The sequence below is a fragment of the Bradyrhizobium genosp. P genome (genome assembly GCF_049949265.1).
In the GTDB taxonomy this organism is placed as follows: Bacteria; Pseudomonadota; Alphaproteobacteria; order Rhizobiales; family Xanthobacteraceae; genus Bradyrhizobium.
Map to the genome: position 1 here is coordinate 56572 of NZ_CP188195.1, position 902727 is coordinate 959298.

Consider the following 902727-nt stretch of genomic DNA (forward strand, 5'->3'; position numbering starts at 1 on the left):
ACGTCGGCGGGAGATATGGTCCGGTTCGGACCGAGCCGCATCAGGATCAACGCACGCACCGTCGGCCATTCCAGGCCGAGCGTCTTGCCGGCGATCAGGATCGGATCGTAGCGATCGCCGGAGATCAGGCGGTCGAGGGTTGCGATCTTCACGCCGGTCATCGCAGCGAGCGCCGCAACGGCCTCCTCATATTTGAATGCCCTGGCGAAGTTGAGCAGCGCACTTTCGGTCAATTGACCGGCGCGATGCAACGCCATCACCGTGCGTTGTGCCTGCGCAAAGTCGCGGCGGCTTTCGACCTGCGTGGTCGCGTCGGTGATTTCGTGCATGGCCTCGTTGATCGCGGCCTGCCGCTCGGGCTTGGCCACGGTGAACAGGCGGCGGCGGACAACATCGATCGAGCCCTCGAGCAGGCTCTTGAGATGTTCGGGCGGAAGATCATCGCGCCGGCCAATACTCAGCGTCAGCACGCCATCCATGTGGGCACGCTGGATCAGCGTAGAGAACCCGTCATCCGAGAAGGCTGCGCCCGCATTGCCGGCGGCACGTCGGATCACATCGCGATCGCCACGGCGGACGATGACATCGGTCAGCTCGGTCGAGAGCCTCGGCCGCTCGGCCATCGCGAGCAAATGGCCCTGGCCCTTGGCATTGGCGATGTCGACCAGCACCTGATCGTCGATAACAGGCGATCGGCGCAGCAGCGGACCCGCGATCGCGATGTCGTCCTCATGCGCGAGCTGGCCGACGAGGTGCCGCGGTGCATTGGCGAGCAGCGAGAGCCGCTCAGCTAGATCGACCTGTGCGGCAGGCTCGGCATGCGGCACCAGGCTGGTCAGCACGCCATCAAACAGATCGATATGGTCGGGGCGGAAATTCGCCGCGCCCTGCAGAAACAGCTCGCTGACCCGCCGCGCGGCCTCGGCACGGCGCCTGGGGTCGCCGCGGCGAACGATCTCATCGAGTTCCGTGATCAGCGCGGGGGCTGTCGTCATAAGCCTGTCCAAACCGGCAGCTTTGGCCGGTTTGGGGCCAATTTAGGTGCCGTTCGTAAACGGAGCGTTAGATCGCACCCGGCCAGGGGAGCCCGCAAAATCATGCATCCCAAAGGCGAGAGGCCTTGCCGGGCGGTGGCAAAAGCGCTATATCGGCAGCAACTTATGGTTCTCATACGATCGCGTATCGAGAGTGGGCCCTCCGGGACCCGCTCTTTTTTATTACCTGAAGGGACCCGGCCGGGCCGGGCCTCGTTTGGGTAGCGTTAGCGGCCCCTTAAGGCCCACCGAGCAACACGACAGACCTCAGAAGACGTCCGAACCGCCTTTGACACTGGATATGACCGATCCGACCACCACGTCCGTGGACACCGAACTGCTCTCCGAGCCGCGGCTCGTCATCGAGCCGGGTGTGGCAGCGCGCGTGGCTGCCGTCGCTGGTCCCGTGCTGCAAGGCATGGGCTACCGCCTCGTGCGCATCAAGGTGTCGGGCGATGCCGGCTGCACCGTGCAGATCATGGCGGAGCGGCCCGACGGCTCGATCCAACTCGAGGACTGCGAGGCGATCTCGCGCGCGCTGTCGCCGGTGCTCGATGTCGCCGACCCGATCGAGCGCGCCTACCGGCTCGAAATCTCATCGCCAGGCATCGACCGCCCGCTGGTGCGCCGCTCCGATTTCGAGCGCTACACCGGCCATCTCGTCAAGATCGAGATGGCAGTCGCACATCAGGGCCGCAAGCGGTTCCGCGGCATTCTCGCCGGCGTCGAAGGCGATGCGGTCCACGTTCAACGCGACGATGCGCGCCCCGGCGAGGATGCTGAGGTGCTTCTGGTGATGGAAGATATTTCGGAAGCACGGCTGGTGCTGACCGATGAGCTGATCGCGGAATCGATGCGCCGCGGCAAGGCCGCCGAGCGCGAATTGCGCCGCGAACTTGGCCTCGCCCCGCCGCAACCGGCATTTGCGAAGAAGAGCGATCCGGCCAAGAGCAACAAGCCGAAACCCAAGCCGAAACTGAAGCCGAAACTGAAGCCCGGCAAGAAGCCGGCCCCGACCAACACCAAGGAACACCGCCTGGCCGCCGCGCGTGCGCGCCGGGGCGAGACCGATCCATTCGAAGGAGACTAAGCCATGGCAGTCAGCGCCAACAAACTCGAACTGCTGCAGATCGCAGACGCAGTTGCGCGCGAGAAGTCGATCGACCGTTCCATCGTGATCGCGGCGATGGAAGACGCCATCGCGAAAGCGGCCCGCGCCCGCTACGGCAGCGAGACTGACGTCCATGCCGAGATCGACGCCAAGAAGGGCGAGCTTCGGCTGTCGCGTCACATGCTGGTGGTCGATCTCGTCGAGAACGCGTCGAACCAGATCTCGCTGGCCGATGCGCAGCGCGCCAATCCGGGCGCCCAGGTCGGCGACACCATCGCAGACACGCTGCCGCCGCTGGAATATGGCCGAATCGCCGCGCAATCCGCCAAGCAGGTGATCGTGCAGAAGGTGCGCGAGGCCGAGCGCGACCGGCAGTATCAGGAATTCAAGGACCGCATCGGCGACATCGTCAACGGCATCGTCAAGCGCGTCGAATATGGCAGCGTGATCGTCGACCTCGGCCGTGGCGAAGCGATCGTCCGTCGTGACGAGATGCTACCGCGCGAGGTGTTCCGCAACGGCGACCGCGTCCGCGCCTACATCTTCGACGTCCGCCGCGAGACCCGCGGCCCGCAGATCTTCCTGTCCCGCACCCATCCGCAGTTCATGGCAAAGCTGTTCGCGCAGGAAGTCCCTGAAATCTACGACGGCATCGTCGAGATCAAGGCGGTCGCGCGCGATCCCGGTTCTCGCGCCAAGATCGGCGTGATCTCGCGCGATTCGTCGGTCGATCCGGTCGGCGCCTGCGTCGGCATGCGCGGCTCGCGTGTGCAGGCCGTGGTGAACGAGCTGCAGGGCGAGAAGATCGACATCATTCCGTGGTCGCCCGACATCGCGACCTTTGTCGTCAACGCGCTGGCGCCGGCTGAAGTCGCCAAGGTCGTGATCGACGAGGACCGCGAGCGCATCGAGGTCGTGGTTCCCGACACCAACAACCAGCTTTCGCTGGCGATCGGCCGCCGCGGCCAGAACGTCCGCCTTGCCTCGCAGCTCACCGGCTGGGACATCGACATCCTGACCGAGCAGGAAGAGTCGGAGCGCCGTCAGGCCGACTTCGAGAATTCGACGCGCGTGTTCATGGAAGCGCTCAATGTCGACGAGGTGGTCGGTCAGCTGCTGGCCTCCGAAGGCTTCACTTCGGTCGAGGAACTCGCGCTGGTCGACGCCAAGGAACTCGCCGGCATCGAGGGCTTCGACGATGAGACCGCCAGCGAACTGCAGACCCGCGCCCGCGAATATCTCGAGCAGCTCGAGGCCGAGCTGGAAGCCAAGCGCAAGGAGCTCGGCGTCGACGACGATCTGAAGACCGTCCCCGGCGTTACCTCGAAGATGCTGGTGAAGCTCGGAGAGAACGAGGTGAAGACGGTCGAAGACCTCGCCGGCTGCGCCACCGACGATCTGGTCGGCTGGACCGAGCGCAAGGAAGGCAGCGAGCCGACCAAGCATGCCGGGTTCCTCGACGGTATTGAGATTTCGCGCGACGAGGCCGAGGGGATCATCATGCAGGCCCGCGTCAAGGCCGGCTGGATCACCGAGGCCGACCTCGCCAAGCCTGCTGCGGCCGAGGCTGAGGCCGACGCCGACGCCGACGCAACGGCTTAAGGAGATGCCGAACGGATGCTCGCATCAGCTGACCCCGATCTCGACGATGGACCGCGGACCGGAAAGTCCGCGACCACGCGGATGTGCGCGGTCAGCCGCGAGGTCCGTCCGATCGACGAGCTGATCCGGTTCGTCGTCGCGCCTTCGGGCGAGGTGATCCCGGATCTCAAGCGCAAGCTGCCCGGCCGCGGAATGTGGGTTTCCGCATCGCGGCGAAGCGTTGCGGAAGCCGTCCGTCGTCACCAATTTAGTAAGGGATTCAAGCGCGATGTCCGCGTCGCGCCGACCCTCCCCACCGACACCGACGCGCTCCTGGTGCGCAGCCTCACCGAGGCACTGGCGATGGCCGCCAAGGCCGGCCAGGTTGTTTCAGGCTTCGGCAAGGTCGAGGACGCACTCAAGGCGGGCGAAACCGCAGCCCTGATCCACGCTTGCGACGGCGCCGCCGACGGAATCCGTAAATTGGACGCGATCGCCCGGCAAAGGGACGAAAAACGTGGTGAACCGGCGGTAATCGCCGCCGTCAATGTTTTGACGTCGGCAGAATTGGATTTGGCACTAGGGCGGTCAAATGTGATACATGCTGCGCTGCTCGCGGGCCCGGCGAGCAAGACGTTCCTGTCGCGCTGCCAGATGCTGGTTCGATACCGGATGGCCGACGACGACAAGACCGCCGAAGCGGCCAGAAATTCCAGAGCATGATCCAGGAAGGCGGACACCGTCTTTCCGACTGGATCACGCTCAATAAAAGACGACGCGTTGAAGGATTTGTGCGGGAAACGCACAGTGAAACGAGATTAGGACTGCTGAATGGTTGATACCAAATCCCCTGGCGACAAGACTCTGAGTGTCCCGACCAAGACCTTGACGCTGAAACCGCGCGTCGAGACGGGCACCGTGCGCCAGAGCTTCAGCCATGGCCGGACCAAGCAGGTCGTGGTCGAGAAACGCGGCAAGCGCCGCGTTGGTGGCGATGGCCCGGGCGAGACGCACGCACCGGAACCCGTAGTTGCAAAGCCTGCACCGCCGCCGCCCCCCAGGCCGCCGTCGGGCCGCCCCGGTGGCGGATCAGGTCAACCGCAGCGCAATGCCGGATCGGGCGTCGTGCTGCGCACGCTGACCGAGGATGAACGCTCCGCACGCGCCAGTGCGCTGGCCGATGCCAGGCAGCGCGACGTCGAGGAACGTCACCAGGCCGAAGAAGAGGCCAAGCGCCGCGCGATCCGCGAAGTCGCCGAGAAGGCCGAACGCGAGGCCGCCGAATCCCGCCGCAAGGCGGAAGAGGAGCGCCATCGCCACGAAGAAGAGGCCAAGCGCAAGGCCGAGGTCGAGGCCAAGCGCCGCTTTGGCGAAGGCGAGGCCAAACCCGGCGCGCCGGCCACCACTTCCGCGCCCAGACCCGCAACCAGTTCTGCTTCTGCGCCGGCACCCCGGACCACGACATCTGCGCCGGGCCGCCCCGCGACATCCGCGCCCGCGCGCCCCGGGATCGCCGCGGCGCCGGCGCGGCCGCCGGCGGTTGCCGCCGAGGCTGATGAAGATGAGGGTCCGCGTCTGGTGCGCCGTCCCGGCGGCGTCGTGCGTCCCGCCGCTGCGCCCAAGACCACCCAAAAGCCGGGCCCGCAGAAGCAGCGCGGCCGCCTCACCGTCGTCACCGCGCTCACCGCCGATGACGTGCGCGAGCGCTCGATCGCCTCGTTCCGCCGCCGCACCCAGCGCCTGAAGGGCCATGCGGCAAACGAATCGAAGGAAAAGCTGATCCGCGAGGTGACGATCCCGGAAGCGATCACGATCCAGGAACTCGCCAACCGAATGTCGGAACGCGCGGTCGAGGTCATCCGCATGCTGATGAAGCAGGGCGCGATGCACAAGATCACCGACGTGATCGACGCCGACACCGCGCAACTGATCGCTGAGGAACTGGGCCACAGCGTCAAGCGCGTCGCCGCGTCCGACGTGGAAGAAGGCCTGTTCGACGTCGTCGATAATTCCACCGATACCGAGCCGCGTTCGCCCGTGGTCACCGTCATGGGCCACGTCGACCACGGCAAGACCTCGCTGCTCGACGCGCTGCGCCACGCCAACGTGGTGTCGGGCGAAGCCGGCGGCATCACCCAGCATATCGGCGCCTACCAGGTCACTTCGCCGGAAAGCGGCAAGAAGATCACCTTCATCGATACGCCGGGCCACGCCGCATTCACCGCGATGCGCGCCCGCGGCGCCAAGGTCACCGACATCGTCGTGCTGGTGGTTGCCGCCGATGACGGCGTGATGCCGCAGACGATCGAAGCCATCAATCACGCCAAGGCGGCCAAGGTGCCGATGATCGTGGCGATCAACAAGATCGACAAGCCCGACGCGAAGCCCGAGCGGGTGCGCACCGAGCTGCTGCAATACGAGGTGCAGGTCGAATCGCTCGGCGGCGACGTCGTCGACGTCGAGGTGTCCGCCAAGAACAAGACCAACCTCGACAAGCTGCTGGAAATGATCGCGCTGCAGGCCGAAATCCTCGACCTGAAGACCAATTCGGAGCGTCCGGCGGAAGGCACCGTGATCGAAGCCAAGCTCGATCGCGGCCGCGGCCCGGTCGCCACCGTGCTGGTTCAGCGCGGCACGTTGCGGGTCGGCGACATCATCGTGGCCGGCGCCGAAATGGGCCGCGTCCGCGCGCTGATCTCCGACCAGGGCGAGAATCTCGACGAGGCGGGTCCGTCCGTGCCGGTCGAAGTGCTCGGCTTCAACGGCCCGCCCGAGGCCGGCGACCGCCTCGCGGTGGTCGAGAACGAAGCCCGCGCCCGCCAGGTCACGAGCTACCGCGCGCACCAGAAGCGCGAGAACGCGGCGGCCTCGATTTCCGGCATGCGCGGCTCGCTCGAGCAGATGATGTCGCAGCTCAAGACCGTGGGCCGCAAGGAATTCCCGCTGATCGTGAAGGCCGACGTGCAGGGCTCGCTGGAAGCGATCCTGGGCTCGCTGGAAAAGCTCGGCACCGACGAAGTCGCGGCCCGCATCCTGCATGCAGGCGTCGGCGGCATCTCGGAATCCGACGTCACGCTGGCGGAAGGCTTCAACGCCGCCATCATCGGCTTCTCGGTCCGAGCCAACAAGGAAGCGGCCGCCGCGGCCAAGCGCAACGGCATCGAGATCCGCTACTACAACATCATCTACGATCTGGTGGATGACATCAAAAAGGCGATGTCCGGCCTGCTCGCGCCCACGCTGCGCGAAACCATGCTGGGCAACGCGCAGATCCTGGAAGTGTTCAACATTTCCAAGGTCGGCAAGGTCGCGGGTTGCCGCGTCACCGACGGCACCGTGGAGCGCGGCGCCAATGTTCGCCTGATCCGCGACAACGTCGTGGTGCACGAAGGCAAGCTTTCGACGCTGAAGCGCTTCAAGGATGAAGTGAAGGAAGTGGTTGCCGGCCAGGAATGCGGCATGGCGTTCGAGAACTACGGCGACATGCGTGTCGGTGACGTGATCGAATGCTATCGCGTCGAGACGATCCAGCGCTCTCTGTAAGTCCAAATCTTACAAAGCGCAGGGTTCATTTGAGCTGAAAATGCCGCGGCGTGGCCGGACCTGGTCCGGCCTCCCGCGCATTGCCTGATTTGAAAAACTTGGGAATCGATGCGCGTGGTCGACCGCGGGCGTCACGATTTTGGAAGAAGGCCATGCCCCGTCAGAACAAGAGCTCCGCCACCGGCGGCTCGCAACGACAATTACGTGTCGGCGAAACGGTTCGTCATGCGGTTGCCGACATTCTGTCGCAAGGTGACGTCCACGATCCCGATCTCGAAGGCCACATCATCACCGTTCCAGAGGTGCGTATGTCGCCGGACCTGAAGCTCGCCACGGTCTATGTGATGCCGCTCGGCGGACGCGACACCGATGTCGTGATCGCAGCGCTCGAGCGCAACAAGAAATTCCTGCGCGGCGAGATCGCGCATCGCGTTAACCTGAAATTTGCACCCGACATTCGATTCCGTGTCGATGAGCGATTCGACGAAGCGGAACGTATCGAGAAATTACTGCGAACACCTGCGGTGCAAAGAGACCTCGCACCCGATTCGGACGACGAGTGATGACTGTGACGATGACCAACAGCGTGATCGACGCCAAAGATTCCGACACGCGCGACGCCGACCGAAATATTTTCTCCGACGCGCGCAGCGACGAGCAGCGCCGGGCGAACAACGATCCGCGCCAGAAGCAGGGCAAGCCAAATCAGCAGCAGCGCCGCGACAAGCGCGACGTGCACGGCTGGGTCGTGCTCGACAAGCCGATCGGCATGACCTCGACGCACGCGGTCGCGGTGCTGAAGCGGCTGTTTTCGGCCAAGCGCGCCGGCCACGCCGGCACGCTCGATCCGCTCGCCTCCGGGGGCTTGCCGATCGCGCTCGGCGAAGCCACCAAGACGGTTCCGTTCGTGATGGACGGCCGCAAGCGCTACCGCTTCACGGTGTCGTGGGGCGAGGAGCGCGACACCGACGACACCGAGGGACGGGCCGTCAAAACCAGCGAGGTCCGGCCGACCGCCGATTCGATCCGCGAGCTGCTGCCGCGCTTCACCGGGGTGATCGAGCAGATCCCGCCGCAATATTCGGCGATCAAGGTGCAAGGCGAGCGCGCCTATGATCTGGCGCGTGACGGCGAGACCGTGGAACTGAAGCCCCGCCCGGTCGAGATTCACGAATTAATCCTTGTGGAACATGGCGATAACGGCCAATCCGTGTTCGAGGCCGAATGCGGCAAGGGAACCTATGTCCGGGCCCTGGCCCGCGATATGGGCCGGATTCTGGGCTGTTTCGGCCATATCTGCGCACTGCGGCGGACGATTGTCGGCCCGTTTACGGAAGCAGACATGATTCCGCTGGAACAGTTGGAGGCTTTATGCAATAGAGCCGCGTCTGGCGAGGGCAGCCTCGCCGACGCGCTTTTGCCCGTTGAGACCGCGCTGGACGACATCCCGGCACTGGCCGTCACACGGGCTGATGCGGCAAGGCTCCATCGGGGCCAGGCCGTTTTGTTGCGCGGACGGGATGCGCCCAATACTAGCGGCACAGTCTATGTCACGGTGGCAGGCCGGCTTCTGGCCCTCGCCGAAATTGGCAATGGCGAACTCATCCCCAAGCGCGTGTTCAACCTGAACGGACTGACTGCCAGTCCGGTTCGCAACAATGAAAGTGTTTGACGATGTCGATTACCGCCGAACGCAAAGCGGAAGTCATCAAGACGAATGCCAGCAAGGCCGGCGACACCGGCTCGCCCGAGGTCCAGGTCGCGATCCTGTCGGAACGCATCACCAACCTCACCGAGCACTTCAAGACCCACGTGAAGGACAATCATTCACGCCGCGGCCTTCTGAAGCTCGTGTCGACGCGTCGCTCCCTTCTCGACTACATCAAGAAGAAAGACGAGGCGCGGTACAAGGCGCTGCTTGAAAAGCACAACATCCGTCGTTGATTTTGAGAAGCACGCGCGCTCGGTTCGCGCGCGTTTTCGTATGATCTTCCGGGAAATGCGGACTTTCGAATTGTCGAAAGATGATCATGCGCACTAGCGTTCAGCAGCAATCCGGCCGCTGGACGGGGCAAGATGCCCAGATGACCGAAAGGATGGACGCCATCCGAAATCCAGGGACCATGGCGGGATCGCCGGATACTGATCGCCCGATCGCGTCAGTATCCAGCCGTCTTGCGCATGGTCCTTGTGCTTTCAGGCTCCGTGCTTTCGTGAAACCATGAAAGAAGACCGAAATGTTCAATACTCATTCCGTCGAGATCGACTGGGGTGGACGTCCCCTCAAGCTTGAAACCGGCAAGATCGCCCGTCAGGCCGACGGCGCCGTGATGGCGACCTATGGCGAGACCGTGGTGCTCGCCACTGTCGTTGCGGCGAAGACGCCGCGCGAAGGCGTCGACTTCCTGCCGCTCACGGTCGATTACCAGGAGAAGACCTATGCCGCGGGCCGCATCCCCGGCGGCTACTTCAAGCGCGAGGGACGTCCGACCGAAAAGGAGACGCTGGTCTCCCGCCTGATCGACCGTCCGATCCGTCCGCTGTTCGTCGACGGCTGGCGCAACGAGACCCAGGTGATCGTCACCGTGCTCTCACACGACATGGAAAACGATCCCGATATCGTGGCGCTGGTGGCCTCCTCCGCGGCGCTGACGCTGTCGGGCGCGCCCTTCAAGGGTCCGATCGGCGCGGCGCGCGTCGGTTTCGCCAATGACGAGTTCATCCTCAACCCGACGCTGGACGAGATGACCGAGACCCAGCTCGACCTCGTCGTCGCCGGCACCGCCGACGCCGTGTTGATGGTGGAGTCGGAAGCCAAGGAGCTCAACGAAGACGTGATGCTCGGCGCGGTCATGTTCGGCCACCGCCACTTCCAGCCGGTCATCAACGCGATCATCGAGCTCGCCGAGAAGGCCGCCAAGGAGCCGCGCGAGGTCACCACGATCGACAATTCGGAGATCGAGAAGGAGATGCTTGGGTTCGCCGAGCAGGATCTCCGAAAGGCCTATGCGATCCCGGTGAAGCAGGAACGCTATGCCGCGGTCGGCGCCGTCAAGGAGAAGGTGCTCGCGCATTTCTTCCCGGAAGGCCAGGAGCCGAAATACGACAAGCTCCGCGTTGCCGGCGTGTTCAAGGAACTGGAAGCCAAGATCGTCCGCTGGAACATCCTCGACACCGGCAAACGCATCGACGGCCGTGACGCCAAGACTGTGCGCAACATCATCGCCGAAGCCGGCGTGCTGCCGCGCGCCCACGGTTCGGCGCTGTTCACTCGCGGCGAGACCCAGGCTGTGGTGGTGACCACGCTCGGCACCGGCGAGGACGAGCAGTACATCGACGCGCTGGCGGGAACCTACAAGGAAACGTTCCTACTGCACTACAACTTCCCTCCCTACTCGGTCGGTGAAACCGGACGCCTCGGCGGTACCAAGCGCCGCGAGATCGGCCATGGCAAGCTCGCCTGGCGCGCGATCCATCCGGTGCTGCCGCCGCATCACGAGTTCCCCTATACGATCCGCGTGGTTTCGGAGATCACCGAGTCGAACGGCTCATCGTCGATGGCTTCAGTGTGCGGCGCCTCGCTGTCGCTGATGGATGCTGGCGTGCCGCTGAAGCGGCCGACCGCCGGTATCGCCATGGGCCTGATCCTCGAGGGTCAGCGCTTCGCGGTGCTGTCGGACATTCTCGGTGACGAAGATCATCTCGGCGACATGGACTTCAAGGTCGCCGGCACCGAGCAGGGCATCACCTCGCTGCAGATGGACATCAAGATCGAGGGCATCACCGAGGAGATCATGAAGGTCGCGCTCGGACAGGCCAAGGAAGGCCGCATCCATATCCTGGGTGAGATGTCCAAGGCGTTGACCGCAGCGCGTGCCGAGCTCGGCGAATACGCGCCGCGCATCGAGACCTTCAAGATCGCCACCGACAAGATTCGCGAAGTGATCGGCACCGGCGGCAAGGTGATCCGCGAGATCGTCGAGAAGACCGGCGCCAAGGTCAACATCGAGGACGACGGCACCGTGAAGGTCGCCTCCAATGACGGCGAAGCGATGAAGGCCGCGATCAAGTGGATCAAGTCGATCGCGTCGGATCCGGAGATCGGCCAGATCTATGAGGGCACCGTCGTCAAGGTGATGGAGTTCGGCGCCTTCGTGAACTTCTTCGGCGCCAAGGACGGTCTGGTCCACATCAGCCAGCTCGCTTCGGCGCGCGTGCAGAAGACCTCCGACGTCGTCAAGGAAGGCGACAAGGTCAAGGTCAAGCTGCTCGGTTTCGACGATCGCGGCAAGACCCGGCTCTCGATGAAGGCGGTCGACCAGCAGACCGGCGAAGACCTCGAAGCCAAGCAGAAGACCGACGCACCCGCCCAGCGCGAAGCCGCCGGCGAGTAAGCCTGATTTGAACGAAACCACCAAGGGCGGCCGAAAGGCCGCCCTTTTTGTTGGCTACGATGCACCGGCCATGCGGGATTCCGACGCAGCGTCACAATGACCGTCTGCGAAACCACATACGGTTGCCCGCGCGTATCTCGCGGCGCTCTATCAAACGTACTCGGTAGCTTCAGGTCAGGAGAGAATAATGTCATCCATATCCCGGCGCCATCTCGTGTTGGCGGCAACCACGGCTGCGGCGGCCGCCGCCGCGCCGCGTATCGTGTTCGCTCAAACGGCGGCTCCAGCTACGGCGTTCACCGTGCCGCCGCTGACCTATCCGACGACGGCATTCGAACCGCATATCGATGCCAAGACGATGGAGATCCATCACGACAAGCATCACCAAGCCTACGTCACCAATTTGAACAATTTCGCCAAGGACAATCCGCAGATCGCCGAGAAACCGATCGTGGACGTGCTCGCCAACCTCACCAACGTCCCGGAATCGATCCGCACCGGCGTGCGCAACAACATGGGCGGCCACGCCAACCATACGATGTTCTGGCAGATCATGGGACCGAATGGCGGCAAGCCTGACGGCGAGGTGCTTGCCGCGATCGAGCGCGATCTCGGCGGCATGGAGAAATTCCAGACCGACTTCAACGCCGCCGGCGGACGCGTGTTCGGCTCGGGCTGGGTATTCGTCACCGTGGCCAAGGACGGCAAGCTTGCGATCGAGACGCGCCCGAACCAGGACAATCCGATCATGGACGGCAAGCGCGCGTTGCTCGGCAACGACGTCTGGGAGCACGCTTATTATCTCACCTACCAGAATCGTCGGCCGGACTACCTCAAGGCGTGGTGGAATACGGTGAACTGGAAGACAGTCGGCGAACGCTATGCGGCGGCGAAGGCCGGGACGCTCGGCGTCTGAACCGGCTGCGAGGCTCGCCAGTTGCGACGTCGCTCGGTAAGCTGAACGCTACGATCAGGGCCTTGCGAAAGACCGCCAGGCCTTTCGTACTGGGAAGCGCTCCCCGGATTTCCCGAAGCCTGTCATCGGGCGCGCATTCGCGCGACCCGTTGGCTTCATCCGGGCGACCGACTTCCTGGCGTGCGCGCGCGGCTCAACCCGTGACGACGCGGGGGTCCAGGTCCTGCGAATAGTCGACGCCGTCGATGCCAAATCCGAACAAGCGAAGGAATTGGCGCCTGTATTCTGGAAGGTCTGCCAATTCGCCAAGTGTTTCCGTGGAGAGCAGAGGCCAGCGTCGCGACACTTCCGCCTGAACCTCGGGCGAAAGCTCCCAATCGTCGAGTCGGATGCGCTGCGCGTCGTCAACCTGGACATCCGCGCCGAGGCGCGTCCGGAACAGGCGATCGATCTGCTCGATGCATCCCTCGTCGAGCCCGAGTTGCTTCATGACCTTGAACAGCACCGTGCCATAGAGCGGCACCACCGGAATGGCTGAACTCGCCTGGGTGACCACGGCCTTCAGCGCCACCACGCGGGCCGCGTCCTGGCCGAGCCGGCCACGGATCGCTTCCGCCTTGCCGTCGAGATCGACCTTGGCGCGGCCGAGCGTGCCGTTCCAATAGATCGGCCAGGTCAGGTCGCTGCCGATATAGGTGTAATTGAGGGTCCGGAAGCCCGGGGCCAAAACACCGGCGTCCGCGAGCTGGTCGATCCAGCGCTTCCAGTCATCGCCGCCCATCACCGCGACGGTGGCCGCCGTTTGATCCTCGTTCGCCGGCTCGAGGGTTGTCTCGAAGACCTCGCCGGTCTCAGTATCGAGGGTCTTGATCTCGACAGGGGCGCCGAGCGGCTTGATGATCGAACGATAGGTCTTGCCGGTATCCGGATCGGTCCGGACCGGAGCAGCCATGCTATAGACCAACATGTCGAGCTGACCGAACTTCTCGCGCACACGGTCGATGAAGGTCTTCTTCATCTCGTTGGAGAAAGCGTCGCCCTCCAGGGTGAGGGGAGACCGGCCGATCTTCTGCGCCTCGATCTCAAAGGCGCGGTTGTTGTACCAGCCGGCGCTGCCGGTTCGATTTGCCGTCGGCTCGCGCTCCAGCGACACGCCGATGGTCTCTGCGCCCCCTGCGAAGGTTGCAACAATGCGGCTCGCGAGGCCGTAACCGGTTGAACATCCCAGCACGGCAACGCGCTTGGGGCATTCCGGAATGGACCCGTTGCGGAGAACATAAGCGATCTGATCGCGGACATTCGTGGCGCAGCCAACAGGATGTGCCGTCGTGCAGATGAAGCCTCGCACGCGCGGTTCGATAATCATGCCCACCCCGTTCCGGATTGTTGCAAAGGTCCCTATCCGCTGTCTGCCGATCTCTCACCGCAAGCGAGGAGAGGTCAAGACGATCAGGCGTCCAGTCGCCTGAACACCAGCGTCGCGTTGGTGCCGCCGAAGCCGAACGAGTTCGACAGCACGGTGCTGAGCTTGGCATTGTCGATGCGCTTGCGGACGATCGGCATGTCGGCGAAGACAGGATCGAGCTCGGTGATATGGGCGCTCTCGCAGACGAAGCCGTTGTTCATCATCATCAGCGAGTAGATCGCCTCCTGGACGCCGGTGGCGCCGAGCGAATGGCCGGTCAGCGCCTTGGTCGCCGAAATCGGCGGGCACTTGTCGCCGATGCCGAACACCTTGCGGATCGCCTCCATCTCGGGCGGGTCGCCGGCCGGCGTCGAGGTCGCGTGCGGATTGATGTAGTCGATCGGCGTGTTCACCGTCGACAACGCCATGCGCATGCAGCGCTCGGCGCCCTCGCCCGACGGCGCTACCATGTCGTAACCGTCGGATGTCGCGCCATAGCCGACAATTTCGCCATAGATCTTCGCGCCACGCGCCTTGGCATGCTCGATCTCTTCCAGCACGACGACACCCGCGCCGCCGGCGATCACAAAACCGTCACGGCTGATGTCGTAGGGGCGCGACGCCGTGGCCGGCGTTTCGTTGTATTTCGAGGACATCGCACCCATGGCGTCGAACAGCACCGACAGCGTCCAGTCGAGTTCCTCGCAGCCGCCGGCGAAGATGATGTCCTGCTTGCCGATCTGGATCGTCTCATAGGCGTTGCCGATGCAATGGTTCGACGTCGCACAGGCCGAAGAGATCGAGTAGTTCACGCCCTTGATCTTGAACCAGGTCGCGAGCGTCGCCGATGCAGTCGACGACATGCCCTTCGGCACGGCGAACGGGCCGACCCGCTTCGGCCCCTTGGCCCGCGCAATATCGGCGGCTTCCACCAGCGTCCGCGTCGACGGTCCGCCGGATCCCATGATGATGCCGGTGCGCACATTGGAGACTTCAGTCTCCTCCAGGCCGGAGTCGCGGATCGCCTGTTCCATCGCGACGTGGTTCCAGGCGGCGCCTTCGGCCAGGAACCGCATCGCGCGGCGATCGATCACCGCGGAGGGATTGAGGGTCGGTGCTCCGTGCACCTGCGAACGAAAACCAAGCTCCGCGGCCTTCTCCGCACGCGTAATACCCGACTTTGCCTCGTGAAGGCTCGCAAGCACTTCCTGGGTGTTGTTACCGATGGACGAGACAATGCCCATCCCCGTGATGACAACCCGCCTCATGTTCGCCTCGCCCTGCCTTTGCGCTGCCGCGTGATGATCCTGCTCAAGATGGAGCCGTGCCCTGCTTGAACAAGCCGACCTTCAGATCCTTGGCGCGATAAATAATCTCACCGTCCATGGAAAGCCACCCATCGGCGATTCCGAGCACAAGCTTTGACCGCATCACACGCTTGATATCAATGTTGTACACAACCTTGCGCACATTCGGCAGCACCTGGCCGGAGAACTTCAATTCGCCGAGGCCGAGCGCGCGACCACGACCTTCACCACCGACCCAGCCGAGATAAAAGCCGACCATTTGCCACATGGCATCGAGGCCGAGACATCCCGGCATGACCGGATCGTTCTTGAAATGACAGCCGAAAAACCAGAGGTCAGGCTTCACGTCGAGTTCGGCGCGCACGAGGCCCTTGCCGTACTCGCCGCCGGTTTCGGAGATCTCGCTGATGCGGTCGAACATCAGCATCGGCGGCAGTGGCAACTGTGCGTTGCCGGGACCGAAAAGCTCGCCCCGGCCGCAAGCCAGCAAATCCTCGTATTCATAACCGCCGCGCCGATCCAGCATCCTATTCAGCCTCTCAAATGTCCCGATGAAGCACTTTTGCCTGAGCCGGACCCTTGTTCCCACGGGAACGGAAACATCCCGCTCGTGGCGCTACCTGGGTGCGCTGCAGGCCTTGGTCTCTGCCGTGAGCGCATATGTGGTCCGCGCGCTCTCTAACATAGGCCCAATCGGGCAGCAAAGCGGGATTCAGGCGATAAATCATGGCTTCTTCATGGGTTTCTGCTTTACCTTGGATTCGTTCTAGTTGCGAAAAACTTGCATCTGCCGGCCATCCTTTTATATTTATCGGGAATATCGCCCGAGTTAGGTGCATAGAGTGGATATGAACGACGAAGTATCAGTTTTGAACGATGACGCCGTGCACCCGGCCGCGCGCGCGGGTGGGCATCACCCCGCCCTGACCGGCTGCCCTTGGCATGACGTCAACGAGATGTTGCAGGCCGCAGGCCTTCGGCCGACCCGGCAGCGCATGGCGCTGGGCTGGCTGCTGTTCGGCAAGGGCGCCCGGCATCTGACCGCTGAAATGCTGTACGAGGAAGCCACGCTGGCCAAAGTCCCGGTGTCGCTGGCAACCGTTTACAACACGCTCAACCAGCTCACCGATGCCGGCCTGCTGCGCCAGGTGAGCGTCGACGGCACCAAGACCTATTTCGACACCAACGTCTCAGCGCACCACCACTTCTATCTCGAGCACAATCACGAGCTGGTCGACATTCCAGACCCGAACCTGATGCTCACCAAGATGCCCGAGGTGCCCGAAGGCTACGAGATCGCCCGCGTCGACATGGTCGTGCGGCTCCGCAAGAAGCGCTGATTTCTGTCGTTCCGGCGAAACGCCGGGACGACGATAAACTCAATCCACCTTCTCGTCGGCGTAGACGCCCCACAGCCGCTGCTGCTCGATCCAGCCGTCGAACCCGGTGCCGGAGACCCGGCACCAATTGTCGGCGCATTTCTTGACCTGCGTCACCACACCGGCCTGCAGCCGTGCCGCGACCGCGCTGGTGCTGTCGGGGTGATCGTACAGCGACGCGAGATCGTCCTTGTTCTTCATCGTGACGACGGCGGTGCGGCGGCCGGACAGCAGGGAGTGATAGACCCAGCCCTCGGCGCCCTCGGAATCGCGTACCCGGCGCCAGTTCTCGAACTCCGCGGTGATTTCGACCGGCAGGCCGGATCGCGTGTAGACCCAGGCAACGTCATTGTCCTTGGTCGGGCCGGCCCTGACATTCACATGATCGGATTTCAGGCTGACATAACGCGGGATCGGCAGTCCGCTCGTGGTGGGGCTTGCTTCCTTGGCCGAATGGCCGGGCATGATCGACGCCCCCAGCATGCACCCGACCAGCGCCGCCAACGAACCCAAACGCCAGAACGCCACCATCAACTCGTCTCCTGTCGAGATGACCAACCCGCATTCGGCGAGTTGCAACCCAAACCCACGCTGGAATCCCAGACCCCGTCGCCGCTACCGTCCGTTCCCCACCCGTGACTTCCGAGGGGTTCTTGTCTTGGCCCGGCCTTCTGCTAGAGAGGACGGAACGGCTGAAGAACCAGAACGCCCGAATTTTCCTCTGGCAATGCCAAGGGCAAGTATCGGGGAACCCAAGAAACCACGAAGGAAACGCGAAGGAAACGCCGGGACAGCGCGGCGATCTGCAGTGTCGAACAACCGGGTTAATGAGGTCTGAACGGCTTGAATTTTGGCAAGCCGCGCACCTCATGAGAGCAGGACATGTCAGTAAAGAAAAAGCCTCTCGTCGTCGTCACCCGCAAGCTGCCGGACTCGATCGAGACCCGGATGCGCGAGCTATTCGATGCCAGACTGAATCTCGACGACACGCCGATGACCGCGGAACAGATCGCGGAAGCCGCGCGGAACGCCGACGTGCTAGTGCCGACGGTGACCGATCTGATCCGCGAGGACATGATCAACCAGCCCGACAGCAAGCTCAGGTTGATCGCCAATTTCGGCAATGGCGTCGACAATATCGACGTGACGGCGGCGCATGCGCGCGGCATCACCGTGACCAATACGCCGAAGGTGCTGACCGAAGACACCGCCGACATGACGATGGCGCTGATCCTCGCGGTGCCCAGGCGCATGATCCAGGGCGCCTCGATCCTGACCGATGGCAAGCACTGGGCGGGCTGGTCGCCGACCTGGATGCTCGGCCACCGCATCGGGGGAAAGCGGCTCGGCATCATCGGCATGGGCCGCATCGGCCAGGCGGTGGCGCGCCGCGCCCGCGCCTTTGGCCTGCAGATCCACTATCACAACCGCCGCCCGGTGGCGCCGAAGATTGCCGACGAACTCGGCGCGACCTATTGGGAAAGCCTCGACCAGATGCTGGCGCGGATGGACATCATCTCGGTGAATTGTCCGCACACGCCGGCCACCTACCATCTGCTCTCGGCGCGGCGGCTGAAGCTGATCCGCAAGGAAGCCTATATCGTCAACACCGCGCGCGGTGGGGTGATCGACGAAGATACGCTGATCAAGCTGATCGAAGCCGGCGAGATCGGCGGCGCCGGGCTCGACGTCTATGAGCACGAACCCGCGGTGAACCCGAAGCTGGTGCGGCTGGGCAAGGCCGGCAAGGTGACGCTGCTGCCGCATATGGGCTCAGCCACCATCGAAGGCCGCGTCGAAATGGGCGAAAAGGTCATCATCAATATCAGAACCTTCCTCGACAACCACAAGCCGCCGGATCGCGTGCTGCCGAGCATGCTCTAACTCCTTTAGCCCGGATGAAGCCATCGGGCGCGCATTCGCGCGACCCGTTGGCTCCATCCGGGCTACGCACCTGCCAAAATATCGAAAACAACCCCATGCAAAGTAGCCGGCGGCTGCCTAGCATGCTGTAGCTACACAATCGGCGTCGTCCCGGCGAAGGCCGGGACCCATATGTGGACGGCCCCCGTGGCACAAGAGCTTTTTGAGCGGATCGGATCGCTTGCATCCATATGTCCGGCCTTTTGAGTGCGATCGGATGGATCGCTGGCCAAGATGGTTTGCGCGATGCGAGTTCCAAACAACCACGCGGCCTGTTGACGGCCGATGGGTCCCACGGACTGTCTCGCATCGTTGCTCGATCGATCGCTCCATCTGCTCCTGCAGCTCCGGGTCGGCTGACGAGCGAGCCCGCCAGCCGGCCAATCTGTTAGACGGCGACTGCCGCGGTGGCATTGATCCGTGCGGCGTCATAACTCTCGCCGGTCGCCATCAGCTTCCAGGCGATGCGGGCCACCTTGTTGGCGAGCGCCACGGCGGCAAGCTTCGGTGGCTTGCGCTTGATCAGGGCCAGCAGCCAGCGCGAGTGATGGCCGCGCCCGCGTCTGGCCTGCTGGATGACCGCCGTTGCCCCGATCACCAGCAGGCGGCGCAGGTCCTCGTCGCCCGCCCGCGTGATCTTGCCAAGCCTGGTTTTGCCGGCGGTGGAGTGATCCTGGGGGGTGAGGCCGAGCCAGGCTGCGAAGTGACGGCCGGAGCGGAAAGCATGGGGATCGGGTGTCTTCATCACGAGCGTCGTTGCAACGATCGGCCCGACAGAAGGGATCTGCGCCAGACGCCGGCCCACGGCGTCGGAGCGGTGCCAGGCCATCAATCTGGCTTCGATCTCCTGCAGCTCGCCCACGAGTCTGGTGTAGTCGCGGCCCAGCACCGTAAACAGCTCGCGTGCCAGGGCAGGAAGCGTCTCGTCCTGCGCAATCCGCGCCAGCAGCGGCTCGATCTTGTCGGTCCCTTGGGCCCCGATCAGGCCAAACTCCGCCGCATGGCCGCGGATCATATTGCCGAGCTGGGTGCGCCGGGCGATCAATCCAGCGCGGACACCCGTCAGCATCAGCGCGGCCTGCTGCTCGACCGTCTTGACCGGCACGAACCGCATGCTCGGCCGGCTCATCGCTTCACACAGCGCCTCCGCATCCCGACCGTCGTTCTTGTTCCGCGACACATAGGGCTTCACCAATTGCGGCGCCATCAACTTCACCTCGTGGCCCAGCTTGCGAAGCTCCCGTGCCCAATGGTGCGAGGCCCCGCAGGCCTCCATCCCGATCACGGTCGGCGGCAACTTGGCGAAGAACTCCAGCACCTGCTTGCGCGCAAGCTTCTTGCGCAACACAGGCTGTTCCGCCGCATCAACCCCATGCAGCACAAAAATATACTTCGACGTATCCATTCCAATGCGGATAATCTCTCTCACGGACGGCTCCCTTGTCTGAGATTTGCAACAACCTCATTCTGGCACACTGATGCCGTAGGGGGCCGTCCACACCATCAACCACAGGGCGTCGTTGTTGGAACGGGCTGGGGCTCCAGCATCTCTAATAACCACACCCTGTGGTTATGGGTCCCGGCTTTCGCCGGGACGACGATGGGGCGCTAGCTAATCCTGCTTCGTCTTCCGCCGTGCCTGCTTGCGCCAGTCAGTGACGAAAGACACGAAGGCGGAGAGTGCGGGCGGCGGCTGGCGGCGGCTCGGATAATAAAGGAACGGCCCGGGAAACGGCGGGCACCAATCATCGAGCACGCTGACCAGCGCGCCGGACTTGACGCCGTAGCGGACATAGCCCTCGAAGGTCAGCCAGAAGCCGACGCCGTCATGGACGGCGCGCAAGGCAAGGCCGAGATAGGTCGCGGTCAATTTGGGCGGCGGCGAGACCTTGACCACGCGGCCATTCTTCTCGAACTCCCAATCCAGCATCGCACCGCTGCCAAAGCGGGTGCGGATGCAAGCTTGCTTCAGCAGATCCTTCGGCAGCGCCGGCCGGCCATGCCTGGCGACATATTCGCGCGAGGCCACCACCGCGTAGCGCTGCGGCGCGCCGAGCGACACCGCGATCATGTCCTGCGCCAGATGCTCGCCATAGCGCACGCCGGCATCGAACCCTTGCGCGACGATATCGACGAACGAGCTCTCGCCGATGATTTCGAGATCGATCTGCGGATATTTGGCGAGGAACGGCGCGACCATCGGCGCCAGCACCAGATCGATCGCCGGCGGTGGCGCGTTGATGCGCAGCCGACCTGACGGCACGGCGCGCAGGCCGCGCACCTGGTTGAGCGCATCGCCGACATCGGACATCGCGGGTGCGACGCGCGCGAGCAGCAGTTCACCGGCCTCGGTCAACGCGACGCTACGGGTGGTGCGGTTCATCAGGCGGACGCCGAGCCGCTCCTCCATGTCGCGCAGCCGCTGGCTGAGGCTCGAGACCGAGACGTGTTGCTCAAGCGCGGCACGCCGGAAGTTGCGCGTGCGCGCCACCGCCACAAACGCATCGAGGTCGCGTAGGTCGAAATCCTGCATTGTTCGATATATTGAACAAGCTATTCTGGATTGTCCAGCTTATCGGCTCAATCGAAAAGGCGCATGTCGGCCGCGTCATTCCGCGGCGGATCGCCCGCCGCGCCTTTCGAGGAACACCACCGTGGATACGCGCAAACTTGGTTCCAGCGGCCCCGCCGTTTCGATGATCGGCCTCGGCTGCATGGGCATGTCGGACTTCTACGGCCCCGCCGACCGCAGCGAGAGCATCGCCACCATCCATGCCGCGCTCGACGCCGGCATCACGCTGCTCGACACCGGCGACTTCTACGGCATGGGGCACAACGAGATGCTGATCGGCGAGGCGCTCGCGGGCAGCAATCGCGACAATGTACAGATCAGCGTCAAGTTCGGCGCACTGCGCGATCCCAACCGCGGCTTCCTCGGCTATGACAGCCGCCCCGCCGCCGTGAAGAACTTCGCCGCCTATTCGCTACAGCGGCTTGGCGTCGACCACATCGACATCTACCGGCCCGCACGGCTCGACCCCGGCGTGCCGATCGAGGACACGATCGGCGCGATGGCCGACATGATCAAGGCCGGCTGGATCAGGCATATCGGCCTCTCCGAGGTCGGCTCCGAAACCCTCCGCCGCGCGCATGCCGTGCATCCGATCGCCGATCTGCAGATCGAATATTCGCTGATATCGCGCGGCATCGAGAGCGACATCCTGACGACCTGCCGTGAACTCGGCATCGGCATCACCGCCTATGGCGTGCTGGCGCGCGGGCTGATCAGCGGGCACTGGTCGAAGGACCGCGCGGGGACGAAGGATTTCCGCCTGATGAGCCCGCGCTTCCAGGTTGGCAATGTCGACGCGAATCTGGCGCTGGCAGACCGGCTGCGCGTCATCGCCGAGGAGATCGGCGCCTCGCCGGCACAAGTGGCGATCGCGTGGGTCGCGGCGCAAGGCCAGGACATCGTACCGCTGGTCGGCGCGCGGCGACGGGAACGTCTGACCGAGGCGCTTGGTGCCCCCGAGGTGAAATTGACCGACGCGCATCTTGCGGCGCTCGCCAAGGCGTTTCCGCCCGGCGCTGCCGCCGGTGGGCGTTATCCGGAAGAACATCTCCGGCACATGGACAGCGAGAGACCCGCGTCCTGAAGCTCAGGCGTGTCCCCTCAAATCGGTGATGCCTGGGGCATCACCATTAAGCGGGTTCTCCGGATCGCGCGCGTAGCGCAGGGTTTCGAAGCGCATCGCGCGCGTATCCACCATCAAGAGGCGACCGACCAGGCTCTCACCGAAGCCGACGATCTCGCGGATCGCCTCCAGCGCCATCATCGATCCCAAAATGCCGGCGAGCGCACCCATTACCCCCGCCTCGGCACAGGCCGGCACGGTGCCCGACGGCGGCGGCTCTGGAAACAGGCAGCGATAGGTCGGATTGAATTCGCCTTGCGCGTTCCTTTCATGCGCGCGGATCGTGGTCAGCGAGCCATCGAACTGGCCCAGCGCCGCCGTGATCAGCGGCTTGCCGGCGAGGAAGCAGGCATCGGAGACGAGATAGCGGGTCTCGAAATTGTCGGAACCGTCGAGCACGAGATCGTAACGCGAGATCAGCGGCAGCGCGTTCTTCGCATCGAGCCGCACCGGATGGGCCTCGAATGTCACATGCGGATTGAGCGCATGGATCTGTGCCGCCGCGCTGTCGACCTTGCGCTTGCCGATGTCAGGCGTCGCGTGGATGATCTGGCGCTGCAAATTGGACAGCGACACGATATCGTCATCAACCACGCCGAGTCTGCCGACGCCCGCCGCAGCGAGATACATCAACACCGGCGCGCCGAGGCCGCCCGCACCGATCACCAGAACCGAGGCCTGCTTCAGCGCGTTCTGGCCGGGGCCGCCGACCTCGCGCAGCACGATATGGCGGGCATAGCGTTCGAGTTCGTCGGCACTCAGCATCATGATGTCCTGGCGTTCCCTGAACCGGGGCGCAGTTGTTGCCGACCAAGCAGATGTGCTTAATCGCGTGGACGTCAATGGTCACAGTCTTTCCTTCCGGGTTTGTCATGAGATCGGTGCTTTCGGCAACATTGATGGTCGCGGCCATGGGTGCGGCACAGGCGCAGATGACGCCGCCGTCGACCGCCGGCGCCAAGCCGAAGATTGTGACGACCGTCCCGGTTCGCCCCGCGCTGCAGAAGCCGGAGGACACCGCGAATGCGATGGCGCAGGCCGAGCGGCTGGCGCTGCAATCCGACCTCGCCTGGGTCGGCGAATATAACGGCGCCATCACCGGCGACGTCAACGATCGCATGGTCAATGCGATCAAGGAATTTCAGAAGAACCGCAGCGGCAAGCCGACCGGCGTGCTGAACCCGCAGGAGCGCGGCCTGCTCGCCGACACCGCGCGGCGGCGGCAGGAGAATGTCGGCTGGAAGATCGTCACCGAGCCGGCCACCGGCGCGCGGCTTGGCATTCCGACAAAACTGGTGCCGCAGCTCACCAGCGATGCCTCCGGCGCCAAATGGACGTCCCCGACCGGCACCATTCAGGTGCAATTGACGCGGCGCAAGGAGGCCAATCCGACCACCGCAAAGCTCGCCGAGCGGGAAAAGAAGGAGCCGGCCGGCCGCACCATCGACTACACCGTGGTGAAGCCGGACTTCTTCGTGCTGTCGGGGATGCAGGGCCTGAAAAAATTCTATCTGCGCGGTGTCTTCAGGGGTGACGAGGTGCGCATCCTCACCATCCTCTACGACCAGGCGACCGAAAATACCGTCGAGCCTGTCGTGATCGCGATGTCGAGCGCGTTCAACGCGTTTCCATCGGGCGTGCAGGTCGGTCCGCCGCCACGCAAGACGGTGGAATATGGCACCGGGGTCGTGGTCAGCGATGACGGTGCTGTGGTCACCGATCGCGTGGTGACCGACGACTGCATCGCGCTGACGATCCCCGGCTACGGCAATGCCGACCGCGTCGCCGAGGACAAGGAGCACGATCTTGCGCTGCTGCGCATCTACGGCGCGCGCGGGCTAAAGCCGCTCGACATCACGGGCAATGCGACCAAGACGGCGCTCGACATCACCGGCATCGCCGATCCGCAGAACCAGGGCGGTGGCGGCGCGGCATCCAGCGTAAAAGCCGCGTTGGCGCAGGTCGGCGGTGGGGGTGACGCGGCGCTCTCACCGGCGCCGGCGCTCGGCTTCTCGGGTGCGGCGGCGCTCGACAGCGACGGCAAGTTCGCCGGCATCGCGCTGTTGAAGCCCGTCATTGTTGCAGGCCCGGCCAACGCAACGCCTCCGGCGCAGGCCGCGCTGGTGCCCGCGGACACGGTACGGGGCTTCCTCAAGGCGAGCGGCGTGAACGCTTCAGGCGGATCGACCGACGCCAATGCTGCTGTCGTCCGCGTGATCTGCGTCAGGAAGTAATCCACCTCGCCCCGCTTGCGGCGAAAGGTCGGATTGCATCGACAGATGCAATCCGGGTGAGGGGGTACAGGTCTCACCGGCCGTTCATACGTGGAGAGGCCCCTCACCCCTACCCTCTAAGAGCGAGCTTCGCTCGTCTCGACCCCGCATCCGCCTTCGCCCGAAGGCAGGCTTCGGCGGACAAGAGAGCGGGGCGAGGGAGCCCAAACAGCTTACCTTAACGCGAACCTGACCCCTGCATGGGCCAGACCGCCCGCAATGCCGACCGGCGTGCCGTCGGCGCGCCAGCAGGCCGCGCCGGACATGAGGCCATCATTATGGAACTGGATCGCATTCATGCCGCCGGCGACCGTCGACACCACCTGCACCTTGTGACCCTTGGCGGAGAGCGCGGCGCGGACAGTCTCCGGCACCGCCTGCTCGACCTCGAGTGCGTTACCCTCGGTCCAGACCCGCGGCGCCTCGACCGCCTCCTGCAGGCTCATGCCGTGGTCGATCAGGTTGATCAGCGCCTGCATCGCGCTCGGGAAGATTCGCTTTCCTCCGGGCAGGCCGAGCGCGTAAGTCAGCTTGCCGTCGCGCAGTGCCATCATCGGCGACATCGAGGTGGTGACGCGCTTGCCTGCCGCCAGCGACAACGCATGCCCCGGCCGCGGATCGAACAGATTCATGTAGTTGTTCGGCACGGTGCCGAGGCCCGGGATCAGGATCTTGGCGCCGAACAGATTGTTGATAGTCTGCGTGGTCGCGACCACATTGCCCATCGCATCCGCCGCGGTCATGTGCGTGGTGTGTGCGCTTTCGAGCGATGTGACACCGGCACCCCAGGCCTGCGCGCGATCGGGATCGATGGCGCGGCGCCGCTCGTCGGCATAGGCCTTCGACGTCAGCTGCTCGACCGGCACGTTGACATAGGCGGGGTCGCCGCTGGCCGCCTCGCGATCGGCAAAGGCGATCTTCAGCACCTCGGCAAGGTAGTGGATGGTCTCGGCCGTGCCAAATCCGAGGCCTGCAATGTCGTAGCCATCAAGGATGTTGAGCATCTCGGTTATATGCACGCCGGACGCGGCCGGCGGCGGCGGTCCCAGGATTTCCCAGCCGCGATAGTCGGCGCGGATCGGCTGCCGCTCGACCGTCCTGTAGGTCGTGAGATCCTCGCGCGTGATGAAGCCGCCGTTCCCTGTCATGTAATCGACGAGGATGTCGCCGAGGGGACCTTGATAGAGCGCGTCTTCACCGTGATCAGCGATATATTTCAACGTCTCGGCATATTCCGCCTGCACCACGCGCTCGCCGGGCTGCAGCGGCGTGCCCTTGGGCAGATAGATTGCCGAGATCGGTTTGTCCTTCAGCATCTCCGCGGCGCCGTCGGTGATGCATTCGTGCAGATAAGGCGTCGCCGCATAGCCGCGCGAGGCATGCTTGATCGCGGGCTGCATCACATCGGCGAGGCTCATGGTGCCGAAGCGGCGTAACGTCTCGCACCAGGCCTTCAGTGAGCCGGGCACCGCGACCGCCTTGGGACCGTTGAGGTTCTCGTTGCCGACCGTGTCGAACACGTCATGCGCCGAGCCGGGTTTCGAAGTGTAGGTATCCGGCCGCACTGACTTCGGCACCGTGCTCTGGCCGTCGATAAAGCGATGGCTGCCGTCCGCCAGGCGAATATGCGCCATGCCGCCGCCGACGATGCCGACCATCATCGGCTCGACCACGGTCAATGTGAACAGGGTGGCGATCGCGGCATCGATGGCATTGCCGCCGGCCGCGAGCATCTCGGCCCCCGCGCTGGAAGCCAGCGGATGATTGCTCACCACCATGCCGCGGCTGCCGGTGGCCGGCTGCTTTTGGCACGCGAAGTTCGTAGCGGCGCGATCGCGCCAGTTTCCGTTCATGGTCGGTCTCCCCTTGTTGTTATTTCTGACATTTCGGGCACCAGAACGTCGAACGGCCGTTCTGGACGAAGCGCCTGACGATGCCGCCGCAGCCGGCGGTGCGGCAGGTCTCGCCTTCGCGGTCATAGACCTGGAACGAATGCTGGAAATAGCCGAGCTCGCCGTTGGTGAGGCGATGGTCGCTGATCGAGGAGCCGCCGGCCTTGATCGCCTGGTTGAGCACGGAGTGGATCGCGTCCACCAGCCGCTTAGAATGATCGGTCGGCTCAGCCTTCTTGGTCGCGAGCGTCGCGGCCAATCGCCGCGGCGACAAATGCGAGCGAAACAGCGCCTCGCAGACATAGATGTTGCCAAGCCCCGCCACCACACGCTGGTCAAGCAGCGCCGCCTTCAGGCTGGTCTTCTTGTTGTGGCAGGCCCGCGCCAGCATGGCCGCGTCGAATTCGTTGCCAAGCGGTTCGGGCCCGAGCCCCTTCAAGAGTGGTTCATCTTCGAGCGCGTTGCGGGCGATGATCTTCATGTAGCCGAAGCGGCGCGGATCGTTGAAGATGACAGCCGCACCCGACGACATATGGAACACGACATGATCGTGCGCGCGATCCTCGCTGCGCGGATGATGGAATTGGCCCGGCGTTGCCTTACCCTCCTCCTTCAGCACCCGGAATGAGCCCGACATGCCCAGATGCATCAGCAGCACATCGCCCGAAGTGAGGTCCGCCATCAGATATTTGGCGCGGCGGCCGAGCCCGGTGACGGTTTGACCCTCGAGCCGGGCGATAAAGTCTTTTTGAAAGGGAAACCGCAGATCTTTCCGGCGGGCTTCGGCCTTGACAATTTTTGATCCCTCCATGGCCGGCTGCAAGCCGCGGCGGACGGTCTCGACTTCGGGTAATTCCGGCATAGCTTTGGCATTCACCTTTTGGAAGTGACGTGATAGCGCCATTGCGGCGGGCGCGCTATGGTCCGGCTGGAGCGTTTTCGAGCGAAGTGGGTACCGGTTCGCGTGAAGAAAACGCGACCAAAAAGGTAAGAGTAAGAGTTGATGGATCGGTCGGATCAAACCACTCATTTCGGCTTCAGGGACGTTCCCCTGGGCGAAAAGCAGACGCTGGTGAACGAGGTGTTTCACAGCGTGGCGCAACGCTACGATCTGATGAACGACCTGATGTCGGCGGGCCTGCATCGGGTCTGGAAGGACATCATGATCACGGCGCTCGATCCGCCGAAGAACGACAAGCCGTTCGCACTGCTCGACGTCGCCGGCGGCACCGGCGATATCGCGTTCCGCGCCGCCAAGGCGGCCGGCGCAGGTTTTCGTGCCACCGTCTGCGACATCAATGGCGAGATGCTGGCGGTCGGCCGCGAGCGCGCCGCCAAACGCCATCTCGATGACCGCGTATCGTTTGTGGAGGGCAACGCGGAAACGCTGAGCTTCGCCGACCGTTCGTTCGATGCCTACACGATCGCGTTCGGCATCCGCAACGTGCCGCGGATCGACCTCGCGCTTCGCGAGGCCTATCGCGTGCTGCGGCCCGGCAGCCGCTTCCTGTGCCTGGAATTCTCCACCGTCGACGTCCCCGGCCTCGACCGGATCTACGACCTGTTTTCGTTCAAGGTGATCCCGCCGCTCGGTCGCGCCGTCACCGGCGACGCCGAGTCCTATCAATATCTCGTCGAATCGATCCGCAAATTCCCGCGGCCCAACGCATTCGCCGAGATGATCGGCGCGGCCGGCTTCGCCCGCGTGAAGTGGCAGAGCCTCTCCGGCGGCATCGTGGCGCTGCATACGGGCTGGCGTTTGTGATCTCCGCACTGTCCCACATCGCGCGCCTCGCTCGCGCCGGTTTCGTGTTTGCGCGCGAGGGCGTGTTCGGCGTCGTCGATCCTTCGCTGGTACCGCCGCCCGGACAGCTCGCGCTGAAGCTGGCGCGGCTGATCGAACGGCCCGGCGCCAAGTCCGGCCCGCGGCTGTCGCGCGCGCTGACACGGCTCGGGCCCGCCTACCTCAAGCTCGGACAATTCCTTGCGACGCGCCCCGACGTGGTCGGCGTGATGATGGCGCGCGATCTCGAAGCCCTGCAGGACCGGCTGCCGCCGTTCTCGCAAGAGGAGGCTGAGGCTGTCATCACGCAATCGCTGGAGCGGCCGGTGGCGCAGGCTTTTGCCAGCCTGGGCCCGGCGGTGGCCGCCGCCTCGATCGCGCAGGTGCATCACGGCGAGGTCGAGCGCGACGGCGAGCGGCACCAGGTCGCGGTCAAGGTGCTCCGGCCCAATGTCGCGTCGCGCTTCCGACGCGACCTCGGCGACTTCTTCTTCGTCGCGCATAATGCGGAGGCACATTCGGCGGAAGCACAGCGGCTGCGGCTGATTGAGGTCATCAATACGATGTCGCGCTCGGTCGCGATGGAGATGGACCTGCGGCTGGAAGCGGCCGCCCTGTCCGAGATGGCGGAGAACACGCGCGACGACCCGGATTTCCGGGTGCCAACGGTGGATTGGGACCGCACCACCCACAACGTGCTGACGATGGAGTGGATCGACGGCATCGCGCTGAACGACCATGCGCGGCTGGCGCAGGCCAAGGTCGACTTGCCCGATCTCGGCCGCAAGGTGATCCAGAGTTTTCTGCGCCACGCGTTGCGCGACGGCTTCTTCCACGCCGACATGCATCCCGGAAACCTGTTCCTCGACGATGCCGGCCGCCTCGTCGCCGTGGACTTCGGCATCATGGGCCGGCTCGGGCTGAAGGAGCGGCGCTTCCTTGCCGAGATCCTGCTCGGCTTCATCACCCGCGACTACCGCCGCGTCGCCGAGGTGCATTTCGAGGCCGGCTACGTGCCGGGTCACCATTCGGTGGAGAATTTCGCGCAAGCTATCCGCGCCATCGGCGAGCCGATCCATAATCGCACCGCCGAAGAGATCTCGATGGCGAAGTTGCTGACGCTTCTGCTCGAGGTCACCGGCCTGTTCGACATGCAGACGCGGCCCGAATTGATCCTGCTGCAGAAGACCATGGTGGTGGTCGAGGGGGTGGCGCGCGGCTTCGATCCGAAGCTCGACATCTGGAAGATCGCCGACCCCGTGGTGCGCGAATGGATTGCGCATAATCTCGGCCCGGTTGGCCGCATCCAGGGCGCGATGTCCGGCGCCGGCGAGTTCGGGCGCGTCCTAGCGAACCTGCCGTCAATCGCCACCCGCGCGATGACGGTGCTCGAGCAGTTGGAGACGATGTCCCGAGAGGGTCACATGCTGTCGTCCGAAACGATCGAGGAAATGGCCCGCGCCGAGGCCCGCAAGCAGCGGCTCGATACCGTCGCGCTTTGGGTGATTGCCCTTACCTGCATCGGAATCTGGTTCGCCGTCCGGCGGATCTGATTGCAAAGACAGCATGATATGCTAGCATTGCTAGCATATCCGTCTTTGAGGGTACGGCTGATGGCCAATCTGACAATCCGAAAGCTCGACGACGCCATCCGCGACGAGTTGCGGTTGCGGGCCGCCCGCAACGGCCGTTCGGTCGAGGACGAGGTGCGGGTCATCCTGCGCGAGGCGGCGGGCGAGCCCCTGCCTGCGGCAGCTCCCAACGCGGCGGCGCGCCCGCGGCCCTCCGGCGAGGCTGCGGAGGGCGAACGGCGTGTCACCCTGATCATCGGCGGCGGGATCGCGGCCTACAAGGCGTTGGACCTGATCCGGCGGCTGAAGGATCGCCGCATCGAGGTCCGCTGCGTGCTCACCAAGGCGGCCCAGCAATTCGTCACCCCGCTCTCAGCCAGCGCGCTGTCGCATGAGCGCGTCTATACCGACCTGTTCGATGCCGAGAGCGAGTTCGACGCCGGCCATATCAGGCTGGCGCGGGAGTGCGACCTGATCGTGGTGGCGCCGGCGACCGCGGACCTGATGGCCAAGATGGCCCAGGGCCACGCCGACGATCTCGCCAGCGCCATCCTGCTCGCGGCCCACAAGCCGATCCTGCTGGCGCCGGCGATGAACCCGCTGATGTGGAACAATCCGGCCACCCGCCGCAACGTGCTGCAGCTCCGCCGCGATGGCGTCCATACGGTCGGCCCCAATGCCGGCGAGATGGCGGAAGCCGGCGAAGCCGGCGTCGGCCGGATGGCCGAGCCGACCGAGATCGCCGCCGCTGCCGACCATATGCTGCGGCCGCCGCAGCCGCGTCCTCTGGCGGGCAAGCGGGTGCTGATCACGGCCGGCCCGACCCATGAGGCGATCGATCCGGTCCGCTACATCGCCAACCGGTCTTCCGGCAAACAGGGCTTTGCCATTGCCGCCGCCGCGCAGGCGGCCGGCGCCGACGTCGTGCTGGTGTCCGGCCCGGTCGAGTTACGCGACCCGGCGGGCGTGACGGTGATGCACGTGGAGTCCGCGCGCGACATGCTGCACCGGGTCGAGGCGGCGCTGCCGGCCGACGTCGCGATCTTCGCCGCGGCTGTCGCCGATTGGCGCGTCGCCAATGAAGGCGAGCAGAAGCTGAAGAAGACCGCTGCGGGCATGCCGCCGCTGCAGCTCGTCGAAAACCCCGACATCCTCGCGACGATCTCGAAGCTGACGGACAAGCGGCCGCCGCTGGTGATCGGCTTTGCTGCCGAGACCGAGCACCTGATCGACAATGCCAAGGCGAAGTTCGCCCGCAAGGGCTGTGACTGGATCGTCGCCAACGACGTCTCGCCCGCGGCCGGCGTCATGGGTGGAGACCGCAATACCGTTCATCTGCTGTCGCGCGAGGGCACGGACGTCACCGTCGACTCCTGGCCGGTGATGACCAAGGAAGAGGTCGCGGCCGCGCTGGTGTCGCACATCGCAAAAACCGTGGGGACAACATCGTGAGTGCCATGATCAAGGTTGAGATTCGCCAGCTGCCGCATGGCTACGATCTCTTGCTGCCGGCCTATCAGACCGCCGACGCGGCCGGGCTCGATCTGCTGGCGGCGGTGCCGCGGACGGCGCCGGTCATTCTGCTGCCGGGACGATACGAGATGGTTCCGACTGGGCTGACGATCGCGCTGCCGCCAGGCTTCGAGGCGCAGGTGCGGCCACGCTCCGGCCTTGCCGCCAAACACGGCATCACGGTGCTGAACTCGCCCGGCACGATCGATGCCGATTATCGCGGAGAGATCAACGTGCTGCTGATCAATCACGGCCAGGCGGCGTTCCAGATCCGGCGCGGGGAGCGCATCGCACAAATGGTAATCGCGCCCGTCACCCGGGCGGAGCTGGTTCCGGTCGACGTGCTGTCCGCGACCGAGCGCGGCAGCGGCGGCTTCGGCTCGACCGGCCGCTAGCGCAGTCTCTCCCGCGCAAATACGGAGTCAGTTCGCGTAAAAGGCGCGCGAGCCCGCGTCTGTCCGCGCATTTTTTCACAGCGGATTTTGCGTTCACGGTCTGGACTCTTACTCGCGGAGTCCGGTTGGGACTATTCTGGTTTGATTCGAGCACGACGGGGGGTCTCGTCGGGCTTTATCGTCCTGCTTGGGCGTGAGCGCCGGGAAACCATTTCCACGTTTCCGGATCATGCCTGCTAATTGTGCGTTCTGGGGCAAACTATGTCGGGCGTAGTCGCGGCGATGCGTCGAACCCTGCTGTCATGCACCTCACTGGCGCACGACGGCACGCTGGGGCTCGCCATCAGCGCACTGCTGCCTGCCCGCGCCTTCGCCGGTGAGGCGCCGTTCGCCCAGGCGATTTCGGATCATTTCGGCTTCAATCATCAGGAGGTCGCGGTTCTCGCGACGTCGTTTGCGCTGGTCGGCTTTTCCGTCGTCGCCGCGATCCTGTTGATGCGGACCCGCGTGCGCGCGACCCGGAACGAGGAGCGGCTGCGCTCGGATATCTCCGACCTCCAGGCGCAGTCGGACCGGCTGCGGGCGTTGCTGTTCGCCGAGCCGCAGGTGCTGATCTCCTGGGCCGCGGGCGACAACCGCCCACAGATCAGCGGCGACATTTCGCTCGTGATGTCGCAGGAGGGGTCGCCGCAGCGCATCCTGGCCTTCGGAACCTGGCTGCCGCCGGAGCCGGCGCTGCAAATGGATCACGCGGTCGACGCGCTACGCGAGACGGGCGAGGCGTTCCTGCTCAATTTGTCGACCTCGGCCGGCCGCGCCATCGAGGCGATGGGCCGCGCGATCGGCGGCCAGGCCATCGTGCGGATCCGCGAACTCGGCGGCATCAGGCGCGAGCTCGCCGAATCGAACCTCCGCTACAAGACGCTGCAGGAGGAGACCGAGCTGCTGCGCGACTTCGCCGCCGCCGCACCCTGGCCGATCTGGGGCAAGAGCATGGAAGGCAATCTGCGCTACGTGAACGCGGCCTATGTTCACGCCACCGAGGGCAAGACTGCCGCGGACGCCATTCAACGCAATCTCGAACTGCTCGAAAGCGACCAGCGCACCGAATTGACGCGGGCGCTCAACGACAATGCGAGCTACGCCGCGCGCCTGCCGATCGTCGTCAGCGGCGAGCGGCGGATCTACGACGTGCAGGCGCTCAAGCTCGGCAGCGGCAGCGCCGGCATCGCAATCGACGCCAGCGAGGCGGCGGCACTGCGCGCGGCGATGACGCGGATGGTCGAAGCGCACCGGCGCACCCTCGACCAATTGTCCTCGGGCGTTGCCGTGTTCGACGCCGACCGGCGGCTCGCCTTCTACAATGAATCTTATCGGCGGCTGTGGGGCCTCGACGAGGCCTTCCTCGACGGTAACCCTGATGATTCCAGCATCCTCGACCGGCTGCGCGCCAACCGCAAACTGCCGGAACAACCGGATTTCCGAGCCTGGAAGGCCAAGCTGCACGAGGCCTATCGCGCGGTCGAAGCCGAGACCTATACCTGGTTCCTGCCCGACGGCCGCGCGGTCAGCGTCGTCACCACGCCGAACCTCGAGGGCGGTGTCACCTACCTGTTCGACAACGTCACCGAGAGCCTCGACCTGGCGCGCCGCTTCGACGGCCTGACGCGGGTGCAGCGCGAAACCCTCGACAATCTCGCCGAGGCGGTCGCGGTGTTCGGCAGCAATGGCCGCGCCCAGCTGTTCAATCCGGCGTTCGCCAAGATGTGGAAGCTGTCGGCCGACGCGCTGCATGGGGAGCCGCATATCGAGGCGGTGGAAGCCCTGTGCAAGCCGCTCTACGACGATGCGCTGACGTGGCGCGCCTTGCGTGAATCGGTCACCTCGATCGAGAACCGCGCCCAGGTCGCGCTCAAGCTGGAGCGCAAGGACGGCAGCGTGCTGGACTGCATGACCATTCCGCTGCCGGACGGCGCGACGCTGCTCACCTTCCAGGACATCACCGACACCGAGAACGTCGAGCGCGCGCTGCGCGAACGCAACGAGGCGCTAGAGGCGGCCGACCAGATGAAGGTGGATTTCGTCCACCATGTCTCCTACGAACTGCGTGCGCCGCTCACCACCATCATCGGCTTCGCGCATTTCCTGAGCGACCCTTCGACGGGGCCGCTGACGCCGAAGCAGGCCGAGTATCTCGACTACGTCACCAAATCGACCAACGCGCTGCTGGCGCTGACCAACAACATCCTCGATCTCGCCACCATCGACGCCGGCGCGATGCGGCTCGAGCTCGGCCAGGTCAATATCGGCCAGGCGATCGAGGCGGCCGCCGAAGGCATCCAGGACCGACTCGCGACCGATCGCATCACGCTCGAGGTCGATGTCGATTCCAATATCGGCGGCTTCGTCGGCGACGAACGGCGTGTGGTCCAGGTGCTCTATAACCTGCTCGCCAATGCCGTCGGCTTCTCGCCGCACGACTCGACCGTCACGATCAGCGCGCAGCGGACCGAGCACAGCGTCGTGTTCGCGGTCACGGATTCCGGACCCGGCATCCCGGCTGAGATGAAGGACAAGGTCTTCAACTGGTTCGAGAGCCACTCCCACGGCTCGCGGCATCGTGGCGCGGGGCTCGGCCTGTCGCTGGTGCGCTCCTTTGTCGAACTGCATGGCGGCCGGGTGCGCGTCGATTCGATCGTCGGCAAGGGAACCACCGTGACCTGCGACTTCCCGATCGACCAGACCGCGCATCGCAACGCCGCGGAATGATCGCGATCTCGACATTCTCGGTCGCCCTCGCCAACGAAGCCGCGACATCAGGGCTGATGGCCGACCTCGCGCTCCTGATCGGCGCCGGCGATGTGATCACGCTGTCGGGCGATCTCGGCGCCGGCAAGACGGCGGCTGCCCGTGCGCTGATCCGCTATCTCGCCGGTGACGACGCAATGGAAGTGCCGAGCCCGACCTTCACGCTGGCGCAAGGCTATGAGCTGCCGTCGTTTCCGCTGGTTCACGCCGACCTCTACCGCATCAACGACGCGAGCGAGCTCGAGGAGATCGGACTGTCGCCGTTGCCGGACGGAATCGTGGCGCTGATCGAATGGCCGGAGCGCGCCCCCGATGCGATGCCCGACGACCGCATCGACATCGCATTCACCCATCGTCCGGCACTGGGATCGACCGCCCGCGCGGCCGAGATCACCGGCCACGGCAAGGCGGCGGCAAAAGTCACCCGGCTCAAGCTGCTGCGACAGTTTCTCGACGGCGCGGGCTACATCGCCGCCCGGCGCGAACGCATGCCCGGCGATGCCTCGACGCGCTCCTATGCGCGGCTGCACGACGACAATGGCAGCGTCATCCTGATGAACTCGCCGCGGCGACCGGACGGCCCGGCGATCTATGACGGCAAATCCTACAGCGCAGCCGTGCATCTCGCCGAGGATGTCAGGCCGTTCGTCGCGATCGGAAATGGCCTGCGCAAGCAGGGCTTTTCCGCACCCGCGATCCGGCACACCGATCTCGAATCCGGATTCCTCATCACCGAGGATTTCGGCAGCGCCGGCGTGATCGAAGGCGATCCGCCGAAGCCGATCGCCGAGCGCTATGAGGCGGCGATCGACATGCTGGCGGCGCTGCACCGCGAGACGCTGCCCGGGACGCTGCCGCTGACATCAGAAGTGAGCTACGACATCCCGGTGTTCGATGTCGACGCCTGGCTGATCGAAATCGGGCTGATGATCGAATGGTACATGCCCGACCGTGGCGTTCAGCCGAATGATGCGCTCCGCGCCGAATTTTTCGCGATGTGGCGCGCACTGCTGGAGAAGCCCGCCGCGGCACCGCAGACCTGGGTGATCCGCGATTTCCACTCACCGAACCTGATCTGGCTGACTGAGCGCACCGGAATCCTGCGCGTCGGCGTCATCGATTTCCAGGATGCGCTGCTGGGGCCTGCGGCCTATGACGTCGTGTCGCTGCTGCAGGACGCGCGGATCGACGTGCCCGAACAGCTCGAACTGTCGCTCCTGACCCGCTACATCAAGGCGCGGCGCGCCACCGACGAAAGCTTCGATCCGGCAAGCTTCGCCGAGCTGTACGCGATCATGTCGGCGCAGCGGAATACACGTCTGCTCGGCACCTTCGCCCGGCTCAACCGGCGCGACGGCAAGCCGCAATATCTCAAACATCAGCCGCGGATCTGGACCTACCTCAATCGGTCGCTGGCGCATCCCGCGCTCGCCGCGTTTCGCGACTGGTACGCGGCCAACATCCCTCCTCCAGTACCGTAATTTACCGATTGTTAGCCAAGGCCCGCCTAATCTGACGCTGGCTGTGCTCCATTCGCGGAGCCGCCGGTTTGGAGCGGGACGGTACCATGGCGACGGAACGACGCAGGGGCGATCGTGTCACATTTGAGCGCGGTATCTCGGCTCACATGATGGGCATCGACGGCACCTGGCGGCGTGACTGCATCATGGAAGACGTGTCGGAGACGGGCGCCAAACTCACCGTCGAGGGCTCGGTCGTGGGCCTGCATTTGAAAGAATTTTTCCTGCTGCTGTCGTCGACAGGATTGGCCTATCGCCGTTGCGAGCTGGCATGGGTCAATGGCGACCAGATCGGCGTCAATTTCCTGAAACAAGGTGACAAGAAAAAGAAACCTGGCAAGCGCGGCGCGCAGGCGGACGTCGTTTGAGCCTTGATTGCCCTTGCCGTCTTATGGTCGTCATGTCCGATGACTATGGCGTCTGACCGATATGCTTGCCGAATCGCCGTGATATGATCGGCGCAGAGAGATGATGACCGAGACTGTTCGAAAGATGCCCGTCACCCCCCACAAAGCGATGGTGCTCGCCGCCGGCCTCGGCGTGCGCATGCGCCCCTTGACCAACACGATGCCAAAACCGCTGGTGAGTGTGGCCGGCCAGCCGCTGCTCGACCACGTGCTCGACAAGCTCGCCGCCGCCGGCGTCAGCGAAGCCGTCGTCAATGTGCATTACCTGCCCGACCAGATCATCGAGCACGTCAAGACCCGCAGCCGCCCGCGCGTCATCATCTCCGACGAGCGCGATCTGGTGCTCGGCACCGGCGGCGCAGTCGTGAAGGCGCTGCCGCTGCTCGGCGATGCGCCGTTCTATCATCTCAATGCCGACACGATGTGGATCGACGGCGTGCGCTCCAATCTGGCGCGTCTCGCCGAAGCCTTCGATCCCGCGCGGATGGACATCCTGCTGCTGATGGCGCCGACCACGTCAAGCATCGGTTATAGCGGCCGCGGCGACTACGGGATGCTGCCCGACGGCGCGTTGCGCAAGCGGCGTGAGCATCAGGTGGTGCCGTTCGTCTACGCCGGCGCTGCGATCATTTCGCCGGCACTGTTTGCCGACGCGCCCGCCGGCGATTTCTCGCTGACGAAGATGTTCGACCGCGCCAACGACCAGGAGCGGCTGTTCGGCCTGCGCCTCGACGGCGTCTGGATGCATGTCGGAACCCCCGACGCGATCCAGGCCGCGGAAGAGGCGTTTCTGGAAAGCGTCGCGTAGGCCGCGCGCCGTCCCTGGATCAGCGATCGTCGTCGATGGCGAGAACAGCAAAGCTCGCGAGCCAGTGTTCGCCCATATAGTCGCCGGCAATATGGGGCAGGCCGGCATCGAGATGGCGTCGTGCGACGTCCTGCAGGATCGGATGGTGGGCATCGCTTTCCGGCAACGCTTCGGCCAGCGCCCGCCAGCACCAGGCCCGGCTGAGATTAAGCCCATCGAGATGCGCGATCTTGCCGTCGGTGCGGTCGGTGACGGTGGCCGGCCGGAACAGCGTGACCGGTTCGCACAGCGCCAGCCGGGGCAGGAAACGGTCGAACCAGGACAGGAATTCGTCCGGCGCGAGCAGGCGGCGCATGCACTCCGCTTCGATGAGCGCGGAGGACTGGAAGTCGTCTCCGCTCGGCTCGCCCCATGCGGGGCAATCCTCATCTGCTCCATACCAGCGCAGAGCCGTCTCACGTAGCAGACCGCTGAACGCACGGTCCTGCGTCACGGCCGCATAATCGGCGGCCATGCGCAGCCCGAAGGCGGTGTTGAAGTGCGTGCCGACGCGCACCGGATAGGGTGAGAGCGGCAGGAAATCGCGAAAGCGCTGCGCGAAGATGTCGGCAAGCGGGGCTACTCGCTCGCACCATGGTGTTTCGTCGAGAAAGGAGAGTTCTGCGGCGAGCTTCAGCAGCCAACCCCAGCCATAGGGCCGCTTGAAGCCGCGCGCCGTCGGCGCCGCGAGGTAGGCACATTCGGCTGCGATCTTATCGCTTACGAATTGCTCGTCGAACAGCGCGCGGATCTCGTCTGCAGCGGCGGATCGCGGATACCGGCGCAGCAGCCGGGCGAGCAGCCAATAGCTATGGACGCAGGAATGCCAGTCATAGCTGCCGTAGAAAACCGGATGCAATTGGCGCGGCGTCAGTGCGTCCTGCGGCCCGGCCAATACATGGTCCGGCTTGTTGGGATATTCCCGCCGCACATGGCCGAGCGCGATGCGGGCAAAACCGACGGCAAGTTCTTCCGTGAGGATCGTGGCGCTCATGCTGGAAACTTTTCCTTTTGCGTGCGCCCAACAATGATCTCGATCAGGCGCGGTGTCATGTAGATCGGAAACTGCGTGGCCGCGAAGAACAGCGCCGTCATCGGCGACACCACACCCATGGCGGACCAGACCAGTCCGACATTACGGTTGCCGAGAATGAGACCGGCGGTGAGCCGCTCGGCCAGACTGCCCGGCAGCAGCAAGGCGCCAAGCACTTGCAGGGCGAGATTGCAGGCGAAGGCAAGGCCGATGCAAGTGAGCGCGGCTGCCGGCTGCGCCTCGATCTGGGCGCGCACCCCCGCCATGGTGGCGATAGCGAAAACCAGCAGTGAGGCAAGCACGGCGGCGTCGACCGTGCGTGAATGCTGCGCCAATCGTGCGTAGGCCCGGTGGCGAAGCAGCAGGGCCGCCGCGCCCGCGCCGCCGACCAGCAAAGCGAGCCGCGCCGCCAGCGCCAACGGATCGAGCGCGAGGCCGGTGAACGATGCAGCGATCAAGGGCACGGTGATTGGCGCCAGGCCCATCGACAGCAGCGTGACGGCAAGCGGAATGGTCGCATCGAAGCCCAGCATTCGCGCGACCGCCGCGGTGCCACTCGAAGGCGGGGCGCAGACCGAAAGTACCAGCGCGACGGTCAACTCCGCGCCACATCCGGCGCCTCGCGCTGCGAAGCCGACCAGTAGCGGACAGGCCAGCATGGCGAGCGCCGGCAACAGCAACGAAACCATCGGCCGCCGCAACGCTTGGCGGAGGGCGCCGCCGTCGACCTGCAGGAAGGTACCGAGCAGCAGAACGAAGATCGCGGCTGCCATCAGGGGCCGCATGGCGTCCGCCAGGGCGGGGAAGGCCAACCCGGCCACGACGCCGATGACCAGCCATGTCGGCCCGCCCGGCATCAGCCGTGCGAAATGCCGCCCCAGATCGTTTCGCGTTGTCATCATGTCCGGTGCGAGGATAGGCGCGAATTAATCATTGTTGAAATTGATTATCTATATATGCACTATTGCTGTCATGAATTTAACTGCGGTCGATCTCAATCTGCTCGTCGCTTTCGAGGCGCTGATCGAGGAGCGCCACGTCACCCGCGCGGCCGAGCCTATTGGCCTGGCCCAGCCGTCCATGAGCAGTGCGTTGAGAAGACTGCGTGCGCTGTTTGCCGATGAGTTGTTCCTGCGCGCCGGCGCGGGCATGCAGCCGACCGAGAAGGCGCTGGTGCTCGCAGGGCCGATCGGGGAAGCGTTGCGGCAGATCAGGGGCGTGCTCGCGCCCGATCAGGGCTTCGATCCATCCACAACGCGCAGGCGCATCACGATTGCCGCAACGGATTACGGCGATCTCGTTCTGGTGCCGGAACTGATCCGTTTGTTGCGCGCCGAGGCTCCGGGCATCGACCTTGCCGTTCGCCCGCTCATCGATGCGACTGCGGCTCTTGCGAGACTGGAGCGCGGTGAACTCGATGCGCTGATCGGCGGCCACCTGCCGGACTCACCGCGCTGCGTTCGGCATCGATTGTTCGAGGAGCGCTTTGTCTGCATCCGCGACGTGGCTCGCGCGAACGGGTCGGAGCATCTCAGCCTCGGGGACTATGCGGCCTTGCCGCACGCTCTGTTCTCGGCCGCCGGCGGCGACGGCCTGCCGAGCGTGATTGACGCCCTGTTGGCTCGCGAGGGACTGAAGCGGCGGGTGGCGATGACGCTTGCGCATGTCGTCGCGGTCCCTTTCGCGGTGGCCGGCACCGATCTCGTCGCCACGATGGCCGAGCGCGTTGCCCGCCGCTTCACGGATGTCGCCGGCGTTGCCGTCGTCACGCCGCCCTTCGACATCCCCGCTTTCGCAATCGACCTCGTCCATAACAGGCGCGCCACCGAAGATCCGGCGCTGCGGTGGTTTCTGGATGCCGTGAGCCGCTGCGCCCGTCGGCTCGCTGGCTGAGGCGGCCATACAAGCCGTAACGCCCACTTGCTGCTGACGATGACAGGGGTGGCTAATGGCGGTCGGCGCTCCCTATATTGGCGCTGATTCGAATCAGGCAGCCCATGCGTGTTTTCAGCGTTCCCGTCTCCGCGCCGTTCCTGCGCACCGTCGTCTCGGCGTTGGTCGACGGCCGGCTGGTCGCGGGATTTGAGGCGCGGAACGATCCGGCCAGGCTCGCCAATGCCACGCTTTATTTGCCGACCCGGCGTGCCGGCCGTCTGGCGCGTGAAATTTTCCTCGACGTGCTCGATGCGGATGCGGCGGTGCTGCCGCGCATCGTCGCACTCGGCGACATCGATGAAGATGAGCTCGCCTTTGCAGACCCGTCGGACGAGGTCGGCGGCACAGCATCACTCGACATTCCGCCGAAACTCGGCGAGCTCGAGCGCCGATTGACGCTGGCGCACCTGGTCGCGGCCTGGGCCAAGACGCCGGTGTCGTCGCCGCTGGTGGTTGGCGGCCCGGCCTCGACGCTACAGCTTGCCGGCGATCTCGCGCGGCTGATGGACGACATGGTCACACGCGGCGTCGACTGGCGTGAGCTCGACCGGCTGGTGCCGGGCCAGCTCGACAAATATTGGCAGCACTCGCTCGAATTCCTGCGCATCGCGCGCGACGCCTGGCCGAGCTATCTCAAGGAGATCGGCCGGATCGAGCCGGCGGCGCGGCGCGATCTGCTGATCGAGGCGGAGGCTGCGCGGCTCACCGCGCATCACGCGGGCCCGGTGATCGCGGCCGGTTCGACCGGCTCGATGCCGGCGACCGCAAAATTCCTGCACGCGGTAGCGAAGCTGCCGAACGGCGCCGTGGTGCTGCCCGGGCTCGACACCGACCTCGACGACGAGTCCTGGCAGACGATCGGCGGCGAGCGCAATGCGGACGGCCGGTTCACCACGCCGCCGTCGTCAAACCATCCGCAATTCGCGATGCATGCGCTGCTCGTCGATCGCTTCGGTATCAGGCGCCGCGATGTCGAGCTTCTCGCCCAGGAAGCGCCGCTCGGCCGCGGCGTGCTGGTATCGGAAACGATGCGGCCGTCGACCGCGACGGCGCAATGGCACGACCGGCTGGAGCGGCCGGAGATCGTCGAACGCATTTCCGCCGGGATGACCAACCTCACGGTGGTCGAGGCGCCCAATCCCGAGATGGAGGCGCTGGCGATCGCGGTCGCGATGCGCGAGGCGCGCCATCTCGGCAAATCAGCCGCGCTGGTGACGCCGGATCGTGCGCTGGCGCGACGGGTCATGGCCGCGCTGACGCGCTGGAATCTGGAATTCGACGATTCCGGCGGTGACGCGCTGATGGAGACCTCGCCCGGCGTGTTCGCCCGCCTTACCGCGGAAGCCGCGGCCAGGGGACTGGAGCCGCCGACATTGCTCGCGCTGCTCAAGCATCCGCTGTTCCGGCTCGGTGGAGCGCACAGTGCGTTGAAGCGCGCGATCGAAGTTCTGGAACTGGCGCTGTTGCGCGGCACCCGGCCCCAGGCCGGGAGCGCCGGCCTTTCGCGCGACTTCGAGCGGTTCCGGGCCGAACTTGTGAAGCTGAACAGCGGCGAAACCTCGTCACTACATAAGCAGGAGCAGCGCACGCACCTGCGGGACGACGAACTCAATCAGGCGCAGGCCCTGATCGCGAAATTGCGGACGGCGCTGGCGCCACTCGAGAACGTTGCATCATCGAAGCCGCATGATTTCGCCGAGCTGGCGTCGCGCCATCGCGAGGCGTTGCTGGCGCTGTCCTGTGACCAGCACGGCGTCGCCATCGTGTTCGAGGAGCGCGCCGGCGCGGCGCTGGCCTCGGCGTTCGACGATCTGCTCGCCAAACAACAGCCGAGCGGGCTGCTGACGCCGCTTGCCGACTATCCCGAGGTGTTCCAGACGGCGTTTGCCGACCGCATGGTGCGCCGACCGGAATCAGCACGAGCGCAGCTCAACATCTTCGGCCAATTGGAGGCGCGGCTCACCGAATCCGATCGCGTCATTCTCGGCGGGCTGGTCGAGGGCGTCTGGCCGCCGTCGCCGCGGATCGATCCCTGGCTGAGCCGGCCGATGCGCCACGAGCTCGGCCTCGACCTTCCCGAGCGGCGGATCGGGCTCTCCGCGCATGACTTCGCACAGTTGCTCGGCCACGACGAGGTGATCCTCAGCCACGCGGCGAAGGTCGGTGGGGCACCGGCGGTCGCCTCGCGCTTCCTGCACCGGCTGGAGGCGGTCGCAGGCGAGGCGCGGTGGAAGATGGCAACATCGGCCGGCGAGATCTACGCGCAATATGCTGCCGAACTCGACCGGCCCGACAAGGTCGAGCCCGTTAAGCAGCCCGAGCCGCGGCCGGCGCGCGACACCCGGCCGCTGAAAATGTCGGTCACCGCGATCGAGGACTGGCTGCGCGACCCCTATACGATCTACGCGCGTTACATCCTGAAGCTCGACCCGCTTGATCCCGTCGACATGCCGCTGTCGGCGGCCGACCGCGGCTCAGCGATCCACGAGGCGCTCCGCGAATTCACGCAAGTCTATGCCGATGCGCTGCCCGCCGACACGGTGCGCGCACTGCGCGAGATTGGCGGCAAGTATTTCGCGCCACTGATGGAACGCCCCGAGGCCCGCGCGCTGTGGTGGCCGCGCTTCCAGCGCATCGCCGCGTGGTTTGCGGAATGGGAGGCCGCGCGGCGCGGCAGCATCGCTGGAATCAAGGCCGAGATCAAAGGCGAGATCGGCATTCCCCTCGACGATGCGCGGACTTTCACCCTTTCCGCGCGCGCCGACCGCATCGAGCGGCGTGACGACGGCAGCTTTGCCATCCTCGACTACAAGACCGGCCAGCCGCCAACGGGAAAACAGGTGCGCATGGGCCTGTCGCCGCAGCTCACGCTGGAGGCTGCGATCCTGCGCGAGGGCGGCTTTGCCGATATTCCGGCCGACTCCTCGGTCGGCGATCTCGTCTATGTCAGGCTGAGCGGCAACAATCCGCCGGGCGAGCAGCGCTCGCTGGAGCTGAAGATCAGGCCGAACGACACGCCACAGCCGCCGGATGAAGCCGCCGACAGCGCGCGGCGCAAGCTGGAAGCGCTGATCCGCGCCTTCGATGACGAGAGCCAGGCCTACACCTCGCTGAACCTCTCGATGTGGGCGAACCGCTATGGCGCCTATGACGACCTTGCGCGCATCAAGGAATGGTCCGCCGCCGGCGGCCTGGGGATCGAGGAATGGTGAAGGCCCCCCGCCCGATTCCGCCCGCGGTGCGCGACGCGCAGGCCCGCGCGTCCGATCCGAAAGCGTCGACGTTCGTGTCTGCCAATGCCGGCTCGGGCAAGACGCATGTTCTTGTTCAACGGGTGATCCGGCTGCTGCTCGACGGCGTGCCGCCGGAAAAAATCCTCTGCATCACCTTCACCAAGGCCGCCGCCGCCAACATGGCCGAGCGTGTGTTCACGACCCTTGGCCACTGGGTGACGCTGGATGACACAGCGCTCGATGCCGCGATCCGCGACGCCGGCATCGCCCATCCCAACCCAAAGCTCAGGCGGGACGCCCGAAAACTGTTCGCCTGCGCGCTGGAGACGCCGGGCGGGTTGAAGGTGCAGACCATCCACGCGCTGTGCACCCGGCTGCTGCAGCAGTTTCCGTTCGAGGCCAACGTGCCGGCGCGCTTTGCCGTGCTCGACGACCGCGACCAGAACGAGATGATGGAACGGGCCAATCTCGCCGTGTTCCTGGACGCCGCTCGCAATCCCGACAGTCCGATCGGTCGCGCGCTGATGACGGCGATGGCGAACGCTGCCGACGTCACTTTCAAGGATGTGGTCCGCGAGGCCTGCCTCAGCCGCGATCACTTCATGGCCTGGACCGATGCCGCCGGCAGTGCGGCCGCGGCTGCTGCGCAGATGTCAGCCGCACTCGGCGTCGCCCCCGACGATCGCATCGAGGATGTCGAGCGCGACATCGTCGACGGTCGAAACCTGCCGAGGTCAAGCTGGAAGGAAATGGCTGCGATCCTCGACACCAGCAGCCGAGCCGATCAGAAGCAGGCAGAACGGCTGCGGAGTGCACTGACATTTACCGGTGCAGCTCAAGTCGACGAGTATCTCGGCGTATTCCTCACGGATGACCGTGCGCCCCGTGCCTCGATTGTCACCAACAACTTCATCAAGAAGAATGCTGTCGCAGGCCGGCGGTTCGAATCGGAAGTCGACCGGCTCGGTCCCTTGATCGAGCGTCGCCGCGCCGTGGTCGCGCGCGACCGCACCGAGGCGCTGATCCACATCGCGACCGCAGCAGCCGCGAATTACCGCCGTGAAAAGCTGGAACGCGGCCTGCTGGATTATGACGACCTGATCGACAAGACGCTGACGATGCTCGATCGCGTCTCCTCCGGCTGGGTGCATTACAAGCTCGACCGCGGCGTCGATCACGTGCTGATCGACGAGGCGCAGGATACGAGCCCCCGGCAGTGGGACATCGTCGCGCATATCATCTCGGAATTCACCTCCGGCGCCGGTGCGCGCGACGGCCTCGTGCGCACCGTGTTTGCCGTGGGTGACGAGAAACAGTCGATCTTCTCGTTCCAGGGCGCCGCGCCACGCGAATTCGACCTGCGCCGAAATGAATTGAAAAGGAAATTCGAGGGCGCTGGACTGAAATTCGATCCGGTGGCGTTCAACTATTCCTTCCGTTCGGGGCCGACGATTCTGCATTCGGTCGATCACGTATTCCGAGAGCCTGAAATCTTTCGGAGTATCCACGCCGATAGCGTCCATCCCCTCCACAACGCCCTGGCCGATGCGGGCCCGAGCCTGATCGAGCTCTGGGATCTCGCCGTGGCCGACGACCGCCAGGACATCGAAGGCTGGCGCGCGCCATTCGACGGCGTGGCGATGACGAGTCCCGAGGTCAAGCTCGCCAAACGAATCCAGGCCGAGATCAAGCGCCTCGTCGAGAGCGGCACCATGACCGGCAGCGAGGGCGCGCGCCGGCCCTTGCGTTATGGCGACATGCTGATCCTGGTGCGGCGGCGCGGCAACGCCTTCGATGCGGTGATCCAGGCGCTGAAGCACGCCAATATCCCGGTCGCCGGCGCCGACCGGCTCAAGCTGACCGAGCACATCGCGATCATCGATTTGATGAACCTCACCGACGCGCTGCTGCTGCCACAGGACGATCTCGCTCTTGCGGTGGCGCTGAAGAGCCCGCTGTTCGGCCTCGACGAGGACGATTTGTTCAAGCTGGCCTGGCACCGCCGCGGCTCGCTGCGGCAAGCGCTCGCCGCGCACGCGCCGGCCGATGATCGGTTCTCGGCCGTGCTTCGGCGCCTCGAGCAGTGCGAGCGACGCTTCGCCAACGAAACGCCGTTCGCATTCTATGCGTGGCTGCTCGGCGGCGACGGCGGGCGCGCGCGCATCCTGCGGCGGCTCGGGCACGAGGCCAATGACGCGCTCGACGAATTTCTCGAACTCGCGCTGAACTACGAGCGCAAGGCGCCAGCCTCGTTGCAGGGATTTGTGGCCTGGCTGCGCGCGGCCGACACCGAAGTGAAGCGCGACATGGAGATTTCACGCAACGAGGTCCGTGTCATGACCGTGCACGGCGCCAAGGGGTTGGAATCATCGGTCGTGTTCCTCGTGGATACGACGACCTCGCCGTCGGACACCCAGCGGCTGCGGCTGATCCATCTGCCACAGGGCAACGCCGCGCCGCATGCACCCGGCGTCGTGGTGTGGGCCGGCAAGAAAGCCGAGGATCCGCCCGGTGTCGCCGATGCGCGCAAAGCGATGCTTGGCGATACCGAGGATGAATATCGCCGCCTGCTCTATGTCGCGATGACACGCGCGGCCGATCGCCTGGTGGTCGGCGGCTGCTTGCCCGGCAATATGAACAGTGTACGGAAGCTCTCCTGGTACGACTTGATCACCAAGGGGCTCGCCAATTCCGGGCTGAAGCTCGAGGAGTTGGAGACGCCGGCCGGCAAGGTGATGCGCTATTCGCGGCCCGAAGACGTTGTCGATGCCACCGGCGCCGCGGCTTCGGCAGCCGCGGCGCCGGTTGCGCTGCCGTCATGGCTGCGCGCCCCGGCCGCGCCCGAAGCCTCCACGCCCGGCCTCCTCCGCCCCTCTGATCCGACTGATGACGACCGCCATCACGTGCGGACCGGCGAATCTGTCCTGCTGCGCGCCCGCGCCCTGCAGCGCGGCACGCTGGTGCATCGCCTGCTGCAGTCGCTGCCCGATATCGCCGCCGAGCGGCGCCGCGACGCCGCGCTGGCCTATCTCGTGCGCAATGCCGATGGCTGGCGTGAGGAGGAGCGCGCGACGCTCGCCGGCCAGGTGCTCACGCTGATTGCGGATCCGCGATTCGCACCGGTATTTGCACCCGGCAGTCGTGCCGAGGTCTCGATCGTCGGGCGGCTGGACCGCTCCGATCGGCCGAAAGCGCTGGTTTCGGGCCAGATCGACCGGTTGGTGGTGACACCAGCCGAGGTTCTGATCGTGGATTTCAAGACCAACCACGCCCCACCGAAGACCGCCGCCGAAGCGCCGGCCGGCTATGTCAGGCAGCTTGCGTTATACCGCGCGGTGCTGGCGAAGCTTTATCCCCAGCGCCCGGTCCGCGCCGCGCTGTTGTGGACCGAAACGCCTGAAATGATGGAGCTTTCCGCCCCCGCGCTGGACGCTGCCCTGACATAAGATCATGTCGGTGTGAGCGAGCTTGACCCGGCAAGGGCGCGTTCATACGTTTGCCCCATGCTCCCCGGGCGCGATTCTTCAGCCGCCCTTCTGTTTCAACCGAACGAGGTACTCCCATGGCCGTTGGCAAGGTTTCTGACGCCGATTTCGAAGCCGAAGTGCTCAAGGCGACCGGGCCCGTGGTCGTCGACTTCTGGGCCGAATGGTGCGGACCGTGCCGCATGATCGCGCCCGCCCTTGACGAGATTTCCGGCGCGATGGGCGACAAGGTCAAGATCGTGAAGCTCAACGTCGACGAGAGCCCGAAGACCGCGTCGAAATATGGTGTGATGTCGATCCCGACCCTGATGATCTTCAAGGGCGGCGAGATGGCCTCGCGTCAGGTCGGCGCTGCACCCAAGGCAAAGCTGCAGCAGTGGATCACCGCTGCGGTCTGATCCGCTTTCGAATTAGCTGATTGTGAAACGGCCGGCGATGAGCCGGCCGTTTTCGTTTTGAGCGTTATCTGATCCATCCCGTCGCCAGCGCCGAGGCGAGTTCCGGCTGGCCGTTCTGTCGCGCCAGCGCTGCCATCGCGGCGTGGTCGTAGGGCACGTGGCGGAAGGTGACGTGCCAGGCGCCACCGACCTGTTCGAGGATCGCGTAGCGGGCGTCCGGCGATCCGGCCTCGACGACATGCTGAAACGGATGGGTGTCGCGATAGCCGGGCGAGCCGACGCTGCCGGGATTGACGATCAACCGGCCGTCGCGAAGTCGCACCGCGCGGGCGATATGGCTGTGCGCGCAGAGGATCAGTCGCTGCGCGACGCCCTTAGCCTTCTGCTCGATCGATTCCAGCGCGGTCAGGCAGACCTCGCCGCTCGGCAGCACCGTTTCCAGCCAATAGGTTTCGTCATTCGCGGGTGTCGCGTGGCAGAGAAAGACCTGGTCGCGGAACACGCGTGTCGCCGGCAGCGTACGCAGCCAGTCGAGATGAACCGCATCGAGCTGCGCATGCGCCGGCCGATCCCACGAGCCCATCTTCTCCGGCGGACGGTCGATCAGATAGCGGTCATGGTTGCCGAGCAGATGGACTGCATCGAGCGCCATCAAGATATCCATCGTTCGCCGTGCGTCGAGCGGCCCGCTCGCCATGTCGCCGAGATCGACGATGTCAGAAATACCCTGGGCGCGAATATCGGAGATCACGGCGTCCAGCGCGAGATAATTGCCGTGCACGTCGGCGATAGCGGCAAAGCGCATGATGTCAGCCGTTCCTTCCACGTCTCGTGAGCACGAAACGCATCATGCAGGAGGCGTGCCGTTGGCGGCGAGCACGGGCCCGGCGAGATATAGCGAGCCGGTGATCAGGATGCGCGGCGGCACCTCGTAGGCCAGCGTGGCGAGCCGCTGCAGCGCGGCGTCAACCCCGCTTGCGATCTCGACGCGCATGCCGAGGGCGCGCGCGGCATCGGCCAATCTTTCTGGCGGCATGCCATTGTCGCGGCCCGGCACCGGTACTGCGATGATATGCCGCGTCAGCCCGGCGAAATTGGCGAGGAAGGCGCCGGCATCCTTGTTGCCCATCATGCCGGCAATGACGACGAGCGGCCGCGACACGCGCTCTTCGAGATCGCAGAGCGCTGCCGCCGCGACCCGGCCGCCTTCGGCGTTGTGCCCGCCGTCGAGCCAGACCTCCGAGCCCTGCGGACCTTGGCTGAAGAGCGTGCCGGAGACCAGCCGCTGCATCCGCGCCGGCCATTCGGCATTGACCATACCGGCTTCGTAAGCCGCGATGTTGAGCTTGAACGCGTCGATCGCGCGCAACGTCGCGATCGCCAATCCTGCATTGTCGAACTGGTGACGGCCAAACAGCTTTGGCGCGGCGAGATCCATCAAGCCGCGCTCGTCCTGATAGACCAGCCGGCCGCGCTCGACGCTGACATGCCATTGCTGGCCGGCCGCATGCAGCGGCGCGCGCTTGCGGTTCGCCTCCGCCTCGACCACGGCCATCGCCTCGGGCGCTTGCTCGGCGGAGATCACCGGCACCTTGCGCTTGATGATCGCGGCCTTTTCGGCGGCGATCAACGGCAGCGTATCGCCTAGAAATTCCATGTGATCCATGCTGACCGGCGCGATCACGCAAGCCAGCGGCGTCTCGACCACATTGGTCGAATCCAGCCGGCCACCGAGGCCTACCTCGAGCAGCACGACGTCGGCCGGATGCTTGGCGAACAGACAGAAGGCGACTGCGGTCTCCATCTCGAAGATGGTGATCGGGTTGCCGGCGTTCAGGCGCTCGCAATGCTCACACGTCGCGCGCAGTTCGTCGTCGCCGACCAGCTTGCCGCCGCCGACGGCCCCCAACCGGTAGCATTCGTTGAGCCGCACCAGATAGGGCGAGGTGAAGACGTGGACGCGCAGACCTGCGGCCTCAAGGATCGCGCGCAAGTAAGCGATCGTGGAGCCCTTGCCGTTGGTGCCGGCGACATGGATCACCGGCGGCAGCTTGCGTTCGGGATGGTCGAGCCGCTCCAGCAAAGCGAGCATGCGATCGAGGCTGAGATCGATGCGCTTGGGATGCAGCGCCGAGACCCGCGCGATCAACGCCTCGAACGAGGGCTGCGATGAGGCGGCTTTCGCGGTCACGCGTGCGGCGCGGCCGGCACCGTCTCCGGCGCTGTGACGATCTGGGCCGGCATCGTGACTGATACCGCGGGTTTCGAGATGGTTTCGTACGCCGGCGATTTGGTCAGCAGGCGGCACAGCCGCGCCAGCGTAGACTTCATCTCATGGCGGTGCACGACCATGTCGACCATGCCGTGCTCGCGCAGGTATTCGGCGCGCTGGAAACCCTCCGGCAGCTTTTCGCGGATGGTCTGCTCGATCACGCGCGCGCCGGCAAAGCCGATCAGCGCGCCGGGCTCGGCGATCTGGACGTCGCCGAGCATCGCATAGGATGCGGTGACGCCGCCGGTGGTCGGATTGGTCAACACGACGATGTAGGGCTGCTTGACCTCGCGCAGCATCTGCACGCCGACCGTGGTGCGCGGCATCTGCATCAGCGACAGAATGCCTTCCTGCATCCGCGCGCCGCCGCTGGCTGCGAACACGATGAAGGGCGACTTCTTCTCGACCGCAAGCTCGAGCCCGCGCACCATCGCCTCACCGGCAGCCATGCCGAGCGAGCCGCCCATGAAATCGAAATCCTGCACTGCCACCACGACGCCGGCGCCTTCGAGTTTGCCGTAGCCGACCTTGATCGCGTCGTTCAGCCCGGTCTTGGCGCGAGCATCCTTGATGCGGTCGACATATTTGCGTTCGTCGCGGAATTTCAGCGGATCGGCGGTCACCTCGGGCAGCGCAATGTCGTACCAGGTCTCGTTGTCGAAGACCGACTTCAGCCGCGCCACCGCGCCCATGCGCATGTGGTAGTTCGAGCCGGGGATCACGAACTGGTTGGCCTCGACGTCCTTGTAGAACACGAGCTGCCCGGAATCCGGACACTTGATCCAGAGGTTCTCCGGCGTCTCGCGACGCAGAATGTTGCGGATCTTCGGCCGGACAACGTTGGTGAGCCAATTCATGGTTCGCTCCGACATGCGGGTCGGTCCCGCGTCAGGTGGATATATGGCGGGCCGGGCAAAACCCGGCAAGCCGCCGTCAGCGGCGTTGTTGCCGCAAATTGTGGCTTATTCTGCGGCCTGTTTGGCGCCCCGGACACCCTGGGCGAGCGCGGCGGCGAGATCCGCCACCGCGGTCACCGTTTTGGCCGTGGCGCGGCCCTCGGCATCGAGGCTGCCGCGCAGGGCATCGACCAGCGCGGTGCCGACCACGGAGCCGTTGGCGTTCTCGGCAATCGAACGCGCCGTCTCCGGGGTGCGGATGCCGAATCCGACGCAAACCGGCAGCGCGGTGTGCCGCTTGATGCGGGCGACAGCCGCTGCAACCACCGTCGAATCAGCCGCCGCACTGCCGGTGATACCGGTGACCGCGACATAGTAGACGAAGCCCGACGTGTTCGCGAGCACCGCGGGCAGGCGGTTTTCGTCGGTGGTCGGCGTCGCCAGCCGGATGAAATTCAGTCCGGCCTTCATCGCGGGGATGCAGAGCTCGGTGTCTTCCTCGGGCGGCAGATCGACGATGATCAAGCCGTCAACACCAGCTGCCTTGGCATCGGCGAGGAACACGTCGACGCCGTAGATATAGATCGGATTGTAGTAGCCCATCAGCACGATCGGCGTGGCATCGTTGTCCTTGCGGAAGCCGCGGACCATCTCCAGCGTCTTCCTGAGCGTCATGCCGCCTTTCAGCGCGCGCAGACCCGCGGCCTGGATCGACGGGCCATCGGCCATCGGATCGGTAAAGGGCATGCCGATCTCGATGATATCGGCGCCGGCCTTCGGCAGCGCCTTGATGATATCGAGCGAGGTTTTGGCGTCGGGGTCACCGGCCATCACGAAGGTGACGAAGGCGGAGCGGCCCTGCTTCTTGAGCTCGGCGAAGGTAGCGTCGATGCGGGTGGTCATGATGTGGCGGTCGCTGTGCTATACCTCTCCCCTCCGGGGAGAGGTCGGCTGCGCAGCAGCCGGGTGAGGGGGATAGAGCGGCTCAAGGCAAGAGCGCGACGCCTCCGCGCGTCACAGACGAGCGCCGAGGCGAAGCTTTGGCAGGCGCTGCGCAATCGAAGATTGGCGCGGTGGAAATTTCGTCGCCAGCACCCGATTGGCCGGTACATCGTCGATTTCGTCACACTCGATGGCAAGCTGATCGTTGAAGTAGACGGCGTAACGCATTCGTCCTCATCAGAAAGAAAGCGCGACCAAGCGAGGACCGAGGTCCTCGAAGCTTGCGGCTTTCTCGTTGTGCGGGTCTCCAACACGGACGTGTACGAGAACCTCGAGGGCGTCCTCGAAATGATCGAAACCTCAGTTCGGTTCGATTGAGTGGAAAGACCCCTCACCCGGCTGCTGCGCAGCCGACCTCTCCCGGACGGGGAGAGGTGAAGAAAGCGCGCCTCGCCTCTCACGTCTTCCTGCCCTTCAAGATGTCGCCGACCTGCGGCACGTCCTTGTCGCCGCGGCCGGAGAGGTTGACCACCATCAGATGATCCTTGGGCCGCTGTGGCGCGAGCTCCGACAATTTTGCGATCGCATGCGCCGATTCGAGCGCGGGAATGATGCCCTCCAGCCGCGACAGCAGCTGGAAGGCCGCCAGCGCCTCCTCGTCGGTCGCCGAAAGATAGGTCACGCGGCCGGTCTCGTGCAGCCAGGAATGCTCGGGACCGATACCGGGATAATCGAGCCCGGCCGAGATCGAATGCGCTTCCTCGATCTGGCCGTCGCTATCCATCAGGAGATAGGTGCGGTTGCCATGCAGCACGCCCGGGCGCCCGCCGGCGATAGACGCAGCATGGAGCTGGGTCAGCCCATGGCCGGCCGCTTCGACACCAAAAATTTCGACCGAGGGATCATCGAGGAACGGGTGGAACAGGCCCATCGCGTTCGAGCCGCCACCGATGCAGGCAATCAATGAGTCAGGCAAGCGTCCTTCGGCCTCCTGCATCTGCTGGCGGGTCTCGTGGCCGATGATCGACTGGAAGTCGCGCACCATCATCGGATAGGGGTGCGGGCCCGCGACGGTGCCGATGCAGTAGAACGTGTTGTGCACGTTGGTGACCCAGTCGCGCAGCGCGTCGTTCATCGCGTCCTTCAGCGTGCGCGCGCCCGACTGCACCGGGATCACCGTGGCGCCCAGCATCTCCATGCGGATCACGTTGGGCTGCTGCCGCGCGACATCGACCGCGCCCATATAGACCACGCATTCGAGCCCGAAGCGTGCGCATAGCGTCGCGGTGGCAACACCATGCTGTCCGGCACCGGTCTCGGCGATGATGCGCTTCTTGCCCATGCGGCGCGCGACCATGATCTGGCCGAGCACGTTGTTCACCTTGTGCGAGCCGGTGTGGTTGAGCTCTTCGCGCTTCAGATAGATCTTGGCGCCGCCGAGATGTTCGGTCAGACGTTCGGCGAAATACAGCGGCGAGGGCCGGCCGACATAGTCCTTCAGATAGCCGTTCATCTCGGCCTGGAATGCCGGATCGGCCTTGGCCTCGGCATAGGCCTTTTCCAATTCGAGGATCAGCGGCATCAGCGTTTCCGCGACGAAGCGTCCGCCGAAAATGCCAAAATGCCCGCGCTCGTCGGGCCCGCTGCGGAAGGAATTGGGCAGGTTTGGATTCATCGAACCATCAGTTCTTTATACGGTTGAGCGACGCGGCCTCTTCTCCCTCGCCCCGCTCTTGCGGGGAGAGGGTTGGGGTGAGGGGCTCTTGCCGCAGATTTGATGACAAACGCGAACGCGGAGAGCCCCCCTCACCCGGATCGCTGTCGCGATCCGACCTCTCCCCGTAAACGGGGAGAGGTGAAGGAGAGCGGGTTGCGCGCGCGGTGCGGATGAAGGCGCGGATCAGCTCGGGGTCCTTGATGCCGGGCGAGCGCTCGACGCCCGACGAAACGTCGACGCCGCCGGCACGGGTGACGCTGATGGCCTCGGCGACGTTGTCGGCGGAGAGCCCGCCCGAGACCATATACGGCAAAGCGAGATCAAGATTCTCCAGCACGTGCCAGTCGAAGGTGGCGCCGAGCCCGCCGGGCCGTGTGGCATCCTTCGGCGCACGGGCATCGAACAGGATGCGGTCGGCGACGCTGGCATAGCCCGGCAGCGGCGCGAGGTCGGCCACGGTCTCGACCGGCAGCGCCTTCATCAGAGGCAGGCCGAATCTCTGCTTGATGTCGCGCAGCCGCGCGACGGTCTCCTTGCCGTGCAGTTGCAGGATATCCGGCCGCAGCGTCTCGATGATGTTTTCGAGCGTGGCATCATCGGCGTCGACCGTCAGCGCGACCTTGAGCGCACGACCCTTGGCGCGGCTGCCGAGATCACGCGCAACCTCGCGGCTGATATGGCGCGGCGACGGCGGAAAGAACACGAACCCGACCATGTCGGCGCCGGTCGCAAGCGCGACGTCGAGCGTCTCGCGCGTGGACAGGCCGCAGATTTTGACGAGCAGGGACATGATCTTGGAACGGTGTCTCTCAGAACGGGTTTTCGGGCGGCCGGAACCGGGTCGCGACCTGATCCGACGGGGCGGGTTCTACAACGTCACGCCCTGCTTGTCTCGCCCGGCAGACCCGTAGAACCCTGATAGGGCCGGCCCCGGAAGCCGCTGCGCGTCGCCGCGGGAGGCGGCCGCCGCGGCCTTGAGGTCGGCCAACTCGGAACGGGCCTGGCGCGCGTCGGCTTCGTGCTGCCGGGCGGCGCGGCGCCAGCGCCGCTGCCGGACCCAGGTTGCGGTGCCGCCGGCGATCACGCCCACGATCGCGGATGCGATGATAACGACGAACAGCGGCACCGGTGGCAGTGTGAGCGATGGGTCGGTCGAGTTGAAGGGATCGAACGACACCGTCACCAAATGATGGTTGGCGACCCCGAAGATGATGAGGATCAGTCCGAGCGGGACGACGACCAATGCCGTGAAGAACTTTCGCATGACAATCTCTCATGACGACGGAGAACGCGCGGGCGCTTTACCCGCAGCACGGCAACGCCCGATGTCGCGCGTTACGCGTCGGCCTTCGGCGCGTCGACCTCGGGCGCTTCAGCTTCGTCGCGATTGAGACGCTCGCGCATCTCTTTGCCGGTCTTGAAGAACGGCACGCTCTTCTGATCGACCGGCACGTGCTCGCCGGTACGCGGATTGCGGCCCGCCCGTGCCGGACGGTGCTTTACCGAAAACGCGCCAAAACCGCGCAGCTCGACGCGGTCGCCGCGGGCCAGCGCGGCGACGATCTCATCGAGAATCGCATTCACGATGTTCTCGACATCCCGCTGATAGAGGTGCGGGTTGTGCTCGGCGATACGCTGAACAAGTTCGGATTTGATCATTGAAAGTGGGATCCGGGATCTTGCGGAAGTCCATTTCCGTGAAAATGCCTTGCACTGTCAAGACGCTAAATCAATTTTGGGTGCCGCGAATTTGCGTGACAAATAGCCCAAACGGGGCATGCGGCGATTCCCGCAGAGCGGGAAGTGCCCAAAACTGCGCCTCCACGTCGATCAGTTGGTTCCGGCCGGGCTCCACAGGGCCAGCATGCCGTCGACCCCAAACCGGTCGACCGCCTGCGCCAGCCCGCCTTGCTCGATCCGCCGCGCGATGGCGCCGAGACCGAGTGCATCGAGCGTCACAGACGCCGCAGTGCGCAGGAATGTCAGGTCGCCGAAGCGCGGATTGAGCTTGTAGTCACGCACCGGCAGGTCGCTTTTGACCTTCTTCTCGGCGACAAGCCAGGCGATCGCGGTGTCCTCGTCGCCAAGCTGGTCGATTAGCTTGAGATCGACCGCCTGCCGGCCGGTGAAGACGCGTCCGTCCGCAACCTTTTGCAGCAAGGCGTCGTCCATGCCGCGCCGCTCCTTCACCAATCCACGGAACCATGCATAAGAATCCTTCACCAGCGCGTCGATCGCGTCGTGTGCTTCCGGGCTGGTCGGCTCAAAGCCATTCGGCGCCGCCTTCAGCGGCGAAGATTTGATCTCTTCCATCTTCACGCCGACGGTCTTCAGCAGTTCGGACACGTTCGGGAACTGGAACAGCACGCCGATCGAACCGACCAGCGAGGTCTGCTGCGCGACGATGTGGTCGGCCGCAATCGCGGTGATGTAGCCGCCTGAAGCGGCCAATCCCTCGACGACGACGACGAGCGGCTTCTTGGCCTTCAGCTGCATCAGCGAATCATAGAGCTGCTCGGAGCCTGCGGTGGTGCCGCCGGGCGAATTGATGTGCACAATGACTGCTGCGTATTGCGACTTCTCAAGCCGCTTCAGCGCCTCGACGCGCTCGTTATCGCTGCGGATCAGCCCTTCGATGGTGATGCGCGCGATCGCACCCCTCGGCGCGAACATGCCGCGCCCGCCACTGGCGATCACAGCCACGCTGACAATGGCCGCGATCGCAACGACCGCGGCGGCGACGCGCCAGAACGTCAACTTGCGTCTGATCCGGCGGCGATCGACGATCACGTCTGAATCCAGCGACATCGAATTTCTCCAGGAATGGCTGCGCGTTTTGCAGCCGCAGCATCATTATATCCCTAATCAAATACATCAATTGCGGTGCAATATGAAGAAAACAAGGCTCGCGATATATCCAAAGCGTCCGTAGCCCGGATGAAGCGAAGCGTAATCCGGGTCGACTTCAAACCGATGGCAAGATCCCGGATTTCGCTTCGCTCTATCCGGGCTACGATTTGACAACAAAAAAGGCCCCGGCTTGCGCCGGGGCCCAATTGTTCGCCTAAATCGAGCGAATGCTTACTTGTCGCTGCCGCGGTTCTTCAGCGCGGTGCCGAGGATGTCGCCGAGCGTCGCTCCCGAATCGGAGGAGCCGTACTGCGCGATGGCTTCCTTCTCTTCAGCGACTTCCAGCGCCTTGATCGAGACCTGCACCTTGCGGGCCTTCTTGTCGAACTGGATGACGCGGGCATCGACCTTCTCACCGACGGCGAAGCGTTCGGCGCGTTGATCGTTGCGGTCGCGGGCCAGCTCGGACCGCTTGATGAAGGTGGTGAACTCGGTGCCCGAGATCCTCACCTCGATGCCGCTTTCCTTGACCTCGAGCACTTCGCAGGTCACGACGGCGCCCTTCTTGACGTCGCCCGGCTCCGCGAAGGGGTCGCCTTCAAGTTGTTTAACTCCGAGGGAAATGCGCTCCTTCTCGACATCGACATCGAGCACCACGGCCTTGACCATGTCGCCCTTCTTGAAGTTGTCGATCACCTGCTCGCCCGGAAGCTTCCAGTCGAGGTCGGAGAGATGGACCATGCCGTCGACGTCGCCGTCGAGGCCCAAGAAAAGTCCGAACTCGGTCTTGTTCTTGACTTCGCCTTCGACCGTGGAGCCGACCGGGAACTTCTCGACGAACACTTCCCAGGGGTTGCGCATGGTCTGCTTGAGACCAAGCGAGATGCGGCGCTTGACCGAATCGACTTCCAAGACCTGCACTTCGACTTCCTGCGAGGTCGAGACGATCTTGCCGGGGTGCATGTTCTTCTTGGTCCACGACATCTCGGAGACGTGGATCAGGCCTTCGATGCCCGGCTCGAGCTCGACGAACGCTCCGTAGTCGGTGATGTTGGTGACGCGGCCGGTGAAGCGGGCACCCAGCGGGTACTTGGCTTCGATGCCCTGCCACGGATCGTCCAGCAACTGCTTCATGCCGAGCGAGATGCGGTGGGTCTCGTGGTTGATCTTGATGATCTTGACCTTCACGGTCTGGCCGATCGTCAGCACCTCGGTCGGGTGATTGACGCGCCGCCAGGCGATGTCGGTGACGTGCAGCAGGCCGTCGATGCCGCCGAGATCAACGAACGCACCGTAATCGGTGATGTTCTTGACCACGCCGTCGATCACCTGACCCTCTTCGAGGTTCTGCACCAGCTCCTGGCGCTGCTCGGCGCGGGTCTCTTCGAGAACCGTGCGGCGCGACACCACGATGTTGCCGCGGCGGCGATCCATCTTGAGGATCTGGAACGGCTGCGAGTTGTTCATCAGCGGCGCAACGTCGCGGATCGGACGGATGTCAACCTGCGAGCGCGGCAGGAAGGCGACCGCGCCGTCGAGGTCGACGGTGAAGCCGCCCTTGACCTGGTTGAAGATGACGCCGTTGACCTTTTCGTTGTTCTGGAAGGCCTTCTCGAGCTTGCCCCAGCTCTCCTCGCGGCGCGCCTTGTCGCGCGACAGCACGGCTTCGCCGAGCGCATTCTCGATACGGTCGAGGAACACCTCGACGGTGTCGCCGACCTTCAGATCGCTTTCACGGCCGGGGCCGGCGAATTCGCGCAGCGCGACGCGGCCCTCGGTCTTCAGGCCGACGTCGATGACGGCCATGTCTTTCTCAATCGCAACCACCGTGCCCTTGATGACCGAGCTTTCCTGCAAATTGCCGCCGGCAAAGGACTCATCAAGCATCGCCGCGAAATCGTCGCGGGTCGGACTATAGGAAGCAGCAGAATTCGAAGCCATTTGTTCTCCAGATGCGGGATCTCGCCGGCCATTCGGGTTGATGGGTGCACCGCGCGTGAAGTGTCAGGGCTCCGCAAACCCTGACGACCGCTCGTTGCGGGAGGCGCAACAGCGGGCCGGCAGCAAAACTGCACGTTCGGTACGTTTGATTGATCCGGGACCTGAAACGAGAATATCGACTTCAAGACCGGGAGCGGGCGTTCCTCCAGATGCGGCTGGGGCTAAAACCCGTCACCGGCCCGCTCGGACACAGCCTCGACATGATCGATGGCGGCCCGGACGGCGCTGATATAGCCCCGAGGCGGCTTTTGAGCAAGCTGGAAATGCCGGATTTACGGGGCCTTAAGCCTGATGGCGCCCTCAAACCCCGCATTTCAACGCGTTGTTGACCGCGCCCCGCGAAATGGCCGGCGCCCAACCCAGGCCGGAACCTGCGCTTAAGCAGCCTACCGCAGGATGACGCCATTCAAAACACGGGGAATTCCAATGAAAAGCTTTGTGGTGCTGGCGGCGATCGCCATCGTGACGCTGGGAAATGCCGTTGCCGCGATGCCCAACGCTGTTTCGACCGAGCATGCCGTCTCGGCCCAGGCCTTTCAGCCGCTGTTGACCATGTCCGACCAGGAGCTGCCGTTCGACCGTTACTGGTCGAAAGACTGATCCATCGAGATCCTATGTAGAGCGCGATGACCCCGTCACCGCGCCCTTTCTCTTTGAGTCCCGGCTGGATCAGCGCCCGGCGCGAACCGCCTCGACGATGGCGATGGCGGCACGCACGCCGGCCTCGATGTCGAGATTGGAATTGTCCAGCGTGTGGGCGTCCGGCGCCGGACGCAACGGCGCAACGGACCGGTTCTTGTCACGCTCGTCGCGCTTGAGGATATCGGCCAGCACCGCTTCCTCGTCTGCGTCCTCGCCACGGGCACGAGCCTCCAGCGTCCGCCGCTTGGCGCGCACTTGCGGGTCGGCGACCACGAAAATCTTCACGTCGGCATGAGGGCAGATCACCGTGCCGATATCCCGGCCATCAAGCACCGCGCCGGGTGGATCGGCGGCAAACTGGCGCTGGAAGCTGACCAGCGCTTCGCGCACCTTGGGCAAGGCGGAGACGACGGATGCGGCATCGCCGACCTTCTGTGTCTTAAGCACCGGATTGCCGAATTTCTCGGGATCGAGCTCGAGTGCTGCCGCCACCGCCAGCGCCTCATCATTGAGGTCGGCGCCCACCGCCATCAACGCGTAGGCGACAGCGCGATAGATTACGCCGGTGTCGAGATGGCGATAGCCGTAATGGTGCGCGAGCCGCTTGCCGAGCGTGCCTTTGCCCGAGGCGGCGGGACCGTCGATGGCGATGATCATGGCGTCCTACGTGTTGGTTTGCCCGAGGCCACGAGCCCGCCGCAGCGGCCGTTCCTCGGTGAAAATGTTACGGGATGCGAACTCGCCGGGACTGCTGAAGGTCAGGAATTCGCGCATGGCGTCGGTCGGCGATGCCACGGTGAACCACGGGCTGTCCAGGCGTCGCAACGGATCACACACCCACGACGGAACGCAGCCGAGTCGGCGTTGCTTTGCCAGATATTCGGCCATCGCGCCGGCAAGCGCATAGAGCCTGGCATCCCCGGTAAGCTTCGGCTCGCCCTCGATCGTGGCATATTTCGCTTCATCCGTGACAGCCAGATCGAAGGCGTCGATCAACTTCGCCAGAGCAAGGTCTCTTGGCTCTCCCGCCAGAATCGCGTCAACCGCGGCGGCCAAAGTTCTCGGTCGCATCGACACCTCCTCAAGTCATCTGCGCCGGCCTCATGCGAAATCAGCTCCAAGTGCGCGCATCATCGGGATGAAATCCGGAAAGCTGGTGGCGATGAAGGCGGTGTCGTCGACCTTGACCGGCTTGTCGGAAGCCAGGCCCATCACCAGCGCCGACATCGCGATGCGATGATCCATGTGGGTCGCGACCAGGCCGCCGCCCGGAACATGGCCCCTGCCCTCGACGATCAGATCGTCGCCGGAGACCTCGACCTTGACGCCGTTGACCCGCAGCATGTCGGCGGTGGCCTCGAGCCGATCGGATTCCTTGACGCGCAGCTCCTGCAGGCCGCGCATGATGGTGGTGCCCTCGGCGAAGCTCGCGGCCACCGCCAGCACCAGGTACTCGTCGATCATCGAGGGCGCGCGCTCCGGCGGCACCTCGACGCCGTGCAGCTTCGAGGCGCGGACGCGCAATTGTGCCATCGGTTCGCCGGTGTCGCCGCGCACCTCGCTCTCTTCGATGGAAGCGCCCATCTCGCGCAGCGTGGTGAACAGGCCGGTGCGCAGCGGATTGGTCATGACGTCGGAGAAGACGACGTCGGAGCCTTCGACGATCAGCGCGGCCACCATCGGGAACGCCGCCGAGGACGGATCGGCCGGCACCACGACGGCGGCGCCGTGCAGCTCGGGCTCGCCTGACAGCGTGATCCTGCGGCCGTGGCTGCCTTCCTTCTCCGACGAGATCTCGGCGCCAAAATGCTTGAGCATCAGCTCGGTATGGTCGCGGCTGGCTTCCTGTTCGATCACCGTCGTGATGCCCGGTGCGGACAGCGCCGCCAGCAGGACGGCAGACTTGATCTGGGCCGAGGCGACCGGCGTCCGGTAGACGATCGGCACTGGATAACGTGCGCCGTGCAGGGTCAGCGGCAGCCGGCCGCCTTCGCCGATATCACTGGTCCGGGCACCCATCAGCTCCAGCGGATCGAGGATGCGGCGCATGGGACGCGAGCGCAGCGAGGCGTCGCCGTCGAACACCGCCTTGATCGGGCATCCCGCGACGGCACCCATCACCAGCCGGCAGCCGGTGCCGGAATTGCCGAAATCGAGCGCTGTGGCGGGCTGGGCGAAGCCACCAACACCGACGCCCGAGACCGTCCAGGCAAACGGGCCGGTCCGCTCGACCTTGGCGCCCAGCGCTCGCATGGATTTGGCGGTATTGAGCACGTCCTCGCCTTCCAGAAGGCCCGAAATGCCGGTTTCACCGACCGCAAGTGCCCCGAGGATGAGGGCGCGATGGGAAATCGACTTGTCGCCGGGAACGCGGACTTTGCCGGCCAGGGGGCCACTTGCGCGGGCTTCCAGCGGGGTCGGGGTGTCAGAATGAGCCAAGATTGTGTCCTCTCGCGCCGCGGCAGGTATCACATAGGCAACACCGCGTCACGCGCCCCTCAAATGCGCGCAAAGCGCTATTGACACCAGCGCCTCAACTAGCCAAGTGAAGCACCGTTTTTCAGCAAATTCTGGGATTACCACGTGGCCAAGTCCGACCTCGGAACCAAGCGCATTTGCCCGACCACGGGCAAGAAGTTCTACGACCTGAACAAGAATCCGGTGATCTCGCCCTACACCGGCGAGGTCGTGCCGATCGCGCCGGTCGCCCCGCCGCGGGGCCGTGCGGCGGCTGCCGCCGCTGCGCCGGCCGCCGCGGCCGATATGCCGGAGCCCGCGGAAGCCGAGGAATTGGTCTCGCTCGAGGAAGCCGATGCCGAGGAAAACACCGGCAAGGTCAAGGCCGTGGTTCCCGAATCCGAGGACGATATCGAGGTCGACGAAACCATCGAAGACGATGATGACGACGATTCGACCTTCATCGCCGACGAAGAAGAGGGCGATGAGGACGTGACCGACATCATTGGTGACGTCGGCGGCGACGAAGAGACTTGAGATCGGCGCCGATCTGTGGTGAAGGGTGCAGCCTCACGAGTCGCCTAGGGCTCGGGGCCGGGCAGGATCGCAAGGTCGCGCCCAAACTGGAAGACTTTAAGGGGCCATAGCTCAGCTGGGAGAGCGCTTGCATGGCATGCAAGAGGTCGGCGGTTCGATCCCGCCTGGCTCCACCACGCTTCGCCCTTCGGGCTACGCGTGGCGCAGCCGCGCGGAGCCTGATGGGCGAGGCGTGGTGTCCGGCGTAGCCCGAAGGGCGAAGACGGACTGCCAAGAATTCAACGTTCAAACCGACGGCTGCCAGTGCCGATGTGGTACGTCTACATCATCCGCAGCATCCATTTCCCGGATCAAGAATACGTCGGCGCCACTGAGGATCTGAAGCGACGACTCCCCGAGCATAGTGCCGGCAAGTCCACGCACACTTCAAAATTCAAACCTTGGGAGCTGGTCCGGTACTGCGCCTTCCCCGACAAATACAAAGCGTTTGCGTTCGAGAAGTATTTGAAGAGCCACTCCGGCCGCGCCTTCGCCAAGAAGCGCCTCTAGCCGCCGCCCCCCTATTCCCCCAACACCGCGTTCAGCCGATCCCTCAGCGCGACGATCTCGTCCTTCATCGCGATCAATTCCCCGACCGAGCAGGCCGATGCCGCCAGGATCGACTGCGGCACGGCCTTGGCCTTTTCGCGTAGCGCGTGGCCCTGTGGTGTCAGCGCGATCAGCACCTGGCGTTCGTCGACGGTGCTGCGGGTGCGCTTGATCAATTGCGCGGCCTCGAGCCGCTTCAACAGCGGGGTCAGCGTGCCGGAATCCAGGAACAGCCGTTCGCCGATGTCCTTGAGCGGAACGCCGTCGCGCTCCCACAATGTCAGCATCACCAGATATTGCGGATAGGTCAGGCCGAGCCGGTCGAGCAGCGGCTTGTAGACGCGGTTGAAAGCGTGCGCGGTCGAATAGACCGCAAAGCAGATCTGGTTGTCGAGCCGCAGGGCCTGGTCGGCCGCCGATAGTTTCCTGACCATGGGAGATCCCGTCAAAACCTGTCACATTCCACGTTCATTCTGGGCCAGCGGAGGCCGGGATTCAATTGCGGACAATTAAATGCGAGGCCTCCCATTTTGTATTGCACACAATATAGTTGCGTGCAATACATATACCATCGAAACCGAGCCAAGGGAGACCACCATGTCTGTGAACGTGCTCTACAAGACTAGCGCCAAGGCAACCGGCGGCCGTGACGGCCATGCCGCGACCCTCGACGGCGCGCTCGACGTCAAGCTCACCACCCCGAAGGAACTCGGCGGCGGCGGCGGCGGCGGCAACAACCCCGAGCAATTGTTCGCCGCCGGCTACGCCGCCTGCTTCATCGGCGCCATGAAGTTCGTCGCCTCGCAGGGCGGCCCGAAGGTCCCCGCCGACGCCTCGGTGACCTCGACGGTCGGCATCGGCCCGCGCGCGGCGGGCGGTTTCGGCCTCGCCGTTGAGCTCGCCGTCTCGCTGCCCGGCCTTCCCCATGCCGAGGCCGAGGCCCTGGTCGAGAAGGCCCACCAGGTGTGCCCCTACTCCAACGCCACCCGCGGCAATGTCGACGTGAAGCTCACCGTCGTCTAAATCCAAGCTGACTAAGTCCTGGCCGACCCAAAATCCGCGAGACGGAATGGCCCGCCCCACACGGCGGGCCGTTTGCGTTCCGGCGGCATGTGCCCGTGCGCGCCAGAGCGTTTTCGAGCGAAGTGGATGCCGGTTCGCGTAATGAAAACGCGTCAAAATAAGAATCTGGAGCCCCGTTCCGATTTCATCGGAACGGAAACGGCTCCAGGCCATTGCTGGCGCTTGCGAACCCCGTTAGCTCTGGGACCCCTGACGATCCCATCTGAGCGAAGGTTGCTTTCATGAATACCCCAGCGGCTACGGGCGCGATGACCGGACTGCGCGTGATCGATCTGACGCGCGTGCTCGGCGGCCCCTACTGCACCCAGATCCTCGCCGACCACGGCGCCGACGTGATCAAGGTCGAACCGCCCGCCGGCGATGAAGTGCGCGACTGGGGCCCTCCCTTCCACAAGGAGGACGCGGCCTATTTCGTCGGCATCAACCGCAACAAGCGCTCGATCGGCCTTGACCTCGGCTCCGAGGGCGGCCGCGCGGTGCTGATGAAAATGCTCGAAACCGCCGACGTGCTGATCGAGAATTTCAAACCGGGCACGCTCGACAAATGGGGCATCGGCAACGACGTGCTGCGCGGAAAATTTCCGCGCCTCGTGCATTGCCGCATCTCCGGCTTCGGCGCCGACGGCCCGCGCGGCGGCAATCCCGGCTATGACGCGATCATCCAGGCGATGACCGGCATGATCGCGGCGACCGGCTCGCCCGAGAGCGGGCCGATGCGGATCGGCGTGCCGCTGGTCGACATCACCACGGGGCTCTATGCGGCGATCGGCATCCTGATGGCGCTGTCGGAGCGGCAGCGCTCGGGGCTCGGCCAATTCCTCGAGACCACGCTGTACGAGACAGGTTTGGCCATCATGCATCCGCACACCGCGAACTATTTCATGCATGGCAAGCCGCCATCGCTCACCGGCAACGAGCATCCCAACCTCGTGCCTTACGCGATCTTCCCGACCAGGACCGACAACATCTTCATCGGCGTCGGCAATGACGGCACCTTCCGCAAGCTCGCCAAGGAGATCGGCAAGCCCGAACTCGGCACCGATCCGCGCTTTGCCCGCAACAAGGATCGCATCGCCAACCGCGATGCGCTGCGCGTCGAGCTCGGCGCCGTCTTCAGCGAGCACGAGGCCGAGCCGCTGTGCAATCGGCTGCTCGCCGCAGGTCTGCCCGCAGGACCGGTGCAGAAGATCGACCAGGCGCTGACCAACCCGCACACGATCCATCGCGGCGACGTCATCGAAAAGGATTGGTACAAGGGCGTGGCCTCGCCGATCCGGCTCGAGCGCACCAAGCCGAGCCTGCGCCGTACCCCGCCGAAATTCAGCCAGCACTCCGCGGAAGTGCTTGGCGAGTTCGGCTACTCGAAGGACGAGATCAACGCCCTGGTCGACAAGGGCGTGGTCTGCCCGACGCGCAAGCGCTGATCGCGCCTCCGATGCGGCGCAGCGTCACCCCTGAGGTTGCGCCGCACGCGCGCCGCTCACAAGCTTCGCCTTTTTTTACCGCTTCCCACCAGCGTTGCTTCCCCCCTACGATCGGCTGGCTTATACGGTCATTCACCCGTCATCCGGCGCTGCTAGGCGCAACGGCTTATCGATGGCGGTCCCAAGGGGAGGAATTTTTAATGGGTTTTCGGCAATTCGGCGCTGCGGCAGCAGTCGCGGTCACACTGGCATTCGGCGCCTCGCCCGCGCTTGCGGCGACGGAGATCCAGTGGTGGCACGCGATGACCGGCGCCAATAACGACGTCATCGTCAAGCTCGCCAACGACTTCAATGCCTCGCAGAGCGACTACAAGGTCATCCCGACCTACAAGGGCGGCTATGCCGACACGATGAACGCCGGCATCGCCGCGTTCCGCGCCGGCAACGCCCCGCACATCATGCAGGTGTTCGAGGTCGGCACCGCGACCATGATGGCCGCCACCGGCGCCGTCAAACCGGTCTACAAGCTGATGGCCGACGCCGGCGAGAAGTTCGATCCCAATGATTATCTGCCCGCGATCACCGGCTACTATTCGACCTCGAAGGGCGAGATGCTGTCGTTCCCCTTCAACTCGTCGTCGACCGTGATGTGGGTCAATCTCGACGCGTTGAAGAAGGCCAATATCGCGGAGATTCCGAAGACCTGGCCCGAAGTGTTCGACGACGCGAAGAAGCTGAAGGCGGCCGGCTACACCACCTGCGGCTTCTCCGGATCGTGGGTCACCTGGGTCAATCTCGAGCAGCTCTCGGCCTGGCACAACGTGCCGCTGGCCAGCAAGGCCAACGGTCTTGACGGCTTCGACACGGTGCTGGAATTCAACGGCCCGCTGCAGGTCAAGCATCTCGAGAACCTGGTCGAGTTGCAGAAGGATAAGACCTACGACTATGCCGGCCGTACCAACACCGGCGAAGGCCGCTTCACCTCGGGTGAGTGCCCGATCTACCTGACCTCGTCGGCCTTCTTCGGCAACGTCAAGGCGCAGGCCAAGTTCAACTTCACCGCGGCCCCGATGCCCTATTATCCCGACGTCAAGGGCGCGCCGCAGAACTCGATCATCGGCGGCGCTTCGCTCTGGGTGATGGGCGGCAAGTCGGCCGAGGAATACAAGGGCGTGGCCAAATTCCTGACCTTCCTGTCGGACACCGATCGGCAGGTCTGGATCCACAAGGCGTCCGGCTATCTGCCGATCACCAAGGCCGCCTATGCCAAGGCCAAGGAAGAGGGCTTCTACAAGGACCAGCCCTATCTCGAGACCCCGCTGCTCGAGCTGACCAACAAGCCGCCGACCGAGAATTCCCGCGGTCTGCGCCTCGGCAACATGGTGCAGCTGCGCGACATGTGGTCGGAAGAGATCGAGCAGGCGCTGGCCGGCAAGAAGACCGCCAAGCAGGCGCTGGACGCCGCCGTCGAGCGCGGCAACGTGATGTTGCGGCAGTTTGAAAAGACCGCCGTCCACTAAGACGACGCCCCGAGCATGATCCGGAAAGTTGTCCAGCGGCTTTCCGGAAAGATCCTTCTCAAATAAAGATCATGCTCAAATAACGAGAATGGATCATGATGCGATTTTGCATCATGGTCTGGACCGGCAGGCCGCATGATGCGGCCTGCCATTTTCAGGACCTCATGGAAAAGCAGTCGGTTTTTCAGTCAAAGCTGTTGCCCTACGCGCTGGTTGCCCCGCAGCTCGCCATTGTCCTGATTTTCTTCTACTGGCCGGCCGCGCAGGCTGTGATCCAGTCGTTTCTGCTACAGGACGCCTTCGGTCTTTCGACGACCTTCGTATGGTTCGAGAACTACGTCGAACTGCTCAAGGACCCCGCATATTTCGAGGCGATCGTCAGGACCTTCGCGTTCTCGTTCGCCATCGCGGTATCCTCGCTGTCCTTCGCGCTGCTGCTCGCCGTCATGGCGGACAAGCCGCTGCGTGGCGGCACGCTCTACCGCACGCTGCTGATCTGGCCCTATGCGGTGGCGCCGCCGGTCGTCGGCGTGCTCTGGATCTTCATGCTGCATCCGTCGCTCGGCGTTCTCTCGCGCTACCTGCGCGCGATGGGCGTCGACTGGAATCCGCTGCTCAACGGCGACCAGGCGGCACTCCTGATCATCCTCGCGGCCGCCTGGAAGCAGATCTCCTATAATTTCCTGTTCTTCCTGGCCGGGCTGCAGAGCATTCCGAAAAGCGTGTTCGAGGCGGCGGCGATCGACGGCGCCCGTCCGATGCGGCGGTTCTGGACCGTGACCTTCCCGCTGCTGTCGCCGACCATCTTCTTCCTGTTGGTCATCAACATCGTCTACGCCTTCTTCGACACCTTCGGCATCATCGACACGATGACCCGCGGCGGCCCCGGAAAGTCAACGGAAACGCTGGTCTACAAGGTCTATAGCGACGGACTGCTCGGCGGCAATCTCGGTTCTTCGGCCGCGCAGTCGGTCATCTTGATGGTCATCGTCATCGTGCTGACGGGAATCCAGTTCCGCTTTGTCGAACGCAAGGTGAACTACTGATGGTCGAGCAGGAAGGCATTCGCCGCTACGTCGCTCACGTCATCCTGTGGATCGGCATCGCGATCGTCGCATTCCCCGTCTATATCGCGATCGTCGCCTCGACCCAGGACAATGCCGCCATCGCCAACGGGCAAATGTCGCTGCTGCCCGGCGGCCATTTCTTCGAGACCTACTATCAGACGTTGTTCGTCGGCACGAGCGGCTCGACCCGCGAGCCGGTCCTCAACATGATGTTCAACTCGCTGGTCATGGCGATGGCGATCGCGATCGGCAAGATCGCGATCTCGATCATCTCGGCCTACGCGATCGTCTATTTCCGCTTCCCGTTCCGGATGCCGATCTTCTGGATCATCTTCATCACCCTGATGCTGCCGGTCGAGGTGCGCATCTATCCGACCTACAAGATCGTCGCCGACCTGCATTTGCTCGACAGCTATGCCGGCCTGTCGCTGCCGCTGATCGCCTCCGCCACCGCGACGCTGCTGTTCCGGCAATTCTTCATGACGGTGCCGGACGAGCTGCTGGAAGCCTCGCGGATTGATGGCGCAGGCCCGTTCCGCTTCTTCTGGGATACGCTGCTGCCGCTGTCGCGCACCAACATCGCCGCGCTGTTCGTGATCCTGTTCATCCTCGGCTGGAACCAGTATCTCTGGCCGCTGCTGATCACCACGCGCGACGACATGCAGACCATCCAGGTCGGCATCCGCAAGATGATCACCACGACCGACGCGCTGACCGAATGGCCCGTGGTGATGGCGACCGCCTTGCTCGCGATGGTGCCGCCGGTGTTTGTCGTCGTCGTGATGCAGAAGCTTTTCGTGCGCGGATTGGTCGAGACGGAAAAGTGAGAGGGCGAATGGCGAGTAGCGAATTGCGAAGAACGCGCTGGCTATCGCGGGACCCAAACGTGTCCCGCCGTACGTCCATTCGCCACTCCCTATTCGCCACTCGCCCGAGCGGAGCTCGCAATGGCTAACGTCACGCTGCGCAATGTCCGCAAGACCTATCTCGGCGGCTTCGAGGCCATCAAGGGCGTCAATTTCGATGTCGGCGATGGCAAGTTCTGCGTGCTGGTCGGCCCAAGCGGCTGCGGCAAGTCCACGCTGCTCCGCATGGTGGCGGGGCTCGAGACCATCTCCGGCGGCGAGATCGACATCGGCGGCCGCATCGTCAACCAGATCGAGCCCGCCGATCGCGATATCGCGATGGTGTTCCAGAACTACGCGCTCTATCCGCATATGAGCGTCTACAACAACATGGCCTATGGCCTGCGCAACCGCGGCATGGCCGAGGCCGAGATCAAGACCCGGGTCGAGGAGGCCGCGCGCGTCCTCGAGCTCGCGCCGATGCTGGAGCGCAAGCCGCGACAGCTTTCCGGCGGCCAGCGCCAGCGTGTCGCGATGGGCCGGGCGATCGTCCGGCAACCGAAAGTGTTCCTGTTCGACGAGCCGCTGTCGAACCTCGACGCCAAGCTGCGCATCGCCATGCGCGTCGAGATCCGCAAACTCCAGCGCCGCCTCGGCACCACGTCGATCTACGTCACCCACGACCAGCTCGAGGCGATGACGCTCGCCGATATCCTCGTGGTCATGAACGGCGGCCAGGTCGAGCAGATCGGCAATCCGCTCGACATCTATCAGAAGCCGGCGACGACCTTCGTCGCCTCCTTCATCGGCGCGCCGCCGATGAACCTGATGCCGCTTAATTCGGACGAGCTGAAGTCCCAGATATCGGGTGCCGATGGCGCCGGGATCGCCGGGATCCGGCCGGAGGATTTTATTCTCTCCAGCGAGACCGCATCCGGCGTCGTCGCGCTCGACCTGACGGTCGAGGCGATCGAGCATGTCGGCGCCGAGACCTTCGTCTACGGCAGCCGCCAGCGCGAGGGGCGCGGCGTCGCCGCCAACCCCGGCGAGCTGCCGCCCGGGGAAGTGATCGTCCGGGTTCCCGGCGCCACCGGACCGGCCATCGGCGAACAGATCCGGGCGGTCGCGCCCCGCGACAAATTGCACCTGTTCACGGCCGACGGCCGGAAGCGGGTCGGCTAAGCCCTTCGAGCCGGTCATTCCGGGGGCCATGTCAACGGGAACTACGATGTGCAATGGCGCATCGGAGAATCGCGAGCCAAGACCTCTGGATTCCGGGTTCGGGCGCTGACGCATCCGCCCCGGAATGACGGATGAGATCGGTTATGCGGCAATTAAGCCTGATTTCAGAGATGCTTGAACGCTACCCAAATCACCACCATATTAATCGTTGACCGGCGGCCTGCCGGTTGCATGGGGTGCCGCAAGGGCCCCTCAAAGTCGCTTCGAGAGGACTTTGTAATGTCTCGTGTTCCATCGTTGTCCAGTCCGTTCCTTCTGGGATTCGACGAAATCGAGCGTGCGCTCGATCGGGTCGTGAAGGGCGCTGACGGCTATCCTCCCTACAACATCGAGCGGTGCGATCGCACCAACGGTGCGCCCGAACGGCTGCGGATCACACTGGCGGTGGCGGGATTTACCCGCGACCAACTCGATGTGACCATTGAGGAAAATCAGCTCGTCATCCGCGGCCGCCAGCAAGACGACAAGGCCCGGCAATACATCCATCGCGGCATCGCCGCGCGCCACTTCCAGCGCACCTTCGTGCTGGCGGAGGGGATGCAGGTGCTGGGCGCGGATCTGAAGAACGGGCTGTTGTCGATCGACCTCGCCAGGCCAGAACCTGAACGGGTCGTTAAGACAATCGCTATCAATGAGCACGAATAATAGAAACCTGGAGCGGACTCGACCGCTTATCTGACTGAGGAGTCGAGACCATGAGTGACATGAGCACTACCACTATCGAATCGAGCAACGTGACACCCGAAGCACTGGCCCATCTGGGCGAGGGCCATATCGCCTATGTGAAGCAGGTCCGTTCCGAGGATGTGCCGGGACTATTTCCCGAGGCGCCTCAGATTGCGCCGGGCCTCAAGCTGTTTGCCCTCCACGCCGCCGACGGCACGCCGATCATGCTGACCGACAGCCGCGAAGCCGCGGTTGCGAACGCCTGGAGCAACGAGTTGCAGGCCGTCAGCGTCCACTGACGCCGGGCTGAACGTGATAGAAGCGAGTTCAAATGCGCGGGCATGCCTTGATATCGATCGAGGCGGCCCGCGCATTTTTTTGCAGGCCACCGCGAGGCGCGACAATCCGCGAACGTGACGCGATCCGATGCTCCCTGGTTTAACACAAACCGGCACGCGTCCGCAGGTCCGGCCTCTCGGCGAGCACGTGGAACAACCAGGATACGCATCGTTCGGCGGTGTCCAGGGCATCCCGCGCTGAAACGTAGCTAACGCCCGAATAATACTGCACCGGCGTCCATTGCCCGCCATCCTCGATGTCCCGCCTGAACTCCTCAAATCCGTAGCTGCCGTCCGCTCTGGAAAAGATATCCACGCATCGGTCGTGCTCGGCGTTTTCGATGCTGACAAAGACGATCCATGATTTGTCGATGCGCTTCGACATCAAGCTCTCTTGTCAGCTTTTGTCGCCCTTTGACTCATCCAAAGCAGAGATTTCTCCAGCGATGGCGCGGTCCAGGGCGTCGACCAGCGTCTGAAGCTCGACGAACTTGTTGCGTGCCCGCTCGGCCTTGTCACGATCAAACGGCGCGGCCAGCACTTTCGCATGCACGTCCCGGTCCTCGATCATGCGGCCACGGGCCTTCTTCAGGGTTTCCAGTCGCTCGCTCATTTGGGTTTCTCCGTAAGATATCTTCTCGCTCGTAACCTAACTCAATCGAAGGCAGCCGGGAGTTCGCCCTTCCGGAAGAATACAGTAGGCTCATCGTCATAGTCACCGATTTCGGGATCGCCGGTGGACGAGAACGCAACGACGGCGAGTTTGCTCAAAGCCAGCCTCTCCGCCGTTCGAAGGGCGCCGCTTGCCGTCTTGCAGACGATTGGTGAGTCGGGTTTCAAATGCCCGCCCTTGCCGGCGTTGAACGCTTGCACGACGTAGGTTGTTTCGCGGGTCATAATGGCTCCTTGACCTGTTGAGAAACGCGATTGGCGCCAACGAAGCCGCTCAGCGTTTCATCGCCTCCATGAGCGCTGAAATCCTGATTGTTGCGAAACTGGAGAAGGTATCCGACACGGCATAAGGCAAGACGATCTGGTCATTGTGCCTCATCGCGCCGCAGGTATAGACGACGTTCGGAACATATCCTTCGCGCTCGGATGGTTCAGGCCGCAACAGCGGCTCGCTTGAGCGCGCCAGCACCTTGGATGGGTCATGCTTGTCGAGCAGCGCCGCCCCGATCGAGTATTTGCGGACCGGGCCAACACCGTGCGTCAGCAGCAGCCAACCTTCATCAAGCTCGATCGGCGACCCGCAATTGCCGATCTGGACGAACTCCCAGGGAAATTCCGGCTTCAGAACGGCCTGGCCGCCTTCCCATGTGTAGAGGTCGTCTGAATAGATCAGGTACAGGTTCTCGTTATCCTGTCGCGCAATCATGGCATATCTGCCGCCGATCTTGCGCGGAAACAGCGCCATACCCTTGTTGCGTGCCGCAGCACCCCGCAAAGGCGTCAGCCGAAACGACATGAAATCGCTCGTCTCGATCAATTCGGAACGGATTGCGCGCCCGCTGTAGGCCGTATAGGTCGCGTAGTAGGATTTTCGATCGCCGTCGCTGAACTCGACAAAGCGCGCATCCTCAATCCCGTTCGACTGGGATTCGGTCACGGGAAAGATGACGCGCTCGCTGAGATCTTCCTCAGGCTTGAAAGCCAACTCGATACGCTCGCCGTCCGGCCCCGATACGCGATGGCAAATCCGGGGGAGCGAGGCGAGGCGAGCCGTGGGATCAACGGTCAGGCTGCCATCGGCCGCGATCGCTCCGGTTCGAAACGTCAGCGACGACACATGCCCCTCGCCGATGGCGCGGAGACTGATGATGACGCGCAGGCCGCCCTTCGGCGAACCCGATTGATCGGGGTGCGGTACGATGCTGGGATTGAACAGGGCGGATGCTTCGAACGAATATTCACTGAGGAAGTAGGCGCCCACCAACTGGCGCTGGGTCTTTGAGAACACGCCGTGTGTCGCGAAAGCGTCCTCCATTTCATCAGCGCGGGCTTCGAAGGTCTCCAGCAGGTTCCGATGCCGGCCCAGGAAATTGTCCAGCACGTCCGCGAGCAGAGCGGCAACGGCCTCCGGACCGAGTGCGAGAACCCGGTCGACGATATGATTTGCACGCATCTTGTCGGTCGGATTCAGGTCACGCGGTTCGGTCGCCGGCTTGAACGGCCGCACGATGACCCGCGCGGGATCTGGGCGCAGATAAAGCGCCTGCCGGTTCAGGAAAGTGGCTTGTGACACGGTATCCTCGGCTTGCTGGATTGGAGGGTCAAATTCAGGCGCCCACGGCGCGCAAGGCCGCCGGCTTCGTCAGGCTGGTGTTGAGGCGCGTAAGCTGACGCATCTCTGCGAGTCCAAGCAGATAGCAGACAACCGACTCGCCCCCGCGGTTTTCGTTGGCGCGATCGGGGTGCAGTCCATCGCGGCAGCTTCCGGTGTGCGGATCAACCAACGCCACTGACAGATCGTTGCTGCCGAGAAACCAGCCGAAGGCACGCGCCGCCATGGCTTTCCATTCGGAATCGCCGTTCGCACGCCACGCCGTAAGGCAGGCAGCGATCGTCGCGGTTGCTTCCACGGGCTGCTGATCGAAGGCGCGGGGTTGTTGCCGCTGCTCGCCGAAACTGGCGGTGCCGACCGGCCGGAACGCACCCGCCGCTGTCGTTTGTTGCGTCATGAGCCAGCGCAGAGACCTCAATCCGGCATCGAGGTACTTTGGCGCTTTTGTCGCCATGCCCGTCAGCATCAATGCCTGGGGCAATCGTGCGTTGTCGTAAGCCAGCCCTTCCTCAAACCACGCCCAGTCCGCCGTCTCGACCGATGCCAGACAAGACATCAACCTGTCGGCGAGAGAGCACCGGACTTCCCTGGCATGGCGATCGTCCAGAGCCACGACGCAATAAGCATCCAGACCAAGAAGCGCGAAAGCCCACGCGCGGGGCGAACGGAAGCTTTCCACGGTCGGCAATGCCTCGGCGAACAAGGCCGCTGCCCACCGGCGCCGCGACGGACTCGCATCACTGCGAGCGGCCTCGCCCAGGGCCCATAGCGTTCGCCCGTGACTGTCTTCGGAGCCCCTGTCTTCAAGCCAGGTTCGATTGAAGCCCATGAAGTTGCGAAATCGCCTGGTGTCGGGATTCCATGCATGCTGCACGAAAGCCGCAAAGCGGGTCGTCAGGACATCGGACAAAGGCTGTTCGCCCGGGTTGTTCAGGGCGCACGCCAGCAGCAACGCTCGTGCGTTGTCGTCGACGCAATAGCCGTGCGCGCGATCGGGTACCGAATGGACCGCGTGCTGGAACAGGCCGGTATCGTCGCACATCGACAGGAAGTGGCCGATCTGCATATCCGGCGGTGTAGGGCTGCGTGGCTCCGGCGAGCCCAGGTCGGAGCGCGCGAAGACCTTGGGCCGGTGAGATTGCCATGCATTCTCGAAGACGGAAATGTAACGCTCGGCCGTGCGCTCCCATGTCATGGTTCGGCTCGCCGCATAGGCGCGCCGGGACATCGCCTGCCGGCGAACGTCGTCGGTGAGCAATTTTGCGATTTCGCTGCCGATCGCCGCGGCGTCGCCGAAAGGCACCAGAACGCCGCATCCGTCGGCCAGCAACTCGCGCGCGTGCCAGTACGGCGTCGAAACGACCGGTTTCCCCAGTCCGAAGCTGTAAGCCAGGGTTCCCGAGGTCATCTGCGCCTCGTTGAGATAGGGCGTGACATAGACGTCGCACATCGAGATGAATTCGAGCAGCGTCGCCAGATCGACGAACCGGTCGAGGAACACCACGTGGTCGTCTATTCCGAGTTCACGCACCCGCGCCTTCAGGCCATCGCGATAAGCCTCGCCCTGGTTTCGAACCAGGTTGGGGTGCGTCGCACCGAGCACGACGTACTGCGCATCCGCGCAGCGTTTCAGAATCGACGGCATGGCATCGATCATGACTTCGATGCCCTTGTTCGGCGACAGCAGGCCGAATGTCAGGATGACCGACTTTTGTTCAAATCCGAGCCTGGCTTTCGCGGCATCGGGCTCGACGAAGGCAACATCGGGAATGCCGTGGGCGATGACCTCGATCTTGTCGTCCGGCACCAGATAGACATCGCGCAATAGCTCGCGGCCCTTGTTGGCCATCACCACGACCTTCGACGAGGCATCGACAATGCGTTCCATGACCGTACGTTGCCTGGCCGTCGGATTGGCCAGCACGGTATGGAAGGTCGTCACCACCGGCATGGTGAGGCGCGACAACAGCACGAGAATATGGGCCCCCGCTTCGCCGCCGAATATCCCGAATTCGTGCTGCAGGCACACGATTTCGAACTGGCCGGCATTGAGGAAATCCGCAGCGCGTGTGTAATCTTCGATATTGCCGTCTTTGATTTGAAAAGCGACCGCCGCAGGATAATCATAGGCCTGGCCGCGATCGGTCATCGCAACGATGCGAGTCTCCAAATCCGGGCGAGAAACCGATATCGCGTTCCGCAGGTCGGTCGTGAAGGTTGCAATTCCGCATCGGCGAGGCAACGAGTTGCCGATAATGGCGATGCGGCGGAGCGGCGTCATGCCTGCACCCCGGCAATCCACCGCGATCTCGGCACAACGGCGGATGCGGACGACGCCGCGGTCTTCCCGTTCGGCGGGCTGCTCCAGGAACGCAGATCGACGCGCCCTCGGCGTTTGCAGGCGATTTTTACCGAGGCATGCTCGATGATCATTTATTGTCCTGACCGGTAACGCGCATGTCGAAGCGACATGCCGTTGGTCGACTGCGTTCGGAAGATTTGGCGTGGCTAAGACGTCGCGCTTCGCGACAGGCGCTGTCGCAACGATCCGATTACGACATTCATTCAATTGGCTACTCTGACACTCGAGCGCAACCTTTGCGCGTGACGACGCTTGTCAGCCGCCCTCTATCTCATTCGTTCCTGCGCGCTTTGTCGCAAGCCTCAACAACCGCGACAGATGTTCTTTAACTGCGCCGCGATTCGAGCGTCCTCCGCAATCAGCGGGTCTTTGTATTCGGCTCGCGGCGCGCTCTTATCGACCGTCGGCCGCTCTTTCGTTTTCGGAGGAAACGCAGCGTCGTAACAGGCCAGGCGCGAATCAGTGCTTTCGATCGCGCGGCAGTTCGGTTCGGCGGCGAGGGCGTTTTGTGCGAATGCGCCGAGCGCGAGTGCGAGAATAAGCATCTTCATGGAGGTGCCTTTCTGGGCAATTGTCACACCAAGGATCTCATCATCTTTCTTGGCCCGTCGTTGCGCATCCCTATACATGCAGGGCGGCCGCAGCAGCTACCAGGAGCAGAAGAAACAATGGGACAATCAGCGGCGGCACGATCCAGTCGGCCGAGCGAAATTGAGGCATACGCGCTCCTCCTCTTTCGGCGGGAGCGCTTCTTACCCTCAGTCACCGATGGACGCCGTGGGAAGGGCGGTGATGATGCGACTTTACGCTCACGTTCGGCGAATAGCGAGCCTTAAACGCTGTGCGACATTAAATGCGATTTCGACCCAACGACCGTCCTAGCTGCCTGAACGCTCCGCCAGCCGCGCGCGGATGTCCGGCTTCAGAACCTTGCCGACCTTGGAGCGCGGCAGGTCGTCCCAGACTTCGATCTGCTTCGGCGCCTTGATGCTGCCGATCTGCTGCTTGACGAACGCGGCCAGTTCCGTTGCGTCGATGCTGTGGCCGGCGCGGGGCTGCACCACGGCGACGATGCGCTCGCCCCATTTGTCGTCGGGCAGCCCGATCACCGCGCAATCCTGCACCGCTTCATGGGCGCGCAGCGCATTCTCGACCTCGATCGAGTAGACGTTGAAGCCGCCGGTGATGATCATGTCCTTGGCCCGGTCGACGATGTAGAGGTAGCCGTCCTCGTCGAGGTAGCCGATGTCGCCGGTGTGGTGCCAGCCGTGCGCCGAGGCTTCCGCCGTGGCTTCCGGATTCTTGTAGTAGCCCTCCATCACCAGCGATCCCCGCACCACGATCTCGCCGCGCTCGCCGGTCGGCAGCAGATGGCCGTCGCCGTCCATGATGCCGGCCTGGACAAGCGGGCTGATGCGCCCGGCCGACGCCAGGCGCTCCATCGCGATCGTGCCGTCCGGATTGTAGTGCTCGTCAGGCGCCATCGTCGAGATCATCATCGGCGCTTCGGTCTGGCCGAACAGCTGCGCCATCGGCCCGATCCGCCGCACTGCTTCCGCCAGGCGCGTCGCCGAGATTGGCGCCGCGCCATACCAGAAGCATTGCAGCGAGCCTCGGTCGGCCGCGTCGAGCTTCGGATGGTCGAGCAGCATGTAGATCACGGTCGGCGGCAGGAAGGTGTGCGTGACGCGATAGCGCGCGATCAGCGCGAGGAATTCGCCGATATCGGGGTGATGCATGATCACGATGCGGCCGCCGCGCGTCATGATCGGAAAGCACAGCACGCCGGCGGCATGCGTCAGCGGCGCCAGCGCCAGATAGACCGGACGCCCCTTGAACGGATAGCCCATCAGCGTCAGCGCGGTCATCGCCTCGATGTTGCGCCCCGAGAGCATGACGCCCTTCGGCTTGCCGGTGGTGCCGCCGGTGCCGGGGATCATCGCTAGGTCGTCGATGGGTTCGCGCTGATAGTGGCCGTCGGCGACGCCGTTGAGCCAATTTTTGAACGACGGCGCAAACGGCAAGTCGGCATCGAGGCAGACCAGCGTGCGCAGCTTCGGCAGGTCGCTCCGCACCGTTTCCACCATCGAGGCGAAGCTCGAATGAAACAGCAGGAGATTACAGTCGAACGCATCGAGGATGAACTTGTTTTCGGCCGCTTCGTTGCGCGGATTGATCGGGCACCACACCGCGCCGGCCCGCGAGATGCCGAACACGCAGGCGAAGGCGATCGGATCGTTGCCGGAGAGGATCGCGACCTTCTCACCGGCGGCAATGCCCGATCGGTCAAGCCCGCGCGCGATCCGGTAACTCAGGCGCTGCACGTCGCGATAGCTGAGGTCGCGCCCATCCATGGTCAGGCACGGCGCATCGGCGCCCAGCGACGCGCCTTTGTCGAGGTAATCGATGAAGCGCATGGTCAATCCCACCGCAAGAGATGCGGGTGACGCAGGTAACTGCGCCACCCGCGATTTATCTTAGTCGTGCACGGTAAGGATCGGCTTGCTGACCAGGCCGAAGCTGCGCAACTGCCCGAGCAGTTCGTGATGGCCGAACGCCTGGCAGCCGGAGGCGAAGCCTACACGCTTGGGCGGCTGCTGCAGCAGGTGTGCCGCCGCATAGGCCTGCATCAGCCCGGTCTGCTTGTAGTTGCTGTTGCCGTAGATGATGCAGTGCGCGCGCCCCAGCGGGCCGGAGGCATGCACCGAATCCATCGACTTGTTGACGCGCGGGTTCTCACGCGGCGGCATGCTGTTCATCACACCGGCGGCGGTCTGCGCCAACGCGGCGTAGCGCTCGTCGGGCTTCATGTCCTTCGTGGCATCCAGTGCGGCGGCGACGATCTGCGGCACGGCCTGCATCAGCGCGCGGTTGAAGACGCCGCCCAGCACCTTCACGTTGGCCACGCGCGGATCGCGCTTGAACCAAACCGGGTGCGAGGTGCCGCCCCAGGGCAGCGCCAGAGCCAGTTCGTGCTGGCCGGGGATGGCGAGGCTGTAGAGGCCGGCATCGGGCTGATGCTCGACGTACTTGTTCTGCTCCAGGTAGTAGGCCTTGGCCATCGCGGCGTTGACCAGGATGGTCTGCGTCGAGGCGATGGTCGGGCTGCCGCCCCAGAACACGGCGATATCAAGCGTGTCGAGGCCGGGCGTTTCCAGGCATAGCTGCGCGGCGATCTCACCGGTGGTGTACATCTGCGCGATGCCCGGCGCCAGCAGCAGGCCGGCATTGGCGAACTTCGCGCCCCACTCCTGTTCGAGCGTGATCAACCAGTCCTGCTCGCCGGTGGTGTCGGTGTAGTGGCACCTGGAAGCCCAACAGGCCTGCACCACCTCGCCGCCGAATTTGGCAAAGGGGCCCACTGTGTTGAGCACCACCGAGGCGCCATTGAACAGCCCGGTCAGCGCGGACACGGTGTGCGGCACCTCCACCACCTCGTAGTCGGCGGTCTCGATGCCGGCCACGTTCGACTTCATTGCGGCGTTGAGCTTCTCGCCGCTGCGGCCGGCGGCGAGGAAGGGGATGTTGTACTCGCGCAGATATTCGCACACCAGCCGGCCAGTGTAGCCGGAAGCGCCATAGACGACGACGGGCTTCTTTTCGCTCATTGCGATCCTCCAGAATGATTGTTGTCGCGTTGGTGGTTACATGCCCATGCCGCCGTCGACCGGCAGTCCGATGCCGGTGATGAAGCGGGCCTCGTTCGAACAGAGGAACACCGCGGCGTCGCCGATGTCGCCGACTTCCGCGAGGCGACCGAGCGGGGTTTGCTCCACCACCGAGCCGACCGCCGCGTTGATGTCGGCCGCGAGCCCGACCTTCACGATGTCGTTGGCGAGCTGCATGCCCATGTCGGTCGGGATCAGGCCGGGATAGATGCAGTTGACGCGCACGCCGAAGCCGAGCTTGCCGGCTTCCATCGCGCCGACCCGCGTCATGCGGTCGACCGCGGATTTGGTGCCCGAATAGACCGCGATGCTCGGGAAGGCGATTGTTGCCGCGACGGAGGAGATGTTGACGACCGCGCCGCCCTTGCCCGCCGGCCCACCCGGCCGCATCGCGCGAAATGCGTGCTTCATGCCGAGCACGGTGCCGACGATGTTGACGTCGCACATCCTCCGCGCGTCCTCGGCCTTGATCTCACTGACCAGTGAGGTGATCTCGATGCCGGCGTTGTTGATGAGGATGTCGTAGCCGCCGAGCGTCGCGACTGTGGCTGCGACGGCCATTTCCCACTGGGCGTCGTCGGTGACGTCGAGCTTGACGAAACCGGTTTTCACGCCGGTCTTGGCGATCTCGCCGGCGGTGTCCTTGCCGACGCTTTCGAGAATATCGCCGATCATGATCGAGGCGCCGGCCCGCGCCAGCGCCTGTGCGATCGCGGCGCCAATGCCCCGGGCGCCACCGGTGACCAAAGCTTTCCTGCCTGCAAGACTCTTTTCACTCATGACGTGCTCCTCCCGTTGCTGGTGATTGATTGGTGCTGCCGCGATGGGCAGCCTGTGCCGGCGGACTGCGCGCCCTTGCGTGGGGGCAGTCATGGCCGGTGCCGACGAAGCGCAGCTTTGGCGCTCCAATCGACGCATCTCCTCCCTGTTCGACGTCTTGACGACTGTCCAAATTATTTCGTCGAACCTCCGCCAGAAGCTGGACACTTGTCAAGACGAAATTTGACAAGTGTCAAAGAGGATGGTTGTGAGGGGGATGGAGCGCGCCATGATTTGCGCGCTATAAGCGATCGAAAGATCGCGACTAAAGGGAAGATGCGAGATGGCGCGACGGGCGACGGGCGCAGCGCAGCGGGTGACGGAAGCCGCCGAGGTGCTGCGCGACGAGAAATTCAACGCACGGCGGATCGAGCTCGCCGATGCGGCGCTGGAAACGCTCGGCGAACTCGGCTTCGCGCGCACCAGCCTGCGCGAGATCGCGCAGAACTCCGCGTTCACGCATGGCGTGTTTCACTACTATTTCAGCGACAAGCTCGACCTGATCTGCTGCTGCGTCCGCCACTACAAGGCCAAATGCGTGACGCGCTATGACGAGGTGGTGACCTCGGCGCAGAGCCGCGACGAATTGACCGAGGGTTTCCTCGCCAAGCTCGCGGCCACGCTGCAGAACGAAGCCCGCATGCACCGGCTCTGGTACGATCTGCGCTCGCAGGCGATGTTCGAGGCCGCGTTTCGCAAGGACGTGCTCGAGATCGACAAGAGCCTGGAAGCGATGATCTGGCGGATCGCCTCGCGCTACGCCGAGCTCGGCGGCACACGGCCTGCCTCATCCCCGGCCGCGCTCTATGCGCTGTTCGACGGCCTGTTCCAGAGCGCGCTGCTCAAGCACCTCGCCGGCGACGAAACCGCGGTCCCCGAACTGCTCGACGAAGTCAGGCGATTGCTGCCGACGATCTGCTGAGGTGCTTGCCGCGACTTCCTGGCAACCTAGATTCTTTTGCGCGCTTCACGATGCCACGTTCAACTGCCGAGCGCAGCAGCCACGAGCGCTCGTAGTCTCGAACCGTCTTCCCACCAGCGCTCTCTCGATGCCACGGATGCTTTCCAGCATGTCGTGGATACGGAGCAAGGGGGAACGCGTGATCATTCAGAAAACCCGCGTCGCGTCAGCCTCAATCTGCTTTCGAATCAGCGGATGAAGTCCTTTGCGGGTGGTAAGATCGATTTCGACGCCGAAGCTCTCTTCAAGCAGCCGCTTGGTTGCCACCAGGTCGAGAGCATTGAACCGGCTGCGAGAGTCGTAGTCGATGAAGAGGTCGAGGTCGCTCTTCGCATGGGCCTCGTCGCGCGCCGTCGAACCAAACAGATACAGCGATGTCGCCCCGAGCGCCCTAACGGCGTCGGCCTGCTCACGCAGCTTCTGGAGGGCTTCGGCTCTTGTCATAAATGCAACTGTACCACGGGCGGCGAAGTGCCCGCAAAGTCGTTGCTACAGCTGAGTTGGGCTACGCCGCGCTCGCTGGCGGCAGCGCCAGCACCGAGTAGATCGCCTGCGCGTCGCGGGAGGCGCGCAGCTTCTTGGCGACGTCCTGGTCGCGCAGCAGGCGGGCGATTCGCGCCAGCGCCTTGAGGTGGTCGGCGCCGGCGCCTTCGGGCGCCAGCAGCAGGAAGATCAGGTCGACCGGCTGGCCGTCCATCGCCTCGAAATCGATCGGGCGCTCGAGGCGGGCGAACAGCCCGAACAGCCGCTCGAGCTTGGGCAGCTTGCCATGCGGAATAGCGACGCCGTAGCCGACGGCGGTGGTGCCGAGCTTTTCGCGCTGCAGCAGCACCTCGAAAACGGAGCGCTCATTCTGCCCGGTCAGGTTTGATGCGCGCGCCGCGAGTTCCTGCAGCGCCTGCTTCTTGCTGATGACTTTCAAGGTCGGGAGAATCGCCTCGGGTGCGACCAGATCGGTAATCGGCATGGGACGTTCCGAGGTGAATGAAACCGTCAGGTTGCGAAATAGGCGTTACAGCGGTGGTGTCAAGAATGTGTGACGGGAGACGGCCTTAGCGCGGGTCCCGGTTGGCAGGGCTTCTACTCCAACGCGTCGGCGGTGCCAACACCTGCAAACCCTGTTCCGCTGCCTTATCCCTTGGGGCGGCGGACCATAAGCAGGGCTGGCTTCGGCCGTCAATGCCATGCGTCATATATCTCAGGGGTTAACCGCCGGAGGATCGACCCAGCCGACATTGCCGTCGGTCCGGCGGTAGATGACGTTCACCCGGCCGCTGCCGCCGTGCTGGAAAACCAGGCAGGCGGCGCCGGACAGATCCAGCTCCATGACAGCCTCGCTGACCGACAGCCGCTTCAACGCCGTCGTTGCCTCGGCAATGATCACCGGGCTGTACTCGGTGACCTCGTCGTCGCTCTCGGGCGCCTCGATGACATAGCTCGGCGCATCGAGCCCTACGCCGTTCAGTTCGGCGAACGCGGCAGTCGCAGCATAGGACTTGCGGGCCGAGCGATCCTTCAGCCGGCTCTTGTAACGGCGCAGGCGCTTTTCGATCATCAACAGCGCCGCGTCGGCGCTGGCATAGGCATCCGTGGCGTTGGACTCCGCTTCCAGCGTGATCCCGGAATCCAGATGCAGCGAGCAATCGGTCCGGAAGCCGAAGCCATCCTTGCTCAGCGTGATGTGACCGGAATAGTTGCCATCAAAATACTTTCGGAGGACCTCGTCGGTGCGGTCGCCGACGCGCGCGCGAAGCGCTTCGCCGATGCTGATGCTCTTTCCCGAGATTCGAAGGGTCATTTGATGCCTCGATTGCTGGATGCCTCGATCACTCGCTTGCGGGAGCATGTTGCTTTCGGAATTCGACGACCTGCCTTTCTGGGTCGTGTTTTGAGAAGAAGGGGAGTTGAGAGTATCGCGATTTGACGCGAACGCAACGCGCGCGTGATCCGGAAAAGCCGCAACCGGTTGGCCGACCAGATCATGCTCAAAAAATAACCTAAACTGCAGCCGTATCGCGCGACCGGTCTGGAGACGAGGCAGGCGCCGAAAGGGCATTACCGAGCATGCTCTGTTTGTCACGGCGGCGCTGCACCGAGGATGGTATCCGCATCGCTTCGCGGTACTTGGCGACGGTGCGGCGGGCAATATCAATGCCGGACGCCCGCAAACGTTCCACGATCGTGTCGTCGGACAGGATCGACGCCGGCGCTTCGCTGTCGATCAACTGCTTGATGTGGTGCCGCACCGCTTCCGCCGAATGCGCTTCGCCGCCGTCGGCGGATGCAATCGATGCTGTGAAAAAATACTTCAATTCAAAACTGCCGCGATTGGTCGCCATGTACTTGTTGGCGGTGACGCGCGACACCGTCGATTCATGCATCTGGATCGCGTCGGCGACCGCCTTCAGATTCAGCGGCCGCAGATGCGCGACGCCATGGGTGAAGAAGCCATCCTGCTGACGGACGATCTCGGTCGCGACCTTCAGGATGGTGCGGGCGCGCTGGTCGAGCGCGCGCACCAGCCAGGTCGCGTTCTGCAGGCAATCGGTGAAGTACGATTTGTCACCGTCCTTGCGGATCGTCTTCGACAGCTCAGTGTAATAGGTCTGGTTGACCAGCACGCGCGGCAGAGTGTCGCTGTTGAGCTCGACATGCCAGCCGCCGTCCGGACCCGGACGCACATAGACGTCGGGCACCATGGTTTGCGTCTTCGCGGCGCCGAACTTCAGACCGGGCTTCGGATTGAGCCGGCGGATCTCCGCGATCATGTCGGTGATGTCGTCGTCATCGACGCCGCAAAGTTTTCGCAAGGACGCGATGTCGCGCTTGGCGAGCAGGTCGAGATGCTCGACCAGCGCCTGCATCGCGGGGTCGTAGCGGTTGAGCTCACGCAGCTGGATCGCGAGGCACTCGCTTAAGCTTCGCGCGCACACGCCCGGCGGATCGAATTTCTGCAGCACCGCGACGACCTGGTCGACCGCCTGTTGCGACGCGCCGAGCCGGTCGGCGGCCTGGCCGAGATCGACCGGCAGGTAGCCGGCCTCGTCGACCAGGTCGATCAGATACTGCCCGATCATGCGCTGCGCCGGCGCCTCGAAGGCCACCGCGAGCTGCTCGGCGAGGTGGTCGCCGAGCGTCAGCTCGGCGGCCACGAAGGCTTCGAGATTGTAATCGTCGTCGCTCGAGGCGCCGCCACCCCATTCGGTGTAGACCGAAGGCGGCGCATCCTGCGCGGCTCGCGCGGCGGCTTCGGCGGGCTCTTCGGTGAAGACGTTGTCGAGGCCGGTATCCAGCGTCTGCTCGATCTCGGCACGGGTGCCGAGGTCGCGGTTCAGCCAGTCCTCCTGGCCGGGCTCGAAAGCCTCGCCACTGGAACCGCCGGCCATGTCGGTCGAATCGCCGCCCTCATCGCCATAGCTGGTGGAGCCCTCGCCATCGGCATAGTCGGACCGCTCCATGGCGGGCTCGCCCGCCACCGGCTGTTCTGGGCCGTCGGCCCCCCGTTCCAGCAACGGATTGCGTTCCAGTTCCTCCTCGACGAAGGCCGACAGATCGAGGTTCGACAGCTGCAGCAGCTTGATCGCCTGCATCAGCTGCGGCGTCATGACCAGCGACTGTGACTGGCGGAACTCTAATCTTTGCGTCAGCGCCATGGAGGCAAGAACGATCCCAAGAAACGATCCAAAAAGTTGGCTCGATTCTTGCTTATCTTAGTCCACAGCCAATGTATATGGCTTGACGGATCAGAATGTTGCGCTAGAGGCGGAATTCCTCGCCAAGGTAAAGGCGACGTACGTCCGGATCATTGACGATCTCATCGGGGCTGCCTTCCGTCAAGATTTCTCCGGCATAGACGATATAGGCACGGTCGGTGAGGCCGAGCGTCTCGCGGACATTGTGGTCGGTGATGAGCACGCCGATGCCGCGATTGGTCAAATGCCGCACCAGATCCTGAATGTCGCCGACCGCGATCGGGTCGATGCCGGCGAACGGCTCGTCGAGCAGCATGTAATTCGGGCGCGTCGCCAGCGCGCGGGCGATTTCGACGCGGCGGCGCTCGCCGCCGGACAGTGCGATCGACGGGCTCTTGCGCAGCCGCGTGATGTTGAATTCGTCGAGCAGCGAATCCAGCTCGTGCTCGCGCTGCTTCTTCGAGGTCTCGACGACCTCGAGCACCGCGCGGATATTCTGTTCAACGGTCAGGCCTCGGAAAATCGAGGCTTCCTGCGGCAGATAACCGATGCCGAGGCGGGCGCGCTGGTACATCGGCAGTTTCGTGACGTCATGGCCGTCGAGCTCGATCGCGCCGCGATCGGCCTTGATCAGGCCGGTGATCATGTAGAACACCGTGGTCTTGCCGGCCCCGTTCGGCCCGAGCAGGCCGACCGCTTCGCCGCGGCGCACATAGATGCTGACGCCGCGCACGACCTGGCGGCTGCCGAAGCTCTTTTCCACACTATGGACAGCGAGGTAACCCGGCCGCTTGATCAGGCGCGGCGCGGTGGCGCCGTTGCTCTTGGCGCGCGGCTTTTCCGCACGCGCCGGCTCGGCAGAAGGCTGGGGCCGCAATTCAACGCCGGGAACCGCGGCGGCACGCGCCATCGGCGGCGCATCCCGCACCGGGCTCGCCAGCATATCGCCGAACGAATCGCCGAGCGCCGTGATGTCGTCGTGCGAGCGCGCAAATCCGGCACCGCGTTTCGCAGGGCGCCGCCGGAACATGCCGAGTAAATCCACCATCCCCGCTTCGCTTTAGCCCTCTACGGTGTCCCGCGACCTTGCCTGCGGACCACTTGATTCGCACGCGTGCCTCACAAGCATGACCAGGAAAAATGGATACCGGCTTTCCCCGCGACATCAGCGGAACGCATTTGCGCGGAGATCATGCTCAAACAACGGCAAAGCGCGATAACAGCGCTTTGAATGATTGGATGCCCTTGCTCCGGCCGACGCCACGATCCCCTCAGATGCGCCTCGAAGCCGAACCGCCCCAGTAGATACAGGCTCCCAGCGCGAGCTTCAACCTCGCGCCTGCGAAATATTATATAACACGCTGATATATATTGATTTATTTTGATTTTCTTGGATTCGGGGAAGGCAGCATTGGTGCCGGTGCGTTGCCGCAATCCTGTCCCTGACCGACCATTGCCTGCACCTTGCCCGTGTCGGATTCGACCCGGGAGAGGCCGGTGGTCATGTCGACCAACAGACGATCGCCGCGCACCACATTCTTGCACTGGGTCAGCACCACGCCGCCGAGCATGGTGATCAGATTGGTCCTGGTGTCGAAGATCGCGGTCTCGCCGGTGACGATCCGGTCCTTCTGGGTGACGACGACATTGCCCTTCGCCACCAGCCGCTTGATCGAGGAACTGCCGCCGGGGCCAGGTTTAGCGGAATGTAACGGCGCGCCCTTCGCGTCCGGGAGGGGCGCCGCCGGCTGGGTGGAGCTGTTCTCGTAGAACGCGACCAGTATTTTTGAGGTCATGGTGGTATCGCCCTGGACCACCTTCACGTGGCCGGCAAACGTGGCCTCCTTCTTCTTGTCGCGCACCTCAAGCGAGGCCGCTTCGATCTGGACCGGCTGGTCGCGATTCTGCGCGAAGCCCTGCATGGCGTTGGGCACGGAGGCTGCGCCCTGCGCGCAGACCCTTTCGAACGCGATCACCGCGAGGATGCAGACGGGGGTGGCAAGAACGCGCAGAAAAAGCATCCTGACCTACCTGGATTTATCCTATTTGGGCTTGCTTGGGCTTCCCGGAAGCAGCGAAGGAAGCGCCGGGGCCGAGCCGGGCGCGGCTGGTGTTCCGCAGCCCCCCTTGCTGCCGGCGCCGCTCTTGTCCTGGGACTGGATGAATAGCCCCTGGACTTTGCCGTTGTCGGCCTCGACCCGCGAGACACCGGTGGTCATGTCGACCAGCAGCCGGTCGCCGCGCAGCACGTTCTGGCACTGGGTCAGCACCACCTGGCCGCCGCCGCCGCCGAGCATGGTGATCAGATTGGTCTTGGTGTCGAAGATCGCGGTCTCGCCGGTGACGACCTGATCCTTCTGGGTGACGACGACGTTGCCCCTTGCCTCCAGCCGCTTGATCGACGAGGCGCCGCCGGGGCCCGGGGCCGCCGCCTGCATCGGAGCAGCGGCGCCCTTCGCGGCCTTGGAAGGCGCGGCCGGCGCGGCGGGCGCCGCCGGTTGGGTTGACTTGTCCTCGTAGAACACGACCAGCACTTTCGAGGTCATGGTGGTGTCGCCCTGAATCACCTTCACGTTGCCGGAGAAGGTCGCCTCCTTCTTCTTGTCGCGCATTTCGAGCGCGGCGGCCTCGATCTGGATCGGCTGGTCGCGGTTCTGCGAGAAGCCCTGCATGGCGTTGGGAACGCCGGTCATCGAGCCTTGCGCGGAGGCAACGCCGGCGGAAAACAGCGCGAGCACGAAGGCCGCGGTTGCCGTGATGCGCGGAGAAAATCTCATCATCAGGATCATTTCGAGTTGGCGGATCTGCGCGTCTTCGGCGCCGGCGGAGGAGGCGGCGCCGGCTCGGCAGCGGGTGGATTGTTATCGCCGAGCTTGTCCAGATTCATCACCACGTTGCCCTCGAATCGCACCAGTTCGCCGCCGTTGTAGATGCGAATCCTGTCTGACGTCAGCGTGCCGTCGAGCAGCTTGACGTCGACATGCTCATCAGATGTCACGGTGTTCTTGTTCATGTCGACGAAGGCCTGCGTCAGCTTGGCTTCATAGCCGGTAGACGACTGCAGGAAGATATCCTCGCGCAGGTCGAGCAATTGCTGCTTTTGGTCGAAGAAGCCGGTACGCGCGTCCATGACCACCGTCGATCCGTCCGCTTGCGCCACCTTGGCGCGGATCGTTTTCAGCTCGACATGATCGGGGTCGGTGACGTCCTGGATCGCCGCCTTGGCCCACATCTCGTAAGGCCGCCCATCGGCCGAGAAGCCGGCGAGATGCGGCGATTCCATCGTTATCTTGGTGCCTGATACCACGAGATTGTCCATCTCGACCGGCAACTTGGGCATCAAGGCGCGGAACGGATTGACTACCGAAACGAAGACGATCGTCGCCATCGCCAACACCACCGTCGCCGGCACCGCGATGCGCAGGATCCGCACCATGCGGCTGTGGCGCGCGGCCGCTGCGAAGCGGGCCTCGAGGCCGACCACATAGGATGGGTCCTGAATCGAACTCACAAATGCTCCCGAGCCGCGAAATCGCGGCCCATTCTACCCGCAGCTGCCCAAATATGCAGCCAAAGCGTTTTCGGGCGCGGCAGACACGGGTTCGCGTCAAGAAAACGCATTAAAACAAAGTCCTCGCGTCGCGCCCCGGAGCGGGACCTCGCGTGAACAGTTTGGCCGAAACGGGGCGGAAAGTGCCTCCCGCGCCCGAATTCGTCGCCGTTCATGAATGGGCGAAGATGTCCTCGGCTTCCCAGCCGTCGAGATCGAGCCGGGCGCGGAAGGGGAGGAATTCAAAGCAGGCCTTGGCCAGGTCGGTCCGCCCCTCGCGCGCCAGCATGACGTTGAGCCTGTCGCGCAGCGCATGCAGATGCAGCACGTCGGAGGCCGCGTAGGCGAGCTGCGCCTCGGAAAGGCTCGGCGCACCCCAGTCGCTCGACTGCTGCTGTTTCGACAGATCGATGTTCAGGACTTCCCGCACCAGGTCCTTCAGGCCATGGCGGTCGGTATAGGTGCGGGTCAGGCGCGAGGCGATCTTGGTGCAATAGACCGGCGTCGGCATCACGCCAAAGCTGCTGTAGAGCACGGCGACGTCGAACCGCGCGAAATGGAAGATCTTGGTGACCTTGGGATTGCCGAGCAGCGCCTTCAGATTCGGCGAATCGGTGTGCCCCTTCGGGATCTGGATCACGTCGGCGGTGCCGTCGCCGTTCGACATCTGCACCACGCAGAGCCGGTCACGATGCGGATGCAGCCCCATGGTCTCGGTGTCGATCGCAACCGAATCGGTATAGCGGGACAAATCCGGCAGGTCGCCGCGATGCAGGCGGATGGTCATGAAAAAGGCCTCGGGTTCCAAATGTCGATTCGGCGAGACAGTAGCGTCCAATTGGCGGCGATGCGAGCGGAACGCGGCCGCTAAACCCCGGCCAGACCGGCGTTTTCCCCGATCTCAAAGGACGGTCGTTGGTGGTCGGCCTATCCGCCCAGCCGGCTAACGCTCAATTCCGCGATGCTGCCGGGTTGAACGGCGGACAATCCAATAATAGTTATTGTTGAGATCGAATGGAGGCCCTCATGGCAATGAGTGCAGATCTCGGAGAAACCCTCGAGGCTTTTGTGACCAAGCTCGTGGATTCAGGCCGCTACCAGTCCAAAAGCGAGGTACTCCGCGAGGGTGTGCGGCTCGTTCAGGAACGTGAAGCTCGGCTGGCCGCACTGGACGCGGCGATCGCGCGCAGGCTTGCCGACGTCGAGGCCGGGCGAGTGAAGCCGAGTTTCGAGGTGTTCGATCGTCTCGAAGCAAAGTTCGCCAACAAGACCGGTCGCACGTGATCGTCGGAAGCAGAGGCTGACATCGAGCAGATCGCGACTTATGTCGCGGAACAAAGCCTCGGGAATGCGCTCAACCTCGTTCGCAGGTTGCGGGAACGGTGTGAATCTTTGGCGGATGCTCCGCGCGGTTACCCGCTGGTCCCGCGTTACGAGCATCTTGGCGTTCGCCGGCGTCCGTTCGGCAACTTCCTGATTTTTTTTCACGTTGGCGTGGATACGGTTGAAGTCATTCACATCTTGCACGGAGCACGGGACTATGAAGCGCTGCTATTCCCCGAATAGCCCGTGCCGAGCGGGCGATGTGGAACTGTGAGCGTGGCAATTGCGCCGCACTAACGCGCCGAGTTCCTTCGACCACACGCGGACCGGCAACACTTCCGCAGCCGCCTCGTGAAATCGCCCCGCACCCTCCCTATCTCTTGCCAGCCCCTCGCCCGCCCGTCTCCCAATGAAATGAGCCTCATGTCCGAACAGACCCTCGCAGCGCCGATCGACGCCCCACAGGAACTGTCGCGCGGGTTTACGCGCTACCAGTCGATTCTGATCGCGCTGCTTGCCTTCACGCAGTTCACGATCATCCTCGACTTCATCATCATGTCGCCGCTCGGCGCCATCCTGATGCCCGCGCTCAACATCACGGCCGGACAGTTCGGCGTGGCGGTGTCGGCCTACGCGTTCAGCGCGGGATTGTCGGGCATCCTTGCCGCCGGCTTTGCCGACCGTTTCGACCGCAAGCGCCTGCTGTTGTTCTTCTATGCCGGATTCACGCTCGGCACGCTGCTTTGCGCGCTGGCGCCAAACTACCATGTGCTGCTGCTGGGGCGGATCGTGACCGGGTTGTTCGGCGGCGTGATCGGCTCCGTCGTACTCGCCATCGTCACCGACCTGTTCGCGCTGCATCTGCGCGGCCGCGTGATGGGATTCGTCCAGACCGCGTTCGCCGCAAGCCAGGTGCTCGGCATTCCGGCCGGCCTGTTTCTCGCCAATCACTGGAACTGGCACATCGCCTTCGCGGCGATCGTCGGCCTGGCGATCGTCGCCATGGTGACCATCGCATTCGTGATGCAGCCGGTCGACGGGCACCTGCGGCTAAAGCAGGACCACAACCCGTTCCACCATCTGATCGCGACCATCGGACAGCCGCGCTACACGCTGGCCTTCCTGGTGACGACGCTACTGGCGACCGGCGGATTCATGCTGATGCCGTTCGGCAGCGCCTTCACCGTGCATAATCTCGGCATCGATATCGTGCACCTTCCAACCATCTACCTCGTCTCCGGCCTGTTCAGCATCATCACCGGGCCGCTGGTCGGCCGTGCCAGCGACGCGTTCGGCAAATACCCGACCTTCGTGTTCGGCTGCATCGTGACCGTCATCATGGTGCTGATCTACACCCATCTCAGCCAAGTCTCCTTGACGACCGCGATCATCGTCAACGTACTGATGTTCGTCGGCATCTTTTCGCGCATGATCCCGTCGCAGGCGCTGATGTCGGCGATCCCCGATCCGAGCCAGCGCGGCTCGTTCAGCGCGATCAGCGCCTCCGTGCAGCAGCTCTCCGGCGGACTAGGCTCGGTGTTCGCCGCCGCGATCATCGCGGAGAATCCCGATGGCTCGCTGCTGCATTTCGACCGGATCGGATATGTCGTCATGACGACGTCGATCCTCTCGATGATCGCGATGTATTTTGTGCAGAGATCAGTCGCGAAACGGAGCGGCAAGCGGATGGTGTGATCGCAACCGCTGACCGCGTGTCACGGTCTCCTCACACCTTGCGCGCGATCTGCTCTCGGAAATCCAGGGAGCCCTCGTCATGCCGCTCGTCATCATCTCCCTCCTCAAGGGCAAGTCCAGGGAGCATATCCGCGCCATCTCCGACGGCATCCACCAGGCCCTGATGGACACCTACAACGTGCCGCCGGGCGATCGCTTCCAGATGATCCACCAGCATGAGCCCGAGGAGTTCGTCTACGACGCCGACTATCTCGGCATCCACCGCACCGACGATGTCGTGTTCATCCATATCGTCGCCGGCAACTGGCGCGACACCGCGACCAAGAAGGCACTCTACAAGGCCATCGCCGACCGCCTCGCCGAGAAGCCCGGCCTGCGGCGCGAGGACGTGCAGGTGGTGCTGTCACCGAACGCGCGCGACGAATGGTCGTTCGGAAATGGGGTCGCGTCGTATCTGAAGGATGACGATCCGGCTTGACGTTCAGATCAGCCCGCCGGACGCCGCAGCGCCGCTCAGGCGACCTCGAGTTCGACGTGCACGCGACGTCCAAGCGACGTGGCGATGTTCACCAGTGCGTCAAGCGAGAAGTGCGATACACGTCCGCGAAGCAAATCATTCATGCGGGGCTGAGTAATTCCACATTGCGCGGCGGCCTTGGCCTGCGTCCATTTGTTGCGCTTAATGATGGCTGCGATCTGGCGCATCAGCTCAGCACGTGCGCGCAAGTTTGCAGCCTCCGATGGCGTATCCGCAACCGCATCCCAAACGCTCTCATAAGTCTCTGATTTCATCTTCTTCATTTTTGCCTCTTCGTGAGTTCCGCAAATCGGCTTCGCGCCAGATCAATGTCTCTTTGGGCGGTTGCAGAGGTCTTCTTCTCGAAGGCGTGCAGCACGTAATCCGCATCCGAGAGGCGCGCCGTATAGACAACGCGATAGGTTCGCCTGTCGTCCGCTCGGCTGCTCACCACGTTGCACACGATCGAGCTGGTAACCGGCGTCGTGCCGCGCGCCCTCCGGGAAATCACGCAAGCGCTTCAATGAATCGCCGAGGAAGCGGACAGGCTTCATTGCCTGAATATCCTGATATCAGTATAGCGTGAGAAGCGAAAATCACCGATCGGGAACGTCACGGCACCGTGGATGACAGTGGCGCGGAGGCGCCTTGAGCTAAGCAGCGCGTGGTTAGCTACCGGTCAGCCGCTTATCCGCTGCAAACCAGCGATTTCAATCGCTTAAAAAGCTGGTGGTGCCCAGGAAAGGACTCGAACCTTCACGGCCGTTAAGCCACTGGCACCTGAAGCCAGCGCGTCTACCAATTCCGCCACCTGGGCATGTGGAGCGGCTTAGTAAGGTTCGGTTACGCGCTTGTCAAATTCGCGATTGGAAATTCAAATACGCTGTACAGGATTGGACCGATGGCGTATCGCCAAACGGCTAACTCCCGTCAACGGCTCTCGAATCCGGCAGGAATGGACCCCATGGCATCGAACCTGGAAACAACGGTCACGGTCTTCGGCGGATCGGGTTTTCTGGGGCGGAATGTGGTCCGGGCGCTCTGCAAGCGCGATTATCGCGTCCGCGTCGCGGTGCGGCGGCCCGAACTCGCCGGCCACCTCCAGCCGCTGGGCAAAGTCGGGCAGATCCACGCCGTCCAGGCCAATGTGCGCTACCCGGCCTCGGTCGAGGCGGCGATGCGCGATTCGCACATCGCGATCAATCTGGTGGGCATCCTGGCCGAGGGCGGCGGGCAGACCTTCGGCGCCGTCCAGGAGAAGGGCGCCGAGACGGTCGCCAAGGCGACGGCGGCCGCCGGCGCCCGGATGATCCATGTCTCGGCGATCGGCGCTGACGAGAATTCGCCCTCCAGCTATTACCGTTCCAAGGCCGCCGGCGAGGCCGCGGTCAAGGCGGCGGCACCGTCGGCCATCATCGTGCGGCCGTCGCTGATGTTCGGGCCCGAGGACCAGTTCACCAACCGCTTCGCCGCGCTGGCCCGGATGTCGCCGGTGCTGCCGCTGGTCGGCGGCGGCGTCAACAAGATGCAGCCCGCCTATGTCGCCGACGTGGGGCGGGCGGTGACTGACATTGTCGACAAAGACCCCAAGGCCGATGCGGCTTACGAGCTCGGTGGGCCGGAAGTGCTGACCATGCGCGAGGTCATGGAGATCATCCTCGAGATCACCCAGCGCGACCGCATGCTGGCGCCGCTGCCGTTCGCCCTCGCCAGACTGCAGTCGCTGGTCCTGCAATTCGCACCCGGCGCGTTCAAGCTGACGCCGGACCAGGTGGCGATGCTGCGCTCGGACAATGTGGTGTCGGAGGCGGCGAAGGCCGCCGGGCTGACATTCGCCGGCCTCGGCATCACGCCTGACTCGATAGAAGCAATCGCCCCGCAATATCTCTGGCGCTTCCGCGCGACCGGGCAGTTCCAGAAGAAGAGCGCTTAGGGCTCTTACTCCCCCTCGCCCCGTTCTTACGGGGAGAGGGTTGGGGTGAGGGGCTGCCTCCGCAAATTTACTGCCTGACAGTACGCGGTGAGTCCCCCTCACCCAGAACGCATCTGACGATGCGTTCTGACCTCTCCCCGCAGGCGGGGCGAGGTGAAGCAAGCGCCCCTACTTCCCCATCGCCAGTGCGATCAGGCCGAGGGTGCCGACGATCACGCGCCACCAGGCGAAGAACGTGAAGCCGCGGCGGGTGACGAAGTTGAGGAACGCGCGCACCACGATCAGCGCGGTGACGAACGAGACCACGAAGCCGATCGCGATCAGGCTGAGATTGTCGGTCGTGAAATCGGCGCGGTTCTTGTAGAAATCATAGGCGAACGCGCCGATCATGGTCGGGATCGCGAGGAAGAACGAGAACTCCGCCGCCGCGCGCTTTTCGGCGCCGAGCAGCATCGCGGCCACGATGCTGGCGCCGGAGCGTGACACACCGGGGATCATCGCCAGGCACTGCGCAACGCCGATCCAGAAATAGGTCAGCAGCGGAAACCGCGTGGCGTCGTCCTCGTGCGGATGCAGATCGAGCTGATCGACCCACATCAGCACGGCGCCGCCGACGATCAGGCTGAAGCAGACCACCCACGGATTGAACAGATATTCCTTGATGTATTTGCCGGCAATCAGGCCGATCACCACCGCCGGCAGGAACGCCACCAGCACGCCGATGACAAAGCGCCGGTCGTCGGGATTGGAGAACATGCCGACCGCGATCCGCCACAATTTCACGAAGTAGAGCACGAGGATTGCCAGGATCGCGCCAAGCTGGATCAGGATCGCAAAGCTCTTCCAGAAATCGCCTTCGCCAAGATTGAAGAAGCGTTCCGCAAGCAGCAGGTGTCCCGTCGAAGAAACCGGCAGGAACTCGGTGACGCCCTCGACAATTCCGAGAATCACCGCCCGCAGCGTATCCGTCATCATGATCTTGCCTGCCCCATGTCCGGAGAATGGTCTGGAAAAACCGCGTCCTTCTCGCCTATTCCACCAATTGCTGCAATCGCAAAAAAACAGCAAACAAAGGTTGCCTGATCGATTTGCTGGGCTATAGCGTTTTTGTGACCCACGTCCTGCGCGGGGGTGGCTACCGGTTCGCGCGATGACGCGACATACAGACGATCGAAGCTCGTTCGGCCAAGTCGTGTAAGTTCAAGTCGCGCAAGTTCGGGTCACACAGGTTCAAGTCACACCGGCTCAGTTCACAAAGGTTGATGGTTTCTTAAGCGCCGCGACACTACCAAGGACTCCATGTACACGCTGTATCACCATCCGTTCTGTCCGCATTCGCGCTTCATTCGCCTCGTGCTCGGCGAGTATGGCCTCGATCTGCGCCTGGTGGAGGAACGGGTCTGGGAGCGGCGCGAGGCGTTCCTTGCGCTCAATCCGGCGGCCACCACCCCGGTGCTGATCGCCGAGGGCTTTCCGCCGATTCCGAGCGCGCCTGTTATCGCCGAATATGTCGACGAGGCGCATGGCGCCGAGGCCGGCGAGCGGCGGCTGATGCCGGCCTCGATGGCCGAGCGCGTCGAGGTGCGCCGCCTGATGGCGTGGTTCAACGAAAAATTCTTCGAGGAAGCCTCCAACCCGCTGGTGACCGAGCGGATCTACAAGCGCTTCATGAGCGAGGAGAATGGCGGTGGTCCGCCGGCCGCCGACGTGATGCGCGCGGCCAAGGTCAATGTGCGCTATCATCTCAATTACATCGGCTGGCTGGCGAAGACGCGGAACTATCTCGCCGGCGACCGGCTGACCTACGCGGATCTCGCCGCCGCGGCGCATCTTTCGGCGATCGACTATCTGGGCGACGTGCCATGGAGCGAGGACGACGCGGCAAAGGCGTGGTACGCGCGGGTGAAGTCCCGCCCGTCGTTCCGCCCGCTGCTCAGCGAGTGGCTGGCCGGGGTGCCGGCGTCGCGGACCTACGTGGATCTCGACTTCTGAACCAGCCGGTCAGGCTTTCTCCAGATGATCTCAAGGCGGCGTTGACGCGCGAGGCGCGCGCGCTCGGCTTCGACAGCATCGGGGTCACCGCTGCAGATGCGACCGCGCAGGCCGGCAGATATTTCCTCGAATTCCTCGACTCTGGCGGCCATGGCGACATGGATTGGCTGGCCGCCAATCCGGAGCGCCGGGCCGATCCGCGCGTGCTGTGGCCCGGCGTGCGCTCGATCATCATGCTCGGCGTCAACTATGGGCCTGACGCCAATCCGCTGGAGAGCCTCGAGCGCCGCACCTCGGGCACGATCTCGGCCTATGCGCAGGGCGACGACTATCACGACGTCATCAAGAAGCGGCTGAAGACGCTGGCGCGCTGGCTCGCCACGGCGAGCGGCGACGAGGTGAAAGTATTCGTCGACACCGCCGCCGTGATGGAGAAGCCCTTGGCGCAGGCCGCAGGGATCGGCTGGCAGGGCAAGCACACCAACCTCGTCTCGCGCGAATTCGGCTCGTGGCTGTTTTTGGGGGCGATCTTCAGCGCATCCGACCTGCCGCGCGATAGCGGCGACACCGATCATTGTGGCAGTTGCCGCGCCTGCCAGGACATCTGCCCGACCGCGGCGTTTCCGGCCCCCTACAAGCTCGATGCGCGGCGCTGCATCTCGTATCTGACGATCGAGAACAAGGGCCCGATTCCGCGCGAGTTTCGGTTGGCGATCGGCAATCGCATCTATGGCTGCGATGACTGCCTGGCGGTGTGTCCGTGGAACAAGTTCGCCCAGGAGGGTCGCGAGGCCAAGCTCGCGGCGCGGACCGAATTGCGCGCGCCTGATCTTGCCGATCTCGCGCGGCTCGACGATCCGGCCTTCCGCGCGCTGTTTGCGAAATCGCCGGTCAAACGCATCGGTCGCGACCGCTTTGTGCGCAATGTGCTAATCGCGATCGGCAATTCCGGCGATGCTGCACTCGCCGATGACGCGCGGCGTCTGCTCGACGATGCGAGCCCGCTGGTGCGCGGCGCCGCGGTGTGGGCATTGTCGCAATTGATCGGCCGCGACGAGTTTGCGGCGCTGGCGTTACAGGCTCACAGCGAGCTCGACGCGACCGTGCGAGAGGAATGGCAAGTGGCCGCCGCCTCTTGATTTCATCGTGCGGTTCCCCTCATGGTCGCGGGCCATGACAAACCATCCCTTCTTCACCAGGCACGGCGACGGCTTCATGCCGACGTCAGTTACGAACGGACCGTGGAGTCCGGAATCCCTGCACGGTCGCGTCGTGATCGGCCTGCTCGCGTTCGTCATCGAGGAGCGTCACGGCGCCGATGATTTCGTGCCGGCGCGGCTCACCGTCGACATGTTCCGCCTGCCCAACATCACGACGCCGATCGAGGTGACGACAAAGCTGGTGCGCGACGGACTGCGCATCAGGATGATCGAGGCCGAGTTCCTGTCCGGCGGCAGCAGCATGGCGCGCGCCTCCTGCCAGTTATTGCGCAAGACGGAAAATGCAGCGGGCAATGTCTGGTCGCCGCCGAACTGGGAGGTGCCGCGGCCATCAGACATTCCGAAGCCGACCGATCCGAGGCTCGGCATGAACGGTAAATGGGAGACGCGGCCGATTGTCGGCCACATGGGGTCATCAGGTCCGCGCCGGCTCTGGATGAGCGAGGTGCGCGACCTGGTCGAGGGCGTGCCGATGACGCCGTTCGTCCATGTCGCGACCGGAGCCGACTTCGCGAGCCCGTTCGCCAACGCCGGCGACCAGGGGCTGGGCTACATCAACAGCGACGTCACGATCTATCTGCATCGTTTGCCGGTGACCAACTGGATCGGCTTCGAGGTGGTCAACCATCACGCCACCGATGGCGTCGCGATCGGCGAATGCTGGCTCTACGACGAGCAGGGACCGATCGGGACATCGACGGTCGCGGCGCTGGCGCAGCGCAAGCCGATGACCAACCCGCCGCCGCCGTAATTCTCCGTCGTCATTGCGAGGAGCGAAGCGACGAAGCAATCCACATCTCCGCGCATGCTGGAGCATGGATTGCTTCGCTTCGCTCGCAATGACGGATGGAGCTATGGCGCCAGATGCCGCGCCATTTCCGGCCGTGCCTTCAGCGCGCCGCCCTGCTTGGCCATGATCTTGGCGATCCGCTCTGGTGCAAAGTTGAGGTCGACAAAGGCCGGCGCGGTGTTGGCGACCTCGTGGTACTCCGTGATCTTGCCGTCACGCAGCCGCATGATCGCGACGCCCTCGAACATCGCCCGCGCGCCCTTGGCTTCCGGCAGCGTCGAGCGATAGCTGAACGTGTAGCGCGCATAGAGCGTCTCGCCGTCGCTGACGGGCGCGTGCATGTCCCAGCGGAAATCGGTCGCGGTGCGATAGAACCAGTCGTCGATCATCTCGGCGATTTTCGCATGGCCCTCGAACGCGCCGTAGAATACGTCGTGATAGACGCCATCCTCGGTGAACAGGCTTGCGAAGGCCTCGCCGTTGCGCTGTTCGACCGCGTCGCAGAACGCACGCAGCATGTTGGTCATGTCCATCGGCGTTGCACTCTTTGAGAGAAGCCTAGCCGATCTCCGCCACCGCGGCGATGATCCGCGCGATGTCCTGCGGCCGTGACAGACGATGATCGCCGTCCTGGATCATGGTCAGCACGACGTCCTCGGCCGGCAGCCGATGCACCAGCGCGAAGGCGTGCTTCCACGGCACGTCGGGATCCTGTGCGCCCTGCAGGATGCGCACCGGGCAGCCGACATCGATCTGGCTACCGAGCAGCAAATGGTTGCGGCCCTCCTCGATCAGATGGCGGGTGATCGGATAGGGCGTGCCGTCGTCATACTCCGACGGCCGGAGCCAGACGCCCTTGGTCTCGATCTCGGCGCGGATCTCGGGCGAAAACGCCTTCCACATCAGTTCCTCGGTGAAATCAGGCGCGGGCGCGATCAGCACCAGGCCGGCGAGCGACGCAGCGCCGTTGCCGCGCCTGATGATCTCGCGCGCCAGCAGCAGCGCCATCCAGCCGCCCATCGAGGAACCGATCACCACCTGCGGCCCGCGGCAAAACTCCGAAAACACCGCCGCGCTCTCCTCGAGCCAGCGGCCGATCGTGCCGTCGACGAATTGGCCGCCGGATTCGCCATGGCCGGAATAGTCGAACCTGATGCAGGACCGGCCGTGCTCGGCGGCCCAAGCTTCCAGCGCGACCGCCTTGGTGCCCTTCATGTCGGATTTGAATCCGCCGAGCCAGAACAGCCCCGGCGCGCTATTTGCGCTGCCGGGCGCGCCGCTTGCGCTGCCGGGATTGTTGCCGTTTCGGGCACGCACAGCGATCCGGCGCCGACCAACGCCCTCGCCGACCTCGATAAAGGCGGGTTCCTCATCAGATGCGGCAGCTTGGTTCATGGCTCGGTCACTCGGATGTCAGATCTCTGCTTTTCAATTGTCTGACGGCATCGGTCAACGGCTGCGGCCTTATGCCTTGCACAGCGCGCGCGCGAGCTATATGTGCCGGGCGTGACCAAAATGCCTCGCATTTGACGGTTTTGCCGCAGACCTTGCGAGTTCGCTTGCCCATGGCGGCGTCTTGCTTCAAAATATCCGCCTTCCCTTTCACAATCTTGGAGAGCTACCCATTCGCCGTCCCAATAGAGCCCCGCCGACAGTCGCCAAAGACGGGCCGCGCACCAATGATGAGATTCGCAACGCGCAGATCCAGCTGATTGACGTGGAGGGTGTCAACAAAGGCACCGTGGAAACCGTTGTGGCCATCAAGATGGCCATGGATGCCGGTATGGATCTCGTCGAGATTTCGCCGAACACCAGTCCTCCCGTCTGCAAGATCATGGACTACGGGAAGTACAAGTATTCCGCGCAGAAGAAAGCCGCCGAAGCCCGCAAGAAGCAGAAGGTCGTCGAGATCAAGGAGATCAAGCTCCGCCCGATGATCGACGATCACGACTATGACGTGAAGATGCGCGCGATGCAGCGCTTCTTCGAGGAAGGCGACAAGGTCAAGATCACCTTGCGCTACCGCGGTCGTGAGATGGCGCACCAGGAGATCGGCACCAAGCTGCTGGACAAGGTGAAGGCCGACGTCGCCGAGTTCGCCAAGGTCGAGCAGGACGCGAGGTTCGAGGGCCGCCAGGTCGTGATGGTACTGGCGCCGCGCTAATTCGAATTTGTTCGATTGCCGAGAGGGAATGGCCCGTCAGATGTCTGGCGGGCCGTTTTCGTTTTGCGCGACGATTACGTCCGCGTCGCCTGCCAGGTGCCGCTACAGCGGTCGCCGGTGATCTCCCCGCGCCAAGTCCCAGCTCCGCCTCCGGCGGCCAACCGACCGCCCCCGCTGGCATGGGAGCGGCCGATTGAGACCTGAACCGCGACGCTGCCGGAGCGGTTGACCACGCCCGACACGCGGCCGCCGCCGGCCGAGGACACCCGGCTGCCGGTCACCGTGAACGGGACCATCTGGCCGGAGCTGCAAACGCCTTGGGTGGTGGCGAAGACCACGTTCCAGACGCCGTCATAGGCGCCGCTGCGCGCGGGCTCGTCTTGGCGTCGGCGGTGCAAGGGGCCAAGCCTACCGCTAGCAAGCCGGCCGCAAGGCAGGCCAGCAGGGGAAGCGCCCGCACGGCGCGGGCGGGCGGGAAACCGGCAAAAAGGGAACCGGATGGGGAGGAATGGGTCATGGCCATCGCACCTTGGGTGACTGCAATGCCTCTCAGTCACGCGAGCCGGTTGCCCGGTTCATCGTTGCAAAACTGCGTTTCCTCTGTCATAAGCCCGGCTTCGTCGACCGGCTGATCAAGGGCTGCCGTGGCGACGTTTTGTGCGGGTTCTCTCCAATTCGGGAAAAACCTTAGCACTTCCAACGCTCTAACGAGCATTTTAGCCGGCCGAACGCCTCTTAGGGCGATATTCGCGTTGGCGATAGGAGAGCCAAATGCCCAAGTTGAAGACCAAGTCGGGCGCTAAAAAGCGCTTCAAGGTGACTGCCACCGGCAAAGTGATGCACGCCCAGCGCGGCAAGCGCCACGGCATGATCAAGCGGACAAAGAAGCAGATCCGTCAGCTCCGCGGCACCCGCGTGCTGTTCAAGACCGACGGCGACAACGTCAAGAAGTACTTCTTGCCGAACGCCTGATCGCGTCCATCCGCTTGAACCTAGGCCAGCGTCCGCGCAGGCCTCCAGTCACCACTTTTAGATCCAAGGATTTCCGTCATGTCTCGCGTCAAACGCGGTGTGACCTCTCACGCCAAGCACAAGAAAGTCTACAAGGCCGCCAAGGGCTTTTACGGCCGCCGCAAGAACACCATCCGCGCCGCCAAGGCTGCCGTCGAAAAGGCCGGCCAGTACGCCTTCCGCGACCGCAAGCGCAAGAAGCGCACCTTCCGCGCGCTCTGGATCCAGCGCATCAATGCCGCGGTTCGTCCATTCGGCATGACCTACAGCGTCTTTATCAACGGCCTCTCGAAGTCGGGCATCGAGGTCGACCGCAAGGTGCTGTCGGATCTCGCGATCACCGAGCCGGCTGCGTTCCAGGCGATCGCCGAGAAGGCCAAGGCCGCGCTGGCGGCTTGATCCCGTCGCCCGTTTGCTCAGTTCGAGCTGCGGTGGCCAGTGAAAGCGCGAAGCGCGTCTTCGCGCCGAACGATACGCGCATGACGGCTTCTCTCGCACTCTAAGACGTGGCTGCCCGGCAGGGCCGACAACTTTGCACAGTCTGCACAAGAGCAGACGTGCTATGGCCGGGCATGACGGGTCAGGAGCATCGGCTTAGCATCCTGGCCAGTAAGGGATTGCTATGACCGATCTTGCGAGCCTCCAATCCGAAATCCTCGACCGGATCGCCGCTGCCGGCGACGAAGCCGCCCTCGAGGCGGTGCGCGTCGCAGCCCTCGGCAAGAAGGGCTCGATCTCGGCGCTCCTTGCAACCCTTGGAAAAATGTCGCCGGACGAGCGCAAGACGCAGGGTGCTGCGATCAACCTCGCCAAGGATGCGGTGACACAGGCGCTGACCGCGCGGCGCGATGTGCTGAAGTCGGCGGCGCTCGATGCGCGTCTTGCCGCCGAGACCATCGACGTCACCTTGCCGCTGCGCGAGACGCCGGCCGAAGCCGGCCGCATCCACCCGCTGACCCAGGTGTGGGACGAACTCACCACGATCTTCGCCGATATGGGATTTTCGGTCGCCGAAGGTCCCGACATCGAGACCGACGACTACAACTTCACCAGGCTGAATTTCCCGGAAGGCCATCCGGCGCGCGAGATGCACGACACCTTCTTCTTCAACCCGAAGGAGGACGGCTCGCGCATGCTGCTGCGAACCCACACCTCGCCGGTGCAGGTGCGCACCATGCTGACCCAGAAGCCGCCGATCCGGGTGATCTGCCCCGGCCGCACCTACCGCATCGACTCCGATGCGACGCATACGCCGCAATTCCACCAGGTCGAGGGCCTCGTCATCGACAAGAGCTCGCATCTCGGCCACCTCAAATGGATCCTGCACGAGTTCTGCAAGGCGTTCTTCGAGGTCGACCACATCAACATGCGGTTCAGGCCGTCGTTCTTCCCATTCACCGAGCCGTCGCTCGAAGTCGACATCCAGTGCCGCCGCGACAAGGGCGAGATCCGCTTCGGCGAAGGCGAGGACTGGCTGGAGATTCTCGGCTGCGGCATGGTGCACCCGAACGTGCTGCGCGCCTGCGGCATCGATCCCGACGTCTACCAGGGCTTTGCCTGGGGCATGGGCATCGACCGCATCGCGATGCTGAAATACGGCATCGCCGATCTGCGCCAACTGTTCGACAGCGACGTCCGCTGGCTCAACCACTACGGCTTCAAGCCGCAAGACATCCCGACGCTGGCGGGAGGGCTGAGCACGTGAGTCTCACGCTCGGTCCCGTCGCGGAAAGAGCCCCCACCCTGCCCCTCCCCCGCAAGCGGGAGAGGGAATGGATAGGGTTTGCTCAAATGGGTACGAAGACTTCCTCGCCGCGAACGGTTGAACTCCCTCTCCCGCTTGCGGGGGAGGGTTGGGGCGGGGGTCTCTCCACAATGGGGTTGCCAATGGTCGATCCTGAACACCCGAACTGGAAAGTCTCCGACAAGCTTCGTTCGAATGCACGGGCACTCCGCAAGAACTCCACGGACGTGGAGCGAATTCTTTGGTCGGAGCTACGCGGCGATCGGCTGAACGGCATAACTTTCCGCCGTCAGGTACCGATCGACAACTACATCGCCGACTTCGTTTGCCACGCCGCGAAACTTGTGATCGAGCTCGACGGCGGCCAGCATTTTTCGGATCAGGGCGAACGCGCTGACGCCGCGCGCTCGGCCGTCATCGAATCCCAAGGCTTCAAGGTTCTTCGCTTCAGCAATCTCGACGTCATGACAAATCGCACAGGCGTCCTAGAAACAATCGCCGCTGCCGTCGCGGAGAGAGCCCCCACCCTAACCCTCCCCCGCGAGCGGGAGAGGGGACAAGAGAAGCCATCGTCATGAAGTTCACCCTCTCCTGGCTGAAGGATCATCTCGAGACCGACGAGCCGCTGGAAAAGCTCGCCGACAAGCTCACCATGATCGGGCTCGAGGTCGAGAACATCGAGGACAAGGCGAAGCAGCTTGCGCCGTTCACCATCGCGCGCGTGATCTCGGCCGAGCAGCATCCGAATGCCGACCGCCTGCGCGTCTGCATGGTCGACACCGGTGACGGCGGCGCGCCGGTGCAGGTGGTCTGCGGTGCGCCGAATGCGCGTGCCGGCCTGATCAGCGTGTTCTCCCCTCCGGGCACCTACATTCCCGGCAAGGATATCACGCTCGGCGTCGGCACCATCAGGGGTGTCGAGAGCCGCGGCATGCTGTGCTCGGCGGCCGAACTGCAAATCTCCGAGGACCACGACGGCATCATGGAGCTGCCGGCGGACGCACCGATCGGCAAGGGCTATGCCGACTGGGCCGCGCTCGGCGATCCCGTCATCGAGATCAACCTGACGCCGAACCGCCAGGACTGCACCGGCGTGCACGGCATCGCGCGCGATCTCTCCGCCGCCGACATGGGCAGGTTCAAGGATCCCGCGATCAGGCCGATCAAGGGCGAATTCCCCTGTCCGGTGCAGGTGACCGTGGAGGACGCTGCGCTGTGCCCGGGCTTCGCGCTCCGCCTGGTGCGCGGGGTGAAGAACGGCCCGTCGCCGGAATGGCTGCAGAAGCGGCTGACCTCGATCGGCCTGCGTCCGATCAACGCGCTGGTCGACATCACCAACTTCGTGACCTACGACCGCGCGCGGCCGTTGCACGTGTTCGACGCGAAGAAGGTGAAGGGCAATCTCAGGGTACGCCGTGCCAAGGACGGCGAGACGCTGCTCGCGCTGGACGGCCGCACCTACACACTCGACAGCAGCGTCTGCGTGATATCAGACGAGCACGGCGTCGAATCGCTTGCCGGCATCATGGGCGGCGAGGCCTCGGGCTGCGATGAGAGCACCACCGACGTGCTGATCGAATCGGCGCTGTGGAACGAGATCAACGTCGCCCAGAGCGGCCGCAAGCTCGGCATCAATTCGGACGCGCGCTATCGCTTCGAGCGCGGCGTCGATCCGGCGTTCATGGTGCCCGGGCTCGAACTCGCCACCAAACTGGTGCTCGATCTCTGCGGCGGCACGCCGTCCGAGAATGTCGTGGTCGGCAAGCGGTTCGGCGAGGACCGCGTGATCGATTTTCCGCTCACCGAGGTCAAGCGCCTTGCGGGCATCGAGGTGCCGCTGGTCGAGGTCAAGCTGATCCTGAACCGGCTCGGCTTCATGATGGCCGGCAGCGGTCCCGTGGTGAAGATCGCGATTCCGTCCTGGCGCACCGACGTGCAGGGCAAGGCTGACATCGTCGAGGAGATCGTGCGCATCGTCGGCGTCGACAAGGTGCCGATGACGCCGTTCGAGCGCGGCGACGCGCCGCGCAAGCCGGTGCTGACGCCGCTGCAGAATCGCACCCGCCGTGCCAAGCGCGCGCTGGCCGCGCGCGGCATGGTCGAAGCCGTGACCTGGTCGTTCATTTCGAAGCCGCAAGCCGAATTGTTCGACCGCGATCCCCCTGTGCAGTCGCAGGCCAATCGCCGCGGCCATCCTGAACTGTCGCTCGCCAATCCGATCGCATCAGACATGTCCGACATGCGGCCGAGCCTGCTGCCGGGTCTCGTCACCGCCGTTCAGGCCAATATCAACCGCGGCTTTTCGGATGTGGCCTTGTTCGAGGTCGGTCAGGTCTTCATCGGTGACCGGCCGGAGGATGAACTGATCGCGGCCGCCGGCGTTCGCCACGGCTATGCCTCGTCCAGCGGGCTCGGGCGCAGCTGGTCGGGCTCGTCGACGGCGGATGCGATGGACGCCAAGGCCGACGCCTTCGCGGTGCTGGCAGCGGCCGGAGCACCGATGCAGGCGCTCCAGATCGTGCCCGGCGGCCCCGCCTGGCTACATCCGGGACGTTCCGGCACCATCCAGATCGGTCCGCAGAACGTGCTTGGCTATTTCGGTGAGCTGCATCCTCGCGCGCTGGAGACGCTCCGCGCCGACGGTCCGATGATTGCGTTCGAGGTGATCCTGGAACGCGTTCCGGAAGGCAAGCAGAAGGCGACCCGCGCCAAGCCGTTGCTCGATCTTTCCGCGTTCCAGCCGGTGTCGCGCGACTTCGCTTTCATTGTCGACCGCGGCGTCAAGGCCGGCGACATCGTCCGATCCGCGCAGAATGTCGACAAGAAGCTGATCACGGCTGTGACCGTGTTCGACGTCTATGAGGGCAAAGGCATCGATCCCGACAAGAAGTCGATCGCCATCGCCGTGACGATCCAGCCGCGCGAGAAGACCATGACCGATCAGGAGATCGACGCGGTCGCGGCGAAGGTCGTGGCCGAGGTGACCAAGCGAACCGGCGGCACGCTGCGGGGATGATGCTAACAAGGGCGCCTTTGCGCCCCCTCGCTCCGTTCTTACGGGGAGAGGGTTGGGGTGAGGGGCTCTCTCCGCGAAAAAGGTGAGAGCGCAGTATGCGGAGGCTCCCCTCACCCGAAATTCACGCTTCGCCTGAATTTCGACCTCTCCCCGCAGGCGGGGCGAGGTGCAGCAGAGACTGCGACCCCCAATAAAAAAGCCGTCACGTCCCTCCCGCATGAGCCCCTCCAGCTTCATCCCCTCCGACGTCAGCACCAACGTCGCACTTGCGATCTGCGCGATCGCCTTTGTCTCGGGCACCGCGCGCGGATTTTCCGGCTTCGGCTCGGCGCTGATCTTCATGCCGCTCGCAAGCAGCATCGCGGGGCCGCGGCTGGTGGCAGCGTTGCTGCTGCTGATCGATTTCGTGGCAGCAACGCCATTGCTGCCCAACGCCTGGAAACACGCCGACCGCAAGGCGACCGCGGTGATGGTGGCCGGCGCGCTGGTGGGCGTCCCGATCGGCACCTACTTCCTGACGGTGCTCGAGCCCGTCACGACGCGCTGGATCATCTCCTGCTTTGTCGCAGCACTTCTCGTGCTGTTGCTGTCGGGCTGGCGTTACCACGGCAAGGATCACGTCGCGCTGTCGGTCGGCGTTGGCGGTCTCTCCGGCTTCTGTAGCGGTCTGGCGCAGACCGGTGGGCCGCCGATTGTCGCCTACTGGCTTGGCCGCCCGGTTGCCTCGATCGTCTCGCGCGCCAATATCGTGCTGTTCTTCGGCGCCTCCGATTTCTTTTCGCTGGTGAGCTACTGGTTCACCGGACTGATCACGATCGAATCGATCAAGTTCTCGCTGATCGTCGGTCCCATCTACGGCATCGGCGTCTGGTTCGGCGCCTCACTGTTTGGCAGAGCGAGCGACGGCGTCTTCCGCGCGATCTGCTACGCGCTGATCGCGGCCGCCGTCATCGCCGGCCTGCCCGCGCTTGATGGCATTCTGCGCGGCGGCTAGGCTGACGCACTATAACGAGAAACTTCCGGGGAGAGACCGATGATCGACCGCCGCGATGCGTTGAAACTGGCGCTCGGCAGTGCCGCCGTGCTCGCCGCCCCGACCGTGCTTGCGCAGACCACGAAACTGCGCACCCGCATCGTATTCCTCGGCACCAAGGGCGGACCGCGGGTCGGCGTCGGTCCTTCAAATCCCGCCAACCTTGTCGTCGTCAACGGTACGCCGTTCGTGATCGATTGCGGCATGGGCGTCAGCCATCAGCTCGTCAGCGCCGGCGTGCCGCTGGAATCGCTGAAGTACATCTTCATCAGCCATCACCACTCCGACCACAATCTTGAATACGGCAACCTGGTCTACAACGCCTGGGCAACCGGCCTGTCGACCCCGATCCACTCGTTCGGGCCGAAGGGCATCGAGGCGATGACGAAGACCTACTGGGAGCTGAACAAATTTGACATCGAGACGCGCATCGAGGACGAGGGCCGCCCCGATCTCCGCAAGCTTCTGATCGCGAAGGACATCACCGAGGACGGCGTAGTGCTGCAGACCGAAGATGTGAAGGTGACGGCATTTCGGACCCCGCATCCTCCGATCACGGACAATTTCGCCTACAAGTTCGAGACTCCGGACGGCACCATCGTGTTCTCCAGCGATACCGCCTACAATCCCAAGCTCGCGGAGTTCGCGCATGGCGCCGACGTCCTCGTGCACGAGGCGATCTATCTTCCCTGGGTCGACAAGCTTGTCGCGCGCGTCAAGAACGGCGCCACGCTGAAAAAACATCTGCTCGAGAGCCACACCGCCGCCGAGGACGTCGGCCGCATTGCCGACGCCGCCAATGTCAAGGTGCTGGTGATGAGCCATCTCGTACCAGGCGAGCTTGACGTGACGGACGAGGACTGGAGCAGCGAGGCCAAAAAGCACTTCAAGGGCCGCATCATCGTCGCCCGCGACCTGATGGAGCTGAAGCTGCCGGTGTGAGGCGCGGCACCCCCTCCGCTGTCATCGCCCGGCTTGACCGGGCGACCCAGTACACCGCGGCCCATCGGCTCAAGCACAACTGCCTCTGGAATACTGGATCGCTGGGTCAAGCCGGGCGACGACACCGCAGGTAGCTGCCCGAAGGTCCTCACCCCGCCATTGCGAGGAGCGAAAGCGACGAAGCAATCCATCGCTCTGCGCATGCTGAGGCATGGATTGCTTCGCTTCGCTCGCAATGACGACATTGTGGGGTCGGGCTATCAGCTACCCGATCACCAAATCACAATACGCATACCCGTCGCGTTCAACGCGTTCGCCTGTCGTCACCGCGAGCCGGTGCTTGAACATCGGTCCCGCCACCACGCAGGTGTGAAACTCGCCGTTCTCGCCGCAGGGATCGACGCTCGCGGGCAGGTCGGCCAGCAGACGCGCATCGAATGTGCGGCCAGCGAATTCGGCCGGCAGCTTCTTCAGATCGACCGTGGCAAGATAAGCTTCCAGCCCGCTTGCAAGCATCGCGGCCGCGAGCTCCTCCGTAGGCCGTTCCCACAGCGGAAACACCGGCGTGATGCCGGTGCCGGCGAGCTTCTGTTCGCGATAGGCGCGGATATCGGCCAGGAACAGATCGCCGAAGATCATGTGGGTGATGCCGTCGCGGACCGCCTGAGAAACCGCTTCCCCCATCCGCGCCTCGTAGACTTCGTTTGGACAGGGATAGGGTATCCGCACAGTCAGCTGCGGCAATCCCGCCGCTTCGCACTGCGCCCGCAGGATCTCCTCGCGGACGCCGTGGATCGACACGCGGCCGAACGTCTCGGTGACGGTCGTCAGCGCGCCGACAACCTCCAACTCGCCAGCGCGCCGCACCTCGTGCAGCGCGAACGCGCTGTCCTTGCCGCTCGACCAGGAGATCAATGCCTTCGGTCGTGACATCAGTCGATCGGCGAGGCGGTGCGGGACCGCGCGTGGTGCCGCCGCGGCTTCGCGGCCGGTGCGGCGGCTTCCGGCGGCGTGTCTTTCAACGCCCCGATCCGCCGCAACGCGGCATCGGCGGCGCGCTCGCCGCTCTCCCAGGCGCCATCGACGGTGCCCCACAACGTCTCATGCGTGGCCTCGCCCGCGAGATACAGGCAGCCGATCGGCTCGGTCAGGATTTTTCGCGAGAGCTGCCCGCCGGGGGCGGCGGCGGACATCGCGCCGAGGATGAAGGGCTGTGCATTCCAGCGGGTCGCCGTCGTCTTCTTCACGGCGGCGCCGATCTCGCTGCCATAGAGCTTGCTCAACCATTCCACTGCAAATGCGCCCATCGCCTGCTCGCCCTGCGCCGACAAATCGTGGCCGAAAGAGCCCGCGACATCGATCGTGCACAGCGACGAACCGGCGATATTGCCGTAGAGCATCGCCGTTCGGGTCGAATTGCTCTGCTCGATGATGACGTCATCGCGCGACAGTCCAAGCGGATTGCCGGGAAGTTGCAGCGCGATGCGATCGTAGCTGCCGAGGCTCAGCCTGGCGGCGGCATCGAGCGCGCGTTTGGGAATCTCCGGCGCGAATCTGATCTTGCCACTCGTGAGCACATTGCTCGACACGGTGATGATGGCAGCGCGCGCGGTGATCTTGCCGGATGCCGTCTCGACCACCACGTCGCGATTGCTCCAGGAAATGCGCTGCGCCGGCGTCGACAGCGCCAGCGGAAGCTGCTCGCCGAGCTTGGCGATCAGCGTGCTCAATCCCTGCCGGCAGGCGAACGCGGCGTTGCGATCCTGCGCGCGGACCTTGTCGACGGCAGAGACGTCCTTCAGATCCTTGCCGCTGAAGCTGGCGCCGAGCAGGAATTCCGCGGTACCGGCCCAATCGCCGAGATCCTTCGGCAGCGCCGCGGCACAGGCGATATCGGCCTTGCGCGAGGCATCGTCGATGGCGCGATTGGTGCGCACCAGCGCGGCCAGAAACTCCTCGGTCTCGCCCGGACGGGCGTAGCGCCGGCCGATGCGGATCTTCTGGCCCGCGGGCGCCGTGACGATCTCGAGGCCGGCCGTGCGGGCAAGCCGGATCATCGGATTGGAGTCGGGATTGTGCATCCAACGCGCGCCGCGATCGAACGGCACGTCGAAGCTCGATATGTCGGTCTGGCAGCGCCCACCGATCTGGCTGGCGGCCTCCACCACGAGCACCTTGCGGTTTGCGGCGGCGATCCGCCGCGCCGCCGCAATACCGGCAGCGCCCGCTCCGATCACGACGATGTCAGCCTCGCGCGGCAACGGCGCAGCCAAGACCCGCCCACTGAGCGCAGGTGCCAATGCCAGGCTCGCGGACGCCGACAGGAAATCGCGGCGGGTAATCGTCATGGCAAGTCCTTCGGCAAGTCCTTCGGCAAGTCTTCCGGCGAGCTTTCTGGCAAGATTTCAGGCATGGTTTCCGGGGACTTGCGGAAAGGGGGAACGCTTCGCGAACTTTGCCGTATCTCACCGATCGCAGCAACCGTCATGGTAAATCAATCATGATTGATCCGCGTCATGCATGAACTAAATTGAAACGGCTCGCGACCATGATAAGGGAACATAAGCGGTCGTAGAACCGCTGGGGGAGATTGCAATGGGGGTCGTGCTCGATACCGTCGGCCAATGGATCGCGGGGTACCTGCAAAAGGAAGTCCCGGGTTACGAGCCGTTCACGCCGAGCGATCCGGAACATCTGCGTGGCATCATCCAGCCGGGCGACGTTCTGCTGGTCGAAGGCAACAACCGGATTTCCGGCATCATCAAATATTTGACGCAGTCGACCTGGTCGCATGCCGCGCTCTTTGTCGGGCCGATCGACGGCGCGTTCGAAGCCGACAGCGAACAGCATGTGCTGATCGAGGCCAATATCGGCGAGGGCGTGACGTCAGCCCCGCTGTCGAAATATCTCCCCTATCACACCCGCCTCTGCCGTCCGGTCGGACTGTCTTACGAGGACCGAACCACGGTGTGCCGCTACGCCATCAACCGCATCGGCTTCGGCTACGACACCAAGAACATCGTCGACCTGGCGCGCTTTCTGTTCCCGCTGCCGATCCCGCAGCGCTGGCGGCGGCGCATGATCGCGTTCGGCTCCGGCGATCCGACCAAGATCATCTGCTCGGCGCTGATTGCCCAGGCCTTCGACGCGGTGCGCTATCCGATCCTGCCCAAGATCACGCGTGCGGCCAGCCGCAAGGCGCGCCGCGAGATCCTGCATATTCGCGACTCCTCGCTCTACATGCCGCGCGACTTCGACATCTCGCCCTATTTCGAGGTCGTCAAACCCACCATCGTGCACGGATTCGACTACACGGCCCTGCACTGGGCCGACAAGCAAAAGCCGCTCCGGGAGGTAGCGGGCGAATTCAGCGTGTTTCCAGAACGCAAGTCGCCGCCGCTTGCTCCTGAAGAGATTGACGAGGAGGCACCGCTTCCGGTTGCGGAAATGACGCCGGTCGCGGCGGAGCCGGCGCTGGTCTAGCGACGGCGGGCGGGCGCACGACTGTGACATCGGATGAGACCTGCTACAGTCACGCGACCGCCCAGCCAACACGGATAGCCCATGCAACGGATCACCATCACCATCGAGGATGATTTGCTCGCGGAGATCGACGCTGCCGCCGAGGCGCGCGGCTACCAGAACCGCTCCGAGATCATCCGCGACCTCGCCCGCGCCGGGCTGCAGCAGAGCGCGGAGGAGGCACCATCAGGTCAATGCGTAGCGGCGCTGGTTTATGTCTACGACCACGCCGCGCGCGACCTGTCGAAGCGCCTCGTGCAGAATTTCCACGGCCACCACGACCTGTCGCTGGCGACGCTGCACGTCCATCTCGACGACGACAGCTGCATGGAGGTCACGGCGCTGAAGGGCGCCAGTGGCGAGGTCCGGCATTTCGCCGACCATATCATCGCCGAACGCGGCGTCCGCTACGGCCGCGTCGTGATGATCCCGACGGCGGGGGAGAAGAAGTCACGCAAGCGAGGACACCACCCCGATTGAGAAATCACGCCGCCTTCACCTTGGTGCCGGATGGCTGGCCGGCGCGCGCGAGGCCGCCATACAGGGCCTCGTTCGGCATCTCCGACTTCAGGATCGCGCGCACCGCGATGAGACGGTCGAGGTCGATGCCGGTCGCAAATCCCTTGCTCTCGCAGAGGAACACGAGATCCTCGAACACCACATTACCCGTGGCCCCCGGCGCGAACGGGCAGCCGCCGAGACCACCGAGCGAGCCGTCGAGCACGCGGGCGCCCTCATCGAGTGCCGCGGAGGCGTTGGCGATGCCCATGCCGCGGGTGTCGTGCAGGTGAACGCAGACCGGCTTCGAGCCGGCGATCCTCACCGCGCCCCGCGTCAGCTCGCCGACCTGCTTCGGCCCGGCATAGCCGACGGTGTCGGCGATCGCGACCATGTCGGCACCGGCCTCGTAGAGCTTCTCGGTGAGGCGCAGCACCTCCTTCGGATCGACCGGACCGACGATCGAGCAGCCCAGCGCCATCGAGATCGCGGCATTGACCAGCGGCTTGTGCACGCTGGCGTCGCGCAGCTCGCAGAGCCGCCTGACGTTCGCGATCGCGGATTCGCGGGATCGATTGGCATTGGCCTGGCTGTGCTCCTCGGTGGCGGAGACCACCGTCGCAACTTCTCCGACGCCGGAGGCCAGCGCCTCGTTGACGCCGCGCTCGTTCAGCGCCAGCGCGACGCCGTGCGCGCCGGGCAACGATGCGACGGTTGCGATGACGTCCCTGACGTCGACGAATTGCGGAAAGGTCTTCGCGGGCAGGAACGAGCCGACCTCGAAATGCCTGACGCCGGCGGCATATTCATCGCGCATCCAGCGCTGCTTCGCCGATGTCGACGGAAACGTCTTCACCAGCTGCAGGCCGTCGCGCAGACCGACTTCGCGCAGGCTCACTCTGTCGTTGGGATAGATATCGTGGATGCGGGTCATTACAGCCTCACGCAGCGTTTCCGGTTGATGAGCGTTTCTGTTGTTCGAGCTCGGCGCGCACCTCGTCGGTGTCGGCGCCAAGCACCGGCACCTTCAGGCCCTCGCCGATATTGCTTCCGTTCCATTCGACCGGCAGTGCCGGCACGCGGAACGGCTTGCCATCGGCCGTGACATTGTTGACGAGGCCACCCGGTCGCAGCACATGCGGATCCTGCAGCAGATCCTCCGGGCGATTGATCGGCGAGAAACAGATGTTGAGCGCGTCGAGCCTGGCCGACAGATCCGCCACGTTCCAGTGTTTGATCACCTCGGCGACGCGCGGGATGATCCGGTCCCGCGCCATGATGCGGTCGGTCGTCGTGCGCAGCGTGGCATCCCCGGCAAACTCCTGCAGGCCGAACTCGCGGCAAAAGCTCTGCCAATGTCCTTCGGTGACGACGCCGATAAAGATGCGGTCGCCGCCGGCGGCGTCGAAAATGTCGTAGATCGGCCACGCGTGCTCGCGCTCCGGCATCGAGCGCGGCTTGCGGCCGGTCATCTCGTACTCGACCATGTGCTGGGCGACCAGGAACAGGCAGTTCTCGAACAGGCCGATGCGGATGTCGGCGCCGTTCCTGCTGCCACCACGCTTCTGGTAGAGCGCAGCCAGGATCGCGATCGCGCCGAACATGCCGCCCATGATGTCGTTGGCGGAGGAGCCGACGCGCTGCGGCTTATCGCGCGTGCCGGTCATCGCCGCGAGCCCCGACATCATCTGCACGACCTCGTCGAGCGCCGGACGATGCTCGTAGGGGCCGGACAGAAAGCCCTTGTGGCCGGCGACGATCAAATCCGGATAGGTCTTGCGAAGCTCCGCCGCGCCGAGGCCCTGCTTCTCGAGTTGGCCGTCGCGAAAATTCTCCACGAACACGTCGGCGGTCGCGAGCAGCCGGTGCATCGTCTCGCGGTCTTCGGGTTTGGCGAGATCGAGCACGACGCTGCGCTTGCCGCGGTTGAACAACGGGAAGAACGAGACGCCCATGCCGCCGAGCGAACGGGTCTTGTCGCCGACGGGAGGCTCGACCTTGATCACCTCGGCGCCGAGTTGCGCCAGGATCATGCCGCAGGTCGGACCCATCACCATGTGGGTCATCTCCACGACCCTCACGCCGTCCAGCGGCAGTCCGCTTCCCGTCATCGGTTGCTCCGTGCTCATTCTTCGGTCCCCCTCAAACTAGGCTTCCGCACGCTATCTGAAAAATATAATCTGTCGAATAGTGCATTCGCAATTCCAGAACGCTTTGGTCCCATGGACTCGCGCCAGCTACGTTATTTCATCGCGGTTTACGAGCAGCGCAACCTGTCGCGGGCGGCGGACCAGGCCAATGTCGCGCAATCCGCGCTGAGCCACCATATCGCGAACCTCGAGGCGGAATTCGCCACGCCGCTGTTCGAGCGCAAGCCACGGGGCATGGAACCGACGGCGGCCGGCGAGCGGCTGTACGAGCATGCCCGCATCATCCTGCGCGCAATGGCCGCCGCCGAGCGCGAGATCAAGGAAGGCGGCAGCGCGATTGCCGGCGACATCTCGATCGGCATGGCTAATTCCGGGATGAAGGCGATCGGCGTACCGCTGATGCGGACCGTGCTGACGAAATATCCGAACCTGAAGCTGTCGCTGACCGAAAGCCTGTCCGGTGCGACGCTGCTGCATTTGATGAGTTCGGAGGTCGACCTCGCGCTGGTCTACAATCCGCCATCCGAGAAGGACCTGATCGCCGAACCGGTGCTGGAAGAGCAGATGTATTGCGTCGGGACCGAGAAGCTGATCGGCAACAAGGGACCGATCATGTTCGAAGAAGTAGCGCAGCTGCCGCTGATCCTGCTGCGGCACGGGCTGTCGGCCCGCGCACTGCTCGACGACCCCGTGCCGCTGAAGCGGCTGGAGGCCAATGCGATCCTGCATCTCAACTCGACCAGCGGCATGATCGGCGCGCTGACCGCAGGCTTGGGCTGCACGATCGCGACGACCCATTTCGTGAGCGAGCCATTGAAGGCGCGACTGCTGGTGGCGCGCGAGGTGATCGAACCGAAATTGACCCGCACGCTCTATCTGTGCCGCTTACGCAATCGCCCGATGACCTATGCGATGGAAGAAATGTGCCGGCTGATCCGCGCCCTGATCGCCGAGCAGGTCGGCCGCGGCGCCTGGCAGGCCACTCTCCTGATCTGAGTTCTAAGATATCGAACGGTTCCTTCGATATGTTCGTCTGGATTTCTGGCTCCCGGTTGCCACACATGGTCCGACCGGCACGTCTTCAGAAAGAAAGGCGGCCATTGGCCTATTAGGGGAGGACCATGATGAGCGCCATCGAACTCGGCTCGGTTGCCGAACTTGCCAGCACGACAAGCGAGCCGGACGAGATTTCACGGCGGCTCGAGGCACTCCCGGCCTCGCCCTATGCCTGGCGGCTGGTGATCCTGCTCTCGCTCGGCGGCTGCTTCGAGATCTACGATCTGTTCTTCACCGGCTACATCGCGCCCGGCCTCATCCGCAGCGGGCTGATGACCACGACGACCCAGGCCTTCTTCGGCTTCTCCGGTATCGGCGCCTTCGTCGCCGCCACCTTCGCCGGCCTGTTCGTCGGCACCTTCTTCCTCGGCTTCCTGGCCGACCGTTTCGGGCGCAAGGCGGTCTTCACCTATTCTCTGCTGTTCTACAGCGCAGCGTCGGTGATCATGGCCTGCCAGACCACGCCCGGCGGCCTGTTGCTGTGGCGTTTCATCTCCGGGATCGGGATCGGTATCGAGGTCATCACCATCGACGCCTACATCACCGAGCTGGTGCCGAGCTGGATGCGCGGCCGGGCGTTTGCGATCAACCAGGCGGTGATGCTGTCGGCGGTCCCGATCGTCGCGGCGCTGGCCTGGTGGCTGGTGCCGCTCACGCCTTACGGCATCGATGGCTGGCGCTGGGTCGTTTTGATCGGCGCCGCCGCAAGCATGGTGATCTGGGTGCTGCGGCTTTACGTGCCGGAAAGCCCGCTCTGGCTCGCCCGCAACGGCCGCACCGAGGAAGCGCTCAAGATCCTCGCCACGCTGGAAGCCTCCGGTGGCCCCGTCACCGCGCGCCCGAAAACGGTGATCAAGCCTCCTGCGCCGGCGCAGGCGCCGGTTGGCTTTATCGGACTGTTCCGGCCGCCTTATCTGTCGCTGGTCGTGCTGTTCATGGTGTTCAATTTCTGTCAGGCCTTCGGCTTCTATGGCTTCGCCAATTGGGTGCCGACACTGCTGGTCGAAAAGGGCATCACGGTCACCAAAAGCCTGCAATATTCCTTCATCGTCGCGTTTGCCTATCCGCTCGGGCCGCTACTGGCAGCGACGTTTGCCGACCGGTTCGAACGCAAATGGATCATCTGCGGCGCCTGCGCGGCCATCGTCGTGTTCGGCGCAGCATTTTCGCAGTTTATCGAGCCGACGTTCCTGATCCTGAGCGGGGTGCTACTCACGGCGGCGAACATGACGCAATCCTACGCCTATCACGCCTACCAGTCCGAGGTGTTTCCAACGGCGATCCGCGCACGGGCCTCCGGCCTCGTCTATTCGATGAGTCGTCTCAGCGCGATGTTCTCGGGCTTCATCGTCGCCTACACGCTGCGGGTCGCAGGCGTCAACGGTGTCTTCGGTCTGATCACATCGGCCATGATCCTCGTCATCATCATGACCGCGCTGTTCGGGCCCAAGGTCCGCGGCAAGCCGCTCGACGCTTGATCGCGACACAAACGGCGACACAAACGGCTCTTGCCGAAGCCATATTAGGTGTCTACCTCTCGCGGGAACTTTTGCAGAGGTAGCCCCGTCATGCTGGATGCCGCCGTCAAGGCGATTTCGCAAATCCTGTCGCCGCCGATGCGCTCGATCCTGTGGCGCTCGATCGGACTCGCGCTCGTGCTCATTACCGTGCTGGCAATCGGATTGCAGCGGCTGTTGAGCTGGTTTGCTGATTCCGGATCGGTCTGGGCCGAAGGCATGCTCGGTCCCAATTTCCATTCCACGCTGACCGTCGTGTCCTGGATCGTCTCGATCGCCGCAGGTCTCGGCGTCGTGCTCGGCGGCATCTTCCTGATGCCCGCGATCACCTCGCTGGTGGCGAGCTTGTTTGTCGACGTCGTCGCCGACCATGTCGAGCGCGAGCACTATCCAGCCGAGCAGCCCGGTATGGCGCTGCCGTTGACGATCGCGATGACCGAAGGCGTCAAGACGGCGTTGCTGACCATCCTGGTCTATCTGGTGGCACTGCCCTTTGTGCTGTTCGCAGGCGCCGGCTTCATTGTATTCTTCATCGCGACCGCGTGGCTGTTGGGGCGGGAGTATTTCGAGCTCGCGGCGATGCGGTTCCGCTCGCCGGAGGACGCCAAGGCGATGCGCAAGGACAATGCCGCGACCGTGTTCACTGCGGGACTGTTCATCGCGGCTTTCGTCTCGATCCCGATCGTCAATTTGGCGACGCCGCTGTTCGGCATGGCCTTCATGGTCCACATGCACAAGCGCCTGTCTGGTCCGCGACCCGAATTGATCGAGCCGGCACGGCGCAGCAACGTGCCGGCTTAGATCGGATCTGAAGGGACCGACAGTGGTGAAGTTACCCGATCGCGCGCGAAGGGCACCAGCAGCAGACCGACAATCGCCACGCAGGCAAGCATCGCCCACGCCTCGTTGATGGAGAGCGCGAGCGACGCCTGCTCGACGAGCGGCCGAACGAACGCAACCGTGGCTTCGTCAGGCGGTCCCGGTGAACGGTCGATGAGCAGCTTTGGATCGAGCCCGACGGCTTGCGCCGCGGTGATGTCTCCTGCCAGCAAGCGCGTGCGAAAATCCTCGGCATAGATCCAGCTTCGGCCGTAGAGGATCGTATCGATCAGGGCGATCCCGATCGCGCCGCCCAGATTGCGCATCAGGTTGAACAGGCCGCTGGCGTCAGCCACTTCGGCTTCCGGCAATGCGCCCAACGCAATGCGCGTCGGCGGCAGCAAACAGAACATGATCGCGACGCCGCGCACGATCTGCGGCCAGAACATCTCGTCGAAATCGGCGGTGCGCGGCTGGAACGCACTCAGGCCGAGGCCGAGCGCGAACAGGGCAAAGCCGGCGCCGGTCAGAACACGCGCACCGATGCGGCTTTCGAGGATCGCCGCGAGCGGCGCGGCGGCGAGTTGTGCAATCCCCGTCACCAACATGACGGTGCCGATCTCCAGGGCATCATGGCGCCGGACGAAGCCGAGAAAGACCGGCATCAGATAGACCGAGCCATAGAGGCCGATCCCGAGGCAAAAGCTCAGGGCGCAGCCAATCGCGAACGAAGGTCGCCGGAACGTCGACAGCCGCGCGATCGGATGCAGTGCGCGCGAGGTGCGCCGGATTAACACCGCCATCCCAACGATGCTTCCGATCAGGAGGCTCAGGCACGTCAGCGAGAGCCAACCACGCTGCGGCGCTTCCTTCAGCCCGATCTCGAAGCTTGCGAGCGCCACCGCGAGCAGGACAAACGCGGACCTGTCCAGCTTCCACAATTCGCCCAGATGGGTGGCCTCCCTTGGAAGCAGAAATGGCGCGACTGAGGCCGCAATTAGTCCCGGAATGACATTGATCAGGAACAGCCACGGCCATGACCAGGTTTGCGTGATCCAGCCGCCGACGACGGGTCCGACCGAAGGGGCGAGCACCGCAACGACACCGCCGATCATGGTCGCCACCGCGTGAAGACGCGGCGGAAACAGCGTGAACACGGCGGAAAACACTGCCGGAATCAGGACGCCGCCGGCAAACCCCTGCACCACGCGAAAGGCCAGCAGCACGGCAAAGCCGCCGCTGATCGCGCAGCCGATCGATGCCACGGTGAACAGGCACACGGCCGTTACGAACAGCCATCGCAGCGACAGCACATGCGTGAGCCGTCCGGTCAGGGGGATCGCGATCACCTCCGCGATCAGATAGGCGGTCTGAATCCAGCTCATGGCAGCCGGCGAGATCGCGAGCGCATGCTGGATGGTCGGCAATGACGTCGCGACCACCTGGATGTCGAGGATGGCCATGAACATGCCGAGGCACATCAGGAGAAATCCGGCCCAGGTCGCGACGGATGGGCTGTCGGTTCGATGCTCGCCCCGGCCGTTCATGGAGCGCTGGCACGCTGCCGGCCAATGACGGAGAGGACGCGCGTCTCGACGCGGATTCGCACTGCGAGCACCGCGAGATCAAGGACCGTGAAGATCAGCGCCGGCCACGGCAGGTGCAGCGCGAGCGGAAGCAGGGCGATTTCCCCGACGACGACGGCGTAGTTTGGATGCGGGAGGTACCGGTAAGGCCCGGATGCGACCAGCGGCGCACCCGGCAGCACGATGATCCGCGTGGTCCATCGCGGCCCGAGCGTGGCAAGGATCCAGACCCGCAGGCCCTGCAACGCCAGATAGGCCGCGAGCGCCGCCATGTTGACGTCCTGATCGCGGCCCCAGACCCACAGGGCGATCAACCAGGCTGCGTGAACCGACACGATGAGCGGGTAGTGATTCGCGCCGACTTCGATAGCACCGCGCGCCAAAAGCCGCGACGTGTTGTGGCGCGACAGCACGAGCTCGCCCAAACGCTGCAGCGTAACCAGCGTAAGGATGACCGATGCCAGGCTCACGCCGCGTGCCGGAGCGCGACACAGCTGAGGGTGAAGCCGGGCCCGAGCGCAGTCAGGAGCGAGCGCGGCGGCAGTCCTCGGATGCGGGCACGTTCCAGGACGAAGAGAACGGTCGGGGCCGACATGTTGCCGCAATCGGCAATGATGTCGCGCTCATGATCGAGTGTGCCCTGATCGAGCGCCAGCGCCCGCTCCAGGGCCGCGATGACCTTGGTGCCACCGGGATGGCAAAGGAAGCGGTCGATGTCGTCGACTGACAACTTCATCCGCGCGAGGATTTCTGCAACTGCCGACCCCATATGGTCGCGGATAAAATCGGGAATGGTCCGCTGGAAGACCACGCCGAATCCTTCCGGATCGACCGTCCATCCCATGATGTCGAGCGTATCCGGCCAAAGCTTCTCGCCGCTTGCCTCGATCCGTGTCGCACCGCCATCACCGGCGCGCAGCACAATCGCTGCGGCGCCATCGCCGAACAGACTGGCGGCGACGATGTTCGCCTTGGTGAGCTCGTCATGCCGGACCGCCAACGTGCAAAGCTCAAGTGCGACCAGCAAGATGTTCGCGCCCGGCCGCGCCTCCGCGAGCCGCGCTGCGATCGACAGGCCCGACACGCCGCCGGCGCAGCCGAGGCCGAACACCGGAACCCGCGATACGTCCGCCCGCAGGCCAAGCTTGCCGGCGACACGCGCATCGAGCGTCGGCGTCGCAATCCCTGTCGAGCACACCGTGACCACGACATCGATATCGCTGCTGTTCAGATCGGCGCGGGCGATCGCCTTGCGCGCGACATCGACGAACAGCGCCTCCGCTCCTTCCAGAAAGGCCTGCGTCCGCTCCGGCCAACCGCGCCGCTCGAGATACCATTCGATCGGCTTGACGCCGTAGCGATGCCGAATGCCCGTATTGGCGAACAGGCTCGAAAGCGTTTCAAATTCCGGATAACGGTCGGCCAGAAGGCCGCGCGCGGCCTGCAGGATCTGTCCCTGATGGAATAGATGCGGTGGAACTGAGGTCGCCATAGAAAGAAGCGCGGCCGTCTGCTTCGTGTCGCTCAATTTGGCTCATCCTGGCTGTGGTCCCCAATGATGTGAGACCACGCGACGAGCGAAATATTTCAAGCGCCGCCGGCATCAGCCGTCGGACTTTAGTCAACATAAATTGAATGGCTTAGTTGCGAGCAGCCGCGATTTTGACGCCGCATTGGCGCAGCACGCTCTTCGCAAAGCCGAACGGTTCCGGCGTGAAAGGCCCCGGCGGCGCGCGCTTGATCAGCGCGACCAGGAACAGGGCCACCATCGCCAGCCAGAAACAAAGCCAGAATCCGTCGATATAGGCCAGCACATTGGCCTCGCGCTGCACCAACCCGGCCAGCGTGCCGACGGCCCTCCCCATCGCCTGCCCGATGCCATGGCCGGAAAAGCCCTCCGCCAGATGTTGCAAGAGCTGCCTGACGTCGACATCGCCGCTCTGAACATGCTGCCCGAGATAGTTCGAGTGAATCTGCTCGCGGACCCGCAGCCACGTGCCCATCAGCGCAATGCCGATCTCGGCGCCGCCGAGCCGCATGATCTGGATATAGGCCGCGAATGAGGTGGCACGCGACGGATCGGAATTCGACAGCGCAAGGATGATGATCGGCAGCAAGGTGAACGCCTGTCCGACCGATTGCAGCAGCACGATGCCGATGAAATCCTCCCGCGCCCAGACATGGCTCAGCTGGGTGCCCCAGAGATTGGCGGCGGCGAACGCCGAGAATCCGAGCACGACGACGGTGCGCGCATCGAAGTGCCGGAGCAGATAGATCGAGATCGGCACCAGCACGATCATCGGCAGGGCGCCATAGGTCAACAGCAATGCGCCTGACTGTTCCGGCCGCAACGCCGGAATCGCGCCGAGGAAATTCGGCACCAGCGACGAATTGGAGAGGCTGGTCAGCGTGTATAGCAGGATGACAATGAGCGAGAGCCCGATATTGCGCGAGAACAAGATGTTGAAATGCGCCCAGGGGCGGGGCACCAGGGTCTCGTTGATCATGAAGCAGACGATCAACACGCCGCCGCTGATCAAGAGGGCCACCACCGTGCCCGATCCCAGCCAATCCAGTCGATTGCCCTGGTCAAGACCGGCGTAAATCATCGCCAGGCCCGCACCGAGCAGCAGCATGCCGCCCCAATCGGCATGACGCACCAGGTCGCGATTGACCGGATCGTTCGGGGTGCCGAGATACACCATCAGGCCCATCAGCGGCGCGATGATCGCGCTCTGCCAATAGATCCAACGCCAGCCGAGATGATCGACATAGAAGCCGACCAGTGAGCTCGACGTATCGAGCGCAAAGCCGACACGGATTGAATACATCGAGACCGCCGGCAGCCACCAGCGGATCGGCAGGTTGCGCAGGATGATCATCAGCGTCGCCGGCACGAAAGTGCCGAGCAATATGCCGTGGACGACGCTGAGCACGATCAGCGTCGTGAAATCACTCACGAACGGAATGATCAGCGAGACCAGGGCGTAGAGCAGGCTCGGGATGCCGAGCACACGCCGCAGACCGAACGCGGTGGCAAGCCAGGCCACCGCAGGCGCGATAAAGATCTGCGAACCGATGCCGGCGGTCGAGAGCCACGCGCCCTCGTCGAACGAGAGCGAGTACGTGCCGCGCAGATCGGGCAGGCCGACGGTGGTCAGGCGGCTGTCGACATTCGCCAGAAACGCGCCGAGCAGAACCGCGATGACGGCAAATATCGGCCGCGGCGCGATGCCGCCCTGCGAAACCGGGCCGAGATCGACATCGTCACTTCCTGCCATCCGCGACGGCCTCGCTGGTGTTGATGTCGGTGACGACGGACATGCCCGGCAGCAGGCGCTCGAGCAGGGGCTGATTCTTGTCGAACTGGATCCGGACGGGAATGCGCTGCACCACCTTGGTGAAGTTTCCGGTGGCATTGTCAGGCGGCAGCAGCGCGAATTGCGAGCCGCTCGCCGGCGCGATCCGTTCGACACGGCCACGCAGCTTCTGGCTCGGGAATGAATCCACCGTGATCTCGACCGGCTGGCCCGGCCTGACGCGCGTCAGCTGGGTTTCCTTGTAGTTGGCGATCACATAGACATTCGGCAGCGGCACCACATTGACCAGATTGGTGCCGATGTTGACGTAATCGCCGGGCTGCACCTGCCGCTCGCCGGTGACGCCGTCGAATGGCGCGACGATCCTCGTGTAGCCGAGCTTGAGCTTCACCGCCGACAGCTGCGCCTTGGCGCCCTCGATATCGGCGGCACGCTGCTTCTTGGTCCCCTGCAGCACCTCGAGCTGATGACGTTGCGCCGCGATCACCGCGCGGCTTGCGCTGACATCGGCCTGTGCCTTGGCATAGGCGGCCGTGGCCTGCTCGAATTTTTGCCGCGTGCCGGCTTCGGTTTGCGACAGCGACTGTTGACGCTCCTGCTCCTGGTGCGCCTCGATCTGCTGCGCCTCCGCGGACAGCCGTGCGGCCTCGGCCTGCGCGATCGTCGCGTATTGCAGCTCGACCTGGTTGTTGAGATTGTCGAGCACAGCCTGCGCGCCGACCACGCCGGCCTCGGCCTGCTCGACCTGCGCCTGGTAGTCGGCGGGATCGATCTGCACCAGGAGATCGCCCGCCTTGACGCGCTGGAAGTCGGAGACGGCGACGGTGAGAACCTCGCCGGCGACCCGGCTGGAGAGCTGGGTCAGCTCGGCGCGGACATAGGCGTCATCGGTGCTCTGGATCGTGGCGCCGCCAACCCAAGCATCCCACCGTACGGTTGCCAGTACGATGAACGCGAGCGCGGCGAGCACTGCAAAAAGCGGGATTGCGAAGCGGCTCCAGAAGCCGCCTGCCGCGGGTTGCGGCTTTGCTGGCGCTACCGGTGGAGCAACAGCCGCCTGGCTGGCGGGTGGCGGACTGTTCTGAACCTGCTCTGTCACACGTAGTTCCCTCAATCATGCCCGAACGCGAGGCGAAGCTACTAGCACACCGTGTCAATCGTGCCTCAGACCGTTTTCTCCGGCCAACGGCAAAGATCATTGATCAGGCATACTTCGCAACGCGGTGCACGCGCGAGGCAGGTGTAGCGGCCATGCAGGATCAGCCAGTGATGGGCATGCAGCATGAACTCCGGCGGAATCACCTTCTCCAGCCCGAGTTCGACCTCGAGCGGGGTCTTGCCGGGCGCCAACCCCGTGCGGTTGCCGACGCGAAACACATGGGTATCGACCGCCATCGTGTGTTCGCCGAACGCCATGTTGAGCACGACATTCGCGGTCTTGCGGCCGGCACCGGGCAGCGACTCGATCTCGGCCCGGGTCCGTGGCACCTCGCTGCCGAATTCGGCGATCAGCTTTTCGGAAAGCGCGATGACGTTCCTGGCCTTGTTGCGATAGAGCCCGATGGTCTTGATGTAGTCGCGCACCTTGTCCTCGCCGAGCGCGAGCATCTTTTCAGGCGTATCCGCGACCGCAAATAGCGCACGCGTCGCCTTGTTGACGCCGGCGTCGGTGGCCTGCGCCGAGAGCACGACGGCGACCAGCAGGGTGTAGGGATTGAGATGCTCCAGTTCGCCCTTCGGCTCGGGATTGGCTTTGCGGAACCGGCTGAAGGCCTCGTAGACCTCCGCCACGGTCCACGGTTTCGGCTTTGCCAGCTTCTTTGCCGTGCGTTTGTGCAGCGCCTTTGCTGCCTTTGCGGCCTTGCTCGGCGTGGACCGAACGCCTGGTGTCTTGATGGGTTGAGATTTGGCGCGTTGGGGGCGGGTGCTTTTGGCCATGATCGGGATATACTGACAGGCCATGATCACAGGCAACGATTTTGATCCTGGCGCCCCTGAGGCCGAGCCGAAGCTGTTTTCGGCATTGCTGACGCCGCACCGCTCGCTCAACCGCACAGGCTTCGTGGTGCTGATGTCGTGTGTCACCGCGATCAGCTTCATCGCCGGCGCGGTGTTCTGGTGGCTGGGCGCCTGGCCGATCTTCGGCTTCTTCGGCCTCGACGTGCTGGTGGTCTATTGGGCGTTCAAGGTCAATTTCCGCACCGCAAAGGCCAGCGAGGAGATCACCGTGACGCCGTCGGAATTGCGGGTGCGCCGGATCAGCCATCGCGGCCACGTCATGGAATGGGTGCTCAATCCGCTCTGGGTGCAATTCGAGCAGATCTCGCATGAAGAATTTGGCATCGAGCGGCTTTTTCTGGTCTCCCGGGGTCGCCGGGTCAGCGTCGGCAGCTTCCTGGGACCGAACGAAAAGGCCAGTTTGTCCAAAGCCTTGGTCGCTGCACTGAACGCCGCAAAGCGCGGCCCGACCTACAATCCCATCGATTGATTGAGCTTGTCGGAAACCGGGTGGTTTGGACGCGCTATGGCTCCTAAATCAGATCCCATGATGACACTCGCCATACATGACCAGCGCCTGACCAAGCCGGGCCCGCAGAACGCCGCGCTGCGCGACTATGATTCCGTGCGGCGCGCGATCGCCTTCATTTCGGAGCACTGGCGCGCGCAGCCGACCATCGAGGCGATGGCCGACGCCGCAGCCGTCACGCCGGATGAACTCCACCATCTGTTCCGCCGCTGGGCCGGGCTGACGCCAAAGGCCTTCATGCAGGCGCTGACCCTGGACCACGCCAAGGGCCTGTTGCGCGATTCCGCGAGCGTGCTCGACGCGGCGCTCGACTCCGGGCTTTCGGGCCCGGGCCGGCTGCACGACCTGTTCGTCACGCATGAGGCGATGTCACCGGGCGAATGGAAGCACGGCGGCGCCGGCATGACGCTGCGCTACGGCTTCCATCCTTCGCCGTTCGGCACCGCGATCGTGATCGCGACGGACCGCGGGCTGGCAGGTCTTGCTTTCGCCGATCCCGGCGACGAGCAGACCGCCTTCGCCGACATGACGCGGCGCTGGCCGAATGCGACCTATGTCGAGGACACCGACGGCACCGCCGCGCTGGCGCAACGTGTCTTCGACAAGCAATTGTGGCGGCAGGATCAGCCGTTGCGCGTCGTCCTGATCGGCACCGATTTCGAGGTGCGCGTTTGGGAAACGCTTTTGAAGGTGCCGATGGGCCGCGCGGTCAGCTATTCCGACATCGCCAACAATATCTGCAACCCGAAGGCGTCGCGCGCTGTCGGCGCCGCGGTCGGCCGCAACCCGGTGTCGTTCGTGGTGCCCTGCCATCGCGCACTCGGCAAGAGCGGCGCGCTGACCGGCTATCACTGGGGCATCACCCGCAAGCAGGCGATGCTGGGCTGGGAAGCCGGACAGGTCGGATTGCATTAATATTCGCACGTCATTCCGGGATGGTCCGAAGGACCAGGCCTCAGGTGCGCAATTGCGCACCGGGGAATCTCGAGATTCTCAGGTGCGCAATTGCGCACCATAGTTCGATGCTGCGCGTCGCCCCGGAATGACGAAGTCAACGCCTACCCCGCCAGATCGACCTTTGACGCGACGGTGGAATCGGCGTTGAGCCGATAGACGATCGGCGCGCCGGTGGCGAGTTCGCGCTTGAGGATCTGTTCCGGCGTCAGCTTTTCCAGCACCATGATCAGCGCGCGCAGTGAATTGCCGTGGGCGGCGACCAGCGTGCGCTGGCCACGCAGCACCCCGGGCAGGATCTCCTGCACGTAATAGGGCAACGTCCGCGCCAGCGTGTCCTTGAGGCTTTCGCCGCCGGGCGGCGGCACGTCGTAGGAGCGGCGCCAGATCAGCACCTGGTCCTCACCCCATTTCTTGCGGGCATCATCCTTGTTGAGGCCGGAGAGATCGCCATAGTCGCGTTCGTTGAGCGCGAGATTTTTGGTCGTCGGCAATCCGGTCTGGCCGATCTCCTCAAGCATCAGCTTCAACGTGTGCTGGGCCCGCGTCAGGTCGGAGGTGAAGGCTGTGTCGAACGACAGCCCCTGTGCCTTCAGCTTGCGCCCGGCATCCTTGGCTTCGTTGATGCCCTGCTCGGTGAGATCAGGGTCCTTCCATCCGGTGAAGAGATTCTTCAGGTTCCATTCGCTCTGGCCGTGCCGCACCAGCACAAGAAGGCGATCACTCATTTGCAAGGATTCCGTTTCCGCTTCAGCTCGGTTTGCGCATGATCCGTTTCGGAAAACCGGTTGCCACTTTTCCGGATCATGCCGTTTACTCGCTCAGTCCCAGCACGTCGGCCATCGAGTATTGACCAGGCTTCTTGCCGTGCGCCCACAGTGCCGCCTTCAGTGCTCCCTGCGCAAACAGCGCGCGATCCTCGGCATGGTGCGACAGCGTAAGACGCTCGGACGGACCGGCAAAGATCACGCTGTGGTCGCCGGCCGCGGTGCCGCCGCGCAGCGACGCAAAGCCGATATCGCCGGCGCGGCGGGCGCCGGTCAAGCCATCGCGGCCGCGCGCGGAACGTTCCGCCAATGCGATCTGGCGGCCAGCAGCGGCGGCTTCACCCAACATCAAGGCGGTCCCTGACGGTGCATCGATCTTGGACTTGTGATGCATTTCCAGAATTTCGATGTCGAAGCTCTGGTCGAGCGATTGCGCGACGCGCTTGACCAGCGCAGCGAGCAAATTGACGCCGAGGCTCATATTGCCCGACTTTACCACGATGGCGCGATTGGTGACGCTCTTGATCACGGCGTCATCTGACGGCGACAAGCCGGTGGTGCCGATGACATGAACGAGGCCGCGCTCGGCTGCGATCGCGACATTGGCGATGGTCGCTGCCGGCACGGTGAAATCCAGGATGCCGTCGGCATTGGCCGACATCGACCACAGGTCGGCCGACAGCGCGACGCCGTTGGCCGGAAGACCAGCAAGCACGCCGGCGTCCTTACCGAGCAATTCGGAACCCGGCGCTTCCAGCGCGCCGACCTGAACCGCCCCGGGAGTCTCGGAGATCACCCGCGCGAGCGTTCGGCCCATCCGGCCGCCGGCTCCCGCAACAATCAAACGCATGTCAGCCATGGCTCACCTCTGGACGCCGTATAAAGCATGATCCGGAAAAGTGGAAACCGGTTTTCCAGCGCGACAAACTCGGAACGCGTTTGCGCGGGGATCATGCTCAAACAAGGGCCAGCCATAGCTGTTCCGGCAACCGAACGGGGGGCGCCTGGCGTCCGGGCTACGGGGTGTCGTAGCCTTCAATGATGACGAGTTCGGCGATCGAGTGCGGCTGCCGCACCTTGATGTTGGCTTGATATTCGGGCGAGTGATAGCAGTCGAGCGCGGTTTGGTAGTCGGGAAATTCGATCACGACATTGCGCGAACGGCTCTCACCTTCCGGGCCAACGAACTTGCCGCCGCGCACGATGAACTTGCCGCCGAATTTCTGAAAGATGGCCGGGTTGGCGGCCATGTAGGGCTTGTAACCCTGCTCGTTGTGAACGTCGACACGTGCGATCCAGTATCCCTTCGCCATCTCTTTCTCCTTCTTGGTTGGTCAGCCGATCGCCTGCGCGATCTCGGCCTGAATGGCGTCAGCCGCAGCTTTCGGATCGGCGGCCTCAACGACCGGCCGCGCGACCACCAGATAATCAGCGCCGGACGCAATTGCACGGGCCGGCGTCATGATGCGCTTCTGGTCGCCGGCGGCGGAACCCGCAGGGCGGATGCCCGGTGTCACCAGGTTCACCTTGTCGCCGACGATCTTGCGCAAGGCGGCAGCTTCTTCGGGCGAGCTCACGATGCCGTCGACGCCGAGCGACTGCGCCTGCCGGGCGCGCGTCGCGACCAGATCGGAGACGTTGAGGCGATAGCCCGCGGCATGGAGATCGCTGTCGTCGTAGGAGGTCAGCACGGTGACCGCGAGGATGTTCAGGCCCGATCCGGCGCGTGCTTCGACCGCCGCCTTCATGGTCTGCGGATAGGCATGCACGGTGAGGAAGGTCGCGCCGAGCCTTGCGACGCTCTCGACGCCGCGTGCAACCGTGTTGCCGATGTCGTGCAGCTTGAGATCGAGGAAGACCTTCTTGCCGCTGCTCGCAAGCTGCTTCGCCAGCGGCAGGCCGCCGGCATAGGCGAGCTGATAGCCGATCTTGTAGAAGGTCACGCTGTCACCGAGCTTGTCGATCATCGCCTCCGCCGCTGTCACGGAGGGCAGATCGAGCCCCACAATCAACCGGTCTTTCGGAGCGATCTTGGCTGGCTGCATGTCACCTCACATCATGCGTTGGGAATGGTCGATCAACTGCCGCGCCATCGCCCGCATCGCCTCGATGTCGGCGTGATGCTTCAGACGATCCATATCGTCATAGGCCTGTTCGGCGAAAGACAGCGCGAGCTGATTCGGGATCACGGTCGCCTGGCACGCCGACAGGATCAGCCGCAACGCCGCCAGCGCGCGCGTGCCGCCGAGCCGATTGCCGGACGCCGCTGATATTGCAAAGACGCGGTCGCGGAACACTTGGCCGCGCGCCTCATGCGGATCCTGCACGCGGCTGACCCAGTCGATCGTGTTCTTCACCAGTGCGGGCACCGAGGAATTATATTCCGGTGTCACGATCAGCACGCCGTGATGGGCGCCGATCATCCGCTTGAGGGTGACGGCATGCTGCGGCACGCCCGATTTGGCCTGCAGGTCGCCGTCATAGATCGGCAGCGGAAAATCGGCGAGTGAGATCCGCGTCACGTCGGCGCCCAACTGCGCCAATTCCTGCACTGCGACCGCCGCAAGCTTCGCATTGAGCGAGCCTGATCGAAGCGATCCCGGGATCACGAGGATTTTCAGCGCGGACATTTTGAAATCGCAGGTCTTGGGTGAGCCCGCGCGACGGCGCCGGGCGATCAACCCTTGCGATACACCCAGACCCGGGCGGGCGGAAGGTTCATCCAGATCCGCTCGGAAGCTTCTGTGGACACGCCCGGCAGCGATTTTGGAATCGGGGGCACGACCGAATAGGTGAACTGAACGAAGGGAGCACCTGGGGCAAGCGCCACGAAGGCATCGCGGATCAGCCTCAGGCGCGTGAGCATCGGCTTGGTGACGAGGGGCAGGCCGGAGACCACGGCCGAGGCGGGAGACTTCAGGACCTCCCAGAGCGCATCACGGAGCGTGTAGGCATCCCCCTGGACGACGGTGGCTTGCGGATAGCGCTCGCGCAGCAATGCGCAGAAGCCAGGATTGTATTCGACCAGTACGAGCCGCTTCTGATCGACGCCGTGCTCGATCAGTGCGTTGGTGATCGCACCGGTGCCGGGCCCAAGTTCGACGACCGGCCCTTCCGCTTTCGGGTCGACATATTGCGCCATGGTGCGGGCGAGCAGCCGACCGGACGGCATTACCGCGCCCATATGCAGTGGCTTCTCGATCCATGAACGGAGAAAACGGACCTCGTCGTCAAGACGTAGGGGCTTTTTCAACGCACGCACGGACGATTGGGGCATGTCGCTTCCAGGCGGGACCGCACAACCGAGCGGTTGTCAGAAAACAGTCACAAAGACGTATATGTCAGAGCCGTTACGGTCAAGCATAACGACTACTGCGGCGCAGTGCGGTTTCCGAAGAAGTCCTTGACCTTAGAGAAGAAACCTGCGGCCTCGGGTTGGGTTGCACCGGACGACAGTTTTTCGAACTCCATCAGCAATTCTTGCTGTTTCTTGGTCAGATTTTGCGGCGTTTCGACCATAACCTGGACATACATGTCGCCGGTCTGACGCGACCGCAGCACCGGCATACCCTTTGATGCAATGCGGAATCGCCGGCCCGACTGCGTGCCGGACGGCACTTTCACCTTGGTCTTGCCCTTGTCGATGGTGGGCACCTCGAATTCGCCGCCGAGGGCTGCCGCCACCATCGAGATCGGCACGCGGCAATGCAGGTCGGCGCCGTCGCGCTGGAAGAACTGGTGCGTGGTCAGCGACAGGAAGATGTAGAGGTCGCCGGGCGGCCCACCGCGAACGCCAGCCTCGCCTTCACCGGCGAGGCGAATACGCGTGCCGTCCTCGACCCCCTGGGGAATGTTGACCGACAGCGTCCGTTCCCGCGTCACCCGGCCGGAACCGGCGCAAGAGCCGCAGGCATCCTCAATCATCTGGCCGCGGCCCTGACAGCCGGGGCAGGTTCGCTCCAGCGTGAAGAACCCTTGCGCCTGCCGGACACGGCCGGCGCCGCCGCACATCGAGCAGGTCTTCGGCTTGGTGCCGGCCTTGGCGCCGGTGCCCGAGCAGGATTCGCAGGTGACCGAGACCGGAATCTCGATCTGCGCGGTCTTGCCCTGGAAGGCTTCCTCGAGTGTGATTTCCATGTTGTAGCGCAGGTCTGCGCCGCGCTCGCGGCCGCCGCTGCGGCGCTGCCCGGCCATGCCGAACAGGTCCTCGAAGATGTCGGAGAACGACGAGGCGAAGCCGGCGCCGAAGCCGGGACCGCCGCCGCCCATGCCCTGCTCGAAGGCGGCATGGCCGAAGCGGTCGTAGGCGGCGCGCTTGTCGCCGTCCTTCAGCACCTCATAGGCTTCGTTGATTTCCTTGAAGCGGACTTCGCTGGAGGCATCGCCCGGATTCTTGTCCGGGTGCCATTTCATCGCGAGCTTGCGGAAAGCCGCTTTCAGCTTGGTTTCGTCCGCGTTCCGCTCGACCTCGAGGGTCTCGTAATAGCAGCGCTTGGTGGACATCCTTCAATTCCGTCCGAAGTTCATCGCCATCGCCAAGGATTGCGATAAGGATTGCGCCTGTCTGGAAGGTGCAGCGATCGCCTTAAAGAAAAATGACCCCCACTCCTCCGAGACGCGTAGCGTGCTCTTTGGGGTGAGGGCCATGATCTCGAGCCCGCGCTTAAGCAGACTTCTTGTTGTTCTTGTCGTCGTCGACCTCGGTGAACTCCGCGTCGACGACGTCATCCTTCGCAGAGTCCTTGGCCGCATCGGCCTCGGCCTGCTGCTTGTACATGGCCTCGCCGAGCTTCATCGAAGCCTGCGCCAGCGTGTTGGTCTTGGCCTTGATCGCTTCGGCGTCGTCGCCCTTCAGCGCTTCCTTGAGGTCACTGACCGCATCTTCGATCGCGCGACGCTCGGTGTCCGCAACCTTCGAGCCGTGCTCGGCCAGGGCCTTCTCGGTCGAATGCACCAAGCCATCGGCATGGTTCTTGGCGTCGACCGCCTCGCGGCGCTTCTTGTCTTCGGCCGCGTTGGCCTCGGCGTCCTTGACCATCTTGTCGATGTCGGCCTCGGACAGTCCGCCGGACGCCTGGATCCGGATCTGCTGTTCCTTGCCGGTCGCCTTGTCCTTGGCCGAGACGTTGACGATGCCGTTGGCGTCGATGTCGAAGGTCACCTCGATCTGCGGCATGCCGCGCGGAGCCGGCGGAATGCCCATCAGGTCGAACTGACCGAGCATCTTGTTGTCGGCCGCCATTTCACGCTCGCCCTGGAAGACGCGAATGGTCACGGCGCCCTGATTATCCTCGGCCGTCGAGAATACCTGGCCCTTCTTGGTCGGGATCGTGGTGTTGCGGTCGATGATGCGGGTGAACACGCCGCCCAGCGTCTCGATGCCCAGCGACAGCGGGGTCACGTCGAGCAGCAGCACGTCCTTGACGTCGCCCTGCAGCACGCCGGCCTGGATCGCAGCGCCGATCGCGACGACTTCGTCGGGGTTGACGCCCTTGTGCGGTTCCTTGCCGAAGAACTGCTTCACCACTTCCTGGATCTTGGGCATGCGGGTCATGCCGCCGACCAGCACCACTTCGCCGATCTCGCCGGCGGTCAGGCCGGCATCCTTCAGCGCCTTGCGGCACGGCTCGATGGTCTTCTCGACGAGGTCGGCCACCAGCGCTTCGAACTTGGCGCGGGTCAGCTTCATCGTCAGATGCTTCGGACCGGTCTGGTCCGCCGTGATGAACGGCAGGTTGATCTCGGTCTGCGTGGTCGACGACAGCTCGATCTTGGCCTTTTCAGCGGCTTCCTTCAGGCGCTGCAGGGCCAGCTTGTCGTTGCGCAGGTTGATGCCCTGTTCCTTCTGGAACTCGTCGGCGAGATAGCCGACCAGGCGCATGTCGAAGTCCTCACCGCCGAGGAAGGTGTCGCCATTGGTCGACTTCACCTCGAACACGCCGTCGCCGATCTCGAGGATCGAGACGTCGAAGGTGCCGCCACCGAGGTCGTACACCGCGATCGTGCCGGTCTTCGTCTTGTCGAGGCCGTAGGCGAGCGCGGCAGCCGTCGGCTCGTTGATGATGCGCAGCACCTCGAGGCCGGCGATCTTGCCGGCGTCCTTGGTGGCCTGACGCTGGGCGTCGTTGAAATAAGCGGGAACCGTGATGACGGCCTGATCGACCTTCTGGCCGAGATGCGCCTCAGCGGTCTCCTTCATCTTCTGCAGGATGAAGGCCGAGACCTGCGAGGGCGAATAGGTTTTGCCGTCGGCTTCGACCCAGGCGTCGCCGTTCGATGCCTTGACGATCTTGTAGGGAACGAGCTTCTTGTCCTTCTCGACCATCGGGTCGTCGTAGCGGCGGCCGATGAGGCGCTTCACCGCAAAGAACGTGCGCTCGGGATTAGTTACCGCCTGGCGCTTCGCCGGCTGGCCGACGAGGCGCTCGCCATCGTCAGTGAAAGCAACGATCGACGGAGTCGTCCGCATGCCTTCCGCGTTCTCGATCACCTTGGCATTTTTGCCATCCATCACGGCGACGCACGAATTCGTGGTGCCGAGGTCGATCCCAATGACCTTACCCATGGTTTTCCATATCCTTCTTGCTACGGCAGGCTGGTTGGGCCCTGACGGCACCCCGAACCGAACCCCCAGACGTTCACATACTCGCGATATTGCGACGGTGAGCCTGATATAGGAGAGAGGGTCTGGCCCGCAAGGACTGGACGCAACGTTGAAGCCTGAAAAGACTGACGTTTGAAAGATTGTGTCAGCTTGGGCCCCGCGCCGGTTCAACGTCCAAACATGTTAACAAATAGGCAATGTTGCCTGACGCGATCAAGCGCGATCACGCTGCCCACACGGGCTTCGCTTGTTGAGTGAACGCTCACAACGGATCGAGCGCGCGATCGGCTCACCCGTCTGGGACGCGCCATTTGGCTGCTGGAGGTTGTGCCGGTCGCCTCATTCGTTCACAGAGAAATGTCGAGAAACCCGTTCTATCTCGCAAGAATCCCGTCGAATCGGGGCCGCAAGGCGGCAACGGAGATCAAGCAAGCCTGTTGCAGGGCCATCAAAACCGCTAAAAGCGGGCTGACTGATGGGGCCCACCCAGCCCCGCATTGGCCCGTTGAGCGGCCTCCAAGCAAATCCGGTAGATCCTTCATGATGCCCTTTCGAGTTCTCGCTGCGGTTGCCGTGCTGATTGCCGCCACCTGTTCTGCTTTCGCGGACGACGTGGTGTTTCCGCCGGGTGCCCATGTCGGCATGAAGCCGCTGGTTGGTCTCGCCCGCGCAAAGTCCTTCATCGGCTTCGAGACCGAGGACCAGGGCGTGAGGGTTCTGGTCGCCGATCTGCCCCCGGATGCCTATGGCGAGGTCGTCAGTGCCTTCAAGGCCAATCCCGCCGGCAGCGGCGGCATCAAGCCCGAGAGCCTCGAAACCCCGGCAGGCCTCGGCTACTACACGATCGAGAGCGCGCGAGACGGCACGACCAATGTGCGCCGCTATTCGATGATCCTGCCCGGCCCGACCTTCTCCGGCTACATCGCGGTGCAGGTGCCGGAGAACGCCGCCAAGATCTACACCGACGATGCTGTGCGGCAGATGTTCGCCACCGCCGTCATCCGCAATGACGTACCGGTCGACGAGCAGCTCGGCATGATGCCGTTCAAGATCACCGAGCTCAGCAATTTCAAGAACGTCCGCATGCTGGCACCGGGCGCGGCGCTGCTCCTGGCCGACGGCGACGAGAAGAGCGGCTTCGAAACCAAGCCCTTCATGCTCCTCGGCATCATCGGCTCGACGGCGGCCTCGCCCGATGATCGCGGCCGCTTCGCCCAGCAGATCGCGACCACGATTCCCGGCGTGCGCGACGGACGCATCACCATGTCCGAGCCGATGCGGATCGACGGCCAGGCCGGCTACGAGACACGGATCGACGCGATCAGCGGCAAGGACAACACGCCGGTGACCATCGTGCAGTGGCTGCGGTTCGGCACACAGTCGTCGATGCGCATCATCGGCAGTTCGCCGCGCACCGATTGGGAAACCGCGTTCCCGCGTTTCCGCGCGGTGCGTGACGGCATCCAGCCGCGCGGCTGATCGCCGTTTCCGCAAGTCCCGCCGAAAAATCGGACTTTCGCAGGCCAGCGAACGGAACTAGCCTCCTCGCGCGGTTTCAGCCAGTCGAGGAGAGGCACAATGTTGGATCGACGGCAGGTTGTTGCAGGTCTCAGTGCGACGGCACTTGCCACCCTGGTTCCAGGCGAGCTTTGGGCGGCGGCGATCAAGCCCGACGACGGCTCGGCGCTGCTGGTGATCGACGTCCAGAACTGCTTCCTGCCGGGCGGCAGCCTCGCGGTGAAGGACGGCGAGCAGGTGGTGCCGATCATCAACAAGATCGCCAAGAGCTTCGCCAATGTGGTGATGACGCAGGACTGGCACACGCCCGGACACGTCTCTTTTGCCTCGGCCCATTCCGGCAAGAAGCCATTCGAGACGATCGACCTCGCCTATGGCAAGCAAGTGCTGTGGCCGGACCACTGCGTGCAGGGCACCGACGGCGCCTCGCTGTCGAAAGACCTCGCAATCCCGCAAGCCGAGTTGATCATCCGCAAGGGTTTTCACCAGGACGTCGACAGCTACTCCGCCTTCACCGAGGCCGACGGCAAGACGACCACCGGACTTGCGCCCTATCTCAAGGCGCGCAACGTCAAGCGCGTCTTCATCGCGGGACTTGCCACCGATTTCTGCGTGGCGTGGACCGCGCTGGACGGGCGCAAGGCCGGCTTCGAAACCTATGTGGTGGAAGACGCCTGCCGCGGCATCGACACGCAAGGGTCGCTTGCGAAGGCCTGGGCCGACATGGCCAAGGCCGGCGTCAAGCGCATCCAGTCATCGGACATCGCTTAAGTTTCCTGGCTTGAGGTTTCTTGGCGCAAGCCTTTCGCGCGTAAGGTCTTTCGCGCGAAGTCACGGCGATCAGGCCGTGAAGTCGGCACCCGGAGCGGCCTTGGCGCCGCCCTTGGAGACCCCCACCAGCGCCGGGCGCAAAATGCGCTCGCCGATCATGTAGCCGGCCTGCATGACCTGCACCACCGTGCCTGATGGCACCGACGGGTCGGGCACTTCGTACATCGCCTGCTGGAAGTTCGGATCGAACTTCTCGCCGATCGGGTCGAACTTCTTCACGCCGTTCTTCTCCAGCGCGTTGAGCAGTGAGCGCTCGGTCAGCTCGACGCCTTCGATCAATGCCTTCAGGCCGGGATCGGCGGCTTCCTTGGTCTCGGCCGGAACCGCATCGAGTGCACGCTGCAGATTGTCGGCGATATCGAGCACGTCGCGGGCGAAGCCGGTGATCCCATAGGTCTTGGCGTCGGCGACCTCGCGGCGGGTGCGCTGACGGAGATTCTCCATCTCGGCCAGCGTGCGCAGCGTCTTGTCGCGCGCCTCAGCCAGTTCCTTGCTCAAGGCTTCCGCCGATCCGACTTCCGGATCGTCGGGCATGATGTAGGGCTTGGAGGTCACAGGCTCGCCCGTCGGAGCCGGATTCTCGGTATTGTCATTGGTCCGGTTCGGATCGGTCATGGCTTGCCTTCTCGAAAAACGCGCGCGGTTCAAATCTTGGGGATTGGCTGGCCCGGATATCGTGCTTTGAGCGGCGAAAATCAAGCGCCACATAGCGGTTTCGAGCGAAGTGGCCTCCGGTTCGCGTGAAGAAAACGCGTCAAATGGAAACGAACTTCCGTCCGGTCAGCCACCCAGGATCTTGCTGACAATGCGCGCGGCGTAATCAACCGTCGGGATCACCCTGGCATAATTCAGCCGCGTCGGGCCGATCACGCCGAGGACGCCGACGATCCGGCCATGGGCATCGCTGTAAGGCGCGATAATGGTCGAGGAACCCGACAGCGAGAACAGCTTGTTCTCCGAGCCGATGAAGATCCGTACCCCCTCACCGCGCTCGGCGCGACCCAGCAGGTCAATCACGCCACGCTTGGTCTCGAGATCATCAAACAGCGACTTGATGCGCTCGAGATCGTCGAGCGCATGCAGATCCTCCAGCAGATTGGCGTGGCCGCGCACGATCAGCTGCCGGGCTTCGCTCTCGCCGCCGGACCAGCTCGCGATGCCGGCCGTCACGACCTTCTGCGTCAGTTGATCGAGCTCGGCGCGGTTCTGCGTCAAGGCGGTCTCGAGCTCGAGGCGCGCTTCGGCCAGGGTCCGGCCGCGAATCCGCGCGTTGAGGAAATTGGTCGCTTCGATCAGCGCCGAGGAGGGAACGCCCGGCGGCAGCGCCAGCACCCGATTCTCGACCTGACCGTCTTCAGCGACCAGCACGACCAGCGCCTTCTCCGGTTCCAGCCGGACGAATTCGATGTGCTTCAACCGCGCGTTCGATTTTGGCGTCAGCACCACCGCTGCCGCACGGGTCAGCCCCGACAGCCGGGTCAGCGCTTCGCCAAGCGCCGCCTCGACCGATTGTGCACGGCCGACGGAGGCAAGCTGGGTCTGGATCGATTGGCGCTCCGCCTCGGTGAGATCGCCCACCTGCATCAGCGCGTCGACGAAAAAGCGCAGGCCGAGTTCGGTCGGCAGCCGGCCGGCCGATGTGTGCGGCGCGTAGATCAGCCCGAGCTGCTCGAGGTCCGACATCACGTTGCGGACCGATGCCGGCGACAGGGGCAGCGCGATCAGGCGCGAGATGTTGCGCGAGCCGACAGGCTCGCCGGTCGCCAGATAGCTTTCGACGATTTGACGAAAAATGTCGCGCGAACGCTCGTTGAGCTGGGCAAGCCCCGCATGCGGCGTGATCAGGCTGATCGGGTCGTGGTGAGCCACGTTCTACTCCCTCACAATTGCCCCCAATCTGTCGATCCGCGAGGCCCGTGACAAGCACGCATTCACCCCCGCAGGCCGGGCCGAAAACCCTTGCCGCTGCCGCTTCCCCCTCCTACAAGCACGCCTTGAGCATGATCGGGACGAACAGGAACCGGTTTTTCCGAAAAGATCATGCTGAAACAAAGTGTTAGAGCGCGATGACGATTCAAGGATAGGTCGTCACGCTCCGACTGCTTCTCTCGGATTTTCGGAGGATTCCCATGCGGCCAAGCCGCCGTGCGCCCGATGAACTGCGTCCCGTGTCGCTGGAACGCGGCGTCGTCAAATATGCCGAGGGCTCCTGCATGGTGAAATTCGGCGACACCCATGTGCTGGTGACCGCCACGCTCGAGGAGCGGCTGCCGCCATGGCTGAAGGGCCAGGGCCGCGGCTGGGTCACCGCCGAATATGGCATGCTGCCGCGTGCCACGCTGGAGCGAACCCGCCGCGAGGCCTCCGCCGGCAAGCAGGGCGGCCGCACCGTCGAGATTCAGCGGCTGATCGGCCGCTCGCTGCGCGCCGCGGTCGATTTGGAAGCGCTCGGCGAGCGCCAGATCACCGTCGATTGCGATGTCATCCAGGCCGACGGCGGCACCCGTACCGCCTCGATCACCGGCGCCTGGGTGGCGCTTGCGGATTGCATCAACTGGATGAAGACCCGCAACATGCTGAAGGCCAACGTGCTGCGCGACAACGTGGCGGCGATTTCATGCGGTATCTACAAGGGCACGCCGGTGCTCGACCTCGACTATGCCGAGGACTCCGAGGCCGACACCGACGCCAATTTCGTCATGACCGGCGACGGCCGCATCATCGAGGTGCAGGGCACCGCCGAGAAGACGCCGTTCTCGCAGGACGAATTCCTGGCGCTGATGGCGCTCGCCCGCAGAGGTGTCGCGCGTCTGGTCGACTTGCAAAAGATCGCGGTCGCGTAGTCAGATTGGCCATGCACCGCCGAATCACCGGAAAGCTCGTCATCGCCACCCACAATCCCGGCAAACTCGCCGAGATGCGGGAGCTGCTGGCGCCTTACGGGGTGGAAGCGGTGTCGGCCGGTGAGCTTGGCCTCGCCGAGCCCGAGGAGACCGGCAACAGCTTTCGCGCCAATGCCGTGATCAAGGCTATCGCTGCAGCGAAGGCAACCGGATTGCCGGCCTTTGCCGACGATTCCGGCCTCGTGGTCGACGCGCTCGACGGCGCACCCGGTATCTATTCGGCGCGCTGGGCCGGCGAGAGCAAGGACTTCATGGCGGCGATGACCCAGATCGAGCGCCTGTTGCAGGAGCGCGGCGCCACCACGCCGGACAAGCGCAGGGCGCATTTCGTCTCCGCGCTGTGTGTGGCCTGGCCCGACGATCATCTCGAAGAGGTCGAGGCCCGGGTCGATGGAACTTTCGTCTGGCCGCCGCGCGGCACTGCCGGCTTCGGCTACGATCCGGCCTTTCTGCCCGACGGACACGCGCGTACCTTCGGTGAAATGACCAGCATCGAGAAGCACGGCCTGCCGCCGATCGGGCTCGGCCTGTCACATCGCGCCCGCGCCTTCGTGAAGCTCGCGGAGATCTGCCTTGAGCCACGCTGAACGAAGGGCATTCGGCGTCTACGTGCACTGGCCGTTCTGCCTGTCGAAATGCCCATATTGCGATTTCAACAGCCATGTCCGGCACGCGCCCGTCGACGAGGAGCGCTTCGTACGCGCGTTCGCCCGCGAGATCGAGACCACCGCGGCCCGCGTGCCGGGGCGCGAGGTGTCATCGATCTTCCTCGGTGGCGGCACGCCGTCGTTGATGCAGCCGCAGACTGTCGGCGCGGTGCTCGATGCAATCGGCAAGCATTGGTCGGTCGCTGATGACGTCGAGGTCACGCTCGAGGCCAATCCGACCAGCGTCGAGGCGACACGCTTTCGCGGCTACCGCACGGCAGGGGTCAATCGCGTATCGCTCGGCGTGCAGGCGCTCGACGATGCCTCACTGAAGGCGCTTGGACGCCTGCACACCGCACGCGAGGCGCTCGATGCAGTTGCGATCGCACGCACCGCCTTCGACCGTTACTCCTTCGACCTGATCTATGCCCGCCCCGGCCAGACGCCGCAGATGTGGTCGAGCGAATTGAAGCAGGCGATCTCGGAAGCCGCCGAGCATTTGTCGCTCTATCAGCTGACGATCGAGGAAGGCACGCCGTTCTTCGGATTGCACGCCGCGGGCAAGCTGCAGACGCCGGACGAATCGACCGCGCGTGCACTCTACGACGTGACCCAGGAGGTCTGCGCGCGCGAGGGACTGCCGGCCTACGAGATTTCCAATCACGCGCGCGCCGGCGCAGAGTGCAAGCACAACCTCGTCTACTGGCGCGGCGATGAATATGCCGGCGTCGGGCCGGGCGCGCATGGTCGGCTTGATATCAATGGTGTCAGGCACGCGACCGCAACGGACAAGCGCCCCGAGGCGTGGCTGCTGCGCGTCGAGGAACGCGGCCACGGTGTCATGACCGACGATTGCCTCAACAGCGAGGAGCGGGCCGACGAATTCCTGCTGATGGGGCTGCGGCTCGCGGAGGGGATCGATCCGAAGCGCTATGCGGCGCTCTCCGGCCGCCAGCTCGATCCGCACCGGATCGCCACGCTGCGCGAGGAAGGCGCGATCGCCGTCGACCCCGACGGACGGTTGCGCGTGACGAAATCAGGCTTCCCGGTGCTCGACGCCGTGGTCGCCGATTTGGCTGCTTAAGCGCCAAAACTCTTCGGCGATCCGGCAACCGGCGTGCCGCCGCCCGATGCCACCTTCATGACCGCAAGGCCGCGTTCGTTGGTCCCGTCAGCGCGAAAGCGGAACAGGCCGTCGATGCCGGCAAAGCCGGACGGATTGGTCAGGGTTTCCGGCGAAAAGCGCTGTGCGCCTTGCGTACGCGCAAGCGCTGCAACCAGAGCCACCGCGTCATAGGCAAGCGTCGCGGTGCGCACCGGCTCGCCGCCGAACTTGGTGCGGTAGCGGTTGGCGAAGCTGCGGAAACCGGCCGGGTCGGGCGCGGCATAGAGGCCGCCCTGCAGGACCGGGCTTGCGAACACGCGGGGATTGTCCCACAGCCCCGTCCCGAGCAGTTGGATGTTGTGCAGATTGGAGCCCGCCGCGGTCAGCGCATCGGCGGTCGCGACCACCGAATCACCATCATCGGCGAGCAGCAGCGCGTCGGCCTGGCCGAGCGCCTGCGCCACCGTCCGCGCCGGCGTCGCGCGATCGGCGCCATATTTCTCGAATGCAACGACGCGTCCGTTCTTGCGGCCGACCGCCTGCTTGAACGCGGCCTCGACCACGTTGCCATAGGCATTGTCGGGCACCATCGCTGCAAATGACCGTTTCCCGATGCCGGTGGCATAATCGACGATGCGATTGATGTCGGATTCCGGCAGAAAGCTCAGAAGATAGACGCCGCGCGAGGCCACGCTCGAATCGGTCGAGAAGGCGATCACCGACGTGCCGCGTGTCCGTGTCAGCTGCGCAGTGGCCGGCACCGAGCCCGCAAACAACGGCCCCAGAATGATCTCGGCCCCCTCGGACAGCGCCTGCTGGGTTCCTTGCGCCGCGCCCTGCGGGCTGCCGCCGTCATCCTTGATCAGGAGCTGGATGTTCGGGTTCTGAAATTCCGCCAGTGCCATTTCGGCGGCGTTCCGCATCGACTGTGCGGCGACGCCGGCGTTGCCGGACGCCGACAGCGGCAGGATCAGGCCGACCTTGACCTGCCCGGTGCCGACCGCCTGCGGTTGCTGCTGGGGACCGGCGGGACCCGCGTCCTGACCGCCGAACTGGCTCAGACTCTGCTGGATGCCGGAGCAGGCCGACAGCAGCGGCGCGCCAATGATGAGGCCAAGCGCTGTCCGCCGGGTCGCGCCCGACGGCGGGGACGTGCGGTTATGCGGGCCTGCCATCGTCTCTCTTCTCTTGACCGACCGTGATCGGCCAGGATTCCATCCAGCCTGATGAGGGGGGTGGATTTGGGCATATTGTCGGCGAATAGTTAACCAAAACAAAAGGATTATGGCCTCACCGCGCCGGGGCCGGGGCCTCCTTTTTTCGGCGCCGCAGTAAACTCTTCGGCCAGCTCCCTCGGGATGTTGGCGAAAGCACTGCCATCCCTCTAGATTGGTATGATGCGCGCAAAAGCCAGCTCCCTCCACAATTCCGATGCCACGACCGGTCCCGCGGACCGGACCTTTTCCATTGGCGGTCAGGTGCTGACGGCCTCCAAGGCGACGCCCGGGCTGCATCTGGTGGCGACGCCGATCGGCAATCTCGGCGATATCACCCTGCGCGCACTGGAGACGCTGGCCGGCGTCGACATCATCGCCTGCGAGGACACCAGGATCACCCGCCGGCTGACCGAGCGTTACGCGATCACAGCCGAGCTGAAGCCCTATCACGAGCACAACGCCGCGCAGGCGCGGCCAAAGATCCTGGAACGGCTGGCGCAGGGTGCCTCGATCGCGCTGGTCTCGGATGCCGGCACGCCGCTGATCTCGGATCCCGGCTTCAAGCTGGTGCGCGAGGTCTGCGCCGCCGGACACCAGGTGATCGCGGTGCCCGGACCGTCTTCGGTGCTGACAGCGCTGTCGGTTGCGGCGCTACCGACCGACCGGTTCTTCTTCGAAGGGTTCTTGCCGGCAAAGGAACATGCGCGGCGCGCGCGGCTCACCGAACTCGCCAGGATCGATTCGACGCTCGTGATGTTCGAGTCGGGCAATCGTGTGCAGGACAGTTTGCGCGATCTCGCCGCGATCATGGGCGCGCGCGACGCCGCGATCTGCCGCGAGCTGACTAAGCTGCACGAGGATATCCAGCGCGCCCCGCTCGCCGAGCTTGCGGCGCGCGCGGACACGCTTGAGACGCGCGGCGAGTTCGTACTCGTGGTCAGTCCGCCCGCAGACGATGCCGGCGTGATGGGCCAGGATGCGCTGGACGATCTGTTGCGTGCATCGCTTGTGCGCAGCAGCGTCAAGGATGCGGTGGCGCATGCGGTCGAATTGTCGGGACGGCCACGCCGCGAGGTCTATGCCCGCGCGCTGGAGATCGCCAAGGACGTCAGGGGCGACGATGGCGAAGACTGACAGCGCCTCGCCGGAACGTGTCGCGGCATTCCGCACCGGCCTCTCCGCCGAGAGCCGCGCCGCTGTTTATCTAATGGCCAAGGGCTATCGCATCCTGGCCAAGCGCTTCCGCACGCCTTATGGCGAGATCGATCTGGTGGCACGCCGGCGTAATCTGATCGCCTTCATCGAGGTCAAGGCCCGGGCCAGCCTCGATGACGCCGCCTATGCGGTGACGCCGCGCCAGCAGCGGCGCATCATCGATGCCGCCCAGGCCTGGCTGATGACGCATCCCGAGCATGCCGAATTTGATCTCAGATTCGACGCCGTCCTGATTGCGCCGAAGAGCTTGCCGCGCCATCTGTTAGCGGCATTCGACGCAAGCACTTGAAGAACTCCCTCCAGACCTCGCGGGACACGCCCCCATGACTTTGAACGTCGCCGTCCAGATGGACCCCATCGCGCGCATCAACATCCGCGGCGATTCGACCTTCGCGCTGCTGCTCGAGGCACAGAAGCGCGGCCACAGCCTCTCCTATTACACGCCGGACAAACTGTCGCTGCGCGGCGAGGAGCTGGTCGCACCGCTGCAACCTCTCACCGTGCGCGACGAGATCGGCGATCACTTCACCCTGGGCGAGCCGAAGCGCGCGCCGCTCAATGCCTTCGACGTCGTGCTGCTGCGGCAGGACCCGCCGTTCGACCTCGCCTACATCACCTCGACCCATTTCCTCGAGCGCATCCATCCGAAGACGCTGGTCGTCAACAACCCGGCCAGCGTGCGCAACGCACCGGAAAAGCTGTTCGTGATGAACTTCCCGCAGCTGATGCCGCCGACACTGATCTCGCGCGACCTCGACGAGATCAACGCGTTCCGCGATCAACACGGCGCCGTCGTCATGAAGCCGTTGCACGGCCATGGCGGCGCCGCGGTGTTTCGCGTCTTGCCGCAGGACATGAATTTCGGCTCGCTGTTCGACATGTTCTCGGTCACCTTCAAGGAACCGTGGGTGATCCAGCGCTTCCTTCCCGAGGTCAAGCATGGCGACAAGCGCATCATCCTGGTCGACGGCGAGTTCGCCGGCGCCGTCAACCGCGTGCCGGCCGCGGACGATCTGCGCTCGAACATGGTGCGCGGCGGCGCGGCCAAGGCGACCGAGCTGTCGGACCGCGAGCGCGAAATCTGCGCGACGCTCGCCCCGGCGCTGCGCGAGCGCGGGCTATTGTTCGTCGGCATCGACGTGATCGACTGCAATCTCACCGAGATCAACGTCACCTCGCCGACCGGTATCCGCGCGATCCAGCGGCTTAACGGCCCCGACGTTGCAGCGAAGATCTGGGATACGATCGAGGCCAAGCGCGCCGCGAGATAGGTACCCGCGTCGCCACAAGCGTTCCCGTAATGTTCTTGCGCTTTGCACCCGGTTCCGCTACCTTCGATGGCGGAAGATGGGGGTGGCATGGTCCAGCGCGTTTCGACCGTTGCGTTCGAGGGGATTGAGGCCCGCGCGGTCGACGTGCAAGTGCAGGTCGTGCCCGGACTGCCGGCCTTTGCCATCGTTGGACTGCCGGACAAGGCGGTGTCGGAGGCGCGGGAACGGGTTCGTTCTGCGCTGATCGCCTCTGGCCTGGCGCTGCCCGCCCGCCGGATCATCGTCAATCTCGCCCCGGCCGACCTGCCAAAGGAAGGCAGCCATTACGACCTGCCGATCGCGCTCGGGCTGATGGCCGCGATCGGGGCGATCCCGCCCGATGCGCTGAGCGGCTTCACCGTGCTCGGCGAACTCGGGCTTGACGGCTCGCTCGCACCGGTGGCGGGCGTGCTGCCGGCCGCGATCGGCGCCAATTCGCGCGGCGAGGGGCTGATCTGCCCGGCGGCGTGCGGCTCGGAGGCGGCCTGGGCCAGTCCGGACATCCAGATCATCGCAGCGCAGTCCCTGATCCAGATCGCCAATCACTTCAAGGGCACGCAGCTCCTGTCGCGCCCGCAGCCAAAGGTGCACGAGCGCGAGGCAACGCTCTTAGACCTGCGCGACATCAAGGGCCAGGAAAGTGCCAAGCGCGCGCTCGAGATCGCAGCCGCCGGCGGACATCATCTCTTCAGGTGATTTCGTCAATGGGAAATAGGTCCCTCCAAGTGCCGGGCGCCGTTTTGACGATCCCGAGGCTTTCAGATTCAATGCTCCGGATGTGATGGCCCAAACGCAAGAGGCCCGGCGTGATGCCGAGCCCCCATCTTGTATCAGCCGCGCGGTGAGCTACTTGCCTGACTGCAGTTCTCGCAAAACCTCCACCAAGGTCTGCGGGTAGATGCGCAGCGCGTCATAGGCCGCTTCCGAACGCCCCATGACCATGGGGTCGCTATTGTGGGCCCTGAACTGATTGACGGTGCGGAGAACCATTTCCTCTTCACGGAAGCGACTGGGCTTCTTGAGAGACCACTGCCCGCCAGCATCCTTGACTGCGAACTCGCTCTGCGCGGCCAACAACGGGAAGATGATGCCGGGCGATACCCACGCCACCTTGTTGGTGTCGTCGCGGCGAACCGCCCTGCCCCCCTTCTTGGTTTCGCCCCAGATCTGATGCCCATTCCATGCCGGATGGGTTTCCCACTTCCGGTACTCCTGCAGCGCGTACGGAGCAATCTGCACGGTGAAATCGTATTTCGCCCGCGCAGCTGCGTCTGTCTTCTTATCGTCATGCCACGTGCAGAAGTTCGTAAGGCATTGCTCAGGGTTCTTGTACGCCCTCAGTTTTTCTGCGGCCGAGTAATTGCCCGAGACAGATGACGGCATCAGCAACCGCGTCAGCTGGAGGACGCGACGGGTGTCAATGACATCTTCGTCGTCGCTTTCCGCCTTGCGGATCTTGGCACCCGGAAGCACCCGCCGAATGCTCTTCTCCAAATCGTCAAGCTGGTGCCGCGCCCCGGCCTCGGTCAGGCTCTTGATGGGGGTTGCGATGTTCCGGGCGATGGCGGTCTCAGTCACCTCGCTCGCATCGGGGTCTACGATGATTGATGCCCTAACGTAGAACAAGGGCTCTTCGTCTTCGTCGAAACCCTCGGTCTCGACCAACTCGTCATGGTAGGCCTTAATCTCACCTTGGGACTGCGCGCCGTTGATAATGCTCGGGTCCAGCAGGGAAATGTACTTGCCGTTGTCGTCTACTGTAATTGCGGCGGCGGTAATGACAAACCCGCTGTTGCGAACGATAAACCGCTGCGGCTCATTCACGATTGTATCACGGATCGCGTCGTGAACCCGATTGCGCTTACGCGGGTTGTATTCAGCGAGATATGCGCGGAGGTTTTCTTTGGTGTTCAGCTTGAGGATTTCCCAAGCCGGGAGATTGACGACGAACGACTGCACACCCAGTTCTTTTTCGTCTGGCGACGTCGTGTTGCGGACAATCTGGTAGTTAAGGCGCACGCGATTGGGGGCGTGCTTCCCCGATTTTGGAGAAGTCATTTGGTCTCTTTCTGCGCCGCTACTTGACCCGAGTGGCCACATCTGCGGCCCTCAGCAATAGTCGGTGAAGCCCCCATGCCAGATCCCATCGGGTTCCGTCAACCATAAAATGCGGTATTCCCCGGTAACTCGTGGAGCAAATGATTTCGTCAATGGCAAAAACCGACCTGCGCTTTGGAAAAGTTTGGGGCCCCAGTTTCGCCCCGGACCCTAAATTGAGCGAACCCCCACCCCCCGACTTCAAAATTCGGTGCTTAAGGCTGGCAGGCGTCTTCGGGCTCACGTCTGCGGCGTGGCTCAATACCGCAATAGGTCTGATTGAGCCCTTGGGTGTCCATCGGTATCGTTCGCGCTTGTCGAGGTTGGGGCTGAAGAGTGCGGGTTTCGGTGTTCTGTGCTTGTTTGCCGGCGATTGCTTGTGTGCTGCCCGTTGTCATTAGTTCGGTACAAGCGTCACCGGCCATGAAGACAATACAGGAAGTCGTTGCCGTCTATCCGGGTAGCCGGCTGGATGCCGAGGGCTTCGCTGCGCAGCGCTGCACGAGCCTCTACGTCATGATCGCGGGCGGTTTTGCCGATACCGATCCTCAGCAGAGGCCTTTTCGAGAGCTAGGTTCGCTCTTCTTCGGCCGGGCGGTTGACGTTCAGAAGCGCATCGATCCGAAATGGGCTGACCCTCACGAAATCAGCGAGGGCATGAAGCCCATGGTCGCGGTCTATGTCGCTCGGGCAAACGAGCAGCGGGCTCTCACTGGGAACTACATGGATGACGCCGTGCTCAAGGCTGACGAACGGTGGTGTCACAAGCTGGCTCAGAAATGATCAGCCTGCTTCGACCTGGGGCGGCCTCACGATATAGCGATAAACTTTAGGACCGTTTCGGACCCAATCGGTACCTCCCCAAATGGGGAGTGTAGTGGATGGGGACTTGAGCGGCCTACAGGGGGTCGTCAGGCGTCTCATCATGCGGATCGAACCGTATCTCATCGGGCTCCTCCCACGCGGCCATAAGGGCCTGCGGTAGCCCGTCGTTCAGCTTGGCCAAGGCGATTGCGGTGATGTCCGGGTTCTTGGTCATCTGTCCTCCCAGCTTCGCACGCACTATGGCGTCCACAAGCTTCTGCGCCTCGGCCTCCCTCCAGTCTGCTGATTCCGCTCGATGTCGCCCACCATTCCGGAATGATGTCGCCCACCGTTCCGATTTGATCTCGCCCGCCATTCCGAGATGATCTCGCCCACCATTCCGGGATGATGTCGCCCGGGGGTGACGAGGCCTCTTCTGGCTCCGCTACGGTCCCGCCTTTCGGCTTTGCGAAGGGGACCTGGATGCCGACGGAGAGGTTTGCGATGCGCCATGTGCGCGATGTGATCAGATTGAAGTCGGCCGGGATGCCGACCCGTGAGATTGCGCGGCGGTTGGGAACGGCGCCGTCGACGGTGCGTTTGACGATCCGCCGGTTCGAGGCGGCGGGCTTGACCTGGCCGTTGAGCGATGACCTGACGGATCCTGTCCTGGAGGCCCGGCTGTTCGCGGGGGGCGGCGCCGGTTCTGGCACCCGGCGGGGCCATCGCCGGCAATCCGAGCCGGACTGGGCGGCGGTGCACCGCGAGCTGCGGCGCAAGCACGTGACGCTGTCGATCCTGTGGGAGGAGTACATCGCGGGCGAACCCGGCGGGTATCGCTATTCGCGTTTCTGCGAACTCTACCGCACCTGGGAAGGCCGGCTGTCGGTCACGATGCGCCAGTCGCATGCAGCCGGCGACAAGCTGTTCGTCGACTATGCCGGCGACGGCGTGCCGGTCGTGATCGACCGGCTGACCGGCGAGCGGCGCACCGCGCAAATTTTCGTCGCGGTGCTCGGCGCATCGAGCTTCACCTACGCGCAGGCGACCTGGACGCAGGGGCTCGCCGACTGGATCGGCGGCCACGTCGGCGCCTTCGAGGCGATCGGTGGCGTGCCGGCGCTGCTGGTGCCGGACAACACCAAAACCGCAGTGATCAAGGCCTGCCTCTACGATCCGCAGATCAACCGCAGCTACGCCGACATGGCGGCGCATTACGGCATCGCCATTCTGCCGGCCAGACCGCGACGGCCGAGGGACAAGGCGAAGGTCGAGCAGGCGGTCCTCATGGTCGAGCGCTGGCTGCTTGGGCGGCTGCGCCACCGCATCTTCCACAGCCTCGCCGAGGTCAACGCGGCGATCGCCGAACTGCTCATACGGCTCAACGAGGAGCGGCCGATCCGACGGCTCGGCATCACCCGCCGCAAGCTGTTGGAGGAGATCGACCGGCCCGCGCTAAAGGCCTTGCCGCAGAGCCCTTACGTGTTCGCCGAGTGGCGGATCTGCCGGGTCAGCATCGATTATCACGTCGAGGTCGAGGCGCATTACTACAGCGTTCCGCATCGCTTCGTCCGCGTCGAGGTCGAGGTTCGCTTCACCGCCCGCACCGTCGAGATTTTCCACAAGGGCGAGCGGATCGCCGCGCATCAGCGCATGAGCGGCAACCACAAGCATACGACCGTGCCGGAGCACATGGCCTCCAGTCATCGGCGCTACGCCGGCTGGACCATCGAGCGTATCCGCAAGGACGCAGCCTCGATCGGGCCGGCCACCGCCGCGCTCTGCGACCTGATCCTCGACGAGCGCGCGCATCCGGAACAGGGTTTCCGCGCCTGTCTCGGCATCATCCGGCTTGCCCGATCCTACGGGCACGAGCGGCTCGATGCCGCCGCCGCGCGGGCGATCGACATCGGCGCACGCACCTACGGCTCGGTCAAGTCGATCCTCGCCAACAATCTCGATCGGCGTCCTTCACCCAAGCGCTCCGCGGACGACGCGCCGATCCTTCATCCCAACATCCGCGGGCCGCGCTACTACAACTAGGAGATCACGTCTTGCTCAATCATCCGACTCTCGATCAACTCCACACGCTCGGCCTTCACGGCATGGCCAAGGCCTTTGCCGACATCGAAGCCGGCGGCGAGGCCGCAAGCCTCGGCCACGCCGAATGGCTTGCCCTCCTGCTCGAACGCGAAGCGTCATTGCGGCGCGACAAGCGACTGTCGAAGCGGCTGCAATACGCCAAGCTGCGCCAGCAGGCCTGCATCGAGGACATCGACTATCGCACCCCGCGCGGCCTCGACCGCAGTCTCTTGACGATGCTGGTCGAAGGCGGATGGATCGACGACCACGTCAACCTTTTGATCTGCGGGCCCTCCGGCGTCGGCAAGAGCTGGCTCGCCTCGGCGCTCGGCAACAAGGCCTGCCGCGACAATCGCTCTGTGCTCTATCAGCGCGCACCCCGGCTGTTCACCGATCTCGCTTTGGCGCGCGGCGACGGCCGCCACTCCCGTCTGCTGCGGGCGCTTGGCCGCGTCGATCTGCTCATCCTCGACGACTGGGGCCTCGAACCGCTCGATGCCACGGCCCGCCACGACCTCCTGGAGATCCTCGAGGACCGCTACGGTCGCCGCTCCACCATCGTCACCAGCCAGCTCCCGGTGGATCAATGGCACGCGCTGATCGGCGACCCCACTTACGCCGACGCCGTCCTCGACCGCCTGGTCCACAACGCCCACCGCATCGACCTCAACGGCGAGAGCATGCGGCGAACCCGCAAACCCGGCCGGAAGGCCTGAACCCGTGGCGCTGTGGACATGCCGCTGCGCTTGGACAACGCGAAGTGCGTTGCCCACATGCCCACAGCAGATGCAGCAACAGACAACGAAGACTTCAAGCCGTGATTCAAGGTTGACCTCGCGGCTTCGCCGATGCCAGAAACCAGACAGCCAGAACGCCTCGCGCCCCGGGCGACATCAAATTGGAATAGTGGGCGAGATCATCTCGGAATCCTGGGCGAGATCAAATCGGTACACCCGGGCGAGATCATCGGAATCTGCATCCAGTCCTCAAGCTCCGCTGGCTCCTCAATCCCCTGCGCCCTCGACCGCGCTCTGTTCCAAGACATATCCAGGATGTCGTCCTCGGGCACCTCAAGCTCCCTCAGCTTCCTCAGTGCGGCCCTCATGTTGCTCACGGTGCTCTCGGCAATGCTCGCGTCATCCGCGATGCTGGCGATGCTGTCCCTCTCCTTGTCCTGCCGCACAAGTCTCCAAGCGGCTTCCAGCTTGTCACCCTTGGCCATCGGTATCTTGTCGCGAGAGTTGCTGCGCAACGCATAGCGCTCGGCATCCTCCAGTGTCCCCGTGAACACCTTGGCAGTGACCTTACTCTTGCTTGCCGTGTCGTATGCGGCCAGTCGGTGGTGCCCGTCCATGACGTAGAACGCTTCTCCAACAGGGAACACGACAATAGGTGGCAGCTTGCGCCCATCGCGCAGCGTCTTCGCCATATCAAAGATGACGTCATGCCTTGGCACCATGTTGCGCTTCGGAAGCCTCCACTGGAACGCTTTCTCCGCGACCCTGATGGTGTCCCGCTTGAGCACAACGGCGGACTTGCTGTCCTCGGGATGCAGCGGCTGCCCCTCGGCCTTCAGGCGGGCCTCAAGGTCACCAATGGTCTCGTAAGTGTCAGGTGGCGTCTTGATGTCGGTGCGGACAAGCGTGCGCTTCCGCTGCGTCTTCTTTTTGGCCACTCGGCTCAGTCCTCTTCCGTCACGTCTTCCATGTCATGAGCCTCGAAGTCGAAGCGGCTCGTGATGAACAGCGTCTCCTGTGGCTCCTCAGCGTGATGCCATAGGATATCTAGGCGTCCTTCCTGTGGCCGCATGACCATCTTGCGCACCGCGCTCCGCAGCGCCTTGTTGGCCTCCTCGGTGTCCATGTTCTCTTCTGTGAGCGCCTTCTCCACCGCAGCCAATCGCTTCAGGACGTTGGTGCTCGTCAGGGTGTCTCGTCGCTCCAAGGCTTCCCGTAGGGCCTCTCGCATTTCATCAAGCTGCTGCTCAGCATCCTTCAACATCTGTCGCGCGTGTTTGCTCTTGTCGCTAATCGCCAGTTCCAACAGTTCTTTGATCCTGACCTCGCCTCCTTCAATCTCCACCTGCAACTGTGCAATCCTGTCATTGAGTGGTGCTGCGTCATTCCCTCGCGGGGCATCGTCAAGCGTCCTCGTCAGGAAATGTCGGAAGGTGTTCACTGCGTCAGCATAGGGAACGCTCTCGTATTTCTTGCAGGTTCCTGCCTTGGCGTGCGCAGCGGCGCACACGAGGTACACGTGTTCCCCTTTGTTGATCCGAGTGACGGTGCCTCCGCAATGGCGGCATTTCATGATCCCAGCGAAGATGGACCGCACCGGAGCGTTGGCATTTTTCCCCCGTGGCTCGGTGGTGCTCAGCCGTGCATTGACGCGCTCAAATAGCTCTCGATCCACGGCGGCCGGGAACCGGTGTGCAATAGGCTCCTGCGGCGTTCGTTGCTTGGTGCGTTTGCCATCTACCTTCCGCACCGTGTGGGGCACGAAGATGCCTATGGCGGCCTTGTTGGCTAGAAGCTTGCGGACGTAGCTGCGGTGCCAGTATTTCGCCTTCCACTTCCCGGCGCCCCACGTGTCTTCCTTGGTGTCGTTGAGGTGTGAAGCGATGCTGTGCGCGCCCATGCCCTCGTCGGCCATCTCGAACATCCACCGCAGCAACGCAGCGCGATGATCCATCAGCTCATAGCTCGCGTTTTCGTCACTCCACCGTATCCAGCCGGGAAGCCTCAGCGTGTATGGCTTGGTGAGCTTCTCCTGTCCGCCGAACTTCTGGCGCCTCGCTGCGTGCGCCTTGGCTACACGCATACCCTTTGTGACACTCTCTTCGTTGGCACGGATGAACTTCAGCACCATCATCATGAAGAGGAACGGATCCTTTTCTAGTGTTTCGGCGCTATACTCTCGTCCTCCGTCCGACAGGTCTACTACGGTGATCCCGTGCTCGATGATGTCCTCAATGACCCTCACTGCTCTCCGTGCTGCCTGCCTGCTGATGCGGTCGAGGCTTTCGACCAAGAGCCACGATCCGGGCGGTATGGTTCCGTCCTTCACGCGCTCTAGGAACACACCTAGCTCGCCAGTCTCTCGATTGGCCCCGGTGAAGCCTGAGACGCCCTTGTCCCGGAACGTCAGTTCATCATCTAAGCCGACCTTGGCCGCAGCGGCCCACGCTCTCGCGGCATCCGTTTGCCTTTGGAGCGAGTGGCCCTTCGCCTGCTCAGGTGTACTGAACCGAATGTAACTGTACGCCCTCGGGAGCCGCTGCGTGTCCATGGGTAACCCCTCAGCGGCTCAGGGCTTCATTGGTGATCGTGGCTAGTACGGTATCGACGACGCCCCACCGAACGGCTAGGCGGTGCGCCCACGCCTCCATGCGCTCCCCAAGGGCCTGCTTGCGTTCCCCTGCGGTCTGTACGGACCAACTGCACTTGATGGCTGCGGTTACGATGCGGTGGCTGGGTGCGGTAGTGATGCGGTTCATGGTTGTCTCCAGTTAGCCCAGTGTGGGCACTGAAGCAATCACATGTTGATGATCGGCTCGCCCGGTGCCGGCAAGTCGATGCTGGCGGCACGGCTGCCCTCGATCCTGCCGCCGCTGTCGCCGTCGGAACTGCTCGAAGTCTCGATGATCGCCTCCGTCGCCGGTGAAATCCGCGACGGCGCCTTGACCGCGCGGCGCCCGTTCCGCAGCCCGCATCATTCCGCCAGCATGGCCGCGCTGACGGGTGGCGGCATGCGGGCCAAACCAGGTGAGATCTCGCTGGCGCATCAGGGCGTGCTGTTTCTCGACGAATTGCCGGAATTCGATCCACGGGTGCTGGATTCGCTGCGCCAGCCGCTGGAGAACGGCGAGGTCGCCGTGAGCAGGGCCAACCACCGTGTCACCTATCCGGCGCGCTTCATGCTGATCGCCGCGATGAATCCATGCCGTTGCGGCCGCGCCTATGAGCCCGGCTATTCCTGCAAGCGCGGACCGATCGACCGCTGTACCTCCGACTACCAGATGCGGATCTCCGGCCCGCTGATGGATCGCATCGATTTGCGGATCGAGGTGCCGGCGGTGACCGCAGCGGATTTGATCTTGCCGCCGCCGTCGGAGGGATCGGCCGAGGTCGCCGCACGCGTCGCGGCCGCGCGCGACATCCAACTCGCGCGTTACGCCGCGGCTGATATGCCGCATATCCGCACCAATGCCGAAGCGCCGAGCGCGCTGCTCGAAACCATCGCGCAGCCGGATGCCCAGGGCCAGAAACTGCTGCGCGAGGCCGCCGAGAGCATGCATCTCACCGCGCGCGGCTATCATCGCGTATTGCGGGTCGCGCGCACGCTGGCCGATCTCGACGGCACCGAGAAGATCGGGCGATTGCACCTGGCTGAGGCGCTGTCCTACCGCGCGCTGGCGGATGATCTGCGGCGGGCCGCCTGATCCGTGCGTTTCGGGTCGCTTCGGTGCGCGTCAACGCGATGGTAACGAGTTTTATTTACGCTCCGCAAACCATAAGCACCGCGATCCGCAGGTAGCTTGGGTCGAGCGAGTAGCGTCATGTTGCGTTTCAAGATCCTGGCCTCAGTGGTCCCACTTGCCGTGGTAGCAGTGTTTGCCCGCGTCGAGTTCCTGCCTGGGCCCCGGCCATGCATCGAAGTTGGCGGCGCAGCGATGCAGATCGCGTCGATCCCCTGGCTGGCGCAGCTTCACGTCAGCTTCACCGACGATCCCCGACTTGCCACCGTCCGGGTGCAGATCGCCGACAGTGCCGATACCGCCGACTTCACCGTGATCGACGACATCGACGACGCCGAAGCCGGCGCGTGCGAGAGCAACACCGTCCCGCAACTGATCGCAATTTCCAGCGCCCCATCTGCGGCCGATCCCGTGATCTACCTCTCGCATGACGGTCCATTCGACTACCGCGTCTACGTGCAGTCGAAGACATTCTCGGCACGAGAGGCCGCGGCCCTGATCGTCAGCGCCCATGGTGGACATCGCCGCCTCGAAGCCGCCTCGCTTTAACCGTTCGCTAACCCTGTTCTCAGCGCCGCGCGAAACGGTCACCAACCTCAAGCACTTTGCAAGACGGGCGACGCATGGTCGTCGGCAGACCAAGCTATCTCAGGGCCACCATTGATGGGGCGTATCTTCCGGATCAAGTTGCGCTTTCGTCGCTTTCTGCGGCGCCATCCCTGGATCACGTTCGTCGTCCGATCCTTCATGATCTTCTCCGCCGCGTTCGGCGGCGCGTTTGGATTCATTTCGGGCGCCCTGTCGCAGAGGAGCGCCTACGATCCCAATCTATTCGCGCTCGGGGTCAGCTTCCTGTTCGCGCTCGCCTGCCTCTGGATCGTGACGCTGGGCATCCGCCTGAGGTTGATGCGCACCAAGCTGCGCACGATCGCCACGCATAATGAAGCGATGGCCGACCGCAACTGGGAGCTGCAGGAGGCCGAGCAGCGCGTCCGTAACCTGTTCGAAGCACAGGGCGACCTGATCGTGCTGCGCGACCTCGAAGGCCGCATCACCTACGCCAACGACGCCTATTGCGAGCTGGCGCAGGCTCCGAGCAGCGACCTGATCGGCAGCAGTGCCGGGCTGAAAGTCCTCGAACAGGGCGACACCGCGCTCGACGCCAACGGCACACGTATCCACGACCAGCAGATCGAGGGACCGCAAGGGCCGCGCTGGATCGCCTGGCGCGAGGGTCTCGTCCGCAACGACGCCGGCCGCCCGGCCGAACTACAGAGCGTCGGCCACGACGTCACCGATCGCACCGAGAGCGAGCGCGCGCTGGCCGAAGCACGCGATCAGGCCGATGCCGCCAACCGCGCCAAGTCGCGATTCCTCGCGATGGCCAGCCACGAAATCCGGACGCCGCTGAATGGCATCATCGGCATGAGCGGGCTGTTGATGGACACGTCGCTGACGCCGGAGCAGACGACCTACGTGAAGGCGGTCAAGACATCCGGCGACGCGCTGCTGTCGCTGATCGAGGAGCTGCTCGACTATTCCAAGATCGAAGCCGGCAAGATCGACCTCGAGCACCGCGCCTTCGCGCTATCCGGCCTGATCGAGGAAATCACCGAGCTGCTGGCGCCCCGCGCGCAGGCCAAAGGCATCGAGATCGCCGCCTATGTCGACGAACGGCTGCCGCTGCAGGTAACCGGCGATGCCGCACGGCTGCGGCAGGTGCTGCTCAATCTCGCCGGCAATGCCGTCAAGTTCACCGCGACCGGCGGAGTCGCGCTGATCGTCGAGCCCGGCATCTGGCCGAACGAAATCAGCTTCCTGGTCCGCGACACCGGCATCGGCATCGCCCCGGAAGCCCAGCAACGCATTTTCCGGGAGTTCGAGCAGGCTGACGAGCGGATCGCGCGCAGCTATGGCGGTACCGGCCTCGGCCTCTCGATCAGCGATCGCATCGTCAAACGGATGGGTGGGCGGATCGCACTCGCGAGCACGCCCGGCTCAGGCTCGACCTTCGAGGTATCGATCCCGCTCGCCGCCGCCGACACCGACGAGGCCAAAACCTTCGCCGCGCCAGACTTCTCCGGCCAGTCGATCATGCTGGTCGCGCCACAGAGCATCGAGACCTCGCTGATCTCGCGTCGGCTGCAACGCTGGGGTGCGCAGACCTGCATGGTGTCGGATGCCGAGGTGGCCGAGGCGTTGCTGCCGGAGCGGACGTGGCACGCGGTCCTGATCGACCATGCGCTCGGCACGTCAGCGATGGAGACGCTGGCCAATGCCGCCCGCACCCACGCGACCCATCGGATCGTGATGTTCACGCCGGCCACGCGCCAGGAGCTGCTGGGGTCCGCTGCGCCGACCTTCACCGGATATTTGGTCAAGCCGCTGCGTGCGGTTACGCTCGCCGCGCGCCTGACCGCGTCGCCCGAGATCGCGCCACCGAGCCTTGCAATCGAGGCCCTTGCCGAGCCTGCACCCACGACCGCCCCCTCCGCGCCGCCGAACAAGGGGCTCTCGATCCTGGTCGCCGAAGACAATGAAATCAACGCGCTGCTGATGCGTTCGCTGCTCGCGCGGCTGGGCCACCATGCAGTCATCACCACCAATGGCGAACAAGCCATGGAGTCCTGGCTGTCGGCGAAGTCCGCCGGCACGCCCTATGATCTCGTCCTGATGGATATCCAGATGCCGCGGCTCAACGGCATCGAAACCACCAAGCAGATCCGCGCGCTCGAGGCGGCCCAGTCCGGCCGCCAGACGCCGATCCTGGCGCTGACCGCCAACACGCTGGTGGAAGACCGCTACGCCTGTTTCGAAGCCGGCATGGATGGATTCCTGATCAAGCCGCTCGACCGCGAGAAGCTGGAAGAGGCGCTCGCGGGCCTGGCCGCGTCGCGGCATCTCGCCGCGTAGGCCGTAAACTCACTGTCGTCCCTGCGAAAGCCGGGACCCATATGTGGACGGCCCCCGTGGCACAAGAGCTTTTTGAGCGGATCGGATCGCTTGCATCCATATGTCCGGCCTTTTGAGTGCGATCGGATGGATCGCTGGCCAAGATGGTTTGCGCGATGCGAGTTCCAAACAACCACGCGGCCTGTTGACGGCCGATGGGTCCCACGGACTGTCTCGCATCGTTGCTCGATCGATCGCTCCATCTGCTCCTGCAGCTCCGGGTCGGCTGACGAGCGAGCCCGCCAGCCGGCCAATCTGTTAGACGGCGACTGCCGCGGTGGCATTGATCCGTGCGGCGTCATAACTCTCGCCGGTCGCCATCAGCTTCCAGGCGATGCGGGCCACCTTGTTGGCGAGCGCCACGGCGGCAAGCTTCGGTGGCTTGCGCTTGATCAGTGCCAACAGCCAGCGCGAGTGATGGCCGCGCCCGCGTCTGGCCTGCTGGATGACCGCCGTTGCCCCGATCACCAGCAGGCGGCGCAGGTCCTCGTCGCCCGCCCGCGTGATCTTGCCAAGCCTGGTTTTGCCGGCGGTGGAGTGATCCTGGGGGGTGAGGCCGAGCCAGGCTGCGAAGTGACGGCCGGAGCGGAAAGCATGGGGATCGGGTGTCTTCATCACGAGCGTCGTTGCAACGATCGGCCCGACAGAAGGGATCTGCGCCAGACGCCGGCCCACGGCGTCGGAGCGGTGCCAGGCCATCAATCTGGCTTCGATCTCCTGCAGCTCGCCCACGAGTCTGGTGTAGTCGCGGCCCAGCACCGTAAACAGCTCGCGTGCCAGGGCAGGAAGCGTCTCGTCCTGCGCAATCCGCGCCAGCAGCGGCTCGATCTTGTCGGTCCCTTGGGCCCCGATCAGGCCAAACTCCGCCGCATGGCCGCGGATCATATTGCCGAGCTGGGTGCGCCGGGCGATCAATCCAGCGCGGACACCCGTCAGCATCAGCGCGGCCTGCTGCTCGACCGTCTTGACCGGCGCGAACCGCATGCTCGGCCGGCTCATCGCTTCACACAGCGCCTCCGCATCCCGACCGTCGTTCTTGTTCCGCGACACATAGGGCTTCACCAATTGCGGCGCCATCAACTTCACCTCGTGGCCCAGCTTGCGAAGCTCCCGTGCCCAATGGTGCGAGGCCCCGCAGGCCTCCATCCCGATCACGGTCGGCGGCAACTTGGCGAAGAACTCCAGCACCTGCTTGCGCGCAAGCTTCTTGCGCAACACAGGCTGTTCCGCCGCATCAACCCCATGCAGCACAAAAATATACTTCGACGTATCCATTCCAATGCGGATAATCTCTCTCACGGACGGCTCCCTTGTCTGAGATTTGCAACAACCTCATTCTGGCACACTGATGCCGTAGGGGGCCGTCCACACCATCAACCACCGAGTTTGGTTTTACGACCCGCTGGGGCCAGAGCATTGCAAATCGCCAACGCCTGTGGTTATGGGTCCCCGCGTTCGCGGGGACGACACCGGCGATGTGATCGGCCTTTGCGGACTACAGCCGCCGCAGCGCGACCGATTGCACCACGTGGTCGGCGCCTTTCTTCAGAATCAGCGTTGCGCGGGGACGGGTCGGCAGGATGTTGTCCTCGAGATTGGCGAGGTTGGTGCGTTCCCAGATCGCGATCGCGGTCGCGGTCGCTTCCTCGTCCGACAGCAGCGCATAGCGGTGAAAATAGGACTTGGGATCGGTGAAGGCGGTGTCGCGGAGCGCCAGGAAGCGCTTGACGTACCACTGCCGCAGCGCGGCTTCGTCGGCGTCGATATAGACCGAGAAATCGAAGAAGTCGGAGACGAACGGCACGGCCTTGCCGTCGCGCGGCAACCGTCCGGTTTGCAGCACATTGACGCCCTCGACGATCAGGATGTCGGGCTGGTCGATCTCGACCCATTTGTTCGGCACGATGTCGTAGGTCAGATGCGAATAGACTGGTGCGCGCACATGGCGCCGGCCCGCCTTGATGTCGCTGAGGAACGACAGCAGTGTCGGCAGATCGTAGCTTTCCGGAAAGCCCTTCTTCTGCATGATGCCCTGCCGATCGAGCACGGCATTCGGATACAGAAAGCCGTCCGTCGTGATCAGGTCGACCTTCGGCCGCGGCGACCAGCGGGCGAGCAGCGCCTGCAGCACGCGCGCGGTGGTGGATTTGCCGCCGGCGACCGAGCCCGCGACGCCGATGATGTAGGGCATCTTGCGGTCGCGGATCGCCAGGAACTGGCGTTGCGCGTAATAGAGCCGTTGGGTCGAATCGACATAAATCGACAGCAGCCGCGACAGCGGCAGATAGATGTCCTCGACCTCCTGCAAGTCGAGGCGATCGTGCATCGAACGCAGACGGTCGAACTCGCCCGGCTCCAGCGTCATCGGCGTATCGTCACGCAGATGCGACCATTGCTTGCGCGTGAAGACGCGGTAGGGGTTGTATTGCTGATCTGGTGCCCGGATGTCCATGAGGCGGCTCTCTCAATGCGCTCGATCGTGCGTGCTAGTTGCCCTTGCGCGATGCCTTTTCTTCCAGTCCGGACATCGACGTGCGCTTCCCTAGCGCCGCCTCGACGTCTTCCAGCTTCACGTCACGTGATTTCAACAGAACCAGCAGGTGAAACAGCAGATCGGCGCTCTCGGCGATCAGATGATCGCGGTCATTCTCTACCGCGGCAATCACCGTTTCGACCGCTTCCTCGCCCAGCTTCTTGGCGCAGTGCTCCGCGCCCTTGTCGAGCAGCTTGCGGGTGTAGGACGCTTCCCCGCCGGTTGCAGCACGGGCATCGATGGTGGCGGCCAAATCGTGAATCGTAAAACGCGACATCAACTCAACTCAAGCTCGTGCGCCGGCACCGCAAGGATGCCATTCCCAAAATGGGGCTTAGCATTTTTGTGACAAGGAGTCCCGGATCACCTTGTTTGAGCGTGATCCTCTCGGAAAACCGGTTTCCACTTTTCCGGATCACGCTTTAGGGATCGAGGCGCATCGGCAGCCCGGCACGCACCATGTGATCCTTGGCTTGGCGGATGGTAAATTCCCCGAAGTGGAAGATCGAGGCGGCCAGCACACCGGTGGCGTGCCCCTCGCGGACGCCGTCGACCAAATGGTCGAGGTTACCGACGCCGCCGGATGCAATGACCGGTACGGGAACACTGTCGGCAATGGCCCGGGTCAGCGGCAGATCAAAACCCTGCCGGGTGCCGTCGCGGTCCATCGACGTCAGCAGGATTTCGCCGGCGCCGAGCGCAACGACCTCCTGGGCATATTCGATGGCGTCGATCCCGGTCGAATTGCGCCCGCCATGGGTGAATATCTCCCAGCGCTCCGAGCCGCCGGCGCGCTTGACCCGCTTGGCGTCGATCGCGACCACGATGCATTGTTCGCCGAACTTCTCGGCCGCTTCCTTGACGAATTCGCGCCGGCTGACCGCCGCGGAATTGATCGAGACCTTGTCGGCGCCAAAGCGCAGCAGGGTCTTGATGTCTTCCACGGTGCGGACGCCGCCGCCGACGGTCAGCGGCATGAAGCAGGCTTCCGCCGTCCGCCGCACCACGTCGAGCATGATGCCGCGGTTTTCATGGGTGGCGGTGATGTCGAGGAAGGTGAGCTCGTCGGCGCCAGCGGCGTCGTAGGCGATCGCCGCCTCGACCGGATCGCCGGCGTCGCGCAGGTCGACGAAATTGACGCCCTTGACCACACGCCCGTCCTTGACGTCGAGACAGGGGATCACGCGAACCTTGAACATACTCGTCTCCTCATAGCGTTTTCGAGCGAAGTGGGCACCGGTTCGCGTGAAGAAAACGCGTCAAACGTAAGCTATGCGCTGCGGATCAGTTGAAGTGCGGCGGCGGGATCGAGCCTGCCGTCATAAAGCGCACGCCCAACGATCGCGCCGGCCAGCTTCCTAGCGCGCGGCTCGAGCAGCGCCTCGACGTCGTCGATCGAGGCAAAGCCGCCGGAGGCGATGACCGGAATGGAAATGCGCTCGGCGAGCTCGATCGTGGCCTCGAGGTTCAGACCCTTGAGCAGCCCGTCGCGGGCGATGTCGGTGAAGATGATCGCGGCAACCCCGGCATCCTCGAAGCGCTGCGCGATGTCGAGCGCGGTCACTTGCGAGGTCTCCGCCCAGCCTTCGACCGCGACCTTGCCGTCGCGCGCATCAAGGCCAACGGCCACCCGGCCGGGGAATCTCTTCGCCGCACCCTTCACGAGGTCGGGATCGCGCACCGCAGCAGTGCCGATAATCACGCGCGTGATGCCTTTGTCGAGCCAGGCCTCGATCGTCTTGAGATCGCGGATGCCACCGCCGAGTTGCACCGGCATGGTGACGGCATTCAGCATCGCCTCGACTGCCTGCGCGTTCATCGGCTTGCCCGCAAACGCACCGTCGAGATCGACGACGTGGAGATATTCGAAACCCTGCGCGGCGAAGGCACGGGCCTGCGCCGCCGGATCGAGATTGAATACGGTGGCGCGCGTCATGTCGCCCTGCTCGAGGCGCACGCAATGGCCGTTCTTCAGGTCAACCGCGGGAAAGAGGATCACGGCTTCCACTTCAAGAAATTCGAGATCAGGGCCAGGCCGAAGCGCTGGCTCTTCTCGGGGTGAAACTGGGTACCGATCGCAGTGTCCTTGCCGACAATCGCAGTCACCGGCCCGCCATAGTCGGCACATGCCAGCACGTCGGCCTCGTTGGCGGCGTTGAGGTGGTAGGAGTGCACGAAATAGGCGTGGCGGCCCTTCGGCCCGAGCGGCAGCCGCTCCAGCACCGGGTGCTCGCGGACGAGATCGAGCGTATTCCAGCCCATGTGCGGCACCTTCAGGTTTTCATCGCGCGGCTGGATCTTCTCGACGTCGCCCGCGATCCAGTTGAAACCGTCGGTCGTGACGTGCTCCTTGCCGCGCGTCGCCATCAGCTGCATGCCGACGCAGATGCCCAGGAACGGTCGCGCCTTGACCCTGACAGCCTCGGTGAGGGCCTCCAGCATGCCATCGACCGCGTCGACACCGCGGCGGCAATCGACGAAAGCGCCGACGCCGGGCAGCACGATGCGATCGGCGCGATACACCGCGTCCGGATCGCGCGTCACCATGATCTTCTGCGGTTCCTCCATGCTGCGCGCGGCGCGCTCGAAGGCTTTGGCGGCTGAATGCAAATTGCCGGAGCCGTAGTCGATGATTGCAACGCTCATCGCGATCCTCCTGGCTCTGGAAACAGTCCGATAATGCCGCCTTGCGGAAGCGGCGGGGCTTTTGAGAACGGCTGGCCAGGAACGCCACGGGTCGGGGGCGGCGCGCCGCGATCGACCGACCGCTGGTCGTTGACGACACCGCGATGGCGCGCCGTCCAGCGTTCGAAGAAGCGGCGTTCGGCAGCTTCCTCGTTATCGGCCACGACGATGTCGAGCTGGCGCCATTTGCGCCGCGACAGCGTCCAGCGTTGCAGGCTGGCGGCCTCGAATCCCATCAGCAGCGCCAGTATCAGGTCAACGAACAGGATCGCGCCGCCGCCGACGCCGAGCGTCGCCAATCCGAAATCGATGACAAAGGTGAGCACGATCCAGCCGATCAGCGCCAGCCACAGCCGATGCCGGGCAAGCCAGATCACGCTCACGACCGCGGCCCAGAAATGGAAGCCGTCGCGCACGAAGGTAAACTTGTCGGTCGCCGCGAGATCGGCACCATCCGCCACGGGGGCGTGCACTGTGTAGACCGGCATTGGTTACTCCGCCGAGAAGCTTGTTTTTTTGAGCACGATCTATCGGAAGACCGGTACCCACTTTTCCGGATCATGCGCCAGGGTCAGCCGCCGAGCTGGCCTTTCGTGGAGGGCACTTCGCCCGCGTTGCGCGGATCGATCGCGATCGCCGTGCGGAGCGCCCTCGCCAAACCCTTGAAGCAGGATTCGGCGATATGATGGCTGTTCTCGCCATATAGGGTCTCGACGTGGAGGGTCACACCGGCGTTCATCGCGAACGCGTTGAACCACTCGCGCACCAGCTCGGTGTCAAATTCCCCGATCTTGTGGCGCGGGAATTCGACCTTGAACACCAGGACTGGACGGCCGGAAATGTCGATCACGACGCGCGACAGCGTCTCGTCCATCGGCATGTGGATCGAGGCATAGCGGGTGATGCCGGCCATGTCGCCGAGCGCCTGCTTCACGGCTTGCCCGAGCGCGATCCCGACGTCCTCGGTGGTGTGGTGGTAATCGACATGGAGGTCGCCATCCGCCTTCACCGCGATGTCGATGCGCGAATGCCGGGCCAGGAGGTCGAGCATATGGTCGAAGAAGCCGATCCCGGTCGAAACCGTGGATATGCCTGCCCCGTCGAGGTTGACCGTCACCTCGATGTCGGTCTCCTTGGTCTTGCGCTTGATGGTTGCGGTGCGCATGAAAATGAGCTTTCCCGTGCCGAAATCGTGGGCCTTTTAACAGGCCGATGGCACCTTCGCTACTGCGGGATGACGCCGAAATGCCCCGACTTCGGGGCATGGTGACCGGAATTTTCACTCGAAAACGCTCCAAATGGCCCGATTGTAACCCCCTGCCCGACCGCCTAAATCTGCCCGGAAGAGAGGTAACCTATGCAAGCATCCCAAAATGAGCTGCCGGTCTGGCATGGCACCACGATTTGCACGGTCCGCAAGGGCGGCAAGGTGGTGATCGGCGGCGACGGGCAGGTCTCGATCGGCCAGACCGTGATCAAATCCAACGCCAAGAAGGTCCGCCGGATCGGCAAGGGCGACGTGATCGGCGGCTTTGCCGGTGCCACAGCCGATGCCTTCACCTTGTTCGAACGGCTGGAAAGCAAGCTGGAGCAATATCCGGGGCAGTTGACCCGGGCCGCCGTCGAACTCGCCAAGGACTGGCGCACCGACCGCTATCTGCGCCGGTTGGAGGCCATGATGATCGTCGCCGACAAGGACGTCTCCCTGGTGCTGACCGGCACCGGCGACGTGCTGGAGCCCGAGTCCGGCGTGATCGCGATCGGCTCGGGCGGCAATTATGCGCTCGCCGCGGCCCGCGCGCTGATCGATACTGACAAGGACGCCGAAACCATCGTGCGCCGCGCGCTCGATATCGCGGCCGACATCTGTGTCTACACCAACCGGAACGTGACGATCGAATCGCTGGGCGGCTGAGCATGGCCGCCCGCTACCGCTTTCGCTCGATGACGACGGATGACCTGCCGCAGATCAAGCGGTGGCTAGGGCTGCCGCATGTCCGGGAGTGGTGGGGCGATCCGGCCGAGCAATATGCGCTCGTCAGCGGCGACCTCGACGAGCCGGCGATGGATCAGTTCATCGTCGCGACCGCGGACGGCGATTTCGGCTACATCCAGTGCTACGACGTGACAGCATGGAATTCAGGCTTCGGCACCCAACCGGCGGGCACGCGCGGCATCGATCTCTTCATCGGCGAACCCGGCATGATCGCGCATGGCCACGGCGCAGCACTGATCCGTGACTTTATCGACCACCAGGTGGCGCGGGCCGCTCCGCGTGTCGTCACCGACCCCGATCCGGCCAATACGCGGGCGGTGAGCGCCTATGAGAAAGCGGGCTTCCAGAAGACACACATGGTCGATATGCCCGACGGAGCGGCGCTGCTGATGATCCGCGAGACCTGACCCCCAATGTCGCAGGCGCGGAACGGCGCTTGCCGAGACAGTTCTTTCAACCTAGCTAGAGCCAATGACCGACTTCTCCCCCCGTGAAATTGTTTCTGAACTTGACCGCTTCATCGTCGGCCAGGCCGATGCCAAGCGCGCCGTGTCGATCGCCCTGCGCAACCGCTGGCGGCGGCTGCAGCTTGCCGGTTCCCTGCGCGAGGAAGTTCTGCCCAAGAACATCCTGATGATCGGGCCGACCGGTGTCGGCAAGACCGAGATCGCTCGGCGGCTGGCCAAGCTAGCGGCTGCCCCGTTCCTCAAGGTCGAAGCCACCAAATTCACCGAGGTCGGCTATGTCGGCCGCGACGTCGAGCAGATCATCCGCGATCTCGTCGAGGTCGCGATCGCACAAGTGCGCGAGCGCAAGCGCAAGGACGTCCAGGCCCGTGCCCAGCTCGCCGCCGAAGAGCGCGTGCTGGATGCGCTGGTCGGCGCAAGCTCCAGTGCCGCGACGCGGGAATCGTTCCGCAAGAAGCTGCGCGCCGGCGAGCTCAACGACAAGGAAATCGAGATCGAGACCCAGTCGTCCGGCGGCGGCATGCCGATGTTCGAGATTCCCGGCATGCCCGGCGCGCAGATGGGTGCGGTCTCGCTCGGCGATATCTTCGGCAAGATGGGCGGCCGCAGCAAGACCCGCCGCCTGACGGTCGAAAGCTCGCACGAGATCCTGGTCAACGAGGAATCCGACAAGCTGCTGGATACCGACCAGCTGGTACTGGAGGCGATCAACGCGGTCGAGAACAACGGCATCGTCTTCCTCGACGAGATCGACAAGATCTGCGTGCGGGAGAACCGCGCCGGCGGTGACGTCTCGCGCGAAGGCGTGCAGCGCGACCTGCTGCCGTTGATCGAGGGCACCACGGTCTCGACCAAGCATGGTGCGGTGAAAACCGACCACATCCTGTTCATCGCCTCGGGCGCCTTCCATATCGCAAAGCCGTCGGACCTGTTGCCCGAGCTGCAGGGCCGCCTGCCGATCCGCGTCGAGTTGCAGGCGCTGACCCGCGACGACATGCGCCGTATCCTGACCGAGCCCGAGGCGTCGCTGATCAAGCAATATATCGCGCTGCTGAAGACCGAGGGCGTGACGCTCAACATCACCGACGGCGCGATCGACGCACTGGCCGACGTCGCCGTCGCCGTCAATTCGACGGTCGAGAACATCGGCGCGCGGCGGCTCCAAACCGTGATGGAGCGGGTGCTGGACGAGATTTCCTTCACGGCTCCCGACCGCAACGGCGAGACCATCCAGGTCGACGCCGATTATGTGACCAAGCATGTCGGCGATCTCGCCAAGAACACCGATCTGAGCCGGTTTATTTTGTAGTCGGATCCCTCGCCGTCGTCCCGGCGAAGGCCGGGGCCCATATGTGGACGGCCCCCGTGGCACAAGAGCTTTTTGAGCGGATCGGATCGCTTGCATCCATATGTCCGGCCTTTTGAGTGCGATCGGATGGATCGCTGGCCAAGATGGTTTGCGCGATGCGAGTTCCAAACAACCACGCGGCCTGTTGACGGCCGATGGGTCCTACGGACTGTCTCGCATCGTTGCTCGATCGATCGCTCCATCTGCTCCTGCAGCTCCGGGTCGGCTGACGAGCGAGCCCGCCAGCCGGCCAATCTGTTAGACGGCGACTGCCGCGGTGGCATTGATCCGTGCGGCGTCATAACTCTCGCCGGTCGCCATCAGCTTCCAGGCGATGCGGGCCACCTTGTTGGCGAGCGCCACGGCGGCAAGCTTCGGTGGCTTGCGCTTGATCAGGGCCAGCAGCCAGCGCGAGTGATGGCCGCGCCCGCGTCTGGCCTGCTGGATGACCGCCGTTGCCCCGATCACCAGCAGGCGGCGCAGGTCCTCGTCGCCCGCCCGCGTGATCTTGCCAAGCCTGGTTTTGCCGGCGGTGGAGTGATCCTGGGGGGTGAGGCCGAGCCAGGCTGCGAAGTGACGGCCGGAGCGGAAAGCATGGGGATCGGGTGTCTTCATCACGAGCGTCGTTGCAACGATCGGCCCGACAGAAGGGATCTGCGCCAGACGCCGGCCCACGGCGTCGGAGCGGTGCCAGGCCATCAATCTGGCTTCGATCTCCTGCAGCTCGCCCACGAGTCTGGTGTAGTCGCGGCCCAGCACCGTAAACAGCTCGCGTGCCAGGGCAGGAAGCGTCTCGTCCTGCGCAATCCGCGCCAGCAGCGGCTCGATCTTGTCGGTCCCTTGGGCCCCGATCAGGCCAAACTCCGCCGCATGGCCGCGGATCATATTGCCGAGCTGGGTGCGCCGGGCGATCAATCCAGCGCGGACACCCGTCAGCATCAGCGCGGCCTGCTGCTCGACCGTCTTGACCGGCGCGAACCGCATGCTCGGCCGGCTCATCGCTTCACACAGCGCCTCCGCATCCCGACCGTCGTTCTTGTTCCGCGACACATAGGGCTTCACCAATTGCGGCGCCATCAACTTCACCTCGTGGCCCAGCTTGCGAAGCTCCCGTGCCCAATGGTGCGAGGCCCCGCAGGCCTCCATCCCGATCACGGTCGGCGGCAACTTGGCGAAGAACTCCAGCACCTGCTTGCGCGCAAGCTTCTTGCGCAACACAGGCTGTTCCGCCGCATCAACCCCATGCAGCACAAAAATATACTTCGACGTATCCATTCCAATGCGGATAATCTCTCTCACGGACGGCTCCCTTGTCTGAGATTTGCAACAACCTCATTCTGGCACACTGATGCCGTAGGGGGCCGTCCACACCATCAACCACCGCGGCCCGCGTTGACAAAGACTTGAGCCGATAAAAGACTTGGGCCGACAATCCCTTTACAACTAGCTTTCGTGGTTACGGGTCCCGGCCTTCGCCGGGACGACGCGGTGGACGATTGATGAATCTGCGGGTCTGGGAAAACCCTTGGCGGTTGATGGTGGTCGTCAATGCCGCCGTGCTGCTCGGGGTGTTCCTCGTCAAGATCAGGCTGCCGCCCTACGTTCCCTACATCCACCTGCTGGTCGACTATCACTACGGCTTCACCAAGCGCGCGCTGATCGGCGCCATCGTCTCGTTGTTCACCGACAAGGTGCCGGTGTGGCTGGTGTTTGCGCTGGCCGGCGCGATCTGGCTGATCACGCTCGGCCTGTTCATAAAGCTCTTCCACCGCACATTCGGCTTCGATGATGCGCATTGGCCGCTGTTCGTCTTCATCGCGGGATCGCCGTTCTTCCTGAAGAATTTCATGCATACGCTCGGCCATTTCGACATCTATGGCTGCGCGCTGGCGATCGTGCTGCTGCTGGTCCCGGCGCGCTCGGTTGCCTATGTGCTGGTGGCGGCCCTGTTCTCGATCGTGCTGATCCTGGTCCACCACATCTTCGTCCTGATGTACGTACCGACCATCGCGGCGATCGTCGTGCTGCGGTTCTACCTGGTGCAGGGCGTGACGCCGCGGAATGCGGCGGCCGGGATCGCGGCGCTTGCGGCGGTTAGCATCCTGTTCCTGGTCGCGCAATTCGTCGGCACGGTCGATGTGCCCTATGACGAATTCCTTCGTCATCTGCAGAGCCGGATGGCCGATCCATCACGGACCGATCTGCTTCAGTTCGGCTACATCTGGTATCAGCCGCTGTCGAAGGAGTTTGCCGATACCTGGGCGCGGATGCCATCGAACATCCTGGGCATCCCGGTGTTCGCGCTGCTGATCTGGCTGCACACGCCGCTGTGGCAGTATTTCGCGCGGTTGATCCGTGCGCTCGCAAGCGAGCTGCACCGCCGGATTGTGATCGCCGCGATTATCATGATCAGCGCTGCCTATCTCGTGATGTTCGCGATCGTGTTCGACTATTCGCGCTGGATCTCGAACTGGGCAGTCTGCATGTTCCTGATACTGCACGCCGTGAAGATGCTGCCGGCGTCGAAGGACGTCACGGTGATCCCGGCCGATGATCGCAAGACGACGATATCAGGCTGGATCGTCACGGTGATCCCGCGCGTCGGAATCGTGCGGCCGTTCTGATCTCAGGCGCGCGCGCGTCGGACCCGCACATAAAGCGCGCCCTCACCGCCATGGCCGACATGGGCCTGCTCGAAGCCCACGACCAGCGAACGGAATTCCGGCAGGCTGAGCCACTCCGGCACCTGGCGCCGCAACACCCCGCGCTCCGACTCCGGACCGCCGACCTTGCCCTTGCCGGTGATGACGAGCACAAAGGTAAGCCCGTCGCCGTGGGCGCGCTGCAAGAAGGCGAACAGCATGCGATGCGCGCGGGTTTGCGTCATGCCGTGCAGATCGAGCCGGGCATCGATCTCCTGCTTTCCGCGCGACAGTTTTGCACGATCGCGGCGGCCGATCGGCGCCAGCGGCGGCATTTGCGGCCGTGGCGCCGGAGCGGCCTTCACGGCCGCTGCAGGCTTGATCGGCACAGGTTTGGCGGCAATTTGAGGCCTGCCCGCATCGTGAGATGCCGCATGCGCTTTCACCGGCGCCGGCTTCTTGCGTAGCGGCTTGACCTGTTTCGCTACGCTCTCCCACAGCACGCGTTCCTCTTCGCTCAGCGCACGCCTGCGCCGCGACGGAGCGGGGGGATCGGGAATCGGCGCGGGGCGTTTCATTGATAGCGGTGATGCCGATAGCGCCGGGTGCGCCGCTTTTCCGCTGGTTGCGGAACGGTGGGCCGGGCCTCCGGCAGCGGCACCGCTTTTGCCACAGACGCTGCTTGCGCGACAGGGGCCGGCGCAGGAGGCGCCGGGGGCGTAGCGGGTACGACATCCTTCACGGCTACGGGGCCTTTGGCCGCAGCGTTGGCCGTGTCTTTTGCCGCACTCTTGGCGATCGGCACGCTCTTGCCGACCGGCGCGGCCGGCACATCCGCACGCTTCGCTGCCGGCTTGTCTTTTTGCGGATCGGTCTGCGGAAACAGCTTTGCGATCTTGGCCGACGGCCGCTCGTCCGGGATCGGCAGCTTGCGGCCACGGGTGACGGGATCGAGACCCTTCGGCACCAGCATGACGAACTGCATGTTGTGCCGCAGCCGGCCCGATACCTTGCCGGCGTCCGCGCCCGCGCCGAAATAGAGGTCGGCGCGCGCCGGGCCCGTGATCGCAGATCCCGTGTCTTGCGCGATCATCAACCGGTGGAACGGCGTCTTCGACTGCTCGGAGTCGATCGGCAGTTCGCCCTCGATGAAGAACGGCGTGCCATAGACATGCAGCGCCTTGTCGACGGCGATCGAGCGGCCCGGCGTCAGCGGCACGCCCTGCGCGCCGACCGCTTCATCCTTGTCCGACAGCCGAACTTCGCGGAAGAACACGTAGGAGCGATTCTGTCGCCGCAGCTCGTTAGCCCCGGCCGGATTCTGCTCCATCCACTCCCTGATCTTCTGCATCGACATCTGGTCCTTCGGGATGATGCCGCGGTCGATCAGAATGCGTCCGACCGCCGTATAGGGATAGCCGTTGTGCGCGTCGTAGTTGATGCGCAGCGTGGTGCCGTCGGTCAGCTTGATCCGCGCGGAGCCCTGGATCTGCGCGAACAACAGATCGGTCTGGCTCTTGAGCCAGCAAAGCTCCAGGCCGCGACCCGCGATCGCACCATCCTCGATCTGGGCACGATCGTAATAGGGCACGAGCTTGCGCCGGCCGATCTTGCGGTACACCGCGCCACCATTGGGCAGGCCGGTCGAATCCTGCGTCTTGCCGCGCACGAACAGGTTGGACGGACGGCGATAGACCGGGACGTTGTAGACATCGGTCTGGGTCCGCGAACCCTCAAGCACCGGCTCGTAATAGCCGGTGACAAAGCCCGCGTCTTCGCCGAGCCGCGAGATGCGCAAGGGCACGAAATTCTGCTCGAAGAAGTCCTTCGCCTTGCTGCTGTCGGAGAGCTCGAGCCCCCTGGCGATCCGGCAGGGATCGCGCAGTGAGCTTCCGAGCGCCTTGGATTCCAGCGGCACGCCCTGCTGGGCAGCGATCGGCTTGCAACTCGTCCGAAATGCCTTGTAGGCGGCGAGATGATCGTCATCGTTCCAGCCGGGGATATCGGCCCAGGTCAGCGGTTGATACTGGCTGCCACTGACTTGCAGCGGCAATTCCAGATTGGGATATGGAATCTGGCGCGCTCGCTCGGGCGGTGAAGCGTGCCGATGGTATCTGTAGCGCGCCGCTATGGCCGCCGTCGAACACAGGACAGCCAATGCGCAACACGCAATGGCGAGGCGCCCATAGCTGAGACGTTTAGTGAGCGCTTCCAGTACCAACCAGCTTCCAGTTCGGATCGCGGGAAGTCGCGTCACGGGCGAATGTCCAGACGTCGGTGATGTCGGCCACCTTGTCCGGACTGCCGTCGACAATCGTGCCCGCCTTGTCGCGCGTGACTGAAATCATCTGCGACACGAAGCGGACCGTCAGCTGCGCCGAACGGTCGCGCGTCTCCGCATTGACGATCTCGGCCTTGTCGATCGAGACGAACCGCGTCTCGGTCTTTTGCTCGTGCTTTTCGCGATCCTTGATCGCAGCCTCGAAGCTGTCATTGACCTCGGGCGACAATAGATCCTTCAGCGCACGGCGGTCGCCATTGGCAAAGGCCAGCACGATCATTTCGTAGGCCGAGCGCGCGCCGGACAGGAAATGCTGCGGATCGAACGAGGAGTCCTGGGCGGCTATCGCGTCGAGGCCCTGCGCCAGCGGCGTGCCCGGCTCGGCGACACCCTTCCAGCGATCCGACGGTTCGGCAGGCCCGGCCGGCGGCGGTGCCGGCGGCTGATCGATCACCGAGCCTGGAATCGGAACCACATTGTTGTCCTGGCTGCGCTGCAAGACGTTGGGCGCGGCGCGATCGTAGGGCGGCCGCTCGCTTCCGGTGCGCTGTCCGAGGACGCTGCGCAGGCGCAGGAAGATGAACACAGCCAGCGCCAGGAAGATGATGGTGTAGATATCCACGTGGAATTCGCTTTCTGGTCTCTGCCGGCAACGGGCCGGCCGTACAAGTGTTCCCGGTCGGGAACGGCAGAGATTACATCACCGGTCAGGTCAGCTGCATCTAGGCACGAAACTATGCCCGGCCAATGGCGCTTTTTGGCACGGGCAATTGTAGCGCGTTTTACCGGCGGGGGGAAACCCGTTCCTATCAGGAAATCGCGCATATTCAATAATTTAGGCAGCCGTTAAGGCCTGAGGCAGACCGCCTCAACCCCTCCTTGCACTGGAATTTGCCGCAGCCGGCGGGCACACTTTGACTTGTCGTCCTTGTCGACCGAGCCGGGCCTATGATAGCCACTCGCGCGGCATCGGCATTCCCAAAACCTTAACGCGTGCCGTCGGACATCCTGTCCATCGAGCGCCGCTCCAGGAGACATTTCATGACCAACGGCAACGGCGCACCCGTCGAACAGGCCCCGCCCCAGCTCAATGTGCTGGCGCAATACACCAAGGACTTGTCGTTCGAGAATCCGAACGCGCCCGCCTCGCTCGGCCAACAGCAGCAGCAGCCGGCGATCAACATCCAGATCAACGTCTCCGCCAACAACCTCTCGGAAAACGAGTTCGAGGTGATTCTGTCGGTCGAGGGCAAGGCTGAGAGCGCCGGAAAGGTGATGTTCAGCTTCGATCTGGCCTATGCCGGCGTGTTCCGGATTGTGAATGTTCCAGCGGAGAACCTGCACCCGCTGGTCATGATCGAGTGCCCGCGACTGCTGTTCCCGTTCGCGCGCGAGATTGTCGCGACCTCGGTCCGCGACGGTGGCTTCCCGCCCTTAATGCTCGATCCGGTCGATTTTGTCGGTCTCTACCGCCAGAACATGGAGCGGCAGGCTGCCGCCCAGGCCACGTCCGGCATCAACTGAGCTGATCCAGGCCGTTTTCAAGCGAAACGACCGTCCAACGAATTCGGCTCTGATCCAATCAGGGCCGAAACGTCTTTAGGCGGCCGGGGCAGCCACCAGTGCCGGCGGCAAATAGTCATTCCAGATCGGTTTGTCGCCCAAGGTCGCGACAAAGGCCCGGTGCGCCTCGCGGTCGGCGTCGCTGACCCGCGCCGCCAGTGGAATCTCCCGCTGCCGCCGCGGTGTGTCGCTATGGCTGCCGGCGCGCGTGTCCGATGTCTCGGAAGCCAGGATGAGCTGCGACTGCCGCGCTCCGATCAGATCGATATAGACCTCGGCGAGCAGCTCGGCGTCGAGCAGCGCGCCGTGCTTGGTCCGGCGCGAGTTGTCGATCGAATAGCGCGAACAGAGATCATCAAGCCGGTTCGACACACCGGGATGCTTGCGGCGCGCCAGCAGCAGCGTGTCGACCAGGCGGTCCTTCGGGATGGCCTGCCGCTTGATGCGATCGAGCTCGGCATTGATGAAGCTGATGTCGAAGGATGCGTTGTGGATCACCAGCGGCGTATCACCGATGAAGGCCAGGAACTCGTCGACCACCTCGTGAAACAGCTGCTTGCTGGCCAGGAATTCGGTCGACAGGCCATGCACGGCAAAAGCTTCCGCCGGCATGTCACGCTCGGGATTGATGTAGACGTGATAGCTCTGCCCGGTCGGCATGCGATTGTACATCTCCACGCAGCCGATCTCGACCAGGCGGTCGCCGCGCAGCGGATCAAGGCCGGTGGTTTCGGTATCGAGAACGATTTCGCGCATGAGATATAGGACCGGAAAAGCGGCGAATCAGGTGCGCCGCCTCGGCATCTTAACAACCTCATCCAGAATGTCGCGGATACGCGCGCGCACGGGATCAAGTCCGTGCGAGGTATCCACTATGAAATCCGCGCGCTTGCGCTTCTCCGCGTCCGGCATCTGCCGCGCGATGATGGCATCGAGTTTCTCGGCATCCATGGTGCCCCGCGCCAGCACACGCTCGCGCTGCAGCTCCGGCGAGGTGGTGACGACGACGACCGCATCGACACGCTTTTCTCCGCCGGTCTCGAACAGGAGCGGCACATCGACGACGACAACCGGCGCGTCAGCGGTCTCGGCATCGGCGAAGAATTTCTGGCGAGAGGCTCCCAGCATCGGGTGCACGATCTGCTCGAGCTGCCTCATTGCCGGCGCGTCGTGCACCACCCGCGCCGAGAGCTTTGCACGATCGACCTTGCCGCCGGCGGTGGTACCGGGAAAGGCGGCCTCGATCGCCGGCGCTGCCTCGCCCTCGTACAATTGATGCACGGCCGCATCCGCGTCATAGACCGGCACACCGGCTTCCATGAACAGCTTCGCCGTGGTGGATTTTCCCATCCCGATCGAGCCGGTCAGTCCAAGGATCAACATCGGATCAGCGTCTTTCCATCACCCTGCTCTTCATCGGCGTCTCACACCGCGAGCAGTTGCTCGCTTCGCAGGAACGCAAGCAGCGACAACAGCGGCATGCCGAGAATGGTAAAATGATCGCCCTCTATACGCTCAAACAAGTGCACGCCCAGGCCCTCGAGCTGATAGGCGCCGACACTGGTCGTCACGGCATCGCCAGCCTTGTCGAGATAAGCGTCGAGCTGGTTTTCGGTCAATGCCCGCATCGCCATGCGTGCGACGCTGACATCCGAGAACAGGATCTTGCCATCCCGCGCCACCGCCACGGCCGAATGCAACTCATGGACCTGGCCTGCAAGCAGGCCCAACTGCTCGGCAGCTTGCGCACGGCCGGCCGGCTTGCTGAACATCCGCGGCCCCAGTGCCAGCGTCTGGTCGGCGCCGATTACAAATTGGCCTGGCTTCTGTCGGGATACGAACAGCGCTTTTTCACATGCCAGCAGCGATGCGATTTCGGCCGGCGCGGTGCGACCGGAGCTTTTCTGCACCGCGCGCTCGTCGATGTCGGCCGGCAGCGCCTCGAAATCGAGACCGGCGTTTTCCAGCAACATACGTCGCGCACGGCTTTGCGACGCCAGGACCAGCTTCTTTTGTCCACGCCAGATGCTCATGAGACGGTTATTCCAGCGGCCGTGCGCGCTGGCGATCGGCATAGAGCTTCATGATCGCCGCCGCAGTCTCTTCGATTGAGCGCCGTGTCACGTCGAGCAGCGCCCAATTGAACTTTGCGCTGAGCCGCCGCGCGAAGGCGACTTCGTCAGCCACCGCCTGTTTGTCGATATAGGTGTCGTTGTCGCGGTCACCCATGCTGAGTAGACGGTTCTGCCGGACCTGGATCAGTCGCTCCGGTGTCGCATGCAGGCTGACCACCAGCGGCTTCTTCAATGTCTCGAGCTGATGCGGCAGCGGGATGCCCGGCACCAGGGGCACGTTCGCCGTACGGATGCCGCGGTTGGCAAGATAGATCGAAGTCGGCGTCTTCGACGTGCGCGACACGCCAACCAGCACGACATCGGCCTCCTCAAGGCCTTCGACCTGCTGTCCGTCGTCATGCATCATGGTGAAATTCAGCGCATCGATGCGGCGGAAATATTCCGCGTTGAGCACGTGCTGCGCACCGACGCGGCCCGTAGTCCCGGCACCCAGATACGCCTCGAACAATTGCATCACCGGCCCAATGATCGACAGACTAGGAACGTTGATTTCCTTGCACTTGCCTTCGAGCCGGCCAACGAGATCCTTCTCCAGCAATGTGAACAGCACGATCCCGGGCGATTCCTCGATCTCGTCGAGCACACGATCAAGCTGCTTCTGGCTGCGCACCAGCGGATAGACATGCTCGACTGCGGTGACGTTGGCATATTGCGCGGCGACCGCACGCGCCACGGTGATCAGCGTCTCGCCGGTCGAATCCGACACCAGATGCAGATGGAAATAGTTCGAGCTCGTGGCCACCAAAACCCCTGCCTATCCTGTGAGTCGCTGTGGAGGCCGGGGAGGAGATTCCGGGGCCAAGGACCGGCTCCTGTATATCTCATCCTTTTCTGCACAGCGCCTCTTGAGAGGATAAATCAAAATCACCGGGAGCGATGATAGTGAACATGTGTGGATTTGTCTCTTGATAAGCTGGCCACAGCCCGCCGCAAGCAATTGAGTCAAACCGACGAATCCGGATGACCAGGCGTGCCCGCCGAGATGTTGAGGGATGTGGAGAAACTGCCGAGAACGGCTGGACGGTTTTTTATGAGTCTAATCCACGGTCACTTAGACTCAAACTAAGATTCTAAAATTTATAGGTTTAGGAAAGCCGAGCATGCGGATAAGTATCGGTCCCTCGCTCGAAGAGCTTTGCTTGCAACGCTGAGACCGCCCGAGCTGTTCCCTGAAAGGCACCCGCGATGTACGAGTGGATCAAGGCGCTGCACATCATCGCCGTCATCTCCTGGATGGCTGGCATGCTGTATCTGCCGCGACTGTTCGTCTATCATTGCGAAGCGGAAGCCGGCTCGAAGCAGTCCGAGACGTTCAAGGTCATGGAACGGCGGCTTTTGAAGGGGATCATCAATCCCGCAATGGTCGTGACTTGGCTGGCTGGCCTGTATCTGGTCTGGGCCGGACACTGGTACCTATCGGGCTGGTTTCACGCCAAATTGACGCTAGTGCTCGTTCTCTCCGGTATCCACGGCTTTTTTTCCCGCTGCGTGAAAGACTTCGCCGCGGACCGGAATCAAAGAAGTCAGAAATTCTACCGTATTATCAATGAGGTGCCGACGCTTCTGATGATCCTGATCGTGATTCTGGTGGTAGTGAAGCCGTTCTAGACGTTCACGATGCCTAGGAAGCGGGCTTCAGTCCTTCTTGCGGAGTACCAATCGATTTTCTATATAGGCGTAATCCCACCCCACGCAGGCGGATGTGGTTGCGTTTCGGTCTTTTTCTTGGACCGGCCGCCGCATCAGGTTTGAAGCCTCATCGGCACTTTCCTGGCTGAGACCTGCGGACCTTCCCTTCGGCGTCCGCTTTTTTTCAAAGCCACCTCGCATCCCTTCCCAACTTACTTCCTCACAGGACTACCCCAATGCGGGAAATTAAACTTCAGGACCTCAAATCTAAAACGCCGGCTGAGCTCGTCTCGTTTGCGGAAGAGAATGGGGTCGAAAATGCCAGCACCATGCGTAAGCAGGAGCTGATGTTTGCCATCCTCAAGCAGCTCGCGATCGCCGAGACCGATATTATCGGCGAAGGCGTCGTCGAGGTTTTATCCGACGGCTTCGGCTTCCTTCGTTCGCCTGACGCGAACTACCTGCCTGGCCCAGACGACATCTACGTTTCACCGTCGCAGATCCGCCGTTTTGGCCTGCGCACCGGCGATACGGTCGAAGGCCACATTCGCAGCCCGAAGGAAGGCGAACGCTATTTCGCGCTGCTCAAGGTCAACGCCCTCAATTTTGAAGACCCGGAAAAGTCGAAGCACAAGGTCAATTTCGACAACCTCACGCCGCTGTTTCCCAATCAGCGTTTCCGCATGGAGCTTGAGGACTCGACCAAGAAAGACCTTTCTGCAAGGGTGATCGACATCGTCGCGCCAATCGGCAAGGGCCAGCGCGCGCTGATCGTGGCGCCGCCGCGCACCGGCAAGACGGTGCTGATGCAGAACATCGCGCACTCGATCACCGCCAATCATCCCGAATGCTATTTGATCGTGCTGCTGATCGACGAGCGCCCGGAAGAAGTCACGGACATGCAGCGCTCGGTGAAGGGCGAGGTGGTGTCGTCCACCTTCGACGAACCCGCCGTGCGTCACGTCCAGGTCGCTGAGATGGTGATCGAGAAGGCCAAGCGGCTCGTTGAGCACGGCCGCGATGTCGTGATCCTTCTTGACTCGATCACGCGCCTAGGCCGCGCCTACAACACCGTGGTGCCGTCATCCGGCAAGGTGCTGACCGGCGGTGTCGACGCCAACGCGCTGCAGCGCCCGAAGCGGTTCTTCGGTGCCGCACGCAACATCGAGGAGGGCGGTTCGCTGACCATCATCGCGACCGCGCTGGTCGATACCGGCAGCCGCATGGACGAAGTCATTTTCGAAGAGTTCAAGGGCACCGGTAACTCCGAGCTGATCCTGGACCGCAAGGTCTCGGACAAGCGGACCTTCCCGGCGATCGATATCTCGCGCTCCGGCACCCGCAAGGAAGAGCTGATCACCGATCCGCAGGTGCTGAAGAAGATGTACGTCCTGCGCCGCATCCTCAACCCGATGGGCACCATGGACGCGATCGACTTCCTGCTCGACAAGCTCCGGAACACGAAGAGCAACTCGGAGTTCTTCGACTCCATGAATACTTGAGGCGAATACCTGAGGCTACGGCCTGAGACGAAAAGGGCGCTTCGCTGGATCGGAGCGCCCTTTTTCATGCTGCGGTATTGCTGCAGCAGAGGTGCAGCAGAAATTGAACCGGTCTATCCGAGCTATCTGTGCGTAAGATATTGATATAATTATATTTATTGTTGCGTCGCCTGCAATAGTCCGGCGCGTTGGGCGGTTTCCGCAGCATAATTGCTGCAGTAGAATCTGGTTATATTGCACCGCAATATATCCTCCGCCTCAGGGGGAGAAGAAACGGCGTTGCCTTTGCCAAAGTGCGGGACCAAATAGGGCATGCATCCGCGCGACCAAACCATCTTTGCACTATCGTCCGGCCGGCCACCGAGCGCGATCGCCATCGTCAGGGTGTCTGGTCCAATGGCCGAGTCGGTCGTCTCGGCGCTGGCCGGCAAGATGCTGATCCCGCGGATGGCGACTCGCGCGCTGCTTCGCCGTTCGGATCGTCAGCCGATCGACGATGCCGTTGTCCTGTGGTTCCCCGGCCCGGCCAGCGCGACCGGGGAGGACGTCGCTGAATTTCAGATCCATGGCGGACGCGCGGTCCTGGCGGCAATGTTCAACGCGCTGGCTGAGTTTGAGAACGTGCGCGTCGCCGAGCCGGGCGAATTTACCCGCCGCGCCTTCGAGAATGGCAAGCTCGACCTGACCGAAGCCGAAGCGCTCGACGATCTCATTCACGCGGACACCGACCGGCAGCGGCGGCAGGCGCTGCGTCAGCTGAAAGGCCTGCTCGGCGGTCGCGCGCGCGACTGGCGTGAGCGGATCATCGCGGCGTCGGCATTGATCGAGGCCGGCATCGATTTTTCGGACGAGGGCGATGTGCCGGCTGAGCTGATCGCGCCGGCGTTGGCAAAGGTCCGATCGCTTCACGACGAGATTCAAAAAGTCCTTGCGGCGCAGGGCCAAAGTGAACGGCTGCGGGATGGCCTGGTGGTCGCGATCGCCGGGCCACCGAATGTCGGCAAGTCAACACTGATCAATCAGCTCGCGCGGCGCGAGGTCGCGATCGTCTCGCCGCATGCCGGGACCACGCGCGACATCATCGAAGTGCAGCTGGATCTCGATGGCTATCCTGTCACTGTGATCGATACCGCCGGCATTCGCGAGACCGATGATCCCGTCGAGCAGGAAGGCGTCCGCCGTGCCCGTGCGCGTGCTGCCGAAGCGGACCTCGTGCTGTGGCTCACGGACCGTGCGGGCGACAGCGCTGCGGGCCAGGGGGCCACACCAGTCTGGCTGGTGCACAGCAAGATCGATCTGGACGCCGCAGGAACGGTCGCACCAGGCAAGGGCGGGGCGGGACCGCAGCTCAGGATCTCGGCGGCGCGGGGCGACGGACTCCCGGAGCTGATCGCTGCGCTGGTCGACTTCGCCCGGGATTATTTCGGGACCGGCGAGGGCGCCTTAATCGGCCGGGCGCGACAACGTGGATTTTTGCAGGAGACCGTTGAGTCGCTCAGCCGCAGCATCCAAGTGGTCGGACAGGGCGAGGAGCTTGCAGCGGAGGAGCTCCGGAGGGCCGCCTATTCCCTCGGTCGCTTGCTCGGACGGGTCGACGTCGAAGACATCCTCGACGTCATCTTTCGGGAATTCTGCGTGGGCAAGTAATATTGCTTTGCTCGGAGACCGACACGCGTGTTTCACGTGAAACAGATGTCGGTTCCTGGCTCTTGGAGAGTTCCGTTTCACGTGAAACACCCTCGGTTCGAGATCCAAGCCCTGTTTCACGTGAAACAGCTACCGCCCTAACTTCCTTCTTCCGGCTTTCATCACTCCGATATAGAAGTCCCGCCATGAATTCACCGGTGGACCCATTTGACGTCATCGTCATCGGCGGCGGTCATGCAGGCTGTGAAGCCGCGGCTGCTTCTGCCCGCATGGGCGCGCGGACGGCGCTGGTCACCCACCGCTTCGCGACGGTCGGCGCGATGTCGTGCAATCCCGCCATCGGAGGGCTTGGTAAGGGTCACCTGGTGCGTGAGGTCGATGCCCTTGACGGTTTGATGGGCCGGGCTGCCGATGCCGGGGGCATCCAGTTCCGGATGCTCAACCGCCGGAAAGGCCCAGCCGTCCGTGGACCTCGGGCCCAGGCTGACCGGAAGCTTTATGCGGTCGCCATGCAGGCCGCGATATCCGAGACCGAGAACCTCAGCGTCATCGAAGGCGAAGCTGACGAGCTGATTGTGTCCGACGGACGTGTGACCGGCATTCGCCTCGGGGACGGCCGGCTTGTCTCCGCCGGCGCCGTCGTGATCACCACCGGCACCTTTCTGCGTGGTCTGATCCATCTCGGTGAGAAGAACTGGCCGGCTGGCCGGGTCGACGAGGCGCCGGCCATGGGTCTTTCGGCGTCTTTCGAGCGAATGGGCTTCACCTTGGGTCGGCTCAAGACCGGCACCCCGCCACGCCTCGACGGCACCACGATTGACTGGTCGGCGGTCGAAATGCAGCCCGGAGACGATCCGCCTGAGCCGTTTTCGGTGATGACCGACCGTATCACGACGCCTCAGATCCAGTGCGGCATTACACGGACCACACCCGCGACCCATGAGGTGATCCGAGCCAATGTGCATCGCTCGCCGATGTATTCCGGGCAGATCAAGAGCAGCGGGCCACGCTATTGCCCCTCGATCGAGGACAAGATCGTCCGCTTCGGCGATCGCGACGGCCACCAGATCTTCCTTGAGCCCGAAGGACTCGACGACCCCACCGTCTACCCGAACGGCATCTCGACCTCGCTGCCGGAGGAAGTTCAGCTTGCGATCCTGGCCAGTATTCCTGGCCTGGAGCGGGTCAAGATGGTCCGACCGGGCTACGCCATCGAGTACGACCATGTCGATCCCCGGGAGCTCGATCCGACCCTGCAGACCAAGCGCCTTCGCGGGCTGTTCCTAGCCGGTCAGATCAACGGCACCACCGGATACGAAGAGGCTGCCGGGCAGGGCATTGTTGCGGGCCTCAACGCAGCATTGACCGCAAGCGGTGCCGATCCGATCGTGTTCGACCGCGCCGACGGCTACCTCGGTGTGATGATCGACGATCTCGTGACCCGCGGGATCACCGAGCCCTACCGCATGTTCACCTCGCGCGCGGAGTACCGGCTGACGCTGCGGGCGGACAATGCCGACCAGCGGCTCACCGATAAGGGTATCGCGCTTGGATGCGTCGGAGCCGCCCGCTCGGAACGCCACCGAACCAAGATGGCGGCGCTGGACGGGGCGAAGGCCTTGGCGAAGTCGCTCTCGATCACGCCGAACGAAGCCGCCAAGCACGGGCTTTCGCTCAATCGGGATGGTCACCGTCGCTCGGCCTTCGAGCTGCTGGCCTATCCCGAGATCGAGTGGGCCGCCGTCCAGGCAATCTGGCCCGAGCTGTCGGCCATTGCCCCTGCGATTGCGGTCCATCTCGAGATCGACGCCAAATACGATGTCTACCTGAAGCGTCAAACCGCCGACGTCGACGCCTTCCGGCGCGATGAAGGCCTTGTCCTGGCCGATATCGATTATGCCAACGTTCCCGGTCTTTCGAACGAAGCCCGCGCCAAGCTCGAGAGGACGCAGCCGCGGACCGTTGGGCAGGCCGGCCGCATCGACGGCATGACCCCCGCGGCGCTCGGCATTCTGGCGGCCTATCTGCGGCGCGAGAACCGGCGGAAGACCGCAAGGGCGACTGCGTAACGTTTCACGTGAAACGGGGCCCCGTCTGTCCGACCACTGGTGAAGCCTGAGGAACATGACCAAAGCAGCCGGGTCCCTCCAATCGTCAGCCGATAAGGCCGCGGCGCTGGCCCTCACGCCTGTTTCACGTGAAACGGAGGCGCGGCTCGATCGCTACATTGCGCTCCTCCTGGAATGGCAGGCCAAGACCAATCTCGTGGCACCATCGACGCTTCCGAATCTCTGGACGCGCCATATCTCCGATTCGCTGCAGCTGATGAGCCTCGCGCCGTCGGCGAAAGCTTGGATCGATCTCGGCAGCGGCGGCGGCTTTCCGGGAGTCGTCCTGGCCTGCGCGTTAGCCGAAACGCCTGATGCCTCGATCCACTTGGTCGAACGAATCGCCAAGAAGGCGGCATTCCTGCGCGAAGCGATTCGCGTGACGGGGGCGCCGGGGACGGTGCATCTGGCTGACATCGGGGATAGTGTGGATAGAATCGCAGGCTCCATCGATTGCGTCACTGCGCGGGCGCTGGCTCCGTTACATCAACTCATCGGTTTCGCGGAACCGTGGGTGCGAAAGGGTGCAAAAGCACTGTTTCTCAAGGGTCAAGATGTAGAGGTTGAATTGACCGAGGCCACTAAATATTGGAATATCGAGCCAAAGCTTCATTCCAGCCGTACGGGCGGACACGGCTGGATCGTCGAACTCGGGTCAATCGAGCGGCGCTAGGGAACTCCGCGGCAGCAGATGGTATTTGGGTATGACTGTGATGGACGAGGTTTATCAAGAGGATAGGGCGCCGCAGCTGGCCGCCCATCCGCGCATTCTGTCGCTCGCCAACCAGAAGGGCGGCGTCGGCAAGACTACCACAGCGATCAATCTCGGCACGGCACTCGCTGCGATTGGCGAGCGTGTCCTGATCGTCGACCTCGACCCGCAGGGTAACGCCTCGACGGGCCTTGGTATCGATCGCCGCAACCGCAACTGCTCGACCTACGACGTGCTGATCGGCGAAGCGCCGCTGCGCGATGCCGTGGTCGCGACCGCGGTGCCACGCCTGAACATCGCAGCCTCCACCATGGATCTCTCCGGCCTCGAGCTCGAACTCGGCACCACGCCGGGCCGCGCGTTCCGGCTGCGCGACGCGATCGCCGGGCTGAACACCAACGTCTCCCCGGATTCGGATTACACCTACGTGCTGATCGACTGCCCGCCGTCGCTCAATCTGCTGACGGTGAACGCGATGGCGGCGTCGGATGCGATCCTGGTGCCGCTGCAGTGCGAGTTCTTCGCGCTCGAAGGTCTGTCGCAATTGTTGCAGACCGTGGAGCAGGTGCGCTCGACGCTCAATCCGAACCTGTCGATCCACGGCATCGTGCTGACCATGTTCGACTCGCGCAACAACCTCTCCAACCAGGTCGTCGCCGACGTGCGCCAGTTCATGGGCAACAAAGTCTACAACACGATGATCCCGCGTAACGTCCGCATCTCGGAAGCGCCGTCCTACGGCAAACCGGTGCTGGTCTACGATCTCAAATGTGTCGGCAGCGAAGCCTATCTGAAGCTCGCCACCGAAGTGATCCAGCGCGAGCGCGAGCTGCGCACGGAGTGAGCCGCAATTCGTAGGGTGGGCAAAGCGAAGCGTGCCCACCATGATTTCGTGACTGGGCGGTGGGCACGGCGCGAGTGCGCCTTTGCTCACCCTACAGGCCGATCCAATTGAAATTCTGTTTCCGGAGTACTGCGAGTGAATCCAAGGGAGCTGGCGATGGCCGACGAAGCGCGTTCGCGACTGGGGCGCGGGCTTGCAAGTCTGATCGGGGATGTCGGCGGCGAGGCCGCGCATGTCGAGCGGCCGCGCGGACAGCGCAAGGTGCCGATCGAATTCCTCAAGGCCAATCCGCGCAATCCGCGGCGCAGCTTCGCCGACGCCGAGCTCGGTGAGCTCGCCGAGTCGATCAAGCAGCGCGGCGTGATCCAGCCGATCGTGGTGCGCGCGATCAAGGGTGTGCAGGACCGCTTTGAGATCATCGCCGGCGAGCGCCGCTGGCGCGCCTCGCAGCTCGCCGGCCTGCACGAAGTGCCGATCGTGCCGGTCGAGGTCAGCGATTCCGACGCGCTCGAGATCATGATCATCGAGAACGTCCAGCGCGAAGACCTCAACGCGATGGAAGAGGCGCAGGGCTATCACGCGCTCGCCGACGAGTTCAAACGCAGCCAGGAAGACATCGCCAAGATCGTCGGCAAGAGCCGCAGCCATGTCGCCAACATGATGCGGCTGACCAAGCTTCCGGGCGAGGTGCAGGCGCTGATCGCCAAGGGCGACCTGTCCGCCGGACATGCCCGCGCGCTGATCGGCGTGCCCGATCCGCTCGCGGCCGCCAAGCGCATCGTCGCCGAAGGCCTCAACGTCCGCCAGACCGAAGCGCTGGCGCATGAGGAGGGCGTGCCGGAGCGCAAGCCGCAGAAGGCGCGCGCCGGCGGTGCGGCCAAGTCGAAGGACGCCGACACCATCGCGCTGGAGAAGCGCGTCAGTGACGCGCTCGGCCTCACCATCACGATCAGCCACCGCGACCCCGGCGGCTCCGTCCAGATCAGCTACCGCAACCTCGAGCAGCTCGATGAGGTGGTGCGGCGGCTGGAAGGCGGTTAGCGGCATCTGCCGAGCTCATCCCCTCCGTTTCGCATTGGCCGCGATCGACAGCAGCGCGCGCTGAGCGATGGCGGCGGCGAGCGAGGCCTGCTTACGCATGTCGAGGGCGGCGATCGCGAGCTGATCGATGATGCCGACCAGCCGCGGCGCGCTGAAATTGCGTAGCGCGATCTCGACGACGGCCTTGCGCGAAAAGTGCAGCCGCGGAAATCCGCCCTCGAGCACGGCCGACACCGGCGTGCCTTCGGCGACTGTGAGCGCGGATTTGTGCAGCCACGCCGCCTGGCGCTGGGCTGCCGAGATGATCACGCCGGGATAGGTGCCGGCGACCATCGCCTTCGCGAACTCGCTCTCGACCAGTCCAGGGTTACCGGCAAAGGCGCCATCGACAATCGGATCGAGCTTCAGCTCGGAAGCATCAGACACGACAGTCATCACGTCATCGAGCGTGATCTCGCCCTTGCCGTGCGCGAACAGGGCAAGCTTGCGCAGTTCGTTGCGCGAAGCCTGGCGGTCGCCGCCGAGCAGCGACATCAGCACCGCGCGTGCATCCGGCGCCAGCCGCAGATTGGAGACGCGCTGCTCGTCCTCGATCAGTTTCGCCAGATCGCGCTCGGTGTCGGGATAGCAGCCGATCGCGACCGCGGTCTTGGCGCGTTCGCAGGCCTTGCGCAGCGGCGCTTCCGGCCGCAGCTCGCCGGCCTCGATCACGATCCGGCAATCCTTCAAGGCTGAGTCGGCCAGCGTATCGACGCCGCTGGCAAAATTGCGCGAGCCGGCGCGGACACGGATGGCGCGGCGGCCGCCGAACAGCGGCACCGTCATCGCCTCGTCAACCAAACGCGATGGCTCGGCGGCGAGGTCGTCACCGTCAAGCCGCACCAGCGAGAATGGGTCGTTGGGATCATCGACCGCGGAGGCGATCAGCGCGTCGGCGCGCTCGCGCACCAGGCCCGCGTCCGGACCGTAGAGCAGGATGATCGGGCGGCCGGCGTCGGGCCGGGCGAGGAAATTGTCGATCTCTTTTCCGCGGAGCGCGACCAATGAAGTGATCAGGTCCCGGCGGAGAAGAAGGCCGCCAGCCGGGTCTGGATGTTATCGGCGATCTCCTGCGCGGCGCGGTCCTCGGCGTCGCGGAAGGCCCGCGCGCGGGCGAAGCGCTGATAGGAGCCAGGGATGTCATAGGAGACGCGCGAGAAGGTGGTGCCGCTCATCACGGACTTGTTGGACGCGATCTCGACCAGGTTGAACTGCGCGTCGAGGCCGTAATTCTCGCTGGTCGGCAGGCCGGTGTTGGTATCGACCATCAGCGACGAGCGGCTGCTGTTGAACCTCAGCACCAGCCGATGCGTCGGCGGCATGCCGGTGGCATTGCCATAGAGCTTGAAGGCGAGCGCATTGCGGATCTCGACGCCGACGCGGGCCTCGCGGGAGGCGTTCGCCTTGTCGACCGGCGGCACCTCCACGCCCATCAGCTTTTCGCGCAGGTCGGGCGTGCCGTCGGTGTGTTCGGCATACATCGGCTTGAAGCAGCCGGCCGTCAGCGTGGCCAAGGCGACCACGGCAACCAGCCTGGCGGCGATCCTGATCCTAGCCGACAACATTGACGATCCTCATGGGCACTACGATCACCTTGCGGACGGGCTTGCCGCCCAAAGCGAGTTTTACCGCATCGAGCGCCAAAACGGCAGCCTCTATATCCGCATTTTGGGCGACCCGTGGCACGGTAACATCACCCCGCTTCTTGCCGTTAACCTGGACCACCAGGGTCACGCTGTCTTCGACCAGCAAATCACGTTCGATTTGGGGCCAATGGGCCTCCGAAACCAGCCCGTTCTGGCCCAGAAGTGCCCAGCACTCCTCGGCCAGATGCGGCATCATGGGTGAAAACAGTTGAACAAGGATGACGGCGGCTTCCTTGACCGCCCAGGCGACATCCGGACCGGGTTGGCCTGAGGCCTCCTTGGCCAGCACCTCCGCCAGCGCGTTGGCGAATTCGCGGATATAAGCCAGACAAACGTTGAAGTGCAGCCGTTCGATGCCGGACGATACCTTGTCGAGCGCGCCATGGGCCGCCTTGCGCAAACCGAGTGCCTCGGGCCCGAACTCGACCGGCCGCTCCGCGGGCGCCGATCTAGCGATCTCAACCGAGTCGTTCACCAGCCGCCACAGCCGCTGCACGAAGCGCGACGCGCCCTGCATACGCTCGTCGCTCCAGATCACATCGCGGTCCGGCGGCGAGTCCGACAACATGAACCAGCGCGCGACGTCGGCGCCGTAGCTCGCGATGATGTCGTCGGGGTCGACGGTATTCTTCTTCGACTTCGACATCTTCTCGATCGGGCCGATTGTCACCTCTTCGCCGGTCGCGGTGAGCACGGCGCGGCGGCCGTTGCTGCCGGTTTCAACCGTGACCTCGGCCGGCGTGACATAGGCGCCATCGGCCTTCCGGTAGCTCTCGTATACGACCATGCCTTGGGTGTACTGGCCCGCGAACGGTTCATCGAAGGCGATGTGGCCGGTCGCCTTCATCGCCCGGGTAAAGAAGCGCGCATACAGCAAGTGCAGGATCGCGTGCTCGACGCCGCCGATGTACCAGTCGACCGGCATCAGCCGATCCACCACCGCGCGCGTGGTCGGTGCGGTCTCGTTCCAGGGGTCGGTGAAGCGCGCAAAATACCAGGACGAGTCGACGAAGGTGTCCATTGTGTCGGTTTCGCGCACCGCCTTGCCACCGCACTGCGGGCAGGTGACGTGCTTCCAGGTCGGGTGATGGTCGAGCGCATTGCCCGGCTTGTCGAAGCTCACATCCTCCGGCAGCGTCACCGGCAGCTGGTCGTCCGGCACCGGCACCAGGTCGCATGTCGGACAGTGGATGATCGGAATCGGGCAGCCCCAGTAGCGCTGCCGCGAAATGCCCCAGTCGCGCAGCCGGAAATTCACCTGTCGCTCGGCGACCGGTGCATTGCCGCGCAATTCGCTTTCCAGGCGCTTGGCGACGTCTTCCTTGGCCTCTTCGATCGTCATCCCGTCGAGGAAGCGCGAGTTGATCATGCGGCCGTCGCCGTCATAGGCGACATCCGTGATCACGAACGTCTTCGGGTCCTGGCCTTCGGGGCAGACCACCGGAATGTTGCCGAGTCCGTATTTGTTGACGAAGTCGAGGTCGCGCTGGTCGTGTGCCGGACAGCCGAAGATCGCGCCGGTGCCGTATTCAATCAGCACGAAGTTCGCGACGTAGACCGGCAATTTCCAGCTCGGATCGAATGGATGGATCGCCCTGATGCCGGTGTCGAAGCCCTGCTTCTCGGCGGTGTCGATGATTTCCTGCGCGGTGCCGATCCGCTTGGTCTCGGCAATGAACTCGGCAAGCTCCGGATTCTTCGCCGCCGCGGCCTGGGCCAGCGGATGATCGGCCGAAATCGCCATGAATTTCGCACCGAACAGCGTGTCCGGCCGCGTGGTGAAGATCTTCAGCTCGTTTTCGCCGGCCGGCGTCGTCGCCGGATCCAGTGCGAAGCGGATCAGCAGGCCCTCCGACCGGCCGATCCAGTTGCGCTGCATCAGCCGCACCTTGTCGGGCCAGCGGTCCAGGCCATCAAGCGCGTCCAGCAGCTCCTGCGCGTACTTCGTGATCTTGAAGACCCATTGGCTCATCTCGCGCTGCTCGACGACGGCGCCCGAGCGCCAGCCCTTGCCGTCGATCACCTGCTCGTTGGCGAGCACGGTCATGTCGACCGGATCCCAGTTCAGCTTGCGCTTCTCGCGCTCGGCGAGGCCGGCGCGCAAAAAGTCCAAAAACAGCTTCTGCTGATGCTTGTAGTAGCTGGGGTCGCAGGTCGCGAATTCGCGTGACCAGTCGAGCGACAGCCCGATCGACCGCAGCTGCTTCTTCATGGCGGCGATGTTGTCGTAGGTCCAGGCCTTCGGCGCCACCTTGCGCTCGATGGCGGCGTTCTCCGCCGGCAGGCCGAATGCATCCCAGCCCATCGGATGCAGCACGTTGAAGCCCTTGGCGCGCATGAACCGCGCCAGCACATCGCCCAGCGTATAGTTTCGGACATGCCCGATATGGATGCGCCCGGACGGATAGGGAAACATCTCGAGCACGTAGTATTTCGGCCGCGGATCGTCATTCTTGGAGACGAAGATCGCGTTTTCGTCCCAGGCGGCTTGCCAGCGGGGCTCGGATTCACGGGCGTTGTAGCGTTCGGAGGTCATGAAATCGCAGGGCTTTTGGTGGTTTTTGGGGCCCCATCTGGGGACGGCGGACTAGGCCATAAAAACGCCTATGGGGTCAACGGTTTGGGCCCCTCGAAACCCTCATCGCTGGTGCTGCGGCTCTGCTCCTGCCGCAGGGGGAGGACGAGGGACCCTTGGGTGCGGATGGCCAAACTGGCCACCCGGAGCTTTATGGTCAGGCTTAAAGACCCATCCGGTGTCGTCACCCGCCAACGGGTCGGCGCGGAGCGGCGCCCGATGACAGGCTCCGGCGGGTGACCCAGTACGCCGCGGCCGATCGGCTCAATAACGACTGTCTCTGGAATACTGGGTCGCCCGATCAAGTCGGGCGATGACAGGGGTGGGTGGGGCGCAGTTTCGGGTCCACGCGACAGGTTCATCCCCGCAGGGTAAGCGTCGAATTGGCCCGTATATACTCGCCCGGAGCTTGTCCTACCTCCCTGCGGAAGGCCGTACTGAAGGCGCTGGCGGATTGATAACCGATTGTCGCGGCGACAATTTCCTGCGGTACTCGTTCTCTCTGGAGGATATCCTTGGCGACGGCCATCCGCCATTTGAAGAGATAGGTCATCGGAGGCATGCCGACGAGGCGGGTGAAGCGTTCGCTGAAGGCGGTCCGCGAAAGGCCCGCTTCCTCGGCCAGCGACGCGACGCTCCAGGGATGCGCGACATTGGCGTGAAAGCTCTTCAGCGCGCGCCCAAGGCGATCGTCCACCAGGCCGTTAAGCAGTCCAGGGCGGACCGCTGCCTCGCTGTAGCGCAGCGCTTCGATCAGCATGACTTCGATCAGGCGCTCGATGATGAGGTCGCGTCCGGGTCGCTCGTCGAGCGCTTCGCCTCTCAGCGAGCCTATGGTATCGGCAATCCTGCGCGCGGTGTTGTCGGTGCGTTTGATATGAAGCTGTGCCGGCAGGACCTGCGTCAGCATTTCCGAGTTGGGTGCGCTGAACCCGAAATACCCTCCGAGGAGCCGGAAATCGGGCGTGGCGGTATCGGGACCAAAATGGGTCTCTGCGAGAATCGCGGATGCCGGGCAGTCCTGCATCTCGTCTCGTTCGACATCCGGATCACTTGCGATCACGAAGCCTGGCCCGGTCGGCAACAAGATGAAATCGCCTTCGCGCAGTTCGACAGCCTCGCAACCGTTAGCCTGGAAGTGGCATTTGCCGGTCACGACGACACCAAACCCCGGGGTGCCCGAGCGACGATAGCGGGCTCCCCAGCGGCCCGAGCCACTCACCAGCTTTGATACAACGGTTTGCGGGCGCATCAGCGCGACAAGGGACGAAAGCGGGTCCATTCCGTACGATCCATAAAGAAACGTGAACGTTGGATTATAGACCGTCCAGGTCTGGATAGCTAGCTTCCATCCCAGTCTCACAAGGATGGCAACGCATGAAAACGGTTCTGATCACCGGAAGCTCGTCCGGATTCGGCCAAGCGACCGCACAACTCTTCCTCGACAACGGCTGGAACGTCATTGCGACTATGCGCCAACCTCAAGGAGGCCTGTTCAGCGCAAACACCACCAATCTGCGCGTGATTGCGCTCGACGTGACGGATGCGGAGAGCGTTCGGGCTGGTGTCAACGAGGCGATCAGTGCCTTCGGCGGCGTCGACGTCCTCGTCAACAATGCCGGCTTTGGAGCATTCATGCCGCTCGAAACGACCTCGGACGAGTTGACCCGTCGCTTGTTCGAAACCAACACGCTTGGCACCATCGCAATGGTTCACGCCATCGTCCCGCACATGCGTGAGCGCGGTTCGGGCACGATCGTCAACGTGACATCCAGCGTCGTCTTCAGTCCCTCGCCTCTGGTTTCTGTGTACACGGCCACCAAAACAGCCGTCGAGGGCTTCTCGGAAGCACTTTATCATGAGCTCGCGCCGTTCGGCATCCATGTGAAGCTGGTGGAGCCTGGCTACGGACCGGACACCAAGTTCCGAGCGAGCATGATGGCGTTCAACGACGCGAGCTCGTTCCCGGCACCTTACCAGCTGCTGCTCAACGCCCGGATGAGCAATCTTCCCGCAGCCACGACGACTCTCGAAGACGTTGCCAACGCGGTCCTTCGGGCCGCCAACGACGCCGGCGTCATCCTCCGCTATCCGGCCGGAGCCGATTCGGTGGCCAACGCAAAGATGCGGGCCGGATTGAGCGAAGATGACTTCCTGGCAGTGCAGCGCCGGGCGCATGAGATTCCGCCGCAATAGCTGTCGCGCCATCGATGCTGGTGGCGCCAAGTCGTGGACAGAGGCGTCAACGCGCCTCAGCTCGCCAGCGCCATCCCGGCTTCGTCCACCATCTTCACAAAACCATGCTCCACGACCGCATTCCGGCCGCGGTGCTTGGCGGCGTAGAGAGCGGCATCCGCGGCTTCGATCAAATCGCCGGGGCGCTGGGTGTCGTTCGGCTTCGTGGTCGCGACGCCGACGCTGACGGTGACGACGGTGTGGCTCGAGGTGGCATGCGGCACGCCGAGGCCGAGGATGGCCGTGCGCACGGTCTCGCCGATCGCGAGCGCGTGGGCGGCGTCAGTGTTCGGCAGCAGCAGGCAGAATTCCTCGCCGCCATAGCGGCCGGCAAAGCCCAATGTGTCGGCGGCAATGCCGGACAGCGTTTCGCCGATCCTGGTGAGGCAGGTGTCGCCTTCGGGATGACCGTAGGTGTCGTTGTAGAGCTTGAAGTGATCGACATCGATCATCAAGAGCGACAGCGTGCAATCATATTGCTGTGCCTTCAGCCACTCGAAATCGAGCCGGCTCTGGAAGCCGCGGCGGTTGGCGAGGCCGGACAGCGCGTCGATCGAGGCCATCACGGTGAGCCGGTCATTGGAGGCGACGAGTTCGCGCTCGCGCTGGCTGAGCTGGGCGGCCATGGCGTTGAAGGCGCGGGCGAGCGGAACGAACTCCGACGGCAGCCGGTTCTTGGCGACGCGCGCGGACCAGTCGCCCTCGCCGAATCGGCGTGCCATGCCGGTCATCAGCTCGATCGGATGGATGATCAGCTTCTCCGCACCCACGAGAGCACCCAACAAAACAAAAAGGCAGACGAAGCCGAGCTGCAGATAGGCGGTGCGGATCTCGCGATTGATCGCCGCCGTCACCTTGGCTTCGTCCATGCTCACGATCAGCCGCGATTCGGTTCCGGAGATGCGGGCAAAGCTCAACGTCCGCTGCGCACCGTCGGACGCGGTGAATGACACCGATCCGGCGGGCTCGTCATAGCTCAGCGCCTTTTCGGCGATCGCCGACATCAGGGGAACGGTGTCGAGCGAGCGGCCGATCAGGCTCGCATGGTCTGATGGGGCGGCGACCACGACGCCGGTCGAGTCGACCAGCAGCGCCGACATGCCCGGCCGTCCGCCGAGATTGGCCATGATCTGCGACAGCCAGTCAATGTTGATGCCGGCGACGACGACGGCATCCTGGTCCGGATTGATCGCGGCGACCGGATAGGCGGCCATCATCATCGGGCGGCCGTTGGTCTTGCCGATCAGGTAGTCGCTGAAGACGAAGCCGCCGCTCTCCTGCGCCTTGCTGAAATACCCGCGGTCGCCAAGGTTCATTCCGACCTGGATGTTGAGGGTCGAGCACTGCACCACGCCGTCCTTGCTGACGAACATGATGCTGCGAATCCACGGCAGGTTGGTCGGCAGGCTGGCGCGAAGCACCTCACAGCTCCGCGCGATGCCGCCGGAGGCGCGGATATAGGCGGCCGATTTCAACATGGTCTCGACCGACGAGATCACCTCGCGTTGGGTCTCGGCCGCGTGGCTGGTCAGATTGGCGTATTCTTCGGCGGCCTGGGCGACCTGCTTGGTGCGGAAATCCTCCAGCGTGCGGACGCGGTCCAGCATCAAGGGGGCGACCAGCATTACTGCAAGCAGGGCCAGCCGGGCACGAACGCCCAGAAGCTTCTTGAGTTTGACCCGGTTGCGGTTGAAAGTCACACCCGACATTTTCGTCCCTTGCCCATGCGCCAAGGTAGAATGAAGGGCTTCAAAAAGCCTTTCCCGAATTTGGTAAAATTCGAGCCAACCCCCACATCTGTCAGAAAACGGCACAAGCATGACGCAAAGCCCGACCACGTCGTTATCGGCTCCTTCACCAAACGGCCTCGCCGCCGTCGAGCAGGAGATTGCGCGCGCCTGCAAGGAAGCGGGGCGCGACCGCGCCTCCGTAACACTGATCGCGGTGTCGAAAACCTTCGACGCCGATACCATTTCGCCCGTTATCGACGCTGGACAGCGCGTATTCGGCGAGAATCGCGTGCAGGAGGCCAAGGGCAAATGGCCGGCGCTCATGCAGTCCCATCAGGGACTCGCATTGCATCTGATCGGGCCGTTGCAGTCGAACAAGGCCAAGGAAGCGATCGCGCTGTTCGATGCGATCCATTCGATCGACCGTGTCAGCATTTGCGAAGCGTTAGCCAAGGAAATCAAATCTCAGGGCAGAGAGCCGCAATTGTTCGTCCAGATCAACACTGGCGAAGAACCGCAGAAGGCCGGAATCGCGCCAGGAGAGGCCGACGCGTTCATCGCCTCGTGCCGCGAGACTTATGGGCTCGCGATCTCCGGGCTGATGTGCATCCCGCCGGTCAACGATGCGCCGGCGCCGCATTTCGCACTGACTGCCAAGATCGCGGCGCGCAACGGCTTGAAGAATCTCTCAATGGGCATGAGCGCGGATTTTGCCGTAGCGATCCAGATGGGCGCCACCCATGTGCGCGTGGGATCGGCAATTTTTGGCGCGAGGTAGTTCGCGAACGCCGCTGCGCCCCCCTCGCCCCGCTCTTGCGGGGAGAGGGTTGGGGTGAGGGGCTGCTTCCGCGAAGATGGTTGTAGAAGAGTGCGCGGAGACTCCCCCTCACCCGGATTTTTCGCTTCGCGTAAAATCCGACCTCTCCCCGCAAGCGGGGCCAGGTGAAAAGGCGATCCCTTACGCGAACCTCACCGACACCTTTCCGAGCACGCCGAAATCCGCCGCGAAGACATCGCCGGCCGCAATCGGCAGCGGTGGATGGCAGGTGCCTGTCGTCACCGCCTGCCCCACCCGCAGTGTCAGCCCGAGCGCGCGCAATTCGTTGGCGAGCCAGGCCAAGGGCATGCGGGGATCGCCGAGTACGTTCTTGCCGTGCCCGATATAGCGCTGGCCGCGCAGCGCGATTGTCGGCCGCTGCTCGACGAGATCCATGGCGCGCCAGTCGGCGGATGTTGCCGGTCCGAGCACGAACAAATGCGCGCAAGCATTGTCGGCGATTAGCTGCGCTTCGCCGGCCGCGGTAAAATCCGCGAAGCGCGAATCCGGAATCTCGATCGCCGGATGCAACGTGGCGACGGCATCGAGTACCTCCTGAACGGTGTAGGGCGTTGGGCGCGGCGGCAGGTCGCGGGCCATGCGGAACGCGAACTCCGGCTCGCCGACGCGCATCTCGTTGCCCGTCATCGCGGCCGTGCCGCCATCGGCAATCACGGTCTCTGCGAGGATGCGTCCAGCCAACGGCCCCGCGACATTGATGTGCTTCTGGCCGGCCTCGCTGGTCGCCGCGATCTTCCAGCCGAACAGTATTTCGCGCGAGGTCTTTTCCAGCGCAGCCTGCACCGCATAGCCCTCGGCGCGATCGCGCGGCCGGATTGCGCTGTCGAGGTTGCCGAGCTTGGTACCGGCGCGCCAGTGGTCGTGCAGCGCCCTTGATGCGGCGGCGATCTGATCGTTGTTGAGCATAGTCGGATTCCAATCCTGCTAGCCGATGATGATCCTGGTCTGCGGGCTCATTCGCCGCAACAGGCGCAGCATCGACATCTTCGTCATCGAAACGCAGCCTGCCGTCGGCGAAAAATCAGGTCGCGCCAGATGCAGGAACACCGCGCTGCCACGGCCGGCGATGCGCGGTGCGGCGTTGTGGTCGATCTCGACGATGAAATCGTAGAGCTGATCCTCGCGGGTCAGGCGATCGCCGGTCTGTCCCTGGCCAAGCCTGATCGGCTGGTTGTAACGGCGGTCGGCGGGGTCTTCGCACCAGGCGTCCTGGGGATGGATCGGGCGGGTCGGCAGCAAGGATCTTGGCCGCGGATGGCGGTCGGCGCGCCACCACAGGCGCAGCGGGTGGAAGATGCCGCGCGGCGTGCCGCCGTCGCCCTCGCGCTTGTTGGCGAGGATGCCGCCGCGCCCGAGCGCCACCGACACCGTCCAGCTATCAGCCGTCAGCCAGCCCCGGCGCAGGTCGCCGGCAGCGGCGCGAACGCGGATGGCGGAAAGCGCATGATCACGTTGTTCTGTCATATAAGTGATTGAAATAGCTTGGCTTCCTTTCAGAATCGTTCCAATCCAAACTTGCTTTCCGAGCCTCGGTTGTTCTATCTGGCGGGATTACAGGACATTCACCTCCCCCTCGCCGATTTTGGGATAGACTGCCGCCGCCTTGTGAATCGGTAACAATCGCCTACCTGAAGGCCTACCTACCTGAAGTGTGGCCATAAGCGCTGTCCGCTTCTGACCGTTCGCTGCCCCAAAAGGATGTACTTATGGCCAATGCCCGCAAGATCTTGATCGTGGATGACGATACCGATCTGCGCGATACGCTGGTCGAGCAATTGTCGCTGCATGAGGAATTCGAAGCCTCCGCAGTCGACACCGGTGCCAAGGGCGCCAGCGCCGCCAAAGCCAATTCCCCCGACCTGGTGCTGATGGATGTCGGCCTGCCCGACACCGACGGCCGCGAAGTCGTCCGCTCCCTGCGCAAGGGCGGCTTCAAGGCCCCGATCATCATGCTGACCGGCCACGACACCGATTCGGACACTATTCTCGGCCTCGAATCCGGCGCCAACGACTATGTGGCAAAGCCGTTTCGGTTTGCGGTGCTGCTGGCCCGGATCCGGGCCCAGCTGCGTCAGCACGAGGCCAGCGAGGACGCCGTGTTCTCGGTCGGTCCCTACTCTTTCCGGCCCGGCTCGAAGATGCTCACTGGCGCCAACGCCCGGAAGGTGCGGCTGACCGAGAAGGAGACCGCGATCCTGCGCTTCCTCTACCGCGCCGGCCAGATGCCGGTGTCGCGCGAGACCCTCCTGCAGGAGGTCTGGGGCTATAATTCGGGTGTGACCACCCATACGCTGGAGACCCACATCTACCGTCTCAGGCAGAAGATCGAGAAAGACGCCGCCAATCCGGAGATCCTGGTGACGGAAGCCGGTGGCTACAAGCTGGTGCCGTGATACGATTCGCGCTCAACGATTCGTGAAATCGAGGCGCACCCCGGTCACCGGCCCTGAATGTCGATCGATGATGATGTAGCCCTGCTCGAGCGGGTCCCGACGATGCGTCTGTTGGGCGATACCTCGTTGCGCATGCTCGCGATCGGCTCCGAGCAACGCGATTTCAACCAGGGCGACGTGCTGTTCAAGGCCGGCGACGACGCCGATGCCGGCTACGTCGTGCAGCGCGGCGCGTTCCGGGTCGAGGAAGGCGGCGCCGAGATCGTGGCCGGCCCCGGCGCCCTGATCGGCGAACTCGCCCTGATCGTGGCAATGAAGCGGCCTTCGACCGCAACCGCACTGGAACGCGCCACCGTCATCCGCGTGGCGCGCAGCCTGTTTCAGCGCGTCCTGGAAAGCGACCCCCCCGCCGCGCGCCGCCTGCGCGACGAGCTCGCGCTCCGCACCAGCCAGCTTGCGAGCGACATCTTGATGGCGGGTGCGAAGCTGAGTACGTGATCTTTCTCCCCCTCTCCCCGTTCTTACGGGGAGAGGGTCGGGGTGAGGGGCTCTATCCGCAAAGATGGTGAGCAACGGACTCGCGGAGACCCCCCTCACCCGCGTCGCATTACGCTTCGCTACATGCGTCGTGGCCTCTCCCCGCAGGCGGGGCAAGGCGAAGATCGAGCAGGTGTCGATAGCGTCGCCCTAAACCTCCAGCACTGCCGTCACCGGCACGTGATCCGACGGGCGCTCCCAGCTGCGGGCGTCGCGGGTGATTTTGAAATCGCTGACCTGGTCCTTTAGCGCGCGCGAGACCCAGATGTGGTCGAGCCTGCGGCCGCGGTCGCCGACGGTCCAGTCGGCGGCGCGATAGCTCCACCAGGTGTAGACCTTTTCCGACATCGCAATCCGCTCGCGCGCGATGTCGAACCACTCGCCATGCGTCTGCGCGGCGAGCAGCTTCTCGGTTTCAATGGTCGTGTGCGAGACGACCTTCAATAGCTGCTTGTGCGACCAAACGTCGTTCTCATGCGGCGCGACGTTGAGGTCGCCCACCAGGATGTGCCGATCGTCGCCGCGCGGGTGCAGCGGCTCGCACGCTTTCATCTCGTCGAGGAATTGCAGCTTGTGCTCGAACTTCGGATTGAGCGCGGGATCCGGAATGTCGCCGCCGGCCGGCACGTAGAAGTTATGTAGCACCAGCGGCTTCGCGAGCTGCGCCTTTTCACCGAAGGAAACCGAGATGTGGCGCGAATCGACCTTGTCGCAGAAGGTCCTGATGTCGCTGCTCTCGAACGGCAACCGCGAGACGATGGCGACGCCGTGATAGCCTTTTTGCCCGTTCAGCGCGACGTGCTCATAGCCGAGCCGCTTGAAGCGCTTCAGCGGAAACGCATCGTCGATGCATTTGGTCTCCTGCAGGCACAGCACGTCCGGCCGCGCGCTTTTCAGGAATTTGGCGACGATATCGATGCGGAGCCGCACCGAGTTAATGTTCCAGGTCGTGACGGAGAAACGCATGAGGGCTGCGTCTTAGCACGGTTCACGGCGCCGGTTGCCGGCTTGTCCACAGGGACGCAACCGTTCACGGCAGCGGCCGGACCATCGCGATGCGTACGCCATCGTCGCCGCTGATGGCGAAGCCGAGCCGCTCGTAGAGCCGGCGCGCGGCGGCGTTGCCGGACAGCACGGCAAGACAGAGTTCGCGCGCGCCGTGCGTGGACGCGGCGCGCCCGACGGCCTCGATGATGTCGCTGCCGATTCCCTGCCCGCGCATCGCGTCAAGCAATGCGAGATCGACGATGCGCCAGCTGAGATCGGCGGCCTCGAGGATCAGCCGTCCAACCGGCGCGTCGCGATAAAGGATGATCAGCGCGACGGCGCCGGGAAACTGCGCGGCATAGCCCGCGGCCTGCGCGCGGTATTGCTGGTCGAGCAGCGGCTCGATCGCGGCGGGCGGAAGGCCGGTGGCGGCAAATTCACCGGCGCGCGAGCTCTTGTAGAGATCACGCAAAAAAGGCTCGTCGGCGGGAGCCGCGAGCCTCAGATGCGTGGCCGGATCGCGCGGAGCCAGCCGCGCCGCAACGCCGGTCGACGGCGTCTCGAGGCTCAAGAGGTGAATGACGGAAAAATGCCGTTGTAGCAAATGCACCAGGCGATGGCCTGGTACGGCTGCATGTTGTCGTGAGCCTGGTTCTGGCCGGTGAACCCCATGGCGGTGGGCACGAACTGGGTGTTGCCCGGCGGCGCCACGAATCCGTTGAAGGTCGGATCGATCACCGCCATGTTGGCGGCCGATCCCGGCCCCGGGGCCGCACCCGTGGCGGCGCCGGCTCCGAGCTGCAGGCCGTGCGTGTGCTGCGCCATCTCGGTTTGCACGAGCATGACCGAGGGGGCGCCCATCATCTCGCCGATCGTGCGTGGCTGCAGCCCGGGACCGGTGCCCTGGCTGTTGGTGACGCAGGCGTTGAGATTCGGCAGTGCGAAATTGCTCGTGCCGTTGCCGCCGTAAGAGGTCCCGATCAGCGAGAACAGCGCGGCAAATTGCTGGATCGGGAGAAGCTGCCCCTGACAGGGCATCCAGGCCTGATTGAAAGAAATGTTGACGGCCCAGCCATAGGGAAAGGCCTGAATTTCGCCAAGGTAAGGGTCTGACACGGTTGCTCCTCCTCAAAACAAGAAAATCGCCCGATGCGCGTAGCTTGATCCGCGTGCTCTAGCCCGATGTTGGGAAAACACCTGACCAGGCCATGCAATAACTGGCCACGAGTGTAGGCATGATGTTGTTGTGCGCCACGCTTTGACCGGAGGGAGCGACGCATGGTGCCATCACCTCGTAGGGAGCGGCGCTGCCCGCAGGCGCGTAGAGATTGCCGGCCGATGCGGTTGCCAAATGCACATTCGCCGCTGGCGTCGGTCGTCATCACCGGTAACGGCTTCACGGGCGCATCGGCCGTGAAGTTCGGCACCACCAATGCGACGAGCTTCACCGTCAATTCGGCTACCCAGATCACCGCCACCTCGCCGACCGTGTCCGCCGGCACGGTGGACGTCACGGTCACCAATGCCGGGCAGACCTCGGCAACGTCGGCGGCTGATCAGTTCACCTATGTCGCGGTGCCGACGGTGTCGTCGATCTCGCCGACAACGGGTCCCGGGGCGGGCGGCACCACGGTGACGCTCACCGGCACCAACTTCAGCGGCGCGACTGCGGTGGTATTCGGCGCGACCGCGGCGACGGGCTTTACGGTAGTCTCGCCGACCACGATCACCGCGACCTCGCCGGCCGGGACCGGCACGGTCGATATCAGGGTGACCACGACCGGCGGGACCTCGGCAACGTCGGGGGCTGACCAGTTCACCTATATTGCGGCGCCGACGGTGACGTCGATCTCGCCGACAACAGGACCTCAGACAGGTGGAACGGTGATCACTCTCACCGGCACCAATTTCTTAGGCGCGACCGCGGTGACATTCGGTGCGACCGCTGCTGCAAGCTTTACGGTCAACTCCGCAACCTCGATCACCGCGACCTCGCCCGCCGGGACGGGGGCAGTCGATATCAGGGTCACGACAACGGGTGGGACGTCGGCAACCTCGGCGGCCGATCAATTCACCTATGTTGGGGCGCCGACCATCTCCTCGATATCGCCGACATCAGGGCCGCTGGCGGGCGGGACGTCGGTGACGATCACCGGCAGTAACTTCTCGGGCGCGACCGCGGTGAGGTTCGGCGCGACCGCCGCTACAACTTTCACGGTCAACTCGGCGACCTCGATCACCGCGACCGCGCCGGCCGGGGTCGCGGGTACAGTCGATATCAGGGTCACGACAACGGGCGGGACGTCGGCAACCTCGGCGGCCGATCAGTTCACCTATGTCGCGGCGCCGACGGTGACCTCGATCTCGCCGACGTCAGGACCGACGCCTGGCGGCACGACGGTGACGATCACCGGCACCGGCTTCACCGGTGTCACCGCGGTGACGTTCGGCGCCACTGCTGCCGCAAGCTTCATGGTCAATTCGGCGACATCGATCACTGCGACGTCGCCGGCCGGCACCGGTACCGTTGACATCAAGGTCACGACCGTGGGCGGAACATCGCCAACCTCGGCGGCCGACCAGTTCATCTATCTCGCGGCGCCGACGGTGGCGTCGATCTCGCCGACGTCGGGACCGACCGCGGGCGGCACAACTATTACCGTCGCCGGCACGGGCTTCACGGCTGCAACCGCGGTGAAGTTCGGCGCCACCAACGCCGCCAGCTTCACGGTCAACTCGGCGACCTCGATCACCGCGACCTCGCCGGCCGGCACAGGCACGGTCGACATCACGGTCACCACCGCGGGCGGAACCAGTGCGACGTCCGCGGCTGATCGGTTCAATTACGCCGGACTGCCGACGATCGCCTCGATCTCGCCGAGCGTGGGGCCGACCGGCGGTGCAACGTCGGTGACCATCACCGGGACCAACTTCACAGCCGCGACGGCCGTAAAGTTCGGCGCCACCAATGCCACCAGCTTCACCGTCAATTCGGCGACATCGATCACCGCCATCTCGCCGGCGGGTGCCGGGACTGTCGACATCACGGTGACGACGGCGGGCGGCACCAGTGCGGTCACGGCCGCCGATCGCTTCACCTATGTCGTCATTCCGGGCGTGACGTCGATCGCGCCGACGTCAGGATCGTCGTCCGGCGGAACGTCGGTGACCATCACCGGCGTAAATCTTACGGCCGCGACCGCGGTGAAGTTTGGCGCGACCAATGCGACGAGCTTCACAGTCAACTCGGCGACCTCGATCACCGCCGTCTCTCCGCCCGGTACCGGGATCGTCGACATCACGGTGACGACCGCGGGTGGCACCAGCCCGACGACACCGACCGATCAATTCACTTACATCGGGGCGCCGACGATCACGGCGGTTTCGCCGGTTACCGGACCGCCGGCCGGTGGAACGTCGGTGACCATCACGGGCACCAACCTGACCGGTGCGACCACAGTGAGGTTCGGCGCAACCGCCGCGACCAGCTTCACGGTCAACTCGGCGACCTCGATCACAGCGATCTCACCGGCCGGCACCGGCGCCGTCGATATCATGGTGACCACAGCGAGTGGCTCCAGCATGCCTTCCGCAAGCGACCGCTTCACCTATCAGGCCGTCGCCACCAATGTGACGCTAACATCGTCGCTCAATCCCAGCAGCTACGGTCAGCCGGTGACGTTCACCGCGACCGTCACCGCAACAGGGGGAACGCCGACCGGCATCGTGGTGTTCAAGGATGCCGGCGTGGCGATCGGCACCATCAGCCTGTCCGGAGGCGTCGCCGCCTTCGGCATCACGACGCTTGCCGTCGGAAGTCACTCGATCACGGCGACCTATAATGGCAGCACGGTTTTCGCCGCGAGCACCTCGCCGGCCATCAACCAAACCGTCAACATCCCGGCCGACAGCGTCAAGCTGCGTCAGTTGCAGATCAACGTCACCAAGCTCGTGGCCCAGAACTCGGGCCAGGCGATCTCGAGCGCGATCGACCAGGCCATCGACGAAGGTTTCGCCGACAACTGGACGTTCGCGACACCGGGCCAGTCAGGTGTCCGGTTCAATTTCGCGGCCGATCCTTACGGAGATGATGACGATCAGGCCGACGCCGGGTCGGCGTCCACGTTTGCCGGCGGGGGGCGTGGCGGCGGCGGCATTCCCGGCAACGGATTGGGCAATGCCTATAGCGCCGACCCTACGTCGGGCGGCAACACTAGCGGACGTACGCGTGGCACTGCGCCGCGGGTCAACAATGCCTTTGCGGCGATCGATCAGCAGATGCCGCGCAAGGCGCTGCCGAAGAGGTACCGCGAGGAAAAGGACTGGCTGTTCTGGGTCGACGTTCGCGGCACCGGCCTCAACCGCCTGACCTCGACGAACACGGCGGCCGGTATGACCACGAGCGCCGCCTCGCTTTACGGCCTGCAGGTCAATGCGCTGGCGGGGTTGACGTACAGGATGCTGCCGAATTTCCTGGTCGGTGTGGTCGGTGGCTATGAGACCTTCAATTACACCGAGCAGGACATCAACGGCAAACTGACCGGCGACGGCTGGACCGTCGGTTCCTATCTTGGCTGGAAGATCACGCCGACATTGCGCTACGACGCGGCAGTGGCCTATTCCGGCATCGGCTATAACGGCGTCGCCGGCACCGCCCAAGGCAACTTCAGCGGCAACCGCTGGCTGGTTTCGACCGGCCTGACCGGTACCTACAAGGCCATGGGTTTCATCGTCGAGCCGTCGGCCAAGGTCTACGCGCTGTGGGAGAACGAAGGCGCCTACACCGACTCGCTCGGCACCCGTCAGGGAAGTCATGATTTCGCGACCGGCCGTGCCTCCGGCGGCATCAAGGCGATCTATCCCTTCACCTGGGCCGACAGCATCGTGCTGGCGCCCTATGCCGGCCTGTATGGCGACTACTATTTCAATCAGGAAAATGCTGCGGCGATCGTGCTGGCCGGCGGCGTACCGCTTGCTTCAACGCCGCTGCTCGACGGCTGGTCGGCTCGCGCCACTGCAGGTCTCGCGGCCAAATTCGAAAGCGGTGTGACGCTCGGAGCGGGCGCGGAATATGGCGGCATCGGCTCCGACTTCCAGACCTGGACCTTCAAGGCCAAGGGCCAGGTGCCGTTCAGTGCTCGATGAGGGCCGCGCGCGCCACCGCATACGACACAACAAGACTTTGGCCCTGACGTGTCCTCTTCGTCATGGCCCGGGCTTGTCCCGGCCATCCACGTCTTGCTGCCGGCAAGCGTGACCAACCTGACCGCGTTTTAACCTGGCGAGGAGCCCGGGTACTTGGTGAAGTCGATCTTGAACATCGACGGGTCGGGCCTCTGCGTCACATCGAGATTGTAGACGGCGACCGTGGTGTCGTAGCCCTGCGGGTCGGTGACGGTCCACTGCTTGAGCTTGCCGTCCTTGGCGCCGATCATCAGCATCAGGCGCGAGGTGCCGATCAGCGCCTGCTTTTCCTCGATGGTCACGCTGACAAAGACGTCGTCGGCGGTGACGCTGACGACGTTGGTGTCCTTCATCAGGTCGATGCGATCGGACAAGAGATAGCGCAGCGGCGTCTGCGACAGCGGATAGATGTCCTGCGTCGCAAGCCGGCGATCGCGCACCGCGACCGATGAGCCGTCGGCGATGATTTCGACCGGAGACGGATCATCATATTCGAAGCGCACCTTGCCGGGCTTCTGGATGTAGAAATCGCCCTTGGTCTTGCTGCCGTCGGGTCCGACCTGAACGAAGTTTCCGACCAGCGTCTGCAGCGAGGACAGATAGTTGCTGACCTTGGCGGCCTGCGCTTTCTGGTTGGCGTCGAAGGTCGCGAAGATGTTGGCGGGCACGTTGCGGCGCGGATCGGGAATGACCGGGTCCGGCGGCGTCTGGGTGGCGCCCGTGGTCGCCGGACCCTTGTCCTGCGCGCTCATCTGCGTGCCACCGTCGCGACTACCGTCACGATTAGTGTCACGATTCTTGGGCGCAGGCTTCGGCGTCGGAACATTCTGCGCGGCGACGGGAGATGCGGCGCCGGCGATCGCGGCGGAGACCAGGAGAGCCAGCGCGTAGCGCGTGCCCCGGTGAGTGAGGTGCTTTTCCATCAGATATGTAAGTCTCTGTTCGACGCTCGTCCCGCTTCGTGTAATCTTATCGCGCCTCTTCCGAGGCTGATATGGCTTTTCCGTGAAGATTCCCGATCAGAACTGGCCCTCTTCCTCCGCGACCAGGATCTCGCGCTTGCCGGCGTGATTCGCCGGGCCGACAATACCTTCGAGTTCCATCCGCTCCATCAGCGACGCAGCGCGGTTATAACCGATTTGCAGCCGGCGCTGAATGTAGGAGGTCGATGCTTTGCGGTCGCGCTTGACGATCGCAACCGCCTGCGTGAACAGGTCGCCGCCGCCGTCCCCGCCCATGCCGGTGGCATCGAACACGGCGCCGCCGTCCTCGTCGGTCGGCTCTTCCGCGGTGACGGCTTCGAGATATTCGGGCTGGCCTTGCGTCTTCAGGTGACGCACCACCTTCTCGACTTCCTCGTCGGAGGCGAACGGGCCGTGCACGCGGCTGATGCGACCGCCGCCCGCCATGTACAGCATGTCGCCCTGGCCGAGCAGCTGCTCGGCGCCCATTTCACCCAAAATGGTGCGGCTGTCGATCTTCGACGTCACCTGGAACGCGATGCGGGTCGGGAAGTTCGCCTTGATGGTGCCGGTGATGACGTCGACCGACGGACGCTGCGTGGCGAGGATGACGTGCAGGCCGGCGGCGCGCGCCATCTGCGCGAGGCGCTGCACCGCGCCTTCGATGTCCTTGCCGGCGACCATCATCAGGTCGGCCATTTCGTCGACGATGATGACGATGTAGGGCAGCGGCTCGAGGTCGAGTTTTTCTTCCTCGTAGATCGCCTTGCCGCTTTCCTTGTCGAAGCCGGTGTGAACGGTGCGCGTCAGCTCCTCGCCCTTGCCCTTGGCATCGACGAGGCGCTGGTTGTAGCCGTCGATGTTGCGCACGCCGAGCTTGGCCATCCGCTTGTAGCGCTCTTCCATCTCGCGCACGGCCCATTTCAGCGCGACGACGGCCTTCTTCGGATCGGTCACGACGGGGGTCAGCAAATGCGGGATGCCGTCATAGACGGAGAGTTCGAGCATCTTGGGGTCGACCATGATCAGGCGGCACTGATCCGGACGCAGCCGGTAGACCAGGCTGAGGATCATGGTGTTGATCGCGACCGATTTGCCGGAGCCGGTGGTGCCGGCGATCAGCATATGCGGCGTGCGCGCGAGGTCGATGATCACAGGGTCGCCGCCGATCGTCTTGCCGAGGCAGAGCGGCAGCTTCGCAACCGAGTCGATGCTCTCTTTCGCCACCAGCAGCTCGCGCAAGTAAACCTTCTCGCGATGGGCGTTCGGCAGCTCGATGCCGATCGCGTTGCGGCCGGCGACGACGGCGACGCGCGCCGACAGCGCGCTCATCGAACGCGCGATGTCGTCGGAGAGGCCGATCACGCGCGACGACTTGATGCCGGGCGCGGGCTCGAGTTCGTACAGCGTGACGACCGGGCCGGGATTGGCTTTGACGATCTCCCCGCGCACGCCGAAATCCTGCAGCACGCCTTCGAGCGCACGCGAATTGGCTTCCAGTTCGGCCTTGCTGAGCGGCTGGCGGTCACTCGCCTTCGGCGCGCTGAGCACCGCGACAGACGGCAGCTCGAACTTGTCGGAGGATTTCTTCTTGACGCGCGGCTCAGCCTTCTTGCGCGGGGCGCGGGGCGCGGGGGCTTCCTCTTCGTCCTCCTCGTCGCCGCCGAAATCTTCCGCCTCGTGCTCGTCGTCGTGTTCATCGGCAGGCGTGATCGACGGCGCCGCGCGGCCGTTGCCGCCGATGCTGGGCTCCTGCCGCTCGAAGGCGGCGATTCGGCTCTGCGGCGCGCTCGACACCAGCGATTTGTAGGCCGTCCCGAACAGCCAGCCGAGCCGTGCCTTGGTGCTCATCAGCGCGTGGAACAACCAGCCCAACGAGACCGAGCTACGATCGTTCTCTTCCTCCTCGACGAACGGCTCGTCGTCGTCTGCTATCGGCGTCAATTCCGGATCGCTTTCCTTCGCGCCCCAGCCGCAGGCAAACAGGAAGCAGGCCACCATCGCGACGAACAGGATAAGGCCGAGCACGAGACGATAGATGAAGCCGGGCGGACCAAGCACGACCGCCGGCGCGCGCACCAGCGCGTCGCCGACCACGCCGCCAAGCCCGGTCGGCAGCGGCCATGCGGTGTTGTGCGGCCAGCAGCTGACGAAGCCGGCCGCGATCACCGTGCAGAGCACCCAGCAGCCGAGCCGCAGCGCCTCGCGGTCGAAGGCGCGGTGCGTCAGCATTCGCCAGCCCCACACCGCAACCGGCAGGATCAGCATGATCGCGCCGAGCCCGAGGATCTGCATCAACAGGTCGGCGCCGATCGCGCCGGGATAGCCGAGCACGTTGCGGATCGCGCGCGAGGTGGCGTGGCTCAGGGACGGATCCTGTACCGACCACGTCATCAGCGCAGCAGTGAGCGCGCCCGATAGCGCGATCAGGCCGAGCCCCATCAGCTCGCGCAGCCGCCGTGCCAGCGCCTCGCGAATCGAGAGCGGCAGATGGCCGACCAGGGGAATGACACGTTCGATCGCTGGCATGCTCAATCTTCGCGCTTGGCGATTAACCCAGGGTTTCGACCAGCCGATGCAGAGCTTCGGCTGTAGACTCGCTGTCGGAGACGAGCGCAAGGCGGATATAGCCCGCGCCCGGATTGGAACCGTCGTTCTGCTCGCGCGCCAGATAGCTGCCGGGGATCACCCGTACGCCGGCGTCGCGATAGAGACGCACCGCCGTGGCCTCGTCGCCGCCGCGGTCGGAGACGTCGAGCCAGACGCAGAAGCCGCCGGCGGGCCGCTTGTAGCCGTAGCGGTTGCCGAGGATCTGGTCGGCGAAATCGAACTTGATGCGATAGAGCCGGCGATTTTCCTCGACATGCGCCTCGTCGCTGTAGGCTGCGACCGCGACATGCTGCAGCGGCACCGGCACCTGCGGTGCGGCGACATTGCGCAATTCATGGAACGCGGCCAGAAAATTCTTGTCGCCCGCGGCGAAGCCGACGCGCATGCCTGGCAGGTTCGAGCGCTTCGACAGCGACTGGAACGCGACCACATTGCTGAAGTCGGGGCCGGCGCATTCCAGAATGCTGCCGGGGGGCTGCTTGGTATAGATCTCCGAGTAGCATTCGTCCGAGAGGATGATGAAGCCGTAGCGGTCGGCGAGCTGCTTCAGGCGGATGAGATAGTCGCGCGAGGCGACCGATCCTTGCGGGTTCGCAGGCGAGGCGATGAAGAACGCGACGGTGCGCGCCAGCGTCGCCTCGTCGATCGAATCGAGGTCGGGCAGGAAGCCGTTGGCGAGCGTGGTTGGCAGATAGATCTGCTCGCAGCCGGCGGCGCGGGCGCCGGCGCCGTAAGCCGGGTAGAACGGATTCGGCATCAGGATCGCAGGTACGCCCTTGCGCGGCGAGACATAGCGCGCGGCGGTGATCGCAGCGAAGAACAGCCCTTCGCGGCTACCGTTCAATACGATGACCTCGTTCTCCGGATCGACCGGACGCGGCAGATGGAACCGGCTCGACAGCCAGGCCGCCACCGTGCGGCGGAACGGCTCGATGCCCTTGGCGATCGGATAGCGGCCGAATTCGGCGGTATGTTTTGCCAGCACCGGCCCGACAAAGTCAGGCACGGGGTGCTGCGGCTCGCCCAACGACAGCGTAATCAACGGCTTAGCCGGCTGATAGGGGGCCAAAAGCTCGGTCGTGCGCAGGAACGGCGAGCGCTCCGCCTGGCCGGCGGATGCGACATTGCCGGCGCCCTGCGCCACGCCGGATGAGGCGGTCATTGCCATGGTTGAAGCGCCAGCACTTTCACTGCGGTCAGGGGGTGGGGAGGTCCGACCGTAAACCGATCAAATCACCATAGATAGGGCGAGGTTAAGACGCGATTAACCATCGGCGGCGGGGTACGATTTGGTGGCTTCGCCGGATTTCCGGCGTGTCGCGGCGATCCGCCTTAGGGCGGGATTCGGCGAATTATCTCAATGGGTTTTACCCGCCCTTAACGCCACGGCGGGCTGCTTGAGTTCCTTCAGCATTTGGCAATGTGCGCGGGACGAACACTCCGCCATTCGCAGAGCGCGCGCGCAGAGCAATGGCCATCAAGATCGAAACACATCGCGACGTCGTGCGCCGCACAGCCAAGATCATGGCGATCGCCGCAGGCGCGAGCGCCGTGATGTCCTTCACCATGGGCGCGCTGGTTTTTGGCAGCGACTTCGCCGCGTCTATCACGGTCGGGCAGATGCAACTCTTCGGACTGCTGGCGGGCGGCTTCATCGCGGTGGCGCTCAGCGGCGCGATGTCCTATCGCGCCGGCCGGCTGATGCTGGAGCTGGCGCGGGCGCGCCGCGAGCTCGCCCGGATCTCGGAGACCGACCAATTGACCGGCCTGCTGAATCGGCGGGGATTCGATGTCACGGCGGCAGCAGCGCTCGGCAAGGCGCAGGCAGATGGCGCGGCCGTGGCGGTCCTGATGTGCGACATCGATCATTTCAAATCGATCAACGACCGCTACGGGCATGAAATCGGCGACAAGGTGCTGGTCGAGATCGCCGACGTGTTGCGGCAGTTTGCGATCCGGCACGGCGCGCTGGTTGCCCGCTATGGCGGCGAAGAATTTGCTGCCGTGCTGACCGGCCTGAACGACGATCAGGCGGCACACGGCGCCGAGGAGATCCGCCGCGACTGCGCGGCGCGGACGATCTTCGACGACGTGACGCGGCTCCCGGTCACGATCAGCATCGGCTTCACCGTGAAGCGAAGCGGCTTCGAACTGGCCGATCTGATGCGGACCGCCGACCAGGCGCTCTATATCGCCAAGCGCGCCGGCCGCGATCGCGTCGAGCACGCGCGCGATGCGGCGTGATTTGATCGCATCTTAGTCTCTCTCTGCGAACTCTTCTCACCTCCCCCGCTTGCGGGCGCTTGCGGGAGAGGGAGCAGAGCCCGCCGCCAAAAAAAGAAAGGGGCTCCAACTTGCGCTGGAGCCCCTCAACGGTCCTGGCATTGCCGGGTATGTGCCCGAACCGTAGTTCTGGACCTGGCGCCCGAGGGCGCCAAGTCCCGGGAGAACTCACATGTTGTAAGCGCGCTCCGTGTGCTCGGTGATGTCGAGGCCTTCACGCTCGGTCTCGACGTTGGCGCGCAGGCCGACGATCACGTCGACGACCTTGTAGAGGATCGCCGAACCGATGCCCGACACCACCAGCGTGGTGCAGACGCCCCAGCACTGCGAGATCATCTGCGCAGCGAAGTCGTAGTCGGCGACCTTCGGCGGGATCGCGGTGTAGTCGATGATGCCGGCGCCACCGAGCGCCGGGTTGACCAGGATGCCGGTGCCGAGCGCGCCGACGATGCCGCCGACGCAGTGGACGCCGAACACGTCGAGCGAGTCGTCATAGCCGAGCGCGTTCTTCACGACGGTGCAGAAGAACAGGCAGACCACACCGACCACGAGGCCGAGTACGATGGCGCCCATCGGACCGGAGTAACCGGCCGCCGGCGTCACCGCGACGAGGCCCGCGACCGCGCCGGAGAGCGCGCCGAGCAGCGAGGGATGGCCCTTGATGATCCATTCCGCGAACATCCAGGACAGCGCCGCCGCGGCCGTGGCCACGAAGGAGTTGGTCATGGCGAGCGCAGCGCCGCCATTGGCTTCGAGGTTGGAACCGGCGTTGAAGCCGAACCAGCCGACCCAGAGCAGCGAGGCGCCGATCATGGTCATGGTCAGCGAGTGCGGAGCCATCAGGTCCTTGCCGTAGCCGGTGCGCTTGCCGATCAGGAGTGCGCCGACGAGACCGGCGATACCGGCGTTGATATGCACCACGGTGCCGCCTGCGAAGTCGATCGCGCCCTTCTTGAAGACCCAGCCGGCGTCGGCGTTGACTTCATCGAGCTTGGCCTGGGCCGCGACCTTGGCCGCACCGTCAGCCGCTGCAGCGAGCGCCTTGGCTGCATCCTGGATCGCGTCCGGACCGGCCCAGTACCAGACCATGTGCGCGATCGGGAAGTAGATCAGGGTGACCCAGAGCGGGATGAACAGCGCGATCGCCGCGAACTTCATGCGTTCGGCAAAGGCGCCGACGATGAGGGCGGGGGTGATCGCCGCGAAGGTCATCTGGAAGCAGACATAGACCAGCTCCGAGATGTTGGCGTCGACGCTGAAGGTCGCTGCCTTGGAATCGGGGGTTACGCCCATCAGGAAGGCCTTGGAGAAGCCGCCGATGAAGTCGGAACCGCCGGTGAAGGCGAGGCTGTAGCCGTAGAGGGCCCAGAGGATCGTGACGATGCAGACGGTGTAGAACACCTGCGCCAGCACCGAGAGCATGTTCTTGGAGCGGACGAGGCCGCCATAGAACAGCGCAAGGCCCGGGATGGTCATCAACAGCACCAGCACCGTCGAGGTCAGCATCCAGGCGTTGTCGCCTTTGTTGACGGTTGGCTCGGCGTAGGCCGCGGTGGTGGCGAAGATGCCGACCGCGAGGGCCGCCAGTCCCGCGCCATAGGGACGCTTGAACGTCATGTTATTTAACTCCTGAGGTCTTAAGGTTTGAACGCGAAATCAGAGGGCCGCGGCATCCGCCTCGCCAGTGCGGATACGCACCGCATGCTCGAGGCTGATGACGAAGATCTTGCCGTCACCGATCTGTCCGGTCTTGGCGGCGGAGGTGATGGCGTCGATGGTCTTGTCGACCTGATCGGAGGCGACTGCGACCTCGATCTTGATCTTGGGCAGGAAGCTCACGGCATATTCGGCGCCGCGATAAATCTCCGTGTGGCCTTTCTGACGTCCGTAGCCTTTGACTTCCGTCACCGTGAGACCGTGAACGCCAATGGCGGTCAGGGCGTCACGGACCTCTTCGAGCTTGAATGGCTTGATGATCGCCATAACAATTTTCATGAGTCCTATCCCCGCTTGGGCCCGGTGCGAACAAGCACCGGGAGATTTTGCGACTGAGGGTCACCACGCGGAGAGCTTCCAACACGCGGGCACAGCCGGGACCCTTAGAATCAAATGCCGTGCCAGATTGGCGGCGCTCCCTAACAGGTTATGAATCCGGACCTTTTCCCGCTTTGCGGGAGATCGTCAGAAATGCGCCATTCCGTCGCGCCTAAAATATAATCACATCTGTTTAAAACGTGGGCGCGACAGACTCCGGACATAATCTTGCCCAGTGCAGTGGCAGGTTTACGGTATCCAGATAAGGTGGATTATCAGGAGCGTCTCGCCGCGCTGCGAAATGCCGAGGTCCCCGAGATGTGGCCGCCGCACGAAGATCAGGCAGGGTCGCGCTGCGCGAGAACCTTGTCGATCAAGCCCCACTCGCGGGCCTGCTGCGCGGTCATGAAATGATCGCGGTCCAGCGTCCGCTCCACCTCCTCCTCACGGCGCCCGCAATGCTGCGCGTAGAGCCGGGTGATCCGCCGCTTGGTCTCCTGTATTTCGGTGGCATGGATCAGGATATCGGAAGCCTGGCCCTGGAAGCCGCCGAGCGGCTGATGCACGTGAAGGCTGGCGTTGGGCAAGGCGGCGCGGTGGCCCGGTTCGCCGGCCATCAGCAGGAACGACCCCATCGAGCGCGCGGTGCCCATGCACAGCGTATGTACCGGCGCCTTGATGAATTGCATGGTGTCGTACATCGCAAGCCCGCTGGTGATCACGCCGCCATAGGAGTTGATGTAGAGATTGATCGGCTTGTTCGGGTTATCCGCCTCCAGGAACAGAAGCTGCGCGCAGACCAGTCCGGACATGGCATCATTGACCTCGCCGTTCAGGAAGATGATGCGCTCGCGCAACAGCCTGGAATAGATGTCGAACGATCGTTCGCCGCGGGCTGACTGTTCAACGACCATAGGGACGAGCTGCATCATGTCGCGCATCGGCGACCTCCATTTCAGCTTGTGATGAATTCTGGATTTAGGCTACGCGCATCAGGCAGCGGCCGTTGCTGTTGGCTGCCTGCGGCAAGTTTCGCCTGTCGTCACAGGCTTCCTGAATGATGCGAAACCGGGTGCCGCCAGCCTCGTTCGGTTCGATCCGGAAGATGACATGGCTTTCGCGATACGGTGGCTCGGTATCGCGGAGGCGGTAGCGCACTTCCTCGCCCGTTACCGACGATTCAGGCTCGGCGCGGGCGAGGTCGGAATCGGGAAGCCAGCGTTGGCGCAGCGCGGGAATGGTGACGGCGCGCCAGACTTTTTCGGGCGGCGCATCGAGGTCATATTCGAGCACCAGGGCGGCGTCGGCGTGATCGTCAGGCTCGATTGCGTCGCTCATTGATCCATGTCCCTCAACAGGTCGCGGAGCGCATCCACGCGCTTCGGCCAGTAAGCGCGGTAGTGTGCAAACCATCTGGCGATGCTGGCGATACCGTCCGGATCGACCTCGTAGTTCACAAAGCGGCCCTGGCGCTGTTCGCGCACCAGTCCGGCCGCACGCAGCACCGCGAGATGCTGCGACATCGCCGGTTGGCTGATCTCGATTCCATCGCGCAAGGCGCTCGCATTCAGGCTTCCGCCAGCGAGCTTTTCAAAGACCTTTCGGCGGGTGGGGTCGGCCAGCGCCTTGAAGATGTCGGCTTCAATCATGGCAACACATAAGCATATACTTATGTGACGCGCAAGCCCGAAGCGACCTCCAAATTTGTCAGCTGTTCAAATGAACCCAGACGAACCGGCCGTTTTACTGCAGCGCTTCACCGTGCTGCGAAATGTCGAGGCCTTCGAGCTCCTGCTGCAGCGAGACGCGCAGCGGCACGAACACGCTGACCAGTTTGAGCAGCACAAACGTCACACCGCCGCACCAGGCGAAGGTGACGGCCACGCCATAGAGCTGGATCAGGAGCTGCTGCGGACGGCCCTCCAACAGACCGGCGGTGCCGCCGATCGCCGACGCGGCGAAGACGCCCGCCAGCAACGTACCGGTCATGCCGCCGATGCCGTGAACGCCGAACACATCGAGCGAATCGTCGTAATCGAAGCGATGCTTCAGCCAGGTGCAGGCCCAGTAACAGACAAGACCGGCGATGATGCCGATGATGATGCCGTGCCATGGTGCGACGAAGCCGGACGCCGGCGTGATGGTGCCGAGACCGGCGACCGCGCCCGAGATCATGCCGAGCACCGACGGCTTGCGCCGCTTCGCCCATTCGAGCGCACCCCAGGTCAATGCGCCCGCGCAGGCCGCAAGATGGGTGGCGATGATCGCCATCACCGCGTGCGCGTTGGCTGCCAGCGCCGAACCGCCGTTGAAGCCGAACCAGCCGACCCAGAGCAGGCCGGTGCCGACCACCGCGAGCGACAGGTCGAACGGCGAGAGGTTGTCGCTGCCATAGCCGTGACGGCGGCCCATCACCTTCGCAGCGACCAGGCCGCTGACGCCGGCGGACAGATGCACGACGAGGCCGCCGGCGAAATCCAGCACGCCCATCGAGCCCAGGAAGCCGCCGCCCCACACCCAATGCGCCAGCGGCACATAGGCGAAAACGAACCAGCCGATCGAGAACAGCAGATAGGCGGAAAACCGCATCCGGTCGGCGACCGAGCCTGCCACCAGCGCCACGGTGATGATCGCAAACGTCATCTGGTACAGCATGAACAGCGCTTCGGGGATGGTCTTCGCCGCCGGATTGACGCTGTCCATCGTCATGCCCGCAAGGAACCAGCGGTCGAGCGTGCCGAGCCACGGACCGTCGCCGACGAAGCTCAGCGAATAGCCGAAGGTGACCCAGAGGATCGAGACGATCGCAACCGCAGCGAGGCTCTGCGCCATCGTCGCCAGCACGTTCTTCTTGCGCACCATGCCGGAGTAGAACAGCGCGAGCCCCGGGATCGTCATCATCAGCACCAGCGCTGTAGCGATGATCATCCACGCGGTGTCGGCCGGGTTGATGGTCGAGTTGACGGTCGGATTGACAGTCGTGCCTTGGGCGAAAGCCGGCGTACCCAGCGCGAGCAGGATTGCAGCATTGATCGGCGCAGCTGAGATCGCTGCACGAAGAGCCCGTGCCCCCATCATCATTCCCCGGCGTGTCGTGGTTTCTTGTCGTGGTTTTTTGGCGCGCGCCGGCGTCGTTGCCGTCGGCGATTTCAGATTGAAGAATTAGAGCGCGTCGCGATCGGTCTCGCCGGTGCGAATGCGCAGGGCATGATCGATCGGCGTGACGAAGATCTTGCCGTCGCCGATCTGGCCGGTGCGCGCGCTCTGGGTGATGACGGCGACCGCCTTCTCGGCGAGGTCGCTATCGACGGCGATCTCGATGCGCAGCTTGGGCAGGAAGTTCACGACGTATTCGGCGCCGCGATAGATCTCGGTGTGGCCCTTCTGGCGGCCGTAGCCCTTGACCTCGGTCACCGTCATGCCGTGGACGCCGATCGCGGTCAGCGCCTGGCGCACCTCATCCAACTTGAACGGTTTGATGATCGCGACAACGAGTTTCATGGTGAGGCCTTCATTCTCTCGAGGTTTCCGCACACGCCTTGTCCCAGCGGCTGTTGCTGCCGCCGGGCGCTTTTTGCGTCCGCTAACTCTGGCATCTTTCTGGGCAAATGGCACAAAAAAGTTGCAGGTTGAAGAGGAAAACGGGCTGCAGGTGAACTCCATCACTATACGGGATGAAAACCCTCGGCCAGAATGCGGCTTTCCCGCCGGCCAGCGCTCCCGCTGGCTTGTTTCGCCCCGTGTGCGCGCGCTCCGAGGAAACAGAATGTCGAACCGAAACTGGTTTTATGCATCCGAAGGCCAGCAAAAAGGCCCCTTGCCAGAAGCCCAGCTCCAGGACCTGATCGCCCGCGGGATGGTGCGCCCGGATACGCTGGTGTGGACCGAGGGGATGTCCGGTTGGCAGAAGGCGGGCGAAATTCCCGGTCTCGTTCCCAGCGCCGGAGCGCCGCCGGCGTTTCCGCAAGCTGGTGGCCCGCCGCAGGTGGTGGCGTCCGGAAGCTATAGCGGCGGGCCGCTGTCGATCGATTTCGGAATCTGGGATTTCACCTGGCGCAGCATCGTGTTTGCGATCGCAAGCGCTTTCGTCATTCCGATGCCGTGGATGCTGGTCTGGTACCTGAAGTGGCTTGTCCCGTGCGTGCAGGTGCCCGGGCGGCCCAATCTCAGCTTCACCGGCACCGCGATGACGGTCGTTCCCTGGTTCTTCGGTGCCGTCGTGATCATCGTTGCCATGGCCATGACCGACATCCAGTGGCTCAACGACCTGACATTCCTGATCGAGATCGCGCTGTACTGGCTGTTCCTCAAATGGCTGATCGCGAACCTCGCATCCAATGGGCAGCCGCTCGGACTGAGCTTCACCGGCTCGCCGTGGGCCTATCTCGGATGGACTGTGCTTGCGGTGATCTCGGTCGTCACGATCATCGGCTGGGCATGGGTCTACGCCGCCGCGACGCGGTGGCTGTGCCGCAATATCCAGGGCACCCGGCATGAGGTGATCTTCAAGGGGACCGGGCTGGAGTTTCTTTGGCGCGGCATCGTGGCCATCATCGGCGTCGCCTTCATCATCCCGATTCCGTGGGTGTATCGCTGGATGATGCAATGGATGGCGTCGCAAACGGTCCTTGTCGAGCCGGGTTCGCAGGCAGGCGCGTAAGCGCCTGGAGCTTTGGTTCCGATTGGATCAGAACCGAAGCTCCAGATTCTTGTTTTGACGCGCTTTCTTCACGCGAACCGGCGTCCACTTCGCTCGAAAACGCTCTAGCTCCTGCGCTCGCGCACCGAGCCTTCTTGCGCCACTGACGCCACCAGCGTGCCGTCCGGCTTGAAAATGAGACCGCGGGTCAGACCGCGGCCGGATTGGGCGCTCGGCGAATCCTGCACGTAAAGCAGCCATTCGTCGGCGCGGAACGGGCGGTGAAACCACATCGCGTGGTCGAGGCTCGCCGGCATCATGCGTTTGTCGAACAGCGTGCGGCCGTAGCGCGCCATCACGGCATCGAGCAGCGAGAAATCCGAGGCATAAGCCAGCGCGCACATGTGCAGCGCCGGATCGTCGGGCAGCTTCGCCGCGGTACGGATCCAGACATGGATGCGGCCGTCGTCGATCTTCTGGCCGAAATAGCGGCCGAGCTCGACCGGGCGCAGCTCGATCGGCCGGTCGGATTCGTAATAGCGGCGGATGAACTCCGGCATCTCCTTGAACATCGGCTGCTTCGCGACTTCCTCCGCGGTGAGCTTTTCCGGCGGCGGCACCTCCGGCATTACCTCCTGATGATTGAAGTTGCTCTCTTCCTCGGCGTGGAACGACACCATGATGGAGAAGATCGCGTTGCCGTGCTGGATCGCGGTGACGCGGCGGGTCGAATAGCTCTTGCCGTCGCGCAGCCGCTCGACCTGGTAGATGATCGGGATCTGCGGATCGCCGGGCAGGATGAAATAGCAATGGATCGAATGCGGCAGCCGGCCCTCGACGGTGCGGCACGCTGCCACCATCGCCTGTCCGATCACCTGGCCGCCGAACACGCGCTGCCAGCCCGTCTTCGGGCTGCTGCCGCGGAACAAATTCACCTCGAGCTGTTCGAGATCGAGGATGGACAGCAGGTCGATCAGGCTTTTGGACATGAATGGCTTTCGGTCGGTTTTGCCCCGTCATTCCGGGGCACGCGCAAGCGTGAACTATGGTGAGCAATTGCGCACCAGAGAATCTCGAGATTCCGGGTTCGATGCTGCCGCATCGCCCCGGAATGACGATCTCGGGCTTGTTTCTGCCCCCTGTTTCGCCCAGCTATAATCAGGTAGCAAGCACAGTATCAGTGCGCCAAGCGCGTAAAGGAAGGGCATGTCGGCACAACGAAGCATTGTCATCTGCGGGGGCGCTTTCGCCGGCCTGGCGCTGGCGGTGGCGTTGCGCCAGGGGCTTGGACCTGACGTCCCCGTGATCGTGGCCGATCCGGCGCTGAGCCAGCGGCCAAGTCGCGATCCGCGCGCGACCGCGATCGTGGCGGCCTGTCGCCGCTTGTTCGAGACGGTCGGTGTCTGGGGCCAGGTCGCGCCGACCGCGCAGCCGATCACCGACATGGTCGTGACCGATTCGAAGCTGGAGGACGCCACGCGTCCGGTATTCCTGACCTTCGCGGGCAATGTCGAGCCGGGCGAGCCCTTCGCGCATATGGTCGAGAACCGTTATCTGATCGATGCGCTCGCCGCGCGCGCTGAAGCCGAGGGCGTCGAGCTGCGCGCCACCGCGGTATCGACATTCGATTCGCGGCCCGACGGCGTCAGCGTGACCTTGGCCGACGGCGCCGCGATCGATGCGAGCCTGCTGGTCGCCGCCGACGGTGCGCGGTCGAAGCTGCGCGAGCGCGCCGGCATCGCCACCCATGGCTGGGACTACGATCAATCCGGCATCGTCGTCACGGTCGGGCATGAGCGTGAGCATCACGGCCGCGCCGAAGAGCACTTCCTGCCCGCAGGTCCGTTCGCGATCCTGCCGCTGACCGGCAACCGCTCGTCGCTGGTGTGGACCGAAACGCGCAAGGATGCCGCGCGCATCACCGCGTTGGGCGACGACGAATTCCACGCCGAGCTGGAGCAGCGCTTCGGCCTGCACCTCGGCGAGATCAAGGCGCTCGACAAGCCGCGCGCGTTTCCGCTCGGTTACTTCGTGGCGCGGTCCTTTGTCGCCGAGCGGCTGGCGCTGATCGGCGACGCCGCGCATGTGATCCACCCGATCGCGGGGCAGGGGCTCAATATGGGCCTCAAGGACGTCGCGGCGCTGGCCGAAGTCGTGGTCGACGCGGCGCGGCTTGGCATGGATCTGGGCCAGGCCGATGTGCTCGAGCGCTACCAGCGCTGGCGGCGCTTCGACACCGTGGCGATGGGCGTTGCCACCAACTCGCTGAACTTCCTGTTCTCCAATGAATCGACGCTGCTGCGCACCGTGCGCGACATCGGCCTCGGCCTGGTCGACCGCGCCCCGCCGCTGAAGAGCATGTTCATCCGCCAGGCCGCGGGATTATCAGGTGAAGTGCCACGGCTGTTGAAGGGCGAGGCGCTCTAAGATAGCGAATTGCGAATAGGGAGTAGCGAATAGAGGATTCTACTCGCTATTCGCTACCCACCATTCGCCTAGTTTTGTCCGATGAAATTCGCCACTGCGTCGATCAGGTCGGGGTCGAGCGGCCGCTCGGGCTGATTGTAGCTTGCCACATCGTCCGCCTCGTCGGTGACGTCGACCAGCACGTGATTCATGTCCGGCAGCCACAATGATTTGGCGGCAACGTCGGCAGCGGTGAGCGCGAGCAGGTCGAGCCGAGGCAGCTGACGGTCGCGGCCGCCCGCGATGATCAGCGTCGGCCCCGTGATCTTCTTCAAGGCATCGATCGGATCTTCGGTGAAGGCTGATGCCATGCCGGGCTGCATTGCAGGCGCGATCGCAAGGCCCGCTGGCGGTGGCTCGACAATTTGCCCGGCCATGATGTCATCGATGGCCTTGGCAATCGGGGCGAGTTTGTCAGGCGGCAGCTGCTTTTCGAGCTGCGCCTTCAGAAGGTCGCCCTGCTTGCGCGCCGCCGTCGCCAGCAGCACCAGCCGGTCGACCGGCACGCGCAGCGCGGCAAGGATCGCAACCAGGCCGCCCTCGCTGTGCCCGACTACCGCGACCCTGGAAAATTTGCCGCTGCCGCGCAGATATTCGACCAGCGCGGCGGCATCGTCGACGAAGTCCCTGAAGCGAAAATCCTCCGGAGGGCCGAACTCCTTCTTCCAGCCGCCGGCGCCGCGCTTGTCGTAGCGCAGCGTCGCAATGCCTCGCGCGACCAGTTGCTCGGAGAGTTTCTTCAGCGTCGCCGGCTTGAGCTGCGGCCCGTTGCCGTCATGGTCGGTCGAACCGGAGCCGGCGATCAACAGCGCCACCGGCGGTTTTGCGACGCCGGCCGGGATCGTCAGCACCGCGTCGATGGGTCCGATGCGGACCTTGCTCTCGTCAGCCGCCGCGCTCGCCAGCGAGACGAGCAGAAGCAGCAATGTGACGATAGTCCGCGTCAATCGATCTTTCGCGCCTCTTCCGGCAGCATGATCGGGATGCCGTCGCGGATCGGATAGGCGAGCTTGGCCGAGCGCGAGATCAATTCCTGCTTCGCCGCGTCGAACTCCAACGGCCCCTTGGTGATCGGACACACCAGGATCTCAAGGAGCTTCGGGTCGGCGGTGCTTTCGAGATGATCGGGCGTGGAATTCATTGCTGTCTCCGGCTGGCCGTCGTGTAGCACATCCGGATGCTGGGTGTCAGCGCTTGGCCATCCGCAACAGTTCGTCGAGCGCGGCCTGCTGGCGGGCCTTCGGCAATTGTTGTTCCGAGAGCGCAAAGCCGACGAATGCCCAATAGAAGACCTGCGCACGGCCGCGCGCCACGTCGTCTGGGAATCCGGCGTTCCGAAGCATGATTTCAATATAGCCGACGCGGCGCTGATCGACCTCCTGCATGGCGGCGCGGGCTGCGGGGTCGACCGTGGCCCAGGTCCGGACCGCGCGCTCCAGCGATAGCCGCGCCGAGAAGGTGCGGCGCAGCAGCAACGCCAGCGCGTCACCTCCGTTCGGAACGGTCTCGAGTTCGGCGATGACCTGCTCGGCGCTGACCTCGCGCCAATGCCGCAGGATCGCGGCATGGAACGTGGCGATGTCGGCGAAGTGCCAGTAGAAACTGCCGCGCGATACGCCCATTGCCTTCGCCAGCGGCTCCGCCTTGAGCGCCGTGAAGCCGCTTTTCGCCAGGGCCTTCAGGCCGTGATCGAGCCAATCCTGCGCCGAGAGTTGATCCGCCATGGGTTCCTGATGTCGTCTGATTGCACCATACACAAGTGTATTGACAGGTGCCAGCGCCGGGGCCATAACCATACAGTGCTGTATGGAGCCATTCCGATGCGTGATCTTCTGCTGCAGGGCGCCGGCGTCATTGCCATCATCATCAGCCTGATCCATGGCGTGCTCGGCGAGACCAAGGTCTTTGCCCGTGCCACGGTCGAGCCGCCGCGTCTGCGTTTCCTGTTGCGGATGGTATGGCAAGTCGGCACGATCGCCTGGATCGGCGGCGGCGTGCTGCTGATCGCCGCGCCGGCGATGGCGAGCGATGCCGCGCGGCATTGGATCATTCTCACGCTCGCCGTCGTGTTCGGCTGTGCCGCGCTCGGCAACGCGATCGCGACGCGCGGGCGTCATTTCGGCTGGATCGGGATGAGCGCCGTCGTGGCGCTCGCGGTCGCCGGATATTAGCGAGGAGCTTCGCGTCGCAGGCTAAAAAGACTCGAGAACGGTGCGCGGGCTCGCCTACTGCACCGGCGGGTCGCCGCTGGTACGCTTCTTGGCGAGATCCATCTCGGTGACGGCGATCAGGATTTCGGCGCGCGTCTTCAGGTCCGGTGCCTCGAGCATCGCCTGCTTCTCGGCGGAACCATACGGCGACATCATTGCCAGCGCATTGACCAGCGCCTCGTTGGGCGCGGCCTCGATGCCTTCCCAGTCGACCTTCAGGTTGTTGGCCTTGAGGAAGTCGGTGAGCACCTTGAGCAGCGACTTGCGGTCGACGGCATCTTCGCCCTTGCGCGCGGTGAAGTCGTCGGTAAACGAGAAGAAGTCGACCTTGCACTGGCGATACGGCGTCAGCGCGGTCAGCTCCTCGACCACCCTGAAGCGCGAGACGCCGGTCAGCTCGAGGATGTAGCGGCCGTCGCCGGATTCGGCGAGCTGGGTGATGCGGCCGACACAGCCGACGCGGAACAATGTTGGCTTCGCCTCGTTACGCGAATGCGTCGCGTCGGGCTGGATCATCCCGATCAGGCGGTGGCCGTCGCGCAGCGCGTCGTCGACCATCGCCAGATAACGCGGCTCGAAGATGTTGAGCGGCATCTGGCCGCGCGGCAGCAACAGCGCACCGGGCAGCGGAAACACAGCGATTACTTCGGGAAGTTCGCCGGGTCCGCGATATTCGGCATTGATCGGCATCTGCGGTCCCGGTGCTGTTGGTGGCGCGGTCTTTGCGCTTCAGCGGTCTCTGCGCTTCAGCGGTCTTGGCGCTTCAGGAGAACAGGACGATCGACAACCGCTTGCGTCCCTCGATGGTTGCCTCGTCGGTGCCGCCCCAGGCTTCGAAGAACTGCACCAGCTGTTTGCGCGCGCCGTCGTCGTTCCACTTGCGGTCGCGCTTGACGATGGCGAGCAGCTGCTCGGTCGCCTCAGCGCGCTTGCCCATCGCATTCAGCGCTGTCGCAAGATCGAACCGGGCCTGATGATCGAGCGGGTTTGCAGCGACTTTCTGTTCCAGCTCGGCCACCGGACCGACCGACTGCGCCTGCTCGGCGAGATCGATCGCGGCCTGCACCGCCTTGACCGCGGCGTCGTTACGCTTGGATTCGGGGACCATCGCCAGCGTCTGCTTGGCCTGCTCGACCGCGCCGGTCGTGATGTAGCATTTGGCCAAACCGGCGAGCGCGGCGATGTTGGTGGCATCCAGCGCCAGCACCTCGGCATAGATTTGCGCGGCGGCTTCGGCATCGCCTTCGGCGAGCACGGCGTCAGCCTCGGCGAGAATCTCGGCAAGGTTTGGCTCGCCGGCGGCGGGCACGCCCTTGGTGATCTTCTCGATAAAGGCGTTGACTTGGCTTTCCGGCACCGCGCCCATGAAGCCGTCGGCGGGCTGGCCGTTGACGAAGGCGATCACGGCCGGGATCGACTGGATGCCCATCTGGCCCGGGATCTGCGGATGGTCGTCGATGTTCATCTTGACCAGCTTGACCCGGCCCTTGGCGTTGCGAACGGCCTTTTCCAGCATCGGCGTGAGCTGGCGGCAGGGGCCGCACCAGGGCGCCCAGAAGTCGATCAGGACCGGCTGATGGCGCGATTCCTCGATGACGTCCTTGACGAAGGTCTGGGTCGTCGTTTCCTTGATCAGATCGGGCGCTGCCTGCGGGGTCGCCGCGCCGCCCTGCTCGATTATCGTCACGTTGTCCTCGCCTGGTCTTCGTATGAGGTCGAAAAAGCCTGTTAGGTCGAAAAGGCTTCCGGCGTTCTAGCACGCTCCGAGCGGCCGGTTCAGCCGTCCTGTCAGGCTAAATGGCGGTCGGACGGCAAAATTCAATCGTTCCCGGATCGCCCGCTTCATTGGCGACCGGGCGGGTTTGCTTTCTCCGGCTGCGAGACCTGGCTTGAATCGCCCCGAGATGTAGGCCGGTTCCCGGGGCTAAGACGAAGAAATTGTTACCCCGCCTTGTTTCGGACCGATTCGAGGACATTTTTTAAGGAATTCAAGCTATTTCGCCTGTAATGGGCCGTGCTCTTGTGTTGCATTCACTGTTAGCATTTGGCATAGGTCTGCCGTTGTCGGCGAGCGATCGCCGCCATCTCGGATGCGGGTGTAGCTCAGTGGTAGAGCACGACCTTGCCAAGGTCGGGGTCGAGGGTTCGAGCCCCTTCGCCCGCTCCAGAGTTTCTCGCCAACCGAGCTGACAGTCTGATGAAGGCCCGCCATTTGATGCGGGCTTTTTGTTTTCGGGTCCATCCGCTTCGCTCCATCCGAACGTGCAACCCGCGTTGTTTCGGTGAGACATCGTCACTGCGCATCCGGCGCGGAGACAGTCAGGCGATCGCCGGCCTGCTCCGATCGCGCCGGTGATCGTCCTTGACTCGATTGCGTTGCCGAATGATCTGCCAGCGTCGCTGCCCTCGCGCGATGCGTGTGGCCTTTTGATTTCCGACGCGAAGATCGCGCGAACGTGTCAAGCGATAAAACCGCTCGCCTTACGCGAATATTGCGTTGCAGCGCGATTGCCTCTTTTGCTTGCACATTGCGCGCACGAAAATTTCTTCTCAAATTGTTTTGACTGCAGCGCACCACGATGCATGCGCTTCTCAGCGGCGTTGGATGTGCTACCATTTTGCCGTCTGACCAACCTCACAGACCGCCAACATTCATCTCTCAGGGCGTTCAAAATCAATAACAGATGCAGGCTGCAACGGCTTGCTTAGGGGAGTGACGCGATGAAATCGGCTTTCAATCGATCAATATTTGCGCTCGCAACAATTGCGCTCTTGGCGGGGACGACCTTCGCCGGTGCACAACAGGCGACGGACAAGAACCGTGCGCTGAAGAAATACGAATCCGGCAACAAGGAATTCTGGACCCATCCGCCGGATGACTGGTTCCTTGGCGACGAGACCGAAGCGCAGAAGGGGCTTGCGCCGCCGTCTGGCCCGCCGACCGGCGCCTCCGACGCCGAGCTCGCCACCATGATGAAGAAGATCAAGCTGCCGGCGGGCTTCAAGATCGAGGTCTATGCCTCGAACGTGCTCGCCGCACGCCAGATGGCGTGGGGCGACAAGGGCACCCTGTTCGTCGGCTCGTTCGGCCTCGGCAATGTCTATGCGATCAAGGACAACAACGGCAAGAAAGAGGTCAAGACCATCCTCAAGGGCCTGAACATGCCCACCGGCCTGGCCTTCAAGGACGGCGCGCTCTACGTTATCGCGGTCGACAAGCTGATCAGGTACGACAACGCCGAAGCCAATCTCGACAAGCTCGGCGAGGGCAAGGTGGTGTATGACGACATGCCGTCCTATGCCGCGCATGGCTGGAAGTACCTCGCCGCCGACAAGGACGGCTGGTTCTACATTCCGTTCGGCCCGCCCTTCAACATCGGCATCCCGCCGACCAGCGTGTCACAGATCCGCCGCGTCGATCCGAAGACCGGCAACGCCGAAATCGCGGCGCTCGGCGTCCGCAACTCGGTCGGCGGCGACGTCGATCCGCGCACCGGCAAGTACTGGTTCACGGAAAATGCCCGCGACTGGATCAGCGACGATCTGCCGAGCGACAAGCTCAACATGATCAGCCATCTCGGCGAGCACTTCGGCTATCCCTACTGCCATCAGGGCAACCTGCCGGACACCAAGTTCGCGATGGGTCACAAGTGTTCCGAGTTCACCCCGCCGGTCTACAATCTCGGCGCGCACGTGGCTCCGCTCGGCATGAAGTTCTATACCGGCAGCCAATTCCCGGCCGAGTACAAGAACAGCATCCTGATCGCCGAGCACGGCTCCTGGAACCGGCATAAGTACCAGGGCGGCCGCATCGTGCGCATCACCGCGAGCCCGGACGGCAAGAATGCCAAGCAGGAGATCTTCGCCGACGGCTGGATCGAGGGCGACCAGGGCTATCTCGGCCGTCCCGCCGACATCGTGCTCGACAAGGACGGCTCGATCCTCGTCGCCGACGACTGGGCCGGTGCGATCTATCGCATCAGCTACAAGAAGTAAGCGCTGAACGACCAAGGGGGCTGCGGTGGCCGAGAAGGCAGCCGCAGCCTCTGTTGCGACCACTCATGGAATCACCTCGTCATGCCCGGACTCGATCCGGGCATCCATCCAAATAGAGAAGACCATCTGCAAGCGAGATGGATTGCCGGGTCAAGCCCGGCAATGACGGTCGGAGAAAGTCAGCAATGCGAGTTCGAATTGCGTCGATCGGAATCCTGTCAGCGGCAATCCTGCTGACCTCGTTCGCCCATGCCGCCGATCCCGCCGGCGTCAAGGAGAAGGCCGAGGTGTGTTCCGGCTGTCACGGCGAGAACGGCATCTCGCAGACCGAGAACATCCCCTCGCTGGCCGGCCAGCTCGACCAGTACGTCCAGTGGCAGCTCGTGTTCTTCCGCGCCGGCGCGCGCAAGAACGAGCAGATGCAGCCGATCGTCGAGCAGATCACCAACGGGGACATTCGCGACCTCGGCGCCTATTTCGCCGCGCTGCCGCCGTTCAAGGGGACCAAGGACGACAATCCGGATCTGTCGGAGAAGGGCAAGCAGGCCGCCGCCGGGCGCCGCTGCGCCTCATGCCACACCGATACGTTTGCAGGTACCAAGGCGGTGGCCCGCATCGCCGGTCAGCGCGAGGAATATCTCGTCAAGGCGCTGCATGACTACAAGTCGGGCGTCCGCTCCGGCGGCGCCCAGGCCGCGATGGCCGATGTGGCTTATCCGCTCAGCGACGAAGAGATCACCGCGCTGGCGCATTATCTGTCGCATTTGTAGCCGCAAGAAGGCTGTCGTCCCTGCGAAAGCAGGGACCCATACGCCGCGGCCTTGCGATTTGAGGCGGTCGGGGTTGATGTCTTTTCAATACAATTGAAGCCGGTGGCTATGGGTCCCTGCTTTCGCAGGGACGACAGTGGTTATGTTGCGGCCGGTTGCGCTACGCCTGCCGCTGCTTCTCATACGCCTTGAGATGCGTATACGCGGTGCGCAGCTTCGGCACTGGAATCTTCGCGGCATCGGCGCGCACGATCAGGTCGCCGATCACGTGATCGGCCTCGACCGGCAGGCCGGCCTTGATGTCGCGGAACATCGAGGCCGTCATCGGCGAGCCCTCGGTGGTGAGCAGTCCGCGGGTGCGCTGGAAGAACGGGCCGCCGGGCATGTGGCCTGCGGCACCGGCGATCGCGCTGCATTCATCGAGGACGCTGAGCAGGAAATCCTTGCCGCCGGGCGCGGCCAGGATGTTGCCGACCGAGGTCCGCATGAGGCAGGTGGACGCGGCGAGCGAGGCCAGGAACACCCACTTCTCCCACATGTCTTGCATCACGTGATCGCTCGCGGCCGCGCCGTTGATGCAGGAGAAGGTTTCGGCGATCGCGCGCACCCGGTCCGAGGTCCCGCCCGCGCGTTCGCCGAAAGCGAGCGACTGCATCGGCTGCAGCTGCACCACTTCGCGTGCCTCGTTCAGTGTCGCCGCGATCGCGCAAAGCCCGCCGAGTACGTGCGCCGCGCCGAATTTCTTGTCGAGCGCATCGAGATGCAGCATGCCGTTGAGCAGCGGTATGATCGCGGTCTTGTCGCCGACCGCGGGCGCAAAGGACTTGATCGCATCCTCGAGATCGAACGCCTTGCAGCTCAACAGCACGACGTCGAACTTCTCCGAAAGCTTGTCAGCCTGCACGGTCGGCGGGTTCTTCAGCGTGACGTCGCCGTTCGGGCTCTTGATGACGAGGCCGGCCGATGCGAGCTCACCGGCGCGCTTCGGCCGCACCAAAAAGGTGACGTCGCGACCGGCTTCGAGCATCCGGCCGCCAAAGTAACCGCCGATTGCGCCGGCGCCGACCACGAGAACGCGCATGGGAATTTGTCCTTCTTTGTTGCTACCTGGGAAGTGGGCGAATGGCGAGTGATGAATAGATGGGGAGGGCGGGCTCGCTATTTGCTACCCGCTACTCACCATTCTCTCATCTCACTTTCCCGACACCAGCTCCTCGACCTCGCGCAGTTGTTCCTTGCCGAAGAAGATCTCGTTGCCGACGAAGAAGGTCGGCGAGCCGAACGCGCCGCGCTCCACGGCGGATTGCGTGTACTCGATCAGCTTGGCTTTGACGTCCGGCTCCTGCGCCCGGGCGAGCAGCTTTGCGCCGTCCAGTCCCGAGGTGGCGAGGGCTTTGGCGGCGACCTCAGGGTCGTCCATCTTCTTCGGCTCGACCCACATGTGATGGAAGGCGGCCTCGATGTATTTTTCGAACACGCCTTCGAGCTGGGCGGCAACCGCTGCGCGCATCAGGTTCAGCGTGTTGACCGGAAAGAACGGGTTCCAGACATAGGGCTTGACATTGAAGCGCTTGACGAAGCGCTCGGTCTCGATCTTCTGGAACTCCGGCTTGTTCTTGACGCCCGCCAGCGTCTCGGCCGGCGACTTGTTGTTGGTGGCCTTGAAGATGCCGCCGAGCAGGACCGGGACATATTCGAATTTGACGCCGGTGCGCTTCTCGATCGCCGGGATCGCCTCATGGCTGAGAAAGGCGTTCGGGCTGCCGAAATCGAACAGGAATTGCGGATTCTGGCTCACGGCAGTGTCTCTCCATTCGGCTCGCGTAGCATGGGCCTGCCGTCACAGGCGCCATTGGTAGAATATGATAATCATCATGTGAGCCGCGGCGCGTGATGTCAAATCAGACGCTTGATCGTTTGATTGCGCCATACCAGACCGTAATAGGCCATCTGCAACAGGAACATGGTTGCAAAGGTGACGGGGTAGGCGATCCAGACGCCCCGGATGCCGATGGCGCGGCTGAGCAGGATCGCCACCGGCACCTCGACCAGCGTGATCGCCACCATCGAGATGAACAGCGGCATCCACACCGTGCCGCTGGCGCGCATCGCCCCGGAAAACACCGTCGCCATGCCGAACAGCACGATACTCCACAGCACGATGTGCAGCAGCTGCTCCGCGAGCTGAAGCACTGCGCCGTCGACGATGAAGAAGCCCATCAGGGCGTGGGCGAACAGGTAGCCAAGCGCGACCAGTCCGCCTGTCAGCACGAGATTCATCTCGAGGCCGGTCCTGACGATGGCGCCGATCCGGCCGGAATCGCCGCGGCCGATCGCCTGCGCGCCGAAGATCGACACCGAGATCGCGATCGAGATCGCCGGAAACTGCACATAGCTGATCACCTGGTTGAGCGCGCCATAGGCGGCCGTGGCGTTGGAGCCGAAGCCGTTGACGAGGCCGAGCAACACCAGCTCGGCGAGTGAGATCACGACCATGCCGATCGCGGTCGGGATGCCGAGCCGCAGCACCGTTCGCAGCAGCGCAGCGTCGGGCCGCATCGCGCGCAGGAATGCGGCATCGAACGCGAGCGGATGCCGGCGCCGCAACATGTAAACATGCAGCCACAGCAGCGTCACCACGCCCGAAACCGCCGAGGCGACCGCCGCGCTTGCCACGCCCAGCATCGGCAGGCCGAGCCAGCCGCGGATCAGCGCCGGGGTCACCGCGAGGCCAACGACCGTCGAGACGGTCAGTGCGAACAGCGGCGTCACGGTGTCGCCGACGCCACGCATCATCGCCGCAAGCAGCAGGAACGCAAAGGTCACGGGCATCGCGATCATCATGATCCGTGCATAGGAATTGGCGGCGTCGAGGATGTCTGACGGCGTCGCGAGCGCGATCAAGAGCGGCCGGCTGAACAGGCCACCGAAGATCGCGATCGCCAGCGCCAGCAGCAGCGTCACGGTCATGGTCGTGCCGGCGACCGCCTTCACCCGGTCGGGCTCCCGGGCGCCCCAGGCTTGGCCGATCATGACCGAGGCGCCCGCGCTCAATCCGATGACGAAGGAGATGAAGAAGAACATCACCGGGAAGAACACGGATGCGGCGGCGAGCGCGTCGACCCCGATCATCTGGCCGAGATAAACGCCGTTGATGGTGCCGAACAATGATTGGAGGATGTTGCTCAGCAACATCGGCGCGAGGAAGAGCAGAAATGCCTTCCGGAGAGATGGGGTGTTCGACACGTTTGGCTTCCAAATTAGAAGCACGGTGATGTCAGGCGACAGTTTCGGCGACAGACTCACTGCACCTCTCCCGCTTGCGGGGGTCGAGACGAGCGAAGCTCGCTCTTAGGTCGCATCGCATCGAAGATGCGGTGCGGGTGGGGGCTTTCTCAAAGACAACGGTCCGACAAGCGGCGATACCCCCACCCCGGCCCTCCACCGCAAGCGGGTGAGGGGGCGCAGTTCATTCGCGGCAGCTCCTTCTTTTAGTCGTGCTGGGCACTAGTCCGCTTGATCGCTGTAGGCGAGCCGGACCGCATGGTCGCGGATGTCGGCGGGCCAGTCCGCGATCAATGTTGCAAAGCGCCGCCGGTCGTGCGCGAAGAGGGCGCGGATGGCGTCCTCGTAATGCGGCCGATTGCCGGCCATCGTCGTCATGAAGCGGTAGGCAGCGTCCTGGGCGAGGCGCGTGCGGTCCTTGTCGCCGCTCGAGCGTCGGGCTTCGTCGATCAGCTTGCGGATCGCGACCGATGCGCCGCCTTTCTGCTGCGCCAGCCAGTCCCAGTGCCGCGGCAGCAGCGTGATCTCGCGTGCGACGACGCCGAGCCTGGGTCGGCCGGGGCCGCGCGGCGCAGGAGGCGCGGGTTGCTCCTCCACCGGAATGGCCTGCTTCGGCAGGCGCGTCAGCACATCGTCGATGGCGCCGCGGAAATCGATCTCGACCAGCGCGGAGGTGCGCCCGTTGAACACCAGGATCGCCGCATCCTTGCGCTGGTCGAGCAATTGTTTGGCCGCCCGGGCGACGTCGCCGAGATCGCCGGCGGCGATGCGCCGCTCACCCTCGAACGCGACATAGGCTGGGTTCATTGCAGACCTCTCCGGTTGCTCGATATATTGCCGGGCCGCTTAGGGCCGCGACAGATCAGGGGACGCCAATGCTGACCGTTCATCATCTCAACAATTCCCGCTCGCAGCGCGTGCTGTGGCTGCTCGAGGAATTGGGCGTGCCTTACGAGATCGTCCGCTATCAGCGGCAGCCCGACATGCGCGCGCCGAAGGCGCTGCTTGCGATCCATCCGCTCGGCAAGTCGCCCGTGATCACCGACAACGGCAACACGGTCGCGGAATCCGGTGCGATCCTCGAATACGTCATCGGCACCTACGGCAATGGCCGCCTGATTCCACACGCTGATACGCCGGAGCGACTGCGCTACACCTATTGGCTGCACTATGCCGAAGGCTCGGCGATGACGCCGCTGCTTTTGAAGCTGTTGTTCACGCTGATGCCGAAGCGCGCGCCGGCGTTGCTGCGGCCGCTGGTGCGCAAGGTCTCCAATCAGGCATTGGCCACGCTGGTCAATCCGCAGATCAAGCAGCATATGGCCTATTGGGAGAGCGAGCTCGGCAAGAGCGAGTGGTTCGCCGGCAACGAGTTCAGCGGCGCCGACATCCAGATGAGCTTCCCGCTGGAGGCCGCCGCGGCGCGCGGCGGGCTCGAGGAGGGCCATCCGAAATGCCTCGCGTTCCTCGCGTGCATTCACGCGCGCCCGGCCTATGCGCGCGCGCTGGAGAAGGGCGGGCCGTACCAGGTCGGCCGATAACGTGTGAGTCATTGCGGCAGCTCGACCAGCGGAAGCAGCCGCGAGTCCGACAGTGCCGCCGTGCGATGCCCGATGCCGGCGAGATAGGCCTCCGCCACCGCGAAGGCGAGGAAGGCCCCTCGGCTCTTCTGCCGGATCAGCATCGCGCGGTCCCAGTGCTCGCCTTGCGGTCCGATCAGGAACGGGCCGCCTTCGCCCATGAACAAGACATCGCCGCCGCTCTTTCTCAGGAACGGCAGCGCGTGGGCGACATAGCGGTCGTAGGCCTCCGCGCCGGTGATCGGCTGTGGCGGAGCGAGCTCTGGGTTGGCCGAATAATCGGCGATCTCGCGAAAGCGCAGCAGATTGAGCATCACCAGCTCGCCCGCGATTCCGCGCTGGGCAAAGGCGCGCCCGGCGTCCCAGCTCGGCTCCAAATAGCAGGTGGTGTCCATATCAGGTCTTCCAATCGAATTGGTCTTCGATATCTTTTTTACCCGGATTTAATTGCTTTGTCAATAAGACCCGGATACAAATAAGCGATCGATCCGGAGGACCAACCATGAAGGCCGGCGCCAGGAAGCTTGCCATCGCCGATTACAAGAAGCGCCTGAGCGTCGCCGGCGTGTTCGCGATCCGCTGCCGTGCGACCGGCGGTATCTGGGTTGGGCAGGCGCTCGATCTCGAGAAAATCCAGAACCGCATCTGGTTTACGCTCCGCATGGGCGATCATCGGAATGCGGAGCTGCAGCGGGCCTGGTCGACCCACGGCGAGGCGGCCTTCTCTCTCGAAACGCTTGAACGCATCGAGGATGAGGAATTGGCCTATGTGCGCGATACGCTGCTCAAGGAGCGCGTGCAGCACTGGCGCACGCAGATGAACGCCTTTGCGGTTTAACGCGACGTCTGCGCGCCGCCGATCGACGGTAGCGCCTGCACCGTGACGCCGGGTGGCGGCACATCGTCATCAGGCACGAAGAAATCGGACATCAGCGGCACCGAGCGGTCGACGCGATAGCGCTCGAAGTCGCGCTCGCCATTGGCGTAGAGCACCTTGTCGTCGATGCAGAAATGGCTAGTGAAGTCGCGCGAAGGCCGGGTGACGATCGCGTAGGCCGCATCGGCCATGATCTCGGGCGTGCGGCTCGCGCGCATCATGGCATCGCCGCCGAGTAAATTGCCGACCGCGGCGGTCGCGATGGTGGTGCGCGGCCATAGCGCATTGACGGCGACGCCGGCGGATCTCAGCTCGCCGGCAAGCCCGAGCACGCACATGCTCATGCCGAACTTTGCCATCGTGTAGGCGGTCGAATGCTCGAACCACTTCGCCTTCATGTCGAGCGGCGGCGACAGCATCAGGATGTGCGGATTTGGCGCCTTCTTCAGATGCGGGATGCAGTATTTCGACACCATGAAAGTGCCGCGGGTATTAATGCCCATCATCAGGTCGTACCGCTTCATGTCGGTCGCCTGCGAATTGGTCAGGCTGATGGCGCTGGCGTTGTTGACGCAGATGTCGATGCCGCCGAACTCGGCGACGGCCTGGTCGATCGCCGCCATCACCTGCGCCTCATCCCTGATATCGCAGATCACAGGCAGCGCCTGGCCGCCGGCGGCCCGGACCTCGTCAGCCGCGGTGTAGATCGTGCCCTTCAGCTTCGGATGCGGCTCGGCGGTCTTCGCCGCGATCGCGACATTGGCGCCGTCGCGCGCGGCACGAAGCGCAATCGCAAGCCCAATGCCGCGGCTTGCACCCGAGATGAACAGCGTCTTGCCTTTGAGGGATGTCATGGGACAACTCCGTTATGGACGCGCGACTGTCAGGCTCCTCTCCCCGCCGGTCCGCCGAAGCCTTGGCGAAGGCGGATGAGGGAGAGGCAAAGGAGAGCAAGTGGCCTGGCCATCGGCTCTAACCATCCGCATGCAGCACGCGCCCGCGTGTTTCCGGCAGCGCGTAGGCGGCGAGGAAGAATACGCCATAGGCCGCCACGGCAAAGATCGCGATCGCGTTCGCAAGCGTGGTCGTTGTCGAGAGCGCGCCGACCAGATACGGGAACAGCGCGCCGACGCCGCGGCCGAAATTGTAGCAAAAGCCCTGGCCGGAGCCGCGCAGCCGCGTCGGATAGAGCTCGGTCAGGAACGCGCCCATGCCGGAGAAGTAGCCCGAGGCGAAGAAGCCGAGCGGGAAGCCCAGCACCCACAATACTTCATTGGAGAGCGGCAGCTGGGTGTACAGCAGCACGATGGCGATGGCGCCGAGCGAGAAGATCAGGAACAGATTGCGCCGGCCGATGCGGTCGGCGAGCCAGGCCCCGACCAGATAGCCGATGAAGGAGCCGATGATCAGCGTCGCCAGATAGCCGGTCGAGCCGACGACTGACAGCTTGCGCTCCGTGGTCAGGAAGCGCGGCACCCAAAAGGTGACGGCGTAATAGCCGCCCTGCATGCCGGTGCCGACCAGCGACGCCAAAAGCGTCGTCTTCAGGATCGGCCCCTGAAAGATCTCCCACAGCCCGGCGGGCCCAGTGCCGGATGCCCGCTGCTGCGCCAATGTCGCGGCCGAGATCTCCGGCTCGGTGACGTAGCGGCGCAGATAGAACACCATGAGCGCCGGCAGCGCGCCGATCACGAACATCCAGCGCCACGCGCTCTCCGCCGGCATGACCGAAAACAGGATCGCCTGCGCCAGCACCGCCAGCCCCCAGCCGATCGCCCATCCCGATTGCACCGAGCCGACCGCGCGTCCACGATATTGCGGCCGGATCGCCTCGCCGATCAGCACCGCCCCGGCCGCCCATTCGCCGCCGAAGCCGAGGCCCAGCAGGGCGCGGGCGATCAGCAACTGGTCGAAGTTCTGCACCACGGCGCAGACTAGCGAAAACACCGAGAACCAGATGATGGTGAATTGCAGCGTCTTCACCCGCCCGATGCGGTCGGCGAGATAGCCGCCGAGCCAGCCGCCGACGGCCGATGCCAGCAGCGTCACGGTGCCCGCGAGCCCTGCGGTGCCGGGGTCGACCTTCCACAGCGTGATGATGGTGCCGATGACCAGCGGATAGATCATGAAGTCCATGCCGTCGAGCGTCCAACCCGACGCGCAGGCCCAGAACGTGCGCCGCTCCGGCAGATTCATGTCGCGATAGAAGGCGAGGAGGCTGGTGTCCTCGATCTCGGCGACCTCGATCGGCTTGGATTCGGCCGTGCTCATGCGTATCCCCCGGGAAGAACACCGGCTTGTTGAACCACGCGGCCGGCTTGCGCGCCGAGAGCAATCTAGCGCGATGCCGTAGGGTGGGCAAAGGTGCACTTGCGCCGTGCCCACCGTCGAGTGCTGTGCTCATCATGGTGGGCACGCTGTCGCTTTGCCCACCCTACGATTCCGCGTCTATTGCCCCGCGGCTTCCGATCCGCGGGTGCGCGGATCGGGCGCGCCGAGCAGGCCGTTGGGCGTGACCGCAATCGAATTGGCCGAGGAATAGCCGAGCGGCTCGACCAGCGTGTGTCCTTTGGCTTTCAATCCGGCGAGCACATCGTCGGGAAAGCCGCGCTCGATCCGGACCTTGTCGGGCAGCCATTGGTGATGCACGCGCGGCGCGGCCACGGCGGCGGCGATATCCATCTTGTAGTCGATGACGTCGACGATCACCTGCGTCACCGCCGAGATGATGCGGCTGCCGCCCGGCGTGCCCGTCACCAGCACCGGCTTGCCGTCCTTCAGCACGATGGTCGGTGCCATCGACGACAGCGGCCGCTTGCCGGGTCCCGGCAGATTGGCTTCGAAGCCCACCAGGCCGAAGGCGTTGGAGGCGCCCGGCGCGGCGGTGAAATCGTCGAGCTCGTTGTTGAGCAGCACGCCGGTGCCGTCGGCGACGAGGCCGACGCCATAGGGGAAATTGAGCGTATAGGTGCTACTCACGGCGTTGCCCCTGGAATCGACGACCGAATAGTGTGTGGTGTTGCTGCCTTCGTGCGGCGGCTTCGCATTCTGGATGTCGGTCCAGGGCGTGGCGCGGGTGAGATCGATGGTCGCGCGCTGCTTGGCGGCGTAATCTTTCGAGATCAGCAATTGCGTCGGCGCGTCGACGAAGGAGGGATCGCCAAGATAGCGCGCGCGATCGGCATAGGCGCGTTTCATCGCCTCGATCATCACATGCAGCGAATCCGCCGAGCCCTGCTTCATGTCGGACATCGGAAAGCCTTCGAGGATGTTCAGGATCTCCAGCAGCACGATGCCGCCGGAGGAGGGCTGCGGCATCGAGACGACGTCATAGCCGCGATAGGTGCCGCGCACGGGTGTACGGATGACCGCCTGATAGGATTTCAGATCGTCGAGGCTGATGATGCCGCCGGCCGCGGTGATGCCTTGGACGAGCTTCCCGGCGACCGCGCCGTCATAGAAGCCGCGCGGGCCCTGTTCAGAAATCGCCGTCAGCGTCGCGGCGAGATCGGCCTGGATCAGGCGGTCGCCCTCATGCAGCGGCGTGCCGTCGGCATGGGAAAACGTCTTTGCCGAATTCGGCCAGCGTGACATCCGGCGATACATGTCCGCCAGCGTATCGGATGTGTCGTCGGTAACAACGAAGCCGTCGCGCGCCAGGTCGATCGCAGGTTTCAGGATCTGCGCCAGCGTGAAATGGCCGGAGCCGTATTTCTCCAGCGCGAGCGCGAGGCCGGCGACGGTGCCGGGTATGCCGATGCCGAACGCCGAGTTGCGTGACTTGTTGGGATCCGGCTTGCCGTCGGCGCCGAGGAACATGTCGCGGGTCGCCGCTTGCGGTGCGGTCTCGCGATAGTCGATCGCGACGTCTTGATTGTGCTCAGTAAGGTGAACCACCATGAAGCCGCCGCCGCCGATATTACCGGCGCGCGGATAGGTCACCGCCATCGCAAAGCCGGTCGCGACCGCGGCATCGACCGCGTTGCCGCCCTGCCGCAGGATGTCGGCGCCGATCTGTGCCGCAAGCTTTTCCTGCGCCACCACCATGCCGTGTTCGGCGGGAACGCTATGAACCGCATCGGCGGGCGGCGGTGTGTAGAAGTGGCGTTGGTCCTGGCCAAACGCGGGGGCACAGAGACCGATCACCAGAAGCGCGGCAAACAGCCGTCGCGACATCGTTGCTGTCAGCGCCGTCGAGATCGCCATCGAGATCGCCATCGAGATTCCTGCCCTGTTCATCGCCGATGTGACATTCGCAGAACCGGCCCATGCTATATGGGAACGAGTTGGAGAGGCAAAACGCCTGTTCGTGATTCGACCTGAGGAATATTTTTGGCGATGACGGCGACGGTACAGACGGGCACTGATGCCGTGAAAACCTATCCTGGCCGTGCTGCCGTCATCGGCTGGATCTTCTTCGACTGGGCCGCGCAGCCTTATTTCACGCTGATCACGACCTTCGTCTTCGCGCCCTATTTTGCGAGCTTCGTCGCACCGGATCCGGCGAGCGGCCAGGCGCTGTGGGGTTTTGCTACGGCCGCGGCGGGACTCGCGATCGCGCTGCTGTCGCCGTTGCTGGGCGCAATCGCCGATGCCAGCGGCCGGCGCAAGCCGTGGATCGCAGGCTTTGGCGCGCTGCTCGTCATCGGTGCGAGCGCGATGTGGATCGGCAAGCCCGGTGATCCCGCAATCATCCCGGTGTTGCTGCTCGCCTATGCCATCGCGAGCGTCGGCGTCGAATTCGCCACCGTCTTCAACAATGCGATGATGCCCACATTGGTCCCGTCTGAGCGGATCGGGCGCCTGTCAGGTACCGGCTGGGCCACCGGCTATGTCGGCGGCATCTTGAGCCTCGTGCTGGTGCTCGGCTTCCTCGCCGCCAATGCCGAGACCGGCCACACCCTGTTCGGATTCACGCCGCTGTTCGGTCTCGATCCCGTCACGCATGCGGGCGATCGCATCACCGGGCCGCTGACCGGAGTGTGGTTCATCATCTTCGTGGCGCCGATGTTCCTGTTCACGCCGGATTATCCGGCCAAGCATCGGTTGAGCGCCGCGCTCGGCGAAGGCCTGCGCGGGCTCCGGCGATCGCTCACGGAGCTGCCGAAGCAGAAATCGCTGGCGTGGTTTCTGCTCGCGAACATGATCTACACCGACGGACTGGTGTCGCTGTTTGCCTTCGGCGGCATCTATGCCGCCGGCACGTTCGGCTGGGATACCATCCGGATCGGCACGTTCGGCATCATCCTGGCGATTGCCGGCACGTTCGGCGGGTGGCTCGGCGGCAAGCTCGACGATGCGTTCGGACCGAAACGCGTGATCACCGGCAGCCTCGTGATCCTGCTGTTTGCGATTATCGGGATCCTCACCGTGAACAAGGATTCGATCCTGTTCGTCCCGGTCGCGCCGCCCGTGCCGGACGGTCCGCTGTTCGCAGCCGCGGCCGAGCGCGCCTACCTCGTGCTGGGCTGCCTGATCGGCGCCACCGGCGCGCCGCTGCAGGCCGCCTCGCGGACGCTCCTGATTCGCCTCGCACCGCAGGACCGCATCGCGCAGTACTTTGGGCTGTTTGCGCTGACCGGAAAGGTGACGTCGTTCATCGGCCCGCTCCTGATCGGCGCGATCACAGCCGCGACCGCGAGCCAGAAGGCCGGCATGGCGGTGCTGGTGGTGTTTTTTGTGGCGGGACTAGCGTTGCTCGCGCGAGTGCGGGAGTAAAACTCGCGTCGTCCCGGCGAAGGCCGGGACCCATATGTGGACGGCCCCCGTGGCACAAGAGCTTTTTGAGCGGATCGGATCGCTTGCATCCATATGTCCGGCCTTTTGAGTGCGATCGGATGGATCGCTGGCCAAGATGGTTTGCGCGATGCGAGTTCCAAACAACCACGCGGCCTGTTGACGGCCGATGGGTCCCACGGACTGTCTCGCATCGTTGCTCGATCGATCGCTCCATCTGCTCCTGCAGCTCCGGGTCGGCTGACGAGCGAGCCCGCCAGCCGGCCAATCTGTTAGACGGCGACTGCCGCGGTGGCATTGATCCGTGCGGCGTCATAACTCTCGCCGGTCGCCATCAGCTTCCAGGCGATGCGGGCCACCTTGTTGGCGAGCGCCACGGCGGCAAGCTTCGGTGGCTTGCGCTTGATCAGGGCCAGCAGCCAGCGCGAGTGATGGCCGCGCCCGCGTCTGGCCTGCTGGATGACCGCCGTTGCCCCGATCACCAGCAGGCGGCGCAGGTCCTCGTCGCCCGCCCGCGTGATCTTGCCAAGCCTGGTTTTGCCGGCGGTGGAGTGATCCTGGGGGGTGAGGCCGAGCCAGGCTGCGAAGTGACGGCCGGAGCGGAAAGCATGGGGATCGGGTGTCTTCATCACGAGCGTCGTTGCAACGATCGGCCCGACAGAAGGGATCTGCGCCAGACGCCGGCCCACGGCGTCGGAGCGGTGCCAGGCCATCAATCTGGCTTCGATCTCCTGCAGCTCGCCCACGAGTCTGGTGTAGTCGCGGCCCAGCACCGTAAACAGCTCGCGTGCCAGGGCAGGAAGCGTCTCGTCCTGCGCAATCCGCGCCAGCAGCGGCTCGATCTTGTCGGTCCCTTGGGCCCCGATCAGGCCAAACTCCGCCGCATGGCCGCGGATCATATTGCCGAGCTGGGTGCGCCGGGCGATCAATCCAGCGCGGACACCCGTCAGCATCAGCGCGGCCTGCTGCTCGACCGTCTTGACCGGCACGAACCGCATGCTCGGCCGGCTCATCGCTTCACACAGCGCCTCCGCATCCCGACCGTCGTTCTTGTTCCGCGACACATAGGGCTTCACCAATTGCGGCGCCATCAACTTCACCTCGTGGCCCAGCTTGCGAAGCTCCCGTGCCCAATGGTGCGAGGCCCCGCAGGCCTCCATCCCGATCACGGTCGGCGGCAACTTGGCGAAGAACTCCAGCACCTGCTTGCGCGCAAGCTTCTTGCGCAACACAGGCTGTTCCGCCGCATCAACCCCATGCAGCACAAAAATATACTTCGACGTATCCATTCCAATGCGGATAATCTCTCTCACGGACGGCTCCCTTGTCTGAGATTTGCAACAACCTCATTCTGGCACACTGATGCCGTAGGGGGCCGTCCACACCATCAACCGCGTGATCTATCAAAGGCGCGCCGGGGTGAGTTGTGTCTCACCAACCGAAGCCGGTGGTTATGGGTCCCTGCTTTCGCAGGGACGACAAGAATCAATGCCGGAAATGCCGGACGCCGGTGAACACCATGGCGATGCCGTGCTCGTCGGCGGCCTTGATCACCTCGTCGTCGCGCATCGAGCCGCCGGGCTGGATCACCGCGGTGGCGCCGGCCTCGATGCAGGCGAGCATGCCGTCGGCGAACGGGAAGAACGCGTCTGAGGCGACCACCGAACCTTTGGTCAAGGGCTCCGCGAGCTTCAACTCGGCCGCAGCATCCAGCGCCTTGCGCGCGGCGATGCGGGCCGAATCGACCCGGCTCATCTGACCCGCGCCGATGCCGACTGTGGCGAGATCCTTGGCATAGACGATGGTGTTCGACTTGACGTGCTTGGCGACGCGGAACGCGAATTTGAGATCGCGCAGCTCGGCCTCAGTCGGCGCGCGCTTGGTCGCAACCTTGATGTCCATGTCCTCGACCACGGCATTGTCGCGGCTCTGCACCAGCATGCCGCCGGCGACAGTTTTTGCGGTGAGACCGGCCGCGCGCGGATCGGGCAAGCCGCCGGCGAGCAGGAGACGCAGATTGCGCCGGCCTGCGATGATTGCGATCGCCTCGTCGGTGGCGTCGGGCGCGATGATCACCTCGGTGAAGATGCCGATGATGGCGCGCGCGGCCTCCGCATCGAGCGTGCGGTTGACGGCGATGATGCCGCCATACGCTGATGTGGAATCGCAGGCGAGCGCGCTGCGATAGGCGGTGGCGAGATCGGCCCCTTCGGCAACGCCGCAGGGGTTGGCGTGCTTGACGATGACGCAGGCCGCGGTGCGCTTCGGGTCGAACTCGCCGACGCATTCATAGGCCGCGTCAGTGTCGTTGATGTTGTTGTAGGACAATTCCTTGCCCTGCAACTGCCGTGCGGTGGCGACACCCGGACGCCTCGAGGGGGTGGCGTAGAACGCCGCAGTCTGGTGTGGGTTCTCGCCATAGCGCAGCGACTGGATCAGTTTGCCGCCGAAGGCGCGGAAGTCCGGCGCCTTGGTGTCGAGCTGCACGGCAAACCAGTTCGAAATCGCCGCGTCGTAGGCCGCGGTGCGCGCGTAAGCCTTGGCGGCGAGCCGCCGGCGCAGGCCAAGCGAGGTCGCGCCCTTGTGCGCGGCGAGTTCGTCGAGCACCGCAGAATAATCCTGCGCCTCGACCACGACCGCAACGTCGTCATGGTTCTTGGCCGCGGCGCGGATCATCGCAGGACCGCCGATGTCGATGTTCTCGATGCATTCCTCGAAGCCGGCGCCTTTGTCGACGGTCGCCTCGAACGGATAGAGATTGACGACCAGGAGATCGATCGGCGCGATGCCGTGCGAGGCCATCGCCGCCGCGTGCTCCTTGTTGTCGCGGATCGCGAGCAGGCCGCCATGAACCTTGGGATGCAGCGTCTTGACCCGGCCGTCCATCATCTCGGGGAAGCCGGTGAGCTCGGAGACGTCCTTGACCTTCAATCCCGCCGCCGCGATTGCCTTGGCCGTGCCGCCGGTTGAGACCAACTCGACGCCGTGGTCGGAAAGTGCCTTCGCGAAGTCGATCAGTCCGGTCTTGTCGGAAACGGACAACAGAGCGCGGGTCACGCGGCGAAGCTGTTCGGTCATATCGGAAATCCCTGGCTGTTAAGGCAGCCGGGTAGCATGGTTTGGCGCCGCACGAAACCGGTTCGCGACCACGGTTCCCCGGAAATCGCGGGTGATCTGACCTAAATTTCCGGGCGCTATGCGTCAGGCGGCCTTGATGGTCGGAATGCGACTGACGTCTTCGGTCTGCTCCGCATGCCAAGTATCGTAGGCGGCCTGCATCCTTGTCCAGATTCCTGCACCGTCGCCAAACAGCTTGCCGAGGCGTACTGCGGTAGCCGGGGAGACCGGCTTGCGCTCTCGCAGGATGTCGTAGAGATGCTGGCGGGAAATCCCGAGCAACTCGGCGATTTCCGCCTTGGCCCGGCCGGTGGCCGGAATGATGTCGTCGCGAAGCAGTGCGCCGGGATGAGTAGGGCAGCGATTTTTGCTGCGCTTGGCCGCATAGACCATATTCTGTTCCTTCAGTGATACTGTTCGAAAATCGATCCGGCAGGCGTCGCGGTCCTCGAATTCGAAGGTGAGACACCACGGTCCATTGACGTGGACGGAATACCGCTTGGGATTGAAGCCGTGCAAGGCGTGAAAATCAAACCCCGGGATGTTCATCTCTTCACCTCTGATCGCTACGTCGAGACGATCCAGTCTTGCGAAAATGCGCTTGTGCATTTTCGCGTCGATCTTCGAGTTCCGACCCTTCTCCCATAACTCCGCAAGCGCTTTGCTTTTGAAGGTTCGGATCATGGGCAGAATGTAAGCAAATAGCTTACATTAGTCAAGAGACCAGGCCGGGTCCGGCTGCCGCTACAACGGCAGTTCCGGCTCGCGGCGGGCGTTGCGGCGGGCGTTGGTGGCGGTGGCCGAGGTCGAGGAGCGGACGAAGCTCCAGCGCAACGATGAGGCCTGTCGCGCGTCCTGGCGGATCACGATCTGCGAGGTCCGGCGCGGACCGTCATTGCCGGCCAGGAACACGCTGTCTTCCAGATCGACCTTGTCGTCGAGCGCCTCGAAGGTCCAGACGTCGCGGTTGGGCAGCACCAGCATCACGCCGCGCGCGTCCGACAGGCGGCTCGCCTTTACCGACGGATGCAAATGAAAGCGAAGCGCAAAGTCGGATTCGCCCTTGATCCGGCCGCCCGGCGCCGGCGACAGCGAGTCCTCGCCTTCCAGGCGCGTGCCGTCGTGGGAGACCAGCAGCACGCGGCGATGGATCACACCGAAGCGCGCGAGATAGCCGTCATGCGAGGTGGTGAGCATGTCGCCGTCGGCGGCAGCCTCGCGGTAGTATTCGACATTGCCAGGGCCGCTGGTGATCGGCGCACCGCGCAGCAGCCGTTTCATCGCCGACAGCTCGACGAACTGGCACGACGATGCCTCGTGATAGGTCAGCGTAGAATGCGCTGCGGTGGAGCGCGCGAACGGCCGCCAATTGTCGCGTCCGGTGGACGGCATGCCGCAGTTGACCACGATGCGGCTCACCCCGGAGGAGAATTCGAACGACAGGCAGCCGGCATGCGCGTCCTGGCTGACGCTTGCCGGCGGCGGCGCCCCGGTGTCGATGATCACGGTCGCGGCAGCCGCGTCGAGCCGCTGGAAGCCGGTGTGCGGCATGCTCGCCATCGGCACGCCGTGGGTGTCGTCATAGGCGAGCAATGTCGCGACGAGATCGGATGGCGCGGTGCTCATGCCGTTGAACAGCGCGAAGCTGCCGTCACCGTGGCGGAAGAAGCGCATCATCGGCATCATGCGGTCGATCGCGTTCAGCAGCGCCGGCGGCGGCGCGATGTTGCGCGCGGCGAAGGTCTGCCGCAGCGGCAAGAGATCGCTGAGCAGCTCGACCAGCGCGCCGGGATTGCGCGAGATGTGGCCGCCATCGGGCAGGATCTGGCGCTGTAGTTCGTCGGAGAGTTTTCGCGAGGCGGCGCGGATGTTGCGTGCCTGGTTGGCGAGGCAGAGCGAGGCGTAGCACAGCGCGATCATCACCTGCAGCCGCGGAACGCCGTCATTGTCGAGCGTCGAGTAGCGCAGATAGCGGATCTCGCGCGCCAGCCCGCGCAGATATTTGCGGTAGAACTTTCCGTCGGTGTCGCCGAGCACCAGCGGCGCCTGCGACAACAGCGAGATCACGCGCCGCGCGCGCACATCGGCGCGGCGTTCCAACGGCCGCCGGCGCGCCTGGTTGGAGATCCAGTCGTCGACCAGCGAGCGGGCATTGGCGCGGGTCAACGCGGTGTCGGCGGCGCGCAAATGGCGCAGCCAGCCGAAGCCGAGCAGGGCTGCTTCCCAATCTTCCGATGGCGGCTCGAGATCGAAGATCGAACGCCCGTGGCAGGTGACGATCTTGCCCGCGAACACGAATCGGCCGGCATAGATTTCGGCGGCGCGGGTGGCGTCCGCGGTCCTGAGGTCGTGCGGGGCGATGATCAGCCGGTCGGTCCGGCCCGGCCACAGCCGCGACAGCGCAATGCCGCCGCCGCTGGCGCGCGCGATCACGCTGCGCGCGAAGCGGCCAGCAATCAGCGTCGAGATGCGTCTGCTTTGAGCGACCGACACGCCTAACCTTGTGGGGGAGGAAATTTCCAGCGAATCCATATTTAGTCCGGAAACGCGCCCAAGACACCCTCTTGAACCCGCGCGAATCACCCGGAGCTTAGAAAATTCAAGTTTAAAATCAGGATTTAACCAGCCGATTTAACCAGCCTTGCCGCGTAAAATCCATCCAGCCCGCCGAGCTTGGGGTCGGCATGGGGCAAATGGCAGGGCAGTGTGCGCAAATCGCCGTCGGCGGTGATGATTTCGGCTAGTCCGGCGACCTCGCTTGTCTCAACCGGCGCACGCCGCAGGCCTGATTCGCCCGCGAGAAACGCCGCAATCGCCTGTTCGCCTTCCTCCGGTTCCAGCGAGCAGGTGCAGTAAACCAGCGTGCCGCCCGGCTTCAGCAGCGCGACGGCCTTTTGCAGCAGCCGCTTCTGCAGTCCCGACAGCGCCGCGATGTCGGCCTCCTGCCGCAGCCAGGCGACGTCTGGATGGCGGCGGATGGTTCCGGTCGAGCTGCAGGGCGCATCGACCAGGATCCCGTCAAAACTCCCGGCTGCAGCGGGCCACTCGGCCGCATCGGTCACGACGGTATCGGCCTGCAGCGCAAGGCGCGTGAGGTTGTCGCGCAGCCGCGCCACGCGTGCCGGCGACCGGTCAATGGCCGTGACGCGTGCGCCCGCCAGCGCAAGCTGGGCCGTCTTGCCGCCAGGCGCGGCACAGAGGTCCGCGATCGCCTTGTCCTTGACGTCGCCAAACAGCCGCACGGGCAGCGCCGCGGCGGCGTCCTGCACCCACCATTGGCCCTCCGCGAAACCCGGCAGCATCGTTACCGAGCCCTGCAGCACCGTGCGCACGGTTCCCGTCGGCAGCGTCTCGCCATGCAGGCGGGTTGCCCATTGCGGCGCGTCCGACTTCACCGTGAGATCGAGCGATGGCTCATGGGCGAGCGCGAGCGCCATGTCGCGCGTGGTCTCCTCGCCATAATGCGCGGTCCAGCGCGCCAGCATCCATGGCGGCAGATCGAGCGACTGCGTCTTGATCTCGTCGATCAGCCCCTGACCCTCGCGCGCACAACGGCGCAGCACCGCATTGACGAGCCCGGCATATTTCGCCGCGCGCCGGTCCGACTGCACCAGCCGCACCGAGAGGTCGACCGCGGCATGATCGGGGACGTCCATCCAGAGGATCTGCGCCGCGCCGATCAACAGCGCGCTCTGCGCCCGCGGCGCATCGGTTGGAACACCGCGGTCAAGCAGGCGCGAAAGCAGATGGCCGAGCGTGCCGAGACGGCGCAGGATGGTCGATACCAGCCGACGCATCAGCGCGCGGTCGCGGTCGGCGAGCGACTTCAGGCCGGGATGCGCACCGGCGCCGTCGAGCTGGTCGTCAAGCGTGCGTTGCTTGTGCAGGACGCCATCGAGGATGTCGGCCGCGATCCGGCGTGCTGCGAGACCGGGAACCTCTGTGGGAACTGCAAATCTTGAAGGAGGCATGGAGCGGAAATATCTCGGAAGGTGCTGCGTTACATACGGCTCATGCCCTTGACTTGAATACACCTCTGGCATGCGAATATGCCAAATGTAAGAATCATCAGGCGCTATCTTGCAATCGTGATGCCGTCGCTGGGCCGACAGCAATATACGAGATACGCAGCCGGAAAGTTTTGCCAAGAGTTCTGCCATGTCCGAAAAATTTTCGCAGCCGTCGGAACCCGCCCCGCGCAAGCCGTTGACGCCGGCCGCGCAGCGCGCCCTCGCCGAGGCCGAAGCACGGCGGAAGGCCGCGGACGAAAGCGCCAAGGCGAGCGCCGAGTCGCGGCCGAAGGAATTCCAGGGACCCAAGGGGCCGGAACCGACACGCTACGGTGACTGGGAAACCAAGGGCATCGCGTCGGATTTTTGAAGCCGTTGCCTGACGACCCGACTCAGGTGCAGTTTGGGAATATGCGCCGGGACGAAAGAATAAATGCCTATCGAGCGCCACGGCGGCCGCCGATCGGCAGATCACCCTGGCGCCGGCGCTTCGCAGCGGCCCTGCCATGGCTGTTCGTTCTCGGCGTGGCCGTCGGCACCATGCGGCCGATACGTCAGTGGGCGCACTGGCCGCTGCCACACTGGTCCGATAGCCGGTCTCGAGATACCGACGTGATCTGGCAGCGTGCCGGCGCGCCGGATGTCCGGCATCCCGTCGATGTGCTCAGGACGATCGACGGCGACACCTTCGAGGCGCGCGTCCATTTGAGAGAGGGTTTCAACCCGATCACCCATGTCCGGTTGCGCGGCATCGATGCACCGGAGCTGAAGGCGTCCTGTCCGGAGGAATTGCAGATGGCGGAAGCGGCGACGGTCGCGCTGCGCGATCTGCTCGGCCAGGGCGACGTCGCGATCTACAATATCGGCCCGGATAAATATCAGGGACGTGTGGTCGCCGATGTCGTGACTGGCAAGACCGGCAATGTATCGTCGGCGCTGCTCGCCTCCGGCCACGCGCGGGCCTACAATGGTGGTCACCGCTTTGGCTGGTGCGCGAACGCCGCGCATTGAGCGATGGCGTAAACAGACAAGCCGCGCTGATGCGCGGCTTGTCTTCGCGAGAGTCGGGAGATCAGCGGGTGACGACGACGGTCGTGCCGACCGAGACGCGCTGAAAGAGGTCGGTGATGTCGGGGTTCAGCATGCGGATACAGCCGTAGGACACGAAGCCGCCGATCGAGCCCGGCACGTTGGTGCCGTGGATCGCGTATTCGCCGCCGGCCAGGGTCATCGCGGCCACGCCCATCGGGTTTTGCGCTGTGCCTCCGGGGATCACGTTCGGCATGTTCGGCTTGTCGTGCCTCACCTCGGCGGGCGGCGACCAGGCCGGGTTGCGGTACTTGCCGTCGATCTGGGTGGTGCCGGCCCACTGCTTGCCGGCCCTGCCAACGCCGACCGGGTAACGCATCGCGTGGCCGGAATCGAGGATCAGATAGAGGTGCCGCTCGTTGGTCTTCACCACGATGGTGCCCGGTGAATAATTATCGGCGTGGAGGCCGACCATTTCCGGCCGCGCCTGCGCCGCCGATGACATCAAAACGCCCGCCCCGATGGTGGCAGCCAACGCCACCGCGATCTTCAACGACATCGACCTTCTCCACTTCCCAAGGGCTCCCCCAGGGAGCCAAAAAACGAAGCGCAAACCCTGAAATACCGGGCCTGCCGGTTACCTACGCAATGTTAACCGCGTGTCTTAACCGGATGGTTTCCAAGCCGGCCGCGAGACGCATCCTGATGGGGCGAGGAAAGGAAATGTTGGGATTAAAGTAAATGACTTGAAAACAACACTCGGCCGCAAATGCGCCCCAGAGGCGCCTCACCTCTGACAATCCCGTGAAACGGCCAATTCCCTGAAACGACAGGGGCCGCGGCGGTCATCGCGCGCGGCCCCTGCATCTGCTTTCCCGATATTGCCCGGTGGTCTGCTTACGCCGGCGGGCCCTTCTTGTTCTGGCGGTTCTGCACGAGGTCGTCGACCACGGCGGGATCGGCGAGCGTCGAGGTGTCGCCGAGGCTGGACGGCTCGTCCTCGGCAATCTTGCGCAGGATGCGGCGCATGATCTTGCCGGAGCGGGTCTTCGGCAGGCCGGGCGCGAACTGGATCAGGTCCGGCGAGGCGATCGGGCCGATGTCCTTGCGGACCCAGGCCACCAGCTCCTTGCGCAACACCTCGGACGGCTCGGTGCCCTTCATCAGCGTGACATAGGCGTAGATGCCCTGGCCCTTGATGTCGTGGGGATAGCCCACGACCGCAGCCTCCGACACCGCCTCATGCGCGACCAGCGAGCTCTCGACCTCGGCGGTGCCCATGCGGTGGCCGGAGACGTTGATGACGTCGTCGACGCGGCCGGTGATCCAGTAATAGCCGTCGGCGTCGCGGCGGCAGCCGTCGCCGGTGAAGTACTTGCCCTTGTAGGTCGAGAAGTAGGTCTGCTCGAAGCGGTCATGGTCGCCATAGACCGTGCGCATCTGGCCCGGCCAGGATTTTGCGATGCAGAGGTTGCCGGAGGTTTCGCCGTCCAGCACCTTGCCGTCGGCATCGACGATCTCGGGCACCACGCCGAAGAACGGTCGCGTCGCCGATCCCGGCTTCAGCTTGGTCGCGCCGGGCAGCGGCGTGATCAAAATGCCGCCGGTCTCGGTCTGCCACCAGGTGTCGACGATCGGGCAGCGCTCGTCGCCGATCACGCGGTAATACCATTCCCAGGCTTCCGGATTGATCGGCTCGCCGACCGAGCCGAGCAGCCGCAGTGATTTGCGCGAGGTCTTCTTCACCGGATCGTCGCCAGACTGCATCAGCGCGCGGATCGCGGTCGGCGCGGTGTAGAAGATGTTGACCTTGTGCTTGTCGACGATGTTCCAGAAACGGGAATTGTCCGGGTAATTGGGCACGCCCTCGAACATCAGCGTGGTCGCGCCGTTGGCGAGCGGCCCGTAGAGGATGTAGCTGTGGCCGGTCACCCAGCCGACGTCGGCGGTGCACCAGTAGATGTCGCCGTCGTGATAATCGAAGACGTAGTGATGCGTCATCGAGGCGAACAGGAGATAGCCGGCGGAGGTGTGCAGCACGCCCTTCGGCGTGCCTGTTGACCCCGAGGTGTAGAGGATGAACAGCGGATCTTCCGCATTCATCGGCTCGCACGGACACTCCGTGGTCACCATCTCGGCGGCCTCGTGATACCAGAGATCGCGCGTCGGGTTCATGTCGATCGCACCACCTGTGCGCCTCACCACCACGACCCAGTCGACACCGCCCGTTTTGGCGATGGCCGCATCGACATTGGTCTTCAGCGGCACCCTCTTGCCGCCGCGCAGGCCCTCGTCGGCGGTGATCACCACCTTCGAATCGCAGTCGTTGATGCGCTGGGCGAGGCTGTCGGGGGAGAAGCCGCCGAACACCACCGAGTGGATGGCGCCGATCCGCGCGCAGGCGAGCATCGCGTAGGCCGCCTCCGGGATCATCGGCAAATAGATGGTGACTCGATCGCCTTTCGCGACGTTCCTTGTGCGCAGGATGTTGGCCATCTTGCAGACTTCGTCGTGAAGCTCGCGATAGGTGATGTGCTTTGATTCGGAGGGATCGTCGCCCTCCCAGATGATCGCGGTCTGGTCGCCACGCTTCTCGAGGTGACGGTCGATGCAGTTCCAGGCGACGTTCAGCTCGCCGTCCTCGAACCATTTGATCGAAATGTTGCCCGGCGCGAACGAGACGTTCTCGACCTTGGTGAAGGGCGTGATCCAGTCGATACGCTTGGCATGGTCGGCCCAGAATCCATCGGGATGCTTGATCGAGAGTTCGTACATCTCGCGATATCTGGCGTCATCGACATAGGCGCGCTTGGCCCAGTCGGCCGACACGTCATAGATCTTCTCGGACATCGTTTCCTCCACTCATTGCCGTTCGCAAGCGACGCGGCGGCAAGCCGGCTTGATCGTTGCGCCGATTATGCGTTGCTGCATTCCGGACGGGCAAGGAAAAAGGGCTGCCGCTTTTGTCGCGCAGAAACAATCAGGCGCGTCCCTTGTGCTCCTGCGTGTGATAAGACCGGCTTACCGCAACGCATCGCCGAGAGAAACCTATGCGCCATCGCCTGTTCCGGGTCACCGGTCTCCTGGTCGTCGTGATGGCGCTCTCGGCGCCGCTGGCCCGCGCCCAGACGGCGGCGCCAACTCCGTCACCGGAGACGCTGGCGGTTGCGCGGGAATTGGTGACTACCCTGCACCTCGCCGACCAGTTCAAGGCGCTGATGCCGACGGTCATGAAGGGCCTCAAGCCCGCCATCGTTCAGGGCCGCAGCGACGTCGACCGCGACTATGACGCGCTGACGCCGATGCTGCTCGAAGGTTTCCAGGCTCGCTTCGATGAATTGTCCGAGGCGATCGCGATCATTTACGCCAACAATTTCGGCCCCGACGATCTGCGGGGCCTGATCACCTTCTATCAGAGCCCGGTGGGCCAGAAATTCCTGCAGAAGACGCCCATTGTGACGCAGCAATCGCTGCTGGCCGGCCAGAAGTTCGGCCAGTCGGTCTCGGCGGATCTTCGGCAGCGGATCATCGAGGAACTGCGCAAGAAGGGACACGACCTCTGACCGGATTGCGCGGCCATCCGAGGCCGTAAGGCGGCGGGCAGGCCACCACCGGGGCGGTTACAGCCGTCAATTTCGCGTGTCGCGGGCAGGCTGACGTCAACGTTATCGGCCGAATGGCACCCATGAAAGGTAATCAGAAACCGTCAATGACTGATTCGCGACTCGCAAAGTCGGCCGAGACCCCCTAAATGGCCTCCCCGGGGGGCAGATGGTCCAACCGGAACGAAGCCAGAAGAAGCGGCATTACCGAAGAGCAGGCAAAACAGGGCGTCTTGAGGCAATGATGGATCAGCAGAATATCGCGGCTGTGCGGCCCGTTTCCGCCGATCCTGCTGTCGCCTTGGCCAAGGCGCTGGGCCAATGGCCCAAGCAGCCGGCAAAGCTCAAGCTCGACGCCCCCATCAAGACCTCGGTTGAAGATATCGCCCGCGATCTTGGCCTGCGGCTCGGCGACCAGAACGAGCTCACCATCCGCCGCATCAAGCGCGGCAAGAGCTATTCATTCGTTCGTGCCAATGGCTCGCGGATCCGCGATGCCAGGACGATCCGTCGCCTGCACTCGATGGCGGTTCCGCCGGCCTATCGCCAGGTGCGCTACTCCAGCGATCCGAGCACGCATCTGCAGGCAGTCGGCCGCGATGCCGCCGGCCGGCTGCAATACCGCTACCATGCCGACTGGGAAAAGGTCCGCGAGCAGCGCAAGGCGCACCGCCTGGCCAAGCTCGTGGCTGCACTGCCCAAGATTCGGCGTAAGATCTCGGCGTTTCTGTCCGGCGATGAGCCGACGCGCGAATTCGCGCTGTCGGCCGCGATCGAGATGATCGCGCGCACCGCGATCCGTCCCGGCAACGAATCCTATGCCCGCCTCAACGGCACCCGCGGCGCCACCACGCTGCTGAAGTCCAACGTCACGCTGGAAGACGACAGCGTGGTGCTGACCTTCAAGGCCAAGGGCGGCAAGGCCGTCCGCAAGGAATGCGACGCGGCCAAGCTCGTCCGCGCGATCGGTATCCTGCGCGCCGTGCCCGGCAAGCGCATGTTCCAGTACCACGACCGTTCCGGCGTTGTCCGTGCCGCCTCGACCACGGCGGTGAACGCGTTCCTGCGCGAGATCGCCGGCATTAAGATCTCGCTGAAGGATTTCCGCACCCTGATGGCGTCAGCCGTCGTCGTCGAGTCGCTGTCGCGGATCACGCCGGCCAATAGCGAACGTGGCCGCAAGCGCCAGGTGCTGGACGCGATCCGCGCCGCGGCCGATCAGCTTTCCAACACGCCGGCGATCTGCCGCAAGAGCTACGTCCACGACACCATCGTCACCGCCTTCGAAGATGGCATCCTCGAACGCTTCGCTGCGACGATGAAGGGTTACCGGACCCAGTCCAAGCGCGAGCAATTGCTGGCCCAGGTCGTGATGGCGGCGGGGGCGTAAACTCCGCGTCGTCCCGGCCTTCGCCGCGACGGCTCAAAGCCCGCCCATCTTGCAGACCATTTTCCATTCCTCGGCCGTTACCGGCTGGACCGAGAGCCTGGAATATTTCACCAGCGCCATGTCGGCGAGCTTCTTGTCGGCCTTGATCGCGGCCATCGTCACCGGTGTCTTCAAGGGCTTGTCGGCCTTGATGTCGACGCAGACGAATTTGCCGGTCTTGTCGGTCGGGTCGGGATAGGCCTCCTTGATGATCTCGGCGATGCCGACGATCTCCTTGCCCTCGTTGGAGTGATAGAAGAACGCCTTGTCGCCCTTCTTCATGGCGACGAGGTTCTGCCGCGCCGTGAAGTTGCGCACGCCGGTCCATGCTTCGCCCTTCGCACCCTTGGCGACCTGCTGGTCCCAGGACCAGGCCGAAGGTTCGGATTTCACCAGCCAGTAGTTCATCGCAACTCACCTCATTCCTGCCATTCCCGAACGCCGATCGCGCCGCGATGTTACAGGCACGCGGATATCACAGACAAGCGCGGGCATCACGGCATGGTGTGTGCGACGGCCCTCATTGCTTCAGGTATCGGTCGAAGAATTTGGCGATGTCGGTGAAGGCTTCCCTGGTCTCGGGCGCATCGACGCTGAACTGGTACTGGGCGTGAGACATCCCCTCATAGACGTTGAGATCGGCGATCACACCGGCGCGGCGCAATTTGCGATGCGTGCGAACCGTGTTGCTGAGGAACAGGTCGCGCGTGCCTGTCGTCAGGATCGTCGGCGGGAAGCCCTTGAAGTCACCGTAGATCGGCGAGATGTAGGGGTTCTTCAGGCTCGTCCCGTTGGCGTAAAGCTTTGCCGCGCGGCCGAGCCAGCCGTCCCAGGTAACCAGCACATTGTCGACCCACTCATTGCTCGCATAGCTGTCGCCAATCTTGTCGATATCCGACCACGGTGTGCCCGGCGCGATGGCGGCGGGCAGCGGCAGCTTTTCATCCTTCGCCCGCAACACCATCGCCAGCGTCATCGCGCCGCCCGTCGACGTGCCGAAGATCGCCAAACGGTGGCGTTCGTGCGACTTCAGGACTTCCTTCCAGACCGCCATCGCGTCGTCCATCGCCGCCGGGTAGGGGAAGTCCGGCGGCATCCGGTAGTCGACCGAGATCACCTTGAAGCCGCCGAAGCCCGCCATCATGATGGCTTCCGGCAGCGCCGCTTCGCCGGGACCGAAGACGTAACCGCCGCCGTGCACGTGAATGAGCAGGCGCCGCCGGTTCTCGAGCGGGATCTTGCTCGGCGTAACGATGAAACAATGCACGCCGGCGATTTTGGTCTCCTCGACCTTGACGCCGAGCTTCGCCTTCATCGCCGGGATACCCGCGATCGCGAGCTTGGCGCGGCGGTCGATCAATTCCTTCCATTCCGCTGTGGTCTTCGGGTCGGCGTTGAAATGCGGCGGATAGGGCGCGCCGATCATCGCCTGCATCTCGGGCGACACGTCACTGGTGGGATTGCCGATCGATTTGAGCGGGGAGACCCGCTTGCCGTTGTCGGCATTCGCTGCGGCCTCGCTCTTCGCAAGGTCTTCGTACGGGACGGCTGTTTGGGCGCGGGCGGTGGCTGTCGAGGTGGCGATGGCGAATAGAATGCCGAGCGAAACGATGGCGTGATGCGGTTGACGCATGCGTTATCCCCTGGGATCCGTTTCTTCATTGTTGGACCGGGATCCGACGGTTCGCCGCCACGCTATTACAGCGCGCGAGGGGCGTGAAGTGCTGGCCGCCGCGCGCTCACTCCGCTTTGAACGGCCGCGTCAGCAGGCCCTCGATCGCGGCATCGATCGTGAGTTGATGAGCAAGGATCGCCGCGACCGCCTGTGATACCGGCATATCGACGTTTTGCGAAGCGGCGAGCTCGACCAGAACCGGCGCAGTGAACGCGCCTTCGGCGAGCTTGCCGATCGGCGCTCCCTCGCCGCGGCCGAGCGCGATGCCGAGCGCGAAATTGCGCGACTGCGCGGTCGAGCAGCTCAGCAGGAGATCGCCGAGCCCCGATAGGCCGGACAGGGTTTCCGTGCGCGCGCCGCAAGCGCGGCCGAATCGCGCGAGCTCGCTGAAGCCGCGTGTGGTCAGCGCAGCGAGCGCCGAGGCGCCGAGATCGCGGCCGACCACGATGCCGGCTGCGATCGCCAGCACGTTCTTCGCCGCGCCGCCGATCTCGACGCCGCGCACATCGGTCGTGTGATACGGCCGGAAGGTCGCCGAGCCGAGCGCCTGCACCAGGCTGCTCGCCACCGCCTCATCCTTTGCCGCGAGGGTCACCGCGGTCGGAAGTCCGCGCGCCACGTCGTCGGCAAAGCTTGGTCCTGACAGGATGGCGGGTATCGCCTGAGGTGCGGCTTCAGCGATCACCTCGGTCATGAACTTGTGTGTGCCGTGCTCGATGCCCTTGGCGCAGGCGATCACGGGCGTGCCCGGTGCGACATGCGGCGCAACATGGCTCACCGCCGCGCGCAGATGCTGCGCCGGGGTTGCAGCGAGCACAACGTCTGCTTGCGCGGCGGTCGCGATGTCAGACGTCACGTCGATGGAGCGATCGAGCCGAACGCCGGCCAGTTTCGGATTGATCCGCGTCGCCTGAATCTGTGATGCATGGGCGGGATCACGGGCGTACAGCGTAACCTTGCGTCCCGCGCGCGCCGCGACATCGGCCAGTGCGGTGCCCCAGGCCCCGGCTCCGATCACGCCGACTGAGTTATACGCGCGCATCGAAACCCCCGATCTCAGCTGCGCCCCCTCGCCCCGCTCTTGCGGGGAGAGGGTTGGGGTGAGGGGCTCTATCCGCGAGCGAGCCGGGTGTTGAGACCTGTACCCCCTCACCCGGATCGCATCTCTGATGCGATCCGACCTCTCCCCGCAAGCGGGGCGAGGTGAAGCGGTATCTGCGGCGCCCTTCGTCAGACATCACTCAATGTCCAGCGCGACTGTTGGCATATCCCGCCGGAGCCTTCGCGTTGGCGTCGAGCAGCCAGCGGGCGCGCGGCGGAGCTTCCATTGTATCCGTCAGGCCGATCGCCATCCGCTCGGCGCCGGCCCATGCGATCATCGCGCCATTATCGGTGCAGAGCGCCGGCGGCGGAATGATCAGCGTGGTCTGTGCTTTGGCAGCGACATCCTGCAACGCGCTGCGGATCGCATGATTGGCGGCGACGCCGCCGGCCGCGACCAGTGCGCGCGGGGTGCCGAACTGCTCGTGGAATAGTTTGAGGCCGACGCTCAGCCGATCGGCAGTGGATTCCAGCACCGCGGCCTGAAAACTCGCGCAGAGATCGCTGATGTCCTGCGGCTCCAGCGGCGTCAGCCGGCTCGCTTCATTGCGCACCGCGGTCTTCAGGCCCGACAGCGAGAAATTGGCGTCGGGGCGGCCGAGCATCGGACGCGGAAAAGCAAAACGCTTGGGATCGCCGTCCTCGGCCTCGCGCTCGACCTGCGGTCCGCCGGGGTAGGGCAGCGACAGCATTTTTGCCACTTTGTCGAACGCTTCGCCCATCGCATCATCGACCGTGGTGCCGAGCCGCACATATTGTCCGACGCCGACCACCGCGACGATCTGGGTGTGACCGCCCGAAGCCAGGAACAGGCAATACGGGAATGCCAGCGCGCAGGTGAGACGCGGCGTCAGCGCATGCGCCTCGAGATGATTCACCGCGATCAGCGGCGTGTCGTGCACCATCGCGATCGCCTTCGCGGTGGTCAGGCCGACGATCACCCCGCCGATCAGGCCGGGACCCGCGGCGGCCGCGACCGCGGATAATTGCGCATAGCCGACGCCGGCCTCCTTCATCGCGGCAGCCACGATACCGTCGAGCAGATCGACATGGGCCCGTGCCGCGATCTCCGGAACCACGCCGCCAAAGCGGGCGTGTTCCTCGATCTGCGAGCGCACGATATTGGAGAGAATCCGCCCGGAGCCGTCGCTCAGGCGCTCGACCACGGCGGCTGCGGTTTCATCGCAGGTGGTCTCGATTCCCAATACCAGCATCGGTGCTTCGTTATCCAATTTGGGCCCTTGCGTTATCAGCATGATCCGGAAAAGTGGGTACCGGTTTTCCGGTAAGATCATGCTCAACTATGGAAAATGGCTCTTCCGGGGTAGCATTGCGAGGTCTCAAAGTGCAATCGGGTGCGATGACACATTTCGTGCGGCCGGAGTTCTGATCCGTGGCGGTCCTTGTCACACGCCCGCATCCCGACAATGAGGCGACGCTGGCCAGTCTGCGCGCGCGGGGATTTGACGCCCTGCTGGCCCCGATGCTGCGCTTCGAGCCGCTGCCGTTTCATGACGATCATGACGCCCGATACGACGCCGTCATCCTGACCAGCGCCAACGCGTTGCGCGCGGTCGATCTCGCCGGCAGCCGGCTGTTGCGCCTGCCGCTATTTGCGGTCGGGGCGCACACCGCCGATGCCGCGGAGGCCGCAGGCTTTGCCAAGGTGATCAAGGCGAAGGGCGATGCCGACGCGCTGCGCGATCTTGTGCTGGCGCGGGTCAAGGCCGGCAAGCTGAAGAAATCAGCCACGCTGCTCCATCTCGCCGGCGCCGATCTCGCGCGCGACCTTGCCGGCGATCTCGGCAAGAAGGGATTGACCGTCGTCAGCCACACCACCTACCGGATGGCGCCGGTCGCAAGCTTCCCGCGCGAGGTTTCGGAGGCGTTCATGGCCAACGGCATCACGGCGGTGCTGCATTACTCACGTCGCAGCGCGCAGGCCTTCCTCGATGCTGTCAGGGCCGGCGGCCTCGAAATTTCCGCCTTGGCGCTGCCGCAATGCTGCATTTCGGCATCGGTGGCTTCGGTCCTGCACGATGCCGGCGCGATCAAGGTGGTGGTGGCGGCGTCAGCGGACGAGAATGCCCTGCTGGATGCGCTCGGCCGTGCCCTGCCGTCGTGAGCGCCATTATTCTTTCGTTTGAACATGATGTTAGGCAGTGTCCCATTTTTTGGATCGTGCTCTAAGAACCGCGGCCGATTCTGATAGAGTATGGTGCTGACAGTTTTGAGGACCCCCCGCGATGGCTGAAGACAGGCCCGAGGATCACGACCCATCGCCGGATTCCGCCCGGCCGAAGCGTGCGCCGCCGACCATCGATCTCGAGGCGACAAGTGTGTCGAGCGAGCCGCCGCAGGCCTCCACTGAGGCGGCGGCGGCTGAAGCTGCGTCCGGAACTGAACCGCAGCCTGAATCCAAACCCGAGCCCGAGCCGGCAGCGCAAGGATCGGAACAAGGATCGGAACAAGCATCGGAACAAGCATCCGAAAAAGAGCCTGAACACCGGTCCGAACCGCCGCGGCCGGTGTCGCCCTGGGTGGTCGCGCCGGTTTCAGGTGCGGTGGCCGCCGCGCTGGTGATCGGCGTCGGCTGGCTGCTCGGCTGGCCCGCGGTCCAGCCCGCCCCGGCGCCGCAGCTCAATGCGGGCGCGATCGACGATCTCACGTCGCGGGTTGCCGGTCTCGAATCGAAGGTGAGCAAGCCGGCCGCCGCAATGACCGACCCCGCCACGGCAACGCGGCTGGAGGCACTGGACAAATCGATCGCAGCCTTGCGCAGCGATCTCGCCGCGACGCGTGCGCAATCCGACAAGCTGGCAGCCGCAGTCAGTGCCGCTCCCCGCAATGGCGCGGCCGCGCCCGATCTGTCCGGGATCACGACGCGCATGGACTGGGTCGAAGGCGCGATGAAGGCGCTGAGCGCCGAGATGGCCAAGCAGGACACCAGGCTCGCCGACGCCAAGCTTGCGGATGCCAAGCTTGCCAACACGAAGCCGGCCGATGACGCGCCGTTGCGCCGCGTGGTCGCGGCCGCGCTGCTCGACGTCGCCGTCCGTCACGGCGATCCCTTCGTCTCCGCGCTCGCGGCGGCAAAGGTGCTCTCCGACGATCCCGCAGCGCTGAAGCCGCTTGAGGCGTTTGCCGCGGCGGGTGTGCCGAACCCGAACGAACTCTGCCGCGAGTTGATCGAGATTGTGCCGAAGCTCGCGCCGCCTCCGACGGTGACGACAGGCGAAGCGAGCCTGGTCGATCGTCTGCAGGCCGGCGCCTCCAAATTGATTCGCATCGAGCGGACCGATGCCACCGGCACCGATCGCGGCAGCATCGTCGCGCGCATGACATCCGCCGCCGTCCACAACGATCTCGCGCGGGCCGAGCGCGAGTTGATGTCGCTGCCGCCGGCCGATCGCACCGCGGCGCAGCCCTGGATCGACAGGGTGGACGCCCGCAGCGCAGCGCTCGCCGCCTCGCGAAAATTCGCCGACAACGCCATGGCGGCGCTCGCCTCGGTCAATCAGTAGCTCAGTAGGTCTTTGATGATCCGGATCATTCTGTTTCTGCTGTTGATCGCGCTTGCTGCCATGGGCGCCGCCTGGGTGGCCGATCAGCCTGGCGATCTCGTGATGTCATGGGGCGGCCTGCACCTGACGTCCAAGCAGCCGGTGTTCCTGCTTGGCATCATCGTCGTGATCGCGATGCTCGCAGGCGCGATCCTGCGCATGCTGTGGAATGTGCCCGGGCACATCCGCCGCGGCAGCCGCGAGCGCCGTCATGCCCGCGGCCGCCACGCCATCACGCAGGGCCTGCTCGCGATCGGCCACGGCGATTCCACGGCCGCCCGCGCCCATGCCGAAGCGGCGCGGCGCCATGCCGCCAACGATCCGCTGGCGCTTTTGCTGCACGCGCAATCGGCGCAGCTCGACGGCGATCGCGCCGGGGCACAGCGCGCCTTCCGCGCGATGGCGGAGCGCGACGACACGCGGCTGCTGGGCCTGCGCGGTCTCTTCATCGAGGCGCAGCGCGCCGACGATCCGGTCTCGGCCGTGATGATCGCGGAGGAAGCGCTGAAATTGTCGCCATCGTCGTCCTGGGCGTCGCATGCCGTGCTGGGCTTCTGCTGCGCCAAGGGCGATTGGGCCGGCGCGCTGTCGATCATCGACAACAACCAGAGCGCCGGATTGATCGACAAGGCGACCTATCGGCGGCAGCGCGGCGTGCTGCTGACGGCGCGCGCGCTGGAACTGGAGACCATCGACCGCGATTTGTCGCGCGAGAGCGCGATGGAGGCGGTCAAGCTCGCGCCGACGCTGATCCCGGCAGCGGTGCTCGCCGCCAAGTTCGAGAGCGAGGCGCATCAGCTGCGCCGCGCCATGCGCCTCGTCGAGACCGCGTGGCTCAAGCAGCCGCATCCCGATCTCGCCGACGCCTATGCGCATGTGCGGCTCGGCGATGCTGCGCGCCAGCGCCTGGTGCGGATCGAGACCCTCGCCGCCAAGACGCCCGGCCATATCGAAGGCGCGCTGGCGATCGCGCGCGCCGCGATCGACGCATCGGAATTCGCCAGGGCGCGTGCGGCGCTGGAGCCGTTCATCACGGCGCCGACGCAGCGCGTCGCGCTGCTGATGGCCGAGATCGAGCGCACCGAGCATGGCGACAGCGGCCGGGCGCGGGCCTGGACCCAGCGTGCGGTGCGCGCGCTGCACGATCCGGCCTGGACCGCGGACGGCTATGTCTCGGAGCGCTGGCGCCCGGTCTCGCCGGTCACCGGCCGGCTCGACGCCTTCCAGTGGCAGACCCCGGTCGCGGCGCTGCCCTCGGACAAGGGCGGCACGATCGAGCCGTCGCCCTTCGAGGAGGCGATGCTGGCCCCGCGCCGGGTCGAGCCGCCCAAGGAAGTGGTAAGCGAGCCGCCGGCGGCAGCGCCGATTGAGCCCATCGAGGTCAAGCCGGTCGAGGTTAAGCCAGCCGAGGTCAAGCCGATCGAGCGGGAGCCGCCAGCCGCCCAGGACAATGCCCCGGTGCCGGTCGCCGACGCCGAACCGGCCCCGTCCGAGCCCATTCCGCCGGCCGAATCAGCCCCGCCGGCGTCCGCCCCCCTGTTCCGCTCCCGGACCGACCTGCCCAAGACCGACCTGCCCAAGGCCGACCTGCCCAAGACCTCACCGGCGCCAATTCCCGCCGTCATCCCCATCGTCCGCGCCCCCGACGACCCAGGGATCGACGAGGAGGGCCCGGTGGACGAATTTGCGGAACAAATCGGCCCGCCCAAGGCCCAGGCCGGCGGCTGGAAAGGATTTCTGTCGCGTTGGGGGAGCTAAACAGCGCATGATCCGGAAAAGTGGGCACCGGTTTTCCGAGAAGATCATGCGCAAACAAAACGATAGAAAGGGATGACGGATCGAAGAGCCGTCATCCCGGCCTCCGGGCCCGGCTTCTTCTTGCCAATCGGGGCCATGCCCGATATCAGGTGACAGCCTCATCGAGGCCATTGCCGAACGGTCCGCCGCAATAGCTCAGTCGGTAGAGCACGTCATTCGTAATGACGGGGTCGGGGGTTCGAATCCCTCTTGCGGCACCATTCCTGGCGTGTCCGGCCCGGATACATGGGTGACAGATTGTACCTAAGACATGGGTGACAACCTCGTGCCGAACGGGTTGTCGAGTGATCGCAAGGTTTTCTGCTCCAAGTCGAAATATCCCAAATCATAGTGCATGAAGCTGACGAGCCAAATGCCGTCGTCGACCTCCTTGATGCCAAGCTTTTGTCCGGCCAGCACGGTGGAGAGGTTGATCCGCTTGCGATGCAGGCAGAGCCGTCCGCAGGCGGTGACGAGGACCTCGCGGTCGTGGAACGGATAGGTCAGTTCCGGCAGGCCGGCATAGCCGCGTGCTGAAGCGGCATAGAGCTCGGCGGGGCACTTCATATCGAGGGCCTCGTGCGGACGTTCGGCATTAAATTCGCGGAGGAAGGCGTCGTAGTCACACTGGACTAGGGCGCGTACCAAACGCCGCCTTGATTGGCCTGACCATCCGTCGCGCCTCGGTTCATTGTCGCACATATTCTTCACAGCGGCCGCCTGTCGCCGCGACTCCTCCGACGCGAGCCTTGGTGCGATCTGTCTCGACGAACTAGACTCGCTTCTATCGTCGTCATGTTGTGGCATGCGGCTGAGTACGACTGTCCCCTTTGCTGCGGTGCCATCTTTGCGACCTCGTCGTGGAAACTCTATCTCCGCATGTCATTTACTATTATATGCTATAGTCGGACGTAGGCAGACCCATGACAGCACGAGTAAAGGCCCTGATCACTCCCGCCCTGATCACATGGGCGCGAGAGACGGCCGGCTTTTCCATTGCCGAGGCCGCCGACAAGCTAGATATTGATGCGGAAAAGCTGACTGCTTGGGAGAATCTGAACGATGCCGATGCGTCGCCTTCGATTCCTCAGCTGCGTAAGATCGCGGCGTTGTTCAAACGGCCGTTGGCGGTATTCTATTTGCCCGAGCCGCCTCGCAAATTCGATGTCATGCGCGACTTGCGCAGACTCCCGGGTACCGGCCTCCGTCATTTTTCACCGGCGTTGCAATTGGAAATTCGCGCCGCGAGCGAACGCCGCGAACTAGCGCTTGATCTTGCCGCCGACCTTGACGAAGAGCTTCCCAAGTTCGCGTTGAAAGCAGAGATGACCGAAGATCCTGAGATAGTCGGTCAGCGTATCCGCAACGCGCTCGGAGTGACCGAAGAACTGCAACATGAATGGCGAGACATTGACGGCCGAACGGGCTTCAATGCTTGGCGTAGTAGGATCGAAACCGCAGGCGTTTTTGTATTTCAGACAACGGCTGTCTCAAGCGAAGAAGCGTCAGGCTTCGCGATTTACGCGGAGATTTCGCCGGTCATATCCGTGAACCGAAAAGACGCGCTCACGCGCCGCACCTTCAGCTTGCTCCACGAATTCGTGCATTTGATGATTCACGTAAGCGGCGTGTCCGACCTTGAAACAGATGAAAAGCGTCCGCCTGAAGACCAACGTATTGAAGTGTTTTGCAACAAAGTCGCCGCCGCGGCGCTGATGCCAAGGGACACATTACTAGCGCAGCCGGGTGTCGCCGAGCAGGGCATGCGGTCAGAAAAATGGACCGATGTGCAAATCATCGATTTGGCGCGTCGCTTTAACGTAAGCCGGGAAGCCATCTTGCGTCGGTTGCTGACGTTCGACCGGACGACGAACGCATTTTATACACGTAAGCGCAGCCAATATATCGCCGAGTACCAAGCCCAGCGTGCGCGACAAAAAGAGCAAACCAAAGAAATCAAGCGGAACATGCCGACAGAAACGGTGAGTCACTTCGGTAAGCCACTAGTCCGCATGCTTTTGAACAACTACTGGCAGGACCGGATGACGCTCAGTGCGATTTCCGGCTATCTCGGCCTCAAGGTTAAACACATTCCAAACTTAGCGAAGGCGGCGGGGCTGCGATAACACATGGCCGGATTGGTCTATAGTGTCGATAGCAGCGCGCTCATTCACGCGTGGCACCGGATTTATCGTCCAAAGAACTTCGGCTTCGTCTGGGACGGCTTCAACAACCTAGTAGGGGAAGGTCGTTTCAAATCATCCATCGAAGTTTACAACGAACTTCAGAAGAAGGACGATGAACTGTTCGCTTGGTGCAAGGAGCGCAAAGACGCTATGTTTGTTGAAATTGACGATACCGTGCAAGCGATCGTCGCGAGGATCATGGCCGCGCATCCCAAGCTAGTTGACACGACAAAGGGTCGATCCGGCGCGGACCCGTTCGTGATGGCCTTGGCGGCGAGCACTAATCCGCAGATGTGGGTCGTGACCGAAGAGTATCCGGGTAAAGAGCGAATCCCGGATGTGTGTGACGCGCAGAAGATTGACTATTGCAGGGTAGCCGACTTAATCGAAAAAGAGGGGTGGACTAGCTAAGGAAGCGAAAAGGGCGCACGGTTTCGCGGATCACGGCGCACGGTTTCGCGGATCACTAAGGCAATTTCGATTACAATGGATGTGCACGTCTACCATATCCCAGTTTCAAAAGAGCGGCTTCGACTAATGCCGAGCGACGAACGAAGCTTCATGCTTCTACTCGGCTACTCCCTCAATCAAACCTCGATGCTCCAGAAGTTGCTCATGTACTCGTCGAGTAAGACGCCGCCAACCGAGGCTGAGCAGACACTGGCAGCTGCGCAGACGCAGATGCTGCTCAGGCTATTAATTGGGGCGGTGCATGAGACTTGGGAATTGATCAGGAAGCGCTTTCTAGCCGGACATATCGGCTGCGACTACCAAGATCGGCTTGACGATGGCGGCCGAGAAGCGCTCGCAAAGCTGAAGCAGCAATTTGGAAAGTCCAATCTTATCTCGATCGTTCGCAACAACTTCTCGTTTCACTTCCCTGACAATGCAGCGGTTGATGCGGCTTTTTTAGCCGCGTGCGATGATCCTGGCTCCGATGAACTTTGGTGTCTGTACTTCTCACACTACGGATACAATTCGCATTTTTTGGTCTCAGACTTGATGGTGATGCACGGGATCAGCAGTCTAATCAATGAATCCAATCCTGGTGATGCACAAGAGCGCATCATGGAAGAATTGATGAGCGGCATAGTGAACATGTTCGAATTTACTAAAGCCTTTTTTGCTGCCGCTTGGTTGAAGAACTTCGGCGTCGCCTTGGACGCAAAAGAACTGATCAAAATCCCGGTCACAAGTCCGATGCGCGAGATTTCCATCCCATTTTTTGTTGATATGGATTCGTAGAGAGGACAAACGAACTGCGGCCCGTCCGCCGGATTCATCCATTGCTTCGATGCCGAGGGTGCGAATGTGGCGACGAATGCCAGTGCGCACGAACTGATGAACGGCGACAATTTCGTTTGCATTTGATTGGGTCAGATTTTGCGAGTGTGGCGCTCCTCACATCCTCCGCCGCTCGCTCCCCTAATTTCCCCAGCACCAACGGGAGACGCACCAATGCGCAAACTTATCCTGATCACGGCGATGGTTTTAGCTTCAGCGTCCGCGCGGGCTGGCGACACCGACGCCGGCTGCGCAGCCACAGGCTTGGCCGAGCATGCAGCGGGCGAAGTTTCAGTCACCGTCGCGGAGTGACGACTACTACGATGACGACGACAAGCCGTCCTACTCGCGCAAATCCAGTGGCGGCCGTTACGCCGGACGGAGGGGCGCATTATCGGCGAACTGCATCGCCACGGGATTTACTGGTAGCGCCGAAAGAGACTGCGCTCCCGCTCCCGCTTGCGGGCAGGGCAATCGCACATGGCTACGGCCACATCCATAGGCCGGCCATGACGAAGTCGAAACGTTAGCTGGAGAAGTCCGCAAGTGCCATATGCGGTAGCGGGGGGGGGGGCGCCTGCGCGATTTCGGAATAATGGAATAATGCCGCTGATTTGCCCGACCTGTCAAGTTGTCGTGTCGAACGGCAGCCGCCGGCTACTTTGCATGGGGTTGTTTTCGATATTTTGGCAGCGCGCTCGTGCGACGCGAGCCATTTCGTGGTGAGAGCCCCCACCAGCATCGCATCTTCGATGCGATGCGACCTAAGAGCGAGCTTCGCTCGTCTCGACCCCGCAAGCGGGAGAGGTGCAGAGGGCAGCCCTACTCCGCGACCGTCTGGATCACGCTGCTCACCGGGCGGGTCGGTGCGGTCGAGACCTTCTCGGTTTTGGCCATCATCGCGTCGTATTCGGGCAGCGTCTCGACCTGGGTCTTGGCCTTCATCCAGACCACCTTGTAGCCGCCCGCCTTCAGCCGGCGCAGCAGCGTCGGCAGCGCCTGGGCGGTGTGCTTCTGGAGGTCGTGCATCAGGATGATGCCCTTGTGCTCCGGCTCCTTGTCGAGCTTGGTCATCACGTTCGTGATCACCTCGTCCGGACTCTTGGACTTGAAGTCGTTGGAGTCGACGTCGACCGAGAACTTCGCGATGTTGCGGCTCTCGAGATAGGCGAGCGTTGCCGGGGTGTGCACCAGCGCGGGGAAGCGGAAGAACGGCGCAGGATTGGCGCCGAGCGCGACCTTCACCGCGCTAAAACCCTTCTCGATCTCGTCCTTGGCCATCTGCTCGGTCATCTTCTTGCCGCCCAGATGAGCATGCGACCAGGTGTGGGCGCCGATGGTGTGGCCGGCCGCCATGACCTGACGGAGGATTTCCGGATGATAGGTGGTGTGCAGGCCGATCGGGAAGAACACCGCCTTGGTGCATTCATCCGCCAGCGCCTTCAGCACCGCCGGCGTGGTCGGCCACGGACCGTCGTCGAAGGTCAGCACGATCTCGTGGTCGGTCAGGAAGTCGAACTGCCTGTATTGCAGGAAGCCGAAGCCGGGGCCGCCCGTGGTGTCGACCACGACGGTGCGGCTGATGCCGAGCGCATCGGGATTGTCGCATTTGGCTGCGGCCGCGACCGGTGCGGGCATCGGCGCGGGCGCAGGCGCTGCCGCCGGAGGGCCGGCATCGGCGCGCTTGGACAGCGCCGCGGTGGTCTCGACATCATCCTTGCCGGCCGGCTTGGCCGTCGCGGAAAGCGGATCGGCCGCGCGGGCGGCCATGGTTTGGGGAGCGGTGGCATCGGCGCGCGGGGAGGAGGTCCAGAACCACACTCCGGCGATCACCACCGCCATGACAACACTGGCCAGCATCAGGCCCAACGGATTACGCATCGCTACACACTTCCTGGGAACTCGGGGGTACGCCACAGCCGTAACGTCCGATTAGTGCCAACAAGGTCTTAACGCGGTCCCAACACGGCCCCGGGAGCGCAAGAAAAAGAGCGGCTTAGGATTGCGTGATGGCCGTCACAGTCGGATAGCGCGCCAAGGCGCAATGATCGGCCCATCGAACAACGGGCCCCGCTTTGCGGTGCCAACAGGAGCCGATCATGACCACCATCTTTAACAGCCGGTTTTGCCAGGCCACTGCCGCGGTGGCTTTTGCGGCCGCCTTTTCCGCGCTGTCCCCGACCGCGAGCTTCGCGTTCAGCGCCGAGGCGCAGCAGATGTGCACGGGCGACGCGTTCCGCCTGTGCAGCTCGGAGATCCCTGATATCCCGAAGATCACCGCTTGCATGATCAAGCATCGCTCCGCTCTGAGCAGCGGCTGCCGCGTCGTGCTCGATCGCGATCTGGCCGGCCAATCTCGCAAGGTCGCCGCCGAGTAGTTTGCGCGCTGCATCATTTCGGGCGGCGCCTGCGGCGACGAGACGCAGTCCGTCCGGGATGCTCGGAGCCTGCGGGAACATGCCGCTGTGACAGCCGTTTCAAGCTTCTTCGGAGTGGTAAAACGCTGTAAAGCACGGCGTCCCATTCATTAGAGGCTTTGAAATGACCCGATTTCTGCTCGCCGTTCCGTTGATTCTAGTCGCGTCCGCCGCCTCGGCGCAACAGGGCCGCGATGCCTGCTCCCGCGACGCCTCGCGCTACTGCCGCGCCCATCTCAGCGAAGGCGATCAGGTCGTGCTCGCGTGCCTGCAACAGCACCGCGCCCGCCTGACCAAGGCGTGCCAGCAGACGCTGACCGATCACGGGCAGTGATTTAGTCTCCTGTCATTACGTGCTGCTCCCCGCCGCCGTCGCCACCACCGGCAACACCTCATTAGCGGCGCGGTCCGGGCTTTCTTCCTTCCAGCGCACCGATCCGAACGGACGCTCCAGCATCCGGCGCACCCGCACCGGGTCGGGGCCGATATGGAAGTCGGTCGCCTGCTGATGCAGTTCACGCTCCAGCTGCGTGGCGCGGTTGCGCTGGCGCAGGAAGTCGAGCCAGGTCGGGCAGTGATAGCGTTCGGTCCATAGCTCGGGATCGGCGATGTCGCGCGCGATCGACCAGCCATAGGCGCCGTTGCGCTGGCGAGAGAGCTGCACCTCCTGCATTACATTGTGGAAGGCGCGGGCGTTGTCCTGCAACACGCGGTATTCGATCTCGACCACCAGCGGTCCGCTGCGCCCGGTCAGTTGCAGCCGCACCTCGGGATCGGCCAGCGTCTCGGCTGCCGCCTCGTTGCGCGCGCCGATCGGCGGCATCCGCAGCCAGATGCCGAGGATCGGCGACAGCAGCATCAGGGCGGCGGAGATCAGCAGCGCGGTCTCGACACCCCAAATGTCGGTGATGTGGCCCCAGCCCCAGCTCCCGATCGCGATGCCACCGGCGATCGACGCCTGGTACGCCGCAAGCGAGCGGCCGGCCACCCACCGCGGCGCCGAGAGCTGCACGCCGATATTGAACAGCGCCACCGCGAGCATCCACACCGCGCCGGCGACGACCAGCGCCGCAGCCGTGATCACCGGCTCCTTGCTAACAGCTACGGCTGCGATCGCGCCCCCCATCGACAACGCGCAGGCGCGCACCGCCGCCTCGCCGCTCATGCGGCGGCGCACCTCGGTGATGTTGAGCGCGCCGATCACGGCGCCCATGCCGAAGGCGCCGAGCATGATGCCGTAGGTCTGCGCGCCGCCGTGCAAGAGGTCGCGCGCCACCAGCGGCATCAGCGCCGAGACCGAGCCACCGATGATGCCGGTGACCATGGTGCGGGTCAGCACGATCTTGATCGACGGCGAATTGGTGATGTAGCGCACGCCCGAGACGATGGCGCGGTTGAGCCGCTCCCGCGGCAGCCGCGACGGCTCACTAACCCGATTCCACAGGAACAGCACGACCAATAGCGGCAGATACAGCACGGCATTGGCGGCGAACGCGGCCACCGCACCGGCCGAGGCAACCACGATGCCGCCGATCGCAGGCCCGAAGCTGCGTGCGATGTTGTAGCTAATGCCGTTGAGCGCGACCGCGGCCGGCAGCGTTTCCGCCGGTACCTGCTCGCTGACCGAGGATTGCCAGGCGGGCCCGAACAGCGCCATGCCGCTGCCGACGACGAAGCACAGCGCGAGCAGGATGTTCGGCGTCACCATGTTGAGCCATGCCAGCACCGTCAGCGCGGTCGCGCCGGACAGTGCGATCGCCAGCGACACCAGGGCTACGATGCGGCGGTCGTGCATGTCGGCGATGGCGCCGGCCGGCATCGCGATCAGCATCACCGGCAGCATCAGCGCGGTCTGCACCAGCGCGACCTTGTCGGCCTCCGGCGTCATCTGCGTCATCGCCCAGGCGGCGCCGACGCCCTGGATCAGGATGCCGAGATTGGAGAGCAGGCTGGCGAGCCAGATTCGCCTGAAAATCGAATGCCGCAACGGTGCAGTGATACTGTGGGCGCGATCAGGCGGTTCGGTCATATCCGGTTCCGTTTGGCCTGCTATGGCTGGGTGATGATTCCGGCTAGATCAACTGATGCCTGCGCAAAGCCGGTCCTGTCCAGCGATTACGGCACCATTGGCCGCCGTAAGACACAGCTAAAGTACTGATAGATTTGGGGAAGGGGACACATGAGGCTGTCGCGACGGACGATTTTGCGAGGCGCCGGAGCCCTGTCGCTGCTGGCGGGCCGTTTTGGCGCCTCGGCCGTGGCACAGACGGCACCTGCCGCACCGGCCGGCGACATCCCGCCGATCCTGTTCGTGCACGGCAATGGCGACCACGCGGCGCTCTGGATGACGACGGTCTGGCGGATGGAATCCAACGGCGTGCCACCTGAGCGGCTTTTCGCAATCAATTTCACCGATCCGCTGGCGCGTACCGACGACAAGGTCGAGCAGGCCAACCGCTCCTCGACGGAGGACGCGCGGCGCGAGCTCGGCGAAGCGATCAAGGCGCTGAAGCAGACGACCGGCGCCGCACGCGTCGCGCTGGTCGGCAATTCGCGCGGCGGCAACGCGATCCGCAACACCATCAAGAACGGCGGTGGCGGCGATGTCAGCCATGCCGTGCTGTGCGGCACGCCCAACCACGGCGTCTATGCCTGGGACGATGGCCTCGGCAACGAATTCAACGGCCGCGGTCCGTTCCTGCGCGGTCTCAATGACGGTGACAGCGAGGTGACGGCGGGCACCGCATTCCTGACCTTGCGCAGTGACGGCCTCGACAAATTCGCGCAAGCTGACGGGCGCTTTGTCGGCAAGCCGGGCACGCCGACCAACATCAGCGCCGAGGGTCCGGCGCTGAAGGGCGCCACCAATCTGGTGATCGGCCCGGTCGATCATCGCGAGACCGCGTATTCTCCGCGCGCCTTCCGCGAGATCTACAAGTTCATCGCCGGACGCGAGCCGTCGCGGATCGAGATCGTGCCGGAGGCGGCGGTGAAGCTGAGTGGCCTCGTCACGGGCACGCCGGGTGGTGTGCAAACCAATCGTCCTGTGTCAGGCGCATCGGTAGATGTCTATCGCGTGTCGGCGGAAAGCGGCGAACGCATCGGCGGTCCCGTGCACAGCTCGCAGACCGGCGCGGACGGCCGCTGGGGTCCGGCGCAGGTCGATCCCTCCTGGCCGCTCGAGATCGTGCTGACCTCACCCGGCTCGGTGACGACGCATTTCTATCGCTCGCCGTTTCCGCGCTCGTCCGACATCGTGCATCTGCGCGCGGCGCGGCCGCTCGTACCGGCCGATGCCGGCGCGGGCGCTGTTGTCCTGGTGTCGCGGGTGCGCGGCTATTTCGGCCTGCCGCGCGATATCGTGCTGTTCGACGGCAAGGAACCGGCGGACGTGAAGCCGGGCGTGCCGACGGATGCCGTCACGACGCTTCGGCTTGCGGCGGCGGAGATCGGCCGCCCGGTGGTGGCCATCTTCAACCAGGAGCGGATCGTGGCGCGGGCCTGGCCTGTAGCGGAGAACCGGATTGCGGTTGCCGAACTTACTGATTAGGTCTTGCTGATCAGGTCTCGTTGAGGTCCGCGCGCCTTCATGGCGCCGGGTTGGTGTGGCCGGATCGGCCGTCGTGTGAGGCAGGAAGCGAGGACCATGAGCATCGCCGAAGTCTACGACATCACGGTTCCGCGGCAGCCCTTGGTGCCGCCGACCCCACCGCGCGCCCCCGACGACATGACCGCATTCGGTCGCATGCGGGTGATGCGCTACTCACCGATCGAGACCTGGGGCCGGCGGGCCTATGAGGACGATATCATTCAGGGCCGTTTCTTCGGCCACTCCAGCTTCATCCTCAACACGCCCGACGCGATCCGGCATGTGCTGGTCGACAATTACGAGAATTACACGCGTACGCCCGTGGGCATTCGCGTGCTGCGTCCGATGCTCGGTGAAGGACTGCTGATCGCCGAGGGCCGGGCGTGGAAGCATCAGCGCCGCACGCTGGCGCCGGCATTCACGCCGCGCGCGGTGACGACGCTCGTGCCCTACATGATTGCGGCAACCGATGAGACGATCGCCAAGCTGAAAGCCGCGAGCGGCGGCTCCGTCGATCTGCGCGAGGCGATGCAGCGGATGACGCTGGAGATCGCCGGCCGCACCATGTTCTCATTCGGCATGGAGCGCCACGGCGCCGCGCTGCGCGATTTCGTGATGGAGTATGGCGAGACGCTGGCCCGGCCGCATATGCTGGACCTGCTGCTGCCCTTGAGCTGGCCGACCCCGCAGGATTTCCGCCGCGCCCGTTTCCGCAAGCGTTGGACTGCTTTCGTCGGCCAATTGATGGCCGAGCGTCGCGCCGCCGGCAAGAACGACGACGCGCCGGCTCGCGACCTGTTCGACCTGATGGGCGCCGCGCGCGATCCTGAAACCGGCGAGGCTTTCACCGACGCCCAGCTCGGTGACCAGGTTGCGACCATGATCCTGGCCGGACATGAGACGACCGCGACGGCGCTGTTCTGGGCGCTCTATCTGCTCGCGCTGGATCCGACGACCCAGGAACAGCTTGCGGCAGAGGTCAAGAGCGTGGCAGCAGCTGGCACGCTCGACGTCGAGAAGCTGAAATTCACCCGCGCCGTGATGGACGAGACGATGCGGCTCTATCCGCCGGCGTTCCTGATCGGGCGCGCCGCCGCCGGCCCCGACACGATCGCGGGCCATCCGGTCAGGAGGCGTGACGTAGTTCTGATCGCGCCCTGGCTGCTGCACCGGCATGAAAAGCTGTGGCGCGATCCGAACGCGTTCGTGCCACAGCGGTTTATGACGGAAACGCCACCCGACCGCTTCGCCTATCTGCCGTTCGGCGTCGGCGCGCGGGTCTGCATCGGCGCGCATTTCGCGCTGGTCGAGGCCACGCTCGCGCTGGCAAGGCTGATCGGCGCGTTCCGCGTTGCGCTGGCGGACAAGGAGCCGGTGATCCCGATCGGCGTGGTCACGACGCAGCCCAATCGTTCGCCGATGTTTGCGATCACGCCGCGGTAGTCGAGCCGTGGTACAAGAGGCTTGCGCCGCGGCCCTATCCACCTCATTTAAGGTGCCCCATGAGCGACATCCAGGCACAGTTTTCAGTGTTGCGGCAGACCACTGATCCCGCGGTCGCCGACGCGATCGTGCGGTTGGTTGAGCAGGGCGAAGACCACGAGCTCAACCGGGTCAATGTGCTGGACTTCTCCAAACGCACCGGGCTCGATGAGGAGAAGGTCATCTCGGGCTTCCTGCATGCCTCGCGGCTCGGCCTGTTCGAGATGACCTGGAACGTGCTCTGCCCGGGCTGTAGCGGCGTGCTTGATGCCCATTCGACGCTGAAATCGTTGCGTCATGACGATTACCAATGCGGCCTCTGCGCCTGCGGCTACGAGGCCTCCGTCGACGAGCAGGTCGAGGTCGCCTTCACCGTAAGTTCGCGCGTCCGCCGCATTGCGGCGCACGATCCAAACACGCTTCCGATCTGGGATTATTTCAAGCAGATCTTCTGGAGCTCCGGCGTCGACTTCAACAAGGAGTCCTTCGAGGAGCTCTCCACCGAGGTCGTGCTGGACGCGCTCGAATTGCCGGCCGGCGAGAAAGCGGTGCTGTCGCTGCAACTGCCGAAGGAATTCATCATCGTGTTCGAGCCGGTGACGCACTCGGCACAATTCATCGACGTTCAGGGCGAGCCGACCAAGGACCGGCAGCATCTGTCGCTGATGTACAACAACGTTCATGCGCCCGTCGGCAACATGACGCTGCAGCCCGGCCCGCTGCGGCTGTCGCTCGACAACCAGGCCGGCGTTCGGGTGTTGCCGTCGGTGTTCGTCGCTGCCGAGGCGCTGCATCATCTGATCGGCAAGCGAAAGCCGTTCCTGACGGCGAAGCGCATCCTGAGTAACCAGACCTTCCGCGACGTCTACAAAGCCGACAATCTCACAATCGACCAGCGGTTGAAGATCACCGCGCTGACCTTCCTGTTCACCGACCTCAAGGGATCGACCGCGCTTTACGAGCGGGTCGGCGATCTTGCCGCGTTCGATCTGGTGCGGGCGCATTTCCACGCGCTGCTCGAGATCATCGCCTCCGAGCGCGGTGCGGTCGTGAAGACGATCGGCGACGCCGTGATGGCGACCTTCATCCGGCCCGAGCACGCGCTGGCGGCGGGCTTGCGCATGCGCGCGGCGATGAAGTCGCTCAACGACGAGCGCGGCAAGGAGGATCTGGTCGTCAAGATCGGCATCCATGAAGGTCCGTGTCTCGCGGTGATGCTGAACGAGCGGCAGGACTATTTCGGCCAGACCGTGAATATCGCCGCGCGGGTGCAGAGCCTGTCGACGTCGCAGGAGATCCACCTGACCCAGCCGGTGATGGAATCGCCTGAAGTTGCCGGCATCCTGGACCGTGCGGCGATCAGGCCGATCCAGAAGGAAGCGGCGCTGCGCGGCATTGCCGACAAGCTCGTGGTGTACGAGATACCCTAGCCGAGATTGCTGAAACGTAATGCGCGTGCGGGAACCGGAACCGATTGCGCCGGTTCTGTTTCCACGCCATATAGATTTCATCAGGCTTCATTCGACAGAGAGAGCAATGCTCGACGGACTCCGCCAATTCATTGCCGATATCGTCTCCCCCGACGCGCAGGCGGACCGGACCTTTGACGACGGCGACTATCGTCTGGCGGCGACCGCGCTGCTGGTCCATGTCGTCTCGCTCGACGGGCAACCGAGCGCCGTCGAAACGCGCAAACTGCACGGTCTGATCGAGAGTCGTTTCCAGCTCGATCCCGGCACTGCGGACAGGCTGATCTCGTCCGCGATGCGGGTCGAGGGCGAGGCCGTCGATCTCTATCACTTTACCAGCGTCATCATGCGCTCGGTGAACGAGGAAGGGCGGCTGCGCATCGTCGAGATGATGTGGGAGCTGGTCTATGCCGACGGCCAGGTCAGCGAGTTCGAGGACAATGTGGTCTGGCGCGCCGCCGATCTGCTCGGCATTTCGTCGCGCGACCGCATCGATCTCAAGCACCGCGTCGCGGAGAAGCAGGCGGCTCTGCCCAAAGGGCCTTGGGGCACTGCGGACGCGGCAATCTGACACGCCTGCCGATCAGGTGTCGCCACGGTCGCGCCAACAGCTGGTATGACGAAACTTTAATGTGCAGTGCGATCTGCCGGGATCGTAGGCGATGCGCCTGAAAACTCGGCGTTTCACTCCGAAACCCGCATGGTCACGGCTGTCGACAAGCTTACGGGTGGCTTGCATCCCACCGCTTGCCTATGCTCTCGTCGCCGCAATTCGAGACCTCTGGAATTTGCAATAAGAGTTTGAATGGTGACCGAGCGTGTGACGCTGATAACCGGGGCATCGGCGGGCATAGGCACCGAACTGGCGCGCGTGTTTGCATCGAACGGTCACCGTGTGGCGCTGGTGGCGCGGCGCGCCGATCGTCTCAAGGCGCTGGCCGACGAGCTCGCCGGCAAGGGCGGCGCGGCGCCGATCGTGATTCCCTGCGATCTCCAGGAGATCGATGCCGGCGACAAGATCGCGACGGCCCTGACTGAGGCCGGGGTCGAAATCGAATATCTCGTCAACAATGCCGGCTTCGGCCTGTTTGGCCTCGCCAACAAGCAGGATCGGGCCGAACAGCTCAACATCATCGCGGTCAACATCCGCGCTATGACCGATCTGTCGCTGCGCTTTGCCGATCAGCTGATCCGCAACCACGGCGGTATCCTCAATATCGGGTCCATCGCCGGCTTCCTGCCGGGGCCCGGCATGGCCGTCTACTACGCCAGCAAGGCCTATGTGCTGTCGTTCTCCGAAGCGCTGCGCTGCGAGCTGGCCCCGCAGGGCGTCCGGGTCACCGTGGTGTGCCCCGGTCCGGTGCCGTCGGAATTCCAGGCGCGCGCTGGATTCGCACCGGGCTTCGATTCTGCCATTCTCGACGTTTCGGCGGCGGAGGTCGCAAGGCAGGCCTATCGGGGCCTGATGGCGAACAAGCGGGCCGTATTACCCGGCCTCTTCATCAAGCTGGTGCCGTTCCTGCTCCGCCTGTTTCCGCGCTCCTTCATCCTGACCGCGGTCGGCGGCTTCCAGCTCCGCAAGCGCTGACGTCCTCCCGCAGCTTTGGCCCGCGATTTGCTTGGAAATCGCGGGTAAGTGTGCTCGCGCTCACACACACGAAATTAAGGATCACTTAGCTACGATCCCGCCTGATGTGCCGAATTAAGACCCAATAGAGACGATGTCGATCCAGTCGGACCAAGCCAGTGTCGTGGTGCCCTTCGCGAGCCGAAGGCGGGCCGCGGCCACGCCGGCGGATCCGGCCCTGCTGCCGCCGGTGCTGATCGTGCTGCACCAGGAGACGTCGACGCCCGGCCGGGTCGGCAACGCCCTGCGCGCGTTGGGTTACCCGCTCGATATCCGCCGTCCGCGCTTCGGCGACGCCTTGCCGGCCACACTCGACGACCATGCCGGCGCGGTGATTTTCGGCGGCCCGATGAGTGCCAACGATCCCGATGACTATGTGCGGCGCGAGATCGACTGGATCGAGATTGCCTTGCGCGAGCAGCGGCCGTTCCTGGGCATCTGCCTCGGCGCCCAGATGCTGGCGCGGCAGCTTGGTGCGACTGTGGCCCCGCATCCAAAAGGCCGGGTCGAGGTCGGCTATTACCCGATCAGGCCGACCGCTGCCGGCCGTGCGCTCTGCCCGGATTGGCCGGCGCGCGTCTACCACTGGCACGGCGAGGGATTTCAGTTGCCCAAGGGTGCCGCACTGCTCGCTGCCGGCGACGATTTTCCGATCCAGGCGTTCCAGTTCGGCGACGCCTTCGGCCTGCAGTTTCATCCCGACGTGACCTACGCGATGATGCACCGCTGGACCACGCATGGTTGCGTGCGCATGGATTCACCCGGCGCGCAGCCGCGCCATCTGCACTTCGCCGAACGCGCCGTGCAAGATGCCGCCGAGCGCGCCTGGCTGAAGCATTTCCTCGATGGCTGGATCGCGCGCACCCCGCGTGGCACGATGCTGCAGGCTGCCGAATAGCCGCCACGCGGAATTTTCGCGCTCGGCATCGCGCGGCGTTTCATTTCGACGGATGTGTTAGTGTCGGGCGCAACGGCACGTGCTGTCGCACAAGTCACGCGTGCGCCGATAACAACAAACCACAGGGAGATCGCCGTGACCTACGAGCACATCCTCAACGACGTCAGCGACAGGATCGCGACCATCACGCTCAATCGCCCCGATCGCATGAATGCGTGGACCGCGATCATGGAGCGCGATGTGCGGCATGCGATGGAGGCCGCGGCGAATGACGACAATGTCCGCGTGATCGTGCTGACCGGCGCGGGCCGCGGGTTCTGCGCAGGCGCCGACATGGAGGCGTTGAAGGGAATCGATCCCAACGAAGTCAGGCGCGGCGATAGCATTCCGTTCGACATGAACCGCCGTCCCGACTGGCAGACACGATACGCCTACTATCCCGCGATCAAGAAGCCTGTCATCGCGATGCTCAACGGCGCCACCGCCGGCATCGGCCTCGTGCATGCGCTGTATTGCGACCTGCGCTTCGCGGCTGACACCGCGGTGTTCACGACGGCCTTCGCGCGGCGTGGCCTGATCGCCGAACATGGCATCAGCTGGATGCTGCCGCGCATCGTCGGCCATGCCAACGCGCTCGATCTGCTGATGTCCGCGCGCCGCGTCTCTGCCGAGGAGGCGCTGCGCATCGGCCTCGTCAACCGCCTCTCGGCGCCGGAGAAGCTGCGCGAGGAGACCTACGCCTATGCCCGCGACCTCGCCGATTTCGTCTCGCCCAGCGCGATCGCCGTGATCAAGCGCCAGCTCTATGACGTGCCGTTCCAGACGCTGGCGGAAGCCACCATCGATGCCAACCGCGAGATGCACGTCGCGCTCAAGGGGAATGATTTTAGAGAAGGCGTCGCAAGCTTCGTGGAGAAGCGGCCACCAAGGTTTACGGGGACGTGAGGGGGATCGGTGCGCTGATTAGGTCCGTCTTCGCCCGTTGGGCTTCGCCGCACACCACGCTTCGTCCTTCGGGCTCTGCGCGGCTGCGCCACGCGTAGCCCGAAGGGCGAAGCGTGGTGGAGCCAGGCGGGATCGAACCGCCGACCTCGTCATTGCGAACGACGCGCTCTCCCAGCTGAGCTATGGCCCCATCGCGGCCGGGTCTTGCTGAGTATCCCGGCCGACAATCGGGCGCCATTTACAGTCCCGCCCAAGGGCAAGTCAAGAACGCTGAATCCGCGGTTTTCAGCCCGGTTGGCCGGGAACTTCCCTTGTTTGCGGGGGGATGAACCGATATCTAGAGCATGATCCGGAAAAGTGTGTAGCGGTTTTCCGAAAGGATCATGCTGAAACAAGAAGCGCAATGACGGTCATCCCGATCTTGTAGCGCTTCCACCGACTGTCCCACCCGCGAGCCCCCACCATATGCGCGCCGTCCTCGACATCGTCATCATCGTCCTCGACCTCTATACTTGGCTCCTGATCGCGTCCGCCATCCTGTCCTGGCTGATTGCCTTCAATGTCGTCAACACGCGCAACCAGTTCGTCGCGGCCGTGGCCGAGTTCCTGTACCGCATCACCGAGCCGGTGCTGCGGCCGATCCGCAATGTGATGCCGAACCTGGGCGGGCTCGATATCTCGCCGATCATCGTGATCCTGCTCATCATGTTTATCGAGCGGGTGATCATGTATTACATCTACCCCAACGTCATCTGACCCGCGGATTTCGATGGATGCTTTTCGACGGACCCTTGTCGATGGATCCTTGGCGTTATTCCACCGGGGGCATCAGCATCGCCTTGCGCGTGACGCCGCGCGGCGGCCGTGACGACATCGACGGGATCGAAACGCTGGCCAATGGCCGGTCCGTCGTGAAGGTCCGGGTTCGCGCCATTGCCGAAGGCGGCGAGGCGAACCGCGCGGTGACCGAGCTGCTCGCGAAAGCGCTCGGCGTGCCCAAGGCCAGGGTGAAGATCCTGTCCGGCGCCACTTCGCGGATTGAACAAGTGGCCGTCGACGGCGAGCCAAGGGAACTTGGCGAGACTTTGAGAAAGCTGACCACAGCCAGATGATGTTTTGACACGTTTTCTTCAAGCGAACCGGTGCCCACTTCGCTCGAAAACGCTAGAGCATGATGAGATGAGGTCGAATTGCAACCGCGAAGAAACTGCGCCCCCTTTCGCGCTTGCGGGGGAGGGCTGGGGTGGGGGCTCTCTGCACGAGTCGCATTGTGGAGAGAGCCCCCACCCGCCACGCTCTGGCGCGCAAGAGCGCTGCCGAGCGCGGCGACCTCCCCCGCAAGCGGAAGAGGTACAGCGAGTGCGCCGATCGGCCGATTCGATCTGAATTCATCCCGCTCTTTAGGCGAGACAGAGGACTGACATGACCGCCCGCATCATCGATGGAAAAGTCATTGCCGCCGAGCTGCGCGGTCACGTCGCCGACGAGGTCGCGCGCGTCAAGCGCGACCATGCGCTCACGCCGGGGCTCGCCGTTGTGTTGGTCGGCAATGATCCCGCCAGCGAGGTCTATGTCCGCAGCAAGCACACGCAGACGCAAGCTGCCGGCATGGCCTCGTTCGAGCACAAGCTGCCGGCCGAAGTGTCGCAGGACGATCTGCTGGCGTTGATCGCGCGGCTGAACCGCGATCCGCTGGTGCATGGCATCCTGGTTCAGCTGCCGCTGCCGAAATCGCTGCATACCGAAACCATCATCAATGCGATCGACCCCGCGAAGGACGTCGACGGCTTGCACCCGAACAATGCCGGCCGGCTGGCCGGCGGCTTCGCTGCGCTGTCGCCCTGCACACCGCTCGGCTGCATCATCCTGAGCAAGAGTGTGCATCCCTCGATCGAGGGCATGAACGCGATCGTGATCGGCCGCTCAAACCTGGTCGGGCGCCCGCTGGTGCAACTGCTGTTGAACGAGAACGCGACGGTGACGATCGCGCATTCGCGCTCGCGCGATCTGCCCAAGCTCTGCGCCCAGGCCGATCTGGTCTATGCGGCGGTCGGCAAGCCCGAGATGGTGCGCGGCGACTGGCTGAAGCCGGGTGCGACCGTGATCGATGTCGGCATCAACCGCATCCCGGTGCCTGGGGCCAAGCCGAAGCTGGTCGGCGACGTCGCCTTCCAGGAAGCGCTCGGCGTTGCGGGCGCGATCACGCCGGTGCCCGGCGGTGTCGGACAGATGACGGTGGCGTGCCTGTTGGTGAACACGCTGCGCGCCGCGTGTGCGATCCACGGCCTTCCGGCGCCGGCGGTGTGATCAGCTCCCTCGCCTCGCTCTTGCGGGGTCGAGACGAGCGAAGCTCGCTCTTAGAGGGTTGGGGTGAGGGGCTCTCTCCGCGCTGGGATTGTCGAGAGACCCGTACCCCCTCACCCGGATCGCATTCAGCTGCGCTGCATGCGATCCGACCTCTCCCCGCAAGCGGGGCGAGGTTAAGATCGGCGCCCGTGGCGCTTACTTCCTCTTCGCCCGCTCAATCCCTTCGAGGATCAGTCTGCACGCTTCCTCGGCGTCGCCCCAGCTCAGGATATTTACCCATTTGCCCTTCTCGAGATCCTTGTAGTGCTCGAAGAAGTGCTGGATCTGCTGCACTGTGATGTCTGGAAGGTCGCTGTAGTTCTTCACCTTGTCGTAGCGCTGGGTCAGTTTCGATGAGGGGACCGCGATGATCTTCTCGTCGCCGCCGGCTTCGTCCTCCATCAAGAGCACGCCGACCGGGCGCACGCTCATCACGGCGCCGGGAATGATCGCGCGGGTGTTGATGATCAGGACGTCGCAGGGATCGCCGTCGCCGGAGAGCGTGTGCGGGATGAAGCCGTAATTCCCGGGATAGCGCATCGGCGTATAGAGGAAGCGGTCGACCACCAGCGTGCCGGCCTCCTTGTCCATCTCGTACTTGATCGGCTCGCCGCCGACCGGCACCTCGATGATGACGTTGACGTCGTGGGGCGGATTCTTTCCGATCGATATGGCGTCGATACGCATGGATTGCTCCGCGTGACCTTTGGAAGTTGAAACGATGGAATTTTCTTGTTGGCGCCAACAAGGCGCGAAGCGGAACGAAGCCCGAGCTTATCGCCAGCCAGATGGCCTTGCTCAGGCTGGTTTAGCCTCGCTGCAACTGCGAGAGAAGCAGGATTTTCAGTTGGCCCAGGCGAAAGCGACCTTGTCGAGCGACTTCGGCCCGAACCGCTCCGAGGAGCGCGCCACCATGCGGCCGCCGAGCGCGCGGTAGAACTCGGTTGCCGCGTCGTTGTCGGAGAGCGCCCAGATCACCATGCTCTTCAGGCCGCTCTGCAGCAGGTCGCGGCGTGCCGCTGCGAACAGGCGACGGCCGAAGCCGAGGCCCTGGAATTCCGGCCGCAGATAGAGCTCGTAGATCTCGCCTTCGAAGTGCAGGCTGCGGGCGCGGTTGCGGCCGTAATTGGCGTAGCCCGCGATCTTGTCACCGAACACCAGCACGCTGACGCGGCTGCCTTTGCGGATCGCGCTGTCCCACCATTGCGGGCCGCGGCGATTGATCAGCTTTTCGAGTTCGGCGCCCGGGATGATGCCCTGATACGCTGAGCGCCAGGCTTCGTCATGGGTAGACGCCACTGCGGCTGCGTCTGCAGCTTTGGCCGGCCGGATCTCGATCAGCGTTGTGCTCATGGGCCTAATCAAAGCAAGTCAGGGGGCCGCCTTCAAGGTCCTTAGTTAATTATCGGTTAACCTGTGGATTTTTTGCATCAGTGTCATGAAAACTTGTACCGAAAGAAGACAAGGCGCTGCCACAACGGGCAAATCGCCGATGAGCTGGCGGGCAAGTTGCGGTGCCGGCGCCGTGTGACAGCGCGGGTGACACGGAAAAATGCACTCGGGTCGATTCGCAGAGGGTATTCTGAGGGTGAATTCCAGTGCGGCGCGGCGGCGTCAGGGGCGCTCATGCATTCGGTGAAAGTCCTGACCGCGGCCATTGTCCTTGCTCTGCACGTTACGCGGCCGGTGTCGGCGCAGCCGGCGCCTGGCGCGCAAGGCGCGGAGGGCGAGCCGGACCGGCGCCAGCAATGGCTGGTGCCATCGCCTGAGCCAGCGACATCGGCGCATGCCCTGCTGTTTCGCCCCGCCGGCGACGGCCCGTTTCCGCTTGCCGTGATCGCGCATGCATCGACGCAGAATGTGCTGCGCCGGGCGCAGATGCCGCAGCCCGAATATCGCGCGCTCGCCGTCTTTCTGGTTGCGCGCGGTTTCGCCGTGCTGGTGCCCGAGCGGCCCGGCCATGGCGCCACCGGCGGCCCCTATCTCGAGGACCAGCGCGGCTGCGACGAGGCGGACTATTCCCGCGCCGGGCGCGCCACGGCTGATGAGATCGCGGCCGCGATGGATTATCTGCGCAAGCAGGCCTTCATCCGCTCCGAGGGCACGGTCATCGTCGGTCACTCGGCGGGCGGCTGGGGCGCGTTGGCGCTGGCCGGCGAAAATCCCGCCGGCGTGTCGCGCATCATCGTCTTTGCGCCGGGCCGCGGCGGCCGCGCCAATGATTTCCCGAACCAGGTCTGCGCGCCGCATATACTGCTCGCCTCCGCCGCCGAGTTCGGCGCGCCGGCACACATTCCCGTGACGTGGCTGGTCGCGGCCAATGACAGCTATTTCGCGCCGGCGTTCTCGCGCCAACTTGCCGATGCCTTCGCCAAGGGTGGCGCCAGAGTGGATTTTCATGCGCTTCCGGCCTATGGCAGCGAGGGCCACTGGCTGGCGGAAACGGAGAACGGCGTGAAATCGGCGGCATCCGAACTCGAACGCGCGCTGAAGCCGCCGCGCCCCGCCGCAGGCAAGCGATGACGTTCTACTTCCTCGTCAAATACCTCCATGTGCTCGGCGCCATCGTGATCCTCGGCACCGGCACTGGCATCGCTTTCTTCATGCTGATGGCGCATCGCACCGGTGATGCTTCCTTCATCGCGCGCACGGCGGCGACTGTCGTGGTCGCCGACATGATCTTCACGCTATCAGCGGTGCTGCTCCAGCCGGTCAGCGGCGGACTGTTGATGATGCTGTCGGCGACAGGCTTCACCGAACGCTGGCTGCTGGCATCGCTTGCGCTCTACGCCGTCGCCGGCATGTTCTGGGTTCCCGTCGTCTTCATGCAGATGGAGATGCGCGATCTGGCGCTGATGGCGGTGGAGAAGAGCCAGCCGCTGCCGCCGCGTTATTTTGCGCTGTTCCGCCGCTGGTTCCTGTTCGGTATTCCCGGCTTCGGCTCTGTCATGATCATCCTGTGGCTGATGATCGCAAAGCCGTTCTAGAGACTGCCATGCCCGCAAAAAACATCCTCGTCATAGGCGCGTCCGGTTTGATCGGGCGCTATATCACCGATGATCTGCGTGCGCGCGGTTTTCAGGTGGTCGGCATCGCGCGGCATTTCTCGCCGGCGCAGAAGGTCAGCGCGCTGGATCTCGAATTGCCCGTGATGTCGATGGATGCATCGGCACTGGCGCAGCTTCTGCGCACGCATGACGTCGACATCGTCGTCAATTGTCTGGGCGTCCTGCAAGATGGCCCGGGTAGCGATACGCAGGCGGTGCACTGCGATTTCGTCGCGCGGCTGTTGCAGGCTATCAGCGACAGCGGACGCGCCATTCGCCTCGTCCACATCTCGATCCCCGGTGTCGCCAACGAAGATCGCACCGCCTTCAGCACCACCAAGCGCGAAGCCGAACGGCTGATCGCCGCCTTCGGCGCGGCCTATGCGGTCCTGCGACCGGGTTTTGTGATTGCGCCGGCGGCCTATGGCGGCAGCGCCATGCTGCGCGCGCTGGCGGCGTTGCCGGTCGATTTGCCGGCCGACGAAGCGGGGACCGCGTTCCGGCCGGTTGCGGTCGGAGATATCGCCGCCACCATCGCCTGGCTCGCCGGCCGCGACATCGCGGATCAGGCCGTGCGCGCCGTGACATGGGACCTGATGCAACCTCAGACGATCTCGCTCGGCGGCGTCATCGATCAGTTCCGCTGGTCGTTTGGCACGGCCAGGCAACCGCGGATCACGCCGCCGGCCTTCCTGATCGATCTCGGCGCCCGCCTCGGCGATCTCGCAAGCCGCCTCGGCTGGATGCTGCCGCTGCGCTCCACCGCGATCGCCGAACTGCGTCGCGGCGTCACCGGAGACCCCACCGCGTGGATGGCGGCAACCGGCATCGTGCCGAAGACGATCGCGCAAGCCGTCGGTGCGCATCCCGCGACCATCCAGGACAAATGGTTCGCCCGGCTATTCCCAGTCAAGGCGCTGATCATCTCGAGCCTCGTGCTATTCTGGGTTGCCTCGGGCTTCATCGCACTGTTCATCTCCTATGACGCTGCCGCGGGCATCCTGAGGTCGCATCATTTCCTGCCTGATTTGGTCGGGCCCGTCACCGTGCTGACTAGCCTGATGGACATCAGCATCGGCGTCCTGATCGCCTTTCGCCGTACCGCGGCGTTCGGCCTGGTCGCGGGCATCATCGCCTCGCTCGGCTACATGGCGGGGGCGGCGATCCTGACCCCGGATCTCTGGATCGAGCCGCTTGGTGCACTGGTGAAGACCGGACCTGCGATCGTGCTGATGCTGGTCGCGCTGCTGACCCTGGACAACAGATGACCAATTGGCCCGACGACGACGTGATCCTCTACGACGGCGTCTGCATTTTCTGCTCGCGCTGGGTCCAGTTCGTCATCGCGCGCGATGCAGCCCGCCGCTTCCGCTTTACGCCGATTCAGTCGGATTACGGCACGCGGCTGGCAACGGCCTTCGGCATTGACCCGGACGATCCCGACACCAACGCGGTGGTTCACGGCGATGTCGCGCGGTTGAAGTCCGACGCGGCGCTGACCGTGCTGAGCTTGCTGCCGGGCTGGGGTTGGACGCGCGCGCTGTTCTTGGTCCCGAAACCGCTGCGCGATGCGGTCTACAGCGTGATCGCGCGCAACCGCTACAAGATATTCGGAAAGTATGAGACGTGCTTCGTGCCAGATGCCGACATGCGGGCGCGGGTGCTGGAGTAGATTTCGTCGTTCCGGGGCGATGCGAAGCATCGAACTAGTGGTTCATCACAGTGATTTTGACGTTTTGATACCGAGCCATTCGAGGATCGGCAAGTTTTCGGGTGGCAGGAGAATCTCGATGCTTCGGGGAACGCCGGGCTGACGGCGAATGAAACCGTTTCGTTCGAGGGTGACGATCATTTGGTGGACTGACGGCGGGCTGACGCGGAAATGGCGCTGAATGTCGGCTTCGGCGGGCGGCTGTCCGAACATGTACGAATAGGTATGGATGAAAGCGAGGTAGTGACCCTGCTTCTCGGTTAAGCGCGCGCCTGATTTTTGACTCATGGATCGATTCGTCCCGGCCTCCGACAAGGAGGCAAAGCATGAATGTACGTTATCGGGTCGAATTGAGCCAAGCCGAGCGCGACGAACTGACGGCGATGCTCGGCGGCGGCAAGCACGCCGCCCGCAAGCTCAAGCGGGCGCAGATTTTGCTGGCGGCCGATAGGGGCCGCAGCGACGAGGAGATTGCCCGGACCGTGAGTGTCAGCCTTTCCACCGTCAGCCGGACCAAGCGCCGCTTCGTGGAAGGCAATCTGGAGCGGGCCTTGAGTGAGGAGCCGCGTCCGGGCGCAGAGCGCAAGCTGACCGGAAAGGAGGAGGCCCTGCTGGTGGCGACGGCATGCGCCAAGCCGCCTGCCGGCCGCAAACGCTGGACGCTGACGCTGCTGGCCGACACGATGGTCAAGCTCACCGATCACGACAGCCTGTCGGGCGAGACCGTGCGTCGCCGGCTGGCCGAGAACGACCTCAAACCATGGCGCAGGGACATGTGGTGCATTCCCCATGTCGACGGCGAATACGTCGCCCGCATGGAGGACGTGCTCGATCTCTACGCCGAGACGCCGGATCCCGCCCGGCCGCTGGTCTGCTTCGACGAGACCCCCGTCCAGCTGATCGGCGAGGTGCGCCAGCCGGTTCCGGCCCAACCGGGACAGCGCGAGCGCTACGATTACGAGTATCGCCGCAACGGCACCGTCAATCTCTTCGTCACCTTCGATCCGTATCGGGGCTGGCGCAACGTCAAGCTCACCGACCGCCGCGCCGCCGTGGACTACGCCCACTGCATGCGTGAGCTCGTCGACGTCCATTATCCCGACGCCGCCTGCATCCGTGTCGTGCAGGACAATTTGTCGATCCATAAGCCTGGGGCGCTGTATGAGGCCTTCGCGCCCGCCGAGGCCCGACGCATCCTGTGCCGCCTCGAATTCCACTACACCCCGAAGCACGCCAGTTGGCTCAACATGGTTGAGTGCGAGATCAGCGTGCTTCAGCGCCAGTGTCTCGGCCGCCGCATCGACGACCCCAAAAGGCTCCGAAATGAGATCACAGCATGGCAACGGCGGCGAAATAAAACCCGAGCCCGAATCAAATGGATGTTCACAACCGACAAAGCCCGCGCCAAACTCGGCCGCGCCTATCCAGCCACCGCCAAAGAGTCAAAATCACTGTGGTAGACCACTAGGTGCGCAATTGCGCACCTGAGAACCTCGAGGTTCCCCGGTGCGCAGTTGTGCACTTGAGGTCTGGTCCTTCGGACCATCCCGGAATGACGAGTCCAAACAGTTATTGCTTGGATGAAGGGGCCAGCACTTCCTTCGCCGCCCTCTCCCCGCTGTCCAGCGCCCCATGCGCGGTCGAGAAGAAATGCGGTGAGGTCGCTTCGCCCGCAAAGAACAGCCGCCCATCCACCGGCGCGGCGAGCACGGCGCGCTTTCCCGCGTGGCCGGGCAATGCATGCGAATAGGACCCCCGCGCGAACGGGTCGTGCGACCAGCGGGATTCCTTCAGTGGCTTCAGCTTGCGGCGGAAGTCGTTGCCCAGCAAGGAGACGATCTCGTCGATGCTGTGGGCGGCAATCGCGCCGTCGCCGGCGTCTTCCAGTGCTTGCGCGAAGCGGCCGCCGAAGAAGCCCTCGATGCAGGGCTGGCCGAACGGGCGGATGTGATAGGTGCCCATCTCGGTGCGCATGGTGGCGCCGCGCAGATTGCCTTCCTTGGGCAGCGCCTCGGGGTCGTCGAGCGCCAGCATCACTTTATCGGCGAGGCCGAGCGGCAGGCCGCGCGCGGCGTCGACCTTGTCCGGCAGATCAGGCGAAAAGCGGATCGCTTCATCGGCGATCAGGTTGGTCGGCACGGTGACGATCACCTTGTGGGCTTCCAGCGTGCCGCGCGAGGTCTCGATGCGGACGCGCTTGCCGGAATGGTCGATCAGCCGGACCTCGCAGTTCAGCGCGACCGGGACTTGCGCGCCATAGGCCGCGACCAGCGCGCCATAACCGCGCCGCACCCGCCAATTGATGTTGGTGTCCTGATAGGCGTCGTAATCGAGGATCGAGAGTTGGTCGAGCTCGCAGCCGTTCACATAGGTCGAGATCGCGTCGATCATCGGGTTCCAGCGATTGCCGGGCTCGAGATAGCGGTTCGCAGGGCCGTCCTTGCCTGAGCCTGCGGCGGCTTGGAGGCGATCGTAGAACTCATCGAGCGCGAGGACGAAGTCGTCGCGCTCGGCCTGCGGAAACGCCTTGCCGTAAGCCCGCTCGCGCCACGGCGGCAGGTCCTTGTTGACCTCGAAATTGAGTTGGCCGGCGATGCCGACGAAGCTGTTCCGGTTGGCCGAATGCAGCCAGCCGCAACCGAGATCGAACACCACGTCGGGCGCCGCCTGGATCGTATGCGCCCGCCCGCCGACGCGGTCTCGGGCTTCCAGCACGATCGTGGACAGGCCGGAGTCCTTCAGCGCATTCGCGGCACCGAGGCCGGCTGCGCCTGCCCCGATGATGGCGACGTCGACGGAGGAGGGGAGGGTCATCAGGAGCGCGAATGGTGAGTGGCGAATGGCGAATAGGGTATCGGAAACACCGCCGAAGGCCAAACGCCCCTATTCGCTACTCCCCATTCGCTATTCGCAGCCTTACGCCACCGCTTCCTTGGCCTTTTCGGCGCGCTTGCGCTCGTTCGGGTCGAGGTGCTTCTTGCGCAGGCGGATCGACTTCGGCGTCACCTCGACGAGCTCGTCGTCCTCGATATAGGCGAGCGCCTTTTCCAGCGTCATCCGGATCGGCGGGGTCAGCCGCACCGCTTCATCCTTCGAGGTGGTGCGGATGTTGGTGAGCTGCTTGCCCTTGAGCACGTTGATCTCGAGGTCGTTGTCGCGGGTGTGCTCGCCGACGATCATGCCCTTGTAGACCTTCCAGCCCGGCTCGATCATCATCGGGCCGCGGTCTTCCAGCTTGAACATCGCGTAAGCCACCGCTTCGCCCTGGTCGTTGGAGATCAGCACACCGTTGCGGCGGCCCTGGATGTCGCCTTTGTAGGCGGCATAGCCGTGGAACAGGCGGTTCATGATCGCGGTGCCGCGGGTGTCGGTCAGCAGTTCGCCCTGATAGCCGATCAGGCCGCGGGTCGGCGCGTAGAACACCAGCCGCAGGCGGTTGCCGCCGGACGGGCGCATCTCGATCATCTCGGCCTTGCGCTCGCTCATCTTCTGCACGACGACGCCGGAATGCTCCTCGTCGACGTCGATCACGACCTCTTCGATCGGCTCCTGCCACGCACCGGTCGCCTCGTCCTTCTTCAGGACGACGCGGGGGCGCGACACCGAAAGCTCAAAACCTTCGCGGCGCATGGTCTCGATCAGGATCGCGAGCTGCAATTCGCCGCGGCCGGAGACTTCCATGGCATCCTTGTCGGTGGCCTCGACGACGCGCAGCGCGACGTTGCCCTCGGCCTCGCGCAGCAGGCGGTCGCGGATCATGCGCGAGGTCACCTTGTCGCCTTCGGTACCGGCGAGCGGCGAGTTGTTGACGATGAACGACATCGACACGGTCGGCGGATCGATCGGCTGCGCCACCAGCGGCGTTTCGACGGAGGGGTCGCAGAAGGTGTCGGCGACGGTGCCCTTGGTGAGGCCTGCGATGGCGACGATGTCGCCGGCGTCGGCTTCCTCGAGCGGGGTGCGCTCGATGCCGCGGAAGGCGAGGATCTTGGTGATGCGGCCGCTCTCGATCAGCTTGCCGTCGGCGCCGAGCACCTTGACCGCCTGGTTCGGCTTGATCGAGCCCGAGGTGATGCGGCCGGTGATGATGCGGCCGAGATAGGGGTTGGCTTCGAGAATGGTCCCGATCATGCGGAACGGGCCTTCTTCGACCGTCGGCGGCGCAACGTGGCGCAGGATCAGGTCGAACAGCGGCTGCATGCCGGCGTCATGGGAGGCTTCCGGGCTGTCGCCCATCCAGCCCTGCTTGGCCGACCCGTAGAGGATCGGGAAATCGAGCTGTTCCTCGCTGGCGTCGAGCGCTGCGAACAGGTCGAACACCTCGTTGATGACCTCGGTCGGGCGCGCGTCGGGGCGGTCGACCTTGTTGATGACCACGATCGGCTTCAGCCCGACCTTCAACGCTTTGGAGACCACGAACTTGGTCTGCGGCAGCGGGCCTTCGGCAGCGTCGACCAGCACCAGCGCGCCATCCACCATGTTGAGGATGCGCTCGACCTCGCCGCCGAAATCGGCGTGGCCGGGGGTGTCGACGATGTTGATGCGGGTGTCCTTCCACTGCACCGAGGCCGCTTTGGCGAGAATCGTGATGCCGCGCTCGCGCTCCAGATCGTTGGAATCCATGGCGCGTTCGACGACGCGCTGGTTGTCACGATAGGTGCCGGATTGCTGCAGCAACTTGTCGACCAGGGTGGTCTTGCCGTGGTCGACGTGGGCGATGATGGCGACGTTACGAAGGTTCATGGCTCTTCTTCTGGTCGGTGCATGGTCTTGAGCGCGATCGCGCCGGACCACCAGGGGCCGGCTGTTCGCTAACGCGGCCCATTCGGGCCCGGATCACGCTCATACCTAAGAATTTTGACGGGGACGCATCACCCCAAAAAGGAAGCCCGGTCAAAGGACCGGGCACACCTTGCGCGTTGCGCCGCAATATAGTCAGAAAACGCCAAAAAACAACGGTTTATTGGCGGTTCGGGTGACCGATTTTCGGGCCTGAACGGTGATTTGACCGCTTCCGGGTGGGGATCCGGCGTCAGTTTCGGGAACCAGCCCCACAATCACCGCGATCCTCTCGGGCCCCTCGCTGCAAAATAGATCAGCATCACGCCGGCAAAGCCGAGCAGAAGGCCCAGCAGAACCAGGGAAAGGAGCGTCGGGTCGGGGTGTGACGAGAAAAGGCCGCCACCAAACATGAGGGCGCAAAGGCCGGGCAAAAGCAGGATCAGCCCGAACACAACCATGAAGGCGGTCGCGCAGCCGCTGCGTGGCGGGGGCAGTTGCGGTGGGAGCGACGGGGGAGGCGACCCGTCGGGCATGATGGGACGGCTGTCGTCGCTCATCGCGGCACCCCCTCGTTTTGCCGCGTCTCGCGATAGGTCTGGCCGGCCATGCTGGCGCGGATGCCGTCGATCTTTCCGTCCCGGTAGAACAGATTGTAGGTGTCGAATGGGATGATCGCGCCGCTTTCGGTGACGAAGTGGATGCAGCTTCGCTTGACGTTGCCGACGCAGAAATTGAAACGATCGAGGAACTGCACGATGGTGACGCGGAAGACGTTTTCGTAAGTGAGGCCGTCCGGCACCTGGAAGCTCGGCAGGCAGCACAGCAACTCGCAGACGCGCTCGGAGGTATTCAGCGGTCCCGACGACAGCGAGAACAGGTCCAAGAATTTTTCCTGGAATTTCTGGCGCAGCATCGGATATTTTTCCGGGCTGATGGTGTTGGGCATCACCGCGACGAGCTGCTCCCGCTGAAACAGCGAGGTCAGCGGCAGCACCTTGTCGCCGTTGCGCAGGCCATAGCCGATCGAGATGCTCTCGGGGTTGCATGGCAACGGGATCATGTCCTTGTCGCCGAACACGCCGGTCTCGACTACGCGGTTGCGGATTTCCGACAGCATGATGCGGTCAGTCTCCTTGTCGAAATTCTCGTTGCGGCCGGCGTCCTGCACCGGCTGCAGCGTGACGCCGCGCACACATTTCCAGGTCAGCGCATGCCGGACGATGTCGCCGATCTCGCTGTCGTTGACGCCGCGCTTGATGGTCGCGACCAGCGTCGTCGAGATGCCGTGGTGTTCGAGATTCTCCAGCGCCTGCTGGCGGATCTTGCGCAAATCCGCGCCGCGCAGATTGACTAGCGCCTCGCGCTGCAGCGAATCGAACTGCAGGTAGATTTCCAGCCCGCGCTTGTTCTCGGCGAGCTTGGCGACGAACTTCGGTTCGCGCGCAATTCTGAGGCCGTTGGTGTTGATCATGACATGGCGGATCGGCCGGGCCCGCACCGCGTCCACAATCTTGAAGAAATCCGGATGCAGCGTCGGCTCGCCGCCGGAGATTTGCACCAGATCGGGCTCGCCCTCGCTCGCGACCAGCGCATCCAGCATCTTTTCGATCGTGGCGAGCGGCGTGAAGCTGGTCCGCGCCGGTGACGAATCGGCAAAGCACACCGGACAAGTGAGGTTACAGTGCTCGGTGATCTCGATCAGCGCCAGGCAGGAATGCTGCTCGTGATCCGGGCACAGCCCGCAATCATAGGGGCAGCCGAATTCGGTTTGGCGCTGGAAGGCCAGCGGCCGATCGCCGGGCTTGATGAAATCCTTGCACAGCCGCCAATAGGCCTGATCGGTCGAGACCAGCGTCGACTGCACGCCGTGCTGCTTGCAGCGCTTCTCGTACCAGACCTCGTTGCCGAGGATCTGGATCTTGGTCGGCACCAGGGTCAGGCAGGTTTCGCAAAGCGATTGGGTCTGGCCCCAGAAGATGTAGGGGCGGGCGCTACGCAGCGGCGCGTTCATGCGTCAAACTCGCAGTTGGTGCCGTCGCCAGCATGACGGCGGCATAGACCATGACAAACAGCGATAGCAGGTGGAACAGCGAGAACGGCCCGATCAGCGTGCCGTACGGCTTGAGGAATTCCCAGATGAAGCGTTGCAGGCCGTAATAGAACAAAGCGAGGTAGAATCCATTGGTGACGACAGCGGCATTGCGGTTCAACACGGCCCACACGTAGAACCCCGCGAACGCCGCCATCGCGAAGCTCTCATAGAGTTGCACCGGATGGCGCGGCACGCCGTCGCCGAAATCATGTGCCCAGGGCAGCGCGGTCGGCGTGCCATAGGTGAAATCATCAAGACCGGCGAAGTAGCAACCGAGGCGCCCGACCGCGACGCCGACCGCAAGCGGCAGCGCGAACCGCGCCCCGGTGCGCAGTGAAATGCCGTGCAGCCATTTGTAGAGCTCGATCGCGACGATGCCGCCGGCCAGCGCGCCCTCGACCGAGCGGGCGATCCCCGGCATGCCCGAAAAGCAGAGATTCAGCGTGCCAAAAATATACGCGCCGATCCCCGCACCGAACACCAGGGCTGCGATATAGGGCAGTTCGAAGGATTGCCTCGGAAACTGCAAGCCGCGCACCCGCGACAGCCACCACATCGCGACAGCAGCGGCGCACCAAGCCGCGATGTCGAAAATGGTGTGAAGCCCGGCCCCGCTCATGGCGCGAGTGTAGCGTGGATTTCGCGGAGAGATATAGCTTCCCCCTCGCCCCGCCCTTGCGGGGTCGAGACAAGCGCAGCTTGCTCTTAGAGGGTTGGGGTGAGGGGCTGTCTCCGCGAATTCGATCCAGCGAATGTGCGGAGGCTCCCCCTCCCCCGGATTGCATCTGGCGATGTGACATAGCTGAAGCTTCGCTTCAGCGTTCTTAAAAGACGGCCGCCGGAGGCGGCCTGCGCCTCTCCCCGCAAGCGGGGCGAGGTGAACGTCGACCGGCTAATTCGCCGGATTATCCTCGCTTGGATAAACCCCGCGCAGCACGTTTTCGAAGTGATCCTTGACCGCGTCGTTGCACAGGCAGGAGCGCTGCCGCAGCTTGTCCGGGTTGCGGATCAGGATCGAGCCGCGGCGCGTTTCCAGCACGCCCTCGGCCTTGAAGCTCTGGATCACGCGGCTGGTGTAGCTGCGGCCGACGCCGAGCAAGGTCGAGAGCTGCTCGTGCGTGAGCGGGACAACGCCATCGCCGTCGGTGCGCTCCATCGCCGAGATGATCCATTTCGCCGCGCGCTGTTCGATCGAGTGGATCGCGTTGCAGGCGGTGGATTGGAAGATCTGCGCCAGCATGCAATCGGCGTAGCGCGCGAACACGTTGCGCATCGATAGCGACGTGCTTTTCGCCAGATCCAGTTTGCCGAGGGGCAGCCGCGCGAACGGCCCGCTGAATTTGACAGTGATACGGGTATAGGCCGGCAGGAACCCCTGGCTCACGATGCCGCCGACCGCGCCTTCGCGGCCGACCAGGATCGTCTCGACATCGCGGCCATCCTCGTTGGCCACCATGTAGGAGGCGAGGCTTGGCCCGCACGGGAAATGCACGGTCTGCACGTCGTCGCCGGGGTTGTAGAGCAGATCGTTGGCCGCTGCGTCGACCAGCACAAGGTGTGGCCCGATCAGCGCAAAGTCGGCCGCATTCAGCCGGCGCAATAGATTGTTGAATGGCCGGTCCGTCGTCCCGGCCAACTCGGTGCGTTTGACAAGCATTGCAGGTTCCTGTGTCCCAACGCCGACAATAAACAGAAAGTTCCCGTTTTTATGTGCACTAGTGAACAGACGGCGACGGCTCCGATGTGGTGGTTTCACGATTGGAACTGCCGGCGCGCTCATCGAGGCACCGGCCGGGCGCCGTCCGTCCGGACCGAATCCGGACCTCATTCATCCCTGAAAATTGGACCCTGGCGCGACATGGAACCCGCCTCAAGCAACGGCATGCCCGGCGACGTCCTGATCGTCGAGGATGATCCGATCATCGCGCTCTATTTCGAGGACACGATCCTCGGCTTCGGCGTCAGAACGGTTCGGAGCGCTGGCAATGTGGCACGGGCGCTCGAATTGATCGCCGACCAGGCGCCGGATTTCGCAATGCTCGACGTCGGGCTCATCAGAGGCGAGAAGACATTCGCGATCGCCGAGCGCCTCAATGCGCTCAATGTCGCCTATGTGTTCATTACGGGCTATGGCGCCGACGTACGGCTTCCGCTGGCGTTCGCCGGCAGACCGCGGCTGACCAAGCCGTGCTCGACGGAAGCGCTGGAGGCCGCGCTGCGCCAATGGCGCAGCAGGCGGACTGAATGAATCCGGGCAGAATAAAGGGGGTTGCTGACCTCTCCCGCTTGCGGGGGTCGAGACGAGCGAAGCTCGCTTCTTAGGTCGACGCGCTCGGCAGCGCTCTTGCGCGCCAGAGCGCGGCGGGTGGGGGCTCTTTCCACTCGAAGATTCCGACTCGTGGTGAGACCCCCACCCCGGCCCTCCCCCGCAAGTGGGAGAGGGAGAGCAGCTTGCTCGCGTTGATCAGACCGGCTTCGGATCGAGCGTCGTCGACCACAGCGCGACGTCGGCACGGTCGCGCAAGGTCACGATCATCTGGCCGCTCTTGCCATCGATCTTGACGTGGCCGAAGAACTGCATGCCGGCCGACGGCGGCAAGTTCTGGTTCGCCTCGCCGGGCGCCTTGACGAACTTCACCTCGGGTCCAAACGTGTTGTCAAGTTCGTTGGGACCGAACGTGCCGGCGTGCAGCGGGCCGGAGACGAATTCCCAGAACGGATCGAACTCCTGGAACTGCGCCTTGTTCGGGTCGTAGTAGTGCGCGGCGGCGTAGTGCACATCGGCGGTCAGCCACACCGTGTTGACGACGCCTGACGTCTTGATGAAGCGCAGGATGTCGGCGATCTCGAGCTCGCGGCCGCGCGCCGGCCCGTCGCCCTGCGCAAAGGCTTCCGAGCCCTTCTTGTTGGCGGCATCGTCATAAACGATGAGGGATAGCGGCATGTCGGAGGCGATCACCTTCCAGGTGGCGCGCGAATTGAGCAGGCCGCGCTTCAACCAGGCAAGCTGCTCGGGTCCGATGAAATAGGCGTCGGGGCCGTATTTCTCCTGCAGGTTCGGGCCGTTCGGGCCACGATAGCTGCGCTCGTCGAGCATGAACACGTCGAGCAGCGGGCCGTAGCTTAGCGTGCGATAGACGCGGCCCGGCTCGACGATGCTCTCGCGCATCGGATACATTTCGTGGAAGGCCTGGGCGGCGCGCGCAGCGAGCACCGTGACGTCGCGCTCCTTGTAGGTCGCCGGAAGCTGCTTCGACAGCGACCAGTTGTTGGTCACCTCGTGATCGTCCCACTGCACGAAGATCGGGACCTCCGCATTGAAGGCGCGCACGTTCGTGTCGAGGAAATTGTACTTGTGAGCCGCGCGGTATTCGTCGAGCGTCTCGGCGACCTTGGCCTTCTCCGGGATGGTGAGGTTCTTCCAGATCTTGCCGTCGGCAAGCTTCACCTCCGAGGTGATCACGCCGTCGGCATAGATGGTGTCGCCGGAGTGCAGCAGGAAATCCGGATTGTGCTTCTTCATCGCCGCGAACGTGACCATGCCGCCGTCATCCGGATTGATGCCCCAGCCCTGGCCGGCAACGTCGCCGCCCCACACGAAAGAGACGTCGCGGCGATCGCTCGGCGCGGTGCGGAAGCGGCCGACCACGGGTTCGCCTGATATGTCGATATGGGCGAGGTCGCGGAAACGGACGCGATAGAAGATGTCCTGGCCGGACGGCAGGTTCTCCAGCAGCATCTTGGCGGTGAAGTCGCTCTCCGGCATCGCCGTGATCGGCGGCAGCGCGCGGGCGTCCTTGAAGGATTCGGTTGTCGCGACCTCGACCATCATCTGCGCGGGACGGTCGGCACGCGCCCAGACCACGCCACCGTCGACGCCGACATCGCCGGATTGCACGCCATGGGTAATCACCGGCCGGTCGGCGGCGCGGGAGAGGTAAGGCATCGCAATGAGGCCGACGCCGGTCGCAGCTGACGTGGACAGAAAGCGTCGGCGGGTGAGCTTGCGCGAAAACCGCATCGTCATGGGGAGCCTCCTCAGGGCACGGCGCAACGCTGCGCCGCAAGCGTGGAAAGGACTAGAAAGATTTCATGACGGAGAGATTACAGGAGTGCGGGCTGCGGGGATTTCAGCGTCGGCTCCGTAAGGTGAGCACATATATCGGGCTCCCTCTCCCGCTTGCGGCGGAGGGTTGGGGTGGGGGCTCTCTCCACGAGTCATTTTGTGAAGAGAGCCCCCACCCGCCGCGCTGCGCGCGTCGGCCTCCCCCGCAAGCGAGAGAGGCGAAGGAAGCTCGCAGAAAGATTGGATAAGGTGACGTAAGCCCTACGCCGTGCCCGCGGCACGGAGCTGACCGCCCGCGCGTTGCAGATTCTGCGGCATGCTTATCAACAGCGCCTTGCGGTCGGCGACCGCGTTGTGGAACTGCTCGAGCGCGATGTTGAACGCGGTCAGGGTGCCCTGCTCGATCGCGCCATGCTCGAAGCACACCAGCGTGTCGCGCAGGATGTCGTCGGCCTCGGCCTGCATCTGGTCGAGTTCGTCGATCGAATCCGAGCGCCGCGCCGTCTTCAGCATTTCGAGCAGGCGGTCGCGCTGCGACGTGTTGGTGTTGCGCTCGTCCTGCTTGAGATAGCCGGCGAACCAGGCGCCGGCCGAGCCCATCGCCGATAGCGCCATCAGGCTCCACCAGATGTAATCGCTGTAACGGTCGAGAAAGGTCTTTTCCTCGCCGTCGACGAAGGCGGCAGCACCCGGATGCACCGGGATGGTGGCGTCCTTGTCGGTGTCGGGCGTCTCGATCTTGGCCGCGAGCGGGAAATCGTTCTTGAGCGACTGCCGGATCGAGAACAATTGCCGCGTGAATGCTGCGATCGTCGAATCCGAGATGCTCTTTCGGGCGACGATGTGGTGCGAGAAGCTGATGGTCTTGACCTCATCATCGGGCCGGTCGGCGGAGCCGAGCGAGCCTGCGGGGATTTCCGCAGCCTCGTAGGCGGGATGGTTTTGTGCGATCGCTTCCGAGGCGTCGATGCCAAGGAAGGTGGGCGCGCCGCCGTCGCGGGTCGATGCCGCGATCGCGTCGATCGTGATCTTGCTATTGGCAGGGCCGGCGGAAAGATAGGCATCCGCCTTCTGATTGCGGATCGCTTCGACGGCCTCATTGGCCGGGAATTGGACGATGTCGACCTTCATCGGGTCGACGCCATATTGCTGCAGGATCATCTTCAGCAAATTGACGTTGGCTGGCGTGTGGCCGACGACGCCGATCTTGTGGCCGGCAAGCTGCGTGATCTTGGTGATCTTCGAGGCTTTCCTGCCCTTGCCTTTCGAGGCGGGCGGAACCCACATCACCACGATATTCTTGCGCAGGGTCGCGACCGCCTGGGCGTTCTTCGGCACCTCGAGGTCGCCTCTGATAATGGCGAGATCGGCTTTGCCGTCGGCGAGCGTCTGCGCGCTCGCGGTGGCGCCATCGGTGGGGACGAGCCGCAGCCGGACCTGGCTATGCTGCTGGTTGTGGAAGGCCTGTGCGAGGGCCTGCACCACCTTGAGATCGTCGCTGTTGGCGGGTCCCACCGCGATCCGCAGGGTCACCGGACGCATCGCGAAGTAGTAGCCGGCGGCCAACGCGCCGATGATGGCCAGCACGCCCGCGATCATCACGAAAGCAAGCCGCTGCCGCGCGGAACGGCGCGGATTGAGCTTCACGTCGGCAGGGCCGGGGCCGTCGGTCATCGGTCTCGCAAACAATCGTTTGGGGCTCAATTCCAAAACTACCAACGCGCTTATGACGGCTATTGTAGCAAATTCCTCAGCCGGCCGGGGTTACATCTGCGTCATGGTTACCAGCGGCCATCGGACGCTATTCCGGCCTTAATTTCGGCATGGATCCCACTCTTGGATCTCACCTTGGGCACGTTGTTAGGTTAAGGTCCGGCGAAACGGGAGGGTTGCCATGATCGAACGGCTGTCGGCGGAAGCACGGAAGGCGGCGCTCTGGGAACTGGCGGGCTGGGCGGAGACGCCGGACCGCGAGGCGATCACCAAGACCTTCGTGTTCAAGGATTTCAACGAGGCGTTCGGCTTCATGTCCCGCGCTGCCTTGGTCGCGGAGAAGAACGACCATCACCCGGAATGGAAGAACGTCTACAAGACGGTCGAGGTCGTGCTGGCGACCCACGACGTCGGCGGACTGACCAAGCGGGACATCGATCTCGCCAAGGCCATGAATACGATCGCAAGGCAGCTCGGGGTCGGCTGAGCCATTCGCAACCTTGCGCAACCTTGCGCAACCTTGCGATAGGTCTCCGACATCCCCAGATTCGCGGCAGCTGCCGCCGGACAGGCGTGCGGCGTCGAGGAACCTTGCGATGGCAACGACTGAACACAGCGTGGGATTTGAGCCTGCCGACCGGCTGGCGCAGGACCGCGAAAGCGTGCGCCGCCGCTTCTGGATCAAGTTCAAGAAGGTGGTGGCGCGACTGCCTTTCGCCGAGGACCTGCTCGCCGCCTATTATTGCGCGTTCGACCGCCAGACGCCGCGCCATGTCCAGGCGGCGCTGCTCGGCGCCATCGCCTATTTCATCCTGCCGTTCGATTTCATTCCCGACATGCTGCCGGTGCTCGGCTTCACGGATGATGCCGCGGTGCTCGCGACCGCGATCCGCCTGGTAGCGAACCACATCACGCCGGAACATCGCGAGGCCGCGCGCGCCCGGCTGAAGCGCGGGACGTTCGCGGAGGAGTGAGCGCCGTCGCTATAGGCCTCTCTTCTTCTTCCCCCCTGAAAGGGGGAAGATCGGGATGGGGGTCAGCCGCAGGCGACGCTATCTGCGGAGAGAGCAGATCCCCACCCGCTTTGCTCTGCGAGCAAAGCGACCTCCCCTTATCCAAGCGAAGGTTAGAGACGATTCGTCTCAGCTTCCCGGATGCAGGATCACCTTGCCCATCGCCTTGCGGCCGGCGAGGACTTTCAGCGCTTCTGCGGTCTGCGACAGCGGGAAGATACGGTCGACATGCGAGGAGATCTTGCCCTCCGCGGTCCACTGCACGAGCTTTTCGAGGTTCTTGCGGTTTTTGTCCGGATTGAGCCGGGCCCAGGCGCCCCAGAACACGCCTCTGATGTCGCAGCCCTTCAACAGTGCGAGGTTGAGCGGCATCTTCGGGATCTCACCGGCGGCAAAACCGATCACCAGGAAGCGGCCTTCCCACGCGGTCGAGCGCAGCGCGGCCTCGGCGTAGGAGCCGCCGACCGGATCGAACACGATGTCGGCGCCCTTGCCGTTGGTCAGCTTGCGCAGGCCGTCCTTCAAATCTTCCTTGGCGTAGTTCAACGTAAGTTCAGCGCCATGTTGTTTGGCGAATGCAAGCTTCTCGTCCGACGAGGCGCAGGCGATCACCTTCAGGCCCATCAGTTTGCCGAGCTCGCACGCCGCAAGCCCGGTGCCGCCGGCGGCGCCCAGCACCGCGAGCGTCTCGCCCGGCTTCGGGCTGGCGCGATCTTCCAGTGCATGCAGCGCGGTGCCGTAGATGATGATGATGCCGGCGGCGCGATCGTAGTCGAGATTGTCGGGGATCTTGACGATCGTATTCGCAGCCAACGCGATCTTGTCGCGCGCGCCGTTGTGGCCGCAGGACGCCACCACACGGTCGCCCGGCTTGAGATCGGTCACGCCTTCGCCGACGCTTTCGATCACGCCGGCGACTTCCGCGGCGGGCGAGAACGGGAACGGCGGCTTGATCTGGTACTTGCCCTGGATCATCAGGAGGTCGAAGAAATTCAGCGCCGCCGCCTTGATCGCGATCACGGCCTCGCCGGGACCGGCCACGGGATCGGGTACGTCAGCCAGCACGAGATCGTCGGGTTGACAGTATTGCGAGCAGAGGATGGCTTTCATGGACACACCTGATTTTCGGACGCAGAAAGGTTGAAAGCTTCATGCCGGATTTATGGCGGGGCGACAATACAACGCGGAGGGATCAAACTATGTTTGAAAAGGGCCTGCTGGCAAACAAACGCATCCTGATTACCGGCGGCGGCTCCGGCCTGGGCGCTGCGATGGGCCGGCGCTTCGCCGAGCTTGGCGCCGAATTGATCGTCTGCGGGCGGCGGCTGGAGTTGCTGGAGGAAACTGCATCCAGAATCTGCAGCGAATTCGGCGGCAAGGTCTCCACCGCGCGATGCGACATCCGCGATGGCGCCGCGGTCGAGGCGATGATGGACCAGATCTGGCGGGAGGCGCCGATCGACGTTCTCGTCAACAATGCTGCCGCAACCTTCATCGCGCAGAGCGAACATCTGTCATTCCGTGCGGCGGACGCCATTCTGGCGCCGACGCTGCACGGCACGCTGTATTGCACACTCGGCGCCGGCAGGCGCTGGATCGAGGGCAAGCACAAAGGCGTGGTGCTCTCGATCCTCTCGACCTCGACCATCACCGGCCGCGCCTTCACCGTGCCGTCGTCGATGGCCAAGACCGCGGTGCTGGCGATGACCAAAAGCCTCGCGGTGGAATGGGGACCAAAGGGCATCCGCACGGTGGCGATCGCGCCCGGCGCCTTCCCGACGGAAGGCGCGACCGGACAGTTGCGTCCCGAAGGCCGCGGCGAGAGCTGGGCGCATCGCAATCCGCTCGGCCGCCCCGGCGAGCATTCCGAACTCGCCAACCTCGCGAGCTTCCTGATCTCCGACCAGGCCGGCTACATCAATGGCGAGATGGTGGTGCAAGACGGTGGCTCGCATCTGCGCAGTTCCGGCGCCGAGGACCTGCTGCAATGGACCGACGAACAGTGGGAGAAACAGCGTGCGGCGCGCGCCAAAGGATGATCGAGCGATGACGCGCTGCGGCGATCGCCGTGGACCTAACTGCCTTCCCAAAAAGACATTTCCCGGCTATCCATCCGCACCGGCGGACGGGGATCGCCGGGCCATCTTCCAGTCACAATGATGGGGGAACCAGTTGTCCGTGCGGCAAATACTGACATCGCTGGTTGCTTGTAGCTTGGTGTGCGGGATCATCTCGCTTGCGCCGGCGCAGGCTGCGCCCAGGAAAGACGCGGCGAAGCCCGCGGCCTCGCCTGCGGTGGCTGCGGCCGGTGGCGCGGAGCCGACGCTGATCGGCCAATTCGGAACCTGGGGCGCCTATACCGCGATGCCAAGCGGCAAGAAGGTCTGCTTCGCATTGGCCAAGCCGTCATCGTCGAAGTCCAACCCGGCGAATCGCCCGCGCGATCCGGCCTATGCCTTCGTCTCGACCCGCCCGGCGGAAAAGGTCGTCAACGAAGTCTCGATCATGGTCGGCTACACGCTGAAGCCCGGCTCCGAATCGACGCTGCTGGTCGGCGGCGCGTCCTATGCCATGTACACGCAGGGCGACGGCCTCTGGATCAAGAACGCGGCCGAGGAAGAGCGGATGGTGGAAGCCATGCGCAAATCGGCTGACGCCACGGTGAAGGGCATGTCGGCCAAGGGCACCGAGACCACGGATACGTTCTCGCTAAAGGGGCTGGCGCAGGCGCTCGACCGGCTGGCACAGGACTGCCGACGTTAAGGCTTCGAAATCGAGGCATTTGGAGGCTTTCCAGCGCGGTCTGGAAGGCCTATTTGAGGTTTCATGACCGACACCATGACCAGCCAGTCCGGCGCCAGCGCGCCGCTCGAGAAGGTTCCGCTTGAAACCTATGTGCCGCCGGCCAAGCCGTCGCTGATCGGGCTGTCGCGCGCCGAGATCGCCGATCGCCTCGGCGAGATCGGCGTTGCGCCCGCGCAGCGCAAGATGCGCAGCCAGCAGCTCTGGCACTGGATGTATTTTCGCGGCGTCAAAAGCTTCGCCGAGATGACTAGCGTCTCGAAGGACATGCGCGCGGAACTCGAGCAGCATTTCACCGTCGATCGTCCCGAGGTGGTCGCCGAGCAGATCTCCAATGACGGCACCCGCAAATGGCTGTTGCGGCTGCCGAGCGGCGACCGGCTGGAACGCCCGCACGAGGTCGAGTGCGTCTATATCCCCGAGACCGACCGCGGCACGCTGTGCGTCTCCTCGCAGGTCGGCTGCACGCTGAGCTGCACGTTCTGCCACACCGGCACGCAGCGGCTGGTGCGCAACCTCACCGCCGGCGAGATCGTCGGCCAGGTGATGGTGGCGCGCGACCGTCTGAATGATTGGGCCGACCGCGAGGACGGCACGCGCCGCGTCACCAACATCGTGATGATGGGGATGGGCGAGCCGCTCTACAATTTCGACGCGGTGCGCGATGCGCTGTTGATCGTCGGCGACAATGAGGGCATCGGCATTTCGCGGCGTCGCATCACTTTGTCGACTTCGGGCGTGGTGCCGAACATCAAGCGTACCGGCGAGGAGATCGGCGTGATGCTCGCGATCTCGCTGCACGCGGTGCGCGACGAGCTGCGCAACGAGCTGGTGCCGCTCAACCGCAAATATCCGATCAAGGAACTGCTGCGGGCCTGCCGCGACTATCCCGGCGCGTCAAATGCGCGGCGCATCACCTTCGAATATGTGATGCTCAAGGGCGTCAACGATTCGCTGGATGATGCGAAGCTTCTGGTGAAGCTGCTCAAGGGCATTCCGGCCAAGATCAATCTGATCCCGTTCAATCCATGGCCGGGCACGGCGTACGAATGCTCGGATTGGGATCAGATCGAGAAATTCTCCGAATATATCTTCAACGCCGGCTACTCCTCGCCGGTGCGCACGCCGCGCGGCCGCGACATCCTCGCCGCCTGCGGCCAGCTCAAGTCGGAAACCGAAAAGCTCTCGGCCCGCGAGCGGCAGGCGCTGCGGGCGATGGCGATGACGGATTGATCGAGGACGTGGTGATTCAACTCGTCATTGCCGGGCTTGACCCGGCGATCCACGCTCTTTGTCTCATTGGCAAAGCAAGACGTGGATGCCCGGGTCAAGCCCCGGGCATGACGACGGAGAACGTATTGCTACGATTCCTCCAAGTTGGACCTGTGACATGGCCTTGATCGGCCGCCTGTTCGTCGTGTTCTTCGCGTTCCTGATGGCCTGCGTTGCGGCCGGGGTTATCGTGGTCGTCGCGGTGCTGTATCCCGAATTCTCCGACCTCGGGACGGGCCCGATCGACCAGAGCGCTGTTAACATCGTGCTCGGCTTCGGTTTCATCTTCATTTCCGGCTTCGCATTGCTGCCGGCGCTGATCGTCGTGCTGATCACCGAAGCTTTCTATATCAGGAGCGTGCTGACCTATGCCGTCGGCGGCGCGATCGTCGGCGCGGCCTGCTATCTCGGCCTGATCCCGTTCGATCCCGATACGATGCACTTCGAGGGCATCGTGCGCCGGCACATGGAGATCATGACCGGTGCCGGCATCGTCGCGGGCCTGGTCTACTGGCTGGTCGCCGGCCGCAACGCGGGTGCATGGCGCGAACCACCGCGCCCGCTTCGCCCGCCGCCACCGCTGCCGTCGCAATCACGGCCGCAACCGTGATGCTTCCCATGCCCCACTGCCTCCGCTAAACCGCGCGCCATGAACCGGACCGGACTTTTCATCGCGCTCGGCCTCGCGCTCGTCATTTGCCTGCTGTTCGGGCTCTATCCCGAGCTCGATCTGAAGCTGGCGGCGCTGTTCTATGACAATGCGCGAGAGGTCTTTCCGCTGAAGCTCGACGCGGTCGCAGCTTTTGCGCGCGATGCGGCGATGTGGATCGCCTGGGCGTTCGTGGTGCCGGCGCTCGTGACCATCGTGGTGAAGTTCATCCGCCCCGACCGGCCGATGCTGATGTCGGGCCGCGCCGCGGTCTTCCTGCTGGTGACGATGCTGCTGTCGGCGGGCGTCCTCACCAACTTCACCTTCAAGAGCTATTGGAGCCGGCCGCGGCCGGTCGCGGTGACGGAGTTCGGCGGCGACAAGCCGTTCGTGCCGTGGTGGGATCCGCGCGGCGCTTGCGCGCGCAATTGCTCGTTCTTCTCCGGCGAGGGCGCGACCGCATTCTGGACCTACGCGCCGGCGGCCCTTGCACCGCCCGCCTGGCGGCCGCTTGCCTATGTCGGGGCCACCGTGTTCGGCATCACGACCAGCGGCTTGCGGATGGCGTTCGGCGGCCATTTTTTCACCGATGTCGCGATTGCTGGCCTCGTCTCCTTCCTGGTGATCTGGCTCGCCTATGCCCTGATCTACCGCTGGGCCGCCACCCGCCTGACCGACGCCCAGGTCGACGCCGCGCTGACGCGGCTGGCCTGGCCGGGCTACCGGGTGACCCAGCGCTGGCGCGGCCGTGACGTCGGGCCCGCGCCGTCGGTGTGAGCCGTGCGCCGGCATTAAACGCGCGCCCAAGAAACGCGTGCTCAAGCCGGCGAAATTTGTTATTCGCGCAGCCAGGCCGCATGCGGCATCAGACAATTCGACCGATTGGATGTTTTGATGAGTACGATCCTGAAGAGCCTGCCCAAAGGTGAAAAAGTCGGCATCGCGTTCTCGGGCGGTCTCGACACCAGCGCGGCGCTGCTCTGGATGAAGCAGAAGGGCGCCAAGGTCTTTGCCTATACCGCCAATCTCGGCCAGCCTGATGAAGCCGACTACGACGAGATCCCGCGCAAGGCGCTCGAGTTCGGCGCCGAGAAAGCCCGCCTGGTCGATTGCCGCACCCAACTGGTCCACGAAGGCATTGCGGCGATCCAGTCGGGCGCCTTCCACATCTCGACCGGCGGCATCACCTATTTCAACACCACGCCGCTCGGCCGCGCCGTGACCGGCACGATGCTGGTTGCAGCCATGCAGGAGGACGGCGTCAACATCTGGGGCGACGGTTCGACCTTCAAGGGCAACGACATCGAGCGCTTCTATCGCTACGGCCTGCTGACCAATCCGAGCCTGCGCATCTACAAGCCCTGGCTTGACCAGCAGTTCATCGACGAGCTCGGCGGCCGCGCGGAAATGTCCGCGTTCATGACCGCGCAGGGCTTCGCCTACAAGATGAGCGCGGAGAAGGCCTATTCGACCGACAGCAATCTGCTCGGCGCCACCCATGAGGCCAAGGATCTCGAGAGCCTCGACAGCGGCATCACCATCGTCAACCCGATCATGGGCGTGCCGTTCTGGCGCGCCGATTGCGACGTGAAGGCCGAGAAGGTCGTCGTGCGTTTTGAGGAAGGCCAACCGGTCGCGCTGAACGGGCAGACGTTCGCCGATCCGGTCGCGTTGTTCCTCGAGGCCAATACCATCGGCGGCCGCCATGGCCTCGGCATGAGCGACCAGATCGAGAACCGGATCATCGAGGCCAAGAGCCGCGGCATCTACGAAGCGCCCGGCATGGCGCTGCTGCACATTGCCTACGAGCGCCTGGTCACCGGCATCCACAACGAGGACACAATCGAGCAATACCGCATCAACGGCATGCGGCTCGGCCGGCTGCTCTATCAGGGCCGCTGGTTCGATTCCCAGGCGCTGATGCTGCGCGAGCCTGCGCAGCGCTGGGTGGCAAGCGCCGTCACCGGCGAAGTGACGCTCGAGCTGCGCCGCGGCAACGACTATTCGATATCAAACACCGAGAGCCCGAACCTGACCTATGCGCCGGAGCGGCTGAGCATGGAGAAGGTGGAGGACGCGGCGTTCACGCCGGCGGACCGCATCGGCCAGTTGACCATGCGCAACCTCGACATCAAGGATACCCGCGCCAAGCTCAAGCTCTACACGGAGAAGGGCTTGCTCTCGGGCGGTGAAGGCTCCGAGATCTTCAAGCTCGAGAACGACAAGGGCTGAGTGCGCCAACCCAAACTCAGTATCGTCCCGGGCAAGCGCAGCGCGACCCGGGATCCATGACCACCGGCCTTGGTTTGAAGCACGCTGGGGCCACAGCTTGCTTCAACAACACGACCCTGTGGTTGGGTCCCTGCTTTCGCAGGGACGACGGCGTCCTACTTCACCCGCAACGCATCCAGCAGTGAACGAAACGCGCGCGCGTAATCGGTGCCGGCCTTGCCGATATCGGGGCCGGCGGACACCGCCACCGCCGCTTCCGTCACCGCGCCGAGCAGCAGCCGCGTCAGGGGCTCGATCGGCTGTTTTGCGATCACGCCGGCCTCCATCGCAGCCGTGAGCGCGCGGGGAAACTTGCCGCCGAAATGCTTGGCGTCGATCTCGCGCCAGCGCTCCCAGCCGAGCACGGCCGGGCCGTCGCGTAATATGATCTGGCCGGTCGGACCCTTGGAGCAGGCCGCGAAATAACCCTGCGTTCCCGCCGCCATCGCGGCCAGCGGGTCGTTCTCGGCGCGCGAGATGCGGTCGAGATCGGCGATGAGGTCGAGCGAGACCTGCTCGAACACAGCTTCGAACACCGCCTCCTTGGTCGCGAAGTGATGATACACCGCGCCCTTCGCGACCCGCGCGCCGGCCGCGATGTCGTCGATCGTCGTCGCCGCAAAGCCGCGCTCGCCAAAAAGGCGTCGCGCCGCCTTGACGATCGAGGCCCTGGTTTTCTCGCGCCGTTCGGCCTGGGTTGCCATGACGCCTGTCTAGCGCAGGTTCCGGCGCCACGCCAATTGACTTACCGACTGGTAGTCGATAAATACCGACTGCCAGTTGGTAAATAGGGAGATCGAGGATGCCTTCACTCAAGACGCTGCAGGCCTTTGCCGATACGGTCGAATCCAACGACCATGTCGGCGCCATCGAGAAATTCTACGCTCCCGAGGCCCGCACCCAGGAAAATGACGGCGAATGGCGGGTCGGCCGCGCGGCGCTGGCGGCGCGTGAAGCTGCGGTGCTGGCCTCGGTGGCCGGCGTCAAGACCACACGGCTCGGGCCGCTGCTCGCCAGTGGCGATCATTCCGCAATCTGCTGGCGGGTTGAGTTCACCGGCAAGGACGGCAAGGTCCGCAAGATGGAGGAAGTCGCCTGGCAGACTTGGCGCGGCGATGAATTGATCGAGGAGCGCTTCTTCTACGATCCGCAGCAGATGGCGCGGTGAGGGCTACGCGGCTCCAACCTCCCCTTGAAAAGGGGAGGTCGCTTTGCTCGCCAGAGCAAAGCGGGTGGGGATCTGCTCTCTCCGCATACGCCGTCACCTGCGGCCGACCCCCATCCCGACCTTCCCCCTTTCAGGGGGAAGGAAAAACAAAAAATGGCCGGGATCGCTCCCGGCCATTTCGCATCGTGTTTGTGTTCGCTCAGCGCGGCGGCGGGGCTGCCGAGGCCTGGCCGCCGTTGAGTAGCGGGGTGATGCGGCGGACGGTAACGCGCCGGTTGATGCGGCTCGGTCCGTCGGTCTGCTCCTTCAGATATTGCGAGCCATAGCCCTGTGACGTCAGGTTCTCGGCCGGCACGTTGAACTGCTGCGTGAGCAGCTCGGCCGCGGATTGCGCACGGCGGTCGGACAGCGACAGATTGTCGGTGTCGTTGCCGGTCGCGTCGGTATGGCCCTCGATCAGGAACACCTCGCGCGGATTGCGCTGGATGGCCCGGTTGAGGCCGTCGGCGATGGCCTGCAGCTTGGCGGCCTGATCCGGCGGAATATCCCACGAGCCCGAATCGAAGTTGATGCTGTTGACGTCGATCGACGGCATCAGCATGCGGACGTTCGGGCTGTAGCGGATTTCGTCGAGCGTATAGCGCCGCGCGATCCGGTCCACCGGCGGGGCCTCCATGGTGTCGTAGATCACATCCGGCGCCGCGCTGTCGGACTCGACAATGTAGCGATCATAGGGGATGCGGACCACCGGCGGCGGCAGGTCGACATAGAAGCCGCCGACGGCGCTCGGATCGCGATAGCTGTTGTCGATGATGACGAGTTCGCGGCCGCCGGCATCCCTGCGAATCCGGCGCAGCATTTGCCCATCGGGCCCGACCACGGTGATGATCTCGCTGCCGTCGGGACGAATCACGACCGTGCGGGTCTCGCCGCCGACGGTCTGGGTCTGGATGTCTCGCGCGCCGTAGCGGAAGCGATAATTATCGTCGCCGCGGACGTAGGCCTGTCCGCCCGGATCGCGGATGATGATCCTGTCCGGCTCGGTGTAGATGGTGCGGCCGTCTTCGACGACCTCCTGCCGCTGGTTGTGGAGGTCGGCGATGGTCGCGCCGATGACGGCGCCGGCCACCACACCTGCACCGACCGCGGCGCCGATGGCGAGCGGCCTCAGATTGTCATGCCGCGGCGGTGGCGGCAGCGGCGCTGCGACCGTTGGCGCAGTCCGGAAGGCCGAGGAAACCGTCGGCGGTGCATATTGCGCCTTGCCGGGCGGCGGGGTTGCTGCCGCCGAGCCGGGGACGACGCCCGGCGCCGAGGGGCCGGCAGGACGCGCGACCGGTGCCGGGCCGCCCGCTTGCGGCGCGCCCGGAGTTCCCGGCAGAACGCTTGGGCGTCCCTGCGGGCCGGGAGCGGCGCCAGCGGGCGCCGTTCCCGCTGCCGGAGGCTGCGTGGGCAGGGTGCCCGGCCGTGCCGGAGGTTGTCCGCCGGCCGCAGGCGGCGGCGTCGGCGCTGCGCCCGGGGCCGGCCTTGCACCGGCCGGAGGTCCACCTTGCGGGCGTGCACCCGGTGCCGGGACGGCCGGAGTTGCGGGCGCGGCCGGCGCAGGCGTTGCCGCGGCGGGTGGCGGGGTCGCGGGGCGCACCGTCGGAGCAGCCCCCGGTGCCGGAGTCGGCGGATGTCCGGGTTCGGCCGCTGGCGGCAGCGGGGTCGGACGTTGCGGCGTTGCAGCAGGCGGCGGCGTGCCGGGGCGCGCGGGCTCAGCGGCCGGAGCCGGGCGCGTCGGCGCGGCGGCGGGTGGAGTTGGCGGGGTGGGACGCGCGGGCGCTGCGGCCGGCGGCGCGGTCGGAGCCGGGCGTGCAGGCGCGGCCGCCGGTGGCGCTGGCGGAGTGGGACGCGCGGGCGCTGCGGCCGGCGGCGGAGGTGGAGCCGGTCGCGCGGGAGCGGCCGCTGGCGGAGCCGGATGTGCAGGGGCGGCCGCGGGCGGCGGAGGTGGCGGGGTCGGCCGTGCCGGGGCAGGTGGAGGCGGCGCGGGGTGCGGTGCGGCGGCCGGCGGGGCCGGCGGATGAGGCGCGCCCGCGGGTGGCGCCGGATGCGCGGGGCCGCCCGGTGCGGGCCGCGGCTTCGGCTTTCCATCCGGGCCGAGTTCTTCCTTCGGCTGCGCCTGTGCGACGACGAGCGATGAGGTTTGCGCATGCGATGCTGAAGCGGCGAACTGCATCACCGTCAGCGCAGTCGTGGCAAGCAGCACGAGACGAAGCTGTGTCATGATATTGGAATCCCCGGCAGAAGGTCTTGAGCGGAAGTTCTTGAGTGGAAGTTCTTGGCAGGAAGAAACGTGAGAGCCGAACAATTCGGCGGTAAGATGAACAGCCAGCCGTTAGGCCGGATTGTGGCGGGCCACGAATCGCCCGCGCATTTTATTTCGGCATTGTAACGGGTTGCATACGTGTTTGTTCAGCGCGCATTCAGAAGAAACGCTCAGACACACTGAAATGGTTCGCGGAACCGGATCATGCGGGTGCTCGTCAGGGCTGCCAGTCAATCTGTCGCAGGGGGCGGGCCGGTCGGGCCGGGCGGACCACGCACCGGTAACTCCTCCGGCGTGTTGCCTGGTAATTCGTCCGGCCGCGGCGGTTCGCCGGGTTCGCGCACCGGCGGAGGAATCTCGGGATTGGGATTGCCCGGAGGTATTCCCGGCGGCGCTTCGCCTGGCGTTCCCGGCGTCGTCGGTGGAATCTCGGGAGGTTCAATCGGCATTTACATCAAGACCTTGCGGGTCCTGCCGAGGTCGGGTCGCGCAACGGTCATTGATCGCTCCATCGGGGCCTGTTGCGATAACCGGCCGTGTGCGGCGATGTTCCTGTTCGACGCGGCGGGAACTCATCCGGGCGTGTGGCAGACCGCCTCGATGTGGCCGTCCGGATCGCGCACGAATGCGCCGTATTAATCGGGATGATAATGCGCGCGGATGCCGGGCGGGCCATTGTCGCGACCGCCAGCTGCGATCGCGGCCTTGTAAAACGCATCCACCGTCGCGCGATCCTTTGCGACGATGGCGATGTGCACCGGCTTGTTCATCGCGCCTTCGCCGCCGATCCAGAAGTCCGGCTTGCCATTGGCACCGAAGCCGGCCGCGGCATCGTGTCCGGTCTGCTCCGCCGTCACTTCCATGATCAAACTGTAGCCGAGCGGCGCCAGCGCGGTCTGATAGAACGCTTTGGCGCGCTCATAAGTCGGATACCGAAAAGCCGATATGGTCGATCATCGCGAGCCTCCGTTGTTGTGATGACGTTTGCGTCCACAAGCTCACTCCACCTCTCCCCTTGCGGGGGAGGTCGGATTGCATCGCAGATGCAATCCGGGTGCGGGCTCTATCCGCAATACGACTCGTGGCGAGACCCCCACCCCAACCCTCCCCCGCGCAAGCGGGTGAGGGAGCAAATTTCCGATGTGGCTACACCTCACCCCCGCACAAGCAGCGTGTTGCTTCGCGTCCGGCCTTGTTCGACGTAGCCACGCGAGTGCATGTCCGCAATGCAGTCGTCGGTCCACTCATCCTGCGACAGATGCTCGATCACGACCGCGCGGGGCCACAGCTGCCCGGGGGCATCCCTGAAGAAGCCGGTGAGCACGCGGTCCTCAAAACCCTCGACGTCGATCTTCAGCGCGTCGACCTTGGTGGCGCCGGCCTCTTCGAGAATGCATTGCAGCCGCAGCGACGGCACCCTGAACGCCTTGCCCGAGGGCGTGCCAGTGACGATGTGGCTGGCGCCGAGATTGTCGCCGTCGGTCTCGATCATCAGTTCGCCATCGGTGGGACCGGCGGCCGCCGCTACAAGCCGGACTTGCGCATAGCCGGAGGACTGCGTGTTGAAAGCCAGCCGCGCATGCGTCACCGGATGCGGTTCGATCGCGATCACCTTGCCATTCGCCCCGACATTGCGCGCCAGCGCCAGCGCATAGGTGCCGACATTGGCGCCGAGGTCGACGAAGGTGCCGCCTGCACCGACATGCCGGCGCAGGAAGTCGAGCTCCTCGAGATTGTAGTCCGGATTGAAGAGCGCGCCGCGCTCGGTTGCGCTCGCCTGGTGATAGAAGCGGAACGATGCGCCTTGGTATGCCACGTCGAGCGGCCCCGAACCGAGCAGATTGACCAGCCGCGACAGCCACGGCCGGAACGCACCGCGCTTCAGTCCGGTGTCATGCGCAAGCCGGATGATGGCGGCCTGCGCCGCATTCGGCGCGAACGCGCCGAATGGCGCGGGCGTGGTATCGTTGCTGGGGATCAAGCGCTGTCCTCGTCAAAAGCGGCGCATGCATAGCCGGTTTTGCCGGGAGCGCCAACAAGCCGGGTTGTTTCCGGTTACACCTGTGGTCCTACCTCGGTGCTTTTTGTTGCACCGGGCCCACGGGCAAACGAAGTGCAAAGCTCGGGCAATCATGTCGCGAGAATGCGCAGCCACACCCACCACTGTCATCGCCCGCGAAAGCGGGCGACCCAGTACGCCGCGGCCCATCGGCTCAATCACAACTGTCTCGGGAATACTGGATCGCCCGGGCTAAACAACAAGCCGGGCGATGACACCGGTTGTTTGACGATTGAATCGAGAATACGCCCCGTCACGACGTCGCCGGCGCCTGATCTTGTCCGACGCTGCGCAATCGCGTGACCTTGTGCAGCATGCGTGCGAGCTGCTCGGCCGAATAGGGTTTTTGCAGCAACTCGAAGCCGAGGCTGCCTTGCTGGGCCAGCGTCTGGCTGTAGCCCGAGGCGAGCACGACGGGCAGATCGAGTCCCCGCCGGCGGATTTCCTGCGCGAGCTCGATGCCGCTCATGCCGGGCATCACGACATCGGTGAATACCAGATCATAGCGCCCCGGGTCGATGGCGAGTTCCTCCAGCGCATGGGTGGCGTTGCTGACCAGCACGGCGGTGCATCCGAGCTGGTACAGTGCATCGACGGCGAATTTCCCGACCTCGGGATCGTCGTCGACAACCAGCACCGCGGCGCCATGGCCATCGACCGGCGCATCATCGACAAGCGGCAATTGCGGCGGGCGATCGCCGGTCGCGCGCGGCAGATAGAGCGTGAACGTCGCGCCCTTGCCGGGCTCGCTCGCGACATCCACCTCGCCGCCGGACTGCTTGGCGAAGCCGAACACCTGCGACAGGCCAAGGCCGGTGCCCTGGCCGACCTCCTTGGTGGTGAAGAACGGCTCGAAGATACGGCCGAACATGTCCGGCGGAATTCCGACGCCGGTGTCGGACACGGAGATCGCGACATGACCAGTGATTTGGCCGTGCGGGCTCGGCGGAGCGGCACTCGCGGATGGCAGCGCGTCGGTCCGGCGCACCGCGATCGTGAGCCGGCCGACGCCATCCATGGCGTCGCGCGCGTTCACCGCCAGGTTGATGATGGCGGTCTCGAACTGGCCCGCGTCGGCGTTGACGAGGCAGGGTTCGTCCGGGGCCTCGGTGACGATCTCGATGCGCGATCCGATCAGGGTTGCAATCATCTCGCTCAGGGTATGGACGCTCTGGCCGGCGTCGAACAGTTCGGGCTTGAGGGTTTGCCGGCGCGCGAAGGCCAGCAACTGGCCGGTCAGCCGGGCGGCGCGGTTCACGGTGTTGGAGATGGCGTCGATATAGCGTTGCCGCCGCGGCTCCGGCAGGTCGGTCCGCCGCAGCATGTCGGCCGATGCGCGGATCACCGTCAGAAGATTGTTGAAGTCGTGCGCGACGCCGCCGGTGAGCTGACCGAGCGCCTCCAGCCGCTGGCTGTGGCGCAGCGCGTCCTCGGCTTCCGCGCGCTTGCCGGCCTCCTCGTACAGGCGCTGCGTTCTCCGGAAAGCCAGCGCAAGCAGGCCGAACAGCAGCGCGGTGGCCGGGACCCCGAAGATCAGGTGTTGGCCCATGGTCGCGATCCAGCGCGCCCGGATCGCCGAGGTTTCCAGGCCGGCGGTGACATAGATCGGATATTCCGCGAGCCGCTGATAGCGCAGGCGCCGTTCGATGCCGTCGCCCGGCGACTTGATCGTGATGAGGCCGGCTTCCGGGTTGGCGACGAGTTGTTGCCCGAGCGCTCCGCCCGGCTCGAACCGGAATGCGCGGGCGATCGCCGGGAAATGGGCGAGCACCGCGCCGTCGGCCCGGATGAGCGCAAAGAAGCTGCCGGGTTCATGTCCGATGCGTGCATAGAAATTCACGAAGTACTCAGGGATGACGGACGCCTGGATGACGCCGCCGAAGCTGCCGTCCGGGTTGGTCCGCCGGCGGCTGACCCCGAAGAACGGCGATCCCTGATAGGGTGCGCGCGGCGTCAAGGGCTCGCCGATGAAGGTGCCGATCGTCTGGTCGGCCTGCGCCCTGAAGTAGTCGCGATCCGAGAAGTCGATATCAGGGGGCCGCACCGTCAGGCTGTTGACGAGAGCATGGCCCGTGGCGTCGAAGATCCAGGCCGATTTCATTTGCGGCAGCGATGCGGTGAGCTGGCCCAGGCGCTGGTGCAGGTCCTCCTGGCGGGCGACGATATCGGCATCGGAGAGACCGCGGATCACCTCGGCGATCTCCGACAGGCTGCGGTCGATGGTCTCGAACACCTTGAGCGCGTGCTCGTGGGCGACGTCGAGCGTGCGGGCGATCTCGTGGTCGGCGGCCTCGTTGATCGAGGCCCAGGCCATCGCGGAGGCAAAAACGAACAGCGCCAGCGGGAAGGCCAGCGAGGCGGCCATCATCCACCGCAGCAGTCTCAGCGAATTGCGTTGTGCGGTCTGCACGGGCGCTCCGGCTCCGGGCGGACCTTAACGCAAAGCATCGCGACGGAGAAAGCGAATCCCCGCCCCGCCTTGAGGCCGGAGGGTACGGTCGGCCGTCGCCCGCAATGTGTGGCCGTTCACGACCCCGTTAGCCACGAGCGACGGTCAGGCGGAAAGCTGAGCGAAACGATGCTGGCAATTACTGTTTTTAAGGGTTCTAAAGCCTACCGCGGGCAAAGGCTTGACCGCATGATTAGCTGCTGAAAAAGAGGCCGCATGACAGGCGATCCAAAAAGCTCCCAGGACATCCGGCTCGGCCTCGCGGATCGCGGTTTCGCAGGGAAGATTATCAGGCTCGATCCGCGGGTGACGGGTTCGTCGCTCTCGCCGCAGGAGCTCGAGCAACGGCTGGTCGAGATGGGCTTTATCGAGGGAGCGCGCGTCGAAATCCTGCATGAGGGCGCGATCCGTCGTGACCCGATCGCGGTGCGCGTCGACAACATCACGATTGCGCTACGCCGCAGCGAGGCCATGGCGGTGATCGTCGAATGACAACCGCTTCCCTGCGCCTGGCCTTGGTCGGCGCGCCGAACACCGGCAAGACCTCGCTGTTCAACCGGCTGACCGGCAGCACCCAGAAGGTCGCCAACTATCCCGGCGTCACCGTCGAGCGCAAATCCGGCAGCTTCGTTACGCCGGAAGGCCGCAGCGTGACCGTGCTCGACCTGCCCGGCACCTATTCGCTGCGCGGCCGCAGCCCGGACGAGGAGATCACCCGCGACATCGTGCTCGGGCGCTTTGCCGGCGAAGCGATGCCGGATCTCGTGCTCTGCGTCGCTGATGCGACCAATCTGCGGCTGACGCTGCGCCTCGTGCTCGAGCTGAAGCGCATTGGCCGGCCGATGATTCTCGTGCTCAACATGATCGACATTGCGAAGCGTCGCGGCGTCGAGATCGACCTCGACCGCATGTCGCAGGAACTCGGCCTGCCGATCGTGACGTCAGTCGCCGTCCGCAAGGGCGGTGTCGACGAGCTGTTGCGGCGGACCGATGAATTCATGTCCCGCACGCGCGAGACGCCACCGGCCAATCAGTGGGCGACGCCGACGATATCGGATCTCAAGGCGGCGCAGCGCGAGGCGGACCGCATCGTCGCCGCAAGTGTGACGCTGCCGGCCAAGCCCGATACGCTGACCACACGGATCGATGCGGTGGCGCTGCACCCGGTGGCGGGCCTGGTGATCCTCGCTCTGATCCTGTTCGTGATGTTCCAGGCGGTGTTCAGCTGGGCGCAGCCGGCCATGAACCTGCTGTCGGACAGCTTTTCCGCGCTTGGGCAACTGGTCCACGACGTGATGCCCGAAAGCTGGACCCTGTTGCAGAGCTTCCTGCAGAACGGCGTGATCTCGGGCGTCGGCAGCGTGATCGTGTTCCTGCCGCAGATCATCATGATTTTCCTGTTCATCCTGCTGCTGGAAGATTTCGGCTACATGGCGCGCGCGGCGTTCCTGATGGACCGCATCATGGGCGGCGCCGGTCTGCATGGCCGCGCCTTCATCCCGCTGCTGTCGAGCTTTGCCTGCGCCATCCCCGGCATCATGGCGACGCGGGTGATCGACAATCCCCGCGACCGGCTGACCACTATCCTGATCGCACCGCTGATGACCTGCTCGGCGCGGATTCCGGTCTATACGCTGATCATCTCCGCTTTCGTTCCGGCGACCAGCATATGGGGCTGGATCAATCTCCAGGGGCTGGTGATGTTCGGCCTCTATACGGCTGGGATCGTCAGTGCGCTGACCGTCTCGGCGATCGCAAAATTCTTCCTGTGGCGCGACCACGCGCCGGCGCCGTTCATGCTGGAATTGCCGGACTACAAGGTGCCGCGGCTGAGAAGCATCGCGATCGGCGTCTATACCCGCGCCAAAATGTTCCTGTATCGCGCCGGCACGACCATCCTGTCGATGATGGTGCTGATCTGGTTCCTGGCGTCGTTCCCGACCGCGCCTGTTGGAGCCGAGGGACCCGCGATCAATTACAGCTTCGCGGCGATGATAGGGAAGGCGCTGGAGCCGCTGCTGGCGCCGATCGGTTTCAACTGGCAGATCGCGGTGGCGCTGATCCCGGGCATGGCGGCGCGCGAGGTCGCGGTCGCAGCGCTCGGCACCGTCTATTCGATCGAGGGCGGCAAGGAAGCCGCCGATCAGATCGGCCAGGTGCTGGCGCAAAAATGGACCCTGGCGACCGCGCTGTCGCTGTTGGTCTGGTACATCTTCGCGCCGCAATGCGCCTCGACGCTGGCGGTGATCCGGCGCGAGACCGGCAGCGCGATCTGGATGGTGGTGACGTTCGTCTACATGCTCGCGCTGGCCTATGTCGCGAGCCTGCTGACCTTCAACCTGGCGCGGGCGCTGGGTGTGTCGTGATGTCGGTGTCTCCTCAGTTTTACGAAGCAGTCGGCGCCCCGGTTAGCCGGATATGCGCGTCGGTCGGCTTGCGACCGGCGCCGTTGATTGGCGTGATATCCTGCGGACAGGCGGAGAACACCACATAGCAATCGCGCGCCGCGCGCAGGGTGACATGGTCGCCTGGCCTGCTGGCCGGCTCGCCCTGGGTCAGGCTGAGGTCGGCGTTGACCGGGATGTTCATGAACAGATTGAGCGGCTGCGGCACATGGCCGGCCGTCAGGCCGATTTCCGCCATGGCCTCGATCATGTTGTCGGCGCAGTTGCGGTGATAGTGCGTGCAGCCCAGATGTTCGTAGCGCCAGCGATCGCACGCCGCCATCAGCGTGTCGTGGATGCCGGGCGAGGTGTCTTCTTCCAGCACCAGGATCGGCTCGCGCTTGTTGGTGAACAGCGTCTGGCCTGCGGCCGGCATCAAGCGGCCGTTCTCGACCCTGGTGTGCTCCATCGACATGTGATGTCCGAGGTCCTCGGTGCAGAATGCCCAGGTGTCCACCACCTGCGAGCCATGGGTATTGATGATCTCGACGGCTTGCCCGTTGCTCAGCCGCACGGCTTTGCCGCGAGTGGCTGGAATGGTCTCGTGTGTCTCGGTCATGATGTTCTCCTTCAAGCGGCGTGACGGGTGGCGCGGCGAGCGGCCCAGCGGGGCTGGGCGCAGATATGGCCCAGGAATTCGATGACGGTCAGCGCGCCCAGATAGGCGGTGACACCGGTGCCGACATCAAGCGGCGGGTTGACCTCGACGAAATCGAAGCCGACGATATCATGCCGCTCGGCAATGGCCTTCAGGCTGTCGCGCAGCTCGGCATAACTCATCCCGTTGGGCTCGGCCGAGACGCAGCCCGGCACCAGCGACATGTCCATGGCGTCGACATCGATGCTGACATAGACCCGTGAGTCCGCCGGCAGCAGGTCGGCGACCCCCTGCGGGCCGATCCGGCGGAACTCGCCCATCGGAATCACCCGGTTGCCTGAGTTGAGGATGTCCTCCACCTGCTCCGGCGAATGGCGCAGGCTGCGGATGCCGACCTGGGTCAGGCTCAGCGTGTTGTCCATGCCGGCGATATGGCGAAAGGCATGGCTGTTGGTGATGGTCAGATCGTTCTCGAACGGCGCGTAGTCGGTGTGCGCATCGAAATGGATGACATGCAGCTTCTCGTCGAAGGCCCGGAATATCGGATAGGTGATGGCATGATCGCCGCCGAGCACCACCGGCAGCGCACCGCGATCGAGAATGCCGCGCACCATGGCGGTGATGTTGTCAAAGGTGCGGGGCGCATTGGCCGGATGGATGTCGACGTCGCCGACATCGGCGATCAGTCCCCGCGACATTTCCTCGACCAGATATTCGCGCCGGGTCTCCGGATCGTAATAGCCCCGGCCGCCGCCATAGAAGCGCAGCGAGTGTTCACGCAACGCGCGCGGCGCAAAGCGGCTGCCGGGCAGGAACGGCGAGCCCTCGTCGAACGGTACGCCGAGCACGGCGATGGCCGCGTCAAGCGTGGACAGATCCTCGCAGATCCGCGCACGCAGGAAGGACGGGATGCCGACATAGGGCCGGTTGACGCGAGACATGGCTTTACTCCGTGAGGTTGCTTGGGGTTCGGGGATCGATCAGACGGCGATCCGCCTGTACGAGATCGAGAAAATTGCGCAGCCGCGGCTCCCTCGGCGAGGAAATGATCTCGCGCGCCGGCCCTTCCTCCAGGATGCGACCATCGTCCATGAAGGCGATGCGGTCGGCGACGTTGGCCGCGAAGCCGATCTCATGGGTGACGACCAGCATGGTCATGCCGATCTCGGCCAATGACCGCAGAACGGCGAGCACCTCACCCACCAGCTCCGGGTCCAGAGCAGAGGTCGGTTCGTCGAACAGCATCAGCGCCGGATCCATCGCCAGCGCACGCGCAATGGCCACCCGCTGCTTCTGCCCTCCGGAGAGCGCGTGCGGATAACGGTCCATGCGGTCGGCTAGCCCGAGCCGCACCAGCAGTTCCTCGCCGCGTCGCATCGCCTCGACGCGTGGGCGGCCCAGCACAACAACCTGCGAGCGCACCACGTTCTCCAGCGCGGTCATGTGCGGCCAGAGATTGAACTGCTGGAAGACGATGCCGATCTTCGGGCGCAGCGCATCGATCTGGCGGCGGCCTTGCCGGCGGACGACGCCGCCCGACATCAGTTCACGCCCGAACGGCTTGCCGGTGACTTCGATGAAACCGTCGTCGGGCTGTTCGAGCCAGGTCAGGCAGCGCAGCAGCGTGCTCTTGCCGCACCCGCTCGGGCCAATCAGCGCGACAATCTCGCCTTCGTGCACATCGAGATAGACGCCATCGAGCGCGGTGACGCCGAAAAAGCGTTTGGTCAAAGCCGAGACCCGCAGGATGGGTGCACCCATCAGGCCCTCCGCGCGACGAGTGAGAGATAGCGCTCGGCGATCGGGTTGCGGCTGACGCCCTCGACCTGCGCGGTGCCGACCCGGTGCTCCAGCCGCCGGGAGGCTTCTGCGATCACGATCGCGATCAGCCAGTAGATCGACGCCACCGCAGCAAACACCTCGAAGGGCGCGAAAGTGTTCCCCTGCACGACCAGGCTCTGGTAAGTGAGCTCCGGCACCGTGATGGAGGAGAGGACGGCCGACTCCTTCATCATGGTCAGCGTCATGTTGGTGGACGGCGGCACCAGCGCGCGCAGAATCTGCGGCGCCACCACATGCCACATCGCGCTGGCGGGTGACATGCCAATGGCGCGTGCGCTTTCGAACTGGCCGCGCGGCAAAGCAAGGATCGCAGCGCGTATGATCTCGGCATAATAGGCGCTGGCGAACAGCGCCAGCGCCATGGTCCCGACCAGCGTCGCGGGCAGACGGATGCCCGCAAACGGCAAGCCGTAATAGACGACAAAGAGAAGGATGATGAAGGGGATGTTGCGTAGCGTCTCGACATAGAAGGCCGTGACAAGCCGCGGCAGCCAGCCCGGCATCAGTGCGATCAACGCCACCACGATCCCCGCAGCATAGCCGATCGCCATCGCCGCCACCGAGACCTGGATGGTCAGCCAGGCGCCCTGCAGCAGCAGCGGCCAGTAGCCGGCGAGCACGGTAGGATCAAAATGCATCGCTCAGATCCGTGCCGCGGCGAAACGCGCCTCCGTCACCCGGCCGAACAAGCTGATGACGAGATTGATGACCAGGAACACCAGGGCCGATCCGATCATGGTCTCGAACGGCCGGTAATTCGCGCGGGCGATCTGCTGTGCCGTCCGCAGCACGTCGACGACGGTGATGACCGACAACAGCGCCGTACCTTTCACCACGATCGTCGCCTCATTGATCAGCACCGGAACGATGCGGCGGAATAGTTGCGGCAGCACGACCTTCAGCCAGATCGCATGCGGCGGCAGACCGAGCGCCGTCGCTGCCTCGATCTGGCCGGTCTCGATGGTGGCGAGGCCGCCACGCATGCTCTCGCTGACAAAGACCATGCTGTTGAACGCAATGGCGGAGACGCCAGCCACCTCCGGCGAGAGATCGAGGCCAACAGCCGGCAGCACATAATAGGCGATGAAGATCTGGATCAGCAGCGGCGTGCCGCGCACGAAGCTGATGACCACGGCGATGATCATGTTCACCCCGGTGATTTTCACCGAGCGCACGATAGTGAGTGCGGTGCCCAGCATAAGCGCCAGCAGCATGATGATGACAGCCAGCCGGATATTGACCAGCGCAGCTTTCATGAGACTTGGCAGGATCGACAACAGGTAATCGAACTGGAAGCCCATGGAGGGGCCTTTCACGTCGCATGAAATGGGTGTTGCCGCGCCTCCTGCTCCCTCGCGGTCGCGTGGCTTACATCGCACCGGGCGGCAGATAGCCCTGATCAGGGATCGACATTTCGAAGCCGAACCATTTCTTCTGCAGGGCGGCGAGGCGGCCGTCGTCGCGCATCTTGCGGATCACGGCGGAAATGGCGTCCCGCAAATCCTTGTCGTCGGGCCGTGTTACCCAGGAAAGATAGGTAAAGCCGCCGTCCTGCGGCGTAGGCGCGAGCAGTTCGAAGACATCGGGCTTGTCCTTGACCAGGGCTGCGAGGCTTGGCAGCGACTGGATCACTGCATCGACTTCGCCGCTCGCGAGCGCCACATAGCTTTCAGGGAATGCGGTGAAGAGTTTCAATTCCTTGAAGCCCGGCCCGCCCGCGGCCTTCAGTTTGGCGTCGAGCGCACGCGCGACTGGCTCGGTCGACGACGCAAGCTGGGTTGCCACCACCTTGCCGTTGAGGTCTTCCGGCTTGGTGAGCTTGTCGCCCTTGCGCTTCATGGCATAGGGCATACCGTCGGCGATCGGCATCGTGTAGGCGTAGCGCCTGGCGCGTTCGGGATTGATGCCGACCGTGGTGGCGACAAAGTCGAACTTGCCGGCCAGTACGCCCGGCAGGATGCCCTGCCACGGCAGATCGAGCTGGTTCAGTTTCTTGACACCGAGCTCCTTGACCACCTCGGCCAGGATATCGGAGCCGTAGCCGACGATCTTGCCGTCCTTGACGAACTCGAAGGGCGGAAAGGCCGCCTCAGTGCCGACCGTCAACTCGCCGGTCCGCTTGATCCTTTCCAGTGTCGTCTCGGCGAAGGCCTGCTGGCTCGCGATGAGAGCGAAACAGATGCCGCCGGCGAGATAGCCCAGCGTCTTGCGATCGATCCTCAGCATGGCCCCATCCTTTTTCCGGGTTCGAAAACGGCTGCCGCTTCACACGGGCGGCGCGTCGAAATAGTTCGCCCTCACCGCCGCACCGATCAGATTCACGATTAGCCGACCGGCGGTGATGCAGCTGATCATGTTGACGTCGATGGACGGCGTGATCTCCACGATATCCATGCCGACCACGCGGCCCTTGCCGACCAGGCCGTGGATCAGTTTGCGCACCTGATGAAAGGTGAGTCCGCCCGGCGCCGGGCCCTCGACGGCGGGCATCACGCTCGGATCAAGGCCGTCAGCGTCGATGGTGATGTAATATTGGCCGCCATCCGGAATCCGCTCGAGCACCGCGTCCATGCCCTTGTCGTGCACCTCGAAGGCCGGAATGATGTTGGACCCGTAGGCCGCCGCCGCCGCAACCTCTTCAGGCCGCGCACTGCCCTGGGCGCGGATGCCGATCTGGAAGATTTCGCCGATGTGCGGCATCTCGGAGGCCCGCCGGATCGGGCTGGACAGGCCGTCGCGGACGCCATTGACATCGTCGCGCCAGTCGATGTGAGCATCGACCTGGATCAGCGTGATCGGGCCATGTCCCTTATAGGCACGCAGGATCGGGATCGGGATGCCATGATCGCCGCCGATGGTGATTGGCATGGCACCGGCGGCAAGAATCTTGCTTACCGCTTCTTCAGCGCGGATGGAGTGGCTGCGGAGATCGGTCATGTCGGCGGGAACATTGCCGACATCGACCACTTTCAGGGCCCGTCCGCCATAGATCGGGCCACCGACGTCGAAATCGTAGCGCTCCAAGCTGCGGCAGATGCGATCGGTGACCGAGCGGACGGCATCGGGAGCTGTCGACTGGTCGTTGGTGATCGCAGAGGCGTGATAGGCGCTGCCAAACGGGATACCGAGAATGGCGATGTGCGCGTCGAGGGTGTCGAGATCGGTGCAGATGGGCGACCAGAGCAAGCTCTGGTGCTTCAGCGCAGGCGGCACCGTCAGGGGCAGAGCCATACGTCCTCCAAGTCAGCTTGAGATAAGTCAGCTAAGTCAGATTGAGGTCACAGCGGGTTGGTTGCGCCGAACAAATCGGCATCTGCCCCGAACCGTAGCCCAGGCGGGAGAGCACCTGGAATGACAGACTGCGAAACCATGCTTGTAGGGAGTGCAACATGAAGCACGTCGCGCCCGCGCCGGTTCCACATCTCACCGAAACCGACCTGCGGCTGTTGCGTATTTTTCGCGCGGTTGCCGAAGCTGGCGGCCTGACCGCCGCCGAAACCCAGCTCGGCATGGAACGATCGACCATCAGCCGTCATCTGCTGGCGCTGGAAACGCGGCTCGGCAGCCGGCTCTGTTTTCGCGGCCCGTCCGGTTTTGAACTGACCGATTTCGGCCACCGTGCCTTACACGCCAGCATTGCCGCCTGCGACGCGCTTGAAATGGTGCATCACGAGCTCAACCTGGCCCGCAACATTGTCTCCGGCGAGTTGAAGATCGGCATCGCCGACAACTGCCTGTCCAATCCACGCTGCCGCCTGGCGGACACCCTTGCCCGATTTCGCGCCGCCGCGCCCAATGTCACGCTCAACATTGCGATCGGCCTGCCGAGTGCACTTGTCGAGGACGTGCTGGAGCGACGGCTGCATCTCGCCATCAGCGGACAGCCCGCCGGCAACGACAAACTCGATTACGCCTCGCTGTTCACCGAGGAGTTCCGGCTTTACGCGGCCGCCGCGGCACCGCTGACGCTCAAGGACCTGCGCGATAGCAATGTCGCTCTGGTGACGCGAACCAATGATCGACGCACGCAAAATCTCGCGCGACGCCTGCACATCAAGCAGCACGCTGTCGCCTTTGGGCTGGAAGCTGTCGCAACGATGCTGGTCGGCGGCGGCTTTGTCGGCTTTTTGCCGACGCACTATGTCGAGATGCTGGGCCCGATCCATCATCTGGAAGAGGTCTCAGGAGCCGAGGCCTTCCGCTATACGACTCAGTTCTCGCTGATCTCGTCGATCGATCGGCCGCTGCCACCAAGTGGCCGGCTGCTGGCCAAACTGCTGACCCGGCCGCCGTCCGCGGATTGACGACGAACTATATCGCCTCCTGGCAGCCGACCGCCTCCGACCAGCGCCGGATCAGATCTGGCGCTCGACCAGCTTGAGCTTCAGCTCGGCGATCGCTTCCGAGGGGTTGAGGCCCTTCGGGCACGCCTTGGCGCAGTTCATGATGGTGTGGCAGCGATAGAGCCGGAACGGATCCTCGAGATTGTCGAGCCGCTCGCCGGTCGCCTCGTCGCGAGAGTCGGTCACCCAGCGGGTCGCCTGCAGCAGCGCTGCCGGGCCGAGGAAGCGCTCGCTGTTCCACCAGTAGCTCGGGCACGACGTCGAGCAGCAGGCGCACAGGATGCACTCATAGAGGCCGTCGAGCTTCTCGCGGTCCTCGTGACTCTGCTTCCACTCCTTCTGCGGCGTCGGCGTCACGGTCTTCAGCCATGGCTCGATCGAGGCATACTGGGCGTAGAAATTGGTGAGGTCGGGGACCAGGTCCTTGACGACAGGCTGGTGCGGCAGCGGATTGATCTTCACCGCGCCGCCGGAGGCCACGTCGTGCATCGACTTGGTGCAGGCGAGCGTGTTCTGGCCATCGATGTTCATCGCGCAGGAGCCGCAGACGCCCTCGCGACAGGAGCGGCGGAAGGTCAGCGTCGGATCGATGTGGTTCTTGATCCAGATCAGGCCGTCCAGCACCATCGGGCCGCAATCGTGGATGTCGACCTGATAGGTGTCGACGCTCGGATTCTTGCCGTCGTCCGGATTCCAGCGATACACCCGGAATTCGCGCGTCTCGGTGGCGCCCGGCGGCTTCGGCCAGGTCTTGCCACCGGAAATCCTCGAATTCTTCGGAAGTGCGAATTCAACCATGCTTGCTCGCCTTCGTTCTCAGTAGACCCGCGCCTTCGGCGGGATGTACTGCACGTCGTTGGTCATCGTGTAATCGTGTACCGGACGGTAATCGATCGCGGTCTTGCCGCCGGCATCGATCCACGCCAGCGTGTGCTTCATCCAGTTCTTGTCGTCGCGCGCAGAGAAGTCCTCGCGGGCATGCGCGCCGCGGCTTTCGGTGCGGTTGGCCGCCGAATCCATCGTCACGATCGCCTGCACGATCAGATTGTCGAATTCGAGGGTCTCGACCAGGTCGGAATTCCACACCAGCGAGCGGTCGGAGACCGAGATGTCGCCGACGCCGCCATAGACCTTGTGGATCAGGTTCTGGCCTTCCTGCAGCAGGTCGCCGGTGCGGAACACCGCGCAATTGTTCTGCATCACGTGCTGCATGCTGTCGCGTAGCTTCGCGGTCGGCGTGCCGCCGGAGGCATGGCGGAAATGATCGAGCCGGCCGAGCGCACGGTCGGCGGAATCCTGCGGCAGTTCCGGCTGCTTGGCGTTCGCGGTCAGCTTGTCGGCGAGCCGCAGCGCCGCGGCGCGGCCGAACACCACGAGGTCTATCAGCGAGTTGGAGCCGAGGCGGTTGGCGCCGTGCACCGACACGCAGGCCGCTTCGCCGATCGCCATCAGGCCCGGCACCACCGAATTGTCGTCGCCGTTGCGCTTGGTCAGGACTTCGGCGTGGTAGTTGGTGGCGATGCCGCCCATGTTGTAATGCACAGTCGGCACGATCGGGATCGGCTCGCGGGTGACGTCGACATTGGCGAAGATCTTGGCCGATTCGGAGATGCCCGGCAGCCGCTCATGCAGCACCTTCGGATCGAGGTGATCGAGGTGCAGGAAGATGTGATCCTTCTTCTTGCCAACGCCGCGGCCTTCGCGGATCTCGATCGTCATCGCGCGCGAAACGACGTCGCGCGAGGCGAGATCCTTGGCCGATGGCGCGTAGCGCTCCATGAAGCGCTCGCCCTCGGAGTTGACGAGATAGCCGCCTTCGCCGCGCGCACCTTCGGTGACCAGACAGCCCGAGCCGTAGATGCCGGTCGGATGGAACTGGACGAACTCCATATCCTGCATCGGCAGCCCGGCGCGCAGCACCATGCCGCCGCCGTCGCCGGTGCAGGTGTGCGCCGAGGTGCAGGAGGCATAGGCGCGGCCATAGCCGCCGGTCGCCAGGATCGTGGTCTGGGCGCGGAAGCGATGCAGCGTGCCGTCGTCGAGCTTGAGCGCGATCACGCCGCGGCAGGTGCCCTGGTCGTCCATGATCAGGTCGATGGCGAAGAACTCGATAAAGAACTCCGCCGCATGGCGCAGCGACTGGCCGTACATCGTGTGCAGCATCGCGTGACCGGTGCGGTCGGCGGCGGCGCAGGTGCGCTGCGCCTGGCCCTTGCCGTAGTCGATCGTCATGCCGCCGAACGGGCGCTGGTAGATCTTGCCATCCTCGGTGCGCGAGAACGGCACACCCCAATGCTCGAGCTCGTAGACCGCGTCGGGCGCGTTGCGCACCATGTATTCGATCGCGTCCTGGTCGCCGAGCCAGTCCGACCCCTTGACGGTGTCGTACATGTGCCAACGCCAGTTATCGGGATGCATGTTGCCGAGCGAAGCGGAAATGCCGCCCTGCGCCGCGACCGTGTGCGAGCGGGTCGGGAACACCTTGGTGATGCAGGCGGTGCGCAGGCCGGCTTCCGAGCAGCCGACCACGGCACGCAGGCCCGCGCCGCCGGCGCCGACCACGACGACGTCGTAGGTGTGGTCCTGGATCGGATATGCCTTGCCGTTGGTGGCCGGGCCACTGCCGTTGGCGGCCTTGCCGTTTCCTTCACCCGCCATGGGTTATACTCCCGACGACAATTTGAGGATTGCGTAGATCGAGGCCAGCGCGACCACGAAGCAGAAGAAATTGTTGGCCATGACGCTTGCGATCTTCAGCTTCTCGTTATGCAAATAGTCCTCGATCACGACCTGCATGCCGATCTTCATGTGCCAGGTGCTGGCGATGATGAAGAGCAGCAGGATGATGGCGATCGGCAGCGAGCCGAGGATCTGCGCCGCGCCGGCCTGGTTGCGGCCGAGCAGCATGATCACGACGACGATCACCGGGATGATCAGCAGCGCCATGGCGACCGCCGTAAGGCGCTGGCGCCAGAAGTCGCCGGTACCGGTATGCGAGGCGCCGAGATTGCGGACGCGCCCCAGCGGCGTGCGCATCGAGGAGGGCTCGGTCATCGTCCACCTCCAACCGCATAGGCAATGATCCAGATCAGCACGGTGAGCACGATCCCGGCGACCAGCGCGCCCCAGGTCAGTGCCTCGCGCTCATTGGCCTTGAAACCGTAGCCAAGATCCCAGACGAAGTGCCTGAGACCGCTGAACAGGTGATGCATCAGCGCCCATGTGTAGCCAAACACGATCAGCTTGCCGATCACGCTGCCGGTGAAGGCCTGGACATTGGCGTAGGCCCCGGGGCCCGAGGCGGCTGCGATCAGCCACCAGGCCAGCAGCAGCGTGCCGAAGTAGAGCGCGATGCCGGTGGCGCGGTGGACGATGGACAGCGCCATCGTCAGGGTCCACCGGTAGGTCTGCATATGGGGCGAAAGCGGTCGTTCGATCCTGGCGGTCATCGGCGGCTTTGTGTTTGGTGGGGCCGCGGCCGGCCCATCGGGGAACGCGGTAGATGAATTCTATTTACGGAGTCGAACCAGTCCGTGCAACGGCCAAATAGCCTTCGGTCGAACCGAAGTTCATTGTTAGCACAGCCGAAATCAGGTTGATCCGCAGGCTGGTATACCAGACAAGCAGCAAATGAACAAAGAAATGAACTCGAATTCCTTTAATCGCGTCGGCGGTATGCGATGATGTTTTGAACGTTGCGGTTCCGCCCCATCGCCCGGCCGGATAATCGACGAATGCCCTGATCTTAGGCGATGCGAGCAGGGACGGCTGGAAGGTCGGGATACTTTGGTGTGGACGCAGGTTCGCGGTCGACGAGCACGCGCTGCAAGCTGCCCGCGGCCAGCCCCTGCTCAATCTGCAATGACGGCACGCGCGCCATGCCTGCGCCCATACCGCGCTGCACCAATGAACGCGTCGAGGCTATTCATCCAGAGCCGGGCGGATATGCGGAATATGCGGTCCGCCCCGGCGGCCAGTTGGTGATCGGTTGAGCGGGCAATAGTCGCACTAATCCTTCAAGCGTACTTCGCTGCCAGTCCATCTTCGTAGATCGCCAACGCCCTCAATACGGTCGGAATCGGAGAGCACCCGCAATCGGGCCGCGATCGCTTCATCGCTGATAGGCCAACCAAGCTCCTTGCAGCGTTTTTCTGCATCGATCAGGAACATCGCCGTCTTTCGCCAGCGAGTTTTCAAGGGCGAGAAGATCATTTCGTCGAGCCGATCTTCGGTGATGAAGGGTGGAAGTTTCACCTCGCTCCATGTGAGTTCGCTACAGACTTCAGGCCGCTCCCGCTCCTCTTCGGGTGGCAGCAAGTCTGGATATTGTTCGCAAATCGGCAGGAGCAGTCTGTCTTCCAGGTCGAGGACAATCTCGTCAAGGCGGCGATCGAACCTGAGTCGCTCCTCCTTGCCGAGCCCGGCTATGGCCATGCTCACCTTGTCCATTGCTTCAAAGGCATCGCGTAGATGATCGATAATCCGGATAGCCTGCTCGCGCTTCATTGCCCCTCGCGAAGTTCTCGCTTCCTCATGCCTTCGAATAAATGTCTTTGTAGGTATCCCGCAAAATGTTCTTCTGCACCTTGCCCATCGCGTTGCGCGGCAATTCGTCGACGACAAAAACGCGCTTGGGCATCTTGAATTTTGCGAGCCGCCCGTCGAGCGTCTTCAGCACTGAAGCTTCGCTGAGATCGGCGCCCTTGGTGCAGACCACGACGGCGGTGACGCCCTCGCCGAAATCGGTATGCGGCACGCCGATCACGGCTGATTCGATCACGCCGGGCATCGCATCGATCTCGCTCTCGATCTCCTTCGGATAGACGTTAAAGCCGCCCGAGATCACCAGATCCTTGCCGCGGCCGAGGATATGGACATAGCCCTTATCGTCGATCTTGCCGAGATCGCCGGTGATGAAAAAGCCGTCCTCGCGGAACTCGGCTTTTGTCTTTTCCGGCATCCGCCAGTAGCCCTTGAAGACGTTCGGGCCCTTAACCTCGATCATGCCGATGGTTTCCGGCGCCAGCACCTTGCCCGTATCGGGATCGGTGACGCGCACGGAGACGCCGGGCAGCGCGCGGCCGACCGCGCCGGGTACGCGCTCGCCGTCATAGGGGTTGGAGGTGTTCATGTTGGTTTCGGTCATGCCGTAGCGCTCGAGTACGGCGTGACCGGCGCGGGCGAACCATTCGCGGTGCGTATCGGCGAGGAGCGGCGCGGAGCCCGAGATGAACAACCGCATGTGCTTGGTTGAATCTTTGTTCAGGCCGGGGTTCTGCAAGAGACGGGTGTAGAAGGTCGGCACGCCCATCATCACGGTCGCGCGCGCCATCAGCCTGATAATCAGGTCCGGATCGAACTTCGGCAGGAAGATCATCGAAGCCCGCGCGAACAGCGTCACGTTGCTCGCCACGAACAGGCCGTGGGTGTGATAGATCGGCAGCGCGTGGATCAGCACGTCCTTGTCGGTGAAGCGCCAGTAGTCGACCAGCGAGTACGAGTTCGACGCGAGATTGTCGTGCGAGAGCATCGCGCCTTTGGAGCGGCCGGTGGTACCGGACGTATAGAGGATCGCAGCGAGATCATCATTGCCGCGCGCAACCGTCGCAAATTCCTTGCTCGCCCTGTCTGCGGCGTCCGTGATCGAGCCCTTGCCCGTGTTATCGAGCGTCTCGACCTTCGCGTCCACCTTTGCGGCGATCGCGGTGATGCCATCGAATTTCGAGGGGTCGCAGACCACGAGCGCCGGCTCGGCGTCGGTGATGAAGTACTCGAGCTCGTTCAGCGTGTAGGCGGTATTGAGCGGCAGGTAGACGCCGCCGGCCCGCACCGTGGCGAGATAAAGCACGAGGCCGGAAACGGATTTCTCGGTCTGCGCCGCGACGCGGTCCCCCGGCTTGACGCCCCTGTTAACCAGCACGTTCGCCATCTGGCCGGCGCGTGCGATCAGATCGCCATAGGAAATGCGGCTGCCGTCGAGCTGCTCGATCGCGAGCCGCGAGGGGTCATCAAGGCCGTCGAACAGGCGGGAAAACAGGTTGGCGTTGGCAGTCGTGTTCATGCAACATCCCGTGAGGGGTGAAAGGGCCGGAAAACTCCGGCTGGATTAGCAAAAACGCCCTTCGGAAAGCAACGGAGACAGTTTGCATGACAAATCATGGGAAACGCGTGGCCTGGGTCACCGGCGGCGGCACGGGAATCGGTGAGTCCGGGGCGGAATTCCTGGCGGCGGACGGCTGGACGGTGGTGGTCTCCGGCCGCCGCAAGGAAGAGCTGGATCGTGTGGTCGCCAACATCGCCAAGAACGGCGGCAAGGCCGAGGCGATGGTGCTCGACGTCAGCAAGAAGGCCGACGTCAACAAGGTGGCTGAGGCGATCGTCGCCAGCCACGGCCGCATCGACCTGCTGGTCAACAGCGCCGGCATCAATGTGCCGAAGCGGAGTTGGGCCGACATGGAACTGGAAGGCTGGGACAAGCTCGTCGAGGTCAATCTCAACGGCGTGCTCTATTGCATGCGCGCGGTGCTGCCGACGATGCGCAAGCAGAAGGACGGCTGCATCATCAACGTCGCCTCCTGGGCCGGCCGTCATGTCTCGAAGATGCCAGGACCGGCCTACACCACGACGAAGCACGCGGTGCTGGCGCTGACCCACTCCTTCAACATGGACGAATGCATCAACGGCCTGCGCGCCTGCTGCCTGTCGCCGGGCGAGGTCGCTACCCCGATCCTGAAGCTGCGGCCGGTGGTGCCGAGCGAGGCCGAGCAGGCCAAGATGCTGCAGCCCGAAGATTGCGGCCGTACCATCGCCTTTGTCGCCAGCATGCCCGCGCGGGTCTGCATGAACGAGATCCTGATCAGCCCGACACACAACCGCGGCTTCATCCAGACGCCGCATAATCGGGATTAAGCCAAAAACTCTCTGAAGCTTGTATCAAGCCTGTAACCCGGATTCGCGACGTTCCATCCAGGTTACAGGCTGCACGGTGATGTCAGCGATTAGTTTCACGCATCACGATAAATTATCCGGCGAAACCGACTCAAGAACCTCCCGTAATTCGGCACAACGACGACACACTCACCGATCGCCTCGTGTCGTCGCCGCCCCATCATCGCCGGCAAAGTCTTGCCGGCAGCTCACTCATCGGGAGATGAAACCATGTCCAAGCGTATTGCCTATCTCGCGGCCGCCGCCTTCAGCGCGCTCGCGCTCACTGCCACCGTCGTCGCCCCTGCGCGCGCCGAGGAAAAGACTGTCATGGTCGGCGGCGCTGCGATGTTCCCGTCGAAGAACATCATTCAGAATGCCGTCAACTCGAAGGATCACACCACCCTCGTTGCCGCGGTGAAGGCCGCCGGTCTCGTCGACACCCTGGAAAGCAAGGGTCCGTTCACGGTGTTTGCGCCGACCAATGCAGCGTTCGCCAAGCTGCCCGCTGGAACCGTCGACAATCTCGTGAAGCCCGAGAACAAGGCGACGCTGACCAAGATCCTCACCTACCATGTGGTCCCCGGCAAGCTCGAGGCGTCCGACCTCTCCGACGGCAAGAAGCTGAAGACGGTCGAGGGCGAGGAACTCACCGTGAAGAAGCAGGACGGCAAGGTCTGGATCGTCGATGCCAAGGGCGGCACCGCCATGGTGACGATCGCGAACGTCAACCAGTCGAACGGCGTCATCCATGTGATCGACACCGTCCTGATGCCGGCGACGTGACACCTGAGAGCCCTGTTTAGTCCCCAGCAAGACAGGCGGAACGGCGAGCCGGGACCTCTCCCGGCTCGCATTTTTGTGACTGCGAAAGACGATCTACCTCAAACTGATAACGCATGGATCTGTAACGGAATGACGGTTCCCGGCGTATAAGCTGGTACGACCTCGATCAGAGAGCACCCATGTCGAGCCTTGCCGTTAACGACGACCATACAACCACCGCGACGCCGGCGAAGGTGATCCAGCCGGCTTGGGTGCGCGCGCTGCACTGGACCAATGCGATTGCCATGGTTCTGATGATCATGTCGGGCTGGCAGATCTACAACGCCTCGCCGCTGTTCAGCTTTACCTTCTCCCACAGCATCACGCTCGGCGGCTGGCTCGGTGGCGCGCTGCTCTGGCACTTTGCCGCGATGTGGCTGTTGATGGTCAACGGTCTGATCTACCTGGCCCTCGGTTTCGCCACCGGCCGCTTCCGCCGCAAGCTGCTGCCGATCACGCCCGGCGGCGTCGTTTCCGACGCCAAGGCGGCGCTGACCTTCAAGCTGTCGCATGACGACCTCAGCAAGTACAATTCCGTGCAGAAGCTGCTCTATGCCGGCATCATCACCGTCGGCGTCGTCATCGTGCTGTCGGGCCTCTCGATGTGGAAGCCGGTCCAATTGTACTGGCTGTCGGTGCTGTTCGGCGGCTACGACATCGCGCGCTATGTGCACTTCACCTGCATGGCGCTAATCGTGGCCTTCCTGGTGATCCATGTCGCGCTCGCGGTGCTGGTGCCGAAGAGCCTGCGCGCCATGATCATCGGTCGTTAGAAAAAGGTTCTGTCATGGGTCGACTTCGCAAACTGCTGATCCCCGGCGTCGACAAGAAGCTGCTCGTGCGCGACGCCGTGAAATCGATGCCGGATCCGACGCGCCGCCGCTTCATCACGACCGGCGCGAGCCTCGGCGCGCTGACGCTGTTGGCTGGCTGCGACGTGATCGACTCTTCCTCCGCGGAGGAGATGCTGAAGCGGGTCTCGAAGTTCAACGACGCAGTCCAGGCCTGGATGTTCAATCCCGATGCGCTGGCGCCGACCTTTCCCGAGAGCATGATCACCAAGCCGTTTCCGTTCAATGCCTATTACGACCTCGACGATGCGCCCGAGATCGAAGCCAAGGATTGGAAACTGGACGTGCGCGGGCTGGTCGAGAACAAGAAGTCTTGGACGCTCGACGATCTGTACAAGCTGCCGCAGGAGAAGCAGGTGACGCGTCACATCTGCGTCGAAGGCTGGAGCGCGATCGGCAGCTGGACCGGCACGCCATTGCGCGATTTCCTCAAGCTTGTGGGTGCCGACACGCGCGCAAAATATGTCTGGTTCCAGTGTGCCGACAAGGATGGCTACAACTCGCCGCTGGACATGCGCACCGCGCTGCATCCGCAGACCCAGATGACGTTCAAGTTCGCCGACCAGATCCTGCCGCGCGCCTACGGCTTCCCGATGAAAATCCGCGTGCCGACCAAACTCGGCTTCAAGAATCCGAAATATGTCGTCTCGATGGAAGTCACCAACGACTACAAGGGCGGCTACTGGGAAGATCAGGGTTACAATTCCTTCAGCGGGAGTTGAAGGAGGCGAGTGGCGAATGGAGAGTGGCGAATAGGTAAACGCATTCCTGTTAGCTATTCGCAATTCGCTACCCGCTATTCGCCGCTTTCGGCCCCACCTTCCTCTGAAACGCCGACAGCAACGCGCCCAACGCCAGCATCGCGGCCGAGACGTTCAGGGCGACCGACAGATTGCCGACCGCGTCGGTGATGGCGCCGACCACGATCGGGCCGAGTGTCTGGCCAATGCCGAAGGCGATGGTCATCGCGGCGATCGCCGTCGGCCAGGACTCCGGTGGGTAGTTGTAGCGGACGAAAGCGGTGGTCGAGCCGACCACCGCGAAGAAGGCGACGCCGAACACCAGCGCCGAGACACCGAGCAACAGCGGTGAGTGGCCGAAGATCGGAAGGCTGGCGCCGAGCGCATTGAAGCCGAGGATGATCGTGGTCGCGAGCCCGCCGCGATCCAGCGCCAGCACACGCCGCCACACCCAGGGCGTCGCGAAGGCGCTGACGCCGATCAGGCTCCAGAAGGCACTCTGCGCCGCCGGGCCGCCGCCGCCGTCGCGGACATAGGCGATCATGAAGGTCATATAGGCGATATAGCCGGCGCCAAACAGGAAGTAGCCGGTGAGGTAGATCAGGACGGGAAGCACGGCGAATTTTGTCCGCACGATGCCGCCGGTGACGATATCTGCGTGGAACGGTGCGAGCAGCAGCGGCACGGTCATGATGACCGCGAGCAGCGTCATCGTCCACCACACGATCCACCACGAGCCGGCGCCAAAACCCTGCAGCACGAAGGGCGCGATCAGTCCCGACAAGAGGATGCCGATGCCGGGCCCCGCATAGAACAGGCTGAGCAGGAAGTTCGCGCGTTCCGGCCGCGAATGCGCGATGGTTGCCGCAAGCGCGCCTCCGCCGACAAACCCGAGCGCGGCGGCAAAACCGATGAGTAGGCGGGCAAAGCTCAGCACGGCGTAATTGCCCGAAATGGCCGAGAGTGCGAGCGACGCGACGCAGGCCAGCGTCGACCAGCGTACCGATGTTACCAGCCCAAAACGCTGGATCACACGCGAGGCGACCAGCGCGCCAATCAGGTAGCCGGCGGCATTGATCGTGTTCATGAAGCCGGCAGCCGAATAGGACCAGGCCAGCGAGTCACGCATATCGGGCAAGACAAGCGAATAGGCAAAGCGCCCGATGCCGAGACCGACCGTCGGGGCTAGCGATAAAATGAGGATCAACCGCGCGGGATGCGCGTAGGAGGGGGCGGGGGCTCTCACAAATCACTCCGGCAATGCGGCCATTGTGGCAGGCCACGGCGGTCCTGCCCAGCGCCTTGGGCGGCAACAGTGTCTTGCAAACGGTGTCTTGCAAAATGAACGATCAGGCGATCAGGCGATCAGGCAATCAGCACGAGCGCCACGCCGATCACGGTCAGCACGGTTCCGGCGACGATCCGCATCGTGATCTCGACATGCTTGAGCATCATCGCGCTCAGCGCCACGGTGACCAGCGGATAGATCGCGGCGAGCGGCGCCACCAGCGTGATCGGGCCGTTGCGGACCGCGGCAAACAGGCTGAGCGCGCTGAGCCCGTTGCTGATCCCGGTCAGCGTGAACCAGAACCGGCCGTCACGTGGGGCCTGCACCATGAAACTACCCTTGCGGAGACGCTGCACCGTGAGCACCACGATCGATGACATAAGGTATCCGACCAGGCAGGCCCAGAGCGGACTCGGCCAGATCGCCAGCCCGAGCTTGGCGATCGGCGGCACCACGCCGCGCACCACCGCGCTACCGAGCGGCAAAAGAAGTGCCCAGCTCCGCCAATGGCCGAGGTCCCGCGGCCGGGTCACGGTGATGACCGCGGCACCCGCGACCGCAACGACGAGGCCGATGAGCTGTTGCGGCTGCAGCGGCTCGTGCAGCAGGACCACGGCGGCCGTGACCGCGAACAGCGGCGCGAGATTGCCCAGCGTCGAGGTGATCACTGGTCCGAGCGCCCGGTTCGATGCGAAGGTCAGTAGCGTCAGCGACGCCGGGAAGAACAGGCCGATCGCCATGAAGACCGGGAGGCCCCGCCAGACCACCGGCTCGCCATGCAGGATCAGCGGGGAGAGCAGCAGGAACAGTAGGGTGAAGGAGGGGACGCTGATGGCGGCGCCCGACAGCGGCTCGACGGTGCGCAGGCCGAGTTGCGCCAAAACGACCCCGGCGCCAAGGAAAATGGCCGAGGCAAAGGCGTAGACGATGGCTGCGGTCATGAGGTCCGTCTTGTTGGCTTCTTCTGGGCGCGGTTTGGTCTTGCGGGGGCATTTTGAGCCCGTCCGGAGCGCCTTGCCAATCCGCCCCGGGCGTTTTAGCACTCGCGCCTGACGATGACGGGCATGCCCGATTGAGTGAGGTAACGACCATGGCGACCCATAAACTGCTGCTTCTCCCCGGTGACGGCATCGGCCCCGAAGTGATGGCCGAGGTGCAGCGCGTGATCGACTGGCTGAATGCGCAGGGAATCGCAAAATTCGAGACCGAGCAGGGGCTGGTCGGCGGCTCGGCCTATGACGCGCACAAGGTGTCGATCTCCGAAGGCGACATGGCCAAGGCGACTGCGGCCGATGCCGTGATCTTTGGTGCGGTTGGCGGCCCCAAGTGGGACAGCGTGCCCTATGAGGTGCGCCCCGAGGCGGGCCTGTTGCGGCTGCGCAAGGATCTTGAGCTGTTCGCCAATCTGCGTCCGGCGGTGTGCTATCCGCCGCTGGCCGACGCCTCCAGCCTGAAGCGCGAGGCGGTCGAGGGCCTCGACATCATGATCGTGCGCGAGCTCACCGGCGGCGTCTATTTCGGCGAGCCGAAGACCATCACCGATATCGGTAACGGCCAGAAGCGTGCGATCGATACCCAAGTCTACGACACCTACGAGATCGAGCGCATCGGCCGCGTCGCCTTCGAGCTCGCGCGCAAGCGCCGCAACAAGGTGACGTCGATGGAAAAGCGCAACGTCATGAAGTCGGGCGTGCTCTGGAACGAGGTCATGACCCAGATGCATGCGCGCGAATACGCTGACGTCACGCTGGAGCATCAGCTCGCCGATTCCGGCGCGATGAACCTCGTCAAGACGCCGAAGCAGTTCGACGTCATCGTCACCGACAATCTGTTCGGCGACATGCTATCCGACATCGCGGCGATGCTGACGGGATCGCTCGGCCTGCTGCCGTCGGCATCGCTCGGCAAGGTCGACGCCAAGACCAAGGAGCGCAAGGCATTGTATGAGCCGGTGCACGGCTCGGCGCCCGACATCGCCGGCAAGGGCCTCGCCAATCCGATCGCCATGATCGCGTCGTTCGGCATGGCGCTGCGCTATTCCTTCGGCATGGGCGATCTCGCCGACAAGGTCGATGCCGCGATCGCGGCGGTGCTCGCCAGCGGATTGCGCACCGCCGACATCAAGTCGGACGGCACAACCGCTGTCACCACGACGCAGATGGGCGATGCGATCCTGAAGGAATTGCAGAAGCTGCACGCGTAAAAACTGCACTGTCATTCCGGGTTCGATGCTACGCATCGCCCCGGAATGGCGAAGCCCTCAAACAAAAATGGCCGGGACAAGCCCGGCCATTTTCACGTCAACAGATCGCTGAAACGCTCAGTACAGCGGGAATGTCCGCGGATAGCCGCCTAGATCGGACGGCGGGCTGAGCGGCTGGCGATCGATCGGGCGGTTGTTGTTCTCGCGCGCGAACGACGGATAGCCGACATCCGGCGGGAATGCATAGTCGGTGAACTTGCGGTCGCCCGGCTGCACTTCGACGCCGGCATCGAGCCACGAGCGCGTGGTGACGTAGACGCGGGTGCGCGGGCCCTGCTGGTAGACGCGGTTTGGACCCTGCGGGCCGTAGTAGCGGCGGCCGTCGCGGTCGTATTGCTGCTGCTGCTGTTGCGCGCGCTTGGTCGGGGTCTGGGCGCTCGACGAGGTCACGCCGAACGCGGTTGCGGTGACGGCAGCCGCTGCAAGCAACACCACGAGCTTGTTCGCGGCAGAAAGATTGAAGGTCATCGCATCCTCGTCATTGCGGCCCCGTTGGGCCTGGCGCGTCGCCAAAATCGATTGGAACGCATTGTAGCCGGGGTGGGCGGCGCGTCACTAGGTCAATTGCGCCACACCGCCGGACATAATTGCCGAGAGTGGCGCAAAAGTTTCATGAAAACCAGTGTCTTGCCACGGTGTCGCCATCAAAGCGCACCGCGCATCCTCGGATTTTCGCTGCCCATGACCCAGTCCGATGACAGCGCGGGCGGGCCAGAGGTAGCGCAGTCCGTGCGCCTCAGCTCGGCATGGGCAAATATCTCGGCCAGCTTCGGATCGTTGCCCGCGGTCAGCAAGGTCAGCCGGTTGAGCATGCAGCTGATTGCGGCACGCTGCGCCGGCAGGCTGGCGCGCTGGCAGGTCCAGCCGGAAATCCGGACATTCGGCGCCTCGACCTGCTTGAAGAAGCCGAGGCAGGCACGGCCGCCGCCCCGCGCCACGGGTTCTAGAAGAGCGACGCTGCCGAACTTGCTGTCGATGATCCCTGCGGCTTCGAGCTCGCGCGCGCCGCCCGGATCGAGCTGCGCCGCGATCCCGGCGATCGGCGGTTCCGCAGCCTCGCCGCCGGGGCGGTAGATCTCCAGCTCGGCGGCGGGCTTATGCTCGGCGTCGGTCCAACGGAAAACGTCCTTGCGGCCGCCGTCAGGATGCCGAAATATCTCATAAGTCTCTGTTTTATCGCGCGGATCGACCCGGCTCACGGCAAAGGCCGGCACCGGGCGGTTGGCCAGACTCCAACTCGCGGCCGCAGGCGCCATCGCCGTTGCGTCCGGAAGCTGCTGCCATAGATAGACCCCAAGGACACCGAACAGAGCCAGCGCGCCAGCATAGGCGAACAGTCCGGAGAACGTCGCATAGACCTCGTCGACGAAACTCGTCAGCGCCGAGGGAATTCCCGTACGATGGGGAGGAGACCGGTTGGCCTGAAACAGACGCATCAAAACGCTCGAACGCTAACGCTAACGTTGTCTTGATGGGCTTTCTCGCATAGAAGATTAAACGCTTCCCTACTATGCACGCCATTGCACAAGAATGCACTTATTTACCAAGTGCTTAGATCGGAGCCCAGGTTGCATATGCGGGCTTGATAGAGCAGGGCTGGACGGCTACTTGTTAGTGCAAATGTTAGTGCACAACAGGGGATTTCGCCCATGCCGCGATTGTCTCAAACCGACGTTACCAAAGCCATAGCATCCGGCCGCAACTTCAAGCTCTTCGATGGCAACAGCCTATGCCTTCACGTTCGCAACGGCTCCGGCATCTGGCTATTTCACTATCGCGATGGCCGATCGATGCGGACGCGCTCGCTGGGATCAGCCGCCGACATGTCGCCATCCGCCGCGCGTCGCGCTCGCGAAGATTTCGCGGCGGAACGCCGTAGGGCTCGCATCCCGCGCCGGGGCCTTGCCGTGCTCAACTCCGCCGCGCCGGCTGCCGACCCTAAGAGCGATACATCGAAGCGCATGCGGTTCGCCGATCTCGTGGACAGCTTCATTGAATTGAAGGCGTTGGAGTGGAAGGTGACGAGCGATGAGCCGCACCTCTATGGCCTCTTGAAGACCGGCACGCTCGGTAAGCTATGGGCGGACGAGATCACCCATACGGACGTTGAGACCGAATTGCGAACTCGCTGGGGCGATGCCCTCACCAATGCCGACAAGTTCCGGGGCCGGATCGAACGCGTAATCAACCACGGGATTGCGAAAGAGGCCCGGTCCGGCGATATCCCGAACCCGGCCCGTAAAGAGATCATCAAAGAGTTGATCCCGTCCGCTCCGAAGAGCACGCCACGGCCAGCGATGCACCGTGACGGTGTCCCGGCCCTTATGGCTGAGCTTGTCGCCGATAGCTCGCCGGCTGCCCGTGCTCTTGCATTCGCGGTTATGACCGTCGCCCGCAACGCGGAAGCTCGCTTGGCAGACTGGAGCGAGATTGTAGGCAGTGATTGGATCATCCCCGGCGGCCGGGAAGAGAGATCAATGAAGGAAGGCGACGAACACGCGGTGCCGCTGTCGGCCGCCGCGCTGGCCTTGCTGGGGCCTCGGAAACCATCTGGCCTGATCTTCGGAGAGATGCACAAGTCGGCCTTGAATGACGTGCTCGCCTCGCTCCGTCCTAATGCCCCTGTAACGGTGCACGGGATGCGCACCGCCTTTACCTCGTGGGCCAAGGCCGCCGGCTATCCGAAGGACCTCCGCGAGCTTGCCAAGGCGCATGCGGCTGGCCGCACCGCTACCGAGGCCGCGTATGAGCGATACGACAGGGCCGATCAATTGAAGGCGTTGCGGCCGATGCTTCAAGCGTGGAGCGACTACGCAATGAGCGCGATCACGGGGATGAGGGCCGCTTCATGAGCAAGCCGTAGCTGCTACCCGAGCCATCTCAAACAAAACCCCGATGCTCTGTGGGAGCACCGGGGTCAATCGTGTCTAGTCACAACGGCGGACCCTGCGGACCGAGCCGTCGTCACGCTCGATCGTGACGGAGCGGCATCCGCGATCGTAGTCATAGGCGCGATAGGCGGGTCGATCGTATCCGTAGGTCCGATAAGCGGGTCGATCGTAATCGCGGTAATAGCGCCGCTGTGGGCCCACTTCCACGCCGCCGAACGGCGTATCCACGGCAACCTGCGCTGACGCAGGTGCAACCGAGATCGGCGTGGCGATGAAACCAGCAACCGCCAACACGCTAGCCAGTAACAGACTTCGCATAAGAGGTTCCTCCTCAGTGATTGCGCATTGCCTCAACGTCACAAGCCAGGCGGCGTTCCTACGCTAGCCTCAGGCGATTGAAATTCGGGTGGCTGCGCAAGGGGGTCCGCGTGGACCTTCTCCTCTACTCCTCGACCTCGTGAACCACGGTGCGCGTCTCCGGATCGACCAGCATCACCCGATCTCCAGAATAGACGTACCGATATCTGGTGAGCGATGGACCCCACTCGTCAGGCACCACCTGTAGCTGGACGTCGCGAGGCACGGGCGAGCCGATAACGATCTTTTCGCGCGTCTCAGCCGGCCGAATGCTGTGCTCGGTGATGTAGCTATGGATGCGCGTGCGATACTGCGGCTCGATTTGAACGGCCGTATGTCGGGTATCGGTCGTGACAACGGTGCTTTGGGCAAATGCGCCGGTCGATGCCAGCACAGCGGCGACGGCTATCAGCAAGCTCTTCATTGCTCTTCCTCCTCCTCAGCCACTCGATGCGGCCTGCGAGAACGAACCACCCGCTGTTGGCAAGGTTCCAAGAAAATGAAACGGCCTCAGTGGGGAAGGACTGAGGCCGCTTCGGGACGTGTGATTGTGTGCCTTGGGCAATGTCGGGGCACGGCCTAGTTACAACACACAAGCGGAAAGGTTCCAGTGCACTTGGGTCGGTACCGACCTGCTTACTCAGGCCGCTTCAATTCGCGTGACGCGACCCAACCGGCTGCCTTCTCCAGCGGATCGGCTACCTCCACAATCCTCGCGTATTCGCACTGAGGGCATTCGAACGTTTGGAGTTCAAATCTGGCGCGTCGGGGGCGGCGACGATCGGCCAGCACCATCAGAGCGCTGCACTTTGGGCAAAGGGGCGCGATGATCATGCGATGGTCAGCGCTCGGCGTGTTGGTCACGGATGCTCCGCCTTCTCCCTGCGCAGAACCGCGATGATCGCGAACAGGTGTCGCGAGTGGCGCGAATGAGTGCCCGCCTTCACTGCGGACCATTCCTCCGCCGCCGCCCATACCTCCGCCGCCACCGTGGCCACCTGCGAAAGCCGGCGACCCTGACAAAAGTGCGATGGTGACGCAAACAGCAACAACAGACTTGGACATCTTCGCTCTCCCTTGCAAACCGGATCATTCCGGCGATAGGAGGGACCTTATGTGCGGCCTTAGAAGTTCGCCGTGACCCAAGTCACGTTCGTCATCGCGTAGTTCGCCGCGTCGAGTAGGGTCACGAGCTTTCGGCCATCGGGCAGAACGATGGCGTCTGTGAAGCGGCGTTTCCAGTCCGGCCGCTTGCTAATGACGCCAGCCCTCTTTGTCGGTCGGCCGGTAGCCATCCGGCATGCGCGGCGCTTCACCATCCGCCGGCCGGTTGCACCAAGGGCAGGGCGCGCCGGCCCCGCCGCATGTGCAGGCGTGTTCGCCTTCCCACGGCCGATTGGGATGGTTTTCGCAGACCCAGCCGCAATCTTCACACAGCGTGCATCTCAAGTGCGCCTGCTTATGACGGCTCTCCGTCAAGATCATATTCCCTGGCTAGGTCCTTCGCAAAGATGAAGGCGGCTGCCGGTGCCATCGCAGGACCATTGCAAAGCTATCTTGCATTAAAGCGCTCCCATAGGAAACGCCTCGCGCGGAAATTCATCACTTGCAATTCGTCCTTGAACTTGAACGCTGCTCTCCCGCCGTCTCGCCATTCCCAAGTCCAGTCTACATGTTCGATGAGGCCGGTTCCGGCCAGCCAACAAAGTTGGCCGATGGTGCTGTCGGTAGCCGCGACGATCTCAACAAACGAAAACATGCTTTGCCAGTGATCTAACCCCGTCAGGCGTTAGTTGCTTTTCATCCGCCGTTTTAGCTCGACCGAAAGGCCCGCTGCCGCTTCGAAGATGGCCTCAAGCGGATACGAACCGCAGTACTTGCTCATTGCGGCGAGTATCCCGGGCGCATCCATTGTTTTCAAGAAGTCGGAGTTGTCAGGGCCGTTTCTTGCCGACAGGAAACCGAGCACCCACTGATCCTCAGCATAAGCCTCTTCATTGTCTTTGGAATGGTTCGCTGTCCACGTGCCGCAAGAATGCGTGCCCAGTCCCAACACCGTTTGCGGTGTTCCAGCCAAGGCCGTTGAGGTTGCTGCCAGCAATAGAAAGCACGGGAGTAGGTGTCGCGTGATCATGGCGCGCTCTCTGATGCGATTAGGTGGGCAAGCTAGGACAGAGAGCAGTCTCACTTGCTTCGCCCTTCGTCCCTAGCGCAAAAACTAAAGCCGCCGCTACCGGGTTGAGAACGGCGCGACGGCTCTGGGCCAACTACGCTACGTGGCCCGGCGAGAAGTGTCGCCGAGACTGGTGAACAAACCATTAGGCGGCAGCGGCCTTCACCCGGAGAGCATCGCCCTGCCGGCAGACTTAACTCAACAGGATGTCGGTTGCGCCTCGTCCAAGTACTTTAGCGCCTCGTCTACACTGGCAATTGCCGCATTGATTTTCGCAAGGTACTTTGTCGTCGCGGCTTTAAGATCGCTGCCCGGTACGCTCCTCGAAATGAGGGTCGTTGCGTCCCGACGGGTGCGCACCAATTGTTTGCGCTGTTCCCGCAGCGCTTTTGTGATGTCGATCAAATTGGGCATGGCTCAGCTTGCACCCTGAGCATCGATTTGTGCGCGCAGAGCTAACTCTTGCTGATCTTTTGGGAGCGAGTGAAAATTGGCCGCTTCGACCAACCAGTGCTCGACTAGCTGTCGCTCTTCCTCGGAAAGCTTGCGACCACCGTCCATGATGAAGCCGCCGCTGAATTCCTTGCAGAGAAACGTCGCCGCGAACTGTTTCTTTTTCCGCCGCATGCTAGCGAACAAGCCTGATGGTGCTGCCAGTTCGTTGCGGTAATCGATGATAGCACTGACCACCTTGTAGAACGCATCCTTTATTTCCGGTTGAGCTTCGGACATTGCGTATAGCTGCTGTTGCGTAATCATGGTGCCGCGTCTCCGGTTGCAACCACGGGGAGAGTATAATGCAGCGGCCCACGTGACGCGAGCGAACTTCGTCGGAGAGCCGGCGAGTTCAAAGAGCTGGCGAAGGCTCTCCGGCGGGCGGACTTCCTAGACGGCAACCTTCCATGGCAATGAGCCGGCGCAGGTTGTGAACTTCTACGGGACAACCCTTTCAGAACTTTCCCCAACTTCTACCGTATTTTCTTTTTCGATCGGAGACCTTCGCGGTCAGTCCGACCCATAGGGCATAGGGGGATAGGCATTGCGCCCCAAAATGGGACATACCCGGTAGCACAATACCAGTCGTTAGCCATACGGCCCCCGCGCATATCCGGTGTTATGACACATAACGCGCAACTCACTGATATCACTGCATATAACGAGGTGGTAGCGAATACCTATGCACTGGTGGTATTAACGATGTCACAATACAACCTGTACGCGCGTGAAGGAAACCACGTCACATTCATACCTTGCCCCCTGCGCGCTCTGGCAGCCGACATGCGTCGAGCGCGGGTCAAGCGCGATCTTGCAGGATAGTTAATGCCAGCGCGAGGGTTAACCCAGATTAAGCTTTATAGTTAAGGTTGGCGACCCGAGGCCGTCTTGAGCAACGCTCAAGTTAAGGGTTTGTTATGGTTAATAATTAAGGTTAACGCGCCCCGGAGGATGAATAAACCTAAACTATTGAGGCAGTTAGAGCGCAATTCGTGCCGATCAAACCCTAAACCATGTAGCCGGAGGCGGTTTGTCACCGTGTCACCGTCAAAATCGAGTTTTCTACTCCGGTGTCAGAATTTATATAGGAATAATATGTGTGTTTTAACGGTGACACGGTGACAATGATGATCTCATTGAAGAATTTCCTGTCACCGTGCGGTGACAGCCACGGTGACACGGTGACAAACCCCCGAGCCCGGCAAGGGCCATCGGGGGCCGTGGGCTGATCGCTATCCCCGTTGTGACGTGACAACTTCGCCGGGTAGTGCCCTATTAACCGCAGCAATGGCCATCGCTTGCGCCGGCTTCGGGCAGGGGCATTCTCCGGAGCATGGAGGCCGTCGCTCACCAACGAAAGATCAGAGATCGCGAGGCCGCGCGGGATGCGTCAGGCCGTGCCGATGACGATACGCGCGACTACATCTATGTCGAGCCGATCACGCTGGAGCAAGCTCGCGCGTTCATTCTCAAATATGAGTGGCTGGGCACTGTCGGCCATCCTCGCGCTTGCTACGGCCTCCTTGATGGTTTCGGCACGCTGATCGCCGTCGCGACCTTCGGCATTCCGGCTGGTCAAGAGAGCCGCGACATCTGCGGACGGGATAACCGCGACAAAGCCATCTGCCTTGAGCGCGGCGCGTGCGCGCACTTCGCCCATAAGCATACAGCGTCCCACTTCATTCCCCGCGTGCTGGAGATGGCGTCCCGAGATCACGGTTGGACCATCTTCTATGCCTACGCCGACGAAGCGGCGGGCGAGATCGGCACCATCTACCAAGCCTGCAACTGGCTTTATATCGGACAAGGTACCGGACGGCCTTCACATCGTGGTCGCTGGCAATATCGGCGGCGAGACTGGCCCAAGGGCGAATGGATCGATGAGCGGAGCTTCTATCGTCGTGGCCATTCCATCGCCGACGTGACCGGCCCTGGTGCTCAATGGACCCGTCGCGGTGCCGAGCCGAAACACAAATACGTTCAGCTTGTAGGGGACAAGCGCGAGCGCAAGGCTCTCCGCGCAGCGCTCCGCTACCCGCCGCAGTCGTATCCGAAGCGGAATATCCGTAAGACGAAAATTCATCAGGTCAAAGACGGTCGCGGACGCCCGGCGACAGGCATCGACCCCTCCGTCACAATCCGCCTGCCGGCCGACTTGCTCCAATGGGTCGATAAGAAGGCGAAGCGCGAACCGGGCGGCCGAACTGCTATCATCCGGGGTCTGATCGCGGACGCCGCTCACAGCAAATCGAGCATCTAATCATTGAACTCGTGAACGGGATTGGGTGAGGCGAGGGCCGGCATAGAGTGACGACGTGAAGGGCTATACCCACGCCATTGGTCGGGTGTAGCCCTTCACGTTTCGGCCGCCGATGCGAACCGATGTCGGCCCTTCCCATTGGAACAGGCGCATCACCAAAGCGGCGCGGCTCGCGTGCTGCGGCTGGCGATCTTTCTCTTGAATGCAGAGTGTGTCGAGTAAGAACGACGACGCAACGCGCTCCTCATCTCCGATGATCTCATAGGGGACAACGTCACCGCGCTTGATCGCTGCGCGAGCGGCTTCCACGCCGCGCTCCGAAACATCGGTCAAGACATCTTCCCAAGGATCGTGTGCCGTGCGCTTCTGGCGCTCTACAGCGGCGTCGGCCCAAAGAGCTTGCGGCAGCATGATGCTTTCGCCAGAGGCTTCCATTTCAACAGCCTCCGACCAAATGTCATCGCGATCGGCGACAATCTTGGCAACGTCGATCATCTTCAATACGTCGAGTGAGAAAAACCTGCGGTTCATGCCACTCAACGCGCGCAGATAGGTGTGATCGTTCGTGGTCGCCCATTGAACGCACGAGCGTGGCGCTGAGGTCGGATTGCGTTCAAAGACGCGACGGTTGCGATCATTGGTGCGGGAAAGCTGCGCTTTGAGGCGGCCCCAATCGGCTTTGCCGAGCCCGTCCAATTCGGCAATCTCTTGCGCCCAATGACCTCGCAGCGCTTCCTCAGTGTCGCGCGCGTTGAGCAAGATGGTTGATTGATCGGTGTAAAACGTTTCACCGTACAACGCGGAGATCGCGGACGACTTGTTGAGCCCTTCTTTCGAATGCAGCACGCTCAAATAGTCGAATTTCGTTCCCGGCTTGAAGATGCGACGCACCGAAGCCATCACAAGAATGCGCGAGACGCCGCGCGTGAACGCAGTATCCGCCGTCATGAAGTAGTCGGGCAAGAGCCGGCTGGCGCGCTCGATACCGTCCCACGGCGGCAGGCTGTTGAGATAGTCTCGCACCGGGTGGAAGCTTCGCATCGTGCACGCACGACGCACGGCATCGTGCATCACTACCGGCGACGGTTCAAAACCGAAGTTGTCGGCGATGATGTGGCGCAGCGCCAACTCCGCGTTGTCGGAAAGCTCGGTGCCTTCGCCGAACGAAGCGCCTCCGATCAGGTACTCGTTACGAAAGACGTTATAGCTGCAATCGAGCCCGAGCTTTTTCAACGCGACGAGTGAACTATGCATCGAGTTGGCTGGCATCGCATCCTTGCCCTTGCCGGCGAAGTCGCGAAACTCATCGGGCAATTCCTGCGGTACGATCGGACCGGGCGTCTGGCTCGTCGTCAGTGCGGGGACGTTGGGCATGGGGACCACCTTCTCAATGACGATAAATGCGGGATGCAGGATAGCGACGGATGCCGGCGCGCTTGTCAGCGCGAACCTCGCGCTGCGCGTCTTGGAATTTGGCTTCCGCGACGTAGTAGAGATGTTCGGTGAGATCATCGGCAACCCTTGCGTCGATAAGCTCTCGCGTGGTGACGAAGTCGGGCCACAGCTTTTCGAACTGTTCGCGGCGCGCTCGCGCCGAGCACATGGCATCGCGGAGCTTGAATGCGTCGGCCTGTTTCGGTACGCGCTTGGCTCGCTCCGCCTTCACCTTGGCGACGAAGTTGCGATCATAGAGCGCGCCGCGATAGTGCTGTTCTGCGACGAAAAGCCGATCACACAAGCCATTGCTTTGCGTGGCGCTGCATGCGTGCTCGGCTTTATCGAGCGTGTCGCCGAGCCGCTTGACCATACGCGGCGTGATCGGGTGCGAGAGATCGCCGCTCCAGTTGATCAGGTTGTCTTGACTAGGCATCGTCAGTCCTCCGGTGTTTGGCCGGGGACACGGCAGCGAATGATGATTTGAATTCGGCCCACAAGGCGCGCGCCGGCATGATGAGATGACCCGCGTCGCGGCGTGCAAGCAGGCACGCAAGATCGCGCCAACACGTGATTGAGATCGTGCCGGCGTTGATCAGGGTTTGTAATGTGTCGATGAGTTTGCCACGCGGCGACGGCGTCACGCGCAGCGAGAGCACGAAGCGAGCGAATTCGTTCGAAGATTTTTCGATCAAGGCCGCGTTGGCCGTTGACGTTTTTCGCGCGTGCGCGTAGGTGATTTGCATGCCCGTCTCCTTTACGGTCATCACGCTCGCCGGATGCTGGTAACATCGCGTTGAGCAACTAATTTGGTCAGACGGGTCGCCTTGTCGAGGGCGGCCCGTTTGGCGTTTTGGGGGACTGGCGGGGAGTGGTCTGCCGGCGCTGAGCCGGGAACCTTGGACCGCCAAGTCACACACTCTTGCCCAAATGGTTAACGAAGTCAAGCAGTTATGCTGTCTTTTTATGCCTCAGAACTGTTATATGTCATAATCAGTCAATATTACTGCCGTATCTAACGCCCTGTCTTCCTTCTGATATCTCAGGCACCCGCTCCAGAACGCGCTAGGAAGGCCGCTGAGACGGGGACCGGCCGGGTGGTGTATTCGCCCGGCCGCTCGCCTTTGACGAGCCCTGCTCGGCGGCTGCCCCAGCATCCTGCCCAAATCGACGCATCCATTCCTTTCGGGCCGCAGTGGCGGCTTCGTATCCAACCCAGGCGGCGGCTTCGTCGAGTGTCGGGACGCGAGGCCAGTCCATTCGAGCGGCCCAGCGCTGGCCCTCGCCTTCGTCCCATGTCTCCTCGCCGGTCGCTTCATCGGTGGAAGTGAACAGCAACGGCGGCGCGAAAGTTGAGCGGCGAAAAGCTTCCTCCAATTCTATGAGATCGGGACTGCCGGCCTCCCGTGTCGGGATCGCAAGGAAGTTCGTCCGCTCCGCTTCCGCCGCACGTGCGGTACGGTCAAGGGCGAATGCACCATCCGCTTTCGCGAGAAGGGCCGCCTGCTGGCGGGCGACTAGGGCTGCATTCGTCACGGCTGGACCTTGTCGAAGAGTTCGGAGTTCTGCCATTCGGCCGCGTGCTGCTCTGCCTCGAAGGCACAGCGCCGCAACATCAAACTAGTCGGGAGATCGCCGAAATCCGCCGCGTGGCTTGCCTCGGTGTGAAGCTGTCGAGCGTAGAATTCCCACGCTGCGACGCCGCGATCTCGGAGAGCTTGGTTCATTATTCTTTCTCCCCGCGCTGTGCGAAGTTGCCAGCTTTCCCAGTGGGCGCGATCGGAGCGCTTCGCGTGACAGGATCACCACGAAGGCGTGCGAGAAGATCACGCTGCAAGTCGGACATCGGACCCTCAGCACGCGGCTGATACTGGGCTGGCGCGGCTTCTCTGATGACGACCTCAGCCTTGATCGGTGCTGCCGGCGGCTCGACAGAGAAATCGTCATCGGCCGGCGGCGGGGTGCCAGTCGAAGCCATAGGATCGGCGGCCTCGGTGAACGATGCATCAACGGGTTCTTCGGGCAACGGCGGAGCAATCATCGGCCTTCGCGGGGCCGGGGGAATAGGCGGAGGTCCAGACGCACGCGTCGGCAGCGCCTGAACCGGCATCGACAAGACGCCGATGTTGAGGCCGCCTCCGACGTTGACGTTCTGGTTTACGGTGGAGCGGTATTCGTCGCTAAATCGACTTTCGAGATATTTGATAACGGCCGCCGTTGCCGGCGCGTGGCGGATCGTTAGCTGAACTCGACGACCGAACTTGTCGCGCTCCCAGCGATCGGGGTAGCCAAGCATCTCAACCAACCAGTCATCAAGGCCAACCAAATCCTCTCGCTCTTTCCATTGCGGGCGACCCTGGAAATAGACCGGCTCCTCGGTGCCTTTAAGGCAACGCCGTTCGAACTCGCCGCGAATGTCGAGAGCGGCCATGTCACGCGCGAGGCTGAGGCACCTATGGAAGGGCACGAGATCATCACCGGGCCAGCGGATGTTCAGTCGTTCGTCTGTGCCAGCCTTCGAGGCCTCTAGCCAGTTGAACAAGGTTCTGCGCTTCACGCCAACCTTCTCGGCTGCAAGACTGATCGCAAGCTCTCCGCCGGCTACCTGTTCACAGATTTCAATAAGCTTGTCTTCGGAGATCAGCATTTGGTGCGCTCCCGTAAAAGTCGATCGCAGTAGTCACTGCGCTCACGTGCGAGGTCGCTGCGTTCGTACCAACTCAGGGTCACGGACGGGAAGCGAGATGACTGATATCCGAAACGCTTCTGAGCGGCGGCTGCATTGGTCGCGTGCTTCTCAGTATCCGGATGTTGGGGATTGATCGCAGCGAACGTGCCGTGATCGGGTACGGGACGGCGTCGCGCTACTGGCGTGCTGTTCTTCGCGCGACGGAGCCGGGTGCATTCGAGGCAATCTTGCTTGCCAGCGACAAGGCGTTCAGCCTTATGGCCATTCCAGCAAGCGCGACCCGGGTCGAATGTGCGCTCGCCGGCAGCGAGAGCCGCCAGAAACGCAGGATGATCGCGAAACATCGCCAGAACTTCTCGCGGCATGATGGGGACACTCCGCACTCACGACCGCGAGCGCTGACTTGACGTAGGACGCGGCGCGACAGGTTGAGGCACGAGAGACCCCCTCACGGCTGGCGGAGGCGCGTAGGCACGTCGCGTAGAACGTTGGACATCGCGCTTCGCCGCGAAGGCCTTCGAGATCGGTGTATCATTCGGGTCCGTCGATGGCGGGTTGGCGAGGTAGGCAGCAAGGCGCTCATCGTTCGTCTTCTGAGCAGCGGCCCTCGCTAAATCCAACTGGGTCAAGCGCTGTCGGAAGCCATCCCAGCGCAGAAGCGATTTGCTGTGGGCATCGCGGGCGGGTCGAAGAGCGTTGTCGGCAGCGTGGTACTCGACCCTGATCTCGGCAAGATCGACAACCGCTTGATCATACGTCGCTGATGCGACTTCGATCGCTTGTGCCTTCTCCAGCTTCACACGGGCCGCGACAAGCTCAGACATGAGGTTCTTGAGTGCAGCGGCATCGTCATCCGTGCTGCCTTTGCTCTTGACCTTCGCATCCAACGCTCGCGCCTTGGACTGGAGCTTGGCGTGAATGCCGGTGAGTTCGTCAATCGTCGGCTCACGCTGACTGACGCCGTTGTGGATCGCGATCACCTTTTTGATCTGATCAACGGCATCGATTGGACCACGCACAGCGGTCACCGCATTGTGGGCCGCGTCGTGAGCAGCCGACAACTCAGCCATTCGACGACGTGCCTGCACTAGCCGGAGTTCGGCCGCCTCAACCGCGTCACTCGTTTCGACTACCTCGTCGAGCGCCGAAAGTTCGGGCTCGGTCAAGAGGGAGAGATCGGACGCGGCGATCTTGGCGCGGTCCAGAAACCCTCTGGCATCGTAGAGGGACGGTAAGTGGTCTGTCGACATTTTAGGACACTCCTCTTCAATGAATGAGTGCGCTCGCACTCCAGCGGGGCAGATGGGGTGCGAGCGCTATAGCCGTGCGCTGACTTGTGAAGGGTACATTGCACGGCTAATTAGGTGGCCGAACCGCACACGGAGAACGGTTCGGCCTGATCGCGCTTCCGGACCCAAGCACTCGCAGAAGAGCGACCAATTCGAATTCTACCCCCGTGAACGAGCGCCGCGCGGAGCGGGTTCCGAGACTGCGCGATTGTTGCCGAGTGGCACCTTCACCGGGCTGGCGTTCACGTCACGATGACCATGAGCCGGCGGGAGCGGAGCGGCACTGACGTTGCGGGTTTGCCAGTTCTTCGCGTCACCGTCCGTGATCACAGGATCACGCGGCTTGACGGACTGCGCGGCCGGGTTGCGGACGTTGAACTTGGCGACCTCGTTCGTCGGCACACTCGACGGAGCCGATGAGCCATTCTGACCCGGCTTGTTCTGCGATGAGAATTTCGATCCTACTACTTGCTCAGCCATTGCGGCCTCCTCTTTGATTGTGTTTCATGTGGGTTCTTCACGTGTGACCGTCATGACCCAATTGTGCCCGACGCCTAGCAGCCCATCGGGCCGCCACTCGTGCCCGGCATCCACGATCCTGTGGTGGGTGGCCCATTAGAACCGGGAGCCGCACCGGACCCGGGAGAGCCCGGCAGCACTCGTGCCGGCGCATCTTTCACGTCGATCGGGAAATGACGATTGCGCCGGACACGCTTCGTGTTGACGTGCACGCTCTTGACGTTCGCGTGGCCAACTACTGGCTTTCGTGATCGCGCGTCGGCGCTGAGTTTCAAATTTTTATGCGACATGATGACGTTCTCCAAGTTTCCAGACGAGGCGCGCATTGATCGTGTTTCGCACCGGGTGCGGACGGTCAAATTTAACGAACTCAACCTCATCGCCGTATACCGGCATCGGACCCTTAACCACGGTGTCCCCAAACCAGATGTTGCTCTCGCGTGATCCGCTGGAGCCCACTGGAGTAATGAAGCCGTAATATCGCGTCTGATCATTGGTCCATTTCAGGAACACGACGTGGCCGCGTCGTATCTCGTCACTCATGGCAGGGCCTTTCTAAACGCGATGGCCGGCGGCTCGACGCCTTGAATGATGAACAACACCCGGCGCGCGATCGGACCAAGGCCATCGTCGAAGACCTCGAATTCTGCGCGCAAGCCAACCTGTGGCGCGACACACCGAGGCATATCCGCGACGGCCACAGCGACAAGCTGGCCGTCATCGGTTTCGAATACGCCCATGTCATCAGCCGCGTGGCCGGAGAGAAGGGTAAGCGTTCCCATCATTGCAGCACTCTCACGTTCTTTGCGCGTCGCCTGTCGCTCTTCTCTGCTTGAAGCTCGAATTCGATCGTCGCGCCGTTGCGAGGCGTGCCCTCAACGATTTGATTGCGATGCACGAAAATATCCCGGCTATCGCCCGGCTGCTTCGCGAAGCCGAAAGACTTTTCCGGAAGCCATCTGGCGAGGAGTGCACGCATTCGTCGTCACCGATCTCGACGGGACTTGCTCGCCGGCAGCGTGGCCTTGCGATCGATTTTGTGATGAACGAAAGAAGCGTCGAAATTTTCGGCCGCAGACGCCGCAACAGCGTCACGCGAGAGACGGCCGGCGCGCAGAACTTTGCTGGCGTCTCCGACATGATTGACGAGGCCGCGCTCGTGCGCTGAGGCGCGATGCGTTCCCATACCATCATGGATTGCGACACTGCGGCCGGTTTGGCTGAGCTTGTCGGCGGTCTCATCCTGAACGGCCTGACCGTGGAGGTACGGATGGAGGTCACCCTGCGTGGCACGCCGCATTCCCGGCGTCACTGGAGAGGCCTCGAAGTGCTTCGAGCGACCACTGCGCGCGATGTCAGAGCCGACGTGTTGATAGGTCGGACCTACCGGCGTCGCGACTTTTTCATGTAGCTGCCCATCGATCAGCGTTCCGCCTCGGACGCGAATGATGTTCGGATTTTTTGCCATGTGATTATGCTCCAAATCGTTTTTGTAGGGCTGTCAGTCGCAGCGGTGAGCCATCCAGGGTGCATTGTGCGGCGTGCGCAATGGCCGCAGTCTTGGCTGCCCCAAGTGACTTTATGAGGCCGGCGATCTTGGCTTGCCGTGCTTCCGCCGTTCCTCGCCATTGTGGTGAGTACGGATTAGTTGATGCGTCTTTGAGCGTCTGCTCTTCCGCCGGCTTCGATCGAATTTGGCCGATCTTCATTCCGTTGTTGAGCATCAGGGCTTTGAGCGAGCCTTCGCCATGCTCGCGCACATGGGCAGACTGGGCGGCGAGTGAATAAAGCTCCGGAGCCTTTTCGTCGGGCTCACGCTTCAACTCGTGCGGATGCGAGTTCATCCGTTGATCCAGATATTCGGACGCGCTGATGTGCTCCGCCTCGGCCCGCTCCTCATAGCCGAGCCAACTGGCTTGAGTTTGTGTGAGGGCACTCTCGACGAAGCCACGAGCACGAGCGAGTTCAAGCCAGTCTTTGAAATCAGCGATGGGCATGGGTGCGGGCCTTTCTTGCGAGGGACAAAACTGTTGGATGGCTCTTGAGCCAAGTCTCTAAGTCCGAGGTTGCGATGCGCTTGCGGCCTCGCACGTCGTACACAGCAAGCTCGCCGGCTTCGATCGCGGGCAAAACGATATTTGTGTAAGACAGATTGAGCGCTTCCGCCGCACCGGATGGGCTCAAAGCAAGTCGCGTGATGGTCAGACGTTTTCCCGGCATCGGGCGAGTTCCTCTTTTGAGGAGTGGACCGACGCGCGAAGAAGCGACTAGTCGCGCGTCGGTGATACAGTCACGAAGGAGAGGAGCCGACCATGTCGGGGAAGCGGGCAGGCATGTGAAACACTGCGGCGCTACGGAGATGCTTTCGCATTCCGGTTCGGTGACGTTGGAAGACTACGCGATGACCAACATCCGCAGTCTGGGCATCCCGCCCCATCAACCGAACAACGTGGAGACTATCGCACGCGTATCCGGCTATCAACTAGCAATTGCGCGGGGGCAGAACGGGGTCAGAAAAGACGAAGCCCGGCGCGATGGCCGGGCTCTTTCACCGTTCCGAGATGGAACGACATCAGCGGAAGTAGCCTCTGACAATCACGAGGTCCGTCTCGCGCAGCGTGCGGCCATCTAAGTGATACTCGACAACGCGCCGGCACACTAACTGCGTCGGCACGTCGCCGAGATCGCGAGCGGCGGCCAACACACCGACCAGACCTCAGCCATGAGTGTGCTTGGCGTTCTGTCGTCATGACATGCATGCGTCGCCTCCCATCAAGCCGGCTCAGCGTCGCACGGTCACCCGCCGCGCGACGCGCTTATTGGTCCGTATGAGACGTGCCGACTGGCTCTGGACGATGTCTGTTGTCAGAGGTGAACCGGAAGCGGTCAGCCCTCGTTAGAATGACGCGATTGACGGTTTTCACACAGCCTGGACCCGAAGCAGACTTCGGAGAATTCGACAAGCTTGCAGCGTCTTGGATTGTAGCGCTCTTTCAGTTGCGTCTCTCGTTCGGAATTGTTCTCGACAGGTCCGCTATCGGGCCGATGGCCGATCACAGTTCGCTCTGTAAGTCTTCCAAGATTTGAATGTCGAAACGGCCACTGCCCCGAAGCCAACTAGGGTGAGAACAGCTCCATCGAGGCGTCCGAACAGAAAGCATGAGAGCGAAATGCAGAGAAATGCGAATGTGCCGCCAACTAAGGACTTCATGTAATCCGTTTGCAGCGGCAGTGGCGTCGAAGGCTCTAAGACATAGACGGGAAATGCAAATCGCGATATCTCTCCGTCTTGGAATTGCACCGGAAGAGAGTTGAGCAGGGCGTGATAGGTGACTTGGTATAGGACAGCAGACCAGACCGCCGCAACGACGCCAATAACTGCGAAGACCGCTGACATTTCGCATCCTTTCGGCGGAACAAACAATCATAGTCGCGTGGTTTAGTATGCGCAGCTACAGGCGCGGCTACCAGCTTAGACGCTTTACTCGCAAAATACACGCTAGGCGCGTGGTCAAAATTAACAGACTGTTGCTGTTTAAGGATATTCGAGCTGGACTTCCGGTCCTGGCCCACAACAGACGTGGCACCCACATCAATTCAGGTCGGCATTTGGGGGCCACAGCGGAGCCAGCCGAAGACGTGCGTTCCGCCCCGTTCAACATGCGGGTGAAGCCGGCCATCAAGGCCATGGCGGAGGCTATGGCGGCCGACGACAGACGCTCTGTCGCGTCGTGGATTGAGTTGCTGGTGGAGGCTGAGGCGGAGCACCGACAGGCTAAGAAGGCCTAGCCCTCCGGCGACGGCGCGAGCCGGCGAGCACATGCGGGGCATTGGGCATCGACGCACCCGGAATGTAATCGGGCAAGCTCGCGTAGTACGCGCGAAGCGACGGCCCATGGATCAGCGTGCGTGCTCCAGCACGTTTGCCCTTGATGGTGCCATCGGTCAGAAGATTGTAAATCTGGCGCTTGGAAAGGCCGATGTATTCGGCCGCCTCTTGCGGGGACAGGGACATAGGCTCGGACATGGTGACACCGTGGCGGCCGGCTCAACGGCACTCCACGGGGCCATGATGGCTGCATCCCGTTGCCCAAGGTGATCACGTCTATCCCACATACCGCAAAGTGCGGCGGGGTGCTCTCGACCTCACGACAGGGTAGAAGTATCCCTTGCATCCGGACCCTTCAAGAGCCTATGGGCAACAGCGTGCAATCCAGGGCACGCAAACGGCTCGCGATTGTTAGTGCACGAGTTAGTACAAATCAAAATAGGCGAGCGTTTTCAACGCAAAACGTCTTCTCGCATAGAAGCGCTGCCTCTTCCCTTTCGCCCGATCGCAGGGGATCGGGCATTTTTCGTCGGAGAGTGAACGATGGGTTACAAAGTCGCAGTGGTCGGAGCGACCGGCAATGTCGGGCGGGAAATGCTCAACATTCTCGACGAACGTAAATTCCCCGCCGACGAAGTCGTCGCGCTGGCGTCACGGCGCAGCATGGGCGTCGAGGTCTCCTATGGCGACCGCACCCTGAAGGTCAAGGCGCTCGAGCATTACGACTTCTCCGATGTCGACATCTGCCTGATGTCGGCCGGCGGTTCGGTGTCGAAGGAATGGTCGCCGAAGATCGGCGCCGCCGGCACGGTCGTGATCGACAATTCGTCGGCCTGGCGCATGGACCCCGACGTGCCGTTGATCGTGCCCGAGGTCAACGCGGACGCCGTCGCCGGCTTCACCAGGAAGAACATCATCGCCAACCCGAACTGTTCGACCGCGCAGCTCGTGGTCGCGCTGAAGCCGCTGCACGACAAGGCCACCATCACGCGCGTCGTGGTCTCGACCTATCAATCGGTGTCGGGCGCCGGCAAGGATGCGATGGACGAGCTGTTCTCGCAGACCAAGGCCGTTTACACCAATGATGAACTGATCAACAAGAAATTCCCGAAACGCATCGCCTTCAACGTCATTCCTCAGATCGACGTCTTCATGGAAGACGGCTACACCAAGGAAGAGTGGAAGATGATGATGGAGACCAAGAAGATCCTTGATCCCAAAATCAAGCTGACCGCGACCTGCGTGCGCGTGCCGGTTTTCGTCGGTCACTCCGAGGCCGTCAATGTCGAGTTTGCCGATCCGATCACGGCCGATGAAGCCCGCAACATCCTGCGCACCGCACCGGGCTGCCTCGTGATCGACAAGCACGAGCCGGGCGGCTACGTCACGCCGTATGAGGCGGCCGGCGAGGACGCGACCTATATCAGCCGCATCCGCGAGGACGCGACGGTGGAGAACGGGCTGTCGTTCTGGTGCGTGTCGGACAATCTGCGCAAGGGCGCGGCGCTCAACGCCGTGCAGATCGCGGAAGTCCTGATCAATCGCAAGCTGATCAGCGCGAAGAAGAAGGCGGCCTGACAGCGGGCACGGATCGAGGGATCAGGGGCGCGTGCCATGACGGAAGAGCCGGCGACCTATCGGCCCAACCCCAAGCTGAAGCGCGTCGAAACCGGCTTCGAGAGCCTGATCTTCAACAGCCGCTGGCTGATGGCGCCGTTCTATTTCGGCCTCGTCGTCAGCCTCGCCGTGCTGCTCTTCAAGTTCGTCGAGATGCTGTGGGAGTTCATCCTGCATGCGCCGCAGGCCAAGGAGGCCGACATCATCCTCGGCGTGCTCTCGCTGATCGATGTGTCGCTGACCGGAAACCTGATCCTGATCGTGGTGTTTTCCGGCTACGAGAACTTCGTCTCCAAGATCGATCCCGGCGGCCATCCGGACTGGCCGGACTGGATGACCAAGATCAATTTCGGCGGGCTGAAGCAGAAGCTGCTTGCCTCGATCGTCGCCATTTCGGCGATCCAGGTGCTGAAGGCCTTCATGTCGCTCGATACCGTGTTCGATCCGAGCAAGCTCGGCTGGCTGGTCGGCGTGCACCTGGTGTTCGTGCTCTCGGCCTTCATGCTCGCGCTGTCCGACCGCTGGAGCAATGATCACGGCGGCGAGTAGCGAATAGCTACCTGCTATTCGCTCGTCTGTGCGGGGAGGAATTCCTTCGCGACGCGATCGAGCACGAACAGCGAGCCCTCGGCGACGCCGAAATAGGCGCCATGCAACTGCATCTCGCCGGCCTCGACCCGATCGCGCACGAACGGGAAGGTCATCAGGTTCTCCAGCGAGCGGAACACCGCGGCCTTCTCGATGCGGACGACGAAGTCCTGCATGCTCTCATGGGCGCGCTGTTCGACCACCTCGCCCGGCTTGACGAACATCTGCATCCATTTGCCGATGAAGTCGCCCGGCGACAGCGGCTGGATCTTGTCGACGAAAGCGCGGATGCCGCCGCACTGCGCGTGCCCGAGCACCACGATGTGCTTTACCTTCAGCACGCTGACGGCATATTCCAACGCGGCCGAGACGCCGTGCGTGCCGCTGTCCGGCTGATAGACCGGAACCAGATTGGCGACGTTGCGGACCACGAACAACTCGCCGGGACCGGCATCGAAGATCACTTCCGGGGAGACGCGGGAATCGCTGCAGCCGATCAGCATGGTTTCCGGCGCCTGGCCGCGTTCCGACAACTCGCGATAGCGCGACTGCTCGGTCGGTAGCCGCTGCGTGGCGAAAGTCCGGTAGCCGTCGATCAGCCGCTTCGGAAAGGATTTCATGCCCTCTGCCTAACCACAGGCAGAGGACCGGAACAAGACTTTCGGTGGGGGACCTGAGGTGATACGGCAGGGGTTGGAAAACGACGCCCGGGCAATGCCTAAACAATAGACTGTTGCCGAGTGATAGCGTTTTCCAGCGAAGTGGATACCGGTTCGCGTGAAGAAAACGCGTCAAAACAAGAATCCAGAGCCCTTCAGGAGATGCCGATGACCCGTCCGCGCCGCAGCCTGTTGTTCATGCCGGGATCAAATGCGCGGGCGCTGGAAAAGGCCCGCACGCTGCCGGCGGACGGCATCATTCTCGACCTCGAGGATTCCGTTGCGCCCGACGCCAAGGCCGTGGCGCGCGATCAGATCGCCCAGGCGGTCGCTGCCAGGGGCTTTGGCAGGCGCGAGGTGCTGATCCGCATCAACGCGCTCGATTCGCCGTGGTGGGTCGACGACATCGCCATGGCCGGCGAGGCGCAGCCGGACGGCATCCTGGTTCCCAAGATCTCCACCGTCGACGATCTCAACGCCGTCGCCGATCGCCTCGGCAACGCCAATGCCTCGATCCGGGTCTGGGCCATGATCGAAACCGCGCGCGCGGTGCTCGACGCCGACCAACTCGCCGCAGCATCCAAGGATCCCAAGACCAGGCTCGCCGGCTTCGTGTTCGGTCCCAACGACATCGCGCGCGAAACCCGGATCCGGATGAAGCCGGGCCGCGCGGCGATGATTCCGATGATCACGCATTGCATCCTTGCGACCCGCGCGCATGGGCTGGAGATCCTCGACGGGCCCTATGGCGACATCGGCAATGTCGACGGATTCGCCGAGGAATGTGCGCAGGCGCGCGATCTCGGCTTTGACGGCAAGACGCTGATCCATCCGAGCCACATCGATGCCTGCAACGCCATCTTCACACCGCCCGAGGCCGCAGTGACCGAAGCGCGCAAGATCATCGCCGCGTTCGAAAAGCCGGAGAACGCGTCGCGCGGCGCGATCCAGCTCGACGGCCGCATGGTGGAGCGCCTGCACGCCGAGATGGCGCGCCGCACGATCGAAATCGCGGACGCGATCGCCGCGATGGGGCATTAGCGCAGCGTGCCTGTTCCCCTCTCCCACAAGGGGAGAAGGGAAGTAGTGTTCTGACTACGTCCCGAACTTCTCCGCAGCCCACGCGTACAGGCTGCCCGGAATCGGTGCGTCCTTGCCGCGTCCCTTCGGCGAGATATGCAAGCCGACAATCTCGGGGTCGTTCAGATATTTCGAAAAATCCGACGGCTCGAAGAACAGCTTCGGTTCGGCATGCACGGCGTAGAACGATTGCTTCGGCAGCGCGTGGCGCAACGCGCTCTCGCGGCGTGCGAGCGCGGTGAGGGCTGCGGGGCCATAGATCGCGACGCGAATGTCGGACAGGCGGTTTGATTTGCCGCGCCACCGGCGCATCGCAAAGGTCAGTCGGTGGCGCAACGCCAGCCAGTCCGGCGTCAGCTCCTCCTGCTCCATCAGCTCTTCGAAGGCGCGCACGATCGGATCATCCGGTGGCAGATACAGCACCGAATTGCCGAGCTGCCGCGACCGCTCCCAGGCGAAATAGGGTTTTGCGGGATCGATCTCGACCGGTTTCAGCAGCAACACGTCGGCGTCGAGCCACAGGCGCGCGTCATTTGGGCCGGCGCGCTGCGCCATCAGCTTCATGCGGAAGAAGTCGCTGAACTGCAGGATGGTCCAGTCGCGCCACGAGCCGTCGGGCTGCGGCGGCCGCAGTTTCTCTGAAAACGAAAACGGCAGCACCGCATCGGCCTCGGCATTGCTGATGCCGTCGGGCAGGCCGGGAATCGGATTGAAGCTGTAGACCGTGACCTTATGGCCAGCCGCCACCTGCGAGCGCAGGCAGGTCTGGCGCAGTCCATCGAACGGTCCGTGCCAGAACGTGACGACGTCAGGCCGCATTCGCCTCACTCACAAAAAAGAGCCCCGATCTTGTCGGGGCTCTCGTAACACAATCGCTCATCTAGAGCATCAAGCCCAGGCGCGCTCCTTGAGCTTGGCCTCGTAGGCGTCGATCGAGCCCTTCTTTTCCATCGTCAGTCCGATGTCGTCGAGGCCGTTGATCAGGCAGTGCTTGCGGAACTGATCGATCTCGAACTTCACCGTGCCGCCGTCAGGACCACGGATCTCCTGGTTAGGCAGATCAATGGTCAATGTCGCGTTGGCGCCGCGGTCGGCGTCGTCGAACAGCTTGTCGAGGTCTTCCTGCGAGACGCGGATCGGCAGGATGCCGTTCTTGAAGCAGTTGTTGTAGAAGATGTCGCCGAACGAGGTCGAGATCACGCAGCGGATGCCGAAGTCGAGCAGCGCCCAGGGGGCATGCTCGCGGCTCGAGCCGCAGCCGAAATTATCGCCCGCGACCAGCACCTTGGTGTTGCGATAGGCGGGCTTGTTGAGGACGAAGTCGGGGTTCTCGCTGCCGTCGTCCTTGTAACGCTGTTCCGAGAACAGCCCCTTGCCAAGGCCGGTGCGCTTGATGGTCTTGAGGTACTGCTTCGGAATGATCATGTCGGTGTCGACATTGATGATCTTCAGCGGCGCCGCGACGCCTTCCAGCGTGGTGAACTTGTCCATCGATGCACTTCCCGGTCAAAAATGTGGGGTACGGGCGGGTTGTTTATCGCGAATGTGACAGCGGTAAAAGCGCCATTTCTGCTTTAGTTGCCCGCAACTTCCTCAATCGCCTCCATATCGGCGTCGGACAGCCCGAAATGATGGCCAATTTCATGGATCAGGACGTGGCGGACGATGTGGCCGAGGGTCTCGTCGTGCTCCGCCCAGTAATCCAGGATCGGCCGGCGGTAGAGCCAGATCAGGTTGGGAAGCCGGGCTACGTCGCCATAGCTTTGGTTCGGCAGGCCGACGCCGTGGAACAGGCCGAGCAGGTCGAATTCGCTCTCGGCCTGCATGTCGTCGAGCACCTCGTCGGTCGGGAAGTCGTCGACGCGGATGATCAGGCCCTCGCAGAGGGCCCGGAAGGCGTTAGGCAGGCGCTCGAAAATCTCGTGCGCCATGGCCTCCATGTCGGCCAGCGAGGGGGCTTTGGCTGTGGTCCACATGACACGTATTTAGCGCGAGTGCCGCCGGCGGCGCCAGCGCAGTTGATTTTGGCGGCGCAATGGGAGACCGTAAGCCTCGGTAAAGGGGCTTGGGTGGCGTGATGAAACGGATCGTGGCGGCAGCGCTGTTGGCAGCATCAGTCGGGGTCTCGCTTCCGGGGGCGCAGGCGCAGTCCGCGAAGGCTGAAGCGCGCCTTGACCAGGCGGCGCCACATGCCGCGGAACGCACTGCCGCTGAACGCCGCCGGCTGCGGCGCGTGCCGATCTACCGGCCCGATTATGCGGAACCGGATGTCATTCCACGCTACAATCCCGGCCCCAATGCCGTTCGGACTTGCAGCGTCGCCTACGTCGAGGAACACCGGCCGAGCGGCACCGTGATCACGCCGCACATGAGCTGCCACTGGCGGCCCGGCTAGTTGTGCTGGCGAGCTAACGTGCCCGCACTGCGCGGAACAAACTGGCTGCGACGATCATTCCCGACGTTCCATAGACCAGGATCGCCATCACAACCTGCGTGAGATGGCTCGCCGTTCCCATGCCGCCGCCCGGTCCCTGTGAAGCACAGGCGACATCGGCCAGCGTCACGGGACCACTCAACGCTGCCGCAAGCGCGGCACGCGTCAGCCACTTGCGTGTATCAGGTTGTGTCATGGCGTTCTCCTGCGGCAGAAGGCACTTCGTAAGGTACGACCATAGTCTACGGCGGTTTTGCGCAGTGACGTGAATGATCCTGCTGCCGCGAAGGAACCCAATGGCTCGCGCGGAATTCATCAACGCGGCGCAGTTATTCATTCTCCATTCACGTCGCCCGCCGTCTCATCGCGATCTGCGTCGCGGCAACGGGGGTCGATTCAATCCGAATCGTCGTTGCGAGACGTGACATCCGGGAAGCAAGGAGACGACTCATGAAGATGACGTACGTTCTGGGGCTCGCGGCCGTTGGTGCCGTACTGGTTATGGCTGCGCCGACCGAGCGCGCATACGCGGTATCACTGGCGAGCCCTGGCGCCGCCGCCACGGTACAGCAGGATACCAAGCCGGCGACGACCGAAGTGCGGTGGCACCACCGGCATCACCGGTGGCATCGTCGCCACTGGCGCCGCTAGAGCATTTTCGGTTCTGATTGAATCAGAACCGAAGCTCTAGATTCTTGTTTTGACGCGTTTTCTTCACGCGAACCGGCGTCCACTTCGCTCAAAAACGCTCTAGTCGACGCGACGTATCAGCGTAGATGAGACACAGGCCCGCGAGCAGCGGGCCTGTCGTCGTTTTCGGCCATCAAACCGGCAGATTTGAACGCGCGATATGACGCTCAGAAATCTGCAGGAGTTGTAACCAGAGTGATCCGGTCAGGCCGCGCGGATTTTTCCCAGGAATGAACTGACGTCGGTACGCAGCTTGGTCGACTGATGGCTGAGATCGTCGGCGGCCGACAGCACTTGGGTCGCCGCGCTGCCGGTTTCGCTGGCCGCTTCGTTGACGCTGCCGACATTGGCCGACACCTCGCTGGTGCCGCGCGAAACTTCCTGGATGTTCTTCGAGATATCGCGGGTTGCGGCGCTCTGCTGCTCGACAGCGGCGGAGATCGCCGCCGCAATTTCGCTCATTCGCCCGATGGTACCGCCGATCTTCCTGATCGCGTCGACGGCGTCGCGGGTTTCCTGCTGGATGGCTGCGATCTGCGAGGATATCTCCTCCGTCGCCTTGGCGGTCTGGGTGGCCAGTGTCTTCACTTCATTGGCGACGACCGCAAAGCCCTTGCCCGACTCGCCGGCGCGCGCCGCCTCGATCGTGGCGTTCAGGGCCAGCAGGTTGGTCTGGGAGGCGATGTTCTGGATCAGCGAGACCACCTCGCCGATGCGCTGTGCGGCCGCGGCAAGGCTCTCGACCGTCGTGTTGGTGCGGTTGGTCTCGTCCACCGCCGCCTTGGCGGTCTCGGCGGCCTGGGTCACCTGGCGCGTGATCTCGCTGATCGAGGCATGCAGTTCCTCGGTCGCGACCGCCACGGTCTGGACGTTCGCCGAGGCCTCGTTGGACGCGCTGGCGACGAAGGTCGCCTGCCGGCTGGTCTCTTCCGCAGTTGCCGTCATGCTGCCGGCGGTTGCATGCATTTCGGTCGACGCCGCAGTCAAGGCGTTCAACGCTTCGGACACCTGGCTGTCGAAGGTCGCGATGTGCATCTCGACGGTGCGCTGCCGGGCTTCCTTGCGCAATTGCTCCTCGCGTTGCTCCCCCTCGAGGCGGCGCGCCGTGATCGCGTTCTGCTTGAATACAAGCAGCGATTTGGCGAGGCCGCCGACCTCGTCGGCGCGATCGTCGCCGACAACAGCGATGTCGAGATTGCCCGCGGCGAGCTTGGTCATTTCCTCGGTCATGCGCGACAGCGGCCGCGCAATCTGGCTGAACGCGATCCAGGCCAGAATATTGAACGCGCAGAGGAGACCGGCGGCGGCGCCGAACAGCAGCACGAGGCGGGTCTGGTCGGCGGTGGCGACGCCCTGGTCGCGGGCGGTCAGCATGCCCTTCACATTGGCGGCGATCAGGCTCCCGACCGCGTCCATCGCGATCTGACGCTGCTTGGCTGCGACGTTGCGCGAATAGGCAAAGGCGTCTTCGAGCTTGCCCGCGCTCACCAGTTCGAACACCTTCGCGCTCGCCTCGCGGCGGTTCTCCACGGCGCTGCGAAGCGTATCGATGAACTGGTGCTGTCCGGTATCGGTGGTGATGGCCGCCAGGCGATCCACGGCCGCAAGCGTCGCGGCGGTTGCCTTGTTGTAGCTCTCGATATTGGATGCGATTGCCTTGGGGTCGGCTGCGCTCAGGATGACGTTCTTCTCGCTGACCGCCGCGCTGTTGAAATTGCTCTCCGCCTCCAGGCTGTACTGCACCCGGCGGGCGTTGCCGTCGACGAGATCGGACGCGGTCGCTGACAAATGGCTCAGCGCCAGCGAAGCCTGGACAACGATGCCGATCGCGACCAGCGCGATGATGGCCGCCGGCACCGCGATCTTGGCGATAATGGGCAGATTGTGAAATTTAAGGGTCATTTCTGGTCCCACGATAATGGTGCTGGTTCCATCGGCCCACTTGGGCGAACAGCCATGCGTGAGGACGCGATGCCACGGCTTGGCCTGCCGGCCGCGCCATGGAAACGGAAGTAGTCCTGAATTTTCTGATTGATTGTCGATTAACCTTAGGCACCAACCCTTAGCAAAGGGTTCACGCGGCAGCCTGTGGTATCGGGCGCGTCGACCTGACGCAGCGTCATACGACCACGGGCGCCATTCGGCGCCCGTTCCATCAGGCCAAGCGGTGTGGATTTAGTCCCAGTCCTTGACCCGCCAGGGCTTCAACTTCCACGGCGTCAGGTTTTCCATCCGCCATTGCGTCCAGCGGTCCGGCGGCCAGTGGCTGAGGCGCGAGGTTTCCTTCACATCGGGAAGCGGATCGATGATGCGCGGTCGGGCACGGCGACGCTTCTGCAGCGTCGCCTCGCTGATCATATCGACGAATTCGGGTTTATCGGCCACGTCCGGCTCCTCGCGAAAGCTTGTTTCCGCAAGGAGCCAGTGTGCGTGTCAGCCCTTAACGAGCCGTTTCCGGAACGGCTCGAGCTTGAGACAACAGCGGTCGCTGACCGCTACCGCCACTCGCGAACGTCGACGAAGTGTCCGGCGATCGCAGCCGCAGCGGCCATCGCGGGCGACACCAGATGGGTGCGGCCCTTGAAGCCTTGCCGGCCCTCGAAGTTGCGGTTCGAGGTCGAGGCGCAACGCTCTTCCGGCTTCAGCTTGTCCGGATTCATCGCAAGGCACATCGAGCAGCCCGGCTCACGCCAGTCGAAGCCGGCCTTGATGAAGATCTTGTCGAGACCTTCGGCCTCCGCCTGTTCCTTCACGATGCCCGAGCCGGGCACGATCATCGCGTTGACATGAGCGTTGACCGTTTTGCCCTCCGCGATCTTGGCCACGGCGCGCAGATCCTCGATGCGGCCATTGGTGCAGGAGCCGATGAAGACGCGGTCGAGCTTGATATCGGTGATTTTCGTGCCCGCGCTCAGGCCCATGTACTTCAAAGCGCGGTGCTTGGAGAGGCGCTTGGCTTCGTCCGCGATTCTGTCGGGATCGGGCACAACGCCGGTCACCGAGATCACGTCCTCAGGGCTCGTGCCCCAGGTGACGATCGGCGGCAGCTTGGCCGCGTCCAGCCGGATCTCGTGGTCGAAATGCGCGCCCTCATCCGAGCGCAACGTTTCCCAATAGCGCATCGCCGCGTCCCAGGCCGCGTCCTTCGGCGCTTTCGGGCGGCCGCGCAGGAAGTCGAACGCCTTCTGGTCCGGCGCAACCAGGCCGGCGCGTGCGCCGCCTTCGATCGACATGTTGCAGACCGTCATGCGGCCTTCCATCGAGAGCGCGCGGATGGCTTCGCCGGCATATTCCAGCACATAGCCGGTGCCGCCGGCGGTGCCGATCTCGCCGATGATCGCCAGGATGATATCCTTGCCGGTGACGCCTTCGGGCAATTTGCCGTCGACGACCGCGCGCATGTTCTTGGCCTTCTTCTGGATCAGCGTCTGCGTCGCCAGCACGTGCTCGACCTCGGAGGTGCCGATGCCGTGGGCGAGCGCGCCGAACGCGCCATGCGTCGAGGTGTGGCTGTCACCGCAGACGATCGTGGTGCCGGGCAGCGTAAAGCCCTGTTCCGGGCCGATGACGTGGACGATGCCCTGACGCTTGTCGAATTCGTTGAAGTACTCGATGCCGAATTCCTTGGCGTTCTCCGCCATCACCCGCATCTGCTCGATGCTTTCAGGATCTGGGTTCGGCTTCGACCGGTCGGTGGTCGGGATGTTGTGGTCGACGACCGCCAGCGTCTTCTCGGGGGCGTGCACCTTGCGGCCGGTGGTGCGCAGGCCTTCGAACGCCTGCGGCGAGGTCACTTCGTGCACCAGATGGCGGTCGATGTAGAGCAGGCAGGTGCCGTCATCGGCTTCGTGGACCAGATGGTCGTTCCAGATCTTGTCGTACAGCGTGGTCGGTTTGGACATGAGCGTCGGCTCCAGAAGAAATTCAGTGGTTGATGGCTTTGAGCGCGGGTCGACCCGCGAGCAGGCGAAAGCGTCCGGGCAGCTTCACGCTGCGCGCGTAAGCTCCGACGTCGCCGACGTCGCAAAGCGTCCGAAGAACCGGCCAGGCAGCCGCGAGCGATCGTCGATCACGACGCGCTGGCAGGGCTGGCTTGCTTGATCCGGAACCATTCTAAATTTCTAACACAGGGCTGAGGCCCGCGACAATCAATCGATCTGCGGGGCGCCCCCGTCGTCATTGCCGGGCTTGACCCGCGTATGACACGTTGAGGGCGGTCCAACATATAGCTATGCCGCAACAAAAAAGCGCAGGGCACAGGCCCCGCGCTTTTGGTCTTGTTCTGAGAAACGAATTACTCGCCGACGGCCGCGGACCGCTCGGTCTTCTCGACGATGCGGGCTGACTTGCCGCGCAGTTGGCGCAGGTAATAGAGCTTGGCGCGACGAACTTTGCCGCGGCGCACCACCTTGATCGAGTCGATCATCGGCGACATCACCGGGAAAACGCGCTCGACGCCTTCGCCGTAGGAGATCTTGCGGACGGTGAAGCTCTCGTTGAGGCCCTGACCGGAACGGCCGATGCAGACGCCCTCATAGGCCTGCACGCGGGTGCGCTCGCCTTCGACCACCTTCACGTTGACGATCACGGTATCGCCGGGACCGAATTCCGGGATGACCTTGGTGGCGGCGAGCTTGTCGAACTGCTCTTTTTCGAGCTGCTGAATGAGGTTCATTTGAAATCTCCATCGGCGGCGCGCCCAGCCTGCGCGGGCTGCGCAAACGTCCATCTATCCTGCGCGTATTGCGGATTTGGCGCCCGTATAAGGCAAAGCGTAGGGTTTGTCACCCGTCTGTCGTGCTTTTTGTCCGGCCTGGAACCGCTTTTCTGACCCAGAGGTCCGGTCGGCGAGCCTGAGTCAGGGCCTCGGATTGGGCGAGCCGCCAGGCGGCAACCTTGGCATGATCGCCGGAAATGAGGATTTCCGGGATCTGGTGGCCCTCGAACTCCTGAGGGCGGGTATATTGAGGGTATTCCAGTAGTCCTTCGGAGAAGCTTTCCTCAGTCCCAGAAGCCTGTTTCCCCATCACGCCCGGCAACAGGCGGACGCAGGCGTCGATCAGCGCCATCGCGGCGATTTCACCGCCAGACAGCACGTAGTCGCCGATCGAGACCTCCTCGAGTCCGCGGGCCTCGATAACGCGCTGGTCGATACCCTCGAAACGGCCGCAGACGATCAAGGGACCGGGCCCCGCCGCGAGGCCCAGCACCTGCGACTGGGTCAACGGCCGACCCCGCGGGCTCATCAGGAGGCGCGGGCGATCAGGTGAGATCGCAGCGGCATCGATCGCGGCGGCCAGCACATCGGCCCGCAGCACCATACCCGGGCCGCCACCGGCCGGCGTGTCGTCGACGCTGCGGTGTCTATCGGTCGCGGAATCCCGGATGTCGCGCGCTTCCAGGGCCCAAAAGCCCCCCGCCAGCGCCTTGCCGGCCAAGCTTACCCCAAGCGGCCCCGGAAACATGTCCGGGAACAGGGTCAACACGGTCGCGCGCCACGGTGTCGGCTGGGTTGTCATGGCCTCTGGTTACGGCACCACGGCCGTCAGGTCGAGGCTCTGCATCATGGACGCGGCGTCCACCGCGCGGCGGAAGTCGGCGAGCTTGAAGGTCGCGACGTTGATCTTGCGCAAATCCAGCAGGCCCTCCGCGGCGAGGCCTGCGAGCTGGCCCGGCGCGGTCCGGTCGTACATGAATTGCCCGACCACTTCCCAGTCGTTGGCGAGCATCTCGCGGAAGGACAGTTCGAGCGGCACCTCGGCGCTGCCCATCAGCACCAACCGGCCGCCGCGCCGGAGCGCGCGCAGGCAGGACAGTGTCGTCGACGTGCTCTTGGCGGCGCCGAGCAGATCGAGCGCGACATCGGCTGCTCCGCCCGCGGCGCGGTGGAGGATCGGCAGATCGCTCGCGGCGTCGCCGGTGACGACAGCCGGAATGACGCGCGGACCGAAGGCATCGCGTAGCTGCTCGAGCGCCGCTTGCTTGCGCCCGACCGCAACGACGCGGCCGGCGCCCATCGCGACCGCGAGCATCACGGCGCCTGAACCGAAATAGCCGGTCGCGCCGTTGATAATGATGGTGTGGCCGCCGCGCAGGCCGGAGCGCTGCAATCCGCCGAACGGCACGATCAGTTTTGCCAGTCCGATCAACTCGGTCGCAGGACTGTCGTCGAGATTGGCAAGCGGCGTGACGCAGGCGGCCGGCCAATGCGCAATCTCCGCGAACACACCGCCGCGCCAGCGCGCCTGCAATGTCAGCACCTCCGGCGTCGTCATCGTCGCGGTGAGCCCGATCAGGATCTGCGGCGGATCGCGATCCGGCACGTCGCCGCGAAGATGCGGGCTGAGGAAAACGCGGTCGCCGTTCCGGACATGCGTGACGTTCTCGCCCGTGGCGACGACGCTTGCGATCGCGTTAGTGCCCGGCACGAAAGGCATCGGCGGCAGGCTGTAGGGCAGCGCGCCCAACAACAGTTTGTTGGTGTAGGACAGCACCATGCCGGCCTCGATCCGGACCACGACGCCATCGGGCGCGGGCCTGGGCGTTTCGACGTCGTCGAAGCGGAGGTCGTTGTGCGCATGCAGCCGCCAGGCCTTGTGGGTGCTTGTCATTGCTGTACTCCGTGACCGATCTGGCTTAGGTAGCCCTGACGGAGCGAAGCGCAATCCGGGACCGATCAGGCCGCCGCCGGATCGTCGCCGTCGATTTCCTGCGGCAGGTCGATTACCACGCGGCCGCGGCCGAGATCGACGGTCGGCACCACGGCGTTAGTAAAGGGCAGCAGCATCGTCGCGCCTTGCGGCGGGGCGATTTCGATGATGTCGCCGGCGCCGAAATTATGGATCGCGATCACCTTGCCGAGCGGTTGCTCTGCCGTCGTCACGGCGGCGAGCCCGATCAGGTCGGCATGATAGTATTCGTCGTCGTCGGTGTCCGGCAGCCGGTCGCGCGCGATATAGAGTTCGATGCCGTTGAGCCGCTCCGCTTCCTCGCGCGTGGCGACCCCCTTCAGCGTCGCCACCAGATGGTCCTTGGCCTCGCGCGCATGCGTCACTTCGAACTGGCGCGTGCCGTCCTTGGTCATCAGCGGGCCGTAATCCTTCACGGCCAGCGGGTCTTCGGTGAAGGTCCAAAGCCTGACGGCGCCGCGCACACCATGCGCAGCGCCGATACGGGCGACACAAATCGGTGCAGCCACCGCGGTCGCCGTTCAGCTTACGCCTTGGCGGCGGCTTCGGCCTGCGCCTTGCGCTCCTTGCGCGGCACGGCCTTTTCCGGATTGTTGCGTGCAGCGCGCTTCACGACGCCGGCGGCGTCGAGGAAACGGGTGACGCGATCCGACGGCTGTGCGCCCTTGGCGAGCCAGGCCTTCACCTTGTCCATGTCGAGTTTCAGGCGTGCCTCGTTGTCCTTCGGCAGCAGCGGGTTGAAGTGGCCGAGACGCTCGATGAAGCGGCCATCGCGCGGAAAGCGCGAGTCGGCGACGACGACGTGATAGACCGGACGCTTCTTGGTGCCTGCGCGCGCGAGGCGGATAACGACTGACATTGAGTTCTCCTTCAGATGACGGTGTGTTCGGTTGATTGGTATTTCGCGCCGCGCAGGATGCTTGTGATCCGTTGCGACGAATTTCTCATTTCTTCTTGCCCGGGAAGCCGCCGAGACCCGGCAGCATCGGCTTGCCGGAAAGGCCGGTGAGCCCCGGCACATTGGGCAGACCGCCGCGCAGGCCGGCGGGAAGATCCTTCGGCAGGTTGGGCAGCCCGCCGCCGGCGCCGCCCTGCATCTTCTCGGCCATCGCCTTCATCTCGTCGGCCGAAGGCGGCTTCATGCCACCGCCAAAGCCCATTGCCTGCGCGATGCCGGCGAGCGGGCCGCGCTTGCCGGAGCCCATGGCCTTCATCATGTCGGCCATGTTCCGGTGCATCTTCAGCAGCTTGTTGACCTGCTCCACGCTCTGGCCGGCGCCGGCCGCGATGCGCTTCTTGCGGCTCGCCTTCAGGACGTCCGGATTCTTGCGTTCCTGCCGCGTCATCGAATCGATGACCGCGACCTGTCGCTTGATGATCCTGTCGTCGATACCGGCCGCCGCGATCTGGTTCTTCATCTTGGAAATGCCGGGCATCATGCCCATCAGTCCGCCGATGCCGCCCATATTCGCCATTTGCTGCAGCTGTTCGCGCATGTCGTTGAGGTCGAACTGACCCTTGCGCATCCGCTCGGCGGTGCGCGCGGCCTTTTCGGCGTCGATGTTGGCGGCGGCCTTTTCGACCAGCGACACCACGTCGCCCATGCCGAGGATACGGCCGGCGATACGGCTCGGATAGAAATCCTCCAGCGCATCGGTCTTTTCGCCGGTGCCGAGCAGCTTGATCGGCTTGCCGGTGACGGCGCGCATCGACAGCGCGGCGCCGCCGCGGCCGTCGCCGTCCACGCGTGTCAGCACGATGCCGGTGAGGCCGACGCGCTCATCGAACGAACGCGCGAGGTTCACGGCATCCTGGCCGGTGAGGGAGTCCGCGACCAGCAGGACTTCATGCGGATTGGCGGCGGCTTTGATTTCGGCCGCCTCCTTCATCATCTCTTCGTCGAGCGTGGTACGGCCGGCGGTGTCGAGCAGCACGACGTCGTAGCCGCCGAGCTTGCCGGCCTCCAGCGCCCGCTTCGCAATCTGCGGCGGCATCTGGCCGGCAACGATCGGCAGCGTCGGAATATCGAGATCGCGGCCGAGTACGGCGAGTTGCTCCATCGCCGCCGGGCGATAGACGTCGAGCGAGGCCATCAGTACTTTGCGCTTGTCGCGCTGGACCATGCGCCGGGCGAGCTTCGCGGTGGTGGTGGTTTTGCCGGAGCCCTGCAGGCCGACCATCATGATCGGAACCGGGGGCACTGAATTGATATCGATGGTCTGGCCGTCCGAGCCGAGCGTGGCGACGAGCTCGTCATGGACGATCTTCACGACCATCTGGCCGGGCGTAACCGACTTGACGACGGTGGCGCCGATCGCCTGCTCGCGGACCCTCTCGGTAAAGCTGGTGACCACCTCGAGCGCGACGTCGGCTTCGAGCAGCGCGCGGCGCACCTCGCGCATCGCGGCGTCGACGTCCTTTTCGGTCAGCGCACCGCGCCCCGTCAGACGATCGAGAATGCCACCAAGCCGTTCCGACAGATTGTCGAACAATGCCGTTGTCCTTTTTTCACCTCGCCCCGCCTGCGGGGAGAGGTCGCCGCGCACTCGCGCGGCGGGTGAGGGGGTACAGGACCGTCCACGCGCATCACACGCGGAGGCAGCCCCTCACCCCAACCCTCTAAGAGCGAGCTTTCGCTCGTCTCGACCCCGCAAGAGCGGGGCGAGGGAGAAGAATATCCAAACAATTTTGCGCCCGAGGGCGCATTGCGCTGTCGGGCGTTAGCCTCCGGCCTCGAGGGCCGGTCGGCGGGTCGAAAAGACGGATCTTTCCGAGGAAGTGGCCGCCTTAAACGCTGGCCGGGGTGGAAAGTCAAGGAAAGTTTGAACCTGCCTTGACGCACTTCAAGGCATAAGGCCCTGAAAATATGTCATTTTCCAGCGCTGGTTCCGAATTCGGCATTGTCACCCATATAGCCAGGGCTGCCCCGCCGAACCATCTCGGAACCCGCTTGCCGATCACCCGCCGCCGCCTTCTCGCTACTCTGACCGGGGCCGCAGCGGGGATCGGCGTTCCGTCGATCTGGATATCATCAATGAAAACCTATACCGGCCCAATCTCCGACCATTTCGACGGAACACGCTTCTTCGATCCCGCCGGGGCGCCGCCCAAGTCGCTCGGCGAAGTGCTGCGTTGGCAATTTGGCGGCGGCCGAAAGCGCGACGTCTGGGCGGATTGGGTGCCGAGCCCGTACGCCGATGCGCCGCCGCCGCACGTCGATGGAGCCAAGGTGCGGTTGTGCTTCGTCGGCCATGCGAGCTGGCTGATCCAGACCGGAGGCCTCAACATCCTCGTCGATCCCGTGTGGTCGATGCGTGCTTCGCCGTTCAGCTTTGCCGGGCCGAAGCGGCACAACGATCCCGGTATTGCTTTCGAGAAATTGCCCAGGATCGATGTCGTGCTGGTGTCGCACGGCCATTACGATCATCTCGACGTCGCGACGCTCTCGAAGCTCGCCGCTGCGTTCGCGCCGCGTGTGGTCACGCCGCTCGGCAACGATATCACGATGCGCGAGGCCGATGCCGCGATCGAAGCCGAGGCGTTCGACTGGCATCAGCGGGTCGAGCTCGGCAATGGCCTTGCGGTGACGCTGGTGCCGACACGGCACTGGTCAGCGCGCGGCCTGTACGACCGCAACAAGGCCCTGTGGGCAAGCTTCGTGCTGGAGACTCCGGCCGGCAAGCTCTACATCGTCTGCGATTCCGGCTATGGCGACGGGCGTCATTTTCGTCGCGTCGCCGAAGCGCATGGTCCGTTGCGGCTCGCAATCCTGCCGATCGGCGCCTATGAGCCGCGCTGGTTCATGCGCGACCAGCACATGAATCCGGAGGACGCCGTGAAGGCACTCGCCGATTGCGGGGCGCAGCAGGCGCTGGCGCATCATCACGGCACGTTTCAATTGACCGATGAAGCGATCGACGCGCCGGTGATCGCGCTCAGTGAGGCACTGGACGCGGCAAAAGTGCCGCGCGAGAAATTCGCGACGCTGAAGCCCGGGCAAGTGTTTGAGATTTAATAGTTGTCGTTCCGGCCAAGCGCAGCGCGAGCCGGGACCCATAACCACCGACGGCAATTGTTGCGAAGTGCGGGGGCCGCAGCCTGCTTCAACAACTCAACCCTGTGGTTATGGGTCCCTGCTTTCGCAGGGACGACGGAAACTATTTCTCCTTGATCGCCCAGGACACGTTCACCGTGACCGAGAGTGTTTCTTCGCCCTGCGCAACTGGCGTGGGCGCGGCGAATGTGGCCGTGGCCATTTTGGCGCGAAACATCGGCATCGGGGCCGAACCGACTTCGGAAATACTCAAGGGCGCACCGAGCGCGACCCCCGCAGCCTTGGCATAGATCTCAGCCTTGCGGCGGGCGTCAGCGATCGCCTTTTCGCGGGCGTCGTCGAGCAGCTTCGAGACCTGAGAAATCGAGAAATTGAGCCCGCCGATATCATTCGCGCCAGCGCCAACCAGGGCATCGATGACCGCCGCAACCTTGGTGACATCATGCAACCTGATCGTGATGCGATTGCTTGCGTGGTAGCCGACGATGCTGGGCGGCGCGTTCGGCGACGACGGAGGGCGATTGGCGAACTGTGGCTGCAGCGACAGCCGCGACGTCTGATAATCCTTCTCCGCGATTCCCGCGCCCTTCAGCGCGGCCAGCACCTTGCCCATGGCGACGTTGTTGGCGTCGGCGGCGTCCCGCGCGGTCTTGGCGTCGGTGGTGACGCCTGCATCGAGCTGCGCCTCGTCGGGAGGCGCCGAAACGGAGGCTTCGCCGGTGACCGAAATCGCCGGCGGAAAGTCGGTCTCGGCGAGCGCGGGCGCGCCCAGCAGAGTGGTTGCGATGAGGGCAGCAGCGAAGGGGACGCGATAGGTCATCTGGCTCACTTCAAGGGTACGTAGACGTTGATCACGAGCTTGTCTTCAGCAGTCTTCAGGGGGTCGGTGATGTATTCCTCGATGAACGTATCCTTGGCTTCGAGCTTCTTGTCGTCGAGGTGATTGGTGATCGCCTCATAGGTGTTGTCCATGTTGTCGTAGGAGCCGCGATGGACGAATTTCAATGCCTTGCCGTCGGGCGAATTGCCCATGCTCATGCTCTTGCCGAGGTTCTTTACGTCCTGGTCGACCGGGATTTCGGCGATGAAGGTGAAGCCGGTGTCGTCGGTCGAGGTATAGACGATCATCGGATTACCTGATGGCTTGACGCTCTCCTTGGCGAGCTGCGCGGTGAGCTGCTTGAACGCCTCGATCAGGGCATCGAACGCCGAATCCCAGTTGGCATTGCCCTTCAGCATGACGACCTTTTTCGGCTCCAGCGTGAACGGCTCGCCGAACGGGTCGGCGGTCTGCACCGGCGCGGCCGGCGGTGGGGTCTGGGACGCGGCGGGGCTGTCGGCCGGAGACTTGGTCTCGGCCGGCGGCGGGACCGGGGTCACGGGAGCCGGGACCGGGGTCGCTGATGGCGCGGGGGCCGGTAGCGGGCTCGCTGCGGGCGCCGGCGAGGCGGCCGGCGACTGGGCGGGTGCCGGGCTGGCCAGCGCGATCGCAGCCAAAGGGAGCAGCGCGACCAGGGCCGCGCGGAACGTGCTGATACGGTTCATTTCGGTATTCTCCATCCCCATTCCCTCGAGGCCGCTCTGTCCCGGCATACGGGCCGCAAGGTGCGATATTCCTAACACGCAAGTTCCGCTTTCGTCCCATGACAGATGCGTCATGGCGGCCTAGGCTGGTGCTCCAATTCCGAAGTTCGCAAATCTGTGCGGCAGATACCGTGCGAACTTCGGAATTGCTGGAGCACCAGCAAATGATTGTTTCCAGTGCGGTTTCGAATTTGAAGTTCCTACTACAGCCTGCGGAGCCACCGTAGGGACTTCAAATTCGCCGCACTGGCCAACCCGCCACCACTCGCCATATAAGCGGGCGGAAGTTGGGAAATTCCATGAGCACGCTCGCCAACCACGCCTTTGCCAAGATGAACGGCATCGGCAACGAGATCGTCGTCGTCGATCTGCGCGATTCCAAGGCGCAGATTTCGGCAGAAGAGGCGCGCGCGGTGGCCTCTCCCGCCGGCGTGCCCTATGACCAGCTCATGGTGTTGCAGCCCCCGCGGCTCGAGGGCACCGAGGCCTTCATCAAGATCTACAACAATGACGGGTCGGAAGCCGGCGCCTGCGGCAATGGCATGCGCTGCGTGGTGCGGCGGCTGTTCGAGAAGACCGGGCAGACCGCGGTGACCTTCGAGACCCGCGTCGGCCTGCTCAATTGCTGGCAGGGTCCGGCGCCCGATCTCTACACGGTCGACATGGGCGCGCCGAAGTTCGGCTGGCAAGACATTCCGCTCGCCGAAGAATTCCGCGATACCCGCTACATCGAGCTGCAGGTTGGGCCGATCGACAATCCGGTTCTGCACTCGCCGTCGGTGGTCAGCATGGGCAATCCGCATGCGATCTTCTGGGTCGACGACGTCAACGCCTACGATCTCGAGCGCTTCGGGCCGCTGCTGGAAAATCATCCGATCTTCCCGGAGCGCGCCAACATCACGCTCGCCCATATCGTCGATCGCGACCACATCACGATGCGCACCTGGGAGCGTGGCGCAGGGCTGACCAGGGCTTGCGGCTCGGCGGCCTGCGCCACCGCAGTCGCCGCCGCGCGGCTGAAGCGCACCAACCGCAGCGTCGAGATGACGCTGCCCGGCGGCAAGCTTGGCATCGAATGGCGCGAGCGCGACGATCACGTGCTGATGACCGGCACCGCCGAGTTCGAATATGAAGGCCGCTTCGATCCGGCGCTGTTCGCCAGCGTCGCCTAGAGCATGATCCGGAAAAGTGGAAACCGGTTTTCCGAGGAGATCATGCTCAAACAAAGGGCCATGGGCGTCGAGATCGTCACGTTTGGCTGCCGCCTCAACGCGTTCGAATCCGGGGTGATTCGCCGCGAGGCGGAGCAGGCAGGTCTTGCCGATACCATCGTCATCAATAGCTGCGCCGTCACCAACGAAGCGGTGGCGCAGGCGCGGCAGTCGATCCGCAGGCTGAAGCGCGAACGTCCCGCCGCGCGCATCGTCGTCACCGGTTGCGCGGCGCAGACCCAAGCGGGGATGTTTGCTGAGATGGCCGAGGTCGACCGCGTCCTCGGCAATGACGAGAAGATGCGAGGCGACGCCTGGCACGCGACGCGTGCTGCGTTTGATGCGCCCTTCGGCATCGGCAACAGCGAGAAGGTTTCGGTCGCCGACATCATGGCGGTTACGGAGATGGCGCCGCATCTGCTCGACGGATTCGAGCGCGGGCTGCCGCGGGTGTTCGTGCAGGTGCAGAACGGCTGCGATCATCGCTGCACCTTCTGCATCATCCCCTATGGCCGCGGCAATTCGCGCTCGGTGCCGATGGGCGCGGTGGTCGATCAGGTCCGTGCGCTGGTCGAACGCGGCCATGCCGAGATCGTGCTGACCGGCGTCGATCTCACGAGCTACGGCGCCGACCTGCCTGGCGCGCCGAAGCTCGGCCAGTTGACGAGGCAGATCCTGCGGCACGTGCCCGAGCTGAAGCGGCTGCGCATTTCATCGATCGATTCGATCGAGGCCGACCGCGATCTGCTCGACATCATTGCCGACGATATCAGGCTGATGCCGCATCTGCATCTGTCGCTGCAATCCGGCGACGACATGATCCTCAAACGGATGAAGCGCCGGCATTCGCGCAAGGATGCGATCGAGTTCTGCGCGCAACTGCGCAGGCTGCGGCCGGACATCGCCTTCGGCGCCGACATCATCGCGGGTTTTCCGACCGAGACCGAAGAGATGTTCTCGCGCTCGCTCGACCTGGTCGAGGAATGCGATCTCACCTTCCTGCATGTCTTCCCCTATTCGAAGCGTCCCGGAACGCCGGCCGCACGGATGCCGCAGGTTGCGGGCGGCGCGATCAAGGAACGTGCGAAGCGGCTGCGCGCGGCTGGTGAAGCCGCGCTGCAACGGCGGCTTGGGGCGGAAATCGGCTCCGTCAGAGAGGTGCTGATCGAGAGCAACAGGCAGGGGCGTACCGAGCACTTCCTGCCCGTCGCGATCGCTGACGATGTGCCGGGCATGGTGCGTCGGCTGACCGTGACCGGTCATGACGGTGTGCGTCTCACCACGTGATGCGCCGAGATCGTAGACCTGGCCGAACAACGTCACAGAGCATCCACACGGAAACGCCGGCACCGTCCATCTCGGTCCTCGATCGGAGTGGCAGTTGGAATGCAAAGTTCCGATTTGGAAGCAAGAACCGGAGTGCGAAAGCGAATGCGGTGACGGATGGTTTAGGCATCGCATCGTGGCCGGGAGCATTTCATGAGGAGAACGCTGGCGCTGGTGCTGTTCCTGGCGGGAGCAGTCTCGAGCAATGCCGCTTCCTTGCTCGAAAAGCGTCAAATGGCGCAGAGAGAAGTGCCAACGGAGTGCGTCGCAACCTGCAACTCAGCCAACTATACCTGCGCGAACAATTGCGGCTTGTCCGGCGCTTGCGTCGCCCAATGCACTGTCGAGGCAGCCGCGTGCAAGAGCCGTTGTGGCGAAAGAAAGTAGAGCCGTCCGTTTCACGGTCTCCGGCGAATGCACCGTAGAGCCGAAATTGCTCCTGACCGCGTCTGCTATTGCTGCGCCGCACGCCCCCGAATCGACCGAATAGCTAAAGGTGTACCTGTCTCCAACGCCACACACTTTGTGGCGTTCGATGGCGCGCCCAGCGCCTCCGACGCCGGGCTAGGCCCGGCCTGAAGCATGCCGTCGCCGCGAACCGTCAGTTCAGAAAATGGCCGCGCGGCTGCCCGATCAAGCAGTTCGCGCAGTTCGGGGTGCAGTCCCTCGCCGCGTGCAACGGCAAAAGCATCGAAGGCGTTTCGAGACGTCATGAGTTCAAACTCCCACACTCCTGCATTGGCAGGTTGGACCGTGAGCGTCGCCCTGCCACTCCGTTTCATGTTTTCAAATTGGTACCTTCCCGCGGTCCGCCGAACAACGCAGCCTAACCAGTCCTTGCTTTCAAACTCGAAAACGATGCGTCATCGCTTCGAGGACTCGTTCTTGTTGGCACGCACGAAGCCGATGACTTGAGCCGTCTCTGGCATGGCAGCCGCCTCCGCTTCAATCGGTTCCTGCGGCGGTGTCGCGAACTGCTGTTCCATGGCGCGCCGGCCAGTCGGATCCCGTTCCTCGATCGGCCGCATGTCAGTGATGTCGATGGCGACAATCGGATTGGCGAACTCACCTTTCAGATTCTGATCGGCAAGCGATTGAAGGACCAGGCCCGGGTGGTCTGGGCAGGTTTCCGCGATGAGAGCGAGCCGCTTGAGCGGCCACTGCAAATGCGCCCAGTGCTTGAGGATCGACGGCCAGTCGGCGCCATCCTTGAACGCGCCGTTCAAGAGGCCGTTCGACAGCGGATCGTGCGGCGCAAAGACACCCACGCTTTTGGCGATGTCGACGATATACGGTCCATTGGGAAGGGCTACGACGAGCCCGATTGTCTCATCCGTTATCATGGCTAGTTTCATGACGTCCTCTTTTTTCGCGAGGGGCGATCTGTCAACGCCACGGGTGGCGGTGCGGCTTCATGCGCTGGCTTCCTTGTCGAGCAATTCGCGCTTGCGCTCGAGGCCCCAGCGATAGCCGGCGAGTTCGCCGTCGGCGCGAATGACGCGATGACACGGAATGACGAGCGCGAGCGGATTGGCAGCGCAGGCGTTCGCCACGATGCGAGCGGTGAGCTGGGGATAGGCGGTGTTGATGAGACGCGCCACCTGCGTGTAGCTCCTGGTCTTGCCGAGCGGGATCGAACGAAGCGTGTTCCATACCCGGCGCTGGATCGGCGTGCCGCGCATATCGAGTGTGAGATCGAGTCCCTCGGCGGGCCGCTCGGCGTAGCGTGCCACCTTTGCCAAGTCGTCGCGAACCATCACCGCGTTCGGAACGAGTGTGGAGTGCGGAAGCGTTCCGCAAGATCATCTTCCAGTGCGCGAGCGTCATCACCGAGCAGGATGGCACAGACACCCTTGATGCTGCGCGCGATCAGAACCGTGCCGAACGCGCAGCCGCCCGTCGCGTGGAAAAGGACGTCGGCGGTGGCGGCCTGCTCGGCAGAGGGCCTCGCGTATGTCATGAGATTCATGGATCGTCTCCTTCATCCGTCCTCATGACCGAACGTATGTGGAAGCGCGCCGCGCCGAACTCCGATGCTTGCTTTCAAATCGAGAAAGGCTTCAGTCCGCTGACCCAACATAAAAGCCGAGCGCACCAATCACGCGATGCGCGTGATCGTGGTCTGTTCGAGGAGATACGTCTGGCCGGTGATTAGCCGCAGACGGATGGTCCCGTTGTCCTGCATTTGCCACTCGGCAAAGCCGCGCGCGACGAGATTGCCGAAATGGGCCATCACTGCGACCTTGGCGAGGTCGGACTCCATCATGGCCGGAATCGCGTCGAACGTCGCCTCGACACGCACATGTTTATCGTGCCGTTTCTTCGGTGCGGTGCGAGGATCCATCGTCGGGGAAATTCCTTGTATCGGCGAAACCCGGAGAATTCATTGCTTCGGTTCTGAATTGATAGGCGGGCGCTCAGACCTTCTGCGATGCCTCCCGGTAGAGCAGAGCACGCTTTCGCTCGACGCCCCACGCGTAACCCGAGACCGAACCATCCGTGCGGATCACGCGGTGGCAGGGAATGGCGACAGCGAGCTTGTTTGCGGCGCAAGCGCCGGCGACCGCACGCACGGACTTGGAGGATCCTATGCGTTGCGCGAGTTCGGCATAGGTGACGGTTGCACCGACCGGAATTTCCTGGAGCGCCTGCCAGACGCGCTGTTGGAAGGCGGTGCCCCGGACATCGAGCGGCAGATCGAGGCCGAGCGCCGGTGCTTCCACGAAGCCGACAACGCGCGCGACGATGGCCTCGTAATCCCGATCGGCACCAATCAGGCAGGCGCTCGGAAAGCGGTCCTGGAGATCGCGAAGCAGCGCTTCCGCATCATCGCCCAAAAAGATCGCGGCAACGCCCTTTGTGCTCGACGCGACAAGAATAGCGCCCAGGAACGTCTGGCCGACCGCGAACTTGATCGCCTCATTCGCGCCACCTGCGCGGTATTGCGATGGTGTCATGCCAAGCATGCCGGTGGATTTTTCGTAGAAACGGCCGCTTGAATTGAACCCGGCGTCATAGATCGCTGCTGTGACACTGCTTCCCGAGACGAGACTTTCGCGAACCTTTTTGGCGCGTGAGGCTGCGGCATACCCTTTGGGCGTCAGGCCCGTCGCCGCTTTGAACATGCGGTGGAAGTAGCTGGGGCTCAGGCAGACCGCATCAGCCAACTCTTCGAGCGAAGGCTGTTCTTCCCTCTCCTCGACGAGACGGCATGCCTTGACAACAAGCGCGGCGTTGCCCGCCTCGATCGATGGTCCGTTCGGATTGCAGCGCCGGCACGGCCGAAAGCCGGTCGCCTCGGCACTTTCCAGCGTGTCATGCAACTGAACATTCTTAGGGTTCGCGTTGCGCGAAGGACATGAAGGCCGGCAGTAGACTCCGGTCGTTGCAACCGAATACCAGAACTCGCCATCCGCTGTCCTGTCGCGTGCAAGAACCCGCGTCCATCGCGGGTCGGCCGCGACGGAGAGCGGTGTCGTCTTCCCGGCTTTTTTGAGGGTTACGCCCATCGATTGCATAGCGCCACAGGATGGCCAACACTGCCACCCGGTTTCCGAGGATACACTCCGGTCCTTGCTTTCAAATCCGGTCACCGCGACAGAAAAGCCGGCATGAGGCCCGCGAATTGGCGCGGGCCTCACTCGACTTCGCCGATTATGCAGCCTTCAGCAGCCCGAGCTGCGTCAGCGCGGTGACGCCGTCGTCGAGGCCGATTTCCTCGGCGATCTTGCCGCCCACGACCTTCAGCACGGTGGTGCCGGTGAAGTGCATCTTGCGTCCGGTAGCGGCCGGCAGACCGCCGATCAGGAAGTCCTTGAAAGCGGGCCCCGTGTGGGTGCCGCCGCCTTCCCACTGACCGACGACATAGTCGCCCTCGGCGATCAGATCGGCCGTCCCCCAGAAGTTGAGATCGGGGAATGCGGCCCGGAAATCGGTCATGAACGCCCTGATGTCGTCGCGTCCGCGGCGGGGCTCGTGGAGCGAATATTTCAACAGCATGTCGGGCGCGGCGATTTCGTCGATCACACCGAGGTTGACGGACTTGCCCCAAAACTCGGTGAACCAGCGGCCGACGACCGCCTTGTTATCATCTTGCTTGCTCATTCGGATGGCTCCTTGATCAGACCAGTAGAAGATCGCCAGCGTCGCCGACGACCCCGCAGAGCCTCTACGTCTGATTCCAATCGGCCAAACTCCGGTTCTTGTCGTGGAATTCCAAGTCGGTGGCGATCGCTGAATGCGTGCGCGATATTGCGCATCGTAATTCCCGGCAGCGGCGAACTTCGGAATGACGGCAAGAATGGGTGCGATCGGCACCCGGCTTTCCCTGCGCCCTCTATCAAGTGAGAGGGCAAACGAAGTGCAAGGGAAGTGCAAGACTCGGGCAAATCATGTCGCGAGAACGCGGGCTCGCATCCTTAACGCTGTTTGACAGGTCGAATCGGATTCCGCGCGCGTCATTGCGCACGACGTTGTCAGTGGCTGTGTCCGCCAGGTTTCGACGGGGGCTGGGTGGATTTGACCTGCCAGAATCGAAGCAGCCGGTCCGCGTTGTCGCGCGGCATCTTCGTGAACTGGCCTTTGGCCTTTGCCAGTTCGACCGGTCCCATCGAGCCCGTCGAATAGCGACATTCCATGATCGCGGCTGTCGTCTCCCAGGTCAGGCCAGCGGCGCGGCAGGGCACCAGCAGGCCTTCGCCGCGGAGGCTTTGCATCAGCGGGCGGATCACCTCGATGCTCGATCGCGCCAGATGCGCCAGCGCAACGACGGTTTCTTCATATTTTCGCTGCCTGGCGAAGCCGAGCAGCACCGCTTCGTTCAGGTCGCCGCTTTCGGAGAGCCTCGCGACGTGACGCTTGGCGGCGGTGAAGTCGCGAACCCGCGACATGTCGCGCTCGACGCCTGCCGCGACCGCGGCGATCGCGTGGCGAATCTCCTCGAACAGATGTGGCGGCGCGCGTTCCAGCAACCGGCTGCGGACCTCTTCGGTTGCATCATGCAGGAGCTGGAGGCGGAGTTCCGAGGGAAGGTCGGCGCGGACACCGGTCTCGACCGCCAGATCAGAGTCGTACTCGGCCTGCGCGAGGATGACCACAAATCCGCTCGTCGACACCTTGGCGCCGGGATTGCTGACCAGGCGGCGGCTTACGCTGGCAAAGCGTCGCGCCAGCAGTGCGTCGGTGACGGCCTCCTTCAACCACCAGCGGCCGGCCACGGCGAGCAGATGCTGCTCGCTCTTGGTTTGGGCGATCTCGACCAGATCTTCCGCGCTCAGGCGGGACGATTCCTGCAGGACCGGCCGTGCGATCCGGATCTCGTCGTTCCGTGCCAGGCGGCGAACGATCGCGGGCGGCGCCTGGGCGACCGGTGCCAGCTGCTCGCTGATTTCGGCAAGCGCCATCCGGGCGCTGATATCCGCGAGGGCGCGGAACTCGATGGTTTTGACCAGTCGCTCCAGCACATTGTCGAACAGCGCGACCTGTTCGCTGTCGAAGCTGCCGGCGGAAATGAGGAATAGGTTGGTGACGCGCTTGGCCGTCGCGATGCATTTTTCAGCCGAGCCGCCGCGAATCGCTGCTTCGACCTCGTCGGCAATCGCGTTCCCGGCATTGTGCATTGCTCGTCCTGAGCCCGTCTCGCTGCGCTTTTCTAAGCTGGCTTGCACGTCTACCTGATGGCTCTGAATGTTCCGTAAAGGATAACGGACCGTAATTTCACGGGGGCTTTACTGCCCGTTCCAGCCGCAGGCCCGCAGCCGGTCCTGCATGTGCTGCGGCACCGGCGCGACCACACGCACCGGCTCCTTGTTCCTGGAGATCGGAATTCCGATCTCGCGGGAGTGCAGATGGAGGGTCGGCTCGCCGAAGCGCGGGCCGTTGCCATAGATGTTGTCGCCGAGGATCGGCCAGCCGGTCGCGGCCGAATGCACCCGGAGCTGATGGGTGCGGCCGGTGACCGGCTCCATCGCAAGCCAGCTGAGACCTTGGCCGCGTCCCAGGACTTTCCAGTTGGTGACGGCCTTTTGCCCTTCGGGGTCCGGCTTCTGCCACCAGCCGCGTTCGGCATTCAGGCGGCCGAGTGGCATGTCGATGACGCCTTCATCTTCGGCAGGGCCGCCCTCGACCACCGTCCAGTAGGTCTTCGATATCTTGCCGTGCTTGAACAGGAGCCCGAGCGAAGCGGTCGCTTTGCGGTGGCGTCCCAGCACCAGGCAGCCGGAGGTGTCCTTGTCCAGCCGATGCGCCAGCACTGGCGGCCGCGGCAGGCCGAATCGTAGCGCGTGGAACGATGCTTCCAGATTTGCGCCGCCCTTGGGGCCGCGATGCACCGGCAGCCCGGCCGGCTTGTCGATCACCAGCATCAGCCCGTCGCGGTGGAGCACTCGCGCCTGGATTTCTTCCGCGGACAATTGGGGAACATCAATCAATTCGTCGAGACTTTCGTTTGCGATGCGAAACGGCTAACACACGCGCGCCATGAACGATACCACTGCGGGAACTCCCAAACTGAGCTGGTGGCAGCGGCTGACCGGCGGCCTGAAGCGGACCTCCGGGGCGCTCGGGACGGCGGTCGCCGATCTCGTCACCAAGCGCAAGCTCGATCGTGCCATGCTCGATGATATCGAGGATGTGCTGCTGCGCGCCGATCTCGGGACCGAGGTTTCCATGCGCATCGCCGATGCGGTCGGCAAGGGCCGCTACGACAAGGCGATCTCCGCCGACGAAGTGAAGGCCGTGGTCGCGACAGAGGTCGAGAAGGTGCTGGCGCCGGTGGCCAAGCCACTTGAGATCGACGCGGCAAGGAAGCCGTTCGTCATCCTCGTGGTCGGCGTCAACGGCTCCGGCAAGACCACCACGATCGGAAAGCTCGCCGCGAAATTGTCCGCCGAGGGCCGCAAGGTGATGCTCGCCGCAGGCGACACGTTTCGCGCGGCGGCCATCGAGCAGCTGAAGGTCTGGGGCGAGCGCACCAAGTCGCCGGTCATCGCGGCCACGCAGGGCTCCGATTCCGCAAGCCTCGCCTTCAATGCGCTGACCTCGGCGAAGGAGCAGCAGCGCGACGTGCTCTTGATCGATACCGCCGGCCGCTTGCAAAACAAGTCCGAGCTGATGAACGAGCTCGAGAAAGTCGTGCGCGTCATCAAGAAGGTCGATGCATCGGCGCCGCATGCGGTGCTGCTCGTGCTCGACGCCACGGTGGGACAAAATGCGCTGTCGCAGGTCGAGGCGTTTCATCGTACGGCGGGGGTCACCGGCCTCGTGATGACCAAGCTGGACGGCACCGCGCGCGGCGGCATCCTGGTCGCGCTGTCGGAAAAGCACAAACTGCCGGTGCATTTCATCGGTGTCGGCGAAGGCGTGGAGGATCTCGCACCCTTCACGGCATCGGATTTTGCCAAGGCAATTGCCGGGATCGAAGCATGACCCCGAAAACTGGGAACCGGTTTTCGGACAAGGTCATGCCCCAAACCAAGACCGAGGATTGATGGACAAGACCCAGCCGCATCCGCTGTTCAAGCTTGCGACCGAACTCGGGCCGTTGCTCGTATTCTTTATCGCCAACGCGAAGTACCACCTGTTCATTGCGACCGGTGCGTTCATGGTCGCGATCGTCGTGGCGATGATCGCGTCCTATATGGTGACGAAGCACGTCCCGATCATGGCATTGATCACAGGCGCCATTGTGCTCGTGTTCGGCACCCTGACGCTGGTGCTGCACGACGAGACCTTCATCAAGGTCAAGCCGACCATCATCTACGGCCTGTTCGCGGCCGTGCTCGGCGGCGGGCTATTGTTCGGCCGCTCCTTCATCGCCGTCATGTTCGACCAGATGTTCAACCTGACGCCGCAGGGCTGGCGCATCCTCACCCTGCGCTGGGCGCTGTTCTTCGCCGGCATGGCAGTCCTGAACGAGATCGTCTGGCGCACACAGACGACGGATTTCTGGGTGAACTTCAAGGTGTTCGGCGTGACGCCGCTGACCATGGTCTTCGCCATCGCCCAGATGCCGCTGACCAAGCGCTATCACCTCGAGCCGGCCTCGCTGGAGACGAGCGAGGCCGAAGCGGGCGACGTGCGAAAGGGGTAAACGACGGTCTGCTCCCTCGCCCCGCTCTTGCGGGGAGAGGGTTGGGGTGAGGGGCTCGCTCCACGAAGAAGGTTCAGATTGGGCGATACCCTGCAAAGCCCCTCACCCGAAATTCCCGCTTCGCGGGAATTTCACCTCTCCCCGTAAAGGACGGGGAGAGGTGAATGAGGCAGCTACGGGAATTACGTCCCGGCCGCGAGCGCCTTGTCGATCTCGGCCTTGAGCACGGTGTTCAGGTTATCAGGCGTTACCGGGCCGACCAGCTTGTAGACGATCTTGCCTTCGCGCCCGACAACGAAGGTCTCGGGCACGCCGTAGACGCCCCACTCGATCGAGGCGCGTCCGTTGCCGTCGACGCCGACGATGCCGAACGGATTGCCGTAGCGGCCGAGGAAGCGCCGCGCATTGTCGGGCGCGTCCTTGTAGTTGATGCCGATGATCTGGAACCGCTTGTCCTTGCCGAGTTCGGTCAACAGTGGCGCCTCGTCATGGCAGGGTACGCACCAGGATGCCCAGACATTGACCACGCTGACCTTGCCCTTGAACACGGCAGGGTCAAGCCCCGGCACTTGCGCGCCGTCCTTCGCCAGCCCGTCAAGCGCGGGCAGCGCGATCTGCGGCGCCGGCCGGCCGATCAGCGCCGACGGGATTCTCGAGGGATCGCCGCCGTAGAGCCGCAGCAGGAGCAGGCCGGCGAGCCCCAGAAAGACGATCAGCGGCAAGACCACCAGCCAGCGCCGGGCCTGCGGCGGAGAGTTTGTCGGCTGTTCGCTCATCGGATATCCGCGGCGCCACGGCCGGAGCGGCGTGTGATGCCGCTGGCCTCGATTTCCCTCAAGCGTGCCTGCTGCCGTCGGTAGTCGGCGATGATCCAGACGATCAGCAACACGACCACCGCCGCTACCAGCGCGTAGGATGTCACGATGAAGGAGGCGTAGGGACCAAGCGACATCGCGTCATGCCGCCTTCTGGCTGGCCTGCATCATCTGCAGGCTGCGCACGCGGCGGCGCAGGATCTCGTTGCGCATCGCCGCCAGATGCAGCGTGAGGAACAGCAGCGAAAACGCGACCGCCATCACCAGCAGCGGCCACAGGAACGCCTTGTCGAGCGTCGGTCCGCCCATGCGGAACACGGATGCCGGCTGATGCAGTGTGTTCCACCAGTCGACCGAGAATTTGATGATCGGGATATTGATGGCGCCGACCAACGTGAGAACCGCTGCCGCGCGCGCGGCGCGCGAGGGGTCCTCCACCGCGTGCCACAGCGCCATCAGGCCGAGATACATCAGGAACAGGATCAGCACCGAGGTCAGCCGCGCATCCCATTCCCAATAAGTGCCCCACATCGGCCGGCCCCACAACGAGCCGGTGACGAGTGCGAGGAAGGTGAAGGCGGCCCCGATCGGCGCCGCGGCCTTGGCGGCGACGTCGGCGAGTGGATGCCGCCAGACCAGCGTGCCCAGCGCGGCCACGCTCATGACGCCCCAGACGAACATCGACAGCCACGCGTTCGGCACGTGGATGAACATGATCTTCACCGTGGCGCCCTGCTGGTAGTCGTCGGGTGCCATCGCCGATTGATAGAGGCCGATCGCGAGCAGGATCGCGGTCGCGCCCGCCAGCCACGGCAGGATACGCGCGGTCAGGGCCAGAAACTTGGTCGGGTTAGCGAGGTCGATCAGCGTCATGGCACCCCTGATAATCGTCTGATGTGTCGCAGGCAATTGGCCGAAGTCCTCTCGTCAAGAATTGATCTGTTACATCTCAGTCCAGCCCGTGCCGCAGGCTCGCGGCGGCGGCAAATGGCCCGACCACGAAGCTGACCAGCGACAGCGCGCAGAGGATCGAGAACGGGGTTCCGAATGACATCGGCCCGGTGATGGCCGCCTGCGATGCTGCAACGCCGAAGATCAGCACCGGGATCGATAGTGGCAGCACCAGCACTGCCAGCAACAATCCGCCGCGATGCAGCGTCACCGCCAGTGCCGCGCCGATCATGCCGGTGAAGGTCAACGCCGGTGTTCCCGCCAGCAGCGTCAGCGCCACCGCGAACGTCGCCGTGCCGTCGAGGTTGAGCAGCAGGCCGAGCACGGGTGTCGCAATGATCAACGGCAGGCCCGCGGCGAGCCAATGCGCCAGCGCCTTGGCTGCACAGGCCAGTTCCAACGGCGTCCGGCTCATCACGATCAGGTCGAGCGAGCCGTCCTCATGGTCGGCCGTGAACAGCCGATCCAGCGTGAGCAGGCTGGCCAGCAATGCGCCGAGCCAGAGAATGGCGGGGCCAAGCCGCGACAGCAGGGCGAGATCCGGTCCCACCGCAAACGGCATCAGCACGGTGACGGTGAGGAAGAACAGCACCCCGATCAGCGCCCCGCCGCCGACGCGCAGCGCGATCCTGATGTCGCGGCGGATCAAGGCGGTGAGGGCAGTCATGCGAGGCCCATGCTGTGATTACAGCGAGAGCCCACATCTTGCCACACACGCGCTGCGCTCCCTCCGCCCTTGCGGGGGAGGGCTGGGGAGAGGGGTGGCCCCGGGCGAGATACTCGGATCGATCGCTGCTCTCGCAATCTCGGCCACACATGGTCGAGGCGCATACGAATAAAGCACGTCGTGTGGCACCCCTCTCCCTGACCCTCCCCCGCAAGGGGGGAGGGGACGGTGAGACCTGTGCTGGGTGACAAGAGATGCCGTACGCTCATGCCGCACCTCCCATCCGCAAATCACTCGCCTCGATCCCGAGCGGCATGTGGGTCGCCGCGACGATGATGCCGCCGCGGGCGAGGTGGTCGCGCATCAGCCCGACGAACAGTTCCTGGCCGGCGGCGTCGAGCGCCGATGTTGGCTCGTCCAGCAGCCACACCGGCCGCCGCACCGAGAGCAGACGCGCGATCGACAGGCGGCGGCGCTGGCCGGCCGAGAGATAGGCCGCCGGCAGATGCGCGGCGTGGTCGAGGGCCACCGCCGCGAGGCACAGCCTCGTGTCCTGCGCCTCGCCGCCGAGGAATTCCCGCCAGAAGGAAAGATTTTCCAGCACGGTCAGCGCCGGCTTCAGCGCATCGCGGTGGCCGAGATAATGGGCCTGCTCGGGCAGATTGAGTTCGACTTCACCGCCTTCGAGCGCGATCATCCCATCCGCCGGAACGAGCAGGCCGGCAATCATGCGCAGCAGCGAGGTTTTGCCCGAACCATTGGGGCCGGTGACGGCCAGCGCCTCGCCGGAGGCGGCCGAAAAATCGAGGCCGGCGAACACCTCGCGGCCGCCGCGCACGCATGTCAGATGTTGCCCCGAGAGCCGCATGCTTCCCCTGTCACAGCCCTCTGAAATCTTTGGCTACCGCGTGAGAATTTTTGGGTCGCGCAACGCTGTCGCACGCTTGTCGTTGTGGCGGTGCTTCTAGAAAGATTCTATAAGCCCGGAACTTGATGCAGCACACGATCGGCGGCCGCAAGTCACCTGGCCAACCTCAGCCAGTGTAGGCCAACGGTGTTTAAATACCCTTGCCGGGTATAACTGAGAATTGGGATCCCTCGCATGACCTCGCTCGACAGCTTCAAATGCCGCAAGACCATGAAGGTCGGTGGCAAGACCTATGTCTATTACAGCCTGCCCACGGCAGAGAAGAACGGACTGAAGGGCATTTCGAAGCTGCCGTATTCGATGAAGGTTCTGCTGGAGAACCTGCTCCGCAATGAAGACGGCCGCACCGTCAAGAAGGACGACATCGTCGCGTTCTCGAAGTGGCTGAAGAAGCGCCAGCTCGAGCATGAGATCGCTTTCCGCCCGGCGCGGGTGCTGATGCAGGACTTCACCGGCGTCCCGGCCGTGGTCGATCTCGCCGCGATGCGCAACGCGATGCAGAGCCTCGGCGGCGACGCCGAGAAAATCAACCCGCTGGTGCCGGTCGATCTCGTCATCGACCATTCCGTCATCGTCAACTTCTTCGGGGACAACAAGGCGTTCGGCAAGAACGTCGTCGAGGAATACAAGCAGAACCAGGAGCGCTACGAGTTCCTGAAGTGGGGCCAGAAGGCGTTCTCGAACTTCTCGGTGGTGCCGCCCGGCACCGGCATCTGCCATCAGGTCAATCTCGAATATCTCGCGCAGACGGTGTGGACCAAGAAGGAGAAGATGACGGTCGGCAAGAAGACCGGCACCTTCGAGGTCGCCTATCCGGATTCGCTTGTCGGCACCGACTCGCACACCACGATGGTCAACGGCCTCGCCGTGCTCGGCTGGGGCGTCGGTGGCATCGAGGCGGAAGCCTGCATGCTCGGCCAGCCGCTGTCGATGCTGCTGCCGGAGGTTGTCGGCTTCAAGCTGAAGGGCCAGCTCAAGGAAGGCGTCACCGCCACCGACCTCGTATTGACGGTCACCCAGATGCTGCGCAAGCAAGGTGTGGTCGGCAAGTTCGTCGAGTTCTTCGGCCCCGGCCTGGATTTCCTCTCGGTCGCGGACAAGGCGACCATCGGCAATATGGCGCCTGAATACGGCGCGACCTGCGGCTTCTTCCCGGTCGATGCCGCGACCCTCGATTACCTGAAGACCTCGGGCCGCAAGGCGGATCGCGTCAAGCTCGTGACGTCCTATGCCAAGGCACAGGGCCTGTTCCGCACCGCCAAGTCGGCCGATCCGGTGTTCACCACCACGCTCACGCTGGACCTCGGCGACGTTGTGCCGTCGATGGCCGGACCGAAGCGCCCGGAAGGCCGCATCGCGCTGCCGGCAGTGGCGTCCGGTTTCGCCACCTCATTGGTCAGCGAGTACAAGAAGCCCGATGGCGAGCAGAAGCGCTTTGCCGTCGAAGGCCGTGATTTCGATCTCGGTCATGGCGACGTCGTGATCGCGGCGATCACCTCCTGCACCAACACCTCGAACCCGAGCGTGCTGATCGGCGCCGGCCTTTTGGCGCGCAACGCGGCCGCCAAGGGCCTGAAGGCCAAGCCGTGGGTGAAGACCTCGCTCGCGCCGGGCAGCCAGGTGGTGGCGGAATATCTCGCCAATTCCGGCCTCCAGACCGACCTCGACAAGGTCGGCTTCAATCTGGTGGGCTTCGGCTGCACCACCTGTATCGGTAATTCCGGCCCGCTCCCGGAAGATATCTCGAAGTCGATCAACGAAAACGGCATCGTCGCCGCGGCTGTACTGTCGGGTAACCGCAACTTCGAAGGCCGCGTGAGCCCCGACGTGCAGGCGAACTATCTCGCCTCACCGCCGCTCGTGGTGGCGCACGCGCTCGCCGGCACGGTTACGAAGGATCTCGCGGTCGAGCCGATCGGCATCGGCAAGGATGGCAAGCCGGTGTTCCTGAAGGACATCTGGCCGACGACCAAGGAGATCAATGCCTTCATGAAGAGGTTCGTCACCGCGACGATCTTCAAGAAGAAGTACGCCGACGTGTTCAAGGGCGACACCAACTGGCGCAAGATCAAGACCACCGAAAGCGAGACCTATCGCTGGAACATGAGCTCGACCTATGTGCAGAACCCGCCCTACTTCGAAGGCATGAAGAAGGAGCCCGAGCCGATCAAGGACGTGGTCGACGCGCGGATCCTTGCGATGTTCGGCGACAAGATCACTACCGACCACATCTCGCCGGCCGGTTCGATCAAGCTGACCTCGCCCGCCGGCAAGTTCCTCAGCGAGCACCAGGTGCGCCCGGCCGACTTCAACCAGTACGGCACCCGGCGCGGCAACCACGAAGTGATGATGCGCGGCACCTTCGCCAACATCCGCATCAAGAACTTCATGCTGAAGGGTGCCGACGGCAATATCCCGGAAGGCGGCCTGACCAAGCACTGGCCCGACGGCGAGCAGATGCCGATCTACGACGCGGCCATGAAGTATCAGGCCGAAGGCGTGCCGCTGGTGGTGTTCGCCGGCGCTGAGTACGGCAACGGTTCGTCGCGCGACTGGGCCGCGAAGGGTACGCGTCTGCTCGGCGTGCGCGCCGTGATCTGCCAGAGCTTCGAGCGCATCCACCGCTCCAACCTGGTCGGCATGGGTGTGCTTCCGCTCACCTTCCAGGAAGGCACGTCGTGGTCGTCGCTCGGTCTGAAGGGCGACGAGAAGGTCACGATTCGCGGGCTCCAGGGTGATTTGAAGCCGCGCCAGACGCTGACGGCCGAGATCGTCTCCAATGACGGCGCCAAGAGGGACGTCCCGCTCCTCTGCCGCATCGATACGCTGGACGAGCTCGATTACTATCGCAACGGCGGCATCCTGCACTATGTGCTGCGCAAACTCGCTGCCTAGGCCTTTGTTTGAGCATGATCTCCGCGCAAACGCTTGCGTTTGTCGCGAGGGAAAACCGCTTCACACTTTTCCGGATCATGCTCCAACGCGGATTTGTGATCGGTGCCTCACTGCTTAGTGAGTAGCGGCTAAAATGAAGGCGGCCTATGAAAAGGCCGCTTTCTCGCGTTTTGGGGCACGCTGTTCAGGGACAACTTCATGCTCCGTACAAATACGGATGGAAATCATCACGACTGGCTCGCAGTATGACAGCGATGATGGCCTATAACTGTATCTCTCGATGGTCCAGCGCCCTTGGTATCTGCGCGATCGTCGCGATCATCCGCCCCGCTCACGCCGATCCGCGTGCAGTCGTCGAACTCTTCACCTCGCAAGGCTGCTCATCCTGTCCGCCCGCGGACAAGGTCATCGGTGACCTCGCGAAGGATCCCAACGTCATCGCGCTGAGCATGCCGATCGACTATTGGGACTATCTCGGCTGGAAGGATACGCTGGCCGATTCACGCTTCAGCGCGCGCCAGAAAGCCTATTCGCACATGCGCGGCGATCGCGACGTCTACACGCCGCAGGCCGTGATCAACGGCTCCGTGCACGTGATCGGCAGCGATCTCGCGAGCATTGAGAGCGCGATCAAGGACACCGAGAAGAGCGCCGGCGTGATGTCGGTGCCGGTGACGATGACGCTGACCGGAAAACAGATCAACGTTTCGGTGGCGGCGGCCAAGTCGCCTACGGCGGCGCGTGGCGAAGTCTGGATCTGCTCGATCTCGAAGGCGGTACCGATCTCGATTGCGCGTGGCGAAAATCGGGGCCGCGAAATCACCTACCACAATGTGGTCCGCAATCTGCTGAAGGTCGGTGACTGGAACGGTTCGTCGGGCAACTGGACCGTGCCGCTGGAGAACATTACGCGCGACGGCGTCGATGCCGCCGCGGTCTATGTCCAGGATGGCAATCGCGACAAGCCGGGCCCGATGCTCGGCGCGGCATTCACCTCACTGCATTAGCAGCTAAGTCGACCGCGGCGCGCCGTCGTGAGACGCCGGCGGCCGGCATGTATCCAGAAACAAATTGAAGTAGAGCCCTCGCCGGGCTTCGCGCGCATGCGGCTCGATCGCGCCCGGGCGCACGGGGTGCCCCAAAAACAAAAAGGACCAACTTTCGTTGGCCCAGTGTTGGGATTAACTCCCCTGCGAACAGACCCGATCCCGACGGCCCCGGGGGGCTGGGGGCTGAGGAATCCGGAACCGAAAGGACCGGGTCAACGCAGGATTATCTTCTCGCAAGCCAGCGGGGCGGGCGATGGGCGGAAGTTGGGCAGTAATATGATTCCGCTAACGTTCCCGTGACTCATCGACGGATAATCGGTCGCGGCCCCCGACGCGATTCAGGTCAGGTTGCGTTGCGAATGGCCCCTTGCGGCGTCCCTCGCTTAGCGCGATCATGTCACTATCGTGACGATCCCGAAATGTGGGACCGGTTCTCGGAATAAGATCGTCACTGAGATGACAGGAGGCGCTCGATGAGTTTGATCTCGGAGGATGGTGATCCGAGCGGGAGTCGCGCCGCGGCGCGCCCCGCCGCCACGGCTTCGCCCAACCGCGTGACGTTCAATCGACTTGAGCTCAACCGCATTCTCAATCTCTATGGCCGCATGGTCGCTGACGGCGAGTGGCGCGACTATGCGATTGATTTCCTGAAGGACCGCGCCGTGTTTTCGGTGTTTCGCCGCGCGTCCGAGATGCCGATCTACCGGATCGAGAAGGATCCGCGGCTCGCGCGCAAGCAGGGCATGTACAGCGTGATCTCGGCGACCGGCCTGATCCTGCGCCGTGGCCACGAACTCGAGCGCGTGCTGCTGGTGATCGACCGCAAGCTGGCGCTGGTGTAGGCGATCGTTGCATCGTCCCGTATGTAGCCCGGATGAAGCGAAGCGTAATCCGGGGGGTCTGTACGCGCGGACAGCGTTGCCCCGGATTTCGCTTAGCTTCATCGGGGCTACGATCGCGCTCTAATCGGCCGGCATCGTCGTCGCGCCCACGCCGAGCGCGCGTTGCATCATCACGGTGTCGAGCCAGCGGCCGGCCGGTACGGGCCGGCATAGGCATAGCCAGCCATGCCATGATGCGGCCGTCGAGCACGGCGACGAAATAGGGAAAGCCGCCGTCCATCAGGCCCCTGTAGCGGCGGGTCATCTCGGCGAGGTCGGGCGGGACCAGCTCGAATGTCGCGGTGCCGAAGCGCACGGCCTGCCGGTAGATCGCCGTGATGTCGGGAAGGTCGGCCCCGGCGGTCGGCCTGATCTCTACGTCGGACATGGCACGAGACTATTTTTGCCTCGTGCAAAAGAAAAGCCCCGGCTCAAGGCCGGGGCTTCGATCGATCCGAGCGGCTTGAGCGCGTTAGTCGCGCTGGCCGAGCAGCTGCAGCAGCAGCGTGAACAGGTTGATGAAGTTCAGGTAGAGCGAGAGTGCGCCAGTGATTGCGGCGCGCTCCGCTGCCACGCCACCCTGCGAGGCGTAGCCGTAGATGTAATCGTTCTTCAGCCGCTGGGTGTCCCAGGCGGTGAGGCCCGCGAAAACCAGCACGCCGACCACCGACACGATGAACTGCAGCGCCGAGCTCGCCAGGAACAGGTTGACCAGGCTTGCGATGATGATGCCGATAAGGCCCATGAACAGGAATGAGCCCATGCCGCTCATGTCACGTTTGGTGGTGTAGCCGTAAAGGCTGAGCGCACCGAACGTCGCCGCGGTGATGAAGAACACGCGCACGATCGAGGTGTGCGTGTACACCAGGAAGATCGACGACATCGATAGGCCCATCAGCGCCGAGAACACCCAGAACAGCATCTGGGCGGTCGAGGGTGCCAGGCGGTTGATGCCGGCTGAGATGACGAACACCATCACCAGAGGGGCGAGGATGAACAGCCACTTCAGCGGGCTGACGAACATCGCGTAGCCGAACTGCGTCAGATAGGCACTGCCGAACTTCGCGACCGCGGCGGACGGATCGCCGGTCACGGCTGCCATGTAGACACCAAGCGCGGCCAAGCCGGTGATGGCAAGGCCGATGCTCATGTAGTTGTAGATGCGCAGCATGTAGGCGCGTAGACCGGCGTCGACGGCCGCAGCGTCAGTGCGCCCGGCGGCCCGGCCGAAAGGAGAAGCGTAATTGCGGTCAAGGTCCGACATGGTCGAATTCCCGTGGTTGTCCCGGTGGAGCGCAAGGGATTTGCGGCGCCGGTGATAAATCTATCTCAGATGGCCCGGTTTGCGGAATATTAATTCCGCGTCATCAAGCCGGCCATCCGCCTGTTTGATATGTGGGAAAGTAACACATCCGGCACAAGCTTCCACGCGCGGCCGAATGTCGCTCCGATCGAGTATTTGCAGGGAAAAACGGCGTTAACCGCTGTTACAAATTGTCACAAATTCCGCAGCACCGAGGCTGGCTTCTGGTTCAGCGCAAGCAATGTTCCGGCCAATCCCAGTCCGACAGTGACGACCAGCGCAGCGACCACCACCAATGCGGCGCTGCCGGCCTGCCAGATGAAACTCAGCGTCATCAGCCGGGTTACGATCAGCCAGGCAGCGATCGAGCCGGCAATGACCCCGAACACAGCGGTTGCAAAGCCGATCATTAGATACTCCAGCGCGTAGGCGCCGAGCAGCCGCGCCCGCGTGGCGCCGAGCGTCTTGAGGATCACGGCGTCGTAGACGCGGTGGCGGTGGCCGGCGGCGAGCGCGCCGCCCAGCACCAGGATGGCCGAGATCAGCGTCACGGCGCTGGCGCCGCGGATCGCCAGCACGAGGTTGCTGACGACGCTGCCGATGGTCTCCAGCGCCTCGCGAACCCGCACGCTCGTCACCATCGGGAAGGCGTCGGCGACCTGTCTGATGATCCGGGCATCGTCAGTGGAACCCGGGTGGGCCTCGGTCAGGGTCGCGACATGGCTGTGCGGCGCGCCCTTGAAGGCATTCGGCGAGAACACCAGCACGAAGTTGATGCCCATCCCCTGCCAGTCGATGTTACGCAGATTGGCGATCTTCCCCGGGATGTCGCGGCCGAGCACATTAACGACGATCTCGTCGCCGATCTTCAAGCCCAGGCCGTCGGCGATCTTCTTCTCCATCGAGACCAGTGGCGGCCCGCTGTAGCCGGGTCCCCACCATTCGCCCTCGACGACCTTCGAGCCCTTGGGGACCTCTCCGGTGTAGGTCAGGCCTCGGTCGCTCTGCAGCACCCATTCCGAATCGACCGTCGGCTTGAGCTGATCGGCCTTGACGCCGCGGGCAGCGACGATGCGCCCGCGCAGCATCGGGACGTCCTCGACGGTGGAATCGGGTGACACCTGCTTCAGGAACGCGCCGAAGCGGTCGGCCTCGGTGGAGGGAATGTCGATGAAGAAGAACGACGGCGCCCGCTCGGGCAGCGCTGCCAGGAACTGGCGGCGCAGATTGCCGTCGATCTGGGTGATGGTGACGAGCACCGTGAGGCCGAGACCCAGCGACAGCACGACCGAGGGCGTCAGGGCGCCCGGCCGGTAGATGTTGGTGATCGCAAGCCGCAGCATGGTGATGCGGCTGCGTGGCAGCCGTCGAGCGACGGCCATCAGGATCGCGGCAACTGCGCGCAACACCAGAAATACCGCAATCGAGGAGACGACGAATACGGAGGCGACCCGCTTGTCGTAGGCGAGCCCGATCGCGACTGCGATCAGCAGCGCGATCACCACCGCCATCAACGCGAGATAGCTCCAGCGTGGGCGATGCCATTCGCTGGTCACGGTCTCGCGGAACAGCGCCGCCACCGGCACGTCGTGGACCCGGCCAAGCGGCCACAGCCCGAAGGCGAGCGCGGTGAGTTGACCGTAGATGAACGAGAGCGCGAGTTCGTCGGGATGCACCGCCGGCACCACCGGCAGTGGCAACAACTTGCCGAACAGGCCGACGATGACGAAGGGCAGCGCCGCGCCGAGCGCAAGTCCGATTACCGAGCCGATCCCGGCCAGCAGCACCACCTGGGTGAGATAGATCGTGAAGACGTCGCGGCCGGTGGCGCCGAGCGCCTTGAAGGAGGCAATGACGTCGCGGCGGCGGTCGATATGGCTCTTCACGGCGTTGGCGACCCCGACGCCGCCAACCAGCAGCGCGGCGAGACCAACCAAGGTCAGGAACTGCGTGAAACGGCTGATGGAGCGCTCGAGCTGCGGCGAGGCGTTGCTGCGGCTGCGGACCTCCCAGCCGGCTTCCGGGGCCGCGTTCCGCGCGCCGTCGATCAGCGCGGTGGTGGCGCGGTCGTCGTTGGCGCCATCAGGCAACTTCACCCGGTAGATCCAGCGCACCAGGCTGCCGGGCTGCAGCAGATTGGTGGCGCGCAAGCTGGCTTCGCTGACCAGAAAGCGCGGGCCGAGGCCGACGCCGCCGGCGAGCTTGTCCGGTTCGGCCACCACCACGCTGCGGATCTGGTACGTCGCGCTGCCTATCGTGACGCGGTCGCCGAGCTTCAGGTCGAGCCGCGCCAGCAAAGTCGAATCGGCTGCCGCGCCATAGACACCGTCGCGCTCGGCGAGGAGATCGGCGAGCGGCATGTTCGGCTCCAGCGTCAGCTCGCCGAGCATCGGATATACGCAGTCGACCGCCTTGAGCTCGACCAGCGCCAGCTTGCCGTCGCTGCTGCGGGCCATGGCGCGAAGCGTCGCCGCGACCGAGACCTCGCCGCGTGTGCGCAGGAACGCCACCTCGTCCGGCTTGGCCTCACGCTGGATCAGCGAGAATGCGGCGTCGCCACCGAGCAGCGTGCGGCCCTCACGCGACAGGCCGTCGCCGAGGCTCGCAGCGACCGAGCCGACACCGGCGATCGCCAGGACGCCGAGCGCAATGCAGGCGATGAAGACGTAGAATCCGCGCAGGCCGCCGCGCAACTCGCGCAGCGCGTAATGGAAGGCAAGCGACGACGCGCGACCCTGGACCGCGACTTCGGACGCTATGCTCATGTCGCGGAATGTCCGTCGATGCGGCCGGAGCGCAGCCGCACCACGCGGTCGCAGCGTTGCGCGAGCGAGGTATCATGCGTCACCAGCACCAGCGTCATGCCGCGCTCGGCGTGCTTGGTGAAGAGTAGATCGACGATCTGCTTGCCGGTTGCCTCATCGAGATTGCCGGTCGGTTCGTCGGCAACGAGGATCGCGGGAGCGGGCGCCAGAGCGCGCGCGAGCGCCACGCGCTGCTGCTCGCCGCCGGAGAGCTGCGTCGGATAGTGATGCAGCCGTTCGCCGAGGCCGACCGATTGCAGCTCCTGCGCGGCGCGGCTCGCCGCGTCCGACGAGCCTGCAAGCTCGAGCGGCACCGCGACGTTCTCCAGCGCCGTCATGGTTGGGATCAGATGGAACGACTGGAAGACGATGCCGACCTGGCGGCCACGGAAGCGCGCCAGCGCATCTTCGTCGAGGGCATTGAACGACGTGCCGTTGACAACCACCTCTCCGCTGTCAGGACGTTCCAGCCCCGCCATCACCATCAGCAAGGTCGACTTGCCCGAGCCGGATGGGCCGATCAGGCCGATCGCCTCGCCCGCCGCCACACGAAGGCTGATATCTTTGAGGATATGAACCCGTGCCGCTCCGGTACCGAGAGAGAGATTGACGTTCCTGACGGAAATGGTGTCCGGCTCTATGCCGGTCAGTGAAGAGGGTTCGATGAGACTGTCCATGGTTCGGTCATATGGCACTTCCGCTGCTGCGGTCGAGGCCCGGTTGGGAATCTTCGTGCACATACTCGTGTCGCTTATGGGCTTGATGACGGCGACCGGCACGCCAGCGCAGGCGCAAGCCGCAGGCATCACGAAACCGATCAAAATGGTGGTTCTGGGCGACTCCTTGAGCGCGGGCTACGGCCTGCCGGCCGCGGCGGCGTTCCCGGTCCGCCTGCAAAAGGCCTTGGAAGCCAATGGGATAAAGGTCGACATGACCAACGCCGGCGTGTCCGGCGACACTTCCTCGGGCGGCCGCGACCGGCTTGACTGGTCGGTGCCCGATGGAACCGACGCCGTGATTGTCGAGCTTGGCGCCAACGATGCGCTGCGCGGCACCGATCCAGCAGTCACCCGCGCGGCGCTCTCCGACATCATCACAAAGTTGAAGGCGCGCAAGATCGCCGTGCTTCTGTGCGGCATGCTCGCGCCACCGAATTACGGCAGCGACTATGCGGCCAAGTTCAACGCGATCTATCCGGATCTGTCGAAGTCTCTCGGCGTGCCGCTCTATCCGTTCTTCCTCGACGGCGTCGCGGCCGACACCAAGCTCAATCAGGCCGACGGGATGCATCCGACCGCCGAGGGTGTGGATATCGTCGTGAAGAACATGCTGCCCACGGTGCAGGCATTTCTCGGCGCATTATCAGGGCAACGCAGTTGAAAAGCAGGCAGCGCACGACGACATGTCCGTAGGTTTACGAGCTCTTAACGCGTCATGCTTCGCAGAGTCACATAACTCGGGTACAAAAGAGACATCGGTGATTCGTCACCGGGTTGTAACAGGGCGCGGGCTCCCAAAACTCGCGCCACCGCATCGAGGATTGTAGCGATGCCGCGTCTGTTCACTGGACTGGAAATCCCGGCCGAGATCGGCCAGACCCTCTCCAACTTGCGTGGAGGCCTTCCCGGCGCACGTTGGATCGATCCCGAAAATTATCACGTCACTCTGCGCTTCATCGGCGATATCGATGGCCTCTACGCCAACGAGATCGCGTCGATGCTGTTTCGGGTGAACCGCAAGCCGTTCGAGGTCAAACTACGTGGCCTGTCGAGCTTCGGCGGACGCAAGCCGCGCGCGGTGGTTGCCGCCGTCGAGCCGAGCCGGCCGCTGATCGAACTGCAAGCGGAGCTCGAGCGGTTGATGCAGCGGATCGGGCTTGATCCCGAGGGGCGCAAGTTCACGCCGCATGTGACGCTGGCGCGGCTGCACGATGCCTCGAGCCAGGACGTCGCGGATTATCTGTCGGTGCGCGGCTATTTCCCGAGCCGCACCTTCATGGCCTCGCGCTTCGTGCTGTTCTCGTCGCGGGCCTCGACCGGCGGCGGCCCCTACGTGGTCGAGGATTCCTACGCGCTCGGCGCGTAAGACAGGCTCGAACGTTCGTGCTCGCCCGGCCGGGCCGGGCTGGTGTGGCATGCAAGGGCGTGCTCTTGCATAGCCGTCGGCAAAATTCTCGGCTTGCAATTTTCCGCGCGCTAGGGCCGTAAGGTGGGCCCATGCTTTCCACCTCGCCCGATTCCTTCCTTGAGCACTACAAGGCCCTCATCGCCTCCGGCGCGATCGAGGCCGATCCGGCGCAGGCGCAGGCCGCGGAGGCCTTTGGCGCGCTCGAGGAGCGGCTTGCGAGCTACAAGCCTCACCGCAAGCAGGGCCTGCTCGGTCGGCTGTTCAGCGGAGACAAGGACGACAAGCCGCCGCGCGGGCTTTACGTCCATGGCGAGGTCGGCCGCGGCAAGACCATGCTGATGGACCTGTTCTTCCAGCAGAGCACGGTCGAGCACAAGCGCCGCGCCCATTTCCACGAGTTCATGGCCGAAGCGCATGAGCGCATCTACGGGTATCGCCAGCAGATCGCGCGCGGCGAGATCGCGGACGGCGACGTGATGGCGCTTACCGCGCAGGCGATCTTCGACGAGGCCTGGCTGCTCTGCTTCGACGAATTCCACGTCACCGACATCGCGGATGCGATGATCCTCGGGCGGTTGTTTACCAAGCTGTTCGATCTCGGTACCGTCGTGGTTGCGACCTCGAACGTAGCACCGGATGATCTCTACAAGGGCGGCCTCAATCGCGCGCTGTTCCTGCCGTTCATCGCGCAGATCTCGGACCATATGGACGTGCTGCGGCTTGATGCGCGCACCGACTTTCGGCTGGAAAAACTCTTCGGCGTGAAGATGTGGCTGGTGCCGGCCGATGCCGTGGCCGATGCCGCGATCGATGCGGCCTGGCGCAAGATGACCGGCAACGCGCCGTGCCAGCCGCGCGATATCGCGATCAAGGGGCGAGTGCTGCACGTGCCGTGCTCGTCGCACGGCGTCGCGCGCTTCAGCTTTGCGGAGATTTGCGAGAAGCCGCTGGCCGCGTCCGACTATCTGCGGCTGGCGCACGACTACCACACCATCCTGGTCGACCACATTCCGGTGATGGACTATGCCGAGCGCAACGCTGCGAAGCGCTTCATTTCACTGATCGACACGCTCTATGACAACGGCGTGAAGTTGATGGCCTCGGCCGAAGCCGATCCGGTGTCGCTGTACCTTGCGACCGACGGCAACGAGGAGATGGAGTTCAAGCGAACGTCATCGCGCCTGATCGAAATGAGTTCGGAGTCCTACCTGGCGCTGCCGCATGGCCGGAAAGACTCGGCGGCCAGCGGCTCGTCGAGTGGTTTGGTCGAAACCTGAACGTAGCCTCCGCGCCACCTTCCGGAGCAATTTTTCGTGTGCTGGGGGAGGACGTTGCTGGCATGCCTGATCGAATTCGGGGCAGGGCCGACAATTGGGCAGGCCGCGACTTGAACGTATCATTCGAAAGGGATAACCACCCAAGCAACCGACTTCTCTCCCTCCCGCTACCAGTTCAAAGGACTGATTTCCCATGGCACGCGACAAGATTGCTCTGATTGGCTCCGGACAGATCGGCGGAACGCTGGCGCACCTCGTCGGCCTCAAGGAACTCGGAGATGTCGTGCTGTTCGATATCGCCGAAGGCGTACCGCAGGGCAAAGCGCTCGACATCGCGCAGTCGTCGCCGGTCGACGGCTTCGACTCCAATCTGGTCGGCGCCAATTCCTATGAAGCGCTCGACGGCGCCAAGGTTTGCATCGTGACCGCAGGCGTGCCGCGCAAGCCCGGCATGAGCCGCGACGATCTCCTGAGCATCAATCTCAAGGTCATGGAGCAGGTCGGCGCCGGCATCAAGAAATACGCCCCTGACGCTTTCGTCATCTGCATCACCAACCCGCTGGACGCGATGGTGTGGGCGCTGCAGAAGGCCTCGGGCCTGCCGCACAAGAAGGTGGTCGGCATGGCCGGCGTGCTCGACTCCGCGCGCTTCCGCTATTTCCTTGCCGATGAATTCAACGTCTCGGTCGAGGACGTGACCGCCTTCGTGCTCGGCGGCCATGGCGACACCATGGTGCCGCTGACCCGCTACTCCACCGTCGCCGGCATCCCGCTGCCCGACCTCGTCAAGATGGGCTGGACCTCGCAGACCCGCATCGACGAGATCGTCGACCGCACCCGCAATGGCGGTGCCGAGATCGTCAACCTGCTCAAGACCGGCTCCGCCTTCTACGCGCCGGCGGCCTCCGCGATCGCGATGGCCGAGAGCTATCTGAAGGACAAGAAGCGCGTGCTGCCCTGTGCCGCCTATCTCAACGGCGAATACGGCGTGAAGGACATGTATGTCGGCGTCCCCACCGTGATCGGCTCCAAGGGCATCGAGCGCATTGTCGAAATCGAGCTGGCCGGCAAGGATCGCGAAGCCTTCGACAAGTCGGTTGCTTCGGTGCAGGGCCTGGTCGACGCTTGCAAGAAGATCGCGCCTGACCTGCTCGGCAAGTAATCTGTATTGTAATCCGTCTTGGCAATAGCTCGATAGGCGTGTCCAATCGCCTACCGGGCGCGAGATGATTAAATTCCGCTGGATTATGTGATTGCGTCCGTCTTGGTATATGGTATGCCAGCCTCAAGGCTGACGTAACTTCACCGAAGTTCGCCGCACGAGGGTTTGGGAGCGTCTTTCCATGAATATCCACGAATACCAGGCCAAGGCGCTGCTGCATGAATTCGGCGTGCCGATCTCGCGCGGCGTGCCGGTGCTCAAGCCGGAGGACGCCGATGCGGCCGCCAAGCAGCTTCCCGGTCCGATCTGGGTGGTGAAGAGCCAGATCCATGCCGGCGGCCGCGGCAAGGGCAAGTTCAAGGAAGCCTCCGCCGGCGACAAGGGCGGTGTCCGCATCGCCAAGTCGGTCGCTGAAGTCGACGAGTTCGCCAAGCAGATGCTCGGCGCGACCCTGGTCACCGTGCAGACCGGTCCGCACGGCAAGCAGGTCAACCGCCTCTACATCGAGGATGGCTCCGACATCGACAAGGAGTTTTATCTCTCGATCCTGGTCAACCGCGAAACCTCCGAAGTCTCGTTCGTGGTCTCGACCGAGGGCGGCGTCAACATCGAGGAGGTCGCGCACGCGACGCCCGAGAAGATCATCTCCTTCTCGGTCGATCCCGCGACCGGCATCATGCCTCACCACGGCCGTACGGTGGCAAACGCGCTCCATCTCACCGGCGATCTGGCCAAGCAGGCCGAGAAGCTGACCGGTCAGCTCTATGCGGCCTTCGTCGCCAAGGACATGGCGATGCTGGAAATCAATCCGCTGGTCGTGACCAAGCAGGGTGCGCTCCGCGTGCTCGACGCCAAGGTGTCATTCGACAGCAACGCGCTCTACCGCCATCCCGACGTGGTGGCGCTGCGCGACGAGACCGAGGAAGACGCCAAGGAGATCGAGGCGTCGAAATACGATCTCAACTACGTCACGCTCGACGGCACCATCGGTTGCATGGTCAATGGCGCCGGCCTCGCCATGGCGACGATGGATATCATCAAGCTCTACGGCATGGAGCCGGCCAACTTCCTCGACGTCGGCGGCGGCGCCAGTGTGGAGAAGGTCGCGGCCGCCTTCAAGATCATCACTGCCGATCCCAACGTGAAGGGCATCCTGGTCAACATCTTCGGCGGCATCATGAAGTGCGACGTGATCGCCGAGGGCGTGGTCGCCGCGGTGAAGCAGGTCGGTCTCAAGGTGCCGCTGGTCGTGCGCCTTGAAGGCACCAACGTCGAGCAGGGCAAGAAGATCATCCGCGAAAGCGGCCTCAACGTGCTGCCCGCCGACAATCTCGATGACGCCGCACAGAAGATCGTGAAAGCCGTCAAGGGAGGCTAGCGATGGCCGATCATCTCGACGCTCCGACACCGCTGGAAGAACACCGCAAGCTCGCGGTCTTCGCCGGCGAGTGGAGCGGCGACGAGATGGTCTTCCCGTCGCGCTGGACCGCGGGCGGTCCCGCCACGTCGAAGGTCGTCGCACGGATCGCGCTCAACGGCTTCTATCTGATCCAGGACAGCGCACAGACGCGCGACGGCAAGGAGAGCTTTGCCACCCACGGCGTCTTCACCTACGACCGCGACGATCGGGCCTACCGATTGTTCTGGCACGACTCGCTCGGCTACTACCCGCCGTCGCCGGCTTCCGGCGGCTGGATCAACAAGTCGCTGATCCTGGTGCGTGGCTCGCTGCGCGGCAACGCGCGCCATGTCTACGAGGTCGTCGATGACAACACCTACAACATGAAGATCCAGTTCTCGCCTGACGCGGAAGGGTGGGCCGACGTGCTCACCGGCGTGTACCGGCGCATTCACTGAAATCCCTCGTCTCGCGAAAGCATCACGAACATGTCCATTCTGATCGACAAGAACACCAAGGTCATCTGCCAGGGCTTTACCGGCAAGAACGGCACTTTCCATTCGGAAGCGGCGATCGCCTACGGCACCAAGATGGTCGGCGGCGTCGCGCCGGGCAAAGGCGGCCAGACGCATCTCAACCTGCCGGTGTTCGACACCGTTGCCGAGGCGCGCGAGAATACCGGCGCCGATGCGAGTGTCGTCTACGTGCCGCCGCCGGGCGCGGCAGACGCGATCTGCGAGGCGATCGATGCGGAGATCCCGCTGATCGTCTGCATCACCGAGGGCATTCCGGTGCTCGACATGGTGCGGGTGAAGCGCTCGTTGTCGGGATCGAAGTCGCGGCTGATCGGGCCGAATTGCCCGGGCGTCATGACCGCCGGCGAGTGCAAGATCGGCATCATGCCGGCCAACATCTTCAAGCCCGGCTCGGTCGGCATCGTCTCCCGCTCCGGCACCCTGACCTATGAGGCGGTGTTCCAGACCACCCAGGAGGGCCTCGGCCAGACCACCGCGGTCGGCATCGGCGGCGACCCGGTCAAGGGCACCGAGTTCATCGACGTGCTGGAGATGTTCCTGGCCGACGAGAAGACCAAGTCGATCGTCATGATCGGCGAGATCGGCGGCTCCGCCGAGGAAGACGCTGCCCAGTTCCTCAAGGACGAGGCCAAGCGTGGCCGCAAGAAGCCCATGGTTGGCTTCATCGCCGGCGTCACCGCTCCTCCCGGCCGCCGCATGGGCCACGCGGGCGCAATCATCTCCGGCGGTAAAGGCGATGCGGGTTCCAAGACCGCGGCGATGGAAGCGGCCGGCATCAAGGTGTCCCCGTCGCCCGCGCGGCTCGGGCACACGCTGGCCGAGATGCTGAAGTAGCCGTCCGTCGCGACGGTTGGTCAGAGGGGTATCGAGCGCTTCCGGGCACTTTCAGTCTCGGAAGCGTGTTCTTTCGTCGATTTCGCCACCGGCTGGTGGTTCAATAAGTTTTGAAAATATATTCATTTCTTGGTTCTTTTAGACAGGAATATCGGTCCTAAATAGGCTAAAGGACTTCTATCCAGCCGGCGCTCTTCCAGACCGGCACTTGCGCTGTATTCCACGCGCGAACCGAAAAATCACCAGGACTGCCCCATGTCTCGCCAGGATGCGAACGCCGCTTTTGCTCTCTCATCGTTTTTGCAGGGCACCAACGCGGCCTATATCGACGACCTCTACGCCCGCTACGAACAGGACCCCGCCTCGGTCGACGGCGAATGGCAGGAGTTCTTCAAGAGCCTGAAGGACCCCCCCGCCGACGTCCAGAAGAACGCCGAGGGTGCCTCCTGGGGGCGCCACAACTGGCCGGTCACGCCGCGCGACGATCTGACCTCGGCGCTCGACGGCAACTGGGCTCAGGTCGAGAAGGCCGTCGGCACCAAGATAGCCGCCAAGGCTCAGGCCAAGGGCCCCGAACTCTCCGCCGCCGAGGTCCATCAAGCGACCCGTGACTCCGTCCGCGCCCTGATGTTGATCCGCGCCTACCGCATGCGCGGCCATTTCCACGCCAAGCTCGATCCCCTCGGCATCGAGGCGCCGCGTGACCGCGAGGAACTCGATCCGCGCTCGTACGGTTTCACTGAAGCCGATTTCGATCGCAAGATCTTCCTCGATCACGTGCTCGGCCTCGAATACGGCACGCTGCGCGAGATCGTCCAGATCTGCGAACGCACCTACTGCCAGACGCTCGGCGTCGAATTCATGCACATCTCGAACGCCGCGCAGAAGGCCTGGATTCAGGAGCGCATCGAGGGACCCGACAAGGAAATCAGCTTCACCCGCGAGGGACGCCGCGCGATCCTCAACAAGCTGATCGAGGCGGAAGGTTTCGAGAAGTTCTGCGATGTCAAATTCACCGGCACCAAGCGCTTCGGCCTCGACGGCGCCGAATCGTTGATCCCGGCGCTCGAGCAGATCATCAAGCGCGGCGGCAATCTCGGTGTGAAGGAGATCGTGGTCGGCATGCCGCATCGCGGCCGCCTCAACGTGCTGACCCAGGTGTTGGGCAAGCCGCACCGCGCCCTGTTCCACGAGTTCAAGGGCGGCTCGGCCAACCCCGATGCGGTGGAAGGCTCCGGCGACGTCAAGTATCACCTCGGCGTCTCTTCGGATCGCGAGTTCGACGGCAACAAGATCCATCTGTCACTGACCGCGAACCCGTCGCATCTCGAAATCGTCGATCCCGTTGTGCTCGGCAAGGTGCGCGCCAAGCAGGATCAGCACGGCGATCCGCCGGATCAGCGCATCTCGGTGCTGCCGCTCTTGATGCACGGCGACGCGGCGTTCGCGGGCCAGGGCGTGGTTGCCGAATGCTTCAGCCTGTCCGACCTGAAGGGCTACCGCACCGGCGGTTCGCTGCACTTCATCGTCAACAACCAGATCGGCTTCACCACCTATCCGCGCTACTCGCGCTCCTCGCCATATCCGTCCGACGTGGCGAAGATGATCGACGCGCCGATCTTCCATGTGAATGGCGACGATCCGGAAGCCGTGGTGTTCGCGGCCAAGGTCGCGATCGAGTTCCGGCAGAAATTCCACAAGCCGGTCGTCATCGACATGTTCTGCTATCGTCGCCACGGCCACAATGAGGGCGACGAACCGGCGTTTACCCAGCCGGTGATGTACAAGAAGATCGGATCGCATCCGACGACGCTGGAGATTTATGCGAAGCGGCTGATCGCCGAAGGCGTGATGACCGAAGGCGAGGTCGAGAAAGCCAAGGCCGACTGGCGCTCGCGGCTCGATGCCGAGTTCGAGGCGGGGACCGGCTACAAGCCGAACAAGGCAGACTGGCTCGACGGCAAATGGTCCGGCTTCAAGATCGCCGACCAGGAAGAAGACGCCCGGCGCGGCGTCACCGGTGTTGATATTCCTGTGCTGAAGGACATCGGCCGCAAGATCACCAAAGTGCCGGACGGTTTCCGTGTCCACAAAACCATCCAGCGTTTCCTCGACAATCGCGCCAAGGCGATCGACACCGGCGTTGGTATCGACTGGGCGACCGGCGAGGCGCTGGCATTCTGCTCGCTGCTGGAGGAAGGCCGTCACGTCCGCCTGTCCGGCCAGGACTCCGAACGGGGTACCTTCTCGCAGCGCCATTCGGTGCTGATCGACCAGGAAGACGAAAGTCGCTACACGCCGTACAACCATCTCGGCGGCGACCAGGGCCATTACGAGGTCATCAACTCGCTGTTGTCGGAAGAAGCGGTGCTCGGCTTCGAGTACGGCTATTCGCTGGCCGAACCGAGTGCGCTCACGATGTGGGAAGCGCAGTTCGGCGACTTCGCCAACGGCGCGCAGGTGCTGTTCGACCAGTTCATCTCTTCGGGCGAACGCAAATGGCTGCGCATGTCCGGCCTCGTCTGCCTGCTGCCGCATGGTTATGAAGGCCAGGGGCCGGAGCATTCCTCGGCGCGGCTCGAGCGTTACTTGCAGATGTGCGCCGAGGACAACATGCAGGTGGTCTATCCGACCACACCGGCGAACTACTTCCACGTGCTGCGGCGCCAGCTGCATCGCGAAATCCGCAAGCCGTTGATCCTGATGACGCCGAAGTCGCTGTTGCGTCACAAGCGCGCCGTGTCGCGGCTCGAAGAACTCGGCAAGAACGCGACCTTCCACCGCATCCTGTACGATGACGCGCAGATGCTGCCGGACGAGAAGATCAAGCTGCAGCCGGACGACAAGATTCGTCGCGTCGTGCTGTGCTCCGGCAAGGTCTATTACGATCTCTATGAAGAGCGCGAGAAGCGCGGCAGCGACGACATCTATCTGCTGCGTATCGAGCAACTCTATCCGGTGCCGTTGAAGGCGCTGGTGCAGGAACTCGGGCGCTTCAAGGGCGCCGAGGTGGTCTGGTGCCAGGAAGAGCCGCGCAATATGGGTTCGTGGCACTTCATCGAGCCCTATCTCGAATGGGTGCTGAACCAGATCAATGCGCCGAACAAGCGTCCGCGCTACGCCGGTCGTCCGGCATCGGCCGCGACCGCGACCGGCCTGATGTCGAAGCATTTGGCGCAGCTCAAGGCGTTCCTGGACGAAGCGCTTAACTAGAAACCTTCACTTCCCTATGCCCCGCGAAAGCGGGGCATCCAGTATCCCGCGTCATCCAGCCCCATCGCTGTCGTCACGGAATACTGGATCGTCCGCTTTGGCAGACGATGGCCGCAAAAGTTTTATGACCGCAGGGTTGATCTGAGGAAAACACCATGACTGAAATTCGCGTTCCAACGCTCGGCGAATCCGTGACCGAGGCCACCATCGGCCGCTGGTTCAAGAAGGCCGGTGATGCCGTCGCGGTGGACGAGCCCTTGGTGGAGCTCGAGACCGACAAGGTCACAATCGAGGTTCCGGCGCCCACCGCCGGCACGCTCGGGGAGATCATTGCCAAGGATGGCGAAACGGTCGCTGTCGGCGCACTGCTCGGTCAGATCAATGAAGGTGCAGCCGGCGCCAAGCCGGCCGCTGCTGCGGCACCGGCGAAAGCTGCAGCTCCCGCCGCGCCGCCGCCCGCTGCTGCTCCTGCGCCGAAGGCCGCGCCGGCCGATGCGCCGCTGGCGCCCTCGGTTCGCCGACTCTCCGCCGAAAGCGGCGTCGATGCTTCGACCGTTCCCGGCTCAGGCAAGGACGGCCGCGTGACCAAGGGCGACATGCTGGCCGCGATCGAGAAGGCGGCCTCGGCGCCGACCCCGGTCAATCAGCCGGCCGCCGCAGTGCAGGTTCGAGCGCCGTCGCCGGCCGACGATGCCGCGCGCGAAGAGCGCGTCAAGATGACGCGGCTGCGCCAGACCATCGCGCGCCGCCTCAAGGACGTACAAAACACCGCCGCGATGCTGACGACCTTCAACGAGGTCGACATGACCGAGGTGATGAAGCTTCGCGCGATGTACAAGGAGGTGTTCGAGAAGAAGCACGGCTCGAAGCTCGGCTTCATGGGCTTCTTCACCAAGGCCGTCGTGCAGGGGTTGAAGGACATTCCCGCCGTCAACGCCGAGATCGACGGCACCGACCTGATCTACAAGAACTACTATCACATCGGGGTTGCGGTCGGCACCGACCGTGGTCTGGTCGTTCCGGTGGTTCGTGATTGCGATCACAAGTCGATCGCAGAGATCGAGAAGTCGATCGCCGATTTCGGCCGCCGCGCCCGCGACGGTCAGCTCAAGATCGACGAGATGCAGGGCGGCACCTTCACCATCACCAATGGCGGCATCTACGGCTCGCTGATGTCGACGCCGATCCTCAACGCGCCGCAGGCCGGCATCCTCGGCATGCACAAGATCCAGGAGCGCCCGATGGTGGTCGGCGGCAAGATCGAGGCCCGCCCGATGATGTATCTGGCGCTGTCCTATGATCATCGCGTGATCGACGGCAAGGAAGCGGTCACCTTCCTGGTCCGCGTCAAGGAGAGCCTGGAAGATCCGGCCCGGCTGGTGCTGGATCTCTGAGGTCATGACGCACGTGACGCTCGATCCGTTCGAGCGTCACGATCGATTGAGCGCACACGCTTGGGGATCAATGTGACGGATAAGGTCGTTGTCATCACCGGCGGCAGTCGCGGTATCGGCCGTGCCGCCGCGCTTGCCGCCGCGGCGCGCGGATATCGTGTCGTCGTCGGCTATGCCTCCAACCGGGCGGCCGCCAACGAAGTCGTTGCCACCATCGAAGCGAAGAACGGCAAGGCGATCGCGGTGAAATGCGACGTCGGCAGCGAGCAGGACATCCTGGCGCTGTTCAAGGCCGCCGACGCTTTCGGAACGCTCGGTGCTCTCGTTAATAACGCCGGCATTGTCGGCAAGAGCGGTGTGCGTGTCGACGAGATGTCGGCCGAGCGAATCCAGCAAATGATGGCGGTCAATGTCACTGGCAGCATTTTGTGCGCACGCGAGGCAGTGAAGCGCATGTCGACCAGGCACGGGGGCAACGGCGGCGTGATCGTCAATCTGTCTTCGGTCGCGGCCCGCCTCGGCGCGCCGAACACCTATGTGGACTATGCCGCCTCCAAAGGCGCGATCGATTCCTTCACGGTAGGCCTTGGCCATGAAGTCGCGGGTGAAGGTATCCGCGTCGCCGGCATTCGCCCCGGTCTGATCGACACTGATATTCATGCCGCAGGCGGTGAGCCGGATCGTGCGCATCGGCTTGCCCATATGGTGCCGATGAAGCGCGTCGGCACTGCCGACGAAATCGCCAACGCCATCGTCTGGTTGATCTCGGACGAGGCTTCCTATGTCACCAGCGCGATCCTCGACGTGTCGGGCGGTCGCTAAGGCATGATCCGAAAAAGTGGGAACCGGTTTTTCGAAAAGATCATGCTGATCTAACTGTCACAGAGTTTAGCTACAGGACCTTCCATCATGGCTTCTTACGATCTCGTCGTCATCGGCACCGGACCTGGCGGCTACGTCTGCGCGATACGCGCGGCGCAGCTCGGCATGAAGGTCGCGGTGGTCGAGAAGAACGCAACGCTCGGCGGCACCTGTCTCAATGTCGGCTGCATGCCGTCGAAGGCGCTGCTGCATGCCTCCGATATGTTCGAGGAAGCCGCGCATACTTTCGCGAAGATGGGTGTCAGCGTCTCGGCGCCGAAGCTCGATCTGCCGGCGATGATGAACTTCAAGCAGCAGGGCATTGACGGCAACGTCAAGGGCGTCGATTTCCTGATGAAGAAGAACAAGATCGACGTGCTCAAGGGCACCGGCAAGATCCTCGGGACCGGCAAGGTCGAAGTCTCGGGTGACGGCAAGACCGAGATCGTCGAGACCAAGAACATCGTGATCGCCAGCGGCTCCGACATCGCGCGGCTGAAGGGAATCGATATCGACGAGAAGCGCATCGTATCGTCGACCGGAGCGCTGTCGCTCGAGAAAGTGCCTTCGAAGCTCTTGATCGTCGGCGCCGGCATCATCGGGCTCGAACTCGGCTCGGTCTGGCATCGCCTCGGTGCGCAAGTCACTGTCGTCGAATTTCTCGATCGCATCCTGCCCGGCATGGATGGCGAGATCGCTAAGCAATTCCAGCGCCTGCTCGAGAAGCAGGGTTTCGTCTTCAAGCTGGGCGCCAAGGTCACTTCGGTCGATACGTCAGGCAAGACACTGTCGGTCAAGGTTGAGCCCGCCGCGGGCGGAGCCGCCGAGACGTTCGAAGCCGACGTCGTGCTGGTCTGCATCGGCCGCGTGCCCTACACCGAGGGCCTTGGGCTCAAGGAAGCCGGTGTTGCGCTCGACAATCGCGGCCGCGTCGAGATCGACGCGCACTTCTCGACCAATCTGAAAGGCGTCTACGCGATCGGCGACGTTGTCGCGGGCCCGATGCTGGCGCACAAGGCGGAAGACGAAGGCGTTGCCTGCGCGGAGACCATCGCGGGCCTGGCCGGCCACGTGAACTACGACGTTATTCCAGGCGTTGTGTATACCACGCCGGAAGTGTCGTCGGTCGGCAAGACCGAGGAAGAGCTCAAGCAGGCAGGCGTCGCCTATACTGTCGGCAAGTTTCCCTTCACCGCGAACGGCCGCTCCAAGGTCAACCAGACCACCGACGGCTTCGTGAAGGTTCTCGCAGATGCGAAGACCGATCGGGTGCTCGGGGTGCATATTATCGGCCGCGAAGCCGGTGAAATGATCCACGAAGCCTGCGTTCTGATGGAATTCGGCGGTTCAGCCGAAGATCTCGCGCGCACCTGCCACGCTCATCCGACCCGGTCGGAAGCGATCAAGGAAGCCGCGCTTGCGGTGGGCAAACGCGCCATCCATATGTGATCGATGTCCGGCGTCCGCCGGGTAGAGATGACATCGATGCTGCGCCGCCTGCTTCAGCCGTTCTGGATACTGCTTGCGATCATTTTCCTGATCGAGGCTTGGCTATGGGATCACCTTGAGCCAATCGTGGCGCGAGCCGTGGCGTGGATCCCGCTGCGCGCGTTCAAGCAATGGCTGGCCGAGCGGGTCGACACGCTGTCGCCGGCGATGACGTTGATCGTGTTCGTCGTTCCGATCGTTCCGCTGTTTCCGCTCAAGCTGGTCGGGCTGTGGCTGCTGACCCACGAATACTGGCTCGCCGCGATCTCGACGATCCTATTCGCGAAACTCCTCGGCGTCGGTGTCACCGCCTTCATTTTCGACGTGACACGGCCGAAGCTGTTGCAGATGCCCTGGTTCGAGGCGCTCTATAATTTCGTGATGTCGATGCGCGCCAAGGCCTCCGCCATGGTCGAGCCGGTCAAGCAGCGCCTCCTCGAGATCGTGCGCGGCGATGGTGACGGCTGGTCGGCGCGCATGCTGCGCCTGATTGCGCGCTTCCGCAAAAGCGTGCATCAGGCGCGCTGATTGCATATCGAGCGGCGCGCGCCGCTCTTCCAGACCTAGAGCGTCTTCGAGCGAAGTGGACGCCGGTTCGCGTGAAGAAAACGCGTCAAAACAAGAATCTAGAGCTTCGGTTCTGATTCAATCAGAACCGAAAATGCTCTAGAGCATTTTCACAATTGGTGGAATCGGAGGATTCCCAGCGCGGTTGCTCCATGATTCAGTTTCCGCATTGATTCGAGGCGGAGGCTTTGATGGGAGCACCTTATTCTCAAGATTTGCGTGAACGGGTCATTTCCGTCGTCGACGGCGGAATGGGAGCGTATCAGGCAGCGCCGCTGCTGCGGGTCAGCGTTTCCTACATTTACAAGGCGCTGGGGCGTTGGCGGGCGACTGGCGAGACGACGGCTCGCCCGTCGGGCCGCGGGCCGGCTCCGAAACTTGCTGCTCACGATGAAGCGCTGCGCCAGCGGATCGTGCACAAGCCAGACGCCACGCTGGAGGAGATCCGGGCGTGGCTGCTGGCCACGCACGACGTGAAGGTCAGTATCGGCTGCTTGTGGAAGCGCCTGCGCCAGCTCGGCCTGACGCTCAAAAAAAGTCACTGAGAGCTGCGGAGCAAGATCGGGCCGATGTCGCCGAGGCGCGTGTGGAATGGCGCGCCGGTCAGGCGGAATTGAGCCCGGAGCGCCTGGTCTTCATCGACGAGAGCGGCGCGTCCACCAAAATGACCCGGCTTTACGGCCGCTGCGCGCGCGGCAAGAGGCTCGTTTGCACAGTCCCGCACGGCCATTGGAAAACAACCACCTTCGTCGGAGCTTTGCGCCAGGACGGCATGACCGCGCCGTGCGTCTTCGACGGCCCGATGAACGGCGAGACATTCCTCGCCTGGGTCGAGCAGTTCCTCGTTCCGACGCTGCGGTCGGGCGACATTGTCGTGATGGACAATCTGTCGAGCCACAAGGTCAGGGGCGTCCGCGAAGCCATTGAGGCGGCCGGTGCGATGTTGCGCTATCTGCCGCCATACAGCCCGGACCTCAATCCGATCGAGCAGTTCTTCGCCAAATTAAAGTCCCTGCTGCGCAAGGCAGGCGCACGAACTCTCGAAGCCCTCGACAACGCAATCGCCGACGCCCTTACCCGCTTCTCGCCAACAGAATGCCTGAACTTTCTCGCCGATGCCGGTTATCGTCACCAACCATGAAAACGCTCTAGTGCAGTGGCAGGAGATGCGGCTGGAAGATGCCCAGCACCGTCATTGCAATGCCCGCAAGTGTCAGGATGCCCGACACCCAGGCCAATGCCGCGATGCCCGTGATGATGGTCGCGGAAGCCAGCACGATGCCGATCTGAAAGGCGGCGGAGGCGAGTTCGAAATGGTGATATTTCGCCGTTGCGAGATCGCGCTCCTCCTCGGCGTGCTTGGCGCGCTCGGACAGCTGGTCCTGACCCTCGCCGGTTTCCGGCTCCGAACGATAGCGCGCCGCGGTCTTCTGCCAGCTGTCGATCTGCTTCTGTAGCGCCGCCTTGGTCGCATCGTCCATCGCGGTGGTGAGGCTGAGCTTGCCCTGCTCGGCCGCGGTCTGCACGTTGGTGCGGCGGATGCTCTTGGCCTGGAAGAAGGCCCAGAGGTTGGAGGCCTCGACATTCTTGCTGATCGATTCAGTCTGCGCGCCCTTGCCGAGCGTTTCCGACAGCGCCAAGCACAGCGCAATGACGGCGATCAGCAGTGCGATCTTCCTGTTCTCGCTGGACGCATGCTCGGCATGCTCCGCGTGCTCCATACTCTCATGTGCGCTCATGATTCCCCCTCCGGATGAGACCGGGGCACGATTGCCGAATGCGGCCTTCAACGCAAGGGGCGGATCGTTTATGGCGGCTGGATGAACAGGAACGGCGTCGGCGTTCGACGCGCCGGTCAGCCGCGCGGATGCGCGGAGCGGTAGACTGCGAGCAGGCGTTCGCTGTCGATGCCGGTGTAGATCTGCGTCGTCGACAGCGACGCGTGACCGAGCAATTCCTGGATCGCGCGCAAGTCGCCGCCGCGGCTGAGCAGGTGCGTGGCAAAGGAGTGCCGCAGCGCATGCGGCGTCGCGCTGTCGGGCAAGCCGAGCGCGCCGCGCAACCGTTCCATCGTGAGCTGGATGATTCGCGGGCTTAAGGGACCGCCACGTGCGCCGACAAACATCGGGCCGGTCGGCGGCAACGAGTGCGGGCAGATCGCGGCGTAGTCGGCGATCAGTTGCAGCACGTTCTGCAGCACCGGCACCATGCGGGTCTTGTTGCCCTTGCCGGTCACGATGAGCACGTCGCCTTCCCCGGGTTTCGGCACGTCGCGGCGCTTCAGTCCCAGCGCTTCGGAGATGCGTAAGCCCGAACCATAGAGCAGCGCCATGACGGCGGCGTCGCGTGCGAGGATCCAGGTCTCCCGCGTTTCACCGGCGCGCTCGTCGGCATCGGTGAAGCGTTTTGCCGCTTCCATATGGATCGGCTTCGGCAGGCTCTTGGCGACCTTTGGCGCACGAATGGCGGAGAGCGCGCCGACCTTGCCCTTGCCCTCGCGTTCCAGGAAGCGCCCGAACGAGCGCAAGCCGGCCAGCGCCCGCATCAGCGATCGCCCGCCGATTTCCTCAGCGCGCCGCATCGCCATGAAGGCGCGAACATCGGTGGCCTCAAGCGCCGCAAAGGCCGCAAGCGTGACCCGTGTGCCCCAATGTTCGGCCAGGAAGGCCAGGCATTGGCGGACGTCGCGGGCATAGGCCTCCAGCGTCTTCGGCGACAGCCGCCGCTCGGCGCGCAGGTGCGACAGCCAGCGCGTCATCTGAAGCGTGACGGTCTCGTCGGCGCAGTCGAGTTCGACCGCTTGAATCGGCTGGTCTGTCCGGGTCATGTCCGCGTCTTGATATCCAAGTCTTGGGACTGTTGGTCCTGCGATTCTCCTGATTATATCGCACTTCTTTCGTTTACCGTTCGCTAAGGCCACGAAGCGTCAAAGTTCTTATCCTATGGACCACACCACGCGCAGCAGCACGGCCTCCACATCGGCGACTCGAATCGTCGATGTGCTGGTGCCAGTCGCACTGAACCAGACCTATTCCTACCGCGTCCCGCGCGGCATGGAGCTCGCGCCGGGCGACGTGATCTGCGTGCCGCTGGGGCCGCGCGAGGTCGTCGCGGTGGTGTGGGCGGAGAATGCGAATCCCGACCCACGGCTGCACAATCGGCTCAAGGATGTCGGCGAGAAGCTCGATGTACCGCCGTTGCGGGCGGAACTGCGCCAGCTCGTCGATTGGGTATCCAATTACACGTTGTCGGCCCGTGGCATGGTGCTGCGGATGTCGTTGCGCATGGGCGAGAATCTCGGGCCCGAGCGCACCCGCCTCGGTGTGCGCCTGGTCGGCGAGCCGCCGCGGCGCCTGACGCCGGCGCGGCGGCGGTTGATCGACGTGCTGTCGGACGGGCTGTTGCACGGCAAGTCGGAGGCGGCGCGGGAGGCCGGCGTCAGTTCCGGCGTGGTCGACGGCCTGGTCGACGAGGGCACGCTGATGGTCGAGGCGATGCCGCCACCGCCGGCACCGCCGCCTCCGGATCCGTCCTACATGCAACCGGATTTCTCGCGCGAGCAACGCAGTGCGGTCGACGCGATGCGGACATTGGCGGCGAGCGGCAGCTTCCATGTCGCACTGCTTGATGGCGTCACCGGCTCCGGCAAAACCGAGGTCTATTTCGAGGCGATCGCCGAAAACATCCGCTGCGGCAAACAGTCGCTGATTCTGATGCCGGAAATCGCGCTGACCGGCCAATTCCTCGATCGCTTCGCGCAACGTTTCGGCGTGCGGCCGCTTGAATGGCACTCGGAGCTGACGCCGCGCACGCGTGCGCGGAACTGGGCGGCGATCTCGGAAGGCAAGGCGCCGGTCGTGATCGGGGCCCGCTCGGCGCTGTTCCTGCCCTATGCCGATCTCGGGCTCATCATCGTCGATGAGGAGCACGATCAGGCCTACAAGCAGGACGAGGGCGCGCATTATCACGCACGCGACATGGCGGTGGTCCGAGCGCATATCGCGAAAATCCCGATCATACTGGCCTCCGCCACGCCGTCGGTCGAAAGCGAGGTCAATGCGCGCAAGGGACGCTACCAGCGCGTCGCGCTGCCGTCGCGGTTCGGCGGCCAGCACATGCCGCATATCGAGGCGATCGATATGCGCCGCGCGCCGCCGCCGCGCGGCCGTTTCATCTCGCCGCCGCTCGCCGAGCAGATCCGTTACGCGATCGAGCGCCGCGAACAGGCGCTGTTGTTTCTCAACCGCCGCGGCTATGCGCCGCTGACGCTGTGCCGCGCCTGCGGCCATCGCTTTGCCTGCACGATCTGCGACGCCTGGCTGGTCGATCATCGCTTCCGCCAGCGGCTGGTCTGTCACCATTGCGGCTTCTCGATGCCGCGCCCGAACATCTGTCCGCATTGCGCCGCGGAGGAATCGCTGGCCGCCGTCGGCCCCGGCGTCGAGCGTCTGCAGGAGGAGGCGGCCAGCATCTTTCCCGAGGCCCGCACCATGGTGCTGTCGAGCGATCTGATCACCTCGATCGAGACCATGCGCAGCGAGTTGAATGAGATCGCCGCGGGACGCGTCGATATCATCATCGGCACGCAGCTGGTGGCGAAGGGGCATAATTTTCCGCGGCTCAATCTGGTCGGCGTGGTCGACGCCGATCTGGGTTTAAGCAATGGCGATCCGCGCGCCGCCGAGCGGACGTTCCAGCTCCTGAACCAGGTGATCGGTCGGGCCGGCCGCGATCAGGGTCGCGGTGTTGGCTATTTGCAGACCCATCAGCCTGAGCATCCCGTGATGAAGGCGTTGATCGCGAACGACCGCGAGGCGTTTTACGCCAGCGAGATCGATATCCGGGAACGCACCGGCTATCCGCCGTTCGGCCGGCTGGCGAGCCTGATCATCTCTGCCGGCGACCGTCCCACGGCCGAAGGCTTTGCGCGCAAGCTTGCCGCCGTCGCGCCACTCGACGAGCGGATCCAGGTGCTCGGCCCCGCCGAAGCGCCGCTTGCGGTGATCAAGGGGCGGTATCGCTTCCGCCTGCTGGTGAAGTCGCTGCGCAATGTCGACCTGTCGCAATATTTGCGCGATTGGCTGGCGGTAGGTCCCAAGACCAAGGGCAATCTGAAGCTCGAGGTCGACGTCGATCCGCAGAGCTTTCTGTAAACAGAAAAGCCTGCCGTCATTTGCGACGGCAGGCCTTTGGAGCGCGAAAGAGACTTCGCGACCGTTACGCTACGCAACGCTTACCGAACAGATTGAGCGGAAAACGGCGTCAGGAACGTCTTAGGAGACGACCTCGGCGGTGACGCGGCCGACGCCGGCTCCGGTCAGGCCGATGGCGCGGGCTGCGCCGGTGGAGAGGTCGAGCACGCGGCCGCGGACGAACGGGCCGCGATCGTTGATGGTGACGACGACGCTGTGGCCACCATGGGTGACGCGGAGCTTGGTGCCGAAGGGCAGCGATCGATGGGCCGCCGTCATGGCATTCTGGTTGAAGTGCTGGCCGGAAGCGGTGCGGCTGCCGGATTCATTGCCGTAAAAGGAAGCCATTCCCGAGAACGTGTGGCCGCCGCCGGTCGGCTGGGCGATCGAAGCATTGGCATCCCGCCAGGACGACCCCTCGGCCTCGGCGCGATGATGGTGATGGTAGCGATGATGGTGGTGCCTGGACTTTGCGGACGCCTCAGTGACGCTGCCGCCGACCAGGAGAGTTGCGGCAACAAAAGCAACCGCCGTGCGCGACTGGGTTACATTTCCCAGCGCTTTCTTGATATTCGCCATAGATTAAGACCCTCAGACAGTATTGCCGCGAATGCGACAAGTGGAACCCCCGTCCCGCAGTTGACCGGGGCCGTTTGGTTGCGCAATGAGGCGTGAATTGGGCAGTAATTCCGGATTGTCTCCGGTTGAAACATCTTGTTACCCCGCGGGGTATTCAAACGAGGTTCCGTAATATTGGCCGTTAACTAATTTTTAACCAATACAATACTTACCAATACTGATTAGTGGAGCGATGATAAGTTTTCGGTAAGTAATCGCCAAATGGAGTTCGAGACCCGCGTTTGGTTCCCGCGGGTTCGCTCATGGCCTCATGCAAATTTTTGCTGGAACCAATCCGGATCGGATGAAAGCCGGAGACGCGACGGCAAATTCCCGCGCACAGAATTTCTTGATTCGGTCGGTGACGAGGCTCGCCAAAAAGCCCATGCGACAAGGCAGGGCCGACACTGCCGTCATGTTGCACCTGCGCGTATGCTATGTTAGCAAAGCCGCGATTTTAACGATCCCGGCACGTCCTGTGCCGGTCGAAAATCGAAGTCCCGCTTGAATTCCAAGGGCTTGGATCGCTAGGCGCTGCTTTGGTGGCGACGGTTTTTCCCTTGCGAGTTTGACAGCAAAAAGAGCGAGCTCGTGGCTGCTGAAGATCCGTCCGTTTCGGGAGTGTCCGGTCGTTATGCAACGGCCTTGTTCGAGTTGGCGCGCGACGAAAAATCCGTCGATGAAGTGAAGGCCGATCTCGAGCGATTCGAGGCCTTGCTTACCGAGAGTGCCGACCTCAGCCGTCTCGTGCGCAGCCCGGTGTTCTCGGCGGAGGCCCAGTTGAGGGCTCTGACCGCGGTGCTCGACAAGGCCGGAATCTCCGGTATCTCGGCAAAATTCCTGAAGGTGCTCACGGCCAATCGCCGGCTGTTTGCCGTGACCGACGTGATCCGGGCCTATCGCGCGCTGGTGGCAAAGTTCAAGGGTGAGGCGACCGCCGAAGTCACCGTTGCCGAACCGCTAAATGACAAGAATCTCGACGCGCTGAAGACCGCACTGAAATCAGTGACGGGCAAAGACGTCGCGCTCAACGTGAAAGTCGATCCCTCCATTATCGGTGGCCTGGTGGTCAAGCTCGGCAGCCGCATGGTGGATAGTTCGCTTCGCACCAAACTCAATTCGATCAAGAACGCGATGAAAGAGGCAGGCTGATGGACATCCGCGCCGCGGAAATTTCCGCGATCCTCAAGGACCAGATCAAGAATTTCGGCCAGGAAGCCGAGGTCACTGAAGTTGGACAGGTGCTGTCGGTCGGTGACGGTATCGCCCGCGTCTACGGCCTCGACAACGTCCAGGCCGGCGAAATGGTCGAGTTCGAGAACGGCACGCGCGGCATGGCGCTGAACCTCGAAACCGACAACGTCGGTATCGTGATCTTCGGTGGCGACCGCGAGATCAAGGAAGGCCAGACCGTCAAGCGGACCCGCGCCATCGTGGATGCGCCGATCGGCAAGGGGCTGCTCGGCCGCGTCGTCGACGCGCTCGGCAACCCGATCGACGGCAAGGGGCCGATCCAGGCCACCGAACGCAAGCGCGTCGACGTCAAGGCGCCCGGCATCATTCCGCGCAAGTCGGTGAACGAGCCGATGGCCACCGGCCTGAAGGCGATCGATGCGCTGATCCCGATCGGCCGCGGCCAGCGCGAGCTGATCATCGGCGACCGCCAGACCGGCAAGACCGCGATCGCGCTCGACACCATCCTGAATCAGAAGTCGCTCAACGCTCAGCCGGACGAGAACCTCAAGCTGTATTGCGTCTACGTCGCGATCGGCCAGAAGCGCTCCACCGTCGCGCAGTTCGTCAAGGTGCTCGAAGAGCAGGGCGCGCTGGAATACTCGATCATCGTCGCGGCCACCGCGTCCGATCCGGCGCCGATGCAGTACATCGCGCCGTTCACCGCCTGCACTATGGGCGAGTACTTCCGCGACAACGGCATGCATGCCGTGATCATCTATGACGATCTGTCCAAGCAGGCCGTCGCTTACCGCCAGATGTCGCTGCTGCTGCGCCGGCCGCCGGGCCGCGAAGCCTATCCGGGCGACGTGTTCTACCTGCATTCCCGCCTGCTCGAGCGTGCCGCCAAGCTCAACAAGGACCATGGTTTGGGTTCGCTGACGGCGCTGCCGGTCATCGAAACCCAGGCCAACGACGTGTCGGCCTACATTCCTACCAACGTGATTTCGATCACCGATGGCCAGATCTTCCTGGAGACCGATTTGTTCTTCCAGGGCATCCGTCCCGCGGTGAACGTCGGTCTGTCGGTGTCGCGCGTCGGTTCGTCGGCGCAGACCAAGGCGACCAAGAAGGTCGCCGGCAAGATCAAGGGCGAGCTCGCGCAGTACCGCGAAATGGCGGCGTTCGCGCAGTTCGGCTCCGATCTCGACGCCTCGACCCAGCGCCTGCTCAACCGCGGCTCGCGCCTGACCGAGCTGTTGAAGCAGCCGCAGTTCTCGCCGCTGAAGATGGAAGAGCAGGTTTGCGTGATCTGGGCCGGCACCAACGGCTATCTCGACCCGCTGCCGCTCAACAAGGTGAAGGCGTTCGAGGACGGCCTGTTGTCGCTGCTGCGGGGCAAGAACGTCGAAATCCTCAACGCGATTCGCGAGAGCCGCGATCTGTCTGACGACACCGCCGCCAAGCTGAAGTCGGTGGTCGATGGCTTCGCCAAGACCTTTGCGTAATTGGGACACCGTCCGGCCTGCGGCCGGACGTGACGAATGGAGAGGCTTGCGATCTGACCCCTGCGGTCGGATTGCCGGGGTGGGCGAAGAATGGCGTCACTGAAAGACATGCGGGTCCGCATCGCCTCAACCAAGGCGACGCAGAAGATCACCAAGGCCATGCAGATGGTCGCGGCCTCCAAGCTGCGCCGCGCGCAGAATGCCGCCGAAGCGGCGCGGCCGTATGCCGAGAAGATGGACGCGGTGATTTCCAACATCGCCGCCGCGGCTGCCAGTTCGCCCGGCGCGCCGGCGCTGCTGGCGGGCACGGGCAAGGACGAGGTGCATCTCTTGCTGGTCTGCACCGGCGAGCGCGGCCTGTCAGGCGCCTTCAACTCGGCCATCGTGCGCCTGGCGCGCGAGCGCGCGCTGTCGCTGATTGCGCAGGGCAAAGACGTCAAGTTCTTCTGTGTCGGCCGCAAGGGCTACGAGCAGCTGCGGCGAACCTTCGAAAAGCGGATCGTCGAACATCTCGACCTGCGTTCGGTGCGCCAGCTCGGCTTCGTCAACGCCGAGGACATCGCCAACAAGGTGCTGGCGCGGTTCGAAGCCGGTGAGTTCGATGTCTGCACACTGTTCTATTCGCGCTTCCAGTCGGTGATCGCGCAGATTCCGACCGCGCAGCAGATCATCCCGCTGGAAGTGGCAGCGCCTGCCGCCAACGCGGCTCCCTCCACGTCCTATGAGTACGAGCCGGAAGAGGACGAGATCCTCAGTACCCTGCTGCCGCGCAACCTCGCGGTGCAGGTCTTCCGCGCGCTGCTTGAGAACAACGCCTCGTTCTATGGCGCGCAGATGAGCGCAATGGACAGCGCTACGCGGAACGCCGGCGAGATGATCCGCAAGCAAACCCTGATCTACAACCGTACCCGTCAGGCCCAGATCACGAAGGAGCTGATTGAAATCATCTCCGGCGCTGAGGCGGTCTAAGGCAGATTTTCGAAGGAGAACAGTCCATGGCTACAGCAGCCAACCAGAACGGTCGCGTTACCCAGGTCACCGGCGCCGTGGTCGACGTGCAGTTCGAAGGCCACCTTCCGGCGATTCTGAACGCGCTCGAGACCAAGAACGGCGGCAACCGCCTGGTGCTCGAAGTCGCGCAGCATCTCGGCGAGTCGACGGTGCGTACCATCGCGATGGATATTACCGAGGGTCTGGTGCGCGGCCAGGAAGTGACTGACACCGGCTCGCCGATCCAGGTGCCGGTCGGTGAAGGCACGCTTGGCCGCATCATCAACGTCATCGGCGAGCCGATCGACGAGGCGGGTCCGATCGAGTCCGAAGGCCTGCGCGCCATCCATCAGGAAGCGCCGAGCTATACCGATCAGTCGACGGAAGCCGAAATCCTCGTCACCGGCATCAAGGTCGTCGATCTGCTCGCGCCTTACGCCAAGGGCGGCAAGATCGGCCTGTTCGGCGGCGCCGGCGTCGGCAAGACCGTGCTGATTCAGGAGCTGATCAACAACGTTGCGAAGGCGCACGGCGGTTACTCGGTGTTCGCCGGCGTCGGCGAGCGCACCCGCGAAGGCAACGACCTCTATCACGAGTTCATCGAATCGAAGGTCAACGCCGACCCGCACAATCCGGATCCGAGTGTGAAGTCGAAATGCGCGCTGGTGTTCGGCCAGATGAACGAACCGCCGGGCGCCCGCGCCCGCGTCGGCCTCACCGGTTTGACCGTTGCCGAGCATTTCCGCGACCAGGGCCAGGACGTGCTGTTCTTCGTCGACAACATCTTCCGCTTCACTCAGGCGGGCTCGGAAGTGTCGGCGCTGCTCGGCCGTATTCCGAGCGCCGTGGGCTATCAGCCGACGCTCGCGACCGACATGGGCGCGCTGCAGGAGCGCATCACCACCACCCAGAAGGGTTCGATTACTTCGGTGCAGGCGATCTACGTGCCGGCCGACGATTTGACCGACCCGGCGCCCGCCACCTCGTTCGCGCACTTGGACGCCACCACGGTGTTGTCGCGCGCGATCTCGGAAAAGGGCATCTATCCGGCGGTGGATCCGCTCGACTCGACTTCGCGCATGCTGTCGGCGCTGGTCGTTGGTGAGGAGCACTACAACACCGCGCGTGTCGTTCAGCAGATCCTGCAACGCTACAAGTCGCTGCAGGACATCATCGCCATTCTTGGCATGGACGAATTGTCGGAAGAGGACAAGCTGACGGTGGCCCGCGCCCGCAAGGTCGAGCGCTTCCTGTCGCAGCCGTTCCACGTCGCCGAAATCTTCACCGGCTCGCCCGGCAAGTTCGTCGACCTCGTGGATACCATCAAGGGCTTCCGTGATCTCTGTGCCGGCAAGTACGACCATCTGCCGGAAGCGGCTTTCTACATGGTCGGTACCATCGAAGAAGCCGTCGAGAAGGGCAAGAAGCTGGCCGCCGAGGCAGCGTAAGCTTCGCGAATGGCGAATAGGGAGTGGCGAATAGGGAAAGAATGACGAGCGTATTCGCTACTCGCCATTCGCTATTCGCCTCTCACCAGTCGAAACCAGTCTGAACTGCGGGCGCCCCATGGCCACCTTCCATTTCGATCTCGTCTCTCCCGAAAAGCTCTCCTTCTCCGGCGAGGTCGATCAGGTTGACGTCCCCGGCGTGGAAGGCGATTTCGGCGTGCTCGCCGGACACGCTGCGGTCGTCGCCACGATTCGTCCGGGCATCCTGACGATCATCACCGCCGGAAAGCGCGAGAAGGTCATCGTGCTTGGTGGTCTTGCCGAGATGTCGGAGAAGGGCCTCACCGTGCTCGCCGACGTCGCCACCGCGATTGCGGATCTCGATCGTGCCAAGTTCTCGGAGACGATCAACGAAATGCAGGAGAAGCTCTCCGAGAAGGAAGGCTCCGAGCTCGATCATGCGATCGAGCGGCTCGATCACTTCAAGAGCATCCAGCACGAGGTCAACGCGACGGCGATGCATTAGGCCGTCGCCGGCCTTCGTCTTCACGAGCAAAATCTGAACAAGTCAGCGCTCGCCGGCGCGGCGCATCCCTGCTCCGGATTAGCCGGCGAATTCCGCAAAGTGTGCGGCAACCGCGCGATAGATGTCGCGGCGGAACGGGACCACGAGATCGGCGACATGGTCGAGGCGCTCCCAGCGCCATTGATCGAACTCTGCGGGCTGACCGTTGCGCGGCGTCAGCGGATCGATCTCGTCGTCATGTCCGGTGAAGCGGAGCGCGAACCATTTCTGCCGCTGCCCACGGAATTTCGCCAGCCGGTGCGAAGGGTCGTCATGGGGCGGGAATTCGTAGGTCATCCAATCGGTCTCGCCGAGATAATCGGCGCTGACCACCCCGGTCTCTTCCCAGAGTTCGCGCATGACGGCCTGACGCGGGTCCTCGCCCTCGTCGATGCCGCCTTGCGGCATCTGCCATTCGAGGCCGGGCAGGACGATCTCCGGTCCGTCATCCCTGAATCGATGGCCGATCAGCACGCGTCCCGCAGCGTTGAACAGCGCGATACCCACGTTGGGACGATAGGGTTTGCTCGATGACATGGCGGCGTTACTGGGCTGCCAGTCCGGCGAACTCCTTCACCACGCGCTCATAGACCGGGCGCTTGAACGGCACGATCAGCTCGGGAAGGTTCTTCATCGGCTCCCAGCGCCAGGAGACGAACTCCGCCTTGTGTCCGCCGCCGGGATTGGCGACGTTGATCTCGTTGTCCTTGCCGGTGAAGCGCAGTGCGAACCACTTCTGCCGTTGCCCGCGATAGCGGCCCTTCCAGGCCCTCCCTGCGACGGTGCGCGGAATGTCATAGATCAGCCAGTCCGGGACCTCGCCGAGCTTCTCCACCGATTTGACGCTGGTCTCTTCGTAGAGTTCGCGCCTGGCGGCCTGAAACGTCTCCTCGCCCGGATCGACGCCGCCTTGCGGCATCTGCCAGACATGGGTGTCATCGACATGTTCGACTCCGCCCGCGCGGCGCCCGATGAACACCAGCCCGGCCGCATTCAAGAGCATGATGCCGACGCAGGTCCGATAGGGCAGGTCTTCGTAACGTGCCATGCCGCCGATACCTCGCACTCTTGGGGCCGCCGACCCGCCCCCCGGCAAGGTCTGAAGTAGCACCAACGAACTGATCTTTAGCCTGATTTTGATTTGAGCATGGCCGTTGTCAATGGCACAAGCATGATGCCCTTGGAGTCCAGCGTCTTGATCCAGGCACTCAGCCGCTCGATCGAGACCGGCAGGGCCGAGGCGACGCCTACGGCCGTACCGCGTTCCTTGGCAAGCGTCTCCAGCTTGACCAGCGTGCGGTCGATTTCCGCGGAGGTCGGCACCGCATCGATGGTGAAATCGGCCTTGGCGAACGGCATGGCCTGGCCCGCAGCCAGCGACTGGGCGACGCTGCGTGGGGTGGAACCGTCGTCGAAATAACCAAGGCCGCGCTTGGCCGCCTCGCGGACGATCGGCTGCATCACGGGGTCGGTCGCAACGAAGCGGGCGCCCATGAAATTGGCGATGCCGGCATAGCCCTGCAGGCGGCTCAGGTGCCAATAGAGGCGGTCGAGGTTCTGTTCGCTGTTGAGCGAGGTCAACAGGGTCTGCGGCCCCGGATCGTTGTCAGGATAGTCGAACGGTTCCATCGGGATCTGCAGCAGGATCTCGTGGCGCTGCATCCGGGCGCGTTCGGCGAGCTTGCCGGGGTCGGCCCCATAGGGGGTGAAGGCCAGCGTCACGGCCGGTGGCAGCTTCACGATGGCGTCGGCGGTCTTGGCGGCGCCGACGCCGAGGCCGCCGACGACAATGGCCACCACGGGCATTCTGGCGGCCTTGGCGCGGTCGGCGTCGGCGGCATAGACCGTGAAGGGTTTCAGGCCATCGGCTACCACCGGAATCATGCCGTAGCGCGATTTTTCCAGCAGACGTTGGTCGATGCCCGTCATCATCGGGGGCGGCGTGTCGCCGTCGGACTTGTCGGTTTTGTCGGCGGGATCGCCGGCGCCGATGACCACATCCTGGTGCTTGCCGCTGGAGCCATCGATGATGGTTACGGTCTTGGCGTCGCTGGCGGCGACCGGCGGCTTGGGCGTGGTGGATTTGGCTGTCGGCTCGGTCTGGCCGGCCGGCGCCTGCTTGTCGGCCCCTGCAACCGTTTCGGCCTTGCGGAGTGCGACATGGGCGACCGGCTCGCCTCCGAGCGGATTGTCGTTGAACAGCGCAATGCCGACGAAGCCGACCAGCACCAGCCCAAGCAGCACGGCGAACGCCTGCGTCGCCGTGAACGGCAGGCGAAGCCGGCGCGTCTTGCCCACGGTCTTCTGCCCAAGCGGCGTGCTTAGTTCGTCGGCCGCCTCTGCCATGGCCCTCCCCGAATCAACAGCGCGAACGATAGCACGATGCGGTGCGTTCCCGCGCGCGGGGCGGCCCCCGTCAGAGCCCGGTGATGCCGGGGGCGAGGTCCAGATACAAAAAGGGCGGCCCGAGGGCCGCCCTTTCGTCAAATCGGTCTTGCCGGGATCAGTTCCGGGATCAGTTCGAAGACTTCTCGGCCGGCTTGTCCGCAGCGGCCTTGTCGCCGGGCGCCGTAGCAGGCGCTGCCGGCGGTGCCGCATTCGAGGTCGACTTGATGCCATGCAGCAGGTCGTCGGCCATCTTCAGCGCCTTGTCGTCCTTGGCATCCGGCGGCACGTAGGACTGCGAGCCGGTCTTCTCATCGCCATCGTTCTTCAGATGGCCGCGCAGCGAGGCCTCGCCCTTGGTGCTGGTGTCGGTCCGTGCCCTCAGCTCATCCGGCACGTCCTGCAGCACTTCGATGTCGGGCACGATGCCCTTGGCCTGGATCGACTTGCCCGACGGCGTGTAATAGCGCGCCGTGGTCAGGCGCAGCGCGCCGTTGCCCGAGCCGAGCGGGATGATGGTCTGCACCGAGCCCTTGCCGAACGAGCGCGTGCCGACCAGCGTCGCACGCTTGTGGTCCTGCAGCGCACCGGCAACGATTTCGGAGGCCGACGCCGAACCGCCGTTGATCAGCACGATGACCGGCTTGCCCTTGGTCAGGTCGCCTGGATGAGCGGCGCGGCGCTGCGTCTCCTCGGCGTTGCGTCCGCGGGTCGAGACGATCTCGCCGCGCTCCAGGAACGCGTCGGAGACCGTGACCGCTTCCTCGAGCAGGCCGCCGGGGTTGTTTCTGAGATCGATGATGTAGCCCTTCAGCTTGTCGCCGATCTGGCCCTGCAGATTGGCGACCTCCTTCTTCAGGCCTTCGGTGGTCTGCTCGTTGAAGGTGGTGATGCGGATATAGGCGATATCGTCGGCCTCGACGCGGGCGCGCACCGAGCGGACGCGGATGTTGTCGCGCACCAGCGTAACGTCGATCGGATTGTCCTGCCCCTTGCGGATGATCTTGAGCTTGATCTTGGTGTTGACCGGCCCGCGCATCTTCTCGACGGCCTGGTTCAGGGTCAGGCCCTGCACGGCCTCGTCGTCGAGATAGGTGATGATGTCATTGGCCATGACGCCGGCCTTGGAGGCGGGAGTGTCGTCGATCGGCGAGACGACCTTGATCAGGCCGTCTTCCATGGTGACTTCGATGCCGAGGCCGCCAAACTCGCCGCGGGTCTGCACCTGCATGTCGCGGAAGCTCTTGGCGTCCATGTAGCTCGAATGCGGATCGAGGCCGGACAGCATGCCAGAGATCGCGGATTCGACCAGCTTGCTGTCGTCGGGCTTCTCGACATAGTCACTGCGCACGCGCTCGAACACGTCGCCGAACAGATTGAGCTGGCGATAGGTGTCAGAGGTCGCGGCGCGCGCGCTCGATCCGATCAGCACCGCGCGGGGCTGCGTGATGAACAGCGTCAATGCCGCGCCGGTGGCGGCGCTGAGGAGAATTACAGAAGTCTTGCGCATCATCCGCGAACCTTTTCGCCTTCATTTGCGGCCCACCATGGACCTGGATCGATTGGAGTGCCGTCTTTCCGGAACTCGACATAGAGCACTGGCTGGCTCGCGCTGGTCGCCAGAATGGATGCAACCTGGGATGTCGACCCCATCGTCGCGACCGGCTCCCCCGTTAGCACAAACTGGCCGATGTTTACCGAAATCCGCTCCATCCCGGCGATCAGGACATGATACCCGCCACCGGCATTGAGGATCAAGAGTTGTCCGTAGCTGCGGAAAGGACCGGCGTAAACTACCCATCCGTCACACGGGGTTGTGACCTGCGCACCGGCTTTGGCGGCCAAAGAAATGCCTTTTTGTACGCCACTGCCCCCGTCGGAACCGCCAAAATCGCGAATCTTGGTGCCATTCACGGGGTAGGCGAACAGGCCCTTGGCCGAGGCGAAGGCGACCGCCGGGCTGAGCCGGCCCTGGTCCTTGAAGGCCCCCAGATTCGGCTTGCCGTTGACCGTCGCTGGCGCGCCCTGGAGGCTCGCCGTGGCGGCGGCCTTGGCCGCGCTCTTGAGATCCTGCTCCATTTTCGCGATCAGGCCCTGCAGGCTGTCGACCTGCTTGGACAGCGCAATGGCGCGGGTGCCCTCCGCCTCCATATCCTTCTCGGCCGCGCTCTGCTGCCGCTGCCGTTCATCGACCAGTGCCGCGAGGCGGGTCTGATCGTCCTTGAGCTTGTCGCGGTCATGCGACAGCGCATCGCGTTCGGTCGAGATGGTCTTGCGGAGCGCGACCAACTCGCCGAGGTCTGTGGCGAGCTTCTGCGCGCGTCCGCGCAATTCCGGCACCACCGCGCCGAGCAGCATCGCGGTGCGCAGCGATTGCAGCGCATCCTCTGGCCGCACCAGCAGCGCCGGCGGCGAGCGCCTGCCTGCGCGCTGAAGCGCGGCGAGCACCTCGATGATCTCGGCGCGGCGTGAGTCGAGCGAGGTGCGGATTTCGCGCTCGCGGACGTCGAGCGGCTGCAGGCGCTGCTCGGTTTCCGCGATCCGGGTCTCGACGCCACGCACCTGGCCCGCGATATCGATCAACTGTTGATTGAGCTTGCTGCGGTCCTGGCCGATCGCCGCGATATCGGCTTTCAGCTTATCCTGCAGTTCGGCCGCCTTGCGCTGTTGCTCGCGCGCGGCCTCGAGCTCCTGCTCGCGCTGCTTGATGGCGTCCGGCGATGTTGCGGCCTGTTGCGCCGGCGGTGTCGCTTGCGCATGCGCGGGTGCCGGCGGACTGGCGGCGAGCAGGGTAATTGAAAGGAGCGATACGGGCAGCCAGCCGCGGCTGATGGCGTCGGGGTACGAAAGCATGTCCCGCTTGTGCTGCATCCGATTTATTCAGCGTTCTCGACTGTCCATCACGGCACTCAGGTGCGGTGATAGGGGTGGCCGGCCAGAATGGTCGCGGCACGATAGATCTGTTCCAGAAGCATGATGCGAACCATTTGATGCGGCCAGGTCGCCGAGCCGAACGCAATACGCAAGCCAGCCTTGCGCTGCAAATCGGGCGAAAGTCCGTCCGCACCGCCGATCATGAAGACGGCATTGGCGCTTCCATCGTCACGCCAGCGGCCGAGCTGCCCGGCAAAGCTTGCGCTATCGATGCTCTTGCCGCGTTCATCGAGCGCCACGAGCGTGTATTTGTCGGGCATCAGCGCCGAGATGGCGGCAGCCTCTTCGGCGATGCGCGCGCCAGCGTCGCGCGCGCGGCTTTCCGCAATTTCATGGATCTCGAGGCCGCGAAAGCCGAGCTTGCGGCCAATGTCGTCGAAGCGCTCGCGGTAACGCTCGGCGAGCTCCCGTTCCGGGCCCTGTTTCAGACGGCCGATGCAGATCACGACGAGGCGCATAATAGCGTTTTCCGGCAAAGTGGTAACCGGTTTGCCGCAGAAAACGCGTCAAGCCTAAGACTCGCGCGCCTGTGGCGCGCGTGCAGACTAGCTGCGCTGCAGCCGATTCGCATCGGCTTCGATACGCCTTAGACCGCCGCGACCGCCGGGTTCTGAGTCCACAACCGTTCGAGATTGTAGAACTCACGGACCTCGGGTCTGAACACGTGCACGATCACGTCGCCGGAATCGATCAGCACCCAGTCGCAATTGGACAAGCCCTCGACGTGGACGCTTTTGATCCCGTTTTCCTTCAGGCTCTTCGTTACATTCTCCGCGATCGCACCGACGTGCCGGTTGGCCCGGCCCGAGGTGACGATCATGTAGTCGGAATATGCCGATTTGCCGCGAAGGTCGATGGTGACCGTTTCTTCCGCCTTCATGTCGTCGAGGCGGGAGAGGATCAGGTTCAGCGTCTTGTCGGCGTCGGGTTGCGCCTTCAAGGCCGCGGTTTTCGTCGATGTTTTACGCGCAGTTTTGGGAACCTTGGGTAAAACAGACTTTGACAATACAGATGTGGCCAGGGACCATTCCTTTCACTGTATCGCGGGGGCCGAATCCTCGGCGCCCACGCACCATTCTACGCATGTGGGGTTAATGGTTTCAACATTCCAGTAACCCTTTACGCCCTTCACGCCGTCCTCCAGCTCCCATCCGGGTTCCGAAGGCCGGTCGAAGACAGATTGGATTTCATGCCGGTCAGGAAAACCCAGGCCGGGGCTTGCTGATCGGCCAGCCGGATCGCCTGATTTTCGGGCATGCGATAGCGCGCGAGCGCCTGCGCCGCCGGTGCGGCAAGAGCGCGAAAGCTTTCGGGGGGACGGTCGATCACGGCAATCGGCACATCCGAGGCGATGCGCCGCCAATCTTTCCAGCGATGGAATTGCGCGAGGTTGTCAGCGCCCATGATCCAGACAAAGTGCACGCCAGAGACGCGGCGGCGCAAATGGATGATCGTGTCGACAGTGTAGCGCGTGCCAATGACAGCTTCGAGACAACTGATGTCGATGCGCGGGTCGTCGGCGGTGCGGCGCGCGGCGTCCGCCCGCTCGGCGAGTGCGTGCAGGCCGTTGTGATCCTTCAACGGATTGCCTGGCGTCAACAACCACCAGACCCGATCGAGCTGCAGACGCTTGAGCGCGAACAGGCTGATGGCACGATGCGCGGCGTGCGGCGGATTGAAGGAGCCGCCGAGCAGCCCGATGCGCATGCCGTTGGTGTAGAACGGAATGGCGCGGGCTGCGGTTCGCTGCGCGGTCGAAGCTTGCTGCAATGGCTTTACCGCACGCGTCGGAGGATGATCACGGCCGGGTCTGTCCGGTGCCGTGGACGCGATATTTGAAGCTCGTCAACTGCTCGGCGCCGACCGGGCCGCGGGCGTGGAATTTGCCGGTCGCGATTCCGATCTCGGCGCCGAAGCCGAACTCGCCGCCGTCGGCGAACTGCGTCGAGGCGTTGTGCAGCACGATCGCGGAGTCGACCTCGCTGAGAAATCTTTGCGCGGCCGCGGCATCTTCCGTCACGATCGCATCGGTGTGATGCGAGCCGTGATTTTGAATATGTGCGATCGCTTCATCAAGGCCATCGACGATCTTCGCCGAGATGATCGCGTCCTCATATTCGGTATCCCAATCCTCGTCGGACGCCGGCTTCACCCTGGCATCGGCGCCTTGCACCGTTTCGTCGCCGCGCACCTCGCAGCCGGCATTGATCAGCATCTCGATGAGCGGTTTCAGGCTCGTCGGAGCTGCCGTTCGATCCACCAGCAAGGTCTCCGCAGCGCCGCAGACGCCTGGGCGGCGCATTTTGGCGTTGAGCACGATCTTCTTTGCCATTTCGAGATCGGCCGAATGATCGACATAGACGTGGTTGACGCCTTCAAGATGCGCGAACACGGGTACTCGCGCTTCCGCCTCCACGCGCGCAACCAGGCTCTTGCCGCCACGGGGCACGATCACGTCGATGCCGCCGTTCAATCCCATGAGCATCAAACCGACGGCCGCGCGGTCACGGGTCGGCACCAGGGTGATCGCGGCTTCCGGCAGGCCGGCTTCGCGCAAGCCCTGCACCAGACAGTCATGGATCGCTCGGCAGGAGCGGAAGCTGTCGGAGCCACCGCGCAGGATCACGGCATTGCCCGCCTTCAGGCACAGCACGCCGGCGTCGGCCGCGACATTGGGGCGGCTTTCGAAGATCACGCCGATTACGCCGAGCGGCACGCGCACGCGCTCGATGGTCATGCCGTTCGGACGCTGCCAGCTCTCGGTGACGGCGCCGACCGGATCAGGAATCTCGCGCACGGTTGCAACGCCGTCGGCCATGCCGGCAATGCGTGCCTGCGTCAGCGTCAGGCGGTCGACGAATGCCGAGGTCATGCCGGCTGCGCGCGCCTCCGTGACATCCTCGGCATTGGCGGTGAGGATGGCCGGTGCGTTGGTACGGATCGCACGTTCAATGGCCACGAGCGCCTTGTTCTTCTGCTCTGGCGGCGCCAGCGCCAGCACGCGCGCGGCGGCGCGCGCCTTGGCGGCGAGGTCGGTCATCAAGGCAGAGAGATCGGCGTTGCCGTCGATCGCCTTCAGCGGCGCGGTCATGGACGTCCCAGCTTTAGATTAAGGCCATGTTCTAGCATGACAATTGAGGGGTTGGCGAGGCGCGGAACCGGCATGGCAGATGGCGGCTGGCCGCCGGAGGGTCGGCCAATGGCCTACTTAGCGCTTACTTGGCCGGGAACGTGCCCGCCGGACCGATCACCAAATCGTCGCGATGGATCATCTCGGACCGGCCGCTGGTGCCGAGGATGGCCATCACATCCGGCGAGGAGCGGCCTTTGATCTTCTCGGCATTCTCGGCGTCGTAGGCGACGAGGCCGCGGCCGATCTCATGGGTATCGGGGCCGCGCACCACCACGGCGTCGCCGCGCGCGAACTGGCCATCGACCCTGACAACGCCGGCTGGGAGCAGGCTCTTGCCCGCACGCAGCGCGTTCACCGCGCCGGCGTCGATGGTCAGTGTGCCCTTGGGCTCCAGCGAGCCCGCAATCCAGCGCTTTCTCGCGGTGACGGGATTGGCAGGGGTCAGGAACCAGGTGCAGCGGCCACCGTCGGCGATCGCCTGCAATGGATGCTCGATCTTGCCGGAGGCGATCAGCATGTGGGTGCCGGCGGTGGTCGCGATCTTCGCGGCTTCGATCTTGGTGGTCATGCCGCCGCGCGACAATTCGGATTCGGCGGCGCCTGCCATCGCCTCGATTTCCGAGGTGACGCTCTCGACGATCGGGATCAGCCGGGCATCGGGATTGGCCCCGGGCGGCGCGGTGTAGAGACCGTCGATATCGGATAGCAGGATTAGGAGGTCCGCGCTCGCCATGGTGGCGACGCGCGCAGCGAGGCGGTCATTGTCGCCGTAGCGGATCTCGTTGGTTGCAACCGTGTCGTTCTCGTTGATCACCGGCACCGCGCGCCATTCCAGCAATTTTGCGATCGTCGAGCGCGCGTTGAGATAGCGGCGGCGCTCCTCGGTATCCTGCAGCGTCACGAGAATCTGGCCGGCGCCGATGCCGTGATGGCCGAGCACCTCTGACCAGATTCGCGCCAGTGCGATCTGACCGACGGCGGCCGCGCCCTGGCTCTCCTCGAGCTTCAGCGGACCACGCGGCAGCTTCAGGCGGCTGCGGCCGAGCGCGATCGAGCCCGACGACACCACCATGACCTCGCGGCCTTCCTTGTGCAGCTTGGCGATATCGTCGACCAGTGCCGCGAGCCAGGACGCACGCACCTCGCCCGCCTGCGAGTCGACCAGCAATGACGAGCCGACCTTGACGACGATGCGGCGAAAGTTCTTGAGCGCGGGGCGTTGCATGGGTTTGGGTCTGGAAAACAAGTCGATGGAAGCAATACCCGCCACGTCAGGACTTTGGAAGTGGCGAGGGTGAGGGGGCGCGTTCAGCCCTGCGGCACCGGCGTCGCCCACGGCTCCGCCTGGCCCTTGGCCTTGTTGGACACCGGCGCCTCGCCGATCACCTCGACCAACGCGCGCAACGCCTCCGGCACACCTTGGCCGGTGACGCCGGAGATTAGCAGCGGCGTCTTCTTCGCAGCCCGCTTCAGCCGGTCCTTCTGCTTCTTCAACTCGTCCGGCGTGACTGCGTCGATCTTGTTCAGCGCGACGATCTCGATCTTGTCGGCGAGCTGGCCCTCATAGGCCTCGATCTCGGTGCGTACGATCTTGTAGGCCTTGCCAGCGTGTTCGCAGGTCGCGTCGACCAGATGCAGCAGCACGCGGCAGCGCTCGACATGGCCGAGGAAGCGGTCGCCGAGACCAGTGCCTTCATGCGCGCCCTCGATCAGGCCAGGAATGTCGGCCAGCACGAACTCGCGGCCGCCGGCATTCACGACACCGAGCTGCGGATGCAGCGTCGTGAAGGGATAGTCGGCGATCTTCGGCTTGGCTGCGCTGACCACGGAAAGGAAAGTTGATTTACCGGCGTTGGGCAGGCCGACCAGGCCTGCATCCGCGATCAGCTTCAGGTGCAGCCAGATCCAGCGTTCTTCGCCGGTCTGGCCGGGATTGGCATTGCGCGGCGTGCGATTGGTGGAGGATTTGAAATGCGCGTTGCCGAAGCCGCCATTGCCGCCTTCAGCGAGCACGAATTTCTCGCCGAGATCAGTGAAATCGTGCAGCAGCGTCTCGCGATCCTCGTCGAACACCTGGGTGCCGACGGGTACTTTCAGCACGATCGGCTTGCCGTTGGCGCCGTGGCGGTCCTTGCCCATGCCATTCGTGCCCTTCGGCGCCTTGAAGTGCTGCTGGTAGCGATAGTCGATCAGCGTGTTCAGGCCGTCGACGGCCTCGATGACGACGTCGCCGCCGCGGCCGCCATTGCCGCCGGAGGGGCCGCCGAACTCGATGAACTTCTCGCGCCGGAACGCGACGCAGCCATTGCCGCCGTCGCCCGAGCGAATATAGACCTTGGCTTCATCGAGGAATTTCATGATTTTCAACTATAGCGTTTTCAAGCGAAGTGGTCGCCGGTTCGCGTGAAGAAAACGCGTCAAAACGAGAATCGAGAGCGTATCGGGTCTGATTTATCGGGACCGGTACGCTCTAGTTAGGGCACGGTGGCCGCTGCGGCAACCCAGAAGCGCCCTAGCTTCGGCGAAAAGCCTTAATTTTCGGGCCTTTTTGCGGCCCCAGCGCATTTGCTGAGCAATTACGCCGGCCTGCGCCGTACCAGGAACTTCTGCATCCCCTCCAGCACCAGTTCGCGGCGCTGATTGTGCACGGTCGAGCGCAATGTCACCACGCCGGTGCTGCGGCCGGGCGCGATCTCGATCACCTCGAGCGCGGGGTAGATGGTGTCGCCGGCATAGACCGGCTTGAGGAACTTGCTCGACTGCTCGAGAAAGCCGATCAGCGACTCCTCCACGACATAGGGAAAAAGCCCCGCGCCGGGCGCGGTGTGCACCAGGGTCTGGAAGCCATGCGCAAGGAGGTCCGGCATGCCGCGCGTGCGGCAATATTCGACGTCGTAGTGGATCGGGTGGGTATCGCCGCTCGCGGTCTGGAAGGCGGCGAACACGGCGGAAGTCTGCGTCCGGCTCGGGATCACGAAGCGCTCGCCGAGCACAAAATCCTCGAACCAGCGCTGCGCCGGTACCATGCGATGCTGGATAGGGTCGAACTCGGTCATACGGCGTTTCCTGCAAGTTTTTTTGAATGGCTGACGTACCGGTAGCGCAGGCGCCGGACTGCGACAATTGGCTCGATTTACTGCCCTTTGGCGTCCTTGGGGTTGTCCTGCGCAACCACGTCGCTAAAACCGGCAGCAAAACCAGCGCGACTCACGCGTGGCGGCAACAAAAGCAAGATGAGCCTGTTCGCAAAACTGTCCTCCTATGACGATCGGTCCGCGCGGCTTGCCGGCATCGGGTTGATGCTGCTGTCGATCTTCATGTTCTCGTTCGGCGACGCGATGGGCAAATTCATGGTGGCGACCTATTCGGTCGGGCAGCTGCTGTGGCTGCGCGCCTGCGCGGCGTTGTTGGTGCTGCTGCCGATGGCGTGGAAGCGGCGCGCCGATTTCCTGCATCTCGAGCGCCCGTGGCTGCAATTGCTACGCGTCACGTTATCGACGCTGGAAGTCGCGGCGTTCTTCCTCGCCACCGTCTATCTGCCGCTCGCCGACGTCATCACCTACTATCTGGCCGGACCGATCTTCGTCACCGCGATGTCGGGCCTCGTGCTCGGCGAGCATGTCGGCTGGCGGCGCTGGACCGCGATCCTGGTCGGCTTTTGCGGAGTGTTGATCGCGCTGCGGCCATCGTCGCAGACGATCAGCTGGCCGGCGATGATCGCCCTTGGCGGCAGCCTGTCGTTTGCGGTGTTGATGCTGATCACGCGATCGCTGCGATCGACCCCCGACATCGTGCTCGCGACGTCGCAGTTCGGCGGTACCTTCATCCTGGGCGTGGTGCTCTCGCCGTTCGGCTGGGTGACGCCATCGGCCGGCAGCCTCGTGCTGTTCTTCGCCGCCGGCATCATCTCGGTCGCCGCGCTGCTGTGTGTAAACCGCTCGCTGAAGCTCGCGCCGGCCAGCGTCGTCGTGCCTTACCAATATTCGATGATCGTCTGGGCGGTGATCTTCGGCTTTGTAGTGTTCGGCGATGTGCCGTCCTGGGCCACGATCGTTGGCGCCGCGATCATCATCGGCGCAGGACTCTACATCTTCCTGCGCGAGCAGAAGCTCGGCCGCGAGCAGCCGGCGTTGAATCCGCCGGCGTAACCTTCATCCCTCTCGCCGCGTCGAGTTGTTCCAGGTCTTCAGCGAGGCCCAGACGCTGCGGGACAGCCGAAAGCAGTCCACCGGGCTCGACGAGCCCAGCGCTTCGAAGCGGTGCAACTCGACGCCGCTCCACTGGAAGCCGCACTTCTCCAGGATGTTGCGCGACGATGGGTTCGCGACGCGGGCGCCTGATATCAGCTGGTCGAGATCGAATTCCTCGAAGAAGTAATCGATCACCGCGCGCGCGGCCTCGGTGCCAAAACCCTGGCCCCAATGGTCGACGCCGAGCCAGTAGCCGAGTTCCGCCGTGGTCTCCGCGCGCCAGTCGATGCCGACCATGCCGATCGGCGTATGATTGTTCTCGATCAGGAAAACCGTCTCGCGTCGGCCTTCGGCGAGGGTACGAACGAAGTCGATGGCGTCGTCCTGGCTGTAGGGGTGCGGCAGGCGACGGGTGTTCTCCGCGATGCGGCGATCATTGGCGAGCCGTGCAATTGCTTTTACGTCCGCGAGCGTCGGCTTGCGCAATGCCAGCCGTTCGGTCTCGAGGACGCAAGCTCTTGCTTCGCGCAAGGTGGGGGTCGGGATGTCCTGCAGCATGTCGGGCTCCTGTGATGCGAAAAACGGTACGCAACGCTTGGAACGTCACGCGGGGTCGAACCGGAACACGCGCAACAAAAAGGGAGGCCGGTTATCCCGCCTCCCTTGGAGCCCTTTTCGACTCCGCCGGTTCAACAGGACCCGGCGGACTCGTGTTTGTCCACCGTCTATTCGGCCGCTTCCGCCATCGGAATGACCGATACGAATGTGCGGCCGTTGGCTTTGGCACGGAACTCGACATGACCCTCGATCTTGGCGAAGAGAGTATGGTCAGTGCCCATGCCGACATTAAGGCCGGGATGCCAGGTGGTGCCGCGCTGACGCGCGATGATGTTACCGGGGATCACGCGCTCGCCACCGAACGCCTTGACGCCAAGGCGCTTGCCCTTGGAATCACGTCCGTTGCGCGATGAACCGCCTGCTTTTTTGTGAGCCATGGCTCGTCTCCGACTTCGCTAGAATCTCTAGATCAATTCCTTGACGGAATCATTTCAATTCTGGTCACGCCAATTTGCGGCGTAACGATCAACTCTCTGCGCGCGAGGGGCCTATGCGGCTTCCTCGGCGGGCGCTGCCGGCTTTTCCCGCTTCGGCCGCGGGCCGACGGTCGGCTTGGCATTATCGGCGAGGATCTCGGTGATGCGAAGCACCGTGAGTTCGTCGCGATAGCCGCGCTTGCGGCGTGAATTCTTGCGGCGGCGCTTCTTGAACGCGATCACCTTGGGACCGCGCTTGTGCTGCAGCACCTCGGCCGCAACGGACGCGCCTGCCACCGTGGGCGTTCCCAGCACCGGCGTATCACCGCCGAGCACCAGAACTTCGCCAAGCTGCACGATCGTGCCGACTTCGCCGGCGATCTTGCCTATTTCGAGCACATCATCCGGAACGACGCGGAACTGCCGGCCGCCGGTTTTGATGACTGCGAACATCGTTTGATTCCTTCGTGTTCGGTTCCGGCCTCGGACGAGTAGCCCGGGTCGGCTTTTTGTTCAGTCACTATGGGTTTCATTTTTCGCGCAAGGGGAACGAATTCCCTGGATTGCTCGCACAAAAACAAGCGGCACGAGAAATCCTCGCGCCGGATGACGCGGACTTATAGCCGCAAACCGCAGGGAGTCAAGGCAAAGCAGGGCAAAAACCAGCCAAAAATGAAGGATTTGGCGCAGTTTTGGCCCGATTCAGCGTTAGGCGGCTGCCCTGGCATGGCGGCGGATGGTCTGTGGCGGTTGCAGCACGCGCAGGAACGCCCGCCGCATCCGTTCCCGGTCGGCAAACCCGGTCTCGTTCGCGATCTCGTCTATCGCATGCCGGCCGTCTCCGATCAATTCGCGCGCCGCCTCGACACGGAGATGCTCGATTGCCTTGGCTGGCGACTGGCCGGTCTCGGCGCGAAAGGCGCGGCTGAACTGGCGCGGGCTGAGCCGTGCGATCGCGGCCAGCTCCTCGACGGACAGTTCGTCGCGAAGGTGTGCCTTGGCGTAGTTGAGCGCGTTCTGGATGCGGTCGGATTTGGGTTCCAGCTCGAGCAGCGCCGAAAACTGCGACTGTCCGCCGGCGCGGCGATGACAGACCACGAGCTTGCGGGCGACCGAGCGGGCCACCTCGACGCCGAGATCGTGCTCGACCATTGCCAGCGCCAGATCGATCGTCGCGGTCATGCCGGCCGAGGTCCAGATCGGCCCGTCGACGATGTAGATGCGATCCTGCTCGACTTTGAGCCTCGGAAATCGCGCCTGCAGTTCGGCGGCGTATTGCCAGTGCGTCGAGACGCGGCGGCCGTCGAGCACACCGGCCTCGGCCAGCGAGAACGCGCCAACGCAGGGTGCTGCGATGCGCTGCGATGACGCCATGGCGCGGCGGACATAGTCCGTCAGCTTCGGTGATGCCGGGTGCAGCTCGGTGCCTGCACCGACGAACAGCGTGTCGAAGCTGCGCTCGCTGAAGGCTTCCGTCTCGACGTTGAAGCCCGCCGATGAGCGCACCGGACCACCATTCTCCGACAGCAGCGTGACCTCATAGAAGGGCTCGCCCGCCACCAGATTGGCGATCTCGAAAGCGGTGATGGCGGTGAAGCCCATCACCTGGAAGTCCGGAAAAATGACGAAGCCGATCCGCTGCATAGGGACTCCTCCCGACGATCTTTCTGTGTCCTAAAAAGATGGGCGAGATCGTGATGAAGGCCGAGGACATGGTGGATGCCGCGCTTGCCGGCCTCGACCAGGGCGAAGTCTTCACCGTGCCGGCGCTGCCGGAGGCCGCGGATTGGCAAGCCTACGAGCAGGCTCGCCAGAAGCTGATGCCGAACCTGTCGCGCAGCACGCCCGCGGCGCGCTACCGGGCCGCGGCAGCCTGAGATCGGCGAAGGTTGCTCCCGCGCTGCAAAACCGTCGCAGCGCGGGAAGCAACCATTTGGGTTCCCCGCCGTTAAGAGAGGGAACTTCACGCGGGCAAGGGCGAATGGCTGACGACACGGTATCAACCACGGGCATTGCCCAGCATGGCGGCGCGCGGCTGCCCTCCGTCGACATCGACAGTTTCAACATCGAGCTGAAGGACGACGAGGGTTTCATCGGCGACCGCGCCTCCAAGGGCGCGTTCCGCGAGATCCTGGAGCGCTGGCGCAAGCCGCTGCGCAAGTCGGGCAAGGATCCGTTCGGTGACGAGCCGTCCGAGAAGATCAGCAAGAAGACGCTGGATGAGATCCTGGTCAGCGACGACACCGAAGCGTCCGCCGTGGTGCATAGCGCGATCGAGGAATTCGCCCAGGAGCTCGCCTATGTGACGCGGCGCTTCCTCAAGACCAAGGCCTGGGCCGGCACCGAGCGCATCGTGGTCGGCGGCGGCTTTCGCGATAGCCGGCTCGGCGAGCTCGCGATCGCGCGCACCGAGATCATCCTCACATCGGAGGATATCAAGGTCGACATCGTGCCGATCCGCTTTCATCCCGATGACGCCGGCCTGATCGGCACGCTGCATCTCGCGCCGTCGTGGATATTCGAGGCCCATGACAGCATCCTGGCGGTCGATATCGGCGGCACCAATATCCGATGCGGAGTGGTTGAGACGCGCTGGAAAAAGGCGCCGGACCTTTCGAAGGCGACGGTCTGGAAATCGGAGCTATGGCGTCATGCCGACGACGAGCCGACCCGCGAAGGCGCGGTGAAGCGACTGGTGAAGATGCTGAAGGATCTGATCGTGACTGCCGAGGCCGAGGGGCTGAAGCTCGCACCGTTCATCGGCATCTCCTGTCCCGGCGTCATCAACGCGGACGGCGGAATCGAGAAGGGCGCGCAGAACCTGCCGGGCAATTGGGAGAGCAGCAAATTCAACCTGCCGGCGAGCCTGGTCGAGGCGATCCCACAGATCGGCGGTCACGACACCGCCATCGTGATGCATAATGACGGCGTAGCCCAAGGGCTCGCGGAAGTCCCGTTCATGCAGGACGTCGCGCACTGGGGCGTGCTGACGATCGGAACCGGGCTCGGCAATGCCCGCTTCACCAACCGCAAGAAAGAGAACGGCAAGGACGAGAAGAAGGTTAAGGGCGACGACGAGAACGAGAAGAGCGAGAAGAAGGCCAAAAAGGCCAAGGAAAATGCTAAGGAAAAAGCCAGAGCGTGAGGCTCGGCGTTAACCTTCGCTAACCTTCGCTTCTGGCCGCAGTGCGGTAAGGTTGAGCGGTTAGGTTAAGAACGGGTTCGCGTTGCTGATTCCGCCCGTGTTGTTAGCGTCAATCTGTCGCTCCCGCTGGCCGCCGAAGCCGCACTTCCCGGCCGGTAAATTTTAAGCAGCGGCACGGGACCGCCAGTTTTTTGTCGCGTCTGGCGGTCCCACCTTTATTCTACGCCCAATTGGCGGCTCCCGGTCCGCGCTACGTGGAACGCCGCGCCGATCAGACCAGAACTGCGCCACTAGCGCTTTGTTTCCATGCGCCTTCTTGGATCGCCTCGACGCCTCATTGGCTCGACAACGCCGTGATGGAAATATTATTGCAGCGCCTTGTCTGGCCCGCCATCCTCGCCTAGAACACGCCCCGACCGCCGGTGATGCAAATCACCCGGGCCGCTGGAGAGGTGGCAGAGTGGTTGATTGTACCGCACTCGAAATGCGGCATAGGTGCAAGCCTATCGGGGGTTCGAATCCCCCCCTCTCCGCCATATATTATTGAATTAATTGATATTTTTAATTGTCGTTGGAATTGACCCCCGGAACAACCCCCAGCTCCTGAGCCCTGCCGTTTGGGGTTAACAAATTCAAAATTCCGGCTATGAGGCTTTCCGAGGGGCGACTAGTGATGCCCCTTCTAGGTGGTCAATCCAGTCAGGTGCGTCGGCGGCGGGGCGATCGACAAACAATCGGCTCACCACGCCGGCCCTGGTTCAGCAATCGCCCGCGATCAAGTCGACCACGGTGGAACTCCCATCTGGTGACGCCATGTTCCCCGGAGGCGCGGCAGCGGATGCCATCAACAATAACTGCCTCGCCTGTCACTCGGCCGACATGGTGCTGAATCAACCGGCCCTGCCGAAAGCGACGTGGGAGGCCGAGGTTCACAAGATGATCAGTGCCTACAAGGCGCCAGTCGGGGAGGCCGATGTGCCGGCAATCGTCGACTACCTTGCCAGCACGAAGGGTGCAAAATAGCCGCCGCGCCAGGGATCGGCACCCGCGAGACTGCGCCGGCTCATGGCTTGACGTAGGTCCAGCCCTGCTCCTCAAGCTCCATGACATGGACGACACCCGACTTGACCACCTGCGCCTGCGGAATGATCGGAATGTCCTTGTTCTCGGCCTTGTGCATGTTCTCCTGGGTATTGCCGCAGGCCTTGAACGAAACTTCCGGCGTGCTCAGCGCCATCTGTTCGATGCGGGCCTTTACCGGAGAGGTATCGTTGCGCAGCATGTGCAGCCCCGGCCCGAACGTGACGACCTCGATTTCCACCTTCTCGCCGAGGTCCTTGTAATATTGCGCGACGTTCGTTGCATTGTTGAGCGCGAGATTCATCGCCGCGGGATCGTTGGTGTTCACCTGCAGCACCAGGTGGTGCGGCTCTTTTTCCGCCGGCGGCTGCGCCACGCGCGCAGCGCTTTTCTTGTGCTTGTGCGCGGCAGCGGTTGACGTTGCAGGTTTGGCCACCGCGTTCGTCTGCAGCGCGGCGGTATGGGACGTCGGTGTCAGCGCCAGCGGCCGCGCGGCGTCCTGCGCCGCCGACAACGACGCGCTGACCAGAAACCCGATGGCGCCGATCGTCGTTATCATCGCAATATGTAGAAGTCTGCTCATGGTCCGCCTCCTCTCGAGGAAAGTGTTCCGCGCGTTATCGGTCATTTGGCTTTGCTACCGCATGTGGCCATTTGCACGCCGCCTCTATCTTCGTGCGCACGTTCTCCAGCCCCGTCAGGGAGAACGTTCCTTGACTGCCGGCGCCCACCCGCGGCTGGAGGCGGATGTCGAGCTCTCCCTCGCCTGGAAGCGATCGCAACAGCCCCACCGCATCGCCGGCGAACGCGACGCCGCCGCCGAAGGCCGGCGCAATGCCTGCGCGTTGCACCGGGGCGCCGCCGTTCACGCGGTAGGAAATGACATAGCCGTCGCCGCGGTCAGGCATGGCAGGGCCCGCAACCGCCAGCTCAGTGCGTCCGCTGCGACACCGGATCGAGAGCTGCATCGCCGTGTCGCCGCCGGCACCGCGCGACGAAATCGTGGCCGTCGCGATCGGCGTGTAGTCCAGCGGCGACGTCGTCTGGCTGACCGTCCAGCCGTCCTCCGTCGGAGCAGAATTTGCCGGTGGCGCGGCGGCACGCGACAGCCTGTCGAGGCAGTCCAGCCGCTCCGCGCGCTCCATCGCGGAGCAGGCACGAAGCTGCTCCATCGGACCGTCCGGGCCCTGCGCCAGTGCAATCCCGCCTGCGACCGTGAGCGCGATCGGGATCGGAAGGATGATCTGTCTCATTGCTCTGTCATTGCGATGCACGGTTTGCGCCGGCGTGACTGTCGAGCCATGCCTGCGCCGCAGGGAAGCGCGCAAGCCCGGGAACGGTCGCGGCGAGATTGACCGATTTCCACTTCGGATCGAAACCGGGCGCCTGCAGCCTGTCGATGCGTGAGAACAGATGGTCGACAAAGCGCGCGACCCGGTCGAACCGGTTCGAACTGGTCGGCCAGTTGAAGGCGACCAGCGCCGTCGGCACGGCGATCGTCGCCACGCGTTCGCCTGGCTTGATCAGGTTGGGATAATCGGTCGCATCCAGAGCAGCCGGAAGATAGTAGTCCTCCAGCTTGCTGCCATATGGGACCGGCAGAAACTTGAAGCCGGGATCCCAGCGCCCGCGCAAGAAGGCATCGACCGGCTTCGACGTGATGAACACGACCGCCGCGATCTCGCCCTTGCGCATCTGTTCCAGCGCGAGCTGATGCGGGATGAACATCTTCTCGACATCGAGACCGAGACGGCTGAAGATGAGCGGCCCCGAATAGGCTGCGGCGGTACCCAGAGTATTGAAGTTCACCTTCTTGCCGGCGAGGTCGTTCAGGCTGGCAATCTCCGGCCGGACGAAGACATGCAGTTCGGAAGGGAACAGGTTGAGCACGTAGGCAAGCCTGTGCTGGATATGCGGAACCTGGGCCTTGTACTCGTCGAGCGCGTCGGAATTGATGATCGCTGCGTCGATGCCGCGCAGATAGAGCAGCGAATTGACGTTTTCCGTCGGTCCCCGCGTCACGACCGGCAGGACATGCAGATTGTCGCCGTCGTCGACCACGCGGGCCATCTCCGCGGCAAAGCGAATGGGCGCGCCCTCGACGAGACCTCCGGCCAGACCGACCGTCCATGCATTGATCGACGTCCGTGGGTCTTGCGCCGGCTCCCGCTGCACCGGCGGCGTGGCACGTATCGGGACGTACTTGGTGCGCGCATCCACCTGGGACGGCTGAACGGCCAGCAGCGAAGCCATTGCCGCGAGCAAAAGCAGCGGACCTTTTCCAGGACATCTCTTCATCGATCGGCTCCTTCTGTGCTACCGGCGCAACGCGTCGGACCGCTGTCTCGCCTCCTTGATCCCGCCGGCCTCGGCCTTCGCATAGAGCGCGCGCGCCTTGGTCGCATCGCCGCGCGTCCCATACGTTCCCCATTGGGGCAGAATCAGCGGGTCGTAGGTTTCCGCCAGCATGAAAGTCGCCTGAGCACTGCCGGTCTCGGCCGCGCGCTCGAGCACGATCCGCGCCGAGCCGATATCGCCCTGCCCAAGCAACACGCTCGCGCGGGCCACCAGCCTCGTCATGTCGTGGGTATCCTCCGGAGTCCCCGGAGAGGCTCCGCGGGTGTCGGCGACGGCGACCTTTTCTGCTGCAACCGGCTTTGCCGGGTCCGTCTCCACCGGCCTGGCCTGCGCAGTCTGGCCGACGACGGCCATCTCCTTCGTGCTCCGCGCGAGGACGAGTTCCTGCTCCAGCCGCGCGATCCGCTCGCGCTCCTGCTGCAACGAGGTGCGCAATTCCGCAGCGCCCTGCTCCGCGACCTGCTTCAGCAGCCTGGCCTGGTCACCCGCCTCGGCCGCCAGCGCAGTCTGCGTCTCGACATCGCGCCGCGCGGTCGCGAGATCCTGCTCCAGCCGGGCCGCCCGCTCGCTCTCCTGTTCCAGAGATTTTTGCAGCTCCGCGGTGTCGCTTTCTCCTGTCAGCTTGACTTCGGTCGCTTGGGCGTACGCCTTCGCTGCCAGTGCCGCCTGCGTCTCGACCTCGCGCCGTGCCGCCGCAAGGTCCTGCTCGAACCGTGCCGCCCGCTCGCTCTGCTGTTGCAGGGATTTTTGCAGCTCCGACGTGCCGCCTTCTCCCGCCTGCTTCAGCTCAGCCGCTTCGGTACGCGCCTTCGCCGCCAGTGCGGTCTGCGTCTCGACCTCACGCCGCGCGGTCGCGAGATCCTGCTCCAGCCGGGCCGCCCGCTCGCTCTGCTGTTGCAGCGATTTTTGCAGCTCCGACGTGCCGCTTTCTCCCGCCTGCTTGACTTCGCTCGCTTCGGTACGCGCCTTCGCCGCCAGCGCGATCTGCGTCTCGACATCGCGCCGCGCGGTCGCGAGATCCTGCTCCAGCCGGGCCGCCCGCTCGCTCTGCTGTTGCAGCGATTTTTGCAGCTCCGCGGTGTCGCTTTCTCCTGTCAGCTTGACTTCGGTCGCCTGGGCGTACGCCTTCGCTGCCAGTGCCGCCTGCGTCTCGACCTCGCGCCGTGCCGCCGCAAGGTCCTGCTCGAACCGTGCCGCCCGCTCGCTCTGCTGTTGCAGGGATTTTTGCAGCTCCGACGTGCCGCCTTCTCCCGCCTGCTTCAGCTCAGCCGCTTCGGTACGCGCCTTCGCCGCCAGTGCGGTCTACGTCTCGACCTCACGCCGCGCGGTCGCGAGATCCTGCTCCAGCCGGGCCGCCCGCTCGCTCTGCTGTTGCAGCGATTTTTGCAGCTCCGACGTGCCGCTTTCTCCCGCCTGCTTGACTTCGCTCGCTTCGGTACGCGCCTTCGCCGCCAGCGCGGTCTGCGTCTCGACATCGCGCCGCGCGGTCGCGAGATCCTGCTCCAGCCGGGCCGCCCGCTCGCTCTGCTGTTGCAGGGATTTTTGCAGCTCCGACGTGCTGCTTTCTCCCGCCTGCTTGACTTCGGTCGCCTGGGCGTACGCCTTCGCCGCCAGCGCGGTCTGCGTCTCGACCTCACGCCGCGCGGTCGCGAGATCCTGCTCCAGCCGGGCCGCCCGCTCGCTCTGCTGTTGCAGCGATTTTTGCAGCTCCGACGTGCCGCTTTCTCCCGCCTGCTTGACTTCGCTCGCTTCGGTACGCGCCTTCGCCGCCAGCGCGGTCTGCGTCTCGACATCGCGCCGCGCGGTCGCGAGATCCTGCTCCAGCCGGGCCGCCCGCTCGCTCTGCTGTTGCAGCGATTTTTGCAGCTCCGACGCGCTGCTTTCTCCCGCCTGCTTGACTTCGCTCGCTTCGGTACGCGCCTTCGCCGCCAGCGCGGTCTGCGTCTCGACCTCACGCCGCGCGGTCGCGAGATTCTGCTCCAGACGTGCCGCCCGCTCGCTCTGCTGTTGCAGGGATTTTCTCAGCTCCACCATGCCGCTGTCGGTCGCCTGCCTGGGCTCGCCGCCTGACTCTTTGGCCGCGGCTGCCGGCGTGGTCCGCGGGTTGGCATCGCCACGCATTCTTGCAATATCCCGCTCCATCCGTTCGGCCTGTTCGCGGAACATCGATTTGCGCAACTCGGCTGCGCCGCGCTCGCCCTCCGACATTGCTCGGCCGGTTCCCTCGCGCTCCTGTTGCAGGGATTTGCGCAGTTCGGCGATTTCGCTGTCCGCTGACTGCCTGGCTCGAGCCGATTCTTCACCCGCCTCCTGCAGCCGCGTCTGCACCTTCTCCAAATCGCGCCTGACGGCGGCGAGTTCGCGCGCCAAGGCCTCAGCCCTCAAGTGCTCCTGCTCGGGGGCCTGCAGCGTTACTTGCGCGAGTTGCACCAATCCGTCGCCGCGCGGGCGCGCCTGCGCTTGCCTGGCTTCGTCCGATGCCAGTGCCGCCGACACCCATGTCGACGTGAGCAGAATTGCGATGATGCGTAGGGGCGCGGCTCGCATCCATGCGAACGGATGCGGCGTCGGCCTCCGGGCGAGCGGCGCATCGTTGGCGGCGCCGGCGATGCCGCAAGCGTTCACCTCGTCGCTGAGGATGACGATGTTTGGATTTCCCGACCCGTCCACAATCACCTGTCGCATGGGTGATTTGGCCTCTCTCTGGCCTACCCCAATGGATCAGGATAGCGCTCGCGGGCGCGTGAAAGCCATTCCCTCGCAAGGGGGACCCTCAGCTACCCCTTTCGGGTGAGGTGCACGCGCTCGCGTATTTCGCGCGGCGGAGCGCCCTGCGCGATACGGGGATAGCGGCGACCTATGCGCGACTGTTCTGTTGGCTTGTCTGAGCGTCGATCAACAGCGTCGCCATCTCGACGAGCCTGACGTCTCAGGCCTGCCGCGCCTAGCACCACAGCGTGGCTGAAGGCGCCATCTATCAGCAGCGAGAGCTGGCCGCCTAGCTTGGCAGGATCATGTGCGCCGAGCGTGCGGGCGCTGGGAACACGAGGATGTCCTCGAACGCCACCGCGCGAGGATGGAAGGTGCAGACAAGTTAATGCGCCGCCGTTCCGCCATGGTCGAGCATCCCTTCGGCACACTCAAATGCCGTGCCGGATACCGCCACTTCCTACTTCGCGGCTTCAACAAGGTTCGGGGTGAATGGAGCCTGATGGCGCTCTGTTACAACTTCACTCGCCTCCTCAATATCCTCGGCTTCGAGGGCTTCATGGCCGCGGTCGTAAAGACACTCCTATCTTGCCTATCCGCCCTCGTAGCCCGCCCGCACGGCCTGAAGCGCCGTCCGACGCCATGCTGGTCATCTATCCGCCTACGCCTCGCATTTTGAACAACAAGGCCAGAGTCCGACCGTGGACACTAGTTCCTGCCCAGCCTCGTCGGGCAAATCAGTGATCGTCGTCGCGAAACGAGGCTGCCCGGGCTTACCCGTAGTAGGCCGCATAGATGCGCCTCAGCTTCGCCTTTTCGATCTTGCCGGTGGCCGTCTTGGGCAACTCGGGGACATGGATCACGGCCTTCGGGCATTTGAACGGGCTTAGCCGCTCGCGGACGGCCGAAAGCAGCATGTCGGTGTCGATCGATCCGCCATTCTGGGTGACGACGACGGCGGTGATTGCTTCGCCCCAGCGCTGGTGCGGCAGCCCGATGGCTGCGACTTCGAGCACGTCGGGATGCGCGGCCCGGATCGCAAGTTCGACCTCGATGGAGGAGACATTCTCGCCGCCGGTCTTGATGACGTCCTTGAAGCGGTCTTCGAACCAGAGAATTCCGTCATCGTCGAAACGGCCGGCATCGCCAGAGTGAAACCAGCCATGGCGGAACGCTTCCGCGGTCGCCTCGGGATTGTGCAGATAGCCGGCCATGGTCTGCGGGCTACGATAGACGATCTCGCCGGCACTGCCGGCTGGAAGTAGCGCGCCGTCGGGTGCCATGATGGCGACTTCAACGTTGACGGCCGGCGTGCCGACCGCGCCAGCATGGCTCAACTGGTGCTCGGGCTTGAAGAATGTCGAGACCGGGCTCATCTCGGTTTGGCCGAACATCAGGCTGAAGTCGCAGCCGAAGATCTCGATCGCCCGGCGAAGCTCCGCCACCGGCATCGGCGCCATGGCGTAGACCGTCAGGCGCAGGCTGCCGACATTGCGCGGATGCGCGAGCTGACGTTCGACAAGCTGTTGAATCATCATCGGCAGCGCGAACAGGACGCTGATCCGCTCCGTTTCGATCGCCTCGTGAAGAGTAGCAGCGTCGAAGCCGCGTTGAATCACCATCGACGCGCCGACCGCAATGGCCGGCGTACAGAGCGCGTTGAGCTGCGCGGTGTGGAAAAGCGGAAGCACCACGCTCAGCCGGTCGTTCTCGGTCATGCGGGTATCGATCGCAGTGCCGAGCGATTCCAGGTAGATCGCGAGATGGGTGCCGATCACGCCCTTGGGCGCCGAGGTCGTGCCACTGGTGTAGAGATAGGAGAGCGGAGCGCGATCCTCGATCTCGACATCGGGAATGTCGGACGATTTGTCCGTCACCAGCGCGTCAAAGTCGAACAGCGGCACGTCGCGCATGCTGGCGGGCGTCGTGGCACCCGACGCCAGCCGATCCATTACGGCGATGCCGAGCGGCGGCCGCGGACCTTCGGCGCCGGCACAGAATTGCTGCAGCAGGCCGGCTTCGACCACGGCCGCACGGGCACGCGAATCCGCCAGCACATGGCTCAGTTCGTGCTGCCGCCAAAGCAGATTGATGGGGACGCAGACGAGGCCAAGCCGCGCGCAGGCGAAATAGACTGCGAGGAATTCCGCGCAGTTGCCCGACATCAAGGCCAGTGCGTCGCCTTTCCGAAGGCCGAGCGCGGAAAGACCGTGCGCGACGCGATTAGTCCAGGCGTCGAACTCGCGATAGGACCAGCGCCGGTCGCCATCGCAGATCATCTCCCGCTGCGGAAATCGCTGCGCGCTCCGGGTGACGAGGTCACCCACATTGACACGGTGGATCAGGTGAGTGCTCACGGCCGTCCAATCCCCCCTGAAGACTTGTTACAGGCGAAGATATCGCGATGTCGCAATGGCCTCAAGGAAGGTCTCGTCGTGGCTGACGACCAGCAGCGCCCCGTCATAGGCGCGCAATCCGGCCTCGACCGTCTCAAGGGATTCGATGTCCAGATGGTTGGTCGGCTCGTCGAGGATCAGCAGCGGCGGTGGCGTCGCGCCGCCGAGAACGCAGGCCAGACCAACCCGCAGCAATTGTCCGCCGCTGAGGCGCGAGACGGTTTGCAGCGCCGCATCGGCGCGGAACATGAAGCGGGCCAGCGCGGCCCGGCACTCGTTTTCGCCGGCTTTCGGATTGATCCGCCGGAAATTGTCCAGGATCGAGGTCGGCGCATCGAGCAGGCTGACCGCCTGATCGAACATCGCGAAGTCGGTCATGACCTGCACGGTGCCGGAGGACGGCCGCAGATCGCCGTTGATCAGCTTGAGCAACGTCGTCTTGCCGGCGCCGTTAGGCCCGACGATCGCGACCCGTTCCGGCCCGGAGATCGAGAAGGTGACGTCACGCAGGACCGGCTGTTCCGGGCTGTAGCCGGCGGTCGCGGCGTCGATCCGCAGCACGGTCCGGCCCGCCGGCAGATGTGTCGACGGCAGTTGCACCGAAAACGGTTGCAGGATCTCGATGCGCTTGCGCGCCGCGGTCGCAAGTTCCAGCGCCTGGGTCCGCCGGCGCTCGGCGAGACGTGCGTTCTCTCCGCCGGTGTCTTCGCTGCGGTCCTTGCGTGCGCCGGCCAGAATACTCGGCATGTCGCCTTTTGCACGCTTCCGGTTGCCGGCGCCGTCCTTGCGCGCCTTCCGTTCGGCGGCCTCATTTTCCTTGCGGTCGATCTCGGCCACGCGCTTCTCGGCGGTCGCGAGGTCGCGCCTGGCGGCGGCAAGCTCGATCCCCTTGCGCTCCCGGTATTGGCTCCAATTGCCGCCGTAGCGCCGGGCTTCCAGCGACGTCAGTTCGACGATCGCATCCATGGTGTCGAGCAGCACGCGGTCGTGGCTGACGATGATCGCGCCGTGCCGCCAGCCGGCGAGCAGGTCGATCACCGCCCGGCGTCCCTCGCGATCCAGATTGTTGGTGGGCTCGTCGAGCAGCAGGAAGTCGGGCTGCGCGAAGATCAACGCGGCGAGGCGCGCCCTGGTGGTCTGTCCGCCCGACAGCGCGGCCAGCGGCGCTTCGAGAACGGTGTCCAGTCCGACGCGGCCGAGCGCGGAGGCGATGCGGTCGTCCAGCGTCCAGTCGATATCGGCAAGCTCGTCAGCGGTCGCATCGCCCCGTTCGGACCGGCGCAGCGAGGCCAGCGCTTCGCGTGCGCCGAACAGATCGACCACGCATTCGCCCGGCGTCACCTGAACGGTCTGCTGAAGCAATCCGACGCGTCCCTGGACCGTGACCGAGCCGGATTGCGGCGCGCGCGCCCCGGCGATCAAGGCCAGCAGCGTCGTCTTCCCGATGCCGTTGCGGCCGACAAGGCCGGTCAGCTCAGGCCCGAAACTCAGGTCGATGTTGGAGAGAAGGACCCGCCCGTCAGGCGCGGACAGGGTCAGATGGGAGAGCGTAATCGAAGCTGGCATGACGATGGATATCCCGGTGGGCAAGGCTGACGGGCATTGCGGTCGGGATGAAATCCATGGTCGGAGGTGTCCTGTCGGGGTGGTTAGGCTCGATTGATCTAGTCGTGTGCGAATTCCGGATCAAGGCCAAGAATGAAGCGTTTCGGCCGACGTCGTCAAATCATGGCCTGAAGCGAATGTCCGGCACTGGGTCGCAATCTCGCCTTCTAACCTGTCTTCCTCGTTGCCTGCCTCCCTTACTATGTTGCAAAAACCTGCAATTGGAGGCGTAGCCATGAGCGAGTTTGTCCTGAACGGCTGGTAGAGCGTCGGGGCTGAGTTGGCGAGCGATATCGAGTGCACACTGATGACTATGCGGGTTTCCTGACTTCCCGCAGCCAAAGGGAAGGGCTATTCCGACTTTTTGGTCGCTCCTACCTGCCGAAAATGCCGATCAAAGGCCATCCAATGCCCGCTGATATTGGCTCTATTTGTATCAGACACGTGGCGTAATGCGCGCCGCCGTTCGAATGTCAGCGATCTGCGCCCCGATCGCCTGAAGGCTTTGGCGCATGTCATTGAAGACGGCTTTTTCCGCCTCTGGATCGCTAATGGTTAGAATTGCCGTGAAGGGGACGCCGCCCTCTGGCATCACCTCGCCAGCACGGGTGAGATACTCGATAAACAGTCGCCAGTTCGAAGAGGATCCAACTCCCCGCGGGAAGGTTTTGGCATGGACCTTTACTGGACTCCATTTTAGGTCATGCTCGATCAGCTCCGCCTCGACCGTCGGCGATTCTCGTGAGGATGGCAGGTAAAGTGGTTCAAGTCGGCCGTGCCATCGGCCTTCATCCTGCTCTTGTTGCAGAACGGCATTGACGTTGATCCGGACGAACTCGGAACCGAACCTCGCATCCAACGGCGGGGTGGATACGAGCGTGAGCTTCGCTCGTCCTCGGCATTTTCCGCCAGGTCCGGCCAAGGACGCCGGCCACGGGAAGCGAAAATTGATCTGTTGGCCGTGCTGAATACGCGATGCGAAGACCAGGGTGATCGCATGATCGCCCGTCTCGAGAATACGTTCCGCAGACGGCGGCATCCCGAAGCCGACAAGGTGCCGCACGACCGGTGCCAGCATTTTCGGACGCAAGGGTACAGGAATCTCTGCATGGTGGACGAGCAGGCCGATGAGGGTTTCACGAGAGACCTCGCCTTCAATGGCGTGGTCGAGTACTGCGGCCGTCTTTGCGACCAAAGGCGAAGCGTAGCTGGTCCCGCAACCGTCGATCACTGTTCCATCAGGAAGGATGGAGAAGAGGCCGTGCCCCAGAGTTGCGTGCTGCGTGCCCGCGCCTCCGATATGGGCAAGATCAGGCTTTCCGCCTGACCGAAGTCCAGGCCCGCGGCGGCTGAAACGGGCTGGGACGAACGGTAAGCAGCCGCCGTGCCCCGGCGGGTTTAGTGCCGCAACGGCAACGTTCCGCGCGCTCTCCGCCGGTGTCAGGAGCCCATCGTTTCGGGCGAGCGCCAGGTTGGAAAGGGCCGACGTTGCATCAACCGGCCATTCCGGGCGGAGGTCCTGCGCCTGAATGTTGCCGGCAGAAATGAACACGACGGCATTGTTTTCTTCAGCAATCTGGTCGAGTCGGATCGCGTGTGGGCTGTAGCGATCGGGTGCTGCGGGCTGAAGGATGTTGAGACTCATATTGAAGACACGCACGCCATGCCGTGCCCGGGCATCGGCGACGGCCGCATCCATCTCATCGAAGAATTGCGGGAGGCCACCCGAGTAGTACGATGCAAAGGCCCCGGCTTTTTGCTCATTCGGGAAAACGGCCACGTCGACCAGTTCCGCCCCGTCGGGCTCCGGACACGTCTCCGCACCATTAATACCGGCTCCCGCGACGGCGAGACCGCCAATGAACGTGCCATGGGATAGATCCATGTCTTCGTCGGCCAGAACGTCCCATCGATCGATAACCCAATCAGCCAAAGCCGGGCTTATGCCGCCATCGATGATGCCCAGCCTCGGATGAGTCCTGCGGCTATCACGAACAGGCATGACCGCCTGAGCTGGGCGAACACGCCCCGGCGTTGCCGGGCGAGCAGAACGCACCACAATGCCGGGTAACTCGATCCTTCGGACGACGGGATGCTTGTCCAGGAATGTTAGCAAGCGGCTGTGGTGCTGAACATTCGAGTCGAATGGTGCAAGCTCACGGCGCTCTTTCGATGACACGGTCGTCAATCGTAGGACGGCGCCATCGCCGGCTTGGTCCAGGCGCACTGAAAGCATCGGGAGGCGATGCCGCCAACTCGGCTGACGCTCCACTGACAAGCTTTGTTCAAGGGCGTTGAAGCCGGCAACGAAGGACTCGACCAGACGTCTACGAGCAGGGTCGAGGCGATCCCATTCGGCACGAGGTGGTAAAATGTCGAATAACTCGACTTGATATCCGCTCCCCGTCATCGGATTGGCCAGCCACGCGACAGCCTCTTCGACCGAAAAGTTGCGCTTGTCTGAAGCGCCATAGAGTTCGATCCGGTCGATCGCTCCCGTCTCGCTCTTTTGCGCCGAAGGGTTCGGCACCTCTTTTCGCTTTTTTTCGTCGTAACGCATCCTGGTCTGCGTTTCCGCTTTGGCGATTTCGGCTTTCACCTGCGCCAACGCCGATGGGCGGCCTTCGACAATCATCACGCCGAGATCTCCGCCCCCGACTACAGGCATCCGATCACCGCGGAAAAGTGCTCCAACGGGCCGATGGCTCTTCGCCCAAGCATCCCGTTTGAGGGTGACCTTGACGTAGCCGATCGGTCCTTGGGCTTGCGCGGAAAGAACCCCGGAAATGGTGTCGATCTGTTCGATCAGGGCCGACTTGTGAGCGCTGAACTCTCGATCACGATGGGCGAAGAAGTCCTTGCGGCCGCCTCCACCGCCGGCCTCTCGGGCTTCTTCATAGTTGTTCGGATTGAGAACGATCTGGATCGGACTAGCCATGATTCACGCCCCCATCGATTTTACTCGCCTGACGGCCAAGCTGACGACTCACGGTCGACTTATCTCGCCCCGCGATTTCGCCGATGTCGGCCATCGAAAATGCGAGAATGGGATCGTCGCGCATGGCCCGAAACAAGTTCGCGGGGTCGTCGAACAACAGCGCTCGACGTTCACTCTGAATGCGAGCCGCGTTTAGCGTGGCGAACTGGCGGAGCGTATCCAGCAACCCCCGCCGACTGTCCTCGCGAACCGTGGTGGCCTTCTTATATGTGCGCACCAGCGCCTCGATCTCCGCTCCGGTCGAGCCTTCCGTAAACCAAGCAATAAGGCGTAGATGGCTGTCGGGAGCCGCTACCGGCGGCATGAACATGGCAGAGATCGCCTTCCTCACCTCAAAGTCGGGCTTGGGAATCTCAAGCTGGACCTCGAAACGCCGCCAGACCGCTGGATCAAGCAGCTTCGGATGATTGGTAATGCCGATCGTCAATCCGATGTTCTGCCGAACATCCAGATTCTGGAGAAGGGCATTCACGACACGCTTTATTTCGCCGACCTCCTGCGGGTCATCGCGCACCTTTGCAATCGCGTCGAATTCATCGAGCAGAAGGACGCAACGATACCGATTAGCAAACGTGAAGAGATTGCCGATGTTACGGGCGGTGGTTCCAAGAAACGAAGAAACGAGACCGTCCAGCTTCACAAGAATAACAGGTAATTCCAACCTGCGAGCGATCCAGAGAGCCAATCTCGTCTTTCCAGTGCCCGGCGCTCCATAGATCAAGCAAGTCTTTGAAGGCATTATATCGACGGTAGCGAGTGCCTCGAAGTCCGTCCATTCATCAACGATCGTCGCGACTGCCTCCGTTACCGTCGAGTTGAAGAGTGGGGCCGCTTCCTCGATTTCAGAGGGAAAAATGATCTCCGCCAAGGCCGCGGCCGTTTCACGATCGACGGGAACTGGGGTGTTGCGGCCCAGTATTTCTCCGGAAAGCCCAGCTAGGGAACGTTCAATTCGGCTCGGAGCCATCTCCTTGAGGCGCTCCGCCGTTGCAAGAATCCCTGCGAGCGCCGCTACTTGCTTTTCCTCCCCATCCTTGGCGAGTGCGTCTTTAAGGCGCTCAATCTGCTTGCGCAGCGCGGGCGTCGGCTCCCCCATCGCTACCCGGCAAAGGGCCTGAATAATTGAAAAGTGCTCCATGCGCCCTGCCCGCGGTCCGATGCATAATTAATGTGGTCTGGTGCATATAGTACAACAATTGGTGCATGTCAAATTACAACGTTGCATTATTGACGGAATTGATGCGAGATGGTGGGGTCTCGTTGCGGGTGTTGGTGCAGCGCGGGTCGTTGCCTGCTAATCAATGCCTTGAGGCAATCTCTATCCCCGCTCCCTTCCAAGGCGATGTGCCAGCGTCGGCCGGGAATCCGTGTTGATGCCACAGTGCTGCCTGATAGGCCCTTCGATCGGGTCGTATGCGCGATGCCGTCAGCATTCTCGCCGTCGGATCTGTCTCCGTCACGCCGCGGCGGCGACCGTCCACCTGTCGGGCTCCGCCGTCTGCCCGATCAACGCCAGTCCGTACGCGATCGACTCGAATTGATCGGCTGATGTCAGCTTCGCCTTGCCGAAGCGCTTGGTGAACAGGCGTTGCACGGCTGGTACGAATGAGGTGCCGCCGGTCAGGAACACCTTTTCGATATCGCCTGCGGTGATGCCGGCCTTGGCCAGCGCTTCGTCGACGGTGGCGCCGAGGCGGGCGACGTCGTCGGCGATCCAGCTTTCGAAATTCTTGCGGGTGACGGTGGCGCCGATATCGATGCCTTCGCGCGCAAAGCGGAACTCGACGCTATCTTGAGTCGATAGCGCGACCTTGGTGTCGGATACCGCGCGATACAGCGCAAAGCCGAGATCGAGGTCGACGATGGTGATGAAATCGTGCAGCGGGTCCGGATCGAGCGCGCTGCGCACGAGCTGCCGCAGGTCGCGCAGGTCCGAGCTGCCCTTCAGCATCGCAAGCTGATGCCACCGTGCGAGGCTCGAGTAATAGTGATTGGGAATCGGCAGTACCTTGTCGAACGAGCGGTAGTTCGTTCCCTTGCCGAGCCGCGGCGAGACGATGTGGTCGACGATGCGATAGTCGAACGTGTCGCCGGCGATGCCGATGCCGGCATGGCTGAGCGGTTCCGCGCGCAGCACGCCGTTCGCGCGCGAGAAGCGCATGATGGAGAAGTCGCTGGTGCCGCCGCCGAAATCGGCGACCAGCACGGTGGCGTCGCGCTCGAGGCTGCGTGCGAAGGAGAACGCGGCGCCGACCGGCTCGTAGACATAGCGAGCGTGTCCCGCGCCGAGCCGCTCGAACGCGGCCTTGTAACGCTGCATGGCAAGTTCGTCGTTGGGATTGCCGCCGGCGAACCGCACCGGGCGGCCGACCATGACGGTCGGCGCGCCGAGATCGAAGCCGTCGCCGGCATGGCGCGTCAGCGTGCGCAGGAACGCCGCCAGCAAATCCTCGAATTTGTAGCGCTGCCGGAAGATTTGCGTGGTGGTGAAGGCGGAGCTCGCCGCGAAGGTCTTGAACGACTGGATGAAGCGATGAATGCTGCGTCCCTCGAGGAACTGCTCGATCGCCCATGGGCCGCCCTCGGCGCGCGGATGCAGCCCGGCGCCCGGCCGATCCTCCCAGAAACAGATCGCCGACACATAGACGCTATGCGTCCGGCCGCCATGCTCGAACCTGATGGCCTCGACCCGGCCGTCGCCGTCGGCCAGCGCAACCACCGTGTTGCTGGTGCCGAAATCGACGCCAATCGAGACGGCGGGCAGGGCGCTCGACATGTCATGCTCTGATTGTGATGTGAAAGGGGGCGGACGTTTAGCGGCTTTGGCCGCGTTTGCCAACCCGTGCCGGCTCCCCCAGCTCCCCTTGCAAGCGCAGGGTCATCGCATGTGCGCTCGATCTTTCCACAAACTCGTCATGCCCGGGCCGGCGCGGGCATCCACGTCTTGGTTTCCCCGTGACAAAGACGTGGATGGCCAGGACAAGCCTGGCCATGACGAGTGTGGGAGTGGCGATTGCCCTATCCGCAAGCGGGAGACGGGGCGGGCCAGCAGCCGCAGTCTACTTTGCATGGGGTTGTTTTCGATATTTTTGCGGTGCGCCCCTGCTTTCAGTGGAAAGGAGAAGATAGGCCGTCGCCTGGACGGAGCGCGGCCCTTCAGTCCTTCAAGGTGTAGGCGATGACGTAGTCGCCGCGCTTGGTGCCGAACGAGCCGTGGCCGCCGGCCGCGGTGACGACATATTGCTTGCCGCCGACCTCGTAGCTCATCGGCGTCGATTGCGCGCCGGCCGGCAAGCGATCTTCCCAGACCACCTTGCCGTTGCGCACGTCGTAGGCCCGGATCGTGTACTCATAGGTTCCCGTGTAGAATGCGACCCCGCCGGCGGTCGTGATCGGCCCACCCAGCATCGGCACGCCCATCTTGAAAGGAAGGGGCAGCGGCGTGGTGTCCCTGATCGTGCCGTTGGGATGCTGCCAGACGATCTTCATCGTCCTGAGATCGATCGCGGCCATCGAGCCCCATGGCGGCCGGTAGCACGGCACCGAGAGGGGCGAGAGGAAGCTCCAGATGGCCACCCCGAACGGCGTGCCATACATCGGCTGCACCCCGACCTCGCTGCCGACCGGCTTCTCGGCCGTTGGCGCGGGAGGATTTTGCGGGCCGCGCGGAATGAGCCTCGAGGCGAAGGGCAACGACATCGGATTGGCGATGGCGATCTGTCTCACAGGATCGACCGCGATGCCGCCCCATTCGAACATTCCGAGATTGCCTGGAAACACGAGCGTGCCCTGCAACGACGGCGGCGTGAACGTGCCATCGTAGCGCAGCCGATGGAACAGGATCCGGCACAGCAACTGGTCGAAGATCGTGCCGCCCCACATATCCGCGCCGGTCAGTTTCGCCTCCGGGCGGAATGTCAGCTCGGAAAACGGCTGTGTCGGTGCGGAGCGGTCGCCGGGCGCGGCTCCCTGCGGGACCGGACGTTCCGGCGCCGGCACGATCAGCTCGCCGTTCCTGCGGTCGAGCACAAAGACGTTGCCCACCTTGGTCGGCTGGATGATCGCGGGAACGACGCCCTTGGCCGTCGTCACATCGACCAGGCTCGGTTGCGAGGAAACGTCCATGTCCCAGAGGTCGTGATGCACGGTCTGGTACGACCAGGCACGCTTGCCGGTATTGATATCCAGCGCGACGATGGAGCTGGAATAGCGTTCGACGAGTGCATTGCGATTGCCGCCCCAGATGTCGGGTGCGTTATTGCCGGTGGGGATGTAGACCAGGGGAATCGCATGTGCGTGCCTGCAAGTAGTTGCCAAATCGGAAGAAAAGGATTCTGAGGATAGCTCCTGATCTTGAGGGAGCAGCCGATGCAGAGATTTGCGGAATGCTTTTCGGAGTTGCCCGACCCGCGGGCCGACAACGCGCTGCATGACCTGACCGAGATATTGTTCCTCGCGCTGATGGCGACGCTGTGCGGGGCGACGAGTTGCACCGACATGGCGCTGTTTGCCCGGATGAAGGCCTATCTTTGGCAGGATGTGCTGGAGCTTAAGAACGGTCTGCCGAGCCACGACACATTCAGTCGGGTGTTCCGGATGCTTGACCCGAAGGCGTTTGAGGTCGCGTTTCGGCGCTTCATGAAGGCCTTTGCGCAAGGCGCGAAGATCAAGCGGCCACGCGGGGTGATCGCGCTCGACGGCAAAGCGTTGCGGCGCGGCTACGAACGCGGCAAGAGCCACATGCCGCCGGTGATGGTGACCGCCTGGGCGGCGCAGACGCGCATGGCGCTCGCCAATGTGCTGGCGCCGAACAACAACGAAGCCGATGGCGCCCTGCAGTTGCTTGCGCTTCTGCAGCTCAAGGGCTGCGTGGTCACAGCCGACGCCCTGCATTGCCACCGCGCGATGGCCAAGGCGATCGTGGAACGGGGCGGCGACTACGTGCTGGCGGTGAAGGCGAACCAGCCTACTCTGTTGGAGGATGCCAAAGCCGCAATCCGCGCCGCCAAACGCAAGGGCAAGACCTCGCTCACCACCAAAGACGCTGAACATGGACGCAACGAAAAGCGTGTTGCTCTCGTTGCACCGGCTCCCGACATGGCCAGGAAGCACGACTTTCCAGGCCTCAAAGCTGTTGCCCGCATCACCAGCAAGCGGGGCCAGGACGACACGGTCGAGCGCTACTTCCTGATGAGCCGCCCCTATAGCCGCAAAGAGGTCCTGCGCATCGTCCGCGCTCATTGGGGCATCGAAAATAGCCTTCACTGGCCGCTCGACGTCACCCTCGACGAGGATCTTGCTCGCAATCGCAAAGACAACGGACCGGCCAATCTGGCCGTGCTTCGCCGCCTGGCCCTCAACGTCGCCCAGGCTCACCCAGACACCACAGTCTCCCTGCGCGGCAAGCTCAAACGCGCCGGATGGAACGATGCCTTCCTTTTTGAACTCCTCGGCCACATGCGATAGCCCTGGGATGTAGACGAGGTTCAATTTCGGATCGAACGAGGCCGTGATCCAGGAGTTCGGCGAACCGTTGGTGTAATGACGCGTCGGCGACGGCAGCTCATTCTCGTCCGCCGCGCCGGAGTCCCGGGCCCAAACCAGTTTGCCGGTGTAGACATCGAAGCCGCGGATCACGCCCGAAGGCACGTCGACCCCATAGTTGTCGATCACTGCGGCTGCAACGACCAATATCTTGTCACTGACAACCGGCGGTGACGTCGGCTCGAAGAAGCCCGGCGTCTTGATCGCCATCCCTTGCTGCAGGTCGAGGGTGCCGTGATCGGCAAAGCCATCGCAGAGCTTGCCGCTGTCGGCGTCGAGAGCGATCATGCGGCCATCATTGACGGGCAGGAAGATTCGCCTGACACATTCGGTGGGCGCCGGACTGCCGCTGCTGTCGACGGCATCAGGCGCGGCTTCGTGATAGGAGACCCCGCGGCAGGTCATGTGCTGGAACGTCTTGTTGAACGTCAGCTTGGGATCGTACCTCCAGCGCTCCGTGCCGGTCTTGGCGTCGAGCGCAAACAGGACCTGGTGCTGTGAGCAGAGATAGAGGGTATCGCGCACCTTGATCGGGGTGACCTCGAAGGTCGTCTCGCCGGAATCGTTTGGTGTCGGCATATCGCCGGTGCGGAAGGTCCAGGCGACCTTGAGGTTGCCGGCGTTGTCAGGCGTGATCTGCTTCAGCGGCGAATAGCGCTGTCCGAACTGCGTGCGTCCATAGGCGCGCCAGTCACCATCCGGCTGCGGGTCGGCTTCGCTTTGCGGCACCGCGGAGGCAGACTCGACGATCGTGCCGTCGATGTCGTGATAACCAGACAGCAGCGCGATGACGAGCACGACGGAGGCCACCACGACGCCGGCCCAGAGCAGTGCCGTCACGCGACCGTAAGATGTCCGCTCGTTTCGCACCAGCCCGCGAACCATCACCGGCGTCAGCAGCCAGAGCGCCATCGGGAAGATGATGTCGCCGCGCGCCGCGAGCGGCCACCAATCGAATTGCACCTCGTAGACAGCCCACGCCAGCGTGCCGACCAGCACGATCGCGAACAGCCAGAGCGCCTGATGGCGCTGGGCCAGCAATAACGCACCGGTGGCGAGAACGCCGACCCCGAGGATAATATAGAAGATCGACCCGCCCAACGCGGCGAGCCAGATGCCGCCGCCCGCGAGGACCAGCCCGATCAAGGCGTAGATGATAGCCGTGATGAAGACTGCCCTGGATCGCTGCATGGGTGCTCCAGTGCGGAAGGTGGACTGGGCTTGTCCGGCACAAGCGCAACAGACCGCGTCCGCTTCGAGGAAGCTTCATCCAATCCCGCGCAACTGGCAACCTGGAACTGCTGCGTCGATGCAACACCCGCGCGCAAAGCCGCGACGTTAGAAACGTGTTGAAGAAAAATTCTTCTAAATGCGCGCGCAATGTTCCACAGCAAGCGACTCAGGTGGCTCGGCTCATTCCGCGTTGACGCGGCTGCCTTGATCATCGGCCAGCGTTTGGCAATCTCCTCCTGCCACGTTTGCAGTCCGTCGTCATCCCGGAGCACGCCATTTTGGCGCAATCCGACGATCGTGTGGCATGCGTTCCTCGGCGTGCGTCCCTTCATCGGCTGAGGACGACCTTCCACTTTCCATCCGCGCCACGCCGCGGCGCCGGGTCGCCGGTGTGGATGTGCTTCGCCAGGAAATCGATGAACGCCCGCACGCGCGCCGGCAGCGGGCCGGCGTGGCCGACATAGACCGCGTGGATGTCCTCGCGGTCGCCGGGATTGAGCCCTTGCAGCACCGGCACGAGGCGTCCGGCCTCGATGTCCGGCCCGACATGGAACAGCGCCAGCCGTGCCAGGCCGACGCCGCCAAGCGTGAGCTGGCGCGCGGCTTCACCATTGCTGGCGCGAGCAACCGGCGGCGGCAGCGCCTCCTCGATCCGATCGGTGCGACGGAACGGCCAGCCGCGGATGCTGCGAGGAAAGGTCCAGCCGATGCCGCGATGGGAGGCGAGGTCGGCCGGCGTCCTTGGTGTGCCGAGGCGGGCCAGATAGGAAGGGGCTGCGACCACCACCATGCGGCTGGTGCCGAGCTTGCGCGCGATCAGGCGCGAGGCGCTGAGCGGGCCGACCCGGATGGCGACATCGGCGCGCTCCTGCATCAGGTCGATCAGCGTATCGGTCAGCACGATGTCGAGCGTGATGTCGGGGTTCTCGCTGAGGAAGCGCGGCAGCAGCGGCATCACATGCAGCATGCCGAACGGGATGTTGCTGTTGACGGTGAGATGGCCGCGCGGCGTGCAGGAGGCAGCCTCGCGTTCAGCCTCCTCGATATCGGCGAGAATGCGCAGCGCGCGCTGATAGAAGGCCTGCCCTTCCTCGGTGAGCTGGAGCTTGCGCGTCGTGCGGTTGACCAGCCTTGTGCCGAGCCGCGTCTCGAGCCGGGAGACCAGCTTGCTGACACCCGACGGCGTCAGGCGCAGGCTCTTTGCCGCTGATGTGAAGCCGCCGAGATCGACGACGCGGACGAACACATCCATCTCGCCGGAGCGATTGGTATCGAGGCGGCTCATGTTGAATTCAGGTCACAAATGATTGGATTGACGCCATTCTAATCCTTTTGCGTTCGTTTCGCTATGTCGCAGGTCGGAATGCCATTCGATCCGGAGCGACCCGATGCCTGCTGCTGTTCTTGCCCTGACCGCCGGTGCCTTCGGCATCGGCACCACCGAATTCCTGATCATGGGGCTGTTGCTGCAGGTCGCCGCCGACATGCAGGTCTCGGTCTCCGCGGCGGGTCTGTTGATCTCCGGCTACGCGCTCGGCGTCTTCGTCGGCGCACCGATCCTGACGCTGGCGTCGCGGCGGATGCCGCGCAAGGCGGTGCTGCTGGCTCTGATGGCGATCTTCACTCTCGGCAATGCGGCCTGTGGGCTGGCGCCGAACTATGAGCTCTTGATGGCGGCGCGGATTCTCACCTCGCTTGCGCACGGCACCTTCTTCGGCGTCGGCTCGGTGGTCGCGACCAGCCTCGTCGCGGAAGACAAGCGTGCCTCCGCGATCTCGACGATGTTCATCGGCCTGACGGTCGCCACCCTGCTCGGCGTTCCCTTCGGCGCCTGGTTCGGCCTGATGCTCGGATGGCGTGCCGCGTTCTGGGCGGTGGCGGCAATCGGCGTCGCGGCCTTTACCGTGCTGGCGGTGTTCGTCCCCGGACATGTCGGGAGCGATGACAAGCCGGCTCCGCTGCGCGAAGAACTGGCCGTGCTAGGGCGCCCACAGGTGTTGCTCGGGCTTGCGATGACGGTGTTCGGCTTCGGCGGCCTGTTCGCGGTCTTTACCTATGTGCAGCCGATCCTGACACGTCTTACCGGATTTTCCGACGCCGCCGTCTCGCCGATCCTGCTGGTGTTCGGCGCGGGGCTCGCGATCGGCAATGTCGCCGGCGGGCGGCTCGCCGATAAAGGGCTGGCGCGTGCGCTGATCGTGACGCTTGGCGGTCTCGCCATCGTGCTGGTCGTGCTGGCGGCCGTGATTTCGGCCAAGGCACTGGCCGTGGCGCTGCTGTTCGTGCTCGGCATCGCGGCGTTTGCGACCGTCGCGCCGCTGCAGCTTCGCGTGCTGGAAGCGGCCGGCGTGGAAGGGCGCACGCTGGCTTCGAGCCTGAACATCGCGGCCTTCAATCTCGGCAATGCGCTCGGCGCCTGGGCCGGCGGGCTCACCATCGATCGTGGCCTCGGCCTCGGCGCGCTGCCGCTGGTCGCGGCGGCGATCACGGTGATCGGGCTGTTGCTCGCCCTCTGGAGCCTGCGCCTCGACCGGCCGATGGTTGCAGCAGTTTGCCCGGCCGAATGAACTGGGATCACAAGGAGTTCGACGGTGGATGACCATCGGGGCGCGCGACGAAACGCAGCTTCGCGATAATTTCGGCGAAGGCTTTGCGCGATTGAACCCGCCGCCGGTTTGAGCCGGAGCGCGAATGTGTCAAGCTTGGCTATCGCGGCGTGGCGTCCACGGGCCGCATCGCGATCACGGAGATCAGGCCAAGGCCGACGCCGATCATCACGTAGAAGATCGGCGCCAGCGGCGAGGCCGTGAGCGCGATCAGCCAGGTGACGAAGAACTGCGCGAAGCCGCCGGAGATCAGCACCGCGACGTTGTTGACGATCGACAGCGAGGTCGAGCGGATGCGGACCGGGAACAACTCGACCAGCGTGGTGCAGTAGACGCCGAGGAAGAACGCGCTGAAGCACCCGATCACGACCTGGCTGACCAAGAGCTTCGTGATCGAGGGCGCGGCGATCACCCAGCTGTAGAGCGGATAGAGCGAGATGAAGTACCCAGCGAGCGAGACCAGCAGCAGCGGCTTGCGCTGATAGCGATCGGAGATGGCGCCGGCGATCGGGACGACGATGACCATCACGATCGCCGCGATCATCTGCACCAGGAAGCTCTGCATCAGCGGCAGCTTCAGCACCTCCTTGGCGTAGGTCACGGTGTAGCCGAAGGTCACGTAGAACGAGACCGCGCTCGCGACCACCATGCCCATGCCGATCAGATAATTGCGGCCGGGGCTCTTCAGGTCATCCGTGAAGGTGGCTTTCTGCGCCGCCGCGCGGTCCTCGCGAAGCGCGTCGGGCTCGATGAGTCTCGCGCGCATGATGAGCAGGATCGGAATGATCGCGAGCCCGACGAAGAACGGGAGGCGCCATGCGCCCGCGGCCAATTGCTCCGGCGTGAACAGCAGCGTCAGGCCGGCGCCGAACGTGGCGCCGAGCACATTCGCCATCAATTGCCCGGTGATCTGCCACGAGCCGTAGAAGCCGGCGCGACCCGGCGGCGCGGCTTCGATCAGGAATGCGGTCGAGCTGCCGAACTCGCCGCCGACCGAGAAACCCTGCAACAGGCGCGCGACCAGCACGATGAACGGCGCGGCGATCCCGACGCTCGCATAGGTCGGCGTCAGCGCCAGCATCGCGACCGCCAGCGCCATCAGCGTCATGCCGAGCGTCATCGCCGCCTTGCGTCCCTTGCGATCGGCGTAATAGCCGAGCACGAGGCCGCCGATCGGCCGCATCACGAAGCCGGCGCCGAACAGCGCGGTCGTCAGCAGCAACGCGTTGACGTCGCTGCCGGGAATCTTCGGATCGACCGGAAAGAACAGGTTCTTGATGACCGGGGTCATCAGCGCGAAGATCGTGAAGTCGTACCATTCCATCGCGTTGCCGGCGATCGCCGCCACGATGGCATTCCGGTTGCTGGTCTGCATTGGCGCTGGCCTGTTTGTTGCGGGGCAGGTCTATCCGGCTTGCTGTGTCGCGTCGGCGTCGGTCCATTCGTCGCCGAGGAGTTCAGGCGTCGCGAAGGCCTTGAGGCTTTCGAAATGGCGCGCGCGATCCTCGACAAAGAGCTCGCGGACGAGGCCGCGCGCGAGCCGGTCGGCGCCTTCGCTGATCGCGGGGATGTCGCCGCTCAGCTTGCCGTGGCTCAGCGTCGCCGGATAGTTGAAGCAGTGCAGCCGCGCCAGCGCTGGACATGCGCCGGGTACCTTCTCGAGGAACTCAAAGCTGTCGCCGAGGTCCGGAGAGGATTCCAGCTCCGCATTGTCCATCCCGGCGGGCGCTGTGAATCGATCGGACCACATGCGGATATGCGGCGCGAATTCGGCAAGCTCCGGGCGCCGGCCGAGGTCGACGTTGAAGCCGGTGCCGAAGATGATGAAGTCGGTCGCGTAGCGGCCCTTCGGCGTCGTCGCGACGAGATGATGATCATTTTCGACGGTGAGATCCGTCACCGGGCTCGCCAGATGGAAATGCGCCTGGCTGTGGGCGGAGATGCGCAGCACGCTGGGCCGCGGCGGCGGCGTCTGCGCCTTCAATGTGTGATCGAGGAAGCGCCACTTCCATTCGTCCGGCAGCCCGGCAAAGCCATGGACGACGCCCTGGCTGCCGATCCCGGTGAACTTGTTGACGCGCGGGATGTCCGGCCGCCGGATGAAGAGGTCGAGCCGGGCAGCGCCGGCTTCCAGCGCCGTGGCCGCATTGTCCACCGCGGAGGCGCCGGCACCGACCACGGCGACGCGCTTGCCGCGCAACCGCGTAAAGTCGATCGCCTCGGCCGAGTGCGCCCAGAAACGCTTGTCGATGCCGTCTGCGAGCGGCGGCACATAAGCGCCGCCGAGGCCGTCGCGTCCGGTTGCGAGCACGACATGGCGCGCGAGCAGTTGCCGCGCGCGGCCACCCTCGCTGATATCGAGCGCCAGCAAATCGTCGGAGCGCGCGTGAATGCCCTCGACCGACACTCCGTTGCGGACCGGTAGATCGAGCACCCTGCGATACCAGATCAGATAATCCATCCACATCGTGCGCGGTGCGCGTTCGAGAGCCTTCCAGGCCGCCTCGCCATACTGCGCCTCGTAGAAGGCGCGGAATGTCAGCGCCGGCAGGCCCATCGCCGGGCCGGTGAGTTCCTTCGGCGAACGCAGCGTTCGCATCCGGGCGAACGTAGCCCAGGGGCCTTCCTGGCCGGCCGGAGCGCGATCGAGCACGAGGTGATTGTCGACGCCGAGCCGCTTCAGCATTCCCGACGTGACGAGGCCGGCCATCCCCGCACCCACGATTACGACGTCGATCACGTCCTGCCCGTCGACCAGGCGGCGCGGTACCCATGATTTGGACGGCAGTTCGAGCCAGGCGAGATCCTGCTTCAAGCGCGCTTCGAGCACCGCTAGTCCGGTTACGCCGTCGGCGGTCACCGTCATGACTTCTCCTTTTCGAACGCGTCGCCGGCCGCCTCGGACAATGCCGCCTCGCCACCGTGTAGTTTCGCGCCTGATATCAGCGTAACCGCGGCACGCAGCGCATCGTTGACGGCGGCGACCGTCGGCGTGAGCTCGCGCCCGGCCGGCGAGATCGCGGCGAACAGAAAGGGGATCGCAACATCGAGCGGGCGGGTGACGACGCCGTCGACCGCAAGGCTCGCGGTCAGCACCGGCTCGATGATGGCGATGCCGAGCGACTGCTTGGCCATCGCGATCGCCGTCAGCGAGGCGTTGGTGTCGATGATGTTTGCGGGTGCGGCACCGGCGCGTTCGATGGCGTCCTCGACGCGGCGGCGCAGCCGATAGGGATTGGCCATGGTCAGGAGCCGGCGGCCGTCGAGATCCTTCAGCCGGATCACCTTGCGCTTGGCGAGCGGATGATCCGCGGCGAGGCACGCCACGCAGGGCACCTCGCAGACCCATTGCACATCGAGGCCGGGATGCTGGACCGGCAGGCTTGCGAGCCCGAAGTCGACCGATTGCGAGAGCACGGATTGCACGACATTCTCGGCGGAGAGCGCCTGCACATGAACCTGCCGTGGCAACAGCGCCCTATCCATCGCCGCCAGCGCGGCCGGCACGACGCCGCCCGCCAGCGCTGCGATCGCGGCGAGGCTGAGCACCGGCAGCGCGCCGGCGCCGATCGCGGCCGCACGACCGCGGATATGCTTCAGCCCAAGCAGCAGGCGTTCGACTTCGGCGTGGAACAGGATGCCCTTCGGCGTCGGGCTGATGCGCGGGCCGTTCCTGGAAAACAGGAGATAGCCGACGTCGGTCTCCAGATCCTGGATCTGCCGGGTGACCACCGGTTGCGAACGGCCGAGCAGCCGCGCCGCGCCCGTGATGCTGCCGGCCGACATCACGGCAGCAAAGGCTTCCAGCAGGCGGATATCGATCACGTCCTCTTGCATGCCCACATCCTTATCATTCGTATTGAGGATGATAAAGCCATCTTGATGCTGCATACGAATTATGATTACGTGGCGTGATGTCGAGCGGTCCCATGTCGCCACGCCAAAATCCACCAACCGAGCCGAGCTATCGGCGCGGCTGGGTTGACGACGCCGTGTCGGCGATCGAGGCCGACCAGTGCCGGTCTGCCGACACCCATCTGATGCGGCTGATCGTCCCGGCGCTGTCAGGCATCGACATCTATCTGAAGGATGAATCGACCCATCCGACCGGCAGCCTCAAGCATCGCCTGGCGCGCTCGCTGTTCCTCTATGCGCTGTGCAATGGCCACATCCGCGAAGGCACCGCGGTGGTCGAAGCGTCGTCGGGCTCGACGGCGGTCTCGGAGGCCTATTTCGCGCAGATGATCGGCGTGCCGTTCTATGCGGTGATGCCGCGGACGACGTCGGCCGAGAAGATCGCCGCGATCGAGCATTATGGCGGCAACTGCCATCTGATCGACGACGGCCGCGCGCTCTATGCCGAGGCCGCCGCGCTCGCCACGCGGCTTGGCGGGCACTACATGGACCAGTTCACCTTTGCCGAGCGCGCCACCGACTGGCGCGGCAACAACAACATCGCGGAATCGATCTTCGTTCAACTCGGGGTCGAGCGGCGCCCGTTGCCGGAGTGGATCGTGATGAGCGCCGGAACCGGCGGCACGTCGGCGACGATCGGGCGCTATTTGCGTTATCGCCGGTTTCCGACCCGGCTTTGCGTCGCCGATGTCGAGCATTCAGCGTTTTTCGATTGCTTCCGCACCCAGGACCGCTCCCTGGTCTGCGAACGGCCCACACTGATCGAAGGCGTCGGCCGGCCGCGCTGCGAGCCCTCGTTCGTGCCGGGTGTGGTCGACCGGATGATGAAGATTCCCGATGCGGCCTCGATCGCGGCGATGAACGTGCTGTCGCGCCTGCTGCGCCGGCCGGTCGGTGGTTCGACCGGCACCAATTTCCTGGCGCTCTGCCGCCTCGCTTCCGAAATGCGCGGCGCTGATCAGACCGGATCGCTGGTGACGTTGATCTGCGACTCCGGCGAGCGCTACCGCCAGACCTATTACGACCCGGCATGGCTGAAATCGCGCGGGCTCGATCCCTCGCCTTACGAGGATGAGCTGAATGCGTTCCTCGGCAACGCGCATCCGCTTCGTATCGCGGTCGAGGACGTGCAAAACCCTCGCGACCTCAGAGATCCCCAATGACCAATTTGATCGAGACGCTCGCCGGCGTTCCGCCGGCCTCGAAGCTCGGCGAAGCCTTGAAAAAACGTGCCGAGGTCCTGCGCCTCAGTGAAGCCGCGCATGACGCCGTGCTGCTGCCGCGCGATCCGGGCGGGCTGAGCCACGCTTTGCGGGCCGCGCTCGCGGCACGGATGTGCCGGCATGTCGGCAACGACGAACTGGCCGGTCATTACGACGGCTATCTGGCCCATTCCGGCGACCTCGACGCGACCCCGCTCGCGCATCCTGACGGGAAAAGCGGTGAGGCGCGGCTCGACGCCATCGCGCGGCATGCTGATTTGCTGACGATCGCGCCCCGCGAAGCGACGCGCGGAGATATCGAGGCGCTGAAGGCCGCCGGCGTCGCCGAGCCGGACATCGTGCGCCTCGCCGAACTTGCGGCCTTTGTGAACTACCAGCTTCGGGTCGTCGCGGGCCTGAAAGTTTTGAAAGGCGTGCAATGAGCGAGGTGGTCCACCAGTTCACGGCCAAGGTCCCGACCTGGTCGCCCTATGTCACGCCGGTCGATCTCGCGACCGCGACACCGGCGCAGCGCGCCGCGATGCAGGTGACGCCGTCGAACACCGGCTTCTCGCCCTACGTCCTGACCCTGGCGCACGATCCGGAATCGCTGGAGGTGCGTTCGCCGCTGTTCAACCTGATCATGTACGGCAAGGACGGGTTGTCGTCGGCGGAACGCGAACTCGGCGCTGTCGGCGCCTCGATCGTCAATCGCTGCGTCTATTGTGCCGCCGTGCACGCCTCGCGCTTCATCGGCATCACCCGCCGCACCGACATCATTGACACGATCTTCGCCGACGAACGCGACGCGACGCTGCCACCGCGCGACCAGGCCTTGTTCGATTTCGCGGCCAAGCTCTCGACCACGCCGGTCGAAGTCGGCCCCGATGATGCCAAGGCGCTGACGGATGCGGGATTAAGCGAGCTCGAACAGCTCGATCTGGTGCTCTCGGCGGCGCTGTTCGGCTGGGCCAACCGGCTGATGCACACGCTTGGAGAGCCGCGCGCCTGACGGTCTGACCGCGACGGGACTGAGCTCCCTCGCCCCGTTCTTACGGGGAGAGGGTTGGGGTGAGGGGTTGCTTCAGCGAAATCGATGCAAGTGAGCGCGCGGTCAATCCCCCTCACCCGGAACGCATCTTACGATGCGTTCCGACCTCTCCCCGCAAGCGGGGCGAGGTGGAGCGGTCTCCGCTGCAAGCTTCGATACAAATTCGTCTTTCTAAACCTTCGCTAGAATATCCGTAATCAACGACGCGGCCTTGATCCCGGTCCCGGTGATGATGACGACAGTGCGCTCAGTCGGGCGGATCGCGCCGCGCTCCTTCAATACGTCAAGGGCTGCCGCGGCCGAGGCCGAGGTCGGTTCGACGAACAGGCCGGTGCCCGCGAGCCGCTTCAAGGCGGTGACGATCCTGTCCTCGGGGATCGCGATTGTGCCGCCGCTGGTTTCCCTCAGCGCCGCGATCATCTGCTTCAGGCGCAGAGGATGCTTGATGGCGGTGCCTTCGGCGATGGTCTTGTGGACCGCGCGATCGACCGGCGTGTCGACGCCGGCGGCAAAGCTGGCATCGACCGGCGAGCAATTCAGCGGTTGGGCCGCAAACAGGCGCGGTAGCCGTGTGATTTGTCCGGCGGCGAGCAGCTCCTGGAAGCCGATATGGCAGCCGAGCAGGCTGCTGCCGGCGCCGACCGGCATGATGACGTTATCAGGCGCGGTAAAGTTGCAGTCTTCCCAGATCTCGTAGGCCAGCGATTTCGTGCCCTGAAGGAAGAATGGCTGCCAGTTGTGGCTCGAATAGAATGTCTGCTTCGACTGGCGGATCGCTGCCGCTTCGGATTCCTCGCGCGGTCCCTCCACCAGCTGGACCTCGGCACCGAAAGCATGCATTTGCGCAACCTTCATCGGCGACGTCGTGGCCGGTGCGAGGATCCTGACCCGCATCCCGCCCGCGGCGCCGTAGGCGGCAACGGACGCGCCGCCATTGCCCGAACTGTCTTCGAGCACCGCCTCGACGCCGAGCTGTCGCATGAACGACAGCATCACGGTGGTGCCGCGATCCTTGAAACTCGCGGTCGGATTGAACCATTCGAGCTTGAAGTGGGGGCGCAGGTCTCCCCACGCTCTCTCGACCATGGGTGTACAGCCTTCGCCCATCGTGATCGGCTTTGCGACCGCGATCGGCAGCGCGGCCCGGTAGCGCCACAGCGAGCGGGTGCCACGATCGATGTCGTCGCGGGAGATGCCGGGTAGCGGCGTCACCAGCAGCGGCTTGCCCTCGTCGGAGCACCAGCGCGGTACATCCAGCGGATAAAGCTTGCCGTTGAGCGGGTCGATGTAGCTGGGCGATGGCATGTCGTCTGATCCTAAACGCTGCTGGGCGGAAGCACTGGCCTCACGCCGTGCCAGCTTGCCTGCTCAAATAGTTCTTTGCAAAATCCAGATACCAGTCCAGGCATCCGGGATTGGCCATCGCATCCTTGTTGATGACTTTTTCCAGGGGATGGCCGAGCAGCAACTTCTTGATCGGCAGCTCCTGCTTCTTTCCGGACAGCGTTCGCGGAATCTCGGTGACCGCGAAGATATCGTTGGGCAGGAAGCGGCGCGACAGACCGGCCTCGACCGCCTTGTTGATATCGGCCTTCATCGCGGCATCGAGCGTGATGCCCTCGCGCAGCACCACGAACAGCGGCATGTAGCTGTCGCGGCCGAGATATTCGAGGTCGACGACCAGGGAGTCCAGCACCTCCGGCAGCGCCTCGATCGCCGAATAGAGTTCGCTGGTGCCCATGCGCAGGCCGTGGCGATTGATGGTGGCATCGCTGCGGCCGTAGATCACGCAAGCGCCGTCCGGGTTGATCTTGAGCCAGTCGCCGTGCCGCCACACTGGACCGCGGCCGGAACCGTCGAAATTATCGGGATAGGTCTCGAAATAGCTGGCGCGATAGCGTGCGTCACCGGGATCGTTCCAGAAGCGCAGCGGCATCGATGGCAGCGGTTCGGTGCAGACGAGCTCGCCAACCTCGTCGATCACGGCGCGGCCCTGCTCGTCGAAGGCCTCCACGGCGCAGCCGAGCAGGCGGCACTGCATGATGCCCGGCGTCTGCGCCAGCTCGCGATTTCCCCCGATGAAGGCGCCGGCGAAATCGGTGCCGCCGGAGATGTTCGCCCACCACATGTCGGCCTGCGCAGCGTTGCCGTTGCTCTTCGAGAGCGCGGCGAAGCGTTGGTTGAACCAGGCTTGCGTGTCGGCGCTGAGCGGTGATCCGGTCGAACCCAGCGCGCGCAGAGGCGAGAGATCGCCGACTGCGGCGAGATCGATCTCCGCCTTGGTGCAGTTGGCGAAGAACGCAGCGCCCGCGCCGAAGAACGTCGCCTTGGCACTGGCTGCGAAGCGCCACAGCGTGGTCCAGTCCGGCTTGTCCTTTGAGCCGCCAGGGCTGCCGTCGAAGATGCAGCAGGTGGTGCCATTGAGCAGGCCGTTGGCCTGGCAGTTCCACATGATCCAGCCGGTCGAGCTGTACCAGTGAAAACGTTCGCCGAATGAATTGTCCTGATAACTGCAGCCGATGTCGTTGTGCAGGGTCGAGAGCGGCAGCGAAACCACGATCACGCCGCCATGGCTGTGCAGGATCGGTTTCGGCAATCCGGTGGTGCCCGAGGAATAGACGATCCAGAGCGGATGATCGAACGGCAGCCATTCCGGCTCGAACGCGTCGATCTCCTTGCTGTTGGCGGAGAGGATCGAAGCGAGCGTCGTCTCCGACGTCTCGTTCTCGCTGTGCAGCATGACATGCTGCACCGTCGGCAGCGCGCGCCGCAAGTCCTCGACCACCGATCGCCGGTCATGACGCCGGCCGGCATAGGTCACGGCGTCGCAGGCGATCAGCACCTTTGGCTCGATCTGCTTGAAGCGATCGATCACCGCGGGCGCTGCCATGTCGGGCGCGCAGACGCTCCAGATCGCGCCCAGGCTCGCGGTTGCGAGAAACGCGATGATCGTCTCCGGGATGTTCGGCAGATAGGCCGCGACCCGATCGCCGGAGCCCACGCCCTCGGCCTTCAGGTGCAGCGCCAGCGCGGCGACTTTGCGCTTGAGCTCGGGCCAACTCGTCTCCGAAAGCTTGCCGTCTTCACCGCTCGAGACCAGCGCCGGCAGGCCCGCGGCATTCGCCGGCTCGGCATGGCGCAGGACTTGTCGGGCGTAGTTGACCTGAGCGCCGGGAAACCACACCGCGCCGGGCATTTTACGGCTCGCCAGCACGGCGGGGTGCGGCGTCGGCGATTGAATGTCAAAATAGTCCCAGATGCTCTGCCAGAAGCCATCGATGTCGGTAACCGACCAGCGCCGCATCGCCTCGAAATTCGCAAAGCCGAGGCCGCGCGTCTCCTTCAGCCATTGACGGTAAAGGGCCATTTGCGGGACGTAAGGTGCTGTCATGGTCGGTTCCGGATTTTCTTAATCGTGGCTTGCGCCCTCTCTAACATAGAGATGAGCGCGCGGGGAACGCAGTCCGGCGGCACGCCGCGTCAGCATATTCTTACCGCTGTCTCCGCATGCTAAGGCGTTGGGAAGAAGCCGCGCCTGATTCTGCGCGCAGGATGAGCCAATGCCCATGTCGATGCCCATGTCCGTCGGCGAACTCTTCATCCTCGGCTTTTATGGCAAGGTCATTCCGCCATGGCTGAATGATTTCGCAGCGCGCTTCGGGCTCGGTGGCGTGATCTTGTTCGATTATTCCTGCCAGTTCAGGCAATACGACAACAACATCGCCTCGCCCGCGCAGGTCCAGGCACTCTGCACCGAGATCGCGGCGCTGCCGTCGAACCCGATGGTCTTCATCGACCAGGAGGGCGGACTGGTACGCCGGCTCAAGGAAGGCTTGGGGTTTGCGCCGCTACCGAGCGCGAAGGAGTTCAACCTGCTTGCGACGGCAGAGAAGCGGGCGATCCTCGCCGCGAGCTATGGTGAATTGCGCCGGCTCGGCATCCGCTACAATTTCGCACCGGTCATCGACGTCGACTATAATGCTGACAATCCCAATATAGGCAGAATCAACCGGTCCTATTCGGCCGATATCAGTGCGGTCGAGGCCAACGTGCGCCTTGTCGACGCTGCGGCGCGGCAGGCACGGATCGGCCTCTGCCTGAAGCATTTCCCCGGCATCGGCGGCGCCAGCGTCGATTCGCATCTGGAGTTCATGGACGTCTCCGATTCATTGCGGCCCGAGCAGGAGGAATTGTTCTACACACTGGCGCCGCAGACCTATGGCGATGCGGTGCTGGTCAGCCACGCCATCGTCGGTCCCTGGGACACGCGTAATCCGATGACATTGTCATCGGCCGGGATCAGCCGGCTGCGGCGGCGCTTGCCGGAGACGCTTCTGATCACCGACGACATGCAGATGCAGGGGCTGCAGAAGGCGCTCGGCACCCATGCTGCCAGCCTGCAGGCGATCGGCGCCGGTATGGACATGATCTGCATCGGCAACAATCTGTTTGACCAGGAGCAGGAGATGGCCGCCATCGCCGGGACACTCGCGGCGCGGATCGCCGACGGCTCGCTCGATCAAGCTGCGGTGCGGCAATCGATTGAGCGGGCGCGAAAACGCAAGGCGCTGCTCGCCTGAACGCTCAGCGAAATTTATCGTGGGCCTTGACGGCCCGATGGAACCAACCATCATTGCCGCGAATTAATGGAGATGCTCATCGGGGCTAACAATCATGAAGATGCTCAAGCGTCTCTTCCGATTTACCTGGCTGCGTCGCGTCGCGGGTAAATCAGCTGATCTCCCGCCTGCCTCCATCGATCCCGACGAATTCACGCGCCTGCTCTGCAGCGGGCGCCGCGAGGATCTGCGGATTCTGGCGAAGCGGCTGAGCCTGCGCTCGAAGGCTCACGCGTAGCCGACGGCTTCCACCAGCTGTGTGCTGGTTCCGACCATTCGGAGCCGGCTAATCCTGTGGGGAAAGTCCGGCAAGACCCGCCCGGCAAACCGGCTATTGCTTCGCCTTCTCGTGGCTCGCGATCCCAACCGCCTTGTAGTCGTAGGTTGGATAGAATTCGGTGTGATAGGGGCCCCAGGCGCTGTTCTCGATGATGCGGTTGACCTCGCGCAGTCGCGATGCCGGAAGCCGCAATGTCACCACTTGGCCAATTCCCATCATCACATACCAGCTGACGACCTCGACGCCTTCGGGCGGAAACGCCTTGTAGAAGCCCTGCCGCTCGAGTTGGGCATTCAACTCGCTGAGCGGCCGCGACTGGTCGTGCTTGAAGAAGATCGTGACCATCACCGCGTTGTCCGGCGTCGGCGTTGCCGTGTCTGATGGTGCGGCCTGAGCCTGCGCAGCGCTGCCGAGCGCCAGTACAACGGCCAGTGCCGCGATCGTCATCCAGGATCCGTTTCGTTTGCGCATCATTGCTGCCTCATTGCTGGGGTCTTGCGGGCTATTCGGGCGGCGATCATTGCGGCACGGAGAAAGGCTGTAAATTGCCGTTCGCCGCTGTCGCGGTGTCCTCGCTCCGATGTGAACGATCTCACAGCGGTGTGCTGGAGCATGCGGTATGCAGGAGATACCGGACCATCCCGGTGCCGAGGGCATGGCCATGACGACGCGACGGATGGCGTATTGGTGGTTCAGGTTCGTCACATCAGGACGATTCCTGCAGAAGTTCCTCCGGCTCCGCCGTCCATGAGGGGGCGCTGCTACAGGAGCCATTGCCGGGGAGTCGGGGGCGCCGCGGCGGCCTGCTAGAGCATTTTCACAATTGGTGGAATCGGAGGATTCCCAGCGCGGTTGCTCCATGATTCAGTTTCCGCATTGATTCGAGGCGGAGGCTTTGATGGGAGCACCTTATTCTCAAGATTTGCGTGAACGGGTCATTTCCGTCGTCGACGGCGGAATGGGAGCGTATCAGGCAGCGCCGCTGCTGCGGGTCAGCGTTTCCTACATTTACAAGGCGCTGGGGCGTTGGCGGGCGACTGGCGAGACGACGGCTCGCCCGTCGGGCCGCGGGCCGGCTCCGAAACTTGCTGCTCACGATGAAGCGCTGCGCCAGCGGATCGTGCACAAGCCAGACGCCACGCTGGAGGAGATCCGGGCGTGGCTGCTGGCCACGCACGACGTGAAGGTCAGTATCGGCTGCTTGTGGAAGCGCCTGCGCCAGCTCGGCCTGACGCTCAAAAAAAGTCACTGAGAGCTGCGGAGCAAGATCGGGCCGATGTCGCCGAGGCGCGTGTGGAATGGCGCGCCGGTCAGGCGGAATTGAGCCCGGAGCGCCTGGTCTTCATCGACGAGAGCGGCGCGTCCACCAAAATGACCCGGCTTTACGGCCGCTGCGCGCGCGGCAAGAGGCTCGTTTGCACAGTCCCGCACGGCCATTGGAAAACAACCACCTTCGTCGGAGCTTTGCGCCAGGACGGCATGACCGCGCCGTGCGTCTTCGACGGCCCGATGAACGGCGAGACATTCCTCGCCTGGGTCGAGCAGTTCCTCGTTCCGACGCTGCGGTCGGGCGACATTGTCGTGATGGACAATCTGTCGAGCCACAAGGTCAGGGGCGTCCGCGAAGCCATTGAGGCGGCCGGTGCGATGTTGCGCTATCTGCCGCCATACAGCCCGGACCTCAATCCGATCGAGCAGTTCTTCGCCAAATTAAAGTCCCTGCTGCGCAAGGCAGGCGCACGAACTCTCGAAGCCCTCGACAACGCAATCGCCGACGCCCTTACCCGCTTCTCGCCAACAGAATGCCTGAACTTTCTCGCCGATGCCGGTTATCGTCACCAACCATGAAAACGCTCTAGAGGGCGGCGAATCACCTCTAATGACGGCCGCATCCATGCGCCAGGCGCGGGCAAACTTGGCGGCGGAAGGTAAATATTTTCCCGTTGAACTACGGAGATCGGAGTGGGAACCCACCCGTAAGACCACTGTAACTCGACCCGAATATCCCCAGATTCATTGTCAAATCGGTGGCCATCTGCGTCTGTTTGACTATCCGATCCCCAGATCACAGTTGCGTTATCCGTATTTCTACTGCGTCCCGCGTTAACGCGGACACAGTTTACCTTCGGTAAACCATACCTATGACGCAACGCGACAATCGAGCCGAGATCCGCCTACCGACCTGGATCGACGAGGGCGTTCCGTTCGAGACCGAGGCTAGTCCGCCGTCCGTGCCGCAAGCGCCGGTGACCGAGGAGGCCGGCGCAGCGATCGTCCGCCAGTTCAACGGACCCGTGACGGCCCTGCTGCTCTACATGAACGAACTCAAGCAATACAGCCATCAATTCGCCCGGACGCCCGGCGACGGCATCTACCTGCGGCAGGTCATCGAGAATGCGCTCGAGCAAACCGAGCGCGTCTCCGCGATGCTGAAGCAGATTTCCGATCTCTACCCGAACGCAATTCCGGCGGCCGACCTCAGGCCGGTTCGGGACGACAAGCCGGCCCGCTCCCGTTCGCCCGATGTGATGTTCGCCCCCGAAGCCGGCCGCAAGCCACTGACCAAGCGCGAGCGCGAAGTGCTCAACCTGATCAGCGACGGCTATTCCAACAAGCAGGGCGCGTTGCGCATGAACATCAGTCCGCGCACATTCGAGAGCCATCGCGCCGAAGCCATGCGCAAGCTCGGCGCGCGCAACACCGCCGATCTCGTCCGCAAGGCCCTGTTGCAGCCCGTCTGATTCACGCCCGATCAGCAGCGGCGATGGGGCTCAGACGTAGTCTTCAGCCGCGAACTGCATGCGCAGTGCCGGCCGCGTCGTCGGCGCGCTGGATGTCCGCTCGTCCGGAATGATCGTGATCACCCAGGTCGGTTTGACAGCGGTCTTGCTCTCGACGATCGAGCGGACCTGGCCCGTGACCATCGCACCGGCCGAACGGATGGTGGCGGATCGGCCGTTGAATTGGGCGATACGGAAGCGCCTGGCTTCCTTCTGGTCGGTCGTTTCGTACGTGAACATCGGCTCCCCCGCGCGTCCACGCACTCTGCGGATGCAACGTTATCCGACGGTGAAAATCGCAAGCCGTAGAAGTACGGCTCACGAAGCGATCAGGTGCTGGAGACCTCCTGACAATGCAGCAGTCCCGCATACTGTGCCTTGACCGTGGCGTAGCATTCGCACGAGGTCTTGATCAGGCCGTCGAGATTGATGATTTCGATATGGCCACGGCTGTAATGGATGAAGTTCGCCTGCTGCAATGTATGCGCAACCAGCGACACGCTGTTGCGCCGTGCGCCGATCATTTGCGCCATCACTTCCTGCGTCAGAACGATCTTGTTGCTGCCGGAGAGATCGCGCGTGTGCAGCAGGCATCGTGCCAGCCGTGACTCCACGGTGTGGGCGGCATTGCAGCCGGCAGTCTGCTGGATCTGGGCATAGACGGCGAGCCCGTGCCGAATCAACATCGCGCGAAGCGTCGGACTCTGGCCGGCGGCCGCCCGCAACGGCTCGACCCCGATCGCCGAGGCGGCGCCCGGCACCAGCACCGCGGCGCTGTTCAGCGAAGGCGCCACGCCGAGCCCCGCGAACGCGCCAAAGATGCTGTCGCGGCCGACCATCGCGACTTGCACATGCTCGCCCCTGGCCAGCTTGACCACCAGCGAGATCACGCCCCTGTGCGGCATATATGCGTGCTTGAGCATCTCATCGACCTCGACCAGCACCGAATCAGCTGCGAGGTCGACCGTGCGCAGATGCGGGCGTATCAATTCGAAATCGCTCGCCGACAGCGACGACAGGAAGCCGTTGGGTGATCGCGAAATCGTATCCAAAGCAATCTCCGGCCTGACGGCAAAGCTTGTCTCTGGGCACCGAGAGGCAGCCACGTGCAGTAGAACACCCTCCACAACCTATGTTGGCATGTCTTAGTCCAAAGAGGAATAGCTCTAATGGGTTATGCCGCCGCGGCGGTGCGCTGGCGCCGACGGGCGGCGAACTCGCCGGATCGTGCCGTCAATCCTCGGGTCCGACCAATTGCTCCGCATGCGCCTTGACTGTCGCGTAGCACTCGCAGGACGCTTTCCGCAGGCCGTCGATATCGGTGATCTCGATGTGCCCGCGGCTATAGCGGAGGATGCCGGCCTGTTGAAATCCGTGCGCGACGATCGAGACTGCATTGCGCCGGACACCGATCATCTGCGCCAGCATCTCCTGGGTCAGGGGCAAGCCCTCGCTGCCGCACAGATCCCGCGCGCGCAGCAGCCAGCGCGACAGCCGTGCCTCGACCGGGTGCGAAACGTTGCACGCCACGGATTGCTGGGTCTGGGCCGTCAGCGCCTGCTCATAGAGGCTGACCAGCGTCCGGAAGGCGACATAGCGATCGGCCATCTCGCGAAAGTCCTCCGCCCTCAACGCCGAGGCTGTCCCCGGCACCACGACGATCGCATCGGCGAACGCCGGGCCGCCATAGAGCGCGGCAGCCGCACCGACGATATTGTCGCGGCCGATTGTCGCGATCTCGACCGACTGCCCGTCGGACAGATTGATCATCAGCGAAACGACGCCGCTGTGCGGCAGATACACCCGCTGCACCGGCGCGCCGGCGTCGGCCAGCACCGTATCCTTGGTCAGCTCGACCGTTTCGAGAAGGGGATGAAGTTGCTCGTACTCCGCCGCAGGGAGCGCTTGCAACAGTCGATTAGGCGGACGCAGTACCGCAGACATCAGGTCTCCTGCCGAGGGCGGGAGCACTTACGGTCTCGCATCACCTACTCTTGGCGCGTGGAATGGCAGCGAACATAGCTTCCCTGTCCAATTGCACAAGAGTTGTGGTGCCACCTTTATACATTCTACAGGGCGGGGTGCCGCCGGGGCTTTGGCCAGCGCGGCGATCGGCCCGGTTCGCGACACGCGCAGGGCCATCGAATCATGTGTCGCGATGCGGCCCAAAAGGTTTCAGCTTTTGTTAGCATTTGTTTATTTTCATTAACTTTTGAACGTGCCGACCTCGCCTGGTCGCGCGCGTGCTTCCAATCGTGCAGGGCATCCGGCCGATCGCCTGGGGATGCGGGAGTTCCGCAAACGCGGGATAATTCCTCTGCAACTCATGCGTCGCCGAATCGCTGTCGCTATCTCCGTCCGGTGCTCGCGTCACTGGCAGGATTACCGGGCACCGGTCTTCTGGGTATTAGTACGGAGCGGGTCTTTAACGAACGGGTAGCGCCGACGGCCCAGGGTGACCGTGATCGCCGTGTGAAATTTGCGGCGTCGTGTCAATCGTATTCATCCAGAAGGGTATCAGTATGTCCGGCATCGTCCTTTCGTCATCGGTCCGTCAAAACCTGCTTTCGTTGCAGTCGACCGCCGATCTGCTCGCCACCACACAGAATCGCCTTGCCACCGGCAAGAAGGTCAACACCGCTCTCGACAATCCGACCAACTTCTTCACCGCACAATCGCTCGACAACCGCGCCAGCGACATCAACAATTTGCTGGATGGCATCGGCAATGGCGTGCAGGTGCTGCAGGCTGCCAACACCGGTATCACCTCACTGCAGAAGCTGGTCGACAGCGCCAAGTCGGTCGCCAACCAGGCCCTGCAGGCCGCCGTCGGCTATTCCCAGAAGTCGCAGGTCACGTCCGCCGCGATCTCGGGTGCGACCGCCGACAATCTGCTCGGTACGACCTCTTACAGCAACGCCCAGGTCACCGGCACGGCGGTCAACAACAACCTCGGAACGCCTGCTGCAATTACCGCGGCGACCAAGCTCGTCAGCGCAGCTACCTCTGACACCCTGGCCGCGACGCCGACCGGCGCCCTCACTGTCAACGGCAAGACGATCACGTTCTCAACGTCGCAGACCAATTCGACGACCGATGCATCCGGCAACGTCACCCTCGGCACCGGCACGGGCAGCACACTGACCGTCGGCGACCTGCTCACGGCGATCGACGGCATCACCGGCGCGAGCACGGCCTCCACCGTATCAGGTACCGGCCAGCTCCAGATCAGCACCGGCACCGCCCAGGATCTCGTGATCTCCGGCACCGGCACATCGCTGACCGCCTTCGGTTTGGCGGCCGGCACCACCCCGCGCACCGCGGCCAATCCGCTGACCGGACTGACGCTGACAATCGGCGCGACCGGCAACGGAACCGCGACCAACATCACCTTCGGTACCGGCGCGGGACAGGTGAAGTCGCTCAATGACCTGAACAACCAACTTGCGACCAACAACCTGCAGGCGTCGCTGAGCTCAACCGGCGCGCTCACCATCTCCACCACGAACGATGCTGCATCCGGGACCATCGGCACGATCGGCGGCACTGCCGCAGGGGCCGGTAAGGCTTTTGCCGGTTTGACGGCGGGGGCGCCGGTGCAGGATCCGACCGCGCTGGCGAATCGTGCCAACCTGGTGAATCAGTACAACAACATCCTGGATCAGATCACCACGACGTCCCAGGACGCGTCGTACAACGGCACCAACCTGCTCAACGGCGATCAGCTCAAGCTGACCTTCAACGAGACGGGGACCTCGACGCTGAAGATCCAGGGCGTCATCTTCAATGCCACGGGTCTACAGCTCACCAAGCTGACGGCTGGGACGGACTTCCTGGACAACACCTCGGCCAACACGGCGCTCAAGTCGCTCAACTCGGCCAGCGGCCTGCTGCGCACGCAGGCCTCGACCCTGGGTTCGAACCTCTCGATCGTGCAGATCCGTCAGGACTTCTCGAAGAACCTGATCAACGTGCTGCAGACCGGCTCGTCGAACCTGACGCTGGCCGACACCAACGAGGAAGCGGCCAACAGCCAGGCGCTGTCGACCCGCCAGTCGATCGCGGTGTCCGCGCTGGCTCTGGCCAACCAGTCGCAGCAGAGCGTTCTGCAGCTGCTCCGCTAAGCGTAGCCGCAACCGACATCGAATAGGGAGGTGGCGGGGGAAACCCCGCCGCCTTTGCTTTGCGTGTCGTCAGGCGGCCAGCGATCCCGCCGGCATCGCGTGGCCTGCGTCAAACTTAATGGCCGCCCGATCCGATTTGATTCAAACCAGAACGATCCGCTGAACGTCGCCGTGTTTATACCGGCGATAAGTGCCTGTTCTTTCGAGATTGGCGGCCATCTCGCGATGCTTCGTCCAATCATTTGAAATGCTTCATCGTCCGTATTTGCACGGACGGCAAAATTAACGTCGCCCTGAAGCCGGCGGAGTTATCGGTAGGAGCCGACCGTTCCGTAGCACTTTGTGGGGGCAGATTCCGATGGACGATTTGTTGCGCGAGTTCCTGACGGAGTGCACGGAGAGCCTCGACACGGTCGACAACCAGTTGGTGCGGTTCGAGCAGGACCCCAACAACGCGAAGATCCTGGATAACATCTTCCGCCTGGTCCACACCATCAAGGGGACCTGCGGCTTCCTCGGGCTGCCGCGGCTGGAAGCGCTGGCGCATGCCGGCGAGACCCTGATGGGCAAGTTCCGCGACGGCATGCCGGTCAAGGCAGAGGCGGTGACGCTGATCCTGTCCTCGATCGACCGCATCAAGGAGATCCTGGCCGGGCTCGAGGCCACCGAGGCCGAGCCCGAGGGCACCGACCGCGATCTGATCGATCAGCTGGAGGCCATGGTCGAGCGCGGTATGGCCGCGATGTCCGATTCGACGCAGTCGATATCGTCAGGCTCGACGCAGTCGATGCCGGCGGCTGGTGAGGCCGCTCCTGTTGACGAGATGCCTGAAGTGGCCGCACCTCCCGTGCAGCCGGCCATGACCGAGGGCACCCTGGTGGTGCAGACGCTGGAGCGTCCGTTGCGTCCGGGCGAGGTCTCGCTCGACGAACTCGAGCGCGCCTTCCGCGAGACCGCGCCTGAAGTGGCGCCGGCACCAGTCGCGAAGCCCGCCGCACCTGCGGTTGCCGCGGTCGAGCCGGCCGGGGCAAGGAAGCCGGCCCGCAAGGCGGCCGTCGCCGAGACCGACGTCCAGGAAGGCGACAAGATCGCCAACCAGTCGATCCGGGTCAATGTCGACACCCTCGAACACCTCATGACCATGGTCTCCGAGCTGGTCTTGACCCGCAACCAGCTGTTGGAGATCTCCCGCCGCAACGAGGACACCGAGTTCAAGGTGCCGCTGCAGCGTCTCTCGAACGTCACCGCCGAACTGCAGGAAGGCGTCATGAAGACGCGGATGCAGCCGATCGGCAACGCCTGGCAGAAGCTGCCCCGCATCGTCCGCGACCTCTCCGGCGAACTCAACAAGCAGATCGAACTCGAGATGCACGGCGCCGACACCGAGCTCGACCGCCAGGTGCTCGACCTGATCAAGGATCCGTTGACGCACATGGTGCGCAACTCCGCCGACCACGGCCTGGAGACCCCGGCCGAGCGGCAGGCCTCCGGCAAGCCCGAGCAGGGCACCATCCGGCTGTCCGCCTATCACGAGGGCGGCCACATCATCATCTGCATCGCCGACAATGGCCGCGGGCTCAACACCGAGCGGATCAAGGCCAAGGCGATCCAGAGCGGTCTCGTCACCGAGGCTGAACTGGAGAAGATGACCGAAGCCCAGATCCACAAGTTCATCTTCGCGCCGGGCTTCTCGACCGCTGCCGCCATCACCTCGGTCTCCGGCCGCGGCGTCGGCATGGACGTGGTGCGCACCAATATCGACCAGATCGGCGGCACCATCGACATCAAGAGCGTGGCCGGCGAGGGTGCCTCCGTCACCATCAAGATCCCGCTGACCCTGGCGATCGTCTCGGCTTTGATCGTGGAAGCCGGCGGCGACCGCTTTGCGATTCCCCAATTGTCCGTGGTCGAACTGGTGCGGGCCCGCGCCAACTCCGAGCACCGCATCGAGCGGATCAAGGACACCGCGGTCTTGCGGCTGCGCAACAAGCTGCTGCCGCTGATCCATCTGAAGAAGCTGCTGAAGATCGACGACGGCGCGACCTCCGATCCCGAGAACGGCTTTATCGTGGTGACGCAAGTCGGCAGCCAGACTTTTGGCATCGTGGTCGACGGCGTGTTCCACACCGAGGAGATCGTGGTCAAGCCGATGTCCACAAAACTACGCCACATCGACATGTTCTCCGGCAATACCATCCTGGGCGATGGCGCCGTCATCATGATCATCGACCCCAACGGCATCGCCAAGGCCTTGGGCGCTGCGGGCTCCTCAGCCCATGGCATGGCCGACGACAGCGCAGCCGCCCATGCCACCTCCGGCGAACAATTGACTTCGCTGTTGGTGTTCCGCGCCGGCACCTCGCAGCCCAAGGCGGTACCGCTCGGCCTCGTCACCCGGCTGGAGGAGATCGCCACCGACAAGATCGAGCTCTCCAACGGCCGCTACATGGTGCAGTACCGCGAGCAGCTGATGCCGCTGGTGCAAATGGTCGGCGTCAATGTGCAGACCCAGGGCGCCCAGCCGATCCTGGTGTTCTCCGACGACGGCCGCTCGATGGGGCTTGTGGTCGACGAGATCATCGACATCGTCGAGGAGCGGCTCCACATCGAGGTCGCCGGCTCCCAGGACGGCATCCTGGGTTCGGCGGTGATCAAGGGCCAGGCCACCGAGGTGATCGACGTCGGCCACTTCCTCCCGATGGCGTTTGCCGACTGGTTCTCGCGCAAGGAGATGCGCCCCTCGGCGAGCTCGCAGTCGGTGCTGCTGGTGGATGACTCAGCCTTCTTCCGCAACATGCTGGCGCCGGTGCTCAAAGCCGCCGGCTACAAGGTGCGGACCGCGCCGACCGCGCAGGAGGGGCTTGCCGTGCTGCGCTCGGGGCAGGCCTTCGACGTCGTGCTGACCGACATCGAGATGCCCGAGATGAACGGCTTCGAGTTCGCCGAGAGCATCCGTTCCGACAACAATCTGACCGGGCTGCCGATCATCGCGCTGTCGGCGATGGTGTCGCCGGCGGCGATCGAGCGCGGCCGGCAGGCCGGCTTCCACGACTATGTCGCCAAGTTCGACCGGCCCGGCCTGATCGCGGCGCTGAAGGAACAGACCGCTGAACTTCGCCGTGCGGCGTAGAGCATGATCCGGAAAAGTGGGGACCGGTTTTCCGATCAGATCATGCTCAAGGGATAAAACGGGGCTTGAAGGAACTGTAACGATGACCAGCAAGACCGAGACAAGCGAAGGCGCCATGGTCGAATACGTCACCGCCGTGATCGGTGGCCAGCTGTTCGGCCTGCCGATCTCGCGGGTGCAGGACGTGTTCATGCCGGAGCGGCTGACGCGGGTGCCGCTGTCATCAGCCGAAATCGCCGGCGTGCTCAATCTGCGCGGCCGCATCGTCACCGTGGTCGACATGCGCGCTCGCCTGGGCCTGCCGAAGGCCGGTGACGGCAAGGTCCCGATGGCGGTCGGCGTCGACCTGCGCGGCGAATCCTATGGCCTCCTGATCGACCAGATCGGCGAGGTGCTGCGGCTGCCCGACGACGGCCGCGAGGAAAACCCCGTCAACCTCGATCCCCGCATGGCCAAGCTCGCCGGCGGCGTCCACCGCCTCGACGGTCAGCTCATGGTCGTCCTCGATGTCGATCGCGTGCTGGAATTGATGCCCAAGACAGCTGCCGCAGCGTAACGCTCCGCCGCAGAGACGGCGGATTCAACAAGGAGGCTAACCGATGAAAACATGTCTTGTTGTCGACGATTCCGGTGTGGTGCGGAAGATCGCTCGCCGCATCCTCGAGCCAATGAATTTCGCGGTCGTCGAGGCCGAGGACGGCGAGAAGGCGATCGAGGCTTGCAAAATCGCAATGCCGGATGCCGTGCTGCTCGACTGGAATATGCCGGTCATGGATGGCTACGAATTCCTCGTTCATCTGCGCCGCATGCCCGGCGGCGACGTGCCGAAGGTGGTGTTCTGCACCACCGAGAACGGCATCGACCACATCTCGCGCGCGCTGGATGCCGGCGCCAACGAATACATCATGAAGCCGTTCGACAGGGACATCGTCACCGCGAAGTTCCAGGAAGTCGGCTTGCTTGCGCTCGATGAGCCCAGCGAAGCCTGAAGCCATTCCTTATCTCTTGCCTTATCTCTTGCCTTTGCGAGGCTCCCGTGACGCCCCCAGACTACGAGTATCTGCGTAAGCTCCTGAAGGACCATTCCGGTCTCGATCTGTCTGCGGATAAGCAGTATCTGATCGAGAGCCGCCTGCTTCCGCTGGCGCGCAAAAGCGGTGTTTCCGGCATTCCCGATCTGGTGATGAAGATCAAGGCCGGCTCATCCTCAGTTACCGCCCAGGTGGTCGAAGCCATGACCACCAACGAGACCTTCTTCTTCCGCGACAAGGTGCCATTCGATCACTTTCGCGACACGATGATGCCGGAGATCCTGAAGGCTCGCGCCGCGCGCAAGAGTATCCGGATCTGGTGTGCCGCCGGTTCGACCGGGCAGGAGCCCTATTCGCTGGCGATGTGCCTGAAGGAGATGAGCGGAGCCCTTGCGGGCTGGCGGGTCGAGATCGTCGCAACCGACCTGTCGCAGGAAGTGCTGGAGAAATCCAAAGCCGGCATCTACAGCCAGTTCGAAGTGCAGCGCGGACTGCCGATCCAGATGCTGGTCAAGTATTTCAAGCAGTCGGGTGAATTCTGGCAGGTCAATCCCGAGCTGCGGGCCATGGTGCAGCACCGCCAGCTCAATCTGCTGCACGATTTCTCGCAGCTCGGCGCCTTCGACATCATCTTCTGCCGCAACGTGCTGATCTATTTCGACCAGGATACCAAGATCAACATCTTCAACCGCCTCGCCAGACTGGTCGAAGCCGACGGCTTCCTGGTGCTGGGCGCTGCCGAAACGGTGGTTGGCCTGACCGACACCTTCAAGCCGGTCCCCGAACGGCGCGGCCTGTACCGGCCGAACGGTGCGCGGACGCCCACGGCTGGGGCCGCGATGCCCAGGGTTGCCGCCATGGTCGCGGGACGTTGAGCGATGATGGAAGACGGCAAACTCGTCGAGCGCGTGACGTTCAGCCGGGGCTACGATGTCTGCATGATGGCCATCGACGGCACCTGGCGGCGGGATTGCGTGCTCAAAGCGATCTCCGACAACGAAGCGACCCTCACGGTGGAAGGTTCCATTCAGGGGCTCAATCTGAAGGAGTTTTTCCTCCTGTTGTCGTCGACCGGCCTCGCCTATCGCCGTTGCGAACTGACCCGCGTCAACGGCACCGAAATGGACATCAGTTTCCTCAAGGGCAAGTCGGGTAGGAAGCGATCGGTCTCCGCCGAAGCGGACCGGATCGGGGCCTGACCGGGCGGCTTGCACTGATCGGCCTGCCGTCACCCGGAATATAGTTGGAACGGATCGCCCGCCTGGCGGGTTGGAGCCCGATTGGCGCACGATCGGCTTATCACGGATCGCCGCCGGACGGTTGATTTCCAGTACCTGTGGATCAGTTCAGGATGCGGGCCGGAGCCCCGGAATCGAGCAGTTGGTCAAGCGCGACGCAAAGGCCGGCATCACAGGCCTTCAAGGCGGCTGACGCCCCGATGTAGAGCGGCGTGACATCGTCAAGCACGAAGATGTTGCTGGCCGTCTCCTGCTCGGCGAGCATGGCTTCGCGCGCGATCGCGGACTCGATCAGCCGCAGGCTCGAATGGACATGCGCGATCAATGCAACCAGGTCGCGCGCGATCAGGTTGTAGGGATCATTGCCTTCGTCTGACCGCGCCGCAACGTTATCGGCTGCTGCATTTGCCATGCATGTTTCTCCACTGCCCTCTACTTTTAGGGAATGCGATGCTACTTGTGCGTTAAGCTGGCGTCCCGTACAAATACGGGTCCATTGATCAATACGGTAGAGATTTTTTTGTTGTGCGATTAAGCGTCACGCTTCACCACTGATGGACGATGCACATGGCTGAAAATGATTCTCCCCGCGGGGAGATTTTCGTGGTGGACGACGATCCTGCCGTTCGCGACACACTCTCCATGGTGCTGTCGGCGGCCGGCTACAAGGTGATTTGCTTTGCGGACGGCGCCGCGCTGCTTTCGGTTGCGCGAAGCAGAACGCCGGCTTGCATCCTGCTCGACGTTCACATTCCCGGCAAATCCGGTCTCGATATTCTGAGAGAACTGCACGGCGAAGATTATCCGGCGCCGATTTTCATGATCTCCGGTCAGGGCGATATCGCGATGGCGGTCAGCGCCATCAAGAACGGTGCGCTGGATTTTATCGAGAAGCCGTTCCGAGGCAGCGAGATCGTCAGCCGGCTGAACGAAGCGATCGATGCCTATACGAGGCGCCAGGCGGAGGCTTCGGCATCGCGCATCGCATCGCTGCATTTTCCGGGACGCGAGCCGCTGACCCGCCGCGAGCGCGAGGTGCTGGAGCAATTCACCGCCGGCGCTTCCAACAAGGAGGCGGGGCGTCAGCTCGGGATCAGCCCGCGCACGATCGAGGACCATCGCGCCAACATCATGAAGAAGCTCGGGGCGCGCAACGCCGCCGATCTCGTCCGTATCGTGATGACGGCACAGCGCCACGCCTGATCTGGTTTCTTTGTTGGGCGTGATCGCCGCGCAACGCATTCCGCGTTTGTCGCGAGGGATCGTGCTCTAATCCGCGAGCGCCTTGCGGATCATCGCCGCCAGCTCCGATTTGCGATAGGGCTTGGGCAGCAGCAGTACGCCCTCGTCCAGCCGGCCGTGATGGATGATCGCATCCTCGGTATAGCCTGAGGTGAACAGCACCTTCAGCTCGGGCTTCATCTTGAAAACCTTCTCGGCGAGCTGCCGGCCGTTGAGGCCCGGCATGATGACGTCGGTAAACATGAGATCGAACGGCTTGCCGGCCTCGACGATCGCAAGCGCTTCCGTGGCGTTCGCAGCCTCCAGCGTCACGTAGCCGAGCCCGTGCAGTTGCGCGAGCACGTAGTCGCGAACCAGCTTGTCGTCCTCGACCACCAGGATCGTCTCGTGACCGCCCTCGAGGTCCGGCGTCACCGCAGCGTCCGCCGCTGCCGCCGCGCCAGAGGCCGGCGGCAGATACATCCTGATCGTGGTGCCGTGGCCTTGCTCGCTGTAGATCTTGATGTGCCCGGCGGACTGCTTGACGAAGCCGTAGACCATGCTCAGGCCGAGTCCGGTTCCCTTGCCGGGTCCCTTCGAGGTGAAGAAGGGATCGAACACCTTGTCGAGCATGTCGGGTGCAATTCCGACCCCGGTGTCGCTCACCGCGATCATGGCATAGAGGCCGGCCCGCACGTCGTCTTGCAGATCGGTATAGCTCTCGTCGAGCACGACGGATGCCGTCTCGATGGTGAGCCTGCCGCCGTGTGGCATGGCGTCGCGAGCGTTGAGCGCGAGGTTGAGCAGGGCATTGGCGAGCCTGTTGGGATCGACCACCGCCAGGCAGGTTTCCTCCTCGAATGCGGAGCGGATATCGACCTGCTCGCCGAGCGTTCGCCGCAGCAGCTTGGCGGTGTCGACGATCAGCACATTGACGTCGATCTCCCGCGGTTCGAGCGGCTGCTTGCGGGCGAACGCCAACAATTGCTGGGTGAGGTCGGCGCCGCGCGACGCAGCCTCGTCGATCATCCGCGTGATCGCCGCGAGCTGCGGCTCCTGCTTGACGGCATCGGTCAGAATCTCGATCGTCCCGGTGATGACGGTGAGGATGTTGTTGAAGTCGTGCGCGATGCCGCCGGTGAGCTGGCCGACCGCTTCCATTTTCTCCGACTGCCGGATCCGGTCCTCGGTGGCGATTCTGTCGGTGAGGTCGCGGATGAAGCCGTTGAACACGAAGCCGTCGCGGGTCCTCAGCGCAGTGACGCTGAGCTCCGCGGTGAATTCGGTGCCGTCGCGCCGCCAGATCTGCACCTCGCGGCGGGGCTGTCGAACCTGCTCGCCGCCGGCGTTCAGGAAGCCGGCAAGCGCCGTCCTGAGCGGTCCGCCCGGCCGGCCCATCAGATCGAACACGTTCCGGCCGAGCGCCTCCTCGCGGGTCCAGCCGAAAATCGTCTCGGCCTGCGTGTTCCAGTCGCGGATGACGCCGTTCTGACCGATCTGCACAAAGGCATCGAGTGCGCCGTTGATGATGCCGCGTGCCAGCTGCGCGCTTTCGCGCAAGGTTTCCTGCGCCTTGCGGCTCTCGGTCATATCGCGGCCGACGAAGAAGAAGCGCTTGACGGGTTCGGACCAGACACCGAGCCATGACAGCCACACCTCGTTGCCGCTCTTGTGGACGCAGCGCGTATCGGAAATCTTCGGATGCTGTCCGCGCCGCAACGCGCGAATCTCAGCACGTGCGTGCTCCAGATCGTCGGGATGGATGAAGTCGGCGCCGCTGGTGCCGATCATGTCCTCCGCACGATAGCCCAGGATGGTCTCGCAGCTCGGGCTCATCTGCACCACCTCGCCGCGCGAGTTCATCACGATGATCAGGTCCTGCGACGTCTCGAAGATGCGCCGTCGCTCCTCGGTTTGCTGCCGGAGCGTCTGCTCGACCCGGTTGCGCTCGCTGATGTCGCGCGCCGTCTTGGAGATGCCGATGACGGCGCCCGACAGTGCCTTGATCGGCGCGACGCTGAGCGCGGCGTCGACCGGCGAGCCGTCCTTGCGCATCAGCACGGTCTCGTTCTGCTCGATCCGCTCGCCCCAGCCGATGCGGCGCATGATGTCGTCGATCTCGGCGCGCCGGTTCGGCGGCACGATCAGGCCGACGTGCTGACCGACGGCCTCGGCCTCGCTATAGCCGAACAGCCGCTCGGCGGCCGGATTCCAGCCGGTGATGGTGCCGTCGAGCGATTCGGTGATGATCGGATCGTTGGAGGATTCCACCGCCGCGGCGAACAGGTGCTCGCGCTCGGCATGGTGGTCGCGAGCCGCCTCGGTGCGGCGATGCTCGGCGGCCTCGCGTTCGAGCGCCACCGTCTTGGCGTTGGCCTCGTCGATCACGCGGACGAAGGCGCGCGCCAGAACGCCGGTCTCGCCACCGGCGTTGACCGGAATGGCAGCCGTTCCCTGCTCGCTCACCCGTCCCACGGCGGCAGTCAATCGCGTGATCGGGCGGGTCAGCGATCGCGCCACCAGCCAGGCCAGGGCTCCCGCGCCGAGCACGGCCAGCAGGCCGACCAGGATGGAGCTGTTGCGGATCGTCGCCGCCGGCGCCATGAACACGCTATTCGGGACGGCTTCGATCACGGCGACCCATTGGCGTCCAGCCAGCAGCGCCGGCGCGAGCGCGACCCCGGTCTGTCGCCCATCCGCATCGCTGGTCATGGTCGTGACGCTTTGCGCGGCACCGAGCGCCGTTGACAAATAGGGCATGTCGCGCGGCCAGCTCGTCGGCCGTCCCCGCTGCGCGGCGAATTCACGGGTGTGGTCGGGGTTGACGAGGTAATTGCCGCTGGCATCGACCACATAGACGAGCTCGCCGGATCGCACCGAGGAGCGAACGCGCTCGAGCGCCGGCCGCATGTCGACATTGACGATGACGATCCCGAACGGCTTGCCGTCCGGCGCGGCAACCGGCTTGGCGAGCATGATCGTCGGCACCGGCGGCGTGTCGATGACGCCGTTTTCCTCGTTCAGGCCGACCGGGGAGACGTAGATGCCGTCAGGCGGGAGGTTGATGGTGTCGTGAAAATAGGCGGCGTCGCCGACCTGCTTCAGCTCCGCCAGCGGCACGATGCGGACCGTGCCATTCGGACCCGAGCGGTCGACCCGGACGATCTCGCGATGACCATCGGCCACCCCGATGAAGCGCAGCGAGTAGGCGGGCTTGAGCGCCATCTGCGCTGCCAGCCGTCCTTCCAGCCGCTCCCGCCACGTGGCCTCCGTGGTGCCGTCGACCGGATCGATCCCGCCATCCACCAGCGCGCGGACCAGGCCGGTGACGGCGGCGAATCCGTGGAAGGTCGTGATATCCCCCGGAGCGCTTTGCAGGTGGGACTCGAGGGCGGCCGCGGCGAACCGCGATTGCGCCTCGATCCGGTCGAGCACGCGCGGGGCCAGGGCCTGCTCGAGGCTGCGATAGCTGAGCCAGCCGACCGCGGAAACCGCGATCGCGACCAGCGCAATCATCGCGACGGCAAGTCTCGTCGTCAGCGTCATCGATAAGGTCTGCCGGGCTGGACCGTCATGTTCATCCGGGCCGCAATCCAGGGTTACGTCGCGGGGCTGGGACGACGCGTCCAAATTCGAGTATATGCGCGGCGACGGACATCCAAGCTCCTTCCGAAGGCGGAAACCGGAGCGTATGCAAGCAAATTCGGCAGACAAATTCGATAGGCAAGTTTGACAAACAATGGGGCCCTCATGACGACCGAGAAAACCAAGACCCCGGCTCAATTGCGCAGCGCACGCTGGTTCGCGCCCGACGATTTGCGTGCCTTCGGCCACCGCTCGCGCGCGATGCAGATGGGCTATGCGCCGGAGGAGTGGCAGGACCGGCCTGTGATCGCGATCATCAACACCTGGTCGGACGCGCAGCCCTGCCACATGCACTTCAAGAGCCGTGTCGATGACGTCAAGCGCGGCGTGCTGATGGCCGGCGGGTTCCCGATGGAGCTTCCAGCGCTGTCGCTCTCGGAATCGCTGCTGAAACCGACCACCATGCTTTATCGCAACATGCTGGCGATGGACGCCGAGGAACTGCTCCGCGGCCACCCCGTCGACGGCGTGGTGCTGATGGGCGGTTGCGACAAGACCACGCCCGGGCTGCTGCTCGGGGCCACCAGCATGAACCTGCCCGCGATCTATTTGCCGGCGGGCCCGATGCTGCGCGGCAACTGGAAGGGACGCACGTTGGGGTCGGGGTCGGACGCCTGGAAATACTGGGACGAGCGCCGCGCCGGCAAGATTACCGACAAGGACTGGCTCGACATGGAGGCCGGGATCGCCCGCAGCTATGGCACCTGCATGACCATGGGCACGGCATCGACCATGACCGCGATCGCGGAAGCGATCGGAATGACGCTGCCGGGCGCGTCGTCGATCCCGGCCGCCGACGCCAATCACATCCGCATGAGTTCGGAAGCCGGCCGCCGCATCGTCGAGATGGTCTGGGAGGACTTGACCCCGCAGAAGATCCAGAGCCGGAAGGCCTTCGAGAACGCGATCACGGTCGCGATGGCGATGGGCTGCTCGACCAACGCCATCATCCATCTGATCGCGCAGGCGCGGCGCGCCGGCCAGGATATCTCCCTCGACGATTTCGAAACGGCGAGCCGCAAGGTGCCGGTCATCGCCAATGTGCGGCCGAGCGGCGATCTCTATCTGATGGAGGATTTTTTCTACGCCGGCGGGCTGCCCGGCCTGATGGGTCGTATCAAGCCGCATCTGCATCTCGATTGCATGACGGTGACCGGCAAGACGCTCGGCGAGAACATCGAAGGTGCGGAGGTTTATAACGACGATGTGATCCGCACGGTCGCGAACCCGATCTATCAGGAGGGCGCGCTCGCGGTCTTGAAAGGCAACCTCGCGCCCGATGGTTGCGTGATCAAGCCCTCCGCGTGCGATCCGCGCTTCCTCAAGCACAGCGGGCCGGCGCTGGTGTTCGACGACTATCCGTCGATGAAGAAGGCGGTCGACGATCCCGATCTCGACGTGTCGGCGGATCACGTCCTGATCCTGCGCAATGCCGGCCCGCAGGGTGGGCCGGGCATGCCGGAATGGGGCATGCTGCCGATCCCGACAAAGCTCGTGAAGCAGGGCGTGCGCGACATGGTGCGGCTGTCGGACGCCCGCATGAGCGGCACGTCTTACGGCGCCTGCATCCTGCACGTGTCGCCGGAATCCTTCGTCGGCGGACCGCTGGCGCTCGTAAAGAACGGCGACCGCATCACGCTCGACGTCGCCGCCCGCACCATCAATCTCGATGTGTCAGAGGCGGAGCTGGCAAAGCGCCGCGCGGCATGGCAGCCGCCCGAGCGCCGCTTCGAGCGCGGCTATGGCTGGATGTTCTCGAAGCACATCAAGCAGGCCAATGAGGGCTGTGACTTCGATTTCCTCGAAACCGGCTTCGGCAAGCCGGTGGGAGAGCCGTCGATTTATTGATCATCTGTCGTTCCGGGGCGCGCAAAGCGCGAACCCGGAACCTCGAGATTCCCCGATGCGCAATTGCGCACCTGAGGTTCGATGCTTCGCATCGCCCCGGAATGACAATCAAGGACGAACACCATGTCAAAACTCAGCGACACCACCCGCAGCAAGCTGAAATCCGTCTCCACCGCGACCGTCGCCACCGCGCTGTTCAAGCGCGGCTTTCGCATCCAGACCATCCAGGATGTCCACCCGTTGAGCCCGGATCAGCCGACGCTGGTCGGCGAAGCCTTCACGCTGCGCTACATGCCGGCGCGCGAAGACCTCAACACGATCGAGGTGTTCCGCGACCGCGCGCATCCGCAGCGCAAGGCGATCGAGGATTGTCCGGCAGGCAGCGTGCTCGTGATGGACAGCCGCAAGGATGCCCGCGCCGCGTCGGCCGGTGCAATCCTGGTGACGCGGCTGATGAAGCGCGGCTGCGCGGGCGTCGTCACCGACGGCGGCTTCCGCGACGCCGCCGAGATCGCGCGGCTCGGCTTCCCGGCCTTTCATCACCGGCCGAGCGCGCCGACCAATCTCACGCTGCACCAGGCGATCGAGATCAATGTTCCGATCGGCTGTGGCGACGCGCCGGTGTTTCCCGGCGACGTAATCCTTGGCGACAGCGACGGCGTCATCGTCATTCCCGCGCATCTCGCCGACGAGATCGCCGATGAGACCTTCGAGATGACCGCGTTCGAGGATTTCGTCGCCGAGGAAGTCCACAAGGGCCGCAGCATCCTGGGGCTCTATCCGGCGACCGACGAGCAGACGCTGAAGGATTTTGCCGTGTGGCGGAAGGCGAAGGGGAGATAGACGCCACGCTCTCGGCCGTCGTCCTGGCGAAAGCCAGGGGACCCATAACTGCAGGGAGAAGTTTGGCGAAGACTGGCACTTATGTTGTTCGCCGCGGTACGCGTACCGCGCGTCACCGATAGATCACGCGGCATGGGTCCCCTAGCTTTCGCCAGGACGACGAGGAGGCCAATTAATCTATGGCCCGTAGCCGGGATGGAGCGAAGCGCAATCCGGGAATCTCGCGGGCGGCAAGACTGCCCCGGATTTCGCTGCGCTACACCTCCGCCTTCTCCGCCATCCCGACCGCCCACAGTGCGAAGGCGTAGACGATCGCGACTTCGTCCAGCCGGTTGAATCGGCCGGAGGCGCCGCCGTGGCCGGCGCCCATGTTGGTGCGCAGCAGCACCGGGCCGCCGCCGGTCATGGTGGCGCGCAGCCGCGCGATCCATTTTGCCGGCTCCCAATAGGTGACACGCGGATCGGTCAATCCGCCCATCGCGAGAATCGCGGGATAATCCTTCGCCGCGACATTGTCGTAGGGCGAATAGGACAGGATGGTGCGGAAATCCTTCTCGCTCTCGATCGGGTTGCCCCATTCCGGCCATTCCGGCGGCGTCAGCGGCAGTGTGTCGTCGAGCATGGTGTTGAGCACGTCGACGAACGGCACCTCGGCGACGATGCCGCCGAAGAGCTCGCCGGCGCGGTTGCCGACCGCGCCCATCAGCATGCCGCCGGCGGAGCCGCCATGGCCGACGATGCGCTTTGCCCGCGTGTATTTGGCGTCGATCAGCGCGCGCCCGGCGGCGGCGAAATCGTCGAACGTGTTGGTCTTCTTCTCGCGCTTGCCGTCGAGATACCAGCCCCAGCCCTTGTCGGCGCCGCCGCGGATATGCGCGATCGCGTAGACGAAGCCGCGGTCGACCAGCGACAGCCGGTTGGCGGCGAATGACGCCGGCATCGCCATGCCATAGGAGCCGTAGCCATAGAGCAACAGCGGCGCCTTGCCGTCGCGGACAAAATCTTTGCGATGCAGGATCGAAACCGGCACCTGCGCGCCGTCGTGCGAGGTCGCCATGATGCGTGTGGTGACATAGTCCGCCGGGTTGTGGCCGGATGGAATCGCCTGGCGCTTGCGCAAGGTCCGCGCCCGCGTCGCCATATCGTAGTCGTAGACTTCCGACGGCGTCGTCATCGACGAATAGGAGAAGCGCAGGTTCGTGGTCTCGAACTCGTAGCTGCCCATGGTGTCGAGCGAATAGGCGGCTTCGTCGAAGGCGATCGGATGCTCTTCACCGGAATCGAGGTCGCGGATGATGATCGCGGGCAGCGCGTTGGCGCGCTCAAGCCGCACCATGTGGCCGGCGTAAAGCTCGACATCGAGCACATAGATGCCCTCGCGATACGGGATCAGGTCGCGCCAGTTGGTGCGCTCGGGCGACGCAAGCGGCGCGGTCATCACCTTGAAGTCAACAGCATCATCAGCATTGGTGAGGATGAACAACTCGTCGCCGCGGTCGGCGACCGAGTACTGCACACCCTCTTCACGCTCCGCGACCAGCCGTGGCGGCGCGTCGGGATCGGCGAGATCGATCAACCGCTGCTCCGAGGTCTCGTGATCGCCGCCTGCGATGACGCAGAAGCGACCGCTTGAACTCTCGTGCAAATGGGTGAACCAGCCGGAATCCTGCTCCTCATAGATCAGGATATCGTCGGCCTGCATGGTGCCGAGCCGGTGCCGCCAGACCTGCATCGGGCGATGATTGTCGTCGAGCTTGACGTAGAAGAAGCTGTTCGAATCCGCAGTCCAGACCACGCCGCCATCGGTCTCCTCGACGACGTCGTCGAGATCGGCGCCAGAGGCCCAGTCGCGCACGCGGATCGAGAAATACTCCGAACCCTTGGTGTCGGCGCTCCAGGCGTGCAGCCGGTGATCGTTCGAGTGACGGCTGCCGCCGAACTTGAAGTAGTCATGATCCTTTGCCAGCGCGTCGCCATCGAGCACCACATCCGTCTCGCCGCCGTCGCGCGGCATGCGGCCGAACAGCTCGTGCTGGCCACCCTCGCGGAATTTCCGGAAATACGCGTAGGGGCCGTCCGGCGACGGCACGCTGGAATCGTCTTCCTTGATCCGCCCGCGCATTTCCTTGACGAGCTGCTTTTGCAAGCCACCGGTGTGGCCGAGCAGGCTCTCGGTGTAGCCATTCTCGGCTTCCAGATAGCTGCGGATGTCGGGTTCGAGGATCGCGGGATCGCGCAGCACCTCCTGCCATTTGGGATCCTTGATCCACGCATAATCGTCCGTCACCGTGATGCCATGGGCGGTGAAGGAATGCGGCCGGCGCGGCGCAACCGGCGCGGCATGGACAGGGGTCTTGTCGGCGGATTTGGTCACACGGGCCTCATGGTGCGGGGAACACCGCTTTATATCGGGATAAATGTGGCGATTGCCAGATGGGCAAATGCCAGTTGCGCGCTCTGCCCTGTCCCCGTCATTGCGAGCCAACGGGTCGCGCGAATGCGCGCCCGATGACAGGCTCCGCGAAGCAATCCATGCTTCCGCCTTGGGACAGAATGGATTGCTGCGTCGCTTCGCTCCTCGCAATGACGTGGATGGAACGACCTACCCGTTCCGCAGCTTCGCGCCCGCACCGCCGCCGGACATCGGAATCTGGTTCACCGCCAGCACCACGGCGAAGGTAATCACCAGCATCGCGATGCCGAGCACTGCGATCGCGGCGAGGTCGCCGCCTTCGTTGAGGTCGTAGATCAGGACCGACAGCACCTTGGTCTGCGAGGTGAACAGCACGATCGCCGCCGAAAGTTCCCGCATCACGCCGATGAAGATGAAGCACCAGGTCGCGATGACGCCGGTGCGCAGCAGGGGCGCGGTGATCTGGCGCAGCGCCTGCAGCCGCGTCGCCCCGAGGATGCGGCTCGCCTCCTCCAGTTCGGGATGGATGGTCGTGAACGCCGCCTGCAATTGCTGATAGGCCGAAGGCAAATTGATGGTGAGGAAGGCGAGCAGCAGGATCCACAGCGTGCCGTACAGCACGAAGGGCGGCCGCGTGTAGCTCAGGAACAGCCCGACGCCGAGCACGATGCCGGGGACGGCGACCGGCGCGGTGGCGAGGAAGCCGAGGATGCGATGGCCCGCGATCGCCTTCCGGGTCGTGACATAGGCGATGACGAGCGCGAGCATGGTGCCAACAGTGGCGGTCGCGGTGCCGAGGATCACGGTGTTCTTCAAGGCGAGCTGGGTCGACGACAGCTCGGTGAACACGAAGATGATATTGTGCAGCGTCAGCGTCGACGGCGTCACCAGCGTGGTGGCGTTCGGTGAAAGCGCGGCGTTGAGCAGCGCGAAGTAAGGCAGGAACACTGGGTTGAGCAGCACCAGCAGGCAGAAGCCGAGCGCGATCCAGCGCCAGCCCTTCAACTCGACGCGGCGCGGCGCGCCATATTTGCCGCCGATTACCGAATAGCCGCGCCGGCCGAGCAGGAATTTCTGGCCTTGCAGCAGCAGGATGGTCAGCAAGAGCAGCGGCACGGCTGCGGCCGCTGCCAACTCCAGCCTCGGCGGATACTGGAACAGGCTCCAGATCTTGGTGGTCATGGTGTGAAAGCCCGCCGGCAGCGCCAGGATCGCCGGCGAGCCGAATAGCGTCATCGCTTGCAGGAACGCGATCAGGGCGCCGGCAACCAGCGCCGGCAGCGCCAGCGGGATCGTGATCCGCCGCGCGGTGGTCCAGGCATTGCCGCCGAGGATCGCGGAGGCATCCTCGAGCTCGCCCGGCATGCTGTCGAGCGCATTCGCCACCAGCACGAACACGAACGGAAACGTGTAGCAGGAGATCACGAAGATGATCCCGGTCAGCGAATAGATGTTGAACAGCGCATCCGCGTCCTCGCCGGCAAACAGCCGGTAAAGCTGGTTCAATAGCCCGGAGTTCGGCGCCGCCAGCAGTTCCCACGCGATCGCGCCGAGGAACGGCGGCGTCACGAACGACGCCGTCACCAGCGCGCGGATGGTCTGCCGTCCCGGCATGTCGGTGCGCGACACCAGCCAGCTGATCGGGGCCGCGACGACGCAGCAGATCACGGCCGATGTGATTGCGATGATCGCGGTGGTCAGCAGCGGATCGAGGAAATCGGGGTTGCTGAACAGCGTGACGAAGTTTTGCAGCGTCGGATGCCGGTTCTTGTCGGTAAAGGCGTACACCGCGAGCCACGACAGCGGCAGCAGGATCAGCAGCATGAGAATGGCAGCGAACAGCCACAGCACCGGACGCGTCCAGTCGATGCGGGGGCGGGCGGCGGAGGAGGTGGTTGCTGTCATGCTAATCCGGGCTGAGCTTCTTCAGCCCCCTCGCCCCGCTCTTGCGGGGTCGAGACGAGCCAAGCTCGCTCTGAGAAGGTTGGGGTGAGGGGCTGCTTCCCCGAGTGTTGGTGTTGGTGAGACCTGTACCCCCTCACCCGGAACGCATCTGACGATGCGTTCCGACCTCTCCCCGCAAGCGGGGCGAGGTGAAGAGCGGCGCTCCGTCTCCTCATCATGTGGGGCTAAACCCGAAACAGCCGCGCATAGCGCGTCTTGATCTCTTCGGTCATCGCTTCCACACCGGCCGGATCTTCCTTCATCAGCTTGATGTCGGTGAGCTTGCGCCGCCCCGCCTTGGGTTGCACCTGGGCGTGCACCGAATATTGCCCGGTGAAGTCGACGAAGAACTGCTGGGTCTCGCGGGTGTGCAGCCAGGCCTGGAAGAGCTTTGCTGCGTTCGGATGCGGCGCGCCGGCGAAGATGCCTGTTGGCCCCGAGATCGTCGGCGTGCCCTCGGTCGGGTAGACCGGTTCGACCGGCTGTCCCGCCTCCTTCAGCAGCACGATGCCGTATTCATTGCCGTCGGCCATCACGGCGCGCTCGCCGAGCGAGAGCTTCTTGGGCGGATCGGTCGAGGACTGCACTTGCATCACGCGCTGCTTGGACAGCTTCTCCAGATAGGGCCAGCCGAGCTCGCGCACGAGCTGGAAGGTCGTGGTCATGATGGTGCCGCTATAGGCCGGGTGCCCCTTCACCATCTTTCCCGCCCATTTCGGGTCGAGCAGGTCGGCAAAGCTCTTCGGCGCGTCTTCCGCCTTCACCAGATTGGTGTTGTAGGCGATCGACGACAGCCACAGCCGCGTGGTGACGGCCATGCCGTCCGGATCGCGGTAATTGTCCGGAAAATATTTCGCGACGTCCTCGGGCACGAACGGCATCAGCCAACCGCTCTTTTTCCAGGGAATTAAGTGTGACGCGTCGGCGCTGTTGACGATATCAGCGGCGTGGATGTTGGAGTCGAATTCCTGGGCGACGCGTTGGAACAGCCGCTCCGAGCCGGAGCGCTCGATCTGGACCGTGATGCCGGGATAAGCTGCTTCGAACGCCTTGCCCAGCTTTTCGCCGACCGGCAGATCCATCGACGAATAGAACACGACCATGCCTTCCTTCTTGGCGGCCGCGACGAGGTCGGGTGTGATTCCGGTCGGCCCCGGCACCGCGGCACGCACGGTCGATGCGAACACGGTGCCGAGTGACAGCGCGGCCGAGCCTTTCAGGACATCGCGTCTGGAAATTGGCCTCCGCATCGCGTTCCTCCGTCTTTTTGTTCGTTATCGGCTGAGCGCCCGGCAGCGCTCCGGCGGTAGTGTCAGCCAGACCTCGCTGCCCTTGTCGACTGCGGTCTCCGTCGGCGTGGTCACGCGCAATGACGTGCCGTCCTGCGTCTCCACCATGTAGTCTCTGAACATGCCGAGATAGACCTGACGTGTCACGGTGGCCTTCAGCGTGTTCTGTTGGGAGGAGGGCTCTCGTGTCGAGAGCTGGATGTCATGTTGCCGGATCGCGACCGGAGCGGTCTCGCCGGCCGCGAGCTTCGCGCCGACCACCTGCAGCGTCGCGCCGGCGAAGGCGACATGATTTTCGTCACGCGCGGTGCCCTTGATTACGTTCGCCGCGCCGATGAAGCGCGCGACGAATTCGGATTCCGGCCGTGCATAGATATCCTCAGGGCTGCCGAGCTGATCGATCTTGCCGGCGTTCATGACCGCGATGAGGTCGGCGGTAGTCATCGCCTCCGACTGATCGTGGGTGACGTAAACCGTGGTGTAGCGATATTCATCGTGCAGCCGGCGGATCTCGAAGCGCATCTCCTCGCGCAAATTGGCATCGAGATTGGACAGCGGCTCGTCGAGCAGCAGCGTTTCGGGGCCGATGATCAGCGCGCGCGCCAGCGCGACGCGCTGCTGCTGGCCGCCGGAGAGCTCGCCGGGATAGCGCTGCGCCAGTGGTTCGAGCTTGGTCGTCGCAAGGATCGCGGCGAGTTTCTTGGCGATGGTGTCGCGATCCATTTTGCGCAAGCGCAGGCCGTAGACGATGTTCTCGGCCACCGTCATGTGCGGCCATAGCGCGTAGCTCTGGAAGATCATCGACATGTTACGCCGCTCGGGCGGCAGCGTGTGCGCCTGCGAGGAGACCGTGCGATCGCCGACGCGGATCTCGCCGCCGGAGGGCTCGAGGAAGCCGGCGATCAGCCGCAGTGTCGTGGTCTTGCCGCATCCGGAGGGCCCGAGCAAGCAGACGAGCTGCCCATGATCGATCGTCAACGAGACATCATCGACTGCGACAAACGATCCGAAGCGCTTGACCAGGCCACGCAGTTCCACCGACGCCAAGCGATCCCTCCATCTCACATTGTCGCAGGGATCAGTGCCCGGCTGTTGCCGGCAGTAAAGCGGAAAATGGTGACGGCGGAAAGTGTTCGCGTCTCAGCAATGCGTCGTACGCGTGTAATCCGTCATTCTGAATGTGGTCTCGTCATTGCGAGGAGCGATAGCGACGAAGCAATCCATCGCTGTGCATATGCGGTGGCATGGATTGCTTCGCTTCGCTCGCAATGACGGAGATAGAATGTGCGGTTAGGACGCTCCTACGCCTTCACATTCTCACCCAGCCACTGCACCGCGGCGTCGGTGCCGCCCTTGCCGTGCGGGATCTTCAGCGCATTCAGCGCGACCTCGATGACGCCGAGCGTGCCGAGCACCATCGGTGCGTTGACGTGGCCCATATGCGCGATGCGGAAGGCCTGGCCTTGCAGATCGCCGATGCCGGTGCCGAGCACGACGCCGCATTTCTCGTTCGCGTAGTGCTGGATCGCGGCGGGGTCGGCGCCCTTCACGGTCACGGTCGTCACCGTGTTGGAGCGCTCAGCGGGTTCGGCGATGTTGAAGCCCAGCACCTGACCCTCGGCCCAGACCGCGACCGCGCGGCGCACGGCTTCACCGAGCAGCCGGTGACGTTCGAAGGCATTTTCCAGCCCTTCGGCCTGGATCATGTTGATGGCCTCGCGCAGCGCGAACAGCAAATGCACCGGCGCCGTGCCGGCATATTTGCGGTAGTGCTCGCCGCCCTCGCGCTCGGTCCAGTCCCAATACGGCGTGCGCAAATTGGCCTTCTTGTGCGCTTCCCAGGCGCGGTCACTGGCGGCGGCGAAACTGAGGCCGGGCGGGGTCATCAGGCCCTTCTGCGAGCCAGACATCGCGACGTCGATGTACCATTTGTCCATCTCGAACGGTGTGCAGCCGAGCGAGGCCACGGTGTCGACCATGAACAGCGCGGGATGGCCTGCGGCCTTGATCGCCTTACCGATCGCCTCGATGTCGTTATAGACGCCCGAGGCGGTGTCGACCTGCACGGCGAGGATCGCCTTGATGGTGTGCTCCTTGTCGCGCCGCAGCCGTTCCTCGACCTCGGCGGGGCGGATCGCGCGGCGCCAGTCGCCCTTCAAGATCTCGACATCCGCGCCCATCGCGGCAGCGGCCTGGCCCCAGCCCATCGCGAAACGGCCGCTCTCCAGCACCAGCACCTTGTCGCCGCGCGACAGCACGTTGGACAGCGTCGCCTCCCAGGCGCCGTGGCCGTTGGCGATGTAGATGTAGGATTTGCCCTTGGTGGCGAACAGCTTTGACAGATCGCGCAGCAGGCTCTCGGTCAATTCCACCAACTCGCTGGAGTAGATGTCGAGCGCCGGGCGATGCATTGCCTGCAGCACCCGATCAGGGATCGTGGTGGGTCCGGGGATGGCCAGAAATTCCCGGCCCGCGCGAACGGTCATCTTCTTGTTCCTTATGGGTAAAACGCGGAATCGAGCGTGTGAGGGGTCAAGGCCGGAAGATACGCGATCAGGCCCGCGATTGCGAGCATGGCGAAGCAATCCAGAGCCTCAAAAACGCAGGACGCGGTTGCCTTATTTGCCGATCGCCTCGACCACGCCGTGCCACATTTGGTCCTTGAATTCGGTCGCAGCCGGACTCGGGATCTGCTCGACCGCGCCGTCATGCCTCGCGCAGGCCTCGACCAGCCGTAGCACCCAGATTTCGCCGTCGGTGAAATAAGGATCGCCGCCGCCATTGCGCCCCGCCAGCGTCGGGCCGACGCCGGTCACCTGATATTTCGCGGTCACCATGCCGGCCGATTCCAGATCGCCCGCGAGCAGCGCGCGCTCGGTGTCGAGATCGGCCGCGATGTGATGGGTCACGGCGCCGGTGTAGCGGCTGATGCCGACGCTGCGGTCGAGTGTCGCGGCGCCGAGCCACACCGGGCGCTTTTCCTCGCCGGAATCGAGCACCTTCCAGTAGCGCACATGGTTGCGGCGGTCGGCGCTCGATCCGACCGGCTTTTCGAAGGCGAGGTCCTCGCGCCGGCCGAGATAGAACAGATTGCTGACGGGTGCATCCTTGTAGGGACGGTCGAGCAGCACGCTGCCGACGATCGCGATCGAGGATCGCAGCGTCACCGGATCGGCCGGGTACCAGCCGGCCTCGTGCATCGCGCAGATCAGGTCCTTTGCATCGCCGATCAGGCCGACATTCATCGGGTCGCCGGGAATGCCTGCCGCCGTGCGCGTCACCATGGGGAGCTCGGCGAGCCCCTTCTGGTGCTCGTAGTGCCTCCAGATCGCGGGCAGCACCAGATAGGCCGCAAGCAGGTACGTCATCAGCACGAGCAGCAGCAGCAGTTCGACGCGCCTGATGCGATCGCGCCGGCGCGCCACCCGCAGATTGACCTCGATGTCGGTCACGGTCCGCAGCCCCTCACCTCCCCCGCAAGCGGTAGAGGGGGCGCACTGCCGACGCGGCTCCGGTTCAAGCTCATCCGATCAGGCTCAGCGTCGCGTCTCGCGGCAGCCGGCGGCTTCGGCTTCCTCGACCGAGCAGAACCAGCGCGTGCCCTTGGAGATCTTCATTTCGATCCGGGCATACCAGCGGCTGGTCGGCTGGTGATAGATGCATTCACCGGAGCGGTTGACGTTGCCCTTGATGGTGCAGTCGGGCGAGGGCGCGACCGGACCGGAGGCCGATGCCTGCAGGATCGCGTGGGCGCCCTCCGGCGGCTTCACCGAGCCGAGCACCGGCGTCTTCTTGTTGCGTACGCGCCAGTCCCACGGCGCGATGAAGGCGCCCTGCCACATCCCGGCCTTGGCCTCGCGCGCGACTTTCTCGTCGGGTTCGTAGTCGTGCGAGAGGCGGGTAAAGGCGAGCGCCCAGCCGTTGCTCACCATCCATTTCTGGATGTCCTCGCCATCGACCTCGCAGCGCGCGATGGTGCGGCCGCGGCGATCGACCGAACGGGCGTGGCAGGTCCAGCTCTTGTTGCCGGCGTGCTTCACCAGCTCTTCGCGCGCCGCAACCCCGCAGGTCCAGCGCTCGCCCTTGGTGTTGAGGCAAAGCTGATCGGTCGACGGCGCGTCGATGCCGCCGAGCCGGATGCGGGTCGAGCCGATCACGACCTGGTCGCCGTCGCGGATCTTCGGTACGCCGGTGATGTCGGCCGCCAATGCCAGCGTCGGCAGCGACAACAGCAGGCCAGCAGTGAGCAGCGTCTTGAGCATCGGCAATCCCGGCGAGGGTTTAACGGTCTGATATCAGTGCCTAATATTAGTGCCCAACATTAATGCCTACGGATTGTGCGGGCAATTGGGCGGCCGTGCTTCGCGTCATTCACCAGTCGTAGGATGGGTAGAGCGAAGCGAAACCCATCATCTATCCCCGTGCGTCGATGGGTATCGCTTCGCTCCACTCATCCTACGCGGCCATCATCCGCTTCCTCGCCAGCGCCAGGCCCATCAGCACGAAGGCCGACGTCACCTCCGGCCCGCCGACCAGGATGCGCGTCGGCGTCTTCATCTTGTTCCACTCATAGGCCTTGTAGGGCGCGCGGCGACGGCCTTCGCCGAAGCTTTGCACGATGCAGTGCAGCGCCGGCGTGAAGGTCGACACCTCGGCGTTCAGGTGCGCCAGCGCCATCAGCGCCAGCGCGGCGTCGAACGGATTCATCTCGTGGGTGATCAGCTCGGTCGTGACATAGCCGAGCACGCGCGCTCTCATCAGCGCGAAGATATTGTCGGGATCGATGATGCGTTGGGCTGCCAGCGGCAACGCGACAAAGGCGGCGTAGCAGCGGCCGAAATAGGCCGAATAGAGCTCGGGCAGATAATAGATATGCGAGCGCGGATTTTTGAACGCGCCGCTTTCGACCAGCCGCTTCTGGAAGGCGATGATGCGATGCACGGTCTCCAGCCGCCGCGGCGTCTCGAGGACCTTCCAGCGCTTGAGGTTGCGGAACGAGACCTCGAGGATGTCGAGGTTCAGCGTCGGGTCGAGGTCATTGCCATAGGGCCGGTCGCCGTTGAGATTGTCGATCCAGGTGACGACGCCGCCCTCATAGTCGACGTGATCGTTGAGCGGCACGGTGACAACAGGCTCGTTGGCGCCGGATCGAACCTGGTAGCCGCGGAGGAAGTCGAGCAGCGGCTGCGCCAGCATCGGATCATCGGATCCGGCCTGCGTCGCCGCCGAGAATGCGCTGACCACGGTGTCGACGTCGGGCACGTAGATGCCGAAGCCGAGATCCTGCTTGATCTGGGCGAAGAAGCGCGAGAAGCGCGGATGCGGCCCCGGCGCCAGCGCAGTGACCACCCGGATGGTCGATCCGTCATGCGACGGCACCTCCTCGGCGCTGGTCTTCAGGCAGAACTCGACCATCTCGGATATCGTCCGCCGCGCCGCGCCGGTTTCATTCGATGACGCGAGCCCGCTCTCGACGAAGCCGAGCAGCGCTTCGATGAAGAACGCATCGTAATAGGCCGAGCGATGGCGGATCTGCACCGGCTCCCACATCGGCTCGGCTACCCCCCGCCACGGCGGGTTGACCAGCGCGCGCGCCGGGGAATGCGCGATGAAGATGCGGGCGAGGCCGAACAGCAGCGTCGAGTTCTTGTAGCCGCGCGCGTTCAGGCCGGTGAGCGCCATCAGCATCTCGCGCCCGCCGACATCGGGATCGCCGAGCAAATTGAACGCGGCGTAGGTCGGGATGAAGCCATTCTTGCCGAACGAGCGCAGCAAATGGGCCCCGGTTGCCCGGATCACTCTGTCGATCTCGGCGATGGCGGGGGTGCGCACCGGCGCGGCTGCTGCCGGCGGGGCCGGGTGGCGCACATTCAGATCGTTCATCAGCTCGGCCACCGGAGCGCCGATCGCAGCCCAGTCCGGCGCCGCGTCGTCGCGGGCGGCGAGCAGCGCCGCGCGCAAGGCACCGAGGCGGTCGGGATCCCTGAGCGCCGGCAGGCCGGTGCGGCGCAGCAGCGGGCGCAGCGCCGGGTTGCGAAGCGCGGTCCGATAGAATTTTCCGAGATGGGCGTCGCCGCCGCGATAATTCAGCAGCACGGGATCGCAGACGTCGTACAGCGACGGGCCGTCCTTCCTGACGGTCAGGGCCCGGCACACCGCCCCGGCGATTCCGTGAAAACCCATAAATCTCCTTAACCCTGGAGAATCTCTTTGCGCTGGAACCGGTTAACGCCGCCGCCCCCGGCGGCGTTTCCGGCGGGCCCTCCCTCGACCCACAAGCCTTTGGAAAGCTACATAAATCCTTGGGAAATACAAATGTGATTGAGGTCACATAACGGGGTGTTAACCCCGTCAAGGGTCTCTGCCGGGCGGCGTCATGCGCCAAACCGGGTTGCTCCGCGCGCCCGGCCGGGTTAAGGGTTTGTTTGTTGCAGCGCCGCAAATTGAGTTCAATTCACCGGCACACATCAACTCAACCCATAAAGCCCCGACCGTGTTTGACGCGACTGACTGGCGCGACTGTTTGATCGCCCCGGGGATGAAGATTGGGACCAGGAACGCTATGGACCTTAGGCAGCTTCGCATTTCCCGCCGCACCATCGCCGTCGCGGTGGCATTGACCGGCACGGTATCGCTGGCGATCGGCGCCCATGCCGCGCTCAACAAGCGTTCGCTCGACGCCGCCAAGGCTGTTGCCACCGAACAGACCGGCTCGATTGCGGCCGGCGCCGCCCGCGTTGCGCTGATCATCGGCAACGGCCATTACCCGGACGCTGCGGCGCCGCTGGCCCAGCCGATCAACGACGCCCGCAACCTGTCGGCCGCGCTGCGCCACAATGGTTTCGACGTCGACGTCGTCGAGGATGCGACCCGCGACGACATGGTCCGCGCGGTCGAGCGGATGAAGGCCAAGATCCGCCCCGACACCGTCGTGATGCTGTTCTTCGGCGGCTACGGCGTGCAGGTCGGCCGTGAGAGCTTCATGATCCCGGTCGACGCCACGATCTGGAAAGAGTCGGACGTCAAACGTTCAGGCGTCAGCGTCGAGTCCGTGCTCGACGTGATGAAGGACCAGGGCGCCAAAGCCAAGCTCGTCGTGCTCGATGCTTCCAGGCGCAACCCCTATGAGCGCCGCTTCCGCTCGTTCTCCCATGGGCTGGCCCCGATCAGCCCGCCGGAGAACACGCTGGTGCTGACTTCGGCCACCGCGGGCAAGGTCGCCGACGATTCGAATTCGGCGAACAGCGTGCTGGTCTCGGAGCTCTTGACCAACCTCAACGCCCAGGCCGGCGCCGAAACCGCCTTCAACAAGACCCGCGTCGCGATCTCCCGCGCCAGCGAAGGCGAGCAGGTGCCGCAGGTGTCGTCGTCGCTGCTGGAAGACATCAAGCTCGGCGGCTGAGCTTCCGTTCGTCATGCGCGAGCTTGACCCGCGCATCCATCGCAAAAATCATCGTTTCGAACCGCACGCCGCATGGAGAGAACCCCTCTCCCTAACCCTCCCCCGCAAGGGGGGAGGGAACCGGACCAGTGTGCTCACCTCACCTCGCATCGGGCGGCGATGCTTTCACGTTGCAATCGGCAACCCGCATGAGGCAGGCACGGGCGGATCGGCTCCCTCCCTCCTTGCGGGGGAGGGTTGGGGAGAGGGGTACCGCTTGCTCCGCTGCATGCATGACGGCCTTCACAGCGCCCGCCTACTTCGCGTCCGCCGTGCCCGTCACCGGCCGCACCGGATCGCCCTCGCGCAGCAGCGCGCCGGCGCGGGCGACCACGATCTCGCCCTCCTGGATGCCGTCGCGGATCTCGACCTGTCCGGCCGACATCAGCCCGGTCTCGACCCGCCGCGTCTCGACGCGGTCGCGGCGCACCACCTGCACCACGGTGCCGGCGGTGGAATAGAGGATCGCGGTCAGCGGCACCGCGACGCCGCAGCTCTGCCCGATCTTGATCTGCGCACGGCCGCTCGAATTGACCAGCAGCCGCCGGTTGGTGGTGATGCGGATGAACACTTGGCCGAGCTGGCTGTTCGGCTCCACCGTCGGCGCGATCAGCCGCACCCGCCCGTCGACGTCGCCGGCGCCCGATATCCTGATCTGCGCCGTCTGGTTGGGTTGCAGCTTGGCGATGTCGCGGGTCGGCACCATGCCGACCAGGTCGTATTCGCTCTTGGCGATGATCGAGAACAGCGCCTCGCCCTTGGCCGAGGCCGGCGCGCCCACGATCGCCGTCGAGGCCGAGATGGTGCCCGCCACCGGCGCCGTCACGTTGATCGAATTGCTGCTATCGGTCAGCCGCGCCAGCAGCTGCCCCGCGGCGACGCTGTCACCGGGATCGACCATCACCTCCGAGACTTTCAGCCCGGGCTTTTCCGGCCGAATTTGCTGCTCGTCGCGCGGCAGCACGAGGCCGGAGACCTCGACGATATTGCTGAAGCAGAATTTCGAGGCCTTCAGCACGGTGACCGCCGCGCCTTTCGGCGTGGCCTCGGTGTCGCCGGCGGCCAGGGAGGGCTGGGCGGCAAGCAGGAGCAGCGCTGTTGCGGCGAGGGCGGAGGAGCACGGGATACGTGGCATCATCGGCGGGGCGTTCCTGAAATAGGCGGTTCTTGACTAGCAGATGGTCGACCACGGAGCTAGGCGACGAGCCATCGCTGCATCAAGGATCGACGCGGGTCGCGCTACCGTGCGCTCGGTCACAGAGGGCGCTAATCACACCGCATGTAGCCTTCCGGAAGGCGGAGCCGACAGAGTCGAACCGTCTCCGCGTCACAGCCAACGTCGACCTGAATTATGCGCTTCCAATCCATTTCAGCGATCTTCCGCTTTACAGAATTTCGCTTGACGCCTCCCCCAACTCACTCGTACAAATCCCCCATCCCGCCCGGCAAGAGGGGCGTATCGCGATGGTCACGAACGTGCGGCGGGATGCGGTGGACGCGAGCGGCGCGCGAGACGAGTGCGCTTGCTTGCGTACGGCGAAGTCGTGTGGTTCTGGCACCCCAGTGGCCGGTGCCTCCTTGCTAAGCGCGCGAAAGCGTCTTTGCGGGGGCGGTGACAAGCAAGCCTGGTCTCGCCGGGAAGAGCACGAAGTAAGCCGTCAAACCATTGCGCGGGGAAGGCCGGATGTTTCCGGTTGAACCTGTGGTCCTACTCCCGTGCTTTTTGTTGCACGGGACCCGCGGGTGCAATCGGCGCCTGGCCTTCCTCGCGCCCTCTCATTGAAGAGGGTGACATGATCGCACAACTCGGACGCCATCCGCGTCGCGAGATCGCGAATGTGCATCTTGCTTCGGCTGTTTGACAATTGAATCAGGGCAATGGCGGTTGGGCGTGTTCCCAGCGCGCCCGCTATTTCACCGTCACCCCCGCGCAACGGCTTTGCCGTCGTCGCTGGAGGAGTGCGCTCTTGCGCGCGTCTCGAAGGGTCGACGGCCACCAGCGGGGCCGCGCATCCTTCGAGGCTCGCAAGGGCTCGCGCCTCAGGATGACGGGTAACTGATTGCGTTCGGACGAAGGGGAATGCAGCCTTACTGTGCGACTTTCTTCACGCGCTTGGCGGCTTTCGGCTTGGCGGGCGGGGGCGGGTTTTCCGCGAGCTCGCGGGCGTCGTCGGCCTCCTTGGCTTGGCGCAGCGCGCGCAGGCGGTCCATGTTCTTGCGCACGGCGTTGGCCTGGCGCTCGACGTCGGCGATCGCGCGGACGCCTTCCTCGGCCGCAAGCCGCTGGCGGTGGGCTCGGGCGAGGCTCTCGGGCGAGGGGTCGACTTGCTTCCTGGTGGCCATCGTTATCCTGCTTTCCAGAGCGTTTTCGAGCGAAGTGGAGACCGGTTCGCGTTGAGAAAACGCGTCAAACAACAATAGACGCGCCAAAGCCCGCCCAATCCGTTAGATCGAGCGGGCCGCGTGGTCATTCCAGTACATCCGTGGAATGACGCTCGGGCTCGAGCATAGCGCGACAAACGCTAGGCGTTTGCGCGGACCATGCCCAGGCTAGGACTTAGGCCAGCGAGAGATTCTCGGCGCTGGTCTTGCCACGCATCTTGTCGGTCTTCAGCTCGAAGGAGACCTTCTGACCTTCAGCGAGACCGGTCAGACCGGCACGCTCAACGGCGCTGATATGAACGAAAACATCGCTACCGCCGTCGTTGGGCTGGATGAAACCAAAACCCTTCTGGCCATTGAACCACTTCACAGTACCTGTCGGCATCTTCTCTTCTCCAAAAGCGCATATGCGCATGTCAGCGCAAATCTGCGCATCACCAATTCAATTGACGATGTTCTTTGGAAAAGGGCCGCTTGGACCATTCAACAAGGCGCAACGGCTAATCGAATGCCGGTAATATACACACTTTCCCCGAGAAGACAAGATACGGGCCGGGGCGGGTTCCCTGCCGGGGAGTGTCGCGCCTATGAGGTTTTTCCCGACATTTGCACGATAGGAGAGGGCGGAACTACTCCGCCGCGGCCGCCTCCGCCGCCGGCTCGCCCTTCCAGCTCAGGATCTCGGCGGCGAGGATCGGGTGATTGAAACCCTTCACGATCAGGTCGTCGATCGGCCGTCCCTCGACGAACGGCTCGACCATGCCGTAGACGCGGCGGCTCACCACGATCTGGTTGGCCTTGGCCTCGCCGCACAGGCGGGAGGCGAGGTTGGTGACGCTGCCGATCGCGGCATATTCCAGCCGCTGCTCGAAGCCGACCTGGCCGAGCGTGGCATAGCCGAGCGCAATGCCGATGCCGAAGCCGAGATTGTGGCCGCGGTTGCGCCAGCGCTCGGTCAGCGGCCCAATGGTGTCGCGCATCTCCACCGTCATCTTCACCGCGCGCGCGGTGTGGTCCTCGAACTGGATCGGTGCGTTGAACAGGATCATCACGCCGTCGCCGGCATATTTGTCGAGCGTACCCTCGTATTTGAAGATCAGCTTGCCGAGCGCAGCGTGATATTCGCGCAGCACGTTCATCGCCTCTTCCGGCTCGGTCGCCTCCGTGAAAGCGGTGAAGCCGCGCAGGTCGCAGAACACGACCGTCACCTCGCGGCGGTGGCTGGCGAGCAGCCCCTCATGGCTGTCGGAGGAAGCGATCAGCTGCGCCACCTGCGGCGCCAGGAAGCGCTCGAGCTTGCGGATGCGCTCGATCTCGCCGAGCTGCGTTTCGACACGTGCCTCCAGCGACTTGTTCCAGTCCTTGAGCTCTTCGGTCTGCTGCTTGAGCTTGTCGGCCTGCTCGCGCACCGTGCCATGGGCTTGCTCCAGCGCGTGGCTCTTGTGGTCGACTTCGGTGAACAGCCGCGCATTGCGCATCGCCAGCACCGATTGGTGCGCGAAGGTCTTCATCAGGCCGATCAGGTTGGTGGGAAAATCGCCGGCCGCCTTGCGCAGCACCACCAGCGAGCCGAGCACGCCCTGCTGGTCGACCAGCGGCACCACCAGCACCGAGTGGAAGCCGGCGCCGACCACGATATCGCGCAGCGGATGGTCGGGGAGGCTTTCGAGATCGGGGAATGTCAACGGCTCGCCCTTCGTGGCCGCCTCCGCCAGCGGGCTATTGGCCTCCGCGATCGCGCGGTGGCTGCCTTCGGCCTGCCGGTCGATGCCGATCGATTCCGTCAGGTTGAAGCTGCTGTTATCGGCATCATAGCCGTAGATCAGCACCGCGTCGGCATGGGTGATCTCGAGCGCGCGGGCGGCAACGGTCGGCAGCACGGCATTGAGATCGAGCGAGGACGACACCGCGCGGCCGACCTCCTCCAGCACCTTCAGCTCGTTGATCGATTGCGCCAGATCCCGCGTCCGTTCGGTCACCTTGGCTTCGAGGTCGGAATAGGTCTCTGCGAGCTGCCCAGCCATGCTGTTGAACTGGCCGGCAAGCTCTTCCAGTTCGTCCGCCGTCTTCACTTCGATGCGGTGGCCGAAATCGCCGACGCCGAGGCGCCGCGCGCCAGTGCGCAGCGCCGTGATCGGCACCAGCATGCGCCGCGCCAGGACCGTGCCGGCGATGATTGCGACCACGAGGCCGAGGGCCATCAGAAGCGCGATGCGCACCAGCTGGTCGCGGATCGGCGACAGCGCCTGCGCGGTCGGCTGCTCGAAGAACACGAACCAGCCGAGCTTGGGCATCGCGCTCGCGGTGGTCAGCACCGCGTTGCCGTCGCTGTCGGTGCCGGAGGCGACGCCTGCGCCATGGGGCGCGAGCAACGCGGCCACCTGCGGCAGCGCGGAGAGGTCCTTGCCCGTGTCCGGCCCCTTCGACGAGCTCGCCAGCACGCGGCCCTTGGGATCGACCACATAGGCGAAGGCGAAGCGGCCGACCTGGGAATCGCCGAGGAAATCGCTAAGGAAGCGCAGGTCGATCTCGGCCACGGTGACGCCGGCATTGAAGCCGGAATGCTGTTCGTCGATCGACATAAACGGCCGCCCGTCGCGGAAATAGGCTGGCGCATAGGCGGTGCCGAGGCTCATGGCGTCGGTGAATCTGATATCGCGGGAGAAGTCGGCGTTGGAGTTCACCGTGACGGTCTGGCGCGACAGCCGCAGCTCCTCGCGTCCCTGACCGTTGACGTAGGTCAACTGGCTCACCGCAGGCACCTGGGCCAGCAGCTGGGCGTAATCGGCGCGGCGCAGTGGCAGCGTGTTCGAATAGGCCCGCGTCGCCCAGGAGATCTGGCGTTCGAGATCAGAGATCGATTGCTCGATGCGCTTGGCGGTGGCGTCCGCCTTCTCGCTCATCGCGTCCGTCAGCGTGCTCTTGATGCCGCGATAGCTGATCCAGGTCTCGAGCGCGCCGTTCACCGCAAGCACGAACACGACAAGGCCGACGAGGGCGAGCACATATTTGGCGAACAAGCCCCCGCGCAGGAACCAGACCTTGTCCTTGACCTCGTTCATTCAGCCTCGTCCGCCCCTTCAAATCTACCGGGTGCGCCGCAGTATGAGGCTCTGTTTAGCACGAATTGGATGCGCGGGGCGGTACCTCCGCCCGCAATGGCTAGCCCGGATTCTGCAAGGGGAGGGTCGGACGATCAGCGGTTGAAGAGTTGCCGCAGCACCTCGTTCATCGCCGGATTGTCCTGCTTCTGGGCGGTGTCTGATGGTGCCGGGTCGGCGGGGGCCGGCGGCGCGGCCTCTTCGGCGGTGGAGGCGGCAGGCGCAGGCTGGGTCAGGCCACGGCTGCCATGGGGCGTATTTCCCTGGTTCAGCGTGGAGAGGCCCTGCTGCATCAGATTGCCGATGGTATCGCCGAGCTGCTGCCCGCCGGGCAGGCTGGGCTGGCCGGTGGCGCCGCCCAGCTGCGCGGCGTTACCTCCGCCCTGCGCGCCGTTCAGGAGGTTGGTCAGGCCGCCATGGCTCTAGCCCAGACCTTGGCTGAGGCCTTGGCTCAGGCCTTGGCTCAGGCCTTGGCCATTCGGCCCGAACAGGCCCTTGCCCATCTCCTTGAGCTTGGCATAGGCCGCGTCGGGATGGTCGAGGATACCCTGGATTTCCGGATAGATCCGCGGGCCGACCCACGGCCCCTCGATCATCACGGGAATGCCAAAGCCGACCGGATTGCCGGCCCGCCCCTGGCCTTCGGTGGTCATCACGAGCTGCGGCTCGACGCGGAACCCGATCTGCCTGGTGTTGAGGTCGATGGTGCCGACCCCGGTCATCTTCACCAACGGGCCGGCCAGATTGAGATCGGTGGTGACGGCCTGGCCCTTGTCGATCTTGAAGGACGCCGAGAGCCGGCTGAGATCGGTCGACTGCGCCTCGCTCTCCTGCCAGCCCGACAAGGTGCTGGCGGTAAGATTGCGGATCATCTGTGCGACGTTGAGGCCGATGATCTTGCCGTCCTGGAACACCGCAAACGCGGTGCCGCCCAGATTGGCGACGATGGCGCGCTCGCTGTTGCCTTGCGAGCGCAGGCTGATCCTTGCCTGCATCCGGCCGTCAAGCTTGTCGAACTCGGCAAGGCTCTTGAGCACCGGCAGCGCGCGCACGCCGTTGAGATCGAGCTGCAGCGTATAGGCCGGGTTGGCGGTCGACGCGTCGATGCTGAGGTCGCCATTGGCACTGCCTTCATAGGCGCCGAGGTTGGAGAGCCGGCCCTTCAGCACGCCGCTGTTGAGCGTTGCGTCGATCGCCGCCGGCGCGAAGCGGCCGCCGCCGATCATGAGCTCCGCCGCCGAGACGCGCGCCTGCGCGTCGACATAGTTCAGCCCGTTGACGTCAATCGAGGCATTGCTCCACGAGGCATTGGGCTGATCTGCCGCGCCGGGCTGGCTCGGCGTCGCCGTGATGGAGATCCGCTGGAAGTCGAGATCGAGCTTCACCAGCGGCTTGTTGCTGGTGAAGTCGACCGAGGCCCAGCCGGTGAAGCCGCCATCGCCGAGCGTGCCGGATACGCCGTTGAACATCACGACCGTGCCGTTCAGCCGTACTTCGGTATTTGCCTTGATTGCCCCGGGCAGCAGGCCAGGCGCATCGATGCTGATCTCGGTCGGGACGTTCTGCCGTTCCAGCGGCGGCGCGGGCGCGGTGGCCCGGATTTCGAATTTCAGCGGTCTGTCGCTGGCGCGCGCATTGCCCGCGACGACGATCTTGCGGTCGGCGCCGACGGTAACGTCAGCGTTGAGCGTCTCGATCCGGTTCTCCACGCGATCGCGGACATTGGCGAACACGATGGTGCCGCCGGTGACGCTGACATGCCGGATCGTGATGCCGCTCGTATCGCCGGACGCGGTGGATTTCGCCGGTGGATTGTTGTCGCGGGTCCGCTCGCGCTGCAGCGGCAGATTGACCACCGGCCGGACGATCACGAGGTCGCTGATGTCAGGCCGGCCCGACCACAGGCTCGACAGCGTTATCTCGGCCTGGATGCTGCTCGCGCTGAAGCGGTTGTTGATCTCCTGCTCCTTCGGATCCTGCAGCGCGACGTCGCGCAGCGTGACACTGACGGTCGGCCAAAGCCCGATCGAGGCGCCGCCATTGATCGCGAGCTTGTAGCCGGTCTCGCGCTCGACCCGCTGCGCGATCGCGGAGGTCAGGAACCCGGACGGAATCCCGATCACCGCGAGCAGCGCGATTATCACGACCACCGCAGCGACGGCGGCCCCGGCAAATTTCAATGCTCTCATGTCGTCATTCCAGACCGGGCAAGCAGCGTCAGATCGGTTCGGTGGCCGACGGGACCGGCCGATCGCGCGAGACTATCCCGCAAAACGGGAGCTCGCTCCCAAAGCTTGGCTCCAAGGCCTGAAAAAATATCCGCGGTTCCAGTGAACTTATGTGACGTACGACACACCCCCATGAGGGTGAATTTTGCTAACCGGCGTGAGCGGGACCGCCGGTATCGATTTGGAAGGCAATGGAATGAGCAAACAGGCCGAATTTGCGGTTATTTTGAAGATGAACCCGATGTTCGCGGATCTCGGCGCGGACGAACTGCAGCGGCTTTCAGGCCTGTGCCATACCCAGCAGCTCGCGAATGGTGAGATGCTGTTCCAGAAGGGCGATGCCGGTGATGCCCTGTACGGGGTCCGCCGCGGCCAGATGCGCATCGAGACCGGTGCCTCCGACGGCAGCCGGCTGACGCTGAACTTCATGGGACCGGGCGATCTCTTTGGCGAGGTCGCGGTGCTCGACGGCCAGGACCGCACGGCGGACGCGACCGCGGGCGAGGCGAGCGAATTGTTCGTGCTGCGGCGTGACGATTTCCTCACCTTCCTCGAGCGCGAGCCGAAGGTCGCGGTGAGGCTGATCGAATTGTTGTGCCAGCGCATCCGCTGGCAGAGCGAGCGCATGGAGGAATCGGTGCTGCAGCCGCTGCCGGTGCGGCTGGCACGGCGGCTGTGCGCGCTGGCGGAGGATTTCGGATCCGAGGTGCACATTTCGCAGGAACAACTCGGCGTCTTCGTCGGCGCCGCCCGTGAGAGCGTCAACCGTCAGCTCCAGACCTGGCGCAAGGACGGCATCCTCGACCTGCAGCGCGGACGCATCCTGCTGCACAACATCAACAAGCTGGCAGCGGTGGCGCGCAACGACTAAGCGCTTCGTTTGCAACGCGCGAGCGCTGGCGCGATTTTTCTCGCGCATTTCGCGCGCGTATGCATGTGCGTGTGATTGCTCAAAAGACGTGCTTGCGGGAACCAGTCCCGCTGGCTTTGATAGTGGGCGGGTCCTTGGAGTGACACCCAGCCTTGCTGGCCTCACGCCATCCACCTGCAAACCCCTGCGGTCATCCCGTTGACCGCAGGGGTTTTTGCTTTCTGGAGGGCGGGCCAGAGCGAACTTATCCGGTCTCGCGCCGCCACGGCGTGGCAATGTGCGCCGGTTGCTCGCGCGATCCCGTGCTAAGCCTTCTTCCGCCAACCGGGTTTCGCTGCTACGCCCGATGCGACGTTATCTGAAAGGCGGGAGCTTCGTTATGGACAGCCAGGGCGCCGGCGGCAAGCCGCCAGTCAAATCGGCGGAGGATCTGCGCGCGCATTTCGGGCAAGTGAGTCCGCTTGCGGAGAAAAAGGTTCTCAATCACATCGACAAGTTCTGTCGCGACTTCATCGCGCTGTCGCCGTTTCTGGTGATTGCTACCAGTGATGGCAAGGGCCATGCCGACGCCAGCCCGCGCGGCGACATGCCGGGCTTCGTCTGCGTCGTTGACGACAAGACGCTGCTGATCCCGGACCGGCGCGGCAACAACCGGGTCGACACCTTCGGCAACATCCTGGCCTCGCCGGGTATCGGCCTGATCTTCCTGGTGCCCGGTATCAACGAAACGCTGCGGATCAACGGCAGGGCGGAGATCTCGCAGGAGCCGGACCTGCTGACCCCGCTGGCGGTGCAGAACGTCACGCCGGCTATCGGCCTCAAGGTGCATGTCGAGGAAACCTATTTCCATTGCGGCAAGGCGCTGATGCGCTCGAAGCTTTGGAATCCAGCTGCGCAGGTCGAGCGCCACAGTTTCCCCACGCTCGGCCGAATCATTGCGGAGCAGACTGCCGCGATTGAAGTCGAGGCCGCCGAGAAGGCGATGGAAGAGGCCTACCGGACAAGGCTCTACTGACAATGTCTAATCCGCGCCGGCCGGCGAGACGCCGGACTCACTCCGCCGCGGGCGATATCATGGTCGGCGGCGGGCTCGGGGGTCCCTTGGCCGGCGGCGCGGCGTGCTGGTCGCTCGGCGGCAGTTCATCGTCGGCGTGAGAGACCACGAGGCGCTTGCCGAAGCGCCAGATCAGGGCGCCGATATCGTCCATCACCATGAACATCGCCGGCACGAACACCAGCGACAGCACGGTCGAGAAGATCAGGCCGCCAATCACGGCAAGCGCCATCGGCGAGCGGAATTCGCCGCCAGCACCGAAGGCGAGCGCCGACGGCATCATGCCGGCGGCCATCGCGATCGTGGTCATCACGATCGGGCGGGCGCGCTTCATACCGGCGTCGATCATCGCCTCGTGGCGTGGCGTGCCGTCGCGGATCGCCTCCACCGCGAATTCCACGAGCATGATGGCGTTCTTGGTGACGATACCCATCAGCATCAGGATGCCGATCCACACCGGCGTGGTGAGCTGCTTGCCCGTCAGCAGCAGCGCGCCGATCGCGCCGCCGATCGAGAGCGGCAGCGAGAACAGGATGGTGATCGGCTGCAGGAAGGTGCCGAACAACAGCACCAGCACTGCGTAGACCATCATCAGGCCTGCCGTGATCGCGGTGGCAAAGCCGTCGGACAGTTCGGCGAGGCTTTCGGCATCGCCGGACGGGCTGACCTTCACGCCCTTGGGCAGGCTCTTCATGACCGGCAGGTCGTAGATCAGCTTGGTTGCGTCGCCGAGCGCGGCGTTGCCGACGAGATCGGCAGCGACGGTTGCCTGCCGCTCACGGTCGTAGCGGTTGATGCTGGTCGGCCCCTGGTCGAGCTGAATGTCGGCGACGACGGACAACGGAACGCCGCCGCGCTCGCCGTGCTGGCCGAGCGGCACGCGCAGCTGCTCCAGCATCTGCAGGTCGCTGCGCGCATTATCCTCCAGCTGGACGCGGATCGGCACCTGCCGGTCGCCGGCGTCGAATTTGGCCAGCGCCGGGCCGACGTCGCCGATAGTGGCGACACGAATGGTCTGCGAGAGGCTTTCGGTCGAGACGCCAAGTCTCGCGGCGAGTTCGGCGCGCGGACGGATTCGCAGTTCGGGCCGGTCGAGCGAGGTCTCCGAGATCACGTTGGCGATGATCGGGATCCGCTTCATCTGCGTCGCCAGTTCACTGGCGACGTTGTTGACGATGTTGCTGTCGGTCCCGGTGACGACCAGCGAGATCGCGCGCAGGCCGTTCTCATCGAGGAACCAGAACCTGATGTCGGGCACGTTCTCGAGTTCGTTGCCGATCGAAAGCTCGAGCTCGCGCTGGGTGATCTTGCGATCGGTCTTCGGCGTGTAGTTGATGATCAGCGCGGCGCGGCGCACCTCCACCAGGCCCGGCGGCACACGCCCGCCATCGACGAACACGCTGCGCACCTCGGGCCGCTTGCGCAAGCGCGCCACGATCTCCTCGGTGACCTTCTCGGTATAGGCAAGCTGCGAGCCCGGCGGCAGCTCCATCGCGAGCAGCGAGCGCGCGGTGTCCTGCGCCGGCAGGAAGCCCTGCGGCAGCAGCGTGATGCTCCAGATCGACGCGGCGAAGACTCCGAAGCCGACCGCCACGGTGATGTAGTGGTGCTTCACCGACCAGGTGACGAGGCCGTGATAGGCGTTCAGGATGCGGCCGGGCGCCGGATCGTCGTCGGCATGGTGCTTGAGGAAATAGGCAGCCAGCATCGGCGTCACGAACCGCGCGGCGAGCAGCGAGAAGAACACCTGCACCGACACGGTGATGCCGAACTGCTTGAAGAATTGCCCGGCGATGCCGGACATGAAGCTCGCCGGCGCGAAGATCGCGATGATCGTGAGCGAGATCGCGATCACCGCGAGGCCGATCTCGTCGGCGGCTTCGAGCGCCGCGCGATACGGAGTCTTACCCATCCGCATGTGGCGGACGATGTTCTCGATCTCGACGATGGCGTCGTCGACCAGGATACCGGTCGACAGCGTGATGGCGAGGAAGGAGACCAGGTTGAGCGAGAAGCCGAGGATGTCCATCGCCCAGAACGCCGGGAAGATCGACAGCGGCAGCGAGACCGCCGCGATGGCCGTGGCCCTGATGTCGCGCAGGAACAGCAGCACGATGACGACGGCGAGGATTGCGCCCTCGAACAAGGTCGAGATCGCCGCCTCGTAATTGCCCTTGGTAAACTCGACCGAGGTGTCGATCAGCTTGAGGTCGACGTCGGGATAGGCAGCCTTCAGCGTGTCGATGCGCTTCTGCACGGCGGCTGCGACCACCACGTCGCTGGCGCCCTTGGAGCGCTTGATGCCGAGCGCCACCACCGGCTCGCCATTGAAGCGGGCGAAGGTACGGCGATCGGCGATGGTGTCGGTGACGGTGCCGAGATCGTCGAGCCGCACCTCGCCGCCGCCGAACAACGGGATCATGGTGCCGGCAAGCTCGTTCAGCGTCTTGGCGCCGGCCAGCGTCCGGATCGCCTGGTCGTTCTTGCCGATCTCGGCGCGGCCGCCGGCGACGTCGACATTGGTCCCGCGCAGGATCTGGCTGACATTGACCGCGGTGAGCCCCACCGCCTGCAGCTTGTCGGGATCGAGCGACACCAGAATCTCGCGCTCGACACCGCCGATGCGCTCGACTTGCGCAACGCCGCGCACGCCCTGCAGCGCGCGCTTGACCACATCGTCGACGAAATAGGACAGCTGCTCCGGCGTCTTGCCGGGCGAGATCGCGGCGTAGGTGACGATCGGCAGGCCGATCACATCGACGCGCTGTATCAACGGTTCGGTGACGTTCTGCGGCAGGTTGGCGCGCACACGCGTGACCGCGTCCTTGACGTCGTTCAGCGCGCGGTCGGTGTTGGTCTCCAGCGCGAACTGGATCGTGGTGACCGACAGGCCGTCGGTGATTGACGAGGAAATGTGGCGTACGCCCTCGACGCCGGAGACGCCGTCTTCGATGGTCTTGGTGACCTGCGATTCAAGCTCCGAGGGTGCCGCGCCGAACTGCGAGACTGCGACCGAGATCACCGGAATGTCGGCACTCGGCAGCCGCGTCACCGCGAGTTTGGTGAACGAGACCCAGCCCAGCACCAGCAGGATGATCGAGAAGACGATCGAGGGAAGCGGGTTCCGGATCGACCATGCCGAAATATTCAGAGCCATTAGCGTGTCCGCGTGCGATCGAGGTCGTCGGCGACTACGGTCTTGATCTGGTCGCCGTCATGCAGCGAGGTGCCAGCATCGGCCACGACGGTTTCGCCGACGTCGAGGCCTTCAAGGATTTCGGTCAAGGTATCAGAGGTCAGGCCGACGCGAACCTTGCGCGTCTCGACCGTGTTGCCCTTCACCACCTGCAACGTGAGGCGGTCGATCGCGGTGCGCGGCACCGCGACGCCGCAGGAGCGCTTGGCGTCGATGTTGGCGCGCGCGAACATGCCGACCTTCAGCGTCGGATTGTTGTTCAGGGAAATCCGGACATGCCCGAGCTGGGTGGTACGGTCGATCTGCGGCGAAATCTGGCGGACCTTGCCGACCATATCGGGCGCGTCGTCGCGGCTGATCCGCACGTTGGCGCCCGGATTGAGCTTCAAGAGCTGGAAGCCCGGCACTTCGGCGTCGAGCTCGATCTCGTTGTTGATGGAGATCTTGAACATCGGCGGTGACTGCGGCGAGGCCGGCGCGCCGGCCGCGGTGCGTACCTCGGTGACGAGGCCGGCCGCCGGCGCGCGCAATGAGATCGGCCGGTTATTGCCCTGGGCGGCCTGCTGCGGCGGCGCGCTGAGGCGTGCCAGCTCCTGGTTCTCGGTGACGGTGTCGCCTTCGCGGACGAACACGTCCGTGACCTTGGAGCCTTCCTGGTCGACATTCACCTGCGCCTCGCGGCGGGGCACGATGAAGCCGGTGACACGGACCATGTCGGAGAAGCAGGCATTGGTCGACTTGGTCACCAGGACCTGCGCCTGGCCAGGCGTCTCCTTTTCCTCCGGATGGGAGCGATGATCGAACGCGTAATAGGCGGCGCCGAGCCCGACAAAGACGACCGTTCCGAGCGCAGGCTTGAGGTACTGGGAGAAGTTCATCGCCGGATCAATCCAGAACTAGGCGCGTCATCCGCGCTCCTCGAAACGCCATCCCGCTCGCCGCCTTGTTGCCCGAGCATGCAGACATCAGATGTCCATTGTCGGGAATCATGCTCTGACTTCATATGAAGCAGGTCACGATATGAAGCAGGTCACGCAAAGGCTGCTTTGGGGCTCACCCCAAAAACAAATGCGTCCCGCCAGGGTGCGGGACGCATTCTAACCTCAAAAAAACACGGCACGCCACGCCCATCGCTCGGGTATCATTTGGACGCGGTGGCCTTGTTTTCCATGTTCACGACCTGCACGCGGCGGTTTACGTCCGCCATCGGCTGGCTCGGGTCCTTCAGCTTGCTCTTGCCATAGCCGACGGTGACGAGGTCGGCGCCGGCGATGCCGAATTTGTCGACCAAATAGCGCTTGATGGCATCGGCGCGGCGCTCGGAGAGGCCCTGGTTGTATTCCTCGCCGCCGGCGGCGTCGGTGTGGCCGGCGACCACGAAGGTCGAGCCCTTCAGGTTCGGATTGGTCAAGGCACGGCCGAGGGCCTGCACCGAGGGCAGCGATTTCGCGCTGACGTCGGCGGAGTTGTAGTCGAAATTGATCTCGAGATCGATCTTCGGCTTGTCCTGGACGATGGTCGCGATCTCCTCGCGCTCGGCCGATGACAGCGAGCGCGTGGCGCGGCCGCGGACGGTCTGCACGAACTTGGCCTGATCGGGGTTCAGCTCGGGCGAGGTCTGCGGGCCAGCCGACAGGCCGCGGGTCAGCGGCTTCTTCTCGGGCGTCAGCGCCTTGACGATCTGGTCCTCGGTGACGTCGTCGCCGGCGCGGGCGGCGACAATGCCGAACGACAGCGCGGCGCCGACGGCGGTGATGACAAGGATGGCGGTCAGATTTCTGGACGGCTTGAACATATCGGTCCCTCCTGCGCGCGTCCCGCGCGGTTCCAAATGACTACTCAAATCGATTGCCGGCACTCTCTGGATTGGTCTGCGAATTCCGTCTGCGGTTCGAGGAGAGCCGCGGGCAGGCCTCAAATACACGCCTCAAATACATGTCATTGTACACCGTATTCGGCGAACTCCTTCACGATATTCGGGTCCATCGCCCTGGCATTGGCGAGGTCGAGATCGCCTTCCGCGATCGAGCCGTTGCGCTTCTTGGCGAGGCCCCGGCCGTACAGCGAGGAGGTCAAGCGCGGGTTGATCTTCAGTGCGGCGTCGAAATCGGCGATCGCATTCTTGTTCTGCCCGCTCTTCAGATTCATCAGCCCGCGGCTGTCGAGTGCGTCGATGAAATTCGGCCGCAGCCGCAGCGCCTCGTTGCAATCCTTCAGCGCCGCCTGCAGATCGCCGACGACGGTGCGGACCCAGCAGCGGTTGTTATAGGCCTCGACGTCCTTCGGATTCACCCGCAGCGAATTGGTGAAGTCCTTGATCGCGAGGTCGTAGAAGCCCTTGCTCGCATAGACTTGGCCGCGGCGGTACAGGGCCGCTGCATCGTCTGGATTCTTGTCGAGCTTGTCGGTCAGCTCCTTGATCGTCGCGTCGTCGGTAGGCGGGCTGGCCGGCGGGACCGGTGCCGGCTGGATGACAGGCGGCGCCGGAGGCGGTGGCGGCGCCAGCGCGATCTCGGGCGGCTTCGGCGGCGGTGCGGGCGGAGCCGGCGGTGGGGCCGTCCCGGTCTGGATCGGCGGCGCCGGCGGTGTCGTCGCCACTTCGGGTTGCGGTGCCGGCAGGGGGTTCGAAGGCCGCGGCGTGCCATCCGGGATGAAGGAGAAATCCTCGGCCAATGACGACGAAATCCACGGCACCTGTTCCTGGCGCGAGGCGCGGGTGACGCCGACCCGGGTGCGGTTCAGCGTCTCCTCGGCCATCAGGTCGGGGGTGCGGATCTCCTTCAGGAGTTCCCGCACGAACAGGCTGTGGTCGGTGCCATTGTCCGAGATCACCGACGATAGCGCGGCCGAATACATCACCAGCGTACCGTTGGGTGCGATCACCGGGGCAAGGCCCGCGGAGAAGCTGCGGAACCGGCGCTCGAACGGATTGCGTCTGGAGGCGTCGACCAGGGCGATCTTCACCCCGGCGCCGCGGCTGTTGATCTCGCCGAGCACGGTCTCGAGGCTGAAGCCGTCGCGGCGCACGTCCGACTCGGCCCAGATCTGCGCATCGACCGGGATCATGTAGCTCTGGCGGTTCGACTGGATACCGTAGCCCGAGAAGAAGATCAGCGCGACCGAGCCCGGCCTGATCTTGCCATACAGCTTGTCGAAGGCGCGGCGCATGCCGTCGCCGGTCAGGTTCTCGCCGACATCGACGGTGAAGCCGTCGCGCTTGAGCTCATCGGCGACGTCGCGTGCATCGTTGATCGGCTCTTTCAGGGGCGCGTCGGCGTCGGGATATTTGGCGTTGCCGATGACCAGCGCGAAACGGTCCCCGGCGGCGAGGGACGGAGCGGACGACGCGATCGACAACATCAACGAGGCGAGCAACGCAAGGCGAATTTTCATGATCGCGGCAATCCAGATCGCGGCATTCCAAATGAAATGGCGCCGATTCCAGCTTGCGCCGCGGCGACCTTACTCTAGCGAAAATCCATTATCAAACCACGGCCATACCTCGTCAATCGCTTGCGGCACCGGCATCAATTGCGAGCGAGTCTTCCGGAAAGCCTTTCAGGGATTGCGCGTGGTCATGACAGCATCGCCATTCGGGCATGGTGCAAGTTCCCGCCAGCGGTTAATGTGACCCCACTCACAGAGGCTGTGACCGCCCCGTCATGCGCCTGTCACCGTCACGCCTGGTTTGACCTTTGTGCGCGGCGATGGCTTCCTGGCGGGCCAAACAAGACATGCAAACAAGAGCGAAACCGATGGGAAACGCCTACGAGATCTACGCCCTGCGCTACGCGACGATGTCGCCGCGCACACCTCATTTGAACTTCCTGGTGCCCGATCCGCACGACACCACCGCCCAGGACCTCGATTATTTTGTCTGGCTGATCCGCGGCCACGGACGCGATATCCTGGTCGACACCGGCTTCAACGCCGAGGAAGCCAAGGCGCGCGCCCGCAAGCTGACGTTGAACCCGGTCGACGCGCTGGCTAACTTCGGCGTCAGCGCCGATGCGATCCGCGACGTCATCGTCACCCATCTGCACTATGACCATGCCGGCAATCTCGACCGCTTTCCGAACGCCAGATTCCATCTGCAGGAACGCGAGATGAGCTACGCGACCGGCCGCTGCATGTGCAACGGCATGCTGCGTCATCCGTTCTCGATCGAGCACGTCACGCAGATGGTGCGTCACGTCTATGGCGAGCGTGTCACCTTCCACTCCGGCGATGGCGAGATTGCGCCCGGCGTCACGGTGCATCGCGTCGGCGGTCATTCCGACGGTCTGCAGGTGGTGCGGGTCGAGACCGCGCGCGGACCCGTCGTGCTGGCGTCCGATGCCGCGCACTACTATGCGAACCTGCACAAGCGCAGCCCGTTCCCGATCGTCTACAATGTTGGCGACATGGCGAGTGGCTGGGAAACCGTCGAGCGGCTCGCCGGTCATCCGGACCGCTTCATCCCTGGCCATGATCCGATCGTGAGCGAGATCTACCCGCGCGCCAGCGACAAGGTGGATGCGTTTGCCTTGCATCTCACACCGTCGCGGTCGTTCGCGAAATAGTGTGACTCCGGATCACGCCAACAAACGTCAAAAAGAAGAACTGATATGACTGACTATAAGACCCTCGGCTTCATCGGCCTCGGCGTGATGGGCGAGCCGATCTGCCGCAATCTCGTGAAGAAGAGCGGCAAGCGCCTGATCGCTTTCGATCTCGCGCCCGAGCCGTTGCAGCGGCTGCGTGCCGAGGGTGCGGAGATCTCAGGCTCCGTGGCTGATGTCATTACGCAAAGCGATCTGCTGTTCCTTTGCCTGCCGAGCGCAAAACATGTGCGCGCGGTGTTTGAAGGTGACGGCATTTTGAAAAACATCAGGAGCTGCCAGGTCGTCGTCGATCTCGGCACATCGTCGGTGAACCAGACTCGCGACTTCGCAAGGCAATTGCAGGCCAAGGGCGCTGCCTGGGCGGACGCGCCGATCGCGCGCACCCGGCAGGCGGCGCAGGACGGCACGCTCAGCGTGATGGTCGGCGCAGCTCCGGCGCTCTATGCCGCAATCGAGCCCCTGATCCGCTGCTTTGCCACCGACGTCACCAATTGCGGCGACATCGGCGCGGGGCAGGTCACAAAGATCCTCAACAACATGGTGTTGTTCGAGACGGTGAACGCGCTCGCCGAAGCGGTCGCGTTGGCGAAACACAACGGCGTTGATCCGAAGCTACTGCTCGACACCTTGTCGAAGGGCTCCGCCGACAGCTTTGCGCTGCGCAACCACGGCATGAAGGCGATCGTACAGGCGTGTTTCCGGAGCGGGCATTCTCAACCGACTATGCGCTGAAGGACTTGTCCTACGCGCTGGAACTTGCGGCCGATGCCGGCATCAAGATCCGCGGTGCCGAGCTGATCGGCACCATCCTGCAGGAGGCGATCGATAAGGGATCCAAGGACAATTACTTCCCGGTGATCGCGAAACATATTGGCGGGGCGTGACTGCAACTTGATGGCGGATTACGCTGCGCTGATCCGCCCTACATCCTGCCTAATACGCTTCCTTCGCGTCGGCCTCTTCGCTGGTTTGCACCAGTTCAAGGCTCTTCTCGACCTTGCCGAGGAGACGGCCGAGATCGCGGCGCTCCTGGGCGGACAGGCATGAGAGGATCTCCTGCTCCTTGCGCAACAGGCGCGGAATCAGGTCTTCGTAGAGCACCTGGCCCTTCTTTGTGAGCTGCAAGCGGAATTCACGGCGATCGTCCTCGTTTTCGACGCGCTCGACGATCTCGCGCTCCATCAGCGCCGAGACGGCACGGCTGATGGTGGATTTATGCGTGCGGGTGCAATGCGCGATGTATTGCGCGCTGCAGGCGCCATTGCGGAAGCCCAGCGTGGCGAGCACACGCCACTCCGGAATGTCGAGGTCGTGGCGCGCCTGATATTCGCTCGACAGCGCCGAGCTGACCTCGGCCGCGAGCCGGTTCAGGCGAAACGGCACAAAGTGGAAGAGATCGAGCCGTTTCTTTCTCGGTGCGGCATCGTCGCGCAGATCGGTCTCGTCGGCGGGGCGCGGCCGGGGCGGAGGCTGGCTTGTGGATGTCCTGGCCAATAATCGCTCCAATTTGAGTTGACGGCGGGCCCGACTGGGAGTTTAAGATAGTTGCAAGTGAGACTAATTTAGCAAGATCGCGCGCCGGTCGCAAGCTTGTCATACAAGATCAACGTCCAAGACCGGCGGCTAAAGGGGAACATCCAGGGTCGCGCAATGGCACAAGCCAAACCGGCACAGGCCAAAACCCAGTTCGGCTATCGCCGCCATCCCGATCAGGACCGGGCGGGCGCCAATTTGGCGGAACATCCGGTCGTCGTGGTGGGCGCTGGTCCGGTTGGGCTTTCGCTGGCGATTGATCTGGCGCAGCGCGGCCAGCGCGTCGTGCTGCTCGACGATGCCGATCGGATCGGCGAAGGCTCGCGCGCGATCTGTTTCTCGAAGCGCTCGCTGGAGTTCTGGGATCGCCTCGGCGTCGGCGACCGCATGGTCGACAAAGGCGTGGTATGGAGCGTCGGCAAGATTTTTCATGGCGACTCGCAGCTCTATCAGTTCAATCTGCTGCCCGAGGAGGGCCACAAGCGGCCTGCCTTCATCAATCTGCAGCAGTTTTATGCGGAGGCCTATCTGGTCGATCGCGTCGGGCAGCTGCCCGAGATCGACCTGCGCTGGCGCAACAAGGTGATCTCGCTTGAGAGCCGCAACGATGGCATCGCGCTGACGATTGCGACGCCCGACGGCACGTACCAGGTGCATGCCTCCTTCGTGATCGCCTGCGACGGCGCCCGTTCGTCGCTGCGGCAGATGGTCGGCGCGGACTTCGCCGGTCAGGTGTTCGAGGACCAGTTCCTGATCGCCGACGTCAAGATGACCGCGGCGTTCCCGACCGAGCGCTGGTTCTGGTTCGATCCGCCATTCCATGCCGGGCGCTCGGCGCTGCTGCACAAGCAGCCGGACGACATCTGGCGGATCGATCTGCAGCTCAATCCGGATGCCGATCCAGCGGTGGAGAAGCTGCCGGAGAATGTGCGGCCGCGGATCGCGCGCATGCTCGGGCATGACAAGTTCGAGTTCGAGTGGATCTCGCTCTACAAGTTCCAATGCCGGCGGATGGCCAAATTCACCCATGGACGGGTGATCTTCGCCGGCGATTCCGCTCATCAGGTGTCCCCGTTCGGCGCGCGCGGCGCCAATTCCGGGCTCGAGGATGCCGAGAATCTGGCTTGGAAGCTCGACCGCGTCCTGCGCGGGCTCTCACCGGAGGGATTGCTGGAGAGCTATCATGTCGAGCGCAGCGCGGCTGCGGACGAGAACATTCGCGAGTCGACGCGCTCGACCGACTTCATGGCACCGGTGACGCGTCAGGAGGCGCGGCTGCGCCAGGCTGTGCTGTCGCTCGCTGAGGATACCGAGTTCGGCAAGCGCATGGTCAATGGCGGCCGGCTCTCAGTGCCTTCGATCTATGACTCGGCGCTCTCGACGGAAGATCGTGATATTTGGCGCGGCGGCCCGCGGCCCGGTGCCTCGATGCTGGATGCGCCGATGGCCGACCGTAACGGCGGTTCCATTTATCTGACCGAGGCCTTCATCAAGCAGGGAACGCGCTTCACGCTGCTGGAGTTTAGCAATCGCGCGGCGACGGATCTGCCCGAAGGCGTCGGGGCGATCCGCATTGGCGGCGAGGCTGGCCTGGTCGATGCACAAGGCCTTGCTGCCAAGCGTTACGACGCCGAGCCTGATACGGCCTATCTGCTGCGGCCGGACGGTTACGTCGCCGCGCGCTTCCGCAAGGCCTCGAGGCCCGTGCTCGATGCGGCGCTGGCGCGCGCATCCGGCCTGAACTGAGAGTTTCGCCCATGGCGCTGTCGACCAGCTCGAATTTTGCAAAGCCCGATGATGCCTTCCGCACCGTCGTCGAGGCGCATCGCGGCCTGACCGAGGCGCAAAGCGCCGATCTCGACGCGGCGTTGGTTCTGGTGCTCGCCAATCATATCGGCGATATCGATGTGCTCAGGGAAGCGATCGTGCTGGCGAGACGGCGGATGCTGGATGAGAGCCAGCAGCAACAGCAGCAACAACAATAGTGCGGGCCAAGATGACACTGTATCGAATCGAGCCGCGGCTTCACCTCGCCCCGCCTGCGGGGAGAGGTCGGAACGCATCGTCAGATGCGTTCCGGGTGAGGGGGAGTTTCCGCGGGCGCGTCGATCGCCGTGTATGCGGAGATGGCCCCTCACCCCAACCCTCTCCCCGTAAGGACGGGGAGAGGGAGCGCAGCTTCGTCGCTGTCGTCATCCGACCTCATCTCACCACGCTTATGAACGGACAGGATTGAACTGATGGCCAAAGGTTTTGCTTCGACGACCGATATGGCGGAAAAGAAGGTTACCTTCTCCGAAATCGGAACCGATCTCTACGCCTTCACCGCCGAGGGCGATCCCAACACCGCTGTTATCGTTGGCGAGGACGGATGCCTGGTGTTCGACGCACAGGCGACGCCCGCGATGGCCAACAAGGTGATCGAGCGGGTGCGCAAAGTCACCGACAAGCCGATCAAATATGTCGTGCTGTCGCATTATCACGCGGTGCGCGTGCTTGGCGCCTCGGCCTACAAGGCGCAGGGCATCGTCGCCTCGCAGGAGACCTATCGCCTGATCGAGGAGCGCGGCCAGCAGGACTGGGATTCCGAATACGGCCGCTTCCCGCGCCTGTTTCAGGATGCGCAAAGCATTCCCGGCCTGACCTGGCCGACGCTGACCTTCGAAGGCGAGATGTCGATCTATCTCGGCAAGCGTGAAGTGCGGCTGATGCAGCTTGGCGCCGGCCACACCTCGGGCGATATCGTCGCCTGGGTGCCGGATGCCGAAGTGATGTTCTCCGGCGATCTCATCGAATACCACTCGGCCTGCTATTGCGGCGACGCCCATTTGCGCGAATGGCCGATGACGCTGAACGAGATCCGCGCCTTCAATCCGAAGGCGATTGCGCCCGGCCGTGGCGATGCGCTGACCGGCCTTGCCACGACGCGTGACGCGATCGCGATGACCCGCGATTTCGTCACCACGCTCTATGGTGCCGCCGAGACGTCGGTCGCCAAGGACCGCACGCTGAAGGAATCGATGGCCGCGACCCGCGAGGTGATGGACCCGAAGTTCTCCAGCTTCGCGATCTACGAGCACTGCCTGCCGTTCAACGTCTCCCGTGCCTATGACGAGGCGTCCGGGATCGACGATCCCGTGATCTGGACCGACAAGCGCGACCAGGAAATGTGGGCCGCCCTGCAAGGAGGAGGATGACCATGAATATCAACACCTCGCCTGATCAGATCGTTCGCAGCACCGGACAGGTGACGGCGGGCTATATGTCCGGCTTCGGCAACAGCTTTGAGACCGAGGCACTCCCAGGCGCGCTGCCGATGGGCCGCAACTCGCCACAGCGCTGCGCCTATGGGCTCTATGCCGAGCAATTATCAGGCTCGCCGTTCACGGCGCCACGCGGCACCAATGAGCGCTCCTGGCTCTATCGCATCCGCCCCTCGGTGCGGCACTCCGGCCGTTTCGCCAAGGTTGATGCCGGACTGTGGCGAACCGCGCCGTGTCATGAGTACGACATGCCGATCGCGCAACTGCGCTGGGACCCCGCGCCGATCCCGAAGGAGGACATGACCTTCCTGCAGGGTGTGCAGACCATGACCACGGCTGGCGATGCCAATACGCAAGCCGGCATGGCAGCGCATATCTATCTCATCACCACATCGATGGTGGACCAGCATTTCTACAATGCCGATGGCGAGCTGCTGTTCGTGCCGCAGCAGGGCAATCTGCGCTTCGTCACCGAGTTCGGCCGCATCGATGCCGAGCCCGGCGAGATCGTGGTGATCCCGCGCGGCGTCAAGTTCCGCGTCGAGATTCCGGCAGGGCCTGCGCGCGGCTATCTCTGCGAAAACTATGGCGGCGCCTTCACACTGCCAGAGCGCGGTCCGATCGGCGCCAATTGCCTCGCCAATTCGCGCGACTTCCTGACGCCGGTGGCAAGCTATGAGGACAAGGACACGCCGACCGAACTCTACGTGAAATGGGGCGGCTCGCTGTTCAAGACCACGCTGCCGCATTCGCCGATCGATGTGGTCGCCTGGCACGGCAACTACGCGCCGTACAAATATGACCTGCGCGCCTTCTCGCCGGTCGGCGCGATCGCCTTCGACCACCCGGATCCTTCGATCTTCACGGTGCTGACCTCGCCGTCGGAGACCGCGGGCACCGCGAATATCGATTTCGTGATCTTTCCGGAGCGCTGGCTGGTGGCCGACAACACCTTCCGTCCGCCGTGGTACCACATGAACATCATGTCGGAATTCATGGGCCTGATCTACGGCGTCTACGACGCCAAGCCGAAAGGCTTCGTCCCCGGCGGCATCTCGCTGCACAACTGCATGCTGCCGCACGGCCCGGACCGCGATGCCTTCGAGCACGCCAGCAATAGCGAGCTGAAGCCGGTGAAGCTGACCGGCACGATGGCCTTCATGTTCGAGACCCGGTTTCCCCAACGCGTGACGCGGCATGCCGCGACGGCGTCGACGCTGCAGGACGATTATTCCGACTGCTGGAAGGGCCTGGAGAAGAAGTTCGATCCGAACAAGCCGTAAAAAATACAGCCGTCATGGCCGGGCTTGACCGGGCCACCCATCTTTTCAAAAGCGATGGGTCGCCGGGTCAAGCCCGGCGATGACAACATCGTCATCGGAGACATCTCGTGCCCCACCCCAACGACCCGAAACTCCGCTCCTTCATCGACGTCGCGCCGACCTCCGACTTCCCGATCCAGAACCTGCCCTACGGCGTGTTCTCGTCGAAGGACGGGCTCGCCCAGCGCGTCGGCGTTGCGATCGGCGATTATGTGCTCGACCTCTGGGAGCTCGAGCAGGACTCGCGGCTCGATGTCGGGCCGCTCGGCGCATTCTCGCAGCCGTCACTCAATCCGTTCATGGCGCTGGGGCCGAAGGTGTGGTCGGCAACGCGGGTGCGGATCAGCGAGCTGCTGCGCTCCGATCACCCGGAGCTGCGTGACAACAGGGAATTGCGGGCGCGGGCGCTGGTGCCGATGGCGGATGTGAAGCTGTACATGCCATTCACGGTCGCAGGCTATACCGACTTTTACTCGTCGAAGGAGCACGCCACCAATGTCGGCGTCATGTTCCGCGGCAAGGACAACGCGTTGCAGCCAAACTGGCTGCATATGCCGATCGGCTACAACGGCCGCGCCTCGACCGTTGTGGTGTCAGGCACCAAAGTCCGCCGACCACGTGGGCAGCTCAAGCCGCCCACCGCTGACGTGCCGAGCTTCGGTCCGTGCAAGCGGCTCGATTTCGAGCTGGAGATGGGCGTGGTGGTTGGCCAGGCGTCAGCGATGGGCGAGATGCTAACCGAGGCGCAGGCCGAGGAGATGATCTTCGGCTTTGTCATCCTCAACGACTGGAGCGCGCGCGACATCCAGCAGTGGGAGTACGTGCCGCTCGGCCCGTTCCAGGCCAAGGCGTTCGCGACCTCGATCAGCCCCTGGGTGGTGACCCGCGAGGCGCTGGAGCCGTTCCGGATGCAGGGCCCGGCGCAGCAGCCGGAGCCGCTGGCCTATCTGAAGCAGGCAGGTGCGAACAATTACGATCTCGCGCTCGATGTTGGCTTGCGCGCTGGTGCGATGAACGAATCGACGACGATCTGCGGCACCAATTTCAAATACATGTACTGGTCCTCGGTGCAGCAGCTCGTGCATCATGCGTCGAGCGGCTGCGCGATGAATATCGGCGATCTCTTAGGGTCCGGCACGATCTCCGGGCCGGAGAAGCAGCAGCGCGGCAGTCTCCTGGAGATCAGTTGGAACGGTACCGAGCCGGTCGAGCTCTCAAGTGGCGTCAAGCGCACCTTCCTCGAAGACGGCGATTCGCTAGTGATGCGCGGCTGGTGCCAGGGCGATGGCTATCGCGTTGGCTTCGGCGAGGTCGAAGGGACGATCGTCGCGGCCGAGTGATGCTCCCCGTCATTCCGGGGCGATGCGCAGCATCGAACCCGGAAACTCGAACTTCCCCGGTGCGCAATTGCGCACCTGCCTCACCGTTCCTCCGGCCGGATATCCTTCAGCCGCGCCGAATTCGCCGCACAGTCCTCGAGGCTGAATTTCAGATGCACCCGCTTGTCCGAAGGCGGCTGCTTCGCCGCGCTCACGCCGGGCCGCCATTCCTGCGCGGGCCGGATCGGCCGCGGCGCAAAACCGCCGCCGCAGTTCGGGCAGACATTCCCGAGCTTGGTCTCGGCGCAGTCGGCGCAGAACGTGCATTCGTAGGAGCAAATCCGCGCTTCCGTCGCGCTCGGCGGCAGGTCCTTGTCGCAATATTCGCAGTTCGGTCGCAGCTGCAGCGCCATGGTCGTCTCTCTTGCCGGATATTGGAGGGATGATCGCAAATCACCCTGCGGAAGCGAATGCCGTATTTCCCTCGATTTGCGCCACGCTATCCCTGCAAGACCTTCAGCGGCAGCTTCGAGCTTTCCTTCAGCCGGTCGAGCACGATCGACGAACGCACATGCGCGACACTCTGGTGCGGCATCAGCACATTGTTGACGATGTCGGAAAGGCTCTTCAGATCGCGCAGGATCACCTTGAGGAGGTAGTCGGCATCGCCGGTCAGCGCATAGGCCTCCTGGATGTCGTCGACGCGGTTGACCAACTCGCGAAACCTGTTCGCATTGTCCGGCGAATGGGTCGCCAGCGTGATGTGGATGAAGGCGATCAGGCCGAAGCCGAGCGCCTCGCCGGCGAGGTCGGCATGGTAGCCCGAGATCACCTTCTCCTCCTCGAGCCGCATCCGGCGGCGTGAGCATTGCGAGGCGGACAGGCCGACAAGGTCGGCCAGTTGCTGGTTGGTCAGCCGGCCGTCGTCCTGCAGCGCCGCCAGCATCCTGAGGTCGAAAGCGTCGACGTTAATCATGCGTCAAATACCATTTTTATGCACAAATCATGCATGATTATAGCAAATGGCAGAGTATTTTGCACGCACGTTGCGCAGCAAACGGCGGAAACTCGTCTCCAGCCAAATCAGGGAGAGTCCGCTATGGGTCCGTTTCCGCACGATGCGCCGCCGGCCGAAATCACGACCGACAATCCGATGGGAACCGACGGCTTCGAGTTCGTCGAATATGCCCACCCCCGTCCGGACGAACTGCATGCCCTGTTCAAGCTGATGGGTTTTGCCCCGGTCGCCCGCCACAAGACCAAGGCGATCACGGTCTATCGGCAGGGCGATATCAATTACCTCGTCAATGAGGAGCCCGGTTCCCACGGCTTCGACTTCGTCGCAGCGCACGGGCCGTGCGCACCGTCGATGGCGTTCCGCGTGGTCGACGCCAGGCAGGCTTATGAGCGCGCGCTTTCGCTCGGCGCCGAGCCGGCCGATGCCTCGTCCGCGCAAAAGACGCTCGACGTTCCCGCGATCAAAGGCATCGGCGGCAGCCTGCTCTATTTCGTCGATCGCTACGGCGCCAAGGGCTCGGCCTATGATGGCGAGTTCGAGTGGCTCGGTGCGGCGAACCCGCGTCCCGCGGGCTCGGGTCTCTATTATATCGATCACCTCACTCACAACGTGCATCGCGGCCGCATGGATGTCTGGACCGGTTTCTATTCAAAGCTGTTCAACTTCCGCCAGATCCGCTTCTTCGATATCGAGGGCCGCGCCTCCGGCCTGTTCTCGCGCGCGCTGACCAGCCCGGACGGCAAGATCCGGATTCCGATCAACGAGGACGCCGGCGATTCCGGACAGATCGAGGAGTATCTCAACATCTATCGCGGCGAGGGCATCCAGCACATCGCCTGCGGCGCCCACGACGTCTACCGCACCGTCGAAACGCTGCGCGAAGCCGGCCTGCCCTTCATGCCGGCACCGCCGGAGACCTATTTCGAGCGGATCGACGCCCGCCTGCCGAAGCACGGCGAGGATGTCGCGCGGTTGCGCAGGGACGGCATCCTGATCGACGGCGAGGGTGTGGTCGAGGGCGGCCAGACCAAGGTATTGCTGCAGATCTTCTCGGCCAACGCGATCGGGCCGATCTTCTTCGAATTCATCCAGCGCAAGGGCGACGACGGATTCGGCGAAGGCAACTTCAAGGCGCTGTTCGAATCGATCGAGGAAGACCAGATCCGCCGCGGCGTCCTGAAGGTCGATGATGCCGCCTAGAGCATTTTCACAATTGGTGGAATCGGAGGATTCCCAGCGCGGTTGCTCCATGATTCAGTTTCCGCATTGATTCGAGGCGGAGGCTTTGATGGGAGCACCTTATTCTCAAGATTTGCGTGAACGGGTCATTTCCGTCGTCGACGGCGGAATGGGAGCGTATCAGGCAGCGCCGCTGCTGCGGGTCAGCGTTTCCTACATTTACAAGGCGCTGGGGCGTTGGCGGGCGACTGGCGAGACGACGGCTCGCCCGTCGGGCCGCGGGCCGGCTCCGAAACTTGCTGCTCACGATGAAGCGCTGCGCCAGCGGATCGTGCACAAGCCAGACGCCACGCTGGAGGAGATCCGGGCGTGGCTGCTGGCCACGCACGACGTGAAGGTCAGTATCGGCTGCTTGTGGAAGCGCCTGCGCCAGCTCGGCCTGACGCTCAAAAAAAGTCACTGAGAGCTGCGGAGCAAGATCGGGCCGATGTCGCCGAGGCGCGTGTGGAATGGCGCGCCGGTCAGGCGGAATTGAGCCCGGAGCGCCTGGTCTTCATCGACGAGAGCGGCGCGTCCACCAAAATGACCCGGCTTTACGGCCGCTGCGCGCGCGGCAAGAGGCTCGTTTGCACAGTCCCGCACGGCCATTGGAAAACAACCACCTTCGTCGGAGCTTTGCGCCAGGACGGCATGACCGCGCCGTGCGTCTTCGACGGCCCGATGAACGGCGAGACATTCCTCGCCTGGGTCGAGCAGTTCCTCGTTCCGACGCTGCGGTCGGGCGACATTGTCGTGATGGACAATCTGTCGAGCCACAAGGTCAGGGGCGTCCGCGAAGCCATTGAGGCGGCCGGTGCGATGTTGCGCTATCTGCCGCCATACAGCCCGGACCTCAATCCGATCGAGCAGTTCTTCGCCAAATTAAAGTCCCTGCTGCGCAAGGCAGGCGCACGAACTCTCGAAGCCCTCGACAACGCAATCGCCGAAGCTTACCCGCTTCTCGCCAACAGAATGCCTGAACTTTCTCGCCGATGCCGGTTATCGTCACCAACCATGAAAACGCTCTAGAGCATTTTCGGTTCGGATTGAATCAGAACCGAAGCTCCAGATTCTTGTTTTGACGCGTTTTCTTCACGCGAACCGGCGGCCACTTCGCTCGAAAACGCTCTAGTTGAACGGTGGGGTTATTTCCCCACCGCCAGTTCGGTATGGACGAGCTTCACCCAATAGGCTGCGCCGAGCGCGAGGATGTCGTCGTTGAAATCATAGCCGGGCGTATGGACGTTATGGAATGAGCCGTCGGCCGCCATGCCGTTGCCGATGATGATGAAGCCGCCCGGCTTTGCTTCCAGCATGAAGGAGAAATCCTCCGAGCCGGTCACCGGCGGGACATTGCCATCGACTTGCGCGGCGCCGACCAGGTCGGATGCCGCTGATATCGAGATGTCGGTCTGCTCGGCGTGGGTGATGAGGGGTGGGTAGCGGCGATTGTAGATGACCTCGGCGGTGCAGCCGAACGCCGTGGCTTGGGCGTGCGCCAGCGCCGTCAAGCGTTCTTCCAGGAGATCGCGGATGTGCGGCTTGTAGGAGCGCGCGGTGCCGGTGATCGTGACCTTCGACGGAATGATGTTGGGCGAACCGGGATCGCCGCCCATGATGGACCCGACGCTGACGACCGCGGTCTCGATCGCCGGCACGGAGCGGCTGACGATGGTTTGCATCGCCATGATGAACTGCGCGGTCGGCAGCGTCGCGTCAGTCGCCAGATGCGCGCCGGCGCCGCCATGGCCGCCGGTGCCGAGGAAATTCACTTCCCAGCTGTCGCTTGCCGCAAGGAACGGGCCGGTGCGGGTGCAGAAACGGCCGACCGGAATGCCGGGTATATTGTGCATGCCGTAGACTGCATCGACCGGGAATTTCTCGAACAGCCCTTCCTCGACCATCTTCTTACCGCCAGCGAGACCTTCCTCCGCCGGCTGGAAGATGAAGTTCACCGTGCCGCCGAAATCCGGATGTTCCGACAAATAGCGCGCAGCGCCGAGCAGCATCGCGGTGTGGCCGTCATGGCCGCAGGCGTGCATCTTGCCAGGCACCGTCGAGCCATAGTCGCGCCCCGGCACCTCCTGGATATGCAGCGCGTCGAGGTCGGCGCGCAGGCCGATCGCGCGCTGACCGGGTTGCCGGCCCTTCAAGGTCGCCACCACGCCGGTCTTGGCGATTCCCTCGGTCACATCGAGGCCGAACGCGCGCAGCTTGTCCGCGACCAGGGCGGCGGTGCGGATTTCCTCGAACCCGACTTCAGGGTTGCGATGGATCTGATGACGGATGTCGATCATCTCCGCCTCATGCGCCCGAAGCGCGGTCACCAGGGGATGTTCTGTCATCGCGGGTTTTCCTGTAGCCGTTAGTTCGGTGCGGCGGCCAGCGCGGCGGCCGGCCTGGCATCCTGAAGTTCGCTTTTTCGCGTCTCTGGCACACGGATCGCCAATGTTGCGAGCGCGCTGATGACGCTCATGATGATCACATACCACACCCACGACAGCTTATCGCCGGTGGCCGCGATGATCCAGGTGAACACGATTTGTGCGGTGCCGCCAAAAATCGTCACGCCCAGCGCGTAAGCGATCGAAAGCCCGGTGGTGCGCACCGCGGAAGGGAAGATCATCGGAATGAGGATGATGCCGGCCCCGGACGACATGGCATGGATTGCCATCAGGCCGGCGGCCACAATAACGAGAACCAGCGGCGAACCGGACGAAATCACGAGATGCAATGCGGGGTAAAACAGCAGCGTGACGATCAGGCGCGGGATCACGGCGATCACTTTCACACCGTATTTGTCGGCCAGGGCGCCCCCGACCAGCGAGAAGACCATTCCCGTTATCGCGATCGCGAGGCTCGCAGCCATCGACCAGCTCTGGTCGTAGTGCAGCGTGTTGATGGCGTAGGTGGCCGTATAGAGGAAGAAATATTGTGAAATGGTCGCGCCCGAGATCAGCAGGATGCAGAGCACGATCTTCTGCCAATGGTTCGCCAGCACGTCGGACAGCACGCCCCCCATGCTGCCATGAGCTTCTTCGGCATCCATTGTCTCGTCGAGGTTACGGCGGATGTAGTAGCCGACCGGCGCGATCAGGATGCCGAGCAGGAACGGGACCCGCCAGCCCCAACTATCGGTGGCGCCGGGCGTGATCAGCAGCGCCAGCAACAGCCCGACCAGAGCCGAGATCACGCTTCCCATGTTCTGGCTGGCAAGCTGCCAGCTGCCAAAGAAGGCTTTGCGATGCGGAGGCGCGCTTTCCAGCAGATAGGTGGTCGCCGGCCCCATCTCGCCGCCGGCCGAGAAACCCTGCAGCAGTCGCGCGAACACCAACAGAATGGGCGCGAGCACGCCGATCTGCTCATAGGTCGGCAACAATCCAATCATGCCGCTGCCGAGCGCCATCAGCCAGATGGTCAGGGTCATCGCAGGGCGCCGGCCGAAACGGTCGGCATAGGCACCGATCAAAATGCCGCCGAGCGGCCGGACGATGAATCCGACGCCGAAGGTCGCCACCGCAAGCAGCAGGCTGGTGCTTGGGTTCGCGGCAGGAAAGAACGCCTTGGCGAGCCAGGTCGCGAAAGCCGCATAGACCGTGAAATCGTAGAATTCGAGCGCGTTGCCCAGGATCGCCGCTCCGACCCGCATGGTCTGCGAAGGAGGCGGACGGTCGGCTGGCATACGGTTCACTGGCATACGATTCATAATGCGCCCCCGCGTCATTTAACTGTCAAATAACAAGCAAGAGGTGCGCCGTAATGCAATGGCCTTTCGCGTGTTGGCTTGGGATGGGCTTGGGATGACTGCGTATTGCAGCCTGCCGGTTCCCCCGACAGGCTGCGCGCGACTCGCTGACCTCAGCCTTTGGCCTTCCATGCGTTTGTCACGTCGCCAATGCTCGCGAGTTCCGGCTCGCGGATCGCCGATGGTGTGCGCGAGAAACGCGGTGCAGGCGCGGGCTGGGTCACGCCGTGACGCTCGACAAACACCTTGCGCGCCGCCATGTGCGGATGCTTCGGCGCCTCCGCCATGGTCAGGATCGGCGCAAAGCAGATATCGCTGCCTTCCATGATCGTGCACCAGTCCTCACGGGTCTTGCTCTTGAAGACCTTTGTCAGCTTCTCCTTCAGCGCCGGCCACGCCTTGCGGTCCATCTGCGCGTCGAAATCGGCGTCGGTGAGATCCGCATGCTTGCGCAGCAGCGCGTAGAACTGCGGCTCGATCGAGCCGATCGAGATGAAGTGGCCGCAGGAGCATTCATAGACGCCGTAGAAATGTGCGCCGCCGTCGAGGAAATTCTGGTCGCGGCCCTCAGTCCAGCGGCCCATCGCGCTCATGTCGAAGAACATCGACATCAGCGACGCCGCGCCGTCGCACATCGCAGCGTCGACCACCTGGCCCTTGCCGGACTTTTGCGCCTCCAGCAGTGCTGCGAGCACGCCGACCACCAGATAAAGCGCGCCGCCGCCGAAATCGCCGACCAGATTGAGCGGTGGCACTGGTTTGTCCTTGGTGCCGATCGCAGCCAGCGCTCCGGTGATCGAGATGTAGTTGATGTCATGGCCGGCGGCATTCGCCAGCGGACCTTCCTGGCCCCAGCCGGTCATCCGGCCATAGACCAGCTTCGGATTGCGCGCGAGCACGACATCGGGGCCGACCCCGAGCCGTTCCATCACGCCGGGACGAAAGCCTTCGATCAACGCGTCGGCATGGCTGAGCAGGTCGAGCACCTCCGCGATCGCGGCCTTGTTCTTCAGGTCGAGCTCGATGACCTTGCGGCCACGCGTCGCGACCGCCTTCAGATTCTTGCCGGCGCCAACGCGATCAAGCGTGATGACCTCGGCGCCCATGTCGGCGAGTAGCATGCAGGCGAACGGGCCCGGACCGATGCCGGCGAACTCGACAATGCGGAAGCCGGCGAGCGGACCGGATGCGCGGACGGCGGTTTGGGAGGCTGGTTTGTCGAGCACGTTGTCATTCCGTTGGTTGCTGGGACTTCGGGGGCGTTTCCGACCGTCCATCAGACGGCTTTTTTAATTAGCTGATTAGCTAAATTGTCTCGCCGAATGGGCCATGTGGCAAGCGACTTTTGCCGGAAACCGCCGGTAAAAACGCGAACGGCGCGCATTGCTGCGCGCCGTTGCGTTCTTGTGTTTAGGCGCTGTCAGCCGGCGGCGGTGACCGCACGCTGTCCCATCACCTTGACCAGGTTGGCGCGGTAGTCCGCCGAGCCATGGATATCGGCGAGCAGGCCGTTCGCCGAGATCGTGACGCTGTCGAGCGCGGCAGGGGACCAGTTCGCCTTCAACGCCTGCTCGATATCAGGCACCCGCACGACGCCGCTTTGCGACGCACCGGTTGCCGCGACACGAACGTCGCCCGACTTGGTCGTGGCGACGAACACGCCGGTTAGCGCGAAGCGTGAGGCCGGATGGCGCATCTTGGCATATCCGGCCTTGGCCGGAACCGGGAACGTAACAGCGGTGATGATCTCGCCATCCTCAAGCGCCGTCGAGAACAGGCCCTTGAAGAAGTCCTCGGCGGCGAGCGAGCGCTTGTTGGTCTTGATCGTCGCGCCGAGCGCCAGCACCGCGGCCGGATAGTCCGCCGCCGGGTCGTTGTTGGCAAGCGAGCCGCCGATCGTGCCGCGATGGCGCACGGCAGGATCGCCGATCATCGAGGCCAGATGCGCGAGCGCCGGAATCGCCTTCTGCACGGCGTCGCTTTGCGCCACGTCGTAATGCGTAGTTGCAGCCTTGATCGTCACGGTGTCGCCGGACATGTCGATACCGATCATGTCCTTGATCTTGGCCACGTCGATCACGTCGGATGGCGCAGCGAGGCGCTGTTTCATCACTGGGAGAAGGGTCTGTCCGCCGGCGAGGAATTTGGCTTCCTTGCCCTTGCCGAACAGGGCCACGGCGTCGTCGACCGAGGAGGCGCGGTGATAATTTGTCTCGTACATGGTTCTTCCTCCCTCAACCGTGAATGGCGTGCCAGACGCGATCGGGCGTCGCCGGCATTTCCAGCCTGTTGTTGCCGATAGCGTCCGTGATCGCGTTGATCACGGCAGCGGACGCGCCGATCGCGCCGGCCTCGCCGCAACCCTTGACGCCGAGCGGATTGCCCGGACACAGCGTCGTGGTGTGGGAGAGCTTGAACGACGGCAGGTCGTCGGCCCGTGGCATGGTGTAATCCATGAACGACGCGGTCAGGAGCTGTCCGGTGTCATCATAGACCGCACCTTCCAGCAGCGCCTGGCCGATGCCCTGTGCGAGACCGCCATGGACCTGGCCTTCGACGATCATCGGGTTGATCAGCCGGCCGAAGTCGTCGGCTGCCACGAAGTTGACGAAGGTGGTCTTGCCGGTGCCGGGATCGACCTCGAGTTCGCAGATATAGGCGCCGGCCGGGAAGGTGAAGTTGGTCGGATCGTAGAACGCGGTCTCCTTCAGACCGGGCTCCATGCCGTCGGGCAGATTATGCGCGGTATAGGCCGCGAGCGCGACCATCGGCAGCGCGATCGACTTGTCGGTGCCGGTGACCTTGAACTCGCCGTTCTCGATCACGATGTCGCTCTCGGAGGCTTCGAGCGCATGGGCCGCGATCTTCTTGGCCTTGGCTTCAACCTTCTCCATCGCCTTCACGATCGCGGTGCCGCCGACCGCGATCGAGCGCGAGCCGTAGGTGCCCATGCCGAACTGCACCTTGTCGGTGTCGCCATGGACGATCGAGACCTGGCTCAGCGGCACGCCCAGACGTTCTGCGATGATCTGGCAGAACGTCGTCTCGTGGCCCTGGCCGTGGCTGTGCGAGCCGGTGAGCACCTCGATGGTGCCGACCGGATTGACGCGGATCTCCGCAGATTCCCACAGACCGACGCCGGCACCCAGGCTGCCGACCGCCTTTGACGGCGCGATGCCGCAGGCTTCGATGTAGCAGGAGACGCCGATGCCGCGCAGCTTGCCGTCGGCCTTTGCCTTGGCCTTGCGGGCGGGGAAGCCGGCATAGTCGATCGCCTTCATCGCTGCATCGACGGAGGCGTTAAAGTCGCCGACGTCATATGCCATGATGACGGGCGTCTGATACGGGAACTGGGTGATGAAGTTCTGTCTGCGCAGTTCGGCCGGATCGACCTTCAACTGCCGTGCGGCGGTCTCCATCATGCGCTCGATCAAATAGCTCGCCTCCGGACGGCCTGCGCCGCGATAGGCGTCGACCGGCGTGGTGTTGGTGTAGACGCCCATCACCTCCGCGTAGATCGCCGGAATCACATACTGGCCCGACAGCAGCGTCGCGTAGAGATAGGTCGGCACCGCCGAGGAGAACAGCGACATGTAAGCGCCGAAATTGGCGTGGGTCTTTACCCTCAGGCCAAGGATCTTGTTGTCCTTGTCGAACGCCATCTCGGCCTTGGAGACGTGGTCGCGGCCATGCGCGTCGGTGAGGAAGGCCTCGGAACGATCGCCGGTCCACTTCACCGGGCGTTCGACCTTCTTCGAGGCCCACAACGCTACCATCTCTTCCGGGTAGATGTAGATCTTGGAGCCGAAGCCGCCGCCGACATCGGGCGCGATGACGCGAAGCTTGTTTTCCGGTGCGATGTTGTAGAACGCCGACAGCACGAGGCGGGCGACGTGCGGGTTCTGCGACGTCGTGTAGAGCGTGTAGTGCTCTTCAGCCGTGTCGTAGTTGGCGATCGCCGCGCGCGGCTCCATCGCGTTGGGCACCAGGCGGTTGTTGGTGAGATCGAGCGTGACAACGTTGGCGGCCTTGCTGAAGGCGTCCTTGACCGCGGCTTCGTCGCCGATATGCCAGTCATATACGACGTTGCCGGGGGCTTCGGGATGAAGCTGTGGTGCGCCGGGCTTGATCGCGGCCTTGATGTCCGGCACCGCGGGGAGCTCTTCGTAGTTGACCACGACCGCCTCGGCCGCGTCCTTGGCCAGATTCTTCGTCTCGGCAATCACGACCGCGACCGCCTGTCCGACGAAGCGCACGGTCTCCGGCGCCATCGCCGGCCATGCGCCCATTTTCATCGGCGAACCATCCTTCGAGGTGATCGCCCAGCCGCAGATCAGATTTCCGACCTTGTCATCGACGATCTGCTGCCCGGTCAGCACCGCGATCACACCGGGCATCTTCATCGCCTCTGACGAATCGATGCCCTTGACCTTGGCATGCGCATGCGGACTGCGGATGAAATGAGCATAGGTCATGCCGACCATTTTGATGTCGTCGACGTATCGCCCTTTGCCTGTAATGAAGCGGCGATCTTCCTTGCGCACGACGCTTGCGCCAATGCCTTCAACGCCCATGTCTTTTCCTCCCAACGGAGATTTCGATTTGCCGCCGTTTCCATCGAATCCGGCGGTGATGAGTTTGGTGACGTGTCGTTTCTACGCGTCCGCTATTCGGCGGCTTGCGCAACCTTCATGCGGCCGGCGGCATCGAGCACCGACTTGACGATGTTGTGGTAGCCGGTGCAGCGGCAGATATTGCCTTCGAGCTCGTGGCGGACGGTTTCCTCGTCGAGGTTGCCACCATGGCGATGCACGATGTCGACCGCGGACATGATCATACCGGGGGTGCAGTAGCCGCACTGCAGGCCGTGATTGTCGCGGAACGCCGCCTGCATCGGGTGCAGCTCGTCGCCTTTGGCGAGGCCCTCGATCGTGGTGACGTTGGAGCCTGCGGCCTGGCCGGCCAGCATGGTGCAGGATTTGACCGCCTGTCCATCGACATGGACGACGCAGGCACCGCACTGGCTGGTATCGCAGCCGACATGGGTGCCGGTCAGGTTCAGGTTTTCGCGCAACAGATGCACGAGGAGGGTTCGGTCTTCAACGTCGACCGAGACCGCCCTGCCGTTTACCGTCAGTTTGACTGTAGACACGCGTTCCTCCCAAAGATCTCATTATTGGCCAAGTAGAGCACGCTTCACTGGGGGCGTAACCGCGATCAAAGTCGTAGTTGCAGCCTTGTCATGAAGTTGGCCGGGCCTGTGTTCCCATCCTAGCAGGCGGTTGTTGGCCGGGCAATTTGCAGGCGTTGCGGGGAGTGCCGGAAGCGGCAGGCTCACGTCCTCGAATCCGCCGCCGAGCGTGCTACGACCATCCGCCTATAACTCCTAAAGAGGGTTTCTGTCAGGTTCGTCGATACTGAGCGACTTGGCGGGCGGCGGACGTCCTTCGACGACGCGCCAGAAAGCCTGTATGCCGATCTGCAGACCGTGCAGGTGACTGGCGCGTCGAACGAGCCGCGCCGGCCGCAACATCCCTACGAGGCTCCCCATGATGGGATTCCTGATCATCGACGATCACCCATTATTCGGGGAGGCGCTTGGCAACGCCATTCGCATTTCGCATCCGGATGCCCGCATCTACGAGGCCACCTCGATCAAGGGAGCGCTCGGCATCCTCGCTGCCGAGCCGAATATCGACCTGGCGTTGCTCGACCTGCTGCTGCCTGACGTCGTCGGTTTCTCGGGCTTCCAGAAGATCAGGGATCGCTATCCAAGGCTGCCGATCGCCATCGTCTCGAGCGAGGAGGACAAGCATACGATCCGCGAGGCGCTGGAAATGGGCGCGGTGGGCTATTTGCCGAAATCGACCTCGCTCGGCGAGCTGTCGCAGTCGATCGCGCGCGTGCTGAGCGGGTCGGTCTCGGCGCCGCCGGACTTCGTCGCCGCCGGCGCGTTGGAGCAATCCGAAACCGCGCGGACGTTGCGCGAACGGATCCAGAAACTGACGCCGCAGCAGATTCGTGTCCTTCATTTGATCACCCGCGGCCTGCAGAATCGCGAGATCGCGACGGAACTGAAACTCGCGGAGTCCACCGTCAAGGCGCATGTGACGGAAATCCTGCGCAAACTGAAGCTGTTCAGCCGTAACAAGGCGATCATTGAGCTCGGCAAGATTCCGCTGCCTATTCCCGAGGCCCCATTGGGTACAAAGCCGGAGAAGGCGTCCTAATTTGCTGCGCTGCAACGCGACTGCGTTGAGGGTGGGCTGCACCTCAGCATTAAGGTAGGGTCTCGACTCGCAACGGCTGTCATGGGCGATCCGGGAGAGGACGGCGGAGCTTTGACCACGACCGCGCCTCTGGCGGACCAGCCGCCGGTCAGCATGGTGGGTGCCCCTCGACTGTTGATCGTCGAGGATCACCCGTTGTTCCGTGCTGCCCTTACCGGTGTGATCGGCGCCGAGTTTCCCGATGCCGAGGTGCTGCAGGCGACGTCGATCGCCAGTGCGTTGGACGTCATCGTCGCGCGCGATGGCCTCGATTTGATCCTGCTCGATCTGTCGATGCCGGGAACGACGGGGCTGTTGGGTGCATACCGCGTACGTGCCGCCGCACCGCGCAGCGCCCTCGTGATTATTTCAGCGCATGACGATTCCCGGATCATCGGCGGCGCGATCTCGCTTGGCATTTCCGGCTATATCCCGAAATCCACGCCGAAAGCCGAGCTGGCACAGCTGCTGCGCGGCATTCTCGAAGGCGGCGTTTGCCTGCCCAAGCGCTTCCGCGATGCCGCCGCCGCCCGGCAGGGCCAGGCCGACACAAGGGAGCTGATCCAGCGTCTCGGTCAGCTCACCTCGCAACAATTGCGCGTGCTCGACATGATCTGCCGCGGCCTGCAGAACAAGCATATCGCCTATCAGCTCGATATCTCGGTCACGACCGTGAAGGTGCACGTCTCGGAGATCCTGCGGAAGCTCGACGTGCGAAGCCGGACCGAAGCGATCATTGCACTGTCGAAGCTGGATTTCGGCAAGCATGACCACGCGCCGGCAACAGCCGCGCCGTCGTCGCGCGGCGGCCCTTCATAGCCGTGCGGCCGGCTGCTCGGCGGCCAGCAGGAACGACAGCAGCGAGCGCATCTCGGCGGGCTTGATCGGCTTCTTCAGCAATTCGTGGCCGAAGGCCGAAACGTCGGAAGCCGCCTTGGCGGAGTGATCGGCGGTGACGATGATCGCTGGAACATCGATCTTGATCTCGTTGCAGATCACGCCGACAGCCTCGATTCCGGTCTCGCCATTGTCGAGGTGAAGGTCGGCGATGATCGCGTCAGGAATGCCGTCGAGCGCGCGGATGCGTTCGAGCGCTTCAGCCTTCGAGATCGTCACGGCGACGTCGCAGCCCCATTTCTCCAGCAGGTTGGCAAGGCCCTCGGCGCTCGAGAGGTCGTTCTCGATCAGGAGGATTTTCGCGCCCTCCATCCCGCCATACCGATAGTCAACGCTGGCCTGCTCGCGAACTTGCACCGCGACGGGGTCGGCGCTGCGGGGAACGGTGACCGAGAAGACCGAGCCCTTGCCCGGACGCGAGGTCAGCCGGATGTCGTGGCCGAGCACGCCGGCAAACCGACGTACGATCGAAAGGCCCAGTCCGATGCCGACCTTGTCGCCGGCGCTGCTCTCGCCGCGCTGGAATTCGACGAAGATGGCCTCGCGCTGCGCTTCCGGGATTCCAGGACCGGTGTCGTGCACCTCGATGCGGATATCGTCACCGCTGATGCGGCACCCCATCAGCACGCGGCCGCGCTGGGTGTAGCGCAGCGCGTTGGCGAGCAGGTTCTGCAGGATCCGGCGCAGCATCAGCGGGTCCGACCGGACCACGTCGGACGACGGCGTGATCCGAAGCGAAAGGTTGCGCTTTGCCGCAGTCGGGCTGAATTCCTCGCGTAGTGGCTCGAACAGCGAGGTAATTGCGACCGGCCCGAATTCGGGCCTCAGTACGCCGGCATCGAGCTTGGAAATGTCGAGTAGCGTCCGGAGCATGTCCTCCAGCGTCGCCAGCGAACGGTCGATCTGTTCGGTCAAGGCGACGCCCTTGGGCTCGGTCGCCATCTCCGTCAGCGCCGAAAGCGTCAGCCGGGCTGCATTCAGCGGCTGCAGCAGATCGTGCGTCACGGAAACCAGCACCGACGATTTCAGCGAGCTTGCCGCTTCGGCCTGCTGCTTGGCCTGCAGCAGGCGCCCGTTGGTCTTTTCCAGCGACTGCAGCACCTGCTTGAGTTGCTGGGTGCGGTCGCGGACCTGTTGCTCGAGCGCGATCGCCGTCTCGAACAGCGAGAATGCGTTGAGCTGCTGGTCGGTCGAACGCTCGACGCGCGACATCAGCGCCGCGTTGATCTTGCGCAGCTTCTCGGCCTCGCGCTCAAGCGCCGCGATACGACTGGTCTTTGTGTCCGTCATTGCGGAGCGATGGCCCGCTTGCCGATGGCGACGCCGGTCAGCGTCTGGTTGACATGCATGGAGCGATACTGCTCGCCATAGGTCTGAAAGCCAATCACGTTGTTGCGGCGGTAGAGTTCCGACATTTCCCGCGACAGCTGGTGCTGTTCGACGTCGAGCCGCCGCAACACGCATTCGAAGCCGATGAAGACCGAGACCTCGCCGAGGTCGTCGGTGATCTCCTTGAGCAGGTCGCTGGTGGCGTCGAGCGGATCGCGCTCGCGCGCCACCGTCAGCACCATGCCTTCGTCGACGGCGCAGAAGAAACGAAGCGACCCGTCGGGATCCATGCGCTGGATCGACCGCGCATAATAGGCGCCGCCGACGCGCACCAGCACGGGGTGCGAGGCAAAGGAGAAGGCGTCGAGCTTGGAATCGCTGATGCCGACCGCGCGCGAATATTCCAGGGCTGCGGGCTCGGCGTTGATCTCCTTGACGATCCGATGCTCGATATCGGCTTCGGTCACCACCATCTTGGTCGACGTCGGCTCGAAATGATCGCATTTGAACAGGCGGAACGGCAGTCGCGTCTTGATCAGGATCAGGACGGCGGCGTCGGTGTGCGCCTTGCCGCCATGGAAGACCCATGATTTCTCGAAGCGCATCCCGTCGCCGGCCGATCCGCCGACGATCGGGATGTCCTCCAGCGAGGCGTAGATCGCTGACATGATGGTTTCTTCGCGCTGGCACATGCCGTCGATGAGAAGCAGCCCGAAGGACTCCTGGCCGGGCTCGCAATGCTCGGTGCGTTGCGCGAATTCCTGCTGCAGTTCGGTGCAGATCGAGCGGCCGCGATCGACCCGGAACGTCGAGAGATCGTGCAGCGGGCGTGCCGCGATCACGAAGTCGGCGGCGTTGAATCCCATCGCGACCACGCTGTCCTCCTCCCAGCCGCCCGGCGAGAGCTCGCCGGCTGTCGTGCAGCCGAAGATCGGGATGTCGGGCATGCGGCGCGACAGCTCGGCGATGAAGATTTCAGGATCGTAGAACGGCGAGACGAACACCACGGCCATCGCGAGCTTGGCGTGCGCCAATTGGCGCGCGATCTCGTCTGCGGCCTCCCGCGGCCCGCCGGTCTTCGCCTGCGCCACAACGATGCTGTCGCCGGCGCTGCCGTGCTTCTCCGCCAAAGGCGTTCTCCCTGAATCGGATCTGTTCTTCTTCTTGGCGCAGACCGTCCTGCGCAAACCGTGACGGCTATTCAGGGAGACATCATTGGCCGGCCAAGCTGCCGGCACGAATATTCGACGCGAGCGCCGATAGCGCTGTCCGAGGCAATGACATGGGACGCCTCCCGATTTGGTACCCCGGCCGCGGGCAGCGGCCGGGGTCTTGTAACAAGTCTAAGTTATAGGGACCGGCCTTCCCGTCAATCGCGAATGCAGGGGGACTCAGGCCGCGCGCTCGGCCGCCTCGGCCGGTGGCGTTGGACGCTCCTCCGCGGGCCGCCGCCTCTGACGGTCGATTTTGGTTTCTTGGGTATATTTACGCACCTTTATCCATTGTGCCCTAAGTTTGCGCCCCGGGTCCGGGGCGGCGTCGCTGCCGGATACCGCGTGGTTTTCAGAATGAAGACGAGGGGTAGCATGCCGGAGCTCAAGCGATCGCGTTCGATCAAACTCCCAACCCTTCGGTTCCGCGCCAAGATCATGCTCGGCTTTGCTGTGACGCTGGCCATTTCGGCGGCGAGCATGGGCTTTGCCTACATGGGCTTCGAGCGGGTCTATGGAGGGGTCGAGTCCTATCGCCAGAGCGTCACGGAGGCCGACCTTGCCCGCAACATCGATCGCGAGCTGATCTCCTACAGTTCGCTGGCACGTTATTACGTGGTGACCGGCAAGGAGGACGATGCCAAGGCGGCGCTGGCAGCCGAGGCCAGCCTGAAGGACGCCATCCTCGCCTCGACGAAGGGCACCACCAACCCCGTCCGGCTTGAGCAGGTCGCCAAGCTGGAGCGCGATTTCCGCACCTTCAGCAAGATCTTCGCCGACATCGTCAGGGTCAAGGACGAGAGCGCGCAGGTCGCGCAGAACAAGCTCGTCCGCAGTGCGACCTCGATGCGCTACAAGCTCGACGATCTCCCGAGCAATGCCGATGATTCGGAGCTGCAGTCGATCCAGTTCGGTGTCAAGAAGGTGTCGGAGCAGATCCAGTCGATCACCGGGGCCGCCAACACCTTCATCGTCAACGGCGACAAAACGGTCGCCGCCAGCGCGCTTGCCCGGCTGAAATTCACGGATAATCTGGTGAAGGCGATCACCTCGAAGGACGAGCGCATCACTCAGGGGGTGAAGGAAATCTCGGTGCTGCTGGACGAGTACCGGGAGGCGCTCGCCAAGCTGATCGAGAATTCGAAGTCGGTCGACCGGCTGATCGTGGAGATGACGGCGTCCGCGGCCGCGATCAGCGAAGGCTCGGCTGCGATGACGTCCGACCTGCTCGCCGACCAGAAGCGGCTCGAGAACGAATCGCACGCCACGATCGGCGCCACCGAGCGGCTGATCCTGATGCTTGCCATCGGCGGCCTCGTGCTGGGACTTGTCTGGGCGTTCCTGCTTGGCAGGGGCATTTCGCGACCGATCGCGGCGATGTGCGCCGCGATGCGCGAGCTTGCGGCAGGCAATTTCGACGTTGTGCTGCCCGGCCTCGGCCGCAGCGACGAACTCGGCGAGATGGCGGGCGCGGTCGAGGAGTTCAAGGTCCAGGCGGTCGCCAAGGCCGGACGCGATGCGGCGACCCAGGAGGCGCAAAACAAGGCCAGCGCCACCGCGCGGCGCAGTGAGTTGATCCGTTTCGCCGATGAGTTCGAATCCGCCGTCGGCTCGATCGTCTCCAACGTATCGGCCTCCGCCGTGCAGCTCGAGTCGGCAGCCGGTACGCTGACGCGGACGGCCGAGACCACGCAGAATCTTTCCAGCCAGGTGGCTGGCGCCTCCGAAGAGGCCTCCAGCAACATGCAGTCGGTCGCCTCGGCCACCGAAGAGCTGTCCGCCTCGGTCGGCGAGATTGGCCGCCGTGTCAGGGAATCGAGCCAGATCGCCGATGCCGCCGTACGCCAGGCCGAGCAGACCGATGCGCGCATCGGCAAGCTTTCGCGCGCCGCGCAGGAGATCGGCGACGTGGTCAAGCTGATCACGGCGATTGCCGAGCAGACCAATCTCCTGGCGCTGAACGCCACCATCGAGGCGGCGCGCGCCGGCGATGCCGGCCGCGGCTTCGCGGTGGTCGCCGCCGAAGTGAAGTCGCTGGCGAGCCAGACCGCCAAGGCCACGGACGAGATCTCCAATCATATCTCGGGCATGCAGGCGGCGACCCAGGAATCGGTCGCTGCGATCAAGGCGATCGGCGGCACCATCGGCCAGATATCCGGCATCGCGACGACGATTGCGAGTTCGGTCGAGCAGCAGAGCTCGGCCACGCAGGAGATCGCCCGTAGCGTGCAGAATGTCGCGCAAGGCACGCAGGAAGCCGCCGCCAGCGTCACCCAGGTCAACCGCGGTGCGACCGAGACCGGCGCCGCTTCGGAAGAGGTGCTGAATTCGGCGCGTTCGCTGTCGGTCGAGAGCACGCGGCTGCGCGAAGAACTCGACCGCTTCATGGCAAATATCCGCGCGGCGTAAAGCATCGGCCCGGCGCAGGTTTTCCATCGTCGTCCCGGCGAAGGCCGTGACCCATCACCACCGCTGTAAATTGGCGCACGGGTAACTCGCCGCATGCCCATTGCCATTGCCGCGGCGTATGGGTCCCGGCCTTCGCCGGGACGACAATCTTAGTCCCGGCCGAACTGGTGCTTCAATTCGACCTTGGCGCGCTCCAGCCGTGAACGCTGCGTCTTCGGCAGCGTCCTGCCTGCGCGATTGATGTAGAACGTCAGCATCGATAGCGCGGAGCGATAGGCGCCGCTCTTGCGGCGTGTGCTGTGCTCGGCGGATTGCTTCAGGGATGCTGCGATCTTCTTCGCGCTGGTCAGCTTGAACACGCCGTGCTTGAGATCGAGCGCATCGCTTTCCCGTGTCACGCGCTGCGACCAGCGCTTCGCCGTCGTCTTCTTTGTTCCGCGCTTCCGCCGTGTCGTGCTTGCCGCCGATGCTGAGGATGTTCGCGTGGTCTTGCGTGTCGGAGCCTTGGGTGTCGTAGTTCTGCGCGTTGTTGTCTTGCGTGCCGCCATCGTGGCCTCCATGCCGTTTGAGCCGAGAACAGCGCGCGGCAATCCCGGTTCCTATCCCGTGTTGCGGGAACCCTCGCGCGGGGCCTGCGTTGACCCGGCGTGGCGGGCATCCCGTTTGCCGCAATACCGGGAGTGAGAACCTTGGAACGCTCCGTTCCGGGGCTTTTCCCATTGGTCCTTTTTGATGGCTTTGCAGCGGGCACAGTCTAACCCTGTGACGACGGACGAGGTGAAAGCGCCGGCCGCACAGGACGGCGGCCGCATCATCGAGACCTCGATTCCGCTTCGCCTCGACAATCTGCACTGGAGCGGCTTTCACACCCGCGTGGTGCTGGCGCTCGGCATCACCTGGATCCTCGATGGACTTGAAGTGACACTCGCCGGCGCATTGTCGGGTGCGCTGAAGGACAGCCCGGCGATGAAGTTCAGCAACGCCGATATCGGCCTTGCCAGCAGCGCCTATCTCGCCGGCGCGGTGCTCGGCGCGCTCGTCTTCGGCTGGCTCACCGACCGGATCGGGCGCAAGAAGCTGTTCTTCATCACGCTGGCGCTGTATCTGTCGGCCACTGCGGCGACCGCGCTGTCGTGGAATGTTGCAAGCTACGCGCTGTTTCGATTCCTCACCGGCGCCGGCATCGGCGGCGAGTACACCGCGATCAATTCGACCATCCAGGAACTGGTGCCGGCGCGCTATCGCGGCTGGACCGATCTCGTCATCAACGGCAGCTTCTGGATCGGCGCCGCGATCGGCGCGGTGAGCGCGATCATCCTGCTCGATCCCGCGGTACTGGCGCCAGATCACGGCTGGCGGATCGCGTATTTCACGGGCGCTGCGCTCGGCCTCATCGTGCTGTTGATGCGGATGTGGATTCCCGAGAGCCCGCGTTGGCTGATGATTCATGGCCAACCCGAAGCGGCCAACAAGATCGTCAGCGATATCGAGACGTCCGTCCTCGGTCATGAACAACCGGGCGACGGTTTCGAGACAATCAAGATACGGATGCGCGATCACACACCGCTGCGCGAGGTCGCAACCACGCTGTTCTCGACCTATCGGCAGCGTTCGCTGGTCGGGCTCACGCTGATGGCCGCGCAGGCGTTCTTCTACAACGCGATCTTCTTTACCTTCGCGCTCGTGCTGACCGATTTCTTCGGCATCCCGGCCAACGACGTCGGCTGGTACATCCTGCCGTTTGCCGCGGGCAATTTCCTCGGGCCGCTGTTGCTCGGCCGTCTGTTCGACACGCTCGGCCGCCGCACCATGATCGCGCTGACCTACGGCGTGTCCGGCGTGCTGCTCGCGTTGTCCGGCTATCTGTTTTCGATCGGCGCACTCAGCGCGCAGAGCCAGACGATCGCCTGGATGGTGATCTTCTTCTTTGCCTCGCCGGCCGCGAGCGCCGCCTATCTAACCGTCAGCGAGACCTTTCCGCTGGAGGTCCGTGCGCTCGCGATTGCCCTGTTCTATGCGATCGGCACCGGCATCGGCGGCGTGGCGGGGCCGGCGCTGTTCGGCGTACTGATCGACACCGGATCGCGCAACTCTGTTTTCGCCGGCTACCTCCTGGGGTCGGCGCTCATGATCGTGGCGGCAGTGGTCGCGTGGCGCTACGCCGTCGCGGCCGAGCGAAAATCGCTCGAATCCGTCGCACGACCGCTGGCATTTGTGGAGTAGAATGACATGAAGCAGGACGTGGCCCAAATGCACATGGACGAAGACATCGCCCCTGACCACAACGTGGCGCCGGACAGCGTGCCGGTGCCGGCGGCGCTGATCCCGCATCTCAGTCAAACCGCGGTGCTGCTCGATATCGACGGTACCCTGCTCGATTTTGCGCCGACGCCGCGCGAGGTCTGGGTGCCGCCAGATCTGTCGAAAACGCTGAAGCGGCTGCATGAGCGTACCAACGGGGCGCTGGCGCTGGTCAGCGGCCGCTCGCTCAATGACATCGATCTTATCTTTGCGCCGGACGTATTCCCCGCGATCGGCGGTCACGGTGCAGAGATGCGGCTTCCAACCGACAGCGAAGCGGTGGCCGCGCATGCGCCGCCGCTCGACAAGGAATTGAAGCGCCGCCTTGCTGCGATCGCCAAGCTCAGCCCCGGCATCCTGCTCGAGGACAAGGGCTACTCGTTGGCGCTGCACTATCGCCTCGCCCCGCAGGCGGAGAAGGCGATCTATGAAGCTGTGTCGCTGATCCGCGCCGAGCTGCCGAACGCGCCGATCGAGGTGCTGCCGGGCAAGAGCGTCTGCGAGATCAAGGCCTCCGGCTTCACCAAGGCGACCGGCGTGCGTGAGCTGATGATGCACGAGCCGTTCAAGGGACGGCGCCCGTTCTTCATCGGCGATGATGTGACCGACGAGACCGTGTTTGCAATCATGCCCGACTACAATGGCCTCGCCTTTTCCGTCGGCCGCCGCGCCACCGGCGTGGCCGGGCAATTCGACGCGCCGAGCGATGTGCGCGAATTCCTCGCGCATCTGCTCGATGACGTGATAGGAACGTGAGCCTGTCCTAACCGAGTCACACACATCGCGATCGATTCGAATGCGGTGCTTTTGCGTCGTGACATGGACCTCGCATGTAGTTTTCTTTTTGCGAGTTCCCGTGAGTTCCTTCGCGCTTCGCCAGAATTTGGTTTCATTTGGGAGATTCCTTGATGAGGAACCATCTTGATGAATGGTTGTTAATACTCAAGTTGACCAACAGGAGGGGACCTGGTGAACCTCGTCGTCGTATCGAACCGCGTTTCGCGCGGAAAACCTAATGAACCCATGACGGGGGGGCTGGCTGCGGCATTGTTGCCTGTCGTTGAGAAGAACGGAGCGATCTGGGTTGGTTCCAGCGGACGTGTCCGCGACGGGAGTCTCAAGGAACCCTTTGCAGAAGTTGAAGCGCTCGGCGCCGGTGCGCTGGCGATGCTTGATCTGCCGGCGGCGCATTACGGCGGCTACTACGAAGGCTTCGCCAATTCGGCGCTGTGGCCCGCTCTGCATTCGCGGGCTGATCTGATTCGCGTGTCGCAGGACGATTATGGCAGCTATCGCGAGGTGAACGCCTTCATGGCGCGCGCGCTGCTGCGATTCCGTAAGCCCGATTCCGTATTCTGGATCCAGGACTATCATTTCCTCGCGCTCGGCGCCGAGTTGCGCGATCTCCAGGTGACGCAACCGATCGGTTTCTTCCTGCACACGCCGTGGCCCACGCGTGCGGTGATCTCGGGCGTGCCGCACCATCGCGAGCTGATCGAGGCGATGCTCGCCTATGATTTGATAGGCTTCCAGACCGACGAGGATTGCGAGAACTTCCTGAGCTACGTGCAGAACGATCTCGACCTTGTGGTTTGCGACGGCGTCATCACCTCGTCGTTCGGTCGCACCCGCGCCGCGGTGTTTCCGATCGGCATCGATCCGCAAAAATTCGCCCAGCTCGCGACCAAGGCGATGACGCATCCCGATGTGTCGCGGCTGCGGCGCAGCCTCAATGGCGAGAAGCTCGCGATCGGCGTCGACCGGCTCGACTATTCCAAGGGCATCGGCAATCGCATCAAGGCGTTCGACCGGATGTGGACGGTATATCCGAATCTCAGGCGGTCGGTGTCGCTGCTGCAGATCGCCACGCCCTCGCGCGGCGCGATCGAGGCCTATGGCAATCTGCAGAACGAGCTTGCCAAGCTCGTCACCGACATCAACGGCGCGCATGGCGAGGTGGACTGGACCCCGATCCGTTATCTTAACAAGGGCTACAGCCAGGCCGTGCTCGCGGGCCTCTACCGCACCGCGCAGGTCGGCGTCGTGACGCCGCTGCAGGACGGCATGAACCTCGTCGCCAAGGAATATGTCGCGGCGCAGAATCCGGCCGATCCCGGCGTGCTGGTGCTGTCGAAATTCGCCGGCGCCGCCAATGAGCTCGACGCCGCGTTGCTGGTCAATCCGCATGATATCGACGGCATGGCGCGCACCATCGCGGCTGCGCTCGCGATGCCCGTGACCGAGCGGCGAATGCGCTGGGAAGCGATGATGGCGAAGCTCAACGCTGGCACCATCCAGCGATGGTTCGCCGACTTCATCGAGGCGTTGCAGGACACGCGGAGCACGGGCAGCGCGATCGTCGCCGATCCGCCGACCCTGTGGCCGCGCCGCGTGCCTGACATCGCGGCGCGGTATCATTGAGCGCTGTCGCAAGTTAAGCCGTTGTCCCGGTGAAGGCCGGAGGGGACCAAGATATCCTCGGCGAGGGACGGTGCCAGCGATCGCTCGCCGGTGCGTAGTGGTGAAGCGATGAGATGCTCCGCACCAACCGTGCTGTCGTCCCGGCGAAGGCCGGGACCCATATGTGGACGGCCCCCGTGGCACAAGAGCTTTTTGAGCGGATCGGATCGCTTGCATCCATATGTCCGGCCTTTTGAGTGCGATCGGATGGATCGCTGGCCAAGATGGTTTGCGCGATGCGAGTTCCAAACAACCACGCGGCCTGTTGACGGCCGATGGGTCCCACGGACTGTCTCGCATCGTTGCTCGATCGATCGCTCCATCTGCTCCTGCAGCTCCGGGTCGGCTGACGAGCGAGCCCGCCAGCCGGCCAATCTGTTAGACGGCGACTGCCGCGGTGGCATTGATCCGTGCGGCGTCATAACTCTCGCCGGTCGCCATCAGCTTCCAGGCGATGCGGGCCACCTTGTTGGCGAGCGCCACGGCGGCAAGCTTCGGTGGCTTGCGCTTGATCAGGGCCAGCAGCCAGCGCGAGTGATGGCCGCGCCCGCGTCTGGCCTGCTGGATGACCGCCGTTGCCCCGATCACCAGCAGGCGGCGCAGGTCCTCGTCGCCCGCCCGCGTGATCTTGCCAAGCCTGGTTTTGCCGGCGGTGGAGTGATCCTGGGGGGTGAGGCCGAGCCAGGCTGCGAAGTGACGGCCGGAGCGGAAAGCATGGGGATCGGGTGTCTTCATCACGAGCGTCGTTGCAACGATCGGCCCGACAGAAGGGATCTGCGCCAGACGCCGGCCCACGGCGTCGGAGCGGTGCCAGGCCATCAATCTGGCTTCGATCTCCTGCAGCTCGCCCACGAGTCTGGTGTAGTCGCGGCCCAGCACCGTAAACAGCTCGCGTGCCAGGGCAGGAAGCGTCTCGTCCTGCGCAATCCGCGCCAGCAGCGGCTCGATCTTGTCGGTCCCTTGGGCCCCGATCAGGCCAAACTCCGCCGCATGGCCGCGGATCATATTGCCGAGCTGGGTGCGCCGGGCGATCAATCCAGCGCGGACACCCGTCAGCATCAGCGCGGCCTGCTGCTCGACCGTCTTGACCGGCACGAACCGCATGCTCGGCCGGCTCATCGCTTCACACAGCGCCTCCGCATCCCGACCGTCGTTCTTGTTCCGCGACACATAGGGCTTCACCAATTGCGGCGCCATCAACTTCACCTCGTGGCCCAGCTTGCGAAGCTCCCGTGCCCAATGGTGCGAGGCCCCGCAGGCCTCCATCCCGATCACGGTCGGCGGCAACTTGGCGAAGAACTCCAGCACCTGCTTGCGCGCAAGCTTCTTGCGCAACACAGGCTGTTCCGCCGCATCAACCCCATGCAGCACAAAAATATACTTCGACGTATCCATTCCAATGCGGATAATCTCTCTCACGGACGGCTCCCTTGTCTGAGATTTGCAACAACCTCATTCTGGCACACTGATGCCGTAGGGGGCCGTCCACACCATCAGCCACCGAATTCGGTTATTGAGAGGGCTGTGGCCCCAGCGTCGCGCAACAATTGTCACTTGTGGTTATGGGTCCCGGCCTCCGCCGGGACGACACCGAATATTTTGCGCCACGTGGCGAATCATACAATCGCGTTCTCGCGACGTGATTTCTCCGAGCTTCGCATTTCGTTTGCCCTTTCTCTTCCTAACACTGAGTTGCGCTTCCAATAAACAGAAATATTTTTGATGCGAGGGCTTGCCCTGTCGGGCAAATCAGTGATTGGCGTTGGCTGGACACCATTGCACTCGTCATTCCGACACGCGACCCGAACAGGCGCGCGGCAGGCGCCTTGCGGGATTGATATCGAGCATCCCGGTGATTTGCGCCGATCCGTGATCGATCGTCGGCCAAAACCTCGCGACCGTTCCAACAAAGCCGCTGGACGGAAGCCTGGCTCAAGTCAAATTATCGAACAGTTCCATAGAGTTGGGGAAATTTCGCGCCCGATGCCCGCGCTCCCTTGCAAAATCCGCCTCAGGCCTTCAAGAGAATGCCTCCCGGAGAGATGGCCGAGTGGCTTAAGGCGCACGCTTGGAAAGCGTGTGTGCGGGAAACCGTACCGTGGGTTCGAATCCCACTCTCTCCGCCACAGCTCAAACAGAACCGCGAACGCCGGGCGCAGCCGATTTTGCGGCTGCGCGGCGGCGAGGGTTCTGAGCAGATCGCCCTTCGATCCCATGATGCGGACGGCCGCCCGCGCTAACGGATGCGGCCATTCTTCAGCCTATCCCGACAGTTTTGCCGCGAGAAGGTCGACTTTCTCGATCGTGGGCGGAGCCGCCAGCAACTCGTCGACCTTGGACATAAGCGCCGCGGCGATGGCGCCGCCGAGATGGGCCTGCCGGCCAGCCTCGTCGGTGAAGGCGTCAAAGATGCCGAACGTGCTGGGGCCGAACTGAAGCGCGAACCACACGGGCGTCGACGCCTCTCCCTGCGCCAGCGGCAGTGCGCTTTCGAGAAACGCCTTCAGCGTGGCTTCCTTTCCCGGCTTGGCTTCAAGGCGTACATACAGTGCGAGCTTCACCATCGGTCTCTCCGTTTTCTGGTGCAATGACGAACCGGAAGATTAAGAGAAACAGGCCGTCGATGCGCTTGGCAAGATCGACATTTTTGATACTATTCCTGCCATGCTTATCGACATTCTCGCGCTCGACGGGGTTTTCGACACCGGCCTTGCCGCGGTGCAGGATACGTTCGCGATAGCGGCTGAACTGGGGAGGGAGCAGGGCGGGCTCTCAGCTCCGATCCTCACGCGCGTCGTCGGCGTCAGGCGCGGTGTGACAACGGCCAACGGTCTGAAGGTTCCGACACAGATGGCATCGGCCTTGTCGCGCCCAGACATCATCGTCGTGCCGGCGCTCGCGGCCAAGACGCCAGAGACCCTGGCCGGTGCGCTCGGCCACCGAGACGTTGCCAAGGCGGGGACGCTGCTGCGCGACCGCCGGACCGAGGGCGTAATGGCGGCCGCCGCTTGCACGGGCACCTTCGTTCTCGCCGAAAACGGATTGCTTGATGGCCGAAAGGCGACGACCAGTTGGTGGTTGGGACCGTTTTTCAGGGCGCGCTATCCGAAAGTCGTTCTCGATGATGGGCGCATGGTCGTTCGATCGAACGACGTCGTGACCGCAGGCGCGGCGCTTGCGCATTTCGACCTCGCCCTCTGGCTCGTACGCGGGATCAGCCCGGCGCTGGCCGCTGTCACAGCGCGTTATCTGATGGTCGACCCGCGCTCCTCGCAGGCGGCCTATGCCATACCGGATCACCTGATCCACGCAGACGCAGTGGTCGAGCGCTTCGAGCGCTGGGCCCGCGAGAACTTGTCCAACGGATTTTCCCTGGACGATGCGTCACGCGCGATCGGCGCCAGCCCGCGCACCTTGGCGCGACGACTGCGCGCCGTGCTAGGCAAGTCGCCGCTGTCCTATTTTCAGGATTTGCGAGTCGAACGCGCAGTCCATCTGTTGCAAACGACCGGCGAAAGCGTCGAGCGAATCGCGATCGGGGTCGGCTATTCCGACGCCGTCACCTTGCGTAATTTGTTGCGCCGCCGGCTTGGGCGCAGTGCATCCCAGTTGCGCAGGCTGGAAGGCTGACCTGCGCTCAGCTCGCGCCAGCGACGCGTCTCACACCCCGATCGCCGCTGCCGCCAACGCCGCGCCGAACCCGGCACCGAGCGCGGCCCATTCCCTCGCGGTGATCGCCATGGTCACGAGCGCGACCAGCGTGCCGATCAGACCGGCCAGCCCGCCGGACAAGCAGCCGGCAACGATGAATGCGACGAACAGATTGCCGGGCGCGAGACGGAGAAATCGGGCGACAAAACCATCGTCGCGCAGCGACGTCGCCAGTACGTATCCGCCGGCGCGCATGGCATAGCAGGTGGTGCCGAGGATGACGATGGCGCCGAAAAGGTGCAGATCATCCATCACTCTTGCCCCTCATGCTCACGAGCGTGCCGCAGCCGCCTCCGATCAGCATCGACCAGCTCGGATCGACAAACCGCGCGACCACCAGCGCGACGATGGCGGATGTGAGCCATGGCCAGAGCGATTTCGTGCCGTTCCATTGGCTCGGAATCAGCGTCGCGATGAACATCGTCGGCAGCAGGGCCGCTGCAAGCCTCAGCGATCCATTCGCGGTCAGCGGCGCGACATAGGCCAGCGCGGTGCCGCCGATCCATCCGACCGCCATCGGGATGCTCGCGCCGACGAAGTAGCCGGCGTCAGGCCCGTTGCGCTTGGCGTCCGAACTCGTCATCAGCCACGACGCATCCGCCAGCAGGAACAGGCTGGGCAGCATCTTCCGGTTGGCCAATCCGTCAAACAGCTGGCGCAAATGGGCGCCCATCAGTAAGTATCGCGAATTGGTGGCGATGCATGCGATCACCATGGCGACGATCGGCAGCGGGCTCGCCCACATGCTCAGGATGATGGCCTGGGCGGTGGCGGAATAGAGCAGGAGGCTGAACAGGACGGCATGCAGCGCTCCGAGACCGAGGCCCTTGTAGGTCAGTCCCATCACGAGGCCCGCGACCCCATTGCTGAGGATGAAGGGCAGCGCCGCGACCAGGCCTCGCCTGAGGCCGGCTGCCGTCATCACGGGGGCGGGGGGATCCGGTCGGACGCTTGTAATGGTCATGACCATTAGATTAGATGTCGTGAGAGGCTGTGATGTCAAGGGATACCGCGCGGGCCGCGACGCAATTCTTCGGCGGACGGGTCTGTCTCGACTTCGCCAATACGCTCGACTGGCGAACGTCTGATGCTCCGCAGGAGCTGATCCCGGACTACGCATCGTTGTTGTCGTGGAGCGAACGTCGCGGCACGTTGCCCGTCGCCGCGAGCAGGAAGCTGCGCAGGCGCGCGGCAAGCGACGAAGCCGCAGCTACCATGCAAACGGCGTACGCCCTGCGCCACGATATCTGGACCATCGCAGACCGGCTTCGCGCCGGTCATGGCGTGGATCTCCGGCTGGTCAACCGGATGCTGTCAGTGGCGCCTCGCCAGCCCGAACTCGTCCGGCAGGATCGCGGATATCGCCACGCTCTCGGCGGGGCCGAAATCAACGAGCCGCTGTGGCCGGTGCTTTGGTCGCTCACCGCGCTGCTGGCGTCCGACGATGCCACGCGCATCGGATGCTGCGAGGCTCAGGGCTGCGGCTGGTTCTTCGTCGACGAGAGCCCCAACCGGACCCGCCTGTGGTGCTCGAGCGAGGTGTGCGGCAATCGCGAGCGGGCGCGGCGTGCCTATGCGAAACGCAAGGGCGCGTCATGATCGCGCGTCATGAGGGCTGCGCAGCGGATCGCGGCGGAATACATCCGCGGTACGCTCAGCCGCCGGCGTTGTTGACGTCGCTTGCAGCGCGATGGCCGGAGCGGACTGCGCCCTCGATCCATGCAGGGTATTCCGACGTGTGCTCGCCGGCGAAATGGATTCGTCCTTCCTGTCCCGCGAGCCGTCCCTTCCATCTGAAGAGATCTCCGGGGTAGGGAATGCCGTAGGCGCCGCGCGCCCAGGGATCGAGCTGCCAGGAATAGCTGACGCATTCCTCGACGTGGCGCTCGGCTCCCGGGAAAACCTCCTCGATCCTCTCAATCGCCCACCGCATGCGATCCGGCTCGCTCATCGCATCCATCGCAACGGCGCGCTCGCCCTGCTGATAGAGCTGAAGCACGCCCCGATGGCCGTTGCTCGGCCATTGCGGACTCCAGATTTCAGCCCCGGTATCGAGTTGGGCAAAACCGCTGAGTTGCTCGGCCTCCCAGAAGCGGGAGCGCATCCGGAAGGCGACCTTGGCAACATTGACGTATCGCATCTCTGCCAGGATTTGCCGCCGCGCCGGGCTGAGCAACGGCTCGAATGTGATCGTCGGCAGCACCGAATTGGGAATCGTGCAGATCAGTGCATCCGCTGCAATCGTCATCGTCCGACCATCGCTGATAACGGTGACTTCGACGCGATCTGCAAACTGGGTCACCGCCAGAACGGGCGTACCGAGCAGGATATCGCCCCGAAGGCGCGCTGCGATGGCGTTCGGAAGGCTGTCGTTGCCGCCTTCGATGATCGACAGACCCTCTCGATCGTAATGCACGAGGACCCGGGTCAGCATCAGCGGCGAAATCGCCGTGGGGAACGCGCCGAGGGTGAGCAGCTTGATGGCGGCCTGCGACAGGCCGCGCTCGGCCAGATAGTCCGGAACGTTGAGTCGATCGAGGTCGGCCAGTTGCTCCGGAGGCCAGGCGGGCGTGTCGATGGCGCCAGTCGCAAGCAGCCTGTCCACATTATCGAGAAGGTAGGTCTTGACGATCCCGGCGTAGCCGAGCGCGCGTTCGTTCGCCGGCAACGCAACCGCCTCTGCCAGCCCGGCGCCTGGATCGAGCGGCCAACGCCGGCCGTCGATGAACGCCAGATTTGTCAGCTTCTGCGGATAAAGCGGATGAAGCACGAGGCCCATGCGGCTGATGTAGTCGAGAGCCCAAGGATGCGAACGGGGGATGCGACCGGCTCCCGCCTCGGCGATCGGCGTGCCATCGCTTCCCCGCTGCGTGTGGACCCGTCCACCAACGCGATCGCGCGCTTCGATGATCGTGACCTCGTGGCCGACATGCTCGAGTTCGAGCGCCGCGACCAGGCCGCTCATTCCGGCGCCGGCGATCAGGACCTTTTGTCGCCTGCCGGTCTGCCGAAGTCGCTGTGGTTTTGTAGGCATCGCCAAACTCGCACTCAAATATCGAAGCAGTCTCGGATGTCCGTCGAGACACGCTGTATGGAAGCCTTTGTACCTGAGAGGTTGGCGACGAAGGTGCTAAAAATGGTCGTACGTTGCACCGATATTGGCACAATTGGCCGCGATCAGGGACATCCGGTCCGCCTTTGCGATGCGCAGTTATCTGGCGGCAGGGGCGCTGGCCCTGGGCCCATCGAGCACATCCCAGGTCGGATGCCGCGTCCTTCCCAGAATCCTCACTCTGCCCAAATCCGTGAAAACCCTGATCTTATTAACCATTGATTAACCATGGATGACGAATGTTAACCATTCGACAAGACAACCGAGTCAGGGGCGATGGACGCTACTCAGCAGGCATCACGTCAACAGGTCCGCATGCGCGGCCGCTCCTATGTCGCGTTCGTTTTCTCGCCGGTGGTGCCGATCGTTGACTGGCTGACTGAGATCGATGCGACCTTGGCGCGCTCGCCCGGCTTCTTTGCCGGCAAGCCCGTCGTGCTCGATCTGGCGTCCGTTGACCTCAGCCAGTCCGCGATCGCGCATCTCGTCGGAAGCCTTGATCAACGCAACATCCGCGTGCTCGGCATCGAAGGCGTCGACGAAGCCAAGCTCTCTGCCAACATGCCGCCGCTGCTGACCGGCGGGCGGTCTTGTGTCGTCACCCAGGTCGATCCGCCCGCGCAGGCGAAGACCAAGGCGAAGTCGCCGTCGCTGCTGCTCGAGAGCCCGGTGCGCTCCGGCCAGTCGATCGTCTTCGCCGAGGGCGACGTCACCGTGCTCGGCTCGGTCGGCTCCGGCGCTGAGATCGTGGCCGGCGGCTCGATCCATGTCTATGGCACGCTGCGCGGCCGCGCGATGGCCGGAATCAACGGCAATTCGGCGGCCCGGATCTTCTGTCAGAAGATCGAGGCCGAGTTGCTCGCCATCGACGGCTACTACCAGACCGCTGACGAGATCTCTGACAGCTTGCGCAACCGGCCCGCCCAGGCGTGGCTCGAAGGCGAAATGCTGAAGATCACACCATTGAACTGATCGACGACAAGGAGAATAAAATGGCCAAAGTCTTGGTCGTGACGTCTGGAAAAGGCGGGGTCGGAAAGACGACATCCACCGCCGCGCTTGGTGCTGCGCTCGCGCAGATGGGGCAGAGCGTCGCCGTCATCGATTTCGACGTCGGCTTGCGCAACCTCGATCTCGTCATGGGCGCGGAGCGCCGGGTGGTGTTCGACCTCATCAATGTGGTGCAGGGCGTCGCAAAACTTTCGCAGGCCCTGATTCGCGACAAGCGGCTGGAGAACCTCTGGCTGCTGCCGGCATCGCAGACCCGCGACAAGGATGCGCTGACGGACGAGGGCGTCAAGCGGGTGATCTCGGACCTCAGGACCAAGTTCGACTGGATCCTGTGCGACAGCCCGGCCGGCATCGAGCGCGGCGCTACGCTGGCCATGCGCTACGCCGACGAGGCCATCATCGTCACCAATCCGGAAGTCTCCTCGGTTCGCGACTCCGACCGCATCATCGGCATGCTCGATTCCAAGACCGCCCGCGCCGAGCGCGGCGAGCGGGTCGAGAAGCATCTGTTGATCACCCGCTACGACAGCGCCCGCGCCGCGCGCGGCGAAATGCTGTCGATCGACGACATCCTCGAAATCCTCGCCACGCCGCTGCTCGGTATCGTGCCGGAAAGCCAGGACGTGCTGCGCGCCTCCAACGTCGGATGCCCGGTCACGCTGAGCAACGCGGACAGCCTGCCGGCCCGGGCCTATATCGACGCCGTGCGCCGGCTGATGGGTGAGACGGTCGCGATGACGGTGCCGGTCGAGCGCAGGGGCCTGATGGATCGGCTGCTCCGACGGAGGGCCGCATGATGAACCTGATGCGGCTGTTCGGCGGCCGAGATGCGTCCGCGCCGGTGGCACGGGAGCGGTTGCAGATCCTGCTTGCGCATGAGCGCGGCCGGAACAGTGCGTCCGACCTTCTGGAAGTTCTCCGCGCGGAAATCCTCGGCGTGGTGTCCAAGCACATCGACCTCGATCCCGACAAGGTCGTGGTCCGGATGGACCGGGGCAAGTTCGTCTCGATGCTCGAGGTCGATATCGAGGTGCCCAACGGCGTGCAACGATCAATGATGGTGGCGGCCACATGACGGCAGACAGCAATAGTCACATCGCCTGGCATCGCGCGCAGCTCAGGAAGCATCGCGTGGCGTTGAAGGCACTCGAGGTCGGTCAGCTCGGCGATCCCACCTGTGGCACGGGCCGTCGAACGCAAACGATGATCGCCGAATTGCAGCGCAAGATCGCCGAATCCGGCCGCTGCATTGCCGAATACGAGCGCCGGACCCGGCGTCCGCTGGCCACGGACCGCGGCAGCCTCGCCAGCGTGAGCTGGACGCACTGGAGCACCAGTCCGGTGAATACCCGGCCACAGCGACGTCGCGCCTGAGGCGCGCGCGACAAATTGCCTCCGTCATTGCGAGCGGAGCGAAGCAATCCATCTGTCCGCATGCTCGGTTACAATGGATTGCTTCGCTCCGCTCGCAATGACGTGGAGGGGCTCGATCCGCTACAGCAAAAACGACAGCGCCGTCTCGCACTGGTCTTCGACCTTGAGCGCGAGCAGAGCGTCGGCCCGGGTGCGGCCGAGATTGACCGCGGCGACCGGCAGCCCGCGCTGGGCTGCCGCTTGCACGAAGCGGAAGCCGGAATAGACCATCAGCGAGGAGCCGACGACCAGTACGGCGTCGGCCTGCTGTAGATGGGCCTGTGCTGATGCCACGACGTCCCGCGCGACATTTTCGCCGAAGAACACCACGTCGGGTTTGAGAACGCCGCCGCAGGCCTCGCAGGCCGGGACCACGAACGATGAAAAGTCCTCGTGATCGAGATCGGCGTCGCCGTCAGGCGCGTCCGCGGCATCGAATGCGAGCCAGGCAGCATTGAGCCGTGCCAGCTCGCCCTGAAATTGCTCGCGCGGCATCGTCGCGGCGCAGCCGAGGCAGCGCACCACATCGAGCCGCCCATGCAGGTCGATGACCTGCCGGCTGCCCGCGGCCTGATGCAGCCGATCGACGTTCTGGGTCACGAGCTGCTCGCAGCGTCCTTGCGCTTCGAGGCAGGCAAGCGCGCGATGCGCGTCGTTCGGCGCGGCGCGGCCGAACCGCCGCCACCCGATCAGGCTCCGCGCCCAATAACGCTGCCGCGTGCCCGTCTCGCCGAGGAACGCCTGGATGGTGACCGGCCGCGTCCGCTTCCAGTTGCCGTCGCTGTCGCGATAATCGGGAATGCCGGAATTGGTGCTGCAGCCGGCCCCGGTCAGGACAAACAGGCGCTTGTGCCTGTCGACGAAATTTTCCAGGGCGCGATGTTGCATGGGGCACATCTAGTGCGGCCGGAGCATCTTCGCCAGTCGCGCCGCGGTATCGATCAGGTCGGGATTCTGCCGTGTCGTGCCGCCATGTGGCCGATCAGCCGATCTTCCACAGGCCTTTATGGATGTCGAACTTCACCAAACCCTCGTCGCGCATTTTCAGCAGCAGGGTTTGGCAGGCTTCCTCGTTCGGCATGTTGGCGCGTTTCATCAGCTGGTAGACCTTGAGCGGCTTCTCGCGCAGCGCGCTCAGGATATTTTCTCGATCGTTCAGCACGACTTATTCTCCCGCCACCACGGCGCGCTCACTCACTGCGAGTACGACAGCTGCTCTTCCGTCACGACGCGCTCGACATTGTCCGACTTGCTCTTGATGCGGTAGCGAAGCCGCCCGTCCGCCTCGATCGGCATGCGTTGAACGATGGTGTAGAGCATCGGCTGGTCGGCCTCGGCACGGCCCTGCGGGCCCTGCGGCCGATGGTGAACGTTTTCATTCAGCTTGTAGGCGTGTGACATCTGTCCACCTCTGCGATTTAGGGGTTGCTCTAACGTAGACCGTGCTGCGGCGCAATGGAGCGTGACCTTCCGCGTGAAGGCGAGTGGCTGCTCCGACGGATGCGCCAAGCCTTTCCGGAATACGCTGGAGAACGTAAGCGACATTGACTGAAAACGCTGCAAAAATCCATCGAATACTTGCGTTCGACGACCATCGCGTCAGTCCATTGGACGGGTTCCCTGCCGGCTTTTCGCGGCATCGATTGCCATTTGATCTCCGGAGGCGGATGCTGCCAGCCAACAACACACAGGGGGAGCCACATGAGCAAGCCAGGTCTCGACCACCGGCACCACAACAAGGATGGCGAAATCAGCGGTAAGCACGGCGACACGCTGCTGCGGACCCTGCGCAAGATTTACGGACCGGGCTTCGCGGCGGGTTATCCCGAGACGGAGAAGCTGAGCGACATCCTGGGTCATCTGAACGAGACGTCGTTGAGCCAGCTGCGCCGCGATCATGAGACCGGCCATCTCGGTCACAAGATCACCAAGGCCTCGAAGTAGTCTCTCGTTCAAAACTCCAGCGCTGCATTGTCGACCACCTCCTTCATCACGAAGAAAGTGCGAGTCTGCCGCACGCCGGGCAGCGCGATCAGCTGCTCGCCATGGATGCGCTTGAAGTCGTCGACGTCGCCGGCGCGGATCTTCAGGAAGTAATCGAAGTCGCCGGCAACGAGGTGGCAGTCGAGCACGCATTTCAGTTTTGCCACCGCCTGCTCGAAGCTCGCAAAGCTCTCGGGCGTGGAACGGTCGAGCACGACACCGACCATCACCAGCGTGCCCTTGCCGAGCTTGCGCGGCGCGACCATGGCGCGGACGCCGCTGACGAAGCCCTCGTCGAACAGCGCCTGCGTGCGGCGATGGCAAGTTGCCGGGCTGACGCCGACCTGATCGGCCAGTTCGGCGTTGCTGAGCCGGCCGTTCTTCTGCAGCAATCTCAGCATCTTGAGGTCGGTACGATCGAGCCGAATGGCCATGGAAGAATCTTCCGCACATAAGTCAAATGATGGAAGAAAGGATAATGAAGGTGAGAGAAAGCGCAATGTTTATCGAATGCGGCACCCGAGTTAGAGAGCACCTTTCGCGCCGTCGGTGCTAGTTATTTGCCAACGCCAGATCATCAACGGGGATGCCAGCATGCTGGAAAAATTCGCGCGCTATCCGCTCACCTTCGGGCCGACGCATATCGAGAAGCTCGATCGTCTTTCAAAACATCTCGGCGGCAAGGTCGAGCTGTACGCAAAACGCGAAGACTGCAATTCCGGGCTCGCCTTCGGCGGCAACAAGCTGCGCAAGCTCGAATACATCATTCCCGATGCGATCGCCTCCAATGCCGACACGCTGGTCTCGATCGGCGGCGTGCAGTCGAACCACACACGGATGGTGGCGGCGGTTGCGGCCAAGATCGGCATGAAGTGCCGCCTGGTGCAGGAAAGCTGGGTGCCGCATGAGGACGCGGTCTATGACCGCGTCGGCAACATTCTGCTGTCGCGTGTGATGGGCGCCGATGTGCGTCTGGTCGACGAAGGTTTCGACATCGGCATCCGCAAGAGCTGGGAGCAGGCGATCGAGGAGGTCAAGGCCGCGGGCGGTAAGCCCTACGCGATTCCGGCCGGCGCCTCCGTGCACAAATATGGCGGGCTCGGCTATGTCGGTTTCGCCGAGGAAGTGCGCGCGCAGGAGAGGCAGAGCGGCGTCAAGTTCGACTACATCGTGGTGTGCACCGTCACCGGCTCGACTCATGCCGGCATGCTGGTCGGCTTTGCGGCTGACGGACGCGCGCGCAACGTGATCGGCATCGACGGCTCGTTCACGCCTGATCAGACCAAGGCGCAGGTGCTGGGAATCGCGCAGGGCACCGCAAAGCTGGTCGAGCTTGACCGCGAGATCGTCGCTGACGACGTCGTGCTGATCGAGGATTATGCCTACCCCGCCTATGGCGTGCCGTCGGACGAAACCAAGGAGGCGATCCGCCTCTGCGCCCGACTTGAAGGCATGATCACCGATCCCGTCTATGAGGGGAAATCGATGCAGGGCATGATCGACCTCGTGCAGAAGGGCTACTTCCCGGCCGGCTCGAAGGTGCTTTACGCCCATCTCGGCGGCGCGCCGGCGCTCAACGGCTATGCCTACGCCTTCCGTAACGGCTGAGGCCGGCCGGGCGGGGGGCTCCCCTCGCCAATTGTAACGTCTCGTGTCAGGTTTGTGTCAGCTTGTGTCGGTATCCTCTCGGACGCCGGGCAAGTCGGGAGACCTGCATGAGGATGATGAATGCGTTCGGCCGCGCCATTGCGGCTCTCGGCATTGGCATCGCCGCCGTCGGACACTGGTTCTGGATCCATCAGCACCATCCAACGCACGCCGGCCTATGGGCGATGAACGGTGCGTTTGAGCTGTACGCCGGCATTTTCCTGATCGGCGTCGGCGTCCATGCCCTCGCATCCGAGTGCTGGCGCAGCGATTTACGGGAGCCGAACCAACCGGCGGCGTCCTCGGTTCAGGAGAAGAAGCAGGGCAATTGAGGCCTCTCCCTCACCTCGAGAGGGGCTCTCACGACGGGGACTGCCAGCGAAACCGAGGTTTTGATTCACCCGGGCTTAAGGCAAATCCCGCTAAAACGGAGCTGCCGGCTTGGCTTCGCAATGGTCCAGGACTAACGCGGGTAACGTGGACAACATAGTCAGTTCCATCGCTTTCGTGTTCGATGCTTGGCGTGGTCAGGTTTCCGATCCCGGCAAGCAGTTGATCTTCGCTGTCCTGCTCCTGCTGCTGGCCGCTTACAGGGGGTGGCGAGCTTCCTGGTCGCGCCGCGCGGTCGATGCGGTCGAAAGCGTGACGGCGACGCTGGCCATCTTCCAAATCAACATCCTGCTGACGCCTGCCGTGTGGCTATTGTCGGAGCAGTTCAAGGCGCTTTATGCATTGCTCGGGATTCCGAGTGTGCCGAGCTCCGTCTGGGAGGGATTGCCGCTCTGGCTGCTCAGCTTCATCGCCATCCTGGTGCAGGATTTCGCCAATTACTGCAACCATCGCGCCATGCATTTGAATTGGCTGTGGCCGGTGCACGCAATCCATCATTCCGATCCGGTCGTCAACGGCTTGACGACATATCGTATCCACATCCTGGAGGCGCTGGTGATGTGGGGCTCCTACACGATTTTGCTGACATGGCTCGGCATGCCCGCCGACGCCATAGGTATCGGTGCGGTATTCCTGACGCTCCACAACGTCTACGTCCACATCAATGTCGACTGGGGCCATGGCCCGCTGCGCTTGTTGATCGCATCTCCGCGCTTTCACCGCTGGCACCATGCCGATGTGCCGGAGGCTCACGGCAAGAATCTCGCCAACATCTTTCCGTTCTTCGACTGGATGTTCGGCACCTACCGCGTCCCAGGAGCGTGCAACGCACCTGTTGGCGCCGCCGGCATACCGCGCAACGATGTTGTGAAGCTGACATTGTGGCCGCTGCTGGAATGGGCGCGGCTGGCGACCCTCTGGGTCGAGGCAACACGAGCCCGGATCGTCGGCTGGCTGGCGCGCGGCGCTGGCCTGGGTAAGGCGATGCCTTTCGACATCAAGGCAGACTAGGGCCATTCGCTATTCGCGCGCTCTGGCGTCCTATGTCGCCCGCCTCAACGTATGCAACGTGATTTCGGCCGGGCAGTTGAGCCGCACCGGCGCGAGGCTGGTGCCGGCGCCCGTTGATGTGTAGCCGGCGAGATTGTCGAAGCGCCAGGCGCCTTTGCCCATCCGGCGCGGCAGCCGCGCCTCCAGCTTGATCGCGATGCCGCCGGGCAGGCAGAGCTGACCGCCATGGGTGTGGCCGCTCAGCATGAGATCAAAGCCGGCTTGCGCCGCCAAGCGATAGGACTCCGGCGTATGCGCAAGCAGCACCGAAAACGCATCGCGGGGAATTCCTGCTGCGGCCTTCGCGATGTCGTCGGCGCGATAGAAATGCGCGTCGTCGATCCCGGCGAGATGGATCGCGTCGTTGCCGCGCGCAATCGGCTCGGATTCGTTGAACAGCATCCGGATTCCCATCGCCTCCAGCGCCGGGGTCATGCGGATGCTGTCGTGATTGCCGAGGATGCCGTAGAGCGGCGACCTCACGCGAGCGCAAAGATCCTTCATCAGCACGAGGCTCTTGTCGAACGGGCCAAACGTCTTGCCGCGATAATCGCCGGTCAGCATGCAGATGTCGTGGGCGATGTCGCCGACGAAGCCCGTGAGGTGCCGCATCGCGCCAGCGCTGATGTCGGCATGAAGGTCGCTGAGCTGCAGGATGGTGAAGCCGTCGAAGCCGGCCGGCACGCTGGCTGAGGTCACGACGTTTTGCCTCACCTCGACGCGGTCGGCATTGCGCCGGGCGCGGCTATAGAGGCCTGTGGCCTTGAGCGCGGCCTCGACGATCCGGGGCGCCAGCTCCCAGTTCTCGACATTGAACAGCAACGTGCCCTGGCCGAACAGCTGCGCCTCGTGCTCGATCTCGACGGCCAGCCGGCGCGTGACGTGGTCGGCGCCGATCCGCTCGATCAATCCCTGTAACTCTCCTTGCAATTCTCTCTCGGTCATCGCCGTCCGTTTGCACCGCGGGCGAGGGTGCGATTCGGCGCGACACTATCACGCGCGATGACGGCGCGGAAAACAGGAGGTCTGCGGCCTCAGACCATAGGGACGCGCCGGGCGGCGATGGCGGCCGGCGAGATCACCTCGATGTCGAGCGGCACCTGCCAGCGCTCGGTGAAGCGCACCTGCGGCGGCGCGTTGCTGCCGCGTGCGCCTTGCAGCAAGAAGCCGTCATAGCCCGAATTCATCACCTCGTTGCACTTCTGCACATAGACCGGGAAGCCGCCGATATAGGGCATGAACACGCGGGGCCGTCCCGGGATGTTGGTGCCGACATACCATGAACTGCAGGTCGAGCGCAGCGACACCGTCGAGACGTCGGTGACGTGGGCGACCCAGGCGTCTTCGTCTTCACGTGTCGGCTCGATGCTGCCGGCGCCGATGTCGCGCATATGGCCGAGGCAGTCCGCCAGCCAGTCGACATGCTGCTCGATCGCCTGGATCATGCTCGCCAGCACCGACGGGCTACCGGGCCCGGTGATCATGAACAGGTTCGGAAAGCCCTCCGAAGCGAGGCCGAGATAGGCGCGCGGGCCGGCGCGCCATTTTTCGGCGAGCGTCCGGCCGCCGCGGCCGGTGATCCTGATCTTGTCGAACGAGCCGGTCATCGCGGCAAAGCCGGTGGCGGAGACAATCGCGTCGACCTTGTGCTCGGTGCCATCGACCAAGATGGCATCCCGCGCGAAGCGCTCGATCGGCGTCGTCGACACATCGACCAGCTTCACATGCGGCAGATTGTAGGTCTCGAAATAATTTGTATCGACGCAGAGCCGCTTGCAGCCGAATACGTTCTGCGGACACAGCAGCTCAGCTGTCGCGGGATCCTTGACGACGCTGCGGATCTTGGTCCGCGCAAAGTCCGCGATGGTGTCGTTGGCGTCCTTTTCGAACAGCAGGTCGCCAAAGGCACCGAGGAACGGCAGGCCACCGCGTTCCCAGGCTTCCTCATATTCCCGCTCGCGCTCTTCGGCGCTGGCCTGCAATGCGGGCTGGGCGTTGAACGGAAAGTAGAAACCGGTCGGACGCGCGCGGGCCTTGGCGCGCAGTTCCGGATAATGGGCCTTGGCTTCCTTGAGATACTCCGGCGACAGCGCCTCGTTCCACGCCGGCACCGACCATGTCGCGGTGCGCTGGAACACCGTGAGCTGCGAGGCCTGCCGCGCGATGATCGGGATCGACTGAATAGCTGACGAGCCGGTGCCGATGACGCCGACGCGCAGGCCGGTGAAGTCGACGCCCTCATGCGGCCACTCGCCGGTGTGATAGATCGGTCCGCGGAAATCCTCCATGCCGGCGAAGGCCGGACGGTTCGGCGCCGACAGGCAGCCGACCGCCATGATGCAGAATTTCGCCGTGACCTTGTCGCCGCGGTCGGTCTCGACCAGCCATGTGCCCGGTGTTTCGTCGAATGTCGCCGCGGTGACGCGGGTGTCGAACACGATCTGACTGCGCAGATCGAAGCGGTCGGCGACATGGTTGGCGTAGCGAAGAATTTCCGGTTGCGGTGAATATTTTTCCGACCAGTTCCATTCCTGGTCCAGCTCTTCGGAGAACGAGAAGGAATATTGCAGGCTCTCGACGTCGCAGCGCGCGCCGGGATAGCGGTTCCAATACCAGGTACCGCCGACGCCGCCGCCGGCCTCATAGACCCGCGCCGTGAAGCCGAGCCCGCGTAGCCGATGCAGCATGTACATCCCCGCAAAGCCCGCGCCGATCACGACGGCATCCAACGTTGCGGTCTCGGCGGGGCGCACAGCCTTGCGCGCAGCACTCTCCTGAGCCATGGCCCGTCTCTTCCCTGCGTTGGCCGCGCCTCGTTGGACCCGACAAGCAAGATTAGGGCGAGTGCGGCGAGGCCTGCAAGTAAGCGGATTGCCGCGCAGCGAATGGCTCCTATGCCGTGGCGGCCAGCGCTGCGGTATCCGGCCGCTACCTCACTCCAGCCGCTCGACCTTGCGCAGCGACGGCTTCATCTTGAGACCGGGACTCGGCAGGACGGTTGAGAACGGCTCAGCCGTCCGTCCTGTTGACCAGCCGGATCAGCTCGTCGCCGTAATGTTCGAGCTTCTTGTCGCCGATCCCGGCGATGCCGCGCAGCTCGGTCAGCGTGTCCGGTCGCATCGCGGCGATGCCGTCGATGGTGGAATCGTGCAGCACGACATAGGCGGGCACGCCGCGCTGCCGCGCCACTTCCGAGCGCCAGGCACGCAGCGCCGCGTGCAGGGCGGGGTTGGCGGCGCTACCCTTGCTCTCGGTTGAGGGCGCGAGCTCGCCGCGGCGCGACTTGCCGCGGATCGCACGGTTGCGCGCGGTCTCCGGTTGCTCGCGCAGCATCACCGTAGTCTCGCCCTTCAGCACACCGCGGGCGCTCTCGGTCAACTTCAGCGCGCCGAAGGCGTCGCTGCCGGCGCGCAGATGACCCATCGCGACGAGCTGGCGCAGCACCGCGCGCCATTGTTTCTCGTTGAGTTTGCGGCCGATGCCGAACACCGAAAGCTGGTCGTGGCTGAACTGCTTGACGCGCTCGGTCATGCGCCCGACCAGCACGTCGATCAGGTGCATGGCGCCAAACCGCTGTCCGGTGCGATAGACGCAGGACAAGAGTTTCTGCGCCAGCACCTTGCCGTCGCGGACGCGCGGCGGCGTCAGGCAGTTGTCGCAATTGCCGCAGTTCTCGCTCGCTTGCGCCTCGCCGAAATAGCCGAGCAGGCGGTGCCGCCGGCAATGCACGGTCTCGGCGAGCGCGACCAGCGCATCGAGTTTCGCGATCGAAGCCCGCTTGAAGGCGTCGGCGCCGGTCGATTCGTCGATCATGCGGCGCTGCTGCACGATGTCGGAGAGGCCGTAGGCCATCCAGGCGGTCGACGGCTTGCCGTCACGGCCGGCGCGGCCGGTCTCCTGGTAATAGGCCTCGACGCTCTTCGGCAAATCGAGATGCGCGACGAAGCGCACGTCCGGCTTGTCGATGCCCATGCCGAATGCGATGGTGGCGACGATCACGACGCCGTCCTCGTTGATGAAACGGTCCTGGTGCCGGGCGCGCACGCTGGCATCGAGCCCGGCGTGATAGGGCAGCGCTGGAATGCCGGCATCGCTCAGCGACGCCGCGACGTCCTCGACCTTGGCACGCGACAGGCAATAGACCACGCCGGCGTCGCCGGCATGCCGCTCAGTGATGAGGTTCTTGAGTTGCGTCGTCGCGTTCTGCTTGTCGACGATCTCGTATCGGATGTTGGGCCGGTCGAAGCTCGCGACGAATTGCGGCGCGTCGGTGAGCGACAGCCGCTCGGCGATCTCCTTCCGCGTCATCGCATCCGCGGTCGCGGTCAGCGCGATGCGCGGTACGTCGGGAAAGCGCTCGGCGAGCACCGAGAGGCCGATATATTCCGGACGGAAGTCGTGGCCCCATTGCGAGACGCAATGCGCCTCGTCGATCGCAAACAGCGCGATCCTGGCCTGGCCGAGCAGATTGAGGCAGCGCGGCGTCAGCAGCCGTTCCGGCGCGACGTAAAGCAAATCGAGATCGCCCGTGAGCAGCCGCCGTTCGACCTCGGAGGCCTCCTGGTAGGACAGCGTCGAGTTCAGCACCGCGGCGTTGACGCCGGCCTCGGTCAGGCCCGCCACCTGGTCGCGCATCAGCGCGATCAGCGGCGACACCACGATGCCGCAGCCGTCGCGCAGCAGCGACGGCAGCTGATAGCACATCGACTTGCCGCCGCCGGTCGGCATCAGCACCAGGCAATTGCCGCCATCGGTGACGTGGCGGATGATCTTCTCCTGCGCACCGCGAAAGCCGGGCAGGCCGAACACGTGGTTAAGCACGGAGAGGGCGGCGTCCGGCTCCTGGTTTCGAGCTGCAGAGATGGGCATGCGAATGAGGTCGTCCGATGAGCGTGCAGGGCTTGATGGCGCGAGGCTTGACGGTGCAAGGCTTGCCTGATGGAACCGGGCAACGGCAACCTCGCCAGCGATGCAGGCGCAACCTACAACAGGCTCGCCGCGCTTGCGAGCGGCGAACGCAGCTTCTCCAGAGCTGTTTAGGCGACGGAACCGGCGGCCGACGCGCCAATGGGCGCCGGCGCCGGCGTCAGCTCCTCTATCTTGTAGTTCTTCGGCAGGTTGATCGGACGGTAGGTCGGATCCTTCTCCCACTGCTCCAGCACTGAACGGTGGATGGTCGCGCCTTCCGGAATCAGCCGCGGCTCGCCGCGTGGCAGATAGAAGCCGAGGAAGGATTTGCGCTCCGGCCATTCCTTCCACTTGTCGCTCTTTGGAATCCATTCCAGGATTTCCCAGGCGCCCGTCAGCGAATTGTGCAACGGCGCCGTCGCGCTCGGCGGCACATAGACGTGCGTCCGGAGCGGCAACGGCAGTCCCCATGCGAGATGATCGATCAGCGCCTGGTCCATGCGCAGCCCGGCGGCCTTGGCCTGCTCGAGCATCCATATCAGGGGAAATTTCGACGGACCGCTCTCGGTCTCCGGATAGCCGCCGCCGACGTCGCAGTGACAGCCGGCGAACCAGACCTGCCGGATGTCCTGCTCCACCGCCGTCGATGGGTCGAACGGATTCGACCGGTACTTCTGCGGATCGATCCAGCGGTTGAGGCGGAACATGCGCCGCCGCTCGTCGATCGAGATCGCCTGGCGGAAATGCTTGACGCTCGAATTGGTGCGGGTGAAGAGCAGCGTCTGCATGTCGAACAGGAAATTGTCCTGCCGCGGCACGATGATCGAGGCCACGGTGTCCCAGACCCCGATGAAGTCGATATCGATGTTGCGGCCGCCGGCAATCTGGCTGAAATGCCAGGCTTCCTTCAGCGGCGCTTCGTCGAAGGTCCCGTCCGACTTCTGGCTGTCGGAGCTGGCTTTCTTGTAGGTGCTGAAAGCGTAACCGGCGAGGTCGATCTGGTCGACCGGCACCAGCCCCATCACATGGACGAAGGCCGCCAGCACGCGCACCGTGTAGGCCCCGCGGCTGAACCCGAACAGCCAGACCCGGTCGCCGGGCTCCCAAGCTTTGCACAGGAAGACGTAGGCGCCGAGCGTATCCTCGTCGAGGCCGGCGCCGAAGGCCAACCCGATCAGGCCGCGCACCTCCTGCTTGATGCGGCCCCATGTGTTCTGCAGGCCGATCGTGCCGAGGCCGGGATGGTAATAGATCCGCTGGCGGTCGTTCTTCTCGGTGACGCGAAACAGTTTCAGCACGTTGGAAATATTGGCGCCGATCTCATTTCCGGTGCCGTCGCAACAAATCACGATATCCTTCGGCATCCGTTGCCCCCTCCGGCCGCCGTGCATTCCTGCGTCAACCTAGGGCGGAATGCGGTCCAGGTTCAATCTTCGATTGAAGACGGTTGTGTGTACGCGGGATGAATCGCGATCCGGCTGCGTGGATGGAGCCGGCAACGCCGGGCCGCAGCGTGGCCCCGGCGCGCCCGCTTGCAGTAATCCGTGGAATTCAATTGCAACGGTGCAGAAAAAATGAAAATCTGGCGAACAACCATTGCTATAGTGTATCTATACTTTCTAGTTTTTGGAGATTTGCCCGGTGCACGCGCACGTTTCGCCCGCGGGTTTCCGCTGCACGTCTAGCCTGCACGGAGGTGGGCCGGCATGAGCCATGAAGCCCGCGTGACGGTCATCCTCGCTGGTCTGGTCGTGATCGCGTTCGGACTGTTCTGGGGGGTCGGCAAATACGCCGAGGGCGTCTTCGCAAAGAGGTTTCCCGCGCGCTTTCCCGAGAAGACGCTGAGCTACACCGCCGGCCAGCTCGGCGAACTGGTCACGTCGGACCTTCGGTTCAAGTATGTCGTTCCGATCCTCTTTCCGCTCGATCTGATCGTCATGCTGGCGCTGGCGGGCGCGATGGGCGCGGCGGCGTCGCACTGGATCAAGCAACTTTATCCGTCCGAAGCGTGGCTCGGCCTGTTGATCCCGGGAGTGTACCTGCTCAGCGACCTGATCGAGGACTGCCTGCTGGCGTGGCTGTTGCTGCGCGGCGACCGGAACGAAGCGGGGCGGACCGTTCCGATGTTGAAGGCGATCACGACCATCAAGTTTGTCAGCTTCTCCGCGGCGATCGCGCTGACCCTGATTTCATTCGCCGGGTGGCTGCTCAGTACCCGGATTGGCTCATAGGCGCCGGTCATTTGAGGCCGAGCGGCCTATTGATACGTCGCCACGATGTCCGACACCGCACGCTCGAGCTGCTGCGCGGTGGCGCATTGGCGCACCACGCTGCAGAAGGTCGCGTAGCGCGGCATTTCCGAATCGCCAAAGCCCCAGACCATGCGGCCCTCGGGATTGAGCCACACCAGCCGCTTGGAGCGCTCACCGATGCGGCGCAGGATGTCGGCGCGCGGGTCGAGATTGTTGCTGCGGGCATCGCCGAGCACGATCACCGTGGTCTGCGGCGTGATCACGCTCATCCACTCGTTCTCGAAATCGGAGAACGAGTTGCCGTAGTCGGACGAACCGAAACCGACCTTGGACATGATCTCCTTCATCGCCTCCTCGGGCGATTTGGCTTCGAGGATATCGCTGACCTCGATCAGATGGCCGGAGAAGGCGAACGAGCGGACGTCGTCGACCACCTCGTGCAGGCTGTGGATCAGCAGCAGGAAGAAGTCAGAGACCCGCGCGACCGAACCCGAGACGTCGCACAGCGCGACGATCTTCGGCCGGTCGCGATGCTTGCGTTTCCAGGCGGTGAGGAAGGGGACGCCGCCCCACGCCGCGTTGCGCCGCAGCGTACGGCGGACATCGAGATGGCCGCGGCGCTGGCGCTTGCGCGGCTTGGAAAAGCGCTCGCGCAGGCGGCGGGCGATCCGGCGGATCAGCGCGCGCATCTGCTCGACCTGGCGCGGTTCGATCCGCGCCAGCGGTGCGTTGCGCAGGATCTCGTTGCGGAGGTTTTCGGTCTCCTCGCGGCCGTAGAGCAGCAAGGCCTGCGAGACGGCCTCGCGGACGGTGCCGCGCAGGCCGGAGAGCGCATCCTGCAGCCGCTCGGCGAGCGCAGGGTTCTTTGTGGTCAGATCGTCGATGTCGTCGCGCAGGCGCTCGATCCCCATCGCATTGAGGATTTTGGTCTGGAAGATACCGCGCTGGGTGAAGTAGCGGATGTCGGACAGCGACGCCGCGCCCGAGGCGCTGGCGATCGCGGCCGATAACGCGTTGCGGTCCTGCGACAGCAGCATCTCGGCGAGCGATCCGATGTTCTCGCTGTCGGCGCCGCTTGCCGCATCGCCATGCGGATCGGCGGTTGGGTTGGCGCCGGACTCGCTGCTGTCGTCCTGCTTGTTCTGCTCGGAGGCTTCCTGCGGCGGCTCGGGCTGGCTGAAGAACAGGTCAAAGCAATCGCCGAGCGCGCGCTTCTCGTCCTGCGTCTTGGCAAGCGTCAGCAGGATGGTGTCGCGCAGGATGGCGCGATCGGCAAAGCCGATCGTGGACACCGCGCGCATCGCATCGATGCTTTCAGCGGGCGAGACCCGGACCCCGGCTCCCCGCGCCGCACGAAAGAAGCGATGCAGGTTCTCGCGCATGTTGACTTAAAGCTGAATCGATCGTGCAGCAGGCTCGCTGCACCTCTCCCGCTCGCGGGGGAGGTCGTATCGCATCGCAAGATGCGATACGGGTGGGGGCTCTCTCAGCGATACGATTCGCGGCGAAACCCCCACCCCAACCCTCCCCCGCAAGCGGGAGAGGGAGCGGAGCTCGTTCGCGGCTATCGTTCGAACTGATCCCATCTTGCCCTAGCTAAACACGCCTTGCCGCGATGCCTTGGCGATGAAGGCCGAGACCTGCGGCGTTGCAGCTTCGATATCGGCCTCGTATTTGAGGAGCACGTTGAGCGTGTCCTTGACCAGTTCGTGATCGAGTTCGGTGACCTGCAGTAACACCAGCACGCGCGCCCAATCGATCGCCTCGCTGACCGAGGGCAGCTTCTTCAGGTCCAGCGTGCGGATCTCATGGATGAAGCCGATCATCTGCTTGCGCAGGGTCTGTGAGATGCCGGGTACGCGGCTTTCGACGATGCGCTCCTCCAGTCTCTGCTCGGGGAAGCCGATATGCAGATGCAGGCAGCGCCGCTTCAGCGCATCGCCGAGATCACGCTCGCTGTTCGAGGTCAGGATCACCGTCGGCGGCGCGACCGCCGCCACCGTGCCAAGCTCGGGAATGGTGACCTGGAAGTCCGAGAGGATTTCCAGCAGCAGCGATTCGAATTCGGCGTCAGATTTGTCGATCTCGTCGATCAGCAGCACGCAGCCGGCCGGCTGCTCCAGGGCCTGCAATAGCGGGCGCGGCTCGACGAACTCCTTGGAGAAGAACACGTCGCCGAAGGCGTGAAGCTGGTCGAGCGCGGCGTGCAATGTCTGCGCCTCGCCGAGCACTTCGCCGAGCTTGTCCTTCAGGATCTGGGTGTAGAGCAGCTGCTTGGCATATTTCCACTCGTACAGTGCCTTGGCCTCGTCGAGGCCCTCGTAGCATTGCAGGCGGATCAACTTCAGGCCGCGCCAGGCGGCGATCGCCTTCGCCAGCTCGGTCTTGCCGACACCGGCGGGGCCTTCGACCAGGATCGGCTTCTCGATCTGCTGCGACAGATAAACCGCCGTGGCGATCTGCCGGCTGGCGATATAGCCGTGCGCGGCGAGGCCGCTTTCAACGGCCTCGATCGCGGCGGTGGGCCTGGTGTCAGCCACGAGGATCAGCTCCGAGGTTTCCTTGAACTCGGACCTGTTCTGCCCCCGTTGCGGGTAAAGCACAAGGCTCGTTTGGCTCGCAAAGGCCAGGGGTTAAAGGCTTGGGGTTAGCGCATGGTTCCGGCGTATTTCCGCCGAGCGCAATACAAGCTGAAGCAGGTCGTCAGCCGGCGCAGCTCTTCACGAAGTCCCTGCGCTGCGGTCCGACGATCTTCTGGTCGATCGCCTGCTTCAGGCAATCGAGGCGTGCCTGCGCCATGCAGAGCTGCACCTGGTCGTGCTTGTCCTGACCCTTCAGGGTCTGGGCCGACGATTGACAGGCCGCGCGCTTCGCACCGGGCACCGGCGCGGCCGCCGCATTGTCTTGTGCGGGAGCGGCGGCCGGTGCGGCAGGAGCGGAATTCGACGTGGATTGCGCAATGGCCGCGACCGAGAACAGGAGCGAGCCGGCCGCGACAAGGGCGACGACAGAGCGTTTCATGGGATGCCTCCGAAAAGACGCTGACGATTAGAAGCCGCCGCCTGAATGTCTGGTGAACGCGTGGGGAACCCGCCTCACCTCAGCGTGAGGCCGGTCGCGGTCTCGAGCTCTCCGATCGCTTGCGCGGCGTTCAGCACCTTGATCGTGGTCATGCCCATCTCGCGCGCCGGCTTCAGGTTGACGCCGAGATCGTCGAGATAGACGCAGTTGTTCGGATCGACCTGCAGCGTTTCCACCATCATCTGGTAGATACGTGGATCGGGTTTGCGCAAGCCTATCTTGGCGGACTCGATCACGTGATCGAACAGCACCATCACCTCGGCGACGTAAAGCGTGCGCCCGCTGCGGCTGCCCATCGCGTTGGCCGGCAGATTGTTGGTGATACAGCCGGTCTTGAACTTCGCCTTGATGCGCTTCAGGGCTTCGACCATCTCGGGGCGCAGGTCGCCGGACAACAGCGGCAGCACGTCCTTGCCGCGCACCTCGGCGCCGAGCGCCTTCGATTCCCTGGCAAACAGTTCGTCGAATGCGTCGATATCGATTTCGGCGCGCTCGAACTTGGCCCAGGCATTTTCGAGATGGTTGGCGGCGTTGGTGCGGCGGATGATATCGGCAGGAATGCCGCGCTCGGTCTCGTACCGCGCGAACGCCTCGAACGGCGAGGTGGTCAGGACGCCGCCGAAATCCCAGATCACTGCTTCGATCATTCTTTCCTGCCAGGTCAGATATTGCTTGAGGCAGCGGCTAACATGGATCGAGCGCCGGAACCAGCCTGATCCGGCGCTTGGCGATCCCCGCGGTGCGGGCTATTGCTGCGCCGATGAAAAAACTGCCAGTGATCCTCGCGGCCATGGCGTCGCTGATATCCGCTCCCGCTTCGGCCATCGTCGGTGGCGGTGCACCGTCTACCGATGGTGTCGCACGCTCCGTCGTCACCATCGTCGGCTCGCGCGGCAATTTCTGCACCGGCGCGCTGATCGCACCAAAGGTCGTGCTGACCGCGGCGCATTGCGTACAGCCCGGCGCCGATTACAAGATTTTAGATTATGGTCCGGACCGGCAGCCGAAGCTGCAGGACGTCAGGACCGTCGCGATCCACCCCGCCTTCAAGATGCAGGCGATACTCAACCATGTCGCCACCGCCGATGTCGCGTTGTTGCAGCTCGGGGCGCCGGCCGCGGGCAAAACGCCGTCGGCGCTCGGCATGCCCAACATCCCGATCCAGGTCGGCGGCCGCTTCACCATCGCCGGTGTCGGCGTCACCGTGCGCGGCGACGGCAAGAGCGGCGGCACGATCCGCGTCGCCGGCCTCGTCGCGACCGGCAAGCCCGGCATGCTGCAGATCCGTCTCGTCGATCCGGTCGGGCAGGGCACGCGCGACGGCTTGGGGGCCTGCACCGGCGATTCGGGGGCGCCGGTGTTCGAGGACAAGCAAGGTGGCCCCGCGATCATCGGCGTGGTGAGCTGGTCCACCGGACCAAACGGCACCGCCGGCTGCGGCGGCATCACCGGCGTCACGCCGCTGACACTCTATCGCGACTGGGTGATGCAGACCGCTCGGCAGTGGGGCGCGAGTTTTTGAGTTACCTCACCCCGCTTGCGGCAGGGCAATCGCACATGGCTACGCCATGACGACGAAAAATTAGCTGCAGAACTCCGCAAGTACCCTATGCGATAGCCCCGGGGCGAGGGCGTTTGCGAGATTTCGGAATAATGGAATAATGCCGCTGATTTGCCCGGCGTGTCAAGTTATCGTGTCGAACGCCGGCAGCCGCCAGCTACTTTGCATGGGGTTGTTTTCGATATTTTGGCAGCGCGCCGCTGTGACGGGACCCACTCAATGCCCCGCGGCTTTCTTCGCCGCGGCGTTGTTGAGCACGATCAGGCCGTCCACGGCGACGCCGAGCTTGCTGTTGATCAGGAACGGGTTGACGTCGATCGAGGCGATGCGGTTGCCGGCGTCGGCCATCAGATTGGAGAGGCCGACCAGCGCCTTCACCGCGGACGGTTCGTGCAGCGCGGGCTTGCCGCGATAGCCCTTCATCTTGACGCCGGCCTTGGTCTTCGCGATCAGCTGTTTCGCTTCGGCCGCGTCCAGCGGGGCGCCGGCAAGAGCGACATCCTTCATCAGCTCGATGTCGATGCCGCCGGTGCCGAACAGGACCACAGGCCCCATCTCGGCGTCGAGCGAGGCGCCGACCACCAGCTCGAGATCGGCCTTGACCTGCTGCGCGATCAGGATGCCTTCCAGCTTCGGCTTGCCCTTCAGCTTCTTCACCCGTGCGGTGATGTCGTTGAAGGCCTTCTTCACCTCGGCTGCGCTGGCGAGGTTCAGCACCACGCCGCCGATGTCGGATTTATGCAGGATGTCGGGGCTGACCACCTTTGCGACCACCGGAAAGCCGATGGTCTTCGCGATCTTCACGGCCTCTGACGCGGTCTGCGCGACCTCTTCCCTGGAGATCGGGATGCCGTAGGCCTTGAGCAGCTGCTTCGAGGCGACCTCGTCGAGCGCGGCGGCGCCATTGGCGGCTTTCAGCATCTTCTCCAGCATCGCGCGCGCCGAAGCCTTCGAGCTCGACACGATGTCCGGCACTTCCTTGCGCAGGCCGGCATATTCGATCAGCGACTTGATCGCGCCGACGGCGCGGTCGAGGCCTTGCAGCACCGCGACGTTCGGAAGGGTCTTGCGCAATTCCTTGGTGAACTCGGTGAAGCCGATCGACATCGTGCTGATATAGATCACGGGCTTGCTGGCCCGGCCTGCCATCTCGTTGACGATGCGCAGATTGCGCTCGCGCAGCTCGTGCGGCGCCTTCGGCAATTCGGCATCGATGATGACGACGTCGGTATCAGGGTCGTCGATCATGATCTCGATCGACTTCATGTAGACTGTCGGATCGACCACCGCGGCAAAGCCGGCATCGAGCGGATTGCCGACAATGCTGCCGGGCCCGAGCATCTTTGCCAATTGCGCAGATGCGTTCGGGCTCAGCGGCGCGAAGTTCAGTCCGGCAGAATAGAACGCATCGATCAAGAGGCCGCGCTTGCCGCCGGACAGCGACACCGCGGCAAGGCGATTGCCTTTCGGCAGATCGGCATGGACGAAGCATTCGGTCGTCTCGAGCAATTCATCCAGGCCACGCACGCGGATCACGCCTTCGCGGGTCGAGATCGCATCGAACGTCTCGATCGAGCCCGCCAGCGCACCGGTATGCGCCATCGCGGCAGCCCGGCCGCCTTCCGAGGCGCCGAGCTTGAGCGCGATCACGGGTTTGCCGGCGGCGCGCGCGGCCTTGCAGGCGTCGCGGAACACTTTGGTGTTCCTGACGCCTTCGAGATAGACCACGATGACGCGAATGCTCGGGTCGGCGGCGAAATAGGCCATCAAATCGGGCGTCTCGAGCCCGGATTCATTGCCCGTCGTGACCATGTAGCCGACGCCGACACCGCGATCCTCCAGCGCCTGGCGGATCGCCATCACGATCGCACCGGACTGGCCCGCGATCGCCACCGGGCCCTGCTCCATGGTGACAATGCGATCGTCGATATTGGTGAACAGATTCTCGCCGGCGCTGAGGTTGCCGAGGCAGTTCGGGCCGGTGACGGCGAGCCCGGTCTCCTTGATCGCCTGTTTCAGCTCGACGGCGAGCCGCTGGCTCTCGTCGTCCTGCAGCTCGCTGAAGCCTGACGTGACAATGGTTGCCGAACGCGCACCGGCGGCTGCCGCATCGCGGATTACCTGCACGGCAAAACGCGCCGGCACCAGCACCAGCACATGGTCGGGCTTTTCGGGAAGGCTGGCGAAGTCCTTGTAGCAGGGCACGCCCCAGATCGTTTCGCGCTTGGCGTTGAGCGGGAATAGCCTGCCCGCATACCTGTACTTGATCAGATTGTTCCAGATCCGCTCGGCATAGTTGCCCGGCTTGTCGGTGGCGCCGACCAGCACGATGTTGCGCGGGTGCAGCATCGCATGAATGCTCTTGACGATGTCGCTGGCGTCGGCGGGCGGCGTCCATTTGTGGGACGGATGAGACGCGGTGCTTACGAGAGCTTCCATGGAGCCTGGCCTTATCCTTGTTGTCTTCCTCTGGCCGACGGCCGATCGCCGAAGGTCGTGATTTTCATTCCTTTTATGGCTGATGGAAGAGGGTGGCAACTCACGCCGGTGCGGGGCAGGGCACCGCACAATATCCCGGCGCGCGCAAAATTCGCTGACGGCGTCAGGAACCTGATTCGATCGGGATCGAATTAGGCTCGATCAGGGTGGCATGCAGCAGATAGCGCTCCGGCCCCGATGTCAGCGCATCGAATGGCCAGCAGGTCGACAGCACCAGCTCGTATTGGTCGGTCAGTGGATCAATCCCGGACTCGTCGAAACGGACCACGGAGCTTCGATCGGCCCGGTAGCGGAAGGTCCTGCCGTCGCTGTTGGTGACGTCGATCTCGTCGCCAACCGCGACGTCCTTGAGGAAACGAAAATGGGTGTCGCGGTGCGCGGAATAGACCGCGACGCCACGCGCGCCGGCGTCGACGGTCTGCTCGACATGGTCCGGACCGAAGGCCAGTGCCTGGCCGCTGCTGCCGGCGAGCACGATTGTCGAGGCGTGGAGCCGCTTCACCTCGATTCTCGCGACGGGCCAGGTATCGGCCCAACTCCACGGCTTCACAGGATGTCCCGTCGCGATGGTTTCTGTGAAGGCGCGCTCCAGCAGCATCTGTGCGAGCAGCGCCTTGGCGTGGATGTAGGTGCCTTGGCCGAACAGGATCAGGCCGATGAGGGCGAGAGCGAAAGGGAGAATGATGCGGGGCATGTTGGACCTTGCTCCCGTCATTGCGAGCGCAGCGAAGCAATCCATCGCACAGCATATGCGGGACCATGGATTGCTCCGCTACGCTCGCAATGACGGCTGTTGGAGAAAAGCGGCGCGCGCGGCCCTGGGGGGACGGGTGAGAGGCCGCGCGCGCTCTTGAAGGAGGAAGGTCGGGGGAAACCTGCTCCTTTCATCCGACGTCAGTGGGGCGACGTCTGACGTCGGTTGAACACCATCAGCAGCAGGCTGACCGTGAGCAGGATCACGCCCGCGATCATCTTCAGCTCGGCATCGGTCGCCGTCTTCGGCAACTGGACCGTGGCGGGGGCCGTAGTGACCACCGGCCGCTTCAGTGCCGCAACCTGCAACTTCGCGTCACCGGCTTCGGCACGGCGCTCGGTCGGCGCCACCGGCAGCCGCGGACGCTCGCCGAACACCTTTGCGAAATCCCAGCCCGCGGGCAGGTTGAGCGGCAATTCGCTGAGCTTCAGCGGCTCGCCGTCGGGTCGGCTCGGCGTCTTGTCGACCGCAACAAGGCTGGTCAGCCGGGTGACGAGCTGATGCTCCAGCGCCAGTGCAAGGATCGTCTTGTCGGCATCTTCCGGACTTGCCTGCCGTGTCGTGCGCGCGACTTCGGCGTCGGCGATCTTGCGGCGCGCCCACAGCTTCGAGAGACCCTTGCCTTCGGCGGCGTTCGCCAGCGGCAACGTCACGCTCCAGGGGCGGTCGCCGATCCGGCCCTTGATCTCGACGGAGCCCGCGAGCTTGTCGAGTTTCGCCGCGAGCACCAGCGGCTCGCCGCGATAGACGTCCGGGATTGCCGCCGGCGTCAGGTCGGCCGTGGCCTCGGAGAATTTTGCGGAGAGGCCGGTCACCGCCGGGTTCTCCAGCTTGGCGAACAGGCCGCGCATGCGCTCGTCGACCTGCTCGACCGAACCGATATGGGTGAAGGTGCCGCGCCCAAGCTCGGCGGCGCGGGTCATCAGATAGGTGTTCGGCGCCGAGCCGATGCCGACCATGAAGATTCGCGAGCGGCCGCGCAGCGCGCTGATGGTCTCGAACAATTGCTGTTCGTTGCCGATCGCGCCGTCGGTCAGGAACACGACCTGGCGGATGGTGTTGGCATCATCGTGGTTGGTATCGGACAGCGCGGCGCGCATCGCCGGCACCATCTCGGTGCCGCCGCGCGCCTGCAGCGCGCTGACGAACGACGTCGCATTGCCGATATTGCCGCTGGTCGCGGCCACCGGCGTCGGGAACAACACGTCCATGGTGTCGTCGAAGCGGATCACGTTGAAGCGATCGGTCGGCTGCAGGCGGCCGAGCGCGTACAACAGGCTCGCCTTGGCCTGGATGATCGAGGTGCCGCCCATCGAGCCGGAATTGTCGATCACGAAGATCACCTCGCGCGGGAGCGGCTTCTCGCTCGCCTGCTCGACCGAGGGCGGCGTGACGAACGCGAGCAGATAGTCCGAATTGCCGACATGCTCGCGGAACAGTCCGACCGACGGCGCCTTTTCGGCAGCCGGCTTCCAGGTCAGCTCGAAATCGCGGTCTGCCGGCACCGGGCCCTCGGCGAGCTTGATGACGCGTGTGGCGCTGTCGGAGTTCTCGATCTTGACTTGATGAAAATGACTCTTCACCTCGCCGAGCGGAAAGCCGGCAGCGAGGTGCACCGTGATGTTGGTTGGATTAATCGGGGAATTCTCGGTGGGGTCGAGCGCCAGCGGCGAGATGCGGTCGCGATCCGGCACGGGATCGGTCGTGGCGGCGCCCCAGCCGCTGCCATCGGCGCGGAGGTCGACGCTCTGCACCACCGGAAGCGGATTGTAGCGCGGACCGACCACCATCGGCACCCGCAGCGAGAACTCGCTGCCGTTCTGCTGCACCGGCTCCTGATATTCGATCTGCACCAGCACGGTTTCGCCGGGACCGATATTGGCGACCGAATTGGTGAAGATGTTCGGCCGTTCCTGTTCGGTGAGCGCGGCCTTCTGGCCGTTCTGTTTGGCCTGCTCATAGATGGCGCGAGCCTGCTGCCGCTCCTTGATGTCGCCGACCACGATGCGGTCGCCGACCACCATCTTCAGCGTGTCGACCGCACTGCCCGCCGGCAGCGGGTAGACATAGGTCGCTTCCATCCAATCCTTGGTCGGGTTGCGAAAGATTTGCGTGACGCGGGCGCGGACGGTCGGGCCGGATACGGTGAGATCGACATCGATGCCGAGCCTGACAGCGTCCACATAGCCGTCGTCGGTCTTGAGCATCAGTGAGCCGGAGCGCGCATCGGCCGGCCGCAACGCCGCTGGCTTCGGCTGCTCCGCTGACCACACCGGATCAAAACTCAGGAACAGGGCGGCAAAGCCGATCGCCAGCGCGGCCGCACCTTCCACCAGGAAGAACAGCAGGATGCGCATCCTGCGCGACAGGCAGATCCGCCGGCTGTTCTCACTTGCATCGCAAATCATCATTTTCGTCGCTCCCGAGCGAGGGTTTCGCTACGGGGAAATCTTGGAGAACGGCCGATTTGGCGCGAGCAGAATGATCGGCAATGATTGGCCGCCGCCCGGCGCCGTCCGCCCGCCGTGGAGGCGGGTTTGTGCGGTTTTGTGATGGATTGTCCGGTCTGCTAGACTGGCGTGAATCGATGCGAAATCGCGCTGGGGATCACGATGTCGACGCCGGACAAGCAGCTTTCCGCCGAGCAGAGCCGGCAGGTGGCGGAGACCATCCGCGAGGAGATCGCGCGCCGTCGGATTTCGCGGCAGACGCTGGCGGAGCAGGCCAAACTCAGCCTGTCGACATTGGAAAAGGTGCTCGGCGGCCGGCGCCCGTTCACGCTGGCAACCACGGTACGGCTGGAGCAGGCGCTCGGCGTCTCCTTGCGCAAGCTGCCGGACGTGATCCCGGATGCCATCGCCGTCAATGGTGAGATTGCGCCTGACAGCCTCGGATCCTATTCCCGCCGCGCGGTGGCGCGGATCGAAGGGACTTACATCACGGTGCGGCCGTCGTTCGGCGACAAGCACGCGATCTATGCCTATCGTACCGAGATCAGTTGGGATGCGGCCACCGCGTCACTCGGATTTCGCGAGGGCGAGCGGCAGGATGCCGACTACACCCAGCATGGCGAAGTCGCGGTGCCCAATGAATCGGGCTTCGTCTATCTCGTGACCAACCGGCACGGCCAGCACCGCCTGATCACGGTGTCGCGGCCACGCAATTCCGGCGAGATGTATGGCATCATCACGACCTTGCTGGCCGGACGCGGCTCGGTGCTGACACCGATCGCAGCGCCGATCGCGCTGCTGCCGGCCAAGAACGTGCCCAATCCGAGCCTTGGACGGGTGTCACCCGACGATCCAAATCACGCCGTCTACCGTGAGCATTTGCGCCGCACGGTGGACGAGTCGTTTGCGATCCTGCTGCCGGGATAGGAATAAGAGCAAGGCTATATCGCCGGCCTTGGTCGCGCCGGTGCGGCCACGCTGGCGAGCAGCACGGCCAGGATGCCGGTCAGGAAAATGCCGTCAAACGTGCCCGCTCCGCCGATCGAAGCGATCGGCGCGCCGAGGCTGCCGATCTTGTCGAGGTTGAGGAGATCGGCGCCGAGAAGCGTTCCCATCGAGCCGCCGATATAGGCCAGCGGTGCCGCATATTCGCGGGAGAGCAGCAAGGCGAGGATCGCCGTGGCCAAGACCGGAACGAACACCGGGACGGCGATGCCCATTCCCGGCACCGGCGTAGCGCTGGCATGCACGATGAATGCGATGACAGCCGTGGCGATCGCAGCGCGGATCCAGAGTTGGTAGCGCAGCACGAGGTAAGTGGACATGACGGTGGGAATCACCGCGCCGCCGACATTCACGGCGAGAATCGTGCTGGGGGACGTCACGAAGGGCACGACGTAGCGCATGCCGAAAAAGTCCACGATCTGCCCCGATCGAACCGGCGGTCCGGGCAACACCGTGATTGGAATGTTGAAGTAACTGCCGATCAACGAACCGAACAGCAGCAATAGCGCGACCCCGGGACCGATGCCGAGGCGCATATAGGCGTATCTGAGGATGCGGAGCTGGATCAGGATCACCAGCGCCACGGCCAGGAACACCAGGATCGAAAAGAATGCCGGCGTCAGCGGCAAATAGTGAACGCTCGAATCCATGGGGTCGAAGGTCCGGTTTCGGCTCTGCCTGCCTTGTTAATTGGGAACGTCGGGGAGAATCACAAGGCGAACAAGTCCGTGAAACAACGAAGCCGCCCGGAGGGGCGGCTTCGCGATATTGTGAGGTTGTGGCAACCGTCCTAGCCGCCGGTCTCTGCGCTGAGGATGTCGCCGAACCGCTCCCACTGCCCGCTCTTGAACCGCCACATCTGGAGCTGCTCGATCGGAGCGAAGTCGGTGGCGCTGGTGTTGATCTTGATGCCGGGGATCAGCGTGTCGGGCGCGAAATCCTTCAGGCTGGCGGCCTGCTTCATCACGTTCTCACGCGTCAGCTCGTCGCCGCACTGCTTCAGCACCTGCACCATGGTCTGCGCCGCGGCGTAGCCATAGACCAGATTGGCGTCGGAGACGTTGGCGCCCGGCATGTACTTGTCGACAAAGGCCATGAACTTCTTCATGCCCGCATCGTCCTTCCATTGCGAATCGGAGGCGTCCTTGAGATAGCCGGCCGTCAGCACGCCTTCGCTGGCATCAAGGCCGGCTGGCTTCATCACTGCACCGATCGAGAGCGAGACGTCGGTCATCACCTGCATCGGCTTCCAGCCGAGCTCGGCGATTTTCTTGATCGCCTGCGCCGCGAATTTCGGCGTCGCGATGTTGACGAACACGTCGGCGTTGGTGTCCTTCAGCTTGACGATGTGGGAATCGATCGAGGGTTCCGAGGTTTCGTAGCTCTCTTCGGCAACGATCGTGGCGCTCGATTTGTCGAGGACCTCCTTCAGACCGAGCAGGTAATCCTTGCCGAAATCGTCATTGGCATAGAAGATCGCGACCTTGGCATTCGGCTTGGCTTTGAGGATGTATTTGCCGAAGATCCGTGCTTCGACGCGGTAGCTCGGCTGGAAGCCCATGGTCCAGGGGAATTCCTTCGGATCGTTCCACTTGCTGGCGCCGGTCGCGACGAACAGCTGCGGCACCTTCTTGGCGTTCTGATACTTCTGAACCGCGGTCTGGGTCGGCGTGCCCAGCGCGTTGAACACCAGGAACACTTCGTCGCTTTCGATCAGCTTGCGGGTCTGCTCCACCGTCTTCGGCGGCGAGTAGGCGTCGTCATAGGAAATCCAGTTGATCTTGCGGCCGTTCACGCCGCCCTGATCGTTGATCATCTTGAAATAGGCTTCCTCGGTCTTGCCGATGACGCCATAGGCCGACGCGGGACCGCTATACGCCTCGATGTTTCCGATCTTGATCTCGGTGTCGGAGGCGCCGGTGTCGTATTTCTTTTGTGCAAAGGCGGCCTGGGTGGAGAGCAGGCAGAGCGCCGTGGCGGCCGCCAGCAGCGACAGATTTGTCGTTTTCATAAAGGCATTTTCCTCGAGCTATTTTGGTTGGGGACTTCTGCAACAAACCCGTAACCGGTCCCGGCAGACGGCCACGGGGCAGCTCTTTGTCTCGGCATGGTCCGGAAAACGCACTGCGCGTTTTTCGGGATCACGCCGCAGTATCGGTCGGCTTCGGCTGACTGAACCTTTGCCGCAACGTCGGCTTATGAATTTTGCCTGTCGCATTCCGCGGCAGGGCATCGATAAATTCGATCAGGCGCGGGCATTTGAAGCGCGCCAGATTGGCCTGACAATGAGCGTGAATCTCGGCCGGCGCAAGCGTATGGCCCGGCTTGATCGCGACAACCGCCATCCCGACCTCGCCCCACTGCTCGTCCTGGATGCCGATGACCGCGGCTTCGGCAACTGCCGCCAATTGATGCAGCACGCTCTCGACCTCGGCGGGATAGACGTTCTCGCCGCCGGAGATGTACATGTCCTTCCAGCGGTCGACGATGTAGTAGAAGCCGTCCGCGTCCATCCGTGCGGCGTCGCCGGTGTGCAGCCAGCCGTCGGTGAAGGACGAGGCATTGGCGTCCGGCCTGTTCCAGTATCCGGGCGTGACGTTGGGGCCCTTGACCCAGAGCTCGCCGAGTTCGCCGGCATCGGCATCGGTGCCGTCGGGGCGCACGATCCGCACCTCCGTATGCAGCAGCGGCATGCCGGACGATCCTGCCTTGCGCACGGCGTCCTCGCGGTCGAGCGACAGCACCGCAGGGGAGGTTTCGGTCATGCCGTAACCCTGCTGCAAGGCGACGCCGCGCGCCTCCCAGGTCTTCAGGAGCGGCACCGGCATGGGCGCGCCACCGACCCCGCCATTAACGAGGCGGCTGAAATCGGAGCTGGCAAAGGCCGGATGCTGCGCCATGAACTGGTAGATCGAGGGTACGCCGAAGAACACGGTGATGCCCAGCGCGCGATCGTTGATCAGACGGAGCGCCTCGCCGGGATCGAAGGCGCGCATGATCAACACCGTGCCCCCGGAATGCAGCACCGGATTGGAGTAGCAGTTCAGGCCGCCGGTATGGAACAGCGGCAGCACCGTGAGCTGCACCGAGGACGGCGAGATATGAGCAGGGCCGCCGAGATTGACGCAATTCCAGAACGTCATCCCGTGCGTGATGATCGCGCCCTTGGGCTGGCCGGTCGTGCCCGACGTGTACATGATGGTCGAGATGTCATCGAGCATGACCTGCTCGAACCGCGCCAGCGGCGTCGCCGCTGCGATCCCGGCCTCATAGGATCCGCCGGGGCCGAGCCGCATCGCGGATGCGACATGGCAGAGTTTTGCGACCGCAAGCGCCGTCTCGGCGAGGTCGTCGTCATGGATCATGACCTTGGGCGAGGCGTCGCCAACGATGTAGTGCAGCTCGGGAACGGTGAGCCGGGTGTTGAGCGGCACGAAGATCGCGCCGAGGCGGAAGCAGGCGAACTGCACCTCCAGCGTATCCGTGGTGTTCAGCGCCAGCACCGCGACGCGGTCGCCACTGGCGACCTCGAGCTGATCGCGCAGATGGCCGGCCAGCCGCGACACCCGCGCGTCCAACTCCGCATAGGTGAAGCGGCGCCCGCTTGCGAGATCGACGACCGCCACCTTGTCCGGCGTACGCCGGCGATGATGCGCGATCCAGTCGTAATAACGAACCGGCAAATTGTCCTCCTCCGGGACCGGCGGTCTTGCGCCACCTGCTCCCGGCCCATTGATGTCACGGATCGGGAGTGGAGGGGGCGTATCGGGATACTGTCTTGCGTTTAGTGGCTGGCGGATTGCCGGATCGGGCGCCAGTCCCGGTGGCAGCCACTCGACGCAAGTTACGCGGTGGAAATCCGGACATCGTCCGGCACGGGAATCAGCGGAGCAAGGCGAATGGCAAGTCCGTTCTACACCAGCGAGCACGAGGCCTTTCGCGAGGTGATGCGCCGCTTTGTGGCGAAGGAAATCGAGCCGTACGCCCATCAATGGGACGAAGCGGGCGAGTTTCCGCGCGAACTCTATGCGAAAGCATCCGAGATCGGGCTGCTCGGCCTCGGCTTCCCCGAGGAATATGGCGGGATCCCTGCCGACCAGTTCATGAAGATCGTGGCGTCGCAGGAGCTGGCCCGCGCCGGGGCCGGCGGCGTCAGCGCGAGCCTGATGAGCCACACCATCGGCTCGCCGCCGATCGCGCGCGCGGCGCGGCCGGAGATCAAGGCGCGGGTGCTGCCGGAGGTGCTGTCGGGCAGGAAGATCTCCGCGCTCGCGATCACCGAGCCGAGCGGCGGCTCCGATGTCGCCAATCTGCGCACCAAGGCCCGGCGCGACGGTGATCATTACGTCGTCAGTGGCGAGAAGACCTTCATCACCTCGGGCATGCGCGCCGACTATCTGACGGTCGCGGTCCGTACCGGTGGCGAGGGCCCCGGCGGCGTCAGCCTGCTGCTGATCGAGGGCGATACGCCCGGCCTCGCCCGCACCAAGCTGAAGAAGATGGGCTGGTGGGCGTCGGATACCGCGACCCTGCATTTCGACGAATGCCGTGTGCCCGTCGAGAACCTGATCGGCGAGGAGGGCCAGGGCTTCAAGATCATCATGCAGAACTTCAACAGCGAGCGCATGGGCATGGCGGCGGGCTGCACGGCCTATGCTCGCGTCTGTGTAGATGAGGCGATCGCCTACGCCAAGGAGCGCAAGACGTTCGGCAAGCCGATCGCGCAGCACCAGGTGATCAGGCACAAGATCGTCGACATGGCGCAGAAGGTCGCGGCCTCGCAAGCCATGCTGGAAATGCTGGCATGGCGGCTCGGCCAGGGCGAGAGCCCGGTCGCCGAAATCTGCATGATGAAGAACCAGGCGACACAGACCATGGCGCATTGCGCCTCCGAGGCGGTGCAGATCTTCGGCGGCGCCGGCTTCATGCGCGGCGTCAAGGTCGAGCGCATCTATCGCGAGGTCAAGGTCAACGCCATCGGCGGCGGCACCGAGGAGATCATGAAGGATCTGGCGTCGAGGCAGATGGGGTTGTGATATTTCTCCGTCATGGCCGGGCTTGTCCCGGCCATCCACGTCTTGCTTCGTTGTCGCCGGCAAAGACGTGGATGCCCGGGACAAGCCCGGGCATGACGGTTACTTTGTTGGCGTCGATTGGAGCCTAACGAAGCCATGCTCTTCACCGCCGACCACGACGAACCGCGCCGGGCCCTGCAGAAATTCATCGCGGCGGAGATCAACCCGCACGTCGACGAATGGGAGAAGGCCGACATCTTCCCGGCGCATGAGCTGTTCAAGAAGCTCGGCAGTCTCGGCTTTCTCGGCCTCAACAAGCCGGTCGAATTCGGCGGCCAAGGGCTGGATTATTCCTATGCGTTGATGATGGCCGAGGAACTCGGGGCGATCACCTGCGGCGGCGTGCCGATGGCGATCGGGGTGCAGACCGACATGGCGACGCCCGCGCTGGCGCGGTTCGGTTCCGACGAGGTGCGGCGCGAGTTTCTTAGCCCCGCGATTGCGGGGGATCATGTCGCCTGCATCGGTGTTTCCGAGCCGGGTGCTGGCTCCGACGTCGCCTCGATCAAGACGCAGGCACGATCCGACGGCGACGACTACGTCATCAATGGCGGCAAGATGTGGATTACCAATGGCACGCAGGCCGACTGGATCTGTCTGCTCGCCAACACCAGTGACGGTCCGGTCCACCGCAACAAGTCGCTGATCTGCGTTCCCATGAAGACCAAAGGCGTGCAGGTCGCGCGAAAACTCGACAAGCTCGGCATGCGCTCTTCCGACACCGCGCAAATCTTCTTCGATAATGTCCGGGTACCCAGGCGCAACCGGATCGGCGAGGAGGGCCAGGGCTTCACCTATCAGATGATCCAGTTCCAGGAGGAACGGCTGTGGGGCGCGGCGGCCTGCCTGAAGGCGCATGAATACATCATCGACGCGACGATCGATTATACCCGCGACCGCAAGGCGTTCGGCGGCTCGATCCTCGACAATCAGGTGGTGCACTTCAAGCTCGCGGAAATGCAGACCGAGGTCGAACTGTTGCGCTCGCTGATCTATCGTGCCGGCGAGGCTCTGGTGAACGGCGAGGACGTGACGCGGCTCGCGACCATGGCCAAGCTGAAGGCTGGCCGGCTCGGCCGCGAACTCACCGATGCCTGCCTGCAATATTGGGGCGGCATGGGGTTCACCAACGAGACGCCGGTCAGCCGCGCCTACCGCGACAGCCGCCTTACCTCGATCGGCGGCGGCGCCGACGAGGTGATGCTCATGGTATTGTGCAAGATGATGGGCACGCTGCCGGGCCTGAAGACAAAGGGAAACGCCTGATGATCACGCTGTATCACTGCGACGCTGCGCGCTCGTTCCGTCCGCTCTGGATGCTCGAGGAGCTCGGGCTTCCCTACGAGTTGAAGATGCTGCCCTTCCCGCCGCGCGTGTTCGCCAAGGAATATCTCGGCATCAATCCGCTCGGCACCATCCCGTTCATGATCGATGGTGAGACCAGGATGACGGAATCCTCCGGCATCTGCCATTATCTCGCCACCAAATTCGGCCCGACGCCGCTGGTCGTCGGCGTCGACGAGCCGGCCTACGGCGCCTTCCTGAACTGGATGTATTTTTCTGACGCCACGCTGACCTTTCCGCAGACGCTGGTGCTCCGCTACAGTCAGCTCGAGCCGGAGGGGCGGCGCAACCCGCAGGTCTCGAACGACTACGCCAAATGGTTCCTCGGCCGCCTGCGCGCGGTCGAGGCCGCGGCGGCGAATTCGGAATTCCTCTGCGCCGGCCGCTTCACCGCCGCCGACATCGCCAACGGCTATGCGCTCAGGCTTGCCGGCAATATCGGGCTCGCCAAGGATTTCGGGCCGAATGTCGCGGCCTACTGGGCGCGGCTGCAGCAGCGCGACGGCTACCAGCGCGCGGTAGCGGCGGAGCAAAAAGCCGGGGTGGAACAGAACGTTGCGGCAAGGGTGCGGCCCTAGCCTCGCGTCGTTCCGGGGCGATGCGGAGTATCGACCCGGAACCTCGAGATTCCCCGGTGCGCGCTGCGTACCTGAGGTTCGCATCTCCGATGCGCCCCGGAATGACAGGGCTCACTACCGGTGACAGGTTGCGAATATGCGCTATGGTGGCTTCGGTCGCAGCGGTCAAAGAGCCGCGCGAGGAGGATCTGCTATGGACGCCATCGTGGACGTAAAGGGCCAGGAGTCCGCCCAAGGCTCCAGCCAAGATTCCGCTCATGACTCCGGCCATCGGATGCTGATCACGCCGGAGCGGGTGTTCTACGCCGGACTACTGGGGCGCCCGCGTGAGCGCTGCCCCGGCGCATTCCATGTCTATGTCGCGATCCGCGACGGCCTGCATTTGTCCACTAGCGACGGCTGCCAGGCCCATGGCGAACTCGCCGTGACCATGCCGAACCTGCGCCACACCATCACCAGCGAATACCGCTCGGCGATCTGCGTCGCGATCGAGCCGGAAAGCGTGCCCGACGGCACGCTGGACGCCGTCACTCGCCGCCTGCAAGGCCCCGACTCGGGCTTGTTTGTGAACCGCATTCGCGCCGCCTATGCGCGGCTTGCCGAGATGCAATATCGCGACGCGATCTCGAATGCCGAATTCGACACCATGTGCTTCGGCGACGCGCTGCCGCAACGCGTGCTCGACCCCCGCGTGGTGCGCGCGATCGCCCGGATCGGACAATTCTCCGGCGAGCCGGTGACGGCGGCAGGTTGTGCCGCCGATGCCGGGCTGTCGCCGTCGCGCTTCCTGCATCTGTTCAAGGAAGAGACCGCAATCTCGTTCCGCTCGTTCCGCGCCTGGAAACGCGCGCGGCATCTGCTGCACTTCGCCAACCAGGACATCAACCTCGCGCATCTCGCGCAGGACATCGGCTATCCCGACAGCACCCATTTCAGCCATTCGATCCGCCGCTTCTACGGCCTTAAGCCGCGCGCGATCTTCTCCGGCTCGCGGGATCTGGCGATCTACCGCACCGGGCAGGCGGTAACCGCGTCGGCGCTGACGTAACATCCATCGTTGTGCACGGCGCATCCGCTTGCGCGGACCGACCTCTCCCACGAGGGGAGAGGTGGAGCTTGTCGCCAAATGCAAGTTACCAAACTCACAAGTTCGCGCCCTCGATCACCTCGCCGAACCGCAGCCATCCGGCGCCCTCGATCCGCTGCAGCTGCAGCTGCCGCAGCGGGTGATGATTGGTCGGGCTGGTGTTGACGCGGATACCCGGCAGCATCGTGGGGATCTGGACATCCCTGAGGTTGTTTGCCTGCGCCATGATGTTGTCGCGGGTGAAGTTGCCGTTGCATTGCTCGAGCACGATCTTGAGCACCTGCGCCACCGTGTAGGCATAGAGGCTGTAACCCTCCTTCGGATTACCGTCCGGAAAGTACTTCGCCATGAACGCCAGGAAATCCTTCACGCCGGGATCATCGGCCCAGGCCGGATCGGCCACGTCCTTCACGTAAGCCGATGAGATCGTGCCCTGTGCCTTGTCGAGCCCGACGGGCACGATGGTCGAAGACAGCGAGGCCGCGCCGCTGGCGATGAAATGCATCGGTTTCCAGCCGAGCTCGTAAATCTTGCGGATCGACTGCGCGGCGAACTTTGCTGTCGTGCCCGAGATCAGCACGTCGGGATTGGCGCCGCGCAGGGTGACGAGCTGGGAATCGATCGTGGGATCGGTGACTTCGTGCGAGGCGACCACCACCGTGCTCTGGAACTTCTCGCCCAGCACATCCTTGGCCCCGGCGACAAAATCCTTGCCGAGATCGTCGTTCTGGTAGAGCACCGCGAACTTCGCATTTGCATTGCGGCTCAGCGCGTACTTGACGAATATCTGTGCCTCGGTCCGCGCGCTCGGCGCAAAGCCCATGGTCCAGGGATAGGTCTTGTAGTCGCCCCATTTGTCGCCGTTCACCGACAGGAACAGATGCGGGACCTTGGCGGCGTTGATGTATTTGACCACGGCCGAATTCGGCGCGGTGCCGAGCATGTTGAACAGGAAGGCGACATTGTCGCTCTCGATCAGCCGCCGCACCTGCTCGACCGTCTTGGCCGGGTTGAACGCGTCGTCGTAATAGATGTACTTGATCTGGCGGCCGGCGATGCCGCCCTGTTCATTCAGCATCTTGAAGTAGGCTTCCTGGCAACGCGCCTGCACACCGAGCGCCGATACCGGGCCGCTCAGCGAGGTCGTACTGCCGATCCTGATCTCAGCAGCGGTGACGCCGGGCGTGTCTTCGGCAAGCGAGGGACGGGTGCCCGCGAGTGCGGTTAGGCCGGCGCCTGCCGCGCCCGTGAGCCATGTGCGCCGGTTGATCGAGACCATGACGTCCTCCCCGCGGTGCCGGCTTGTCGCGCCGGCTTTTGCTTGCCGCAAGGATAACGCGCCGTGTCGTATTTGGTCTTGCGTTAACCGGCTGGTGGCGTCTGTTCGCGGGAGAGCATCGGGGTAGCCAGTCAACGCAAGATGGCGCGGAGACAAATCTCTCATCATGGAAAATCAGCGGCCCCTCGGCGCCGCAACCAGGACCAGCGATCATCATGAGCGACAAGGCCGTCATCACCTGCGCGCTGAACGGCGTGCTCACCGATCCGAAGCAGCACAACGTCCCGGTGACGCCGGAGCAGATGGCGCGCGAGGCGAGGGCCGCGTTCAACGCCGGCGCCAGCATCATGCACATCCATCTGCGTCAGCAGGAACCGAACAAGGGTCATCTCCCATCCTGGGAGGTCGATGTCAGCAAGGATATCCAGCAGGCGATCCGTGAGGCCTGCCCCGGCGTGATCATCAATCACACCACCGGGACCTCGGGGCCGAACTATCAGGGTGCGCTGAATTGCGTGCGCGAGACCAGGCCTGAGATCGCCGCCTGCAACGCCGGCTCGCTGAACTATCTGAAAGTGAAGGCCGACAACACCTGGGCCTGGCCGCCGATGATGTTCGACAACGCCGTCGAGAAGGTGCAGGACTATCTCGACGTCATGAACGCGGCCGGTACCATACCCGAATTCGAGTGCTTCGACGTCGGCATCGTGCGTTGCGTCGGCATGTACCGACAAACCGGCATGTATTCCGGCCCGCTCGAATACAATTTTGTCATGGGCGTCGCCTCAGGCATGCCGGCCGATCCGGACCTGTTGCCGATCCTTTTGAGGCTGAAGGCGCCGGAAGGCCACTGGCAGGTCACCGCGATCGGTCGCGCCGAGATCTGGCCTCTGCACCAGCGCTGCGCCGATCTCGGCGGCCATCTGCGTAGCGGGCTCGAGGACACGTTCTATCTCGGCGACGGCACCAAGGTGACATCGAACGGGCAAATCGTCGAAGCGCTCGCCGCCTGTGCGCGGGAGGCAGGGCGCGAGATCGCGAGCCCGGCGGAAGCGCGGCAGATTTTCGGAGTCAGGCACTAATCGTTGGGCTCGTCATTGCGAGCGAAGCGAAGCAATCCATTTCACCGCACGAAGAAAGAATGGATTGCGTCGTCGCTTCGCTCCTCGCAATGACGGAGAAGGAAAGCATATGGACAATCTCGCAGCAACCGGCGGAGTCACCGGTCCGGGCCGCATCGGGCGCGTCGCGATCGGCGATCTCCTGAAGCGGGCGGCGCGGCGCTTCCCGGATCACATCGCGCTGACCGACGGTGATAGGCGCGTTACCTTCACCGAGATCGAACGCGACGCCAATCGCTTCGCCAACTATCTGGTGCAACGCGGGCTGAAGCCGGGCGAGAAGATTTCGACCATCTGCAACAATTCGGTCGAATCAGTCAAAGCGCTGTTCGGCATTCACCGCGCCGGCCTCGTCTGGGTTCCGATCAACACCATGCTTGGGCCTTCGGACATGGGTTACATCCTCGGCCATGCCGAGGTCCGCTTTGCCGTCATTGACGACAATCTCCACGCCCAGGCCGATCGCCGCGCGGCGCTGGAAGCGCGCGGCATGGAGATGATAGCGATTGATCTCGCGGGCAATGGGACGAAGTCCGGGTTGCCGAGCTTCAACGATCTCCTGGAGGGGCAGTCCGACATCGAGCCGGAGATCGAGATCAACGACCGCGATCTCGCGATGATCATCTACACGTCGGGCACGACCTCACGGCCGAAGGGCGCGATGCACTGCCATCTCGCCGTGGTCATGGCCGTCATGAGCAACTGCATCGAGATGCAGCTATCGCGCGATGACGGCATCACCGGCCAGTTCCCGCTGTTCCACTGCGCCGGCCATGTGCTGCTGCTCAGCTACCTGTCGGTCGGAGGCCGCATGGCGCTGATGCGCGGGTTCGATCCGGTCGTCTGCATGGAGGCGATCGTGCGGGACAGGCTCACCGTGTTCGTCGGACTCTCGCTGATGTACCAGGCGATCCTCGATCATCCGCGCCGCCGCGAGTATGACCTCTCGGGCCTGCGCTGCTGCATCTACACCATGGCGCCGATGGGCAAGCCGCTGCTGGAGCGCGCCATCGCAGACCTCTGCCCAAACTTCGTGCTGTCGAGCGGCCAGACCGAGATGTATCCGGCGACGACGATGTCGCGGCCCGAGGTGCAGCTCAATCGTTTCGGCAATTACTGGGGCGAGTCGCTGATCGTCAACGAGACCGCGATCATGGACGACAACGGTAATCTCCTGCCGCGCGGCGAGATCGGCGAGCTCGTGCATCGCGGGCCGAACGTGATGATGGGCTACTACAAGGACCCGAAGGCGACTGAAGAGGCCCGCAAATTCGGCTGGCATCACACCGGCGATCTCGCGTTGATCGACGGCAACGGCGAGGTGCTGTTCCTCGACCGCAAGAAGGACATGATCAAGTCGGGCGGCGAAAACGTCGCCTCTGTCAAGATCGAGGAGACGCTGCTCGCGCATCCCGCCGTGCAGAACGCCGCCGTGGTCGGCCTGCCGCATCCGCAATGGGGCGAGGCGGTCTCTGCTTTCGTCAAGCTGAAGCCAGGCGCGGTAGCCGACGAAGCCGGGATCGAGGCGCATTGCAGAAAACATCTCGGCGGCTTCCAGGTGCCGAAGCTGGTGCGGATCGTCGACGAGATGCCGATGACCGCAACCGGCAAGCTGCGCAAGGTCGAGCTGCGGCAACAATACAGCGAATATTTTGTGGAGCGTGCCTAGTGGCCATCATCGAGAACACCATCGCCACCGGCAGCGCGGCCTTCCAGGCCAATCGCGACGGCATGCTCGGACTGATCTCGCGGATGCGCGCGCTGGAGGAGCGGACGCGTGCCGCCTCGGCCGTAGCAAAGGATCGCTTCCACAAGCGCGGGCAGTTGTTGCCGCGCGAGCGCGTCGCACTGGTGCTCGATCCCGGCTCGCCCTTCCTCGAACTGTCGACGCTCGCCGGCTACATGTTCGACGTGCCTGATGTCGACAAGAGCGTTCCCGGCGGCGGCCTGATCGCGGGCATCGGTTTCGTCTCCGGCATCCGCTGCATGGTCAGCGCCAACGACGCCGGCATCGACGCCGGTGCGCTGCAACCTTACGGCCTCGACAAGACGCTCCGGGTGCAGGAGCTCGCGCTGGAGAACAAGCTGCCCTATGTGCAGTTGGTCGAGAGCGCCGGTGCCAATCTGCTGCGCTACCGCGTCGAGGATTTTGTCCGCGGCGGCAACATCTTTCGCAATCTGGCGCGGCTGTCGGCGGCGGGATTGCCCGTCGTGACCGTCACCCACGGTTCCTCGACAGCCGGCGGCGCCTATCAGACCGGCCTTTCCGATTACATCGTGATGGTGCGCGGTCGCACCCGCGCGTTTTTGGCCGGACCGCCATTGCTGAAAGCCGCGACCGGCGAGATCGCGACCGAGGAGGAACTCGGCGGCGCCGAGATGCACACCTCGATCTCCGGCCTTGGCGATTATCTGGCCGAGGACGACCGCGATGCGCTTCGCATCGCGCGCGACATCATGGCCAAGCTGCCCTGGGATCGACTGAGGCGCGACGCGACCTCGTTCAAGGCGCCCCGCTATGATTCGGAGGAATTGCTCGGCGTCATGCCTGTCGATCACAAGCGGCCCGTCGACATGCGCCAGGCGATCGCGCGCTTCATCGACGATTCCGATTTCACCGAGTTCGGTGCCAATTACGGCCCGGCGACGATCTGTGGCCATGCCCACATCGAGGGGCAGGCGATCGGCATCATCACCAACAACGGGCCGCTTGACGTACCCGGCGCCAACAAGGCGACGCACTTCATCCAGGCCTGCTGCCAGTCGCGCACGCCGATCCTGTATATGAACAACACCACCGGCTACATGGTGGGCAAGGCCTATGAAGAAGCCGGCATGATCAAGCACGGCTCGAAGATGATCCAGGCGGTGACCTCGGCGACGGTACCGCAGATCACGATCTACTGCGGCGCATCTTTTGGTGCCGGCAATTACGGCATGTGCGGCCGTGGCTTTCATCCGCGCTTCTGCTTCTCCTGGCCGAATGCCAAGACCGCGGTGATGGGCGGCGAGCAAGCCGCCGAAACCATGGCGATCGTGACCGAAGCGGCCGCCACACGGCGCGGCAAGCCGATCGAGAAGGAGAAGCTGGAGGCGATGAAGGCGCAGATCGTTGGCGTATTCGACGGCCAGATGGACGTATTCTCGACCAGTGCCCGGGTCCTCGACGACGGGGTGATCGATCCGCGCGACACCCGCGGCGTGCTTGCCGAAGTGCTTGCAGTGTGCCGCGAGGCGGAGGCGCGCAACCCGCAGCGCATGCAGTTCTCGGTGGCGCGGCCATGAGTGGGGCAGCAGTGAGACGGACGCCGTTCTTCAAGATCCTGATCGCCAATCGTGGCGAGATCGCGTTGCGTATCACGCGTACCGCACGGCGGCTCGGCTACGGTGTGGTTGCCGTCTATTCCGATGCTGATCGCGATGCCCTGCATGTCCGCGAGGCGGATCAGGCGGTGCGGATCGGCGAGGCCTTGCCGGCGCAATCCTATCTCAAGATCGATGCGATCATCGCCGCGGCCAAGGCGAGCGGCGCCAGCGCGGTGCATCCCGGCTACGGCTTCCTCGCCGAGAACGCAGACTTTGCGAAGGCCTGCCGTGATGCCGGGCTCGTCTTCATCGGTCCGTCGCCGGAGGCGATCCGGGCGATGGGCAACAAGGCCGGCGCCAAGGACATCATGCAGAAGGCCGGCGTGCCCTGCGTGCCCGGCTATCAGGGCGCCGACCAGAGCGACGCGGTGATGCTGGCGGGAGCCAAGGCGATCGGCTTCCCCGTCATGATCAAGGCGGTCGCCGGCGGCGGCGGCCGCGGCATGCGGCTGGTTGCGGATGCCGCGGCGTTTCCGGATGCGCTGCGCAGTGCGCGTTCGGAGGCGCGGGGTGCGTTCGGCGATCCCACCGTCATTCTCGAGCGCGCCATCGTCGATCCTCGCCACATCGAAATCCAGGTGTTCGGCGATCGCTATGGCAACGCGATCCATCTTGGCGAGCGCGATTGTTCGGTGCAGCGGCGGCATCAGAAGTTGATCGAGGAGGCGCCGTCGCCTGCGGTGACGCCGGAGCTGCGGGCGCGGATGGGCGCGGTCGCGGTGCAGGCCGTCAAAGCGATCGGGTACGAGGGTGCCGGCACGCTGGAATTCCTGCTTGATCGCGACGGGCATTTCTACTTCATGGAGATGAACACGCGGCTGCAGGTCGAGCACCCCGTGACCGAGGCGATCACCGGGCTCGATCTGGTCGAGCTGCAGCTCCGCGTCGCCAGCGGTCAGCCGCTTGGATTGAAGCAGGAGGACATCATATTCTCCGGCCATGCCATCGAGGTGCGGCTCTGCTCGGAAGACGCCGGGCATGACTTCATGCCGCAATCGGGCACAATGGCATTGTGGCAGATGCCGGAGACCGTCCGCGTCGAGCACGCGCTGCGGTCGGGCGCCGAGATCCCGCCATTCTATGATTCGATGATCGCGAAGATCATCTGCCCCGGCGCGAACCGCGACGAGGCGCGGGGAAAGCTGATCTGTGCCCTGGAGCAGGTGACGGCCTTCGGCGTCACCACCAATCAGGGATTCCTGATCGACTGCCTGCGCCATCCGGTTTTTGCCCGGGGCGAAGCGACAACGGCCTTTATCGGAAACAATCGCGAGGCGCTGCTGGCGCCGCGGGCCGACGAGGGATACGACATCGCGCTGGCGGCGCTGCTGCTCTACGTCACCAATCCCCACGCGCCAATGTGGCAACGCGGGCGATCGCTCGCCGCGACATTCCCGCTGGGCTTGCGGATCGATCTCGGCCATGGCGTGCAGGAGATCGAGATCGTCCACGACCGCGATGGCGGTTACCTCGCCGCCCGCAACGACGACCAGTGTCGCTTCGAGATCGACGAACTCGGTCTGGACAGCATCCGCTTCCGCCGCAACGGGCTGATGGAATCGGCCAGGTTCCTGCGTGACAGCGATCGCCTTTATCTCCTGCATCGTGGCGTCACGCTGGCGGCCCGCGATCTCACACTCGCCCCGCCGGAATCCGCGACGGCCGCCGGCGGTGACGGCAAGGTCCGCGCCGCCATGAACGGCCGCGTCGTCGCGCTGCTGGTGAAGGCCGGTGACGAGGTCACGGCCGGCCAGCCGGTGATGACACTCGAGGCGATGAAGATGGAGCATGTGCATACGGCCGGTGTCGCGGGTACGGTGTCATCGATCGATGTCGCCGAGGGCGAGCAGGTGACGACGGGGAAAATCGTCCTCGAGATTGAGGCGGCGGCGTAGCAACGTTCATGCCGGCCGCCCGGTCCCGTCATTCAGCCAGCACGCTACCTGATGGCCTGCGCCTGCTTCCTGCAGCGCCGGGCGTTCCACCTTGCAGCGATCGATCGCGTGGCGGCATCTCGTGTGGAAGGCGCAGCCGGAGGGCGGATTGATCGGGCTCGGCACATCGCCGTCGATCATCGGGGCCAGCCGCCGGGCCTTGGGGTCGGCGATCGGCACCGAGGCGAGCAGTGCCTGTGTATAAGGGTGTCGCGGGTTGGCGAACAGCGCGTGCTTGTCCGCGATCTCGACAATGCGGCCGAGATACATCACCGCGACTCGGTGGCTGATGTGGGCGACGACGGCGAGATCGTGCGCAATGAAGAGGTACGAGAAATTCTGCTGGCGTTGCAGGTCGATCAACAAATTGATCACCTGCGCCTGGATCGAGACGTCGAGTGCGGAGACCGGTTCGTCGCAGACGATCAGGCGTGGGCCGAGCGACAGCGCGCGGGCGATGCAGATGCGCTGGCGCTGGCCGCCGGAGAACTGGTGCGGATAATTCTTGATCTGGTCAGGCCTTAAGCCGACCTGCTGGAACAATTCCGCGACGCGCTCCCGCTTCTTCGCACCCGTCGCGAGCCCGTGCACGCTCAGGGGTTCGCCGACGATGTCACCCGCCGTCATGCGCGGGTTGAGTGAGGCGAACGGATCCTGAAACACGATCTGCATCGAGCGCCGGTAAGGCCGCAGCGCGGTCTTGCTGAGCGGTGCGATGTCCTCGCCATCAAGCCTGATGGCGCCGCTGGTCGGTTCGACCAGCCGTAGCACGGTGCGTGCGACCGTCGACTTGCCGCAGCCGGATTCGCCGACCAGACCGAGCGTCTCGCCGGCGCCAAGCGAGAAGCTGACGCCATCGACGGCATGCACGGTGCCGACCTGCCGGCGCAGAATGCCGCCGCGCACCGCGTAGTGCTTGACGAGATCGGTGACCTCGAGGAGCGGGTGTTGCTCGGTCATGATGCCGCCATCATCTCGCCGGCGCGCCAGCACGCGGCCCAGTGATTGGCGGCAAACTCATGCAGTGGCGGATACACCTCGCGGCAACGATCGATCGCGAGCTTGCAGCGCGGTGCGAAGGCGCAGCCGGGCGGTAGATTGGTCAGCGATGGCACCATGCCGGGAATTTCGGTCAGCCGCGCCTCGGTCTTGGCGCCGAGCCCGATCACGGCCGGCATCGAGGCCATCAGCCCGCGCGTATAGGGATGCAGCGGCGTTTCGAAAAGCGCCTCGACGGTCGCCTCCTCGACCTTCTTGCCGGCATACATCACGATCACGCGCTGCGCGGTCTGCGCGACGACGCCGAGGTCGTGGGTGATCAGGATCAACCCGGTGCCGAGCCGTTGCTGCAGATCGACGATCAGCGCGAGGATCTGCGCCTGGATGGTGACATCGAGCGCGGTGGTTGGCTCGTCCGCGATCAACAGCGCCGGCCGGCAGGCCAGCGCCATAGCGATCATCGCGCGCTGGCGCATGCCGCCGGAGAGCTGGTGTGGATATTCCCGCGCGCGGCGTTCCGGTTCCGGAATGCGCACCAGCCGCAGCATGTCGACGGCCTGTTTCCAGGCGTCCTTGTAACTCACCTTCCGGTGCAGGCGCACCGCCTCGATGATCTGGTCGCCGATCCGCATCACCGGATTGAGCGAGGTCATCGGCTCCTGGAAGATCATGGAGATCCGATTACCCCTGACGTCGCGCATCGCGGCGTCGTCGAGGTCGAGCAAGTTGGTGCCTTCGAGCAATACCGAGCCGCCGACGATGCGGCCGGGCGGATCCGGCACCAGGCGCATGATCGACAGCGCGCTGACGCTCTTGCCGCAGCCGGATTCGCCGACGATCGCCAGCGTCTCGCCGCGGCGGACCGAGAACGAGAGGTCGTCGACCGCGCGGAACAGGCCGGAATTAGTGAAGAACACCGTCTGCAGGTTCTTGACGTCGAGAACCGTGTCTGCGGCCGATGCCTCGCTCATCAGCCGCGCTGCCTCGGATCGAGGATGTCGCGCAGCGCGTCGCCGAACAGATTGGTGCCGAACACCGCGAGGCTGATGGCAATGCCGGGGAAGATCACCAGCCACGGCGCGACGCGAACATATTCGGCGGCGGATTCCGACAGCATCCGTCCCCAGGACGGATAGGGTTCGGGAATGCCGAGGCCGAGGAACGACAACGACGCCTCGGTGAGAATGGTCGAGCCGAGCTGCGCGGTGGCGAGCACGATCAGGGGGGCAATCGTGTTCGGCAGCACATGGCGCAGCGCGATCCGCATCTCGCTCATGCCGATCGATTTGGCAGCCTCGACGAAGGGCTGCTCGCGCAGCGCCAGTGTGTTGGCGCGAATGACGCGGGAAACCGTCGGGATCAGCGGGATCGCGATCGCGAGGATCACATTCGGCAGCGACGGCCCGAGCGCCGCGGTCATGACCAGCGCGAGCACCAGTAGCGGCAGCGATTGCAGGATGTCGGTGACGCGCTGGAACACGAGGTCGACCCAGCCGGAGAGATAGCCGGAAGCGAGCCCCACCATCACGCCGATCGAGGCGCCTAGCGCCGTGGAGCCGATCCCGACCGCGAGCGAGATCCGGGCACCATGAACGATGCGGCTCCAGACGTCGCGGCCGAACGAATCGGTGCCGAACCAGTGAACCGCAGAGGGTGCGGCAAGGCGATGCGCGGAATCGACACTCAGCGGGTCGTAACGGCAGATCAGGTCGGCGGAAATCGCCATCCAGACGAACAGCAGCATGATGACGAGGCCGATCGTGCCGAGCATGTGGCGCTGCGTCAGGAAAGCGAGCCTGCGCCAGCCGCCGCTGGCATTGGCCCCGGCGCGTCGCAATTCGCTGTCGAAATTGATCGTTGCCACGCGCTAGTTTCCTCTCGATCGACGAGCGATATCTTCCCCCTCGCCCCGCTTGCGGGGAGAGGGTCGGGGTGAGGGGGATTCTCCGCAAGCGCAGTGGCAGTTGGATTCGTGGTGAGCCCCCCTCACCCGGATCGCATCTGCGATGCGATCCGACCTCTCCCCGCACGCGGGGCGAGGTGAAGGGCAAGCGTGGCTCTCGACCAAGATCGCCATCCTAGTCCCCGAACCGGATGCGCGGATCGATCGCGGCATAGAGCATGTCGACGATGAAGTTCACGACCACGACGACGACTGCGATCAGCATCACGAGGTTCTGCACGATCGGATAGTCACGCCAGCGCAGCGCCTCGACCAGGAAGCGGGCGATGCCGGGGATGTTGAACACGGTCTCCGTCACGATCAGGCCGCCGATCAGGAACGCCGCCTCGATGCCAACAACGGTGATGACCGGCAGCACGGCGTTCTTCAGCGCATGGCGATAATTGACCGATGTTTCCGAGGCGCCCTTGGCGCGCGCGGTGCGGATATAGTCCTGGCGCAGGATCTCCAGCATCGAGGAGCGCGTGATGCGCATCGTCAGCGCCGCGCTGCGGAAGCCGACCGCCATCGCCGGCACGGCGTACATCGTAAGCGCCTCCAGCCAGGTCGCCGGGTTAGGGTTGAAGATTGGCATGGTGCCGAACAGCGAAACCGAGGCCATCAGGATCAACAGACCGAGCCAGAACGACGGCAGCGACAGGCCGCTGAGGCTGACGACGCGCAGCGCGTAGTCGAGCCGCGAGCCCTGATGCACGGCGCTGATGACGCCGAGCGGAATACCGATCGAGGCGGAGAACAACAGCGCCAGCCCCGCGAGCCGCGCCGTGATCGGAATCCGGGGCAGGATCTCCTCCAGCGCCGGCTTCTCCGACACATAGGAATAGCCGAGATCGCCGTGCAGGAGGCCGCCGATCCAATGCAGATACTGGATCACGATCGGCTGGCTCAGGCCGAGCTCGCGCGCGAGATTGGCCTTGTCGGCAGGATCGACGAAGCCCGCGGCGTCGAACAGGATGTCGACGATGTTGCCGGGAACGATCCGTAGCAGCACAAAGATGATGACCGAGATCCCGAACAGGGTCACGAGCATCAGGAACAGGCGCCGGACGATATAGGCAAACACCCTGGCTCTCTCCCGTCGCGCTAGCGAATGATACTCGGTTGAAGTTGGGCGAGCGGGATGTTCACCTCTCCCCATCGGGGAGAGGTCGGCGCGTAGCGCCGGGTGAGGGGGCGCGGCTCCCACGATAGAGCCTGACCCCTCACCCGCGCCTTCGGCGCGACCTCTCCCGATGGGAGAGGTGAAGCACGCCCCGCGTCCAGCCTTCTGGGTCTCATCTCATCTGTGCCTTCGCCTACTTGTCCAGCCAGACGTCTTCGTAGCGATAGCCGTTATAGGAACTGTTGGACATGATCGTGACGTTCTTCACGTAAGGCTGCCAGCAGGTACCGGTGCGGGCATAGAAGATGATCGGGCGCGCGACGTCCTCCTGCAGCTTCTTGTCGATCTCCCAGACCAGCTTCTTGCGCTTGTTGACATCGGTTTCCTCCGACTGTTGATCAAACAGCTTCTCGATGTCCTTGTTGCAGTAATTGGTATAGTTCCGCTCCGAGCCGCAAGCGTAGTTCTCGTAGAACGACTGATCGGGTTCGTCGACGGCATTGCCGGTCAGATTGAGCCCGAGGGAATAATCCTTGCGCGCGATCTTCGGGAACCACTGCGCGGTGTCGACGACGTCGAGCTCGGCGTCGATATAGATGCTTTTGATCTGGTCGATCAGGATGATCGCGGGGTCGCGATAGACCGCGATGTTGCGCGTCGACACCTTGATCTGAAGGTGCTTGTCCGGACCATAGCCGGCCTTCTGCATCAGCTTGCGTGCTTCCTCGCGGTTCTTCTCGATGTCGGGGCCGTAGCCGGGGATCGATTCCATCATGTCTTTCGGCATGGTCCACAGACCTGACGGCGCCGGCTCCATGGCGCCGCCGATGTCGCCCTGTCCTTCGAACATGATCTGGATGAAGGCCTTGCGGTCGAGCGCCAGCGCCAGCGCGCGGCGGATGTCGATATTGTCGAATGGCGGCGAGGACGAATTGACGATGATGTTGGTGGACACGTTGTTCGGCTCGACGACGCACACCGCGTTCGGCGCCTGCGACTTGACCTCCTTGAGCAGCGGGATCGAGACTTCGGTCGGGAACGTCATGTCGAACTTGCCGGACTCGAAGCCGAGAATCGCGGTCGAGCGGTTCGGAATGATGGTGAACTCGATGCCGTCGAGATAGGGAAGGCCCTTCTTGAAGTAATCCGGGTTCTTGACGAGCTTGATCGATTCGTTGGCCTTGAACTCGACGAACTTGAACGGGCCGGTACCGATCGGCTTGGTGCGCATCTCTGCGGGCGACACGTGACAGGGATAGATCGGCGTGTAGCCGGAGGCGAGCAGCGACAGCAGCGCCGGCTGCGGCCGCTTCAGGTTGAACGAGGCCTCATAGTCGCCGTTGACAGTGACGTCGTTGACCTGATCGTACCAGGACTTGCGCGGGTTTTGCCGGAACTTTTGCGGCGACTTGCCCATCAGCATGTCGAAGGTGCATTTGACGTCGGCCGAGGTGAACGGCTTGCCGTCATGCCACTTCACGTCCTTGCGCAGCTTGAAGGTCAGCGTCTTGTTGTCGCTGCTCCAAGCCCAGCTCTCTGCGAGTTCGGGCCGGATCGTGTCGGTGCTGTTCTGCGCGATGTGCTGGTCGAAGATGACGAGGTTGCTGAAGACGGGCATGAACGGGATGTTGACCGAATAGGTCGCGCCTTCATGAATCGAAGCGCTGCCCGGACTGTCGCGGTGATAGATCCTGAAGATGCCGCCGGATTTCGGCTCGCCGGCCAATGATACGTCGCTGATTGCCAGCACAGACAACACCGCGACGGCCAGCGCTCGCACGCTCCGCATGGTCCCCTCCACGAATTTCGGTCTCAGTGGCCGATTGGGATCGACGATACCACGGTGAGGGGTTCGGGCAACCGGCGCGGGCTGCGCCGGGATTGGCAATTCGGATGACGCGGCGCGAGGGCGGCAGTACGTCCCCGCAGTCAGCGACAATTTGTCGCCCATGTGATTTGTCCAGCGAAATCCCAATTCACTCCGCCGCCTGCGATGAGGGCGGGCGAACGTCGGCGACGCCGTCGGCCTCCGTTGCCGAGATCGTGGTGCGGATCATCAGGCGGCCCTCATGTGCCGGCCATGGGCGGCCGCGATGCATGGTGGCGCGGTTGTCCCACATCACGACGTCGCCCTGCTGCCATTGATGCAGGTAGCTGACACCGGGTGCGGTCGCGGCTTCCGTCAGTTCCTCGATCAGCGCCTTGCCGGCCTCCGTATCCATGCCCTCGACGCCATAGGCATGCGAGGCGAGATAGAGCGCGCCGCGGCCGTTGACGGGGTTGCGCCACACCATGCGCCAGCATACCGGCGGCAACGCATCCACCTCCGCAGTTGTCGCGAGCCCGTCGGCGACCTTGCTGCGCGAATGCGCGTAGGAGTGCCAGGCAAAGGAGTTCTCCAGCCGCTTCGCCAGCCCCTTGTCGAGCCGCTCGAAGGCCAGCCGCATGGAGACGTATTCGGTCTCGCCGCCATGCTCGGGGATGATGCGCGCCGAGAGGATCGAGGTCAGCGCCGGCACCGGCTTGAAGGAGGAGTCGGTGTGCCAGAGCTGGTTGGCCTTGGCGCGCAGCGACTGCCGGTGATCTGCCGGCACCACCTTGCCGTCGGGGCCGAAGGTCGAGAGGATCACGAAATGCGAGCCGGTGCCCATCGAGCCGACCTTGGTCACTTCTGGCGGCCCGAAGCGGCGCGAGAAGGCGAGCTGAAGGTCGTCGCTGACCTCCTGACCGCGGAACACCAGCACCGAATGTTCCTCGAACGCCGCGCGCACCGCCGCATAGGCGGCATCATCGGCTGCGACGTCGGCGAGCGTGACGCCGCGCAGTTCGGCGCCAAAGCCTGGATTCAGCGGGATCACGTCCATTAGGAAACCCTCCGTTTTGTTCTTGTTGTCGGATTCTCAAGCCAGAGTCTTTCACTCCACTCGTCATGCGCGGGCTTGACCCGCGCATCCATCGAAGAGGAGTTCCTTCTGACGATGGATTGCCGGGTCAAGCCCGGCAATGACGAAATCATCATAATCATCACACGATCCGCGAGGTCTTGTTGCCCCAGTAGCGGTCGCGCAGCAGGCGCTTGTAGAGTTTGCCGGTCGGAAGCCGCGGCAGCTCGGCCTCGAAATCGACCGAGCGCGGCACCTTCTGGCGCGACAGCGACGTCGCGCAGAACGTGATCAGTTCCTCGGCGAGATCAGGTCCGGGCGCGACGCCATCGATCGGCTGCACCACCGCCTTCACCTCCTCGCCAAGGTCGACATTGGGCACGCCGAACACCGCGGCGTCGGCGACCTTGGGATGGGTGATCAAGAGGTTCTCGCATTCCTGCGGATAGATGTTCACGCCGCCGGAGATGATCATGAAGGTGGCGCGGTCGGTGAGATGGAGGAAGTTGTCGTCGTCGACATACCCGACATCGCCGACCGTGCTCATGCTGCCGTCGGGCGAGCGGGACTCGCTGGTCTTGGCCGGTTCGTTGAAATATTCAAACGGCGTCGCCGTCTTGAACCATACCGTGCCGGCCGTGCCCTTTGGGCAGGGCTGCATGTTCTCGTCGAGGATATGCAAATCGCCAAGCAGCACCTTGCCGACAGTGCCGCGATGGGCAAGCCACTCCTGGCTGTTGCAGGCGGTGAAGCCGAGGCCTTCGGTCGCGCCATAATATTCGTGGATGATCGGGCCCCACCATTTGATCATGTCGTCCTTCACCTGCGCCGGGCAGGGCGCGGCGGCATGGATCGCGATCTCGAGTGATGACAAATCGTAGCGGCGGCGCACCTCCTCGGGCAGCTTCAGCATGCGCGAGAACATCGTCGGCACCAGCTGGCTGTGGGTGATGCCCCATTTTTCGACCAGCTCGAGGTAACGCTCGGGGTCAAAGCTCTCCATGATGACGACAGTGCCGCCGATACGGATGGTGAGGTTGACCGCTGCCTGCGGCGCCGAGTGATAGAGCGGCGCCGGCGACAAATAGACCATGCCTTCGCGGTAGTGCCAGAGCCTGGTCAGGAAATCAAACAGCGGCAGGTTCTCCGACGGCGGCTGCTCCGGCAGCGGCCGCAGGATACCCTTGGGCCGGCCGGTGGTGCCGGAGGAATACAGCATCGCGGTACCCGCGAACTGATCCGCGATCGGCGTGCTCGGCAGGCCGGCGGTCGCTTCTTCCAGTCCGACGATGCGATCGCTCTCGCCGGCAGCATCGACGACGATGCAGAGCTCGACCTGCGGGCATTCCTTCAGCGCCTCGCGCGCTACGTCGAGCTTCAGCTTCGAGGTGATCAGGATGCGCGACTGGCTGTTGGTGAGGATATAGGCGAGCTCGCTCGCGGTGAGGTACGAGTTGACGCAGGTGAAGTACAGGCCGGAGCGCTCGCCGGCGCCGCAGGCCTCGAGGTAGCGGTTGTTGTTCTCCATGAAGATCGAATAATGGTCGAGCCGCTTCATTCCACGCCGGCGGAACAGATGCGCGAGGCGGTTGTTGCGCGCCTCCAGCTCACGATAGGTGACGATTTCGCCGGTCGCGGCCATGATGAAGGCGGGTTGCAGCGGGCGCAGGTAAGCATGCTTGCCGGTGTACATCGAACTCTGGGTCTCCCTATGCGGCCATCAGCAAAATCTCGCGGACCTGGGCCGGGCCATCGATCTTGCGCGGATTGCGCGGCACCCAGGGCGTTCGCATCGCTTGCGCTGCGATGCGGTCGAAATGTTCGGGGCCAACGCGGACATCGCCAAGGCTGCGCGGCATGCCGAGCTCGCGGATGAAATGGTCGAGCACGTCGCCGGCGTCTTCGCCCGGATGGCCCATCGCGGCCGCGACCAGCGCCTGCCGGTCGGCATTGTCGCAGCTGTTCCAGCGCATCACCGAAGGCAGCATTACGCACGACGTATAGCCGTGCGGCACGTCGAACTCGGCGCCGAGCACGTAGCCGATGCCGTGGCTGGCGCCCATCGGCACGCCCGAGGCGAGCGGCCCGGTCGAGAGCCAGGTGCCGATCTGGCAATCCATCCGTGCGTTGATGTCCTTCGGATTGGCCTTTACCCGCGGCAGGCCCTGCGCCAGCATCTCGAGGCCCTTGATCGCCTGCGCATCGCCATAAGGGTGCGCCTCGCGTGAGCAGATGCCCTCGACGCAATGGTCGACGGCGCGGATGCCGGTCGACAGGAACAGCCAGTCCGGCGTGTGCACGGAAAGCTCCGGGTCGAGGATGGTGGCGCGCGGCATCACCAGCGGATGGCGCAGCATCTCCTTTTGCCGCTTGGCCTCGTTGGTGACGCCGGCGATCGAGGAGAACTCGCCGCCGGCGATCGTGGTCGGCACGCTGATCTGGCGCACGGTTGGCGCGTTCATGTCGGGCGAGACGCCGCCGTGAGTGCGGATCGCGTCGATGCCATCAGACGTGGTGACGTTGTTGGCGAGGCAAAGCTGCACCGCCTTGGCGCCATCGGTAACCGAGCCCCCGCCGATGGTGACGATCAGGTCGGCATTGGCGGCGCGGGCCTGTTCGGTCGCCGATATGACGGCGGCGCGCGGCGTATGTGCCGGCATCCTGTCGAAGGTGCCGACACAGCGGGCCCCGAGCGCCTGGCGGATCTTGTCGATCTCGTCGGTTTCGCGGTTGAGCGTGCCCGAAACCATCAGGAAAGCGCGTTGCGCGCCGAGCCGGTCGAGCTGCTCAACGATCGCCTCGCGGGCGGGCCGTCCGAACACGACCTCATCCATGGCGCCGAATACGACACGGCCTCGATGCACGCGCTTGTCCTCCCTTGTCTTGCCTGCCTTGCCGACGGTTGTTGTGGGCAGGTTAGCGGAGGAAATCCGGGCCGTCATCAGGGTCGTCGGACGTCATGGTCGCCGCATTTTCAGTGTCGTCGCCCGGCTTGACCGGGCGATCCAGTATTCCAGAGACGGTTGTGCTTGAGCCGATGGGCCGCGGCGTACTGGGTCGCCCGGTCCCAGTGCGCAATTGCGCACAAGGCCGGGCGATGACAGCGGTGGGTGTGGCTGCGCATTCTCGCGACATGACTTGCCCGAGTTTTGCTCTTCGTTCCGCCCTCTCATTTTGTGTAGAGGGCGCAGGGAAAGCCGGGTGCCGATTGCACCCATGGGCCCGGTGCAACAAAAAGCACCGGGGTAGGACCACAGGTGTAACCGGAAACAACCCGGCTTTCCCTGCGCGATGGGTTACGGCTTATACGTGCTCTCCCCGGTGAGACCAGGCTTGCTTGTCACCGCCGTCAGCAAGAGACGTCAGTCTCTTGTGACGGGACACCTGCCACTAGGGTGTCGGAACCACACGACTTCACCGTCCGCTTCATGCGCACTCGTCTGTTGCGCAATCGGCGTCCACCGCATCCCACCGCGCGTTCGTGACGTGCGCTCGCCCCTCAATCGGGTGGGACGGCACATCTATACATTGGATTTAAATTCCGATAAATCGAAATATTTTTCTTTAGGGAGGCTTGCCTCGTCGGGCAAATCAGCGCTAAGGGCCGATTTTCAGCCCCTTGTCATTCCGAGGTGAGCTTGTCCGACCTCGGCGGTCTCAAATCCTGGCCCTCGCGATCGACTCGCTCCGCCGTGGCGTGACAAGGCTTTCGGAATGCGTCACTATTCTTTTCGATCCGGCGGTCGTCTTGAACAAATTGGCGGGCGGTCACATCTGTGACGTCCGCCGCAGCGATGTTGCGATGACTGCCGGCGTCGAATCAGTGCGATTTCGATTGCCACGTTCGAGTCCTTGGGGGAGACGGAATTGATTGCAACTGACAGAACAGCGTATCCGGCTCCGATAGACGGCGTCGACCGCCACTCGTTGCGCAGCGTTGCGTGGCGCGGCCTCGTGCCGATCGGCTTGCTGTTTGCGCTGACGCTCGGCGGTTGCGACGACAAGGCGCAATCGCAGGCGGCCGCGCCTCCACCGCCGCCGGTGACGGTCGCGCAGCCGGTCAAGCGCACGGTAACCGATTGGGATGAGTTCACCGGCCGCTTCGAGGCGATCGAGGAGGTTCAGATCCGCGCCCGCGTCGGCGGATTCGTCAACACCGTCGAGTTCAAGGACGGCGCGATCGTCCATACCGGCGATCTGCTTTACACCATCGACCCGCGCCCGTTCGAGGCGGTTGCGTTGCAGGCCCAGGGCCAGCTCGACGACGCGCGTGCCAGGGGCGAGCTTGCCAAGCGCGAGCTCGATCGCTCGCTGAGCCTGACGCTGAATCAGACGGTTACCGAATCCACCGTCGACCAGCGCCGCCAGACATTGCAGGCGGCACGCGCCGCCGAGACGCAGGCCGAGGGTACGCTGAAGGCCGCGCAGCTCAATGTCGAATTCACCCATGTGCTGGCACCGATCACTGGCCGCGTCAGCCGCCATCTGGTCACCCCCGGCAACCTCGTGCAGGGCAGCGACACCGGCGCGACGCTCCTGACCTCGATCGTGTCGCTCGATCCGATCTACATCTATTTCGACGTCGACGAGGCGACCTATCAGCGCAACAGCAAGCTCTGGTTCGAAGGCAAACGTCCGAGCTCGCGCGACACGGCGAACCCGGTGGAGGTGACGCTGACCGGCGAAACCAAGCCCTCGCATGAGGGCAAGATGGACTTCCTCGACAACCGCCTCGATGTTTCGACCGCGACCCTGCGCAGCCGAGCAACTGTCCCGAACACCGATCTCTCGATCCTGCCCGGGCAGTTCGGCCGCGTTCGGCTGATCGGCTCTTCGCCCTACGAGGCGCTGCTGATTCCGGATGCAGCCATCGCCACCGACCAGTCGCGCAAGATCGTGTTCGTGGTCAAGGATGACAACACGGTGGAGGCCAAGCCGGTCGTGCTCGGACCGCTCGATGAGGGCCTGCGGGTGATCCGCGAAGGCCTCGAGGCCGAGGACCATGTGATCGTCGACGGCCTGCAGCGCGCCCGCGTCGGCGCCAAGGTGACTCCGAAGATGGCGGATGCCAAGCCCCCGGCAGCTGCGACGCCCCCGGCAGGTGCCAAGCCCCCGGCAGGTGCCAAGCCATGAATCTCGGCAGGCTTTCCATCAACCAGCCCATTCTCGCGATGGTGCTGTCGATCGTGCTGCTGATCGTCGGCGCGATCGCCTACACCACGCTGCCGGTTTCGGAATATCCGCAGGTAGTGCCGCCGACCGTCACCGTCACGACGCAATATCCGGGCGCGTCCGCGCAAACCGTGTCCGACACCGTGGCCGCTCCGATCGAGCAGCAGATCAACGGCGTCGAGGACATGCTGTATCTCTACAGCCAGGCGACCTCGAACGGACAGCTCACCATCACCGTCACCTTCAAGCTCGGCACCGACCTCGACAAGGCCCAGGTGCTGGTGCAGAACCGAGTTGCCATCGCGCAGCCGCAACTGCCGGAGGAGGTGCAGCGCAATGGCGTCACCACGCAGAAGAACTCGCCGGACATCCTTCTCGTCGTGTTCATGCTGTCGCCGGATGACACGTTCGACCAGCTCTACATTTCGAACTATGCCCTGCTGCAGGTGCGCGACCAGTTGCTGCGGCTCGACGGTGTCGGCGACATCCAGATCTTCGGCGCCCGCGACTATTCGATGCGGCTGTGGCTCGACCCCGACAAGATCGCCAACCTCGGCATGACCTCGGGCGATGTGATCGCGGCAGTCCGGGCCCAAAACCTGCAGATCGCCGGCGGCCAGATCGCGGAGCCGCCGATCTCGGACCGTGCCTTTTCACCGAATCTCGCCTTTACCGGGCGTCTGAAGGATGTGTCGCAATTCGAGAATATCGTGGTCAAGGCCGGCAGCGACGGCCGCACCGTACGGTTGCGAGACGTCGCCCGGATCGAGCTCGGCGCGCTGGCCTACACCACCAACAGCTTCCTGTTGAAGAAGTCGGCGGTGGCGATGCTGGTGACGCAGCGGCCGGGTTCCAATGCGCTCGCGACCTCCAAGAGTATCTACGACACCATGGCGAAGCTGAAGGCGAGCTTCCCCAAGGGCCTCGACTACAACATCGGCTACAACCCGACCGAGTTCATCGCCCAGTCGATCCATGAACTGATCAAGACCATCTATGAGGCGATGATCCTCGTGGTCGTGGTGGTGCTGGTGTTCCTGCAGGGCTGGCGGCCCGCGATCATCCCGATCATCGCGATCCCGGTGTCGCTGGTCGGCACCTTCGCGGTGATGGCGGCGCTCGGCTTTGGCATCAACAACCTCACTTTGTTCGGCCTCGTTCTGGCGGTCGGCATCGTGGTCGATGACGCGATCGTGGTGGTCGAGAATGTCGAGCGGCATCTCGAGCATGGGCTGAGCCGGCGCGATGCGGCGCTCAAGACCATGGAGGAGGTCGGCGGCGCGCTGGTCTCGATCGCCCTGGTGCTATGCGCGGTGTTCGTGCCGACCGCCTTCCTCGGCGGCATCTCCGGGCAGTTCTTCCAGCAATTCGCCGTCACCATCGCGGTGGCGACCGCGATCTCCTGCTTCTGCTCGCTGACGCTATCGCCGGCGCTCGCCTCGCAGATCCTGGTTCCGCATGAGGACAAGCGGCCGCCGGCGCGCTGGAACGTGATCGCGCGCGGCTGGTCCGCCTTCACCGGCGTGTTCAACCGCATCTTCGATCGTCTGTCCCATGGCTACGCTGCCGCCGCGTCCTTTGTGATCCGGCATTCGGTGGTGATGCTGCTGCTTTATCTGGTTCTGATCGGCAGCGCCGGCTGGCTGCTGGCGACGACGCCGCAAGGTTTCATCCCGGCGCAGGACCGCGGCTACGTCATCGTCTCGGTGCAACTCCCCGGCGCGGCGTCGCTCACGCGCACCACCGAGATCGTGAAGCAGATCGAGCAGATCGCACTTGATGTGCCCGGCGTCGTCCGCGTGCCGTCCTTTGCCGGCTTCTCAGGCGCGACGCGAACGCAGGCGAGCAACGCCGCGGCGCTGTTCCCGGTGTTCGATGACCCCGAAGCGCGGGCGAAGAAGGGGTTGAGCGCGACCCTGATCACCAACGAGCTGCGCAAGCGGCTCGCCGCGATCCAGGGTGCCTTCATCATCGTGATCCCGCCGCCCGCCGTGCCCGGCATCGGCACCGGTGGCGGCTTCGCGATGCGCATCCAGGACCGCCAGGGCCGCGGACCCGAATTGCTCGCCTCCGCGACCGACGAACTCGTCGGTGCCGCGCGCAAGGCGCCGGGCCTGACGTCGGTGTTCTCGCCCTATACGGCGAATACGCCACAGGTGTTCGTCGATATCGACCGCGTCAAGGCGCAGAAGCTCGGCGTTGCCATCGCCAACGTCACCGACACCATCGAGACCTATTTCGGCTCGACCTATGTCAATGACTTCAATCTGTTCGGGCGCACCTATCACGTCACCGCGCAGGCCGACCTGCCGTTCCGCAAGGAGACCACCGATCTGGCGCGGCTGCGCACCCGCAACGCCGCCGGCGACATGGTGATGCTCGGCAGCATCGTGGACTTCAAGAACGTCTCGGGGCCCGACCGTGTCGCGCGCTACAACCTCTATCCGGCCTCCGAGCTGCAAGGCGACACGCTGCCCGGCACCAGCTCGGCCACTGCGATCGACACCATGAAGCGGTTGGCGGACGAGACGCTGCCGTCGGGCTTCGCCTATGACTGGACCGACCTGTCCTACCAGCAGGTCAACGGCGCCAGTGCCGGCCTCTACGTGTTCCCGATCTGCGTGCTGTTCGTGTTTCTCGTGCTGGCCGCGCAATATGGCAGCTGGACGCTGCCCTTTGCGGTGATCCTGATCGTGCCGATGTGCCTGTTTGCGGCGACCATCGGCGTGCGCATCATGGGGCAGGACGTCAACATCCTGACCCAGATCGGTTTCGTGGTGCTGGTGGGGCTTGCCGCCAAGAACGCGATCCTGATCGTCGAGTTCGCGCGCGACATCGAGCTCGAAGGCAAGCCGCGGCTGGAGGCGGTGATCGACGCCTGCCGACTTCGCCTGCGGCCGATCCTGATGACGTCGTTCGCCTTCATCCTCGGCGTGCTGCCGCTGGTGCTGTCGACCGGCTCTGGCTCGGAGATGCGGCAGGCGGTCGGTGTCGCCGTGTTCTTCGGCATGCTCGGCGTCACGCTGTTCGGCCTGGTGTTCACGCCGATCTTCTACGTGGTGGTGCGCAATCTGGCCGAGGGGAAGAAAGAGGCGAAGCCGGTTGAGACGACGGCGTCGGCAGCGGGGTGAGTTCAGCGTCGTCCTGGCGAAAGCAAGGACCCATTACCCCAACTGCTTGTTTGTTGCGAGACGCGGGGGCCACTCTCCCGCTTCCAATCAGATTCGGTGGTTATAGGTCCTGGCTTTCGCCAGGACGACGCGCGTGGGAGGCTCGCGCGAACGAGCCGGGAGACGGCCCATACTATTGGCCGATCGGAAATCGATGGGCAGGCGCGGGGTTATAAAATAATGTCGCGCCGATTTTTCCTGATAGATGCTGCTGGGAGAACATAAATGAGATCGGGATATTTGGCCGCCGTCGCGGCATGCAGCCTGCTGCTCGCGGTGCCGGCCTCGGCGCAGGGCGTCAAGATCGGTATCCTGAACGATCAGTCCGGCGTCTATGCCGACTATGGCGGCAAATATTCGGTCGAGGCCGCGAAGATGGCGATCGAGGATTTCGGCGGCGAGGTGCTCGGCCACAAGATCGAAATGGTCACCGCCGATCACCAGAACAAGCCCGATCTCGCCGTCTCGATCGCGCGCCGCTGGTATGACGCCGACAACGTCGACATGATCACCGAGCTGACGACGTCGTCGGTCGCGCTCGCGGTGCAGGGGCTGTCGAATGAAAAGAAGAAGATCGACATCGTGGTGGGTGCCGCGACCTCGGCGATAACAGGCGCTTCCTGCGTACCCTACGGCTTCCATTGGGCGTTCGACACCCACGCGCTGGCGGTCGGCACCGGTGGTGCGTTGACGAAAGCGGGCGGTGATAGCTGGTTCTTCCTGACCGCCGACTATGCGTTCGGCTATGCGCTGGAAAAGGACACCAGCGAGGTCGTCACCGCCGCCGGCGGCAAGGTGCTCGGATCGGTCCGCGTTCCGCTCAACTCGTCGGACTTCTCCTCCTTCCTGCTGCAGGCGCAGAGCTCGAAAGCCAAGATCGTCGGCCTTGCCAATGCCGGCCAGGACACCACCAACTCGATCAAGCAGGCGGCCGAATTCGGCATCGTCAAGCAGGGCCAGAAGCTCGCCGGTCTGCTGATGACGCTTGCCGAGGTCAACGGCCTCGGGCTCGAGGCCGCGCAGGGCCTGGTGCTGACCGAAGGATTCTACTGGGATCACGACGACAAGACCCGCGCCTTCTCCGAGCGCTTCTTCAAGCGCACCGGACGGATGCCAAGCATGATCCATGCCGGCACCTATTCGGCGACGCTGAGCTATCTGAAGGCGGTGAAGGCCGCCGGCACCAAGGACAGCGAGGCAGTGGCCAAGAAGCTGAAGGAGCTGCCGGTGGATGATGCCTTCGCGCAGGGTAAGGTGCTGGCGAATGGTCGCATGGTGCACGACATGTATCTGTTCGAGGTCAAGAAACCCTCGGAGTCGAAGAAGCCGTGGGATTACTACAAGCAGCTCGCCGTGGTGCCCGGTGATCAGGCCTTCCCTTCGGCCAAGGACAGCGGCTGCCCGCTGACGAAGTGAGGCATTGCTGACGTGGCGCGCAGCTCGTGAAACAACACCACTGTCGTCCCTGCGAAAGCAGGGACCCAACCACCGCGCTTGGTTGTCGCGCAACGCTGGGGCCCCAGCTTTCGCAAAACTCGACCCTGTGGTTCTGGGTCCCGGCCTTCGCCGGGACGACGGCGGAATGTGTGGCCGCGATTGCGTTCTCAATGCACGAGCCGCCACACCGCGCCGCCCAGTGCGCCAACCCACAGGGCGATGCAGGCCAGCGCCTGAATCGCAAATCCGGGGCTGCGTTTGGCCACCGCCGAGCGATAGCCGATGAGATAGAAGATGCGGCCGATGACCCAGATGACACCGAGCGCTGCGGCGCCGAGATCGCCGAGATAGATCGCGAACAGCCACAGCGACGGCAGGAAGATCGGCAGCCATTCCAGCGTGTTCATCTGGACGCGAAAGACACGCTCGAAATCCGGATTGCCTGTGATGGCCGGCAGCTTGACGCCATAGCGGGCGCGGGCGCGCGACACCTCGATCGAAGTGTAGAGATAGAATGCGACGGCAAGGCAGGTGACGATAGCCGTGTAGTGATACATCTCTCAGGCGTCCCTCGTTGTTGTTCTCAATATCCCGTCAGCTCGAGATAGCCGATTCCATTGTGGCTGCCGGTGAAGCGGATCGGGCCTTCCCAATAGGGGAAGCTGGTGCCCATCCAGCTCTTCGGATTAAGCGGCGTGGTCTCGATGGCAAGGCCGCGCGCAGGCAGGTTCACGCGCCACGATGTCGGCAGCTTGCGGCCGTCGATCTCCGTGGTCGCCGTCGGAACGATGCTGTTGCCAGCAGCGGCGATCTCGGTCGAGTGGCTGTCTGATGTGATCCAGTTGCCGAACAGGTTTTCCCGGCCGTCCTTCTGGCGCAGCCGGTACAGCATCAGCTTCTCGTCGTTGGGCAGATGCAACGAGAACCAGTCCCAGCCGGTCTGGTCGGAGGCCAACGGCTGGCTGCTCCATTCGCGGTCCATCCAGGCACGGCCGGTGACCTCGGTCGGCTTGTCGTCGATGACGATGCGGCCGGACGCCTTGAAGAACGGCTGGCTGTAATAATAGGACGCCTGTCCGCGATCGGATTTGCGGCTGTAGCCATGATCGCCTTGGAGCACCAGCGAACGGTCGGCATCGAGGCGCAGCGCGTAGCTGAAATCGGCAGCGGAAGCCTTCAGTTCGAGCGGCGCGACGGTCTGTGCGTTGAAGCCGTCGAGCCCGCGCATCTGCCAAGCGTCGATCCAGGCCTGAAACGGCACCGCCTCGACATTGGCCTGCCCGACGCCGCCGCGCGCAAGCGTCTCACCGACGTGATGCGCCGCTGCGCTGGTGACGGCGGCATGGCCCATCCAGACCTGCTGATTGGCCCAGCCCTCGATCGGTGGCCCTGGCTTCATCGCCTGCCGGAACAAGGTCCACTGCGCGCCATAGGCTGCGCCACCGGCATCGGACAGGTTCGCTGTCACATACCACCACTCGATCCTGAATTGCGGATGCGGGCCGTGGTCGGCCGGAAACACGAACTGTCTGCCCGGCGTGACGGTTGCGAATCCGTCGGCGTTCTCGCCGAGGCCGGCAAAGCCCTGCGCGTAACTCTTGCCGCCAAGCGCAAGCGACAGCGCGCCGCCGGCGAAGCCGCGGCGCGTGATGGTGCCGCTAGCGCTCATTGGCGAAAATCCTGATCAGGCTGGCCGGTTGCATGCGCGCCAGTCTAGCGACCGGGAGGGCTGCCGCACAGAGCGCGGCGACCAGCGCTACCGCGAGCAACTCGATCAGCTGTAGCGGGAACACGTGGAACGGCAGCCGCCAGCCGAACGCCTTGACGTTGACGATGGCAAGCAGGCACCACGCGACCAGCAGGCCGAGCGGCAGCGCGAACAATGCCGTGATCAGCGCGACCGCCATGGTCTTCAGCAGTTCGAGCGCGGCGAGCCGCCGCCGCGTCAGGCCGATCGCCCACAGCGGCGCGAGCTGCGGCAGCCGCGAATTGGCGAGCGTGAGCAGGCTGGTCAGCAGCGCGATGCCGGCGACACCCAGCGTGAAGGCGTTGAGCGCCGCGGTCACCGAAAAGGTGCGGTTGAAGATCCGTTTCGATTCCGCCTTCATCGTCGCCTGGTCGGCGACGTTGCGGTCGTCGAGGCCGAACTTTTCTTGCAGCGCCGATATCAACGCCGGGATCTTGTCCCGCGGAACGCGCAGGCCCATCCGCGTCAGCGGCGTTTGCGGGAAGCGTCGCGTCAGCGCGGCGAAGTTGACCGCGATCTGGCCCTTGGGATTGCCGTAATCGGCATAGATGCCGACGATCTCGAGCGGCCAGTTGCCGCCGGGGGCGGCTACCTCGATATGGTCGCCGATCGAAAGCTTCATCCGCCGCGACAGTTGCTCGCTGACCAGACAGGTGTCACCGGGGCGCAGCCTGACCCAGACGTTCGGAGCCTGATCGAGCAACGGCCAATTGTCGCGATAGGTGGCGTGGTCCGGCAGGCCGAGCACCTCGATCGGCGCGCCCGCGAATTGCGTATCGGCGCGTCCGCCGGGCAGGACAGCCTCGACCTCGGGCCGGTCGCGCAGCCACGCCTTGATCTCAGTCGCCTGCGCGTCGCTTGCGGCACTGACATAGACGTCGGCGGCGAGCCTGCCGTCGAGCCAAACCAGGAAGGTGCGGCTGAAGCTGTCCACCATGGTGCCGACGCCGACATTGACCGCAAGCGCGAGCAACAGCGCCATCAGCGCCAGCGACAATCCAGACAATTGCTGGCGGCTGTCGGCCCAGAACCAGATGCCGACCGGGTTTCGCGCGCTGCGCTCGCCGAGCGCCAGCGCGATCTCGAGGATCATCGGCAGGATCAGCGCGGCGCCCAGCATGATCGCGGCGAGCACGGCAAAGCCTGCGATCAGGGAATCGCCGAACCAGATCAGGCCCGCGGCGACCGCGAACACCGCGAGCGCCGCGGCGCTCTGGAACAGCAGCCAGCGCCGTTGCGCCTGTTGCCAGGCCTGCGGCTGCGCTGTCGTCAGTACCGGCATCCGGATTGCCTTGGTCAAGCTGGCTGCGGCTGCGGCGAGCGCGCCCAGGATGCTGATGGCGACGCCGGCCAGCCACCATGCGGGCCGGAGCGAGAGCTGTCCGGGGATCTGCGCGCCATAGAGCCCGCGCAGCGATGCGGCGACATCGGGCAGCAAGGCCGCCGCAATGACATAACCACAAACCAGTCCGATCAGGCCGGCAATCAGCGCTAGCGACACCAGCTCGATGACCAGCACGGTGTTGAGCATCCGCGCCGAGACACCGCAGGCGCGCAGCGTGCGCAACATCGGCAGCCGCTGCTCGAAGGCAAGCCCGATCGCCGAGTTGACGATGAATAGGCCGACGAAGAACGACAGCAGGCCGAATGCCGTGAGATTGAGATGGAAACTGTCGGTCAGGCGTTCGAGATCGCTCTCCGTGCTCGGCTCGACCAGACGGAGCTTGTCGCCTGCGACACTTTCCAGTGACGCCCGCGGCGCTTTCGATTTGCCGATCAATAGCCGCGACGCCTGATCCGGCAGCTTCAAGATGGTTTGCGCGATCCCGATATCGACGACCAGCACGCCGGGCGCGAGCTCCGGCTGCAGGCGCAGCGGCGGCAACGCGATGCCGTTCGCCTGCGGCCTCGCGCCTTCGCCGAGCGCGAGATCGCGCAGCGTCTCCGGCGCCACCAGCATTTCGCCGGGCGGCGTGACGAAGGATTGCAGGCTGCCTCGCCCGACCGCCGGCGCGCTGCCGACCTCGGCGGGCAAGGTCACCGGCTCGACGCCGAGCAGGCGGTAGCTGCGGCCATCGATCTGAACGCGGCCCTCCAGCGTCGGCGACACCGGCCAGCCGGCGCGGCGCAGGTCGACGAACATTTGTTGCGGAAACGTCGTGCTGTCCTTACCCACCAGCATCGCGGTGCGCGCACCGCCGAAGGTGGCGGCGGCACGGTCATAGGCGGTGCGCGCCTGCTGGTTCAGCGCCTGGACGCCGCTCCACAGCGCGGTCGCCGAGATCAGCCCGATCAAGAGCGTGGCGAGCTGCATCGGATGCCGCCGCCAGTGGCTGAGCAGCACGGCGAGGATCCACAGCGCCCTGGAGCCTTTTCCGTTCCGATTGAATCGGAACGGGACTCCAGATTTTTGCTTTGATTCGCTTTCTTCACGCGAACCGGTGCCCACTTCGCTCGAAAACGCTCCGATCACGCGATCACCCCGGCATGCAAATTGACCCGGCGGTCGAGCGTCGCGGCAAGCCTGGCGCTGTGGGTGACCATCAAGAAGCCGCAGCCGGTGCGAACAACCAGATCGCGCGCCAGCCGCAGCACCTCGCCGGCGGTGTCCTCGTCGAGATTGCCGGTCGGCTCGTCCGCGAGCAGCAACAGCGGCTTCGGCGCGAGCGCGCGACCGATCGCAACGCGCTGCTGCTGGCCGCCGGACAATTGCTCGGGATAGCGCTTCAGGAACGCTCCGAGACCAAGACGATCGACCAGTTCGTCATGCCAGACAGCATCGTGTCTTCCCGCGATGCGCGACTGGAACATGAGATTGTCAGCGACCGTCAGACTCGGGATCAGGTTGAATTGCTGAAACACCAGGCCGAGCCGGTCACGGCGCAACTCCGCGCGTCCGGCGTCGCCGAGCCCCGAGACCAGCGTGTCGGCAAGCTTGATCTCGCCGCTGTCGGCGGCGTCGAGCCCCGCGATCAGATGCAGCAGCGTGCTCTTGCCGCTGCCGGACTCGCCGGTCAGCGCCACGCTCTCGCCGGTCGCGATGGAGAGATCGATGCCGCGCAGCACCGCGACATCCTCGCCGGCAGTGCGATAGCTCTTGGTCAGCCCGGTGACGCGGAGCAGGGCAGTTGGGTCGGGGAAGGCGATGGCCGCACCTCACTGCGCGATGAGCAGCGCAACGGCCGCAAGCGTAGTGCCCATGGCCGCGCGGGGAAGGATCGGTCGGTTCATCAGGCAATCCCGGATTGTGATGGTCACGAGGATAGCAGGTGGACCATGCCAGATCACGAATTTCAATCCTGCGGCGACACGATCGTGATCGATCGCCGTGGACGCGAAATTGCCGAGGATCGTGCCATGCCGGCCACCCCGCTCCCGCGGAAATGCGGTGTTGCGTTGCGCAGCAAGCCGTGGCTAGCGTCCCGGCAGGGGCCGATTTCACAGAGCCATAACGCTACGACGGGGAGAAAGACATGATCACGCAACCGACGCCCATGGAGACACCGAAGGGCGCCTGGAAGATCACCTTCCTCCTGTTCCTGTACATGGTGGTGAATTTTGCGGACAAGATCGTGGTCGGGCTTGCCGGTGTCCCGATCAAGACCGAACTGGGGCTCACCCAGGAGCAATTCGGTGATCTCGGATCGTCCTTCTTCCTGCTGTTCTCGATCTCGGCGATCGTGGTCGGCTTCATCGTCAACCGTGCTTCGACGCGATGGGTCCTTCTGATCCTCGCGATCATCTGGTCGCTGGCGCAGTTTCCGATGCTCGGCGCCGTCAGCTTCACGACGCTCGTGATCTGCCGCATCATCCTCGGCGCCGGCGAGGGGCCGGCGTTCTCGGTCGCCGCGCACGCCATCTACAAATGGTTCCCGGACGAGAAGCGCACGCTGCCGACCGCGATCCTGTCGCAGGGCTCGGCGTTCGGCGTGATCCTCGCCGTGCCCGCGCTGAACTGGGTCATCGTCAATCACAGCTGGCATCATGCGTTCGGCGCGCTCGGCATCGTCGGGCTGATCTGGGCCGTCGCCTGGTTCGCGCTCGGCAAGGAAGGGCCGCTGGTGCCGACCGCCGCGGTCGCCGCCAACGAGCGGCGGATTCCCTATTGGAAGCTGCTGACATCGCGGACCTTCGTCGGCTGCGTCGTTGCAACCTTCGGCGCCTATTGGGCGCTGTCGCTCGGGCTGACCTGGTTCACGTCCTTCATCATCGAAGGGCTCGGCTTCTCGCAGCAGCAGGCCGGCTTCGTCTCGATCCTGCCCTGGATCTTCGGTGCGACGATCGTGATTCTCACCGGCTGGATTTCTCAGCTGATGCTGGCGCGCGGCTTCACGACCCGCGGCGCGCGCGGCGTACTCGGCTCCGTGCCGCTGATTGTCGGCGGCTGCATTCTCGCCACGCTGCCCTATGTCGCGCCCGGCGGGCTGATGATCGCACTGCTGGTGATCGGCTCCGGACTGTGCGGTTCGATCTACGTGGTCTGCCCACCAATGCTCGGCGAGTTCACGCCGGTGTCGCAGCGCGGCGCCGTGATCGCAATCTACGGTGCGCTGTACACGCTCTCCGGCATCATGGCGCCGATGGTGATGGGCAACGTGATCCAGCATGCCGGCGCGGCGATGGCGGGCTACATGACGGGCTTCACCATCAACGCCGCCATCATGGCGGGCTCCGGCGTGATCGGCCTGCTGCTGCTGTGGCCCAATACCGAGCGCGCGCGGCTGACCGGGTCGACGGATCGGGCTGACGCGATCAAGGGCGCGGTCTCGCCGACGTAAGGATTGGGGACTTTACCTCTGCCGCTTGCGCGACTTCGCTTCTCCCACAAGGGGATAAGCGGGAGCTTGCGGCACGAGCCGAGTTATTCTCAATGCATCCCCTGCGCGCCGCGCACGAGCTTGCCCGGCCGCGCGCCGGTGGACTTGCCGTCGCGCTGGGTGACCACGCCCGACACGATGGTCGCCTCATAGCCGTCGACCTGCTGCAGCAGGCGGCGGCCGCCGACCGGAAGATCGTAATGCACCTTCGGCGGATGCAGATGCAGGTGGTCGTAGTCGATCACGTTGACGTCGGCCTTGAAGCCCGGCGCGATCACGCCGCGGTCGGTAAGGCCGACTGACAGCGCGGTCTTGCGTGACTGCGCTGCGACCACGAACGGGATCGAGAGCTTTTCGCCGCGGCTGCGGTCGCGGGTCCAGTGCGTCAGCAAATAGGTCGGGAAGCTGGCGTCGCAGATGATGCCGCAATGCGCGCCGCCGTCGGAAAGGCCGGGCACCGCATTCGGATCGCGCAACATCTCGCGCGTCGCGTCGAGATTGCCGTCGGCATAGTTGAGGAACGGCACGTAGAGCATGCCGCGGCCTTCGTCGGTCAGCATCGCGTCATAGGCGAGGCTCTCCGGCTGCACGCCGCGGCGGCGGGCCTGTGCGCCCAAGGTATTTTCCGGCGGCTGTTCGTAGTCCGGCGGATTGCCGAGCAGATACATCTTGTCGTAGTTCGGCCGGAAGAACAGCGGATCGTCGGTCGCGGTCGCATGTTCGCCCAGGATCGCGGCGCGCAGTTCAGGCTGCCGCAGCCGCGCCAGCCGTTCCGCCAGCGGCAGATGGGCAATCGCCTTGTAGCTCGGATGCGTCTGGAACGGGTTGCGCGACAATTCCAGCCCGAGCATCAGCCCGACCGGGCGCGCGGCGATCTGCGCCGTGATCGACAGGCCGCGTTTCGAGGCTTCGGCGATGGTGTCAAGCGTCTGCCGCCAGCGCTGCGGCGCCTTGTCGTTCTGCGTGATCGAAAATGACACCGGAATCCTGGTGGTCTCGGCCACCCGCAGCATCATCGGCAGATCTTCGTTGAGGGTGGAGAGATCGAGCACAAACTGGAACACACTGCGGCCGGCGCCATGCATCGCGCCGGCAATCGCGGTCAGTTCGTCTTCGCCGGCCTTCAAGGTTGGCGTGTAATCGCCGGTGGAGGTGCGGTGGTTCAGGGTGCGCGAGGTGGAAAATCCCAGCGCGCCGGATCGGACCGCGTCGCTCGCCAATGCCGCCATCGCCTTGTTGTCGTCTGGCGTGGAGGGATCGCGGCGCGCGCCGCGCTCGCCCATCACATAGACGCGCAGCGCCGCGTGCGGTAGTTGCGCGCCGATATCCATGTCGAAATTGCGCTTCGACAGCCATTCCATATAGTCGGGGAAGCTTTCCCATGCCCAGGGGATGCCGGCGCTCAGCACCGGCTCCGGAATGTCCTCGACGCCTTCCATCAGCTGGATCAGCCTGACGTGATCGCTCGGCCGGCAGGGCGCGAAGCCGACGCCGCAATTGCCCATGATCGCCGTGGTGACGCCGTTCTGCGACGACGGCGTGATGTCGTGGCTCCAGGTCACCTGGCCGTCGTAATGGGTGTGGACGTCGACGAAGCCGGGCGTCACCAGTTTGCCCTTGGCGTCGATCTCTTCCTTGCCCTTGGCCGACACCTTGCCGACTTCGGCGATGCGGCCGCCGGTGATGGCGACATCGGCTTCATAGAGATCGCCGCCCTTGCCGTCGGCGATATTGCCGCCGCGGATCACGAGGTCTGGGGTCGAGGTCATGGCGCGTCATCCCGTGGCTGTTCTTGTTGCCGTGCATCATGGGTGACCCCCTGATGCTGTCAACCGCCGGGGATGAAGCTCTGGAATGCGCTACATCAGTGTTTCGCGTGGAGAAACGCGCGAAGCGCCCGGCTGCTAGGCGGTCACGGGAATTTGGGCGGGCTTGCGCTCGGTGACCAGCGCCAGCAGCACGGTCAGCACCATGAAGACCACGGAGGCGCCGAACACCCAATGCGGCATGTGCTGGTCCATGATCCAGCCGAACAGCAGCGGGCTGACGATACCGCCGAAATTGAAGCCGGTGGAGACGATGCCGAAGGCGCGGCCCGCGGCCCCGGCCGGTGCGGCGTTGCGCACCATCATGTCGCGGGATGGCGCGATCACGCCGCCGAGGAACCCGGCGAGCCCCATCGCCAGCGTGAGCACCACCGGGGGCAGACTAGCCAGCGCGATGAGAAGCACGAGCCCGGCATTGATGCCAAAGCAGGCCGCGGCGACCTGGCTGTGGCGCTCGGTACGGTCGGCGAGATAGCCGCCGGCGAGCACGCCCACGGCGCTGGCGCCGAGGAACGCGGTCAGCGCGATATTGGCGGAGGAGAACGATGTGCCATAGCCGCTCATCAGCGCGACCACGCCGAAATTGTTGATCCCGGCATTCGACAGGCTGAGCAGCATGAAGAAGAGCGTCAGCACCATGAGCGCAGGCGTGAGCACGCTGGTCTTTGCCTTGCCGTCTTGTGCTTTGCCCTTATTCGCGCCGGCATCGGGGATGCCGAGCACGATCAGGAACAGCGCCACCAGCGGGCCGATCGCGCCGGCCACGATCAAGGCGCCGAGGCCGCCGATCGAGGCGACCAGCGCCGCCATGACCGCAGGCGCCACCGCGCCGCCGAGGAAACCGGCGAAGGTGTGGATCGAGAAGGCGCGGCCCATCCGCGCCTCGTCCATATGCGCCGACAGGATCGCGTAATCGGCCGGGTGATAGACGCTGTTGGCAAGGCCGAGCAGGATGGCGCTGACGATCAGCGCCGGATAGCTCAGATGCAGGCCGAGCAGGATCAGCGCACAGCCGCCGACGGTCAGCCCGATGAGCAGGATCTTGCGCGCGCCGATGTGGTCGGCGAGGTAGCCGATCGGTGCCTGGGTCAGGGCGGAGGTGACCGCGAAAATCGTGAGCGCAAAGCCGAGCTCGATGTAGCCGACGCCAAGCTGCTGCTTCAGGAACGGAAACAGCATCGGCAACACGAAAATATGGAAATGGCTGACCCAATGCGCGACCGAAATCCCCGTCAGCGTGCGCAGCGCGCTGTCGGCTTTCGTTTGCTGCGGTGCAGCCAGAACGTCGACCATCTCTCAGAAAACCCTGTTTCCTATGGCCCGGCAGGGCGCGCCGAAAATAGAGGCTGACGGCTAATTGTCCATAAACGCCGCTGCATGGCTGCCCTCGGTGCGCATGATCCGGAAAAGTGGGCACCGATTTTCCGAAAAGATCATGTCCAATCAAGGTCAGCCGGATCGACGCATGCGGCATCAAAGGCGGCGACAAAATGCGGCGCCGCGGCGATGATCGGCCATGATTGACGCCAGAAAGCCGCTCCGGGTGCTCGTGCCAGAGGGGTCCAGCACCTCCGGCCGTGAGGCGATCACGATCCTCGGGCTGGCGGGCCATCATGTCGAGGTCTGCGATCCCTCGCGCTGGTGCCTGGCGCGCTACTCCCGCTTTGTCCGCAAATTCCACCATTGCCCGGGACTGCGCGCCGATCCGGCAGGCTTCCTGCGCTTCGTCGAGCGGCTGTTGGCATCGCAGCATTTCGACGTGCTGCTGCCGACCCATGAACAGGGCTTTCTGTTTGCCAGGGCCGAGGCGCAACTGGCATCGCGCGTCGGGCTGGCGCTGCCGGATTTCGCCGCCTATCGCATGGTGCACGGCAAGGCCGGCTTCAGCCGGCTGCTCGACCAACTCGGCGTGCCGCAGCCGTCGACCCGAATCGTGAGGTCGGGCCAGGAACTGCGCGAAGCGGTGCGGTTTCCATCCATCGTGAAGACGTCGGTCGGTACCGCCAGCCGTGGCATCTGGTTCGTGCGCGACGCCAGAGATCTCAATCTCGCGCTAAACGATCTCGAATCGGCCGGCGATTTTGCCGGCGAGGTGCTGGCGCAGGATCTCATCACCGGCACCACCGAGAAGGTGCAGTCGGTGTTTTGCCACGGTGCGCTCGTCGGCTTCCACGCCTATCGGCAGGTCGCGGCCGGTGTCGGCGGCGGCGAGGCGATCAAGGAGAGCGTGAGCCGGCCCGGCATCCGCGGCTATCTCGAGCGGATCGGCGCGCATCTTGGCTGGCACGGCGCGCTGTCGGTCGATGTCATCATGCCGCTCGACAGCGATACGCCGCTTCTGATCGACTGCAATCCACGGCTGGTCGAGCCTGTCAATGCGTATCGCGCCGGCACCGATCTTGTCGATCTGCTGCTGCGCGTCTCGTGCGGTGAAACGCCGGCGCCGCTTCCCGAGAGCCGCGCGGGGGTGCGGACGCATCTCGCGATGCAGGCGCTGCTCGGCAGCGCTTCACGCGACGGCACGCGGCGCGACATCGTCAGGGAGTGCGGGCGGATCGCTGCGGGCCGCAGCCCGTATCAGGACAGCACCGAGGAGCTGACGCCGGTGCGGCTCGATTGGCCCAGCGCCGTGCCGCTGGCGATGACGGTAATGCTGCTATTGGGCTCACCGGAGATCGCGACACGCCTCGCGCGTGGCGGCTTCGGCGCGCATCTGCTCGATCGCCAGAGCATCCGGACGATCGAAAGCGATGATTTTTGCTAGCTCTGCCTTCGTCGTCCCGGGCAAGCGAAGCGCGACCCGGGACCCATAACCACAAATGCTGATGATTGAGCTGGCTGAGGCCACAGTCAGATCAACGATCGGCAGCGGTGGCTATGGATCCGGCCTACGCCGGGATGACGCCGTGGTGGGCACTGTGGCCTCACAACGGCTCATCGTCATCACCGTAGCGGTCGACCTTGGGCGTCGCCATGTCGCCATCCTCGAAATCGTCGTCGGCCGTCGGCAATGCCGGCGGCTTTTTCGATTTGTCGTCGGCCTTGTCGCGCACCCTGCTGCGGCCTTCGGTCGTCTTTCCGGCCTTGCCCATGCGTTTCCCCTGCACGTCGTGTCGGATCGCGTCGTGCGATCCTACTCCACTTGCCGGGTGTGCGTAATGGAGAAGACGCGGGGGGATCGCATCCCACCGCGTCTTCCTGAGACAGCTCAGAACGTCGCGCCGGCCCGCACCATGTAGGTCCGGCCCGGGAGCGGGTAGGCGGCGAAGCGGCCCGCCGTGAAGGTGCTCGTGATGGCGTAGTCATAATACAGCGCGTTGAACAGATTGTTCACGCTGACCGACCAGAAAAAGTGTTCATATTGCCCGCTGAGCTTGACGTCGGCGGTCGCATTGCCGGGGATGCGGCCCTGGGTGTTGGCCTGATCGTTGTCCATGACGCGCGAGCTCCAGGCGCGCAGCGTGCCGTCGAACACCAGGTAGTTCTGCCAGATATTCCAGGTCACGCCGATATTGCCGGTGTAGCGGGACACCAGCGGCACGTCGTTGCCGGCCCACATGCCCTCACGGAAGACCGCGCGGGTGTAGGCCATTCCGCCGCGGAAGGTCACGGTGTCACTGACCTTGAGCGAGGCGCTGGTCTCGCTGCCGTAGCGGCGGGTCGGATCGAGGTTGACGTTGTAGAACAGCACGGGATTGAAGTGAATCTCGTTGTCGAGATCCATCAGGTAGACGCTGGTTTGGACCTGGAAGCGGTTGGTCTTGACGCGGAAGCCGCCCTCGACGTCTTCCGACGTCTGCGTCTTGAGCTGGAAGTTCTGCGGGATCGAAGCGAAGGTCACCGGGTCGAACGACGGCCCCGATGCAACGCGCTCGTCGGCACCAGGTGTGCGGAACGCGCGCGCGGCACGGCCGAACACCGAGAACGTGTCGTCAAACCGATGCTCGACGCCGACATGCGCCGCATACTGTGTCTCACTGCTGTTGAGCGGGCTCGCTTGCGTGTCGAAGGCGAAGGGTGCGTTCGGGTCGTAGCGATCCCGCGCCGAGACGCTCGTGTTCTCTACCCGCGCGCCATACGAGAAATCAGTGGTCGGCAGCAGCCCGACGGTCTGCTGCCAGTAACCCGCCAGTTGCTGCTGGTCGATGTTGTAGATGTGGTAGGGGTCCACGCCCTGGAAGGCGCCGCGCGACTCGCGGAACGTCGTGTCGTCATAGTCGATGCCGGTCAGGATCGAGGACGGCAGCCCGAAGATCGCGTTCTTGATGCTGAGGCGCGGCGTGATCGACCAGGTCTGCAGCGCAGCGTCGTTGTAGGTCGACGAAAAGCTGATCGTCGGCATTGTGCCGAAGAAGCCGCTCTGGGTGTCGCGCTGCCGCCAGCCGCCGTCGACGATCAGGTCGACGCCGTTCATCACGGTTTTGGTGAAGCCGGTGGTGACGCTGGTGGTCTGCTGGTTGCCATAATTGTAAGGCGTGTCGGTGCCTCGCCTGTCGGTGGCCAACTCGTTGAGACCAATCGAGGGATCCACGGTCCGCCCGCCGGGAAGGCCAAGCTTTTGATCGCCTCCCGTGACGGTCAGGAAAGCGCTGAGGTCGGGGGTGGCGTAATTGATATTGCCGACGGCATTGCGCTGGTCGAGCGCATTGTTGGCGCGGTAGCCATCGGATTTGACGCCATTGCCATAGAACGACGTCGACCATGGCCCGGAAGTGGCCGCGACCGAGAGTTCTGCCAGGCGCTGGTTGAACGAACCGACTCCGCCTTCGGCCTTGATCGCAACCGGCGGTCCGCCGACGCCATTCTTGGTGACGATGTTGACCACGCCGCCGACCGCGTTGTCGCCGTAGAGCACTGCGCCGCTGTTGCCGCGGGTGATTTCGACGCGCTCGATCGAATTGAGCGGGATGGTCGAAAGATCGAAACCCGACAGGTCGATGTCGGTTTGCCGGCGTCCGTTGATGAGAATGAGGACGTTCGGGGCGGCGAAAGCGCCGAATCCGCGGATGTCGACTGATGTCTTGGCGCCATTCACGCCGCCGTAGAACGACTGCAACTGCACGCCCGGCACCTGCGCGAGGATCTCGGACAGCGTGTGCACCGGCGAGTGCGCGATGTCGTCGGCCGTGATCACGGTCGAGGACGCGCCGACGATGGCGGCGAACTGACGTCCGCCGCCGGCCGTACCACCGGTCCCGGTTCCTGTGCCGGTCGACGTCGTGGCCGTTCCCGTTCCAGTTCCGGCGTTCTTGGTTTGCGTGTCACCCGGGGCGGGGCGTCGCGGCGCCGGGGTTTCGTCGGCGGTCGGCTTGGCGCGAGTGAGGTTCTGGTCGCCCGGCTTGGTGACCTCGATGGGGGGAAGTTGATCGGAAGGTGTGGCCTGCGGCGCCTGCTGCGCCTGCGCCAGCGCCGACGTCGCGCCGAGAGCCGGCACGATCATCGTCGACGCGAGAAGCAGCGCGCGGCGCCGCCGGGCTGAAGGGATGGAAAGCATAGTCTGGACCGCGGCAACGTCAGTGGCACGTCACCGCGAACCAGTCTCACCAGCGCGCTTGGCATCAGGTGAAGCTAATGTCTGTACTCCCCGACCGACATCATCGCGTGTGACCACGGCTGACGGCAGGTCTCCTGGCTCGCGGGTCGTTACCCTTCGTCGCCTTCCCAGGACCGAGTTTCCCAGTGGCCTATGACGAAGGATTCACCGCTTACAGTTGCGGGGGCAGCCGCGGCCTAGGGGAGTTTCCCCGCACCGCATTCCCTTTTGATCCCAATTCAGGAACCGTCAGGTTCATCTAGGGGGCGGCTGGAAACCAAGTCAATCCTGGCGGAAGTGGGGCAACGGTTGACCGGTACGGTTTTTGTCGAGTGTCGCTTGTCTGCCACTGTAATCGCTGTATGAGCATGACGCGATGAGCGTGCAGGATTTTGCCTTGGCGGCCGAGGTCGCGGCGCGGCGTCGTTTTGGCGCGACCGCGGCGCTCGCCGCGCTCGTGGTTGTGCTGGTGCTGATCTCGCTTGGCATCGGACCGGTGCGGCTGTCTCCGCTCACGGTGATCGAGGCCTTGTTCGGTGGCAGCAGCGATGTAGCGCAGGTGATCGTGCGCGAGATCCGCCTGCCGCGCACCATCCTGGCGTTCGCGATCGGCGGTATTCTCGGATTGTCGGGCGCGGCGCTGCAGGGACTTTTGCGCAATCCGCTGGCGTCGCCGTCGCTGTTCGGCGCGCCGCAAGCGGCAGCCTTCGGCGCGGTGCTGGTGATCGCGCTGGGGCTGGCCGACGTGCGTTCCTACGCGCTGCCGGTGGCGGCGATCATCGCGGCCTTCGTCTCGGTGTTTGCGTTGCTGGCGATCGCCGGCCGCAATGCCGGGCTCCTGATCCTGATCCTTTCGGGGCTCGCGATCTCAAGCTTCGCGGGCGCTGCGACGGCGCTGGTGATGAATCTCTCCAGCAATCCCTTCGTGGTGCTGGAGATCGCGTTCTGGCTGCTTGGCTCGCTCGAGGACCGCAGCTTCCAGCATGTCGCGCTGGCATTGCCCTTTATCATCGCCGGTGCGGTCATCCTGCTGAGCCAGGCCAGCGCCTTCCGCGCGCTGACCCTGGGCGAAGAGGCTGCACAGAGCCTCGGTGTTGATGTCGGGCGGCTGCGGCTGTTGGTGATCTCGGGCGTGGCGCTCGGTGTCGGCGGGGCCGTCGCGGTGACCGGCACGATCGGCTTCATCGGCCTGGTCGCGCCGCATCTGATGCGCCCGGTGATCGGCCACGATCCGGCCCGGCTGTTGCTGCCGAGCGCGCTCGCCGGCTCGGCGCTGCTGCTGGCGGCCGATATCGCCGTTCGCATCATCCCCTCGACCTCGGACATCAAGGTCGGCGTGCTGACCTCGATCATCGGCGTGCCGTTCTTCCTCTATCTGATCATGCGCGAACGCCGCGCGCTCGGCGGAGGCGTGGCATGACGCTGCTCTCCGCAACCGGTCTCGATGTGTCGCTGGGCAGCCGCAAGGTGCTGCATGACATCTCGTTGTCGTTATCATCGGCGCATCTGGTCGCGCTGGTCGGTCCGAACGGTGCCGGCAAGACCACATTGCTGCGTGCGCTGGCCGGGCTGATTCCATCCAGCGGCACGATCCGGATCGGCGGCGATGCGTTGTCGTCGCTGTCGCTGCGCGAGCGTGCGAAACGCTTCGCCTATCTGCCGCAGGGTCACATGGTGCACTGGCCGCTGCCGGCGCGCGACATCGTAGCCCTTGGCCGCTACCCGCATGGCGCGACCGATCCGGCGCGGCTGTCGCCGAAGGATATGGAGGCGGTGCTGCGGGCGATGCAGGCGGTCGACGTGATGGCTTTCGGCGACCGCCGCGTCACCGAACTCTCCGGCGGCGAGCGCAGCCGCGTCGCGCTGGCCCGCGTGCTGGCGGTGGAGGCGCCGGTGATTCTCGCCGACGAGCCCACCGCATCGCTCGATCCGCGGCACCAGATCGATGTGATGCAGAACCTGCGCAGCGTCGCCGACAAGGGCGTGCTGGTCGTCGTGGTCACCCACGATCTCGGGCTTGCCGCGCGCTTTGCCGATCATGTGCTGGTGCTCTCGGAGGGGCGGTTGGCCTCGCAGGGCGCGCCGATGGTGGCGTTATCGGAGGCCGTGATGGCCGATGTGTTCCGGATCAGCGCCTATCGCGCCGAATATCAAAACGAGGCCGTCATCGTGCCATGGGCGGATGTCTGATGCGTCGGCCGTTCGGCGGGCTCCGTTCACCTCTCCCGCTTGCGGGGGAGGTCGACGTGCGCGTAGCGCGCGGCGGGTGGGGGCTCTCTCCACGTCGGCAGTCTTTCTCGTGGCGACACCCCCACCCCAACCCTCCTCCGCAAGCGGGAGAGGGGGCGCAGCTGGCTCGCGGCCGATGCCTCGCCTCGCTCTATGCTGTTCTGACGTTGTCGATCCTTGCGTGGATCACATCATGCGGCGCGTCACGGGCGACAGGACCGCGCATCGTCTCGATGAATGTCTGCAGCGATCAGCTGCTGTTGTCGCTGGCCGATCCGGACCAGATCCTCGGGCTGAGCCGATATTCGCGCGACTCGTGGCAATCCTGGGCGGCGGGCGAGGCGCGGCGCTATCCGATCCTGTCCGGCGGCGCCGAGGAGGTGCTGATCGCAAAGCCTGATATCGTCGTGGTCAGCCTGTTCGACAAGCGCACGACGCGCGATCTGCTCAAGGCCAACGGGTTGCACCTCGTCGAGTTCACGGTGCCGCGCACGCTGGACGAGGTGAAGGACCAGATCCGCGAGATGGGCGATGTGGCGCAGCATCCGGACCGCGCCAATGCCGAGATCGCACGCCTCGATGCCGCGATGGCGCGTGCGCGGGCTAGCGTGACGAAGCATCATTATCGCGTGCTGCCGCTGGCGCGGCGCGGTTGGGTATCGGGTGCGGACAGCCTGCTCAGCTCTCTGCTGACGGAAACCGGCCTGGTCAATGCGGCGGGCGAACTCGGTCTCGACACCGGCGGATTTGCCTCGCTGGAAGCGATCGTAAAGCTGCGGCCCGATTTCATCCTGGTGTCGGAGGCGGGCGATCGCGCCGAGGATGACGGCCGCGCCTTCCTGCTGCATCCGGCGCTGGAGCGCTTCTATCCGCCGCAGATGCGCATCATACTGCCGGAGCGGCTCACCGTGTGCGGCGGCGTGATGCTCGCAGACGCGCTGGACCGGCTGACGGCGGAGTTGAAGCGGGTGACGCGGTGATCTTATCTAACCCGTCATCCTGAGGAGCCGCGAAGCGGCGTCTCGAAGGATGCGCGGCCCGGATATTTCCAAGTGCTCGTGGAAAGAGCGGGGCCGCAGCCCTTCGAGGCTCGCAAGAGCTCGCACCTCAGGGTGACGGTGAAAGATTTTGTACGCGTGGCCGAGTGGATCATCCCCGCACCACGGGCCCACCGGCCTTCTTCCAGGCGTCGATGCCGCCTTCGATATGTGCGGTATTCGCAAGGCCGGCTTTCTTCGCGGCGGCCACCGCCATCGCCGATCGCTCGCCGAAGGCGCAGAAGAACACGACGCGGCGGCCGGTCGCGGCGGCGACTTCACGGAGCATGCCGCCGGGCTGCAGGCTTTCGCAGATTCCAGGATAGGGCGCGTGCAGCGCGCCGGGGAGCATGCCGTGTTTGGTTCGTTCGCCGCTCTCGCGCAGATCCACCAGCAGGATGGCGGGCCGCCCGAGGCTTGCGATCGCGTCGTACGCTGACAGCGCGAGGCCTTCTTTGGCGAGTTCGTTCTGATGCAGGCCGACATGCATGTTGGCAGGGAGCACGACGTCCATCAGCTTCGGGTTCGGCAGATTGAGGTTGTTCATCAGCTCGACATAGTCGTCGATCGACTTCACCTGCAGCCGCGGATTGTAGCGCTTCTCCTCGCCGATGGTGGAGACGGTGTCGCCCTTGTAGTCGTGCGCCGGGAATACCATCGTCTCTTCGGGTAATTTCAGCAGGCGATTGAAGATCGAGTCGTATTGCGCCCGCGCGCTGCCGTTCTGGAAATCAGTGCGGCCGGTGCCGCGGATCAACAGCGTGTCGCCGGTGAAGACGCGGTCGCCCATCAGGTAACTATAGGAATCGTCGGTATGGCCGGGCGTGTACATCGCCTCCAGGCACAGGCCCTCGATCGTCACCCTGTCGCCGTCAACGACGCGCATCGACACAACGTCGGCCTTGCTCTGCTCGCCCATGATGGTGATGCACTGGGTGCGGTCGCGCAGTTCGGCCAATCCAGTGACATGATCGGCGTGCAGATGGGTGTCGACGGCCTTGACCAGCCGGAGGTCGAGCTCCTGCAGCAGCTTGCAGTAACGCTCGGCCTTTTCCAGCACGGGATCAAGGATCAGCGCCTCGCCGCCGGCGCGGCTAGCGAGCAGGTAGCTGTAGGTCCCTGAAACGCTGTCGAAGAGCTGACGAAAGATCATGACGGCTGCCGCGCGGTCTCAAATTGAGTCTCGCGGAGGATATTATTCTATAATAGAAGGCGCTTCAAACAATATTCGTCTCTCAAATGTGCGTGTCTCGAAGCAGATGTCCTCCGGTCAGGGCCGGACGTAGCTCCAGCCCTGTTCCTGCAACTCCATCAGATGGACCACCCCTGACGGAACGACGGTGGCATCCGGCAGCACCGAGATGGCGTGACCCTCGGCCTTTTCCATGCCCTGCTTGGTATTGTTGCAGGCCGAGAACTGGATCTTGCCGGGGAATACCATGTCCTTGAGGCGCTTGATGCGGTCCTGCACCGGCGACGTATCGCTGCGCAGCATGTGCAGCCCTGGGCCGTAGGCGACGACGTCGATGTCCACATCCTCGTTCTTGGCGCGGTAGTATTCGATGACGTTGGTCGCGTTGTTGAGCGCGAGATTCATCACCTGCGGGTCGTTCTGGTCGACCTGGATCGCGATGTGGTGCGCCTTGTCGGCGGCGAGTGCGCCGGTTGCGAGGGCGACCGAGAGCGCGGCAGCGGTGGCTAGGCGGCGAAACATGGCAAAACTCCTTGGGCTGGCTCATTCGTCATTGCGCGGAGCGAAGCGACGAAGCAATCCATTCTTTCTTTTCGAGGGGCGACGGATTGCTTCGCTCCGCTCGCAATGACGGCGTCAAGGACGAACCAGCGTGTATCCATTTTCGGTCAGCAGCAGGATCTGCGCGACACCGACCTGCACCGGCGTTGCGACGGGAATGTAATCCGGCCGCTTGCCTGTCTCGCGCTCGATCGTGTCGACGGTGTTGAGGCAGATGTCGACCCGCGCGCCCTGCGCGACCAGGCTCTCGACCAGCTTGCGGTTCGAATTGTCAGGCTTGAGCAAGTCGATGCCCGGGCCGAAGGCGACGATCTCGATCGCGATCTTGTCCGGATCGTATTTCTTCATCAGATTGTTGGCGACGCTGATGACGAGACCCTGCTTCTTCGGATCGCTGTCGGAGAGCTGCAGCACGATCTTGTGCTCGGCGAACGGCTTGTCCTGCAGCGGCGGCTCCCGCTGGGCACGGACGGCAGGCGCTGCGAATGCAATCAGCGCCAAGCAAATTGCGATGGTGATCAGGCGCCGCATCATCCCTGCCTCGCAATGCCTGGATTGTCCTCGACGCCCTTCAGCGTCACGGCCGGTTCGTCACGGTTCGGCGGCCGGCCGGCGCGCAGATGCCTTGCGACGACATCCCAGACCGGCGCACCGCTCTGCGCGTTGACGGAAGCCCAGCCCGCCACCTTGTAGCTCTTGCGCGCGTCGAGCGGCTTGCCGTCCGCGAGCTTTAGCTCGGAGATGCGTTTCCCCACCGTTTCTGCGGGCGTGCAGGTGTAGGCGAGGCCGCCGACGCGGACCATGTCGCCGCCCTGCTGATAATAGGGATCGGCGTTGAACAGATTGTCGCAGACGTCTTCCAGCACGTCCTTGATCTGCGCGCCGGTCATGGCGCTGACATAGGTCTCCGGATAGGTGATCGCGGTTTCCGACAGCACGTCTTCCATGGTCAGCGGCTGGCCGGCCAGCGTGGTGAGGCCCCAGCGGAAGCCGGGCGATAGCGCGATCTCGGCATTGAGTTCGTTCAGCAGCGCATCGCAGATCAATTGGTCGATGGTGCCGGAGAAATTGCCGCGGCGGTACAACAGGCGGTCGGCGGAGGCGAGCTTGTCGCTCCAGTCGCCGACATGGGGCTCGCGCATTTTGTCGATCAACGCCTGCATCGCCGGATCAGGCTTCAGCAGTTCCGAGAATACCGGCAGCAGCCGGTAGCGGACGTTGGCGACCTTGCCCTTGGCGAGGTCGAGATCGAGCACGCCGAGGAATTTGCCGTTCGAGCCGGCATTGGTGACCAGCGTGACGCCGCCGGCATTGGTCACCGTGATCGGCAGCGGGATCGCATCATGGGTGTGACCGCCAAGGATCACGTCGATGCCGGTGACGCGGCTGGCAAGCTTGAGGTCGACATCCATGCCGTTGTGCGACAGCAGGATCACCGCCTCGACCTTGTCGTCGTTGCGGTGACTGTCGACCAGCTTCTGCAGCTCCTCGTCGCGGATGCCGAATGTCCAGTCCGGCGTGAAGCGCTTTGGATGCGCGATCGGCACGTAGGGAAACGCCTGACCGATGATCGCGACGCGATGGCCGCCGATCTCCTTGATCGTGGACGGCTTGAAGACGCGGCCCGAGGCCGGATCGAACGCCTTGGCGTCGTTGAAGGCGGCTTCCTCGGTCAGGAAGACGTTCTGCGCCAGGAACTCGCCCTTGAAGCGGGTGAGATTGTCGCGCAGCGCCGGTTCGCCATAGGTGAATTCCCAATGGCCGGTCATCGCCTCGATGCCGAGCAGATTGGCGGCCTCCACCATGTCGGCGCCCTTCATGATGTTGGACAGGCCAGTCCCCTGCCAGAGGTCGCCGCCATCGAGCAGCAGCGAACGCCGCTCGCCGACGTCGGCGCGCAGTCGGTCGATCAGCGTCTTCAGATGTGCAAAGCCGCCGAGCTTGCCGAAGCGACCTGCGGCCTTCTCGAACCCGACGCAGGTGAAGGCATAGGCATCGGCGCTGTCGGGCCGGATACCGAAGCGGTCGAGGAATGCCTTGCCGACCAGATGCGGCGGTTGGCCAGCCATCGCGCCGACCCCGAGATTGACGCTCGGCTCGCGGAACAGCACCGGCCTCAGCTGCGCATGCGTATCCGTCATGTGCAGGATGCGCGCATTGCCGAAGCGCTCGAGATCGTAGACGCTGCTCGTCTCGGCACTGCGCGCAAGGCGCGGCAGGGCGGCCGACAGCGAGACGGCGGCCGAAGCTTTCAACAAATCGCGGCGGCGGATGCTCATCACTCTCCCGGCACTTGGTTCGAAGCCACGCGGGCGGTGGGAGGGAACCCTTTCGCCTGTGCCTCCCTAACTCTTGTGCGTCAATGAATTTCCATGTCCTTCCAGCGTTCCTTTTCGCTGGTGGCCTGGAAGATCGATGCCTTTGCCAGCGCTTCGGCCTCCTTGGCCTGTGCGACGGCAGTGTCGAAATCACCGGCGTCGCCGGCCTTCTTGGCTGCGGCGAGTGTCGAGGCGGTCGGGGTCCACTGGTTGCGCAGGGCGCCGGCTTCCTTGTTGGCCGCTTCCGCCGCGGCATAGGCCGCCTTGTAGTCGGCCTCGGAGGCGGCGAATGCGCTCGCTCCGGTTGCGAGCAGCAGCACCGATGCCGCGAAAACGATCGTCGTTCTCATGGTCGGGCCCCCGGGCCGGAGATCGGCAGTCCATTGCTGACATAGGACAGATAGTATTCGAGGTTGCGATACTCGTCGTCCTGCGGGTTCAGCGGCACGCCGCGGATCTGGCTGTTGCAGGTGGTGAAGCGGCGGCTGGTGGTGCCCATGCCTGACCATTCCGAGCGATAGATCGGCATTGCGTTCAGAATGCCGAGCGCCGGCGCCAGCACCTCGGCGCGAATCCGTTCGCCCGGACTTTGCACGTGGCAGGTCGCACAGGAGAAGTTGAGCTGGCCGCGGCGGGTATAGAAATATTCCTTGCCCTTCTGGTAGGCCTCCAGCGCGCGCGGATCGTTCGGGATCTTGATGTCCATCGGCTTGCCACGCGAGGTGAAGGCCATATAGGCGGTGAGCGCCGCCATGTCGTCCTTCACATAGGAGAACGGCGCCTCGCCATTGGCTTCGCGGCAGCGATTGAGCGCGAGCTCGAGCGTGACGACCTTGCCTTCCTTCTCGTCAAAGTAAGGATAGTTCTGGCGGATGCCGATGCCCTGATTGGGGAAGCAGTCCGCGTAGGTCTTGCCGTTCTTGAACGGCTTCGAGAACATCTCCTTGCCGGCCTCGAGCGAGAACTCGTAGGGCGGAAACTCTTCCTTTTCCTCCCACTGCTTGTGCATGTCCTCATTCATCGAATAGGGACCGTTGACGAAATCACCAGGCTTCAGCTTGGGAAACTTGTCGGTGAAGAATTTCTGGAACGCGGCCTTGTCGGTGACGGGATCGATGCTGTCGGCCGCGCGCGCGGCCGGCGCAAGCGCCAGCACGCCGAGCGTGAGCACGGCGGCGGAGGCGCGGATGGCGACGCTCAACGTCATTGAATCTTGGCCGTGGTGGCGTCGGTCGCGCCCTTGTTGTCGACCCAGTTGATCTTGAGATCGTCGCCCTTCTTGCCGCCCTTGAACGCGAACTTCACGTAAGGGTCTTTCGAGACCGCCGGGCCCCAATCGGCGACGAACACCGGCTTGCCGTCATATTCGAATGTCAGCTCCTGGATGAAATGCGGTGGGATCAGATTGCCCTGCGCATCCTTGACGAAGCCGGAGTCCATCGGATGCTGGATCAGCGCCTGCACCTCGGTGGTGTCGCCGTTTGCGGTAGCGCGCACGCGAATGCTTGAAGCCATCGGAACACTTCCCTGTTTTGAGCTTAGCCGCCGCAGCCGCCGACGGTGACCTTGACTTCCTTGGTGGTGCTGTAGAGCTTGCCGCCGGCCTCGACGATCGCGGTCACGTTGGTGGTCTTGGCCATCTTCAGGCGGTTGGCGACACCAGGCACCGTGCCGGCCGGGATCTTGTAGCTCGCCGCCAGCGCGTTCGGATTTTCCGCGACCAGGAACGAGATCGAGGTCACGTCGGCGAGCGTGGTGGTGACCGAGATCGGCACCACCGCGCCGTTCTCGGCGATCTCGGGTGCGTCCATCTTCACCTTGTCTGATGGTTCGGCGGTCTTGCCGTAGAGCGCCTTGATGGCGTCGGCCTGGCTCTTCTGCTTGAACGCATCCTCCGGATATTTGTCGTTCGCGGCCGCCAGCGCCTGCGGGACATCAAGCGGAATGACGCCGAGCCCGATCAGCGCGGTGACGCCGATGCCCTTCAGCACCAGGCGGCGCGTTCCGGAAAATTCCATGGTCGTGATGTTCATTCCAAAAGTCTCCCCAAGCGACCGTCGCGGCGTCATAGCGTCTGCAGGAAATCGACCACCGCGCTGATCTCCTGTTCGGACAAGATCCGGTTTCGTCCGAACGGCGGCATCACGGTCAGCGGGTTGCGTTTGGTTTCGTCCGTGACGATCGCGATCAGCTCGTCGCGGCTGTATTTGGCCTTGAGGCCGGTCAGCTCCGGGCCGATGGTGCCGGGCAGGTCGCCGCCCTTGATCATATGACAGGTCAGGCAATTGCCCTTGCCGCGGTCGAACGCGAGCTTTTGGCCCTCGGCAGCCGATTGGGCCTGCGCCGGCGCAGCCATTGCCGCACCTGCCAGCAGCGCCAGGACGAGGGCTGGCTTGGAGAAGTTGGCGATCAAGGGCGTTTCCCGGGCTTAATCTCGATGATCCGATCGCAATATAGAAGGTGAAAAGCACAAAGGCCATCGGCTGGCAATGTGCAGAATGGCAGTGGTGGCGCGGCGGTTCATGGCGTTGCAATGCGCTAAGGTGTTCCTGCTGGCTTCTCCGCCTTTTGCCCGTCACGTTCGTGCGGTTGAGATATGGCGATTGACCTAAGGAGAATTGCCGTGGCGGAATTTGTGGTGGAGTTCGGCAAGGATGGCCGGCCTGTCGAGGCGGACGGGCGGCTCGATGCCGCCGCGTTCCATCGCAACCATCAGCCGATCTGGGCGTTCCTGAAGCCGTTCCTCGCTGGCCAGTCCGGCGATGTGCTGGAGGCTGGCAGCGGCACCGGCCAGCATGTCGTGCACTTTGCCGGTCATACGCCTGACGTGACCTGGTGGCCAAGCGACCTCCATGCCGCGCATCTCAGAAGCATCGAGGCCTGGCGCACGCATACCGGCCTTGCCAACATCCGGCCGCCGCAACGGATTGATCTGTCCGATCCAGCGTGGTCGCCCGGGCCGTCCGATGGGAGCGGTCCGGACGGGTTGCTTGCGATCTTTTGCGCCAACGTGATCCACATCGCGCCGTGGCCCGTCGCCGAGGGCCTGTTCGCCGGCGCCGCGCGCCATTTGCGCGCTGACGGGCGGCTCTTCCTCTACGGTCCGTTCAAGCGCGACGGCAAGCACACCGCGCTCAGCAACGCAGTGTTCGATATCTCGTTGCGCGATCGCGATCCCGAATGGGGCGTACGCGACATCGCCGATCTCGAGGCGCTCGCCGGGAGCGTCGGCTTGAACCTGGCCGGGACGTTCGAGCTGCCCGCCAACAACATGATCCTGATGTTTGCCCGCACCTGAAGCGTTTTCGAGCGAAGTGGACGCCGGTTCGCGTCAAGAAAACGCGTCAAAATAACGACTCCAGCGCTTCAGCCGTCGTGGCCGATCCATCCGATCTTGTCGCTCAGGAAGGCATAGCCGAGCGCGATGAAGGCGGCGCGTTCCTTGTTGTCCTTGCCGTAGCCGTGACCTCCGGCTGCGGGCTCGTAGAGCCAGGCCTCGTAGCCCATGGCCTGCAGCTTGGCCGTCATCTTGCGCGCATGGCCGGGATGAACCCGGTCGTCGCGCCTTGTGGTGGCGATCAGGATCGGCGGATAGTGCTGTCCGGCTCGCGCGGTGTGATAAGCGGAGTAGGTCTGCAGCCAGGCCCATTCCTCCGGCTTGTCGGGATCGCCATATTCGGCAATCCAGCTCGCGCCAGCCAGGAGTTTGGTATAGCGGCGCATGTCGATCAGCGGGATCGTGCATAACAACGCGCCGAACCGTTCGGGATAGCGCGTCAGCATGTTGGTGATCAGGATGCCGCCATTCGATCCGCCCTCTGCGGCGATCCGGCTCGCGCGGGTGACGCCGCGTTTGACCAGATCGGCCGCGACCGCAGCGAAGTCATCATGCGCCAGCCGCTTGCCAGTATAGCGGCCGGCATCGTGCCAGCGCGTTCCGAACTCGCCGCCGCCGCGGATATTCGCCTGAACGGTGGTGCCGCCGCGCTCCAGCCACAGCTTGCCGAGCGTCGCATTGTAGTAGGGCTTCACCGAGACCCCGAAGCCGCCATACGCGGTCATGTGCACTGGCGCGTCACCGGTCTCGGTTGCCGGGCCGGTCTGCACATAGGGGATGCGTTCGCCATCGACCGAGATGGCCTCGTGCTGCGTAACCACGAGCCCGTCGGCATTGAATGTTCGCGGCGCCTGCTTGAGCAGCGTCGGGCTTGCGACGCCCTCGACCAGCATCAGGGAGGACGGCGTCAGCGGGTCCTGAACATTGGCCAGCATATCGCCGTTGCTCTCGGACTCGATCACGTCGAGGCGCCAGACATCGACGACACCGATCCCGGGAAGCCCTTGCAGTCCTCGGCGCGTCCAGTCATTTGCCGACGGCGTGCAGATTTCGAAAACCGGTAGCAACTCATCCAGAATCGACAGCACCAGTTCGCCGGCGGCCCAGAAAAATCCCTGCAGCGCGCGCCGCGCGCCCGGTTCGAACACGATCGTGAAATGGCGATCGCCTGCCAGAAAGGCCGACAGCGATATGCCGAGCACCGAATCCGCCGCGTAGGTCGTCCCCGCCACCGTCCACGCCGAGCGGACCTTGATCGCCAACCAGTCCTGCTGCGCTTCGAGCGAGATGTCGGTCGGCAGATCGAGCTTGGTTCTCGGGCCTGTCTCGTCACCCAGCCAGGTATGTTGATTGAAGAAGTCGATGCGATCGATGAACCAGATGCGGGGGATCGCCCCCGTTCGATCGCCGCCGCAATAGGCCGCCATATGATCGGCGGGCACCTCGAAAATCACCGGAGCCTGCTCTACAGCCTCACCACGGCGCCAACGCCTCACGGTGCCGGCATAGCCGGAGGTCGTGACCATGCCGTCGCCACCAGCGCTCGACAGCAACAGCGTGTCGGCATCAACCCATTCGGCGCCGCCCTTGGCTTCCGGCAGTACGAATCCGGCGGCAATGAAGCTCTTTGCTTCGAGGTCGAATTCGCGCAGTGTGGTGGCGTCGCTGCCGCCGCGCGACAGGCCTACGATTACGCGCGAACCCGCTTCGGGGGACGTGTGCGTCCAGCCCAGCAGCCAGTCCATGTTTTCCTTGGTGGCAAGCTCGTCGATATCCAGCAGGATTTCCCATTCCGGATGCGGCTTGCAAAACTCCTCAAGCGTCGTTCGACGCCAGAGGCCACGCGGATTCGTCGCGTCCTTCCAGACATTGTAGAGCAGCCCGCCGCGGCGTGTGACGTAGGGGATATTGTCCGGCCGGTCGTAGATCGCCGCCAGCATGTCGCGATCAGCCGCAAATCGTGCGCCGCCGAATTTTTCCAAGGTCAGCCGGCTCTGTCGCTCGACGAATTCCAGCGCGCGCTCGCCTTCGACGTCTTCCAGCCACAGATGGGGATCGTCGTCGGGGGCGGCGAGGGTGGGCCTTTCGTCAAGGGACACAGCGCTGGCTCCATGGACGGTATGAGATGACGCTCGACGGTTCGGGACCGGTGTACGCGGGTGCTCACGCACTGTCCATTGCGCGCGCGGTCGCCGCCCGTGCGACAGATATCAACTATAAGCGAGGCACCAGCCCGGCCCGCGCAGCCAGCAGCGCTCGTCAGCAATGTTCTCATCGCGGTAGAGTCGCGTCACCTTCCGCCCGCCGCCGCGGGCGAAGGCATCTGCAATCGCCCTTTCGGACGTCTCGTCCCGGCCCCCGGCGCAGGGAAAGATCGCGACCGGCGAAATCCATGTGGCGTGATAATCCGCGCCCTCACGTCGGATCCGGAACACGGCACCAGCACGAGCCATCGGCTCCGGCGCAAGGCTGCGAAATCCCTGATCCGACGTCATCGGCAGGATCAGGCGCCCGCCATCGGCAAGGCTGTCGAGCCAGCGTGCGGTCGGCTGGGTGCAGCCGGCATTGACGTAGATCACGTCGGCGGAATCGAACGCGACCTGCGTGCCGTCGCCCGTGATGACCTCGGTATTCGTGCAGTCGGCAAGATTGGCGCGGGCCCGCGCAGCGAGCTCGGGATCATATTCGATGCCCGTCACGCGGCCGGAAGGGCCGACCAGATGTGCAAGGATTGCCGTGAAGTAGCCGGTGCCGGTTCCGATATGCACCACGTGCTCGCCTGCCGCAGGCGAGGCCTTTTGCATGAGATGCGCGTGCAATGACGGCTGCCCGTTGTTGAGGCCGCGCTCGGGTACCAGGGCGATCAGGTCGTCGGTGTAGAGATAGACGGGATCGGCGCTGGGCGTCGACATATAGTCGCGCAGCCATCGTCGTATCATCCATGGTCCGGGACCGACGAAATCCTCGCGGGGAATGGTCGCAAATGCGTCGCCAAGCCGCGCATTCTCGACGTCGGCGGCGGCCAGGATCTGCTTGGCATAGGCGGCGCGGATGATGCGGAGTTCGGCTTGCGGGTCCATGCGGCTCTCCATGGCTGGATGTGTCATTTGACACATCCGTGTGTGTGAAATAGCATACTTCACCAAGAGAGGCCAGAGATGAAGAGACAGCTCTATCCGGCCGTGCTGGAACGCGGCCCGCGCGGCGCGTTTGGGGCGTGGTTTCCTGATTTTCCGGGCTGCGTCGCGGCCGGCAAATCTCAGGAAGAGGCGATCGAACGCGCGGAGCAGGCGTTGGCGCAAGCGGTGGATGGCTGGCTCGAACAAGGCAAACCGCTGCCGGAGCCGACGCCGATCGAGCGCATCGTGCCGCCCAAGGGCTCCGACGTCGCCGCCTACTTCATCGTCGGCGTCAATCCGCCCGATCCATCCGAACGGGTGAATGTCTACCTGCCGAAAAGCCTGATCGCGGCGATCGACAAGCGCGCGGCCGAACTCGGCATGAGCAGGTCGAGCCTGTTCGGATTTGCGGCCACGCGCGTGCTCGAATTGGGGCCGGGCATTGCGCGGATACCGTTTGTCGGGCCTCGCTCCAAGGCCCACAAGGCCGGCGCGCTGCGCGCCGAGAAACGGCCAGGCAAGAAGCCGACGCGCTAAAGCGAGCCGCTTGCGCCTCTCGCATGGCGTGCGCCCGTTTGCGTTGGTTGATCGGCTCGCGACCGCTCTTCATAGTGCCCGCAACAAGAGCTCCCGCCGAGGGACTCGCAGGGCGGAAATGCCGATGATCGACCTGACAGCGATGGACGAGACGGCCAACGACGCGCGGGCGCGGGGCAATGTGCTGCGGCTCGCCGCGGCGCAGGCGTTGACCGGCGCCAATTCGGCCGTGATCTTCGCCACCGGCTCGATCGTCGGCGCGACGCTGGCGCCGGACATCTCGCTCGCGACGGTGCCGCTCTCGATGTATGTGCTCGGCATGGCCGCCGGCACGCTGCCGACCGGCGCGATCTCGCGCGCCTATGGCCGCCGTGTCGCTTTCATCATCGGCACCTTCTGCGGCACGCTGACCGGCGTGCTCGGGGCCTGGGCGATCCTGCATTCGTCGTTCTGGCTGTTCTGTGCCGCGACCTTCCTCGGCGGCCTCTATGGCTCGGTGGCGCAATCTTATCGATTTGCCGCGGCCGATGGCGCCAGCACCGCGTTCCGCCCCAAGGCGGTGTCATGGGTGATGGCGGGCGGCGTGTTCGCCGGTGTGCTCGGGCCCCAGCTTGTGCAATGGACCATGGATGTCTGGCCGCCCTATCTGTTCGCGTTCTCCTTCGTGATGCAGGCGCTCGTCGCGCTGGTCGCGATGGCGGTGCTGTCTGGTGTCGATGCGCCGAAGCCCGCGCCGGCGGATCTGCATGGCGGCCGTCCCCTGTTCGAGATCGCCAAGCAGCCGCGCTTCATCGCGGCAGCGCTGTGCGGCGTGATCGCCTATCCGATGATGAACCTGGTGATGACCTCGGCGCCGCTGGCCATGAAAATGTGCGGCCTGACGGTGAGCGATTCCAATTTTGGCATTCAATGGCACATCGTGGCGATGTACGGCCCGAGCTTCTTCACCGGCTCTCTGATCGCGCGGTTCGGCGCGCCTGCGATCGTAGCCGTCGGGCTCGCGCTGGAGGCTGCAGCCGCGACGATCGGACTGTCCGGCATCACCGCGCTGCACTTCTGGGCGACGCTGATCGTGCTCGGCGTGGGCTGGAATTTCGCGTTTGTCGGCGCCTCAGCGCTGGTGCTGGAAACGCACCGGCCGCAGGAGCGCAACAAGGTGCAGGCCTTCAACGATTTCCTCGTCTTCGGCATGATGGCGATCGGCTCGTTCTCATCCGGCCAGTTGCTCGCGCATTATGGCTGGAACGCCGTCAACATGGTGGTGTTTCCGCCGGTGCTGCTCGGCCTTGGCGTGCTGTCGCTGGCGTCGTTCGCGAGGCGCCGGGCGAGATTGCGCGCGGTGGACGAAATTCCTGACCCGAGCATCTGATCGCCTGCTGCCAGTTGCTGACAGTTCGATCGGCGTCGAAATGATTGCCTTTGCATTGCTATTTACATCGTCAGACCGGACAACTCCTGTCATGACGATGTGACGAGCAAGAGCAAAAAATGGACGCATCCTCATACATCCCGCCTGACGAATCCTCGCTCCGCTACGAAGGCTGGCGGATCGTTATCGTGTGCTTCCTGCTCGCGACGTTCGGCTGGGGACTCGGTTTCTACGGGCAGAGCGTTTATGTCGCCGAGCTGCAACGGCTGCACGGCTGGCCGGCCTCGCTGATCTCGTCCGGCACGACGTTCTTCTATCTGTTCGGCGCGGCCCTGGTCGCCTTCGTCAGCGAGGCGATCCGGGCGTTCGGCCCGCGCAACTGCCTGGTCGCCGGCAGCTTCGCGCTGGCGGCGGCCGCGGTCGCGATCGGCGAGGTGCGCGAGCCCTGGCAGCTCTATCTCGCCAATGCGGTGCTGGCATTCGGCTGGGCCGGCACCAGCCTCGGTATCATCACCAATACGCTGGGCCTGTGGTTCGACAAGAAGCGCGGCATGGCGATCAGCCTGGCGCTGAACGGTGCGAGCTTTGGCGGCATCGTCGGCGTGCCCTTGCTGGTGGCGGGCATCGGCGCTTTCGGCTTCTCCGGCGCGATGGTCGCCGCGGCCGTGCTGCTGATCGTGCTGATGGTGCCGGTCATCCTGATTTTCGTCGGCCGGCCGCCGGCGCATCTCCATGCGGTCACGGCCGCCGCGGCGGACGCGCCGTCAGCGACCCAGATCCGCGCCCGGGCGCTGCGCGATATCAACTTCCTGTCGGTCTCGGTTGCGTTCGCGCTGGTGCTGTTCGCGCAGGTCGGCTTCATCGTCCACCTCATCTCGTTCCTCGACTCCGTGATCGGGCGCGAGCGCGCGACAGTGGCGATGGCGCTGCTGACGGCGATGGCCGTGGTCGGTCGGGTCTCGTTCTCCTTCGTGATCGACCAGCTCAACCAGCGTCTGGCCTCGGCGCTCTCGTTTGTCAGCCAGGCGATCGCGCCGGTCGTCGTCATCAATGTGCACAACGATGTGGCGCTGATCGCGGCCTGCGGGTTGTTCGGCTTCTCCGTCGGCAATCTCATCACGCTGCCGTCGTTGATCGTGCAGCGTGAGTTCGACCCACGGGCGTTCGGCGTGCTGGTCAGCCTGATCACGGCGATCAACCAGATCACCTATGCCTTCGGCCCCGGCGTGATCGGGCTGCTGCACGATCTCTCCGGCAGCTACAGGCTGCCATTCTATGGCTGCATCGGCCTCGAGCTGATCGCAGCGATGGCGATCATGGTGAAGGGCGCGCTGCCAATGCCTCATCCTGAAAGAGCGTGAAGTCCAAGCAACGTCGTCATTGCGAGGAGCGGTAGCGACGAAGCAATCCATTCCTGCGCATATGCGGTGCGGTGGATTGCTTCGCTTCGCTCGCAATGACGGGCATGGAGCTGCGCCGCTACCCAATGCGCTGCTTCAGCAAATCCTCGAGGTCGAGCCGGCTGGTAAACATCGCGAGCTTGCCGTCGGCCGTGCGTGGCCATTCCGCCTCGGGCCGGTCCCAATAGAGTTCGACGCCGTTCTCGTCGGGGTCGCGCAGGTACAGCGCCTGGCTGACACCGTGGTCGCTGGCGCCGTCGAGTTGGATGCCGGCCGAGCGCACGCGATGCAGCGCGTCGGCGAGCGCCGCGCGGGTCGGATAGAGAATGGCGGTGTGGAACAGGCCGGTAGTGCCGGGCGGCGGCGGATGGCCGCCCTTGCTCTCCCAGGTGTTGAGGCCGATGTGGTGATGATAGCCGCCGGCCGAGATGAAGGCCGCAGCCGAACCCATGCGCTGCTGCAGCTCGAAGCCGAGCACGCCGCAATAGAAGCCGAGCGCGCGGTCGAGGTCGGCGACCTTGAGATGGACATGCCCGATCCGGGTGCCCGCGATGATGGGAGGATTTTGCGGCATGCCGTGGCTCCGTTGTGTCCATGACCGGCGAGCCGGCGGGAAGGCGTCACGGAAGATATAGGGCGCATCCACCGATCCGGGAGCGGCTGATCGTGAAACCCAGCGTTTCCCGAGGCGCTCGCTTCTTCAGCAACAGCCTACGACAATTCCGACAATTCGCCGCCCGGCACCTCGAATTCGAAGGTGTTCAGCGTCATCGACACCATGGTGTAGTAGCCGCACAACCCGATGATCTCGACGACGCCGCGCAAGGTCAGCAGTTCGACCGCTTCGTCGTACAGCGGCTTGGCCACGCCGTGGCCCTCATGCAGCGACTTGGCGACCTCGTAGATCATCCTGGCCTTGGGATCGTCGAAGGTCGGGATGCGGCGAACCCGGATGTCCTCGATGATGTCAGGATCCAGGCCGCCCTTCAGCGCCAGCCGCTTGTGCGCATACCATTCGTAATGCGCGGTCCAGTGCCGGGCGGTGACGAGGATCGCGATCTCCGACAGTTTGGGCGGAAAGATCGTATCGAAGCGCAGCACCTCGCCAAGCCGCGTAGCATGCCGCGCCATCTCCGGGCTGTTGAGCCAGGCCATCATCGGCGCCGGCGGGGCGCCGCGCTTGCCCGTGATCGATTCGTCGTAGGTTTCTTTTTGGGCGGCGTTCATTTCGCCAGGCGAAAGCAGTCTCAGCCGCATGTCGGTTTCCTCTGGTTTTTCAATCGTTACCCCGTCTCGCCGATACACCCGATCCTACCGAGTGACCACCGACGCCAGAGCATGGCGCGGCCGCAAGACATATTGAATTCCACGATGCGGGGGCTAAGGTCGAATCCAACTCATCGATCTTGACCGGAAAGATATTATGGCAGACCTCGAAAAATTCCGTAGTGAGACCCGCGCCTGGCTGGCGCAGAACTGCCCGCCGGAGATGCGCAAGCCGATGACATCGGATGGCGACACGTTCTGGGGCGGCCGCAACACGAAATTCTCTTCCGAGGCGCAGCGCGTCTGGTTCGAGCGCATGCGCGACAAGGGTTGGACCGTGCCGCACTGGCCGAAGGAATATGGCGGTGGCGGCCTCGACGGCGAGGAGGCCAAGATCGTCCGCCAGGAGATGGCGGCGATCGGCGCGCGCCAACCGCTGACCTCGTTCGGCATCTCCATGCTCGGGCCGGCCCTGTTGAAATACGGTACCGAGGAGCAGAAGAGGGAACATCTGCCTGATATCACTGCGGGCCTGATCCGCTGGTGCCAGGGCTATTCCGAGCCGAACGCCGGCTCCGACCTTGCCTCGCTGCAGACCCGCGCCGAGAGCGACGGCGACGACTACGTCATCAACGGCCAGAAGATCTGGACGTCGTATGCCAACTTCGCCGATTGGATCTTCTGCCTCGTGCGCACCGACTCGTCCGCGAAGAAACATGACGGGATCAGCTTCATTCTGTTCGATATGGCGTCGAAGGGTGTGTCGACAAAGCCGATTCTCCTGATCTCCGGCTACTCGCCGTTCTGCGAGACCTTCTTCGACAATGTCCGCGTGCCGAAATCCCATGTCGTGGGCACCGTCAACCGCGGCTGGGACGTCGCCAAATATCTGCTGCAGCACGAGCGCGCGATGATCTCCGGCATGGGCGAACGCGGCGTCGGCCGGCCGCTCGGCCAGATCGCCGCCGACTCCGTTGGCGCCGACGCGCAAGGCCGGCTCGACGATGCGCAACTGCGCAGCCAGATCGCGAGCTTCGAGGTGGATGAAGCGGCGCTTGCCGCCGCCGCGGAACGCGCGGTCGATCTCGCCAAAGCCGGGCAATCGCATCCGGCGTTCTCCTCGGCGATGAAATATTACGGCACCGAGCTCAACAAGCGCCGCTACGAGATATTGATGTCGGCTGGCGGCATCGATGCGCTGGAATGGGACAGCGAGCGCTCCAGGGGCGGCGCCCGTCCACGCGCCTGGCTGCGTACCAAGGCCAACTCGATCGAGGGCGGCACCTCGGAGGTGATGCTCGGCATCGTCGCCAAGCGCATCCTCGATTTGCCGGGGGCGTGATCTTCACCTTCCCCTGAAAGGGGGAGGTCGTCGCGCGCTTGCGCGCGACGGGTGGGGGTCTGCCGCGGACACGGAGCAAGCGGCAGACCCCCACCCCGACCCTCCCCCTTGCAGGGGGAGGGAGTTCAGCAGTTGGAAAATTCATCATCTTAGTTTCGGAATCCATCCATGGCCCTCGTCCTCACCGAAGAACAATCCATGCTGCGCGACAGTGCGCGCGGCCTCATCAGCGACAAGGCGCCGGTGTCGCATCTGCGCGGCCTGCGCGACAGCAAGGATGCCACCGGCTTCTCCCGCGAACTCTGGAAGACCTTTGCCGAAATGGGCTTCTCCGGCCTCCTGGTGCCGGAGCAGTTCGGCGGCAGCGGGCTCGGCTGCGTCGAGGCCGGTATCGTCATGGAGGAGATCGGCCGCACCTTGATGCCGTCGCCGTTCCTGGCGACCTCCGTGCTCGCGGCCTCGGCGCTGTCGCGCGGCGGCAGCGAAGCGCAGAAGGCGCAGTATTTGCCAAAGATTTCCGACGGCTCGCTGCTCGCGGCGCTTGCGATCGATGAGGGCGCCAAGCATCGCCCGCTGCAGACCAAATTGCAGGCCACACGCTCCGGCAACGGGTTCAATCTCTCGGGCGAAAAGGCGTTCGTGGTCGATGGTCACAGCGCCGATCTGCTGATCGTCGCCGCGCGCAGCGCGGGTAGCGCCGGCGACAAGAACGGGATCACGCTGTTCCTGGTCGATCCGAAGTCAAAGGGGCTCGCGGTCGAACGCACCGCGATGGTCGATTCGCACAATGCGGCGCGGATCGTGTTCGACAATGTCGAGGTCAATGCCGACAGCGTGCTTGGCGAGGTCGATCAGGGACACGGGCTGCTCGAGGGAGTGCTCAATATCGGCCGCGGCGCGGTCGCCTCCGAAATGGTCGGACTCTCCGAGGAGGTGTTCGGCCGCACCGTGACCTACCTGAAGGAACGCAAGCAGTTCGGCAAGGCGATCGGCGAATTCCAGGCGCTGCAGCACCGCGCAGCCGAGCTCTATATCGAGATCGAGATTACGCGCGCGGCGGTTCTGAAAGCGTTGCAGGCGCTCGACACCAACATCGACAAGGCTGCCACCGCGGTCGCCGTTGCAAAAGCACGCGCCGGCACCACGGCGACACAGGCCGTGCAGGAGGGCGTGCAGATGCATGGCGGCATGGGCATGACCGACCAGTTCGACATCGGCTTCTTCATGAAACGCGCCCGCGTCTGCCAGGAACTGTTCGGCGACAGCAATTTCCACGCCGACCAGTTGGCGCAGGCGAAGAACTATTGAGCGTGCCGGCGTCCCCGCGCAACCGATGTCATCGCCCGGCCTTGTGCGCAATTGCGCACTGGGACCGGGGCGACCTGGTATTCCAGAGACGGCTGTGCTTGAGCGGACAGGCCGCGGCGTACTGGATCACCCGCATGCGCGGATGATGACAGTTGAGCATGAGGCGGAGCGGTGGTTTAGGCCGCGGTGTTGATCACCGGATCGGCGGTGCGTACTGGACGCCGCCGGCGTTCCAGAGCTGGTTCATGCCGCGCGGGATTTTCAGCGGCGAGCCGCTTCCGACGTTGCGGTCATAGACCTCGCCGTAATTGCCGACGTGGCGGATGATGCGCACCGCCCAGTCCTTGGTGAGGCCGAGGTCCTCGCCATAGGTACCCTCGGTGCCGACCAGCCGCATCACCTCGGGCTTCTTCGACTTCAGCGCCTCGTCGATGTTCTTCGAGGTGACGCCGAGTTCCTCGGCGTTGATCATGGCGTAAAGCGTCCACTTCACGATCATCATCCAGTCGTCGTCGCGCAAGCGCACCACCGGCGCCAGCGGCTCCTTCGAGATGATGTCGGCGAGGATGACGTGGTCGTTCGGCTTGGAGAGATTGAGCCGCAACGCATAGAGCTGCGAGGCATCCGACGTTAGCGTGTCGCACTGGCCGGAATCATAGGCCTTCACGACGTCCTCCAATCTGTCGAACTTCATCTCCGTATACTTCATGTTGTTGGCACGGAAATAGTCGGCAAGGTTGAGCTGCGTCGTGGTGCTGCCCTGCACGCAGACCTTGCTGCCGTCGAGGTTGAGCGCGGAATCGATGTTGCGGCCGCGGGGCACCATGAAGCCCTGGCCGTCATAATAGGCGACAGCCGGGAAATAGAGGTCGTAATTGACCTCGCGCGACATGCTCCAGGTGGAGTTGCGCGAGAGGATGTCGACCTTGCGGTTCTGCAATTCCTTGAAGCGCTCGCTGGCATCGAGCGGAACGAACTTCGCCTTCGACGGATCGTCGAAGATCGCGGAGGCCACCGCGCGGCAGAAGTCGACGTCGAAGCCGGTCCAGTTGCCCTTGTCGTCGGGATTCGAGAAGCCCGGCAGGCCCTTGTTGACACCGCACAGCACCTCGCCGCGGCGGATGGTGCGCTTCAGCGTACGGGTGTCGTAACGCTCATAGGTGATGGCGGCGGCCGCAATCAGCACGGCGACCGCGAGCCCGATCGTCAGGCCGCCTCGAAATGTACGCATGGATGTCTCTCGCGAATGATCGGGAAAAAACGGGGCAGGTATCGGGGGCAGGTATCGGGGGCAGGTATCGAAAGCGGCTGGAGGTCTACAGTTCCGGCTTCTGCCGGATGATCACCTTGGTGCCAACAGGAACGCGGCTGTAGAGGTCGGCGACATCATTGTTGACCAGGCGGAAGCAGCCGGAGGAGATGGCGGTGCCGATGGTGTCGGGCTGATTGGTGCCGTGAATGCGGTACACCGTGCTGCCCAGATACATCGCGCGCGCGCCGAGCGGGTTGCCGGGCCCGCCCGCCATGAAGCGCGGCAGATAGGGCTGCCGGGCGATCATTTCCGGCGGCGGCGTCCAGTCCGGCCACTCCGCCTTGCGGGTGATGTTCACCAGCCCCTGCCACTGAAAACCGTCGCGGCCGACGCCGATGCCGTAGCGAAGCGCGCGGCCATTGCCCTGTATCAGGTAGAGATGGCGTTCGGCCGTGGAGATGACGATGGTGCCGGGCTGCTCGTTGCTCCGGTAGTAAACCACCTGCTTCTGCCATTCCGGATCGAGCTGGTAGCTCTCGTCGGGGACCAGGCCGGGTTCGTCGGCGTCGGGGCGGCCCTGCGCAAAACCCTGCGATGTCGACAACACCAAGGCAACCGCGGCGATCAACATCCAGACCAGGTGACGTAGTTTCGTCATGCAAAGCTCTCCTTATTGGCGCGCGGCCAAGTGGTTGCTCCACCCAAATCGCAGAAGCATCTGATCTCAGTGACAGCTTGATGGCAAGTTTAGGGCGGTCTCGCCGATACCTCGCTGTAATACCTCTGTTATTTGTCGTCCATGAGAGGCGCACGTCACGCTGCCTGGCTCATTTCGGCGCGATCCAGAGTCGCAAGGCAAAGGAAATCAGGGCCACCGTGCCGACGCCGCCGAGCCAGAGCGCCACGAACCACAACAGGCGCTGGCCGAGCGGGCGCGGATTCAGATCCGATCTCATGAATGGTAGCCGTGCCCGGGCCGCACCTTGCCGCGAAACACCCAATAGGCCCACGAGGTGTAGCCGAGGATCAGCGGGATCAGCACCGAGACCCCGACCAGCATGAACACCTGGCTGCTCTCCGGCGCGGCCGCCTGCCAGATCGTGATGCTCTGCGGCACGATGAACGGATACATGCTGATGCCGAGCCCGGCATAGGACAGCGCAAACAGCACCAGCGAAAGGAAGAACGGCTGGTAGTCGTATCTGTTGGCGAGCGCGCGCAGCAGCAGCGCAGCGACCGCGGCGACCGCGATCGGCACCGGCGCGGTCAGGATGATGTTCGGCCAGGCGAACCAGCGATGGGTGTACTGCACATGCAGGAATGGCGTCGCGATGCTGACAAGGCCGATCGCAACCAGCATCGCGATCAGCAGCGCCCAGCTCAAACGATAGGCGCGGTCACGCAATTCGCCTTCGGTCTTCATCACGAGCCAGGTCGCCCCCAACAGCGCATAGCCGGTCACGAGCGCGAGGCCGGTCAGGATGCTGAACGGCGTCAGCCAGTCCCACCAGCCGCCGGCGTAATGGCGCGCCTCGACATGGATGCCCTGCAGGATGGCACCGAGTGCGATGCCCTGCGCCAGCGCTGCGACCAGCGAGCCGCCGGCAAAGGCGAGATCCCACTTGTTGCGCGCCTTCTGCGTCCGCCAGCGGAATTCGAAGGCGACGCCGCGGAACACCAGCCCGAGCAGCATCGCGATCACGGGCGTGTAGAGCGCCGGCATCAGCACCGCATAGGCGAGCGGAAACGCTGCCATCATGCCGCCGCCGCCGAGCACCAGCCAGGTCTCGTTGCCGTCCCACACCGGCGCCACGCTGTTCATGATGACGTCGCGATCGGCTTTTTGCGGAAACAGCGGAAACAGGATGCCGAGGCCGAGATCGAAGCCGTCCATCACGATATAGACGAATACGGCAAAGGCGATGATGAAGGCCCAGAGCGTGGCGAGGTCGGTGGCAAAGCTCATCGCGCGGCCTCCGTGACGGCAGCCGGAGCCGGTGTGATGCCCGCGGCACGCGCGGGCACCGCGCGCGGCGGACCTTGCTCGCCCGGATGCGGCGGCTGCGCCATCAGTCTGAGGATGTAGACCACGCCCGCGATGAAGACGATGAAATAGACGATGACGAAGGCGATCAGCGAAGAGCCGACCGCAGGCGCGGCCAGCGGCGAGGCGGAGTCAGCTGTTCGCAACAGCCCGTAGACGGTGAACGGCTGCCGTCCGGTCTCCGTCGTGATCCAGCCCGCCAGCACCGCGATGAAGCCGGCCGGGCCCATTGTCACCGCAAACAAATGCAGCAGCCGCGATTGGTACATTTTTCCGCGCAGGCGCATCAGCAGGCTGAACAGGCCGAGCCCCAGGATCAGGAAGCCGAGGCCGACCATGACACGGAACGACCAGAAGGTGATCGGCACCGGCGGCCAGTTTTCCCGCGGCACGGTGTCGAGGCCGCCCAGCGGCGCGTCGAGCGAATGTTTCAGGATCAGCGATGAGAGTTTCGGCACTTCGATCGCGTATTTCACCTTCGCGTCGGTCATGTCGGGCCAGCCGAACAGCACCAGCGGCGCACCGTTCGGATGGCTCTGGAAGTGGCCCTCCATCGCCATCACCTTGGCCGGCTGATGCTCCAGCGTGTTGAGGCCGTGCTGGTCGCCGGCCAGGATCTGGATCGGCGCCACCAGGGTCGCCATCCACATCGCCATCGAGAACATCACGCGTCCGCCTGCAAGATGCTGGTCGCGCAGCAGATGCCAGGCGCCGACGGCGCCAACCACCAGCGACGTCGTGAGGTACGCCGCCAGCACCATGTGCACGAGGCGGTAGGGGAATGACGGATTGAAGATCACCTTTAGCCAGCTGACAGCGACGAACTGGCCGTCGGCGTTGACCGCATAGCCTGTCGGTGTCTGCATCCAGGAATTGGCCGACAGGATCCAGAACGCCGAGATCAGCGTGCCGGTCGCCACCATCAGCGTCGCCAGGAAATGCAGCCTGGGGCCGACCCGTTCGAGGCCGAACAGCATCACGCCGAGGAAACCGGCCTCGAGAAAGAACGCGGTCATCACCTCATAGGCCATCAACGGGCCGATGATGGGGCCGGTCTTGTCGGCGAAGGCCGACCAGTTGGTGCCGAACTGGTAGGACATCACGATGCCGGACACGACGCCCATGCCGAAGGCAACCGCGAAAATCTTCAGCCAGTAATTGAACAGGTTGATGTAGACCTCGCGCCCGGTCCCAAGCCACAGCGCTTCGAGCACGGCGAGGTAGCTCGCAAGCCCGATCGAGAACGCGGGGAATACGATGTGAAACGACATCGTGAAAGCAAATTGCGCGCGAGCCAGCGCGACCGCATCCCAGCCTTCGAACATCACGCACCGTCCGTCGTCAATTTCCAGGTGCGCGATCTTGTCCGGGATCGCGCACCCCCGCCGTGAAGCCTAACACGTCGGGGGTGACGACAATACTGGTCCGATTGTCCAACTAGCTATTGGCGTTGAGCAGCCGGGCGATGGTGCGGTCGATCTGGTCGTACTGCCCCTCGCCGGCATGCTGGAATACGATCTTGCCGTTCTGGTCGATGATGTATTGGGCCGGCCAATACTGGTTGCCGTAGGCGTTCCAGGTCTGCGAATTATTGTCCTGCGCCACCGGATAAAGGATGCCGTGACGCTTCAGGGCCGCCTGCACGTTGGAAGCGGAGTGCTCGAACGGGAATTCCGGCGTGTGGACGCCAACCACGACGAGGCCGCGATCCCGATATTTTGAATAAAGTTCGGTCACGTGCGGCAGCGTGTTGACGCAATTGACGCAGCCATAAGTCCAGAAATCCACCAGCACGACCTTGCCGCGCAGATCGGCAAGCTTCAGCGGCTGCGAGTTGAACCAGTTGCTGATGCCGACGAAATCGGGTGCGGCCTGAGCCTGCTCGGCCCTCGCAGCCATCACCACCGGCCGCGCCGGCGCGTCGGCTTCGGTACAGAGGCCGGGAATGATGGCGCCGCCAAGACCAAGGCCGGCTGTGAGAACGGATACGGCGATCAAGCGGAGGGTCATCGATATCTCCTTGTCGGGTTCACAGGCCGATCTGGCCGTTGGGGTAAAAACGCGTTAGCCACGCCACGATCAGCGTGTCGTATTGCAAGTAGGAGAGCGCGGCGAAGGCGAGGATGACGACGCCGAAGCCCCGCTGCAGGCGCGGCGCGATGCGGGCGAAGCTGCGGACGCGGGTCGTGATGGCCTGGCCGCCATAGGCGATCGCAAGCATCGGGATTGCCGCGCCAATCGCATAGGTGACGAGTTGCACGCTGGCCCATGCCGTGTCCTTCGATGTCGCGACGATGGTCAGGATCGAGCCGAGCACGGGACCGGCGCAGGGCGTCCACACCAGGCCGAGCGTGCTGCCCAGCACGAAGCCGCCGAGCAGGCCCTGCGATGGGATGGCGTTGCCCACGCCGCCGGTGGCGCCGGAAATACGCGTCGACAGCCATTCGAATGGCGTCGGCCAGATCATCAGCAGCGCGAAACCGGCAAGCAAAATGGCAGCACCGGTCCGCAGCACGTTCGGATCGAAATCGAACGCCCGCGTGATCGCGCTCAGCAGCAACGCCACAACAGAGAATGACGTCGCGAAGCCGAGCGCGATCATGGCGGGCCGCGCCTTGCGGGTCTGGCCTATCGATACCCCGAGCAGGATTGGCAGCATCGGCAGGGTGCAAGGCGCGGCGACCGTGACGACGCCGGCAAGCAGAGCTAGGGCAAGACTAAGCATCGTGGTCCGTCCATCAGAGATCCGGTTCGCCACAGGGCCGAACCGGGACGCCTGATGTTCTTCGCGCTGATACTTGCGCCGTTACGGCCGCCGGATCACGTGACCCACACGTCTGTGTGAGACGGCCCCGCTTCACAAAGCGGCGCCAAACATAGAGCGACCCGGCCGGGGGGCATCCCGGCCGGGTCGCTGGAGGTCACTTGGGAGGTTTAAAACTTGAGAGGTTAGAAACTGGTTTAGCTGATGCTTGCGCCGTTTGAGATCACGCGGACCTCGGTGGATGTCTTGACGCCGCGTCGCGTCGTTGGTGTCTGGTATAGAGATCGAGTTTTTCCGGCGGATGTCGTCGACTGTTTCAATTGTTTCGTCGCTCTCGTTTTTTCAGCTGCGTGAACAATTGTCCGGATCTCTCCATTCCCTGTTAAGCTGCTGAATTCGTTAAAAGTCACGCCGCGACGCTGTCTACGCCGGCGCCCCTGAGGAGGTCGGCGAGCTGCTTGCGGGCATAGAACATGCGGGTCTTCACCGTGCTCTGCGGGATGCCGATGATCAGCCCGGCCTCCTCGACCGACTTCTCATGGTAGTAGACAAGGTTGATGATCTCGCGATGGGCCGGCGACAGCTTGGCGACACAGGCGCGCAGGATCTCGCTGGTGGTGGCGCGATCGAGCGAAGCTTCCGGCGTGTCGGCGCCGTCGGCGATCTCCAGCACATCCTCCTGATCGATGTCTTCGTGCTTGCGCTGGCGCAGCGCGGTCAGCGCCTTGAAACGGGCGATCGACAGCAGCCACGTCGACACCTGCGAACGCCCCTCGAACTGCGAGGCGGTCCGCCAGACGTCCAGGAACACCTGGCTCACCAGATCCTCCGCCATGGTGGTGTCGCGCACCATGCGCAGCACGAAGCGGTAGACCCGGACATTGTGACGAGCATACAGGGTGTGCATCGCGGTGCGGTCGTGCGCAGAAATACTATCGAGCAGCATTTCATCCGAGGTCGCACGGGCAGCGGCAATGTGCTTGTGGGCTGCGGCGTTGATGGCGATGACGTTCGGCATGACAGGCTCCCAGTTCGCCGTTTGGCGGCGGTTCGTTGGGAGAATTGTTAGTTACCCCCCGTTTCCGGATGTCTGCGCGAAAAGCGGAAAATGGTTTCATGAGTGGGAGAATTGTTTCGTTGAATGCCGCGCGACGAAACATTCGGGTCAAAAAGATCAATAATTTCAATGTGCAGAAAATCCGACAGGCCGGATTTCGGCCGTCGGAACAAATCCGGGCTGTGACTTTTGGCACTATCGGGGCTTACTCGGCTGCCTGCAGCCTGGGCGCTGCCTTTTTCGGGGCAATCCAGAACGCATCGGGTCGCTCGAACAGGAAGTTGGCCCGCACCGCCAGTGCCAGCCGCCAGATCAGGAGCGAGCCGGCGACCCCGACCGCGGTCACAATGAGTGAGATCAGGCCGATGTCGTGGATCAGGCCGGCTTTCAGCAGGATGGTCCGTGTCGCGGCCATCGGCAGGAAGAAGGCGAGATAGATGACGATCGAGTGCTCGCCGCAAAAGCGCAGGAAATTGAGCCGGTGGGCGCGGGCCAGCAGCGTGCCTGTTACGATGATCGCGCAGGCGCCGGCGAGGCCAAGCGCCAGTGAGACCAGCGGCCATTCGCTGAAATCGAGTGCGACCAGGCCGCCATTGACGACGGCCCACACTCCGAGCCCAAGCAGCGCCAGCGCGGGCCGCGCCCGGGCACGATCAGACAGTGCGAAGACGTAGTCGGCCAGGATGTAGCCGGTGAAGAAATAGACGAAGCGCGCGCAGAACTCGTCGATGGCGGTCCAGCCTGTCGCAACATGCGTCATTTCGAGGGCAGCCGCGATCAGCCAGATGGCGAGCGGGTGAACGTTGCGTGTCAGTTTCGTGACGACGAAGAAGATCGGCAGCAGGTAGATGAACCACAAGGTGCCGAACGGCTCGATGAAGGATTCGAGATACAACAGTCCGACCTGGCTCCAGCTCGATTCAGCGGTGAGCGACGGCGCCTTGAAGCCGAACTGGATCGTCACCCACAACACATAGAAATACGCGAAGTGCATCACCTTGCGGTCGAGATAAATGCGCCAGTCGCGACCGATCACGACCGACAGGAAAAGCCCTGATATCAGGAAGAAATCCGGCATCCGGAATGGTTTGGCGAACATCACGACATAATTCATGAAGCCGGTCTGGTCGGCGGCCTTCTCCACGCCCAGCACCGAATGCATCATCACGACCATGACGATGCAGATGCCCTTGGCATAGTCGACCCAATCGACACGGCTGCCCGCGGTCCCGGGGGAACCATCTGTCACAGCGGATGTGCCGTTTGCGGTCATCTTTGTCCTGTTTCGGCTGTCACGGGCGCATCATCGGCCCGATCGGTTGCTTTCCCCTTTATTCATACAAATGACATGCCGCGGAGGTCGCGCTTTTCCACGTTTCCCTTGGCCGGCAAATGTTCTAAGAGGCGCACGAATCCCAAAGGTCCACGGGTCGTTAACCACAAGAAGCGGGTTGTTTCATGCGCATTGCCATGATTGGCACGGGTTATGTCGGGCTGGTGTCGGGCGCCTGCTTTGCAGATTTCGGTCACCACGTGATCTGCGTGGACAAGGATGCGAGCAAGATCGCAGCGCTGCATCGCGGTGAGATCCCGATCTTCGAGCCCGGCCTCGACGCGCTGGTCGCAGCCAATGTGAAGGCCAAGCGGCTCGAATTCACCACCGATCTGGCGGCGCCCGTCGCCGAGGCCGACGCGGTCTTCATCGCGGTCGGCACCCCGTCGCGGCGCGGCGACGGTCACGCCGACCTGACCTATGTCTACGGTGCCACGCGTGAGATCGCAGCAGCCCTGAAGGGCTTCACCGTCATCGTCACCAAATCGACCGTGCCGGTCGGCACCGGCGACGAGGTCGAGCATTTGATCCGCGAGACCAATCCCGCGGCCGAATTCGTCGTCGCCTCCAATCCGGAATTTTTGCGCGAGGGCGCCGCGATCCGCGACTTCAAATTCCCCGATCGCATCGTCGTCGGCACCTCGGACGAACGCGGCCGCAAGGTGCTCGGCGATGTCTACCGGCCGCTGTCGCTCAACCAGGCGCCATTGATGTTCACGGAGCGGCGCACCGCGGAGCTGATCAAATACGCCGCCAACGCGTTCCTCGCGACCAAGATCAGCTTCATCAATGAGATCGCCGATCTCGCCGAAAAAGTCGGCGCCGACGTGCAGGAGGTCGCGCGCGGTATCGGTCTCGACAACCGCATCGGCTCGAAGTTCCTGCATGCCGGGCCGGGGTTCGGCGGCTCCTGCTTTCCGAAGGACACCCGTGCGCTGATCAAGATCGCGCAGGACAATGACGTGCAGCTGCGCATCGTCGAGGCGGTGCTCGGCGTCAACGACATTCGCAAGCGCGCGATGGCGCGCAAGGTTGCGAATCTCTCCGGCGGCAGCCTGCGCGGCAAGACCATTGCGGTGCTTGGCCTCACCTTCAAGCCCGACACCGACGACATGCGGGAGGCGCCGTCTATACCGCTGGTCACCGGCCTGCTCGACATGGGCGCCAAGGTGCGCGCGCATGATCCGGTCGGCATCGAGCAGGCCCGCAAGGAGCTGCCCGACATCGAGTATTGCGATGACCCCTATGATTGCGTGAGGGGCGCCGACGCCATGGTCGTGGTCACCGAATGGGTGCAGTACCGCACGCTCGACCTCGAACGGCTGAAGGCGGAGCTCAAGCAGCCGGTCGTGATCGACCTGCGCAACATCTACCGGCCCGAAGACATGGCCGCGCACGGCTTCGCGTATGACAGCATCGGCCGCGCGCCGGTGCCGCGGACGTAAGGCTGTTATTTCCGTCATGGCCGGGCTTGTCCCGGCCAGCCACGTCTTGTTCTCTAAGCCAGAAAGACGTGGATGCCCGGGACGTCTTGCGCGAAGACGCGCTTCGCGCTTTAGCCCGGGCATGACGACGTGGTAAGCCCTTTGCCTCGCAGCTTCGACACGCCCCTGCCGATCGACGCCGTGCTCGATGAACTCGACCGCACGCTCGTCAGTCATAACGCCGCGGTGCTGGTCGCGCCGCCGGGCGCCGGCAAGACCACGCGGGTGCCGCTGGCGCTGCTCGATGCGCCCTGGGCCAGGGCCAAGAAGATCATCGTGCTGGAACCGCGCCGCATCGCCGCGCGCGCGAGCGCCGAGCGGATGGCGAAGACGCTGGGCGAGCGAACTGGGGAGACCGTTGGCTATCGCGTCCGCTTTGGATCCAAGATATCGCGTGCGACGCGGATCGAGGTCGTCACCGAAGGCATCTTCGCGCGGCAGATCCTCGACGACCCCGAGCTCAACGGCGTGGCCGCAGTGCTGTTCGACGAATTCCACGAGCGTTCGCTCGATGCCGATCTCGGGCTGGCGCTGGCGCGCGACGCGCAGACCGGGTTGCGCGAGGATTTGCGCATCCTGGTGATGTCGGCAACGCTCGACGGCGCGCGGGTCGGAAAGCTGCTTGGCGATGCGCCTGTCGTGGCGAGCGAAGGCCGCGCCTTTCCGGTCGAGACCCGCTATCTCGGCCGCAAGATGGACGTGCCGCTGGAGCGGCAGATGGCGGACGCGATCGCGACCGCGCTGCGCGCGGACGCCGGCTCGGTGTTGGCGTTCCTGCCCGGCGCCGCCGAAATCCGCCGCACCCAGAATTTCCTCGCCGAGCGCGTCCAGGATGCGTCGGTCGAAATCGTGCCGCTGTTCGGGGCGCTCGATGCCAGCGTGCAGGATCGCGCGATCGCGCCGGCGCCGAAGGGCACCCGCAAGGTGGTGCTGGCGACCTCGATCGCCGAGACCTCGCTGACCATCGAGGGCGTCCGCATCGTGGTGGATTCCGGTCTGGCGCGGGTGCCGCGCTACGAGCCTGATATCGCGTTGACCCGGCTCGAGACGGTGCGGGCCTCGCGTGCGGCGGTCGACCAGCGGCGTGGCCGCGCCGGCCGCACCGAGCCCGGGGTGTGCTACCGGCTGTGGGACGAGCCGCAGACGGCGTCGCTTCCGGCCTACACCGCGCCTGAAATCCTCTCCGCCGATTTGTCGTCGCTGGTGCTCGATCTCGCACAATGGGGCGTCAGCGATCCCGCAAGCCTCGCCTTCCTCGATCCGCCGCCGGCGCCGGCGCTGAAGGAAGCCAGATCGCTGCTGGGCGAGCTCCGCGCGCTGGATGATGACGGCCGCATCACCGCCGAGGGAAAACGCCTGCGTGCGCTCGCATTGCCGCCGCGGCTGGCGCGCATGATCGTGGATTCGGCGCGCTTCGGCGCAGCCGGGGACGCGGCCGAGATCGCCGCCATCCTCTCCGAACGTGGGCTTGGCGGCGACGGCGTCGATCTCGACCATCGGCTCGATCAGTTCCGCCGTGACCGCTCGCAGCGCGCCTCGAGCGCGCGCAGCATGGCACAGCGCTGGGCGTCGCAGGTCGATGCGCGTGCGGATGCGCAGATCGATGTCTCCACTGGCGTCATGCTGGCCTTTGCGTTTCCGGACCGCGTCGCCAGGAACCGCGGCAATGGCAGCTTTGTCCTCGCCAATGGCCGCGGCGCAGCCGTGGAGCAGACCTCGGCGCTGGCGCGCGCGCCCTACATCGCGGTCGCTGAACTGACCGGCACCGCCGCGAGCGGCCGCATCCTGCTGGCCGCGCCGATCACCCAGGAGGAGATCGAGCAGCGTTTCGCCGACCAGATCGAGAATGCCGAGGAGGTGACGTTCGACCGCGGCGCGATGGCACTGCGCGGCCGCCGCAGGCGTTCGCTGCATGCGATCACGCTGTCGGAGGCGCCGACATCGCTGTCGCCGTCGGCCGAGACCGCACGCATCTTTGCCGACGGCTTGATTGCCGCGGGCCTCGACCGCCTGCCGTGGTCGAAGCAAGCGAAGCAATGGCGCGACCGCGTCATGTTCCTGCGCAAGGCCGAGGGCGAGAGCTGGCCCGATCTGTCCGATGCAGCGCTCGCTGCGCGGTCCGACGACTGGCTGGTGCCGGCGCTCTACGACAAGACCGCGCTGAAGGACCTGTCGGCCGGCGACCTGTCGGACGCGCTGACAGCGCTGTTGCCGTGGGAACTGCGGGCGCGGCTCGACCGCGAGGCGCCGACGCATTTCGAGGCGCCGACCGGCACCCAGCTTGCGATCGACTACGAGGCCGAGCAGGGCCCGACCATCGCGGTACGGCTGCAGGAACTGTTCGGGCTCAACACCCATCCCTCGATCGCAAAGGGCGCGGTGCCGCTGGTGCTCGAACTGCTGTCGCCGGCGCAGCGGCCGGTGCAGGTGACACGCGACCTGCCGGGCTTCTGGCGCGGCAGTTATGCTGCGGTGCGCTCCGACTTGCGCGGCCGCTATCCGCGTCACCCCTGGCCGGAGGATCCCGCCAGCGCGATGCCGACCCGCCGGGTCAAACCGCGCGGGACTTGATTGGTGAGGCTGGCGAACGCCGGGAAAGAGTGATTAAATTTGTTCAGGGATCACGGGCTCGCACTTTGGGGAGGCTGCCTTGGACTTCAAGGACCTGGACTTCAAGAACCTGGAGATCAAGAACGCATCGCCGTCGCTTTACAATGAGGATTTGGCGCCCGCGAAGGAACGCAACTGGGGCGCCTTCAGCATCTTCAACGTCTGGACTTCGGACGTCCATAGCCTGTGGGGCTATTATCTCGCCGCCAGCCTGTTCCTGCTCTGCGGCAGCTTCGTCAACTTCATTCTGGCGATCGGCGTCGGTTCGCTGGTGATCTACTTCCTGATGAGCCTGGTCGGTAATGCCGGCGTCAGGACCGGCGTGCCCTATCCGGTGCTCGCGCGCGCGTCGTTCGGAGTGTGGGGCGCCAACATCCCGGCGCTGGTGCGCGCCATCGTCGCCTGCTTCTGGTATGGCGCGCAGACCGCGGCCGCCTCCGGCGCGATCGTCGCGCTGCTGACGCGCATGGACTCGTTCAAGTCCTTTCATCAGTCCGCGCACGTGCTGGGCCACTCGGGTCTCGAAGTGATTTGCTTCGTCGTGATCTGGGCGCTGCAACTGCTGATCATCCAGCGTGGCATGGAGACGGTGCGCCGCTTCCAGGACTGGGCGGGCCCCGCCGTGTGGCTGATGATGCTGGTCCTCGGGATCTATCTCTGCGTCCAGGCCGGCGGCATCTCGCTGACCGCGTCGATTCCGCAGGACGTACTGCTCGAGAAGACCAAGGAAGCCGGCGTGCCGGGCGAGCCGGGCACATTCGCTGCGCTCTGCGCGGTTGCTGCGACCTGGATCACCTATTTTGCCGCGCTCTATTTGAACTTCTGCGACTTCTCGCGCTACGCGCCGGACCCGGCCGCCGTGCGCAAGGGCAACATCTGGGGCCTGCCGGTCAATCTGATCCTGTTCTCGCTGGTGGCTGGCGTCACGACGATTGCGGCGTTCAACGTCTATCATGAAGTGCTGCTGCATCCCGACCAGATCTCGGCAAAGTTCGACAGCTGGTTCCTGGCGCTGCTCGCGGCTGTTACCTTTGCGGTCGCGACGCTCGGCATCAACGTGGTCGCCAATTTCGTCTCGCCGGCGTTCGATTTCTCGAACGTCTTTCCCAGGCATATCGACTTCAAGAAGGGGGGTTACATCGCGGCGCTGATCGCGCTGGCGCTCTATCCCTTCGCGCCCTGGGAAGGCAACGCCGCCGCGTTCGTCGGGCTGATCGGCGCGACCATGGGGCCGATCTTCGGCATCATGATGGTCGACTATTATTTGATCGCGAAGGGCCGGATAAATGTGCCGGCCCTGTATCAGGAAGATGGTGAATACCGCTTCCAGGGCGGCTGGAATGTCAGCGCGCTGATCGCGGCGGCCATCGGCGCGCTGTTCTCGTCGATTCTGCCGAACTTCACCTCGATTCTGCCCTCCTGGTGGGCGGTCTATGGCTGGTTCTTCGGTGTTGGCATCGCGGGCGTGGTCTATTACGTGCTGCGCTCGGCGATGCCGAGCCCGGTGGCGAAGACCGCCTGAGGCGGCCCGCGAAGCGTCCTGGACGAGCGGGCCGATGTGGTTCGGCCCCTCAAGCGGGCTCTCGCTGGCCGGCATTAACCCTTCGCTCATCCTTTTCGTCAAAATGGCAGGCTCGTGCCCGCGGCATCGCTCGCCGCAGGGCGTCCGGCGTGGTCAAATTGCGTATTCGGCTTTCGAGTGTGGCGTCATGCGTAACCTGATGATCTTCGCGGCCATCATGATCGGGCTGGGCACCTTCATGGCTCAGATGGCGAGCAAGATGACGCCCGCCTCCGCGACCACCGCGCCAAAGAGCGTGGTCCCGGCCGTCACACCCGTGCAGGCCAATGCCCGTACCCTCAGCATTCCGCAGGACCCGCGCGGCCACTTCGCGACCGACGGCCGCATCGACGGCCAACGTATCGACTTCATGGTCGACACCGGCGCCTCGCTGGTTGCGCTGAACGAGACGGCCGCCGCACGTTTCGGCGTGCGCCCGACGCCCGGCGATTACACCTCGCGCGTGACAACGGCGAACGGCACCATCAAGGCCGCACGCACCCATATCGCCATGATCGAACTCGGCGGCCTGATCGTGCGCGACGTCGACGCCCTGGTGCTGCCGGATGAAGCGCTCTCCGAGAACCTGCTCGGCCTGTCTTTCCTGTCGAAGCTGAAGCGCTTCGAATACGCCAACGGCAAGCTGGTGCTGGAGCAGTAAGATCCGACGCCTTGTCGGGTCCCTTCGCGGTTGACCTTCTCGCCGCCAATTCTGCCGTAATTATCGGCCACCCGCTGTCAGTCTCATCTTTCGCTCAAGGCCGGCATTCGCTAAGGCTGCGGCGATGTCCTTCCGCACCCGACGATAAGGCCGATCCATGTTTCCGAAGCCGAAATCCGCGCTGGTTCCGAATACCTATGCCTTCGAATCCGAGCCGATGGTGAAACCGACCGGGTTTCGCGAATATGACGCGCGCTGGCTGTTCAACAAGGAAATCAATTTGATGGGCGTGCAGGCGCTGGGCATGGGGCTCGGCGCACTGATCACGGAGCTCGGCGTCAAGCAGGAGATCGTCACCGGCCATGATTTCCGCGGTTATTCGGCCTCGATCAAATATGCGCTGATCTCGGGCCTGATGGCGGCGGGCTGCACGGTGCACGACATCGGCCTCGCGGTCACGCCGATGTCATACTTCGCGCAATTCGATCTCGATGTGCCCTGTGTTGCGATGGTCACCGCGTCGCATAACGACAATGGCTGGACCGGCGTGAAGATGGGCGCCAATCGTCCGCTCACCTTCGGTCCCGACGAGATGACGCGGCTGAAACAGATCGTGCTCAACGCCGAGTTCAAGAACAAGGCCGGCGGCTCCTATCAGTTCCACGAGAATTATCCGGCGCGCTACATCGCCGACCTCACCGACCGGCCGAAGCTGAAGCGCAAGCTGAAGGTCGTGGTGGCGTGCGGCAACGGCACCGCCGGCGCGTTCGCGCCGCAGGTGATGGAAGCAATCGGCTGCGAGGTGATCCCGCTTGATACCGAGCTCGATCACACCTTCCCGAAATACAATCCGAATCCCGAAGACATGGAAATGCTGCACGCGATCCGCGATGCGGTGCTGGCGCACAAGGCCGATGTCGGCCTCGGCTTCGACGGCGACGGCGATCGCTGCGGCGTGGTCGACAATACCGGTGAGGAGATCTTCGCCGACAAGGTCGGTGTGATGCTGGCGCGCGACATGTCGGCGATCCACAAGGATGCGCAATTCGTCGTCGACGTGAAATCGACGGGGCTGTTCGTGACCGACCCGGTGTTGCAGAAGCAGGGTGCCAAGACGGTCTACTGGAAGACCGGCCATTCCTACATGAAGCGCCGTACCAACGAGCTCGGCGCGCTCGCCGGCTTCGAAAAATCCGGCCACTTCTTTTTCAACAAGCCGTTCGGCCGCGGCTATGACGACGGGCTGGTCTCGGCGATCGCGATCTGCGAGATGCTCGACCGCGCCCCCGGCAAGTCGATGGCCGATCTGAAAGACGCGCTGCCGAAGACCTGGTCGTCGCCGACGATGTCGCCGCATTGCGCCGATGAGACGAAGTATGGCGTCGTCGACGCCGTGGTGAAGCACTTCGAGACGCTGCAGCAGCAAGGCGACAAGGTCGCGGGCCAATCGATCCGCGATCTCGTCACCGTCAACGGCGTACGCGTCACGGCCGAGGATGGCAGCTGGGGCCTGGTGCGCGCGTCATCGAACAAGCCCGAGCTGGTGGTCGTGGTCGAAAGCCCCGTCAGCAAACAGCGCATGCACGACATGTTCGAGGCGATGGATTCGGTGCTGCGTACCCATCCCGAGGTCGGCGAGTACAATCAGAAGATTTGACGTGCGGTGCTTGCCGCGAAGAACGGTGTCATCACCCGCGCATGCGGGTGATCCAGTACGCCGGGACCTCTCGATTCAAGGCGACTGTCTCTGGAATACTGGATCGCCCGCTTTCGCGGGCGATGACAGCGGATGGAATGCGGCGTCGTCGATTATGCCGCCGGCACCGGCAGCGCGGTGACGGACTTGATCTTCTCCATCGCGAAGCGCGAGGTGACGTTCTTCAGCGGCACGGCGGAGATCAGCTTCTTGTAGAAGACATCATAGGCCTGCATATCGGCGACCACGACGCGGAGCATGTAGTCGACGTCGCCGGCCATCCGGTAGAACTCCATCACCTCGGGCATGGCGCTGACGGCGTCGGCGAATTTGCGCAACCAGGCTTCCGAATGGTCGGCGCTCTCGACCGAGACGAACACGGAAATCCCGAGCCCGATCTTGTTCTGGTCGACGAGTGCCACCCGGCGCAGGATCACGCCATCGGCTTCCAGCCGCTGGATGCGCTTCCAGCACGGCGTTGACGACAGTCCGACCCGGTCGCCGATCTCCGCAACGGACAGCGAGGCATCCTCCTGCAGGACGGTCAGGATCTTGCGATCGATGGCGTCGAGGCGGCGGTTGTTGTCGTGGAGCGGGATGGCGACGTCGGTCATAGAAGAAAGTTCCATATGAGAGGTTGATATCTCTCATATAGAGAAAAATCTTCTCGCGCAAGCGGATCTCGATCGGCTAGGCCGGCCGCGCTTCCAAATGTTGGCTTAAAAATTCTTCAACTTCAGCACGTTGCGGTGCGGCATAAGCACCTCCGAAACGGGTGCATTTCAGCGCTGCTGCGGCCGAGGCGAACCGGAGCGCCTGCCGCAGCTCCTGCTGCTCGGTGATGGCGAGCGCGAATGCCCCGTGGAAGACATCGCCGGCCCCGAGCGTATCGACGGTATGGACCGGGAAGGCCTCGGTCTCCTCCAGCTCACCCTTCTCGTTAAGCCAGATCGTGCCCTTTGGCCCGCGCGTCCCGGCCAGGAAAGAGGGGGTAAGCTTGGCGAGCTTTTGCAGCGCCTGGCCGTCGTCGGTGACGTCGGCGGTCTCCTGCAGCGGCTCGCTGGAGAACACGAGGTGCGAGGAGGCGGTCAGCAACCCTTCCCGCATCGACATGGCGCGGTCGACGTCGACGACCACGGGAATGCCGCGCTTGACGGCCTCGGCACAAAGCTCGGTGCAGAACGGCGCGCAACGGCTCTCGGTCAGGATCGCCGCGCAATCCTCCAGCAACAGCTCGGTCGGCGGCAGCTTCACCTTCCAGAGCTCCGGATCGCGGAAGGTGACGATGGTGCGCTCGCCGCTCTCGTCGATCATGATGGCCGAGATCGGCGTCACCAGGTTCGGCATGTGGATGAGATGGTTAGTCTCGATGCCCTCTTCCGCGAGCTTGTCGAAGATGAAGCGGCTCGAGGTTTCCCGCGAATCGCCCATCGGCCCGCAGATCGAGGCGCGGCCACCGAGCCGGGCGATGCCGATGGCTGCGTTCAGGGCGTTGCCGCCGCAGATCTCGTCGAAATGGGTGGCATTCTCCTTGGAGCCGCGCGATGGAACGTTGACGCGGAAGGTCAGGTCGCGCACCGGCAGGCCGATGCAGAGGATACGGGGCGGGATCTTCGGGGCGCCGGTCTGAAAATTCATTCGGGGATCCGTCATGATGGTTCCGCCGACCTGCGGAACAGGTATCCCGGGTTAATCGATAGCGCCATGTCCGGTTCCCGCTATTTGCCCGAGGCGTCCCCGTGGTGCACCCATCGCCCGACCAGATGATGGGCAATTGCGAATGGATGCGGGCCGGCGAGGCCGTCCGGGTGTTGACGCTTGAGCATCAGCGTCGCTTCCGCGCGGTCGAACCAACGGGCGTCCTCCAGCTCGGTGCGGTCGACCACGATATCCTCGTTGGTGGCGCGCGCGGTGCAGCCGATCATCAGCGATGACGGATAGGGCCAGGGCTGTGTCATGTAGTAATTGACGTCGGTGCAGCGGATGCCGGATTCCTCGAAAATCTCGCGGCGCACCGCGTCCTCGATGGTCTCGGCGGCTTCGACGAAGCCGGCGAGGCAGGAGTACATGCCGGGCGGGAACTGCTTTTGCCGGCCCATCAGCACCTTGTCGCCATGGGTGACAAGCATGATCACGACCGGATCGGTGCGCGGAAAATGCTCGGCCTTGCAGCTCGGGCATTCGCGCTTCCAGCCGCCGTCCTTCATGGCGGTACGCGTACCGCAATTGGCGCAGAAGCCGTGGCGCTGGTGCCAGCTCACCATCGACTTCGCCATCGCGATCGCCGAGAGCTGCTCGGGCGGGACCACGCCCTGCATCGCCATGCCGCGTAGCTCGTTGACGATGACGTCGCTGCGGCCGACCAGCTTCTCTGCCGCCTGCGGCGCAATGCCCATGCCGAACACCGGCGCGCCGTCGCGCAAGCCTAAGAAGATCGTTCCGGGATTGGCGCCGTAGCCACGGGCTTCCTCGAGCGAGAGCAGTGCGCGGGCGCCGCCGTCGTCCTGCTTCACCACCAGCGAGTCGCGATAGACCACATAGGCGCGGGCCTCGCGGTGGCCTTCGAGCGCGAACAGTTTCTCGTCACTGCTGCGCAGATGTGCAGCACGATCCAGCACATGGGTGACGAAGGCCGGTTGCCCGAGCGGAAAGGAATCGAATGCGGACATTGAGGTTCAACCCAACCAGATCTTGCGGCGAAGCGCGCTGATGAAATTTTGCACTTCCTCGGCGTCATGCGCCAGCGGCGGCATCACGCCCCAAACGGGACGCGGCCATGCAACGTCGCTGGTGCGACGGGCGATGACGTGGACGTGAAGCTGCGGGACCAGATTGCCGAGGGCTGCGATATTCAGCTTGTCGCACTTGGTGATGTCCTTCAGGGCCCGCGCAACGCGCGACACTTCAGTCATCAGTTGCGCCTGCTCGACCTCATCTAGGTCGATGATCTCGACCGCGTTGTCGCGCCGCGGCACCAGCAGGAGCCACGGATAATGTGCGTCCTTGATGACCAGCACCTTGCACAGCGGCAGGTCGCCGATGTCGATGGTGTCTTTCTTGAGCTGCGAATGCAGCGTCCAATTGGAGGCGGGCATGAGGCGCAAGTAATGCCTTTCCGTGTTCCCTTACAAGTCCCACAAACCACGGTCAGGCCGCTTGCTTTCCGGCTCTTTTGGCCCCAAATAGGGACCGGGAGATTGGCGGTGGACGAGCCACTCGCCAACCGGGTCAGGTCCGGAAGGAAGCAGCCCTAACGAGGTCCGGATCGGGTCGCTCGTCAGTCTCCTACCTATTTTTCCGAGCGAATAGCGCTGGAACGGCGGTCCCCGCGGCCAGTGCTCGATTTTTGCTTCTATCCGCAAGCCGGCTGCCAAGAGACCATCCAAGTTGCGGATCGACGCATGAATGACGCTGGCGACCCCTCCCATCCATCCGACGGCGCAGGCCAGAGCGGTTTCGGCCTCGGCGGGGCGCCGGATGCCACAAAGCCCTACCGTGTTCTCGCCCGCAAATACCGCCCGTCCAGCTTCGAGCACCTGATCGGCCAGGAGGCCATGGTGCGGACCGTCTCGAACGCGTTCGAGACCGGGCGAATTCCGCAGGCCTGGATCCTGACCGGCGTTCGCGGGGTCGGCAAAACCACCACCGCGCGCATCCTTGCCCGCGCGCTGAACTACGAGAAGCCGGATGGCTCGGTAAAGGGGCCGACCATCCACATGCCCGACCTCGGCGTGCACTGCCAGGCGATCATGGAAAGCCGGCACATGGACGTGCTGGAGATGGACGCCGCCTCCCACACCGGCGTCGACGACGTGCGCCAGATCAATGACAGCGTGCGCTACGCGCCGGCCAGCGCGCGCTACAAGGTCTACATCATCGACGAAGTCCACATGCTGTCGACCGCGGCCTTCAACGCCTTCCTGAAGACGCTGGAGGAGCCGCCGGAGCACGCCAAGTTCGTGTTCGCCACCACCGAAATCCGCAAGGTCCCGATCACGGTGCTGTCGCGCTGCCAGCGTTTTGACCTTCGCCGCGTGGAAGCCGATGTGCTGATGAAGCATCTCGGAAACATCGCGGCCAAGGAAAACGTCGAGGTCGAGCCCGAGGCGCTCGGCATCATCGCGCGTGCCGCGGAAGGCTCGGTGCGCGATTCGCTCTCGCTGTTCGACCAGGCGATCGCGCATGCCGCGGGCAACGTGAAGGCCGATGCCGTCAGGCAGATGCTGGGTCTGGCCGACCGTACCCGCGTCATCGATCTCTTCGATTCGCTGGCGCGTGGCGATATTGCCGCTGCCTTCTCCGAATTCCGCGCGCAGTATGATGTTGGCGCCGATCCGGTCGTCGTGCTGTCCGACCTTGCCGAATTCGTCAATTTCGTCACCCGCGTGAAGGTCGTGCCGGCCACCGCTGACAACGTCGCATTCGGCGAGACCGAGCGAGTGCGTGCGCGCGAGTTCGCCGCAAAGCTGTCGATGCGGGTGCTGTCGCGGATGTGGCAGATGCTGCTCAAGGGCATCACCGAGGTGCAGACCCACACGCGGCCCGCGGCCGCCGCCGAGATGGTGCTGGTGCGGATCGCCTATGTCGCCGATCTGCCGACGCCGGATGAAGTCATCCGGATGATCGAGCAGAATGGCGGCGGTGCCGCGCCCGCGGCGTCGGGCAGCGCCGCGCCGTCTCGGGGTGCGCCGACGTCAACGACATCAGCGATGCCGTCCACACCGTTCCGCGCGCCGCAGGGCGCGCCGCGCGCCGATCTTGCCGCGCGTCCGCAAATGGCGGCGCCGGCCGCCAGCACGGCGCCGGTGCTGCGGGTCACCAGCTTTCCGCAGCTCATCGCGCTCGCCGGCGAAAAGCGCGATGTGCTGACCAAGAGCGCGCTGGAAGCCGATGTCCGGTTGGTCCGCATCGAGGACGGCCAACTCGAGATCGCGCTCGAGCCGAAGGCGGCGCGCAGCATTGTCACCGACCTCTCGCGCAAGCTCGAACTGTGGACCGGGCGGCGCTGGACCGTGATCATTTCCAACGCGGCCGGCCAGCCGACGGTGCGATCGCAGAACGAGCTGGCGCGCAGCGAGCATCAGCGCACTGCCGAAGCCGATCCGCGCGTGCAGGAGGTGCTGGCGCGGTTCCCCGGTACGCGGGTGGTCGAGGTACGCCGCCTTGCCGCCGAGCCGCCCGAAGCCGATCTGACGGGCGAAGACCCCGTTGAGCCTTCCGACAGCGACGACGATTGATCCGGTCACCAGGACGCACGCAAGGACGCACTCATGGCTGATTTCCTCGGTATGATGAAACAAGCAGCGCAGCTGCAATCCAAGATGCAGGCGATGCAGGACGAGCTCGGCAATGTCGAGGTCGAAGGCATTTCCGGCGGCGGACTCGTCGCGGTGCGCATGACCGCGAAGATGGAAGTGAAGGGCGTCAAGATCGACCCGTCGCTGATGAAGCCGGAGGAGCGCGAGGTGCTCGAAGATTTGCTCGTCACCGCGCATGGAGACGCCCGCCGCAAGGCGGAGGCCGCGATGCAGGAGAAGATGTCGGCGCTGACCGGCGGCCTCGGCCTGCCGCCGGGACTCGGTCTCACCTAAATGGCTGCAAGCGTTGCCGGCCCCGAGATTGAACGCCTGATCCAGCTATTAGCGCGGCTGCCGGGCCTCGGTCCGCGCTCGGCGCGGCGTGCGGCGCTGCATCTGATCAAGAAGCGCGAAGCGCTGATGACGCCGCTGACCTCAGCGCTGCAGGTGGCGATCGACAAGATCCAGGTCTGCAAGACCTGCGGCAATATCGACACGCAGAATCCGTGCACGGTGTGCACCGATCCACGCCGCGATCCCTCGATCATCGTCGTGGTCGCCGATGTCGCAGACCTCTGGGCGCTGGAACGCGCGAATGCGATCAATGGCCGCTATCACGTGCTGGGTGCGACGCTGTCACCGCTCGACGGCATCGGCCCGCAGGATTTGACCATCGACGCGCTGGTGGCGCGCGCGCATGCATCTGAGGTCAACGAGATCATCCTGGCGCTCAACGCCACCGTCGATGGCCAGACCACGGCACATTACATTACCGACCTGCTGTCGGAGGCCAATGTCCGGGTGACGCGGTTGGCGCATGGCGTCCCCGTCGGCGGCGAGCTTGATTATCTCGATGAAGGTACGCTATCGGCTGCCATGCGGCAGCGGACGCTGTTCTAGAAGCACATTGGAAGACTGAAGGGCTCGCGGAACCACTGGATGGCCGCAATGCTCTGAAAAGGTCTTGCTTAAACAATGTGATAGGGTGGGGCGCGATTCGGGGACGGGTCAGTCGCGCGCCAAGACATCAGATACGGAATCACTCGACATGACGAAACATCGATTCGGCGTACGCCGGGGCTTTGCGATTCTGGGTTTTGCAATTCTGGCGGTGGCGTTTGCCGCGCCCGGCGCACGAGCACAGCAAGACGGGACGCCGCAGAAGGCCGGCAAGCTGATCCAGATCGGTGACGTGCTGTCCGGGGAACTCAACACCATGCGCGTGCGCGATCCCAACAAAAGGGGCAAGCGCGTCCCGACCTACCAGATCACCAGCGAGCCGCGCCGCCTGCCGCCGCCGAACGGGCTCTGCAATCTCGAGACCGGTCCGGAAACCTTTCAGCTCGTCCCGACCGGCGAGGGCCAGGCCGCGCAGCTCAGGAGCCTTGCCGGCAAGGAGATCGCGGTGAAGGTCGACGAGGTCGCCTGCGCGCAGGACGCCGGCCAGATGAGCGAAGCCGTCGTCACCAAGTGGACCGTGGTGACGAAGTAGGAGTGCACGTGTGTCTTAACCTCCCCTTGAAAAGGGGAGGTCGCTTTGCTCGCCAGAGCAAAGCGGGTGGGGATCGTTTCTCTCCACGAAAGTCGGTGTGTGTGGCTGACCCCCATCCCGACCTTCCCCCTTTCAGGGGGAAGGGGAAGGGGAAGCGGGAGTCGGGCTAAACCCTCACCGGTCCCAACTCGTCAAAATGTCCGCGCCGCTGCAGCCAGACGAGCAGGATCAGGCTCGGGATCGCGACCAGCACGCAGATCACGAAGAACACCGGCCAGCCCACGGCCTTCGCCACATAGCCCGCGCCCGATGACAGATAGGTGCGGCCGACCGCGGCCAGCGCGGTCAGCAGCGCATATTGGGTCGCGGTGTGCAGCGGATTGCGGCACAGCGCCGAGAGATAGGCGACGAAGATCACGGTGCCGATCGCGCTGGTGAAATTCTCCGCCGTGATCGCCAGCGCCAGAGCCCACTGATTGACGCCGACATGCGCGAGCCAGGAGAACGACAGATTGGCGAGCGCCTGCAGCAGGCCGCCGATCCAGAGACTGGTTGCGAGCGAATAGCGCCGCGCGACGAAGCCACCGGCAAATCCGCCGATCAGGGTCGCGGCAAGACCGACGCCCTTCACGATCGCAGCGTAGTCGACCTTGGAAAAGCCGATGTCGATCACGAACGGCGCGGTCATGGTGCCGGAAAATGCGTCGGTGAACTTGAACAGCACCACGAAGGCCAGCGCTGCGATTGCGTTCTTGCGGCTCAGGAATTCCGAGAAGGCGCCGGCCGCCGCCAGCAGCACGCGCTCGGCCGCGGTCTGCGCATGGGTAGCGACCTCGGCGTCCCTCGATTGCGCGGGCTCGGTGGCGGCCAGCGCGGTGATCGTGCCGATCAGGATCAGTGCAGCCATCACCACATAGCCCCACATCCAAGCTGACGGACGCGCGAGGCCTGTCTGCTCGAAGCCGCTGACGATGAACAGCGTGCCTGCGGTCGAGACCAGCATCCCGACGCGGTAGGCCGCGACGTAGGACGCCATGCCTGCGGCCTGCTCGCTTTCAGGCAGGCTCTCGACGCGGAAGGCGTCGACCACGATGTCCTGCGTCGACGAGGCGGTCGCAACCAGCAGCGCGGCGAAGGCGGCGTACCATGGTGATCGCGCGGGGTCGGATATCGCAAGCACGAGGATCGCTGCAATCAGCAGCAGTTGCGAGAAAACCAGCCAGCCGCGGCGGCGTCCGAACCGCTGCGTAAACAGCGGCACATGCATGGCATCGACCAGCGGCGCCCACAGGAATTTCAGCGTGTAGGGCGTACCGATCAGCGCGAGCAGTCCGATGGTGCCGAGATCGACACCCGCCTCCTTCATCCACACCTGCAGCGTCGAACCCGACAGCGCCAGCGGCAGGCCCGACGAGAAGCCAAGCAGCAGGACGATCAAAACGCGCGGCTGCAGATATACAGCGAAGCTGTCGCGCCAGGAGGCGGGGGGCGGTGCCGATACTGGCTCGGCGGACGCCTCTGAGGTCGCTTCAGGTGCGGTCATGGGGCTGTTGGTAGCAGATTCGGGTCAAAAAGACGGTGTCATCGCCCGGCCTTGTGCGCAATCGCGCACTGGGACCGGGCGACCCAGTATTCCAGAGACCTATCCGCCACCACCGGCGATCTCCGGATAAAGATCGACCCAATCCGGATTGTCCTTCTCAATCAGGGAAATCTTCCATGCCCGCGGCCATTTCTTCAGCCGCTTTTCGCGCTGAATCGCCTGCTCGATGTCTTCAAAGACCTCGAAATAGACCAGTCGATCGACGTCGTATTGCTTGGTGAAGCCTTCGACCAGCTTCAGCTTATGCTCTCCGACGCGGCGGATGAGATCATTTGTCACGCCGATGTAGAGTGTGCCGCCGATGCGGCTGGCGAGGATGTAGACGTAGTAGCTGCGTGCTCCCAACTGTGGCCTCTGGGATACTGGGTCGCCCGGTCAAGCCGGGCGATGACAGCAATTATGTGGTGAGGTCAGCGTCCACTACTCCCCTGCCTGCAGCTTGCGCGGGGCGGGAAACAGTTCGGGCGTCGCGCTCTTGACGAAGCGGGGGACTTCGACCGGAACCTCGGACTTGCTAAAGTCCAGCTCCTCGATGCGGCCGGCGCGCTTTTCGATCTTGTCGGCGGAGATCAGGATCTGCCTGACATCCTCGTTCACCTGGCCGAAGTGATTCTGCAGCTTCAGCACGCGGTCGCGCAGGCGGCTGAGATCGTCGCCGAGATGCATCACCTCGTTGCGGATCTGGTCGGCGGCGTCGCGGATGCGGGCGTCCTTCAGTATCTGCTGCATCACCTGGATCGCGAGCATCAACAGCGACGGCGACACCAGTACGACGCGAGCGCGATAGGCCTTCTGGACCACATCGTCAAAGCCGTCATGGATTTCGGCATAGACCGATTCCGACGGCACGAACATCAGCGCGGTATCCTGGGTCTCGCCGGGGATCAGATACTTCTCCGCGATGTCGCTGACATGTTTCAGCACGTCGCTGCGCAACCGCTGGCAGGCCGATTTGCGCTCCTCGTCGCTGCGTGCGTCATGCAGCGCGGTCATCGCCTCCAGCGGGAATTTGGCGTCGATGCAGAGCGGGCGTTGGTCGGGCAGGAACACTACGCAGTCCGGCCGCTTGCCGGTGGTGAGCGTGTGCTGGAACTCGTAGGAGCCCTTCGGCATGCCGTCCTGGACGATCGCCTCCATCCGCGCCTGGCCGAACGCGCCGCGCGACTGCTTGTTGGCGAGCACGTCGCGCAGCGTCGTCACCTGGGTGGTGAGCTCGTTGAGGTTCTTGTGCGCATGATCGATGATGCCGAGCCGCTCGTGCAGCACGCGCAGGCTGTCCATCGTGTTCCGCGTCGACGTTTCCATCGACTGGCCGACCCGGTGGGTCACCGAATCCAGCCGCTCGTTGACGGCCCGGGCCATCTCAGCCTGGCGGCCGGCCAGTGCCTGAGCCTGGGCGTCGGCGCGGCCGGAGGCCTCGCTCTGGGCGCGCAGCACGTCGGCAAGCCGCTCCTCCAGTTCGTCGGCGCGGATCGTCTGGGCCATCGCCAGTTCCGCACCGCGGCGGCTCGATCGCGCGATCACGATGGCGATCACAAGCAGCAGGACCAGAGCGAGGGCGCCAAAGGCGATCAGCGCGTCAGAGGTGCGAACCGGCAGCTCGCCGATCATGAAAAGGATTTCGTTCATGCCGCCGTTGTAGCCGATTCGCAGACTGGCTCGAACGAAAAGGGAACATTTATGGTTAATGCAGGCCTAATTTTCGTAGTTAGCGATCTCTGAAGAAACGTGGTTAAGGCGGCCTTAACAGGCCTTGCTTCGGATTGACCCCCGCATATCAGCGGCTTAAATCGCCCGCATGGCCATCAGAGAAATCATCATCCTGCCGGACAAGCAGTTGCGGCTGGTGTCGAAGCCTGTCGGGCAGGTGACGCCGGAGGTCCGCAAGCTTGCCGACGACATGTTCGAGACCATGTACGACGCGCCCGGCATTGGGCTCGCGGCGATCCAGGTCGCGCAGCCGCTGCGGCTGATCACCATGGACCTCGCCAAGCGCGACGAGAACGGCGAAACGACGCCGCAGCCGCGGGTGTTCATCAATCCCGAGATCATCTCGCATTCGGAAGAGCTCGCGGTCTACGAAGAGGGCTGCCTTTCGATCCCCGAATATTACGAGGAGGTCGAGCGCCCGGCCCGGGTGCGCGTGCGCTACCTCGATTTCGACGGCAAGCTGCACGAGGAAGACGCGGAAGGTCTTTACGCCACCTGCATCCAGCACGAGATCGACCACCTCAACGGCGTGCTGTTCGTGGACTATCTGTCGAAGCTGAAGCGCGACCGCGTGCTGAAGAAATTTTCCAAAGCCGCCAAGCGCGCGGCGGAGTGAAGTCGTTCGTCAGTGCTGCCTCATACTCGATCGGCCCTCTCCCCCCTTGCGGGGGAGAGCTGGAGAGAGGGGTAGCCACGAGCACCGATCGTGGGGCTTACCCCTCTCCCTAACCCTCCCCCGCAAGGGGGGAGGGAACACACCGAGTTCGCATCATGCCTCTCCGCCTGATCTTCATGGGCACGCCCGATTTCGCGGTGCCGACGCTGCTGGAGCTCGTGGCGCACGGCCATGAGGTCGTCGCCGTCTACACCCGCGCGCCGAAGCCGGGCGGCCGCCGCGGCCTGCAGCTGCAGCCAACGCCGGTTGAGCAGGAGGCGCGGCGGCTCGGCATTCCCGTGTTGACACCAAAGACGCTGCGGACGCCGGAAGCGCTCGAGCAGTTCCGCGCCCACGATGCGGATGCCGCCGTCGTGGTCGCCTATGGCATGATCCTGCCGCAGGCCATCCTCGATGCGCCGAAGCTCGGATGCTTCAACCTGCACGCCTCACTGTTGCCGCGCTGGCGCGGCGCCGCGCCGATCAACCGCGCCATCATGGCCGGTGACGCCGAAAGCGGCGTGATGGTGATGAAGATGGACGTCGGCCTCGACACCGGCGATGTCGCGATGGCCGAGCGGCTGGCGATATCGGACACCATGACGGCATCCGACCTGCACGATGCGCTGGCGCCGCTCGGCGCCGATCTGATGGTCCGCGCCATGGGCGCGTTGCAGCGTGGCGGGTTGCAATTGCAGAAGCAAAGCGAGGACGGCGTCACCTACGCCGCCAAGATCGAGAAGACCGAGGCGCGGATCGACTGGGGCAAGCCGGCACACGCAGTGCTGCGGCATATTCATGGCCTTTCGCCATTCCCCGGTGCCTGGTGCGAGCTGGCTGATGACGGCGGGCCGGTGCGCCTGAAAATCCTGCGCTGCGGATTGACCGAGGGATCGGGCGCGCCCGGCAATGTGCTCGATGACAATCTCGCAATCGCCTGCGGCGATGATGCGATCCGCCTGCTCGAGCTGCAGCGCGAAGGCAAGGGGCGGATGAAGGCCGCGGACTTCCTGCGCGGCACGCCGCTGAAGCCGCCGGCGCGGCTGAATTGATGCCCCGCTACAAGCTCATCATCGAATATGACGGCACGCCGTTCTCCGGCTGGCAGATTCAGGACAACGCGCCGACCGTGCAGGGCGCGCTGGAAGCCGCGGTGAAAGCAATCTGCGGCGAGGAGGTTCGCGTCCACGGCGCCGGCCGCACCGATGCCGGCGTGCATGCGCGCGGCCAGGTCGCGCATTGCGACATCGCCAAGCCGTTTCCGCCGGGCCGCCTGCGCGACGGGTTGAACGCACATCTGCGCCCGCATCCGATCGGCGTGCTTGCTGCCGATATCGTGCCGGACGATTTCGAGGCGCGGTTCTCGGCGAGAAAGCGACACTATCTCTACCGCATCACCAACACCCGCGCGAACCTCGCGCTCGACATCGGCCGCACCTGGCGGGTGCCGCGGGCGCTTGATGCGGACGCGATGCATGCAGCCGCACAGCGGCTGCTCGGCAAGCACGATTTCACGACCTTTCGCGACACCGAGTGCCAGGCGAAGTCGCCGGAGAAGACGCTCGATCAGCTCGACGTCATGCGTGAGGGCGACGCCGTCAACATCGTGACGTCAGCGCGCTCGTTCCTGCACAGCCAGGTGCGCTCGATGGTCGGTTCGCTGGTCTGGGTCGGTGAGGGACGCTGGAGCGCGGACGATCTCTTTGGTGCACTCGCCGCCCGCAACCGCGCCGCCTGCGGCCCCGTCGCGCCGCCCGACGGGCTCTATCTGATGCGGGTGGATTATTAGCGGCCCCAATCCCTACTGTGCATGGGGTTGTTTTCGATGTTTTTGTCTAGGGGTCGCCGAGGACGCTCTCGTAGGATGGGTGGAGCGAAGCGATACCCATCGCATCAGTGGCGGGATGATGGGTATCGCTGGGCTCCACCCATCCTACGGTTGCGAGCTCAGCTGAAATACCGGTCCAGCACGCCGCGATAGACCTTGGTCAGCTTCTCCAGATCGGACACCGGGGTGCGCTCGTCGATCTGGTGCATGGTCTGGCCGACCAGGCCGAATTCGATCACCGGGCAGTAGCGCGAGATAAAGCGCGCGTCCGATGTGCCACCCGAGGTAGAGAGTTCAGGTTTTCTGCCGGTCACCTCCTCGATCGCCGATACCGCGAGATCGGTGAAAGGGCCGGGCTTGGTGACGAACACGTTGGAATTTGAAGGCTGCCAGTCGATATGAGCGCGGATGCGGTTGCCGCAGGCCTTTACCAGGCGCTCGTCGACCAGCTGGCGCAGGCTCTCCTGGGTGTGGTTGTCGTTGAAGCGGATGTTGAATTTCGCGCGCGCCTCGGCCGGGATCACGTTGCCTGCGGTATTGCCGACGTCGACAGAGGTGAATTCGAGATTGCTGGCCTGGAATTGCGCGCTGCCGTGATCCAGCGGCTCATCGCTCAGCGCGACGATCAGCCGCGAGATATCAGGCACCGGGTTCGAGGCGCGGTGGGGATAGGCGACGTGGCCCTGCACGCCATCGACATGGAGCGTTCCGGATTGCGAGCCGCGGCGGCCGATCTTGATGCAGTCGCCGAGCACCTCGACATTCGAGGGCTCGCCGAGCACGCAATGGTCGAATTTTTCGCCGCGTTCTGCGCACCATTTCAACAGCTTCACGGTGCCGTTGACGGAGACGTCTTCCTCGTCGCCGGTGATCAGGAACGAAATCGAACCCTTTGGCTTGCCGCCATCGGCTTTCAGATATTGCAGCACCGCGGCGACGCTGCAGGCGATGCCGCCCTTCATGTCGACCGCGCCGCGGCCGTAGAGATAGCCGTCTTTCACCTCGCCGGAGAAGGCGCCCAGCGTCCATGCCGATTCATCGCCGGGAGGCACGACGTCGGTATGGCCGGCGAAACTGATATGCGGTGCCTCGCTGCCGATGCGGGCATAGAGATTGTCGACATCGGCGGTGCCGGGCTCGGAAAACGTCACGCGATGGACGTCGAAACCGGCGGCCTTCAACAGATTTTCGAGGACGCCGAGTGCGCCCGCATCGGCGGGAGTTATGGACGGGCAGCGGACGAGATCGCGGGTGATCGAGATGGCATCGGTCATGTCTCCCGCTTAACACGCCACACCGGAGGTGGGCCAGCTTTGTGCGGCACGATTTCGAGCTCGCTCTGCTGATCCCAGCCCTGCGCCGGACGCGGCCTGTTGAGCTCCTGTCGCGGTCGTGCAGCCGCTTGATCGATGTCGCGGAGTAGACCCACAGGAACAGCACCGCGCCGGCGGCCTTGATCAGCGCCACCGGAAGCCTGCGGATCGAGATGGCGCGATAGGTCGAGGGATCGACGGCCCTGAAGAGATCGTCGAGGTTGAATCCGAATGACAGGCGGCCGCCGAACAGGCCGATGGCTCCGATCACCAGCGCAGCCAGGAACAGCATCCAGCAGCCGACGATCAGCCCCGCAAGCCAGTATCTGGCGCGGTTGATCCGGCCCTCGAAGCTGAAAAGGTACCAGGTCCAATTCATGAAAAACTCCGGGTAGCGGAAGTCATCCGCGGCCCGGAGTTTTGTCGATTTGAGGTGGAAACCGGTTCGATCAGTCCCGCAGCAGCTCGTTGATGCTGGTCTTGGAACGGGTGCGCTCGTCGACGCGCTTGACGATCACGGCGCAGGCGACGGCCGGACCGGGCTGGCCGTTCTTCATCGGCTTTGGCGGCAGGGTGCCCGGGACCACGACGGAGTACTCCGGGACCTCGCCGATGAAGATCTCGCCGGTCTCGCGATCGACGATCTTGGTGGAAGCGCCGAGGAACACGCCCATCGCCAGCACCGCACCCTTGCGCACGATCACGCCCTCAGCCACTTCCGAGCGCGCACCGATGAAGCAATCGTCCTCGACGATGACAGGTTCGGCCTGCAGCGGCTCCAGCACGCCGCCGATGCCGACGCCGCCGGAGATGTGCACGCGCTTGCCGATCTGGGCGCAGGAGCCGACGGTCGACCAGGTATCGATCATGGTCGCCTCATCGACGTAAGCGCCGAGATTGACGAAGGAGGGCATCAGCACGACGTTGCGCGCGATGAAGGCCGAGCGGCGCACGATCGCGCCCGGCACGGCGCGGAAGCCGGCATCGCGAAACCGGTTCTCGCCCCAGCCCTCGAACTTCGAGGGCACCTTGTCCCACCACGATGCCTTGCCGGGACCGCCTCCGATCTGGCCCATGTCGTTGAGGCGGAACGAGAGCAGCACCGCCTTCTTCAGCCACTGATTGACCTTCCACTTGCCATCAGCCTCGCGCTCGGCAACGCGCGCCTCGCCCTTGTCGAGCAGCTCCAGCGCGTGATCGACGGCGTCGCGGACCTCGCCCTTGGTCGAGGTCGAAACGCCGTCGCGGGCGTCGAACGCGACGTTGACGGTGGATTCGAGGGCGGACAGCGACATCGGGACAATCCTTGGGCGTGCGGAATTATGACAGGACTTTGGAGAGCTTTTTCGGGATTTGGGAGCGCAGAGTCAAGGCAAACTCCGCCGCCGTCCCGGGCTGCGCCGGGACGACATGTGGAGAGATCAGGGCTTCAACCGCTGCAAAAATCCGGTCAAATCGTCCGTGACATGGTCGACGTGTTCGGCGTCGCGGCCTTCCAGCTCCCAGGTCTCGCGCACCACCTCCCGGCTGCCGTCGGGCACGACCAGCACGGTGGTCATGCCGAGCTGGTGCGGCACCACAAGGTTGCGGGCGAGGTCCTCGAACATCGCTGACCGCGTGGGATCGACGTCATGCAGCCTCAGGAATTTCTGATAGGTCTGCGGCGCCGGCTTCGGTTCGAGATCGGCGGCGATGATATCGAACACGCCGTCGAAATGATCGGTGATGCCGAGCCGGCCCAGCACCGCATCGACATGGTCGGTCGATCCGTTGGTCAGGATCAGCTTGCGCCCCGGCAGCTCTGCGATCGCAGCCCCCATGGCCGGATTCGGCTCGAGCGGCGAGTGGTCGATCTTGTGCACATAGGCGAGGTAATCATCGGCACGCACGCCGTGCTCGGTCATCATGCCGCGCATCGTGGTGCCATAGCGCAGGTAATAGTCCTTCTGGATCCGCCGCGCCTCCTCCGGCGTGATCTTCAGCCAGTTGCTGACGAACTCGCCGATCCGCGCATCGACCTGCTGCCACAGGTTGACGTGATGCGGGTACAGCGTGTTGTCGAGGTCGAACACCCAGGTGTCGACATGGCCGAAGCCGCGGGGAGTTTTCATGATGCTCTCATGGCAAAGAGGAGGCCCATCACGGCATCGCGAAGCGCAGCGTCTTGCCGCCGCTGGTCATGTCGACGGGCACGAAGCCGGTAGCGGCGAGGCCGCGGTTGGCGCAGTCGCCCTGATCGTTGATCTCGAACGTGCTCTCCCGGGTGCAAAGCCGGGTGAGGCCGCCCCAGTTCAGCGGCTTGTCCTTGACCTTGATGGTGCGGTTGTCGCCGTCGACGGCTTCGGCGAACGAGTAGATCTGTTTCGGCGTGCCTGATACATCCGGATGCAGGCACTTGCCGGGGTCGATGCGATACCAGCCGCGGCTGGTCACCATTTTGCCGTCATCGGTCGCGACCGCGGCCATCACCTTGTGCGGGGTGTCGTTGCACCAGGTCAATCCCGATGACGATGGCTTCTGCACGGCATCGATCATGGTGGCGAAGAAGGTCGGTGACTGCACGATGTCGCTGGCGAGCCCGCGGCTCCTGAGGAATGCCGACAGCGCGCTTTGCGTCTTGGGCCCGTCGACGCCGTCGATCGGCGCAGCGTCATAGCCCGCGATCACCAGCAGGCGCTGGATGGCGGCGAGCCGCGCCTGCTCGTCATCATATTCACTGTCCTCGGCGAGATAGGCAATAACGTTGCCGTCATCGCCTTGCGTCGGCGTGATCTGGGTGAACTGGGCGGGCGTCTGGCCCGCGCGGCATTGCCGCGCGGCGGCGATCACGAAATTGTCCTGCGCGACGCAGAGCGTGTCGGTGCCGTTCTGGGGGATCGGCGAGGCGCCGTAGACGCCGAGCGCGCGTGCATTCAATAGCACGCGATCGGCGGTCAACGCGCCCTGCACCACGACGCGGCAGGTCGCGGGATCGATGCGGAACCAGCCGCGCGTTGCGGTGGCGGCCTTGTCGTCGATACCGATCGCGGCCTCGACCACATAGCTCATGCGGTTGCAGAGCTTCAGGTCGGCAAGTGCCGGCGCCGACGAGAACAGCCAGGATGCGGCCGCCGCCGGCAGCGCCATCAGGAGCCGCGCGAGCGGCGACCAGCGTGGCCGCTTCGCGCCGGCCGTGACTCCGTCATTCGAGGTCTTTCGGCGATGGCGCAACGCAGGGATGGCCGGGCATAGGCGAGCAAAAGCGACGCCGTTCTTCGAACGGCTATGCCCGGCCGTGACGGTCCTGGATCGCGCTGCCGCGTCTGCCATCACTTGTGGATCAGCGTGCCTGTGCCCTGGTTGGTGAAGAGTTCGAGCAGCACCGCGTGCTGCATCTTGCCGTCGATGATCACGACGCCCTGCACGCCCTGTTCGAGCGCGTAGATGCAGGTCTCGACCTTCGGGATCATGCCGCCCGAAATGGTGCCGTCGGCGATCAGCTTGCGGGCATCCTTGATCGACAAATCGGGAATCAGCTTCTTGGATTTGTCGAGCACGCCGGGAACGTCGGTCAGCAGCAGCAGCCGCTTGGCCTTCAGCGCGCCCGCGATGGCGCCGGCAAAGGTGTCGGCGTTGACGTTCAGGGTCTGGCCGTCCTTCGAGGTCGCCAATGGCGCGAGCACCGGGATCAGTTCATAGCCGATCAGCTGGTTGAGCAGCGTGAGATCGACCTTTTCGGGATCGCCGACGAAGCCGAGATCGACGGCCTTCTCGATGTGGGAATCCGGATCGACCATGGTGCGGGTCGTCTTCGACGCCCTCACCATGTTGCCATCCTTGCCGGAGAGGCCCACGGCCTTGCCGCCGGCCCCATTGATGTAGCCGACGATCTGCTTGTTGACCGAGCCCGCCAGCACCATCTCGACGATCTCGATGGTCGCGGCGTCGGTGATGCGCAGGCCGGCGGCGAATTCCGACTGGATGCCAAGGCGTTTCAGCATGGTCGCGATCTGCGGCCCGCCGCCGTGAACGACGACCGGATTGATCGCGGTCTGCTCGAGCAGCACGATATCGCGTGCAAAGGCCTTGGCGGAATCCTCGGCGCCCATCGCATGGCCGCCATATTTAATGACGATGGTCTCCTCGTCATATTCCTGCATATGCGGCAGCGCCTCGGACAGGATACGGGCCTGATCGAGCGGGCTGATCTGCTGGTCGGTCATGGAGCGGGTCTCGTCGTCAGCGGAGGGACGGACGGGGTTCTATCTGATTGCCGGGCAGGGCGCAAAGTGCTGTTGACCCTCTCCCCTGGTGGGAGAAGGAAAGAGGATTCATCAGCGCTTCGGCCACATCGCCGCGATTGCCAGCACCAGCCAGCTCACGATCAACAATGTTCCGCCGGTCGGCGCCGCCATCGGAAACAATCCGTGGCCGGCATATTGGCGGACCGTCAGGTCGCCGGCGAATAGTGACGCTGCGATGACGAAACCGATCGCGGCGATGGTTCCGATCTTCGCATGAACGATGGCGCGGTCGGCGACGGCAATTGTCGCCATCACGGCGGTGGCGTGAAACAGCAGCATCGAGGAGGCGGCGCCGAGCCGCGATGCGTCGGCGAGGTGGGCTGCGGCTGCCGCCAGCACCACGCCACAGGCGCCCATCAGCGCGGCAAGGCCGATCAGGATGCGATGCAGGCCGGCCATCAGCGCCGCTCTTCGATCAGGCGCACCATCGCGGCGCGCAGCTCCGGCATCCCGGCACCGGTGCGCGACGAGGTGACCAGCACCTCGGGGAATGCCGCGGGGTGTTTTGCCAGCGCCGCTGACGTGTCGGCGAGAGTCGTGCCCAGTTCGCCGGCCTTGACCTGGTCGGCCTTGGTCAGCACCACTTGATAGCTGACGGCGGATTTATCCAGCGTCTTCAGTACGTCGAGATCGACGTCCTTGATGCCGTGGCGGGCGTCGATCAGCACATAGACCCGCGCCAGCGTAGCCCGTCCGAGCAGGAATTTGTGTATCAGCGCCGTCCACGACGCCACCTTGACCTTGGGCGCGGAAGCGTAGCCATAGCCCGGCATGTCGACGAGGCGGACGTCCGCACTCTCCGGCCCCTCGAAGAAGATCAGCTCCTGGGTACGGCCCGGCGTGTGCGAGGTGCGCGCCAGGTTACCGCGGCCGGTCAGCGCATTGATCAGGCTCGACTTGCCGACATTGGAGCGGCCGGCAAAGGCGACCTCGATCCCTGCCATCGGCGGCAGCGTCTCGATCGAGGGCGAGGCCCAGATGAAGCGCCAGTCGCCGGCGAACAGCTTTCGCCCTGCCTCGATCAGCTCCGCGTCGGGTTCGGTACTCATGTGCGAAGCCCCAACACAATCCCTTGCGCCACGGGTGTGGCGCGATATGCCCCCCTCACTGGTGAGGAGCTGCGAAGCGGCGCCACGAACCATGAGGTCCGGCACCGCTTCGGCCGAAGACGCGATCAGAGAGTCGAGCTCCTGATCTCTGTCGTCACGCTTTTTTTGTCTCAGTCGTCACGCTTTTTTTTTGAAACATCGACTTCAGATTGTCGAACAGTTCCACCTTCACCCCGTTGCGACGCATGATGAAGCTTTGTTGCAGCACCGAGAGCGTGTTGTTCCAGGCCCAGTAGATCACGAGTCCGGCCGGGAAGCCCGCCAGCATGAAGGTGAAGATCAGCGGCATCCAGTCGAAGATCAGCTTCTGCGTCGGGTCCGGCGGCGTCGGATTGAGCTTCATCTGGAACCACATCGTGATGCCCATGATGATCGGCCAGATGCCCATCGCCAGATAGTGCCCGAATATCGGAAGTTGCGTCGGATCGTAGTGCAGCAGGCCGAACAGCGTGAACAGATTGGTCGGATCCGGCGACGAGAGGTCCTTGACCCAGCCGAAGAACGGCGCGTGCCGCATTTCGATGGTGATGAACAGCACCTTGTAGAGCGAGAAGAACACCGGGATCTGGAGCGCGACGGGAAGACAGCCGGCGATCGGGTTGATCTTCTCCTTCTTGTAGATCTCCATCATCTCCTGCTGCTGCTTCACCCGGTCGTCGGGATAGCGTTCCTTCAGCGCGGCGAGCTGCGGCTGCACCGACTTCATCTTCGCCATCGAGGCGTAGGATTTGTTGGCGAGCGGGAAGAACAGCAGCTTCACGAGGACGGTGACGAGCAGGATGGCGATGCCGAAATTCCCGACCACGTGATAGAACCAGTCGAGCGCCAGGAACATCGGCTTCGTGATGAAGTAGAAGTGTCCCCAGTCGATCAGGAGATCGAAATGGTTGAGGCCGAGCTGCTTGTTGTAGCCGCCGAAGCCGACCAGCGGGAAGTTGAGGCCGACCGTGGCCGCCTCTTTCGCGCCGGCGAACAGCCGCGCATTGGCGACGGCGGTGCCGCCGATCGGCACGGTTTGCGGCCCGAGCATGTAGTCGGCCTGATAGCGCTTGTCGCCGGTCGTAAATCGGGCGGTTTCCAGGGTCGCATCGGTATCCGGCAGAAGGGCCGCAGCCCAGTATTTGTCGGTGATGCCAAGCCAGCCGTTGGTCACCTTCTGGAAGACGACGCCGCGTGAGTTTCCACCGGTGGAAATCTTGCTGTCGTCGAGGTTCTTGTAGCTGTATTCCTGCAAGCCCTGTTCGCCGAGATAGCCGATCGGGCCCTCGTGCAGGATCGCGTAGCCGGAGACCGGCGGTTTGCCGCCGCGCGAGATCAGCGCGAACGGATACAGCGTCACCGGTGCGGTGCCGAGATTGTTGACCTCGTCCTTGATGGTGAAGAGATAGCGATCGTCGATTGCGATAGTGCGGCGGAAGATCAGCCCGCTGCCGTTATCGTATTTCAGCGTCACGGGACTGGTTGGCGTCAGGCTGCCTGAGCCCTCTTGCTGCCAGACCGTATCGACATTCGGGGTCGTCACGGCCGCCCCGTTGGACGAAAGCCACAAGAACTCGGCGTAATAGGGATCCGCCGTGCCCGATGGCGACAACAGCACGATCGGTGGCGATTTGGGATCGACGGTCTCGCGGAACTGGACCAGCGACAGATCGTCGATCCGGGCGCCCTTCAGCGCGATGCTGCCGGTGACGCGGGGGGTCTCGATGCTGATGCGCGGGCCGGATGCGAGCACGGTCTCGCGGCTGACCACCGGGGCCTCGGCTGCGGGCGTGGCCGATGTCGGCGCGGGCGTCGAGGAAGTTCCCGGAGTCGGCTGCGGCGTCGGCTTCTGCAGTTCGGTCTGCTTGGTCTCGGCGCGCTGCTTCTCCATCTGCGGCACATTGTAGAAGTATTGCCAGGCGATCAGGACAAGCCCGGACAGAATGACGGCAAGGATGGTATTGCGGTTGTCGGACATCTCTTAAGGTCTCGTCATTCCGTTCGGATTACGCGCCTTGTTAGACGCCTTATGACGCCCCTCGGGCGCAGGCCGGTCGAGGCGGCGCAGCGCCGACCGTAGATCGTCAAGCATGGTCGCAAAGTCACGGGTCAGCGCGTCACGACGGCCGACTAGCACATAATCATGGTGCGGTCGCATCGATAGGACATCGACGCGTTTCACCACTTCGCGAAGCCGGCGGCGGATGCGATTGCGCTCGGTCGCGGTACCATTCTTCTTGGTGACGGTGAAGCCGACACGGATCGGGCCATCATCGTCGCGGCGCAGTTGCTGCAGCACAAACGCCGCACTGTTCGCCCGCGCGCCATTGGCAACGGCGAGGAAGTCCGCCCGCTGCCTTAGCCGATCCATAAAAATCTCCGGAAAGGAGACGTCCGGGCTCAGGCGCTCAGGCGCTTGCGGCCACGCGCGCGACGCGCGGCGAGGACCTTGCGGCCGCCGGCCGTGGCGAGACGGGCGCGGAAGCCGTGACGGCGCTTGCGCACCAGTTTGCTGGGTTGATAAGTCCGCTTCACGGGTAAGTCTCCGCTGACCGGGCAGTTTGCCTGGATTAAGATAAAGTCCGTTGAGATGAAGTCCGGTAATGCTGGCGGGCCCACAGCGGGCCGTTCACGGCCCCAATGAGCCGCCCCCGGTCAAGAACCGAGCCATCGCGGACAGTTGCGCGGCTTATAAGGGAGCGTCCCCTTTTCGTCAATGTCACAGGGTGACGCAAAGGGGCTTCTTCGAAAGGTCGCAATTGGGGCGAATATATCTGTTTTTGCGGGGTTTTTGGCGGTAAGGGGGGGGCGCCTTGCGGCGCTGCGGGGAACCCGCCGACATTAGCGATCCGTAATTTGACCGGCTTGGGGGCCGGGCCGCATCTTCGACCCCGGATCTTCGACCCCCAGGCCAAACTAGGCTTATCTTGTGGCTGAAATCGACGATCAGGTGACCGAGCTGAAGCTGCGGCCCAAGCCGTCTCTCCGGCTCGGACTGTCCGGCAAGCTTTTGCTACTGACGATTCCCCTGGTGATGATCGCCGGGCTCCTGATCTACGTGCCGGCGATCGCCAACTTCCGCATGAACCGGCTGAACGACCGTCTGGCCGCCGCCAACACCGCGGCGCTGGTGCTGGATGCTGCGCCCTCCGGCATGGTGCCGGATTCGCTGGCGCGGCAGATACTGACCAGCATCGGCGCGCGCGCGGTCGCCATCAAGCTGGGGCAGCAGCGCCGCCTGCTCGCCAGCGCCGACCTGCCGGCCGCGATCGATCATGATGTCGATATGCGGGCCATGACCGTGTGGTCGGCGATTGTCGACGCCTTCGAGATCATGCTGGAGCACGGAGATCAGACCATCCGCGTGGTCGGCGCCGCGCCGGGCCAGGCCCAGTTCATCGAGGTGGTGATCGACGAAAGGCCGCTGCGGCGAGCGATGTACCGCTTCTCGCGCAACGTCCTCGTCGTGGCGCTGCTGATCGCGGGCCTGACCGCCGGCCTCGTCTATTTCGCGCTTCACTATCTGTTCGTCCGCCCGATGCGGCGGCTGACCGCGAACCTGATCGGCTTCCACGAAAATCCGGAAAGCTCGGCGCGAATCATCGTGCCGAGCCAGCGCGGCGACGAAATCGGCGTCGCCGAGCGCGAGCTGTCGGACATGCAGCGCGACCTCGTCTCGATGCTGCATCAGAAGAGCCGGCTCGCCGCGCTGGGACTTGCCGTCTCCAAGATCAATCACGATTTGCGCAATTTGCTGGCGTCCTCGCAGCTGCTGTCGGATCAACTCGCGAGCGTGCCCGATCCGCGGGTGCAACGCTTTGCGCCCAAGTTGTTGCGCTCGCTGGAGCGTGCCATCGCCTTCTGCCAGTCGACGCTGTCCTACGGCCGCGCGCAGGAGGCGGCGCCCGACCGCCGCGTCCTCGCGGTCGAGCCGGCGGTCGCCGAGGTGCGGGAATCCGCCGGGCTCGCCACCGACGCCATGATCAGCTGGATCAGCGCGATCGAGCGCGGGCTGACCATCGACGCCGACCCGGACCAGCTGTTCCGCGTGTTGCTCAACCTGGTGCGCAACGCCGCGCAGGCGTTGGAGAACCGGCCCGCGAGCGACGGCGGTGCCATGCAGATCCGCATCACCGGCCGCCGCGAGGGGACAGTTGCTATCATCGAGGTCTCCGACACCGGTCCCGGCGTGCCGGCCAAGGCGCGCGAGCATCTGTTCGAGGCGTTCCAGACTTCGGGCCGCCCCGGCGGCAGCGGGCTGGGCCTTGCCATCTCAGCGGAGCTGATCCGTGCCCATGGCGGCAATATCCATCTGGTCGAAGGCACCATCGGCGCCACCTTCCGGATCTCGATCCCGGACCGGCCGGTGGAGCTGCTCTCCATCCGAAACGAGCGGGCACGGGCGTAAGCGCCCGGGTGCCATTCCGGGGCGGCGCAAGGCGCCGAACCCGGAATCTCGAGCTTGTTGTACGAGATTCCGGCGTTGCACCCGGAACGACAGAAAATGGGTCATCCAGGCTCTGTTTTCGCCTTTCCCGGTCAAAATCGCCGCTCAGAACCTGCCTCCAAGACCTTGCCAACCGGACCGGGAGCCTGTAGCTAAAGCGCTCTTTCGCGCTGTTTCCGGGCGTTCCTGGATGCACGCCGGCCCTATGGCCTGCCGCGAAGATGCGCCCGTAGCTCAGCTGGATAGAGCATCAGACTACGAATCTGAGGGTCGGACGTTCGAATCGTTCCGGGCGCGCCATTTAACCATCTGATCAGCCAATCAATTTCAGGATGAGCCCACAGTGACACCCAGACTAATATTTCCATTTAGTCTGGGTTTTAGTCTGCCGTTAACGCTTGCTTCTGTTCTTCGCTGAACAGATGACGCTCACGTCTCACAAAGCAGGGAAGATGCTCAGGTATGAGCAGCCCGATTTTCCCCAAACGTAAAATTCCTCGCGATAAGCACCTTATCGGTCGTGTCTGTATCGCGTTTTAGGTCACCGGGCGAAATAGTTCCGTCTTCGAGACTATGGAACGAGTATTGTTGGTGATAGGCATCCTGCCCGTCGCGATGATAGATATTGTCACCATAGCGATAGAGTGTCGTTCCGAGCATGACGGGCATCTTGTTACGAAAGCGCGGGTCGTTCCAATAGGCGTGTCGAAGGTTGTAATTTCGTCGACCTGCATCCAATAGGTCAAGTGCCCGCGCAATTGCGGCAGGGCTGCTCCCGTACCGAGCACGATGTCGCCGCGCTCGGCTTTCCTGCGGATGCGCGGCTTGCAGCAAGCAAGAGTGCACACGCCGTGGAACGGATTTGGTGCGAACCCGAGATCGTGCTCGACCACATATGTGAAGACATTCATGTAGACTTGGCTTTCTCTTCGACGCAGAGGTTGTGCTCCATCTGCACTTTTGGCATCGCGGTGCCATCTGGCGTTTCAAAACACATCACGTCATCGTCCGCAGCGACGGCGCGAAACTTGTCTACGTTCCACGGAATGATGGAATAGGCGTAGTTTGACGCCGCCGCAGGCGCTTCCGTTGTGCCAGGCGCTCCCTCTGGCCAGCCGCAGATTGCGCGTCGGCCGCCATTTGGTGTCTTTTTAGGCTCGGCTTCGATGCCAGGATCGGCACAAACTGCGGGCGTCATAACCACTAGCACTAGCTCGTCATCGGAGGCAGGATCAGGGGCGCCCGACGTGCGGCAAAACGGTCACCATCAACGTGTTCGACCCACCAACGCCAATCCGGTCGCCCCGAAGGGCTACTCGGCCTCAGTGCTCATCGTCAACGGGGCCAGTCGAGAGCCGCTTCCGCTCGTTCAATCGGGAGACAACAGCTTGAGGGGCGAAGCCAAGAACGCTTTCGGGGCGGACGCGACGACCACGCTGAATATCAAGACCGAGGCAGGGAAACCCGGACAGGTCCGATACAAGCTCGGGAGCCGGTGAGGAGCATGCAAACTGAAGCGCCGCCTCGCCAAAAATCAGAAACGACCAACGGCCGGGTCGCGTTGATCCAGCAGGCCTTCCGCCTTGAGTATTTCACGCTTGCCTGGATGATGATCGAATCCGTGGTAGCAATGGATCGGGTATTGCGGCCGGCAGTATTGCGCTGTTGGCCTTCGGAATCGACAGCTTGATCGAGTTAGCGTCGGCTGGCGTTCTCGTTTGGCGCCTGACTATTGAGCTTCGACACGGTCAGACCTTCGCCGAGACAGCGGAGAGAATGGCTTCCCGCATCGGCGGGGCGTTGCTGTTTGCGCTGGCCGCCTATGTTGTCGCCAGCGCTGGCTGGAAATTATGGACGCAGCAAGGGGCAGAGTTCTCGCTACCCGGTCTCGTTGTCAGTGTGCTCGCCATCCCGATCATGTATTTTCTGTCACGGCGCAAACTGCAGGTTGCCGACGCGCTCGGGAGCCGCGCTCTTCGGGCCGATGCTGTCGAGAGCATTACATGTGGTTGGCTCGCCTTCGTCGTTGTGGGTGCTCTGGTCGCGCAACTCCTCATCGATGTGTGGTGGGTAGATCCGTTGGCCTCCCTTGGTGTTGTGTGGTTCGTCATACGCGAGGGCCGGGAGGCGTGGGAAGGCGAAGAGTGCTGCGACCGCTGCGAATAGACCCTGCCGCGCCTCGTCACCTTGACTTGCCGCCCGATCGGCTGCTCCGAATAGAGCCGAGCCAAATCCGCGCACCGTCATGCAGGAACCTCAGATCGCGCGAGCGCTGCCAGCGTAAATATCCCATGACGTTGGAAGACGTCTGAATCGCAAGTTAACCCTATGCGTTTCGTTACCATCTCGGGCTTTTTGCGATTGGTTGGCGAATTTGTGAAGTAAATCCGGCTTTCAAAGTTCCCCGTATCGTGTGATGTTGGGCCATGAACCTTCGCCGACTCATCGGTCGTCTGCTCGCGGTCTTTGTGATCGTTGGGTTGGTTGCGACTCCGCTGGTGACGCCAGCGGCGGCAAAGCGTCTGTCTGTTGCCGAGATGACAGATATGTTCGCGATATCGGGCGGTATGCCTTGTTGTCCAGGTGGAGAGAAGAATAAGGGCTGCCAAGACTGTCCGCTGGTCGCGATATGCATGCTGACGATTGCTCAAGCTGAGCCGCCCTTGGCAAGCAGCATCCCGGCTCCATTGCCCACCCGCAACAGCCTGTTTTTGGCGCTCGACGACTTGATCGTCGATGGGCTCATTGGATCCCCTCCGGACCATCCTCCCCGAACCTCGATCTGATCGGCGTTATCACGCCGCCGTCTGCTGCCGCGCCGTTTTGCAGCCGCGCGGATAATGCACGCCGTTATTAGCGGCTCATCAGGATATCGAGGATAGCAAAATGAAGAGTTTGAACTACGCGCGCGCCGTGCAGGCCGCGCTGATCGGCATCGCCATGACCGGTTCGGCCACGCTCGCGCGCGCCGACGTCAAGGACTACGAATTCCAACTCGTCGACCAGACAGTCAAAAAAGGTGACGCGATCATCGCGGTCCGCCTGATCCATAAGCCCGACGGGAAGCCGGTCTCCGATGCGGTGATTACCGCGACGCGACTGGATATGGCGCCAGAGGGCATGGAGACGATGAAAGCCGCGATCGAACCGATGCCCAGCACGGGGCCCGGCGTCTATCGCTTCAAGGCCGCGGTCACCATGGAAGGCGGCTGGCGATTGTCGCTGGGCGCCAAAGTTCAAGGCGAAACCGCAACAGTCGAAAACAAGCTCGTGCTGAAAGCGACGCCATGACGCGCGCGGGCGGCATCATCCGCTCGGCCGCCGTCGGGACAACCACAGTGTTGCTGTGGTTGTCGCCGGTGAGCGCGGCCGAACAAACTTTGCCCGGCGCCACCGTGGAAAGCGTCGTCGCGTTCGCCAAGCGTCTCAATCCAACGGTTGCCGCGGCGGCGCTCGATTTCGACGCCGCCGTGCACAAGATCGGGACGGCCGGCGTCTTGGCCGATCCGACGCTTGTCCTCGAGGCATGGGACGTAAATAGATTGGGAGTAGGGCAACGTCGCTTCGGTCTCCAGCAGGAATTCCAGCTATGGAGCAAATACGGCTTGGAGCGCGGTATCGCGCAGTCCGACGCCGACGCCGCGAAATTCCAGGGGCGCGCGACCGTGACGGAACTGATCGCGCAGGTCGTGGCAGCGCACGGAGAATACAACTCCGCCTATGAAGCCGTCGGAATCTCGCGGGAGATCAAGCGGCGGTTCGATGAAGTTCTGAGCTTGCTGAAGTCGCGGTACGGTACCACGTCGGTCGACCAGCAGGATGTCATCAGAGCCGATCTCGAGTCCGCGACAGCGGAAGGCGACGTAGTCCGTCGCGAAGGCGAGATGAAGTCCGCTGCGGCAAGGCTCAACTCGCTAATCGGTCGACCGTCCCAGGCGCCCTTGGCTGTGCCTACGGGCTTTCGAACCGTCAAGACGATGCCCCTCCCGCAGGTGCAGGCGCTTGCGCGTACCGCCAATCCGATGCTGGCATTAGCCGGGGCGCAGGCCAAGTCCGCAGCCCAAACCAAATCCCTGACCGATCTCAACTACTATCCCGACGTGACGCTCGGCGCGAAGTACGTGCAGCGGCCCGTCTCGAACTTCCCATCTGGAGATACCGGCGAGTTCATGTTGGGCGTCAAGCTGCCGTTGCACTACGAAGTCAAGGAAGCCGAGCAACGCGCGGCCGCCGCGCGTCTCGGCGCCGCGGAAGCCCGCAACGAGGCGCTGCGCCTGCGGATCGACGGACAGGTCGCCGACGCCTGGTTCGGCATCGATGCGCTGCGGAAAGTCATCCAGATCTACTCGTCGCGCCAACTGCCGCAGGCCCGATCGTCAGTCGAAAATGCGCGAAACGGCTTTCAGGCCGGTTCATCGGATATTTCGCTGGTTTTCCTATCGGAGCAAAGGCTCCGCACGGTCCAACTCGACTTGCTGAAGCTCAAGGTGGAGCTCCAGACGAAATATGCCGAGATGGAACGTCTGGCGGGAGGATCGCTATGAAACGAAACCTGAGCGCGCCGATCATTATTCTGATGCTCGCTGCCGCCGCTGCAACCGGGTGGTTTGGCGCTCGATCCAATTGGTTCGGCGCGCGCATGACCATGCCTGCCGATGCAAATGCGAGCACCATGTCCGGCGACGGCGCTTCACCCACGGCCATGGGAGAGGGTTCCAGGCGGATCAAATTCTACCGCAACCCGATGGGTCTCCCGGACACATCGGCGACGCCGAAGAAAGACTCAATGGGGATGGACTATCTGCCCGTCTATGAGGGCGAACAGGACGACGATTCGTCGGTCAAGGTGAGTGCCGGCAAGTTGCAAAAAGCGGGCGTTCAGACCGAGCTCGCGGAGCGCCAGACCCTCAATACGATGGTTCGCGCCCCAGGCACCGTTCAGGAGGACGAGCGCCGCCAATCAGTCGTGGCGCTGCGTTTCGAAGGCTTCATCGACACCGTCGCAAACGTCACGACCGGCGATCATATTCACAAGGGCGAACCGCTGATGCGCATCTACGGCCCGAACCTGTCGAGTGCCGCCGCCGAGTACCTGTCCGCTCTGAACGCGCGTCAGGACGCCGGCATAACCAATCAAGCCTTGAAGGGCGCGCGCCGGCGCCTTGAAAATCTGGGGGCGCCCGACGCATTCATTGCCGACATAGAGCGTACGCGCGAGGTACCGGTTTACGTGAACTGGCCTGCTCCGCAGGACGGCGAAATCGTGACGCGCGCGGCGGTCAACGGCATGCGCGCAGCGCCGGGGGACGTCCTGTTCCGGATTTCCGACCACTCCGTCGTCTGGGTGTTGGCCGATGTCGCGGAGAGCGACCTCGGCCTGATCGAGGTCGGGCAAAAGGCCATCGTTCGGCTCCGCTCCGATCCCGACAAGGCCTTCATCGGCAAGGTCGGGTTGATCTATCCGCACCTGATGGCAGAGACGCGGACGGGGCGGATCAGAATCGAATTGCCCAATCGCGACGAGGTGATGCGGCCGGACATGTATGCGGACGTGGAGATCGCCACCGGGACGGAGGCTCCCGTCGTCACCGTGTCCAGCAGCGCGGTTATCGACGGCGGCGACCGGCAGATCGTGCTTCTCGACAAGGGCGACGGCCGGTTCGAACCGCGCAACGTGAAACTCGGGCGCCGCGGCGGCGGCCGCGTCGAGATCAAGGAAGGGCTCGCCGAAAACGACAAAGTCGTCGTCTCCGCGAACTTCCTGATCGATGCCGAGAGCAATCTGAAGGCCGCGCTTAGTGGCCTGGATCCCAAGGAGAAATCGCAATGATCGCGCGGCTCATTGACTGGTCGGCCCGCAATCTGACGCTGGTGCTGATCGGAGCGGTCTTTGCCGTGGCATCCGGCGTCTACGCCGTACAGCATTCGGCACTGGATGCGATCCCCGATCTCTCCGACACCCAGGTGATCGTCTACACCGAGTACAAGGGGCAGGCCCCCCAGGTCATCGAAGACCAGGTCACCTATCCGCTGACGACCGCCATGTTGACTGTGCCGAAATCCAAGGTGGTGCGCGGCTTCTCGTTCTTCGGCGTCTCGTTCGTGTACATCATCTTCGAGGACGGCACCGACATCTATTGGGCGCGTTCGCGCGTGCTCGAATATCTCAACGCCGCCGCCCGCCAACTGCCGAACGGCGTGACTCCGACCTTGGGGCCGGACGCCACCGGTGTCGGTTGGGTCTATCAGTATGCCCTGCAGTCCAAGGACAAATCGCTGGCCGATCTGCGGTCGCTGCAGGACTGGACCGTGCGTTACGGCATATCCAAGGCCGAGGGCGTCGCGGAAGTGGCAAACGTCGGCGGCTTCGTCAAGCAGTACAATATCATCGTCGATCCGAACCGCCTGAGGTCGCTGGATATCCCGCTTGCCAAGGTGCGTGACGCGATCCGCGGCAGCAACATGGATGTCGGCGGCCGGACCGTGGAACTCTCGGAGTTCGAATTCATCATACGCGGTCGCGGCTACGTCAAAAGTCTTTCCGACCTTTCGAACATCGTTCTTAAGGTCGACAAGGGCACGCCGGTGCTGCTCAAAGACGTGGCGCGCATCGAGTTCGGCCCCGACGAGCGCCGGGGCATCACCGAGCTCAATGGCGAGGGCGAGGTCGCTGGCGGCATTGCCCTGCAACGCTTCGGCCAGAATGCGCTCGATGTGATTGACAACGTCAAGGCGCGGCTTGCCGAGATGGCGACAGCGCTGCCAAAGGACGTGCAGATTATACCGGTCTACGACCGTTCGAACCTCATTCACAGCGCGATCGAAACGCTGAAGCGGACGCTCACAGAGGAGAGCATAGTCGTCGCGCTTGTCTGTATCGTGTTCCTGCTGCACGTCCGCAGCGCCCTGGTCGCAATCGTGATGCTCCCGGTCGGGATCCTGATGGCCTTCAGCGCCATGAAGGCGCTCGGCATCGGCTCCAACATCATGAGCCTTGGCGGCATCGCCATCGCCATCGGCGCGATGATCGATGGCGCCATCGTCATGATCGAGAACGCTCACAAGCATCTCGAACGCGCCCCTCCCGACAAGCCGCGCCTGGAAGTCCTGATCGAGGCGGCGAGTGAAGTCGGCCCGGCGTTGTTCTTCAGCCTGTTGATCATCACGGTGTCGTTCCTCCCGATCTTCACCATGGAATCCCAAGAGGGACGCCTGTTCAGCCCGTTGGCCTTCACTAAGACCTTTTCGATGGCAGCGGCGGCAATCCTATCGGTCACTCTGGTGCCGGCGCTGATGGTGCTGTTCGTGCGCGGCCGGATTGTTCCGGAGCACAAGAACCCCATCAATCGGTTCCTGATCTGGATCTATCGGCCACTGATCCAGAGCATCTTGCGAGCCAAGACCTTGACGATCTTTCTCGCTTTGGTCGCGCTGGCGATAAGCACCTGGCCCGCACGGCAACTTGGAACGGAGTTCATGCCGAGCCTGAATGAAGGCACGTTGATGTACATGCCGACCACGTTGCCGGGCTTGTCGGTGACCAAGGCGGCCGAGACCCTGCAAACCCAGAACAAGATCATCAAATCATTTCCCGAAGTCGCTTCTGTCTACGGCAAATCAGGCCGCGCCGAGACCGCGACCGATCCTGCTCCGACCGAAATGTTCGAAACCATCATCAACCTGAAACCCAAGGATGAATGGCCAGCAGGGCTGAACGTCGACGGTTTGATTGCCGATCTGGACAAGGCCTTGCAGTTTCCCGGCGTCTCCAACGCCTGGACCATGCCGATCAAGGCCCGTACTGACATGCTCGCGACCGGAATTCGCACGCCGGTTGGCATCAAGGTCTTGGGTAACGATCTGACTGAGATGGAAAAGCTGGCACGGCAGATCGAAACCGTCGTCAAGGCGGTACCGGGCACATCCAGCGCTTATGCAGAGCGGGTGATCGGCGGCTACTATCTGGATATCGTTCCGAATCGCGAGGCCCTTGCGCGGTACGGTCTGATGGTCAGCGACGTGCAGAACACGGTGTCGTCGGCCTTGGGCGGGGAAACGATCACAACGACGGTCGAAGGCCGTGAACGCTACGGCGTCAACCTGCGTTATCCCCGCGATCTGCGCAGCGACCCCCAATCGATCGCGCGTGACGTGCTGGTGGCCATGCCCGGCGGCGGGACGGTGCCTCTCGGCGAGGTCGCCGCCATCAAGCTGACGCGCGGCCCGACATCGATCCGTACTGAGAACGGGCAACTTGCCGTCTACATCTTCGTGGACATCCGCGACCGCGACCTCGGCGGCTATGTGGCCGACGCCAAGAAGGCCGTGGCCGCCAGTGTTCAGTTTCCGCCGGGAAACTACGTCGTCTGGAGCGGCCAGTTCGAGTACCTGGAGCGCGCCACGGCCAAGCTGAAGATCGTGGTGCCCGTCACGCTGCTGATTATCTTCCTGCTGCTCTATCTCAATTTCCGGCGGTTGACTGAGACGCTGATCGTGATGCTGTCGCTGCCGTTCGCGCTTGTCGGCGGTCTATGGCTGATGTGGTGGCTTGGCTTCAATCTGTCGGTCGCAGTGGCCGTTGGCTTCATCGCCTTGGCAGGCGTAGCAGCCGAGACCGGGGTCATCATGTTGATCTATCTGGATCAGGCGATGAAGGAGCTTCATGCGGAACGGCTCGCCGAAGGCAAGCCGTTCACGCGACGCGACCTGAACGAGGCGATCATGCTGGGCGCGGTCGAGCGGGTGCGACCCAAGATGATGACCGTCGTCGCCATCATGGCCGGTCTCATTCCGATCCTGTGGAGTACCGGCACGGGCTCAGAGGTTATGCAACGCATCGCCGTGCCGATGATCGGCGGCATGATTTCGTCGACGATCCTAACGCTCATCGTCATCCCAGCCGTTTATGCCCTGATCAAGGGATTTGGGTTGCCTCGGGCGCCCGAGGTGGCAGTCCCGGTGGAAACGGGGGGCACGGTTAAGACACCGACAGGTCCATTCGACCGTTCGCAAGCCGCGGAATGAATGGAAGCGCGTACCCGTTCGACTGATGCAACGCCAGGATAGCGCTATGGACGTTTGGGATTTCAAGAAATGGCGGAAAAAGCTCGGATACTCCCAGGTCGCGGCGGGAGAAAAACTGGGGCTCAGCCGCGGCGCCGTCCAATATTGGGAAAGCGAAATCCGACCCATCCCGCTAGCCATCGAACTCGCCTGTCGAGAGCTCTTGCGTCAGTCCAAGTTGGGTCAGGGATCTGGCCGCGTGACCCTGCTTTATGCCGACGCTCCGATATCGCAGGAGGATCCACCCTGTGGCAATCTGGTTTTGCGGCGCGAGCGGCACCCGAACAACGAGAGTGCCCTCAATCAGGTCGTCCGATTGAGGGAAGCCGTGACGCTGTTCATGCCCCTCATCGTGGAAGACGATCGAACCGTAATCTGGTCCGGTCCTGAATTGCTACATGAATGCGACGCGCGGAAGCAACGCGCGGAGCTAGCGGAGTGAATTTGCATAATTGACCGGCACCCCGCCGGACGTCTCAGGCAACCGCTAAATTGGGGCGCGCGCGCCCTCGAAACGACGATTTTGTTGAGATCACCAGAAGCTACAAGAGATCGATTTTCGGAATTGCTTTTCTTCAAGGGGAGGGCCGTCCCTGTAATCAAACCGGCCAGGCCAGCGAACCAACAGAGATGCGCAGGGATGACGAGCCACGAAATCGAACTCAAGGCCCTGATGCTCGCCAGCCTGGACGGCGACGCGGCTTCGTACCGCGGGTTGCTCGATCGATTGAGCCGCCGCTTGCGCGGGTATTACAAGGCCAAACTCGCCAAGATTGGGAGGGGCGCTACCGAGACGGAAGATCTGGTTCAGGAGGGGCTTTTGGCGATCCACTTGAAGAGGCATACCTATGATCCCGCCGAGCCCTTCACGCCGTGGTTACATGCGATCGCACGCTACAAGTTGATCGACTTTTTGCGCCGGACACGCCCGTCGCTTGCCGATGTACCCATCGAGGAGGCCGATACCATCATGGCGCATGACGACAGTCTCGGCGCCGAAAGCACGTATGATCTCAAACGGCTGATGCGGCGGCTGCCGGAGAAAATGCGATGTTCCATCGAGGCTGTAAAACTGGACGGACAGAGCATAGCCGAAGCAGCAGACCGCTGCAGTATCTCCGCATCCGCGGTAAAGGTGAATATTCACCGTGGCCTCAAAACGCTGGCCGCCTTCATCGCCCGAGAACGCGAACATGAAAACGGATGATCTCGTGGCCATCCAGAGTACGAACCCTGAGCCGGTCGACCGCAGGTCAATCGTTCGGACGCTCTGTCTCGCACTTGCAGCAGGAATGGTTGTGGCGCTGTGACTACGGCCCGCGCCTTGGGCTTTCTCACCGTGAAGCTCTCCTTCGCGGTCGGGATCGTCGGCCTTGCGTTGATCTATTTGGCGAGATTGGCCCGCCCCGGGGGCGGGCGAAGGACATCATCTCTCCTGATCGCAATTCCGTTTCTTCTCATCGCTCTGCTTGCCGCAATCAGCCTTGGGCTGGCGCCGGCCTCGCATTGGGACAAAATGGTCGTGGGAGATGAATGGCTGGAATGCCTTGTCTCGATTCCGATCATTGCGATAGTTCCCTTTGCTATTTCCATCTGGGCCGTGCGAAGAGCCGCACCCACAAATCTCGTCCGTACAGGCGCTGTCGCCGGTCTCGTCGCAGGCGGTGTCAGTGCGGTGGCTTATGCGCTTCATTGCACGGACCTCATTGCCCTTCGTGGCGGTCTGGTACGGCGGCACGATTGTGCTGTGCACCTTCGCAGGCGCGATACTTGGACCGCGATTGTTGCGGTGGTGATGGGCGGTTCGCCCTTCACGCCGACGTGAGGTAACCGTTAGACGATTGGCTCCGAACTCATCATTAGAAGCGCAAACGACGCGCTTCCGACAGATGATGGAGCCGGACAATGTTAACGAAACGTCTTCTTACGATTTCACTCCTACTGCCGATGGTGGCGATATCTGCAACCGCCCACGCGGGGGCGACCATCTCGGACAAGAGGTATTGGCCGAACGAGGCCACACAACGCGCGCAAGACAGAACAGTTGGTGCGCAACGCGATTTGAATTCTGCGTTCGCCTACGACCGGACACCGTCGCACTTGCAGCCCGCAGTGAATCCGAACGAGAGCGGATCCACTTGGCGTTATTACGGCGGGCCGAAATCCCGGTAACGTTTATCCAGGCCTGCCGTGCGGTTGGCTATCCCGACAGTTTCAGGCGCACGTACTTCGCTGTTTGTACCTGAGTTGGATCGTTTGCTGGTTGCGGCCCGTGCGAGCTTTTCGGAGCCTGCCGCTATCTGGGTGTTCCGTCCGATACCTTGAGCTAGAAGCCGAGGATGCGGGGACTACGCATGCCTGCGAGCCGCCATCTTACAATACGGTAAACGCGACGACAGCTTGCGGCTCTTAGCTGCCGGAACCCGCTCTCTGGTTTTGAAGGGTGCGATCCTTGACCGTCCGCGCTATCGCCGTCGGCGCATCGTCGGGGATCGCGAAGCACGAACTCACGTTGATTTCGCAGAGGACGTAGGTGTCGGCGCCGGCCGCATCCCGCGGGCCGTAGAGGAAATCCGCGTCCCAGATGACCGGCAAAGACATTTCGTCGATGCCCAGCGTTTCCATCAACCGCGGGGTCCACTCGTCCTCCATCGACCGTCGCAGCGCCTGGAACGGCGGAGCCTCGGGTCCCTGCATGATCCGCGGCCGGGTTGTGCCTCCGGAGAATCGGGGCCATCGGGCGGCGGTGGGATCAAGGCCTTGATCAGTTGGTGCCCGAAGCCCGCGACCTTCGACCCGCTCATGTAGCAGCGGATCATCCCTTCGGGCAGGCGAGGCTGGAACGCCTGATCGATGATGCAGCCGCCCCATCCGAAATACGGCTCGCAGCGGGCGATGAAGGCGTCGAGTGGAATCTCCTCGGGTTGGCTGCCGCGCTGGGCGTGGAGCACCCGGAGCATCGCATCCGCATTCGGCAAGGCTTCCACCTTCCAGACACCTTGGCCTCCATTCCCGCGGTTCTGCTTAAGTACGCGTGGGCCGTGCGCACGAAGGCGCGGCGGGAGTTCGGCGCGGAGGGTATTGACGCTGTCGTATCCCACGAAGGCACGACGATCCATTTCCGACATGGCAATTCGTCCCCTCTTGGTTCGTTTTCATTTGCGAGCCAGCGGCTGAAAGCGCGTTGGCCAAGCCTCAGGTATTTACATGAGACGCAAATAGTTTGCATGCAATATATTAAGAGTCAATCGTCTTTGATGTGATATAGTATTACTAGAGCAAGCTGGGCGAGCGGCTTGGCTCACGATAGGATTCAGGCCAACGAGCGGCTCGTGTTTGCCGGCGGCGGATTACGAAAGTGAAGTCACGAACAATGAGCAATCGACGCGACCTGAGGAACCGAAGCGGCGATGTCGCCATCGCACCGGTCGAGATGCCAGGGCTCGACAATCATCTGTGTTTCGCGCTCTACGCCGCCAGCAATCATATGACGCGGCTGTTCGTACCGTTCCTCAACAAGCTCGGCGTTACCTATCCCCAGTACCTGGTTCTGGTCGTGCTTTGGGAGCGTGGGGCTCAAGGCGTCGGAGAATTGGCTACGGCGCTGCAAATGGACCTCGGCTCGCTCTCGCCGATGCTTAAACGTCTCGAGGCCAAGGGATTGGTGACACGGCGACGGCAGGCAGAGGACGAACGGCGTGTTCTTGTCGACCTGACGACCAAGGGCATATCGCTGCGCAAGCGAACCGAACAGATGCTGGGTAAATTCTACTGCTTCCTGAATATGCCTCTGGATGAGCTTTTCGATCTGAAGGACCGGCTGCGTCATTTCGTAAACTCGGCGGGGCCCAAGGAGATGAAGACAGCGCCTGTTAAGCTGTCGGATCCTGCGTTTTAATTCGCCTTGAACTGCGTCAGTTCCTGCCCGCACTCTTGAGGCGGCAACTACTGTCGTTTCCCGTTTCGATGATGTCGCAGTGCTTAATGATGCGATCGAGCAGCGCGGTCGTCATCTTGGCGTCTGTGAAAACGCGCGAATCTGTTGTGTCGTCGCGTATGCAACTCGCCTTGGCTTCCGATCGACATCCGTCGGTTGCCAGGTCATCCAAATTCGATTCTCCTCCAAATTGCTTACTTGCTCGAACGAACCGGAACTTAAGCTTTCGTCCGGGCGCGCACAGAGCGCTGCAAAATAAGGGAAATTTGGCGCGCCCGGAACGATTCGAACGTGTGACCTTTGCCTTCGGAGGGCAGCGCTAGGCGACCGCCTGAAATGGCAATTTGAGATGGGTGCATGTCCCCGCAGCCAAGTTCGAAATCGAAGCCCAGCAATCTCAAACGGTTGCTGGGCTTCTGTTTTTGACGCCGGAGGTGACTCCCGGAAAATCAACGGCCTGGTTTCGTAGATTCAAATCACTCGCGGAAATCAACGAGCGCGACGGAGCGAAGACGGTCGCTGGGGCGCGTCAAATTGCCTTACGCAGTGCCCGCGTTGCGGCTGTCTCAAGGCTGATCTCGCCTGACGATACCGCATTGATCAGTGCGTCGGCATCGTCTCCACTGCGTTCGAGCACCAGATGCCGCGCCAGTTTTGCGGCTGTCTGCGCGATCAGGCGGCGCAGGCGCCTCTTGCGTAACCGGTCTTTTTCCGCAGGAGGCTTCCGAAGGATCTGATCGACGGCACCGCAGAGTTCGTCGATGCCACGGCCAAGCGTCGCGGCGGTCAAGACAATCGGCACATGCTGACGCGCCGGATCGCGCAGGGCCAGCATGCTCCGGAGTTGCCTGGCGGCCAAATCGGCGAGTGGGAAATCGGCCTTGTTGACGACGAAGATGTCGGCGATTTCGAGAACGCCTGCCTTGATCGCCTGAACGTCGTCGCCGAAGCCAGGCGCGCTGACGACGACGCAGACGTCCGCAATCTCTGCAACCTCGACTTCGGACTGACCGGTCCCCACTGTCTCGATGATCACGACCTCGCGGCCGGCGGCATCCATGGCATCGACGGTCCAGTGAATGCTCTCGGACATCCCGCCCAGATGGCCACGGGACGAAATCGAGCGAATGAAGACACCGGGATCGGCCGTGTGCCGATGCATCCGGATCCGATCGCCGAGCACGGCGCCACCGGTCAGCGGACTTGAGGGATCAATTGCGGCAACGGCAATCGAACGGCCGGCGCGGCGCAATTGGGAAATGAAGGCGTCGACCAGTGTCGACTTGCCGACGCCTGGCGCGCCGGTGAAGCCGATGACGTTCGCCCGTCCGGCGAAAGGACGAATGCGCTGGCGCACCGCTGGGCCCAGTTCGCTGTCATCGACGAGCGTAATGCACCGCGCCAGCGCGGCGACGTCGCCGGCTACGAGGCGCTCGATCAGCGCGTCAAGATTCGACTGAGCCAGTTCCTTCGCCATGTCAGGCGATGATAAGCGGCTGTCCGAACCCCAATTCCCTGCGCAGGCAACTGACGATCTCGCCGTGGGTGACGCCAAGCTCCGCCGCTTCGACAACCCGGGCGTAGATGTTTTCCGAGGAACTGGCGGCCGCACTGGTGATGGCGTCGAGCCCGCGCTGCACATCGGCCTGGCTTCGCTGCTCCTTGAAAGCCTTGAAACGCGCCACATGTTCCTTCATTCGCGTGAGATCAGGCCGCTCGGTGGCGCGACTTGAACGCACTTCATCATCGTCCTGATAACAATTGACGCCGACGACCTTTTGTTCGCCCGACTCGATCTTCGCCTGAAAGGCCAGCGCGGATTCGCCGATCATGGTCTGCACCAGGCCTGCTTCGGCGGCCTTGTACATTCCGCCGGCGGCGTCGATCCTGCTGATGACCGCTTCGATCTCCGCTTCCATCCGGTCGGTGAGCGTCTCGACGTAATACGAACCGCCCAGGGGATCGATGACGTCGCAAAGATGCGCTTCCTCACGCAGGATATTCTGGGTCGCAACCGCGATCTGCGCCGACTCGGCCGTCGGCGTCGATGTCGCCTCATCATACGCATCGGTGTGCATGGACTGCAGCCCGCTGAGAATTCCGGCGATCGCCTGCGTCGTCACGCGCGCGATGTTGTTGAGTGGTTGCTGTTCCGTCAGGTCGACGCCCGAGGTTTGCCCGTGGAATTTGAAGCGCCATGAGGCCGGATTTTTGGCGCCGAGCCGTTCACGGGCCAGACGCGCCCAGATGCGGCGGCCGGCGCGGAACTTGGCGATCTCCTCGAAGAAGCTGATCGAGATATCGAAAAAGAACGTGAAGCGACGAAGCGTCACGTCAACGTCCATGCCACGTTCGATGCAATCCTGCGCATATTGCAGGGCGGTCGACAGCGTGAAGCCCATCGTCTCGGCGGGCGTGGCGCCAGCCTGTTGCATGTGCTGGCCCACCACCGAGACCGGATTCCAGTTCGGAACATGCTGTCGACAGAAATCGATGTGATCCAGCAACACGCGCCGCGAGCCCGGAAGCGACAGGCGATAGAACATGTGGTTGGCGATAAAGTGAGACAGATAGTCGCTTTGATTTGATGTTCCCGAGATCGACGTCCAGGGAATGCCGCGTTTTTTCGCCACGCCCAGCGTGAACGCCAGCAAGGTAAAGGGTGACGGATCGTTCATCGCGGTCGATATCTGTCCCAGCGGCACGCCGGCCAGGGCCCGATCCATGTGATCCGATGTGTTCACGACGGTGCCGCAGGTCCCGAGCAGGACCGGATCGACCTCATCGCAATCGATACCGCGAAAGCCGGAATTGCAAGGCAGCAGGCTGATCGCGGTGGCGCCGTGATCGAGAATGCTTCGGACGCGCCGGTTATAATCCTCGGGGGTACCGAGGCCGATTAGTTGGCGCTGTGTCCAGGTTCGCCCGCGGTGCATGGTCGGATAGATTCCACGCGTATAGGGATACTGCCCGGGAAAGGAGAGATCGGTCAGGTAACGTTCGCCACTCCAGTCCCGCGAGGTGTAGAGCGGATTGATCTCGACACCGGAGCGATTTTGAACCGTGCGATCGTCCTCGATCTGCTGCGCGTAGTCGCCGCGCCATTGCCCGAACGCCTGATCGAATCCGGGCAACGACAGCTGGACAGCTTCCTTGGTCATCGCGCACGCTCCCAAAGACTTTCATTTCTCGCCTGGCGCGCCTGTTGCGCCGTCCGGGCTACCTGCTCGACAATGGCCGCGCGCGACGAACCGGGACCAAAGATGGCTTTCACACCGGCATCGATCAGCGCAGGCCGCTCGTCATCGGGAATGATGCCGCCGACGACAACGCCGACATGGTCGAGGCCGGCGGCTCTCAGGGCGGTCACGAATTGCGGGACGATCAAATGGTCGGTCGCCAGCGAACTGAGGCCGATCACATCAACGTCTTCTTCCGTGGCCAGCTTCACCACGGCCTCGATCGTTTGCCACGGCGGCGTATAGATCACCTCCATGCCGGCGTCGCGGAGATAAGCCGCGACGATGCGGCTGCCACGGTCATGGCCGTCTAGTCCGATTTTGGTTAGGAGCACGCGGGCGGGCGGGTCAAAGCGCGGATTGTTGTTCATCGCGAACGTCCCGAGTGATCTTCGCCGAGCAATGCACGCAGGGGAGCGAGCAGTTCCTGCGCGATCGACGCGAGGTCTCTGCGACCCGCTTCGCGGTACCAGACCGGCGTCCAGTTCATCGCTCCGAGCAGGAAAAGGCGCGCCAGCGAGACGTCTCTCCCGGCCGATAACGAAAGCTCCGCGAAAAGCGACCGGAAGCGCGCCTCGTAACGCTCGCGCAATATCCGGAGTTCGTTCGCCACGTCGGGAACGTCGCTTGGAAGAATGCGGATGACCACGCGCGCATAGGCGCTCGCGTCGAGGATCGCTTCGAGATGGGCGAGCGTCGCGTTTTCGAGACGCTCCCACGGGCGCGTTTCGCCGGCCAGCGCCCGATCGAGCCGCGCGAGGATGCGCTGAACGCCCTCTTCATAGACCGCCAGCAGGAGCGCCTGCTTCGTCGGCACATGAAAATAAACAGCCCCAGGCGTCATCGCGGTCGCGGTCGCGAGCTCGCGGATGGTGGTTGCATGATACCCCTGTTCAGCGAATCGCGCCGCGGCAGCATCCAGCAGCGCCGGCCAACGGTTTGCCTGTCGTTTTGCGTTGGTGGCCGCCAATGGTATTCCTTCTGGCTCTAACTAACTAAACGATTGTTTAGCACACGAAGGTATGCATAATCAAACCCTAATTTCAGGGGTGAGCGGGCGATGACGACGATGACCGACAAATCAGCCGTGACTGCCGAGGACACGGCGCGCGCGATGCTGAGTGGCGATCGCGTCAGCCGGACTTTTGGAATCGAACTGCTCGAAGCCAGGTCCGGCGGGGCCCGGCTCGGCATGCTCGTCACCCGCGAGATGCTCAATGGCTTCGGCACCTGCCATGGCGGGGTCCTGTTTACCCTCGCAGACACCGCGCTCTCATGCGCGTGCAACAGCCACAATCAGCGCTCGGTCGCCCATCATTGCTCGATCGTCTTCCTTCGCCCCGGAAAGCTCGGCGAGCGTCTTGTTGCCATCGCTACCGAGCGGTCACGCAGTGGGCGCATCGGGATCTACGACGTCAGCGTCGTCGATGAAGCCGGAGCGGTGATTGGCGAGTTCTTCGGTCATGCCCGAGAAATTGGCGGCAAGGTCGTCAACGACGGCTGATCGGCCGCGGTCGAAGGCTCGTCACATCGCAAAAAAGAAAATCAGATCAGGGAGGACACCAATGCCAGACGGAATTTACTGGGATCGCGCCAAAGAAACCCGCCCGCGTGAACAGCGAGAGGTCGAAGTCCTCACTTTGCTCCAGGCCCAATTGCGCCATGTCTACGAGCATTCGGGCTTCTATCGCCGTCACTACGATCAGCACGATTTTCGCCCGGATCAGGTCAAGTCGCTCGACGATTTCACGCGGAAGGTCCCTGTCATCAGCAAGCAGATGCTTCGCGACAGCCAGGCCGAGCATCCTGCGTTCGGCGATTATCTCGGCGTCGACCTTGCGGATGTCATTCGGGTTCACGGCTCATCTGGCACCAGCGGCAAACCGACGCTCTACGCGTTCTCCCGAAAGGACTGGAACTATGTGGCCGACGTCATGGCACAGGGTCTCTACACCTGCGGTGTCCGCGCCGGAGACATCGTTCAACTGGCGACGGTGTTCAGTCTCTTCATGGGAGGGTGGGGATCGCTGCTCGGGGTTGAACGCCTCGGCGCGACGGCGTTTCCACTCGGAGCCGGCGAAACGGAGCGCCAGCTCGACCTGATGTACCGGGTCGGATCGACCGTTCTGATCACGACGCCGACTTACGCTCTGCATATGCTCGAGACCGCGAAAACCCTGGGCTACGACCCGGCAGCGTCGCCGTTGCGTCTGGGCATCTTCATCGGCGAGCCGGGTTCATCGATTCCGGGAACGCGCCATGCGCTGGAGGCCGGATGGGGCATCACTGTCCGCGACATGGCCACGACGTCGGAGATGACGCCGTGGGCGACCAACGCGGAATGCGAAAAGGGCAACGGTGTTCACGTCATGCAGGACGAGGTCTGGACCGAGATCGTCGCCAAGGACGATTCGAACCGCAGGCTTCCCGACGGGGAGAGCGGCGCGATTGTCTATACCCATCTGCGTCGGGAATCGCAGCCGATGATCCGGTTCTATGCCGGTGATGAATCTCACATGACGCATCAGCCGTGCAGTTGCGGACGAACCTACCCGCGGTTGCCGGCTGGCGTGTATGGCCGGCTCGACGACATGCTCCTGATACGAGGCGCCAACGTCTATCCGAGCCAGGTCCAGCGATCGCTCCTCGAGGTGCCCGGCACCGGCGTGGAATTCAAGATCGTTCTGACGAAAAAGGGCGCGCTTGATCACGCGAAGGTTTGCGTCGAGCATGATCCGACCATCAAGGCGGCCGACACAGCCGTATTCTGCGCAGATCTCTGCGATCGAATCCGCCGGAAACTCAAGAACGATACCAGCGTGAATTTCGATGTCGAGGTACTGGCCCCGAACACGCTGGAACGCGCGCTATCGAAAGCAAAACGCGTGGACGATCAACGTCCAAAATTTCGCTGATCAACTGCTCCGCGAAGACGATGAGCGGAGCAGCGAAGACCGATGTTTTGCGATCCCTAAAGCGTGATGAAGTTAGGTTCGTCGATATCCTGAGTTTGCCAAGTAGCATGCGCATTCTTCGGTGGTGAAGAGCTGGAGAACGTCGCCGATAGCGAGGCAAACACCTTCGACCGTTCGGACGGCGGCTTTTCGGAGGAAGTGCTTGAGTTTGGCGAAGACCTGCTCGATGGGGTTCAGGTGGGGCGAGTATATGGGCAGGAAGAAGAGCTTGGCTCCTACGATGCTGTCCGATCGAGCAGAACGCAATGGTAGCACCTATGCTTTTGAGGTGAACCGACTCATTGAATTCTTCGGAACGCCGGCGAACCGATTGGCAGATCCGGACGATTTCGGAACATTTTGCGCGCTGCTCTGCAGCGATTATGCGAATTCCATCGTCGGCCAGAACGTGGTCATCGACGGCGGCACAATTCATGGAATGTTCTAGCGGACCGATCGAGCACTCGCCTCACAAATGAACGTTCTAGTTTCATGCGAACCGACCCGATAGCCAGCCGGGCGTCCAATTGACGGCTTCGTATTGCGCGAGGACGACTTTCGCGTCTCAGTCTTGCGACCGTGATAGCAGGGCTGTGACACATCCCGAACCGACTATGAGGCGTCGTATATGAGCTACGGTAACACACGTCAACGTCGGAACGCCGTAAAGCATGCGATCGCCGAGGGTAAGATGGCCTTGGGAATCGGTGTTCAGACCAACTCCCCTGATATGGTCGAGATGGCGGCCGCTACGGATTTCGACTTTGTGTATCTTGACCTTGAGCACGGATCCTTTGGTTTTGATTCCGCGATCAACTTGATCAGAGCGGCGGAAGCATCAGGTATCACACCCTTGGTGCGTGTTCCTGATCACACGACGAGCTCTATAATGCGTGTGCTGGACGCGGGGGCGATGGGGGTGATCGTTCCAAATGTGAAGAGCGCGGCTGAAGCTTAAAAAGCCGTCTCGGCAGCAAAGTACACTTGGAACTCAAATGGCGGATCGCGCGGAGCGTGTCCGGGCACGCGGGCTACCTGGCATCAGGTTCGAGATTGGGCAGACTTCTCGATCGCGAGTAACGAGGAGACGTCGGTTTGGCTTCTATTGGAAACGCCCGAAGCGCTTCAGGCGGTCGACGAGATCGTAAGGGTACCTGGGATTGATGCGATTATGCTTGGTCCTTTCGACCTCGCACATGCGTTGGGACTGCCAGGCCAAACCAAACATGAGGTAGTGATCGAAGCCTGCAAACAGATAAGCGCGAAGGCAAGAAAAAGCGGCATTGAGATCGTCTGGACGATGTTCTCCGGATCGATGGATCATGAAGAGCAAGGGCTGATCGAAACCATGGATGCGCGGATCGTCATTGCGGGTACCGACCGGCGGATCGTAATGACAGCACTGCGGGAAAAGCATTCCAGCGCAACATAGAGCAGCCCGTATCCGCGAGATGAAAGCGCTGATCGAGCTCCTTCCTCGGGTCCCTCCGATCGCTCTTTCCGCGCCGAATTAGGTGTATAATCAGTACTTAGGAAGCTTGTCAGCGTTCGGACCCCACAGATAACGACCTGGCGGATATAGCTCTAAAGTAGAGCGAAGTAGGTCCCGGATCGCGCGGTTGGCGGTTACCGTGGACGAAGCGCGACTCTGATTTTGCGATCCGACACACATCGGAACATCGTGATCAGCGTGCATTCTTGCCAACCGGTTTACGGTGGTGTTCGAGAGAATGGCAAGCTTGCGGGTGTTCAGGGCTGCGAGGGCCGAGGCCCAGCGCGATATCTTCGCCTTCATCGAGGGCTTCTACAATCGCGCATCAGAACACCCATCTGTCTATGTTGTTGAAGAGAAGAGAGTTTGCTGATTGGGATGCGATCCCGTGGGGTATCTTGGGTTCTGTCGCGCTCGCTCGGCGATAGAGTGAGCGGCAGCTGTTATCAGCGAGGCGCGAGCAAAGATCCACGGGCCGTCCGATAGCGGATGGATGGCTGCGATTTCGTCGGTTTCGGCGGCGAGCCGGAGCGTCTTGGGCGCAATCTTGAGGAGCTTTGCCGCGTTGCTGAGGTTTAGCCAGGGCTCGATCCCGTCCTCGGCGGGCTTGAACACCGGGATGCGATAGTTCGAGCGCATCGAGGTGACACGCTCGCGCGTCCAGCGATTGCCGTTACCGGTCTTGAGGCTGTTGCGGTTGAGCAGGCCGGCGATCAGATCGTCGCTGGCGATCAGCACCAGTTGGCGCACAGCTTCGATGATGTTGGCGGAGGTGCTGTTGCGCTGCCCGCGCCGGCGCTTGGGCAGGCGTATCTCGCTGTGAACGCCGCCGACCCAGTGGACGATGAGGACGATCTCGGAGGCCGCATCGTCGATATCGGCCACGATCTCATGGATGACGGTGCGCACAATCCGCTTCTTGAGGCGAGCATCCGTCGTCGGCGCATCCCAGACCGTTTTGAGGTTCGAGGCCGGAACGCCAAGCGAAGCTGGATCGGCAATGGGGGCGGGCATCGCCGCATCATGCATGGCGATCTTGCCCTCGACCTCCGCCACGTGGGCGAGCGCCCTGTTCCAGCGCGCTTCAAGCTCACCCGCCACCAGCCGGTTCGCGGGGTCAGCGGCATCGTATTGCCGGAAGGCCCGGTCGACGGCATAGCGCGCCGCTTCGAGGTCGCGACTGAGAGCATCGCGCACCTGATCCCGCCGTTCCCTGGCTTCCTTGGCGGCAGCGGTCGCCGCGGCGATAGCGCCCGGACCGACGACGCCGAGCAGTGCTTCCTCGATTGCATCATCGACGCGCAGTCCGCCGAAGCCGATGCAGTGAGGGCCGCCATTGTCCATCCAGGCGCGGCTGCAGCTATAGCGCGGAATATGGCGCTTCATGCCGGAGTACCGGAGTGTGAGCTTGCGACCGCAGCGCCTGCAGCGGATCAGACCGGCCAGCAGCGCGTCACCATGCTTGGGCGCGCCGTGATACCGACTGGTGGGAACGTTGTTGCTGACCATGGTGCGGATCGCCTCGAACCTCTCCCAGCTCACGTACCCATCGTGGGTGTTGGGCTTCAGCGCCAACCATTCGTCCCGCGCCTTGCGGCGGATCTTCACGCTCACGCCCTCGGCACCGTATCCCGCCGCGACAGCCGTCTTACCATAGGCATAGGCGCCGCCGTAGACCGGGTTCTCAATGATCCGGTGGATGGCGGAGTAGCTTGGTCGTCGCCAGGCCGTGTCGCCATTGGTCTGCTTTACCGGCAGATCGAGATTGTACTCGTGGAGCCAGCAGAGCGCCTGTCGCGCGCTGCCGAGTTCCTCGACCTTGTCGAACACCAGCTTGATCGCTTCCTGGACCCGCCGATCCGGATCTTTCTCATAACGGTCGCCGGACTTCACGAACCCGACCGGCGCCGCCACAACCAACTCGCCCCGGCGCGCCTTCTCGTAGCGGGCCGAGAGCGAGCGCTGGCGCAACAGATCCAGTTCGTACTCGTTGAGGCTGCCCTTGAGCCCGAGCAACAGGCGATCGTTGCCGTGCCTTGGCGCATAGATGGTCTCCTGATCGACCAGAACGGTATCGACCACGCGGCACATCTCGATGAGTTGCTGCCAATCCCGGCTGTTGCGAGCGAAGCGCGAGACCTCGCGGGCGCAAACCGCACCAACCTTACCGAGGCAAACCTCCGCTACCATCCGCTCGAAGCCGGCGCGTTGTACCCCGCCGGCGGCCGAACGACCGAGATCATCATCAATCACGTCGATCTCTGACCACCCGAGCGCCGTCAGCCGGTCCCGCATGGCGTATTGCAACGCGCTGCTCTCGCGATTGTGCAACACCTGATGCGCCGAGGACTGACGCACGTAAAGAATCGCCTTGCGCTCGAGATGATGAGGCCTGACCTTGTCAGAGATCATGGCCGACCTCCTTCGCGCGCGGCATCGCTGTCGTCGCAGCATGGCCGAGGATCAACTGCGTCATCAGACTGGTCAGCGCCGCCCGCGCTTCCGCCGGCAGCTCCGACCATGCCGGCGCGCCGAGGGCGCCGTTCGGCAGGCCGCTCCCGAACAGATCCATCTGCTGCTGCGACCGCGGTTGTCGATTGTGTCGGTATCCGCTCCCTGGCATTGCCGTCTCGCGTGACATGAGCCGCTCCCCGATTCTGGTCGTGAGAGCCTCTGGATGCGCCAGAAAGCGGGGCAGCTGATGGCGTTCGATCCTTCAACGCCAGATCGAGAAGCGCAGCGAGCGCCGCAAGTGCATCGATGCTAACAAACGGCTGAGCTGTCAGAAGCTCGGCGTCAGGGCAGGCCGTCCGGTCGAACATCCATGCTGGAACTTCCAGCCAACGGTCTGCTTGCGATCCGTCCAGGGTGCAGCGAAAAACGACATCGTCCGCCTTGTCGACCGCCCCATGAACGCAAACTCGGCGACCAAACCAGGGATGATGCCGATAAAGAACCTCGCGAAGAACGGTCCTGTGGGCGTTCTCAAACGTCGTTGTACAACCGAACAAGGGTCCATTCCGCCGTGGATATATCCCCCCGATCGAAATGGAGCTAAAAGCCGCCTAAACCTGTCCATTTTCCCGGGGGAAGATCATACCCACACCGTTGCTGGAACAGCAGGCGGAGTGTGCGTCTCCGGCCGCGCTTATCGAAGCGTACTACGCAAATCTACGCGATTGCGCTCCTTCGAACGAATGCTCCGTTCTACCAGGAGATCGAAGGGCTCAAGGAGCGTTGATTGTGAGTGCAGCAAATGCAGTGGCGTTGAATCAGGTCCACCAATTACTTTTGCAACCAGTTTTTTTCGACGGGATTCTTTCATGTCGAATTTACTAAAGGCGTATATTGGAGACGAATCAATTGTGGGCAGCGTGGAATTTAAATGCAGCAGGACCAGAAGAGAATGATGCCGTCGCCATCGCGACGAGCATGAAGAAATTGTCACGACGCCAACTGCTTGATGGCAGCATCGGGATCGGCGCGTTTTTGCTGACCGCGGGGGCCGTCAGGGCCGCAGACCCCATGCAGAGCACTATGGACATGTCCTCCCCCATGGACATGTCTCCCACGATGGGCATGGTACCAGACAAGCCGGCGCCCGCCGTGGATCAGCCGCTTGTCGAGCCCGAGGTGCGGCGCTCCGTCAATGGCGTGCTTAGCACGACCTTGCGGGTAGGGTACGCCTACCGGCAGATCGGCGGTGTCAGGCTCTATGTTCGGTCTTATGAAGGCGGCAGCCCAGGGCCTACCTTGCGCATGAAGCCCGGCGACACGTTGCGCATCAAGCTGATCAATGATCTGCCGCCGAACCGGGACTGGCTTCCCGCCGACATCAGTCAGCCGCATCAGTTCAACAACACCAATTTCCACTTCCATGGATCGCACGCGAGCCCAAGCGGCGTTGCCGACAACGTCATGCGCTCGATGGCCCCTGGCCATACCTACGACATCGAGATCAAGCTGCCGGAGGACCACACCAAGGGGACCTACTGGTATCACCCCCACCACCACGGCAGCGCCGATATCCAGATGTCGAGCGGCATGGTGGGCGCCGTCGTCATCGAAGGCGATTTCGCCGATGTGCCGCAGATAGCATCCGCCCGCGAGCGCCTGCTGGTGCTGACTCAGGTGGTCTACGACGCTAATGGCATGGTCGAGGATTTCGAGACGCTCTTTCCGGAAACGGCGACACGCTTCCTGGCGATCAACGGACAGCGTCGGCCGATGATCGAGATGCGTCCAGGCGAGGTGCAGCGCTGGCGTATCCTCAATGCGGCCTATCAGGACGACATGCTGCTCGATCTGGAGAAGCATGACCTGCATGCCGTCGCCTATGACGGCATTCAACTCGGGGCCATGCAGCCTCTCAAGCAGCTTCTGATCGCTCCGGGCCAGCGCGCTGATCTGCTGGTGCAGGCGGGCTCCGCCGGCACCTATGCCTTGAGCGCGGCACCTTACGATCAGGGGCACCCCTCGCCGGTCGGCCCACTGGCGAGGGTAGTGGTGTCAGGCGCGCCGATGGACATGAGGCTGCCGGGCGAATTGCCGCCCCCGCCACTGCAAACCATCAAGGAATCCGAAATCACCAACCGTCGTATGGTGACCTTTTCGGCAACCGCGCCGGAGGCAGATGCTGCCGGCCATTGGCAGGAATTCGGCTTCTTCATCGATGGCAAGAAGTTTAATCCCAACCGCATCGATCAACGGGTCAAGCTCGGTGCGGTCGAGGAGTGGACGATCATCAACACGCATGAGCACGACGACCACGTCTTTCATATACACACCAATCCGTTCCAGGTCGTGTCGGTCAACGGCAAGGCGCTGGCCGTGCCGGAATGGCGCGATTCTGTGATCGTGGAGCGCAAGGGTGGCCGGGTCGTGTTCCGCTCACGCTTTCTCGATTTTACCGGTGTCTACATGGTCCATTGCCACATGATGAACCATGAGGAAATGGGCATGATGCAGACTGTTGAAGTCTACAAGTCCTGAGCGGGGACGATTATGAATTTGACCACGATAGCTGAAGTAAAGCGGCCGGCATCCGTTGACGACGTCGATGGCTGGCGTGATGGTTATTCGTGGCTGGCCGGCGGTACTTGGTTGTTCTCCGAGCCACAGGTGGCCGTCGACACGCTGATCGATCTCGAGGGCCTGGGCTGGGCGCCGCTGATGGCGACGGAAGCGGGCCTCGACATCGCCGCGACCTGTCGGGTCGTGGAGCTGCACGACTTCGAAGGCCAGCCTGGATGGCGCGCGGTTGCACTGTTCCGGAAATGCATCGACTCGTTCCTGATGTCGTTCAAGATTTGGAATGCCGCGACCATCGGCGGCAACGTCTGCATGTCGCTGCCCGCTGGGGCGATGATCTCGCTGACTGCGGCACTTGAAGGCGTCTGCACGCTGTGGCCGCGCAACGGCGAACCGCGCGAGGTGTCGGTCGTCGATTTCGTAACCGGCAACCACCAGAACGTGCTGCAGAAGGGCGAACTGCTGCGCAAGATCCATTTGCCCGTGGCGGCTTTGTCCAAACGCTCCGCCATGCGACAGGTGTCGCTGACCAAATTCGGACGCTCGGCCGCCCTTATCATCGCCACGGTGGGTGATGATGGCGCGGATTTCCTGCTGACTGTCTCGGCGGCCACGCTGCGGCCGGTGCAGTTGCGCTTCGCCACCTGCCCATCGGCTGTAGAACTACGCTATGCCCTCGACGCTCGATTGCCGGCGGAAGCGTATTTCGACGACGTGCACGGATCGGCTCCGTACAAACGCCACGTCACGCAATATCTTGCCGAACAGATCCGCACGGAGCTCGCTTGACCCATTACCATGTCAATGGCCGTCGCTACGCGGCCGAGCCGACGGCCGGCCAGTGCTTGCGCACCTTTTTGCGCGATCTCGATGTGTTCGGCGTCAAGAAGGGCTGTGACGCCGGTGATTGCGGCGCCTGCACTGTGCATATCGACGGCCAGCCCTTCCATTCCTGCCTGGTGCCGGCGTTCCGAGCCGAAGGTCGCGAGATCACCACGATCGAGGGGCTAGCCACAAACGGCGAACTGCATCCGATGCAGAAGGCGTTTCACGATGCGCAGGCCTTCCAATGCGGGTATTGCACCGCCGGCATGATCATGACGGCGGTGACACTGACCGACGCGCAGAAGACCGATCTGCCGCACGCGCTGAAGGGCAACCTCTGCCGCTGCACCGGCTATCGGTCGATCAATGACGCGCTGCTTGGCACATGCAACATCGAACCGGACGAGGCCGGCAAGGCACTCGGCGCCAGCCTGCCCAATCCGTTCACCGACGCCATCGTGACCGGCAAAGCGCGCTACACGATGGATCTGGCGATCGAGGGGCTGCTGCACTTGAAGGTTCTGCGCTCGCCGCATGCCCATGCGCGCATTGTCTCTATCGACCGAAGCGCGGCGCTCGCCGTGCCTAGCGTCGTCGCAATCTATGCCTGGGAAGATGTGCCGAAGCGTCTGTTCAGTTCGGCGTTGCACGAGGACCATCTCGTCGACCCTGATGACATCACGCTGCTCGACAACGTCGCGCGCTTCGTGGGCCAGCGGATCGCAGCCGTGGTGGCGGAGACGGAGGCGGCGGCCGAGGCCGGCTGCCGGGCACTGCACGTGGAGTACGAGATCCTGCCGGCCGTATTCGATCCGGTATTGGCGGTGCAACCCGGTGCACCGCTGCTGCATGACAAGGACTTGGTGACAGCCAGTAACAACATCTTCTGCACGTTGCAGGGTGAAATCGGTGATGTCGCCAAGGGCTTCAAGGAAGCCGATGTGCTGCACGAGCAGACCTACTCGACCACCCGCGTGCAGCATGTGCACCTCGAGACGCATGGATCGATCGCCTGGAAGGGTGAGGATGACCGCTGGCATATCCGCACGAGCTCGCAGGCGCCGTTCGCCGCGCGGCAAAAGCTCGCCTACATCATGGGGATTCCGCCACGCGACCTGCATGTGTTCACCGAGCGCGTCGGGGGAGGTTTCGGCGGCAAACAGGAATTGGTTTCGGAAGATCTTGTGCTGTTCGCCACGATGAAACTGGGTCGCCCGGTGAAGTGGGAATGGAGCCGCGAGGAAGAATTCATCGGCGCCACGACGCGGCACCAGATGACCACCAGAGTGAAGATTGGCGCGCGCAAGGACGGCACGCTGACGGCGCTCGACGTGGAGGTGTTCTCCAACACCGGCGCCTATGGCGGCCATGGCGGCGAAACGTTGGCAGCCGCGATGGCGAGCCCGATCGCGACCTATCGCTGCGCGAACAAGAAGGGCATCGGCCACGCCGTCTACACCAACATGACACCGGGCGGCGGGTTTCGCGGCTATGGCGCCTCGCAGACCACCTTCGCCGTAGAATGTGCGATCGACGAGCTGGCAAGACTGCTCGACATCGACCCGTTCGAGATGCGGCGCAAGAATGTGGTGCGGCCAGGCGATAACATCGAATCGATCTGGAAGGAGCCAAGCGACGCCAGCTACGGCAGCTACGGTATCGGTGAATGCCTTGATATCGTCGAGCGGGAGCTGCAGAAGGGCAATGGCGTCACGAAGCCCGAAGGTGCGGAATGGGCGGAGGGCCGGGGTGTTGCATTGGCCATGCTGGAATGCGGGCCCCCGACCGAGCATCGCTCGGGCGCCGAGATGCGCCTGCTGCCGGACGGCACCTACCATCTCGCCTGCGGCTCGACCGAAATGGGCAACGGCATCACCACGGCGCACAAGCAGATCGCGGCATCGATGATGGGCACGCGCGCTGATGACATCGACATCATCAACGCCGATACCGATCGCACACCCTATGACACCGGCACCTTTGCGAGCACGGGCGTCGTGGTCGGAGGCAAGGCGGTTCACTTGGCTGCCCAAGCCATGTCAGATGATATAATCGGCTTTGCCAGTCGCTACACCGGCGTCGCAATCGACCAATGCCGCCTCGACAACGACGCGGTCATCTGCGGCAACCAGCGGATTTTGCTGCGTGAGCTGCATGCCGAGGGTGCGAAGGTCGACCATCGCTTCTCGGTCAGCCGTCGGGCCTATCTCTCGCCGCGCACGATCGCCTTCAACGTCCAAGGGGTGCGACTTGCCGTGCATCGCGTGACCGGCGAAATCCGTGTGCTGCACAGCGTGCATGCGGCCGATATCGGCCGGCCGATTAACCCGATGCAGTGCCGCGGCCAGCTCGATGGCGCCGTTGCAATGGGCTATGGCTGGGCGTTGGTCGAGAACATGGTGCATGACGACGAAGGTCACATGGTCAATCCGCAGCTGCGCAACTGCCGCATCCCCACCTTTGCCGATACGCCGCATACCGACATCTTCTTTGCCGACACGATCGACCTGATCGGGCCTCTTGGTGCGAAGTCCCAGGGGGAGTGCGGCATCAATCCGGTGGCGCCGGCCGTCTCGAATGCGTTGGCCAATGCCACTGGTGTGCGTTTTGCCCATCTGCCATTCACCCCCGATCGTCTTTTCGCGAAACTCGCTGCCGCTAAATGAGCGATGCTGCGACCAGCGTCAGCATCGTCACGCAAACATGCGTTCGGCCAGAAAGCGCCGACGCGTTCGCACGATGGCAGGGCGAAACCAGCACGGTGATCTCCAGTTTCCCAGGGTTCATCGAGCAGCGACTGATGCCGCCCAACCCGCCGCTGCAGGTCGATTGGGTGATCCTGCAGCGCTTCGCCAGCCTGGAAGATGCCAAGCGATGGCTGGGCTCGTCCGAACGGCAGTCCCGCATCGAAGGGGCCACCCCAATGCTTGTGGGGCGCGACGACGTTCACATCGTGCGCGACGATGCCAGTGCCGCGCGCACGGCGCCGGTCTCCGCAGTGATGAGCACGCGGGTAAAGCCCGGCATGGAGGCTGAATACCTGAAATGGGAGCAGAAGGTCGCCGCGGTGCAGTCGAAGGCAGCGGGGTTGCAGGGCTATCGCTTCGAACCGTCTGTGCCGGGCGTGCAGGAGGACTTTGTCGCGATCTTGCGTTTCGACAGCGAGACCAATCTGCGGACTTGGCTTGAGTCACCGCAACGACGTCAGCTGCTCGACGAAGCCGCACCGCTGACGGCTGAATTCCACGCGCGAATAGCGCAAAGCGGTTTCGAGCAATGGTTTCGCGACGCCACGCCTGAGGGTGCGCCGGCGCCCGCAGCGTGGAAGATGAACATGATCGTCCTTCTGACGCTCTATCCGGTCGTATTCCTGTGGGGCCTATTGGTGGGCACTCCAATTCTGACAAGGGCACTAAACCTGAATTTCCCGGCTGCACTGTTCATTGGCAACGCGTTCAGCGTCATCCTTACCTCGTATCTGGTGCCGTGGACCGCCAACCGGCTCAGCTGGTGGCTAACACCCCCGAAGCCCGGACGAACCCTTGTGCACCTACGGGGCGCCAGTTTGCTGGTCGCGGCCTATTTAATCATGATCTTGCTGTTCTGGAGGGCTTTATAGCTGGTCGTGCGGCCCGTGTTTTGATCAGGCTGACCCTCACCAGCCGCTTTGAGTGTTGAAGGGCCGGACAATGACAAGCGGGCTCCAACAGCGCAGACTTAAGGTCAAACAATTCGGATTTAGCAAGACGTACGACGGACATGTTTGGATCGGTCCCGAAAAGCAGCTCGAGTTCAGGCATATGCGAAGAGCAGCGCTAAGTATGCTTATGGTGGGCGATGCGCGGCCCAACGGCCACACGCCTATCATTCCGATTGACCACGAAACACTGCTGATCCGGCTCGGCTAGGTTGTGAGCTTGCAGGGGCGGCTGTGAATGACGGCGCCGGGCAGGAAGCGGATAGCGACCATCGAAGCCCCGCCACCGCAGAGCGAAGACGGGCCGCTCTCAAAATCAGATTAAGCCACTGCTAATTTTAAGCTAGGCTACTGCGGTCGGAAATTGGCCAGTAACCCCTGTTGGGTACCGGCCGGTTTTGATCCCTAGCGGGGATGTAGAGCTGCCCCTAGGGGGCGCACCGCGGACTTTGGCGAATGATCGATCACGCTAGAGCCCTCGAAGCCAGATTGCCAAACTTTGAAACCAAGGGCCCGCCGATTCACGCCGGCCGGCCTTGATCAAACACAAACTTTGCGGTGGGGCTGACTACCTCGTTCTGTCGGCAATCCATAATCCGACTGCCGCTCCGACGGCGCTGAACAGGACTCCAGCGTAGGACAGCAGCTCGCCGCCCCACAGCGCGGGAACGAAGCCGCCGATCGTTGAGCCGATCAAGACGGCGATCCAATAACGCGATCCCACGCCAGTCCTCCCCGAAGCCCCGCCGGAGGGTTTTTCTTGCTTTCGATCATCAATTGCCATGGGATAGAAGTCCACAAATGTTTGGGAGACGACAACCGTGGCGACAGGTACTGTGAAGTGGTTTAACGCGACCAAGGGCTTTGGATTTATACAACCGGATGGCGGCGGCAAGGACGTGTTCGTCCATATCTCCGCAGTTGAGAAAGCCGGTTTCAGTTCGCTCGCTGAGGGCGCCAAGGTGAGTTACGAGATTGTCGCCGATCGCGGCAAGGAGTCGGCCGGAAACTTACGGCTCGGCTGATCAGTTACTCGTCACGCTTCAGCTTTCGCTTGCTTCAATGCGGATCCTTTCGCGTCAGATCGAAGGCTATCGAAAAACGGCCCCAGCCGCCAACCCAGTGGTAGGTTTTCTCCGACTGGGTCTTGGGGGCAAGATCTAGTCGCAGCTTCTCACTGCTTGAAGGTGAGGGACCTATCCGGGCAATCAAGCAGCCACGCGCTATGCGCCCGCCGTTAGCTATTGATTCTTTGCCGGTAAGCCCATCTGGTTTCTTGGAATCTAACATTTGTTAATCGAGGCCGCCAACTGAGGCGGCCTTCTTACTGCCCGAAGATCAAAAAGATCGCGGCGCTGAGGGCGAGGAAAAATCCGGCAATACGGAGAACGCGATATCGGCGCGCCAGCGAGCGTCACCGTTCCAGTCGGGACCGTGCGTCGCTCCGCTAGCGTCGGATTGTGAATTCACCCGAACCCCGTCGTGATTCCCACCTGGCCTGCTCGAGCTCGGGTCGGTCAAGCTCTGCCTCGGGGTAACCGATGCACAGATAGCCTATGAATTTCCAGGACTCCGGCACGGCGAGAATTTTGTCGATGCAAGCTGGATTCAGGATCGATACCCAGCCCAGCCCGATGCCTTCCGCGCGAGCGGCGAGCCACATCGAGCAGATCGCGGCTACGACGGAATATTCGGTGGTTTCGGGCATCGTTGCGCGCCCGAGACCGGCGCCGATGATTTCGGTCTTTTCCGCGAATACGGCCAGGTGGCCCGGTGCTTCCTCGAGGCCTGATAGCTTGAGAGCCGCATATTTTGCCGCGCGTTCGCCCGAATAGGATTGCAGGGCCTCGGCATTGCATGCCCTGAAATCCTCGATCACGGCGCGGCGTCTCGCGCTGTCCTCGACGATGACGAACCTCCACGGCTGACTGAGGCCGACGGATGGCGAAAGGCAGGCGATCTCGATCAGCCGTTCGATGGTGCCGCCCGGCAGCGGGTCCGATCGAAAGCGACGCACGTCGCGACGCCACACGAACAGCTCGTGGAGTTGACGGCGAAACGTATCGTCGAATGAGACCATCAGGATCGTCGTCCCGTCTGGAGGAGGGGGGCCGCCATGGTACCTGCAAGGCGGTTGATGCAGCACGTCATTTAAGCTTCATCGGCAGGCCGGCCACCACGAATTCCACCTCGTCTGCGACGCCGGCAATAGTCTGGTTCATGAGTCCGGCGGCGTCGCGAAATAGCCGCGCCAACGCATTGTCGGGCACGATGCCGAGGCCGACCTCGTTGGTGACCAGGATCACCGGGCTGCGCTGGCGGGCCAGCGCTTCGGCCAGGCGTGTAACCTCCTGCGACCAGTCTCGCTCGGCATGAAGCAGGTTTGACAGCCAGAGCGTCAGGCAATCGACGAGCCTCGCGCCGCCGCCGTCGGTCTTGCTCAGTGCCTCGACGAGGTCGAGCGGCACTTCCCGTTCGATCCAGTCGCTTCCCCGCCGCGCGCGGTGCCTGGCGATACGTTCGTCCATTTCCGCGTCGAGCGCCTCGGCCGTGGCAATATAGACGGGCTGACCCGGAAAGGCGCGCGCGCGGAGTTCGGCGCGGTGGCTCTTTCCCGATCGAGCTCCGCCCGTTACCAAAATCGCGGCCATCATGATCTCCTGTCGGCCCAGCAGTAATCACCAATCGCGATGAAAGACAAAGCTGAAATCAGCCGCGCGGGGCTTGCGCTCGGCCGGGGTCTTGCGCATCAGGAGAGATCGAGGCGGGAGACAAAGCGTGGGCTTTGCGGGAGCGATGGCGGTGGCGATGGCGGTGGATGCCCTGATCGGTTGGCCGGCCTGGCTGTTTGCGCGTGTCGGCCATCCCGTGACCTGGCTCGGCTGGGTCATCAACGTCGTCGATACCACCTGCAACCGGACGTCTGACACGGCCGCATTCCGTCGCGCGGCCGGCGTTGCGGCAGCTATCCTGGTGATTGCGCTGGCGGCCACGCTCGGTTGGGCCGTTCAGCTCGTGCTGGCCTCGGGATGGACCCGCGTCATCCTGGTGGGAATTCTGGCGTGGCCGCTGGTTGCCTTGCGTTCGCTCGATGATCACGTCGCGGCGGTCGCGGATCCCCTGGAGTCCGGCGATCTCGCCGGCGCACGTCTGGCGGTCGCGCACATCGTCGGACGCGACCCCGCCACGCTCGATAGTGCCGGCATTGCGCGCGCGACCATCGAGAGCCTGGCCGAGAATGCGTCCGATGGCGTCGTGGCACCGGTGTTCTGGGGCGCCCTGTTCGGGCTGCCGGGAATTGTCGGCTACAAGGCGATCAATACGCTCGACTCGATGATCGGTCATCGCACGGAGCGGCACGAAGCCTTTGGATGGGTTGCCGCCCGCATCGACGATCTTGCCAATCTTATCCCGGCGCGCTTGAACGGATTTCTTTTCGTGCTGCTCTCTCCCCAGCCGTTGCAGGCGTGGTCGTGCATGCTGCGAGATGCAAACCGCCACCGTTCTCCGAACGCGGGCTGGCCGGAAGCGGCGATGGCCGGTGGGCTCGGCGTGCGGTTCAGTGGTCCCCGGATTTATCACGGAAGCGTTGCGAATGAGCCTTGGCTGAACGAAAGCGCGCGCGATCCCGATGCCGCCGATATCCGCCGGGGATTAAAGCTCTATCGTCGCGCCATGATGCTGTTGGCTGTGGCGCTTGCGATCCTGGCCGTCGTGTGAGGGAACGGCAGATGCGTGAGCACGGTGGCAATCTCGATGTCGCTCAGCGGCGCTTCGGCGGCCGTGCGGAGGACTGGATCGACCTGTCGACCGGGATCAATCGGCTGCCTTATCCATCCGTCGATGTCGAACCGGGAATCTGGAAGGCTCTGCCTTCGCGATCCGACATCGAGTCGCTTCATGACGCGGCGCGGCACGCCTACGCCACCGATGCGCCGATCATCGCGATGGGGGGCGCCCAAGCGGCCATCCAAGCGCTGCCGCATTTGTCCTCTCGCGGCCGGGCGCGCATCCTTGCGCCCACCTACAACGAATACGCTGCGGCTCTATCGGCCTCCGCCTGGGACGTTACCGAAGTTTCCGATCTCGGGGCGCTCGCGGGCGCTGATCTTGCGGTGGTCGCCAATCCCAACAATCCCGACGGCAGGCGCCACGATCCGAGCGATCTGCTGGCGCTCCTGCCGCGCGTCGGCCGGCTGGTGATTGATGAGAGCTTTGCCGACCCTGTTCCTGATCTCTCGCTGGCGCCTGAGGCGGCACGGCCGGGGCTTTTGATCTTGCGTTCGTTCGGAAAGTTTTACGGGCTTGCCGGCCTGCGACTCGGTTTTGCGATCTGCGGCGAGCGCGAGATCGCCGCGCTTGCAGCAATGGCGGGTCCCTGGCCGGTGTCGAGTGCCGCGATTGCCATCGGGCGGCGGGCGTTGCGCGACAAGGCCTGGGCAAAGGCGACATCGACACGCCTGGCGCACGACAGTCTCAGGCTCGATGAGGAAGTGCGACCGCAAGGCTGGACACTGGTCGGCGGCACGCCGCTGTTCCGGCTTTACGAGACCGGCGATGCGCTGGTCGCGCAGAAGATGCTTGCGCGTGACCATATCTGGTCGCGCGTCTTCGAGCAACGACCGGGATGGCTCCGCCTGGGTTTGCCCGGCAGCGAAACGGAATGGTCGCGGCTCGCCGTCGTGCTGTCGCGCTGACGATCAACGAGCGAGCGCCAGCATCCCCGCGACATCGAGATGAGCTTCGATGTGATCGGCGAGCGCCTCGAGCGCGCCTTCCACCCTTGCACCGTACGGTTGGTCCGCGACGGGAATATCGAGTTGCGCGAGGAATGCCTTGCGGAAGCTGTCGGACGCGAACAGTCCATGCAGATAGCTGCCCAGGATGCGTCCATCGCCGGAGACAGCGCCCTCCGGCGTTCCGCCAACCGACGCAAACGGGCGTGCCCGATCGGGGCCGTCGGTATGCCCGATATGGATTTCGTAGGCGCTGATCGATTGATCCGTGGCGGCATGGACGGCCGTCACCCGCGTGAGCGTTTTCTGCTCGGTCATGACGGTCGCGACGTCAAGCAGTCCGAGACCGGGCGTTTCGCCGGCGGTCCCTTCGATTCCATCGGGATCGGCCACGCTGCGTCCGAGCATCTGGTATCCGCCACAAACGCCCAACACGTGACCGCCACGGCGGCAATGCGCCAGAAGATCGATATCCCAGCCTTGGGCGCGCAGAAACGCGAGGTCGCCGCGCGTCGATTTCGTGCCGGGCAGGATGACGAGCCTGGCATCGCCCGGGATGGCTTCCCCGGGGCGCACCATCACGAGATCGACACCGGGTTCAAGCTTCAGCGGATCGAGATCGTCGAAATTCGCGATCCGCGACAGCGCAAGAAAGGCGATCTTGCATTGGCCGGGCTTGCGCGCCTCACCGAGCCCGAGCGCGTCTTCGGCTGGAAGCTCGCCGGCGCGGGCGAACCAGGGCAGCACCCCGAACCCACGCCAAGCGGTACGGGTTTCGATCAACCGGTAGCCATCGTCGAACAGCGTCGGGTCGCCGCGGAATTTGTTGATGACGAAGCCCTGGATCATCGCGGCATCCTCGGGATCGATGACCGTCTTGATGCCGACCAGTTGCGCAATCACGCCGCCACGGTCGATATCGCCGATCAGCACGACGGGGACGTTGGCCCGGCGCGCAAAGCCCATATTGGCGATATCGGATTTGCGCAAGTTGACTTCGGCCGGGCTGCCGGCCCCTTCGACCAGCACGAGATCGGCGCGATCCTTCAGCCGTTCGAAACTCTCCAGCACCGCGCCCATCAACGAGGGCTTCATCGCGGTATATTCGCGCGCGCGCGCGGTCGCCACACGCTTTCCCTGCACGATGATCTGCGCGCCGACATCGGTCTCCGGCTTCAACAGCACCGGATTCATGTCGGTGTGCGGTTCGACGCCAGCGGCCAGCGCCTGCAACGCCCGCGCACGTCCGATCTCGCCGCCGTCGACGGTCACAGCGGCATTGTTCGACATGTTTTGCGGTTTGAACGGCAGCACGCGCAGGCCGCGTCGCCTGGCGGCGCGCGCCAGTCCCGCGACGATGAGCGATTTGCCCACGTCCGAGCCTGCTCCCTGGATCATCAATGCGCGCGCCATGGCGTTTGCCTGCTCGGCTTCCGCTAGAATTCGACGCCCGGCTGGGCCTTGATGCCGGACCGGAAGGGATGCTTCACGAGTGTCATCTCGGTGACGAGGTCGGCTATCTCGATCAACCCCTCCTTGGCATTGCGCCCGGTGAGCACGACGTGGGTCATCGGCGGCTTCGATGTCGTCAGAAACGCGACGACGTCGGAGACCGCCAGGTAATCGTAACGAAGCGCGATGTTGATCTCGTCGAGCACGACCATGCGCAAGGCCGGATCGGAGATCAGTTGCTTAGCCTTTTCCCAGCCGGCTTGCGCCGCGGCGACGTCGCGGGCGCGATCTTGTGTTTCCCAGGTGAAGCCTTCGCCCATGGCATGGAATTGACAGAGATCGCCGAAATGCCCGGTGAGCAGGCGGCGCTCGCCGGTGTCCCAGGCGCCCTTGATGAACTGCACGACCGCGCAGGGAAAGCCGTGCGCCACGCAGCGGACGATCATGCCGAAGGCGGAGGAGGATTTTCCCTTCCCCGCGCCGGTATGAACGATGATCAGCCCCTTTTCACCGCTCTTGGTCGCCATGATCTTGTCCCGGGCGACCTTCTTTTTCGCCATCTTGGCGGCGTGGCGATCGTCCAGCGACGCCTCGCTGCCGACGGCTTCGTCGCCGGGGTGTTGATCAGAATTCATCTGACATTCCTTTGCCTTGACAAGTTCTGGGCCAGGACGAATGGTGGGTTTACGTTGGTTCCTGTCCTATGACAGGCGAAGAGGGAATGCGATAGGCCGAAGCCGCAAGGTTTGGTCCGAAGAGCAGCCGCCCCCGCGACCGTGACCGGAGAGATGTCCAAAGCCACTGATCCCCAAATGGGGTCGGGAAGGCGGGGATCGAAGGGTGGAAACCCTGCTCCGCAAGCCGGGAGACCTGCCAGCGTGATGTTTGAGACCGGCGGACGGGGTGTTCCGCGACGGGGAACGAACCTTATAGATGGGTTCGTGTGCCTCATCGCCTCCCGTCGTTAATCCAGGAAGGGCGATGACCGTTACACTTCATGTTTGCACCACCTGCCGCGCTGGCCAGACGCTGGAGGAAGGTGAGGTGACGCCCGGTGCGCGCCTGCATTCCGCAATTCTCGATGCGGGTGTGCCTGATGGTGTCACGCTGGTTCCGGTTGAATGCCTTTCCGCGTGCAGCCAAGGCTGCTCGGTCGCGCTCAGCGCTCCGGGGCGCTGGTCCTATGTCTACGGCCGGCTGTCCGCCGCCAACGCGACGGATGTGATCGCCGGTGCGTCCGCCTATGCGGCGGCGCCTAACGGCATCGTGCCGTGGCGCAGCCGTCCGGAGATTTTTCGCAAGCAGTCGCTTGCCCGGATTCCACCCGTTGCCGTCGTGCCAGAGGCCGCAGAATGAACACGCTCACCAAAATTCCGGTCACTGTCATCACCGGCTTTCTCGGGTCAGGCAAGACGACGCTGATCCAGCACCTGATCCGTAACGCCAACGGCAAGAAGCTCGCGGTGCTGGTCAACGAGTTCGGCAGCGAAGGCGTCGATGGCGACATCCTGAAGTCCTGCGCCGACGCCAATTGTCCGACCGAAAACATCATCGAACTCGCCAATGGCTGCATTTGCTGCACCGTCGCCGATGATTTTATCCCGGCCATGGAGCAATTGCTCGCGCGCCCCGTGAAGCCCGATCACATCCTGATCGAGACGTCGGGGCTCGCGTTGCCGAAGCCGTTGCTCAAGGCGTTCGACTGGCCCGAGATCCGCTCGCGGATCACGGTCGATGGCGTGATCGCATTGGCCGACGCGGAGGCGGTCGCAGCCGGCCGCTTTGCGCCGGATCCCGCTGCGGTGGACGCGCAGCGTGCGGCGGACGAAAATCTCGACCACGAGACGCCGCTGTCGGAAGTGTTCGAGGACCAGATCGCGTGTGCCGATATTGTATTGCTAACCAAGGCAGATCTGGCGGGTTCGAAAGGGCTCGAGGCAGCCAAATTGGCAATCAGGGCCGAAATGCCGCGGGAGGTGCCAATGTTGCCCGTCGTGGACGGGACGATTGATGCACGCCTGATCCTGGGCATTGGGGCCGCGGCGGAGGATGATCTCGCTGCGCGTCCGTCGCACCATGACGGCGAAGATGACCACGAACACGACGATTTCAATTCCGTGGTGATCGATCTTCCGGAGATCGTGGACGTCGATGCGCTGGTCGCGTCGATCAAGGGACTGGCGCGCGAGCAGAATGTGCTGCGCGCCAAGGGTTACATCGCAGTCGAGGGCAAGCCGATGCGATTGCTGGTGCAATCGGTCGGCGAGCGGGTGAGGCACCAGTTCGACATGCCGTGGGGCGCACGGCCGAGGCAGTCGAAGCTGGTCGTGATCGGCGAACACGGCGATATCGATGAAGCCGCCATCAGGGCGCGTCTAGGTGTCTGATGCACGTCGTCTTCCGGGAAAGCCGCGGGCTTGAGGAGACCGCGACACCAAGGGACCTCGGCCAGGATCCGGCCGATCTCGTGGTGCTCTCGTTTTCGGACAGCGATCTCGCCGTATTCGCGTCCGGCTGGCGGCGAGGCCGCAGCGCGCTGCCATCGCTGAGGCTGGCGAATCTGGTGGAGTTGCGCCACCCGCTGTCGGTCGACACCTATATCGAACGGACGCTGTCGCGGGCGCGGGGCATCCTCGTGCGGCTGATCGGAGGCGAACCTTACTGGTCGTACGGATTGGCCGCCCTGCATCGCCTGGCGAAAGACCGTAACATTGCATTCGCGGTGCTGCCGGCAGATGGCCGTGACGACCCGCGGCTGGATGAATTCTCCACACTGCCGGTCTCGACGCTGCGCAGGCTCAAGGTGCTCTGTGACAAGAGCGGTCCTGTCGCAGCGCAGGCCGTGCTTGCCCAGCTGGCACTGGCGTCAGGACTCTATGCCGGACCGGTCGTCGGTGAAATCGATCTTCCCGAGATCGGTTTCTACGATCCTTTGCGTGGCGTCGTCGCGGTGCTGCCAGCATCGGATGGCCGGCCACGGGCGCTGGTGACCTTCTATCGATCATATCTTGCGGCCGGTGATATGGCGCCGGTCGATGCTTTGATCGCGGCATTGCGGCAGAAAGGCTTTGATGCATGCGGCGTATTCGTCGTGTCGCTGAAGGCACCTGGCGTCGCCGATTGGCTGCGTGCCCGGTTTGAACAATGTCCTCCTGCTGCCATTGTCAATGCGACCGCCTTCTCTGCTGTCGGTGACGACGGCACGACGCCGTTCGATGTCGCATCATGCCCGGTGTTCCAGGTCGCATTGTCCACCGCGCAGCGTGACGATTGGGCTGGCTCGCTTCGCGGTCTTTCCCCCGGTGATCTGGCGATGCACGTGGTGTTACCGGAGGTCGACGGGCGGTTGTTTGCGGGTGTCGTGAGCTTCAAGTCCGCTGGTGAGCGCGATCCGGATCTGCAATTTGCCCATCTTGCGCACCGGCCGGACGATGGGCGTGTGGCGGCTGCGGCAGCACGTGTGACCGCCTGGCACGGGCTTGCCAGCAAGCCGACCAGCGAGAAACGTCTCGCGATCATACTATCCAATTATCCGGGCCGCCCCCATCAGATCGCACATGCTGTCGGGCTCGATGCGCTCGCCTCGGTCGATGCGCTGCTATCGGATCTCGGCGCGGCCGACTTTGATGTCGAGACGGTCAAGTCGTTGGGCGACGTTCTGTTGCGGCAGACATTGACGTGGAGCATCGCCGACTATCGCGCGGCACTTGCCAGCCTTCCACGCTCGCTGTGTGACGATCTCGCGAGCTCCTGGGGTGCGCCGGAGGATGATCCCGTTTGCCGTAGCGGCGAATTTCCTTTCATGGCGATACGATGCGGCAAGTCCATCATCGCCGTTCAGCCGGAACGCGGTGACCTCGGTCATCGCGGCGCCGAATATCACGACCTCTCGCGCACGCCCCGCCATGCCTATGTCGCGTTCTACCTCTGGCTCCGGCAGCAAGGCACCGACGCAATGGTCCACATGGGCGCGCATGGAACGCTGGAATGGCTGCCCGGCAAGTCCGTTGCGCTGTCCTCCGCCTGCTGGCCGGAGGCGCTGATCGGGGACATGCCGATCGTCTATCCCTTCATCGTCAACGATCCCGGCGAAGCGGCGCAGGCCAAGCGCAGGATCGGCGCCGTCACGATCGGTCACCTGCCGCCGCCGCTGGCGCAAGCCGCGTTGCCGGAGGGGTTGCGCCGGCTCGAGCAGCTGCTCGATGAATATTCGACTGCCGACGGGCTTGATCCCGCGCGGCGCCAGCGTCTGATCGCTGATATCCGCGAGGAAGCGCGGATGGCCGGGCTGGAGGAGGATCTGGGGCCTGCCGCCTCGGTCTCTGCGGCCGAAGCCATTCCACAAATCGATCGCTTTGTCTGCGATCTCAAGGAAAGCCAGTTCGGCGACGGTCTGCATGTGTTCGGCCGTGGCGATTGTGGCGAGGCCGAGAAGTATGCGTTGCGCGATGCGCTCTCCGGCAGGCGGGTTGCGCCGGGCCCATCGGGGTCTCCCTATCGCGGGCGCGGCGACGTGCTGCCGACTGGACGCAACCTGTTTGCCGTCGATCCGCGCGCCGTGCCGACGCCGTCGGCACATGCGCAAGGCGTCAAGCTTGCCGACGAGTTGCTGCGCCGCCATCTGCAGGATCACGGTGACTGGCCGAAAGGGCTCGTCGTCGATCTCTGGGGATCATCGACAATGCGCACGGCCGGTGAGGATTTCGCGATGGCCTTGCATCTCGCAGGTATCGCGCCGCGCTGGGATCACGGATCGGGCCGCGTGACCGGTTACGACATCGTCGCACCGGCCGAGCTCGGCCGTCCCCGCATCGACGTCACGCTTCGCGTGTCGGGGCTGTTCCGCGATGTCTTTCCGGGCCTTGCCCAGTTGTTCGAGGCTGCGACCGAGGCGTTGTGCGAACGCGGCGAGGAGGGTGACGACAATCCTTATCGACAGCATGTGTCGCGCGTGTTCGGGCCTCGTCCCGGACACTATGGCGTCGGCATCGCCTCGGTTCCTGATGTCTTCACGCAGGAATCGCGCGAGGCAGCCGGCGAAGCCTGGCTGTCGGCGTCGTCCTGGGCTTTTGCGTCCGACGGCGAAATGCGGCCCGACCGCGCCGGCATCGAGGCAAGGCTCGCCGCGGCCGACAGCTTTGTCCACACCCAGGATCTGCCGGAGACCGACCTGCTGCTGGCGGCGGATTACGCCGCGCATGAAGCTGGCATTGCGGCCGCCGCCGGGCGTCTTGGTTCGAAGGTTCCATCGCTCTATCACCTCGATGCGACGCGGCCGGATCAGCCGCGTGCCCGCCTGTTGACCGAGGAAATATCGCGGGTGGTGCGCGCGCGTGCCGCCAACCCGGATTGGATCGCGGGCATGATGCGCCACGGCTTTCGTGGTGCCGCCGAGATCACCGCGACGCTCGAGCATATGGCCGCTTTCGCCCATCTTGCCGGCGCGGTGCCTCCGCATCTGTTCGATCTCTATTATGACGCGACGCTGGGCAATGACGACGTTTGCGCCTTCATGGCACGGAATAATCCGGCGGCGTTGGCTGCGATCGAAACCTGCTTCACCCGGTTGCATGAGGCGTCGCTGTGGCAGACGCGGCGCAATTCGATCGCGGCATCGCTGCGGGAGGCTTCATGAGCGCGGTTGCGATCAAGGCCTGGTGCCCCGGCGCCCTGCGGCCGATGCAGTCGGGTGACGGGCTCGTGGTCCGTGTTCGCCCGCACGGCGGAAGATTGGACGCAAAGCAGGCGGCGGGAATCGCCGATCTGGCCGGGCAGTACGGCAACGGTCTGATCGATCTGACCAGCCGCGCCAATCTCCAGATTCGCGGTGTCGGTGATCACGGGTATCCGCCCCTGATCGATGGGCTCGCAAGGCTCGGATTGCTCGACCCCGATCCTGAGACCGAAGCCCGACGCAATGTCCTGGTGACACCATTCTGGTCAGCTGGCGACGACACCTCGTCGCTTGCGGCCGAGCTTGAGCTCGGTCTTGCCAGTACTCCTCTCGATCTCCCGACCAAGTTCGGTTTCGCTATCGATGATGGCAGCGAGCGGACGCTCGCCGGCGCATCTGCGGATGTCCGGATCGAGCGCGATGGCGCCGGCGGCCTGATGGTGCGGGCGGATGGTGCAAAACTTGGTCGCGCCGTCACGCGGGGCGAGGCTGTGCCGGTCGCGCTCGCGCTCGCCGAATGGTTCGTCACGTCAGGCGGAGGCGAGAGCGAAAGGCGACGGATGGCAGCCCATATCGCCGAGGGCGCAAGCCTGCCAAAAACCCTTCGCGGCGATGCCAAACCGGCGCGTCAATCGGCCGAGCCGGCTCCCGGACTTTGTCCGCCTGGCGCGATGGTCGGGGTTGCGTTCGGACAGGTTCCGCATCTGACGCTCGGCCATCTCGCCACTCACGCGCAAGCTATTCGCCTGACGCCATGGCGGATGTTGCTGGTGGAGGGGATGCGCGAGATGCTCTGTGGGGCGGACCTCATCACACGGGCCGATGATCCCGTGCTGAGGGTGATCGCCTGCAGCGGCGCTCCGCGCTGTGGTGAAGCCCACGCCGATACGCGCGCGCTGGCGTCTGCGCTGGCACCGCACATCCCGGCCGATGCACGGCTACACGTCTCCGGTTGCGCCAAGGGCTGTGCCCATTCCGGTTCGGCTGATATCACGCTCGTTGCAACGCGCGAGGGTTTTGACGTCGTCCGTGGCGGCTCGACACGAGATATGCCTGTGATGCACGGGCTGAGTGGTACCGCCATCGTCGCAAATCCCTCCATGCTGATGGGAGGCCGCTGATGCCGTATACCTATGAGACCAATGGCGCGGCGATCTATCGGCAATCCTTTGCCACCATCCGAGCCGAGGCCGACCTTGTCCGCTTTACGCTCGACGAGGAGCCGGTGGCCGTGCGCATGATCCATGCGGCCGGTATGGTGGGACTCGAATTGCATATCCGATTTACATCAGGCATGGCGGCCACCGCGCGCGCTGCCTTGCAGAACGGCGCGCCCATTCTGTGCGATGCGCGCATGGTGTCCGAGGGAATTACGCGCGCGCGCCTGCCGGCCGGCAACGCCGTCATCTGCACGCTCGACGATCCCGCCGTTCCCGCACTTGCGCAATCCATGCGCAACACCCGCTCGGCGGCTGCGCTTGAGCTGTGGCGGCCGTATCTGGATGGCGCCGTCGTAGCCATCGGCAATGCGCCGACAGCCCTGTTCCATCTTCTCAACATGCTGGAGCATCGCGACTGTCCAAGGCCGGCGGCGATCATCGGCTGTCCGGTCGGCTTTGTCGGTGCGGCCGAGGCCAAGGCTGCGTTGATGGCCGATCCGCCTGTGCCGGCGCTGACCGTCGAGGGGCGTCTTGGCGGCTCGGCGATCACAGTCGCAGCCGTCAACGCGCTGGCGAGCCGGAGCGAATAGCGATGGGGCGCATCATCTGCTGCGGCCTCGGGCCAGGCGATCCGGATCTGATGAGCGTGCGCGCCGATCGCGAAGTACGTGGCGCCAGGCATGTCGCGTACTTTCGCAAGAAGGGGCATCCCGGGCAGGCCCGCCGCATCGTCGAAGGGCTGCTCGCCACTGACGTCTGCGAATATCCGATGGAATATCCCGTCACCACGGAAATCGCATTCGACAGTCCGCAGTATGTTCGGCTGCTCGCGAGCTTCTATGATGAATGGGCGGAGCGCCTTGCGCGGCTCGCACGCGCGATCGATGTCGTCGTGCTCTGCGAGGGCGATCCCTATTTCTACGGCTCGTTCATGCACCTGCATGCGCGCCTGCAGGGGCGCGTCGAGATCGAGGTGATCGCAGGCATACCCGGCATGGTGGGCTGCTGGAATGCGGTCGGCCATCCGATCGCCCTTGGTGACGACGTGACCACCGTCCTGATGGGCACGTTGCCGGAGGCCGAGCTCGAACAGCGAATGTGCAATTCCGACGCGCTGATCGTCATGAAGACCGGCCGCAATCTCCCGAAGATTCGCCGCGCACTCGCCTCTGCGGGACGTCTTGGCCATGCTTGGCTCGTCGAGCGTGGCACCATGCCGGATCAACGTGTCGCCCGGCTTGCGGATGTCGACGCGACCGACTGTCCGTATTTTGCAATCGTGCTCGTGCACGGGCAGGGGCGGCGCAGTGAGGCTGCTGAATGACCGGCAGCTTGACCATCGCGGGACTCGGACCCGGCAATGAGGCGTTGATCACGCCGGAGGTCACCGCCGCGCTCGCTGATGCAACCGACATCGTGGGCTATGCGCTCTATGTTGCGCGTGTGCGCCCGCGCCATGGATTGACGGTGCATCCCACCGACAATCGCGTGGAGTTACAGCGTGCGAGCGAGGCGCTGCGGCTAGCGGCCGAAGGTCGCCAGGTGGTGGTGGTGTCCTCAGGCGATCCCGGCGTCTTTGCGATGGCATCCGCGGTGTTCGAGGCGCTGGAAGATTTACCGCAATGGCGGGATCTGCCGATTCGGGTTCTCCCCGGTGTGACGGCGATGTTGGCTGCGGCGGCTGCGGCGGGCGCGCCATTGGGCCACGACTTCTGCGCGATCAATCTGTCTGACAATCTGAAGCCGTGGCCGGTGATCGAGAAGCGACTGCGGCTCGCGGCGGAGGCCGACTTCGCGATCGCGATGTACAATCCGCGATCGGCGAGCCGGCCCGAAGGCTTTAGCCGCGCGCTCGAGATTTTGAGTGAAGCTGGTTGTGGCGAGCGTATCGTGGTGTTCGCGCGGGCGGTCAGTGCGCCCGATCAGCGCATTGAAATGGTCAAGCTGCATGAGGCAAGGCCTGACATGGCCGACATGCGGACGCTCGTGATCGTCGGCAATTCGGCGACGCGTCGCGTCGGCCGCTGGGTCTATGCGCCGAGGCATGTCCGATGACCGAGCCAGTCCATGACCTCTGCAACGCTTTCTACCCGCGGTCTGTCGGGCAATTGCGGGCGCGAGAGCAGGATGACGGGAAGGCCGAGCGCACGGGCGGCGTCGATCTTGGCGCGCGCGCCGGTTCCGCCGGAATTGCGGGCAACGATCCATTCGATTGCGCGGGAGCGCATCAGTTCCAGTTCGCCGTCGAACGTGAACGGTCCTCGCGAGACGATCACGTTGGCACCGGGCAAAGGCAGCGCCTCCTCGGGAGGGTCGACGAACCGCAACGTGTAGGTATGCTGCGGGCTGGTGCTGAACGGTGCGATATGCTGCCGGCCGATCGCGAGGAATACGCGGGTAGGCTTGTCCGGCAACGCGGCGACCGCGGACATGATGTCGGCGACCTCGATCCAGTTGTCGCCGGGTGCCTTGACCCAGGGGGCGCGCTCAAGCGCAATCAGTGGCGTTCCGGTTTCCGTGCACGCGGCGACCGCATGGCGGCTCATCTCGGCGGCGAAGGGATGAGTCGCGTCGATGACATGCGTAATGCCCTCGCGACGAAGATAGTCGGCAAGACCTCCGGCGCCGCCAAAGCCGCCGGTGCGGGTCGGCAACGGCTGATCGGCAGGCGTGCGGGTGCGGCCGCCATAGGAATAGACCGCGTCGAGCCCTGCGCGCGCAATGCGCTCGGCGAGCAGGTTGGCGTCGGCAGTTCCGCCCAGGATCAGGGCGCGCGTCATGAGTAATCCCTGGTTGACCATCATCGGCATCGGCGAAGATGGCCTTGCCGGCCTCTCCGAGGCAAGTCGAAAGGCGTTGGTCGAAGCGGAGACCGTTTTCGGCGGCGAACGGCATCTTGCTCTGGCCGGTATCACCGACCGCGGCCGTGCCTGGCCGGTGCCGTTCGATGCCGACATCGTCCTGAGTTGCCGGGGCCGTCCGACGGCGGTGCTCGCCTCGGGCGATCCGTTCTGGCATGGCATCGGCGGAAGTCTGGCCGAGAAGCTGCAGGCCGGCGAATGGATCGCGCATTCCACACCATCGACATTCTCGCTTGCGGCCGCACGTTTGGGGTGGCGCCTTGAGAATGTGACCTGTCTTGGCCTTCACGCTGCGCCCTTCGAGCGGCTGTCGCCGCATCTGACGCGCGGTGCACGGATCGTCTGTCTGGTGCGCGACGGCAAGGCGGCGGGCGATCTCGCACACTGGCTCACGGAGCGCGGTTGGGGGCCTTCGGCGATGTGGACGCTTACCGCCCTTGGCGGTCCGCGTGAATCCATCAGGCAGCATTGTGCGGACAGCTACGCGGCCGACCCAGACGACAGCCTGGTCGCAGTGGCGCTGGAGGCAAAGGGATCGCAGGGGATAGCGCGCAGCTCGGGCCTTCCGGACTCGCTCTTTCTGCATGATGGGCAACTGACAAAACGGCCGATCCGCGCGCTTGCGTTGTCGGCGCTTGCGCCGCGGTCCGGCCAGAGATTGTGGGACATTGGGGCAGGCTCCGGTTCCATCTCGGTCGAATGGGCTCTGTGCGGCGGAACCGCGATCGCCATCGAGGCGCGCGGCGATCGCGCCGTGAACATCCGCGCTAATGCCGACAATCTCGGATTGACGCACCGGATCGCCGTCATCGAAGGTACGGCGCCCGGTATCCTGTCGGGGCTCGAAACGCCGGACGCTGTGTTCGTCGGCGGAGGTCTCGACGTTGCGATGTTCGATGCTATCTGGTTGCGTATCAAGCCGGGAGCGCGCCTGATTGCCCATGCGGTGACCCTGGAGACCGAAGCGCTGCTCTCCGATCTGCATCAGCGTCATGGCGGCGAGCTGATGCGGGTCGAGATCGCTCACGCAGACCAATTGGGCCGCTACCGCTCCTGGAAAGCGGCGCGGCCAATCGTCCAGTGGAGCACGGTCCGATGAAGGTCGCAGGTCTGGGTTTCAGGCGTGACGTGACCCTTGCGTCGCTGCGCGAGGCGCTCCTCGCGGTCGGTGGTTCCGAAGGCCTCGCGGCCATTGCGACGGTTCTTCACAAGGCTGACGCTCCTGCGTTGAAGTCTCTTGCAGATGAACTGGGTCTGCCGATCAAGGGTATTCCGGTTGACGTTCTGACCGATATGGTCACCACGACGCACTCCGAGCTTATCAAGGCGACGTTCGGTACGGGCTCCGTCGCCGAAGCTGTGGCGGTCGCGGCCGCGGGGCGCGGCGCACGGCTGATCTCGACCCGGACCGTTTCGCAGGATCGGATGGCGACCGCGGCGATCGCGGAAGGAGACGGCGAATGACGGTGCACTTCATCGGCGCAGGCCCCGGCGCTCCCGATTTGCTGACCTTGCGCGGACGCGATCTCATCGCCTCCTGCCCGGTCTGCCTTTATGCCGGCTCCCTCGTGCCTGAGGGCATTCTGGCGCATTGCCCGCCGGGTGCGCGCATCGTCAACACCGCGCCGCTCTCGCTCGACGAGATCATTGCAGAGATTGCCGCCGCGCACACGGAGGGCTGGGATGTCGCACGGCTGCATTCGGGTGATCTCTCGATCTGGTCGGCAATGGGCGAGCAATTGCGCCGTTTGCGCGCGTTGCAAATTCCCTATTCGATCACCCCAGGTGTGCCGGCCTTCTCTGCCGCCGCGGCTGCGCTCGAGGCCGAGCTCACGCTGCCCGGCCTTGCGCAATCGGTGGTGCTGACGCGCACGCCGGGCAGGGCCAGCGCGATGCCGGACGGCGAAACGCTCGCCGCCTTTGCCGCTACGGGTGCCGTGCTCGCCATCCATCTCTCGATCCATCTGCTGGACAAAGTCGTCGCCGAACTCACGCCGCACTATGGCGCGGACTGCCCGGTTGCAATCGTCTGGCGCGCGAGCTGGCCGGATCAGCGCATTGTGCGCGCTACGCTGGCGACCCTCGACGCGGCTGTCGGCCCCGAGCTCGAACGCACCGCGCTCATCCTGGTCGGCAAGACGTTGGGTGCGGACGAGTTTACCGAGAGCCGTCTCTATGCAGCGGATTACGACCGCCGCTACCGTCCGGTAGGACCGTCGCCGCGCTTTCCGGAGCCCTCGCGATGACGGCGGGACTGGTGATCTCGGCTCCGGCCTCCGGCGTCGGCAAGACGACGCTGACGCTGGCGCTGGCCCGCGCCTATCGGAATCGGGGGTTGCAGGTGCAATGCCTCAAGAGCGGGCCCGACTATATCGATCCCGCCTTTCATGCGGTCGCGACGGGGCGGGCGTCCGTCAATGTCGATAGCTGGGCCATGGACCGCAGTGCAATCGATCACCTCGCAGGCCGTGGCGCCGATGCCGATCTCGTTCTGGCCGAAGGCTCGATGGGACTGTTCGACGGCGTCGCGACGCGCGGCGTCTCGGGCACCGGCGCGACGGCCGATATTGCCGACATGATGGGCTGGCCGGTGTTGCTGGTGATCGACCCGTCCGGCCAGGCGCAAACGGCGGCCGCGATTGCCGCGGGACTGCGCGATTTCCGCGCTGGCGTGAACCTTGCAGGCGTCGTTCTCAATCGCGTCGCGAGCGCGCGGCATGAGGACCTGGTGCGCCACGCCATGGCCGGGGCCGGCATTCCCGTATTCGGTGCGCTGCCACGCCACGCAGAAATCACCTTGCCGAAGCGTCATCTTGGCTTGGTGCAGGCCGAAGAGCAGGCCGAGGTCGATGGCTTGATTGCGGAAGCCGCGCGCTTCGTCGCCGAGCATGTCGATCTCGACGCCGTGCTGCAATCGGCGCGGACCTGGTCGCCGCAATCGGCTGGGCCTGGCCTCGAGTTCAAACCGCCGGGACAGCGGATCGCCTTGGCGCGCGACGCCGCATTCTCCTTCATCTATCCGCACATGCTCGAAGCCTGGCGCAACGCCGGAGCGGAAATCGTGGCGTTCTCGCCGCTCGCCGATGAAGCTCTCGATGCGACCGCCGACGTGTGTTGGCTGCCGGGCGGCTATCCCGAACTGCACGCCGGACGGCTCGCGGCGAACACGCGATTTCTCGCAAGCCTGCGCGCCTTTTCCGCGACGCGGCCCGTGCATGGCGAATGCGGGGGCTATATGGTGTTGGGCAGCGCCCTCACCGATGCCGATGGCGTGCGCCACGAGATGGCGGGATTGCTTGGCCTGGAGACAAGCTATGCCAAGCGTCGCATGCACCTCGGTTACCGGCTCGCCGAGCTCGCTGCACCGATGCCCGGGCATGGTCCGGGCGCGCGCCTTCGCGGCCACGAATTTCACTATTCGACGATCGTCTCGCAGCCCGACACGCCCTTGGCGGTGGTGCGCGATGCGACCGGCGGGATCGTTGCCGAGACCGGCTCGCGGCGCGGTCAGGCGACGGGGACATTCTTCCATTTGATCGCGGAGGACCGGTGAGCGGCTTCGTTTCCTTTGTCTCGGCGGGACCGGGCGATCCCGAGCTCGTGACGATGAAAGCGGCCGCGCGACTGCGTGAAGCCGGTGTGGTGCTCTATGACGACCTCGCCGCGGGCGCGATCCTCGATCTCGCCGGTCCCGCCGCCAATCTTGTGGCGGTCGGCAAGCGCGCCGGGCGCCCGTCGCCGAGGCAGCAACATGTCAGCCGGCTGCTCGTCGAGTATGCCGCCACCGGCGCGCGTGTGGTGCGCTTGAAATCCGGAGACGCGGGAATCTTCGGCCGGCTCGAAGAAGAGATCGAAGCGCTGCGCGCGGCGGGCATCCGCTACGAGATCATTCCCGGCGTGACCTCGGCGTGCGCGGCGGCCGCGCAGGCCGGCATTCCGTTGACGCGGCGCCAGACTTCGCGCCGGGTCCAGTTCGTGACCGGTGCCGACGTCACCGGTGAGTTGCCAGCAGACATGAACTGGGCGGCGCTGGCCGACCCGGAAGCCACGACCGTGGTTTACATGGGCAGGCGCACGTTCCCGGCCCTGGCCGCAAAGCTGATCGCGCACGGCCTCGCGCCCGATACACCCGCGCTGCTTGCGGAGTCGCTGGGCCATGCCGATGAACGGCTCGGCCGCATGACGGTTGCGGAACTCGCCGAAAAGCTCACAGATGCCGGCGCTGCGACGACGGCGGCGGTCATTCTGTTCGGTGCGTTGGCGGGAGGTCACGCGTGATGCGGTCATGTTGACGCTTTCCCTGATCGGCATCGGTTGCGGCGATCCCCAGCAGCTTACGCGCGCAGCGATCCGTGCGATCAACGCCGCCGACCTGATCCTGATCCCGCGCAAGGGCACTGCAAAGACAGATATTGCCGAATTGCGGCGAACGATCTGCGCCGACGTGCTCACCAACGATCGCACGCGCATTATCGAATTCGACCTGCCCGTGCGCGACGCCGGTGAGGAAGACTATCGCAAGGGCGTCGACGATTGGCATGATGCGGTCGCTGCGACCTGGTCGCGGGAAATCACGCATCACCTTGGCGCCGAGGGGCGCGTAGCATTGCTGATCTGGGGCGATCCGTCGTTGTATGACTCGAGCTTGCGAATTGCGCGAAGGCTCGAACCGCAGCCGGTCGTCGAAGTGATCCCCGGCATCACGTCGATCCAGGCGCTGTGCGCGGCGCATTCGCTGCCGCTCAACGATATCGGCGAGCCCTTCCTGGTCACGACAGGGCGCCGGCTGCGCGACGGCGGCTGGCCGTCGGGCGTGGATACCGTGGTCGTGATGCTCGATGGCGGCGCGGCTTTCCAGACCTTGGATCCCGGGGGGCTGCAGATCTGGTGGGGCGCTTATCTTGGCATGCCCGATCAGATCACCATGGCGGGTGAGCTCACTGAATTAGGCCCCCGGATCGTCGCCGCGCGGCGAGAGGCGCGCGAGAAGCACGGCTGGATCATGGACAGCTACGTGCTCAAGCGACGATCGTGATCCCCCGTCATCACCCGCTATTTTAAGGCTGATTCACCGCAACCACGCGCCAGGCATTTTGGAGCCGATCGATCCGCGTCAGCGATAGCGGATCAATGACGAAGCGCAGTGCGGTTCCGGGCGAGAGGTCGAGTGCAATCGCGAGGATGGCGCGGATGGTGCCCGAGTGCACGACCAGCACGGCATTACCGTCCGGCAGGCGCGCAAGCCCGGCGCTTGCGCGCGCGATCTGATCGGCAAAGCTCTCGCCGCCGGGCGGCCTGTTGTTCCCCGGCGATCTCCAGAAGTCGCGATAGGCTGCGCCGAGTTCCGCTTCGAGTTCACTGTGGCGCCGCCCGGTCCAATCGCCAAAGTCCTGCTCGCGAAAGGCGGCATCTTCGGTTGCCTCGAGGCCGAGCTGCACTGCGGTCTCGCGCGTGCGCCGCGCCGGGCTACAGACGGCGAGGGTATCCGCCGGTAGCCGCGCCCGCAGCGCCGCGAATGTCGCGGCATCGCCGAGATCGGCTGGCGCATCGGGCGCGTGGATCACACCGCGCGGCCCGTCGACCGGCGCGTGGCGGATCAGCCAAAGATGTGTTTCGCCGTCACCCATCGCTCATCCAAGCCGCGCTGCGAGCAGCACCAGGATTGCGGTCTCCGCAACCTGCTCGGTGCCGCCGAGCACATCGCCGGTCTGGCCGCCGATCTGCCGCTTTGCCAGCAGCGCCATGGCCAATGCACTGGCGCCCGCCGCAATCGCCGCCAGCAATGCGTCGGCGAACGGCAACGCCACGAGCGCAATCGCCAGCGCGATGCCGGCAGAGATCGCAGCGATTGTTCCGTCAGGCTGGCCGGCATTGGCCGCCAGCCCGTCCGTGCGCGCATAGGGCAGGCTGATCGACATCCACGGCAGCACGCCGCGGCCCAGCGCATGCGCGGCGATCAGGCTTTGCACCACGAAACGATCCGGAATCGACGCCAGCGCCGAAAGCTTTGTCGCGAAGCTCACCAGCAGGATCAGCGCGCCGTAGGTGCCGAGCCGGCTGTCGCGCATGATCTCGAGTTTCGCCGCGGTATCGCGGCCGCCGCCAAACCCGTCGGCGACATCGGCAAGCCCATCCTCGTGCAGCGCGCCGGTCAGAAGCGCTGCGCCGCCGAGCGCGAGTGCCGCGGCGGCAAGATCCGGCACACCGATCACACGCAAAAGCAGGCAGACGAGGCCGACCGCAGCGCCGATCAAGCCGCCGACCAGGGGAAACATCCGCTGCGAGCGCGCAAATTGATCCGACCGCCCCGCGTCCGGATGCGGCATCGGCAGGCGGGTCAGAAAGGCTGTGGCGGTCCTGAGATCGTCGAGCCATTCACTCATGGTCGTGGCCTTCGATTTGACACTCATGGTCGTGGCCTTCGATTTGAACTATTTTGCGGTCCCGCCCGACAGGGGGATCGCATGCAGTTCAACACTCTAGACGACATCCGCGGCTTCTGTCGCGACCTCCCCGGAGGCGACGATGCCAGCGCCGAGGCCGCCGCACGGCGCCAGCAGAACCTGACCAAGCCGCCGGGCAGCCTCGGCCGGCTCGAGGAGCTCGCGCTCTGGCTGGCACGCTGGCAGCGGCGCGAGATGCCGCGGCTCGATCGCGTCACGATCGCGGTGTTTGCCGGCAATCACGGCATCGCCGCGCGTGGTGTTTCCGCCTATCCGTCCGAGGTCACCGCGCAGATGGTGGCCAACTTTGCGGCGGGCGGGGCAGCGATCAACCAGATCGCAAAGCTTGCCGGTGCCGAGCTGCGCGTCGAGGGGCTCGAGCTGGCGCGGCCGACGCGCGATTTCACGACCGCGCCGGCGATGGACACCGCCGACTTCCTCGTCGCTCTCGATACCGGTTGGCGCGCGGTGCCCGACGAGGCTGACCTGCTCGTGGTCGGCGAGATGGGGATCGCGAATACGACGGTTGCCGCGACTTTGTGCGCGGCATTGATAGGCGGGCGCGGCGCGCGCTGGGCCGGCCGCGGCACCGGTGTCGACGATGCCGGGCTGGCGCGCAAGGGCACTACGATCGATGCGGCGCTGAAATTCCATCGCGGCCTGCTCGACGATCCGCTCGCCGTTGCGGCGGCGCTTGGTGGACGCGAACTCGCGGCGATTGCCGGTGCCGTCCTGGCGGCGCGCGCCAGGCGCATTCCTGTGCTGCTCGACGGTTTCGTGGCCACCGCGGCGGTGTTGCCTTTGGCGCGGCAGGCGCCCGGTATCCTCGATCATTGCCGAGCCGGGCATGTGTCGGCCGAACTCGGCCACAGCCTATTGCTGCGTGAGCTTGAACTTGCACCATTGCTCGATTTGAACATGCGACTCGGCGAGGCCTCCGGCGCGGGCGTTGCGATCCTGCTGCTGCGTGCTGCGCTCGCCTGTCACGGCGGCATGGCGACATTTGCCGAGGCTGGCGTTTCGGGCGCAGGCTGAGCGGCCTCGTGCCAGCGGGCGAGGTGCGGGTGCACTACCGCTGCATTCGCCCGTCTTTGCGGGCGCAGCATGTGAGTACTCCACCCTTCGGGGAACTCGCCAGGAAATGGCAGCTCGTAGGGTGCAGCCTTACGAATGATTTTAAGGGCAGTTGTTGGACGATCATCGACCGCCCGGCGCTTTCGGTCGGCAGTGGCTCGGCAGGCAGCTTGGCCTTCCTGACGTTTCCGCAACCGTTCTCTTTTCCGATTGAACGTGGGTCGCAACGAGGTAGAGCACGCCGGCGATACACAGGGTCGCCAAGCTAGCGGCCGCTACGCGCCCCCCACCTTGAAGCAGCAGTTTAGCTAGCCGGATTACCATGCCCGATGGGATATAGTTGAGTACACCCGTGCCTATTCGACGCGAGAAGCAAAGCGCCAAAATCCGAACTCGCGCACTGCCGTGCGAAAACGCTATGCCAGCAATCTCGAGTTAGAGATGTTGAGGCGAGCACTGCGTGCGAGCGTTTTGATCGCAAGCGGTTCTTCATCGTAAGCCCTCCTGCCAGACGAAATGTTTTGTCCGTTTGGCGTTTCGGCCGCTCAGCATGGAGCCGAGCTGTCGACCAGCACCGAAGTGGGACCCGCCCTGATCAGCCTCAATGCATTGATACTGATCAGGCTGGGGTCCGACTTCGGTGCTGATCGACACTTGGAATTCTGCTGACGCACGAACTCGCCCGCATCAACGGCGACGCCGCACTCTGCGAACCAGGCACTCGTGGCGGCCTTGCGTCCTGGCAGCGCAAGCGAGTGGCTGCCTATATCGAGGAGCACGCTACCGATGACATACCGCTTGCAACCCTGGCCGAGCTGGCGCGGCTAAGCCCTTGGCATTTCTCCAGGTCGTTCAAGCAGTCCTTCGGTGTGCCGCCACACAAATATCATGCTAATCGCCGGATCGAACGAGCCAAGCAGCTATTGGCGATTCGCGAGCTGTCCGTTACCGCGATTGCGCTTGAGGTGGGCTTCAGCGAGACCAGCACATTCACCGCCGCGTTTCACAGACTGACCGGCCAGACCCCGAGCAAGTATCGCCGCAACATCAACTGAAAGCGCGGCGTCCGAGCCAGGAGACCTGTCCTGCCTGCGGTCGGGGGATGGGGGCTTTTTCAAGCGGTAGGTCGAAGGTCCAGAATACTGGAGGTTCCGGCCCCTTGAACGAGGCAGCGTCAAATTAGGTGCTATCGGGCGCAACATACAGATGTTTGACGCTGTCGCCGGAATGCGTCGGGCCGCTGTCGCTGAACGACTTCCAGTCTGTTGAGCTTTCTCGCAAAGCCGCTGCAGTCGCATGACTGAAGACGCGAAAGTATTATACACCGCCAAAACCCACACCACCGGTGGCCGGGACGGTGTGTCTCGAAGCTGCGATGGCCGGCTGGACGTCAAGCTTTCCATTCCCGGTTCGGTACGCATCGGCACCAATCCGGAGCAACTGTTTGCCGCCGGTTGGTCCGCCTCTTTCGAAGCGGCGATGGAGCATGCGGCCTCAGAATGGAAAATCATTCTCCCGCCTAACCTCGTCATCAAGACCGAAGTGGATCTATGCGTGGCTGACGGCGCTTGGTTCCTTCAAGCCCGCTTCAACGTCAGTCTTTCGGGCGTGGAGCGGGAAGTCGCCCGGGCCCTGCTGGATGAGGCACACCGGATGTGTCCGTACTTCAAAGCGACACGCGGCAATATCGACGTTGTGATCGACCTGGTCTGAGCCGTCATGCCTACCGCTGATGACCCAAGCCGATACCAAGGGTAAGCGCTTTCTGGCGCAGTGAGCCTACGCTGCGCTTTGTCTGCTTCATGATCTTAGATACTGGCGTCCTTGCTTTGGAGTGGGCGCGCAGTTCTTTAACGTCTGCTTTCGTCCATTCACGACGTACAGCCTTTTGCGTCTTAGCCATCATCATTCCTAAGTAGTTCAAACGGAACGGCACTTCTAGCACGAACAATGAAATTGGCAATAACTTTGGGCCGCGTCGGAGGACACGATGAGCGACAACAACTAACTCAAAACATTTCCGCTAGCGGCTCGGAATGAAACGGCCAGAACCGATTTGCTAACAACAACCACTGACAGGGCACTCGAAGACTGTATTGCCATGCTCGTCAACAACGCACACTCCACTTGATCCATAAAAATCGCCGCCCTTTCTCAATTCCTCAACAAGGACCTTGGCGTGCCGTTTTGCGGATTCAAGAGTCGGAAGACTACGTCCCAGTTCGTCGGGATACAGTTCTGAACCACCAACGATGTGAAAGAAATAACGCATCGCGTAGCGATAATTCGCGCGACGGCTTGCGGCTAGTGACAAATAAGTCAGATTCCGACGTTGGATTAAAACGTATCCATATTGGACTCAGGTCGGTTGACCTCGGAGTCCCCCGACACGATAACGGTCCGCCGCGCGGCGGCGCTGATGCGATGAAACGGGAGCGGCGGTGGAAACATCAGGCAACTGAAAACACCGTCAGCCATCCTTGAGGAGCACTTTTGTAGATTCGCCGGACCACTAAATTGAATTTTACGAACTGAGCGATTCACTATCACGCTGATGTGCAGCTTTGCGATTATCAAGCGGCGGCGCCGAATTATCACGGTCGATAAAGACGACGTCAACTCGACTGGCGTAACGGGCGCGCTCTCCTACCTCCTGCGCATCCTCACACAAATCAAACCATAGGAGGCCAGATGAAGATCGCATTGATTGGCACCGCTCTTGTCGCGGCAGTCGTCGCTAGCCCCGCTATGGCGCAAGCCGTTATCTCTGACCCCGGCCGTTGTGCGCAGTATTATCCGAACGCGAATTGCGAAAATCTCGGTGCGGGCAATCCCTACACCAACGGCGGATATTGGGGCCCGGGCTGGCAGGCCATGCAGCGTCCGTTGCCCCATCATCATGCGAGGCACCACGAATAGCCCTCTTGGAAAAGAGGGAGCAACGCCACAGGCAGGCTTCCTGGGCCATCTTGGACGAGTCGCCGCCGTGACGCCTCTCGTCTATGGCTGCCAGTTTTCCTGAGGCAGCGAGGGGGTGTCTCGGTGAATCCTTGAAAGGGGGCGTGGCTCAAAAAAATGGAAGATGGCGGGGCTACCCTTTAGACGGGGCAGGCACGTCTCGTCCACGTAGAGACCGAATGATGTTGCCCTGCATGAGTCCGGATGTGGCACGTTTGAGACATGCCGACGAACTCTGAAGGAGTCCGGTTATTGGGGAAGACCGGAAGTCATCGGCGTACTGCCAAAATGACGCGAATTACCCGAAACTGACCTCGGGTTGGCTTATGCCGCACCGCGGGTCAGGATATGGCGTCCGCCGGGAGGCCCTCGACAGCGGGCTGCCTCAGTTCGGCGGACCGCTTCACCGCAGCGAGAAAACGGCGGCGCATGAACCCGCTGACAAGCCTGATCACGAACCAGTAAGGCATGAAAAGGAAACGGGAACGTCAGTCCGGGCAGAAGACGCGGGTCTCCGTTGATAGACGGGCAGATTTCGTGTTGAGCTTGAGCCCGAAGTTCGGCCGAACTTGCTTTTGTGAGGAGGAAGTTTTGCATGACCCCCCAACTCGTTACAATGATGGCCTGGAGCGCATTTGTTCTGTCGTGGATTGGTGCCGCGTTTTGGGCCGATCGGGCGGAAAAGCGACCGGCGAGGCGCGAAGCTTGGCTCTATCGCGCGGTGACGGTTGCCGGCGTCGTCCTGCTCGTTGCCGGCGGCGCACAGTTCTCTCGCACGGCGGACCGGTTATGGTCGCTTGAGCCCGTTGTCGATTATGCGCTCGTCTTGGTCGTCCTGTCGGGCATCGCGTTCACATGGTGGGCTCGGCTCTACCTTGGACGCATGTGGTCGAGTTCGGTGACCAAGAAGGCTGATCATCGCGTCGTCGATACAGGCCCATACGCCATCGTGCGCCATCCGATCTACACCGGCATCATCATCGCCTGCGCGGCGACCGCAGCGCAGCTGGGCACCGCGCTGGCTGTCGTCGGCGTATTTGTCCTGTGGGTCGGATTCTGGATCAAGGCCCGGCTTGAGGAACGTTTCCTTCGCGGCCAACTGGAGGAAGGCGCCTACGACGCTTATCGTCAGAAGGTCCCGATGCTGGTCCCGTTTGGGCCGCGCGGATGATTGCAAGCCGCTACAGGTAGTCATCGACAGAGGCCGCAGCGAGCGACTCGATAAGTTCAGTGGACCAGTTTTCCTTCGCGCTCTCCAGCATGGTTGCGAATTCTGGCCGATAGCTCCCGAGTTTGTGTCTGACTCTCGTGGTGCGAAAATCAAGAAATACGCACCAAGGGCCAAACCTTTTTGAATAACTTCCGCTTTCCCGTTGCAAAATTCCGGTGCGCATGTCGCCTCTTGGCAAATCGCGGCCGTCTGGCCTCGAAAACGAACCTCGTATTTTGGCAGACCTAGCAAATGCGTACAGAATGAATGGCGATAGTGTGAGGGCGTCTTCTGCTGTTGACGAGGCAATAAACGTTGCGAAAGAGCGCCACGCGCGGGTTCCTGAATGTCTAGCCCGGATTGTCCGAGGACAACTTCTGCTAGATGCTGCCGGTGATGATGATGAAAAAGCCGAGGGAGCTAAGGAGCTAGAGCGGGCAAGGGCTTTAATTCGAGAGACTGGTGCTGTGCTCTTTGAGCGTTTCGTGGCCGCCGACACGGCGAACGATGGCGATCGCGAGGCGTCGGCCCGTGTACCGCGCACACTCCGGACGTCTCTCGCGAGTGGTGGGCTGACAGCGATCCACCGACGGTCGGTATTTTTCGCGTTAGACCCGTGATGAAATCCTTGCGCCCATTGTGGCTTGTGCAACAGCTCTGAAGCGAAGACAAATCTCTCTACCGTTGTTCGGACCGCTGCTCGGTCAAACGGATACGGCGATCATTGCGATGATCGTGAACCCGACGGCGAGACCGACCGGCATGGCGGCGAGCTGCCAGAGCGCCTCACGACCCGTAATCCGGCCTGTGCCGACGTCGACGTCGCCATCAAGAAACTCCCGGAAGCTGCGGTTACGCGCCCGCTCCGGCGTCATGTCGCGTCCCATCGCTGCGCCGCCAACGAACAGGCCGAAAAAGATAAGGAAGAAGAGCGCGATGACTGCGAGTACGAGCGAAGTCTCGCCGCCGCCGAAGGCACACCAGGCCACGACTACAAACCACGCAGCCGTCGCAACCGGAATAGCGACCGCACCGGGATGAAGATTGGTAGCTGGCAGCGATGCCAGCTTGGGGGCCGCCGTCTCGACGATCCTCAGGGTTGGCAGAGAGGTGATTGGAGCAGCATCGAAATCCAGGCCGGCTTTGCGTATTGCGATGGCCATAGGGGTCTCCTTCTCGGCTCGTGTTCTGAAACTCCCGAGAAGGTACGGCGCCTCGAATAATCGTTCCAATAGATGTTGAAGCTATATAGAATCTGATTTCTAGATTGAATGAGGCGCAGGATCATGACGCTTGATCAACTTCGTGTTTTCGTCGCTGTCGCTGAGCGCCAGCATGTGACCCAGGCGGCCCAGGCGCTGAATCTCGCGCAGTCGGCGGCCAGCCATGCCATCGCCTCTCTGGAAGCGCGCCACAATGCGAAACTCTTTGACCGGATAGGACGTCGTATCGAACTGACAGAAGCTGGAACCGTGTTTCTTGCCGAAGCACGAGCGATCCTGGCGCAGGTCGATCGAGCCGAACTAACCCTGAGTGAATTCGGGGATCTTGAGCGCGGCACGTTGACCGTTCAGGCAAGCCAGACAATTGCAAGCTACTGGCTGCCACGTCATCTGGTCGCATTTCGTCGCGCCCATCCGCGCCTCGATATCCGCCTGACGGTTGGCAACACCGCGCAGGTCGCTGAGGCAGTCGAGACCGGCGCCGCGGAGCTAGGCTTCGTCGAAGGGGTGATAAAGGAGGAGCAGCTCTTGAGCACTCGCGTGGCTCTGGATCAGATGGTTCTTGTTGCCGGCCCCGAACACCCTTGGGCGACGGGCAAGAAACCCGATGCCGCCGATCTCCTCGAGAGTGAATGGGTACTCCGTGAACCAGGATCGGGCACGAGGTCGGTATTCGAGCAGGCCCTGAAGCGGGCAGGCGTCGCACCCGAACGATTGCGGATCGTGATGGAGTTGCCTTCAAACGAGGCGGTCAGGGCCGCTGTCGAAGCGGGACTTGGGGCGACGGCACTTTCTGCTTCGGTCGTGGCTCCGAGCATTGAGAATGGCTTGTTGTGCCACGTCCCGTTTAACCTGCCTCAACGCGAGTTTCATGTTCTCCGGCACAGCCAACGTTATCTAAGTCGCGTCGCCGATGCTCTGCTGCAGACCGTTGATCGATCGGCAAAGCCGCAATCGGTTCGCTCCGTCAAAAAACGATCGGCAAAGAATCGAACCTAGACGCGCGAGTGCTGATTTCACGCACCGCAAGCGCCTGGCCGATCCAACGTCTGACGCACCGGTCAACATCGGCGCATCGACATCGGCTGTAAGCCGGCAGGCGAGCGTGCCCATCCGCCGAATCTCGTCGGCGGAGGGCAGGTGAGGCGTCGAAATGCCAGTTGCTGTGTGCCAAGAGCGGCGTCTTCAGCAAATCATTGGATTGTCGCCGAAGTCGCAAATGCCTCCGCTTACCTCCGGAGGGGCTGCGGTAAATGAGCCAACGTGCGGCGCGGGAAAGACGACATGGCCACCTCGATGCGCCTGCGTACCGGACCAGGCGATACTCTTGTGGGCGATAAGAGTGGATTTATCGAATGCGGCGGCGGGCTGGGCGGCAAAGGCGATAGTGGCCAATGTCGAAAGGACGAGAACAATGCGCCGCGATGCACGAGTTCTCTTTGACAGCGAGGTGATTGGAACGTCAGCACGGAAATCCAGATCGGCTTTGCGTATTGCGATGGTCATGGCGACCTCCTTCTCGGTTTGTGTTTCTGGAAGGTACGGCCGCCAGATTAATCTATCCAATAGATGTTACGAATAGATACGATCGTATATGTAGATTGAATGGATCGTGACGCTTTAGCGACTTCGTATTCTCGTCGATGGCACCGGGCGCCGGCATGTGACCCTCGGCGCGGATATCATGTTCTTCAGCACAGCCGGCGTGTCGAAGTCGCGTCGCCGTCGCTCTGCTGAGAAAAACTTGGACCGTCGGCAAGGCCGCAATCGGCTCGCGTTGTCAAAAAACGATCGACAAAGATCCGAACCGGGGCGCGCAGGCGTGTAGCGCAATGGTGGCGTTCGATCAAATCAATCTCATATCTCGATTGGAATTGTGATTTTGAACAATCTAGATGATTGGCGGAAACGAAAGGAGTTCTCTTATGTCACTCCCCGCAAAGCAGATCGCAGTTACCGGCGCCGCTCGTCAGATTTGCTACTCGCTGCTGTTCCGTTTCGCGAACGGCGATTTTTTTGGTCCGGCGCAACCGATCATCCTTCAATTGCTCAGCCTCCCTCAGGCGCCTCCGGCCATGCACGGAGAGATTCAAATTAGCAGACACGCCAAGACCGCGCACGGCACGGAAAGTTGCTGCAAAAACGGGGGGCGACCGTGAGCATAAGTTCAGGAAGCAACGTGCGATCCGGTCTTTTCAGCCGCCGCACTCTCGTTCAAGCGGGACTCGCGGCAGTGCCCATGCTGGCAACGCGTGCGTGGGCCAAAGGCGCTGTTGATTTGATGCTGCCCGGCGGCCCGTCGGACAGGCCGACGACGACCGCTTTTCCCGGCAAGGGGCCGATGATCCTTCAACGTACCAGGCCGCCACTGCTTGAGACGCCGATGGAGGTTTTTAACAAAGGGGTGTTCACTCCAAATGACCGATTTTTCGTCCGATGGCATTGGGCGGTCATTCCTGAGTCGGTGGACGTTAGATCCTTCCGTTTGACGATTCATGGCGCCGTAAACCGCACGCTTTCGGTGAGCCTGGACGACCTGCTGAAAATGCCCCGAACGCAACTGGCCGCAGTCAACCAGTGCTCTGGGAATTCTCGCGGCCTATTCGTGCCGCGCGTCCCGGGCGCGCAATGGCGGCATGGTGCAATGGGTAACGCTCTTTGGACCGGCGTTAGTCTCCGCCACGTGCTGGATCTGGCCGGCGTCAAGCCCAATGCAGTAGCTGTGCGCTTCGGTGCGCTGGACGAGCCAGTGGTACCCGATGCGCCGGATTTCTCAAAATCGCTATCGATAGATCATGCGCGAGATGCCGAAGTCATGATCGCCTTTGCAATGAACAATGAGCAACTCCCTCTCCTGAATGGGTTTCCTCTCAGGTTGATCGTACCGGGCTGGTACTCGACCTATTGGGTGAAGGCGCTGAACGAGATCGAGGTGCTCGACAAACCTGATGACGGTTATTGGATGACGAAAGCATACAAAGTGCCCGACACACCGTTTGCAAATGTTGCCGTGGACGCGAAGGATGTCCCGACCGTCCCTATCAGCAGGATGGTGCCCCGATCGTTCATCACGAACGTTGCCGACGGTGCGAAAATTCCATTCTCGCCGAATTTAAATATCAGCGGAATCGCGTTCGGCGGCGACTGTGGGGTGGCCTCAGTCGACATCTCAACTGACAACGGACGGAATTGGAATCGAACCAATCTGGGTGCGGATCAGGGCAAATTTGGATTCAGGCGATTCGAAACCTCGTTGCCTATCCGTGACAGGGGCAAGCTCGCTCTTCTTGTCAGATGCTCGAACACCGCCGGCATCGTACAGCCGATGGAGCCAAACTGGAATCCCGGTGGCTTCATGCGCGGATGTGTTGAGCCAACTCATGTGGTGATGACATGATGGGTATTCGTTCATGGAAAGCGGCTTTCACGCTCTTCCTCGCCGCAGGCACCGGCCTTCTTGTGCTGGGATATCTCAGTCACATGAACGCCCGCCGGCAGTCGCTGGAAGCGTCGATTTCCTCGGCGGCAAGCATCCCGGAGCGGTCGCCAATTTCCGCAATAACCACGACGCATGTGTCGGAGGGAGGTGCCACCCTGACGTCTCAGTCGATCGATCTGCCCGATGATGCTTCACAGTTTCCGGATGGTCCCAACGCGGCAGCTATCAATGACAACTGCTTGGCGTGCCATTCATCGAGCATGGTCCTCAATCAACCTCGACTATCGAGACCACAGTGGAAGTCGATCGTCGATAAAATGAGGCATGTCTACAAGGCGCCAGTATCCGATGGCGACGCCGCAAAGATCGTCGACTACCTCGAACATCTCAGTGCCGACGAAAAGCATTAAGAGCCGGGAAAGGTAACGGTGTTCGATCCAATCGCCACGACCTCGATACGGCGATCGAGTAGAGCGCAACTGCTCGGTATCCAGGCGCGTGGACGAGCGACGCGATGGCGGCGTTCGAAGAGATCAATCTCACATCGAGATTGGAATTGTGTATCTTGGCAATCCAGATGACTGACAGAAACCAAGGAGCCGTCTCATGTCACTGCCGGCAAAGCGGATCGCTGTCACCGGTGCTGCCGGTCAGATTTGTTACTCGCTGCTGTTCACCTTGGTCAAATTCCACTTCATGACTGGCTCCAGTGCTGCGATCGTCCCCGGAGGAAGGGTCCGATCACAGCCTGTAGCCTTGCCGGGATCGTAGATAGCCTGGAGGGCCTGGAGCCAGGACGTGGGCCCTGACCGATCGGCGTGACGTCGTCCCAGGTGAAGTCCGTGTAGGTTTCAAGCAGCGCGGTGATGTCTTCCTCCGCGGTGCCCCAGAGGATGTCGGCGTTCGCCCGGGCCTTCCTGGACCAGATCGGTTCCGGGCCCTCCGACGACCTCGACCTTGATGCCTGTTTCTCTGGTGAAGACATCGGCGACCTTCTTGAAAGCCGTGTCCGGCCCACCGGCGCCGTAGAGCCTGACGACGCCATCGCGGGCGTTATGCGTGATCGACGGGTCGGGGACTTCGTGGGCGGCAGCGGGCGATGTCAGAATTAAAGGCAACGCCAGGGCGAGGACCGTTCGCATCGTTGAGTTCTTCATTGGAGTCTTGAGATGCGCGACGTGCTTCGGTCTATGGGATTGCAGGGCATTCCGGCTTCAAACCGAGTTCAGACAACATCGGTTTCGAATTCCACCGGCCAACTGGAATTCTTCAGACACGGCGCGGTAAACAAAACCATCGTTCTGGCGCCGTTCAGGGTGCGCGTCCCCACGACGAACCAGAACATTGTCAGGCAGATCGTCATCAGGCCGGCGGTCACTGAGAAAAGTGCGTTTCCCGTGGCGCGGTGCAACGCGAGGGTCGCGAGAGTGTAGACCGCGAGCGGGAACGTGAAGCCCCACCAGCCGAGGTTGAACGGCAGCCCGTCGCGGAGATAACGCAGCGTCTTCAGCATGGCGAGAACGAGCCACCACGCGCCATAGCCCCAGAGCACGATACCGCCGATGACACCGAGACCAAAAGCTGTGTCACCGACATTGGCATGACCGTTCGCCGCAAAGATCGCGGGCGCGTCGCCGGAGCAACAGGAGCCCCAGTGCGCCAGTTCCGATCGGACCCAGTGCGAGCCAGGCCGAGACGCCCATGTCGCGTTCCGGCAGCTTGTGCACGGCCAGCCTCAGGACGAGCAGCACCAGGATGCTCATCGCGAGCGGAACCGAGCAGGCCCCACAGCACATAGCCGAGCACAAGGACGAGCAAGGCATCGGACATCGGCAAATGCGGCGCGAGCAGCCCGGCGCTGCGGCTCCGACCTCGCAGGCTACGATGGGCAGGAGCCACACCGCGGTCAGTTTCTCGACGCTGTGCTCCTGGCGGGTGAACATCAGGTAGGGAATAGCGATTCCGCAGGTGACCGACATGGCTGCGTCGAGCCACCATAGCGCGTGAGCGATGAAACTGCTCTCAAAGTTTTTTCGGTCGTGCCATTCGACGCCCCAGGCGCCCAACGCAACCATCGTCAGACTCCCTCCGGAATAGTTTGATACAACGGATATTGCGGTGTTGCGCATGACTATTTGTCGAAACGATCCCAACCAAGAGTCAATCAGGAAGGTAGCTGAAGAAAAGGAGAGAGCGAATAAATTGCTGTTTAGATAATTCGCTTCGAATTAAAGCGGGACTCCGGCGAAAGATGCCCTAGGGCTTAGGGCTAGCGCTGCCGACCCCTCCCCAAGAGCGACGGAGAACGATCGTCCGTCAACATCTGTCAGCCTCAGGAACCGGGCGCTGCCCGGACCACTGGCTGCCGCGTGAGGCGGCGTCAACGTCACCGTAGCCGCCGCACCCATCGGCGCCCGGATGCCGAACGGGCCGGGTGCGAACTTGTTGTATGCGTAGTCGTTTGCGAAGGCAGTTTTCGGCAAAGCGGAGAGTGCGGCGGCGTCCCAGTGCGCGATCGTCTGTTTGTCTGCGGCGAGGAGGTCGGCCGCAACGACATGCACCGGCGCCTCCGGCGTGCCGGCGTCGAGATAAACGTGGAAACGGACGCCACCGTCCGGCAAGGGCGTCGCGTCGCTCAACGCGAGATGATGCTTCGTCGGGCTGATTGGCCCGCCATGGAACGGGGTCACGACCGAGCCGCGATAGTAGCTGTAGGTCCCGATGTCGAACACCAGTACGAAGCCGAGCACTGCGAATGCGAGGTCGCGGAAGCCGATGTCCCCGAGTGGAAGCGGCAGGCTTCCAGCCATCCAGCGAAACCAGGGTTTGGTCGCCAGCGCGGGCCTGCGCCGGGCCAGGACGTTGTCGATCGACCATGCGCCGCTGCCGCCGAGGAGCAGCGTTGCGCCCATGGCGAGATTACAGGCCGCCGTTGTCCATTCGTCAATGCAGGTCGCCCCCTGCCAGCCGAACATCGCCATCAGCAGCACAGAGAAACCCATCGAAACCAAAGCGGAGACGCGGGTCAGTGCCCCGGCCATCAGCATCGCCCCGACAACCAGCTCGGCGGCGCTGAACAGGATCACTCCGACGTAGAGCAACCAGAAGTGATGCAGCATGAAGCTGATAAGGTGATTAGTGCCAAACAGCGCCCCCGGCATCGCGGTCTGAAACTTGTTCGCCATCCAGGTCGGCGCGTCCGGGTTGAGCTTGGACGGCGCATAAATGAAACGCCGCGAGCCGCCGCCCCAATAGATGAAGCCCTGAATGATTCGGGTCGACAGCATGGCGAGCGCCGCGATTCGCCACGTGCGCTGACCTTCGTTCAATACGGGGGAATTGTCAGCCAATCGCGTGAGGCTGGTCGCAGATTTAACGGATATAGTAGACATGAGCGCATCTCCTGAAGATAACGGCTTGGTCAGTTGGCGGATGCAGTGCCCCAGTAGGGCTTGAATCCGTAGCGCTCAAAGATCGAAAGCGCCGCGGGCGAACGGATGAACGAGAGCCAGAGCCGAGCGGCATCCGCATGCGGGGCTCCGTTCACCTCGGCGCCGGCGTAGGTCGCGGTCGCGTTCAGTCCGGCTGGAATGTTGATGTGGCCGATCGGATTGCCGATCCCTTCCTGGAAGATTGCTTCGGACTGCCACGTAACACCGACCTGTGCGCGGCCCTGCATGAGAAAGAGAGGCGTCTGCCGATGATGGATTTGGGTCAAAACCGCATTGCCATCGGCGACCTTCGTCCCATACACGGCCGTGACCAAATCGTCGCCGCCGGCTTTCTTCAGCGAAGCCTCGATCTGACGGGCGATGCCTTCGAACGCGGGGTTCGGCATGACAAGATGCAGGCCGGGCCGTGCAAGGTCGGCGAGCCCGGTGACACGGCCCGGGTTGCCCGCCGGCACCATGATTGTCAGAGAATTGGTCGCGTAAGGCACGGCCGGACCGGTCAGTATACCTTGATCGATCAGGCCCTGAACCTTCTTGAGGCCGGCGAAATAGGCGTCCGGTCTCGCGGTCCACGTCATGTTGCCCGATGTCACGGTGCCGCCGGCCTGGATCTGCTTGACGAGCAAGCCAGGCGGAAGGGTCTCCCAGTAGATCCCGCCTTTGAACTCGGGATGCTGCTGCTCGAAGGCCATGACGAGCGGTGCCATGGCGAAGAAGTAGTTGCCGCCGACGTAGAGTACGAGCTTCGGGTCCGAAAGGTTGCCGTGGAAATCAGCGAGGTCGTCCACCTGTGGAACCGAAAACGAGAGCCCGCGGTCGGTTGCGTCGTTGTTCAGTCCGTGCTGCCAGGGTGGAAAGATGGCGCCGGGCGGGGCCGGCTCCGCTGATTGCGCGGCCAGCGGCATCACGAGGACTGCGGCGAGCAGGGCCGCCCCAAAAACTGTCATGCGCATGCGAGCCTCCTCACGCCGCATAGTGAAAGCCGGCCTGCTGCAGCTCTGGAATCGTCGCGACGATCCCGGGCGTGAGCACGACGCCGTCGATAAGATGGTTGGTGAACTCGGCGGCCATTGTTTCGTGCGACACGTGGTCGGGGTTGGTGCCGCGCGTGACGAGCTTCGCCGTCAGCTCCCAGATCGCGTTGTGGCAGGCGAGGAAGACGACGCCGCGTTCTTGCAGTGCCGGAATCGTGTCGCCGATCGGCCCGAACACGCTGTTCGGATCTTCTGCCTCTGAGAAAGCGGTGCGCGCGGACCTTGAAAGGATCAGCGTGTTCGTCTGGAACTTGGCGCCGGCGAGCGTCGCGAGCTCGTACTTGTCCCACATCGTCTGGTCGAACAGCGCTAGATGAGCGGTGCCGTGCGTGGCAGAGACCGCGAGAAAGTTCTTATGTCCGAAGGAGAAGACCTGGGCATTGATCGAGTTGCGCATCAGGTTGAGCCATGGGCTCGCGATGCCCGTGTTGTCCCAGACCTGCTTGCGAGTGCCGCGATAGGCGGTAACCTCTTTGAGCGCCTCGTCATCCCAGAAATCGGGATGCGAGAGGATCATCGGCACGGCCTTGAAGCCGCGCCGGCGGGGCGCGCGGCGCAGACGATCTTTCAGATCGGCGAACTCACTGGCACCTGGCGGGATGATGCGTTCGGTCGTCGTGGCACGGGCGGGCCGAGCAGCGAGGGCGGCGGCGCCGACCGCCAACGATCCAAAACCGAGAAGAGCGGTACGGCGTGAGTTGTCGAAAGTCATTTACTTCTCCTCGCGTGGCGGGTTAGCGCGCTCCAACGCGCTCGACTTGCTAATTCGAGATAGAGATGTCGCGGCGTCAATCCAATGAAATCATTCAATGGATACGATCGTCTTGGACGATGAAACCGGGGCGGTTCGCGCTGCCGCCAGAGGGGCTATCGCTGTCTCGATTGCTCTGCTTGTCTCATCGACGGCATTGAGACAACTCCGGACATGCACAATGAGGGGTAGGCCACTTCCAAGGAAAACTGACTATCAAATGTTTTAGTGTCGGCACGGCGCTGAGCCGGCTATATATTTTTATATGACACTTGAACAGCTTCGCGCCTTCGTTGCTGTCGCCGAACGCCAACATGTCACGCGGGCGGCGGCGGCGCTCAATTTGACTCAGTCGGCCGTCAGTTCAGCGATCGCGGGGCCGGAAGCACGGCATCTGGCGAGGTTGTTTAACAGGGTTGGTCGCGGGATCGTGCTCACGCGGGCTGGTTCCCTGTTTCTCGTCGAGGCACGTGACGTTCTATCCATAAGAAGATCGTTCGCGCCGCATCGGACGAGAGCTAGAGGCGTATCTGGCGAATTGCCCGCTGCGCTGCCGTCAGATCGCGCCGATTCAGGTTTTCTCGATCTCGGCAAGCACCGCCGTTTGCCTAGGAGCCACCCCATCTTCTCGGAAGCGGTATCCAATGTTCGTATGTGTAGCGACCTGTCCAATGATGGACGAGAGCATCGCAAAGTGTGCACCTGAACCGGCTGGCAGTGCTCGTCTTGACTAACTGGATCGCCTCGTACGTCGCAGGGCAATTCGGGCAAGCAAAAACGACGCGAACCGGCTTTGCATCAGCTGCCATTGGTCATTTCTGCGCACATACCGCAACTACACTCTTCCGAAATGCAGAGGACGCCGCGCCACGCGAAGGCTTTCCGCCATGTTGGGTCCGGATAAGTGTTGCAATTGTCCGATGAGGCGACGATAGGTTCGCGGAAGCGTGGCGTGCAATCGAAGTCGCTGGTTAAGCTTGATGCGTCCGTCAGCGGTTAATTCGGGAACTCGATCTGTACGAGGCTTGAGCCACACGGCTGGCAAACGGCTCCCGGCATAGCTATTAGCAAACTCGCAATCATTCCCGTGCACGATAAAGCGAATCGCTTTGCTCAGTCGACGGACCCGAAATGATAGTCCTTTCCGACAGGCGCAAGTCCACGCGACGCAAAGTGCTCGATATGGCGCTGATCAGGTTCGGCGACATTTCTATGTCCTGTGTGCTGCGAGACGTCTCCGACACCGGAGCGGCCGTGCAGGTTGCTGCCCAATCAGAAGTGCCGAACGAATTCAGGTTGATAGTGCCTCGCAGTACGACGTTTCTCTGTCGCGTGATATGGCGCCAGGGTGCTTGGATTGGCGTGTCATTCGTTCAGCCGCAAGATCGAGTTTGACCTAAGATGACCAGAGAACAGGCGCGACGGCTGGAAAAAGGCGCTCACGTTCGTTGGATCGGCGACGACGAAGCAAGGGGGCTTGTGACCGAAATCAACCGCTTCGGAGTGGAGATTAGATGGTCGGATGGTCGTACCACGCGACCGTTTTTCACCGACATGAAGCGGATCGAGTTAATCGATCAGGACAACAAAGCGCTCGTTTGATAGGGAGCGGCGTAGCCAATCGAAGAATGGACGCCACCGCCAGAACACAACGCAGCAGCGACGCCCATCTCAGGAGTAGAAAGAAGCGCCCGTACATTAGAAGAGTATGGTGAACGGAACGTTTATTGGAAAAGTTCGCGCAGGTGCTTGCTTGATCCGCGCCCGAGATTTTGCAGGCTTAGAAGATTTGCGTTCGAAGTCTGACGTACTTCCCCGACCGTCTTGAAGGCCGCCTCTTTGAGCGTGTTGCGAACACGCGGCGATAACGGCACAAGTTCGAGCGGGGTTTTGTCTGACAGGGGTAAGGGCGGACCATCCAAGCTGCGGCGTAGACGGCGGTCGATACGAGGTTTGGCTGAGGCTCGATAACGCCGCGCTCAATGGCTTCGATGCGAGCGCTAATTGCCAAATATAGCCGCGCAGCCTTGATGGCCTGGGCTCTTGTGCCATCATTAGGGAGAGTGGCGAGCAGTCGCTCGAAGCGTCCGCGGCGCCGCGTCTCGACAATCTGCAGCCGCGCTAGCTTTGTGCGGTCGGCTGCCGACGCGCTGTCGAACTTGGCGGACATGCTCCTTCCTCGCTTCCCGGTTGTGAACCTATTTGAATTCGTGAGGGTGTCCAGCGGAATGGAATATTAGGGTTTATTTCACTGGTCGCGGCGAGACTGACGTTCGATGCTGCTTTCGTTGCCGTGAGTTCGGAAGCTTTCAGAGCAGCTGCTCTGATCACAACCGGTCGCGGCGGCTCTTGGCTATCGGACCTTGAAGGCTGTCAGTGCGCTGCATCCAGTGGATGCGGCTCCATGGATTATGGTTTCGCGGAAACGTTAATCCGCAGCAGGCATTCCCGTTCGATCTGGCCGCGCTATAACCGCGTCATTTCGGTTTGCCATTTTATGGTCGTGCTGTGAGTTGCCAGACGGCGTGGATCGGGAGCACCGCAAGTGAGCTTCCAATTGACGGTTCTCAAAGTGTTAGCGGGCCAGCCTGACGGGCGAGCCTCGCTCGCCGACGTCAGGCACGCTGTCGCTATCCTTATGACGAGCGGGAAGGATTGGTCAGAGCGTATGAAACGCTTGGCTGAACGCGCGCCGGGCTTGAACATTTTTGCCGCGCAGTTCGTCGTTCGCGATCCCGGCGGCTGGGAAATCACGGCGGCGGGCAGGGCATTCCTGGCTGGGATCGAAACGGGGGTCACGGTTCGGAAAGAAGCTCCCCATCATCCCAACGTCGATGAGCCGAAACCGGAGACGACCGAAGCCGTCGCCGAGACTGCTCCGTTCGAGCCGCTGCCCGCCCCGGAGAGGCCGCGCGAACGCGCGCGACGGCGCCGACGCGGTCTGAAGGGATGGCTGGGCCGGCGCCGGGCGTGACCGCGCACAGGCCGAAGCGCTGGAAATCGAGGGCCTCGCCAAGCGGCGGTTCGCCGACGAATACGACGCGGCGCAGGAGCGGGCGAGGTCGCCAATAGCGGGGACACGCTTCGCAATGGCGGCGTTCCCAACTGGAACACCGGCCATGCGACCACGGCAGACGTCGACCTCTCCCGCAAGAAAATGCACGATACTCGCAGGATCAGGCACGCGGAAGACCGCGATCCGGGCATCGTTAGTCGAACGTTAGCCACTCAATGCTGCACGGTGCTCTGCAGCGATTGCACTGTGCAGGTTGTCCGAAGGTGCTGGTCAATTGCCAATCTTGAGCTTCGTTGCTCCACTGAATAGTTGCGCGACAGACGATATCGTCCGAGCCGCACGTAGCACAGACGGGCGTTGAACGCGCGGTCTGTTCCCCCTGCCGGCTCGGAACTTCTGCAAGCAAATCGAACGGATTGATCAGCATCGTTCGCCGCATGCTGTTTCCCACCCCTTTGATTTTGGGGCGAGTTTACATCAACCGCGATCTTCCGAAAGTCTCACCATTCGTTGTGCAGTGCGCTGCTCCACGGTTGCCGCTTCCCCGTCGTCCGTTAAGAAACCGAATTAAGCGGAGAGCGGTCGCTGGCGGCAGCGATGAGGGTGGTCAGGATCAGGCACCAAAGAGCCCTTAGCCAGGCGATGATGCGGCGGAAGTTGTGGCCGACGGCTGAGAGGATGACGTTAGCCGCATCGCCGGCGCGGCCTTTGAGGTAGCAGCGGCCGAGGTGACCATCGGTCTTCAGGTGTCCGATGATGGGTTCGATGGCGGAGCGGCGGCGCAGCTCGCGCTTGATGACACCGAAGACGCCGCGCTTCTGGCCAGAGATGAAGATTCGGCGGGGATTTTGTGCGTTGTGACCGCGGTATCCCTTGTCGACATAGGCCCGCTCGATCGCGCAGCCGGTGAGTGTCTCGGTGCGGTCAATGACGTCCTGCAAGGTATGACCGTCGTACGGGTTATCGGGTAGCGCCGTGGCGTGCAGCACGAACAGGCCCCCAGGAGCCAGGCGGTTGTTGGTGACGATGGAGGCTTTGACGCCGAACTCGTAAGGCGCGGCTGCTTTGCCCTTGCCGATGCACTCCACCTCCGGGGCGTGGAAGGAATAGAGCTTCCAGCCGCGCTGGCGTTGCTGCTGCGAGCGGATCTGCGAAGCCCGGCTGAGCGGGAGGGCGAACGCGTTCTCGATCACAGCCTGACCTTCGATCTTGCGGCGGAGATCGCGGATGATCCGGCCCAGCCGGCTACGCAGGATGCGCAACTGCCGCTGATGCCGTTTGAATTGCTTGGCATGGGCGTAGCGCCCCGCCATCATTGCCGCGGTCTTGGCAATGCGAAGGTAGGACTGCCGCAGCTTGACCCCGTGCTTCCTCGCCAGGCGGTTGAGCCCCTTGATCGCCGCGTGCAGCAGCTTGGCATCGGTCGGGAAGGTGATCGCCTTCGGCTGCACGGTGGTATGTGCGCCATGACGGCGCGAAGAAGGAGGTTGAATATGTAGACCATCTTTCGAGCAGCCTTGCTGCGCAAGAGATGAGGGCAGGTCCCTCGGACTCGGATTGCAGGATCAGAGTCCAAACCGCCACAAGCTGCTTTAGCTCAATGGCTGAGGTGGTGAGCGTTGCTGGAAAAGGCGGGCGATCAGCCCGTCAGGTGAGCCACGGGAAGACGAACGCAAGTAAACCGCCGATGATGCATCGAAAGTACAGTTCAGGTGTTGTCGAAACCAGGGGCGATACCACCTCCTGGGATCAAGCGCGGCGAGAGCCTGTCTATTGGCCGAGCGGCAACCGGTGTAGAGGCGGCGTGATCCCGATGGCAGGCTCTTGCGCGGAACATGGGAACCTGCGTCGCGATGCCAAGGGAGACCCCAAAGGCGGCGGACCCGCCGAGGGCAGAGTACCAATGCGCGACGCAGGGGCGGACGGGTTCGTAATAGTGATGAGGCCCGGTAATACGGGCGGAGCGAAGGGACCCGATCTTCCAGCCAAAGTCACAGGCCAACCGGAAACGGGAGGAGCCGATGACTGAGGCAAAGTCGTATCAGATCCCCAAGCATCTCGTTTGGGAAGCTTGGAAACAGGTGAAAGCGAACCGCGGGTCAGCGGGTGTGGACGGGGTCTCCATCGAGGAATTCGAAAAGGACTTGAAGAGAAACCTCTACAAGATCTGGAATCGAATGTCGTCGGGGACATACTTTCCGCCTCCCGTCCGTCTCGTGGAAATTCCCAAGGCTAATGGAGGGAAGCGACCGTTAGGAATACCCTCTATAGCTGACCGCGTGGCTCAGACGGTTGCAAAGATGGTTATGGAGCCGACGATGGAACGAATATTCCATCCCGACTCCTATGGCTATCGGCCCGGCCGTTCGGCGCTTGACGCAGTCGGGACAGCGCGAAAGCGTTGCTGGAAATTCGACTGGGTTATCGACCTTGATATCAAGTCGTTCTTCGACTCGATTCCTTGGCACCTGATCGAAAAGGCCGTCGCCCACCACACGGAACTGAGTTGGATTCGTCTCTACGTAAAGCGGTGGCTGCAAGCTCCCGTGGAGAAAGAAGACGGAATCCTTGTGGAGAGAACACGCGGAACCCCTCAGGGTTCAGTGGTTTCACCGCTGCTCGCAAATTTGGTTCTGCACTATGCATTCGATCACTGGATGCAGCGGACCTTCCCTTGTTTGTGTTTCGAAAGATACGCTGACGATGCGATAGTCCATTGCAGAACTGAAAGCGAGGCTCGAACCGTGATGGAGGCGATCCGAAAACGTCTTACGGAATGCGGTCTGGAGCTCCACCCGGAGAAAACCCGGATCGTCTACTGCAAGGATAATAAACGGAGAAAGGAATGCGAACACATCTCGTTCGACTTCCTTGGCTACACCTTCCAGCCGCGCAGCGCTCGCGATCGAAAGGGCGAGAAGTTCCTCAACTTCCTCCCGGCAATCAGCAACAAGGCTGCCAAAGGAATCCGACAAACCATTCGCTCATGGCGACTGGGTTCGACGCGAAACCACTGGAGTCTTGAAGAACTCGCCAAGCTGATTGATCCTGTCGTGCAAGGATGGCTGAACTATTATGGACGGTTTTACCGGACAGAATGTGTCAACGTCCTTCGTCACGTTAACGACGCGCTCGCCCGTTGGACGAGGCGGAAATACAAGCGGTTGAAAGGCCGGAAAGTCGCCTCAGTATATTGGTTGGGACGGCTCGCACAGCGCGATCCGAACCTGCTCTATTTGTGGCGAGTCGGCATTCGACCTGCGGCTGGAAGATAGAAGCCGGATGAATCGAGAGGTTCACGTCCGGTTTCGTGAGAGCCTCGGGGTGCAATTCCCCGGGGCTACTCGACCGACCGTGACCCGCTTGAGGTCCTGGCTGCGTAACGCGCCGGCCTCGTGCGCCACCCGCAAGCTCTCGGCCAGCAACAGCTCCAGCTTGTCGCCGAGCCGTTTGCGCCAGTGGCTCAGGTCCGAGCGCTCGTGCGGGAAGGCGTGCTGAAAGAACTCTTCGCCGGTGAAGAACTGGAAGTACGGGTCGTGGACCCAGCGCTCGCACACCCCCTCATCGGACAGGCCATAAATGTGCTTGAGCAACAGCAGCCCGATCATGAATCGGGTCGCGATGCCTGGCCGACCGTTCTCGCTATAGAGCGGCGCGATCTCACCGTCGATCCAGTCCCAATCGACTTTGCCGGCGAGCTGAACCAGCTCGTGCTTCATATTGATGATCTGGTCCAGCCTGGCCCGGAACAGATCGCCCGATCCCGTCGTCCTGTGCTTCTTCGGTCGCATTGCCACCTCCGATGCGACGACGGAATCATGACTGGCGATTCGACGGAATCCTGAAAATGAAATTGCAGGGTTCCGATGCTCGAAGCATCAAAACCCTGCAATCGCAAAACAGTCCACAACGACAAATGCGATTCTAGCTCAATCGCTTAGCCGCTCTTCACGGACGACCAAGTAAAGATGGTTGCAGGTCCGCGATTTAAAGTAAGCGTGTAGCCGAAGCCGTTCAGGCTCTGAAGTTCCACGGCATGAGGGCATCGATCTGAGTGATCGGCCACCGGTTCGCGATGCGCTCGAGCGTTTGCGTGAGCCAGGCGAGTGGATCGACGTCGTTCATTTTGGCGGTCTGCAGAAGCGTAGCGATGGTCGCCCAGGAGCGGCCGCCACCATGGCTACCCGCGAAGAGCGCATTTTTTCTTGTGATTGCCTGGGGTCTGATGGTCCGCTCGACGATATTGGAGTCGATCTCGATACGACCGTCGCTCAGAAAGCGCTCGAGTGCGGCGCGTCTGGATGTGGCATAGCGGATCGCCTCGGCGAGCTTGGATTTGCCGGACAGACGCGGCAGCTCCTTCTCCCACAGATCGAACAGCGCCGCAACGATGGGGGCGGACCTTTGCTGGCGCGCATTCAGCCGCGTCTCAGGATCCTGGCCGCGGATATCGGTCTCGATCTCCCACAGCTCGACCATGGTGGTGACGGTCTGTGTCGCCAGGCGCGAGCTCTCGTTGACGTGAAGCTCGTAGAACCGTCTCCTGACGTGGGCAAAGCACGCTGCAAGCCGCACTCCCTCGTTGGCGCCCGCCGACCTGGCGAGCCGATTATAGGCGGCATAGCCATCGACCTGGAGGATGCCAGCAAAGCCTGCCAGATGGCGCTCGACGCATTCGCCGCCACGGCTGTCCTCGAAGCGATAAGCGACCATCGGTGGACCGATGCCGCCAAACGGCCGGTCGTCACGGGCATAAGCCCACAGCCAGGCCTTTTGCGTCTTGCCGGATCCGGGAGCGAGCGTTGGCAGGGTCGTCTCATCGGCGAAGATCCGTTCGCCTTGCTTGACCTTTTCCAGCACATAGTCGGCCAGCGGCTGCAATTCGAAGCCGACCTTGCCCATCCACTGCGCCATCAACGAGCGGTCCAGCTCGACCCGATCGCGGGCGTAGATCGCTTCCTGCCGGTAAAGCGGCAGCCCGTCCGCATATTTGGAGACGGCAATCTGGGCCAGAAGCGCTTCAGTCGGAAGGCCGCTCTCGATCAAATGGGCAGGCGCTGGCGCCTGTACCACGCCGTCGCGGTTGCGATAGGCGTATTTCGGGCGGCGCGTGACGATCACGCGGAACTTCGCCGGCGTCACATCCAGCCGCTTCGACACGTCCTCGCCGATCAGCACCTTCTCCAGCCCCTCGCACCCGGCAGGAACCTCCGGCTCGATGACGATCTCCACCCGCTCCAGATGCGCCCCGAACTCCTTGCGCGGCCGCGGCACGCGTTTCGGCATGTCCTTGCCGCCAGCCTTGGCCAGTTCGGCTTCAACCGCCGACACGCCGGTCTCAATCTCCTCGAACACGAAGGCGATCTGCTCCGTGCTCAGCTTGTCGCTGCGCAAGCGTTCCGAGCGCGTGCCGTAAAGCGTGCGCTCCAGCATTTTGACGATCGCCGTCAGCTCCACGATCCGCGCATCGGCGGCCTTGTTGATCGCCGTAAGATCGGTGTTTGCAGCGGCAATGCGGCTGTTCTCGGCCTCGATCGCCGCCCGCTCTTCCGCCAAGGCGACGATCAGCGCGTGGGCTTCGGCAAGCGTCGTCGGGAGCTCTGTAACGGGCGTCGTCATCGTCGCCATCACAGCAGAGTCGCCGCCACTCTTCCAAACTTTTCAGCACCCTGATTCAATTCGCCGCAGCTTGTCAGCCTACCGTTTCTGGGCGCTTCACAACCACCGGACGCACCTTCGTCCAGTCCAGCCCGTCAATCAGCGCGAGCAACTGCGCATGGTTCAGCTGCACCCGGGTCGGCGCAATCCTCGGCCAGCAGAACTTTGACTCCTCGAGAGTCTTGGCAAACAGGCATACCCCGCTGCCGTCCCACCAAACCGCCTTGATCCGATCCGCCCTTTTCGAACGGAACACGTACAGTGCTCCGCTGAAGGGGTCGGCCCCACCATCTCGAACCAGCGCCATCAAACCCGTGGCACCCTTGCGGAAGTCGACCGGCGTGCTGGCCACGTAAACCTGAACACCCGCCGGGATCATGCCTGCCGAACCGCCCGGATCACAGCAGCAAGCCGCCCCGCCTCCACATCTCCACCAACGCGCACCACGACATCGCCGATGACGATTTCCACCATCTCCCCCGCCATGGTCTCAAAGCGCGCGAACTTAACCGCTCGGTCTCGCGCCCCAGAGAGCGGCGCCACCATTCCCGAGGCCAGCGCCTTGCGTCGCCACGCAAACAACTGCGATGGATCGATCCCATGACAGCGCGCTATCGCCGACACGTTCGCCCCCGGCGCAAACGTTTCCCCGACGATGCGATCCTTCTCCTCCCGCGACCAGGTGCGGTAGCTCCGCCCGGGACTCACCGAAAGCCGCTCGGCCGCCGCTGTGATAACTTCGAAATTCTTGGTATCAGACATATGTTCGCTCTCATGAACTCCTGGGACAAATCACCAGGAGATTCTCTGACAATCGAACATCATCCGCTACGTGGGATGACCTACACGCTTACGATTTAAACTTACCTCCGGTCAGACCGCGGACGCCGGAGTGCAGCTTACGAACGTAAGCAATCGTCGTCAGCACCACGCTCGTCTATCCTGCAGCGAGCGATTCGCCTGCATCAGCGATTGTTCGAAAGAAGAACTAGGCTTGCTTGCTGGCGACTGATCGATAGCGTACCGCTTCGAACGTGTCGCTTCCGCTTTCGTACGAGAAGGCTCGGCCACAGCTGCAACTTCAGTCTATGCGGCCATCGACACAGCCCTTGATTGGCCCACTGGGTGAGCCGAACATGTGATCTCCTCAACCTTCCCGCTCCCGAGCCACCGGACCAACGAAGGATCTCGCTCTACCGCAACGCTATGAACAACCAACTCTGAAATTCTTTGCTGCTGGCTCCTCAGATGGTCCCTTAACAGCCGATCGCGGGTAATGTACCCGGCATTTACGCCTGGGAGTGAGTGGTTCATCAAAAGATGGATGTCGAGTTCCGAAACACCCGCTGCTTGCGCGAGCGTGCGATAGCTCTGCCGCAGATCGTTACCCCATTTGGATAGCACATTTCGCTCTTCCTTATGCTCGACGAGATGTCCTGGTTTGCTGTCGGCTGGAAACAACCACGACTTCGCTTGCTCGGAATACATGATCCGGCCCCATCGGATCGCGCGGATGATGCATCGGATCATCGGCCGGGATAGTGGAATGTCAAATGCCTTTTCCTCTCCACCTTTGGGCTTCGGGATGCGGATCATCCTCTGTCGCAAATCGATGTGTTCCAACCGGATTTTCTTCAGGGCGGTTGGTCGTGATCCACTCGAGAGCGTCAGAAGATGAAATTCCCGCCTTACCGGGTTATCCATTGCATAAAGCTCCTCGAGCCAACCGCTGATATCTTTGGAGCCCATCCCGGTGTTGCGTCGATGCTCCTTATTCCAGTCGATCGCGGAAACCGGATTCACGGCCGGCAGATCGGTATTGCTTTTCCGCACGTGGTTGTACACTGCCCGTAAACTGCGCATTGACCCATTCGCAATATAAGAACCATTCTCCTTCGTTATTTTGTCGTGACGTTCAACAACGAGGTGCGGTTGTCGCCCAAGCCGAGCGAGCGGATTGTCGAGCCAATCCTTGAACAGCCGCTCCATATGATCTCGATAGCTTTCAATAGTCCCTGAGCTTCGACCCTTACGTTTCATGTGCGCATCACGATAGCGCTCCCACGCTTGCCGAAGCGTTATTGAGCCTGGCTTGATCTTCGGAGCCTCACCAGGGCGTTCGCCTTTCGCTATCGATCCAAGCGCCTCCTTGGCTTTGCCACGCGCTTGGCGCGTGGTCATGTCACCAAAGTCGCCGAGTTTTACCTGCGCTGTGAATTCACGAACGCCATCACGCCAGAACTCGCCTTGGGCCATGAACGTTTTCCGGCGCTTGCCGATGAGCACAAAAAAGCCGGGCAGTTCGCTATCGCGTACCTTGTATTGCGTCTGCCCTGCACAAAGAAGTGCAATGCTCTTGTCGGTGAGAACCTGGCGCTGATCAGCCATAAATGCCTCCACTCTTTAGTCTGGGTTTAGTCTGGGGAAGTCTCTGATGAGAATTTTCCAGGTGGAACCACGCTGCGGTGCGCTACAGCACGAAATCCGTTGATTTATCAATAGCTTGCAGAGAAGGCGAGAGTATTGCAACGTGTGTGCGAGAGCGGTCGAGAAGCCCCAAATTCAGACTACGAATCTGAGGGTCGGACGTTCGAATCGTTCCGGGCGCGCAATTTCACGATTTCGCAGAATCATCCCCGCCATAGCCGCGCGCTCACCGAGCGTGCCGTCGCCGGAATCCGTCACGCCCACCCGGGAAACTTTGACTTGAATTCCATCTAGGAAATCGGCATTGAATTGAATTCAATTCAGAGCTTGGATCAGAGATAATCACGACGATCGGCACGTCAGAAAGATTGATCCGGGCGGCTGAACAGGAGCTGATCCAAAGCCATGGGCAGCTCGAGATGCAGGTGGTCGCGAAGCGGGCGCAGGTTTCGGTCGGGCTCGCCTATCACCACTTCGGATCGAAGGCCGGCCTGATCGCCGCCGTCGTCGAAGCTTTCTACCGTCGCCTCGACGCAGAGGTGTTCGAGGGGGGCAAGTGGCCCACGCTCGGCTGGGCGGACAGGGAAAAGCAGCGCGTGGCCAGCTATGTCGCCTTTCACTATGATCATCCGTTCGCGCCGCTCGTCATCGGAGCGATGAGCCGCGCACCTGAAGTGCTGGATGTCGAGACTGCCTTCACCAACCGGCAGCTTGCGGCCGGCGCGCTGATGCTTCAGGCGGCCCAACGTGACGGCATCGTTCCCCCGCACGTCGATCCGCATCTCACCATTGCGCTGATGATCGGCGGAATCCGCCAGGCCCTGATCGGTGCCTTGATGAGCAAGCCGCGACCCGATCCAGGCAAGCTCACAGACGAAATCTGGGCATTCATGGCCGCAGCGCTGCGGTTGCCGCAGGGCTCCGGCGTCGAACAAGCGGCCGCGACAAGGCCGCCAGCCAAACATCGAAGGTGACGCGCCAATGTCCGATCCTCGCGATTTTCACGCGCCGCAACCGTTCTACACCAGGGACGATCTGCTCAGATCGGGTGAGGGCGGCTATTTCGGCCCCGGCAACGCGCAGTTGCCGGCGCCGCCGATGCTGATGATGGACCGCATCACCGAGATCAGCGTGGATGGCGGCGAGTTCGGCAAGGGCCATGTCATCGGCGAGCTGGATATCACGCCGGACCTCTGGTTTTTCGGCTGTCACTTTGCCGGCGACCCGGTGATGCCGGGATGTCTCGGTCTGGACGCCATGTGGCAGATCATTGGCTATTGGCTCGGCTGGTCGGGCTCACCGGGCAAGGGCCGCGCGGTCGGCGTTGGCGAGGTCAAGTTTCGAGGCGACATCAAGCCGGACATCAAGCGCGTGCGCTACGAAGTCAGCATGCGCCAGGTCCGGCGCGGCAAACTGGCGGTTGGAATCGCCAATGGCCGTGTCTTCGCCGATGACGTCTGTGTCTACATCGCCAAGGACATGAGGGTCGGGCTGATCGCGGCCGCGAGCTGAGATGCTGCGGTGTCTGACACCGCATCATGCGGCTGATTTGCACTACGTCGACTCTAGTCCGCTCCAGCCCTATCGCCACATCTTCCAGAACCTGTTGACGCCCTCCGGAGACAAACCGGTCAATGCGATGCGTTGATCGCCTCCATCGCGGTTCTGGAAGATCAAACAATGCCGGACAAGGTCGTACTCGCCTCCATCGTCTGCGGCGCCGTGATCCTGGGCTTGCTCGGGGCATCCGTGCGTGCGCAGACCCCGTCAAGCTGCAAGGAGCCGCAGGAGGGGACCACGGCGGCTCCGCTGTTCTCACCGCCGCTCGCCAATGTGGTGACCGGCGGTGGGCGGCTGCAATTCTATTCGGCGCCGAACCTGCACTGCCCGATCAGCGGTGTCTTCGTCATTCCGAAGGATGAGCTCGTCGCCTACGCGCAAACCAATGATGGCTGGTCGTCCGTCATGTACGCAAATCCCAGGACCGGCAACGACGTCTCGGCCTGGGTGCGCTCGGCAAGGCTGAAGGAAACCGGGACCGCGGGGCCGAGGCAGCAGGTTGTGCGGACCCACCACACTCACCACTCACCGGCGAAACGTGCGCCAGATCACTACGTGCTTCACGAGCCGCTGTTATAGAACCTAGCTTCTCTCACCTGGAGGTCACGTCATGAGTCCTATGCGGCGTTCTCTCGGACTATTCCGCCTCCGCAGCCTTGGCGTTGTCCCTGGCATTGTCCTTAGCGTCGTCGCTGGCTTTCTTCGCGGCCGCAAGTCGTGCCTGTTCGGCTGAGGCTGCGTCGACGGCGATCAGCTTTTCCCGCTGCGCCCTTGCGAGGTCGCTGAAGAAGCCGGAAGGATATTTCTTCAGGAAGGAATCCCACGCGGCCAAGGCGTTGATCTGCGAAGTCAGTTCGTAGTCCTGCCTGGCAGCGATATTGGGGTCGGCAACCGGGGGTTCCGGCGGCTTCGGTACGAGGGAAACATCGTTGCCGCCAAGCGAGCCATAAATGAAGGGCTCTTGCCGGTTTCTCGTTACCTTCAAAACATCGTCGCGCACGTAGCCGAACGCCCTGCGCAGATCGAGGCCCGGGGTCGGCAGATATTTGACCAGCGCTGCGGTGAACGGACTGTTGTTCGCATCGCCATCGGCGGCAGTCGAACCGGCCTTGGCTGCGAAAGCGATCAGCGTGTTCGGGCTGACGGGTTCGACCTTCGCGAGCCCGCGTTCGACTGCGCGTGAAGCAACCGTGTGCTTCATCGTGGTGGAAAATGGATTGTCGCGGCAGGCGTCCAGGATCACCAGCCGCAATTGTCGCGCGGGCTCGATGATGGTCAGCAGACGGTCGAGCGGAATGGCTTCGTCGTCGGCATCGATATCGCGATCCAGCACGGCATCGATCGGAATGAGATAGTTGGCGCCCTGGATCTCGATCCCGTGACCGGCGAAATAGACGATCGCGATGTCGGCATCGCGTGCCTCGTCCGAGAAGTTGCGCAGAACGCGGCGCATCTCCTGGCCTTTGAGGTCAAGCTTGAACTCGACGAGGTCGAAGCCCGCACGCTTGAACATGGCCGACATCGCGGTGGCATCATTTACCGGATTGGAGAGCCGCGGCACCCGCTCATAGAAGGAGTTGCCGATCGCCAGGGCAATCCGTCGTTCGGCGAATGCTGGTTCGCAGCACAGCCAGATCGAGCAGAGCGCGAGAGCGATGGCCGAGACGACACGCATTGTGCCTTCCAAAAGCGGTACCAAACTACATAGCATATTCTCCGCCACGCGTCGGTCTGTGATATCCCTCACGGTCACTGCGAATCGCGAGTGCCGGCGATCGGCCTATCGGCCCTGATGGAAGCGTTCACTGGCTGGCTCCGAGTGCCTCGGTGTCGACGCTGTCTCGACGCTCCGTCGCGCACACGAGTGACGTTGTCACATTTCTGCCTAGGGGTGCGTGGAAAATGGCAGGACCAACACCGCGTGCTGACCCGATGCGCAAATCCGATGTGACGTGCCCCAAATGCCAGGCCGGCTATCGCCGGATCGAGTTGACGTCGAAGATGGGCGTCGAGGGAGAGTTTCGATGTCGGGTCTGTGACCAGCTCCTGGAGCTTATGGATGGTTCAACCGACGTCGCCTTGCGGCTGACGGTGCAGCCGAGCATGACCTCTCACGCTTATTAGAGCCCGGCTTGCGGCCGACGGCCAAATCTCCGAGCGTGCGAAATGATCGCCAGACGACGAGCGGCGTGGTCTGAGGCTCGGCTGCGCATGCCGTAGCCGGTTTGACCCCGTCATTCCCTGATGTATTGTCCTGGAGGGGCCAAACCATGAAATTTGCAGCCGTGAATTTTGGGTGGTCTATGCAGTGGTCGACAAAAGCGATTGAGGCGGACCGGCCCTTCGGAAGTTGGGCCGAGGACTTGGCCGACGCTTTCGTTCAGCTCGAACCGAGAAAGATCGCCGAGCAACCTTTCCAGGGGACGATTTCGCGAACAGACGTCGCCTCAATCCAGATTTCCCGTGTCGAAGCGACCAAGCACGTGGTGCTTCGTTTGCGCTCGCACATCGCGCGCAGCATTGGCGATGTGTACTTTGTCAATCTCCAGCTCGATGGCGTTGGTCGTTACACCCAGCGCGGCCACCAGCAGATCTGTGGCCCCGGAGATCTCGCGATCGTCGATACGACCGAGCCATTCGAAATCGCGAATGGCCGGAATTTCAGCCTGTTTTGCTTTGCGGTGCCGCGACAGCTCTTGCCAAGCGCGCTCGCAGAGCGGCCACGGCTGAGGCTCTCCGGGACCGAGGCCGGCCGCGCGCTATCCCGGACACTCGCGGGACATGCGGAACTGTGTCTTCGTTCGGAGCCGGGCTCGGGGATCTCCGCCTTCGGTGCTCAACATGTCGTTGACCTGATATCTCACGCGTCAGGAATTTTGGAAGAAATGCCGCCGGAACGGGCTGGTCAGTCCGTCGTGCTGTCGATGATGCTTGACTATATCGATCGCCACGTGGCTGACCCCGAACTGGGCGCGGCCACACTCGCACTGAAATTCAATTGCTCGCAACGATATGTGCACAAGCTGTTTTCTGCCACGGGCCGCTCGGCCGGTGAACACATCAACAGCCAGCGGATTCTTGTTTGTACCCGGAGCTTGCTGGATCACGCCCATCGACGCACGACCATTGCTGAAATCGCATTCAATGCCGGTTTTCGCGATATTTCGCATTTCAACAAGCTGTTCAAGCGTAGCAGCGGCTTGGCGCCCCGGGAATTTCGACGCGCCATGGGAAAGCCAGCCGACGGTACACAATAGACCAAGAAATCGGTTCACTACCGTCCAAGACTTTCCCGAACTGGCAAGCTAGTCCTCTGTTGAATGCGGCGACATGCCGCTGACGACGAGGACGCTTCACCGGTGATTGATTTCACGCTCACAGCGCAGCAGCGCGATCTTCAGCTGACATCCCGCAAGTTTGCGAGAGAGGTGCTCAGCGAGGCCAAAACGGCCGAGTTGCTGCCGACGCCGGAAGCGCGCTTTCTCGCGACCAGGCCGACCTACGAGGCGATGGTGGCGGCCGGCTATCTGCGCAAGTGTATCCCGGCGCCTGCCGGTGGCGACAATGCAGGCATGATCGACATGGCGCTTCTCGCTGAAGAATTCTACAGCGTGAATCCCAGCGTGACGCTCACGATGCTCGGGACGGTGCTCGGCCTGTTGCCGATTCTGCTCGGTGGCACGCCGGACCAGTGCCAGCGGCTGCTCGCGCCGTTTCTGAAAACAAGCGGTGCGCCGTTGGCGGGCTTCTGCTCCAGTGAGCCCGGGGGCAGCGCCAACGCAGCCTCGCCGCCGCCCGGCGAGGGCGTCCGCACCACGGCCACGCGAGAGGGCGACAATTGGGTGATCAACGGCCGCAAGAAATGGGTGTCATCGGCCACGGGTTGGAACCGCGAAGGCGCCGATGTCCTCTGCGTCGTGTGCCGGACCGATCCAGCGGCGGCGCCTGAGGCCGCGATGTCGGTCATTGCGATCGAACGACCGGTCGCGGGCCTCGTCTTCGAACGTGCGATCGACACGATCGGTCATCGGGCGCATCTCGTACCGCAATTCGCGTTGCGGAATGTCGCAGCGCCCCGCAACAATCTGCTGGGACAGGAAGGTGGGGGCCTCGCGTTGACGGCTGCGGCATTCACGGGCACCGCGGCACTCGTCGGCATCTTCGGTGTCGCGCTGATGCGCGCCGCGTTCGAATTTGCGCTTCATTTCGCACGGACGGAAAAGCGGGGCGGCGTTCACGCGATCATCGAGCACCAGGCGGTCGGATACGCCTTGGCCGATGCCAAGACCACGATCGAAGCGGCGCGCTATCTCAGCTGGCGTGCCTGCCATGCGCTCGACACCCAGTCGCCGGCGGCCGAGGAGCTTGCGGTCCAGGCCAAGATTTTAGGCTCGGAGGCCGCGGTGCGCGTCATCACCGATCTCATGCGCGTGGTCGGTGTCGAGAGCTACGATCAGGAAACTCCGTTCGGCGGCCTGCTCGGGGATGCGCTTGCGCTGCCGATCTTCGACGGCGGCAATCTGGGCATCAGGCGTCGGCAGCTGCACATGATGTTCAAGCGAAGCGACTATGATCCACTTGCTGCAAGCGGAGCCGCGTAGTGCGTCCGGCCGACGATGTTCCGACGCGAGGGATGATCGATGGCTATTGACTTCCGATTGACCGCGAGCCAGCGCGAGTTCCAGTTGCAAGCCGGCAAGTTCGCAAGGGAGGTGCTTTCCCCGTCGATCGAGGCAGAAGCCCTGCCGACGCCGGAGGCGCGGTTCTCGGCAACGAAGCCGGCTTACGAGGCAATGATTGCGGCTGGATTTCTGCGGAAATGCATTCCGCTTTCCGCCGGCGGAGAGAGTGCTGGTCTGATCGATACGGCGATCATGATCGAAGAGCTCTATGCAGTGAACGCCAGCGTGACATTGACGCTGATTGGAACCTTCCTTGGACTGTTGCCGCTGTTGATCGGCGGCACGGAGGAGCAGCGGCGCCGGCTGCTGCCGCCGTTCCTCGAACAGGCCGGAGCGCCTTTGGCCGGGTTTTGCGCCACCGAACCGGGCGGCAGCGCCAATGCCGGATCACCCCCGCCGGGCGAGGGCGTTCGCACCACGGCCACACTTCGGGGCGACCGATGGATCATTGAGGGACGAAAGAGCTGGGTTTCCTCGGCCACAGGTTGGGATCGCAAGGGCGCAGACATTCTATCGATACTGTGTCGGACCGATCCCGGTGCTCCACCCGAACGCGGTATTTCAATCATGATCGTGGAGCGCCCGGCATCGGGACTGATCTTCGAGCGTGCGATCGACTCGGTGGGGCACCGGGCACACCTGTTGCCCGAGTTCGGTCTGAGGGGTGTCAGCGTCTCCAGAGACAATGTCCTGGGTCACCTCGGCGGTGGTTTGGCCCTGACGGGCGCTTGCTTCACCGGCGCCGCCGCCCTGGTCGGAATTTTCGCCGTGGCGCTGATGCGAGCAGCGTTTGAATTCACTCTTAGCTTCGCGCGCGCCGAGCGGCGAGGCGGCATCCATCCCATCATCGAGCATCAAGCCGTCGGATACGCGTTGGCGGACGCAAAGATGGCCATCGAGGCGACACGTTGTCTCTGTTGGAGGGCGTGCCAGGCGGTCGATGCGCAATCGCCCGCTGCGCAGGAACTTGCGATCGAAGCAAAAATCCATGGTTCGGAAACGGCCGTGCGGATGCTGCCGGATCTCATGCGCGTCGTCGGGATCGAGAGCTACGATCATGCCCTCCCGTTGGGACGCCTGCTGCAGGACGCGCTCGCGCTTCCGCTCTTTGGCGGAGGCAATATCGGCGTCCGTCGCCGGCAACTCCACGCGATCCTGAAACAGCCGGACTACGATCCGCTGACGGCCAGTTGTGAGGCGGAGGTCTGACGCAGACGAAGCTTCCTTGATGAATGGGGTGAATCATGAGCGCAGAGCAGAAAGTAGCCATCGTAACGGGTGCATCTCAGGGGATCGGTGCGGGTATCCTACAGGCATTCACGGACCGCAATTACCGCGTCGTCGCAACATCGCGGTCGATCAAGCCGGCCGCCGATACCGGCGTCTTGACCGTCCAAGGCGACATCGGTGCCGCTGATACGGCCGAGAGAGTGTTCAAAGCGGCTCTCGATCGTTTCGGTCGCGTCGATACGCTGGTCAACAACGCCGGGATGTTCATGGCAAAGCCATTCACGGTCTATTCGCCGGACGACTATGCGCTCTACATGTCGACGAATGTCACGAGCTTCTTTCATATGACCCAGCGTGCACTGGACATCATGGGCAAACAGGGCCGCGGTCATGTCGTCACGATCACTACAAGTCTTGTCGACCAGCCAATGAGCGCTGTTCCGGCTGCATTGGCCTCGCTCACAAAGGGAGCGCTGAGCGCCGCAACGAAAGCGCTTGCGATCGAGTATGCGAAGACCGGGATTCGCGTCAACGCCGTGTCACCGGGAATCATCAAGACGCCGATGCACCCGCCAGAGGCCCATCAAGCGTTGGCGGCGCTCCATCCCATGGGGCGGATGGGTGAGGTGTCCGACATTGTGGACGCTGTGCTCTACCTCGATGGCGCGGCGTTTGTGACAGGTGAGATTCTTCACGTCGATGGAGGACAGGCTGCCGGTCACCACCAATTATAGGACATCGTGCGTTTCCCGGCGGAACGGGAGCTGCACAACCTTGCGCTACCGCTTCACGGCAGGCGGCAGATCACTGGCTTCGACACCCCGTTGAGACAGGAAGGCAATCGCCACGATCGCGGCCGCAAAGCCCGAGGACGCGCCGACGCCAAGCGCCCAGCGCGGGCCGAGATGATCGGCGACCCAGCCGACGATCGGTGCGCCGATCGGCGTGCCGCCCAACGCGACACCGAGCCGCAGCGCCATCACCCGTCCGCGCATCGCAGGCTCGGTCGAGAGCTGCATCAGCGCATTCGACGTGTTCATGATGGTCAGTGCGGCGACGCCGATCACGATGAGCGCGGCACCGAACAGCCAGTAGTTCGGCGCCAGCGCGGCCAGCGTGCAACCGAGGCCAAAGATCGCGGCACCCAGCACCAGCGCGGCAAAGCGCGGCCGTTCGCGGCCTGCGGCCAACAGCGCGCCGGACATCGTCCCGATCGCCATCATCGACGACAGCAGGCCAAAGCCGCGCGCATCGGTGTGGAACACGCCGACCGCCATGGTCGAGATGAAGATCGGGAAGTTCAGCCCGAAGGTCCCGATCAGGAACAGCATCACCAGTGTCGCCCGGAGGTCGGAGCGGGACCAGACATAACGAAACCCTTGCGTGATGCCGCCCTTGGCACGGTGGGCGCGCGCATTCGGGCGAAGTTCCGACTTGCGCAGGAACGACAGCGACGCCAGCACCGCCATGAACGACACCCCGTTGAACAGGAACGCCCAGCCGGTACCGACAGAGGTGATGACGAGGCCGGCCACCGCAGGCCCGACCATGCGTGCGGCGTTGAACGAGGTCGAGTTCAACGCGATTGCGTTCGAGAGATCCGCGTCGCCCACCAGCTCGGCCACGAAGGTCTGGCGCACCGGGGCATCGAGCGCGGCGCTGCAGCCGAACAGGAAAGCGAACACATAGACGTGCCAGAGCTGCACCAGCCCGGTGACGGTGAGGATTCCCAGGATCAGCGACAGCGTGCCCATCGCCGCTTGCGTCGCCATCAGCAGCCGGCGCTGGTTGAAACGATCTGCGGCAAGGCCGGACCACGGCATCAGCAGCAGCTGCGGGCCGAATTGCAGCGCCATGACAATACCGACGGCGGACGCGCTGTGATTGGTCAGCTGGGTGAGAACGAGCCAATCCTGGGCGGCGCGCTGCATCCAGGTCCCGATGTTGGATACCAGCGCGCCGGCGGCCCAGACCCGGTAGTTGAAGCTCCGCAGCGATCGAAACACCCGCCTCATGATTGCGTTGGCTCATTGCCGCCGTGAAAGCGCCCGAAGTGCCGCGCCAGCCAGACACCGATCACAAGTCCGCCAAGGCCGAGGGCGGCAACGTGGCTTGTCGTCCGCAGGCCGAAATCGCCGACACGGCAGACCAGCAGATATCCGACGAGGAGATTGAAGAAGCCCCACACGATGTTGACGGTCGACGAGGACAGTCCCTCGCCTCGCGGCTTTGCGAACGGGCTTTGGAACGGTTCGCCCATCATGCCGGCGACGACATGCGGAATGGCGTTGGTGAGGAAGGCGCCTCCGAAGAAATAGGCGACGAGATCAAGCATGTACATGGGTCCTTTCAAGGAGGTCGATCACCGATTGCGTCGAGCCGGTTTCGCCGAGCCGTGGGAACACGTTGGCGATGCTGTAGTCGTGCGCCTCTGGCCGCCCATCGGTCATGGCGTCGGTGGCGAGCGTGACGTTGAATCCCGCCTCATAGGCCTGCCGCGCGGTCGATTCGACGCCGGTGCCCGTGGCGACGCCGGTGACCACCACTTGCGTGACCCCGCGCGCCTTTAGCTGGCTCTCGAGATCGGTGCTCGCAAAGGCACCCCAGGTTCGTTTGGTCACGACGAGGTCGCCGGGTTGCCGATTGAGCTCGGGGATGAGGTTGGTCCATCCATCGGGAAACGGCCCGCCCGGGCGTGGCCGTTCGGTTCGTCCCGGCGCGCCGCCGTCGACATTGACCAGCACAACCGGCAGGCCGCGCCGCCGGAACGCAGTGGTAAGGGCGCACGTGCGCGCCACGACGTCTCCGATCGGATGGATGAAAGGTGAGCCCATGAGGCCGCTTTGCAGGTCGACAACGATGAGCGCGGTCACCGGATCGAGCGTCGTGAGGGCCATGGTGGTTTCCTTCTGTCCGCCGGATGTTTCGCGTGATGGCCGCATCAATCGTCGATCAGCCGCTTCAAAAGCCCGACAGCGTCGGCGAGCTCGTCCTGTTCTCGCGGCGACAGCCGCGCGGTGATGGTGCGCGACAGCCAGTCCTGCCGCGCGGCGCGGCCGGTCCGGATCCGGTCGCGGCAGGCGTCCGTGAGAGACATGATGGTTTGCCGGCCGTCGTCCGGATCGGGCGCGCCGCTGACAAGGCCTGCGGCCTCGAGAGTGGCGATTGCCGAACTCATCGACTGCGGACGCATCCCTTCGGATCGTGCCAGGCTGGACACCGTCGCGGGGCCAGCCTTTTCAAGACGCAGCAGGATCGCGACCTGGGATGGTGTCAGGTCCTGATGATCGCCCTGCTCGCGCAGCCGGCGCTTCAGCTTCCCGATCAGCAAACGCAGGTCTTCGGCCAGCGCGGACGCGCGCGCCGGCCGGGGACGATCAGGTGAATTGCTCATGCCGGAGTGGATAGCACATATGAAGGTAAACTGTAAAGATTAACTTTGCAGATAATCTGTGTACCTGCCAAGCTTGCTCCGATCATCCCCTATGCCTCGGCTCGATTCCCGAGATATCTGCGGTCGTGCAGCGACGCTGCCTGATCCGCCATGGGCAGGCCGCGAATCTCGATGGGCAAAATCCGCCGGACATGCGTCGCGGGCGACGTTGTGGGCCGATGACGCGAACCATCACCGTAAGATTCGGCAATCAAGCGCTCGCAACGCGCGCTGCCGCACACGACCGGTCAATCTGAACGCCTCCTGAATTCAGCTCGTCGGCGCGGTCACACTAGGTTTTCTTGTCATTGCCTGCGTGGTGTCGATGATTGCGCCGCGATGCGCGGGGATCGTGGCCGAGTTGTTCGAGCTGGAGCATTCATGATGCGTTTCTTTCGTTTCCCCATCCTTGCGCGGGATCTGCTCACCCAAAAGTGCATTCGACGCGGCGGGGTGATCGGCATTGTTCTTTCAAGTCTTCTCTCGTCGATCCTGTCCGCGCAGGCGGAAGATGCCGCGGTCGGCGTCAACGTCATCAATCCCTACGTTCTCAGCCTCGCGGATCAAAATGCCATGCTGGATGCCATCCACGCCTCCGGCGTGTCGGTGATCCGCGCTTCCATCACCCTTGACGACAAGGGCGTCGATTACGCCGAGCGGGCATGGCAACGCGGCATTAAGATCGAGTGGCTCATCTATCGTTTTGGCGGTTACGATCCATTCGGAACGACGCCGCTTTCCGCTGCCGACCCGGACCATTTCCGTGCGACTTTGCAGCCGGTACTTGATCGCTTGGAGGCAAAGGGGATCGTTTTGGCAGCCTTCGAGCTTGGCAACGAAATCAATCTCTCGGGTACCAATCCGGAATTCGCCAAGCCCGCCGGCCGCGCACGCCAGCTCAGCCTGTCCGACCTGGACAGAGATCCGCAAGGACAGCGCGTTGCGCGAGGGTTTCGCCAGTATCTGAAGATGCTCGGTGTGCTGAAGGAGATCCGCGACCGTTCGAATCTCAACCGCCACACGCCGATCACCACCGCGGGGCTTGGCACCTATGACCAGGATGACGGCTTCCTGCCGGCCTGGGCGAAGGGCGACATTGTCGGCATCCACACCACGTTGTCCTATCTGCGCGCAAATGGCCTGGACAATCTCGTCGACGCCTATGCGGTTCACATTTATCCAGACACGACGCACGACATCACCCCGGCGGTGAGAAAGCAGCGCATCGCCAAATACGATCTGGCCGATTGCCGTCCCCAGGGAAGCCGCGACGGGAAGCCATGCTGGATCACGGAATGGGGGATCGACAACAAGGCCACCAACTGCCCCGTCGATGACGATCAGCGGGCGCTATTTATTCAGGAGATCATGGGTGATTTCCGCCCTTATGCCCGTGCAGGCAGCGTTGCCGGCCTGCTCTACTTCGCATGGAACAGCGCTCCGGGAGCCGGCCCCGTCATGGCCAGCAGCCTATGGCGCTGCGGCGGCCTGATGAAAGCCGGCCGATCGGCTATCGATGCCGGTTTGCTGCGTTAGAGGAATCCGGACAATCAACTCGCGAAGTACTAAGATCATGGCGCGTTCTCTTCGGTTTCTTGCGCTGTCACTCTCCCTGGTCGCCGTTGTCCCTGCAGTTCCTGCGCTGGCCGCCTCGCCGTTCGGTTGAGCCCCGGCATCCAGCTTCACGACTCAATCATTCAGATTCAAGGCTCGACGGGCACGCCCTGGATGGAGCGGTGAGCAGGTCTCGATCCTGCGTGCTACCAGATGACGATCGCGCAGATCACCGCGAGGGGCAGCAGGGCGAGGCCCATCGGAACCCACTTGCGCATGTCGGCGGGATTCCGCGAATATCGGAAAATCTGCACGGCCACGAAGATGCAGACGATGGCGCCGAGGATGATGCGAAACAGGTCGGTAGGCGTGTCGTATGCCGTCCACAGGCTTTCATTCTGGGGCGCAGCCACCCGGGCCGTTATCGCCACCACGACGATCAGAAACAGCGTCCGTAGAACGAGACCGAAGAACCGCATATTCCAGCCATCCATCACTCTCCCGACACCGATACATAACACGAATCCTGCAATAACGTAATCATCTGCACAACTTTGTGCAATACGACCGCACGATGACGTCATCTCTTCGAAGGGAAAGCGCCATGAAATACGTCACGATTTCCGCAGCGATCCTGTGTCTGGGCGTGGTCTCGATGGCTGCGGCATCCGCGGCGACCCCCGCGCGCTGTCACGCCGAGGTCGTTCGATCCGAGGAGCTTCCCTACGCCCCGCCCGGCTCCTGGCTTCTCAAGGCGACCGTCCGAATCACCTTTCCGCGCGGTCCGACGGTCGAATCGACGTTCCTGAAGACCGTGCCGTGGCAGGTCACGCTCCGCCGCGGCGACGCGTTCTGGCTTGACTGCGAGCGGCTCCGCGACACGTGGCCGGCCTCGCTGGAAACGACCCGATAACCCAACCGTCCAGGATATGATCATGACCAATCTGATTGCCGGCTTCTCCTACATTGCGCTCATGGTGGTCGGCCCCGCCGCCGCGCCGGCAAGCGATCGCGATTTTCGGCCCGCGACCGAGCAAATCCGGATGGTCTGCGATCAGCACTGCGACTGCTGGCGGACCCGCTACCAGGAGCGTCGGCCGCAGCTTGCGGGCCGCGATGACCTTGCGTGCTCGGCCTCGCCGTCGGGGCGCGTCGTCGGCTATTACAATGGCTACTACCGTACCGGACCGGCAACGGGTCTGGATTTTGACAGCCGATATCCGGTGCGGGAGTTTGCGTTTCCGTTCTAGGAAACGACGCTAGGCGCTCTATTCGGGCGCGGCCCGGCTGCCGCCATCGGGGCGGCCGCCGGTGCCCGGTTTCGCAGTCTGCGCGTCCGCCGGTCCGCTCGCCCCATCGCGGGTTGGATCGGCATAGGCGTCGCGCGCCCGCTTCGTTGCCGTCGCATAGCGCGCTGTCGCGCTGATACTGACCAGGCCTGCGCGCGCGAGCCCGAGCACGGCGCGCCGTGAATGAAATGGTCCCGACTTGCTCGCGGCATATCCGCGCGGGTAGAGCTGCAGACGGCCGGCGAAGGCGGCGTACAGCGTCGCCTTCTGCGTCCCGCTCAGGCGGAAGCGCTTCACAGGCGTTACCGCGTCGGCCAACATGGGCGGCACCGTGCGCGGCAATTTTCGTGGCGCGACCCTCATCCGTCAGCTCATACTCCGGTCGATTGGCGCGACCCGCCACGCGGCACATCACGCCCGCACGATTTCACTAGGTGAAATCAGAACCGCATTTCGGGTGGCCGCGGCACCTGACGAAAGTCAGGATCGATCGTGACGAAAGTCATATTCGTTTGCGACCACCATGGGCTTACGCCAGAGTGGGGCGCTCGCTTGGAGCTGGTTTGGGCAACGAATGATCGACCTGAGCGCGGATTTGATTCCAGCCGCAGAGGCGGATGTCATTGGTCTCGCCGTCATCGGCGCCGACAGAACGATGGCGCGGAAAATCGGGCGCCTGGTCGAATGGCTGCCCGCGATCGGCGTTGATTGCTGTCAGTGTGTGTTGCTGGTCGGAATGGAAGCTGAATTCAAAGCGCTTGCTGAAGGACAGCGGGACATGATCGCGCTCGCGGGCGTGCGCGGCGCATCAGCGGGGCTTACGCAACCGGTGACGGCGGTCGTGCTGTGGAATAGCGAGCGGTCGCACTATTTCGTCATCGCAATGCCGGATTTCGCGGCGCGTCAGGTCGAAACGCTGCTCGGAGGCGAGCGCCGTGCCCGGCGCCTGATGGAGCAGCAGCTCGAGGCGGCGAGCGCCGAGGTGCGCTTCGCCTCGCTGGCGCGCACCCGCCTGCGCCTGGCGCGCGACCTTCACGATACGCTGGTTCATTCGATCGTGGCGCTGCTGACCCAGATCCGGCTGATCCGGCATTATCTGTCGACCGATCCGACCCGCCTGCCGGACAGCCTTGCGACCGCGGAAGACGCGGCGGCGAGCGGTCTCGTGCGGGCACGCGACGCCATTGCCCGCTTGCGCATGCCCGACGACCTCACGATCGATCCGGACGTTGAAGGACTGCTCACTGACTTCGCCGAGCGCAGCGGCGTCGAGGTCTCGACCGAGATCGCCGAGCGGGCGCGCGACGGATTGCGCGATTGCGCATTGACGGTTCAGCGCATCCTCAGCGAGGCGCTGCGCAACGTCCAGGCGCACGCCGGCGCACGGCGCCTCTGGTTTCGAGCGTTCGAGGAGCCGGCCGCGATCGGCCGCAAACTCGTTGTTGAAATCCGCGATGATGGATGCGGTTTTGATCCGGCCGTGCCTGCGCCCGGACATTTCGGATTGATTGGAATGGCTGAATTTGCTGAACTCGTCGGCGGAGACTGCTCGGTCGAGAGCGCGCCGGGACAGGGAACGCTGGTCCGGATATCGCTGCCGGTAGCGGTGCCGCCAGCCGTGCCGTCGGGCGTGTTGGCCGATTGAGCCGCCGGCCCGTCGGCGACGACTGGTGTTCGAGAGGACGAAGGAACAGCCCGTGAGCAAAATCGAGAAGGTGCGGGTGCTGATCGCCGAGGATCAGGCGCTGATCAGAGAAGGTATCGCCACACTCCTCGCTCAACAGAACGATGACTTCGAGATTCTTCCGGGCGCGGCGGATGGCGAGCAGGCTATCGAATTCGCGCGGCGATACCGGCCGGACGTCATCCTGATGGACCTGCAGATGCCGCGCGTCGACGGCATTGCGGCGACCCAGCGAATCCTGCGCGAGCTGCCGCGAACCCATGTCGTCGTGCTGACGACGTTCGAGACCAACGATCTGATCTTCGAAGCCGTGAGCGCAGGCGCCAAGGCGTATCTGCTGAAGGACGCCAGGATCGACGAGATCGCGACGACGATCCGCGCGGTGATGAACGGTCAGTCGGGACTTTCGCCCGGGGTGGCCGCACGCATTCTCGACGAGTTCAAGCGGCTGCGCGGCCCGCGCGCATCGGCGAAGCTGCCGGTTCGCGACGGCTTGACCGCGCGAGAGAATGAAATTCTCACGCTGATCGTCGAGGGCAAGAGCAATACCGAGATCGGCGAGCAGCTGCATCTGGCTGAGGGTACCGTGAAGAACTATGTCAGCGCGATCCTGGAGAAATGCCAGGTCAAGAACCGCACGGAACTCGCAATAAAGGCAATAACTTACTAGAATAATTTGCTGAATCCTGCACCGCGCCGGCTGATCCTCCCCCGATTGGTCGCCTTTCGCTGGGCCACGCCGCCGAAATTGGCTATAGGATTGTTGCGGATTTGTTTTTTGGACGCAACGGGTTTGCGTGACGTCGGATATTGGCAAGGAACCACCATGAAGGGCATCGAGCGCCAGACCAAGGGCACGGATGGGCTGGCAAATACCGTAGCTGCAGGCAACGGAGCGGATGGAGCGGCGCATGGCGCTGCGACGATCGATCAAGTCCGCGATCTGTTGTTCGGCGGCGCGCAGCGCTCGATCGAAAGCAACCTGACCGGCTTGCGCGACGAGATGCAGGCCTCCCTCAAGCAGCTCCAGGCAGACTTTGCCAACGAACTGGCAGCCATTCAGGCGAGGGTCTCGGATCTCGAGCGGGACACCGAACAGAAGCGGCTCGAGTCGCTGAAGGATATCGGTGCGGCCATCTCGCAGCTCGGCGCAGCCGTCAGCGGATTGGGATCTGGCCGCACGGGCAAATAGCATGGCAGCCGCTGCCGGCCAGAACCGCGAGATCGAGCAGCTCAGGACATTGCTGTTTCAGCCCGAGGCGGTGCGGCTGGAGTCGCTGGAGACCGATCTCGCATCGCTTCAGCAATATGTCGGCACCGCCGATCGCCTGGAGACGGCAACCTCGGACATCCTGGTCGCGGCGCTGGAGCGGGCCGAGGTCAACCGCCCGCGCGAACTCGCCAACGCCATCGCGCCCACCGTGGTCTCGGCGATCAGGAGCGAGATCAGGAATTCGCGCGAGCTGATGGTCGAGGCGCTCTTTCCGATCGTCGGCCGGCTGGTCAGTGCGGCGGTGGCAAATTCCTTCAGGGAAACGCTGGCGTGGCTCGAGCAGCGGATCAACGCCCTGACATCCGCCCAGCTGTGGGTGGGACGCATCAAGTCGCTGGTCACGGGACGTCCGATCAGCGAATTCGTGCTGACGGACAATCCGCCGCGGGTGAACCGGCTCCTGATCATCGAACGCGGCAACGGCCGTCTGGTCGCGGACTGGAAGCGCGACGAAAATCCCGACGAGCGCGCCGACCTGCTCAGCGCCATGGTCGCGGCGATCCTGGAATTTTCCGTTCAGGCGCTCGCCGGCGAAGGCAATCTGCAAACGCTCGATTTCGGCGGACGCGAGATCGCGTTGCGCGCGTCGCCGCGGTTTATCCTCGCGGTGCAGTGCCTCGGCCCGCTACGTCCGACCGACAATGCCAGGATCAATTCGCTGTTCTTCGATGCGATTGAGCGCATCGACCGCGGCGCGACCTGCGATCGCGCGATGTTGGCAGCGTTGGCGACGTCGATCGAGACCGATGATGATGTCCCACGCAAGACCGCGAGCCGGCGCGGCAAGGTCATCCTGTTCGCTCTGCTCGCGCTCACCGTGGCAGCGCTGGGCTGGTTCGCCTCGGTGTCGGTGACCAGGGGTCTGCTGGAGCGGCGGTCCCAAGCGGCGCTGCAGCAGTTCGCCGCAAAGCAGCCGCTGCTGGCCTCGTTTCCGCTTCGGCTCGATTTCGATCACGGCAACCGGAGCGTCGCAGTATCAGGCGTCGAGCCGAGTCAGCTCGTCACCGCACCGCTGATCGATGCGCTTGGCGCCGCCGCATCACCCTATCGGGTCGTCGACCGGATCGGTGTCGTGTCCGGCCCCGAGCAGATGGCTGCATCGCAAGCCTCGGTCGCGGCCGTGCAGCAGTCGCTTGCGCGCTTGCAGGCGAGCCTCGACCAGATGCGCGACGCGATATCAGAGCAATCGAGATCGGGCGATCGACAATATGCGAAGCTGAACGAGCAGTATGACAAGCTCGGCGAGCAGTACGCCAAGCTGGGCGAGCAATATGCCAAACTGCAGTCCGTCGTCGACAGTCCGGCTGCGCGGCTTGACCGCTTCATTGCCTCGACGGCGGTCTTCTTCACCAACAATTCGGATGAATTCCTCGACAACGATCAGGCCGAGCAGCAGATCCGCGAGCTTGCCGGATTGCTCGCGAACAACGATCTCAGGGTTCGAATCGTCGGATATGCCGACCAGAGCGGCACCGAGGGCACCAACAGGACGCTCGGGCGCAAGCGCGCGGAGCAGGTGACGCGCAGATTGACCGCGCTCGGGGTCGAGCCGTCGCGGCTGATCCTGGTGTCGCGTGCGGCGACAATGCCGATCACCGACAGGCTCGACACGACGGTCGGCGGCAACCGCCGGGTGTCGTTTGAAAATGTCTATCGAGCCGAAGTGTCCCGCTGATGCTCACCGCAAAGGTCATGCTGCTCGGCGATATGGGGGTCGGCAAAACGTCGATCCTGTATCGCCTGATCTACAACCGGTTCGAGGGCCAGTACAAATCGACGCTCGGCGTCGAAATTCTGAGCCATGACGTTGCGCCGGCCGACGGCAGCGATCCGATGCGGCTTGTGCTGTGGGATACCGACGGCGATTTCGGCACGCAGATCTTCGACACCGTCTATGTCACGGGTGCGTCGGCCGCCATCATCGTCTCCGATGTCACGCGGCCGCAGACCGTCACGCGGATGGTCGAACTGGTCCGCGGCTTCGAGGCCAGATTCCCGGGCCGGCCCTACAAGGCGCTCCTGAACAAGATCGATCTTCCGGAAGCCGCGGGAAGTGCAGGCCAGATCGGCGAGCTCGCCAAGTCGAGCGTCAGATCGGTCAGTGCAAAGACCGGTGCCGGCATCGCGGAAAGCTTTGCCGAACTCGCTCAGGTCATCCGCCGCCGACAGCTTTGAATCAAGGACATCTCCTCCGTCATTGCGAGCGGAGCGAAGCAATCCATGCCTCAACTCGGGGATAGATGGATTGCTTCGCTTCGCTCGCAATGACGAGCGAAACGACGCTCACTTGATCTGCATGGTATCGATCGGTGTCAGCCGCCCCGGCCTCTCGGGGCTGGCGAATCGCGCCGGGGCGGCTGACTTCATCACGCGTGGGGCGCGCGATGAAAGCTCTCGCGGATGGGCGAGTGCATGCAAGCATGTATTTCGCGGCACGCTGTCGATTCGTGACCGCGTGCTTGCCACCGGATTGCACCACGCCGCCGGGTCTACCGAAAGTGACGAAGGTCATCTTCCGCCCGCATAACGCGCTGCCTATCGTTCGTTCCATCGCCGGACCTCGAGCAGGTATCGGCGGAAGAGGAGCGAAGATCATGAGCGTTTTTGGAAGCATCATGGGCGCAATCTTTGGCCACGGCTCGACCCAGGCCAAGACGCCTCCGACGGCAACAACCGCCGCCGGCGCGTCCGGCGCGTCGCCGACCGTCTCCGCGCCCGCCGCAGCGCCGGGCTCGGCTGCCTCGCAGACCGTCGATGTCGCTGCAATCGTCGACAAGGCCGCTTCCGCCACCGGCGAGCGGCTCGAATGGCGAACCTCGATCGTCGACCTGATGAAGGCGCTCGGGCTCGACAGCAGCCTTGCGGCGCGCAAGCAGCTTGCGAAGGAGCTGAATTACAGCGGCGATACCGACAACTCGGCCGCCATGAATGTCTGGCTGCACCAGCAGGTCATGACCAAGCTCGCCGCCAACGGTGGAAAGCTGCCGAGCGATATCAAGGTCTAGAGCGTTTTCGAGCGAAGTGGATACCGGTTCGCGTGAAGAAAACGCGTCAAAACACAAACCCAGAGCCCCGGCTCTGGACGTCTCGATTGAATCGAAACGGGAGAGCAGGGCATGGCAAAGGCACGCAAGGGTCTCGATGGCCGTCATCGCGACAAGACCGGCAGGATTGAACGCAAGCACGGCAACACCAGGGTCGCCGCGCTGCGCAAGAAGTACGGCGAAAGCTTTGCCGAAGGACGGCGCAAGGACACGATGCTCAAGACCCTGCTCAAGGAGACGGGGTCGAGCTCATTGCACGACTATTTGCGGCATCACCACAAATAGGCCGGCGAAGTCGCTGCGCTAAAGTCTTGTATCGCGTGAGGAACAGTTGCCATGGCTCAACGTCATGACGCCGGCACGAGCATGCCGCGCCGTCGGTGCGCCTTCGTCCATGCTGGAGAGACGGAGATCACATGCTGAAGGAATTCAGGGAATTCGGAGTGATAGCCATCACAGACAAGGTCAAGCTGCCTCGAAAACTCTCCCGGGAGCCCGGCGCACCGGCGCCGCTTCGGCCAAGCCACGAGCGGATCATCGAGGAACTGGACCGCTGGGCCAACAGTCCAGGTCTGCAGCCTCCTAGTCCTCCTCCGACGACCAACGGGACGAAGGACGACGCCAAGAATACTCGCTCGCGCGCGTGAGAAGGAGTTGCCTACCGGTGCGGCCGCGACGCCGTTGCGATCAGAGCGGTCGAAGCGATCGGCAGGATGTCGCCGATCCTTCCGCGCTCGATCACCGTCATGAATGCGCGTGAGACGGCGGCGCGCTGCTCCTCGTCCAGCGCAGGCCAGTGCGACATGAACTCGAACAGGCGACCGACACCATCGAAATCCGCAACGTCGAGCCTGAAGTCGTGGGAGACTTCCGTGATCGTCGGACGAGAGAATCCGGCGGCAGTGACCGCCGCCGCGAGGCGATCGGGATCGGCCAGCTCGGCGAGGCCTGCCGCGGGTGGCGGCCCGATGCGATCCGGATAGAGTGTCCGGATGATCCGCGACATCAGCAGATGCACGGCGGCGCCGTCAGCGCTCTTCCAGACCGCAATCGCCGCCGATCCGCCCGGCCGCGTCACCCGCGCCATCTCGCGCAGCCCGGCGCGCCAGTCGGCAAACAGCATCACGCCGAACACCGACAGCACCGCATCGAACGAGGCATCCGGCAGGTCGAGCGACTGGCCGTCCATCTGCCGGGCGTCGATATTCGGCAGGCCGTGGGCGCGGACCCGCTGTACCATCCCGGCGGAGAAGTCGATCGCGGTGACCTGTGCGCCGCTGCGCGCGGCGGCAAGGGCCGCGGCACCTGTGCCGGTGGCGACGTCGAGCACGCGCGACGACGGGCCGATCTCGAGCGTCGCGAGCGCGGCTGCGGCGAAATGCATCGTGAACGGCTGCGATTGCGCTTCGTAAGTCGCGACCATCTTGTCCCAATGCGCGGGATCGTTGAACGGCGCGCAGGGTGCCTGCTCACTTGGCATGAACTCATTTGGCATGAATCTGGTCCTCGAGGGTCTGCCGGTGTCTTGTGAGCCGGCGTTTGAAGTCCCGGGCGAGCGTTTCCAACGTCACGGCGCCGAGCCGCGTGAGGAAGATCGCCTCGACCTCGCGAAACGTGTCGCCGAGCGCGTCGTTGACGGCCTGTTCGACCAGGCAGCCAGGGTTTTCCGAGCGATGGCTCATGGCGATGATCGCGGGCGCGCCGACGGCGCGATAGATGTCCGCCAGCGTGATGTCGGAGGGATCGCGCGCCAGTGTCCAGCCACCGCCGTGGCCCTTCTCCGAGCGCACGAAGCCCTGCTCGCGCAGCCCGGCCATGACGCGGCGGACGACGACCGGATTGGTCGTCATCGCCTGGGCAAGCTGCTCTGACGTCACGGGCTCGCCCGCGCCGAGCATGTGGAGAAGGGCGTGCAGCACGCTCGACAAACGACTATCGCGGTTCATGTAACTTCATATGTTACATGATCGCCGGTACGTCAAGAGGGGCGATCGGCCAACCGGCCGCACGGCATCGCCTGATGATCATGCCAGCATGCGCACCTTCGGCTCGCGGTCGTAGAAGCGCCTCGCGGCGGCCTTGATGAAGTCCGGGCCAAGACCCGTGATTCCGGCGTCAGGCATAATTCCGGCCTTCTCCAGCAACGGCCGAGCCTCCTTGCTCGCGCCGATTGCCTTCAGATGCCCGAAGGCGTCCATGACAAACCCGACCGCGGCCGCTTCGCCTGCCAGGGATTGGGCACCCTTTGCCGACAGCACCACGGCGATCGCATCGAAAATCTGCGAGGGCGTGCCGAGCAATTGACCGTCGGCCTTGCGCGTCGATCCGTCGGAGAGCGTGGTGGCTCCGACCTTCGGTGCGACGATCATTGCCTTGGCCTTGGCGCCCTCAACCGCCTTCGTCAAGGCATCGAGCTCCGCCGCATCGCTTCCGTCGGCGATCAGGATACCGACGCTGCGTCCTTCGAGCGTGTGCTTCATGTTCTTGTGGATCGACAGCGCGTCGGATGGCGGCATGTCGACCGGTGCGCGCGCTGCCGGTGCCTTGTCAGGCAGGGCGATGCCGAGCCCGTCGGCGACGCGCTTTGCCAGCTTCTCATCGACATTGCGCAGATTGGCAACCATGCGCGGCGGCACGTGCTTCAAGTCGACCTTGGAAAGCTCGAAAACGAAGGAGGAGGCGATATGAGCCTTCTCGTGCGTGTCCTGCGAATTCCAGAACAGGCGCGCGTGGCTGTAGTGATCCGCGAACAGCTCGGCGCGTACGCGCAGCTTATCGCCGCTTTCCTGCTGCCCGGTGGCGGCAGAGGAGGTGACGAAGCCGGTGCGCGGGCATTCGCGGGGGCCTGCTTCCTCGTCGTGGGCCGCAAGAGAATTCGGCTCGTAGTTTGCCCGCCCTTTCGGGACCTGCATCTGCATCATTCCGTCGCGCTGGAAATTCTGCAACGGACATTTCGGCTGATTGACCGGAATCTGGTGGAAGTTTGCCGTTCCGAGCCGCGACTTCTGGGTGTCGAGATAGGAGAACAGACGCCCCTGCAAGAGGGGATCGTTGGAGAAGTCGACGCCCGGCACGATGTTGGCCGGGCAAAAGGCGACCTGCTCGACCTCGGCGAAGAAATTGTCCGGATTGCGGTCGAGCACCATCCGGCCGATCACGCGCACGGGGATCTCCTCCTCCGGGATGATCTTGGTCGCATCGAGCACGTCATAGGGTTGCCTGCTGGCGAATGCCTCGTCGAACACCTGGATTCCGAACTCCCACTCCGGGAAGTTGCCTGCCGCGATCGCCTCGCGGAGGTCGCGACGGTGATAGTCGTTGTCGGCGGCCTGCAGCTTGAGGGCTTCATCCCAGACCGTCGATTGCAGCCCGAGCTTCGGCTTCCAGTGAAACTTGACGAAGACCGTCTTGTTCTCGGCATTGACCAGCTTGAAGGTGTGGATGCCGAAGCCTTCCATCATCCGCAGGGAGCGCGGCAGTGCCCGGTCCGACATCGCCCACATCAACATGTGGGTCGATTCTGGCATCAGGCTCGCCCAGTCCCAGAACGTGTCGTGAGCGCTTCCGGCCTGGGGATAGGCCCGGTCGGCCTCCATCTTCACGGCATGAATAAGATCCGGGAACTTGATCGCGTCCTGGATGAAGAAGACCGGGATGTTGTTGCCCACGAGATCCCAATTGCCCTCGGTGGTGTAGAATTTCACCGCGAAGCCGCGGACATCCCGCGGTGTGTCGACCGAGCCGGCACCTCCGGCAACCGTCGAGAAGCGGGCGAATACCGGCGTCTTTTGGCCCTTTCTGAATAGTGCTGCCCTGGAGAGATCGGATATGTCGGCCGTTGCTTCGAAATAGCCGTGGGCGCCCGAGCCGCGGGCGTGGACGATCCGCTCCGGGATGCGCTCGTGATCGAAATGGAAGATCTTCTCGCGAAGAACGAAATCTTCCAGCAATGTCGGCCCGCGCGTCCCGGAGCGAAGGCTGTTCTGGTTATCGCTGATCCTGATACCCTGGTTGGTGGTCAGGATCGCTTGGTTCGCGGAACCGGAGCGCGCGTGCTGATGGGTTTCACCGCCCTTGCCGGGGTTGCGATCAATCGTGCTGTCAGTCATCCGGTCCACCAATTGGTTCGAGCGCCCCGCCGCTACAACGTCGCGACCTGCAAAGGGTTCTTAACGGTCGACCTTTGGTTGGCCGGCGGATGGCGGCCGCGCCGCTCGGCCATCCGGATCGATTTCACGTGCCGGAATCGGGCGCGCCGCCCGTTTAACTCCCATTGGGGTTATGTTGGGCAGGGGGCGGCACCGTGGGCAGTGTAGCGGTCGATTCAATGTTGCTGGATGCGGTCGCGCATTATGGCGCGGGCCGTGCAAAAGAGGCCGATGCGCTGTGCGGCGACATCCTCACCGCCGATCCGGATCACGTTCCGGCGTTGCATTTGTCGGCGATCATCGCCTTCGTCACGGAACGCGCCGCGGAAGGCGCGGTGCTGCTGAACCGGGTGTTCAGCCTCGATCCGCTTCACGGACCGGCCTTCGCCACCCTCGGCGATGCGCTCGCGGTGAAGGGCGAGCGCGATGGTGCGGTGGCGGCCTTCGAGCGTGGCGTGACGTTGCGGCCGCAGGACGCCGGTTTGCACGCCAAGCTCGGCGTTGCGCTATGCGACCTGTCGCGCTTTGATGAGGCCGAGGCGGCGTTTCGCCGCGCGATCGCGCTCGATCCCGAGCTGACGCGGGTGCGCTTCAACCTCGCCGTCGCAATGGCCGGGCAGGAACGGCTGGTCGAAGCAGAAGCGGCCTATCGCGAGGTGATCGCGCGCGATCCGGCGTATCCCGGCGTCTGGCTCAATCTCGGCAATGTGCTGGTCGACCAGAAGAAGCTCGATGCCGCCGTCACGGCCTATCGTCGTGGATTGGGCACGGAACCCGACGATTCCGGACTGCATTGCAGTCTCGGCTCGGCGCTCTATCGCCAGGGCCGGCTGGAGGATGCAATCGTCAGCTATCGCCGCGCGATAGCCGTTCATCCCGACAACGAGGCGGCGCTGCGCCTGCTCGGCCTCGTCTTGCATGAGGTCGGCCAGCGCGAGGAGGCAGCCAGCGTCTATCGGCTGGTCTCCGCACGCGATCCCAGCGATCATACCATTCTCAGCAATCTCGGCGCCTGTCTCCATGAGCTCGGTCAGCTCGATGACGCGATCGCCTGCTGTCAGCTCGCGCTCGCGATCAAACCCGACCACGCGCCCGCCCATACCAATCTCGGCATCATTTTCGAGGCGCAGAACCTGGTCGAGGCGGCGGTGGCAGCGCATCGGCGCGCCATCGCCGCCGACCCGGACTACGCCAAGGGCCATGCCAATCTCGCGGTCGCACTGCGCAATGCCGGCGAGATCGATGAAGCGCTCGAGGTCTCGCACCGCGCCATCGTGCTCGATCCGGATATTCCCCTGGCGCATTACAATCACGCGCACTTCCTGCTGATGAACGGCGAGTTCGAGAAGGGGTTTGAGGAATATCAATGGCGCCGCAAGTGCAAGACGCTGAGTGATGGCGATCCCGTCTTCAGCGAGCCGGAATGGCAGGGCGAGCCGCTCGCAGGCCGCACGCTGCTGCTGTTTGCCGAATACGGACTCGGTGATGCCCTGAATTTCGTCCGCTATGTGCCGTTGGTCGCGGCAAGGGGCGGTGGTCGTATCATCGTCCAGGTGCAGCCGGCGATCGCGTCGCTGTTGCGGACCATGATGCCTGGGGTCGCGGTGGTCGCCCGCGGCGAGCCGCTGCCGCGGTTCGAGCTGCAACTGCCGCTGATGAGCCTGCCGCGGATTTTCCGCACCACCGTCGACACCATCCCTGCCGCGATTTCTTACCTGCATGCCGATCCGGTCAAGCTTGCGAGCTGGCGCGAGGCGCTGGCCCGCGAGACGGCGGCGTTGAAGGTCGGCGTGGTTTGGGCCGGCAATATCAGGCACAAGGGCGACCGTCAGCGCTCGCTGGCGGCGGAGGCGATACTGCCGCGGCTGATCGTGCCGGGCGCGCAACTTTTCAGCCTGCAGAAAGAGCCTCGGCCGGAGGATGGTCCGGTGCTGACGGGCCTCGGCAGCGACGTCGTCGATCTGGCGCCGACGCTCGGCGATTTCGCCGATACGGCCGCCGCCGTCTGCGCGCTCGATCTCGTCATCGCCGTCGATACGTCGGTGGCGCATCTGGCCGGGGCGCTCGGCCGTCCGGTCTGGCTATTGTGCCCCTACGCGCTCGACTGGCGCTGGCTGCGCGACCGCGAGGACACGCCCTGGTATCCGACCATGCGGCTGTTCCGCCAGGATAAACCACAGGCCTGGGAACGTGTGCTGGCGCGAGCCTCCGCCGATCTCGTGCGCGTCGCGGCCGGCGAGCGGGATCTGCTGTTGCCGCCGCGCGTGCGGCCGCGATAGTCGGCGCCACCATCGAGCGAGAGGATCTTGCCGCGATAGGACCGTGCCGTGTCCACGGTGGATTCCAATTCGGCAAAGATACGCTGCACGAAGGCGTTGCCGGCAGCGCCGGCAGGCACCGCGAGCTCGATCCGCAACGACGGCTCGCGGCCATAGTCGCGATGGAAGGCGAGCAGCACGGCGTAGCGCAGTTCGCCGCTGCGGCACAGCCATAGTCCGTTGACGAGGCATTTCACCGGCTCGGCCTCGCCGATATCGACATCCTGGTACTGCGGCGGCGCGATCGCCGGCGCGCTGCGGCCGAATTTCATCAGCGCCGCGATATCGAGCGTCTCGTAGCGATGTTCTTCATGGATGCCGAAGAAATGGATCGGGTCGGCGAGCAGCTTGTCGATCGCGATCTGGACGTCGGCGCGCATGTGGCCGGGAAACTGCCGCGACCGCGTCACGATCTGGTTGCGTGGCAGTCCGGCAAAATGCCAATCGAGCGCGGTGACGGCAAATTTTAATTCGTCGCCCGGCAGCTCTTCCGAACTCCTCCTGACGGCAAGCAAGCAGTCTGTGCACAGGCACCCGCCCGTCGTTGAGAAAGATATTGATTACCGATCGTTGCGTTTCACAGAGATCGCATAGGCGCACGGCATCGGCGGCCTCAGTCGTTATCCGCAGCGGCTGCTCGTCGTCGCGGATCAATTGCTCCGCGGCCTCCAGCAGCGCCTTGGCCACTTGAACGGGAAATGGGCCGCAAACGATTCCGTACTTGTCCTCGATTTGCGCAGCGATCGTGACCGCTTCCCGCTCGGACTTGCCGAACACCACGCGCAGCAGGTGCCGCACGAAGTCCAATGGCGTATCGCCGTCATCATGGATCAAGAGCTTGAGCGGGCCGTTCTCGGCGAACGCGTCGTGCATGAAAACCTCGATACGCATCTGGAAACAAAAAGAACAAAAAGAGAGCGTCACATGGATCGAGGGCCGTCAAGCGAAAGCTTTTCGGCCGCATCCTGCACGTGTGGCGCTGTCGGTGAGAGCCGACCGATCGGTACGTTCCTCCGTCTCTGCATCCGTAAACGCCGCGCAACACCTGTGACGATTTTGTGCCGCGGCAAATGCCAAAAGATCGCCGCCGCACCAGCAAACTTCCGACACATCGTGAAGGCGAAAAGGGGTGATCCGACATGACGCGTGCGCGATGGTAGATTCCGGTTGAAGGATTTGCCGTCGCGCAATTGTTTTAAGAAGAGGCCCTCGTGTCGCACAAACTTCGTCTCGCGATTCTTTTCGCTCTCGCGCTGCTCGTCTCTCCCGCCACGGCCCAGGTCGTTGCCCCGGCGGCGGCGCCAGCCAAGACCGCCGATGTGCTGACGCCGGACCAGGCCAAGCGCGCGCTCGAGACGCTGCAGGACGACAACAAGCGCAACGAGATGATCAACACGCTGCGCGCGATCGCCACGGCCTCGCCGCAGGCCGCGCAGCCCGCGCCGGAGCACTCTCCGATTCCGCTCACCGCCGACAGCCTCGGCGCGCAGCTCCTGCTGATGGTATCGGAACAGGTCGGCGAGACGTCGCGCGACATCACCGACATGGCGCGCACGTTGACGCATTTCCCGGCGTTCTATTACTGGATCGTGCGCACCGCCAACGATCCCGACGCCACTGGCCTGTTGATCGACATCGCCTGGAAGCTCGCGCTGGTATTCGGCTGCGCGCTGGCCACCGAATGGGTGGTGTTCCGCCTGATCAAGCGGCCGGTGGCGTTCCTGGAAACGCGGCTGCCGCAGACCGCGCGCATGCCGGTGCAGGCGCTCGCGGTCGCCGATCCGCCGTCGTCGGTCGCCGACGTCACGCCGGAGCCCGAGCTGCATCGCCGCCGGCTTAGCCTGGCGCGGGTCTGGCAGTCGCTGATCCGGCTGCCTTTCGTGCTTGGCCGCCTCGTGCTCGAACTGCTGCCGGTGGTGGTCTTTGTCGGCGTCGCGACGGCGCTGCTTGGCACCCAGATCGGCGACCAGTCGACCACGCGGCTCGTGATCCTCGCAGTCGTCAACGCCTATGCGTTCTCGCGCGCGCTGATCTGCGTGGTGCGGGGGCTCGCAGGACCATTCGGCCTGATCCGGGTCCGCGCCGAGACCGCCGCCTATATCGAGATCTGGGCGCGGCGCATCGTCGCGGTCGGCGTGTCCGGTGTCTGCTTTGCCAATGTCGCGCTGCTGCTCGGGCTGCATCGCGCCGGCTATGCCGCGGTGCTGCGGCTGGTGATGCTGGTCGTGCATCTCTTCATCGTCGTCATCATCCTGCAATGCCGGCGGCAGGTGGCCGCCGTGATCCGCGCGCCGGCCGATCGGGTCGGCCTCGCGGCACGGATCCGCAGCCGCGTCGCCGCGCTCTGGCACGTGCTGGCGATCGCGCTCGACCTTGCGCTATGGGCGGTGTGGGCGCTCAACATCCGCAACGGCTATTCGCTGCTGCTGCAATATTTCGTCGGCACCATCGCGGTGCTGCTGGTCACGCGCCTCGTCACCATGGTGGTGCTGAGCCTGATCGATCGCGGCTTCCGCATCAGCCCTGACATTCTGCAACGCTTCCCCGGGCTGGAGGCCCGCGCCAACCGCTACCTGCCGCTGTTGCGCAAGATCGTCGCAGGCGTGATCGCCGTGATCGGCTTCGTTGCGCTGCTGGAGGTCTGGGGCGTCGACGCCATCGTCTGGTTCTATGGCGGTCAGATCGGCAGCCGGCTGATCTCGGCGGTGGTGACGATCGGCATCGCCGCGCTCGCCGCCGCTGCCATCTGGGAGATCGCCAACGCGCTGATGGACCGCCAGATCAACGCGCTGTCGCACGACGGGCACTTCGCCCGCGCCGCGCGGTTGCGCACCTTCCAGCCGATGCTGCGGACCGCGCTGCTGTGCCTGATCGTCGCGGTGGTCGGCCTCACCGCGCTGAGCGAGATCGGCGTCAATGTCGCGCCACTGCTCGCCGGTGCCGGCATCGTCGGCATCGCGATCGGCTTCGGCTCGCAGAAGCTGGTGCAGGACCTCATCACCGGACTGTTCCTGCTGCTTGAAAACACCGTGCAGGTCGGCGACTTCGTCACGGTGTCCGGCCTCTCGGGAACGGTCGAGAACGTCTCGATCCGCACCATGCGGCTGCGCGCCGGCGACGGCTCGGTGCATATCGTCCCGTTCAGCGCGGTGACGACCATCACCAATGCCAGCCGCGGCGCCGGCAATGCCGCCGTCAGCGTCAACGTGGCCTTCAAGGAAGATACCGATCGTGCCGGCCAGATCCTCAAGGACATCGTCGCCGAGATGCGGCAGGAAGCGGCGTACCGCGCGGCGATCCGCGGCGATCTGGAATTGTGGGGCGTCGACAAGGTCGACGGCTCCGTCGTGACCATCGTCGGCCAGATCCGCTGCACCGACGGCGGCCGCTGGCCGGTGCAGCGCGAGTTCAACCGCCGCATGAAGCGGCGCTTCCAGGACAACGGCATCGAAATCGCATCGTCTGGCCAGACCATTTTGATGCAGCTTCCGGCGCCTGCCGAGCCCGACGCCAACGCGATGCCGCGCCGCGCCGCGGGGTGATCCACTTGCTTCACCTCTCCCGCTTGCGGGGTCGAGACGAGCGAAGCTCGCTCTTGGGTTGGATCGCATCGAAGATGCGATCCGGGTGGGGGCTCTATCAACGATGCGACTCGTGGAGACACCCCCACCCCAGCCCTCCCCGCAAGCGGGAGAGGGAGCGCAGTCCCTTCGCGGCCTGAAGCGTCTCATCGTTGCGACAACGTCTCGCGACGGTGAGACGGCGCGGCCTCCCTCTCGCTGATCCATCGGTCGCAACCGGCCGAAAATGCCGCCATTCCCTGCACATTCTCCGCGATTTCCTCGCTGGCACAGCGCTTGCTCATCGCTTCGCTAATGCGCGGCAAGACGCATTGCACGACTGAACCCAAAGCGAGAAGGAAACGGAGACCATGGAGCTTGGATATTTCACCATGCCCTCGCATCCGCCAGAGTGCGGATTGAAGGAGGGCCACGACTGGGACCTGCAGACCCTGCGCTGGCTCGATGAGCTCGGCTACAAGGAGGCCTGGATCGGCGAGCATCACACGGCGCCGTGGGAGCCGCATCCGTCGCCCGATCTGCTGGTCGCGCAGGCGCTGCTGCAAACAAAAAATATCCGCATCGGGCCCGGCGGTTTCCTGCTGCCCTATCACCATCCGGCCGAACTCGCCAACCGGGTTGCGATGCTGGACCATCTCTCGAACGGACGTTTGAACTTCGGCGTCGCGGCCTCGGGACTGCCGAGCGACTGGGCGATGTTCAATGTCGACGGCATGTCGGGCCAGAACCGCGACATGACGCGCGAGGCGCTCGAGATCATTTTGAAGATGTGGACCGATCCTGCCCCGTGGACCTACAAGGGCAAGTTCTGGACGGTGACCAAGCCGGACACGATGTTCGACTTCCTCAAGCCGCACCTCAAGCCAAAGCAGGCGCCGCATCCGCCGATCGGCGTCGCCGGGCTGTCGAAAAATTCCGACACGCTGAAGCTCGCCGGCGAGCGCGGCTTCATCCCGATGAGCCTCAACCTCAACCCGGCCTATGTCGGCAGCCATTGGGACTCGGTCGAAGCCGGTGCCGCCAAGACCGGCCGCAAGCCGAGCCGCAGGGACTGGCGGCTGGTCCGCGAGGTGTTCGTCGCCGACACCGATGAGGAAGCCTGGAAGCTCTCGACCGGCGACATGATGGGCCGAATGATGGGCGAGTACTTCCTGCCGCTGCTCGGCCATTTCGGCTTCAAGGATTATCTGAAACACGCCCCCGACGTGCCTGACAGCGACGTCACCGTCGAATATTGCGCGCGCCGGAATTGGGTGGTCGGCTCGCCCAAGACCGTCACCGAGAAGATCGAGAAGATCTACCAGGAGGTCGGCGGCTTCGGCGTGCTGCTGGTGTTCGGCTTCGACTACAAGCACAAGCCGGAGGCCTGGCGGCGCTCGCTAGAACTCCTCAAAAACGAGGTGATGCCGCGGCTCAAGCATCTCGGCGCCGAGTTCGAGAAGGCGGCATGACAGCTGCGCGGGGTGCGGGGCTTGCCTCGCACCCCGTGTCGCATATTTTAAGGCGAGTTTTCGCCATTGGGGTTTGCGGCATGACGGTCGATGCACAGAGTTTCAAGCAGGCCATGCGCCATTGCGCCGGCGCGGTGGCGTTGGTGACGGTGGGCTCCGAGCCCGGGCGGCGGACCGGCCTGACCGTCACCTCGGCCTGCTCGCTGTCGGACAATCCGCCCTCGATCCTGGTCTGCGTCAATCGCAATGCCAGCGCCCACACCCGAATCCTCGAGGAGCGCCATTTCGTCATCAACTTCCTGAACGAGGAGCAAGCCCTGCTGGCGCTGACCTTCTCGGGCCAGAAGGGCGTCAATGGCGACGACCGCTTCTCCTTTGGCCGATGGACGGTCGGCGCCACCGGCGCGCCGGTGCTGGAAGATGCAGTCGCGGCGTTCGATTGCGTGCTGGCGCAGCAGCTCGAGACCAAGACCCATTCGGTCTTCATCGGCGAAGTCCAGCACGTTCGCGCGGCGACCACGGTCGATCCGCTGATCTATCTGCGCAGCGGCTTCCAGAGCGTGCGCAACATCCACGATCCGGTCGTGCTCGGCGATCTCGACGCCCGGCGCGTGAGCTGGAACGAGTTTTCGTGAGCGGTTGACAAGCGACGATCGCTGGATCGCCTGCCAACAATTCCTCCACCCGTCACGCGAACCGCCGAACGCTTCCCATAGTCAATCAGCAATGCTGACCAATCGATGGGCGCGCCAGAAATGCGAGCGTCATGGTATGGTGCTATCTCGCGTCGACACGGGAGAGTCCAATTATGAAGATCGTTGTGATTGGCGGTACCGGACTGATCGGCTCCAAGACCGTCGCCATCCTGCGCCAGCGCGGCCACGAGGTCGTCGCCGCCTCGCCCAAAAGCGGCATCAACGCCGTCACCGGCGAGGGGTTGAAGGAGGCCGTCGCCAACGCCGCCGTGGTGATCGATCTGGCCAATTCGCCTTCGTTTGAGAACGATGCCGTGATGGCGTTCTTCGAGACCTCCGGCCGCAATCTGCTCGCGGCGGAGGCAGCAGCGGGTGTCCAACACCATGTCGCACTCTCGATCGTCGGAACCGACCGGACGCCCGACAATGGTTACTTCCGCGCCAAGGTGGCCCAGGAGAAGCTGATCGGGCCATCCGGCATCCCCTACACCATCATCCGTGCGACCCAGTTCATGGAATTCATCGGGGTGATCGCCGACTCGAGTGGAGATGGAAATACGGTCAGGCTCTCTCCTGGTCTGTTCCAGCCGATCGCGGCGGAGGACGTTTCGGCCATGGTTGCGGATGTGGCGCTCGAAGTGCCGCGCAACGGCATCGTCGAGATCGCCGGCCCGGAGCGCGCGCCGTTCGACGAGATCATTGCCCGCTATTTGAAGGCGATCGGCGACCCGCGCGAGGTTGTGCGCGATCCCGAGGCCCGATACTGGGGTGGTCGGGTCGAGGAGCACTCGCTCGTCCCGTTGGGCGAGGCGCGCCTCGGCCGCATCGATCTCAACGAATGGCTGCGCCGCTCACGGGCAGGCACGTGATCGTCGAACGACGTTCTAGCCGTCCAGCCCGATCTTCAACGCCTTGATCTTGCGGTACAGCGTCGCGCGGCTGAGATTGAGCACCTTGGCTGCCTCCGTTACGCGTCCGCCGCTGGCGCGCAGCGCTTCGATGATGACGGCGCGCTCGCCGGCTGCCTGATCCGCCTCCATTGCCCGGCCGCCTGACGGCGGCAGATCGAGATCGGCCTCGCCGATGATGCCGCCCTCCGCCGTGCAACTGGCGAGCCGCAGCACGTGGCGGAGCTGGCGCATGTTGCCGGGGAAGGGATAGGACATGAGCTGCGCCCACGCATCGGGCGCGATGCGGTGTTGTGGGGCTTCCTCGCCGGCGATCTGCGCGATCACCTCACGCTTGTCGGCACGCTCGCGCAATGCGGGCAGCCGCACCTCCATGCCGCGCAGCCGGTAATACAGGTCGGAACGGAAGCTGCCGTCCTCCGCCATCGCGGCGAGGTCGCAGTGCGTGGCGCTGATCAGCCGGATATCGACGGCGACAGGCTTCAGCGCGCCGAGCGGCCAGACCTCGCGATTTTCAAGCACGCGCAACAGCCTTGTCTGCAGCGCCAGCGGCATGTCGCCGATCTCGTCGAGGAACAGCGTGCCGCCGCTCGCCTGCACGATCAGTCCCTTCGATCCGTCGCGCCGCGCCCCGGTGAAGGCGCCGGCCTCGTAGCCGAACAGCTCGGCATCGATCAGGCTCTCCGGCATCGCCGCGCAATTCAGCGCGACATAATTATTGCGGGCGCGGTTGCTCGCCGCGTGGATGGCGCGCGCGAACACGTCCTTGCCCGACCCAGTCTCGCCGCGCAGCAGGATCGGCAGGTCGAGATTACCGACCGTCATCAGCCGCTTGACGCCCTTGAGCAGCACGGGATCGCGGCCGGCGAGCCGGTGCAGGCCGCTGAATTGTCCAGCCCTGTCATCGCGCGGTGGCGCCGGCTGCGGGCGCGGCGATCTCGCGCGCAGCGGCGGCGCCACGCGGCCGTGGCCCCACGGCGTGCCGTCGGCGCGGCGCAGCGCAACGCTGTCTTCCGACGTTCTCCCGGCGCGGTCGTCGAGCTGGATCAGATGCGACAGGTCGATGCCATCGGCGATCATCGCGTCGTTCAAGCCGAACACCGCGCGCGCGGTGCGGCAGGCGCCGACGACGCGGCGGTCCTCGTCATAGGCGATCAGCCCGCTGCTCTCGCTGCCGGGCAGCGTCGCGACCCAGGAGGCGCGGTAATGCCGGCGGAAGATCGCGCGTTCGATCCGCCGCGTCGCGTCCGTGGTGACGGCCAATGCCAATTCATGGGCACCGCGGCCGAGATCGCTGCGGCACGAGGTGATGTTGACCGCGCCGGCGAGCCGGCCGGCGTGATCGAATAGCGGCGACACCGCACAGGTGAACATGTTCCACTGCTCGCGGAAATGCTCGTCGCGATGCACGATGATCGGCCGCTGCTCGGCGAGCGCGGTGCCGAGCCCGTTGGTGCCCTCAAAGGTCTCGGCGAAGTTGGAGCCGGTATAAATCTTCCACTCCAGGAACATCCGCGCATAGTCGCCCTCGGGCAGGCGGCTCACCAGCATGGTCGCATTGGGATCGGCGAGATTGACGCAATAGCCGGAGTCGCGAAGCACGCGTGCGAGGTCTTCCAGCTCGGGAAGGGCGGCCTGGATCAGCTCTTCCATCGGCTCGGCGATGTGCCGGACCTCGGTCTCGGTCAGCGTCTGCGGCGGGCCGCGCCGGGCCGGATCGAGCTTGTGGCTGACCAGGCAGCGCCGCCAGGATGCGGCAATCCGTGACTCGGTCTCGACGCCGGCCAGATGATTGGCCGCCGACAACACACGGGCGACGTGATTAGAGGCCGCGAGATTGGCCATCCAGAGGTCTCCACCCTGTATTTTGGGTGGAGTCTGGCACTCGGCGGCCGAATGTCAATTGGCCGGCAACGTCGCGGGAGGGGGCCTTTGGGTGGGGGAAGCGGGCGCTCGGGCGGCTGGCTCGTTCTACCTCTCCCGCGTGCGGGGGCGACCGCTGCGCTCGAGGAGCGCAGCGGGTGGGGCTGTTTCCAAGATGTGACCCGCGGAGAGAGCCCCCACCCCGGCCCTCCCTCGCAAGCGCCCGCAAGCGGGAGAGGGAGCGCAATCCTTGTGCGGCTGCCATTCGACCGAAGCCGTCATGCTTTAGGTTCCCCGGCCGTAAACAGCAGGAACGAGCGGCCGGTTACCTTGTAGGTGCTGTCGAAGTCAAATCGGCCTCCCGCGGGTTCCTCCGGCGCGCTGGTGTCCAGCAGCAGCGACCAGCGCGGACCGGCAGTGGTCTGCGGCAGCTTGAAATCGACCTCGCCTTCATAGCTGTTGAGGATCATCAGCACCGTGTCGTCCTCGCCCTGGCGCGCCACGGCGGTCTTGCGCGCACGTCCGTCCAGCAGCAGGCCGAAGCATTTGATCCAGCCGGTGGTCCAGTCGGATTGCGTCATCTCCGCGCCCGATGAGTTGATCCAGGTGACGTCGCGGATGTTGATCTGCGGGTCGCGATCGCCGCTGAGGAAGCGGCTGCGGCGCAGGATCGGATAATCGCGCCGCAGCTTGATCATCCGCTTGCTGAAGGCGAGCTGCTTCTCGGCGGCCTTGGTGAAATTCCAGTCGAACCAGGAGATGTCGCTGTCCTGGCAATAGGCATTGTTGTTGCCGCGCTGGGTGCGGCCGAATTCATCGCCGCCAAGCAGCATCGGCGTGCCCTGGGAGGCCAGCAATGTCGCCAGCATGTTGCGCTTCTGGCGCTCCCGCAAAGCGACGATATCGGGATTGTCGGTCGGGCCCTCGGCGCCGCAATTCCAGGAATGGTTATCCGAGGAACCGTCGTTGTTGTTCTCGCCGTTGGCCTCGTTGTGCTTGTTGTTGTAGCTCGCCCAGTCGTTCAGCGTGAAACCGTCATGGGCGGTGATGAAGTTGACGCTCGCCCAGGTGCGGCGCCCCTCGCGGTTGAACACGTCGTGCGAGCCGAGCAGCCGCGGTGCAATGGCCGACGGCGGCGCCTCGCCGCGCCAGAAATTGCGCATCGTGTCGCGAAATTTGTCGTTCCACTCCGCCCAGCCCGGCGGGAAGCCGCCGACCTGGTAGCCGCCGGGGCCGCAATCCCAGGGTTCGGCGATCAGCTTGACGGTTGCGAGCAGCGGGTCCTGGTCCATCGCCTTCAGGAAACCGCTCTGCTCGTCAAAGCCATAGACCTCGCGCGCCAGGATGGTGCCGAGGTCGAACCGGAAGCCGTCGACATGCATGTGGCCGGCCCAGTAGCGCAGGCTGTCCATCACCATCTGGATCACCCGCGGATGCGACAAATTGACGGTGTTGCCGGTGCCGGTGTCGTTGATGTAGTAGCGCCGCTTGTCGGGCAAGAGCCGGTAGTAACTCGCATTGTCGATGCCCTTGAACGATAGCGTCGGGCCGCGCTCGTTGCCTTCGGCGGTGTGGTTGTAGACCACGTCGAGGATCACCTCGAGGCCGGCGCCATGCAGCCGCGACACCATCTCCTTGAACTCGCGCAGGCTGTTGGCAACGTCGGCGGCATAGCGCGGGTCCGGCGCGAAGAAGCCGATCGTGTTGTAGCCCCAGTAATTGACGAGATGCTTGTCGAGCAGGTTGCTGTCGTTGATGAAGGAATGCACCGGCAGCAGCTCGACCGAGGTGATGCCGAGCGCTTTCAGATAGTCGATCGCGGCGGTCGCGCCGAAGCCGGCATAGGTGCCGCGCAGGTTTTCGGGAATGCCGGGGTGCTGCTTGGTAAAGCCCTTGACGTGCGCCTCGTAGACCACAGTCTCGTCCCAATGGGCTTCCTGCCGTTGCGGCTCCTGGGTCCAATCGAAATTGGGATCGACCACGACGCATTTCGGCATGAACGGCGCGCTGTCGCGCTCGTCGAAGGTGAGGTCGTCGCCGGTCTCCATCTTGTAGCCGAACACCGCCGGATTCCAGGTCAGTGTGCCTGCATGGGCGCGGGCATAGGGATCGAGCAGTAGCTTGTTCGGGTTGAAGCGGTGGCCGCCCTCCGGCTGGTACGGACCGTAGACGCGATAGCCATAAAATGCGCCGGGCTGCACGCCGTTGATGAAGCCGTGAAACACCTGGTCGGTATATTCGGGCAGCTCGAGGCGGTGGGTCTCGCGTTCGCCGTCGAACAGGCAGACCTCGACCTTGGTGGCATTGGCCGAAAACACCGCGAAATTGGTGCCGTTGCCGCTCCAATGAGCACCCAGCGGATAGGGCAGGCCTTCCTCAACGACGAAATCGGACATTGCAATCCCCAAAGCCATAAAGCAACCAGCAACAAACGCCGCAGCGCGGCAAATGTTGCATCGACTATTCTAGGGACAGCAACCAATGGTCCGTATGACGGTGAGGTGAGCACGCTGAGTGGGCTCTATGACCGTGAGGTGAGCACGCAGGTCAGGCTCCCCCCTTGCGGGGGAGGGTCGGGGCGAGGGGTAAGCCGCGGGTGCGATGATTGATGAGCGTATCGCTCTCGCAAATTTCGCTTGCTTGTCGCTGTGACGGATACGGAGAGTGCACGTCGTGTGGCACCCCTCTCCCCAACCCTCCCCCGCAAGGGGGGAGCGAGCCCTTCCGCCGGTGGCTCCCTCACACGCCAATCACTGATTTGCCCGACGGGTCAAGTCTCATCGAGTGAAATATTTCGGTTTACCGTAACGCCGGCTCAGCGTATGAATCGACCCGTCCCACCCGATTGAGGGGCGAGCGCACGTCACGAACGCTGCCGCCAAGACCAGATTGCCCAAAGCATCCGATAAATAGGAGGCTGACACCGTGCAGTCGCTCCCTTCCGCCGCGATCGTGCACCTCGCCCAACCTGTGCCTGTGAGGCGATAGTCAATCGTCAGCGTTACTGATCTTCCTCATCAACCAGGGGCGGCAACGCCTCAAATCAACCGCATGCCCTTCAAACTCGAATGCCCATTCTTGCCGACGATGATGTGGTCGTGCACGGCAATGCCGAGCGGCTTGGCGATCTCGACGATCGCCTTCGTCATCTGGATGTCGGCCTGCGACGGCGTCGGGTCGCCGCTCGGATGATTGTGCACCAGGATCAGCGCGGTCGCCGACAATTCCAGTGCGCGCTTGATCACCTCGCGCGGATAAACCGGCGTGTGGTCGACGGTGCCGGTTTGTTGCACTTCGTCGGCGATCAGTTGGTTGCGCTTGTCGAGGAACAGCAGGCGGAACTGCTCCTTGTCGGCGAAGGCCATGCCGGTGCGGCAATAGTCGATCACCTCGTTCCACGACGACAGTGCGACGCTGCGCTTGATCTCGCCTTTCGCGATCCGACCGGCGGCCGCGGCCAGCAGCTTGATCTGGTTGATCGAGGCGTCCTTGACGCCCTCGACTTCGCGCAACCGCGCCACCGGCGCATGCACCACCTCGGCGAACGAACCGAATTTCTTCAGCAGCGCCTTTGCCAAGGGCTTGGTGTCGCGCCGCGGAATAGAGGCAAACAGCGCCATCTCGAGCAGCTCATAGTCGCTCAGCGCCTCGTGGCCGGCGGCGTAGAAGCGCTCGCGCAGCCGCTCGCGATGGCCGTGATAGTGCGGCGTCTCGTCGGACTCGTCCTCGCTGTTACCGGTCTTGGCGGGCATCGGCCGCAACCATGCCGTGCCCGCCGGGTTTTGCAAGGGCCGATGACGCCGCGTCAAGCCCGACCGGTTTGCCTTGACCGAACGGCTGAACTACCGTTCGCGCTCCCGGGAATGTCGAGAAGGTGTTGGCGTGACGTCGTTCAAGGTGATCCGGGCCCGCGCCGAGAAGCGCAAGGGTGGCGCCAAGGCGCTGGAGAAGCTGCTGCATCCGCCGGCGAGCGCGAAGGCGCTCGGCAAGCTCGTCGACGATCGTGTGCTGGCCGAAATGAGCAAGCGCGTATTCTGCGCAGGCTTCGCCTGGAGCGTGATCGACGCCAAATGGCCCGGCTTCGAGGAGGCCTTCCTCGGCTTTGCGCCCGCCAAGCTCGCCTTTCAGCCCGACGAATATTGGGAGAAGCTGACCAGCGACACCAGGATCGTGCGCAACGGCGCCAAGATCATGTCGGTGCGCGACAATGGCCGCTTCGTGCACGAGATCGCGCGCGAGCACGGCAGTTTCGGCAAATTCCTTGCGACATGGCCGTCGTCGGACGAGGTCGGGCTCTTGAACCTGCTGGCCAAGCGCGGCAGCCGGCTCGGTGGCTACACCGGACAGATGCTGCTGCGCTTCCTCGGCTGGGACGCCTTCGTCACCTCGAAGGACGTCGTCATCTGCCTGCGCGATGCCGGCCTCGATATCGCCGAGCAGGTCACCTCGAAGCGCGACCTCGCCAAGGTGCAGGCGCAGTTCAACGCCTGGGCCGAAGAGACCGGTCTGCCCTACACCCACATCTCGCGCATCTGCGCGATGTCGATCGGAGAGAACCATACGCCGGAGGAAATCGTCGCGCGCACGCGCAGCGACTATTGACGACGTCGCGATTGATTACACCGCCACCCAGGGCTTTTCGCCATGGCGCTCGGACAGCGTGAAAATCTCGACGCCGGTGGCGGTGACGCCGACCGAGTGCTCGAACTGTGCCGACAGCGATCGGTCGCGGGTCACCGCGGTCCAGCCGTCGGACAGGATCTTCACATGCGGCTTGCCGAGATTGATCATCGGTTCGATGGTGAAGAACATGCCGGGCCTGAGCGGCACGCCTTCGCCCGGACGGCCGATATGGATGATGTTCGGCTCGTCGTGGAACAGGCGGCCGAGGCCATGGCCGCAGAAATCACGCACCACGCTCATGCCTTGCGGCTCGACATAGCTCTGGATGGCGTGGCCAATATCGCCGGTGGTGGCGCCGGGCTTCACCGCGGCGATGCCGCGCATCATCGACTCATAGGTGACCTCGATCAGGCGCTCGGCCTTGCGAGCGATCGGGCCGATCGCATACATGCGGCTGGAATCGCCGTACCAGCCGTCGACGATGAAGGTGACGTCGATATTGACGATGTCGCCCTCCTTCAGCGGGCGGTCGCCGGGCATGCCGTGGCAGACCACGTGATTGATCGAGGTGCAGGTCGAGTAGCGATAGCCGCGATACATCAGCGTCGCCGGATAGGCGCCGTGGCTGAAGGCGAAGTCGCGGACGAAATCGTCGATGACCGAGGTCGGGACGCTCGGCTTGATGACGTCGGTGAGCGCGTCGAGGCACTTCGACACCAGATTGCCTGCCTTGCGCATGCCGGCAAAGCCGCTCTCGCCGTGCAGCTTGATCTGGCCGGTCTTGCGGAGGGAGGTGGTGTCGTTGGCTTCGATATAGTTCATGGGCTGATAGCTTCGCGGGCAAAAGGGCTGATTTGGGGGCCTAATCTAATGATCGTGGCGGCCGGTGCAAGCCAAGGTTGGGCATGGGGACAATGTCCTGGGGGCTGAGTCTAACTGGAAACCTCCACCACGCTCTCCACCGGGAGCGCACCGCCGCGGACCCGGAGTTCCCGCACCGGATAGGGCACCCGGATGCCCTCACGCTTGAAGGCATCCCACAGCGCCAGCATGACGTCGCTCTTCACATTGTCCATGCCGTCGGGGTCGGCGATCCAGAAGGTCAGGGAGAATTTCATGCCCAGTTCGACGAACTCGGTCAGGATGCAGTTTGGCGGCTTGCCCTTGAGTGCGCGCGCGTGGGACGCGGCGGTCTCGACCGAGAGCTTGCAGACCAGCCTGGGATCGGCGTCGTAATTGGCGGCAAAGGCGATCTTCACCAGCGTGTTCTTGTCGGTATAGGTCCAGTTGGTGACCTTCTGCGTCACCAGGTCTTCGTTCGGGATCAGGAATTCGCGGCCATCGCCGGCGGCGACCGAGATGTAGCGGGTCTTCATCGCGCTGATCTTGCCCGAGCTGTCGCCGATCGTGACGAGGTCGCCCGGCTTGACCGATTTGTCGACCAGCAGGATCAGCCCGCTGATGAAGTTGGCGACGATCTTCTGCAGACCGAGACCGATGCCGACGCCGGCAGCACCCGTGAACACCGCGAGCGCCGAGAGATTGATGCCGACCGCGTCGAGCGCGACCGCGATCGCCACCACCATCAAGCCGATACGGATGATCTTGACCAGCAGCACCTGGATCGACGGCGTCAGGTCGGAGGCGCGGTTGATGCGGCTCTCGGCAAAATTGCTGGCGATGTTGGTCAGCCACAGCGCCACGATCAGGACTGCGCCGGCCTTGATCAGGAGCAGCGGCGTCAGCCGCAGGCCGCCGACCACCACGGCGAACGAATCCAGCGTGTCGGCGGCCCAGTCGAGCTGGCCGATGATGCTGAGCGCCGCGACCACCCAGGCCGAGATCGACACCAGCTTGACGATGAAGGCGTTGTCGATCACCGACGTCACGAGACGGATCACCAGCCAGGCCAGCGCCAGCTTGGCGGAGACCGCGATCAGGTAGCTGCGGCTCGGCCAGGTCGTGTGCCACATGACGATGCGCGAGATGATCATCAGGACCGCGAACACGGCGGTGGAGGCGCTCGTCACCATCACGCGTGCAAAGTGCCGGAGCGGCAGCGGCCAGCGTATCGCCAGCGACGACAGGTTGACCCGCGCGTGAATCGCGGTGTCGGCCGCATACGCGATCCCGGCGGCCGCGAGCATGATGCCGAACTGCAGGTAGAACCAGGGCGAGGCGATCTCGGCGCCGACCGAGCGCGCCGCCGTTTGGATCGATTCCAGGAGGTCGTTCAGGCCCATGTCCATCAGCAAAATCTCAACTCAAGCGCGGGTCAGGCAAATGTGATTCGAATGCCCGGTAGAATCCCACAAAGGCGCTCGTCCAACCATCGATACAATACAGTGCCGAGGCGCCGTAAGGCTGTAAAACCGGGCACATTGCCGCTGATGTCATAAAATGGGTTGGCGTCCAAGTGTGGCGACGATAAGGATGCAATTGCAAGTATTTCACAGCCCTGAAGGCGCAAGTTCTAAAGGTTCATGGCTTCCCTCGACTCGGTCAGCATAGCGATCCTGCTCGGCGCGGCCCTGGTGATGGCCGGCATCCTGTCGAGCCTGCTGGCATTGCGGTTCGGCGCCCCACTGCTGCTGGTGTTCTTGCTGGTCGGCATGCTGGCCGGGGATTCCGGGCCGGGCCGGCTGCAATTCGACGACGTCCGCACCACCTATCTGGTCGGCTCGGTGGCGCTGGCGCTGATCCTGTTCGACGGCGGATTGAAGACGCGGTTTACCAGCATCCGCACCGTGCTGGCGCCTTCGATGATGCTGGCGACGGTCGGCGTGCTGCTGACCGCGCTGATCACGGCGCCGGTCGCCCGCTATGTGCTCGATCTCAACTGGACCGAGGCGCTCCTGGTCGGCGCTGTCGTCGCCTCGACCGACGCCGCGGCGGTGTTTCTGCTGGTGCACACGCAGGGTCTGCGGCTGCGCCCGCGCGTCGGCGCGACGCTGGAGGCGGAATCCGGCACCAATGATCCGTTCGCGATCTTCCTCACCTTGATGCTGGTCGAGTTCATCTCGGTCGGCCAAAGCTCGGCGTCGCACATTGCGATGGAGTTCATCCAGGAGGCGGTGCTCGGCGCCATCATCGGGGTGATCGGCGGGCGGCTGGTGGTGCTGGCGCTGAACTATGTGGCGCTGCCGCAGGGCCTGCATGCGCCGTTCGTCACGACAGCCGCGCTGGTGATCTTCGGCGGCTCGCAGATCGTGCATGCCTCCGGCTTTCTCGCCGTCTACCTCGCCGGTATCATCATCGGCAACCGGCCGACCCGCGCGCACAATTCCGTGGTGACGTTCCTCGATGCCGCGACCTGGCTGGCGCAGATCGTGATGTTCGTGCTGCTCGGCCTGCTGGTCTCGCCGCATCGGCTGCTGTCGAGCGCGGGCGGCGCGGTGGCGGTGGCATTTGCGCTGATGCTGGTGGCGCGGCCGCTGGCGGTGCTGATTTGTCTCGCGCCATTCAAGTTCAACTGGCGGGAGAAGGTCTTCATCGCCTGGACCGGCCTGCGTGGCGCGGTCGCGATCTTCCTGGCCTCGATCCCGATGCTGGTCGGCCTGTCGAAGGCCTACCTCTATTTCGACGTCGCTTTCGTCGTCGTCATCATCTCGCTGTTGTTGCAGGGCTGGACGCTGGCACCGGCGGCGCGGCGGCTGCATGTGGCGCTGCCACGCGCCGAACGCGGGCCGCGGCGTGTCGAACTGGATCTGCCCGGCCAGCTCGAGCAGCAGCTGGTCGGCTATCCCGTGCGGCCGAAGAGCCTGTATTTCCGGCGCGGGTTGATCCCGTCCTGGTCGAAGCCGACGCTGGTGATCCGCAATGAGCAGATCCTGACCCCTGTAGAGGCCGACCCGGTCGCGCCCGGCGACTATATCTACCTGTTGGCGCCGCCGGAGCGCGCCGAGGCGCTCGACCGCTTCTTCGTCGACATGCCGCCATCGGCCACGCCGGATCCGCATCTGCTCGGCGACTTCATGGTGTCGGGCGAGCACACGTTGGGCGAACTCGCCGAGATCTATGGCGTCAAGGTCGACGAGCAGCAGGCCAAGCTGACGCTCGCCGATTATTTCGACGTCAACCTCGACAGCGCGCCGAAGGAAGGCGCCGAACTCGCGCTCGATTCGATCGTGCTGGTGGCGCGCAATATCGGCGGCGGCCGCGTCAATGTCGTCGGCCTCCGCTTGCCGGAGGAAGACGAGGAGGCTGCGCCGCAGACGCGCATGCAGACGGTCCGGCGCAAGCTCGCCGACATCTGGGCGTCGGTGGCCGGCGTCTGAGGCTTGGAGCGTTTTCGAGCGAAGTGGACGCCGGTTCGCGTAAGGAAAACGCGTCAAAACAAGAATCTAGTCTGGGGCCGCGTCTCACTGCTTGCGGAGGAAGCTCGAATCCGGCGCGAATTTCTTGATCATGTCCGACAGGCCGTCGTCGGCGGGCGGGCTCGGCGTATCCTTGGCGACGGGGGCAGGCCCGGCCGGAGCGGCAGGGCCGGGGAGCTTCTCGCCGGATATCTCGGCCAACGCCGCGAGCAGTGACTCATCCAGATCGTCAGCCAGCGCACTCGCGGGCGGTGCGCTGGCGGGCGGCACCGGCGGCGGCGTAAGCTTCTGCTCCCTCGGCACAATGCGGATCTCTGGCTCCCGCTTCGTCAACAGCGGCGGCGGTTCCGGCGCCGCAGCAGGCCTTGGCGGATCAATGCGCCCAGTGGACGCTTCCGCGACGGCGGCAGGTGTGCTTGCCGGGATCGGGGGCGGCGATGGAGCGGGCTCCGGATCCCTCGTCAAATCCTGCGTCAGATCGTTCGTCAGATCTCTGGGTACGCTGCGGAAGGCCGGCTCCCGCCGGGTCACCGGCGATGGCCGATTCTCTGCCGCCCTGGCTGGTGGTGGCGGGTCGGGACGTTCGGCGGCGGTCTTGGCGGTTGCTTCTTCGAAGGCCGCGATCAGCGATGCCTCGAGATCTGCGGCCGGGTCGGCCGGCACCGGGGGCGGCTGTGGCACCGGCACTGGAGGTGGCGGTGTCTTGTTACCGCGCGCGCGGGCGATGATCCCGTCAACGATTGCGCCGAGCCGGCTCTTGTCGGGCGCGGCGAGGTAGCTGATCGCCAGTTCGTCGACATATTGCGGTCCGTAGTCGGCCAGGACACGGGCGAGTTGCGCGATATCTGGATCGCGCTCGACCAGCAGGCGCCAGGCTTCCTTGTCGTAGGGCGTACCGTTGCTCTTGGCCGGCCACGTGACGCGGCGGGACTGACGCGGCGGGGCGGAGTCCCGCGAGACCAAGGGTTCGAATTTCGGCGGCTGCAGCCCGGGTCCCGTCAGGGCAAGGTCAAGGCCCGCCGGGACCGCTACCGCGACATTCGCCCGGCGCCGGCTGTGCTCGGCGACCTGAAGCGAGATCAGCCCGATACCCATCAGCAGGAATCCCAGCGCGGCCCATGCGACCGTCGCGCACATGAGCATTCCGGTCAGCAACAATATCCAGCCAGCAAATCGCAAAACGTATCTTCCCCATGCGTCCGACCCGACGCTCCAGCGCGGGTCTAACCGTCAAGCTTGGCTATCTTATGCCCGCTTTCGCGGAAACAGAAAGCTAGGAGGTCGCCGTCAGCACCTTGACACCGCCGAAGGCGGTCACTTGGCCGCGGCGCAGCATGACGATCTGGGTGGCCAACTGGCGCAGCTCGGCGGCGTCGTGGCTGACATAGACCATCGGAATACCGGCCTCGTCCCGCAGCCGCATCAGATAGGGCAGAATCTCCAGCTTGCGGCCTTCGTCGAGCGCGCCCAGCGGCTCGTCCAGCAGCAACAGCCGCGGTTTGGACAACAGCGCCCGGCCAAGCGCGATGCGCTGACGCTCGCCGCCGGAGAGTTTCCCGGGGCGCCGGTCAAGCAGGGCGCCGATATCGAGCAGGTCGACCACGCGCTTGCGCTGCGCCGGATCGTCGGTGAGACCGTTCATGCGCCGGCCATAGTCGAGATTTTGCCGGACGTCGAGATGGGGGAACAGTCGCGCGTCCTGGAACACGTAGCCGATCCGGCGGCGATAGGTCGGGACGTGGATACCGGCTGCGGTGTCGTCGACAGTTTCGCCGTCGATCACGATGGTGCCGCGGTCAGGGCGCAACAGCCCCGCAATGGTGTTGATCAGCGTGGTCTTGCCGGAGCCGGAGGCTCCAAACAGGCCGGTGACGCGGCCTTCGCTGGTGAAGGACGCTGTAAGGGCGAACTCGCCGAGCTGCTTGGTGATGTCGACACGCAGCATCGCTATTGTCCGTGCACGCGCGCGGTCGCGCGGCGCGCGAACCATTCCGCGGCAACCAGCGCAGCCATCGCAATCGCGATCGAAATGAGGACGAGCCGTCCGGCGGCGGCGTCGCCGTCCGGCGTCTGGATCAGCGAATAGATGGCGGACGAGATGGTCTGGGTTTCGCCGGGAATGTTGGAGACGAAGGTGATCGTCGCGCCGAACTCGCCGATCGCCTTGGCAAAGCCGAGCATCATGCCGGCCAGCACGCCGGGCAAAGCGAGCGGCAGCGTTACCGTCGCGAACACCCGCCAGGGCGCGGCGCCGAGCGTTTCGGCCGCCTGCTCGAGACGCCGGTCGACCGCCTCGATCGAGAGGCGGATCGGCCGCACCAGAAGTGGAAATGACATGATGCCGCAGGCCAGCGCCGCGCCGGTCCAGCGGAACGCGAAGACGATTCCGAGATGGTCGGCAAGCCATGCTCCGACCAGGCCGCGCTTGCCGAATGTCAGCAGCAGCAGATAGCCGGTGACGACCGGCGGCAGCACGAGCGGCAGATGCACGACGGCGTCGAGGATGGATTTACCCCAGAAATCTCGCCGTGCCAGCAGCCAGGCGAGCGCGATCCCGAACGGGGTCGCCACCAGCGTTGCGATGACGGCGACCCGCAGTGAAAGCAGGATCGCCGTCCATTCGGTCGGCGAGATCTCGAACACTTAGGTCGTCGGGGTGATCAGGAATTTGAAGCCGTATTTCTCGAGGATCGTCTTCGCCGCCGAGGAGCGCAGGAAGGCGAGATAGTTTGATGTCTCCGGCTTCGCGGTCGTGGTCGCCGCGACCGGATAGATGATGGGAGGGTGGGTGTCGGCCGGGAAGGTGCCGACGATCTTGACGCCCGGTTCGACCTTGGCGTCGGTCGAATAGACGATGCCGAGCACGGCTTCGCCGCGCGCTACCAGCGTCAGCGCCGCGCGCACGCTTTCGGCCATCGCGAATTTCGGCTCCGCCGCCTGCCATGCGCCGAGCTTCTCCAGCGCGGCCTTGGCATATTTGCCGACCGGCACCGCCTTGACGTCGCCGGTCGCAATCTTGCCGTCGCCGGCGAGCTTGGCGAGGTCGAAGCCCGGGCCGATGTCGACATTGCCGATCTTGGAGTCCTTCGGCGCGATCAGCACGATCGAGTTGCCGAGCAGGTTGACCCGGGTCGGCTCGTTGATGTTCTTCTGCTTGATCGCGTAGTCCATCCAGTCGGTGTCGGCGGAGACGAACACGTCGGCCGGCGCGCCCTGCTCGATCTGTTTTGCCAATGCCGAGCTTGCAGCATAGCTCGCGTTGACCTTGACGCCGGTCTTGGCGGTATAGGCCGCGTCGATGTCGTCGAGCGCATTCTTCATCGAGGCCGCGGCAAAGACGGTGAGCGTCTTGTCGTCGGCGCTGGCAGGCGAATGCATCGCGCCGAGCAGAATGACGAAGGCAGTGAAAAGTCCGGCAATACGTGACATGGAAGGCGCTCCGTGCGAGTTCGCGCGCGAACGGGCACGCGCAAATCAGGCGTTGGCTTGAGGTCCGGGTCGCGACGGGCGGACGCGCCGTTCCGCTGATCCCTGAAGGACTTACGGTCCAAAAGGATATCGCACTGCAAACATAGCAGGCTGGGGCTTACGGTAAAGGCGAGCCTTTGTCTAACGTCCTACTCCGAGGGAAGGATCGCGATCGAGATCGCGTTCTCCCTGGCGCCGCTGACCTGCAGCACGACGGGGCTCGCGCCGAGCTCATATTTCATGGTCTTGCGGATCCCGTCGCAATCGGTCGCGCCGCTGAACGCCTTGGGCTTGAGGAAGTGCCCGTCCTGCACCACGTCGACCCAGGCGCCGGCCGAAAGGCTGATGGTGTAGATCCCGGCCTTCGGCGCCTTCTTGATGCTGGTGAAGCCGGCAAAGGTGCCGTCCTTCGGCGCGCGTTCCGGCGGCGTGGGGAGCTTGGCATCGTTGGGGGCAACCAGCGCCAGCGTGATGCCGGTTGACGGCAACGCCGCCTGTTCGCTCCCCGACGCTAGCTTGGCACGGTCGGGTGCGCTGAGCGCGGCGCGCTCGCGATCGATCGGCCATTTGAACTTGTCGCAGCCGCTCGGCTCCTCCGCTGCGAAAGCGGGGACGGAGACGACCAACAGCAATGCGGCGAGGAGCGATTTGCGCATGTTTGTTTAATCCACTGCAATCATGACGTCGGAGGCCTTGATTACGACGGTCACCTTGCCGCCGGCCTTGATGCCGAGGTCGTCGACGGCTTCGTTGGTGATGGAGGATGTCATGACCTGGCCGCCGCCGATGTCGACGCGGATATGCGATGTGGTCGCACCCTTCTTGACGTCGACGACTGTGCCCTTGATCTGGTTGCGTGCACTGATGCGCATATTGATATCCTTCAACGTTGAACATCCCGTGCGTGACGACGGCCCGCATCGACGAATGTGGGGATGACGAAGATCAGCGGCCCTGATCGGCGGCTCGAACGCGCTTACGGCGCGACGATGCCCAAGTTTAGCGCATCTTGAGGGCGAAAGAAAACCCGGTAGCGGACGTTAGCGAGCCGTCGCATCGAACCCTATGGTTCACTCGTTCGCTTCCCCATGCAGGTTGATCTTGGCACCGTCCGTGTTCTCGAACGCGACGGTCACCTTGTTGTCGTCGAATGTCAGAGACCAGGTTTGGGTTTCACCGTGGCCCAAAATCCGGCGCTCGAGCGCGAACGTATGTTCGTTGACCCAGCGGCCCCTGGCGGCATTGATGCCGTAGGTCGCCGGTGGACTTGTCCGGAATGTACCATCGAGCCCCATCAGTCCCGTGAACCGCTCCTCGGGATGATCCGGCTTTCCGGTATCGGTGGTGATGACCCAGGAGGCATCCGACTCATGAAAGTTGAGAACGAAGGTCTTGATGTGAAGTGCGTTCGTGTCGAGTTGATAGGTCCGTCCCGAGACCGTCTTTGCCAGCTCGGGCGTACCGCCCAGCGCGGACGGGCGTTCCGTTGCGGCCTGACGGATCGATGCAGCGAGCAACGACGTCGCGATCCGGTCGGCGGGCAGGGCGGTATCGGACTTAACCGCGCTCGATATGTCGTCGATCAGGTGGGGAACCGAGTAATACTCGTCGTCCCGCAATATGCCGGTCATCACGGCGACGATATCCAGCTTCGGAAGCACCAGGATCAGTTGCGAATGGCGGCCGCGCGCCATGTAGGCGTCTTTCCCGGGAAGCGACCACCACAGGTTTCCATAGTGGAATCCGTACGTCGCCTGAACCGGGCCGGCCTTCGCTCTTTCGACCCATGATAACGGGATCAATTGTTTGCCATCCCATATTCCGTTGTGGAGATAGAGATAGCCGATCCGCGCCATATCGTGCGGCGCCAAATAGAGCCCGGCTTCACCATCGCTGATACCCTGGGCGTCAACGCGGCCCCACGCGGCGCTGGTAATGCCGAGGGGTGAGAACAGTTCCGTCTTGGCGAAGTCGAACGCGCTCTGCCCGGTCTTTCTGGTGATCAGGGCGGAGAGCACATATGGATTTCCGCTATTGTAGTAGAACTTGCTTCCGGGCGCATCCGACATCGGCTGGTCGAGCACGAACCTGGCCCGGTCCGGACTTCGATACATCTGCATGATGGTCTCATCCGGCGTGTAGGCCCTCTCCCGCCACTTGATCCCTGATGTCATGTCCAGCAGGTGCTGGACCGTCATCGCCCGCTTGATGTCATCATCGTTCGCAAAAGGCTTGTCGGAGAAGAAATCCAGAATGGCGTGATTTGCATTGTCCAGTTCACCGCGCTGGACTTCGATCCCAACCAGCGTTCCGACCACGCTCTTGGTCACTGACCTTAGGTCGTGGCTGATGCCGGCGACATAGGGAGCATAGAAGGCTTCCGCGACGATCCGTCCGTGCCGGATGATCATCAGGCTGTCTTGCTTGTAGGTGCCGACGTTTTCCACGAGCCGGGCAAGGTTCGCCGAATCCATGCCTTGTTCCTCAGGCGTCGAAACCGGCCATGACTGGGTCGGCCAGGGAATATCTGAAGAGAGGTTAGCCGGAGATCCCGGGTCATCGGCCGCGTTCGCGGGCGCATTCAACCCGGCGAAGCATTGCAGTGTCGCGATCAGGGCCGCCGTCATCGCAATTCTGAGAGGCATGTCGGCTCTCCGGTCGATGTTCGAAACTGTTGCTTTGGAAGAGCGATACTAGCCGAAGTTGCAGCAACAATGAATTGCCGTTGGTGAAAATCCGCCTCCGCGCCACTATTGCTTGGCGTCCGCCGCGTTCAGCACGGTTTTGCAGGCCGCCGGCAACTGCGCCAATGTTATCGGTGGACGCGGCTTCGGCGGTGTCGGCGCAGGCTTCGGATGCAACACCGAATCCTTGAACCAGTAAGCAAGATCGGACGGCTTGCAGCCCTCGTCTTCGGATTGCGGCTTCTGTCCCTCGCATGCGGGGCTGCCGGGCGGGCACCTGATGCGGATGTGGAAGTGGTAGTCGTGACCCCACCACGGCCTGATCTTCGACAGCCAGCTGCGGTCGCCCTTGGCCTCGCGGCACAGTGCTTTCTTGATCGCGGGGTTGACGAAGATGCGCTGCACGGCCGGTTCCTGCGCCGCGTCGCGGATGACAAGCAGATGACCCGGCGTGAAGACGCGCGGATCGACGTCGAGCCGGTCCTCGCGCACCATCATCACCGCCGACATCTCCTCGCGATCCTCGCGCGACAATCTGCGGTCGGGCATCGGCGTCAGCCAGATGTCGGCGTCGAGTCCGATCTGGTGACTGGCGTGCCCGGATAGCGCGGGGCCGCCGCGCGGCTGGCCGATGTCGCCGACCAGGATCCCGGGCCAGCCGGCATCCTTGTGCGCCTTGACCGACAGCCGCTTCAAGAGCGCGATCATGGCGGGATGACCCCAGTTGCGGTTGCGCGACAGCCGCATCACCTGCCAGGTATCGCCGTTGAGCGGCATCTGCTCGGCACCGGCGAGACAGCCCTTCGAGTAGGAGCCGATCGATTGCGTCGGCATCGCAGCGGGCAACACCTTGCGCGCGAACAATTCCCTGGCTCCGATCTTCGGATCGTTCGGGTTGGCGAGCGGCGGCAGCGGCTTGGGATTGACGGAGCCCTTGTCCTGCGCCCACGCGGACACGGTGCAGGCGACAAGGGCGGATAGCAGGAGCGGGATCAGAAGCAGGCGGGGTGTCATCGGATCACTCTGTCTGCGCAACGCTAACATGGATTTGATGCCGGCGGCCCGCACTGTCATCCCAATCGCTTGATCGCCCACGGTCGGCTTTGCGATCCACGGCACCAATGATCTCGCGCGTCTCGGCGGGCCGGCCTCGCATGGTTGCGTCCGCCTGCATCCGTCGCACGCCGCGGTTCTCTTTGGGCTCGTCGAGCGCAACGGCCGCGGCAACACGCGCATCGTGATCGAACTAGCCGTCCGTAGCGTACAGGATGGGTGAATCGCGTCGCGTCTTAACCGCGCGATAACCCTGTTACTCGCTGACACATATTGATGCGGCCGGCGCGATTTCAGCGCGTTCACTGTGCAATTGCGTCTCCGTTTACGCATTCCTCACCATGGACAGACGCGTCCGCCTGTGAATTTGCAGTGCCAGCCGCTTGCATGGCGTCGAGCACTCGCGCTGCGGGCGAATTCGCCTCCAAAGCAGGCAGGCCGCGAACATCAGCCCGACAGCGCTATTGGCCAATAGATACCAATTTTTCAGACACTTATCGCAGAAATGCCGCCGAACTGGAATGCTCGTGGGGCGTGCGATGCCGATGATGCGGCCGAAGAAAATCAAGAAATCGAAGCAGGCCAAAGTGTCCCGTCTCCGGGACCATCACGCCAAAGCCACGCCGAAATTTTCGGGCGGTTCGCGCCGCGCCGCTGCCGAAATCGGCGAGTTGGTGCGCCAGCGCGCGCAGGCCGAAGCGGCGATTGCGGATGCGCGCAAGTCCAACGAACTGTTGCGCGAGGCGATCGATATCCTGCCGCAGGGCATCGTGTTTCTGGACTCCGAGGGCCGCTACATCCTCTGGAACAAGAAGTATTCCGAAATCTACCAGCGCAGCTCCGATCTGTTCGAATACGGCGCGCGTCTGGAAGACACCATTCGCATCGGCGTCGAGCGCGGCGATTATCCGGAGTCCAGTGGCCGCGAGGAGGAGTGGATCGCCGAGCGGCTCGAGAGGATGTATCAGCCGGGCGCGCGGCATGAGCAAGTGCTGGCCGATGGCCGCGTCGTCCTGATCGAGGAGCGGCTGACCTCGGATGGCGGCATCGTCGGCCTGCGTGTCGACATCACCGAACTGAAGCAGCGCGAGGCGTCGTTCCGCCTGCTGTTCGACGGCAATCCGGTGCCGATGATCGTGTGCGCGCTCGATGGCGAGCACATTCTCAGCGTCAACGATGCGGCGATCGCCCATTACGGCTACGCGCGCGCCGAGTTCGAGAAGCTGACGATCAAGAGCCTGCAGGCGTTCGATGCCGAACTGCCCTGGGCCGCCGGGCGCAGCAGCGACGAGCAGGCGGCGCGGACCTGGAAGCACGTGCGCGCCGATGGCACGCTGATCGATCTCGCGATCTATTCGCGCCAGCTGATGCACGGCGACCAGCCGGCAATGCTGCTCGCACTGATGGACATCACTGAGCGCAAGCGCGCCGAGGCGCGGCTTGCCTTCATGGCGCAGCATGACGGCCTGACCGGCCTGCCGAACCGCAATCTGCTGCGCCAGAAGATGGACGAGATGCTGCTGCATACCCGCCGCAGCTCGGACAAGGTCGCGGTGCTGATGCTCGGGCTCGACAATTTCAAGGCGGTCAATGACACGCTCGGCCATGGCATCGGCGACAAGCTGCTGCGCGGCGTGTCCAAGCGCCTGCGCTCGACCTTGCGCGACGAGGATGCGCTGGCCCGCCTCAATTCCGATGAGTTCACGATCGTGCAGAGCGACGTGGTGCGGCCCGAGGACGCGGTGCTGCTCGCCAAGCGCATCCTCGAGGCGATCAGCAAACCCTATCTGCTCGAAGGACATTCGGTGGTGATCGGCGCCAGCATCGGCATCGCGATGTCACCCGGCGACGGCGAGGATTCGGAAAAGCTGTTGAAGAGCGCCGACATGGCGTTGTCGCGCGCCAAAAGCGAGTTCCGCGGCACCTTCTCCTTCTTCGAGGCGGAGATGGATGCCCGCGCCCAGGGCCGGCGCAAGATCGAGATCGATCTGCGCGATGCGATCCAGAACGAAGGCCTGCGACCGTACTATCAGCCGCTGATCGATCTTGCGAGCGGGCGCTTTACCGGCTTCGAGGCCCTGGTGCGCTGGCCGCATCCGGAGCGCGGCATGATCTCGCCCGGCGAGTTCATTCCAGTGGCCGAAGAGACCGGTCTGATCAACGCGCTGGGCGCGCTGATGTTGCATCGCGCCTGCATGGACGCGGCGCAGTGGCCGGATGACGTCCGGGTCGCGGTCAATTTGTCGCCGCTGCAATTCCGCACCGGCAATCTGCTGCCGCTGGTCACCGACGCGCTGAAGCGATCCGGCCTGCCGGCGCGGCGGCTCGAGCTTGAGATCACCGAGACGCTGCTGCTCGAGAAGAGCAGCCAGGTGCTGGCCACGCTGCATGCGCTGCGCACCCTCGGAGTGCGCATTTCGATGGATGATTTCGGCACCGGCTATTCGAGCCTGAGCTATCTGCGCAGCTTCCCCTTCGACAAGATCAAGATCGACCAGTCCTTCGTGCGCGACCTCGGCTCCAACCGCGATGCGCAGGCGATCGTGCGTTCGATCATCAGCCTCGGCATGGGACTTGGCGTCACCATCACCGCGGAGGGTGTCGAGACCGAATCGGAGCTGAGCTGCCTGCGCGCCGAAGGCTGCCACGAGGGCCAAGGCTTCCTGTTCAGCCGTGCCCGGCCGAACACCGAGATCGTCAGCCTGCTGCGGGCCCAGCGCGGCACGGAGACGGAATCGGCGCTGGTGGCGTAGCGGACCGCCTACGTCACTTTCTTGTTCAGATGATAGGTCAGCGCGAGCGCCACGCAGTGGCGCAGCGCGTTTCGGGCGTAAGGTAGCTCGGTCCCCTCATTTCAGCGTCTCTTCGAGTGCGCCGACTCCCTTGGTCGCTTTCGCAGTGCCGAAGATCAGCCGGCGGAGCGCCAGCAGTTTTGTCTTGATGGGCGCAGGATACGCGCCGAACAGCATATCAGCTGAATCCGGATTGCCCGGGCGCGGCTTTCGTGTCACATGAGCGGTCGATTTGTTCATCAGTCGGGCCATGGCTGCTCAGTCGGGCCATGGCTGCTCTGCGGGCATTCCTTCCCGACAAATTAGTCCACCTGACGATGCAGCGGAAGCCCGCGGTTGAACCTTCGCCGTCGCCGCCTCGTCTCAAGGATGAGCGGGACGCAAGAGTGGGATGAGCCCGATGAGTGTTGATGCCACCGTTCCACCTGTCGCAGCGGCGCCGCCGCTCTTTGCGCGGTTTTCGCGCCGCTTTCGCGGCATCTTCATCGATTGGGCTATCACACTCGTGGTGATTTTTGGCGCGTTGTTGGTGGTGTCCACGATCGCGGCCGATTCCATATCGCGTGCGCTCGGGATCGCGGTGATCGCGGCGCTGCTGCTTTACGAACCGGTTTTGGTGTCGTTCACCGGGGGCACCGTTGGACATCATCTTACCAACCTTCGCGTCGTCGATGATGCGACCGGAGGCAATCTCGGTTTCCTGAAGGCGTGCGCGCGGCTTCTGATCAAGGGTCTGCTCGGCTGGTACTCGTTCGTGATTATCGCGGCAACGCGCCGCAACCAGGCGATCCACGATCTGGTGACGCGGTCGACCGTACAGATCCGCGATCCCGCGCAAGCGCGACCTGGTCAATTTGTTACGGAACGAATCGAGCCGGCAGCGGCACGCATGCCGGCGCCCTGGGAGCGCGTATTGGCGATATTCATCTATCTCGTGCTCACATTTGTCTTCATTGCCGCGCTCGACTCGATCGTGAGCGTCGGCCTGATGTCGGCCCGTTGCACCAACCTCGATTATTGCCGAGGGGTGCAGAAGGTCATCGAGCTTGTCCTCGACATTGGACTGCTGTTGGCGATGGTCGCCATCATCGCGCAGGGTTGGAGAGGCAAATTATACGGTGCGCGGGTCCGCCGCGCGTCACGATGACAGCGCTTTCAAGATCATAGCGCCCGCTATCAGCGCGGCACCGGTTTCGAGGCCTTGTTGGCTGCCAGCGTTGGTGCCGCCGTCGCCCGCTAGCGTGTCGACGGCGGAACGGCCAGATTGCCGGACAGGATCGCCTTGCCGGCGTCCTCGTACTGGGTGTCGCGCGCCTGGATCTGCTGCGCGATCGCATGCATGTCGCGGAAGCGCCGCTCGAACGGATTCTTCGCGAACACGGCTGTGGCGCCCGACATGTGATAGGCGATGTCGACCACTGAGGCCGATTGATGGATGGTCCAGGTCGAGGCGATCCGGATCGCGATGCGATGGGCCTCGCTGACGGGGTCGCCGTGCGACAAATCGTGCCAGACCTCATGTGCTGTCGCGTATAGATAGGCGCGGGCGGCACGCAGGCTCGCCTCGGTGCGGCCGATCAGGCCCTGCACGGCATTGTTGTCGCGCATGGCCTTCATGCCTTGCGGTGTCTTGCCGCGTGCCAACTCGGTCGCCGCATCCAGCATGGCGCGGGCGACGCCGAGCGAGGTCGCGGCAAAGCCCATGCTGAACACCATGTTGGTCGACAGTTTGTAGAGCGGTCCCGGCTCGCGGACCGCTGCGAGATCGTCGCGAGGCGCCGAGAATTGCTCCGGGATAAAGAGGTTCTCGACCGAATAGGAATCTGTGCCGGTACCCTTCAGCCCGATCACGTCCCAGACGTCGTACATCGTGGCTGAACTCATCGGGAACAGGATGGTGCGGATCTCCGGCGAGCCGTCGGCCTTCTTGCGCTGTGAGCCGTCCGCCTCGACGACGCGGACGTGGGCGCCGAGCCAGCTCGCCTGCCGCGACCCGGAGGCAAAGTCCCAGCGTGCGCTCGCGCGATAGCCGCCGGGCTCGGCGCGAACCTCGTGGGCGATGGCGCCCCAGGCCAGGATGCCGGGCGCGGTGTTGAAGATCTCGTTGGCGGCATCGGGTTCGAGATAGGCCGCGGTCATAGCGCAGACGCTGCACTGGCCGAGGCACCAGGCGGTCGACGCGTCGGCCTTGGCGACCTCCTCCTGCATCTGCATGAACACGTCGAGCGGCGCCTCGGCGCCGCCAAAACTCTTTGGCAGCAGCGCGCGATAGAGGCCATTCTCGACGAGAGCTGACGTGACGGCCGGCGTCAGCCGCCGCGTCCGTTCGATCTCATCGGCTTCATTTGATATCAGCGGCGCCAACGCGCGCGCCCGCTCGACGAGGTCGAATCCCTGCGGCTTGTTCATGCGTTTCCTCTGCCCCTTTTCGCGTTCTTGTTGGGCGGGTTACGTAATGGTGGCGCATCCGGCGGGAGAGGGCAAGGTGGGATGACACCGTTGCAGATCAGCCATTCAGGGCCACGTCCGCAACCTGGAAGACGGTCAAGCAGCGCAGCCGATCGTCAGCGATCGCCCTTCAGCAGTGCCAGTCGCGTGTCCGCGCTCCGGAGCTGCTAGCCGCAGTTCCAGGCGCGGCCGATCGGCGTCCAGGTCCAGCACGGGCCGTAGCTGCCGCCATTGTAGCGCCCGCCGCCATGGAAGCCGGGCCGGCCGAAGTAATACTGGTCGTCACCGTACCAGTAGGTCGGCGAGTAATCCGGATAGCCGCGGGCGGCGCCCCGCGGACCGAGGATCGGAACGCTGTCGAAGGGCGGCTGGCGGTAGCCGGGCAGGAAGCCATAGCCATGCCAATGGGCACCGTGCCGCTTCTTTGCTGAGGCGGCTGAGCTCAGGTCCGGTGCGAGCAACAGGACAATAACGATCGAGAAAGTGAGGATGCGCGACATGGGTCGAAGCATAATCGGCTCGCCCTTCAATGGCGATTCAAATCGAAGTGCGTTTCACGTGAGACACGAATAGACATCGAAGGTGCGACAGTGGGCCGGCGCCTCAGCTATCCACCTTCAGCGCGGCAATAAAAGCTTCCTGCGGGATGTCGACCTTGCCGAACTGCCGCATCTTCTTCTTGCCTTCCTTCTGCTTCTCCAGAAGTTTGCGTTTGCGCGTGATGTCGCCGCCGTAGCATTTCGCGGTGACGTCCTTGCGCAGCGCGCGGACGGTTTCGCGGGCGATCACCTTGCCGCCGATCGCCGCCTGGATCGGGATCTGGAACATGTGCGGCGGGATCAGCTCCTTCATCTTCTCGACCATGGCGCGGCCGCGGCCCTCGGCGCGGGTCCGATGCACCAGCATCGACAACGCATCGACCGGTTCGTTGTTGACGAGGATCTGCATCTTGACGAGATCGGCCGGCTTGTAGTCGGTGAGGTGGTAGTCGAACGAGGCGTAGCCCTTGGAGACCGATTTCAGGCGGTCGTAGAAATCGAACACGACTTCGTTGAGCGGCAGATCGTATTTCACCATGGCGCGGGAGCCGACATAGGTGAGCTCCTTCTGGGAGCCACGGCGGTCCTGGCACAGCTTCAGCACGCTGCCGAGATATTCGTCCGGGGTGAGGATGGTGGCCTCGATCCACGGCTCCTGGATCTCGGCGATCTTGACCACGTCGGGCATGTCGACGGGATTGTGAATGGAGATCTCCTGCCCATCGGTCAGACGCATCTTGTAGATCACGCTCGGCGCGGTCGCGATCAGATTGAGGTCGAACTCGCGCGACAGACGTTCCTGGATGATCTCCAGATGCAACAACCCAAGGAAGCCGCAGCGGAAGCCGAAACCGAGCGCGGCCGACGTCTCCATCTCGTAGGAGAAGCTTGCATCGTTGAGGCGCAGTTTGCCCATCGCCGCGCGCAAGGTTTCGAAATCATCGGCGTCCGCGGGGAACAGGCCGCAGAACACCACGGGAATGGCCGGTTTGAAGCCCGGCAGCATCTCGGTGACCGGCTTCCTGTCGTCGGTGATGGTATCGCCGACACGGGTGTCGGCGACTTCCTTGATCGCCGCGGTAATGAAGCCGATCTCGCCGGGGCCGAGTTCGTCGACCTGCTCCATCTTCGGCGTGAAGAAGCCGACGCGCTCGACGTCATAGGCAGCACCCGTGCCCATCATGCGGATGCGGCTACCCTTCTTCATCGTGCCGTCGACAACGCGAATGAGCACGACGACGCCGAGATAGACATCGTACCAGCTGTCGACCAACAGCGCCTTCAGTGTCGCGTCGCGGTCGCCCTTGGGCGGCGGCAGGCGGGTGACGATCGCCTCCAGCACGTCTGATACCCCCAAGCCGGTCTTGGCCGAGATCATCACCGCGTCGGACGCGTCGATGCCGATCACATCCTCGATCTGCTGCTTGATCTTTTCGGGTTCGGCGGCCGGCAGATCGATCTTGTTGAGCACCGGCACGATCTCGTGGCCGGCGTCGAGCGCGTGGTAGACATTGGCGAGCGTCTGCGCCTCGACGCCCTGGCTGGCGTCGACCACGAGCAGGGAACCTTCGCACGCTGCCAGCGACCGCGAGACTTCGTAGGCGAAGTCGACATGGCCGGGCGTGTCCATCAGATTGAAGATGTAATCCTTGCCGTCCTTGGCGCGGTAATTGAGGCGCACGGTCTGCGCCTTGATGGTGATGCCGCGCTCGCGCTCGATATCCATCGAATCGAGCACCTGCTCCTTGCCCGCCATTTCGCGATCCGTCAGCCCGCCCGTCATCTGGATCAGGCGGTCGGCCAGGGTCGATTTGCCATGGTCGATATGGGCGACGATGGAGAAGTTGCGGATGTTCGAAATCAGGGCAGTTGTCATGGGGCGCGGGATAGCATCCGCACCCCGGAGCGGCAACCAAATTGCGGTATTTTGCAGGGGTGTGACGGCGAATCAGCTCCGCCTTGCCATGAGTCTGTCGTGATCGGCTTTCGGGCACGGTTCGGCCAGGTTTGGCGTTCACGCCAAGCTGATTTCACTGCCGCGAAAAACGCGCTACGCACTGACCATGTCGACTGCCTCATATCTGCCCACCGCATCACGCGCCAAGCGCAAGCTGTCGCTTCGGCGGACCGCCGCATGGCTCGTCTCGCGTGCGACCGATCCCAAGGCCGGCCTGTGGCTCGTGATCGGATTCGCGCTGGTCCATACGGTGCTGTGGACGCTGATCCTGACCAAGCTCAAGGCTGCGCAGGACGTTCATATGGACGTCGCGGAGGCCTATGCCTGGGGTCAGCGCTTCCTGCTCGGCTATGGCAAGCATCCGCCGCTGTCGGGTTGGATCGCCGGCGTCTGGTTCAGAATATTCCCGGTCACCAACTGGTCGACCTACGCGCTCGCGATGGCGACCGTCAGCTTCGCGATGGTCGTCTGCTGGCTGATTGCGCTGCGCGTCGTCGATCGCCGCCGCGCGTTCTTCATGGTGGTGGTGCTTGCACTCTACCCGATCTTCAACTTCAAGGGCTTCAAGTACAATGCCGACCTCGTGCAGCTCGTGCCGCTGCCGCTGTTGGTGCTGGCCTATCTGAATGCGTTCGAGAAGCGCAGCGTGAAATCGGGCCTGTTGCTCGGCTTTGCCGGTGCGCTGGCGCTGATGGCCAAATACTGGGTGCTGACGATGATCGGCGCCATCGGGCTCGCCGCACTGATCCATCCGCAGCGGCTGCAATTCCTACGCTCGCCGGCGCCGTGGGTTGCGATCGGCACGATGGTCGTGGCGATGATCCCGCATCTGGTCTGGCTGGAGGAGGTGAACTTCCAGCCGCTCACCTATGCCGGCGACGTCTATGCGCTGTCGAGCCGCGCGCTCAACGTCCAGCTCGTGATCGGCTATATCGGGCACAATCTCGCGCTGCTCGCCGCACCGGTCCTGCTCGGCCTGCTCGCGCTGTCAGTAAGCTCGCTGTCGTGGCGGCCAGCGCGAATATGGTCGCGTGAACGTTCGCCGGGCGTCAATCTCCCGCAGGCGCTCAACATCTGGATGGTGCAACTCATCGTCGCGGTCGGGCCGCCGCTCGGCGCGCTGGCGTTCACGGTCTACATCAAGACCGATTGGGGCATCCCGCTGTTCTTCCTGGTGCCGCTGGCGCTGGTCGCGATCCCCTCGTTGCGGGTGCCGCGGATGGCGCTGTTTGCGATCACGGCGCTCTGGTTCGTGGTCACGGTCGGCACGCTGTTCGCCGCGCCCTGGATCGCCAGGCAGGAGATGGCGTCCAGCCACAACGGCGCCTCGACCTATGCCGCGCGGTCGGAGCTTGCGCGGGACCTGACTGAGACCTGGCAGGCCAAATTCCATTCGCATTGGGCGGTCGTCGCCGCGCGCTCCGATATCAGCGAACCGATCACGTTCTACAGTCCGGACCATCCGGCGGCGATCACGCCGGGCGAAGTCTCGTCCGGACTGACCTCGCTCGACGAAGCCAGGCGTTACGGCTTCATCGGCATCTGCGACACCACCGATCCGGACTACCTGAAGCCGTGCGAGGCGTGGATGGCGGAGCACGCCAAGGATGCCGAGCAAGTGGTGATGACCACGCAGCGCTTCTTCCAGGGCCATCCCGGCCCGTCGACGGTCTGGAAGGTCTATCTGGTGCCGCCGGCGAAGTAGCGCCGCATCGTGACGCGCGCCTGGAGCGTGACGAGTTTTGGTCGAATCGTTTCGCGGCGGTTTCAGTTCACCTCTCCCCGGCGGGGAGAGGTCGGCGCGAAGCGCCGGGTGGGGGCTCTTGCTTCTCGATAGACCCTAACCCCTCACCCGATTTGCTGCGCAAATCGACCTCTCCCAAGGGAGAGGTGAACCTTCGTCGCCGCTCCAGCTCGACCTTATCTCATAATTCTTTGGAGCATGATCCGGAAAAGTGTGAAGCGGTTTTCCGAAAAGACCATGCTCAAAACAAGAAGCTAAAGCGCGATGACGATTCAACCCAATCTCATCGCGCTTTACGTGCCTTCTTCGTTGAACTTGCTCGCGACGAGCTCGGCGATCGCATCCAGCGCGGCCTGGGCTTCGGGGCCGGTCGCGGAGACCACGACGGTGGTGCCGGGGCCGGCGGCGAGCATCATCAGGCCCATGATCGAGGTGCCGCCGACGGTCTCGCCGCCGCGGGTGACCCAGATCTCGGCGTTGAAGCGTTCGACCATCTGGACGAATTTGGCCGACGCCCGCGCGTGCAGGCCGCGCTTGTTGACGATCAGAAGCTCACGGGAAATGGCGCTCGCCGGCACGCTCGGGCCGATTTCATTCGCGCCCGAAGCCTCGTCGCTCATTTGCCTGCGAGGACGCGGCTGGCGATGGTGACGTATTTGCGGCCGGCTTCCTGGGCCATTGCGATCGCATCGGGCAACGAGCGCTCCTCGCGAACCTTGGCAAGCTTGACCAGCATCGGAAGATTGATGCCCGCGAGCACTTCCACCTTCGGGCGGCTCATGCAGGAGATCGCAAGGTTGGACGGCGTACCGCCGAACATGTCCGTGAGGATGGCGACGCCGTCGCCGCTGTCGACGCGATTCACCGCTTCGATGATGTCGCTTCGACAGAGATCGGAGTCGTCCTCGGCTCCGATCGTAATTGCTTCAATTTGTTTCTGCGGACCCATTACGTGTTCAAGCGCTGCCCTGAACTCGTCGGCAAGGCGCCCATGGGTCACCAGCACTAGACCAATCATTGGAAACTCCTCGCGGGCGCTCTTTGGTGCACCGCACGAACGCGCCACTTTGACCATCCAGAGGCCCCGCGCAAGGGGGCATCTTGGCTAGTCTCCCTGATCCTGGCGGTAGAGAGGGGAGGCTGCGCCGACCAAATCGGACGCGATAGTGGAGGTGATATGGTTACCATTTCCCTTCGCACAATCGGCCGCAAGATTACGGGAATATGAACTTTGAGTTGTCGTCAGCGCTGCGACAACTAGCGGCAGGGGCTGGAAACCGGCTCCAACCGGAATTCGAGGTACTAAAACACCATTTATATGGATTCGGAGTGCCTCCGGCGGCGGCAGCCGTTCTGCGTCGTCGGCGGCAAGATCAACGACCAGTCCCACCACAGCCTCCGCGGCGAAGGCGCAGCGGCGGATTCCGAGGCCGCGAATCTCGATCAAGCCGGCCAATTCGCGCGCCGGGCGAACCCACAATTGTTCGCCGGCTGTGTCGAGATAGACACGGTCGTCGCCCACCAAAATGGCTGGCGGAAGCTGTCCGGCGCGTCCAGCGAGAATCAGATCGAACGCCAGGCGCGACTTGCCGGCGCCCGAGGGCCCCCGGATCAGTACAGCACGCTCGCCGACCAGGATGGCGGAGGCGTGCACGCTTGCCTTGCCGCTCATCACGCCGGCAACCTCACCACGAAGCGCGCGCCGGCGACCGTCGGCTGGCCGTCGTCGTCGGCCGGGCCCGGACGATTTTCCGCCCAGATGCGCCCGCCATGCGCCTCGATGATCTGCTTGGAGATCGAGAGGCCGAGACCGGAATTCTGGCCAAAGCCCTGGTGCGGCCGGTCGGTGTAGAAGCGCTCGAAGATCCGTTCCAGCGCATCGACGCCGATGCCGGGTCCATCATCGTCGACAATGATCTCGATCTCACCGCGGACGCGGCGGCAGATGATGCGCACCTTGCCGCCGGGCTTGGAAAACGACTGCGCATTCGACAGCAGGTTCGAGATCACCTGGCCGAGCCGTGAATCATGGCCGGGGACCGAGAACGTGTCGGTCGCTCCGCGGCCCTCGAAGCGGGCTTCGACCGCGACGTCGTGGCCGAGCCGGGTTTCGTTGGCAACGCTGGCCAGGGTCGCCAGTAGCCGGCGCAGATCGACCGGCGCCATGTCCTGCCGCTGCAATTCGGCATCGAGGCGGCTTGCGTCCGAGATGTCGGAGATCAGCCGGTCGAGCCGCTTGACGTCGTGCTCGATCACGGCAAGCAGCCGCGCGCGGCTGTTCTCGTTGCGCGCCAGCGGCAGCGTCTCGACCGCCGAGCGCAGCGAGGTCAGCGGATTCTTGAGTTCGTGCGCGACGTCGGCGGCGAACATCTCGATCGCCTCGATGCGGCTGTACAGCGCGTTCGTCATGTCGCGCAACGTCCCCGAAAGATGGCCGATTTCGTCGCGGCGCCCGGTGAAGTCGGGAATCTCGACGCGGGTCTGGATGCGGCGGCGGACGCGTTCGGCGCCGTCGGCGAGCCGCCGCACGGGACCGGCGATAGTGCTCGCGAGCAAGAGCGACAGCATGATCATGACGGCGGAGGCGACGCCGCCGATCTTGAGGATGGCGAGGCGCTCGGACATCACCATCTGGTCGATGTCGTCGCCCTGCGTGGTCAGCATCAGCGCGCCGCGCACAGCCCGGAAATGCTGCACCGGGACCGCGACCGACACCACCACCGCGCCGCGCTCGGTGACACGCACCATACTGCTGTTCAGGCCCTCGAGCGACTGCGCGACTTCCGGATAGCCCTTGCCGCCCTCCGGCCCGAGCTCGCGGTAGATCGGCAGGTCGCCGCGGTTGAACCAGGTCTTGATCGCGATCTTGGTCTTCTCATACAGCGACGGTATTTCCGACGGCGGGGGCAGCTCGAAGCGCAGTACGTCGCCGCGCGCGAACAAATTGCGGCTGTCGAGGATCAGCCCGCCGTCGCGGTCGAAAATGCGCGCCCGCGTCTTGGTCGGCGCGATCAGGCGACGCAGGATCGGCGCGACGCGCTCGGGGTTGATCGGGAAATCCGCCGATTCATCCGGCTGGCCGAAGCTCTCGCCGGGCTTGAGGTCGAGCAGCCGATCGGGATCGATGGTGACGGTATTGCCTTCGACGGTCGCCGAGGCCGCAATCGCCTCCGAGATGATCTCGGCATAGACCATCAGGCTCTGCGTACGCGCCTCGATCAGCCCGGCGCGGAACTGTGAGAGATAGAGGATGCTTGCGACCAGCGCCACGAGGCCGGCGAGATTGAGCGAGACGATGCGGCGCGTCAGGCTTGAGAACGACAGCGCGAAGAAGAACTGGCCGGCGCGGCGCAGCCAGCCGAGCGGGCGGCGCCAGCCCCTGTCGCGCGACTCGAAAGTCACGAGATCTTGGGCCACCAGATCTTGGGCCACGAGGTCCTGATCGGCGGACTGCGACGTGTCCTCGCTGTTCAGGCCCTGTTGAGGCTGCGTTCGGTCAAGCACAGGCAAAACTGCCGGTTGGTTTGGATGTCGTCCCGCAAAGCATATTGTTGCCCGCGCGAGCTTACGCAATCGCGCGGGCCGTGTCAGTTAACAAGCCGTCCGGAAAGCGCAGATCAGGCTTCCTTGAAGCGATAGCCGACGCCGTACAGCGTCTCGATCATCTCGAAGTCGTCGTCGACCACCTTGAACTTCTTGCGCAGCCGCTTGATGTGGCTGTCGATGGTGCGGTCGTCGACATAAACTTGGTCGTCATAGGCCGCGTCCATCAGCGCGTTGCGGCTCTTCACCACGCCGGGGCGGGTAGCCAGCGCCTGCAGGATCAGGAATTCGGTTACCGTCAGCGTCACCGGTTCGTTCTTCCAGGTGCAGGTATGCCGCTCCGGGTCCATCCGCAGCAGGCCGCGGTCGAGCGCGCGGGCGTCGGGCTCCTTCGGCGGAGCGGTCGGATCCTTGGGCTGGCCGCGGCGGAGCACGGCCTTGACGCGTTCAACCAGCAGGCGCTGGGAGAATGGCTTGCGGATGAAATCGTCGGCGCCCATTTTCAGGCCGAACAATTCGTCGATTTCTTCATCCTTGGAGGTGAGGAAAATCACCGGCAGGTCGGACTTCTGGCGCAGCCGCCGCAGCGTCTCCATGCCGTCCATGCGCGGCATCTTGATGTCGAGGATGGCAAGGTCGGGCGGCGAGGTGCGAAACCCATCCAGCGCCGACGCTCCGTCCGTATAGGTCATGATACGATAACCTTCGGCTTCGAGCGCGATCGAGACGGAAGTGAGAATGTTGCGGTCGTCGTCGACCAAGGCGATTGTGGGCATGTTCTGCTTTCACAATGAGAGTGGCTTAAACGGCGGGCATTCCACCAACGCGCCGGGTAAATGGGCTTCGAACGCGGTCAACGAGCAATGCAAGCTGGGCTGAAGTGTGACCGAGTTCCGCAAAAACTCTTTTGCGGTCGAGGCGTTCCACCCCCATATAGCACCCTGCCACCGGGAGAAAAGGTCCTTTTTGCAGCAAAAAAGAGCCCATTCTGCAACAGGATGACGTGACAGGCCGATGCAACCGACCACCGATTTCGATCCCGCTCGCTTGGCCCGTTCGCTGCTGCGCCGCAGCCGCCAGGGCGCGCTCGCCACGCTGATGGCTGGTAGCGGCGACCCTTATTGTTCCCTGGTCAATCTGGCCAGTCATCCGGATGGTTCGCCGATTCTGCTGATCTCGCGGCTGGCGCTGCATACCAGGAATCTCCTGGCCGACAGCCGGGTGTCGCTGATGCTTGACGAGCGTGTTGACGGCGATCCGCTGGAGGGTGCCCGGATCATGCTCGCGGGGCGGGCGGAACAGGCAGCGGATGGCGAGCGGGAACTGGTGCGCCGGCGCTATCTCAGCGCCCATCCATCGGCGGAAGCCTTTGTGGAATTTGAGGATTTCTCCTTTTTTCGGATCCGGCCGACCGGCGCCCATCTGGTCGCCGGATTTGGCCGCATCGTCGACCTCAAACCTGAGCAGTTTTTGATCGATTTGGGGGATGCCGCAGACCTGCTGGAGGCCGAGCCGGGCGCGGTGGCGCATATGAATCAGGACCATCGGGAGGCCATGAACCTGTACGCCACGCGTCTCCTTGGCGCGGAAAGTGCGGATTGGGCCTGCACCGGCTGCGATCCTGCTGGCATGGATATGCAGGCCGATCGCACGACGTTGCGGCTCGATTTTCCCGAAAGGGTCACCGATGGCACCGGACTGCGAAAGATGCTGGTCCGCCTCGCCGGCGAGGCCCGCGCGAAAGGCTAATCCGAAGGGCTGATCTCCCGGCCTTGAACGGGCGTCACCGCTGCCGCCACCGATGGGCCGCGCTGCGAGGCATGACGTCGCGCGGCAATTACAGCTTGCGCGATCATTGAAGCGGCGATTTTCGCGTCGTGGTTGTTGCCAATGGTAGCGCTGCCAAAACCCATCGACCGCGCGCAACCGCCCTATGTTCGCACGCTCATCAAACGCGTCGCGGAACCTTCGCCGATGCCGGGCATTCAGAGATAGCCATTCGACCTCGACGATGGCGTGTTGATCTCGGGCGAGGTTGTACGGCTGAAGATCGACGCCGATTGGGATCGTGTCATCTGCGCGCCACACGATAGAAGCCGACATGCCAAGCAGCGATGCGCTGCAACATGCAGCGCTGGTCGATCTCAGCGGCGTACTATCGTCACGCAATGCATACCCGGCATTCCGAGTATCTGTTGCTCCGACCGCGGGCCGTTGGCTGGCACCGTTTGTGCATCGCAGTGTCCTGATTTCAGGGAGAGCAGCGGCCCCACGTCCAGTCTCTCCTTTGAAAACAACAGGAAAGCGAAAGCAAAGCGAAACGGTGCCGCGTTGCGGTATTTGCCTCAGATGATGTGCTTGCCTTGGAATAAACCAAAACCCGGTCGAGTAGCTTGGCAAGCCCGGCGATCCCCACTATTAGGTCGCCGGACTGAGGCCGGAAGGCTATATTTAACAGGCGGTCACCGCGTCGGGGCGCGTTTAGCGACATTCGCGCGAACAAGGATACGCGGGTTCGAGGAGGTTCTTCGTGCAAGAAACGGGCGTGTATAACGGTGCCTTCGGTGCCGATAAATTCGGCTTAAAAAATCTCAAGGGCGTGCACTGGAATTACGGCGCGCCGCAGCTCTACGAGCATTCGCTCCGCAGCGGCGAAGCGGTGCTGTCGGCCGATGGCGCGCTCTGCGCGGATACCGGTGAATTCACCGGCCGCAGTCCGAAGGACAAGTTCACGGTTCGTGACGGCCTGACCGACAAGTCGATGTGGTGGGCTGGCAACCAGTCGATCACCTCGGAGCAGTTCGCCACGCTCTATGCCGACTTCCTCAAGCATGCCGAAGGCAGGACGCTGTTCGCGCAGGATCTCTACGGCGGCGCCGATCCGACCCACCGCATCAAGACCCGCGTCTTCACCGAACTCGCCTGGCACTCGCTGTTCATCCGCACGCTGTTGATCCGCCCCGAGGCCTCCGAGCTTGCGGGCTTCGCGCCGGAGCTCACCATCATCGACCTGCCGAGCTTCCGCGCCGATCCGAAACGCCATGGCTGCAAATCGGAGAACGTCGTCGCCATCGATTTCGCCCGCAAGATCGTCCTGATCGGTGGTTCCTATTATGCCGGCGAGATGAAGAAGAGCGTGTTCACCACGCTGAACTTCTATCTGCCCGAGAAGGGCGTGATGCCGATGCACTGCTCGGCCAATGTCGGCCCCGACGGTGATACGGCGATCTTCTTCGGGCTATCAGGCACCGGCAAGACCACGCTCTCGGCCGACCCGAAGCGCACGCTGATCGGTGACGACGAGCATGGCTGGAGCGAGGACGGCGTCTTCAATTTCGAAGGCGGCTGCTACGCCAAATGCATCAAGCTGTCGGCCGAAGCCGAGCCGGAAATCTATGCCGCCAGCAAGCGCTTCGGCGCCGTGCTGGAAAACGTCGTGCTCGATGCCAATACCCGCGCGCCCGATTTCGACGACGGCTCGAAGACCGAGAACACCCGCTCGGCCTATCCGCTCGATTTCATTCCGAACGCCTCGCGCACCGGCCGCGCGCCGCATCCGAAGAACGTGGTGATGCTGGCCGCCGACGCCTTCGGCGTGATGCCGCCGATCGCCAAGCTGACGCCGGCGCAGGCGATGTATCACTTCCTGTCCGGCTACACCGCGAAGGTCGCCGGCACCGAGCGCGGCCTCGGCAACGAGCCGCAGCCGGAATTCTCGACCTGCTTCGGTTCGCCGTTCCTGCCGCGCGATCCGTCGGTCTACGGCAACCTGCTGCGCGAGCTGATCGCCAAGCACAATGTCGATTGCTGGCTGGTCAACACCGGCTGGACCGGCGGCAAGTACGGCACCGGCCGCCGCATGCCGATCAAGGTCACGCGCGCACTGCTCACCGCCGCGCTGAACGGCTCGCTCCGCAACGCCGATTTCCGCACCGACAAGTATTTCGGCTTCGCGGTGCCGACCTCGCTGCCGGGCGTCGAGCCGCACATTCTCGATCCGATCAAGACCTGGGCCGACAAGGCCGAGTTCGACAAGACCGCGCGTGCGCTGGTCGGCATGTTCCAGAAGAACTTCGCCAAGTTCGAAGCGCAGGTCGACGCCGACGTCCGCGCCGCCGCGCCGGAAGTGAAGCTCGCGGCGGAGTAAGCGCTGAAGCGAGCGAATGGCGAGTAGCGAATGGGCGCTCGCCAGCTTCGCTATTCGCTACTCCCTATTCGCTACTCGCCGATATCAGGCAATACCGCGTTGCTCGGCGTCTGGCGGTCGGTGATCTGCAGCCCGAACAGGCTGCCGATCAATTCGACCGCGACGCGCGCGGTGCGGCCGCGCTCGTCGAGGAAGGGATTGAGCTCCACGATATCGAGCGAGCGCACCAGCCCGGAATCGTGCAGCAGCTCCATAATGAGATGGGCTTCCCGATAAGTCGCGCCGCCCGGCACGGTGGTGCCGACGCCGGGCGCCACTGAAGGATCGAGGAAGTCGACGTCGAACGAAACGTGGAGCACGCCGTTCTTCGCTCTGACGCGGTCGATCACGCGTCGCGTCAGCACCGCGACGCCGAACTCGTCGATTTGGCGCATGTCCGCAATCGAGACGTTGCGTTGCCGCAGCAGTTTGCGCTCCAGCGGATCGATCGAGCGCGCGCCGATGATATCGAGCTGGTCGGGCGGGATCGTTGCGCGCGGCAGCCCGCCGAGCAGATCGTCGAATCCCTCTTCGCCGCACAGGAACGCCGCCGACATGCCGTGCATGTTGCCGGTCATGGTGGTGGCCGGCGTGTTGTAGTCGGCATGCGCATCGACCCACAGCGCGAACAGCGGCCGGCCCTTCTCCTGCCAGTAACGCGCGACGCCGTTGATGGAGCCCATCGACAATGAGTGGTCGCCGCCCATGAAGATCGGAATTGCACCGGAATGCGCTAGCCAGTAGGCGCGTTCGGAGAGCGCGCGGGTCCAGGTCTTCACCTCGTCGTAGAATTTCGTGTTGGCCGGCACGGGTCCGTCGGTGACGACGGCCGGGATCGCCAGGTTGCCGTGATCGTCGACCTGGAAGTCCAGCTGCTCGAGCAGGCGCGCGATCCCCGCCGTGCGCAGCGCATCCGGTCCCATCAGCGGGCCGGGCTGCGACGCGCCGATCTCGATGGGAATGCCAAGCAGCGCGATGCGCGAGGGTCTGAACGTGTCGGCTTCGGACATGCGGCAGGGCTCCTACCTCGCTCGAACACTCTACGCCTTGAAATACGCGATTTGCGTCGTGGTGGCGAGCAGCCGGCCGGACGGCGACCACAATTCGCCGTGTTGGTCACCGTAGCTCTTGTGGAAAATCCTGGCGTCGGCCACGGCGAGCACGCGCGTGGTGTCTTCTGCGTCAAGGTCGGCCGCATCGACATGGAAATAGGTCGTCAGCGACACCGTGCCGAACGGCACCAGCTCGCGCCGCGCATGGAACACACGTCCGAAAAAGGCGTCCGACATCGACATCAGCGACAATGCATCGACCTTGCGCGGCACCCGGTCGGCCATCCAGAGCTTCGAATAGGCGCTCAGCGGCGCCTTCGCCGCGCCGCCCCCGAGCTTCGGGTCGCCTTCGACGAAGCGGAAGTCGTACTGGTTGGCCCAGGTCATCGCGACCTTTGGATAGGGCAGGGTCTGCTCGAATGGCGTCGCGCCGGGATACTCGGCCGGCTGGTGCGACCATGACGGCCGGCGCTCGGCGAACACGGCGGTGGCCAGCGTCGCGACCTCGCCGCGGCCCTGGGTCATCTCGACCGACCAATGCTGGCTCGACCGGTTGGCCTTCACCAGGCGGAGGTCGAGGTCGAAGATGCCTTCCGCGATCGGCGCGCAATAATTGACCGTTAGCGCCAGCGGATCGCCGGCGCGCTGCGGATGCTGCATCAAGGCCCGCAGGATCGTCGCGGCGGTGCAGCCGCCGAACGGGCCGACGAAGGCCCAGTAGTCCGGGCTGGTCCGCCCCTGCCAGCGGCTGTCGCCGGCCGTGATCGCGGTGGCCTCGTCGAAAAGGTGCGGGGTCTTGGTGAGCATGAAAGTCCTTCAATGCAAATTCGCTCCGCCGTCATTGCGAGGAGCGTGAGCGACGAAGCAATCCATCTATCCATCCGTACGCGCGGCGCGATGGATCGCTTCGCGGCGCCTGCCGTCCGGCGGCGCTTCGCGCCGACCGGATGGCTCGCAATGACGACGTGGATGCCGTCGGCAATATCGCGGGCTACCGCGCCGAATTCAATGACGTCCGACGTCATCGATTTCCGTGCCCCGGGATTACCGCTTGTTACCCCTTCGCCTCGCGCTGGACGCCGACAACGGGCGGCGCGGTCGGGTGCACCGGCACGTGCCAGATGTCCTCGGCATATTCGCGGATCGTGCGGTCCGAGGAGAACCACGGCATCCGCGCGACGTTGAGGATCGAGGCGCGGGTCCAGGCCGGGATCACCTGCCAGCGCGCGTCGATGCCGCGCTGTGCGTCGTAGTAGGACTCGAAATCGGCCGAAACCATGTAGTGATCGAGGTAGCGCAGCGCATGCCCGATCGAGGCGAAGCGGGCGGCATCGCCGGGCGAGAACTCGCCGCTCTCGATGGCGCGGATCGCGCGCTCCAGCCGTGGCGATTTGCGGATCACGTCGCTGGCATCCAGCCCCTGCTTGCGGCGGACCATGACGTCACCGGCTTCCATGCCGAAGATCGCGATGTTCTCAGGCTGGACCCAGTCGCGGATCTCGATATTGGCGCCATCGAGCGTGCCGATCGTCAGCGCACCGTTGAGCGCGAGCTTCATATTGCCGGTGCCGGAAGCCTCCATGCCCGCGGTCGAGATCTGCTCGGAAAGGTCGGCGGCCGGGATGATCACTTCGGCGAGGCTGACATTGTAGTCGGCGAGGAAGACGACCTTGAGCCGTCCCGCCAGCAGCGGATCATTGTTCACGACCTCGCCGACGTCGTTGATCAGCTTGATGATCAGTTTTGCATAACGGTAGCTCGCCGCCGCCTTGCCCGCGAAAATTTTCACGCGCGGCACCCAGTTGGCCTGCGGCTCGTCCTTCATCGCGTGGTACAGCGCGATCGTCTCCAGGATGTTGAGCAGTTGCCGCTTGTATTCGTGGATGCGCTTGATCTGGACGTCGAACAGCGCCGACGGATCGACCTTGATGTTGTTGCGTTCGCCGATCAGCCGCGCCAGCGCCAGCTTGTTGTGGTGCTTGACGTCGCGGAAGCGTTGCTGGAATTCGATGTCGCTCGAGTGGGTCTCGAGCCGCTCCAGCAGCGAGAAGTCGTCGAGCACGGCCTCGCCGCAGGTCTCGCGTAGCAGCGCGGTCAGCCTCGGATTGGCCAGCATCAGCCAGCGGCGGAAGGTGATGCCGTTGGTCTTGTTGGTGATGCGCGACGGATAGAGATGATGGAGGTCGTGGAACACGGTCTCCTTCATCAAGTCGGAATGCATCGCCGAGACGCCATTGATGCGGTGCGAGCCGACGAAGGCGAGCTGGCCCATTCGCACCCGGCGGCCGCTTCGTTCGTCGATCAGGGACACCGAGGCGCGATACTCGATGTCGCCGGGGCAGCGCTCCTCGGCGAGCGCGAGATGCTGCACGTTGATCCGGTAGATGATCTCGAGATGCCGCGGCAGCAGCCGCTCGAACAGCTCGACCGGCCAGGTCTCCAGCGCCTCCGGCAGCAGCGTGTGGTTGGTATAGGACAGCGTCGCGACCGTGATCTTCCAGGCCTCGTCCCAGCGGAAATTGTGCAGGTCGACCAGAATGCGCATGAGCTCGGTGACGGCGAGGCTCGGATGGGTGTCGTTGAGCTGCACGGCGGCCTTCTGCGACAGGTTGCGCAACTGGCCGTCGGCGGACAAATGCCGGTTGATCAGATCCTGCAGCGAAGCCGAGACGAAGAAATATTCCTGGCGCAGCCGCAACTCGCGGCCCGCGGCGCTCTCGTCGTTCGGATAGAGGAATTTGCAGATCGCTTCGGCGCGCGCCTGCTCGGCGCTGGCCGAGACGTAGTCGCCGGTGTTGAAGACGTCGAGCCTGAGCGGATCGGGCGCATGCGCCGACCACAGGCGCAGCGCGTTGACGTGCTGGCCGCGCCAGCCGACGATCGGCGTGTCATAGGCCATCGCTTCCACGGTTTCCGCGGGCGTCCAGGTGGCGCGATCGCGGCCGTGGTCGTCGACATGGTCGACGTGGCCGCCGAAATGGACCTGGTAGACCACCTCCGGCCGCTGGAATTCCCAGGGGTTGCCGAACGCGAGCCACTCGTCGGGATATTCCTGCTGCCAGCCTTGATTCATGATCTGGCGGAACAGGCCGAAATCGTAGCGGATGCCGTAGCCGATCGCGGGGATGGCAAGCGTTGCCATGCTCTCCATGAAGCAGGCGGCGAGGCGGCCGAGACCGCCATTGCCAAGCGCCGCGTCCGGCTCGCATTTGCGCAGGTCCGAGAGGTCGACGCCGAGATCGCCGAGCGCAGCCTCGAACACCGGCAATAATCCCATATTGTTCAGCGCGTCGGTGAACAGGCGGCCGATCAGGAATTCGAGCGAGAGATAATAAACGCGCTTGGAGCCGGCGTCGTAGCTCTGCTTCTCCGCGGTCAGCCAGCGATGCACGATACGGTCACGCAGCGCCAGCGCAGCCGCCTTGTACCAGTCGCGCCGGGTCGCCATGCCCGCGTCCTTGCCGATCGCAAGCCTGAGCTTGGCGAGGATCGCGCTCTTGATTTCGCCCAGCGCCAGTTCGTCGACCGGCTGGTTCAGTGCCGGATAGTTTGTTTTTTCCTGCAACGCGCCAATCCCCACCATTTACACTCTACGCAATCATACGCGCGTTGCACTGCAATCAAAACCGTCCGAAACGGTGCCGTGCGCAGCGCTGCCGTGTTTTTATGCAAGGACCGGGCCGGTTTGAGGCATTCGGCCTTGCCATCGCCGGTGCTACTATCAGCTCCGAAAGCCGATATTTTGCGACGATTTGGCGGAGGATGCGTGATGAGACTGTTGATCGAGATCGCAGCCGCAGCATTGCTGCTGGTCTGCATCACCGCCACCAGCGCGGCCTACGCCGCAGATAAAATCGGCCGTAGCGCCGACAGCCTGAGCTGCGGCTTCAGCGTGGCGCCGAACGCCACCCCTGCCGCCCGCTGCGCCGCGATCAAGCGGCAATGCGGCGGCAAGTTCTACGCGAATGCTTGCGGCGACAAATTGCTGTCGGCGGTGAATTGAAGATCGATACCGATCCGCGGAGAGTTCGACGCGACGATCGGTATTGAACCGCGTTCGCGGAATCATCGGCGGGTTCAACGCCGGGAACACCGTGGTGATACGGATTTTCACATCTTAACAACTGCTTTACGAAAGAGGTGCCGAGCGTGGGGCAGGCAAATTTCATTCCGAACCAATTTGACGGCGGGGCCGCTGACATCGTCAGCGGCCCATATTGCTTTTGGGGTGGGACCGCCGGACGGCGGCCACAAATTCGTCGCCCCGGCGAAGGCCGGGGCCCATAACCACAGCTGTCAGAGAAGATGAGACAGGTCACTCCACTCCGGGTTGTCTTGCTCGATCAACCGAATCTTCCAATCCCGGCGCCATTCCTTCAACATCTTCTCCCGCGCGATCGCCTCTTGTGGTGAAGCGTACGTCTCGACGTAGACCAGCCGAGTGACATCGTACTTCTTGACGAATTTCGAGCCGCGTCCGGAGCGATGGAGCGTAAGCCGATTGCGAAGATCGTTGCAGATGCCGATGTATAGCGTTCCGTGACGACGGCTCGCGAGAATGTAGACGTAGTAAGCGGCCGAAGGATTCATTGCTGGGCGCCGATCGCGTGAGATGCCGGACAGCGGTGGTTGATGGTGTGGACGGCCCCCTACGGCATCAGTGTGCCAGAATGAGGTTGTTGCAAATCTCAGACAAGGGAGCCGTCCGTGAGAGAGATTATCCGCATTGGAATGGATACGTCGAAGTATATTTTTGTGCTGCATGGGGTTGATGCGGCGGAACAGCCTGTGTTGCGCAAGAAGCTTACGCGCAAGCAGGTGCTGGAGTTCTTCGCCAAGTTGCCGCCGACCGTGATCGGGATGGAGGCCTGCGGGGCCTCGCACCATTGGGCACGGGAGCTTCGCAAGCTGGGCCACGAGGTGAAGTTGATGGCGCCGCAATTGGTGAAGCCCTATGTGTCGCGGAACAAGAACGACGGTCGGGATGCGGAGGCGCTGTGTGAAGCGATGAGCCGGCCGAGCATGCGGTTCGTGCCGGTCAAGACGGTCGAGCAGCAGGCCGCGCTGATGCTGACGGGTGTCCGCGCTGGATTGATCGCCCGGCGCACCCAGCTCGGCAATATGATCCGCGGCCATGCGGCGGAGTTTGGCCTGATCGGGGCCCAAGGGACCGACAAGATCGAGCCGCTGCTGGCGCGGATTGCGCAGGACGAGACGCTTCCTGCCCTGGCACGCGAGCTGTTTACGGTGCTGGGCCGCGACTACACCAGACTCGTGGGCGAGCTGCAGGAGATCGAAGCCAGATTGATGGCCTGGCACCGCTCCGACGCCGTGGGCCGGCGTCTGGCGCAGATCCCTTCTGTCGGGCCGATCGTTGCAACGACGCTCGTGATGAAGACACCCGATCCCCATGCTTTCCGCTCCGGCCGTCACTTCGCAGCCTGGCTCGGCCTCACCCCCCAGGATCACTCCACCGCCGGCAAAACCAGGCTTGGCAAGATCACGCGGGCGGGCGACGAGGACCTGCGCCGCCTGCTGGTGATCGGGGCAACGGCGGTCATCCAGCAGGCCAGACGCGGGCGCGGCCATCACTCGCGCTGGCTGCTGGCCCTGATCAAGCGCAAGCCACCGAAGCTTGCCGCCGTGGCGCTCGCCAACAAGGTGGCCCGCATCGCCTGGAAGCTGATGGCGACCGGCGAGAGTTATGACGCCGCACGGATCAATGCCACCGCGGCAGTCGCCGTCTAACAGATTGGCCGGCTGGCGGGCTCGCTCGTCAGCCGACCCGGAGCTGCAGGAGCAGATGGAGCGATCGATCGAGCAACGATGCGAGACAGTCCGTGGGACCCATCGGCCGTCAACAGGCCGCGTGGTTGTTTGGAACTCGCATCGCGCAAACCATCTTGGCCAGCGATCCATCCGATCGCACTCAAAAGGCCGGACATATGGATGCAAGCGATCCGATCCGCTCAAAAAGCTCTTGTGCCACGGGGGCCGTCCACATATGGGTCCCGGCCTTCGCCGGGACGACATTAACTTTCATCGGAACAAATTAAGAACACTTTAGCAAGTATTTGATATATCATTGTGATTCGGCGTCGTGCCGACACAACATCTATGGTCTACCCGTCTCCGCGAGGGCTACATGTCCACCATCGCCTTTGATCAGTTCGCTCTCACTCGTATCGCGGATTTCGCGCGCTCGCTGTCGCGGCTGCATCAGGCCTCGCGGCGGCAGCCGATCGACGACGACCAGATCGACCGCGAGTTCAACGCGGTCTGCATGTCGATCTGGGGCTACACCACGGACGATTTCAGCGACGAGCTGTTGTCGGGCGAAGATCACGCCTGGCTCGACCAACTCGATGAAGCGCATGCGCGCATCTTCGCGGCCGAGCATGGTTACGACCTCGTCGACGACCACGGCATGCTGACCGACTGGTGGGGCTATTGCTGGATGATCCTGGCCGAGAAGCGCGGCCTGCTCAATCCGGAGAACCGCGCCGCGGCACGCGCTGATATCGAGGACAAGTATCTGGCGGCGCCGAACGTGATCGGCGTGATCGTCGGGCGCTAATCAGAGCGTGATAAGATAAGGTCGGGCTGGACCGGTGCCGAAGGTTCACCTCTCCCTTGGGAGAGGTCGATTTGCGCAGCAAATCGGGTGAGGGGTTACGGTCTATCGAGAAGCAAGAGCCCTCACCCGGCGCTTCGCGCCGACCTCTCCCCGCCGGGGAGAGGTGGACCGAGACCCCCGCGAACGGATTCGACCGAAACTCATCTCGCTTTAGTTCGCGTCCGCGCGCTTGGCGGGCTTTGGCGCGGTGGTCTTTGGCACCACCGAGGCCGGCGTTGCGGGTGCGACGTCGCGGCTGGTTTCCGGCAGCGGCGCGTTGCCCGCCAGTTCGGCGCTGACAGGTGCAACCTTCATTTCGCCAAGCCGCGCGCGGATCTCGGCCGTCAAGCCGGGATAGGAGGCGACCGGCGCGAAGTCGAACGACTGGTCGTTGCCGACGCGGATGCCGGTATAGGCGACCAGGCCGTCGGTGGTGGCGACCACGTCGCCGGCCCGCAGCGAGGTGTCGAGCGAGAGGTCGATCGGCGCAAGGCCCGCCGGATCGCGGCCGTTGCAGGTGCAGTCGGCGCGCAGCGCCTTGCGATAGGCGTAGGCGTTTTCGCTGTCGGCGTAGCGCTCACCGGTGTTCGAGGTGGCGCCGTCGATATTGCTGCCGTAAAACACCTTGGTCGGGCTCGAGGGGCAGAACGCCTGGCAGATCTGGACCGGCGTGGAGTTGCCGCGCATGGTCAGCGGAAAATATCTGCCGTCGCAGCTGCGCACGCAGAAGGCCGGTCCGGATCCGGCGACGCGTTGCGTGGGCGCCGCGGGCCGTTCAGGCTGCTGGTTGATGCCGAACGGATCGGCGAAGAAATTGGCTTGCGGCGGAGCCTGGCGCGCCTGCTGCTTCTGCGGCGCGCCGCCGAAGAAGAAGTCGAACAGCCCTTCGGCTGAAACGGGGGCGGGCGTGCAGATCATGGACCCCGCAAGCGTTGCGGCGACAAGCATCACGCGACGCCGCACGCGTCGATCATTGAACTCTGTACGCAACGCCAACTCCACCCGACGCAACACGCCGCGGCGAAAGTTGCCCCGGCACGATTCACCATAGAGCGGGATGGTAAACGAGCGATTGATTGCGGATGGGAACCGAGGGAAAAGAAGCTGCTTCACCTCGCCCCGCTTGCGGGGAGAGGTCGGATCGCATCGCAGATGCGATCCGGGTGAGGGGGTACAGGTCTAACCACTCTCGTGACTCGTGGAGAGGCCCCCTCACCCCAACCCTCCAAGAGCGAGCTTCGCTCGTCTCGACCCCGCAAGAGCGGGGCGAGGGAGAAGAAAGACCTGTCAGCTCCGCAAGAACTCGCCGGCCTTGTACAGCGAGCGGAACGGCAATCCGGCTTCCGCGAAGGTTTCGGTCGCGCCTTCCTCGCGGTCGACCATGGTGAAGACCAGCGCGATCTCACCGCCCGCCTCGCGCACCGCTTCCGCGGCCTTCAGCGCCGAGCCGCCGGTCGTGGTGACGTCCTCGACGATCACGATGCGCTTGCCGACGAGCGTCTCGCCCCTGGCTAACCCTTCGACCGCGAGCCGTGCACCGTGTTCCTTCGGCTTCTTGCGCACGAAGAACGCCGCGATCGGGTGTCCCTTCAGCCAGGAGAGCTGCGCGATCGCGCCGGCGAGTGGCACCGCACCCATCTCCAGGCCGCCGACGAAATCGAGATTGTCGTCCTTCAGCGCGTCATAGGTGAGTTCGGCAAGCAGCGCCGCGCCCTCGGGGTCGAGCATCGTCGGCTTGAGGTTGAAATAGAAGTCGCTCTTGCGGCCCGATGCCAGCGTGATCTCGCCGCGGCCGAACGAACGCTTGCGGATGATCTCGGCGAGGCGGGCACGGGAGGCTGATCTGGACAAGGCGTCTTCTTTCGGGTTGAGGCGGGCGGCAATCTATCGGCGCTGGCCGGCACATTCCAGCGTGGAGATGAGGCCGTCAACAGCGGTGCGCCGCGATTTCGGCGGGGGTGCTTGCGAGCGGCGCGGGTTGTGCCAACGGCCGGTTCCGCCTAATCCAGCGCCCAAATATTTGTCGGGAGCCGGAAATGACCATCGAGCTGCACACCTGGAACACGCCGAACGGCCGCAAGATCTCGGTGGCGCTGGAGGAAATGGGGCTTCCCTACAAGGTCATCCCGGTGAATATCAGCAAGGGCGAGCAGATGGCGCCCGCCTTCCTCGAGATCAGCCCGAACAACAAGATCCCGGCGATCGTCGATCCGGATGGACCCGGCGGGAAGCGCGTCAGCATCTTTGAATCCGGCGCGATCCTGCTTTACCTTGGCGAAAAGACCGGCAAGTTCCTGCCGCGGCCGCTGGCTGAGCGGATTCCCGTCTATGAGTGGCTGATGTGGCAGATGGGCGGCTTCGGCCCGATGCCGGGCCAAGTGCATCATTTCATCGCGCTGGAGAACGAGCAGGACCGCGCCTATGGACTGAAGCGCTACATGGCCGAGACGCGGCGGCTCTATGGCGTGCTGGATCGCCGGCTCGCCGGCCGCGACTATGTCGCCGGCGATCTCTCGGTCGCCGATTTCGCCATCCTCGGCTGGGCGTGGCGTCACCCGCGCCACAAGGTCGATCTGGCCGATTTCCCCAACGTCAAGCGCTGGTACGACGCGCTGATGGCGCGTCCTGCCACCAAGCGCGGCATGGAGGCAAAGCTGGATTGAACTTTCTTCTCCCTCTCCTTGCGGGGGAGGGCGGGGTGGGGGTGGTGCCGCATAACGGCTGCTCAAATTGTTGGAGAGAGCCCCCACCCGCCGCGCTCTGGCGCGCAAGAGCGCTGCCGAGCGCGTCGGCCTCCCCCCGCAAGCGGGAGAGGCAAGAAATCACGCCCTTCTCGCCTCGAGCGCCATCTTCACCGCAAGCCCTGTCAGCACCGTGCCCATCAGCCAACGCTGCACCAGCAGCCAGGTTGGGCGCGTCCCGAGGAACACCGCGATCGATCCTGCGGCGAGTGCAATCATCGCATTGATGCTGACGCTGAGCGCGATCTGGATCGAGCCGAGCGCCAGCGACTGCGTCAGCACGCTGCCGCCGGCGGGATCGATGAACTGCGGCAGCAGCGCGAGATAGAGCATCGCGATCTTCGGATTGAGCAAATTGGTGACGAAGCCCATCGCGAACAGCTTGCGGGGGCCGTCGACTTGCAACGTCCTGACCTGAAACGGCGAGCGGCCGCCGGGCTTGAGCGCCTGCCATGCGAGCCAGAGCAGATAGGCCGCGCCCGCAAAACGCAGCGCGTCATAGGCGTATGGAATCGCGAACAAGAGCGCGGTGATGCCGAACGCCGCGCACAGCATGTAGAACACGAAGCCGAGCGCCACGCCGCCGAGCGAGACGATGCCGGCCGCGGGCCCCTGGGTGATCGAGCGCGAGATCAGGTACATCATGTTCGGTCCCGGCGTCAGCACCATGCCGAGGCAGACCAGCGCAAAGCCGAGCAAAGCGGATATGTGGGGCATCAAAAGGACTCGCGAGGGGGATGCACATTTCTAGCGTGTCATCCGCCGCGAGGCCATGTTGGAATTGCTCTCGGAGCAATGTCGCGGCGAAGGCGGTGTAGGGCTCCCTCTCCCGCTTGCGGGGGAGGGCGGGGTGGGGGTATCGCCGCATAAGAGATGCTCGCGCTCTTGGAGAGAGCCCCCACCCGCCGCACTTCTTCGAGCGCGTCGGCCTCCCCCGCAAGCGGGAGAGGCGAAGAAAGCTAATGCGCTTCGTCCCAATTGTTCGCCGCCCGCGCATCGACCTGCAGCGGCAGCGAGAGCAGCACCGCGGGGAACGGCGCGTCCTGCATCACCTTCTGCACCACCGGCAGCGTTGCCGCGACCTCGTTGTCGGGCACCTCGAAGATCAGCTCGTCATGCACTTGCAGCAGCATCTGCGCCGAGAGTTTCTTCTCGGCGAGCGCATCTTCCATCCGGATCATGGCGCGGCGGATGATGTCGGCAGCCGAGCCCTGCAGCCGCGCGTTGATCGCGGCGCGTTCGTTGAAGGCGCGGTGCGACGCATTCGACGCCTTGATCTCGGGGTAGTACATTTTGCGGCCGAACAGCGTGGTGACGTAGCCGTTCCTGCGGCAGAACTCCTTGGTGTCATCCATGTAGGCGCGAATGCCCGGGAAGCGCTCGAAGTATTTCTTGATGTAGGCCGAAGCTTCCTCGCGGGCGATGCCGAGCTGGTTGGCGAGGCCGAATGCCGAGATGCCGTAGATGATGCCGAAATTGATCGCCTTGGCGCGGCGGCGCACCTCGCTCGGCATGTCCTTGATCGGCACGCCGAACATTTCGGAGGCGGTCATGGCGTGAATATCGAGCCCGTCGCGGAACGCGTCACGCAGCACCGGCACGTCCGCGATCTCTGCGAGCAGCCGCAATTCGATTTGAGAGTAGTCCGCGGACACCAGCTTGTGGCCTGATGTTGCGATGAAGGCGCGGCGGATCTTGCGGCCGTCCTCGGTGCGAACCGGGATATTCTGCAAATTCGGTTCGTTCGACGACAGCCGGCCCGTGGTGGTCGCCGCCAGCGCGTAGGTGGTGTGGACGCGATGGGTCTGCGGATGCACGTAAGTCGGCAGCGCATCGGTGTAGGTCGATTTCAGCTTCGAGACCTGCCGCCACTCCAGGATCTTGCTGGGCAGCGCGTGGCCCTGCTCCGCGAGGTCGTCGAGCACCTGCGCGGTGGTCGACCACGCGCCGGTCTTGGTCTTGGTGCCGCCCGAGAGACCCATCTTGCCGAACAGGATGTCGCCGATTTGTTTGGGGCTGCCGACATTGACCGGCTCGCCGGCGATCTCCTGGATCTCGGCCTCGACACGCGCCGCGGTCTGGGCGAAATCGCCCGACAGCCGCGACAACACCTGGCGGTCGATCGAAATGCCGCGCCGTTCCATCCGCGCCAGCACCGAGACCAGCGGCCGCTCCAGCGTCTCATAGACGGTCGCCATTCGGTCGGCGACCAGCCGCGGCTTGAGGATGCGCCACAGCCGCAACGTTGCGTCCGCGCTCTCGGCCGAATACTCGGTCGCCTTATCGATCGTGACCTGATCGAAGGTGAGCTTGCCCTTGCCGCTGCCGATCAAATTGCCATAGGCGACCATGGCGTGACCGAACGAGCGCTCGGCAAGCTGTTCCAGCGCATGCGAGCCGCGGCCGGCATCGAGCGCATAGGACATCAGCTGCGCATCATCGGTGTTGCACAGCGTAATGCCGTGCTGCGCCAGCAGCACCGCTGTGAACTTGACGTTGAAGCCGATCTTCAGGACGCCTGCCGATTCCAGCAGCGGTTTCAGCGCAGCGAGTGCGTCTGATGCCTTGATCTGGTCGGGAGCAAGCCCCGCATCGAACAGGCCCGCGCCGCCGCCGGCCTGCTTGTGGCCGAGCGGGATATAGCAGGCATCACCGGGGGCCAGCGCCAGAGCGATGCCGGAGAGCTCCGCCTGCATCGGATCAATCGAGTCCGAAATCGCCTCGATCGCAAAATGGCCGACATCGCCGACGCGGCCGACCCACGCCTTCAGGGCGTCAAGGCTGCCGATCGCCTGATATTTGCTGCGATCGAACGGCAGCTTGCGCATGGCCTCCGCGCGCGCCTCGGTCAGCGAGATCGGCGTGCCCTTGCGGCTCGAGGATTTGTCCTGTCGGTCGGCCGATTTGGCTCGTTCTTTCCCTCCCCCGCTTGCGGGGGAGGGCAGGGTGGGGGCTTTCTCCGCGGAGAGACCCCCACCCGCCGCGCTCTGGCGCGCGAGAACGCTGCCGAGCGCGTCGGCCTCCCCCGCAAGCGGGAGAGGCGAAGAAGCCCCGCTCTTGTTGCCCGCATCAGCCTCGACATTGGCCGGGTCGATCTGCGAATAATCGGCGACGCGGCGGGTGAGGGTGGAGAACTCCATCGCCTTGAGGAAGGCGACCAGCTTGCGTGCATCCGGCTCGTGCACCGCGAGGTCGTCGAGCGGGACTTCGAGATCGACCTTGTCGTCGAGCAAAACCAGTTGCCTTGAGATGCGCGCCTTCTCGGCATTCTCGAGCAGCGCCTCGCGCCGCTTCGGCTGCTTGATCTCGCCGGCGCGGAACAGCAGCTGTTCGAGGTCGCCATATTCGATGATCAGTTGCGCCGCGGTCTTGATGCCGATCCCGGGCACGCCGGGCACGTTGTCGGCGGAGTCGCCGGCCAGCGCCTGCACCTCGACCACTTTCTCCGGCGGCACGCCGAACTTCTCGATCACCTCCGGGATGCCGATGCGGCGATCCTTCATGGTGTCGTACATCACGACCTTGTCGGTGACGAGCTGCATCAGATCCTTGTCCGAGGACACGATCGTCGTGGTCGCGCCGCACTCGCCGGCCAGCCGCGCATAGGTCGCGATCAAATCGTCGGCCTCGAAGCCCGCCTGTTCGAGGCAGGGCAGGTCGAAAGCGCGCACCGCCTCGCGGATCAGCGCGAATTGCGGGATCAGGTCGTCGGGCGCCGGCGGCCGGTGCGCCTTGTAGTCGGGATAGAGCTTGTTGCGGAAGGTGATTTCCGATTTGTCGAATATGATGGCCAGATGCGTCGGCCGGTTGTCCGCCGGCATGTCGCGGAGCAGCTTCCACAGCATGTTGCAGAAGCCGAGCACAGCATTGACCTGCAGTCCGTCGGACTTGCGGTTCAGCGGCGGCAGCGCGTGATAGGCGCGGAAGATGTAGCCCGAGCCATCGACCAGGAAGACGTGGTCGCCCTTCGCCACGGCCTTGGCGGCAACAGGCGTGGTGGTCGTCGGAGCGGATTTGGCGGGGGCACTGGAGGCTGTTTTCGGCATGGCCGGAATTTATGGATTTTTGCGCGGATTGACAGCCTTGGCAGCGTGGATTCTGTACTTGCCACACAGCGATTTTGTCGTCCTGGCTTTCGCCAGGACGACGCCGGGGATAGGGCTCAGGCCTTGTCCCCGGTCGGCGAGAACAGATAGCCGCCGCCTCTGATCGTGCGGATCACGGCCGGCTTGGTCGGATCGATCTCGATCTTGCGGCGGATGCGCATGATGCGGAGGTCGACGGCGCGGTCGAAGGCTTCCGCGTCGCGCGCATTGGCGAGTTCCAGCAGCCGCTCGCGCGACAGCACGCGCTTCGGGTTGGCCGCGAACACCTTCAGCAGGCCGAATTCGGATGCAGTCAACGGGTGCTCATTGCCCTCGTCGTCGCGCAGCGCCCGGGCCTCGAGATCGAGCCATTTGGTGCCGAACCGTACCAATTGCTCCTTTTCGGCCTTGGTGGCCGCAGGTTCCGGCGCCGCGGTCCGGGCCGGTCCGCTTCGCCGCAGCACCGAGCGGATGCGCGCCATCAGCTCGCGCAATTCGCAGGGCTTTGCGACGTAGTCGTCGGCGCCGAGTTCGAGCCCGACCACGCGGTCGATCGGGCTGGCGGTAGCTGTCAGCATGATGACGGGAACGTTGATCTTGCTCTTGAGGTCGCGAATGATCGACAGCCCGTCTTCCTCGGGCATGTTGAGGTCGAGCACCACGAGATCGGGCACGCTGGTCTCGATCTCCTTGCGCAGGCTCTTGCCACCGTCGCACAGCGTCACGCCAAAACCGTGCATCTTGAGGTAATCGCCGACCATCTCGCGGGCCGGTGCCTCGTCGTCGACGATGAAGATATGCGGGCTCTGGGTCATGACGGCTCTGTCGCGGGCAATGTAACCGTAAAGGTCGACCCCTGTCCGGGGCCGGGGCTCTGCGCGGTCACATGGCCGCCATGCATGTCGATGATGCGCTTGACGATCGAAAGCCCGAGACCGGTCGAGCTCTCGCCCGCGGTCGGCTTGGCCGAGAGCCGCTGGAACCGGCCGAACAGCCGGCCGAGATCCTCCGGGCTGAGGCCGGGACCCTGGTCGACGATGCGGATCACGGTGTTGTCGCTCTCGTGGCTGACCGCGACCGTGATCTTGCCGCCGATCGGCGAATATTTGATGGCGTTGCTGACGAGATTATCGATCGCCTCGCGCATCCGGTCGGTGTCGCACATCGTGACGAAATGCTTCGGCCCCGAGACCGAGATGCTCTGCTGCTTGTTGATGGCCGAGGGCAGGTTGGCCTCGGTGACCTCGTTGACGAGGCCTGCGATGTCGACCGGCTCGCGGCGGATGCTGATGTCGAAGGCGTCGGCCATCGCGTCCGAGATCAGATGATCGACCATCGAGGTCAGCCGCTTGGTCGCGTCCCTGATGTGCTCGACCTGCGCGGTGACGTTTTCCTTCGGCGAGCCGGCGCTGATCAGTTCGGTCAGCATCTCGGTGCGGCCGAGGATCACGCCGAGCGGATTCTTCAGGTCGTGCGCGACGGTGCCGAGGATTTCGTTCTTGAAGCCGTTGGCGCGCTGCAGCCGGAGCCACTGCGCCGACAGCCGTCGGTTGGCCTGCATCAGCGCGCGCGTGCGCTGCGTGACGCGGTCTTCGAGCTGGGTGTTGGCCTCGTGGAGCTGCTGATAGAGGATCACATTGTCGAACGCGATCGACAGCCGGCTCGAGAAGATCTCGACCAGCGCGCGGTCGGTGTCGGAGAGCTGGCGCTCGGCCTGCAGCAGCACCACGACCTCGCGGCCGCTGCCGGTGCGTGAATAGAGCACGCTGCGGTGGTCGGCGAATTCGTTCTTGCGGCCCTGGAAGGCGGCTTCCACCATCGACCGCAGATCCGGATCGAGCGCCCGCGAGGAGGTGCTGCCGATGAAACGGCTGTAGCAGCCGGAGCAGGCCAGCACCGAGAAGTCGGGCGCGACGGCGTTGCCGTCGTCGCGCAGCACCAGGATGCCGGCGCAGTCGACATTGAGCAGCGACGCAAGCTGGGTCAGCACGCCTTCGGCCAGCCGCTGCATCGACTTGAAATCGTACAGCGTCGAGGCGGCATCGATGATGATCTCGAGCCCGCGCCGCGTCTGCACCATGCGCTCGAGCTGCTGGTAGCTGCGCAGCGCGGCGGTCAGCGAGGTGAACAGCTTGTCGGCGGTGAGCTCGGTCTTCGCCTTGTAGTCGTTGATGTCGTACTGGACGATGACGCGCCGTTCCGGCGCCTGGCCGGGCTGGCCGGTGCGCAGGATGATGCGGACGGTTTCGTTCTTGATCTCGTTGCGGATGTATTCGACGAGCTCGAGGCCGGCGACGTCGGTCTCCATGATGACGTCGAGCAGGACGGCGGCGATATCGGGGTTGTCCCGCATCAGCGTGCGACCTTCGGCCGCTGAATAGGCCGACAGGACCTCCAGCGTCGCGCCGTTCAGATTGTAGTCGCTCAGCGCGAAGCGGGTGCCCTCATGGACCGCGTGATCGTCGTCGATGACGGCGATCTTCCATTTGCGTACCGGCGAATCCTCCGGAGGACTCTCGGTATCGTCGATCAGTTGGAGGACATCGTCCTGTTCGGCCATTGACTGGTTCCGTCGGCTGCTGTGTCAGTGATCGTGGGCTGACCCGTGGGCTGTCCTTTGGCGATCCTGGGCATGATAATGCGAAAAGTAGTGCCTTGTCCTACCCTTGACTCCAGCATCATGCGTCCGCCGAGCTGCTGGGTGACCAGGTTATAGACGATATGCAGGCCGAGGCCCGTACCGCCTTCGTTGCGCCGCGTCGTGAAGAACGGGTCGAACGCCTGCCGCTGCACGTCCGGCGTCATGCCGGCGCCGTCGTCGGCGAAGATGATCTCGACATCGTCGGCACCGCGCCCTCGTGCCGAGATCGTGATCGTGCCGGAGCGGCCGTCAGCGAAGGCATGATTGACGGCGTTGAGGAAAAGATTGGTTAAGATTTGCCCATAGGCGCCGGGATAGCCGTCGATCAGCAGGCCCTCGGGCACATCGACCGATAGCGCGATGGCGGCCTTCTTGAGCACCGGGCGCAGGCTCGCCACGATCTGGTCGGTCGATTCACCGAGGTTGAACTGGCGGCGCTCGGCATGCGAGCGATCGACGGCGACCTGCTTGAAGGACTGGATCAGCTCGCCGGCGCGCTGCAGATTGCCGACCAGCTGCTGCGACGCGTCGCGCGAGGTGCGGACGAATTCGTCGAGCTTCGAGCGGCGCAGCGGCTCGGTCTTCAGGTCGTTCTCGAACATTTCCGCGCGCCGGGCGAAGCTCGAGGCGACGGTCAGGCTGATGCCGATCGGATTGTTGACCTCATGGGCGACGCCGGCGACGAGGCCGCCGAGCGCGGCCAGGCGCTCGGCATCGATCAGGTTCTGCTGCGCGGTGTTGAGCTCGATCAGCGCGGTCTCGGCCTTTTCCTTGGCGGCCCGCAGTTCGTCCTCGGTCTTGCGCTTGGCGATCGCATTCTCGCGGAACACCTCGACGGCGCGCGCCATGGCGCCGACCTCGTCCTTGGCTGTCGTGCCCTGCACCGGGCGGTCGTAGTCACCCGACGTGATGGCGCGCATCGACGCCATGATCTGCGCCAGCGGCAGCCGGATCGACAGCGCGATCAGCACGCCGGCCGACAAGATGATGCCGAGGAACAGCACGGCGATCGACAGCACCCGGCGTGAGATCGCCGCCAGCGTCCGGTCGAACGTCTCCTGCGCCTTCTGCTCGCGCTGGCGCATCTTGGCCGAGAGGTCGTCGATCGCACCGATCGCGTCGGCCTGGCTGGCGTCGATGGTGTTGCGCAACAATTCGGTACGGTTGGTCAGCTGTTCGCTCAACTTGGCGAGCCCGTCGCGCAACTCCTCGGTCTTGACCTTGAGCTTCGCCAGCGCCATGCGCTGCAGGTCGTTCTCGGCAAGGTCGGTCATGACCGGGGTCGTGTTCTCGATCGTATCGATGTTGCGGCGGGCTTCCTCGGCCGACGCCGTATCGAGCGACAGATAGTACGCGTTGGCAGCGACCAGCAGCGACGTAAATGCCTCGCGGGACTTGCCGAGTGCAGGCCAGATCAGCGCATCGCGATGGCCCGTCGCACCCTCGATGATCGAATAAAGCCCGGCCATGTCCCTGGTCGGCGCGAGCACCTGCTCGTTGTAGGTTTTGGCGATGGTCGACTGGACGGTGCGCAATTCGCCGAAGCCGTCGAGGAAACGGCTGGTGACGCGCTCGAGCTGCTCCACCGAGCCGGACAGCATCGGGTCGGTCGATGCGCGGTTCGTCAGCGTACCGAGCACGGCCTCGCGCAACAGCAGGATCTCCGCGAACAGGTCCGGGCTCGGCTGGTTGATGTAACGGTGGATCAGGTTCTGCAGGCGGCTGGTCTCGCTTTCGAGCCTCGCCAGGATCTTGTCGGATTCGCGCACCTGGCGGACGTCGTCCCAGGCCGAGCCGAGCACCTTGGAGCCATTCCAGATCAGCACGGCGAGCACGACCACGACGGCGGAATTGAGCAGCGCGATCGACAGGATACGCCAGCGTATCGGAACCGCGCGCAGCAGCTGGACGATGCGGAAGCGGCCTTGCGCCGCGAAACCCAGCGGCCGTCTCAGTGTCCTGTCCTGTCGGGGTGCGGCCAAGATCCGGTCACTCCACCTTGCGGATACGTTCGATCAGCGCGGATATCGCGGGATCGCGCTCGGCACTGGCATAGATGCCGGCCATCGCAGCCTCGAACGGCTTGCGGTCGATATCGGTCACGATCTTGACGCCGGTCTCTTCCGCGCGTTTGCGTGAGCGTTCCTCGAGCTCGTTCCATTTTTCTCGCATGTAGATGCTGGAGCGCTGAGCGGCCTCGCGAAAGATTTTCTTGTCGTCCGGCGACAGGCTGGCCCAGGCCTTCAGCGACATCACCAGCACTTCCGGACTGACGGTATGCTGGGTCAGCGAGTAATAGCCGGCATACTTATAGTGGCCGGTGGTGACGAAGGACGGCCAATTGTTCTCGGCGCCGTCGATCAGTCCGTTGGCGCGCCCGGTCAGCACCTGACCGTAGGCCATTTCGACCGGCTCGGCGCCAAGTGCGCGAATCATGTCGGACATCTGTTCCGATTGCTGGACGCGCAGCCGCAGCCCCCTGAGATCGTCGAGCGAATGTACCGGGCGGATGCGGTTGTAGATCGAGCGGGCACCGGAATCGTAGAACGCAAGCCCGACGAAGCCATAGGGTTCGAAACTGTTCAGGATGTCGGTGCCTACAGGCCCGTCCAGCACCTTTTGCAGATGGTCGAGCGATCGAAACAGGAACGGCATCGCCAGCACCCTCACGGCGGGCACGATGGTTCCGATCAGGGCGACGTTGGTCCGGTTGAGGTCGATTGCGCCGGCCCGGGTCTGCTCCAGCGTCTCCTTCTCCTCGCCGAGCTGGTGCGAATGGAATACCGTCACCCGATGCCGGCCGCCGGTCCCTTCAGCGATCAGCCGGCCCATGTAGCGCAATGCAAGGACGGTCGGATAATCCTCGTTCTGGGTATCGGCAGCGCGGAATTCGCGCGCAAACGCACTCGCCGAAACCGCCGTACACAACAGCGCAACGACAAGCGTCATGGTCCGCGAAAGGCCGGCGCGGCGATACACAGCCAACAATTCCCCTTATGATTTGTGTCCAGGGCGGGAAGAAAAGGTTCAACGCATTTTTTAGCAGAAGCCGAATGGTTCGCCCATCGGCCAAATCGTTAATTCTGCGCTGCAACCAGAGGGATAGATTGAAACTGCGGTTCTAGCACCGTATGACGGCATGACCTGACGTGGGAACGCCTCATTGTGAAGTCGGTCTGGACAGTCCTGCAGCTCGCCGTCGCCGCGGCTATTCTGCTTGTATCGCCTGCGCGCGCTGCGACCGACATCATGTGGTGGCACGCAATGTCGGGCGAACTCGGCAAGCAGGTCGAAAAGCTCGCCGCCGATTTCAACGCCTCGCAATCCGATTACCGGATCGTGCCTGCCTACAAGGGCAACTACACCGAGACCGTCACCGCGGCGATCTTCGCGTTCCGTTCGCGCAGTCAGCCGGCGATCGTGCAGGTCAACGAGATCGCCACCGCCACCATGATGGCGGCGCGCGGCGCGATTTATCCGGTGTTCGAGCTGATGCGCGATCAGTCGGAGGCGTTCACGCCGTCGGCCTATCTGCCGGCGGTGGCCGGCTATTACGCCGATGTCGACGGCAACATGCTGTCGTTTGCGTTCAATGCCTCGACGCCGATCCTCTACTACAACAAGGATATGTTCCGCTCGGCCGGGCTCGATCCGGACGTGCCGCCGAAGACCTGGCCCGAGGTAGGCGCGGCGGCGAAGCGGCTGCGTGCGGCAGGGGCGATGTGCGGGGTGACCACGTCGTGGCCGTCCTGGATCAACGTCGAGAATTTCTCCGCCTTTCACAATCTCCCGATCGCAACCCGGGCCAATGGCTTTGGCGGGCTGGACGCGCAGTTGATCTTCAACAATCCGATCGTGGTCCGTCACATTGCCGAGCTCGCGCAGTGGCAGGCTGACAAGACCTTCGACTATAGCGGCCGCGGGCAGACCGCCGAGCCGCGCTTCCAAAAGGGCGAATGCGGCATCTTCATCGGCTCGTCCGGCACGCGCGCCGATATCAAGGCCAACTCGAATTTCGAGATCGGCTACGGCATGATGCCGTATTACCCTGACGTGCAGGGCGCGCCGCAGAACAGCATCATCGGCGGCGCCACGCTGTGGGTGCTGCGCGACCGGACGCGCGCGGAGTATGCCGGGGTGGCGAAGTTCTTTGCCTATCTGTCGCGACCCGAGGTGCAGGCCGCCTGGCACCAGAACACCGGCTATCTGCCGATCACCCGCGCGGCGTTCGATCTGACCCGCGCGCAGGGCTTCTACGACCGCAATCCGGGCGCCTCCATTTCAATCGAGGAAATCACGCTGAAGCCGCCGACTGATAATTCCAAGGGCATTCGGCTCGGTTCGTTCGTGCTGGTCCGTGACGTGATCGAGGACGAGCTTGAGCACGTCTTCGCCGGCAAGCGCACCGCGCAGGCCGCGATGGACAACGCCGTCGAGCGCGGCAACCGCCTGCTGCGCCAGTTCGAGCGCGCCAATCCGGATCGGTGAGGGGGCTGTTTGGGCTGCTCAACTGCTTCTCCATCATCCTGAGGAGGCCGCAACGCGGCCGTCTCGAAGGATGAATCGGCCGCGCTGGTGGCCGTCGATCCTTCGAGGCTCGCCCAGCGGTGCAAGTGCACCGCAAGGCTCGCACCTCAGGATGACGGGGATCAATTGTCGACCAACAATGGTAGCCCGGACGGAGCGAAGCGAAATCCGGGAATCACACCCCGGATTGCGCTGCGCTCCATCCGGGCTACGGATCCCACTCCTCGAATAACGATTGAGCATGCCCCTTCCGCCTATCGCCGACTACGAATCCTATCGCGCCTGGCGCGGCGACACCTCGCGCTGGCTGCCGGTTGTGCGCGATATCGCCCACGGCCACGGACTGCCTTGCGACGCGCCGCATGTGTTTTCGACCGGTACCAACCTCGTCGTCGGGCTCGACGGCGACCTGATCCTGAAGCTTTTCCCGCCATTCCTGCGCCCACAATTCGTCTCCGAGCGCGGTACGCTGGCGGAGTTGCGTGGCGGGCTCGGCATTCCGATTCCGGAAGTTGTCGCGGCCGGCGAGCGCGATGGCTGGCCCTATCTCGTCATCACCCGCCTCTCCGGCGTCGTCGGATCGGAGTTGTGGCCGTCGCTGCCGGAAGCCGAAAAGGAGCGCGTGCTTGCCGAGATCGGCGCCGTCATCGTTGAGGTCCAGCGCGTGCCACCGGGCCGATTGCTTGCGATCGAGCCGCGCTGGGACGCCTACATGCGCTCCCAGATTGCGCTGTGCCGGGCGCGCCACGAACGGCTCGGACTGCCGCAGAAGTTTCTCGATGGTCTGGATGATCTCTTGCGCGACGCCGCCGAGCTGATTCCGATGGATGCGCCGCCGGTGATTCTGGTCGGCGAATACATCCCCGAAAATTTCCTGCTCGCGCGCGGGGGCGACGGCTGGCATGTCGCGGGACTGTTCGATTTCGGCGACGTGATGACGGGATGGGGCGAGTACGATCTGCTCGGTCCCAGCGCCTTCATGGCCGCCGGCCATCCGCGGCGGGTGCGCAGCCTGTTCGACGGCTTTGGCATCTCGCGCGCGGATGTGACGTTTGCGCTGAAGCGGCGGCTGATGGCGCTGATGCTGCTGCATCGGGCCAGCGATCCGCTCAGGCACGTTTGCATCGACGGCTGGCCGGGCAAGGTCGACGACTTCGTGCAGCTGCAAGAGCTGATTTGGCCTAGCTGATCTGGCCCGCCGGCTGATTGGCACGAGCCTGTCGCATCAAAAAGCGAGCATCGCCCATCTCGTGCATACTGATTGAGCAAATACTGGCTCTTTGTATGCAATGGATCGGCTCGCAGCCGAGCCGGATCAAGATACCAGACAGTTTTTCTCTCGCTATTCCATGCAATTAGCGCGACTTAGTGATCCGTTAAGGATTGGCACAAACCTTGCGATCCCTGTTCCAAAGCCGGTTTTCATTAGGTCATTGGAGCATCCCATGAAGCGTCGCGATTTCCTCAAATCGGTGTCCGGGATCGCGGCGGGCGCCCTGGCGCCGACCGCGCCCGCGATCTGGTCGCCGGCAAAGGCGGATGCACGCTCCGAGACGCTTCTGATCGTGTCCGAAGGGGGCCCCAACAATCTCGACATCCAGGGCATCGGCACTAACGTGCCGGGCTACGAGGTGTCATGGAATTGCTACGACCGGCTGATCAGCCACGAGATGAAGAGCGGTCCGGGCGGCGTGCCCTATTACGACCGCGACAAGATCAAGCCCGAACTAGCCGAGGACATGAACGTCGGTGACATGTCGGTCACCTTCAAGCTGAGGAAGAACGCGAAATTCCATGACGGTGCGCCTGTTACGGCGAAGGACGTCAAATGGTCGCTCGATCGCGCCGTTACGGTCGGCGGCTTCCCGACCTTCCAGATGAGCGCGGGCTCGCTGACCAAGCCGGAGCAGTTCGTCGTCGTCGACGACCACACCGTGCGCGTCGATTTCCTGAAGAAGGACAGGCTGACGATTCCCGATCTCGCCGTGATCGTGCCCTGCGTCATCAACTCCGAACTCGTGAAGAAGAACGCCAACGAAAAGGACCCCTGGGGCCTCGAATACACCAAGCAGCAGACCGCGGGCTCCGGCGCCTACAAGGTCACGAAATGGACTGCCGGTACCGAAGTCGTCATGGAGCGTAACGAAGACTGGGTCTGCGGTCCGATGCCGAAGATCAGGCGCGTGATCTGGCGCATGGTGCCGCAGGCCGGCAACCGCCGCGCGCTGCTCGAGCGCGGCGACGCCGACATCTCCTATGAGCTGCCGTTCAAGGATTTCCAGGAGATGAAGGCGAGCGGCAAGCTCAACGTGGTGTCGCTGCCCTTCTCGAACGGCATCCAGTATATCGGCATGAACGTCACCAAGCCGCCGTTCGACAATCTCAAGGTGCGGCAGGCGATGGCCTACGCGATGCCGTATCAGAAGATCATGGATGCGGTGATGTTCGGCCTCGCCAATCCGATGTTCGGCGCGCCAAAGGACAAGCCGACCGAGGTCGCCTGGCCGCAGCCGACCAAATACGTCACCGACATGGAGAAGGCGAAGGCGCTGCTTGCCGAGGCCGGCTACGCCAACGGCTTCGAGACCACGATCTCGTTCGATCTGAATTTCGCCGGCGTCAACGAGCCGCTCTGCGTGCTGGTGCAGGAGAGCCTCGCCCAGCTCGGCATCAAGACCACGATCAACAAGGTGCCCGGCGCCAACTGGCGCACCGAATTGAACAAGAAGGAGATGCCGCTGTTCACCAACGTGTTCTCCGGCTGGCTCGATTACCCCGAATACTTCTTCTACTGGTGCTATCACGGCAACAATTCCGTCTTCAACACCATGAGCTACAAGTCGCCGGAGATGGACAGGCTGATCGACGGTGCGCGCAATGCCGCGGCCGTCGGCGACACCGCGGTCTACGATTCCGACGTCAAGGGCTTCGTCGATCTCGCCTTCTCCGACATCCCGCGGATTCCGCTGTATCAGCCCTTCGTCAACGTCGCGATGCAGAAGAACATCTCCGGTTACGAATACTGGTTCCACCGCCGGCTCGACTACCGCGCGATGGCGAAGGGGTGAGGTGTGATGGGCTTCGCCGGTAACATTCTCTCGTATGCAACTCCGCGTAAGGTGAGCACGCCCCTCAGGCTCCCTCCCCCCTTGCGGGGGAGGGAGCCCGGCTACCGCCGTTGTGGCTTTGCACGATGCAGTCCGGAGGCGCTCATGTTGACACGCGTCCGTAAGGTGAGCACGTCTCTCAGGCTCCCTCCCCCCTTGCGGGGGAGGGTTGGGGAGAGGGGTAAGCCGCATACTCGCAAGCACGACATGTTGCGAGACCGTGCCAAGCCATTTCACCCCATTACGAACAGCTCAGCGGAAGTTCGATTCCATCTTGCAGCGGAGCAAGCGGCACCCCTCTCCCCAACCCTCCCCCGCAAGGGGGGAGGGAGCCCGGTTACCGCCGTTGTGGCTTTGCGCGCTGCAGCCGGGAGCGTCTCATGCTGACCCTCATCGGCAAGCGGCTTCTGTTCGCGATTCCGTCGCTGATCGGGGTCGTGATCGTGACGTTCCTGCTCACGCGGGCGCTGCCGGGCGATCCGGCGGCTTATTTTGCAGGGCCGGCGGCGACCAAGGAGGCGGTGGAGCAAATCAGGAAGAAGCTCGGCCTCGACAAGCCGCTGATCGAGCAGTTCTTCAACTACACCAACGACCTCGCACATGGCGATTTCGGCAACTCGCTGACGACGGGCCAGCCGGTCGCGGCCGAGTTGCGCAGTCGCCTGCCGGCGTCGGCTGAACTCACCTTGCTCGGCCTTGTCGTCTCGATCGTGATCGCGATCCCGCTCGGCGTGCTGGCGGCAACGCGGCCGGGCTCCTGGATCGATCATCTCTGCCGTGTCACGACCACGGCCGGCGTGTCGCTGCCGGTGTTCTTTACCGGTCTCGTGCTGGTCTATGTGTTCTATTTCCAGCTCGGCTGGTCACCGGCGCCGCTCGGGCGCCTGGACGTATTCTACAGTGCGCCGCCGACCGTCACCGGCTTCTATCTGATCGACACCTTGATCGCGCGCGATTTCGAGGCGTTTCGCTCCGCGCTCAGCCAGTTGATCCTGCCGGCGGTGACGCTTGCGATCTTTTCGCTCGCGCCGATCGCGCGCATGACGCGCGCGTCGATGCTGGCGGTGCTGGCCTCCGATTTTGTCCGCACCGCGCGCGCCAGCGGCCTGTCGCCGGGCAAGGTGATCGTCACCTATGCGTTCCGCAATGCGATGCTGCCCGTGATCACCACGCTCAGCATGGTGTTCTCGTTCCTGCTCGGGGCCAATGTGCTGGTCGAGAAGGTGTTCGCCTGGCCCGGCATCGGCTCGTATGCGGTGGAAGCGCTGATCGCGTCCGATTTCGCGCCGGTGCAGGGTTTCGTGCTGACCATGGCCGTCATGTACGTGCTGCTCAATCTCATCATCGACATTCTCTATGGCGTGATCGATCCACGCGTCAGGCTGGAGGGCTGAACAATGAGCACGGTCGCGCCCGTCGTTGAGCCTGCCGGTCCCGCGCGCACGTCGGGACTGGCCGCGATCATCGAGCAGACCCGGTACGTCCTCGGCGAAAACAAAGTCACCGGCTTCGCCTTCGCCCTCCTGCTCCTGATCCTGTTCGCGGCGCTGTTCGGCCCGTACATCGTGCCGTACGACCCGCTCGCCTCAGACACGGCGGCTGCGCTGAAGGCACCCTCGGCGGCGCACTGGTTCGGCACCGACCAGCTCGGCCGCGACCTCTTCAGCCGCGTCATTGTCGCGACCCGGCTCGATACTTTCATCGCGGTCGCCTCCGTTGTGCTGGTGTTTCTGATGGGCGGGCTTGCCGGCATCGCCGCCGGCTATTTCGGCGGCTGGACCGATCGCATCGTCGGCCGCATCGCCGACACCATCATGGCGTTCCCGCTGTTCGTGCTGGCGATGGGCATCGTCGCAGCCCTCGGCAACACCGTGCAGAACATCATCATCGCGACCGCGATCGTGAATTTCCCGCTCTATGCCCGCGTCGCGCGCGCCGAAGCCAATGTCCGCCGCAACGCCGGCTTCGTGCAGGCGGCGCGGCTGTCCGGCAACGGCGAGTACCGTATCCTGCTGGTGCATATCCTGCCCAACATCATGCCGATCATGATCGTGCAGATGTCGCTGACCATGGGCTATACGATCCTCAATGCGGCCGGCCTTTCCTTCATCGGCCTCGGCGTCCGGCCGCCGACCGCGGAGTGGGGCATCATGGTCGCGGAGGGGGCCGGCTTCATGGTGTCGGGCGAATGGTGGATCGCGCTGTTTCCCGGCCTCGCGCTGATGATCGCGGTGTTCTGCTTCAACCTGCTCGGCGACGGCCTGCGCGACATCGTCGACCCGCAGCGGAGGACGTGATGATGGGTTTCAGCTCGCTCCGCGCCCTTCTTCGCCTCGCCCCGCCTGCGGGGAGAGGCCGGATCGCATGGAATGCGATCCGGGTGAGGGGGAGTCTCCGCGAACTCCTCAGTCGGCTGTGTGCGCCGATAGATGCCCCTCACCCCAACCCTCTCCCCGCAAGAGCGGGGCGAGGGGGCACTCTGCCGCAGCGGAGGACGTGATGATGGTCGGCCTGCGCCGCATCTTCCCTCGCCTCGCCCCGCCCGCGGGGAGAGGCCGGATCGCATGGAATGCGATCCGGGTGAGGGGGACTCTCCGCGAACTCCTCAGTCGGCTGTGTGCGCCGATAGATGCCCCTCACCCCAACCCTCTCCCCGCAAGAGCGGGGCGAGGGGGCACTCTGCCGCAGCGGAGGACGTGATGATGGGTTTCAGCTCGCTCCGCGCCCTTCTTCGCCTCGCCCCGCCTGCGGGGAGAGGCCGGATCGCATGGAATGCGATCCGGGTGAGGGGGAGTCTCCGCGAACTCCTCAGTCGGCTGTGTGCGCCGATAGATGCCCCTCACCCCAACCCTCTCCCCGCAAGAGCGGGGCGAGGGGGCACTCTGCCGCAGCGGAGGACGTGATGACTGTCTCGGCACGGTGTCACGCTACCCCTCCGCTACTTTGCATGGGGTTGTTTTGCGGATTTTTGGAAGACGCCTCGCATGAGGGGAGGCGCCCATGACCGCGCCCCCGCTGCTCGACGTCGCCGACCTCACCGTCGAATTCAACACCCGCCGCGGCATCGTGAAGGCGGTGCAGCACGTCAGCATCTCCGTTGCCAAGGGCGAGACCGTCGGCATCGTCGGCGAGTCCGGCTCCGGCAAGTCGGTGACATCCTATGCCGTGATGCGCATCCTCGACCGTGCGGGGCGGATCGCCGAGGGCTCGGTGATGTTCTCCGGCATCGATGTCAAGGCGGCGACCGAGAGCCAGATGCGCGACCTGCGCGGCCGCGAGGTCTCGATGGTGTTCCAGAACCCGCGTGCCGCGCTCAACCCGATCCGCAAGGTGGGCGACCAGATCGAGGACGTGCTACGCCAGCACGTCCAGCAGGCCACCGTCGGCGACCGCGGCGAGAAGGCGATCGAGGCGCTGGAGCAGGTCAAGATCGCCCGTCCGCGCGAGCGCTACCATGCCTATCCGTTCGAGCTGTCCGGCGGCATGTGCCAGCGCGTCGTGATCGCGCTGGCGCTGGCCTGCAATCCGCAGCTCCTGATCGCGGACGAACCGACCACCGGCCTCGACGTCACAACGCAGAAGGCGGTGATGGATCTGATCGTCGAGCTGACCAAGCGACGGTCGATGTCAACCATCCTGATCACGCACGATCTCGGTCTCGCGGCGGCCTATTGCGACCGCGTCGTGGTGATGGAGAAGGGCCGCGTGGTCGAGACCGCGAAATCAGCGGATATCTTCGCCGCGCCCCAGCACGCCTACACCAAGAAGCTGATGCGCGCGACCCCGCGGATCGGTGTGTCGCTGCGCGATCTGTTGCCGGAGGAGGAATCTTCCGCCTCGCCCCGCGTGCGGGGAGAGGCCGACGCACGCAGTGCGGCGGGTGAGGGGGACTCTCCAAGCACTGCGCTCGTGGAAGCAGCCCCTCACCCCAACCCTCTCCCCGCGAAGAGCGGGGCGAGGGAGAAGGAAAGCGCCGGCGCGGAGAAGACCCAGCCCCTTCTCCTCGTCGAAAAGCTGGTCAAGGAATATCCCCGCCAGGGCGCCGGCGCCGTGCTGGGAAAACTGTTTGGCCGCAAGCCGCCGGTGGAGGAGGAGATTTTCCGCGCCGTCGACGGCATCGGCTTCCATGTCGGTCATGGCGAGAGCGTCGGCCTGGTCGGCGAATCCGGTTGCGGCAAGTCGACGACGTCGATGATGGTGATGCGATTGCTGGACCAGACCTCGGGCCGCATCGTGTTCGACGGCGAAGACATCGGCGGCATCATGCCGCAGTCCTTTGCGCGGCTGCCGCAGCGCAGCCAGATCCAGATGGTGTTCCAGGATCCGACCGACAGCCTCAATCCGCGCTTCACCGCGGCGCGCGCGATCGCCGATCCGATCATGCAACTCGGCGATATCAAGGGACGCAATGCGCTGCGCGACCGCTGCGAGGAACTGGCGCGGCTGGTCGGCCTGCCGCTCAATCTGCTGGATCGGTTCCCGCACCAGCTCTCCGGCGGTCAGAAAGCCCGCGTCGGCATCGCGCGCGCGATTGCCTTGCATCCAAAGCTCGTCATCCTCGACGAGCCGACCGCGGCGCTCGACGTCTCGGTGCAGGCGGTCGTGCTTAATCTGCTGCAGGACCTCAAGCAGTCGATGGGCATGAGCTATCTGTTCGTGTCGCACGATCTCAACGTGGTGCGCCTGCTATGCGACCGCGTTATCGTGATGCGCTCTGGCCGTATTGTGGAGCAGGGCTCGTCTGAACAGGTCTTGGGCAATCCGCAGGATGCCTATACAAGGGAGCTGTTGACGGCGATCCCGCATCCGCCGTTGCCGGTTCACTAGGGCATGGGTCAAACGGTCGCCACGTCGGAGGTCCACCTCTCCCCTTGTGGGAGAGGTCGGATTGCATCGTCAGATGCAATCCGGGTGAGGGGTTGCGCTCTCTCGTGGGACCTGATCCCCTCACCCGGCGCTACGCGCCGACCTCTCCCCGCTGGGGAGAGGTGATCGGAAGAACCTGAACGGGAGCGAAATGGCCGATCATCTCGACGACTATATCAATGCTGTCGCCAAGGCGATGGCGTTGCCGGTGGAGGACACATGGCGTCCTGCCGTGCGCGCAAATCTCGAAGTGTCGCTGCGGCTGGCGCGGCTGGTCGATGAATTCGCGCTGCCGGACGAGACCGAGTCGGCCGCCATCTATTCGGCCTGAGATCGCAATGTCCGAGGTATCTGCTCCCATGTCCGCCGCCGACATCGCACAGGCCGTATCAGACCGAAAAATCACCGCGCTTGACGCGATCGAGGCCGCGTTGTCGCGCATTGCTACCTACGACAAGGTCCTCAACTCCTTCACCGACGTCACCGCCGATCGTGCGCGTGCCAGGGCGAGCGCGATCGACGCCGCGATTGCGGCTGGCCAACCGGCCGGTCCGCTCGCCGGCGTGCCGTTTGCGGTGAAGAACCTGTTCGACGTGCAGGGCCTGTCCACCCGCGCCGGTTCGAAGATCAACCGCGACCTGCCGCCGTCATCGCGCGACGCCGCGTTAATCGAGCGGATGGAGGCGGCCGGCGCCGTGCTGGTCGGCGCGCTCAACATGGGCGAATACGCCTACGACTTCACCGGCGAGAATGTTCATGACGGCCCGTCGCGCAATCCGCACGATCCGACGCGGATGGCCGGTGGCTCTTCGGGGGGCTCCGGCAGCGCTGTCGGCGGCGCGCTGGTGCCGATCGCGCTCGGCTCCGACACCAACGGCTCGATTCGCGTGCCGTCGTCGTTCTGCGGCATTTTCGGCCTGAAGCCGACCTATGGCAGGCTGTCGCGAGCGCGGTCCTATCCGTTCGTGGCAAGCCTCGATCATCTCGGCCCGTTCGCGCGCGATGTGAAGGACCTGGCGCTTGCGTACGACGCGATGCAGGGGCCGGACGCCGATGACGCCGCCTGCACGACGCGGCCGGTCGAGCCAGCATTGCCGTCGCTGACTGCTGATATCGGCGGACTGCGCGTCGCCATCGCCGGCGGCTACTTCCAAAAGAACGTCTTGCCGGAAGCGGCTGAAGCCGTGGCGCGGGTGGCGAAGGCGTTGGATGCCACGCAGACAGTCGAGCTTCCGGAAGTCGCGCGTGCCCGCGCCGCCGCGTATATCATCACCACGACCGAGGGTGCCTCGCTGCATCTCGATCGCTTGCGCAAGCGTCCCAACGATTTCGACCCGGCGGTGCGCGACCGCCTCATCGCAGGCGCGATGGTCCCGGCGCCTTACGTTGACAAGGCGCAGAAATTCCGCCGCTGGTATCGCGCCAAGGTGCTGGAGCTGTTCAAGTCGGTCGACGTGATTCTGGCGCCGGCGACGCCCTGCACCGCGCCAAAACTCGGGCAGGTGAATTTCGTGCTCGATGGCGTCGAGCTTCCGGTGCGCGCCAATATCGGCATCCACACCCAGCCGATCTCGTTCATCGGCCTGCCCGTGGTCGCCGTGCCGGTGCCGCTGGAGCCGATGCCGATCGGCGTGCAGATCATCGCCGCGCCCTGGCGCGAGGACATCGCGCTGCGGGTGGCTTACGCGCTGGAGAAAATGGGCGTCGCGGCAGCGCCGCTGCCGAGGGGACTCTGAACCATGGACATCGATCTTCCCGACGTGCTCGCCGAAGTCACGGCCCAGTTCGATCGCTACGAGAAGGCGCTCGTTACGAACGACGTCGCGGTGCTCGACGAGCTGTTCCACAACGACAAGCGCACGCTGCGCTATGGCATCGCCGAAAACCTCTACGGCTACGACGAGATCATGGCGTTCCGCGCCGGGCGTTCACCGGTCGGGCTGATGCGCAAAACCGACCGCACCGTGATCACGACCTATGGCCGCGATACCGCAATCGCCTCGACGCTGTTCTATCGCGAGGCCACGCCGGGCAGGGTCGGCCGGCAGATGCAGACCTGGATTCGCTTCCCGGAGGGGTGGAGAATCGTCGCGGCCCATGTCAGCATCATCGACGAGCCCAAAGATACCTGAACGGATGCTGGAGGCATGAGCCTGGACGATCTTCCAACACGCGCACCGCAACCGCAGGGCAGCGAGCCCGAGGCGACGGTGCGGCGCGTCGATCGTCCATCGTCGCCGCTGGACAAGATCACCCGCGCCGAGGAACTCAGGCTGCAGCTTGCCGACGAGATCGTGCGCGGCACGCTGGCGCCGGGCGCCGCCCTCGACGAGAGCGAGATCGCGCGCCGCTTCAACGTCTCGCGCACGCCGGTGCGGGAGGCGTTGCGGCAGCTCGCGGCCTCTGGCCTGATCGACGCCCGTGCCCATCGCGGCGCGGTGGTGGCGAGGCCGTCGCTGGAGCGGCTGACCGGCATGTTCGAGGCGATGGCCGAACTGGAGGCGATGTGCGCAGGCCTTGCCGCCGAGCGCATGACGCCGGCGGAACGCCACGGGCTCGAAGCAGTCCACGAGGAACTGCGGGTGTTGAGCTACACCGGCAATCCCGACCGTTTCCATGAGGTTAATGAGCGTTTCCATAACGCGATCTATGCGGGATCGCAAAATGCCTATATCGCCGAGATCACGCTCGCGACGCGCGTCCGCGTGCAGCCGTTCCGCCGCGCCCAGTTCCGCAATCTCGGCCGTCTCGCCAAATCCCACGCCGAGCACGACCGCGTCGTTGTCGCCATCATGCGCGGCGACAAGGCCGGCGCCGCAGCCGCGATGCGCGCCCATATAGAGCTCGTGCGCGGCGAGTATGAGATTTACGCGGTGTCGGTGTAGTTCGACCGGAGTCTCGGCTGCTCCCGTCATTGCGAGCGAACGAAGCAATCCATCTCACCACTTGCGGAGCGATGGATTGCTTCGTCGCTTCGCTTCTCGCAATGACGGTGACGACGACGGTCTCTTCATCTCGCCCCGCTTGCGGGACGAGGGAGCAGACTGCCGCTGCGGCTAGGCCTTCTCCGCCACAAACGCGCGCCAGCCGCCATAGGCCGAAATATCCTTCGCGCCGTTGATCGCGGCTGGCTCGACGAGAAAACCCTTGGCCTCGCGTCCATCCGCAAGCCGGATCGTTCCGATCGACAGCGGCGGCGGAATTGCGGCGACGAATTTGCCGAACGCGGCCGGTGACATCACCCAGAGTTCGAGCTTGATCCCGGTGCCCGTGCCCGCCTCGATGCGCAGCATGCCGGGCTTCGGCGGCGTGGTGTCGAGCGCATAGAGCCTGTAATCAGCCGCAGTCACGGCTTCTTCGAGCAGGCGCGCGTCGAGCGCCGTCAATTCGCCGTTCAGCGCCATGCCGGAGAGGTGGGCGCCGACCACTGCGATCGGAATCTCGTCCTGCGCCGCCATTGGCGTTGCGGCGAGCGGCGGCTGTGGCAGCGATTTGGCTCCGACGGCAAGCCCGGTGTCCGCATGGAAGGCGCGGCCGATGCTGGCGAGTTCCGCGTCGCGGCCGGCCGGCGCCAGCAGCGTGATGCCGAACGGCGCGCCGTCGGGCCGCATCGCCGCCGGCAGCGCCAGCCCGCAGAGATCGAGCAGATTGACGAAGTTGGTGTATGTGCCGAGCCGGGAATTGAGCTCGACCGGATTGGCCAGCACCTGCGCGGTCAAATAGACCGTCGGCGCCGTCGGCAGCACGACCGCGTCGAGCTGCGCGAAGGCGCGCGCGGTGATGGCGCGGAGCGCCTGCAGGCGGTACAGCGCGGAGAAGGTGTCCGCCGCGGTGAGCCGCGCGCCAGCCGCCGTGATCTCGCGGGTCACGGGATGAATGGCGTCGGGCGATGACGCCAGCAGGTTGCGGATCACCAGATAGCGTTCGGCGACCCACGGGCCTTCATAGAGCAGCCGCGCGGTCTCGTAGAACGGTTCGAGGTCGAATTCGACCAGCGTTGCGCCGAGCGCTTCCCATCGTTTCAGCGCCTCGCCATAGGCCTTCTCCGATTCGCGGTCGCCGAAGAAGATGAGCTGGCCGTTGCGGGGAATGCCGAGCTTCAGTTGCGTTGGAAACGCCGCGAGGTGGCCCAGCGGCCGGTTGCGCGAGAACGGATCGGCGCCGTCGGGCCCCGCCATCACGGCAAGCGCGGTCATCGCATCGTCGACTGTGAGCGAGAACACCGAGATGCAATCGAGCGTACGGCAGGCCGGCACCAGGCCCGCGGTCGAGATCAGCCCGAGGCTCGGCTTGAGGCCGACGATGTTGTTGAGCATCGCCGGCACGCGGCCGCTGCCCGCGGTATCGGTGCCGAGCGCAAGTGGCACAAGGCCGGCCGACACCGCAACCGCCGAGCCCGAGCTTGATCCGCCGGGAATGAGGTCGTCGCGAACCGGATTTCTGGGAATGCCATAGGGCGACCGCACGCCGACCAGGCCGGTGGCGAACTGGTCGAGATTGGTCTTGCCGATGATGATGGCGCCGGCCTCGCGCAGCTTCGCAACCGCCGTGGAGTCGTGCGCCGGCATGTAGGAGAACGCCGGGCAGGCGGCGGTGGTCGGCAGGCCCTTGGCGTCGATATTGTCCTTTACGGCGACCGGCACGCCATAGAGCGGGAGCTGCGCCGGGTCTTTCGCCGCAAGCCGCTCGGCCTCGGCGATGGCGTCCTTTTCGTCGCGCAGGCTGATGAAGATCGCGGGATCGTTGTGTTCGCGGATGCGCTGATAGCTGCGTGCGATGGTTTGCGCCGCCGTCATGGTGCCGGCGCGGTGCGCAGCTGATATCGCGGCCACAGTTTCAGTCACGTCGTTGGCCCCGCCCGTTGACCGGCGAGGCGGTGCTGCCTCGCCGGAGATAATCCCGGCCTGATCGAAGCAAGCGATGTGCCATTGTGTACATTTGTTCCGGATTCATCGTTCGGAAGATTATTGCATAATCTCAGGTACTTGAAGCGGCCGTGCGCGAACCGAAGGGTTCGCTGCGAGAACCCGCAACAGCGCATCTGCCTAATCAATAGGCGGAAATGATCAGACGCTTGAAGATCAGGTGAAGCAGGACAAGATTTGCAGCAGCCGCTCGCGGTTCTCCTTGCCGATCTTCTCGGCGACGTGCCGCTCGTGCTCGGCGGCGAGCCGCCTGAACTGCGCCAGTGCCGACTTGCCACGCGCAGTCAGGTGCAGCGCATGGGAACGGCGGTCCGTGGCCGACGCGCTGCGGCTGACGAGGTTGCGCTGCTCGAGGCTGTCGAGCAGGTGCACCAGCCGTGCGCGTTCGATCCCGAGCCGTTTTGCCACCGCCATCTGGCTCAGCCCCGGATTGGCGCCGATCACGGTCATGACGGAATATTGCGTCGGGCGGATATCGACCGCGGCGAGCGTCTTGATGAAGTCCTGGAATATCCAAAGCTGGAAGCGCCGCACCGCATAGCCGGCATGGCCGGCCAGCGCGTCGAGGCCGATCTCGTGCTCAGCGTCGTTGCCGTGCGCGCCGCCGTTCATTGAGTGCGTCGCAGAGCGCCGATGGGCCACTACCGATTCGACTGCCTTGCGTGCCGCCTCTTGTTTCCTCGCCATGACCATATGCTACCGCGTCGTTCGCCTAAGGGAAAGATTGTTGTTGACGACAACAATTGATGCTCGCAGCATTATGGCAAATGATCCCCGCAAAAGACGGGTGAGGAGGAAACCATGACGATGGCCGCCAGCAGCGGTGAGACCCCGAGCAGCCTGTTCGCAACGCCTGCGATCGTCGCAGACCGCCGCGCCGACGGCAGCATCCTTGTCCGCTCCACGACGCCATTGAAGCCGGGCGCGCGCTGTATTGGCGACTGGCTGGAGCATTGGGCGCGGCAGGCGCCGGATCGCATTTTCCTCGGCGAACGTGCCAGTGCCGACGTGCCCTGGACCACCGTCACCTATCGCGATGCGCTCCAGATTGTCCGCGCCGCTGCGTTCTGGATTCGGGCGCAAGGATTAAGTGCCGAACGGCCGCTCGTCATCCTCTCCGACAACAGCATCGATCATGCGCTGTTCGCGCTCGCCGCCCAGCATGTCGGGGTGCCGTCGGCCGCGATCTCACCGGCCTATTCGCTGATGTCGAAAGACTTCGACAAGCTGAAGAGCATGATCAGCCTGCTTGAGCCCGGCGCGATCTACGTGACCGGCACCAAGCCGTTCGCGGCGGCGTTGGCCGCGATCAAGCCCCTGCATCAGGCGACCGTCGTCAGCGGCAACCCTGACGATGCCGACGCGCTGCCGTTCCGCACTATTGCGGCGGCGCCTGAGTCGTCGGATGTCGCAGAAGCCTTCGCCGCCGTGACGCCGGATACGATCGCCAAATTCCTCTTCACCTCGGGCTCGACGGGCACGCCGAAGGCGGTGATCAACACCCAGGGTATGCTGACCTCGAGCCAGCAGGCCAAGGCACAGACCTGGACGTTCCTTGAGGACAGTCGTGACGGGCTCGTCATCCTCGATTGGCTGCCCTGGAGCCATACCTTCGGCGCCAACCACAATTTCAACCTGGTGCTGCGCAACGGCGGCACGCTCTATATCGATGCCGGCAAACCGGCGCCCGGCCTGTTCGCGACCTCGCTGGCCAATCTGCGCAGCGTGGTGCCGTCGGTCTATTTCAACGTGCCGCGCGGCTTCGACATGCTGATCGCGGCGCTGCGCACCGACGAGGCGCTGCGCCGCAGGTTCTTCGACGGCACCAAATTCGCCTTCTATGCCGGGGCGGCGCTGCCGCAGAATCTCTGGGATGCGCTGGAGGAGCTGTCGCTCCAGACGGTCGGCCGGCGCCTGCCGATGGTGTCGGCCTGGGGCTCGACCGAGACCTCGCCTCTCGCTACCGATTGCCATTTCCTGGCCGAGCGTTCCGGCAATATCGGCGTGCCGATCCCAGGCACCGAGCTGAAGCTCGTGCCGTCGGGCGACAAGCTCGAGGTGCGCGTGCGCGGCCCGAACGTCACCCCGGGCTATTGGAAGGCGCCCGAGCTGACCAGGCAGGCGTTCGACGAGGAAGGCTTTTACAAGATCGGCGACGCCGTCACCTTCGCCGATCCTGACAGGCCCGAGCTCGGCCTGTTCTTCGACGGCCGCGTCGCGGAGGATTTCAAGCTCAATTCCGGTACCTGGGTCAACGTCGGCACGCTGCGCGTCGCCGGCATCGCCGCGCTGGCGCCGTTGGCGCAGGACATTGTCGTATCGGGCCACAGCCGCGACGACGTACGGTTCCTGGTATTTCCCAACATCGCCGCCTGCCGCGCGGCGGCCGGTCTGCCCGAGAGTGCCGACGTCAGGGATGTGATCAGTCACCCCAGCGTTCGTGGCGCGATCGCGCAAGGGCTGGCAAAATTGAAGGCGCTGGGCGCGCATTCCTCCGGCCACGCCACCTGCGCGCTGCTGCTCGCCGAACCGGCCTCCGTCGATGGCGGCGAGATCACCGACAAGGGCTACATCAACCAGCGCGCCGTACTGACCCGCCGCGGCGCAGCACTCGCCGTGCTGCAGGATGACGCGGCCGTTGAGCCGATCGCCTGCGGCGGGTGAGATCGAACAGGCGGATAAGGCGCGGGCCGTATCGGAACTCTGCTCCCTCTTCCGCTTGCGGGGGAGGGCCGGGTGGGGCTCTCTCCGCGAGTCACATTGTGGAAAGAGCCCCCACCCGCCGCGCTACGCGCGTCGACCTCCCCCGCAAGCGAGGGCTTTGCGCAATCGCCTCTGCGGGAGTGAGGGCCTGTATCAGGGATTTTTTTGCTTGCTCTTGGACGGCGCGCGAGGATGTACGGCCTCGTTTGCCCAGCCGATCGACAGTATTGCGGAGCGGCGGTCATGCCGGAACTCCGATTGGGCGCAATATTGCCCATCGTTTGAGGTTCATGGCCAGGCAGAGAAGGCGCAGATGAGTGTGGTTGCGTGCCAGGCCCAGATAGCGAGCGCGGGCCCAGCCGTAGACGCCCTTGAGGCGCGCGAAGACTTGCTCGACCGGCGCGCGGCGCCGTCCCACGGCATCGTTGAAGCGCTTCTGTCGCTCGGTCAGGGCATGATGCTTGTTGGGCCGGAACATCAGCCGCGGCTTGATGCCCCGGGCCGCGAGCCCGGCGCGGCGCTCGTGCTTGTCATAGGCTTGGTCGGCGTAGACCGCCTTCTCGTCACCGCTGATCAACTCGTCGGCCGGCACCGTGTCGTTGACCGCGGCGTCGGTCAGCTTGCTGCGACGGATGATCGCCGAGCTCTGGTCGACGCCGACATGCGCCTTGTAGCCGAAGTACCGCTTGCCACCCTTCTTGGTCCATCGCGCATCCGCATCGCGCTCGCTGTTGACCAGCTTGCTCGGCGCGCGCCCGTCCGGGCCGGGCGGCAGTGGCTCCTTCGGTGGCTTCGGCGGCTTCACCGCCGACGGGATCAGGCTGGCATCGATCAATGTGCCTCGGCGCAGCACCAGCCCGCGCGCGTCGATCTGGCGCAGGATCTCGGAGAACAGCGTCTCGTCCAGACTGGCCTGCTGCAAAGCTTCGCGGAAGCGCCAGATCGTCGTGTGGTCGGGCGTCTCGTCACCGAGCACAAAGCCGCAGAATTCTCGGAACGAGGTCCGGTCATCGAGCGCTTCTTCCAGCTCCGGATCGGACAGCCCGTACCATTGCTGCAACAGCAGCGCCTTAAACATCACCAGCCGCGGATAGGGCGGCGCGCCACGCTCCGGTTCCGGGAGGCCGCGCAGCACGCGCTCGATAGCCGCCCAATCGACCAGCTCGCAAATCCGCCTCAGCACCGCACCCCCTTTCCCCCGCCGCGACGCCAGCGCATCTGCGAAGCTCGCTTGCCCAACCTGCCGATACGCCATCCCCAGCTCCATGTTCAGCTCGGTCTTAGAGAATCGCAGATTCGCCTTTACGCAAAGCCCTCGCAAGCGGGAGAGGTGAACTGAACAAGTGGAAAGCTCTCTAGTCTAACCCCAACTGACCTCGGTTTCGCGCCCGCTTCCTCTTGCCGCGCCGCACACGTTCCGGATTTTAGTTGCTAAGGCAACTAAGCTGTGCGAGTTTCCGCCGCAATGGAGCAGGGCCGGTCAACGGCCGCGCGTTTTGGGAGGAAGAATGTTGCGCGGCACGGCGCGAACAGCACGGAACTCGGTCGCCAGTTCAGGGCACGCCGTCGGCTCGATGGCATCCAGATGCCCGGCAGCGCCGTCAGCTCATGCTTTGCCCGGTCACGGCGCCGAGATTCTCGTGCAGCCGGCGCAGCAGGTCGATCAGCACCTCGCGCTCGTCCTTTTTCAGGCAGGACAGCAGCCGCCGCTCGCGTTCCAGCGCGGCGACGATGACCTTGTCGTGCACCGCGCGGCCGCGAGCGGTCAGCGTGATCGAATGGGTGCGGCCGTCGTCGGGCGCGGTGCGGATCGCCAAGAGCCCGCGCTTCTGCAGCGCGGCGAGATTGCGGCTGACCGGTCCCTTGTCGAAGCCGATCACCTGGCAGATCCGCGAGGCCGGAATGCCCGGCTCGATCGCAAGCTGCGAGATGATCCGCCACTCGGTGACGTTGACGCCAAAATTCTTCTGGTAATAGGCGGTGGCGCTGTTCGACAGCTTGTTGCCGATGAAGGTGATGAAGGCCGGCACATAGCGATTGAGGTCGAGCAGCGGGCCGGTGGCGGCTTCTGCGGGATTGGCCGGTCTGGGCCGGCGTGGCTTGCGGGGGAGGGGCTGACTCATCTCTCAAATCATCGCTGCGAAATTGCTTTGGAGCAATAGATTTGGGAGCAAGTGACATGCAGCTTGTGTTGACAAGATCAAACCTCGGGAGGCCCCGATGACCGAACCCTCAGCCGCGCCCGTTGCGCATCTCGACGTCGATCCCTTTGCGATGGATTTCTTCGCCGATCCGTTCCCGACCCATGAGCGGCTGCGCGAGGCCGCACCCGTGGTCTATCTCGACCAGTGGAACATCTATAGCGTGGCGCGCTACGCCGAGGTCTATGCGGTGCTGAACGATCCTGCGACGTTCTGCTCCAGCCGGGGCGTTGGCCTCAGCGATTTCGCCAAGGAGAAGCCGTGGCGGCCGCCGAGCCTGATCCTGGAGGCCGATCCGCCAGCGCATGCCCGCACCCGCACGGTGTTGAGCACGGTGCTGTCGGCGACCGTGATGAAGCAGCTTCGCGGACGGTTTGCCGCCGCGGCCGAGGCCCGCGTCGATGCGCTGCTGGAGAAGCGAACCTTTGACGCGATCGAGGACCTTGCGGAGGCCTATCCGCTGTCGATCTTCCCCGATGCGCTGGGCTTGAGGCCGGAGGGCCGCGAGCATTTGCTGCCTTACGCGAGCCTGGTGTTCAACGCCTTCGGGCCGCCGAATGAGCTGCGCAAGGAGGCGATCGAGCGCTCGGCGCCGCATCAGGCTTATATCGCCGAGCAGTGTCAGCGCGACAATCTCACCCCGGGCGGCATCGGCGCCTGCATCCACGCCCACGTCGATAACGGCGCCATCACCGAGACCGAGGCGCCGCTTCTGGTGCGCTCGCTGCTGTCGGCCGGTCTCGATACCACCGTCAACGGCATCGGCGCCGCGGTCTATTGCCTCGCGCGCTTTCCGGACCAGTTCCAGAAGCTGCGCAGCGATCCGACGCTGGCGCGCAACGCCTTCGAGGAAGCCGTGCGGTTCGAAAGCCCGGTCCAGACCTTCTTCCGCACCACCACCCGCGACGTCGAGCTCAGCGGCGCCCAAATTCCCGAAGGCGAGAAGGTGCTGATGTTCCTCGCTGCGGCCAACCGCGATCCGCGCCGCTGGGACAAGCCCGACACCTATGACATCACGCGCCGCACGTCGGGCCATGTCGGCTACGGCTCGGGCATCCACATGTGCGTCGGCCAGCTCGTCGCCCGCCTCGAGGGCGAGGTGATGATGGCGGCGCTGGCGCGTCGCGTTGCCAGGATCGAAATCACGGGTGAACCGAAGCGCCTCTTCAACAACACGCTGCGTGGGCTCACCAGCCTGCCGGTGGAGATCACGCCGGCCTGACGAACAACTCGATACAGGCTGGCTGAGGAACAACGCAAGGTAGGGGATACGATGAGGGGCTTTGGGTTTGGTCTGGCGCTGGCTTTGACCTGTGCCGTGGGCGTCGCGCATGCGGAAATTTCCGGCGATGTGGTGCGGGTCGGCGTGCTCAACGACATTTCCGGCATCTTCCAGGACACCAACGGCATGGGCTCGGTGGAAGCCGCGCGGGTGGCCGCGGAAGATTTCAACGGCGGCGGCAAAGGCATCAAGGTCGAGATCGTCTATGCCGACCACCAGAACAAGGCCGATGTGGGCTCTGCGATCGCGCGCAAATGGCTCGACGTCGACGGCGTCGACGCCATCGTCGATGTGCCGAATTCGGCCGTTGGACTCGCCGTCAACACCATCCTGCGCGATTCCCGGATGACGTTCCTGGCGTCGTCGACCGCAAGCTCCGATCTCACCGGCAAGGCCTGCTCGCCGAACACCATTCAATGGGTCAATGACGTCTGGGCGACCGGCAACACCACCGCGGCCGCGATGATGCAACGCGGCGGCAAGGACTGGTATTTTGTGACGGTCGACTACGCGCTCGGCAAGGGCATCGAAGCTGAGGCGACCAACTACATCGAGAAGCACGGCGGCAAGGTGCTTGGCTCCAGCAAGCATCCGCTCGGCACCTCGGACTTCGCCTCGTTCCTGCTGCAGGCGCAAGGCTCGAAAGCCAAGGTGATCGGCCTTGCGAATGCCGGCGGCGACACCATCAACACCGTGAAGCAGGCGGCCGAGTTCGGCATCCAGCAGAGCGGTCAGACCCTGGTGGCGTTCCTGCTGTTCGTGAACGACATCCACGGCATGGGCCTGAAGGTCGCGCAGGGCCTGCAACTGCTCGAGGCCTTCTACTGGGACATGAACGACGACACTCGCGCGTTTGCCAAACGTTTCGCGGCGCGCCCCGGCATGAACGGCAAGATGCCGAGCGGCAACCAGGCCGGCGTCTACGCTTCCACGCTCGCCTATCTCAACGCGGTGGCCGCCACCGGCAGCGACGACGCCAAGGTCGTGGTGCCGCAGATGAAGACGTTCCACGGCAAGGACAAACTATTCGGCGACGTCGCCATCCGCCAGGACGGCCGCGTCATCCACCCGATGTATCTGTTCGAGGTGAAGAAGCCGGAGGAGTCGAAATATCCGTACGACTATTACAAGCTGATCGCGACGATTCCGGCGGAGCAGGCGTTCCGGCCGATGGCAGATGGCGGCTGTTCGCTGGTGAAGTAAGGCCGTCGCCGCTGTGTCTCTTCGCCTCGCCCCGCGTGCGGGGAGAGGCCGTATCGCATCGACAGATGCGATACGGGTGAGGGGGACTCTCCGAGTACTCCGCTCGTGGATGCAGCCCCTCACCCCAACCCTCTCCCCGCAAGAGCGGGGCGAGGGAGACGGACGGGCTTGTGAGTGGAGTGGGCTGAAAGCCTACTGGTCTACCTTGCTGCTGCCTTGCGTGATCAGCCGCGCGGCGCGCTGGTTGCGGGCGTGGATCCACATCCAGCTCAGCGCGACGCTGAGGCGGTTGCGCAGGCCGATCAGGAAGTAGATGTGGGCAATGCCCCAGATCCACCAGGCGATGGTGCCGCGCAGCTTGAACTTGCCGAAGTCGATCACCGCGAGCCGCTTGCCGATCTGCGCGAGGCTGCCGGCATGCTTGTAGCGGAACGGCGGTAGCGTTTCGCCCTTGAGCCGCGCCTTGATCAGCGCGGCGACATAACGTCCCTCCTGCTTGGCGGCCGGCGCAATGCCGGGCACCGGATTGCCGTCGGAATCCTTGATCGTGACAGTGTCGCCGACCGCGAAGATCTCGGGATGGCCGGGCACGGTCAGGTCGGGCTCGACCTGCAGCCGCTGGGCGCGATCGGCCGGCGCGTTCAGCCATTCGGCGGCCCGCGAGGCGCGGACGCCGGCGGCCCAGACGATGGTGCGCGCGGCGAGCGTCTTGCCGCCGAACACAACGCCGTCGGCCGAGCATTCGGTGACGGGCTCGCCCAACATCACCTCGATGCCGAGGCTTTCGAGCGAGCGCTGCGCATAGGCCGAGAGATCGTCGGGAAAGCCCGCCAGCACGCGCGGGCCGGCCTCGATGAGCACGACGCGCGCCTTGCGCGTGTCGATGTGGCGGAAGTCGCGCGGCAGGGTGTCGTTGGCGAGATCGGCGATGGTGCCGGCCATCTCGACACCAGTCGGGCCGGCGCCGATCACGACAAAGGTCAACAGCGCCGCGCGAATCTCCGGATCGGTCTCGCGCTCGGCGCGCTCGAATGCGACCAGGATGCGCCGGCGCAAGGTGGTGGCGTCCTCCAGCGTCTTCAGCCCGGGCGCGAACGGCTCCCATTCGTCATGACCGAAATAGGCATGGCGTGCGCCGGTGGCGAGGATCAGCGTGTCATAGGGAACGCTGTCGCCGTCATCGACCAGCACGCGCTTGTCGGCGGCGTCAACGCCGCAGACATTGGCAAATAGAGTGGTCACCTCGTGCCGGTCGCGCAGGAGATAGCGGATCGGCCAGGCGATCTCGCTGGTCGCGAGCGATGCGGTCGCGACCTGGTAGAGCAGCGGCTGGAACAGATGGTGGTTGCGGCGGTCGATCAGGGTGATTTCGACCGGCGCGCCTGACAAGCCAAAGGCCGCTTCCAGCCCGCCGAAGCCGGCGCCGACGATCACCACGCGATGAGGTTTGGCCGGTGCCTGTGTCATGCGATGTCGCCCTCGGTTTCGAATGGCTTCGTCGCCTGATTATGTAATCATTCGCGGGTCCATTCCAAGGCGAATTGCGCGATCGGACGATAGCGAAGCCCTATCGTCACGCATCCTGCGGTGCGGTTGCCGCGACCGCGCGCCGCCGCGCCGGCAGCAGCAATCCCGCAATCGCGCCGGCGAACGACAGCGTCGCGGCAAGGCCCATCGCCGTGGCAAATCCACTGGTGAAATGAGCGGCGGAGTCGGCAGCACCGTTGGCGGAGAAGCTCGCCACCAGCGCCGCGACGCCGAACATGCCGCCGAGGAAGCGGCCCATGTTGAAGATGCCCGATGCCTTGCCCATCTCGGTGACCGGCACCGAGCTCAGGACCGCATTCTGCGCCGCCGGCATCGCCATCGACACGCCAACCCCGGCGAGCACCAGCGGTACGACCAGCGCGGAGTAGGGCAGGGTCGGGCTCACGATCTCGCCGATCCAGCCAAGCCCGATCGCTTGCATCAGAAGGCCGGTCACGACCAGCGTCCGTTCGCCGAACCGGTTGACGACCGCGCCTGCGAGCGGCGCGGTGACGAACAGCGTCGCGGTCCACGGCAACAGGCGAAGCCCCGCGCCGAAGGCGTCGAAGCCGAGCGTGATCTGCAGGAACTGCGGCAGCAGGAACAGCACGCCATACATCGCGGCATAGAACAGCACGCTCGCCGCCATGCCTGACGCGAGCGGTCTCGAGGCGAACAGCCGCAGCGGCACCATCGGTGCGGCCACGCGCAATTCCCACCACACGAAGACGGCCGCGAACACGACGCCTGCGATCAGCGTCGCCGTCACTTCCGCGCTCGCCCATCCGATCGCGTTGCCGCGCAACAGGCTCCAGACCAGCGCCAGCGCGGCGAGGGCGACCAGCGACAGCCCGGTGATATCGAGCGGCGCGGCTGCCCCAAAGCTTTCGCGCAGGCGCGCCCGCGCGAGCGCGATCGCGACCAGGCCGATCGGCAGGTTGATCCAGAAGATCCAGCGCCAGCCGAGATGCTCGGTGATGAGGCCGCCGATCGCGGGGCCAATGATCAGCGCGCACCCGGTGATGCCGCTGAAAATGCCCAGCGCGCGGGCGCGCTGTTCGCGGCCGAAGGCGCCGCTCAGGATCGCCATCGCCACCGGCATCACCAGCGCCGCGCCGGCGCCTTGCAGGGCGCGGGCGGCGATCAGCGCTGTGGCGTTGCCGGCCAGCGCGCAGGCCGCCGACGCGATCACGAACAGGGCGATGCCGGCAGCGAACGTCCGGCGGCGCCCGAAGCGATCGCCGAGCGCGGCGCCGGTGAGCAGCAGCACCGCAAAGGTCAGATTGAAGGCGTTGACGGTCCATTGCAGCGTCTCGACCGTGCTGCCGAACTCGGCGCGGATGGTCGCGAACGCCGTCGTGACGATCATGGCGTCCAGCGCCATCATGAAGGATGCCAGTGCGGTGATGCCGAGCACCCAGGTTTGTTCGGCGCGATGGTCGGGGGTCTGCATGGTTGCTCTCCATTGTCGCGCCGCCCTGTAGCGGCGTGCTTCGCAGTCCAGGACGAGGCGGGAAAGCCAAAGGATGCGGCCACGAAATATTTTCACCGGACCGCACCCTTTGGCTGCCTTCAAACGTCCTTGGGGAGACGACAGCCCTCTAACCTCAAGGAGAGACCCAATGAGACGGACCCTGATCAGGTACAAAACCCGGCCGGAGATGGCCGACAGGAATGCCGAGCTGGTGACGGCGGTATTCGCTGAATTGAAGGCAGCCCAGCCGGACGGCGTGCGCTACCTGACGCTGCGCCTGGAAGATGATACGTTCCTGCACTTCGTCGAAGCCGCGGCCGACGACGGTTCGAGCCCGATCCCGAATCTCGCGGCGTTCAAGGCATTCCAGGACGGCATTCGCGACCGTTGCGTCGAGCCGCCGCTGGTCCGGGCCGTTGGCATCGTCGGTAACTACCGCATGCTGGACGGGTCCTGATCGGATCAGGAGCGAAAATAATGCAAGTATCGGCTACCGTCGATATCAACCAGCATCTCGTGGCGTTGCGTCCGAAGCTGCATCGCTACTGCGCGCGTATGGTCGGCTCGGTGATCGACGGCGAGGACGTGTTGCAGGATGCGTTGATCAAGGCCGTGGAAGCATTCGCTTCCGCGGCCCCGATCGAGAACCCGCAAGCCTGGCTGTTCCGGATCGCGCACAACACCGCGCTCGATTTCCTGCGGCGGCGCAACCTGCAGGAGGCGCTGCATTCGGTCGAGGAGGCGGAGATGATGATCGACCAGCTCGACGATGTGGAAAGCCGCCAGATCGCTGCCAGCAGTCTGCGCACCTTCATGCGCCTGCCCGTGGCGCAGCGAGCCAGCGTGATCCTGATGGACGTGCTCGGCTGTTCCTTGCAGGAGGTCTGCGGCATCATGGCGTTCAGCCTGCCCGCGGTAAAGGCCGCGCTGCATCGCGGGCGTACCCAGTTGCGCGCATTCGCGCGCGAGCCTGACGATGCGCCGCGGCCCGGCCTGACGGAGGCCGACCGAATCAGGCTCAATGCCTATGTCAACCATTTCAACGCCCGCGACTTCGATGCCATCAGGGCCATGATCGCCGACGATATCAGGCTTGAACTCGTCAGCCGGCTCAGGCTGAACGGCAAGGCCGAAGTGTCGAACTATTTCGGCAATTATTCGAAGATCGACGATTGGCATCTGGTGCCGGGGCAGGTGGACGGACGTCCCGCAATCCTGGTGTTCGATCCGAACGAACCAGAGCGACCGAAATATTTCATGCTGCTCGACTGGTCGGCCGACAAGGTGGCTGTTATCAGGGATTTTCGCCACGCGGCGTACGCCATCGATGGCGCGGAGTGTGTGGTGGATGGAGGACAGGCCTTGTAGGCGGATTGGCGCAAGCGCACCCCGTCGAACCGCGAAGCACCCCCTGAGTTCACAAACGAAGTGCAACACCTCAGGTCGGAAGTGTTGCACTTCGTTTGTGAACTCAGGGGACCCATTACCCCAAATGCAAGTTATTGCACGAGGCTGGGGCCACGATCCTGTTCACAATCAAATTCGGTGGCATTCGCCAGGACGACGTTGGTGAGGGGCCGGCCGAACGACTTACCGCGTCCTGCCGCCGAATTCGCCGTTGGCGACGCGCGCGATGCGGCTGGTGGCTGCGGCCGGCGCGCTGGGCTTGCGCTGGAAGCCATCCGATCCGCCACGCGCATCATGCGGCAGCGACGGCGCTTCGTCGGCGGCGTAGCCGCTCGGCCAGAAGTACAGGACCAGCATCAAGCCGAGATTGACGAATGCGCCGACGGCCGTCGTCTGATGCCTGGCTCCCACCGCCAAGGCCGGAAACTTGCCTGCGATCAGTCCGTCGACGATCGTGAACGCGATCCAGCCCACGATAATGACAACCGGATCCCATCCGATGTCCCGGATGCGCATGCATTGCAGCATGAAGGTCCCCACGATGAAGATCGCGCCGACTCCAAGGATGGGCCAGCCCATCTGATCCAGCGTCAGCGGCACGCCGTATCGCGCATTTTGGTAGACCTGGTTTGCGATGACGAAGCACAGCGCCGTCATCAGGACCGCCAGCGCAATGGTGGCGAGGAAGAACTGCAGCCGGCCGATCCGGGCGTTGAAGCCGAACAGGTAACCCAACATGTGACGCGTCCCTTTCATCTCAGCTTCGGCCGCCAGTGCTTTCGAGACCATGAAGCGGCGGCCGCCTTACCGGCACGTGGTTTCCGATCGCTTTACCGAATACGTAAAGCCCGCCGCAGTGCGGCATGGGTCTTCTATGGCGTTTTAGCTGCGACAATAGTTGCCTTCGCAACCGGCATTATATTTCTTGCCACGGCTAGTTTGGACGAATTATGGTGCAAGGTGCTGGGGTATGCGCCGAAGGTTCTAAAGCCGGGCTGTCGGTTTCATGCTTGCTGCAGACTTGCGATATCGCGCACAAAACACGTCACTGAGAACGGCGCGCGCAAAGCGCGGAGCCAGGCCGGGTTCGCGGGCTGGAGGGACTTTGCTGAGGAGGGGAATGAATATGAAAAAGGCATTTTGGCTGGCAGGCGCCATGGCCCTGGTTTCGGCTGTGGCGCTGGCGCAGCCCGCGACGGCGGCTGACAGCATCAAGATCGGGTTTGTCTCGACCTTCAGCGGCCCGACCGCGGTGATCGGCAATGACATGCGCAATTCCTTCGAGCTTGCGCTCGACCACTTGGGCCGCAAGATCGACGGCAAGCCGGTCGAGGTGATCTACGAGGACGACCAGCAGAAGCCTGACGTCGGCAAGCAGAAGACCGAGAAGCTGGTGCAATCCGACAAGGTCGATTTCATCGTCGGTTACATCTGGTCGAACGTGCTGCTGGCCTCGCTGAAAACCGCGATCGACAGCAAAACCTTCCTGATCTCGGCCAATGCCGGTCCGTCGCAGCTCGCCGGCGAACTGTGCTCGCCTTACGTGTTCTCGACTTCCTGGCAGAATGACCAGACGCCGGCCGCGATGGGCCTCTACATGAACCAGAAGGGCGTCAAGTCGGTGTTCCTGATCGGCCCGAACTACGCCGCGGGCAAGGACATGCTGGCCGGGTTGAAGAGCACCTTCAAGGGCGAGGTCGTCGGCGAGGAATATACGGTGTGGCCGAGCCAGCTCGACTTCTCCGCCGAACTGACCAAGGCGCGCAACTCGAAAGCCGAGTCCATCTTCGTGTTCTATCCGGGCGCAGCCGGCGTCCAGTTCCTGAACCAGTATGCCCAGGCCGGCATCAAGGCGCAGATCCCGCTCTACACCGCATTCACGATCGACGAATTGTCGCTGCCGCTGCAGAAGGACAACGCGATCGGCGTTCCCGGCGCGCAGGAATGGGTCAACGACCTGCCGAACGCAGAGAACAAGAAGTTCGTCGAGGATTACCGCAAGAAGTACACCGGCCTGCGCCCGACCTATTACGGCGCCCAGGCCTATGACGCCGCCCAGCTCATCAACAGCGCGGTCGTCGCGGTGAAGGGCGATCTCACCAAGAAGGACGAGATGAAGGCGGAGATGGAGAAGGCCGACTTCAAGTCACTGCGCGGCCCGTTCAAATACGGCAACAACCACATCCCGATCCAGAATTTCTACCTGCAGGACGTGGTCAAGGACGCCGACGGTCAGCTCTCGCTGAAGACGGTCGCGACCATCGTCAAGGACGACCAGGACAGATTCCACGGCAAGTGCCCGATGAAGTGATTTGAAGGCGGCTTTGGCGTGCCGCTTGCTTCTCGTTCACCTCGCCCCGCCTGCGGGGAGAGGTCGGCGCGTAGCGCCGGGTGAGGGGGACTCTCCACGAAGCCGGTCTGCGGAGCTACCCCTCACCCCAACCCTCTCAGGGCGAGCTTTGCTCGTCCAGACCCCGCAAGAGCGGGGCGAGGGAGAAAAAACAAGCCGTAAAGGCGGCGGCGCATATGCGCTGCCGCTGTTTTGTTTCAACCCAATGAAGGGTCCATGTATCTCGTCGTCGAACAACTCCTGAACGGCCTGCAGTTCGGGCTGCTGCTGTTCCTGCTTGCTGCCGGCCTGACGCTGGTGTTCGGCATCATGGACTTCGTCAACCTGGCGCACGGCTCGCTCTACATGATGGGCGCCTATTTCGCGGCGACCTTCGTGGCGTGGACCGGCAGCTTCGTGGTCGGCGCGCTGCTGGCGCTCGGCGCCACGCTGCTGCTGGGCGTCGCGCTCGAATATGTCGCGCTCCGGCATCTCTACGGCCGCGATCATCTCGATCAGGTGCTGGCGACCTTCGGCCTGATTTTGTTTTTCAATGATGCCGTGCGGCTGATCTGGGGCCCGGCCGGCCTCGCGCTGCCGCTGCCGCCCTGGCTGACCGTGCCGGTGCAGATCATCCCCGGCGTGTTCTACCCGGCCTATCGCCTGATGATCATCACCGTCGCGCTCGCGGTGGCCGCGCTGCTTTATCTGGTCGTGATGCGCACCCGCGTCGGCATGCTGATTCGCGCCGGAGCCTCCAACCGCGAGATGATCGGTGCGCTCGGCATCAACATCAAGCTGCTGTTCACCCTGGTGTTCGGGCTCGGTGCGGCGCTCGCCGGTCTCGCCGGGCTGATGCAGGCGCCGATCCTCACCGTGCAGATCGGCATGGGCGAGAACATCCTGATCCTCGCCTTCGTCATCATCGTGATCGGCGGCATCGGCTCGATCCGGGGTGCGTTCATGGCCGCGCTCTTCGTCGGCATCATCGACACGATGGGCCGCGCCTTCCTGCCGGATCTCCTGCGCAAGGTGCTGAGCGGGGCGGCGGCCTCGACCGCCGCGCCCGCGCTGTCCTCGATGCTGATTTACCTGCTGATGGCGATCGTGCTCGTCGTGCGGCCGGAGGGGCTGTTTCCGGCCGCCAAGCGATGATGCCCAAACTCAACGTCTCCAATTCAGTCGCGGCGCTGCTGTGCGCTGCCCTGGTCCTGCTGCCGGTCTATTCGGCTCTATCAGGCAATATTTTCATCCTCACTTTGTTCACCCGCATCGTGATCTACGCGCTCGCCGCCGCGAGCCTCAATCTGATCATGGGCTATGGCGGCATGATGAGCCTCGGCCACGCCGCCTATCTCGGCGTCGGCGGCTACGCCGTCGGCATCCTCGCCGCCGAGGGCATCGGTTCCGGCTTCATCCAGTGGCCGGTGGCGCTCGCGGTGTCGGCGCTGTTCGCGCTCGTCATCGGCGCGCTCTCGCTCCGCACCCGCGGCGTCTACTTCATCATGATTACGCTGGCCTTTGCGCAGATGGCCTATTACATCGCGACCAGCCTGTCGCGTTATGGCGGCGACGATGGATTGACCATCTACAAGCGCAGCAATTTCGCCGGCCTCATCAACCTGTCCGACCGCACCCAGTTCTACTATCTCTGCCTCGCCTGCCTGTTCGGCGGCCTCTATCTGATCTGGCGCATCGTCAATTCGCGCTTCGGCCTGGTGGTGCAGGGCGTCCGCTCCAACGAGCAGCGCATGCAGGCGATCGGTTTCCACGCCAACCGCTATCGCCTCGTTTGCTTCGTCATTGCAGGCACGATCTGCGGCCTCGCCGGTGCGCTGCTCGCCAACAATACCGATTTCGTCAGCCCGGCCGTGATGAATTGGACCCGCTCCGGAGATCTCATGGTGATGGTGATCCTCGGCGGCATGGGCTCGCTGTTCGGGCCCCCCGTCGGCGCCATCATCTATCTCCTGCTGGAAGAGCTGTTGTCGCAATACACGGAGTATTCGGGGCTGATCATCGGCCCGCTGCTGCTGTTGATCGTGATATTCGCGCGCGGCGGCATCATGGGCCTGCTCGGGAGGGCGAACCGTGGCTGATCCGTTGCTCCGCGTCGACAATCTGGTCCGCCGCTTCGGCGGCATCACCGCGACCGACAATCTCTCGATGGAGGTGGTGCCGGGCGAGCTCCACGCCATCATCGGGCCCAACGGCGCCGGCAAGACCACGCTGATCAGCCAGCTCACCGGGCAGGTGATGCCAAACTCCGGCACCATCCATTTCGGCGGCCGCGACGTCACCGGCCTGCCGTCCTACGAGCGCAGCCGGCTCGGGCTGGCGCGCTCGTTCCAGATCACCTCGCTGCTGAAGGATTTTTCGGCGATCGACAATGTCGCGCTGGCAGCTCAGGCGCATGACGGCCACTCCTTTCGGTTCTGGGGCAATGCGCGCAAGGAAGCGCATTTACGTGAGACCGCGCGCGCCTCGCTGGAGCGCGTCGGCCTCGGCAAGCGCGCCGACATCGTGGTGTCGCAACTGAGCCATGGCGAGCAGCGCGAGCTCGAGCTTGCGGTCGCGCTGGCGACCAAGCCGCGGCTGCTGCTGCTCGACGAGCCGATGGCCGGCCTCGGCGTCACCGAATCCGCGCGGATGGTCGCGCTCTTGAAGGAGCTGCGCAAGGAAGTGACGATCGTGCTGGTCGAGCACGACATGGAGGCGGTGTTCGCACTCGCCGACCGCATCACGGTGCTGGTTTACGGCCGCGTCATCGCCTGCGACGTGCCCGATGCGATCCGCAAGCACAACGAGGTCAAGCGCGCCTATCTTGGCGATCAACACGTGGTGGTCGCCCATGGCTGATGCATTGCTTGAGGTCGATGCGATCGAGACCTGCTACGGCCTGAGCCAGGTGCTGTTCGGCCTGTCGTTACAGGTCAAGGCGGGCGAGATGGTCGCGCTGATGGGCCGCAACGGCATGGGCAAGACCACGACCATTCGTTCGATCACGGGCCTGACGCCCGCGCGTGCCGGCGCCATCCGCTTCGCCGGCGAGGCCGTGCGCGGCCTGCCGTCCTACCAAATTGCTAAACTCGGCATCGGCCTAGTCCCAGAGGGGCGCCAGATATTTCCGAACCTGACCGTGCGGGAAAATCTCGTCGCGGCGTCCGGCAATCGCCAGGGCGCAGCCGATCCGTGGACGCTGGACAAAATCCACGCGCTGTTCCCGCGGCTCGCCGAGCGCGGCAGCAACATGGGCGTGACGTTGTCCGGCGGTGAGCAACAGATGCTCGCGATCGGCCGCGCGCTGATGACCAATCCGAAACTGCTGATCCTCGACGAAGCCACCGAAGGCCTCGCGCCGCTGATCCGCGACGAGATCTGGAGCTGCCTGTCGCTGCTGAAATCGCAAGGGCAATCGGTACTGGTCATCGACAAGAACGTCGAGAATTTAGCTCGCATCGCCGACCGCCACTACATCATCGAGCGCGGCAAGACGGTGTGGAGCGGCACAAGCGAGCAGCTGACCGCGGAGCCGGATTTGCAGCACAGGTATTTGGGGATTTGAGATTAGAGCCACATCGACAATCCATCACCGTCATCCTGAGGCGCTCGCGAAGCGAGCCTCGAAGGATCGATGGCCACCAGCAGGGCCGTGCATCCTTCGAGACGCGCTTCGCGCTCCTCAGGATGACGGGACTAACGGTCAAAACATCTCGAAATATTCGCGATGTTCCCAGTCGGTGACTTCGGCTTGAAACCGCTCGATCTCCGCATTCTTGATGTGGACGTAATAGTCGACGAACTCGGCGCCCAGCGCCTGGCGGAAGAACGGATCGTCGTCGAGCGCAAGCACTGCCTCGCGCAACGACTTCGGCAACAGCGCGGCCTCCGTCTCATAGGGCGTATCCGCCGAGGGACCGGGATCGAGCTTGCGGTCGACGCCGTCGAGGCCGGAGAGGATCTGGCTTGCCATATAGAGATACGGGTTCGCCGCAGGCTCGCCGATCCGGTTCTCCAGCCTTGTTGCGGAATCGCCGGCGCCGCCCAGCACGCGGATCATCACGCCGCGGTTGTCGCGGCCCCAGACCGCGCGGTCCGGCGCCAACGAATAGGAGCGGTAGCGCTTGTAGCCGTTGATGGTCGGCGTCGTGAACACGGTCGAGGCCCGCGCGTGCTCGATCAGGCCGGCGAGCCAGGCACGGCCGAACGGACTCAGCGGCTCCACGGTCTCCTTGGCCATGAAGGCGTTCTCGCCTGTGGCGCGCGACACCAGCGACTGATGCAGGTGCCAGCCGCTCGCAAACACGTTCGGCAGTTTCGGCCGGCACATGAAGGTCGCATGATAGCCGTGGCGGCGCGCGATTTGCTTCACCGCCGAACGAAACAGCACCATGGTGTCGGCAGGCACGAGGCCTGTCGTCGGCTGAAAGGTGAATTCGCACTGGCTCGGGCCGAACTCGAGCTCGACGGAGCGCAGGGGCAGGCCCAGCGACATGATGTCGCGGCGGATGATCTCGAGCGCCGGCTCCATCAAATCGTAGCGCTGCTCGGCGAGGTACTGGTAGCCGTGCCACAGCAGGCTGACGTCAGGTGGCCGGCCGGGCTGCCCCGCATCCTCCGGCGCCATATGCGCGTCGTCGAGCTTGAACAAATGGAATTCGACCTCGAGGCCGGCGACGAAATCGTAGCCGCGGCTGCCGAGCTGATCGAGCACCTTGCGATAGAGGCTGCGGGTGGCGAACGGCACCGGCCGGCCGTCGCTGAAATGGAGGTCGCAGAGCAGCCAGCCGGTGTTGGACGCCCAGGGCAGCACGCGGAAAGTGGTGGGGTCGGCGACCATCAGCACATCGGCGGCGCCCTCCATCTCTTTCATGCCAAAGCCGCCGCCGGCGGTGAACACCGGGAACACCGTCTTGTGCGAGGTGTCCTTGGCCAGCAGCGACGTGGTCATCGAGCAGCCGCCTTCCAGCGAGCGCACCGCTTCGCCCGCGATCAGCGTCTTGCCGCGCAGGATGCCGTGCTGGTCAGGGAATGACAGGCGGATGACTTCGAGATTCTTCTCTTCGACGATGCGCCGGAGGCGCTGTGCGGCCTCCTTCTGCTCGTCCGACCACAGCCCGTGACGCTCGACGAAACTCACGGCGTCACTCCTTTCGTCATTGCGAGGAGCGCAGCGACGAAGCAATCCACGTCTCCACAAGCGGCGCAATGGATTGCTTCGCTTCGCTCGCAATGACGGAGAACAATCATCACTCGGCCGCCGTCAGCTGATGCACCTTGCCGGCGATCTCGCGCGGCACCGGGGCGGCCCAGGGCGCGCCGCGGCGGCGCTTGACGTCGACCTCCATCCAGTAGAGCTCCCAGCCTTGGGTCGGCCCGATGCCGTCCATCGTCGCGGGGCCCTGGATGCTGCGCGCGGAGGCGTCGTCGAGGAACAGCATCGGCTTCTCGCCACCGGCGACCTTCTCGATCTCCCGCCGCAGCAGGCGGCGATACTGCACGATCGCCTTATCGCTCTGGCCGAGATGCTCGTTGGTGCGGTCCTGGATCGGTCCCATCGATTCCACCGCCCACTGGTCGTGGACGTTGATGTCGCTGCCCATGCCGGTATAGGTCACGGTCGCCTGCTCGTGCGGATCGAAGCCGTAATCGTTGCTTCGGTTCTTGCGCGACTTGTAGTCCGGCAATTCGTAAAGCTCGAGCCGCTGATCGCGCATCTTCTGCTTGTCGACGGGGGCGGTGAAGCTGGTGAAGATCGCGTACCAGTAGCAGTTCTCGTCATCGACCGGCACGTGCCACTGTGTGATCGTCATCTCGGTCGACATCGGGAGGACGAAGCCGTGCGGGAGCAACTGGTTGGTGACGCGCACATGGGTGCGCTCGGCATCGAGCTCGCGCAGCGTGATCAGGCGCAGGCCGTATTCGGTGTGCTCGACATTGATGATCGGGCGGTCATATTCGCGCATGATCTTGGTCATCGGCATGTCGCTGCCGGCGGAGGCGCCGCGGAACTGCTTGCCGTAGGCGGCGGATGTGTCTTCGTCCTCGAAGAAGCGATGCAGATAAGAGGCGTGCGCCGGATCGATACCGACCTCCAGCGCCTGCAGCCAGTTGCAGTTCATGTGGCCCTTGAACGCGAAGGTGTGGCTGTCGGGCGCCACGAAGCAATCAAGCTCGGCAAATGCCGGCGGCTCGCCTTCGCCCAGATAAGCCCAGAGGATGCCGCTCTTCTCCACCACCGGATAGGAGCGTTGTTTGATGCCCTTGCAGAGCTGCGATCCAGCAGGCTCGGCCGGCGTCTCGATGCATTGGCCGCTCGTATCGAACAGCCAGCCGTGGAAGGCGCAGCGCAGCCCGCCATTCTCGAGCCGGCCGAAGGCGAGGTCGGCGCCGCGATGCGCGCAATGGCGATCGATCAATCCGTAGCGGCCGTCCCCGCCGCGGAACAGCACGAGGTTCTCGCCGAGCAATCTCACCGGCCGCACCGGGCGTGTGCCCTGCAGCTCGTCCACCAGCGCCGCCGGCTGCCAGTACATTCGCATCAGCTTCCCGCAGGGGTCCTTGGCCCCGGTGCGGGTGATCAGATCGTTCGCTTCCTGGCTCATCATGGCGGCGTCTCCGTTTGGATTTGTTCGCCTATTGAACTAATGTTCGAATTATGCCATGTCTAATCGGGACAGCAAGCCCAATTTTTGAACCGTTCAAAGCCGGACCCGATGCCAAAGCTGAAGCGGACCTATCGGGACGAGCGCGGGACGGATTTCGTCGAGAGCCTCGATCGCGGCCTGCGCCTGTTGCAGGTGTTCGGCACCGTCAGCGGTCCGGCGACGCTCAGCGATCTCGCACGCGCCGCCGATCTGCCACGCGCCACCGCGCGGCGCATCCTGTTCACGCTCGCGCATGGCGGGTTCGTCGCGACCGACGGCAAGCTGTTCACACTGACACCGCACGTGCTGACATTGTCGGGCTCCTATCTGCGATCGAACCAGGTGGTGACGGTGCTGCAGCCGGTACTAGACCGCATCGCCACTGCAGCACAGGAGATCTCTTCGCTGGCACTGCTCGACGGCGACCACGTCGTGTTCGTGGCGCGCAGCAGTCCGACCCGCGTGTTCTCTGCCGGCCTCGACATCGGCTATCGCTTGCCGGCGTTCTGTACCTCAGTCGGCCGCACGATGCTCGGCCGGCTTGATGATGGTGAACTCACGGCACGATTGAAGGCGATGCGGCGCGAGCCGGTTACGCCGCAGACCGTGACCGATCCGAAGAAACTGCTGGCTCTGATTATCGCCGATCGTGCGCAGGGCTATTCACTCGTCGACCGCGAGGCCGAGCCGCATTTCCGCTCGATCTCGGTGCCGGTGCGCCGCTACGACGGCACCATCGTCGCCGCCATCAACATGGGCGCGCATGTCGATCGCGTGCCGAAGCAGGAATTGATCGATCGCTTCCTGCCGCTATTGCGGGAGGGAGCGGAGGATGTGAAGAGCCAGCTTCTATAGTCGGCTAGAGCGCCACGCTGCGTAGCCCGAACGAGCGCGCGTCGTTCTGCAACACCGGCCGCACCGAGTCGATCAGCCGCGCAGCGGCGGCGTCGACCGAAAGCCCTGCGGTATCCACCACTGCGGAAGCACGCGCGTAGAGCGGCTCGCGGCTGACCAGGATGTTGCGCAATTCGGCCATCGCCGAACGGTCGTCGGCCATCGGGCGAAGGTCGCCCTGGCGGCGGACGCGGGTCATGTGCTCTTCCGGCTCGGCCTTCAGCCAGATCGTGTAGAACGACGACAGGATCAAATCGAAGGTGAGCGGCTCGGAGACGATGCCGCCGCCGGTCGCGAGCACCATTAATTCCTTGCGCGCCAAAAGCTGCGTCAGCGCGGCCTGCTCCATGCGGCGGAAACCTTCCTGTCCGTAGAGCGCGATGATCTCGGCGACGGACAAGCCGTTCTGCGCCTCGATCTCCTTGTTGAGCTCGACAAAGCTCCAGTCGATCTTTTTCGCCAGCATCCTGCCCAGCGTCGTCTTGCCGGCGCCACGCAGTCCGATCAGCGCGATGCCGGAGAACGAGGCGCGGCGCGGCGCCGATGCGCTGCCGCCGGCGAGAATGTCCTTGGCCTGCGTGACCTGGTGCGGCGTCGCCTTGCGCAGGAGATCGCGGATCATGGCCCAGTCGGGCACCGGCTCGCCGGAGGGAATGAGATCTTCGAGATGCGCGCCCATTGCGTTGGAGACACGGCGCAGCAGCACGATCGAGACATTGCCTTTGCCGCTCTCGAGCTGGGCAATGTAGCGTTCGGAAATGCCTGAGACCTTGGCGAGCACCTTGCGCGACATGCCGCGTAAAGCGCGCATCGTGCGCACGCGCTGGCCGAGCTGCTCGAGGAAATCGGTCTCCGGATCGGTCTCTGGGGTCATAATCCTTGCGCAACTCTCAGGTTCTAGGCAACATAATGCCGATGAGGATTGACAGCAAGCCAATGTAGTGGCTTTGTATGAATTATAATTCTTAAATGGGCAGGAGAGGCCGCGTGACGCGTTTCGGTCCGAGGAGCGGGGCATGACTACCAACGCAGTGCCTTACAACGCTGTCACCTGGCTGCTCGACCGCAATGTCGATGAAGGCCGCGGCGGCAAGATTGCCTTCGACGATACGGTCTCCCGGCTCACCTATGGCGAGCTGCAGCAGCAGACGCGCCGGCTCGGCAACATGCTGCGCCGGCTCGGCGTCCGCCGTGAAGAGCGGGTTGCGATGATCATGCTGGATACGGTCGATTTCCCGATCGTGTTCCTCGGCGCGATTCGCGCCGGTGTGGTGCCGGCGCCGCTGAACACGTTGCTGACTTCAGAACAATATGCCTACGTGCTGGCGGATTGCCGCGCGCGCGTGCTGTTTGTGTCCGAGGTGCTGCTGCCGGTCGTGAAGGACGTCATCGGCCGCCTGCCGGATCTCGAGCATGTCGTGGTCTCCGGCAAGGACGCGCACGGCTACAAAAAACTCTCGGACGAGATCGCGCGCGAGGGCGATGTTTTTGCGACCGTAGCGACCCATGCCGACGAGCCGGCGTTCTGGCTCTATTCGTCGGGCTCGACCGGCATGCCGAAGGGCGTACGCCATCTGCATTCCAATCTGGCCGCGACGGCGGAGACCTATGCCAGGCAGGTGCTCGGCATTCGCGAGGACGATGTCGGCCTGTCGGCGGCAAAGCTGTTCTTTGCCTACGGCCTCGGCAATGCGCTGACCTTCCCGATGTCGGTCGGCGCCACCACGGTGCTGAATGCGGAGCGTCCGACGCCGGCCGTGATGTTTGCGCTGCTGAACAAATATCATCCCAGCATCTTCTTCGGCGTGCCGACCTTGTTTGCGGCGATGCTGAATGATGAGTCGATGAAGGCGCAGCGCGGCGGGGATCGTCTGCGCATCTGCACCTCGGCGGGAGAAGCGCTGCCGGAATCGGTCGGCAACGCCTGGCGCGCGCGCTTCGGCGTCGACATTCTCGACGGCGTCGGCTCGACCGAATTGTTGCACATCTTCCTGTCGAACGCGCCCGGCGACATCAAGTACGGCACCTCCGGCCGTCCGGTGCCCGGCTACAAGGTGCGGCTGGTCAACGAGCTGGGTGCCGAGGTGGCCGACGGCGAAGTCGGTGAGCTGCTGGTCGATGCGCCCTCGGCCGGAGAGTGCTACTGGAACCAGCGCAGCAAGAGCCGCGCGACGTTCGAAGGGGTGTGGACCCGCACCGGCGACAAATATATTCGCGACGACGAGGGCCGTTACACCTTCTGCGGCCGCTCGGACGACATGTTCAAGGTCTCCGGCATCTGGGTCTCGCCATTCGAGGTCGAGAGCGCGCTGATCACCCATCCCGCGGTGCTGGAAGCGGCCGTGGTGCCGGAGGCCGATCCGGAAGGATTGCTGAAGCCGAAGGCGTTCGTCGTGCTGCGGCCCGAGGGCAGGATCGACGGCTTGCACGAGGCGTTGAAGGAACACGTCAAGCAGAAGATCGGCCCGTGGAAATATCCGCGCTGGATCGATGTCGTGGAGTCGCTCCCGAAGACCGCGACGGGAAAGATCCAGCGGTTCAAGTTGCGCGATGGCGAAGGCGTGAAGCCCTGAGGCGTCCGGTGAAGGGTCGCATGCAAGCGAGCGTTTGTGGCGTGAACTCCTGTGAGGTCAGCACTCCGGTCGGGCTCCCTCCCCCCTTGCGGGGGAGGGTCGGGGAGAGGGGTAAGCCCCGGGCGCCGACGTCAGAGATAAGACGCGGCCATATCAATGTTCGCCGCACGATCATCGCTGAGCCGAGCTTTGTTCTCGCTTCCCGTTATGTGGCGGAGCAAGCGGCACCCCTCTCCCTGCCCCTCCCCCGCAAGGGGGGAGGGAAGGAGAGAGTTGTGATCGCCTCGCTAGCAAGTTGAGAATGGAGCTTCGCGTGACTCTCGCACCATCAGGCTTCCTCTCCATCGACGGCGCCGATCTCGAATACCGCATGATCGGTCCGTCCCCCGACGCGGCGCCGACCATCGTGATGCTGCATGAAGGACTCGGCTCGGTCGGCCTGTGGGGCGATTTTCCCGAGAAGCTGCAGGCTGCGACCAATGCGGGCGTGTTCGTCTATTCGCGCGCCGGCTATGGCGCCTCCACATCGGTGAAGCTGCCGCGGCCGATCGATTACATGCAGGTCGAGGCGCTCGACGTGCTGCCGAAGCTGCTGGACCGGATCGGATTCCGCCGCGGGCTGCTGGTCGGCCATTCCGATGGCGCCTCGATCGCGGCGATCTATGCCGGCGCGCATCAGGATCATCGGCTGCAGGGGATTGCGCTGATGGCGCCGCATTTCGTCGTCGAGGACATCTCGGTGAAATCGATCGTCGAGATCAGGACCGCGTATGAGACGACCAACCTCAGGGAGAAGCTCGCGCGCTGGCACAAGGACGTCGACAACGCCTTCCATGGCTGGAACGGTGCCTGGCTCGATCCGGCATTCCGCGATTGGGACATCTCCGAATATCTGGCCTATGTCCGCGTGCCCGTGCTGATCGTGCAGGGCGTCGACGATCAATACGGCACGATGCGCCAGGTCGAGATCGCGAAGGAGGAGTGCTACTGCCCGGTCGACGTCGCCGCTGTGGTCGGCGCCGGCCATTCGCCGCACCGCGAGGCGCCGGCGGTGACGCTGGAGGCGGTCACCGAATTCACCCGCGCAGCGCTGCGCGACGACCGGGCACTGGCGGCCTGAAGTTTATCTCCGGTCCTAGGTCATTGGCCGAACGGACAATTTGGCCAACATGAAACAAAATGCATGTTTTTTCGTTTTGAACTGGACTAGACCGAAAACATGCATTATTGTGCATATAGCTAAACCGATAAAGCTGAACCAACAACGTTGAAGGGTGGCCCAATGGCTGGCGACGATCGCGTCCTTGCAGGCGGGGCGAAATACATCGATTTCCAGACCGAGCCACAGCGCTACCGGCACTGGAAGCTGGACGTGCAAGGCGATGCCGCGACGCTGACCATGGACGTCGACGAGAACGCCGGCCTGTTCGAAGGCTATCAGCTCAAGCTCAATTCCTACGACCTCGGTGTCGACATCGAGCTTGCCGACGCCGTGCAGCGGCTGCGCTTCGAGCATCCGGACGTAAAGGTCGTGGTGATGCGCTCGGGCAAGAACCGGGTGTTCTGCGCCGGCGCCAACATCCGCATGCTGGCGGGCTCGACGCACGCCCACAAGGTCAATTTCTGCAAGTTCACCAACGAGACCCGCAACGGCCTCGAAGATTCCAGCGAGAATTCCGGCCAGAGCTTCATCACCGTCGTCAACGGCACCGCGGCCGGCGGCGGCTATGAGCTCGCGCTCGCCACCGACCACATCATGATGGCCGACGACGGCGCGGCCGCCGTCGCGCTGCCGGAAGTGCCGCTGCTCGCAGTGCTGCCGGGCACCGGCGGTCTCACGCGGGTGGTCGACAAGCGCAAGGTGCGCCGCGACCACGCCGACTTCTTCTGCACCATCGAGGAAGGCATCAAGGGCAAGCGCGCCGTGCAGTGGCGGCTGGTCGACGAGATCGCGCCGAACAGCAAGCTCGAAGGCAAGCTTGCCGAGCGGGTCAAGGAATTCGCCGCGAAATCGAAGCGCAAAGGCTCGGGCAAGGGCGTAACGCTGGCGCCGCTGCAGCGAACCATCGACGACAGCGCGATCCGCTACGGTTTCGTCAGTGTCGATATCGATCGCGCTGCGCGGATTGCGACCATCTCCATCAAGGCGCCGGAAGCCACTGTAACCGCCGACATCGACAACATGATCGCGCAGGGCGCATCGTTCTGGCCGCTGCAGGTTGCCCGCGAGCTCGATGATGCGATCCTGCATCTGCGCATCAACGAACTCGGCATCGCGATGCTGGTGTTCAAGAGCCATGGCGACCGCGCCAACGTCGTCAGCTATGACGCCTTCCTCGAGGCCAACAAGGCGCACTGGCTGGTCAACGAGATCAGGCACTACTGGAAGCGCGTGCTCAAGCGCATCGACGTCACCTCGCGCACGCTGGTGACGCTGGTCGAACCCGGCTCCTGCTTCGTCGGCTCGCTGGCCGAACTCGTGTTCGCCGCCGACCGTTCCTACATGCTGATCGGCCAGAAGCAGGGCGACAACCGCGCCCCGCCGACCATCGAACTGACCGCGATGAATTTCGGGCCGTATCCGATGAGCCACGGCCTGACCCGGCTGCAGTCGCGTTTCCAGGCCGATCCGTCGGATGTTGAGCGCGCGCAGGCGTCGATCGGCAAGGCGATCGACGCCGAAGAGGCCGAAGAGCTCGGCCTCGTCACCTTCGCGCTCGACGATATCGACTGGGACGACGAGGTCCGCGTGTTCCTCGAGGAACGCACCTCGTTCTCGCCCGACAGTCTCACCGGCATGGAAGCGAATTTGCGCTTCGTCGGTCCGGAGACCATGGAATCGAAGATCTTCTCGCGCCTCACCGCGTGGCAGAACTGGATCTTCCAGCGCCCGAACGCGGTCGGTGAAGAGGGCGCGCTCCGCCGTTACGGCACCGGCCAGAAGGCGCAATTCGATATGACGAGAGTGTAGAGGCGAATAGGGAGTGGCGAATAGCGAATAGGGGTTTCCATTCGCTACTCGCCATTCGCTATTCGCGGTTCACGAAAACGATCTGTCCAACGCGGGAGAGCTCCCAATGAACATCATGAACGTCGACTACTCGACCAAGATTCCCAACAACGTGAATCTCGCCGAGGACCGCCAGGTGCTCAAGGCGCTGGAAGGCTGGCACCCCGGTTACATGGACTGGTGGGGCGACATGGGACCGGAGGGGTTCCAGGAATCGCTGGTCTATCTGCGCACCGCCTATTCGGTCGATCCGCGCGGCTGGGCCAAGTTCGACTATGTGAAGATGCCCGACTACCGCTGGGGCATCCTGCTTGCGCCGCAGGAAGAAAACCGCGTCATTCCGTTCGGCGAGGATTTTGGTAAGCCGGCCTGGCAGGAAGTGCCCGGCGAACATCGCGCGCTGCTTCGCCGCCTGATCGTGATCCAGGGCGACACCGAGCCGGCGTCGGTCGAGCAGCAGCGCCATCTCGGCAAGACCGCGCCATCGCTCTACGACATGCGCAATCTGTTCCAGGTCAATGTCGAGGAAGGCCGCCATCTCTGGGCGATGGTCTATCTGCTGCAGAAGTATTTCGGCCGCGATGGCCGCGAGGAGGCGGATGATTTGTTGCGCCGCCGCTCCGGCGATGCGGATAGCCCACGCATGCTCGGCGCCTTCAACGAAACGACGCCGGACTGGCTGTCGTTCTTCATGTTCACCTACTTCACCGACCGCGACGGCAAGATGCAACTGCATTCGCTGGCGCAGTCGGGCTTCGATCCGCTATCGCGCACCTGCCGCTTCATGCTGACCGAGGAAGCGCACCACATGTTCGTCGGCGAGACCGGCATTACCCGCGTCGTGCAGCGCACCTGCGATGCGATGCAGGAGGCCGGCATCACCGACCCGACCGACATTGCGAAAATCCGCGCGCTCGGCGTGATCGACCTGCCGACCATCCAGAAGAAGCTGAACCTGCACTATTCGCTGTCGCTGGATCTGTTCGGCTCTGAAGTGTCGACCAACGCGGCGAACGCCTTCAATACCGGCGTCAAGGGCCGTTACAAGGAAACCACGATCGAGGACGACCACCAGCTCAAGAACTCGACCTATCCAGTGCTCAAGCTCGTCAATGGCGAGATCAAGCGGGTCGATGAGCCGGCGCTGACGGCGCTCAACATGCGGCTGCGCGATGACTACTCGCAGGATTGCATCAAGGGCATGCTGCGCTGGAACAAGGTGATCTCGACATCGGGCTATGACTTCAGGCTGGAATTGCCGAACGTCGCCTTCCATCGCCAGATCGGCGAGTTCAGGGATGTCCACGCGACGCCGGACGGATTGCTGATCGACGATGCCACCTGGGCCAAGCGCAGGAACGATTGGCTGCCGTCGACCGCCGACGGTGACTTTATCGCCTCGCTGATGAAGCCAGTGACCGAAGCCGGCGAGTTCGCCTCCTGGATATCGCCGCCGAAGGTCGGCATCGACAACAAGCCCGGCGACTTCGAGTATGTGAAGATCGAGTACTGAGATTCTTTACCTCGCCCCGCAAGGGACCGCTTGCGGGGAGAGGTCGGATCGCTCTTGCGATCCGGGTGAGGGGGTACAGGTCTCTCGGCATTCGCATGCGTGGAGAGAGGCCCCTCACCCCAACCCTCCAAGAGCGAGCTACGCTCGTCTCGACCCCGCGAGGGAGCGCACCTCCGACGCCGTCGGCTATCTACCCCGCGATCTCAAGTCCCGCATTCGCGTAAACCACACCGCCATCGACCGCGATCGTGTTGCCGACCACGTAGTCGCCGGCGCGTGAGGCGAGATAAATCGCCAGCCCCGCCATGTCCTCGTCGGTTCCGATCCGGCCCGCCGGAATGCGTTGTGCGAGCTCGTCCGCGCGGTCGCGCGCCGCCCGGTTCATGTCCGACGCGAACGCGCCCGGTGCAATCGCGGTGACGTTGATATGCTCCTTGATCAGCTTGGTTGCCATCCGCCGCGTCAGATGGATCACGGCGGCCTTGCTGGCCGCGTAAGAGTAGGTCTCGCCCGGGTTGACGAAGATGCCGTCGATCGAGGCGATGTTGATCACCTTGGCTGGCCGGTCGTGCGAGGCGGCGGCGCGCAGCGGCTTCGCCAGCGCCTTGGTCAGGAAGAACAGCGACTTGACGTTGAGGTCCATGACCTTGTCCCAGCCGCTCTCCGGGAATTCGTCGAAATCCGCGCCCCATGCCGCGCCCGCATTGTTGACGAGGATGTCGAGCTTCGGCTCCAGCTTGATGACCTCCGTTGCGAGCTTGTCGCAACCCGCCACCGTCGAGATGTCGATCGGCAACGCGATGCATTCGCCGTCATAGGCGCTCGTGAGCTCCTTGGCGGTGGCCTCGCAGGGGCCGGCCTTGCGTGCCGATATGTAGACCTTCGCCGCACCCTGGGCGAGGAAGCCGGCTGCGATCATCTTGCCGATGCCGCGCGATCCACCGGTCACCAGCGCGACGCGGCCTTTGAGTGAGAACAGATCCTTGAACATGTTGCCTCCGTGATTGCGGCAAGCGTTCTGAGCGCGTTGGCTGGGCTAGTCAAGGAACCGCTGGCGCCGACGTGTGCGCCCTGCATCAACTCGAAGCAACATACTGGCTATTCTTCATGCAGAGATTGAGCGCTGTTCGATCACCGTTTCTTGAGATGTGATGCAGTGCACAAGTGCATCGATCGACTTGGCGCATCATGCGCGTGGGTGGAATTCCGAGGCAAATTTCGAGACAGGAGTTTCTGACGTGAAGCACATTGCATTTCCGGCGGCGGGTGTGACGCCCGTCAGCATTATTCCTTTTGGCAAGCGACGAAGAGGTTTGTTCGCGTCGATTCTCGGCGCACTTCATTACACGCGGCGGATTCAGGCGCGCCGCGTCCTCAAGCAGTATCAGCATCTGATCGATCGGGCGGAGCAGCGCCGCATCGAACTGGAGGGGCGCGACCATGTCAGTCACTGAACGATCGTCGGCGCGCAAATCGGTGATCCGGTTTCCCGAACTTAGTGAGACCACGCTGCTTGTTGCGATCGTGGTCGGATTTCTCGTCCTTCACCTTCTCACGGCGATATTGCTGATGCCGGCCGCCAGGAGCGATCCGGCAACACCGCCGGGAGAGACGAGAGCCGTTCTCACCGAGTAGCGCCCGTAATCAATTAATCTTTGCTGCAACCAACGGAGGTCCGCTGATGGCCGACGTGACGTCATTCCTTTTGCTCAGCGCCGCGGTCTTCTGTGGCGCCTTCGTGTCCGGCCTCGCCGGCTTCGCGTTTTCTGCGGTCGCAGGCGCCATCCTGCTGCATGCGATGCCTCCGACCGAGGCCGTGCCGCTGATGATGGCCTGCAGCGTCGGCGTGCAGGGCTCCAACCTCTGGGCGCTCCGGCAGAACATTCAGTGGAAGCAGAGCCTGCCGCTGATTCTCGGCGGCTTGCTCGGCGTGCCGATCGCGCTCTGGCTGCTGCACAATACCGACAGCCGCATTTTCCGCGAGGGCTTTGGCTTGATGGTCGCCGTCTACGCCGGGTACATGCTGTTCAGGCCGGCGATCGCCTACGTTCAAGCAATGCATCTGGGGCGCAACGCGCTGGTCGGATTCGGCGGCGGCCTGATCGGAGGGCTGACGGCGATGCCCGGTGCCCTGCCGACCATCTGGTGCGACATGCACGGCGTGCCGAAGCAGCAGCAGCGCGGCCTGGTGCAACCCTTCATCGCGGCGATGCAACTATCCGCGCTCGCCATGCTGCTGCTGCACCACGACCTGTCGGTGTCAGTCGTTCGCGACTTCGTTCTCGGTGTGCCGGCGCTGCTTGCCGGATCGTGGCTTGGAATCTTCGCGTTTCGCAATATCAACGAGGCCAATTTCAGGCGCGTGATTCTCGCTTTACTGCTGGTGTCGGGCCTGCTGCTGGTGGTGTGACGATTACGCCGCGTCGATGCGGCGGAAGCCGTTCCACATCGCGGTGGCGGCACCCGAGGTCAGCACCGGCAGGATGCGCGCATCCTGGTAGTTGCCGTTCAGCGAGACGCGCTGCAGGGCGGTAAGATGGTCGGCGCTTGCCGGGAACAGCATGCCTGGCCGCGTCGTCACCGCGGTCTTGAAGCCGATGGTCTTCGCGAGCGTGAATTCGCGCGGTCCGGCGGCGATCCTGTCGCCATAGGGATAGGCGAGATGCAGTGCCGGCCGCTGCAGCGCGTCCTCGATCCGTGCCCGGCTGGTCCCAAGCTCGAACGACGCGGTCGCCGCGGTCTGCTTGGCGAGATTGCAGTGCGTGATGGTATGCGCGCCGATCGTGACCAGCGGATCGTCGGCGAAGCTCTTCAACTCATCCCACGACAGGCAGAACTCGCGGGCGATCGCGGTCTCGTCGACACCGTGGCGGCTGCAGAGCGCCGCGATCTCGCGTTGCACGTCGGCTTCGCCGGGCAATGAGCGCAGCCAATCGTGCATGCGGTCGAACGCTGCCTGCTTGGCCTGTGACGTCGATGCGTCAAGCCGCGTCATGGTGCCGCCGATCGGCACCTCGATGGCGGACGCCGCGGCAATCACCCGCTCCAGCGCGATCCACCACAGCCGGCCACTTCCTTCGGCGAAATCGCTGGCGACAAAGACGGTCAGCGGTGCGTCAAACTCGCGCATGACAGGCAGCGCGAAATCCCTGTTGTCGCGATAGCCGTCGTCGAAGGTGAAGCAGGCAAAGCGCCGCGCGAAATTCCGTTCGGTGAGGCGATGATGCGCCTCATCCATGCCGATGATGTCGATGTCGAGCGCGCGCAGATGCGCCAGCGTCGCACGCAGGAACTCCGGCGCGACCTCGAGATGATGATTCGGCTGGAATGCGACGTCGCGTCGCGGGCGGACGTGGTGCAGCATGAAGATGGCGCCGACGCCGGCGAAGATCGGCCGCAGCAGCACATGCGCGCCGGAATAATACAGCGCGCCCAGCCCGGCTCGGATGACGGTGTTGCGAAGCTGTTTCATGAGGATGCGGGCCGGCCGATTTGCATTCCGGCGAGAAGTTAGCGAAAGACCATTGAAGAAACCATTATTCCAACCAGACACCGCACCTCTGCCATCTGGCGTGAATTGGGGTTTGACAGTCGGCCAAGGGTTTGTTTTCTCTCTGATTCCGGAGCCGCAGGACCCTTAATGCACGGACTTTTCAAGTGGAGCAGCAAATGGTGGCCGGGCGTGATTCCGCTGGTCATCTTTTGGGGTATCGCAGCCTGGACGAGCACCGCGAAGGTCGAGGACGATCTTGCCGCGCGCGCAAATGCCGCACTCAAGGATACCGTTCTCGACAAGCGTCGCATCAGCGTCGACGGCCGCGACGTGACCTTCACGGCCAACGCGTTCTCCGAGGATGGCCGCGTCAGCGCGGTGGCTTCGGTAGAAGCCGTGCCGGGCGTGCGATTGGTTAACGATGAATCCCGGCTCGTTCCTGAAGCCAAGCCATATGTCTGGTCCGCCGAACGCGACGTCGTCCGGGTGACGCTCGGGGGCAATTCTCCGCTGCCGTCGAGCAAAAGCAAATTGATGGAGGCCGCGAAGGCCAGTCTCGGCGGCGTCGAAGTGGTGGATCAGATGGGGCTCGCCCGCGGCGCGCCACAGCGGTTCGACGCTGCGGCGCTGCTGCTGCTCGACCAGATCGGCAAGCTGAAGGACGGCAAGATCACGTTGACCGACACCAAGGTCAATCTCTCGGGCATGGCGCGCGATCTTGGTGGCCGCGAGGCGATCGCGGCGGCGCTGAAGAACCTGCCGGAGGGCTATTCGGTCGCCGCCAACGACGTCCAGGCGCCGCCCTACGTGTTCCAGGCCTACAAGGATCCGGTCGCGGTGACCCTGACACTGACCGGCTATGTTCCCGATAACAACGTGCACGCCGCGCTGGTCGCGGCGGCGGGGCGCAAATTCTTCAGCGAGAAGGTGGTCGACAATCTCAAGGCCAGCGTCGGCGCGCCCACAGGCTTTGCCGCGGCGGTGGCGCCGGCGCTCGGCGCGCTGTCGCGGCTCTCGACGGGCACGCTTGTGGTGTCGGACCGCGAGGTGAAACTGTTGGGCGATGCGCTCTATGATGTCGCCGCCGGCCAGATCCGCAACGGGCTCGGCAAGGAGTTTCCGCAGGGCTGGCAGTACAAGGCCGAGGTCTCGGTCAAGCCGGCCGCCGCGCCGGTCGATCCCACAGTGTGCCAGCAACTGTTTTCCGAGATCCTGTCGAAGGGCAATATCCGCTTCGAATCCGGCAAGGCCGACATCGTTTCCGACTCGGCAGGCCTGCTCGATCGCCTGATCGAAACCGCGATGCGCTGCCCGAGCGCGACGATCGAGATCGCCGGCCACACCGACTCTGACGGCGAGGAAGCCGCCAACCAGGCGCTGTCGGAGAAGCGTGCGC

842 protein-coding genes, 9 tRNA genes, 1 other RNA gene, 24 pseudogenes and 2 riboswitches (2 of these 878 cut by a window edge) are annotated in these 902727 nt (G+C 63.8%); of the genes and pseudogenes, 401 read left to right on the forward strand and 475 right to left on the reverse strand.

All coding sequences use genetic code 11. The features are described 5' to 3' along the window. Positions 1 to 995: the 5' portion of a DUF2336 domain-containing protein gene (locus ACP2YO_RS00290; RefSeq protein WP_426438118.1), read on the reverse strand. It extends 79 nt beyond the left edge of the window; 995 of the gene's 1074 nt are visible here — the first part of the coding sequence; its start codon is at positions 993 to 995; the stop codon falls past the left edge of the window. A 340-nt stretch (positions 996 to 1335) separates the two neighbouring features. Here ACP2YO_RS00290 and rimP point away from each other — a divergent pair, with 340 nt between their 5' ends. From rimP to ACP2YO_RS00335, 9 genes are all read left to right on the forward strand, one after another. Next, the gene (rimP, locus tag ACP2YO_RS00295) at positions 1336 to 2124 is read left to right on the forward strand and encodes a ribosome maturation factor RimP (protein WP_426438119.1); all 789 of its coding nucleotides are present in this window, start codon (positions 1336 to 1338) and stop codon (positions 2122 to 2124) included. A gap of 3 nt (positions 2125 to 2127) precedes the next feature. Next, a complete protein-coding gene (nusA, locus tag ACP2YO_RS00300) occupies positions 2128 to 3747 on the forward strand; it encodes a transcription termination factor NusA (protein WP_426438120.1) in 1620 nt (539 codons plus the stop codon). Positions 3748 to 3762: 15 nt separating this feature from the next. Next, the gene (locus tag ACP2YO_RS00305; RefSeq protein WP_426438121.1) at positions 3763 to 4449 is read left to right on the forward strand and encodes an RNA-binding protein; all 687 of its coding nucleotides are present in this window, start codon (positions 3763 to 3765) and stop codon (positions 4447 to 4449) included. A 108-nt stretch (positions 4450 to 4557) separates the two neighbouring features. Next, positions 4558 to 7269 (forward strand): translation initiation factor IF-2, encoded by a 2712-nt coding sequence (infB, locus tag ACP2YO_RS00310; RefSeq protein ID WP_426438122.1) that lies wholly within the window; start codon positions 4558 to 4560, stop codon positions 7267 to 7269. 152 nt (positions 7270 to 7421) lie between these two features. Beyond that, positions 7422 to 7832 (forward strand): 30S ribosome-binding factor RbfA, encoded by a 411-nt coding sequence (gene rbfA, locus ACP2YO_RS00315; RefSeq protein ID WP_426438123.1) that lies wholly within the window; start codon positions 7422 to 7424, stop codon positions 7830 to 7832. Then, positions 7832 to 8941 carry a tRNA pseudouridine(55) synthase TruB gene (truB, locus tag ACP2YO_RS00320; protein WP_426438124.1) on the forward strand — a complete coding sequence of 370 codons (1110 nt, stop codon included), beginning with the start codon at positions 7832 to 7834 and terminating at the stop codon, positions 8939 to 8941. The genes rbfA and truB overlap by 1 nt, the downstream gene beginning before the upstream one ends. Before the next feature lie 2 nt (positions 8942 to 8943). After that, complete coding sequence (rpsO, locus tag ACP2YO_RS00325) at positions 8944 to 9213, forward strand: 30S ribosomal protein S15 (protein WP_426438125.1); 270 nt, start codon at positions 8944 to 8946, stop codon at positions 9211 to 9213. Between the two features lie 293 nt (positions 9214 to 9506). After that, a complete protein-coding gene (pnp, locus tag ACP2YO_RS00330; protein ID WP_426438126.1) occupies positions 9507 to 11663 on the forward strand; it encodes a polyribonucleotide nucleotidyltransferase in 2157 nt (718 codons plus the stop codon). A gap of 187 nt (positions 11664 to 11850) precedes the next feature. Continuing rightward, a complete protein-coding gene (locus ACP2YO_RS00335) occupies positions 11851 to 12579 on the forward strand; it encodes a superoxide dismutase (protein WP_426438127.1) in 729 nt (242 codons plus the stop codon). Positions 12580 to 12772: 193 nt separating this feature from the next. On the opposite strand, the gene fabV is transcribed toward ACP2YO_RS00335, so the two are convergent. From fabV to fabA (ACP2YO_RS00350), 3 genes are all read right to left on the reverse strand, one after another. Next, positions 12773 to 13945, reverse strand: a complete 1173-nt coding sequence (fabV, locus tag ACP2YO_RS00340; protein ID WP_426438128.1) for an enoyl-ACP reductase FabV — start codon at positions 13943 to 13945, stop codon at positions 12773 to 12775. An 83-nt stretch (positions 13946 to 14028) separates the two neighbouring features. Continuing rightward, entirely contained in the window at positions 14029 to 15252 is a 1224-nt protein-coding gene (fabB, locus tag ACP2YO_RS00345; protein WP_426438129.1) for a beta-ketoacyl-ACP synthase I, read from the reverse strand. A 43-nt stretch (positions 15253 to 15295) separates the two neighbouring features. After that, the gene (gene fabA, locus ACP2YO_RS00350) at positions 15296 to 15817 is read right to left on the reverse strand and encodes a 3-hydroxyacyl-[acyl-carrier-protein] dehydratase FabA (RefSeq protein WP_426438130.1); all 522 of its coding nucleotides are present in this window, start codon (positions 15815 to 15817) and stop codon (positions 15296 to 15298) included. 322 nt (positions 15818 to 16139) lie between these two features. Here fabA (ACP2YO_RS00350) and irrA point away from each other — a divergent pair, with 322 nt between their 5' ends. Then, positions 16140 to 16631: an iron response transcriptional regulator IrrA gene (gene irrA / locus ACP2YO_RS00355; protein WP_426438131.1), complete on the forward strand. Its 492-nt coding sequence runs from the start codon at positions 16140 to 16142 to the stop codon at positions 16629 to 16631. Positions 16632 to 16670: 39 nt separating this feature from the next. Here the strand turns inward: irrA and ACP2YO_RS00360 are convergent, their stop codons facing one another. Next, positions 16671 to 17201 (reverse strand): SH3 domain-containing protein, encoded by a 531-nt coding sequence (locus ACP2YO_RS00360; protein WP_426438132.1) that lies wholly within the window; start codon positions 17199 to 17201, stop codon positions 16671 to 16673. Positions 17202 to 17552: 351 nt separating this feature from the next. Between ACP2YO_RS00360 and ACP2YO_RS00365 the strand changes: the two genes are divergently transcribed. Continuing rightward, positions 17553 to 18554: a 2-hydroxyacid dehydrogenase gene (locus ACP2YO_RS00365; protein WP_426438133.1), complete on the forward strand. Its 1002-nt coding sequence runs from the start codon at positions 17553 to 17555 to the stop codon at positions 18552 to 18554. Between the two features lie 427 nt (positions 18555 to 18981). Here the strand turns inward: ACP2YO_RS00365 and ACP2YO_RS00370 are convergent, their stop codons facing one another. After that, positions 18982 to 20022 carry an IS110 family transposase gene (locus ACP2YO_RS00370; RefSeq protein WP_426434447.1) on the reverse strand — a complete coding sequence of 347 codons (1041 nt, stop codon included), beginning with the start codon at positions 20020 to 20022 and terminating at the stop codon, positions 18982 to 18984. A gap of 183 nt (positions 20023 to 20205) precedes the next feature. Continuing rightward, positions 20206 to 21126, reverse strand: a complete 921-nt coding sequence (locus tag ACP2YO_RS00375; protein ID WP_426438134.1) for a LysR family transcriptional regulator — start codon at positions 21124 to 21126, stop codon at positions 20206 to 20208. Positions 21127 to 21247: 121 nt separating this feature from the next. On the opposite strand from ACP2YO_RS00375, the gene ACP2YO_RS00380 reads away from it, so the two are divergent. Continuing rightward, positions 21248 to 22249: an aldo/keto reductase gene (locus tag ACP2YO_RS00380; RefSeq protein ID WP_426438135.1), complete on the forward strand. Its 1002-nt coding sequence runs from the start codon at positions 21248 to 21250 to the stop codon at positions 22247 to 22249. A gap of 3 nt (positions 22250 to 22252) precedes the next feature. Here ACP2YO_RS00380 and ACP2YO_RS00385 read toward each other — a convergent pair whose 3' ends face one another. After that, positions 22253 to 23053, reverse strand: a complete 801-nt coding sequence (locus tag ACP2YO_RS00385; RefSeq protein WP_426438136.1) for a HesA/MoeB/ThiF family protein — start codon at positions 23051 to 23053, stop codon at positions 22253 to 22255. A gap of 107 nt (positions 23054 to 23160) precedes the next feature. Between ACP2YO_RS00385 and ACP2YO_RS00390 the strand changes: the two genes are divergently transcribed. Next, the gene (locus ACP2YO_RS00390) at positions 23161 to 24522 is read left to right on the forward strand and encodes a serine protease (RefSeq protein ID WP_426438137.1); all 1362 of its coding nucleotides are present in this window, start codon (positions 23161 to 23163) and stop codon (positions 24520 to 24522) included. A 212-nt stretch (positions 24523 to 24734) separates the two neighbouring features. Here ACP2YO_RS00390 and ggt (ACP2YO_RS00395) read toward each other — a convergent pair whose 3' ends face one another. Next, on the reverse strand, positions 24735 to 26414 hold the full coding sequence (gene ggt / locus ACP2YO_RS00395) for a gamma-glutamyltransferase (RefSeq protein ID WP_426438138.1): 1680 nt from the start codon (positions 26412 to 26414) through the stop codon (positions 24735 to 24737). A gap of 19 nt (positions 26415 to 26433) precedes the next feature. Then, the gene (gene mutM / locus ACP2YO_RS00400) at positions 26434 to 27315 is read right to left on the reverse strand and encodes a bifunctional DNA-formamidopyrimidine glycosylase/DNA-(apurinic or apyrimidinic site) lyase (RefSeq protein WP_426438139.1); all 882 of its coding nucleotides are present in this window, start codon (positions 27313 to 27315) and stop codon (positions 26434 to 26436) included. Between the two features lie 141 nt (positions 27316 to 27456). On the opposite strand from mutM, the gene ubiE reads away from it, so the two are divergent. From ubiE to ACP2YO_RS00440, 8 genes are all read left to right on the forward strand, one after another. Further along, positions 27457 to 28218: a bifunctional demethylmenaquinone methyltransferase/2-methoxy-6-polyprenyl-1,4-benzoquinol methylase UbiE gene (gene ubiE, locus ACP2YO_RS00405; protein WP_426438140.1), complete on the forward strand. Its 762-nt coding sequence runs from the start codon at positions 27457 to 27459 to the stop codon at positions 28216 to 28218. After that, entirely contained in the window at positions 28215 to 29789 is a 1575-nt protein-coding gene (gene ubiB / locus ACP2YO_RS00410) for a 2-polyprenylphenol 6-hydroxylase (protein WP_426438141.1), read from the forward strand. The genes ubiE and ubiB overlap by 4 nt, the downstream gene beginning before the upstream one ends. 60 nt (positions 29790 to 29849) lie before the next feature. Beyond that, positions 29850 to 31259, forward strand: a complete 1410-nt coding sequence (coaBC, locus tag ACP2YO_RS00415; protein WP_426438142.1) for a bifunctional phosphopantothenoylcysteine decarboxylase/phosphopantothenate--cysteine ligase CoaBC — start codon at positions 29850 to 29852, stop codon at positions 31257 to 31259. A gap of 5 nt (positions 31260 to 31264) precedes the next feature. Beyond that, positions 31265 to 31714 carry a dUTP diphosphatase gene (gene dut / locus ACP2YO_RS00420; protein WP_426443498.1) on the forward strand — a complete coding sequence of 150 codons (450 nt, stop codon included), beginning with the start codon at positions 31265 to 31267 and terminating at the stop codon, positions 31712 to 31714. Positions 31715 to 31975: 261 nt separating this feature from the next. Continuing rightward, complete coding sequence (locus ACP2YO_RS00425; protein WP_426438143.1) at positions 31976 to 34483, forward strand: ATP-binding protein; 2508 nt, start codon at positions 31976 to 31978, stop codon at positions 34481 to 34483. After that, a complete protein-coding gene (gene tsaE, locus ACP2YO_RS00430; protein WP_426438144.1) occupies positions 34480 to 36003 on the forward strand; it encodes a tRNA (adenosine(37)-N6)-threonylcarbamoyltransferase complex ATPase subunit type 1 TsaE in 1524 nt (507 codons plus the stop codon). Before ACP2YO_RS00425 ends, tsaE begins: the two co-directional genes overlap by 4 nt. Before the next feature lie 86 nt (positions 36004 to 36089). Beyond that, positions 36090 to 36410 (forward strand): PilZ domain-containing protein, encoded by a 321-nt coding sequence (locus ACP2YO_RS00435; RefSeq protein ID WP_426438145.1) that lies wholly within the window; start codon positions 36090 to 36092, stop codon positions 36408 to 36410. A 124-nt stretch (positions 36411 to 36534) separates the two neighbouring features. After that, positions 36535 to 37257 (forward strand): nucleotidyltransferase family protein, encoded by a 723-nt coding sequence (locus ACP2YO_RS00440; RefSeq protein ID WP_426443499.1) that lies wholly within the window; start codon positions 36535 to 36537, stop codon positions 37255 to 37257. A gap of 19 nt (positions 37258 to 37276) precedes the next feature. Here ACP2YO_RS00440 and ACP2YO_RS00445 read toward each other — a convergent pair whose 3' ends face one another. Continuing rightward, positions 37277 to 38290, reverse strand: a complete 1014-nt coding sequence (locus ACP2YO_RS00445; RefSeq protein ID WP_426438146.1) for a DUF2891 domain-containing protein — start codon at positions 38288 to 38290, stop codon at positions 37277 to 37279. Next, positions 38287 to 39231 carry a hypothetical protein gene (locus ACP2YO_RS00450; protein ID WP_426438147.1) on the reverse strand — a complete coding sequence of 315 codons (945 nt, stop codon included), beginning with the start codon at positions 39229 to 39231 and terminating at the stop codon, positions 38287 to 38289. Before ACP2YO_RS00450 ends, ACP2YO_RS00445 begins: the two co-directional genes overlap by 4 nt. A 70-nt stretch (positions 39232 to 39301) precedes the next feature. Here ACP2YO_RS00450 and ACP2YO_RS00455 point away from each other — a divergent pair, with 70 nt between their 5' ends. From ACP2YO_RS00455 to trxA (ACP2YO_RS00470), 4 genes are all read left to right on the forward strand, one after another. Then, positions 39302 to 40222, forward strand: coding sequence for a LysR family transcriptional regulator (locus tag ACP2YO_RS00455; RefSeq protein WP_426438148.1), 921 nt, complete (start codon positions 39302 to 39304; stop codon positions 40220 to 40222). Positions 40223 to 40326: 104 nt separating this feature from the next. Beyond that, entirely contained in the window at positions 40327 to 43476 is a 3150-nt protein-coding gene (gene addB / locus ACP2YO_RS00460; RefSeq protein ID WP_426438149.1) for a double-strand break repair protein AddB, read from the forward strand. Next, complete coding sequence (gene addA, locus ACP2YO_RS00465; RefSeq protein WP_426438150.1) at positions 43470 to 46943, forward strand: double-strand break repair helicase AddA; 3474 nt, start codon at positions 43470 to 43472, stop codon at positions 46941 to 46943. Before addB ends, addA begins: the two co-directional genes overlap by 7 nt. A gap of 116 nt (positions 46944 to 47059) precedes the next feature. Then, complete coding sequence (gene trxA, locus ACP2YO_RS00470; protein ID WP_016847387.1) at positions 47060 to 47380, forward strand: thioredoxin; 321 nt, start codon at positions 47060 to 47062, stop codon at positions 47378 to 47380. A gap of 64 nt (positions 47381 to 47444) precedes the next feature. Here trxA (ACP2YO_RS00470) and ACP2YO_RS00475 read toward each other — a convergent pair whose 3' ends face one another. The 4 genes from ACP2YO_RS00475 to trpA form a co-directional block, all read right to left on the reverse strand. Further along, positions 47445 to 48185, reverse strand: coding sequence for a metallophosphoesterase family protein (locus ACP2YO_RS00475; RefSeq protein WP_426438151.1), 741 nt, complete (start codon positions 48183 to 48185; stop codon positions 47445 to 47447). Between the two features lie 42 nt (positions 48186 to 48227). Next, entirely contained in the window at positions 48228 to 49472 is a 1245-nt protein-coding gene (locus ACP2YO_RS00480) for a bifunctional folylpolyglutamate synthase/dihydrofolate synthase (protein ID WP_426443500.1), read from the reverse strand. A 95-nt stretch (positions 49473 to 49567) separates the two neighbouring features. Then, positions 49568 to 50509, reverse strand: coding sequence for an acetyl-CoA carboxylase, carboxyltransferase subunit beta (accD, locus tag ACP2YO_RS00485; protein WP_426438152.1), 942 nt, complete (start codon positions 50507 to 50509; stop codon positions 49568 to 49570). Between the two features lie 105 nt (positions 50510 to 50614). Next, positions 50615 to 51451, reverse strand: coding sequence for a tryptophan synthase subunit alpha (gene trpA, locus ACP2YO_RS00490; protein WP_426438153.1), 837 nt, complete (start codon positions 51449 to 51451; stop codon positions 50615 to 50617). A gap of 63 nt (positions 51452 to 51514) precedes the next feature. Here trpA and ACP2YO_RS00495 point away from each other — a divergent pair, with 63 nt between their 5' ends. Further along, entirely contained in the window at positions 51515 to 51868 is a 354-nt protein-coding gene (locus tag ACP2YO_RS00495; RefSeq protein WP_426443501.1) for an endonuclease domain-containing protein, read from the forward strand. A 79-nt stretch (positions 51869 to 51947) separates the two neighbouring features. On the opposite strand, the gene trpB is transcribed toward ACP2YO_RS00495, so the two are convergent. From trpB to rpsA, 6 genes and pseudogenes are all read right to left on the reverse strand, one after another. Next, a complete protein-coding gene (gene trpB, locus ACP2YO_RS00500; RefSeq protein ID WP_426438154.1) occupies positions 51948 to 53165 on the reverse strand; it encodes a tryptophan synthase subunit beta in 1218 nt (405 codons plus the stop codon). A gap of 181 nt (positions 53166 to 53346) precedes the next feature. Then, positions 53347 to 53997, reverse strand: a pseudogene (locus ACP2YO_RS00505) (phosphoribosylanthranilate isomerase); the annotation flags it as partial. Between the two features lie 78 nt (positions 53998 to 54075). Continuing rightward, positions 54076 to 54471 carry a lipopolysaccharide assembly protein LapA domain-containing protein gene (locus tag ACP2YO_RS00510; protein WP_426438155.1) on the reverse strand — a complete coding sequence of 132 codons (396 nt, stop codon included), beginning with the start codon at positions 54469 to 54471 and terminating at the stop codon, positions 54076 to 54078. A 71-nt stretch (positions 54472 to 54542) separates the two neighbouring features. Continuing rightward, positions 54543 to 54866 (reverse strand): integration host factor subunit beta, encoded by a 324-nt coding sequence (locus ACP2YO_RS00515; protein ID WP_044537904.1) that lies wholly within the window; start codon positions 54864 to 54866, stop codon positions 54543 to 54545. A 171-nt stretch (positions 54867 to 55037) separates the two neighbouring features. Further along, on the reverse strand, positions 55038 to 56015 hold the full coding sequence (sppA, locus tag ACP2YO_RS00520; RefSeq protein WP_426438156.1) for a signal peptide peptidase SppA: 978 nt from the start codon (positions 56013 to 56015) through the stop codon (positions 55038 to 55040). 273 nt (positions 56016 to 56288) lie between these two features. Continuing rightward, positions 56289 to 57998: a 30S ribosomal protein S1 gene (rpsA, locus tag ACP2YO_RS00525; RefSeq protein WP_426438157.1), complete on the reverse strand. Its 1710-nt coding sequence runs from the start codon at positions 57996 to 57998 to the stop codon at positions 56289 to 56291. Between the two features lie 486 nt (positions 57999 to 58484). Between rpsA and ACP2YO_RS00530 the strand changes: the two genes are divergently transcribed. Continuing rightward, the gene (locus ACP2YO_RS00530) at positions 58485 to 58658 is read left to right on the forward strand and encodes a hypothetical protein (RefSeq protein ID WP_426438158.1); all 174 of its coding nucleotides are present in this window, start codon (positions 58485 to 58487) and stop codon (positions 58656 to 58658) included. Positions 58659 to 58727: 69 nt separating this feature from the next. On the opposite strand, the gene cmk is transcribed toward ACP2YO_RS00530, so the two are convergent. The 3 genes from cmk to aroA are packed head-to-tail and all read right to left on the reverse strand — an operon-like array spanning position 58728 to position 61139. After that, positions 58728 to 59357 carry a (d)CMP kinase gene (gene cmk, locus ACP2YO_RS00535; RefSeq protein WP_426438159.1) on the reverse strand — a complete coding sequence of 210 codons (630 nt, stop codon included), beginning with the start codon at positions 59355 to 59357 and terminating at the stop codon, positions 58728 to 58730. A 6-nt stretch (positions 59358 to 59363) separates the two neighbouring features. Further along, positions 59364 to 59756, reverse strand: a complete 393-nt coding sequence (locus ACP2YO_RS00540; RefSeq protein ID WP_426438160.1) for a hypothetical protein — start codon at positions 59754 to 59756, stop codon at positions 59364 to 59366. A gap of 45 nt (positions 59757 to 59801) precedes the next feature. Continuing rightward, the gene (gene aroA / locus ACP2YO_RS00545; RefSeq protein WP_426438161.1) at positions 59802 to 61139 is read right to left on the reverse strand and encodes a 3-phosphoshikimate 1-carboxyvinyltransferase; all 1338 of its coding nucleotides are present in this window, start codon (positions 61137 to 61139) and stop codon (positions 59802 to 59804) included. Between the two features lie 144 nt (positions 61140 to 61283). Here aroA and ACP2YO_RS00550 point away from each other — a divergent pair, with 144 nt between their 5' ends. The 3 genes from ACP2YO_RS00550 (at position 61284) to ACP2YO_RS00560 (ending at position 62243) form a co-directional block, all read left to right on the forward strand. Continuing rightward, positions 61284 to 61694 carry a TIGR02300 family protein gene (locus tag ACP2YO_RS00550; protein ID WP_426438162.1) on the forward strand — a complete coding sequence of 137 codons (411 nt, stop codon included), beginning with the start codon at positions 61284 to 61286 and terminating at the stop codon, positions 61692 to 61694. Between the two features lie 100 nt (positions 61695 to 61794). Continuing rightward, positions 61795 to 61870 (forward strand) — tRNA-Ala (locus tag ACP2YO_RS00555). 133 nt (positions 61871 to 62003) lie between these two features. Then, entirely contained in the window at positions 62004 to 62243 is a 240-nt protein-coding gene (locus tag ACP2YO_RS00560) for a GIY-YIG nuclease family protein (protein ID WP_426438163.1), read from the forward strand. An 11-nt stretch (positions 62244 to 62254) separates the two neighbouring features. Here ACP2YO_RS00560 and ACP2YO_RS00565 read toward each other — a convergent pair whose 3' ends face one another. Then, entirely contained in the window at positions 62255 to 62716 is a 462-nt protein-coding gene (locus tag ACP2YO_RS00565; protein WP_426438164.1) for a MarR family winged helix-turn-helix transcriptional regulator, read from the reverse strand. A 163-nt stretch (positions 62717 to 62879) separates the two neighbouring features. Between ACP2YO_RS00565 and ACP2YO_RS00570 the strand changes: the two genes are divergently transcribed. The 8 genes from ACP2YO_RS00570 (at position 62880) to ACP2YO_RS00605 (ending at position 70428) form a co-directional block, all read left to right on the forward strand. Then, positions 62880 to 63305 carry an organic hydroperoxide resistance protein gene (locus tag ACP2YO_RS00570; RefSeq protein ID WP_426438165.1) on the forward strand — a complete coding sequence of 142 codons (426 nt, stop codon included), beginning with the start codon at positions 62880 to 62882 and terminating at the stop codon, positions 63303 to 63305. A 281-nt stretch (positions 63306 to 63586) separates the two neighbouring features. Next, on the forward strand, positions 63587 to 64789 hold the full coding sequence (locus ACP2YO_RS00575) for a CaiB/BaiF CoA transferase family protein (protein WP_426438166.1): 1203 nt from the start codon (positions 63587 to 63589) through the stop codon (positions 64787 to 64789). 200 nt (positions 64790 to 64989) lie between these two features. Further along, entirely contained in the window at positions 64990 to 66309 is a 1320-nt protein-coding gene (gene ugpB, locus ACP2YO_RS00580; RefSeq protein WP_426438167.1) for a sn-glycerol-3-phosphate ABC transporter substrate-binding protein UgpB, read from the forward strand. 164 nt (positions 66310 to 66473) lie between these two features. Beyond that, complete coding sequence (ugpA, locus tag ACP2YO_RS00585) at positions 66474 to 67355, forward strand: sn-glycerol-3-phosphate ABC transporter permease UgpA (protein WP_426443502.1); 882 nt, start codon at positions 66474 to 66476, stop codon at positions 67353 to 67355. Then, positions 67355 to 68203 carry a sn-glycerol-3-phosphate ABC transporter permease UgpE gene (gene ugpE / locus ACP2YO_RS00590; protein ID WP_426438168.1) on the forward strand — a complete coding sequence of 283 codons (849 nt, stop codon included), beginning with the start codon at positions 67355 to 67357 and terminating at the stop codon, positions 68201 to 68203. The genes ugpA and ugpE overlap by 1 nt, the downstream gene beginning before the upstream one ends. 120 nt (positions 68204 to 68323) lie before the next feature. Then, positions 68324 to 69403 (forward strand): sn-glycerol-3-phosphate import ATP-binding protein UgpC, encoded by a 1080-nt coding sequence (locus ACP2YO_RS00595; RefSeq protein ID WP_426438169.1) that lies wholly within the window; start codon positions 68324 to 68326, stop codon positions 69401 to 69403. A 279-nt stretch (positions 69404 to 69682) separates the two neighbouring features. Next, positions 69683 to 70108, forward strand: a complete 426-nt coding sequence (locus tag ACP2YO_RS00600) for an Hsp20 family protein (protein ID WP_426438170.1) — start codon at positions 69683 to 69685, stop codon at positions 70106 to 70108. A 50-nt stretch (positions 70109 to 70158) separates the two neighbouring features. Beyond that, on the forward strand, positions 70159 to 70428 hold the full coding sequence (locus tag ACP2YO_RS00605; RefSeq protein ID WP_426438171.1) for a DUF1150 family protein: 270 nt from the start codon (positions 70159 to 70161) through the stop codon (positions 70426 to 70428). Between the two features lie 139 nt (positions 70429 to 70567). Here ACP2YO_RS00605 and ACP2YO_RS00610 read toward each other — a convergent pair whose 3' ends face one another. The 9 genes from ACP2YO_RS00610 to ACP2YO_RS00650 all read right to left on the reverse strand — a co-directional run bounded on the left by ACP2YO_RS00610 (position 70568) and on the right by ACP2YO_RS00650 (position 79561). Next, on the reverse strand, positions 70568 to 70852 hold the full coding sequence (locus ACP2YO_RS00610) for a hypothetical protein (protein WP_426438172.1): 285 nt from the start codon (positions 70850 to 70852) through the stop codon (positions 70568 to 70570). Between the two features lie 12 nt (positions 70853 to 70864). Further along, a complete protein-coding gene (locus ACP2YO_RS00615) occupies positions 70865 to 71080 on the reverse strand; it encodes a hypothetical protein (RefSeq protein WP_426438173.1) in 216 nt (71 codons plus the stop codon). A gap of 41 nt (positions 71081 to 71121) precedes the next feature. Continuing rightward, positions 71122 to 71364: a hypothetical protein gene (locus tag ACP2YO_RS00620; RefSeq protein WP_426438174.1), complete on the reverse strand. Its 243-nt coding sequence runs from the start codon at positions 71362 to 71364 to the stop codon at positions 71122 to 71124. Positions 71365 to 71413: 49 nt separating this feature from the next. Further along, entirely contained in the window at positions 71414 to 72712 is a 1299-nt protein-coding gene (locus ACP2YO_RS00625) for a glycoside hydrolase family 130 protein (protein ID WP_426438175.1), read from the reverse strand. A 34-nt stretch (positions 72713 to 72746) separates the two neighbouring features. Then, positions 72747 to 75032, reverse strand: coding sequence for a glycosyltransferase family 4 protein (locus tag ACP2YO_RS00630; RefSeq protein WP_426438176.1), 2286 nt, complete (start codon positions 75030 to 75032; stop codon positions 72747 to 72749). Between the two features lie 383 nt (positions 75033 to 75415). Further along, positions 75416 to 75742, reverse strand: coding sequence for a hypothetical protein (locus tag ACP2YO_RS00635; RefSeq protein WP_426438177.1), 327 nt, complete (start codon positions 75740 to 75742; stop codon positions 75416 to 75418). Positions 75743 to 75991: 249 nt separating this feature from the next. After that, the gene (locus tag ACP2YO_RS00640) at positions 75992 to 77530 is read right to left on the reverse strand and encodes an AMP-binding protein (protein WP_426438178.1); all 1539 of its coding nucleotides are present in this window, start codon (positions 77528 to 77530) and stop codon (positions 75992 to 75994) included. Between the two features lie 60 nt (positions 77531 to 77590). Beyond that, positions 77591 to 78721 (reverse strand): DUF5938 domain-containing protein, encoded by a 1131-nt coding sequence (locus ACP2YO_RS00645; RefSeq protein ID WP_426438179.1) that lies wholly within the window; start codon positions 78719 to 78721, stop codon positions 77591 to 77593. 36 nt (positions 78722 to 78757) lie between these two features. Then, a complete protein-coding gene (locus ACP2YO_RS00650; protein WP_426438180.1) occupies positions 78758 to 79561 on the reverse strand; it encodes an SDR family NAD(P)-dependent oxidoreductase in 804 nt (267 codons plus the stop codon). A gap of 322 nt (positions 79562 to 79883) precedes the next feature. On the opposite strand from ACP2YO_RS00650, the gene ACP2YO_RS00655 reads away from it, so the two are divergent. After that, the gene (locus ACP2YO_RS00655; protein ID WP_426438181.1) at positions 79884 to 80522 is read left to right on the forward strand and encodes a TetR/AcrR family transcriptional regulator; all 639 of its coding nucleotides are present in this window, start codon (positions 79884 to 79886) and stop codon (positions 80520 to 80522) included. A 186-nt stretch (positions 80523 to 80708) separates the two neighbouring features. Here ACP2YO_RS00655 and ACP2YO_RS00660 read toward each other — a convergent pair whose 3' ends face one another. The 9 genes from ACP2YO_RS00660 to ACP2YO_RS00700 form a co-directional block, all read right to left on the reverse strand. After that, positions 80709 to 81005, reverse strand: a complete 297-nt coding sequence (locus ACP2YO_RS00660; RefSeq protein ID WP_426438182.1) for a nucleotidyltransferase family protein — start codon at positions 81003 to 81005, stop codon at positions 80709 to 80711. Between the two features lie 61 nt (positions 81006 to 81066). Further along, positions 81067 to 81528 carry a PTS IIA-like nitrogen regulatory protein PtsN gene (ptsN, locus tag ACP2YO_RS00665; RefSeq protein ID WP_426438183.1) on the reverse strand — a complete coding sequence of 154 codons (462 nt, stop codon included), beginning with the start codon at positions 81526 to 81528 and terminating at the stop codon, positions 81067 to 81069. A 231-nt stretch (positions 81529 to 81759) separates the two neighbouring features. Next, positions 81760 to 82359, reverse strand: a complete 600-nt coding sequence (gene hpf / locus ACP2YO_RS00670; RefSeq protein WP_426438184.1) for a ribosome hibernation-promoting factor, HPF/YfiA family — start codon at positions 82357 to 82359, stop codon at positions 81760 to 81762. Between the two features lie 199 nt (positions 82360 to 82558). Beyond that, positions 82559 to 84214 (reverse strand): RNA polymerase factor sigma-54, encoded by a 1656-nt coding sequence (gene rpoN / locus ACP2YO_RS00675; protein WP_426438185.1) that lies wholly within the window; start codon positions 84212 to 84214, stop codon positions 82559 to 82561. 103 nt (positions 84215 to 84317) lie between these two features. Continuing rightward, complete coding sequence (gene lptB / locus ACP2YO_RS00680) at positions 84318 to 85301, reverse strand: LPS export ABC transporter ATP-binding protein (protein WP_426438186.1); 984 nt, start codon at positions 85299 to 85301, stop codon at positions 84318 to 84320. A gap of 328 nt (positions 85302 to 85629) precedes the next feature. Next, on the reverse strand, positions 85630 to 86274 hold the full coding sequence (locus ACP2YO_RS00685; RefSeq protein ID WP_426438187.1) for an LptA/OstA family protein: 645 nt from the start codon (positions 86272 to 86274) through the stop codon (positions 85630 to 85632). A gap of 21 nt (positions 86275 to 86295) precedes the next feature. After that, on the reverse strand, positions 86296 to 87042 hold the full coding sequence (locus tag ACP2YO_RS00690) for an LptA/OstA family protein (RefSeq protein WP_426438188.1): 747 nt from the start codon (positions 87040 to 87042) through the stop codon (positions 86296 to 86298). After that, positions 87039 to 87764 carry an LPS export ABC transporter periplasmic protein LptC gene (gene lptC / locus ACP2YO_RS00695; protein WP_426438189.1) on the reverse strand — a complete coding sequence of 242 codons (726 nt, stop codon included), beginning with the start codon at positions 87762 to 87764 and terminating at the stop codon, positions 87039 to 87041. The genes ACP2YO_RS00690 and lptC overlap by 4 nt, the downstream gene beginning before the upstream one ends. A gap of 211 nt (positions 87765 to 87975) precedes the next feature. Next, on the reverse strand, positions 87976 to 88590 hold the full coding sequence (locus ACP2YO_RS00700) for a ribonuclease D (protein WP_426438190.1): 615 nt from the start codon (positions 88588 to 88590) through the stop codon (positions 87976 to 87978). Positions 88591 to 88829: 239 nt separating this feature from the next. On the opposite strand from ACP2YO_RS00700, the gene ACP2YO_RS00705 reads away from it, so the two are divergent. The 4 genes from ACP2YO_RS00705 (at position 88830) to ACP2YO_RS00720 (ending at position 91299) form a co-directional block, all read left to right on the forward strand. Then, positions 88830 to 89087, forward strand: a complete 258-nt coding sequence (locus ACP2YO_RS00705; RefSeq protein ID WP_426443503.1) for a type II toxin-antitoxin system ParD family antitoxin — start codon at positions 88830 to 88832, stop codon at positions 89085 to 89087. Positions 89088 to 89117: 30 nt separating this feature from the next. After that, complete coding sequence (locus ACP2YO_RS00710; protein ID WP_426443504.1) at positions 89118 to 89369, forward strand: type II toxin-antitoxin system RelE/ParE family toxin; 252 nt, start codon at positions 89118 to 89120, stop codon at positions 89367 to 89369. Between the two features lie 180 nt (positions 89370 to 89549). Beyond that, positions 89550 to 90821 carry an MFS transporter gene (locus ACP2YO_RS00715; RefSeq protein WP_426438191.1) on the forward strand — a complete coding sequence of 424 codons (1272 nt, stop codon included), beginning with the start codon at positions 89550 to 89552 and terminating at the stop codon, positions 90819 to 90821. Between the two features lie 79 nt (positions 90822 to 90900). Continuing rightward, the gene (locus tag ACP2YO_RS00720; RefSeq protein WP_426438192.1) at positions 90901 to 91299 is read left to right on the forward strand and encodes a tautomerase family protein; all 399 of its coding nucleotides are present in this window, start codon (positions 90901 to 90903) and stop codon (positions 91297 to 91299) included. Positions 91300 to 91334: 35 nt separating this feature from the next. Here the strand turns inward: ACP2YO_RS00720 and ACP2YO_RS00725 are convergent, their stop codons facing one another. From ACP2YO_RS00725 to ACP2YO_RS00735, 3 genes are all read right to left on the reverse strand, one after another. Then, positions 91335 to 91622, reverse strand: coding sequence for a helix-turn-helix domain-containing protein (locus tag ACP2YO_RS00725; RefSeq protein ID WP_426438193.1), 288 nt, complete (start codon positions 91620 to 91622; stop codon positions 91335 to 91337). Next, positions 91619 to 91849, reverse strand: coding sequence for a type II toxin-antitoxin system RelE/ParE family toxin (locus ACP2YO_RS00730; protein WP_426438194.1), 231 nt, complete (start codon positions 91847 to 91849; stop codon positions 91619 to 91621). Before ACP2YO_RS00730 ends, ACP2YO_RS00725 begins: the two co-directional genes overlap by 4 nt. Positions 91850 to 92068: 219 nt before the next feature. Then, positions 92069 to 92155, reverse strand: a tRNA-Leu gene (locus ACP2YO_RS00735). Positions 92156 to 92302: 147 nt separating this feature from the next. On the opposite strand from ACP2YO_RS00735, the gene ACP2YO_RS00740 reads away from it, so the two are divergent. Then, entirely contained in the window at positions 92303 to 93271 is a 969-nt protein-coding gene (locus ACP2YO_RS00740) for a complex I NDUFA9 subunit family protein (RefSeq protein WP_426438195.1), read from the forward strand. Between the two features lie 168 nt (positions 93272 to 93439). Here the strand turns inward: ACP2YO_RS00740 and ACP2YO_RS00745 are convergent, their stop codons facing one another. After that, positions 93440 to 94246: an undecaprenyl-diphosphate phosphatase gene (locus tag ACP2YO_RS00745; protein ID WP_426438196.1), complete on the reverse strand. Its 807-nt coding sequence runs from the start codon at positions 94244 to 94246 to the stop codon at positions 93440 to 93442. 324 nt (positions 94247 to 94570) lie between these two features. Here ACP2YO_RS00745 and ACP2YO_RS00750 point away from each other — a divergent pair, with 324 nt between their 5' ends. The 3 genes from ACP2YO_RS00750 to ACP2YO_RS00760 are packed head-to-tail and all read left to right on the forward strand — an operon-like array spanning position 94571 to position 97234. Then, on the forward strand, positions 94571 to 95263 hold the full coding sequence (locus ACP2YO_RS00750; RefSeq protein WP_426438197.1) for a glutathione S-transferase family protein: 693 nt from the start codon (positions 94571 to 94573) through the stop codon (positions 95261 to 95263). Then, entirely contained in the window at positions 95212 to 96402 is a 1191-nt protein-coding gene (gene queG / locus ACP2YO_RS00755; protein ID WP_426438198.1) for a tRNA epoxyqueuosine(34) reductase QueG, read from the forward strand. Before ACP2YO_RS00750 ends, queG begins: the two co-directional genes overlap by 52 nt. 34 nt (positions 96403 to 96436) lie before the next feature. Further along, on the forward strand, positions 96437 to 97234 hold the full coding sequence (locus ACP2YO_RS00760; RefSeq protein WP_426438199.1) for an acyl-CoA thioesterase domain-containing protein: 798 nt from the start codon (positions 96437 to 96439) through the stop codon (positions 97232 to 97234). Positions 97235 to 97335: 101 nt separating this feature from the next. Here the strand turns inward: ACP2YO_RS00760 and ACP2YO_RS00765 are convergent, their stop codons facing one another. Then, complete coding sequence (locus tag ACP2YO_RS00765; protein ID WP_426438200.1) at positions 97336 to 97806, reverse strand: nuclear transport factor 2 family protein; 471 nt, start codon at positions 97804 to 97806, stop codon at positions 97336 to 97338. A 25-nt stretch (positions 97807 to 97831) separates the two neighbouring features. Further along, on the reverse strand, positions 97832 to 98668 hold the full coding sequence (locus tag ACP2YO_RS00770; protein WP_426438201.1) for an alpha/beta hydrolase: 837 nt from the start codon (positions 98666 to 98668) through the stop codon (positions 97832 to 97834). A 229-nt stretch (positions 98669 to 98897) separates the two neighbouring features. Between ACP2YO_RS00770 and infC the strand changes: the two genes are divergently transcribed. Further along, entirely contained in the window at positions 98898 to 99437 is a 540-nt protein-coding gene (gene infC, locus ACP2YO_RS00775) for a translation initiation factor IF-3 (protein ID WP_426443505.1), read from the forward strand. Between the two features lie 74 nt (positions 99438 to 99511). Here the strand turns inward: infC and ACP2YO_RS00780 are convergent, their stop codons facing one another. Continuing rightward, positions 99512 to 99835 carry a hypothetical protein gene (locus ACP2YO_RS00780; RefSeq protein WP_426438202.1) on the reverse strand — a complete coding sequence of 108 codons (324 nt, stop codon included), beginning with the start codon at positions 99833 to 99835 and terminating at the stop codon, positions 99512 to 99514. Between the two features lie 373 nt (positions 99836 to 100208). Here ACP2YO_RS00780 and rpmI point away from each other — a divergent pair, with 373 nt between their 5' ends. From rpmI to ACP2YO_RS00815, 7 genes are all read left to right on the forward strand, one after another. After that, positions 100209 to 100409, forward strand: coding sequence for a 50S ribosomal protein L35 (gene rpmI, locus ACP2YO_RS00785; RefSeq protein ID WP_008539890.1), 201 nt, complete (start codon positions 100209 to 100211; stop codon positions 100407 to 100409). Between the two features lie 78 nt (positions 100410 to 100487). After that, a complete protein-coding gene (gene rplT, locus ACP2YO_RS00790) occupies positions 100488 to 100847 on the forward strand; it encodes a 50S ribosomal protein L20 (RefSeq protein ID WP_426438203.1) in 360 nt (119 codons plus the stop codon). 223 nt (positions 100848 to 101070) lie between these two features. Next, entirely contained in the window at positions 101071 to 102153 is a 1083-nt protein-coding gene (pheS, locus tag ACP2YO_RS00795; RefSeq protein ID WP_426438204.1) for a phenylalanine--tRNA ligase subunit alpha, read from the forward strand. 182 nt (positions 102154 to 102335) lie between these two features. Then, positions 102336 to 102770: an endonuclease domain-containing protein gene (locus ACP2YO_RS00800; RefSeq protein WP_426438205.1), complete on the forward strand. Its 435-nt coding sequence runs from the start codon at positions 102336 to 102338 to the stop codon at positions 102768 to 102770. Further along, positions 102767 to 105208 (forward strand): phenylalanine--tRNA ligase subunit beta, encoded by a 2442-nt coding sequence (pheT, locus tag ACP2YO_RS00805; RefSeq protein ID WP_426438206.1) that lies wholly within the window; start codon positions 102767 to 102769, stop codon positions 105206 to 105208. Before ACP2YO_RS00800 ends, pheT begins: the two co-directional genes overlap by 4 nt. A gap of 217 nt (positions 105209 to 105425) precedes the next feature. Next, on the forward strand, positions 105426 to 106202 hold the full coding sequence (locus tag ACP2YO_RS00810; protein ID WP_426438207.1) for a sulfite exporter TauE/SafE family protein: 777 nt from the start codon (positions 105426 to 105428) through the stop codon (positions 106200 to 106202). Positions 106203 to 106241: 39 nt separating this feature from the next. Then, positions 106242 to 107183 (forward strand): MBL fold metallo-hydrolase, encoded by a 942-nt coding sequence (locus ACP2YO_RS00815; protein WP_426438208.1) that lies wholly within the window; start codon positions 106242 to 106244, stop codon positions 107181 to 107183. A gap of 264 nt (positions 107184 to 107447) precedes the next feature. On the opposite strand, the gene ACP2YO_RS00820 is transcribed toward ACP2YO_RS00815, so the two are convergent. Then, positions 107448 to 108116: an ATP-binding protein gene (locus ACP2YO_RS00820; RefSeq protein ID WP_426438209.1), complete on the reverse strand. Its 669-nt coding sequence runs from the start codon at positions 108114 to 108116 to the stop codon at positions 107448 to 107450. Continuing rightward, complete coding sequence (locus ACP2YO_RS00825; protein WP_426438210.1) at positions 108116 to 109531, reverse strand: flavin monoamine oxidase family protein; 1416 nt, start codon at positions 109529 to 109531, stop codon at positions 108116 to 108118. The genes ACP2YO_RS00820 and ACP2YO_RS00825 overlap by 1 nt, the downstream gene beginning before the upstream one ends. A gap of 247 nt (positions 109532 to 109778) precedes the next feature. On the opposite strand from ACP2YO_RS00825, the gene ACP2YO_RS00830 reads away from it, so the two are divergent. Next, complete coding sequence (locus tag ACP2YO_RS00830) at positions 109779 to 110666, forward strand: YiiX/YebB-like N1pC/P60 family cysteine hydrolase (RefSeq protein WP_426438211.1); 888 nt, start codon at positions 109779 to 109781, stop codon at positions 110664 to 110666. 81 nt (positions 110667 to 110747) lie between these two features. Further along, entirely contained in the window at positions 110748 to 111185 is a 438-nt protein-coding gene (nikR, locus tag ACP2YO_RS00835; protein WP_426438212.1) for a nickel-responsive transcriptional regulator NikR, read from the forward strand. Positions 111186 to 111189: 4 nt separating this feature from the next. Here the strand turns inward: nikR and ACP2YO_RS00840 are convergent, their stop codons facing one another. Together ACP2YO_RS00840 and ACP2YO_RS00845 are read right to left on the reverse strand one after the other, a co-directional pair. After that, positions 111190 to 112137, reverse strand: a complete 948-nt coding sequence (locus tag ACP2YO_RS00840) for a hydroxymethylglutaryl-CoA lyase (RefSeq protein WP_426438213.1) — start codon at positions 112135 to 112137, stop codon at positions 111190 to 111192. A 7-nt stretch (positions 112138 to 112144) separates the two neighbouring features. Beyond that, the gene (locus ACP2YO_RS00845) at positions 112145 to 113314 is read right to left on the reverse strand and encodes a CaiB/BaiF CoA transferase family protein (protein WP_426443506.1); all 1170 of its coding nucleotides are present in this window, start codon (positions 113312 to 113314) and stop codon (positions 112145 to 112147) included. A 111-nt stretch (positions 113315 to 113425) separates the two neighbouring features. Here ACP2YO_RS00845 and ACP2YO_RS00850 point away from each other — a divergent pair, with 111 nt between their 5' ends. From ACP2YO_RS00850 to ACP2YO_RS00860, 3 genes are all read left to right on the forward strand, one after another. Next, complete coding sequence (locus tag ACP2YO_RS00850) at positions 113426 to 114349, forward strand: LysR family transcriptional regulator (RefSeq protein ID WP_426438214.1); 924 nt, start codon at positions 113426 to 113428, stop codon at positions 114347 to 114349. Positions 114350 to 114477: 128 nt separating this feature from the next. Then, a complete protein-coding gene (locus ACP2YO_RS00855) occupies positions 114478 to 115887 on the forward strand; it encodes an MFS transporter (protein WP_426438215.1) in 1410 nt (469 codons plus the stop codon). 90 nt (positions 115888 to 115977) lie between these two features. Next, positions 115978 to 116727, forward strand: coding sequence for a sulfate transporter family protein (locus ACP2YO_RS00860; RefSeq protein ID WP_426438216.1), 750 nt, complete (start codon positions 115978 to 115980; stop codon positions 116725 to 116727). On the opposite strand, the gene ACP2YO_RS00865 is transcribed toward ACP2YO_RS00860, so the two are convergent. The 6 genes from ACP2YO_RS00865 to nth all read right to left on the reverse strand — a co-directional run bounded on the left by ACP2YO_RS00865 (position 116724) and on the right by nth (position 123589). Continuing rightward, on the reverse strand, positions 116724 to 118292 hold the full coding sequence (locus tag ACP2YO_RS00865) for a DHA2 family efflux MFS transporter permease subunit (protein ID WP_426438217.1): 1569 nt from the start codon (positions 118290 to 118292) through the stop codon (positions 116724 to 116726). The genes ACP2YO_RS00860 and ACP2YO_RS00865 overlap by 4 nt on opposite strands. Beyond that, entirely contained in the window at positions 118289 to 118801 is a 513-nt protein-coding gene (locus ACP2YO_RS00870) for an isoprenylcysteine carboxyl methyltransferase family protein (protein ID WP_426438218.1), read from the reverse strand. The genes ACP2YO_RS00865 and ACP2YO_RS00870 overlap by 4 nt, the downstream gene beginning before the upstream one ends. Beyond that, positions 118798 to 119823, reverse strand: a complete 1026-nt coding sequence (locus ACP2YO_RS00875) for a type III polyketide synthase (RefSeq protein WP_426443507.1) — start codon at positions 119821 to 119823, stop codon at positions 118798 to 118800. Before ACP2YO_RS00875 ends, ACP2YO_RS00870 begins: the two co-directional genes overlap by 4 nt. Before the next feature lie 148 nt (positions 119824 to 119971). Next, positions 119972 to 121612, reverse strand: coding sequence for an MFS transporter (locus ACP2YO_RS00880; protein ID WP_426438219.1), 1641 nt, complete (start codon positions 121610 to 121612; stop codon positions 119972 to 119974). Continuing rightward, positions 121599 to 122750, reverse strand: coding sequence for an HlyD family secretion protein (locus tag ACP2YO_RS00885; protein WP_426438220.1), 1152 nt, complete (start codon positions 122748 to 122750; stop codon positions 121599 to 121601). The genes ACP2YO_RS00880 and ACP2YO_RS00885 overlap by 14 nt, the downstream gene beginning before the upstream one ends. Before the next feature lie 65 nt (positions 122751 to 122815). After that, a complete protein-coding gene (nth, locus tag ACP2YO_RS00890) occupies positions 122816 to 123589 on the reverse strand; it encodes an endonuclease III (protein WP_426443508.1) in 774 nt (257 codons plus the stop codon). Positions 123590 to 123611: 22 nt separating this feature from the next. On the opposite strand from nth, the gene ACP2YO_RS00895 reads away from it, so the two are divergent. Next, positions 123612 to 124139: a DUF2244 domain-containing protein gene (locus ACP2YO_RS00895; RefSeq protein WP_426438221.1), complete on the forward strand. Its 528-nt coding sequence runs from the start codon at positions 123612 to 123614 to the stop codon at positions 124137 to 124139. Positions 124140 to 124196: 57 nt separating this feature from the next. Beyond that, positions 124197 to 125093 (forward strand): methylated-DNA--[protein]-cysteine S-methyltransferase, encoded by an 897-nt coding sequence (locus ACP2YO_RS00900; protein ID WP_426438222.1) that lies wholly within the window; start codon positions 124197 to 124199, stop codon positions 125091 to 125093. 143 nt (positions 125094 to 125236) lie between these two features. On the opposite strand, the gene ACP2YO_RS00905 is transcribed toward ACP2YO_RS00900, so the two are convergent. From ACP2YO_RS00905 to dnaK, 8 genes are all read right to left on the reverse strand, one after another. Continuing rightward, positions 125237 to 125860, reverse strand: coding sequence for a 2,3-bisphosphoglycerate-dependent phosphoglycerate mutase (locus tag ACP2YO_RS00905; protein WP_426438223.1), 624 nt, complete (start codon positions 125858 to 125860; stop codon positions 125237 to 125239). An 85-nt stretch (positions 125861 to 125945) separates the two neighbouring features. After that, positions 125946 to 126758 (reverse strand): 4-hydroxy-tetrahydrodipicolinate reductase, encoded by an 813-nt coding sequence (gene dapB, locus ACP2YO_RS00910; protein ID WP_426438224.1) that lies wholly within the window; start codon positions 126756 to 126758, stop codon positions 125946 to 125948. Between the two features lie 157 nt (positions 126759 to 126915). After that, positions 126916 to 127212, reverse strand: a complete 297-nt coding sequence (locus tag ACP2YO_RS00915) for a DUF1330 domain-containing protein (protein ID WP_426438225.1) — start codon at positions 127210 to 127212, stop codon at positions 126916 to 126918. Positions 127213 to 127233: 21 nt separating this feature from the next. After that, positions 127234 to 127944, reverse strand: coding sequence for an orotidine-5'-phosphate decarboxylase (gene pyrF / locus ACP2YO_RS00920; RefSeq protein ID WP_426438226.1), 711 nt, complete (start codon positions 127942 to 127944; stop codon positions 127234 to 127236). A gap of 6 nt (positions 127945 to 127950) precedes the next feature. Beyond that, positions 127951 to 128529 (reverse strand): NADPH-dependent FMN reductase, encoded by a 579-nt coding sequence (locus tag ACP2YO_RS00925; RefSeq protein WP_426438227.1) that lies wholly within the window; start codon positions 128527 to 128529, stop codon positions 127951 to 127953. Between the two features lie 47 nt (positions 128530 to 128576). Continuing rightward, positions 128577 to 129176, reverse strand: a complete 600-nt coding sequence (locus tag ACP2YO_RS00930) for a class I SAM-dependent methyltransferase (protein WP_426438228.1) — start codon at positions 129174 to 129176, stop codon at positions 128577 to 128579. 92 nt (positions 129177 to 129268) lie between these two features. After that, positions 129269 to 130402, reverse strand: coding sequence for a molecular chaperone DnaJ (gene dnaJ / locus ACP2YO_RS00935; RefSeq protein ID WP_426438229.1), 1134 nt, complete (start codon positions 130400 to 130402; stop codon positions 129269 to 129271). Between the two features lie 160 nt (positions 130403 to 130562). Further along, on the reverse strand, positions 130563 to 132464 hold the full coding sequence (gene dnaK / locus ACP2YO_RS00940; RefSeq protein ID WP_426438230.1) for a molecular chaperone DnaK: 1902 nt from the start codon (positions 132462 to 132464) through the stop codon (positions 130563 to 130565). A gap of 579 nt (positions 132465 to 133043) precedes the next feature. Here dnaK and ACP2YO_RS00945 point away from each other — a divergent pair. Then, a complete protein-coding gene (locus ACP2YO_RS00945; protein ID WP_426438231.1) occupies positions 133044 to 133982 on the forward strand; it encodes a hypothetical protein in 939 nt (312 codons plus the stop codon). Positions 133983 to 134081: 99 nt separating this feature from the next. Then, entirely contained in the window at positions 134082 to 134792 is a 711-nt protein-coding gene (gene pncA, locus ACP2YO_RS00950; RefSeq protein WP_426438232.1) for a bifunctional nicotinamidase/pyrazinamidase, read from the forward strand. Between the two features lie 69 nt (positions 134793 to 134861). On the opposite strand, the gene grpE is transcribed toward pncA, so the two are convergent. Together grpE and hrcA are read right to left on the reverse strand one after the other, a co-directional pair. After that, positions 134862 to 135467: a nucleotide exchange factor GrpE gene (gene grpE, locus ACP2YO_RS00955; RefSeq protein WP_426438233.1), complete on the reverse strand. Its 606-nt coding sequence runs from the start codon at positions 135465 to 135467 to the stop codon at positions 134862 to 134864. Positions 135468 to 135632: 165 nt separating this feature from the next. Beyond that, a complete protein-coding gene (gene hrcA / locus ACP2YO_RS00960; protein WP_426438234.1) occupies positions 135633 to 136721 on the reverse strand; it encodes a heat-inducible transcriptional repressor HrcA in 1089 nt (362 codons plus the stop codon). Positions 136722 to 136981: 260 nt separating this feature from the next. Here hrcA and rph point away from each other — a divergent pair, with 260 nt between their 5' ends. The 3 genes from rph to hemW are packed head-to-tail and all read left to right on the forward strand — an operon-like array spanning position 136982 to position 139486. After that, positions 136982 to 137695: a ribonuclease PH gene (gene rph / locus ACP2YO_RS00965; protein ID WP_426438235.1), complete on the forward strand. Its 714-nt coding sequence runs from the start codon at positions 136982 to 136984 to the stop codon at positions 137693 to 137695. 11 nt (positions 137696 to 137706) lie between these two features. Then, positions 137707 to 138342 carry an RdgB/HAM1 family non-canonical purine NTP pyrophosphatase gene (gene rdgB / locus ACP2YO_RS00970; protein ID WP_426438236.1) on the forward strand — a complete coding sequence of 212 codons (636 nt, stop codon included), beginning with the start codon at positions 137707 to 137709 and terminating at the stop codon, positions 138340 to 138342. Next, positions 138329 to 139486, forward strand: coding sequence for a radical SAM family heme chaperone HemW (gene hemW / locus ACP2YO_RS00975; protein WP_426438237.1), 1158 nt, complete (start codon positions 138329 to 138331; stop codon positions 139484 to 139486). Before rdgB ends, hemW begins: the two co-directional genes overlap by 14 nt. Here the strand turns inward: hemW and ACP2YO_RS00980 are convergent. Beyond that, positions 139483 to 140682 (reverse strand): penicillin-binding protein activator, encoded by a 1200-nt coding sequence (locus ACP2YO_RS00980; protein WP_426438238.1) that lies wholly within the window; start codon positions 140680 to 140682, stop codon positions 139483 to 139485. The two genes, hemW and ACP2YO_RS00980, sit on opposite strands and share 4 nt — an antisense overlap. Before the next feature lie 222 nt (positions 140683 to 140904). On the opposite strand from ACP2YO_RS00980, the gene rsmI reads away from it, so the two are divergent. The 4 genes and pseudogenes from rsmI to ACP2YO_RS01000 form a co-directional block, all read left to right on the forward strand. Then, complete coding sequence (rsmI, locus tag ACP2YO_RS00985) at positions 140905 to 141858, forward strand: 16S rRNA (cytidine(1402)-2'-O)-methyltransferase (protein ID WP_426438239.1); 954 nt, start codon at positions 140905 to 140907, stop codon at positions 141856 to 141858. After that, positions 141845 to 142228, forward strand: coding sequence for a YraN family protein (locus ACP2YO_RS00990; protein WP_426438240.1), 384 nt, complete (start codon positions 141845 to 141847; stop codon positions 142226 to 142228). Before rsmI ends, ACP2YO_RS00990 begins: the two co-directional genes overlap by 14 nt. Before the next feature lie 34 nt (positions 142229 to 142262). After that, a complete protein-coding gene (gene gshB, locus ACP2YO_RS00995) occupies positions 142263 to 143210 on the forward strand; it encodes a glutathione synthase (protein ID WP_426438241.1) in 948 nt (315 codons plus the stop codon). An 87-nt stretch (positions 143211 to 143297) separates the two neighbouring features. Next, positions 143298 to 143936 (forward strand): annotated as a pseudogene (locus ACP2YO_RS01000) (magnesium chelatase domain-containing protein); the annotation flags it as partial. A gap of 159 nt (positions 143937 to 144095) precedes the next feature. Here ACP2YO_RS01000 and ACP2YO_RS01005 read toward each other — a convergent pair. Next, positions 144096 to 145307, reverse strand: coding sequence for an AIPR family protein (locus ACP2YO_RS01005; RefSeq protein WP_426438242.1), 1212 nt, complete (start codon positions 145305 to 145307; stop codon positions 144096 to 144098). A gap of 375 nt (positions 145308 to 145682) precedes the next feature. Between ACP2YO_RS01005 and ACP2YO_RS01010 the strand changes: the two genes are divergently transcribed. Then, the gene (locus ACP2YO_RS01010; protein WP_426438243.1) at positions 145683 to 146129 is read left to right on the forward strand and encodes a hypothetical protein; all 447 of its coding nucleotides are present in this window, start codon (positions 145683 to 145685) and stop codon (positions 146127 to 146129) included. A gap of 115 nt (positions 146130 to 146244) precedes the next feature. Here ACP2YO_RS01010 and ACP2YO_RS01015 read toward each other — a convergent pair whose 3' ends face one another. Beyond that, positions 146245 to 146385, reverse strand: coding sequence for a hypothetical protein (locus ACP2YO_RS01015; protein ID WP_426438244.1), 141 nt, complete (start codon positions 146383 to 146385; stop codon positions 146245 to 146247). Between the two features lie 269 nt (positions 146386 to 146654). Here ACP2YO_RS01015 and istA point away from each other — a divergent pair, with 269 nt between their 5' ends. Together istA and istB are read left to right on the forward strand one after the other, a co-directional pair. Further along, a complete protein-coding gene (istA, locus tag ACP2YO_RS01020; RefSeq protein WP_426443134.1) occupies positions 146655 to 148193 on the forward strand; it encodes an IS21 family transposase in 1539 nt (512 codons plus the stop codon). 11 nt (positions 148194 to 148204) lie between these two features. Continuing rightward, entirely contained in the window at positions 148205 to 148948 is a 744-nt protein-coding gene (istB, locus tag ACP2YO_RS01025) for an IS21-like element helper ATPase IstB (RefSeq protein ID WP_426433809.1), read from the forward strand. Positions 148949 to 149148: 200 nt separating this feature from the next. On the opposite strand, the gene ACP2YO_RS01030 is transcribed toward istB, so the two are convergent. From ACP2YO_RS01030 to ACP2YO_RS01040, 3 genes are read right to left on the reverse strand one after another with little or no spacing between them, the layout of a single operon-like run. Then, positions 149149 to 149907, reverse strand: coding sequence for a ParB N-terminal domain-containing protein (locus tag ACP2YO_RS01030; RefSeq protein WP_426438245.1), 759 nt, complete (start codon positions 149905 to 149907; stop codon positions 149149 to 149151). 5 nt (positions 149908 to 149912) lie between these two features. After that, the gene (locus ACP2YO_RS01035) at positions 149913 to 151520 is read right to left on the reverse strand and encodes a recombinase family protein (protein WP_426438246.1); all 1608 of its coding nucleotides are present in this window, start codon (positions 151518 to 151520) and stop codon (positions 149913 to 149915) included. Positions 151521 to 151530: 10 nt separating this feature from the next. Continuing rightward, positions 151531 to 151728 (reverse strand): hypothetical protein, encoded by a 198-nt coding sequence (locus ACP2YO_RS01040; RefSeq protein ID WP_426438247.1) that lies wholly within the window; start codon positions 151726 to 151728, stop codon positions 151531 to 151533. A gap of 36 nt (positions 151729 to 151764) precedes the next feature. Here ACP2YO_RS01040 and ACP2YO_RS01045 point away from each other — a divergent pair. The 3 genes and pseudogenes from ACP2YO_RS01045 to ACP2YO_RS01055 form a co-directional block, all read left to right on the forward strand. Further along, positions 151765 to 152673, forward strand: a pseudogene (locus tag ACP2YO_RS01045) (YifB family Mg chelatase-like AAA ATPase); the annotation flags it as partial. Positions 152674 to 152790: 117 nt separating this feature from the next. Beyond that, complete coding sequence (locus tag ACP2YO_RS01050; protein ID WP_426438248.1) at positions 152791 to 153258, forward strand: hypothetical protein; 468 nt, start codon at positions 152791 to 152793, stop codon at positions 153256 to 153258. A 114-nt stretch (positions 153259 to 153372) separates the two neighbouring features. Then, a complete protein-coding gene (locus tag ACP2YO_RS01055) occupies positions 153373 to 155622 on the forward strand; it encodes a response regulator (protein WP_426438250.1) in 2250 nt (749 codons plus the stop codon). A 297-nt stretch (positions 155623 to 155919) separates the two neighbouring features. Here the strand turns inward: ACP2YO_RS01055 and ACP2YO_RS01060 are convergent, their stop codons facing one another. The 8 genes from ACP2YO_RS01060 to hisB form a co-directional block, all read right to left on the reverse strand. Continuing rightward, entirely contained in the window at positions 155920 to 156960 is a 1041-nt protein-coding gene (locus tag ACP2YO_RS01060) for an IS110 family transposase (protein WP_426437609.1), read from the reverse strand. Positions 156961 to 157156: 196 nt separating this feature from the next. Then, a complete protein-coding gene (coaA, locus tag ACP2YO_RS01065) occupies positions 157157 to 158113 on the reverse strand; it encodes a type I pantothenate kinase (RefSeq protein WP_426438251.1) in 957 nt (318 codons plus the stop codon). A 34-nt stretch (positions 158114 to 158147) separates the two neighbouring features. Then, positions 158148 to 158471 carry a phosphoribosyl-ATP diphosphatase gene (locus ACP2YO_RS01070; protein ID WP_426438252.1) on the reverse strand — a complete coding sequence of 108 codons (324 nt, stop codon included), beginning with the start codon at positions 158469 to 158471 and terminating at the stop codon, positions 158148 to 158150. A 145-nt stretch (positions 158472 to 158616) separates the two neighbouring features. Beyond that, entirely contained in the window at positions 158617 to 159393 is a 777-nt protein-coding gene (gene hisF, locus ACP2YO_RS01075) for an imidazole glycerol phosphate synthase subunit HisF (RefSeq protein WP_426438253.1), read from the reverse strand. A gap of 71 nt (positions 159394 to 159464) precedes the next feature. Further along, positions 159465 to 160193, reverse strand: coding sequence for a 1-(5-phosphoribosyl)-5-[(5-phosphoribosylamino)methylideneamino]imidazole-4-carboxamide isomerase (gene hisA / locus ACP2YO_RS01080; RefSeq protein WP_426438254.1), 729 nt, complete (start codon positions 160191 to 160193; stop codon positions 159465 to 159467). After that, positions 160190 to 160840 (reverse strand): imidazole glycerol phosphate synthase subunit HisH, encoded by a 651-nt coding sequence (hisH, locus tag ACP2YO_RS01085; RefSeq protein ID WP_426438255.1) that lies wholly within the window; start codon positions 160838 to 160840, stop codon positions 160190 to 160192. The genes hisA and hisH overlap by 4 nt, the downstream gene beginning before the upstream one ends. Then, positions 160837 to 161367, reverse strand: a complete 531-nt coding sequence (locus ACP2YO_RS01090) for a DUF2628 domain-containing protein (RefSeq protein ID WP_426438256.1) — start codon at positions 161365 to 161367, stop codon at positions 160837 to 160839. The genes hisH and ACP2YO_RS01090 overlap by 4 nt, the downstream gene beginning before the upstream one ends. Before the next feature lie 83 nt (positions 161368 to 161450). Continuing rightward, complete coding sequence (gene hisB, locus ACP2YO_RS01095) at positions 161451 to 162044, reverse strand: imidazoleglycerol-phosphate dehydratase HisB (RefSeq protein WP_426438257.1); 594 nt, start codon at positions 162042 to 162044, stop codon at positions 161451 to 161453. A gap of 192 nt (positions 162045 to 162236) precedes the next feature. On the opposite strand from hisB, the gene hslV reads away from it, so the two are divergent. From hslV to hslU, 3 genes are all read left to right on the forward strand, one after another. Next, positions 162237 to 162794, forward strand: a complete 558-nt coding sequence (gene hslV, locus ACP2YO_RS01100) for an ATP-dependent protease subunit HslV (RefSeq protein ID WP_426438258.1) — start codon at positions 162237 to 162239, stop codon at positions 162792 to 162794. Between the two features lie 2 nt (positions 162795 to 162796). Next, on the forward strand, positions 162797 to 163282 hold the full coding sequence (locus ACP2YO_RS01105) for a GNAT family N-acetyltransferase (RefSeq protein ID WP_426438259.1): 486 nt from the start codon (positions 162797 to 162799) through the stop codon (positions 163280 to 163282). A 64-nt stretch (positions 163283 to 163346) separates the two neighbouring features. After that, entirely contained in the window at positions 163347 to 164651 is a 1305-nt protein-coding gene (gene hslU / locus ACP2YO_RS01110; protein ID WP_426438260.1) for an ATP-dependent protease ATPase subunit HslU, read from the forward strand. Between the two features lie 297 nt (positions 164652 to 164948). On the opposite strand, the gene ACP2YO_RS01115 is transcribed toward hslU, so the two are convergent. Next, the gene (locus tag ACP2YO_RS01115) at positions 164949 to 165989 is read right to left on the reverse strand and encodes an IS110 family transposase (protein WP_426437609.1); all 1041 of its coding nucleotides are present in this window, start codon (positions 165987 to 165989) and stop codon (positions 164949 to 164951) included. Between the two features lie 200 nt (positions 165990 to 166189). On the opposite strand from ACP2YO_RS01115, the gene ACP2YO_RS01120 reads away from it, so the two are divergent. Continuing rightward, a complete protein-coding gene (locus tag ACP2YO_RS01120; protein WP_426438261.1) occupies positions 166190 to 167314 on the forward strand; it encodes a hypothetical protein in 1125 nt (374 codons plus the stop codon). Positions 167315 to 167316: 2 nt separating this feature from the next. Here ACP2YO_RS01120 and ACP2YO_RS01125 read toward each other — a convergent pair whose 3' ends face one another. The 3 genes from ACP2YO_RS01125 to ACP2YO_RS01135 all read right to left on the reverse strand — a co-directional run bounded on the left by ACP2YO_RS01125 (position 167317) and on the right by ACP2YO_RS01135 (position 170235). Further along, positions 167317 to 167910 (reverse strand): Smr/MutS family protein, encoded by a 594-nt coding sequence (locus ACP2YO_RS01125; protein ID WP_426438262.1) that lies wholly within the window; start codon positions 167908 to 167910, stop codon positions 167317 to 167319. Continuing rightward, entirely contained in the window at positions 167907 to 169385 is a 1479-nt protein-coding gene (gene mltA, locus ACP2YO_RS01130) for a murein transglycosylase A (protein ID WP_426438263.1), read from the reverse strand. The genes ACP2YO_RS01125 and mltA overlap by 4 nt, the downstream gene beginning before the upstream one ends. Positions 169386 to 169530: 145 nt before the next feature. Next, positions 169531 to 170235, reverse strand: coding sequence for a Tim44/TimA family putative adaptor protein (locus ACP2YO_RS01135; RefSeq protein ID WP_426438265.1), 705 nt, complete (start codon positions 170233 to 170235; stop codon positions 169531 to 169533). A gap of 419 nt (positions 170236 to 170654) precedes the next feature. Here ACP2YO_RS01135 and secB point away from each other — a divergent pair, with 419 nt between their 5' ends. Then, complete coding sequence (gene secB / locus ACP2YO_RS01140; protein ID WP_426438266.1) at positions 170655 to 171137, forward strand: protein-export chaperone SecB; 483 nt, start codon at positions 170655 to 170657, stop codon at positions 171135 to 171137. Between the two features lie 75 nt (positions 171138 to 171212). Here secB and dnaQ read toward each other — a convergent pair whose 3' ends face one another. Genes dnaQ through ACP2YO_RS01160 form a run of 4 tightly spaced genes read right to left on the reverse strand, consistent with a single transcriptional unit; the run spans position 171213 to position 174053 of the window. Continuing rightward, a complete protein-coding gene (gene dnaQ / locus ACP2YO_RS01145; protein ID WP_426438267.1) occupies positions 171213 to 171932 on the reverse strand; it encodes a DNA polymerase III subunit epsilon in 720 nt (239 codons plus the stop codon). Between the two features lie 27 nt (positions 171933 to 171959). After that, a complete protein-coding gene (gene coaE, locus ACP2YO_RS01150) occupies positions 171960 to 172559 on the reverse strand; it encodes a dephospho-CoA kinase (RefSeq protein WP_426438268.1) in 600 nt (199 codons plus the stop codon). A gap of 41 nt (positions 172560 to 172600) precedes the next feature. Then, positions 172601 to 173209, reverse strand: coding sequence for a Maf family protein (locus tag ACP2YO_RS01155; RefSeq protein WP_426443509.1), 609 nt, complete (start codon positions 173207 to 173209; stop codon positions 172601 to 172603). Positions 173210 to 173216: 7 nt separating this feature from the next. Continuing rightward, on the reverse strand, positions 173217 to 174053 hold the full coding sequence (locus ACP2YO_RS01160) for a pyruvate, water dikinase regulatory protein (protein WP_426438269.1): 837 nt from the start codon (positions 174051 to 174053) through the stop codon (positions 173217 to 173219). Between the two features lie 443 nt (positions 174054 to 174496). Here ACP2YO_RS01160 and hemJ point away from each other — a divergent pair, with 443 nt between their 5' ends. The 7 genes from hemJ (at position 174497) to ACP2YO_RS01195 (ending at position 182794) form a co-directional block, all read left to right on the forward strand. Beyond that, complete coding sequence (hemJ, locus tag ACP2YO_RS01165) at positions 174497 to 174919, forward strand: protoporphyrinogen oxidase HemJ (RefSeq protein ID WP_426438270.1); 423 nt, start codon at positions 174497 to 174499, stop codon at positions 174917 to 174919. Positions 174920 to 175176: 257 nt separating this feature from the next. Next, a complete protein-coding gene (rho, locus tag ACP2YO_RS01170; RefSeq protein WP_426438272.1) occupies positions 175177 to 176442 on the forward strand; it encodes a transcription termination factor Rho in 1266 nt (421 codons plus the stop codon). Between the two features lie 312 nt (positions 176443 to 176754). Continuing rightward, positions 176755 to 178089 (forward strand): tRNA uridine-5-carboxymethylaminomethyl(34) synthesis GTPase MnmE, encoded by a 1335-nt coding sequence (mnmE, locus tag ACP2YO_RS01175; RefSeq protein WP_426438274.1) that lies wholly within the window; start codon positions 176755 to 176757, stop codon positions 178087 to 178089. 185 nt (positions 178090 to 178274) lie between these two features. After that, positions 178275 to 180158, forward strand: a complete 1884-nt coding sequence (gene mnmG / locus ACP2YO_RS01180; RefSeq protein ID WP_426438276.1) for a tRNA uridine-5-carboxymethylaminomethyl(34) synthesis enzyme MnmG — start codon at positions 178275 to 178277, stop codon at positions 180156 to 180158. 55 nt (positions 180159 to 180213) lie between these two features. Continuing rightward, on the forward strand, positions 180214 to 180870 hold the full coding sequence (rsmG, locus tag ACP2YO_RS01185) for a 16S rRNA (guanine(527)-N(7))-methyltransferase RsmG (RefSeq protein ID WP_426438278.1): 657 nt from the start codon (positions 180214 to 180216) through the stop codon (positions 180868 to 180870). 31 nt (positions 180871 to 180901) lie between these two features. Further along, on the forward strand, positions 180902 to 181753 hold the full coding sequence (locus ACP2YO_RS01190) for a ParA family protein (protein WP_426438280.1): 852 nt from the start codon (positions 180902 to 180904) through the stop codon (positions 181751 to 181753). A gap of 156 nt (positions 181754 to 181909) precedes the next feature. Continuing rightward, the gene (locus tag ACP2YO_RS01195) at positions 181910 to 182794 is read left to right on the forward strand and encodes a ParB/RepB/Spo0J family partition protein (protein ID WP_426438282.1); all 885 of its coding nucleotides are present in this window, start codon (positions 181910 to 181912) and stop codon (positions 182792 to 182794) included. Between the two features lie 15 nt (positions 182795 to 182809). On the opposite strand, the gene holA is transcribed toward ACP2YO_RS01195, so the two are convergent. The 4 genes from holA to ACP2YO_RS01215 form a co-directional block, all read right to left on the reverse strand. Further along, a complete protein-coding gene (holA, locus tag ACP2YO_RS01200; RefSeq protein WP_426438284.1) occupies positions 182810 to 183838 on the reverse strand; it encodes a DNA polymerase III subunit delta in 1029 nt (342 codons plus the stop codon). Positions 183839 to 183846: 8 nt separating this feature from the next. Then, positions 183847 to 184398, reverse strand: a complete 552-nt coding sequence (gene lptE, locus ACP2YO_RS01205) for an LPS assembly lipoprotein LptE (RefSeq protein ID WP_426438286.1) — start codon at positions 184396 to 184398, stop codon at positions 183847 to 183849. Then, on the reverse strand, positions 184385 to 187015 hold the full coding sequence (gene leuS / locus ACP2YO_RS01210; protein WP_426438288.1) for a leucine--tRNA ligase: 2631 nt from the start codon (positions 187013 to 187015) through the stop codon (positions 184385 to 184387). Before leuS ends, lptE begins: the two co-directional genes overlap by 14 nt. Positions 187016 to 187412: 397 nt before the next feature. After that, positions 187413 to 188336, reverse strand: coding sequence for an AraC family transcriptional regulator (locus ACP2YO_RS01215; RefSeq protein ID WP_426438290.1), 924 nt, complete (start codon positions 188334 to 188336; stop codon positions 187413 to 187415). Between the two features lie 95 nt (positions 188337 to 188431). Between ACP2YO_RS01215 and ACP2YO_RS01220 the strand changes: the two genes are divergently transcribed. After that, positions 188432 to 189250, forward strand: coding sequence for an SDR family oxidoreductase (locus ACP2YO_RS01220; RefSeq protein WP_426438292.1), 819 nt, complete (start codon positions 188432 to 188434; stop codon positions 189248 to 189250). Between the two features lie 56 nt (positions 189251 to 189306). Here ACP2YO_RS01220 and ACP2YO_RS01225 read toward each other — a convergent pair whose 3' ends face one another. Continuing rightward, entirely contained in the window at positions 189307 to 190998 is a 1692-nt protein-coding gene (locus ACP2YO_RS01225) for a sensor domain-containing diguanylate cyclase (RefSeq protein WP_426438294.1), read from the reverse strand. 109 nt (positions 190999 to 191107) lie between these two features. On the opposite strand from ACP2YO_RS01225, the gene ACP2YO_RS01230 reads away from it, so the two are divergent. Then, positions 191108 to 191797: a YggS family pyridoxal phosphate-dependent enzyme gene (locus ACP2YO_RS01230; protein WP_426438296.1), complete on the forward strand. Its 690-nt coding sequence runs from the start codon at positions 191108 to 191110 to the stop codon at positions 191795 to 191797. A gap of 180 nt (positions 191798 to 191977) precedes the next feature. Here the strand turns inward: ACP2YO_RS01230 and ACP2YO_RS01235 are convergent, their stop codons facing one another. After that, entirely contained in the window at positions 191978 to 192763 is a 786-nt protein-coding gene (locus ACP2YO_RS01235; RefSeq protein WP_426438298.1) for a 2-keto-4-pentenoate hydratase, read from the reverse strand. Positions 192764 to 192781: 18 nt separating this feature from the next. Then, on the reverse strand, positions 192782 to 193321 hold the full coding sequence (locus ACP2YO_RS01240; protein ID WP_426438300.1) for a L,D-transpeptidase family protein: 540 nt from the start codon (positions 193319 to 193321) through the stop codon (positions 192782 to 192784). A 242-nt stretch (positions 193322 to 193563) separates the two neighbouring features. On the opposite strand from ACP2YO_RS01240, the gene ACP2YO_RS01245 reads away from it, so the two are divergent. Both ACP2YO_RS01245 and ACP2YO_RS01250 read left to right on the forward strand, forming a co-directional pair. Continuing rightward, positions 193564 to 194250 (forward strand): response regulator transcription factor, encoded by a 687-nt coding sequence (locus ACP2YO_RS01245; RefSeq protein ID WP_044539278.1) that lies wholly within the window; start codon positions 193564 to 193566, stop codon positions 194248 to 194250. 57 nt (positions 194251 to 194307) lie between these two features. Then, positions 194308 to 194748 carry a cyclic nucleotide-binding domain-containing protein gene (locus tag ACP2YO_RS01250; RefSeq protein ID WP_426438303.1) on the forward strand — a complete coding sequence of 147 codons (441 nt, stop codon included), beginning with the start codon at positions 194308 to 194310 and terminating at the stop codon, positions 194746 to 194748. Between the two features lie 189 nt (positions 194749 to 194937). Here ACP2YO_RS01250 and ACP2YO_RS01255 read toward each other — a convergent pair whose 3' ends face one another. The 3 genes from ACP2YO_RS01255 to ACP2YO_RS01265 form a co-directional block, all read right to left on the reverse strand. Beyond that, the gene (locus ACP2YO_RS01255; protein WP_426438305.1) at positions 194938 to 195753 is read right to left on the reverse strand and encodes an exodeoxyribonuclease III; all 816 of its coding nucleotides are present in this window, start codon (positions 195751 to 195753) and stop codon (positions 194938 to 194940) included. 64 nt (positions 195754 to 195817) lie between these two features. Then, complete coding sequence (locus tag ACP2YO_RS01260) at positions 195818 to 196345, reverse strand: N-acetyltransferase family protein (RefSeq protein ID WP_426438307.1); 528 nt, start codon at positions 196343 to 196345, stop codon at positions 195818 to 195820. Beyond that, positions 196342 to 196890: a phage tail protein gene (locus ACP2YO_RS01265; RefSeq protein WP_426438309.1), complete on the reverse strand. Its 549-nt coding sequence runs from the start codon at positions 196888 to 196890 to the stop codon at positions 196342 to 196344. The genes ACP2YO_RS01260 and ACP2YO_RS01265 overlap by 4 nt, the downstream gene beginning before the upstream one ends. 222 nt (positions 196891 to 197112) lie before the next feature. Between ACP2YO_RS01265 and ACP2YO_RS01270 the strand changes: the two genes are divergently transcribed. Further along, positions 197113 to 200919 (forward strand): IPT/TIG domain-containing protein, encoded by a 3807-nt coding sequence (locus ACP2YO_RS01270; protein ID WP_426438311.1) that lies wholly within the window; start codon positions 197113 to 197115, stop codon positions 200917 to 200919. Positions 200920 to 201047: 128 nt separating this feature from the next. Here the strand turns inward: ACP2YO_RS01270 and ACP2YO_RS01275 are convergent, their stop codons facing one another. From ACP2YO_RS01275 to ACP2YO_RS01285, 3 genes are all read right to left on the reverse strand, one after another. Further along, positions 201048 to 201881, reverse strand: coding sequence for an outer membrane lipoprotein carrier protein LolA (locus ACP2YO_RS01275; protein WP_426438313.1), 834 nt, complete (start codon positions 201879 to 201881; stop codon positions 201048 to 201050). A 96-nt stretch (positions 201882 to 201977) separates the two neighbouring features. Next, the gene (locus tag ACP2YO_RS01280; RefSeq protein ID WP_426438315.1) at positions 201978 to 204455 is read right to left on the reverse strand and encodes a DNA translocase FtsK; all 2478 of its coding nucleotides are present in this window, start codon (positions 204453 to 204455) and stop codon (positions 201978 to 201980) included. Positions 204456 to 204471: 16 nt separating this feature from the next. Then, positions 204472 to 205698 carry an aminotransferase class I/II-fold pyridoxal phosphate-dependent enzyme gene (locus ACP2YO_RS01285; RefSeq protein WP_426438317.1) on the reverse strand — a complete coding sequence of 409 codons (1227 nt, stop codon included), beginning with the start codon at positions 205696 to 205698 and terminating at the stop codon, positions 204472 to 204474. A gap of 302 nt (positions 205699 to 206000) precedes the next feature. Between ACP2YO_RS01285 and ACP2YO_RS01290 the strand changes: the two genes are divergently transcribed. Next, complete coding sequence (locus ACP2YO_RS01290) at positions 206001 to 206774, forward strand: GGDEF domain-containing protein (protein WP_426438319.1); 774 nt, start codon at positions 206001 to 206003, stop codon at positions 206772 to 206774. Positions 206775 to 206981: 207 nt separating this feature from the next. On the opposite strand, the gene ACP2YO_RS01295 is transcribed toward ACP2YO_RS01290, so the two are convergent. The 7 genes from ACP2YO_RS01295 to ACP2YO_RS01325 all read right to left on the reverse strand — a co-directional run bounded on the left by ACP2YO_RS01295 (position 206982) and on the right by ACP2YO_RS01325 (position 212348). Next, the gene (locus ACP2YO_RS01295) at positions 206982 to 208430 is read right to left on the reverse strand and encodes an ammonium transporter (protein WP_426438321.1); all 1449 of its coding nucleotides are present in this window, start codon (positions 208428 to 208430) and stop codon (positions 206982 to 206984) included. Between the two features lie 39 nt (positions 208431 to 208469). Then, positions 208470 to 208808, reverse strand: a complete 339-nt coding sequence (locus tag ACP2YO_RS01300; RefSeq protein WP_029080945.1) for a P-II family nitrogen regulator — start codon at positions 208806 to 208808, stop codon at positions 208470 to 208472. A gap of 377 nt (positions 208809 to 209185) precedes the next feature. Next, complete coding sequence (locus ACP2YO_RS01305; protein WP_426438324.1) at positions 209186 to 209788, reverse strand: ATP-dependent Clp protease proteolytic subunit; 603 nt, start codon at positions 209786 to 209788, stop codon at positions 209186 to 209188. A gap of 37 nt (positions 209789 to 209825) precedes the next feature. Continuing rightward, positions 209826 to 210185: an SRPBCC family protein gene (locus tag ACP2YO_RS01310; protein WP_426438326.1), complete on the reverse strand. Its 360-nt coding sequence runs from the start codon at positions 210183 to 210185 to the stop codon at positions 209826 to 209828. Further along, positions 210182 to 210496 carry an ArsR/SmtB family transcription factor gene (locus ACP2YO_RS01315; RefSeq protein WP_426438328.1) on the reverse strand — a complete coding sequence of 105 codons (315 nt, stop codon included), beginning with the start codon at positions 210494 to 210496 and terminating at the stop codon, positions 210182 to 210184. The genes ACP2YO_RS01310 and ACP2YO_RS01315 overlap by 4 nt, the downstream gene beginning before the upstream one ends. A gap of 94 nt (positions 210497 to 210590) precedes the next feature. Further along, the gene (locus tag ACP2YO_RS01320; protein WP_426438330.1) at positions 210591 to 211922 is read right to left on the reverse strand and encodes an ammonium transporter; all 1332 of its coding nucleotides are present in this window, start codon (positions 211920 to 211922) and stop codon (positions 210591 to 210593) included. 87 nt (positions 211923 to 212009) lie between these two features. Further along, entirely contained in the window at positions 212010 to 212348 is a 339-nt protein-coding gene (locus ACP2YO_RS01325) for a P-II family nitrogen regulator (RefSeq protein WP_426438332.1), read from the reverse strand. A gap of 265 nt (positions 212349 to 212613) precedes the next feature. On the opposite strand from ACP2YO_RS01325, the gene ACP2YO_RS01330 reads away from it, so the two are divergent. Next, the gene (locus ACP2YO_RS01330; protein ID WP_426443510.1) at positions 212614 to 213507 is read left to right on the forward strand and encodes a DUF4339 domain-containing protein; all 894 of its coding nucleotides are present in this window, start codon (positions 212614 to 212616) and stop codon (positions 213505 to 213507) included. Between the two features lie 104 nt (positions 213508 to 213611). Here the strand turns inward: ACP2YO_RS01330 and tesB are convergent, their stop codons facing one another. Beyond that, the gene (tesB, locus tag ACP2YO_RS01335; protein ID WP_426438334.1) at positions 213612 to 214475 is read right to left on the reverse strand and encodes an acyl-CoA thioesterase II; all 864 of its coding nucleotides are present in this window, start codon (positions 214473 to 214475) and stop codon (positions 213612 to 213614) included. A 217-nt stretch (positions 214476 to 214692) separates the two neighbouring features. On the opposite strand from tesB, the gene ACP2YO_RS01340 reads away from it, so the two are divergent. After that, positions 214693 to 215913 (forward strand): ubiquinone biosynthesis hydroxylase, encoded by a 1221-nt coding sequence (locus tag ACP2YO_RS01340; protein ID WP_426438336.1) that lies wholly within the window; start codon positions 214693 to 214695, stop codon positions 215911 to 215913. Between the two features lie 68 nt (positions 215914 to 215981). On the opposite strand, the gene ACP2YO_RS01345 is transcribed toward ACP2YO_RS01340, so the two are convergent. Genes ACP2YO_RS01345 through ACP2YO_RS01355 form a run of 3 tightly spaced genes read right to left on the reverse strand, consistent with a single transcriptional unit; the run spans position 215982 to position 217676 of the window. Continuing rightward, the gene (locus tag ACP2YO_RS01345) at positions 215982 to 216899 is read right to left on the reverse strand and encodes an alpha/beta hydrolase family protein (protein WP_426438338.1); all 918 of its coding nucleotides are present in this window, start codon (positions 216897 to 216899) and stop codon (positions 215982 to 215984) included. Then, positions 216896 to 217093, reverse strand: a complete 198-nt coding sequence (locus ACP2YO_RS01350; protein ID WP_044539258.1) for a Trm112 family protein — start codon at positions 217091 to 217093, stop codon at positions 216896 to 216898. The genes ACP2YO_RS01345 and ACP2YO_RS01350 overlap by 4 nt, the downstream gene beginning before the upstream one ends. A gap of 46 nt (positions 217094 to 217139) precedes the next feature. Continuing rightward, entirely contained in the window at positions 217140 to 217676 is a 537-nt protein-coding gene (locus tag ACP2YO_RS01355) for a TetR/AcrR family transcriptional regulator (protein ID WP_426438341.1), read from the reverse strand. A 96-nt stretch (positions 217677 to 217772) separates the two neighbouring features. On the opposite strand from ACP2YO_RS01355, the gene ACP2YO_RS01360 reads away from it, so the two are divergent. Continuing rightward, complete coding sequence (locus ACP2YO_RS01360; protein ID WP_426438343.1) at positions 217773 to 218123, forward strand: hypothetical protein; 351 nt, start codon at positions 217773 to 217775, stop codon at positions 218121 to 218123. Between the two features lie 54 nt (positions 218124 to 218177). Here the strand turns inward: ACP2YO_RS01360 and ACP2YO_RS01365 are convergent, their stop codons facing one another. Continuing rightward, positions 218178 to 218852 (reverse strand): LON peptidase substrate-binding domain-containing protein, encoded by a 675-nt coding sequence (locus tag ACP2YO_RS01365; RefSeq protein ID WP_426438345.1) that lies wholly within the window; start codon positions 218850 to 218852, stop codon positions 218178 to 218180. Between the two features lie 73 nt (positions 218853 to 218925). Next, positions 218926 to 219849, reverse strand: coding sequence for a thioredoxin (gene trxA / locus ACP2YO_RS01370; RefSeq protein ID WP_426438347.1), 924 nt, complete (start codon positions 219847 to 219849; stop codon positions 218926 to 218928). 405 nt (positions 219850 to 220254) lie between these two features. Between trxA (ACP2YO_RS01370) and ACP2YO_RS01375 the strand changes: the two genes are divergently transcribed. From ACP2YO_RS01375 to ACP2YO_RS01385, 3 genes are all read left to right on the forward strand, one after another. Further along, a tRNA-Gly gene (locus ACP2YO_RS01375) sits at positions 220255 to 220329 on the forward strand. A gap of 554 nt (positions 220330 to 220883) precedes the next feature. Then, positions 220884 to 222158 (forward strand): PQQ-dependent sugar dehydrogenase, encoded by a 1275-nt coding sequence (locus ACP2YO_RS01380; protein ID WP_426438349.1) that lies wholly within the window; start codon positions 220884 to 220886, stop codon positions 222156 to 222158. Positions 222159 to 222343: 185 nt separating this feature from the next. Then, on the forward strand, positions 222344 to 222928 hold the full coding sequence (locus tag ACP2YO_RS01385) for a c-type cytochrome (protein ID WP_426438351.1): 585 nt from the start codon (positions 222344 to 222346) through the stop codon (positions 222926 to 222928). A 160-nt stretch (positions 222929 to 223088) separates the two neighbouring features. On the opposite strand, the gene panE is transcribed toward ACP2YO_RS01385, so the two are convergent. The 4 genes from panE to ACP2YO_RS01405 form a co-directional block, all read right to left on the reverse strand. Beyond that, a complete protein-coding gene (gene panE / locus ACP2YO_RS01390; protein ID WP_426438353.1) occupies positions 223089 to 224009 on the reverse strand; it encodes a 2-dehydropantoate 2-reductase in 921 nt (306 codons plus the stop codon). Positions 224010 to 224120: 111 nt separating this feature from the next. Continuing rightward, positions 224121 to 224726, reverse strand: coding sequence for a 2-hydroxychromene-2-carboxylate isomerase (locus ACP2YO_RS01395; protein ID WP_426438355.1), 606 nt, complete (start codon positions 224724 to 224726; stop codon positions 224121 to 224123). Positions 224727 to 224824: 98 nt separating this feature from the next. Then, positions 224825 to 226123, reverse strand: a complete 1299-nt coding sequence (locus ACP2YO_RS01400; RefSeq protein WP_426443511.1) for an MATE family efflux transporter — start codon at positions 226121 to 226123, stop codon at positions 224825 to 224827. A 312-nt stretch (positions 226124 to 226435) separates the two neighbouring features. Beyond that, complete coding sequence (locus ACP2YO_RS01405; RefSeq protein WP_426438357.1) at positions 226436 to 227020, reverse strand: DUF2239 family protein; 585 nt, start codon at positions 227018 to 227020, stop codon at positions 226436 to 226438. Between the two features lie 68 nt (positions 227021 to 227088). On the opposite strand from ACP2YO_RS01405, the gene ACP2YO_RS01410 reads away from it, so the two are divergent. Continuing rightward, positions 227089 to 227754, forward strand: coding sequence for a glutathione S-transferase family protein (locus tag ACP2YO_RS01410; RefSeq protein WP_426438359.1), 666 nt, complete (start codon positions 227089 to 227091; stop codon positions 227752 to 227754). Positions 227755 to 227762: 8 nt separating this feature from the next. On the opposite strand, the gene ACP2YO_RS01415 is transcribed toward ACP2YO_RS01410, so the two are convergent. After that, on the reverse strand, positions 227763 to 228188 hold the full coding sequence (locus ACP2YO_RS01415) for a DUF1330 domain-containing protein (protein ID WP_426438361.1): 426 nt from the start codon (positions 228186 to 228188) through the stop codon (positions 227763 to 227765). Positions 228189 to 228295: 107 nt separating this feature from the next. Between ACP2YO_RS01415 and ACP2YO_RS01420 the strand changes: the two genes are divergently transcribed. Continuing rightward, entirely contained in the window at positions 228296 to 228631 is a 336-nt protein-coding gene (locus ACP2YO_RS01420; protein ID WP_426438363.1) for a GIY-YIG nuclease family protein, read from the forward strand. On the opposite strand, the gene ACP2YO_RS01425 is transcribed toward ACP2YO_RS01420, so the two are convergent. The 3 genes from ACP2YO_RS01425 to ggt (ACP2YO_RS01435) form a co-directional block, all read right to left on the reverse strand. Beyond that, complete coding sequence (locus ACP2YO_RS01425; RefSeq protein WP_426438365.1) at positions 228628 to 229524, reverse strand: SDR family oxidoreductase; 897 nt, start codon at positions 229522 to 229524, stop codon at positions 228628 to 228630. The genes ACP2YO_RS01420 and ACP2YO_RS01425 overlap by 4 nt on opposite strands. Positions 229525 to 229642: 118 nt before the next feature. Then, positions 229643 to 230941 (reverse strand): MFS transporter, encoded by a 1299-nt coding sequence (locus tag ACP2YO_RS01430; RefSeq protein ID WP_426438367.1) that lies wholly within the window; start codon positions 230939 to 230941, stop codon positions 229643 to 229645. Between the two features lie 177 nt (positions 230942 to 231118). Further along, complete coding sequence (gene ggt, locus ACP2YO_RS01435; protein ID WP_426443512.1) at positions 231119 to 232846, reverse strand: gamma-glutamyltransferase; 1728 nt, start codon at positions 232844 to 232846, stop codon at positions 231119 to 231121. Positions 232847 to 233008: 162 nt separating this feature from the next. Between ggt (ACP2YO_RS01435) and ACP2YO_RS01440 the strand changes: the two genes are divergently transcribed. Continuing rightward, positions 233009 to 234388 (forward strand): MFS transporter, encoded by a 1380-nt coding sequence (locus ACP2YO_RS01440; protein ID WP_426438369.1) that lies wholly within the window; start codon positions 233009 to 233011, stop codon positions 234386 to 234388. A 290-nt stretch (positions 234389 to 234678) separates the two neighbouring features. On the opposite strand, the gene ACP2YO_RS01445 is transcribed toward ACP2YO_RS01440, so the two are convergent. From ACP2YO_RS01445 to ACP2YO_RS01470, 6 genes and pseudogenes are all read right to left on the reverse strand, one after another. Continuing rightward, on the reverse strand, positions 234679 to 235719 hold the full coding sequence (locus ACP2YO_RS01445) for an IS110 family transposase (RefSeq protein WP_426434447.1): 1041 nt from the start codon (positions 235717 to 235719) through the stop codon (positions 234679 to 234681). A 172-nt stretch (positions 235720 to 235891) separates the two neighbouring features. Continuing rightward, on the reverse strand, positions 235892 to 237484 hold the full coding sequence (purH, locus tag ACP2YO_RS01450) for a bifunctional phosphoribosylaminoimidazolecarboxamide formyltransferase/IMP cyclohydrolase (protein ID WP_426438371.1): 1593 nt from the start codon (positions 237482 to 237484) through the stop codon (positions 235892 to 235894). Between the two features lie 123 nt (positions 237485 to 237607). Then, entirely contained in the window at positions 237608 to 237916 is a 309-nt protein-coding gene (locus tag ACP2YO_RS01455) for a HigA family addiction module antitoxin (RefSeq protein ID WP_426438373.1), read from the reverse strand. An 11-nt stretch (positions 237917 to 237927) separates the two neighbouring features. Then, positions 237928 to 238207, reverse strand: a pseudogene (locus ACP2YO_RS01460) (type II toxin-antitoxin system RelE/ParE family toxin). 60 nt (positions 238208 to 238267) lie between these two features. Next, entirely contained in the window at positions 238268 to 240016 is a 1749-nt protein-coding gene (locus ACP2YO_RS01465; RefSeq protein ID WP_426438375.1) for a heparinase II/III family protein, read from the reverse strand. Between the two features lie 125 nt (positions 240017 to 240141). Next, entirely contained in the window at positions 240142 to 241494 is a 1353-nt protein-coding gene (locus ACP2YO_RS01470; protein WP_426438377.1) for an RsmB/NOP family class I SAM-dependent RNA methyltransferase, read from the reverse strand. A gap of 187 nt (positions 241495 to 241681) precedes the next feature. On the opposite strand from ACP2YO_RS01470, the gene ACP2YO_RS01475 reads away from it, so the two are divergent. Together ACP2YO_RS01475 and ACP2YO_RS01480 are read left to right on the forward strand one after the other, a co-directional pair. Further along, a complete protein-coding gene (locus tag ACP2YO_RS01475) occupies positions 241682 to 241903 on the forward strand; it encodes a DUF1674 domain-containing protein (protein ID WP_426438379.1) in 222 nt (73 codons plus the stop codon). Between the two features lie 41 nt (positions 241904 to 241944). Further along, positions 241945 to 242544, forward strand: a complete 600-nt coding sequence (locus ACP2YO_RS01480; RefSeq protein WP_426438381.1) for a thermonuclease family protein — start codon at positions 241945 to 241947, stop codon at positions 242542 to 242544. A gap of 61 nt (positions 242545 to 242605) precedes the next feature. On the opposite strand, the gene ACP2YO_RS01485 is transcribed toward ACP2YO_RS01480, so the two are convergent. Further along, complete coding sequence (locus ACP2YO_RS01485; RefSeq protein WP_426438383.1) at positions 242606 to 243121, reverse strand: L,D-transpeptidase; 516 nt, start codon at positions 243119 to 243121, stop codon at positions 242606 to 242608. Between the two features lie 338 nt (positions 243122 to 243459). Continuing rightward, positions 243460 to 245412: an acetate--CoA ligase gene (gene acs, locus ACP2YO_RS01490; RefSeq protein WP_426438385.1), complete on the reverse strand. Its 1953-nt coding sequence runs from the start codon at positions 245410 to 245412 to the stop codon at positions 243460 to 243462. A gap of 200 nt (positions 245413 to 245612) precedes the next feature. Between acs and ACP2YO_RS01495 the strand changes: the two genes are divergently transcribed. Together ACP2YO_RS01495 and ACP2YO_RS01500 are read left to right on the forward strand one after the other, a co-directional pair. Then, positions 245613 to 246125 carry a DUF2059 domain-containing protein gene (locus tag ACP2YO_RS01495; RefSeq protein WP_426438387.1) on the forward strand — a complete coding sequence of 171 codons (513 nt, stop codon included), beginning with the start codon at positions 245613 to 245615 and terminating at the stop codon, positions 246123 to 246125. A 280-nt stretch (positions 246126 to 246405) separates the two neighbouring features. Continuing rightward, positions 246406 to 247554 carry a DNA topoisomerase IB gene (locus ACP2YO_RS01500; protein ID WP_426438389.1) on the forward strand — a complete coding sequence of 383 codons (1149 nt, stop codon included), beginning with the start codon at positions 246406 to 246408 and terminating at the stop codon, positions 247552 to 247554. Between the two features lie 33 nt (positions 247555 to 247587). Here the strand turns inward: ACP2YO_RS01500 and ACP2YO_RS01505 are convergent, their stop codons facing one another. From ACP2YO_RS01505 to tsaD, 4 genes are all read right to left on the reverse strand, one after another. Then, positions 247588 to 248001 (reverse strand): EVE domain-containing protein, encoded by a 414-nt coding sequence (locus ACP2YO_RS01505; protein WP_426438391.1) that lies wholly within the window; start codon positions 247999 to 248001, stop codon positions 247588 to 247590. Positions 248002 to 248113: 112 nt separating this feature from the next. Further along, entirely contained in the window at positions 248114 to 249226 is a 1113-nt protein-coding gene (locus tag ACP2YO_RS01510; RefSeq protein ID WP_426438393.1) for an alpha/beta hydrolase, read from the reverse strand. 106 nt (positions 249227 to 249332) lie between these two features. Further along, positions 249333 to 250310 (reverse strand): NAD(P)H-dependent glycerol-3-phosphate dehydrogenase, encoded by a 978-nt coding sequence (locus ACP2YO_RS01515; RefSeq protein WP_426438395.1) that lies wholly within the window; start codon positions 250308 to 250310, stop codon positions 249333 to 249335. A 199-nt stretch (positions 250311 to 250509) separates the two neighbouring features. Then, entirely contained in the window at positions 250510 to 251583 is a 1074-nt protein-coding gene (tsaD, locus tag ACP2YO_RS01520; protein WP_426438397.1) for a tRNA (adenosine(37)-N6)-threonylcarbamoyltransferase complex transferase subunit TsaD, read from the reverse strand. A 179-nt stretch (positions 251584 to 251762) separates the two neighbouring features. On the opposite strand from tsaD, the gene ACP2YO_RS01525 reads away from it, so the two are divergent. The 4 genes from ACP2YO_RS01525 (at position 251763) to ACP2YO_RS01540 (ending at position 255950) form a co-directional block, all read left to right on the forward strand. After that, the gene (locus ACP2YO_RS01525; protein ID WP_426438399.1) at positions 251763 to 252494 is read left to right on the forward strand and encodes a uroporphyrinogen-III synthase; all 732 of its coding nucleotides are present in this window, start codon (positions 251763 to 251765) and stop codon (positions 252492 to 252494) included. Positions 252495 to 252615: 121 nt separating this feature from the next. Next, the gene (locus ACP2YO_RS01530; RefSeq protein WP_426438401.1) at positions 252616 to 253893 is read left to right on the forward strand and encodes a hypothetical protein; all 1278 of its coding nucleotides are present in this window, start codon (positions 252616 to 252618) and stop codon (positions 253891 to 253893) included. 15 nt (positions 253894 to 253908) lie between these two features. Next, a complete protein-coding gene (locus ACP2YO_RS01535) occupies positions 253909 to 255690 on the forward strand; it encodes a heme biosynthesis HemY N-terminal domain-containing protein (protein ID WP_426438403.1) in 1782 nt (593 codons plus the stop codon). Positions 255691 to 255874: 184 nt separating this feature from the next. Then, positions 255875 to 255950 (forward strand) — tRNA-Thr (locus ACP2YO_RS01540). Positions 255951 to 255993: 43 nt separating this feature from the next. Here ACP2YO_RS01540 and ACP2YO_RS01545 read toward each other — a convergent pair. Next, positions 255994 to 256359 (reverse strand): annotated as a pseudogene (locus ACP2YO_RS01545) (IS481 family transposase); the annotation flags it as partial. 293 nt (positions 256360 to 256652) lie between these two features. On the opposite strand from ACP2YO_RS01545, the gene ACP2YO_RS01550 reads away from it, so the two are divergent. The 4 genes from ACP2YO_RS01550 to ACP2YO_RS01565 all read left to right on the forward strand — a co-directional run bounded on the left by ACP2YO_RS01550 (position 256653) and on the right by ACP2YO_RS01565 (position 259511). After that, entirely contained in the window at positions 256653 to 257855 is a 1203-nt protein-coding gene (locus ACP2YO_RS01550) for an ImmA/IrrE family metallo-endopeptidase (RefSeq protein ID WP_426438405.1), read from the forward strand. A gap of 3 nt (positions 257856 to 257858) precedes the next feature. After that, complete coding sequence (locus ACP2YO_RS01555) at positions 257859 to 258326, forward strand: DUF4411 family protein (protein ID WP_426438407.1); 468 nt, start codon at positions 257859 to 257861, stop codon at positions 258324 to 258326. A gap of 126 nt (positions 258327 to 258452) precedes the next feature. Further along, positions 258453 to 259160: a hypothetical protein gene (locus ACP2YO_RS01560; protein ID WP_426438409.1), complete on the forward strand. Its 708-nt coding sequence runs from the start codon at positions 258453 to 258455 to the stop codon at positions 259158 to 259160. Between the two features lie 213 nt (positions 259161 to 259373). Continuing rightward, positions 259374 to 259511, forward strand: coding sequence for a hypothetical protein (locus tag ACP2YO_RS01565; protein WP_426438411.1), 138 nt, complete (start codon positions 259374 to 259376; stop codon positions 259509 to 259511). Positions 259512 to 260021: 510 nt separating this feature from the next. Here the strand turns inward: ACP2YO_RS01565 and ACP2YO_RS01570 are convergent. Next, positions 260022 to 261080, reverse strand: a complete 1059-nt coding sequence (locus ACP2YO_RS01570) for a polysaccharide deacetylase family protein (RefSeq protein WP_426438413.1) — start codon at positions 261078 to 261080, stop codon at positions 260022 to 260024. 218 nt (positions 261081 to 261298) lie between these two features. On the opposite strand from ACP2YO_RS01570, the gene ACP2YO_RS01575 reads away from it, so the two are divergent. After that, positions 261299 to 261577, forward strand: a complete 279-nt coding sequence (locus tag ACP2YO_RS01575; RefSeq protein ID WP_426438415.1) for a hypothetical protein — start codon at positions 261299 to 261301, stop codon at positions 261575 to 261577. 163 nt (positions 261578 to 261740) lie between these two features. After that, a complete protein-coding gene (locus tag ACP2YO_RS01580) occupies positions 261741 to 261950 on the forward strand; it encodes a hypothetical protein (RefSeq protein WP_426438417.1) in 210 nt (69 codons plus the stop codon). Between the two features lie 15 nt (positions 261951 to 261965). Here ACP2YO_RS01580 and ACP2YO_RS01585 read toward each other — a convergent pair whose 3' ends face one another. After that, positions 261966 to 263645 (reverse strand): MFS transporter, encoded by a 1680-nt coding sequence (locus tag ACP2YO_RS01585; RefSeq protein WP_426438419.1) that lies wholly within the window; start codon positions 263643 to 263645, stop codon positions 261966 to 261968. Between the two features lie 150 nt (positions 263646 to 263795). Between ACP2YO_RS01585 and ACP2YO_RS01590 the strand changes: the two genes are divergently transcribed. The 7 genes from ACP2YO_RS01590 to ACP2YO_RS01620 all read left to right on the forward strand — a co-directional run bounded on the left by ACP2YO_RS01590 (position 263796) and on the right by ACP2YO_RS01620 (position 271626). Beyond that, a complete protein-coding gene (locus tag ACP2YO_RS01590; RefSeq protein ID WP_426438421.1) occupies positions 263796 to 265166 on the forward strand; it encodes a hydrolase in 1371 nt (456 codons plus the stop codon). 96 nt (positions 265167 to 265262) lie between these two features. Beyond that, a complete protein-coding gene (locus ACP2YO_RS01595; protein WP_426438423.1) occupies positions 265263 to 266648 on the forward strand; it encodes a cytochrome P450 in 1386 nt (461 codons plus the stop codon). 59 nt (positions 266649 to 266707) lie between these two features. Beyond that, positions 266708 to 268117, forward strand: a complete 1410-nt coding sequence (locus ACP2YO_RS01600) for an adenylate/guanylate cyclase domain-containing protein (RefSeq protein WP_426438425.1) — start codon at positions 266708 to 266710, stop codon at positions 268115 to 268117. A gap of 106 nt (positions 268118 to 268223) precedes the next feature. Next, positions 268224 to 268727, forward strand: coding sequence for a TerB family tellurite resistance protein (locus ACP2YO_RS01605; protein ID WP_426438427.1), 504 nt, complete (start codon positions 268224 to 268226; stop codon positions 268725 to 268727). Positions 268728 to 268964: 237 nt separating this feature from the next. Beyond that, a complete protein-coding gene (locus ACP2YO_RS01610; RefSeq protein ID WP_426443513.1) occupies positions 268965 to 269744 on the forward strand; it encodes an SDR family NAD(P)-dependent oxidoreductase in 780 nt (259 codons plus the stop codon). Between the two features lie 133 nt (positions 269745 to 269877). Next, positions 269878 to 270681 (forward strand): glutamine amidotransferase, encoded by an 804-nt coding sequence (locus ACP2YO_RS01615; protein WP_426438429.1) that lies wholly within the window; start codon positions 269878 to 269880, stop codon positions 270679 to 270681. 135 nt (positions 270682 to 270816) lie between these two features. Next, entirely contained in the window at positions 270817 to 271626 is an 810-nt protein-coding gene (locus ACP2YO_RS01620) for an enoyl-CoA hydratase (protein ID WP_426438431.1), read from the forward strand. A gap of 114 nt (positions 271627 to 271740) precedes the next feature. On the opposite strand, the gene ACP2YO_RS01625 is transcribed toward ACP2YO_RS01620, so the two are convergent. Then, positions 271741 to 271816 (reverse strand) — tRNA-Ala (locus ACP2YO_RS01625). A gap of 275 nt (positions 271817 to 272091) precedes the next feature. Between ACP2YO_RS01625 and ACP2YO_RS01630 the strand changes: the two genes are divergently transcribed. The 3 genes from ACP2YO_RS01630 to ACP2YO_RS01640 all read left to right on the forward strand — a co-directional run bounded on the left by ACP2YO_RS01630 (position 272092) and on the right by ACP2YO_RS01640 (position 273933). After that, positions 272092 to 272382 carry a YggT family protein gene (locus ACP2YO_RS01630; protein ID WP_195786885.1) on the forward strand — a complete coding sequence of 97 codons (291 nt, stop codon included), beginning with the start codon at positions 272092 to 272094 and terminating at the stop codon, positions 272380 to 272382. A gap of 41 nt (positions 272383 to 272423) precedes the next feature. Next, on the forward strand, positions 272424 to 272738 hold the full coding sequence (locus ACP2YO_RS01635) for a DUF167 domain-containing protein (RefSeq protein ID WP_426443514.1): 315 nt from the start codon (positions 272424 to 272426) through the stop codon (positions 272736 to 272738). Between the two features lie 310 nt (positions 272739 to 273048). Then, on the forward strand, positions 273049 to 273933 hold the full coding sequence (locus ACP2YO_RS01640) for a bifunctional methylenetetrahydrofolate dehydrogenase/methenyltetrahydrofolate cyclohydrolase (RefSeq protein WP_426438434.1): 885 nt from the start codon (positions 273049 to 273051) through the stop codon (positions 273931 to 273933). A 195-nt stretch (positions 273934 to 274128) separates the two neighbouring features. Here the strand turns inward: ACP2YO_RS01640 and ppa are convergent, their stop codons facing one another. Continuing rightward, a complete protein-coding gene (gene ppa / locus ACP2YO_RS01645) occupies positions 274129 to 274659 on the reverse strand; it encodes an inorganic diphosphatase (protein WP_426438436.1) in 531 nt (176 codons plus the stop codon). A gap of 156 nt (positions 274660 to 274815) precedes the next feature. Next, entirely contained in the window at positions 274816 to 275325 is a 510-nt protein-coding gene (locus tag ACP2YO_RS01650) for an N-acetyltransferase family protein (RefSeq protein WP_426438438.1), read from the reverse strand. Positions 275326 to 275598: 273 nt separating this feature from the next. Here ACP2YO_RS01650 and ACP2YO_RS01655 point away from each other — a divergent pair, with 273 nt between their 5' ends. From ACP2YO_RS01655 to ACP2YO_RS01670, 4 genes are read left to right on the forward strand one after another with little or no spacing between them, the layout of a single operon-like run. Continuing rightward, positions 275599 to 276495 carry an alpha/beta hydrolase family protein gene (locus ACP2YO_RS01655; RefSeq protein WP_426438440.1) on the forward strand — a complete coding sequence of 299 codons (897 nt, stop codon included), beginning with the start codon at positions 275599 to 275601 and terminating at the stop codon, positions 276493 to 276495. Continuing rightward, positions 276492 to 276959, forward strand: coding sequence for a DUF2269 family protein (locus ACP2YO_RS01660; protein ID WP_426438442.1), 468 nt, complete (start codon positions 276492 to 276494; stop codon positions 276957 to 276959). The genes ACP2YO_RS01655 and ACP2YO_RS01660 overlap by 4 nt, the downstream gene beginning before the upstream one ends. A gap of 8 nt (positions 276960 to 276967) precedes the next feature. Continuing rightward, the gene (locus ACP2YO_RS01665) at positions 276968 to 278287 is read left to right on the forward strand and encodes an SDR family oxidoreductase (RefSeq protein ID WP_426438444.1); all 1320 of its coding nucleotides are present in this window, start codon (positions 276968 to 276970) and stop codon (positions 278285 to 278287) included. Further along, on the forward strand, positions 278284 to 278691 hold the full coding sequence (locus ACP2YO_RS01670) for a thiol-disulfide oxidoreductase DCC family protein (protein WP_426438446.1): 408 nt from the start codon (positions 278284 to 278286) through the stop codon (positions 278689 to 278691). The genes ACP2YO_RS01665 and ACP2YO_RS01670 overlap by 4 nt, the downstream gene beginning before the upstream one ends. Positions 278692 to 278736: 45 nt before the next feature. On the opposite strand, the gene ACP2YO_RS01675 is transcribed toward ACP2YO_RS01670, so the two are convergent. Continuing rightward, positions 278737 to 279018, reverse strand: coding sequence for a LexA family protein (locus tag ACP2YO_RS01675; RefSeq protein ID WP_283039996.1), 282 nt, complete (start codon positions 279016 to 279018; stop codon positions 278737 to 278739). A gap of 38 nt (positions 279019 to 279056) precedes the next feature. Here ACP2YO_RS01675 and ACP2YO_RS01680 point away from each other — a divergent pair, with 38 nt between their 5' ends. Further along, positions 279057 to 280190 (forward strand): IS630 family transposase, encoded by a 1134-nt coding sequence (locus ACP2YO_RS01680; protein WP_426434275.1) that lies wholly within the window; start codon positions 279057 to 279059, stop codon positions 280188 to 280190. 109 nt (positions 280191 to 280299) lie between these two features. On the opposite strand, the gene ACP2YO_RS01685 is transcribed toward ACP2YO_RS01680, so the two are convergent. The 6 genes from ACP2YO_RS01685 to ACP2YO_RS01710 all read right to left on the reverse strand — a co-directional run bounded on the left by ACP2YO_RS01685 (position 280300) and on the right by ACP2YO_RS01710 (position 287261). After that, complete coding sequence (locus tag ACP2YO_RS01685) at positions 280300 to 281547, reverse strand: flavin monoamine oxidase family protein (RefSeq protein ID WP_426443515.1); 1248 nt, start codon at positions 281545 to 281547, stop codon at positions 280300 to 280302. Between the two features lie 99 nt (positions 281548 to 281646). Next, complete coding sequence (gene typA / locus ACP2YO_RS01690; protein ID WP_426438448.1) at positions 281647 to 283473, reverse strand: translational GTPase TypA; 1827 nt, start codon at positions 283471 to 283473, stop codon at positions 281647 to 281649. A 314-nt stretch (positions 283474 to 283787) separates the two neighbouring features. After that, entirely contained in the window at positions 283788 to 284069 is a 282-nt protein-coding gene (locus ACP2YO_RS01695; RefSeq protein ID WP_426438450.1) for a hypothetical protein, read from the reverse strand. Next, entirely contained in the window at positions 284066 to 285523 is a 1458-nt protein-coding gene (locus tag ACP2YO_RS01700; RefSeq protein ID WP_426438452.1) for a radical SAM protein, read from the reverse strand. Before ACP2YO_RS01700 ends, ACP2YO_RS01695 begins: the two co-directional genes overlap by 4 nt. Further along, positions 285504 to 286223 carry a prolipoprotein diacylglyceryl transferase gene (locus ACP2YO_RS01705; protein WP_426438454.1) on the reverse strand — a complete coding sequence of 240 codons (720 nt, stop codon included), beginning with the start codon at positions 286221 to 286223 and terminating at the stop codon, positions 285504 to 285506. The genes ACP2YO_RS01700 and ACP2YO_RS01705 overlap by 20 nt, the downstream gene beginning before the upstream one ends. Positions 286224 to 286496: 273 nt before the next feature. Next, complete coding sequence (locus ACP2YO_RS01710) at positions 286497 to 287261, reverse strand: Crp/Fnr family transcriptional regulator (protein WP_426438456.1); 765 nt, start codon at positions 287259 to 287261, stop codon at positions 286497 to 286499. A gap of 201 nt (positions 287262 to 287462) precedes the next feature. Between ACP2YO_RS01710 and ACP2YO_RS01715 the strand changes: the two genes are divergently transcribed. Continuing rightward, a complete protein-coding gene (locus tag ACP2YO_RS01715; protein WP_426438458.1) occupies positions 287463 to 287852 on the forward strand; it encodes a response regulator in 390 nt (129 codons plus the stop codon). A 216-nt stretch (positions 287853 to 288068) separates the two neighbouring features. Here ACP2YO_RS01715 and ACP2YO_RS01720 read toward each other — a convergent pair whose 3' ends face one another. Both ACP2YO_RS01720 and ACP2YO_RS01725 read right to left on the reverse strand, forming a co-directional pair. Further along, the gene (locus tag ACP2YO_RS01720) at positions 288069 to 289631 is read right to left on the reverse strand and encodes an alkaline phosphatase D family protein (protein WP_426438460.1); all 1563 of its coding nucleotides are present in this window, start codon (positions 289629 to 289631) and stop codon (positions 288069 to 288071) included. A 300-nt stretch (positions 289632 to 289931) separates the two neighbouring features. Beyond that, positions 289932 to 291344 carry a TAXI family TRAP transporter solute-binding subunit gene (locus tag ACP2YO_RS01725; protein WP_426438462.1) on the reverse strand — a complete coding sequence of 471 codons (1413 nt, stop codon included), beginning with the start codon at positions 291342 to 291344 and terminating at the stop codon, positions 289932 to 289934. Positions 291345 to 291564: 220 nt separating this feature from the next. On the opposite strand from ACP2YO_RS01725, the gene ACP2YO_RS01730 reads away from it, so the two are divergent. Beyond that, a complete protein-coding gene (locus tag ACP2YO_RS01730) occupies positions 291565 to 291870 on the forward strand; it encodes a 4a-hydroxytetrahydrobiopterin dehydratase (protein WP_426438464.1) in 306 nt (101 codons plus the stop codon). Positions 291871 to 291979: 109 nt separating this feature from the next. Next, positions 291980 to 292357: a YkvA family protein gene (locus tag ACP2YO_RS01735; protein ID WP_426438466.1), complete on the forward strand. Its 378-nt coding sequence runs from the start codon at positions 291980 to 291982 to the stop codon at positions 292355 to 292357. A gap of 168 nt (positions 292358 to 292525) precedes the next feature. On the opposite strand, the gene ACP2YO_RS01740 is transcribed toward ACP2YO_RS01735, so the two are convergent. Beyond that, entirely contained in the window at positions 292526 to 293506 is a 981-nt protein-coding gene (locus tag ACP2YO_RS01740) for an NADPH:quinone oxidoreductase family protein (protein ID WP_426438468.1), read from the reverse strand. A gap of 89 nt (positions 293507 to 293595) precedes the next feature. Between ACP2YO_RS01740 and ACP2YO_RS01745 the strand changes: the two genes are divergently transcribed. From ACP2YO_RS01745 to argG, 6 genes are all read left to right on the forward strand, one after another. Continuing rightward, complete coding sequence (locus tag ACP2YO_RS01745) at positions 293596 to 294435, forward strand: SDR family oxidoreductase (protein ID WP_426438470.1); 840 nt, start codon at positions 293596 to 293598, stop codon at positions 294433 to 294435. Positions 294436 to 294568: 133 nt separating this feature from the next. After that, positions 294569 to 295159, forward strand: a complete 591-nt coding sequence (locus tag ACP2YO_RS01750) for an invasion associated locus B family protein (RefSeq protein ID WP_426438472.1) — start codon at positions 294569 to 294571, stop codon at positions 295157 to 295159. Between the two features lie 75 nt (positions 295160 to 295234). Continuing rightward, entirely contained in the window at positions 295235 to 296431 is a 1197-nt protein-coding gene (rlmN, locus tag ACP2YO_RS01755) for a 23S rRNA (adenine(2503)-C(2))-methyltransferase RlmN (protein ID WP_426443516.1), read from the forward strand. A gap of 157 nt (positions 296432 to 296588) precedes the next feature. Then, entirely contained in the window at positions 296589 to 297080 is a 492-nt protein-coding gene (locus ACP2YO_RS01760) for a hypothetical protein (protein WP_426438474.1), read from the forward strand. Between the two features lie 39 nt (positions 297081 to 297119). After that, a complete protein-coding gene (locus ACP2YO_RS01765) occupies positions 297120 to 297896 on the forward strand; it encodes a phosphatase PAP2 family protein (protein WP_426438476.1) in 777 nt (258 codons plus the stop codon). A gap of 117 nt (positions 297897 to 298013) precedes the next feature. Beyond that, the gene (gene argG / locus ACP2YO_RS01770; RefSeq protein WP_426438478.1) at positions 298014 to 299351 is read left to right on the forward strand and encodes an argininosuccinate synthase; all 1338 of its coding nucleotides are present in this window, start codon (positions 298014 to 298016) and stop codon (positions 299349 to 299351) included. A 155-nt stretch (positions 299352 to 299506) separates the two neighbouring features. On the opposite strand, the gene ACP2YO_RS01775 is transcribed toward argG, so the two are convergent. Further along, positions 299507 to 300094 (reverse strand): TetR/AcrR family transcriptional regulator, encoded by a 588-nt coding sequence (locus ACP2YO_RS01775; protein WP_426438480.1) that lies wholly within the window; start codon positions 300092 to 300094, stop codon positions 299507 to 299509. 98 nt (positions 300095 to 300192) lie between these two features. On the opposite strand from ACP2YO_RS01775, the gene ACP2YO_RS01780 reads away from it, so the two are divergent. After that, positions 300193 to 300558, forward strand: coding sequence for a nuclear transport factor 2 family protein (locus ACP2YO_RS01780; protein WP_426438482.1), 366 nt, complete (start codon positions 300193 to 300195; stop codon positions 300556 to 300558). A 199-nt stretch (positions 300559 to 300757) separates the two neighbouring features. Here the strand turns inward: ACP2YO_RS01780 and ACP2YO_RS01785 are convergent, their stop codons facing one another. The 5 genes and pseudogenes from ACP2YO_RS01785 to ACP2YO_RS01805 all read right to left on the reverse strand — a co-directional run bounded on the left by ACP2YO_RS01785 (position 300758) and on the right by ACP2YO_RS01805 (position 307335). Continuing rightward, positions 300758 to 302824, reverse strand: coding sequence for an OmpA family protein (locus ACP2YO_RS01785; RefSeq protein ID WP_426438484.1), 2067 nt, complete (start codon positions 302822 to 302824; stop codon positions 300758 to 300760). A 272-nt stretch (positions 302825 to 303096) separates the two neighbouring features. Continuing rightward, positions 303097 to 303315, reverse strand: coding sequence for a hypothetical protein (locus ACP2YO_RS01790; RefSeq protein WP_426438486.1), 219 nt, complete (start codon positions 303313 to 303315; stop codon positions 303097 to 303099). Positions 303316 to 303438: 123 nt separating this feature from the next. Continuing rightward, positions 303439 to 303823 (reverse strand): annotated as a pseudogene (locus ACP2YO_RS01795) (VOC family protein). A 196-nt stretch (positions 303824 to 304019) separates the two neighbouring features. After that, on the reverse strand, positions 304020 to 304847 hold the full coding sequence (locus ACP2YO_RS01800) for an FkbM family methyltransferase (protein WP_426438488.1): 828 nt from the start codon (positions 304845 to 304847) through the stop codon (positions 304020 to 304022). A gap of 331 nt (positions 304848 to 305178) precedes the next feature. Next, on the reverse strand, positions 305179 to 307335 hold the full coding sequence (locus ACP2YO_RS01805) for an ATP-binding protein (RefSeq protein WP_426438490.1): 2157 nt from the start codon (positions 307333 to 307335) through the stop codon (positions 305179 to 305181). A 255-nt stretch (positions 307336 to 307590) separates the two neighbouring features. On the opposite strand from ACP2YO_RS01805, the gene ACP2YO_RS01810 reads away from it, so the two are divergent. Together ACP2YO_RS01810 and feoB are read left to right on the forward strand one after the other, a co-directional pair. Then, positions 307591 to 307866, forward strand: coding sequence for a FeoA family protein (locus ACP2YO_RS01810; RefSeq protein ID WP_426438492.1), 276 nt, complete (start codon positions 307591 to 307593; stop codon positions 307864 to 307866). Beyond that, positions 307863 to 309740, forward strand: coding sequence for a ferrous iron transporter B (gene feoB, locus ACP2YO_RS01815; protein WP_426438494.1), 1878 nt, complete (start codon positions 307863 to 307865; stop codon positions 309738 to 309740). The genes ACP2YO_RS01810 and feoB overlap by 4 nt, the downstream gene beginning before the upstream one ends. A gap of 19 nt (positions 309741 to 309759) precedes the next feature. On the opposite strand, the gene ACP2YO_RS01820 is transcribed toward feoB, so the two are convergent. From ACP2YO_RS01820 to ACP2YO_RS01850, 7 genes are all read right to left on the reverse strand, one after another. Further along, the gene (locus ACP2YO_RS01820) at positions 309760 to 310377 is read right to left on the reverse strand and encodes a DUF1989 domain-containing protein (RefSeq protein WP_426438496.1); all 618 of its coding nucleotides are present in this window, start codon (positions 310375 to 310377) and stop codon (positions 309760 to 309762) included. Between the two features lie 11 nt (positions 310378 to 310388). Beyond that, on the reverse strand, positions 310389 to 311357 hold the full coding sequence (locus tag ACP2YO_RS01825) for an arginase family protein (RefSeq protein WP_426438498.1): 969 nt from the start codon (positions 311355 to 311357) through the stop codon (positions 310389 to 310391). 4 nt (positions 311358 to 311361) lie between these two features. Next, a complete protein-coding gene (locus ACP2YO_RS01830; RefSeq protein ID WP_426438500.1) occupies positions 311362 to 312177 on the reverse strand; it encodes an amino acid ABC transporter ATP-binding protein in 816 nt (271 codons plus the stop codon). Next, positions 312177 to 312896 carry an amino acid ABC transporter permease gene (locus ACP2YO_RS01835; protein WP_426438502.1) on the reverse strand — a complete coding sequence of 240 codons (720 nt, stop codon included), beginning with the start codon at positions 312894 to 312896 and terminating at the stop codon, positions 312177 to 312179. The genes ACP2YO_RS01830 and ACP2YO_RS01835 overlap by 1 nt, the downstream gene beginning before the upstream one ends. 3 nt (positions 312897 to 312899) lie before the next feature. Beyond that, the gene (locus ACP2YO_RS01840; RefSeq protein ID WP_426438504.1) at positions 312900 to 313559 is read right to left on the reverse strand and encodes an amino acid ABC transporter permease; all 660 of its coding nucleotides are present in this window, start codon (positions 313557 to 313559) and stop codon (positions 312900 to 312902) included. 67 nt (positions 313560 to 313626) lie between these two features. Next, on the reverse strand, positions 313627 to 314484 hold the full coding sequence (locus tag ACP2YO_RS01845) for a transporter substrate-binding domain-containing protein (RefSeq protein WP_426438506.1): 858 nt from the start codon (positions 314482 to 314484) through the stop codon (positions 313627 to 313629). Between the two features lie 39 nt (positions 314485 to 314523). After that, on the reverse strand, positions 314524 to 315489 hold the full coding sequence (locus ACP2YO_RS01850; RefSeq protein WP_426438508.1) for an agmatinase: 966 nt from the start codon (positions 315487 to 315489) through the stop codon (positions 314524 to 314526). 158 nt (positions 315490 to 315647) lie between these two features. Here ACP2YO_RS01850 and ACP2YO_RS01855 point away from each other — a divergent pair, with 158 nt between their 5' ends. Beyond that, positions 315648 to 316562, forward strand: a complete 915-nt coding sequence (locus tag ACP2YO_RS01855; RefSeq protein ID WP_426438510.1) for a LysR family transcriptional regulator — start codon at positions 315648 to 315650, stop codon at positions 316560 to 316562. Positions 316563 to 316613: 51 nt separating this feature from the next. On the opposite strand, the gene ACP2YO_RS01860 is transcribed toward ACP2YO_RS01855, so the two are convergent. The 6 genes from ACP2YO_RS01860 to ACP2YO_RS01885 form a co-directional block, all read right to left on the reverse strand. Next, positions 316614 to 317399: a succinate dehydrogenase iron-sulfur subunit gene (locus ACP2YO_RS01860; protein ID WP_426438512.1), complete on the reverse strand. Its 786-nt coding sequence runs from the start codon at positions 317397 to 317399 to the stop codon at positions 316614 to 316616. Between the two features lie 18 nt (positions 317400 to 317417). Then, positions 317418 to 319259, reverse strand: a complete 1842-nt coding sequence (gene sdhA / locus ACP2YO_RS01865; protein WP_426438514.1) for a succinate dehydrogenase flavoprotein subunit — start codon at positions 319257 to 319259, stop codon at positions 317418 to 317420. 3 nt (positions 319260 to 319262) lie between these two features. Then, positions 319263 to 319637 (reverse strand): succinate dehydrogenase, hydrophobic membrane anchor protein, encoded by a 375-nt coding sequence (gene sdhD, locus ACP2YO_RS01870; RefSeq protein ID WP_426443517.1) that lies wholly within the window; start codon positions 319635 to 319637, stop codon positions 319263 to 319265. 14 nt (positions 319638 to 319651) lie between these two features. Further along, on the reverse strand, positions 319652 to 320050 hold the full coding sequence (gene sdhC / locus ACP2YO_RS01875; RefSeq protein ID WP_426438516.1) for a succinate dehydrogenase, cytochrome b556 subunit: 399 nt from the start codon (positions 320048 to 320050) through the stop codon (positions 319652 to 319654). A 559-nt stretch (positions 320051 to 320609) separates the two neighbouring features. Then, positions 320610 to 321107, reverse strand: a complete 498-nt coding sequence (locus tag ACP2YO_RS01880) for a hypothetical protein (protein WP_426438518.1) — start codon at positions 321105 to 321107, stop codon at positions 320610 to 320612. A 25-nt stretch (positions 321108 to 321132) separates the two neighbouring features. Beyond that, the gene (locus tag ACP2YO_RS01885) at positions 321133 to 322662 is read right to left on the reverse strand and encodes a malonate--CoA ligase (protein ID WP_426438520.1); all 1530 of its coding nucleotides are present in this window, start codon (positions 322660 to 322662) and stop codon (positions 321133 to 321135) included. Between the two features lie 86 nt (positions 322663 to 322748). On the opposite strand from ACP2YO_RS01885, the gene ACP2YO_RS01890 reads away from it, so the two are divergent. From ACP2YO_RS01890 to ACP2YO_RS01905, 4 genes are all read left to right on the forward strand, one after another. Further along, on the forward strand, positions 322749 to 323510 hold the full coding sequence (locus tag ACP2YO_RS01890) for an SDR family oxidoreductase (protein WP_426438523.1): 762 nt from the start codon (positions 322749 to 322751) through the stop codon (positions 323508 to 323510). Between the two features lie 249 nt (positions 323511 to 323759). Then, on the forward strand, positions 323760 to 324314 hold the full coding sequence (locus tag ACP2YO_RS01895) for a fasciclin domain-containing protein (RefSeq protein WP_426438525.1): 555 nt from the start codon (positions 323760 to 323762) through the stop codon (positions 324312 to 324314). A gap of 179 nt (positions 324315 to 324493) precedes the next feature. Beyond that, the gene (locus ACP2YO_RS01900; RefSeq protein ID WP_426438527.1) at positions 324494 to 325126 is read left to right on the forward strand and encodes a cytochrome b/b6 domain-containing protein; all 633 of its coding nucleotides are present in this window, start codon (positions 324494 to 324496) and stop codon (positions 325124 to 325126) included. 14 nt (positions 325127 to 325140) lie between these two features. Continuing rightward, complete coding sequence (locus ACP2YO_RS01905) at positions 325141 to 325926, forward strand: molybdopterin-dependent oxidoreductase (RefSeq protein WP_426438529.1); 786 nt, start codon at positions 325141 to 325143, stop codon at positions 325924 to 325926. 67 nt (positions 325927 to 325993) lie between these two features. Here ACP2YO_RS01905 and ACP2YO_RS01910 read toward each other — a convergent pair whose 3' ends face one another. Both ACP2YO_RS01910 and ACP2YO_RS01915 read right to left on the reverse strand, forming a co-directional pair. After that, the gene (locus ACP2YO_RS01910) at positions 325994 to 327190 is read right to left on the reverse strand and encodes a YbfB/YjiJ family MFS transporter (protein WP_426438531.1); all 1197 of its coding nucleotides are present in this window, start codon (positions 327188 to 327190) and stop codon (positions 325994 to 325996) included. Between the two features lie 119 nt (positions 327191 to 327309). Beyond that, complete coding sequence (locus tag ACP2YO_RS01915; protein WP_426438533.1) at positions 327310 to 328173, reverse strand: EamA family transporter; 864 nt, start codon at positions 328171 to 328173, stop codon at positions 327310 to 327312. A gap of 149 nt (positions 328174 to 328322) precedes the next feature. Between ACP2YO_RS01915 and leuB the strand changes: the two genes are divergently transcribed. Continuing rightward, on the forward strand, positions 328323 to 329435 hold the full coding sequence (gene leuB, locus ACP2YO_RS01920) for a 3-isopropylmalate dehydrogenase (RefSeq protein ID WP_426438535.1): 1113 nt from the start codon (positions 328323 to 328325) through the stop codon (positions 329433 to 329435). Between the two features lie 117 nt (positions 329436 to 329552). Here the strand turns inward: leuB and ACP2YO_RS01925 are convergent, their stop codons facing one another. Continuing rightward, positions 329553 to 329963 carry a hypothetical protein gene (locus ACP2YO_RS01925; RefSeq protein ID WP_426438537.1) on the reverse strand — a complete coding sequence of 137 codons (411 nt, stop codon included), beginning with the start codon at positions 329961 to 329963 and terminating at the stop codon, positions 329553 to 329555. Positions 329964 to 330139: 176 nt separating this feature from the next. Further along, entirely contained in the window at positions 330140 to 330931 is a 792-nt protein-coding gene (locus ACP2YO_RS01930) for a hypothetical protein (protein ID WP_426438539.1), read from the reverse strand. Positions 330932 to 331144: 213 nt separating this feature from the next. Here ACP2YO_RS01930 and ACP2YO_RS01935 point away from each other — a divergent pair. Together ACP2YO_RS01935 and ACP2YO_RS01940 are read left to right on the forward strand one after the other, a co-directional pair. Then, positions 331145 to 331306 (forward strand): annotated as a pseudogene (locus ACP2YO_RS01935) (hypothetical protein); the annotation flags it as partial. Between the two features lie 150 nt (positions 331307 to 331456). Then, positions 331457 to 332347, forward strand: a complete 891-nt coding sequence (locus tag ACP2YO_RS01940) for a tyrosine-type recombinase/integrase (RefSeq protein ID WP_426443542.1) — start codon at positions 331457 to 331459, stop codon at positions 332345 to 332347. Positions 332348 to 332422: 75 nt separating this feature from the next. Here the strand turns inward: ACP2YO_RS01940 and ACP2YO_RS01945 are convergent, their stop codons facing one another. The 5 genes from ACP2YO_RS01945 to ACP2YO_RS01965 all read right to left on the reverse strand — a co-directional run bounded on the left by ACP2YO_RS01945 (position 332423) and on the right by ACP2YO_RS01965 (position 335675). Beyond that, on the reverse strand, positions 332423 to 332704 hold the full coding sequence (locus ACP2YO_RS01945; RefSeq protein ID WP_426438541.1) for a hypothetical protein: 282 nt from the start codon (positions 332702 to 332704) through the stop codon (positions 332423 to 332425). Between the two features lie 124 nt (positions 332705 to 332828). Beyond that, entirely contained in the window at positions 332829 to 333167 is a 339-nt protein-coding gene (locus tag ACP2YO_RS01950) for a DUF1236 domain-containing protein (RefSeq protein WP_426438543.1), read from the reverse strand. A 1365-nt stretch (positions 333168 to 334532) separates the two neighbouring features. Next, positions 334533 to 334877: a hypothetical protein gene (locus tag ACP2YO_RS01955; RefSeq protein WP_426438545.1), complete on the reverse strand. Its 345-nt coding sequence runs from the start codon at positions 334875 to 334877 to the stop codon at positions 334533 to 334535. Between the two features lie 237 nt (positions 334878 to 335114). Further along, complete coding sequence (locus tag ACP2YO_RS01960) at positions 335115 to 335330, reverse strand: hypothetical protein (RefSeq protein ID WP_426438547.1); 216 nt, start codon at positions 335328 to 335330, stop codon at positions 335115 to 335117. A gap of 3 nt (positions 335331 to 335333) precedes the next feature. Beyond that, on the reverse strand, positions 335334 to 335675 hold the full coding sequence (locus tag ACP2YO_RS01965; RefSeq protein WP_426438549.1) for a hypothetical protein: 342 nt from the start codon (positions 335673 to 335675) through the stop codon (positions 335334 to 335336). A 1069-nt stretch (positions 335676 to 336744) separates the two neighbouring features. On the opposite strand from ACP2YO_RS01965, the gene ACP2YO_RS01970 reads away from it, so the two are divergent. Next, positions 336745 to 337671, forward strand: a complete 927-nt coding sequence (locus ACP2YO_RS01970; RefSeq protein ID WP_426438551.1) for a hypothetical protein — start codon at positions 336745 to 336747, stop codon at positions 337669 to 337671. A 63-nt stretch (positions 337672 to 337734) separates the two neighbouring features. Here ACP2YO_RS01970 and ACP2YO_RS01975 read toward each other — a convergent pair whose 3' ends face one another. The 9 genes from ACP2YO_RS01975 to ACP2YO_RS02015 all read right to left on the reverse strand — a co-directional run bounded on the left by ACP2YO_RS01975 (position 337735) and on the right by ACP2YO_RS02015 (position 344145). Next, positions 337735 to 339045 (reverse strand): VapE domain-containing protein, encoded by a 1311-nt coding sequence (locus tag ACP2YO_RS01975; RefSeq protein ID WP_426438553.1) that lies wholly within the window; start codon positions 339043 to 339045, stop codon positions 337735 to 337737. Positions 339046 to 339058: 13 nt separating this feature from the next. Next, complete coding sequence (locus tag ACP2YO_RS01980) at positions 339059 to 339541, reverse strand: hypothetical protein (protein ID WP_426438555.1); 483 nt, start codon at positions 339539 to 339541, stop codon at positions 339059 to 339061. Further along, positions 339534 to 339851, reverse strand: a complete 318-nt coding sequence (locus tag ACP2YO_RS01985) for a hypothetical protein (protein ID WP_426438557.1) — start codon at positions 339849 to 339851, stop codon at positions 339534 to 339536. The genes ACP2YO_RS01980 and ACP2YO_RS01985 overlap by 8 nt, the downstream gene beginning before the upstream one ends. 786 nt (positions 339852 to 340637) lie before the next feature. Next, positions 340638 to 340832, reverse strand: coding sequence for a hypothetical protein (locus ACP2YO_RS01990; RefSeq protein ID WP_426438559.1), 195 nt, complete (start codon positions 340830 to 340832; stop codon positions 340638 to 340640). Continuing rightward, entirely contained in the window at positions 340832 to 341752 is a 921-nt protein-coding gene (locus ACP2YO_RS01995; RefSeq protein ID WP_426438561.1) for a hypothetical protein, read from the reverse strand. The genes ACP2YO_RS01990 and ACP2YO_RS01995 overlap by 1 nt, the downstream gene beginning before the upstream one ends. Next, positions 341746 to 342159, reverse strand: coding sequence for a hypothetical protein (locus ACP2YO_RS02000; RefSeq protein ID WP_426438563.1), 414 nt, complete (start codon positions 342157 to 342159; stop codon positions 341746 to 341748). The genes ACP2YO_RS01995 and ACP2YO_RS02000 overlap by 7 nt, the downstream gene beginning before the upstream one ends. Before the next feature lie 18 nt (positions 342160 to 342177). After that, positions 342178 to 343044, reverse strand: a complete 867-nt coding sequence (locus ACP2YO_RS02005) for a hypothetical protein (RefSeq protein WP_426438565.1) — start codon at positions 343042 to 343044, stop codon at positions 342178 to 342180. A 198-nt stretch (positions 343045 to 343242) separates the two neighbouring features. Beyond that, positions 343243 to 343563 (reverse strand): hypothetical protein, encoded by a 321-nt coding sequence (locus tag ACP2YO_RS02010; RefSeq protein WP_426438567.1) that lies wholly within the window; start codon positions 343561 to 343563, stop codon positions 343243 to 343245. A 318-nt stretch (positions 343564 to 343881) separates the two neighbouring features. Beyond that, positions 343882 to 344145, reverse strand: a complete 264-nt coding sequence (locus ACP2YO_RS02015; RefSeq protein ID WP_426438569.1) for a hypothetical protein — start codon at positions 344143 to 344145, stop codon at positions 343882 to 343884. Between the two features lie 41 nt (positions 344146 to 344186). On the opposite strand from ACP2YO_RS02015, the gene ACP2YO_RS02020 reads away from it, so the two are divergent. Next, on the forward strand, positions 344187 to 344438 hold the full coding sequence (locus tag ACP2YO_RS02020) for a hypothetical protein (protein WP_426443543.1): 252 nt from the start codon (positions 344187 to 344189) through the stop codon (positions 344436 to 344438). Here the strand turns inward: ACP2YO_RS02020 and ACP2YO_RS02025 are convergent. Next, positions 344384 to 344581, reverse strand: a complete 198-nt coding sequence (locus ACP2YO_RS02025) for a cold-shock protein (protein WP_426438571.1) — start codon at positions 344579 to 344581, stop codon at positions 344384 to 344386. The two genes, ACP2YO_RS02020 and ACP2YO_RS02025, sit on opposite strands and share 55 nt — an antisense overlap. A 63-nt stretch (positions 344582 to 344644) precedes the next feature. Here ACP2YO_RS02025 and ACP2YO_RS02030 point away from each other — a divergent pair, with 63 nt between their 5' ends. Together ACP2YO_RS02030 and ACP2YO_RS02035 are read left to right on the forward strand one after the other, a co-directional pair. Next, positions 344645 to 344770: a hypothetical protein gene (locus ACP2YO_RS02030; protein ID WP_426438573.1), complete on the forward strand. Its 126-nt coding sequence runs from the start codon at positions 344645 to 344647 to the stop codon at positions 344768 to 344770. A gap of 6 nt (positions 344771 to 344776) precedes the next feature. Beyond that, positions 344777 to 345013, forward strand: a complete 237-nt coding sequence (locus tag ACP2YO_RS02035) for a hypothetical protein (RefSeq protein ID WP_426438575.1) — start codon at positions 344777 to 344779, stop codon at positions 345011 to 345013. A gap of 61 nt (positions 345014 to 345074) precedes the next feature. On the opposite strand, the gene ACP2YO_RS02040 is transcribed toward ACP2YO_RS02035, so the two are convergent. Continuing rightward, the gene (locus ACP2YO_RS02040; RefSeq protein ID WP_426438576.1) at positions 345075 to 345599 is read right to left on the reverse strand and encodes a hypothetical protein; all 525 of its coding nucleotides are present in this window, start codon (positions 345597 to 345599) and stop codon (positions 345075 to 345077) included. Next, positions 345586 to 345822 (reverse strand): hypothetical protein, encoded by a 237-nt coding sequence (locus tag ACP2YO_RS02045; RefSeq protein ID WP_426438578.1) that lies wholly within the window; start codon positions 345820 to 345822, stop codon positions 345586 to 345588. Before ACP2YO_RS02045 ends, ACP2YO_RS02040 begins: the two co-directional genes overlap by 14 nt. A gap of 139 nt (positions 345823 to 345961) precedes the next feature. Here ACP2YO_RS02045 and ACP2YO_RS02050 point away from each other — a divergent pair, with 139 nt between their 5' ends. Next, positions 345962 to 346234 carry a hypothetical protein gene (locus tag ACP2YO_RS02050; protein WP_426438580.1) on the forward strand — a complete coding sequence of 91 codons (273 nt, stop codon included), beginning with the start codon at positions 345962 to 345964 and terminating at the stop codon, positions 346232 to 346234. A 1143-nt stretch (positions 346235 to 347377) separates the two neighbouring features. Here ACP2YO_RS02050 and ACP2YO_RS02055 read toward each other — a convergent pair. Beyond that, complete coding sequence (locus ACP2YO_RS02055; RefSeq protein ID WP_426438582.1) at positions 347378 to 347629, reverse strand: helix-turn-helix domain-containing protein; 252 nt, start codon at positions 347627 to 347629, stop codon at positions 347378 to 347380. 345 nt (positions 347630 to 347974) lie between these two features. Here ACP2YO_RS02055 and ACP2YO_RS02060 point away from each other — a divergent pair, with 345 nt between their 5' ends. Both ACP2YO_RS02060 and ACP2YO_RS02065 read left to right on the forward strand, forming a co-directional pair. Beyond that, positions 347975 to 349009, forward strand: coding sequence for an aspartate-semialdehyde dehydrogenase (locus ACP2YO_RS02060; RefSeq protein WP_426438584.1), 1035 nt, complete (start codon positions 347975 to 347977; stop codon positions 349007 to 349009). Between the two features lie 36 nt (positions 349010 to 349045). Continuing rightward, a complete protein-coding gene (locus ACP2YO_RS02065) occupies positions 349046 to 349597 on the forward strand; it encodes a TIGR00645 family protein (protein WP_426438586.1) in 552 nt (183 codons plus the stop codon). 14 nt (positions 349598 to 349611) lie between these two features. Here ACP2YO_RS02065 and ACP2YO_RS02070 read toward each other — a convergent pair whose 3' ends face one another. Then, complete coding sequence (locus ACP2YO_RS02070) at positions 349612 to 350256, reverse strand: carbonic anhydrase (RefSeq protein WP_426438588.1); 645 nt, start codon at positions 350254 to 350256, stop codon at positions 349612 to 349614. A 207-nt stretch (positions 350257 to 350463) separates the two neighbouring features. Here ACP2YO_RS02070 and ACP2YO_RS02075 point away from each other — a divergent pair, with 207 nt between their 5' ends. After that, positions 350464 to 351336: an HpcH/HpaI aldolase/citrate lyase family protein gene (locus ACP2YO_RS02075; protein ID WP_426438590.1), complete on the forward strand. Its 873-nt coding sequence runs from the start codon at positions 350464 to 350466 to the stop codon at positions 351334 to 351336. Positions 351337 to 351390: 54 nt separating this feature from the next. Here ACP2YO_RS02075 and ACP2YO_RS02080 read toward each other — a convergent pair whose 3' ends face one another. The 3 genes from ACP2YO_RS02080 to ACP2YO_RS02090 all read right to left on the reverse strand — a co-directional run bounded on the left by ACP2YO_RS02080 (position 351391) and on the right by ACP2YO_RS02090 (position 353351). Then, on the reverse strand, positions 351391 to 352194 hold the full coding sequence (locus tag ACP2YO_RS02080; RefSeq protein ID WP_426438592.1) for a hypothetical protein: 804 nt from the start codon (positions 352192 to 352194) through the stop codon (positions 351391 to 351393). 69 nt (positions 352195 to 352263) lie between these two features. After that, positions 352264 to 352866 carry a 3-isopropylmalate dehydratase small subunit gene (gene leuD / locus ACP2YO_RS02085; RefSeq protein ID WP_426438594.1) on the reverse strand — a complete coding sequence of 201 codons (603 nt, stop codon included), beginning with the start codon at positions 352864 to 352866 and terminating at the stop codon, positions 352264 to 352266. 83 nt (positions 352867 to 352949) lie between these two features. Beyond that, positions 352950 to 353351, reverse strand: a complete 402-nt coding sequence (locus ACP2YO_RS02090; RefSeq protein WP_426438596.1) for a metallopeptidase family protein — start codon at positions 353349 to 353351, stop codon at positions 352950 to 352952. Positions 353352 to 353452: 101 nt separating this feature from the next. Between ACP2YO_RS02090 and ACP2YO_RS02095 the strand changes: the two genes are divergently transcribed. Further along, entirely contained in the window at positions 353453 to 353770 is a 318-nt protein-coding gene (locus tag ACP2YO_RS02095; RefSeq protein ID WP_426438598.1) for a hypothetical protein, read from the forward strand. Between the two features lie 13 nt (positions 353771 to 353783). Here the strand turns inward: ACP2YO_RS02095 and ACP2YO_RS02100 are convergent, their stop codons facing one another. After that, positions 353784 to 354005 (reverse strand): hypothetical protein, encoded by a 222-nt coding sequence (locus ACP2YO_RS02100; RefSeq protein WP_426438600.1) that lies wholly within the window; start codon positions 354003 to 354005, stop codon positions 353784 to 353786. A gap of 254 nt (positions 354006 to 354259) precedes the next feature. Here ACP2YO_RS02100 and ACP2YO_RS02105 point away from each other — a divergent pair, with 254 nt between their 5' ends. Then, positions 354260 to 354460, forward strand: coding sequence for a hypothetical protein (locus tag ACP2YO_RS02105; RefSeq protein ID WP_426438602.1), 201 nt, complete (start codon positions 354260 to 354262; stop codon positions 354458 to 354460). Positions 354461 to 354703: 243 nt separating this feature from the next. Here the strand turns inward: ACP2YO_RS02105 and ACP2YO_RS02110 are convergent, their stop codons facing one another. The 3 genes from ACP2YO_RS02110 to leuC all read right to left on the reverse strand — a co-directional run bounded on the left by ACP2YO_RS02110 (position 354704) and on the right by leuC (position 358401). After that, entirely contained in the window at positions 354704 to 356401 is a 1698-nt protein-coding gene (locus ACP2YO_RS02110; protein WP_426438604.1) for a methyl-accepting chemotaxis protein, read from the reverse strand. Positions 356402 to 356674: 273 nt separating this feature from the next. Continuing rightward, positions 356675 to 356884 carry a hypothetical protein gene (locus ACP2YO_RS02115; protein ID WP_426438606.1) on the reverse strand — a complete coding sequence of 70 codons (210 nt, stop codon included), beginning with the start codon at positions 356882 to 356884 and terminating at the stop codon, positions 356675 to 356677. Positions 356885 to 356994: 110 nt separating this feature from the next. Continuing rightward, a complete protein-coding gene (leuC, locus tag ACP2YO_RS02120; protein WP_426438608.1) occupies positions 356995 to 358401 on the reverse strand; it encodes a 3-isopropylmalate dehydratase large subunit in 1407 nt (468 codons plus the stop codon). A gap of 25 nt (positions 358402 to 358426) precedes the next feature. Between leuC and ACP2YO_RS02125 the strand changes: the two genes are divergently transcribed. After that, positions 358427 to 358600: a hypothetical protein gene (locus ACP2YO_RS02125; protein ID WP_426438610.1), complete on the forward strand. Its 174-nt coding sequence runs from the start codon at positions 358427 to 358429 to the stop codon at positions 358598 to 358600. Between the two features lie 193 nt (positions 358601 to 358793). Here ACP2YO_RS02125 and rplS read toward each other — a convergent pair whose 3' ends face one another. The 6 genes from rplS to ffh form a co-directional block, all read right to left on the reverse strand. Then, positions 358794 to 359174, reverse strand: a complete 381-nt coding sequence (gene rplS / locus ACP2YO_RS02130; protein ID WP_426438612.1) for a 50S ribosomal protein L19 — start codon at positions 359172 to 359174, stop codon at positions 358794 to 358796. Between the two features lie 109 nt (positions 359175 to 359283). Further along, positions 359284 to 360018, reverse strand: coding sequence for a tRNA (guanosine(37)-N1)-methyltransferase TrmD (gene trmD, locus ACP2YO_RS02135; protein WP_426438614.1), 735 nt, complete (start codon positions 360016 to 360018; stop codon positions 359284 to 359286). A gap of 9 nt (positions 360019 to 360027) precedes the next feature. Next, positions 360028 to 361110, reverse strand: coding sequence for a zinc-binding dehydrogenase (locus tag ACP2YO_RS02140; protein WP_426438616.1), 1083 nt, complete (start codon positions 361108 to 361110; stop codon positions 360028 to 360030). A 65-nt stretch (positions 361111 to 361175) separates the two neighbouring features. After that, positions 361176 to 361697 (reverse strand): ribosome maturation factor RimM, encoded by a 522-nt coding sequence (gene rimM / locus ACP2YO_RS02145; RefSeq protein ID WP_426438618.1) that lies wholly within the window; start codon positions 361695 to 361697, stop codon positions 361176 to 361178. Positions 361698 to 361714: 17 nt separating this feature from the next. Next, complete coding sequence (rpsP, locus tag ACP2YO_RS02150) at positions 361715 to 362047, reverse strand: 30S ribosomal protein S16 (protein WP_050402543.1); 333 nt, start codon at positions 362045 to 362047, stop codon at positions 361715 to 361717. 85 nt (positions 362048 to 362132) lie between these two features. After that, positions 362133 to 363680, reverse strand: coding sequence for a signal recognition particle protein (gene ffh, locus ACP2YO_RS02155; RefSeq protein ID WP_426438621.1), 1548 nt, complete (start codon positions 363678 to 363680; stop codon positions 362133 to 362135). A 458-nt stretch (positions 363681 to 364138) separates the two neighbouring features. Between ffh and ACP2YO_RS02160 the strand changes: the two genes are divergently transcribed. Then, positions 364139 to 365203 carry an MBL fold metallo-hydrolase gene (locus ACP2YO_RS02160; RefSeq protein ID WP_426438623.1) on the forward strand — a complete coding sequence of 355 codons (1065 nt, stop codon included), beginning with the start codon at positions 364139 to 364141 and terminating at the stop codon, positions 365201 to 365203. 142 nt (positions 365204 to 365345) lie between these two features. On the opposite strand, the gene ACP2YO_RS02165 is transcribed toward ACP2YO_RS02160, so the two are convergent. Both ACP2YO_RS02165 and ACP2YO_RS02170 read right to left on the reverse strand, forming a co-directional pair. After that, the gene (locus ACP2YO_RS02165) at positions 365346 to 366062 is read right to left on the reverse strand and encodes an SIMPL domain-containing protein (protein ID WP_426438625.1); all 717 of its coding nucleotides are present in this window, start codon (positions 366060 to 366062) and stop codon (positions 365346 to 365348) included. A gap of 5 nt (positions 366063 to 366067) precedes the next feature. After that, positions 366068 to 366787 carry a GyrI-like domain-containing protein gene (locus ACP2YO_RS02170; protein ID WP_426438627.1) on the reverse strand — a complete coding sequence of 240 codons (720 nt, stop codon included), beginning with the start codon at positions 366785 to 366787 and terminating at the stop codon, positions 366068 to 366070. 338 nt (positions 366788 to 367125) lie between these two features. Between ACP2YO_RS02170 and dapF the strand changes: the two genes are divergently transcribed. Both dapF and mtaB read left to right on the forward strand, forming a co-directional pair. Continuing rightward, positions 367126 to 367998, forward strand: coding sequence for a diaminopimelate epimerase (gene dapF, locus ACP2YO_RS02175; RefSeq protein WP_426438629.1), 873 nt, complete (start codon positions 367126 to 367128; stop codon positions 367996 to 367998). Between the two features lie 60 nt (positions 367999 to 368058). Next, positions 368059 to 369324, forward strand: coding sequence for a tRNA (N(6)-L-threonylcarbamoyladenosine(37)-C(2))-methylthiotransferase MtaB (gene mtaB / locus ACP2YO_RS02180; RefSeq protein WP_426443518.1), 1266 nt, complete (start codon positions 368059 to 368061; stop codon positions 369322 to 369324). Between the two features lie 491 nt (positions 369325 to 369815). Here the strand turns inward: mtaB and ACP2YO_RS02185 are convergent, their stop codons facing one another. From ACP2YO_RS02185 to ACP2YO_RS02225, 9 genes are all read right to left on the reverse strand, one after another. After that, positions 369816 to 370076 carry a hypothetical protein gene (locus tag ACP2YO_RS02185; RefSeq protein WP_426438631.1) on the reverse strand — a complete coding sequence of 87 codons (261 nt, stop codon included), beginning with the start codon at positions 370074 to 370076 and terminating at the stop codon, positions 369816 to 369818. Positions 370077 to 370226: 150 nt separating this feature from the next. After that, positions 370227 to 370589 (reverse strand): hypothetical protein, encoded by a 363-nt coding sequence (locus ACP2YO_RS02190; RefSeq protein ID WP_426438633.1) that lies wholly within the window; start codon positions 370587 to 370589, stop codon positions 370227 to 370229. Between the two features lie 186 nt (positions 370590 to 370775). Then, entirely contained in the window at positions 370776 to 371120 is a 345-nt protein-coding gene (locus ACP2YO_RS02195; protein WP_426438635.1) for a methylated-DNA--[protein]-cysteine S-methyltransferase, read from the reverse strand. Beyond that, positions 371120 to 371332, reverse strand: coding sequence for a hypothetical protein (locus ACP2YO_RS02200; RefSeq protein ID WP_426438637.1), 213 nt, complete (start codon positions 371330 to 371332; stop codon positions 371120 to 371122). Before ACP2YO_RS02200 ends, ACP2YO_RS02195 begins: the two co-directional genes overlap by 1 nt. A gap of 129 nt (positions 371333 to 371461) precedes the next feature. Next, positions 371462 to 371707 (reverse strand): hypothetical protein, encoded by a 246-nt coding sequence (locus ACP2YO_RS02205; RefSeq protein ID WP_426438639.1) that lies wholly within the window; start codon positions 371705 to 371707, stop codon positions 371462 to 371464. Positions 371708 to 371780: 73 nt separating this feature from the next. After that, complete coding sequence (gene ada, locus ACP2YO_RS02210) at positions 371781 to 372872, reverse strand: bifunctional DNA-binding transcriptional regulator/O6-methylguanine-DNA methyltransferase Ada (RefSeq protein WP_426443519.1); 1092 nt, start codon at positions 372870 to 372872, stop codon at positions 371781 to 371783. Between the two features lie 145 nt (positions 372873 to 373017). Further along, positions 373018 to 373467 (reverse strand): ester cyclase, encoded by a 450-nt coding sequence (locus ACP2YO_RS02215; RefSeq protein WP_426438641.1) that lies wholly within the window; start codon positions 373465 to 373467, stop codon positions 373018 to 373020. Between the two features lie 371 nt (positions 373468 to 373838). After that, complete coding sequence (locus tag ACP2YO_RS02220) at positions 373839 to 374981, reverse strand: DUF2336 domain-containing protein (RefSeq protein WP_426438643.1); 1143 nt, start codon at positions 374979 to 374981, stop codon at positions 373839 to 373841. 108 nt (positions 374982 to 375089) lie between these two features. After that, positions 375090 to 375791 (reverse strand): RluA family pseudouridine synthase, encoded by a 702-nt coding sequence (locus ACP2YO_RS02225; RefSeq protein ID WP_426438645.1) that lies wholly within the window; start codon positions 375789 to 375791, stop codon positions 375090 to 375092. Positions 375792 to 375840: 49 nt separating this feature from the next. Here ACP2YO_RS02225 and ftsY point away from each other — a divergent pair, with 49 nt between their 5' ends. Continuing rightward, positions 375841 to 376788, forward strand: coding sequence for a signal recognition particle-docking protein FtsY (gene ftsY / locus ACP2YO_RS02230; protein WP_426438647.1), 948 nt, complete (start codon positions 375841 to 375843; stop codon positions 376786 to 376788). Between the two features lie 61 nt (positions 376789 to 376849). After that, on the forward strand, positions 376850 to 377452 hold the full coding sequence (locus tag ACP2YO_RS02235; protein ID WP_426438649.1) for a septation protein A: 603 nt from the start codon (positions 376850 to 376852) through the stop codon (positions 377450 to 377452). 182 nt (positions 377453 to 377634) lie between these two features. Here the strand turns inward: ACP2YO_RS02235 and ACP2YO_RS02240 are convergent, their stop codons facing one another. The 5 genes from ACP2YO_RS02240 to ccmA all read right to left on the reverse strand — a co-directional run bounded on the left by ACP2YO_RS02240 (position 377635) and on the right by ccmA (position 380753). After that, complete coding sequence (locus ACP2YO_RS02240) at positions 377635 to 378228, reverse strand: DsbE family thiol:disulfide interchange protein (RefSeq protein WP_426438651.1); 594 nt, start codon at positions 378226 to 378228, stop codon at positions 377635 to 377637. Continuing rightward, the gene (ccmD, locus tag ACP2YO_RS02245; RefSeq protein WP_426438653.1) at positions 378225 to 378404 is read right to left on the reverse strand and encodes a heme exporter protein CcmD; all 180 of its coding nucleotides are present in this window, start codon (positions 378402 to 378404) and stop codon (positions 378225 to 378227) included. Before ccmD ends, ACP2YO_RS02240 begins: the two co-directional genes overlap by 4 nt. Before the next feature lie 4 nt (positions 378405 to 378408). Further along, positions 378409 to 379140 carry a heme ABC transporter permease gene (locus tag ACP2YO_RS02250; protein WP_426438655.1) on the reverse strand — a complete coding sequence of 244 codons (732 nt, stop codon included), beginning with the start codon at positions 379138 to 379140 and terminating at the stop codon, positions 378409 to 378411. 76 nt (positions 379141 to 379216) lie between these two features. Then, complete coding sequence (gene ccmB, locus ACP2YO_RS02255) at positions 379217 to 379885, reverse strand: heme exporter protein CcmB (protein ID WP_426438657.1); 669 nt, start codon at positions 379883 to 379885, stop codon at positions 379217 to 379219. Between the two features lie 265 nt (positions 379886 to 380150). Beyond that, the gene (ccmA, locus tag ACP2YO_RS02260; RefSeq protein WP_426438659.1) at positions 380151 to 380753 is read right to left on the reverse strand and encodes a heme ABC exporter ATP-binding protein CcmA; all 603 of its coding nucleotides are present in this window, start codon (positions 380751 to 380753) and stop codon (positions 380151 to 380153) included. 234 nt (positions 380754 to 380987) lie between these two features. Here ccmA and acnA point away from each other — a divergent pair, with 234 nt between their 5' ends. The 3 genes from acnA to ACP2YO_RS02275 all read left to right on the forward strand — a co-directional run bounded on the left by acnA (position 380988) and on the right by ACP2YO_RS02275 (position 385599). Then, on the forward strand, positions 380988 to 383708 hold the full coding sequence (gene acnA / locus ACP2YO_RS02265; protein ID WP_426438661.1) for an aconitate hydratase AcnA: 2721 nt from the start codon (positions 380988 to 380990) through the stop codon (positions 383706 to 383708). A 245-nt stretch (positions 383709 to 383953) separates the two neighbouring features. After that, complete coding sequence (locus ACP2YO_RS02270) at positions 383954 to 384715, forward strand: DUF1223 domain-containing protein (protein ID WP_426438663.1); 762 nt, start codon at positions 383954 to 383956, stop codon at positions 384713 to 384715. Between the two features lie 515 nt (positions 384716 to 385230). Then, the gene (locus ACP2YO_RS02275) at positions 385231 to 385599 is read left to right on the forward strand and encodes a DUF2794 domain-containing protein (RefSeq protein ID WP_426438665.1); all 369 of its coding nucleotides are present in this window, start codon (positions 385231 to 385233) and stop codon (positions 385597 to 385599) included. A gap of 191 nt (positions 385600 to 385790) precedes the next feature. On the opposite strand, the pseudogene ACP2YO_RS02280 reads toward ACP2YO_RS02275, so the two are convergent. The 4 genes and pseudogenes from ACP2YO_RS02280 to ACP2YO_RS02295 all read right to left on the reverse strand — a co-directional run. Continuing rightward, positions 385791 to 386026: pseudogene (locus tag ACP2YO_RS02280) on the reverse strand (N-acetyltransferase family protein); the annotation flags it as partial. A gap of 84 nt (positions 386027 to 386110) precedes the next feature. Continuing rightward, the gene (locus ACP2YO_RS02285) at positions 386111 to 386902 is read right to left on the reverse strand and encodes a Bax inhibitor-1/YccA family protein (protein ID WP_426438667.1); all 792 of its coding nucleotides are present in this window, start codon (positions 386900 to 386902) and stop codon (positions 386111 to 386113) included. A gap of 233 nt (positions 386903 to 387135) precedes the next feature. Next, positions 387136 to 389706, reverse strand: coding sequence for an ABC transporter permease (locus ACP2YO_RS02290; RefSeq protein ID WP_426438669.1), 2571 nt, complete (start codon positions 389704 to 389706; stop codon positions 387136 to 387138). Continuing rightward, positions 389703 to 390422, reverse strand: coding sequence for an ABC transporter ATP-binding protein (locus ACP2YO_RS02295; RefSeq protein ID WP_426438671.1), 720 nt, complete (start codon positions 390420 to 390422; stop codon positions 389703 to 389705). The genes ACP2YO_RS02290 and ACP2YO_RS02295 overlap by 4 nt, the downstream gene beginning before the upstream one ends. A 55-nt stretch (positions 390423 to 390477) precedes the next feature. On the opposite strand from ACP2YO_RS02295, the gene ACP2YO_RS02300 reads away from it, so the two are divergent. The 13 genes from ACP2YO_RS02300 to ACP2YO_RS02360 all read left to right on the forward strand — a co-directional run bounded on the left by ACP2YO_RS02300 (position 390478) and on the right by ACP2YO_RS02360 (position 405744). Continuing rightward, positions 390478 to 391125, forward strand: coding sequence for an arylesterase (locus ACP2YO_RS02300; RefSeq protein WP_426443520.1), 648 nt, complete (start codon positions 390478 to 390480; stop codon positions 391123 to 391125). Positions 391126 to 391293: 168 nt separating this feature from the next. Further along, the gene (thpR, locus tag ACP2YO_RS02305) at positions 391294 to 391830 is read left to right on the forward strand and encodes an RNA 2',3'-cyclic phosphodiesterase (protein ID WP_426438674.1); all 537 of its coding nucleotides are present in this window, start codon (positions 391294 to 391296) and stop codon (positions 391828 to 391830) included. Between the two features lie 131 nt (positions 391831 to 391961). Then, positions 391962 to 393149, forward strand: coding sequence for a cell division protein ZapE (gene zapE / locus ACP2YO_RS02310; protein ID WP_426438676.1), 1188 nt, complete (start codon positions 391962 to 391964; stop codon positions 393147 to 393149). Between the two features lie 193 nt (positions 393150 to 393342). Further along, positions 393343 to 394311, forward strand: coding sequence for a malate dehydrogenase (mdh, locus tag ACP2YO_RS02315; RefSeq protein WP_426438678.1), 969 nt, complete (start codon positions 393343 to 393345; stop codon positions 394309 to 394311). A 181-nt stretch (positions 394312 to 394492) separates the two neighbouring features. Next, complete coding sequence (gene sucC, locus ACP2YO_RS02320; protein ID WP_426438680.1) at positions 394493 to 395689, forward strand: ADP-forming succinate--CoA ligase subunit beta; 1197 nt, start codon at positions 394493 to 394495, stop codon at positions 395687 to 395689. 2 nt (positions 395690 to 395691) lie between these two features. Next, a complete protein-coding gene (locus tag ACP2YO_RS02325; protein ID WP_426438682.1) occupies positions 395692 to 396168 on the forward strand; it encodes a DUF1579 family protein in 477 nt (158 codons plus the stop codon). A 30-nt stretch (positions 396169 to 396198) separates the two neighbouring features. After that, the gene (sucD, locus tag ACP2YO_RS02330; protein WP_426438684.1) at positions 396199 to 397080 is read left to right on the forward strand and encodes a succinate--CoA ligase subunit alpha; all 882 of its coding nucleotides are present in this window, start codon (positions 396199 to 396201) and stop codon (positions 397078 to 397080) included. A gap of 255 nt (positions 397081 to 397335) precedes the next feature. After that, positions 397336 to 400293, forward strand: a complete 2958-nt coding sequence (locus tag ACP2YO_RS02335; protein WP_426438686.1) for a 2-oxoglutarate dehydrogenase E1 component — start codon at positions 397336 to 397338, stop codon at positions 400291 to 400293. Positions 400294 to 400448: 155 nt separating this feature from the next. Next, on the forward strand, positions 400449 to 401687 hold the full coding sequence (gene odhB / locus ACP2YO_RS02340) for a 2-oxoglutarate dehydrogenase complex dihydrolipoyllysine-residue succinyltransferase (protein ID WP_426438688.1): 1239 nt from the start codon (positions 400449 to 400451) through the stop codon (positions 401685 to 401687). 72 nt (positions 401688 to 401759) lie between these two features. Next, positions 401760 to 402509 carry an SDR family oxidoreductase gene (locus ACP2YO_RS02345; protein WP_426438690.1) on the forward strand — a complete coding sequence of 250 codons (750 nt, stop codon included), beginning with the start codon at positions 401760 to 401762 and terminating at the stop codon, positions 402507 to 402509. Positions 402510 to 402596: 87 nt separating this feature from the next. Further along, positions 402597 to 403997, forward strand: coding sequence for a dihydrolipoyl dehydrogenase (lpdA, locus tag ACP2YO_RS02350; RefSeq protein WP_426438692.1), 1401 nt, complete (start codon positions 402597 to 402599; stop codon positions 403995 to 403997). Between the two features lie 36 nt (positions 403998 to 404033). Then, on the forward strand, positions 404034 to 404564 hold the full coding sequence (locus ACP2YO_RS02355) for a hypothetical protein (protein ID WP_426438694.1): 531 nt from the start codon (positions 404034 to 404036) through the stop codon (positions 404562 to 404564). A 230-nt stretch (positions 404565 to 404794) separates the two neighbouring features. Then, positions 404795 to 405744, forward strand: a protein-coding gene (locus tag ACP2YO_RS02360) for an IS630 family transposase (protein ID WP_426435017.1) whose coding sequence is annotated in 2 segments (ribosomal slippage) — positions 404795 to 405131 and positions 405131 to 405744 — 951 coding nt in all. Because the reading frame shifts where the segments join, the coding sequence is not laid out codon by codon here. Positions 405745 to 405751: 7 nt separating this feature from the next. Here ACP2YO_RS02360 and ACP2YO_RS02365 read toward each other — a convergent pair. Together ACP2YO_RS02365 and ACP2YO_RS02370 are read right to left on the reverse strand one after the other, a co-directional pair. Further along, the gene (locus ACP2YO_RS02365; RefSeq protein ID WP_426438695.1) at positions 405752 to 406342 is read right to left on the reverse strand and encodes a DUF4337 domain-containing protein; all 591 of its coding nucleotides are present in this window, start codon (positions 406340 to 406342) and stop codon (positions 405752 to 405754) included. 116 nt (positions 406343 to 406458) lie between these two features. Further along, the gene (locus ACP2YO_RS02370) at positions 406459 to 407430 is read right to left on the reverse strand and encodes a tyrosine recombinase XerC (protein ID WP_426438697.1); all 972 of its coding nucleotides are present in this window, start codon (positions 407428 to 407430) and stop codon (positions 406459 to 406461) included. 115 nt (positions 407431 to 407545) lie between these two features. On the opposite strand from ACP2YO_RS02370, the gene ACP2YO_RS02375 reads away from it, so the two are divergent. Next, positions 407546 to 409756 carry a primosomal protein N' gene (locus tag ACP2YO_RS02375; RefSeq protein ID WP_426438699.1) on the forward strand — a complete coding sequence of 737 codons (2211 nt, stop codon included), beginning with the start codon at positions 407546 to 407548 and terminating at the stop codon, positions 409754 to 409756. A gap of 120 nt (positions 409757 to 409876) precedes the next feature. On the opposite strand, the gene ACP2YO_RS02380 is transcribed toward ACP2YO_RS02375, so the two are convergent. Then, a complete protein-coding gene (locus ACP2YO_RS02380) occupies positions 409877 to 410374 on the reverse strand; it encodes a septal ring lytic transglycosylase RlpA family protein (RefSeq protein WP_426438701.1) in 498 nt (165 codons plus the stop codon). Positions 410375 to 411004: 630 nt separating this feature from the next. Between ACP2YO_RS02380 and ACP2YO_RS02385 the strand changes: the two genes are divergently transcribed. The 5 genes from ACP2YO_RS02385 to ACP2YO_RS02405 all read left to right on the forward strand — a co-directional run bounded on the left by ACP2YO_RS02385 (position 411005) and on the right by ACP2YO_RS02405 (position 416058). Then, on the forward strand, positions 411005 to 411565 hold the full coding sequence (locus ACP2YO_RS02385) for a F0F1 ATP synthase subunit delta (protein WP_426438703.1): 561 nt from the start codon (positions 411005 to 411007) through the stop codon (positions 411563 to 411565). Next, on the forward strand, positions 411565 to 413094 hold the full coding sequence (atpA, locus tag ACP2YO_RS02390; protein ID WP_426438705.1) for a F0F1 ATP synthase subunit alpha: 1530 nt from the start codon (positions 411565 to 411567) through the stop codon (positions 413092 to 413094). The genes ACP2YO_RS02385 and atpA overlap by 1 nt, the downstream gene beginning before the upstream one ends. A gap of 90 nt (positions 413095 to 413184) precedes the next feature. Beyond that, entirely contained in the window at positions 413185 to 414063 is an 879-nt protein-coding gene (locus ACP2YO_RS02395) for a F0F1 ATP synthase subunit gamma (protein WP_426438707.1), read from the forward strand. Positions 414064 to 414089: 26 nt separating this feature from the next. Beyond that, a complete protein-coding gene (gene atpD / locus ACP2YO_RS02400; RefSeq protein WP_426438709.1) occupies positions 414090 to 415532 on the forward strand; it encodes a F0F1 ATP synthase subunit beta in 1443 nt (480 codons plus the stop codon). A 118-nt stretch (positions 415533 to 415650) separates the two neighbouring features. Beyond that, the gene (locus ACP2YO_RS02405; RefSeq protein WP_426438711.1) at positions 415651 to 416058 is read left to right on the forward strand and encodes a F0F1 ATP synthase subunit epsilon; all 408 of its coding nucleotides are present in this window, start codon (positions 415651 to 415653) and stop codon (positions 416056 to 416058) included. A 78-nt stretch (positions 416059 to 416136) separates the two neighbouring features. Here ACP2YO_RS02405 and ACP2YO_RS02410 read toward each other — a convergent pair whose 3' ends face one another. From ACP2YO_RS02410 to ACP2YO_RS02465, 12 genes are all read right to left on the reverse strand, one after another. Then, positions 416137 to 416634, reverse strand: coding sequence for an RNA pyrophosphohydrolase (locus tag ACP2YO_RS02410; protein ID WP_426438713.1), 498 nt, complete (start codon positions 416632 to 416634; stop codon positions 416137 to 416139). Between the two features lie 7 nt (positions 416635 to 416641). Further along, the gene (locus ACP2YO_RS02415; RefSeq protein WP_426438715.1) at positions 416642 to 417145 is read right to left on the reverse strand and encodes an RNA pyrophosphohydrolase; all 504 of its coding nucleotides are present in this window, start codon (positions 417143 to 417145) and stop codon (positions 416642 to 416644) included. A 77-nt stretch (positions 417146 to 417222) separates the two neighbouring features. Continuing rightward, complete coding sequence (locus ACP2YO_RS02420) at positions 417223 to 418443, reverse strand: divergent polysaccharide deacetylase family protein (protein ID WP_426438717.1); 1221 nt, start codon at positions 418441 to 418443, stop codon at positions 417223 to 417225. A gap of 169 nt (positions 418444 to 418612) precedes the next feature. Next, entirely contained in the window at positions 418613 to 419995 is a 1383-nt protein-coding gene (locus ACP2YO_RS02425) for a S41 family peptidase (RefSeq protein WP_426438719.1), read from the reverse strand. Beyond that, positions 419992 to 421353, reverse strand: a complete 1362-nt coding sequence (locus ACP2YO_RS02430) for a murein hydrolase activator EnvC family protein (RefSeq protein ID WP_426438721.1) — start codon at positions 421351 to 421353, stop codon at positions 419992 to 419994. The genes ACP2YO_RS02425 and ACP2YO_RS02430 overlap by 4 nt, the downstream gene beginning before the upstream one ends. A gap of 38 nt (positions 421354 to 421391) precedes the next feature. Beyond that, a complete protein-coding gene (gene rlmH, locus ACP2YO_RS02435) occupies positions 421392 to 421874 on the reverse strand; it encodes a 23S rRNA (pseudouridine(1915)-N(3))-methyltransferase RlmH (protein WP_426438723.1) in 483 nt (160 codons plus the stop codon). A 128-nt stretch (positions 421875 to 422002) separates the two neighbouring features. Continuing rightward, positions 422003 to 422356, reverse strand: coding sequence for a ribosome silencing factor (rsfS, locus tag ACP2YO_RS02440; RefSeq protein ID WP_426438724.1), 354 nt, complete (start codon positions 422354 to 422356; stop codon positions 422003 to 422005). Positions 422357 to 422544: 188 nt separating this feature from the next. Then, entirely contained in the window at positions 422545 to 423123 is a 579-nt protein-coding gene (locus ACP2YO_RS02445) for a nicotinate-nucleotide adenylyltransferase (protein ID WP_426438726.1), read from the reverse strand. A 91-nt stretch (positions 423124 to 423214) separates the two neighbouring features. Then, positions 423215 to 424507 (reverse strand): glutamate-5-semialdehyde dehydrogenase, encoded by a 1293-nt coding sequence (locus tag ACP2YO_RS02450; RefSeq protein WP_426438728.1) that lies wholly within the window; start codon positions 424505 to 424507, stop codon positions 423215 to 423217. A 124-nt stretch (positions 424508 to 424631) separates the two neighbouring features. Then, on the reverse strand, positions 424632 to 425774 hold the full coding sequence (proB, locus tag ACP2YO_RS02455; RefSeq protein ID WP_426438730.1) for a glutamate 5-kinase: 1143 nt from the start codon (positions 425772 to 425774) through the stop codon (positions 424632 to 424634). Between the two features lie 83 nt (positions 425775 to 425857). Next, positions 425858 to 426907, reverse strand: coding sequence for a GTPase ObgE (obgE, locus tag ACP2YO_RS02460; RefSeq protein ID WP_426438732.1), 1050 nt, complete (start codon positions 426905 to 426907; stop codon positions 425858 to 425860). Positions 426908 to 427125: 218 nt separating this feature from the next. Beyond that, the gene (locus ACP2YO_RS02465) at positions 427126 to 427605 is read right to left on the reverse strand and encodes a MaoC family dehydratase (RefSeq protein ID WP_426438734.1); all 480 of its coding nucleotides are present in this window, start codon (positions 427603 to 427605) and stop codon (positions 427126 to 427128) included. A gap of 177 nt (positions 427606 to 427782) precedes the next feature. On the opposite strand from ACP2YO_RS02465, the gene ACP2YO_RS02470 reads away from it, so the two are divergent. Next, entirely contained in the window at positions 427783 to 428697 is a 915-nt protein-coding gene (locus tag ACP2YO_RS02470; RefSeq protein WP_426438736.1) for a DMT family transporter, read from the forward strand. 3 nt (positions 428698 to 428700) lie between these two features. Here the strand turns inward: ACP2YO_RS02470 and ACP2YO_RS02475 are convergent, their stop codons facing one another. The 4 genes from ACP2YO_RS02475 to ACP2YO_RS02490 form a co-directional block, all read right to left on the reverse strand. Beyond that, entirely contained in the window at positions 428701 to 429297 is a 597-nt protein-coding gene (locus ACP2YO_RS02475; protein WP_426438738.1) for a GNAT family N-acetyltransferase, read from the reverse strand. 167 nt (positions 429298 to 429464) lie between these two features. After that, positions 429465 to 429734 (reverse strand): 50S ribosomal protein L27, encoded by a 270-nt coding sequence (rpmA, locus tag ACP2YO_RS02480; protein WP_029081359.1) that lies wholly within the window; start codon positions 429732 to 429734, stop codon positions 429465 to 429467. 111 nt (positions 429735 to 429845) lie between these two features. Continuing rightward, complete coding sequence (rplU, locus tag ACP2YO_RS02485; protein WP_426438741.1) at positions 429846 to 430226, reverse strand: 50S ribosomal protein L21; 381 nt, start codon at positions 430224 to 430226, stop codon at positions 429846 to 429848. Positions 430227 to 430481: 255 nt separating this feature from the next. After that, a complete protein-coding gene (locus ACP2YO_RS02490; protein ID WP_426438743.1) occupies positions 430482 to 431417 on the reverse strand; it encodes a GlxA family transcriptional regulator in 936 nt (311 codons plus the stop codon). Positions 431418 to 431461: 44 nt separating this feature from the next. On the opposite strand from ACP2YO_RS02490, the pseudogene ACP2YO_RS02495 reads away from it, so the two are divergent. The 4 genes and pseudogenes from ACP2YO_RS02495 to ACP2YO_RS02510 form a co-directional block, all read left to right on the forward strand. After that, a pseudogene (locus tag ACP2YO_RS02495) lies at positions 431462 to 431650 on the forward strand (SDR family NAD(P)-dependent oxidoreductase); the annotation flags it as partial. Positions 431651 to 431754: 104 nt separating this feature from the next. Next, positions 431755 to 432918: an ROK family protein gene (locus ACP2YO_RS02500; protein WP_426438745.1), complete on the forward strand. Its 1164-nt coding sequence runs from the start codon at positions 431755 to 431757 to the stop codon at positions 432916 to 432918. Positions 432919 to 433364: 446 nt separating this feature from the next. Further along, positions 433365 to 433454: transfer RNA gene (locus ACP2YO_RS02505), tRNA-Ser, on the forward strand. 277 nt (positions 433455 to 433731) lie between these two features. Further along, positions 433732 to 433941: a hypothetical protein gene (locus ACP2YO_RS02510; protein WP_426438747.1), complete on the forward strand. Its 210-nt coding sequence runs from the start codon at positions 433732 to 433734 to the stop codon at positions 433939 to 433941. A 40-nt stretch (positions 433942 to 433981) separates the two neighbouring features. On the opposite strand, the gene ACP2YO_RS02515 is transcribed toward ACP2YO_RS02510, so the two are convergent. From ACP2YO_RS02515 to ACP2YO_RS02535, 5 genes are all read right to left on the reverse strand, one after another. Continuing rightward, complete coding sequence (locus tag ACP2YO_RS02515) at positions 433982 to 434581, reverse strand: hypothetical protein (RefSeq protein WP_426438749.1); 600 nt, start codon at positions 434579 to 434581, stop codon at positions 433982 to 433984. A 34-nt stretch (positions 434582 to 434615) separates the two neighbouring features. After that, positions 434616 to 435251, reverse strand: coding sequence for a hypothetical protein (locus tag ACP2YO_RS02520; protein WP_426438751.1), 636 nt, complete (start codon positions 435249 to 435251; stop codon positions 434616 to 434618). 7 nt (positions 435252 to 435258) lie between these two features. After that, complete coding sequence (locus ACP2YO_RS02525) at positions 435259 to 436296, reverse strand: TAXI family TRAP transporter solute-binding subunit (RefSeq protein ID WP_426438753.1); 1038 nt, start codon at positions 436294 to 436296, stop codon at positions 435259 to 435261. A gap of 18 nt (positions 436297 to 436314) precedes the next feature. Then, positions 436315 to 436791: a hypothetical protein gene (locus ACP2YO_RS02530; protein ID WP_426438755.1), complete on the reverse strand. Its 477-nt coding sequence runs from the start codon at positions 436789 to 436791 to the stop codon at positions 436315 to 436317. Positions 436792 to 437658: 867 nt separating this feature from the next. Next, positions 437659 to 438981, reverse strand: coding sequence for a hypothetical protein (locus tag ACP2YO_RS02535; protein WP_426438757.1), 1323 nt, complete (start codon positions 438979 to 438981; stop codon positions 437659 to 437661). A gap of 490 nt (positions 438982 to 439471) precedes the next feature. Between ACP2YO_RS02535 and ACP2YO_RS02540 the strand changes: the two genes are divergently transcribed. After that, positions 439472 to 439744, forward strand: a complete 273-nt coding sequence (locus ACP2YO_RS02540) for a transposase (RefSeq protein ID WP_426443521.1) — start codon at positions 439472 to 439474, stop codon at positions 439742 to 439744. A gap of 94 nt (positions 439745 to 439838) precedes the next feature. Here ACP2YO_RS02540 and ACP2YO_RS02545 read toward each other — a convergent pair whose 3' ends face one another. From ACP2YO_RS02545 to ACP2YO_RS02570, 6 genes and pseudogenes are all read right to left on the reverse strand, one after another. Beyond that, the gene (locus tag ACP2YO_RS02545) at positions 439839 to 441422 is read right to left on the reverse strand and encodes an AMP-binding protein (protein ID WP_426438759.1); all 1584 of its coding nucleotides are present in this window, start codon (positions 441420 to 441422) and stop codon (positions 439839 to 439841) included. Positions 441423 to 441449: 27 nt separating this feature from the next. Then, positions 441450 to 443027 (reverse strand): ABC-F family ATP-binding cassette domain-containing protein, encoded by a 1578-nt coding sequence (locus tag ACP2YO_RS02550; RefSeq protein WP_426438761.1) that lies wholly within the window; start codon positions 443025 to 443027, stop codon positions 441450 to 441452. Between the two features lie 475 nt (positions 443028 to 443502). Further along, positions 443503 to 446004: a S8 family peptidase gene (locus ACP2YO_RS02555; RefSeq protein WP_426438763.1), complete on the reverse strand. Its 2502-nt coding sequence runs from the start codon at positions 446002 to 446004 to the stop codon at positions 443503 to 443505. After that, positions 445997 to 447202, reverse strand: a complete 1206-nt coding sequence (locus ACP2YO_RS02560; protein ID WP_426438765.1) for an AAA family ATPase — start codon at positions 447200 to 447202, stop codon at positions 445997 to 445999. The genes ACP2YO_RS02555 and ACP2YO_RS02560 overlap by 8 nt, the downstream gene beginning before the upstream one ends. 318 nt (positions 447203 to 447520) lie before the next feature. Next, positions 447521 to 448840: an Hsp70 family protein gene (locus ACP2YO_RS02565; protein ID WP_426438767.1), complete on the reverse strand. Its 1320-nt coding sequence runs from the start codon at positions 448838 to 448840 to the stop codon at positions 447521 to 447523. A gap of 380 nt (positions 448841 to 449220) precedes the next feature. Further along, positions 449221 to 450354: pseudogene (locus ACP2YO_RS02570) on the reverse strand (PQQ-binding-like beta-propeller repeat protein); the annotation flags it as partial. Positions 450355 to 450432: 78 nt separating this feature from the next. On the opposite strand from ACP2YO_RS02570, the gene ACP2YO_RS02575 reads away from it, so the two are divergent. Beyond that, positions 450433 to 451530: an ISAs1 family transposase gene (locus ACP2YO_RS02575; protein WP_426435191.1), complete on the forward strand. Its 1098-nt coding sequence runs from the start codon at positions 450433 to 450435 to the stop codon at positions 451528 to 451530. A gap of 165 nt (positions 451531 to 451695) precedes the next feature. Here the strand turns inward: ACP2YO_RS02575 and ACP2YO_RS02580 are convergent. Then, positions 451696 to 452799, reverse strand: a pseudogene (locus ACP2YO_RS02580) (membrane-bound PQQ-dependent dehydrogenase, glucose/quinate/shikimate family); the annotation flags it as partial. Positions 452800 to 453169: 370 nt separating this feature from the next. Then, entirely contained in the window at positions 453170 to 454126 is a 957-nt protein-coding gene (locus ACP2YO_RS02585; protein WP_426438769.1) for a LysR family transcriptional regulator, read from the reverse strand. A gap of 103 nt (positions 454127 to 454229) precedes the next feature. Between ACP2YO_RS02585 and ACP2YO_RS02590 the strand changes: the two genes are divergently transcribed. Continuing rightward, entirely contained in the window at positions 454230 to 455408 is a 1179-nt protein-coding gene (locus tag ACP2YO_RS02590; protein ID WP_426438771.1) for an MFS transporter, read from the forward strand. 139 nt (positions 455409 to 455547) lie between these two features. Here the strand turns inward: ACP2YO_RS02590 and ACP2YO_RS02595 are convergent, their stop codons facing one another. Genes ACP2YO_RS02595 through ACP2YO_RS02605 form a run of 3 tightly spaced genes read right to left on the reverse strand, consistent with a single transcriptional unit; the run spans position 455548 to position 459284 of the window. Further along, positions 455548 to 456822 (reverse strand): MFS transporter, encoded by a 1275-nt coding sequence (locus ACP2YO_RS02595; protein ID WP_426438773.1) that lies wholly within the window; start codon positions 456820 to 456822, stop codon positions 455548 to 455550. A 30-nt stretch (positions 456823 to 456852) separates the two neighbouring features. Continuing rightward, positions 456853 to 458313, reverse strand: coding sequence for an NAD(P)-binding domain-containing protein (locus tag ACP2YO_RS02600; RefSeq protein ID WP_426438775.1), 1461 nt, complete (start codon positions 458311 to 458313; stop codon positions 456853 to 456855). Continuing rightward, a complete protein-coding gene (locus tag ACP2YO_RS02605; RefSeq protein WP_426438777.1) occupies positions 458310 to 459284 on the reverse strand; it encodes a LysR family transcriptional regulator in 975 nt (324 codons plus the stop codon). The genes ACP2YO_RS02600 and ACP2YO_RS02605 overlap by 4 nt, the downstream gene beginning before the upstream one ends. 92 nt (positions 459285 to 459376) lie before the next feature. Here ACP2YO_RS02605 and ACP2YO_RS02610 point away from each other — a divergent pair, with 92 nt between their 5' ends. The 3 genes from ACP2YO_RS02610 to ACP2YO_RS02620 are packed head-to-tail and all read left to right on the forward strand — an operon-like array spanning position 459377 to position 461576. Further along, positions 459377 to 460525, forward strand: coding sequence for a PLP-dependent cysteine synthase family protein (locus tag ACP2YO_RS02610; RefSeq protein ID WP_426438779.1), 1149 nt, complete (start codon positions 459377 to 459379; stop codon positions 460523 to 460525). Next, positions 460522 to 461007 (forward strand): CMD domain-containing protein, encoded by a 486-nt coding sequence (locus tag ACP2YO_RS02615; protein ID WP_426438780.1) that lies wholly within the window; start codon positions 460522 to 460524, stop codon positions 461005 to 461007. The genes ACP2YO_RS02610 and ACP2YO_RS02615 overlap by 4 nt, the downstream gene beginning before the upstream one ends. Further along, positions 461004 to 461576 carry a peroxidase-related enzyme gene (locus ACP2YO_RS02620; protein WP_426438782.1) on the forward strand — a complete coding sequence of 191 codons (573 nt, stop codon included), beginning with the start codon at positions 461004 to 461006 and terminating at the stop codon, positions 461574 to 461576. Before ACP2YO_RS02615 ends, ACP2YO_RS02620 begins: the two co-directional genes overlap by 4 nt. 210 nt (positions 461577 to 461786) lie before the next feature. On the opposite strand, the gene ACP2YO_RS02625 is transcribed toward ACP2YO_RS02620, so the two are convergent. Continuing rightward, the gene (locus ACP2YO_RS02625) at positions 461787 to 462920 is read right to left on the reverse strand and encodes a threonine synthase (RefSeq protein ID WP_426438784.1); all 1134 of its coding nucleotides are present in this window, start codon (positions 462918 to 462920) and stop codon (positions 461787 to 461789) included. 40 nt (positions 462921 to 462960) lie between these two features. Further along, positions 462961 to 465006, reverse strand: a complete 2046-nt coding sequence (locus ACP2YO_RS02630) for an acetoacetate--CoA ligase (protein ID WP_426438786.1) — start codon at positions 465004 to 465006, stop codon at positions 462961 to 462963. Between the two features lie 169 nt (positions 465007 to 465175). Here ACP2YO_RS02630 and ACP2YO_RS02635 point away from each other — a divergent pair, with 169 nt between their 5' ends. Continuing rightward, positions 465176 to 466195 (forward strand): glycoside hydrolase family 3 N-terminal domain-containing protein, encoded by a 1020-nt coding sequence (locus tag ACP2YO_RS02635; RefSeq protein ID WP_426438788.1) that lies wholly within the window; start codon positions 465176 to 465178, stop codon positions 466193 to 466195. A 94-nt stretch (positions 466196 to 466289) separates the two neighbouring features. Further along, complete coding sequence (locus ACP2YO_RS02640) at positions 466290 to 466472, forward strand: hypothetical protein (protein WP_426438790.1); 183 nt, start codon at positions 466290 to 466292, stop codon at positions 466470 to 466472. 93 nt (positions 466473 to 466565) lie between these two features. Here the strand turns inward: ACP2YO_RS02640 and ACP2YO_RS02645 are convergent, their stop codons facing one another. Then, complete coding sequence (locus tag ACP2YO_RS02645) at positions 466566 to 466988, reverse strand: hypothetical protein (protein WP_426438792.1); 423 nt, start codon at positions 466986 to 466988, stop codon at positions 466566 to 466568. Positions 466989 to 467412: 424 nt separating this feature from the next. Here ACP2YO_RS02645 and ACP2YO_RS02650 point away from each other — a divergent pair. Both ACP2YO_RS02650 and ACP2YO_RS02655 read left to right on the forward strand, forming a co-directional pair. Further along, positions 467413 to 468362 (forward strand): IS630 family transposase gene (locus ACP2YO_RS02650; RefSeq protein WP_426435017.1). Its coding sequence is split into 2 segments (ribosomal slippage): positions 467413 to 467749 and positions 467749 to 468362, totalling 951 coding nucleotides; the frame shifts between segments, so codons are not numbered across the junction. 293 nt (positions 468363 to 468655) lie between these two features. Then, positions 468656 to 469255 carry a LuxR C-terminal-related transcriptional regulator gene (locus ACP2YO_RS02655; protein WP_426438794.1) on the forward strand — a complete coding sequence of 200 codons (600 nt, stop codon included), beginning with the start codon at positions 468656 to 468658 and terminating at the stop codon, positions 469253 to 469255. A gap of 30 nt (positions 469256 to 469285) precedes the next feature. On the opposite strand, the gene ACP2YO_RS02660 is transcribed toward ACP2YO_RS02655, so the two are convergent. The 3 genes from ACP2YO_RS02660 to ACP2YO_RS02670 all read right to left on the reverse strand — a co-directional run bounded on the left by ACP2YO_RS02660 (position 469286) and on the right by ACP2YO_RS02670 (position 471238). After that, positions 469286 to 469534 carry a hypothetical protein gene (locus ACP2YO_RS02660; protein WP_426438796.1) on the reverse strand — a complete coding sequence of 83 codons (249 nt, stop codon included), beginning with the start codon at positions 469532 to 469534 and terminating at the stop codon, positions 469286 to 469288. An 89-nt stretch (positions 469535 to 469623) separates the two neighbouring features. Next, complete coding sequence (locus tag ACP2YO_RS02665; protein WP_426438798.1) at positions 469624 to 470346, reverse strand: Crp/Fnr family transcriptional regulator; 723 nt, start codon at positions 470344 to 470346, stop codon at positions 469624 to 469626. A 181-nt stretch (positions 470347 to 470527) separates the two neighbouring features. Further along, positions 470528 to 471238, reverse strand: a complete 711-nt coding sequence (locus tag ACP2YO_RS02670; protein WP_426438800.1) for a Crp/Fnr family transcriptional regulator — start codon at positions 471236 to 471238, stop codon at positions 470528 to 470530. Positions 471239 to 471816: 578 nt separating this feature from the next. On the opposite strand from ACP2YO_RS02670, the gene ACP2YO_RS02675 reads away from it, so the two are divergent. The 6 genes from ACP2YO_RS02675 to ACP2YO_RS02700 all read left to right on the forward strand — a co-directional run bounded on the left by ACP2YO_RS02675 (position 471817) and on the right by ACP2YO_RS02700 (position 478778). Further along, complete coding sequence (locus ACP2YO_RS02675) at positions 471817 to 473418, forward strand: flagellin (protein WP_426438802.1); 1602 nt, start codon at positions 471817 to 471819, stop codon at positions 473416 to 473418. A 358-nt stretch (positions 473419 to 473776) separates the two neighbouring features. Next, a complete protein-coding gene (locus ACP2YO_RS02680; protein ID WP_426438804.1) occupies positions 473777 to 476548 on the forward strand; it encodes a hybrid sensor histidine kinase/response regulator in 2772 nt (923 codons plus the stop codon). An 82-nt stretch (positions 476549 to 476630) separates the two neighbouring features. Next, a complete protein-coding gene (locus tag ACP2YO_RS02685; RefSeq protein WP_426438806.1) occupies positions 476631 to 477104 on the forward strand; it encodes a chemotaxis protein CheW in 474 nt (157 codons plus the stop codon). A gap of 43 nt (positions 477105 to 477147) precedes the next feature. After that, positions 477148 to 477537, forward strand: a complete 390-nt coding sequence (locus ACP2YO_RS02690; protein ID WP_426438808.1) for a response regulator — start codon at positions 477148 to 477150, stop codon at positions 477535 to 477537. 47 nt (positions 477538 to 477584) lie between these two features. Then, on the forward strand, positions 477585 to 478454 hold the full coding sequence (locus tag ACP2YO_RS02695) for a CheR family methyltransferase (RefSeq protein ID WP_426438810.1): 870 nt from the start codon (positions 477585 to 477587) through the stop codon (positions 478452 to 478454). 3 nt (positions 478455 to 478457) lie between these two features. Continuing rightward, complete coding sequence (locus tag ACP2YO_RS02700) at positions 478458 to 478778, forward strand: PilZ domain-containing protein (protein ID WP_426438812.1); 321 nt, start codon at positions 478458 to 478460, stop codon at positions 478776 to 478778. A gap of 142 nt (positions 478779 to 478920) precedes the next feature. Here ACP2YO_RS02700 and ACP2YO_RS02705 read toward each other — a convergent pair whose 3' ends face one another. Then, on the reverse strand, positions 478921 to 479229 hold the full coding sequence (locus ACP2YO_RS02705; RefSeq protein ID WP_426438814.1) for a hypothetical protein: 309 nt from the start codon (positions 479227 to 479229) through the stop codon (positions 478921 to 478923). A gap of 155 nt (positions 479230 to 479384) precedes the next feature. On the opposite strand from ACP2YO_RS02705, the gene ACP2YO_RS02710 reads away from it, so the two are divergent. Then, a complete protein-coding gene (locus ACP2YO_RS02710) occupies positions 479385 to 480020 on the forward strand; it encodes a response regulator transcription factor (protein ID WP_426438816.1) in 636 nt (211 codons plus the stop codon). A 66-nt stretch (positions 480021 to 480086) separates the two neighbouring features. On the opposite strand, the gene ACP2YO_RS02715 is transcribed toward ACP2YO_RS02710, so the two are convergent. Next, on the reverse strand, positions 480087 to 483584 hold the full coding sequence (locus ACP2YO_RS02715; RefSeq protein ID WP_426438818.1) for a PAS domain S-box protein: 3498 nt from the start codon (positions 483582 to 483584) through the stop codon (positions 480087 to 480089). A gap of 204 nt (positions 483585 to 483788) precedes the next feature. On the opposite strand from ACP2YO_RS02715, the gene araD reads away from it, so the two are divergent. Next, complete coding sequence (gene araD / locus ACP2YO_RS02720; RefSeq protein ID WP_426438820.1) at positions 483789 to 485531, forward strand: L-arabinonate dehydratase; 1743 nt, start codon at positions 483789 to 483791, stop codon at positions 485529 to 485531. A gap of 123 nt (positions 485532 to 485654) precedes the next feature. Continuing rightward, complete coding sequence (locus ACP2YO_RS02725; protein ID WP_426438822.1) at positions 485655 to 486374, forward strand: ribonuclease activity regulator RraA; 720 nt, start codon at positions 485655 to 485657, stop codon at positions 486372 to 486374. A gap of 256 nt (positions 486375 to 486630) precedes the next feature. On the opposite strand, the gene ACP2YO_RS02730 is transcribed toward ACP2YO_RS02725, so the two are convergent. The 8 genes from ACP2YO_RS02730 to ACP2YO_RS02765 all read right to left on the reverse strand — a co-directional run bounded on the left by ACP2YO_RS02730 (position 486631) and on the right by ACP2YO_RS02765 (position 498203). Further along, complete coding sequence (locus tag ACP2YO_RS02730; protein ID WP_426438824.1) at positions 486631 to 488748, reverse strand: S9 family peptidase; 2118 nt, start codon at positions 488746 to 488748, stop codon at positions 486631 to 486633. A 228-nt stretch (positions 488749 to 488976) separates the two neighbouring features. After that, entirely contained in the window at positions 488977 to 490692 is a 1716-nt protein-coding gene (locus ACP2YO_RS02735) for an ABC transporter permease (RefSeq protein WP_426438826.1), read from the reverse strand. 224 nt (positions 490693 to 490916) lie between these two features. After that, positions 490917 to 491981 carry an extracellular solute-binding protein gene (locus tag ACP2YO_RS02740; protein WP_426438828.1) on the reverse strand — a complete coding sequence of 355 codons (1065 nt, stop codon included), beginning with the start codon at positions 491979 to 491981 and terminating at the stop codon, positions 490917 to 490919. Positions 491982 to 492005: 24 nt separating this feature from the next. Continuing rightward, positions 492006 to 493058, reverse strand: coding sequence for an ABC transporter ATP-binding protein (locus tag ACP2YO_RS02745; RefSeq protein WP_426443522.1), 1053 nt, complete (start codon positions 493056 to 493058; stop codon positions 492006 to 492008). 263 nt (positions 493059 to 493321) lie between these two features. After that, positions 493322 to 494506: a pyridoxal-phosphate-dependent aminotransferase family protein gene (locus ACP2YO_RS02750; protein ID WP_426438830.1), complete on the reverse strand. Its 1185-nt coding sequence runs from the start codon at positions 494504 to 494506 to the stop codon at positions 493322 to 493324. Positions 494507 to 494638: 132 nt separating this feature from the next. Further along, a complete protein-coding gene (locus ACP2YO_RS02755; protein WP_426438832.1) occupies positions 494639 to 495472 on the reverse strand; it encodes an LssY C-terminal domain-containing protein in 834 nt (277 codons plus the stop codon). Positions 495473 to 495556: 84 nt separating this feature from the next. Further along, on the reverse strand, positions 495557 to 496282 hold the full coding sequence (locus ACP2YO_RS02760) for a thermonuclease family protein (protein ID WP_426438834.1): 726 nt from the start codon (positions 496280 to 496282) through the stop codon (positions 495557 to 495559). Positions 496283 to 496475: 193 nt separating this feature from the next. Next, entirely contained in the window at positions 496476 to 498203 is a 1728-nt protein-coding gene (locus ACP2YO_RS02765) for a hypothetical protein (protein WP_426438836.1), read from the reverse strand. 379 nt (positions 498204 to 498582) lie between these two features. Here ACP2YO_RS02765 and ACP2YO_RS02770 point away from each other — a divergent pair, with 379 nt between their 5' ends. Beyond that, the gene (locus ACP2YO_RS02770) at positions 498583 to 499422 is read left to right on the forward strand and encodes a caspase family protein (protein ID WP_426438838.1); all 840 of its coding nucleotides are present in this window, start codon (positions 498583 to 498585) and stop codon (positions 499420 to 499422) included. Positions 499423 to 499717: 295 nt separating this feature from the next. Here the strand turns inward: ACP2YO_RS02770 and ACP2YO_RS02775 are convergent, their stop codons facing one another. From ACP2YO_RS02775 to ACP2YO_RS02800, 6 genes are all read right to left on the reverse strand, one after another. Continuing rightward, the gene (locus ACP2YO_RS02775) at positions 499718 to 500599 is read right to left on the reverse strand and encodes an efflux RND transporter periplasmic adaptor subunit (protein WP_426438840.1); all 882 of its coding nucleotides are present in this window, start codon (positions 500597 to 500599) and stop codon (positions 499718 to 499720) included. A gap of 950 nt (positions 500600 to 501549) precedes the next feature. Further along, positions 501550 to 501876, reverse strand: a complete 327-nt coding sequence (locus ACP2YO_RS02780; protein ID WP_426438842.1) for a hypothetical protein — start codon at positions 501874 to 501876, stop codon at positions 501550 to 501552. Between the two features lie 142 nt (positions 501877 to 502018). Beyond that, positions 502019 to 502228, reverse strand: a complete 210-nt coding sequence (locus ACP2YO_RS02785; protein WP_426438844.1) for a cold-shock protein — start codon at positions 502226 to 502228, stop codon at positions 502019 to 502021. 244 nt (positions 502229 to 502472) lie between these two features. Beyond that, complete coding sequence (locus ACP2YO_RS02790) at positions 502473 to 504905, reverse strand: adenylate/guanylate cyclase domain-containing protein (protein ID WP_426438846.1); 2433 nt, start codon at positions 504903 to 504905, stop codon at positions 502473 to 502475. A 134-nt stretch (positions 504906 to 505039) separates the two neighbouring features. Then, the gene (locus ACP2YO_RS02795) at positions 505040 to 505237 is read right to left on the reverse strand and encodes a hypothetical protein (RefSeq protein ID WP_426438848.1); all 198 of its coding nucleotides are present in this window, start codon (positions 505235 to 505237) and stop codon (positions 505040 to 505042) included. A gap of 129 nt (positions 505238 to 505366) precedes the next feature. Then, positions 505367 to 507133 (reverse strand): AsmA family protein, encoded by a 1767-nt coding sequence (locus ACP2YO_RS02800; RefSeq protein WP_426438850.1) that lies wholly within the window; start codon positions 507131 to 507133, stop codon positions 505367 to 505369. A gap of 235 nt (positions 507134 to 507368) precedes the next feature. On the opposite strand from ACP2YO_RS02800, the gene ACP2YO_RS02805 reads away from it, so the two are divergent. Beyond that, positions 507369 to 508043: a Crp/Fnr family transcriptional regulator gene (locus tag ACP2YO_RS02805; protein ID WP_426438852.1), complete on the forward strand. Its 675-nt coding sequence runs from the start codon at positions 507369 to 507371 to the stop codon at positions 508041 to 508043. Between the two features lie 379 nt (positions 508044 to 508422). Beyond that, complete coding sequence (locus ACP2YO_RS02810; protein WP_426438854.1) at positions 508423 to 509058, forward strand: pyridoxamine 5'-phosphate oxidase family protein; 636 nt, start codon at positions 508423 to 508425, stop codon at positions 509056 to 509058. 37 nt (positions 509059 to 509095) lie between these two features. Here ACP2YO_RS02810 and ACP2YO_RS02815 read toward each other — a convergent pair whose 3' ends face one another. The 4 genes from ACP2YO_RS02815 to ACP2YO_RS02830 form a co-directional block, all read right to left on the reverse strand. Next, positions 509096 to 512254 (reverse strand): efflux RND transporter permease subunit, encoded by a 3159-nt coding sequence (locus ACP2YO_RS02815; protein WP_426438856.1) that lies wholly within the window; start codon positions 512252 to 512254, stop codon positions 509096 to 509098. Next, positions 512254 to 513171 carry an efflux RND transporter periplasmic adaptor subunit gene (locus ACP2YO_RS02820; protein WP_426438858.1) on the reverse strand — a complete coding sequence of 306 codons (918 nt, stop codon included), beginning with the start codon at positions 513169 to 513171 and terminating at the stop codon, positions 512254 to 512256. Before ACP2YO_RS02820 ends, ACP2YO_RS02815 begins: the two co-directional genes overlap by 1 nt. Positions 513172 to 513434: 263 nt before the next feature. Beyond that, positions 513435 to 514088: an OmpA family protein gene (locus tag ACP2YO_RS02825; RefSeq protein WP_426438860.1), complete on the reverse strand. Its 654-nt coding sequence runs from the start codon at positions 514086 to 514088 to the stop codon at positions 513435 to 513437. A 143-nt stretch (positions 514089 to 514231) separates the two neighbouring features. Continuing rightward, complete coding sequence (locus tag ACP2YO_RS02830) at positions 514232 to 515686, reverse strand: caspase family protein (protein ID WP_426438862.1); 1455 nt, start codon at positions 515684 to 515686, stop codon at positions 514232 to 514234. Here ACP2YO_RS02830 and ACP2YO_RS02835 point away from each other — a divergent pair. The 3 genes and pseudogenes from ACP2YO_RS02835 to ACP2YO_RS02845 all read left to right on the forward strand — a co-directional run bounded on the left by ACP2YO_RS02835 (position 515685) and on the right by ACP2YO_RS02845 (position 517781). Next, entirely contained in the window at positions 515685 to 515924 is a 240-nt protein-coding gene (locus tag ACP2YO_RS02835; RefSeq protein ID WP_426438864.1) for a hypothetical protein, read from the forward strand. The two genes, ACP2YO_RS02830 and ACP2YO_RS02835, sit on opposite strands and share 2 nt — an antisense overlap. Before the next feature lie 124 nt (positions 515925 to 516048). Beyond that, positions 516049 to 516855 carry an N-acyl homoserine lactonase family protein gene (locus tag ACP2YO_RS02840; RefSeq protein WP_426438866.1) on the forward strand — a complete coding sequence of 269 codons (807 nt, stop codon included), beginning with the start codon at positions 516049 to 516051 and terminating at the stop codon, positions 516853 to 516855. Between the two features lie 87 nt (positions 516856 to 516942). Then, a pseudogene (locus tag ACP2YO_RS02845) lies at positions 516943 to 517781 on the forward strand (NAD(P)-dependent oxidoreductase). Positions 517782 to 517830: 49 nt separating this feature from the next. Here ACP2YO_RS02845 and ACP2YO_RS02850 read toward each other — a convergent pair. Then, positions 517831 to 518391: a MarR family winged helix-turn-helix transcriptional regulator gene (locus ACP2YO_RS02850; protein ID WP_426438868.1), complete on the reverse strand. Its 561-nt coding sequence runs from the start codon at positions 518389 to 518391 to the stop codon at positions 517831 to 517833. A gap of 156 nt (positions 518392 to 518547) precedes the next feature. On the opposite strand from ACP2YO_RS02850, the gene ACP2YO_RS02855 reads away from it, so the two are divergent. The 5 genes from ACP2YO_RS02855 (at position 518548) to fahA (ending at position 524355) form a co-directional block, all read left to right on the forward strand. Further along, positions 518548 to 520176 (forward strand): FAD-dependent oxidoreductase, encoded by a 1629-nt coding sequence (locus tag ACP2YO_RS02855; RefSeq protein WP_426438870.1) that lies wholly within the window; start codon positions 518548 to 518550, stop codon positions 520174 to 520176. 11 nt (positions 520177 to 520187) lie between these two features. After that, positions 520188 to 520415, forward strand: coding sequence for a DUF2783 domain-containing protein (locus ACP2YO_RS02860; protein WP_426438872.1), 228 nt, complete (start codon positions 520188 to 520190; stop codon positions 520413 to 520415). A gap of 255 nt (positions 520416 to 520670) precedes the next feature. Beyond that, positions 520671 to 521627, forward strand: coding sequence for an MBL fold metallo-hydrolase (locus ACP2YO_RS02865; protein WP_426438874.1), 957 nt, complete (start codon positions 520671 to 520673; stop codon positions 521625 to 521627). Positions 521628 to 521629: 2 nt separating this feature from the next. Further along, a complete protein-coding gene (gene hmgA / locus ACP2YO_RS02870) occupies positions 521630 to 522976 on the forward strand; it encodes a homogentisate 1,2-dioxygenase (RefSeq protein ID WP_426438876.1) in 1347 nt (448 codons plus the stop codon). Between the two features lie 107 nt (positions 522977 to 523083). Continuing rightward, complete coding sequence (gene fahA / locus ACP2YO_RS02875; protein ID WP_426438878.1) at positions 523084 to 524355, forward strand: fumarylacetoacetase; 1272 nt, start codon at positions 523084 to 523086, stop codon at positions 524353 to 524355. Between the two features lie 80 nt (positions 524356 to 524435). Here the strand turns inward: fahA and ACP2YO_RS02880 are convergent, their stop codons facing one another. Then, positions 524436 to 524747, reverse strand: coding sequence for a DUF1272 domain-containing protein (locus ACP2YO_RS02880; protein WP_426438880.1), 312 nt, complete (start codon positions 524745 to 524747; stop codon positions 524436 to 524438). 86 nt (positions 524748 to 524833) lie between these two features. Beyond that, on the reverse strand, positions 524834 to 525310 hold the full coding sequence (locus tag ACP2YO_RS02885) for an Lrp/AsnC family transcriptional regulator (RefSeq protein WP_426438882.1): 477 nt from the start codon (positions 525308 to 525310) through the stop codon (positions 524834 to 524836). Positions 525311 to 525433: 123 nt separating this feature from the next. Between ACP2YO_RS02885 and hppD the strand changes: the two genes are divergently transcribed. Both hppD and ACP2YO_RS02895 read left to right on the forward strand, forming a co-directional pair. After that, the gene (gene hppD, locus ACP2YO_RS02890; protein WP_426438884.1) at positions 525434 to 526552 is read left to right on the forward strand and encodes a 4-hydroxyphenylpyruvate dioxygenase; all 1119 of its coding nucleotides are present in this window, start codon (positions 525434 to 525436) and stop codon (positions 526550 to 526552) included. 88 nt (positions 526553 to 526640) lie between these two features. Beyond that, a pseudogene (locus ACP2YO_RS02895) lies at positions 526641 to 527588 on the forward strand (IS630 family transposase). Between the two features lie 127 nt (positions 527589 to 527715). On the opposite strand, the gene ACP2YO_RS02900 reads toward ACP2YO_RS02895, so the two are convergent. The 6 genes from ACP2YO_RS02900 to ACP2YO_RS02925 form a co-directional block, all read right to left on the reverse strand. Then, a complete protein-coding gene (locus ACP2YO_RS02900) occupies positions 527716 to 528915 on the reverse strand; it encodes a M20 aminoacylase family protein (protein WP_426438886.1) in 1200 nt (399 codons plus the stop codon). Positions 528916 to 528935: 20 nt separating this feature from the next. After that, positions 528936 to 530252 carry an MFS transporter gene (locus tag ACP2YO_RS02905; protein ID WP_426438888.1) on the reverse strand — a complete coding sequence of 439 codons (1317 nt, stop codon included), beginning with the start codon at positions 530250 to 530252 and terminating at the stop codon, positions 528936 to 528938. A 176-nt stretch (positions 530253 to 530428) separates the two neighbouring features. Beyond that, the gene (locus ACP2YO_RS02910; protein ID WP_426438890.1) at positions 530429 to 531541 is read right to left on the reverse strand and encodes a CaiB/BaiF CoA transferase family protein; all 1113 of its coding nucleotides are present in this window, start codon (positions 531539 to 531541) and stop codon (positions 530429 to 530431) included. A gap of 194 nt (positions 531542 to 531735) precedes the next feature. Next, complete coding sequence (locus ACP2YO_RS02915) at positions 531736 to 532536, reverse strand: FAD binding domain-containing protein (protein WP_426438892.1); 801 nt, start codon at positions 532534 to 532536, stop codon at positions 531736 to 531738. A 13-nt stretch (positions 532537 to 532549) separates the two neighbouring features. After that, on the reverse strand, positions 532550 to 534889 hold the full coding sequence (locus ACP2YO_RS02920; RefSeq protein WP_426438894.1) for a xanthine dehydrogenase family protein molybdopterin-binding subunit: 2340 nt from the start codon (positions 534887 to 534889) through the stop codon (positions 532550 to 532552). 92 nt (positions 534890 to 534981) lie between these two features. Then, entirely contained in the window at positions 534982 to 535467 is a 486-nt protein-coding gene (locus ACP2YO_RS02925) for a (2Fe-2S)-binding protein (protein WP_426438896.1), read from the reverse strand. A 397-nt stretch (positions 535468 to 535864) separates the two neighbouring features. On the opposite strand from ACP2YO_RS02925, the gene ACP2YO_RS02930 reads away from it, so the two are divergent. Together ACP2YO_RS02930 and ACP2YO_RS02935 are read left to right on the forward strand one after the other, a co-directional pair. Continuing rightward, positions 535865 to 536545, forward strand: a complete 681-nt coding sequence (locus ACP2YO_RS02930; RefSeq protein WP_426438898.1) for a response regulator — start codon at positions 535865 to 535867, stop codon at positions 536543 to 536545. Between the two features lie 81 nt (positions 536546 to 536626). Further along, on the forward strand, positions 536627 to 537403 hold the full coding sequence (locus ACP2YO_RS02935; RefSeq protein ID WP_426438900.1) for a LuxR C-terminal-related transcriptional regulator: 777 nt from the start codon (positions 536627 to 536629) through the stop codon (positions 537401 to 537403). Here ACP2YO_RS02935 and ACP2YO_RS02940 read toward each other — a convergent pair. Together ACP2YO_RS02940 and ACP2YO_RS02945 are read right to left on the reverse strand one after the other, a co-directional pair. Beyond that, a complete protein-coding gene (locus tag ACP2YO_RS02940) occupies positions 537398 to 538771 on the reverse strand; it encodes an ATP-binding protein (RefSeq protein ID WP_426438902.1) in 1374 nt (457 codons plus the stop codon). The two genes, ACP2YO_RS02935 and ACP2YO_RS02940, sit on opposite strands and share 6 nt — an antisense overlap. After that, a complete protein-coding gene (locus ACP2YO_RS02945) occupies positions 538768 to 539940 on the reverse strand; it encodes an FIST N-terminal domain-containing protein (RefSeq protein WP_426438904.1) in 1173 nt (390 codons plus the stop codon). Before ACP2YO_RS02945 ends, ACP2YO_RS02940 begins: the two co-directional genes overlap by 4 nt. Positions 539941 to 540396: 456 nt before the next feature. On the opposite strand from ACP2YO_RS02945, the gene ACP2YO_RS02950 reads away from it, so the two are divergent. Next, entirely contained in the window at positions 540397 to 542430 is a 2034-nt protein-coding gene (locus ACP2YO_RS02950; RefSeq protein WP_426438906.1) for a methyl-accepting chemotaxis protein, read from the forward strand. A gap of 149 nt (positions 542431 to 542579) precedes the next feature. Here the strand turns inward: ACP2YO_RS02950 and ACP2YO_RS02955 are convergent, their stop codons facing one another. Beyond that, on the reverse strand, positions 542580 to 542978 hold the full coding sequence (locus tag ACP2YO_RS02955; RefSeq protein ID WP_426443523.1) for a DUF3175 domain-containing protein: 399 nt from the start codon (positions 542976 to 542978) through the stop codon (positions 542580 to 542582). 184 nt (positions 542979 to 543162) lie between these two features. On the opposite strand from ACP2YO_RS02955, the gene ACP2YO_RS02960 reads away from it, so the two are divergent. From ACP2YO_RS02960 to ACP2YO_RS02970, 3 genes are all read left to right on the forward strand, one after another. Further along, positions 543163 to 544653 carry an MFS transporter gene (locus tag ACP2YO_RS02960; protein ID WP_426438908.1) on the forward strand — a complete coding sequence of 497 codons (1491 nt, stop codon included), beginning with the start codon at positions 543163 to 543165 and terminating at the stop codon, positions 544651 to 544653. A 27-nt stretch (positions 544654 to 544680) separates the two neighbouring features. Further along, positions 544681 to 545487, forward strand: coding sequence for a trehalose-phosphatase (otsB, locus tag ACP2YO_RS02965; RefSeq protein ID WP_426443524.1), 807 nt, complete (start codon positions 544681 to 544683; stop codon positions 545485 to 545487). Positions 545488 to 545700: 213 nt separating this feature from the next. After that, a complete protein-coding gene (locus ACP2YO_RS02970) occupies positions 545701 to 547152 on the forward strand; it encodes a trehalose-6-phosphate synthase (protein WP_426438910.1) in 1452 nt (483 codons plus the stop codon). 417 nt (positions 547153 to 547569) lie between these two features. On the opposite strand, the gene ACP2YO_RS02975 is transcribed toward ACP2YO_RS02970, so the two are convergent. After that, on the reverse strand, positions 547570 to 548610 hold the full coding sequence (locus ACP2YO_RS02975) for an IS110 family transposase (RefSeq protein ID WP_426434447.1): 1041 nt from the start codon (positions 548608 to 548610) through the stop codon (positions 547570 to 547572). Positions 548611 to 549227: 617 nt separating this feature from the next. Here ACP2YO_RS02975 and ACP2YO_RS02980 point away from each other — a divergent pair. Then, positions 549228 to 549317: transfer RNA gene (locus ACP2YO_RS02980), tRNA-Ser, on the forward strand. A 135-nt stretch (positions 549318 to 549452) separates the two neighbouring features. Here the strand turns inward: ACP2YO_RS02980 and ACP2YO_RS02985 are convergent. Beyond that, a complete protein-coding gene (locus tag ACP2YO_RS02985; RefSeq protein ID WP_426438912.1) occupies positions 549453 to 549755 on the reverse strand; it encodes a putative quinol monooxygenase in 303 nt (100 codons plus the stop codon). 100 nt (positions 549756 to 549855) lie between these two features. Between ACP2YO_RS02985 and ACP2YO_RS02990 the strand changes: the two genes are divergently transcribed. Then, positions 549856 to 550821, forward strand: a complete 966-nt coding sequence (locus tag ACP2YO_RS02990; RefSeq protein WP_426438914.1) for a GlxA family transcriptional regulator — start codon at positions 549856 to 549858, stop codon at positions 550819 to 550821. Positions 550822 to 550851: 30 nt separating this feature from the next. Here the strand turns inward: ACP2YO_RS02990 and ACP2YO_RS02995 are convergent, their stop codons facing one another. Together ACP2YO_RS02995 and ACP2YO_RS03000 are read right to left on the reverse strand one after the other, a co-directional pair. After that, positions 550852 to 551154, reverse strand: coding sequence for an AzlD domain-containing protein (locus ACP2YO_RS02995; RefSeq protein WP_426438916.1), 303 nt, complete (start codon positions 551152 to 551154; stop codon positions 550852 to 550854). Beyond that, complete coding sequence (locus tag ACP2YO_RS03000) at positions 551147 to 551824, reverse strand: AzlC family ABC transporter permease (protein ID WP_426443525.1); 678 nt, start codon at positions 551822 to 551824, stop codon at positions 551147 to 551149. Before ACP2YO_RS03000 ends, ACP2YO_RS02995 begins: the two co-directional genes overlap by 8 nt. A 74-nt stretch (positions 551825 to 551898) precedes the next feature. Here ACP2YO_RS03000 and ACP2YO_RS03005 point away from each other — a divergent pair, with 74 nt between their 5' ends. Then, entirely contained in the window at positions 551899 to 552501 is a 603-nt protein-coding gene (locus ACP2YO_RS03005; protein ID WP_426438918.1) for a CGNR zinc finger domain-containing protein, read from the forward strand. A gap of 55 nt (positions 552502 to 552556) precedes the next feature. Here the strand turns inward: ACP2YO_RS03005 and ACP2YO_RS03010 are convergent, their stop codons facing one another. Continuing rightward, on the reverse strand, positions 552557 to 553936 hold the full coding sequence (locus ACP2YO_RS03010) for a flavin monoamine oxidase family protein (protein WP_426438921.1): 1380 nt from the start codon (positions 553934 to 553936) through the stop codon (positions 552557 to 552559). A gap of 354 nt (positions 553937 to 554290) precedes the next feature. On the opposite strand from ACP2YO_RS03010, the gene minC reads away from it, so the two are divergent. Genes minC through ACP2YO_RS03030 form a run of 4 tightly spaced genes read left to right on the forward strand, consistent with a single transcriptional unit; the run spans position 554291 to position 556399 of the window. Further along, positions 554291 to 554986 carry a septum site-determining protein MinC gene (gene minC, locus ACP2YO_RS03015; RefSeq protein ID WP_426438923.1) on the forward strand — a complete coding sequence of 232 codons (696 nt, stop codon included), beginning with the start codon at positions 554291 to 554293 and terminating at the stop codon, positions 554984 to 554986. A gap of 20 nt (positions 554987 to 555006) precedes the next feature. Continuing rightward, positions 555007 to 555822, forward strand: coding sequence for a septum site-determining protein MinD (gene minD, locus ACP2YO_RS03020; protein ID WP_426438925.1), 816 nt, complete (start codon positions 555007 to 555009; stop codon positions 555820 to 555822). Further along, on the forward strand, positions 555822 to 556100 hold the full coding sequence (gene minE, locus ACP2YO_RS03025; protein ID WP_426443526.1) for a cell division topological specificity factor MinE: 279 nt from the start codon (positions 555822 to 555824) through the stop codon (positions 556098 to 556100). Before minD ends, minE begins: the two co-directional genes overlap by 1 nt. Beyond that, positions 556097 to 556399 (forward strand): hypothetical protein, encoded by a 303-nt coding sequence (locus tag ACP2YO_RS03030; protein WP_426438927.1) that lies wholly within the window; start codon positions 556097 to 556099, stop codon positions 556397 to 556399. Before minE ends, ACP2YO_RS03030 begins: the two co-directional genes overlap by 4 nt. A 120-nt stretch (positions 556400 to 556519) precedes the next feature. Here the strand turns inward: ACP2YO_RS03030 and ACP2YO_RS03035 are convergent, their stop codons facing one another. The 3 genes from ACP2YO_RS03035 to ACP2YO_RS03045 all read right to left on the reverse strand — a co-directional run bounded on the left by ACP2YO_RS03035 (position 556520) and on the right by ACP2YO_RS03045 (position 557839). Further along, positions 556520 to 557326 (reverse strand): NAD-dependent protein deacetylase, encoded by an 807-nt coding sequence (locus tag ACP2YO_RS03035; RefSeq protein WP_426438929.1) that lies wholly within the window; start codon positions 557324 to 557326, stop codon positions 556520 to 556522. 94 nt (positions 557327 to 557420) lie between these two features. After that, positions 557421 to 557600, reverse strand: coding sequence for a hypothetical protein (locus tag ACP2YO_RS03040; RefSeq protein WP_426438931.1), 180 nt, complete (start codon positions 557598 to 557600; stop codon positions 557421 to 557423). Between the two features lie 32 nt (positions 557601 to 557632). Then, positions 557633 to 557839, reverse strand: a complete 207-nt coding sequence (locus tag ACP2YO_RS03045; protein ID WP_426438933.1) for a hypothetical protein — start codon at positions 557837 to 557839, stop codon at positions 557633 to 557635. 300 nt (positions 557840 to 558139) lie between these two features. On the opposite strand from ACP2YO_RS03045, the gene ACP2YO_RS03050 reads away from it, so the two are divergent. Beyond that, positions 558140 to 558382 (forward strand): hypothetical protein, encoded by a 243-nt coding sequence (locus ACP2YO_RS03050; protein ID WP_426438935.1) that lies wholly within the window; start codon positions 558140 to 558142, stop codon positions 558380 to 558382. Between the two features lie 8 nt (positions 558383 to 558390). Here ACP2YO_RS03050 and ACP2YO_RS03055 read toward each other — a convergent pair whose 3' ends face one another. Next, complete coding sequence (locus tag ACP2YO_RS03055; RefSeq protein WP_426438937.1) at positions 558391 to 558855, reverse strand: Lrp/AsnC family transcriptional regulator; 465 nt, start codon at positions 558853 to 558855, stop codon at positions 558391 to 558393. A 160-nt stretch (positions 558856 to 559015) separates the two neighbouring features. Here ACP2YO_RS03055 and ACP2YO_RS03060 point away from each other — a divergent pair, with 160 nt between their 5' ends. The 3 genes from ACP2YO_RS03060 to ACP2YO_RS03070 all read left to right on the forward strand — a co-directional run bounded on the left by ACP2YO_RS03060 (position 559016) and on the right by ACP2YO_RS03070 (position 561469). Next, entirely contained in the window at positions 559016 to 560029 is a 1014-nt protein-coding gene (locus ACP2YO_RS03060) for a 1-aminocyclopropane-1-carboxylate deaminase (protein WP_426438939.1), read from the forward strand. A 107-nt stretch (positions 560030 to 560136) separates the two neighbouring features. Continuing rightward, a complete protein-coding gene (locus ACP2YO_RS03065; RefSeq protein ID WP_426438941.1) occupies positions 560137 to 560400 on the forward strand; it encodes a hypothetical protein in 264 nt (87 codons plus the stop codon). Positions 560401 to 560545: 145 nt separating this feature from the next. Continuing rightward, positions 560546 to 561469: a sterol desaturase family protein gene (locus ACP2YO_RS03070; RefSeq protein WP_426438943.1), complete on the forward strand. Its 924-nt coding sequence runs from the start codon at positions 560546 to 560548 to the stop codon at positions 561467 to 561469. 30 nt (positions 561470 to 561499) lie between these two features. Here the strand turns inward: ACP2YO_RS03070 and ACP2YO_RS03075 are convergent, their stop codons facing one another. The 4 genes from ACP2YO_RS03075 to ACP2YO_RS03090 form a co-directional block, all read right to left on the reverse strand. Further along, positions 561500 to 562417, reverse strand: coding sequence for a metallophosphoesterase (locus tag ACP2YO_RS03075; RefSeq protein WP_426438945.1), 918 nt, complete (start codon positions 562415 to 562417; stop codon positions 561500 to 561502). A gap of 125 nt (positions 562418 to 562542) precedes the next feature. Then, complete coding sequence (locus ACP2YO_RS03080) at positions 562543 to 564291, reverse strand: flavin-containing monooxygenase (protein ID WP_426438947.1); 1749 nt, start codon at positions 564289 to 564291, stop codon at positions 562543 to 562545. A gap of 226 nt (positions 564292 to 564517) precedes the next feature. After that, positions 564518 to 566377 (reverse strand): DNA helicase RecQ, encoded by a 1860-nt coding sequence (recQ, locus tag ACP2YO_RS03085; protein ID WP_426438949.1) that lies wholly within the window; start codon positions 566375 to 566377, stop codon positions 564518 to 564520. A gap of 167 nt (positions 566378 to 566544) precedes the next feature. Beyond that, on the reverse strand, positions 566545 to 567780 hold the full coding sequence (locus tag ACP2YO_RS03090) for a DUF2235 domain-containing protein (protein ID WP_426438951.1): 1236 nt from the start codon (positions 567778 to 567780) through the stop codon (positions 566545 to 566547). 342 nt (positions 567781 to 568122) lie between these two features. Here ACP2YO_RS03090 and ACP2YO_RS03095 point away from each other — a divergent pair, with 342 nt between their 5' ends. Then, positions 568123 to 568647 (forward strand): hypothetical protein, encoded by a 525-nt coding sequence (locus tag ACP2YO_RS03095; protein ID WP_426438953.1) that lies wholly within the window; start codon positions 568123 to 568125, stop codon positions 568645 to 568647. Between the two features lie 26 nt (positions 568648 to 568673). Here ACP2YO_RS03095 and ACP2YO_RS03100 read toward each other — a convergent pair whose 3' ends face one another. The 4 genes from ACP2YO_RS03100 to ACP2YO_RS03115 form a co-directional block, all read right to left on the reverse strand. After that, positions 568674 to 570050: a VWA domain-containing protein gene (locus tag ACP2YO_RS03100; RefSeq protein WP_426438955.1), complete on the reverse strand. Its 1377-nt coding sequence runs from the start codon at positions 570048 to 570050 to the stop codon at positions 568674 to 568676. A gap of 210 nt (positions 570051 to 570260) precedes the next feature. Next, positions 570261 to 571208 (reverse strand): AAA family ATPase, encoded by a 948-nt coding sequence (locus tag ACP2YO_RS03105; protein WP_426438957.1) that lies wholly within the window; start codon positions 571206 to 571208, stop codon positions 570261 to 570263. 163 nt (positions 571209 to 571371) lie between these two features. After that, a complete protein-coding gene (locus ACP2YO_RS03110; protein ID WP_426438959.1) occupies positions 571372 to 571689 on the reverse strand; it encodes a hypothetical protein in 318 nt (105 codons plus the stop codon). 74 nt (positions 571690 to 571763) lie between these two features. Next, complete coding sequence (locus ACP2YO_RS03115) at positions 571764 to 572396, reverse strand: HAD-IA family hydrolase (RefSeq protein WP_426438961.1); 633 nt, start codon at positions 572394 to 572396, stop codon at positions 571764 to 571766. 113 nt (positions 572397 to 572509) lie between these two features. Here ACP2YO_RS03115 and ACP2YO_RS03120 point away from each other — a divergent pair, with 113 nt between their 5' ends. Further along, entirely contained in the window at positions 572510 to 573271 is a 762-nt protein-coding gene (locus ACP2YO_RS03120) for a S1 family peptidase (RefSeq protein ID WP_426438963.1), read from the forward strand. A gap of 255 nt (positions 573272 to 573526) precedes the next feature. On the opposite strand, the gene ACP2YO_RS03125 is transcribed toward ACP2YO_RS03120, so the two are convergent. From ACP2YO_RS03125 to ACP2YO_RS03135, 3 genes are all read right to left on the reverse strand, one after another. Continuing rightward, positions 573527 to 575749, reverse strand: coding sequence for an acetate--CoA ligase family protein (locus ACP2YO_RS03125; RefSeq protein ID WP_426438965.1), 2223 nt, complete (start codon positions 575747 to 575749; stop codon positions 573527 to 573529). A 163-nt stretch (positions 575750 to 575912) separates the two neighbouring features. Then, a complete protein-coding gene (locus ACP2YO_RS03130) occupies positions 575913 to 576503 on the reverse strand; it encodes a class GN sortase (RefSeq protein ID WP_426438967.1) in 591 nt (196 codons plus the stop codon). A 200-nt stretch (positions 576504 to 576703) separates the two neighbouring features. Further along, positions 576704 to 578974 carry a marine proteobacterial sortase target protein gene (locus ACP2YO_RS03135; protein ID WP_426438969.1) on the reverse strand — a complete coding sequence of 757 codons (2271 nt, stop codon included), beginning with the start codon at positions 578972 to 578974 and terminating at the stop codon, positions 576704 to 576706. 201 nt (positions 578975 to 579175) lie between these two features. On the opposite strand from ACP2YO_RS03135, the gene ACP2YO_RS03140 reads away from it, so the two are divergent. Continuing rightward, positions 579176 to 579940, forward strand: a complete 765-nt coding sequence (locus ACP2YO_RS03140; protein WP_426438971.1) for a helix-turn-helix domain-containing protein — start codon at positions 579176 to 579178, stop codon at positions 579938 to 579940. 14 nt (positions 579941 to 579954) lie between these two features. Here the strand turns inward: ACP2YO_RS03140 and ACP2YO_RS03145 are convergent, their stop codons facing one another. The 3 genes from ACP2YO_RS03145 to ACP2YO_RS03155 all read right to left on the reverse strand — a co-directional run bounded on the left by ACP2YO_RS03145 (position 579955) and on the right by ACP2YO_RS03155 (position 583701). Next, positions 579955 to 580668, reverse strand: coding sequence for a DUF1614 domain-containing protein (locus ACP2YO_RS03145; RefSeq protein ID WP_426438973.1), 714 nt, complete (start codon positions 580666 to 580668; stop codon positions 579955 to 579957). Positions 580669 to 580808: 140 nt separating this feature from the next. Next, a complete protein-coding gene (locus ACP2YO_RS03150) occupies positions 580809 to 582029 on the reverse strand; it encodes an ABC transporter substrate-binding protein (RefSeq protein ID WP_426438975.1) in 1221 nt (406 codons plus the stop codon). 130 nt (positions 582030 to 582159) lie between these two features. Then, on the reverse strand, positions 582160 to 583701 hold the full coding sequence (locus ACP2YO_RS03155; protein WP_426438977.1) for an acyl-CoA synthetase: 1542 nt from the start codon (positions 583699 to 583701) through the stop codon (positions 582160 to 582162). A gap of 216 nt (positions 583702 to 583917) precedes the next feature. On the opposite strand from ACP2YO_RS03155, the gene ACP2YO_RS03160 reads away from it, so the two are divergent. The 4 genes from ACP2YO_RS03160 (at position 583918) to ACP2YO_RS03175 (ending at position 588063) form a co-directional block, all read left to right on the forward strand. After that, positions 583918 to 585054, forward strand: coding sequence for an acyl-CoA dehydrogenase family protein (locus tag ACP2YO_RS03160; RefSeq protein WP_426438979.1), 1137 nt, complete (start codon positions 583918 to 583920; stop codon positions 585052 to 585054). A 135-nt stretch (positions 585055 to 585189) separates the two neighbouring features. Further along, positions 585190 to 586359: an acyl-CoA dehydrogenase family protein gene (locus ACP2YO_RS03165; RefSeq protein WP_426438981.1), complete on the forward strand. Its 1170-nt coding sequence runs from the start codon at positions 585190 to 585192 to the stop codon at positions 586357 to 586359. Then, positions 586359 to 587015, forward strand: coding sequence for a glutathione S-transferase family protein (locus ACP2YO_RS03170; protein ID WP_426438983.1), 657 nt, complete (start codon positions 586359 to 586361; stop codon positions 587013 to 587015). Before ACP2YO_RS03165 ends, ACP2YO_RS03170 begins: the two co-directional genes overlap by 1 nt. A 193-nt stretch (positions 587016 to 587208) precedes the next feature. Continuing rightward, the gene (locus ACP2YO_RS03175; RefSeq protein WP_426438985.1) at positions 587209 to 588063 is read left to right on the forward strand and encodes a helix-turn-helix domain-containing protein; all 855 of its coding nucleotides are present in this window, start codon (positions 587209 to 587211) and stop codon (positions 588061 to 588063) included. Between the two features lie 94 nt (positions 588064 to 588157). Here the strand turns inward: ACP2YO_RS03175 and ACP2YO_RS03180 are convergent, their stop codons facing one another. Continuing rightward, positions 588158 to 589381 (reverse strand): ABC transporter substrate-binding protein, encoded by a 1224-nt coding sequence (locus ACP2YO_RS03180; RefSeq protein WP_426438987.1) that lies wholly within the window; start codon positions 589379 to 589381, stop codon positions 588158 to 588160. Between the two features lie 215 nt (positions 589382 to 589596). On the opposite strand from ACP2YO_RS03180, the gene ACP2YO_RS03185 reads away from it, so the two are divergent. From ACP2YO_RS03185 to ACP2YO_RS03200, 4 genes are all read left to right on the forward strand, one after another. Further along, entirely contained in the window at positions 589597 to 590463 is an 867-nt protein-coding gene (locus tag ACP2YO_RS03185; protein WP_426438989.1) for a 3-keto-5-aminohexanoate cleavage protein, read from the forward strand. 109 nt (positions 590464 to 590572) lie between these two features. After that, a complete protein-coding gene (locus ACP2YO_RS03190; protein ID WP_426438991.1) occupies positions 590573 to 592171 on the forward strand; it encodes an AMP-binding protein in 1599 nt (532 codons plus the stop codon). Further along, positions 592171 to 593787 carry an acyl-CoA carboxylase subunit beta gene (locus tag ACP2YO_RS03195; RefSeq protein ID WP_426438993.1) on the forward strand — a complete coding sequence of 539 codons (1617 nt, stop codon included), beginning with the start codon at positions 592171 to 592173 and terminating at the stop codon, positions 593785 to 593787. The genes ACP2YO_RS03190 and ACP2YO_RS03195 overlap by 1 nt, the downstream gene beginning before the upstream one ends. Continuing rightward, positions 593784 to 595763: an acetyl/propionyl/methylcrotonyl-CoA carboxylase subunit alpha gene (locus ACP2YO_RS03200; RefSeq protein ID WP_426438995.1), complete on the forward strand. Its 1980-nt coding sequence runs from the start codon at positions 593784 to 593786 to the stop codon at positions 595761 to 595763. The genes ACP2YO_RS03195 and ACP2YO_RS03200 overlap by 4 nt, the downstream gene beginning before the upstream one ends. A 6-nt stretch (positions 595764 to 595769) precedes the next feature. Here the strand turns inward: ACP2YO_RS03200 and ACP2YO_RS03205 are convergent, their stop codons facing one another. The 8 genes from ACP2YO_RS03205 to ACP2YO_RS03240 form a co-directional block, all read right to left on the reverse strand. Then, positions 595770 to 596762: an ABC transporter ATP-binding protein gene (locus ACP2YO_RS03205; RefSeq protein ID WP_426438997.1), complete on the reverse strand. Its 993-nt coding sequence runs from the start codon at positions 596760 to 596762 to the stop codon at positions 595770 to 595772. Next, the gene (locus ACP2YO_RS03210) at positions 596759 to 597772 is read right to left on the reverse strand and encodes an ABC transporter ATP-binding protein (protein WP_426438999.1); all 1014 of its coding nucleotides are present in this window, start codon (positions 597770 to 597772) and stop codon (positions 596759 to 596761) included. The genes ACP2YO_RS03205 and ACP2YO_RS03210 overlap by 4 nt, the downstream gene beginning before the upstream one ends. Then, complete coding sequence (locus ACP2YO_RS03215) at positions 597772 to 598665, reverse strand: ABC transporter permease (protein WP_426439001.1); 894 nt, start codon at positions 598663 to 598665, stop codon at positions 597772 to 597774. The genes ACP2YO_RS03210 and ACP2YO_RS03215 overlap by 1 nt, the downstream gene beginning before the upstream one ends. 214 nt (positions 598666 to 598879) lie before the next feature. After that, complete coding sequence (locus ACP2YO_RS03220; protein WP_426439003.1) at positions 598880 to 599827, reverse strand: ABC transporter permease; 948 nt, start codon at positions 599825 to 599827, stop codon at positions 598880 to 598882. A gap of 232 nt (positions 599828 to 600059) precedes the next feature. Continuing rightward, complete coding sequence (locus tag ACP2YO_RS03225) at positions 600060 to 601655, reverse strand: ABC transporter substrate-binding protein (RefSeq protein ID WP_426439006.1); 1596 nt, start codon at positions 601653 to 601655, stop codon at positions 600060 to 600062. 187 nt (positions 601656 to 601842) lie between these two features. After that, positions 601843 to 602730, reverse strand: coding sequence for a TauD/TfdA dioxygenase family protein (locus ACP2YO_RS03230; RefSeq protein WP_426439008.1), 888 nt, complete (start codon positions 602728 to 602730; stop codon positions 601843 to 601845). Between the two features lie 160 nt (positions 602731 to 602890). Beyond that, positions 602891 to 604441 (reverse strand): AMP-binding protein, encoded by a 1551-nt coding sequence (locus ACP2YO_RS03235; protein WP_426439010.1) that lies wholly within the window; start codon positions 604439 to 604441, stop codon positions 602891 to 602893. Between the two features lie 16 nt (positions 604442 to 604457). Further along, entirely contained in the window at positions 604458 to 605612 is a 1155-nt protein-coding gene (locus ACP2YO_RS03240; RefSeq protein ID WP_426443527.1) for an iron-containing alcohol dehydrogenase, read from the reverse strand. A gap of 1090 nt (positions 605613 to 606702) precedes the next feature. On the opposite strand from ACP2YO_RS03240, the gene ACP2YO_RS03245 reads away from it, so the two are divergent. The 3 genes from ACP2YO_RS03245 to ACP2YO_RS03255 all read left to right on the forward strand — a co-directional run bounded on the left by ACP2YO_RS03245 (position 606703) and on the right by ACP2YO_RS03255 (position 612506). Then, positions 606703 to 607881 carry an efflux RND transporter periplasmic adaptor subunit gene (locus ACP2YO_RS03245; protein ID WP_426443528.1) on the forward strand — a complete coding sequence of 393 codons (1179 nt, stop codon included), beginning with the start codon at positions 606703 to 606705 and terminating at the stop codon, positions 607879 to 607881. Further along, positions 607878 to 611051 carry an efflux RND transporter permease subunit gene (locus ACP2YO_RS03250; protein WP_426439012.1) on the forward strand — a complete coding sequence of 1058 codons (3174 nt, stop codon included), beginning with the start codon at positions 607878 to 607880 and terminating at the stop codon, positions 611049 to 611051. Before ACP2YO_RS03245 ends, ACP2YO_RS03250 begins: the two co-directional genes overlap by 4 nt. Before the next feature lie 264 nt (positions 611052 to 611315). Continuing rightward, complete coding sequence (locus tag ACP2YO_RS03255; protein ID WP_426439014.1) at positions 611316 to 612506, forward strand: ABC transporter substrate-binding protein; 1191 nt, start codon at positions 611316 to 611318, stop codon at positions 612504 to 612506. A gap of 188 nt (positions 612507 to 612694) precedes the next feature. On the opposite strand, the gene ACP2YO_RS03260 is transcribed toward ACP2YO_RS03255, so the two are convergent. From ACP2YO_RS03260 to ACP2YO_RS03275, 4 genes are all read right to left on the reverse strand, one after another. Beyond that, entirely contained in the window at positions 612695 to 613084 is a 390-nt protein-coding gene (locus ACP2YO_RS03260; RefSeq protein WP_426439016.1) for an MAPEG family protein, read from the reverse strand. 26 nt (positions 613085 to 613110) lie between these two features. Continuing rightward, positions 613111 to 614196, reverse strand: coding sequence for a lipocalin-like domain-containing protein (locus ACP2YO_RS03265; RefSeq protein WP_426439018.1), 1086 nt, complete (start codon positions 614194 to 614196; stop codon positions 613111 to 613113). Beyond that, positions 614186 to 616588, reverse strand: coding sequence for an FtsX-like permease family protein (locus ACP2YO_RS03270; protein WP_426443529.1), 2403 nt, complete (start codon positions 616586 to 616588; stop codon positions 614186 to 614188). The genes ACP2YO_RS03265 and ACP2YO_RS03270 overlap by 11 nt, the downstream gene beginning before the upstream one ends. A gap of 155 nt (positions 616589 to 616743) precedes the next feature. Further along, entirely contained in the window at positions 616744 to 617397 is a 654-nt protein-coding gene (locus tag ACP2YO_RS03275; protein ID WP_426443530.1) for an ABC transporter ATP-binding protein, read from the reverse strand. A 350-nt stretch (positions 617398 to 617747) separates the two neighbouring features. Between ACP2YO_RS03275 and ACP2YO_RS03280 the strand changes: the two genes are divergently transcribed. Continuing rightward, the gene (locus tag ACP2YO_RS03280; RefSeq protein ID WP_426439020.1) at positions 617748 to 619052 is read left to right on the forward strand and encodes an MFS transporter; all 1305 of its coding nucleotides are present in this window, start codon (positions 617748 to 617750) and stop codon (positions 619050 to 619052) included. 89 nt (positions 619053 to 619141) lie between these two features. Here ACP2YO_RS03280 and ACP2YO_RS03285 read toward each other — a convergent pair whose 3' ends face one another. Then, positions 619142 to 620860, reverse strand: a complete 1719-nt coding sequence (locus ACP2YO_RS03285) for an N-acyl-D-amino-acid deacylase family protein (RefSeq protein ID WP_426439022.1) — start codon at positions 620858 to 620860, stop codon at positions 619142 to 619144. 135 nt (positions 620861 to 620995) lie between these two features. Next, positions 620996 to 622210: an MFS transporter gene (locus ACP2YO_RS03290; RefSeq protein ID WP_426439024.1), complete on the reverse strand. Its 1215-nt coding sequence runs from the start codon at positions 622208 to 622210 to the stop codon at positions 620996 to 620998. A 223-nt stretch (positions 622211 to 622433) separates the two neighbouring features. Here ACP2YO_RS03290 and ACP2YO_RS03295 point away from each other — a divergent pair, with 223 nt between their 5' ends. Further along, complete coding sequence (locus ACP2YO_RS03295; protein ID WP_426439026.1) at positions 622434 to 623681, forward strand: ATP-grasp domain-containing protein; 1248 nt, start codon at positions 622434 to 622436, stop codon at positions 623679 to 623681. Positions 623682 to 623841: 160 nt separating this feature from the next. Here ACP2YO_RS03295 and ACP2YO_RS03300 read toward each other — a convergent pair whose 3' ends face one another. Next, positions 623842 to 624009: a hypothetical protein gene (locus ACP2YO_RS03300; RefSeq protein WP_426439028.1), complete on the reverse strand. Its 168-nt coding sequence runs from the start codon at positions 624007 to 624009 to the stop codon at positions 623842 to 623844. A 116-nt stretch (positions 624010 to 624125) separates the two neighbouring features. Then, positions 624126 to 626357 carry a TonB-dependent receptor gene (locus tag ACP2YO_RS03305; RefSeq protein WP_426439030.1) on the reverse strand — a complete coding sequence of 744 codons (2232 nt, stop codon included), beginning with the start codon at positions 626355 to 626357 and terminating at the stop codon, positions 624126 to 624128. Positions 626358 to 626518: 161 nt separating this feature from the next. Continuing rightward, positions 626519 to 626716, reverse strand: a riboswitch (cobalamin riboswitch). A 110-nt stretch (positions 626717 to 626826) separates the two neighbouring features. Between ACP2YO_RS03305 and ACP2YO_RS03310 the strand changes: the two genes are divergently transcribed. The 3 genes from ACP2YO_RS03310 to ACP2YO_RS03320 all read left to right on the forward strand — a co-directional run bounded on the left by ACP2YO_RS03310 (position 626827) and on the right by ACP2YO_RS03320 (position 629659). Further along, positions 626827 to 627870, forward strand: a complete 1044-nt coding sequence (locus ACP2YO_RS03310; RefSeq protein ID WP_426439032.1) for a FecCD family ABC transporter permease — start codon at positions 626827 to 626829, stop codon at positions 627868 to 627870. Continuing rightward, positions 627867 to 628640 (forward strand): ABC transporter ATP-binding protein, encoded by a 774-nt coding sequence (locus ACP2YO_RS03315; RefSeq protein WP_426439034.1) that lies wholly within the window; start codon positions 627867 to 627869, stop codon positions 628638 to 628640. Before ACP2YO_RS03310 ends, ACP2YO_RS03315 begins: the two co-directional genes overlap by 4 nt. 272 nt (positions 628641 to 628912) lie before the next feature. Beyond that, positions 628913 to 629659: an ABC transporter substrate-binding protein gene (locus tag ACP2YO_RS03320; protein WP_426439036.1), complete on the forward strand. Its 747-nt coding sequence runs from the start codon at positions 628913 to 628915 to the stop codon at positions 629657 to 629659. Positions 629660 to 629828: 169 nt separating this feature from the next. Here ACP2YO_RS03320 and ACP2YO_RS03325 read toward each other — a convergent pair whose 3' ends face one another. The 9 genes from ACP2YO_RS03325 to soxX form a co-directional block, all read right to left on the reverse strand. After that, entirely contained in the window at positions 629829 to 630869 is a 1041-nt protein-coding gene (locus tag ACP2YO_RS03325) for an MBL fold metallo-hydrolase (RefSeq protein ID WP_426439038.1), read from the reverse strand. A gap of 117 nt (positions 630870 to 630986) precedes the next feature. Continuing rightward, on the reverse strand, positions 630987 to 631430 hold the full coding sequence (locus ACP2YO_RS03330) for a DsrE family protein (RefSeq protein WP_426439040.1): 444 nt from the start codon (positions 631428 to 631430) through the stop codon (positions 630987 to 630989). 114 nt (positions 631431 to 631544) lie between these two features. Then, on the reverse strand, positions 631545 to 632003 hold the full coding sequence (locus tag ACP2YO_RS03335; RefSeq protein WP_426439042.1) for a hypothetical protein: 459 nt from the start codon (positions 632001 to 632003) through the stop codon (positions 631545 to 631547). Then, positions 632000 to 633748, reverse strand: coding sequence for a thiosulfohydrolase SoxB (gene soxB, locus ACP2YO_RS03340; RefSeq protein ID WP_426439044.1), 1749 nt, complete (start codon positions 633746 to 633748; stop codon positions 632000 to 632002). Before soxB ends, ACP2YO_RS03335 begins: the two co-directional genes overlap by 4 nt. An 80-nt stretch (positions 633749 to 633828) precedes the next feature. Next, positions 633829 to 634137, reverse strand: coding sequence for a hypothetical protein (locus ACP2YO_RS03345; RefSeq protein ID WP_426439046.1), 309 nt, complete (start codon positions 634135 to 634137; stop codon positions 633829 to 633831). Then, complete coding sequence (gene soxA / locus ACP2YO_RS03350; RefSeq protein ID WP_426439048.1) at positions 634134 to 634994, reverse strand: sulfur oxidation c-type cytochrome SoxA; 861 nt, start codon at positions 634992 to 634994, stop codon at positions 634134 to 634136. Before soxA ends, ACP2YO_RS03345 begins: the two co-directional genes overlap by 4 nt. Further along, positions 634991 to 635302, reverse strand: coding sequence for a thiosulfate oxidation carrier complex protein SoxZ (soxZ, locus tag ACP2YO_RS03355; RefSeq protein ID WP_426439050.1), 312 nt, complete (start codon positions 635300 to 635302; stop codon positions 634991 to 634993). The genes soxA and soxZ overlap by 4 nt, the downstream gene beginning before the upstream one ends. A gap of 23 nt (positions 635303 to 635325) precedes the next feature. Then, entirely contained in the window at positions 635326 to 635820 is a 495-nt protein-coding gene (soxY, locus tag ACP2YO_RS03360; RefSeq protein ID WP_426439052.1) for a thiosulfate oxidation carrier protein SoxY, read from the reverse strand. A gap of 32 nt (positions 635821 to 635852) precedes the next feature. Further along, a complete protein-coding gene (gene soxX / locus ACP2YO_RS03365) occupies positions 635853 to 636143 on the reverse strand; it encodes a sulfur oxidation c-type cytochrome SoxX (protein WP_426443045.1) in 291 nt (96 codons plus the stop codon). A gap of 267 nt (positions 636144 to 636410) precedes the next feature. On the opposite strand from soxX, the gene ACP2YO_RS03370 reads away from it, so the two are divergent. Further along, positions 636411 to 637085: a DUF938 domain-containing protein gene (locus ACP2YO_RS03370; RefSeq protein ID WP_426439054.1), complete on the forward strand. Its 675-nt coding sequence runs from the start codon at positions 636411 to 636413 to the stop codon at positions 637083 to 637085. A 68-nt stretch (positions 637086 to 637153) separates the two neighbouring features. Here ACP2YO_RS03370 and ACP2YO_RS03375 read toward each other — a convergent pair whose 3' ends face one another. Together ACP2YO_RS03375 and ACP2YO_RS03380 are read right to left on the reverse strand one after the other, a co-directional pair. Next, positions 637154 to 639223, reverse strand: a complete 2070-nt coding sequence (locus ACP2YO_RS03375; RefSeq protein WP_426439056.1) for a prolyl oligopeptidase family serine peptidase — start codon at positions 639221 to 639223, stop codon at positions 637154 to 637156. Between the two features lie 111 nt (positions 639224 to 639334). Then, entirely contained in the window at positions 639335 to 640204 is an 870-nt protein-coding gene (locus ACP2YO_RS03380) for a protein-L-isoaspartate O-methyltransferase family protein (protein WP_426439058.1), read from the reverse strand. Positions 640205 to 640282: 78 nt separating this feature from the next. Between ACP2YO_RS03380 and ACP2YO_RS03385 the strand changes: the two genes are divergently transcribed. The 3 genes from ACP2YO_RS03385 to ACP2YO_RS03395 all read left to right on the forward strand — a co-directional run bounded on the left by ACP2YO_RS03385 (position 640283) and on the right by ACP2YO_RS03395 (position 643510). Continuing rightward, the gene (locus ACP2YO_RS03385; RefSeq protein ID WP_426439060.1) at positions 640283 to 640780 is read left to right on the forward strand and encodes a type II toxin-antitoxin system HicB family antitoxin; all 498 of its coding nucleotides are present in this window, start codon (positions 640283 to 640285) and stop codon (positions 640778 to 640780) included. 124 nt (positions 640781 to 640904) lie between these two features. Further along, positions 640905 to 642149, forward strand: coding sequence for an MFS transporter (locus tag ACP2YO_RS03390; protein WP_426439062.1), 1245 nt, complete (start codon positions 640905 to 640907; stop codon positions 642147 to 642149). Positions 642150 to 642268: 119 nt separating this feature from the next. After that, on the forward strand, positions 642269 to 643510 hold the full coding sequence (locus ACP2YO_RS03395; RefSeq protein WP_426439064.1) for an MFS transporter: 1242 nt from the start codon (positions 642269 to 642271) through the stop codon (positions 643508 to 643510). A gap of 118 nt (positions 643511 to 643628) precedes the next feature. Here the strand turns inward: ACP2YO_RS03395 and ACP2YO_RS03400 are convergent, their stop codons facing one another. After that, positions 643629 to 644123 (reverse strand): VOC family protein, encoded by a 495-nt coding sequence (locus ACP2YO_RS03400; RefSeq protein ID WP_426439066.1) that lies wholly within the window; start codon positions 644121 to 644123, stop codon positions 643629 to 643631. A gap of 137 nt (positions 644124 to 644260) precedes the next feature. Continuing rightward, complete coding sequence (locus ACP2YO_RS03405) at positions 644261 to 644806, reverse strand: carboxymuconolactone decarboxylase family protein (protein WP_426439068.1); 546 nt, start codon at positions 644804 to 644806, stop codon at positions 644261 to 644263. Between the two features lie 166 nt (positions 644807 to 644972). Between ACP2YO_RS03405 and ACP2YO_RS03410 the strand changes: the two genes are divergently transcribed. Together ACP2YO_RS03410 and ACP2YO_RS03415 are read left to right on the forward strand one after the other, a co-directional pair. Continuing rightward, the gene (locus ACP2YO_RS03410) at positions 644973 to 646157 is read left to right on the forward strand and encodes an acyl-CoA dehydrogenase family protein (RefSeq protein WP_426439070.1); all 1185 of its coding nucleotides are present in this window, start codon (positions 644973 to 644975) and stop codon (positions 646155 to 646157) included. Between the two features lie 168 nt (positions 646158 to 646325). Then, positions 646326 to 647465 carry an acyl-CoA dehydrogenase family protein gene (locus ACP2YO_RS03415; protein ID WP_426439072.1) on the forward strand — a complete coding sequence of 380 codons (1140 nt, stop codon included), beginning with the start codon at positions 646326 to 646328 and terminating at the stop codon, positions 647463 to 647465. A 193-nt stretch (positions 647466 to 647658) separates the two neighbouring features. Here ACP2YO_RS03415 and ACP2YO_RS03420 read toward each other — a convergent pair whose 3' ends face one another. From ACP2YO_RS03420 to ACP2YO_RS03460, 9 genes are all read right to left on the reverse strand, one after another. Continuing rightward, entirely contained in the window at positions 647659 to 648696 is a 1038-nt protein-coding gene (locus tag ACP2YO_RS03420) for an amino acid ABC transporter substrate-binding protein (RefSeq protein WP_426439074.1), read from the reverse strand. A gap of 85 nt (positions 648697 to 648781) precedes the next feature. After that, positions 648782 to 649375 (reverse strand): L,D-transpeptidase, encoded by a 594-nt coding sequence (locus tag ACP2YO_RS03425; protein ID WP_426439076.1) that lies wholly within the window; start codon positions 649373 to 649375, stop codon positions 648782 to 648784. Between the two features lie 169 nt (positions 649376 to 649544). Continuing rightward, entirely contained in the window at positions 649545 to 649673 is a 129-nt protein-coding gene (locus ACP2YO_RS03430) for a DUF2474 domain-containing protein (protein ID WP_426439078.1), read from the reverse strand. Then, complete coding sequence (cydB, locus tag ACP2YO_RS03435) at positions 649670 to 650683, reverse strand: cytochrome d ubiquinol oxidase subunit II (RefSeq protein ID WP_426439080.1); 1014 nt, start codon at positions 650681 to 650683, stop codon at positions 649670 to 649672. Before cydB ends, ACP2YO_RS03430 begins: the two co-directional genes overlap by 4 nt. Continuing rightward, positions 650680 to 652086 carry a cytochrome ubiquinol oxidase subunit I gene (locus ACP2YO_RS03440; protein ID WP_426439082.1) on the reverse strand — a complete coding sequence of 469 codons (1407 nt, stop codon included), beginning with the start codon at positions 652084 to 652086 and terminating at the stop codon, positions 650680 to 650682. Before ACP2YO_RS03440 ends, cydB begins: the two co-directional genes overlap by 4 nt. A 112-nt stretch (positions 652087 to 652198) precedes the next feature. Next, the gene (locus tag ACP2YO_RS03445) at positions 652199 to 652771 is read right to left on the reverse strand and encodes a thioredoxin family protein (protein WP_426439084.1); all 573 of its coding nucleotides are present in this window, start codon (positions 652769 to 652771) and stop codon (positions 652199 to 652201) included. A gap of 19 nt (positions 652772 to 652790) precedes the next feature. After that, positions 652791 to 653486, reverse strand: a complete 696-nt coding sequence (locus tag ACP2YO_RS03450) for a cytochrome c biogenesis CcdA family protein (RefSeq protein WP_426439086.1) — start codon at positions 653484 to 653486, stop codon at positions 652791 to 652793. A gap of 445 nt (positions 653487 to 653931) precedes the next feature. Next, entirely contained in the window at positions 653932 to 654543 is a 612-nt protein-coding gene (locus tag ACP2YO_RS03455; protein ID WP_426439088.1) for a sigma-70 family RNA polymerase sigma factor, read from the reverse strand. A 244-nt stretch (positions 654544 to 654787) separates the two neighbouring features. After that, positions 654788 to 655855, reverse strand: coding sequence for an acyltransferase family protein (locus ACP2YO_RS03460; RefSeq protein WP_426439090.1), 1068 nt, complete (start codon positions 655853 to 655855; stop codon positions 654788 to 654790). 185 nt (positions 655856 to 656040) lie between these two features. On the opposite strand from ACP2YO_RS03460, the gene ACP2YO_RS03465 reads away from it, so the two are divergent. From ACP2YO_RS03465 to ACP2YO_RS03485, 5 genes are all read left to right on the forward strand, one after another. After that, a complete protein-coding gene (locus tag ACP2YO_RS03465) occupies positions 656041 to 657360 on the forward strand; it encodes a UDP-glucose dehydrogenase family protein (RefSeq protein WP_426439092.1) in 1320 nt (439 codons plus the stop codon). Between the two features lie 141 nt (positions 657361 to 657501). Further along, positions 657502 to 659970 carry an ATP-dependent helicase HrpB gene (hrpB, locus tag ACP2YO_RS03470; protein WP_426439094.1) on the forward strand — a complete coding sequence of 823 codons (2469 nt, stop codon included), beginning with the start codon at positions 657502 to 657504 and terminating at the stop codon, positions 659968 to 659970. A gap of 109 nt (positions 659971 to 660079) precedes the next feature. Continuing rightward, entirely contained in the window at positions 660080 to 661531 is a 1452-nt protein-coding gene (locus ACP2YO_RS03475; protein WP_426443046.1) for an NCS1 family nucleobase:cation symporter-1, read from the forward strand. Positions 661532 to 661718: 187 nt separating this feature from the next. After that, positions 661719 to 662231: a TIGR02281 family clan AA aspartic protease gene (locus ACP2YO_RS03480; RefSeq protein WP_426439096.1), complete on the forward strand. Its 513-nt coding sequence runs from the start codon at positions 661719 to 661721 to the stop codon at positions 662229 to 662231. A 157-nt stretch (positions 662232 to 662388) separates the two neighbouring features. Next, entirely contained in the window at positions 662389 to 663888 is a 1500-nt protein-coding gene (locus ACP2YO_RS03485) for a phosphomannomutase/phosphoglucomutase (RefSeq protein WP_426439098.1), read from the forward strand. A gap of 152 nt (positions 663889 to 664040) precedes the next feature. Here the strand turns inward: ACP2YO_RS03485 and ACP2YO_RS03490 are convergent, their stop codons facing one another. The 4 genes from ACP2YO_RS03490 to ACP2YO_RS03505 form a co-directional block, all read right to left on the reverse strand. Next, on the reverse strand, positions 664041 to 664541 hold the full coding sequence (locus ACP2YO_RS03490) for an Lrp/AsnC family transcriptional regulator (RefSeq protein WP_426439100.1): 501 nt from the start codon (positions 664539 to 664541) through the stop codon (positions 664041 to 664043). Between the two features lie 76 nt (positions 664542 to 664617). Further along, complete coding sequence (locus ACP2YO_RS03495) at positions 664618 to 665565, reverse strand: sugar kinase (RefSeq protein WP_426439102.1); 948 nt, start codon at positions 665563 to 665565, stop codon at positions 664618 to 664620. Between the two features lie 80 nt (positions 665566 to 665645). Next, on the reverse strand, positions 665646 to 666596 hold the full coding sequence (nudC, locus tag ACP2YO_RS03500; RefSeq protein ID WP_426439104.1) for an NAD(+) diphosphatase: 951 nt from the start codon (positions 666594 to 666596) through the stop codon (positions 665646 to 665648). A gap of 6 nt (positions 666597 to 666602) precedes the next feature. Continuing rightward, positions 666603 to 667022 carry an HIT domain-containing protein gene (locus tag ACP2YO_RS03505; RefSeq protein ID WP_426443047.1) on the reverse strand — a complete coding sequence of 140 codons (420 nt, stop codon included), beginning with the start codon at positions 667020 to 667022 and terminating at the stop codon, positions 666603 to 666605. Positions 667023 to 667119: 97 nt separating this feature from the next. Between ACP2YO_RS03505 and ffs the strand changes: the two genes are divergently transcribed. The 5 genes from ffs to ACP2YO_RS03530 all read left to right on the forward strand — a co-directional run bounded on the left by ffs (position 667120) and on the right by ACP2YO_RS03530 (position 670716). After that, positions 667120 to 667216: signal recognition particle sRNA small type (gene ffs, locus ACP2YO_RS03510), an RNA gene on the forward strand. Between the two features lie 112 nt (positions 667217 to 667328). Further along, a complete protein-coding gene (locus ACP2YO_RS03515) occupies positions 667329 to 669164 on the forward strand; it encodes a DNA polymerase III subunit gamma/tau (RefSeq protein ID WP_426439106.1) in 1836 nt (611 codons plus the stop codon). Positions 669165 to 669197: 33 nt separating this feature from the next. Beyond that, complete coding sequence (locus ACP2YO_RS03520; RefSeq protein WP_426439108.1) at positions 669198 to 669518, forward strand: YbaB/EbfC family nucleoid-associated protein; 321 nt, start codon at positions 669198 to 669200, stop codon at positions 669516 to 669518. Further along, the gene (recR, locus tag ACP2YO_RS03525) at positions 669519 to 670124 is read left to right on the forward strand and encodes a recombination mediator RecR (RefSeq protein ID WP_426439110.1); all 606 of its coding nucleotides are present in this window, start codon (positions 669519 to 669521) and stop codon (positions 670122 to 670124) included. Positions 670125 to 670272: 148 nt separating this feature from the next. Then, complete coding sequence (locus ACP2YO_RS03530) at positions 670273 to 670716, forward strand: hypothetical protein (protein WP_426439112.1); 444 nt, start codon at positions 670273 to 670275, stop codon at positions 670714 to 670716. A gap of 166 nt (positions 670717 to 670882) precedes the next feature. Here the strand turns inward: ACP2YO_RS03530 and ACP2YO_RS03535 are convergent, their stop codons facing one another. From ACP2YO_RS03535 to ACP2YO_RS03545, 3 genes are all read right to left on the reverse strand, one after another. After that, positions 670883 to 672259 (reverse strand): AmpG family muropeptide MFS transporter, encoded by a 1377-nt coding sequence (locus ACP2YO_RS03535; protein WP_426439114.1) that lies wholly within the window; start codon positions 672257 to 672259, stop codon positions 670883 to 670885. 99 nt (positions 672260 to 672358) lie between these two features. Next, on the reverse strand, positions 672359 to 672664 hold the full coding sequence (locus ACP2YO_RS03540; RefSeq protein ID WP_426439116.1) for a GIY-YIG nuclease family protein: 306 nt from the start codon (positions 672662 to 672664) through the stop codon (positions 672359 to 672361). Positions 672665 to 672739: 75 nt separating this feature from the next. After that, entirely contained in the window at positions 672740 to 673948 is a 1209-nt protein-coding gene (locus tag ACP2YO_RS03545) for a DNA recombination protein RmuC (protein WP_426439118.1), read from the reverse strand. 169 nt (positions 673949 to 674117) lie between these two features. Between ACP2YO_RS03545 and def the strand changes: the two genes are divergently transcribed. The 3 genes from def to truA all read left to right on the forward strand — a co-directional run bounded on the left by def (position 674118) and on the right by truA (position 676473). Further along, on the forward strand, positions 674118 to 674645 hold the full coding sequence (gene def, locus ACP2YO_RS03550; RefSeq protein WP_426439120.1) for a peptide deformylase: 528 nt from the start codon (positions 674118 to 674120) through the stop codon (positions 674643 to 674645). Positions 674646 to 674800: 155 nt separating this feature from the next. Continuing rightward, positions 674801 to 675736: a methionyl-tRNA formyltransferase gene (gene fmt, locus ACP2YO_RS03555; RefSeq protein ID WP_426439122.1), complete on the forward strand. Its 936-nt coding sequence runs from the start codon at positions 674801 to 674803 to the stop codon at positions 675734 to 675736. Further along, positions 675736 to 676473, forward strand: a complete 738-nt coding sequence (truA, locus tag ACP2YO_RS03560) for a tRNA pseudouridine(38-40) synthase TruA (RefSeq protein WP_426439124.1) — start codon at positions 675736 to 675738, stop codon at positions 676471 to 676473. Before fmt ends, truA begins: the two co-directional genes overlap by 1 nt. Positions 676474 to 676631: 158 nt before the next feature. Here truA and dapE read toward each other — a convergent pair whose 3' ends face one another. From dapE to rpmH, 11 genes and pseudogenes are all read right to left on the reverse strand, one after another. Further along, entirely contained in the window at positions 676632 to 677786 is a 1155-nt protein-coding gene (gene dapE, locus ACP2YO_RS03565) for a succinyl-diaminopimelate desuccinylase (RefSeq protein WP_426439126.1), read from the reverse strand. Positions 677787 to 677946: 160 nt separating this feature from the next. Continuing rightward, positions 677947 to 678204, reverse strand: a pseudogene (locus ACP2YO_RS03570) (DUF805 domain-containing protein); the annotation flags it as partial. Between the two features lie 70 nt (positions 678205 to 678274). Continuing rightward, a complete protein-coding gene (dapD, locus tag ACP2YO_RS03575) occupies positions 678275 to 679120 on the reverse strand; it encodes a 2,3,4,5-tetrahydropyridine-2,6-dicarboxylate N-succinyltransferase (protein ID WP_426439128.1) in 846 nt (281 codons plus the stop codon). Between the two features lie 126 nt (positions 679121 to 679246). Next, on the reverse strand, positions 679247 to 679939 hold the full coding sequence (locus ACP2YO_RS03580) for a pyrimidine 5'-nucleotidase (RefSeq protein WP_426443048.1): 693 nt from the start codon (positions 679937 to 679939) through the stop codon (positions 679247 to 679249). 25 nt (positions 679940 to 679964) lie between these two features. Further along, positions 679965 to 680951, reverse strand: a complete 987-nt coding sequence (locus tag ACP2YO_RS03585; protein ID WP_426443049.1) for a DUF1036 domain-containing protein — start codon at positions 680949 to 680951, stop codon at positions 679965 to 679967. A gap of 182 nt (positions 680952 to 681133) precedes the next feature. After that, positions 681134 to 682027: an acetylglutamate kinase gene (gene argB, locus ACP2YO_RS03590; RefSeq protein WP_426439130.1), complete on the reverse strand. Its 894-nt coding sequence runs from the start codon at positions 682025 to 682027 to the stop codon at positions 681134 to 681136. A 111-nt stretch (positions 682028 to 682138) separates the two neighbouring features. Next, a complete protein-coding gene (locus ACP2YO_RS03595; RefSeq protein WP_426439132.1) occupies positions 682139 to 682507 on the reverse strand; it encodes a DUF423 domain-containing protein in 369 nt (122 codons plus the stop codon). Continuing rightward, a complete protein-coding gene (yihA, locus tag ACP2YO_RS03600; protein WP_426439134.1) occupies positions 682507 to 683157 on the reverse strand; it encodes a ribosome biogenesis GTP-binding protein YihA/YsxC in 651 nt (216 codons plus the stop codon). The genes ACP2YO_RS03595 and yihA overlap by 1 nt, the downstream gene beginning before the upstream one ends. A 154-nt stretch (positions 683158 to 683311) precedes the next feature. Continuing rightward, on the reverse strand, positions 683312 to 685174 hold the full coding sequence (gene yidC / locus ACP2YO_RS03605; RefSeq protein ID WP_426439136.1) for a membrane protein insertase YidC: 1863 nt from the start codon (positions 685172 to 685174) through the stop codon (positions 683312 to 683314). Between the two features lie 3 nt (positions 685175 to 685177). Further along, positions 685178 to 685567, reverse strand: a complete 390-nt coding sequence (rnpA, locus tag ACP2YO_RS03610; protein ID WP_426439138.1) for a ribonuclease P protein component — start codon at positions 685565 to 685567, stop codon at positions 685178 to 685180. 29 nt (positions 685568 to 685596) lie between these two features. Beyond that, complete coding sequence (gene rpmH / locus ACP2YO_RS03615) at positions 685597 to 685731, reverse strand: 50S ribosomal protein L34 (protein ID WP_008542748.1); 135 nt, start codon at positions 685729 to 685731, stop codon at positions 685597 to 685599. Between the two features lie 394 nt (positions 685732 to 686125). On the opposite strand from rpmH, the gene ACP2YO_RS03620 reads away from it, so the two are divergent. Both ACP2YO_RS03620 and ACP2YO_RS03625 read left to right on the forward strand, forming a co-directional pair. Beyond that, positions 686126 to 687604: a sensor histidine kinase gene (locus tag ACP2YO_RS03620; RefSeq protein WP_426439140.1), complete on the forward strand. Its 1479-nt coding sequence runs from the start codon at positions 686126 to 686128 to the stop codon at positions 687602 to 687604. Positions 687605 to 687866: 262 nt separating this feature from the next. Next, positions 687867 to 687943 (forward strand) — tRNA-Arg (locus tag ACP2YO_RS03625). A 156-nt stretch (positions 687944 to 688099) separates the two neighbouring features. Here the strand turns inward: ACP2YO_RS03625 and ACP2YO_RS03630 are convergent. Both ACP2YO_RS03630 and ACP2YO_RS03635 read right to left on the reverse strand, forming a co-directional pair. Next, positions 688100 to 688554 (reverse strand): annotated as a pseudogene (locus ACP2YO_RS03630) (hypothetical protein). Beyond that, positions 688551 to 688847, reverse strand: a complete 297-nt coding sequence (locus tag ACP2YO_RS03635) for a hypothetical protein (protein ID WP_426439142.1) — start codon at positions 688845 to 688847, stop codon at positions 688551 to 688553. The pseudogene ACP2YO_RS03630 and the gene ACP2YO_RS03635 overlap by 4 nt, the downstream one beginning before the upstream one ends. 300 nt (positions 688848 to 689147) lie before the next feature. Between ACP2YO_RS03635 and ACP2YO_RS03640 the strand changes: the two genes are divergently transcribed. The 10 genes and pseudogenes from ACP2YO_RS03640 (at position 689148) to ACP2YO_RS03685 (ending at position 698502) form a co-directional block, all read left to right on the forward strand. Beyond that, entirely contained in the window at positions 689148 to 689333 is a 186-nt protein-coding gene (locus ACP2YO_RS03640; RefSeq protein WP_426439144.1) for a hypothetical protein, read from the forward strand. Continuing rightward, a complete protein-coding gene (locus ACP2YO_RS03645; protein ID WP_426439146.1) occupies positions 689330 to 689809 on the forward strand; it encodes a cation transporter in 480 nt (159 codons plus the stop codon). The genes ACP2YO_RS03640 and ACP2YO_RS03645 overlap by 4 nt, the downstream gene beginning before the upstream one ends. Before the next feature lie 260 nt (positions 689810 to 690069). Next, a complete protein-coding gene (locus tag ACP2YO_RS03650) occupies positions 690070 to 690429 on the forward strand; it encodes a hypothetical protein (RefSeq protein ID WP_426439148.1) in 360 nt (119 codons plus the stop codon). A 100-nt stretch (positions 690430 to 690529) separates the two neighbouring features. Next, positions 690530 to 690934 carry a FixH family protein gene (locus ACP2YO_RS03655; protein WP_426439150.1) on the forward strand — a complete coding sequence of 135 codons (405 nt, stop codon included), beginning with the start codon at positions 690530 to 690532 and terminating at the stop codon, positions 690932 to 690934. After that, a complete protein-coding gene (locus tag ACP2YO_RS03660) occupies positions 690931 to 692187 on the forward strand; it encodes a TolC family protein (protein ID WP_426439152.1) in 1257 nt (418 codons plus the stop codon). The genes ACP2YO_RS03655 and ACP2YO_RS03660 overlap by 4 nt, the downstream gene beginning before the upstream one ends. 32 nt (positions 692188 to 692219) lie before the next feature. Further along, positions 692220 to 693473: an efflux RND transporter periplasmic adaptor subunit gene (locus ACP2YO_RS03665; protein ID WP_426439154.1), complete on the forward strand. Its 1254-nt coding sequence runs from the start codon at positions 692220 to 692222 to the stop codon at positions 693471 to 693473. Next, positions 693470 to 696667 carry an efflux RND transporter permease subunit gene (locus ACP2YO_RS03670; protein WP_426439156.1) on the forward strand — a complete coding sequence of 1066 codons (3198 nt, stop codon included), beginning with the start codon at positions 693470 to 693472 and terminating at the stop codon, positions 696665 to 696667. The genes ACP2YO_RS03665 and ACP2YO_RS03670 overlap by 4 nt, the downstream gene beginning before the upstream one ends. A gap of 46 nt (positions 696668 to 696713) precedes the next feature. Beyond that, complete coding sequence (locus ACP2YO_RS03675; RefSeq protein ID WP_426439158.1) at positions 696714 to 697148, forward strand: helix-turn-helix domain-containing protein; 435 nt, start codon at positions 696714 to 696716, stop codon at positions 697146 to 697148. Positions 697149 to 697346: 198 nt separating this feature from the next. Further along, positions 697347 to 697913, forward strand: a complete 567-nt coding sequence (locus ACP2YO_RS03680; RefSeq protein ID WP_426439160.1) for a sigma-70 family RNA polymerase sigma factor — start codon at positions 697347 to 697349, stop codon at positions 697911 to 697913. Continuing rightward, positions 697900 to 698502: pseudogene (locus ACP2YO_RS03685) on the forward strand (DUF1109 domain-containing protein). Before ACP2YO_RS03680 ends, ACP2YO_RS03685 begins: the two are co-directional and overlap by 14 nt. Before the next feature lie 613 nt (positions 698503 to 699115). Here ACP2YO_RS03685 and ACP2YO_RS03690 read toward each other — a convergent pair. Then, on the reverse strand, positions 699116 to 699577 hold the full coding sequence (locus ACP2YO_RS03690; protein WP_426439162.1) for a hypothetical protein: 462 nt from the start codon (positions 699575 to 699577) through the stop codon (positions 699116 to 699118). On the opposite strand from ACP2YO_RS03690, the gene ACP2YO_RS03695 reads away from it, so the two are divergent. Both ACP2YO_RS03695 and ACP2YO_RS03700 read left to right on the forward strand, forming a co-directional pair. Then, positions 699478 to 699969 (forward strand): hypothetical protein, encoded by a 492-nt coding sequence (locus ACP2YO_RS03695; RefSeq protein ID WP_426443544.1) that lies wholly within the window; start codon positions 699478 to 699480, stop codon positions 699967 to 699969. The genes ACP2YO_RS03690 and ACP2YO_RS03695 overlap by 100 nt on opposite strands. 110 nt (positions 699970 to 700079) lie before the next feature. Next, positions 700080 to 700604 (forward strand): MarR family winged helix-turn-helix transcriptional regulator, encoded by a 525-nt coding sequence (locus ACP2YO_RS03700; protein WP_426439164.1) that lies wholly within the window; start codon positions 700080 to 700082, stop codon positions 700602 to 700604. A 16-nt stretch (positions 700605 to 700620) separates the two neighbouring features. Here the strand turns inward: ACP2YO_RS03700 and ACP2YO_RS03705 are convergent. The 5 genes and pseudogenes from ACP2YO_RS03705 to ACP2YO_RS03725 all read right to left on the reverse strand — a co-directional run. Continuing rightward, positions 700621 to 700737, reverse strand: a pseudogene (locus ACP2YO_RS03705) (ATP-binding protein); the annotation flags it as partial. Positions 700738 to 701172: 435 nt separating this feature from the next. Then, positions 701173 to 702120 (reverse strand): methylmalonyl Co-A mutase-associated GTPase MeaB, encoded by a 948-nt coding sequence (gene meaB / locus ACP2YO_RS03710; RefSeq protein WP_426439166.1) that lies wholly within the window; start codon positions 702118 to 702120, stop codon positions 701173 to 701175. Position 702121: 1 nt separating this feature from the next. After that, positions 702122 to 703804: an acyl-CoA mutase large subunit family protein gene (locus ACP2YO_RS03715; RefSeq protein ID WP_426439168.1), complete on the reverse strand. Its 1683-nt coding sequence runs from the start codon at positions 703802 to 703804 to the stop codon at positions 702122 to 702124. After that, complete coding sequence (locus tag ACP2YO_RS03720) at positions 703801 to 704253, reverse strand: cobalamin B12-binding domain-containing protein (RefSeq protein ID WP_426439170.1); 453 nt, start codon at positions 704251 to 704253, stop codon at positions 703801 to 703803. Before ACP2YO_RS03720 ends, ACP2YO_RS03715 begins: the two co-directional genes overlap by 4 nt. Next, on the reverse strand, positions 704250 to 704852 hold the full coding sequence (locus ACP2YO_RS03725; RefSeq protein ID WP_426439172.1) for a TetR/AcrR family transcriptional regulator: 603 nt from the start codon (positions 704850 to 704852) through the stop codon (positions 704250 to 704252). Before ACP2YO_RS03725 ends, ACP2YO_RS03720 begins: the two co-directional genes overlap by 4 nt. A 90-nt stretch (positions 704853 to 704942) precedes the next feature. On the opposite strand from ACP2YO_RS03725, the gene paaI reads away from it, so the two are divergent. Together paaI and ACP2YO_RS03735 are read left to right on the forward strand one after the other, a co-directional pair. Continuing rightward, positions 704943 to 705386: a hydroxyphenylacetyl-CoA thioesterase PaaI gene (paaI, locus tag ACP2YO_RS03730; protein ID WP_426439174.1), complete on the forward strand. Its 444-nt coding sequence runs from the start codon at positions 704943 to 704945 to the stop codon at positions 705384 to 705386. Positions 705387 to 705447: 61 nt separating this feature from the next. Continuing rightward, the gene (locus ACP2YO_RS03735; RefSeq protein ID WP_426439176.1) at positions 705448 to 706797 is read left to right on the forward strand and encodes a phenylacetate--CoA ligase family protein; all 1350 of its coding nucleotides are present in this window, start codon (positions 705448 to 705450) and stop codon (positions 706795 to 706797) included. A gap of 72 nt (positions 706798 to 706869) precedes the next feature. Here ACP2YO_RS03735 and ACP2YO_RS03740 read toward each other — a convergent pair. Beyond that, positions 706870 to 707076, reverse strand: a pseudogene (locus tag ACP2YO_RS03740) (transposase); the annotation flags it as partial. A 1-nt stretch (position 707077) separates the two neighbouring features. Between ACP2YO_RS03740 and ACP2YO_RS03745 the strand changes: the two are divergent. After that, the gene (locus ACP2YO_RS03745) at positions 707078 to 707284 is read left to right on the forward strand and encodes an SDR family oxidoreductase (protein ID WP_426439178.1); all 207 of its coding nucleotides are present in this window, start codon (positions 707078 to 707080) and stop codon (positions 707282 to 707284) included. A gap of 291 nt (positions 707285 to 707575) precedes the next feature. Continuing rightward, positions 707576 to 708268: pseudogene (locus ACP2YO_RS03750) on the forward strand (HpcH/HpaI aldolase family protein). A gap of 402 nt (positions 708269 to 708670) precedes the next feature. Here the strand turns inward: ACP2YO_RS03750 and ACP2YO_RS03755 are convergent. The 3 genes from ACP2YO_RS03755 to ACP2YO_RS03765 form a co-directional block, all read right to left on the reverse strand. Further along, positions 708671 to 710740, reverse strand: a complete 2070-nt coding sequence (locus ACP2YO_RS03755) for a recombinase family protein (RefSeq protein ID WP_426439180.1) — start codon at positions 710738 to 710740, stop codon at positions 708671 to 708673. Further along, positions 710730 to 710900, reverse strand: a complete 171-nt coding sequence (locus tag ACP2YO_RS03760) for a hypothetical protein (protein WP_426439182.1) — start codon at positions 710898 to 710900, stop codon at positions 710730 to 710732. The genes ACP2YO_RS03755 and ACP2YO_RS03760 overlap by 11 nt, the downstream gene beginning before the upstream one ends. A gap of 787 nt (positions 710901 to 711687) precedes the next feature. Further along, positions 711688 to 711885: a hypothetical protein gene (locus ACP2YO_RS03765; RefSeq protein WP_426439184.1), complete on the reverse strand. Its 198-nt coding sequence runs from the start codon at positions 711883 to 711885 to the stop codon at positions 711688 to 711690. On the opposite strand from ACP2YO_RS03765, the gene ACP2YO_RS03770 reads away from it, so the two are divergent. From ACP2YO_RS03770 to ACP2YO_RS03785, 4 genes are read left to right on the forward strand one after another with little or no spacing between them, the layout of a single operon-like run. Then, positions 711884 to 713320 (forward strand): multicopper oxidase family protein, encoded by a 1437-nt coding sequence (locus tag ACP2YO_RS03770; protein WP_426439186.1) that lies wholly within the window; start codon positions 711884 to 711886, stop codon positions 713318 to 713320. The two genes, ACP2YO_RS03765 and ACP2YO_RS03770, sit on opposite strands and share 2 nt — an antisense overlap. 12 nt (positions 713321 to 713332) lie before the next feature. Beyond that, complete coding sequence (locus ACP2YO_RS03775) at positions 713333 to 714148, forward strand: FAD binding domain-containing protein (protein WP_426439188.1); 816 nt, start codon at positions 713333 to 713335, stop codon at positions 714146 to 714148. Continuing rightward, entirely contained in the window at positions 714145 to 716850 is a 2706-nt protein-coding gene (locus ACP2YO_RS03780) for a molybdopterin-dependent oxidoreductase (RefSeq protein WP_426439190.1), read from the forward strand. Before ACP2YO_RS03775 ends, ACP2YO_RS03780 begins: the two co-directional genes overlap by 4 nt. Next, a complete protein-coding gene (locus ACP2YO_RS03785; protein WP_426439192.1) occupies positions 716847 to 717803 on the forward strand; it encodes an antibiotic biosynthesis monooxygenase in 957 nt (318 codons plus the stop codon). The genes ACP2YO_RS03780 and ACP2YO_RS03785 overlap by 4 nt, the downstream gene beginning before the upstream one ends. A gap of 646 nt (positions 717804 to 718449) precedes the next feature. On the opposite strand, the gene ACP2YO_RS03790 is transcribed toward ACP2YO_RS03785, so the two are convergent. After that, entirely contained in the window at positions 718450 to 718605 is a 156-nt protein-coding gene (locus ACP2YO_RS03790; protein WP_426439194.1) for a hypothetical protein, read from the reverse strand. Between the two features lie 97 nt (positions 718606 to 718702). Here ACP2YO_RS03790 and ACP2YO_RS03795 point away from each other — a divergent pair, with 97 nt between their 5' ends. Further along, positions 718703 to 718906, forward strand: coding sequence for a cold-shock protein (locus ACP2YO_RS03795; protein ID WP_426439196.1), 204 nt, complete (start codon positions 718703 to 718705; stop codon positions 718904 to 718906). Between the two features lie 422 nt (positions 718907 to 719328). On the opposite strand, the gene bluB is transcribed toward ACP2YO_RS03795, so the two are convergent. Together bluB and cobU are read right to left on the reverse strand one after the other, a co-directional pair. Further along, positions 719329 to 719961 carry a 5,6-dimethylbenzimidazole synthase gene (bluB, locus tag ACP2YO_RS03800; RefSeq protein WP_426439198.1) on the reverse strand — a complete coding sequence of 211 codons (633 nt, stop codon included), beginning with the start codon at positions 719959 to 719961 and terminating at the stop codon, positions 719329 to 719331. A gap of 67 nt (positions 719962 to 720028) precedes the next feature. Next, on the reverse strand, positions 720029 to 720532 hold the full coding sequence (gene cobU, locus ACP2YO_RS03805; RefSeq protein WP_426439200.1) for a bifunctional adenosylcobinamide kinase/adenosylcobinamide-phosphate guanylyltransferase: 504 nt from the start codon (positions 720530 to 720532) through the stop codon (positions 720029 to 720031). Between the two features lie 127 nt (positions 720533 to 720659). Here cobU and cbiB point away from each other — a divergent pair, with 127 nt between their 5' ends. Together cbiB and cobD are read left to right on the forward strand one after the other, a co-directional pair. Beyond that, positions 720660 to 721601, forward strand: a complete 942-nt coding sequence (gene cbiB, locus ACP2YO_RS03810; protein WP_426439202.1) for an adenosylcobinamide-phosphate synthase CbiB — start codon at positions 720660 to 720662, stop codon at positions 721599 to 721601. Between the two features lie 11 nt (positions 721602 to 721612). Continuing rightward, a complete protein-coding gene (gene cobD / locus ACP2YO_RS03815; RefSeq protein WP_426439204.1) occupies positions 721613 to 722578 on the forward strand; it encodes a threonine-phosphate decarboxylase CobD in 966 nt (321 codons plus the stop codon). A 3-nt stretch (positions 722579 to 722581) separates the two neighbouring features. Here the strand turns inward: cobD and ACP2YO_RS03820 are convergent, their stop codons facing one another. After that, on the reverse strand, positions 722582 to 724030 hold the full coding sequence (locus ACP2YO_RS03820; RefSeq protein ID WP_426439206.1) for a cobyric acid synthase: 1449 nt from the start codon (positions 724028 to 724030) through the stop codon (positions 722582 to 722584). A gap of 23 nt (positions 724031 to 724053) precedes the next feature. Then, a complete protein-coding gene (cobO, locus tag ACP2YO_RS03825) occupies positions 724054 to 724704 on the reverse strand; it encodes a cob(I)yrinic acid a,c-diamide adenosyltransferase (protein ID WP_426439208.1) in 651 nt (216 codons plus the stop codon). 38 nt (positions 724705 to 724742) lie between these two features. Next, positions 724743 to 724961, forward strand: a riboswitch (cobalamin riboswitch). An 89-nt stretch (positions 724962 to 725050) separates the two neighbouring features. Between cobO and ACP2YO_RS03830 the strand changes: the two genes are divergently transcribed. Genes ACP2YO_RS03830 through cobJ form a run of 7 tightly spaced genes read left to right on the forward strand, consistent with a single transcriptional unit; the run spans position 725051 to position 732958 of the window. After that, the gene (locus ACP2YO_RS03830; RefSeq protein ID WP_426439210.1) at positions 725051 to 725425 is read left to right on the forward strand and encodes a DUF1636 family protein; all 375 of its coding nucleotides are present in this window, start codon (positions 725051 to 725053) and stop codon (positions 725423 to 725425) included. Beyond that, on the forward strand, positions 725422 to 726456 hold the full coding sequence (gene cobW / locus ACP2YO_RS03835) for a cobalamin biosynthesis protein CobW (RefSeq protein ID WP_426439212.1): 1035 nt from the start codon (positions 725422 to 725424) through the stop codon (positions 726454 to 726456). Before ACP2YO_RS03830 ends, cobW begins: the two co-directional genes overlap by 4 nt. Continuing rightward, positions 726456 to 729704, forward strand: coding sequence for a cobaltochelatase subunit CobN (cobN, locus tag ACP2YO_RS03840; protein ID WP_426439214.1), 3249 nt, complete (start codon positions 726456 to 726458; stop codon positions 729702 to 729704). Before cobW ends, cobN begins: the two co-directional genes overlap by 1 nt. Further along, a complete protein-coding gene (gene cobG, locus ACP2YO_RS03845; RefSeq protein ID WP_426439216.1) occupies positions 729701 to 730864 on the forward strand; it encodes a precorrin-3B synthase in 1164 nt (387 codons plus the stop codon). The genes cobN and cobG overlap by 4 nt, the downstream gene beginning before the upstream one ends. Next, positions 730864 to 731493: a precorrin-8X methylmutase gene (locus ACP2YO_RS03850; RefSeq protein ID WP_426439218.1), complete on the forward strand. Its 630-nt coding sequence runs from the start codon at positions 730864 to 730866 to the stop codon at positions 731491 to 731493. Before cobG ends, ACP2YO_RS03850 begins: the two co-directional genes overlap by 1 nt. 2 nt (positions 731494 to 731495) lie before the next feature. Then, the gene (locus ACP2YO_RS03855; RefSeq protein WP_426439220.1) at positions 731496 to 732227 is read left to right on the forward strand and encodes a precorrin-2 C(20)-methyltransferase; all 732 of its coding nucleotides are present in this window, start codon (positions 731496 to 731498) and stop codon (positions 732225 to 732227) included. Beyond that, a complete protein-coding gene (gene cobJ / locus ACP2YO_RS03860) occupies positions 732224 to 732958 on the forward strand; it encodes a precorrin-3B C(17)-methyltransferase (protein ID WP_426439222.1) in 735 nt (244 codons plus the stop codon). The genes ACP2YO_RS03855 and cobJ overlap by 4 nt, the downstream gene beginning before the upstream one ends. Here the strand turns inward: cobJ and ACP2YO_RS03865 are convergent. Further along, positions 732934 to 733683: a cobalt-precorrin-6A reductase gene (locus tag ACP2YO_RS03865; protein ID WP_426439224.1), complete on the reverse strand. Its 750-nt coding sequence runs from the start codon at positions 733681 to 733683 to the stop codon at positions 732934 to 732936. The two genes, cobJ and ACP2YO_RS03865, sit on opposite strands and share 25 nt — an antisense overlap. Between ACP2YO_RS03865 and cbiE the strand changes: the two genes are divergently transcribed. The 6 genes from cbiE to cobF are packed head-to-tail and all read left to right on the forward strand — an operon-like array spanning position 733682 to position 738799. Continuing rightward, entirely contained in the window at positions 733682 to 734863 is a 1182-nt protein-coding gene (cbiE, locus tag ACP2YO_RS03870; protein ID WP_426439226.1) for a precorrin-6y C5,15-methyltransferase (decarboxylating) subunit CbiE, read from the forward strand. The genes ACP2YO_RS03865 and cbiE overlap by 2 nt on opposite strands. Further along, entirely contained in the window at positions 734860 to 735228 is a 369-nt protein-coding gene (locus ACP2YO_RS03875) for a cobalamin biosynthesis protein (protein ID WP_426439228.1), read from the forward strand. Before cbiE ends, ACP2YO_RS03875 begins: the two co-directional genes overlap by 4 nt. Continuing rightward, positions 735225 to 736010: a precorrin-4 C(11)-methyltransferase gene (gene cobM, locus ACP2YO_RS03880; protein WP_426439230.1), complete on the forward strand. Its 786-nt coding sequence runs from the start codon at positions 735225 to 735227 to the stop codon at positions 736008 to 736010. Before ACP2YO_RS03875 ends, cobM begins: the two co-directional genes overlap by 4 nt. Next, positions 736007 to 737317, forward strand: a complete 1311-nt coding sequence (locus tag ACP2YO_RS03885) for a cobyrinate a,c-diamide synthase (protein WP_426439233.1) — start codon at positions 736007 to 736009, stop codon at positions 737315 to 737317. The genes cobM and ACP2YO_RS03885 overlap by 4 nt, the downstream gene beginning before the upstream one ends. Continuing rightward, the gene (gene cobA / locus ACP2YO_RS03890) at positions 737314 to 738042 is read left to right on the forward strand and encodes a uroporphyrinogen-III C-methyltransferase (RefSeq protein WP_426439235.1); all 729 of its coding nucleotides are present in this window, start codon (positions 737314 to 737316) and stop codon (positions 738040 to 738042) included. The genes ACP2YO_RS03885 and cobA overlap by 4 nt, the downstream gene beginning before the upstream one ends. A 7-nt stretch (positions 738043 to 738049) precedes the next feature. Further along, a complete protein-coding gene (gene cobF, locus ACP2YO_RS03895) occupies positions 738050 to 738799 on the forward strand; it encodes a precorrin-6A synthase (deacetylating) (protein ID WP_426439237.1) in 750 nt (249 codons plus the stop codon). 22 nt (positions 738800 to 738821) lie between these two features. Here the strand turns inward: cobF and ACP2YO_RS03900 are convergent, their stop codons facing one another. Together ACP2YO_RS03900 and cobS are read right to left on the reverse strand one after the other, a co-directional pair. Further along, positions 738822 to 739391, reverse strand: coding sequence for a histidine phosphatase family protein (locus ACP2YO_RS03900; RefSeq protein WP_426439239.1), 570 nt, complete (start codon positions 739389 to 739391; stop codon positions 738822 to 738824). A 3-nt stretch (positions 739392 to 739394) separates the two neighbouring features. Next, positions 739395 to 740174, reverse strand: a complete 780-nt coding sequence (gene cobS, locus ACP2YO_RS03905) for an adenosylcobinamide-GDP ribazoletransferase (protein ID WP_426439240.1) — start codon at positions 740172 to 740174, stop codon at positions 739395 to 739397. Positions 740175 to 740228: 54 nt separating this feature from the next. On the opposite strand from cobS, the gene cobT reads away from it, so the two are divergent. From cobT to ACP2YO_RS03920, 3 genes are all read left to right on the forward strand, one after another. Further along, positions 740229 to 741242 carry a nicotinate-nucleotide--dimethylbenzimidazole phosphoribosyltransferase gene (gene cobT, locus ACP2YO_RS03910; protein ID WP_426439242.1) on the forward strand — a complete coding sequence of 338 codons (1014 nt, stop codon included), beginning with the start codon at positions 740229 to 740231 and terminating at the stop codon, positions 741240 to 741242. Between the two features lie 794 nt (positions 741243 to 742036). Beyond that, positions 742037 to 742336 (forward strand): helix-turn-helix domain-containing protein, encoded by a 300-nt coding sequence (locus ACP2YO_RS03915; RefSeq protein WP_426439244.1) that lies wholly within the window; start codon positions 742037 to 742039, stop codon positions 742334 to 742336. A 241-nt stretch (positions 742337 to 742577) separates the two neighbouring features. Continuing rightward, positions 742578 to 742994: an Ohr family peroxiredoxin gene (locus ACP2YO_RS03920; RefSeq protein ID WP_426439246.1), complete on the forward strand. Its 417-nt coding sequence runs from the start codon at positions 742578 to 742580 to the stop codon at positions 742992 to 742994. Between the two features lie 346 nt (positions 742995 to 743340). Here ACP2YO_RS03920 and ACP2YO_RS03925 read toward each other — a convergent pair whose 3' ends face one another. Next, the gene (locus tag ACP2YO_RS03925; protein WP_426443050.1) at positions 743341 to 743553 is read right to left on the reverse strand and encodes a DUF6894 family protein; all 213 of its coding nucleotides are present in this window, start codon (positions 743551 to 743553) and stop codon (positions 743341 to 743343) included. A 419-nt stretch (positions 743554 to 743972) separates the two neighbouring features. On the opposite strand from ACP2YO_RS03925, the gene ACP2YO_RS03930 reads away from it, so the two are divergent. Together ACP2YO_RS03930 and ACP2YO_RS03935 are read left to right on the forward strand one after the other, a co-directional pair. Beyond that, entirely contained in the window at positions 743973 to 744200 is a 228-nt protein-coding gene (locus ACP2YO_RS03930; protein WP_426439248.1) for a hypothetical protein, read from the forward strand. A 634-nt stretch (positions 744201 to 744834) separates the two neighbouring features. Next, positions 744835 to 745410, forward strand: a complete 576-nt coding sequence (locus ACP2YO_RS03935; RefSeq protein ID WP_426439250.1) for a methyltransferase family protein — start codon at positions 744835 to 744837, stop codon at positions 745408 to 745410. Between the two features lie 743 nt (positions 745411 to 746153). Here the strand turns inward: ACP2YO_RS03935 and ACP2YO_RS03940 are convergent. After that, entirely contained in the window at positions 746154 to 746612 is a 459-nt protein-coding gene (locus ACP2YO_RS03940; protein WP_426439252.1) for a hypothetical protein, read from the reverse strand. 123 nt (positions 746613 to 746735) lie between these two features. Between ACP2YO_RS03940 and ACP2YO_RS03945 the strand changes: the two genes are divergently transcribed. Next, on the forward strand, positions 746736 to 747671 hold the full coding sequence (locus ACP2YO_RS03945) for a LysR substrate-binding domain-containing protein (RefSeq protein ID WP_426439254.1): 936 nt from the start codon (positions 746736 to 746738) through the stop codon (positions 747669 to 747671). 186 nt (positions 747672 to 747857) lie between these two features. Here the strand turns inward: ACP2YO_RS03945 and ACP2YO_RS03950 are convergent, their stop codons facing one another. Then, a complete protein-coding gene (locus ACP2YO_RS03950) occupies positions 747858 to 748178 on the reverse strand; it encodes a hypothetical protein (RefSeq protein ID WP_426439256.1) in 321 nt (106 codons plus the stop codon). 419 nt (positions 748179 to 748597) lie between these two features. Between ACP2YO_RS03950 and ACP2YO_RS03955 the strand changes: the two genes are divergently transcribed. The 4 genes from ACP2YO_RS03955 to ACP2YO_RS03970 all read left to right on the forward strand — a co-directional run bounded on the left by ACP2YO_RS03955 (position 748598) and on the right by ACP2YO_RS03970 (position 750882). Then, positions 748598 to 748831 carry a hypothetical protein gene (locus tag ACP2YO_RS03955; RefSeq protein WP_426439258.1) on the forward strand — a complete coding sequence of 78 codons (234 nt, stop codon included), beginning with the start codon at positions 748598 to 748600 and terminating at the stop codon, positions 748829 to 748831. An 80-nt stretch (positions 748832 to 748911) separates the two neighbouring features. Further along, entirely contained in the window at positions 748912 to 750069 is a 1158-nt protein-coding gene (locus tag ACP2YO_RS03960) for a molybdopterin-dependent oxidoreductase (RefSeq protein WP_426439260.1), read from the forward strand. Further along, positions 750066 to 750521 (forward strand): hypothetical protein, encoded by a 456-nt coding sequence (locus ACP2YO_RS03965; protein ID WP_426439262.1) that lies wholly within the window; start codon positions 750066 to 750068, stop codon positions 750519 to 750521. The genes ACP2YO_RS03960 and ACP2YO_RS03965 overlap by 4 nt, the downstream gene beginning before the upstream one ends. A gap of 196 nt (positions 750522 to 750717) precedes the next feature. Further along, the gene (locus ACP2YO_RS03970; RefSeq protein ID WP_426439264.1) at positions 750718 to 750882 is read left to right on the forward strand and encodes a hypothetical protein; all 165 of its coding nucleotides are present in this window, start codon (positions 750718 to 750720) and stop codon (positions 750880 to 750882) included. 80 nt (positions 750883 to 750962) lie between these two features. On the opposite strand, the gene ACP2YO_RS03975 is transcribed toward ACP2YO_RS03970, so the two are convergent. The 5 genes and pseudogenes from ACP2YO_RS03975 to ACP2YO_RS03995 all read right to left on the reverse strand — a co-directional run bounded on the left by ACP2YO_RS03975 (position 750963) and on the right by ACP2YO_RS03995 (position 755261). After that, on the reverse strand, positions 750963 to 751268 hold the full coding sequence (locus ACP2YO_RS03975; RefSeq protein WP_426439266.1) for a hypothetical protein: 306 nt from the start codon (positions 751266 to 751268) through the stop codon (positions 750963 to 750965). Positions 751269 to 751336: 68 nt separating this feature from the next. After that, positions 751337 to 752240: pseudogene (locus tag ACP2YO_RS03980) on the reverse strand (hypothetical protein). Positions 752241 to 752339: 99 nt separating this feature from the next. Further along, complete coding sequence (locus ACP2YO_RS03985) at positions 752340 to 753398, reverse strand: TQO small subunit DoxD (RefSeq protein ID WP_426439268.1); 1059 nt, start codon at positions 753396 to 753398, stop codon at positions 752340 to 752342. Positions 753399 to 753532: 134 nt separating this feature from the next. After that, positions 753533 to 754516: a substrate-binding domain-containing protein gene (locus tag ACP2YO_RS03990; protein WP_426439270.1), complete on the reverse strand. Its 984-nt coding sequence runs from the start codon at positions 754514 to 754516 to the stop codon at positions 753533 to 753535. 10 nt (positions 754517 to 754526) lie between these two features. Beyond that, the gene (locus ACP2YO_RS03995; protein ID WP_426439272.1) at positions 754527 to 755261 is read right to left on the reverse strand and encodes a transcriptional initiation protein Tat; all 735 of its coding nucleotides are present in this window, start codon (positions 755259 to 755261) and stop codon (positions 754527 to 754529) included. Positions 755262 to 755613: 352 nt separating this feature from the next. On the opposite strand from ACP2YO_RS03995, the pseudogene ACP2YO_RS04000 reads away from it, so the two are divergent. The 3 genes and pseudogenes from ACP2YO_RS04000 to ACP2YO_RS04010 all read left to right on the forward strand — a co-directional run. Beyond that, positions 755614 to 755832, forward strand: a pseudogene (locus ACP2YO_RS04000) (LysR family transcriptional regulator); the annotation flags it as partial. Positions 755833 to 756530: 698 nt separating this feature from the next. After that, positions 756531 to 756743 carry a PilZ domain-containing protein gene (locus tag ACP2YO_RS04005; protein WP_426443051.1) on the forward strand — a complete coding sequence of 71 codons (213 nt, stop codon included), beginning with the start codon at positions 756531 to 756533 and terminating at the stop codon, positions 756741 to 756743. A gap of 6 nt (positions 756744 to 756749) precedes the next feature. Next, positions 756750 to 756950, forward strand: coding sequence for a hypothetical protein (locus ACP2YO_RS04010; protein WP_426439274.1), 201 nt, complete (start codon positions 756750 to 756752; stop codon positions 756948 to 756950). A gap of 122 nt (positions 756951 to 757072) precedes the next feature. Here the strand turns inward: ACP2YO_RS04010 and ACP2YO_RS04015 are convergent, their stop codons facing one another. Next, the gene (locus ACP2YO_RS04015) at positions 757073 to 757222 is read right to left on the reverse strand and encodes a DNA-directed RNA polymerase subunit alpha C-terminal domain-containing protein (RefSeq protein WP_426443052.1); all 150 of its coding nucleotides are present in this window, start codon (positions 757220 to 757222) and stop codon (positions 757073 to 757075) included. 794 nt (positions 757223 to 758016) lie between these two features. Here ACP2YO_RS04015 and ACP2YO_RS04020 point away from each other — a divergent pair. Further along, positions 758017 to 758322: a hypothetical protein gene (locus ACP2YO_RS04020; RefSeq protein WP_426439276.1), complete on the forward strand. Its 306-nt coding sequence runs from the start codon at positions 758017 to 758019 to the stop codon at positions 758320 to 758322. A 596-nt stretch (positions 758323 to 758918) separates the two neighbouring features. On the opposite strand, the pseudogene ACP2YO_RS04025 reads toward ACP2YO_RS04020, so the two are convergent. Next, positions 758919 to 759827 (reverse strand): annotated as a pseudogene (locus ACP2YO_RS04025) (IS5 family transposase); the annotation flags it as partial. A 558-nt stretch (positions 759828 to 760385) separates the two neighbouring features. On the opposite strand from ACP2YO_RS04025, the gene ltrA reads away from it, so the two are divergent. Beyond that, entirely contained in the window at positions 760386 to 761639 is a 1254-nt protein-coding gene (ltrA, locus tag ACP2YO_RS04030; protein WP_426436699.1) for a group II intron reverse transcriptase/maturase, read from the forward strand. 75 nt (positions 761640 to 761714) lie between these two features. On the opposite strand, the pseudogene ACP2YO_RS04035 reads toward ltrA, so the two are convergent. The 5 genes and pseudogenes from ACP2YO_RS04035 to ACP2YO_RS04055 form a co-directional block, all read right to left on the reverse strand. Then, positions 761715 to 762155, reverse strand: a pseudogene (locus tag ACP2YO_RS04035) (transposase); the annotation flags it as partial. A 223-nt stretch (positions 762156 to 762378) separates the two neighbouring features. Further along, entirely contained in the window at positions 762379 to 763983 is a 1605-nt protein-coding gene (gene tnpC / locus ACP2YO_RS04040; RefSeq protein WP_426443053.1) for an IS66 family transposase, read from the reverse strand. Between the two features lie 73 nt (positions 763984 to 764056). Further along, positions 764057 to 764401, reverse strand: coding sequence for an IS66 family insertion sequence element accessory protein TnpB (tnpB, locus tag ACP2YO_RS04045; RefSeq protein WP_426433797.1), 345 nt, complete (start codon positions 764399 to 764401; stop codon positions 764057 to 764059). Then, positions 764398 to 764784: a transposase gene (locus tag ACP2YO_RS04050; RefSeq protein WP_426433795.1), complete on the reverse strand. Its 387-nt coding sequence runs from the start codon at positions 764782 to 764784 to the stop codon at positions 764398 to 764400. The genes tnpB and ACP2YO_RS04050 overlap by 4 nt, the downstream gene beginning before the upstream one ends. A 324-nt stretch (positions 764785 to 765108) precedes the next feature. Then, the gene (locus ACP2YO_RS04055) at positions 765109 to 766410 is read right to left on the reverse strand and encodes an integrase arm-type DNA-binding domain-containing protein (RefSeq protein WP_426439278.1); all 1302 of its coding nucleotides are present in this window, start codon (positions 766408 to 766410) and stop codon (positions 765109 to 765111) included. 148 nt (positions 766411 to 766558) lie between these two features. On the opposite strand from ACP2YO_RS04055, the gene ACP2YO_RS04060 reads away from it, so the two are divergent. The 4 genes from ACP2YO_RS04060 (at position 766559) to ACP2YO_RS04075 (ending at position 768588) form a co-directional block, all read left to right on the forward strand. Continuing rightward, positions 766559 to 766631: transfer RNA gene (locus ACP2YO_RS04060), tRNA-Ser, on the forward strand. Between the two features lie 237 nt (positions 766632 to 766868). Further along, positions 766869 to 767423, forward strand: a complete 555-nt coding sequence (locus tag ACP2YO_RS04065) for a TetR/AcrR family transcriptional regulator (protein WP_426439280.1) — start codon at positions 766869 to 766871, stop codon at positions 767421 to 767423. 7 nt (positions 767424 to 767430) lie between these two features. Continuing rightward, positions 767431 to 767961, forward strand: a complete 531-nt coding sequence (gene fabA / locus ACP2YO_RS04070) for a bifunctional 3-hydroxydecanoyl-ACP dehydratase/trans-2-decenoyl-ACP isomerase (protein ID WP_426439282.1) — start codon at positions 767431 to 767433, stop codon at positions 767959 to 767961. A gap of 168 nt (positions 767962 to 768129) precedes the next feature. After that, entirely contained in the window at positions 768130 to 768588 is a 459-nt protein-coding gene (locus ACP2YO_RS04075; protein WP_426439284.1) for a hypothetical protein, read from the forward strand. Between the two features lie 58 nt (positions 768589 to 768646). Here ACP2YO_RS04075 and ACP2YO_RS04080 read toward each other — a convergent pair whose 3' ends face one another. Beyond that, a complete protein-coding gene (locus tag ACP2YO_RS04080; RefSeq protein WP_426439286.1) occupies positions 768647 to 769684 on the reverse strand; it encodes a caspase family protein in 1038 nt (345 codons plus the stop codon). A gap of 595 nt (positions 769685 to 770279) precedes the next feature. On the opposite strand from ACP2YO_RS04080, the gene ACP2YO_RS04085 reads away from it, so the two are divergent. From ACP2YO_RS04085 to ACP2YO_RS04100, 4 genes are all read left to right on the forward strand, one after another. Then, positions 770280 to 771266 (forward strand): helix-turn-helix domain-containing protein, encoded by a 987-nt coding sequence (locus ACP2YO_RS04085; RefSeq protein WP_426439288.1) that lies wholly within the window; start codon positions 770280 to 770282, stop codon positions 771264 to 771266. 102 nt (positions 771267 to 771368) lie between these two features. Further along, positions 771369 to 772610, forward strand: coding sequence for an acyl-CoA dehydrogenase family protein (locus ACP2YO_RS04090; RefSeq protein ID WP_426439290.1), 1242 nt, complete (start codon positions 771369 to 771371; stop codon positions 772608 to 772610). Positions 772611 to 772649: 39 nt separating this feature from the next. Further along, a complete protein-coding gene (locus tag ACP2YO_RS04095) occupies positions 772650 to 773900 on the forward strand; it encodes an acyl-CoA dehydrogenase family protein (protein ID WP_426439292.1) in 1251 nt (416 codons plus the stop codon). A gap of 35 nt (positions 773901 to 773935) precedes the next feature. Then, on the forward strand, positions 773936 to 774655 hold the full coding sequence (locus ACP2YO_RS04100) for an SDR family NAD(P)-dependent oxidoreductase (RefSeq protein ID WP_426439294.1): 720 nt from the start codon (positions 773936 to 773938) through the stop codon (positions 774653 to 774655). Positions 774656 to 774700: 45 nt separating this feature from the next. Here the strand turns inward: ACP2YO_RS04100 and ACP2YO_RS04105 are convergent, their stop codons facing one another. From ACP2YO_RS04105 to ACP2YO_RS04120, 4 genes are read right to left on the reverse strand one after another with little or no spacing between them, the layout of a single operon-like run. Then, positions 774701 to 775936 (reverse strand): MFS transporter, encoded by a 1236-nt coding sequence (locus ACP2YO_RS04105; protein WP_426439296.1) that lies wholly within the window; start codon positions 775934 to 775936, stop codon positions 774701 to 774703. Next, the gene (locus ACP2YO_RS04110) at positions 775933 to 776262 is read right to left on the reverse strand and encodes a hypothetical protein (RefSeq protein ID WP_426439298.1); all 330 of its coding nucleotides are present in this window, start codon (positions 776260 to 776262) and stop codon (positions 775933 to 775935) included. The genes ACP2YO_RS04105 and ACP2YO_RS04110 overlap by 4 nt, the downstream gene beginning before the upstream one ends. After that, positions 776249 to 776818, reverse strand: a complete 570-nt coding sequence (locus ACP2YO_RS04115; protein ID WP_426439300.1) for an isochorismatase family protein — start codon at positions 776816 to 776818, stop codon at positions 776249 to 776251. The genes ACP2YO_RS04110 and ACP2YO_RS04115 overlap by 14 nt, the downstream gene beginning before the upstream one ends. A gap of 44 nt (positions 776819 to 776862) precedes the next feature. Continuing rightward, positions 776863 to 777315, reverse strand: coding sequence for a MarR family winged helix-turn-helix transcriptional regulator (locus tag ACP2YO_RS04120; protein ID WP_426439302.1), 453 nt, complete (start codon positions 777313 to 777315; stop codon positions 776863 to 776865). Positions 777316 to 777735: 420 nt separating this feature from the next. On the opposite strand from ACP2YO_RS04120, the gene ACP2YO_RS04125 reads away from it, so the two are divergent. Then, positions 777736 to 778890: a hypothetical protein gene (locus tag ACP2YO_RS04125; protein WP_426439304.1), complete on the forward strand. Its 1155-nt coding sequence runs from the start codon at positions 777736 to 777738 to the stop codon at positions 778888 to 778890. Positions 778891 to 779114: 224 nt separating this feature from the next. Here ACP2YO_RS04125 and ACP2YO_RS04130 read toward each other — a convergent pair whose 3' ends face one another. Beyond that, the gene (locus tag ACP2YO_RS04130; RefSeq protein WP_426439306.1) at positions 779115 to 779402 is read right to left on the reverse strand and encodes a hypothetical protein; all 288 of its coding nucleotides are present in this window, start codon (positions 779400 to 779402) and stop codon (positions 779115 to 779117) included. A gap of 110 nt (positions 779403 to 779512) precedes the next feature. Between ACP2YO_RS04130 and ACP2YO_RS04135 the strand changes: the two genes are divergently transcribed. Further along, a complete protein-coding gene (locus ACP2YO_RS04135) occupies positions 779513 to 779821 on the forward strand; it encodes a hypothetical protein (protein WP_426439308.1) in 309 nt (102 codons plus the stop codon). 22 nt (positions 779822 to 779843) lie between these two features. Then, positions 779844 to 780158, forward strand: coding sequence for a hypothetical protein (locus ACP2YO_RS04140; RefSeq protein ID WP_426439310.1), 315 nt, complete (start codon positions 779844 to 779846; stop codon positions 780156 to 780158). Positions 780159 to 780176: 18 nt separating this feature from the next. Here ACP2YO_RS04140 and ACP2YO_RS04145 read toward each other — a convergent pair whose 3' ends face one another. Continuing rightward, positions 780177 to 780518, reverse strand: a complete 342-nt coding sequence (locus ACP2YO_RS04145; protein ID WP_426439312.1) for a hypothetical protein — start codon at positions 780516 to 780518, stop codon at positions 780177 to 780179. A 253-nt stretch (positions 780519 to 780771) separates the two neighbouring features. On the opposite strand from ACP2YO_RS04145, the gene ACP2YO_RS04150 reads away from it, so the two are divergent. The 8 genes from ACP2YO_RS04150 to ACP2YO_RS04185 all read left to right on the forward strand — a co-directional run bounded on the left by ACP2YO_RS04150 (position 780772) and on the right by ACP2YO_RS04185 (position 786845). Next, positions 780772 to 781842: a sensor histidine kinase gene (locus tag ACP2YO_RS04150; protein ID WP_426439314.1), complete on the forward strand. Its 1071-nt coding sequence runs from the start codon at positions 780772 to 780774 to the stop codon at positions 781840 to 781842. A gap of 52 nt (positions 781843 to 781894) precedes the next feature. Then, entirely contained in the window at positions 781895 to 782551 is a 657-nt protein-coding gene (locus tag ACP2YO_RS04155; RefSeq protein WP_426439316.1) for a response regulator transcription factor, read from the forward strand. Positions 782552 to 782707: 156 nt separating this feature from the next. After that, complete coding sequence (locus tag ACP2YO_RS04160; protein WP_426439318.1) at positions 782708 to 783073, forward strand: hypothetical protein; 366 nt, start codon at positions 782708 to 782710, stop codon at positions 783071 to 783073. Position 783074: 1 nt separating this feature from the next. Next, positions 783075 to 784829 (forward strand): OmpA family protein, encoded by a 1755-nt coding sequence (locus tag ACP2YO_RS04165; RefSeq protein ID WP_426439320.1) that lies wholly within the window; start codon positions 783075 to 783077, stop codon positions 784827 to 784829. After that, positions 784829 to 785329: a Rab family GTPase gene (locus tag ACP2YO_RS04170; RefSeq protein ID WP_426439322.1), complete on the forward strand. Its 501-nt coding sequence runs from the start codon at positions 784829 to 784831 to the stop codon at positions 785327 to 785329. Before ACP2YO_RS04165 ends, ACP2YO_RS04170 begins: the two co-directional genes overlap by 1 nt. Positions 785330 to 785748: 419 nt before the next feature. Then, positions 785749 to 786159, forward strand: a complete 411-nt coding sequence (locus ACP2YO_RS04175; RefSeq protein ID WP_426439324.1) for a DUF3597 domain-containing protein — start codon at positions 785749 to 785751, stop codon at positions 786157 to 786159. A 111-nt stretch (positions 786160 to 786270) separates the two neighbouring features. After that, entirely contained in the window at positions 786271 to 786483 is a 213-nt protein-coding gene (locus ACP2YO_RS04180; protein ID WP_426439326.1) for a hypothetical protein, read from the forward strand. Between the two features lie 131 nt (positions 786484 to 786614). Then, positions 786615 to 786845, forward strand: a complete 231-nt coding sequence (locus tag ACP2YO_RS04185) for a hypothetical protein (protein ID WP_426439328.1) — start codon at positions 786615 to 786617, stop codon at positions 786843 to 786845. A gap of 11 nt (positions 786846 to 786856) precedes the next feature. On the opposite strand, the gene ACP2YO_RS04190 is transcribed toward ACP2YO_RS04185, so the two are convergent. The 3 genes from ACP2YO_RS04190 to ACP2YO_RS04200 all read right to left on the reverse strand — a co-directional run bounded on the left by ACP2YO_RS04190 (position 786857) and on the right by ACP2YO_RS04200 (position 790307). Further along, positions 786857 to 787693 (reverse strand): class I SAM-dependent methyltransferase, encoded by an 837-nt coding sequence (locus tag ACP2YO_RS04190; protein WP_426439330.1) that lies wholly within the window; start codon positions 787691 to 787693, stop codon positions 786857 to 786859. Beyond that, positions 787683 to 788144: an Rrf2 family transcriptional regulator gene (locus ACP2YO_RS04195; RefSeq protein ID WP_426439332.1), complete on the reverse strand. Its 462-nt coding sequence runs from the start codon at positions 788142 to 788144 to the stop codon at positions 787683 to 787685. The genes ACP2YO_RS04190 and ACP2YO_RS04195 overlap by 11 nt, the downstream gene beginning before the upstream one ends. Before the next feature lie 78 nt (positions 788145 to 788222). Next, positions 788223 to 790307, reverse strand: coding sequence for a catalase (locus tag ACP2YO_RS04200; RefSeq protein WP_426439334.1), 2085 nt, complete (start codon positions 790305 to 790307; stop codon positions 788223 to 788225). A gap of 218 nt (positions 790308 to 790525) precedes the next feature. On the opposite strand from ACP2YO_RS04200, the gene ACP2YO_RS04205 reads away from it, so the two are divergent. After that, positions 790526 to 792625 (forward strand): tetratricopeptide repeat protein, encoded by a 2100-nt coding sequence (locus tag ACP2YO_RS04205; RefSeq protein WP_426443054.1) that lies wholly within the window; start codon positions 790526 to 790528, stop codon positions 792623 to 792625. Positions 792626 to 792973: 348 nt separating this feature from the next. On the opposite strand, the gene ACP2YO_RS04210 is transcribed toward ACP2YO_RS04205, so the two are convergent. Further along, positions 792974 to 793555 (reverse strand): ATP-dependent Clp protease adaptor ClpS, encoded by a 582-nt coding sequence (locus ACP2YO_RS04210; protein ID WP_426439336.1) that lies wholly within the window; start codon positions 793553 to 793555, stop codon positions 792974 to 792976. Positions 793556 to 793875: 320 nt separating this feature from the next. Between ACP2YO_RS04210 and ACP2YO_RS04215 the strand changes: the two genes are divergently transcribed. The 4 genes from ACP2YO_RS04215 to ACP2YO_RS04230 all read left to right on the forward strand — a co-directional run bounded on the left by ACP2YO_RS04215 (position 793876) and on the right by ACP2YO_RS04230 (position 799260). Further along, positions 793876 to 796206: a mechanosensitive ion channel family protein gene (locus ACP2YO_RS04215; protein WP_426439338.1), complete on the forward strand. Its 2331-nt coding sequence runs from the start codon at positions 793876 to 793878 to the stop codon at positions 796204 to 796206. 389 nt (positions 796207 to 796595) lie between these two features. Further along, entirely contained in the window at positions 796596 to 797696 is a 1101-nt protein-coding gene (locus ACP2YO_RS04220) for an LLM class flavin-dependent oxidoreductase (protein WP_426439340.1), read from the forward strand. Between the two features lie 80 nt (positions 797697 to 797776). Beyond that, positions 797777 to 798331, forward strand: a complete 555-nt coding sequence (locus ACP2YO_RS04225; protein WP_426439342.1) for a flavin reductase family protein — start codon at positions 797777 to 797779, stop codon at positions 798329 to 798331. Between the two features lie 173 nt (positions 798332 to 798504). Then, a complete protein-coding gene (locus ACP2YO_RS04230; protein ID WP_426439344.1) occupies positions 798505 to 799260 on the forward strand; it encodes an SDR family oxidoreductase in 756 nt (251 codons plus the stop codon). Positions 799261 to 799275: 15 nt separating this feature from the next. Here the strand turns inward: ACP2YO_RS04230 and ACP2YO_RS04235 are convergent, their stop codons facing one another. The 3 genes from ACP2YO_RS04235 to radC all read right to left on the reverse strand — a co-directional run bounded on the left by ACP2YO_RS04235 (position 799276) and on the right by radC (position 804914). Beyond that, entirely contained in the window at positions 799276 to 801144 is a 1869-nt protein-coding gene (locus ACP2YO_RS04235; protein WP_426439346.1) for a sigma-54-dependent Fis family transcriptional regulator, read from the reverse strand. Positions 801145 to 801440: 296 nt separating this feature from the next. After that, the gene (gene glgX / locus ACP2YO_RS04240) at positions 801441 to 803558 is read right to left on the reverse strand and encodes a glycogen debranching protein GlgX (RefSeq protein ID WP_426439348.1); all 2118 of its coding nucleotides are present in this window, start codon (positions 803556 to 803558) and stop codon (positions 801441 to 801443) included. A gap of 642 nt (positions 803559 to 804200) precedes the next feature. Continuing rightward, positions 804201 to 804914: a RadC family protein gene (gene radC, locus ACP2YO_RS04245; protein ID WP_426439350.1), complete on the reverse strand. Its 714-nt coding sequence runs from the start codon at positions 804912 to 804914 to the stop codon at positions 804201 to 804203. 130 nt (positions 804915 to 805044) lie between these two features. On the opposite strand from radC, the gene ACP2YO_RS04250 reads away from it, so the two are divergent. Next, positions 805045 to 805764, forward strand: a complete 720-nt coding sequence (locus ACP2YO_RS04250; protein ID WP_426439352.1) for a DNA-3-methyladenine glycosylase I — start codon at positions 805045 to 805047, stop codon at positions 805762 to 805764. A 15-nt stretch (positions 805765 to 805779) separates the two neighbouring features. Here the strand turns inward: ACP2YO_RS04250 and map are convergent, their stop codons facing one another. Together map and ACP2YO_RS04260 are read right to left on the reverse strand one after the other, a co-directional pair. After that, complete coding sequence (gene map, locus ACP2YO_RS04255; RefSeq protein ID WP_426439355.1) at positions 805780 to 806607, reverse strand: type I methionyl aminopeptidase; 828 nt, start codon at positions 806605 to 806607, stop codon at positions 805780 to 805782. Positions 806608 to 806717: 110 nt separating this feature from the next. Continuing rightward, entirely contained in the window at positions 806718 to 808034 is a 1317-nt protein-coding gene (locus tag ACP2YO_RS04260; RefSeq protein WP_426439357.1) for a mechanosensitive ion channel family protein, read from the reverse strand. 234 nt (positions 808035 to 808268) lie between these two features. Between ACP2YO_RS04260 and ACP2YO_RS04265 the strand changes: the two genes are divergently transcribed. Then, positions 808269 to 810062, forward strand: a complete 1794-nt coding sequence (locus ACP2YO_RS04265; protein WP_426439359.1) for a potassium/proton antiporter — start codon at positions 808269 to 808271, stop codon at positions 810060 to 810062. An 84-nt stretch (positions 810063 to 810146) separates the two neighbouring features. Here the strand turns inward: ACP2YO_RS04265 and ACP2YO_RS04270 are convergent, their stop codons facing one another. The 8 genes from ACP2YO_RS04270 to mepA form a co-directional block, all read right to left on the reverse strand. Further along, the gene (locus tag ACP2YO_RS04270) at positions 810147 to 811238 is read right to left on the reverse strand and encodes a hypothetical protein (RefSeq protein WP_426439361.1); all 1092 of its coding nucleotides are present in this window, start codon (positions 811236 to 811238) and stop codon (positions 810147 to 810149) included. 136 nt (positions 811239 to 811374) lie between these two features. Next, positions 811375 to 812046 (reverse strand): molybdenum ABC transporter ATP-binding protein, encoded by a 672-nt coding sequence (modC, locus tag ACP2YO_RS04275; RefSeq protein WP_426439363.1) that lies wholly within the window; start codon positions 812044 to 812046, stop codon positions 811375 to 811377. Between the two features lie 2 nt (positions 812047 to 812048). Then, positions 812049 to 812744 carry a molybdate ABC transporter permease subunit gene (modB, locus tag ACP2YO_RS04280; protein ID WP_426439365.1) on the reverse strand — a complete coding sequence of 232 codons (696 nt, stop codon included), beginning with the start codon at positions 812742 to 812744 and terminating at the stop codon, positions 812049 to 812051. Beyond that, complete coding sequence (gene modA / locus ACP2YO_RS04285; RefSeq protein ID WP_426439367.1) at positions 812745 to 813530, reverse strand: molybdate ABC transporter substrate-binding protein; 786 nt, start codon at positions 813528 to 813530, stop codon at positions 812745 to 812747. It abuts the gene before it with no gap. A gap of 188 nt (positions 813531 to 813718) precedes the next feature. Continuing rightward, positions 813719 to 814225: a hypothetical protein gene (locus tag ACP2YO_RS04290; RefSeq protein ID WP_426439369.1), complete on the reverse strand. Its 507-nt coding sequence runs from the start codon at positions 814223 to 814225 to the stop codon at positions 813719 to 813721. A 6-nt stretch (positions 814226 to 814231) separates the two neighbouring features. Further along, positions 814232 to 814441: a TOBE domain-containing protein gene (locus ACP2YO_RS04295; RefSeq protein WP_426439371.1), complete on the reverse strand. Its 210-nt coding sequence runs from the start codon at positions 814439 to 814441 to the stop codon at positions 814232 to 814234. A 198-nt stretch (positions 814442 to 814639) separates the two neighbouring features. Continuing rightward, entirely contained in the window at positions 814640 to 816214 is a 1575-nt protein-coding gene (locus ACP2YO_RS04300) for a serine hydrolase domain-containing protein (protein WP_426439373.1), read from the reverse strand. Positions 816215 to 816319: 105 nt separating this feature from the next. Next, a complete protein-coding gene (mepA, locus tag ACP2YO_RS04305; protein ID WP_426439375.1) occupies positions 816320 to 817267 on the reverse strand; it encodes a penicillin-insensitive murein endopeptidase in 948 nt (315 codons plus the stop codon). An 85-nt stretch (positions 817268 to 817352) separates the two neighbouring features. Between mepA and ACP2YO_RS04310 the strand changes: the two are divergent. Beyond that, positions 817353 to 817529: pseudogene (locus ACP2YO_RS04310) on the forward strand (L,D-transpeptidase); the annotation flags it as partial. 316 nt (positions 817530 to 817845) lie between these two features. Continuing rightward, on the forward strand, positions 817846 to 820059 hold the full coding sequence (locus tag ACP2YO_RS04315) for a putative bifunctional diguanylate cyclase/phosphodiesterase (RefSeq protein WP_426439377.1): 2214 nt from the start codon (positions 817846 to 817848) through the stop codon (positions 820057 to 820059). Positions 820060 to 820155: 96 nt separating this feature from the next. Here ACP2YO_RS04315 and ACP2YO_RS04320 read toward each other — a convergent pair whose 3' ends face one another. Beyond that, positions 820156 to 820338: a hypothetical protein gene (locus ACP2YO_RS04320; RefSeq protein WP_426439379.1), complete on the reverse strand. Its 183-nt coding sequence runs from the start codon at positions 820336 to 820338 to the stop codon at positions 820156 to 820158. Positions 820339 to 820498: 160 nt separating this feature from the next. On the opposite strand from ACP2YO_RS04320, the gene ACP2YO_RS04325 reads away from it, so the two are divergent. Next, on the forward strand, positions 820499 to 821245 hold the full coding sequence (locus tag ACP2YO_RS04325; RefSeq protein ID WP_426439381.1) for an RDD family protein: 747 nt from the start codon (positions 820499 to 820501) through the stop codon (positions 821243 to 821245). Between the two features lie 89 nt (positions 821246 to 821334). Here ACP2YO_RS04325 and ACP2YO_RS04330 read toward each other — a convergent pair whose 3' ends face one another. The 3 genes from ACP2YO_RS04330 to lepA form a co-directional block, all read right to left on the reverse strand. Further along, positions 821335 to 822507 carry an acyl-CoA dehydrogenase family protein gene (locus ACP2YO_RS04330; RefSeq protein ID WP_426439383.1) on the reverse strand — a complete coding sequence of 391 codons (1173 nt, stop codon included), beginning with the start codon at positions 822505 to 822507 and terminating at the stop codon, positions 821335 to 821337. A gap of 206 nt (positions 822508 to 822713) precedes the next feature. Next, positions 822714 to 823046 carry a hypothetical protein gene (locus ACP2YO_RS04335; RefSeq protein ID WP_426443055.1) on the reverse strand — a complete coding sequence of 111 codons (333 nt, stop codon included), beginning with the start codon at positions 823044 to 823046 and terminating at the stop codon, positions 822714 to 822716. Between the two features lie 103 nt (positions 823047 to 823149). Continuing rightward, a complete protein-coding gene (gene lepA / locus ACP2YO_RS04340; protein WP_426439385.1) occupies positions 823150 to 824961 on the reverse strand; it encodes a translation elongation factor 4 in 1812 nt (603 codons plus the stop codon). Between the two features lie 187 nt (positions 824962 to 825148). Here lepA and ACP2YO_RS04345 point away from each other — a divergent pair, with 187 nt between their 5' ends. Then, a complete protein-coding gene (locus tag ACP2YO_RS04345; RefSeq protein WP_426439387.1) occupies positions 825149 to 826747 on the forward strand; it encodes a glycosyltransferase family 39 protein in 1599 nt (532 codons plus the stop codon). Positions 826748 to 827079: 332 nt separating this feature from the next. On the opposite strand, the gene ACP2YO_RS04350 is transcribed toward ACP2YO_RS04345, so the two are convergent. From ACP2YO_RS04350 to ACP2YO_RS04370, 5 genes are all read right to left on the reverse strand, one after another. Continuing rightward, positions 827080 to 827406, reverse strand: a complete 327-nt coding sequence (locus ACP2YO_RS04350) for an HPr family phosphocarrier protein (protein WP_426439389.1) — start codon at positions 827404 to 827406, stop codon at positions 827080 to 827082. Then, entirely contained in the window at positions 827403 to 827804 is a 402-nt protein-coding gene (locus ACP2YO_RS04355; protein WP_021076632.1) for a PTS sugar transporter subunit IIA, read from the reverse strand. Before ACP2YO_RS04355 ends, ACP2YO_RS04350 begins: the two co-directional genes overlap by 4 nt. A gap of 87 nt (positions 827805 to 827891) precedes the next feature. After that, on the reverse strand, positions 827892 to 828458 hold the full coding sequence (locus tag ACP2YO_RS04360; RefSeq protein WP_426439392.1) for an HPr kinase/phosphorylase: 567 nt from the start codon (positions 828456 to 828458) through the stop codon (positions 827892 to 827894). Next, positions 828458 to 830203: a stimulus-sensing domain-containing protein gene (locus ACP2YO_RS04365; RefSeq protein WP_426443056.1), complete on the reverse strand. Its 1746-nt coding sequence runs from the start codon at positions 830201 to 830203 to the stop codon at positions 828458 to 828460. Before ACP2YO_RS04365 ends, ACP2YO_RS04360 begins: the two co-directional genes overlap by 1 nt. Positions 830204 to 830403: 200 nt before the next feature. After that, positions 830404 to 831105, reverse strand: coding sequence for a response regulator transcription factor (locus ACP2YO_RS04370; protein WP_066503115.1), 702 nt, complete (start codon positions 831103 to 831105; stop codon positions 830404 to 830406). Positions 831106 to 831343: 238 nt separating this feature from the next. Between ACP2YO_RS04370 and ACP2YO_RS04375 the strand changes: the two genes are divergently transcribed. Beyond that, the gene (locus tag ACP2YO_RS04375) at positions 831344 to 832078 is read left to right on the forward strand and encodes a HugZ family protein (RefSeq protein WP_426439395.1); all 735 of its coding nucleotides are present in this window, start codon (positions 831344 to 831346) and stop codon (positions 832076 to 832078) included. A gap of 781 nt (positions 832079 to 832859) precedes the next feature. After that, positions 832860 to 834476, forward strand: a complete 1617-nt coding sequence (locus ACP2YO_RS04380; RefSeq protein ID WP_426439397.1) for a phosphoenolpyruvate carboxykinase — start codon at positions 832860 to 832862, stop codon at positions 834474 to 834476. A 71-nt stretch (positions 834477 to 834547) separates the two neighbouring features. Here the strand turns inward: ACP2YO_RS04380 and rocF are convergent, their stop codons facing one another. From rocF to ACP2YO_RS04395, 3 genes are all read right to left on the reverse strand, one after another. Continuing rightward, complete coding sequence (rocF, locus tag ACP2YO_RS04385) at positions 834548 to 835525, reverse strand: arginase (RefSeq protein ID WP_426439399.1); 978 nt, start codon at positions 835523 to 835525, stop codon at positions 834548 to 834550. 30 nt (positions 835526 to 835555) lie between these two features. Further along, positions 835556 to 836374 (reverse strand): acyl-CoA thioesterase, encoded by an 819-nt coding sequence (locus ACP2YO_RS04390; protein ID WP_426439401.1) that lies wholly within the window; start codon positions 836372 to 836374, stop codon positions 835556 to 835558. Between the two features lie 247 nt (positions 836375 to 836621). Further along, on the reverse strand, positions 836622 to 839132 hold the full coding sequence (locus ACP2YO_RS04395; protein ID WP_426439403.1) for a glycogen/starch/alpha-glucan phosphorylase: 2511 nt from the start codon (positions 839130 to 839132) through the stop codon (positions 836622 to 836624). Positions 839133 to 839336: 204 nt separating this feature from the next. Between ACP2YO_RS04395 and ACP2YO_RS04400 the strand changes: the two genes are divergently transcribed. Continuing rightward, positions 839337 to 839570 (forward strand): hypothetical protein, encoded by a 234-nt coding sequence (locus tag ACP2YO_RS04400; RefSeq protein WP_426439405.1) that lies wholly within the window; start codon positions 839337 to 839339, stop codon positions 839568 to 839570. Positions 839571 to 839863: 293 nt separating this feature from the next. Here ACP2YO_RS04400 and ACP2YO_RS04405 read toward each other — a convergent pair whose 3' ends face one another. Next, positions 839864 to 840157 carry a GIY-YIG nuclease family protein gene (locus ACP2YO_RS04405; RefSeq protein WP_426439407.1) on the reverse strand — a complete coding sequence of 98 codons (294 nt, stop codon included), beginning with the start codon at positions 840155 to 840157 and terminating at the stop codon, positions 839864 to 839866. Positions 840158 to 840274: 117 nt separating this feature from the next. Here ACP2YO_RS04405 and ACP2YO_RS04410 point away from each other — a divergent pair, with 117 nt between their 5' ends. Next, positions 840275 to 841315 (forward strand): IS110 family transposase, encoded by a 1041-nt coding sequence (locus tag ACP2YO_RS04410; RefSeq protein WP_426437623.1) that lies wholly within the window; start codon positions 840275 to 840277, stop codon positions 841313 to 841315. 397 nt (positions 841316 to 841712) lie between these two features. Next, positions 841713 to 842144: a hypothetical protein gene (locus ACP2YO_RS04415; RefSeq protein WP_426439409.1), complete on the forward strand. Its 432-nt coding sequence runs from the start codon at positions 841713 to 841715 to the stop codon at positions 842142 to 842144. 210 nt (positions 842145 to 842354) lie between these two features. On the opposite strand, the gene ACP2YO_RS04420 is transcribed toward ACP2YO_RS04415, so the two are convergent. Both ACP2YO_RS04420 and pyrE read right to left on the reverse strand, forming a co-directional pair. After that, positions 842355 to 843131, reverse strand: coding sequence for a DUF2865 domain-containing protein (locus ACP2YO_RS04420; protein WP_426443057.1), 777 nt, complete (start codon positions 843129 to 843131; stop codon positions 842355 to 842357). A gap of 339 nt (positions 843132 to 843470) precedes the next feature. Continuing rightward, positions 843471 to 844034, reverse strand: coding sequence for an orotate phosphoribosyltransferase (gene pyrE / locus ACP2YO_RS04425; protein WP_426439411.1), 564 nt, complete (start codon positions 844032 to 844034; stop codon positions 843471 to 843473). A gap of 185 nt (positions 844035 to 844219) precedes the next feature. Between pyrE and ACP2YO_RS04430 the strand changes: the two genes are divergently transcribed. Beyond that, positions 844220 to 844846: a glutathione S-transferase family protein gene (locus ACP2YO_RS04430; protein WP_426439413.1), complete on the forward strand. Its 627-nt coding sequence runs from the start codon at positions 844220 to 844222 to the stop codon at positions 844844 to 844846. 159 nt (positions 844847 to 845005) lie between these two features. On the opposite strand, the gene ACP2YO_RS04435 is transcribed toward ACP2YO_RS04430, so the two are convergent. The 6 genes from ACP2YO_RS04435 to ACP2YO_RS04460 all read right to left on the reverse strand — a co-directional run bounded on the left by ACP2YO_RS04435 (position 845006) and on the right by ACP2YO_RS04460 (position 854635). After that, positions 845006 to 845641, reverse strand: coding sequence for a LysE family translocator (locus ACP2YO_RS04435; RefSeq protein WP_426439415.1), 636 nt, complete (start codon positions 845639 to 845641; stop codon positions 845006 to 845008). A 242-nt stretch (positions 845642 to 845883) separates the two neighbouring features. Then, positions 845884 to 848970, reverse strand: coding sequence for a DNA polymerase I (gene polA / locus ACP2YO_RS04440; protein ID WP_426439417.1), 3087 nt, complete (start codon positions 848968 to 848970; stop codon positions 845884 to 845886). A gap of 116 nt (positions 848971 to 849086) precedes the next feature. Continuing rightward, entirely contained in the window at positions 849087 to 849824 is a 738-nt protein-coding gene (locus tag ACP2YO_RS04445; protein WP_426439419.1) for a response regulator, read from the reverse strand. Continuing rightward, the gene (locus ACP2YO_RS04450) at positions 849821 to 851569 is read right to left on the reverse strand and encodes an ATP-binding response regulator (protein WP_426439421.1); all 1749 of its coding nucleotides are present in this window, start codon (positions 851567 to 851569) and stop codon (positions 849821 to 849823) included. Before ACP2YO_RS04450 ends, ACP2YO_RS04445 begins: the two co-directional genes overlap by 4 nt. Beyond that, a complete protein-coding gene (locus ACP2YO_RS04455) occupies positions 851539 to 853593 on the reverse strand; it encodes an ATP-binding protein (protein WP_426443058.1) in 2055 nt (684 codons plus the stop codon). Before ACP2YO_RS04455 ends, ACP2YO_RS04450 begins: the two co-directional genes overlap by 31 nt. A gap of 46 nt (positions 853594 to 853639) precedes the next feature. Continuing rightward, positions 853640 to 854635, reverse strand: coding sequence for a TRAP transporter substrate-binding protein (locus ACP2YO_RS04460; protein WP_426439423.1), 996 nt, complete (start codon positions 854633 to 854635; stop codon positions 853640 to 853642). A 264-nt stretch (positions 854636 to 854899) separates the two neighbouring features. On the opposite strand from ACP2YO_RS04460, the gene ugpB (ACP2YO_RS04465) reads away from it, so the two are divergent. From ugpB (ACP2YO_RS04465) to ACP2YO_RS04510, 10 genes are all read left to right on the forward strand, one after another. Further along, on the forward strand, positions 854900 to 856138 hold the full coding sequence (gene ugpB, locus ACP2YO_RS04465) for a sn-glycerol-3-phosphate ABC transporter substrate-binding protein UgpB (protein WP_426443059.1): 1239 nt from the start codon (positions 854900 to 854902) through the stop codon (positions 856136 to 856138). A 280-nt stretch (positions 856139 to 856418) separates the two neighbouring features. Beyond that, a complete protein-coding gene (locus ACP2YO_RS04470; RefSeq protein WP_426439425.1) occupies positions 856419 to 857366 on the forward strand; it encodes an aminoglycoside phosphotransferase family protein in 948 nt (315 codons plus the stop codon). Between the two features lie 256 nt (positions 857367 to 857622). Next, positions 857623 to 859245 carry an ABC transporter substrate-binding protein gene (locus tag ACP2YO_RS04475; RefSeq protein WP_426439427.1) on the forward strand — a complete coding sequence of 541 codons (1623 nt, stop codon included), beginning with the start codon at positions 857623 to 857625 and terminating at the stop codon, positions 859243 to 859245. Between the two features lie 419 nt (positions 859246 to 859664). After that, positions 859665 to 860678, forward strand: coding sequence for an ABC transporter permease (locus tag ACP2YO_RS04480; RefSeq protein WP_426439429.1), 1014 nt, complete (start codon positions 859665 to 859667; stop codon positions 860676 to 860678). Between the two features lie 3 nt (positions 860679 to 860681). Then, positions 860682 to 861581 (forward strand): ABC transporter permease, encoded by a 900-nt coding sequence (locus tag ACP2YO_RS04485; protein ID WP_426439431.1) that lies wholly within the window; start codon positions 860682 to 860684, stop codon positions 861579 to 861581. 703 nt (positions 861582 to 862284) lie between these two features. Beyond that, positions 862285 to 864111, forward strand: coding sequence for a dipeptide ABC transporter ATP-binding protein (locus tag ACP2YO_RS04490; RefSeq protein WP_426439433.1), 1827 nt, complete (start codon positions 862285 to 862287; stop codon positions 864109 to 864111). A gap of 190 nt (positions 864112 to 864301) precedes the next feature. Continuing rightward, positions 864302 to 864481, forward strand: a complete 180-nt coding sequence (locus tag ACP2YO_RS04495) for a DUF4089 domain-containing protein (protein WP_426439435.1) — start codon at positions 864302 to 864304, stop codon at positions 864479 to 864481. 7 nt (positions 864482 to 864488) lie between these two features. After that, positions 864489 to 865886, forward strand: a complete 1398-nt coding sequence (locus tag ACP2YO_RS04500; RefSeq protein ID WP_426439437.1) for an AtzE family amidohydrolase — start codon at positions 864489 to 864491, stop codon at positions 865884 to 865886. Between the two features lie 3 nt (positions 865887 to 865889). Then, positions 865890 to 866282, forward strand: a complete 393-nt coding sequence (gene hpxZ, locus ACP2YO_RS04505; protein ID WP_426439439.1) for an oxalurate catabolism protein HpxZ — start codon at positions 865890 to 865892, stop codon at positions 866280 to 866282. A 15-nt stretch (positions 866283 to 866297) separates the two neighbouring features. Then, the gene (locus tag ACP2YO_RS04510; RefSeq protein WP_426439441.1) at positions 866298 to 867035 is read left to right on the forward strand and encodes a GntR family transcriptional regulator; all 738 of its coding nucleotides are present in this window, start codon (positions 866298 to 866300) and stop codon (positions 867033 to 867035) included. Between the two features lie 171 nt (positions 867036 to 867206). Here ACP2YO_RS04510 and atzF read toward each other — a convergent pair whose 3' ends face one another. Together atzF and ACP2YO_RS04520 are read right to left on the reverse strand one after the other, a co-directional pair. Next, positions 867207 to 868946, reverse strand: coding sequence for an allophanate hydrolase (atzF, locus tag ACP2YO_RS04515; RefSeq protein WP_426443060.1), 1740 nt, complete (start codon positions 868944 to 868946; stop codon positions 867207 to 867209). 285 nt (positions 868947 to 869231) lie between these two features. Continuing rightward, the gene (locus ACP2YO_RS04520) at positions 869232 to 869687 is read right to left on the reverse strand and encodes a MarR family winged helix-turn-helix transcriptional regulator (RefSeq protein WP_426439443.1); all 456 of its coding nucleotides are present in this window, start codon (positions 869685 to 869687) and stop codon (positions 869232 to 869234) included. A gap of 189 nt (positions 869688 to 869876) precedes the next feature. On the opposite strand from ACP2YO_RS04520, the gene ACP2YO_RS04525 reads away from it, so the two are divergent. After that, positions 869877 to 871739, forward strand: coding sequence for a feruloyl-CoA synthase (locus ACP2YO_RS04525; protein WP_426439445.1), 1863 nt, complete (start codon positions 869877 to 869879; stop codon positions 871737 to 871739). 280 nt (positions 871740 to 872019) lie between these two features. Here the strand turns inward: ACP2YO_RS04525 and ACP2YO_RS04530 are convergent, their stop codons facing one another. Then, a complete protein-coding gene (locus tag ACP2YO_RS04530; protein WP_426434110.1) occupies positions 872020 to 873033 on the reverse strand; it encodes an IS5 family transposase in 1014 nt (337 codons plus the stop codon). A 346-nt stretch (positions 873034 to 873379) separates the two neighbouring features. Then, complete coding sequence (locus tag ACP2YO_RS04535) at positions 873380 to 873901, reverse strand: MarR family winged helix-turn-helix transcriptional regulator (RefSeq protein WP_426439447.1); 522 nt, start codon at positions 873899 to 873901, stop codon at positions 873380 to 873382. A gap of 97 nt (positions 873902 to 873998) precedes the next feature. On the opposite strand from ACP2YO_RS04535, the gene ACP2YO_RS04540 reads away from it, so the two are divergent. Together ACP2YO_RS04540 and ACP2YO_RS04545 are read left to right on the forward strand one after the other, a co-directional pair. Further along, positions 873999 to 875201 carry a cytochrome P450 gene (locus ACP2YO_RS04540; protein ID WP_426439449.1) on the forward strand — a complete coding sequence of 401 codons (1203 nt, stop codon included), beginning with the start codon at positions 873999 to 874001 and terminating at the stop codon, positions 875199 to 875201. A 51-nt stretch (positions 875202 to 875252) separates the two neighbouring features. Next, on the forward strand, positions 875253 to 876464 hold the full coding sequence (locus tag ACP2YO_RS04545) for an ABC transporter substrate-binding protein (protein ID WP_426439451.1): 1212 nt from the start codon (positions 875253 to 875255) through the stop codon (positions 876462 to 876464). Positions 876465 to 876656: 192 nt separating this feature from the next. On the opposite strand, the gene ACP2YO_RS04550 is transcribed toward ACP2YO_RS04545, so the two are convergent. Together ACP2YO_RS04550 and ACP2YO_RS04555 are read right to left on the reverse strand one after the other, a co-directional pair. Next, positions 876657 to 877931, reverse strand: a complete 1275-nt coding sequence (locus ACP2YO_RS04550) for an NAD(P)/FAD-dependent oxidoreductase (protein WP_426439453.1) — start codon at positions 877929 to 877931, stop codon at positions 876657 to 876659. 106 nt (positions 877932 to 878037) lie between these two features. Then, a complete protein-coding gene (locus ACP2YO_RS04555; protein ID WP_426439455.1) occupies positions 878038 to 879444 on the reverse strand; it encodes an MFS transporter in 1407 nt (468 codons plus the stop codon). A 169-nt stretch (positions 879445 to 879613) separates the two neighbouring features. Here ACP2YO_RS04555 and ACP2YO_RS04560 point away from each other — a divergent pair, with 169 nt between their 5' ends. Together ACP2YO_RS04560 and ACP2YO_RS04565 are read left to right on the forward strand one after the other, a co-directional pair. Beyond that, positions 879614 to 879922: a hypothetical protein gene (locus ACP2YO_RS04560; RefSeq protein WP_426439457.1), complete on the forward strand. Its 309-nt coding sequence runs from the start codon at positions 879614 to 879616 to the stop codon at positions 879920 to 879922. Positions 879923 to 879942: 20 nt separating this feature from the next. Next, positions 879943 to 880833 carry a sigma-70 family RNA polymerase sigma factor gene (locus ACP2YO_RS04565; protein WP_426439459.1) on the forward strand — a complete coding sequence of 297 codons (891 nt, stop codon included), beginning with the start codon at positions 879943 to 879945 and terminating at the stop codon, positions 880831 to 880833. A 222-nt stretch (positions 880834 to 881055) separates the two neighbouring features. Here the strand turns inward: ACP2YO_RS04565 and ACP2YO_RS04570 are convergent, their stop codons facing one another. After that, entirely contained in the window at positions 881056 to 881610 is a 555-nt protein-coding gene (locus ACP2YO_RS04570) for a DUF805 domain-containing protein (protein ID WP_426443061.1), read from the reverse strand. A 388-nt stretch (positions 881611 to 881998) separates the two neighbouring features. Between ACP2YO_RS04570 and ACP2YO_RS04575 the strand changes: the two genes are divergently transcribed. From ACP2YO_RS04575 to ACP2YO_RS04595, 5 genes are all read left to right on the forward strand, one after another. Then, a complete protein-coding gene (locus ACP2YO_RS04575; RefSeq protein WP_426439461.1) occupies positions 881999 to 883183 on the forward strand; it encodes an ABC transporter substrate-binding protein in 1185 nt (394 codons plus the stop codon). A 255-nt stretch (positions 883184 to 883438) separates the two neighbouring features. Further along, positions 883439 to 884356, forward strand: coding sequence for a branched-chain amino acid ABC transporter permease (locus tag ACP2YO_RS04580; protein WP_426439463.1), 918 nt, complete (start codon positions 883439 to 883441; stop codon positions 884354 to 884356). After that, positions 884353 to 885300 (forward strand): branched-chain amino acid ABC transporter permease, encoded by a 948-nt coding sequence (locus ACP2YO_RS04585; protein WP_426439465.1) that lies wholly within the window; start codon positions 884353 to 884355, stop codon positions 885298 to 885300. Before ACP2YO_RS04580 ends, ACP2YO_RS04585 begins: the two co-directional genes overlap by 4 nt. Continuing rightward, on the forward strand, positions 885293 to 886060 hold the full coding sequence (locus ACP2YO_RS04590) for an ABC transporter ATP-binding protein (RefSeq protein WP_426439467.1): 768 nt from the start codon (positions 885293 to 885295) through the stop codon (positions 886058 to 886060). Before ACP2YO_RS04585 ends, ACP2YO_RS04590 begins: the two co-directional genes overlap by 8 nt. After that, a complete protein-coding gene (locus tag ACP2YO_RS04595) occupies positions 886053 to 886766 on the forward strand; it encodes an ABC transporter ATP-binding protein (protein WP_426439469.1) in 714 nt (237 codons plus the stop codon). Before ACP2YO_RS04590 ends, ACP2YO_RS04595 begins: the two co-directional genes overlap by 8 nt. Positions 886767 to 886904: 138 nt before the next feature. On the opposite strand, the gene ACP2YO_RS04600 is transcribed toward ACP2YO_RS04595, so the two are convergent. Both ACP2YO_RS04600 and ACP2YO_RS04605 read right to left on the reverse strand, forming a co-directional pair. Beyond that, the gene (locus ACP2YO_RS04600) at positions 886905 to 888341 is read right to left on the reverse strand and encodes a glutamine synthetase family protein (protein WP_426439471.1); all 1437 of its coding nucleotides are present in this window, start codon (positions 888339 to 888341) and stop codon (positions 886905 to 886907) included. Positions 888342 to 888450: 109 nt separating this feature from the next. Continuing rightward, positions 888451 to 889809, reverse strand: a complete 1359-nt coding sequence (locus tag ACP2YO_RS04605) for a Rieske 2Fe-2S domain-containing protein (protein WP_426439473.1) — start codon at positions 889807 to 889809, stop codon at positions 888451 to 888453. Positions 889810 to 889917: 108 nt separating this feature from the next. On the opposite strand from ACP2YO_RS04605, the gene ACP2YO_RS04610 reads away from it, so the two are divergent. Beyond that, positions 889918 to 890703 carry an IclR family transcriptional regulator domain-containing protein gene (locus tag ACP2YO_RS04610; protein WP_426439475.1) on the forward strand — a complete coding sequence of 262 codons (786 nt, stop codon included), beginning with the start codon at positions 889918 to 889920 and terminating at the stop codon, positions 890701 to 890703. Between the two features lie 4 nt (positions 890704 to 890707). On the opposite strand, the gene ACP2YO_RS04615 is transcribed toward ACP2YO_RS04610, so the two are convergent. Then, positions 890708 to 891616: a helix-turn-helix transcriptional regulator gene (locus ACP2YO_RS04615; protein ID WP_426439477.1), complete on the reverse strand. Its 909-nt coding sequence runs from the start codon at positions 891614 to 891616 to the stop codon at positions 890708 to 890710. A gap of 142 nt (positions 891617 to 891758) precedes the next feature. Between ACP2YO_RS04615 and ACP2YO_RS04620 the strand changes: the two genes are divergently transcribed. The 4 genes from ACP2YO_RS04620 to boxB all read left to right on the forward strand — a co-directional run bounded on the left by ACP2YO_RS04620 (position 891759) and on the right by boxB (position 897838). Beyond that, on the forward strand, positions 891759 to 893315 hold the full coding sequence (locus ACP2YO_RS04620) for a benzoate-CoA ligase family protein (RefSeq protein WP_426439479.1): 1557 nt from the start codon (positions 891759 to 891761) through the stop codon (positions 893313 to 893315). Between the two features lie 370 nt (positions 893316 to 893685). Continuing rightward, positions 893686 to 894435: an alpha/beta fold hydrolase gene (locus ACP2YO_RS04625; protein WP_426443062.1), complete on the forward strand. Its 750-nt coding sequence runs from the start codon at positions 893686 to 893688 to the stop codon at positions 894433 to 894435. 162 nt (positions 894436 to 894597) lie between these two features. Then, positions 894598 to 896286 carry a 2,3-epoxybenzoyl-CoA dihydrolase gene (boxC, locus tag ACP2YO_RS04630; protein WP_426439481.1) on the forward strand — a complete coding sequence of 563 codons (1689 nt, stop codon included), beginning with the start codon at positions 894598 to 894600 and terminating at the stop codon, positions 896284 to 896286. A 115-nt stretch (positions 896287 to 896401) separates the two neighbouring features. Further along, positions 896402 to 897838, forward strand: a complete 1437-nt coding sequence (gene boxB, locus ACP2YO_RS04635; protein ID WP_426443063.1) for a benzoyl-CoA 2,3-epoxidase subunit BoxB — start codon at positions 896402 to 896404, stop codon at positions 897836 to 897838. 190 nt (positions 897839 to 898028) lie between these two features. Here boxB and ACP2YO_RS04640 read toward each other — a convergent pair whose 3' ends face one another. Then, positions 898029 to 898829 carry an SDR family oxidoreductase gene (locus ACP2YO_RS04640; protein WP_426439483.1) on the reverse strand — a complete coding sequence of 267 codons (801 nt, stop codon included), beginning with the start codon at positions 898827 to 898829 and terminating at the stop codon, positions 898029 to 898031. A gap of 247 nt (positions 898830 to 899076) precedes the next feature. Between ACP2YO_RS04640 and ACP2YO_RS04645 the strand changes: the two genes are divergently transcribed. The 3 genes from ACP2YO_RS04645 to ACP2YO_RS04655 are packed head-to-tail and all read left to right on the forward strand — an operon-like array spanning position 899077 to position 900248. Beyond that, entirely contained in the window at positions 899077 to 899292 is a 216-nt protein-coding gene (locus tag ACP2YO_RS04645; RefSeq protein ID WP_426439485.1) for a hypothetical protein, read from the forward strand. Then, complete coding sequence (locus ACP2YO_RS04650) at positions 899279 to 899473, forward strand: hypothetical protein (protein ID WP_426439487.1); 195 nt, start codon at positions 899279 to 899281, stop codon at positions 899471 to 899473. Before ACP2YO_RS04645 ends, ACP2YO_RS04650 begins: the two co-directional genes overlap by 14 nt. 46 nt (positions 899474 to 899519) lie before the next feature. After that, positions 899520 to 900248 carry a sulfite exporter TauE/SafE family protein gene (locus ACP2YO_RS04655; protein WP_426439489.1) on the forward strand — a complete coding sequence of 243 codons (729 nt, stop codon included), beginning with the start codon at positions 899520 to 899522 and terminating at the stop codon, positions 900246 to 900248. A gap of 3 nt (positions 900249 to 900251) precedes the next feature. Here ACP2YO_RS04655 and ACP2YO_RS04660 read toward each other — a convergent pair whose 3' ends face one another. Further along, the gene (locus tag ACP2YO_RS04660; protein ID WP_426439491.1) at positions 900252 to 901310 is read right to left on the reverse strand and encodes a polysaccharide deacetylase family protein; all 1059 of its coding nucleotides are present in this window, start codon (positions 901308 to 901310) and stop codon (positions 900252 to 900254) included. A gap of 168 nt (positions 901311 to 901478) precedes the next feature. Between ACP2YO_RS04660 and ACP2YO_RS04665 the strand changes: the two genes are divergently transcribed. Beyond that, positions 901479 to 902727, forward strand: partial view of an OmpA family protein gene (locus ACP2YO_RS04665; RefSeq protein ID WP_426439493.1) — the 5' portion only. The gene runs 146 nt beyond the window's last position; only the first 1249 of its 1395 coding nucleotides appear in the window; its start codon is at positions 901479 to 901481; its stop codon lies off the right edge, out of view.

Coding starts and splice junctions, on each gene's coding strand:
- coaBC (WP_426438142.1), top strand. CDS start 29,850: ATGGCCAATCTGACAATCCGAAAGCTCGACGACGCCATCCGCGACGAG.
- ACP2YO_RS03200 (WP_426438995.1), top strand. CDS start 593,784: ATGAGTGGGGCAGCAGTGAGACGGACGCCGTTCTTCAAGATCCTGATC.
- ggt (WP_426438138.1), bottom strand. CDS start 26,414: ATGAACGGAAACTGGCGCGATCGCGCCGCTACGAACTTCGCGTGCCAA.
- ACP2YO_RS02025 (WP_426438571.1), bottom strand. CDS start 344,581: ATGCGTGCACTCCTCGCCAGATGGCTTCCGGAAAAGTCTTTCGGCTTC.
- cobJ (WP_426439222.1), top strand. CDS start 732,224: ATGACCGGCAGCTTGACCATCGCGGGACTCGGACCCGGCAATGAGGCG.
- ACP2YO_RS03090 (WP_426438951.1), bottom strand. CDS start 567,780: ATGCCGAAGGATATCGTGATTTGTTGCGACGGCACCGGAAATGAGATC.
- ACP2YO_RS00390 (WP_426438137.1), top strand. CDS start 23,161: ATGAGATCGGTGCTTTCGGCAACATTGATGGTCGCGGCCATGGGTGCG.
- ACP2YO_RS02995 (WP_426438916.1), bottom strand. CDS start 551,154: ATGGATGATCTGCACCTTTTCGGCGCCATCGTCATCCTCGGCACCACC.
- leuS (WP_426438288.1), bottom strand. CDS start 187,015: ATGACCTCCGAACGCTACAACGCCCGTGAATCCGAGCCCCGCTGGCAA.
- ACP2YO_RS02785 (WP_426438844.1), bottom strand. CDS start 502,228: ATGCCGACAGGTACTGTGAAGTGGTTCAATGGCCAGAAGGGTTTTGGT.
- ACP2YO_RS01835 (WP_426438502.1), bottom strand. CDS start 312,896: ATGCATTTTGATCCTACCGTGCTCGCCGGCTACTGGCCGCTGCTGCTG.
- def (WP_426439120.1), top strand. CDS start 674,118: ATGGCCATCAGAGAAATCATCATCCTGCCGGACAAGCAGTTGCGGCTG.
- ACP2YO_RS00645 (WP_426438179.1), bottom strand. CDS start 78,721: ATGAGCGAAAAGAAGCCCGTCGTCGTCTATGGCGCTTCCGGCTACACT.
- ACP2YO_RS02810 (WP_426438854.1), top strand. CDS start 508,423: ATGGACAGCCAGGGCGCCGGCGGCAAGCCGCCAGTCAAATCGGCGGAG.
- ACP2YO_RS03420 (WP_426439074.1), bottom strand. CDS start 648,696: ATGCGTACATTTCGAGGCGGCCTGACGATCGGGCTCGCGGTCGCCGTG.
- lpdA (WP_426438692.1), top strand. CDS start 402,597: ATGGCTTCTTACGATCTCGTCGTCATCGGCACCGGACCTGGCGGCTAC.
- ACP2YO_RS01330 (WP_426443510.1), top strand. CDS start 212,614: ATGTCGAACCGAAACTGGTTTTATGCATCCGAAGGCCAGCAAAAAGGC.
- rpoN (WP_426438185.1), bottom strand. CDS start 84,214: ATGGCGCTGACGCAAAGATTAGAGTTCCGCCAGTCACAGTCGCTGGTC.
- minC (WP_426438923.1), top strand. CDS start 554,291: ATGGACGCTACTCAGCAGGCATCACGTCAACAGGTCCGCATGCGCGGC.
- ACP2YO_RS01785 (WP_426438484.1), bottom strand. CDS start 302,824: ATGACACAGCTTCGTCTCGTGCTGCTTGCCACGACTGCGCTGACGGTG.
- dapE (WP_426439126.1), bottom strand. CDS start 677,786: ATGACCGATGCCATCTCGATCACCCGCGATCTCGTCCGCTGCCCGTCC.
- ACP2YO_RS02760 (WP_426438834.1), bottom strand. CDS start 496,282: ATGCTCAAGACGCTGCTCACTGCTGGCCTGCTGTTGTCGCTGCCGACG.
- ACP2YO_RS02410 (WP_426438713.1), bottom strand. CDS start 416,634: ATGTCATCGAGCAAACCCTATCGTCCCAACGTGGGTATCGCGCTGTTC.
- cydB (WP_426439080.1), bottom strand. CDS start 650,683: ATGAGCTTTGCCACCGACCTCGCCACGCTCTGGGCCTTCATCATCGCC.
- nusA (WP_426438120.1), top strand. CDS start 2,128: ATGGCAGTCAGCGCCAACAAACTCGAACTGCTGCAGATCGCAGACGCA.
- infB (WP_426438122.1), top strand. CDS start 4,558: ATGGTTGATACCAAATCCCCTGGCGACAAGACTCTGAGTGTCCCGACC.
- ACP2YO_RS01415 (WP_426438361.1), bottom strand. CDS start 228,188: ATGGACACCACCTGCTATTTGGAGCCGAGCTGGGACGCCGGGCGCGCC.
- leuD (WP_426438594.1), bottom strand. CDS start 352,866: ATGGACAAGTTCACCACGCTGGAAGGCGTCGCGGCGCCGCTGAAGATC.
- ACP2YO_RS03965 (WP_426439262.1), top strand. CDS start 750,066: ATGATGGGTATTCGTTCATGGAAAGCGGCTTTCACGCTCTTCCTCGCC.
- ACP2YO_RS01720 (WP_426438460.1), bottom strand. CDS start 289,631: ATGACGATGCGGTTTTCGCGCAAGCTCACCCGCCGACGCTTTCTGTCC.
- modA (WP_426439367.1), bottom strand. CDS start 813,530: ATGTCACGTATTGCCGGACTTTTCACTGCCTTCGTCATTCTGCTCGGC.
- ACP2YO_RS01780 (WP_426438482.1), top strand. CDS start 300,193: ATGCCTTCACTCAAGACGCTGCAGGCCTTTGCCGATACGGTCGAATCC.
- sdhD (WP_426443517.1), bottom strand. CDS start 319,637: ATGCGCACGCCGCTGGGGCGCGTCCGCAATCTCGGCGCCTCGCATACC.
- ACP2YO_RS03920 (WP_426439246.1), top strand. CDS start 742,578: ATGACTGAAGACGCGAAAGTATTATACACCGCCAAAACCCACACCACC.
- ACP2YO_RS00440 (WP_426443499.1), top strand. CDS start 36,535: ATGCCCGTCACCCCCCACAAAGCGATGGTGCTCGCCGCCGGCCTCGGC.
- ACP2YO_RS02640 (WP_426438790.1), top strand. CDS start 466,290: ATGAAGATGCTCAAGCGTCTCTTCCGATTTACCTGGCTGCGTCGCGTC.
- ACP2YO_RS03060 (WP_426438939.1), top strand. CDS start 559,016: ATGCTGGAAAAATTCGCGCGCTATCCGCTCACCTTCGGGCCGACGCAT.
- leuB (WP_426438535.1), top strand. CDS start 328,323: ATGGCGACCCATAAACTGCTGCTTCTCCCCGGTGACGGCATCGGCCCC.
- ACP2YO_RS02920 (WP_426438894.1), bottom strand. CDS start 534,889: ATGGGCGTTGAAGGCATTGGCGCAAGCGTCGTGCGCAAGGAAGATCGC.
- cobN (WP_426439214.1), top strand. CDS start 726,456: ATGCACGTCGTCTTCCGGGAAAGCCGCGGGCTTGAGGAGACCGCGACA.
- ACP2YO_RS04010 (WP_426439274.1), top strand. CDS start 756,750: ATGACCAGAGAACAGGCGCGACGGCTGGAAAAAGGCGCTCACGTTCGT.
- ACP2YO_RS04005 (WP_426443051.1), top strand. CDS start 756,531: ATGGCGCTGATCAGGTTCGGCGACATTTCTATGTCCTGTGTGCTGCGA.
- ACP2YO_RS00850 (WP_426438214.1), top strand. CDS start 113,426: ATGGACTCGCGCCAGCTACGTTATTTCATCGCGGTTTACGAGCAGCGC.
- ACP2YO_RS02000 (WP_426438563.1), bottom strand. CDS start 342,159: ATGCCGCGAGAAGTTCTGGCGATGTTTCGCGATCATCCTGCGTTTCTG.
- ACP2YO_RS02215 (WP_426438641.1), bottom strand. CDS start 373,467: ATGAGCAAGCAAGATGATAACAAGGCGGTCGTCGGCCGCTGGTTCACC.
- ACP2YO_RS04525 (WP_426439445.1), top strand. CDS start 869,877: ATGACGATGGCCGCCAGCAGCGGTGAGACCCCGAGCAGCCTGTTCGCA.
- ACP2YO_RS01965 (WP_426438549.1), bottom strand. CDS start 335,675: ATGATTACGCAACAGCAGCTATACGCAATGTCCGAAGCTCAACCGGAA.
- ACP2YO_RS00475 (WP_426438151.1), bottom strand. CDS start 48,185: ATGCGCTTTGCCGCTATCGCCGACGTGCACGGCAATTATCTCGCGCTG.
- ACP2YO_RS04610 (WP_426439475.1), top strand. CDS start 889,918: ATGCCAAAGCTGAAGCGGACCTATCGGGACGAGCGCGGGACGGATTTC.
- cobT (WP_426439242.1), top strand. CDS start 740,229: ATGCAGTTCAACACTCTAGACGACATCCGCGGCTTCTGTCGCGACCTC.
- ACP2YO_RS03145 (WP_426438973.1), bottom strand. CDS start 580,668: ATGGATTCGAGCGTTCACTATTTGCCGCTGACGCCGGCATTCTTTTCG.
- ACP2YO_RS00305 (WP_426438121.1), top strand. CDS start 3,763: ATGCTCGCATCAGCTGACCCCGATCTCGACGATGGACCGCGGACCGGA.
- boxB (WP_426443063.1), top strand. CDS start 896,402: ATGAACGTCGACTACTCGACCAAGATTCCCAACAACGTGAATCTCGCC.
- ACP2YO_RS01735 (WP_426438466.1), top strand. CDS start 291,980: ATGGCAACGACTGAACACAGCGTGGGATTTGAGCCTGCCGACCGGCTG.
- rho (WP_426438272.1), top strand. CDS start 175,177: ATGCGGGAAATTAAACTTCAGGACCTCAAATCTAAAACGCCGGCTGAG.
- tesB (WP_426438334.1), bottom strand. CDS start 214,475: ATGTCCAAAAGCCTGATCGACCTGCTGTCCATCCTCGATCTCGAACAG.
- ACP2YO_RS00925 (WP_426438227.1), bottom strand. CDS start 128,529: ATGTCCGCGCTGAAAATCCTCGTGATCCCGGGATCGCTTCGATCAGGC.
- ACP2YO_RS04390 (WP_426439401.1), bottom strand. CDS start 836,374: ATGCTCACCAAGACCCCGCACCTTTTCGACGAGGCCACCGCGATCACG.
- dapB (WP_426438224.1), bottom strand. CDS start 126,758: ATGGCTGACATGCGTTTGATTGTTGCGGGAGCCGGCGGCCGGATGGGC.
- ACP2YO_RS02750 (WP_426438830.1), bottom strand. CDS start 494,506: ATGACCGTTCGCGCGGGCCGGGAATTTCTGGCCATCCCCGGACCCACC.
- ACP2YO_RS02605 (WP_426438777.1), bottom strand. CDS start 459,284: ATGCAAGAGGACGTGATCGATATCCGCCTGCTGGAAGCCTTTGCTGCC.
- polA (WP_426439417.1), bottom strand. CDS start 848,970: ATGCCGAAAACAGCCTCCAGTGCCCCCGCCAAATCCGCTCCGACGACC.
- irrA (WP_426438131.1), top strand. CDS start 16,140: ATGAACGACGAAGTATCAGTTTTGAACGATGACGCCGTGCACCCGGCC.
- ACP2YO_RS02490 (WP_426438743.1), bottom strand. CDS start 431,417: ATGCAGCGGATCGGCTTCGTCATTTTTCCGGACTTCCAGGTGATGGGC.
- ACP2YO_RS01635 (WP_426443514.1), top strand. CDS start 272,424: ATGGATCCTTGGCGTTATTCCACCGGGGGCATCAGCATCGCCTTGCGC.
- ACP2YO_RS04135 (WP_426439308.1), top strand. CDS start 779,513: ATGAAATACGTCACGATTTCCGCAGCGATCCTGTGTCTGGGCGTGGTC.
- ACP2YO_RS03990 (WP_426439270.1), bottom strand. CDS start 754,516: ATGCGCATGACAGTTTTTGGGGCGGCCCTGCTCGCCGCAGTCCTCGTG.
- ptsN (WP_426438183.1), bottom strand. CDS start 81,528: ATGCCGATTACCGATCTGGTCGCACCCGAGGCGATTCTCCCGACCTTG.
- ACP2YO_RS00855 (WP_426438215.1), top strand. CDS start 114,478: ATGAGCGCCATCGAACTCGGCTCGGTTGCCGAACTTGCCAGCACGACA.
- ACP2YO_RS03345 (WP_426439046.1), bottom strand. CDS start 634,137: ATGAGAACGACGATCGTTTTCGCGGCATCGGTGCTGCTGCTCGCAACC.
- ACP2YO_RS01775 (WP_426438480.1), bottom strand. CDS start 300,094: ATGGCAACCCAGGCCGAACGGCGCGAGAAAACCAGGGCCTCGATCGTC.
- ACP2YO_RS01270 (WP_426438311.1), top strand. CDS start 197,113: ATGCGGTTGCCAAATGCACATTCGCCGCTGGCGTCGGTCGTCATCACC.
- ACP2YO_RS04540 (WP_426439449.1), top strand. CDS start 873,999: ATGACCGAACCCTCAGCCGCGCCCGTTGCGCATCTCGACGTCGATCCC.
- ACP2YO_RS03380 (WP_426439058.1), bottom strand. CDS start 640,204: ATGGACCCGCAAGCCGAACTCCGCATCATCCGCGCCGCCTATGCCAAG.
- ACP2YO_RS01070 (WP_426438252.1), bottom strand. CDS start 158,471: ATGTCGCGTTTTACGATTCACGATTTGGCCGCCACCATCGATGCCCGT.
- ACP2YO_RS03830 (WP_426439210.1), top strand. CDS start 725,051: ATGACCGTTACACTTCATGTTTGCACCACCTGCCGCGCTGGCCAGACG.
- ACP2YO_RS02675 (WP_426438802.1), top strand. CDS start 471,817: ATGTCCGGCATCGTCCTTTCGTCATCGGTCCGTCAAAACCTGCTTTCG.
- ACP2YO_RS00750 (WP_426438197.1), top strand. CDS start 94,571: ATGTACACGCTGTATCACCATCCGTTCTGTCCGCATTCGCGCTTCATT.
- ACP2YO_RS04180 (WP_426439326.1), top strand. CDS start 786,271: ATGGCAAAGGCACGCAAGGGTCTCGATGGCCGTCATCGCGACAAGACC.
- mdh (WP_426438678.1), top strand. CDS start 393,343: ATGGCACGCGACAAGATTGCTCTGATTGGCTCCGGACAGATCGGCGGA.
- ACP2YO_RS02430 (WP_426438721.1), bottom strand. CDS start 421,353: ATGCAGCACAAGCGGGACATGCTTTCGTACCCCGACGCCATCAGCCGC.
- addA (WP_426438150.1), top strand. CDS start 43,470: ATGGTGAAGGCCCCCCGCCCGATTCCGCCCGCGGTGCGCGACGCGCAG.
- ACP2YO_RS04195 (WP_426439332.1), bottom strand. CDS start 788,144: ATGAACCGCGATAGTCGTTTGTCGAGCGTGCTGCACGCCCTTCTCCAC.
- ACP2YO_RS03385 (WP_426439060.1), top strand. CDS start 640,283: ATGAAGAGACAGCTCTATCCGGCCGTGCTGGAACGCGGCCCGCGCGGC.
- ppa (WP_426438436.1), bottom strand. CDS start 274,659: ATGCGTATCGACGCCATATCGATCGGAAAGAATCCGCCCCACGACGTC.
- ACP2YO_RS04260 (WP_426439357.1), bottom strand. CDS start 808,034: ATGGACATGGGCCTGAACGACCTCCTGGAATCGATCCAAACGGCGGCG.
- ACP2YO_RS02235 (WP_426438649.1), top strand. CDS start 376,850: ATGGACAAGACCCAGCCGCATCCGCTGTTCAAGCTTGCGACCGAACTC.
- ACP2YO_RS02670 (WP_426438800.1), bottom strand. CDS start 471,238: ATGTCTGCGGTACTGCGTCCGCCTAATCGACTGTTGCAAGCGCTCCCT.
- araD (WP_426438820.1), top strand. CDS start 483,789: ATGACGACCGAGAAAACCAAGACCCCGGCTCAATTGCGCAGCGCACGC.
- ACP2YO_RS03410 (WP_426439070.1), top strand. CDS start 644,973: ATGGCAGACCTCGAAAAATTCCGTAGTGAGACCCGCGCCTGGCTGGCG.
- rsmI (WP_426438239.1), top strand. CDS start 140,905: ATGCGCGCAAAAGCCAGCTCCCTCCACAATTCCGATGCCACGACCGGT.
- ACP2YO_RS04170 (WP_426439322.1), top strand. CDS start 784,829: ATGCTCACCGCAAAGGTCATGCTGCTCGGCGATATGGGGGTCGGCAAA.
- ACP2YO_RS02045 (WP_426438578.1), bottom strand. CDS start 345,822: ATGCCGGGAAAACGTCTGACCATCACGCGACTTGCTTTGAGCCCATCC.
- ACP2YO_RS04175 (WP_426439324.1), top strand. CDS start 785,749: ATGAGCGTTTTTGGAAGCATCATGGGCGCAATCTTTGGCCACGGCTCG.
- ACP2YO_RS02515 (WP_426438749.1), bottom strand. CDS start 434,581: ATGAGCAGACTTCTACATATTGCGATGATAACGACGATCGGCGCCATC.
- ACP2YO_RS02985 (WP_426438912.1), bottom strand. CDS start 549,755: ATGGTGAAGCTCGCACTGTATGTACGCCTTGAAGCCAAGCCGGGAAAG.
- ACP2YO_RS01665 (WP_426438444.1), top strand. CDS start 276,968: ATGCCCGCAAAAAACATCCTCGTCATAGGCGCGTCCGGTTTGATCGGG.
- ACP2YO_RS03395 (WP_426439064.1), top strand. CDS start 642,269: ATGGACGCATCCTCATACATCCCGCCTGACGAATCCTCGCTCCGCTAC.
- ACP2YO_RS03660 (WP_426439152.1), top strand. CDS start 690,931: ATGACGCGCGCGGGCGGCATCATCCGCTCGGCCGCCGTCGGGACAACC.
- ACP2YO_RS03535 (WP_426439114.1), bottom strand. CDS start 672,259: ATGACCGCACCTGAAGCGACCTCAGAGGCGTCCGCCGAGCCAGTATCG.
- pnp (WP_426438126.1), top strand. CDS start 9,507: ATGTTCAATACTCATTCCGTCGAGATCGACTGGGGTGGACGTCCCCTC.
- hpf (WP_426438184.1), bottom strand. CDS start 82,359: ATGACCCTTCGAATCTCGGGAAAGAGCATCAGCATCGGCGAAGCGCTT.
- soxX (WP_426443045.1), bottom strand. CDS start 636,143: ATGGCTGCGCCGGCGCAGGCCCAATCGGCTGCCGAGGGCCAAAAGCTC.
- ACP2YO_RS01760 (WP_426438474.1), top strand. CDS start 296,589: ATGGCCTTGATCGGCCGCCTGTTCGTCGTGTTCTTCGCGTTCCTGATG.
- sucC (WP_426438680.1), top strand. CDS start 394,493: ATGAATATCCACGAATACCAGGCCAAGGCGCTGCTGCATGAATTCGGC.
- ACP2YO_RS03640 (WP_426439144.1), top strand. CDS start 689,148: ATGCAAACTGAAGCGCCGCCTCGCCAAAAATCAGAAACGACCAACGGC.
- sdhC (WP_426438516.1), bottom strand. CDS start 320,050: ATGACCGCCAGGATCGAACGACCGCTTTCGCCCCATATGCAGACCTAC.
- thpR (WP_426438674.1), top strand. CDS start 391,294: ATGCCGCGTCTGTTCACTGGACTGGAAATCCCGGCCGAGATCGGCCAG.
- glgX (WP_426439348.1), bottom strand. CDS start 803,558: ATGTCCGATTTCGTCGTTGAGGAAGGCCTGCCCTATCCGCTGGGTGCT.
- pyrF (WP_426438226.1), bottom strand. CDS start 127,944: ATGCAGCCAGCCAAGATCGCTCCGAAAGACCGGTTGATTGTGGGGCTC.
- ACP2YO_RS01650 (WP_426438438.1), bottom strand. CDS start 275,325: ATGAGCACAACGCTGATCGAGATCCGGCCGGCCAAAGCTGCAGACGCA.
- ACP2YO_RS02415 (WP_426438715.1), bottom strand. CDS start 417,145: ATGGCACGTTACGAAGACCTGCCCTATCGGACCTGCGTCGGCATCATG.
- ACP2YO_RS03205 (WP_426438997.1), bottom strand. CDS start 596,762: ATGACCGAGCAACACCCGCTCCTCGAGGTCACCGATCTCGTCAAGCAC.
- ACP2YO_RS03250 (WP_426439012.1), top strand. CDS start 607,878: ATGAATCTCGGCAGGCTTTCCATCAACCAGCCCATTCTCGCGATGGTG.
- ACP2YO_RS00515 (WP_044537904.1), bottom strand. CDS start 54,866: ATGATCAAATCCGAACTTGTTCAGCGTATCGCCGAGCACAACCCGCAC.
- ACP2YO_RS04360 (WP_426439392.1), bottom strand. CDS start 828,458: ATGAGCGGCAAGGCAAGCGTGCACGCCTCCGCCATCCTGGTCGGCGAG.
- ACP2YO_RS04210 (WP_426439336.1), bottom strand. CDS start 793,555: ATGCGTATCGAGGTTTTCATGCACGACGCGTTCGCCGAGAACGGCCCG.
- ACP2YO_RS00595 (WP_426438169.1), top strand. CDS start 68,324: ATGGCTAACGTCACGCTGCGCAATGTCCGCAAGACCTATCTCGGCGGC.
- ACP2YO_RS00685 (WP_426438187.1), bottom strand. CDS start 86,274: ATGCTTTTTCTGCGCGTTCTTGCCACCCCCGTCTGCATCCTCGCGGTG.
- ACP2YO_RS03165 (WP_426438981.1), top strand. CDS start 585,190: ATGCTCTTCACCGCCGACCACGACGAACCGCGCCGGGCCCTGCAGAAA.
- ACP2YO_RS02830 (WP_426438862.1), bottom strand. CDS start 515,686: ATGAAAATTCGCCTTGCGTTGCTCGCCTCGTTGATGTTGTCGATCGCG.
- ACP2YO_RS04125 (WP_426439304.1), top strand. CDS start 777,736: ATGATGCGTTTCTTTCGTTTCCCCATCCTTGCGCGGGATCTGCTCACC.
- ACP2YO_RS02940 (WP_426438902.1), bottom strand. CDS start 538,771: ATGACGGACACAAAGACCAGTCGTATCGCGGCGCTTGAGCGCGAGGCC.
- ACP2YO_RS04625 (WP_426443062.1), top strand. CDS start 893,686: ATGATCGGTCCGTCCCCCGACGCGGCGCCGACCATCGTGATGCTGCAT.
- ACP2YO_RS04335 (WP_426443055.1), bottom strand. CDS start 823,046: ATGTCGCGCATCCTCACTTTCTCGATCGTTATTGTCCTGTTGCTCGCA.
- ACP2YO_RS02355 (WP_426438694.1), top strand. CDS start 404,034: ATGCTGCGCCGCCTGCTTCAGCCGTTCTGGATACTGCTTGCGATCATT.
- minD (WP_426438925.1), top strand. CDS start 555,007: ATGGCCAAAGTCTTGGTCGTGACGTCTGGAAAAGGCGGGGTCGGAAAG.
- ACP2YO_RS01660 (WP_426438442.1), top strand. CDS start 276,492: ATGACGTTCTACTTCCTCGTCAAATACCTCCATGTGCTCGGCGCCATC.
- ACP2YO_RS00865 (WP_426438217.1), bottom strand. CDS start 118,292: ATGAACGGCCGGGGCGAGCATCGAACCGACAGCCCATCCGTCGCGACC.
- ACP2YO_RS02590 (WP_426438771.1), top strand. CDS start 454,230: ATGCCTGCTGCTGTTCTTGCCCTGACCGCCGGTGCCTTCGGCATCGGC.
- ACP2YO_RS01905 (WP_426438529.1), top strand. CDS start 325,141: ATGGGTCGACTTCGCAAACTGCTGATCCCCGGCGTCGACAAGAAGCTG.
- proB (WP_426438730.1), bottom strand. CDS start 425,774: ATGCAACGCCCCGCGCTCAAGAACTTTCGCCGCATCGTCGTCAAGGTC.
- ACP2YO_RS01050 (WP_426438248.1), top strand. CDS start 152,791: ATGTTGCGTTTCAAGATCCTGGCCTCAGTGGTCCCACTTGCCGTGGTA.
- ACP2YO_RS03325 (WP_426439038.1), bottom strand. CDS start 630,869: ATGATCTTTCGTCAGCTCTTCGACAGCGTTTCAGGGACCTACAGCTAC.
- hisF (WP_426438253.1), bottom strand. CDS start 159,393: ATGTTCAAGGTTCGCGTGATCCCCTGTCTCGACGTCAAGGACGGGCGT.
- ACP2YO_RS02425 (WP_426438719.1), bottom strand. CDS start 419,995: ATGATGCGCAAGACTTCTGTAATTCTCCTCAGCGCCGCCACCGGCGCG.
- ACP2YO_RS01925 (WP_426438537.1), bottom strand. CDS start 329,963: ATGACCTTCAATCTTTCTGCCGCGAACAAGCTCGTGGTGTTGCTTGCA.
- ACP2YO_RS02840 (WP_426438866.1), top strand. CDS start 516,049: ATGGGAAACGCCTACGAGATCTACGCCCTGCGCTACGCGACGATGTCG.
- ACP2YO_RS01215 (WP_426438290.1), bottom strand. CDS start 188,336: ATGGACCCGCTTTCGTCCCTTGTCGCGCTGATGCGCCCGCAAACCGTT.
- ACP2YO_RS01235 (WP_426438298.1), bottom strand. CDS start 192,763: ATGCTCAACAACGATCAGATCGCCGCCGCATCAAGGGCGCTGCACGAC.
- ACP2YO_RS01570 (WP_426438413.1), bottom strand. CDS start 261,080: ATGCGTAATCCGTTGGGCCTGATGCTGGCCAGTGTTGTCATGGCGGTG.
- ACP2YO_RS02765 (WP_426438836.1), bottom strand. CDS start 498,203: ATGGGTTTTCACGGAATCGCCGGGGCGGTGTGCCGGGCCCTGACCGTC.
- ACP2YO_RS00335 (WP_426438127.1), top strand. CDS start 11,851: ATGTCATCCATATCCCGGCGCCATCTCGTGTTGGCGGCAACCACGGCT.
- cmk (WP_426438159.1), bottom strand. CDS start 59,357: ATGATCATCGCCATCGACGGTCCCGCCGCCTCGGGCAAAGGCACGCTC.
- ACP2YO_RS01090 (WP_426438256.1), bottom strand. CDS start 161,367: ATGCCGGTCTACACAGTGCACGCCCCCGTGGCGGATGGTGCCGATCTC.
- ACP2YO_RS02900 (WP_426438886.1), bottom strand. CDS start 528,915: ATGACAGAACATCCCCTGGTGACCGCGCTTCGGGCGCATGAGGCGGAG.
- ACP2YO_RS03140 (WP_426438971.1), top strand. CDS start 579,176: ATGTCGACGCCGGACAAGCAGCTTTCCGCCGAGCAGAGCCGGCAGGTG.
- ACP2YO_RS00900 (WP_426438222.1), top strand. CDS start 124,197: ATGATGACACTCGCCATACATGACCAGCGCCTGACCAAGCCGGGCCCG.
- ACP2YO_RS00660 (WP_426438182.1), bottom strand. CDS start 81,005: ATGACAAGAGCCGAAGCCCTCCAGAAGCTGCGTGAGCAGGCCGACGCC.
- ACP2YO_RS01940 (WP_426443542.1), top strand. CDS start 331,457: ATGCGGTTCGCCGATCTCGTGGACAGCTTCATTGAATTGAAGGCGTTG.
- ACP2YO_RS03865 (WP_426439224.1), bottom strand. CDS start 733,683: ATGACGCGCGCCCTGATCCTGGGCGGAACTGCCGACGCCAACCTGCTC.
- ACP2YO_RS02065 (WP_426438586.1), top strand. CDS start 349,046: ATGACGGAAGAGCCGGCGACCTATCGGCCCAACCCCAAGCTGAAGCGC.
- ACP2YO_RS02835 (WP_426438864.1), top strand. CDS start 515,685: ATGATCGCGGCAATCCAGATCGCGGCATTCCAAATGAAATGGCGCCGA.
- ACP2YO_RS00725 (WP_426438193.1), bottom strand. CDS start 91,622: ATGAAGAAGATGAAATCAGAGACTTATGAGAGCGTTTGGGATGCGGTT.
- ACP2YO_RS01885 (WP_426438520.1), bottom strand. CDS start 322,662: ATGAACACGACTGCCAACGCCAACCTGTTTTCCCGCCTGTTCGACGGC.
- ACP2YO_RS03885 (WP_426439233.1), top strand. CDS start 736,007: ATGACGGCGGGACTGGTGATCTCGGCTCCGGCCTCCGGCGTCGGCAAG.
- ACP2YO_RS03690 (WP_426439162.1), bottom strand. CDS start 699,577: ATGGGGCGGCTGCATCATCGATCAGGCGTTCCAGCCTCGCCTGCCCGA.
- ACP2YO_RS01105 (WP_426438259.1), top strand. CDS start 162,797: ATGGCCGCCCGCTACCGCTTTCGCTCGATGACGACGGATGACCTGCCG.
- rplS (WP_426438612.1), bottom strand. CDS start 359,174: ATGAACCTCATTCAGCAGCTCGAAAAAGAGCAGTTCGACAAGCTCGCC.
- ACP2YO_RS02525 (WP_426438753.1), bottom strand. CDS start 436,296: ATGAAGAGATGTCCTGGAAAAGGTCCGCTGCTTTTGCTCGCGGCAATG.
- ACP2YO_RS04115 (WP_426439300.1), bottom strand. CDS start 776,818: ATGGCCCTCACGACGCTCGATCCGGTGACCGCGCTCATCGTTGTCGAC.
- ACP2YO_RS02645 (WP_426438792.1), bottom strand. CDS start 466,988: ATGATGCGCAAACGAAACGGATCCTGGATGACGATCGCGGCACTGGCC.
- ACP2YO_RS00615 (WP_426438173.1), bottom strand. CDS start 71,080: ATGAGCGAGCGACTGGAAACCCTGAAGAAGGCCCGTGGCCGCATGATC.
- ACP2YO_RS04595 (WP_426439469.1), top strand. CDS start 886,053: ATGGCTGATGCATTGCTTGAGGTCGATGCGATCGAGACCTGCTACGGC.
- ACP2YO_RS02100 (WP_426438600.1), bottom strand. CDS start 354,005: ATGACACAACCTGATACACGCAAGTGGCTGACGCGTGCCGCGCTTGCG.
- ACP2YO_RS02040 (WP_426438576.1), bottom strand. CDS start 345,599: ATGCCCATCGCTGATTTCAAAGACTGGCTTGAACTCGCTCGTGCTCGT.
- ACP2YO_RS01250 (WP_426438303.1), top strand. CDS start 194,308: ATGTCGATCGATGATGATGTAGCCCTGCTCGAGCGGGTCCCGACGATG.
- minE (WP_426443526.1), top strand. CDS start 555,822: ATGAACCTGATGCGGCTGTTCGGCGGCCGAGATGCGTCCGCGCCGGTG.
- ACP2YO_RS01985 (WP_426438557.1), bottom strand. CDS start 339,851: ATGCAAATCACCTACGCGCACGCGCGAAAAACGTCAACGGCCAACGCG.
- ACP2YO_RS01765 (WP_426438476.1), top strand. CDS start 297,120: ATGAACCGGACCGGACTTTTCATCGCGCTCGGCCTCGCGCTCGTCATT.
- ACP2YO_RS01420 (WP_426438363.1), top strand. CDS start 228,296: ATGAAGGCCGGCGCCAGGAAGCTTGCCATCGCCGATTACAAGAAGCGC.
- ACP2YO_RS00825 (WP_426438210.1), bottom strand. CDS start 109,531: ATGACGATTACCCGCCGCGATTTCCTGTCGGCGTCCGCGAGCCTGGCA.
- ACP2YO_RS04345 (WP_426439387.1), top strand. CDS start 825,149: ATGTCGACTGCCTCATATCTGCCCACCGCATCACGCGCCAAGCGCAAG.
- ACP2YO_RS02825 (WP_426438860.1), bottom strand. CDS start 514,088: ATGTTCAAGCCGTCCAGAAATCTGACCGCCATCCTTGTCATCACCGCC.
- ACP2YO_RS02620 (WP_426438782.1), top strand. CDS start 461,004: ATGAGCGAGGTGGTCCACCAGTTCACGGCCAAGGTCCCGACCTGGTCG.
- ACP2YO_RS03265 (WP_426439018.1), bottom strand. CDS start 614,196: ATGAGCGCTAGCGGCACCATCACGCGCCGCGGCTTCGCCGGCGGCGCG.
- modC (WP_426439363.1), bottom strand. CDS start 812,046: ATGCTGCGTGTCGACATCACCAAGCAGCTCGGCGAGTTCGCCCTTACA.
- ACP2YO_RS01930 (WP_426438539.1), bottom strand. CDS start 330,931: ATGCGTCTGTTTCAGGCCAACCGGTCTCCTCCCCATCGTACGGGAATT.
- ACP2YO_RS02550 (WP_426438761.1), bottom strand. CDS start 443,027: ATGCCAGCTTCGATTACGCTCTCCCATCTGACCCTGTCCGCGCCTGAC.
- hslV (WP_426438258.1), top strand. CDS start 162,237: ATGCAAGCATCCCAAAATGAGCTGCCGGTCTGGCATGGCACCACGATT.
- truA (WP_426439124.1), top strand. CDS start 675,736: ATGCCCCGCTACAAGCTCATCATCGAATATGACGGCACGCCGTTCTCC.
- pheS (WP_426438204.1), top strand. CDS start 101,071: ATGACCGATCTTGCGAGCCTCCAATCCGAAATCCTCGACCGGATCGCC.
- ACP2YO_RS03595 (WP_426439132.1), bottom strand. CDS start 682,507: ATGGCCGGCCTGCATCGCATCCTGATCGGCCTTGCCGCGCTGATGGGC.
- ACP2YO_RS02240 (WP_426438651.1), bottom strand. CDS start 378,228: ATGAGCGAACAGCCGACAAACTCTCCGCCGCAGGCCCGGCGCTGGCTG.
- ACP2YO_RS02955 (WP_426443523.1), bottom strand. CDS start 542,978: ATGGCGGCACGCAAGACAACAACGCGCAGAACTACGACACCCAAGGCT.
- ACP2YO_RS03120 (WP_426438963.1), top strand. CDS start 572,510: ATGAAAAAACTGCCAGTGATCCTCGCGGCCATGGCGTCGCTGATATCC.
- ACP2YO_RS01035 (WP_426438246.1), bottom strand. CDS start 151,520: ATGGACACGCAGCGGCTCCCGAGGGCGTACAGTTACATTCGGTTCAGT.
- ACP2YO_RS01675 (WP_283039996.1), bottom strand. CDS start 279,018: ATGAGTCAAAAATCAGGCGCGCGCTTAACCGAGAAGCAGGGTCACTAC.
- ACP2YO_RS02790 (WP_426438846.1), bottom strand. CDS start 504,905: ATGAACGAGGTCAAGGACAAGGTCTGGTTCCTGCGCGGGGGCTTGTTC.
- ACP2YO_RS02600 (WP_426438775.1), bottom strand. CDS start 458,313: ATGACGGTGACCGCCGACGGCGTAACCGGACTAGCGGTGCTCGAAGCG.
- ACP2YO_RS03735 (WP_426439176.1), top strand. CDS start 705,448: ATGCCAGACGGAATTTACTGGGATCGCGCCAAAGAAACCCGCCCGCGT.
- ACP2YO_RS01040 (WP_426438247.1), bottom strand. CDS start 151,728: ATGAACCGCATCACTACCGCACCCAGCCACCGCATCGTAACCGCAGCC.
- grpE (WP_426438233.1), bottom strand. CDS start 135,467: ATGACCGATCCGAACCGGACCAATGACAATACCGAGAATCCGGCTCCG.
- ACP2YO_RS03785 (WP_426439192.1), top strand. CDS start 716,847: ATGAGCGATGCTGCGACCAGCGTCAGCATCGTCACGCAAACATGCGTT.
- ltrA (WP_426436699.1), top strand. CDS start 760,386: ATGACTGAGGCAAAGTCGTATCAGATCCCCAAGCATCTCGTTTGGGAA.
- ACP2YO_RS03110 (WP_426438959.1), bottom strand. CDS start 571,689: ATGAAACGCTCTGTCGTCGCCCTTGTCGCGGCCGGCTCGCTCCTGTTC.
- tsaE (WP_426438144.1), top strand. CDS start 34,480: ATGATCGCGATCTCGACATTCTCGGTCGCCCTCGCCAACGAAGCCGCG.
- ACP2YO_RS03280 (WP_426439020.1), top strand. CDS start 617,748: ATGATCACGCAACCGACGCCCATGGAGACACCGAAGGGCGCCTGGAAG.
- ACP2YO_RS00765 (WP_426438200.1), bottom strand. CDS start 97,806: ATGGACATGACCAACATGCTGCGTGCGTTCTGCGACGCGGTCGAACAG.
- feoB (WP_426438494.1), top strand. CDS start 307,863: ATGACAACCGCTTCCCTGCGCCTGGCCTTGGTCGGCGCGCCGAACACC.
- ACP2YO_RS02795 (WP_426438848.1), bottom strand. CDS start 505,237: ATGCAGCAGGGCCTCTCCACGCTGAACCAGGGAAATACGCCCCATGGC.
- ACP2YO_RS02860 (WP_426438872.1), top strand. CDS start 520,188: ATGGCGCTGTCGACCAGCTCGAATTTTGCAAAGCCCGATGATGCCTTC.
- ACP2YO_RS03260 (WP_426439016.1), bottom strand. CDS start 613,084: ATGTATCACTACACGGCTATCGTCACCTGCCTTGCCGTCGCATTCTAT.
- ACP2YO_RS03100 (WP_426438955.1), bottom strand. CDS start 570,050: ATGCGCGAGAACCTGCATCGCTTCTTTCGTGCGGCGCGGGGAGCCGGG.
- ACP2YO_RS03545 (WP_426439118.1), bottom strand. CDS start 673,948: ATGAACGAAATCCTTTTCATGATCGGCGAGCTGCCGGTTCGCACCTCT.
- ACP2YO_RS03480 (WP_426439096.1), top strand. CDS start 661,719: ATGCGTAACCTGATGATCTTCGCGGCCATCATGATCGGGCTGGGCACC.
- bluB (WP_426439198.1), bottom strand. CDS start 719,961: ATGGTCTCATTCGACGATACGTTTCGCCGTCAACTCCACGAGCTGTTC.
- ACP2YO_RS00385 (WP_426438136.1), bottom strand. CDS start 23,053: ATGCTGAGTGCCGACGAACTCGAACGCTATGCCCGCCATATCGTGCTG.
- ACP2YO_RS01695 (WP_426438450.1), bottom strand. CDS start 284,069: ATGAGCGACGACAGCCGTCCCATCATGCCCGACGGGTCGCCTCCCCCG.
- ACP2YO_RS04485 (WP_426439431.1), top strand. CDS start 860,682: ATGAGCACGGTCGCGCCCGTCGTTGAGCCTGCCGGTCCCGCGCGCACG.
- ACP2YO_RS03425 (WP_426439076.1), bottom strand. CDS start 649,375: ATGACGAAACTACGTCACCTGGTCTGGATGTTGATCGCCGCGGTTGCC.
- recQ (WP_426438949.1), bottom strand. CDS start 566,377: ATGCCCATCTCTGCAGCTCGAAACCAGGAGCCGGACGCCGCCCTCTCC.
- cobO (WP_426439208.1), bottom strand. CDS start 724,704: ATGAATTCTGATCAACACCCCGGCGACGAAGCCGTCGGCAGCGAGGCG.
- ACP2YO_RS03490 (WP_426439100.1), bottom strand. CDS start 664,541: ATGACCGACGTCGCCATCCCGCTCCACGACAACAACCGCCGCCTCGAC.
- ACP2YO_RS01980 (WP_426438555.1), bottom strand. CDS start 339,541: ATGCCTAGTCAAGACAACCTGATCAACTGGAGCGGCGATCTCTCGCAC.
- ACP2YO_RS02555 (WP_426438763.1), bottom strand. CDS start 446,004: ATGGCTAGTCCGATCCAGATCGTTCTCAATCCGAACAACTATGAAGAA.
- ACP2YO_RS04375 (WP_426439395.1), top strand. CDS start 831,344: ATGCAACCGACCACCGATTTCGATCCCGCTCGCTTGGCCCGTTCGCTG.
- ACP2YO_RS01655 (WP_426438440.1), top strand. CDS start 275,599: ATGCATTCGGTGAAAGTCCTGACCGCGGCCATTGTCCTTGCTCTGCAC.
- ACP2YO_RS00815 (WP_426438208.1), top strand. CDS start 106,242: ATGATCGACCGCCGCGATGCGTTGAAACTGGCGCTCGGCAGTGCCGCC.
- cobG (WP_426439216.1), top strand. CDS start 729,701: ATGAGCGCGGTTGCGATCAAGGCCTGGTGCCCCGGCGCCCTGCGGCCG.
- ACP2YO_RS04230 (WP_426439344.1), top strand. CDS start 798,505: ATGAAGATCGTTGTGATTGGCGGTACCGGACTGATCGGCTCCAAGACC.
- radC (WP_426439350.1), bottom strand. CDS start 804,914: ATGCCCGCCAAGACCGGTAACAGCGAGGACGAGTCCGACGAGACGCCG.
- lptE (WP_426438286.1), bottom strand. CDS start 184,398: ATGTTGTCGGCTAGGATCAGGATCGCCGCCAGGCTGGTTGCCGTGGTC.
- ACP2YO_RS01585 (WP_426438419.1), bottom strand. CDS start 263,645: ATGACCGAACCGCCTGATCGCGCCCACAGTATCACTGCACCGTTGCGG.
- ACP2YO_RS03955 (WP_426439258.1), top strand. CDS start 748,598: ATGTCACTCCCCGCAAAGCAGATCGCAGTTACCGGCGCCGCTCGTCAG.
- ACP2YO_RS01440 (WP_426438369.1), top strand. CDS start 233,009: ATGACGGCGACGGTACAGACGGGCACTGATGCCGTGAAAACCTATCCT.
- ACP2YO_RS02030 (WP_426438573.1), top strand. CDS start 344,645: ATGAACGAAAGAAGCGTCGAAATTTTCGGCCGCAGACGCCGCAACAGC.
- truB (WP_426438124.1), top strand. CDS start 7,832: ATGACTGTGACGATGACCAACAGCGTGATCGACGCCAAAGATTCCGAC.
- ACP2YO_RS02275 (WP_426438665.1), top strand. CDS start 385,231: ATGAGTTTGATCTCGGAGGATGGTGATCCGAGCGGGAGTCGCGCCGCG.
- ACP2YO_RS02200 (WP_426438637.1), bottom strand. CDS start 371,332: ATGAATCTCATGACATACGCGAGGCCCTCTGCCGAGCAGGCCGCCACC.
- ACP2YO_RS03505 (WP_426443047.1), bottom strand. CDS start 667,022: ATGCCCGCCTCCAATTGGACGCTGCATTCGCAGCTCAAGAAAGACACC.
- ACP2YO_RS02725 (WP_426438822.1), top strand. CDS start 485,655: ATGTCAAAACTCAGCGACACCACCCGCAGCAAGCTGAAATCCGTCTCC.
- ACP2YO_RS03720 (WP_426439170.1), bottom strand. CDS start 704,253: ATGAACAACAATCCGCGCTTTGACCCGCCCGCCCGCGTGCTCCTAACC.
- ACP2YO_RS03755 (WP_426439180.1), bottom strand. CDS start 710,740: ATGATCTCTGACAAGGTCAGGCCTCATCATCTCGAGCGCAAGGCGATT.
- ACP2YO_RS01255 (WP_426438305.1), bottom strand. CDS start 195,753: ATGCGTTTCTCCGTCACGACCTGGAACATTAACTCGGTGCGGCTCCGC.
- nudC (WP_426439104.1), bottom strand. CDS start 666,596: ATGTCCGCATTCGATTCCTTTCCGCTCGGGCAACCGGCCTTCGTCACC.
- ACP2YO_RS03700 (WP_426439164.1), top strand. CDS start 700,080: ATGAGCAATCGACGCGACCTGAGGAACCGAAGCGGCGATGTCGCCATC.
- ACP2YO_RS02110 (WP_426438604.1), bottom strand. CDS start 356,401: ATGACCCTTAAATTTCACAATCTGCCCATTATCGCCAAGATCGCGGTG.
- ACP2YO_RS03080 (WP_426438947.1), bottom strand. CDS start 564,291: ATGGCTCAGGAGAGTGCTGCGCGCAAGGCTGTGCGCCCCGCCGAGACC.
- ACP2YO_RS03210 (WP_426438999.1), bottom strand. CDS start 597,772: ATGAGCGAGGCATCGGCCGCAGACACGGTTCTCGACGTCAAGAACCTG.
- ACP2YO_RS01730 (WP_426438464.1), top strand. CDS start 291,565: ATGATCGAACGGCTGTCGGCGGAAGCACGGAAGGCGGCGCTCTGGGAA.
- ACP2YO_RS03960 (WP_426439260.1), top strand. CDS start 748,912: ATGCTGGCAACGCGTGCGTGGGCCAAAGGCGCTGTTGATTTGATGCTG.
- ACP2YO_RS01575 (WP_426438415.1), top strand. CDS start 261,299: ATGACCACCATCTTTAACAGCCGGTTTTGCCAGGCCACTGCCGCGGTG.
- ACP2YO_RS03000 (WP_426443525.1), bottom strand. CDS start 551,824: ATGACGGCAGCCGGCCTCAGGCGAGGCCTGGTCGCGGCGCTGCCCTTC.
- ACP2YO_RS02470 (WP_426438736.1), top strand. CDS start 427,783: ATGAGCCTGTTCGCAAAACTGTCCTCCTATGACGATCGGTCCGCGCGG.
- ACP2YO_RS01120 (WP_426438261.1), top strand. CDS start 166,190: ATGAATCTGCGGGTCTGGGAAAACCCTTGGCGGTTGATGGTGGTCGTC.
- ACP2YO_RS01380 (WP_426438349.1), top strand. CDS start 220,884: ATGAAATCGGCTTTCAATCGATCAATATTTGCGCTCGCAACAATTGCG.
- ACP2YO_RS03115 (WP_426438961.1), bottom strand. CDS start 572,396: ATGATCGAAGCAGTGATCTGGGATTTCGGCGGCGTCCTGACCACCTCG.
- rnpA (WP_426439138.1), bottom strand. CDS start 685,567: ATGGATCGGCTAAGGCAGCGGGCGGACTTCCTCGCCGTTGCCAATGGC.
- ACP2YO_RS01560 (WP_426438409.1), top strand. CDS start 258,453: ATGCCGAGCGACGAACGAAGCTTCATGCTTCTACTCGGCTACTCCCTC.
- cobW (WP_426439212.1), top strand. CDS start 725,422: ATGAACACGCTCACCAAAATTCCGGTCACTGTCATCACCGGCTTTCTC.
- rlmH (WP_426438723.1), bottom strand. CDS start 421,874: ATGCGCCTCGTCGTGATCTGCATCGGCCGTCTGAAACAGGGCCCGGAA.
- ACP2YO_RS00720 (WP_426438192.1), top strand. CDS start 90,901: ATGCCGCTCGTCATCATCTCCCTCCTCAAGGGCAAGTCCAGGGAGCAT.
- ACP2YO_RS02370 (WP_426438697.1), bottom strand. CDS start 407,430: ATGACCCGGACAGACCAGCCGATTCAAGCGGTCGAACTCGACTGCGCC.
- dapD (WP_426439128.1), bottom strand. CDS start 679,120: ATGTCGCTGTCCGCCCTCGAATCCACCGTCAACGTCGCGTTCGACGCC.
- ACP2YO_RS01615 (WP_426438429.1), top strand. CDS start 269,878: ATGTCGATCCAGTCGGACCAAGCCAGTGTCGTGGTGCCCTTCGCGAGC.
- ACP2YO_RS00570 (WP_426438165.1), top strand. CDS start 62,880: ATGTCTGTGAACGTGCTCTACAAGACTAGCGCCAAGGCAACCGGCGGC.
- ACP2YO_RS02565 (WP_426438767.1), bottom strand. CDS start 448,840: ATGTCGAGCGCCCTGCCCGCCGTCTCGATTGGCGTCGATTTCGGCACC.
- ACP2YO_RS04405 (WP_426439407.1), bottom strand. CDS start 840,157: ATGAATCCTTCGGCCGCTTACTACGTCTACATTCTCGCGAGCCGTCGT.
- hisH (WP_426438255.1), bottom strand. CDS start 160,840: ATGAGCGTTGCAATCATCGACTACGGCTCCGGCAATTTGCATTCAGCC.
- ACP2YO_RS02865 (WP_426438874.1), top strand. CDS start 520,671: ATGGCCAAAGGTTTTGCTTCGACGACCGATATGGCGGAAAAGAAGGTT.
- ACP2YO_RS04130 (WP_426439306.1), bottom strand. CDS start 779,402: ATGGATGGCTGGAATATGCGGTTCTTCGGTCTCGTTCTACGGACGCTG.
- ACP2YO_RS01915 (WP_426438533.1), bottom strand. CDS start 328,173: ATGACCGCAGCCATCGTCTACGCCTTTGCCTCGGCCATTTTCCTTGGC.
- rimP (WP_426438119.1), top strand. CDS start 1,336: ATGACCGATCCGACCACCACGTCCGTGGACACCGAACTGCTCTCCGAG.
- ACP2YO_RS01555 (WP_426438407.1), top strand. CDS start 257,859: ATGGCCGGATTGGTCTATAGTGTCGATAGCAGCGCGCTCATTCACGCG.
- ACP2YO_RS04660 (WP_426439491.1), bottom strand. CDS start 901,310: ATGAAACAGCTTCGCAACACCGTCATCCGAGCCGGGCTGGGCGCGCTG.
- ACP2YO_RS03850 (WP_426439218.1), top strand. CDS start 730,864: ATGCCGTATACCTATGAGACCAATGGCGCGGCGATCTATCGGCAATCC.
- ACP2YO_RS03820 (WP_426439206.1), bottom strand. CDS start 724,030: ATGGCGCGCGCATTGATGATCCAGGGAGCAGGCTCGGACGTGGGCAAA.
- yidC (WP_426439136.1), bottom strand. CDS start 685,174: ATGTCCGACAACCGCAATACCATCCTTGCCGTCATTCTGTCCGGGCTT.
- ACP2YO_RS01995 (WP_426438561.1), bottom strand. CDS start 341,752: ATGCTGATCTCCGAAGACAAGCTTATTGAAATCTGTGAACAGGTAGCC.
- ACP2YO_RS00880 (WP_426438219.1), bottom strand. CDS start 121,612: ATGGCAGGAAGTGACGATGTCGATCTCGGCCCGGTTTCGCAGGGCGGC.
- ACP2YO_RS01605 (WP_426438427.1), top strand. CDS start 268,224: ATGCTCGACGGACTCCGCCAATTCATTGCCGATATCGTCTCCCCCGAC.
- ACP2YO_RS03585 (WP_426443049.1), bottom strand. CDS start 680,951: ATGGCGCTGCCGGCGGCGGCCGCATCCTGGCTGTTCTCGTCGGCGCCG.
- ACP2YO_RS01715 (WP_426438458.1), top strand. CDS start 287,463: ATGGAACCCGCCTCAAGCAACGGCATGCCCGGCGACGTCCTGATCGTC.
- atzF (WP_426443060.1), bottom strand. CDS start 868,946: ATGACGGCGGCGCAAACCATCGCACGCAGCTATCAGCGCATCCGCGAA.
- ACP2YO_RS04140 (WP_426439310.1), top strand. CDS start 779,844: ATGACCAATCTGATTGCCGGCTTCTCCTACATTGCGCTCATGGTGGTC.
- ACP2YO_RS04520 (WP_426439443.1), bottom strand. CDS start 869,687: ATGAACGGCGGCGCGCACGGCAACGACGCTGAGCACGAGATCGGCCTC.
- acs (WP_426438385.1), bottom strand. CDS start 245,412: ATGTCCGAGAAGATCTATGACGTGTCGGCCGACTGGGCCAAGCGCGCC.
- ACP2YO_RS02700 (WP_426438812.1), top strand. CDS start 478,458: ATGATGGAAGACGGCAAACTCGTCGAGCGCGTGACGTTCAGCCGGGGC.
- ACP2YO_RS02885 (WP_426438882.1), bottom strand. CDS start 525,310: ATGATTAACGTCGACGCTTTCGACCTCAGGATGCTGGCGGCGCTGCAG.
- ACP2YO_RS01810 (WP_426438492.1), top strand. CDS start 307,591: ATGACAGGCGATCCAAAAAGCTCCCAGGACATCCGGCTCGGCCTCGCG.
- ACP2YO_RS02335 (WP_426438686.1), top strand. CDS start 397,336: ATGTCTCGCCAGGATGCGAACGCCGCTTTTGCTCTCTCATCGTTTTTG.
- ACP2YO_RS03310 (WP_426439032.1), top strand. CDS start 626,827: ATGAGCGTGCAGGATTTTGCCTTGGCGGCCGAGGTCGCGGCGCGGCGT.
- ACP2YO_RS03875 (WP_426439228.1), top strand. CDS start 734,860: ATGAAGGTCGCAGGTCTGGGTTTCAGGCGTGACGTGACCCTTGCGTCG.
- ACP2YO_RS02035 (WP_426438575.1), top strand. CDS start 344,777: ATGCGTTCCCATACCATCATGGATTGCGACACTGCGGCCGGTTTGGCT.
- ACP2YO_RS01405 (WP_426438357.1), bottom strand. CDS start 227,020: ATGAACCCAGCCTATGTCGCGTTCGAGGGTGAGCGGCGCATCGCCGCC.
- ACP2YO_RS01535 (WP_426438403.1), top strand. CDS start 253,909: ATGATCCGGATCATTCTGTTTCTGCTGTTGATCGCGCTTGCTGCCATG.
- ACP2YO_RS04095 (WP_426439292.1), top strand. CDS start 772,650: ATGGCTATTGACTTCCGATTGACCGCGAGCCAGCGCGAGTTCCAGTTG.
- ACP2YO_RS02740 (WP_426438828.1), bottom strand. CDS start 491,981: ATGCGGAGGCCAATTTCCAGACGCGATGTCCTGAAAGGCTCGGCCGCG.
- ACP2YO_RS00895 (WP_426438221.1), top strand. CDS start 123,612: ATGATCACAGGCAACGATTTTGATCCTGGCGCCCCTGAGGCCGAGCCG.
- acnA (WP_426438661.1), top strand. CDS start 380,988: ATGACCTCGCTCGACAGCTTCAAATGCCGCAAGACCATGAAGGTCGGT.
- ACP2YO_RS01975 (WP_426438553.1), bottom strand. CDS start 339,045: ATGCCCAACGTCCCCGCACTGACGACGAGCCAGACGCCCGGTCCGATC.
- ACP2YO_RS03775 (WP_426439188.1), top strand. CDS start 713,333: ATGAATTTGACCACGATAGCTGAAGTAAAGCGGCCGGCATCCGTTGAC.
- ACP2YO_RS03010 (WP_426438921.1), bottom strand. CDS start 553,936: ATGCCTACAAAACCACAGCGACTTCGGCAGACCGGCAGGCGACAAAAG.
- ACP2YO_RS02635 (WP_426438788.1), top strand. CDS start 465,176: ATGCCCATGTCGATGCCCATGTCCGTCGGCGAACTCTTCATCCTCGGC.
- ACP2YO_RS01970 (WP_426438551.1), top strand. CDS start 336,745: ATGGAGGCCGTCGCTCACCAACGAAAGATCAGAGATCGCGAGGCCGCG.
- fabA (WP_426438130.1), bottom strand. CDS start 15,817: ATGCTGGATCGGCGCGGCGGTTATGAATACGAGGATTTGCTGGCTTGC.
- obgE (WP_426438732.1), bottom strand. CDS start 426,907: ATGAAATTCCTCGATGAAGCCAAGGTCTATATTCGCTCGGGCGACGGC.
- lptB (WP_426438186.1), bottom strand. CDS start 85,301: ATGGTGGATTTACTCGGCATGTTCCGGCGGCGCCCTGCGAAACGCGGT.
- ACP2YO_RS00945 (WP_426438231.1), top strand. CDS start 133,044: ATGATGCCCTTTCGAGTTCTCGCTGCGGTTGCCGTGCTGATTGCCGCC.
- ACP2YO_RS01055 (WP_426438250.1), top strand. CDS start 153,373: ATGGGGCGTATCTTCCGGATCAAGTTGCGCTTTCGTCGCTTTCTGCGG.
- ACP2YO_RS00530 (WP_426438158.1), top strand. CDS start 58,485: ATGAAAAGCTTTGTGGTGCTGGCGGCGATCGCCATCGTGACGCTGGGA.
- mnmE (WP_426438274.1), top strand. CDS start 176,755: ATGCATCCGCGCGACCAAACCATCTTTGCACTATCGTCCGGCCGGCCA.
- ACP2YO_RS02475 (WP_426438738.1), bottom strand. CDS start 429,297: ATGCTGCAGGACATCCCGACCCCCACCTTGCGCGAAGCAAGAGCTTGC.
- ACP2YO_RS01550 (WP_426438405.1), top strand. CDS start 256,653: ATGACAGCACGAGTAAAGGCCCTGATCACTCCCGCCCTGATCACATGG.
- dut (WP_426443498.1), top strand. CDS start 31,265: ATGATCAAGGTTGAGATTCGCCAGCTGCCGCATGGCTACGATCTCTTG.
- rpsO (WP_426438125.1), top strand. CDS start 8,944: ATGTCGATTACCGCCGAACGCAAAGCGGAAGTCATCAAGACGAATGCC.
- ACP2YO_RS01425 (WP_426438365.1), bottom strand. CDS start 229,524: ATGACATCCCTCAAAGGCAAGACGCTGTTCATCTCGGGTGCAAGCCGC.
- ACP2YO_RS01630 (WP_195786885.1), top strand. CDS start 272,092: ATGCGCGCCGTCCTCGACATCGTCATCATCGTCCTCGACCTCTATACT.
- ACP2YO_RS03065 (WP_426438941.1), top strand. CDS start 560,137: ATGAGGATGATGAATGCGTTCGGCCGCGCCATTGCGGCTCTCGGCATT.
- sppA (WP_426438156.1), bottom strand. CDS start 56,015: ATGTCGCTGGATTCAGACGTGATCGTCGATCGCCGCCGGATCAGACGC.
- ACP2YO_RS04100 (WP_426439294.1), top strand. CDS start 773,936: ATGAGCGCAGAGCAGAAAGTAGCCATCGTAACGGGTGCATCTCAGGGG.
- ACP2YO_RS00630 (WP_426438176.1), bottom strand. CDS start 75,032: ATGACGCCGCTCCGCCGCATCGCCATTATCGGCAACTCGTTGCCTCGC.
- ACP2YO_RS01880 (WP_426438518.1), bottom strand. CDS start 321,107: ATGAAGCGCGAGCAGGCTATCCGGATTATCGATCATCTACGCGATGCC.
- ACP2YO_RS04270 (WP_426439361.1), bottom strand. CDS start 811,238: ATGTGCGCGACGGTCGCATGGGCCGCGCTGGGATTCCTGCTGATGGGT.
- ACP2YO_RS04480 (WP_426439429.1), top strand. CDS start 859,665: ATGCTGACCCTCATCGGCAAGCGGCTTCTGTTCGCGATTCCGTCGCTG.
- lepA (WP_426439385.1), bottom strand. CDS start 824,961: ATGACAACTGCCCTGATTTCGAACATCCGCAACTTCTCCATCGTCGCC.
- ACP2YO_RS01295 (WP_426438321.1), bottom strand. CDS start 208,430: ATGACGTTCAAGCGTCCCTATGGCGCGGGACTGGCGGCCCTCGCGGTC.
- atpD (WP_426438709.1), top strand. CDS start 414,090: ATGGCTACAGCAGCCAACCAGAACGGTCGCGTTACCCAGGTCACCGGC.
- ACP2YO_RS04565 (WP_426439459.1), top strand. CDS start 879,943: ATGCAAGTATCGGCTACCGTCGATATCAACCAGCATCTCGTGGCGTTG.
- rplU (WP_426438741.1), bottom strand. CDS start 430,226: ATGTTCGCAGTCATCAAAACCGGCGGCCGGCAGTTCCGCGTCGTTCCG.
- ACP2YO_RS03295 (WP_426439026.1), top strand. CDS start 622,434: ATGATTGACGCCAGAAAGCCGCTCCGGGTGCTCGTGCCAGAGGGGTCC.
- ACP2YO_RS04065 (WP_426439280.1), top strand. CDS start 766,869: ATGCAGGTGGTCGCGAAGCGGGCGCAGGTTTCGGTCGGGCTCGCCTAT.
- ACP2YO_RS03285 (WP_426439022.1), bottom strand. CDS start 620,860: ATGACCTCGACCCCAGACCTCGTGATCCGCGGCGGCAATATCGCCGAC.
- ACP2YO_RS01430 (WP_426438367.1), bottom strand. CDS start 230,941: ATGAGCACGGCCGAATCCAAGCCGATCGAGGTCGCCGAGATCGAGGAC.
- ACP2YO_RS01385 (WP_426438351.1), top strand. CDS start 222,344: ATGCGAGTTCGAATTGCGTCGATCGGAATCCTGTCAGCGGCAATCCTG.
- dnaQ (WP_426438267.1), bottom strand. CDS start 171,932: ATGCGCGAAATCGTTCTCGATACCGAAACCACCGGCCTTGATCCGCTG.
- ACP2YO_RS00990 (WP_426438240.1), top strand. CDS start 141,845: ATGGCGAAGACTGACAGCGCCTCGCCGGAACGTGTCGCGGCATTCCGC.
- ACP2YO_RS03125 (WP_426438965.1), bottom strand. CDS start 575,749: ATGGAAGCTCTCGTAAGCACCGCGTCTCATCCGTCCCACAAATGGACG.
- hslU (WP_426438260.1), top strand. CDS start 163,347: ATGACCGACTTCTCCCCCCGTGAAATTGTTTCTGAACTTGACCGCTTC.
- ACP2YO_RS00840 (WP_426438213.1), bottom strand. CDS start 112,137: ATGACCCGCATCCACGATATCTATCCCAACGACAGAGTGAGCCTGCGC.
- ACP2YO_RS02950 (WP_426438906.1), top strand. CDS start 540,397: ATGCCGGAGCTCAAGCGATCGCGTTCGATCAAACTCCCAACCCTTCGG.
- ACP2YO_RS03460 (WP_426439090.1), bottom strand. CDS start 655,855: ATGACCGCAAACGGCACATCCGCTGTGACAGATGGTTCCCCCGGGACC.
- ACP2YO_RS01990 (WP_426438559.1), bottom strand. CDS start 340,832: ATGAACCAAGCTCTCCGAGATCGCGGCGTCGCAGCGTGGGAATTCTAC.
- ACP2YO_RS02055 (WP_426438582.1), bottom strand. CDS start 347,629: ATGTCCGAGCCTATGTCCCTGTCCCCGCAAGAGGCGGCCGAATACATC.
- ACP2YO_RS01310 (WP_426438326.1), bottom strand. CDS start 210,185: ATGAGCGACGCAATCGAGCCTGACGATCACGCCGACGCCGCCCTGGTG.
- ACP2YO_RS01315 (WP_426438328.1), bottom strand. CDS start 210,496: ATGATTGAAGCCGACATCTTCAAGGCGCTGGCCGACCCCACCCGCCGA.
- ACP2YO_RS01590 (WP_426438421.1), top strand. CDS start 263,796: ATGAGGCTGTCGCGACGGACGATTTTGCGAGGCGCCGGAGCCCTGTCG.
- trpB (WP_426438154.1), bottom strand. CDS start 53,165: ATGAATCCAAACCTGCCCAATTCCTTCCGCAGCGGGCCCGACGAGCGC.
- ACP2YO_RS02595 (WP_426438773.1), bottom strand. CDS start 456,822: ATGCAGACCAGCAACCGGAATGCCATCGTGGCGGCGATCGCCGGCAAC.
- ACP2YO_RS02295 (WP_426438671.1), bottom strand. CDS start 390,422: ATGGACAGTCTCATCGAACCCTCTTCACTGACCGGCATAGAGCCGGAC.
- ACP2YO_RS01700 (WP_426438452.1), bottom strand. CDS start 285,523: ATGAACGCGCCGCTGCGTAGCGCCCGCCCCTACATCTTCTGGGGCCAG.
- dapF (WP_426438629.1), top strand. CDS start 367,126: ATGAGCACGCTCGCCAACCACGCCTTTGCCAAGATGAACGGCATCGGC.
- yihA (WP_426439134.1), bottom strand. CDS start 683,157: ATGAGTACCGAACCCGACGCGGAGCTGATCGAGGCAGGGCGAAAGCTG.
- ACP2YO_RS04490 (WP_426439433.1), top strand. CDS start 862,285: ATGACCGCGCCCCCGCTGCTCGACGTCGCCGACCTCACCGTCGAATTC.
- ACP2YO_RS02960 (WP_426438908.1), top strand. CDS start 543,163: ATGGCTTTGCAGCGGGCACAGTCTAACCCTGTGACGACGGACGAGGTG.
- ACP2YO_RS04265 (WP_426439359.1), top strand. CDS start 808,269: ATGGCTTCCCTCGACTCGGTCAGCATAGCGATCCTGCTCGGCGCGGCC.
- rdgB (WP_426438236.1), top strand. CDS start 137,707: ATGCACCGCCGAATCACCGGAAAGCTCGTCATCGCCACCCACAATCCC.
- sucD (WP_426438684.1), top strand. CDS start 396,199: ATGTCCATTCTGATCGACAAGAACACCAAGGTCATCTGCCAGGGCTTT.
- ACP2YO_RS00860 (WP_426438216.1), top strand. CDS start 115,978: ATGCTGGATGCCGCCGTCAAGGCGATTTCGCAAATCCTGTCGCCGCCG.
- coaE (WP_426438268.1), bottom strand. CDS start 172,559: ATGTTGATCCTTGGACTGACCGGCTCGATCGGGATGGGAAAATCCACC.
- fmt (WP_426439122.1), top strand. CDS start 674,801: ATGCCTCTCCGCCTGATCTTCATGGGCACGCCCGATTTCGCGGTGCCG.
- ACP2YO_RS03670 (WP_426439156.1), top strand. CDS start 693,470: ATGATCGCGCGGCTCATTGACTGGTCGGCCCGCAATCTGACGCTGGTG.
- ACP2YO_RS00830 (WP_426438211.1), top strand. CDS start 109,779: ATGGGGGTCGTGCTCGATACCGTCGGCCAATGGATCGCGGGGTACCTG.
- cobM (WP_426439230.1), top strand. CDS start 735,225: ATGACGGTGCACTTCATCGGCGCAGGCCCCGGCGCTCCCGATTTGCTG.
- ACP2YO_RS03255 (WP_426439014.1), top strand. CDS start 611,316: ATGAGATCGGGATATTTGGCCGCCGTCGCGGCATGCAGCCTGCTGCTC.
- istA (WP_426443134.1), top strand. CDS start 146,655: ATGCGCCATGTGCGCGATGTGATCAGATTGAAGTCGGCCGGGATGCCG.
- boxC (WP_426439481.1), top strand. CDS start 894,598: ATGGCTGGCGACGATCGCGTCCTTGCAGGCGGGGCGAAATACATCGAT.
- ACP2YO_RS04550 (WP_426439453.1), bottom strand. CDS start 877,931: ATGACACAGGCACCGGCCAAACCTCATCGCGTGGTGATCGTCGGCGCC.
- ACP2YO_RS01290 (WP_426438319.1), top strand. CDS start 206,001: ATGGCCATCAAGATCGAAACACATCGCGACGTCGTGCGCCGCACAGCC.
- ACP2YO_RS03005 (WP_426438918.1), top strand. CDS start 551,899: ATGTCAAGGGATACCGCGCGGGCCGCGACGCAATTCTTCGGCGGACGG.
- ACP2YO_RS00620 (WP_426438174.1), bottom strand. CDS start 71,364: ATGACCCGCGAAACAACCTACGTCGTGCAAGCGTTCAACGCCGGCAAG.
- ACP2YO_RS04220 (WP_426439340.1), top strand. CDS start 796,596: ATGGAGCTTGGATATTTCACCATGCCCTCGCATCCGCCAGAGTGCGGA.
- ACP2YO_RS02690 (WP_426438808.1), top strand. CDS start 477,148: ATGAAAACATGTCTTGTTGTCGACGATTCCGGTGTGGTGCGGAAGATC.
- ACP2YO_RS04420 (WP_426443057.1), bottom strand. CDS start 843,131: ATGCTTGTCGCCGCAACGCTTGCGGGGTCCATGATCTGCACGCCCGCC.
- ACP2YO_RS03925 (WP_426443050.1), bottom strand. CDS start 743,553: ATGCGTTATTTCTTTCACATCGTTGGTGGTTCAGAACTGTATCCCGAC.
- ACP2YO_RS00745 (WP_426438196.1), bottom strand. CDS start 94,246: ATGATGACGGATACGCTGCGGGCGGTGATTCTCGGAATTGTCGAGGGC.
- ACP2YO_RS01125 (WP_426438262.1), bottom strand. CDS start 167,910: ATGAAACGCCCCGCGCCGATTCCCGATCCCCCCGCTCCGTCGCGGCGC.
- argG (WP_426438478.1), top strand. CDS start 298,014: ATGAGTACGATCCTGAAGAGCCTGCCCAAAGGTGAAAAAGTCGGCATC.
- rbfA (WP_426438123.1), top strand. CDS start 7,422: ATGCCCCGTCAGAACAAGAGCTCCGCCACCGGCGGCTCGCAACGACAA.
- ACP2YO_RS04160 (WP_426439318.1), top strand. CDS start 782,708: ATGAAGGGCATCGAGCGCCAGACCAAGGGCACGGATGGGCTGGCAAAT.
- ACP2YO_RS03940 (WP_426439252.1), bottom strand. CDS start 746,612: ATGGCCATCGCAATACGCAAAGCCGGCCTGGATTTCGATGCTGCTCCA.
- ACP2YO_RS00610 (WP_426438172.1), bottom strand. CDS start 70,852: ATGTCGAAGCGCATCGACAAATCATGGATCGTCTTTGTCAGCATCGAA.
- ACP2YO_RS02185 (WP_426438631.1), bottom strand. CDS start 370,076: ATGACGTCTCGAAACGCCTTCGATGCTTTTGCCGTTGCACGCGGCGAG.
- ggt (WP_426443512.1), bottom strand. CDS start 232,846: ATGTCGCGACGGCTGTTTGCCGCGCTTCTGGTGATCGGTCTCTGTGCC.
- ACP2YO_RS03855 (WP_426439220.1), top strand. CDS start 731,496: ATGGGGCGCATCATCTGCTGCGGCCTCGGGCCAGGCGATCCGGATCTG.
- ACP2YO_RS02015 (WP_426438569.1), bottom strand. CDS start 344,145: ATGAGTGACGAGATACGACGCGGCCACGTCGTGTTCCTGAAATGGACC.
- ACP2YO_RS00715 (WP_426438191.1), top strand. CDS start 89,550: ATGTCCGAACAGACCCTCGCAGCGCCGATCGACGCCCCACAGGAACTG.
- ACP2YO_RS03050 (WP_426438935.1), top strand. CDS start 558,140: ATGAGCAAGCCAGGTCTCGACCACCGGCACCACAACAAGGATGGCGAA.
- ACP2YO_RS02325 (WP_426438682.1), top strand. CDS start 395,692: ATGGCCGATCATCTCGACGCTCCGACACCGCTGGAAGAACACCGCAAG.
- ACP2YO_RS04165 (WP_426439320.1), top strand. CDS start 783,075: ATGGCAGCCGCTGCCGGCCAGAACCGCGAGATCGAGCAGCTCAGGACA.
- ACP2YO_RS01245 (WP_044539278.1), top strand. CDS start 193,564: ATGGCCAATGCCCGCAAGATCTTGATCGTGGATGACGATACCGATCTG.
- tsaD (WP_426438397.1), bottom strand. CDS start 251,583: ATGCTGGTATTGGGAATCGAGACCACCTGCGATGAAACCGCAGCCGCC.
- ACP2YO_RS03290 (WP_426439024.1), bottom strand. CDS start 622,210: ATGGTCGACGTTCTGGCTGCACCGCAGCAAACGAAAGCCGACAGCGCG.
- ACP2YO_RS01950 (WP_426438543.1), bottom strand. CDS start 333,167: ATGAAGAGCTTGCTGATAGCCGTCGCCGCTGTGCTGGCATCGACCGGC.
- nikR (WP_426438212.1), top strand. CDS start 110,748: ATGCAACGGATCACCATCACCATCGAGGATGATTTGCTCGCGGAGATC.
- pheT (WP_426438206.1), top strand. CDS start 102,767: ATGAAGTTCACCCTCTCCTGGCTGAAGGATCATCTCGAGACCGACGAG.
- ACP2YO_RS00875 (WP_426443507.1), bottom strand. CDS start 119,823: ATGGCGACCTCAGTTCCACCGCATCTATTCCATCAGGGACAGATCCTG.
- fabV (WP_426438128.1), bottom strand. CDS start 13,945: ATGATTATCGAACCGCGCGTGCGAGGCTTCATCTGCACGACGGCACAT.
- mtaB (WP_426443518.1), top strand. CDS start 368,059: ATGGGCGTCGAGATCGTCACGTTTGGCTGCCGCCTCAACGCGTTCGAA.
- ACP2YO_RS03650 (WP_426439148.1), top strand. CDS start 690,070: ATGAACCTTCGCCGACTCATCGGTCGTCTGCTCGCGGTCTTTGTGATC.
- trpA (WP_426438153.1), bottom strand. CDS start 51,451: ATGACCACCCGCATCGACGCTACCTTCGCCGAGCTCAAGAAGCAGGGC.
- ACP2YO_RS01510 (WP_426438393.1), bottom strand. CDS start 249,226: ATGCGTCAACCGCATCACGCCATCGTTTCGCTCGGCATTCTATTCGCC.
- ACP2YO_RS01640 (WP_426438434.1), top strand. CDS start 273,049: ATGACCGCCCGCATCATCGATGGAAAAGTCATTGCCGCCGAGCTGCGC.
- ACP2YO_RS02820 (WP_426438858.1), bottom strand. CDS start 513,171: ATGAACTTCTCCCAGTACCTCAAGCCTGCGCTCGGAACGGTCGTCTTT.
- hemJ (WP_426438270.1), top strand. CDS start 174,497: ATGTACGAGTGGATCAAGGCGCTGCACATCATCGCCGTCATCTCCTGG.
- ACP2YO_RS02450 (WP_426438728.1), bottom strand. CDS start 424,507: ATGACCGCGCCGCTGAAGGCGATCGACGGCAACGCCGATCTCTCTGCC.
- ACP2YO_RS02075 (WP_426438590.1), top strand. CDS start 350,464: ATGACCCGTCCGCGCCGCAGCCTGTTGTTCATGCCGGGATCAAATGCG.
- ACP2YO_RS01475 (WP_426438379.1), top strand. CDS start 241,682: ATGTCCGAAAAATTTTCGCAGCCGTCGGAACCCGCCCCGCGCAAGCCG.
- hisB (WP_426438257.1), bottom strand. CDS start 162,044: ATGCGCACCGCAACCATCAAGCGCAAGACCAAGGAGACCGACATCGAG.
- ACP2YO_RS01840 (WP_426438504.1), bottom strand. CDS start 313,559: ATGGGCTTCCAGTTCGATTACCTGTTGTCGATCCTGCCAAGTCTCATG.
- ACP2YO_RS03150 (WP_426438975.1), bottom strand. CDS start 582,029: ATGAAAACGACAAATCTGTCGCTGCTGGCGGCCGCCACGGCGCTCTGC.
- ACP2YO_RS00915 (WP_426438225.1), bottom strand. CDS start 127,212: ATGGCGAAGGGATACTGGATCGCACGTGTCGACGTTCACAACGAGCAG.
- ACP2YO_RS03330 (WP_426439040.1), bottom strand. CDS start 631,430: ATGTTTCGCCGCCTAGCCACCGCTGCCGCGCTCTCGGTCGCCCTCGCA.
- ACP2YO_RS01500 (WP_426438389.1), top strand. CDS start 246,406: ATGATGGATCAGCAGAATATCGCGGCTGTGCGGCCCGTTTCCGCCGAT.
- ACP2YO_RS04655 (WP_426439489.1), top strand. CDS start 899,520: ATGGCCGACGTGACGTCATTCCTTTTGCTCAGCGCCGCGGTCTTCTGT.
- ACP2YO_RS04500 (WP_426439437.1), top strand. CDS start 864,489: ATGTCCGAGGTATCTGCTCCCATGTCCGCCGCCGACATCGCACAGGCC.
- cobF (WP_426439237.1), top strand. CDS start 738,050: ATGTTGACGCTTTCCCTGATCGGCATCGGTTGCGGCGATCCCCAGCAG.
- ACP2YO_RS03130 (WP_426438967.1), bottom strand. CDS start 576,503: ATGCCCCGCATCATTCTCCCTTTCGCTCTCGCCCTCATCGGCCTGATC.
- ACP2YO_RS00930 (WP_426438228.1), bottom strand. CDS start 129,176: ATGCCCCAATCGTCCGTGCGTGCGTTGAAAAAGCCCCTACGTCTTGAC.
- ACP2YO_RS00640 (WP_426438178.1), bottom strand. CDS start 77,530: ATGCGCTTCATCGATTACCTCGACAAAGGCGCGTCGCTGGGCGCCGAT.
- ACP2YO_RS00760 (WP_426438199.1), top strand. CDS start 96,437: ATGACAAACCATCCCTTCTTCACCAGGCACGGCGACGGCTTCATGCCG.
- ACP2YO_RS01480 (WP_426438381.1), top strand. CDS start 241,945: ATGCGCCGGGACGAAAGAATAAATGCCTATCGAGCGCCACGGCGGCCG.
- ccmB (WP_426438657.1), bottom strand. CDS start 379,885: ATGACTGCCCTCACCGCCTTGATCCGCCGCGACATCAGGATCGCGCTG.
- ACP2YO_RS01005 (WP_426438242.1), bottom strand. CDS start 145,307: ATGACTTCTCCAAAATCGGGGAAGCACGCCCCCAATCGCGTGCGCCTT.
- ugpA (WP_426443502.1), top strand. CDS start 66,474: ATGGAAAAGCAGTCGGTTTTTCAGTCAAAGCTGTTGCCCTACGCGCTG.
- ACP2YO_RS03315 (WP_426439034.1), top strand. CDS start 627,867: ATGACGCTGCTCTCCGCAACCGGTCTCGATGTGTCGCTGGGCAGCCGC.
- ACP2YO_RS01955 (WP_426438545.1), bottom strand. CDS start 334,877: ATGATCACGCGACACCTACTCCCGTGCTTTCTATTGCTGGCAGCAACC.
- ACP2YO_RS04295 (WP_426439371.1), bottom strand. CDS start 814,441: ATGCGCATCAGTGCACGCAACCAGATCAAGGGCACAGTCGTCGACGTC.
- ACP2YO_RS04325 (WP_426439381.1), top strand. CDS start 820,499: ATGAGTGTTGATGCCACCGTTCCACCTGTCGCAGCGGCGCCGCCGCTC.
- ACP2YO_RS03055 (WP_426438937.1), bottom strand. CDS start 558,855: ATGGCCATTCGGCTCGATCGTACCGACCTCAAGATGCTGAGATTGCTG.
- ACP2YO_RS02375 (WP_426438699.1), top strand. CDS start 407,546: ATGGACCACACCACGCGCAGCAGCACGGCCTCCACATCGGCGACTCGA.
- ACP2YO_RS01945 (WP_426438541.1), bottom strand. CDS start 332,704: ATGCGAAGTCTGTTACTGGCTAGCGTGTTGGCGGTTGCTGGTTTCATC.
- ACP2YO_RS03320 (WP_426439036.1), top strand. CDS start 628,913: ATGAATGTCTGCAGCGATCAGCTGCTGTTGTCGCTGGCCGATCCGGAC.
- ACP2YO_RS01155 (WP_426443509.1), bottom strand. CDS start 173,209: ATGAGCATCTGGCGTGGACAAAAGAAGCTGGTCCTGGCGTCGCAAAGC.
- ACP2YO_RS01325 (WP_426438332.1), bottom strand. CDS start 212,348: ATGAAACTCGTTGTCGCGATCATCAAACCGTTCAAGTTGGATGAGGTG.
- ACP2YO_RS04615 (WP_426439477.1), bottom strand. CDS start 891,616: ATGACCCCAGAGACCGATCCGGAGACCGATTTCCTCGAGCAGCTCGGC.
- ACP2YO_RS00655 (WP_426438181.1), top strand. CDS start 79,884: ATGGCGCGACGGGCGACGGGCGCAGCGCAGCGGGTGACGGAAGCCGCC.
- ACP2YO_RS01530 (WP_426438401.1), top strand. CDS start 252,616: ATGGCTGAAGACAGGCCCGAGGATCACGACCCATCGCCGGATTCCGCC.
- ACP2YO_RS03765 (WP_426439184.1), bottom strand. CDS start 711,885: ATGGGGGAGGACATGTCCATAGTGCTCTGCATGGGGTCTGCGGCCCTG.
- trmD (WP_426438614.1), bottom strand. CDS start 360,018: ATGACAACCCAGCCGACACCGTGGCGCGCGACCGTGTTGACCCTGTTC.
- ACP2YO_RS02655 (WP_426438794.1), top strand. CDS start 468,656: ATGACGCAACGCGACAATCGAGCCGAGATCCGCCTACCGACCTGGATC.
- ACP2YO_RS02800 (WP_426438850.1), bottom strand. CDS start 507,133: ATGAGAGCATTGAAATTTGCCGGGGCCGCCGTCGCTGCGGTGGTCGTG.
- ACP2YO_RS01845 (WP_426438506.1), bottom strand. CDS start 314,484: ATGCTGAGGATCGATCGCAAGACGCTGGGCTATCTCGCCGGCGGCATC.
- ACP2YO_RS04320 (WP_426439379.1), bottom strand. CDS start 820,338: ATGAACAAATCGACCGCTCATGTGACACGAAAGCCGCGCCCGGGCAAT.
- ACP2YO_RS03900 (WP_426439239.1), bottom strand. CDS start 739,391: ATGGGTGACGGCGAAACACATCTTTGGCTGATCCGCCACGCGCCGGTC.
- ACP2YO_RS03430 (WP_426439078.1), bottom strand. CDS start 649,673: ATGAGATCGGATCTGAATCCGCGCCCGCTCGGCCAGCGCCTGTTGTGG.
- ACP2YO_RS02270 (WP_426438663.1), top strand. CDS start 383,954: ATGACAGCGATGATGGCCTATAACTGTATCTCTCGATGGTCCAGCGCC.
- ACP2YO_RS02880 (WP_426438880.1), bottom strand. CDS start 524,747: ATGGCGCTGCAGCTGCGACCGAACTGCGAATATTGCGACAAGGACCTG.
- ACP2YO_RS03305 (WP_426439030.1), bottom strand. CDS start 626,357: ATGATCGTGCCGGCTCTCGGCGCGACGTCGGCGCTGGCGCAGGCGCAG.
- ACP2YO_RS03770 (WP_426439186.1), top strand. CDS start 711,884: ATGGACATGTCTCCCACGATGGGCATGGTACCAGACAAGCCGGCGCCC.
- ACP2YO_RS00605 (WP_426438171.1), top strand. CDS start 70,159: ATGAGTGACATGAGCACTACCACTATCGAATCGAGCAACGTGACACCC.
- ACP2YO_RS01600 (WP_426438425.1), top strand. CDS start 266,708: ATGAGCGACATCCAGGCACAGTTTTCAGTGTTGCGGCAGACCACTGAT.
- ftsY (WP_426438647.1), top strand. CDS start 375,841: ATGAACGATACCACTGCGGGAACTCCCAAACTGAGCTGGTGGCAGCGG.
- ACP2YO_RS04530 (WP_426434110.1), bottom strand. CDS start 873,033: ATGGCGTATCGGCAGGTTGGGCAAGCGAGCTTCGCAGATGCGCTGGCG.
- ACP2YO_RS04110 (WP_426439298.1), bottom strand. CDS start 776,262: ATGTACATGCTTGATCTCGTCGCCTATTTCTTCGGAGGCGCCTTCCTC.
- cbiE (WP_426439226.1), top strand. CDS start 733,682: ATGAGTAATCCCTGGTTGACCATCATCGGCATCGGCGAAGATGGCCTT.
- ACP2YO_RS01400 (WP_426443511.1), bottom strand. CDS start 226,123: ATGTTGCTGAGCAACATCCTCCAATCATTGTTCGGCACCATCAACGGC.
- ACP2YO_RS04315 (WP_426439377.1), top strand. CDS start 817,846: ATGCCGATGATGCGGCCGAAGAAAATCAAGAAATCGAAGCAGGCCAAA.
- ACP2YO_RS00770 (WP_426438201.1), bottom strand. CDS start 98,668: ATGAACCAAGCTGCCGCATCTGATGAGGAACCCGCCTTTATCGAGGTC.
- ACP2YO_RS00820 (WP_426438209.1), bottom strand. CDS start 108,116: ATGTCACGACCGAAGGCATTGATCTCCTGGTCGAGCGGCAAGGACAGC.
- soxZ (WP_426439050.1), bottom strand. CDS start 635,302: ATGGCTTCAAGCATTCGCGTGCGCGCTACCGCAAACGGCGACACCACC.
- ACP2YO_RS01710 (WP_426438456.1), bottom strand. CDS start 287,261: ATGCTTGTCAAACGCACCGAGTTGGCCGGGACGACGGACCGGCCATTC.
- ACP2YO_RS03975 (WP_426439266.1), bottom strand. CDS start 751,268: ATGAAGAACTCAACGATGCGAACGGTCCTCGCCCTGGCGTTGCCTTTA.
- ACP2YO_RS03405 (WP_426439068.1), bottom strand. CDS start 644,806: ATGCGGCTGAGACTGCTTTCGCCTGGCGAAATGAACGCCGCCCAAAAA.
- ACP2YO_RS03515 (WP_426439106.1), top strand. CDS start 667,329: ATGAATGACGCTGGCGACCCCTCCCATCCATCCGACGGCGCAGGCCAG.
- ACP2YO_RS03455 (WP_426439088.1), bottom strand. CDS start 654,543: ATGCCGAACGTCATCGCCATCAACGCCGCAGCCCACAAGCACATTGCC.
- ACP2YO_RS00705 (WP_426443503.1), top strand. CDS start 88,830: ATGGCAATGAGTGCAGATCTCGGAGAAACCCTCGAGGCTTTTGTGACC.
- ACP2YO_RS03950 (WP_426439256.1), bottom strand. CDS start 748,178: ATGACCATCGCAATACGCAAAGCCGATCTGGATTTCCGTGCTGACGTT.
- ACP2YO_RS03175 (WP_426438985.1), top strand. CDS start 587,209: ATGGACGCCATCGTGGACGTAAAGGGCCAGGAGTCCGCCCAAGGCTCC.
- rph (WP_426438235.1), top strand. CDS start 136,982: ATGCGGCCAAGCCGCCGTGCGCCCGATGAACTGCGTCCCGTGTCGCTG.
- ACP2YO_RS02610 (WP_426438779.1), top strand. CDS start 459,377: ATGTCGCCACGCCAAAATCCACCAACCGAGCCGAGCTATCGGCGCGGC.
- ACP2YO_RS02090 (WP_426438596.1), bottom strand. CDS start 353,351: ATGTGGACCACAGCCAAAGCCCCCTCGCTGGCCGACATGGAGGCCATG.
- ACP2YO_RS02170 (WP_426438627.1), bottom strand. CDS start 366,787: ATGAACCGTATCAGCACGTTCCGCGCGGCCCTGGTCGCGCTGCTCCCT.
- ACP2YO_RS02710 (WP_426438816.1), top strand. CDS start 479,385: ATGGCTGAAAATGATTCTCCCCGCGGGGAGATTTTCGTGGTGGACGAC.
- ACP2YO_RS04445 (WP_426439419.1), bottom strand. CDS start 849,824: ATGACCCAGAGCCCGCATATCTTCATCGTCGACGACGAGGCACCGGCC.
- cobS (WP_426439240.1), bottom strand. CDS start 740,174: ATGAGTGTCAAATCGAAGGCCACGACCATGAGTGAATGGCTCGACGAT.
- ubiE (WP_426438140.1), top strand. CDS start 27,457: ATGGATCGGTCGGATCAAACCACTCATTTCGGCTTCAGGGACGTTCCC.
- ACP2YO_RS02285 (WP_426438667.1), bottom strand. CDS start 386,902: ATGTCGGACCTTGACCGCAATTACGCTTCTCCTTTCGGCCGGGCCGCC.
- soxB (WP_426439044.1), bottom strand. CDS start 633,748: ATGAGCATCCGCCGCCGCGATTTGTTGAAAGCTTCGGCCGCCGTCTCG.
- ACP2YO_RS03655 (WP_426439150.1), top strand. CDS start 690,530: ATGAAGAGTTTGAACTACGCGCGCGCCGTGCAGGCCGCGCTGATCGGC.
- ACP2YO_RS01455 (WP_426438373.1), bottom strand. CDS start 237,916: ATGGTCTATGCGGCCAAGCGCAGCAAAAATCGCTGCCCTACTCATCCC.
- ACP2YO_RS04620 (WP_426439479.1), top strand. CDS start 891,759: ATGACTACCAACGCAGTGCCTTACAACGCTGTCACCTGGCTGCTCGAC.
- ACP2YO_RS02250 (WP_426438655.1), bottom strand. CDS start 379,140: ATGACGCTGATCGACCTCGCTAACCCGACCAAGTTTCTGGCCCTGACC.
- rlmN (WP_426443516.1), top strand. CDS start 295,235: ATGACCAGCCAGTCCGGCGCCAGCGCGCCGCTCGAGAAGGTTCCGCTT.
- ACP2YO_RS04075 (WP_426439284.1), top strand. CDS start 768,130: ATGCCGGACAAGGTCGTACTCGCCTCCATCGTCTGCGGCGCCGTGATC.
- fabB (WP_426438129.1), bottom strand. CDS start 15,252: ATGAGGCGGGTTGTCATCACGGGGATGGGCATTGTCTCGTCCATCGGT.
- ACP2YO_RS02420 (WP_426438717.1), bottom strand. CDS start 418,443: ATGGCAGAGGCGGCCGACGAACTAAGCACGCCGCTTGGGCAGAAGACC.
- ACP2YO_RS00450 (WP_426438147.1), bottom strand. CDS start 39,231: ATGATGACAACGCGAAACGATCTGGGGCGGCATTTCGCACGGCTGATG.
- ACP2YO_RS02380 (WP_426438701.1), bottom strand. CDS start 410,374: ATGGCGAATATCAAGAAAGCGCTGGGAAATGTAACCCAGTCGCGCACG.
- ACP2YO_RS01855 (WP_426438510.1), top strand. CDS start 315,648: ATGAAGCACGTCGCGCCCGCGCCGGTTCCACATCTCACCGAAACCGAC.
- dnaK (WP_426438230.1), bottom strand. CDS start 132,464: ATGGGTAAGGTCATTGGGATCGACCTCGGCACCACGAATTCGTGCGTC.
- ACP2YO_RS04450 (WP_426439421.1), bottom strand. CDS start 851,569: ATGGCCGAACAGGACGATGTCCTCCAACTGATCGACGATACCGAGAGT.
- ACP2YO_RS01470 (WP_426438377.1), bottom strand. CDS start 241,494: ATGCCTCCTTCAAGATTTGCAGTTCCCACAGAGGTTCCCGGTCTCGCA.
- hpxZ (WP_426439439.1), top strand. CDS start 865,890: ATGGACATCGATCTTCCCGACGTGCTCGCCGAAGTCACGGCCCAGTTC.
- ACP2YO_RS04585 (WP_426439465.1), top strand. CDS start 884,353: ATGATGCCCAAACTCAACGTCTCCAATTCAGTCGCGGCGCTGCTGTGC.
- ACP2YO_RS00575 (WP_426438166.1), top strand. CDS start 63,587: ATGAATACCCCAGCGGCTACGGGCGCGATGACCGGACTGCGCGTGATC.
- ACP2YO_RS02585 (WP_426438769.1), bottom strand. CDS start 454,126: ATGAGCCGCCTCGATACCAATCGCTCCGGCGAGATGGATGTGTTCGTC.
- ACP2YO_RS04570 (WP_426443061.1), bottom strand. CDS start 881,610: ATGTTGGGTTACCTGTTCGGCTTCAACGCCCGGATCGGCCGGCTGCAG.
- ACP2YO_RS02615 (WP_426438780.1), top strand. CDS start 460,522: ATGACCAATTTGATCGAGACGCTCGCCGGCGTTCCGCCGGCCTCGAAG.
- rsmG (WP_426438278.1), top strand. CDS start 180,214: ATGACCAAAGCAGCCGGGTCCCTCCAATCGTCAGCCGATAAGGCCGCG.
- otsB (WP_426443524.1), top strand. CDS start 544,681: ATGCACATGGACGAAGACATCGCCCCTGACCACAACGTGGCGCCGGAC.
- ACP2YO_RS01410 (WP_426438359.1), top strand. CDS start 227,089: ATGCTGACCGTTCATCATCTCAACAATTCCCGCTCGCAGCGCGTGCTG.
- ACP2YO_RS03450 (WP_426439086.1), bottom strand. CDS start 653,486: ATGCTTAGTCTTGCCCTAGCTCTGCTTGCCGGCGTCGTCACGGTCGCC.
- atpA (WP_426438705.1), top strand. CDS start 411,565: ATGGACATCCGCGCCGCGGAAATTTCCGCGATCCTCAAGGACCAGATC.
- ACP2YO_RS01485 (WP_426438383.1), bottom strand. CDS start 243,121: ATGTCGTTGAAGATCGCGGTGGCGTTGGCTGCCACCATCGGGGCGGGC.
- ACP2YO_RS02680 (WP_426438804.1), top strand. CDS start 473,777: ATGGACGATTTGTTGCGCGAGTTCCTGACGGAGTGCACGGAGAGCCTC.
- ACP2YO_RS02105 (WP_426438602.1), top strand. CDS start 354,260: ATGAAGATGACGTACGTTCTGGGGCTCGCGGCCGTTGGTGCCGTACTG.
- ACP2YO_RS03495 (WP_426439102.1), bottom strand. CDS start 665,565: ATGAATTTTCAGACCGGCGCCCCGAAGATCCCGCCCCGTATCCTCTGC.
- trxA (WP_016847387.1), top strand. CDS start 47,060: ATGGCCGTTGGCAAGGTTTCTGACGCCGATTTCGAAGCCGAAGTGCTC.
- ACP2YO_RS02140 (WP_426438616.1), bottom strand. CDS start 361,110: ATGACAAGCACCCACAAGGCCTGGCGGCTGCATGCGCACAACGACCTC.
- ACP2YO_RS01015 (WP_426438244.1), bottom strand. CDS start 146,385: ATGACCAAGAACCCGGACATCACCGCAATCGCCTTGGCCAAGCTGAAC.
- ACP2YO_RS02815 (WP_426438856.1), bottom strand. CDS start 512,254: ATGGCTCTGAATATTTCGGCATGGTCGATCCGGAACCCGCTTCCCTCG.
- ACP2YO_RS03520 (WP_426439108.1), top strand. CDS start 669,198: ATGGCTGATTTCCTCGGTATGATGAAACAAGCAGCGCAGCTGCAATCC.
- ACP2YO_RS02540 (WP_426443521.1), top strand. CDS start 439,472: ATGGTCGAGCATCCCTTCGGCACACTCAAATGCCGTGCCGGATACCGC.
- ACP2YO_RS04205 (WP_426443054.1), top strand. CDS start 790,526: ATGTTGCTGGATGCGGTCGCGCATTATGGCGCGGGCCGTGCAAAAGAG.
- ACP2YO_RS03160 (WP_426438979.1), top strand. CDS start 583,918: ATGGCAAGTCCGTTCTACACCAGCGAGCACGAGGCCTTTCGCGAGGTG.
- ACP2YO_RS00455 (WP_426438148.1), top strand. CDS start 39,302: ATGAATTTAACTGCGGTCGATCTCAATCTGCTCGTCGCTTTCGAGGCG.
- ACP2YO_RS03180 (WP_426438987.1), bottom strand. CDS start 589,381: ATGGTCTCGATCAACCGGCGCACATGGCTCACGGGCGCGGCAGGCGCC.
- ACP2YO_RS03335 (WP_426439042.1), bottom strand. CDS start 632,003: ATGATGCGGCGCCTGATCACCATCGCAATTTGCTTGGCGCTGATTGCA.
- ACP2YO_RS01195 (WP_426438282.1), top strand. CDS start 181,910: ATGGCCGACGAAGCGCGTTCGCGACTGGGGCGCGGGCTTGCAAGTCTG.
- ugpB (WP_426438167.1), top strand. CDS start 64,990: ATGGGTTTTCGGCAATTCGGCGCTGCGGCAGCAGTCGCGGTCACACTG.
- ACP2YO_RS02630 (WP_426438786.1), bottom strand. CDS start 465,006: ATGACAGCACCTTACGTCCCGCAAATGGCCCTTTACCGTCAATGGCTG.
- ACP2YO_RS03675 (WP_426439158.1), top strand. CDS start 696,714: ATGGACGTTTGGGATTTCAAGAAATGGCGGAAAAAGCTCGGATACTCC.
- ACP2YO_RS00445 (WP_426438146.1), bottom strand. CDS start 38,290: ATGAGCGCCACGATCCTCACGGAAGAACTTGCCGTCGGTTTTGCCCGC.
- hmgA (WP_426438876.1), top strand. CDS start 521,630: ATGAATATCAACACCTCGCCTGATCAGATCGTTCGCAGCACCGGACAG.
- ACP2YO_RS02625 (WP_426438784.1), bottom strand. CDS start 462,920: ATGCCATCGCCCAGCTACATCGACCCGCTCAACGGCAAGCTTTATCCG.
- paaI (WP_426439174.1), top strand. CDS start 704,943: ATGACGACGATGACCGACAAATCAGCCGTGACTGCCGAGGACACGGCG.
- ACP2YO_RS01495 (WP_426438387.1), top strand. CDS start 245,613: ATGCGCCATCGCCTGTTCCGGGTCACCGGTCTCCTGGTCGTCGTGATG.
- ACP2YO_RS04120 (WP_426439302.1), bottom strand. CDS start 777,315: ATGAGCAATTCACCTGATCGTCCCCGGCCGGCGCGCGCGTCCGCGCTG.
- ACP2YO_RS04370 (WP_066503115.1), bottom strand. CDS start 831,105: ATGCCCACAATCGCCTTGGTCGACGACGACCGCAACATTCTCACTTCC.
- rplT (WP_426438203.1), top strand. CDS start 100,488: ATGTCTCGCGTCAAACGCGGTGTGACCTCTCACGCCAAGCACAAGAAA.
- ACP2YO_RS02560 (WP_426438765.1), bottom strand. CDS start 447,202: ATGGAGCACTTTTCAATTATTCAGGCCCTTTGCCGGGTAGCGATGGGG.
- cobD (WP_426439204.1), top strand. CDS start 721,613: ATGCGTGAGCACGGTGGCAATCTCGATGTCGCTCAGCGGCGCTTCGGC.
- ACP2YO_RS00510 (WP_426438155.1), bottom strand. CDS start 54,471: ATGCGAAAGTTCTTCACGGCATTGGTCGTCGTCCCGCTCGGACTGATC.
- mepA (WP_426439375.1), bottom strand. CDS start 817,267: ATGACACCCCGCCTGCTTCTGATCCCGCTCCTGCTATCCGCCCTTGTC.
- ACP2YO_RS02165 (WP_426438625.1), bottom strand. CDS start 366,062: ATGACCTATCGCGTCCCCTTCGCTGCTGCCCTCATCGCAACCACTCTG.
- leuC (WP_426438608.1), bottom strand. CDS start 358,401: ATGTCCAAACCGACCACGCTGTACGACAAGATCTGGAACGACCATCTG.
- ACP2YO_RS02935 (WP_426438900.1), top strand. CDS start 536,627: ATGGGCGATCCGGGAGAGGACGGCGGAGCTTTGACCACGACCGCGCCT.
- ACP2YO_RS03760 (WP_426439182.1), bottom strand. CDS start 710,900: ATGGATCTGTTCGGGAGCGGCCTGCCGAACGGCGCCCTCGGCGCGCCG.
- sdhA (WP_426438514.1), bottom strand. CDS start 319,259: ATGGCGGGTGAAGGAAACGGCAAGGCCGCCAACGGCAGTGGCCCGGCC.
- ACP2YO_RS01790 (WP_426438486.1), bottom strand. CDS start 303,315: ATGCCGATTGAACCTCCCGAGATTCCACCGACGACGCCGGGAACGCCA.
- ACP2YO_RS00435 (WP_426438145.1), top strand. CDS start 36,090: ATGGCGACGGAACGACGCAGGGGCGATCGTGTCACATTTGAGCGCGGT.
- ACP2YO_RS04640 (WP_426439483.1), bottom strand. CDS start 898,829: ATGTTCAAGGATCTGTTCTCACTCAAAGGCCGCGTCGCGCTGGTGACC.
- ACP2YO_RS04605 (WP_426439473.1), bottom strand. CDS start 889,809: ATGATGAGCCAGGAAGCGAACGATCTGATCACCCGCACCGGGGCCAAG.
- ACP2YO_RS01725 (WP_426438462.1), bottom strand. CDS start 291,344: ATGACCGACGGCCCCGGCCCTGCCGACGTGAAGCTCAATCCGCGCCGT.
- ACP2YO_RS02575 (WP_426435191.1), top strand. CDS start 450,433: ATGCAGAGATTTGCGGAATGCTTTTCGGAGTTGCCCGACCCGCGGGCC.
- ACP2YO_RS02905 (WP_426438888.1), bottom strand. CDS start 530,252: ATGCCAGCCGACCGTCCGCCTCCTTCGCAGACCATGCGGGTCGGAGCG.
- ACP2YO_RS02445 (WP_426438726.1), bottom strand. CDS start 423,123: ATGCGCATCGGGCTGCTCGGCGGCTCCTTCAATCCGCCGCACGCCGCG.
- ACP2YO_RS00810 (WP_426438207.1), top strand. CDS start 105,426: ATGAGCCCCTCCAGCTTCATCCCCTCCGACGTCAGCACCAACGTCGCA.
- ACP2YO_RS03230 (WP_426439008.1), bottom strand. CDS start 602,730: ATGGACGTGATCCCGCTGAATCCAGGCTTTGGCGCCGAACTGCGCGGC.
- ACP2YO_RS00800 (WP_426438205.1), top strand. CDS start 102,336: ATGGTCGATCCTGAACACCCGAACTGGAAAGTCTCCGACAAGCTTCGT.
- ACP2YO_RS02095 (WP_426438598.1), top strand. CDS start 353,453: ATGAAACGGATCGTGGCGGCAGCGCTGTTGGCAGCATCAGTCGGGGTC.
- ACP2YO_RS02080 (WP_426438592.1), bottom strand. CDS start 352,194: ATGCGGCCTGACGTCGTCACGTTCTGGCACGGACCGTTCGATGGACTG.
- ACP2YO_RS04350 (WP_426439389.1), bottom strand. CDS start 827,406: ATGAGCGACGAGGCTTCGGGCGCGAATGAAATCGGCCCGAGCGTGCCG.
- ACP2YO_RS01860 (WP_426438512.1), bottom strand. CDS start 317,399: ATGGTTGAATTCGCACTTCCGAAGAATTCGAGGATTTCCGGTGGCAAG.
- ACP2YO_RS04055 (WP_426439278.1), bottom strand. CDS start 766,410: ATGGCTGATCAGCGCCAGGTTCTCACCGACAAGAGCATTGCACTTCTT.
- soxA (WP_426439048.1), bottom strand. CDS start 634,994: ATGACGTTGAGCGTCGCCATCCGCGCCTCCGCCGCCGTGCTCACGCTC.
- ACP2YO_RS04080 (WP_426439286.1), bottom strand. CDS start 769,684: ATGCGTGTCGTCTCGGCCATCGCTCTCGCGCTCTGCTCGATCTGGCTG.
- ccmA (WP_426438659.1), bottom strand. CDS start 380,753: ATGCGGCTCTCGGGGCAACATCTGACATGCGTGCGCGGCGGCCGCGAG.
- ACP2YO_RS00360 (WP_426438132.1), bottom strand. CDS start 17,201: ATGGTGGCGTTCTGGCGTTTGGGTTCGTTGGCGGCGCTGGTCGGGTGC.
- ACP2YO_RS01820 (WP_426438496.1), bottom strand. CDS start 310,377: ATGACCGAGACACACGAGACCATTCCAGCCACTCGCGGCAAAGCCGTG.
- ACP2YO_RS01190 (WP_426438280.1), top strand. CDS start 180,902: ATGACTGTGATGGACGAGGTTTATCAAGAGGATAGGGCGCCGCAGCTG.
- ACP2YO_RS03095 (WP_426438953.1), top strand. CDS start 568,123: ATGAGCCATGAAGCCCGCGTGACGGTCATCCTCGCTGGTCTGGTCGTG.
- ACP2YO_RS04475 (WP_426439427.1), top strand. CDS start 857,623: ATGAAGCGTCGCGATTTCCTCAAATCGGTGTCCGGGATCGCGGCGGGC.
- ACP2YO_RS03190 (WP_426438991.1), top strand. CDS start 590,573: ATGGACAATCTCGCAGCAACCGGCGGAGTCACCGGTCCGGGCCGCATC.
- panE (WP_426438353.1), bottom strand. CDS start 224,009: ATGCGCGTTCTCGTGGTCGGCGCCGGCGCAATCGGCGGTTACTTTGGC.
- typA (WP_426438448.1), bottom strand. CDS start 283,473: ATGAACCTTCGTAACGTCGCCATCATCGCCCACGTCGACCACGGCAAG.
- ACP2YO_RS03930 (WP_426439248.1), top strand. CDS start 743,973: ATGAAGATCGCATTGATTGGCACCGCTCTTGTCGCGGCAGTCGTCGCT.
- ACP2YO_RS02685 (WP_426438806.1), top strand. CDS start 476,631: ATGACCAGCAAGACCGAGACAAGCGAAGGCGCCATGGTCGAATACGTC.
- ACP2YO_RS02500 (WP_426438745.1), top strand. CDS start 431,755: ATGGCTGACGACACGGTATCAACCACGGGCATTGCCCAGCATGGCGGC.
- ugpB (WP_426443059.1), top strand. CDS start 854,900: ATGTGGTGGCACGCAATGTCGGGCGAACTCGGCAAGCAGGTCGAAAAG.
- ACP2YO_RS04545 (WP_426439451.1), top strand. CDS start 875,253: ATGAGGGGCTTTGGGTTTGGTCTGGCGCTGGCTTTGACCTGTGCCGTG.
- ACP2YO_RS02770 (WP_426438838.1), top strand. CDS start 498,583: ATGGACCTTAGGCAGCTTCGCATTTCCCGCCGCACCATCGCCGTCGCG.
- ACP2YO_RS03985 (WP_426439268.1), bottom strand. CDS start 753,398: ATGCTGTCGACCCGAATCATTCAGGGCTTCATCTATTGGGGCGGCGGC.
- ACP2YO_RS04225 (WP_426439342.1), top strand. CDS start 797,777: ATGACGGTCGATGCACAGAGTTTCAAGCAGGCCATGCGCCATTGCGCC.
- ACP2YO_RS04085 (WP_426439288.1), top strand. CDS start 770,280: ATGAAATTTGCAGCCGTGAATTTTGGGTGGTCTATGCAGTGGTCGACA.
- ACP2YO_RS04235 (WP_426439346.1), bottom strand. CDS start 801,144: ATGGCCAATCTCGCGGCCTCTAATCACGTCGCCCGTGTGTTGTCGGCG.
- argB (WP_426439130.1), bottom strand. CDS start 682,027: ATGACCGACCAGCAGATCAGCCCGCTCGATCAGGCCCGTATCCTGTCC.
- ACP2YO_RS04300 (WP_426439373.1), bottom strand. CDS start 816,214: ATGCCTCTCAGAATTGCGATGACGGCGGCCCTGATCGCGACACTGCAA.
- ACP2YO_RS02290 (WP_426438669.1), bottom strand. CDS start 389,706: ATGAGCATAGCGTCCGAAGTCGCGGTCCAGGGTCGCGCGTCGTCGCTT.
- ACP2YO_RS01565 (WP_426438411.1), top strand. CDS start 259,374: ATGCGCAAACTTATCCTGATCACGGCGATGGTTTTAGCTTCAGCGTCC.
- ACP2YO_RS02990 (WP_426438914.1), top strand. CDS start 549,856: ATGCTTATCGACATTCTCGCGCTCGACGGGGTTTTCGACACCGGCCTT.
- ACP2YO_RS02775 (WP_426438840.1), bottom strand. CDS start 500,599: ATGATGCCACGTATCCCGTGCTCCTCCGCCCTCGCCGCAACAGCGCTG.
- gshB (WP_426438241.1), top strand. CDS start 142,263: ATGACTTTGAACGTCGCCGTCCAGATGGACCCCATCGCGCGCATCAAC.
- accD (WP_426438152.1), bottom strand. CDS start 50,509: ATGAATTGGCTCACCAACGTTGTCCGGCCGAAGATCCGCAACATTCTG.
- ACP2YO_RS03445 (WP_426439084.1), bottom strand. CDS start 652,771: ATGACCCTCCGCTTGATCGCCGTATCCGTTCTCACAGCCGGCCTTGGT.
- ACP2YO_RS01320 (WP_426438330.1), bottom strand. CDS start 211,922: ATGGGGGCACGGGCTCTTCGTGCAGCGATCTCAGCTGCGCCGATCAAT.
- ACP2YO_RS01350 (WP_044539258.1), bottom strand. CDS start 217,093: ATGAATTCCACGCCCGATCATCTCGAAAGCACCGCCGACCCGAAGCTC.
- meaB (WP_426439166.1), bottom strand. CDS start 702,120: ATGGCGAAGGAACTGGCTCAGTCGAATCTTGACGCGCTGATCGAGCGC.
- ACP2YO_RS00560 (WP_426438163.1), top strand. CDS start 62,004: ATGTGGTACGTCTACATCATCCGCAGCATCCATTTCCCGGATCAAGAA.
- hppD (WP_426438884.1), top strand. CDS start 525,434: ATGGGTCCGTTTCCGCACGATGCGCCGCCGGCCGAAATCACGACCGAC.
- addB (WP_426438149.1), top strand. CDS start 40,327: ATGCGTGTTTTCAGCGTTCCCGTCTCCGCGCCGTTCCTGCGCACCGTC.
- ACP2YO_RS03300 (WP_426439028.1), bottom strand. CDS start 624,009: ATGGGCAAGGCCGGAAAGACGACCGAAGGCCGCAGCAGGGTGCGCGAC.
- ACP2YO_RS02465 (WP_426438734.1), bottom strand. CDS start 427,605: ATGACCGAGTTCGACCCTATCCAGCATCGCATGGTACCGGCGCAGCGC.
- ccmD (WP_426438653.1), bottom strand. CDS start 378,404: ATGTCGCTTGGTCCCTACGCCTCCTTCATCGTGACATCCTACGCGCTG.
- ACP2YO_RS00425 (WP_426438143.1), top strand. CDS start 31,976: ATGTCGGGCGTAGTCGCGGCGATGCGTCGAACCCTGCTGTCATGCACC.
- purH (WP_426438371.1), bottom strand. CDS start 237,484: ATGACCGAACAGCTTCGCCGCGTGACCCGCGCTCTGTTGTCCGTTTCC.
- ACP2YO_RS02735 (WP_426438826.1), bottom strand. CDS start 490,692: ATGACAGCAACCACCTCCTCCGCCGCCCGCCCCCGCATCGACTGGACG.
- ACP2YO_RS00375 (WP_426438134.1), bottom strand. CDS start 21,126: ATGCAGGATTTCGACCTACGCGACCTCGATGCGTTTGTGGCGGTGGCG.
- nth (WP_426443508.1), bottom strand. CDS start 123,589: ATGGCCAAAAGCACCCGCCCCCAACGCGCCAAATCTCAACCCATCAAG.
- ACP2YO_RS03135 (WP_426438969.1), bottom strand. CDS start 578,974: ATGATGATTTGCGATGCAAGTGAGAACAGCCGGCGGATCTGCCTGTCG.
- ACP2YO_RS04535 (WP_426439447.1), bottom strand. CDS start 873,901: ATGAGTCAGCCCCTCCCCCGCAAGCCACGCCGGCCCAGACCGGCCAAT.
- ACP2YO_RS00650 (WP_426438180.1), bottom strand. CDS start 79,561: ATGAGTGAAAAGAGTCTTGCAGGCAGGAAAGCTTTGGTCACCGGTGGC.
- ACP2YO_RS01890 (WP_426438523.1), top strand. CDS start 322,749: ATGACAAATCATGGGAAACGCGTGGCCTGGGTCACCGGCGGCGGCACG.
- ACP2YO_RS03935 (WP_426439250.1), top strand. CDS start 744,835: ATGACCCCCCAACTCGTTACAATGATGGCCTGGAGCGCATTTGTTCTG.
- ACP2YO_RS04050 (WP_426433795.1), bottom strand. CDS start 764,784: ATGTCTGATACCAAGAATTTCGAAGTTATCACAGCGGCGGCCGAGCGG.
- ACP2YO_RS04150 (WP_426439314.1), top strand. CDS start 780,772: ATGATCGACCTGAGCGCGGATTTGATTCCAGCCGCAGAGGCGGATGTC.
- ACP2YO_RS02070 (WP_426438588.1), bottom strand. CDS start 350,256: ATGAAATCCTTTCCGAAGCGGCTGATCGACGGCTACCGGACTTTCGCC.
- ACP2YO_RS01745 (WP_426438470.1), top strand. CDS start 293,596: ATGTTTGAAAAGGGCCTGCTGGCAAACAAACGCATCCTGATTACCGGC.
- ACP2YO_RS04560 (WP_426439457.1), top strand. CDS start 879,614: ATGAGACGGACCCTGATCAGGTACAAAACCCGGCCGGAGATGGCCGAC.
- ACP2YO_RS03235 (WP_426439010.1), bottom strand. CDS start 604,441: ATGTACACCGGCAAGCATGCTTACCTGCGCCCGCTGCAACCCGCCTTC.
- ACP2YO_RS01220 (WP_426438292.1), top strand. CDS start 188,432: ATGAAAACGGTTCTGATCACCGGAAGCTCGTCCGGATTCGGCCAAGCG.
- rpsP (WP_050402543.1), bottom strand. CDS start 362,047: ATGTCAGTCGTTATCCGCCTCGCGCGCGCAGGCACCAAGAAGCGTCCG.
- ada (WP_426443519.1), bottom strand. CDS start 372,872: ATGGGCGTAACCCTCAAAAAAGCCGGGAAGACGACACCGCTCTCCGTC.
- ACP2YO_RS02005 (WP_426438565.1), bottom strand. CDS start 343,044: ATGTCGACAGACCACTTACCGTCCCTCTACGATGCCAGAGGGTTTCTG.
- zapE (WP_426438676.1), top strand. CDS start 391,962: ATGCTTTCCACCTCGCCCGATTCCTTCCTTGAGCACTACAAGGCCCTC.
- ACP2YO_RS01225 (WP_426438294.1), bottom strand. CDS start 190,998: ATGTCGGGTGTGACTTTCAACCGCAACCGGGTCAAACTCAAGAAGCTT.
- tnpB (WP_426433797.1), bottom strand. CDS start 764,401: ATGATCCCGGCGGGTGTTCAGGTTTACGTGGCCAGCACGCCGGTCGAC.
- ACP2YO_RS01515 (WP_426438395.1), bottom strand. CDS start 250,310: ATGCGCGCGTATAACTCAGTCGGCGTGATCGGAGCCGGGGCCTGGGGC.
- ACP2YO_RS04430 (WP_426439413.1), top strand. CDS start 844,220: ATGACCATCGAGCTGCACACCTGGAACACGCCGAACGGCCGCAAGATC.
- ACP2YO_RS02660 (WP_426438796.1), bottom strand. CDS start 469,534: ATGTTCACGTACGAAACGACCGACCAGAAGGAAGCCAGGCGCTTCCGT.
- ACP2YO_RS03170 (WP_426438983.1), top strand. CDS start 586,359: ATGATCACGCTGTATCACTGCGACGCTGCGCGCTCGTTCCGTCCGCTC.
- ACP2YO_RS01340 (WP_426438336.1), top strand. CDS start 214,693: ATGTCGGCACAACGAAGCATTGTCATCTGCGGGGGCGCTTTCGCCGGC.
- ACP2YO_RS04185 (WP_426439328.1), top strand. CDS start 786,615: ATGCTGAAGGAATTCAGGGAATTCGGAGTGATAGCCATCACAGACAAG.
- ACP2YO_RS03945 (WP_426439254.1), top strand. CDS start 746,736: ATGACGCTTGATCAACTTCGTGTTTTCGTCGCTGTCGCTGAGCGCCAG.
- ACP2YO_RS02205 (WP_426438639.1), bottom strand. CDS start 371,707: ATGGATCCTCGCACCGCACCGAAGAAACGGCACGATAAACATGTGCGT.
- odhB (WP_426438688.1), top strand. CDS start 400,449: ATGACTGAAATTCGCGTTCCAACGCTCGGCGAATCCGTGACCGAGGCC.
- ACP2YO_RS00740 (WP_426438195.1), top strand. CDS start 92,303: ATGGCATCGAACCTGGAAACAACGGTCACGGTCTTCGGCGGATCGGGT.
- ACP2YO_RS01705 (WP_426438454.1), bottom strand. CDS start 286,223: ATGAGCGGGGCCGGGCTTCACACCATTTTCGACATCGCGGCTTGGTGC.
- ACP2YO_RS01830 (WP_426438500.1), bottom strand. CDS start 312,177: ATGGGTGCACCCATCCTGCGGGTCTCGGCTTTGACCAAACGCTTTTTC.
- ACP2YO_RS03485 (WP_426439098.1), top strand. CDS start 662,389: ATGTTTCCGAAGCCGAAATCCGCGCTGGTTCCGAATACCTATGCCTTC.
- ACP2YO_RS04510 (WP_426439441.1), top strand. CDS start 866,298: ATGAGCCTGGACGATCTTCCAACACGCGCACCGCAACCGCAGGGCAGC.
- ACP2YO_RS03225 (WP_426439006.1), bottom strand. CDS start 601,655: ATGCGGAGCGTGCGAGCGCTGGCCGTCGCGGTGTTGTCTGTGCTGGCA.
- ACP2YO_RS02805 (WP_426438852.1), top strand. CDS start 507,369: ATGAGCAAACAGGCCGAATTTGCGGTTATTTTGAAGATGAACCCGATG.
- ACP2YO_RS01355 (WP_426438341.1), bottom strand. CDS start 217,676: ATGGCGGATCAACTCTCGGCGCAGGATTGGCTCGATCACGGCCTGAAG.
- ACP2YO_RS04575 (WP_426439461.1), top strand. CDS start 881,999: ATGAAAAAGGCATTTTGGCTGGCAGGCGCCATGGCCCTGGTTTCGGCT.
- ACP2YO_RS04105 (WP_426439296.1), bottom strand. CDS start 775,936: ATGAGGCGGGTGTTTCGATCGCTGCGGAGCTTCAACTACCGGGTCTGG.
- ACP2YO_RS02220 (WP_426438643.1), bottom strand. CDS start 374,981: ATGCACAATGCCGGGAACGCGATTGCCGACGAGGTCGAAGCAGCGATT.
- ACP2YO_RS03530 (WP_426439112.1), top strand. CDS start 670,273: ATGACGAAACATCGATTCGGCGTACGCCGGGGCTTTGCGATTCTGGGT.
- ACP2YO_RS01305 (WP_426438324.1), bottom strand. CDS start 209,788: ATGCGCGACATGATGCAGCTCGTCCCTATGGTCGTTGAACAGTCAGCC.
- ACP2YO_RS04650 (WP_426439487.1), top strand. CDS start 899,279: ATGTCAGTCACTGAACGATCGTCGGCGCGCAAATCGGTGATCCGGTTT.
- ACP2YO_RS03030 (WP_426438927.1), top strand. CDS start 556,097: ATGACGGCAGACAGCAATAGTCACATCGCCTGGCATCGCGCGCAGCTC.
- pncA (WP_426438232.1), top strand. CDS start 134,082: ATGTTGGATCGACGGCAGGTTGTTGCAGGTCTCAGTGCGACGGCACTT.
- ACP2YO_RS01850 (WP_426438508.1), bottom strand. CDS start 315,489: ATGGCTCTGCCCCTGACGGTGCCGCCTGCGCTGAAGCACCAGAGCTTG.
- ACP2YO_RS01680 (WP_426434275.1), top strand. CDS start 279,057: ATGAATGTACGTTATCGGGTCGAATTGAGCCAAGCCGAGCGCGACGAA.
- ACP2YO_RS01240 (WP_426438300.1), bottom strand. CDS start 193,321: ATGACAGAACAACGTGATCATGCGCTTTCCGCCATCCGCGTTCGCGCC.
- ACP2YO_RS02010 (WP_426438567.1), bottom strand. CDS start 343,563: ATGGCTGAGCAAGTAGTAGGATCGAAATTCTCATCGCAGAACAAGCCG.
- ACP2YO_RS02520 (WP_426438751.1), bottom strand. CDS start 435,251: ATGAGACAGATCATCCTTCCGATCCCGATCGCGCTCACGGTCGCAGGC.
- ACP2YO_RS01595 (WP_426438423.1), top strand. CDS start 265,263: ATGAGCATCGCCGAAGTCTACGACATCACGGTTCCGCGGCAGCCCTTG.
- ACP2YO_RS03390 (WP_426439062.1), top strand. CDS start 640,905: ATGATCGACCTGACAGCGATGGACGAGACGGCCAACGACGCGCGGGCG.
- rpmA (WP_029081359.1), bottom strand. CDS start 429,734: ATGGCTCACAAAAAAGCAGGCGGTTCATCGCGCAACGGACGTGATTCC.
- ACP2YO_RS04555 (WP_426439455.1), bottom strand. CDS start 879,444: ATGCAGACCCCCGACCATCGCGCCGAACAAACCTGGGTGCTCGGCATC.
- ACP2YO_RS00480 (WP_426443500.1), bottom strand. CDS start 49,472: ATGCTCGCTTTGCTGGAGCGGCTCGACCATCCCGAACGCAAGCTGCCG.
- coaA (WP_426438251.1), bottom strand. CDS start 158,113: ATGGACATCCGGGCACCAGATCAGCAATACAACCCCTACCGCGTCTTC.
- ACP2YO_RS03665 (WP_426439154.1), top strand. CDS start 692,220: ATGCTCGCTGCCGCCGCTGCAACCGGGTGGTTTGGCGCTCGATCCAAT.
- tnpC (WP_426443053.1), bottom strand. CDS start 763,983: ATGACGACGCCCGTTACAGAGCTCCCGACGACGCTTGCCGAAGCCCAC.
- rocF (WP_426439399.1), bottom strand. CDS start 835,525: ATGTCCGAAGCCGACACGTTCAGACCCTCGCGCATCGCGCTGCTTGGC.
- ACP2YO_RS03440 (WP_426439082.1), bottom strand. CDS start 652,086: ATGTTCGAAGGCTGGGATGCGGTCGCGCTGGCTCGCGCGCAATTTGCT.
- ACP2YO_RS04330 (WP_426439383.1), bottom strand. CDS start 822,507: ATGAACAAGCCGCAGGGATTCGACCTCGTCGAGCGGGCGCGCGCGTTG.
- ACP2YO_RS01900 (WP_426438527.1), top strand. CDS start 324,494: ATGTCGAGCCTTGCCGTTAACGACGACCATACAACCACCGCGACGCCG.
- mnmG (WP_426438276.1), top strand. CDS start 178,275: ATGAATTCACCGGTGGACCCATTTGACGTCATCGTCATCGGCGGCGGT.
- ACP2YO_RS03270 (WP_426443529.1), bottom strand. CDS start 616,588: ATGCAGCTCGCCACGCTCTTGATCGGGCTGATCTCGGCGACCGCGCTG.
- rpsA (WP_426438157.1), bottom strand. CDS start 57,998: ATGGCTTCGAATTCTGCTGCTTCCTATAGTCCGACCCGCGACGATTTC.
- ugpE (WP_426438168.1), top strand. CDS start 67,355: ATGGTCGAGCAGGAAGGCATTCGCCGCTACGTCGCTCACGTCATCCTG.
- rpmI (WP_008539890.1), top strand. CDS start 100,209: ATGCCCAAGTTGAAGACCAAGTCGGGCGCTAAAAAGCGCTTCAAGGTG.
- ACP2YO_RS03045 (WP_426438933.1), bottom strand. CDS start 557,839: ATGTCACACGCCTACAAGCTGAATGAAAACGTTCACCATCGGCCGCAG.
- ACP2YO_RS04190 (WP_426439330.1), bottom strand. CDS start 787,693: ATGCCAAATGAGTTCATGCCAAGTGAGCAGGCACCCTGCGCGCCGTTC.
- ACP2YO_RS01285 (WP_426438317.1), bottom strand. CDS start 205,698: ATGGCAATGACCGCCTCATCCGGCGTGGCGCAGGGCGCCGGCAATGTC.
- ACP2YO_RS03970 (WP_426439264.1), top strand. CDS start 750,718: ATGTCACTGCCGGCAAAGCGGATCGCTGTCACCGGTGCTGCCGGTCAG.
- ACP2YO_RS02855 (WP_426438870.1), top strand. CDS start 518,548: ATGGCACAAGCCAAACCGGCACAGGCCAAAACCCAGTTCGGCTATCGC.
- dnaJ (WP_426438229.1), bottom strand. CDS start 130,402: ATGTCCACCAAGCGCTGCTATTACGAGACCCTCGAGGTCGAGCGGAAC.
- ACP2YO_RS00565 (WP_426438164.1), bottom strand. CDS start 62,716: ATGGTCAGGAAACTATCGGCGGCCGACCAGGCCCTGCGGCTCGACAAC.
- ACP2YO_RS01300 (WP_029080945.1), bottom strand. CDS start 208,808: ATGAAAATTGTTATGGCGATCATCAAGCCATTCAAGCTCGAAGAGGTC.
- ACP2YO_RS02705 (WP_426438814.1), bottom strand. CDS start 479,229: ATGGCAAATGCAGCAGCCGATAACGTTGCGGCGCGGTCAGACGAAGGC.
- ACP2YO_RS04580 (WP_426439463.1), top strand. CDS start 883,439: ATGTATCTCGTCGTCGAACAACTCCTGAACGGCCTGCAGTTCGGGCTG.
- soxY (WP_426439052.1), bottom strand. CDS start 635,820: ATGAACATCACGACCATGGAATTTTCCGGAACGCGCCGCCTGGTGCTG.
- recR (WP_426439110.1), top strand. CDS start 669,519: ATGGCTGCAAGCGTTGCCGGCCCCGAGATTGAACGCCTGATCCAGCTA.
- ACP2YO_RS00690 (WP_426438188.1), bottom strand. CDS start 87,042: ATGATCCTGATGATGAGATTTTCTCCGCGCATCACGGCAACCGCGGCC.
- ACP2YO_RS04145 (WP_426439312.1), bottom strand. CDS start 780,518: ATGTTGGCCGACGCGGTAACGCCTGTGAAGCGCTTCCGCCTGAGCGGG.
- ACP2YO_RS01740 (WP_426438468.1), bottom strand. CDS start 293,506: ATGAAAGCCATCCTCTGCTCGCAATACTGTCAACCCGACGATCTCGTG.
- map (WP_426439355.1), bottom strand. CDS start 806,607: ATGAACTATATCGAAGCCAACGACACCACCTCCCTCCGCAAGACCGGC.
- ACP2YO_RS00905 (WP_426438223.1), bottom strand. CDS start 125,860: ATGAGTGATCGCCTTCTTGTGCTGGTGCGGCACGGCCAGAGCGAATGG.
- ACP2YO_RS03680 (WP_426439160.1), top strand. CDS start 697,347: ATGACGAGCCACGAAATCGAACTCAAGGCCCTGATGCTCGCCAGCCTG.
- ACP2YO_RS00600 (WP_426438170.1), top strand. CDS start 69,683: ATGTCTCGTGTTCCATCGTTGTCCAGTCCGTTCCTTCTGGGATTCGAC.
- ACP2YO_RS02405 (WP_426438711.1), top strand. CDS start 415,651: ATGGCCACCTTCCATTTCGATCTCGTCTCTCCCGAAAAGCTCTCCTTC.
- ACP2YO_RS03185 (WP_426438989.1), top strand. CDS start 589,597: ATGAGCGACAAGGCCGTCATCACCTGCGCGCTGAACGGCGTGCTCACC.
- ACP2YO_RS04435 (WP_426439415.1), bottom strand. CDS start 845,641: ATGCCCCACATATCCGCTTTGCTCGGCTTTGCGCTGGTCTGCCTCGGC.
- ACP2YO_RS04200 (WP_426439334.1), bottom strand. CDS start 790,307: ATGACTGACAGCACGATTGATCGCAACCCCGGCAAGGGCGGTGAAACC.
- ACP2YO_RS03745 (WP_426439178.1), top strand. CDS start 707,078: ATGCTGTCCGATCGAGCAGAACGCAATGGTAGCACCTATGCTTTTGAG.
- ACP2YO_RS00980 (WP_426438238.1), bottom strand. CDS start 140,682: ATGGCAGGCCCGCATAACCGCACGTCCCCGCCGTCGGGCGCGACCCGG.
- fabA (WP_426439282.1), top strand. CDS start 767,431: ATGTCCGATCCTCGCGATTTTCACGCGCCGCAACCGTTCTACACCAGG.
- ACP2YO_RS00700 (WP_426438190.1), bottom strand. CDS start 88,590: ATGACCATCCGCCTGCATCGCGGCGACCTGCCGGATTTGTCCCGCTAT.
- cobU (WP_426439200.1), bottom strand. CDS start 720,532: ATGGCCGCGATTTTGGTAACGGGCGGAGCTCGATCGGGAAAGAGCCAC.
- ACP2YO_RS00365 (WP_426438133.1), top strand. CDS start 17,553: ATGTCAGTAAAGAAAAAGCCTCTCGTCGTCGTCACCCGCAAGCTGCCG.
- ACP2YO_RS00635 (WP_426438177.1), bottom strand. CDS start 75,742: ATGTATAGGGATGCGCAACGACGGGCCAAGAAAGATGATGAGATCCTT.
- ACP2YO_RS04470 (WP_426439425.1), top strand. CDS start 856,419: ATGCCCCTTCCGCCTATCGCCGACTACGAATCCTATCGCGCCTGGCGC.
- ACP2YO_RS02195 (WP_426438635.1), bottom strand. CDS start 371,120: ATGGTTCGCGACGACTTGGCAAAGGTGGCACGCTACGCCGAGCGGCCC.
- ACP2YO_RS04400 (WP_426439405.1), top strand. CDS start 839,337: ATGAGACTGTTGATCGAGATCGCAGCCGCAGCATTGCTGCTGGTCTGC.
- secB (WP_426438266.1), top strand. CDS start 170,655: ATGACCAACGGCAACGGCGCACCCGTCGAACAGGCCCCGCCCCAGCTC.
- ACP2YO_RS02365 (WP_426438695.1), bottom strand. CDS start 406,342: ATGAGCGCACATGAGAGTATGGAGCACGCGGAGCATGCCGAGCATGCG.
- ACP2YO_RS02715 (WP_426438818.1), bottom strand. CDS start 483,584: ATGACGCTGACGACGAGACTTGCCGTCGCGATGATTGCGCTGGTCGCG.
- ACP2YO_RS01275 (WP_426438313.1), bottom strand. CDS start 201,881: ATGGAAAAGCACCTCACTCACCGGGGCACGCGCTACGCGCTGGCTCTC.
- ACP2YO_RS01960 (WP_426438547.1), bottom strand. CDS start 335,330: ATGCCCAATTTGATCGACATCACAAAAGCGCTGCGGGAACAGCGCAAA.
- ACP2YO_RS02395 (WP_426438707.1), top strand. CDS start 413,185: ATGGCGTCACTGAAAGACATGCGGGTCCGCATCGCCTCAACCAAGGCG.
- ACP2YO_RS02915 (WP_426438892.1), bottom strand. CDS start 532,536: ATGTACGAGACAAATTATCACCGCGCCTCCTCGGTCGACGACGCCGTG.
- ACP2YO_RS01670 (WP_426438446.1), top strand. CDS start 278,284: ATGACCAATTGGCCCGACGACGACGTGATCCTCTACGACGGCGTCTGC.
- ACP2YO_RS01895 (WP_426438525.1), top strand. CDS start 323,760: ATGTCCAAGCGTATTGCCTATCTCGCGGCCGCCGCCTTCAGCGCGCTC.
- ACP2YO_RS03715 (WP_426439168.1), bottom strand. CDS start 703,804: ATGACCAAGGAAGCTGTCCAGCTGTCGTTGCCCGGATTCGATCAGGCG.
- ACP2YO_RS03400 (WP_426439066.1), bottom strand. CDS start 644,123: ATGCCGCAAAATCCTCCCATCATCGCGGGCACCCGGATCGGGCATGTC.
- ACP2YO_RS03035 (WP_426438929.1), bottom strand. CDS start 557,326: ATGCAACATCGCGCCCTGGAAAATTTCGTCGACAGGCACAAGCGCCTG.
- ACP2YO_RS01365 (WP_426438345.1), bottom strand. CDS start 218,852: ATGCCGATCAATGCCGAATATCGCGGACCCGGCGAACTTCCCGAAGTA.
- ACP2YO_RS04020 (WP_426439276.1), top strand. CDS start 758,017: ATGAAACGCTTGGCTGAACGCGCGCCGGGCTTGAACATTTTTGCCGCG.
- mutM (WP_426438139.1), bottom strand. CDS start 27,315: ATGCCGGAATTACCCGAAGTCGAGACCGTCCGCCGCGGCTTGCAGCCG.
- ACP2YO_RS01360 (WP_426438343.1), top strand. CDS start 217,773: ATGCGTGATCTTCTGCTGCAGGGCGCCGGCGTCATTGCCATCATCATC.
- ACP2YO_RS04495 (WP_426439435.1), top strand. CDS start 864,302: ATGGCCGATCATCTCGACGACTATATCAATGCTGTCGCCAAGGCGATG.
- ACP2YO_RS01580 (WP_426438417.1), top strand. CDS start 261,741: ATGACCCGATTTCTGCTCGCCGTTCCGTTGATTCTAGTCGCGTCCGCC.
- ACP2YO_RS00845 (WP_426443506.1), bottom strand. CDS start 113,314: ATGACGGGAAGCGGACTGCCGCTGGACGGCGTGAGGGTCGTGGAGATG.
- ACP2YO_RS04290 (WP_426439369.1), bottom strand. CDS start 814,225: ATGCGCAAATCGCTCCTCGCCGCATTGCTGTTGGTCGTCTCCGTCCCC.
- ACP2YO_RS02060 (WP_426438584.1), top strand. CDS start 347,975: ATGGGTTACAAAGTCGCAGTGGTCGGAGCGACCGGCAATGTCGGGCGG.
- ACP2YO_RS02510 (WP_426438747.1), top strand. CDS start 433,732: ATGTTCCCCGGAGGCGCGGCAGCGGATGCCATCAACAATAACTGCCTC.
- ACP2YO_RS02930 (WP_426438898.1), top strand. CDS start 535,865: ATGATGGGATTCCTGATCATCGACGATCACCCATTATTCGGGGAGGCG.
- ACP2YO_RS03415 (WP_426439072.1), top strand. CDS start 646,326: ATGGCCCTCGTCCTCACCGAAGAACAATCCATGCTGCGCGACAGTGCG.
- ACP2YO_RS01230 (WP_426438296.1), top strand. CDS start 191,108: ATGACGCAAAGCCCGACCACGTCGTTATCGGCTCCTTCACCAAACGGC.
- ACP2YO_RS04415 (WP_426439409.1), top strand. CDS start 841,713: ATGTCCACCATCGCCTTTGATCAGTTCGCTCTCACTCGTATCGCGGAT.
- ACP2YO_RS03465 (WP_426439092.1), top strand. CDS start 656,041: ATGCGCATTGCCATGATTGGCACGGGTTATGTCGGGCTGGTGTCGGGC.
- ACP2YO_RS01505 (WP_426438391.1), bottom strand. CDS start 248,001: ATGAACTACTGGCTGGTGAAATCCGAACCTTCGGCCTGGTCCTGGGAC.
- ACP2YO_RS04355 (WP_021076632.1), bottom strand. CDS start 827,804: ATGATTGGTCTAGTGCTGGTGACCCATGGGCGCCTTGCCGACGAGTTC.
- ACP2YO_RS01825 (WP_426438498.1), bottom strand. CDS start 311,357: ATGTCTCGCGTCAACCGGCCCTATGTCGGCATCCCGTCCTTCCTGCGT.
- ACP2YO_RS02050 (WP_426438580.1), top strand. CDS start 345,962: ATGCTTTCGCATTCCGGTTCGGTGACGTTGGAAGACTACGCGATGACC.